The 914,431-nt window shown below is 66.0% G+C and carries 812 protein-coding genes, 14 tRNA genes, 3 rRNA genes, 1 other RNA gene, 6 pseudogenes and 3 riboswitches (2 of these 839 only partly in view); of the genes and pseudogenes, 355 read left to right on the forward strand and 481 right to left on the reverse strand.

Annotation, left to right across the window (positions count from 1 at the left end):
* Window positions 1–1,265, forward strand: the 3' portion of a protein-coding gene (locus tag ACM0M4_RS24360; protein WP_031755326.1) for a DUF58 domain-containing protein. Its footprint begins 67 nt before the window's first position; 1,265 of the gene's 1,332 nt are visible here — the last part of the coding sequence; its start codon lies beyond the left edge, outside the window; its stop codon occupies window positions 1,263–1,265.
* Between the two features lie 4 nt (window positions 1,266–1,269).
* On the opposite strand, the gene ACM0M4_RS24365 is transcribed toward ACM0M4_RS24360, so the two are convergent.
* The 3 genes from ACM0M4_RS24365 to ACM0M4_RS24375 form a co-directional block, all read right to left on the reverse strand.
* Window positions 1,270–1,629: a PilZ domain-containing protein gene (locus ACM0M4_RS24365; RefSeq protein WP_003093898.1), complete on the reverse strand. Its 360-nt coding sequence runs from the start codon at window positions 1,627–1,629 to the stop codon at window positions 1,270–1,272.
* Window positions 1,630–1,689: 60 nt separating this feature from the next.
* Entirely contained in the window at window positions 1,690–2,112 is a 423-nt protein-coding gene (locus tag ACM0M4_RS24370) for a DUF4124 domain-containing protein (protein WP_003093901.1), read from the reverse strand.
* A gap of 102 nt (window positions 2,113–2,214) precedes the next feature.
* The gene (locus tag ACM0M4_RS24375) at window positions 2,215–2,598 is read right to left on the reverse strand and encodes a tetratricopeptide repeat protein (protein WP_003120855.1); all 384 of its coding nucleotides are present in this window, start codon (window positions 2,596–2,598) and stop codon (window positions 2,215–2,217) included.
* 93 nt (window positions 2,599–2,691) lie between these two features.
* On the opposite strand from ACM0M4_RS24375, the gene ACM0M4_RS24380 reads away from it, so the two are divergent.
* The 3 genes from ACM0M4_RS24380 (at window position 2,692) to pyk (ending at window position 6,031) form a co-directional block, all read left to right on the forward strand.
* Window positions 2,692–3,498, forward strand: coding sequence for a tetratricopeptide repeat protein (locus ACM0M4_RS24380; RefSeq protein WP_003101159.1), 807 nt, complete (start codon window positions 2,692–2,694; stop codon window positions 3,496–3,498).
* Between the two features lie 84 nt (window positions 3,499–3,582).
* Window positions 3,583–4,497: a universal stress protein gene (locus tag ACM0M4_RS24385; RefSeq protein WP_010793816.1), complete on the forward strand. Its 915-nt coding sequence runs from the start codon at window positions 3,583–3,585 to the stop codon at window positions 4,495–4,497.
* Window positions 4,498–4,579: 82 nt separating this feature from the next.
* Window positions 4,580–6,031 (forward strand): pyruvate kinase, encoded by a 1,452-nt coding sequence (pyk, locus tag ACM0M4_RS24390; protein ID WP_003093930.1) that lies wholly within the window; start codon window positions 4,580–4,582, stop codon window positions 6,029–6,031.
* Between the two features lie 411 nt (window positions 6,032–6,442).
* Here pyk and ACM0M4_RS24395 read toward each other — a convergent pair whose 3' ends face one another.
* The 3 genes from ACM0M4_RS24395 to ACM0M4_RS24405 form a co-directional block, all read right to left on the reverse strand.
* The gene (locus ACM0M4_RS24395) at window positions 6,443–7,216 is read right to left on the reverse strand and encodes an enoyl-CoA hydratase (RefSeq protein ID WP_003101155.1); all 774 of its coding nucleotides are present in this window, start codon (window positions 7,214–7,216) and stop codon (window positions 6,443–6,445) included.
* Between the two features lie 64 nt (window positions 7,217–7,280).
* Window positions 7,281–8,207 (reverse strand): iron-sulfur-binding ferredoxin reductase, encoded by a 927-nt coding sequence (locus ACM0M4_RS24400; RefSeq protein ID WP_003101153.1) that lies wholly within the window; start codon window positions 8,205–8,207, stop codon window positions 7,281–7,283.
* Complete coding sequence (locus tag ACM0M4_RS24405; RefSeq protein WP_003101151.1) at window positions 8,200–9,327, reverse strand: GGDEF domain-containing protein; 1,128 nt, start codon at window positions 9,325–9,327, stop codon at window positions 8,200–8,202. The genes ACM0M4_RS24400 and ACM0M4_RS24405 overlap by 8 nt, the downstream gene beginning before the upstream one ends.
* A 277-nt stretch (window positions 9,328–9,604) precedes the next feature.
* Between ACM0M4_RS24405 and ACM0M4_RS24410 the strand changes: the two genes are divergently transcribed.
* A complete protein-coding gene (locus ACM0M4_RS24410) occupies window positions 9,605–11,128 on the forward strand; it encodes a fumarate hydratase (protein ID WP_115288863.1) in 1,524 nt (507 codons plus the stop codon).
* A gap of 96 nt (window positions 11,129–11,224) precedes the next feature.
* On the opposite strand, the gene ACM0M4_RS24415 is transcribed toward ACM0M4_RS24410, so the two are convergent.
* The 16 genes from ACM0M4_RS24415 to ACM0M4_RS24490 all read right to left on the reverse strand — a co-directional run bounded on the left by ACM0M4_RS24415 (window position 11,225) and on the right by ACM0M4_RS24490 (window position 26,539).
* A complete protein-coding gene (locus ACM0M4_RS24415) occupies window positions 11,225–12,481 on the reverse strand; it encodes an Nramp family divalent metal transporter (RefSeq protein ID WP_004348078.1) in 1,257 nt (418 codons plus the stop codon).
* Window positions 12,482–12,616: 135 nt separating this feature from the next.
* Complete coding sequence (locus ACM0M4_RS24420) at window positions 12,617–12,925, reverse strand: ribbon-helix-helix domain-containing protein (protein WP_003101146.1); 309 nt, start codon at window positions 12,923–12,925, stop codon at window positions 12,617–12,619.
* Between the two features lie 20 nt (window positions 12,926–12,945).
* Window positions 12,946–13,530: a DJ-1/PfpI family protein gene (locus tag ACM0M4_RS24425; RefSeq protein ID WP_003120861.1), complete on the reverse strand. Its 585-nt coding sequence runs from the start codon at window positions 13,528–13,530 to the stop codon at window positions 12,946–12,948.
* 103 nt (window positions 13,531–13,633) lie between these two features.
* Complete coding sequence (locus tag ACM0M4_RS24430; protein WP_003101143.1) at window positions 13,634–14,245, reverse strand: DUF2846 domain-containing protein; 612 nt, start codon at window positions 14,243–14,245, stop codon at window positions 13,634–13,636.
* A 93-nt stretch (window positions 14,246–14,338) separates the two neighbouring features.
* On the reverse strand, window positions 14,339–15,619 hold the full coding sequence (locus ACM0M4_RS24435) for an acyltransferase family protein (protein ID WP_115288864.1): 1,281 nt from the start codon (window positions 15,617–15,619) through the stop codon (window positions 14,339–14,341).
* A gap of 99 nt (window positions 15,620–15,718) precedes the next feature.
* Complete coding sequence (locus tag ACM0M4_RS24440) at window positions 15,719–16,798, reverse strand: phospholipase D-like domain-containing protein (protein WP_003120863.1); 1,080 nt, start codon at window positions 16,796–16,798, stop codon at window positions 15,719–15,721.
* A gap of 74 nt (window positions 16,799–16,872) precedes the next feature.
* Entirely contained in the window at window positions 16,873–17,445 is a 573-nt protein-coding gene (locus tag ACM0M4_RS24445) for a YceI family protein (RefSeq protein WP_003093949.1), read from the reverse strand.
* Window positions 17,446–17,509: 64 nt separating this feature from the next.
* Window positions 17,510–18,280, reverse strand: a complete 771-nt coding sequence (locus tag ACM0M4_RS24450; RefSeq protein WP_003093951.1) for an IclR family transcriptional regulator — start codon at window positions 18,278–18,280, stop codon at window positions 17,510–17,512.
* A gap of 99 nt (window positions 18,281–18,379) precedes the next feature.
* On the reverse strand, window positions 18,380–19,864 hold the full coding sequence (locus ACM0M4_RS24455; protein WP_003123277.1) for an amidase: 1,485 nt from the start codon (window positions 19,862–19,864) through the stop codon (window positions 18,380–18,382).
* The gene (locus tag ACM0M4_RS24460) at window positions 19,865–21,184 is read right to left on the reverse strand and encodes a citrate-proton symporter (RefSeq protein WP_003110047.1); all 1,320 of its coding nucleotides are present in this window, start codon (window positions 21,182–21,184) and stop codon (window positions 19,865–19,867) included.
* Window positions 21,185–21,221: 37 nt separating this feature from the next.
* Window positions 21,222–22,442, reverse strand: coding sequence for a M20 aminoacylase family protein (locus ACM0M4_RS24465; RefSeq protein WP_115288865.1), 1,221 nt, complete (start codon window positions 22,440–22,442; stop codon window positions 21,222–21,224).
* 164 nt (window positions 22,443–22,606) lie between these two features.
* Window positions 22,607–23,197, reverse strand: a complete 591-nt coding sequence (locus ACM0M4_RS24470) for a YceI family protein (RefSeq protein WP_003120867.1) — start codon at window positions 23,195–23,197, stop codon at window positions 22,607–22,609.
* A gap of 60 nt (window positions 23,198–23,257) precedes the next feature.
* Window positions 23,258–23,593, reverse strand: coding sequence for a hypothetical protein (locus ACM0M4_RS24475; RefSeq protein ID WP_003093963.1), 336 nt, complete (start codon window positions 23,591–23,593; stop codon window positions 23,258–23,260).
* Complete coding sequence (locus ACM0M4_RS24480) at window positions 23,590–24,705, reverse strand: serine hydrolase domain-containing protein (RefSeq protein ID WP_003101127.1); 1,116 nt, start codon at window positions 24,703–24,705, stop codon at window positions 23,590–23,592. Before ACM0M4_RS24480 ends, ACM0M4_RS24475 begins: the two co-directional genes overlap by 4 nt.
* A gap of 67 nt (window positions 24,706–24,772) precedes the next feature.
* Window positions 24,773–25,558, reverse strand: a complete 786-nt coding sequence (locus ACM0M4_RS24485) for an MBL fold metallo-hydrolase (RefSeq protein WP_003093967.1) — start codon at window positions 25,556–25,558, stop codon at window positions 24,773–24,775.
* 84 nt (window positions 25,559–25,642) lie between these two features.
* Window positions 25,643–26,539 (reverse strand): acyl-CoA dehydrogenase family protein, encoded by an 897-nt coding sequence (locus ACM0M4_RS24490; protein WP_003093969.1) that lies wholly within the window; start codon window positions 26,537–26,539, stop codon window positions 25,643–25,645.
* 202 nt (window positions 26,540–26,741) lie between these two features.
* On the opposite strand from ACM0M4_RS24490, the gene olsB reads away from it, so the two are divergent.
* Window positions 26,742–27,497 carry an L-ornithine N(alpha)-acyltransferase gene (gene olsB, locus ACM0M4_RS24495; protein ID WP_115288866.1) on the forward strand — a complete coding sequence of 252 codons (756 nt, stop codon included), beginning with the start codon at window positions 26,742–26,744 and terminating at the stop codon, window positions 27,495–27,497.
* Window positions 27,497–28,273, forward strand: a complete 777-nt coding sequence (gene olsA / locus ACM0M4_RS24500) for a lyso-ornithine lipid O-acyltransferase (RefSeq protein WP_115288867.1) — start codon at window positions 27,497–27,499, stop codon at window positions 28,271–28,273. The genes olsB and olsA overlap by 1 nt, the downstream gene beginning before the upstream one ends.
* Here the strand turns inward: olsA and ACM0M4_RS24505 are convergent.
* Both ACM0M4_RS24505 and ACM0M4_RS24510 read right to left on the reverse strand, forming a co-directional pair.
* Window positions 28,270–29,130, reverse strand: coding sequence for a universal stress protein (locus tag ACM0M4_RS24505; protein ID WP_003093974.1), 861 nt, complete (start codon window positions 29,128–29,130; stop codon window positions 28,270–28,272). The two genes, olsA and ACM0M4_RS24505, sit on opposite strands and share 4 nt — an antisense overlap.
* Before the next feature lie 149 nt (window positions 29,131–29,279).
* A complete protein-coding gene (locus ACM0M4_RS24510) occupies window positions 29,280–29,852 on the reverse strand; it encodes an ACP phosphodiesterase (RefSeq protein ID WP_003093976.1) in 573 nt (190 codons plus the stop codon).
* A 152-nt stretch (window positions 29,853–30,004) separates the two neighbouring features.
* Here ACM0M4_RS24510 and pyeR point away from each other — a divergent pair, with 152 nt between their 5' ends.
* The 3 genes from pyeR to ACM0M4_RS24525 are packed head-to-tail and all read left to right on the forward strand — an operon-like array spanning window position 30,005 to window position 32,611.
* Window positions 30,005–30,307: an ArsR family transcriptional repressor PyeR gene (gene pyeR / locus ACM0M4_RS24515; RefSeq protein WP_003093978.1), complete on the forward strand. Its 303-nt coding sequence runs from the start codon at window positions 30,005–30,007 to the stop codon at window positions 30,305–30,307.
* 48 nt (window positions 30,308–30,355) lie between these two features.
* Window positions 30,356–31,522, forward strand: a complete 1,167-nt coding sequence (locus ACM0M4_RS24520) for an MFS transporter (RefSeq protein ID WP_003103801.1) — start codon at window positions 30,356–30,358, stop codon at window positions 31,520–31,522.
* 36 nt (window positions 31,523–31,558) lie between these two features.
* Window positions 31,559–32,611, forward strand: coding sequence for an alkene reductase (locus tag ACM0M4_RS24525; protein ID WP_115288868.1), 1,053 nt, complete (start codon window positions 31,559–31,561; stop codon window positions 32,609–32,611).
* A 59-nt stretch (window positions 32,612–32,670) separates the two neighbouring features.
* On the opposite strand, the gene ACM0M4_RS24530 is transcribed toward ACM0M4_RS24525, so the two are convergent.
* The 4 genes from ACM0M4_RS24530 to ACM0M4_RS24545 all read right to left on the reverse strand — a co-directional run bounded on the left by ACM0M4_RS24530 (window position 32,671) and on the right by ACM0M4_RS24545 (window position 36,510).
* The gene (locus tag ACM0M4_RS24530; protein WP_023116195.1) at window positions 32,671–32,913 is read right to left on the reverse strand and encodes a FeoC-like transcriptional regulator; all 243 of its coding nucleotides are present in this window, start codon (window positions 32,911–32,913) and stop codon (window positions 32,671–32,673) included.
* The gene (gene feoB / locus ACM0M4_RS24535; protein WP_115288869.1) at window positions 32,913–35,213 is read right to left on the reverse strand and encodes a Fe(2+) transporter permease subunit FeoB; all 2,301 of its coding nucleotides are present in this window, start codon (window positions 35,211–35,213) and stop codon (window positions 32,913–32,915) included. Before feoB ends, ACM0M4_RS24530 begins: the two co-directional genes overlap by 1 nt.
* A 17-nt stretch (window positions 35,214–35,230) precedes the next feature.
* The gene (gene feoA / locus ACM0M4_RS24540) at window positions 35,231–35,458 is read right to left on the reverse strand and encodes a ferrous iron transporter A (protein WP_003103819.1); all 228 of its coding nucleotides are present in this window, start codon (window positions 35,456–35,458) and stop codon (window positions 35,231–35,233) included.
* A gap of 215 nt (window positions 35,459–35,673) precedes the next feature.
* A complete protein-coding gene (locus tag ACM0M4_RS24545; protein ID WP_003093989.1) occupies window positions 35,674–36,510 on the reverse strand; it encodes an ATPase in 837 nt (278 codons plus the stop codon).
* Window positions 36,511–36,800: 290 nt separating this feature from the next.
* Here ACM0M4_RS24545 and ACM0M4_RS24550 point away from each other — a divergent pair, with 290 nt between their 5' ends.
* Complete coding sequence (locus ACM0M4_RS24550; RefSeq protein ID WP_003103821.1) at window positions 36,801–37,064, forward strand: hypothetical protein; 264 nt, start codon at window positions 36,801–36,803, stop codon at window positions 37,062–37,064.
* On the opposite strand, the gene ACM0M4_RS24555 is transcribed toward ACM0M4_RS24550, so the two are convergent.
* Window positions 37,065–38,054 carry an NAD-dependent epimerase/dehydratase family protein gene (locus ACM0M4_RS24555; RefSeq protein ID WP_003103823.1) on the reverse strand — a complete coding sequence of 330 codons (990 nt, stop codon included), beginning with the start codon at window positions 38,052–38,054 and terminating at the stop codon, window positions 37,065–37,067.
* A 160-nt stretch (window positions 38,055–38,214) separates the two neighbouring features.
* On the opposite strand from ACM0M4_RS24555, the gene ACM0M4_RS24560 reads away from it, so the two are divergent.
* Complete coding sequence (locus ACM0M4_RS24560; RefSeq protein WP_054375986.1) at window positions 38,215–39,273, forward strand: saccharopine dehydrogenase family protein; 1,059 nt, start codon at window positions 38,215–38,217, stop codon at window positions 39,271–39,273.
* Here the strand turns inward: ACM0M4_RS24560 and ACM0M4_RS24565 are convergent, their stop codons facing one another.
* On the reverse strand, window positions 39,274–40,176 hold the full coding sequence (locus ACM0M4_RS24565) for a LysR family transcriptional regulator ArgP (RefSeq protein WP_003120877.1): 903 nt from the start codon (window positions 40,174–40,176) through the stop codon (window positions 39,274–39,276).
* 97 nt (window positions 40,177–40,273) lie between these two features.
* Here ACM0M4_RS24565 and ACM0M4_RS24570 point away from each other — a divergent pair, with 97 nt between their 5' ends.
* The 4 genes from ACM0M4_RS24570 to bifA all read left to right on the forward strand — a co-directional run bounded on the left by ACM0M4_RS24570 (window position 40,274) and on the right by bifA (window position 44,451).
* Window positions 40,274–40,675, forward strand: coding sequence for an ACT domain-containing protein (locus ACM0M4_RS24570; protein ID WP_003103830.1), 402 nt, complete (start codon window positions 40,274–40,276; stop codon window positions 40,673–40,675).
* Window position 40,676: 1 nt separating this feature from the next.
* Window positions 40,677–41,279: a LysE/ArgO family amino acid transporter gene (locus ACM0M4_RS24575; RefSeq protein ID WP_003094003.1), complete on the forward strand. Its 603-nt coding sequence runs from the start codon at window positions 40,677–40,679 to the stop codon at window positions 41,277–41,279.
* A gap of 346 nt (window positions 41,280–41,625) precedes the next feature.
* Complete coding sequence (gene sodB / locus ACM0M4_RS24580) at window positions 41,626–42,207, forward strand: superoxide dismutase [Fe] (protein WP_003094005.1); 582 nt, start codon at window positions 41,626–41,628, stop codon at window positions 42,205–42,207.
* Between the two features lie 180 nt (window positions 42,208–42,387).
* On the forward strand, window positions 42,388–44,451 hold the full coding sequence (gene bifA, locus ACM0M4_RS24585; RefSeq protein WP_003094007.1) for a cyclic-di-GMP phosphodiesterase BifA: 2,064 nt from the start codon (window positions 42,388–42,390) through the stop codon (window positions 44,449–44,451).
* Here the strand turns inward: bifA and ACM0M4_RS24590 are convergent, their stop codons facing one another.
* Window positions 44,452–45,354, reverse strand: a complete 903-nt coding sequence (locus ACM0M4_RS24590) for a GIDE domain-containing protein (protein WP_054380008.1) — start codon at window positions 45,352–45,354, stop codon at window positions 44,452–44,454.
* A gap of 1 nt (window position 45,355) precedes the next feature.
* A complete protein-coding gene (locus ACM0M4_RS24595; RefSeq protein WP_003094011.1) occupies window positions 45,356–45,928 on the reverse strand; it encodes a LemA family protein in 573 nt (190 codons plus the stop codon).
* A 193-nt stretch (window positions 45,929–46,121) separates the two neighbouring features.
* Between ACM0M4_RS24595 and ACM0M4_RS24600 the strand changes: the two genes are divergently transcribed.
* From ACM0M4_RS24600 to pncB (ACM0M4_RS24630), 7 genes are all read left to right on the forward strand, one after another.
* On the forward strand, window positions 46,122–47,462 hold the full coding sequence (locus ACM0M4_RS24600) for an imelysin family protein (RefSeq protein ID WP_221345443.1): 1,341 nt from the start codon (window positions 46,122–46,124) through the stop codon (window positions 47,460–47,462).
* A gap of 162 nt (window positions 47,463–47,624) precedes the next feature.
* The gene (locus ACM0M4_RS24605; protein ID WP_003094015.1) at window positions 47,625–49,046 is read left to right on the forward strand and encodes a di-heme oxidoredictase family protein; all 1,422 of its coding nucleotides are present in this window, start codon (window positions 47,625–47,627) and stop codon (window positions 49,044–49,046) included.
* 9 nt (window positions 49,047–49,055) lie between these two features.
* Window positions 49,056–50,120 (forward strand): imelysin family protein, encoded by a 1,065-nt coding sequence (locus ACM0M4_RS24610; protein ID WP_003102644.1) that lies wholly within the window; start codon window positions 49,056–49,058, stop codon window positions 50,118–50,120.
* Window positions 50,121–50,130: 10 nt separating this feature from the next.
* Window positions 50,131–51,225: a DUF1513 domain-containing protein gene (locus tag ACM0M4_RS24615; protein ID WP_003094019.1), complete on the forward strand. Its 1,095-nt coding sequence runs from the start codon at window positions 50,131–50,133 to the stop codon at window positions 51,223–51,225.
* A 169-nt stretch (window positions 51,226–51,394) separates the two neighbouring features.
* Window positions 51,395–52,525, forward strand: a complete 1,131-nt coding sequence (gene mexV, locus ACM0M4_RS24620; protein WP_003116198.1) for a multidrug efflux RND transporter periplasmic adaptor subunit MexV — start codon at window positions 51,395–51,397, stop codon at window positions 52,523–52,525.
* Between the two features lie 50 nt (window positions 52,526–52,575).
* The gene (gene mexW, locus ACM0M4_RS24625) at window positions 52,576–55,632 is read left to right on the forward strand and encodes a multidrug efflux RND transporter permease subunit MexW (protein WP_003112762.1); all 3,057 of its coding nucleotides are present in this window, start codon (window positions 52,576–52,578) and stop codon (window positions 55,630–55,632) included.
* A gap of 137 nt (window positions 55,633–55,769) precedes the next feature.
* On the forward strand, window positions 55,770–56,966 hold the full coding sequence (gene pncB, locus ACM0M4_RS24630; protein ID WP_003102657.1) for a nicotinate phosphoribosyltransferase: 1,197 nt from the start codon (window positions 55,770–55,772) through the stop codon (window positions 56,964–56,966).
* A 124-nt stretch (window positions 56,967–57,090) separates the two neighbouring features.
* On the opposite strand, the gene ACM0M4_RS24635 is transcribed toward pncB (ACM0M4_RS24630), so the two are convergent.
* The 5 genes from ACM0M4_RS24635 to ACM0M4_RS24655 all read right to left on the reverse strand — a co-directional run bounded on the left by ACM0M4_RS24635 (window position 57,091) and on the right by ACM0M4_RS24655 (window position 60,753).
* Window positions 57,091–57,333 (reverse strand): hypothetical protein, encoded by a 243-nt coding sequence (locus ACM0M4_RS24635; RefSeq protein WP_003102660.1) that lies wholly within the window; start codon window positions 57,331–57,333, stop codon window positions 57,091–57,093.
* A complete protein-coding gene (locus tag ACM0M4_RS24640; protein ID WP_003120889.1) occupies window positions 57,330–58,034 on the reverse strand; it encodes a lipopolysaccharide kinase InaA family protein in 705 nt (234 codons plus the stop codon). Before ACM0M4_RS24640 ends, ACM0M4_RS24635 begins: the two co-directional genes overlap by 4 nt.
* 2 nt (window positions 58,035–58,036) lie before the next feature.
* On the reverse strand, window positions 58,037–58,720 hold the full coding sequence (locus tag ACM0M4_RS24645; protein ID WP_003094031.1) for a class I SAM-dependent methyltransferase: 684 nt from the start codon (window positions 58,718–58,720) through the stop codon (window positions 58,037–58,039).
* Between the two features lie 79 nt (window positions 58,721–58,799).
* Window positions 58,800–60,080 (reverse strand): sensor histidine kinase, encoded by a 1,281-nt coding sequence (locus tag ACM0M4_RS24650; RefSeq protein ID WP_003094037.1) that lies wholly within the window; start codon window positions 60,078–60,080, stop codon window positions 58,800–58,802.
* Complete coding sequence (locus tag ACM0M4_RS24655) at window positions 60,070–60,753, reverse strand: response regulator transcription factor (RefSeq protein WP_003094039.1); 684 nt, start codon at window positions 60,751–60,753, stop codon at window positions 60,070–60,072. The genes ACM0M4_RS24650 and ACM0M4_RS24655 overlap by 11 nt, the downstream gene beginning before the upstream one ends.
* 216 nt (window positions 60,754–60,969) lie before the next feature.
* On the opposite strand from ACM0M4_RS24655, the gene ACM0M4_RS24660 reads away from it, so the two are divergent.
* A complete protein-coding gene (locus tag ACM0M4_RS24660) occupies window positions 60,970–61,764 on the forward strand; it encodes a phosphatase PAP2 family protein (RefSeq protein WP_003112760.1) in 795 nt (264 codons plus the stop codon).
* Here the strand turns inward: ACM0M4_RS24660 and ACM0M4_RS24665 are convergent.
* Window positions 61,707–62,036, reverse strand: coding sequence for a DUF190 domain-containing protein (locus ACM0M4_RS24665; protein ID WP_003112759.1), 330 nt, complete (start codon window positions 62,034–62,036; stop codon window positions 61,707–61,709). The two genes, ACM0M4_RS24660 and ACM0M4_RS24665, sit on opposite strands and share 58 nt — an antisense overlap.
* Window positions 62,037–62,055: 19 nt before the next feature.
* A complete protein-coding gene (gene crcB, locus ACM0M4_RS24670; RefSeq protein WP_003123286.1) occupies window positions 62,056–62,439 on the reverse strand; it encodes a fluoride efflux transporter CrcB in 384 nt (127 codons plus the stop codon).
* A gap of 64 nt (window positions 62,440–62,503) precedes the next feature.
* A riboswitch (Fluoride riboswitch) is annotated at window positions 62,504–62,566 on the reverse strand.
* A 101-nt stretch (window positions 62,567–62,667) separates the two neighbouring features.
* Here crcB and ACM0M4_RS24675 point away from each other — a divergent pair.
* Window positions 62,668–63,354 (forward strand): ParB-like protein, encoded by a 687-nt coding sequence (locus ACM0M4_RS24675; RefSeq protein ID WP_003102671.1) that lies wholly within the window; start codon window positions 62,668–62,670, stop codon window positions 63,352–63,354.
* A 55-nt stretch (window positions 63,355–63,409) separates the two neighbouring features.
* Here ACM0M4_RS24675 and groL read toward each other — a convergent pair whose 3' ends face one another.
* The 4 genes from groL to ACM0M4_RS24695 all read right to left on the reverse strand — a co-directional run bounded on the left by groL (window position 63,410) and on the right by ACM0M4_RS24695 (window position 66,863).
* On the reverse strand, window positions 63,410–65,053 hold the full coding sequence (gene groL / locus ACM0M4_RS24680; protein WP_003094059.1) for a chaperonin GroEL: 1,644 nt from the start codon (window positions 65,051–65,053) through the stop codon (window positions 63,410–63,412).
* 50 nt (window positions 65,054–65,103) lie between these two features.
* Complete coding sequence (locus ACM0M4_RS24685) at window positions 65,104–65,397, reverse strand: co-chaperone GroES (protein ID WP_003094064.1); 294 nt, start codon at window positions 65,395–65,397, stop codon at window positions 65,104–65,106.
* A gap of 195 nt (window positions 65,398–65,592) precedes the next feature.
* Entirely contained in the window at window positions 65,593–66,060 is a 468-nt protein-coding gene (locus ACM0M4_RS24690) for an FxsA family protein (RefSeq protein ID WP_003094066.1), read from the reverse strand.
* A gap of 68 nt (window positions 66,061–66,128) precedes the next feature.
* The gene (locus tag ACM0M4_RS24695; protein ID WP_003112758.1) at window positions 66,129–66,863 is read right to left on the reverse strand and encodes a HugZ family protein; all 735 of its coding nucleotides are present in this window, start codon (window positions 66,861–66,863) and stop codon (window positions 66,129–66,131) included.
* A 108-nt stretch (window positions 66,864–66,971) separates the two neighbouring features.
* Between ACM0M4_RS24695 and ACM0M4_RS24700 the strand changes: the two genes are divergently transcribed.
* On the forward strand, window positions 66,972–67,730 hold the full coding sequence (locus tag ACM0M4_RS24700; RefSeq protein WP_003094072.1) for an SDR family oxidoreductase: 759 nt from the start codon (window positions 66,972–66,974) through the stop codon (window positions 67,728–67,730).
* Between the two features lie 58 nt (window positions 67,731–67,788).
* Here ACM0M4_RS24700 and ACM0M4_RS24705 read toward each other — a convergent pair whose 3' ends face one another.
* The gene (locus ACM0M4_RS24705) at window positions 67,789–68,796 is read right to left on the reverse strand and encodes a DUF481 domain-containing protein (RefSeq protein WP_003120892.1); all 1,008 of its coding nucleotides are present in this window, start codon (window positions 68,794–68,796) and stop codon (window positions 67,789–67,791) included.
* A 114-nt stretch (window positions 68,797–68,910) separates the two neighbouring features.
* Complete coding sequence (locus tag ACM0M4_RS24710) at window positions 68,911–69,912, reverse strand: DUF481 domain-containing protein (protein ID WP_003120893.1); 1,002 nt, start codon at window positions 69,910–69,912, stop codon at window positions 68,911–68,913.
* Between ACM0M4_RS24710 and ACM0M4_RS24715 the strand changes: the two genes are divergently transcribed.
* Together ACM0M4_RS24715 and ampG are read left to right on the forward strand one after the other, a co-directional pair.
* On the forward strand, window positions 69,911–70,294 hold the full coding sequence (locus tag ACM0M4_RS24715) for an MGMT family protein (protein WP_003112757.1): 384 nt from the start codon (window positions 69,911–69,913) through the stop codon (window positions 70,292–70,294). The two genes, ACM0M4_RS24710 and ACM0M4_RS24715, sit on opposite strands and share 2 nt — an antisense overlap.
* Window positions 70,295–70,336: 42 nt before the next feature.
* Window positions 70,337–72,121, forward strand: a complete 1,785-nt coding sequence (ampG, locus tag ACM0M4_RS24720; protein WP_003094076.1) for an MFS transporter AmpG — start codon at window positions 70,337–70,339, stop codon at window positions 72,119–72,121.
* A gap of 55 nt (window positions 72,122–72,176) precedes the next feature.
* On the opposite strand, the gene ACM0M4_RS24725 is transcribed toward ampG, so the two are convergent.
* Both ACM0M4_RS24725 and ACM0M4_RS24730 read right to left on the reverse strand, forming a co-directional pair.
* The gene (locus ACM0M4_RS24725; RefSeq protein ID WP_003094078.1) at window positions 72,177–73,013 is read right to left on the reverse strand and encodes a mechanosensitive ion channel family protein; all 837 of its coding nucleotides are present in this window, start codon (window positions 73,011–73,013) and stop codon (window positions 72,177–72,179) included.
* Between the two features lie 232 nt (window positions 73,014–73,245).
* Window positions 73,246–73,725: a YajQ family cyclic di-GMP-binding protein gene (locus tag ACM0M4_RS24730; RefSeq protein WP_003106526.1), complete on the reverse strand. Its 480-nt coding sequence runs from the start codon at window positions 73,723–73,725 to the stop codon at window positions 73,246–73,248.
* Window positions 73,726–73,828: 103 nt separating this feature from the next.
* Between ACM0M4_RS24730 and ACM0M4_RS24735 the strand changes: the two genes are divergently transcribed.
* The 4 genes from ACM0M4_RS24735 to ACM0M4_RS24750 are packed head-to-tail and all read left to right on the forward strand — an operon-like array spanning window position 73,829 to window position 78,607.
* The gene (locus tag ACM0M4_RS24735; RefSeq protein ID WP_003106524.1) at window positions 73,829–74,929 is read left to right on the forward strand and encodes a GGDEF domain-containing response regulator; all 1,101 of its coding nucleotides are present in this window, start codon (window positions 73,829–73,831) and stop codon (window positions 74,927–74,929) included.
* Between the two features lie 36 nt (window positions 74,930–74,965).
* Entirely contained in the window at window positions 74,966–75,877 is a 912-nt protein-coding gene (locus ACM0M4_RS24740; protein WP_003110160.1) for a putative 2-dehydropantoate 2-reductase, read from the forward strand.
* Window positions 75,878–75,927: 50 nt separating this feature from the next.
* On the forward strand, window positions 75,928–78,024 hold the full coding sequence (locus ACM0M4_RS24745) for a sensor histidine kinase (RefSeq protein ID WP_003106517.1): 2,097 nt from the start codon (window positions 75,928–75,930) through the stop codon (window positions 78,022–78,024).
* A gap of 4 nt (window positions 78,025–78,028) precedes the next feature.
* Window positions 78,029–78,607: a cob(I)yrinic acid a,c-diamide adenosyltransferase gene (locus tag ACM0M4_RS24750; protein WP_003106516.1), complete on the forward strand. Its 579-nt coding sequence runs from the start codon at window positions 78,029–78,031 to the stop codon at window positions 78,605–78,607.
* A gap of 70 nt (window positions 78,608–78,677) precedes the next feature.
* On the opposite strand, the gene ACM0M4_RS24755 is transcribed toward ACM0M4_RS24750, so the two are convergent.
* The 5 genes from ACM0M4_RS24755 to ACM0M4_RS24775 all read right to left on the reverse strand — a co-directional run bounded on the left by ACM0M4_RS24755 (window position 78,678) and on the right by ACM0M4_RS24775 (window position 85,603).
* Window positions 78,678–79,625: a Nudix family hydrolase gene (locus ACM0M4_RS24755; protein WP_003094090.1), complete on the reverse strand. Its 948-nt coding sequence runs from the start codon at window positions 79,623–79,625 to the stop codon at window positions 78,678–78,680.
* A gap of 50 nt (window positions 79,626–79,675) precedes the next feature.
* Window positions 79,676–80,311 (reverse strand): glutathione S-transferase family protein, encoded by a 636-nt coding sequence (locus tag ACM0M4_RS24760; protein WP_003094092.1) that lies wholly within the window; start codon window positions 80,309–80,311, stop codon window positions 79,676–79,678.
* 120 nt (window positions 80,312–80,431) lie between these two features.
* Window positions 80,432–81,649, reverse strand: coding sequence for a bifunctional glutamate N-acetyltransferase/amino-acid acetyltransferase ArgJ (gene argJ, locus ACM0M4_RS24765; RefSeq protein WP_003094095.1), 1,218 nt, complete (start codon window positions 81,647–81,649; stop codon window positions 80,432–80,434).
* A gap of 146 nt (window positions 81,650–81,795) precedes the next feature.
* Window positions 81,796–84,546 carry a preprotein translocase subunit SecA gene (secA, locus tag ACM0M4_RS24770; RefSeq protein WP_003112752.1) on the reverse strand — a complete coding sequence of 917 codons (2,751 nt, stop codon included), beginning with the start codon at window positions 84,544–84,546 and terminating at the stop codon, window positions 81,796–81,798.
* 133 nt (window positions 84,547–84,679) lie between these two features.
* Window positions 84,680–85,603: a M23 family metallopeptidase gene (locus tag ACM0M4_RS24775; protein WP_003094103.1), complete on the reverse strand. Its 924-nt coding sequence runs from the start codon at window positions 85,601–85,603 to the stop codon at window positions 84,680–84,682.
* 146 nt (window positions 85,604–85,749) lie between these two features.
* Between ACM0M4_RS24775 and ACM0M4_RS24780 the strand changes: the two genes are divergently transcribed.
* The gene (locus ACM0M4_RS24780) at window positions 85,750–86,145 is read left to right on the forward strand and encodes a DciA family protein (protein WP_003120896.1); all 396 of its coding nucleotides are present in this window, start codon (window positions 85,750–85,752) and stop codon (window positions 86,143–86,145) included.
* Between the two features lie 60 nt (window positions 86,146–86,205).
* Here ACM0M4_RS24780 and lpxC read toward each other — a convergent pair whose 3' ends face one another.
* The 18 genes from lpxC to rsmI form a co-directional block, all read right to left on the reverse strand.
* A complete protein-coding gene (lpxC, locus tag ACM0M4_RS24785) occupies window positions 86,206–87,117 on the reverse strand; it encodes a UDP-3-O-acyl-N-acetylglucosamine deacetylase (protein WP_003094111.1) in 912 nt (303 codons plus the stop codon).
* 112 nt (window positions 87,118–87,229) lie between these two features.
* A complete protein-coding gene (gene ftsZ / locus ACM0M4_RS24790) occupies window positions 87,230–88,414 on the reverse strand; it encodes a cell division protein FtsZ (protein ID WP_003094113.1) in 1,185 nt (394 codons plus the stop codon).
* A gap of 50 nt (window positions 88,415–88,464) precedes the next feature.
* Complete coding sequence (gene ftsA, locus ACM0M4_RS24795; protein WP_003094115.1) at window positions 88,465–89,718, reverse strand: cell division protein FtsA; 1,254 nt, start codon at window positions 89,716–89,718, stop codon at window positions 88,465–88,467.
* Window positions 89,719–89,739: 21 nt separating this feature from the next.
* Complete coding sequence (locus tag ACM0M4_RS24800) at window positions 89,740–90,603, reverse strand: cell division protein FtsQ/DivIB (RefSeq protein ID WP_003094118.1); 864 nt, start codon at window positions 90,601–90,603, stop codon at window positions 89,740–89,742.
* A gap of 3 nt (window positions 90,604–90,606) precedes the next feature.
* Window positions 90,607–91,566: a D-alanine--D-alanine ligase gene (locus ACM0M4_RS24805; protein WP_031643271.1), complete on the reverse strand. Its 960-nt coding sequence runs from the start codon at window positions 91,564–91,566 to the stop codon at window positions 90,607–90,609.
* Entirely contained in the window at window positions 91,563–93,005 is a 1,443-nt protein-coding gene (gene murC / locus ACM0M4_RS24810; RefSeq protein ID WP_003094121.1) for a UDP-N-acetylmuramate--L-alanine ligase, read from the reverse strand. Before murC ends, ACM0M4_RS24805 begins: the two co-directional genes overlap by 4 nt.
* Window positions 92,998–94,071: an undecaprenyldiphospho-muramoylpentapeptide beta-N-acetylglucosaminyltransferase gene (murG, locus tag ACM0M4_RS24815; RefSeq protein ID WP_003103107.1), complete on the reverse strand. Its 1,074-nt coding sequence runs from the start codon at window positions 94,069–94,071 to the stop codon at window positions 92,998–93,000. Before murG ends, murC begins: the two co-directional genes overlap by 8 nt.
* A complete protein-coding gene (gene ftsW, locus ACM0M4_RS24820) occupies window positions 94,061–95,260 on the reverse strand; it encodes a putative lipid II flippase FtsW (RefSeq protein ID WP_003094125.1) in 1,200 nt (399 codons plus the stop codon). The genes murG and ftsW overlap by 11 nt, the downstream gene beginning before the upstream one ends.
* The gene (gene murD, locus ACM0M4_RS24825; RefSeq protein WP_012614520.1) at window positions 95,260–96,606 is read right to left on the reverse strand and encodes a UDP-N-acetylmuramoyl-L-alanine--D-glutamate ligase; all 1,347 of its coding nucleotides are present in this window, start codon (window positions 96,604–96,606) and stop codon (window positions 95,260–95,262) included. The genes ftsW and murD overlap by 1 nt, the downstream gene beginning before the upstream one ends.
* A 13-nt stretch (window positions 96,607–96,619) precedes the next feature.
* A complete protein-coding gene (gene mraY / locus ACM0M4_RS24830; protein ID WP_003094129.1) occupies window positions 96,620–97,702 on the reverse strand; it encodes a phospho-N-acetylmuramoyl-pentapeptide-transferase in 1,083 nt (360 codons plus the stop codon).
* A complete protein-coding gene (locus ACM0M4_RS24835) occupies window positions 97,702–99,078 on the reverse strand; it encodes a UDP-N-acetylmuramoyl-tripeptide--D-alanyl-D-alanine ligase (protein ID WP_010793806.1) in 1,377 nt (458 codons plus the stop codon). Before ACM0M4_RS24835 ends, mraY begins: the two co-directional genes overlap by 1 nt.
* A complete protein-coding gene (locus ACM0M4_RS24840) occupies window positions 99,071–100,534 on the reverse strand; it encodes a UDP-N-acetylmuramoyl-L-alanyl-D-glutamate--2,6-diaminopimelate ligase (protein ID WP_003094133.1) in 1,464 nt (487 codons plus the stop codon). The genes ACM0M4_RS24835 and ACM0M4_RS24840 overlap by 8 nt, the downstream gene beginning before the upstream one ends.
* Window positions 100,534–102,273, reverse strand: a complete 1,740-nt coding sequence (gene ftsI / locus ACM0M4_RS24845) for a peptidoglycan D,D-transpeptidase FtsI (protein ID WP_017002536.1) — start codon at window positions 102,271–102,273, stop codon at window positions 100,534–100,536. Before ftsI ends, ACM0M4_RS24840 begins: the two co-directional genes overlap by 1 nt.
* Window positions 102,270–102,563: a cell division protein FtsL gene (gene ftsL / locus ACM0M4_RS24850; RefSeq protein ID WP_003094142.1), complete on the reverse strand. Its 294-nt coding sequence runs from the start codon at window positions 102,561–102,563 to the stop codon at window positions 102,270–102,272. The genes ftsI and ftsL overlap by 4 nt, the downstream gene beginning before the upstream one ends.
* On the reverse strand, window positions 102,560–103,501 hold the full coding sequence (rsmH, locus tag ACM0M4_RS24855; protein ID WP_003110151.1) for a 16S rRNA (cytosine(1402)-N(4))-methyltransferase RsmH: 942 nt from the start codon (window positions 103,499–103,501) through the stop codon (window positions 102,560–102,562). The genes ftsL and rsmH overlap by 4 nt, the downstream gene beginning before the upstream one ends.
* Window positions 103,502–103,503: 2 nt before the next feature.
* A complete protein-coding gene (gene mraZ, locus ACM0M4_RS24860) occupies window positions 103,504–103,959 on the reverse strand; it encodes a division/cell wall cluster transcriptional repressor MraZ (protein WP_003103101.1) in 456 nt (151 codons plus the stop codon).
* Between the two features lie 314 nt (window positions 103,960–104,273).
* Window positions 104,274–104,623, reverse strand: an RNA gene (gene rnpB / locus ACM0M4_RS24865) — RNase P RNA component class A.
* Window positions 104,624–104,663: 40 nt separating this feature from the next.
* Complete coding sequence (gene rsmI / locus ACM0M4_RS24870; protein ID WP_003134739.1) at window positions 104,664–105,512, reverse strand: 16S rRNA (cytidine(1402)-2'-O)-methyltransferase; 849 nt, start codon at window positions 105,510–105,512, stop codon at window positions 104,664–104,666.
* A 126-nt stretch (window positions 105,513–105,638) separates the two neighbouring features.
* Here rsmI and ACM0M4_RS24875 point away from each other — a divergent pair, with 126 nt between their 5' ends.
* Genes ACM0M4_RS24875 through ACM0M4_RS24890 form a run of 4 tightly spaced genes read left to right on the forward strand, consistent with a single transcriptional unit; the run spans window position 105,639 to window position 109,024 of the window.
* Window positions 105,639–107,453: a penicillin-binding protein activator gene (locus tag ACM0M4_RS24875; RefSeq protein ID WP_003103096.1), complete on the forward strand. Its 1,815-nt coding sequence runs from the start codon at window positions 105,639–105,641 to the stop codon at window positions 107,451–107,453.
* A complete protein-coding gene (locus tag ACM0M4_RS24880; RefSeq protein WP_003110149.1) occupies window positions 107,450–107,827 on the forward strand; it encodes a YraN family protein in 378 nt (125 codons plus the stop codon). The genes ACM0M4_RS24875 and ACM0M4_RS24880 overlap by 4 nt, the downstream gene beginning before the upstream one ends.
* Window positions 107,828–107,855: 28 nt before the next feature.
* Complete coding sequence (locus ACM0M4_RS24885; protein ID WP_003094149.1) at window positions 107,856–108,449, forward strand: phosphoheptose isomerase; 594 nt, start codon at window positions 107,856–107,858, stop codon at window positions 108,447–108,449.
* On the forward strand, window positions 108,446–109,024 hold the full coding sequence (locus tag ACM0M4_RS24890) for a BON domain-containing protein (RefSeq protein WP_003094151.1): 579 nt from the start codon (window positions 108,446–108,448) through the stop codon (window positions 109,022–109,024). Before ACM0M4_RS24885 ends, ACM0M4_RS24890 begins: the two co-directional genes overlap by 4 nt.
* A gap of 56 nt (window positions 109,025–109,080) precedes the next feature.
* On the opposite strand, the gene ACM0M4_RS24895 is transcribed toward ACM0M4_RS24890, so the two are convergent.
* The 7 genes from ACM0M4_RS24895 to rplM form a co-directional block, all read right to left on the reverse strand.
* Complete coding sequence (locus tag ACM0M4_RS24895; RefSeq protein WP_003094153.1) at window positions 109,081–109,488, reverse strand: ClpXP protease specificity-enhancing factor; 408 nt, start codon at window positions 109,486–109,488, stop codon at window positions 109,081–109,083.
* Window positions 109,489–109,499: 11 nt separating this feature from the next.
* Window positions 109,500–110,117, reverse strand: coding sequence for a glutathione S-transferase N-terminal domain-containing protein (locus ACM0M4_RS24900; RefSeq protein WP_003094155.1), 618 nt, complete (start codon window positions 110,115–110,117; stop codon window positions 109,500–109,502).
* An 85-nt stretch (window positions 110,118–110,202) separates the two neighbouring features.
* Window positions 110,203–110,985 carry a cytochrome c1 gene (locus ACM0M4_RS24905; protein ID WP_003094157.1) on the reverse strand — a complete coding sequence of 261 codons (783 nt, stop codon included), beginning with the start codon at window positions 110,983–110,985 and terminating at the stop codon, window positions 110,203–110,205.
* Window positions 110,985–112,196: a cytochrome b gene (locus ACM0M4_RS24910; protein WP_003094159.1), complete on the reverse strand. Its 1,212-nt coding sequence runs from the start codon at window positions 112,194–112,196 to the stop codon at window positions 110,985–110,987. The genes ACM0M4_RS24905 and ACM0M4_RS24910 overlap by 1 nt, the downstream gene beginning before the upstream one ends.
* Window positions 112,196–112,789 carry a ubiquinol-cytochrome c reductase iron-sulfur subunit gene (gene petA, locus ACM0M4_RS24915; protein ID WP_003100631.1) on the reverse strand — a complete coding sequence of 198 codons (594 nt, stop codon included), beginning with the start codon at window positions 112,787–112,789 and terminating at the stop codon, window positions 112,196–112,198. Before petA ends, ACM0M4_RS24910 begins: the two co-directional genes overlap by 1 nt.
* A 249-nt stretch (window positions 112,790–113,038) precedes the next feature.
* Entirely contained in the window at window positions 113,039–113,431 is a 393-nt protein-coding gene (gene rpsI, locus ACM0M4_RS24920) for a 30S ribosomal protein S9 (protein ID WP_003098810.1), read from the reverse strand.
* Between the two features lie 14 nt (window positions 113,432–113,445).
* Complete coding sequence (gene rplM / locus ACM0M4_RS24925; RefSeq protein WP_003094164.1) at window positions 113,446–113,874, reverse strand: 50S ribosomal protein L13; 429 nt, start codon at window positions 113,872–113,874, stop codon at window positions 113,446–113,448.
* A 245-nt stretch (window positions 113,875–114,119) separates the two neighbouring features.
* Here rplM and ACM0M4_RS24930 point away from each other — a divergent pair, with 245 nt between their 5' ends.
* Complete coding sequence (locus ACM0M4_RS24930) at window positions 114,120–115,157, forward strand: NADP(H)-dependent aldo-keto reductase (RefSeq protein WP_003098813.1); 1,038 nt, start codon at window positions 114,120–114,122, stop codon at window positions 115,155–115,157.
* An 84-nt stretch (window positions 115,158–115,241) separates the two neighbouring features.
* On the opposite strand, the gene ACM0M4_RS24935 is transcribed toward ACM0M4_RS24930, so the two are convergent.
* Window positions 115,242–116,387 carry an acyl-CoA dehydrogenase family protein gene (locus ACM0M4_RS24935; protein ID WP_172655206.1) on the reverse strand — a complete coding sequence of 382 codons (1,146 nt, stop codon included), beginning with the start codon at window positions 116,385–116,387 and terminating at the stop codon, window positions 115,242–115,244.
* 253 nt (window positions 116,388–116,640) lie between these two features.
* On the opposite strand from ACM0M4_RS24935, the gene ACM0M4_RS24940 reads away from it, so the two are divergent.
* Window positions 116,641–117,540 carry a GlxA family transcriptional regulator gene (locus tag ACM0M4_RS24940; protein WP_003120906.1) on the forward strand — a complete coding sequence of 300 codons (900 nt, stop codon included), beginning with the start codon at window positions 116,641–116,643 and terminating at the stop codon, window positions 117,538–117,540.
* 158 nt (window positions 117,541–117,698) lie between these two features.
* Window positions 117,699–118,661, forward strand: a complete 963-nt coding sequence (locus ACM0M4_RS24945; RefSeq protein ID WP_003123298.1) for a hypothetical protein — start codon at window positions 117,699–117,701, stop codon at window positions 118,659–118,661.
* 64 nt (window positions 118,662–118,725) lie between these two features.
* Here ACM0M4_RS24945 and zapE (ACM0M4_RS24950) read toward each other — a convergent pair whose 3' ends face one another.
* From zapE (ACM0M4_RS24950) to ACM0M4_RS24960, 3 genes are all read right to left on the reverse strand, one after another.
* Window positions 118,726–119,820 carry a cell division protein ZapE gene (gene zapE / locus ACM0M4_RS24950; protein WP_003094297.1) on the reverse strand — a complete coding sequence of 365 codons (1,095 nt, stop codon included), beginning with the start codon at window positions 119,818–119,820 and terminating at the stop codon, window positions 118,726–118,728.
* Window positions 119,821–119,914: 94 nt separating this feature from the next.
* Window positions 119,915–121,261: a tryptophan--tRNA ligase gene (locus ACM0M4_RS24955; RefSeq protein ID WP_003112748.1), complete on the reverse strand. Its 1,347-nt coding sequence runs from the start codon at window positions 121,259–121,261 to the stop codon at window positions 119,915–119,917.
* Window positions 121,262–121,328: 67 nt separating this feature from the next.
* Window positions 121,329–121,958: an alpha/beta hydrolase gene (locus ACM0M4_RS24960; RefSeq protein WP_003098823.1), complete on the reverse strand. Its 630-nt coding sequence runs from the start codon at window positions 121,956–121,958 to the stop codon at window positions 121,329–121,331.
* A gap of 144 nt (window positions 121,959–122,102) precedes the next feature.
* Between ACM0M4_RS24960 and ACM0M4_RS24965 the strand changes: the two genes are divergently transcribed.
* Window positions 122,103–122,549, forward strand: a complete 447-nt coding sequence (locus ACM0M4_RS24965) for a YhcB family protein (protein WP_003094304.1) — start codon at window positions 122,103–122,105, stop codon at window positions 122,547–122,549.
* 73 nt (window positions 122,550–122,622) lie between these two features.
* Here the strand turns inward: ACM0M4_RS24965 and cysN are convergent, their stop codons facing one another.
* Window positions 122,623–124,524 carry a sulfate adenylyltransferase subunit CysN gene (gene cysN / locus ACM0M4_RS24970; protein WP_003455505.1) on the reverse strand — a complete coding sequence of 634 codons (1,902 nt, stop codon included), beginning with the start codon at window positions 124,522–124,524 and terminating at the stop codon, window positions 122,623–122,625.
* 11 nt (window positions 124,525–124,535) lie between these two features.
* The gene (gene cysD / locus ACM0M4_RS24975; protein WP_221345444.1) at window positions 124,536–125,453 is read right to left on the reverse strand and encodes a sulfate adenylyltransferase subunit CysD; all 918 of its coding nucleotides are present in this window, start codon (window positions 125,451–125,453) and stop codon (window positions 124,536–124,538) included.
* Window positions 125,454–125,796: 343 nt separating this feature from the next.
* Here cysD and mltB point away from each other — a divergent pair, with 343 nt between their 5' ends.
* A complete protein-coding gene (gene mltB / locus ACM0M4_RS24980; RefSeq protein WP_003116214.1) occupies window positions 125,797–126,900 on the forward strand; it encodes a lytic murein transglycosylase B in 1,104 nt (367 codons plus the stop codon).
* On the opposite strand, the gene ACM0M4_RS24985 is transcribed toward mltB, so the two are convergent.
* Window positions 126,887–127,645 (reverse strand): Nif3-like dinuclear metal center hexameric protein, encoded by a 759-nt coding sequence (locus tag ACM0M4_RS24985; RefSeq protein ID WP_031684950.1) that lies wholly within the window; start codon window positions 127,643–127,645, stop codon window positions 126,887–126,889. The two genes, mltB and ACM0M4_RS24985, sit on opposite strands and share 14 nt — an antisense overlap.
* 116 nt (window positions 127,646–127,761) lie before the next feature.
* Here ACM0M4_RS24985 and algW point away from each other — a divergent pair, with 116 nt between their 5' ends.
* A complete protein-coding gene (algW, locus tag ACM0M4_RS24990; protein ID WP_003098831.1) occupies window positions 127,762–128,931 on the forward strand; it encodes a Do family serine endopeptidase AlgW in 1,170 nt (389 codons plus the stop codon).
* A gap of 42 nt (window positions 128,932–128,973) precedes the next feature.
* On the opposite strand, the gene hisC is transcribed toward algW, so the two are convergent.
* From hisC to ACM0M4_RS25040, 10 genes are all read right to left on the reverse strand, one after another.
* On the reverse strand, window positions 128,974–130,029 hold the full coding sequence (hisC, locus tag ACM0M4_RS24995) for a histidinol-phosphate transaminase (protein ID WP_003098833.1): 1,056 nt from the start codon (window positions 130,027–130,029) through the stop codon (window positions 128,974–128,976).
* Window positions 130,030–130,031: 2 nt separating this feature from the next.
* Entirely contained in the window at window positions 130,032–131,354 is a 1,323-nt protein-coding gene (gene hisD, locus ACM0M4_RS25000) for a histidinol dehydrogenase (protein WP_003094326.1), read from the reverse strand.
* 125 nt (window positions 131,355–131,479) lie between these two features.
* Entirely contained in the window at window positions 131,480–132,115 is a 636-nt protein-coding gene (gene hisG, locus ACM0M4_RS25005; RefSeq protein WP_003098837.1) for an ATP phosphoribosyltransferase, read from the reverse strand.
* Window positions 132,116–132,132: 17 nt separating this feature from the next.
* The gene (gene murA, locus ACM0M4_RS25010; protein WP_003094332.1) at window positions 132,133–133,398 is read right to left on the reverse strand and encodes a UDP-N-acetylglucosamine 1-carboxyvinyltransferase; all 1,266 of its coding nucleotides are present in this window, start codon (window positions 133,396–133,398) and stop codon (window positions 132,133–132,135) included.
* Window positions 133,399–133,418: 20 nt separating this feature from the next.
* Entirely contained in the window at window positions 133,419–133,658 is a 240-nt protein-coding gene (locus ACM0M4_RS25015; protein ID WP_003094334.1) for a BolA family protein, read from the reverse strand.
* A 116-nt stretch (window positions 133,659–133,774) separates the two neighbouring features.
* A complete protein-coding gene (locus tag ACM0M4_RS25020) occupies window positions 133,775–134,083 on the reverse strand; it encodes an STAS domain-containing protein (protein WP_003094335.1) in 309 nt (102 codons plus the stop codon).
* The gene (locus ACM0M4_RS25025; protein ID WP_003094337.1) at window positions 134,080–134,727 is read right to left on the reverse strand and encodes an MlaC/ttg2D family ABC transporter substrate-binding protein; all 648 of its coding nucleotides are present in this window, start codon (window positions 134,725–134,727) and stop codon (window positions 134,080–134,082) included. Before ACM0M4_RS25025 ends, ACM0M4_RS25020 begins: the two co-directional genes overlap by 4 nt.
* An 11-nt stretch (window positions 134,728–134,738) precedes the next feature.
* Window positions 134,739–135,212, reverse strand: coding sequence for an outer membrane lipid asymmetry maintenance protein MlaD (mlaD, locus tag ACM0M4_RS25030; protein WP_003094339.1), 474 nt, complete (start codon window positions 135,210–135,212; stop codon window positions 134,739–134,741).
* A complete protein-coding gene (gene mlaE, locus ACM0M4_RS25035; RefSeq protein ID WP_003094341.1) occupies window positions 135,213–136,010 on the reverse strand; it encodes a lipid asymmetry maintenance ABC transporter permease subunit MlaE in 798 nt (265 codons plus the stop codon). It abuts the gene before it with no gap.
* On the reverse strand, window positions 136,010–136,819 hold the full coding sequence (locus ACM0M4_RS25040; protein ID WP_003094343.1) for an ATP-binding cassette domain-containing protein: 810 nt from the start codon (window positions 136,817–136,819) through the stop codon (window positions 136,010–136,012). The genes mlaE and ACM0M4_RS25040 overlap by 1 nt, the downstream gene beginning before the upstream one ends.
* Window positions 136,820–137,232: 413 nt before the next feature.
* On the opposite strand from ACM0M4_RS25040, the gene kdsD reads away from it, so the two are divergent.
* From kdsD to ACM0M4_RS25090, 10 genes are all read left to right on the forward strand, one after another.
* Window positions 137,233–138,213, forward strand: a complete 981-nt coding sequence (gene kdsD / locus ACM0M4_RS25045) for an arabinose-5-phosphate isomerase KdsD (RefSeq protein WP_003094347.1) — start codon at window positions 137,233–137,235, stop codon at window positions 138,211–138,213.
* A complete protein-coding gene (locus tag ACM0M4_RS25050; protein WP_003098849.1) occupies window positions 138,213–138,752 on the forward strand; it encodes a KdsC family phosphatase in 540 nt (179 codons plus the stop codon). The genes kdsD and ACM0M4_RS25050 overlap by 1 nt, the downstream gene beginning before the upstream one ends.
* 8 nt (window positions 138,753–138,760) lie before the next feature.
* The gene (gene lptC, locus ACM0M4_RS25055) at window positions 138,761–139,333 is read left to right on the forward strand and encodes an LPS export ABC transporter periplasmic protein LptC (protein ID WP_003094353.1); all 573 of its coding nucleotides are present in this window, start codon (window positions 138,761–138,763) and stop codon (window positions 139,331–139,333) included.
* Window positions 139,320–139,847, forward strand: a complete 528-nt coding sequence (gene lptA / locus ACM0M4_RS25060; RefSeq protein WP_003120916.1) for a lipopolysaccharide transport periplasmic protein LptA — start codon at window positions 139,320–139,322, stop codon at window positions 139,845–139,847. The genes lptC and lptA overlap by 14 nt, the downstream gene beginning before the upstream one ends.
* Window positions 139,847–140,572, forward strand: coding sequence for an LPS export ABC transporter ATP-binding protein (lptB, locus tag ACM0M4_RS25065; RefSeq protein ID WP_003094355.1), 726 nt, complete (start codon window positions 139,847–139,849; stop codon window positions 140,570–140,572). Before lptA ends, lptB begins: the two co-directional genes overlap by 1 nt.
* Window positions 140,573–140,797: 225 nt before the next feature.
* A complete protein-coding gene (locus ACM0M4_RS25070) occupies window positions 140,798–142,291 on the forward strand; it encodes an RNA polymerase factor sigma-54 (protein ID WP_003094357.1) in 1,494 nt (497 codons plus the stop codon).
* Between the two features lie 77 nt (window positions 142,292–142,368).
* On the forward strand, window positions 142,369–142,677 hold the full coding sequence (gene hpf / locus ACM0M4_RS25075) for a ribosome hibernation-promoting factor, HPF/YfiA family (protein WP_003094359.1): 309 nt from the start codon (window positions 142,369–142,371) through the stop codon (window positions 142,675–142,677).
* Between the two features lie 13 nt (window positions 142,678–142,690).
* A complete protein-coding gene (gene ptsN / locus ACM0M4_RS25080) occupies window positions 142,691–143,155 on the forward strand; it encodes a PTS IIA-like nitrogen regulatory protein PtsN (protein ID WP_003098853.1) in 465 nt (154 codons plus the stop codon).
* A 1-nt stretch (window position 143,156) separates the two neighbouring features.
* Window positions 143,157–144,017: an RNase adapter RapZ gene (rapZ, locus tag ACM0M4_RS25085; RefSeq protein ID WP_003094361.1), complete on the forward strand. Its 861-nt coding sequence runs from the start codon at window positions 143,157–143,159 to the stop codon at window positions 144,015–144,017.
* A 29-nt stretch (window positions 144,018–144,046) separates the two neighbouring features.
* Window positions 144,047–144,319 carry an HPr family phosphocarrier protein gene (locus tag ACM0M4_RS25090; RefSeq protein WP_003094362.1) on the forward strand — a complete coding sequence of 91 codons (273 nt, stop codon included), beginning with the start codon at window positions 144,047–144,049 and terminating at the stop codon, window positions 144,317–144,319.
* A 96-nt stretch (window positions 144,320–144,415) separates the two neighbouring features.
* On the opposite strand, the gene ACM0M4_RS25095 is transcribed toward ACM0M4_RS25090, so the two are convergent.
* The 6 genes from ACM0M4_RS25095 to pmbA all read right to left on the reverse strand — a co-directional run bounded on the left by ACM0M4_RS25095 (window position 144,416) and on the right by pmbA (window position 149,729).
* A complete protein-coding gene (locus tag ACM0M4_RS25095; RefSeq protein WP_003123303.1) occupies window positions 144,416–145,348 on the reverse strand; it encodes a ZIP family metal transporter in 933 nt (310 codons plus the stop codon).
* A gap of 18 nt (window positions 145,349–145,366) precedes the next feature.
* Entirely contained in the window at window positions 145,367–145,978 is a 612-nt protein-coding gene (locus ACM0M4_RS25100; RefSeq protein WP_003098862.1) for a superoxide dismutase, read from the reverse strand.
* 12 nt (window positions 145,979–145,990) lie between these two features.
* The gene (locus ACM0M4_RS25105) at window positions 145,991–146,440 is read right to left on the reverse strand and encodes a hypothetical protein (protein ID WP_003094369.1); all 450 of its coding nucleotides are present in this window, start codon (window positions 146,438–146,440) and stop codon (window positions 145,991–145,993) included.
* A 27-nt stretch (window positions 146,441–146,467) separates the two neighbouring features.
* Window positions 146,468–147,844: a class II fumarate hydratase FumC gene (gene fumC / locus ACM0M4_RS25110; protein WP_003098863.1), complete on the reverse strand. Its 1,377-nt coding sequence runs from the start codon at window positions 147,842–147,844 to the stop codon at window positions 146,468–146,470.
* Window positions 147,837–148,232, reverse strand: coding sequence for a hypothetical protein (locus ACM0M4_RS25115; RefSeq protein ID WP_003094374.1), 396 nt, complete (start codon window positions 148,230–148,232; stop codon window positions 147,837–147,839). The genes fumC and ACM0M4_RS25115 overlap by 8 nt, the downstream gene beginning before the upstream one ends.
* Before the next feature lie 147 nt (window positions 148,233–148,379).
* On the reverse strand, window positions 148,380–149,729 hold the full coding sequence (gene pmbA, locus ACM0M4_RS25120) for a metalloprotease PmbA (RefSeq protein ID WP_003110024.1): 1,350 nt from the start codon (window positions 149,727–149,729) through the stop codon (window positions 148,380–148,382).
* An 86-nt stretch (window positions 149,730–149,815) separates the two neighbouring features.
* Between pmbA and yjgA the strand changes: the two genes are divergently transcribed.
* Window positions 149,816–150,340 carry a ribosome biogenesis factor YjgA gene (gene yjgA / locus ACM0M4_RS25125; RefSeq protein WP_003094378.1) on the forward strand — a complete coding sequence of 175 codons (525 nt, stop codon included), beginning with the start codon at window positions 149,816–149,818 and terminating at the stop codon, window positions 150,338–150,340.
* Window positions 150,341–150,370: 30 nt separating this feature from the next.
* On the opposite strand, the gene tldD is transcribed toward yjgA, so the two are convergent.
* The 8 genes from tldD to mreB all read right to left on the reverse strand — a co-directional run bounded on the left by tldD (window position 150,371) and on the right by mreB (window position 161,348).
* Entirely contained in the window at window positions 150,371–151,813 is a 1,443-nt protein-coding gene (tldD, locus tag ACM0M4_RS25130) for a metalloprotease TldD (protein ID WP_003098866.1), read from the reverse strand.
* 2 nt (window positions 151,814–151,815) lie between these two features.
* Window positions 151,816–152,664, reverse strand: coding sequence for a carbon-nitrogen hydrolase family protein (locus ACM0M4_RS25135; protein ID WP_003112739.1), 849 nt, complete (start codon window positions 152,662–152,664; stop codon window positions 151,816–151,818).
* A gap of 49 nt (window positions 152,665–152,713) precedes the next feature.
* Window positions 152,714–156,544: a YhdP family protein gene (locus ACM0M4_RS25140; RefSeq protein WP_003145922.1), complete on the reverse strand. Its 3,831-nt coding sequence runs from the start codon at window positions 156,542–156,544 to the stop codon at window positions 152,714–152,716.
* Window positions 156,545–156,558: 14 nt separating this feature from the next.
* A complete protein-coding gene (gene rng, locus ACM0M4_RS25145) occupies window positions 156,559–158,016 on the reverse strand; it encodes a ribonuclease G (RefSeq protein WP_003094386.1) in 1,458 nt (485 codons plus the stop codon).
* Between the two features lie 33 nt (window positions 158,017–158,049).
* On the reverse strand, window positions 158,050–158,655 hold the full coding sequence (locus ACM0M4_RS25150) for a Maf family protein (protein WP_010793799.1): 606 nt from the start codon (window positions 158,653–158,655) through the stop codon (window positions 158,050–158,052).
* Between the two features lie 89 nt (window positions 158,656–158,744).
* Window positions 158,745–159,239, reverse strand: coding sequence for a rod shape-determining protein MreD (gene mreD / locus ACM0M4_RS25155; RefSeq protein ID WP_003094389.1), 495 nt, complete (start codon window positions 159,237–159,239; stop codon window positions 158,745–158,747).
* Entirely contained in the window at window positions 159,239–160,231 is a 993-nt protein-coding gene (gene mreC, locus ACM0M4_RS25160; protein ID WP_010793798.1) for a rod shape-determining protein MreC, read from the reverse strand. Before mreC ends, mreD begins: the two co-directional genes overlap by 1 nt.
* A 79-nt stretch (window positions 160,232–160,310) precedes the next feature.
* Window positions 160,311–161,348: a rod shape-determining protein MreB gene (gene mreB, locus ACM0M4_RS25165; RefSeq protein WP_003094393.1), complete on the reverse strand. Its 1,038-nt coding sequence runs from the start codon at window positions 161,346–161,348 to the stop codon at window positions 160,311–160,313.
* A gap of 239 nt (window positions 161,349–161,587) precedes the next feature.
* Between mreB and gatC the strand changes: the two genes are divergently transcribed.
* The 5 genes from gatC (at window position 161,588) to ACM0M4_RS25190 (ending at window position 165,752) form a co-directional block, all read left to right on the forward strand.
* Window positions 161,588–161,878, forward strand: coding sequence for an Asp-tRNA(Asn)/Glu-tRNA(Gln) amidotransferase subunit GatC (gatC, locus tag ACM0M4_RS25170; protein WP_003106543.1), 291 nt, complete (start codon window positions 161,588–161,590; stop codon window positions 161,876–161,878).
* A 12-nt stretch (window positions 161,879–161,890) separates the two neighbouring features.
* Window positions 161,891–163,345 carry an Asp-tRNA(Asn)/Glu-tRNA(Gln) amidotransferase subunit GatA gene (gatA, locus tag ACM0M4_RS25175; protein ID WP_003112871.1) on the forward strand — a complete coding sequence of 485 codons (1,455 nt, stop codon included), beginning with the start codon at window positions 161,891–161,893 and terminating at the stop codon, window positions 163,343–163,345.
* A gap of 106 nt (window positions 163,346–163,451) precedes the next feature.
* Complete coding sequence (gene gatB, locus ACM0M4_RS25180; protein WP_003094401.1) at window positions 163,452–164,897, forward strand: Asp-tRNA(Asn)/Glu-tRNA(Gln) amidotransferase subunit GatB; 1,446 nt, start codon at window positions 163,452–163,454, stop codon at window positions 164,895–164,897.
* A gap of 59 nt (window positions 164,898–164,956) precedes the next feature.
* Window positions 164,957–165,334, forward strand: coding sequence for a septal ring lytic transglycosylase RlpA family protein (locus tag ACM0M4_RS25185; protein ID WP_031672833.1), 378 nt, complete (start codon window positions 164,957–164,959; stop codon window positions 165,332–165,334).
* Between the two features lie 31 nt (window positions 165,335–165,365).
* A complete protein-coding gene (locus ACM0M4_RS25190) occupies window positions 165,366–165,752 on the forward strand; it encodes a carboxymuconolactone decarboxylase family protein (protein ID WP_031672832.1) in 387 nt (128 codons plus the stop codon).
* 124 nt (window positions 165,753–165,876) lie between these two features.
* Here ACM0M4_RS25190 and ACM0M4_RS25195 read toward each other — a convergent pair whose 3' ends face one another.
* From ACM0M4_RS25195 to ACM0M4_RS25230, 8 genes are all read right to left on the reverse strand, one after another.
* On the reverse strand, window positions 165,877–166,668 hold the full coding sequence (locus ACM0M4_RS25195; protein ID WP_003112868.1) for a YfaP family protein: 792 nt from the start codon (window positions 166,666–166,668) through the stop codon (window positions 165,877–165,879).
* Between the two features lie 4 nt (window positions 166,669–166,672).
* Entirely contained in the window at window positions 166,673–168,322 is a 1,650-nt protein-coding gene (locus ACM0M4_RS25200) for a YfaQ family protein (protein WP_003106536.1), read from the reverse strand.
* Window positions 168,319–172,869 (reverse strand): alpha-2-macroglobulin MagD, encoded by a 4,551-nt coding sequence (gene magD / locus ACM0M4_RS25205; RefSeq protein ID WP_031672831.1) that lies wholly within the window; start codon window positions 172,867–172,869, stop codon window positions 168,319–168,321. Before magD ends, ACM0M4_RS25200 begins: the two co-directional genes overlap by 4 nt.
* A gap of 26 nt (window positions 172,870–172,895) precedes the next feature.
* Complete coding sequence (locus tag ACM0M4_RS25210; protein ID WP_003112865.1) at window positions 172,896–173,534, reverse strand: DUF1175 domain-containing protein; 639 nt, start codon at window positions 173,532–173,534, stop codon at window positions 172,896–172,898.
* Window positions 173,531–175,300, reverse strand: coding sequence for a DUF2138 domain-containing protein (locus ACM0M4_RS25215; RefSeq protein WP_031672830.1), 1,770 nt, complete (start codon window positions 175,298–175,300; stop codon window positions 173,531–173,533). Before ACM0M4_RS25215 ends, ACM0M4_RS25210 begins: the two co-directional genes overlap by 4 nt.
* A 38-nt stretch (window positions 175,301–175,338) precedes the next feature.
* Complete coding sequence (locus ACM0M4_RS25220; RefSeq protein ID WP_031672828.1) at window positions 175,339–176,148, reverse strand: YfaP family protein; 810 nt, start codon at window positions 176,146–176,148, stop codon at window positions 175,339–175,341.
* A 162-nt stretch (window positions 176,149–176,310) separates the two neighbouring features.
* The gene (locus ACM0M4_RS25225) at window positions 176,311–176,871 is read right to left on the reverse strand and encodes a response regulator transcription factor (protein WP_003106283.1); all 561 of its coding nucleotides are present in this window, start codon (window positions 176,869–176,871) and stop codon (window positions 176,311–176,313) included.
* A 25-nt stretch (window positions 176,872–176,896) separates the two neighbouring features.
* Window positions 176,897–178,165 carry an ATP-binding protein gene (locus ACM0M4_RS25230; protein ID WP_003094421.1) on the reverse strand — a complete coding sequence of 423 codons (1,269 nt, stop codon included), beginning with the start codon at window positions 178,163–178,165 and terminating at the stop codon, window positions 176,897–176,899.
* Window positions 178,166–178,441: 276 nt separating this feature from the next.
* Here ACM0M4_RS25230 and ACM0M4_RS25235 point away from each other — a divergent pair, with 276 nt between their 5' ends.
* The 3 genes from ACM0M4_RS25235 to ACM0M4_RS25245 all read left to right on the forward strand — a co-directional run bounded on the left by ACM0M4_RS25235 (window position 178,442) and on the right by ACM0M4_RS25245 (window position 182,710).
* Complete coding sequence (locus ACM0M4_RS25235) at window positions 178,442–179,152, forward strand: SIMPL domain-containing protein (RefSeq protein ID WP_003094423.1); 711 nt, start codon at window positions 178,442–178,444, stop codon at window positions 179,150–179,152.
* 252 nt (window positions 179,153–179,404) lie between these two features.
* Complete coding sequence (locus ACM0M4_RS25240; RefSeq protein ID WP_003161454.1) at window positions 179,405–181,018, forward strand: ABC transporter substrate-binding protein; 1,614 nt, start codon at window positions 179,405–179,407, stop codon at window positions 181,016–181,018.
* A gap of 93 nt (window positions 181,019–181,111) precedes the next feature.
* Window positions 181,112–182,710 carry an ABC transporter substrate-binding protein gene (locus tag ACM0M4_RS25245; protein WP_003112862.1) on the forward strand — a complete coding sequence of 533 codons (1,599 nt, stop codon included), beginning with the start codon at window positions 181,112–181,114 and terminating at the stop codon, window positions 182,708–182,710.
* A gap of 67 nt (window positions 182,711–182,777) precedes the next feature.
* Here ACM0M4_RS25245 and mdpA read toward each other — a convergent pair whose 3' ends face one another.
* Window positions 182,778–183,995 (reverse strand): metallopeptidase MdpA, encoded by a 1,218-nt coding sequence (gene mdpA / locus ACM0M4_RS25250; RefSeq protein WP_003107426.1) that lies wholly within the window; start codon window positions 183,993–183,995, stop codon window positions 182,778–182,780.
* Between the two features lie 168 nt (window positions 183,996–184,163).
* Between mdpA and psdR the strand changes: the two genes are divergently transcribed.
* The 8 genes from psdR to ACM0M4_RS25290 all read left to right on the forward strand — a co-directional run bounded on the left by psdR (window position 184,164) and on the right by ACM0M4_RS25290 (window position 193,917).
* Window positions 184,164–184,727, forward strand: a complete 564-nt coding sequence (psdR, locus tag ACM0M4_RS25255) for a transcriptional regulator PsdR (RefSeq protein WP_003094433.1) — start codon at window positions 184,164–184,166, stop codon at window positions 184,725–184,727.
* Between the two features lie 265 nt (window positions 184,728–184,992).
* Complete coding sequence (locus ACM0M4_RS25260) at window positions 184,993–186,594, forward strand: ABC transporter substrate-binding protein (protein ID WP_003116233.1); 1,602 nt, start codon at window positions 184,993–184,995, stop codon at window positions 186,592–186,594.
* Between the two features lie 224 nt (window positions 186,595–186,818).
* Window positions 186,819–188,273, forward strand: coding sequence for an OprD family outer membrane porin (locus tag ACM0M4_RS25265; protein ID WP_003120938.1), 1,455 nt, complete (start codon window positions 186,819–186,821; stop codon window positions 188,271–188,273).
* Window positions 188,274–188,322: 49 nt separating this feature from the next.
* Window positions 188,323–189,918, forward strand: coding sequence for an ABC transporter substrate-binding protein (locus ACM0M4_RS25270; RefSeq protein ID WP_003094445.1), 1,596 nt, complete (start codon window positions 188,323–188,325; stop codon window positions 189,916–189,918).
* Between the two features lie 67 nt (window positions 189,919–189,985).
* The gene (locus ACM0M4_RS25275; RefSeq protein ID WP_003110329.1) at window positions 189,986–190,996 is read left to right on the forward strand and encodes an ABC transporter permease subunit; all 1,011 of its coding nucleotides are present in this window, start codon (window positions 189,986–189,988) and stop codon (window positions 190,994–190,996) included.
* A gap of 11 nt (window positions 190,997–191,007) precedes the next feature.
* A complete protein-coding gene (locus tag ACM0M4_RS25280) occupies window positions 191,008–191,919 on the forward strand; it encodes an ABC transporter permease subunit (RefSeq protein ID WP_003112858.1) in 912 nt (303 codons plus the stop codon).
* Between the two features lie 52 nt (window positions 191,920–191,971).
* A complete protein-coding gene (locus ACM0M4_RS25285; RefSeq protein ID WP_003094451.1) occupies window positions 191,972–192,946 on the forward strand; it encodes an ABC transporter ATP-binding protein in 975 nt (324 codons plus the stop codon).
* Window positions 192,946–193,917, forward strand: coding sequence for a peptide ABC transporter ATP-binding protein (locus tag ACM0M4_RS25290; RefSeq protein ID WP_003094452.1), 972 nt, complete (start codon window positions 192,946–192,948; stop codon window positions 193,915–193,917). Before ACM0M4_RS25285 ends, ACM0M4_RS25290 begins: the two co-directional genes overlap by 1 nt.
* Before the next feature lie 32 nt (window positions 193,918–193,949).
* Here the strand turns inward: ACM0M4_RS25290 and ACM0M4_RS25295 are convergent, their stop codons facing one another.
* Window positions 193,950–194,582, reverse strand: a complete 633-nt coding sequence (locus ACM0M4_RS25295; protein ID WP_003123320.1) for a LysE family translocator — start codon at window positions 194,580–194,582, stop codon at window positions 193,950–193,952.
* A 141-nt stretch (window positions 194,583–194,723) separates the two neighbouring features.
* On the opposite strand from ACM0M4_RS25295, the gene ACM0M4_RS25300 reads away from it, so the two are divergent.
* Window positions 194,724–195,197 (forward strand): Lrp/AsnC family transcriptional regulator, encoded by a 474-nt coding sequence (locus ACM0M4_RS25300; RefSeq protein WP_003094456.1) that lies wholly within the window; start codon window positions 194,724–194,726, stop codon window positions 195,195–195,197.
* A 4-nt stretch (window positions 195,198–195,201) separates the two neighbouring features.
* Here the strand turns inward: ACM0M4_RS25300 and ACM0M4_RS25305 are convergent, their stop codons facing one another.
* From ACM0M4_RS25305 to ACM0M4_RS25315, 3 genes are read right to left on the reverse strand one after another with little or no spacing between them, the layout of a single operon-like run.
* Entirely contained in the window at window positions 195,202–196,131 is a 930-nt protein-coding gene (locus tag ACM0M4_RS25305; protein WP_023090836.1) for a biotin-dependent carboxyltransferase family protein, read from the reverse strand.
* A complete protein-coding gene (gene pxpB / locus ACM0M4_RS25310; protein WP_016852116.1) occupies window positions 196,128–196,805 on the reverse strand; it encodes a 5-oxoprolinase subunit PxpB in 678 nt (225 codons plus the stop codon). Before pxpB ends, ACM0M4_RS25305 begins: the two co-directional genes overlap by 4 nt.
* Complete coding sequence (locus ACM0M4_RS25315; protein WP_003112852.1) at window positions 196,802–197,557, reverse strand: 5-oxoprolinase subunit PxpA; 756 nt, start codon at window positions 197,555–197,557, stop codon at window positions 196,802–196,804. The genes pxpB and ACM0M4_RS25315 overlap by 4 nt, the downstream gene beginning before the upstream one ends.
* Window positions 197,558–197,686: 129 nt before the next feature.
* Between ACM0M4_RS25315 and lpxO the strand changes: the two genes are divergently transcribed.
* Window positions 197,687–198,586 (forward strand): lipid A hydroxylase LpxO, encoded by a 900-nt coding sequence (gene lpxO, locus ACM0M4_RS25320; protein WP_003094463.1) that lies wholly within the window; start codon window positions 197,687–197,689, stop codon window positions 198,584–198,586.
* A 298-nt stretch (window positions 198,587–198,884) separates the two neighbouring features.
* Here lpxO and ACM0M4_RS25325 read toward each other — a convergent pair whose 3' ends face one another.
* Together ACM0M4_RS25325 and piuD are read right to left on the reverse strand one after the other, a co-directional pair.
* Window positions 198,885–201,437, reverse strand: coding sequence for a PepSY domain-containing protein (locus ACM0M4_RS25325; protein WP_054380007.1), 2,553 nt, complete (start codon window positions 201,435–201,437; stop codon window positions 198,885–198,887).
* 215 nt (window positions 201,438–201,652) lie between these two features.
* The gene (gene piuD, locus ACM0M4_RS25330) at window positions 201,653–203,953 is read right to left on the reverse strand and encodes a TonB-dependent siderophore receptor PiuD (RefSeq protein ID WP_003104896.1); all 2,301 of its coding nucleotides are present in this window, start codon (window positions 203,951–203,953) and stop codon (window positions 201,653–201,655) included.
* Window positions 203,954–204,170: 217 nt separating this feature from the next.
* On the opposite strand from piuD, the gene ACM0M4_RS25335 reads away from it, so the two are divergent.
* The 3 genes from ACM0M4_RS25335 (at window position 204,171) to ACM0M4_RS25345 (ending at window position 207,594) form a co-directional block, all read left to right on the forward strand.
* Window positions 204,171–204,851: a Fe2+-dependent dioxygenase gene (locus ACM0M4_RS25335; protein WP_031635559.1), complete on the forward strand. Its 681-nt coding sequence runs from the start codon at window positions 204,171–204,173 to the stop codon at window positions 204,849–204,851.
* Between the two features lie 2 nt (window positions 204,852–204,853).
* The gene (locus ACM0M4_RS25340) at window positions 204,854–205,669 is read left to right on the forward strand and encodes a tetratricopeptide repeat protein (RefSeq protein WP_003116242.1); all 816 of its coding nucleotides are present in this window, start codon (window positions 204,854–204,856) and stop codon (window positions 205,667–205,669) included.
* A gap of 122 nt (window positions 205,670–205,791) precedes the next feature.
* Window positions 205,792–207,594 (forward strand): phosphoethanolamine transferase CptA, encoded by a 1,803-nt coding sequence (locus ACM0M4_RS25345; RefSeq protein WP_003116243.1) that lies wholly within the window; start codon window positions 205,792–205,794, stop codon window positions 207,592–207,594.
* Window positions 207,595–207,649: 55 nt separating this feature from the next.
* On the opposite strand, the gene ACM0M4_RS25350 is transcribed toward ACM0M4_RS25345, so the two are convergent.
* The 6 genes from ACM0M4_RS25350 to ACM0M4_RS25375 form a co-directional block, all read right to left on the reverse strand.
* Window positions 207,650–208,075 carry a VOC family protein gene (locus ACM0M4_RS25350; protein ID WP_003094613.1) on the reverse strand — a complete coding sequence of 142 codons (426 nt, stop codon included), beginning with the start codon at window positions 208,073–208,075 and terminating at the stop codon, window positions 207,650–207,652.
* Between the two features lie 115 nt (window positions 208,076–208,190).
* On the reverse strand, window positions 208,191–209,354 hold the full coding sequence (locus ACM0M4_RS25355; protein ID WP_003094617.1) for a type III PLP-dependent enzyme: 1,164 nt from the start codon (window positions 209,352–209,354) through the stop codon (window positions 208,191–208,193).
* 451 nt (window positions 209,355–209,805) lie between these two features.
* A complete protein-coding gene (locus ACM0M4_RS25360) occupies window positions 209,806–211,827 on the reverse strand; it encodes a methyl-accepting chemotaxis protein (protein WP_016264273.1) in 2,022 nt (673 codons plus the stop codon).
* Window positions 211,828–212,016: 189 nt separating this feature from the next.
* Window positions 212,017–212,853: a regulatory signaling modulator protein AmpE gene (gene ampE, locus ACM0M4_RS25365; RefSeq protein ID WP_003116244.1), complete on the reverse strand. Its 837-nt coding sequence runs from the start codon at window positions 212,851–212,853 to the stop codon at window positions 212,017–212,019.
* Complete coding sequence (gene ampD, locus ACM0M4_RS25370; protein ID WP_003112844.1) at window positions 212,850–213,416, reverse strand: 1,6-anhydro-N-acetylmuramyl-L-alanine amidase AmpD; 567 nt, start codon at window positions 213,414–213,416, stop codon at window positions 212,850–212,852. Before ampD ends, ampE begins: the two co-directional genes overlap by 4 nt.
* A gap of 150 nt (window positions 213,417–213,566) precedes the next feature.
* Complete coding sequence (locus tag ACM0M4_RS25375) at window positions 213,567–215,822, reverse strand: DUF1631 domain-containing protein (RefSeq protein WP_003104913.1); 2,256 nt, start codon at window positions 215,820–215,822, stop codon at window positions 213,567–213,569.
* Between the two features lie 285 nt (window positions 215,823–216,107).
* Between ACM0M4_RS25375 and nadC the strand changes: the two genes are divergently transcribed.
* Complete coding sequence (gene nadC, locus ACM0M4_RS25380) at window positions 216,108–216,956, forward strand: carboxylating nicotinate-nucleotide diphosphorylase (protein WP_003104915.1); 849 nt, start codon at window positions 216,108–216,110, stop codon at window positions 216,954–216,956.
* A gap of 220 nt (window positions 216,957–217,176) precedes the next feature.
* Window positions 217,177–218,391 carry a site-specific integrase gene (locus ACM0M4_RS25385; RefSeq protein ID WP_034069051.1) on the forward strand — a complete coding sequence of 405 codons (1,215 nt, stop codon included), beginning with the start codon at window positions 217,177–217,179 and terminating at the stop codon, window positions 218,389–218,391.
* A 1-nt stretch (window position 218,392) separates the two neighbouring features.
* Here the strand turns inward: ACM0M4_RS25385 and ACM0M4_RS25390 are convergent, their stop codons facing one another.
* Window positions 218,393–218,935: a hypothetical protein gene (locus ACM0M4_RS25390; protein WP_123809552.1), complete on the reverse strand. Its 543-nt coding sequence runs from the start codon at window positions 218,933–218,935 to the stop codon at window positions 218,393–218,395.
* A 143-nt stretch (window positions 218,936–219,078) separates the two neighbouring features.
* Here ACM0M4_RS25390 and ACM0M4_RS25395 point away from each other — a divergent pair, with 143 nt between their 5' ends.
* From ACM0M4_RS25395 to ACM0M4_RS25450, 12 genes are all read left to right on the forward strand, one after another.
* Entirely contained in the window at window positions 219,079–219,279 is a 201-nt protein-coding gene (locus ACM0M4_RS25395; protein ID WP_023082007.1) for a helix-turn-helix domain-containing protein, read from the forward strand.
* Window positions 219,276–219,692 carry a hypothetical protein gene (locus ACM0M4_RS25400; RefSeq protein WP_034054964.1) on the forward strand — a complete coding sequence of 139 codons (417 nt, stop codon included), beginning with the start codon at window positions 219,276–219,278 and terminating at the stop codon, window positions 219,690–219,692. The genes ACM0M4_RS25395 and ACM0M4_RS25400 overlap by 4 nt, the downstream gene beginning before the upstream one ends.
* Window positions 219,685–219,918, forward strand: a complete 234-nt coding sequence (locus ACM0M4_RS25405) for a hypothetical protein (RefSeq protein WP_031653969.1) — start codon at window positions 219,685–219,687, stop codon at window positions 219,916–219,918. The genes ACM0M4_RS25400 and ACM0M4_RS25405 overlap by 8 nt, the downstream gene beginning before the upstream one ends.
* Window positions 219,915–220,163, forward strand: a complete 249-nt coding sequence (locus ACM0M4_RS25410) for a hypothetical protein (protein WP_031653970.1) — start codon at window positions 219,915–219,917, stop codon at window positions 220,161–220,163. Before ACM0M4_RS25405 ends, ACM0M4_RS25410 begins: the two co-directional genes overlap by 4 nt.
* The gene (locus ACM0M4_RS25415; protein ID WP_023109345.1) at window positions 220,160–220,465 is read left to right on the forward strand and encodes a hypothetical protein; all 306 of its coding nucleotides are present in this window, start codon (window positions 220,160–220,162) and stop codon (window positions 220,463–220,465) included. Before ACM0M4_RS25410 ends, ACM0M4_RS25415 begins: the two co-directional genes overlap by 4 nt.
* Before the next feature lie 2 nt (window positions 220,466–220,467).
* A complete protein-coding gene (locus ACM0M4_RS25420) occupies window positions 220,468–220,905 on the forward strand; it encodes a hypothetical protein (protein ID WP_308416434.1) in 438 nt (145 codons plus the stop codon).
* Between the two features lie 38 nt (window positions 220,906–220,943).
* Complete coding sequence (locus ACM0M4_RS25425; protein ID WP_031629313.1) at window positions 220,944–221,411, forward strand: hypothetical protein; 468 nt, start codon at window positions 220,944–220,946, stop codon at window positions 221,409–221,411.
* Window positions 221,412–221,417: 6 nt separating this feature from the next.
* A complete protein-coding gene (locus tag ACM0M4_RS25430; protein WP_308416433.1) occupies window positions 221,418–222,371 on the forward strand; it encodes a DUF3631 domain-containing protein in 954 nt (317 codons plus the stop codon).
* Complete coding sequence (locus ACM0M4_RS25435) at window positions 222,371–222,664, forward strand: hypothetical protein (RefSeq protein ID WP_221345446.1); 294 nt, start codon at window positions 222,371–222,373, stop codon at window positions 222,662–222,664. The genes ACM0M4_RS25430 and ACM0M4_RS25435 overlap by 1 nt, the downstream gene beginning before the upstream one ends.
* Window positions 222,665–222,719: 55 nt before the next feature.
* Window positions 222,720–223,616 carry a hypothetical protein gene (locus ACM0M4_RS25440; RefSeq protein ID WP_034069047.1) on the forward strand — a complete coding sequence of 299 codons (897 nt, stop codon included), beginning with the start codon at window positions 222,720–222,722 and terminating at the stop codon, window positions 223,614–223,616.
* 705 nt (window positions 223,617–224,321) lie between these two features.
* On the forward strand, window positions 224,322–225,497 hold the full coding sequence (locus ACM0M4_RS25445) for a DUF262 domain-containing protein (protein WP_223822176.1): 1,176 nt from the start codon (window positions 224,322–224,324) through the stop codon (window positions 225,495–225,497).
* Between the two features lie 10 nt (window positions 225,498–225,507).
* On the forward strand, window positions 225,508–226,335 hold the full coding sequence (locus ACM0M4_RS25450) for an MAE_28990/MAE_18760 family HEPN-like nuclease (protein WP_124157035.1): 828 nt from the start codon (window positions 225,508–225,510) through the stop codon (window positions 226,333–226,335).
* Between the two features lie 1,313 nt (window positions 226,336–227,648).
* Here the strand turns inward: ACM0M4_RS25450 and ACM0M4_RS25455 are convergent.
* Entirely contained in the window at window positions 227,649–228,155 is a 507-nt protein-coding gene (locus ACM0M4_RS25455; protein ID WP_034064628.1) for a GNAT family N-acetyltransferase, read from the reverse strand.
* 772 nt (window positions 228,156–228,927) lie between these two features.
* On the opposite strand from ACM0M4_RS25455, the gene ACM0M4_RS25460 reads away from it, so the two are divergent.
* Entirely contained in the window at window positions 228,928–229,197 is a 270-nt protein-coding gene (locus ACM0M4_RS25460; RefSeq protein WP_225007575.1) for a hypothetical protein, read from the forward strand.
* Complete coding sequence (locus ACM0M4_RS25465; RefSeq protein WP_003096116.1) at window positions 229,197–229,433, forward strand: hypothetical protein; 237 nt, start codon at window positions 229,197–229,199, stop codon at window positions 229,431–229,433. The genes ACM0M4_RS25460 and ACM0M4_RS25465 overlap by 1 nt, the downstream gene beginning before the upstream one ends.
* 138 nt (window positions 229,434–229,571) lie before the next feature.
* Here the strand turns inward: ACM0M4_RS25465 and ACM0M4_RS25470 are convergent, their stop codons facing one another.
* From ACM0M4_RS25470 to ACM0M4_RS25480, 3 genes are read right to left on the reverse strand one after another with little or no spacing between them, the layout of a single operon-like run.
* Window positions 229,572–229,808: a DUF7336 domain-containing protein gene (locus ACM0M4_RS25470; protein ID WP_071536299.1), complete on the reverse strand. Its 237-nt coding sequence runs from the start codon at window positions 229,806–229,808 to the stop codon at window positions 229,572–229,574.
* A gap of 27 nt (window positions 229,809–229,835) precedes the next feature.
* Entirely contained in the window at window positions 229,836–232,598 is a 2,763-nt protein-coding gene (locus ACM0M4_RS25475) for an RHS repeat domain-containing protein (protein WP_057379627.1), read from the reverse strand.
* A gap of 14 nt (window positions 232,599–232,612) precedes the next feature.
* Window positions 232,613–233,761, reverse strand: coding sequence for a DUF6531 domain-containing protein (locus ACM0M4_RS25480; RefSeq protein WP_172773772.1), 1,149 nt, complete (start codon window positions 233,759–233,761; stop codon window positions 232,613–232,615).
* 2,178 nt (window positions 233,762–235,939) lie between these two features.
* Here ACM0M4_RS25480 and ACM0M4_RS25485 point away from each other — a divergent pair.
* Window positions 235,940–236,182 carry a hypothetical protein gene (locus tag ACM0M4_RS25485; protein ID WP_023109353.1) on the forward strand — a complete coding sequence of 81 codons (243 nt, stop codon included), beginning with the start codon at window positions 235,940–235,942 and terminating at the stop codon, window positions 236,180–236,182.
* A gap of 130 nt (window positions 236,183–236,312) precedes the next feature.
* Here the strand turns inward: ACM0M4_RS25485 and ACM0M4_RS25490 are convergent.
* Window positions 236,313–236,388 (reverse strand) — tRNA-Thr (locus tag ACM0M4_RS25490).
* Between the two features lie 70 nt (window positions 236,389–236,458).
* The gene (locus tag ACM0M4_RS25495; RefSeq protein WP_028681203.1) at window positions 236,459–236,911 is read right to left on the reverse strand and encodes a pilin; all 453 of its coding nucleotides are present in this window, start codon (window positions 236,909–236,911) and stop codon (window positions 236,459–236,461) included.
* 231 nt (window positions 236,912–237,142) lie between these two features.
* On the opposite strand from ACM0M4_RS25495, the gene pilB reads away from it, so the two are divergent.
* Genes pilB through yacG form a run of 5 tightly spaced genes read left to right on the forward strand, consistent with a single transcriptional unit; the run spans window position 237,143 to window position 241,748 of the window.
* Window positions 237,143–238,843, forward strand: coding sequence for a type IV-A pilus assembly ATPase PilB (gene pilB, locus ACM0M4_RS25500; protein ID WP_003112841.1), 1,701 nt, complete (start codon window positions 237,143–237,145; stop codon window positions 238,841–238,843).
* A gap of 3 nt (window positions 238,844–238,846) precedes the next feature.
* Entirely contained in the window at window positions 238,847–240,067 is a 1,221-nt protein-coding gene (pilC, locus tag ACM0M4_RS25505; RefSeq protein WP_003112840.1) for a type 4a pilus biogenesis protein PilC, read from the forward strand.
* 3 nt (window positions 240,068–240,070) lie between these two features.
* Window positions 240,071–240,943: a type IV prepilin peptidase/methyltransferase PilD gene (gene pilD, locus ACM0M4_RS25510; RefSeq protein WP_003125204.1), complete on the forward strand. Its 873-nt coding sequence runs from the start codon at window positions 240,071–240,073 to the stop codon at window positions 240,941–240,943.
* A complete protein-coding gene (coaE, locus tag ACM0M4_RS25515; RefSeq protein ID WP_003112838.1) occupies window positions 240,940–241,551 on the forward strand; it encodes a dephospho-CoA kinase in 612 nt (203 codons plus the stop codon). Before pilD ends, coaE begins: the two co-directional genes overlap by 4 nt.
* Window positions 241,548–241,748: a DNA gyrase inhibitor YacG gene (yacG, locus tag ACM0M4_RS25520; protein WP_003094656.1), complete on the forward strand. Its 201-nt coding sequence runs from the start codon at window positions 241,548–241,550 to the stop codon at window positions 241,746–241,748. The genes coaE and yacG overlap by 4 nt, the downstream gene beginning before the upstream one ends.
* 36 nt (window positions 241,749–241,784) lie before the next feature.
* Here the strand turns inward: yacG and ACM0M4_RS25525 are convergent, their stop codons facing one another.
* From ACM0M4_RS25525 to ACM0M4_RS25540, 4 genes are all read right to left on the reverse strand, one after another.
* Window positions 241,785–241,994, reverse strand: coding sequence for a hypothetical protein (locus tag ACM0M4_RS25525; RefSeq protein WP_003094660.1), 210 nt, complete (start codon window positions 241,992–241,994; stop codon window positions 241,785–241,787).
* Between the two features lie 105 nt (window positions 241,995–242,099).
* Window positions 242,100–242,789 (reverse strand): energy-coupling factor ABC transporter permease, encoded by a 690-nt coding sequence (locus ACM0M4_RS25530; RefSeq protein WP_003103868.1) that lies wholly within the window; start codon window positions 242,787–242,789, stop codon window positions 242,100–242,102.
* Entirely contained in the window at window positions 242,786–243,256 is a 471-nt protein-coding gene (locus ACM0M4_RS25535; protein ID WP_003094664.1) for a hypothetical protein, read from the reverse strand. The genes ACM0M4_RS25530 and ACM0M4_RS25535 overlap by 4 nt, the downstream gene beginning before the upstream one ends.
* Entirely contained in the window at window positions 243,253–243,678 is a 426-nt protein-coding gene (locus ACM0M4_RS25540) for a GNAT family N-acetyltransferase (protein ID WP_003116252.1), read from the reverse strand. Before ACM0M4_RS25540 ends, ACM0M4_RS25535 begins: the two co-directional genes overlap by 4 nt.
* Before the next feature lie 132 nt (window positions 243,679–243,810).
* Here ACM0M4_RS25540 and ACM0M4_RS25545 point away from each other — a divergent pair, with 132 nt between their 5' ends.
* The 4 genes from ACM0M4_RS25545 to ACM0M4_RS25560 all read left to right on the forward strand — a co-directional run bounded on the left by ACM0M4_RS25545 (window position 243,811) and on the right by ACM0M4_RS25560 (window position 246,453).
* Entirely contained in the window at window positions 243,811–244,440 is a 630-nt protein-coding gene (locus tag ACM0M4_RS25545; RefSeq protein WP_003094668.1) for a DUF1780 domain-containing protein, read from the forward strand.
* Window positions 244,437–244,886, forward strand: a complete 450-nt coding sequence (locus ACM0M4_RS25550; protein ID WP_003094670.1) for an MOSC domain-containing protein — start codon at window positions 244,437–244,439, stop codon at window positions 244,884–244,886. The genes ACM0M4_RS25545 and ACM0M4_RS25550 overlap by 4 nt, the downstream gene beginning before the upstream one ends.
* A 25-nt stretch (window positions 244,887–244,911) precedes the next feature.
* A complete protein-coding gene (locus tag ACM0M4_RS25555; RefSeq protein ID WP_003094672.1) occupies window positions 244,912–245,082 on the forward strand; it encodes a DUF3094 family protein in 171 nt (56 codons plus the stop codon).
* 63 nt (window positions 245,083–245,145) lie between these two features.
* A complete protein-coding gene (locus tag ACM0M4_RS25560) occupies window positions 245,146–246,453 on the forward strand; it encodes an NAD(P)/FAD-dependent oxidoreductase (protein WP_003112837.1) in 1,308 nt (435 codons plus the stop codon).
* Window positions 246,454–246,492: 39 nt separating this feature from the next.
* Here the strand turns inward: ACM0M4_RS25560 and zapE (ACM0M4_RS25565) are convergent, their stop codons facing one another.
* A complete protein-coding gene (gene zapE / locus ACM0M4_RS25565) occupies window positions 246,493–247,584 on the reverse strand; it encodes a cell division protein ZapE (RefSeq protein WP_079741993.1) in 1,092 nt (363 codons plus the stop codon).
* Between the two features lie 547 nt (window positions 247,585–248,131).
* On the opposite strand from zapE (ACM0M4_RS25565), the gene ACM0M4_RS25570 reads away from it, so the two are divergent.
* Entirely contained in the window at window positions 248,132–249,769 is a 1,638-nt protein-coding gene (locus ACM0M4_RS25570; protein WP_025271357.1) for a ShlB/FhaC/HecB family hemolysin secretion/activation protein, read from the forward strand.
* Between the two features lie 48 nt (window positions 249,770–249,817).
* Entirely contained in the window at window positions 249,818–254,071 is a 4,254-nt protein-coding gene (gene tpsA4, locus ACM0M4_RS25575) for a two-partner secretion system exoprotein TpsA4 (protein WP_054375995.1), read from the forward strand.
* Window positions 254,072–254,300: 229 nt separating this feature from the next.
* Here tpsA4 and ACM0M4_RS25580 read toward each other — a convergent pair.
* The 6 genes from ACM0M4_RS25580 to rluD form a co-directional block, all read right to left on the reverse strand.
* Window positions 254,301–254,376, reverse strand: a tRNA-Lys gene (locus ACM0M4_RS25580).
* A gap of 10 nt (window positions 254,377–254,386) precedes the next feature.
* Window positions 254,387–254,463: transfer RNA gene (locus tag ACM0M4_RS25585), tRNA-Pro, on the reverse strand.
* Window positions 254,464–254,472: 9 nt separating this feature from the next.
* Window positions 254,473–254,548, reverse strand: a tRNA-Asn gene (locus tag ACM0M4_RS25590).
* 234 nt (window positions 254,549–254,782) lie between these two features.
* The gene (gene clpB / locus ACM0M4_RS25595) at window positions 254,783–257,347 is read right to left on the reverse strand and encodes an ATP-dependent chaperone ClpB (protein ID WP_003145976.1); all 2,565 of its coding nucleotides are present in this window, start codon (window positions 257,345–257,347) and stop codon (window positions 254,783–254,785) included.
* A gap of 155 nt (window positions 257,348–257,502) precedes the next feature.
* Window positions 257,503–258,231 carry a peptidoglycan editing factor PgeF gene (pgeF, locus tag ACM0M4_RS25600; RefSeq protein WP_003102588.1) on the reverse strand — a complete coding sequence of 243 codons (729 nt, stop codon included), beginning with the start codon at window positions 258,229–258,231 and terminating at the stop codon, window positions 257,503–257,505.
* Entirely contained in the window at window positions 258,228–259,190 is a 963-nt protein-coding gene (rluD, locus tag ACM0M4_RS25605; protein WP_003094686.1) for a 23S rRNA pseudouridine(1911/1915/1917) synthase RluD, read from the reverse strand. The genes pgeF and rluD overlap by 4 nt, the downstream gene beginning before the upstream one ends.
* 145 nt (window positions 259,191–259,335) lie before the next feature.
* Between rluD and ACM0M4_RS25610 the strand changes: the two genes are divergently transcribed.
* The 4 genes from ACM0M4_RS25610 to pilR all read left to right on the forward strand — a co-directional run bounded on the left by ACM0M4_RS25610 (window position 259,336) and on the right by pilR (window position 263,697).
* A complete protein-coding gene (locus tag ACM0M4_RS25610) occupies window positions 259,336–260,361 on the forward strand; it encodes an outer membrane protein assembly factor BamD (RefSeq protein ID WP_003102590.1) in 1,026 nt (341 codons plus the stop codon).
* Between the two features lie 156 nt (window positions 260,362–260,517).
* On the forward strand, window positions 260,518–260,763 hold the full coding sequence (locus ACM0M4_RS25615; protein ID WP_003102591.1) for a PP0621 family protein: 246 nt from the start codon (window positions 260,518–260,520) through the stop codon (window positions 260,761–260,763).
* Window positions 260,753–262,345, forward strand: a complete 1,593-nt coding sequence (gene pilS, locus ACM0M4_RS25620) for a two-component system sensor histidine kinase PilS (protein ID WP_003123394.1) — start codon at window positions 260,753–260,755, stop codon at window positions 262,343–262,345. Before ACM0M4_RS25615 ends, pilS begins: the two co-directional genes overlap by 11 nt.
* A 14-nt stretch (window positions 262,346–262,359) precedes the next feature.
* Entirely contained in the window at window positions 262,360–263,697 is a 1,338-nt protein-coding gene (gene pilR, locus ACM0M4_RS25625; protein WP_003094694.1) for a two-component system response regulator PilR, read from the forward strand.
* Window positions 263,698–263,742: 45 nt separating this feature from the next.
* Here the strand turns inward: pilR and thiO are convergent, their stop codons facing one another.
* Window positions 263,743–264,837: a glycine oxidase ThiO gene (thiO, locus tag ACM0M4_RS25630; RefSeq protein ID WP_003119424.1), complete on the reverse strand. Its 1,095-nt coding sequence runs from the start codon at window positions 264,835–264,837 to the stop codon at window positions 263,743–263,745.
* Between the two features lie 134 nt (window positions 264,838–264,971).
* Between thiO and ACM0M4_RS25635 the strand changes: the two genes are divergently transcribed.
* From ACM0M4_RS25635 to pilE, 8 genes are all read left to right on the forward strand, one after another.
* A complete protein-coding gene (locus tag ACM0M4_RS25635; protein WP_003102595.1) occupies window positions 264,972–265,481 on the forward strand; it encodes a GspH/FimT family pseudopilin in 510 nt (169 codons plus the stop codon).
* Window positions 265,482–265,586: 105 nt separating this feature from the next.
* Window positions 265,587–266,093, forward strand: a complete 507-nt coding sequence (locus ACM0M4_RS25640; RefSeq protein WP_003102598.1) for a GspH/FimT family pseudopilin — start codon at window positions 265,587–265,589, stop codon at window positions 266,091–266,093.
* Window positions 266,084–266,641 carry a type 4a pilus minor pilin PilV gene (pilV, locus tag ACM0M4_RS25645; protein WP_003119423.1) on the forward strand — a complete coding sequence of 186 codons (558 nt, stop codon included), beginning with the start codon at window positions 266,084–266,086 and terminating at the stop codon, window positions 266,639–266,641. The genes ACM0M4_RS25640 and pilV overlap by 10 nt, the downstream gene beginning before the upstream one ends.
* Complete coding sequence (pilW, locus tag ACM0M4_RS25650; RefSeq protein ID WP_003119422.1) at window positions 266,638–267,462, forward strand: type 4a pilus minor pilin PilW; 825 nt, start codon at window positions 266,638–266,640, stop codon at window positions 267,460–267,462. Before pilV ends, pilW begins: the two co-directional genes overlap by 4 nt.
* Window positions 267,459–268,046 carry a type 4a pilus minor pilin PilX gene (pilX, locus tag ACM0M4_RS25655; RefSeq protein ID WP_003112826.1) on the forward strand — a complete coding sequence of 196 codons (588 nt, stop codon included), beginning with the start codon at window positions 267,459–267,461 and terminating at the stop codon, window positions 268,044–268,046. The genes pilW and pilX overlap by 4 nt, the downstream gene beginning before the upstream one ends.
* A gap of 11 nt (window positions 268,047–268,057) precedes the next feature.
* On the forward strand, window positions 268,058–271,549 hold the full coding sequence (gene pilY1 / locus ACM0M4_RS25660; RefSeq protein WP_003123397.1) for a type 4a pilus biogenesis protein PilY1: 3,492 nt from the start codon (window positions 268,058–268,060) through the stop codon (window positions 271,547–271,549).
* A gap of 1 nt (window position 271,550) precedes the next feature.
* A complete protein-coding gene (gene pilY2 / locus ACM0M4_RS25665) occupies window positions 271,551–271,898 on the forward strand; it encodes a type 4a fimbrial biogenesis protein PilY2 (RefSeq protein WP_003102609.1) in 348 nt (115 codons plus the stop codon).
* A complete protein-coding gene (gene pilE / locus ACM0M4_RS25670; protein ID WP_003094721.1) occupies window positions 271,895–272,320 on the forward strand; it encodes a type 4a pilus minor pilin PilE in 426 nt (141 codons plus the stop codon). The genes pilY2 and pilE overlap by 4 nt, the downstream gene beginning before the upstream one ends.
* Before the next feature lie 46 nt (window positions 272,321–272,366).
* Here the strand turns inward: pilE and ispH are convergent, their stop codons facing one another.
* From ispH to murJ, 6 genes are all read right to left on the reverse strand, one after another.
* Window positions 272,367–273,311: a 4-hydroxy-3-methylbut-2-enyl diphosphate reductase gene (gene ispH, locus ACM0M4_RS25675; protein WP_003094724.1), complete on the reverse strand. Its 945-nt coding sequence runs from the start codon at window positions 273,309–273,311 to the stop codon at window positions 272,367–272,369.
* A gap of 85 nt (window positions 273,312–273,396) precedes the next feature.
* Complete coding sequence (gene fkpB, locus ACM0M4_RS25680) at window positions 273,397–273,837, reverse strand: FKBP-type peptidyl-prolyl cis-trans isomerase (RefSeq protein ID WP_003102613.1); 441 nt, start codon at window positions 273,835–273,837, stop codon at window positions 273,397–273,399.
* A complete protein-coding gene (gene lspA / locus ACM0M4_RS25685; protein ID WP_003094728.1) occupies window positions 273,830–274,339 on the reverse strand; it encodes a signal peptidase II in 510 nt (169 codons plus the stop codon). The genes fkpB and lspA overlap by 8 nt, the downstream gene beginning before the upstream one ends.
* The gene (gene ileS, locus ACM0M4_RS25690; RefSeq protein WP_221345447.1) at window positions 274,332–277,163 is read right to left on the reverse strand and encodes an isoleucine--tRNA ligase; all 2,832 of its coding nucleotides are present in this window, start codon (window positions 277,161–277,163) and stop codon (window positions 274,332–274,334) included. Before ileS ends, lspA begins: the two co-directional genes overlap by 8 nt.
* Window positions 277,164–277,186: 23 nt before the next feature.
* Entirely contained in the window at window positions 277,187–278,125 is a 939-nt protein-coding gene (ribF, locus tag ACM0M4_RS25695; protein WP_003123399.1) for a bifunctional riboflavin kinase/FAD synthetase, read from the reverse strand.
* Window positions 278,126–278,221: 96 nt separating this feature from the next.
* Window positions 278,222–279,760: a murein biosynthesis integral membrane protein MurJ gene (gene murJ, locus ACM0M4_RS25700; protein WP_003102622.1), complete on the reverse strand. Its 1,539-nt coding sequence runs from the start codon at window positions 279,758–279,760 to the stop codon at window positions 278,222–278,224.
* 283 nt (window positions 279,761–280,043) lie between these two features.
* Here murJ and rpsT point away from each other — a divergent pair, with 283 nt between their 5' ends.
* Complete coding sequence (gene rpsT / locus ACM0M4_RS25705) at window positions 280,044–280,319, forward strand: 30S ribosomal protein S20 (RefSeq protein WP_003094744.1); 276 nt, start codon at window positions 280,044–280,046, stop codon at window positions 280,317–280,319.
* A gap of 66 nt (window positions 280,320–280,385) precedes the next feature.
* Here rpsT and ACM0M4_RS25710 read toward each other — a convergent pair whose 3' ends face one another.
* The 5 genes from ACM0M4_RS25710 to rplU all read right to left on the reverse strand — a co-directional run bounded on the left by ACM0M4_RS25710 (window position 280,386) and on the right by rplU (window position 284,005).
* Window positions 280,386–280,850 (reverse strand): CreA family protein, encoded by a 465-nt coding sequence (locus ACM0M4_RS25710; protein WP_003094746.1) that lies wholly within the window; start codon window positions 280,848–280,850, stop codon window positions 280,386–280,388.
* A gap of 11 nt (window positions 280,851–280,861) precedes the next feature.
* Window positions 280,862–281,980 (reverse strand): glutamate 5-kinase, encoded by a 1,119-nt coding sequence (gene proB, locus ACM0M4_RS25715; RefSeq protein ID WP_003094756.1) that lies wholly within the window; start codon window positions 281,978–281,980, stop codon window positions 280,862–280,864.
* A 70-nt stretch (window positions 281,981–282,050) separates the two neighbouring features.
* Window positions 282,051–283,271, reverse strand: a complete 1,221-nt coding sequence (gene cgtA, locus ACM0M4_RS25720) for an Obg family GTPase CgtA (protein ID WP_033940137.1) — start codon at window positions 283,269–283,271, stop codon at window positions 282,051–282,053.
* A 141-nt stretch (window positions 283,272–283,412) separates the two neighbouring features.
* Window positions 283,413–283,670, reverse strand: a complete 258-nt coding sequence (gene rpmA, locus ACM0M4_RS25725) for a 50S ribosomal protein L27 (RefSeq protein WP_003094760.1) — start codon at window positions 283,668–283,670, stop codon at window positions 283,413–283,415.
* A 23-nt stretch (window positions 283,671–283,693) separates the two neighbouring features.
* On the reverse strand, window positions 283,694–284,005 hold the full coding sequence (gene rplU / locus ACM0M4_RS25730; RefSeq protein ID WP_003094761.1) for a 50S ribosomal protein L21: 312 nt from the start codon (window positions 284,003–284,005) through the stop codon (window positions 283,694–283,696).
* A gap of 240 nt (window positions 284,006–284,245) precedes the next feature.
* Here rplU and ACM0M4_RS25735 point away from each other — a divergent pair, with 240 nt between their 5' ends.
* The 3 genes from ACM0M4_RS25735 to ACM0M4_RS25745 all read left to right on the forward strand — a co-directional run bounded on the left by ACM0M4_RS25735 (window position 284,246) and on the right by ACM0M4_RS25745 (window position 287,946).
* The gene (locus ACM0M4_RS25735; RefSeq protein ID WP_003094763.1) at window positions 284,246–285,214 is read left to right on the forward strand and encodes a polyprenyl synthetase family protein; all 969 of its coding nucleotides are present in this window, start codon (window positions 284,246–284,248) and stop codon (window positions 285,212–285,214) included.
* Between the two features lie 137 nt (window positions 285,215–285,351).
* Window positions 285,352–285,576, forward strand: coding sequence for a PA4570 family protein (locus ACM0M4_RS25740; protein ID WP_003094765.1), 225 nt, complete (start codon window positions 285,352–285,354; stop codon window positions 285,574–285,576).
* Window positions 285,577–285,918: 342 nt separating this feature from the next.
* Window positions 285,919–287,946, forward strand: a complete 2,028-nt coding sequence (locus tag ACM0M4_RS25745) for a c-type cytochrome (RefSeq protein WP_054375996.1) — start codon at window positions 285,919–285,921, stop codon at window positions 287,944–287,946.
* 69 nt (window positions 287,947–288,015) lie between these two features.
* On the opposite strand, the gene ACM0M4_RS25750 is transcribed toward ACM0M4_RS25745, so the two are convergent.
* The 6 genes from ACM0M4_RS25750 to ACM0M4_RS25775 form a co-directional block, all read right to left on the reverse strand.
* The gene (locus tag ACM0M4_RS25750) at window positions 288,016–288,633 is read right to left on the reverse strand and encodes an FKBP-type peptidyl-prolyl cis-trans isomerase (RefSeq protein ID WP_003094769.1); all 618 of its coding nucleotides are present in this window, start codon (window positions 288,631–288,633) and stop codon (window positions 288,016–288,018) included.
* Window positions 288,634–288,717: 84 nt separating this feature from the next.
* Complete coding sequence (locus ACM0M4_RS25755; RefSeq protein WP_003161426.1) at window positions 288,718–289,023, reverse strand: DUF6482 family protein; 306 nt, start codon at window positions 289,021–289,023, stop codon at window positions 288,718–288,720.
* Window positions 289,024–289,279: 256 nt separating this feature from the next.
* Window positions 289,280–289,768 carry a TIGR00645 family protein gene (locus ACM0M4_RS25760; protein WP_003094773.1) on the reverse strand — a complete coding sequence of 163 codons (489 nt, stop codon included), beginning with the start codon at window positions 289,766–289,768 and terminating at the stop codon, window positions 289,280–289,282.
* Between the two features lie 173 nt (window positions 289,769–289,941).
* Entirely contained in the window at window positions 289,942–290,283 is a 342-nt protein-coding gene (locus ACM0M4_RS25765; RefSeq protein WP_003094775.1) for a hypothetical protein, read from the reverse strand.
* Window positions 290,284–290,433: 150 nt separating this feature from the next.
* A complete protein-coding gene (locus tag ACM0M4_RS25770; RefSeq protein ID WP_034003339.1) occupies window positions 290,434–292,887 on the reverse strand; it encodes a Lon protease family protein in 2,454 nt (817 codons plus the stop codon).
* A gap of 98 nt (window positions 292,888–292,985) precedes the next feature.
* Entirely contained in the window at window positions 292,986–293,312 is a 327-nt protein-coding gene (locus tag ACM0M4_RS25775; RefSeq protein ID WP_003112819.1) for a TraR/DksA family transcriptional regulator, read from the reverse strand.
* Between the two features lie 234 nt (window positions 293,313–293,546).
* On the opposite strand from ACM0M4_RS25775, the gene ACM0M4_RS25780 reads away from it, so the two are divergent.
* Complete coding sequence (locus ACM0M4_RS25780) at window positions 293,547–294,035, forward strand: DUF3015 domain-containing protein (protein WP_003094783.1); 489 nt, start codon at window positions 293,547–293,549, stop codon at window positions 294,033–294,035.
* A gap of 58 nt (window positions 294,036–294,093) precedes the next feature.
* Window positions 294,094–295,950: an Lnb N-terminal periplasmic domain-containing protein gene (locus tag ACM0M4_RS25785; RefSeq protein WP_003094784.1), complete on the forward strand. Its 1,857-nt coding sequence runs from the start codon at window positions 294,094–294,096 to the stop codon at window positions 295,948–295,950.
* Here ACM0M4_RS25785 and ACM0M4_RS25790 read toward each other — a convergent pair.
* A complete protein-coding gene (locus ACM0M4_RS25790; protein WP_054375997.1) occupies window positions 295,944–296,498 on the reverse strand; it encodes an NADAR family protein in 555 nt (184 codons plus the stop codon). The genes ACM0M4_RS25785 and ACM0M4_RS25790 overlap by 7 nt on opposite strands.
* Before the next feature lie 55 nt (window positions 296,499–296,553).
* On the reverse strand, window positions 296,554–298,149 hold the full coding sequence (gene rtcR, locus ACM0M4_RS25795; protein ID WP_003119412.1) for an RNA repair transcriptional activator RtcR: 1,596 nt from the start codon (window positions 298,147–298,149) through the stop codon (window positions 296,554–296,556).
* A 314-nt stretch (window positions 298,150–298,463) separates the two neighbouring features.
* On the opposite strand from rtcR, the gene ACM0M4_RS25800 reads away from it, so the two are divergent.
* The 7 genes and pseudogenes from ACM0M4_RS25800 (at window position 298,464) to ccpA (ending at window position 304,743) form a co-directional block, all read left to right on the forward strand.
* Window positions 298,464–298,537: transfer RNA gene (locus ACM0M4_RS25800), tRNA-Arg, on the forward strand.
* 271 nt (window positions 298,538–298,808) lie between these two features.
* Window positions 298,809–299,954: a slipin family protein gene (locus ACM0M4_RS25805; RefSeq protein ID WP_034007211.1), complete on the forward strand. Its 1,146-nt coding sequence runs from the start codon at window positions 298,809–298,811 to the stop codon at window positions 299,952–299,954.
* A gap of 55 nt (window positions 299,955–300,009) precedes the next feature.
* Window positions 300,010–301,224 carry an RtcB family protein gene (locus ACM0M4_RS25810; protein ID WP_023096999.1) on the forward strand — a complete coding sequence of 405 codons (1,215 nt, stop codon included), beginning with the start codon at window positions 300,010–300,012 and terminating at the stop codon, window positions 301,222–301,224.
* Window positions 301,225–301,260: 36 nt separating this feature from the next.
* A complete protein-coding gene (locus ACM0M4_RS25815) occupies window positions 301,261–302,073 on the forward strand; it encodes a nucleotidyltransferase domain-containing protein (RefSeq protein ID WP_021264108.1) in 813 nt (270 codons plus the stop codon).
* Window positions 302,070–303,095, forward strand: a complete 1,026-nt coding sequence (gene rtcA / locus ACM0M4_RS25820) for an RNA 3'-terminal phosphate cyclase (protein WP_054375999.1) — start codon at window positions 302,070–302,072, stop codon at window positions 303,093–303,095. Before ACM0M4_RS25815 ends, rtcA begins: the two co-directional genes overlap by 4 nt.
* Before the next feature lie 101 nt (window positions 303,096–303,196).
* Complete coding sequence (locus ACM0M4_RS25825; protein ID WP_003107850.1) at window positions 303,197–303,574, forward strand: hypothetical protein; 378 nt, start codon at window positions 303,197–303,199, stop codon at window positions 303,572–303,574.
* A 123-nt stretch (window positions 303,575–303,697) separates the two neighbouring features.
* A pseudogene (gene ccpA / locus ACM0M4_RS25830) lies at window positions 303,698–304,743 on the forward strand (cytochrome-c peroxidase CcpA).
* 58 nt (window positions 304,744–304,801) lie between these two features.
* Here ccpA and gdhA read toward each other — a convergent pair.
* The 8 genes from gdhA to ettA all read right to left on the reverse strand — a co-directional run bounded on the left by gdhA (window position 304,802) and on the right by ettA (window position 315,958).
* Window positions 304,802–306,139, reverse strand: a complete 1,338-nt coding sequence (gdhA, locus tag ACM0M4_RS25835; RefSeq protein ID WP_003094817.1) for an NADP-specific glutamate dehydrogenase — start codon at window positions 306,137–306,139, stop codon at window positions 304,802–304,804.
* A 295-nt stretch (window positions 306,140–306,434) separates the two neighbouring features.
* The gene (locus tag ACM0M4_RS25840) at window positions 306,435–307,826 is read right to left on the reverse strand and encodes an outer membrane protein transport protein (RefSeq protein ID WP_028681213.1); all 1,392 of its coding nucleotides are present in this window, start codon (window positions 307,824–307,826) and stop codon (window positions 306,435–306,437) included.
* A 258-nt stretch (window positions 307,827–308,084) separates the two neighbouring features.
* On the reverse strand, window positions 308,085–308,573 hold the full coding sequence (gene praA / locus ACM0M4_RS25845) for an alkane oxidation protein activator PraA (protein ID WP_003094820.1): 489 nt from the start codon (window positions 308,571–308,573) through the stop codon (window positions 308,085–308,087).
* A 599-nt stretch (window positions 308,574–309,172) separates the two neighbouring features.
* A complete protein-coding gene (locus tag ACM0M4_RS25850) occupies window positions 309,173–310,447 on the reverse strand; it encodes an efflux RND transporter periplasmic adaptor subunit (protein WP_054376000.1) in 1,275 nt (424 codons plus the stop codon).
* Window positions 310,437–311,918, reverse strand: a complete 1,482-nt coding sequence (locus tag ACM0M4_RS25855) for a TolC family protein (RefSeq protein WP_016562356.1) — start codon at window positions 311,916–311,918, stop codon at window positions 310,437–310,439. Before ACM0M4_RS25855 ends, ACM0M4_RS25850 begins: the two co-directional genes overlap by 11 nt.
* Window positions 311,911–313,104 (reverse strand): ABC transporter permease, encoded by a 1,194-nt coding sequence (locus ACM0M4_RS25860; protein ID WP_003103140.1) that lies wholly within the window; start codon window positions 313,102–313,104, stop codon window positions 311,911–311,913. The genes ACM0M4_RS25855 and ACM0M4_RS25860 overlap by 8 nt, the downstream gene beginning before the upstream one ends.
* On the reverse strand, window positions 313,101–313,787 hold the full coding sequence (locus ACM0M4_RS25865) for an ABC transporter ATP-binding protein (RefSeq protein ID WP_003103142.1): 687 nt from the start codon (window positions 313,785–313,787) through the stop codon (window positions 313,101–313,103). Before ACM0M4_RS25865 ends, ACM0M4_RS25860 begins: the two co-directional genes overlap by 4 nt.
* 506 nt (window positions 313,788–314,293) lie before the next feature.
* Complete coding sequence (gene ettA / locus ACM0M4_RS25870) at window positions 314,294–315,958, reverse strand: energy-dependent translational throttle protein EttA (protein WP_003094829.1); 1,665 nt, start codon at window positions 315,956–315,958, stop codon at window positions 314,294–314,296.
* A gap of 110 nt (window positions 315,959–316,068) precedes the next feature.
* On the opposite strand from ettA, the gene ACM0M4_RS25875 reads away from it, so the two are divergent.
* On the forward strand, window positions 316,069–316,254 hold the full coding sequence (locus ACM0M4_RS25875; RefSeq protein ID WP_003161789.1) for a hypothetical protein: 186 nt from the start codon (window positions 316,069–316,071) through the stop codon (window positions 316,252–316,254).
* A gap of 196 nt (window positions 316,255–316,450) precedes the next feature.
* The gene (gene escR, locus ACM0M4_RS25880) at window positions 316,451–316,969 is read left to right on the forward strand and encodes a TetR/AcrR family transcriptional regulator EscR (RefSeq protein WP_003094834.1); all 519 of its coding nucleotides are present in this window, start codon (window positions 316,451–316,453) and stop codon (window positions 316,967–316,969) included.
* Window positions 316,970–317,019: 50 nt separating this feature from the next.
* Here escR and oprJ read toward each other — a convergent pair whose 3' ends face one another.
* Genes oprJ through mexC form a run of 3 tightly spaced genes read right to left on the reverse strand, consistent with a single transcriptional unit; the run spans window position 317,020 to window position 322,787 of the window.
* Window positions 317,020–318,459 (reverse strand): multidrug efflux transporter outer membrane subunit OprJ, encoded by a 1,440-nt coding sequence (oprJ, locus tag ACM0M4_RS25885; RefSeq protein ID WP_003103148.1) that lies wholly within the window; start codon window positions 318,457–318,459, stop codon window positions 317,020–317,022.
* Window positions 318,460–318,464: 5 nt separating this feature from the next.
* Window positions 318,465–321,596, reverse strand: coding sequence for a multidrug efflux RND transporter permease subunit MexD (gene mexD, locus ACM0M4_RS25890; protein ID WP_054376001.1), 3,132 nt, complete (start codon window positions 321,594–321,596; stop codon window positions 318,465–318,467).
* Between the two features lie 27 nt (window positions 321,597–321,623).
* Entirely contained in the window at window positions 321,624–322,787 is a 1,164-nt protein-coding gene (mexC, locus tag ACM0M4_RS25895; RefSeq protein ID WP_054376002.1) for a multidrug efflux RND transporter periplasmic adaptor subunit MexC, read from the reverse strand.
* A 160-nt stretch (window positions 322,788–322,947) separates the two neighbouring features.
* On the opposite strand from mexC, the gene nfxB reads away from it, so the two are divergent.
* From nfxB to glyA, 3 genes are all read left to right on the forward strand, one after another.
* Entirely contained in the window at window positions 322,948–323,511 is a 564-nt protein-coding gene (gene nfxB / locus ACM0M4_RS25900) for an efflux pump transcriptional repressor NfxB (protein ID WP_003094842.1), read from the forward strand.
* Window positions 323,512–323,754: 243 nt separating this feature from the next.
* Entirely contained in the window at window positions 323,755–328,002 is a 4,248-nt protein-coding gene (gene morA / locus ACM0M4_RS25905) for a cyclic di-GMP receptor MorA (protein WP_221345448.1), read from the forward strand.
* 122 nt (window positions 328,003–328,124) lie between these two features.
* On the forward strand, window positions 328,125–329,378 hold the full coding sequence (gene glyA / locus ACM0M4_RS25910; protein WP_003094846.1) for a serine hydroxymethyltransferase: 1,254 nt from the start codon (window positions 328,125–328,127) through the stop codon (window positions 329,376–329,378).
* 77 nt (window positions 329,379–329,455) lie between these two features.
* Here the strand turns inward: glyA and ACM0M4_RS25915 are convergent.
* The 5 genes and pseudogenes from ACM0M4_RS25915 to ACM0M4_RS25935 all read right to left on the reverse strand — a co-directional run bounded on the left by ACM0M4_RS25915 (window position 329,456) and on the right by ACM0M4_RS25935 (window position 334,072).
* Window positions 329,456–329,823, reverse strand: a pseudogene (locus tag ACM0M4_RS25915) (hypothetical protein).
* Between the two features lie 22 nt (window positions 329,824–329,845).
* A complete protein-coding gene (gene yjiA / locus ACM0M4_RS25920; protein WP_003094852.1) occupies window positions 329,846–330,850 on the reverse strand; it encodes a GTPase in 1,005 nt (334 codons plus the stop codon).
* A 59-nt stretch (window positions 330,851–330,909) separates the two neighbouring features.
* Complete coding sequence (locus ACM0M4_RS25925; RefSeq protein WP_003094856.1) at window positions 330,910–331,113, reverse strand: YbdD/YjiX family protein; 204 nt, start codon at window positions 331,111–331,113, stop codon at window positions 330,910–330,912.
* A gap of 48 nt (window positions 331,114–331,161) precedes the next feature.
* Window positions 331,162–333,228 carry a carbon starvation CstA family protein gene (locus tag ACM0M4_RS25930; protein ID WP_003094859.1) on the reverse strand — a complete coding sequence of 689 codons (2,067 nt, stop codon included), beginning with the start codon at window positions 333,226–333,228 and terminating at the stop codon, window positions 331,162–331,164.
* 337 nt (window positions 333,229–333,565) lie between these two features.
* Complete coding sequence (locus ACM0M4_RS25935) at window positions 333,566–334,072, reverse strand: DUF3015 domain-containing protein (RefSeq protein WP_003094862.1); 507 nt, start codon at window positions 334,070–334,072, stop codon at window positions 333,566–333,568.
* 202 nt (window positions 334,073–334,274) lie between these two features.
* Between ACM0M4_RS25935 and mapZ the strand changes: the two genes are divergently transcribed.
* Window positions 334,275–334,652, forward strand: coding sequence for a cyclic di-GMP-binding protein MapZ (mapZ, locus tag ACM0M4_RS25940; RefSeq protein WP_003094864.1), 378 nt, complete (start codon window positions 334,275–334,277; stop codon window positions 334,650–334,652).
* A gap of 6 nt (window positions 334,653–334,658) precedes the next feature.
* Here the strand turns inward: mapZ and radA are convergent, their stop codons facing one another.
* Window positions 334,659–336,020 (reverse strand): DNA repair protein RadA, encoded by a 1,362-nt coding sequence (gene radA, locus ACM0M4_RS25945; protein WP_003094867.1) that lies wholly within the window; start codon window positions 336,018–336,020, stop codon window positions 334,659–334,661.
* A 109-nt stretch (window positions 336,021–336,129) separates the two neighbouring features.
* Between radA and ACM0M4_RS25950 the strand changes: the two genes are divergently transcribed.
* Window positions 336,130–336,564, forward strand: a complete 435-nt coding sequence (locus ACM0M4_RS25950) for a CopD family protein (protein ID WP_003104889.1) — start codon at window positions 336,130–336,132, stop codon at window positions 336,562–336,564.
* Between the two features lie 61 nt (window positions 336,565–336,625).
* Here the strand turns inward: ACM0M4_RS25950 and ACM0M4_RS25955 are convergent, their stop codons facing one another.
* The 4 genes from ACM0M4_RS25955 to ACM0M4_RS25970 all read right to left on the reverse strand — a co-directional run bounded on the left by ACM0M4_RS25955 (window position 336,626) and on the right by ACM0M4_RS25970 (window position 339,586).
* Window positions 336,626–336,880, reverse strand: a complete 255-nt coding sequence (locus ACM0M4_RS25955) for a YdcH family protein (RefSeq protein ID WP_003104887.1) — start codon at window positions 336,878–336,880, stop codon at window positions 336,626–336,628.
* Between the two features lie 74 nt (window positions 336,881–336,954).
* The gene (locus ACM0M4_RS25960; RefSeq protein ID WP_003121338.1) at window positions 336,955–337,506 is read right to left on the reverse strand and encodes an ankyrin repeat domain-containing protein; all 552 of its coding nucleotides are present in this window, start codon (window positions 337,504–337,506) and stop codon (window positions 336,955–336,957) included.
* 53 nt (window positions 337,507–337,559) lie between these two features.
* Window positions 337,560–339,101 (reverse strand): catalase KatB, encoded by a 1,542-nt coding sequence (gene katB / locus ACM0M4_RS25965; RefSeq protein WP_003123412.1) that lies wholly within the window; start codon window positions 339,099–339,101, stop codon window positions 337,560–337,562.
* Window positions 339,098–339,586: a hypothetical protein gene (locus ACM0M4_RS25970; RefSeq protein WP_169433242.1), complete on the reverse strand. Its 489-nt coding sequence runs from the start codon at window positions 339,584–339,586 to the stop codon at window positions 339,098–339,100. The genes katB and ACM0M4_RS25970 overlap by 4 nt, the downstream gene beginning before the upstream one ends.
* Before the next feature lie 42 nt (window positions 339,587–339,628).
* Here ACM0M4_RS25970 and mscL point away from each other — a divergent pair, with 42 nt between their 5' ends.
* On the forward strand, window positions 339,629–340,042 hold the full coding sequence (gene mscL, locus ACM0M4_RS25975) for a large-conductance mechanosensitive channel protein MscL (RefSeq protein WP_003104883.1): 414 nt from the start codon (window positions 339,629–339,631) through the stop codon (window positions 340,040–340,042).
* Window positions 340,043–340,146: 104 nt separating this feature from the next.
* Here the strand turns inward: mscL and ACM0M4_RS25980 are convergent, their stop codons facing one another.
* Window positions 340,147–340,923 (reverse strand): ferredoxin--NADP reductase, encoded by a 777-nt coding sequence (locus ACM0M4_RS25980; protein ID WP_015648042.1) that lies wholly within the window; start codon window positions 340,921–340,923, stop codon window positions 340,147–340,149.
* Window positions 340,924–341,029: 106 nt separating this feature from the next.
* The gene (locus ACM0M4_RS25985) at window positions 341,030–342,028 is read right to left on the reverse strand and encodes a DctP family TRAP transporter solute-binding subunit (protein WP_003104879.1); all 999 of its coding nucleotides are present in this window, start codon (window positions 342,026–342,028) and stop codon (window positions 341,030–341,032) included.
* 327 nt (window positions 342,029–342,355) lie between these two features.
* On the opposite strand from ACM0M4_RS25985, the gene ACM0M4_RS25990 reads away from it, so the two are divergent.
* Window positions 342,356–343,480 (forward strand): methyltransferase, encoded by a 1,125-nt coding sequence (locus ACM0M4_RS25990; RefSeq protein ID WP_003112793.1) that lies wholly within the window; start codon window positions 342,356–342,358, stop codon window positions 343,478–343,480.
* Here ACM0M4_RS25990 and ACM0M4_RS25995 read toward each other — a convergent pair whose 3' ends face one another.
* The 5 genes from ACM0M4_RS25995 to ACM0M4_RS26015 are packed head-to-tail and all read right to left on the reverse strand — an operon-like array spanning window position 343,481 to window position 349,644.
* Window positions 343,481–344,056 (reverse strand): nucleotidyltransferase family protein, encoded by a 576-nt coding sequence (locus tag ACM0M4_RS25995; protein ID WP_019726908.1) that lies wholly within the window; start codon window positions 344,054–344,056, stop codon window positions 343,481–343,483.
* Complete coding sequence (locus tag ACM0M4_RS26000) at window positions 344,056–345,027, reverse strand: XdhC family protein (protein ID WP_003121342.1); 972 nt, start codon at window positions 345,025–345,027, stop codon at window positions 344,056–344,058. Before ACM0M4_RS26000 ends, ACM0M4_RS25995 begins: the two co-directional genes overlap by 1 nt.
* A gap of 3 nt (window positions 345,028–345,030) precedes the next feature.
* Window positions 345,031–346,278, reverse strand: a complete 1,248-nt coding sequence (locus ACM0M4_RS26005; RefSeq protein ID WP_034055492.1) for a cytochrome c — start codon at window positions 346,276–346,278, stop codon at window positions 345,031–345,033.
* A gap of 2 nt (window positions 346,279–346,280) precedes the next feature.
* Entirely contained in the window at window positions 346,281–346,820 is a 540-nt protein-coding gene (locus tag ACM0M4_RS26010; protein ID WP_003094903.1) for a (2Fe-2S)-binding protein, read from the reverse strand.
* Entirely contained in the window at window positions 346,813–349,644 is a 2,832-nt protein-coding gene (locus ACM0M4_RS26015) for a xanthine dehydrogenase family protein molybdopterin-binding subunit (protein WP_034012064.1), read from the reverse strand. The genes ACM0M4_RS26010 and ACM0M4_RS26015 overlap by 8 nt, the downstream gene beginning before the upstream one ends.
* A 310-nt stretch (window positions 349,645–349,954) precedes the next feature.
* On the opposite strand from ACM0M4_RS26015, the gene ACM0M4_RS26020 reads away from it, so the two are divergent.
* Window positions 349,955–351,166, forward strand: coding sequence for an MFS transporter (locus ACM0M4_RS26020; RefSeq protein ID WP_003094912.1), 1,212 nt, complete (start codon window positions 349,955–349,957; stop codon window positions 351,164–351,166).
* Window positions 351,167–351,325: 159 nt separating this feature from the next.
* Here the strand turns inward: ACM0M4_RS26020 and ACM0M4_RS26025 are convergent, their stop codons facing one another.
* The 3 genes from ACM0M4_RS26025 to cdrA all read right to left on the reverse strand — a co-directional run bounded on the left by ACM0M4_RS26025 (window position 351,326) and on the right by cdrA (window position 360,254).
* A complete protein-coding gene (locus ACM0M4_RS26025) occupies window positions 351,326–351,715 on the reverse strand; it encodes a hypothetical protein (RefSeq protein WP_003106768.1) in 390 nt (129 codons plus the stop codon).
* A 302-nt stretch (window positions 351,716–352,017) separates the two neighbouring features.
* On the reverse strand, window positions 352,018–353,724 hold the full coding sequence (gene cdrB / locus ACM0M4_RS26030) for a two-partner secretion system transporter CdrB (RefSeq protein ID WP_003094915.1): 1,707 nt from the start codon (window positions 353,722–353,724) through the stop codon (window positions 352,018–352,020).
* Between the two features lie 62 nt (window positions 353,725–353,786).
* Entirely contained in the window at window positions 353,787–360,254 is a 6,468-nt protein-coding gene (gene cdrA / locus ACM0M4_RS26035; protein WP_115288885.1) for a two-partner secretion system adhesin CdrA, read from the reverse strand.
* 320 nt (window positions 360,255–360,574) lie between these two features.
* On the opposite strand from cdrA, the gene ACM0M4_RS26040 reads away from it, so the two are divergent.
* The 5 genes from ACM0M4_RS26040 (at window position 360,575) to ACM0M4_RS26060 (ending at window position 365,703) form a co-directional block, all read left to right on the forward strand.
* Window positions 360,575–361,546 (forward strand): 2-hydroxyacid dehydrogenase, encoded by a 972-nt coding sequence (locus ACM0M4_RS26040; protein ID WP_054375773.1) that lies wholly within the window; start codon window positions 360,575–360,577, stop codon window positions 361,544–361,546.
* Window positions 361,547–361,655: 109 nt separating this feature from the next.
* Window positions 361,656–362,654, forward strand: a complete 999-nt coding sequence (locus tag ACM0M4_RS26045) for a class I SAM-dependent methyltransferase (protein ID WP_003117439.1) — start codon at window positions 361,656–361,658, stop codon at window positions 362,652–362,654.
* A gap of 94 nt (window positions 362,655–362,748) precedes the next feature.
* Window positions 362,749–364,212, forward strand: coding sequence for an amino acid permease (locus ACM0M4_RS26050; RefSeq protein WP_003094922.1), 1,464 nt, complete (start codon window positions 362,749–362,751; stop codon window positions 364,210–364,212).
* Between the two features lie 138 nt (window positions 364,213–364,350).
* A riboswitch (yybP-ykoY riboswitch) is annotated at window positions 364,351–364,475 on the forward strand.
* Between the two features lie 89 nt (window positions 364,476–364,564).
* Complete coding sequence (locus tag ACM0M4_RS26055; protein ID WP_003094926.1) at window positions 364,565–365,143, forward strand: TMEM165/GDT1 family protein; 579 nt, start codon at window positions 364,565–364,567, stop codon at window positions 365,141–365,143.
* Window positions 365,144–365,259: 116 nt separating this feature from the next.
* Complete coding sequence (locus ACM0M4_RS26060) at window positions 365,260–365,703, forward strand: nuclear transport factor 2 family protein (RefSeq protein WP_003099368.1); 444 nt, start codon at window positions 365,260–365,262, stop codon at window positions 365,701–365,703.
* A gap of 9 nt (window positions 365,704–365,712) precedes the next feature.
* Here ACM0M4_RS26060 and ACM0M4_RS26065 read toward each other — a convergent pair whose 3' ends face one another.
* Both ACM0M4_RS26065 and ACM0M4_RS26070 read right to left on the reverse strand, forming a co-directional pair.
* Entirely contained in the window at window positions 365,713–366,738 is a 1,026-nt protein-coding gene (locus ACM0M4_RS26065) for an NAD-dependent epimerase/dehydratase family protein (RefSeq protein WP_003121034.1), read from the reverse strand.
* 143 nt (window positions 366,739–366,881) lie between these two features.
* Window positions 366,882–367,703 carry a M48 family metallopeptidase gene (locus ACM0M4_RS26070; RefSeq protein WP_003099360.1) on the reverse strand — a complete coding sequence of 274 codons (822 nt, stop codon included), beginning with the start codon at window positions 367,701–367,703 and terminating at the stop codon, window positions 366,882–366,884.
* Window positions 367,704–367,865: 162 nt separating this feature from the next.
* On the opposite strand from ACM0M4_RS26070, the gene ACM0M4_RS26075 reads away from it, so the two are divergent.
* Complete coding sequence (locus ACM0M4_RS26075) at window positions 367,866–370,004, forward strand: methyl-accepting chemotaxis protein (RefSeq protein WP_003099358.1); 2,139 nt, start codon at window positions 367,866–367,868, stop codon at window positions 370,002–370,004.
* 2 nt (window positions 370,005–370,006) lie between these two features.
* Here ACM0M4_RS26075 and ACM0M4_RS26080 read toward each other — a convergent pair whose 3' ends face one another.
* The gene (locus tag ACM0M4_RS26080) at window positions 370,007–370,621 is read right to left on the reverse strand and encodes an SOS response-associated peptidase (RefSeq protein ID WP_003094938.1); all 615 of its coding nucleotides are present in this window, start codon (window positions 370,619–370,621) and stop codon (window positions 370,007–370,009) included.
* 424 nt (window positions 370,622–371,045) lie between these two features.
* On the opposite strand from ACM0M4_RS26080, the gene ACM0M4_RS26085 reads away from it, so the two are divergent.
* The gene (locus ACM0M4_RS26085) at window positions 371,046–371,750 is read left to right on the forward strand and encodes an MgtC/SapB family protein (RefSeq protein WP_003094941.1); all 705 of its coding nucleotides are present in this window, start codon (window positions 371,046–371,048) and stop codon (window positions 371,748–371,750) included.
* 12 nt (window positions 371,751–371,762) lie between these two features.
* Here the strand turns inward: ACM0M4_RS26085 and ACM0M4_RS26090 are convergent, their stop codons facing one another.
* Window positions 371,763–372,026: a putative signal transducing protein gene (locus ACM0M4_RS26090; RefSeq protein ID WP_003094943.1), complete on the reverse strand. Its 264-nt coding sequence runs from the start codon at window positions 372,024–372,026 to the stop codon at window positions 371,763–371,765.
* Window positions 372,026–372,208 (reverse strand): CPXCG motif-containing cysteine-rich protein, encoded by a 183-nt coding sequence (locus ACM0M4_RS26095; protein WP_003094945.1) that lies wholly within the window; start codon window positions 372,206–372,208, stop codon window positions 372,026–372,028. Before ACM0M4_RS26095 ends, ACM0M4_RS26090 begins: the two co-directional genes overlap by 1 nt.
* A gap of 97 nt (window positions 372,209–372,305) precedes the next feature.
* Here ACM0M4_RS26095 and ACM0M4_RS26100 point away from each other — a divergent pair, with 97 nt between their 5' ends.
* Entirely contained in the window at window positions 372,306–373,466 is a 1,161-nt protein-coding gene (locus ACM0M4_RS26100; protein WP_003099351.1) for a 1-acyl-sn-glycerol-3-phosphate acyltransferase, read from the forward strand.
* Window positions 373,467–373,586: 120 nt separating this feature from the next.
* Here the strand turns inward: ACM0M4_RS26100 and ACM0M4_RS26105 are convergent, their stop codons facing one another.
* Window positions 373,587–373,865, reverse strand: coding sequence for a hypothetical protein (locus ACM0M4_RS26105; RefSeq protein WP_003114705.1), 279 nt, complete (start codon window positions 373,863–373,865; stop codon window positions 373,587–373,589).
* 283 nt (window positions 373,866–374,148) lie between these two features.
* Here ACM0M4_RS26105 and ACM0M4_RS26110 point away from each other — a divergent pair, with 283 nt between their 5' ends.
* On the forward strand, window positions 374,149–374,355 hold the full coding sequence (locus ACM0M4_RS26110; RefSeq protein ID WP_003094951.1) for a hypothetical protein: 207 nt from the start codon (window positions 374,149–374,151) through the stop codon (window positions 374,353–374,355).
* A 57-nt stretch (window positions 374,356–374,412) separates the two neighbouring features.
* On the opposite strand, the gene ACM0M4_RS26115 is transcribed toward ACM0M4_RS26110, so the two are convergent.
* Window positions 374,413–375,000 (reverse strand): YajG family lipoprotein, encoded by a 588-nt coding sequence (locus tag ACM0M4_RS26115; protein ID WP_003094953.1) that lies wholly within the window; start codon window positions 374,998–375,000, stop codon window positions 374,413–374,415.
* Between the two features lie 841 nt (window positions 375,001–375,841).
* Between ACM0M4_RS26115 and mqo the strand changes: the two genes are divergently transcribed.
* Window positions 375,842–377,365 carry a malate dehydrogenase (quinone) gene (mqo, locus tag ACM0M4_RS26120; protein WP_003141615.1) on the forward strand — a complete coding sequence of 508 codons (1,524 nt, stop codon included), beginning with the start codon at window positions 375,842–375,844 and terminating at the stop codon, window positions 377,363–377,365.
* 49 nt (window positions 377,366–377,414) lie between these two features.
* Here mqo and ACM0M4_RS26125 read toward each other — a convergent pair whose 3' ends face one another.
* The 5 genes from ACM0M4_RS26125 to ACM0M4_RS26145 all read right to left on the reverse strand — a co-directional run bounded on the left by ACM0M4_RS26125 (window position 377,415) and on the right by ACM0M4_RS26145 (window position 380,055).
* Window positions 377,415–377,828, reverse strand: coding sequence for a VOC family protein (locus ACM0M4_RS26125; protein WP_003094957.1), 414 nt, complete (start codon window positions 377,826–377,828; stop codon window positions 377,415–377,417).
* Window positions 377,829–378,096: 268 nt separating this feature from the next.
* Window positions 378,097–378,387 carry a PA4642 family protein gene (locus ACM0M4_RS26130; protein ID WP_003099343.1) on the reverse strand — a complete coding sequence of 97 codons (291 nt, stop codon included), beginning with the start codon at window positions 378,385–378,387 and terminating at the stop codon, window positions 378,097–378,099.
* Between the two features lie 82 nt (window positions 378,388–378,469).
* A complete protein-coding gene (locus ACM0M4_RS26135) occupies window positions 378,470–378,955 on the reverse strand; it encodes a hypothetical protein (protein ID WP_003094962.1) in 486 nt (161 codons plus the stop codon).
* A gap of 67 nt (window positions 378,956–379,022) precedes the next feature.
* Window positions 379,023–379,496: a WbuC family cupin fold metalloprotein gene (locus ACM0M4_RS26140; protein WP_003094965.1), complete on the reverse strand. Its 474-nt coding sequence runs from the start codon at window positions 379,494–379,496 to the stop codon at window positions 379,023–379,025.
* A 1-nt stretch (window position 379,497) separates the two neighbouring features.
* Window positions 379,498–380,055, reverse strand: coding sequence for a hypoxanthine-guanine phosphoribosyltransferase (locus ACM0M4_RS26145; RefSeq protein ID WP_003099341.1), 558 nt, complete (start codon window positions 380,053–380,055; stop codon window positions 379,498–379,500).
* Between the two features lie 168 nt (window positions 380,056–380,223).
* Between ACM0M4_RS26145 and upp the strand changes: the two genes are divergently transcribed.
* The 8 genes from upp to ACM0M4_RS26185 all read left to right on the forward strand — a co-directional run bounded on the left by upp (window position 380,224) and on the right by ACM0M4_RS26185 (window position 388,276).
* A complete protein-coding gene (gene upp, locus ACM0M4_RS26150) occupies window positions 380,224–380,862 on the forward strand; it encodes a uracil phosphoribosyltransferase (RefSeq protein WP_016562364.1) in 639 nt (212 codons plus the stop codon).
* Window positions 380,863–380,864: 2 nt separating this feature from the next.
* Window positions 380,865–382,148: a uracil-xanthine permease family protein gene (locus tag ACM0M4_RS26155; protein ID WP_003094970.1), complete on the forward strand. Its 1,284-nt coding sequence runs from the start codon at window positions 380,865–380,867 to the stop codon at window positions 382,146–382,148.
* A 333-nt stretch (window positions 382,149–382,481) separates the two neighbouring features.
* Entirely contained in the window at window positions 382,482–383,030 is a 549-nt protein-coding gene (locus tag ACM0M4_RS26160) for a Csu type fimbrial protein (protein ID WP_003117437.1), read from the forward strand.
* Window positions 383,031–383,060: 30 nt separating this feature from the next.
* Entirely contained in the window at window positions 383,061–383,594 is a 534-nt protein-coding gene (locus tag ACM0M4_RS26165; protein ID WP_003123421.1) for a Csu type fimbrial protein, read from the forward strand.
* Window positions 383,594–384,136 carry a Csu type fimbrial protein gene (locus ACM0M4_RS26170; protein WP_004352708.1) on the forward strand — a complete coding sequence of 181 codons (543 nt, stop codon included), beginning with the start codon at window positions 383,594–383,596 and terminating at the stop codon, window positions 384,134–384,136. The genes ACM0M4_RS26165 and ACM0M4_RS26170 overlap by 1 nt, the downstream gene beginning before the upstream one ends.
* 18 nt (window positions 384,137–384,154) lie before the next feature.
* Complete coding sequence (locus tag ACM0M4_RS26175; protein ID WP_054375775.1) at window positions 384,155–384,943, forward strand: fimbrial biogenesis chaperone; 789 nt, start codon at window positions 384,155–384,157, stop codon at window positions 384,941–384,943.
* Window positions 384,944–384,959: 16 nt separating this feature from the next.
* Window positions 384,960–387,332, forward strand: a complete 2,373-nt coding sequence (locus ACM0M4_RS26180; protein ID WP_054380031.1) for a fimbria/pilus outer membrane usher protein — start codon at window positions 384,960–384,962, stop codon at window positions 387,330–387,332.
* Window positions 387,329–388,276: a Csu type fimbrial protein gene (locus ACM0M4_RS26185; protein ID WP_003099330.1), complete on the forward strand. Its 948-nt coding sequence runs from the start codon at window positions 387,329–387,331 to the stop codon at window positions 388,274–388,276. The genes ACM0M4_RS26180 and ACM0M4_RS26185 overlap by 4 nt, the downstream gene beginning before the upstream one ends.
* A gap of 1 nt (window position 388,277) precedes the next feature.
* Here ACM0M4_RS26185 and ACM0M4_RS26190 read toward each other — a convergent pair whose 3' ends face one another.
* The 3 genes from ACM0M4_RS26190 to ACM0M4_RS26200 all read right to left on the reverse strand — a co-directional run bounded on the left by ACM0M4_RS26190 (window position 388,278) and on the right by ACM0M4_RS26200 (window position 391,867).
* A complete protein-coding gene (locus ACM0M4_RS26190; RefSeq protein ID WP_003099328.1) occupies window positions 388,278–389,651 on the reverse strand; it encodes a spinster family MFS transporter in 1,374 nt (457 codons plus the stop codon).
* Between the two features lie 279 nt (window positions 389,652–389,930).
* Window positions 389,931–390,953: a ferrochelatase gene (gene hemH, locus ACM0M4_RS26195; protein ID WP_003099324.1), complete on the reverse strand. Its 1,023-nt coding sequence runs from the start codon at window positions 390,951–390,953 to the stop codon at window positions 389,931–389,933.
* Window positions 390,950–391,867 carry a TIGR01777 family oxidoreductase gene (locus ACM0M4_RS26200; RefSeq protein WP_003114699.1) on the reverse strand — a complete coding sequence of 306 codons (918 nt, stop codon included), beginning with the start codon at window positions 391,865–391,867 and terminating at the stop codon, window positions 390,950–390,952. The genes hemH and ACM0M4_RS26200 overlap by 4 nt, the downstream gene beginning before the upstream one ends.
* A 413-nt stretch (window positions 391,868–392,280) precedes the next feature.
* On the opposite strand from ACM0M4_RS26200, the gene ACM0M4_RS26205 reads away from it, so the two are divergent.
* From ACM0M4_RS26205 to phrB, 4 genes are all read left to right on the forward strand, one after another.
* Window positions 392,281–393,264, forward strand: coding sequence for an NAD(P)/FAD-dependent oxidoreductase (locus ACM0M4_RS26205; protein WP_003099318.1), 984 nt, complete (start codon window positions 392,281–392,283; stop codon window positions 393,262–393,264).
* 152 nt (window positions 393,265–393,416) lie between these two features.
* Window positions 393,417–394,373 carry a DUF523 and DUF1722 domain-containing protein gene (locus ACM0M4_RS26210; RefSeq protein WP_003099314.1) on the forward strand — a complete coding sequence of 319 codons (957 nt, stop codon included), beginning with the start codon at window positions 393,417–393,419 and terminating at the stop codon, window positions 394,371–394,373.
* A gap of 9 nt (window positions 394,374–394,382) precedes the next feature.
* Window positions 394,383–395,282, forward strand: coding sequence for a MerR family transcriptional regulator (locus ACM0M4_RS26215; RefSeq protein ID WP_003094990.1), 900 nt, complete (start codon window positions 394,383–394,385; stop codon window positions 395,280–395,282).
* Window positions 395,279–396,724 (forward strand): deoxyribodipyrimidine photo-lyase, encoded by a 1,446-nt coding sequence (gene phrB / locus ACM0M4_RS26220; protein ID WP_003121048.1) that lies wholly within the window; start codon window positions 395,279–395,281, stop codon window positions 396,722–396,724. Before ACM0M4_RS26215 ends, phrB begins: the two co-directional genes overlap by 4 nt.
* A gap of 125 nt (window positions 396,725–396,849) precedes the next feature.
* Here phrB and pagL read toward each other — a convergent pair whose 3' ends face one another.
* From pagL to hemA, 6 genes are all read right to left on the reverse strand, one after another.
* Entirely contained in the window at window positions 396,850–397,371 is a 522-nt protein-coding gene (pagL, locus tag ACM0M4_RS26225) for a lipid A 3-O-deacylase (RefSeq protein WP_003099307.1), read from the reverse strand.
* 133 nt (window positions 397,372–397,504) lie between these two features.
* Window positions 397,505–398,302 carry a glutamate racemase gene (gene murI, locus ACM0M4_RS26230; protein ID WP_003099300.1) on the reverse strand — a complete coding sequence of 266 codons (798 nt, stop codon included), beginning with the start codon at window positions 398,300–398,302 and terminating at the stop codon, window positions 397,505–397,507.
* Window positions 398,292–399,050 (reverse strand): molybdopterin-synthase adenylyltransferase MoeB, encoded by a 759-nt coding sequence (locus ACM0M4_RS26235; RefSeq protein ID WP_003099296.1) that lies wholly within the window; start codon window positions 399,048–399,050, stop codon window positions 398,292–398,294. Before ACM0M4_RS26235 ends, murI begins: the two co-directional genes overlap by 11 nt.
* Window positions 399,044–399,874, reverse strand: a complete 831-nt coding sequence (prmC, locus tag ACM0M4_RS26240; protein WP_017002043.1) for a peptide chain release factor N(5)-glutamine methyltransferase — start codon at window positions 399,872–399,874, stop codon at window positions 399,044–399,046. Before prmC ends, ACM0M4_RS26235 begins: the two co-directional genes overlap by 7 nt.
* 1 nt (window position 399,875) lies before the next feature.
* Window positions 399,876–400,958, reverse strand: coding sequence for a peptide chain release factor 1 (gene prfA, locus ACM0M4_RS26245; protein WP_003099290.1), 1,083 nt, complete (start codon window positions 400,956–400,958; stop codon window positions 399,876–399,878).
* Between the two features lie 17 nt (window positions 400,959–400,975).
* On the reverse strand, window positions 400,976–402,244 hold the full coding sequence (gene hemA / locus ACM0M4_RS26250; protein ID WP_003095001.1) for a glutamyl-tRNA reductase: 1,269 nt from the start codon (window positions 402,242–402,244) through the stop codon (window positions 400,976–400,978).
* 143 nt (window positions 402,245–402,387) lie between these two features.
* Between hemA and lbcA the strand changes: the two genes are divergently transcribed.
* The 9 genes from lbcA to ACM0M4_RS26295 all read left to right on the forward strand — a co-directional run bounded on the left by lbcA (window position 402,388) and on the right by ACM0M4_RS26295 (window position 409,493).
* A complete protein-coding gene (gene lbcA, locus ACM0M4_RS26255; protein ID WP_019681347.1) occupies window positions 402,388–404,160 on the forward strand; it encodes a proteolytic complex protein LbcA in 1,773 nt (590 codons plus the stop codon).
* Window positions 404,161–404,164: 4 nt separating this feature from the next.
* Window positions 404,165–404,782 carry a lipoprotein insertase outer membrane protein LolB gene (gene lolB / locus ACM0M4_RS26260; RefSeq protein WP_003095005.1) on the forward strand — a complete coding sequence of 206 codons (618 nt, stop codon included), beginning with the start codon at window positions 404,165–404,167 and terminating at the stop codon, window positions 404,780–404,782.
* Window position 404,783: 1 nt separating this feature from the next.
* Window positions 404,784–405,632: a 4-(cytidine 5'-diphospho)-2-C-methyl-D-erythritol kinase gene (ispE, locus tag ACM0M4_RS26265; RefSeq protein WP_023122792.1), complete on the forward strand. Its 849-nt coding sequence runs from the start codon at window positions 404,784–404,786 to the stop codon at window positions 405,630–405,632.
* 36 nt (window positions 405,633–405,668) lie between these two features.
* Window positions 405,669–405,743: transfer RNA gene (locus ACM0M4_RS26270), tRNA-Gln, on the forward strand.
* A gap of 55 nt (window positions 405,744–405,798) precedes the next feature.
* Window positions 405,799–406,740 (forward strand): ribose-phosphate pyrophosphokinase, encoded by a 942-nt coding sequence (locus ACM0M4_RS26275; protein ID WP_003099281.1) that lies wholly within the window; start codon window positions 405,799–405,801, stop codon window positions 406,738–406,740.
* Window positions 406,741–406,856: 116 nt separating this feature from the next.
* Window positions 406,857–407,471 (forward strand): 50S ribosomal protein L25/general stress protein Ctc, encoded by a 615-nt coding sequence (locus ACM0M4_RS26280; RefSeq protein WP_003099279.1) that lies wholly within the window; start codon window positions 406,857–406,859, stop codon window positions 407,469–407,471.
* A 41-nt stretch (window positions 407,472–407,512) separates the two neighbouring features.
* The gene (pth, locus tag ACM0M4_RS26285; RefSeq protein WP_003099278.1) at window positions 407,513–408,097 is read left to right on the forward strand and encodes an aminoacyl-tRNA hydrolase; all 585 of its coding nucleotides are present in this window, start codon (window positions 407,513–407,515) and stop codon (window positions 408,095–408,097) included.
* 40 nt (window positions 408,098–408,137) lie between these two features.
* Window positions 408,138–409,238, forward strand: a complete 1,101-nt coding sequence (ychF, locus tag ACM0M4_RS26290) for a redox-regulated ATPase YchF (protein ID WP_003099270.1) — start codon at window positions 408,138–408,140, stop codon at window positions 409,236–409,238.
* Between the two features lie 178 nt (window positions 409,239–409,416).
* Window positions 409,417–409,493: transfer RNA gene (locus tag ACM0M4_RS26295), tRNA-Met, on the forward strand.
* A 150-nt stretch (window positions 409,494–409,643) separates the two neighbouring features.
* Here the strand turns inward: ACM0M4_RS26295 and ACM0M4_RS26300 are convergent.
* The 3 genes and pseudogenes from ACM0M4_RS26300 to ACM0M4_RS26310 form a co-directional block, all read right to left on the reverse strand.
* The gene (locus ACM0M4_RS26300) at window positions 409,644–409,949 is read right to left on the reverse strand and encodes a HigA family addiction module antitoxin (protein ID WP_003113527.1); all 306 of its coding nucleotides are present in this window, start codon (window positions 409,947–409,949) and stop codon (window positions 409,644–409,646) included.
* A gap of 11 nt (window positions 409,950–409,960) precedes the next feature.
* Window positions 409,961–410,239: a type II toxin-antitoxin system RelE/ParE family toxin gene (locus ACM0M4_RS26305; RefSeq protein WP_003117425.1), complete on the reverse strand. Its 279-nt coding sequence runs from the start codon at window positions 410,237–410,239 to the stop codon at window positions 409,961–409,963.
* 52 nt (window positions 410,240–410,291) lie between these two features.
* Window positions 410,292–410,417: pseudogene (locus ACM0M4_RS26310) on the reverse strand (phage integrase); the annotation flags it as partial.
* Between the two features lie 150 nt (window positions 410,418–410,567).
* Between ACM0M4_RS26310 and ACM0M4_RS26315 the strand changes: the two are divergent.
* Complete coding sequence (locus ACM0M4_RS26315; protein ID WP_003099265.1) at window positions 410,568–412,796, forward strand: TonB-dependent receptor; 2,229 nt, start codon at window positions 410,568–410,570, stop codon at window positions 412,794–412,796.
* Between the two features lie 69 nt (window positions 412,797–412,865).
* Here the strand turns inward: ACM0M4_RS26315 and can are convergent, their stop codons facing one another.
* The 8 genes from can to ACM0M4_RS26355 all read right to left on the reverse strand — a co-directional run bounded on the left by can (window position 412,866) and on the right by ACM0M4_RS26355 (window position 419,853).
* Window positions 412,866–413,513, reverse strand: a complete 648-nt coding sequence (can, locus tag ACM0M4_RS26320) for a carbonate dehydratase (RefSeq protein ID WP_003095021.1) — start codon at window positions 413,511–413,513, stop codon at window positions 412,866–412,868.
* A 61-nt stretch (window positions 413,514–413,574) separates the two neighbouring features.
* Window positions 413,575–414,813 carry a C69 family dipeptidase gene (locus ACM0M4_RS26325; RefSeq protein WP_031685043.1) on the reverse strand — a complete coding sequence of 413 codons (1,239 nt, stop codon included), beginning with the start codon at window positions 414,811–414,813 and terminating at the stop codon, window positions 413,575–413,577.
* Between the two features lie 197 nt (window positions 414,814–415,010).
* Complete coding sequence (rimI, locus tag ACM0M4_RS26330) at window positions 415,011–415,463, reverse strand: ribosomal protein S18-alanine N-acetyltransferase (protein WP_003095025.1); 453 nt, start codon at window positions 415,461–415,463, stop codon at window positions 415,011–415,013.
* Window positions 415,460–416,152, reverse strand: a complete 693-nt coding sequence (locus ACM0M4_RS26335) for a protein TonB (protein ID WP_073647939.1) — start codon at window positions 416,150–416,152, stop codon at window positions 415,460–415,462. The genes rimI and ACM0M4_RS26335 overlap by 4 nt, the downstream gene beginning before the upstream one ends.
* Window positions 416,153–416,411: 259 nt before the next feature.
* Window positions 416,412–416,948, reverse strand: a complete 537-nt coding sequence (locus ACM0M4_RS26340; RefSeq protein ID WP_003113522.1) for a DUF6160 family protein — start codon at window positions 416,946–416,948, stop codon at window positions 416,412–416,414.
* A gap of 30 nt (window positions 416,949–416,978) precedes the next feature.
* Window positions 416,979–417,998 carry a hypothetical protein gene (locus ACM0M4_RS26345; RefSeq protein WP_003095031.1) on the reverse strand — a complete coding sequence of 340 codons (1,020 nt, stop codon included), beginning with the start codon at window positions 417,996–417,998 and terminating at the stop codon, window positions 416,979–416,981.
* 1 nt (window position 417,999) lies between these two features.
* Complete coding sequence (locus tag ACM0M4_RS26350; RefSeq protein ID WP_003095033.1) at window positions 418,000–419,046, reverse strand: DUF6160 family protein; 1,047 nt, start codon at window positions 419,044–419,046, stop codon at window positions 418,000–418,002.
* Between the two features lie 204 nt (window positions 419,047–419,250).
* A complete protein-coding gene (locus ACM0M4_RS26355; RefSeq protein ID WP_003095035.1) occupies window positions 419,251–419,853 on the reverse strand; it encodes a hypothetical protein in 603 nt (200 codons plus the stop codon).
* Between the two features lie 284 nt (window positions 419,854–420,137).
* On the opposite strand from ACM0M4_RS26355, the gene mksB reads away from it, so the two are divergent.
* From mksB to ACM0M4_RS26380, 5 genes are all read left to right on the forward strand, one after another.
* Window positions 420,138–421,436, forward strand: coding sequence for an Mks condensin complex protein MksB (gene mksB, locus ACM0M4_RS26360; RefSeq protein ID WP_003117421.1), 1,299 nt, complete (start codon window positions 420,138–420,140; stop codon window positions 421,434–421,436).
* Complete coding sequence (mksE, locus tag ACM0M4_RS26365; protein ID WP_003095041.1) at window positions 421,426–422,121, forward strand: Mks condensin complex protein MksE; 696 nt, start codon at window positions 421,426–421,428, stop codon at window positions 422,119–422,121. Before mksB ends, mksE begins: the two co-directional genes overlap by 11 nt.
* Window positions 422,118–424,964: an Mks condensin complex protein MksF gene (gene mksF, locus ACM0M4_RS26370; protein WP_003106141.1), complete on the forward strand. Its 2,847-nt coding sequence runs from the start codon at window positions 422,118–422,120 to the stop codon at window positions 424,962–424,964. The genes mksE and mksF overlap by 4 nt, the downstream gene beginning before the upstream one ends.
* A 111-nt stretch (window positions 424,965–425,075) precedes the next feature.
* Window positions 425,076–426,083 (forward strand): iron ABC transporter substrate-binding protein, encoded by a 1,008-nt coding sequence (locus ACM0M4_RS26375; protein ID WP_003117420.1) that lies wholly within the window; start codon window positions 425,076–425,078, stop codon window positions 426,081–426,083.
* 20 nt (window positions 426,084–426,103) lie between these two features.
* Window positions 426,104–427,642, forward strand: coding sequence for an ABC transporter permease (locus ACM0M4_RS26380; protein WP_003161946.1), 1,539 nt, complete (start codon window positions 426,104–426,106; stop codon window positions 427,640–427,642).
* An 80-nt stretch (window positions 427,643–427,722) separates the two neighbouring features.
* On the opposite strand, the gene ACM0M4_RS26385 is transcribed toward ACM0M4_RS26380, so the two are convergent.
* The 15 genes from ACM0M4_RS26385 to ACM0M4_RS26455 all read right to left on the reverse strand — a co-directional run bounded on the left by ACM0M4_RS26385 (window position 427,723) and on the right by ACM0M4_RS26455 (window position 443,673).
* Window positions 427,723–430,029, reverse strand: coding sequence for a PqiB family protein (locus ACM0M4_RS26385; RefSeq protein WP_003107435.1), 2,307 nt, complete (start codon window positions 430,027–430,029; stop codon window positions 427,723–427,725).
* Complete coding sequence (locus tag ACM0M4_RS26390; protein ID WP_003107436.1) at window positions 430,022–430,642, reverse strand: paraquat-inducible protein A; 621 nt, start codon at window positions 430,640–430,642, stop codon at window positions 430,022–430,024. Before ACM0M4_RS26390 ends, ACM0M4_RS26385 begins: the two co-directional genes overlap by 8 nt.
* Window positions 430,629–431,336 (reverse strand): paraquat-inducible protein A, encoded by a 708-nt coding sequence (locus tag ACM0M4_RS26395; RefSeq protein ID WP_023187661.1) that lies wholly within the window; start codon window positions 431,334–431,336, stop codon window positions 430,629–430,631. The genes ACM0M4_RS26390 and ACM0M4_RS26395 overlap by 14 nt, the downstream gene beginning before the upstream one ends.
* Before the next feature lie 146 nt (window positions 431,337–431,482).
* A 5S ribosomal RNA gene (rrf, locus tag ACM0M4_RS26400) occupies window positions 431,483–431,598 on the reverse strand.
* A gap of 143 nt (window positions 431,599–431,741) precedes the next feature.
* A 23S ribosomal RNA gene (locus ACM0M4_RS26405) occupies window positions 431,742–434,632 on the reverse strand.
* A gap of 226 nt (window positions 434,633–434,858) precedes the next feature.
* Window positions 434,859–434,934: transfer RNA gene (locus ACM0M4_RS26410), tRNA-Ala, on the reverse strand.
* 28 nt (window positions 434,935–434,962) lie between these two features.
* Window positions 434,963–435,039: transfer RNA gene (locus ACM0M4_RS26415), tRNA-Ile, on the reverse strand.
* 64 nt (window positions 435,040–435,103) lie between these two features.
* Window positions 435,104–436,639, reverse strand: a 16S ribosomal RNA gene (locus ACM0M4_RS26420).
* The 16S, 23S and 5S rRNA genes sit together here with 2 tRNA genes alongside, the layout of an rRNA operon.
* A gap of 543 nt (window positions 436,640–437,182) precedes the next feature.
* The gene (gene msrQ, locus ACM0M4_RS26425) at window positions 437,183–437,791 is read right to left on the reverse strand and encodes a protein-methionine-sulfoxide reductase heme-binding subunit MsrQ (protein WP_003100143.1); all 609 of its coding nucleotides are present in this window, start codon (window positions 437,789–437,791) and stop codon (window positions 437,183–437,185) included.
* Window positions 437,791–438,804, reverse strand: coding sequence for a protein-methionine-sulfoxide reductase catalytic subunit MsrP (msrP, locus tag ACM0M4_RS26430; RefSeq protein ID WP_023115603.1), 1,014 nt, complete (start codon window positions 438,802–438,804; stop codon window positions 437,791–437,793). The genes msrQ and msrP overlap by 1 nt, the downstream gene beginning before the upstream one ends.
* A gap of 60 nt (window positions 438,805–438,864) precedes the next feature.
* Window positions 438,865–439,680, reverse strand: a complete 816-nt coding sequence (pssA, locus tag ACM0M4_RS26435) for a CDP-diacylglycerol--serine O-phosphatidyltransferase (RefSeq protein ID WP_003095061.1) — start codon at window positions 439,678–439,680, stop codon at window positions 438,865–438,867.
* A gap of 154 nt (window positions 439,681–439,834) precedes the next feature.
* Window positions 439,835–440,851, reverse strand: coding sequence for a ketol-acid reductoisomerase (gene ilvC, locus ACM0M4_RS26440; protein WP_003095066.1), 1,017 nt, complete (start codon window positions 440,849–440,851; stop codon window positions 439,835–439,837).
* A 42-nt stretch (window positions 440,852–440,893) separates the two neighbouring features.
* The gene (gene ilvN, locus ACM0M4_RS26445) at window positions 440,894–441,385 is read right to left on the reverse strand and encodes an acetolactate synthase small subunit (RefSeq protein WP_003095069.1); all 492 of its coding nucleotides are present in this window, start codon (window positions 441,383–441,385) and stop codon (window positions 440,894–440,896) included.
* 2 nt (window positions 441,386–441,387) lie between these two features.
* Window positions 441,388–443,112, reverse strand: a complete 1,725-nt coding sequence (locus ACM0M4_RS26450) for an acetolactate synthase 3 large subunit (protein ID WP_003095071.1) — start codon at window positions 443,110–443,112, stop codon at window positions 441,388–441,390.
* Window positions 443,113–443,400: 288 nt separating this feature from the next.
* Complete coding sequence (locus ACM0M4_RS26455; protein WP_153549457.1) at window positions 443,401–443,673, reverse strand: hypothetical protein; 273 nt, start codon at window positions 443,671–443,673, stop codon at window positions 443,401–443,403.
* Here ACM0M4_RS26455 and ACM0M4_RS26460 point away from each other — a divergent pair.
* A complete protein-coding gene (locus ACM0M4_RS26460) occupies window positions 443,663–444,115 on the forward strand; it encodes a DUF4124 domain-containing protein (RefSeq protein WP_003095076.1) in 453 nt (150 codons plus the stop codon). The genes ACM0M4_RS26455 and ACM0M4_RS26460 overlap by 11 nt on opposite strands.
* Window positions 444,116–444,222: 107 nt before the next feature.
* Here the strand turns inward: ACM0M4_RS26460 and ACM0M4_RS26465 are convergent, their stop codons facing one another.
* From ACM0M4_RS26465 to mrcB, 3 genes are read right to left on the reverse strand one after another with little or no spacing between them, the layout of a single operon-like run.
* Window positions 444,223–444,552: a YqcC family protein gene (locus ACM0M4_RS26465; RefSeq protein WP_003123490.1), complete on the reverse strand. Its 330-nt coding sequence runs from the start codon at window positions 444,550–444,552 to the stop codon at window positions 444,223–444,225.
* The gene (gene lpoP / locus ACM0M4_RS26470) at window positions 444,552–445,331 is read right to left on the reverse strand and encodes a penicillin-binding protein activator LpoP (protein WP_003116066.1); all 780 of its coding nucleotides are present in this window, start codon (window positions 445,329–445,331) and stop codon (window positions 444,552–444,554) included. The genes ACM0M4_RS26465 and lpoP overlap by 1 nt, the downstream gene beginning before the upstream one ends.
* Before the next feature lie 16 nt (window positions 445,332–445,347).
* Window positions 445,348–447,672 carry a penicillin-binding protein 1B gene (mrcB, locus tag ACM0M4_RS26475; RefSeq protein WP_003111352.1) on the reverse strand — a complete coding sequence of 775 codons (2,325 nt, stop codon included), beginning with the start codon at window positions 447,670–447,672 and terminating at the stop codon, window positions 445,348–445,350.
* A gap of 212 nt (window positions 447,673–447,884) precedes the next feature.
* On the opposite strand from mrcB, the gene ACM0M4_RS26480 reads away from it, so the two are divergent.
* The 4 genes from ACM0M4_RS26480 (at window position 447,885) to cbpA (ending at window position 451,287) form a co-directional block, all read left to right on the forward strand.
* A complete protein-coding gene (locus ACM0M4_RS26480; RefSeq protein WP_003111353.1) occupies window positions 447,885–449,447 on the forward strand; it encodes a bifunctional aminoglycoside phosphotransferase/ATP-binding protein in 1,563 nt (520 codons plus the stop codon).
* A 91-nt stretch (window positions 449,448–449,538) separates the two neighbouring features.
* Window positions 449,539–449,886 (forward strand): pentapeptide repeat-containing protein, encoded by a 348-nt coding sequence (locus tag ACM0M4_RS26485; protein ID WP_003095090.1) that lies wholly within the window; start codon window positions 449,539–449,541, stop codon window positions 449,884–449,886.
* 225 nt (window positions 449,887–450,111) lie between these two features.
* Window positions 450,112–450,384: a TfoX/Sxy family protein gene (locus ACM0M4_RS26490; RefSeq protein ID WP_003095094.1), complete on the forward strand. Its 273-nt coding sequence runs from the start codon at window positions 450,112–450,114 to the stop codon at window positions 450,382–450,384.
* Between the two features lie 105 nt (window positions 450,385–450,489).
* A complete protein-coding gene (gene cbpA / locus ACM0M4_RS26495; protein WP_003095096.1) occupies window positions 450,490–451,287 on the forward strand; it encodes a cAMP-binding protein CbpA in 798 nt (265 codons plus the stop codon).
* A 463-nt stretch (window positions 451,288–451,750) separates the two neighbouring features.
* On the opposite strand, the gene ACM0M4_RS26500 is transcribed toward cbpA, so the two are convergent.
* The 5 genes from ACM0M4_RS26500 to ACM0M4_RS26520 are packed head-to-tail and all read right to left on the reverse strand — an operon-like array spanning window position 451,751 to window position 456,417.
* Window positions 451,751–452,638, reverse strand: coding sequence for a ChaN family lipoprotein (locus ACM0M4_RS26500; RefSeq protein ID WP_023129122.1), 888 nt, complete (start codon window positions 452,636–452,638; stop codon window positions 451,751–451,753).
* A 10-nt stretch (window positions 452,639–452,648) separates the two neighbouring features.
* Entirely contained in the window at window positions 452,649–453,416 is a 768-nt protein-coding gene (locus tag ACM0M4_RS26505) for a heme ABC transporter ATP-binding protein (RefSeq protein WP_023129123.1), read from the reverse strand.
* Window positions 453,416–454,399, reverse strand: coding sequence for a FecCD family ABC transporter permease (locus ACM0M4_RS26510; protein WP_003121063.1), 984 nt, complete (start codon window positions 454,397–454,399; stop codon window positions 453,416–453,418). Before ACM0M4_RS26510 ends, ACM0M4_RS26505 begins: the two co-directional genes overlap by 1 nt.
* A 50-nt stretch (window positions 454,400–454,449) precedes the next feature.
* Entirely contained in the window at window positions 454,450–455,343 is an 894-nt protein-coding gene (locus tag ACM0M4_RS26515) for a hemin ABC transporter substrate-binding protein (protein WP_003095100.1), read from the reverse strand.
* 9 nt (window positions 455,344–455,352) lie between these two features.
* The gene (locus tag ACM0M4_RS26520; RefSeq protein WP_023129124.1) at window positions 455,353–456,417 is read right to left on the reverse strand and encodes a hemin-degrading factor; all 1,065 of its coding nucleotides are present in this window, start codon (window positions 456,415–456,417) and stop codon (window positions 455,353–455,355) included.
* A 179-nt stretch (window positions 456,418–456,596) separates the two neighbouring features.
* On the opposite strand from ACM0M4_RS26520, the gene phuR reads away from it, so the two are divergent.
* From phuR to ACM0M4_RS26535, 3 genes are all read left to right on the forward strand, one after another.
* The gene (gene phuR, locus ACM0M4_RS26525) at window positions 456,597–458,891 is read left to right on the forward strand and encodes a heme/hemoglobin uptake receptor PhuR (protein WP_023129125.1); all 2,295 of its coding nucleotides are present in this window, start codon (window positions 456,597–456,599) and stop codon (window positions 458,889–458,891) included.
* Between the two features lie 102 nt (window positions 458,892–458,993).
* A complete protein-coding gene (locus tag ACM0M4_RS26530; protein ID WP_003121065.1) occupies window positions 458,994–459,341 on the forward strand; it encodes a Rieske (2Fe-2S) protein in 348 nt (115 codons plus the stop codon).
* Window positions 459,342–459,421: 80 nt separating this feature from the next.
* Window positions 459,422–459,934 (forward strand): DUF4136 domain-containing protein, encoded by a 513-nt coding sequence (locus tag ACM0M4_RS26535; protein ID WP_003100166.1) that lies wholly within the window; start codon window positions 459,422–459,424, stop codon window positions 459,932–459,934.
* 3 nt (window positions 459,935–459,937) lie between these two features.
* Here ACM0M4_RS26535 and ACM0M4_RS26540 read toward each other — a convergent pair whose 3' ends face one another.
* On the reverse strand, window positions 459,938–460,387 hold the full coding sequence (locus ACM0M4_RS26540) for a DUF4345 family protein (RefSeq protein WP_003095105.1): 450 nt from the start codon (window positions 460,385–460,387) through the stop codon (window positions 459,938–459,940).
* 248 nt (window positions 460,388–460,635) lie between these two features.
* Between ACM0M4_RS26540 and ACM0M4_RS26545 the strand changes: the two genes are divergently transcribed.
* Window positions 460,636–461,085, forward strand: coding sequence for a DUF411 domain-containing protein (locus tag ACM0M4_RS26545; RefSeq protein WP_003095106.1), 450 nt, complete (start codon window positions 460,636–460,638; stop codon window positions 461,083–461,085).
* Between the two features lie 58 nt (window positions 461,086–461,143).
* Here the strand turns inward: ACM0M4_RS26545 and alaC are convergent, their stop codons facing one another.
* Complete coding sequence (gene alaC / locus ACM0M4_RS26550; RefSeq protein ID WP_003100170.1) at window positions 461,144–462,379, reverse strand: alanine transaminase; 1,236 nt, start codon at window positions 462,377–462,379, stop codon at window positions 461,144–461,146.
* A gap of 169 nt (window positions 462,380–462,548) precedes the next feature.
* Between alaC and ACM0M4_RS26555 the strand changes: the two genes are divergently transcribed.
* Window positions 462,549–463,403, forward strand: a complete 855-nt coding sequence (locus ACM0M4_RS26555; protein ID WP_003095108.1) for a PhzF family phenazine biosynthesis protein — start codon at window positions 462,549–462,551, stop codon at window positions 463,401–463,403.
* 67 nt (window positions 463,404–463,470) lie between these two features.
* The gene (gene ypfJ / locus ACM0M4_RS26560) at window positions 463,471–464,364 is read left to right on the forward strand and encodes a KPN_02809 family neutral zinc metallopeptidase (protein ID WP_054375645.1); all 894 of its coding nucleotides are present in this window, start codon (window positions 463,471–463,473) and stop codon (window positions 464,362–464,364) included.
* 21 nt (window positions 464,365–464,385) lie between these two features.
* Here ypfJ and ACM0M4_RS26565 read toward each other — a convergent pair whose 3' ends face one another.
* Window positions 464,386–464,862, reverse strand: coding sequence for a SecDF P1 head subdomain-containing protein (locus ACM0M4_RS26565; RefSeq protein WP_003100175.1), 477 nt, complete (start codon window positions 464,860–464,862; stop codon window positions 464,386–464,388).
* 413 nt (window positions 464,863–465,275) lie between these two features.
* Between ACM0M4_RS26565 and ACM0M4_RS26570 the strand changes: the two genes are divergently transcribed.
* Entirely contained in the window at window positions 465,276–466,571 is a 1,296-nt protein-coding gene (locus ACM0M4_RS26570; RefSeq protein ID WP_003095114.1) for an NCS2 family permease, read from the forward strand.
* The gene (gene trmA, locus ACM0M4_RS26575) at window positions 466,568–467,659 is read left to right on the forward strand and encodes a tRNA (uridine(54)-C5)-methyltransferase TrmA (protein ID WP_023129126.1); all 1,092 of its coding nucleotides are present in this window, start codon (window positions 466,568–466,570) and stop codon (window positions 467,657–467,659) included. Before ACM0M4_RS26570 ends, trmA begins: the two co-directional genes overlap by 4 nt.
* A 33-nt stretch (window positions 467,660–467,692) precedes the next feature.
* Here the strand turns inward: trmA and sfsA are convergent, their stop codons facing one another.
* Window positions 467,693–468,400 (reverse strand): DNA/RNA nuclease SfsA, encoded by a 708-nt coding sequence (sfsA, locus tag ACM0M4_RS26580; protein WP_003100180.1) that lies wholly within the window; start codon window positions 468,398–468,400, stop codon window positions 467,693–467,695.
* Complete coding sequence (locus tag ACM0M4_RS26585) at window positions 468,400–469,572, reverse strand: pyridoxal phosphate-dependent aminotransferase (RefSeq protein ID WP_003095120.1); 1,173 nt, start codon at window positions 469,570–469,572, stop codon at window positions 468,400–468,402. The genes sfsA and ACM0M4_RS26585 overlap by 1 nt, the downstream gene beginning before the upstream one ends.
* A gap of 192 nt (window positions 469,573–469,764) precedes the next feature.
* Here ACM0M4_RS26585 and dksA point away from each other — a divergent pair, with 192 nt between their 5' ends.
* The 16 genes from dksA to ACM0M4_RS26665 all read left to right on the forward strand — a co-directional run bounded on the left by dksA (window position 469,765) and on the right by ACM0M4_RS26665 (window position 489,835).
* A complete protein-coding gene (gene dksA / locus ACM0M4_RS26590; RefSeq protein ID WP_003095122.1) occupies window positions 469,765–470,211 on the forward strand; it encodes an RNA polymerase-binding protein DksA in 447 nt (148 codons plus the stop codon).
* A 67-nt stretch (window positions 470,212–470,278) separates the two neighbouring features.
* On the forward strand, window positions 470,279–471,160 hold the full coding sequence (gene gluQRS, locus ACM0M4_RS26595) for a tRNA glutamyl-Q(34) synthetase GluQRS (RefSeq protein WP_023129127.1): 882 nt from the start codon (window positions 470,279–470,281) through the stop codon (window positions 471,158–471,160).
* A gap of 69 nt (window positions 471,161–471,229) precedes the next feature.
* Complete coding sequence (locus tag ACM0M4_RS26600; protein WP_003095129.1) at window positions 471,230–471,406, forward strand: hypothetical protein; 177 nt, start codon at window positions 471,230–471,232, stop codon at window positions 471,404–471,406.
* On the forward strand, window positions 471,390–474,341 hold the full coding sequence (gene cbrA / locus ACM0M4_RS26605; protein WP_003095132.1) for a two-component system sensor histidine kinase CbrA: 2,952 nt from the start codon (window positions 471,390–471,392) through the stop codon (window positions 474,339–474,341). Before ACM0M4_RS26600 ends, cbrA begins: the two co-directional genes overlap by 17 nt.
* A 26-nt stretch (window positions 474,342–474,367) precedes the next feature.
* Complete coding sequence (gene cbrB / locus ACM0M4_RS26610; protein WP_003123502.1) at window positions 474,368–475,804, forward strand: two-component system response regulator CbrB; 1,437 nt, start codon at window positions 474,368–474,370, stop codon at window positions 475,802–475,804.
* A gap of 900 nt (window positions 475,805–476,704) precedes the next feature.
* Window positions 476,705–478,108, forward strand: a complete 1,404-nt coding sequence (locus ACM0M4_RS26615) for a polynucleotide adenylyltransferase PcnB (RefSeq protein WP_003095142.1) — start codon at window positions 476,705–476,707, stop codon at window positions 478,106–478,108.
* Complete coding sequence (gene folK, locus ACM0M4_RS26620; protein ID WP_003095144.1) at window positions 478,105–478,593, forward strand: 2-amino-4-hydroxy-6-hydroxymethyldihydropteridine diphosphokinase; 489 nt, start codon at window positions 478,105–478,107, stop codon at window positions 478,591–478,593. The genes ACM0M4_RS26615 and folK overlap by 4 nt, the downstream gene beginning before the upstream one ends.
* 249 nt (window positions 478,594–478,842) lie before the next feature.
* On the forward strand, window positions 478,843–479,643 hold the full coding sequence (gene panB, locus ACM0M4_RS26625) for a 3-methyl-2-oxobutanoate hydroxymethyltransferase (RefSeq protein ID WP_003095147.1): 801 nt from the start codon (window positions 478,843–478,845) through the stop codon (window positions 479,641–479,643).
* On the forward strand, window positions 479,640–480,491 hold the full coding sequence (panC, locus tag ACM0M4_RS26630; RefSeq protein WP_023115750.1) for a pantoate--beta-alanine ligase: 852 nt from the start codon (window positions 479,640–479,642) through the stop codon (window positions 480,489–480,491). Before panB ends, panC begins: the two co-directional genes overlap by 4 nt.
* 93 nt (window positions 480,492–480,584) lie before the next feature.
* Window positions 480,585–480,965, forward strand: coding sequence for an aspartate 1-decarboxylase (panD, locus tag ACM0M4_RS26635; protein WP_003095150.1), 381 nt, complete (start codon window positions 480,585–480,587; stop codon window positions 480,963–480,965).
* A gap of 89 nt (window positions 480,966–481,054) precedes the next feature.
* Window positions 481,055–482,719, forward strand: coding sequence for a glucose-6-phosphate isomerase (gene pgi / locus ACM0M4_RS26640; protein ID WP_054375646.1), 1,665 nt, complete (start codon window positions 481,055–481,057; stop codon window positions 482,717–482,719).
* 193 nt (window positions 482,720–482,912) lie between these two features.
* The gene (gene acs / locus ACM0M4_RS26645; protein WP_003095161.1) at window positions 482,913–484,850 is read left to right on the forward strand and encodes an acetate--CoA ligase; all 1,938 of its coding nucleotides are present in this window, start codon (window positions 482,913–482,915) and stop codon (window positions 484,848–484,850) included.
* 97 nt (window positions 484,851–484,947) lie between these two features.
* Window positions 484,948–485,829 (forward strand): oxygenase MpaB family protein, encoded by an 882-nt coding sequence (locus ACM0M4_RS26650; protein ID WP_003113910.1) that lies wholly within the window; start codon window positions 484,948–484,950, stop codon window positions 485,827–485,829.
* A 124-nt stretch (window positions 485,830–485,953) separates the two neighbouring features.
* Window positions 485,954–489,226, forward strand: a complete 3,273-nt coding sequence (locus tag ACM0M4_RS26655; RefSeq protein ID WP_023129128.1) for a DUF748 domain-containing protein — start codon at window positions 485,954–485,956, stop codon at window positions 489,224–489,226.
* 4 nt (window positions 489,227–489,230) lie between these two features.
* On the forward strand, window positions 489,231–489,524 hold the full coding sequence (locus tag ACM0M4_RS26660) for a DUF2845 domain-containing protein (protein ID WP_003109317.1): 294 nt from the start codon (window positions 489,231–489,233) through the stop codon (window positions 489,522–489,524).
* Window positions 489,521–489,835 (forward strand): DUF2845 domain-containing protein, encoded by a 315-nt coding sequence (locus ACM0M4_RS26665; RefSeq protein ID WP_003100526.1) that lies wholly within the window; start codon window positions 489,521–489,523, stop codon window positions 489,833–489,835. Before ACM0M4_RS26660 ends, ACM0M4_RS26665 begins: the two co-directional genes overlap by 4 nt.
* A gap of 59 nt (window positions 489,836–489,894) precedes the next feature.
* On the opposite strand, the gene ACM0M4_RS26670 is transcribed toward ACM0M4_RS26665, so the two are convergent.
* The 17 genes from ACM0M4_RS26670 to rlmE all read right to left on the reverse strand — a co-directional run bounded on the left by ACM0M4_RS26670 (window position 489,895) and on the right by rlmE (window position 505,911).
* Window positions 489,895–490,092 carry a CsbD family protein gene (locus tag ACM0M4_RS26670; RefSeq protein ID WP_003095174.1) on the reverse strand — a complete coding sequence of 66 codons (198 nt, stop codon included), beginning with the start codon at window positions 490,090–490,092 and terminating at the stop codon, window positions 489,895–489,897.
* 49 nt (window positions 490,093–490,141) lie between these two features.
* Window positions 490,142–490,486 carry a BON domain-containing protein gene (locus ACM0M4_RS26675; protein WP_003095177.1) on the reverse strand — a complete coding sequence of 115 codons (345 nt, stop codon included), beginning with the start codon at window positions 490,484–490,486 and terminating at the stop codon, window positions 490,142–490,144.
* Window positions 490,487–490,758: 272 nt separating this feature from the next.
* A complete protein-coding gene (pnp, locus tag ACM0M4_RS26680; protein WP_003095181.1) occupies window positions 490,759–492,864 on the reverse strand; it encodes a polyribonucleotide nucleotidyltransferase in 2,106 nt (701 codons plus the stop codon).
* A gap of 173 nt (window positions 492,865–493,037) precedes the next feature.
* A complete protein-coding gene (gene rpsO, locus ACM0M4_RS26685) occupies window positions 493,038–493,307 on the reverse strand; it encodes a 30S ribosomal protein S15 (protein ID WP_003095184.1) in 270 nt (89 codons plus the stop codon).
* 95 nt (window positions 493,308–493,402) lie between these two features.
* The gene (truB, locus tag ACM0M4_RS26690) at window positions 493,403–494,317 is read right to left on the reverse strand and encodes a tRNA pseudouridine(55) synthase TruB (RefSeq protein WP_003100522.1); all 915 of its coding nucleotides are present in this window, start codon (window positions 494,315–494,317) and stop codon (window positions 493,403–493,405) included.
* Between the two features lie 2 nt (window positions 494,318–494,319).
* Entirely contained in the window at window positions 494,320–494,712 is a 393-nt protein-coding gene (gene rbfA / locus ACM0M4_RS26695; protein ID WP_003100519.1) for a 30S ribosome-binding factor RbfA, read from the reverse strand.
* A 102-nt stretch (window positions 494,713–494,814) separates the two neighbouring features.
* Window positions 494,815–497,337 carry a translation initiation factor IF-2 gene (infB, locus tag ACM0M4_RS26700; RefSeq protein ID WP_115288890.1) on the reverse strand — a complete coding sequence of 841 codons (2,523 nt, stop codon included), beginning with the start codon at window positions 497,335–497,337 and terminating at the stop codon, window positions 494,815–494,817.
* 27 nt (window positions 497,338–497,364) lie between these two features.
* The gene (gene nusA, locus ACM0M4_RS26705; protein WP_003095192.1) at window positions 497,365–498,846 is read right to left on the reverse strand and encodes a transcription termination factor NusA; all 1,482 of its coding nucleotides are present in this window, start codon (window positions 498,844–498,846) and stop codon (window positions 497,365–497,367) included.
* Window positions 498,847–498,890: 44 nt separating this feature from the next.
* On the reverse strand, window positions 498,891–499,349 hold the full coding sequence (rimP, locus tag ACM0M4_RS26710; protein WP_003095193.1) for a ribosome maturation factor RimP: 459 nt from the start codon (window positions 499,347–499,349) through the stop codon (window positions 498,891–498,893).
* 126 nt (window positions 499,350–499,475) lie between these two features.
* Window positions 499,476–499,552: transfer RNA gene (locus ACM0M4_RS26715), tRNA-Met, on the reverse strand.
* 90 nt (window positions 499,553–499,642) lie between these two features.
* Window positions 499,643–499,728, reverse strand: a tRNA-Leu gene (locus tag ACM0M4_RS26720).
* Between the two features lie 13 nt (window positions 499,729–499,741).
* Window positions 499,742–500,131, reverse strand: coding sequence for a preprotein translocase subunit SecG (gene secG, locus ACM0M4_RS26725; RefSeq protein ID WP_003095194.1), 390 nt, complete (start codon window positions 500,129–500,131; stop codon window positions 499,742–499,744).
* A gap of 2 nt (window positions 500,132–500,133) precedes the next feature.
* Complete coding sequence (tpiA, locus tag ACM0M4_RS26730; protein ID WP_003100513.1) at window positions 500,134–500,889, reverse strand: triose-phosphate isomerase; 756 nt, start codon at window positions 500,887–500,889, stop codon at window positions 500,134–500,136.
* A gap of 65 nt (window positions 500,890–500,954) precedes the next feature.
* Entirely contained in the window at window positions 500,955–502,292 is a 1,338-nt protein-coding gene (glmM, locus tag ACM0M4_RS26735) for a phosphoglucosamine mutase (RefSeq protein ID WP_003116076.1), read from the reverse strand.
* A 16-nt stretch (window positions 502,293–502,308) separates the two neighbouring features.
* Window positions 502,309–503,160, reverse strand: coding sequence for a dihydropteroate synthase (folP, locus tag ACM0M4_RS26740; protein ID WP_003121077.1), 852 nt, complete (start codon window positions 503,158–503,160; stop codon window positions 502,309–502,311).
* 9 nt (window positions 503,161–503,169) lie between these two features.
* A complete protein-coding gene (ftsH, locus tag ACM0M4_RS26745) occupies window positions 503,170–505,089 on the reverse strand; it encodes an ATP-dependent zinc metalloprotease FtsH (RefSeq protein WP_078463648.1) in 1,920 nt (639 codons plus the stop codon).
* Between the two features lie 198 nt (window positions 505,090–505,287).
* The gene (gene rlmE / locus ACM0M4_RS26750; protein ID WP_003095202.1) at window positions 505,288–505,911 is read right to left on the reverse strand and encodes a 23S rRNA (uridine(2552)-2'-O)-methyltransferase RlmE; all 624 of its coding nucleotides are present in this window, start codon (window positions 505,909–505,911) and stop codon (window positions 505,288–505,290) included.
* 94 nt (window positions 505,912–506,005) lie between these two features.
* Here rlmE and yhbY point away from each other — a divergent pair, with 94 nt between their 5' ends.
* On the forward strand, window positions 506,006–506,320 hold the full coding sequence (yhbY, locus tag ACM0M4_RS26755; protein ID WP_003095204.1) for a ribosome assembly RNA-binding protein YhbY: 315 nt from the start codon (window positions 506,006–506,008) through the stop codon (window positions 506,318–506,320).
* A gap of 40 nt (window positions 506,321–506,360) precedes the next feature.
* Here the strand turns inward: yhbY and ACM0M4_RS26760 are convergent, their stop codons facing one another.
* The 9 genes from ACM0M4_RS26760 to grpE all read right to left on the reverse strand — a co-directional run bounded on the left by ACM0M4_RS26760 (window position 506,361) and on the right by grpE (window position 517,149).
* Window positions 506,361–506,768 carry a DUF4149 domain-containing protein gene (locus tag ACM0M4_RS26760; RefSeq protein ID WP_003100510.1) on the reverse strand — a complete coding sequence of 136 codons (408 nt, stop codon included), beginning with the start codon at window positions 506,766–506,768 and terminating at the stop codon, window positions 506,361–506,363.
* 10 nt (window positions 506,769–506,778) lie between these two features.
* On the reverse strand, window positions 506,779–507,255 hold the full coding sequence (gene greA / locus ACM0M4_RS26765; protein ID WP_003095206.1) for a transcription elongation factor GreA: 477 nt from the start codon (window positions 507,253–507,255) through the stop codon (window positions 506,779–506,781).
* The gene (gene carB / locus ACM0M4_RS26770; RefSeq protein WP_015648000.1) at window positions 507,252–510,473 is read right to left on the reverse strand and encodes a carbamoyl-phosphate synthase large subunit; all 3,222 of its coding nucleotides are present in this window, start codon (window positions 510,471–510,473) and stop codon (window positions 507,252–507,254) included. Before carB ends, greA begins: the two co-directional genes overlap by 4 nt.
* A gap of 19 nt (window positions 510,474–510,492) precedes the next feature.
* Complete coding sequence (leuE, locus tag ACM0M4_RS26775; protein WP_003095208.1) at window positions 510,493–511,143, reverse strand: leucine efflux protein LeuE; 651 nt, start codon at window positions 511,141–511,143, stop codon at window positions 510,493–510,495.
* An 11-nt stretch (window positions 511,144–511,154) separates the two neighbouring features.
* Window positions 511,155–512,291: a glutamine-hydrolyzing carbamoyl-phosphate synthase small subunit gene (gene carA / locus ACM0M4_RS26780; RefSeq protein WP_003095209.1), complete on the reverse strand. Its 1,137-nt coding sequence runs from the start codon at window positions 512,289–512,291 to the stop codon at window positions 511,155–511,157.
* A gap of 182 nt (window positions 512,292–512,473) precedes the next feature.
* A complete protein-coding gene (gene dapB, locus ACM0M4_RS26785; protein ID WP_003095210.1) occupies window positions 512,474–513,280 on the reverse strand; it encodes a 4-hydroxy-tetrahydrodipicolinate reductase in 807 nt (268 codons plus the stop codon).
* A 56-nt stretch (window positions 513,281–513,336) separates the two neighbouring features.
* Entirely contained in the window at window positions 513,337–514,470 is a 1,134-nt protein-coding gene (gene dnaJ, locus ACM0M4_RS26790) for a molecular chaperone DnaJ (RefSeq protein ID WP_003095211.1), read from the reverse strand.
* 115 nt (window positions 514,471–514,585) lie between these two features.
* Complete coding sequence (gene dnaK / locus ACM0M4_RS26795) at window positions 514,586–516,499, reverse strand: molecular chaperone DnaK (protein ID WP_003095212.1); 1,914 nt, start codon at window positions 516,497–516,499, stop codon at window positions 514,586–514,588.
* 89 nt (window positions 516,500–516,588) lie between these two features.
* A complete protein-coding gene (grpE, locus tag ACM0M4_RS26800; RefSeq protein ID WP_003095213.1) occupies window positions 516,589–517,149 on the reverse strand; it encodes a nucleotide exchange factor GrpE in 561 nt (186 codons plus the stop codon).
* Between the two features lie 167 nt (window positions 517,150–517,316).
* On the opposite strand from grpE, the gene recN reads away from it, so the two are divergent.
* Window positions 517,317–518,993 (forward strand): DNA repair protein RecN, encoded by a 1,677-nt coding sequence (gene recN, locus ACM0M4_RS26805; protein ID WP_003100507.1) that lies wholly within the window; start codon window positions 517,317–517,319, stop codon window positions 518,991–518,993.
* A 69-nt stretch (window positions 518,994–519,062) separates the two neighbouring features.
* On the opposite strand, the gene fur is transcribed toward recN, so the two are convergent.
* Window positions 519,063–519,467 (reverse strand): ferric iron uptake transcriptional regulator, encoded by a 405-nt coding sequence (gene fur / locus ACM0M4_RS26810; protein ID WP_003095216.1) that lies wholly within the window; start codon window positions 519,465–519,467, stop codon window positions 519,063–519,065.
* A gap of 97 nt (window positions 519,468–519,564) precedes the next feature.
* Here fur and ACM0M4_RS26815 point away from each other — a divergent pair, with 97 nt between their 5' ends.
* Window positions 519,565–520,095: an outer membrane protein assembly factor BamE gene (locus tag ACM0M4_RS26815; RefSeq protein ID WP_003113904.1), complete on the forward strand. Its 531-nt coding sequence runs from the start codon at window positions 519,565–519,567 to the stop codon at window positions 520,093–520,095.
* Between the two features lie 67 nt (window positions 520,096–520,162).
* Here the strand turns inward: ACM0M4_RS26815 and ACM0M4_RS26820 are convergent, their stop codons facing one another.
* Window positions 520,163–520,468, reverse strand: a complete 306-nt coding sequence (locus ACM0M4_RS26820) for an RnfH family protein (protein ID WP_003095218.1) — start codon at window positions 520,466–520,468, stop codon at window positions 520,163–520,165.
* Window positions 520,461–520,895 (reverse strand): type II toxin-antitoxin system RatA family toxin, encoded by a 435-nt coding sequence (locus ACM0M4_RS26825; protein ID WP_003100497.1) that lies wholly within the window; start codon window positions 520,893–520,895, stop codon window positions 520,461–520,463. The genes ACM0M4_RS26820 and ACM0M4_RS26825 overlap by 8 nt, the downstream gene beginning before the upstream one ends.
* A gap of 275 nt (window positions 520,896–521,170) precedes the next feature.
* Here ACM0M4_RS26825 and smpB point away from each other — a divergent pair, with 275 nt between their 5' ends.
* Window positions 521,171–521,650 (forward strand): SsrA-binding protein SmpB, encoded by a 480-nt coding sequence (gene smpB, locus ACM0M4_RS26830; protein WP_003100496.1) that lies wholly within the window; start codon window positions 521,171–521,173, stop codon window positions 521,648–521,650.
* A gap of 22 nt (window positions 521,651–521,672) precedes the next feature.
* Here smpB and ACM0M4_RS26835 read toward each other — a convergent pair whose 3' ends face one another.
* Window positions 521,673–522,446, reverse strand: a complete 774-nt coding sequence (locus ACM0M4_RS26835) for an FCD domain-containing protein (RefSeq protein WP_003095221.1) — start codon at window positions 522,444–522,446, stop codon at window positions 521,673–521,675.
* A gap of 328 nt (window positions 522,447–522,774) precedes the next feature.
* Between ACM0M4_RS26835 and ACM0M4_RS26840 the strand changes: the two genes are divergently transcribed.
* The 10 genes from ACM0M4_RS26840 (at window position 522,775) to cueR (ending at window position 535,409) form a co-directional block, all read left to right on the forward strand.
* On the forward strand, window positions 522,775–524,457 hold the full coding sequence (locus ACM0M4_RS26840; protein ID WP_003163444.1) for a lactate permease LctP family transporter: 1,683 nt from the start codon (window positions 522,775–522,777) through the stop codon (window positions 524,455–524,457).
* Between the two features lie 154 nt (window positions 524,458–524,611).
* Window positions 524,612–525,757, forward strand: coding sequence for an FMN-dependent L-lactate dehydrogenase LldD (gene lldD / locus ACM0M4_RS26845; RefSeq protein ID WP_003100494.1), 1,146 nt, complete (start codon window positions 524,612–524,614; stop codon window positions 525,755–525,757).
* A gap of 66 nt (window positions 525,758–525,823) precedes the next feature.
* Window positions 525,824–528,640 (forward strand): FAD-binding and (Fe-S)-binding domain-containing protein, encoded by a 2,817-nt coding sequence (locus ACM0M4_RS26850; RefSeq protein WP_023129130.1) that lies wholly within the window; start codon window positions 525,824–525,826, stop codon window positions 528,638–528,640.
* 183 nt (window positions 528,641–528,823) lie between these two features.
* Window positions 528,824–529,840: an IS110-like element ISPa11 family transposase gene (locus ACM0M4_RS26855; protein WP_023129131.1), complete on the forward strand. Its 1,017-nt coding sequence runs from the start codon at window positions 528,824–528,826 to the stop codon at window positions 529,838–529,840.
* A gap of 499 nt (window positions 529,841–530,339) precedes the next feature.
* The gene (gene speD, locus ACM0M4_RS26860) at window positions 530,340–530,822 is read left to right on the forward strand and encodes an adenosylmethionine decarboxylase (protein ID WP_003095236.1); all 483 of its coding nucleotides are present in this window, start codon (window positions 530,340–530,342) and stop codon (window positions 530,820–530,822) included.
* The gene (locus ACM0M4_RS26865; protein WP_023129132.1) at window positions 530,822–531,949 is read left to right on the forward strand and encodes a fused MFS/spermidine synthase; all 1,128 of its coding nucleotides are present in this window, start codon (window positions 530,822–530,824) and stop codon (window positions 531,947–531,949) included. The genes speD and ACM0M4_RS26865 overlap by 1 nt, the downstream gene beginning before the upstream one ends.
* Before the next feature lie 2 nt (window positions 531,950–531,951).
* Entirely contained in the window at window positions 531,952–532,812 is an 861-nt protein-coding gene (locus ACM0M4_RS26870; RefSeq protein ID WP_003102235.1) for a hypothetical protein, read from the forward strand.
* A 12-nt stretch (window positions 532,813–532,824) separates the two neighbouring features.
* The gene (pmrA, locus tag ACM0M4_RS26875) at window positions 532,825–533,490 is read left to right on the forward strand and encodes a two-component system response regulator PrmA (RefSeq protein ID WP_003095244.1); all 666 of its coding nucleotides are present in this window, start codon (window positions 532,825–532,827) and stop codon (window positions 533,488–533,490) included.
* 23 nt (window positions 533,491–533,513) lie between these two features.
* A complete protein-coding gene (pmrB, locus tag ACM0M4_RS26880) occupies window positions 533,514–534,947 on the forward strand; it encodes a two-component system sensor histidine kinase PmrB (protein WP_023129133.1) in 1,434 nt (477 codons plus the stop codon).
* 63 nt (window positions 534,948–535,010) lie between these two features.
* Entirely contained in the window at window positions 535,011–535,409 is a 399-nt protein-coding gene (cueR, locus tag ACM0M4_RS26885; RefSeq protein ID WP_003095248.1) for a Cu(I)-responsive transcriptional regulator, read from the forward strand.
* Here the strand turns inward: cueR and ACM0M4_RS26890 are convergent.
* From ACM0M4_RS26890 to yedA, 6 genes are all read right to left on the reverse strand, one after another.
* Window positions 535,378–535,944: a nucleotidyltransferase family protein gene (locus ACM0M4_RS26890; RefSeq protein WP_003102238.1), complete on the reverse strand. Its 567-nt coding sequence runs from the start codon at window positions 535,942–535,944 to the stop codon at window positions 535,378–535,380. The genes cueR and ACM0M4_RS26890 overlap by 32 nt on opposite strands.
* Window positions 535,941–536,834, reverse strand: a complete 894-nt coding sequence (locus ACM0M4_RS26895; protein WP_003161352.1) for an EamA family transporter — start codon at window positions 536,832–536,834, stop codon at window positions 535,941–535,943. Before ACM0M4_RS26895 ends, ACM0M4_RS26890 begins: the two co-directional genes overlap by 4 nt.
* A gap of 89 nt (window positions 536,835–536,923) precedes the next feature.
* Window positions 536,924–537,817: a PA4780 family RIO1-like protein kinase gene (locus ACM0M4_RS26900; protein ID WP_003095255.1), complete on the reverse strand. Its 894-nt coding sequence runs from the start codon at window positions 537,815–537,817 to the stop codon at window positions 536,924–536,926.
* A 123-nt stretch (window positions 537,818–537,940) separates the two neighbouring features.
* Window positions 537,941–539,122 carry a cyclic di-GMP phosphodiesterase gene (locus ACM0M4_RS26905; RefSeq protein WP_023116779.1) on the reverse strand — a complete coding sequence of 394 codons (1,182 nt, stop codon included), beginning with the start codon at window positions 539,120–539,122 and terminating at the stop codon, window positions 537,941–537,943.
* Window positions 539,123–539,229: 107 nt separating this feature from the next.
* Window positions 539,230–539,475 carry a hypothetical protein gene (locus ACM0M4_RS26910; protein ID WP_003102243.1) on the reverse strand — a complete coding sequence of 82 codons (246 nt, stop codon included), beginning with the start codon at window positions 539,473–539,475 and terminating at the stop codon, window positions 539,230–539,232.
* A gap of 33 nt (window positions 539,476–539,508) precedes the next feature.
* Entirely contained in the window at window positions 539,509–540,399 is an 891-nt protein-coding gene (gene yedA, locus ACM0M4_RS26915) for a drug/metabolite exporter YedA (RefSeq protein ID WP_003121087.1), read from the reverse strand.
* Between the two features lie 154 nt (window positions 540,400–540,553).
* Here yedA and ACM0M4_RS26920 point away from each other — a divergent pair, with 154 nt between their 5' ends.
* On the forward strand, window positions 540,554–541,021 hold the full coding sequence (locus ACM0M4_RS26920) for an Lrp/AsnC family transcriptional regulator (protein ID WP_003095262.1): 468 nt from the start codon (window positions 540,554–540,556) through the stop codon (window positions 541,019–541,021).
* Window positions 541,022–541,344: 323 nt separating this feature from the next.
* Here the strand turns inward: ACM0M4_RS26920 and ACM0M4_RS26925 are convergent, their stop codons facing one another.
* Complete coding sequence (locus ACM0M4_RS26925) at window positions 541,345–542,622, reverse strand: acetyl-CoA C-acetyltransferase (protein WP_003102247.1); 1,278 nt, start codon at window positions 542,620–542,622, stop codon at window positions 541,345–541,347.
* 254 nt (window positions 542,623–542,876) lie between these two features.
* On the opposite strand from ACM0M4_RS26925, the gene ACM0M4_RS26930 reads away from it, so the two are divergent.
* Window positions 542,877–544,232: a 3-oxoacyl-ACP reductase gene (locus ACM0M4_RS26930; protein WP_003161349.1), complete on the forward strand. Its 1,356-nt coding sequence runs from the start codon at window positions 542,877–542,879 to the stop codon at window positions 544,230–544,232.
* Window positions 544,233–544,306: 74 nt separating this feature from the next.
* Here ACM0M4_RS26930 and ACM0M4_RS26935 read toward each other — a convergent pair whose 3' ends face one another.
* Entirely contained in the window at window positions 544,307–545,308 is a 1,002-nt protein-coding gene (locus ACM0M4_RS26935) for an AraC family transcriptional regulator (protein ID WP_003095270.1), read from the reverse strand.
* 260 nt (window positions 545,309–545,568) lie between these two features.
* On the opposite strand from ACM0M4_RS26935, the gene ACM0M4_RS26940 reads away from it, so the two are divergent.
* From ACM0M4_RS26940 to ACM0M4_RS26955, 4 genes are all read left to right on the forward strand, one after another.
* Complete coding sequence (locus tag ACM0M4_RS26940) at window positions 545,569–546,426, forward strand: MaoC family dehydratase (RefSeq protein WP_003095272.1); 858 nt, start codon at window positions 545,569–545,571, stop codon at window positions 546,424–546,426.
* Between the two features lie 81 nt (window positions 546,427–546,507).
* Window positions 546,508–546,813: a nucleotide pyrophosphohydrolase gene (locus tag ACM0M4_RS26945; protein WP_003102255.1), complete on the forward strand. Its 306-nt coding sequence runs from the start codon at window positions 546,508–546,510 to the stop codon at window positions 546,811–546,813.
* A complete protein-coding gene (locus ACM0M4_RS26950) occupies window positions 546,810–547,559 on the forward strand; it encodes a methyltransferase domain-containing protein (RefSeq protein ID WP_003111303.1) in 750 nt (249 codons plus the stop codon). The genes ACM0M4_RS26945 and ACM0M4_RS26950 overlap by 4 nt, the downstream gene beginning before the upstream one ends.
* Before the next feature lie 65 nt (window positions 547,560–547,624).
* On the forward strand, window positions 547,625–548,245 hold the full coding sequence (locus tag ACM0M4_RS26955; RefSeq protein WP_003163031.1) for a DUF4136 domain-containing protein: 621 nt from the start codon (window positions 547,625–547,627) through the stop codon (window positions 548,243–548,245).
* Here the strand turns inward: ACM0M4_RS26955 and ACM0M4_RS26960 are convergent.
* On the reverse strand, window positions 548,230–549,165 hold the full coding sequence (locus ACM0M4_RS26960) for a glycerophosphodiester phosphodiesterase family protein (protein ID WP_034041023.1): 936 nt from the start codon (window positions 549,163–549,165) through the stop codon (window positions 548,230–548,232). The two genes, ACM0M4_RS26955 and ACM0M4_RS26960, sit on opposite strands and share 16 nt — an antisense overlap.
* Before the next feature lie 131 nt (window positions 549,166–549,296).
* Here ACM0M4_RS26960 and ACM0M4_RS26965 point away from each other — a divergent pair, with 131 nt between their 5' ends.
* From ACM0M4_RS26965 to ACM0M4_RS26985, 5 genes are all read left to right on the forward strand, one after another.
* Window positions 549,297–549,860 (forward strand): DUF4136 domain-containing protein, encoded by a 564-nt coding sequence (locus ACM0M4_RS26965; RefSeq protein ID WP_003095282.1) that lies wholly within the window; start codon window positions 549,297–549,299, stop codon window positions 549,858–549,860.
* 1 nt (window position 549,861) lies between these two features.
* Entirely contained in the window at window positions 549,862–550,344 is a 483-nt protein-coding gene (locus tag ACM0M4_RS26970; RefSeq protein WP_054375800.1) for a GNAT family N-acetyltransferase, read from the forward strand.
* A complete protein-coding gene (locus ACM0M4_RS26975; RefSeq protein ID WP_003095286.1) occupies window positions 550,334–550,711 on the forward strand; it encodes a DsrE family protein in 378 nt (125 codons plus the stop codon). Before ACM0M4_RS26970 ends, ACM0M4_RS26975 begins: the two co-directional genes overlap by 11 nt.
* Entirely contained in the window at window positions 550,708–551,175 is a 468-nt protein-coding gene (locus tag ACM0M4_RS26980; protein ID WP_003102267.1) for a glycine cleavage system protein H, read from the forward strand. The genes ACM0M4_RS26975 and ACM0M4_RS26980 overlap by 4 nt, the downstream gene beginning before the upstream one ends.
* Window positions 551,176–551,291: 116 nt before the next feature.
* Window positions 551,292–552,020, forward strand: coding sequence for a GrpB family protein (locus ACM0M4_RS26985; RefSeq protein WP_054375801.1), 729 nt, complete (start codon window positions 551,292–551,294; stop codon window positions 552,018–552,020).
* Between the two features lie 22 nt (window positions 552,021–552,042).
* Here the strand turns inward: ACM0M4_RS26985 and ACM0M4_RS26990 are convergent, their stop codons facing one another.
* From ACM0M4_RS26990 to ACM0M4_RS27000, 3 genes are all read right to left on the reverse strand, one after another.
* A complete protein-coding gene (locus ACM0M4_RS26990; RefSeq protein WP_196493974.1) occupies window positions 552,043–552,648 on the reverse strand; it encodes an AAA family ATPase in 606 nt (201 codons plus the stop codon).
* Window positions 552,618–553,418: a class I SAM-dependent methyltransferase gene (locus ACM0M4_RS26995; RefSeq protein WP_054375802.1), complete on the reverse strand. Its 801-nt coding sequence runs from the start codon at window positions 553,416–553,418 to the stop codon at window positions 552,618–552,620. The genes ACM0M4_RS26990 and ACM0M4_RS26995 overlap by 31 nt, the downstream gene beginning before the upstream one ends.
* A 295-nt stretch (window positions 553,419–553,713) precedes the next feature.
* Window positions 553,714–554,082 carry a hypothetical protein gene (locus ACM0M4_RS27000; protein ID WP_003114628.1) on the reverse strand — a complete coding sequence of 123 codons (369 nt, stop codon included), beginning with the start codon at window positions 554,080–554,082 and terminating at the stop codon, window positions 553,714–553,716.
* Window positions 554,083–554,344: 262 nt separating this feature from the next.
* Here ACM0M4_RS27000 and ACM0M4_RS27005 point away from each other — a divergent pair, with 262 nt between their 5' ends.
* On the forward strand, window positions 554,345–555,067 hold the full coding sequence (locus ACM0M4_RS27005; RefSeq protein ID WP_003095301.1) for a carbon-nitrogen hydrolase family protein: 723 nt from the start codon (window positions 554,345–554,347) through the stop codon (window positions 555,065–555,067).
* A 40-nt stretch (window positions 555,068–555,107) separates the two neighbouring features.
* Here ACM0M4_RS27005 and ACM0M4_RS27010 read toward each other — a convergent pair.
* From ACM0M4_RS27010 to ACM0M4_RS27025, 4 genes are all read right to left on the reverse strand, one after another.
* A tRNA-Sec gene (locus tag ACM0M4_RS27010) sits at window positions 555,108–555,203 on the reverse strand.
* Between the two features lie 131 nt (window positions 555,204–555,334).
* On the reverse strand, window positions 555,335–555,952 hold the full coding sequence (locus tag ACM0M4_RS27015) for a class I SAM-dependent methyltransferase (RefSeq protein ID WP_003095305.1): 618 nt from the start codon (window positions 555,950–555,952) through the stop codon (window positions 555,335–555,337).
* Between the two features lie 94 nt (window positions 555,953–556,046).
* Window positions 556,047–557,444, reverse strand: coding sequence for an APC family permease (locus ACM0M4_RS27020; RefSeq protein ID WP_003102289.1), 1,398 nt, complete (start codon window positions 557,442–557,444; stop codon window positions 556,047–556,049).
* Window positions 557,445–557,492: 48 nt separating this feature from the next.
* Window positions 557,493–558,899, reverse strand: a complete 1,407-nt coding sequence (locus ACM0M4_RS27025) for an aminotransferase (RefSeq protein WP_049304534.1) — start codon at window positions 558,897–558,899, stop codon at window positions 557,493–557,495.
* A gap of 281 nt (window positions 558,900–559,180) precedes the next feature.
* On the opposite strand from ACM0M4_RS27025, the gene ACM0M4_RS27030 reads away from it, so the two are divergent.
* On the forward strand, window positions 559,181–559,864 hold the full coding sequence (locus ACM0M4_RS27030) for a helix-turn-helix transcriptional regulator (RefSeq protein WP_003121095.1): 684 nt from the start codon (window positions 559,181–559,183) through the stop codon (window positions 559,862–559,864).
* A gap of 3 nt (window positions 559,865–559,867) precedes the next feature.
* On the opposite strand, the gene selB is transcribed toward ACM0M4_RS27030, so the two are convergent.
* The 7 genes from selB to lipC all read right to left on the reverse strand — a co-directional run bounded on the left by selB (window position 559,868) and on the right by lipC (window position 570,290).
* The gene (gene selB, locus ACM0M4_RS27035) at window positions 559,868–561,793 is read right to left on the reverse strand and encodes a selenocysteine-specific translation elongation factor (protein ID WP_019372205.1); all 1,926 of its coding nucleotides are present in this window, start codon (window positions 561,791–561,793) and stop codon (window positions 559,868–559,870) included.
* A complete protein-coding gene (selA, locus tag ACM0M4_RS27040) occupies window positions 561,790–563,196 on the reverse strand; it encodes an L-seryl-tRNA(Sec) selenium transferase (RefSeq protein ID WP_003158734.1) in 1,407 nt (468 codons plus the stop codon). Before selA ends, selB begins: the two co-directional genes overlap by 4 nt.
* A 78-nt stretch (window positions 563,197–563,274) precedes the next feature.
* Window positions 563,275–564,204 carry a formate dehydrogenase accessory protein FdhE gene (fdhE, locus tag ACM0M4_RS27045; protein WP_003116089.1) on the reverse strand — a complete coding sequence of 310 codons (930 nt, stop codon included), beginning with the start codon at window positions 564,202–564,204 and terminating at the stop codon, window positions 563,275–563,277.
* A gap of 132 nt (window positions 564,205–564,336) precedes the next feature.
* Window positions 564,337–564,963 carry a formate dehydrogenase subunit gamma gene (locus ACM0M4_RS27050; RefSeq protein ID WP_003095316.1) on the reverse strand — a complete coding sequence of 209 codons (627 nt, stop codon included), beginning with the start codon at window positions 564,961–564,963 and terminating at the stop codon, window positions 564,337–564,339.
* A 71-nt stretch (window positions 564,964–565,034) separates the two neighbouring features.
* Window positions 565,035–565,964, reverse strand: a complete 930-nt coding sequence (fdxH, locus tag ACM0M4_RS27055) for a formate dehydrogenase subunit beta (RefSeq protein WP_003106793.1) — start codon at window positions 565,962–565,964, stop codon at window positions 565,035–565,037.
* Between the two features lie 8 nt (window positions 565,965–565,972).
* Window positions 565,973–569,053 (reverse strand): formate dehydrogenase-N subunit alpha, encoded by a 3,081-nt coding sequence (gene fdnG / locus ACM0M4_RS27060; RefSeq protein WP_010895684.1) that lies wholly within the window; start codon window positions 569,051–569,053, stop codon window positions 565,973–565,975.
* Window positions 569,054–569,360: 307 nt separating this feature from the next.
* Complete coding sequence (gene lipC, locus ACM0M4_RS27065) at window positions 569,361–570,290, reverse strand: lipase LipC (protein ID WP_003095318.1); 930 nt, start codon at window positions 570,288–570,290, stop codon at window positions 569,361–569,363.
* A 359-nt stretch (window positions 570,291–570,649) separates the two neighbouring features.
* On the opposite strand from lipC, the gene ACM0M4_RS27070 reads away from it, so the two are divergent.
* The 4 genes from ACM0M4_RS27070 to ACM0M4_RS27085 all read left to right on the forward strand — a co-directional run bounded on the left by ACM0M4_RS27070 (window position 570,650) and on the right by ACM0M4_RS27085 (window position 575,215).
* Window positions 570,650–572,695, forward strand: coding sequence for an NADPH-dependent 2,4-dienoyl-CoA reductase (locus ACM0M4_RS27070; protein ID WP_003116092.1), 2,046 nt, complete (start codon window positions 570,650–570,652; stop codon window positions 572,693–572,695).
* 208 nt (window positions 572,696–572,903) lie between these two features.
* On the forward strand, window positions 572,904–573,353 hold the full coding sequence (locus tag ACM0M4_RS27075; RefSeq protein ID WP_003095321.1) for a DMT family transporter: 450 nt from the start codon (window positions 572,904–572,906) through the stop codon (window positions 573,351–573,353).
* 156 nt (window positions 573,354–573,509) lie between these two features.
* Complete coding sequence (locus ACM0M4_RS27080) at window positions 573,510–574,745, forward strand: DUF1835 domain-containing protein (RefSeq protein ID WP_003112344.1); 1,236 nt, start codon at window positions 573,510–573,512, stop codon at window positions 574,743–574,745.
* Complete coding sequence (locus ACM0M4_RS27085) at window positions 574,721–575,215, forward strand: YkgJ family cysteine cluster protein (protein WP_016852173.1); 495 nt, start codon at window positions 574,721–574,723, stop codon at window positions 575,213–575,215. Before ACM0M4_RS27080 ends, ACM0M4_RS27085 begins: the two co-directional genes overlap by 25 nt.
* Window positions 575,216–575,217: 2 nt before the next feature.
* Here ACM0M4_RS27085 and ACM0M4_RS27090 read toward each other — a convergent pair whose 3' ends face one another.
* From ACM0M4_RS27090 to ACM0M4_RS27100, 3 genes are read right to left on the reverse strand one after another with little or no spacing between them, the layout of a single operon-like run.
* A complete protein-coding gene (locus ACM0M4_RS27090) occupies window positions 575,218–576,654 on the reverse strand; it encodes an ArnT family glycosyltransferase (RefSeq protein ID WP_003162670.1) in 1,437 nt (478 codons plus the stop codon).
* Window positions 576,651–577,625 (reverse strand): glycosyltransferase family 2 protein, encoded by a 975-nt coding sequence (locus tag ACM0M4_RS27095; RefSeq protein ID WP_003116094.1) that lies wholly within the window; start codon window positions 577,623–577,625, stop codon window positions 576,651–576,653. Before ACM0M4_RS27095 ends, ACM0M4_RS27090 begins: the two co-directional genes overlap by 4 nt.
* Window positions 577,622–577,984 carry a GtrA family protein gene (locus ACM0M4_RS27100; RefSeq protein WP_003116095.1) on the reverse strand — a complete coding sequence of 121 codons (363 nt, stop codon included), beginning with the start codon at window positions 577,982–577,984 and terminating at the stop codon, window positions 577,622–577,624. Before ACM0M4_RS27100 ends, ACM0M4_RS27095 begins: the two co-directional genes overlap by 4 nt.
* Before the next feature lie 236 nt (window positions 577,985–578,220).
* Between ACM0M4_RS27100 and ACM0M4_RS27105 the strand changes: the two genes are divergently transcribed.
* A complete protein-coding gene (locus tag ACM0M4_RS27105; RefSeq protein ID WP_003095327.1) occupies window positions 578,221–579,582 on the forward strand; it encodes an MATE family efflux transporter in 1,362 nt (453 codons plus the stop codon).
* Here the strand turns inward: ACM0M4_RS27105 and ACM0M4_RS27110 are convergent.
* The 7 genes from ACM0M4_RS27110 to ACM0M4_RS27140 form a co-directional block, all read right to left on the reverse strand.
* Window positions 579,558–579,926 (reverse strand): SLOG family protein, encoded by a 369-nt coding sequence (locus ACM0M4_RS27110; RefSeq protein ID WP_003104321.1) that lies wholly within the window; start codon window positions 579,924–579,926, stop codon window positions 579,558–579,560. The genes ACM0M4_RS27105 and ACM0M4_RS27110 overlap by 25 nt on opposite strands.
* Complete coding sequence (locus tag ACM0M4_RS27115) at window positions 579,914–581,581, reverse strand: Na/Pi cotransporter family protein (RefSeq protein ID WP_003104322.1); 1,668 nt, start codon at window positions 581,579–581,581, stop codon at window positions 579,914–579,916. Before ACM0M4_RS27115 ends, ACM0M4_RS27110 begins: the two co-directional genes overlap by 13 nt.
* Window positions 581,582–581,623: 42 nt before the next feature.
* Window positions 581,624–581,833 carry a hypothetical protein gene (locus tag ACM0M4_RS27120; RefSeq protein ID WP_003104324.1) on the reverse strand — a complete coding sequence of 70 codons (210 nt, stop codon included), beginning with the start codon at window positions 581,831–581,833 and terminating at the stop codon, window positions 581,624–581,626.
* Between the two features lie 50 nt (window positions 581,834–581,883).
* Window positions 581,884–582,660, reverse strand: coding sequence for a hypothetical protein (locus ACM0M4_RS27125; protein WP_003095332.1), 777 nt, complete (start codon window positions 582,658–582,660; stop codon window positions 581,884–581,886).
* Between the two features lie 97 nt (window positions 582,661–582,757).
* Complete coding sequence (mgtA, locus tag ACM0M4_RS27130; protein ID WP_003095335.1) at window positions 582,758–585,469, reverse strand: magnesium-translocating P-type ATPase; 2,712 nt, start codon at window positions 585,467–585,469, stop codon at window positions 582,758–582,760.
* A 226-nt stretch (window positions 585,470–585,695) separates the two neighbouring features.
* Entirely contained in the window at window positions 585,696–585,914 is a 219-nt protein-coding gene (locus ACM0M4_RS27135) for a hypothetical protein (RefSeq protein ID WP_003095337.1), read from the reverse strand.
* 329 nt (window positions 585,915–586,243) lie between these two features.
* Window positions 586,244–587,083, reverse strand: a complete 840-nt coding sequence (locus tag ACM0M4_RS27140) for an arylamine N-acetyltransferase family protein (RefSeq protein ID WP_003095340.1) — start codon at window positions 587,081–587,083, stop codon at window positions 586,244–586,246.
* 124 nt (window positions 587,084–587,207) lie between these two features.
* On the opposite strand from ACM0M4_RS27140, the gene ACM0M4_RS27145 reads away from it, so the two are divergent.
* Window positions 587,208–587,663, forward strand: a complete 456-nt coding sequence (locus tag ACM0M4_RS27145; protein WP_014603340.1) for a DUF2214 family protein — start codon at window positions 587,208–587,210, stop codon at window positions 587,661–587,663.
* Between the two features lie 4 nt (window positions 587,664–587,667).
* On the opposite strand, the gene lpdA is transcribed toward ACM0M4_RS27145, so the two are convergent.
* Window positions 587,668–589,071: a dihydrolipoyl dehydrogenase gene (gene lpdA, locus ACM0M4_RS27150; protein ID WP_003095344.1), complete on the reverse strand. Its 1,404-nt coding sequence runs from the start codon at window positions 589,069–589,071 to the stop codon at window positions 587,668–587,670.
* Between the two features lie 172 nt (window positions 589,072–589,243).
* Here lpdA and ACM0M4_RS27155 point away from each other — a divergent pair, with 172 nt between their 5' ends.
* Together ACM0M4_RS27155 and ACM0M4_RS27160 are read left to right on the forward strand one after the other, a co-directional pair.
* Entirely contained in the window at window positions 589,244–589,783 is a 540-nt protein-coding gene (locus ACM0M4_RS27155; protein ID WP_003095346.1) for a PaaI family thioesterase, read from the forward strand.
* A gap of 67 nt (window positions 589,784–589,850) precedes the next feature.
* On the forward strand, window positions 589,851–590,411 hold the full coding sequence (locus ACM0M4_RS27160) for a TetR/AcrR family transcriptional regulator (RefSeq protein WP_003112334.1): 561 nt from the start codon (window positions 589,851–589,853) through the stop codon (window positions 590,409–590,411).
* Between the two features lie 4 nt (window positions 590,412–590,415).
* On the opposite strand, the gene ACM0M4_RS27165 is transcribed toward ACM0M4_RS27160, so the two are convergent.
* Window positions 590,416–591,213: an SDR family NAD(P)-dependent oxidoreductase gene (locus ACM0M4_RS27165; protein WP_047690242.1), complete on the reverse strand. Its 798-nt coding sequence runs from the start codon at window positions 591,211–591,213 to the stop codon at window positions 590,416–590,418.
* 230 nt (window positions 591,214–591,443) lie between these two features.
* On the opposite strand from ACM0M4_RS27165, the gene trhA reads away from it, so the two are divergent.
* Window positions 591,444–592,061: a PAQR family membrane homeostasis protein TrhA gene (trhA, locus tag ACM0M4_RS27170; protein WP_003095352.1), complete on the forward strand. Its 618-nt coding sequence runs from the start codon at window positions 591,444–591,446 to the stop codon at window positions 592,059–592,061.
* Window positions 592,062–592,105: 44 nt separating this feature from the next.
* On the opposite strand, the gene cntI is transcribed toward trhA, so the two are convergent.
* The 4 genes from cntI to cntO are packed head-to-tail and all read right to left on the reverse strand — an operon-like array spanning window position 592,106 to window position 597,187.
* Window positions 592,106–592,960 (reverse strand): pseudopaline transport inner membrane protein CntI, encoded by an 855-nt coding sequence (gene cntI / locus ACM0M4_RS27175; protein ID WP_003104336.1) that lies wholly within the window; start codon window positions 592,958–592,960, stop codon window positions 592,106–592,108.
* Window positions 592,942–594,243 carry a pseudopaline biosynthesis dehydrogenase CntM gene (gene cntM, locus ACM0M4_RS27180; RefSeq protein WP_003095356.1) on the reverse strand — a complete coding sequence of 434 codons (1,302 nt, stop codon included), beginning with the start codon at window positions 594,241–594,243 and terminating at the stop codon, window positions 592,942–592,944. Before cntM ends, cntI begins: the two co-directional genes overlap by 19 nt.
* Complete coding sequence (gene cntL, locus ACM0M4_RS27185; RefSeq protein WP_003104339.1) at window positions 594,240–595,031, reverse strand: pseudopaline biosynthesis protein CntL; 792 nt, start codon at window positions 595,029–595,031, stop codon at window positions 594,240–594,242. The genes cntM and cntL overlap by 4 nt, the downstream gene beginning before the upstream one ends.
* 29 nt (window positions 595,032–595,060) lie before the next feature.
* A complete protein-coding gene (gene cntO / locus ACM0M4_RS27190; protein WP_016562404.1) occupies window positions 595,061–597,187 on the reverse strand; it encodes a pseudopaline transport outer membrane protein CntO in 2,127 nt (708 codons plus the stop codon).
* Between the two features lie 141 nt (window positions 597,188–597,328).
* On the opposite strand from cntO, the gene ACM0M4_RS27195 reads away from it, so the two are divergent.
* A complete protein-coding gene (locus tag ACM0M4_RS27195; RefSeq protein ID WP_003112330.1) occupies window positions 597,329–598,483 on the forward strand; it encodes a DUF1624 domain-containing protein in 1,155 nt (384 codons plus the stop codon).
* A 242-nt stretch (window positions 598,484–598,725) separates the two neighbouring features.
* On the opposite strand, the gene speA is transcribed toward ACM0M4_RS27195, so the two are convergent.
* From speA to ACM0M4_RS27215, 4 genes are all read right to left on the reverse strand, one after another.
* Window positions 598,726–600,636 (reverse strand): arginine decarboxylase, encoded by a 1,911-nt coding sequence (speA, locus tag ACM0M4_RS27200; protein ID WP_003095365.1) that lies wholly within the window; start codon window positions 600,634–600,636, stop codon window positions 598,726–598,728.
* Window positions 600,637–600,886: 250 nt separating this feature from the next.
* Window positions 600,887–601,258, reverse strand: coding sequence for a translation initiation factor Sui1 (locus ACM0M4_RS27205; RefSeq protein WP_054375805.1), 372 nt, complete (start codon window positions 601,256–601,258; stop codon window positions 600,887–600,889).
* Between the two features lie 203 nt (window positions 601,259–601,461).
* Window positions 601,462–601,998, reverse strand: coding sequence for an NUDIX hydrolase (locus ACM0M4_RS27210; RefSeq protein WP_003095369.1), 537 nt, complete (start codon window positions 601,996–601,998; stop codon window positions 601,462–601,464).
* Between the two features lie 3 nt (window positions 601,999–602,001).
* A complete protein-coding gene (locus ACM0M4_RS27215; RefSeq protein ID WP_003106226.1) occupies window positions 602,002–603,072 on the reverse strand; it encodes a DUF2333 family protein in 1,071 nt (356 codons plus the stop codon).
* Between the two features lie 352 nt (window positions 603,073–603,424).
* Between ACM0M4_RS27215 and gcbA the strand changes: the two genes are divergently transcribed.
* The 27 genes from gcbA (at window position 603,425) to ACM0M4_RS27350 (ending at window position 635,471) form a co-directional block, all read left to right on the forward strand.
* Window positions 603,425–605,053 carry a diguanylate cyclase GcbA gene (gene gcbA, locus ACM0M4_RS27220; RefSeq protein WP_003106227.1) on the forward strand — a complete coding sequence of 543 codons (1,629 nt, stop codon included), beginning with the start codon at window positions 603,425–603,427 and terminating at the stop codon, window positions 605,051–605,053.
* A gap of 77 nt (window positions 605,054–605,130) precedes the next feature.
* Window positions 605,131–607,104, forward strand: coding sequence for a methyl-accepting chemotaxis protein CtpL (gene ctpL / locus ACM0M4_RS27225; protein ID WP_054375807.1), 1,974 nt, complete (start codon window positions 605,131–605,133; stop codon window positions 607,102–607,104).
* A 159-nt stretch (window positions 607,105–607,263) separates the two neighbouring features.
* Window positions 607,264–609,039 (forward strand): protein-disulfide reductase DsbD, encoded by a 1,776-nt coding sequence (locus tag ACM0M4_RS27230; protein ID WP_003106232.1) that lies wholly within the window; start codon window positions 607,264–607,266, stop codon window positions 609,037–609,039.
* A 143-nt stretch (window positions 609,040–609,182) separates the two neighbouring features.
* On the forward strand, window positions 609,183–609,626 hold the full coding sequence (gene aroQ / locus ACM0M4_RS27235) for a type II 3-dehydroquinate dehydratase (protein ID WP_221345449.1): 444 nt from the start codon (window positions 609,183–609,185) through the stop codon (window positions 609,624–609,626).
* A 23-nt stretch (window positions 609,627–609,649) separates the two neighbouring features.
* Window positions 609,650–610,120, forward strand: coding sequence for an acetyl-CoA carboxylase biotin carboxyl carrier protein (gene accB / locus ACM0M4_RS27240; RefSeq protein WP_003110495.1), 471 nt, complete (start codon window positions 609,650–609,652; stop codon window positions 610,118–610,120).
* Window positions 610,121–610,137: 17 nt separating this feature from the next.
* The gene (gene accC / locus ACM0M4_RS27245; protein WP_003095391.1) at window positions 610,138–611,487 is read left to right on the forward strand and encodes an acetyl-CoA carboxylase biotin carboxylase subunit; all 1,350 of its coding nucleotides are present in this window, start codon (window positions 610,138–610,140) and stop codon (window positions 611,485–611,487) included.
* 110 nt (window positions 611,488–611,597) lie between these two features.
* Window positions 611,598–612,464, forward strand: coding sequence for an EI24 domain-containing protein (locus ACM0M4_RS27250; RefSeq protein WP_003112326.1), 867 nt, complete (start codon window positions 611,598–611,600; stop codon window positions 612,462–612,464).
* A gap of 80 nt (window positions 612,465–612,544) precedes the next feature.
* Window positions 612,545–613,429 (forward strand): 50S ribosomal protein L11 methyltransferase, encoded by an 885-nt coding sequence (prmA, locus tag ACM0M4_RS27255; protein ID WP_003107506.1) that lies wholly within the window; start codon window positions 612,545–612,547, stop codon window positions 613,427–613,429.
* A gap of 95 nt (window positions 613,430–613,524) precedes the next feature.
* Window positions 613,525–614,802 (forward strand): DUF3426 domain-containing protein, encoded by a 1,278-nt coding sequence (locus tag ACM0M4_RS27260; RefSeq protein ID WP_003161322.1) that lies wholly within the window; start codon window positions 613,525–613,527, stop codon window positions 614,800–614,802.
* A 203-nt stretch (window positions 614,803–615,005) separates the two neighbouring features.
* The gene (gene dusB, locus ACM0M4_RS27265) at window positions 615,006–616,004 is read left to right on the forward strand and encodes a tRNA dihydrouridine synthase DusB (protein WP_221345450.1); all 999 of its coding nucleotides are present in this window, start codon (window positions 615,006–615,008) and stop codon (window positions 616,002–616,004) included.
* Window positions 616,001–616,324 (forward strand): DNA-binding transcriptional regulator Fis, encoded by a 324-nt coding sequence (fis, locus tag ACM0M4_RS27270; RefSeq protein ID WP_003121116.1) that lies wholly within the window; start codon window positions 616,001–616,003, stop codon window positions 616,322–616,324. Before dusB ends, fis begins: the two co-directional genes overlap by 4 nt.
* A 79-nt stretch (window positions 616,325–616,403) precedes the next feature.
* On the forward strand, window positions 616,404–618,011 hold the full coding sequence (gene purH / locus ACM0M4_RS27275; RefSeq protein WP_003105151.1) for a bifunctional phosphoribosylaminoimidazolecarboxamide formyltransferase/IMP cyclohydrolase: 1,608 nt from the start codon (window positions 616,404–616,406) through the stop codon (window positions 618,009–618,011).
* Window positions 618,012–618,114: 103 nt separating this feature from the next.
* Window positions 618,115–619,404 (forward strand): phosphoribosylamine--glycine ligase, encoded by a 1,290-nt coding sequence (gene purD / locus ACM0M4_RS27280; RefSeq protein WP_023089679.1) that lies wholly within the window; start codon window positions 618,115–618,117, stop codon window positions 619,402–619,404.
* Between the two features lie 103 nt (window positions 619,405–619,507).
* The gene (retS, locus tag ACM0M4_RS27285) at window positions 619,508–622,336 is read left to right on the forward strand and encodes a hybrid sensor histidine kinase/response regulator RetS (protein WP_003095412.1); all 2,829 of its coding nucleotides are present in this window, start codon (window positions 619,508–619,510) and stop codon (window positions 622,334–622,336) included.
* A 561-nt stretch (window positions 622,337–622,897) separates the two neighbouring features.
* Entirely contained in the window at window positions 622,898–623,491 is a 594-nt protein-coding gene (locus tag ACM0M4_RS27290; RefSeq protein ID WP_003095417.1) for a MarC family protein, read from the forward strand.
* Between the two features lie 424 nt (window positions 623,492–623,915).
* Window positions 623,916–625,181: an urea ABC transporter substrate-binding protein gene (gene urtA / locus ACM0M4_RS27295; protein WP_003105144.1), complete on the forward strand. Its 1,266-nt coding sequence runs from the start codon at window positions 623,916–623,918 to the stop codon at window positions 625,179–625,181.
* A 146-nt stretch (window positions 625,182–625,327) separates the two neighbouring features.
* Window positions 625,328–626,917, forward strand: a complete 1,590-nt coding sequence (urtB, locus tag ACM0M4_RS27300; protein WP_010793719.1) for an urea ABC transporter permease subunit UrtB — start codon at window positions 625,328–625,330, stop codon at window positions 626,915–626,917.
* A complete protein-coding gene (gene urtC / locus ACM0M4_RS27305) occupies window positions 626,914–627,993 on the forward strand; it encodes an urea ABC transporter permease subunit UrtC (RefSeq protein ID WP_003112319.1) in 1,080 nt (359 codons plus the stop codon). Before urtB ends, urtC begins: the two co-directional genes overlap by 4 nt.
* Entirely contained in the window at window positions 627,990–628,847 is an 858-nt protein-coding gene (gene urtD / locus ACM0M4_RS27310; protein ID WP_003105136.1) for an urea ABC transporter ATP-binding protein UrtD, read from the forward strand. Before urtC ends, urtD begins: the two co-directional genes overlap by 4 nt.
* 136 nt (window positions 628,848–628,983) lie before the next feature.
* Window positions 628,984–629,682, forward strand: a complete 699-nt coding sequence (gene urtE / locus ACM0M4_RS27315) for an urea ABC transporter ATP-binding subunit UrtE (RefSeq protein WP_003112317.1) — start codon at window positions 628,984–628,986, stop codon at window positions 629,680–629,682.
* A gap of 83 nt (window positions 629,683–629,765) precedes the next feature.
* Window positions 629,766–630,218, forward strand: a complete 453-nt coding sequence (locus ACM0M4_RS27320) for a GNAT family N-acetyltransferase (protein ID WP_003095437.1) — start codon at window positions 629,766–629,768, stop codon at window positions 630,216–630,218.
* An 8-nt stretch (window positions 630,219–630,226) separates the two neighbouring features.
* Window positions 630,227–631,069 carry an urease accessory protein UreD gene (locus tag ACM0M4_RS27325; protein WP_221345451.1) on the forward strand — a complete coding sequence of 281 codons (843 nt, stop codon included), beginning with the start codon at window positions 630,227–630,229 and terminating at the stop codon, window positions 631,067–631,069.
* A gap of 1 nt (window position 631,070) precedes the next feature.
* Complete coding sequence (locus ACM0M4_RS27330) at window positions 631,071–631,373, forward strand: urease subunit gamma (protein ID WP_003099389.1); 303 nt, start codon at window positions 631,071–631,073, stop codon at window positions 631,371–631,373.
* An 8-nt stretch (window positions 631,374–631,381) separates the two neighbouring features.
* Window positions 631,382–631,900: an L-methionine sulfoximine N-acetyltransferase gene (locus tag ACM0M4_RS27335; RefSeq protein ID WP_024928517.1), complete on the forward strand. Its 519-nt coding sequence runs from the start codon at window positions 631,382–631,384 to the stop codon at window positions 631,898–631,900.
* 16 nt (window positions 631,901–631,916) lie between these two features.
* Window positions 631,917–632,222: an urease subunit beta gene (locus ACM0M4_RS27340; protein ID WP_003095450.1), complete on the forward strand. Its 306-nt coding sequence runs from the start codon at window positions 631,917–631,919 to the stop codon at window positions 632,220–632,222.
* Between the two features lie 62 nt (window positions 632,223–632,284).
* Window positions 632,285–633,985 carry an urease subunit alpha gene (gene ureC / locus ACM0M4_RS27345; protein ID WP_003099392.1) on the forward strand — a complete coding sequence of 567 codons (1,701 nt, stop codon included), beginning with the start codon at window positions 632,285–632,287 and terminating at the stop codon, window positions 633,983–633,985.
* Between the two features lie 118 nt (window positions 633,986–634,103).
* Window positions 634,104–635,471, forward strand: a complete 1,368-nt coding sequence (locus tag ACM0M4_RS27350; RefSeq protein WP_003095457.1) for a hypothetical protein — start codon at window positions 634,104–634,106, stop codon at window positions 635,469–635,471.
* Window positions 635,472–635,480: 9 nt separating this feature from the next.
* Here ACM0M4_RS27350 and ACM0M4_RS27355 read toward each other — a convergent pair whose 3' ends face one another.
* A complete protein-coding gene (locus tag ACM0M4_RS27355; protein ID WP_003099395.1) occupies window positions 635,481–635,747 on the reverse strand; it encodes a DksA/TraR family C4-type zinc finger protein in 267 nt (88 codons plus the stop codon).
* Window positions 635,748–635,872: 125 nt separating this feature from the next.
* Between ACM0M4_RS27355 and ACM0M4_RS27360 the strand changes: the two genes are divergently transcribed.
* Entirely contained in the window at window positions 635,873–636,487 is a 615-nt protein-coding gene (locus tag ACM0M4_RS27360) for a hypothetical protein (protein ID WP_003121124.1), read from the forward strand.
* A 91-nt stretch (window positions 636,488–636,578) separates the two neighbouring features.
* On the opposite strand, the gene ACM0M4_RS27365 is transcribed toward ACM0M4_RS27360, so the two are convergent.
* Window positions 636,579–637,442 carry an isocitrate lyase/PEP mutase family protein gene (locus ACM0M4_RS27365; RefSeq protein ID WP_003121125.1) on the reverse strand — a complete coding sequence of 288 codons (864 nt, stop codon included), beginning with the start codon at window positions 637,440–637,442 and terminating at the stop codon, window positions 636,579–636,581.
* A gap of 207 nt (window positions 637,443–637,649) precedes the next feature.
* Here ACM0M4_RS27365 and ACM0M4_RS27370 point away from each other — a divergent pair, with 207 nt between their 5' ends.
* The gene (locus ACM0M4_RS27370; RefSeq protein ID WP_003099398.1) at window positions 637,650–638,915 is read left to right on the forward strand and encodes an Hsp70 family protein; all 1,266 of its coding nucleotides are present in this window, start codon (window positions 637,650–637,652) and stop codon (window positions 638,913–638,915) included.
* 174 nt (window positions 638,916–639,089) lie between these two features.
* Here ACM0M4_RS27370 and ACM0M4_RS27375 read toward each other — a convergent pair whose 3' ends face one another.
* Both ACM0M4_RS27375 and ACM0M4_RS27380 read right to left on the reverse strand, forming a co-directional pair.
* Entirely contained in the window at window positions 639,090–639,359 is a 270-nt protein-coding gene (locus ACM0M4_RS27375; RefSeq protein ID WP_369810412.1) for a PsiF family protein, read from the reverse strand.
* Between the two features lie 27 nt (window positions 639,360–639,386).
* A pseudogene (locus ACM0M4_RS27380) lies at window positions 639,387–639,506 on the reverse strand (PsiF family protein); the annotation flags it as partial.
* A gap of 154 nt (window positions 639,507–639,660) precedes the next feature.
* Between ACM0M4_RS27380 and ACM0M4_RS27385 the strand changes: the two are divergent.
* Window positions 639,661–640,200, forward strand: coding sequence for an MOSC domain-containing protein (locus tag ACM0M4_RS27385; RefSeq protein ID WP_003095483.1), 540 nt, complete (start codon window positions 639,661–639,663; stop codon window positions 640,198–640,200).
* Between the two features lie 88 nt (window positions 640,201–640,288).
* The gene (osmE, locus tag ACM0M4_RS27390) at window positions 640,289–640,633 is read left to right on the forward strand and encodes an osmotically-inducible lipoprotein OsmE (RefSeq protein ID WP_003095488.1); all 345 of its coding nucleotides are present in this window, start codon (window positions 640,289–640,291) and stop codon (window positions 640,631–640,633) included.
* Window positions 640,634–640,676: 43 nt separating this feature from the next.
* Here osmE and ACM0M4_RS27395 read toward each other — a convergent pair whose 3' ends face one another.
* Complete coding sequence (locus ACM0M4_RS27395) at window positions 640,677–641,084, reverse strand: Rho termination factor N-terminal domain-containing protein (RefSeq protein ID WP_003095492.1); 408 nt, start codon at window positions 641,082–641,084, stop codon at window positions 640,677–640,679.
* A gap of 146 nt (window positions 641,085–641,230) precedes the next feature.
* Between ACM0M4_RS27395 and brlR the strand changes: the two genes are divergently transcribed.
* Window positions 641,231–642,043 carry a c-di-GMP-binding multidrug transporter transcriptional regulator BrlR gene (gene brlR, locus ACM0M4_RS27400; protein WP_003095496.1) on the forward strand — a complete coding sequence of 271 codons (813 nt, stop codon included), beginning with the start codon at window positions 641,231–641,233 and terminating at the stop codon, window positions 642,041–642,043.
* A gap of 1 nt (window position 642,044) precedes the next feature.
* Here the strand turns inward: brlR and ACM0M4_RS27405 are convergent, their stop codons facing one another.
* The gene (locus tag ACM0M4_RS27405) at window positions 642,045–644,114 is read right to left on the reverse strand and encodes an AsmA family protein (RefSeq protein ID WP_023129149.1); all 2,070 of its coding nucleotides are present in this window, start codon (window positions 644,112–644,114) and stop codon (window positions 642,045–642,047) included.
* 295 nt (window positions 644,115–644,409) lie between these two features.
* Here ACM0M4_RS27405 and ACM0M4_RS27410 point away from each other — a divergent pair, with 295 nt between their 5' ends.
* On the forward strand, window positions 644,410–644,943 hold the full coding sequence (locus tag ACM0M4_RS27410; protein WP_003095503.1) for a ferritin-like domain-containing protein: 534 nt from the start codon (window positions 644,410–644,412) through the stop codon (window positions 644,941–644,943).
* A gap of 275 nt (window positions 644,944–645,218) precedes the next feature.
* Complete coding sequence (locus ACM0M4_RS27415) at window positions 645,219–645,497, forward strand: hypothetical protein (RefSeq protein WP_034006934.1); 279 nt, start codon at window positions 645,219–645,221, stop codon at window positions 645,495–645,497.
* A 113-nt stretch (window positions 645,498–645,610) separates the two neighbouring features.
* Here ACM0M4_RS27415 and ACM0M4_RS27420 read toward each other — a convergent pair whose 3' ends face one another.
* From ACM0M4_RS27420 to ACM0M4_RS27430, 3 genes are read right to left on the reverse strand one after another with little or no spacing between them, the layout of a single operon-like run.
* Window positions 645,611–646,375: a molybdopterin-dependent oxidoreductase gene (locus ACM0M4_RS27420; RefSeq protein WP_115288893.1), complete on the reverse strand. Its 765-nt coding sequence runs from the start codon at window positions 646,373–646,375 to the stop codon at window positions 645,611–645,613.
* The gene (locus ACM0M4_RS27425) at window positions 646,372–646,986 is read right to left on the reverse strand and encodes a cytochrome b/b6 domain-containing protein (protein ID WP_031685076.1); all 615 of its coding nucleotides are present in this window, start codon (window positions 646,984–646,986) and stop codon (window positions 646,372–646,374) included. Before ACM0M4_RS27425 ends, ACM0M4_RS27420 begins: the two co-directional genes overlap by 4 nt.
* Before the next feature lie 53 nt (window positions 646,987–647,039).
* Window positions 647,040–647,663: a hypothetical protein gene (locus tag ACM0M4_RS27430; RefSeq protein WP_031685079.1), complete on the reverse strand. Its 624-nt coding sequence runs from the start codon at window positions 647,661–647,663 to the stop codon at window positions 647,040–647,042.
* Between the two features lie 137 nt (window positions 647,664–647,800).
* On the opposite strand from ACM0M4_RS27430, the gene ACM0M4_RS27435 reads away from it, so the two are divergent.
* Together ACM0M4_RS27435 and ACM0M4_RS27440 are read left to right on the forward strand one after the other, a co-directional pair.
* Entirely contained in the window at window positions 647,801–648,490 is a 690-nt protein-coding gene (locus tag ACM0M4_RS27435) for a heavy metal response regulator transcription factor (RefSeq protein ID WP_003095515.1), read from the forward strand.
* On the forward strand, window positions 648,469–649,860 hold the full coding sequence (locus ACM0M4_RS27440; protein ID WP_034055304.1) for a heavy metal sensor histidine kinase: 1,392 nt from the start codon (window positions 648,469–648,471) through the stop codon (window positions 649,858–649,860). Before ACM0M4_RS27435 ends, ACM0M4_RS27440 begins: the two co-directional genes overlap by 22 nt.
* On the opposite strand, the gene ACM0M4_RS27445 is transcribed toward ACM0M4_RS27440, so the two are convergent.
* The 3 genes from ACM0M4_RS27445 to ACM0M4_RS27455 all read right to left on the reverse strand — a co-directional run bounded on the left by ACM0M4_RS27445 (window position 649,851) and on the right by ACM0M4_RS27455 (window position 653,596).
* A complete protein-coding gene (locus ACM0M4_RS27445; RefSeq protein WP_003095519.1) occupies window positions 649,851–651,167 on the reverse strand; it encodes an MFS transporter in 1,317 nt (438 codons plus the stop codon). The two genes, ACM0M4_RS27440 and ACM0M4_RS27445, sit on opposite strands and share 10 nt — an antisense overlap.
* Before the next feature lie 219 nt (window positions 651,168–651,386).
* Entirely contained in the window at window positions 651,387–652,499 is a 1,113-nt protein-coding gene (gene desB, locus ACM0M4_RS27450) for a fatty acid desaturase DesB (RefSeq protein ID WP_004352579.1), read from the reverse strand.
* The gene (locus tag ACM0M4_RS27455) at window positions 652,496–653,596 is read right to left on the reverse strand and encodes a ferredoxin reductase (protein ID WP_003123551.1); all 1,101 of its coding nucleotides are present in this window, start codon (window positions 653,594–653,596) and stop codon (window positions 652,496–652,498) included. Before ACM0M4_RS27455 ends, desB begins: the two co-directional genes overlap by 4 nt.
* A gap of 158 nt (window positions 653,597–653,754) precedes the next feature.
* Here ACM0M4_RS27455 and desT point away from each other — a divergent pair, with 158 nt between their 5' ends.
* The 5 genes from desT to ACM0M4_RS27480 all read left to right on the forward strand — a co-directional run bounded on the left by desT (window position 653,755) and on the right by ACM0M4_RS27480 (window position 657,012).
* The gene (gene desT / locus ACM0M4_RS27460) at window positions 653,755–654,384 is read left to right on the forward strand and encodes a TetR family transcriptional regulator DesT (protein ID WP_003107570.1); all 630 of its coding nucleotides are present in this window, start codon (window positions 653,755–653,757) and stop codon (window positions 654,382–654,384) included.
* Between the two features lie 229 nt (window positions 654,385–654,613).
* Window positions 654,614–655,117 carry an urease accessory protein UreE gene (gene ureE, locus ACM0M4_RS27465; RefSeq protein ID WP_003095526.1) on the forward strand — a complete coding sequence of 168 codons (504 nt, stop codon included), beginning with the start codon at window positions 654,614–654,616 and terminating at the stop codon, window positions 655,115–655,117.
* On the forward strand, window positions 655,114–655,785 hold the full coding sequence (locus tag ACM0M4_RS27470; protein ID WP_003095528.1) for an urease accessory protein UreF: 672 nt from the start codon (window positions 655,114–655,116) through the stop codon (window positions 655,783–655,785). Before ureE ends, ACM0M4_RS27470 begins: the two co-directional genes overlap by 4 nt.
* 10 nt (window positions 655,786–655,795) lie before the next feature.
* Window positions 655,796–656,410, forward strand: coding sequence for an urease accessory protein UreG (gene ureG, locus ACM0M4_RS27475; protein WP_003095530.1), 615 nt, complete (start codon window positions 655,796–655,798; stop codon window positions 656,408–656,410).
* A gap of 29 nt (window positions 656,411–656,439) precedes the next feature.
* Entirely contained in the window at window positions 656,440–657,012 is a 573-nt protein-coding gene (locus ACM0M4_RS27480; RefSeq protein WP_003116120.1) for a HupE/UreJ family protein, read from the forward strand.
* Between the two features lie 16 nt (window positions 657,013–657,028).
* Here ACM0M4_RS27480 and ACM0M4_RS27485 read toward each other — a convergent pair whose 3' ends face one another.
* Both ACM0M4_RS27485 and ACM0M4_RS27490 read right to left on the reverse strand, forming a co-directional pair.
* Window positions 657,029–658,051, reverse strand: coding sequence for a FecR family protein (locus ACM0M4_RS27485; protein ID WP_054375809.1), 1,023 nt, complete (start codon window positions 658,049–658,051; stop codon window positions 657,029–657,031).
* Window positions 658,044–658,580 carry a sigma-70 family RNA polymerase sigma factor gene (locus ACM0M4_RS27490; protein WP_003112302.1) on the reverse strand — a complete coding sequence of 179 codons (537 nt, stop codon included), beginning with the start codon at window positions 658,578–658,580 and terminating at the stop codon, window positions 658,044–658,046. Before ACM0M4_RS27490 ends, ACM0M4_RS27485 begins: the two co-directional genes overlap by 8 nt.
* Before the next feature lie 197 nt (window positions 658,581–658,777).
* Here ACM0M4_RS27490 and ACM0M4_RS27495 point away from each other — a divergent pair, with 197 nt between their 5' ends.
* Complete coding sequence (locus tag ACM0M4_RS27495) at window positions 658,778–661,714, forward strand: TonB-dependent receptor (protein WP_079867662.1); 2,937 nt, start codon at window positions 658,778–658,780, stop codon at window positions 661,712–661,714.
* 144 nt (window positions 661,715–661,858) lie between these two features.
* Here ACM0M4_RS27495 and ACM0M4_RS27500 read toward each other — a convergent pair whose 3' ends face one another.
* From ACM0M4_RS27500 to mdlC, 4 genes are all read right to left on the reverse strand, one after another.
* Window positions 661,859–663,112, reverse strand: a complete 1,254-nt coding sequence (locus tag ACM0M4_RS27500; RefSeq protein WP_003123555.1) for an OprD family porin — start codon at window positions 663,110–663,112, stop codon at window positions 661,859–661,861.
* A gap of 107 nt (window positions 663,113–663,219) precedes the next feature.
* Window positions 663,220–664,689, reverse strand: a complete 1,470-nt coding sequence (locus ACM0M4_RS27505; protein ID WP_003107137.1) for an aldehyde dehydrogenase family protein — start codon at window positions 664,687–664,689, stop codon at window positions 663,220–663,222.
* Window positions 664,690–664,711: 22 nt separating this feature from the next.
* Window positions 664,712–666,052, reverse strand: coding sequence for an MFS transporter (locus ACM0M4_RS27510; protein ID WP_054375811.1), 1,341 nt, complete (start codon window positions 666,050–666,052; stop codon window positions 664,712–664,714).
* Between the two features lie 86 nt (window positions 666,053–666,138).
* Window positions 666,139–667,725, reverse strand: a complete 1,587-nt coding sequence (mdlC, locus tag ACM0M4_RS27515) for a benzoylformate decarboxylase (protein ID WP_003099962.1) — start codon at window positions 667,723–667,725, stop codon at window positions 666,139–666,141.
* 100 nt (window positions 667,726–667,825) lie between these two features.
* Here mdlC and ACM0M4_RS27520 point away from each other — a divergent pair, with 100 nt between their 5' ends.
* Window positions 667,826–668,722, forward strand: coding sequence for a LysR family transcriptional regulator (locus ACM0M4_RS27520; protein ID WP_003095545.1), 897 nt, complete (start codon window positions 667,826–667,828; stop codon window positions 668,720–668,722).
* 14 nt (window positions 668,723–668,736) lie between these two features.
* Here ACM0M4_RS27520 and ACM0M4_RS27525 read toward each other — a convergent pair whose 3' ends face one another.
* The gene (locus ACM0M4_RS27525; protein ID WP_016264112.1) at window positions 668,737–670,071 is read right to left on the reverse strand and encodes an MFS transporter; all 1,335 of its coding nucleotides are present in this window, start codon (window positions 670,069–670,071) and stop codon (window positions 668,737–668,739) included.
* Window positions 670,072–670,449: 378 nt separating this feature from the next.
* Between ACM0M4_RS27525 and ACM0M4_RS27530 the strand changes: the two genes are divergently transcribed.
* A complete protein-coding gene (locus ACM0M4_RS27530) occupies window positions 670,450–671,505 on the forward strand; it encodes an aromatic ring-hydroxylating oxygenase subunit alpha (protein ID WP_003099966.1) in 1,056 nt (351 codons plus the stop codon).
* Between the two features lie 14 nt (window positions 671,506–671,519).
* Window positions 671,520–672,473 carry a PDR/VanB family oxidoreductase gene (locus tag ACM0M4_RS27535; RefSeq protein WP_054375812.1) on the forward strand — a complete coding sequence of 318 codons (954 nt, stop codon included), beginning with the start codon at window positions 671,520–671,522 and terminating at the stop codon, window positions 672,471–672,473.
* Here ACM0M4_RS27535 and ACM0M4_RS27540 read toward each other — a convergent pair.
* From ACM0M4_RS27540 to ACM0M4_RS27575, 8 genes are all read right to left on the reverse strand, one after another.
* Window positions 672,470–673,183, reverse strand: coding sequence for a GntR family transcriptional regulator (locus tag ACM0M4_RS27540; protein WP_003099978.1), 714 nt, complete (start codon window positions 673,181–673,183; stop codon window positions 672,470–672,472). The genes ACM0M4_RS27535 and ACM0M4_RS27540 overlap by 4 nt on opposite strands.
* A gap of 63 nt (window positions 673,184–673,246) precedes the next feature.
* Window positions 673,247–674,008, reverse strand: coding sequence for an SDR family oxidoreductase (locus ACM0M4_RS27545; RefSeq protein WP_283903178.1), 762 nt, complete (start codon window positions 674,006–674,008; stop codon window positions 673,247–673,249).
* Window positions 674,009–674,364: 356 nt separating this feature from the next.
* Window positions 674,365–675,297: an ornithine cyclodeaminase family protein gene (locus tag ACM0M4_RS27550; RefSeq protein WP_025297479.1), complete on the reverse strand. Its 933-nt coding sequence runs from the start codon at window positions 675,295–675,297 to the stop codon at window positions 674,365–674,367.
* A 70-nt stretch (window positions 675,298–675,367) separates the two neighbouring features.
* A complete protein-coding gene (locus ACM0M4_RS27555) occupies window positions 675,368–676,084 on the reverse strand; it encodes an ABC transporter ATP-binding protein (protein WP_003095563.1) in 717 nt (238 codons plus the stop codon).
* A complete protein-coding gene (locus ACM0M4_RS27560; protein ID WP_003095566.1) occupies window positions 676,081–676,953 on the reverse strand; it encodes an ATP-binding cassette domain-containing protein in 873 nt (290 codons plus the stop codon). The genes ACM0M4_RS27555 and ACM0M4_RS27560 overlap by 4 nt, the downstream gene beginning before the upstream one ends.
* Window positions 676,950–678,227 (reverse strand): high-affinity branched-chain amino acid ABC transporter permease LivM, encoded by a 1,278-nt coding sequence (gene livM / locus ACM0M4_RS27565; RefSeq protein ID WP_003161297.1) that lies wholly within the window; start codon window positions 678,225–678,227, stop codon window positions 676,950–676,952. The genes ACM0M4_RS27560 and livM overlap by 4 nt, the downstream gene beginning before the upstream one ends.
* Before the next feature lie 10 nt (window positions 678,228–678,237).
* On the reverse strand, window positions 678,238–679,152 hold the full coding sequence (locus ACM0M4_RS27570) for an ABC transporter permease subunit (protein WP_003095571.1): 915 nt from the start codon (window positions 679,150–679,152) through the stop codon (window positions 678,238–678,240).
* Window positions 679,153–679,386: 234 nt separating this feature from the next.
* The gene (locus ACM0M4_RS27575) at window positions 679,387–680,511 is read right to left on the reverse strand and encodes a branched-chain amino acid ABC transporter substrate-binding protein (RefSeq protein ID WP_003099985.1); all 1,125 of its coding nucleotides are present in this window, start codon (window positions 680,509–680,511) and stop codon (window positions 679,387–679,389) included.
* A gap of 619 nt (window positions 680,512–681,130) precedes the next feature.
* Here ACM0M4_RS27575 and ACM0M4_RS27580 point away from each other — a divergent pair.
* Window positions 681,131–682,069 carry a LysR substrate-binding domain-containing protein gene (locus ACM0M4_RS27580; protein WP_003095575.1) on the forward strand — a complete coding sequence of 313 codons (939 nt, stop codon included), beginning with the start codon at window positions 681,131–681,133 and terminating at the stop codon, window positions 682,067–682,069.
* Window positions 682,070–682,125: 56 nt separating this feature from the next.
* Window positions 682,126–683,751, forward strand: coding sequence for a methyl-accepting chemotaxis protein (locus ACM0M4_RS27585; RefSeq protein WP_003099990.1), 1,626 nt, complete (start codon window positions 682,126–682,128; stop codon window positions 683,749–683,751).
* A gap of 46 nt (window positions 683,752–683,797) precedes the next feature.
* On the opposite strand, the gene ACM0M4_RS27590 is transcribed toward ACM0M4_RS27585, so the two are convergent.
* Complete coding sequence (locus ACM0M4_RS27590; protein WP_003125442.1) at window positions 683,798–684,493, reverse strand: NUDIX domain-containing protein; 696 nt, start codon at window positions 684,491–684,493, stop codon at window positions 683,798–683,800.
* A 14-nt stretch (window positions 684,494–684,507) separates the two neighbouring features.
* Window positions 684,508–685,110, reverse strand: a complete 603-nt coding sequence (locus tag ACM0M4_RS27595) for an adenylyltransferase/cytidyltransferase family protein (RefSeq protein WP_003123559.1) — start codon at window positions 685,108–685,110, stop codon at window positions 684,508–684,510.
* A 109-nt stretch (window positions 685,111–685,219) separates the two neighbouring features.
* Here ACM0M4_RS27595 and ACM0M4_RS27600 point away from each other — a divergent pair, with 109 nt between their 5' ends.
* From ACM0M4_RS27600 to choE, 4 genes are all read left to right on the forward strand, one after another.
* A complete protein-coding gene (locus ACM0M4_RS27600) occupies window positions 685,220–685,879 on the forward strand; it encodes a nicotinamidase (RefSeq protein ID WP_003095584.1) in 660 nt (219 codons plus the stop codon).
* Between the two features lie 2 nt (window positions 685,880–685,881).
* A complete protein-coding gene (pncB, locus tag ACM0M4_RS27605) occupies window positions 685,882–687,081 on the forward strand; it encodes a nicotinate phosphoribosyltransferase (RefSeq protein ID WP_003099996.1) in 1,200 nt (399 codons plus the stop codon).
* A gap of 28 nt (window positions 687,082–687,109) precedes the next feature.
* Entirely contained in the window at window positions 687,110–687,937 is an 828-nt protein-coding gene (gene nadE / locus ACM0M4_RS27610; RefSeq protein ID WP_003099998.1) for an ammonia-dependent NAD(+) synthetase, read from the forward strand.
* 133 nt (window positions 687,938–688,070) lie between these two features.
* Entirely contained in the window at window positions 688,071–688,994 is a 924-nt protein-coding gene (gene choE, locus ACM0M4_RS27615) for a cholinesterase ChoE (RefSeq protein ID WP_003100000.1), read from the forward strand.
* Between the two features lie 68 nt (window positions 688,995–689,062).
* Here the strand turns inward: choE and azu are convergent, their stop codons facing one another.
* On the reverse strand, window positions 689,063–689,509 hold the full coding sequence (gene azu / locus ACM0M4_RS27620) for an azurin (protein WP_003095591.1): 447 nt from the start codon (window positions 689,507–689,509) through the stop codon (window positions 689,063–689,065).
* A 275-nt stretch (window positions 689,510–689,784) separates the two neighbouring features.
* Between azu and ACM0M4_RS27625 the strand changes: the two genes are divergently transcribed.
* Complete coding sequence (locus ACM0M4_RS27625; protein WP_003161293.1) at window positions 689,785–690,372, forward strand: TIGR00730 family Rossman fold protein; 588 nt, start codon at window positions 689,785–689,787, stop codon at window positions 690,370–690,372.
* A 12-nt stretch (window positions 690,373–690,384) separates the two neighbouring features.
* On the opposite strand, the gene ACM0M4_RS27630 is transcribed toward ACM0M4_RS27625, so the two are convergent.
* The 5 genes from ACM0M4_RS27630 to ACM0M4_RS27650 form a co-directional block, all read right to left on the reverse strand.
* Complete coding sequence (locus tag ACM0M4_RS27630) at window positions 690,385–691,080, reverse strand: peptidoglycan DD-metalloendopeptidase family protein (protein ID WP_003112288.1); 696 nt, start codon at window positions 691,078–691,080, stop codon at window positions 690,385–690,387.
* Between the two features lie 186 nt (window positions 691,081–691,266).
* Window positions 691,267–692,118, reverse strand: a complete 852-nt coding sequence (locus ACM0M4_RS27635) for a mechanosensitive ion channel family protein (protein WP_003095599.1) — start codon at window positions 692,116–692,118, stop codon at window positions 691,267–691,269.
* 250 nt (window positions 692,119–692,368) lie between these two features.
* Window positions 692,369–693,304 carry a transglutaminase family protein gene (locus ACM0M4_RS27640; RefSeq protein WP_003100003.1) on the reverse strand — a complete coding sequence of 312 codons (936 nt, stop codon included), beginning with the start codon at window positions 693,302–693,304 and terminating at the stop codon, window positions 692,369–692,371.
* A complete protein-coding gene (locus ACM0M4_RS27645) occupies window positions 693,304–695,802 on the reverse strand; it encodes a circularly permuted type 2 ATP-grasp protein (RefSeq protein ID WP_023110464.1) in 2,499 nt (832 codons plus the stop codon). Before ACM0M4_RS27645 ends, ACM0M4_RS27640 begins: the two co-directional genes overlap by 1 nt.
* 261 nt (window positions 695,803–696,063) lie before the next feature.
* Window positions 696,064–698,307 (reverse strand): YgiQ family radical SAM protein, encoded by a 2,244-nt coding sequence (locus ACM0M4_RS27650; RefSeq protein ID WP_003100007.1) that lies wholly within the window; start codon window positions 698,305–698,307, stop codon window positions 696,064–696,066.
* Window positions 698,308–698,520: 213 nt separating this feature from the next.
* Here ACM0M4_RS27650 and ACM0M4_RS27655 point away from each other — a divergent pair, with 213 nt between their 5' ends.
* Window positions 698,521–700,401: a diguanylate cyclase gene (locus ACM0M4_RS27655; protein ID WP_221345452.1), complete on the forward strand. Its 1,881-nt coding sequence runs from the start codon at window positions 698,521–698,523 to the stop codon at window positions 700,399–700,401.
* Window positions 700,402–700,567: 166 nt separating this feature from the next.
* Window positions 700,568–702,109 carry a glycoside hydrolase family 1 protein gene (locus tag ACM0M4_RS27660; RefSeq protein WP_054375813.1) on the forward strand — a complete coding sequence of 514 codons (1,542 nt, stop codon included), beginning with the start codon at window positions 700,568–700,570 and terminating at the stop codon, window positions 702,107–702,109.
* A gap of 23 nt (window positions 702,110–702,132) precedes the next feature.
* Here ACM0M4_RS27660 and alr read toward each other — a convergent pair whose 3' ends face one another.
* The 8 genes from alr to rnr all read right to left on the reverse strand — a co-directional run bounded on the left by alr (window position 702,133) and on the right by rnr (window position 710,544).
* Window positions 702,133–703,224 (reverse strand): alanine racemase, encoded by a 1,092-nt coding sequence (gene alr / locus ACM0M4_RS27665; RefSeq protein WP_015503744.1) that lies wholly within the window; start codon window positions 703,222–703,224, stop codon window positions 702,133–702,135.
* Window positions 703,225–703,292: 68 nt separating this feature from the next.
* Entirely contained in the window at window positions 703,293–704,687 is a 1,395-nt protein-coding gene (gene dnaB, locus ACM0M4_RS27670) for a replicative DNA helicase (protein ID WP_003100012.1), read from the reverse strand.
* 128 nt (window positions 704,688–704,815) lie between these two features.
* A complete protein-coding gene (rplI, locus tag ACM0M4_RS27675) occupies window positions 704,816–705,262 on the reverse strand; it encodes a 50S ribosomal protein L9 (protein WP_003095627.1) in 447 nt (148 codons plus the stop codon).
* 21 nt (window positions 705,263–705,283) lie between these two features.
* The gene (locus ACM0M4_RS27680; RefSeq protein ID WP_003095630.1) at window positions 705,284–706,153 is read right to left on the reverse strand and encodes a hypothetical protein; all 870 of its coding nucleotides are present in this window, start codon (window positions 706,151–706,153) and stop codon (window positions 705,284–705,286) included.
* Between the two features lie 36 nt (window positions 706,154–706,189).
* A complete protein-coding gene (gene rpsR / locus ACM0M4_RS27685; protein WP_003095634.1) occupies window positions 706,190–706,420 on the reverse strand; it encodes a 30S ribosomal protein S18 in 231 nt (76 codons plus the stop codon).
* Window positions 706,421–706,449: 29 nt separating this feature from the next.
* Window positions 706,450–706,869, reverse strand: a complete 420-nt coding sequence (rpsF, locus tag ACM0M4_RS27690; protein ID WP_003095636.1) for a 30S ribosomal protein S6 — start codon at window positions 706,867–706,869, stop codon at window positions 706,450–706,452.
* A gap of 214 nt (window positions 706,870–707,083) precedes the next feature.
* Window positions 707,084–707,830, reverse strand: coding sequence for a 23S rRNA (guanosine(2251)-2'-O)-methyltransferase RlmB (rlmB, locus tag ACM0M4_RS27695; RefSeq protein WP_003095638.1), 747 nt, complete (start codon window positions 707,828–707,830; stop codon window positions 707,084–707,086).
* Entirely contained in the window at window positions 707,827–710,544 is a 2,718-nt protein-coding gene (gene rnr, locus ACM0M4_RS27700) for a ribonuclease R (RefSeq protein ID WP_054375814.1), read from the reverse strand. Before rnr ends, rlmB begins: the two co-directional genes overlap by 4 nt.
* A gap of 204 nt (window positions 710,545–710,748) precedes the next feature.
* On the opposite strand from rnr, the gene ACM0M4_RS27705 reads away from it, so the two are divergent.
* Window positions 710,749–710,835, forward strand: a tRNA-Leu gene (locus ACM0M4_RS27705).
* A 129-nt stretch (window positions 710,836–710,964) separates the two neighbouring features.
* A tRNA-Leu gene (locus ACM0M4_RS27710) sits at window positions 710,965–711,051 on the forward strand.
* Window positions 711,052–711,206: 155 nt separating this feature from the next.
* Here the strand turns inward: ACM0M4_RS27710 and ACM0M4_RS27715 are convergent.
* The 12 genes from ACM0M4_RS27715 to ACM0M4_RS27770 form a co-directional block, all read right to left on the reverse strand.
* Entirely contained in the window at window positions 711,207–712,499 is a 1,293-nt protein-coding gene (locus ACM0M4_RS27715; RefSeq protein ID WP_003095642.1) for an adenylosuccinate synthase, read from the reverse strand.
* Between the two features lie 51 nt (window positions 712,500–712,550).
* A complete protein-coding gene (locus ACM0M4_RS27720; protein WP_034085743.1) occupies window positions 712,551–713,735 on the reverse strand; it encodes an ATP phosphoribosyltransferase regulatory subunit in 1,185 nt (394 codons plus the stop codon).
* Window positions 713,736–713,769: 34 nt separating this feature from the next.
* A complete protein-coding gene (locus ACM0M4_RS27725; RefSeq protein WP_003095647.1) occupies window positions 713,770–713,955 on the reverse strand; it encodes a DUF2065 domain-containing protein in 186 nt (61 codons plus the stop codon).
* A gap of 95 nt (window positions 713,956–714,050) precedes the next feature.
* A complete protein-coding gene (gene hflC, locus ACM0M4_RS27730) occupies window positions 714,051–714,920 on the reverse strand; it encodes a protease modulator HflC (RefSeq protein ID WP_003106429.1) in 870 nt (289 codons plus the stop codon).
* Window positions 714,920–716,122 carry an FtsH protease activity modulator HflK gene (gene hflK / locus ACM0M4_RS27735; RefSeq protein WP_003106427.1) on the reverse strand — a complete coding sequence of 401 codons (1,203 nt, stop codon included), beginning with the start codon at window positions 716,120–716,122 and terminating at the stop codon, window positions 714,920–714,922. Before hflK ends, hflC begins: the two co-directional genes overlap by 1 nt.
* Window positions 716,123–716,216: 94 nt before the next feature.
* Complete coding sequence (gene hflX, locus ACM0M4_RS27740; RefSeq protein ID WP_003113930.1) at window positions 716,217–717,518, reverse strand: ribosome rescue GTPase HflX; 1,302 nt, start codon at window positions 717,516–717,518, stop codon at window positions 716,217–716,219.
* 12 nt (window positions 717,519–717,530) lie between these two features.
* Entirely contained in the window at window positions 717,531–717,779 is a 249-nt protein-coding gene (gene hfq, locus ACM0M4_RS27745) for an RNA chaperone Hfq (RefSeq protein WP_003095657.1), read from the reverse strand.
* Between the two features lie 105 nt (window positions 717,780–717,884).
* Window positions 717,885–718,856, reverse strand: a complete 972-nt coding sequence (miaA, locus tag ACM0M4_RS27750) for a tRNA (adenosine(37)-N6)-dimethylallyltransferase MiaA (RefSeq protein ID WP_054376156.1) — start codon at window positions 718,854–718,856, stop codon at window positions 717,885–717,887.
* A 57-nt stretch (window positions 718,857–718,913) separates the two neighbouring features.
* A complete protein-coding gene (gene mutL / locus ACM0M4_RS27755) occupies window positions 718,914–720,815 on the reverse strand; it encodes a DNA mismatch repair endonuclease MutL (RefSeq protein WP_003106411.1) in 1,902 nt (633 codons plus the stop codon).
* Complete coding sequence (gene amiB, locus ACM0M4_RS27760) at window positions 720,815–722,242, reverse strand: N-acetylmuramoyl-L-alanine amidase AmiB (RefSeq protein ID WP_003123571.1); 1,428 nt, start codon at window positions 722,240–722,242, stop codon at window positions 720,815–720,817. The genes mutL and amiB overlap by 1 nt, the downstream gene beginning before the upstream one ends.
* 8 nt (window positions 722,243–722,250) lie before the next feature.
* Entirely contained in the window at window positions 722,251–722,718 is a 468-nt protein-coding gene (gene tsaE / locus ACM0M4_RS27765) for a tRNA (adenosine(37)-N6)-threonylcarbamoyltransferase complex ATPase subunit type 1 TsaE (RefSeq protein ID WP_221345453.1), read from the reverse strand.
* Entirely contained in the window at window positions 722,706–724,214 is a 1,509-nt protein-coding gene (locus ACM0M4_RS27770) for an NAD(P)H-hydrate dehydratase (RefSeq protein ID WP_078463654.1), read from the reverse strand. Before ACM0M4_RS27770 ends, tsaE begins: the two co-directional genes overlap by 13 nt.
* An 81-nt stretch (window positions 724,215–724,295) precedes the next feature.
* Here ACM0M4_RS27770 and queG point away from each other — a divergent pair, with 81 nt between their 5' ends.
* Entirely contained in the window at window positions 724,296–725,381 is a 1,086-nt protein-coding gene (gene queG / locus ACM0M4_RS27775) for a tRNA epoxyqueuosine(34) reductase QueG (RefSeq protein ID WP_003110324.1), read from the forward strand.
* A 33-nt stretch (window positions 725,382–725,414) separates the two neighbouring features.
* Here the strand turns inward: queG and orn are convergent, their stop codons facing one another.
* On the reverse strand, window positions 725,415–725,957 hold the full coding sequence (gene orn / locus ACM0M4_RS27780) for an oligoribonuclease (protein WP_003095671.1): 543 nt from the start codon (window positions 725,955–725,957) through the stop codon (window positions 725,415–725,417).
* A gap of 111 nt (window positions 725,958–726,068) precedes the next feature.
* Between orn and rsgA the strand changes: the two genes are divergently transcribed.
* Window positions 726,069–727,088: a small ribosomal subunit biogenesis GTPase RsgA gene (gene rsgA / locus ACM0M4_RS27785; protein ID WP_003110323.1), complete on the forward strand. Its 1,020-nt coding sequence runs from the start codon at window positions 726,069–726,071 to the stop codon at window positions 727,086–727,088.
* 3 nt (window positions 727,089–727,091) lie between these two features.
* Here rsgA and motB read toward each other — a convergent pair whose 3' ends face one another.
* Complete coding sequence (motB, locus tag ACM0M4_RS27790) at window positions 727,092–728,135, reverse strand: flagellar motor protein MotB (protein ID WP_003095673.1); 1,044 nt, start codon at window positions 728,133–728,135, stop codon at window positions 727,092–727,094.
* Window positions 728,136–728,154: 19 nt separating this feature from the next.
* Complete coding sequence (gene motA / locus ACM0M4_RS27795) at window positions 728,155–729,006, reverse strand: flagellar motor stator protein MotA (RefSeq protein ID WP_003102044.1); 852 nt, start codon at window positions 729,004–729,006, stop codon at window positions 728,155–728,157.
* Window positions 729,007–729,146: 140 nt separating this feature from the next.
* On the opposite strand from motA, the gene ACM0M4_RS27800 reads away from it, so the two are divergent.
* The 5 genes from ACM0M4_RS27800 to fimX all read left to right on the forward strand — a co-directional run bounded on the left by ACM0M4_RS27800 (window position 729,147) and on the right by fimX (window position 736,702).
* The gene (locus ACM0M4_RS27800) at window positions 729,147–730,658 is read left to right on the forward strand and encodes an HDOD domain-containing protein (RefSeq protein ID WP_003102046.1); all 1,512 of its coding nucleotides are present in this window, start codon (window positions 729,147–729,149) and stop codon (window positions 730,656–730,658) included.
* A 74-nt stretch (window positions 730,659–730,732) separates the two neighbouring features.
* Window positions 730,733–731,548: a thiosulfate sulfurtransferase gene (gene rhdA, locus ACM0M4_RS27805; protein WP_003102047.1), complete on the forward strand. Its 816-nt coding sequence runs from the start codon at window positions 730,733–730,735 to the stop codon at window positions 731,546–731,548.
* Window positions 731,549–731,551: 3 nt separating this feature from the next.
* Window positions 731,552–732,421: an archaetidylserine decarboxylase gene (asd, locus tag ACM0M4_RS27810; protein ID WP_003095677.1), complete on the forward strand. Its 870-nt coding sequence runs from the start codon at window positions 731,552–731,554 to the stop codon at window positions 732,419–732,421.
* 317 nt (window positions 732,422–732,738) lie between these two features.
* Window positions 732,739–734,562, forward strand: a complete 1,824-nt coding sequence (gene fimW / locus ACM0M4_RS27815) for a cyclic-di-GMP receptor FimW (protein WP_054376157.1) — start codon at window positions 732,739–732,741, stop codon at window positions 734,560–734,562.
* 64 nt (window positions 734,563–734,626) lie between these two features.
* The gene (gene fimX, locus ACM0M4_RS27820; protein WP_003095680.1) at window positions 734,627–736,702 is read left to right on the forward strand and encodes a cyclic di-GMP-binding protein FimX; all 2,076 of its coding nucleotides are present in this window, start codon (window positions 734,627–734,629) and stop codon (window positions 736,700–736,702) included.
* An 86-nt stretch (window positions 736,703–736,788) separates the two neighbouring features.
* Here the strand turns inward: fimX and serB are convergent, their stop codons facing one another.
* A complete protein-coding gene (gene serB / locus ACM0M4_RS27825; RefSeq protein ID WP_054376158.1) occupies window positions 736,789–738,003 on the reverse strand; it encodes a phosphoserine phosphatase SerB in 1,215 nt (404 codons plus the stop codon).
* A 220-nt stretch (window positions 738,004–738,223) separates the two neighbouring features.
* Here serB and ACM0M4_RS27830 point away from each other — a divergent pair, with 220 nt between their 5' ends.
* Complete coding sequence (locus ACM0M4_RS27830; RefSeq protein ID WP_003102052.1) at window positions 738,224–739,762, forward strand: AhpA/YtjB family protein; 1,539 nt, start codon at window positions 738,224–738,226, stop codon at window positions 739,760–739,762.
* Window positions 739,759–740,295, forward strand: coding sequence for a metal-dependent hydrolase (locus ACM0M4_RS27835; protein WP_003095684.1), 537 nt, complete (start codon window positions 739,759–739,761; stop codon window positions 740,293–740,295). The genes ACM0M4_RS27830 and ACM0M4_RS27835 overlap by 4 nt, the downstream gene beginning before the upstream one ends.
* Before the next feature lie 57 nt (window positions 740,296–740,352).
* Here the strand turns inward: ACM0M4_RS27835 and ACM0M4_RS27840 are convergent, their stop codons facing one another.
* The 9 genes from ACM0M4_RS27840 to ACM0M4_RS27880 form a co-directional block, all read right to left on the reverse strand.
* Window positions 740,353–741,063 carry a PqiC family protein gene (locus ACM0M4_RS27840; RefSeq protein WP_003102054.1) on the reverse strand — a complete coding sequence of 237 codons (711 nt, stop codon included), beginning with the start codon at window positions 741,061–741,063 and terminating at the stop codon, window positions 740,353–740,355.
* A 292-nt stretch (window positions 741,064–741,355) separates the two neighbouring features.
* A complete protein-coding gene (parC, locus tag ACM0M4_RS27845) occupies window positions 741,356–743,620 on the reverse strand; it encodes a DNA topoisomerase IV subunit A (protein ID WP_033939219.1) in 2,265 nt (754 codons plus the stop codon).
* 7 nt (window positions 743,621–743,627) lie between these two features.
* Window positions 743,628–744,152, reverse strand: a complete 525-nt coding sequence (locus tag ACM0M4_RS27850; RefSeq protein WP_003116165.1) for a retropepsin-like aspartic protease family protein — start codon at window positions 744,150–744,152, stop codon at window positions 743,628–743,630.
* Window positions 744,149–745,162 (reverse strand): esterase-like activity of phytase family protein, encoded by a 1,014-nt coding sequence (locus ACM0M4_RS27855; protein WP_003102060.1) that lies wholly within the window; start codon window positions 745,160–745,162, stop codon window positions 744,149–744,151. Before ACM0M4_RS27855 ends, ACM0M4_RS27850 begins: the two co-directional genes overlap by 4 nt.
* Window positions 745,162–747,051: a DNA topoisomerase IV subunit B gene (gene parE, locus ACM0M4_RS27860; protein ID WP_031688754.1), complete on the reverse strand. Its 1,890-nt coding sequence runs from the start codon at window positions 747,049–747,051 to the stop codon at window positions 745,162–745,164. The genes ACM0M4_RS27855 and parE overlap by 1 nt, the downstream gene beginning before the upstream one ends.
* Window positions 747,052–747,062: 11 nt before the next feature.
* The gene (locus ACM0M4_RS27865; RefSeq protein ID WP_003102064.1) at window positions 747,063–747,683 is read right to left on the reverse strand and encodes a YqiA/YcfP family alpha/beta fold hydrolase; all 621 of its coding nucleotides are present in this window, start codon (window positions 747,681–747,683) and stop codon (window positions 747,063–747,065) included.
* A 131-nt stretch (window positions 747,684–747,814) separates the two neighbouring features.
* Window positions 747,815–748,633: a 3',5'-cyclic-AMP phosphodiesterase gene (cpdA, locus tag ACM0M4_RS27870; protein ID WP_003102066.1), complete on the reverse strand. Its 819-nt coding sequence runs from the start codon at window positions 748,631–748,633 to the stop codon at window positions 747,815–747,817.
* 153 nt (window positions 748,634–748,786) lie between these two features.
* Window positions 748,787–749,245 carry a DUF1249 domain-containing protein gene (locus ACM0M4_RS27875; protein WP_003102067.1) on the reverse strand — a complete coding sequence of 153 codons (459 nt, stop codon included), beginning with the start codon at window positions 749,243–749,245 and terminating at the stop codon, window positions 748,787–748,789.
* Complete coding sequence (locus ACM0M4_RS27880) at window positions 749,236–749,853, reverse strand: NUDIX domain-containing protein (protein ID WP_003095694.1); 618 nt, start codon at window positions 749,851–749,853, stop codon at window positions 749,236–749,238. The genes ACM0M4_RS27875 and ACM0M4_RS27880 overlap by 10 nt, the downstream gene beginning before the upstream one ends.
* Window positions 749,854–750,095: 242 nt before the next feature.
* Here ACM0M4_RS27880 and ACM0M4_RS27885 point away from each other — a divergent pair, with 242 nt between their 5' ends.
* Window positions 750,096–750,842 (forward strand): RsiV family protein, encoded by a 747-nt coding sequence (locus tag ACM0M4_RS27885; protein ID WP_003102069.1) that lies wholly within the window; start codon window positions 750,096–750,098, stop codon window positions 750,840–750,842.
* A 53-nt stretch (window positions 750,843–750,895) separates the two neighbouring features.
* Here ACM0M4_RS27885 and thiC read toward each other — a convergent pair whose 3' ends face one another.
* A complete protein-coding gene (gene thiC, locus ACM0M4_RS27890) occupies window positions 750,896–752,779 on the reverse strand; it encodes a phosphomethylpyrimidine synthase ThiC (RefSeq protein WP_003095696.1) in 1,884 nt (627 codons plus the stop codon).
* Window positions 752,780–752,868: 89 nt separating this feature from the next.
* A riboswitch (TPP riboswitch) is annotated at window positions 752,869–753,005 on the reverse strand.
* A gap of 229 nt (window positions 753,006–753,234) precedes the next feature.
* Here thiC and opmH point away from each other — a divergent pair.
* A complete protein-coding gene (gene opmH / locus ACM0M4_RS27895; protein WP_034043310.1) occupies window positions 753,235–754,683 on the forward strand; it encodes an efflux transporter outer membrane subunit OpmH in 1,449 nt (482 codons plus the stop codon).
* 65 nt (window positions 754,684–754,748) lie between these two features.
* Here the strand turns inward: opmH and ACM0M4_RS27900 are convergent, their stop codons facing one another.
* The 12 genes from ACM0M4_RS27900 to ACM0M4_RS27955 all read right to left on the reverse strand — a co-directional run bounded on the left by ACM0M4_RS27900 (window position 754,749) and on the right by ACM0M4_RS27955 (window position 770,109).
* Window positions 754,749–755,453: an NAD(P)H-dependent oxidoreductase gene (locus tag ACM0M4_RS27900; RefSeq protein ID WP_003102071.1), complete on the reverse strand. Its 705-nt coding sequence runs from the start codon at window positions 755,451–755,453 to the stop codon at window positions 754,749–754,751.
* 50 nt (window positions 755,454–755,503) lie between these two features.
* Window positions 755,504–756,685: an arginine--pyruvate transaminase AruH gene (gene aruH, locus ACM0M4_RS27905; RefSeq protein WP_003102073.1), complete on the reverse strand. Its 1,182-nt coding sequence runs from the start codon at window positions 756,683–756,685 to the stop codon at window positions 755,504–755,506.
* Between the two features lie 22 nt (window positions 756,686–756,707).
* A complete protein-coding gene (locus tag ACM0M4_RS27910) occupies window positions 756,708–758,387 on the reverse strand; it encodes a 5-guanidino-2-oxopentanoate decarboxylase (RefSeq protein WP_079742723.1) in 1,680 nt (559 codons plus the stop codon).
* 41 nt (window positions 758,388–758,428) lie between these two features.
* The gene (locus ACM0M4_RS27915; protein WP_016253972.1) at window positions 758,429–760,519 is read right to left on the reverse strand and encodes an acetate--CoA ligase family protein; all 2,091 of its coding nucleotides are present in this window, start codon (window positions 760,517–760,519) and stop codon (window positions 758,429–758,431) included.
* Window positions 760,520–760,585: 66 nt separating this feature from the next.
* Complete coding sequence (locus ACM0M4_RS27920) at window positions 760,586–761,746, reverse strand: acyl-CoA dehydrogenase family protein (protein WP_003095708.1); 1,161 nt, start codon at window positions 761,744–761,746, stop codon at window positions 760,586–760,588.
* Window positions 761,747–761,766: 20 nt separating this feature from the next.
* Window positions 761,767–762,558: an enoyl-CoA hydratase/isomerase family protein gene (locus ACM0M4_RS27925; RefSeq protein ID WP_031756325.1), complete on the reverse strand. Its 792-nt coding sequence runs from the start codon at window positions 762,556–762,558 to the stop codon at window positions 761,767–761,769.
* 258 nt (window positions 762,559–762,816) lie between these two features.
* Window positions 762,817–764,229: an amino acid permease gene (locus ACM0M4_RS27930; RefSeq protein WP_019372236.1), complete on the reverse strand. Its 1,413-nt coding sequence runs from the start codon at window positions 764,227–764,229 to the stop codon at window positions 762,817–762,819.
* A 183-nt stretch (window positions 764,230–764,412) separates the two neighbouring features.
* Window positions 764,413–766,665, reverse strand: a complete 2,253-nt coding sequence (locus ACM0M4_RS27935) for an ATP-binding protein (RefSeq protein WP_016253973.1) — start codon at window positions 766,663–766,665, stop codon at window positions 764,413–764,415.
* On the reverse strand, window positions 766,662–767,438 hold the full coding sequence (locus tag ACM0M4_RS27940) for a substrate-binding periplasmic protein (protein ID WP_003114534.1): 777 nt from the start codon (window positions 767,436–767,438) through the stop codon (window positions 766,662–766,664). Before ACM0M4_RS27940 ends, ACM0M4_RS27935 begins: the two co-directional genes overlap by 4 nt.
* A gap of 3 nt (window positions 767,439–767,441) precedes the next feature.
* Window positions 767,442–768,176, reverse strand: coding sequence for a two-component system response regulator AruR (gene aruR, locus ACM0M4_RS27945; protein ID WP_003095718.1), 735 nt, complete (start codon window positions 768,174–768,176; stop codon window positions 767,442–767,444).
* 117 nt (window positions 768,177–768,293) lie between these two features.
* Complete coding sequence (locus ACM0M4_RS27950) at window positions 768,294–768,941, reverse strand: TetR family transcriptional regulator C-terminal domain-containing protein (RefSeq protein WP_003114535.1); 648 nt, start codon at window positions 768,939–768,941, stop codon at window positions 768,294–768,296.
* Window positions 768,942–769,017: 76 nt separating this feature from the next.
* Entirely contained in the window at window positions 769,018–770,109 is a 1,092-nt protein-coding gene (locus tag ACM0M4_RS27955; RefSeq protein WP_003114536.1) for an ABC transporter substrate-binding protein, read from the reverse strand.
* Between the two features lie 173 nt (window positions 770,110–770,282).
* Between ACM0M4_RS27955 and ACM0M4_RS27960 the strand changes: the two genes are divergently transcribed.
* The gene (locus ACM0M4_RS27960) at window positions 770,283–772,229 is read left to right on the forward strand and encodes an FAD-dependent oxidoreductase (protein WP_003121171.1); all 1,947 of its coding nucleotides are present in this window, start codon (window positions 770,283–770,285) and stop codon (window positions 772,227–772,229) included.
* A gap of 77 nt (window positions 772,230–772,306) precedes the next feature.
* Window positions 772,307–772,906 carry a helix-turn-helix domain-containing protein gene (locus ACM0M4_RS27965; RefSeq protein WP_003095727.1) on the forward strand — a complete coding sequence of 200 codons (600 nt, stop codon included), beginning with the start codon at window positions 772,307–772,309 and terminating at the stop codon, window positions 772,904–772,906.
* Between the two features lie 48 nt (window positions 772,907–772,954).
* On the opposite strand, the gene waaA is transcribed toward ACM0M4_RS27965, so the two are convergent.
* Together waaA and ACM0M4_RS27975 are read right to left on the reverse strand one after the other, a co-directional pair.
* Window positions 772,955–774,232: a lipid IV(A) 3-deoxy-D-manno-octulosonic acid transferase gene (gene waaA / locus ACM0M4_RS27970; RefSeq protein WP_003125573.1), complete on the reverse strand. Its 1,278-nt coding sequence runs from the start codon at window positions 774,230–774,232 to the stop codon at window positions 772,955–772,957.
* A gap of 35 nt (window positions 774,233–774,267) precedes the next feature.
* The gene (locus tag ACM0M4_RS27975; RefSeq protein WP_003109888.1) at window positions 774,268–775,152 is read right to left on the reverse strand and encodes a LysR family transcriptional regulator; all 885 of its coding nucleotides are present in this window, start codon (window positions 775,150–775,152) and stop codon (window positions 774,268–774,270) included.
* An 84-nt stretch (window positions 775,153–775,236) separates the two neighbouring features.
* On the opposite strand from ACM0M4_RS27975, the gene ACM0M4_RS27980 reads away from it, so the two are divergent.
* The 4 genes from ACM0M4_RS27980 (at window position 775,237) to ACM0M4_RS27995 (ending at window position 778,703) form a co-directional block, all read left to right on the forward strand.
* On the forward strand, window positions 775,237–775,569 hold the full coding sequence (locus ACM0M4_RS27980) for a DMT family transporter (protein ID WP_003095735.1): 333 nt from the start codon (window positions 775,237–775,239) through the stop codon (window positions 775,567–775,569).
* A 60-nt stretch (window positions 775,570–775,629) separates the two neighbouring features.
* Complete coding sequence (locus ACM0M4_RS27985; protein WP_016562430.1) at window positions 775,630–776,805, forward strand: NAD(P)/FAD-dependent oxidoreductase; 1,176 nt, start codon at window positions 775,630–775,632, stop codon at window positions 776,803–776,805.
* The gene (locus ACM0M4_RS27990; RefSeq protein WP_003114541.1) at window positions 776,802–777,614 is read left to right on the forward strand and encodes an aldo/keto reductase; all 813 of its coding nucleotides are present in this window, start codon (window positions 776,802–776,804) and stop codon (window positions 777,612–777,614) included. The genes ACM0M4_RS27985 and ACM0M4_RS27990 overlap by 4 nt, the downstream gene beginning before the upstream one ends.
* Before the next feature lie 168 nt (window positions 777,615–777,782).
* A complete protein-coding gene (locus ACM0M4_RS27995; RefSeq protein WP_003114542.1) occupies window positions 777,783–778,703 on the forward strand; it encodes a hypothetical protein in 921 nt (306 codons plus the stop codon).
* 24 nt (window positions 778,704–778,727) lie between these two features.
* Here the strand turns inward: ACM0M4_RS27995 and ACM0M4_RS28000 are convergent, their stop codons facing one another.
* From ACM0M4_RS28000 to msbA, 4 genes are all read right to left on the reverse strand, one after another.
* Complete coding sequence (locus tag ACM0M4_RS28000; RefSeq protein ID WP_003095742.1) at window positions 778,728–779,936, reverse strand: acyl-CoA dehydrogenase family protein; 1,209 nt, start codon at window positions 779,934–779,936, stop codon at window positions 778,728–778,730.
* Window positions 779,937–779,984: 48 nt separating this feature from the next.
* Window positions 779,985–781,274 (reverse strand): acyl-CoA dehydrogenase family protein, encoded by a 1,290-nt coding sequence (locus ACM0M4_RS28005; RefSeq protein WP_003123588.1) that lies wholly within the window; start codon window positions 781,272–781,274, stop codon window positions 779,985–779,987.
* Between the two features lie 127 nt (window positions 781,275–781,401).
* Window positions 781,402–782,826 carry a bifunctional D-glycero-beta-D-manno-heptose-7-phosphate kinase/D-glycero-beta-D-manno-heptose 1-phosphate adenylyltransferase HldE gene (gene hldE / locus ACM0M4_RS28010; RefSeq protein ID WP_003095747.1) on the reverse strand — a complete coding sequence of 475 codons (1,425 nt, stop codon included), beginning with the start codon at window positions 782,824–782,826 and terminating at the stop codon, window positions 781,402–781,404.
* Window positions 782,827–782,866: 40 nt separating this feature from the next.
* Entirely contained in the window at window positions 782,867–784,678 is a 1,812-nt protein-coding gene (gene msbA / locus ACM0M4_RS28015) for a lipid A export permease/ATP-binding protein MsbA (RefSeq protein WP_003114544.1), read from the reverse strand.
* A 107-nt stretch (window positions 784,679–784,785) separates the two neighbouring features.
* Here msbA and ACM0M4_RS28020 point away from each other — a divergent pair, with 107 nt between their 5' ends.
* On the forward strand, window positions 784,786–785,436 hold the full coding sequence (locus tag ACM0M4_RS28020; protein ID WP_003114545.1) for a hypothetical protein: 651 nt from the start codon (window positions 784,786–784,788) through the stop codon (window positions 785,434–785,436).
* Window positions 785,437–785,443: 7 nt separating this feature from the next.
* Window positions 785,444–786,649, forward strand: coding sequence for an O-antigen ligase WaaL (waaL, locus tag ACM0M4_RS28025; protein WP_003135658.1), 1,206 nt, complete (start codon window positions 785,444–785,446; stop codon window positions 786,647–786,649).
* A gap of 18 nt (window positions 786,650–786,667) precedes the next feature.
* Here the strand turns inward: waaL and wapR are convergent, their stop codons facing one another.
* From wapR to glnE, 15 genes are all read right to left on the reverse strand, one after another.
* Window positions 786,668–787,552: an alpha-1,3-rhamnosyltransferase gene (gene wapR, locus ACM0M4_RS28030; RefSeq protein WP_003116152.1), complete on the reverse strand. Its 885-nt coding sequence runs from the start codon at window positions 787,550–787,552 to the stop codon at window positions 786,668–786,670.
* Window positions 787,553–787,712: 160 nt separating this feature from the next.
* Entirely contained in the window at window positions 787,713–788,669 is a 957-nt protein-coding gene (locus ACM0M4_RS28035; RefSeq protein ID WP_054376190.1) for a glycosyltransferase, read from the reverse strand.
* 72 nt (window positions 788,670–788,741) lie between these two features.
* Window positions 788,742–790,160, reverse strand: coding sequence for a PIG-L deacetylase family protein (locus ACM0M4_RS28040; protein ID WP_054376160.1), 1,419 nt, complete (start codon window positions 790,158–790,160; stop codon window positions 788,742–788,744).
* A gap of 3 nt (window positions 790,161–790,163) precedes the next feature.
* Complete coding sequence (locus ACM0M4_RS28045) at window positions 790,164–791,060, reverse strand: antimicrobial resistance protein Mig-14 (RefSeq protein WP_003158384.1); 897 nt, start codon at window positions 791,058–791,060, stop codon at window positions 790,164–790,166.
* Complete coding sequence (locus ACM0M4_RS28050; RefSeq protein WP_054376161.1) at window positions 791,054–792,190, reverse strand: glycosyltransferase; 1,137 nt, start codon at window positions 792,188–792,190, stop codon at window positions 791,054–791,056. Before ACM0M4_RS28050 ends, ACM0M4_RS28045 begins: the two co-directional genes overlap by 7 nt.
* The gene (locus tag ACM0M4_RS28055) at window positions 792,174–793,931 is read right to left on the reverse strand and encodes a carbamoyltransferase family protein (protein ID WP_003095766.1); all 1,758 of its coding nucleotides are present in this window, start codon (window positions 793,929–793,931) and stop codon (window positions 792,174–792,176) included. The genes ACM0M4_RS28050 and ACM0M4_RS28055 overlap by 17 nt, the downstream gene beginning before the upstream one ends.
* A 103-nt stretch (window positions 793,932–794,034) precedes the next feature.
* A complete protein-coding gene (locus ACM0M4_RS28060) occupies window positions 794,035–795,513 on the reverse strand; it encodes a lipopolysaccharide kinase InaA family protein (protein ID WP_003116149.1) in 1,479 nt (492 codons plus the stop codon).
* The gene (locus ACM0M4_RS28065; RefSeq protein ID WP_003095770.1) at window positions 795,510–796,268 is read right to left on the reverse strand and encodes a lipopolysaccharide kinase InaA family protein; all 759 of its coding nucleotides are present in this window, start codon (window positions 796,266–796,268) and stop codon (window positions 795,510–795,512) included. Before ACM0M4_RS28065 ends, ACM0M4_RS28060 begins: the two co-directional genes overlap by 4 nt.
* A complete protein-coding gene (locus ACM0M4_RS28070; protein ID WP_003095773.1) occupies window positions 796,265–796,999 on the reverse strand; it encodes a lipopolysaccharide kinase InaA family protein in 735 nt (244 codons plus the stop codon). The genes ACM0M4_RS28065 and ACM0M4_RS28070 overlap by 4 nt, the downstream gene beginning before the upstream one ends.
* The gene (gene rfaP / locus ACM0M4_RS28075) at window positions 796,999–797,805 is read right to left on the reverse strand and encodes a lipopolysaccharide core heptose(I) kinase RfaP (RefSeq protein ID WP_054376162.1); all 807 of its coding nucleotides are present in this window, start codon (window positions 797,803–797,805) and stop codon (window positions 796,999–797,001) included. The genes ACM0M4_RS28070 and rfaP overlap by 1 nt, the downstream gene beginning before the upstream one ends.
* Window positions 797,802–798,923 (reverse strand): glycosyltransferase family 4 protein, encoded by a 1,122-nt coding sequence (locus ACM0M4_RS28080; RefSeq protein ID WP_003114554.1) that lies wholly within the window; start codon window positions 798,921–798,923, stop codon window positions 797,802–797,804. The genes rfaP and ACM0M4_RS28080 overlap by 4 nt, the downstream gene beginning before the upstream one ends.
* Window positions 798,920–799,987, reverse strand: a complete 1,068-nt coding sequence (gene waaC / locus ACM0M4_RS28085) for a lipopolysaccharide heptosyltransferase I (protein WP_003116147.1) — start codon at window positions 799,985–799,987, stop codon at window positions 798,920–798,922. The genes ACM0M4_RS28080 and waaC overlap by 4 nt, the downstream gene beginning before the upstream one ends.
* Complete coding sequence (gene waaF, locus ACM0M4_RS28090) at window positions 799,984–801,021, reverse strand: lipopolysaccharide heptosyltransferase II (RefSeq protein WP_003109905.1); 1,038 nt, start codon at window positions 801,019–801,021, stop codon at window positions 799,984–799,986. Before waaF ends, waaC begins: the two co-directional genes overlap by 4 nt.
* Before the next feature lie 59 nt (window positions 801,022–801,080).
* On the reverse strand, window positions 801,081–802,004 hold the full coding sequence (gene ilvE, locus ACM0M4_RS28095) for a branched-chain-amino-acid transaminase (RefSeq protein ID WP_003095783.1): 924 nt from the start codon (window positions 802,002–802,004) through the stop codon (window positions 801,081–801,083).
* Between the two features lie 55 nt (window positions 802,005–802,059).
* Window positions 802,060–805,008, reverse strand: coding sequence for a bifunctional [glutamate--ammonia ligase]-adenylyl-L-tyrosine phosphorylase/[glutamate--ammonia-ligase] adenylyltransferase (glnE, locus tag ACM0M4_RS28100; RefSeq protein WP_054379935.1), 2,949 nt, complete (start codon window positions 805,006–805,008; stop codon window positions 802,060–802,062).
* 281 nt (window positions 805,009–805,289) lie between these two features.
* Between glnE and aceE the strand changes: the two genes are divergently transcribed.
* The 4 genes from aceE (at window position 805,290) to msrA (ending at window position 813,584) form a co-directional block, all read left to right on the forward strand.
* Complete coding sequence (gene aceE / locus ACM0M4_RS28105; protein WP_003114556.1) at window positions 805,290–807,938, forward strand: pyruvate dehydrogenase (acetyl-transferring), homodimeric type; 2,649 nt, start codon at window positions 805,290–805,292, stop codon at window positions 807,936–807,938.
* Window positions 807,939–808,082: 144 nt separating this feature from the next.
* Window positions 808,083–809,726: a dihydrolipoyllysine-residue acetyltransferase gene (gene aceF, locus ACM0M4_RS28110; protein ID WP_003125595.1), complete on the forward strand. Its 1,644-nt coding sequence runs from the start codon at window positions 808,083–808,085 to the stop codon at window positions 809,724–809,726.
* A 417-nt stretch (window positions 809,727–810,143) separates the two neighbouring features.
* Complete coding sequence (gene dipA / locus ACM0M4_RS28115; protein WP_003106476.1) at window positions 810,144–812,843, forward strand: phosphodiesterase DipA; 2,700 nt, start codon at window positions 810,144–810,146, stop codon at window positions 812,841–812,843.
* 93 nt (window positions 812,844–812,936) lie between these two features.
* On the forward strand, window positions 812,937–813,584 hold the full coding sequence (msrA, locus tag ACM0M4_RS28120; RefSeq protein ID WP_003116145.1) for a peptide-methionine (S)-S-oxide reductase MsrA: 648 nt from the start codon (window positions 812,937–812,939) through the stop codon (window positions 813,582–813,584).
* A gap of 3 nt (window positions 813,585–813,587) precedes the next feature.
* On the opposite strand, the gene ACM0M4_RS28125 is transcribed toward msrA, so the two are convergent.
* Window positions 813,588–814,424 carry a 23S rRNA (adenine(2030)-N(6))-methyltransferase RlmJ gene (locus ACM0M4_RS28125; RefSeq protein ID WP_003095790.1) on the reverse strand — a complete coding sequence of 279 codons (837 nt, stop codon included), beginning with the start codon at window positions 814,422–814,424 and terminating at the stop codon, window positions 813,588–813,590.
* Between the two features lie 301 nt (window positions 814,425–814,725).
* On the opposite strand from ACM0M4_RS28125, the gene ACM0M4_RS28130 reads away from it, so the two are divergent.
* The 8 genes from ACM0M4_RS28130 to ACM0M4_RS28165 all read left to right on the forward strand — a co-directional run bounded on the left by ACM0M4_RS28130 (window position 814,726) and on the right by ACM0M4_RS28165 (window position 827,532).
* Window positions 814,726–816,528 carry an acyl-CoA dehydrogenase gene (locus tag ACM0M4_RS28130; protein ID WP_017148629.1) on the forward strand — a complete coding sequence of 601 codons (1,803 nt, stop codon included), beginning with the start codon at window positions 814,726–814,728 and terminating at the stop codon, window positions 816,526–816,528.
* Between the two features lie 292 nt (window positions 816,529–816,820).
* Window positions 816,821–818,563, forward strand: a complete 1,743-nt coding sequence (locus tag ACM0M4_RS28135) for a potassium/proton antiporter (RefSeq protein WP_003114562.1) — start codon at window positions 816,821–816,823, stop codon at window positions 818,561–818,563.
* Window positions 818,564–818,654: 91 nt separating this feature from the next.
* Window positions 818,655–822,011: a mechanosensitive channel MscK gene (gene mscK, locus ACM0M4_RS28140; protein ID WP_003103675.1), complete on the forward strand. Its 3,357-nt coding sequence runs from the start codon at window positions 818,655–818,657 to the stop codon at window positions 822,009–822,011.
* Window positions 822,012–822,077: 66 nt separating this feature from the next.
* The gene (gene selO / locus ACM0M4_RS28145) at window positions 822,078–823,538 is read left to right on the forward strand and encodes a protein adenylyltransferase SelO (RefSeq protein ID WP_003116144.1); all 1,461 of its coding nucleotides are present in this window, start codon (window positions 822,078–822,080) and stop codon (window positions 823,536–823,538) included.
* Between the two features lie 150 nt (window positions 823,539–823,688).
* Entirely contained in the window at window positions 823,689–824,663 is a 975-nt protein-coding gene (locus tag ACM0M4_RS28150; protein WP_014603373.1) for a sulfite exporter TauE/SafE family protein, read from the forward strand.
* A gap of 120 nt (window positions 824,664–824,783) precedes the next feature.
* Window positions 824,784–826,061 (forward strand): bifunctional O-acetylhomoserine aminocarboxypropyltransferase/cysteine synthase, encoded by a 1,278-nt coding sequence (locus tag ACM0M4_RS28155; protein ID WP_054376166.1) that lies wholly within the window; start codon window positions 824,784–824,786, stop codon window positions 826,059–826,061.
* A 90-nt stretch (window positions 826,062–826,151) separates the two neighbouring features.
* On the forward strand, window positions 826,152–826,604 hold the full coding sequence (locus tag ACM0M4_RS28160) for a YiiD C-terminal domain-containing protein (protein ID WP_003116142.1): 453 nt from the start codon (window positions 826,152–826,154) through the stop codon (window positions 826,602–826,604).
* A 112-nt stretch (window positions 826,605–826,716) separates the two neighbouring features.
* Window positions 826,717–827,532: a universal stress protein gene (locus tag ACM0M4_RS28165; RefSeq protein ID WP_054376167.1), complete on the forward strand. Its 816-nt coding sequence runs from the start codon at window positions 826,717–826,719 to the stop codon at window positions 827,530–827,532.
* Between the two features lie 21 nt (window positions 827,533–827,553).
* Here the strand turns inward: ACM0M4_RS28165 and ACM0M4_RS28170 are convergent, their stop codons facing one another.
* Together ACM0M4_RS28170 and ACM0M4_RS28175 are read right to left on the reverse strand one after the other, a co-directional pair.
* Complete coding sequence (locus ACM0M4_RS28170; protein ID WP_003103688.1) at window positions 827,554–828,321, reverse strand: ParA family protein; 768 nt, start codon at window positions 828,319–828,321, stop codon at window positions 827,554–827,556.
* A gap of 90 nt (window positions 828,322–828,411) precedes the next feature.
* Window positions 828,412–829,317, reverse strand: a complete 906-nt coding sequence (locus ACM0M4_RS28175; protein ID WP_003095817.1) for a LysR family transcriptional regulator — start codon at window positions 829,315–829,317, stop codon at window positions 828,412–828,414.
* Window positions 829,318–829,492: 175 nt separating this feature from the next.
* Between ACM0M4_RS28175 and ACM0M4_RS28180 the strand changes: the two genes are divergently transcribed.
* On the forward strand, window positions 829,493–830,809 hold the full coding sequence (locus ACM0M4_RS28180) for an MFS transporter (RefSeq protein ID WP_004352499.1): 1,317 nt from the start codon (window positions 829,493–829,495) through the stop codon (window positions 830,807–830,809).
* 27 nt (window positions 830,810–830,836) lie between these two features.
* Here ACM0M4_RS28180 and ACM0M4_RS28185 read toward each other — a convergent pair whose 3' ends face one another.
* Window positions 830,837–831,766: an oxidoreductase gene (locus ACM0M4_RS28185; protein ID WP_004352498.1), complete on the reverse strand. Its 930-nt coding sequence runs from the start codon at window positions 831,764–831,766 to the stop codon at window positions 830,837–830,839.
* A gap of 111 nt (window positions 831,767–831,877) precedes the next feature.
* Here ACM0M4_RS28185 and ACM0M4_RS28190 point away from each other — a divergent pair, with 111 nt between their 5' ends.
* Window positions 831,878–832,951, forward strand: coding sequence for an AraC family transcriptional regulator (locus ACM0M4_RS28190; RefSeq protein ID WP_003121195.1), 1,074 nt, complete (start codon window positions 831,878–831,880; stop codon window positions 832,949–832,951).
* A 73-nt stretch (window positions 832,952–833,024) separates the two neighbouring features.
* Window positions 833,025–834,005 carry a hypothetical protein gene (locus ACM0M4_RS28195; RefSeq protein WP_034028352.1) on the forward strand — a complete coding sequence of 327 codons (981 nt, stop codon included), beginning with the start codon at window positions 833,025–833,027 and terminating at the stop codon, window positions 834,003–834,005.
* A gap of 120 nt (window positions 834,006–834,125) precedes the next feature.
* Here ACM0M4_RS28195 and hemE read toward each other — a convergent pair whose 3' ends face one another.
* The 11 genes and pseudogenes from hemE to pilM all read right to left on the reverse strand — a co-directional run bounded on the left by hemE (window position 834,126) and on the right by pilM (window position 849,826).
* Window positions 834,126–835,193 carry a uroporphyrinogen decarboxylase gene (hemE, locus tag ACM0M4_RS28200; RefSeq protein ID WP_003114569.1) on the reverse strand — a complete coding sequence of 356 codons (1,068 nt, stop codon included), beginning with the start codon at window positions 835,191–835,193 and terminating at the stop codon, window positions 834,126–834,128.
* Window positions 835,194–835,369: 176 nt separating this feature from the next.
* A complete protein-coding gene (locus tag ACM0M4_RS28205; protein ID WP_003095829.1) occupies window positions 835,370–836,803 on the reverse strand; it encodes an FAD-dependent oxidoreductase in 1,434 nt (477 codons plus the stop codon).
* Window positions 836,804–836,831: 28 nt separating this feature from the next.
* Window positions 836,832–841,277: a glutamate synthase large subunit gene (gltB, locus tag ACM0M4_RS28210; RefSeq protein ID WP_003103700.1), complete on the reverse strand. Its 4,446-nt coding sequence runs from the start codon at window positions 841,275–841,277 to the stop codon at window positions 836,832–836,834.
* Between the two features lie 224 nt (window positions 841,278–841,501).
* Window positions 841,502–843,151 (reverse strand): AAA family ATPase, encoded by a 1,650-nt coding sequence (locus ACM0M4_RS28215; protein WP_023104793.1) that lies wholly within the window; start codon window positions 843,149–843,151, stop codon window positions 841,502–841,504.
* Between the two features lie 6 nt (window positions 843,152–843,157).
* The gene (aroB, locus tag ACM0M4_RS28220; protein WP_028681386.1) at window positions 843,158–844,264 is read right to left on the reverse strand and encodes a 3-dehydroquinate synthase; all 1,107 of its coding nucleotides are present in this window, start codon (window positions 844,262–844,264) and stop codon (window positions 843,158–843,160) included.
* A gap of 49 nt (window positions 844,265–844,313) precedes the next feature.
* Entirely contained in the window at window positions 844,314–844,832 is a 519-nt protein-coding gene (aroK, locus tag ACM0M4_RS28225; protein WP_003095833.1) for a shikimate kinase AroK, read from the reverse strand.
* Between the two features lie 11 nt (window positions 844,833–844,843).
* Window positions 844,844–846,971 (reverse strand): annotated as a pseudogene (gene pilQ / locus ACM0M4_RS28230) (type 4a pilus secretin PilQ).
* A 53-nt stretch (window positions 846,972–847,024) separates the two neighbouring features.
* Entirely contained in the window at window positions 847,025–847,549 is a 525-nt protein-coding gene (gene pilP / locus ACM0M4_RS28235; RefSeq protein WP_003095836.1) for a type 4a pilus biogenesis lipoprotein PilP, read from the reverse strand.
* Window positions 847,546–848,169, reverse strand: coding sequence for a type 4a pilus biogenesis protein PilO (gene pilO / locus ACM0M4_RS28240; protein ID WP_003103268.1), 624 nt, complete (start codon window positions 848,167–848,169; stop codon window positions 847,546–847,548). The genes pilP and pilO overlap by 4 nt, the downstream gene beginning before the upstream one ends.
* Window positions 848,166–848,762: a type 4a pilus biogenesis protein PilN gene (pilN, locus tag ACM0M4_RS28245; RefSeq protein WP_003095839.1), complete on the reverse strand. Its 597-nt coding sequence runs from the start codon at window positions 848,760–848,762 to the stop codon at window positions 848,166–848,168. The genes pilO and pilN overlap by 4 nt, the downstream gene beginning before the upstream one ends.
* Window positions 848,762–849,826: a type IV pilus assembly protein PilM gene (pilM, locus tag ACM0M4_RS28250; RefSeq protein ID WP_003110888.1), complete on the reverse strand. Its 1,065-nt coding sequence runs from the start codon at window positions 849,824–849,826 to the stop codon at window positions 848,762–848,764. The genes pilN and pilM overlap by 1 nt, the downstream gene beginning before the upstream one ends.
* A 184-nt stretch (window positions 849,827–850,010) precedes the next feature.
* Here pilM and ACM0M4_RS28255 point away from each other — a divergent pair.
* A pseudogene (locus ACM0M4_RS28255) lies at window positions 850,011–852,484 on the forward strand (penicillin-binding protein 1A).
* Window positions 852,485–852,579: 95 nt separating this feature from the next.
* Here ACM0M4_RS28255 and ACM0M4_RS28260 read toward each other — a convergent pair.
* From ACM0M4_RS28260 to rpmE, 4 genes are all read right to left on the reverse strand, one after another.
* Entirely contained in the window at window positions 852,580–853,848 is a 1,269-nt protein-coding gene (locus tag ACM0M4_RS28260; RefSeq protein ID WP_003095842.1) for a malic enzyme, read from the reverse strand.
* 102 nt (window positions 853,849–853,950) lie between these two features.
* A complete protein-coding gene (locus ACM0M4_RS28265; protein WP_003095844.1) occupies window positions 853,951–855,390 on the reverse strand; it encodes a M48 family metalloprotease in 1,440 nt (479 codons plus the stop codon).
* On the reverse strand, window positions 855,387–856,154 hold the full coding sequence (locus ACM0M4_RS28270) for a thermonuclease family protein (RefSeq protein ID WP_003103280.1): 768 nt from the start codon (window positions 856,152–856,154) through the stop codon (window positions 855,387–855,389). Before ACM0M4_RS28270 ends, ACM0M4_RS28265 begins: the two co-directional genes overlap by 4 nt.
* Window positions 856,155–856,213: 59 nt before the next feature.
* On the reverse strand, window positions 856,214–856,429 hold the full coding sequence (gene rpmE / locus ACM0M4_RS28275) for a 50S ribosomal protein L31 (RefSeq protein WP_003095846.1): 216 nt from the start codon (window positions 856,427–856,429) through the stop codon (window positions 856,214–856,216).
* Window positions 856,430–856,604: 175 nt separating this feature from the next.
* On the opposite strand from rpmE, the gene ACM0M4_RS28280 reads away from it, so the two are divergent.
* The 10 genes from ACM0M4_RS28280 (at window position 856,605) to ACM0M4_RS28325 (ending at window position 869,823) form a co-directional block, all read left to right on the forward strand.
* Complete coding sequence (locus tag ACM0M4_RS28280) at window positions 856,605–858,824, forward strand: primosomal protein N' (protein ID WP_003095847.1); 2,220 nt, start codon at window positions 856,605–856,607, stop codon at window positions 858,822–858,824.
* A 248-nt stretch (window positions 858,825–859,072) separates the two neighbouring features.
* Window positions 859,073–860,836 (forward strand): arginine--tRNA ligase, encoded by a 1,764-nt coding sequence (gene argS / locus ACM0M4_RS28285; RefSeq protein WP_054376168.1) that lies wholly within the window; start codon window positions 859,073–859,075, stop codon window positions 860,834–860,836.
* Between the two features lie 34 nt (window positions 860,837–860,870).
* Complete coding sequence (locus ACM0M4_RS28290) at window positions 860,871–861,566, forward strand: SPOR domain-containing protein (protein ID WP_003095850.1); 696 nt, start codon at window positions 860,871–860,873, stop codon at window positions 861,564–861,566.
* Window positions 861,567–861,684: 118 nt separating this feature from the next.
* A complete protein-coding gene (gene hslV / locus ACM0M4_RS28295) occupies window positions 861,685–862,218 on the forward strand; it encodes an ATP-dependent protease subunit HslV (protein WP_003095852.1) in 534 nt (177 codons plus the stop codon).
* A gap of 28 nt (window positions 862,219–862,246) precedes the next feature.
* Window positions 862,247–863,590, forward strand: coding sequence for an ATP-dependent protease ATPase subunit HslU (gene hslU, locus ACM0M4_RS28300; protein ID WP_003095854.1), 1,344 nt, complete (start codon window positions 862,247–862,249; stop codon window positions 863,588–863,590).
* Window positions 863,591–863,684: 94 nt separating this feature from the next.
* Window positions 863,685–864,056 carry a gamma-butyrobetaine hydroxylase-like domain-containing protein gene (locus ACM0M4_RS28305; RefSeq protein ID WP_003095857.1) on the forward strand — a complete coding sequence of 124 codons (372 nt, stop codon included), beginning with the start codon at window positions 863,685–863,687 and terminating at the stop codon, window positions 864,054–864,056.
* A gap of 418 nt (window positions 864,057–864,474) precedes the next feature.
* Entirely contained in the window at window positions 864,475–866,154 is a 1,680-nt protein-coding gene (gene phaC, locus ACM0M4_RS28310) for a class II poly(R)-hydroxyalkanoic acid synthase (protein ID WP_003095864.1), read from the forward strand.
* Window positions 866,155–866,306: 152 nt separating this feature from the next.
* Window positions 866,307–867,164: a poly(3-hydroxyalkanoate) depolymerase gene (gene phaZ, locus ACM0M4_RS28315; protein ID WP_003095866.1), complete on the forward strand. Its 858-nt coding sequence runs from the start codon at window positions 866,307–866,309 to the stop codon at window positions 867,162–867,164.
* 303 nt (window positions 867,165–867,467) lie between these two features.
* The gene (gene phaC / locus ACM0M4_RS28320; RefSeq protein WP_003103289.1) at window positions 867,468–869,150 is read left to right on the forward strand and encodes a class II poly(R)-hydroxyalkanoic acid synthase; all 1,683 of its coding nucleotides are present in this window, start codon (window positions 867,468–867,470) and stop codon (window positions 869,148–869,150) included.
* Between the two features lie 55 nt (window positions 869,151–869,205).
* Window positions 869,206–869,823 carry a TetR/AcrR family transcriptional regulator gene (locus ACM0M4_RS28325; protein ID WP_003103292.1) on the forward strand — a complete coding sequence of 206 codons (618 nt, stop codon included), beginning with the start codon at window positions 869,206–869,208 and terminating at the stop codon, window positions 869,821–869,823.
* Window positions 869,824–869,866: 43 nt separating this feature from the next.
* On the opposite strand, the gene ACM0M4_RS28330 is transcribed toward ACM0M4_RS28325, so the two are convergent.
* The 3 genes from ACM0M4_RS28330 to ACM0M4_RS28340 form a co-directional block, all read right to left on the reverse strand.
* Entirely contained in the window at window positions 869,867–870,796 is a 930-nt protein-coding gene (locus ACM0M4_RS28330) for a phasin family protein (protein WP_023101984.1), read from the reverse strand.
* A 10-nt stretch (window positions 870,797–870,806) separates the two neighbouring features.
* Window positions 870,807–871,223, reverse strand: coding sequence for a phasin family protein (locus tag ACM0M4_RS28335; RefSeq protein WP_003103463.1), 417 nt, complete (start codon window positions 871,221–871,223; stop codon window positions 870,807–870,809).
* A gap of 143 nt (window positions 871,224–871,366) precedes the next feature.
* Window positions 871,367–871,642, reverse strand: a complete 276-nt coding sequence (locus ACM0M4_RS28340) for a polyhydroxyalkanoic acid system family protein (protein ID WP_003095874.1) — start codon at window positions 871,640–871,642, stop codon at window positions 871,367–871,369.
* Window positions 871,643–871,777: 135 nt separating this feature from the next.
* Between ACM0M4_RS28340 and ubiE the strand changes: the two genes are divergently transcribed.
* The 11 genes from ubiE to ACM0M4_RS28395 all read left to right on the forward strand — a co-directional run bounded on the left by ubiE (window position 871,778) and on the right by ACM0M4_RS28395 (window position 880,578).
* On the forward strand, window positions 871,778–872,548 hold the full coding sequence (gene ubiE, locus ACM0M4_RS28345) for a bifunctional demethylmenaquinone methyltransferase/2-methoxy-6-polyprenyl-1,4-benzoquinol methylase UbiE (protein WP_003103462.1): 771 nt from the start codon (window positions 871,778–871,780) through the stop codon (window positions 872,546–872,548).
* A 14-nt stretch (window positions 872,549–872,562) separates the two neighbouring features.
* Window positions 872,563–873,189, forward strand: coding sequence for a ubiquinone biosynthesis accessory factor UbiJ (locus ACM0M4_RS28350; RefSeq protein WP_023110488.1), 627 nt, complete (start codon window positions 872,563–872,565; stop codon window positions 873,187–873,189).
* Window positions 873,186–874,787 carry a ubiquinone biosynthesis regulatory protein kinase UbiB gene (gene ubiB / locus ACM0M4_RS28355; protein WP_115288898.1) on the forward strand — a complete coding sequence of 534 codons (1,602 nt, stop codon included), beginning with the start codon at window positions 873,186–873,188 and terminating at the stop codon, window positions 874,785–874,787. Before ACM0M4_RS28350 ends, ubiB begins: the two co-directional genes overlap by 4 nt.
* Window positions 874,788–874,902: 115 nt before the next feature.
* Complete coding sequence (gene hisI / locus ACM0M4_RS28360; protein WP_003095888.1) at window positions 874,903–875,307, forward strand: phosphoribosyl-AMP cyclohydrolase; 405 nt, start codon at window positions 874,903–874,905, stop codon at window positions 875,305–875,307.
* Window positions 875,300–875,635 (forward strand): phosphoribosyl-ATP diphosphatase, encoded by a 336-nt coding sequence (locus ACM0M4_RS28365; RefSeq protein WP_003103458.1) that lies wholly within the window; start codon window positions 875,300–875,302, stop codon window positions 875,633–875,635. Before hisI ends, ACM0M4_RS28365 begins: the two co-directional genes overlap by 8 nt.
* Before the next feature lie 25 nt (window positions 875,636–875,660).
* On the forward strand, window positions 875,661–875,909 hold the full coding sequence (locus ACM0M4_RS28370) for a twin-arginine translocase TatA/TatE family subunit (protein WP_003095893.1): 249 nt from the start codon (window positions 875,661–875,663) through the stop codon (window positions 875,907–875,909).
* Window positions 875,910–875,922: 13 nt separating this feature from the next.
* Entirely contained in the window at window positions 875,923–876,348 is a 426-nt protein-coding gene (tatB, locus tag ACM0M4_RS28375) for a Sec-independent protein translocase protein TatB (RefSeq protein WP_054376170.1), read from the forward strand.
* A complete protein-coding gene (gene tatC / locus ACM0M4_RS28380; protein WP_003095896.1) occupies window positions 876,345–877,148 on the forward strand; it encodes a twin-arginine translocase subunit TatC in 804 nt (267 codons plus the stop codon). Before tatB ends, tatC begins: the two co-directional genes overlap by 4 nt.
* Window positions 877,145–877,852 (forward strand): 16S rRNA (uracil(1498)-N(3))-methyltransferase, encoded by a 708-nt coding sequence (locus ACM0M4_RS28385; protein ID WP_003095898.1) that lies wholly within the window; start codon window positions 877,145–877,147, stop codon window positions 877,850–877,852. The genes tatC and ACM0M4_RS28385 overlap by 4 nt, the downstream gene beginning before the upstream one ends.
* Before the next feature lie 211 nt (window positions 877,853–878,063).
* A complete protein-coding gene (locus ACM0M4_RS28390; RefSeq protein WP_014603379.1) occupies window positions 878,064–880,007 on the forward strand; it encodes a methyl-accepting chemotaxis protein in 1,944 nt (647 codons plus the stop codon).
* Window positions 880,008–880,116: 109 nt separating this feature from the next.
* Complete coding sequence (locus ACM0M4_RS28395) at window positions 880,117–880,578, forward strand: UPF0158 family protein (RefSeq protein ID WP_003095904.1); 462 nt, start codon at window positions 880,117–880,119, stop codon at window positions 880,576–880,578.
* A 7-nt stretch (window positions 880,579–880,585) separates the two neighbouring features.
* Here the strand turns inward: ACM0M4_RS28395 and ACM0M4_RS28400 are convergent, their stop codons facing one another.
* The 7 genes from ACM0M4_RS28400 to pip all read right to left on the reverse strand — a co-directional run bounded on the left by ACM0M4_RS28400 (window position 880,586) and on the right by pip (window position 889,396).
* Entirely contained in the window at window positions 880,586–881,320 is a 735-nt protein-coding gene (locus ACM0M4_RS28400; RefSeq protein ID WP_003095906.1) for an amino acid ABC transporter ATP-binding protein, read from the reverse strand.
* The gene (locus tag ACM0M4_RS28405) at window positions 881,313–882,275 is read right to left on the reverse strand and encodes an amino acid ABC transporter permease (protein ID WP_003103450.1); all 963 of its coding nucleotides are present in this window, start codon (window positions 882,273–882,275) and stop codon (window positions 881,313–881,315) included. Before ACM0M4_RS28405 ends, ACM0M4_RS28400 begins: the two co-directional genes overlap by 8 nt.
* Before the next feature lie 65 nt (window positions 882,276–882,340).
* Complete coding sequence (locus ACM0M4_RS28410) at window positions 882,341–883,141, reverse strand: transporter substrate-binding domain-containing protein (protein ID WP_003095910.1); 801 nt, start codon at window positions 883,139–883,141, stop codon at window positions 882,341–882,343.
* 237 nt (window positions 883,142–883,378) lie between these two features.
* Window positions 883,379–885,964 (reverse strand): glucans biosynthesis glucosyltransferase MdoH, encoded by a 2,586-nt coding sequence (gene mdoH / locus ACM0M4_RS28415; RefSeq protein ID WP_054376171.1) that lies wholly within the window; start codon window positions 885,962–885,964, stop codon window positions 883,379–883,381.
* Complete coding sequence (locus tag ACM0M4_RS28420) at window positions 885,957–887,534, reverse strand: glucan biosynthesis protein G (RefSeq protein ID WP_003095915.1); 1,578 nt, start codon at window positions 887,532–887,534, stop codon at window positions 885,957–885,959. The genes mdoH and ACM0M4_RS28420 overlap by 8 nt, the downstream gene beginning before the upstream one ends.
* Before the next feature lie 456 nt (window positions 887,535–887,990).
* Complete coding sequence (gene dtd / locus ACM0M4_RS28425; protein ID WP_003103447.1) at window positions 887,991–888,428, reverse strand: D-aminoacyl-tRNA deacylase; 438 nt, start codon at window positions 888,426–888,428, stop codon at window positions 887,991–887,993.
* Entirely contained in the window at window positions 888,425–889,396 is a 972-nt protein-coding gene (pip, locus tag ACM0M4_RS28430) for a prolyl aminopeptidase (RefSeq protein ID WP_003095918.1), read from the reverse strand. The genes dtd and pip overlap by 4 nt, the downstream gene beginning before the upstream one ends.
* Window positions 889,397–889,577: 181 nt before the next feature.
* On the opposite strand from pip, the gene ACM0M4_RS28435 reads away from it, so the two are divergent.
* On the forward strand, window positions 889,578–890,054 hold the full coding sequence (locus ACM0M4_RS28435; protein ID WP_003095920.1) for an NUDIX domain-containing protein: 477 nt from the start codon (window positions 889,578–889,580) through the stop codon (window positions 890,052–890,054).
* A gap of 4 nt (window positions 890,055–890,058) precedes the next feature.
* Here the strand turns inward: ACM0M4_RS28435 and ACM0M4_RS28440 are convergent, their stop codons facing one another.
* The 3 genes from ACM0M4_RS28440 to ACM0M4_RS28450 are packed head-to-tail and all read right to left on the reverse strand — an operon-like array spanning window position 890,059 to window position 892,627.
* Window positions 890,059–890,958, reverse strand: coding sequence for a transporter substrate-binding domain-containing protein (locus tag ACM0M4_RS28440; protein ID WP_033957865.1), 900 nt, complete (start codon window positions 890,956–890,958; stop codon window positions 890,059–890,061).
* 42 nt (window positions 890,959–891,000) lie between these two features.
* On the reverse strand, window positions 891,001–891,351 hold the full coding sequence (locus ACM0M4_RS28445; RefSeq protein ID WP_003095925.1) for a RidA family protein: 351 nt from the start codon (window positions 891,349–891,351) through the stop codon (window positions 891,001–891,003).
* A 25-nt stretch (window positions 891,352–891,376) separates the two neighbouring features.
* Window positions 891,377–892,627 (reverse strand): D-amino acid dehydrogenase, encoded by a 1,251-nt coding sequence (locus tag ACM0M4_RS28450; RefSeq protein ID WP_003123626.1) that lies wholly within the window; start codon window positions 892,625–892,627, stop codon window positions 891,377–891,379.
* 64 nt (window positions 892,628–892,691) lie between these two features.
* On the opposite strand from ACM0M4_RS28450, the gene ACM0M4_RS28455 reads away from it, so the two are divergent.
* Complete coding sequence (locus ACM0M4_RS28455) at window positions 892,692–893,648, forward strand: LysR family transcriptional regulator (RefSeq protein WP_003095930.1); 957 nt, start codon at window positions 892,692–892,694, stop codon at window positions 893,646–893,648.
* Window positions 893,649–893,710: 62 nt separating this feature from the next.
* On the opposite strand, the gene ACM0M4_RS28460 is transcribed toward ACM0M4_RS28455, so the two are convergent.
* From ACM0M4_RS28460 to ACM0M4_RS28535, 16 genes are all read right to left on the reverse strand, one after another.
* Window positions 893,711–894,580 (reverse strand): tetratricopeptide repeat protein, encoded by an 870-nt coding sequence (locus ACM0M4_RS28460; RefSeq protein WP_079274788.1) that lies wholly within the window; start codon window positions 894,578–894,580, stop codon window positions 893,711–893,713.
* Window positions 894,581–894,588: 8 nt separating this feature from the next.
* Window positions 894,589–895,458, reverse strand: a complete 870-nt coding sequence (locus ACM0M4_RS28465) for a tetratricopeptide repeat protein (RefSeq protein ID WP_079742729.1) — start codon at window positions 895,456–895,458, stop codon at window positions 894,589–894,591.
* A gap of 8 nt (window positions 895,459–895,466) precedes the next feature.
* Window positions 895,467–896,348: a tetratricopeptide repeat protein gene (locus ACM0M4_RS28470; RefSeq protein WP_003115526.1), complete on the reverse strand. Its 882-nt coding sequence runs from the start codon at window positions 896,346–896,348 to the stop codon at window positions 895,467–895,469.
* Window positions 896,349–898,586, reverse strand: coding sequence for a type VI secrection system-dependent phospholipase D effector PldB (gene pldB / locus ACM0M4_RS28475; RefSeq protein ID WP_054376173.1), 2,238 nt, complete (start codon window positions 898,584–898,586; stop codon window positions 896,349–896,351). It lies immediately after the preceding gene.
* The gene (locus ACM0M4_RS28480) at window positions 898,583–900,955 is read right to left on the reverse strand and encodes a type VI secretion system tip protein VgrG (protein WP_023132346.1); all 2,373 of its coding nucleotides are present in this window, start codon (window positions 900,953–900,955) and stop codon (window positions 898,583–898,585) included. The genes pldB and ACM0M4_RS28480 overlap by 4 nt, the downstream gene beginning before the upstream one ends.
* 269 nt (window positions 900,956–901,224) lie before the next feature.
* Window positions 901,225–902,025, reverse strand: a complete 801-nt coding sequence (hutG, locus tag ACM0M4_RS28485; RefSeq protein WP_003117997.1) for an N-formylglutamate deformylase — start codon at window positions 902,023–902,025, stop codon at window positions 901,225–901,227.
* Complete coding sequence (hutI, locus tag ACM0M4_RS28490; RefSeq protein ID WP_003457622.1) at window positions 902,018–903,226, reverse strand: imidazolonepropionase; 1,209 nt, start codon at window positions 903,224–903,226, stop codon at window positions 902,018–902,020. The genes hutG and hutI overlap by 8 nt, the downstream gene beginning before the upstream one ends.
* Window positions 903,223–904,755: an HAL/PAL/TAL family ammonia-lyase gene (locus ACM0M4_RS28495; protein ID WP_003101754.1), complete on the reverse strand. Its 1,533-nt coding sequence runs from the start codon at window positions 904,753–904,755 to the stop codon at window positions 903,223–903,225. The genes hutI and ACM0M4_RS28495 overlap by 4 nt, the downstream gene beginning before the upstream one ends.
* Entirely contained in the window at window positions 904,752–905,582 is an 831-nt protein-coding gene (locus ACM0M4_RS28500) for a quaternary amine ABC transporter ATP-binding protein (protein WP_003135837.1), read from the reverse strand. Before ACM0M4_RS28500 ends, ACM0M4_RS28495 begins: the two co-directional genes overlap by 4 nt.
* Complete coding sequence (locus ACM0M4_RS28505) at window positions 905,579–906,430, reverse strand: ABC transporter permease (RefSeq protein ID WP_003095946.1); 852 nt, start codon at window positions 906,428–906,430, stop codon at window positions 905,579–905,581. The genes ACM0M4_RS28500 and ACM0M4_RS28505 overlap by 4 nt, the downstream gene beginning before the upstream one ends.
* 24 nt (window positions 906,431–906,454) lie before the next feature.
* Window positions 906,455–907,423 (reverse strand): ABC transporter substrate-binding protein, encoded by a 969-nt coding sequence (locus ACM0M4_RS28510; protein WP_003095948.1) that lies wholly within the window; start codon window positions 907,421–907,423, stop codon window positions 906,455–906,457.
* 118 nt (window positions 907,424–907,541) lie between these two features.
* Window positions 907,542–908,945 (reverse strand): amino acid permease, encoded by a 1,404-nt coding sequence (locus ACM0M4_RS28515; protein ID WP_003101758.1) that lies wholly within the window; start codon window positions 908,943–908,945, stop codon window positions 907,542–907,544.
* Window positions 908,946–909,007: 62 nt separating this feature from the next.
* Window positions 909,008–910,537: a histidine ammonia-lyase gene (hutH, locus tag ACM0M4_RS28520; protein WP_003114461.1), complete on the reverse strand. Its 1,530-nt coding sequence runs from the start codon at window positions 910,535–910,537 to the stop codon at window positions 909,008–909,010.
* Window positions 910,538–910,632: 95 nt separating this feature from the next.
* On the reverse strand, window positions 910,633–912,075 hold the full coding sequence (locus ACM0M4_RS28525; RefSeq protein WP_003101761.1) for a purine-cytosine permease family protein: 1,443 nt from the start codon (window positions 912,073–912,075) through the stop codon (window positions 910,633–910,635).
* A 107-nt stretch (window positions 912,076–912,182) separates the two neighbouring features.
* Window positions 912,183–913,862, reverse strand: coding sequence for a urocanate hydratase (gene hutU, locus ACM0M4_RS28530; protein ID WP_003095958.1), 1,680 nt, complete (start codon window positions 913,860–913,862; stop codon window positions 912,183–912,185).
* 325 nt (window positions 913,863–914,187) lie between these two features.
* Window positions 914,188–914,431, reverse strand: partial view of a phosphate/phosphite/phosphonate ABC transporter substrate-binding protein gene (locus ACM0M4_RS28535; protein ID WP_003114463.1) — the 3' portion only. 554 nt of this gene lie beyond the right edge of the window; the window shows 244 of its 798 coding nt (coding positions 555–798); its start codon lies beyond the right edge, outside the window — the gene reads right to left on this strand; it ends in the stop codon at window positions 914,188–914,190.

Raw genomic sequence — 914,431 nt, forward strand, 5'->3', positions numbered from 1 at the left:
GCCTGTCGGCGCTCGGCCAGCGGTTGCCTGCGCAACTGCATACATTCTGGTGGGCGGCGCTCGCCGCGCTGCTCCTGCTCGGCCTGCTGGACGCCCTGTGGGCACGCCGCCAGCCGGTGCCGAAGCTGAGCCGCCAGCTCAGCGGCAACCTGCCGCTGGGGCGCTGGAGCGAAGTGCGCCTGCATCTGCAGCACACCTATCGGCGTCCGGTTCGCCTGACCCTGTTCGATCACCTGCCGGCCGGTATGGATTTCGAGTACCTGCCGCAGGAGGTCGAACTGCGCCCGGGCGAAAGCACCGAGGTCGGCTACCGGGTGCGGCCGCTCAACCGCGGTCACTTCGTGTTTCCCCGCTGCGAGCTGGAACTGCCCAGCCCGCTGCGCCTGTGGCGGCAGCGCCGCTACCTGGAAGCACGTGGCGAGACCCGCGTCTACCCGGACTTCGCCCGCCTCTACGGCGCCGAACTGATGGCGGTCGACCACTGGCTCAACCAGATCGGCGTACGCGGCGGCCAGCGCCGCGGCCTCGGCCTGGAGTTCCACCAGTTGCGCGAATTCCGCGACGGCGACACCCTGCGCCAGATCGACTGGAAGGCCACCGCTCGCAAACGCACGCCGATCGCCCGCGAATACCAGGACGAACGCGACCAGCAGATCCTCTTCCTGCTCGACTGCGGCCGCCGCATGCGTAGCCAGGACGGCGACCTGTCGCACTTCGACCATGCCCTCAACGCCAGCCTGCTGCTGGCCTACGTGGCCCTGCGCCAGGGCGACGCGGTGGGCGCCATGACCTTCGCCGGCGACGACCGCCGGCATCTCCCGCCGGGCAAGGGCAGCGCCCAGCTCGGCGCGCTGCTCAACACCGTCTACGACCTGCAGACCAGCCAGCGTCCCGCCGATTTCCCGGAAGCCGTGCAGGCGGTGCTGTCCCGCCAGCGGCGGCGGGCCCTGGTGATCCTGGTAACCAACCTGCGCGACGAGGACGACGAAGAACTGCTCGGCGCGGTGAAACGCCTGGGCCGCCAGCACCGGGTGCTGGTCGCCAGCCTGCGCGAGGAAGTGCTCGACACCCTGCGCCACGAGCCGGTCGCCCGCTACGAGCAGGCGCTCGCCTACACCGGCACCATCGACTACCTGAATGCGCGCAACGGCCTCCACGAGAAGCTCGCGGCCCACGGCGTGCCAGTGCTCGATGCGCGTCCCAGCGAACTCGGGCCGGAGCTGATCAGCCGCTACCTGGGCTGGAAGCGCGCCGGCGTGCTTTGACGGATCAGACCGACTGCGGCTGGCGGGGGAAGCTGAAGTAGCGGCGCAGCGCCTCCACCAGTTCGAGGAATTCGGCGGGCGGCGCCAGCAGATGGAAGCCGGAATCGAAATGACCGGGCGTGACGTCCTCGCAGGTCCACCGGCAGTCGGCGGAAAAATCGATGCATTGCGGGCGACCGCCCAGTCCCGGAACCTTCAGGCGCAGTTCGAAACGCGCGCCGACCAGCATCGGCAATTGGCTGATCAGCAGCAGGCCGTCCTCGGAGACGTTGCCGATGTAGCCCATCGGCTTATCGGTGATGCGATTGAACACCTTCAGGTAGCTGGGCAACTGATGGCGCTGGATATGTCGTTGAAGACCCATAATGGCATTTCGCTATAATTTGCAGTCCAGTATGACGATGCCGGCGCTCGGGGAACAAGCTCAGCGGCAGCGTTCGGACTCCCGCGAGGCCAGTTCGCGACGAATGGCGTCCAGCTCGGCATCGCTCAGATAAACCGGCCCGCCGCCGGCGTCCTGCCGATAGAAGCGGCCGCCGCGTTCGAGCTGGGACAACTGTTGCCGCAAGCGCCCGCATTCCTCGGCCAGCGCCGCCTGGCGCTGGCCGGCACGTTCGGCGGCGGCGGTGCGTTCCTCGCGACGAGCATCGAAATACTCCTGGGTGCGCTGCTCGCGCTGGCGGGTCGCGGCGTCACGTTCCACCACCTGCGGCCTGACTTCGACGCGTTGCGCGCCGGCCGGTGGCGTGGCGGAGAAGTGTACCTTGCCCTGGGCATCGGTCCAGCGATAGATGTCCGCCTGCGCCAGCACGGGCATCAGGGCGACACAGAACCACAGGGCACGCATGCGAACCTCCTCCGTGAAATCCAGGGCGAAGCTTACCGGATAGACCGGTGTCCCATGCGACCGACGGTCAGCCTGAACGCCCGTCCAATCCCTCCCGGCCGCCTACAGGCGGGTCGGCACGGCGCTGGCCGAGGCCGGCGTCTCGCTCAGCCGGCCCAGCTGGCGCAACGTCTCCAGCCGCGCCTTGGCACGGTAGGCATATTCGCTGGTGGGGTAACGGGCGATGATGAAGTGGTAGGTCTGCGCCGCGTCGACGAACAGGCTCTGGCGTTCCAGGCACTGGCCGCGCAGCAGCGAGATTTCCGGCTGCAGGTAGGGCCGCGCGCGAATCCGCCGTTCGGCCCGCGACAGGTCGAGCATCACCTGTGCGCAATCGCCTTTGTCGTAGGCGCGGTAGGCCCCGTTCAGGTCGCTGTTCAGCGACCAGCTGTTACAACCGGTGGCACTCAGCGCCAGGCAGGCAACGATCAAGCTTCGCATAGGCATATCCTCCGTTGGGAACTGTATCGGCGCGTATTGGCGTGACTGAAGGGCCTGACTAGACTGGGATGCCCCTCGCCCTGGCGCCAAGGAGATGCCATGCGCTTCGCCCGCCGTCTCGTCCTGCTCCCGTTGCTGTCGCTGCTGGCCGCCTGCTCGCCGACCACGCCGCTGTTCGTCGCCCAGGTGACCACTGGCGAAGTCGCCGAATACAAGCAGATGAAGAGCAACCGCATGACCGCCGCCATCGAGGAGGAAGGCGACCTGCTGACCTACAGCGCCATGGCGATCCGCGACAACAGGAGCGCCGAGGCGGAAAAGCTCTACCTCACCGGCTACGACAATCGCCGCTACAGCGCCGAGGTGCGCGGTATCTCGCTGTACCAGATCGGCCTGATCTACATGAGCCGCTACAACGACCAGCGCGACGACGCCAAGGCCACCGACTACTTCCAGCGCGTGGTCCGCGAGTTCCCCGGCACCCACGCCGCCGAGCATGCCCAGGCGCGCCTGCTGGCAATGCGCCAGCGGGCCAGGGAGCCGGTGCAGAAGAGCGCTCGCGAATTGCTCGCCACCTGGAAGCCACAGCAGAACCTCGATCTCTACAAGACCAGCCTCGACCCGGACATGACGCTGCTGTCGCGCCGCGCGGTGCTCAAGGATCGGGTCGACGAAGCCGCCGAGCTCTACCTGCTGGCGGTCAACGATCCGGCGATTCCTGCCGGTATAAAGGAAAAAGCCCTCTACCAGCTCGGCCTGATGTACCTGGCGCCGGACAACCCGCACCCGAACCGCGACAAGGCCATCGAATACCTGCGTCGCCAGTTGCTCGACTATCCTGAAGGCGAATTGTCGAACAAGGCCGGCCGGCACCTCGACCAGGCGCTCAACGTGCAACCTCGCTGATCCCCGCCGGACTGACCCAGATCAAGCGCCCGTCGCGGCGCCTGGTCTGCAATGGCATTCCCGCCCAATGCCAGGAGCGTTGCCATGAACCTGCATAACCTGCTGGTGGTCGTCGACCCGAGCAGCGACGAACAGCCGGCCCTTACCCGTGCCCAGTGGATCGCCGAACGCAGCGGTGCCAGCGTCGAGTTGCTGCTGTGCGACTTCAACCCGGCGCTGGACGGCGGGCTGTTCTTCGACAGTCACTCGCTGCAGCGTGCCCGCGACCTTTACCTGGACGAACGGGTCACCTGGCTGGAGCAGCTTTCCATGCCGCTGCAGCAGGCCGGCATCCGCACTCAGGTCGAGGCCCAGTGGGGCAAGCCGCTGGACCGGATGGTCCTGCAACGGGTCGGCGAAACCCGGCCCGACCTGGTCCTCAAGAGCACCCGCAAGCACAACCTGCTGCGCCGCCTGCTACTGGGCAACAGCGACTGGCAATTGATCCGCCACTGCCCGCAGCCGCTCTGGCTGGTCCATCACGACGCCTGGCGCGGCCAGCGCCTGTGCGCGGCGCTCGACCCGCTGCATGCCAGCGACAAGCCGGCCGCCCTCGATCACCGGCTGATCGCCGCCGCCCGCCAGCTCGAAGCCAGCCTGGGGCTGCGCGCCGACTACCTGCATACCCACGCGGCGTTGCCGCGCAGCCTGCTGTTCGACGCGGAAATGCTCGCCGGTTACGAGCGTTTCGTGCTGCAACATGAGGAACGTCACCGCCAGGCCTTCGACGACCTGCTGGCAGCCTACCCGGAGATCGCCGCGGAGCGCCGCCACCTGCTGGCCGGCTATGCCGAGCAGGCGATCCCCGACTTCGTCCGGGCCAACGACATCGACCTGCTGCTGATGGGCGCGGTCGCCCGGGGGCACCTGGACAACGCGCTGATCGGGCAGACCGCCGAACGCGTCCTGGAGGAGGTGGAATGCGACCTGCTGGTGCTCAAACCGACAAATGACATCTGATGCAGATAGTATGACTCCGCAGTCGCCGCCGAGCCTCGCCGGTGGTAGCCTGCACGCCAGCGTTATCCAAGGAGTCCTTTGCATGTCCGTTCGCCGCACCAAAATCGTCGCCACCCTCGGCCCAGCCAGCAATTCCCCGGAAGTGCTGGAGCAACTGATCCTGGCCGGGATCGACGTCGCCCGCCTCAACTTCTCCCACGGCACCCCCGATGAACACCGCGCCCGCGCCAGGCTGGTGCGCGAACTGGCGGCCAAGCACGGCCGCTTCGTCGCCCTGCTCGGCGACCTGCAAGGACCGAAGATCCGCATCGCCAAGTTCGCCAACAAGCGCATCGAATTGCAGGTCGGCGACAAGTTCCGCTTCTCCACCAGCCACGCCCGCGACGCCGGTACCCAGGAAGTGGTCGGCATCGACTACCCGGACCTGGTGAAGGACTGCGGGGTCGGCGATGAACTGCTGCTGGACGACGGCCGGGTGGTGATGGTGGTCGAGGAAGTCGCCGCCGACGAACTGCGCTGCCGGGTGCTGATCGGCGGCCCGCTGTCCGACCACAAGGGCATCAACCGCCGCGGCGGCGGTCTCACCGCGCCGGCGCTGACCGACAAGGACAAGGCCGACATCAAGCTGGCCGCGGACATGGACCTGGACTACGTGGCCGTTTCCTTCCCGCGCGATGCCAAGGACATGGAGTACGCCCGCCGCCTGCTCACCGAGGCCGGTGGCAAGGCCTGGCTGGTGGCCAAGATCGAGCGCGCCGAGGCGGTCGCCGACGACGACGCCCTCGACGGCCTGATTCGTGCCAGCGACGCGGTGATGGTGGCCCGTGGCGACCTCGGCGTGGAAATCGGCGATGCCGAGCTGGTCGGCATCCAGAAGAAGATCATCCTGCACGCTCGCCGCAACAATAAAGTGGTGATCACCGCGACCCAGATGATGGAGTCGATGATCCACAGCCCGATGCCGACCCGCGCGGAAGTCTCCGACGTGGCCAACGCCGTGCTCGACTACACCGACGCGGTGATGCTCTCGGCGGAAAGCGCCGCCGGCGAGTACCCGGTGGAAGCGGTGAAAGCCATGGCCCGCGTCTGCCAGGGCGCCGAGAAGCACCCGACCAGCCAGAAATCCAGCCACCGCCTCGGCCAGACCTTCGACCGCTGCGACGAGAGCATCGCCCTGGCGTCGATGTACACGGCCAACCACTTCCCGGGGATCAAGGCGATCATCTGCCTGACCGAAAGCGGCTTCACCCCGCTGATCATGTCGCGCATCCGCTCGTCGGTACCGATTTACGCCTACTCCCCGCACCGCGAGACTCAGGCTCGCGTGGCGATGTTCCGCGGCGTGGAAACCATCCCCTTCGACCCGGCGGCGCTGCCGGCGGAGAAGGTCAGCCAGGCCGCGGTCGACGAGTTGCTCAAGCGCGGCGTGGTGACCAAGGGCGACTGGGTTATCCTGACCAAGGGCGACAGCTACACCGCCCAGGGCGGCACCAACACCATGAAGGTGCTGCACGTCGGCGACCTGCTGGTATAAGCGCACGTCGCGGCGGATAACGCCCGCGGCGTTATCCGCCCTACGGACCGGCGCTCCGCTGGCCCAACCTGGTGTAGGGCGAATAACCGCTACGCGGTTATCCGCCGTTTCAGCCGCATCGCGGCGAATAACGCCTGGGGCGTTATCCGCCCTACGGACCGGCGCTCCGCTAACTCAACGTGGTGTAGGGCGAATAACCGCTACGCGGTTATCCGCCGTTTCAGCCGCATCGCGGCGAATAACGCCTAGGGCGTTATCCGCCCTACGGACCGGCGCTCCGCTAGCCCAACCTGGTGTAGGGCGAATAACCGCTACGCGGTTATCCGCCGTTTCAGCCGCATCGCGGCGAATAACGCCTGGGGCGTTATCCGCCCTACGGATCGTCGCTCCGCTGGCCCAACAGCGGTGTGCTCAGGCGAACCTGGAGAAATCCGGCTGGCGCCGGTGCATGAAGGCGCTGAGCGCCTCGATCGCCTCGGGCGAGCGCAGTCGGGTACTGAAGATATCGCCTTCCTCGGCGATCACCCGGCGAAGCTCCTCGATAAACGGCGCTTTCATCAGGCGCTTGCTCTCCACTACCGCCGAGGGCGCCAGGTGCAGGAAGCGCCGGGCCGCATCGCGGGCGTGCTCCAGCACCGTGGCGCCATCCTCCAGCGCCGCATTGGCCAGGCCCCAGGCCGCCGCCTGCTCGCCGCTGAAGTCCTGGCCGAGCATCAGCAATTCCGCAGCCCTGGCATGACCGAGCATGCGCGGCAGGATCAGGCTCGAGCCGAACTCCGGTGTCAGGCCGAGGTTGACGAACGGCATCTTCAATCGCGCATTGCGACCGACGAAGACCAGGTCGCAATGCAGCAGCAGGGTGGTGCCGATACCCACCGCCGGTCCGTTCACCGCGGCGATCACCGGCTTGGGGAATTCCAGCAGGGCGCTCATGAAGCGGCCGACCGGGCTGTCGCGCAGGGATGGCGGTTGCTCGAGGAAGTCGAGGATGTCGTTGCCGCTGGTGAAGCAGGCATCGCCGCCAGTGATCAGCACTACCCGCACAGCCGTATCGGCCTGCGCCTCCAGCAGCGCCTCGGCCATCCGACTGTACATCGCGCGGGTCAGCGCGTTCTTCTTGTCCTGGCGGTCCAGGCGCAGGGTCAGCAGCCCCGCTTCGCGTTCGACCCGAATCAGCTCGCTCATCGTCACTCCAGGGATGCGGCGCAGGGCCGCGGCAATGGCTGCAAGGCACCGCCACCGCGCCGCGTCAGGCGTGGGGCAGGAACAGGTCCGCCAGGGTCTGGCTACGCGGTACGCCGGCCAGGTAGAGATGCCGGGCGAAGCGTTCGACGCTGGCGGGTTGGCCGCAGAGTAAGGCCATGCTGCGCCGCGGAACAAGGCGGAGATCGGCCAAGGCAGAGGGCAACTGCGCCGCCGACACCAGGTTGACGCGCACTTGCGGATGACGCCCGGCCAACTCCGCCAACTCGCTCGCCAGGTAGTGGTCGCGCGCCAGGTGCAGCAACTGGATCGGCGCCTGGTGTTCCGCGCGCAAGGCCTCGCGAAGTATCCCCCAGAGCGGCGCCAGCCCGGTACCGGCGGCCATCAGCAACAGCGGTCGCTCCTGCCAGTCCGGCTCGTAGCGCAACGCCCCGCCGCGCAACTCGCCCAGACGCAGGAGCGCGCCAGGCGCCAGGCGCCGGGCGCGGTCGCAGAACGCGCCGGGAGCGCTACAGTCGATGTGGAACTCCAGCCATGGGTCCTCGTGAGGCAGGCTGGCCAGCGAATAGGGACGCGCCACGCCATCGTCGCTCCACAGCAGCAGGTGCTGCCCGGCGCGATAGCGCAAGGGCCGCTCCGGCTCCAGGCGCAGGCGCAGCACATCGCCCAGCCAGTGGCAGGCTACGACCCTGGCCGGCAGCCCGTCGCGCTCAGGATCGAAAGGCTGCAACACGAGGTCGCCGAGCACCCGGCACTGACAGGCCAGCCGCCAGCCCGCTTCGCGCCGTGCCGGATCGAGCGCCTCCGGGAGGGTGTCGTCCACCTCGCCCTGCAGGCAATGCACCAGGCAGGCGTGGCAACTGCCGGCGCGGCAGCTATGGGGCACGGCGATGCCGCCGGCGAGCAGCGCATCCAGCAGGTTGCTGCCGGCGGCGACGGCAAGGCGTCGCTCGCCGACCCGTATGTCAGGCACTGGTGACCTCCCAGGTGGCGTCGCAGCGGTTTCGTCCGCCGCGCTTGGCACGGTAGAGCGCCTGGTCGGCCCGCTGCAAGGCCTCGTCGAGATCGTCGTCGGCATACAGCAGGGTCATGCCCACCGAAAGGCTCAGGGTATCCACCGTGACCCCGACCGGTTCCGCCTGTTGGAACGCCAGGCGCAGGCGCTCGCAACAGCTTTCCAGCTGTTCCGCGTCGGCGTGGGGCAGCAGCAGGACGAACTCCTCGCCGCCGTAACGGGCCAGGACGTCGCCATCGCGCAGACAGGAACGCGCCACCGCGGCGAAGGTCTGCAGGACCCGATCGCCGGCGGCGTGGCCGTGGCGGTCGTTGATCCGCTTGAAGTGATCGAGGTCGATCAGCGCCAGGCCGTGCTGCCGGTTCGGCAGCAGGTCTTCCAGCGCCCGGCTGGCCATGCGCATGAAATGCCGGCGGTTGAACAGACCGGTGAGTTCGTCGGTGGCCACCAGGTCTTCCAGTTGGCGCATCATGCCGCGCAGCGTGTCCTGGTGCGCCTGCAAGGCATAGCGGCGCTGGCGCATGCGTTGCCGCATCGCCTGTATGTAGCTGGCGAACAGGCTCAGCCAGACCATTACGATGAACATCACGAGCACCTGCAATGCAGCCCGGCCCGGTAGCTCGAGACGCTGCTGCAAGGCCTCTACCAGGTAGATGCCGGAAAAAGCGATGAACGCCAGCGCCGCACAGCGGGCGAAGACCCGCGGCGGCAGTTGGAACACACCGAACAGCAGGGCCAGCACGTAGAACACCATGAAGGTGCCGCGCAGGCTGTCGACGTGGTAGAGGAAATAGGTCAGCCAGGCGATCGCCACCAGCACCTGCGGCTCGGTCAGGCTGGGATCGGCGTAACGCAGGTTGCGACCGCTGGCGAACAGCCAGAGGAAGGCCAGTTGGCAAGCCACCACCAGGGTGGTGCTGGCCGCCGCGGTGGTCGGCGCTGCGCGGTAGAAGCCGCTGAGTAGCGCCAGCCAGAGCAGGACCAGGCCGAGCAGGTAGGTGCCTGCGGCCATGCCGAACCGGCGGAGCAAGAGCTTTTGCAGCGCACGCTGTTTCAGAGGAGGCTTGTCTGTGCGCATGGGCTCCGTCCCGTAATGGCACCTGGCCGCAATGTACCCTGCCCCCTGCGGGTTGCCTAGTCGAACGAACTGCCAGCTAGCGGACCGCGGATTTATCGGCCGACCAGCCGGCTGGCCGACCAAGGTCTGATCGTCGGCGCGTGCGCCCGTCTCGCCGGAACGGCTATACTGTCGCGCCTTTTTTGCGCCGGTGCCTGACCGGCGCGCTCCTCGGCTGCGGCCGGCTCCGTGACCCTGCCCCGCATCCGAATTACCCGCCTGAAGAGGACCGTGCTCCATGGCCGTGATCAAGCAAGACGACCTGATCCAGAGCGTCGCCGATGCCCTGCAGTTCATCTCCTACTACCACCCGGTCGATTTCATCCAGGCCATGCATGAGGCCTACCTGCGCGAAGAATCGCCGGCTGCCCGCGACTCCATGGCGCAGATCCTGATCAACTCGCGCATGTGCGCCACCGGCCACCGCCCGATCTGCCAGGACACCGGGATCGTCACCGTGTTCGTCCGGGTCGGCATGGACGTGCGCTGGGACGGCGCTACCATGAGCGTCGACGATATGATCAACGAAGGCGTGCGCCGCGCCTACAACCTGCCGGAGAACGTCCTGCGCGCCTCGATCCTGGCCGACCCGGCCGGCGCGCGGAAGAACACCAAGGACAACACGCCGGCGGTGATCCACTACTCCATCGTTCCCGGCGACAAGGTCGAGGTCGATGTCGCGGCCAAGGGCGGCGGCTCGGAGAACAAGTCGAAGATGGCCATGCTCAACCCGTCCGACTCGATCGTCGACTGGGTGCTGAAGACCGTACCGACCATGGGCGCCGGCTGGTGCCCGCCGGGCATGCTCGGCATCGGCATCGGCGGTACCGCGGAGAAAGCAGCGGTGATGGCGAAGGAGGTCCTCATGGACCCGATCGACATCCACGAACTGAAGGCCCGCGGCCCGCAGAACCGCATCGAGGAACTGCGCCTGGAGCTGTTCGAGAAGGTCAACCAGCTGGGCATCGGTGCCCAGGGCCTGGGCGGCCTGACCACCGTGCTCGACGTCAAGATCATGGACTACCCGACCCACGCCGCCTCGCTGCCGGTGTGCATGATCCCCAACTGCGCCGCGACCCGCCACGCCCACTTCGTGCTCGACGGCTCCGGCCCCGCCGAACTGGAAGCGCCGTCGCTCGACGCCTACCCGGAGATCGTCTGGGAAGCCGGCCCGTCCGCGCGCCGCGTCGACCTGGACAAGATCACCCCGGAAGAGGTGCAAAGCTGGAAACCGGGCGAGACCCTGCTGCTCAACGGCAAGATGCTCACCGGCCGCGACGCCGCGCACAAGCGCATGGTCGACATGCTGAACAAGGGCGAAACGCTGCCGGTGGACCTGAAAGGCCGCTTCATCTATTACGTCGGCCCGGTCGATCCGGTCGGCGACGAGGTGGTCGGCCCGGCCGGTCCCACCACCGCCACCCGGATGGACAAGTTCACCCGCCAGATCCTCGAACAGACCGGCCTGCTGGGCATGATCGGCAAGTCCGAGCGCGGTCCCATCGCCATCGAGGCGATCAAGGACAACAAGGCGGTATACCTGATGGCCGTCGGCGGCGCCGCCTATCTGGTCGCCCAAGCGATCAAGAAGTCCAAGGTGCTGGCCTTCGCCGAACTGGGCATGGAAGCGATCTACGAGTTCGAGGTAAAGGACATGCCGGTCACCGTCGCGGTTGACACCAACGGCGAGTCGGTGCACATCACCGGCCCAGCGGTCTGGCAGAAGAAGATCGCCGAAAGCCTGGCGGTCGAGATCAAGTAAGCCTGCTCCGTCCCTGAAAAAGCCCGGCCCCGCGCCGGGCTTTTTCGTACGGCCACTGGCCGGAGCCTGGGCTGGCAGCGCCGCAGGCGCCTTGGTTCAGCCGAACCAGAAATACAGCAAGGTCAGGTTCGCCGCCGAGATCAGGCCGAACAACGACCAGGCCAGCGCGCTGACCCAGCGCGGGTTGACGAACTCCCCCATGAGGCCCCGGTCGCTGCTGAAGCGAATCAGCGGCCACAGGGCGAACGGCAATTGCAGGCTGAGCACCACCTGGCTGAGCACCAGCAGCTTGCCTACCGCGGCTTCGCCCAGCCAGAGCACGCCGATCAAGGCCGGCACCAGGGCCAGGCCGCGGGTGATCAGGCGCCGCTGCCAGCAGGGAATCTTCGCCCGGAGGAAACCCTCCATCACCACCTGCCCGGCAATGGTGCCGGTGAAGGTCGAGCTTTGCCCCGCCGCCAGCAGGGCGAAGCCGAACAGGAAGCTGGCCAGGGCGCCGCCCACCAACGGGTCGAGCAGGTGGTAGGCGTCCTGGATCTCCACCACCTCGGTATGGCCGCTACCGTGGAAAGCCGCGGCGGCGAGGATCAGGATCGCCGCATTGACCAGCAGCGCCAGGGACAGCGAGCCGATGGTGTCGAGCCGGGAAAAGCGGATCGCCGAGCGTTTGCTCGCCGCGTCGTCGCCGCTGACCCGGGTCTGCACCACGGACGAATGCAGGTAGAGGTTGTGCGGCATCACCGTCGCGCCGAGGATGCCGATCGCCAGGTACAGCGGCTCCTGGCTGCTCAGGGTGTCCCAGGACGGCCGCAAGCCGGCGGCGACATCCGGCCAGTAGGGGCCGATCAGCACCAGTTCGACGAAGAAACACGCGCCGATGGTCGCGATCAGCCCCAGCACTATGGCCTCCAGGCGGCGGAAGTTGGCGCCCTGCAGGGCCAGCACGATCAGGGTATCGAAGGCGGTGAGGACCACCCCGGTGGTAATCGAGACGCCCAGCAGCAGGTGGAAGGCCAGCGCCGCGCCGAGCACCTCGGCAAGGTCGGTAGCGACGATCGACAGTTCCGCCAGCAGCCATTGGCCACGCGCCACGCCAGGGCGGTAGCGCTCCCGGGAGAGCTGCGCGAGATCGCGGCCGGTGGCGATGCCCAGGCGCGAACAGAGGCTTTGCAGGAGCATCCCGGAAAAGCTCGCCAGCACCACTACGAACAGCAGCGCGTAGCCGAAGCGCGAGCCCGCCTCGATGGCGGTGGCCCAGTTGCCGGGGTCCATGTAGCCGACCGAGACCAGCAGGCCGGGGCCGACGAACAGCGCCAGCTTGCGCAGCGGCGAGGCGTCGGCCGGCACCGCCACGCTGTGGCTGACCGCCGAGGGACAGAACGGCGCGGTGGCCGTGGTGGGCAGGGAGTATTTCACGAGGCGACGCCGGATCGGGGGAGGAAGTGCGACCAGCCTAAACGTTTCACCCCGGTCGCGTCTTCCCTCGCCTCAGGCCTGGGCGCGCTGGCCGACCAGGCTCAGCTCGGCGACTTTCTCGCGCCGCTGCGCCAGGTAGCGGGTACAACTGACACGCAGGAAGGAGGCGAAGTTGAGCACCTCGCCGCGATAGTCCATCACTTCCTCGTAGAGATTGGTGATCAACTGGTTGGTGCTCAGGCCCTCGCCTTCGGCGATTTCCCGGAGGATGTCCCAGAACTGGTTCTCCAGGCGCAGGGTGGTCACCACCCCGCGGATGCGCAAGGAACGCGAGCGCGATTCATAGAGGATCGGATCGGCTTTCACATAGAGTTCGCACATGCGCGGGGGTCTCCTGTGTCTCAGTGGCTGATGCGGGTGCCGAGCGCCTCGAGGAAGCGCGCCAGCCACGCCGGATGCGCCGGCCAGGCCGGCGCGGTGACCAGGTGGCCGTCGACGTGGGCCTGGTCCGGCGGAAGGTCGACGTACTCGCCGCCGGCCAGCCGCACCTCCGGGGCGCAGGCCGGATAGGCGCTGCACGCCCGCCCTTGCAGGACGCCGGCGGCGGCCAGCAGCTGGGCGCCATGGCAGACCGCGGCGATCGGCTTGCGCGCGGCATCGAAGTCACGCACCAGAGCCAGCACCTGCTCGTTCAGGCGCAGGTATTCGGGCGCGCGGCCGCCGGGGATCAGCAGGGCATCGTAATCCTCGGCGCGGGCCTGGGCAAAGTCGGCATTGAGGGTGAAGTTGTGGCCCGGCTTCTCGCTGTAGGTCTGGTCGCCTTCGAAATCGTGGATGGCGGTGCGCACGCTTTGCCCGGCCCGCTTGTCCGGACACACCGCATGCACCTGGTGGCCCACCATCTGCAGGGCCTGGAACGGGACCATGGTTTCGTAGTCTTCGGCATAGTCGCCGACCAGCATCAGGATCTTCTTCGCAGCCATCACGCGCACTCCTTCGGGCAGGGCCCGGTCATACCGGGGATGCACCTAAGGTAGCCAATCCGCAGGGGGACGCGGGTAATAGACGGTTACTACACGCGTGCCGGGTTCAGATGCCGATCTTGTCCAGGGCCCGCCCGACGCCTTCCCAGAACGAGCGCTGCACGCGTTTCCGGTAGCCGCTGGCGGCGAACTGCATGGGCTCCTGGACCTGGTGGGTAGCGCCGATTTCCGCAGCGCCGAGATCGGCCGCCACCAATTGCAGCGGGCCATCGCCCTCACCCGCCGGGTGCTCGCTCTTCGGTGGCGGGTTGAGTTCGTCGTAGCGCAGGTAGTAGACCGAGCCGGCCCTGGCCTCGAGCATGAAGCTGGCGATGCGGGTGAAATCCATCGGACCGTCGGCGAACAGGGTCCAGAAGCTGCCCGCCAGCGGCCGGCGCATTTCCAGCTTGTAGCTGCCGGTCTCGAACTCGAACGCCAGGTAGCCGTTGCTCGGCAGGCTGCCGATCAGTTCGTTGTTGAGGAAGATCCCCGGCGCCTCGAGTTCCTCGTCCGCCCACTGGCTCCGCGGACGGTAGAGGTAGACGGTGGCGTGGCTGGCATCGGCGCTCGGATGGGCGACGAAGGCCGGTCCGTCCACCGCACCGAAGAACGCGCCGGGCGTGCTGCAGCCGACCAGGCTCGCGACGATCGACAGGGCCAGCGACAGGCTGCGCAGCATGCTCCATCCCTCTTCTTATGGTTATCCGCGCAGCATAACCAGCCGGGCCGGGCCTGCCACCCGTCGAAAGTCCGGTTCTCCGGGAGAACGGCCTCAGGCCGGGCGCGGCACTTTGGCCAGCGCCGGCGCCGGCATCAGCCGGCGCACCAGCCACTTGCGCACCGGCACCACGCCGCGCTCCTGGAACAGCACGCAGAACGCCACCAGCAGGACCAGGAACAGCGGGTAGTAGAGCAGCGACGATGGCAGCGCGGCCGCCGCCTCGGTGCAGGCGCGCCAGTCGTCGAGACAACGCCCCGGCACGGCGATAAGGCGCTCGCTACGGGAGAACAGGGTGAACATCGGCACATGCAGGGCGAACAGCGACAGCGAGGCGGCCCCCAGGCGCGGCGACCAGTGGCGGACGAAAGCGCTCTTCGGGTCGGCGGGCAGCGCGCAAAGGCACACCAGCAGCAACTGGGCCGGCAGCAGCAGGCCGTTGTGCAGCGGGAAGTACCAATGTTTGGCGCCCTGGGTGAACAGGTAGTCGGCCACCAGGAAGGCCGCCACCACCAGCGCCACCAGCGCGGCCAGCAGGCCGCGTCCCGGCACCATGCCACGGTCGCGGTAGCCGCGGAACAACCCGTAGGCCAGGATGCCGCCAAGGAATTCCGGCAGGCGCAGCAACGGATTGCGGTGCAGCAGGCCGGTCCAGGGGATCCCGTAGCTCTCGCTGGCCACCACCAGCGCCGGCGGGATCAGGTAGACCAGCCAGACCAGCGCCAGCACCTTCCACTTGTGCCGGCTGCGCATCAGCCGCGGGGCGACGAAGGGAAACGCCAGGTAGAAGAACATCAGCGTCGACAGCGACCACAACGGCGCGTTGAAGGTCAGGTAATAGGGATTCCAGGCCTGCAGCAGGAGGATCTGCAGGATGCTGTTGACGAACAGTTCGGTGTTGCTCATCCAGTGCAGGAAGAGTTCCGGGTGGGTGCGGCCGAGCACTTCGTTGGTGTCGTAGATGACGAAGCGCGGGGTGGCCTTGTCCAGCTCGGGACCGATTCCCAGGTGGCTGAGGGCCAGCAACACCAGGATCGACAGCAGCAGGGAGAACAGGTGCAACGGATAGAGATTGGACAGTCGCTTGGTCCAGAAACTGCGGGCGCTTTCGCGCAACCGGCCGCTGCGTGCGTAGACATGGGCCAGGAGGAAGCCGGAAAGCACGAAGAAGGTACTGGTGGCGAAGAACCCCAGGCTGGTCAGTTCGTCGAGACCGGGAAACTTCTGCTCTTTCGGATAGATATGCAGGGTGTGGTACACCACCACGTACAGGCCGAGCAGGAAGCGCAACCATTCCAGTCCGATGAAACGTTCCTTGGAGTCGGGCGTTGCCACGCATCTCTCCTTTGTCATTGTAATGGGCGGTCCGGGGTAGACCCGCAAGCTCCCCGGCAAGTTTCACCGGGCCGGCCAGCGGCTACGAACGGCCGCTCCCTAGCGCCGGCGGTCGAGGAAATTCACCACTACCCGGTCAAGCCAACCCCACAGGCGCTGGTGCAGGCGCATCCACAGGGGTCGCGCGCGCCACATCGCCAGGGTCACCTCGCGGCTGTCGGCGAAGTCCGCCAGCAGGCTCGCCGCCGCCTCATTGGTGAAGTCCGGGTCGAGGGCCTCGAGATTGGCGTCGAGGTTGAAGCGTAGATTCCAATGATCGAAGTTGCAGGAGCCGACGCTCACCCAATCGTCGACCATGACCATCTTCAGGTGCAGGAAGCGCGGCTGGTATTCGTGGATGCGCACGCCGGCGCGCAGCAGGCGCGGGTAGTAGCGCTGCCCGGCATAGCGCACCGGGGCGTGGTCGGTGAGCCGCCCGGCCAGCAGCAGGCGCACCTCCACGCCGCGCTGGGCGGCCTTGCGCAGGGCCCGGCGAACCTTCCAGGTCGGCAGGAAGTACGGCGTCGCCAGCCAGATCCGTCGGCGCGAGCCGTTCAGCGCGCGGACCAGCGATTGCAGGATGTCGCGGTGCTGGCGGGCGTCGGCGTAGGCCACCCGGCCCAACCCACGGGCCGCCCCCGGCTGCGGCGGAAGGCGGGTAAGGGTCATGCCCTCGCGGGGCTTCCAGGCTTTCTCTTCGAGACAGGCCAGCCATTGCCGCTCGAACAGCGCCGCCCAGTCCGCCACCACCGGGCCGTCCATCTCGACCATCACCTCGCGCCAGGCGCTGACGTCGCTGACCGGTTCCCAGAATTCGTCGGTGATCCCGGCGCCGCCGACATAACCGAGGCGCCCGTCCACCAGCAGCAGCTTGCGATGGTCGCGGTAGAGATTGCCGCCAGTCAGCTTCCAGCGCAGCGGGTTGTACAGCCGCAGTTCGCCGCCGGCCTCGCGCAGGCGCTGGATCCAGGCGCTGCCCAGGCCGAGGCAGCCGAAGCCGTCGAACAGGCAGCGCACGGCGACGCCCCGGCGGCGGGCATCCAGCAGGGCGACGAGAAACAGTTCGGCGCAATGCCCGTCTTCCACCAGGTACAGCTCCAGCTCGATGCTCCGCTGCGCCGCCTCGATGGCCAGCAGCATGCGCGGGAAGAACCGCACGCCGTCATTGAGCAGGGCGAAGCGGTTGTCGCTGCGCCAGGGAAAGACCGGGCCGCTCACCGCGAAGTGAAGATCAGCACGGCGCCGACCGGCACCGAGAGCCCGATGCTGCCGGCGCCGGCCAGCTTGCGCAGGGTCTCGATGCCGGGGGCGAGGTCGAAGTCGGCGGCGTCCAGCACCAGCGGCGACAGGGTCACCACCTGGAAGCGATGCTCGTCCAGGCGGGTCACCAACAGGTCGCTGGCGTAGCTCTTGCGCTTGCCGTGCAGGCTGACGGTCACCGGCTGGCGCATTTCCAGTTGCACGCCGTCGGCCAGCTCGACGATCGGCGCCAGGTCGAGCTGGGCGGTGATCTCCGCCTCGGCGAAGCGCTTGGTCTCGAACAGATGCTCGCGGATGCGTTCGTCGCGCAGCGGGATGTCGGTGCTCACCGAGTCCAGCTCGACGCGCAGGCGCGCCTGCCCCTTGTCGTCGACCTTGCCGTGCATGACCAGGAAGCGGCCGACTTCCGAAAGGGTAGCGTTCTTGGTGGAGATGAAACTGAGTCGCGACGACTCGTAGTCCAGGTACCAGGCGGCCTGGACCGGCAAGGCCAGGAGGGCCAGGCCGAGGCAGATCAACTTGTGCATGCGGGCTCCCTTTGCGTCCGGCGCCACCTTAAACCGGCCGCCTGGGAGCAGGCAAACTCCCGCGTCAGTCGAGCGCGTGCTGCAACTGACTGACGGTATCGGCCAGGGTTCCCAGGTGCCGGCGGCGCACCCGTTCGACGCAATCCTGGTCGCGCGGCCAGTGCAGCGCCACGCTGCCGAGCAGGCGACCCTGGGCGCGTACCGGCAAGGCCACCGCGCGGATCAGGAACGGCAGGCGTACCGGATACTCCCAGTGTCCCTCGGTACGCTCGCCGTAGCCCTGGCCGTGGGCCTGCTCGCGGGTGCGCAACCAGAGGTCCTCGTCTACCTGGTGCTGGCGCGCCAGGCGGCGCACCTCGCTGTCTGCCAGTTCGCCCAGGCAGGCCTTGCCCATGGCCGAATGGAACAGGCTGGCGTGCTGGCCGACCACCAGCCGGTTGGCCGGGTAGCGCTTGCGCAGGACGCCGGGCACCGAGCTTTCCGCCACCAGCAGGCGGTCGCCGTCGAGAATCGACAAATCGGCGACCAGCCCGGTTCGCTCGCTCAACTCCACCAGCAGCGGCGCGGAACGCTCCACCACCTGGCAACGGAAGCGCTCGGCGGCGTCACCGTAGAGGCGGGTGGAACGCAGCCGGTAGCGCCGGTCGGTCAAGCCGCGGTACAGCCAGCCCTGCTCCAGCAGGGTATGCAGCAGCCGCGACACCGTGGCCTTGGGCAGTTCGGTCAGGTAATGCAGTTCCTCGAGCCCCAGCGCCTGGTGCTGGCCCAGCAGATCGAGGATCGCCAGCGCCCGCTCCACCGAACGCACGGTTCCCGCCTCTTCTCTTTCCGGCATGACGACACCTCCACCGTCGACAGACCGTTATGGCAAAGCAAGATGCAGGCCCAGGTCATGTAGGAAGAATCTGCGAATACGCCAGCATTGCTCCGCGGCCTAGTCGATGCCCCCTGGAGCCTCGAGCATCGCCGGCGGACGGCGGCTGACCCAACGGGTCAGGCCCTCGTGGGCATGGGCCAGTTGCAGCACCGCCAGGTCGGCCTGCGCCGGGCCGATTATCTGCAATCCCATCGGCAGGCCCGCCGCGCCGAAGCCGATCGGTACGCTGATCGCCGGCAAACCGGCCAGGGTCGGGCCGATCACCACCTCCATCCAGCGGTGATAGGTGTCCATCGGCCGCCCGGCGACCTGCCGCGGCCACGCCGTTTCTGCATCGAAAGGAAACACCTGGGCGCTGGGCAGCAAGAGGAAATCGTAACGTTCGAACAGACGCGCCAGCGCCCGATACCAGTCGCTGCGATCCAGCGAGGCGCGATAGACCTCGGTGGCGCCGAGGCCGAGCCCGGACTCCACTTCCCACTGCGCCTCCGGCTTGAGCCGGACGCGCCGTGCGGGATCGGCGTAAAGCTCGCCAAGCGAGCCCTGCACCAGCCACTGGCGATGGACCAGCCAGGTGCGCCACAGGCGCTCCAGGGGATAGTCCGGCAGGCACGCCTCGACGTCGCAGCCCAGCTCGGCGAAATCGCCCAGCGCGGCTTCGCAAAGCTCCAGCACGCCCTCCTCCATCGGCAGGTAGCCGGCGTAGTCGCCGAGCCAGCCGAGCCGGGCTCCGCGGAAATCGCGCCCGAGGTCGTCGGCGAACCTGCGCGGATCGTCGCGCAACGACAGCGGACAGCGCGGATCGTAGCCGGCCTGGGTGGCCAGCAGCCGGGCCAGGTCCGCCACGCTGCGCCCCATCGGGCCTTCGGTGGCCAGTTGCTGGACGAACAGTTCCGCTTGCGGGCCATGCGGTACCCGTCCCTGGGACGGGCGGAAGCCGTAGACGTTGTTGTAGGCGGCGGGGTTGCGCAGCGACCCCATCATGTCGCTGCCGTCGGCCACCGGCAGCATGCGCAGCGCCAGCGCCACCGCCGCCCCACCGCTGCTGCCGCCGGCGATCCGCGCCGGATCGTAGGCATTGCGGGTGGTGCCGAACAGCGGGTTGTAGGTCTGCGAGCCGAGCCCGAACTCCGGTACGTTGGTCTTGCCGATGACGATCGCACCGCTGCTCTTCACCCGCTCGACGACGATGGCGTCGTGCTCCGGCACCTGCCCGGCGAACAGCGGCGAACCCAGGGTGGTAGGAATGCCGGAGGTGGCGGCGAGGTCCTTGATCGCCTGCGGCATGCCGTGCATCCAGCCCAGCCATTCGCCGCGCGCCAGTTGCCGGTCGCGCTCGTCGGCCTGGGCGAGCAGGCGGCTTTCCGCCTGCAGCGAGACGATGGCGTTGACCCGCGGGTTGAACCGTTCGATCTGCGCCAGGTAGGCCTGCATGACCTCGCGGCAGGACAGTTCGCGTCGGCGGATCGCCGCGGACAGCGGCAGCGCGTCAAGCGCGACGATTTCCTCGTGGCCGTCGCTTCGATGGCGGGTGGCGCTCATTCACAGACTCCTTGCCGGCTTGCCCAGGGCCGGTTCACGGGGGCGCGGGGCGGGCGTCGCGCCCTCCCGCAGATAGAGGGTGGCGAGCAGCCCGAGGAAGGCCGCGCCGAGCACGTAGAACGCCGGCGCCACTGGCGAGCCGCCGACCTCGGTGAGCCAGGTGACGATGAACGGAGCGAAACCGCCGAACAGCATCACCGCCAGGTTATACGCCACCGCCAGGCCGGTGGAACGCACCCGCACCGGAAACTGCTCGGCCACCGCGGTCGGCGCCGGGCCGAAGAAGCCGCCGATCGCCGTGCACAGCAACAGTTGCATCAGCAGCAGGCGCCCCAGGCTCGGCGCCGCGGCGACCCAGGCGAACAGCGGATAGACCATGAGCATGAAGGCCAGGGTCGCGACCAGCAGCACCGGGCGCCGCCCGACCCGGTCGGAGAGTCCCCCAGCCAACGGGATCACCAGGGTCATCAGCGCCACCGCAGCCATCTGCACCATGAACACCTCGTCCAGCGGCAGGCCCAACTGCTTGTGGGCGAAGGTCGGCATATTCACCAGCACCACGTAGAAGGACACCGTGCCGATCACCGTCAGGCCCATGCTCACCAGCACGCTGCGCCGGTATTCGCGCAGCACGCCGAGCAGCCCCTGGCGCTCGCCGGGCTCCCGGATGGCTTCGAGGAAGGCCTCGGTCTCGCCCATGTAGCGGCGGATCCACAATCCCACCGGACCGATCAGCAGACCGAACAGGAACGGCACCCGCCAGCCCCAGCTCTCCAGGGCCTCGGCGTCCAGGCAATGGGTGACCAGCGCGCCCATCCCCGCACCGGCGAACACCGCCAGGCACTGGCCGAACAATTGCCAGGAACCGTAGAGACCGCGCCGGTGCGGCGGCGCGCTTTCCACCAGGAAAGCCGTGGCGCTGGCGTACTCGCCGCCGGTGGCGAAACCCTGCAGCATTCGCGCGATCACGATCAGCAACGGTGCGCCGACGCCGATCGCCGCGTAGGTCGGGGCGAAGGCGATCATCGCGATGGACAGCGTCATCAGCAGGATGATCAGTTGCATCGCCGCCTTGCGTCCCCTGCGGTCGGCATACAGGCCGAGCAGGACCCCACCGACCGGACGCATGAAGAAACCGACACCGAAGGTGGCCAGGGCCATCAACAGCGAGGTGTACTCGTCGCCGGAAGGGAAGAACAGCCTGGCGATCAGGCTGGAAAGGAAGCCGTAGACGATGAAGTCGTACCACTCCAGGGCGTTGCCGATCACGGCAGCCGCCACCTGGCGGGTACGCGAGGTACCGCTCGGGCAAGCGTGCATGGGAATCTCCTGGTAACCGGGGGAATGCCGGCGCGGCTCAGGCCGCGCCGTTATTGGCGGCAGTCAGTCGAAGGCCGGACGCCGCGGGGGCGGCCAGCCAGGTCTCGGCGAGCGCGCCCCAATAGGCCGCGCCCCGGACCAGGATGTCGTCGTTGAAGTCATAGGCCGGGTTGTGCACCATCGGCCGTCCTCTGCCGTTGCCGATGAACAGGTAGCTGCCGGGGCAGCGCTGTAGCATCCAGGCGAAGTCCTCGCTGCCCATCAGCTTCGGCGTGTCGCCGTCGACCTGCTCCGCGCCGGCCAGCTCGACCCCGACCTGGCGAGCGAACTCGGTTTCCTCGACGCTGTTGACCAGCACCGGATAGGCCGGGTAGTGCTCGATGCTGGCCTGGCACCCATAGCTGGCGGCCTGCAACTCGATGATCTGGCGAACCCGCTGCAGCACCTGCTCGCGCACCTGGCCGTCGAGCGCCCGCAGGCTCAGGCGCAGCACGGCGCGCTGGGGTATGACGTTGGCCGCCTCGCCGGCCTGCAATGCGCCGACCGTGACCACCGCGGCCTTCTGCGGATCGACGTTGCGCGCCACCACGCTCTGCAGGGCCATCACCGCGCTCGACGCGGCGAGCAACGGATCGACGCTCAGGTGCGGCATCGAACCGTGTCCACCGACGCCCTCCAGGGTGACGCTCAGCAGGTCCTGGGAAGCCATCATCGGTCCCGCGCGGAAGCCCAGGTGCCCGGCCTCCAGTCCCGGCATGTTGTGCATGCCGAACAGCGCATCGCAGGGAAAGCGCTCCAGCAGCCCGTCGGCGAGCATCGCCTCGGCGCCGCCCTGGCCTTCCTCGGCGGGCTGGAAGATCAGTACCAGGGTGCCGTCGAAACGCCGCGTCGCCGCCAGGTAGCGTGCCGCGCCGAGCAGCATCGCGGTGTGTCCGTCGTGGCCGCAGGCGTGCATGCGCCCGCGGTGGCAGCTGCTGTAGCCGAGCCCCGTGGCCTCGACGATCGGCAGCGCATCCATGTCCGCCCGCAGGCCGAGCCGCCGCGTGCCGTCGCCCTGGCGGAGGACGCCGACCACGCCGGTGCGGCCGATCCCTTCGTGCACTTCGTAGCCCCAGCCGCGCAGGCATTCGGCGACCAGCGCGGCGGTGCGTCGCTCCTCGAAGCCCAGTTCGGGATGGGCGTGGATGTCCTGGCGCAGGCTACGCAGGTCGTCGGCGACCTCCTCGAGCCAGGCCACGATGTGTCGATGTCGAGCCATGCCGTCTCTCCTCTGGCCGGATTGCGCTCCGGTCTTGTTGGCGGGAGGCCCGGACGCAAGGCCGGCCGGGCGTGGTCACAGCTAAGCGCGGCACGCGGCGAAGGACAACGGAAGGCGGTTCCACTGGGTGGAACCCAAGGCCCGCGCCGCCCTCCGCCGGTACGTCAGAACTGTTCCGGCGGCACTTCGCGGAAGTTCAGCACGGCGAACACCGGTACCTCGGGAGTGATCGAGGGAATATTGGCCATCTCCTTCAAGGGCTTGAGCTTCTCTTCCAGGTCGAAGTCGAGCAGCTTCAGCAGCACCGGCTCCAGGGTCGCCACCTGGACCAGCCCTTCGCCCTGGCGGGTGACCAGCACGTCGGCCTTCAGGCGGCGCTGCTGGCCGTGCAGGTCGAGGGTGAAGTCGAGCTTCTCGACCCGCGACTGGCCGACCCGCAGGTCGTCGAAGCCGGCCATGTCCAGGCGGCTCTCCACGGTGGCCTCGGGGAAGCGCGAGGTTTCGAAGAAGTTGTCCTTCATTCGCTCGTCGCGCAGGGCCAGGCCGCTGTCCAGGGTGCCCAGCGGCACCACGATGCGCGCGACGCCCTGCTTGTCGATCTGGCCGCTGAGACGATCGAAGCGCTGCACCTCGGCCATCTTCGCGCGTTTCACGGAAACGAAGCTGATCCGCGAGTAATCCGGCTCCAGTTGCCATTCCGCCGCCGACAGCAGAGGGCTGAGGAGCAACAACAGGACACACAATACAACAGGCATTCCACCTCCGGCTTCGGGCCGGCGCCGTCCCTCGCCCCGCGCCCCGACATGCGCCGCCGGTCAGTCCGGCAGCCTGTCCGCCTCGGGCATGAGCCGGCATCCCTCGCGCGGGCCCAGCCAGGCGGCCGTCTGCGTACTGCCGAGGCCGCGGGCGGTCACCCGGCGGCGGGCTTCGTCGTCGAAGAAGCCGCTGATCGGCACGTACTGTTGGGTATAGGCCCGGCAATAGTCCGCGGAGTTCCCCATCACGTAGCGGCAGGAGCAGTACTCCTTGGCCGTGTAGGCGCCTATGATGGCGGGAAAGGCCGCCAGGTGGATGCGGTTCTGCCAGGCCCACGCGAGGGCGGCGAGCAGCCCCAGGACGAACAGGAAGAGCAAGGGATGGCGACGGATCATGGCCGCGCCTCCCCGGCGAACGCCGCCTGTGCCAGGCGCAGGAATTCGTTGTGGCGGAAACGCCCGTCGCGGTCGTCGGCGTAGCGCACGATCACCAGCTTCTCCTCGGGCAGCACGTAGAGCGCCTGGCCCCAGTGACCGAGCGCGGCGAAGGCGGTCTCGGCGACGTCCGGCCAGGGCGCCGGCGCGCCTTTCACCGCACGGTTCAACCACCACTGGCCGCCCGGCACCGCCTCGCCCTCCTCTTCCGCGCTCGGCCGGTAGCGGGCGAAGGGTGTCAGGTTGAACTCGACCCATGCCAGCGGCAGCAGTTGCCGCTCGCGCCAGCGCCCGTGGCGCTGCATCAGCAGGCCGACGCGCGCCAGGTCGCGGGCGCTCATGTAGACGTACGACGAGCCGACGAACGTGCCGGCGGCGTCTCGCTCCCATACCGCCGAACGGATGCCCAGCGGCTCGAACAGCGCGCGCCAGGGGTACTCGGCATAGTCCGCGCCGAGCATGCCGTGGAGGGCCGCCGCCAGCACGTTGCTGTCGCCGCTGGAGTAGCGGAAACGCCGGCCCGGCGGCCGGGCCTGCGGGGTTTCGGCGACGAAGCCGGCCATGTCGTCACGCCCACGGGTGTAGAGCATCGCCACCACGGAGGACTTCAACGGCGCGAACTCGTAGTCCTCCTGCCAGTCCAGCCCGGAAGACCAGTTCAGCAGGTGGCGCAACGTCACCTCGGGATGACGGGCGAACGGCGGGTAGTAGCGCGCCACCGGGTCGTCGAGCTGGAAGCGCCCTTCGCCCTCGGCGACGCCAAGCAGCGTGGCGAGCAGGCTCTTGCTCACCGACCAGGTAAGGTGCGGGGTCTCTGCACGGCTCGGGCCGGCGTAGCGCTCATAGACCAGACGACCGTCGCGGATCACCACTACCGCGTCGGTGCGGATGCCTTTGCGACGAACATCGTCGCGACGACCGAAGGCATAGCGCTCGAATGCCTCCAGCGCCGGCCCCGCGGGCTGTTGGGCACGGGGCCAGTCGGTGTCGGGCCAGTCTTCGGCCAGGGCAGGGAGGGCGAATACCAGGGCCAGCGCGGCGAGGGCGCGGCGGGACAACGGCAAAGCGGGCATCGGCGGGCCCTCTCGACGGTCGAGGGGCAACCCTAGCATGGCCTCGATGACGCCAGGAAGCGCGGACTCAGCCTGGCATGCGGTAGTCGTCCGGGCCGAGCAGGTCGATGCCGCACTCGAGGTTCTCGATCCAGTAGAGGAAGGCGCTGATCATTTCCTTGCCGACGAAGGGCCGCCCGTGTTGCGGCACGATCATCTCCACATCCATGTCCCGGACCATCCGCGCCCACAGGCGGCAGATCTTGTTCGCCGCCATGTAGCGGCGATGGAATCCGTCCATGTACTGGATATGCGCGGCGAAATCGCTGACCGGCGCCGCGTCGTCCACCAGCGAGGCGCCCATATCGCCCGAGAAAAGGATCTTGCTCACCGGGTCGTAGAGCTGGAAGTTGCCCACCGAATGCAGGAAATGCGCGGGGATCGCCTTCAACGAGCAGTCGCCGAGAGCGATCGCCTGGCCGCGGTCGGGCAACGGCATGACCCGGTCGTAGGTGTTGATGCCATGGCTGACCGCCAGGTAGTTGGCCGTCAGGTGCGGCAGGAAGCGCGCCCACAGCTTGGAGCAGATCACCCGGGCGCGGGTGTGCAGCAGCCACTTGTCGAGGGCGGCGATGATGTCCGGGTCCTGGTGCGAAGCGAAGATGTAGTCCAGCTCCTGCAGCGGAAAGCGTTTCGACAATTCCAGCGAGAGCGGCGTGTAGGTCAGGTCGCCGCCGGGATCGAGCAGCAGGTACTGGCCGTTGTCGACGATCAGGAACTGGTTGGACTGGACCCCTTCGCCGCTGACGAGGTCATCGAAACACAGGCACTGGTGGCTGCCGTTGTCGAACAGCACGATCGGTTCGCGTCGCATGGTCGGTGAAATCTACTCTGTGCAGGCGCCGAGGAGCATTCCTCGCCGGATGCTGCGCAGGGTAAGCGCCTGCGGCGCGGCGCCTCACTGACCTGGGTCAAGCCCGAGGCGGGTCAAGGCCTTCTCCAGGCGAACTTTGCGGGCCCCGTTGGCAATCGCCAGCAAGCCGCGATCGCGTTGCCACAATGCCTCCCAGGTCGAGGCGTTGGCGGCGAAGGCGGCATCCAGTTGCCCCTCCAGCGCCGAGAACTGTTCGAACAGCCCAGCCAGTACCGCCTGGGTGCCGACGCAGGCGACCGGATGCCGCGCGACCTCGGCGCAGCCGCCGAGGATGCCGGCCAGGCGCAGCAGCAGCGGCGAGGGCCAGCCGCATTCATGGCCGACCCCATAGAGCCAGCCGACCAGCGCCGCCAGCACATGGACATCCTCCAGCAGGCGGAACGGCCTGACGTAGTCGTCCCAACCATCGCCGGGCAGGCGCTCGCAATGGGCACCGTCGAGCAACAGGCGGGAATGCGGCACATCCGGCATCAGCGGCAGCGCCGGCAACGCCTCCAGGCGCGCCCCCGGGGCGCCGGCCAGGACCACCGTCATCGACAGTCGCGGCGGCTGCCCCGGAGCCTCGTCGCGGGCGGCCACCAGCCACCAGGAGGCGCTGTCGCCAGCGGTGACGAAATCCTTTTGTCCATGCAGGACCAGCCCCTCCAGGCGGGTCTGCAGGTCCGCCGGGCGCACGCTGCGCTTCTCGGTCACGCACAGCGCGCCGAGACCTTCCGGCGCCGCCGGCCAGAGCGCGCGCAGGGCCGCCTGGTAGCCGGCGAGGAAGGCCAGGCCCGGACTCGCGGCCAATCGTCCGCCGAGCACCGCCCGCTCCAGGGTGCCAAGACCGTCGGCGCGCGCCAGGGCGGCGGCGTGCCAGTCTTCCAGGGAGCCTTCGGTGGGCAGGCGGTCGAGCGGGCCGAGCAAGCGTTGCCAGGACATGGCGGACTCCAGTGTGGAATGTGTCGGAACCGGCATCCTGCCGAGGGTGCCAGCGTTGAACAACGGCGCGTTACATCCGGCGACAATGTCATACAAGCATCACGCCCCTGTCACAGGGGTGACACCGCGCCTTCCTAGCCTGAGCTTGCACAACAAAGCCGAGCGGCCGCAACCCGCGGCGCCGGCCCAAGGAGGCCCAGGCATGACCCAGACCGCCATTACCCGCGAACCCGTCGCCGGACGCCGCCTGAAGGCCGAGCGCCTGAACGGCGCCCGCGCCCTGCGCGAGGCCCAGGCCCTGCGCTACCGCGTATTCAGCGCCGAGTTCGACGCCAAGCTCGAAGGCGCCGAAGACGGCCTCGACCGCGACGACTACGACCGTCACTGCGCGCACATCGGCGTCCGCGACCTCGACAGCGGCGCCCTGGTGGCCACCACCCGGCTGCTCGACCATCGCGCCGCCGAACGCCTCGGGCGCTTCTACAGCGAAGAGGAGTTCCACCTCTCCGGCCTCGACGCCCTGCACGGCCCGGTCCTGGAGATCGGCCGCACCTGCGTCGCTCCCGAATACCGCAACGGCGCCACCATCGCGGTACTCTGGGGCGAACTCGCCGAGGTCCTCAACGAGGGCGGCTACCGCTACCTGATGGGCTGCGCCAGCATTCCCATGCGCGACGGCGGTATGCAGGCCAAGGCGGTGATGCAGCGGCTGCGCGAAGGCTACCTGTGCACCGACTACCTGCAGGCCGAGCCGAAGAACCCGCTGCCGCCGCTGGACGTCCCGGAAAACCTCACCGCCGAGCTGCCGCCGCTGCTCAAGGCCTACATGCGCCTGGGCGCCAAGATCTGCGGCGAGCCTTGCTGGGACCCGGATTTCCAGGTCGCCGACGTGTTCATCCTGCTCAAGCGCGACGAACTCTGCCCGCGCTACGCCCGCCACTTCAAGGCAGCGGTCTGATGGCGCGGCTGCGCCTGCTGCTGCGCAGCGCACGCCTGCTCGGGCTGGTCGCGCTCGGACTGGGCCTGGCCGCTTGGGTCAGCCTGCGCGAGGGGCTGCCCGGCGCCGACGTCACGCCGCTGCGCCAGCGCCTGACCCGCTGGTGGCTGGCGCGCCTCTGCGCGGCCCTGCCCTTCGAGGTCAGGGTCAGCGGCGAAGCGCCCCGGCAACCCATGCTGTGGGTAGCCAACCATGTGTCCTGGACCGATATCCCGCTGCTCGGCGCCCTGGCGCCGCTGACCTTCCTGTCCAAGGCCGAGGTGCGTGCCTGGCCGCTGGCCGGCTGGCTGGCGGAAAAGGCCGGCACCCTGTTCATCCGCCGCGGCTCGGGCGACAGCCGGCTGATCAACCAGCGCTTGGCCGAACAACTGCACCGTGGGCGCAACCTGCTGATCTTCCCGGAAGGCACCACCACCAACGGCGAAAGCCTGCGCACCTTCCACGGTCGCCTGATGGCCAGCGCCCTGGAAGCCGGCGTGGCGGTGCAGCCGGTGGCGATCAGCTACCGCCGCGACGGCGTGCCCGATGCGCAGGCGCCGTTCATCGGCGACGACGACTTGCTCAGCCACCTCGGCCGCCTGCTGCGCGGCGAGCGCGGCAGCGTGCATATCCAGCTGCTGGAACCGATCCCCAGCCAGGGCCTGGACCGCGCCGAACTGGCCCGCCAGGCCCAGCAGGCGGTGCGCCTGGCGCTGTTCGGCACTGCCGCCACTACGCAAACCCGGCGCGCCGCCTAGTCGCGCTTGGGCGGCACCGCCAGCACGTCGCACGGCAGGTCGCCGAGGGCCGCCTCGGCCACGCTGCCGATCAGCGCGCGGCGGAAGCCGGTCAGGCCCTGGGTGCCGAGCACCGTCAACTGCGGCGCCTGGCGGCGTACCTCGGTCATGATCACGTTGATCGGCAAGCCTTCGCCGACGCGCAACTGGATGTCCTCGCGGCCCAGCCCCAGGCCGGCGACGTAGTCGCGCAGCTCGACGTTGGCCTTGAGTTCCTCCTGGTCGACGTAATGCTCGACGCGGTCTTCCTTGATCCCCGAATAACGCATCATGCCTTTGGCGAACGGCTCGAAGGCATGCAGCGCGGTGAGGCTGGCGGCGTCGAGGAAGCCGAGCTGGCCGGCCATCTGCACCGCGCGCGTCGAGGTCGGCGAGAAGTCCAGCGCCAGCAGCACCCGGCGGTACTCCTCTTCCGGCGCACCGGCCGCGCGCAGCACCGGGATCTTCGCATTGCGTACCACCCGCTCCAGGGTGGTGCCGATGAACAGATCGCGCAGCGGCGTGTGCCGGTGCGCGCCCATCACCAGCAGGTCGGCGCCGATCTCCTCGGCCACCGCGTTGATCACCACCACCGGATCGCCGACCCGCACGATCGCCTTGGACTCGACGCCGAGGCGCTCCTTCAGGGCCTGTCCGTTCACTTCCAGCAGGTTGGCGATGGCCAGCCGTTGCGGCGCGATCAGCACCGGCGGCTGGTCGTCGTCGAGCACGTTCAGCACGGTCAGTTCGGCATTCCTCGCCTTGGCCAGCGCCGCGGCGCGCATGACCGCCAGCTCGGAACGCGAGGACAGGTCGGTCGCCACCAGGATTCGTTTCATCTTCCACCTCCATTGGCAGAGCGTTGAACGTCGGCCCCATTGAACGATCGACGCGACCGCTGCCGGTTGATGTGCATCAAGCGGATGCTTCGGACTGAAACAATTGATAGGTGATTCCGCCGGCCGGGCCAATGGCCGCTGCGCCAGGCTCAGCGCTGGCTCAGGGCGAAAGCCTGGAGTTGCGGGTAGAAGGCGCGGAAATCCGCGCTCAGGTCATCGTAGCGCTGGGCCAGTTCTTCCCAGGAGCCGTCCAGCAGGTGCGGTCGCGACAGCCTCCGCGACATACCGCCCAGCACTTCGCGCAAGACCGCGAACTCGCGGTAGCTGCCCAACCAGTCCTGGGCCGCCATCCGCGGCGCGATGCGCGCCAGGCGCTCCGGCAGCGGCGAGGCGGTGCGCAGGGTGCCGTAGACCCGCTCGACGAACTGCGGCAGCGGTTCGTCGGCGTAGTCGTTCCAGTCGCGCGCCAGGCAGTGGTCGAAGAACACGTCCAGCAGGACGCCGGCGAAACGCCGGCGCTCCAGCGGGAAGCGCCGCTTGGCCGCATGCACCAGTGGATGGCTGTCGGTGAAGGCGTCGATGCGCCGGTGCAACTGGATGGCCCGCTCGATCTCGTCCGGCCATTGTCCCTGCAGGCGGCCCTTGACGAAGTCGCCGTACAGGCTGCCGAGCAGTTGGGCCGGTTGCGGGCCGCCGAGGTGGAGATGCGCGAGGTAGTTCATGCGGGCTAGCTTACCCCAGGGACGGAACGGTCGTTTCGATCATCGTCATCAGCCCTGTCGATAGCGACTATCGTCGCAATCGATCCCCATATCGTCCCACACCGATATATAGTTCGTCCCAACCCGATATGGACGGCCAACGGACCACCGCCATGCCACTGGACATCGACGAAATCATCAAGGCTCTCTCCCACCCGGTGCGACGCGACATGCTGCGCTGGCTGAAGGAACCGGAGAAGTACTTCGTCGAGCAGGACCACCCGTTCGAGATCGGCGTCTGCGCCGGCAAGTTCGACCAGCGTACCGGTCTCTCCCAGTCCACCGTATCGGTACACCTCGCCACCCTGCAACGCGCCGGTCTGGTGACCAGCCGCCGGGTCGGCCAGTGGAACTTCTTCAAGCGCAACGAGGAGACCATCCAGGCCTTCCTCGACCAACTCGGCGACGAGCTGTAAGCAGCACTCGCTTCCACCCCACCACCTCGCAGTCCAGGAGCTCGACCGATGCCGGCGTCTCTTCTCGTCCTCGCTTTATCCGCCTTTGCCATCGGTACCACCGAATTCGTCATCATGGGCCTGCTGCCGCAGGTCGCCGGCGACCTGCGGGTATCCATTCCCAGCGCCGGCTGGCTGATCAGCGGCTACGCCTTCGCCGTGGCCTTCGGCGCCCCGCTGATGGCCATGGCCACCGCCCGCCTGGAACGCAAGAAAGCCCTGCTCGCGCTGATGGGCATCTTCATCGTCGGCAACCTGCTCTGCGCGGTGGCCGCCAACTACGGCCTGCTGATGCTGGCGCGGATCGTCACCGCGCTCTGCCATGGCGCCTTCTTCGGCATCGGCTCGGTGGTCGCCGCCAGCCTGGTGGCGCCGAACCGCCGCGCTTCCGCCGTGGCCCTGATGTTCACCGGCCTGACCCTGGCCAACGTGCTCGGCGTGCCGCTGGGTACCGCGCTCGGCCAGGAAGCCGGCTGGCGCGCGACCTTCTGGGTGGTGACCCTGATCGGCGTGGTCGCCTTCGTCGGCCTGGCCAGGGTGCTGCCAAACGACCGCGAGGAAGAGAAGGTCGACCTGCGCCAGGAAATGTCCGCGCTGAAGAACCCGTCGCTGTGGCTGGCCCTGGGCACCACCGTGCTGTTCGCCGCCTCGATGTTCGCCCTGTTCACCTACGTCGCGCCGCTGCTCGGCGAAGTCACCGGGGTCAGCCCGCGCGGCGTGACCTGGACCCTGCTGCTGATCGGCGTCGGCCTGACCGTCGGCAACGTGATCGGCGGCCGCCTCGCCGACTGGCGCCTGGGCACCACCATGGCCGCGGTGTTCGCCGCCATGGCGCTGGTCTCGGCGCTGTTCAGCTGGACCAGCCAGGCCCTGCTGCCGGCGGAGATCACCCTGTTCTTCTGGGCCGCCGCCGCCTTCGCCGCGGTGCCCGCGCTGCAGGTCAACGTGGTCCGCGTCGGGCATGCCGCGCCGAACCTGGTGGCGACCCTGAACATCGGCGCCTTCAACGTCGGCAACGCGCTCGGCGCCTGGGTCGGCGGCAGCGTCATCGACCACGGCCTGGGCCTGACCCGCGTGCCGCTGGCCGCCGCCGCGCTGGCCGCGCTGGCGCTGCTGGCCACCCTGATCGCCTTTTCCGGAAACGGCCGCGCCCAGGCGCAGCCGGTCCTCGATTGATCCCCTGTCCGTCTATTCCCTAGTGGAGGATGTTCCATGGCTACTCTGTTCGATCCCATCGTGCTCGGCGACCTCGAGCTGCCCAACCGCATCGTCATGGCGCCGCTGACCCGCTGCCGCGCCGATGAAGGCCGCGTGCCCAACGCCCTGATGGCCGAGTACTACGCCCAGCGCGCCCATGCCGGCCTGATCCTCAGCGAGGCCACCGCGGTCACGCCGATGGGCGTAGGCTATCCCGACACCCCCGGCATCTGGTCCGATGACCAGGTCCGTGGCTGGAGCAACGTGACCAAGGCGGTGCACGCCGCCGGCGGGCGCATCTTCCTGCAACTCTGGCACGTCGGGCGGATTTCCGATCCGCTCTACCTGAATGGCGAGCTGCCGGTGGCGCCGAGCGCCATCGCCGCCGAGGGGCACGTCAGCCTGGTGCGCCCGAAGCGTCCCTACGTCACCCCGCGCGCGCTGGACACCGAGGAGATCGCCGACATCGTCGAGGCCTACCGCCAGGGCGCCGAGCGGGCCAAGGCCGCCGGCTTCGACGGCGTGGAGATCCACGGCGCCAACGGCTACCTGCTCGACCAGTTCCTCCAGGACAGCACCAACAAGCGCACCGACCGCTACGGCGGCTCCATCGAGAACCGCGCGCGCCTGCTGCTGGAAGTCACCGACGCGGCGATCTCCGTATGGGGCGCCCAGCGCGTCGGCGTACACCTGGCACCACGTGCCGACTCCCACGACATGGGCGATTCCAACCGCCTGGAAACCTTCAGCCATGTCGCCCGTGAGCTGGGCAAGCGCGGCATCGCCTTCATCTGCGCCCGCGAAGCGCAGGCCGACGACAGCATCGGCGTAGCCCTGAAGAAAGCCTTCGGCGGACCCTACATCGCCAACGAAAAGTTCACCCTCGACAGCGCCAACGCCATCCTGGCCAAGGGCGACGCCGATGCGGTGGCCTTCGGCGTCCCCTTCATCGCCAACCCGGACCTGGTCGAACGCCTGCGCCAGGGCGCCGAACTGAACCCGCCGCGCCCGGAAACCTTCTATACCGGCGGTACCGAAGGCTACCTGGACTATCCGACCCTGGCCTGATCGCGCCAGCCAGGAAGAGCCCGCCACGCTTGTCGTGGCGGGCTCTGTGCTTTGCCCGTCTAGCGCAGGCGGAAATACGGCTCCGGCTCCGCGCACGGATCGCGCTGGGCGCAGCCCTTGCAACCGCCGCCGCAACCGCCCGAGCTTTGCGCAGCCACCCGCTCGACCTTGCCGAGCGCGATCAGCCGCTCCAGGATCGCCCCCACCAGCGCCGGCGGCGCGTCCACCTGGCGGCTGAGCTGTTTCAGCCCACGCGCCTGGCCGTCTTCCAGGGCGGCGCGGATCTGCATGAGTGTCGCCATCAGTGACATCCTCCCTGCCCGCTCGGGGCATCGGCCATTCGGCCTGGCAGTTGCAGTACCTGCTCACGGCCGAACAGACGCAGGCAGGTCATCAGGATCAGGTTGAAGAGCAGCACCACGGCGATGGTCAGGACGCTACGCTCGGGGTGCGCGGCGAAGGTGGCGACCTGGTAGCAGAGGGTCGCCAGCGAGTAGGCGACGTTCAGCCCCCAGAGCACCGAGAAAGCCATCCAGCCCTTGCTGCTTTCCCGGGCGATCGCGCCCATGGCGGTCACGCAGGGCACGTAGAGCAGGACGAAGACCAGATAGCTGTAGGCCGCGATGGGGCTGCCGAACTTGCTCGCCATGGTGCCCATCGAGCCGGTCTCCATGTCTCCGTCGGCCATGCTCGCCTCCACCGGGTTGGCCAGCACGCTGAGGCTGAAGGTATCGACCAGGCCGTCCCAGGTCTCGACCAGGGCGTCGCGCAGTTGCCCGGGCAGGTCGTAGCCTTCGTAGTCGAAGGCCTCGCCCTGGATCTGCTCGGCGGTGTAGAGGGTGTTCAGGGTGCCGACCACCACTTCCTTGGCCATCGCCCCGGTGACCAGGCCGACGGTGGCCTGCCAGTTGTCCGGCTGCACCCCGAGCGGCGCCAGCAGCGGAGTGAGACGCTGGCTGACGCTGGCCAGGGCGGAATGGCCGATGTCGCCCTGCACCGGCTTGCCGTCGAGGGTGATGCTGTTCAGGCCGCCGATCACCAGGCTGACCAGGATGATCACCTTGCCGGCCCGCACCACGAAGCCGCGCAGGCGCGACCAGGTCTGCAGCAGCAGGCTCTTAAGGTGTGGCACATGGTACAGCGACAGTTCCATGACGAACGGCGAGGCCTCGCCGCGCATCAAGGTGTGCTTGAGCAACAGCCCGGTGAGGATCGCCACGACGATGCCGAGCAGGTACAGGGAGAAGATCACCAGCGCGCCGCCCTGGCCGAAGAAGGCCCCGGCGAATACGGCGAAGATCGCCAGGCGCGCGCCGCAGGACATGAACGGCGCCATCATGATGGTAATCAGCCGCTCGCGCTGCGCGTCCAGGGTCCGCGCGCCCATGATCGACGGTACGTTGCAGCCGAAACCGACGATCAGCGGCACGAACGACTTGCCCGGCAGGCCCAGCGCCTGCATCAGGCGGTCCATGACGAAGGCCGCGCGTGCCATGTAGCCGGAATCCTCGAGCAGCGAGAGGAACAGGTACATCAAGCCGATCTGCGGCACCAGCGGCAACACCGTGTTGACCCCGCCACCGATGCCCTGGGCGAGGAACACCGTGAGCCAATCGGGCAGGCCGAAGCGGATACCCAGCCACTGGATGCCGTCGATGAAGATCGCCGACGAGCCCTTGTCGAAGATCGGCTGTAGCGCCCCGCCGATGTTGATGGCGAAGAAGAACATCAGGTACATCACCAGCAGGAAGATCGGCAGACCCAGCCAGCGATTCAGGACGACCCGGTCGAGCCATTGGGTCAGCCGGTGCGGCTGAGCCTGCTGGTGGTCGCAGACCGCCGCACAGATCTCGCCGATCAGTCGGTAGCGCGCATCGACGATCGCCAGCTCGGGCTCCTCGCCGCAGCCCTGGCGCGCCTGTTCCAGGGTGGCGGGCGGCAAGCCCAGCGCCGGGCCGTTGAAGATGTCGCCTTCCAGCGCCTGTAACGCCAGCCAGCGCGGCTCGATGGCCGAGGCCGCCGGAGCGCGCGTTTCCAGAAGGTAGCCGACCTGCGCCTGGATGGCCGGTGGGTAATCCACCGCCAGCGCCGCCTGCGGGAGCTGTAGGGAGTCGATGGCCGCCTTCAGTTCGTCGATGCCATCGGCGCGGGTGGATACCAGCGGCACCACCGGGCAGCCGAGACGCCGCGCCAGACCGTCGATATCGATGCGGATGCGCTGGCTACGGGCGATGTCGAGCATGTTCAGCGCGACGATGCAGGGGATGCCCATCTCCCGCAGTTGCACCGTGAGGTACAGGTTGCGCTCCAGGTTCGCCGCATCCACCACGTTGACCAGCACGTCCACTTCGCCGCTGGCGATGTAGCGGCAGGCGATCTGCTCGTCCAGCGAGGCCTGGGCGGAAACGCTGGTCAACGAATAGGTGCCGGGCAGGTCGACCAGGCGTACCGCGTGACGGACGGTATGGAACGCCCCCTCCTTGCGCTCCACGGTGACGCCGGCCCAGTTGCCGACCCGCTGGCGCGAGCCGGTGAGCTGGTTGAACAGGGTGGTCTTGCCGGAGTTGGGATTGCCGATCAGGCCGAGGGTCAATGCGGTCATGGGGATTCCGGGCGGGGTCAGTCGAGCGGGACGAGGGTCAGCAGGGCGAGGTCCTTGCGCCGCAGCGCCAGGCTGGTCTGGCGGGTCTCGACCTGGATCGGGTCGCCCAGCGGGGCGATGCGCACCACGCGCAGCGCCGCGCCGGGCAGAAGCCCCATGGAGAACAGGCGTTGGCGATAGCCGTTGCTGATGGCGGGGGAATAACCGGTGATGCGGTAGGAACGGGACGGTTGCAATGCGCTCATGGCGGATTCCAGGCAGAGGAAGGGACCAATGGCCTCCCTGGCCGGTGACCGAGAATCTAAACGACTCTCACTTAAGGCTCGCTTAAGGACGCAGTATCGGAGTGGAGGAGCAGCGGATTCGCTGATCCAGAGCAATGGAAGCGGGGATTTTCGCCGGGCGCGGCGAACTGTCGCCGCCAGCGCCCGGTGCGACGGGCGGCTGGCGGCGCAAGGGGTCAGCGGGTATTGAGCTGCTGCTGCAGGTTCTGCACCTGGGCCTGGAGGGTGTTGATGTTGCGCATCACCTGGGTGCGGAAGGCGTCGAACTCGGCGGTATTGCCGCCCTGGGCCGGGCGGTTGTCGAGCTGGCTGCGCAATACCAGCAGGTCATCCTGGATACCCTTGATCGTCTGGCTCGGGTTGCCCTGCTTCTTCAGCGCCGCGACATCGCCGCCGAGGGCCTTGAGTTGCTCGTTGGTCTTGCCCAGTTCGACCTGCAGGGCTTTCAGCTTCTCCTGTTCGGCGGCCAGTGTCTGCAGCTTGCCGTCCAGTTGCGCGACCAGTTGCGCCGCGCTTTCCTGCTGGGCCTTGAGATCGCTGGCCAGTTGGTCGAGGCGTTTGCCCTGGCCGCCGAACTGGTTGCTCACATCGGCCTGCTGGCGTTCCTGGCTGCCGAGTTTCTCCTGCAGTTGCTTGACCTGCAGGCGCAGCGCCTCGCGTTCGCTGGTGACGCTGGACTCGCTGGCGACCACCTTGCCGCGAATGTCGTCGAGGCGCCCGGCGGCTTCCTCGCTGATCCTTACGAAGCTTTCCTGGGTCGCCACCAACTGCTGTTCCATCAGGCTGATTTGCTGGTGGCTCCACCAACCCACCCCGGCGAGGGCGATCAGCATCGCCCCGAGCAGGGCCCAGAGCGGGCCGGTAGAGGCCGGACGGCGCTCCTTGGTGTCGACGACCCGGCGCTGCTCCGGTTCGTAGACGTGCCGCGGGTGGTGGCCGAATTCATCACGGTCGGCAGCATCGGTGGTCAGGCTGGGCACATCGTCGAGTTCGTCGAAAGCATCGTTACGCATGGTAAAAACCTGTGAAGGGGAACGGCATCCTGCCGGAGGCCTGGAGAAAGGGCCGAATGGCGCATTATATCGGTTCGGCCCCGCCCCTTCAGCGTCTGCTCGAAGCAAATTGCCGGACCGGGGCGCTCCACCGCGAAGCCGTGCGCCCCAAGACGGAGCGAACGCTGTCCGGCACAGACCGCCGCAGGCCGCCAGCGGTTCCCCGCCCCGCACGCCGGCGCTGGTCCGCGGCCCGCATGGCACGTCGCTTGCCTGGGCTTTGCCGGGCAGATTCGAGAGCCGGAGGATGCATGGAGTTGAACAAATCCTTGCTGGATTGCATGCGCGCCGTGCGCCGACGCCTGCGCGAGGAACAGGCGCTGGATATCCACTTCCAGCAACGCGATGCGATCGCCGCGATGCAGGCGGCCTGCGCCCGCTCCGGCGATGCGACGACGCGGGAGCTGGGACAGCGCCTCGGCAGGCTCAGCGGGGTCGCGCTGCCGCCGGCGGAACCTTCCCTGTTGCCCGCGCAGGCGCCGAGCCGACAATACGCCGGCCCGTTGCGCGGCTGATCAGAGTCCCTGGGCGCGCCACCAGGCGCAGAACTCGTCGAGCGCGGTCCACAGGCTGACCCGCGGGTCGTAGTCGAGGTATTCGCGGGCGCGGTTGATGTCCAGGGTGAAGTTCTTCGCCATCACCGCCATGCCCAGGCGGAACAGCACCGGCTCCGGGCGCCCCGGCAGGATCCGGCAGACGCCTTCGTTGAGCGCCGCCAGGCCATAGCCGACGGCATACGGCAGGTGACCGCCGACCGGCGGCAGGTCGAGCTGGCGCATCACGTAGTTGACCGCATCCCAGAACGGTACCGGCTGCCCGTTGCTGATGTTGTAGACCTTGCCCAGCGCCGGCTCGCCGGCCAGCAGGCAACTGAACAGCGCGTCGTTGAGATTGTGCACGCTGGTGAAGTCGACCCGGTTCAGGCCGTTGCCGAGGATCCGCAGGCGTCCCTTGCGGTGGGCCTGGATCATTCGCGGGAAGATGCTGGTGTCGCCGGCGCCGACCACGAAGCGCGGACGCAGCGCCAACACTTCCAGGCCCAGGTCGCGGGCGCTGAGCACCAGTTGCTCGGCCTGGTACTTGGTCGCCCCGTAATGGTCGGAAAAACGCCGGGGTACGTACTCTTCGTTCAGGTCCAGGTGGTCGCGCCCGTCGAAATAGATCGACGGCGACGACAGATGCACCAGGCGCCGCACCTTTTGCCGCATGCAGGCCTCGACGACGCTCTCGGCAAGCCCGACGTTGGCCGCCAGGAAGCGTTCGCGCGGTCCCCAGACTCCGACCGCGCCGGCACAATGCACCACCGCCTCGACATCCTCGCAGAGGCGCAGGACCAGCGCCGGGTCGGCGAGGTCGCCGGGAACGAACTCGGCGCCCCGCGCCACCAGATGTTCCACCGCGTCCGCACGACGACCGCTGACCCGTACCGACAGGCCCTGCTCCAGGGCGAAGCGAGCGAAACGCCCGCCGATGAAGCCCGTCGCCCCCGTTACCAGAATCCGCATTGCGTTTCTCCCGTTGTTCTTCTTGTGCCGCGACTCTAGCAACCCGGAGCCGCGCCACCACTGGCACAGCATGCCAGAACAACGACCTTGCGGGCCGCCGGCACGACTTGCGTTGGGCGACAGAAGCGGCGCTGCGCGCTACAAGGTCTAACCTGAAACCATGGCCAGTCACTGGATGATCTACGGCGCCAACGGCTACACCGGCCGGCTGGTCGCTGAACAGGCGCAGCGCGAGGGCCTGACGCCGCTCCTCAGCGGACGCAACCCGGCCGCCCTGCACGCGCTCGGCAGCCAGCTCGGGCTGGAGTGCCGGGTCTTCGACCTGGGGGATCCGCAGGCCTGCCGCGAAGCCCTGGACCAGGTGAAGGTGGTGGCCCATTGCGCCGGTCCGTTCTCTGCCACCAGCACGCCGATGATCGCCGCCTGCCGCGCCGCCGGCACCCACTACGTGGATATCACTGGAGAGATCGCGGTGTTCGAGCAGGCCCACGCCGGCGACGCCGAGGCCCGCGAGGCCGGCATCGTGGTCTGCCCGGGCGTCGGCTTCGATGTGATCCCCACCGATTGCCTGGCTGCCTGCCTGAAGGAGGCGCTGCCGGACGCGCAACGGCTGGCGCTGGGCTTCGACACCGGCAGCGGGCTTTCGACGGGAACCGCGAAGACCAGCGTCGAAGGCCTCAAGTTCGGCGGCAAGATCCGCGAGAATGGCCGCCTGCGCGACGTGCCGCTGGGCTACAAGCGCCGCGACATCGATTTCGGCCGCGGCCTGCGGCACGCCGTGACGATTCCCTGGGGCGACGTGGCCACCGCCTACTACAGCACCGGCATCCCGGACATCGAGGTCTACCTGCCGGCGCCGCCGCTGCTGGCCCTGGGCATGCGCCTGATCGACCCGCTGCGTCCGCTGCTCGGTCGGCAACGGGTCCAGGACTGGCTCAAGGGGCAGGTCGACAAACGCATCGCCGGCCCCGACCAGGCGGCCCGCGAGCGCCTGCGCACCTGGGTCTGGGGCGAGGCGCGCAACGCCCGCGGCGAACGCCGCACGGCGCGCCTGGAGACGGCCAACGTGTACGACCTGACCCTGCACGGCGTGCTCCTGGCAGTGCGCCACCTGCTGGACTACCAGGGTCCCGGCGGCTACTTCACGCCATCGCGGTTGCTCGGCGCGCGCTGCGTCGAATCGTTGCCCGGCTCCGGACGAATCACCGTCATCGGCTGATCAGCCTGACACCCGCACCAAGCCGTCGCCGGCGCGGGCGAGCAGGTGCTCGGTGAGCGACGCGAGCAGTTCGCCGCCGTTGCGCCAGTAGTGCCAGTACAACGGTACGTCGATGACCTGGCCGGGCAGCAGCTCGACCAGTTCGCCGCGCGCCAGCTCGCCTTGCACCTGGCGCTCCGGCACCAGGCCCCAGCCGAGACCGCCGGCGGTGAGGCGGACGAAACCTTCCGAGGACGGGCAGAGGTGGTGGATGAAACCGCCCTCGACGCCGAGGTCCTTGAGAAAGCGGTGTTGCAGCAGGTCGTCCGGGCCGAACACGATCGCCGGCACGCCGGCCAGGGCGGCCGCCTCGACCCCGCGGGGAAAGTGCCGGGCAATGAAATCCGGGCTGGCCAGGCCGCGATAACGCATGGCTCCGAGCAGCAGCGAACGCGCGCCGGCCACCGGCCGCGCGCTACCGCACACGCAGCCCGCCACTTCGCCCGCGCGCATGCGCTTGAGCCCGACCTCCTGGTCCTCCACCACAAGGTCCAGCAGCACCCGCCGCTCGGCGCAGAAATCGCCCACCGCGGCGGCCCACCAGGTCGCCAGGCTATCGGCGTTGAGAGCGATGCGCAGGCGCTCCGGGGCACCGCCTTCATCCAGGTTCGGCACCCAGCGCTGCAGGTCGCCCTCCAGCAGCCGCACCTGCTGCACATGGTTGAGCAGGCGGCGCCCGAGATCGGTGGGATGCGGCGGCGTCTCGCGCACCAGGACCGGCTGGCCGACCCGCGCCTCGAGCAGCTTGATCCGCTGCGATACCGCCGATTGCGACAGCCCCAGCGCCTGTGCGGCGCGCTCGAAACCGCCCTGCTCCACCACCGCGGCCAGCGCGGCGAGCAACTTGTAGTCGAACAAAATCAGTTTTCCTAATGAGAGATCAGCAGGATTCGTTTTCCTTATAAATCGCCCGCGGCCACACTCGCCAGCACTTTTCCGATCCACCCGACGCGGACCGACCATGGCTGGCGAAACCTCGCTGCGCACCCTGCTGCGCACGCTCACTCCCGAACTCAATCCCGGCGACTATGTGTTCTGTACCTGCGCCGCTGGCGCGCTGCCGAACGGCGCCGAGCCGCTCGCCAGCTTCCGCGAGCGCGAGGGCCTGACCCTGGTGCTCGAACGCCGGCAGGCCGAACGCCTGGGCCTGCCCTACGAATACGTGGCGGCCTGGATCACCCTGACGGTGCACTCCTCGCTGGCGGCGGTGGGCCTGACCGCCGCCTTCGCCACGGCGCTGGCCGAAGCCGGGATCAGTTGCAACGTGATGGCCGGCTATTTCCACGACCACCTGTTCGTCGCCCGCGACGAGGGCCGGCGCGCCCTCGCCGTGCTCCAGCGGCTGGCGGCGGAGGCACACTGACATGTGGCAGAGCTATCTCAACGGCATCCTGGTGGCTGCCGGCCTGATCATCGCCATCGGCGCGCAGAATGCCTTCGTTCTCGCGCAGAGCCTGCGCCGCGAGCATCACCTCTCGGTGGCCGCGCTCTGCGTGTTCTGCGACGCGGTGCTGGTCAGCCTCGGCGTGTTCGGCCTGGCCAAACTGCTGCTGGAAAACCCGACGCTGCTGGCCATCGCCCGCTGGGGCGGGATCGCCTTCCTGACCTGGTACGGGCTCAAGGCGCTGCTTCGCGCGTTGCGCCCGGACGCCCTCGGCAACGCCGCGGAAACCGGGCCACGCTCGCGCAAGGCGGTGCTTCTGGCGGCACTGGCGGTCACCCTGCTCAACCCCCACGTCTATCTCGATACCGTACTTCTGATCGGTTCGCTCGGCGCCCAGCAGGCCGCGCCGGGCGCCTATGCCCTCGGCGCGGCCAGCGCCTCGCTGATGTGGTTCTTCGCCCTCGCCCTCGGCGCGGCGTGGCTGGCCCCCTGGCTGGCGCGCCCGGCCACCTGGCGCCTGCTCGACCTGATGGTGGCGGCCATGATGCTGGGCATGGCCGCGCAACTGCTGTTCCGGGGATAACGCGGTTTCTGTCTTCCCGAGCGAACCCTCGCGCCGCCAGGCAGTCCAGAGAGAATGTGGCGGTGTTCGCCGGCGAGCTTGCAGAAGCCCGTCGCAGCGCGCCGCCGCCGGCCTTTGCCCCTACAGTTGCTGCGTGGATATGCCCCGACACGGGTGCTATGATCCGGAGTTCGCGGCACTGGGAGCCTAGGCTCCAAGTCGCACCCGGCGCCCTTTCCGGAGCGCTCCGCCGAACGTCCCCCCGGGGATCCAGGACGGGCTCCCGGACAGGCATCGGACCGGCCCCGTGAACCGGTCGCGCGCTAGCCGCGCCAGTCCTGACCTGAGGAAGAATAGGAGAGACACCATGGCTTTCGAATTGCCGCCGCTGCCTTACGAAAAGAACGCCCTTGAGCCGCACATTTCCGCAGAAACCCTGGAATACCACCACGACAAGCACCACAACACCTACGTGGTGAACCTGAACAACCTGATCCCGGGTACCGAGTTCGAAGGCAAGAGCCTCGAAGAGATCGTCAAGAGCTCCTCCGGCGGCATCTTCAACAACGCCGCCCAGGTGTGGAACCACACCTTCTACTGGAACTGCCTGAGCCCGAACGGCGGTGGCCAGCCCACCGGCGCCCTGGCCGACGCCATCAACGCCGCCTTCGGCTCCTTCGACAAGTTCAAGGAAGAGTTCACCAAGACTTCCGTCGGCACCTTCGGTTCCGGCTGGGGCTGGCTGGTGAAGAAGGCCGACGGCTCCCTGGCCCTGGCCAGCACCATCGGTGCCGGCAACCCGCTGACCAGCGGCGACACCCCGCTGCTGACCTGCGACGTCTGGGAACACGCCTACTACATCGACTACCGCAACCTGCGTCCGAAGTACGTCGAGGCGTTCTGGAACCTGGTCAACTGGGACTTCGTAGCGAAGAATTTCGCTGCCTGAGTCTGATCAGAACCACGAAAAAGCCCGGCATTCGCCGGGCTTTTTCGTTTTAATCTGCGGTCCAGGAGCCATCGTCTACCCTCAGGAACTGGTAGACCTTCGCTCGTGATAGCCTCTTGAGGTAAACAAGCTCTTCCTACCGGCTTGTCTTTCGCCCTGGCGACGAACAAGGAAGGCCCCTTGAAACTGGACTCCCGACACAGCCTCTCGCTCAAGCTGCTGCGTGTCGTGCTACTGGCGGCGCTAGCCGTTGGCGTAGTGCTCAGTTGCGCGCAGATCGTCTTCGACGCCTACAAGGCCAAGCAGGCGGTGAGCAGCGACGCCCAACGCATCCTCGCGATGGTCCGCGACCCTTCCACCCAGGCGGTCTACAGCCTCGACCGGGAAATGGCGATGCAGGTCCTCGAAGGCCTGTTCCAGCACGAGGCGGTGCGCCAGGCGAGCATCGGCCATCCCGGCGAGCCGATGCTGGCGGAGAAATCCAGGCCGCTGCTGGACCTGCCGACGCGCTGGCTGACCGACCCGATCCTCGGCCAGGAACGCACCTTCAGCATTCGACTGATCGGCCGCCCGCCCTATAGCGAATACTACGGCGACCTGAAGATCACCCTGGACACCGCGCCCTACGGCGAGAACTTCGTCACCACTTCGGAAATCATCTTCATCTCCGGCATTCTCCGCGCCCTGGCCATGGGCCTGGTGCTGTTCCTGGTCTACCACTGGATGCTGACCAAGCCGCTGTCGAAGATCATCGAACACCTGGTCAGCATCAATCCCGACCGCCCCAGCCAGCACCAGTTGCCGCTGCTCAAGGGGCACGAACGCAACGAGCTGGGGCTCTGGGTGACCACCGCCAACCAGTTGCTCGCCTCGATCGAAAGCAACAGCCACCTGCGCCGCGAGGCCGAGGACAACCTGCTGCGCATTTCCCAGTACGACTTCCTCACCGGCCTGCCGAACCGCCAGTTGCTGCAGCAGCAACTCGACCAGATCCTCGACGGCGCCGGCCGCCAGCAGCGCCGGGTGGCAGTGCTGTGCCTGGGCCTCGACGATTTCAAGGGGATCAACGAGCAGTACACCTACCAGCTCGGCGACCAGTTGCTGATCGCCCTCGCCGACCGCCTGCGCGGGCACAGCGCGCGGCTCGGTTCGCTGGCGCGCCTGGGCGGCGACCAGTTCGCCCTGGTCCAGGCCGACATCGAGCAACCCTACGAGGCGGCCGAACTGGCGCAGAGCATCCTCGACGGCCTGGAAGCGCCGTTCGAGATCGACCAGCACGAGGTGCGCCTGCGCGCCACCATCGGTATCACCCTGTTCCCCGAGGACGGCGAGACCACGGAGAAACTGCTGCAGAAGGCCGAGCAGACCATGACCCTGGCCAAGACCCGCTCGCGCAACCGCTACCAGTTCTACATCGCCAGCGTGGACAGCGAGATGCGTCGCCGCCGGGAACTGGAAAAGGACCTGCGCGACGCCCTGCAGCGCCACGAGCTGCACCTCGTCTACCAGCCGCAGGTGGACTACCGCGACCACCGCGTGGTCGGCGTCGAGGCGCTGCTGCGCTGGCAACATCCGTTGCACGGCTTCGTCCCGCCGGACCTGTTCATCCCGCTGGCGGAACAGAACGGCAGCATCTTCAGCATCGGCGAGTGGGTGCTCGACCAGGCCTGCCGGCAGTTGCGCGAATGGCACGACCAGGGCTTCGACGACCTGCGCATGGCGGTCAATCTTTCCACCGTGCAGCTCCACCACAACGCCCTGCCACGGGTGGTCAGCAACCTGCTGCAGGTCTACCGCCTGCCGGCGCGCAGCCTGGAGCTGGAAGTCACCGAGACCGGCCTGATGGAGGACATCTCCACTGCCGCCCAGCACCTCCTCAGCCTGCGCCGCGCCGGCGCGCTGATCGCCATCGACGATTTCGGCACCGGCTATTCCTCGCTGAGCTACCTGAAGAGCCTGCCGCTGGACAAGATCAAGATCGACAAGAGTTTCGTCCAGGACCTGCTGCAGGACGAGGACGACGCGACCATCGTTCGCGCCATCATCCAGCTCGGCAAGAGCCTGGGCATGCAGGTGATCGCCGAGGGCGTGGAAACCGCCGAGCAGGAGGCGTACATCATCGCCGAAGGTTGCAACGAAGGTCAGGGCTACCTGTACAGCAAGCCGCTGCCGGCCAGGGAACTGACCCAGTACCTCAAGCAGGCGCGACGCCTGAGCCAGGCCACCAGCAGCGAACGGCCCTGATCAGAACAGGCGGCTGAACAGCCAGCCCGCCAATAGCGCGCTGCCCAGGCAGAGCAACGCGGCCCCCGCCGCCTGGCGGCGCAGTTGCACGGCGAGATCGTCCTCGCCCTGGCTGGAGAGAATGAAGGGATGCGCCTCCCCCGGCTTGCCGAGCCGGTGGCGGGTCGGCGCGGCGCTGCTTGCCCGATGCCGATCCTCGACCTCCAGCCGTGCCGCCAGGCGCACCCGGTTCCATTCGCGCTCGTCCAGCTCGCCGTTGCCGTCGCTGTCGAAGCGCGCCAGCAGCCCGTGGAAATCGCCCTTCCATTCACGGATCACCGCACCCTGCGCCCGTTCGGCATCGAGTCCCTGGCGACCGCCACCGCTGCTGCGGAATTCGCCCAGCGCATAGAGCGGCTCGCCGGCATGCAGGCGCTCCTCGGTGTAGCGGTAGAGCCGCTCTCCGCCGACCAGGGTGCCGAAGCTCTCCAGCAGTCGCAGGGTATCGATCGGTGCTTCGCGAAAAGCCTCCCAGCGCTGCTGGGTCAAGGGTCGCACCTCGGCGCCGCGTGGGTCGACCAGGCAGGCATCGGTGGCATCGCTCAAGCCGAATGGCGACTCGCTGGCACCTTTGTCGACGGTGCGCCAGGCCTTCTCGCGGCCGCTGCGCTTTTCCTCGACTTCGATGCGGTAGCGCCACCACAGGCACGGCTTGCCGGTCAAGGGAGCCTGCAGCGGGCCTTCCGGGCCCTCCTCTAGCACCCCGTAGAGTTCGACGAAACCCTGCGCCGCCGAACGGATCCGCGAGGTCGGTACGTCGCCGAGCAGACGCGCCCGGGCAAGGCAGTGTACGAACTGCCAGCCGGCCCAGGCGCAGAGCCCTAGGCTGGCGGCGATGAACAGCCAGCGCAGGTCGAAGTCCATCTCAGCCGAACAGGGCCTTGAGATCGACGTCGGCCTTCTCCGCCTCGCTGAACTGCAACAGCTCGGCGGCCTTGAAGCCAGCGACACGAGCGATCAGCAGGTCGGGAAATTGCTCGATGCGCACGTTGTTCAGGTTCACCGCCTCGTTGTACAGCTCGCGGCGATCGGCGATCCCGTTCTCCAGGCCGCTGATGCGCTGGGAAAGGAACTGGAAACTTTCGTTGGCCTTGAGCTGCGGGTAGTTCTCGGCCAGCGCGAAGAGCTGCCCCAGGCCGGCGCGCAGGCCGCTCTCGGCCTTGCCCAGGGCATTCACGTCGGCGCGCTCGCGGGCGCTGGCGACGGCGTTGCGGGCGGCGATGACCCGCTCCAGGGTGGCGCGCTCGTGCTGCATGTATTGCTTGCAGGCCTCGACCAGCTTCGGCAGCTCGTCATGGCGCTGCTTGAGGAGCACGTCGATGTTGGCCCAGGCCTTGCCCACGGCGTGCTTCAGCCGTACCAGGCCGTTGTAGAGCACCACCGCGTAGCCGGCGAGCAGCAGCAGGACAACCCAGAAAGCGATAGCGGTCAGACTCATGGACGGAGCTCCGGAAGAATATGCTGGCATTCTAGCTGCGCCCGACATGTCCAGGCACGACGGCGATCACGCTGCGCCCTTTTCAAAAATGCAAATCTTTCGCATTATGTGGCAGTTTTTTAACGCCCTCGCGGGTGTTTCCGACAAGCGCACGCCGCTTCGGCACGCCACCAATAAAGCAAAGGAATCCGCCATGACTCGTATGCCCCTGGCCACCGCCAGTCTGCTGGCCCTCGCCATCTCCCTCGCCGGCTGCGGCGACGACAAGAAAGCCGAAGCGCCCGCAACACCGGCGGCCAGCACGCAGCCCGCCGCGCCCGCCGCCGCCCCGGCCGCCAAGGTCGACGAGGCCGCCGCCAAGGCAGTGATCAAGAACTACGCGGACCTCGCCGAAGCCACCTTCGCCGACGCCCTGGGCACCGCCAAGGACCTGCAGAAAGCCATCGACGCGTTCCTCGCCAAGCCTGACGCGGAGACCCTGAAAGCCGCCAAGGAAGCCTGGTTTGCCGCACGTACCCCCTACTCCCAGAGCGAAGCCTTCCGCTTCGGCAACGCGATCATCGACGACTGGGAAGGACAGGTTAACGCCTGGCCGCTGGACGAAGGCCTGATCGACTATGTCGCCAAGGACTACCAGCACGCCCTGGGCAACCCTGGCGCCACCGCCAACATCGTCGCCAACACCGAGATCCAGGTCGGCGAAGACAAGATCGACGTCAAGGAAATCACCGGCGAGAAACTGGCCAGCCTGAACGAGCTGGGCGGTTCCGAAGCCAACGTCGCCACCGGCTACCACGCCATCGAGTTCCTCCTCTGGGGCCAGGACCTGAACGGCACCGGTCCGGGCGCCGGCAACCGTCCCGCCACCGACTATGCCCAGGGCAAGGACTGCACCGGCGGCCATTGCGACCGTCGCGCCGCCTACCTGAAGGCCGTCACCGACCTGCTGGTCAGCGACCTCGAATACATGGCCGGACAGTGGAAAGCCGGCGTCGCCGACAACTACCGCGCCAAGCTGGAAGCCGAACCGGTGGATACCGGCCTGCGCAAGATGTTCTTCGGCATGGGCAGCCTGTCCCTCGGCGAACTGGCCGGCGAGCGCATGAAGGTCGCGCTGGAGGCCAACTCCACCGAAGACGAGCACGACTGCTTCAGCGACGACACCCACCACACCCTGTTCTTCAACGGCAAGAGCATCCGCAACATCTACCTCGGCGAGTACAAGCGCATCGACGGCAGCGTGGTCAAGGGCCCGAGCCTGGCCGACCTGGTCGCCAAGGCCGACGCCGCCGCCAACGACACCCTGAAGGCCGACCTGGCCGACACCGAGGCCAAGCTGCAGGCCATCGTCGACAGCGCCGAGAAGGATGGCGTGCACTTTGACCAGATGATCGCTCCGGACAACAAGGACGGCCAGCAGAAGATCCGCGACGCCATCGCCGCCCTGGTCAAGCAGACCGGCGCCATCGAGCAGGCCGCTGGCAAGCTGGGTATCCAGGACCTGAAGCCGGACAACGCCGACCACGAGTTCTGATTCCTTCCTGCGCCAACAGCGTGCGGCCCATGGCCGCACGCTGCGTTTCAGGGCCTCGAAAGCGGACTTCGCGGGCCTTTACAAACGCAAATCCCTCTTATTTTGATTAGCTCCAACTGGTAAGCTTGCGGGCTGTTTCTACGCAGTCCGGGATGTTCGCCGATGTCGTTGCCGTCACCTTCCATGCCGCTTGCCTGTCTCCTGACGGCGCTCCTTCTGGGCGGATGCGGCGCCGACGACGAACCGCTGCGCGCCGAGCCCGGCGAACACCTGTCCGGGGGCGCGACCACGGTGCTGCAAAGCGACCGCAACGCCTTCTCCCTGCCCTCCGCCAACCTCGCCCCGAGCCGGCGCCTGGACTTCAGCGTGGGCAACAGTTTCTTCCGCAACCCCTGGGTCATCGCCCCTTCCTCCACCACCGCGCGCGACGGTCTGGGACCGCTGTTCAATACCAACGCCTGCCAGAACTGCCATGTGAAGGACGGCCGCGGCCACCCGCCGGGAGCGGACGCGGTCAGCGCGGTGTCGATGCTGGTACGCCTGTCGATCCCGGCCGGCCCTGCGGACGGCAAGACCCTGTTGCACCAGGGGGTGATTCCCGAGCCGACCTACGGCGGCCAGTTGCAGGACGTCGGCATTCCCGGCGTCGCCCCGGAAGGCAAGGTGCGGATGGACTACGAGCCGATGAAGGTGAGGTTCGAGGACGGCACCGAGGTCGAACTGCGCAAGCCGATCCTGCGGATCAGCCAGCTCGGCTATGGGCCGATGCATCCGCAGACGATGTTTTCCGCCCGCGTCGCCCCGCCGATGATCGGCCTCGGCCTGCTCGAGGCGATTCCCGAAGAGGCGATCCTGGCCAATGCCGATCCGGACGACCGCAACGGCGACGGTATCCGCGGGCGCGCCAACCAGGTCTGGGATGCCGCACGGCAGCGCACCGCGCTCGGCCGCTTCGGCTGGAAGGCCGGCCAGCCGGATATCCCGCAGCAGAACGCGCACGCCTTCGCCAACGACATGGGCCTGACCAGCAGCCTGCTGCCCCACGACGACTGCAGCGCCGCCCAGGTCGAGTGCCGCCGGGCGCCCGACGGCGGCGAGCCGGAAGTCAGCGACAACATCTTCGCCCAGGTGCTGTTCTACAGCCGCAACCTGGCGGTCCCGGCGCGGCGCAAGGTGGACGACCCGCAGGTGCTGGCCGGCAAGCGCCTGTTCGCCCAGGCCAACTGCGTGGCCTGCCACGTTCCCGCCTTCACTACCGGTTCCGACGCCAGCGAGCCGGAGCTGGCCAACCAACGGATTCGTCCCTATTCCGACCTGTTGCTGCATGACATGGGCGACGGCTTGGCGGACAATCGCCCGGAATTTCTCGCCAGCGGGCGGGACTGGCGAACCCCGCCGCTATGGGGCATCGGCCTGACCGAAACGGTCAACGGTCACACCCAGTTCCTCCACGACGGGCGCGCCCGCAATCTGCTGGAGGCGATCCTCTGGCACGGCGGCGAAGCCGAAGCGGCCAAGCGGCACGTGCTCGGCTTCGACGCCGACCAGCGCAGCGCCCTGCTGGCCTTCCTGAATTCACTCTGAGGAGCCCACATGTTCCGCCCACGACTGCTCTTGACCAGCCTCGCCATCGCCCTCGGCGCCTGTTCGCCGCAAGACCCGCAGGCCGTCACCAGTGCCGCCCTGGCGCAACAGGTGATCCTGCCGACCTACAGCCGCTGGGTGGAGGCCGACCAGGCCCTGGCCAGCAGCGCCCTGGCCTACTGCCAGGGCAAGGAAGACCTGGCCAAGGCCCGCGACGCGTTCCACGCCGCGCAGAAGGCCTGGGCCGAGCTGCAACCGCTGCTGATCGGCCCGCTGGCCGAGGGCAACCGCGCCTGGCAGGTGCAGTTCTGGCCGGACAAGAAGGATCTGGTCGGGCGCCAGGTCGAACAGTTGCTGAAGAACAACCCGCAGGTCGACGCCGCGGCCCTGGCCAAGGCCAGCGTGGTGGTGCAGGGGCTCTCCGCCTACGAATACATCCTCTTCGACAGCAAGATCGACCTCGCCGACGCCGCCACCAAGGCCCGCTATTGCCCGTTGCTGGAAGCCATCGGCACCCACCAGCAGCAACTGGCCCAGGACATCCTGGCGCGCTGGAAGAACGACGGCGGCATGCTCACCCAGATGAGCAAGTTCCCCAACGACCGCTATGCCGACGCCCACGAGGCGATCGCCGAGCTGCTGCGGGTCCAGGTCACCGCCCTGGACATGCTGAAGAAGAAACTCGGTACTCCGCTGGGCCGGCAGAGCAAGGGCATTCCCCAGCCCTACCAGGCCGAGGCCTGGCGCAGCAACGCCTCGCTGGCCAGCCTGGACGCCAGCCTGAGCGGCGCCCAGGCGCTCTGGGAAGGTATCGACGGCAAGGGCCTGAAGACCCTGCTGCCGGCCGAACAGAAGGACCTGGCCGGCAAGATCGACGCCGCCTACGCCGACAGCCACGCGAAGCTGGCGGCGCTGGAACAGAAACCGCTCTCCGAACTGCTCGCCAGCGAAGACGGGCGCAACCAGCTCAACGCCCTCTATGACAGCCTGAACGTGGTCCACCGCCTGCACGAAGGCGATCTGGCCCGCGCCCTCGGCGTGCAACTGGGCTTCAACGCCAACGATGGCGACTGAGGTCGGCACCATGCTGCGACGTCATGTGATCGGCCTGGGCAGCCTGCTGCTCGGCGCCTTGTCCTTCGGCGGCTGGAGCTTCAGCCGCCAGGGTAGCCAACCGCTGGTGCTGTCGGCGCGCGACGACGCCGATGGCCAGCATTACGCGGTGGGCTACCGCCTGGACGGCAAGTGCCAGTTCGCCACCCGCGTGGCCCAGCGCTGCCACGACATCGTCCAGCACCCGAGCCTGCCGCTGGCGCTGTTCGTCGCCCGCCGGCCAGGCACCGAAAGCTACCTGATCGACCTGAACGACGGTCGCCTGCTGCAGACCCTGGTCTCGCAGAAAGACCGCCACTTCTACGGCCACGGCGTGTTCCACCAGAGCGGCGAATGGCTCTACGCCACCGAGAACGACACTACCGATCCCGGTCGCGGCGTGCTCGGCGTCTACCGTTTCGACGGCGAGCGACTGCAGCACAGCGGCGAGATCTCTACTCACGGCCTCGGGCCGCACCAGGTTTCCTGGATGCCCGACGGCGAGACCCTGGTAGTGGCCAACGGCGGCATTCGCACCGAGGCGGAAAGCCGGGTCGAGATGAACCTCGACGCCATGGAGCCCAGCCTGGTGCTGATGCGCCGCGACGGCAACCTGCTGTCCAAGGAAACCCTGGCGCAGCAGATGAACAGCGTCCGCCACCTGGCGATCGGTCGCGACGGCACCATCGTCGCCGGCCAGCAGTTCATGGGCGATGCCCACGAACATGCCGACCTGCTGGCGATCAAGCGCCCCGGCCGTCCCTTCGAAGCCTTCCCGGTGGCCGAGGAGCAGCGCCTGGCGATGGCCCAGTACACCGCCAGCGTGGCGATCCACGACGACCTGCGCCTGGTGGCACTGACCGCCCCGCGCGGCAACCGTTTCTTCATCTGGGACCTGGACAGCGGTGCCGTACGCCTCGACGCGCCGTTGCCGGACTGCGCCGGCGTGGGCGCGGTGAAGAACGGCTTCGTCGTCACGTCCGGACAGGGCCGTTGCCGCTTCTACGACTGCCAGGGCGAGCGCATCGCCGCGCAACCGCTGGAGCTGCCTTCCGGCCTCTGGGACAACCACCTGCACCTGGCCTGAGAGCGCGGCATCAACCTCTCGCCATACCGGTCCGCGAAAGTCGGAAGCGACCTGCAACACGCTTGAAATCTTTCGCCAATCCTGTGCTTTGACAAGCCCTGAAAGCTGCACGTAATGTGTCGGATTCGCCCCGAAACGGGGCGCTCTCGGCATACCAGGGACCAGGATTATGTTGCTCCGCCGCATGTTGATCATGCTCGCCGCGGTGATCGCCGTGGTGGCGATTCTCGCCGGCTACAAGGTCTACTCCATCCGTCAGCAGATCGCCCTTTTCAGCGCACCGAAACCGCCGATCAGCGTGACCGCCAGCCTGGCCGAAAAGCGTCCCTGGCAGAGCCGCCTGCCAGCCATCGGCAGCCTCAAGGCATTCCAGGGCGTGACCCTCACCGCCGAAGTCTCCGGCACGGTACGCGACGTACTGTTCCTTTCCGGCGACCAGGTGAAGCTGGACCAACCGCTGATCCAGTTGGAAAGCGACGTCGAGGAAGCCACCCTGCGCACTGCCGAGGCCGATCTCGGCCTGGCCAGGGCCGAGTACCAGCGCGGCCGCGAACTGATCGGCAGCAAGGCCATCTCGAAAAGCGAATTCGATCGTCTCGCCGCGCAGTGGGCCAAGACCAGCGCCACCGTCGCCGAGCTGAAGGCGGCGCTGGCGAAGAAGCGCGTGCTCGCGCCCTTCGCCGGGACCATCGGCATCCGCCAGGTGGACGTCGGCGACTACGTCTCGCCCGGGACGCCGATCGCCACCTTGCAGGACCTTTCCACCCTGCTCCTGGATTTCCACCTGCCCGAGCAGGACTTCCCCCTGCTCAGCCGCGGCCAGCTGGTGAAGGTCCGGGTCGCCGCCTACCCCGGCCAGGTGTTCGACGCCGAGATCGCCGCCATCAACCCCAAGGTCGACAACGAGACCCGCAACCTGCAGGTCCGCGCTGCCCTGGAGAACCCGGACGGCAAGCTGCTGCCGGGCATGTTCGCCAACCTCGAGGTGATGTTGCCTGGCGAGGAACAACGCGTCGTGGTGCCGGAGACGGCGATCACCTTCACCCTCTACGGCGACTCGATCTACGTCGTCGGGCAGAAGAAGGACGAGCAGGGCCAGGTGTCGAAGGATGACAAGGGCCAGCCGCAACAGGTCGTCGAGCGCCGCTTCGTCAGGATCGGCGAACGCCGCGAAGGCCTGGCGGTGGTGCTCGAAGGCCTGGAGGGCGGCGAGCAGGTAGTGACTTCCGGGCAACTGAAGCTCGACAACGGCGCCGCGGTGGCCATCGTCGCCGAGCGGGACCTCCAGCAAGAGCACTGAGTCGCGCGCCTTCCCACTCCGTGGCGGAAGGCTTGCCAAGGGACTGAAACATGGCTTTTACCGATCCGTTCATCCGTCGTCCGGTCCTGGCGAGCGTGGTCAGCCTGCTGATCGTCCTGCTCGGCATGCAGGCCTTCAGCAAGCTGGTGATCCGCGAGTATCCGCAAATGGAGAACGCGCTGATCACGGTGACCACGCTCTACGCCGGCGCCAACGCGGAAACCATCCAGGGCTACATCACCCAGCCGCTGCAGCAGAGCCTGGCCAGCGCCGAAGGCATCGACTACATGACCTCGGTGAGCCGGCAGAACTATTCGACCATCTCCATCTACGCGCGGATCGGCGCCAATACCGATCGCCTGGTCACCGAGCTGCTGGCCAAGTCCAACGAAGTGAAGAGCCAGCTGCCGCCGGACGCCGAGGACCCGGTGCTGCAGAAGGAGGCCGCGGACGCCTCGGCGCTGATGTACATCAGCTTCTACAGCGAGCAGATGAACAACCCGCAGATCACCGACTACCTGTCGCGGGTGATCCAGCCCAAGCTGGCGACCCTGCCCGGTATCGCCGAGGCGGAGATCCTCGGCAACCAGGTGTTCGCCATGCGCCTGTGGCTGGACCCGGTGAAGATGGCCGCGTTCGGCGTCACCGCCGGCGAGATCAACCAGGCGGTGCAGCAGTACAACTTCCTCGCCGCCGCCGGCGAGGTGAAGGGCCAGTTGGTGGTCACCAGCGTCAATGCTTCCACCGACCTCAAGTCGCCCCAGGCCTTCGCCGCCATCCCGGTGAAGACCGACGGCGACCGCCGGGTGCTGATGGGTGATGTCGCACGGGTCGAACTGGGCGCCGCCAGCTACGACGCGATCAGTTCGTTCAATGGGATTCCCTCGGTCTACATCGGCATCAAGGGCACGCCCAGCGCCAACCCGCTGGACGTGATCAAGGAAGTGCGGGCGAAGATGCCCGAACTGGAAGAGCAATTGCCGCCCAACCTCAAGGTGTCCATCGCCTACGACGCCACGCGCTTCATTCAGGCCTCCATCGATGAAGTGGTGAAGACCCTCGGCGAGGCGGTGCTGATCGTCATCGTGGTGGTGTTCCTGTTCCTCGGCGCGTTCCGTTCGGTACTGATCCCGGTGGTGACCATTCCGCTGTCGATGATCGGCGTATTGTTCTTCATGCAGGCCATGGGCTACTCGATCAACCTGCTGACCCTGCTGGCGATGGTCCTGGCCATCGGCCTGGTGGTGGACGACGCGATCGTGGTGGTGGAAAACATCCACCGCCACATCGAGGAGGGCAAGCCGCCCTTCGAGGCTGCCCTGGAGGGCGCGCGGGAGATCGCCGTACCGGTGGTCAGCATGACCATCACCCTCGCCGCGGTCTACGCGCCGATCGGCTTCCTCACCGGCCTCACCGGCGCCCTGTTCAAGGAGTTCGCCTTCACCCTGGCCGGCGCGGTGATCATTTCCGGGATCGTCGCCCTGACCCTGTCGCCGATGATGTGCTCGCGCCTGTTGCGCCACGAGGAGAATCCCTCGGGCCTGGCGCATCGCCTCGACCTGATCTTCGAGGGCCTGAAGCAACGCTACCAGCGCGCCCTCCACGGCACCCTGGACACCCGTCCGGTGGTCCTGGTGTTCGCCGTGCTGGTACTGGCGCTGATCCCGGTACTGCTGATGTTCACCAAGAAGGAGCTGGCGCCGGAAGAGGACCAGGGCATCGTGTTCCTCATGACCAACTCGCCGCAGACCGCCAACCTCGACTACCTGAATCGCTACACCGCCGAGTTCGAAGGCATCTTCCGCAGCTTCCCGGAGTATTACTCGGCGTTCCAGATCAACGGCTACAACGGCGTCCAGGCCGGCATCGGCGGCATGCTGCTCAAGCCCTGGGACGAACGCGAAAAGAGCCAGATGGAATTGCTCCATGCGGTGCAGGCGAAGCTCAACGAGATTCCCGGCGTGCAGATCTTCGCCTTCAACCTGCCGTCGCTACCGGGCACCGGCGAGGGCCTGCCATTCCAGTTCGTGCTCAACACCGCCAACGACTACGAGTCGCTGCTGCAAGTGGCGCAACGGGTGAAGCAGCGCGCCAGCGAGTCCGGCAAGTTCGCCTTCCTCGATCTCGACCTGGCGTTCGACAAACCCGAGCTGGTGGTCGACATCGACCGCGAGAAGGCCGCGCAGATGGGCGTCTCCATGCAGGACCTGGGGGTGGCGCTGGCCAGCCTGCTCGGCGAGGGCGAGATCAACCGCTTCACCATCGACGGGCGCAGCTACAAGGTCATCGCCCAGGTCGAACGCCCCTATCGCGACAATCCCGGCTGGCTCGGCAGCTACTACGTGAAGAGCCGCAACGGCCAACTGGTCGCCCTCTCGACCCTGATAGAGACCCACGAACGGGCACGGCCACGGCAACTGAACCAGTTCCAGCAGCTCAACTCGGCGATCATCTCCGGCTTCCCCATCGTCAGCATGGGCGAGGCCATCGAGACGGTTCAGCAGATCGCCCGCGAGGAAGCCCCGCGTGGCTTCGCCGTCGACTACGCCGGCGCTTCCCGGCAATACGTGCAGGAAGGCAGCGCATTGCTGGTCACCTTCGGACTGGCCCTGGCGATCATCTTCCTGGTCCTCGCCGCACAGTTCGAAAGCTTCCGCGATCCGCTGGTGATCATGGTCACCGTGCCGCTGTCGATCTGCGGTGCGCTGATACCGCTGTTCCTCGGCGTGTCGAGCCTGAACATCTATACCCAGGTCGGCCTGGTGACACTGATCGGCCTGATCAGCAAACACGGCATCCTGATCGTCGAGTTCGCCAACCAGTTGCGCCACGAACAGGGGCTGGGGCGTCGCGAGGCCATCGAGCAGGCCGCCGCGATCCGCCTGCGGCCAGTACTGATGACCACCGCGGCGATGGTGCTCGGGGTGATCCCGCTGATCCTCGCCACCGGCGCCGGGGCGGTCAGTCGCTTCGACATCGGCATCGTGATCGCGACCGGCATGTCGGTGGGCACCCTCTTCACCCTGTTCGTCCTGCCGTGCATCTACACCCTGGTGGCCAGGCCGGATGCCCCGCCAGGCGTGACGCAAGCGGCAAACGCACACTGATCGGAAACGGCGGACAGCGACAACAGCGCTGTCCGCCGGCGCTGTCGCCCCATCCCACAGCCCTCCGGGCGCGATCCTATGTCCGCCGGCAGCCGCCTCCAGTAGACTGCCCGCTGAAACGCAGTGGTGAGACGAGCATGGCCGAGAGCGCTTTTTCCGAACGTATCGTGCAGAACCTGCTGGATACCGACTTCTACAAGCTGACCATGATGCAGGCGGTGCTGCACAACTATCCCAACGCCGAGGTGGAGTGGGAGTTCCGCTGCCGCAACCAGGAAGACCTGCGCCTGTACCTGCCGGCCATCCGCGAACAACTGGAATACCTGGCGGGCCTGGCGATCAGCGACGAGCAACTGGCCTTCCTCGAACGGATTCCCTTCCTCGCGCCGGACTTCATCCGCTTCCTCGGGTTGTTCCGCTTCAACCCGCGCTACGTGCAGACCGGCATCGAGAACGACGAATTTTTCCTGCGCCTGAAAGGTCCCTGGCTGCACGTGATCCTCTTCGAAGTGCCGCTGCTGGCGATGATCAGCGAGGTGCGCAACCGCGCCCGCTACCCGGCCGCCACCGTCGAGCAGGCGCGCGAACGCCTGCAGGAAAAGTTCGATTGGCTGCGCCGGGAGGCCAGCGCCGAGGAACTGGCCGGCTTCAAGATGGCCGACTTCGGTACCCGCCGCCGCTTCTCCTATCGGGTCCACGAGGCGGTGGTGAGCGGTCTGAAGGAGGACTTTCCGGGCTGCTTCGTCGGCACCAGCAACGTCCACCTGGCACGCAAGCTCGACCTCAAGCCCCTCGGCACCATGGCCCACGAATGGCTGATGGCCCACCAGCAGCTCGGTCCGCGCCTGATCGACAGCCAGAGTGCCGCGTTGGACTGCTGGGTCCGCGAATACCGTGGGCTGCTCGGCATCGCGCTGACCGACTGCATCACCACCGATGCCTTCCTGCGCGACTTCGACCTCTATTTCGCCAAGCTCTTCGACGGCCTCCGCCACGACTCGGGCGACCCATTGCTGTGGGCGGAAAAGACCATCGCCCACTACCTCAAGCTGGGCATCGACCCGCTGACCAAGACCCTGGTGTTCTCCGACGGCCTCGACCTGCCACGGGCCCTGAAGATCTATCGCGCGCTGCAGGGCCGGATCAACGTCAGCTTCGGCATAGGCACGCATTTCACCTGCGACCTGCCGGGCGTCGAGCCGATGAACATCGTGGTGAAGATGAGCGCCTGCAACGGCCATCCGGTGGCGAAGATCTCCGATACGCCCGGCAAGGCGCAATGCCGGGACCCTGACTTCATCCACTACCTCAAGCACGTGTTCCAGGTCGCCTAGGGCAAGCCTGGCGCGCTGCGGCAAGGTGGCGCATGAGGCCTGGCCCTTATTCGGCCCATGCCTCCGACGATCTCATCGCCCATGAAAAAGCCCCGCCAAGGCGGGGCTTTTTCGACAAGGAGACTCAGCGCGACAGGCTGGCTCCCCCCTGGGAAAGACCGAACATCAGCAGCAGGATGTCCTTGTTCGGCTGGACCTCCTGGCGCGTCGGCCGCTCGGCCTTGAGCGCCGAAGGCGTCGGGCAGTACTCATGACCGCCGCTCATCTGCACCACGTTCGGCGCGGGTTCGTGCCAGGCGGCAGCCGCGGCTGTAGCCACGGCGAGAGCGCCGACCAGCAACAAACCTCGAGTGATTTCTAATTTCATGTCTGCAACCCTTTGATGGCGCTGCCAAACGCCGTCTGGTAACCATAGATGAAGGCTTGCCACTGCGCGCCAGTCCACGACGAACGGCGCTTCAACTGCTTCAGGTCGTGCTGGGACGCCTTGTTCACCGTAAGGCGGCGGCGGCTCTTCTCCAGGTCGATCAGCGCTACTTCGATGGCCTCACCCTCGACGCGGACGAAGATGTGCTTCGGATAGAGACAACCGTGCTGCCAGTGGGCAAGATTCATCCGGGCAATGGTAGCGCCGATTTGTTGCAGAATTCTTTGGTGCTTCGCTTCGCCCCAGCGGTCCTGGTCACCGCGCGCATAGCACTCGTCGAGGCTGGAGAAACCCTCCAGGGCTTCGGTCACCAGCAGCGCCTGCCATTGCCCGTCGACCTTGCGGCAGCCGGAATAGATCAGGCGCGGCACGCGTATACCGAGCGACTCGAAGGCCCGTAGCGCATCGCGCTCGCGCATGGCGGTGGGATAGCCGAAAGGGCGCTGCCAGTCGCGGTAGACGTGGCCGGTCTGCTGCTTGCGATAGAGCAGCCGTCCATCGCCGGTGTACACCCGCTGCACGCCGCTCGCCCCGCCGCGGCGCTCGTTGGGCTCCTCGACCCAGCTGCCGGGTACCTGCAACCACTGGTCGATGGCGGAGTCGCCGGAGATACGTTGCAGGGATGCCAGATCGGGAGCCATCGTTATTCCTTTCGCAAGATATAGACCCGCCACATGTGATACAGCGGGATGAAATCGAGATGCTTCTGGACGACGAAGCCGGCGTCGCGGAACTCGCGCTCGACCGTTTCGGCTGGTAACACGAAGCGGTTCTGGTAGCCGGTCTGTTCCCCGTTCGCTACCCGCCGTGCCTCCATGCGCCTACGCTTCCAGGCCTTGAAATTGCCATCGACCCAGAGGGAAAGAATCACGCTGTCCCGCGTGACCCGGTGAAACTCGCGGAGCAGGACGCGTCGATCATCCGCCTCGCCGATGTGGTGGAGCAGCCGCATGCAGAAGATATTGTCCACCGAGCTGTCCGGCAGGTCGATGGCGAAAGCGGAAGTCTGCAAGGGCCGTACCCGTTTCACTACACCGTCCGGCTGGCCGGCGCAGGCGACCGCCAGCATGTCCGCGGAATTGTCGGCGCCGATGATCACCCGGTTGTCCTTTTCCGCCAGCAGCGGCCAGAAGCGTCCGGCGCCGCAGGGCAGGTCGAGCACCAGGTTGGGCTGCCCCGCGAGCTTCAGCGCGTGCCGGGCGAGTTGGACGTCGCGCCGGTGGGAAAGTTTCCGGGCGAGGCCGTCCTGATGCTTCTTCAGGTAGGCCTCAGCATGCTCGCGATCATACTTGTGAGAAAAGTCGAGGTCGACAGGCGGATTGTTCATGACGGGAACTCCAGGATTCATGAGACGAACGGTATGAATCCAGCCGTCAAGCTCGGGTCAAGGGGTGGTGAATTTTTCGTCAAGCAACATCGAGTAAAACTTCGAACCGGCAGCCATGCGGCTCCACCGCGCTGAGGGTTACGCTCCAGCCCTCGGCGGCGCAGATCCGCTTCACCAGCGAGAGCCCGAGGCCAAGGCCTTCGCCGCGCCCGGAGCTGGAACTGCCGCGAACGAAGGGCATGAAAATGCGTTCGCGTTGTTCTTCCGGGACGCCCGCCCCGGTGTCCTCGACGCTGAAACCATGCTCGTCGAGGGTCAGCGTGATGCTCCCGGCATCGGTGTAGTGGGTCGCGTTGCGCAACAGGTTGCCCATCACCGCGCGCAGCAGTGGCGCGTTGAACTGGCCGGCGCAGGCACCTTCGTTGCGGTAGTGCAGGGTCAGTCCTCGCGCCTCGACCTGTTCGCGCCAGACCTGGACCAGGTCGTCGGCGATGCTCTCCAGGCTACCGTGGGGCGCCAGGCTTTCCTCGCCCTTCTGCGCACGCGCCAGCAACAGGAAGGTTTGCACCAGGTCGCGCATCTCCTCGGTGGCCTTGGTCATCCGCTCCAGTTGGCCACGGGCGCGCGGGCCGAGGCTGGGTTCTTCGGCCAGCAGTTCGCATGAGGTGGCGATGACCATCAACGGCGTACGCAACTCATGACTGACGTCGCTGGTGAACAATTGCTCGCGCTTGAGCGCGTCGCGCAGGCGGCCAAGGGTCTCGTCGAAGGAAGCGGCCAGCTCGCCGACCTCGTCGTTGGCGTAGTCCGGCGCCAACGGCGGCGCCAGACCGAGCAACTGTTCGCGATGCCGCACCTGGCGCGCCAGGCGCACCACCGGCTCCATCACCTTGCGCGCGAGCATCCAGCCAAGCAGGCCGGCCAGGGCGATGCTCAGCACGTAGCCGGTCAGCACCGAGGCGTAGAGCACCTGCTCGCGCGCTTCGAAATCGCTCTGGTCCTGCAGCAGGACGAAGCGGCGACCATCGATGTCGCGCACCAGCGCATGGAACGACAAGTCGCCCTCGAACACTTCGTGGAAACCGACATCCAGTTGGTCCAGCGCCGGCGGCATGGCGTAGGAGCCCTGGCCGTCGCTGATGAAGAAGCGCATGCCGGGATCGAGCACCGGGTTGCGTCCCTGGGCCAGGTCGTCGCGCAGGATGCGCTCCAGTTCGCCGCCCAGGTCGCGGGAAATCAGGCGCTCCTCGATGATGTGGACCACGCCGACGATGCCGGCGGAGAACAGTCCCCCCACGGCGACCGTCATCAGCATGAAGGCGATGACGATCCGGCGGGCGAGGCTCTGCTTATACTCCATTCGGCTCCTCCGCCAGGCGGTAGCCGACGCCATGCACCGTATGCAGCAAGGCCACGGAGAATGGCTTGTCGATCACCTGACGGAGTTGATGGACGTGGCTGCGCAGGCTGTCACTGTCCGGGCAGTCGTCGCCCCAGACCGCTTCTTCCAGGGCATCCCGGCGCACCACATGGGGGCTCTTCTGCATCAGCACGGCGAGCAGCTTTAGGCCGATCGGATTGAGCTTGAGCGACTTGCCCGCGCGCTTGACCTCCAGGGTATCCAGGTCATAGCTGAGATCGGCCACGCTCAGCTCGCGGCGGCCGCCACCCTGGGCGCGACGCAGCACCGCCTCGATGCGTGCGGAAAGTTCGGAAAGGGCGAAGGGCTTGACCAGGTAATCGTCGGCTCCGGAACGAAACCCCTGCAGGCGATCGTCCAACTGGTCGCGGGCGGTGAGCATGATCACCGGGGTATCGCGCCGTGCGTCTTCGCGCAGGCGCCGGCACAGGGCATAGCCGTCGATTCCCGGCAGCATCACGTCGAGCACGATCAGGTCGTAGTGCTCGGTGGCCGCCAGGTGCAGGCCGGACAGCCCGTCCTGCGCGCAATCCACGGTATAGCCCTTGAGCGACAGGTAATCGGCCAGGTTGGCCAGGATGTCGCGGTTGTCTTCGACCACCAGTATTCGCATGTCCCACTCCTTCGCAGGAAGACCGATCGAGCGCCTCTCGCGCATTTACGGATTCTTCACCGGCGATTCACACCGGCTCTACGCTCGCCACCAGAGACTGCATGGCGTCTTCCATGGCCGCCGATCATAGCGGCTTTGCGGATGCGCACGAACCCCGGCGGTGGATTTAACCAGCGTCGAAGTCAAGAGAACGTCAACGCCAGCGTTGGAGATCGCATGACCCAGGCCGCCGTCCATTCCCCTTCCCGTCCATTCAACCCCTGGCTGTTCCTCGCCCTGCCGCTGGGCCTGGCGGCACTGCTGCTGGCCTTCGAGCCGGTGACCCTCGACCTCGCCCTGGCCAACCTGATGTACGACCCGGGCGCCGGCTTCATCGGCCGGCACAGCTGGTTCCTGGAGAACATCCTGCACGACCGGGTCAAGCAACTGGTGATCGCCATCAGCGTCCTCGGCCTGCTGGTCTCCATCGCCGGACTGTTCCACCGGCCATGGCGCGCACTGAGCAGGCCGCTGGCCTATGTGTTCCTCGCCATGAGCCTTGCAGCCAGCATAGTCACTCCGCTCAAGGCGCTCACCGCCGTGCAGTGCCCCTGGAGCCTGGCGCAGTTCGGCGGCGAGGAAACCTATAGTTCGCTGCTCAGCCCACGGCCGCCGACCGAGCACCCCGGACGCTGCTGGCCGGGCGGGCACGCATCGTCCGGATTCGTCCTGTTCGCGCTGTTCTTCGCCCTGCGCGACCGCAAGCCCAGGCTGGCGCGCTACGCCCTGGCCTTCGCCTTCGCCATGGGCTGTCTGCTATCGCTGTCGCGCATGCTGCAAGGTGCGCACTTCCTCTCGCACAACCTGTGGACGATGCTGTTCGACTGGCTGATCTGCCTCGGCCTGTACCGCCTGATGCTCTACCGACCGGAGACGCGGGGACAGCGCAACGGCGGCGCCGACGAAAACCGCGTTCAGGAAGACGATTCGTCCGCTCCCAGCACGCCGAACTCGATGGGCACCTTCATGTAGAACAGCCGCACGCCGGCCTGGCGGATCGACTCGAACAGGCGTTCTGACTGCTCGGGATCGACCGCCATGAGGATTTCCTGCGGCTGGTCGGCCAGCTCGAAGAAGTGCATCGAATGCAGCCGGCCGCTCTGGCCGAAGCCTTCGCTGGCAGCCAGCGCGGTGGCACCGCGCACGCCCAGGCGGCGCGCCTCTTCCAGCAGCCAGTCGCAGATCGGCTGGCCCTGGTGGCGGCGCCCCTGCTGGGTGATGAAGGTCAGTTGATAGCCTTGCATGGTCGGTCCTCCCGCTGCGCTATTTGCCCAGCATCCAGTTCATCGAGAACAACCCCAGCAGGGTCATCAGCAACGAGCCGCTCACGTGCGTCGCGATGGCTCCGGCGGCCCAGCCCAGGCGGCCCTCCTGAAGCAGGCTGACGACCTCGGCGGAAAAGGTGGAGAAAGTGGTCAGGCCGCCGCAGAACCCGGTGATGATCAGTAGCCGCCATTCCGGAGCGATGCCCGGCGCCTGGGCGAAATAGGCAATCGCCGCGCCGATGACATAGCCGCCGATCAGGTTGGCCAGCAGCGTGCCGGGGGGAATGCTGGGCAGCAGGCTGTTCAGCTTGAGCCCGAGGAACCAGCGCAGCAACGCCCCCAGGGCGGCGCCGAGGGCGATGGCGAGAATGGATTTCCACATAGTCCTGTCCTTGTAGGAGCGATTCGGACAGGCGGCAGGCGAGCGCCTACGCGCCTTTCCAGGTTCATGCGTAGGCATCATCAGCCCCAGGGGCGGTTGAAGGAGGAATGCCATCTCCTGTCGGCAAGATTGGCACAAAGCGAGGCACCTATCAAAGGCCGGAGTACGCCGGATCGCCCGAAGCGTGCCAGTCTAGGGAACCTTCCCCCTTCCTTCGCCGGAGCCCCCATGCGCCCAGTCCTGCTGCTTTGCTGCCTGTTCCTGTCCGCCACCGCCCAGGCCGAGGATTGCTCGCCGCAAACCTCTGTCGGTAGCTGGTGCGAGCTGCCGCTCGCGGCCCTCCACCCGACCCAGCAGAATGTCGGCCTGCTGCAGGTCGAGGATGACCAGGCCAAGCTCGCCGGGAAGAAGCCCAAGGCTCTCGAGCGCTACTTGCGCAAGAAGGAGATTCCGGTGGTGATCGGCCCCGGCGGCCGCTTCTACCTCACCGATCGCCATCACCTGAGTAGCGCGCTCTGGCGCCTGGACCCGAAACAGGGCGTGCCGGTGAAGGTGATCGGCCGGCTACCCCAGGCCAGCGACTTCTGGGAGAAGATGCAGGAAAACCACTGGGTCTGGCTGCACGATGCGCGTGGCGCGGAGATCCCGCCCGAGGCCCTGCCGGACGCTCTCGCCGGGCTTGGCGACGATCCCTACCGCGCCCTGGCCGGCTACGCCGAGGACGAGAACGCCTTCGACAAGGATCGGCAGAGCTATTTCATCGAATTCCACTGGGCGCGCTATTTCGGCGAACGCATGCACTGGCGGCCGATCAGCCGCGCCACTCTGCCCGACGACCTGAAGCAGGCACTGCGCCTGGCCTGCGAACCGGCGGCAAGGGAGCTGCCGGGCTACCGCCAGGACTGCCCGCACTGAGGAATAAAAAAGCCCCGCCGAAGCGGGGCTTTTCCAACCACAGGGGCCGGTCGGCTTACATCATGCCGCCCATGCCGCCCATGCCGCCCATGTCAGGCATGCCGCCCATGGCCGGCTTGTCTTCCACGATCTCGGCAACCATGGCTTCGGTGGTGATCATCAGACCGCCGATGGAGGCCGCAGCCTGCAGAGCGGAACGAGTGACCTTGGCCGGGTCCAGGATGCCCATCTCGATCATGTCGCCGTACACGCCGGTAGCAGCGTTGAAGCCGTAGTTGCCGGAACCCTGCTTGACCTTGTCGACCACTACGCTCGGCTCGTCGCCGGCGTTGGCCACGATCTGGCGCAGCGGCGATTCGACGGCGCGACGCAGCAGGGCGATACCGACGTTCTGCTCCTCGTTGTCACCCTTCAGGCCTTCGATGGCTTGCAGGGCACGAACCAGGGCTACGCCGCCGCCGGGAACCACGCCCTCTTCCACCGCTGCACGGGTAGCGTGCAGGGCGTCTTCGACGCGGGCTTTCTTCTCTTTCATCTCGACTTCGGTGGCAGCGCCTACCTTGATCACGGCAACACCGCCGGCCAGCTTGGCCAGGCGCTCTTGCAGCTTCTCGCGGTCGTAGTCGGAAGTGGTTTCCTCGATCTGCTTGCGGATCTGCAGGACGCGGGCTTCGATATCAGCCTGCACACCGGCGCCATCGATGATGGTGGTGTTTTCCTTGTTGATCACGACGCGCTTGGCGTTGCCCAGGTGCTCCAGGGTAGCGCCTTCCAGGCTCAGGCCGACTTCTTCACTGATCACGGTACCGCCGGTGAGGATGGCGATGTCCTGCAGCATGGCCTTGCGGCGATCGCCGAAGCCCGGAGCCTTGACAGCCGCGACCTTGACGATGCCACGCATGTTGTTCACCACCAGGGTGGCCAGGGCTTCGCCCTCGACGTCCTCGGCGACGATCAGCAGCGGACGGCCGGCCTTGGCGACGGCTTCCAGCACCGGCAGCATTTCGCGGATGTTGGAGATCTTCTTGTCGACCAGCAGCAGCAGCGGGCTATCCAGCTCGGCAGCCATGGTGTCCGGCTTGTTCACGAAGTAGGGGGACAGGTAGCCGCGATCGAACTGCATGCCTTCGACGACGGACAGTTCGTTTTCCAGGCCCGAGCCTTCCTCGACGGTGATCACGCCTTCTTTACCGACTTTTTCCATGGCTTCGGCAATGATCTGGCCGATGGACTCGTCGGAGTTGGCGGAGATGGTGCCTACCTGGGCGATGGCCTTGGTGTCGGCGCAGGGCTTGGCCAGCTCTTTCAGCTGGGCGACGATGGCCACGGTGGCCTTGTCGATACCGCGCTTCAGGTCCATCGGGTTCATGCCGGCGGCAACGGCCTTCAGGCCTTCGTTGACGATGGCCTGGGCCAGGACGGTCGCGGTGGTGGTGCCGTCACCGGCAGCGTCGTTGGCCTTGGAGGCAACGTCTTTCACCAGCTGCGCGCCCATGTTCTCGAACTTGTCTTTCAGCTCGATTTCCTTGGCGACGGAAACGCCGTCCTTGGTGATGGTCGGAGCGCCGAAGGACTTGTCCAGAACCACGTTGCGGCCTTTCGGGCCGAGGGTGGCCTTGACGGCATCGGCCAGCACGTTCACGCCGACCAGCATTTTCTTGCGAGCGGAATCGCCGAACTTAACTTCTTTGGCAGCCATGTTCTCTTTCCTCTAAATCGAATTCGGTGAAAACGGAGTGGTGAGACCGATCAGTCTTCCAGGACGGCGAGGATTTCGGACTCGCCCATCACCAGCAGTTCCTCGCCATCGACCTTGATGGCGTTGCTGCCGGAGTAAGGCCCGAAGACCACCTTGTCGCCCACCTTCACTGCCAGAGCGCGCACTTCGCCGTTGTCCAGTACACGACCGGTACCTACGGCTACCACTTCACCGCGGTTCGGCTTCTCGGCGGCGGAACCCGGCAGCACGATGCCGCCTGCGGTCTTGGTCTCTTCCTCGCTGCGACGGATAACGACGCGATCATGCAGAGGACGAAGCTTCATAGTCGTAACTCTCCCAAACAGTGGTTTCCAACGGCCGGATCGAAGTCCGGCGGGTTTTGTTGAAGCCGGCGTTGCCGGGTTGCGACTCGACGCGCGAGCCGCGTAAGACAGCCTGCCCTTGTGGCAGGGACCTTGCGGTGACCGTTACATAAGGTCGCCACAAGCCATTTCAAGGGCATGCAGTGAAAATTTTTTTCAGTTGCGCGAATCGTCGCGGCGCTCGTACTCACCCTCGATGACGTTCGGCCGCGACGGACCCTGTCCGTAGCGGGCGTTCAGGTCGTCGGCGAAGGCGCGCCGGCGCAGCGCCTGCTGTTCGACGCGGCGGCGCAGGCCGCCGAGCATCAGGCGACGGGTGAAAGGAATCAGGCAGAGGATGCCGAAGATGTCGCTGATGAAACCCGGCAGCATCAGCAGGCCGCCGCCGACGGCGATCAACAGGCCTTCGAGCATTTCCTGCTCCGGCAGTTCGCCACGGGCCAGTCGTTCGCGGGCGCGCCAGGCGGTGGCCACACCGGCCACGCGCAACAATGCGGCACCGATGAAGGCGCTGGCGACGATCAGGAACAGGGTCCAGCCGACCCCGATGACACTGCCGACCTTGATCAGGACGGCCAGCTCGACCAGCGGGAAGAGCAACAGCAGAAAGAGGAAAGCGCGCATTTCAGAGTCCTTGGCGGGGCCCGTTTGCCCCCGGTACCACCAGTAGTTGGCGCCAGCCGGGGAAGAATTCAACCCTGCTCCGGCTCGACGGTCGGCCAGCGCTCGGCCCTGGCCAGTTGCACCAGCGCCTGGCGCACGGCCCCGGGGTTGCCGCAGGCGGCGGGGAACGGCAGCCAGTGCAGGCCCTGGCCGATGCGCAGGTGGAAACCTTCTGTATCAATTCCCGCCAGCTGCGCCGCGGCATGCGCCGGCAGTCCGGCCAGTTCCACATAGTGGGCGATGGCGGCGGCGTGGTCGCTGTTCATGTGCTCGACCATGCCGCGCTCGGCTTCTCCGGCGAACGGATTGGCCAGCGGCACGCGCTCGGCGGCCAGCCAGTGGATCGCGCCGAAACCGCCGATGAAACGCCACTGGACCGGTTGCAGCACCCAGAAGTCGAAATCGTGGACCCGATGGTAGTCGGCGGACTCGGGGAAATAGCGGTAGTAACGCTCGGCCGCCGCGGCGACCTCCTCCTCCGCCAATTGCCGCGCCTCGGCCAGCAGGGTGAGGCGGCCGACAGCCTGGATATCCTCGGCGCCGCGCTCGCCTACCAGCATCGAGCAGCGCGGGTCTGCCTGCAGGTTGTGGGTGTGCTGGGCGATCCGGCTGATCAGGATCAGCGGCCGGCCTTCGGCATCCAGGCAATAGGGAACCACCGAGCCGAAAGGAAAGCCCGGCCATTTCTTCGAGTGGGTGGAAAGGACCGCACGGTATTCCTTGAGCAGCAATTCTCGGGCATTCTTTGCAGCTTCAACGCTCAATTTATGACTCCTTGCATAGAATCCGTCGTAAACGGACGGGCATATCAAAGTACGTTCGCAGGTGCCGGCAAGGTCCGCTTCCAGAAACTGCTCGTGGGGTTCCAAGCAATGCAATTGAAAGACAAGGTCATCATCATCACCGGCGGCTGCCAGGGGCTCGGCCGGGCAATGGGCGAATATCTCGCCGGCAAGGGCGCCAGGCTGGCCCTGGTCGATCTCAACCGCGAACGTCTCGACGAAGCCGTCGCTGCCTGCAAGGCCGCCGGCGGCGACGCTCGCGCCTACGTGTGCAACGTGGCGGACGAGGAACAGGTTACCCACATGGTGGCCCAGGTCGCCAGCGACTTCGGCGCGATCAACGGCCTGGTCAACAACGCCGGCATCCTCCGCGACGGCCTGACCATCAAGGTCAAGGACGGCCAGTTGAGCAAGATGAGCCTGGCCCAATGGCAATCGGTGATCGACGTCAACCTCACCGGTGTGTTCCTCTGCACCCGCGAAGTGGCGGCGAAGATGATCGAGCTGAAGAACGAAGGCGCGATCGTCAACATTTCCTCGATCTCCCGCGCCGGCAACATGGGCCAGGCCAACTACTCGGCAGCCAAGGCCGGGGTGGCCGCGGATACCGTGGTCTGGGCGAAGGAACTGGCGCGCTACGGCATCCGCGTGGCCGGCGTGGCGCCGGGCTTCATCGAGACCGAGATGACCGCCGGGATGAAACCCGAGGCGCTGGAGAAGATGACCGCCGGCATCCCCCTCAAGCGTATGGGCAAGCCGGTGGAGATCGCCCACTCGGTGGCCTACATCTTCGAGAACGACTACTACACCGGCCGCGTTCTCGAACTGGACGGCGGCCTGCGCCTGTAGGCCCCGGCCCCGCAAGGAAAAAGCCCCGCTATCGCGGGGCTTTTTCGTGCAGGCCGGCTTACCAGCCGACCCCGAGGCCGAAGGTATAGCGGCGCTGGTTGACGTTGCCGTCGTTGCCGCTGAACTTGTCCCATTCCGCCTTCATGCTCAGCGAAGCCCAGCTGGTCAGCTTGTAGCGGATCCCCGCCTCGGTCTGCAGCTCGTAGTCCAGGCCGGATTGCAGCGGCTTGCTGACCTCGCCGTTGGTGAACAGCTCGAACTGCTTGGCCAGCAGGTAGCGGTTGTAGTCCCACTTGAAGCTCGACGAATAGAAGTGCTCCTTCTCGCCATCGGCGAACTCGTAGTCGTTGCGGTTGACCAGGGTGGCGATGGAGAACGCGCCCAGCTCGTTGTCCCAGAACTGGTAGCCGGGGCCGGTACCGACGGTACGCTTCTTCGCCAGGTCCTCGATCATGTCGCGCTTGTAGGCGACCTGGCCCTGCCAGAACCAGTGGTCGTCGATGAAGCGGTCCAGCGCGTACTGGCCGGAATAATTGTCGGTGCTGACCTGGCCGTTCTTCTTCTCCCGGTTGTACTCGCCCTGCACGTTGTGGCGCCAGAGTCCGTGGCGGGCGTTGGTCTTGAAATCGATGTCGTAGTCGGACACATCGTTCTCGGCCTGCTTGCGGTCCAGCGAGAAATCGACGTTGCCGTTCCATACCCAGTCCTGGAGGATCGGCTTGGGCGGCATCATCTGCTGGATGCTGGCCAGCTCCACGGTCTTCGGCTCGCCGTTGACCAGGGTCACCTGGCCCGGCCCGGCGGCCTTGATGCCCTTGGAGTGCTCGCCAGTCTCGGCATCCTGCTTGACCAGCAGGTTCTGCTCGCTCTCGAAGGTGGAGATCTTGTCCCACTTGAGCGTGATGTCGCCGCCATAGTCGGTCTTCAGCAGCAGCTTGCCGCCGTCGAACAGGGTGATCTTGCCGGTAAGGCGGTCACCGTTCTTCATCCAGACCGTATCGGCAAGGGCAGAGGTGGAACTTGCAAGGGCAGCGAGGCACAGCAGGATTCTCGACAACATGAGCACAAATCAACTGAGTTGGGTTCGAAGAGGCCGGCATTATCCAAATGCCGGGCGGCAGAGCAAGGACCGGGGCACGGGCGGTAAAGTTCAGCCGGATCGACCGAAAGGTGAGCCGCGTCACCAGCCGACGCCGACCCCGATCAGGTAATGCCGGTCGGACTGGGTGCCCCCCTCGGTGCGCAACTGGTCCAGTTCATAGAGGAACGAAAGACGCGCCCAACTGTTCAGGCGATAGCGCAGGCCGTATTCGCTGTCGAGCAGGTAGTCGATCCGCTCGATGCCGGGAACCAGCACGGTCCCCTTGCTGTACAGCTCCAGCCGGGTGCCGGCGAGCAGCCGCTTGTAGTCCCACTCCAGCGAATAGGAGGTGAAATCCTCGCGCGGCTGATCGCGCCACTCCAGTTGCCAGCGACTGATCTCGGCGACCAGGTCGAAACGCCCGAGTTCGTCGTCCCAGAACTGGTAGCCGGGGCCGGTTCCCAGCGCGCTCTGGCGCTCCAGGTTGTCGATCGCATCGTGCTTCTGCGAATAGCTGCCGCGCCAGAACCAGTGTTCGTCGAAGAAGCGATCGAGGTCGTAGTCCAGCTCCCAGTTGTCCTCGACCTTGCGCCCGTCCTTCTTTTCCCGCTCCACTTCCCCCGCCAGCACGTGGCGCCAGGCACCGTGGCGAAGCCGGGTATCGCCCTTGAGCTTCCATTCGTCCTTGTCGCTGTCGTTGCGCTTGCTATCCAGCTTGACGTCGAGATTGCCCTCCCAGACCAGGTCCTCCACCAGCGGTCGCGGCGGCACCATCTGGCGAATACTGGCCAGCGGGACGGTATGGCTGCCGCCATCGACGATCCGCACCATGCCCTTGCCCGCCGCCTCCAGGGTTCGGCTACGCTGCCCGGATACGCCCTGCTGCTTGATCAGCAGGGGTTTGTCGGAACTGATGGTGTCGATATCCTTCCAATCGATCAGCACCTGGCCGGCATAACGGGTCTTCAGCGCCAGCTTGCCGCCGTCCATCAGCACGATCTCGCCGGACAGGCGGTCGCCGTTGTCCAGCCATACGGTGTCGGCCAGCGCGGGGCCGGCCAGGAGCATCACGACGATTGAACAGAGGGCTCTGAGCGACATGGGCGTTCACAAGGCGGACAGGAAAGGGAAAACCGATGAGCATGCATGGGCCGGCAGCGACCCGGCAAGTGCCCAGGCGCGCCGCGAGGCCCTGTACCTGGTGCTGGCGCAGGTGCCGCCGGGGCAGGTGGTCAGCTACGGGCAACTGGCCGAACTGGCCGGCCTAGGCCGCGCCGCCCGCTGGGTCGGCAGGACGCTCAGCCAGTTGCCGGTGGATACCCGCCTGCCCTGGCATCGGGTTCTCGGCGCCGGCGGTCGCATCAGCCTGCCGGCGGACAGTCCCGGCGGTCGCGAACAACGCGCACGCTTGCGCGAGGAAGGCGTTCTCCTGCACAACGACAGGGTGGACATACGTCGGCATGGCTGGCTTACAGCGAAGTAGAGCGGTTAGAGTGCGCGTTATTTTTTGCGGAACGGTTACCCCATGACTCAGCAATCCTGGCGAGAGGCACTGGTCGCCTACAAGTCTCCCGCCAGCCTGGCCCTCCTGCTGCTCGGCTTCGCCGCCGGCCTGCCGACCATGCTGGTGTTCAACACCCTGTCGGTGTGGCTGCGCGAAGCCGGCGTGGCGCGGGATACCATCGGTTTCGCCAGTTGGCTGGGGCTGGTGTACGCCTTCAAGTGGGTCTGGTCGCCGATGCTCGACCAGTGGCGCCTGCCCTTCGTCGGCCGTCTCGGCCGGCGCCGTTCCTGGCTGGTGTTCTCGCAGGTGCTGATCGCCCTGGGACTGCTCGGCATGGCCCTGTGCAATCCGCAGAGCCACCTGCCCTGGCTGATCGGCCTGGCCCTGCTGGTGGCGTTCGCCTCCGCCACCCAGGACATCGCGATCGACGCCTACCGCCTGGAAATCGCCGAGGATAGCCGCCAGGCCGCCCTCGCTGCCTGCTACATGACCGGCTACCGCGCGGCGATCCTGCTGGCCAGCGCCGGCGCGCTGATTCTCGCCGAATGGTTCGGCTCCACCAGCCTCAACTACAGCCAGTCGGCCTGGGGCCTGACCTATGCGTTGTTCGCCCTGCTGATCCTGCCTGGGCTGGTCACCAGCCTGCTGATCCGCGAGCCGGCGGTGGACGTGCCGATCCACGTCAACCCGTCGCGTTTCGACTTCAACCACCAACTGCTCTCGGTGCTCCTGCTGCTGATCCTGCTGATCTCGCTGCCGGCGATGATCACCGCCCTCCTCGACCGCGCCTGGCCGCGCGCCGGCCTCTACGCGCTGCTCATGGGGATCTGCCTGTCGCCGTGGGGACGCCAGCAGATCCGCCCGGTCCGCGAACTGCTCGCCACCGTGCGCAGGCCGCTGCTGGTGGCGGCGCGCGGCAAGGAAGTGCCGCTGTTCGATTTCGTCCACCAGGCGGTCTCGGTGATGGTGCTGATCATCCTCCTCGTCACCGTCACCGCCATGTGCCGCGCCTACTACTCCGGCGCCTGGCCGCGCGGCACGCTGTTCCTGCTGATCGCCGCGTCCTGCCTGTCGGCACCCGGACGCCTGCTGATGGCCCCGGTGCTGACGCCGATCACCGAGTTCGTCCAGCGCTATCGCTGGCAGGCCCTGCTGCTGCTCGGCCTGATCTCCACCTATCGCCTGTCGGACACGGTGATGGGGGTGATGGCCGGGGTCTTCTACATCGACATGGGCTTCTCCAAGGAAGTCATCGCCAGTGTCAGCAAGGTCTTCGGCGTACTCATGACCCTGATCGGCGCCGCCGCCGGCGGGGTGCTGATCGCCCGCTTCAGCATCCTCTCCATCCTGTTCATCGGCGGTGCCGCTTCGGCTGCCACCAACCTGCTGTTCGCCATGCTCGCCCAGCTCGGCCCGCTGCACGCCGAGGCCCTGCCCAGCCATGACGTGATCAGCCTGGTGATGGCGCTCGAGCCGCACGTGCTGATGCTGGTGATGACCATCACCCTCGACAACTTCAGCGGCGGCCTCGCCGCCTCGGCCTTCGTCGCCTACCTGTCGAGCCTGACCAACCTGAAGTTCTCCGCCACCCAGTACGCCATGCTCAGCTCGACCATGCTCCTGCTGCCGCGCTTCATCGGCGGCTACTCCGGAACCATGGTCGAGAGCCTCGGCTACGAGCACTTCTTCTACGTCACCGCGGTGATGGGCATTCCCACCCTGCTGCTGATCGGCTGGTTGTGGCTGCGCCGCGCGCCGTCCAGCGAGACGCCGGCGCCGGGACACCAGAACGCCGAGCAGCACTGAGGCGAGAATGAAAAAGGCCGGCATTCGCCGGCCTTTTTCGTGGATCGCACGGACCTCAGTCGGCCATCGCGCCCTGCACAACCTTGACCACCCGCTGCGGGAAGGGAATGCCGATACCTTCCTTGCCCAGGGCGTCGCGGGCCTTTTCGTTGAACATGAACATCACGTCCCAGTAGTCGGCGTTCTTCACCCAGACCCGCAGGGACAGGGTAATCGCGCTTTCGCCGAGATTGGAAACCACCGCCACCGGTGCCGGGTCCTTCAGAACCCGCGGATCGTCGGCCATGGCCAGGAGAATGTTCTGCGCATTCTTCAGATCGGCGTCGTAGTCGATGCCGACGTCGAAGATCACCTTGCGCAGCGGCTCGGCGGAGTAGTTGGTCACCGTTCCGTTGGACAGCGCCCCGTTGGGCACGATGATCCGCTTGTTGTCGCCGCTACGCAGCACGGTGTGGAAGATCAGGATCGAATCCACGGTGCCGGCCACGCCCTGTGCCTCGATCCAGTCGCCGACCTTGAACGGGCGGAACAGCAGGATCAGCACGCCGCCGGCGAAGTTAGCCAGGCTGCCCTGCAGGGCCAGGCCGATGGCCAGGCCGGCGGCGCCGATGGCGGCGACGAAGCTGGTGGTCTGGATGCCGATCATGGAAGCCACGCTGACCACCAGCAGGATCTTCAGGACGATGCTCACCAGGCTGCCGACGAAGCCTTGCAGGGTGCGGTCGACGCTGCGCCTGGCGAGCAGGCCGCCGACCCGGCCGGTCAGGGTGTTGATCAGCCACCAGCCGATCGCCAGGGTCAGCAGCGCCAGGGCGACCTTGCCGCTGTACTCCAGCACGATCGGCAGCCAGGACTCGGTCTGCTGCACCAGTCGGTCGTAGTTCAATTCCATGCATTACCTCCATTTCTCGAAAAAACACCCCTCCCTTCCGCAACGGAAACGGGACGGGCTTGCAGATTCCTGCCCGGACGCCGTGGGGCGACGTTTCCGGGCCTGGATACGAATCGGCGCAGCGCGGACGAACCGACGCTGCGCCGACAGGGGCGGACAACGCGGGAGAGGTCGCGGCGGCGCTACTCCCTATTGCGATGCCCGGGATGGCGAGAGGTTCCGAAAAACCTCGTCAATCGCGGAAGTTGGTGAACTGCAACGGCATGCCGAGGGATTCGCCGCGCAGCAGGGCGATGGCCTCCTGCAGATCGTCACGCTTCTTGCCGGTGACGCGCACCTGCTCGCCCTGGATGGCGGCCTGGACCTTGAGCTTGCGCTCCTTGATCAGACCAACGATCTTCTTCGCCAGGTCCTTGTCGATGCCCTCGCGGAAGTTGACGTCCTGCTTGACCACCTTGCCCGACGGGTAGGCATCCTTGATCTCCATGCACTGGCTGTCGACCTTGCGCTTGACCAGGTTGGAACGCAGGATGTCGAGCATCTGCTCGAGCATGAAATCGGCTTCGGCGGTGAGGGTCACCGACTTGTCCTTGGCTTCGAAACTGCATTTGCCTTTCAGGTCGAAACGGCGATCCAGTTCCTTGATGGCGTTGTCCACGGCGTTGGTCAACTCGTGTTTGTCCAGTTCGGACACCACGTCGAACGAAGGCATGTCATCTCTCCAGATGGACGGCGCGACAGGGTTCACAGACGGAACCGCGCCTGGCTTGACGGTAAAAAATGCCCGCCCATTATAACCGAGCCCTCGCGAGCGAATGCCCGCCGGTGTGGCGGAGACCGACGATTTCTTCCCGATGGCGCGCGCGACCGCGGCCGGGACCCGGCCTCCCGCGACGAACCGGGCCCTTGCCGGCAGCGTACCGGCGCCCATCCTCTTCTCGAGTCCGTTCATGCCCAACCCCGATCTCAGCATCCTGGTCGTCGACGACGCCAAGTTTTCCAGCGCCATGATCGGCCGCGCCCTCAGCCAGGCCGGCTACCAGGACATCCGCTTCGCCAGCAGCGCCAGCGAGGCCCTGCAGCAGCTCGAACAACGCCCGGTCAGCGTGCTCCTGGCCGACTGGCTGATGCCGGAGATGGACGGCCTGGAACTGACCGCCCGGGTCCGCCAACTGGACGAAAGCATCAACCACTACACCTACATCGTCCTGCTCACCGGCAAGGAGGGCGAGAACGTCCTCGGCGAGGCCTTCGACCGCGGCGTCGACGACTTCGTCAGCAAGGCCGCGATGAACGAGCAACTGGTGCCGCGCATCTACGCAGCCGACCGCCTGTGCAACACCCTGCAACGGTTGCTGGTGGAAAACCGCCTGCTCACCGAAAACATCGCGCGGATGGAAGAACGCAACCTGGTGGATACCCTCACCGGCCTCGGCAATCCCCGCTACCTGCGACAGAAGCTGGCCGACAGCCTGCGCCAGGTGGAAACCCGCGGTGGAGCGCTGTGCTACCTGCTGGTCGGCATGCCCGAGGCACCGGTCCTGCGCCAGCGGCACGGCGAGGCCTTCCATCGCGAGCTGCTGCTCGGCGTGGCCAGGCGCCTGCAACAGCTGGTCCGGCCGCTGGACGTGCTGGTGCGCCTGGACGAGCAGCATTTCGCCCTGATCACCCTGGTGGAGGACCTGCACGAATGCTCGTCGAGCAGCTTCAAGCGGCTGCACGACGGGCTCAACCTGAAGGCCTTCAAGACCAGCGAAGGCTTCATCAGCCTGAAAGCCGGCATCGCCATGCTCGGCCTCGACAGCGGGGCATTGCCGCTGGGCATCGACGAACTGCTGCAGCGCACCGAGGCCCTGTTGCCCGATGCCTATGCCAGCGGCAGGATCGCAACCTGCCGGCTACCGGCACTGCGCTAGACTTCGCCCTATCGTCAGCCATTCGCAGTAGCCACCATGACCTGGCATATCCTCGGCGCCGGTAGCCTCGGCAGCCTCTGGGCCGCGCGCCTCGGGCGCGCCGGCCTGCCCGTCCGCCTGATCCTGCGCGACCGCCAGCGCCTGCGCCGCTACCAACAGGCCGGCGGACTGAGCCTGGTGGAAGACGGCCAGGCCAGCCTCTACCCGATCGCCGCGGAAACCCCGGACGGCGGGCAACCCATCCAGCGCCTGCTGCTGGCCTGCAAGGCCTACGACGCGGAGGAAGCCGCCTCCAGCGTGGCCCATCGCCTGGCCGGCAACGCCGAACTGCTGTTGCTGCAGAACGGCCTGGGCAGCCAGCAGGCGGTCGCCGCCCGCCTGCCGCGCAGCCGCTGCCTGTTCGCCTCCAGCACCGAAGGCGCGTTCCGCGATGGCGATTTCCGCGTGGTCTTCGCCGGCCGGGGGCACACCTGGCTCGGCGATCCGCGCGACACAAGCGCCCCCGCCTGGCTGGCGCAGCTGTCCCAGGCCGGGATCCCGCACAGCTGGAGCGACGACATCCTCGAACGGCTGTGGCGCAAGCTGGCCCTGAACTGCGCGATCAACCCGCTGACCGTCCTCCACGATTGCCGCAACGGCGGCCTGCGGCAGCACCCGGAAGAGATCGCCGCGCTTTGCGACGAACTCGGCCAGTTGCTCCACGCCAGCGGCTACGACGCCGCCGCCAGGAGCCTGCTGGAGGATGTCCGGGCGGTGATCGACGCCACCGCGGCCAACTATTCCTCGATGCATCAGGACGTCACCCGCGGCCGGCGCACGGAAATCGGCTACCTGCTCGGCTACGCCTGCCAGCACGGGCAGCGCCTGGGACTACCGCTGCCGCGCCTGGGAACCTTGCTCGCCCGCCTCCAGGCCCATCTGCGCCAGCGCGGTTTGCCCGACCGCTAAAGCGCGTTACCCTGCCCGCCATTCCTTTTCGCCGCGGACCGCCAGAGCCCATGAACCTGCGCCAGCGCCTCGACAACCTGCCCGTAGGGCAGAAACTGCTCGCCGCCCTGCTGATCCTGCTGGCTACCGTGCTGCTGGTGGCCAACCTGGCGTTCATCAGCGCCGCCTACTGGATTTCCCAGGAGAGCGTCGCCCCCCAGGCGATGCAGACCATCGGCCGGCTGATCGCCAACCCGGCGCTCAGCCAGCCGGCACTCAGTTCGCCGCAGACCGCCGAGGTCCTGCTGCGCCAGCTCAACGATTACCAGCCGTTGCGCGCCGCGGCCCTGTACGACAGCAATGGGCTGATGCTGGCCGACCTGCAACGCGGCGACACCCTCAAGCTGCCGGCCCGCCTGGACCGCCTGGAGCACTGGAGGCGCGGCGAGTACCGCCTCAACGCGCTGATCGAGCTGCCCCAGGAAAACGCCCGCCCCGGCTACCTGCTGCTGGTGGCCAGCGGTGAACTGCCGAGCGCGTTCTACACCGGAACCCTCACCGCCAGCCTGGCGATTCTCGGCGTCAGCGTGCTGCTCTGGCTGCTGGTGGCGCAGCAGATACGCCGCCTGATCACCCGGCCGATCCGCGATCTCGAGGAACTGTCGCGGCAGGTCACCCGCGAGGAGAACTACGCCCTCCGCGCCCAGCGCGGCAACGGCGACGAGATCGGCCGCCTGGCCGACGCGTTCAATACCATGCTGACCCGCATCGAGGCCCGCGAGCAGCAGCTCAAGCGCGCCCGCGACGATGCCCAGGAAGCGGTCGAGCAGGCCCAGAGCCTGGCCGAGGAAACCCGCCGCTCGAACCGCAAGCTGGAACTGGAAGTGCAGGTGCGCAGCAAGATCGAGAAGAAGCTCACCGGTTTCCAGCACTACCTCAACAGCATCATCGACTCCATGCCTTCGGCGCTGATCGCGGTGGACGAGCAACTCTACGTCACGCAGTGGAACCAGGAGGCCAGCCAGCTTTCCGGCACCAGCCTGGACGATGCGGTCAACCAGCCGGTGTTCCTCGCCTTTCCCTCGCTCAAGCCGTTCCTTCCGCAGCTCACCCGGGCTGCCGAGAAGCACAGCGTGGAGCGTGTCGAACGGGTCACCTGGGCGCTGATCGACACGCCACGCCACTACGCCCTGACCTTCTACCCGCTGATGGGCGGCACCGGCCGCGGCGCGGTGATCCGCATCGACGACATCACCCAGCGGCTGAGCCTGGAAGAAGTGATGGTGCAATCGGAGAAGATGCTCTCGGTCGGCAGCCTCGCCGCCGGCATGGCCCACGAGATCAACAACCCGCTCGGCGCGATCCTGCACAACGTGCAGAACATCAAGCGGCGCCTGTCCCCGGAGCTGGCGAAGAACGTCGAGCTGGCGGCCGAGGTCGGAGTGCCGCTGGAAGACATCAATCACTACCTCGACGGCCGCGACATCCCGCGCCTGCTGGAAGGCATCCAGCACGCCGGCTCGCGGGCAGCGAAGATCGTCACCCACATGCTCGCCTTCAGCCGCCGCAGCCACCGGCAGATGACCGCTTGCGAACTGCCCGCACTGCTCGAACAGGCGGTGGAAATCGCCGGTAACGACTTCGACCTGGCCGAAGGCTTCGACTTCAAGTCGTTGCAGATCGTCCACGAGTTCGACCCCAACCTCGGCCCGGTGCCGGTGATCGCCAACGAGGTCGAGCAGGTCCTGCTCAACCTGCTGAAGAACGCCGCCCAGGCCATCCACCAGCGCGACGACGAAGAGGAAGGCGAACAGGGCCGGATCGTCCTGCGCACGCGCCTGACGCCGCCCTGGGCGGAAGTCCAGGTGGAAGACAACGGCAGCGGCATGCCCGAACTGGTGCGCAAGCGTATCTTCGAGCCGTTCTTCACCACCAAGGAAGTCGGCCAGGGCACCGGTCTCGGCCTGTCCGTCTCGTATTTCATCATCACCAACAATCACAAGGGCCAGATGGAAGTACGCTCGGAACTGGGCCGCGGCACCTGCTTCAGCATCCGCCTGCCGCTGGAAAGCTCCGAAGCGGTCGCCCCGGCACAAGCCAAGGCCCTGCCGCCCGCTCTGCCGCAACCTGGTAGCAGCCTGCGGCGGGGCGACGAAGAGGAAGGTTGAATCCATGGGCAATCGATTGTCGAAGATCTACACCCGTACCGGCGACCGCGGCGAGACCGGCCTGGCCGGCGGACGCCGGGTGCCCAAGAGCCATCCACGCATCGAGGCGATCGGCGCGGTGGACGAATTGAACAGCCAGTTGGGCCTGCTCCTTGCCGAGCTGCTGGAAGCGCGTGGCGCACATCCCGGCCTGGAGGAGATCGTCCAGGCGCTGGCGCCGGTGCAACACCGCCTGTTCGACCTCGGCGGGGAGCTGGCGATGCCGGAGTATCGGGCCCTGGACGAGACGGAAGTGGCACGCCTGGAAAGCTGCATCGACCGCTGGAACGACGAGCTGGGCCCGCTGAAGAATTTCATCCTCCCCGGCGGTTCCCGCCTGGTCGCCCAGGCCCATGTCTGCCGCAGCCTGGCGCGCAGTGCCGAACGGCGCTGCCAGGCGCTGGACCAGGAGGAAACGCTGGAGGGCGTCGGCCTGTGCTACCTGAACCGGCTCTCCGACCTGCTGTTCGTCGCCGCCCGCGCCATCGCCCGGCGCCAGGGCGTGGCGGAGATTCTCTGGGAGGCGGCGGCAAAACCGGACTGACGGCGAGCGAGGGCTCGGCATCGAGACGAAAAAAAGGAGGCCGAAGCCTCCTTTTTTCTTCATTCCACCGTCAAAGGCCGCCCGGCCAGAACGCACGGATACCCGCCACGCCTTGGGCTCCATGCTCCCAAGCCTGCTCGGCTTGCTGCGGACCGAGGCCACCCAGCAGGTAGACCGGCTGGTTGAAGCCGGCGATCAGTTCGGCGGCCTTGTCCCAACCCAGCGCCGGCTCGCCGGGATGGCTCTCGGTCGGCTGTACCGGCGAAAGAGTGACGAACTCCACTCCCATCGAGGCAGCCAGGGCCAGTTCATCCGCGTCGTGGCAGGAGGCGGCCAGCAGGCGCCCTTCGGGGAACGGCCGACCGGCGCTGGCGTATTTGCGCAGTTGAGCGGAGGTCAGGTGCCAACCGGCAGCCGGGAAGTCGCCCAGCCACTCCAGCGGGCCTTTCAGCATCAGTTGCGCCTTGCCGGCGCAGAGTCCCTGGATATCGATGGCGAGATCGCGGTATTCGGGACTGAACATGTTCGGCGCGCGCAACTGGATCAGGCGGATGCCCGCCTCCACCGCCTTGCGTACGCCGCTGATCAGCTCGCCCGGCTCCAATCCGTCCGGGGTGATCAGGTAGTGCGCCGGCAGGCGCGCGGCCTGGACGATCGGCGCGTTGGCGGCGGGGAACTCGTAGTCGGCCAGCTCGCGCGGCTCCACCCAGGCCAGCGGTTGGCCCTCGGCGCCGTGGGCTTCGCCGGAAAACCCGTCGACCTCCCAGACATCGAGCAGGACGTGCTTGTCGGCATAGTCGTGCCGGACCTGGATCAGCGGCCGGGCCCGCTCGACACGGATGCCCAGTTCCTCTTCCAGCTCACGGGCCAACGCCGCGCGCACCGGCTCGCCGTCCTCCACCTTGCCCCCGGGAAACTCCCACAGGCCGCCCTGGTGCTTGTCTTCCGGCCGCCGGGCGATCAGCACCCGGCCATCGGAGCCACGAATCACGGCCGCGGCGACATGTACTCGTTTCACGGATCATCTCCTCGCTACTGCCGTCACGCACCGCAAGCGGCGGACGGCCATCAACTACCGGCCTGCTCGCGCAATGCCGCGTCGTACCAGGCGCGGAACGCAGGCCACTGATAAATCGTCTCGACATAGGTCCGGGCGATATCCGGCAACTCCACCGCATAACTGCGGAAACGCGCCGCCACCGGTGCGTAGAACGCATCCGCCAGGCTGGCGTGGCCGAACAGGAACGGACCGTCCTGGCCGAAGCGCCGCCGGCAATCCGCCCAGGCTTCGCAGATACGTTGAATATCCTGTCGTGTCGCCTCGGACAATTCCACCAATGGCTGCTGGCGCCGCAGGTCCATCGGCAGCTCGCCGCGCAACGCGGCGAAACCGCTGTGCATTTCCGCGCAAACCGAACGGGCCAGCACCCGCGCCGCCTCGCCGCGCGGCCACAGGTGGGCCTCGGGGAAGCGCTCGGCGAGGTACTCGGCGATGGCCAGGGAATCCCAGATGTCGCCATCCTCGCTTTTCAGCAAGGGCACCTTGCCGGTCGGCGAATATTGCAGGATCCGCTCCCGGGTATCGGGCCGCCCCAGCGGGACGAGGATCTCGTCGAACGCCGCCCCGCTCATGCGCAGGGCCAGCCAGCCCCGCAGCGACCAGGACGAGTCATTGCGATTGCCAATCACGATGGTCAGGGCCATGCGCCTCTCCTCTTCGGCCGCCCGACGCGGACGGCCATGCACCAGAGAACTTAAGAGGCGCACGGACCGATGGCAAATTCCCGATTTTCATCCATCGATGAAGGATCGGAATGCCTGGCTTCAGGTGCGGTACTCTGCGTTGATCTTCACGTATTCGTGGGACAGGTCGGTGGTCCAGATGGTCTCGCTGCAGGTGCCGCGTCCCAGTTCGATGCGGATGCCGATCTCGGCCTGGGCCATCACCGCCGCGCCCTGTTCCTCGGTGTAACTGGCCGCCCGGCCGCCACGGCTGGCGATACAGACGTCGCCAAGGAACACGTCGATCTTGCTCACGTCCAGATTGGCCACGCCGGCACGTCCGACCGCGGCGAGAATGCGTCCCCAGTTCGGGTCGGAGGCGAACAGCGCGGTCTTGATCAGCGGCGAGTGGGCCACGGCATAGCCGACATCCAGGCACTCCTGGTGGGTGGCGCCGCCGTTGACCTGAACAGTGACGAACTTGGTCGCGCCCTCGCCGTCGCGAACGATGGCCTGGGCCAGCTCCATGGAAACCTCCAGTACCGCTTGCTTCAACGCGGCGAACAGCGCGCCGCTGGCCTGGGTGACTTCCGGCAGCGCCGCGCGACCGGTGGCGATTAGCATGCAGCAGTCGTTGGTGGAGGTATCGCCGTCGATGGTGATGCGGTTGAAGGACTTGTTGGCGGCGTCGCGCAACAGATCCTGCAGCACGCCCTGGGCGACCTTGGCGTCGGTGGCGATATAACCGAGCATGGTCGCCATGTTCGGCTTGATCATCCCGGCGCCCTTGCTGATCCCGGTGACGGTCACGGTCACGCCATCGTGCACGAACTGGCGGCTGGCGCCCTTGGGCAGGGTATCGGTGGTCATGATCCCCGCGGCAGCTTCGGCCCAGCGGTCCTCGGCCAGGTCGGCCAGGGCCGCAGGCAACGCCGCCTCGATCTTGGCCACCGGCAGGGGTTCGCCGATCACCCCGGTGGAATATGGCAGCACCGAAGTCTCGGCGACCCCGGCCAGTTCGGCGAGCTTGGCGCAGGTTTGCGCGGCGGCGACGAGGCCGGCCTCGCCGGTACCGGCGTTGGCGTTGCCGGTATTGGTCAGCAGGTAGCGCACCTCACCGAGGAAACGCTGTTTGGCCAGGGTCACCGGCGCGGCACAGAACGCGTTCAGAGTGAACACCCCGGCCACGCTGGAGCCTTCGGCGCAGCGCATGACCACCACGTCTTTGCGCCCCGGTCGCTTGATGCCGGCGGAAGCGATGCCGAGTTCGAAACCGGGGACCGGGTGCAGGGTGGACAGGGGGCCAAGACCGACAGCCATGGGAACGCGCTCCTTTACCAAACAGTGGACTCGATGCCGTCTGCGACGGCGTGACGGAAAACGCATCGGCGCCGGGCTGGCGCCAATTCGAACAAACGCCGCGAGCGGCAGGACCGGTCGCGGCGTTGGTGAACCAGGCGGGAAGCTTAGTCCAGCTGCCCGTGGCAGTGCTTGTATTTCTTGCCGGAACCGCACGGGCAAGGCTCGTTGCGGCCGATCTTCTGCTCGTTGCGCACAGGCTCGAGCGGCACGACCGGAGCCGGGCCCTCGGGAAGCTCTTCTTCCTCGCCGGCCACGGCCTGCTCCATCGAGGGAGCCTCGGCGTGCTGGAACTGCATGCGCTTGGCCAGTTCCTCCGCCTCGCGACGCAGGCGGGCCTCCTCTTCGGCCGGGTCTTCGCGACGGACCTGGACGTGGGACAGCACGCGGATGGTGTCGCGCTTGATCGAGTCCAGCAGCTCCTGGAACAGGGTGAAGGACTCGCGCTTGTATTCCTGCTTCGGATTCTTCTGCGCGTAGCCACGCAGGTGGATGCCGTGCCGCAGGTGGTCCATGGTCGACAGGTGGTCCTTCCACAGGTCGTCCAGCACCCGCAGCAGCATCTGCTTCTCGAAGGCGCGCAGGGCTTCGGCGCCGGCCAGCTCTTCCTTCTCGTAGTAGGCGGCGACGATCTGCTCGAGGATCTTGCTACGCAGGGTTTCCTCGTACAGCTTGTCGTCTTCGTCCAGCCACTGCTGGATCGGCAGGCGCACGGCGAAGTCGCTGTACAGCGCAGCCTCCAGGCCTTCGATGTCCCACTGCTCGGGCAGCGACTGCGGCGGAATGTGCTGGTTGATGGTGGCGCTGAGGGTTTCCTCGCGGAATTCCTTGATGGTCTCGCCCACGTCCTCTGCCGACAGCAGGGTATTGCGCATGTGGTAGATCACCTTGCGCTGCTCGTTGGCTACGTCATCGAATTCCAGCAGTTGCTTGCGGATGTCGAAGTTGCGCCCTTCGACCTTGCGCTGGGCCTTCTCGATGGCGTTGGTCACCATGCGGTGCTCGATCGCCTCGCCGGACTGCATGCCCAGCGCCTTCATGAAGTTCTTCACCCGGTCGGAGGCGAAGATCCGCATCAGGTTGTCTTCCAGCGACAGGTAGAAGCGGCTGGAACCCGGGTCGCCCTGACGACCGGCACGGCCGCGCAACTGGTTGTCGATCCGGCGGGACTCGTGGCGCTCGGAGGCGATCACGTGCAGGCCGCCCGCCTCGATCACCTGCTGGTGGCGCTTCTGCCATTCGGCCTTGATCTGGGCGATCTGCTCCTCGGTGGGGTTCTCCAGGGCCGCGACTTCGACTTCCCAGTTGCCGCCGAGGAGGATGTCGGTACCGCGGCCGGCCATGTTGGTGGCGATGGTCACCGAACCGGGCGCGCCAGCCTGGGCGATGATCTCGGCTTCCTTCTCGTGGTACTTGGCGTTGAGCACCTTGTGCTCGATGCCTGCCTCTTGCAACAGCTTGGAAACGTACTCGGAACTCTCGATCGACGCGGTGCCGACCAGGATCGGCCGGCCGAGGGCCTGGCACTGCTTGATGTCGGTGATGATCGCCGCGTACTTCTCTTCCTGGGTCAGGTAGACCAGGTCGTTGAAGTCCTTGCGCGCGATCGGCCGGTGGGTCGGGATCACCACCACGTCGAGACCGTAGATCTGGCGGAACTCGAAGGCCTCGGTATCGGCGGTGCCGGTCATGCCGGCCAGCTTGTTGTACAGGCGGAAATAGTTCTGGAAGGTGGTGGAGGCCAGGGTCTGGCTCTCGGCCTGGATCGGCAGGCCTTCCTTCGCCTCGATGGCCTGGTGCAAGCCCTCGGACAGGCGACGGCCAGGCATGGTGCGGCCGGTGTGCTCGTCGATCAGGAGGATCTGGTCGCCCTGGACGATGTACTCGACGTTGCGGTGGAACAGGGTGTGCGCGCGCAGCGCTGCGTAAACGTGGGTCAGCAGGCTCAGGTTGTGCGCCGAGTAGAGGCTCTCGCCTTCGCCGAGCAGGCCGTTCTGGCTCAGCAGGTCCTCGATGAACTGGTGGCCCTGCTCGTTGAGTTCGACCTGGCGGGTCTTCTCGTCGATGCTGTAGTGGCCTTCCTCGGTCGGCTTGCCCTCGACCTCTTCGACCTGGCGCTTGAGACGCGGGATCAGCTTGTTGATCTTGATGTACAGCTCGGAGCTGTCTTCGGCCTGGCCGGAGATGATCAGCGGGGTACGCGCCTCGTCGATGAGGATCGAGTCCACTTCGTCGACCACGGCGAAGTTCAGCTCGCGCTGGAACTTGTCGTCCAGGCTGAAGGCCATGTTGTCGCGCAGGTAATCGAAGCCGAATTCGTTGTTGGTGCCGTAGGTGATGTCGGCGGCGTAGGCGGCGCGCTTGTCTTCCGGCGGCTGGAAGGGAGTGACCACGCCGACGCTGAGGCCGAGGAACTCGTACAGCGGGCGCATCCAGTTGGCGTCGCGGCGCGCCAGGTAGTCGTTCACCGTGACCACGTGCACGCCCTTGCCGGACAGCGCGTTGAGGTAGACCGGCAGGGTGCCCACCAGGGTCTTGCCCTCGCCGGTACGCATTTCGGCGATCTTGCCGTCGTGCAGGGTCATGCCACCGATCAGCTGGACGTCGAAGTGGCGCATGCCCATCACCCGCTTGCCAGCCTCGCGAACCACGGCGAAGGCTTCGGGCAGCAATTGGTCGAGCGTTTCGCCCTTGGCGTAGCGCTGCTGGAATTCAGCCGTTTTCGCCTTCAACTGCTCGTCGGAGAGCGCCACCATCTGGGGCTCGAGCGCATTGATGGCCTGTACAGCCTTGGCCATGCGCTTTACATCACGCTCGTTCTTGCTTCCAAAGAGTTTCTTCAACAAAGGCGCAAACATATCGACTTGGTCATCCACACGTGGGGAATGGAAGGCTCACCCATCCGGCGGCCCGTGCCGATCAACGGCATGAAAGGGAACATTCTACCCGGAAACGGGTATGAGAAAAGTACAGCAGATCAATGCGCGTCGCTCACTCGGAAACAGACGCGCGTGCGATGAAGCTTTGCGGATTCATTACCCGGCCATCCTTCATCACTTCGAAATGTACGTGGTAGCCGGTGGAGCGTCCGGTGCTGCCGACCTTGGCCAGCACCTGGCCGCGCTTGACCAGGTCACCGACCTCGACCAGGTTCTTCTGGTTATGGGCATACAACGTGGTGTAGCCATCGGCGTGCCCGACCTCGACCACGTTGCCATAGCCGTTCTTGCGCCCGGACCAGGTCACCACCCCCGCCGCCACGGCCACCACGTCGCTGCCGGCCGGCGCGGCGAAGTCGATGCCCTTGTGCATGCTCAGGCGGCCGCTCACCGGATTGACCCGGCGCCCGAACGGCGAGGAGATGTAGCCCTGGCGCACCGGCTGGCCGGCCAGGTAGGTCGACTGGCTGATGTGCTTGTCGGCGAGCAGTTGCTCCAGCACCTCGAGCTGCTGCTCGCGGGTATCCAGGCGTGCCGCCAGTTCGTCTAGCGTCGCCATGAACGACGGCGGGGCATAGGCGCTGCCCTCCAGCGGTTCGTCGACGCCACCCTGGCCGACGCTCAGGGAGAAGTCGAACTCGTCGGGGTCGACGTCGGCCAGCTCGGTGAGACGTTCGCCGAGGGCATCCAGCCGAACCAGGCGCGCCTGCAGTTCGCCGAGATGCACGCTCAGTGCGTCCATCTGCCGCTGCGCGTCCTCGCGGGCGCTGCTGATCTCGGCGCTCTGCGCCTGCAGCGCGGCATCGACTTCGATGCCGGCCACCGGAGCCGGCGCGCGGAACAGCCAGGCGCCCATGAAGCCCCCGGCCAACAGGCTGGCACCGACCACGCAGGCCCCGGCCAGCATCAGCAACCGCGGCTGCAGATGGACGGAGCGAGCGGCCCCATGGTGCCGGCTCAGAAAAATGATGTGCATGACTTATCCTTCATACGGGCCGGCAGTAGCGAAACGCTTTCTGCTACCATTCCGACTCAGTAACCCCCAGGCTTCCCGCCATGTCTTTTCGTCCCTTGCCCGCCCAGGCATCGACCCAGTTGCTGCGCCAGGCCAGGCCGCTGCAGATGCTGTTCGCCGAAGCCCAGCGCATCTGCCGCCTGCAGCAACTGCTGGAAAGCCAGTTGCAACCGGCGGCGCGCCCGTACTGCCATGTGGCTTCGTGGCGCGGCGGTTGCCTGCTGCTGATCGTCACCGATGGCCACTGGGCCACACGCCTGCGCTATCAGCAGCGGCGCCTGCAGCGGCAGCTGCAGGCTTTCGAAGAATTCGCGAACTTAGCGAAAATCCTTTTCAAGGTGCAACCCACCACGTCCACACAACGTGCGGCACGTCGCAGCTTGACCCTGTCTGCCGTCGCGGCGGAAAACCTTCGCGAATCCGCCGAGATCGTCGGCAATCCACGCCTGCGGGAAGCGCTCGAGCGACTGGCAAGCCGCGCCGAGAAAAGCCGGCAAGAATAAATCCCGAAATAAAAAGAGGCCACCCTGAGGTGGCCTCCAAATATGGAAAGGAGAGTTTTCCTACACTGCCGCCGCCGGGCGCATATAGGAAATAGGCGCGGTACGCGCGTCTTCGAAGGTCACCACTTCCCAAGCATCCTTGTCTGCGATCAACGTACGCAGCAGTTGGTTGTTCAGGGCATGGCCGGACTTGAAGCCACGGAACTCGCCGATAAGACTGTTGCCGAGCAGATACAGGTCGCCGATGGCATCCAGGATCTTGTGCTTGACGAACTCGTCCTCGTAACGCAGGCCGTCTTCGTTGAGCACGCGGTTCTCGTCGACCACGATCGCGTTCTCCACGCTACCGCCGAGTGCCAGGTTCTGCGAACGCAGGTACTCGATGTCGCGCATGAACCCGAAGGTACGGGCGCGGCTGACCTCCTTGACGAAGGAAGTACTGGAGAAATCGACCGAGGCCTGCTGGGTGCGACCACGGAAGACCGGATGATCGAAATCGATCTCGAAGCTGACCTTGAAGCCGTCGAACGGAACGAAGACGGCGCGCTTGTCGCCCTCTTCCACGCTGACTTCGCGCTTGATGCGGATGAACTTCTTGGCAGCTTCCTGCTCTTGCAATCCGGCGGACTGGATCAGGAATACGAACGGACCAGCGCTGCCATCCATGATCGGCACTTCCGAAGCGGACAGCTCGACGTAGGCGTTGTCGATACCCAGGCCGGCCATGGCCGAGAGCAGGTGCTCCACCGTATCCACTTTGACGTCACCCTTGACCAGGGTGGTCGACATGGTGGTTTCGCCGACGTTCTCGGCCCGGGCCGGGATTTCCACGACCGGATCCAGGTCGGTGCGGCAGAACACGATACCGGTGTCCACCGGCGCCGGTTTCAGGGTCAGGTAAACCTTTTCCCCCGAGTGCAGACCGACGCCAGTAGCCCGGATGATGTTCTTCAAGGTGCGTTGTTTGATCATGGCTTTGGCCGCTTAAGCGCTGACTGCGAACTGTTTTCAACAATGGCCGGCGATGATAGCAGAACCGGCCTTTGCTGAACACCAATCACATCTCTACTCCTGATTAATTACTTCAATCGGCCTGACGACGCAGGAACGCCGGGATATCCAGGTAATCCAGGTCATCCTGCGGGTTCAGCTTGGCCGCGGTCGCCGCGCTGCCGTGAGACTGGTTGCGCATCACGGTAGGACGGTCGAGGTCGCGGTAGTTCACCGACTGCTGCTCGCGCTGGGCCGGAGCGGCTGCCTGGGCTGCACTGCCCTGCACGGTGTTGTCGACGACCTTCACCGGTTTCTCCAGGCGCGCGCCCAGGCCGGTGGCGACTACGGTGACGTGCAGCTCATCGCGCATGTCCGCGTCGATCACGGTGCCCACCTTCACAGTGGCGTGCTCGGAAGCGAACTGTTCGATGATGTTGCCGACATCGGAGTACTCGCCCAGGGACAGGTCCGGACCCGCGGTGATGTTCACCAGGATGCCGCGCGCGCCCTGCAGGTTGACGTCTTCCAGCAGCGGGTTGCGGATTGCCGCCTCGGTGGCCTCGCGGGCACGGTTCGGACCGCTGGCGCAGCCGGTACCCATCATCGCCATGCCCATTTCGCTCATGACGGTCTTCACGTCGGCGAAGTCGACGTTGATCATGCCCGGACGCTTGATGATGTCGGAGATACCGCGCACGGCACCGGCCAGCACGTCATCGGCCTTGGCAAAGGCGGCCAGCAGGCTGGCGTCCTTGCCGAGGATGGTCAGCAGCTTCTCGTTCGGGATGGTGATCAGCGAATCGACGCTCTCGGCCAGCGCACGGATGCCCTCGTCGGCGATCTGCATGCGCTTGCGACCTTCGAACGGGAACGGGCGGGTCACCACCGCGACGGTGAGGATGCCCATTTCCTTCGCCACTTCGGCGATGATCGGCGCGGCGCCGGTACCGGTGCCGCCACCCATGCCGGTGGTGATGAAGACCATGTCGGCGCCTTCCAGCACTTCGGAAATGCGCTCGCGATCTTCCAGAGCCGCCTGACGACCGACTTCCGGATTGGCGCCGGCACCCAGCCCCTTGGTGACGCCCGGGCCGAGTTGCAGAACGGTGCGCGCCGCGATGTTCTTCAGCGCTTGTGCGTCGGTGTTGGCGCAGATGAACTCGACGCCCTCGACGTTGTTCTTGGCCATGTGATTGACGGCGTTGCCGCCACCACCACCTACACCGATCACTTTTATGACGGCGGTTTGTGCGATGTTATCGACCAGTTCAAACATTTCCCCTCTCCTTCCTTTCTAGTTTTGTCGCCTACTGTTACCGCGTTGAATCAGAAATTGCCCTGGACCCAGCGTTTGAGCCGCTCCAGGACAGGTGCCTTGGGTTCGTCGCTGCTGTAGCTGCTGCCTGACACAGACATCGACATGCCATCGGACTGCTTCTGCAGTCCGTACATCAGCAGGCCGACGCCCGTCGAATAGATCGGGTTGCGCACCACGTCGGTGAGGCCCTTCACGCTATACGGCACGCCGAGGCGTACCGGCATGTGGAAGATTTCCTCGGCCAGCTCGACCGCGCCTTCCATCTTCGAGGTGCCGCCGGTGAGGACGATCCCTGCCGGGATCAGGTCCTCGTAGCCGCTGCGGCGCAGCTCGGCCTGGACCAGGGTGAACAGCTCGTCGTAACGAGGCTCGACCACTTCGGCCAGGGCCTGGCGCGACAGTTCGCGCGGCGGCCGGTCGCCGACGCTGGGCACCTTGATGGTCTCGCCGGCACCGGCCAGCTTGGCCAGGGCGCAGGCGTAGCGGATCTTGATCTCTTCCGCGTACTGGGTCGGCGTACGCAGGGCCATGGCGATGTCATTGGTGACCTGGTCGCCGGCGATCGGGATCACCGCGGTATGGCGGATCGCGCCTTCGGTGAAGATCGCGATATCGGTGGTGCCGCCGCCGATATCCACCAGGCACACGCCCAGTTCCTTCTCGTCCTCGGTCAGCACCGAATAGGCCGAGGCCAACTGCTCGAGGATGATGTCGTCGACCTCGAGGCCGCAGCGGCGCACGCACTTCTCGATGTTCTGCGAAGCATTCACCGCGCAGGTCACCACGTGCACCTTGGCTTCCAGGCGCACCCCGGACATGCCCAGCGGCTCGCGCACGCCTTCCTGGTTATCGATCACGTAATCCTGGGCCAGGGTATGCAGCACCCGCTGGTCCGCCGGGATCGCCACCGCCTGGGCGGCATCCAGTACCCGTTCGATATCCGCCGGGTTCACCTCGCGATCGCGGATCGCCACGATGCCGTGGGAATTGAGGCTGCGGATGTGGTTGCCGGCGATGCCGACGAACGCCGAGTGGATACGGCAACCGGCCATCTGCTGGGCCTCGTCGATGGCGCGCTGGATCGACTGCACGGTGGACTCGATGTTCACCACCACGCCCTTCTTCAGGCCGCGGGACGGATGAGTACCGATGCCAACGACCTCCAGCTGGCCATCGGCCGTCACCTCGCCCACCAGCGCCACCACCTTGGAGGTACCGATGTCGAGGCCGACGATCATCTTGCCGCTCTGCACGCTTGCCATGGTTATTACTGTCTCCTCAACTCACTGCACGGCGCTGGCCGTGGCCACCGTCGCGGGCGTGACCGGCTCGCGCCACGCAACGGCGAGGCCGTTGGGGTAACGCAGGTCGATCCGCGCAATGTTCGAAATCTGATCTTTGAGTGCCTTGTCGTAGATGCTTACGAAGCGGCGAATCTTGTCTACCACGTGGTCGCGCCCGATCTGGATCTCGACGCCCTGGGCCGTGGTCAGCGCCCAACCGCCGCGATCGCTCATTTCCAGGCGGGCGATGGAGAACCCGAGGGGACGCAGCAACTGGCTGAGCAACTGGTATTGCTGCATCACCTGCTGTTGCGCCCGCTGTGGACCATGCAAGCGGGGCAGATGTTCATAATTCGCCAGTTCCTTTGGCGTAAAAGCCTGTCCCTGGTTGTTCAGCAGCGCTTCGTCGCCCCACCGCGCGATCGGCAGTTGCTCGTCCAGGCGGATCACCACCTGGTCCGGCCACACCCGGCGCACCTCGGCGTGGGCGATCCAGGGCATCTGTTCCAGTTGCCCGCGCATGCCCGCCAGGTCGATGGTGAAGAAGCTCGCCGCCAGGTACGGGGAGATCCGCTGCTGCACCGCGCGCTGGCTGATGTAGCTGAGGTCGCCCTCGACACTGACCTTGGCGATCGGCCGGTCGGCGTACGGCAGGATGTACTCGGCGCCGCGATAGGCGCCATAGCCGAGAACGGCCAGCAACAGCGGCCAGGCCAGGTACTTGAGGAAACTGAAGTCGGCTTTCGGCAGGCGCACGCTCAGCGGTTCCTTGGCCACCAGACGGCTGGCGCCGCGCGGCATCGGCTTGCGCGGAGCGCGGCCGAGTCCACCGGGTTGCTGATGACGGAGCAGTACGCCATTCATGGCTTATCCCCTCGCCTCGCGGCTATCGGCCAGGATCGCCAGCACCAGTTGCTGGAAATCCAGGCCGGCGGCCCGCGCGGCCATAGGCACCAGGCTGTGGTCGGTCATGCCCGGTGCGGTGTTGACTTCAAGCAGCCAGAAACGCCCTTTGGCGTCCTGCATCACGTCCGCCCGCCCCCAACCCTGGATGCCCAGGGCGTCGCAGGCGCGCGCGGTGAGTTCCTTCAGCTCGCGTTCCTTGGCCTCGTCGAGACCGCAGGGCACCTGGTAGCGGGTATCGCTGGCCAGGTACTTGGCGTCGTAGTCGTAGAAGGTGTGCGGCGTGCCCAGGCGGATCGCCGGCAGCACCTGCCCGCGCAAGGTCGCCACGGTGAATTCCGGGCCGCTGATCCACTGCTCGACCAGCACCTGCGAGTCGTAGCGGGCCGCTTCGCGCCACGCCGCGATCAATTCGTCGAGCCCGCCGACCTTGGCCATGCCGATGCTCGAGCCTTCGTGAGCCGGCTTGACGATCAGCGGGAAACCCAGTCGCTGCGCCGCTTCGCGGCAGTCATCCTCGCTGGCCAGCACCGCGTAGTCCGGGGTCGGCAGGCCGAGGCTGAGCCAGACCCGCTTGGTCCGCAGCTTGTCCATCGCCAGCGCCGAGGCCAGCACGCCGCTGCCGGTGTAGGGAATGCCCGCGCACTCGAGCAGGCCCTGCATGCTGCCATCCTCGCCGCCACGACCGTGGAGAATGATGAAGGCACAGTCGATCTTCTCCTCGACCAGGCGTTGCAGCAGGTCTTCGCCGACATCGATGCCGAAGGCATCGACCCCGGCGGCCAGCAGGGATTGCAGGACCATCGCGCCGGACTTCAGCGACACCTCGCGCTCGGCGCTCTTGCCGCCGAACAGCACGGCGACACGGCCGAACGCCTTGGGATCCTGGGTGCCGTTCAGCAGGCTATCGAGGCAAAGGTTCATGCGCCCTTCCCTCCCTTGCCGGCGAACAGCGGGTTCTTGATCAGTTGCGGGGCCAGGCCGCCGACATCGCCAGCGCCCTGGCAAAGCAGGATGTCGCCAGCGCGCAGCAGCGGCTTGACCAGCGGCGCCAGGTCGGCGTCGCGCTCGAAGTAGATCGGGTCAAGCTGGCCGCGCTGGCGGATGCTGTGGCACAGCTGGCGGCTGTCGGCTCCCGGGATCGGCTCTTCGCCGGCCGGATAGACCTCCATCAACAGCAGCACGTTGGCTTCGCCCAGCACCTGCACGAAGTCTTCGTACAGGTCGCGGGTACGGGTATAGCGATGCGGCTGGTAGACCATCACCAGGCGACGCTCCGGCCAACCGCCACGGATCGCCTTGATCACCGCGGCGACTTCGCGCGGATGGTGGCCGTAATCGTCCACCAGCATCACGCTGCCACCCTCGACCTGCAGCTCGCCGTAGACCTGGAAGCGCCGGCCTACGCCCTGGAAGCCGGACAGCCCCTGGACGATGGCTTCGTCGGAGATGCCCTCGTCGGTAGCGATGACGATGGTCGCCAGGGAATTCAGCACGTTGTGCAGGCCGGGCATGTTCACCGAGACGTCCAGCGGCTCGCGCTCCGGGCGCAACACGGTGAACCAGGTGCGCATGCCTTCCTGGCGGATGTTGATCGCGCGCACGTCGGCGTCTTCGCTGAGGCCGTAGGTCACGGTCGGGCGGGCGATCTGCGGGAGGATCTCACGCACAACCGGATCATCCACGCACATCACCGCCAGTCCGTAGAACGGCAGGTTGTGGAGGAACTCGACGAAGGTCTTCTTCAGCTTGTTGAAGTCGCCGCCGTAGGTCGCCATGTGGTCGGCGTCGATATTGGTGACCACCGCGACCATCGGTTGCAGGTGCAGGAAGCTGGCGTCGCTCTCGTCAGCCTCGGCCACCAGGTAGCGGCTGGCGCCGAGCTGGGCGTTGGTCCCGGCGGCGTTCAGCCGGCCGCCGATGACGAAGGTCGGGTCCAGGCCGCCGGCGGCGAACACCGAGGCGATCAGGCTGGTAGTGGTGGTCTTGCCGTGGGTGCCGGCTACCGCGATGCCGTGCCGGTAGCGCATCAGCTCGGCGAGCATCTCCGCACGCGGCACCACCGGAATCCGCCGTTCCAGGGCCGATGCCACTTCCGGGTTGGCCCGGTTGATGGCACTGGACACCACCAGCACGTCGGCGCCGTCGGCGTTTTCCGCCTGGTGGCCGATGAAGATCTGCGCGCCGAACTTCTCCAGGCGCTCGGTCACCGCCGAGGCCTTGAGGTCCGAGCCGGATACCTCGTAGCCGAGGTTCAGCAGCACTTCGGCGATCCCGCACATACCGGCGCCGCCGATGCCGACGAAATGGATGCGGCGGATACGGCGCATGGTCCGGGTGACGCCATTCGGTTCTTTAACCACGGGCCACCTCCAGGCAGGCATCGACCACCGTCCGGGTAGCCTCGGGTTTCGCCAGGCTGCGTGCCTGGTCTGCCATGGAGCGCAGGGTTTCGGGATGCATCAGGACCTCGGACAGCTGCGCGGCCAGTTCGGCCGCGCCGGTAGACTTTTGCGGCAGCAGGCGGCCGGCGCCGCTGCGTACCAGGAATTCGGCATTGCGGGTCTGGTGATCGTCGATCGCGTGAGGCAACGGCACCAGGAAGGCGGGCAATCCCGCCGCCGTCAGCTCGCTGACGGTCAGCGCGCCGGCGCGACAGATCACCAGGTCGGCCCAGGCATAGGCCGCGGCCATGTCGCTGATGAAGGGCGCGACGTCCGCTTCGACCGCCACTGTGCGATAACGCTCGGCGGTAATCTCGGCATGCTGACGACCGGCCTGATGGCGGATTGCCGGACGGATTTCCAGCGGCACCTGCGCCAGGGCCTCTGGCAACAGCTTGTTCAGCGGTTCCGCGCCAAGGCTGCCGCCGAGCACCAGCAGATTGACCCGACGGCCGGTCAGCGGCGCGCGGGCGTGCGCGTCGAGGAACAGCTCGCCGCGCACCGGATTGCCGGTGGTCAGACGCTTGTCGCTGGCCGGGAAGGTATCCGGGAATGCCTCGCAGACGCGCCTGGCGATCGGCGCCAGGCTGCGGTTGGCGGTGCCGGCCACGGCGTTCTGCTCGTGGATCACCAGCGGCACGCCATTGAGGCGCGCGGCCAGGCCGCCCGGGCCGGTGACATAGCCACCCAGGCCGAGCACGCAGACCGGCCTCAGCTGGCGGATCACCCGCAGCGCCTGGAACAGCGACTTGAGCAGTTCCAGCGGCGCCTTGACCAGCGACTTCAGGCCCTTGCCGCGCAGCCCGCTGACCTGGATCAGGTGCAACGGCAGGCCGGCCTTGGGTACCAGGTCATTCTCGATGCCGCGCGGCGTCCCCAGCCAGTGCACGGCATAGCCGCGCGCCTGGAACTCCCGCGCACAGGCGAGCGCCGGGAACACGTGTCCGCCGGTGCCACCCGCCATGATCAGGACATTACCTTTCATCGGCAAAGTCCTCTTCGTTGAACTCATATTCCTCGCTACCCAGGTGGGTTCGCCGTTCCCATTCGATGCGCAGCAACATCCCCAGACAGGCACAGCAGATCACCAGCGAACTGCCGCCGTAGCTGAGGAACGGCAGGGTCAGGCCCTTGGTCGGCAGCAGGCCGACGTTCACCCCGATGTTGATCAGGAACTGGCCGATCCAGAGGAAGGCCAGGCCGTAGGCCACGTAGGCGGAGAAGAACTGCTTGGCCTGCTCGGCCCAGATGCCGATGTACAGCGCGCGCAGGCTGACGAACACGAACAGGGCGACGGTCGCCAGGGCGCCGACGATGCCCAGCTCCTCTGCAAGCACGGCGAAGACGAAGTCGGTGTGCGCCTCCGGCAGGTAGAACTGCTTCTGGATGCTGTTGCCCAGTCCCATGCCCAACCAGCCGCCGCGGCCGAAGGCGATCAGCGCCTGGCTCAACTGATAGCCGGCGCCGAACTGGTCGGCCCAGGGGTCGGTGAAGTTGGTCAGGCGTGCCATCCGGTAGGGCTGGGTCTGGATCAGCAGGACCACCGCGCCGACCGCCAGCAGCACCATCAGGCCGAAGCGGAACAGCCCCACCCCGCCGAGGAACAGCATGGCCGCGGCAGCGCCCATCATTACCACGGTGGCGCCGAAGTCCGGCTCGCGCAGCAGCAGGCCGGCCATCGGCAGTAACACCACGAAGGGCTTGAAGAAGCCCATCCAGCTTTCCCGGACCTCCTGCTGGCGGCGGATCAGGTAGCCGGCCATGAAGATCACCACGCAGACCTTGGCGATCTCCGAAGGCTGGATGTTGAACAGGCCGAAGCCGATCCAGCGCATCGAGCCGTTCACCTCGCGGCCGATACCGGGGGTGATCACCAGCACCAGCAGGCCGAAGGCGACCAGCAACAGCTTCCAGCCCCAACGCTGCCAGGTGGCCATCGGGACCATCATGGTCAGGCCGCAGGAAATCAGGCCGATCACCAGGTAGATCAGGTGACGGACGGAGAAGTACAGCGGGTTGCCCGACTGCGCCGCCGCCACCTCGGAAGAGGCGGAAGTCACCATCACCAGGCCGAGGCCGAGCAGCGCCAGGCAACCCGCCAGCAGCGGGAAGTCCAGGTCGATGCCGTGCCGGCTTAACAGCGGCGACGGGAAGGGGCGCAACACCGACAGCATCACGCTAGCTCCTCTACGGCTTTGGCGAACAGGCGTCCGCGTTCTTCGAAGTTCTTGAACATGTCCAGGCTCGCGCAGGCCGGTGACAACAGCACCGCATCGCCTTCGCGGGCCAGCTCGGCGGCCTGCCGGACTGCTTCGTCCAGCGTTGCGACGCGCACCAGCGGTACCGCGTTGCCCAGTGCCTGGGCAATCAGCCCGGCGTCACGGCCAAGCAGTACCACCGCCCGGCAGAAGCGCGCGACCGGCTCGCGCAGGTCATGGAAATCGGCGCCCTTGCCGTCTCCGCCGGCGAGCAGCACCAGCTTGCCGTCGATGTCGGCACCCAGCCCCTCGATCGCCGCCAGGGCGGCGCCGACGTTGGTGGCCTTGGAATCGTCGTAGTAGCTCACGCCCTGCCGCTCGCGTACCCACTGGCAGCGATGAGCCAGGCCGGGAAACGCCTTCAGCGCGCCGAGCATGGCGTCGAACGGCAGGCCGACCGCATGGCCCAGCGCCAGCGCGGCGAGCGCGTTGGAATAGTTGTGGGCGCCACGGATCTTCAGTTCGCCAACCGGCAGCAGCTTGTCGAACTGGAACGCCAGCCACTTCTGGCCGTCTTCCTCGATCAGGCCGAAAGCCTTGAAGTCCGGCTTGTTCAGGCCGAACGACCAGCACGGCACGGTATCGGCGATCAGCGGTCGGGTCAGGGCATCGGCGCGATTCACCACGACCTGGCGGGCACCGCGGAAGATCCGGTGCTTGGCCAGGTGGTAGTCAGCCATGCCGTCGTAGCGATCCATATGGTCTTCGCTGACGTTCAGCACGGTCGCCACCTCGGCGTTGAGGCGATCGCAGGTTTCCAACTGGAAGCTCGACAGCTCCAACACGTACAGCTCGATGTCGTCGGCCAGCAGGTCGAGCGCCGGGGTGCCGAGGTTGCCGCCGACGGCGACACGCTTGTCCGCGGCCACCGCCATTTCGCCCACCAGGGTGGTCACGGTGCTCTTCGCGTTGGAACCGGTGATGGCGACGATCGGGGCCTTCGCCTCGCGGGCGAAGAGATCGATGTCACCGGAGATGCGCACGCCTTTCGCGGCGGCCTGTACCAGCGCGGGGGTGCGCAGCGACAAGCCGGGGCTGACGTAGAGTTCGCGGGCGGAGCAGAGGAACTCGGCGTCGAGTTCGCCGCAACGCACTTCCACCTGCGGATACTGGGCACGCAGGGTGGCCAGCTCCGGCGGGTTCTCTCGGGTATCGACCACGGCGAAAGGCAAGCCGCGGCGCGCCAGGTAGCGCACCAGGGACATGCCGCTCTTGCCGAGGCCGACAACGATGCGGAAGTGGTCGGAGGCGATCAGGCTCATGCTCTCTTCGTCCTCAACGCAGCTTCAAGGTGGCGAGGCCGATCAGCACCAGGATCACGGTGATGATCCAGAAGCGCACGATCACGCGCGGCTCCGGCCAGCCTTTCAGTTCGAAATGGTGATGGATCGGCGCCATGCGGAAGACGCGGCGTCCGGTCAGCTTGAAGGAAGCGACCTGGATCATCACCGAGAGGGTTTCCATGACGAACACCCCACCCATGATGAACAGCACGATTTCCTGGCGCACGATCACCGCGATGGTGCCCAGCGCGGCGCCCAGCGCCAACGCGCCGACGTCGCCCATGAAGACCTGCGCCGGATAGGTGTTGAACCAGAGGAAGCCGAGGCCGGCGCCGACCAGCGCGGCGCAGAACACGATCAGCTCGCCGGCGCCCGGTACGTTGGGAATCAACAGGTACTCGGCGAACTTCACGTTGCCCGACAGGTAGCAGAAGATGCCCAGCGCGCCGGCAACCATTACCGTCGGCATGATCGCCAGGCCGTCGAGACCGTCGGTGAGGTTCACCGCATTGCTCGAGCCGACGATGACGAAGTAGGTCAGGACCACGAAGAAGATGCCCAACTGGATCTCGACGCTCTTCAGCATCGGCACGATCAGGGTGGTCTCGATCGGGGTTTCGGCAGTCATGTAGAGGAACACGGCGGCGCCGATGCCGAACACCGACTGCCAGAAGTACTTCCAGCGGCTCGGCAGGCCACGGGAGTTCTTCTCGATCACCTTGCGGTAGTCGTCCACCCAGCCGATGGCACCGAACAGCAGGGTAACGACCAGTACTACCCACACGTAGCGGTTGGAAAGATCCGCCCACAGCAGCGTGCTGATGGCTATGGCGGTAAGGATCAGGGCGCCGCCCATGGTCGGGGTGCCCTTCTTCGACAGGTGCGACTGCGGACCGTCGTTGCGCACGGCCTGGCCGATCTGGCGGATCTGCAAGGTACGGATCATCCAGGGCCCCAGCCACAGCGACAGCGACAGCGCGGTGAGCACGCTGAGAATGCCGCGCAGGGTCAGGTACTGGAAGACGCCGAAGCCCTTGTAGAACTGTTGCAGGTATTCGGCCAGCAGCAGGAGCATTAGTGACTCTCCTCGGAGGAACCGCACAGCGCCGCGACGACTTTGTCCATCGCCGCACTGCGGGAACCCTTGATCAAAATGGTGGTTGTCGGTTGTTCGGTGGCCAGCGCCCCGATCAGGCTGGCCTGGTCGGCGAAGTGCCGGCCCGTGGCGCCGAACGCCTGTACGGCGTGGGCCATCAGCGGTCCGACCGCATAGAGCGCGGACACCTTGCCAGCGGCGTAGGCGCCCACCTCGCGGTGGGCCTGCTCGGCCCAGGAACCGAGTTCGCCCATGTCTCCGAGGACCAGGACGGTGCGCCCGGAAAAGCCGCTCAGTATATCAATCGCCGCCAGCATTGACGCGGGGTTGGCGTTGTAGCTGTCGTCTATCACACGCAGCCCGCTGGCGGTCAGTTGCGCTACCGCGCGGCCCTTGACCGGTTGCAGCGCCTGCAGCCCGGCGACGATCCCATCCAGCGGCACGCCCAGTGCATGGGCGGCAGCGGCGGCAGCCAGGGCATTGGCGACATTGTGCCGCCCCAGCAGGTTGAGCTGGACCTGCGCTTCACCCGCTACGCCCTGCAGCCTGAAGCCCATGCAGCCACGCGCATCGCGCTGCAGATCGGCGGCGCGGAAATCGGCCTGGGGCCGGTCGAGGGAGAAAGTCAGCAACGGACGGCCGCTGGCACGGGCCTTCCAGGTGTCGAAGGCCTTGTCGTCCAGGTTCAGCACGGCGGTGCCGTCGGCGGCCAGCCCTTCGAGTATCTCGCCCTTCGCCTCGACGATCTTCTCCGGTCCGCCGAACTCGCCGACATGGGCGGTTCCGGCATTGGTGATGATCGCCACGTGCGGGCGGGTCAGCTCAACCGTGTAGGCGATCTCGCCGATGCGCGAGGCGCCCAGTTCGATCACTGCGCTACGGTGCTGCGGCGCCAGTTGCAGCAGGGTCAGCGGTACGCCGAGGTCGTTGTTCAGATTGCCACGGGTAGCCAGCACCGACTCGGCATCGCCGGCCTGGGTACGCAGGATGCTGGCGAGCATCTCCTTGACCGTGGTCTTGCCGCTGGAGCCCGTCATGGCCGCCAGCGGGCCGGTGAACTTGCGCCGGTTCAGCGCGCCCAGTCGCCCCAGGGCCGCACGGGTATCGCGCACCAGCAATTGCGGCAGGGGCGCGTCGGCGACTTCGCGCTCCACCAGCACAGCCACCGCGCCCTTGGCGGCAACCTCGGCGAGATAGTCGTGGCCGTCGAAACGCGGCCCACTCAGGGCAATGAACAGTTGGCCGGGCCCGATGGCGCGACTGTCGGTGGAAACCGCCGAAAAGACGGCGTCCTCGCCGATCAGGCGGGCGTCCAGCGCGACCGTCAACTGGCTGAGGCGAAGAGGCTCAAGCATGCGGCACCTCCCAGGCGGCCAGGGCGCGCTCGGCCTGCTCGATGTCGGAGAACGGATGGCGTACGCCGTCGATCTCCTGATAATCCTCGTGACCCTTGCCAGCCAGGAGCACCACGTCATCCACCGCAGCGGAAGCGATCAGATGGGCGATCGCCTCACCGCGCGACGGCAGGAAGGTAACCTTGTCAGCGGCAGCGAAGCCTTTGCGGATATCGGCGATGATCGCCGCACTGGCCTCGGTGCGCGGGTTGTCGTCGGTGACCAGCACCCCATCCGCCAGGCGTTCGGCGATCGCAGCCATCAGCGGACGCTTGCCGGCATCGCGATCGCCACCGCAGCCGAACAGGCACAGCAGGCGCGCGGCCGCGTGCGGACGCAGGGCCTCCAGGACTTTTTCCAGGGCGTCGGGAGTATGCGCGTAGTCCACCACCACCAGCGGCTTGTCGCCGCCTCCCAGGCGCTGCATGCGGCCGACCGGCCCCTGCAGTTGCGGCAAGGTGCGGAGGATATCGCCCAGGGGATAACCCAGGCCAAGCAACGCACCGACCGCCGCCAGCAGGTTGCTCAGGTTGAAGCGGCCGAGCAACGGGCTGCGCAGCAGGCCCTCGCCGTGCGGAGTGACCAGCGCCGCCTCGATGCCGGCGTCGCCGAAGCGCGCTTCGCGGCAATAGAGGAACGCCGAGCTGTCGGTGAGGCTGTAGGTGATCAGCTCCGAGTCCTGCTCCTCGCCGGCCAGTCGACGGCCGAAATCGTCGTCCAGGTTGATCACCCGGCAGCGCAGGCCCGGCCAGGCGAACAGCTTGGCCTTGGCGGCGGCATAGGCTTCCATCGAACCGTGATAGTCGAGGTGGTCGCGGGACAGATTGGTGAACACCGCGATATCGAAACCGAGCGCCGCCACGCGGCCCTGGTCGAGGCCGTGGGAAGACACTTCCATCGCTACCGCGCGGGCGCCGGCCTGCTTCAGCGTGGCCAGCGTGGCCTGCACCGCGAGCGGGTCCGGCGTGGTGTGCCGGCCGCTCTCCAGGGCGCCGTAGAAACCGGTGCCGAGGGTGCCGACGATGCCGCAGCGCTCGCCGAGCAGATCCAGGGCCTGGGCCACCAGTTGGCTGACGCTGGTCTTGCCGTTGGTGCCGGTGACGCCGATCAGGTCCAGCCCGCGGCTCGGCTCGCCGTAGAAACGCCCGGCGACCGCCGACAGTTGCGCGGCCAGCCCCTTCACCGCGATCAGCGGCGCATCGCTGGGCGGCAACTCTCCGGCGCCTTCCGCCTCGTAAGCCACGGCAGCCGCGCCCTTGGCCAGGGCATCGGCGATGTGCGCACGACCATCCTGGCGCCCGCCCGGCACCGCCAGGAACAGGTCGCCCGGACGAACGCCGCGGCTATCCAGGGTCAGCTCGCGGATCAGCAGATCGCGCTCGGCCTGGGGAAACAGTTGGTTCAGGCTCATAGGCATCAGCCACGCCCTCCTTTTGCGGGCGCAGCATTGACCTGCTGCTGTTCGGTGGCCGTCGGCAGGTTATCCGGCGGCACGTTCATCAGGCGCAGCGCGCCAGCCATGACCTTACTGAACACCGGCGCCGACACCAGGCCGCCGAAGTAGCCCGCCTTGCTCGGCTCGTCGATCACCACGACCATCGCGATGCGCGGATCGGTGGCCGGGGCGAAACCGGCGAACAGCGAGCGATAGGCGTTTTCCCGGTAGCCCTTGGTGCCGACCGAGACCTTGCGCGCGGTCCCGCTCTTGCCGGCGGCGTGGTAACCCGGCACCTGGGCGCGGAACACCCCGCCCTGGGCCTCGACCACTTGTTGCAGCATGCCCTGCACGGTGGAAGCCACTTCAGGCGAGATCACCTGCACACCATCCGGCACGCGGTCGACTCGGGTCATGCTCAGCGGCACGCTCTTGCCGTCGTTGGCCAGGGCCGCATAGGCATGCGCCAACTGGATCGCGGTTACCGAGAGACCGTAGCCGTAGGCCAGGGTCGCGGTTTCCGCCTTCGGCCACTTGCGGTGGTTGGGCAGGTTGCCGACGCGCTCGCCGGGGAAGCCCAACCCCGTGTCCTGCCCGAGACCGACCTGTTGCATGACCGAGTAGATGGATTCGGCGCCGATGTCGAAGGCGATCTTGCTGATGCCGACGTTGCTCGACTTGATCAGGATGCCGGTGAGATCGAGTTGCCGCGAATTGCGCGATACGTCGCGAATGGTGTAGCGGCCGATCTGCAGGGTGCCCGGGTAGACGTCGACGATATCGCTGGGTTTCCAGCGCCCGCTGGCCAGCGCCGCGCTCATCGAGAACGGCTTGACCGTCGAGCCCGGCTCGAACACGTCGATCATCGCCCGGTTGCGCATGGCCGCCGGCTGCAGGTTACGACGATTGTTCGGGTTGTAGGTGGGCTGGTTGGTCATGGCCAGGATCTCCCCGGTCTTCACGTCCATGATCACCAAGCTGCCGGCCTTGGCGCCGTTTTCCAGCAGAGCGTTGCGCAGTTCGCGATGAGCCAGGTACTGCAGGCGCAGGTCGATGGACAGCGCAAGGGTCTTGCCCGGTTTGGCATTCTTGGTGACCTGCACGTCCTTGATCACGCGGCCACGGCGATCCTTGAGCACCTGGCGCTTGCCCGGCACGCCGGCCAGCCATTCGTCGAAAGCCAGCTCGATACCTTCGCGACCGCGGTCGTCGACATCGGTAAAGCCGACCGCATGGGCCACCACTTCGCCAGCCGGGTAGAAACGCCGAAACTCCTCGATGGAGTACACGCCGGGCACCTTCAGGGCGATCACGCCTTCGCCCTGCTCCGGGGTCAGCCCACGGACCAGATAGATGAACTCGCGCTCGGCGTTCTGCTCGATGCGGTCGGCGAACAGCTTGGTATCCTGCCCGAGCGCCGCCGCCAGTTGCGGCCAGCGTTCCTTGGCGGCCATCAGCTCCTTGGGGTTGGCCCACAGGGTGGTGACCGGGGTGCTCACCGCCAGCGGTTCGCCGTTGCGGTCAGTGATCAGGCCCCGGTGCGCAGGGATGGCGATATGCCGCACGCTACGCGCGTCGCCCTGGCCCTTGAGGAAGTCATGGTCGATCACGTGCAGGTCGACGATTCGCCAGACGATGGCGCCGACCATCGCCAGCAGCAGGCCGACGATCACGCAGAACCGCCATGGGTAGAGGGCGCCCTGGAAATAATTCAGTTTCATGGCGCCACCATCCTGACCTCGGCCGGGTCGGGAACGCGCATGCGCAACTGTTCCACCGCCAGGCTTTCGATGCGGCTATGGGCGGTCCAGGTGCTCTGCTCGAGAATCAACCGGCCCCACTCGGCCTGCGCCTTGTCGCGCACGCTCAGCTCGGAATACAGCGAGTTGAGCAGTTGCCGGTTCCAGTAGGTGCTGTAGGCCACGGCAATCGCCGAGAGCAGCAGACCTATATAAAGCAGCAACATGAGGAAGCTGCCGGTAGGCAGGCGCTTGACGAAGAGACGGCTCATCTCAGCTTCTCCGCCACGCGCATGACCGCGCTGCGCGAGCGCGGGTTGGCCTTGAGTTCTTCTTCCGAAGCGTACTGCGGCTTGCCCAGCAGCTTCAGGCGCGGCTCGAAGACCTTGGAACGGATCGGCAGGTCGCGCGGCAGGTTGTCCGCCTCGCCCTTGGCGTGCTTGCGCATGAACAGCTTGACGATGCGGTCTTCCAGGGAATGGAAACTGATCACCACCAGCCGGCCGCCGACGGCCAGCGATTCGAGCGCGGCGTCAAGGCCACGCTCGAGATCGCCCAGCTCATTGTTCACATGGATGCGCAGGCCCTGGAATGCGCGGGTCGCCGGATTCTTGCCCTTCTCCCAGGCGGGGTTGGCAACCGTGATCACTTCGGCGAGATCGGCAGTTCGTTCGAACGGCCGCTCCTGACGGCGCTGCACGATGGCGCGGGCCATCCGCTTGGCGAAGCGTTCTTCGCCATATTCCTTGAAGACCCGGGCGATTTCCTCTTCGGTGGCGTTGGCGATGAACTCCGCTGCGCTGATGCCCTGGCCGGGATTCATGCGCATGTCCAGCGGACCATCGTTGAGGAAGCTGAAGCCGCGCTCGGGATCGTCGAGTTGCGGCGACGACACGCCAAGGTCGAGCAGGACGCCATCGACCCGCCCTTCGAGACCGCGTGCGCGCACCTCATCGCCCAGTTCGGCGAACGAGCGCTGCACAATGACGAAGCGGCCGTCTTCGGCCGCCAATGCTTTTCCTGTCTGGATGGCCTGGGGATCTTTGTCGAATCCGAGCAGGCGTCCCCCGGCGCCCAGTTTCTCGAGCAAGGCTCGACTATGGCCCCCTCTTCCGAAGGTACCGTCCAGATAGCAGCCGTCCTCCCGCGGGGCCAGTGCGGAAACGGCCTCCTCGAGCAGAACGGTGATATGGCGGTAGGTGGCATTCATAGTCAAAGGATCAGGTCGCGTAGTTCGTCCGGCAGCCCACCGGGTTGTTTGATTGCCGCCAGGTCGGCTTCAGCCATGGCGTTCCAGGCATCCTCATCCCACAACTGAAACTTGTTCAGTTGCCCCACCAGCATCGCCCGCTTGTCCAGCTTGGCGTACTCGCGCAGGCGCGGCGGAATCAGGAAACGCCCGTTTCCGTCCAGTTCCAGATCGACGGCATTACCGATCAGCAGCCGCTGCAGGCGCCGCGTTTCTTCTCGCAAAGAAGGCAGCTCGCGCAGCTTGGCTTCGATCAGTTCCCATTCGGGCAAGGGGTAAACGGTGAGGCAGGGGTCGACTGCGTCGATAGTGACGATGAGCTGGCCGGCACAACGCGAAACGAGCTCGTCACGATACCGACTCGGCATCGCGAGGCGCCCTTTGGCGTCGAGACTTATGGCATTAGCTCCGCGAAACACGTCAGCGCTTCCCCTGTGGTTGGCTTTCCATGCCAATTGATCCCACTTTTACCCACTTCATACCACTTCTGCACACTATAGAAATCCACACTCCCCACCGTCAAGGCGCGTCAGAAGTGAAAAATCCTTACAGGACGGAGATTTAGCGTGCTTTTGGAAGGTTGCGGAGCGCTTTTAGAAGTAAAAGAGATGACAAAACACAATAAGCCCAAAGTCTTAGCCTTCGAACTTAAAGTGATTTATCAAGAGTTGCGGCTTTTCGCTTTTGCGACGGACGGATAAAACCGGGAAAAAGCGAAGAGAGTGGGAAGAAGTGGGAGAGTCGATCTATAAGCCGGGTTCTGTCGAGGACAGCCATTCCTCTGGGACGCACATCACTGTACGCCTCAAGCGACCTACCCGAATCCAACGCGGGCCGCGCCAATGGATTCCTATTTGGTCTTGCTCCGAGTGGGGTTTACCTAGCCACGGACTGTTGCCAGCCGTGCGGTGCGCTCTTACCGCACCTTTTCACCCTTACCGGCGCTGTTGCGCTTAGGCGGTTATTTTCTGTGGCACTTTCCGTAGGCTCGCGCCTCCCAGGCGTTACCTGGCACTCTGCCCTATGGAGCCCGGACTTTCCTCCACCGCGCTATTGCGCGACAGCGACTGTCCAATCGACTCTCCGCCGACAAGGTTAGCGGGAGCAGGCGCGAAGAACAAGCTCAACTCTTCCCTTGGCGCTGCAAAGCCTGTTGATACAAAAGGTTTTTTCGCACCCCGGTGATTTCCGCCGCCAGCGCCGCGGCTTTCTTCAACGGCAGCTCGGCAAGCAGCAGGTCGAGCACCCTGAGCGCCTCTGCACCGATCGACTCCTCGCCTTCCGGCGCCTGCCACCCCGCCACCAGCACAACGCACTCGCCGCGCTGCTGGTTGCTGTCCGACGCGACCCAATCGTGCAGTTCGGCCAACGGCAGGCTGCGAATGGTCTCGAAGGTCTTGCTCAGCTCCCGCGCCAGCACCGCACGGCGCTCCCCGCCGAACACGTCGCGCATGTCCGCCAGGCTTTCCAGCAGACGATGGGGCGCCTCGTAGAAAATCAGCGTGCGTGGCTCTTCCTGTACCGCCTGGAGGCGGCTGCGTCGTCCCGCAGCCTTGGCGGGCAGGAAACCTTCGAAGATGAACCGGTCCGACGGCAATCCCGCCGCCGACAGCGCCGCGATCAGCGCGCAGGAGCCCGGCACCGGGACCACCCGGATACCCAGCGCCTGTGCCTGGCGCACCAGGTGGAAGCCGGGATCGGAAATCAGCGGGGTACCGGCGTCCGAGATCAGCGCGACGTCCTCCCCCCCCTGCAGCCGGGAGATGAAGCGCCCGCCCTCCTCGCGCTCGTTGTGCTCGTGGCAGGCCGCCAATGGCGTCTCGATGCCGAAGTGCTGGAACAGCCGGATCGAATGGCGGGTATCCTCCGCAGCCACCAGGGCCACCTCCCGCAGCACCCGCAGGGCGCGCGGGGTGATGTCGTCGAGATTGCCGATCGGGGTCGCCACTACGAACAGAGTGCCTGCTGACACGAAAATACCTCGGGAGCTATCTGAAAAGGCGGCATTGTATCGCGATTCAGGGTGCCGCCATCGCACCCGAGGCGGGCCTCCGGTACAATCGGCGACTCTTCGTGAATGCGCCATGAGAAGCCCTATATGATCGCTTGCCTGCGTCCGCTTTCTGCTCTGATCCTGGCCGGTCTGCTGACCGCCTGCGCGACCTCGTCCAATTCCGGACTGGGCGAACTTCCCCGTACGCCGAATGCCAGCATCGAGCAGTTGTTGCAACAGGCCAGCCAGAGCAAGCCCGAGGAAGCGGCGCTGCTGCGCCTCTCGGCAGCGGACCTTGCCTACCAGCAGAAGGACCTCGCCAGGTCCACCGCCATCCTGGGACAGATTCCGCTGGAAAGCCTGAAGCCGGCCCAGCAGGTCTTCGCCAGCACCCTGAACGCCGAACTGGCCCTCGCCCGCAGCAAGCCCAAGGCCGCCCTGCAGGCATTGCAGCATCCGAGCATGCAGCATCTCAGCGAACTGCCGGTGACCCAGCAGGTTCGTACCCAGCGCGCCAAGGCCCAGGCCCTCGCCGCCGACGGCCAGGTCCTTGCCGCAGCCAAGGAGCGCATCTACTTCGCACCGCTACTCGAGGGCCCGGCGGTGATCGAGAACCAGGAAAAGATCTGGACCCTGGTCAGCAGCCTGCCGGTCGACCAGTTGCAACCGAGCGCCAACGAAGGCGACCTCAGCGGCTGGCTGACCCTGGCACGCATCACCAAGACCTCGCCGACCCTGCAGCAACAGCAGGCCAGCATCGAGAGCTGGCAACAGCAGAACCCCGAGCACCCGGCGGCCAAGCACTTGCCGGCGGCGCTGGAGAAACTCAAGACGCTGTCCCAGCAGCCGCTGACCCGCATCGCCCTCCTGCTACCCCAGCAGGGGCAGTTGGCCAACGTCGCCCGGGCCCTGCAGGACGGCTTCCTCGCCGCCCACTTCCAGGCCCAGCAGGCCGGCCAGAATCCTCCTTCGATCAAGCTCTACGACAGTACCCAGGTGCGCTCGCTAGATGACTTCTACCGCCAGGCCCAGGCCGATGGCGTCGAACTGGTCGTCGGTCCACTGGAGAAGCCGCTGGTCAAGCAACTCGCTAGCCGCGAGCAACTGCCGATCACCACCCTCGCACTCAACTACAGCGACAACAGCCAGGAAGGCCCGGCGCAGCTGTTCCAGTTCGGCCTCGCCGCCGAGGACGAAGCGCGCGCGGTGGCCAGCCGGGCCTGGGGCGACGGCATGCGCCGGGCCGTGGCGCTGGTGCCGCGCGGCGAATGGGGCGACCGCGTGTTGGCCGCCTTCAGCCAGAGCTGGCAGTCCGCGGGCGGCAGCCTGATCGCCGCCGAGCATGTCGACCAGCCGGTACAACTGGCGCAACAGATCGCCGACCTGCTGCAACTGCGCCAGAGCGAAGGCCGCGCCCAGCGCCTGCAGGGCGCCCTCGGCAGCCAGATCGCCACCCAGCCGTCGCGCCGCCAGGACATCGACTTCGTGTTCCTCGCCGCCACCCCGCAGCAGGCCCGCCAGATCAAGCCGACCCTGGCCTTCCAGTACGCCGGCGACCTTCCGGTCTACGCCACTTCGCACCTCTACACCGGGACCAACAACCCGACCCAGGACCAGGATCTCAACGGCATCCGCTTCTGCGAGACCCCGTGGCTGCTCAACCCCAGCGACCCGACCCGCCAGCAGGTCGCCGCCCAATGGCCCCAGGCCAACGGCAGCATGGGCCGCCTCTACGCCATGGGCGTCGACGCCTACCGCCTCGCTCCGCGTCTGCCTGAACTGAAGGCCGTGCCGAGCCTGCAGATCGACGGCCTGACCGGTACCCTGAGCCTGAATCCGACCCAACGTATCGAACGCCAGTTGCAATGGGCCGAGTTCCGCAATGGCCAGGTCCAGCCGCTGGGGACCAGCAGCTTTTGACCGATAGGGAAAGCTCCCGGGACAAGGGGCGCCAGGCCGAGGAACTGGCCTGCGCCCATCTACGGCGACAGGGCCTTGCCACACTTGGCAAGAATTGGACCTGTCGCCGCGGAGAGCTCGATCTGGTCATGCTCGACGGCGATACAGTAGTATTCGTCGAAGTCCGCTCCCGCCGGCATCGCGCCTGGGGCGGAGCCCTGGAGAGCATCGACGCGCGCAAGCGGCAGCGCCTGATTCTCTCCGCCGAACTTTTTCTGCAACAGGAGGCGCGCTGGGCCAAACGCCCCTGTCGCTTCGATGTGGTCACCGTCGATACCAGCGACGGACAATCACCACCGCGACTGGACTGGATTCAGAACGCATTCGACGCCTGATCAGCCGCCCCACCGAAGGTCATTACCGATGGACATGCAACACCGTATCCGCCAGCTCTTCCAGGCCAGCATCGAGACCAAGCAGCAGGCGCTGGAAGTACTGCCTCCCTATATCGAGCAAGCCAGCCTGGTGATGGTCAATGCGCTGCTCAACGAGGGCAAGATCCTCTCCTGCGGCAATGGCGGCTCGGCCGGCGATGCCCAGCACTTCTCCTCCGAACTGCTCAACCGCTTCGAGCGCGAACGTCCGAGCCTGCCGGCCGTGGCCCTGACCACCGACAGCTCGACCATCACCTCGATCGCCAACGACTACAGCTACAACGAAGTCTTCTCCAAGCAGATCCGCGCCCTGGGCCAGCCGGGCGACGTCCTGCTGGCGATTTCCACCAGCGGCAATTCGGCCAACGTGATCCAGGCCATCCAGGCTGCCCACGACCGCGAGATGCTGGTGGTCGCCCTGACCGGCCGTGACGGTGGCGGCATGGCTTCGTTGCTGCTGCCGGAAGACGTGGAGATCCGCGTTCCCTCCAAGATCACCGCACGCATCCAGGAAGTCCACCTGCTGGCCATCCACTGCCTCTGCGACCTGATCGACCGCCAACTGTTCGGGAGTGAAGAATGAGCCGTACCGCCTTCGTCGCCGCCACCCTGGCCCTGAGCCTGGCCCTGGGAGGCTGCAGCAGTTTCCTCAGCGCCACCCGGGACAAACCGATCGACGACGATCGCGGGACCCGAACCATCGGCAGCAAGATCGACGACTCGCTGATCGAGACCAAGGCCGCGGTGAACATCGCCAAGGCCGATCCGGCCCTGGACAAGGACTCTCACATCGTCGTGGTCAGCTACAACGGCATCGTGCTGATCGCCGGCCAGACCCCGCGCGCTGACCTCAAGAGCAAGGCCGAACAGGCCGCGCGCACGGTGCAGAAGGTCAAGAACGTGCATAACGAACTGCAGGTGACCTCGCCCTCCTCCCTGCTCGCCCGCAACAACGACGCCTGGATCACCACCAAGCTGAAGACCCAGATGCTCAGCGATCCCAACGTGCCCTCGTCGCGGATCAAGGTGGTCACCGAGAACGGCATCGTCTACATGATGGGCCTGGTCAACCAGCAGGAAGCCGCCCAGGCTGTCCGCGTCGCCCAGGGCGTCGACGGGGTGCAGAAGATCGTCAAGCTGTTCGAATACATAAACTGAAGAACAGCGAACGAAAAAAAGGCGATCCTTCGATCGCCTTTTTCATTGCTCGCCGTTTACTTGACCACCTTCAGGGATGGCCTGCCACTGGGACGCGGCGGCTCATCGGACGGTCCGCCATCGTCATCGCCCGGCTCGTCGTCCACCGGACCCGGCTGCTCCAGATCGAAGACCATGCCCTGTCCGTTTTCCCGGGCGTAGATGGCCATTACCGCCAGCGCTGGAATGTACAGGCTCTGCGCCACGCCGCCGAAACGCCCCTCGAAGCTGACCGCCTCGTTGTCCATGTGCAGATGCCGCACGGCAGAGGGCGAGACATTGAGCACGATCTGCCCATCGCTGGCATAACCCGGAGGCACCTTTACCCCGGCGAACTCTGCGTTCACCAGGATATGTGGCGTGCAATCGTTGTCGACGATCCATTCATAGAGCGCGCGGACCAGATAGGGACGGCTGGAATTCATCTTCATGTTCCTTAACGCATATCTCGTTCAACGGAAGACAGGCTGGCCCGGAAGCTTTCCCGGGCGAATCCGCGCTCCATGTAGTCGAGCAACGGCTTGGCCTGCCGCGGCAACTCGATGCCCAGCAACGGCAGACGCCAGAGGATCGGCAACAGGCAGCAATCCACCAGGCTGAAATCCTCGCTGAGGAAATATGCCTTGTCGGCGAACAGCGGGGAAACCCCGGTCAGGCTCTCGCGCAACTCCTTGCGCGCCTGGACCCGCTCGGCCTCCTTGCTGCGCGCATCCAGGATCCGGTCCACCAGGGAACACCAGTCCCGCTGGATACGATGGATCAACAGGCGGCTGTTGGCACGCTTCACCGGATAATCGGGCAGCAGCGGCGGATGCGGATAGCGTTCATCGAGGTATTCCATGACCACCGTCGGCTCGTACAGCGCCAGGTCGCGATCGACCAGGGTCGGTACGCTGCCGTAGGGGTTGACCTCCGCCAGCATCGGCGGACAGCGGCCCGCCTCGATATCGATCACCTCTACCGCCACGTTCTTCTCGGCCAGGACCAGGCGGATGCGATGGCAGTAATGATCGGCAGGGTCGGAATAGCAGGTCAGCTTGTTGATTGAAGCCATGGAGCCCTCCTCGCAGGTCGACTTGTGGGAGGTGAAAAGACGCGCGCGCCCCGTAGGGCGCGCGCTTCGAAGACCAACGTGCGGGTTAGTGCACGTCCTTCCAGTACTCGCGCTTGAGGAGATAGGCGAATACGAAGAAGAAGGCCAGGTAGAGCAGGACGTAGGTACCGATACGCTCGGAGGCCAGCTTGTTCGGGTTGGCCGAATAGGCCAGGAAGGTCACCAGGTTCTTGACCTTCTCGTCGAACTGAGCTTCGTTCAGTTCGCCGGTCTTCGGCACCACGGTCAACTGGTCACAAGCTTCGTGAGTCAGCGGGGTACCGGTCAACGGATCGAACTGCTTCTTGCCATCCTCGACCACCTGTACCTGCTTGCAGCCGATCACCTGGCGTCCCTGCAGGGGCGCCAGGACGTTCGGCATGCCGACGTTGGGGAAGATCACGTTGTTCACGCCCCACGGACGCTTGGGATCCTCGTAGAACGAGCGCAGGTAGCTGTACAGCCAGTCGGTGCCGCGTACGCGGGCAACCAGGGTCAGGTCCGGCGGAGCAGCGCCGAACCAGGTCTTGGCGTCGGCCGGCTTCATGCCGATGTCCATGTGGTCGCCGATCTTGGCGCCGGTGAACACCAGCTTCTCCATCATCAGATCGGCAGGAATGCCCAGGTCGGTGGCGACACGCTCGTAACGCTGGAACTTGGCGCTATGGCAGCCCATGCAGTAGTTGGCGAAGGTACGCGCGCCATCCTGCATGGCCGCCTTGTCGGTCAGGTCGATATCGACATGATCCAGTTGCGGCCCATGGCCGCCAGCGGCGAAACCCAGGACTGGCAGTACCGCCAGAATCAGTGCAGCGAATTGCTTTTTCATCAGCCAGTCACCCTTTCCGGAACCGGTTTGGTCTTCTCCATCCGGGTGTAGAACGGCATCAGGATGAAGAAGGCGAAATACAGGACGGTGCAAACGCGCGACAGGGTAGTACCCAGCGGGCTCGGAGCCTGGGCGCCGTAGTAGCCGAGGATCACGAAGGACACCGCGAAGATCACCAGCCACAGCTTGCTCAGCCAGCCCTTGTAGCGGATCGAGCGAACCGGGCTGCGATCCAGCCACGGCAGGACGAACAGCACGGCGATCGCCGCACCCATCGCCACCACACCCATCAGCTTGTCCGGAACCGCGCGGAGGATCGCGTAGAACGGGGTGAAGTACCAGACCGGAGCGATGTGCTCGGGGGTCTTGAACTGGTTGGCCATCTCGAAGTTGGGCTTCTCGAGGAAGTAGCCGCCCATTTCCGGGAAGAAGAAGATCACGGTGCAGAAGATGAACAGGAACACCACCACACCGACGATATCCTTCACGGTGTAGTACGGATGGAACGCGATGCCGTCCAGCGGTACGCCGTTCTCGTCCTTCTTCTTCTTGATGTCAACGCCGTCCGGGTTGTTCGAACCGACTTCGTGCAGCGCCAGGATGTGCAGCACGACCAGGCCGAGCAGGACGATCGGCAGGGCGATCACATGCAGGGCGAAGAAGCGGTTCAGGGTGATGCCGGAGATCAGGAAGTCACCGCGGATCCACTGGGCCAGGTCTTCGCCGACCACCGGAATCGCGCCGAACAGGGAAATGATCACCTGGGCGCCCCAGTAGGACATCTGACCCCAAGGCAGCAGGTAGCCCATGAAGGCCTCGGCCATCAGCGCCAGGTAGATCAGCATGCCGAAGATCCACACCAGCTCGCGCGGCTTCTGATAGGAGCCGTAGAGCAGGCCGCGGAACATGTGCAGGTAGACCACGATGAAGAACGCCGATGCACCGGTGGAGTGCATGTAGCGAATGATCCAGCCGTAGTCGACATCGCGCATGATGTATTCGACGGAAGCGAACGCCTCTTCGGCCGACGGCGTGAAGCTCATGGTCAGCCAGATGCCGGTGAGGATCTGGTTGACCAGCACCAGCAGCGCCAGGGAACCGAAGAAATACCAGAAGTTGAAGTTCTTCGGTGCGTAGTACTTGCTCAGATGGTCTTCCCACATCTTGGTCGCGGGAAAACGCGCATCGACCCAAGCCATGAACTTGTTCATCAGGCTTTCTCCTGGTCCACGCCGATGGTGATGACGTCGTCAGCATCGAACGTATAAGGCGGAATCGGCAGGTTCAGCGGCGCTGGCTGGCCTTTGTAGACACGACCGGCGAGGTCGTAGTGGGAGCCGTGGCAAGGGCAGAAGTAGCCGCCCTTCCAGTCCGGACCGAGGTCGGCGGGGGCGACTTCGGGACGGAAGGTCGGCGAGCAGCCCAGATGGGTGCAGATGCCGACGATCACCGCCAGTTCCGGCTTGATCGAGCGAAGCTTGGGATCGACGTACTCCGGCTGCTCCGAGGCCTTGGAGTCCGGGTCGGCCAGTTGTCCTTCGAGGCTCGGCAGGGCGTCCAGCATCTCCTTCGTGCGGTGCACGATGAATACAGGCTTGCCGCGCCATTCAGCGATGATCTGCTGACCTGGATCGATCTTGCCCACGTTCACCTGCACCGGCGCGCCAGCAGCCTTGGCTTTGGCACTGGGGAACCATGACCCTACGAACGGGACCGCAGCACCCACCGCTCCCGCCGCGCCAACCACAGAGGTGGCCGCGACGAGGAAGCGACGCCGGCCTGCATTCACGCCGTCATTACTCATTCAGTCGTCTCCCATCAGCTTCAGACCTGTTCTAATCAGGCCTTTAAGTAAAAATTCGAGCCGCGCAAAAAATTCGCCAAATGGTAAAGAAAACCCCCTTTGATGACAAGGTAATAGCCTGACACAAAACGCCCGAAACCCTTGTAGGGCGCGCCCTTCGGCCATGCGACACCTTGCCGCAGAGTTAAAGCGTAGACATAAAAAAACGCCCAGCTCCGAAGAGGTGGGCGTTTTTCAGCAAGCGTCGAATTAACGCTTGGAGTACTGCGGACGCTTACGCGCTTTACGCAGACCGACCTTCTTACGCTCGACTTCACGGGCATCGCGAGTCACGTAGCCGGCCTTGCGCAGCGAGCTACGCAGGGTTTCGTCGTACTCGATCAGGGCACGGGTGATGCCGTGACGGATCGCACCGGCCTGACCGCTTACGCCACCGCCAACGACGGTAACGAAGATGTCGAACTTCTCGACGGTCTCGGTCAGCTCGAGCGGCTGACGCACGACCATGCGAGCGGTTTCACGACCGAAGAACTGATCGAGACCACGGTTGTTGATGGAAATCTTGCCAGTGCCCGGACGCAGGAAGACGCGAGCGGTAGCGGTCTTACGACGGCCAGTGCCGTAATTTTGAGTCGCCGACATAATGAGCTATCCCGTTAAATCTTCAGTTCTTGGGGCTGCTGAGCGGTGTGCGGGTGGCTGGCACCCTTGTACACCTTCAGCTTGCGATACATATCGCGACCCAGAGGGTTCTTCGGCAGCATGCCTTTCACAGCGGTCTCGATGACGCGCTCAGGGGCCTTGGCGATCAGCTTCTCGAAGTTGATCGACTTGATGCCGCCCGGGAAGCCGGAGTGGTGGTAGTACATCTTGTCGGTGGTCTTGGCACCGGTCACACGCACCTGCTCGGCGTTGATGACGACGATGTAGTCGCCGGTGTCAACATGCGGAGTGTACTCAGGCTTGTGCTTGCCACGCAGGCGGCGGGCAATTTCGGTCGCCAGACGACCCAGGGTCTGGCCGGCAGCGTCGACGACGAACCAGTCGCGCTGTACAGTTTCCGGTTTCGCGGTATAGGTTTTCATTCGTTATAGCCTCAGGGGCCGCCTGAAAATAAGACGGCGAATCTTACTGGACAGTGGTTGCCTTGACAAGTCAAGGACAGCCGAAAACAGACACGAATTGGGGCTCGGGTCGGTGTGCGTCCGTAACGACTAGATACATCGATCGGCAGGCTTGGCATCCCCCACCGATGAAAGGCTGCGGAATTATGCAGATTTCGCCAGAATTTACAACCGCATTAACCACTTAATTTCACGAGGACACCCGCATGGAGTATCGCCCGCTCGGCCGCACCGATCTGAAAGTCAGCGCCCTCTGCCTCGGCACCATGACCTGGGGCGAGCAGAACAGCGAGCAGGACGCCTTCGCCCAGATCGCCAGGGCCAAGGCCGCCGGGATCAATTTCATGGATACCGCCGAAATGTATCCGGTGCCGCCCCGCGCCGAGACCTACGCCAGCACCGAGCGCATCATCGGCAACTGGTTCCGCCGCAGCAGCGACCGCGCCGACTGGATCCTCGCCAGCAAGATCGCCGGCCCCGGCAACGGCATCAGCCATGTGCGCGACGGCAACCTCAAGTTCAACCGCCAGCACATCGTCGCCGCCCTCGATGCCAGCCTGGAGCGCCTGCAGACAGACTGGCTGGACCTCTACCAGTTGCACTGGCCGGAGCGGCGGACCAACTTCTTCGGCCAGCTCGGCTACCAGCACCAGGAAGAGAGCTTCACACCGCTGGAGGAAACCCTGGAAGTGCTCGACGAGCAGGTGCGCGCCGGCAAGATCCGCCACATCGGCCTGTCCAACGAGACGCCCTGGGGCACCATGACCTTCCTCAGGCTCGCCGAGGAGCGCGGCTGGCCGCGCGCGGTATCGATCCAGAACCCCTACAACCTGCTCAACCGCAGCTTCGAGGTGGGCCTGGCGGAAATCGCCATCCGCGAGCAGTGCGGCCTGCTGGCCTACTCGCCGATGGCCTTCGGCATGCTTTCCGGCAAGTACGCGGACGGCGCCCGCCCGGCCAACGCGCGCATCAGTCTGTACAGCCGCTTCACCCGCTACACCAACCCGCAGGCGGAAGCGGCCTGCGCGCGCTACGTAGCGCTGGCCCGCGAACATGGAATGGAACCGGCGCAGATGGCACTGGCCTACGTCACCTCGCGGCCGTTCGTGACCAGCAACATCATCGGCGCCACCTCGCTGGAACAGCTGGAAACCAATCTCGGCAGCGTCGACCTGAGGCTGGACGAGGAATTGCTCGCCGGTATCGATGCAATCCACCGGGAGCAACCGAACCCGGCTCCCTGAGCCTCCAGGGGCCTGGCGCTGCCGCGGGTTCGGCGGACAACCGCGCGATGCGGTCGTCCGCCCCTCCCGGTGACCAGGCGCGCCTCACAGGGCCCGCGCGATGATCTCCTTCATGATCTCGTTGGTACCGGCGTAGATCCGCTGCACCCGGGCATCGGCCCAGGCCCGCGCCACCGGATATTCCCACATGAAGCCGTAGCCGCCGTGCAACTGCACGCATTCGTCGAGCACCTCGCATTGCAGGTCCGTCGTCCAGTACTTGCACATGGCGGCGGTGGGTACGTCCAGCTTGCCCTGGAGATGCTGCTCCATACAGCGATCGACGAAGACCCGGCCGACCTGGATCTCGGTAGCCATCTCGGCAAGCTTGAAGCGGGTATTCTGGAAGTCCGCCACCGACTTGCCGAACGCCTTGCGCTCGCGAGTGTAGTCGAGCGTCCATTGCAGGGCCGCCTCGGCCGACGCCAGCGCGCCGATACCGACGGTCAGGCGCTCCTGCGGCAGCTCCTGCATCAGGTAGATGAATCCCTGGCCGTCCTTGCCGAGCAGGTTCTCCCGGGGAATCCGCACATCCTGGAAGAACAGCTCGGAGGTGTCCTGGGCCTTCATCCCGACCTTCTCCAGGCGCTTGCCCTTGCTGAAGCCCGGCGTACCCGCCTCGACCACGAACAGGCTTATGCCCTTGGCGCCAGCCTTCGGATCGGTCTTCGCCACCACGATCACCAGGTCGGCGAGGAAGCCGTTGGTGATGAAGGTCTTCGAGCCATTGATGACGTACTCGTCGCCATCCAGTACCGCAGTGGTCTTCACCCCTTGCAGGTCGGAACCGGCCCCCGGCTCGGTCATGGCGATGGCCGCGACCATCTCGCCGGATACCAGCTTCGGCAGGTACTTGCGCTTCAGCGCCTCGCTGCCGTAGTGGAGGATGTAGGGTGCAGCGATGTCCGAATGCAGGGAGAAACCGATCCCGGTCAGGCCGGCCCGACCGATCTCTTCGATGACCACGGCGCTGTAGAGGAAGTCCGCGCCCATCCCGCCATACTCTTCCGGCAGGTGCGAACAGAGCATTCCGGCCTCGCCGGCCTTGTTCCAGAGCGCGCGGTCGACATGCCCATCCTTTTCCCATTGGTGATGGAAAGGCACGGCTTCCTGTTCGAGGAACTTGCGCACGCTGTCGCGAAACAGTTCGTGGTCGGAGCTGAACAGGGTTCTCGGTATCATCGTGGTCACCTGGAAACGGTCTGGGATCGGGTTGGCTGCACGCGGCAGGTCTTCGACTGTAGGGAAATGCCCTGACCGACGCACTGGACAGTTGCGCCAAAAAATAAGACGATCCAGCCGCCTTTTGACCGCTTTCCCTTACTCACAACAACGATAAAAATCCATGCGCGCTCAATCCGCTCCGGTGCTGAAACATGTCGGCATCGTCGCCATCGACGGCGTCTTCGCCTCGACCCTGATGCAGGCCAAGGACTTCTTCCACATGGCCAGCCTGCGCCACGGCAAGCAGCAGGGCCTCGGTCTCCAGCCGGCCTTCCGCACCCGCATCCTCAGCCCCGACGGCCAGCCGGTACGCAGCTTCAGCGGCGACAGCATCGCCGTCGACGGTCCCCTCGCCGCCTGCGATATCGTGGTCCTGCCCGCCTTCTGGGGCGATTTCGACGCGCTCGAACGGCGCTATCCGCAAATCGTTCCCTGGTTGCGCCGCAGCCATGCCGAGGGAACCGCCCTCTGCGGTGAGGCGACCGGGGTCTTCTGGCTGGCCCAGGCAGGTCTGCTGGATGGCAAGGAAGCGACCACCTACTGGCGCTTCTATCGAGAATTCGCCGAACGCTTCCCGAACGTGCTGCTCAATCAGGAGAAGCACCTGACCGATGCCGACGACCTGTTCTGCGCCAGCGGCGTCACCTCCGCCTGCGACCTCTACATCTATCTGATCGAGCGTTTCTGCGGCGGATCGGTGGCCCAGGCGGTGGCCCGGGATACCCTCTACGAAGTACAGCGCAGCTACACCCCAGGGCGCATCGGCTTCGGCGGACAGAAGCTGCACCATGACCCGACGATCCTGCAGATCCAGCAATGGCTGGAAGACCACTTCGCCGACAAGTTCCGTTTCGAGGACGTCGCCCGCGACCACGGCATGAGCATCCGCAACTTCATGCGGCGCTTCCAGGCCGCTACCGGCGACAAGCCGCTGCACTATCTGCAGCGACTGCGGATCGAGACCGCCAAGGGCATGCTCTCGAGCACGCGCAAGAGCATCAAGACGATCAGCTACGAGGTCGGCTACGACGACGCCAGCTTCTTCGCCCGCCTGTTCCGCCAGCACACCGAACTCTCTCCCCACCATTACCGTCGCCAGTTCATGCAGAAGGAAAGCTGAGCCGGACATCGCCGGGCCTGCCCGAACGGCATCGGCGCCGGCGCTTTCCCTACAGAACCTAGGATAGGTAGCCAGGTCGGCCTTCGCGGGTTCTCATGAATCCGCAGGCCCGCCGCAGACGCGGGCGTTCCGAACAACGACAAGAACGGACCTTTGCCATGCGCCTTTATCTGCTCGCCTTCCTGGCCCTCTTCGGTATGAATGCTATGGCCGCCGACAACTGGAAAGCCTTCCCCTACGACCAGAGCGCCTATGACTATCCAGGCGACAAGTTGAAGGAAGCCTGGCCGCGCCTGACCCGCGGCTTCGGCGACTATCCCTATCCGGACGCCGATTGGGTGGTGAACATGGCGACCGCCCATCCGGATGCCCTGGAAAAGACCGTGAAGGCCGGCACCGGCTTCACCGGCAAGCCGGAAGAGGCCACGCAATATGCGGCACGACTGCAGGATGTCTGGCGCCTGCTGTTCCGCGGCGACTACGCCAAGGCCAAGGAGCAGGGACTGGCCCTGGGAGTCGGCGGCCAGGTACCGGCGATGTTCGCCCAGGTGCTCTACGCCATGTTCCTGGCTCCCGACCAGGCGGAGAAACAGCGCCTGCTCGAAGAGGTCATCGACTACACCGAACAGGCCGGCCCGCTGGTCAAGGCCGATATCGTCGCCCAGTTCGGCAGCGTCTACGCCAAGGCGCGCCTGGCCGAGGAGCTATCGGTACCGGTAGTGCTCAAGCGCGGCTATACCAGCGAAATACCCAAGGAACTGGACGCTCTCCTGGCCAGGCAACCCAACCAGCCGTTCGCCCTGGCGCTCTACGGCGGCTACGAGGCGGGAGTGATCCGCAAGGTCGGCAAGCTGGTCGGCAAGATGACCTACGGGGTCAGCGCCGACAAGATGGAGCAGTACTTCGCCCGCTCCTTCCGCCAGGCCAACGACCTGCCGATCGGCCACTACGAGTACGCCAACGCGCTCACCTACGTATACGGCGACGACGAGCGGGAGAAGGCCATCGCCCAACTGAAGCAGGCCGTGGCGATCAAGCCGATCAACGCCATGGAAGCCCTCGAAGTGGCCCATGCGAAGAAGCTCCTCGCCGGCTTCGAGCAGAACACCGCGCAGCGCTGAAACGCCGCGCGCCCATGAAAAAAGGGGTGGCCATCGGCAACCCCTTTCTCGTTTCCGCCCCGGATCAGGGCCGGTGCGGACGCGTCAGGTATTCGTGGGACTGCATTTCCAGCAGACGACTGAGGGTGCGCTGGAATTCGAACTCCAGCCGGCCGCCGCTGTAGAGATCCTTTAGCTCGACCTCGGCGGAGATGATCAGCTTGACGCTGCGGTCGTAGAACTCATCCACCAGGTTGATGAAACGCCGCGCCATGTCGTCCTTGGTGACGCCCATCTGCTCGACGTTGGAGATCAGCACGGCGTGGAAAATCTTCGCCAGTTCGATGTAGTCGTTCTGGCTGCGCGGGCCGTCGCACAGCTCACGGAATTCGAACCAGGCCACGTCGTCGCAGGTCAGGCGCGCGCGGATCTCGCGGTTCTCGATCATCAGCGCCTCGTCGCGCTGGGCCTTGGCACAGTCCGGGGTCAGGGCCTTGAAGCTGCGCGCCATCTCCTCCTCGACCTGTTCGCTGAGCGGCCAGTGGAACAGCTCGGCCTGCTCCAGCGCGCGCAGGCGATAGTCGACGCCGCTATCGACGTTGACGATCTCGGTATGTTCCTTGAGCAGGGCGATCGCCGGCAGGAAACGGGCGCGTTGCAGGCCGTCCTTGTACAGGCCGTCCGGCACGATGTTGGAGGTCGCCACCAGGCTCACGCCGTTCTTGAACAGCTCTTCCAGCAGGGTGGCGAGGATCATCGCGTCGGTGATGTCGGAGACGAAGAACTCGTCGAAGCAGATCACCCGCGCCTCGTCGGCGAAGCGCTTGCCGATGATGGTCAGCGGGTTCTTCTCGCCCTTGAGGGTCTTCAGTTCTTCGTGCACCCGCTTCATGAAGCGGTGGAAGTGCGTGCGCACCTTCTGCTCGAACGGCAGCGACTCGAAGAAAGTGTCCACCAGGTAGGTCTTGCCACGGCCGACGCCGCCCCAGAAATACAGGCCCTTCACCGGCCCGCCGGACTTCCTGCCGAGCAGCTTGCCGAACAGGCCGGGCTTGGCGTGGTCGGCGGCGACCAGGTCATCGTAGAGGCGTTGCAGATGCTTCACGGCATTCGCCTGTGCGGCATCGTGGAAGAAATCGGGGCGTTGGAGATCGGCCTGGTAGCGCTCGAGGGGCGTCATGATCGGTAGCAATGCAACGAAAACGGGGCCGTCACTTTAGCGACGACCCCGTCTCTTGGCAATCGGCCATCCGTCGAGGATGTACCGGGGCTGCCTACTCCTGCGGTGCCAGCGCTTCGCGGGTGCGCTCGATGGCGGCGTCACGGGCGGCGGCGTCGGCGAAGGCCGGGCTCTGCGCCACCGCCTCGCCATCCAGCCACAGGCCAAAGGCATTGCCCTCGGCCCGCAGGTCGGCAGTCTCGCCAGCCAGCAGGCGCTTGCTCACCGCACCGGCGGCCTTGCCGTCGGCGAAGGCGCGGGACAGCAGTAGCTGTTCGCCGGCGGCGTCCAGCAGGCGGAAGCGGAAGCTGCCGTCGTCGTCGCGGAAGCTGACCAGGCGCGCAGCCTTGGCGGCCTTCTTCTTGCCGCTCTCGGCACTTTTCAGCGGCTCGCGCAGGGAGCGCAGGCCGACTGCCTCGCGCAACTCGGCGATGAATGGGGTGGCGATGCGGCGCGCCTTGGCGGCACCTGCGAGGAGAATGTCCTCGATATCGTCCGGCTTGGCGATCAGCGCCTGGTAACGCTCGCGAGCCTCGCCCAGTTCGTTGTCGAGCAACTGGAACAGGCGCTGCTTGGCTTCGCCCCAGGCCAGGCCTTCGAGCAGTTCCTGGCGGAACGCGGCGACCTGTTCGGCGCTGGCGAAGGCCGAGTAAAGAAGGAACAGGTGCGAACTGTCCGGGTCTTTCGGCTCGCCCGGCGCGCGCGAGTCGGTGACGATGCGTGCGATGGCGTCCTTGAGCTGCCTGGACGGGCTGAACAGCGGGATGGTGTTGTCGTAGCTCTTGGACATCTTGCGCCCGTCCAGGCCCGGCAGGGTGGCGACGTTTTCCTCGATCACCGCTTCGGGCAGGACGAAGAACTCGCGGCCGTTGCCGAACAGGTGGTTGAAACGCTGGCCGATGTCGCGGGCCATCTCCACGTGCTGCACCTGGTCGCGGCCGACCGGAATCTTGTGCGCGTTGAACATCAGGATGTCCGCGGCCATCAGCACCGGATAGCTGTAGAGGCCCATGGTCACGCCGGCGTCCGGGTCTTCGCCGGCCTCGACATTGCGGTCCACCGCGGCCTTGTAGGCATGCGCGCGGTTGAGCAGGCCCTTGGCACTGACGCAGGTGAGCAACCAGGTCAGCTCGGGAATCTCGGGGATGTCCGACTGCCGGTAGAAGGTCGCACGCTCGACGTCCAGGCCGCCGGCCAGCCAGGTCGCGGCGATTTCCAGGCGCGAGCGCTGGATACGAGCGGGATCGTCGCACTTGATCAAGGCGTGGTAGTCCGCCAGGAAGTAGAACGAATCCACGTCGCTCCGACGGCTGGCGAGGATCGCCGGGCGGATGGCGCCGGCGTAGTTGCCCAGGTGCGGAGTGCCGGTAGGAGTGATGCCGGTCAGGATACGAGTAGTCATGCGATACCAGATGTCAGGCAAAGAAAAGAATGGCGCGCCGGATGGTAGCAGGGCCGGCGCGACGACGTCAGTCCTGCAGGCGTGGCAGCAACAGGTCCTTCAGATCGATCAGCTTGCCATGGAAGAAATGTCCGCTTTCTGCCACCCGCAACAGCTCGTGCGGTCGTGCCAGGGACTCGCTCCAGGCATATACCGCGGCCGGCGTGACCACGTCGTCGTCCTCCGGCTGCACCACGGTCAGCGGGCAACGCGCAGGCAGGCTGACCGCGAAGCGTTCCACCGGCGGCGCGATCATGAACAGCCGCGCCAGCCCGACGCCCTGCGCTTCCAGGCGCCCCGCCAGATTGCCGGCGACGCAGGAGCCGAAGGAAAAGCCCATCAGTGTCAGCGGCAACCCCGGATGGCGTGCCAGCAACCAGCGCGCGGCGGCCTCGGCGTCGTCGATCTCGCCGATCCCCTCGCCATAGCTGCCAGCGCTCTGGCCAACGCCACGGAAGTTGAAACGCAGGGTCGCCAGGCCGGCATCGCGGGCGCTGCGTTGCAGAGTGGCGACCACCTTGTTCTGCATGGTGCCGGCGAACAGCGGGTGCGGATGGCAGACCAGGGCGATGCCGCGGGCATCGGGCAGATCGAGGTGCAGGGCTTCCAGCGGCCCGCAGGGGCCATCGATGGATACAGGGATTTCGCGGGTAGACAAACAGGAACTCCGTGACCCCGGCTCGGGTCGACTCGTCTAGCAGATTACTCCAAGCGACACAGGCACTTACTCGCGTGCCGTGGTATACAGCTCGGACTCAAGCCGTTAACGTAAAGCAAAGCCGTCTATAGAGGAAGGATTCGCGTGGAACAGTCGCTCACCGCCTGGCTGCTGCCGGCCCTCGCCCTGGTCGCCGGGGTCGCCATCGGTTTTCTGATCGCCCGCCTGCTGCCCAACGCCGCGCCGAACAAGGTGCAACGCCAGATGGACGACCTGCAGGACCGCTTCGACAGCTATCAGCGCGAAGTCGTGACCCATTTCAACACCACCGCCAGCCTCGTGAAGAAGCTGACCCAGAGCTACCAGGACGTGCAGGAGCACCTCTCCGACGGCGCCCAGCGCCTGGCCCTGGACGAACAGACCCGCCAGCGCCTGCTGGCTGCGCTGCATGCCGACGAGGCCTATCCGGCCGAGCGCCGCGAGCGCCTGACTCCGCCGGCCTCCGGCGAAGTGCCGAAGGACTATGCGCCGAAAAGCCCGGACAGCCCCGGCACCCTCGACGCCACCTACGGCCTGAAAGGCAAGTACTGACGCGCTGCGCGAACCTGCCGACGCCCATGAAAAAGCCCCGCATCCGCGGGGCTTTTTCATGGCTGCGAGACGATCAGATCGCCTGGCGCTCGCGCAACAGGTCGAGCACCTGCTTCACGCCGTCCTCGACGCTCAGCGCCTGGGTATCGATCACCAGGTCGGCATCCAGCGGCACGTCGTAGGGGAAGGACTCGCCGGGGATATTGTCCTCGCCCGCCGCATACAGCCCCTGGGGATCGCGTTCGCGGCAGACCTGCGGCGACGCCTGCACATAGACGGTGATCAGGCGCTCGGCGCCGATCAGCGCCCTGGCCTGCTCGCGCCCTTCCGCGCTCGGCGCGACGAAGGCGCAGAGGCTGATCAACCCGGCCTCGTTGAACTGCTTGGCGACATGGGCGGTACGCAGCCAGTTCTCGGTGCGCCCGGCGCGGTCCTGCGGCAACCCCTTGTTCAGGTCGTGGCGCAGGTTCTGCCCGTCCAGCACGTAGACCGCGCGGCCCATATCGAACAGCTTGCGCTCCACGGCATAGGCCAGGGTACTCTTGCCGGCGCCGGAGAGGCCGCTGAACAGTACGGTCGCCGGCTGCTGGCCGAAGCGGCCGGCACGCTCCTCGCGCGTCACATGGGCATTCGAGCCGTGATGAGCGCTGCTGCCATGGGCCGCCGGCGGAGCGGAGATGATCATGCCGGCGCCAACGGTGCCGTTGGTCAGGCGATCGATGACGATGAAGGCGCCGGTGGTGCGGTTCTGCTCATAGCCATCGAGCGCGATGGGCGCGTCCAGGCTGACCTTGACCCTGGCGATCTCGTTCAGCTTCAGCTCGCTGCCCGGGGTCCGCTCCAGGGTGTTCACGTCCACCTTGTGGACGATGCTCGGAATCGAACCCGGCACATAGCTGGTAGCGCGCTTGATATCGTACTTCTTGCCCGGAAGCATCGGCTCCTCGGCCATCCACACCAGCATGGCATCGAAGCCGTCGGTGACCAGCGGGCGATTGTCGGCATGCACCAGCATGTCGCCGCGGGAAACGTCGATCTCGTCTTCCAGGGTCAGGGTGACGGCCTGGCCGGGACCGGCCTGCTCCAGTTCGCCCTCGAAGGTGACGATGGATTTCACCTTGCTCCCCTTGCCCGACGGCAATGCCACCACCTCGTCGCCCTTGCGCACCACGCCGCTGGCCAGGGTGCCGGCGAAACCGCGGAAGTTCAGGTTCGGCCGGTTCACGTACTGCACCGGGAAGCGCATGTCATCGAGGTTGCGGTCGGCGGCGATCTCGACGGTTTCGAGGATTTCCATCAGCGACTGGCCGGCGTACCAGGGCGAACGCTCGGACTTGTTGACCACGTTGTCGCCCTTGAGCGCCGACATCGGCACGAAGTGCAGCGAACTGGTCTTCAGACCGATCTTCTCGGCAAAGGCCAGGTAGTCGGCCTTGATCTGTTCAAAGACACCCTGGTCGAAGTCCTTCAGGTCCATCTTGTTGATGGCGACCACGATATGCCGGATACCCAGCAGGGACGCGATGAAACTGTGCCGGCGGGTCTGGGTCTGCACGCCGTAGCGGGCATCGATCAGGATGATCGCCAGGTCGCAGGTCGAGGCACCGGTAGCCATGTTGCGGGTGTACTGCTCATGGCCGGGCGTGTCGGCGATGATGAACTTGCGCTTGGCGGTGCTGAAGTAGCGGTACGCCACATCGATAGTGATGCCCTGCTCGCGCTCGGCCTGCAGGCCATCGACCAGCAGCGCCAGGTCGACGTCGTCGCCCGTGGTGCCGACTTTCTTCGAGTCGCGGGTGATGGCCTCGAGGTGATCCTCGTAGATCATCTTGGAGTCGTGCAGCAGGCGCCCGATCAGGGTGCTCTTGCCGTCATCGACGTTGCCGCAGGTAAGGAAGCGCAGCAGTTCCTTGCGTTCGTGCTGCCCCAGGTAGGCGAGGATGTCCTCGCTGATCAGATCGGATTGATGAGACATGCTGCGTATCCTCAGAAATAGCCCTGACGTTTCTTTTCTTCCATCGAACCGGCCTGGTCATGGTCGATGACCCGACCCTGGCGTTCGGAAGTACGCGTCAGGAGCATTTCCTGGATGATTTCCGGCAGCGTGGTGGCGCTGGACTCGACCGCGCCGGTGAGCGGGTAGCAGCCGAGGGTACGGAAGCGCACCATGCGCTTCTCGATGCGGGCTTTCTCTTCGTCAGAGAGATGCTCGAGGATACGCTCGTCGTCGATCATGATCAGCGTGCCGTTCTTCTCGATGACCTCGCGCTCGGCGGCGAAGTACAGCGGGACGATCGGAATGCCTTCCAGGTAGATGTATTGCCAGATGTCCAGCTCGGTCCAGTTGGACAGCGGGAAGACGCGGATCGCCTCGCCCTTCTTCACCTTGCCGTTGTAGATGTTCCACAACTCGGGACGCTGGTTCTTCGGGTCCCAGCGGTGCTTGCTGTCGCGGAACGAATAGACCCGTTCCTTGGCCCGCGACTTCTCCTCGTCGCGGCGCGCGCCGCCGAAGGCAGCGTCGAAACCGTACTTGTCCAGGGCCTGCTTGAGTCCCTCGGTCTTCATCACGTCGGTGTGCTTGGCGCTGCCGTGGGTGAACGGGTTGATGCCCTGGGCGACGCCGTCCGGGTTGACGTGGGTGATCAGGTCCAGGCCCATTTCCTCGACCATCCGATCGCGGAACCTGTACATCTCCTGGAATTTCCAGCGGGTGTCCACGTGCATCACCGGGAAGGGCAGCTTGCCGGGGAAGAAGGCCTTGCGGGCCAGGTGCAGCATGACCGCGGAATCCTTGCCGATCGAGTACAGCATCACCGGGTTATCGAACTCGGCGGCCACCTCGCGGATGATGTGGATGCTTTCCGCCTCCAGCTGTTTCAGGTGCGTCAGTTTGTCGACCATGGCTACTCACGGAATTGCTTATGGACGGCCGTCGGGCCGTAGACGAACGCGCACTCTATCACAGCGCAAGGCTCTAAAAGATTCGCCATTTATACCGAAAAAATATACCCATATAGCCATCAGCGCTCAGCCTCGCAGCCGGCGAAAACACTGGCGTCGAGAGGTTTTCCAGGGGCGTTTCGCAGACCGGGCGGACAAAGCTGAGACGGCATCGTCCCGGACCGGACAAAGCCGTCGCCGCGACAGCGAGCAGACGGTCCGCCCCCTTTCGGCGGCTCGACTTGTACGCCGGCGGCACTGCGCTAGCATAGCGGGCATCGTCATTCCGCCAAGAAGCCCCCAGATGCGCCGTACCGCCCTCGCCCTGCCCCTGTTCCTTCTGGTCTCAGCATGCAGCAGCGAACCGACGCCACCACCGAAACCCGCCGCCAAACCCCAGGCTCGCACCGTCATTTCACCCCGCCCCGTACGCCAGTCGGTGCAACCGATACTGCCGCTGCGCGGCGATTACGCGAACAATCCGGCGGCACAGCGCTTCATCGACAGGATGGTCAGCCAGCACGGCTTCAACCGCCAGCAACTGCACGACCTGTTCGCCCAGACCCAGCGCCTGGACTGGGTGATCCGCCTGATGGACCGGCAAGCCCCGACCTATACCCCACCCAGCGGACCGAACGGCGCCTGGCTGCGCTACCGGAAGAAGTTCGTCACGCCAGGCAACGTACAGAACGGCGTGCTGTTCTGGGACCAATACGAAACCGACCTGCAACGGGCATCGCGCGTCTACGGCGTGCCGCCGGAGATCATCGTCGGCATCATCGGCGTGGAAACCCGCTGGGGGCGTGTGATGGGCAAGACGCGGATCATCGATGCGCTGTCCACCCTGTCCTTCTCCTACCCTCGCCGCGCGGAATTCTTCAGCGGCGAACTGGAGCAATTCCTCCTCCAGGCGCGCAAGGAAGGCACCGACCCGCTGGCCCTGCGCGGTTCCTATGCCGGCGCCATGGGCTACGGCCAGTTCATGCCGTCTTCATTCACCAAGTACGCGGTGGACTTCGATGGCGATGGGCATATCGACCTGTGGAATCCGCGTGACGCCATCGGCAGCGTCGCCAACTATTTCAAGCAGCACGGCTGGGTCAGCGGCGATCGCGTGGCGGTTCCCGCCAGTGGCCGGGCTCCCTCGCTGGAAGATGGCTTCAAGACGCTGTACCCGCTGGACGTGCTCGCTTCCGCCGGATTACGCCCGCAGGGTCCGCTCGGCGGCCACCGGCAAGCCAGCCTGCTGCGCCTGGACATGGGCAGGAACTACCAGTACTGGTACGGCCTGCCGAACTTCTACGTGATCACCCGCTACAACCACAGCACCCACTACGCGATGGCCGTCTGGGAACTGGGCAAGGAAGTCGACCGGGTGCGTCACCGCTCCGTCGTCAGGCAGGATTAGGACAGTCGATGAACAAGTGCTCGATGGCGAAGCGCTTGCCCAGGTAGTCGCCCAGCGCCTGTACCCCGTAGCGCTCGGTGGCATGGTGTCCGGCGGCGATGAAGCTGATGCCGTTCTCCCGCGCGCTGTGCACGGTCTGCTCGGAAACCTCGCCGGTCAGGTAGGCATCGACGCCAGCGGCGATCGCCTGGTCGATATAGCCCTGGGCGCCGCCGGTGCACCAGCCGATGCGCCGGATCGGCTGACCGGCATCGACCAGCAGCGGCTCACGCCCCAGCGCATCGCGCACATGCCGAGCGAAATCGGCAGGCTGCATCGGCTCGGCAAGCGAACCGAGGAGGACGATGGAACGCGGGTTGCCCGGCTCCAACGGCCCTTCCACTTCGAAGCCGAGCTGCCGGGCGAGCTGCACGTTGTTGCCCACCTCCGGATGCAGATCCAGCGGCAGGTGGTAAGCGAGCAGACTGATATCGTTGTTCAGCAGGGTCTTCAGGCGCCGTTGCTTCATGCCGACCACGCAGGGGTTCTCACCCTTCCAGAAGTAACCGTGATGCACCAGCACCACGTCGGCGTCGGCCTCCACGGCGGCATCCAGCAGCGCCTGGCTGGCAGTGACCCCGCTGACGATCCGCCGCACCTGCGGCCGGCCTTCGACCTGCAGGCCGTTCGGGCAGTAGTCCTGGATGCGCGCGGCATCCAGATAACGGTCGGCCTCTTCGACCAGGGTGCTCAGGGCGATAGCCATGCAAATTCCTCTTCATTCAGGCAGGGCGCGCCGCTCCTCTAATGGACGGCTTCCCCCTATAATGGGCGCCACCTTATCGGCCGCTTTTCGGCCTCGCAACCCCAAGGATTTTCCCGATGCCCAAGGCCCTGCGTTTCCTCGGCTGGCCCGTGCTGGTCGGCGTGCTGCTGGCCCTGCTGATCATCCAGCACAACCCCGAGCTGGTCGGCCTGCCACGCCAGGAGGTGCACGTCGAGCAGGCGCCTCTGCTCAGCCGCCTGCAGGAAGGCCCGGTGTCCTATGCCAACGCGGTGAGTCGAGCGGCTCCGGCAGTGGCCAACCTGTACACCACCAAGATGGTCAGCAAGCCCTCCCACCCCCTGTTCGACGACCCGATGTTCCGCCGCTTCTTCGGCGACAACCTGCCGCAACAGAAGCGCATGGAGTCGAGCCTCGGCTCGGCGGTGATCATGAGCGCGGAAGGCTACCTGCTGACCAACAACCACGTGACCGCTGGCGCCGACCAGATCATCGTGGCCTTGCGCGACGGCCGCGAAACCATCGCCCAGTTGGTCGGCAGCGACCCGGAAACCGACCTGGCCGTGCTGAAGATCGACCTTAAGAACCTGCCGGCGATGACCCTCGGCCGCTCCGACGGCATTCGCACCGGCGACGTCTGCCTCGCCATCGGCAACCCGTTCGGCGTCGGCCAGACCGTGACCATGGGCATCATCAGCGCCACCGGACGCAACCAGCTCGGCCTGAACACCTACGAAGACTTCATCCAGACCGACGCGGCGATCAACCCCGGCAACTCCGGCGGCGCGCTGGTGGACGCTGCCGGCAACCTGATCGGCATCAACACGGCGATCTTCTCCAAGTCCGGCGGCTCCCAGGGTATCGGCTTCGCCATCCCGACCAAGCTGGCCCTGGAGGTCATGCAGTCGATCATCGAGCACGGCCAGGTGATCCGCGGCTGGCTCGGCGTCGAGGTCAAGGCGCTGACCCCGGAACTGGCGGAGTCGCTGGGCCTCGGCGAAACCGCCGGGATCGTCGTCGCCGGCGTCTATCGCGACGGTCCGGCGGCACGCGGCGGCCTGCTGCCGGGCGATGTGATCCTGACCATCGACAAGCAGGAAGCCAGCGACGGCCGCCGCTCGATGAACCAGGTGGCGCGCACCCGTCCGGGACAGAAGATCAGCATCGTGGTGCTGCGCAACGGACAGAAGGTCAACCTGACCGCCGAGGTCGGCCTGCGTCCGCCGCCGGCACCGGCTCCACAGCAGAAACAGGACGGCGGCGAGTAATCCCCGCCATTGAAAACGGCGCCCTCGGGCGCCGTTTTCGTATCACTTGAGGAAGTGCAGGGCGTCCAGTAGCGCCTGGTTCTGCTCCGGACTGCCGATGGTGATACGCAGGAACTGGTCGATCCGCGCCTGCTTGAAATGGCGGACGATCACTCCCTGCTCGCGCAGGGTCGAGGCAATCTGCCCGGCATCGTGCCGCGGATGACGGGCGAAGACGAAGTTGGCGGCCGACGGTAGTACCTCGAAGCCCAGCGCCTGCAAAGAGGCGCTCAACGCCTCGCGGCTATCGATCACTGCCTGGCAGGTCCGACGGAAATAGGCGTCGTCCTCGAAAGCCGCCGCCGCGCCGGCGATCGCCAGGCGATCCAGCGGGTAGGAATTGAAGCTGTTCTTGATCCGTTCCAGCGCCTCGACCAGATCGGCATGGCCGACCGCCAGGCCGACCCGCAGGCCGGCCAGGGAGCGCGACTTGGACAGCGTCTGGGTGACCAGCAGGTTCGGGTAGCGATCGACCAGGGCGATGGCGCTCTCGCCGCCGAAGTCGACATAGGCCTCGTCGACTACCACCACCGAATCCGGCGACGCCTTCAGCATCGCTTCGATGGCGTCCAGCGGCAGCAGGCAGCCGGTCGGCGCGTTCGGATTGGGGAAGATGATTCCGCCGTTGGGCCGCGCGTAGTCTTCGACGCGGATGCGGAACCTTTCATCCAGCGCGATCTTCTCGTGCGCGATCCCGTACAGGCCGCAATAGACCGGATAGAAGCTGTAGGTCACGTCCGGAAACAGCAGCGGCAGGTCGTGTTGGAAGAGGCCATGGAAAATGTGCGCGAGCACCTCGTCGGAGCCGTTGCCGACGAACACCTGGTTGGCCTGTACGCCGTAGTGCGCGGCGACCGCCTGCTTCAACCGCTCGCCGTTGGGATCGGGATACAGGCGCAGGTCGTCGTTGAGTTCCGCCTGCATCGCGGCGAGCGCCTGTGGCGACGGACCGTAGGGATTCTCGTTGGTGTTCAGCTTGACCAGCCGCGACAGCTTCGGCTGCTCGCCCGGCACATAAGGCACCAGGTCCTTGACGAAGGGACTCCAGAATTTGCTCATGCTCAGGCCTCCTTCTCGTCGAGGATGCGGTATTCGGCACTACGCGCGTGGGCGGTCAACGACTCGCCGCGAGCCAGCACCGAGGCGGTACGACCGAGGACCGAAGCGCCCTCGGCCGAGCAGTTGATGATCGACGAACGCTTCTGGAAGTCATATACCCCCAGCGGCGAAGAGAAACGCGCGGTACCGGAGGTCGGCAGCACGTGGTTCGGGCCGGCGCAATAGTCGCCCAGGGCCTCGGCAGTGTAGCGGCCCATGAAGATCGCGCCGGCATGGCGGATCTCCGGCAGCCAGCTTTCCGGATCGGCCACCGACAGCTCCAGGTGTTCCGGGGCGATGCGGTTGGCGACCGCACAGGCCTGGGCCTGGTCGGCGACCTGGATCAGCGCGCCGCGCCCCTCCAGGGAGGTGCGGATGATCTCGGCGCGCTCCATGGTCGGCAGCAGGCGAGCGATGCTGTCCGCGACGCGGTCCAGGAACGCCGCGTCCGGACTGACCAGGATCGACTGGGCGTCTTCGTCGTGTTCGGCCTGGGAGAACAGGTCCATGGCGATCCAGTCGGGATCGGTCTGGCCGTCGCAGACCACGAGGATTTCCGAGGGACCGGCGATCATGTCGATGCCGACCTGGCCGAACACGTGACGCTTGGCGGTGGCCACGTAGATGTTGCCGGGGCCGACGATCTTGTCCACCCGCGGCACGCTTTCGGTGCCGTAGGCCAACGCGGCCACGGCCTGTGCCCCGCCGATGGTGAAGACACGGTCGACGCCGGCGATGCAGGCGGCGGCGAGGACGATCTCGTTGATCTCGCCGCGCGGGGTCGGTACGACCATGACCACTTCGGACACCCCGGCGACCTTGGCCGGGATCGCGTTCATCAGCACCGAGGACGGGTAGGACGCCTTGCCGCCCGGCACATAGAGCCCGGCGCGGTCCAGCGGGGTGACCTGTTGGCCGAGCACCGTGCCGTCGGCCTCGGTGTAGCGCCAGGAACCCTGCTTCTGCTTCTCGTGGTAGCTGCGCACGCGCTCGGCGGCGACTTCCAGGGCTTCGCGCTGGGCTACGGTGATACGGGTGAGAGCCAGCTCCAGGCGCTCGCGCGGCAGGATCAGGTCAGCCATCGAGGCGGCCTGGAGACCGTCGAAGCGCTGGGTGAACTCGACCACGGCGGCGTCGCCACGGCTGCGTACGGCGGCGATGATGTCGAGGACGCGCTGGTTGACCGAATCGTCGGAGACACTTTCCCAGCTCAGCAGATGATCCAGATGACGCCCGAAGTCCGGATCAGCGGCATTGAGTCGACGGATAGCGAAGGGAGCGGTCATAGCGAGCCTCTTTTATGGATGGCGTTGTCTCGGGCGCCGCTAGACTACCAAGCCCACCGTGCGGGCACCCGAGAAAATTTGGCTATGACACGGATAGGCAGGTGCGGCGCGGAGCCGCACGGGTATCAGTGACGGTGTCGCGCCTCGACGGCGTCGCGCAGGGTATCGATCAGCGACTGGATGCGACCGTGCTGCATCTTCATCGAGGCCTTGTTGACCACCAGGCGCGAGCTGATCGTGGCGATCAGTTCCTGGGGCTCCAGGCCGTTGGCGCGCAGGGTATTGCCGGTATCCACGACGTCGATGATCTTGTCGGCGAGACCGACCAGCGGCGCCAGCTCCATCGAGCCGTACAGCTTGATCACGTCGACCTGGCGGCCCTGCTCGGCGTAGTAGCGCTTGGCGACATTGACGAACTTGGTGGCCACCCGCAGGCGTCCCTTGGGTTCAGGCGCGCCAATGGCGCCGGCGGTCATCAGCTTGCAGTTGGCGATACGCAGGTCCAGCGGTTCGTAGAGTCCCTGGCCGCCGTACTCCATCAGCACGTCCTTGCCGGCCACGCCGAGATCGGCGGCGCCATGCTCGACATAGGTCGGCACGTCGGTGGCGCGCACGATGAGCAGGCGCACATCGGACAGGGACGTCGGGATGATCAGCTTGCGGCTCTTGTCCGGGTTCTCCGACGGTACGATGCCCGCCGCTGCGAGCAGCGGCAGGGTATCGTCGAGAATCCGGCCCTTGGACAAGGCGATGGTCAGCATTTGCGCGACAGCCTCCGCTAGCCCGGTACGCGGCGGATCTTGGCGCCGAGCAGCTGGAGTTTCTCTTCGATGCACTCGTAGCCACGGTCGATGTGGTAGATGCGATCGATCAGGGTGTCGCCTTCGGCCACCAGGCCGGCGATCACCAGGCTCGCGGATGCGCGCAGGTCGGTCGCCATGACCGGAGCGCCCTTGAGCTTGGGTACGCCGGTGACGATGGCGGTGTTGCCTTCGACGAGGATTTGCGCGCCCATGCGGTTCATTTCGTAAACATGCATGAAGCGGTTCTCGAAGACCGTCTCGATGACCGCGCCGGTGCCTTCGGCTACCGCGTTCATGGAGATGAACTGGGCCTGCATGTCGGTGGGGAACGCCGGGTACGGCGCGGTACGCACGTTGACCGCCTTCGGCCGGTTGCCCTTCATGTCCAGCTCGATCCAGTTGCTGCCGGTGCTGATGTGGGCACCGGCCTCTTCCAGCTTCTGCAGGACCGCCTCGAGGATGGTCGGGTCGGTATCCTTCAGCTTCACCCGGCCACCGGTCGCGGCCGCGGCCACCAGGTAGGTGCCGGTCTCGATACGGTCGGGCAGTACGTCGTAGCGAGCACCGCCGAGGCGCTTCACGCCTTCGATGACGATGGTATCGGAGCCAGCGCCCTGGACGTTGGCGCCCATGGCGTTCAGGCAGTTGGCCAGGTCGACCACCTCCGGCTCGCGAGCGGCGTTCTGCAGCACGGTACGGCCGTTGGCCAGCGCGGCGGCCATCATCAGGTTCTCGGTGCCGGTCACGCTGACGGTATCGAAGAAGAAGTGACCGCCACGCAGGCCGCCGGCCGGCGCCTTGGCCTTGATGTAGCCGCCTTCGACCTCGATCTGCGCGCCCATGGCCTCGAGACCGCGGATATGCAGGTCGACCGGACGCGAACCGATCGCGCAACCGCCCGGCAGGGCCACTTCGGCCTCGCCGAAGCGCGCCAGCATCGGGCCCAGCACCAGGATCGAGGCACGCATGGTCTTCACCAGTTCGTACGGCGCGACCAGGGTTTTGATGCTGCTGGCATCGACTTCGACGTTGAGCTTCTCGTCGATGATCGGCTGCACGCCCATGCGGCCGAACAGTTCGATCATGGTGGTAATGTCGTGCAGGTGCGGCAGGTTGCAGACGGTGACCGGAGTATCGGCCAGCAGGGTCGCGGCCAGGATCGGCAGCGCCGAGTTCTTCGCGCCGGAAATGCGGATTTCGCCATCGAGGCGGTTACCGCCGGTAATAATCAGTTTATCCATTGCAATGATCCCCCGTGGGCTCAGGAACGCTCGGCCCAGGCGGCGCGGCTGAAGAATTTCATGGTGACGGCATGGATGCTGCCATCGGCGATCCAGGCGTTCAAATGGGCGTAGACCTGCTGCTGACGCTTGACCGGGCTCTGGCCGGCCAGTTCGTCGCTGATCAGATTCAGTTGGAAATTGCACCCTTCGCCCTCGACTTCCACCTGGGTGCCGGGGAGTTTTTCCTGGAGAAGGCTCTTAACGTCTTCGGCCTGCATGCTCAACCTCAATCGGGCGCCCTACGCGCACGGTCGGCCATCATACAAAAAAGCCCTCCGCCTGCGAACCCCAGGAAGGGACGCGCAGACGGAGGGCCGCTCGTTCCGCCGGCCGGTCATTCCTGCAAAGGCAGGATCTCCAGAAGGCTGCTGACCTTGGCAATCTCCCGCATGTCGTCCGGCAACGCCCTGACGCTCAGGACCTTGCCGGCCTTGCGTGCGTCGCGCATGAAGGCCAGCAACAGGGAAATGCCCACGCTGCTGGAGCGCTCCACCGCCGAGCAGTCGACGACCAGTTCCGCCGCCTGGCTGGCGCGGATCAGCCGACCGCCCTGCTCGCGCAACGCCGGCCCGCTGCTGTAGTCGAGCACGCCGGCGAGCTGCAGTTCGCCGGCCGCTCCTTCGCGCAGGCTGGCCTGGCTCATTTCGCCCCGGCCTCTTCCGCTTTCGCGGTTTCCTTGGCCTTGGCGACCACCTCGCCCCAGCCGGCGATGGTCTTCTCGAGGTCGTTGCGGTTCTTCTGCATGGTGTCGGCGAACTGGTCGCGGAACAGCTTGCCGATGTTGATGCCGTTGATGATCACGTTGCGGACCTTCCAGCCACCGGCCAGGTTGGTCATGGTGTAGGAGACCGGATAGACCGTGCCCTTGCTGTCACGGATCTCCATGTTGACGCTGGCGCGATCGTCGCTCGGCTTGGCCGAGCTAGGCAGCACGCGGATGTCCTGGTTGTCGTATTCGAGCAGCGCGTTGCCGTAGAACTGCATCAGGCTGTTCTTGAACACTTCCTCGAAGCGCTTGATTTGCTCGGGTGAGGCCTGGCGCGAGTACTTGACGGTCATCACGCTCTTGGCGATGCCTTCGGCATCGACCACCGGCCCAAGGATACGGTCGAGAGTGGCGTAGAGCTTTTGCGGATCGGCCTTGTAGGCGGCCTTGTTGGCCTTGATGTCGGAAAGCAGTTCGTCGACCGTGCCCTGCACCACCTGTTGCGGGGTCGGCGCCGCCATGGAAAGCAGCGGGAAAGCCGCCAGGAACACCAGCAGGCCGCGACGCAGAAGAGTCAGCATGGAAGAAAACCTCACTTTTTGGCTTCGTCTTTGTTAACCGAGTTCAGCAGGAACTTGCCGATCAGGTCTTCCAGCACCAGCGCCGACTGGGTGTCGTGGATGGTGCTGCCGTCCTTCAGAACGTCCTCGTCGCCGCCGACGCTGATGCCGATGTATTTCTCGCCCAGCAGGCCGGCGGTCAGGATCGACGCCGTGGAATCGACCGGCAGGTTGTTCACGTTCTGGTTGATCTCCATGGTCACGCGACCAGTGTAGCTGTCGCGATCCAGGTCGACCGCCGTCACCTTGCCGATCGTCACGCCGGCCAGGGTGACCTTGCCGCGCACGGTAACACCGGCGATGTTGTCGAAGTAGGCGTAGACCTTGTAGGTATCGCCGGCGTTGCCCACGCTCAGGCCGCTGACCCGCAGGGCCAGCAGCAACAGGGCCAGCAGGCCGGCCAGGAGGAACAGGCCGACACCGATTTCCAGGGTGCGGGTTTGCATTCAGAAATCTCCAAACATCAAAGCAGTCAGAATGAAGTCGAGCCCCAGCACCGCCAGGGAGGCATAGACCACGGTCCGGGTCGTCGCCCGGCTGATTCCTTCCGAGGTCGGCTCGCAGTCGTAGCCTTGGTAGACCGCGATCCAGGTCACCACGAAGGCGAATACGATACTTTTGATCACGCCGTTGAGCACATCCTCGGTGAACTGCACGCTGTTCTGCATGTTCGCCCAGAACGACCCCTCGTATACGCCCAGCCAGTCGACCGCGACCATCGCCCCACCCCAGATGCCGACCACGCTGAAGATCGCGGCGAGCAGCGGCATGGAGATGAAACCGGCCCACAGGCGCGGCGCGACGATGTACTTGAGCGGGTCGACACCGATCATTTCCAGGCTGGAAAGCTGTTCGGTGGCCTTCATGTTGCCGATTTCCGCGGTAAGCGCAGAGCCGGCACGGCCGGCGAACAGCAGGCCGGTCACCACCGGCCCCAGTTCGCGCAGCAGGGTCAGGGCCACCATCTGCCCGACCGCCTGCTCGGAACCATAGGAAATCAGGATGTTGTAGCCCTGCAGGGCCAGCACCATGCCAATGAACAGGCCCGAGACGACGATGATCGCCAGCGACAGCACGCCTACCGAGTAGAGTTGCTTCACCAGCAGGTGTAAACCGGTGCCTGGCGTGCGCCGGCCGAGCAGGGCGTGGCCGAGGAACAGGGTCGAGCGGCCGAGCGCGGCGACCACGTCCAGGCCGGCGCGGCCGAACAGGCGGATACGTTCGAGGGGAGAGACTCTACGCATCAGCGCTCTCCCAGCAGGTCGGCCCGGTAGTCGCGGGCCGGATAATGGAACGGAACGGGACCATCCGGGATTCCCTTGACGAACTGGCGGATACGAGGATCGTCGGTTTCCTTGAGGACGTCCGGCGTCCCGTGGCCAAGTACCCGGCCGTCGCCGACGATATAGATGTAGTCGGCGATGCTGGCGGTCTCGGCCAGGTCATGGGAAACCACGATGCTGGTGATGCCGAGGGCATCGTTGAGCAGGCGGATCAGGCGCACCAGGACGCCCATGGCGATCGGATCCTGCCCCACGAACGGCTCGTCGTAGAGCAGGATCTGCGGGTCCAGGGCGATCGCCCGGGCCAGGGCGACGCGGCGCTTCATGCCGCCGGAAAGCTCGTCCGGCATCAATTCCACGGCGCCGCGCAGGCCGACGGCCTGAAGCTTCATCAGGACGATGTCGCGGATCATCTCTTCCGGCAGCTGGGTATGCACACGCAGCGGAAACGCGACGTTCTCGAAGACGTCGAGATCGGTGAACAGCGCCCCGCTCTGGAACAGCACGCCGAACTGCTTGCGCATGTCGAACAGGTCGCCGCGCGAAAGCTGCGGCAGGTTCTGCCCGTTGACCCAGACCTCCCCCTTCGAAGGACGCAACTGGGAGGCGATCAGCCGCAGCAACGTGGTCTTGCCGCAACCGGACGGGCCCATGATGCCGGTCACCTTTCCGCGCGGGATACGCACATCGATGTTGTCGAAAATCGCCCGCGATCCGCGCTTGAAGGTCAGGCCCTTCAACTCGACCGCGTAGGCACTATCGGTGCTCATCAGGACTCCTTGCGATGCGACCCGTCCATGCTGGACGCCTTGCCCCGTTGCAAAGGCACGCATCCCGGAGGGGTCGAATGGGCGCGGACTATAGCACTGCGGCGGGTTCTGGCCCAAGGCCTGGCACCGTGCCGTTCAGCTTGGATTCAGCTTGTTCGGAGCGTTCTCTCAGCCCTTTAGGACATATCGCACACTTCAGGTTCACTACGGACAGAAAAAAATCGCGTCGACGTCGAATATATCGACATTTATGCAGTCATAGCGCGGAGTGCAGATAACGGCGGCGTAACAGAGCATTGCAGTCCATACAACATTGCGCCGCGGGGGATGCGGACCGACTTCACAGCATGGCTGGTGTAAGCGGGGCACGCTTTCCCGTTATAATCCCGCCTTTAATCCAGGCGCCACATTCGTTGAACATGAGCCAGAACCTCGATTTCATCCATTCCGCCCAGCGCACCATCGGCCTCGAGCGCGACGCGGTAGACAGCCTGCTGGCGCGGATTGGCGACGATTTCGTCAAGGCCTGCGAACTGCTGCTGGCCGGCAAGGGCCGGGTCGTCGTCGTCGGCATGGGCAAGTCCGGTCACATCGGCAAGAAGATCGCCGCTACCCTGGCCAGCACCGGCACCCCCTCCTTCTTCGTGCATCCGGCCGAGGCCAGCCATGGCGACATGGGCATGATCACCAAGGACGACGTGGTCCTCGCCCTGTCCAACTCCGGCTCGACTGCCGAAATCGTCACCCTGTTGCCTCTGATCAAGCGCCTGGGCATCACCCTGATCAGCATGACCGGTAACCCCGAGTCGCCCCTGGCCAAGGCTGCGGAAGTGAACCTGGACGCCAGTGTCGGCCAGGAAGCCTGCCCACTGAACCTGGCCCCGACCTCCTCCACCACCGTAACCCTGGTCCTCGGCGACGCCCTGGCGATCGCCCTGCTCGAAGCCCGCGGCTTTACCGCGGAAGACTTCGCCTTCTCGCACCCGGGCGGTGCGCTGGGCCGCCGACTGCTGCTGAAGGTGGAAGACGTCATGCACGTCGGCGAAGGGCTGCCGCAGGTGCTGCTCGGCACCTCGCTGACCGGCGCGCTGATGGAAATGACCCGCAAGGGCCTGGGCATGACCGTAGTGCTCGACGAACATGGCAAGCTTGCCGGCATTTTCACCGATGGCGACCTGCGTCGCGCCCTGGATCGGGGCATCGACGTCCGCCAGGTCACCATCGACCAGGTGATGACCGTCCACGGCAAGACCGTCCGCGCCGAGATCCTCGCCGCGGAAGCCCTGAAGATCATGGAAGACAACAAGATCGGCGCACTGGTGGTGGTCGACGCGGACGACCGTCCGGTCGGCGCCCTGAACATGCACGACCTGTTGCGCGCAGGAGTGATGTAATGAGCGATACCCATTCGGCCGCGGAACTCCCGGTCCGGGCCAGCCGGATACGCCTGGCGATCTTCGACGTCGACGGCGTGCTGACCGACGGCAAGCTGTATTTCCTCGTCGACGGCAGCGAGTTCAAGACCTTCAACACCCTGGACGGACATGGCATCAAGATGCTCATCGCCTCCGGCGTGCGCACCGCCATCATCACCGGCCGCGACACTCCGGTGGTCGAACGGCGCGCGCGCAACCTGGGCATCCAGCATCTCTATCAGGGCCGGGAAGACAAGCTCGCCGTCCTCGACGAACTTCTCGGCGAACTCGGACTAGGCTATGAGCAAGTCGCCTACCTTGGCGACGACCTGCCCGATCTGCCGGTGATCCGCCGCGTCGGCCTGGGCATGGCGGTAGCCAGTGCCGACCCGTTCGTGCGCCAGCATGCCCATGGCGTCACCGCGGCCCGCGGCGGCGAAGGCGCCGCCCGCGAGTTCTGCGAACTGATCATGCGCGCCCAGGGTACGCTCGAAGCCGCCCAGGGCGCCTATCTGTAGAGCCGACCATGCCGAAGACACTACGCCAGAAACTGCTGCTCGCCCTGATCGCCCTGTTGCTGATCGTCGCGGGCTACTACTGGAACGTCGGGCTCGAGCTGTTCAACGAACAGCCGACCCGCCCCGGCCAGGACAACACCATCGACTACTATGCCGAGAATGCCCATAGCCTCCAGTACCAGGAGGACGGCAGCCTCGACTACGAGATGACCGCGGTGAAGCTGGAGCACCAGAAAGCCACGGACATCACTTTCGTCACCACCCCCGACCTGCTGCTCTTCCGTGGCAACGTGCAACCCTGGCACATCCAGAGCGCCCGCGCCGAAGTCGGACCGAAAGGCAAGGAGGTCGAACTCATCGACGACGTGCGCGTCGCACGTACCGATGCCAAGGGCCAACCAAGCATCCTGACCACCACTCGGCTGACCGTATTCCCCGACAAGAATTATGCACAGACCGAGCAAGCCGTTAAAATCGACGCGGCCAATGGAGTGACGACGGCTGTTGGAATGAAAGCGTATCTGAAAGACAGCCGGATGCACCTGCTGTCCAACGTAAGAGGTCAGCATGAGGTTCGTTAATACCCTCCCCCTTATTTTCGGTCTGACTGCCGCCCTCGGCAGCTCCATGGCCTTGGCCCTGCCTTCGGACCGCGAACAACCGATCCGCGTCCAGGCCGACAGCGCCGAACTGGACGACAAGCAGGGCGTCGCGGTCTACCGCGGCGACGTCGTGGTGACCCAGGGCAGCACCAAGCTGACCGGCAACACCGTGACCCTGAAGCAGGACAAGAACGGCGACATCGAGGTCGTGACCTCGGTCGGCAAGCCTGCCTACTACGAGCAGAAACCCGCTCCGGACAAGGACGTGACCAAGGCCTATGGCCTGACCATCCAGTACTTCGTCACGCAGAACCGGGTCGTGCTGATCGACCAGGCCAAGGTGATCCAGGAAGGCAACACCTTCGAAGGCGAGAAGATCGTCTACGACACCCAGCGCCAGATCGTCAACGCGGGTCGTGCCACCGGCTCCCAGGTGACCAGCCCGCGCCCGCGCATCGACATGGTCATCCAGCCGAAGAAAAAGGCCCAGTAATGGCAACGCTCAAAGCCCAGCACCTGGCCAAAAGCTATAAAGGCCGGCAAGTCGTCCGCGACGTCAGCATGTCCATCGATAGCGGGCAGATCGTCGGCCTGCTCGGTCCGAACGGTGCCGGCAAGACCACCTGCTTCTACATGATCGTCGGCCTGGTCCAGGCCGACCAGGGCGTGGTCCGCATCGACGAGCAGAACGTCACCCACCTGCCGATGCACGGGCGCGCCCGGGCCGGCATCGGCTACCTGCCGCAGGAAGCCTCGATCTTCCGCAAGCTGTCGGTATCCGACAACATCATGGCGATCCTCGAGACCCGCAGCGACCTCGATCGCAACGGTCGCAAGGAAGCCCTGGAAGGCCTGCTGCAGGAATTCCACATCCACCACATCCGCGACAACCTCGGCATGAGCCTGTCCGGCGGCGAACGACGCCGGGTGGAAATCGCCCGCGCCCTGGCCAGCGCGCCGAAATTCATCCTCCTCGACGAGCCCTTCGCCGGCGTGGACCCGATCTCGGTCGGCGACATCAAGCAGATCATCCATCACCTCAAGGCGAAGGGTATCGGCATCCTCATCACCGACCACAACGTCCGCGAGACCCTGGACATCTGTGAAACGGCGTATATCGTCAATGATGGGCAGTTGATCGCGGAAGGGGATGCCGAGAGCATCCTCGCCAACGACCTGGTCAAGGAAGTCTACCTGGGGCACGAGTTCCGCCTCTGAAGAAATCTCCTAGCGCGCCCTCCGGCCTCGCCGGAGCGGTTCCGCTCGCCCGCGGTTTCGCAACCACGAGTGCCGCCTGGAGCGGATGATTTATTCAGAGCAACCCTAGGCAAAGTACGAAAATTCAGGCATATAATTTGCTTCCTGGCGGTGCCGCCACCTCGGCACCCGTAGTAGTGGATGGTGCCATCCGGTACCAGCGAATAAGGTACTAAGCCCTCAGCCATGAAACCATCGCTAGTCCTCAAGATGGGCCAGCAGCTGACGATGACGCCGCAGCTGCAACAGGCCATACGCCTCCTCCAGCTATCCACCCTGGACCTCCAGCAGGAAATCCAGGAAGCGCTGGAATCCAATCCCATGCTCGAACGCCAGGAAGACGGCGACGATTTCGACAACAGCGACCCTCTCGCCGATGGCGCCGAACAGGCGGCCAGCGCGCCCCAGGAGAGCCCCCTCCAGGAAAGCGCCACGCCCAGCGTCGAAAGCCTCGACGACGACCAGTGGAGCGAACGCATACCCAGCGAGTTGCCGGTGGATACCGCCTGGGAAGACATCTACCAGACCAGCGCCAGCAGCCTGCCCAGCAACGACGATGACGAGTGGGACTTCACCGCGCGCACCAGCAGCGGCGAGAGCCTGCACAGCCACCTGCTCTGGCAGGTCAACCTGGCACCGATGTCGGACACCGATCGGATGATCGCGGTGACCATCATCGATAGCATCAACAACGATGGCTACCTCGAAGAGTCCCTCGAAGAAATCCTCGCCGCCATCGATCCGGAACTGGACGTCGAGCTCGACGAAGTGGAAGTCGTGCTGCGCCGCATCCAGCAACTGGAACCCGCCGGCATCGGCGCCCGCAACCTGCGCGAGTGCCTGCTGCTGCAACTGCGCCAGTTGCCGTCCACCACGCCCTGGCTGAACGAAGCGCTGCGCCTGGTATCCGACTACCTCGACCTGCTCGGCGGCCGCGACTACAGCCAATTGATGCGGCGCATGAAGCTCAAGGAAGACGAACTGCGCCAGGTCATCGAGCTGATCCAGTGCCTGCATCCCCGGCCCGGTTCGCAGATCGAATCGAGCGAAGCCGAATACATCGTCCCCGACGTCATCGTGCGCAAGGACAACGAGCGCTGGCTGGTCGAGCTGAACCAGGAGGCGATGCCGCGCCTGCGCGTCAACGCCACCTACGCCGGCATGGTCCGCCGCGCCGACAGCAGCGCCGACAATACCTTCATGCGCAACCAGTTGCAGGAAGCCCGCTGGTTCATCAAGAGCCTGCAGAGCCGCAACGAAACGCTGATGAAGGTCGCCACCCAGATCGTCGAGCACCAGCGCGGTTTCCTCGACTACGGCGAAGAAGCCATGAAGCCGCTGGTCCTGCATGACATCGCCGAAGCGGTGGGCATGCACGAATCGACCATTTCGCGGGTCACCACGCAGAAATACATGCATACGCCGCGCGGCATTTTCGAGCTGAAATATTTCTTTTCAAGTCACGTCAGTACCGCCGAAGGCGGGGAATGCTCGTCCACCGCGATCCGCGCGATCATCAAGAAACTGGTGGCCGCGGAAAATGCGAAAAAGCCATTGAGCGACAGCAAGATCGCTGGTTTACTGGAGGCACAGGGCATTCAAGTGGCTCGCCGCACCGTCGCCAAATACCGCGAATCCCTGGGCATAGCCCCTTCGAGCGAGCGCAAGCGACTGGTGTGACGTTGATCCACGCCAAGGTGTTCCGGAGGCAGGTTGCTAACCTGCCACTTACACACGGGCAACAAGGAGAACGCGGTATGCAAGTCAACATCAGTGGCCATCAACTGGATGTGACCGACGCCCTGCGCGACTATGTCGGCGAGAAACTGAGCCGTCTGGAGCGCCATTTCGACAAGATCACCAATGTTCAGGTGATCATGGAGGTCGAGAAACTGAAGCAGAAGATCGAAGCCACCCTGCGCATCGCCGGTGGCGAGATCGTAGCCAATGCGGAACATGAGGACATGTACGCGGCCATCGACCTGCTGATCGACAAACTCGACCGTCAACTGATCAAACACAAAGAGAAGTATCTCGAACGGCAGCAAGGCGTAGGCGCCCGCTGATCTCCCCTCCCCTATGATCCGACTTGAGCAAATCCTGACCCCCGGCCGTTCCCTCGTGAACGTGCCGGGCGGCAGCAAGAAACGCGTACTCGAACAAATCGCCAACCTGGTAGCCAGGGAGCTGCCGGAGTTCGACGCCCAGACCATCTTCGAAAACCTGGTGGCCCGGGAAAAACTCGGCTCCACCGGTTTCGGCAATGGCATCGCCATTCCGCACTGCCGCCTGTCTGGCTGCCAGAGCCCCATCAGCGCCGTGCTGCACCTGGATGCTCCCGTGGACTTCGACGCGCTGGACGGCGCGCCGGTCGACCTGCTCTTCGTCTTGCTGGTACCGGAGGCCGCGACCGAAGAACATCTCGAACTGCTCCGGCAGATCGCCGCCATGCTCGACCGTGCCGACGTACGCGACCGCCTGCGCAGCGCTCCCACTGCCGAAGCGCTTTATCAGATCGTGGTAGACGTACAGAACGGGCAATGACATGCGCCTGATCATCGTCAGCGGCCGCTCGGGCTCGGGCAAGAGCACCGCCCTGAACGTCCTCGAAGACAACGGCTTCTATTGCATCGACAACCTTCCCGCCAGCCTGCTTCCCGACCTGGCGCAGCGCGCCCTGTTGCACACGGAGCTACTGCAGCCACAGGTGGCGGTGTCGATCGACGCCCGCAACCTGCCCAGCCAGTTGCAGCGCTTCCCCGAACTGTTGCAGGAAGTGCGGGACAACCACATCAACTGCGATGTGCTGTATCTCGACGCCGACGACGAGACGCTGCTCAAACGATTCTCGGAAACCCGCCGGCGCCACCCGCTGACCACCGACACCCGTTCGCTGGCGGAGGCGATTGGCGACGAGAGCCAATTGCTCGGACCGATCGCCGACCTCGCCGACCTGAAGCTGGACACCACCAGCCTCAACCTCTATCAGTTGCGCGACACCATCAAACTGCGCCTGTTGAACAAGCCGGAACCCGGCACCGCGTTCCTCGTCGAATCCTTTGGCTTCAAGCGCGGCATGCCAGTCGACGCCGACCTGGTGTTCGATGTGCGCTGCCTGCCGAACCCCTACTGGAAGCCCGAGTTGCGCGATCATTCGGGGCTGGAGCCGGAAGTCCGCGAGTATCTGGCCGCCCAGCCGGACGTCGAGGAAATGTACCAGGACATCGTCGGCTACCTGAACAAATGGTTGCCGCGCTTCGCCGCCAGTAACCGCTCATATGTAACAGTTGCGATAGGCTGTACCGGCGGGCACCATCGTTCGGTCTACCTCGCCGAGCGGATTGGCGCTGCACTCAGGGATTCCCTGAAGAACGTGCAGATTCGCCACCGCGATCTCAGCAGCTAGCCCATAACAAGAAGGACAGACTCCCCAAGATGCCCGCCCTCGAGATCACCATCATCAACAAGCTCGGTCTGCACGCCCGCGCGGCGGCCAAGTTCGTCGGCGTCGCGGGGCGCTACCCTTGCCAGGTCCGGGTCGGCCGCAATCCTGAAAGCTGCGTCGACGGCAAGAGCATCATGGCCGTGATGATGCTGGCTGCCGGCAAGGGCACCAACCTGCACCTGCATACCGAAGGCGAACAGGAAGACGAGGCGTTGAACGCGCTGGTGGAACTGATCAACAACAGGTTCGACGAGGGCGAGTAGGCTCTTCCCAGCGACAACGAAAAAGCCGCCAACTGGCGGCTTTTCCTTTCCGGCGATTGCGGCCGGCGTCAATTCAGCTCGGGTCGGATGAATCCCCTAGCCCAGCGCGGTATCCAGCACCATCATCAGGCAGAAACCGAACACCAGGCCCAGCGTAGCCTCGGCGGCATGTCCCTGGCGGTGGGACTCGGGAATGATCTCGTGGGTGACCACGAAGAGCATCGCTCCCCCCGCGGCGGCCAGCCCCCAGGGCAGGAGCAGCGCGGAGAGGCCGACCAGCCAGGCGCAGAGCACCGCGAACAGCGGCTCGACCAGGCCCGACGCGGCACCGACCAGCATCGCCTTGAAACGCGACATACCGACTCCGGCCAGCACCAGCGCCACCACCAGACCTTCCGGCACATCCTGCAGAGCGATGCCCAGGGCGAGGCCGTTCGCCTCGTCCAGGCCGGCACCGGCCGACACGCCAACCGCCATGCCTTCGGGGATGTTGTGCAGGACGATGGCCGTGACGAACAGCAGGATGCGCGGGGGAATGCCACCGGACAGTGGCGCGCCCTCGCAACCGGGATGGACGTCCGGCATCAGCCGGCCGAGGATGAACAGCCCCATCACGCCGACCGCCAGGCCGAAGCTGACCAGGAACCCCGCGCCGAACTTCGAGTAGCCGAGGTCGCCGGCCGCGGATAGCGCCGGCATGATCAACGAGAAGGCCGTCGCCGAGAGCATCACGCCGGCACCGAAGCCCAGCAGCGCATCCGACAGGCGCGCCGGCATGGTCTTCACCACCAGCACCGGCATCGCCCCGAGAGCGGTACCGAAGGCACAGAGCAGGCCGCCTTTCAATGCCAGCACGATGGGCGCCGGCAGGTTGAGTTCGGCCAGCAACAGCGCGTGGCGGCCGAGCAGGTAGCCGCCGCCGATGAAGATCAGCAGGCCCAGCAGGTTGCGCAGCGTCCGCCCGTTACCTTCGGCGATGCCATGGAGCAACGCCTTCATCGCCGCACCGCCAGGCTGCCGGCCAGCCATCTCGCATCACGGGTAACACTAGGCCAGGGCTTGCGCATAGCGACGCGCGACCTCCCGCCAGTCGATCACGTTGTAGAAAGCGCCGATGTATTCCGGGCGGCGGTTCTGGTACTTCAGGTAATAGGCATGCTCCCATACGTCCAGGCCGAGGATCGGCGTATTGCCGTTCATCAGCGGGCTGTCCTGGTTGCCGCTGCTCTCCACCAGCAAGCTGCCCTGGGGAGTCACGCTGAGCCAGGCCCAGCCGCTGCCGAAGCGGGTCAGCGCAGCCTTGGTGAACGCATCCTTGAACGCCTCGAAGCCCCCGAGCTGCTCATCGATGGCCCGCCCCAGGTCGCCATCGGGACGGCCACCGCCCTGGGGCGACATCACGGTCCAGAACAGCGAGTGGTTGGCATGCCCACCGCCATTGTTGACAACCGGGGTGCGCAGCTTCTCCGGCAGACCAGCCAGTTGCCGCAGCAGACTTTCCACCGGCTGCTCGGCATAGGGCGTGCCTTCCAGCGCGGCGTTCAGGTTGTTCACATAGGTCTGGTGGTGCTTGCTGTGGTGGATCTCCATGGTCAGCGCATCGATGTGCGGTTCCAGGGCATCGTAGGCGTAAGGCAAGGGCGGCAAGGCGTGGGGCATGGAAACTCTCCGTCAGTGATAGCGAAGTGAGGGGGGCGGAGCGAGGAACTCGGGTCGGACCTCCGCGTTCGGCGGTCCCTTGAGCAGGCGCTCGGTGCGCGGATAGGCACCGTGTTCGCCGATGAACGACAGCAGTTCGACATAGGTGCGCCGGCTGTGATGCTGGGCCGCCTGGCGCAGGGCCAGCGGCAGCTTCTGGTCGGCGCTGACCCGCAACAGGCGCTCGTGGCAGGCGCACAGGTATTCTGCGGTCTCCTCCGGTTGCTCCAGTTGCAGGTGCAAGTCGGCCAGGTTGTGATGGGAAATCACGAACGCCATCACCGCCTCGTCGGCGTCGCCCCAGCGTTCCAGCAGCACCTGGGCCAGGGCCAGGGCATGGAGGTAGTGCTCACGCGCATCGATCAATGCGCCGGTGACGAAACAGCGGTTGCCCTGTTCGATCGTTCGTTGCCAATGACGCATGGCGGTACCTCCAGTGGTGGGGCGGCCTCAGAGGCCGCCAGCCGTGAGTTTTTCCGGATCCAGCAACACCTCCAGGCGCGCACGGTCCAGATCGGTGTTTTCCAGCGCCACATCGATGATCGGCCGTCCCTCGCGATAGGCCTGCTTGGCGATTTCCGCAGCCTTCTGGTAGCCGATGATCGGGTTCAGCGCAGTGACCAGGATCGGGTTGCGCGCCAACGCCTCGCTGAGCTTGCCCTGGTTGACCTTGAAGCTGGCGATGGCCTTGTCCGCCAGCAGCCGGCTGACGTTGGCCAGCAACTGGATGCTGTGCAACAGGTTGTCCGCCACCAGCGGCAGCATCACGTTCAGTTCGAAGTTGCCCGATTGGCCGGCGACGGCAATGGCGGCGTCATTGCCGATCACCTGGGCGGCGACCATCGCGGTGGCCTCCGGGATCACCGGGTTGACCTTGCCGGGCATGATCGAGGAGCCTGGTTGCAGCGCTTCCAGCTCGATCTCGCCGAGCCCGGCAAGCGGCCCGGAGTTCATCCAGCGCAGGTCGTTGGCCAGCTTCATCAGGGTCACCGCCAGGGTCTTCAACTGGCCGGACGCAGCGACCGCGGTGTCCTGCGAACCGATCAGGGCGAAGAAGTCGTCGCCGGGGCGGAACGCCAGCCCGGTCAGGTCGTTCAGCTCCTGGCTGAAACGTTCGGCGAACCGCGGATGGGCGTTGATCCCGGTGCCCACCGCGGTGCCGCCCTGTGCCAACTGCTGCAAAGCAGGAAGTACGCTCTCGATGTGCACGCCGGCCTGTCGCACCTGCTGCGCCCAGCCACCGAGCACCTGGCTCATGCGTACCGGCATCGCATCCATCAGGTGGGTGCGGCCGGTCTTCACATAGGCATGCACTTCGCCGGCCTTGCTCTGGATAGTCTGCTCCAGGTGGCGCAGCGCCGGCAGCAGGCGTTCGCTGATCTCGAGGGCGGCACTGATGTGGATGGTCGAGGGAATGATGTCGTTGCTGCTCTGCCCGCAGTTCACATGGTCGTTCGGATTGACCTTGCCGCCCAGGCGACGACTGGCCAGGGTCGCCACCACTTCGTTGGCGTTCATGTTGGAACTGGTGCCGGAGCCGGTCTGGAACACATCCACCGGGAAATGCTGCATGAAGTCCTCCTGCAGCAGTTGCAGGCAGGTCTCGGCGATCGCCTCGCCCATCGGTGCATCCAGTTGCTGCAGGGAGACGTTCGCCCGCGCCGCCGCGGCCTTGGCCAGCAGCAGGGCGCGGACGAAGGCCTGGGGCATGCGTTGGCCGCTGACCGGGAAGTTGTTCACCGCGCGCTGGGTCTGGGCGCCATAGAGGGCGGTCGCCGGGACCGCCAGTTCGCCCATGCTGTCGCGTTCGATGCGGGTGTCAGTCATCTTGGTTTCCTTGTTGCGGGTGATCGAAGCTCATCGACGGCGCCAGGTCCTGCCTGGCCATTCGTACGGAGAGCTGGCGCAGCCGGCGTCGCTGGCTGCCGTTGGTGGTCAGTCGCTGAAGTTCGCAGAGGGGCCGGTAGGCGTAGTCGAGGCAGAGGCTGCGCCAGTGCCAGGGCAATATCGGATCGCGACCGGTATCGAGCAGGAGGTTGTAGGCTTTCTCGAACAGCGGCCAGGCGGCCACACCTTCCCAACCGGCGAGATAGCGCGCCTCGCCGAGGTACTGGTCGAGCAGGCGCGGCTCGTCGGGATCGAGCGCGCAGCGGATCTGCGTGCCCAGCCAGTACCAGTGATCCAATGCTTGCGGGTCGTGCGCCTCGAAGGACATGGCAACCTCACCAGACGATAATGAGATTGATTATTGTTTTCTTCTTGGCAAAAGACAAGCATGGTCCCCATAGAGGCGGACAATTGAACAGGCGGAAACGAAAACGCCAGCGACGAGCGCTGGCGTTTTATAGAGGGAAACCCGGCCTCAGCGCCCGGCCACCATCATCGACTCGACCAGTACAGAACCGGTATGCAGGTTGCCGCGCCGTTCGATGTCCTTGCCGACCGCGACGATACGGCGGAACAGGTCGCGCAGGTTGGCGGCGATGGTGACTTCCTGGACCGGGAACTGGATCTCGCCGTTCTCGACCCAGTAGCCGGCGGCGCCGCGGGAATAATCGCCGGTCACCAGGTTGACGCCCTGCCCCATCAACTCGGTGACCAGCAGGCCACGCCCCATCCTGCGTATGAGAGCGGCCTGGTCCTCGTCGCCATGGCTGACGAACAGGTTATGCACGCCGCCGGCGTTGGCCGTGCTCGGCAGGCCGAGCTTGCGCCCGGAATAGGTGCCCAGGACATAGGACACCAGCTCGCCGTTCTCGACGAATGGCTTGGCATAGGTCGCCAGGCCGTCGCTATCGAAGCTGGCGCTGCCGAGCGCGCCGACCAGGTGCGGCCGCTCGTCGATGCTCAGCCACTCGGGAAACAGGCGCTGGCCCAGCGCGCCTTCGAGGAAGGATGACTTGCGATACAGGCTGCCGCCTGAGATCGCCCCGAGGAAATGGCCGAACAGGCCAACAGCGATTTCCGGAGCGAACAGCACCGGCACTTCGGCGGTCTGCACCGGCCGCGCGCCCAGTCGGCTGGCGGCGCGCTCGGCGGCGCGCCGGCCGATCGACTCGGCGCTGGCCAAGGCCTCACCACGGCGGTTGACGTCATACCAATAGTCACGCTGCATCTGTCCTTCGCCCTCGGCGATCATCACGCAGCTGAGGCTGTGCCGGGTGCTGGCGTAACCACCGATGAAACCGTGGCTGTTACCGTATACCCGGCAGCCCTGGTGGGTATTCAGGGTGGTGCCGTCGGCCTTGGTCACCCGCTTGTCGGCGGCGAACGCCGCTGCCTCGCAAGCCAGGGCACGTTCCACGGCCTGCTCGGGACTCAGGCTCCATGGATGATAGAGGTCCAGCTCGGGCAACTCGCGGGCCATCAACGCGGCATCGGCGAGACCGGCGCATTCGTCCTCGGAGGTATGGCGGGCGATCGCCAGCGCCGCCGCCACCGTCTCGCGGATGGCCGCCTCGCCGGTCGCCGAGGTGCTCGCCGAGCCCTTGCGCTGGCCTGCGTAGAGGGTGATGCCGAAACCTTGGTCACGGTTGAACTCGACGGTTTCCACCTCGCCCTGGCGCACGCTGGTGGACAGGCCCTGCTCCAGCGACACCGCCACTTCGCAGGCACTGGCGCCCTGGCGGCGGGCCTCGGCGATGATCTGCTCGACCTGCTCGCGAAGGTCCGGAAGCACGGAGGGACCGACTGCCGCGGCATGTAGACTCATCTGTTGACTCTCCTGTTGACGTGGCCGGGCCGGACAAGCGGCCCCTGACTCGTTATCATGGCGGCGTTTTCTACTGGACCACCACCATGGCTGAATTTCACGACGACGACTCGCAATTCGAAGAGAAGAGCAAGTCGCAGATCAAACGCGAGTTGCATGCCCTGCAGGACCTCGGCGAGCGCCTGACCACCCTGCAACCGCAGTTGCTGGAGCGCCTGCCGCTCACCGACCCGCTACGCAAGGCGCTGCTCGAGGCGCCGAAGCACAAGGCGCACATCGCCCGCAAACGGCATATCCAGTACATCGGCAAACTGATGCGCGACCAGGACGTGGACGCCATCGTCGCCCTCATCGACCAGGTGGACTCCTCCACCCGCCAGTACAACGAACGTTTCCATGCCCTCGAACGTTGGCGCGACCAGTTGATCGCCGGCGGCGACGCAGCGCTCGACGCCTTCGTCGGGGAGTTCCCCGAGTGCGATCGCCAGCACCTGCGCGGCCTGGTCCGCCACGCCCAGCACGAGGCCGCGCACAACAAACCGCCGGCCGCCGCACGCAAAGTGTTCAAGTACATCCGCGAGCTGGACGAAACCAAGCGCGGCCTGCGCTAGGTTTCGCCGCGCCGGCGCCCGGGCCATGCCTCAGGCGCCGGTGCCGCCGACGGTGATCGCATCGATCTTCAGGGTCGGCTGGCCGACGCCGACCGGCACCGACTGACCGTCCTTCCCGCAGGTTCCCACGCCACTGTCCAGGGCCAGGTCGTTGCCGACCATGGACACCCGGCTCATCGCTTCCGGACCGTTGCCGATCAGGGTGGCGCCTTTCACCGGGGTGGTGATCCTGCCGTTCTCGATCAGGTAGGCCTCGCTGGTGGAGAACACGAACTTGCCGCTGGTGATATCGACCTGGCCACCGCCGAGGTTGGCGCAGTAGATACCCTTCTCCACCGAGGCGATGATTTCCTGCGGATCGCTCTCGCCGGCCAGCATGTAGGTGTTGGTCATGCGTGGCATCGGCAGGTGCGCGTAGGACTCGCGGCGGCCGTTACCGGTGCGCGCCACCCCCATCAGGCGGGCGTTGAGCTTGTCCTGCATGTAGCCCTTGAGCACGCCGTTCTCGATCAGCACGTTGCAGTTGCTCGGCGTGCCTTCGTCATCCACGCTCAGCGAGCCGCGACGCCCGGCCAGGGTGCCGTCGTCGACGATGGTGCACAGGCTCGAGGCGACCTTTTCGCCGACCCGGCCGCTGTAGGCGGAGCTGCCCTTGCGGTTGAAGTCGCCCTCCAGGCCGTGGCCGACCGCTTCGTGGAGCAGGACCCCGGACCATCCCGCGCCCATCACCACCGGCAGGGTGCCGGCCGGCGCGGGAATCGCCTCGAGGTTGACCAGCGCCTGGCGCAGGGCCTCGCGGGCGTAGCCCATGGCGCGATCCTCCTGGAGGAAATAGCGATAGTCGGTGCGACCGCCGCCGCCGTGGCCGCCGCGTTCGCGTCGGCCGTTCTGTTCGACGATCACGCTGACGTTGAAACGCACCAGCGGACGAATGTCGGCGGCCAGAGAACCGTCGCTGGCCGCTACCAGGATCTGCTCCCAGACGCCGGCCATGCTCACCGTGACCTGCTGGATGCGGGGATCGAGCGCACGGGTAGCGGCGTCGATCTGCTTCAGCAACTCGACCTTCTCGGCACGGCTGAGCACGTCCAGCGGGTTCTCGCCGGCGTACAGGCGAGCCGGCACCACGGCCTTGAACGCCTGCACGCTGCCGTTCTGTCCCGCACGGGAAATCGAACGGGCCGCCACCGCGGCCTGTTTCAACGCCTCGGCGGTGATCGCATTGCTATAGGCGAAGCCGGTCTTCTCGCCCGATTGCGCGCGTACCCCGACACCCTGGTCGAGATTGAAGCTGCCTTCCTTGACGATGCCGTCCTCGAGCATCCACGACTCGGAGACCTGACTCTGGAAATACAGGTCGGCGGCATCGATGCCCGGGCCGTTCAGTTCATGAAGAATGCCGGGCAGGCTGTCCAGTTCCAGACCACCGGGGGCCAGCAATTGCTGGCTGACGGATGACAACAACTCGCTCATATTCACTCCGTACGCGCCGGCCGCGGTTCGGCCGGCGGGAAAAATCGTCTGTGCGCCACCACCGGCATGCGCCGGCGGATATCCGCCTGTTCTGCGGCGTCGCGCACCGCCAGCAGCACCGCTTCGCCCTGCGGCCGCTCGGCCAGGACCCGGCCCCAGGGATCGACGATGGCCGAATGGCCGAACGTCTCCCGGCCCCGTGGGTGAACGCCACCCTGTCCGGCCGCCAGCAGGTAGCACTGGGTCTCGATGGCGCGGGCGCGGACCAGTACCTGCCAGTGCGCCGCGCCGGTCACCGCGGTGAACGCCGACGGCGCCGTGATCAGTTCCGCGCCGGCCTCGCGCAGGGCGGTATAGAGCTCCGGAAAACGCAGGTCGTAGCAGACCGTCAGGCCGAGGCGGCCGACCGGCGTATCCGCCACCACGATCTTCTGACCGAAAGCATAGTCGTCGGATTCACGATAGCGGCCCCGCGCATCGGCTACATCCACATCGAACAGGTGCAGCTTGTCGTAGCGGGCGACCCGCTCTCCGTGCTCGTCGATCAGCAGCGAACAGGCATTCGCCTTCGCCTCGGGTTGCCCATCCGGCGGCAGCGGCAACGTTCCGGCGACTATCCACAACCTGAGGTCGCGAGCGGCGGAATTCAACCACGGCAGGATAGGCCCGTTCCCCCGCGCCTCGGCGCGCCCCAGTTCGGCCAGGTCGCGCCGGCCCATGGCGGCGAAGTTTTCCGGTAGCACGGCGAGCCGCGCCCCGCCCTCGGCGGCCTGTTCCAGCAGGCGACGGGCGGCGGCCAGGTTGGCCGTCACGTCGTCCTGGCTGACCATCTGGATCACGGCAATGGACATGGTTTCCTCCTTGCGGACGAAAGCGCCGCGTCGCGGCACCGGGCGCCGCTCAGCGGGGCTTCTCGAATGGCTTGTCGAAGCTGATCTTCGGATCCTGCCAGGGGCCCTTGACGCTGTATTGCACGCTGGCGAAGCGCGAGACCCGGTCGCCGAGCAACTTGTCGACGACGAAGACCGCGCCGCCGACCGCCGGACCGCCGACTATCAGTGCCGCCAGGGTCAGGTTGTTGGTCAATGGCAAGGTCACCAGCAGCTTGGCGTCGATCCGATCGTGAGCCAGGTCCAGGGTACCGTTCAACTCCAGGTTGCTCGACGGTCCTTCCAGCTTCAGCGGCTCGCGGGTGACGTAGACGCCGTCGGTGGCGGAGAGAACCCCCTTCACCCGGTCATAGCTCAGTCCCTTGCCGAGGATGTCCGAGAAATCCAGGCGCAGCCGGCGGTTGATCGCGTTGAAATTGAGCAGGCCAAACACTCGCAGCGCCTGGGCGCTGCCTTCGACCTCGACGAACTGCCCCTTGCGCAGCGATGCATCCATGCTGCCGCTGAAGCGCTTCAGGGCCATGTAGGCCGGCGATCCCGGCCACTGGCCGTTGATATCCATGCGGAAACGTTCGCTGGTGGCACTCGGCGCGAAATTCCAGGCCTTGAGCACATCCGCCAGGTTCTTGCCCTCGATCCGGCCCTGATAGGTGCTGCGGGTATTGCCCGGACTGCCGTCCCAACGCAGGCTGCCGTTGACGTGCAGGCCACGCAGGTCGAGGTCCAGGTCGTTGAACGCCACGCCGTTGCTGCCCGGCCGTACCTTCAGGCTCCAGGCGCCCAGCGGCTGGCCACCGAGGGCGACCTGGCCGATCTTCACGTCTACCGCCGGCAGGCTGCGCGGATCGACGGCGGCCAGCGGGTCCGAGTCCTCCACCTTGTTCTCGTCGGGAAGGGTCGACTTCGGCAGGTTCAGGCGGTCCAGATCGACCACGATCGGCGCGCCCCTGGCATCCGGCAGGACCAGGCGCCCCGATGCGAGGTCGCTGACCAGCACCAGTTGCCAGGCCCGCTCCTGGCGGGCCAGGTCGACGGTCAGGTTCTTCAGCTCCTGGCCGAAGCCCTTGAAGCTGTCGATGCGCAGGTCGGCGCCGCGCAGCAGGCCCGCAGCGCTACTGGCGGCCTGGTCGCCGTTGCCGTAGCGCTTCAGGGTGGCCTGCCAGGCGTCCCAGTCCAGTTCCGCCAGACGCCCGCGCACCCGCAGCCCCTGTGCCGAGGGCAGCAACGCCGGGTCACCGCCCAGGCGCAGGGCGCCGCGTCCGTTCAGCGGCTTGTCCGCCGGGGCCGCATAGGCCAGGCTGGCTAGGCCGTCGTAACGCGCCCAGTAACGTCGTTCGGCGCCATCCAGGGTCATCCGCCATTGGGTCGGCCGCGCCTGGGCGGCCGTCTTGCCGAACGGCGCCGGCAGGTCGACGACGGCGCCCTTGAGATCCGAATCGATCTGCAATTGGCTGTCCTTGCCATCCAGCAGCAGGTTGAGCTGGAACGGCAGGCGTCCCGAGACCGGCAACGGACGCTGGCCAGCGCCGAGCCAGTCGCTCAGCGACTTGACCGCCACCTGGCCGTTGAGCAGCAAGCGCGTGCGCGCATCGCCGCGCCCCTCGGCGACGATCCGCCCGCGTACCTCGCTGCCCAGCACCCGGGCCTGCACCGCCGGGGCGCTCAGGCCCTTGGCCAGGTCGAAACGGAAGTCGCCCTTCACTTCGCTCATATCCAGCTTCGGACTGGGCATCTTCAGGGTCGCGCCCACGGTGGAGAAATCCACGACCACCCCGGTCTTGCCGGCCTCGTCGTGGTCCAGCGGAATATCCAGCTTCAGGTGGCCCTGCAAGGGCCCATCGCCCTCCCAGCCGGCGAAGATCTTGCGGGTCGGGATCGGCGCTTCCTGGAGCAGCTTGATGCCGTCCTTCAGGTTACTGTCGACGGCCCCATCCACATACAGGTGCGGCGTCTGTCCCGGACGGCCGAGGGGAATGTCGACCTTGACGTCGCTGACCCGGGAATTCAGCAGATTCCCGCTGGAGGCCAGCACGCGGACTCCGGAATCCTCGACGAACACCTCGCCGACCGTTTTGCTCAAGGCGGGCCAGCCGGGCTGGTAGGCCAGCTCGCCGTCGCGGACCTTGAAGTAGAGGTTCATGACGTGGGCTTCGGCCGCCGCGCCGCGATTCAGCGAGCCCTGCCACTGGAAGTAGCCCTGCTCGACATGGCCACTGCGGATCGCCGTCTTCAACCAGTTCGCCAGGCTTTTGTTCATTCCCGGCAACTGGGTCGGCAGGTACTTGGCGGTGAAGCGCGCGTCGCCGTCGCTGAGGCCGACCTGCAGGTCCATGTAGTCTTCAGCGCCGGGATCGCGCATCAGGCGGATCAGCATGTCGCCGGCCAGGCGGCCCTCCTCGCCCTCGACCCGCATCAGGTGGCTGCCGAGGGTGAAGGCGCGGTCGTCCAGGCTCCAGAACATCCGCGTGCGGGCCTCGCGGTAGCGCCACGGCTCGGGAAACACCTTGGCCAGGTGCAGCATGAAATCCTGCGCCGATGCGTCGAGCTGGCCTCCAGCCAGGGTGCCGGTCAAGGTGCCGCTGACATTTTCCACTGCCGGAACCTCATGGAACGCCGAGATACCGACCTTTTCCAGGTTGGTCGCGTAGCTGACCCGCTCGGGCACCTCCCGCTGCGGCCAGAAATCGGCGTTCAGGTTGTGCAGGATGCCCTTCGGCTTCAGGCCCGCCACCCACTCCGCCGCCGCGTCCGGCAGCGGCGCCAGCGCTTCTATCGCCGGCACCAGGGGCGTCAGGTCGACGCGGTCGGCCTGCAGCTTCCAGTGTGGCTCGTTGTTCTGCTGGTCGCGACGCAACAGCAACTCCACCTCGCCCCAGCGCTGCTCGCCGAAATTCGCCGCCAGGTCGCCGACCCGAACCTTCCAGCCCTGCGCTTCGCGATCGAAGAACAGGTTCATGCCCAGGTCGTTGATTTCCACCGGCTTGCGCGCGGCATACGACGCCTTCAACTGCGGCGCCAGCAGCCGTGCCACCAGCCGTTGCGCCTTGCCGTCGCGCCAGTCGAACCAGAAGTCGCCGCCGGCCTTGGCCCGGACGATCGTCCATTCCTGGGTCAGACCGGCCGGCAACCATTGTGCCCAGTCGCTCTGCGGCAGGCTGAGATAGAACCTGGCGCTGCTGCGCGGCCAGTCCTCGCTGTCGATCCGCCCTTCGGCGTGCAGCGCCAGGGGTTGGCCATCCGGCAGTTGCAGGCGGGCATCGAGACTCTGCCCACCGACCGATGAACTGCGCAGGGTCGCGCCGACCGCGCTGAGCGACAGCGCTGCGCTTCCCCGCGGCGCCACCTCCAGTTGACTGTCCAGCAGCGAGATGCGTTGGGTCTGCAGCAGGAATTGCAGGAGTTTCCGGGGATCGCTGGGCTTGTCGCTGTGCGGCAGGCCATCCAGGCTCCACTGGCCATCCTCGCCTTCGCGCAGGGTCAGCTTGAGTCCCTCCAGCTCCAGGCTGCCGATCCGCACCTGGCGCGCCAGCAGGCTGCCGAGCAGGTCCGGCGCCAGCCGCACCCGCGCCAGGCGCAGACTCTGTTCGCCGTCGCCGACCTGAATGTCGCGCGCTACCACCAGAGGCTCGAAGCCGCGCCAGGAGCCCGTCAGTTCGGCAATCCGCACCGGTATGCCGAGTTGCTTGCCAGCTTCGTCCTCCAGCTGCTGGCGGTATTCGGCCACCAGCGGCACCAGTTGCCGGCCAAGGCTGACGTACAGCGCCAGCAGCACCAGTACCAGGGCGCACAGACCCAGGACGATCCGTAGCAGTCGCGTTCCGAGGCTTCCCACATCCGCCATTTCAGCCATACGCCTCAGAGCAGGACCACGTCATATTGCTCCTGCGAGTACATCGCCTCGACCTGGAACTTGATGGTGCGGCCGATGAACGCCTCGAGATCGGCGACGTTACCCGACTCCTCGTCGAGCAGCCGGTCCACCACCTTCTGGTTGGCCAGCACCAGGTAGGAGTCGGCCTGGTAGGCACGCGCCTCGCGGAGGATCTCACGGAAAATCTCGTAGCAGGTGGTTTCCGCAGTCTTCAGCATGCCGCGTCCCTGGCAGCAGGGGCACGGCTCGCAGAGGATCTGCACCAGGCTTTCGCGGGTGCGCTTGCGGGTCATCTGCACCAGGCCCAACTCGGTGATGCCGATGATGTTGGTCTTCGCGTGGTCGCGCTCCAGTTGCTTCTCCAGGGTGCGCAGGACCTGCCGGCGATGCTCCTCGTCCTCCATGTCGATGAAGTCGATGATGATGATCCCGCCCAGGTTGCGCAGGCGCAGCTGGCGGGCGATCGCGGTGGCCGCCTCGAGGTTGGTCTTGAAGATGGTTTCCTCGAGGTTGCGATGGCCGACGAAGGCGCCGGTGTTCACGTCGATGGTGGTCATCGCCTCGGTCGGATCGACGATCAGGTAGCCGCCGGACTTCAGCAGTACCTTGCGCTCCAGGGCTTTCTGGATTTCGTCCTCGACGCCGTAGAGATCGAAGATCGGTCGCTCGCCCGGGTAATGTTCGAGGCGATCGGAAATCTCCGGCATCAATTCTTCGACGAAGGAAGTGATCTTCTGGAAGTTCTCTCGCGAGTCGATGCGGATCTTCTCGATCCGCGGGTTCACCAGGTCGCGCAGGGTACGGATCGCCAGGGACAGGTCTTCGTAGATCACCGAAGGCGCGCCGACGGTCTGGATCTGCGCGGCAATCTGGTCCCATAGCCGGCGAAGGTAGCGGATGTCGGCGAGAATCTCGTCCTCGCCCGCACCTTCCGCAGCGGTGCGCAGAATGAAGCCGCCCTGCCCCTCGATGCCTTCCGCCGCCACGCAGTCGGCCACCACCTTCTTCAGGCGCTCGCGCTCGACTTCGTCCTCGATCCGCAGGGATATCCCGACATGACTGGTGCGCGGCATGTACACCAGATAGCGCGAAGGAATCGACAGGTGGGTGGTCAGCCGTGCGCCCTTGGTGCCGATCGGATCCTTGGTCACCTGCACCACCAGCGCCTGCCCCTCATGGACCAGGGCACTGATGCTTTCCACGGCACTGCCTTCGCGATTGGATATCTCGGCGGCATGGATGAACGCCGCACGTTCCAGGCCGATGTCGACGAACGCCGCCTGCATCCCCGGCAGTACCCGTACCACCCGCCCCTTGTAGATATTGCCGACGATGCCGCGCCGCTGGGTGCGTTCGACATGCACTTCCTGCAGGACGCCGTTTTCCACCACCGCCACGCGCGACTCCATCGGCGTGATATTGATCAGGATCTCTTCGCTCATGCGTCCACTGTCCTTATTTCGGCGCGTTAGGCGTTACGGCGGGTTGCCACCCACGGGCTGCCAGCAAGGGATGCCGAATTCCCTCAACAGTTCCGCAGTTTCACACAAAGGCAGCCCGACCACCGCACTGTAACTGCCTTCGATGCGACTGACGAATATCGCCCCGAGGCCCTGGATCGCATATCCGCCTGCCTTGTCCGCCGGCTCGCCGCTCTGCCAGTAGCGCAGCGCTTCTTCCGGAGCGACCTGGCGGAAGCGCACCCGGCACTCCACCACCCGCGCCTCGACGCCGCCAGCGGCGGCCAGGGCCACGGCGGTGAGAACCTGGTGTTCGCGCCCGGACAGCGCAGCCAGCATGGCCAGCCCGTCGGCCTGGTCCACGGGCTTGCCGAGAATTCGCCCGTCGATCACCACCGAGGTATCCGCGCCCAGGACACAACCGTCCTCGCCGCGCCCTTCCAGCATAGCCAGCCCGGCGGCCGCCTTGCCGCGCGCCAGGCGCTCGACGTAGGCGGCGGGCGCTTCGTTCGGCAAGGGGGACTCGTCGATAGCGGTGGCGAGCACGGACAGCGGCACGCCGATCTGGGTCAGCAGTTCACGGCGACGGGGCGAGGTGGAGGCGAGATACAGCGACGGCATGGAGGCTCCCGGGAAACGCGTCGGGCGATGCGCCGATCACCCGTTTCGAAGAATGACGATATCCGCCGCAGCATAGCTGCGAAGCGGACCTACCTCACGTTGAGACGCAGGCGGACGAACTGCAGCAGGGCGTACACCCAGGGCCAGAGCAGCGCGCTGACCAGGGCCGGGAGCAGGAAGGTCAGGGTCGGCGGACGATTGCCGGTCAGGGCGTTGAGCCAGAGCTGGAGCAGCTGCGCCAGGCCGTAGACCACCACCAGCACCAGGCACTGCTGCCAGGCCGGGAACATGCGCAGGCGCTGGTGCAGGGACAGCACGAGGAAGGTGATCAGGCCGAGGATCAGCGCGTTCTGCCCGAGCAGGTTGCCGTAGAGCACGTCCTGGGCCAGGCCGAGCAGCCAGGCGGTGACCATCCCGACGCGCTCGGGCAGCAGCAACACCCAGTAGGTCAGCAGCATCGCCAGCCACAGCGGGCGGCCGATCTCGGTGAAGGTAGGCATCGGCGCTACGGCCAGCACTAGCCCGACCAGCAGGCTCAGCCAGATCACCCAGACATTGTTCGAACCCTGGGTCGCGCGAGCCATCAGCGGCGCCCCCCGTTCGCCGCCGGAGCGGCAGGCTGCGTGGGAGCTGGCGCGGGCGCGGCGGCGGGCTGCTGCGCAGCGCCCTGGGCTGCCGGGGTGGCCGGCGACGGCGCGGCGACCGGTTGCGCGGCAGGCTGGGGCGCCTGGGCGCCGGCGGCGGCTTTCTTGTCCGCCTCTTCCTGGGCCTCGGCGGCGTCGTTGGCGCGCTGTTCCGGGGTGCGGCTGTCGCTGAACACCAGCAGCACGTAGCGGCTACGGTTCATCTTCGCGGTCGGCACCGCGCGCACCACGGCGAACGGCTGGCCGGAATCGTGGATCACTTCCTTGACCGTGGCCACCGGATAGCCGGCGGGGAAGCGTTGCCCCAGGCCGGAGCTGACCAGTAGGTCGCCTTCCTTGATGTCGGCGGTGTCGGCGACGTAGCGCAATTCCAGGCGCTCGGGATTGCCGGTGCCGACGGCGATGGCGCGCAGGCCGTTGCGATTGACCTGCACCGGGATACTGTGGGTGGTGTCGGTGAGCAGCAGGACCCGCGCGGTATAGGGCATCACCTCGACCACCTGGCCCATCAGGCCGCTGGCATCGAGCACCGGCTGGCCGACGAAGACGCCGTCGTTCTCGCCCTTGTCGATCATGATGCGTTGGGTGAAGGGGTTCGGATCGACGCCGATCAGCTCGCTGACCAGTACCTTGTCGTCGACCAGCGCGGCGGAATTGAGCAGCTCGCGCAGGCGCACGTTCTGCTCGGTGAGCGCGGCGAGTTTCTGCACCCGGCGCTGCATCAGCAGGGACTCGGCCTTGAGGCGTTCGTTCTCGGCGATCAGCTCGCTACGGCTGCTGAACTGGTCGCGCACGCCTTCCCAGGCGCGCACCGGCATTTCCGCCAGGCCGTAGAAAGGTGTGAGCACCATCCCCAGCTTGCTACGGACGGGCTCCAGATAGTCGAACCGGGCGTCCACCACCATCAGGCTGACCGACAGCACGGCCAGCACCAACAGGCGAACGCCCAGCGACGGGCCTTTGGAGAATAGCGGTTTGATGATCCGCTCCTAGGCGACGATGCTCGCCACCTTACTCGGTGGAGAGCAGGTCCATGGAGTGGCGGTCCATCATCTCCAGCGCACGGCCACCGCCGCGAGCCACGCAGGTCAGCGGCTCCTCGGCGACGATCACCGGCAGGCCGGTTTCCTGTGCCAGCAGCTTGTCCAGGTCGCGCAGCAGCGCGCCACCGCCGGTCAACACCAGGCCGCGCTCGGCGATATCCGAGGCCAGCTCCGGCGGCGATTGCTCGAGGGCGCTCTTGACCGCCTGGACGATGGTCGCCAGGGACTCCTGCAGGGCCTCGAGGACCTCGTTGGAGTTCAGGGTGAAGCTGCGCGGTACGCCTTCGGCCAGGTTACGGCCGCGGACGTCGACTTCGCGAACGTCGCCGCCCGGGAAGGCGGTGCCGATCTCCTGCTTGATGCGCTCGGCGGTGGATTCGCCGATCAGGCTGCCGTAGTTGCGGCGCACGTAGGTGACGATGGCTTCGTCGAAGCGGTCGCCGCCGACGCGGACGGATTCGGCGTAGACAACACCGTTGAGGGAAATCAGGGCGATCTCGGTAGTGCCGCCGCCGATGTCTACGACCATCGAGCCGCGGGCCTCCTCGACCGGCAGGCCGGCGCCGATGGCGGCAGCCATCGGCTCTTCGATCAGGAACACCTCGCGGGCGCCGGCGCCCAGGGCGGATTCGCGGATGGCCCGGCGCTCAACCTGGGTGGACTTGCACGGCACGCAGATCAGCACGCGTGGGCTGGGCTGCAGGAAGCTGTTCTCGTGGACCTTGTTGATGAAGTACTGCAGCATCTTCTCGCAGACGCTGAAATCCGCGATCACGCCGTCTTTCATCGGACGGATGGCGGCGATGTTGCCCGGGGTACGGCCGAGCATGCGCTTGGCCTCGGTGCCCACGGCGACGACGCTCTTCTGGCTGCCATGGCTGCGAATGGCGACCACGGACGGTTCGTTCAGGACGATGCCGCGCTCGCGCACATAAATAAGGGTATTGGCAGTACCCAGGTCGATCGACAGATCGCTGGAAAACATGCCACGCAATTTTTTGAACATGGGAAAGAAACCCTAGGCGAAGCGTGGGTGAAAAATACGCGGGTAAAAAAGTGCGGCAAACTCTAACAACGACGGGGATTTTGGGCAAGGCGGGCAATATGCTAAATTGCAGGCTTTTCCCGGCCCCACAAGGCCCGTCCAGGCGGAATTAGACCGCCGACCGCGGCATCCGTTCCCTGCCTTATATAACGCATGGCGCCCCGCCGCCCTTCCAAGGCCGCTTTTGCTGGAGACTCCCGATGGCGCTTGAACGCTCCGACGTGGAAAAAATCGCCCATCTCGCCCGCCTGGGCCTGAGCGAGGCCGATCTTCCGCGCACCACCGAGACCCTGAACAACATCCTCGGCCTGATCGACCAGATGCAGGCGGTCGACACCAGCGGCGTCGAACCGCTCGCCCATCCGCTGGAAGCCACCCAGCGCCTGCGCCCGGACGCGGTCACCGAGACCGATCACCGCGACGCCTACCAGACCATCGCCCCCGCCGTGGAAGAAGGTCTGTACCTGGTTCCGAAAGTCATCGAGTCATAAGGACGCGGACACATGCTGCATCAATTGACCCTCGCCGAGATCGCCCGCGCCCTCGCCGACAAGCAATTTTCCGCCGAAGAGCTGACCCGCACCCTGCTCGGTCGCATCCGGCAGCTGGATCCCCAGCTCAACAGTTTCATCAGCATCACCGACGACCTGGCCATCGCCCAGGCCAAGGCAGCCGACGAACGGCGCGCCAACGGCGAGAACGGCGCCCTGCTCGGCGCGCCGATCGCCCACAAGGACCTGTTCTGCACCCAGGGCGTACGCACCAGCTGCGGTTCGAAGATGCTCGACAACTTCGTCTCGCCCTACGACGCCACCGTGGTCGAGAAGCTCACCGCCGCCGGCGCCGTTACCCTCGGCAAGCTGAACATGGATGAATTCGCCATGGGCTCGTCGAACCAGTCCAGCCACTACGGCGCGGTGAAGAACCCCTGGAGCCTCGACCGCGTGCCGGGCGGCTCCTCCGGCGGTTCCGCCGCGGCAGTCGCCGCGCGCCTGCTGCCGGCCGCCACCGGCACCGATACCGGCGGCTCGATCCGCCAACCGGCGGCGCTGACCAACCTCACCGGGATCAAGCCAACCTACGGCCGGGTTTCCCGCTGGGGCATGATCGCCTACGCCTCCAGCCTCGACCAGGGCGGCCCGCTGGCGCGCACCGCCGAGGACTGCGCGCTGATGCTGGGGGTGATGGCCGGATTCGATCCGAAGGACTCGACCAGCGTCGAACAGCCGGTGGACGACTACCTGGCCGCCCTGCAGAAGCCGCTGAGCGGCCTGCGCATCGGCCTGCCGCGGGAATACTTCGGCGCCGGCCTCGACAGCCGCATCGCAGACGCGGTGCTGGCCGTAGTCGAGGAGCTGAAGACGCTCGGCGCCACGGTGAAGGACATTTCCCTGCCGAACATGCAGCACGCCATCCCAGCCTACTACGTGATCGCGCCGGCCGAGGCGTCCTCCAACCTGTCGCGCTTCGACGGCGTGCGCTATGGCTATCGTTGCGACGCCCCGCAGAACCTGGAAGACCTGTACAAGCGCTCGCGCGCGGAAGGCTTCGGCAGCGAAGTGAAGAACCGCATCATGGTCGGCACCTACGCACTCTCGGCCGGCTACTACGATGCCTATTACCTGCAGGCTCAGAAGATTCGCCGGCTGATCAAGAACGACTTCGTCAGCGCCTTTGCCGAAGTGGACGTGATCCTCGGCCCGACCACGCCGAACCCGGCCTGGAAGATCGGCGAGAAGAACGACGACCCGGTTTCCCAGTACCTGGAAGACATCTACACCATCACCGCCAACCTCGCCGGCCTGCCGGGGCTGTCCATGCCCGCCGGCTTCGTCGACGGCCTGCCGGTGGGTGTCCAGTTGCTCGCGCCCTACTTCCAGGAAGGCCGCCTGCTCAACGTCGCGCACCAGTACCAGCAGGTCAGCGACTGGCACACCCGCACCCCGGCCGGCTTCTAAGCCATGGCAACGCCACGCAGTCCCCTCCCCTCTCCCGGCGCGGAGAGGGCGACCCGCAGGGTCGGCAGCGGGACTGCGCAGGCACAGAAGGATTGAGGAACACCACATGCAATGGGAAACCGTGATCGGGCTGGAAATCCACGCACAGCTCGCCACCCAATCGAAGATCTTCTCCGGCAGCTCGACCGCCTTCGGCGCCGCGCCGAATACCCAAGCCAGCCTGGTCGACCTGGCCATGCCGGGCACCCTGCCGGTGCTCAACGAGGAGGCCGTACGCATGGCCTGCCTGTTCGGCCTGGCGATCGACGCACGGATCGACCGGCAGAACGTGTTCGCCCGCAAGAACTACTTCTACCCCGACCTGCCGAAGGGCTACCAGACCAGCCAGATGGACCATCCCATCGTCGGCAAGGGCCATCTCGACATCACCCTGGAAGACGGCACCACCAAGCGCATCGGCATCACCCGCGCGCACCTGGAGGAGGACGCCGGCAAGAGCCTGCACGAAGACTTCCAGGGCATGAGCGGCATCGACCTGAACCGCGCCGGCACGCCGTTGCTGGAGATCGTTTCCGAGCCGGACATCCGCAGCGCCAAGGAAGCCGTGGCCTACGTCAAGGCGATCCACGCCCTGGTGCGCTACCTGGGCATCTGCGACGGCAACATGGCCGAGGGCTCGCTGCGCTGCGACTGCAACGTCTCGGTACGACCGAAGGGCCAGGCTGAATTCGGCACCCGCGCCGAGATCAAGAACGTCAACTCCTTCCGCTTCATCGAGAAGGCGATCAACCACGAGATCCAGCGCCAGATCGAGCTGATCGAGGACGGCGGCAAGGTGGTCCAGGAAACCCGCCTGTACGACCCGAACAAGGACGAGACCCGCTCCATGCGCGGCAAGGAAGAAGCCAACGACTACCGTTACTTCCCCTGTCCCGACCTGCTGCCGGTGGTCATCGAGCCCGAGTACCTGGCGAAGCTGCGCGAGCAACTGCCGGAACTGCCGGTGCAGAAGCGCGAACGCTTCGAGAGCCAGTACGGCCTGTCCGCCTACGATGCCAGCGTGCTGTCCGCCAGCCGCGAGATGGCCGACTACTTCGAGAAGGTCCAGGGCATCTGCGGCGACGCCAAGCTGGCGGCCAACTGGGTGATGGTCGAGCTGGGCAGCCTGCTCAACAAGGACGGCCTGGAGATCGAGCAGTCTCCGGTGTCCGCCGAGCAACTGGGCGGCATGATCCTGCGCATCAAGGACAACACCATCTCCGGCAAGATCGCCAAGATGGTCTTCGAAGCCATGGCCAACGGCGAGGGTTCCGCCGACCAGATCATCGAGGCCAAGGGCCTGAAGCAGGTCACCGACAGTGGCGCCATCGAGAAGATGCTCGACGAGGTGCTGGCGGCCAACGCCGAGCAGGTCGAGCAGTACCGCGCCGCCGACGAGGCCAAGCGCGGCAAGATGTTCGGCTTCTTCGTCGGCCAGGCGATGAAGGCCTCGAAAGGCAAGGCCAACCCGCAGCAGGTGAACGAGTTGCTGAAGAAAAAGCTCGAAGCGTGAGTCAAAGCCAGACGCCGGGTTCGCCCGGCGTCTTCTTGTCCGCCAGGAGCCTGTTGTCCATGCCCACCCCATCCGCCGCCGCGCGCGTCGCCCTCGCCGTCCTGCCCCTGTTCCTCGCCGGCTGCTCCAGCCTCGCCGGCAGCGGTTCCGCGGATACCGGCGAAGCCTCCTACTATGGCAGCCGCCACGCAGGCCTGCGTACCGCCAGCGGCGAGCGCTACAACCCCAACGCAATGACCGCTGCCCACCGCACGTTGCCGTTCGGTACCCGCGTGCGGGTAACCAACCTCGACAACCGCCGCAGCGTGGTGGTGCGGATCAACGATCGCGGGCCGTTCCGCCGCGGACGGATCATCGATGTATCACGCAAGGCCGCCGAAGGCCTGGGTATGATCCGCAGCGGCGTGGCGCCGGTTCGGATAGAGTCGCTGGATTGAGCCACCTTCTACCCACGACAGGAACCTTCCGATGAGCGAACAAGGCAAGACCGGCCTGGAGATCCGACGTGAAGTCATGGGCGACGCCTTCGTCGAGCGCGCCATGGGCAACGCCACCGCCTTCACCCAGCCATTGCAGGACTTCGTCAACGAGCATGCCTGGGGCTCGGTCTGGGCCCGCGAGGCGCTGCCGCGCAAGACCCGCAGCCTGATTACCCTGGCCGCCCTAACCGCCCTGAAATGCCCGCAGGAACTCAAGGGGCACGTGCGCGGTGCGCTGAACAACGGCTGCACGGTGGAGGAAATCCGCGAGGCACTGCTGCACTGCGCGATCTATGCCGGGGTGCCGGCGGCGATCGATGCGTTCCGTGCGGCGCAGGAAGCGATCGATACCTGGCAGGGCGAACAGCCCGCCTGAGCCCAGGAGCCATTCGCAGCGGCATGAGCGCCGCCGTCAGGCCACGGGTTGATAACACCGATGCCTGAGCGACGGCGAATAACGCCAGGGGCGTTATCCGCCCTACGGGACCGAGCGCAGGCGTCTACGGATAACTGAAGCGCTTCACCAGCGTCAGCTCGCCAGGCTTGCGCATCGGCACCAGGAAGGTTTCCTGTTTCTCGTTCGGCGTGCCCTCTTCGGTGACCAGGGTGATGCGCGCCGTGGTCAGGTCCTGGGCGGCCTGTTCGGCGCCATCCTCGCTGCTGCCGTAGCCGCCGCCGAAGTAGTTGACGTAGACCAGGTAGGGCCCCTTCTGCGGCGTCGGCGTGGCGATGATTTCCGGGCCGTAGCCGGTGGTGACGTCGACATCCAGGGTCGCGCCGTTGGCCAGCGAACGATTGCCATACCAGACATGGTCGCCGTCCGGGGTCACCAGGTGCAGGTCGAGGTCGGTGTTGTCGCTGTCCCAGGACAGCAGCACGCGCAGCTTGGCCGGCACTTCCCCGCCGCCACCGCCGTGATAGAACTGGACCCGTCGCGACTGCCCGGCGGCGTTGCGCACCTCGACGCTGTTGCTGCCGGACGGGAAGGCGAACGGGCGGTCGAAGCTGCCATCGGCGTCCACCTTCAGTGGCATGCTCACACCGTTCACCACCAGCGTCGCCGGGCGGTCCTTGGGCTGGCTCTCGATCGCGCCGCGAATGCGCGCGGTGGTCGCCTGGTCGGCGGCGACGTTGACCGAGGACGCCGGGTAGTTCACCACCTGTCGGTAATTGGCGGCGGAACCGTCGCCGGCACGCCAGCCGGAGACCGGCGTATCCAGTTTCACGGGGTTGTCCGCCCAGGCGACGAGGGGAAGGCAACTGAGCAGGGCGGCAAGGGACATTCGGTTCATGGAGTCATTCCAGTAGCAGGCGCCGGGCCAGGCTTTCGACATAGTTTTCGTCCTGGCCGCTGGGATGGGCGCGGAAGGCCAGGTGCAGGTATTCGTGGGTGAGGTCCAGGCGTTCCTGTAGGGAATACAGGCCGCGGACGAAGATGCGTTCGCGCTCGCGATCGACATAGGGCCGCCCGGAAGCCAGGCGGCACACGGAAAAACTCGGAATCTCCTCGTAGCCGGGCTCTCGGTCGAGGCGCTCGCGCCACTGCCGGCGCTGCTTGCGCAGCCAGTCTTCGGCAGCCGGCAACGGCTGGCAGGCGGCCACCGGGTTGTCCCAGCGGCTCAGGCTGCTGCGCGGGAAAGCCTGGGCGAGGATGCTGTCGTAGCCCAGTCCCTGCCCGGCTTGCTCCACCGCGTGCTTCCAGGACAGGCGCGCCGGACCAGGCTGGTCGGAGTGATAGTTGACGGTCGCCCCGGCCAGCACCAGGTCGGCGCTCCAGGCAGCGATCCGCCGCGTTGGCGCGCTGGCCGGGCGCGGCGCCACGCGCTGGCGCTGGCTGCTGTCATCGATGGCCAGGCATTCGCCGCGCGGCGCGGCGTTTTGCAATAGATAGGTGCGAATGGTCACCGCCAGCGCGCGAGCGGCTTCCTTCGGCTGCGCCGAGGCTTCGCGCTCCAGCACCCGCGCCACGTACTCTTCGCGCGAAACCCGCGCGACCAGGCGCGGCACGCCATCCACCCGTTGCAGGAAGAGGTCGCCGGCGCTGGCGATGTCCAGTCGATTGCCGTTGGCGAAGAGCACTTGCTGCGGACCATGCAGCAGGCCTTCGGCGGCCGGGTGGCCGGAGGGATCGCTGACCGAGCGCAGCGGATAGCGGCTGAACAGGTTCACTTCCACGCAACGGCCCGGATCGGCCGGCCACGGACTCGGCAGGAAGCGCCCGAGCACCTCGGCGTAGCGGTCCAGGATCATCTTGCTGGTTCCCGGGCCGCCGAGCCAGAGCGGCGTTCCATCGACCAGCCAGCCAGCGAAACCGCCCTGGCGCGCCTGCGGGTCATGGTCGTCGAGCCAGCTCCAGGTCTTCACCCGCAGGCGGCCGCCAAGGCTGGCCACGGCATGGCCGTCGCCGGCCTGCAACGCCACATCGAGCAGTACCCGCCGCGCCTCGCCCTGGGCCGGCAGTTGCTGCAACTGCTCCAGAAGCTCCTTAACCGGCACCCGCGTCTGCGGTTGCAGCCGTTCCAGATCGAGCAACCAGGCCGGTGCCTGGCGCGCCTGCCAGTAGCCGCGCCAGGCCTCCGGCCGCAAGGCGAGGCGCTGCGGCTCGAAATACAGCCCGCAGGAGCGCACCAGGGCGCGGTCACGACCGATCGTCTGGCCATTCTCGCAGCAGTAGACCTCCTCGCGGCTGCGCCCCTGGCAGGTATAGGGCGGCTCGGCCTGGCCGGTGTCGCTCAGCCAGGCGAAGACGAACAGTTTCCACAGGCTGCCCAGCGGAGCCTGCAAATCGGCCGGCAACGGCCGGCGCTCGAGCACCCGCTGGCGATCCAGGCTCACCAGTTCGTAGCCCTGGGTCGTGCGCCAGGCCAGCTGGACCGGCGCCTCCGCTGCGCGAAGCAGCAACGGCACGGCGCACAGCAGGACCAGCCAGGCGCGCAACGCAATCACTCGACCTTGACCTTGGCCAGCGCCGGCTTGGCTTCCAGGGCCTGCTGTTCCGGCGCGTAGAGACGCAGGTAGCGGGCCGGTGGCAGGTTGAAGCTGCCTTTCTGGGAGAAACGCACCAGGTGACGGAAACGCTGCTCGCCACTCAGGCTATCCACCGGCACCCCGTAGAACAGCTCGCCCGGTTCGTTGCGCGCGCGCTCCAGGGTGGTCGCCTCGTCGCCGGCCAGGCCGCTGATCTTGATGCCCCAGGTGGTGCGCTCGACATCCGCGCCGGGCGGCAGCGGCAGTTCCAGCATGCCGTAGCGTAGAGCGGTGTCTTCCGGAACGTTCAGGGTCACTTCGTCGAGATACAGTTCGTCGCTGGAAAGCGGCTTGTCGCCGACCTCCTCGACCTTGAACTCGAACGCCCCCTCGCCGGGCACCAGGCGCAGCAGGCGACGGCTGATCTGCACCGGCAGTTGCCCGCTCGGCGCCTGGGCGCTGCGGTAGCTGAGCGCAACCGGCAACGGCCGGGCCGGCGCCTCGTCCAGGTCGACCCAGCTCGGAATGCCGCGGCCGCGCCATTGCCAGTAGGTTTCGCCGCTGGCGCCGCGCTGCGCCTGCCAGTCCTTCGGCGGCTGCGGCAGCTTGCCCTGCGGCGCCTGGGCCAGGGCGCCCTGCAGCCAGGTCAGGGCCAGGGCGCGTTCCAGGGTCGATTGCGCCGGCGCCAGGCGTTGCAGCAGAGCGCTGGCCTGCTGGCCGTCCACGGCCGAGCGAGAGGCCAGCAAGGCATCGGTGAACGGCAAGCCGGCCTCACGCAGGCGCTGCGTCGCCGTCTCGGCCTGGGCGGCCAGCGGCGCGGGCACCGCAACCCGCAGTTGCCGTGCAAGGTCCACCGCCAGCACTCGCGCCGCGGCCAGGCCGACGGCCGAGTCCGGGTCGCCCAGCACCAGGCCGTCGTCGGCCTCCAGCGGCTCCGCGCGCGCCTGCCCTTCGCCGGCGTTGGCCAGATCGTTGAGCAGGCCGCCGAGCAGGGTGTTCACCGGCAACTGCATGTCGCGGGCGAAAGCCAGGATCAGCGCGCGCTGCAGCAGCGGGGTCTGCGTCGCCTGCTTGGCGTAGGGCTCGAGGATGCGCTGCCAGTGTTCGGCCGGCAGTTGGATCTCCAGTGCGCGGCTGGCGTACCAATCGGCGTAGTAGGCGTAGGCGGTGAGGAAAGCGTCGCCATCGACGTCGCCGCCCCACCAGGCGAACCAGGCGTCCGGGCCAGCCATCTGCACCAGGCGCAGGCGACTGTTCTGCATGATCAGGCGCAGGCGGTCGCGAATCCGCGGCTCGCCGCCGGCCAGCGCCGGATAGGCGATGCTCAGCGGCAGCAGTTGGCTGGCGGTCTGCTCGACGCCGCCGTAGGGATACTCCAGCAGATCATCGAGATTGCCCAGGTAGGCCGCGGCCGGGCCATCGGCCAGGCGCAGGCGTACGTCGCGGGCGTCCGCCGGCAGTTGCAACGGGTTGCTCGCCGCCGCCAGGCTGAGGTTCTGCGCCTGCTCCACCTGCCAGCCGTCGGCCAGCAGGTTGAAGCGCACCGCCAGGCGGTCGCGGACCTGCCCGTCCTGGCGCAGCTCGGCGCTCCAGTCGCCATCGCTGAGCGGCTGTTGCGCCAGCGGAATGTAGTTGACTCCCTTGGCCAGCTCCAGGGTCTGGCTGCGCTGGCTGCCAGGCGGCCCGCTGAGCAGCTCGGCCTTGACCGGCTGTTCGCCCTGGTTGAAGACGAACAGGCCGAGGTCGGGCTGGTCACCCTGGCGGAAGCGGGTCGGCCCGCTCCATTTCAGGTACAGCGGCTTCTCCGAGCGAAGGAACTGCTTCTTCTGGCCGACCTGGCCGTTGTCGTCGATGGCCCGTGCGGTGATCCGCCAGCGGGTCAGCGAGTCGGGCATGCGGAAGCTGAAGCTGGCCTTGCCCTGGGCGTCGGTGACCAGCTCCGGCTGCCAGGCGGCGGTGTCGACGTCCTCGCGGCGCGGCCGCTCCAGTACCTTGACGCCGCGCTCGCTGCGGTTCGCCCGTCCGGGTGCGCTGGTGCTGCCGGGCAACGCCACGTCGTAGCTGATGAAGGCCAGGCTGGCGCTGGTGCGCACGTTGTTGCGCCGCGGATGGTAGAAGAACTGGTCGATGCCGGGGGCGATCTCCGCCTGCAGGGCATAGACCATCTCATCCACCACGCTGACGGTCAGGTGGCTGGAAACCGGTTTGCCGGCGAAGCGCGTGGCCAGGGTCACGGTCACCGTCTCGCCCGGTTCGTAGCGCTCCTTGTCGGTGGCGATGTCGATCTCCACCTGGGGCATGCCGACCTTGATCCCGGCGTTCTGGAAGCTGTAGTCGCCGCCCTTGGTGTAGAGCACCGAGAAGGTCAGGTTCGGCGAGAACTCCTCGCGCACCGGGATCCGCACGCGGTACTGGGTCGGATTGAGCTTTTCCAGGCGCAGCCAGTCGGCGCCCTTGGACAGCAGGGCGGTGGCCTCGACCTTGTCGCGCTCCAGGGACAACAGTGCATCCTCCACCGGCTCGGGGAAGGTGATCAGTGCGGAGGCTTCCTCGCCGGTGCGGTACTCGGGCTTGTCGAACACCACCTCGACGGTGCCCGGCACCGACTTCACGCCCTCGCCGCTCACCGAGTGGCCGGTAGCGCCAAGGAGCTGGCCCTTGTCGTCGCGCAGCTCCACGGAATAGGTACCGGGGCGCTCGAAGGTCAGCGCGAAGCGGCCGTCGGCGACCGGACCGCTATCGGTGGCGCGGTCCTCCAGGCGGATCCACTGGTAGCTGCTCGGCTTGAGCGGGGTCGGCTGTTCGCTGGCATAGCTGAACTCGACCTTCTCGCTGGCGGCGCTGAAGCGCTGCGGCGCGCTCAGGCGGTAGCGCGCGGCGCCGCGCTCGATGAGGATCTCCTTGCTGGTCTTGACCCGGTAGGCGGCGCCGTCGCTGGCGAAGATGGTCAGCATGTAGCGACTGGGTTTCTCGGCCGGCGGCAATTCGATGGCGGCGCGGCCCTTGCCGTCGGTGGTCAGTTCGGTGCTGCTCAGTTCCACCGGGAACTGGCCGAGATACTGCAGTTCGTTGTCCACCATCGACAACTGCTGGGCGCGCAGGCTCAGTTGCAGGCGCGCGTTGGCCACCGGCTTGCCGTCCGGATAGAGCAGGACGATCTCGCCCTTCACCGGCTCGGCGGTCTTGAAGTCCGGCTTGGCCAGGTCGAGGGCGACTTCGAAGTGCGGCTTGATGTATTCGGCGACGCGGAAGGCGCTGCTGTAGGTCTGCCCGCGGTAGTCGAAGCGCAACTCGTAGCCGCCGGCGACGGCGTTCTCCGGCAGTTGGAAGCGGCCATTGGCGCCGCTCTTCGCGTCGAAGCGGAGGTCCAGGCTTTGCAATACCGTGCCGCTGGCGTCGATCACGCTCAGGCGCACCGGCGCGCTGGCGGCGGCCTGGGATTGCCGGGCGTCCTTGAACTCGCGGCCGACCATCTTCAACGAGACCCAGTCGCCTGGCCGATACAGCGGGCGGTCGGTGAAGGCGTAGATCTTGGTGTCGTAGATCTCGCTGTCGTAATAGAAGTTCTCGGAGACGAAGACCCCGCCCTCGCGGTCCTCGCCGATCACGTAGGAGCGCTCCGGACTGGCGTGCTTGAGCCGCAGCAGGCCGTCGGCGTCGGTATTGCCGCTGCTCATCACGCCCAGGCCGTCGGTCCACAGCACCTTGGTGTCGGGCACCGGGGTGCCTTCGTGCTTGCGTGCGGTCCAGACCAGCAGCTCGTCGCCGGCGACCTTGCTCACCGCCACGCTGTTGGAGACGAACACCACGGTGGTGGCGCGGTACTTGCCGACAAGCGCCTCGACCAGGTACAGGCCCGGCTTCAGCTTGCCCAGCGGGATGTAGACATTGCCCGGCACGACGTTGATGAACTCGCTGGAGGAACCGGCCAGCTTGACGTCCTGCGGCGGCTCGATGGGCTTGGCGTCCCACAGCGGATAGCGGAACTGGCTGACCAGCGGCAGGCCGGGAATCGGCGCGTATTGCGGCTGCGCGTCGTAGGGCGTCGGCGCGGTCATGGCGTTGCCCATCTTCAGCTCGGGCACCGCCTCGGTGACCTGTTGCCGCGACTCGTAGGAGAAGGCGCGCTGCATCACCCGGCGCGACTTGCGATACCAGTTGTCCCAGAGATAGGCCAGGGTGTTCGACAGGCCTTCGCCCTTGAACTGTCCCTCGGCCAGGACCCGGTGCAGGTTCTTCTGCCGCTTGAGGAACTCCAGCGGCTGTTCGATCCGGTACAGGCGCACGTCGACCCCACCATAGGGCTCCATGCGGTAGCGCCGGTAGTCGCGGCCGGGCGCTTCGAGACGGACCCGCGCTTCCTCGTCGGTGGCGAAGCTGCTGTCGGCGAGCAGGAAGAAGGATTCGCCGGCCATCGGCGTGTAGCCGCTCGGTTCCACCGTGTCTTCCGCCTGGACGGCGGCGAACGGCAGCAGGACCAGGGCGGCGACCGCCAGGCTACGGCTGAAACGGCGCAGGTTGCTCATTGCTGTGGTCTTCACTGGGACGCGATTCATTGAGAGAGGAAAGCCAGCCGATAGATGCCGATAAAGTTGGGATTGGATTCGTCGGGGATCCATCGGGTGTCCTTCCATGTCATGAGTTGTTGCAGGCTGACCGAGCGCATACCGTTATCGGTCGGGGTGCTGCTGCCGGTGTGATAGGCGATGGAGCGGCCCATCCAGATCATCAGGTGCTGGTCGTCGCCCTGGTCGTAGAACATCAGGTCGCCGGGGCGCGCCTGGTTGAGGTCGCGACCGACCAGCCGGCTGTTGAACTGCACCAGCTTGATCGCATTCACGTAGGGCCCGACCTGGCCGCCACCCTGCTGCCAGTTCTGCGCCAGGCGCCGTTGCTCGGGACTGAGCGCCAGCTCCGGGGGCAGGTAGCGGTTGGACAGGCCGTTGGCGCGCAGCCACTTGCCATCGTGGACTTTCAGCGCCTCGTTGGCGGCGAAGCGCACCAGGCCGGCGCAGTCCTGCTGGTGCCAGCGCGGACTCGGCCCTTGGCGCAACTGTTCCTGGGCGATGCGCACGAACCAGGCGCGGAATACCTGCGATTGCTGCGGGTCGAGCGTTACCGCGGGCTCGCCGCGGGCAACGCCGCTGGCCAGCAGGAGCAGCGCCAGGCCGAAGGCAGTCAGACGTCTCACAGCGACCGCCATTCCAGCGGCAGCCATTGCCACGGTGCGTTGGCCTGGCTTCCGGCAGGCAGCCCGAGGGCGTAGCTGCCCTTGCCGGCGAGGGTTTTCAGGCGCGGCATCAGGTAGGTGTCGGCGGCATTGCGGAATACCGGCTCCATGTCCTGCGGCAGGCTGTCGAGGGTTTCCCGTTGCAGCAGTTCGGAGAGCGGCTGCGGCGCCAGGTAGGCCGGTACCAGCGCATCCTTCGGCAACACCTCGGCGAGCGGCGGATAGCGTTTGTCGAGGGTGTCCAGGGCCTTGCCGAGCAACTGGTCGTCGAGGGAGAACAGCAGGGTCTGGCCATGGCGCGCCATGCCGATGCGGAAGAACGCGCGGCCGCTGATACTCTCCGGGTTGTCCGCCTGGCTGGCCGGATAGGCGCCGAAGTTCGAGCTGACCTGGCGGGTCCAGCGGCGGGTCTGGCCATCCACCCGGTCTTCCACCGGGAAGCTGCCACCCTCGACCTTGGCTTCCTTCGCGCCGATCACGCGACCGAACAGCTTGCCCAGCTCGTCGTCGAGTTCGGCACTGGCCGGCGCGCCCAACTGGCCCACCAGCAGCGGCGAATGCAGCCGCGAACTGGCGTACCAGCAGAGACCGGCAGCGCCGCTGAGATGCTCGGAGAAGGCCTGGGCCATCTTCTGCTCGGCCCCCAGACGCTCCAGCATCACCCCGTACAGGCCAGGGGTGACCGGCAGCGCCACGCAGGCGCTGGCGCCCATCGGCATGGCCTGCCAGACCGGGGCGAAGTCCAGCGGCGGCTGGCGTTCCACCTCGTTCAGCGCCAGGTAGCTGCTCCAGCCCTGCTCGCCCTTCTCGAAGCGCACCCCGGCGAAGCTCGGGATGAAGCGCTGGTAGCCCATGGCCAGGACGCTGGCATTGAGGGTGATGCGCTGGCGCAGCTCGCCGCGGCCCGGCAGGCCGAAGCGCTCGGGGAACAGTTCGTCGCCGTCGAGCAGTGCCTCCAGGTCTTCGCTGGCCGGAGCGTTCAGCGGGCTGTCGTCGCTTTCGCCACCATCGTCGAAGAGCATCCGTGGGTTCGACAGCAACAACAGCCGGTCGCCCTTGGACAGGAACAGCATCGCCTTGTCGTTGCCGTAGCGCAGGCGATAGACCGAGGTTCCCGCCAGCTCGCCGACCTTGCGCAACTGCTGGTCGTCGGCGGCGATATGGGCCAGCGGCTCGAGCACCCGCGCCAGGCCGCCGCGCTTGAGCACCACCACGAAGTCGCGCAGGCGGCCGTCGGCGCCGCGCCAGAGGGCGACCTGGGCCGGTTGGTCGAGCAGTTCCTCGACCAGGCTGTCCTTCAGGGTCAGGTCGTGCTCGTAGATGATCCGCCGCAACGTACCGGTCAGGCCGAGGCGGTCGCCATTGTTCTCGTAATAGAAGACGAAGTCCTCGGTCAGGGTATCGCGCAGCAACGGCACCTCGAGGATTTCCTTCGGCAGGCGGCTCAGCGACACGCTCTCGATCAGCGCGTCGGGCTTGCGCAGGTCACGGTAGGCACGCGGCGCGTCGGCGTCCGCGGGTGCCTGGGCGCCGATCGGCTGGCCGAGGTCCTCTTCGGCCGGGCGCCCTCCGCCGAGCCGCTCCAGCCAGCCCATCTGCCAGGCCAGCACACCGCCGGCGGCCAGCGCGGCGACGATCCCCAGCACCGGCCACAGGGCGCTTCGGGTGCGCGCAGCGGCGGGCACAGGGGTTCCGTTGGCAGGGCTGGGGGTGTTGTTCTCGCTCATGGTTCGCTAATCCCGTGTCATCCGTACGAGGGGATGCTTCAGTAGGTAAAGGTCTTGACCAGCACCAGGTCGCCGATGGTGCGCAGGGGCACGACGAAGGTCTCGTGCTTCTCGTCGACGCTGTTTTCGTTGAACACCAGGTTGACCTGCGCGGTGATCACGTCCTGTACGTTGCTGCCGGCCTGGAAGTTGTAGCCCTGGTTGTTGAGGTTGCCCCAGTAGTTCACGTAGATCAGGTAGGTGCCGTGCAGCGGCGCGCCCATGGTGAACATCTCCGGGCCGGGCCCGTCGACGCCGTCCGGATCGAGGCCGCCGCTGTTGCTCAGGCGCGGATGCGCCCAGTAGGCTTGCTGGCCATCGGGGGTGACGATATGCAGGTCGAGCTCGGCCTTCGGATCGTCCCAACCCAGCACCACGCGCACGCGCGGCGGCAGTTGGGAGCGATTGGCCTCGTAGAACTGTACGCGCTTGAGGATCTTGCCGTCGGCGCTGCCGACCTGGACGCCGTTGGAGCCGTGGCCGAACGCATAGGGGCGGACGAAGCGCCCGGCGCCGTCGGTATAGAGAGGGAGAGGATTGCCGTTGACCACCAGGCGCTGGGCGCGCTCGGTGCCGACCAGTTCGCGCAGGTGTCCTTCGATCAGGCTGCGGCCGCGCTGGCCGCCGCGATCGATGGGCGGAGTCGGATAGGCGACACGCGGGGCATCGGGCTGCTCGAGCAGGCCGGAATAGCGCCAGCCTGCCGTCGGACCATCCAGGTCCACCGAAGGCTCGGCTAGTGCAGGCAGCCCGAAGGCCAGTCCGAACAGCACCGACAGGCAGCCGGCACTCGAACCGAAGATACGCATGATCAATCCCTGGTCGTGCGATTCATGAAAGCTGCATCTTAACGATTGCGCTGTCCGCTGGATATCCCCGGCGACCGGCGGAATGTGCGAAATCCACCGCGATTCGACGGAAAGCGGAAAGTATAGGGGGCGCCATGCGGCGCCCCCGTTGTCATTTACGCTTCAGCGCCGTACCGGCCGCTTCTGCAGCTTGCGCTGCAAGGTCCGTCGATGCATGCCCAGGGCGCGGGCGGTGGCGGAGATGTTGCCCTCGTGCTCGGCGAGCACGCGCTGGATGTGCTCCCATTGCAGGCGATCCACCGACATCGGGTTTTCCGGCACCAGGGTGTCCAGGTCGGCGTGCTCGGAGAGCAGCGCGGCCAACACGTCATCGGCATCCGCCGGCTTGCACAGGTAGTTGCAGGCGCCGCGCTTGATCGCCTCCACCGCGGTGGCGATGCTGGAATAGCCGGTGAGGATCACCACCCGCATGTCCGCGTGCAGCTCCAGCAGCTTCGGCAGCAGCACCAGGCCGGAGTCGCCTTCCATCTTCAGGTCGAGCACGGCATAGTCCGGCGTGTCCTGCTGGGCCAGCGCCAGGCCTTCCTCGGCGGAGCCGGCGGTGCTGACCCGCAGGCCGCGACGGCTCATGGCCCGCGCCAGGACCCGGGTAAAGGTGGGATCGTCGTCCACCAGCAGGAGATGGGGTTGTTCTTCCCCTTCGAAGAGCAGCTCTTCAGACATAGGCAGGGCCTCTCAGACGGATCACTCAAGCCATTCCGTAGCTGCGCGGCAAGCGCAGTTCGGTCAGAGTGCCGCCATCTTCGTGGTTATACAACTTCACCGTTCCACCAGCGCGGGTCACGCTGGCCTGACTGAGAAACAGGCCGAGGCCGAAGCCCTTGCCCTTGGTGGTGAAGAACGGTTTGCCGATCTGTTCGGCGATCGCCAGGGGCACCCCGACGCCGTGGTCGCGGATACTCAGGCAGATACTGCTGCTGTCCCAGTCCAGGCGGATGTCGAGGTCGTCGGGACAGGCGTCCGCCGCATTGTTCAGCAGGTTCAGCAGAGCCTGGCTGAGGTCGGTCGGCGGGGTCAGGCGCGGCGCGGAGCCGAGGCCCAGGCACTGGTAGCGGTAGGAAGCCTCCGGACGCATCAGGTGCCAGCGGCGCAGCACCGATTCCAGCCATTCCGCGGCGCTTTGCTCCTCGATCGCCTGACGACGGTCGGCCTCGGCCGCCCGTACCAGTTGCTGGAGGGTGTGCTTGCACTGCTTGACCTGTTCCTGGAGCAATGCCAGGTCTTCCTGCAGGGTCGGGTCCTGCGGGCGCTCCTGGCGCAGCTCGTTGAGCAGCACGCTCATGGTCGCCAGCGGCGTACCCAGTTCGTGCGCGGCACCGGCCGCCTGGGTGGCCACCGCGAGCAACTGCTGGTCGCGCATGCTTTCCTCGCGCCGCTCGGCCTGCATGTGCGCCTGCCAGCGCAGCGCCTCGGACATCTTCACCACGAAGAAGGTGATGAAGGCCGCCGACAGGGCGAAGTTCAGCCACATGCCGAACAGGTGCAGGTTGATCAGCATCGCCTCGTGCTGAACCGCCTGCAGGTGCAGCGGGTGGTACCAGATCAGCAGCAGGGTGTAGCCGGTCAGGGCCAGGCCGGAGAGCACCATGGAGTAGATCCAGGGCAGGGTCGCAGCGGCGATGGTCAGCGGTACCAGGTAATAGGAGACGAAGGGGTTGGTCGAGCCGCCCGAGTAATACAGCAAGGTGCTGTGGATGATCAGGTCGCAGGCCAGTTGTACCGCGTACTCCTGGTCGGTCACCGGCCACGGCGCGCGCAGGCGCAGCGCGGTGAACAGAATCAGGCAGGCGGACAGGCCAAGGGTCAGGCCGAGCGCCAGCCACGGCAGCGGCAACAGGTCGGAGAGCCAGGCGAAACCCACCGAGCCGGCCTGCGCGGCCAGCACGAGAATACGGATGAGGAGCAGACGGCCAAGGTTCTGGCGACTGGCGGAGAGCAGGAAAACCGGTGCGCGCATGTTTTCTTCCGGAATAAGCGCGAGTATAGCCAAGACGCTGTCGGCAACTCTGCGGCAAAGTGACTCAGAAACCTCGCAGGTCGCCATCCTGCCCTGTTTCGCCGAGCGCTGTCAGGGCTCAGATCAGTAAATTTCACGTTTTTTCCGAAATCGCCTAACCCGTTCCGGGAAAAGCCTTCGTCTCATGGTCCAAGACTGGCGTATAGGCGTGTTTGCCACGCCTGCCGGAACGATGCTCTACAGTGTGAATTCAGCCTTAGTACAAGGAGTTGCCCAATGTCTGCGATTTCCCGCCTGGCCGCCGCCGTCACCCTCTGCGCCGCCAGCCTCTCGGCCGTCGCCGAGGAAGCGCCGCGCTACAACCAGGTCTCGCTGCACGCCGAAGTCAGCCAGCAGGTGGCCCACGACCTGATGCAGGTCACCCTCTACAGCGAAAACCAGGGCAGCGATCCGGCCAAGCTCGCCGCCGAGACCACCAGCGTCCTCAACGCCGCCGTCGCCGACGCGCGCAAGGTCAAGGGCGTGACCATCAGCCTGGGCAGTCGCAACAGCTATCCGGTCTACGACGACAAGGGCCAGAAGATCACCGGCTGGCGCGAGCGCGCCGAGCTGCGCCTGGAAAGCTCCGACTTCGCCGCCCTCGGCCAGCTTTCCGCCGACCTGCTGGGCAAGCTGAAGATGGGCGGCATGGACTTCAGCATCGCCGATGCGACCCGCAAGAAGAACGAGGACCAATTGATGAAAGGCGCCGTGGACGCGTTCAAGGAGCGCGCCCAGTTGCTCACCGAGGCGCTCGGCGGCAAGGGCTACAAGCTGGTCAGCCTGAGCGTGAACAGCGCCGGCGCACCGCGCCCGTACCCGGTGATGCGGATGGCGGCGATGAAGGCCGACGCCAGCTTCGGTGGCGCCCAGGCACCGGAGATCGAGGCCGGGACCAGCCAGGTCACGGTCAACGCCGACGGTGTGATCGAGGTGCAGATGCCCTGATCCGGTCGGCGCGCACCACAAGAGGCAGCCTCCGGGCTGCCTCTTGCGTTTCCACTGTCTCTCGCGCAGCAAACGCGGCCTGCGTCGCGTTTGCGCAAATTCGAAAATGCGACATTCCCTTTCAAACGGATAACAACATCTACACTGAACCGACCTCGACGCTTGCGGCCGGCACATGCCCTGCATAGCTTCGCGCAAGACAGCTCACGAGGCTGTCCCTCGCAGACAATCAAAATAACCAGAGGTCACTCCATGCGTAGAAACGCCGTCATCCGCTCCGCGATCATGCCCTCGCTGCTCGGCGCAGCGCTGGTCGCCGCCGTTCCCCAGGCCTTCGCCAGCAACCTGATCTTCTGCTCGGAAGGCAGCCCGGCCGGCTTCGATCCCGCCCAGTACACCACCGGTACCGATTTCGACGCCGCGGCGGAAACCGTCTTCAACCGCCTGACCCAGTTCGAGCGCGGCGGCACCAAGGTCCTTCCCGGCCTCGCGGAAAGCTGGGACGTCAGCGACGACGGCAAGACCTATACCTTCCACCTGCGCAAGGGCGTGAAGTTCCACAGCACCGACTACTTCAAGCCGACCCGCGAATTCAATGCCGACGACGTGCTGTTCACCTTCGAACGCATGCTCGACAAGGATCATCCGTTCCGCAAGGCCTACCCCACCGAGTTTCCCTACTTCACCGACATGGGCCTGGACAAGAACATCGCCAGGGTCGAGAAGCTCGACGAGCATACGGTGAAGTTCACCCTCAACGAGGTCGACGCGGCCTTCATCCAGAACCTGGCGATGCCCTTCCCATCGATCCAGTCCGCCGAATACGCCGCGCAACTGCTCAAGCAGGGCAAGGCCAGCGACATCAACCAGAAGCCGATCGGCACCGGCCCGTTCGTGTTCAGCCGCTACCAGAAGGATGCGCAGATCCGCTTCAAGGGCAACAAGGACTACTGGAAGCCGGACGAGGTGAAGGTCGACAACCTGATCTTCGCCATCAACACCGACGCCTCGGTGCGCGCGCAGAAGCTCAAGGCCGGCGAGTGCCAGATCACCCTCAACCCGCGCCCCGCCGACCTCGACGCGCTGAAGAAGGACCCGAACCTGAACCTGCCGTCGCAGGCCGGCTTCAACCTCGGCTACATCGCCTACAACGTCACCCACAAGCCGTTCGACAAGCTGGAAGTACGCCAGGCGCTGGACATGGCGGTGAACAAGAAGGCCATCATCGACGCCGTCTACCAGGGCGCCGGCCAGTTGGCGAGCAACGGCATGCCACCGACCCAGTGGTCCTACGACGAGACCATCAAGGACGCGCCCTACGATCCGGCCAAGGCCAGGGAGCTGCTGAAGAAGGCCGGCGTCGCCGAGGGCACCGAGATCACCCTGTGGGCCATGCCGGTACAACGCCCCTACAACCCCAACGCCAAGCTGATGGCGGAAATGCTGCAGAACGATTGGGCGAAGATCGGTATCAAGGCGAAGATCGTCACCTACGAATGGGGCGAATACATCAAGCGCGCCAAGGGCGGCGAGCATGACGCCATGCTGATCGGCTGGAGCGGCGACAACGGCGACCCGGACAACTGGCTCGGCACCCTCTACGGCTGCGACGCGGTGGACGGCAACAACTTCTCCAAATGGTGCGACGCCGGCTACGACAAGCTGGTCAAGGATGCCAAGCGCACCACCGACCAGGGCAAGCGCACCGAGCTGTACAAGCAGGCCCAGCACATCCTCAAGGAACAGGTGCCGATCACCCCGATCGCCCACTCCACCGTGTACCAGCCGATGCGCAAGACGGTACACGACTTCAGGATCAGTCCCTTCGGCCTGAACTCGTTCTACGAGGTCAGCGTCGGCAAGTAGCTTCGCCTGCCAGCCGCGCCGCCCCGCCACGAGCGAGGCGGCGCCTCTCCCCGGGGCGGCCGACCCGGCCGTCCCACTCCAGAGGAGTCATCCATGCGACCACGCTCTGCCCTGCGCTACAGCCTGCTGCTGCTCGCCCTCGCCGCCAGCGCCGCCATCCAGGCCCAGCCGAAGACCCTGGCGGTGTGCACCGAAGCGGCGCCGGAAGGGTTCGATCCGGCCCGCTATACCTCCGGCTACACCTTCGACGCCTCAGCCCATCCGCTGTACAACGCGCTGGCCGCGTTCGCTCCGGGCAGCGCCACGGTGATCCCGGCCCTGGCGGAAAGCTGGGACGTCTCCGCTGACGGCCTCGTCTACACCTTCCGCCTGCGCCAAGGCGTGAAATTCCACAGCACCGACTACTTCAAGCCAACCCGCGAATTCGACGCCGACGACGTGCTGTTCAGCTTCCAGCGCATGCTCGATCCGCAGCACCCCGCCCACGACCTTTCGCCCAGCGGCTACCCCTACGCCGACGCCATGCAACTGCGCGACATCATCGAGCGCATCGAGAAGATCGACGAACATCAGGTGCGCTTCGTCCTCAAGCACCCGGAGGCGCCGTTCCTTGCCGACCTGGCCATGCCGTTCGGCTCGATCCTCTCCGCCGAATATGCCGGCCAGTTGATCGCCAGGGGCAAGGGCGACGAACTCAACAGCAAGCCGATCGGCACCGGCCCGTTCGTCTTCACCCGCTACCGCAAGGATGCCCAGGTGCGCTACGCAGCCAACCCCGACTACTGGAAGGGCAAGCCGGCCATCGACCACCTGGTGCTGGCGATCACCCTCGACCCCAACGTGCGCGTGCAGCGCCTGCGCCGCAACGAATGCCAGATCGCCCTGACGCCCAAGCCCGAAGACGTCGCCGCGTTACGCCAGGACCCGCAACTGACGGTGCTGGAAGAAGCGGCGATGATCACCTCACACGCCGCGATCAACACCCGGCACGAACCGTTCGACGACCCGCGCGTGCGCCGGGCGATCGCCATGGGCTTCAACAAGTCGTCCTACCTGAAGATCGTCTTCGGCGACCAGGCCCGCCCGGCCATCGGCCCCTACCCGCCGATGCTGCTCGGCTACGACGACAGCATCCGCGACTGGCCCTACGACCCCGAACGGGCCAAGGCCCTGCTGAAGGAAGCCGGCGTCACCCCGGACACACCCCTGAACCTCTACATCAGCACCGGCAGCGGCCCCGGCGGCAACCCGGCGCGAGTGGCGCAACTGATCCAGTCCGACCTGGCCGCCATCGGCATCCGGGTGAACATCCGCCAGTTCGAGTGGGGCGAGATGGTCAAGCGCACCAAGGCCGGCGAACACGACATGATGCTCTACAGCTGGATCGGCGATAACGGCGACCCGGACAACTTCCTCACCCACAACCTCGGCTGCGCCTCGGTGGAGTCCGGGGAAAATCGCGCGCGCTGGTGCGACAAGGGCTTCGACGAAGCCATCCGCAAGGCGCGCATGAGCAACGACGAGAGCCAACGGGTAGCGCTGTACAAGGAAGCGCAGCGGATCTTCCACGAGCAGATGCCCTGGTTGCCGCTGGCGCATCCTTTGATGTTCGACGCGCAACGCAAGAACGTCAGCGGCTACCGCATGAGCCCGATGTCGGCGCGGGACTTTTCGCGGGTGAAGCTGGACTGATCGCTGCGCCGCACGCGGGAAGCCCTGGTCCTTGCCTTCCCGCGTGCGGCGTTATTGTTCGGCCGGATCAGCCGCCGAGGCCGAAGGGATCGTCGATGGACGGGCTCGGTTGGGTGAACCAGCGCGGTCCTTCCTTCGTCATGTAGAAGTGATCCTCCAGGCGAATGCCGAACTCGCCGGGCACGCAGATCATCGGTTCGTTGCTGAAGCACATGCCGACATCCAGCGGCGTGCGATCGCCACGCACCAGGTACGGGCCTTCGTGGACGTCCATGCCGATGCCATGCCCGGTGCGGTGCGGCAGGCCAGGCAGGCGGTAGTCCGGCCCCAGGCCGTTGGCCTCCAGCGAACGCCGCGCGGCGGCGTCCACCGCCTCGCAGGGCTGGCCCAGACGCGCGGCCTCGAAGGCCGCCAGTTGGGCGTCGCGCTCCATCCCCCAGAATTCGCGCTGGCGTGCGCTAGGCGTGCCGAACACATAGCTGCGGGTGATATCCGACTGGTAGCCGTGGACCTGGCAGCCGGTATCGATCAGCACCATGTCGCCATCCTTCAGCACCTGCGCATGCTTCACCCCATGCGGGAAGGCACTGGCGGCACCGAACAGGACGATGCAGAAGGTCGAACCGGGCGCGCCCACCTTGCGGTGCGCCTGGTGGATGAACTCGGCGACTTCGGTGGTGCTGATGCCTTCGCGAAGAATGCTCGCCGCGGCCTTCTGCACTTCCAGGGTCATGTCCTTGGCCCGCTGCATCAGCGCCAGCTCCTCGGCCGACTTGCGCATCCGTCCCTGGTCGATCAGCGGCGCGGCGCTGACGAAGTTCCTGCCCGGCGCCTGTTGGCGCAAGCGCTCGAACATGCCGAACGGCAGGCTCGGACACAGTGCGACCGTGCTGCGCTCGCCCACGCCGAGCGCCTCCAGGCGATCGAGCAGCAGGCGATAGGGATCCTGGTGTTCCTCCCAGGTGTGGATGGCGCCATCGACCACCTGGAAGTCGCGCACCGTACCTTCCTCGAAGGCCGGCGCAAGGTATTCGAGGGCGCCCTCGGCGGGCAGTAGAGCCCCCACCAGGCGTTCACTGGGGTGCCATTGCACGCCGCTGAAGTAACGCAGGTTGCTGCCTGCATGCAGGTACGCCGCGGCGATGCCATGCTCGCCCATCCACGCCTGGGCCGCGGCGATTCGCGCACGGTAAGACGCCAGGCCGATCGGCTGCGCGCCGTCCATCATGTTCCGCAGACGCTCCAGCGCCTGCGCAGGGGTACTCCCGCCAACACCCACGGTCATTTGTTGTTCTCCTCGTCTGGACCGGGCTGAAATTTAAGTCGAGCTTAAATTCAGGTCAAAACAAATTTTCAGTCACACTTAAAAAATAGGGGTTCGGGTAGTTCATCTGTCAGACTTTATTGACGCCCCGCGCTGGGTATACTGCGCCTTTCAACAAGAGTCTCCCCAATGACCGTAGACCGCATCGGCGAACGCCTGCGTCGCTATCGCCGCGCCGCCAAGAAGACCCTGCACCAAGTCGCCAGCGAATCCGGTCTCACCGCGAGCTTCCTCTCCCAGGCGGAGCGCAACCTCACCGGTGTATCGATCTCTTCCCTGGCCAACATCGCCAAGTCGCTGAATATCCCGCTCAATGCCCTGTTCGACCAACCGGCACAACCCCAGCCCGACTCCCACGAAGGCGAGCGGGTACGCTACACCATCGAGGGCCAGCCGCTGGCCTACGAACGCCTGTCCAGCTCCTTCCCCGGCAACCTGATCAATGCGGTCAAGATGAACATGCCGGTGGGCTACCAGTCGGAGCTGATCTCCCATGAAGGCGCCGAGTTCTCCTACGTCCTGTCCGGGCAGATCGTCTACACCATCGAGGGGCGCCAGTACCCCCTCGGCGCCGGCGACTCGGTGCACTTCGACGCGACCAAGACCCATTGCCTGGCCAACGTCGGCAGCGATGTGGCGGAAGTCCTGACCATCACCACCATGGGCCTGTTCGACGACCATCCGACGCCCTGAGCCAGTCCGTAGCGCACCTTCCCATCCTGTCAGGCAAACGTTTTCGCAAGAGAAATGTTAGTCGTGCTTAATTTTCGTTGACCACAATTTCAGCATGACTTAATTTCGGCATCAGCGAATCGTCGACCAACAACAAACGGACGATCGCTGTCGCCGCACAGGGTCCATGGCTGTCACCCGCCATCCATGGAAAGGCGAGAGTTGCCATGGCCCATAAGGCCGATCCTCAGACGATGCCCTTAGAAAAAGAAAAAATGAGGTTTGCATGCGTAAGATCCTTCCCCTTCGGGCCTGGCTGGCAGCCGGTCTGATCCTCGGCTCCCCGTTCTCCCACGCCGCCAGCAACCTGGTGTTCTGCTCGGAGGGCAGCCCGGCCGGCTTCGATCCCGCCCAGTACACCACCGGCACCGACTACGACGCGACCTCGGTCACCCTGTTCAACCGCCTCGTCCAGTTCGAGCGCGGCGGCACCCGGGCGATCCCGGCCCTGGCGGAAAGCTGGGACATCGGCGACGACGGCAAGACCTACACCTTCCACCTGCGCAAGGGTGTGAAGTTCCACAGCACCGACTACTTCAAGCCGACCCGCGAATTCAACGCCGACGACGTGCTGTTCACCTTCCAGCGCATGCTCGACAAGAATCATCCGTTCCGCAAGGCCTACCCCACCGAGTTTCCCTACTTCACCGACATGGGCCTGGACAAGAACATCGCCAGGGTCGAGAAGCTCGACGAGCACAGGGTGAAGTTCACCCTCAACGAGGTCGACGCCGCCTTCATCCAGAACCTGGCGATGGACGTCGCCTCGATCCAGTCCGCCGAGTACGCCGGGCAGTTGCTCGAGGCCGGCAAGCCACAGCAGATCAACCAGAAGCCGATCGGCACCGGGCCTTTCATCCTGAGCCGCTACCAGAAGGATGCGCAGATCCGCTTCAAGGGCAACAAGGACTACTGGAAACCCGAAGACGTGAAGATCGACAACCTGATCTTCTCGATCAACACCGACGCCGCGGTGCGCGCGCAGAAGCTCAAGGCCGGCGAGTGCCAGATCACCCTCAACCCACGCCCCGCCGATCTCAAGGCCCTGCAGGAAGCGGCGAACCTGAAGGTGCCCTCGCAGCCAGGCTTCAACCTCGGCTACATCGCCTACAACGTCACCCACAAGCCGTTCGACCAGCTCGAAGTACGCCAGGCGCTGGACATGGCGGTGAACAAGCAGGCCATCATCGACGCCGTCTACCAGGGTGCCGGGCAACTGGCGGTGAACGGCATGCCGCCGACCCAGTGGTCCTATGACGAAACCATCAAGGACGCCCCGTTCGATCCGGCCAAGGCCCGGGAACTGCTGAAGAAGGCCGGCGTCGCCGAGGGCACCGAGATCACCCTGTGGGCGATGCCGGTGCAGCGTCCCTACAACCCCAACGCCAAGCTGATGGCGGAGATGATCCAGGCCGACTGGGCGAAGATCGGCATCAAGGCCAGGATCGTCAGCTACGAATGGGGCGAGTACATCAAGCGCGCCCATGCCGGCGAGCATGACGCCATGCTGTTCGGCTGGACCGGCGACAACGGCGATCCGGACAACTGGCTGGCGACCCTCTACGGCTGCGACTCGATCAACGGCAACAACGTATCGAAATGGTGCGACGCGGCCTACGACAAGCTGGTCAAGGCTGCCAAGCGGGTCTCCGACCAGGACAAACGCAGCGAGCTGTACAAGCAGGCCCAGCACATCCTCAAGGAGCAGGTGCCGATCACCCCGATCGCCCACTCCACCGTGTACCAGCCGATGAACAAGTCGGTGCATGACTTCAAGATCAGCCCCTTCTCGCGGAACGCCTTCTATGGCGTAGCCAACCAGCCCTGATGCCGACGCCACCCCGGTCGTGAAACGACCGGGGTGCAGAAGAACGGCACGACCCGTACTTCATTTCTTTGCTTTTCCTGCCCGTGTTCCAGAACGGCGCTGCGCGCGTTCCGCCAGGAGCGCTCGCCTCGCCGTATTCGACCGCCGCGCCCAGGCGCGGGCGAAACCGGCGCAAACCTGGTGGGTAAAACAGGTGCCATGACAACAATAAAGGGAGCAATCAGGTGATGAGATACCAACGAGTGACCGGCGCGACGCTGGGACTGGCCTTGATGGCATCGGCCGCGCCAGGCTGGGCGGCGGACGAGCAGGCAACCCCGCCGACCCCGGACAATCCCAGCTACGCCGCCCAGGTGCAGAGCATCCCCAGCGTGGAGAAACCGATCAAGGGCCAGGCCGGCGCCAGCGGGCTGTTCGAGGGGCAGAGCCTGACCCTGACCACCCGCAACTTCTACTCGCGGGAAAACATGAAGGACAGCTTCACCTTCCGCATTCCCAAGGCCGGCGGCGGCTCCCAGCGCATCCACCAGCGCAACGCCTGGGTCCAGGGCACGGTGCTCAAGTACAGCTCGGGCTACACCCAGGGCAGCATCGGCTTCGGCTTCGACGTCGCAGCCTTCAACGAGATCGCCCTGGAGCGCGGCAAGGGCCGCATCGGCGGCGGTGGCAACCGGACCCTGGCGAACAGCGATGGCGAGGCGATCGGCGAGTGGTCCAAGCTGGGCGTCGCCAACATCCGCCTGCGCGCCTCGAATACCGAATTCAAGGCCGGTCGCTTCCTGGTCAACACTCCAGTGTTCAGCTATATCGACAACCGTGCCCTGCCCTCCAGCTTCACCGGCTTCGCCGTGACCAGCGAGGAGCTGGACAACCTCAGCCTGCAGGCCGGCAGCTTCCGCAAGGTCAGCCCGCGGACCGGTTCCGGCGACGAGGACATGACCACCGAGTACGGCACCCGCCAGGTCAAGGGCGACCGCCTGAACTACCTGGGCGGCAACTACAAGCCGCTCGACGGGCTGGAAATCTCCCTCTATGGCTCGCATTTCCAGGACGTCTGGAACCAGTACTACCTGGGCGTGACCCACGACATCGGCGACCTCGAGAACGGCATCGCCCTGCGCACCGCCTTCAACGGCTACCACACCGGCGACACCGGCGCGCGCGAGGCCGGCTACATCGACAACGACACCTGGAGCCTGGCCTTCACTCTCGGCCATCGCGCCCACGCCCTGACCCTGGCCTACCAGCAGGTCGACGGCAACGAATACTTCGACTACGTGCACGAGACCTCGGCGATCTTCCTGGCCAACTCGATGCTGGCCGACTACAACAGCCCCAACGAGAAGTCCGCGCAGATCCGCTACGAGACCGACTGGAGCTACTACGGGGTCCCCGGCCTGAGCACCGGCGTGTGGTACGTGAAGGGCTGGGACATCGACGGCACCCACTACGACGGCGATCGCAACGGTGCCTACGGCAACTACGCCGAGGTGCGCGCCCAGGACGGCGAGAAGCACCACGAGCTGGGCCTGATGGCGGCCTACAAGGTGCAGAACGGGCCGATCAAGGACAGCACCTTCAAGCTCACCTACATGATGCACAAGGCCAGCCAGAACCAGGTCGACGGCAGCGTCAACGAACTGCGCCTGGTCAGCACCTTCCCCTTCAACCTGCTGTAAACCTGCGACAACCGGCGGCCCCGGCGACGGGGCCCACGAGGAGGACCCCATGCTCCATCCGTTGCTCCGACACCTGCCCCTGGCCCTGGCGCTATGCGCCGCCGGCGCGGCCCAGGCGAAGAACCTGGTGGTCTGCACCGAGGCCAGCCCGGAAGGCTTCGACATCGTCCAGTACACCGGCGCGGTGACCGCCGACGCCTCCGCGGAAACCGTGTTCAACCGCCTGCTCGCCTTCCGCCCCGGCACCACCGAGGTGATCCCGGGGCTGGCCGAGCGCTGGGACGTCAGCGCCGACGGACTGAGCTATACCTTCCACCTGCGCCCCGGCGTGAAATTCCATACCACCGACTACTTCAAGCCGACCCGGAGCCTGAATGCCGATGATGTGCTGTGGACCTTCCAGCGCGCCCTCGATCCGAAGCATCCCTGGCATGCCTCGGCGCTGCGCGGCTACGCCTACTTCGACGCGATGGGCATGGGCGAGCTGATCAAGTCGGTGGAAAAGGTCGACGAGCTCACCGTGCGCTTCGTCCTCAACCGTCCCGAAGCGCCGTTCCTGCGCGATATGGCGATGCCCTTCGCGTCCATCTATTCCGCCGAGTACGGCGACCAGTTGCTCGCCGCCGGCAAGCAGGGCCAGCTGAACAACCAGCCGATCGGCACCGGGCCGTTCGTCTTCAAGCGCTACGCCAAGGACGCCCAGGTCCGCTATACGGCGAACCCGGACTACTACGCCGGCAAGCCGCCGATCGACAACCTGGTGTTCGCCATTACCCTCGATCCCAACGTGCGCATGCAGAAGGTCCGTGCCGGCGAGTGCCAGGTCTCGCTGTACCCGAAACCGGAGGACGTGCCGCGCCTGAAGCAGGACCCGAACCTGGCGGTGGACGAGATCGATGCCCTGCTGACCACCTACATTGCCATCAACACCCAGCACAAGCCGCTCGACGACCCGCGCGTGCGCCAGGCGATCAACCTCGCGCTGGACAAGAAGGCCATGCTCGACGCGGTGTTCGGCCCCGGCGCGGCCAGTCCGGCGGTCGGTCCCTATCCCCCGACCCTGCTCGGCTACAACCATTCGATCCAGGACTGGCCGCACGATCCCGAACGCGCCAGGGCGCTGCTCAAGGAAGCCGGCGCGGAAAATCTCAGGATCACCCTGTTCATTCGCAACGGCACCTCGCCTACCATCCCCAACCCCGCCCTGGCGGCACAGATGCTGCAGGCAGACCTGGCCAAGGCCGGCATCCAGCTGACCATCCGTTCCCTGGAATGGGGCGAGCTGCTCAAGCGTTCGAAGGCCGGCGAGCACGACCTGTCGCTGCTTGGCTGGGCCGGCGACAACGGCGACCCGGACAACTTCCTCAGCCCGAACCTGAGCTGCGCCGCCGCCGAGTCGGGTGAAAACCAGGCGCGCTGGTGCGACAAGGACTTCGAGGCGCTGATGCGCAAGGCCCGCGAGGTGAGCGATCCGGCCGAGCGGGCGAAACTGTACGAGCAGGCCCAGGTGGTATTCCACGAACAGGCCCCATGGATACCGCTGGCCTACCCGAAGCTGTTCAACGTCCGGCGGAACACGGTGCAGGGCTACGTGATCAATCCGTTGAGCAACAACAACTTCGCCACCACCTCGGTGAAGCCCTAGAAGAACAAGGACCACAGCCCTGCCGCCAGCGGGGCGCACGGTCCGCGATGAGGAGTTACCCGCCAACATGCTTAGTTTCATTGCACGACGATTGGGGTTGCTGATCCCCACCTTCTTCGGCGTGACGCTGCTCACCTTCGCGCTGATCCGCCTGATTCCCGGCGACCCGGTGGAAGTGATGATGGGCGAACGTCGCGTCGATCCGCAGATGCATGCCGAGGCCCTGCACCGCCTGGGCCTGGACAAGCCGTTGTACCAGCAGTACCTGGACTATGTCGGCAACCTCGCCCAGGGCAACCTTGGAAAATCCATACGCACACATGAGCCTGTCTGGAATGAGTTTCTCACGCTATTTTCAGCCACCCTGGAACTTTCATTCGCAGCAATGCTTTTTGCCGGCACACTCGGCCTCCTAGCAGGAGTGGTAGCCGCACTCAAGCGAGGTTCGATTTTTGACCACGGAGTAATGACAATATCTCTAGCGGGCTACTCAATGCCGATTTTTTGGTGGGGCCTGCTCTTGATCATGCTCTTTTCCGTTTCATTAGGCTGGACTCCTGTTTCTGACCGTATCGGCGTGCTGTATGAGGTGGAGCCGAAGACCGGCTTCATGCTCATCGACACCCTGCTCTCCGACGAGGAAGGCGCGTTCCTCGACGCCGTGCGCCACCTGATCCTGCCGGCCATCGTGCTGGGCACCATCCCGCTGGCGGTGATCGCCCGCATGACCCGCTCGGCGATGCTCGAGGTCCTGCGCGAGGACTACGTGCGCACCGCCCGCGCCAAGGGCTTGTCGCCGGCCCGGGTGGTCTTCGTGCACGCCCTGCGCAACGCGCTGATCCCGGTGCTGACGGTGTTAGGCCTGCAGGTCGGCACCCTGCTCGCCGGCGCGGTGCTGACCGAGACCATCTTCTCCTGGCCGGGCATCGGCAAGTGGCTGATCGACGCCATCAGCGCTCGCGACTACCCGGTGGTGCAGAACGGCATCCTGCTGGTCGCCACCCTGGTCATCCTGGTCAATTTCGTCGTGGACATCCTCTACGGCCTGGCCAACCCACGCATTCGCCACCAACGCTGAGGAGCGAGCCGATGAACGCCATGCACAACGCTCCCGCCAGCGACCCGAGCCTGGTCTACCCGTCCCCGCTGAAGGAATTCTGGCAAGCCTTTACCCGGAACAAAGGTGCCGTCGGCGGCCTGCTGTTCATGCTGCTGATCGTGTTCTGCGCGCTGTTCGCCCCCTGGGTCGCGCCCTACGATCCGAGCGAACAATTCCGCGACTTCCTGCTGACCCCGCCGTCCTGGCTGGAGGGCGGCCAGGCGCGTTTCCTGCTCGGCACCGACGAACTGGGCCGCGACCTGCTCTCGCGGCTGATCCACGGCGCCCGCCTGTCGCTGCTGATCGGCCTGTCCTCGGTGGTGATCTCGCTGGTCCCCGGCATCCTCCTCGGCCTGCTCGCCGGCTTCTCGCCGAACCGTGCCGGGCCGCTGATCATGCGCCTGATGGACATCATGCTGGCGCTGCCGTCGCTGCTGCTGGCGGTGGCCATCGTGGCGATCCTCGGCCCGGGCCTGATCAACACCGTGATCGCCATCGCCATCGTCTCGCTGCCGGCCTACGTACGCCTGACCCGCGCCGCGGTGATGACCGAGCTAAACCGCGACTACGTCACCGCCTCGCGCCTGGCCGGCGCCGGCACCCTGCGACTGATGTTCGTCTGCGTGCTGCCGAACTGCATGGCGCCGCTGATCGTCCAGGCCACCCTGAGCTTCTCTTCGGCGATCCTCGACGCCGCCGCCCTCGGCTTCCTCGGCCTCGGCGTGCAACCGCCGACCCCCGAGTGGGGCACCATGCTCGCCTCCGCCCGCGACTACATCGAGCGCGCCTGGTGGGTGGTCAGCCTGCCCGGCCTGACCATCCTGCTCAGCGTACTGGCGATCAACCTGATGGGCGATGGCCTGCGCGACGCCCTCGATCCGAAACTGAAGAACGCGGCATGAGGAGCACAACCATGAACAGCGCATCCGTATCCGCGCCACAGGAGACCGCCGCATGAGCCTCCTCGATATCAAGAACCTCAGCGTACGCTTCGGCGACACCACCGCCGTGCCCGTGGTCGACGGCCTCGACCTGAGCGTCGACAAGGGCGAGGTGCTGGCCATCGTCGGCGAGTCCGGCTCCGGCAAGTCGGTGACCATGATGGCCCTGATGGGCCTGATCGACGCCCCCGGCTGGGTATCCGCCGATCACCTGCGCTTCGACGGCCACGACATGCTCACCCTCAAGGGCCGCCAGCGCCGGCGCATCGTCGGCAAGGACATGGCGATGGTCTTCCAGGACCCGATGACCGCCCTCAACCCCAGCTACACCGTCGGCTACCAGATCGAGGAAGTCCTCCGCCTGCATCTCGGCCTGCGCGGCAAGGCCCTGCGCCAGCGCGCCCTGGAACTGCTCGAACGGGTCGAGATCCCGGCCGCCGCCAGCCGTCTCGACGCCTACCCGCACCAGCTCTCCGGCGGCATGAGCCAGCGCGTGGCGATCGCCATGGCTATCGCCGCCGAGCCCAAGCTGCTGATCGCCGACGAGCCGACCACCGCCCTCGACGTGACCATCCAGGCGCAGATCATGGAGCTGCTGCTGAACCTGCAGCGCGACCAGGACATGGCGCTGATCCTGATCACCCACGATCTCGCCGTGGTCGCCGAGACCGCCCAGCGCGTCTGCGTGATGTACGCCGGCGAAGCGGTGGAGATCGGCGGCGTGCCGGCGCTGTTCGACCGCCCGACCCATCCCTACACCGAGGCGCTGATCAAGGCGATCCCCGAGCACTGTGCCGGCGAAGCCCGCCTGGCCACCCTGCCCGGCATCGTTCCGGGGCGCTACGACCGCCCGCGCGGTTGCCTGCTGTCGCCACGCTGCCCCTATGCCCAGGAGCATTGCCGCCAGGAGCGGCCGGCCCTGGAGGCACACGAGCGCGGCGCGGTGCGCTGCTTCTATCCGTTGAACCTGCTGAACGAGGTGGCCTGATGGAAACCGTTCTGACCGCCCGTGATCTGACCCGTCACTACGAAGTCTCCCGCGGCCTGTTCAAGGGCCACGCCCAGGTGCGCGCGCTGAACGGCGTATCGTTCGAACTGGAAGCCGGCAAGACCCTCGCCGTGGTCGGCGAGTCCGGCTGCGGCAAGTCGACCCTGGCGCGCGCCCTGACCCTGATCGAGGAACCCACCTCCGGCTCGCTGAAAATCGCCGGGCAGGAGGTCAAGGGCGCCAGCAAGGACCAGCGCCGGCAGTTGCGCCGCGACGTGCAGATGGTCTTCCAGAACCCCTACGCCTCGCTCAATCCGCGACAGAAGATCGGCGACCAGTTGGCCGAGCCGCTGCTGATCAACACCGCGCTGTCGCGCGAGGAACGCCGCGAAAAGGTCCAGCAGATGATGCGCCAGGTCGGCCTGCGGCCGGAGCATTACCAGCGCTACCCGCACATGTTCTCCGGCGGCCAGCGCCAGCGCATCGCCCTGGCCCGGGCGATGATGCTGCAACCCAAGGTGCTGGTGGCGGACGAGCCGACCTCGGCCCTCGACGTGTCGATCCAGGCCCAGGTACTGAACCTTTTCATGGACCTGCAGCAGCAGTTCCGCACCGCCTACGTGTTCATCTCGCACAACCTGGCGGTGGTCCGCCACGTCGCCGACGACGTCCTGGTGATGTACCTCGGCCGACCGGCGGAGATGGGGCCGGCGGACAAGCTCTACGAGAACCCGCTGCATCCCTATACCCGTGCGCTGCTCTCGGCGACCCCGGCGATCCACCCGGACCCGACGAAGCCGAAGATCCGCATCCAGGGCGAACTGCCGAACCCGCTGAACCCGCCGGAGGGTTGCGCCTTCCACAAGCGCTGCCCCTACGCCACCGAGCGCTGCCGCAGCGAGGTGCCCGAGCTGCGCCTGCTCGACCAGCGCCAGGTGGCCTGCCACCACGCCGAGCAATTCCTCGGCTGAGCGCCACGGGGCGCTCGCCGCCCCGCAGCCCTTCAGAGCTGGCGCAGCAGCGCCAGCCTTACCCCGAACCCTATCAACAACCCACCGAAGCCCCACTGCTGCAGGCGCTGTGCCCGCGGCCGGGACGCCAGCCAGCGGCCCAAGCGGCCACCGGCCAGCGCATAGGCGCAGTCGAAGGCCAGGCCAACCAGAACCAGGACCGTACCGAGCGCGGCGAACTGGACGGCCAGCGAACCGGCCCCGGGGCTGACGAACTGCGGCAGCAGCACCGAACAGAACAACAGGGCCTTGGGGTTCAGCAGGTTGGTCAGGAGTCCGCGCAGCAAGGCCCGGCGGTCGGCGTAAGGGACCACCGGCGCGGAGCCCGCGTCGCTGGTCGGCAAGGCCAGTCCGCCACCGCGCAGCATCTGCAGGCCAAGCCAGGCGAGGTAGGCGGCGCCGAGCAAGCGCACCAGGTCGAAGGTCCAGGGAGCGGTACGGAACAGCAGCGCCAGTCCAGTCGCGGCCATCAGCACATGGCAGGCCCGAGCCAGCGCCAGGCCGAGGGCGGTGACCAGCGCCGCGCGACGGCCCTGGCGGGCGCCGGTCTGGAACAGCAGGAGCATGTCTGGTCCGGGCACCAGGTAAACCACCGCCAGGGCAATCAGGAAAGCGCTCGTGTCCATCGTATCGGCTCCAGGAAGGTGACCCGGATAACGATTCTATGCCCGCAAGGCAGGGCAGGTGCTTGCGTTTTCCACCAGCCTATCCATTCTATTTGGCAGTAAATTCCACTCTCTGGAGACTATCCATCCGGATATGCCAAGATGAAACTCGACGCCTATGACCACCGCATCCTCGCCGCCCTCCAGCGCGACGGCCGCCTGAGCAACGTCCAGTTGGCCGAGGAGATCGGCCTCTCCCCGTCCCCCTGCCTGCGCCGCGTGCGCCTGCTGGAAGAGGCCGGGGTGATTCGCGGCTACCAGGCCAGCATCGACCGCGACGAGGTCGGCCTCGGCCTCACGGTGTTCGTCGGGATCAAGGTGGAACGCCACCGCCAGGAGCAGGCCGAGGCCTTCCACCGTGCGGTGGTCGACCTGCCGGAGGTGATCTCGGTGCACCTCGTCTCCGGCGAGTCGGACTTCCTCCTGCAAGTGGTGGTCCCCGACCTGCGCGCCTACGAACGCCTGCTCAGCGAGACCCTGCTGCGCCTGCCCGGGGTCAGCGACATTCGCAGCAACTTCGCGATCAAGACGGTCAAGGCGCCCTCGCCGCTGCCGCTCGGCCATCTGGCCGGCTGAGCGCTCAGCCGCGGAAGAAGCGGTAGAAGCGCAGCAGATCGGCCTGCTGCGTCGCCAGGTCGCTCTCGACGAAGGTTACCTCGCTATGCGCGGGGCTTTGCGCCAGGCGCGAGAGGTCCAGTGGATGGACGAAGCCCAGCAGCGGATAGCCGCCCATGCTCTGGCGGTCGGCCATCAGCACGATGGGTTGGCCATCGGGCGGAACCTGGATAGCGCCCTCCACCACGCCCTGCGACCAGGCGCGCGGCGCCCCGCGCAGTGGCTTGCCGGCCAGGCGGACACCCATGCGATCGGACCGCGGGCTGATTCGCCAGGCGCTGGCGAAGAAGGCTTGCCGGCTGGCTGCGTCGAAGGCCGCCGCATCGCCGCCGAGCAGCACGCGCAAGGGCCGCTGCTGCCGGTAGTCCGGCTGGAAACGCCAGGGCACGCTGGCATCCCACGGACACGCCGCTCCCGCTTCGGCACACGGCAGGCAATCGCCCTCCGCCAGGATCCGGCCATCGCCCTGTAAACCGCCGAGCCCGTCGCGAACCTGGCAGGCGACGCTGCCCAGTACCGGCCTCGCCCGGAAACCGCCGGCGCAGGCCAGGTAGGCACGCTGCCCGGCCTCGGCGAAGCCCAGTTCGATGCGTTGCCCGCGGCGGACCCGGAAGCGACTCCAGGGCAGGCATTCGCGACCGTCCACCGTCAGCGCCAGGCGCGCTCCGGTCAACGCCAGCCAGGTCGCCTCCACCCTGCACTCCAGCACCAAGCCGCCGAAAGCGATTTCCAGCAATGGCGTCCCCCAGGGATTACCGAGCAGACGATTGGCCCAGGCTGCCGCCTGGCGGTCCAGAGGGCCGCCCGGGGATACGCCGAGGTGCTGCCAGCCGCGCCGGCCGTCGTCCTGCAGCAGGCTCTGCGGACCCGCCTTGACGACCCGCAAACCATTCATTCGCGCCCGCCCAGGTCGAGGAAAGCCTCGCGCCCGATGGCGACGAAGCGCACCCGGTCGCCCAGCGCCAGTGGGCACGGAGGAGTGGCGGCCGGATCGAAGGGACGCCACGGACTGCGTCCCAGCAGGTGCCAGCCGCCGGGCGAGGCCTGCGGATAGATCGCCGTCTGCGCCTCGGCAATGGCCAGGCTGCCGGCCGGTACGCGCGCCCGCGGGGTGGCCCGCCGCGGCAGGACCAGGCGCGGATCGAGGCCGCCGAGGTAGGCGAATCCCGGAGCGAAACCGATCGCGCCGACCCGGTATTCGGCCGCGCTGTGCAGTTCGATCACCCCTTCGCCAGTCAATCCGCAGGCAACCGCTACCGTCGCGAGGTCCTCGCCGGCGTACCAGACGGGAATCTCGTGCAGGCGCCCGGCATCCTCGGCGGGGCGCCAGGCGTGCCACTCCGCCAGCAGCGGACCCAGGCGTTCTTCCAGTACCTGCGGGGCGATGCGGTAGGGGTCGTAATGCAGCATCAGGGTGGTCCAGCCCGGCACCAGATCCCTGACGCCTTCGCCGAGCCCCCCGCGCAGACGTCTGGCCAGCTCGGCCAGGCGCACAGACAGGTCCACTTCGGGCTCTTCGGCGAGCGTCAGCAGCAGGGCTTCGGCACCAGCGGGTTCGATGCGGATCACAGGCTGTCCAGGGCCGCGCGCAGGCGCCGGAGGACCGCCAGCGACTGCGGGTTATCGCCATGCACGCAAAGACTGTCGGCGGTCAGGCGCAGCGGGTTGCCGTCGTAGTCGGGGAAGGCTTCGCCGCGGGCGATGGCCAGGGCCTGTTCGATGATCCGCTGCGGATCGTGATGCACCGCGCCGCCAAGCCGCCGCGGCGCCAGCCGGCCGTCCGGCAGGTAGGCGCGATCGGCGAAGGCCTCGAACAGCAGCGGCACGTCGGCCTCGTCGGCCAGTTCCAGCTCGCGGCCGTTGTCGGCCAGGGCCAGCACCATCAGCGGCAGGCCCTTGCGATAGGCGGCGCAGGCGTCGAGCACGGCGCGCAGCAGCTCATCGTCGCCGACCAGGTCGTTGTACAGCGCGCCATGCGGCTTGACGTAGGCCACCTGGGTACCGAGGGAACGGCAGAAAGCGTCCAGCGCGCCGATCTGGTACAGCACCATGGCATGCACCTCTTCGGCAGAGCAGGCCAGCGAGCGCCGGCCGAAGCCGCTCAGGTCGGGATAGGCCGGGTGCGCGCCGATGCTCACGCCATGGCGTACCGCCAGCTCCACCGCGCGCCGCATGGTGAGCGGGTCGCCAGCGTGGAAGCCGCAAGCCAGGTTGGCCTGGTCAACCAGCGGCATGCTGTGGACATCGTCGCCCATGCGCCAGGCGCCAAAGCTTTCGCCCATGTCGCAGTTGAGCAGGATACGCCGGCCGGTGTCGTTCATTGTGCGTTCCTTTCGAGGCCAGGATTACGGAAAAATGAGCGCAGTGCTGGCGAATTAGCGTCAGGTAGCATACTCAGGCACTGAGAACAGGAGTAAATTCTCCTCTTTTGCACCGACGACCTTGCATTCATGAAAGTTCTCATCCTGGCGGCCTATGCGCTGAGCATCCTCTATGTCCATTTCCGCGGCCGGGTACGCCACAAGCTGTCGCGCCAATTGAGCGACCACTCCAGCTTCCTCGCTCCGATCAACTGCCTGATGTACCTGTTCTCGAAGGTACCGAACCGCCCTTACCTGGCACCGCAGACCTTCCCCGAACTGCAGGTTCTGGTCGACAACTGGCAAGCCATCCGCAGCGAGGCGCTGCACCTGCACGACGCCGGCAACATCAAGCGTTCCGAACAGTACGACGATATCGGTTTCAACTCGTTCTTCAAGAGCGGCTGGAAGCGCTTCTACCTGAAATGGTACGACGAGGCCCATCCCTCCGCCGGACAACTCTGCCCGCAGACCACCGCCCTGTTGCGGCAGATTCCCTCGGTCAAGGCGGCGATGTTCGCCGAACTGCCGCCGGGCTCGAAGCTGGTGCGACACCGCGATCCCTACGCCGGCTCGCTGCGCTTCCACCTGGGACTGTTCACCCCCAACGACCCGGCCTGCTTCATTGAGGTGGACGGCGAGCGCTACCACTGGCGCGACGGCGAGGCGGTGGTGTTCGATGAAACCTTCATCCACTACGCGGAAAACGCCACCGAACACAACCGCATCATTCTCTTCTGCGACATCGAGCGGCCGCTGACCCAGGGCTGGGCCACCGCCTTCAACCGCTGGTTCAGCCGCAACGTGATGGCTGCCGCGGCCGCCCCGAACAACGCAGGCGACCGGACCGGCGGACTCAATCGGATCTTCGACAGCCTCTACAAGATCCGCCTGCAGGGCAAACGTTTGAAGAAGCGCAACCGCAAGCTCTACTACCTGCAGAAATGGGGCTTCTTCGCCCTGGTACTGGCTTTCATCCTGTGGATCTGAGGCCTGGCGACGCAAGGCCCCGATAGCTCCGTGGGGCGTATGACACCAACGGCGTCATCCGCCGATACCTCGCCGAAATGGCGGATAACCGCTCTGCGGTTATTCGCCCTACGCCACGGACAACGCGAAGTCCCGATAGCTCCGTAGGGCGCATGACGCCAACGGCGTCATCCGCCGACACCCCGCCGAAATGGCGGATAACCGCTCTGCGGTTATTCGCCCTACACCCCGCAAAGCCCAGCAGTCCCGGCAGTTGGCAACGAAAAGGCTCCCTTGGGAGCCTTTTTCATTCATCCGTTCAGTACACGTCGCGTCGGTAACGTCCTTCGTCGGCCAGGCGTTGCAAGGCCTCCTCACCGAGCACTTCGCGCAGCACCCGGTCGACACCGCCGGCCATGCCCTGCAGGCTGCCGCAGACGTACAAGGCCGCACCCTCGTCAATCCAGCGCCGCAGTTCATCCGCCGCTTCATGCAGGCGGTCCTGGACATAGATCTTCTCCGCCTGGTCGCGGGAGAAGGCCAGCTCCAGGCGTTGCAGCTCACCCCTGGCCAGGGCTTGCTCCAGCTCCGCACGACAGTAGTAGTCGTGGGCGAAATTGCGTTCGCCGAACAGCAGCCAGTTGCGCTTGCGCCCGGCGGCAATGCTGGCGCGCAACAGGCTGCGCAGGCCGGCGAGCCCGGTGCCGTTGCCGATGAGGATCAGCGGCACGTCATCCTCCGGCAGGTGGAAGCCCGCGTTGCGGCGCAGGCGCAGGGTCAGCGCGGCGCCGAGCGGCAGGTACTCGGTGAGCCAGCCGGAGCAGATGCCCAGGCTGCCGTCGGCATGCTGCTCCTGGCGTACGATCAGTTGCAGGTCGCCATCGCTCTGCAGCGACGCGATGGAGTACTGGCGCACGGAAAGCGGAATCAGCGCATCCAGCAGCGCCTGCGGGTGCAAGCCGACCAGGTGTTCGAAAGAGTCCGGCAGCAAGCGCCCAGCCAGGGCCTGCTCCAGGCTCTGCTCGACGCCCTCGACCGCCACCCGCGCCTGGCCGTCCAGGTTATGCCGCTGCAGCCATTCGCGGATGCGCGCGGGCGCCTGGTGCGGGACGATCTCCAGCAGATCGCCGGCGCGCCATTGGATGGCGCTGTTGGCCGGCGCACGCAGGTCCAGCAGCCAGGTCGACTCGCCCTGGCTGCCAGGATTCAGGCACTCCCGCCGCGCTAGCGACCAGACCTCGAAGGCCGGCGCTTCCCAGGCCGCCGGGGCGGCACCGCCGGTCACCTCGGCCAGGCTTTCCTGCCATTGGCGCAGGGCCGCGGCGTCGCCATCATCGACCTCCACCGGGGCGAACAGGCTCCGCGCGCCCTGCCCCTGCAACCAGCCCTGCATGCGCCGGGCGAAGCCGCAGAACTGCTCGTACTGGCGATCTCCCAAGGCCAGCAGGGCGTAGCTCAGGCCATCGAGGCTGGCGGCCTGGCCAAGCACCTTGCGTTCGAAGCCGCGGGCGCTGTCCGGCGCCTCACCGTCGCCGAAGGTGCTGACCACGAACAGCGCCTTGCGCGCCTCGGCGAGTTGCCCGGCATCCAGGCGCGCCAGCGATTCGACCCGCACCGGCAACCCGGCCGCCTGCAACTGGCCGGCGCTCTGCCAGGCCAGTTGCTCGGCAAAACCGCTCTGGCTGGCGTAGCCGATCAACCAGGGCTCGCCGCTGGCGCCGGCGCTGCCGCCCAGGTCGGCGCGGCTCGCCCGTACCGCGCGTTTCTTGCGCCGGCGGTCGAGGTAGAGCAGCCAGCCGGTGATGAAGAACAGCGGCATCGCCAGGCTGGCGAGCATCATCAGGATGCGTCCGGCCATGCCGAAATAGCTGCCTACGTGCAATGCATAGACGCTGGCCAGCAACTGGCTGCCGAAAGAACGGTCGCTATAGCGCTGGTCGCTTTTCACCTGGCCGTTGGCCGGGTCCAGGGTCAGGGTGTTGAAGGCACGCTCGTGCGGCGCGTCGGTCAGGCGATAGAACACTGTCGCCGGCTGGCCGCCCGCCGGCGGCAGGCGCAGGTTGTAGGCCTGCAAGCGGTCGCCGCCGGCCTGGCGGATGCTGTTCCATACCGCCGCGTAGTCGACCACCAGCGGAGCCGCATCGGCCGGGCGCTCGCCACGTCCGCCCGGCTTGCCGCGCTGCGCCTGCTGGCCGGCGGGCGCGTCGTCGAGCAGTTTGAACAGGCCGTTGCGGTACCACTCGTAGGACCAGTACAGGCCGGTCAGCGCAGCCAGCAGGTAGAGCGCCAGGCACCAGGTGCCGGCCACGGCATGCAGGTCCCAGTTGAAACTGCGCCCCTTGCGCGACCAGTCGAGGGTCAGCCAGGCGCGCCAGTCGAAAACCTTGCGCGGCCAGCGCAGGTAGAGACCGGACAGGCAGAAGAAGATCAGGATCAGGGTGCAGGCGGCGGTGACCTGCTTGCCGTACTCGCCCATGGCGAGGAACCGGTGCAGTTGCATCATCAGGTTGAAGAAACCCTCGCCGCGTGGCTCGCCGACGAAAGCCCCGGTGTAGGGATCGATCCAGCGCGACTCGCCGCGGCGCTGTCCCGGCGGCGGGGTATAGAAGATCCGCCCGGCCTTGTCGCTGTCCATCTCGACCCAGACGAAGGCCACTTTCCGCCCCGGCTCGGCACCTTCGATACGGCGCACCAGTTCGTCCAGCGGCAGCACACCCTCGGGGCGCTTCTGCACCACCAGCACGTCAGGGTTGAGCGCGCGCATCAGCTCGTCCTGGAACGACAGGGTCGCTCCGGTGACGCCCATCAGCGCCAGCACCAGGCCAGCGCTGATGCCGAAGAACCAATGCAACTGGAACCAGACTTTCTTCACAGGATCACCTTCACGGCCGCCGCGCGGCAACAACGGGACTACACCGACGCCAAGCGCCGGTCAGACGACACGAGGACGTCGGCGGGCAATTCTATTTGATAATCAGTTGCGATAAAGTCGAATTAACGTTCTTTACGCTCTATTTACCCACCTGGATGCGGGAAAGCCCCATCCCGCAGGGGGAATGGGGCTTTCGTGGGGAGCGAGAGCGGCAGTCAGAAGTGGAAGTTGGTGCTGAACAGTATCGTCCTTCCAGCGGCCTGGGACGCATAGTGCGCCGCATAGGCTTTGTCGAAGTACTTCTTGTCGAACACATTCTGCACGTTCAACTGGAAATCGACGTTCTTGCTCAGTTTGTAGCTGGCCATTGCGTCATAGCGCCAGTAATCGGGGACATAGACGGTATTGCCAACGTCGCCATAGACCTTGTCGACATAGAAAGCCCCGCCGCCGATGGTGGTCTTCGGGAAGATGTCATAGGTGGTCCAGAGACTGAAGCTGTTCTTCGGCGTATTTGGCATCTCGTTGCCGTTGTTGGAAGCCGCCGATGCGTTCACATTGCCGTTACGCCCAGCCTTACCGGCATCGACCAACTCGCTGTCCAGGTAGCTGTAGCCCGCGAACACCTTCCACTTCTCGGTCAGCTTGCCGCTGGCGCTCAACTCCACGCCGTCGACGCGGGATTGTCCGGCGTTGTCGTAGGTCTGGTTGGCGACCAGGATGCGGGTATTGTCCTTGTCGGTGCGGAAGATCGCGGCACTCAGCTCCAGCCGCTCGTTGAAGAAAGCCCACTTGGTACCAAGCTCGTAGTTCGTGGTTTCTTCCGGCTCAAGGTTGTTGCTGATGGCGAACCCGTCGACAGCATTCGAGGTATCCCCATTATCGAGCATGCTACCCGGCGGCGTAGCCGAAGTGGCGTAGGACGCATAGATGCTGCCGTTGGGTACAGGCTTCCACACCAAGCCTGCCTGCCAGTTCCAGAAGCTCGACTTGTCGCTGAGTTTGGTAGCGGGTCTTACACCGTGGTTCTTCGCCGTAGTTTCGAAACTATCGAAGCGCGCGCCAATATTGACCTGCCACTGCTCGTTCAGGTCGATGGTGTCGAACGCATATATTGCCTTGGTGGTGCCGACCGTATTCAGCGGCGCATATTTCCGGGTAATACTGCCATTCCATGGATCGTGCGGATTGGGATTTTCCAGACTAGTGCAGTTATAGCCGCTAGGCGCCCCGATCAGCGATGGATTGCACTTGTTGCTGCCCAGGCCGGTATTGGTATCGACGGTATACCCATCGCGCTTGCTGTCTTCTCGGCTGAACTCCAGGCCGGTGCTGAAGCTGTTCTTGAAGCCACCCAGGTAGAACTCTCCAAACAGGTCAGTCTGGTTGACTGCTGTGGTGGTGGTACTTACCCGATTGTTCTGGCGGCGCCAGACCGAGCCATTGTTGATGTTGCCCTGGCTGTCATCCGGTTGTGTCCACAGATAGTCCTGATGACTGTTGCCGTAACGCGAGGTATTGCGAATAGTGAGGCTGTCAGTCAGATCATGCTCAACGGTGATGGTACTGGTATCGATGCGGCTCTTCTGGAAATCGCGCCCCGTCAGCCCATAGAAATTGCCTCGATCGACATTCACCGGTTTGTCCGGATTGTGCTTGCTGCGATCGCTACTCTTGGCATAGGGAATGCCCGAATCCGGGGTATCGTCACTTTCCAGGTGATAATGGCTGACGGTCACTCGGGTCGGCGAGCCAAGACCGAAGGTGAGCGACGGCGCTACGCCCCAGCGACTGACATCGACTTCATCGCGGCCCGCGACATTGGCATCGTGCTTGAGAAGATTCAGCCGGAATGCCGCATTGCCATCGAGGAATTCCTGGTTGAGGTCCAGGGTGTAGCGGCGAGTCTGGTCAGAACCATAGGTGAAGCCTCCATCGATGAAGTTCCCAGCCTTGGCCTGCTTGCTGACGAGATTGAGGCTGCCGCCGGCCGAGCCCCGTCCTCCGAATGCCGAGTTAGGGCCCTTGCTGACCTCGATCTGCTCAAGGTTGAAGATCTCGCGGGTCTGTGCACCAGTATCGCGTACACCATCGACGTAAGTATCGCTTTGCGCATCGAAGCCGCGAATGAATGGCCGGTCACCGGTGGGATTGCCGCCCTCGCCCGCGCCAAAGGTAATACCTGGAACGGTACGCAGTGCATCCTGGAGAGACACGGCGGCGGTATCCTTGATCACCTGCTTTGGTACTACCGTGACGGAGCGCGGCGTATCCAAGAGCGGCGCGGTGTACTTCTTCGACGCCGAGCGGTCGACGTTGTAGGTGGTTTCGTCCTGCTGCTCGCCGACGATGGTGGCCGCATCCAGCGACAGTACGCGGTCCTTGTCGGTCTTTTTCTGCCCGGCCTCGTCGGCGTGGGCTGCCTGCGGTGCGGCGATGGCGGTGATGGCCACACCGATGGCCGAAGCCAGCAGACGTTGCGAAGAAACGGCGGTATCCGTGGACTGACGCGACATTCGAAACCCCTCCCCGGGAGCTGTGAAGGTCGCGGAATTTATTGCAGATCAGAATTGTTATCAATTATTACGGATTCGCATTCGACAGGAATTTACATTCTTTACAATTTTCTCATTACATTTTTTCCCATCTCGCTCGTCTGAAACATTTGGCGGTTTTACATGGCCAATGCAAATCAATATCATTGGCAATCATTTCGCCTTCATGGACAGCGCCATGTTGCTGCATATTCCCGCCATCTTCACCGCCGAGGAAGCCTCCCGGATCCGCGCAGCCCTGGAGCAGGCGGAATGGGCCGACGGCAAGGCGACCGCCGGCTACCAATCGGCCAAGGCCAAGCACAACCTGCAACTGCCGCAGGACCACCCGCTGGCCCGGGAGATCGGCGAAGCCATGCTGCAGCGCCTGTGGAACCATCCCCTGTTCATGTCCGCCGCCCTGCCGCTCAAGGTCTTCCCGCCGCTATTCAACTGCTATACCGGCGGGGGCTCGTTCGACTTCCACATCGACAACGCCGTGCGCGACGTCCATGGCGGCCGCGAGCGGGTCCGTACCGACCTGTCCTCGACCCTCTTCTTCAGCGACCCGGAGGACTATGACGGCGGCGAACTGGTGATCCAGGACACCTACGGCCTGCAACAGGTGAAGCTGCCCGCCGGCGATCTGGTGCTCTACCCCGGCACCAGCCTGCACAAGGTCAATCCGGTCACCCGCGGCGCGCGCTACGCCTCGTTCTTCTGGACCCAGAGCCTGGTCCGCGAAGACAGCCAGCGCACCCTGCTATTCGAAATGGACCAGTCGATCCAGCGACTCACCCGCGACGTCCCCGACCATCCCTCGCTGATCCGCCTCACCGGTACCTACCACAATCTCCTGCGGCGCTGGTCGGAACTCTGAACATGCGCCACCTGCTGCTTCGTCACGACGCGCTGGACGCCGAAGGTTTCGCCGCACAACTGGCCGGTACCCCGGGCGAGGTTGCCCAGGCCATCCTTGGCGCTGCGCGCGAGGGCCTGACGGAAGCCCAGGCCCTGCTCGGACAGATCCTTCTGGACGGCCAAGGCATCCAGCGCGACCCGACCCTGGCGCGGACCTGGTTCACGATCGCCGCCGAACGCGGCCACGCAATGGCGCGCAATATGCTCGCTCGCTGTCTTGAACATGGCTGGGGCGGCCCGGCGGATCCAGCCGCGGCAGCCGTCCACTATCGGATCGCCGCCCAGGCCGGCCTTGACTGGGCCCGCTACAACCTGGCCAATCTCCACGCCACCGGCCGCGGCGTGTCCCAGGACCAGCCGCGCGCCTATGCGCTGTATCGGCAAGCGGCCGAGCAGGGCCACGCGAAATCGATGAACCTGGTGGGGCGCTACCACGAAGAAGGCCTGGTGGTCGCTCGCGACCTGGCGCAAGCTGCGCACTGGTATCGACGTTCCGCCGAGGGCGGCGATTTTCGCGGCCAGTTCAGCCACGCCGCGATGCTCAGCGCCTCGGGCCGCCATGCCGAAGCCGAAACCTGGCTCCGGCGTGCCCTCGAAGGCGGCAACCTGAACTTCCTGCGCAGTGCCCGCCATGGCCTGGAGCAGTCGGCCCACCCGCCGTTCCGCAGCCTGGCGCTGGCCTACTACCGACGCGCGGCGCAGTTGGGCGACGACACCGATCGAGAGGCTCTGGAACAGGCGCTCGAACGTCACGGGTACGCACGACTGCCCGTCTGACGAACAACGCCCAACCCTTTGTTCACACCCACATAACACTTTTTTGACAAGCCTTTCCCTACCCTCGCCGCTTCATCGAGGCGAGCGACGATCGCGCCTCCGGTCCATCGTACGAGGCTATCGTGTCCCCCACTCCACCAAGCGTTACGCGCAATCGCATCGACTGGGCCGGCCTGGGCTGGCTGTTCCTGTTCTTCTGGTTCTTCTCCGGCATCACCCAACTGCTCCTGCTGACCTCCGGCAACAGCGGTTTCTCCGGTTTCCGCAACGCCATGGTGCTGAGCACCATCTGGCTTGCGCCGGTGTTGCTGTTCCCGCGCTGGACCAAGCCGCTGGCCGCCGTCATCGGGCTGGTGCTGTGGGCCGCCTCGCTGGTCGGCCTGAGCTATTTCGGCATCTATCACCAGGAATTCTCGCAAAGCGTGATCTTCGTGATGTTCGAGTCGAACACCGCCGAGGCCAGCGAATATTTCAGCCAGTACTTCAACCCCTGGATGACTCTCGGCCTGGTGCTCTACAGCCTGGTCGCCATCCTCCTCTGGCGCCGCCTGCGCCCAGTCTACCTGCCGCGCTTCAGCGCCCTGCCGGTGGCGGTGCTGCTGATCGTCGCGACCATCGGTTATCCATTCTACAAGCAACTGGTCAGCCAGGGCCGGCCCTTCGACGAAGCCCTGGACAAGGTCCAGGCGCGCATGGAACCGGCGGTGCCCTGGCAATTGCTGATCGGCTACCAGCAATACCGCCAGCAACTGGGCAGCATGCAGGCGCTGTTGCAAAAGAACGCGGCCCTACCGCCGCTGAAGAACCTCGTCGATGCCAATGGCGATACGCCGCGCACGCTGGTCCTGGTGATCGGCGAATCCACGTCGCGCAAGCACATGAGCCTCTACGGCTATCCACGCGAAACGACCCCGCAGTTGGACGCACTGAAGGCCGCGAACCGGAACCTCACGGTATTCAACAACGTGGTGGCGTCGCGGCCATACACCATCGAGGTGCTGCAGCAGGTGTTGACGTTCGCTGACCAGGAGCATCCCGACCGCTTCCTCACCGATCCGTCGCTGATGAACCTGATGAAGCAGGCTGGCTACAAGACCTTCTGGATCACCAACCAGCAGACCATGACCAAGCGCAACACCATGCTGACGACCTTCGCCCAGCAGACCGATGCGCAGTTCTACCTGAACAACCAGCGCAGCCAGAACGCCAGCCAGCTGGACGGCGCGGTGCTGGCGCCCTTCGCCAAGGTGCTGGACGACCCGGCGCCGAAGAAATTCATCGTGGTCCATCTGCTCGGCACCCACATGAACTACAAGTACCGCTATCCCGCCGACTACGCTCGCTTCGTCGACCGCCAGGGCGCCCCGGCGGCCCTCAGCGATGACCAGGTGGAGGTCTACAACAGCTACGACAACGCCGTGCTGTACAACGACTACGTGGTCTCCAGCCTGATCAAGGGCTTCGCCAACAGCGATCCGAACGGTTTCCTGGTCTACCTCTCGGACCATGGCGAGGAAGTCTTCGACGAAGCCCCGCACGACCGTCTCGGCCGCAACGAAGGCGACCCGACCCGCGGCATGTACACCGTGCCCTTCCTGGTCTGGACTTCGCCCAGCTGGCAGCAGACCCATCCGCGCGACCTGCAGGCCCTGGTCGACCGACGCTACAGCAGCGAAGACCTGATCCATACCTGGTCCGACCTCGCCGGCCTCAACTATGACCTCTTCGATCCGACCAAGAGCCTGGTGAGCAACGACTTCCAGCATGAAGTCCGCTGGATCGGCAACCCCTATGCCCACAATGGCTTGCGCGACTTCGACAAGCTGCCGCTGGACAAGGCCGACGCCGGGCAGCAGGTAGCCCAGGCCGGACGACCCGCGCCAACGACGCCGCGCGCACCGTCCCGTCAGCCGGACGAAGGCTGACCGCCACCAAGGAATGCGCCCCGCCGAACGGGGCGTTTTTCCATCCGTAGCGCCCTCAGGGCAAGACCAGGTTGCCCTGCTCGTCGAACGGCCAGAACGGGTTGTAGGCAATTTCCCAAAGGTGTCCATCCGGGTCGGCGACATATCCGGAGTAGCCACCCCAGAACACTTCCTGCGGCATCTTGGTCGCCTGCCCGCCGGCCGCCGTAGCTGCGGAGAACAGACGGTCCACCTCATCCCGCGAGGCGCAGTTGCAGGCCAGGGTGATAGCCGCGAAGCCGGTCGGACGATCTTCCACCTGCGCATCCTCGGCGAGGGCGCTGCGTCCGTAGAGGCCGAGGACCAGGTTGCGGCCCTTGAGAAATACCACCTGCTCGTTGCCGTCCGAAGAGGGCTGCCAGCCCAGCGCCTGGTAGTAGAGAGAGGAGCGGGCCAGATCGGCGACCCCGAGGGTCACCAGGGAAACACCATTGCCTGTCATGTCGGCGTCCTTGTCATGGGTTGTCGAACAAGGCTGACACGAGCGCCGCGAGGCTTCCAGAGCGACATGAAAAAGCCCCGCCGAGGCGGGGCTCTTCGTAGCAGAGGCGACTGCGCTAGAGGTAGAACGCCTTCAGCGGCGGGAAGCCGTTGAACTCCACCGCACTGTAGCTGGTGGTGTAGGCGCCGGTAGACAGCCAGTAAAGGCGGTCGCCGCTCGCCAGGTTCAGCGGCAGGCCATACTTGTAGTGCTCGTACATGATGTCGGCGCTGTCGCAGGTCGGGCCGGCGATCACCACCTCTTCCATCTCGCCCTGCTTCTCGGTCCAGATCGGGAACTTGATCGACTCGTCCATGGTTTCGATCAGTCCGGAGAACTTGCCGACGTCGGCATAGACCCAGCGCTCCACGGCGGTCCGCGACTTGCGGGCGACCAGCACCACTTCGCTGACCAGGATGCCGGCATTGGCGATCAGCGAACGGCCCGGCTCGAGGATGATTTCCGGCAGGTCGTCGCCGAAGTCCTCCTTGAGGAAGCGGATGATCTCCTCCGCATAGGTTTCCAGGTCGTTGGTCTTGGTGATGTAGTTGGCCGGGAAGCCGCCGCCCATGTTGATCATCTTCAGGACGATACCGTCTTCTTCCTTCAGGCGCTCGAAGATCACCTTGACCTTGGCGATCGCCGCGTCCCACACCGAGATGTCGCGCTGCTGCGAACCGACGTGGAAGGAAATGCCGTAGGGCTCCAGGCCCAGCTGGCGGGCCAGGATCAGCAGGTCCATGGCCATGTCGGTCTGGCAGCCGAACTTGCGCGACAACGGCCAGTCTGCGGTAGTCGAGCCCTCGGTGAGAATACGCACGTAGACCTTGGCGCCGGGAGCGGCCTTGGCGATGTTGCGCAGGTCGGCTTCGGAGTCGGTGGCGAACAGGCGCACGCCCTTCTCGTAGAAGTAGCGGATGTCCTTGGATTTCTTGATGGTGTTGCCGTAGCTGATGCGCTCCGGACCGACGCCGGTCTTCATCACCTTGTCCAGTTCGTAGATCGAGGCGATATCGAAGTTCGAACCCTTGTCGCGCAGCAGCTCGGTGATTTCGGTAGCGGGATTGGCCTTCACCGCGTAGTAGATCCTGGCGAAGGGGAAGCAGTCGGTCAGTTGGTCGTAGGCATCGGCGATGGTCTGCTTGTCGATGACCACGAAGGGGGTTTCCTGCTTGTCGGCGAAGGCCTTCATGCGCTGGAAGGTTTCAGGGGCGAAATAATCCTCGACCTTGATGGACATGGTTGGGACTCCCAATGGCAAAACACATGGATTCGTAGGGGTGAAGCTGAACGTCTAATCCGTTTCCCCACTTTGGTTCGCCTACTTCCCAAGGCATGTCGCCGAGTATCACCTGCCTGCCGGCAGCCACCGCCTGTTCATCCTGGTAGGTCGCGCGCGTGTCCCGCGCGACGACCTGGCCGCTTGAGCAGCGGACGTCGCCTTGCCACAAGGCGATCTCTCGTCGTCAGTACTTGAGCCGGATGGATCGTTTCCAGCATGGACGTTCGGGCGCGAACTTTAGGACCAAGGGGACGCGAGATCAATAAAAAAATGCCGCGATTTCGCCTCCGCCTGTCGCACCGCCGGATTGACCTGCTCAGCCTTTACCCCATGTGCATGACAGTGGGATGTCCCCGTCCGCCCAGCGTTCAATCGGATGGATGAAAAACGTCCCGCGCAGCCCTTGCGCCTACACCCGGAACGCGCCGATCAGGCGTTTCAGCTGAGTCACCTGGGCGCCCAGTTCGCGGCTGGCCCGTTCGGTCTGGCTGGCGCCTTCCGCGGTGCGCTCGCCGGCCTGGTTGATCTCGACGATGTTCTGGTCGATATCGTGGGCCACGGCGGTCTGTTGCTCGGCGGCGGCGGCGATCTGCTGGTTCTGGTCGACGATCATGCCCACCGCGCCGAGGATATTCTCCAGTGCCTGCTGCACCTGCGCCGACTCGTTGACCGTGCCATCGGCGGTATGGTGGCTGCTGCCCATCGCCTTCACCGCCGCATCGACGCCGCCCTGCAGGCGCAGGATCATCTGTTCGATCTCGGCAGTGGATTGCTGGGTGCGCTTGGCCAGCGTGCGCACCTCGTCGGCCACCACCGCGAAACCGCGCCCCTGCTCCCCGGCACGAGCGGCCTCGATCGCCGCATTGAGCGCCAGCAGGTTGGTCTGTTCGGCGATGCCCTTGATCACATCCAGCACCTGGCTGATCGAGGCGCTGTCACTGGCCAGGCGATTGATCGCCGCCACCGACTGGTCGATCTCGCCGGCCAGGCGCTGGATGCTACCCACCTGCGACTCGACCAGGCTGCGCCCGCTGAGGGTTTCCTGGTTCACGCTGTTCGCGCTGCTCACCGCCATCGCCGCGCTGCGCGCCACTTCCTGGGCGGTAGCGGCCATCTGGTTCATCGCCGTGGCCACCTGCTCGATCTGGCTGCGTTGCCCGGCTACCGCCTGGTTGCTTTCGGCCGACACCGACTCGACGCGCAGGGTCTGCCGCTCGACCTCGCCGACGGTCTGGCTGACCCGCTCGATCAGGTCGTGGATCTTCGCCACCGATTCGTTGAACGATTGTCCCAGCTCGCCCAGCTCGTCACGGCTGCGGGCCTGGAAGCTGACCGTCATGTCGCCGCCGGCGACGCGCTCCATCATTCGCCCGAGATCCTTCAGGGTGGCGCGGGTGGAAACGTAGAAACCGCCGTAGAGGTATAGGATCGCGGCGAAAACCACGGCCAGCGCGGCGACTAGCAACAGCATCTGCGTGCGCACCTGTTGCAGGCGCTTTTGCAACTGGGTATCGAGATAGCCGAGAACGGCGTCGTCGAGCTGGTAGGTCTTGTCCATCGCCGCGCTGACCTGATCGTAGAACTGCGTCCACGGGGTATCCAGCGTCTCGGCCACGATCACCCGGTCCTCGAACAACTGCCCCAGGCTCTTCAGGGTCTCGCGACTGGCCTGGGCGGCCTCCTCGAGCAGCTGTGGGCTGCCGGCCAGGGACTCCTGCAGCTTCAGGCCATACTCGCCGTGCAGTTTCTCGAACTCCAGCAGCAGCTCGTCGAGCCGCGCGCTGGAGGACGAATTGAGGAAACCCTGGCCCAGGGAGTAGGCGCCGATGGCGCGCCCCTTGCTGATGGCCGCCGTCACCTCCGGCGTTATCGAGCCGACCAGCTCGCTGAGCTGGCGCACCTGGCGCTGGCTGTCCTGGCTGAGCCCGGCCTGGGCGATGAGCAACTTGATGAATACCTGTGCGCTACCGAGCAGCTTCTCCGCCCGTGCGCCCTTGCCCTGCAGGGACCCTTCGGCCTCCACGGCCTGCAAGCCGTTGAGCAACCGGTCGCGCTGGGCCTCGAATTCGGCTACCGCCGCACCATCCTCGCTGAGCGGCGCCAGCGCCTCGAGCCGCCCGCGCAGCCCCTTCTGGACGTCCGCGATGCGCGCTTCCAGATCGCCGGCCTTGCCGGACTGGCCGATGACCGCATTGATCTGCAACAGATCGTTGAGGGACTCCAGGCTACGCCGGATCTGAAGTCCGCTACCCAGCAGCGTCAAGCTCTGCAGTTCGATCCGGGTGTCGCTGAACTGGCGATAGGCATCGCGCACCAGATAGAAGCTGGTGATCAGCAGCGGCAGGAAGAACAGCACGCTGATCAGGCCGAACTTCATGCCGAAGCTGAGCCGGTTCATCAGCGCGATGGCGGGATAGAGTACGGTCTTCACCCAGACGTCTCCTGATTGTTCTTATCGTTCTGAGAGATGCCGCCGCGTGGCGACATTGACGCACGGAGTCCGCTCGGTAATGGCCTTTCGAAATCATGCGGACACGTTCACCTGTGTACCCGATATCGGCCTGGTGTTCTGTAACTTAAGGTTAACGGGGAATCGCAGGCGGATTCCCCGTCGCTGCGCTCAGAGGAACAGCGCGCAGAAGGCGAACACGGCGTACCAGAGCACGGCCGCGCGCACCAGCAATTGCCAGAGCGCATCCAGGCTGGCGACGCCGGCGGCACCCAGTTCGACCGCTTCGACATCGCTGGCGACCCGTCCGGCCTTGCCCAGCAGCGCGGCCGCCGAGATGTCCCAGGCCAGCAGCCAGTGCAGCAGCACGCGGATAACCGCGAGGAAGTTGCCGACCAGGGCGAAGCTCAGTACCAGCGCACGCACCGGCAACCAGTCGAGGATATGCCGGACGCGCGCCGCCTGTTCGCGCAACGCCGGCTGGCGGGCGTGCTCCAGCGCCAGTGCCAGCAGGCGATAGGCCAGGGCCGCCACCGGGCCGAGCAAGGCATACCAGAAGATCACTGCGAAGAAGCTCTGGTAGCCCTGCCAGAGCAGATGGCCGTGCACCCGGCCGATCAGTTCGCTCTCGCTGCCGCCCAGGATCCCCAGATCGCGTTCGGCGACATGGAAGGCAGCCTGGGCCTCCTCGCGCCGCCAGGCGTCGCGGAACGGCCCGAGGTCGGCCATGACGTCGCCGCGGCCGAGACTGTAGACCACCACCAGAAGATGCAGCGGAAGGCTCAGCCAGCCATAGGCCAACGGCTGCAGCAATGTCAGCAACAGGGCCAGCGGCAGCAACGGCAGGACTACCGCGAGCAGCAGCCCCAGCCAGGAGCGGCGGGACACCGAGGGCAGGTCCTCGACCAGGCTCAGCCAGGCGAGCCAGGCGCCATCGCGCTGGATACGCCGGCGCCAGCCGGAGAACTTCTCCAGCGCAAGGGCCAGCAGCAACACCAGGAACGTCATGTTTCCTCCTTGGAATCGGTCAATCCGGCGCGGTAGCGCGACCAGTCGAAAGCCTCGCCGGGATCGGTCTTGCGCTCCGGGGCGATATCGCAGTGGCCCTGGATGCGTTCCGGGGTGATCCCCGGGAAGGCCGCGCGCAACAGCCGCGTCAGCCCGGCCAGGGCAGTGTACTGCGCGTCCGTGTACGGTTCCGTGTCGGTCCCCTCCAGTTCGATGCCAAGGGAGAAGTCGTTGCACGCCTCGCGACCGTCGAAGCAGGAAACCCCGGCATGCCAGGCGCGGTCGTGACAGGAGACGAACTGGGTGATGGCGCCGTCGCGTTCGATGAGGAAATGCGCGGAAACCGTCAGGTGGCGGATCTCCTCGAAATAGGGATGTTCGTTCGGGTCCAGGCGATTCTGGAAGAACGCCTGGACCTTACCGGTGCCGAACTGTCCCGGCGGCAGGCTGATATTGTGGATAACCAGCAGCGACACCGCGTCCCCTTGCGGACGCAGGTTGAAATTCGGTGAAGGGCAGTGGCGGACGCCACGGACCCAGCCGGTAACGGAATCGAAATGCATACGGGCTCCTGAACGAGCCCCCACTCTAATCCAGCGGCGCCGGAATGACGATCAGGCGGGCTCTGGATCGGCCGCTTCGACATGCGTCGAGGAAAGGTATTACCCGCAAGAAAGAAAAGACCCGGCATCCGCCGGGTCCTCGAGAAGCGGCTAGGCGCCCTTGAGGCGCCGCAGGTTGCCGATCACCGACTCCAGGGCCCGGTCGAACAGCAAGGCATCGTCCAGCAGGCGTACCGCCTGCCGGCGAAACTCCACCGCCAGGCCCATGCGGGTCTTTTCCAGGACCTTCATCCCGGTGCGATTGACGAAGATGTAGCGACCGGTGGGCCGGATCACTGCCGCCAGCTTGCAGCGCAGCTTGTGCTCGGCGTCCTCCTGGATCTCCACCCAACTGCCGACACGCAGCGCATCGACCCGCAGCAGTGCCTCGTCGTTGTCCGGCAGGCGCACTTCGCTCTCAACAGGCGCCGGGGCGGCGTCCGGCGAGGTCAGGACGATTTCTTCGACCACCCGCAGCATGACCGGCGCCCGGGGCTTTTCCGCGGCCGTGCCCGGGCTCGCTTCGTCGAGCAGGGGGCTGTCCGCGACCGCCGCCTCGCCGCGCTTGTCGCGCTGCAGACCCTGGACATGCAGGGTTTCCAGCTGGCTGAAGAATTCTCCGGTGGAAAACGGATCGAAGGCTGCGCTGGCCAATCCCTCACGCAGCGCCTTGAGCAGGCCAGGCACACGCTCCAGCAACTGTTGGCGGGACAGCGGATCGTCATGCGGGCCGACGCTCCAGATCAGCTCGTCCATGGTATCCAGGGCCTCCCGCCACTCGGCCGAAGCCTTGCCATGCTTGAGGCAGATCAGCAGCATCACCTTGCTCCAGGCATCCCGCAGCAGGCGCACCACCACCTCCGGCAGGACCTTGCCGAGCAGTCGCTGGTTCAGCACCTGCTCCACGTCCTGCCGAGCCAGTTCGGCCTTGGCGCGGCCTTCCTCGGCGTCGCGGGTGCGCTGCTCGAGGAGCTCGCTGCGGCGGCGCTCGTCGCCGGTGAAGGCAATGAAGTCCTCCAGCAACTCGGCGAAGATCGCCGGGTCGTCGACGAAGTCGTTCAACAGCCGCATCACGACCTGTTCGATCTTCTGGTACAGGCTGTCGCGCCGGGCATCATTGTGTTCGGCCCAGCCCAGCGACGCGGATGCGATCTCGTTGAGCAGGCGACGCGCCGGATGGCTACCGCGGCTGAAGAAGGTCTTGTCGAGCAGGGCCACCTTGAGCATCGGGATCTGCATCCGACCGATCAGGGCCTTCAGCGAATCAGGCAGGGTGCGGTCATCGAGAATGAATTCGAACAGCATCGACACCAGGTTGATGACGTCATCGTCCACCTGGCCGACCACCCGAGAACGGCCGCTCTTGTGGCTGACCCGCTGGAGCAGTTGGTCGACCCCGTCGCGGACGTCGAACTCCGCGGCGCCGGGGCCCGGCAGGTGCTGCTGCAGGTGGGAAAGCAGGCGCATCAGGTCGTTGCTGGAAATCGGCGCGGCATTCTCAGGCGTTTCGCGACGGTAGAAGGAAGGATTGTCGCGGACCTGCGCCAGCAGTTCCTGCAGCGCGCCGAAGACTTCCTGCTGGCCGCCGTCGAGTAGCGCAGCCTGTGCCTGCAGGGTCCCGGCATCGCGTACCGCTTCGGGACGGACAGCGGGCTGACGCCGCGGCAGTGCGGATTTGAGTTCCGGCAGCACGCCCGCAGCAACCAGGATCTGGTTGGCCTCGGCGTACAACTGGTCGCAATGGGCCAGGACGTACTTCTCGAACAGCTTGAGAATGATCAGCTTGACCTTGATCTCGACGCCGAGCCCCTGGCAGGCATCGAGGAAAGCCGCGGTCAGCGGACGCGGAGCGAGGGGATTGCTCTTCTCGTCGACCTTCCGGCCGACCAGGGTGTTCAGGCGGGTGCTCAGGTGGGCCAGCGCGGTGGCATCGCGGCTCATCACCCGCGCCACCATCGCGTCCACCGCGACGGACTCCTCCAGTTCCTCGTTCTGTACCAGGCTGAGGCTGTCGAAGGACACGGTATCCAGGGTCGGCACGGATTTGCCGGACTGTACCTGGTTGAGCGCCGAGAACTCCTCGAAGACCTTCTGCAGGTAGACCCGCTCGATACTCTTGCGCTTGAGGCGCAGGTCGCGCATGGCTTCGAAGAAAGCGTTCTGTTCGAGGTTGCTGGTGGCTCGGTCGGCCATTTCGAAGAGGGTGTCGTCGGCGTTGTCGAACAACGCCTGCAACGCCTGTTTCAGCTGCAACGCCGCCTTGTCGCGCACCTGCACGAGGATGACCGGCAGGCGCCCCGCTCCGGCGTTCGGCGACGGCTCGGAAGCGACCCTGGTCAGGTGCACCACATTGGCATCGTTCTGCATCGGGACTCTCCTGCCACCCTCGCGGCCGCGCATGGAATGGCAAAAATCGGGCACAGAGGATCGATTGGCGTCGTCCGTAACGTCAATTTCCAGGCGTCAAAAACAAGTATCTACATTCATTATAGAGATACTTTCAAATCTAGATAGAGGGTTTTCCTATAGACATGACTCTCTTCACACAAGCGAAGGCCGATGAATGGCGGCCGTACCGACCGGCGCCCAGGCAGGCACAGACGCCGTCCGCTGCGCTCCGTATAATCGCCCGATCTCGTACAGGAGCCCGCCATGCCTAACCTCACCCTTGCCGACCTCCAAGGCGAAATCCAGGCCAACGTCCGCACCGCCCTGGCGGAAGACGTCGGCGGCGGCGACCTTACCGCTCAGTTGATCGATCCACAGCGCGAGGCCGAGGCCCGGGTGATTACCCGCGAGCACGCGACGATCGCGGGCCGCGCCTGGGTCGACGAGGTCTTCCGCCAGGTCGATCCCCGAGTGCTGGTGACCTGGCAGGTGGAGGACGGCCAGCGAGTCGAGCCGAACCAGATGCTGTTCCAGCTAAAAGGTCCGGCCCGCGCCCTGCTCACCGGCGAGCGCAGCGCGCTGAACTTCCTCCAGCTGCTTTCCGGTACCGCCACCCGCAGCCAGCACTACGCCGACCTGGTCGCCGGCACCGCGGTGAAGCTCCTCGACACGCGCAAGACCCTGCCCGGCCTGCGCCTGGCGCAGAAGTACGCGGTCACCTGCGGCGGTTGCCACAACCATCGCATCGGCCTCTACGATGCCTTCCTGATCAAGGAAAACCACATCGCCGCCTGCGGCGGTATCGATCGGGCAATCGCCGAAGCCCGGCGCATAGCACCCGGCAAGCCGGTGGAAGTGGAAGTGGAGAACCTCGATGAACTGCGCCAGGCGCTGGAGGCCGGCGCCGATATCGTCATGCTCGACGAACTCAGCCTGGACGACATGCGCACCGCCGTCGCCCTCACCGCCGGCCGTGCCAAGCTGGAAGCTTCCGGCGGAATCAACGAGGGCACCCTGCGCAACATCGCCGAGACCGGCGTCGACTACATCTCCATCGGCACCCTGACCAAGGATGTCAGGGCCGTCGACCTGTCCATGCGCCTCACCCTCTGAACGAATCGCAGGCAATAAAAAGCCCCGCCGAAGCGGGGCTTTTTTATGCGACTGGTGCCGGATAGAGGAATCGAACCCCCGACCTTCTCATTACGAAAGCGATAAAGCCTCTTAGAGCATCAATCACTTACTTTATAAATCAGACACTTACTGTCCTGTTGTATCCCACAAATCGGCTCCGTATAGTGGAAATTGCACCCACCATGCACCCACGGCCCCCATGAAAGCCAAACTCACCCTCTCCCTGCTGAACTCGCTGGAAACCACCGGTACGACTTACGAGGTTCACGACACCACGGTAACGGGGCTATTCGTGCGCGTAACAGCGTCTGGACACAAAGCCTACGTCGTGACATGGGGAAGGGCCAAAAAGCGCACCTTGGGCCGCGTAGGTGTCCTGACGCTCGATCAGGCACGTAAGGAAGCACTCCAGTACCTGGCCGAAGCCCGCGAACATGGGGAGCCCCTGGCGGTGACACAGGGCCGGCGGTCCGCAAACTCCCTAACCCTCCGCGACTTCATTGACGATCATTACTCGCCCTGGATGGCCACCAACCTCAAGAGCGCCGACAAGACCCTGAACCTGCTCAATGTCGGCTTCGCCTCCATCATGGGCAAGCGTTTAAACGAGATCAGCCAGCGCGACCTTGAATCGCAGCGCATGGCCTGGCTGAAGGCCGGGAACACCGACAGCACGGCGAATAGGAAGATGGCTTCGATGCGTGGGGCCCTGTCCAGGGCCATCGAGTGGGGCTTTCTGACCGAGCACCCGATGACACGCCTCAAGCAGCTCAAGACCGACCGCAAGGGCCGCATCCGTTACCTGCTGCCCGACGAAGAGGCTCGCTTACGCCAAGCTCTGGACGACCGCCAAGAGACGATCCGCGCCGAGCGCGACAGTGCAAACAAGTGGCGGGAAGAGCGCCACAAAGCACGTCTACCCGACTTAAGGGAAGTCGCGTTTCCCGACCACCTCAAGCCCCTGGTGCTGTTATCGCTGAATACCGGGATGCGCCGAGGCGAAGTGTTTAACCTGACCTGGGCAGACATTGACCTGGAGAACAAGCTAATAACCGTCGAAGGCGACACTTCGAAGTCAGGACAAACCCGACATATCCCGATGAATAAGGAAACGGTAGCGACCATTGAGGGATGGAGAAAGCAACATCCCCGCAATTCCGGGTATGTATTTCCCGGCAAAGACGGCAAGCGGCTGGATAACGTAAAGAAGTCTTGGGATGGGCTTTTGAAGCTGGCGCGAATTGAGAGCTTTCGGTGGCATGACTTGCGACACACGTTTGCGTCGAAGCTGGTGATGGCCGGCGTTCCCCTGAACACCGTTCGCGACCTGCTAGGCCACTCAGACCTAGCAATGACGCTGCGTTACGCCCACCTGGCACCAGATAGCAAGGCGGCAGCGGTGGAGCTTATCTAGCCTAGTTCTTGAAGAAAATAGTGTGAATGAAGCCTTTGTAGTCAATTTCGATATCTGGATTTTTCTTTATAAAGTCCACATACCGTTTTAGAACGTTTTCCGAGCTTCCAAGTGTTAGCGTATCTATACTTGGCAGCTGCTTTGACTTTACAACCCCCCCGCACTTCTCATCAAAAATCTTTTCCTCTCCTCTAAATATTGATGCTGGCCTAGCCAAGTCCTCAAGAATGATTTCACACATTATTTTATCATCCTCAGACACTGCGTCCGGGACAAGTATAAACAGCCGAAGCTTGAACAATAAAGCATTGTCCGTATATATGGATTCCATTAATTCTTTTAGGTTTATACGGCCATTAACTATTTTCTTTTCCTGAATAAAATTAGGCGCTGGTAATTCTGTCTCCGAAATTGCCAAAGAGAGCAGATCCTCAATTACAGCAGTAGCTGTTTTTCCATTGAGCGCAGCCAATACATCAAGCGTTGACCTGACAAATGGAGTGGTCCGCAAGTGAATTGTCTCTGACCTTTTTCTAACAGCCATTGATCGACCTCCTATCACGTGGTGACGCGAGACTGCCACACGAAGCCACGTCAACACAACTGGATGTGTTGACACGATATGTGGTGCCACAATAGAGTGTTGCCACCTGGCACCTCCCAACCCCGCCAGGCAGGAGAACCCCAATGACCCAAGCAGCACCCCTGGCCCCTCTGGCCGTATCCCCCGAAGACGCTGGCCGCATGAGCGGACACGCCCGTAGCGCGATTTACGAAGCACTGGCGAGCGGCCAACTGCCCTCGTTCAAGTCTGGTCGCCGCCGCCTGATCCTTGTTACTGAACTGAACGCATGGCTGCACCGCCTGGCCAAGGAGAACGCCCGATGAACACGAACGCACCGCAGACAATTGAGTGCCCGGTCTGTGACTGGCTGGAAAACTTGGAAGGTGATGACTGGAACGCCGCGTGCGAAGAGATCGCGGCTTTCGCCAAGCAAGGAGGGAAGGAAGTGCCTGAACAGAGCGGCAACTCTGTCCAGGCGATGACTGTACTGGGAAGCAGAGTCAAGCCTAGTGTGGCAGGCCGAGTGGGATGTGACAACCGTTCCCCCACCGCCCTGGCAGCTATCGCTACCCTCGGCGCGGAGCTGATCGCTTACCGGGTCAACCGTCGCCCCGAGCAACGCACCCACCTGCTGGCGCTGTTCCGCCGTGCAGCCCGTATCGGAGCCCTTTGTGCGAGTGATCGCGCCACCCTGCGGGCCAGCCTCTTCGCAGGTCAGGAGGTGTCCCATGCGTAACCTGGTGAAGCTCTCCGACTCCATCGGCGGCAACCTGACCGGCGCGGGCTTCGCCTTGGAAACCATCGCCAACCTGCTTGGTGCCGACGGTTGCGAACACTTCCTCAACAAGGACCACATCAACGGTCTGGTCCATGCGGTCCTGACGATCTCGGTCTACGTCAAAGACGCTGGTTACGACCTGTGCGAGGCAGCCGAGATTGCCCAGGAAGGAGGTGTCCAATGAGCATTCGTCCCCTCGAGCGGATCGCCGACGACGCGGTGGAAGCTGTGAGCTATGGTCGGGAGCAGACTCAGTGGCTCGCTGCTCTGGCGGCGGCTATCAAGCTTGACCTCCGGCACGGCAAAGGCGTCCATGCCGAGGCCCTGGCCGGTCTGTCGCACTACTTGAGCTATGACTGCGCGAACTACCTCGACTGCGAGGTCGAGCGCCTGCGCAAAGAGCTTGATGCCGCGGGAGGTGCCCAGTGATTCGGTACTACTGCATCCAGGCCCGCGACAAGACAGCATTCCCCTACGGCAAGGCCGGCCCGATCCGCACCCTGGTTGAGGCAAGCCGGGCCCTGCGCATGCTGCGGCGCGAGCACCCCGGCCAGGCGCTGGAAATCTACGAGTGCGTCTGGTTCCTCGGCGTGGGCGAGTTGGAGTGGGACGAGCGATTCGCCCCCAAGCGAGGTAAGCGCAAAGCCCCGGCGCCCAGGCGCGCATCCAGGGCGGCGGTTCAGACTCCCGCCCTCTCCCCCGGCCTGACCAGCACCGCCCAGGAGGCCTAACCATGACCAATATCCAACAGCGCCGCGAGGCGCTGACGGGATCGGCTTGCCCGGAGAGCGCCGCCCAGCCGGTCGAACTGTTCTACGTCCATCACCCCGAGGTCAGCCGTGCGCTGCTCGGCCCCTTCCTCTCCCGTGCCGATGCCGAGTGCGGTCGGAAACTGCTGCGCAGCGCTGATGCCGTTGTCAGATCCGCCCTGATCGATGAGGTCAGCCAGTCCACTCGCTGGCATGCCTGGAACAACGGTGAGGTCTGCCGCGCCTTCTTCCAGAGGCAAGAAAGGGTGTCTGCGGCATCCCCATCGCCGAGACAGAGTCGAGATGCTGTGACGGCGAATGCGCCTGAATCGCCAGCCCCGAAGAGGCGGCGAAGCAACGACAGGTTCCTGAAAAGCGGAGGAACCAATTGCCGCCCGGATGAACACGGGAACGCGCAATGACCTGTATCGACAGAGCAAGGGTGTAGGGGCGAATAGGCGTGGCCAGAACCCTGAGAAAGTCAAAGGGACGCAACCCAGCGGGAACCTTCGCAGCCTTGCCGCACGTGGTGATGGATAGCGAAGACTTTCGGTCCCTATCAGGAGGTGCGCTCAAGGTGCTACTGGGTTTGCTCCGGCAGTACCGCGGCGTGAACAACGGCGATCTCAGCGCCACCTTCGCCAGTGCGAGCGAATGGGGCATCGGAAGCAAGGCCACCCTCGCCAAGGCCCTGGAAGAGCTTCAGGAGCGCAACCTAATCATTCGCACCCGAGAGGGCAGGTTTATCAAGCCAGGTGGCTGCTGCGCACTGTATGCGCTCACCTGGCGCCCTATCGATCCGTGTGACGGAAAGATTGAGGTATCGCCTACCACTGCCCCACCACGCAAATTCAGCCTCGAAAGAGCAAAACACCCGGTACAGAAACTGTACCGACAGGGTACAGAAACTGTACCCATGGAGGGCTGACGGACCATGAAAAACACGCTCATGGGTACAGAAACTGTACCGATGGAGAGGTTTCACTTGGTACAGAAACTGTACTCCTTCTTAGATATACCAGGCGCAGCCTGGGATTTAGATCTTCTGATCTACCTCTTTTGCAGTTCAAGAAAGCCCTCAGATGTGCGCGGCATCCGCATCCTCGCTGGCGCTGGAGCCGATCTGGCGCGAGCCCACATCATCCAGGGCCGGATCAACCCTCAAGGTGAGGTCGAGCCATTCGACCCGGCCAGCGATATCGACCTGCTGCGCGAGACCGCTGAGGCCATCGGCAAGGCAAGGCCGGCCCCCATCCCTGGCCTGAACGACCGCGCCAACGACGCTTGGGAGCCTCTGCTGGCCATTGCCGACCTGGCCGGCGACCACTGGCCGAAGTCGGCCCGCAACGCTGCCATCGCCCTGCACGGGCTGGAAGGTGAATCTCCTAGCATCGGTGCCGAGCTGCTGGCAGACGTAAAGGCGGTGTTCGAGGCGAAGAGCGCCAGCAAGGTATTCAGTGCCGATCTGCTCGAGGCACTGGTTGCCGATGAGGAGGCGCCCTGGGCGACCTGGAACCGAGGCAAGCCGATGTCACCCCGACAGCTCTCCGCAAAGCTGGCTGATTTCGGTGTGAAGTCGGGGACTGTCCGCGTCGGTGTCATGACGAAAAAGGGCTACTCCCTCGAGCAGTTCCGTGACGCTTTTGATCGATACCTTTCCCCTAGCACCCCCGTCACAAGCGTCACATCGGCACAAGCCAGTAACGGCGCGGCTTCCAGCCAATCTGGAAGCGTCACACTGCCCCCATCCGTGACGGATAAAAAACAGCTGAAAGCCACGGCTGGCGCGGGCTGTGACGATGTTACGGATAAAACACCCCCTACAAGGAAAGGGACAGGCAAGGCAAAGGCGACTCCCCACGATGAAACCGACCGGGAGGAGTTCTGATGTCTGCTCTCGACTTCCTCACCGAACGCGGTTTCGCCGCCCGCATCAGCGGCAACAAGGTCAGCATTTCACCCGGTAGCCGGCTCACCGAAGAGGTCCGCCAGTACGTCCGCCGGCACCGCCTCGAACTGCTCGCCGAACTGGGCTCGATGGATGGCAAAACGCGCCGCATGCACTGGGCGATCACGCTGGGCGGCAAGCCGCTCTGCACGATGATCACGCCGCCCCTGACATTCGAAGAGGCCCTGATCGAAGCGCGCTGGCTCTGGCCCGGTGCTGGGATCACTGAGTAACACCGACCCTGCGCTGGCCGCAGGGCTGGCGCTTACTTCGACCTATGGAGGTCACATGAAAGCTGCAACCCAGAAACACCCGCGGTCCAACCGCACTGAACAACTGCTCCAACAGCGAGGTGAATACCTGGAAGAGATCGAGCAACTGGAGGCACGAGTCCCAGGCTTGGAAACCAAACTCGCTGAACTGAGAAAGAAGGTCGTGCATACCACCTCGCATCACATCGGCAACGGCAGCCATGAGGTGATGGATGATCTGTCCAGCACCAGAGCGCGCATCAATGCCCTACGCGGCCACGTGCAGGAGATCGAGCGCAGCTTGGAGCTTGTCGAGAAAGCCGAGTCGGCGGCTGCCGCTATTGCCCAGGCCATGGAGCTGATCAATACCGAACAGCGCCTGCAGGCGTCGCTGCAAGCACGAATCGAACAGGCAGCAACGCGAAGCCAGGGCATCGAAGAGGAAATTGTCACAGCGCAGTCCGCGGCAGAATCGGCTGAGCAAGCTGCCGGCCATGCGCTCGCGCAGGCAGAGGACGCCAAGGCCGAGAAGGCTGCACGTACGCAACTGGAGAAAGCTGTGGAGCTGGCGCTGGCGACCGAGGCCATCATCCGCGTAAAGCGCCGCACCATTGAGACCATGGACGGCGAGGTGGCCAACATGAAGCAGCAGGCCGCCGACTCTAGGCAGCGCGAACAGGTGGCCAAGGCTGCGCTGTCGGAGGCGCTGTGGAGCAAGTACGCCGAGGAGTGGAACGCTGCAGCCAAGACCTTGGCCAACATCGGCGCTCACCTGGTCGCGGCGGATCGGATCAATGGAGGCTGGGGGACGCACCTGACGAAGCTGCACATCCCGCTGTTCGGCACGCTGGACCGGGAAACCCTCACCCGCACTGAAGTGGTGGACGCCTCCGATGAAGTTTCACTGGATGATCTGGTGAAGGGCACGGCATAAGCCCTGTAACGAAAAAGCCCGGCCAGTAGCCGGGCTTTCTACATCGAGTCAATCACTGCCGTCAGGAGCGGCTAATCGAAAGATCCTCTACACCAACCGCCGCCAATCGTGAGTCCACCAACTCATCCACTGAAGCGTTCGACCCAGGACCTTTGTGGTCTGCATCAGGCGCACCTAGGTGGTTCGCGAGCAACACCTTCACCTGCAGATCCGGTAACCCACCGGCTCCTTCCATCACGACGACCTTCGAATCGTCGCCAACCCTGTAGCTAACTACCGTCGCCATAGCCTCGTCCGTGAAGAGTGGATGTCTGGCGACGATAGCATGACGCGATTTTAGGGAGGGACCCTGACCAGCCTCCCCTACCGCGGGGAGGCGTCGAGCCGCGCGGTAAGGCAGAAATTTTCGATTTTTAGGATGCTCCACCACAGGCCACCTTGCGCCTTGCTGAAAACCACGGCTGACAAGGGCTGCAGCGTTTTTTATCGCCTGCACAGGGTAGCATTTTGCGATTTGTCGATGTACAGGGCGTGGGCTGCCCCAAAAGCTCTGAAAGACCCATGCTTACTGGCTTTAAGCACGTTTTTCCTGGTTCGGGCGTTGTGCATTGCTTGCTATCCACAAAAGCGTTCACAGGAATCGTATTTTCGGCCGGCTTTCGATACGCTCCAATTTCACAAGGGAGTGAAAGTCAGGAGGCATTTGTGCAGAACGACGAAGCAATGAATGGTGACGAGCCGGTGGTTGAAAGCGATGCGCTCCTTTCCGGCGTCGAAGACATCGAAGACGATCAGCCCTACGAAGCAGTTGGGGAGCGAAAAGTACTCATCCAACAGTATGATTATGCTGTTAGAACTTTGATGGATATGATTATTGAAGGTGATCTACAGCTTGACCCTGACTACCAGAGAAATTATCGCTGGGAGGACAAAAAGGCATCGCGCTTCATTGAGTCAATCGCACTAAATATTCCTGTTCCAGTTTTCTATTTTGCAGAAGAGCCAGATGGAAGATTCAGCGTTATCGATGGGCAGCAGCGCCTAACTTCTCTTTTTCGATACATTCGCCCTAATGATCTTGATGTCTTGTTCGAGGGTAAGGCTGTGGAGCCGCTTGTTTTAGAAGGGCTTCAAATTCGCAGCGATCTCAATGGCAAGTCCTACAACTCCCTATCTCGCGAGGACCGCTCAACGATCACCAAAAGGCCTGTTCGCTGCATCGTGGTACTAAACGAGTCAGACTCTACTTTGAAGTTTGAAGTATTCGAGAGGTTAAACACGGGCAGCGCAAAGCTAACAGACCAAGAGGTTAGGAACTGTATCTATCGCGGAGGTCTGAACACCCTTATAAAAGAACTATCCAGCAATATTAAGTTCAATGAAATGCTGAACCTCCCAATTGCATCGCAAAAGAATATGAAGTCTGCGGAATTGGTGCTTCGCTTTATTGCCTACAAAGATCTCAATGATGAAACCAGGTATAACGACAACTACAATGAGTACCTAAACCAGTTCATGGAGGAGAATCGAGAGATTGGACCCCAGCGTCTGGGTCAAATCAAAAATTGCTTCGAGTCAACTGTAGATATCCTCCACAGTGCATTGGGGCCAGGCGTGGCATTTAGAAAGCCATCCAACCTACAGAACCCAAACAATGGGGGGTTTGCACAGAACCTCATCAATGGCTCTATTTTTGAGTCTCAAATGGTATCGGTGGGCCGGCTAGTCGACAGTGGAGTTTCAGTGCCTGACGATATCCGAGACCGCATACTCGCGGCGTTCGCCATCAGGGACTATAGCGACTCCATTTACCAAGGCACCGCGCAAAAGCGAAAGGCTATCAAGAGAAGCCGCGTATTGACTGAACTTCTGACTAACTAAGAGATCGGCAATGGACTGCTATACCAATTTCAGAGAGTCGATAACGGAAGTTCTGCTAATCGCCGCATCCGCTGAAGACTCCTTGGCAGACCGGAGTCCTCAAGGCCGTCTCCAGGGGAATGCAATGGCGCGCGCAGGATTAGTGCTTTTATGCGGCTATCTTGAGGGGTATATCAAGGACATCGTAGAGGAGTTCATTGAAAGTTTGAATGACGAGAAAGTAGGAGTTAATGAGCTTCCTCCATATTTGTTTTGCAGCATAATTGAGCCTCTTGCTGCCTCTCATAAAAAAAGCCCGGGAAGCACAATACTAGAGGACTTTAGGAGCAGCGTAATAAACAACCAAGCACAAAAGCTTGACTCCAAGAGACTCTCAAAGACCGGTGGAAACCCAACGGTAGACACAATTGAATCAATATTCTTGAATATTGGAATTCCGCAAATCATTGATAAACTTTCAATTAGTGATTACGGTGTGACGTCAACCTATACGCAAGAGAATCAAGCCGATCATCTTCGATCGGAAATAGAGGAAGCTCTTAAAGAAAGCACGGGCACCGAAAGTGCGGTTGTGCTAGAAAGCATATTGTCGGTTATCAATAAGAAATGGACGCCCACTACCAAGCGTAGAAAAGTTGGGTACGTTAGCGGGATAGAAGAGTTATTGAAGCGCAGAAATCGTATCGCGCACGGCGAAAACAAGGACCAAATCACGCCTGCAGAACTCTTTGATGCAATAGCGATGGTAGACAGCCTGACTAATAGTATAAATGTCTTAGTTGACTCTCTACTAGACGGACTGACTAACGTTAAGCCAGCGACTGTGCTGACTGTTTGATGTATTGCCTCAGAATTGAAGTACTTTTCCTAAAATATGAAGAACTCCTTAAGCCGTGGGAGCTTGAGGACTTAGCGCCCCTAACTCATACCAACCGAATGAGAGTAATTCGAACTCTCGCTAGCAGGTCTCGGCGCCAGGTTTTGAGCCAGAGATTTAGGTTTAGATGGATCAGAATTGGACCATCTTTCGCCGGAGTGTCGCCGCAGGGCAGGTGTAAGCAGATCTGCTCGCATCTCTGCCCCACCCACAGTCATCGCCGCTTCAGTCACGCGCCTACCGTGATCCGGATGGAATAGGCGCGCAGCATTCCCAGGCCCCTGGCGTCAGACACTCCAGCCAACGGCTGTAGAGCGTCAAATATATGCGAGACAGATGTTTATCTAAGTCCCCCTCCACCCTCAACGGATGTGGCTTTCAGAGCGATTCAGGAATTTCTCTGATAAAGGCTGAAGGGCGGTGCTCGCCCGCAGGCCGCCACAGTCTTTTAGCTGGAGAAAGGCTCAGCGGACACAACGACGGGAGGTGGCTGGCATCGCTCAGGCGTTGCGGCGGTGACGGGCAGACCTGAAGGACTCTCGGCCTGACATGGATCAGATGTGAGCCATCGACTTCCCCAGTTTGAGGAAGTCGATGCAGGCACCAGGTTGCCACAATCAGTGGAGACCCCCAGGCCTCCCAGGGCGGTACCAATGACGTGCAAGTCACGGGGGGCCCCTAGGGAATCTGTAATCGCTGAGGGTAATTCGAACCCCGGTCTCTACCTACATACAGAATTTTTTCGGGGGTTGGTTGTTGTTTAGTCGTAGCGCTGTAACCCGCGTCGTTGCTGGCTTTCGTCGATTCAATACAACAACCAAAGGGGTAGGCGCTTCCGGTTCTCATCAGCAGCAGACCCAGCAGCCATGCTGGCTTTCAGGAGAAACCGGAACCGGCTTATCGTCAAAGAATTCTGCATGTAGACCGAAACCGAGAGTCCGCGCATCCGTATCCACGCGATTCACCTAGGGGCCCCACGGTTTGATGTGAAGTACGTCGCGACCTTCTGGACGGCTAGGGCCCTTTGAAGAGCACGAGCGGGGCGCCCCGCAGTTACATACCCGGCTATCCGGAGATGTTCCAACAGAGATGATCCCTCCAGTTCCGGATGCACTCGCCATTGGCTGAAGCCCTGACTTGCAGCCGGTTGGTTTGAACAAGGTGTGCAATGGCACATACTTGACCACCTGATTGCATTCGACTTGCCCCATCATTTGCATCGGATCAGACCATCACACTGCGCAGCCATAACCGGCAGAGAACGGCGAGATGGGTCATTGGCTTGGCTCCGTTACCTCTTGCTTGAAAATGCGAAAGCCGCGCGCCTGATAGTTTCCAAGTGCAGCCGGATGGTCGAATGTACAGGTATGCACCCATACCCGCGTTGTACCAAGCCATTGCCATGCTGATTCGATGGCATGGCTCAACAGCGCACCGCCGAAGCCGTGCCCTAGAAACTGAGATGCCAGCCCGAAGTAACGGATTTCGGTGTTGCAGCCGTCAGGCCGATACAGTTCGTAGTAGCCAGCGATTGCTCCGCGGTGATAGGCCACCCAGGTCCGATGGCAGTCCTGCTCGACAAGTGTCTGCCAATCGGTATCGCTCCAGACATCCAGATCTCCCCATTCCCAGGGTGTTCCAACCAACTCGTAGAGAAACCGATTGAATGCTGCCTGAGGCACTTCACATTCGATGATCTGAAGATCGTGCGGCTGTGGCTTTGCTCTCAGCGCGGCAGCCGAGGTCATTTCCAGGTAGTAAGTGGTGTAACTCCGGTCCATCAGTAGATTCCCCATATGCCCTGGAGGCTGTTGGGCAAGCATGCTCGCAGCCGCCCCTCTCCGTCATCACCCATTCAAACCTGCTCCCAGCCGGTTTTACCTCGCAGGAGCCGAACCAACGATGGTGGACGATACTGCACCGCTTGCTGAAGTCTCGAACCGCGTCCACGGCGGTTTGATGCCGGATTGTCCAGCAACAGTAAAAGGGGGGCGCGCCTCGCTATGCCCTTGGGGTCGAAGAACGCTACCCCAGCAAAACCGGCAAATCGCCGGTTTGGACCTGCGCACCAGTCGGACGCCGCACGTACGCTTGTCCCCGCGCGCTCAAATCCTCCAGATTTGGGTATTACGAAACTTTCGTAATAATCATGCCCTCAGTTTTGAGGCTATGCTGAGCCCGCAGAATTGCCCGGTCTCTGGCGAGTTGGCTGCTCCCGATGCGGGCGTGATGGTGATCCGTCACGGACCTGTCACAGTGTGACAGGCAGTGCCTCGACTGGGCCGGATCATCGACTTGGCTGAGGCCTTACGCTTGTCCGGCAGCCTGCGGTTGCGCAGTTGCCACTCCATAACCTGGCCCAGGATTTCTAGGCCGCCAGCCACGCTCGACGCCGACGAATCGACCGTCAGCCGCGTGATCACCTCGGGCAGCATAGCGACCAGGCCGGAGAGCGTAAGGGCCGGATAGCTCCCACCTTGCGCCAGGCCTCGCCGACCACCATGAACCACTACCGCCGGCGAGGAATCGGCGCCCGACGTCATGGAGGACTGGATGACCGGCACCGAGGTGGCACGCTCGCGCGGGATCTGCGAGCTGTCGAAGGGCGGCAACCAGGCGATCGAGACGCGGCGCATCCCGCTTTTCCAGAAGGACGACGGGGTACCGGGCCTGGTGCAGCCGGGAATGCTGGTCGAGGTGAGGGACGAACAGGCGAGCTGGCGCGGGCTCTGCCTGGCCACCGATATCTCGGCCGAGGGGGTAGGGGCTAGCCGCGTATGGCAGACCCTGCGCATCGAGCGCCACTACCCGGGAGGTTCCTGATGGCGACGGTCAACCCCTGGCGTCGGTTCATCGGGCTCTTACCGGGCGGCGCGCGCACGGTGGGGGAGGTGATCGACGTCGACGAGGGCGCCGGCACCTGCCGCGTCCGCCTGCGAAACAACGTCGTGATCGCGGCCCGGGGCACGGCGGTGCCGGCCGGGCAGATGGCGTTCATCAGCGATGGCCTGGTGACCGGGCCGGCGCCGCAGCTCCCCCAGTTCGATATCGAGGTTTGAATGAGCCGAGCCGACCAGCTTGTAGGCATGCTGGTCGTACCCGGCATCGGAAAAACTCATCTGGGTTATGCGGCAAGGCTCAGATTCAGCGAGAACTGTATTTCAACAGATCGACCAAGGCTTCCCGGATCTATTCTATTACTTATCTTCTATAATGCTAGACTCTGCTCCTTCGAAACCGCTTAACCAATGTGGCTCATCAAGGAAGTACTTGGTTACAGTAAATCCGTCAGGGAACTCTTTGAACCCTGGGAGTTTTAGGTATTTGGGGATTTCTGAGTTTGCCCTATCCTCTGTGCTGAATACTCCTAGAAGCTTATAGCTTTCACTTTCAGAGTCTCCGTATGTATGGTGGAGTATGAATACGTTATTCATCAGTGCCTCCATTTTTTAGGAATTTGATTACTTGGGGTCTATGAACGATCTGTCACCCCACTTTTTGATCTGGTTGTATTCAGATCCTGGTCCGTCTTTCCAGTTACCTTTTCCATATTTTTGATCCATGATGCGTTTGGCAAAGTCTTTCCCTGATTCGCCTTGATATGGCCTATCCCCTTTTGCCCAGCTTGGAACGTCTTTAGCTCCTGCCTTTCCTGAAACTCCTGGCTTGTTGACTTTCCAAGGACCTTTGGGGCCAAGTGGAGGCGCAATTCCCAAGACTGGGGTCTGTACTTCGTAGGTCCAAAGGCAGTCGGAGGCTTTAAACACACGAAAGCCATAGACCATATTCCCCCATAGCCATCTATCAATGCTACTGTTCACAGACTCCTGATAAGCAAGAGCATCTGCTCGTGCCGCAGCCTCTGTTGCAAACATATCCCCTGGAGCCAGTCCTAGTGGATCTGAAAGTCCGAGTGGATTTCCCTCTACATATCCATATGTATTTAACCCTCCTACCAACCCAATCGGATCACTCTCCACATACCGCCCAGTCTCCGGATCATAGTCGCGGAAGTAGTTGTAGTGCAGCCCGCTCTCCGCATCGTAGTACTGCCCGGGGAAGCGCAGGTTGACCTGGGTGCTGCCCTGGCTCAGCGCTTCGCCGCGGCCGAAGGCGTCGGACTGCCACTGCCAGGCGATCTGGCCGCTGGCGTCGGTGGCCAGGCGCGGGGTGTCGAGGTGGTCGCCATGGAGGTAGAGCAGGGTCGGGTTGCCGACCTTGCCCTGGGCGTCGTAGTCGGCGTCGATGGTGGCCAGCGGCAGGCTGTCCAGCCACAGGTAGTACTGGGCTCGCAGTTTCCGGCCGCTGCCGTCGTGTTCGGCTTCGCCGAGCAACTGGCCGTCGGGACCGTAGAGGTAGGTGGTGACGCTCTCGGGGGTGAGCTTGACGATGCGCTGGCCGAGGGCGTTGTAGCGGTATTCGGCGACCTGCTGGCCGTCGAGGCTGACGCTTTGCAGGCGGCCCTGGGCGTCGTAGGCCAGTTTGCGCGCGGCGCGGTCCTGGGTGAGGTTGCCGGCGGCGTCGCTGGTCACCGCTTGCGCGCCGATGGCGGTCAATCGGTTGCTGTCGGGCGCGTACTGGTAGTCCTGGCTGCTGGCGGTACCGCCTGAGGCGGGGTTGTCGCTGCGTTGGGTGCGGTTGCCGACCGCGTCGTAGGCATAGCTGCGCCCGCCCTGGACGCCGCGTTCCTCGGTCAGGCGGTCCAGCGGGTCGTACTGGTAGTCCAGGGTGCCCCAGAGGCTGTGGCGGTGCTGCTGGATATTGCCATTGGCATCGTGCTGGTAGTCGCTCTGCCAGGGGCCGACCTTCTGCCGCAGCAGTTGGTAGTCCTGGTCGTACTCGCGGCTGAGGGCGATGCCGTTGCCCCAGGTCAGGCGCTGCAGCGGGCCGAAGGGCAGGTAGGCGATCTGCCCGACCAGGGGGCTCGGCGCCTTGTCGCCTACTGCCAGGGTCACGCTGGCGACCTGGCCGCCGGCGTTGCGCGGGTAGCCGATGGCGAGGCCGGAGGGGTAGCCGATCTCCAGCAGTTGGTTGGCCGCGTCGTAGCGGTAGGTCACGCGGTCGAGCAGGGTCTGCTGGTCGAGGCGGATGCTGCGTACCTGCTCGACCAGGTTGCCGCGCTCGTCGTAGCGGTACACCAGGCTGTCGCGGGCGCCTTCGATGGCGCCCAGGCGGCCGATGCCCTGGTTGCCGTCGGCGGTAAGGTCGTAGCGGTACTGTACGTCGAGGCTCGGGTCGCTCGGCGAGCGGCGCTCGACCAGCCGATTGAGGGCGTCGTAGCGATACTCGGTGACCGCACCGCGAGCGTCGGTGCGGCGGATGACGTTGCCGGCGGCGTCGTGCTCGAAGGTGGTGGTGCCGCTGTCCGGGCTGACCAGTCGGGTCAGGTTGCCGAGGCCGTCGTATTCGTAGCGGGTGGTGACGCCGCGCGGGTCCTTGACCTCGGTGAGGTTGTCCTGGGCGTCGTAGGCGAGTTGGGTCTTGCCGCCGAGAGGATCGCTCTGGCCGACCAGCCGGTCGAGGGCGTCGAAGGCCTGGCTGTGGGCGAACTGGCGCGGGTTGGTTTCGCCGACCGGATTGTCGTTGAGGTCGTAGGCGAAGCTGCGTGTCTGGCCGCCGGCGCCGACCGCGCGGAGCAGCCGGCCAAGCTCGTCGTAGGCCCATTGCTGCTGGCGCACCAGGCTGCCGCTGGCGTCCTTGATGCGCTGGGCGGTGCGATTGCCCTTGGTGTCGACGTCGTATTCGAGGCGTTCGCCGAGGTTGTTGCCGATCGCCACCAGGCGCCGTGCGTCGTCGTATTCGTAGCTCAGCCAACTGCCGTCGCCACGGGTGACGCGGGTGATCTGGCCGACCGCGTCATAGTCGAAGCGGGTGGTGCTGCCGGCGGTGCTGACGGAGGCCAGCCAGCCGTCGACGCCGGTGTAGGCGAGGCTGCTGGTGACGCCGTTGGCATCGGTGATGCTGCCGGGCTTGCCGCGCTCGTCATAGTCGCCGAGGCGGGTGACTTGGCCGAGGGCGTTGGTCACCTGGGTCAGGTTGCCGCGACTGTCGTAGGCATAGAGGGTGACGTCCTGCACATCGGTGCGCGGACCGTCGGCGCGCTCGATCAGGCCGAGGGCGTTGTAGCTGTAGCTCCAGGCGCGCTCGGCCGCCTGCGCGGGCAGGGCCAGGGCGCAGGCCAGGGCGAGGGCGCCGAGACGGGGGAAGTATGGGGGGATGCGCATGGGTGTCGTCCTTGTCAGCGGATGGTGACGGTCTCGCCGGTCTTGCGTCCCTCGGCGTCGTACTGGTAGCGGGTGATCCGGCCGGGCTCGCTGACCTGCACCGGGAGGAACAGGGTCGGGTGCCAGTCGGTTGTGATGGTGCGCGCCTGCGCAGTGCCGGCGGCCTCGGTGCGCGAGGTCTCCAGGCCACGGGCGTTGTACTGGTAGGTGGTCAGGTTGCCGTTGTTGTCGCGTTTGCTGGTGAGTAGACCCTGGTCATCGTAGGTGAAGGTGGAATTGCTGCTGGGGCAGTTGGGAGAGGGTTCGCCTTCGATGGCGACGATGCGCTTGATGCCCAGGATCACCTGGAAGCGGTAGGTGGCCTGCTTGCCGTATTCGTTGGTGACGGTGGTGGAGCCGTCATCGTTGTAGGCGAGGGTGACCTTTTCGGCGCCGTTGGCGTGTTCGCTGGAGATGGCGCGGCCTTGGTCGTCGTAGGTCCAGGTGGCGAAGCGGCGATTGTTGTTATTCAGGATGCCTGTAAGTAGTTTTATGTTCCTCGGGTCGTCATAGAGGTACTGTGTTTTCGTGCTGTATTGCCCATCTGTTCGTGTTACCGAAGTGAGTCGCTGTTCCTTGTCGTATGTATACTCAATGGATATACCCCCTGTCTGAGCGCGAAGGAGTTGATGGTTGGCTCCCTCCGAGAGAACGAGTTTGTTGCCATGCTCGTCGCTAATCGTAAGATTAGCGCCTCGCTCTACACGATACTTGCGACCTTCCTTGGTGGTGAGTTTAGTGAGTATTCCATTCTGGTCGAACTCCATCACTTCGTTGAGTTCGGAGGTGTAGCTAAACTTTCCTGGTAACCGGCTAAGCCTGCCCAGGTCTGTGATGGAGGTTAGATCTTTTCCGGATCCCGTGAACTCCGAGACTTTTCCGTTTTCGCGGTAGAGTAGGAAGCTATCATCCTTGCGTGTTATACGCGCAGAATACGAGTGTCGCCACAAGCCGTCCAGGCCGTTGTAGTACCGGCTCAACGGGATCGGAATACTTAAGTCGTGTTCAACTTGGTATTTATTGCCATTGGCGATATTGACCGGATTTCCTGCGCAGCCCTCTGGTGGAGGCGGTCCCTTTTCGGGGCCGTTTTTATCTGGAAGCTTACAGCCAGAGTCATCCATTTCGTAACCGGGGCGACAATCACAACTGCCTGTTGCCGCATTATATTCAGCACCTAAAGGACACGAATCGCCAAATCTAGAGATAGCTCCAACATTTCCAGAGTGCGCACTTCCAGAAGGATCCGTGCCACGCGCAAAGCAATCAAAAGCCCTGTCATTTCTTCGCACAGGCTCCACGGATTCGATCCAGTTAGTTCTCGACTTGAAATAGTCGAACACAGCAGCGCACGCCGACGACGGTGAGCTGTAGCTCCCCCCAGAAACAGCAGAAGGAAATACCAAAACCCAATAAAACTGTTGTGCATTAACGTCCCGAGCAAAGAATAGCGGGGGCAATAAGCACGCCATAAAAAGCGACATCCTAAGGGCTGATATACGTGTCTTAGTCCTCATCTATCCTTTCTCCGGGACAACAAAAAGCCCGGCCCGCAACTGCGAAACCGGACAAACATGGGGCGGAGTGATTCGTGGACGTGCTTCACTCACCCATCCCACTCACTCGCGTCTCGCTGTTAGAAGATCGAACGGATTTGATGAGCACCTACAAAGAACCTCCATTTCCTGCCACATCCCTGTTCGCAATGAAGCCCCCCTCGATCATCTACCCGGCTTACTATTCGCCCCAAATCCATTGCCGATCATAGCCGGCAGTCGAGTTTCGTATAGATGTTCACTGTATTCCGTGAGCCAGTCTTAAGAACCGAGGGCGTTTACGAAAATTTCTGTCCGTGAGCCAGACGGGAGCAAGCGCGCGGCCAAGGTGATTAAGCCAGGAATCTACCGACCTCGGACGAGGTGGCGCAGTCGGCCTGCCCTGTCGGCCACCGTCGGGGCAAACCTCCAGCGGAGGACGGACACCTTCGCCACTGGCTGAAGTGTCGAACCGCTAGGGCAGCCCGCCTGCATCCTGCCCAAGGGCCTGCGCGATCCGCAGCCCCTTTTGGACACACTGTCCGATTTGTGTAGTGCTTGGCCGCTGCCCCAACAATGGTGGATGGGTATGCTCAAAACTGAGCACACCCAGCCGCCGTTCAAATGCGGGTGGCCGGGCTTGATGCCGGATCATCCGTCTTCAGATTGAGGTCCGATAATCGGACTTCCCAGGATACCCAGAAAGCTTTGGGCGTCCGCCCCCATTGGGGGAATACCTGTCACGGAGATAGATTTCAACGAATGTCGGCGACGCATCGGCAAATGGGGGGGCTGCCCCGTTGGCCCCGGGGTCGAGAAACACTACCTCGGCAAAACCGCTAAATCCGCTGTTTTGGATCTCCTGCAATGCAGGTAAAGCCTCCGGCATCTCGCCCAGGCAAAAGGACGCAAAACGTTGTTTTGACTGCGGATGAATTTCGTCGGAACAACCAGCCGAACGCCATGCGTACGCTTGGCCCGCGCGCCCCTGATTCGGAGTATTACGAGAATTTCGTAAAACCCTCACGCCGGACGGCTGAAGCCACCACTACGAAACTTTCGTAGTGAACATGCCCTGAATTTTCAGGAGATGATCGAGCGACCGTGCCCGCAATTTTGAGGAGACGGTCAGGCCCCGCAGAATTGCGGCCTCTGGCGGGACGTCCGCGGAGTTTCCACTTCGGATGCGGACAGGTCACGCTCCTGTCACAGGGGCAGGTCATGCACCTGAACGCGTTTCAGAGGCATTGCCTGAACACTGCCTAGGCCATGCCCGGCGCATGCCTGGGCATCAACGTTGGAGCAACGTTGGCTAACGGTGGACTAACGTTGATCGCGTTACCGGGCGAGATGGTTCCGAACTGAGCCATTGACTAACGCGGCGTTATCTCACAACCACCAATGGGGGGAAGTGAGAAAATCCCACCTTGCCGGACCAATCGCCAGGGGATCGACGATGGATCGGCCCCCGATACGGGCGCAAAATCGTGCCCGTCGCATGTGCCAGAGGCTTTCCCGCCACATCAGCCGAATTTTCGGCATGTCTCAGCCAGGGGGCTGCAATATTTTTGCACCCTCCCCCGAAGACACGTGCCGTAAGTCCTCCCGGCACATCGGCTGATTTTCCAGCCGATCTCCAGCGCCTCATTCGCCCGACTGTAATCTGCCGGAAGAAACCTTCGACACGAGGTCTCGTCGAGCCCAGCCCTCGATGTAATGGTAGCGGGCTAGAATTACCCGGGTAACCACAATGAGGATGTGTTCACGATGAAGGTAAAAGATCTGATCGATCAACTCTCGAAGCTGGATCCAGAACTGCTCTTGGTAGGCTATTCGGAGGATGAAGAGGTGCGCGAAGTCGGCCAGCTCGTTCGGCTTTTCGATATACGGGCCGTCACCGCCGAACAGTGCAACCGCAGTCGCGATGAGAGCGGGAAAGCGAGGATCGAGCTTACCGGGAGCGACGCAGGCCACCCGGTTGCCCTGCTGGAACTGACGACAGACATTTGAGCTGGCCGGCATAGAAAAGCCCCGCCTGAACGATTCAGGACGGGGCTTTCTTTTGGGGCTTCTGCACCCACCATGCACCCATGGCAGCTACTGCATCAGGGCATCAAGTGGCTGGAAGTCCCGGTTTTACTGGTGCCGGATAGAGGAATCGAACCCCCGACCTTCTCATTACGAATGAGCTGCTCTACCGACTGAGCTAATCCGGCGGCGGCGGTAAGGTATCACTCAACTGGAATGATCTCAATACCGATCGACACCAATCAACAAAAACAGCTATTAAGGCTTATTACAACCCTTAGGAATAAACATCTCTTCCTGAGTAGAGGTGCAAGTCCATACACCTTCAGCAGTACGATTCAAAGTAATTGCCGTGCCCGCATTCTTCGGACTGGACTGACCAGTTGCAAAAGTAAATTTTACAGTACCATCGCCTGTGTCTTTAATATCTACAGCTACGGTACCAAGTTTATTTGCCTTCTCATCAATACCTACATAGGTGGTATCTGCAGTAGAAGCTGTAGTACCGATCAGAATTTTGCTACCAGCAATTCCACGCGACAGCGACTCTTCAACAGTAGTCTTCAGCGGGTTGATCGTCGCCAGCGCCGAAGCACCTTCCGAACGCGCAACATAGTTCTGATACTGGGGAATGGCAATTGCCGCCAGGATACCGATGATCGCAACCACGATCATCAGTTCGATCAAGGTAAAGCCTTTTTGAGCTTTCATGAATCTCTCCGTTGATTATGTATAGGCCTAACGCCTGAACCTCAACAAGCACTTACCATGCCAAATATCAAACCGCGCCACGATCAAGGAAACTGGGTTCCTTTCTCGATGAGAGTCAAACTTAAAACGGACAGGATGTGACATTTTTTGACAGCTGGATTTCCTCGATTTGGCAGCCCCTGTTATCTGCGTTATAAGGCACCTCAATAGCCCTTCTGCGATTCCTTCCCCATGAACGACAGCATCCAACTGAGCGGCCTGTCCCGACAGCTCGTCCAAGCCAATCTACTCGACGAAAAGACCGCCGTGCAGGCCCAGGCGCAGGCGCAGCGCAACAAGCTGTCGCTGGTGACGCACTTGGTGCAGAGCAAGCTGGTAAGCGGCCTGGCCCTGGCCGAATTGTCCGCCGAGCAGTTCGGCATCGCCTATTGCGACCTGAATAGCCTGGACAAGGAAAGCTTTCCGCGGGACGCCATCAGCGAAAAGCTGGTCCGCCAACACCGGGTCATCCCTCTGTGGCGGCGCGGCAACAAGCTCTTTGTAGGCATCTCCGACCCCGCCAACCACCAGGCCATCAATGATGTCCAGTTCAGCACCGGCCTGACGACCGAAGCGATTCTGGTCGAAGACGACAAGCTTGGCCTGGCCATCGACAAGCTGTTCGAAAGCGCTACCGACGGTCTCGCAGGCCTCGACGATGTCGACCTCGAGGGACTGGATATCGGTAGCGCGGACAAGTCCACCCAAGAGGATGCCAGCGCAGAAGCGGACGACGCACCTGTAGTACGTTTCGTCAACAAGATGCTGCTGGATGCCATCAAGGGCGGCTCTTCCGACCTGCACTTCGAGCCCTACGAGAAGATCTACCGGGTGCGCTTCCGTACCGACGGCATGCTCCACGAAGTGGCCAAGCCGCCGATCCAGTTGGCCAGTCGTATCTCTGCTCGTCTCAAGGTAATGGCCGGCCTGGATATCTCCGAACGACGCAAACCGCAGGACGGACGGATCAAGATGCGCGTCTCGAAGACCAAGTCCATCGACTTTCGCGTCAACACCCTGCCGACCCTGTGGGGCGAGAAGATCGTGATGCGGATCCTCGACTCCTCCAGCGCACAGATGGGCATCGACGCCCTCGGCTACGAGGAGGACCAGAAGGAACTCTACCTGGCCGCACTCAAGCAGCCGCAGGGCATGATCCTGGTCACCGGCCCCACCGGCTCGGGCAAGACGGTATCGCTATACACCGGCCTGAACATCCTGAATACCACCGACATCAACATTTCCACCGCCGAAGACCCGGTGGAGATCAACCTGGAAGGCATCAACCAGGTCAACGTCAATCCGCGCCAGGGCATGGACTTCTCCCAGGCGCTGCGCGCCTTCCTGCGCCAGGACCCGGATGTGATCATGGTCGGCGAGATCCGCGACCTGGAGACCGCCGAGATCGCCATCAAGGCGGCGCAGACCGGGCATATGGTGATGTCCACCCTGCACACCAACAGCGCCGCCGAGACCCTGACCCGGTTGCTGAACATGGGCGTGCCGGCGTTCAACCTGGCGACCTCGGTGAACCTGATCATCGCCCAGCGCCTTGCGCGGAAACTCTGTTCGCACTGCAAGAAAGAACACGAGGTGCCGAGGGAAACCCTGCTTCACGAGGGCTTCCCGGAAGACAAGATCGGCACCTTCAAGCTTTATTCGCCGGTGGGCTGCGACCATTGCAAGAACGGTTACAAGGGCCGTGTCGGTATTTATGAAGTAGTTAAAAACACCCCGGCCCTGCAGCGGATTATCATGGAGGAAGGCAACTCCATCGAGATCGCCGAGCAAGCCCGCAAAGAAGGCTTCAACGATCTGCGCACCTCAGGCCTGCTGAAAGCCATGCAGGGGATCACCAGCCTGGAGGAAGTCAACCGCGTGACCAAGGATTAATCCATGGCGGACAAAGCGTTAAAAACCAGCGTTTTCATCTGGGAGGGCACCGACAAGAAAGGCGCCAAGGTCAAGGGCGAACTGACCGGGCAGAATCCCATGCTGGTGAAGGCCCATCTGCGCAAGCAAGGCATCAATCCGCTCAAGGTACGCAAGAAAGGTATCTCCCTGCTGGGCGCAGGCAAGAAAGTGAAACCCATGGACATCGCCCTGTTCACCCGGCAGATGGCGACCATGATGGGCGCTGGCGTTCCCCTCCTGCAATCGTTCGACATCATCGGCGAAGGCTTCGACAATCCCAACATGCGCAAGTTGGTGGATGAGATCAAGCAGGAAGTGTCCTCGGGCAACAGCCTGGCCAACTCACTGAGAAAGAAACCACAGTACTTCGACGAACTCTATTGCAACCTGGTCGATGCCGGCGAGCAATCGGGCGCCTTGGAAAACTTGCTGGATAGAGTCGCGACCTACAAGGAAAAAACGGAATCGTTAAAAGCAAAGATCAGGAAGGCGATGACTTATCCTATCGCCGTCATCATCGTTGCCTTGATCGTCTCCGCCATTCTTCTGATCAAGGTCGTTCCGCAGTTCCAATCCGTATTCCAAGGTTTTGGCGCAGAGCTGCCTGCATTCACTCAAATGGTCGTAAATTTATCCGAGTTCCTACAGGAGTGGTGGCTTGCCGTCATCGTTGGTGTGGGGGCGATTGGCTTTACCTTCAAGGAACTGCATAAACGCTCGAAAAAATTCCGCGACACACTCGACAGAACGATCCTCAAACTTCCCATTTTCGGAGGCATCGTCTACAAATCTGCGGTCGCCCGTTATGCACGGACCTTGTCCACGACCTTCGCCGCGGGTGTTCCCCTGGTCGATGCGCTCGACTCCGTCTCCGGAGCGACCGGCAATATCGTGTTCAAGAACGCGGTCAGCAAGATCAAGCAAGACGTTTCCACCGGCATGCAGCTCAACTTCTCCATGCGCACCACCAGCGTCTTTCCCAACATGGCGATCCAGATGACCGCCATCGGCGAGGAGTCCGGTTCGCTCGATGAGATGCTGAGCAAAGTCGCCAGCTACTACGAAGAGGAAGTCGACAACGCCGTGGACAACCTCACCACGCTCATGGAACCGATGATCATGGCCGTTCTCGGCGTACTGGTTGGCGGTCTGATCGTGGCCATGTACCTTCCGATCTTCCAACTCGGCAACGTCGTCGGATAACTGATGCCCCTCCTCGACTACCTGGCCAGCCATCCGCTGGCCTTTGTCTTGTGCGCCATCCTCCTTGGCCTGCTGGTCGGCAGCTTCCTCAACGTCGTCGTGCATCGCCTGCCGAAGATGATGGAGCGCAACTGGAAGGCCGAAGCCCGCGAAGCGCTCGGGCTGGAGCCGGAACCCAAGCAGGCGACCTACAACCTGGTGCTGCCGAATTCGGCGTGCCCGCGCTGCGGCCACGAGATCCGCCCCTGGGAAAACATCCCGCTGGTCAGCTACCTGGCGCTGGGCGGCAAGTGCTCGTCCTGCAAGGCCGCCATCGGCAAACGTTACCCCCTGGTGGAACTGGCCACCGCGCTGCTTTCCGGCTACGTCGCCTGGCATTTCGGCTTCACCTGGCAGGCGGGCGCGATGCTCCTGCTGACCTGGGGCCTGCTGGCGATGAGCCTGATCGATGCCGATCACCAACTGCTGCCGGACGTGCTGGTGCTGCCGCTGCTCTGGCTGGGCCTGATCGCCAACCATTTCGGCCTCTTCGCCAGCCTCGACGATGCGCTGTTCGGCGCGGTGTTCGGCTACCTGAGCCTGTGGTCGGTGTTCTGGCTGTTCAAGCTGGTGACCGGCAAGGAGGGCATGGGCTACGGCGACTTCAAGCTGCTGGCCATGCTCGGTGCCTGGGGCGGCTGGCAGATCCTGCCGCTGACCATCCTGCTGTCGTCGCTGGTCGGGGCGATCCTCGGGGTGATCATGCTGCGCCTGCGCAACGCCGAAAGCGGCACGCCGATCCCCTTCGGTCCCTATCTGGCGATTGCCGGGTGGATTGCTTTGCTCTGGGGTGATCAAATAACCCGGACCTATCTGCAATTCGCCGGATTCAAATGACCCAACCCTGGATACTAGGCCTCACGGGCGGTATCGGCAGCGGCAAGAGCGCAGCCGCCGAGCATTTCATTTCCCTCGGCGTCCACCTGGTGGACGCCGACCATGCCGCCCGCTGGGTGGTGGAGCCGGGGCGTCCGGCCCTGGCGAAGATCGTCGAACGCTTCGGCGACGGCATCCTCCTGCCCGATGGCCAGCTCGACCGCGCCGCCTTGCGCGAGCGGATCTTCCAGGCGCCGGAGGAACGGCGCTGGCTGGAGCAATTGCTGCACCCGCTGATCGGCGCGGAGATCGTCCAGTACCTGGCCAGGGCCGAATCGCCCTATGCCATCCTGGTCTCGCCGCTGCTGGTGGAGTCCGGCCAGCGCCAGATGACCCACCGCGTGCTGGTGGTGGATACCCCGGAACATCTGCAACTACAGCGCACCATGCTTCGCGACAAGGTCTCCGAGGAGCAGGTGCGCTCGATCCTCCAGGCCCAGGCCCGGCGCGACGAGCGCTTGAAGCACGCCGACGACGTGCTGGTCAACGACGGCGACCTGTCCCACCTGCAGCGTGAAGTCGAACGACTGCACGCCTTCTACCTGACCTTGCGAGGAGGCCGAGCATGAGCCAGCCCCTGACCGTGGAGTGCCCGACCTGCGGCGCGCCCGTCGAATGGAAAAGCGACAACAAGTACCGCCCCTTCTGCTCCGACCGCTGCAAGCTGATCGATCTCGGCGCCTGGGCCGCCGAGGAACATGCGATCCCCGGCGACACCCTGGAAGACGACATCTTCTCCGCCGACCTGCCGCCTCGCGAGCATTGAACGCAACGGGCCAGCCAATCCGGCTGGCCCGTTCCTTCAGGGGCGCATGAAAGCGTAGTCGCGCTGGTCGTCGAGATTCTCCGCAAGAAACTGCAGTTCGCTGGCCAGGTCGCCAGCATCGCGCTCCGCCCGGTTCAGTTCGACGATTGCGCTGAGCAACGCGCGCAGGCGCATTGCCCGGTCCGCCTCGTCGCTCTTCGACAGCAACTCTCGCAGGCCCTCTCGGGCCCATTCATGGACACCCATGTTCCGCTCCTCACCTGGGAAAACGGCAGGATCGCGGCCGGCTTCGTCCGAAACACTGACGCAAGTCAGCCGCTGCCCGCCATGAACCTGGCGAATGACTGGTCATCAGGGCTTGCGCTCTTCGTCCTTCCAGGGCGCCTGCAGGTAGCGCGTGCGATTGAAGGTTTCCAGCCACTCCGGGTAGTAGACCACCAGGCCGGTGATCACCGTGCCGTTGATGAAGGCCTCGGGGAACATGATCAGCCACAGGTAACCGGCGAAGTCCTCCAGCCAGGGCGGCATCGGGAAAAGGCCGTCGATCCAGACCACGCCAAGGCCGAGCAGCAGGACCACCACCGCGGTGAGGGCCGCCGGGAAGAAACCGCAGCAGAAGATGTAGACGAACAGGTTGCGCGGCTGGCGCTTTTCCACGAACAACGCCGCCAGCTCCGCGATCAGCGCGGGGATCGCCACCAGCAGCACGCCGTTGACGCCGATCGCCAGCCAATCCTGGCGGCCGAGCAGGCACAAGCCCAGTTGCGCCACCAACCCCACCACGATCGCCAGCGGCCAGTCGAGCAGCAAGGTGACGGCGGTCATGCCGATGAAATGGAAGGACAGCCCCGATTCGAAGTCCCGGCGCACCAGCCAGAGCAGGAACAGCCCGAGCATGGTACCGAACACCAGGTGCTGGCGGCGGGTATCGCTGACCAGCTCGACCCAGGGCGCGCGCCAGGCGGCGAGCAGCAGCACCGGCGCATAGATGGCCCAGCCCAGTTCCAGGCTTTCCGCCGACAGCAACTCGGCAGCGATCACGGCTGCAGTTGTTCCAGGGCGATGCGCAGGGCCACCGGCGAATCCAACTGGCGGGTTTCCAACACGCGGCGCTGCTCCAGCCTGACCCAGAGCACCTTGCCCTCGTCCGAGGCATAGCGAGAAGCGATGGCCGCGTCGCGATCGAGCAGCACCGGATAACTGTAGTCACGCATGGCCGGCACCGCGAAAAGCCGGGAAATCAGCGCCGGCATGCGGCTGATGTCCGCCAGGAACAGCGCGTGGCGCGCCTCCAGGTAGCCCTTTGGGCGTTCCGCCAGCGCCGCCTTGACCAGCTTCGAGCCGTCCATGTCCCGCGCCACCAGCAGGACCCGGGTGGAGTCGTCCAGCGAGTGCGCCTTTTCGAACTGGTCCTGCAACGTCCAGGGCTCCAGGGTGGAGCCCTTCTCCACGGCCAGCGCCAGGCCGGGCAGCAGCATGCCCAGCAGAACCCAATGCAATCGTTTCACGCGTGTCCCTCCCGAGTGGAAAATACCTGGATGTCCTTGCGCCGCTCCCAGCCCGACTGGGCTCGCCAGAATGCCTGTGCCTCCTCGGCGGCATCCAGGACGAAGACATGGGATTTGCCGATCCCCTCCCTCGCCAGACGCGCCAACACCTCGTCGAGCATCTGCCGCGCCAGCCCCAGCCCTCGATAACCGGGATCGACCACCAGGTGCTGGAGGTAACCACGGCGACCGTCATGCCCGGCCATCAGGCAGGCGATCACCTCCCCTTCGGTTTCGACCAGCAGGCTCAGCCCGGGGTTGCGTTGAAGATAGGCGAGGAAGAAGGGATAGGCGTCCTCCGCACGGAGGCGAATACCCGGCGTTCGCGACCACAGCGCGAAGAGTGCCGGGTGATCGGCGGCGATGACGCTGCGAAGTTGCATCGGAACGGCTCCGGCCCAAGGGGAACGGCAGTGTACACCGAGCCTCGCCGCTGGCGCGCTCCGGGACGGATTGTCGCGGCCGGAGCGCCTGTGGGCTGGAAAGCGGGCCCGCCGGCAGACTAAGCTGAGCCCATGAACGAAGCGGATTATCTGCGCCTGCTCACCCGTCAGGCCGAACAAGCCAACGACTTCCTCTCCAACGCACGTAAATGGGACCGCGAGCGCTGGGTCTGCCAGCGCTTCCTCGAGGCCCTCAACGTGCCCTATCGCCAGGAGGATTTCGCCGCCCCCGGGGAACAGCCGCCGGACGTCCTGTTCAAGGGTGCCGGCTTCGAGGTGTTCTTCGTCCTCGATGAAGGTCGCCGGCTGAACGAGGAGTGGCGCGAGGAACTGACCCGTCGCCGCCAGGCCGTCAGCCTGCGCCAACTGATCCGCCGCGAAGAGCGGCCACAACGGATCGCCGCCGCCGAGCTGCAGGCACGGCTGGCGCCAACCCTGCGCAAGAAGGCGCACAACTATAGCGAGCGCGGCATCGACCACGGCGAACTGGACCTGCTGGCCTTCGTCAACCTGAAGCGCGCGGTGCCCGATTTCAATACGCCCTTCCCGCCGCCCACCGAATACCTGCGCCAAGGCTGGCGCTCGCTGTCGATGGTCGGTCCGACCTTTGCCCGGGTGCTCTTCGCTCACTCCGGCGCCCCCGAATTCCTGCGCGCCAACCTCGGCCGCAGCATCCTGTTCGACGCCGGGGTAGGCCTGTGAGCGAAGGGCGGGTGAAGTGGATCGGCGTGCGCTCCGGCAGCCGCGCGCCGATCCAGGAACTGGAGGCGGTGGAGGCACGGCGCGGCCTGGGACTGACGGGCGACCACCCGCACCCGCCGCGCCAGGTCACCCTGGTGCAATGGGAACATATCGAGGCCCTCGGTACCCTGCTGGGCAGGCCGCTGTTGCCCAACGAGATGCGCCGCAACATCGCCGTCGCCGGCATCAACCTGCTCAGCCTGAAGGACCGTCGCTTCCGCCTCGGCGGCGCGCTGCTGGAAACCACTGGCTGGTACCAACCCTGCGGACGCCTGGAAAAGCACATCGACCACCGCACGCTGAAAAGCGTGCGCGAACAGGGCGGCATCACCGCGCGGGTGATCGGCAGCGGAGTGATCCGCCTCGACGATCCGCTGGTGATCGAGCCCCCTGTCTGTCTAGAATGACCGACATCGAAAACGGAGGCCTGCCATGTCCAGCCGACTGAGCCCCGAAGACCAGCAGAAGGTCGAGCAGTACCTCGCCTCGCCGCTGCACCAGGTCGAGCGTGCGCCGTTCCGCCCGTGGTTCCTGATGTTCGTCCTGCTCGCCGTGGTCATCGGCCTGGGCCTGCTCAGCCGCCTCCTCAGCTACCTGGCCTGAGTCGTCCGGTCGAGCCACGCTCCCGACGACCGCCTCACGGAATTCCCACTATGAGATATCCACATGTCCCATCGCATCGTGATCGTCGGCGGCGGCGCCGGCGGGCTGGAGCTCGCCACCCGTCTCGGCCGCACCCTGGGTAAACGCGGCAAGGCCCAGGTCACCCTGGTCGACGCCAACCTCACCCACATCTGGAAACCCCTGCTGCACGAAGTCGCCGCCGGCTCGCTCAACTCCTCCGAGGACGAGCTGAACTACGTCGCCCAGGCGAAGTGGAACCACTTCGAATTCCAGCTCGGCCGCATGCAGGGCCTGGATCGCGCCGGCAAGCGGGTCCGCCTGGCCGCACTGGTGGACGAGAATGGCGTTGAACTGGTTCCCGAGCGCGACATCGCCTACGACACCCTGGTGATCGCCGTCGGCAGCACCACCAACGACTTCGGCACCGAGGGCGCTGCGGAACACTGCATTTTCCTCGATACCCGCGCCCAGGCCGAACGCTTCCATCGCCAGCTGCTCGGCCAGTACCTGCGTGCGCATACCGGGCACGACGCGAACAACAACGCAGTGAGTATCGCCATCATCGGCGCCGGCGCCACCGGCGTCGAACTGGCTGCGGAACTGCACCACGCTGCGCAGATGCTGGCCGCCTACGGGCTCGACCGGATCCGCCCGGAAGACCTGCACATCAGCCTGGTCGAAGCCGGCCCACGGGTGCTGCCGGCGCTGCCCGAGCGTATCAGCCAGCCAGTGCACCAGACCCTGAGCAAGCTCGGCGTACGGGTGATGACCGGCTCCGCGGTGAGCAAGGTAGATGCGGACGGCCTCTGGACCGGCGACGGCGAGTTCGTCCCGGCGACGCTCAAGGTCTGGGCGGCAGGCATCCGGGCTCCGGCCTTCCTCAAGGAACTCGACGGCCTGGAAAGCAACCGTATCAACCAACTGGTGGTCCGCCCGACCCTGCAGACCACCCGCGACGACGACATCTTCGCCTTCGGCGACTGCGCCGCCTGTCCCCAGCCGGCGCAACCGGGAGAGCAACCGCGCAACGTGCCGCCGCGCGCCCAGGCCGCGCACCAGCAGGCCTCGCTGCTGGTGAAATCGCTACGTGCCCGTCTCGAAGGCAAGCCGCTGGGCGAATATCACTACCGCGACTACGGTTCGCTGATCTCGCTGTCGCGCTTCAGCGCGGTCGGCAACCTGATGGGCAATCTGATGGGTAGCGTCATGCTCGAAGGCTGGCTGGCGCGGATGTTCTACGTATCGCTATACCGCATGCACCAGATGGCGTTGTACGGTCCGCTGCGCACCGCGATGCTGATGCTTAGCGGCCGCCTGCGCAGCACCGAGCCACGCCTCAAGCTGCACTGAGCCATTACGCCCCGTTTGCCGTCGGCGCGGGGCGTTCCTTCAACAGCGAAGCTGGCGCAACTGCGCCAGCCGACTGGCGGTACGCTGCATGTCCGCAGGCAGGTCGCTGCCCTCGACCAGGTCCGGCAGCGCCTTTTCGGCACTCAGGAAAAAACGCCGGTCATTGTCGTAAAGGACGTCGACGAGATTGATGAAGCGCTGCTGGGCGGCGACCGAACAGCGCGCCATCGGCGGTACGCCCTCCAGCACCCAGGTAGAGAAGCGTTCGCCGAGGGCAAGGTAGTCCATCACCGCGGTTGGCGCCTCGCAAAGGTCGGCGAAGGCGAACCACACCAGGTCGCCGCACACCGCGCGCGCCTGCAACGTCCTCGCGCCGCTTTGCAGGGTCACGCGTTGCGAGGGCTCGGGCGCGGACAAGCCCAGCTCGTCCAGGCAAGCGCATGAGGCTGGCCAGCAATACCCGCCGCTGGCATAACCGGAAGCGATCTCCTGCCGCGGCGAAATCGTCCGGTAGTCCCGGGCGCCGGCTACTTCCAGCACTTCCATGCGCGTCTCGATCAACCGGATCGCCGGCAGGAAGCGTTCGTGGTAGAGCGGATTGGGCAGCAGTTGCCGCGGCGCGTAGTTGGAGGTGCAGACCAGGGTGATCTTCCTGCGGAACAGCTCCCTGAACAGGCGTGTTATCAGCATCGCGTCGCCAATGTCGTGGACATGGAATTCGTCGAAGCAAAGCAGCCGGCAGTCTCCTAGCAGTTCGTCGAGCGCACCGCCCAGGGCATCGGGCCGCCCCTGGCGGCGGAACATGCCGTCATGAAGCCGGCGAAAGAACGCATGGAAATGCGTCCGGCGCAGGCCCTGCAAATCGGCGCTGCGAAAGAAGCCATCCATCAGCCAGCTCTTGCCGCGCCCGACCGGCCCCCACAGGTAGAGGCTGCGCGGCGCTTGCCGGAATAGCGACGGACCTCGACGCAAGCGCTCCGCCAATCGATCGAGATGAAGAATGGCATTGCCCTGGGCTGCGTCCAGCACATAGCCGCCCCGTTGCGCCTCTTGGTGGAAATAGCGGGCTACGGGCGTTTTGGGCTTGGTGCCGGTCATGGGTGAACGCCGCGAAAAAGAACCGAAAGACACACGCCGTTGATGCTCAGCCTGAGAGGGACCGTAAACCGAGACGGAATTCTAGCGCTGCGTCCTGCCCATGCTCCAGCCGCCAGATCGAACGGCGGGCGATAGTCGGACAGGCGCTTTGATCATGACCGCCACGGTCGCGATACGGAATCGCGCTCAGCCGCTACTTCCGCCCCACTGTTTCCGCCGCTTCCGCAGCCGAGCCCGTTATCACCGGAGTTTTTTCCTACAGCAGTCCTCCCAGTCCCCTACGAAAACCAAGAAGTTCTACCGGCCAACGCCAGAAAACTACGATTGTCGCCGTTTCAGCCTCGCCCCAGGCTATCGCCCACTCGATTCTCCGCCTTGAAACCGATCGTTCTGCACATGCCTGCGGATATCGGCTTCTTTTCCCTGCAAGAACCGCGCTCCGGGCCGATTGACCATGCATCCAGCTTTTCCGCGTAACCAGGCTAGCCTTTCTTTCCCGCCGCCCTCCCCAAAGCCTTCCGGCAGTTCCACTTCGATCGTTCAATCCCTCAGGGCCGGACCGCTGCTCCGTACGGGCCTCATGGGAATGGCCATGTTGTCGTCCTGCCTTGCCAATGCCGCCCCGGATGCGGGGCAGGCGCTGCGTGACGTGGAAAGCCGACGCCTGAACCTGCCCGCGCCGGTGGAACTGGACGCCGAGCGCCCCAGCCCCGAGGACGGCGTATCACGGGCTGCCGAAGAGGGCGGCCCGACGGTGCTGGTCAAGCGCTTCCAACTCAGCGGCAACAGGCAGTTCGACGATCGACGCCTGCTGGCGCTCCTGCACGACCTGCCGGGCCAGGAACTCAATCTGAGCCAATTGCACGCCGCCGCCGCCCGCATCGGCGATTTCTATCAGGAAAAGGGATATGTGCTGGCGCGCGCCTTCCTCCCGGCACAGGAAATCCAGGATGGAACGGTACGCATCGAAGTGCTCGAGGGACGCTACGGCAGGATCGAACTGCACAACACGTCCCGAACGCTGGACCGCGTTCTACTCCGCCCCTTGAGCGCACTCGAACGAGATACCGCGGTCCAGGGCTCGGAGCTGGAGCGTGCGCTTCTGCTCCTGAGCGACATTCCCGGCCTCCAGGCCAAAGGCACCCTGCTGCCGGGCCAGGCGCAGGGAACCACGGACTTGCGCGTCGAGGCCCGCCCCGGCCCGCTGGTCGGCGGCAGGCTGGAGGCAGACAACTATGGCGGCCGCTACATGGGGGAATATCGCCTGGGAACCACCCTCGACTTCAACAGCCCGCTGCGACTGGGCGACCAGGCGAGACTGAGCCTGCTGGGCAGCGACCGGCACCAACGCTACTACCGTGCAGCCTATCAACTGCCCCTTGGTTCCCGAGGCACGCGCATCGGACTGGCCCACGCCGAGACGACCTATCGACTGGTACGCGATTTCTCGCGCCTGGATGCCCATGGCCGGGCCATTACCGACAGTCTGTTCGTCAGCCAGCCCCTGCTGCGTAGCCGTAGCTTAAGCCTGTCCACCCAGTTGCAATATGAAAACAAGCGACTTCGCGATGACCAGGAGCGTACCGGGAGGCATAGCCGCAAGGAGATCCGCCTGTGGACCGCCAGCATCAGCGGAAACGCCCAGGACCGCTTGTTCGGCGGTGGACAGAGCGGCTTCTCGCTGGCCTATGCCCACGGCCAGCTCGCCATCGACTCCGCCGAAGAGCGGCTGCTGGACCGCTACACCATCGGTACCGCCGGCAGCTTCGACAAGATCATGCTCAACGTCGTACGCCTGCAGCACCTGGGCGACCGCCTGCAGTTGTTCGCCCAACTCAACGCCCAGTGGAGCGGCGGCAACCTCGACAGCGCGGAACAGTTCGACATGGGCGGCCCCTACGGCGTTCGGGCGTTCCCCCTGGGCAGCTACAAGGGCTACGGCGACGAAGGCTGGCAAGCCAGTGCGGAGCTGCGCTACAGCCTGGCTCCGGGCTGGCAGCTGAGTTCGTTCGTCGACCAGGGCGCGGTGAAATTTCTCAAGCACCCCAACACCACGGAAGGCAATCGCAACCGCATGGCCGCCGTCGGCAGCGGCCCAACCTGGTACGGAACGGATCACCAGGTCAGCCTGACCGCCGCCTGGCCCCTGAGCCAGGAAAACAACATCGAGCCCGAGCGCACTCCCCGGCTGTGGCTGCAAGCGACCCGCTACTTCTGAGCAAGCTCCCGCCCGCCATGCCGGCGGGCCCCACTGAAAGGAAAAGCCATGAACAAGAGCTATACGCTGGTCTGGAACCAGGCCACAGGCTGTTGGAACGTCGCAAGCGAAGGTACCCGTCGGCGCAGCAAGAGCGGACGCGGCAAGGCGCTCGTAGTCGCCGGAGCGTCACTGCTCGGCCTGTTCTGCCAGGCCCCCGCCTTCGCCCTGCCCAGCGGCGCCACGGTCGTTTCAGGCGATGCCGGATTCCAGACATCCACCGATGGCCGGCATATGGTCATCGACCAGCAGAGCCACAAGCTGATCACCAATTGGAACGAGTTCAGCGTCCGTGCCGATGAGCGGGTCAGCTTCCACCAGCCGGGCCAGGACGCCGTCGCCCTGAACCGGGTGATCGGCCGCAACGGCAGCGATATCCAGGGGCGGATAGATGCCAACGGCAAGGTCTTCCTGGTCAATCCCAACGGCGTGGTCTTCGGCAAGTCCGCCCAGGTCAACGTAGGCGGCCTGGTGGCTTCCACCCTGGACCTGGCCGACAGGGACTTCCTCGCCGGCAACTACCAGTTCTCCGGCGACTCCGGCGCAACCGTAAGCAATGCCGGCAGCCTGCAAGCCAGCGAAGGCGGCAGCATCGCCCTGCTGGGCGCCCGGGTCAGCAACGACGGCGTGATCCAGGCGCAACTCGGCGACGTGGCCCTGGGCGCAGGCCAGGGCATCAACCTCAATTTCGACGGCGACGGCCTGCTCAACCTGCAGGTGGACAAGGGCTCGGTCGACGCTCTCGCACACAACGGCGGCCTCATCCGCGCCGATGGCGGCCAGGTGCTGATGAGCGCCCGCAGCGCCGACAGCCTGCTCAAGACCGTCGTCAACAACCAGGGCACTCTCGAGGCCAGGACGCTACGCAGCGCGGAAGGACGCATCGTCCTCGACGGCGGCGAACAGGGTACCGTGCGGGTGGCCGGCAAGCAGGACGCCAGCGCCATCGGCGGAGGCAATGGCGGCCTGGTGCTGAACCAGGGCGCGAACGTCGAGATACAGCGAACCGCGCAGGTGGACACCCATGCCGACCAGGGCGCAACCGGCACCTGGAGGATTCTCTCGCACGAGGTCAGCGTAGCCGCTGTCGGCCAGGCAAACGCTGCCGGTGATGGTTCCGGCCAGGTCCATGTAGCGCAGGGCCCAGCCGGGGCCAATGCGTCCGATAGCAACGGCGTGACCATCGTTCAGCAGCAGCCGGCCGTCGACCTCGCCGCCGGCGCCAACGGTACCTCCGCAGTGCAGAGCCAGAGCGGCGCCAACATCGGCTCGGGCGCAAGTGGCATCAGCGTCGTGCAAAGCCAGAACAGCCCCAATATCGGCGCGGGCGCCAATGGCATCAGCGTCGTGCAAAGCCAGAATGGCGCCAATATCGGCGCCGGCGCGAGTGGCATCAGCGTCGTGCAGAGCCAGAACAGCCCCAATATCGGCTCGGGCGTCAATGGCGTGACTGTCGTGCAGAGCCAGAACGGTGCCAATATCGGTTCTGGCGCAAGTGGCATCACCGTTGTGCAAAGCCAGAATGGCGCAAATATCGGTTCAGGCGCGAGTGGCATCAGCGTCGTGCAGAGCCAGAGCGGCCCCAGCATCGGCTCGGGCGTCAATGGCGTCACAATCGTGCAGAGCCAGAGCGGTGCCAACATCGGCCCCGGCGTCAGCGGAATCGATGTCGTCCAGACCCAGACTCTCCCCAACCTGAGCCCAGGCGCCAATGGCTCCAGCATCGTCCAGGTCCAGACGCTACCCGATATCGCCGCCGACGCCGGCAATGTGCATGTCGTGCAGGTCCAGACCGGCGGTAACAAGGTCTTCGGCAACTCCGCCACCAACGTCAGGTCACGTACCGTTCAGGCCCGGAGCAACGAGAATGTCGGTTCCGGCCTGGCGAATCCAAGCAGCGCGGGAAAAGGCCCGACGTTGCATGCCGATACCCTGGCCCGCAACCTTTCCACAAGCAACGTCGAAGTGGTCGCCACCCGGGGCAACGCGCATGTCGGCGCGCCGCTGTCCTGGGACAGCGGCAACGGCCTGACGCTAACCGCCGAGCGCGGGGACCTCAGGATCAATGGCGCGCTGACGGCCCAGGGGGAAAACGCCAGCCTTACTCTCAATGCCGGGCAGCGCCCTCTCCGTATCGACGACAGCCTCTCTCTCACTGGCCAGGGAGCCCGGGTCGAATTCAATTCGGACAAGGGTTATGCCCTGGCCGAAGGCACCCGGATCACCCTGTCCGGCAAGAACGCAGGATTCCGCGCCAATGGGCGGGACTACAGCGTGATCCAGGACCTGCAGCAGTTGCGCGGCATCGATAGGGACCTGGGCGGCAGCTATGTCCTCGGCAATCGAATCGCAGGCGGCAACTCCAGCTTCCTGTCGATAGGCAACGCGAGCGCCTTCGGCGGTACCTTCGACGGCCTGGGCAACACCATCGATAATCTCGCCGTCTACGGCACCGGCGCCTACTCCGGCCTGTTCAGCGTCAACCGGGGCACCCTTCGCAACCTGAACCTGGAACGCATTTCCGCCGATGGAGCACAGGCCACCCACTACAACGTCCAGGTCGGTAGCCTGGCCGCCGTCAACCTCGGTCGCATCGACAATGTGAACGCCAGCGACATCCGTATCGCCGCGGCCTCGCAGCTGAACAGCCTCGGCGGGCTGGTCGCGCTGAACCTGGGCAGCATCGACAACGCCAGCGCCAGCGGCACGCTGGTCGGCAACCGCCACACCTATGCTCTGGGCGGACTCGCAGCCGAAAACATCAGCACAGCCAGGGGCGTGGCCAGCATCTCCAACAGCCGGGCCGATTTTGCCATCTCCGGCCAGTTGAAGGACCATGCCAGCCACTACGGCGCGGGGGGCCTGGTAGGCAGGAACCGCGGCGGCCTCATCCGCAGCAGCGGCAGTCAGGGAACGCTGTCGCTGAGCGGTCACGGGATGAACCTGGGAGGACTGGTCGGATACAGCTCCGCCGGCGGACTGGCGGACGTTTCCGCCTCCGTCGACGTCTCAGGCAACGGACAGCGCGGCCTGTACGGTGGGCTCATCGGCCTCAACGTAAACAGTGGTATTGCCCACGCCACGGCCAGCGGCAAGGTCCGGGGCACAGACGCGGAAGCACTGGGCGGGCTGATCGGCCGGAACCTGAACGCGGCCATCAACAACGCCAGCGCCCATGGCGATGTCAGCCTGCAAGCCGGTCGCTACCTGGGAGGCCTGATCGGCCACAACCAGGCAGGCAACCTGGCCAACGTCAGTGCCAGCGGCAACCTGAGTGGTGGGTCGCTGCTCCAGGCCGGCGGCCTGATCGGTCTCAACGCCAATGCCTCGCTGGTCAATGCCTCCGCCAAGGGCAATGTCGCTACCCGCGGAGCAGAAGCGGTTGGCGGTCTGCTCGGAGAAAACCTGTACGGCTCCGTCATCAACGGTTCCGCCAGTGGCGAAGTCACCGACGGCAGCGGCAAAACCCTGGGTGGCCTGATAGGGTCCAACCTCGGCGGCAATCATTCCAACCTGAAGGCCTCCGGGTGGGTAAACGCAGGGGCGAACAGTGACGTGGGAGGGCTGATCGGCCACAACCGGGGCGGCAACCACAGCACCCTGGCGGCATCCGGCAATGTCACCGGGGGCAAGGGCAGTCGCGTCGGCGGACTCGTCGGCTATAACGATGCCGCCTCGCTGACGAACGTCTCGGCTTCGGGCAACGTCAGCGCCAGTGGTTCCAGGGCCATCGGCGGGTTGATCGGCAGTGACCTGCGAGGTTCGCTGATGCTCGCCAGCAGTCATGGAATCGTGAACGACAAGACCGGCCACAACCTGGGAGGGTTGGTCGGCCGCGGTGAAAACACCTCGATCCGCTCCGCCAAGGCCAGCGGTGCGGTGAGCGGAGGCGCCGGGATCAGGGCCGGCGGACTGGTCGGCTCCCTGGAGGGCTGGCAGGCTCTCATCCTGGGGGCCTCGGCCGGCGGCGATGTGACGGCGGGCTACGATAGCTATATTGGCGGGCTGGTGGGCTTCAGCACCGCCACCATCAGCGGCGCTTCCGCTTCCGGCAAGGTCGGAGGCTCGGGTCTGCTGGGCGGCCTGGTCGCCTGGAACCAGGGGAATGTCATGGGTTCTTCGGCCAGCGGCAGGCTGGAGCCACAAATCCCCAACCAGATCCATGGCGGACTGATCGGCATCAATTTTGGCTGGCAGTCCTGGAACTCGGTATACGGGGCTGCGGCGACCGTTCCAATGATAGGTCGCCACTACAACCTGTGAATCGATTCTCCCGGTACCCGTACCGGGAGGCTTCCTGTTCGATGGAGCGGCCGGGCCTCAGGGCCCGCCGCCTCCAGACGCTCGATGAATGCCATGCGGGAAGGCCAGGCGTCGGAGAAACAGGGCTGGAAGAGCGGCCCCTCCTCCTTCCCACAGGCCAGCATTCGGAAAATAAGGGTACAGAAACGAAAAAGCCCACCTTCGCAGGTGGGCTTTTTCGTCTTGAATATGGTGGGTCGTGTAGGATTCGAACCTACGACCAATTGGTTAAAAGCCAACTGCTCTACCGACTGAGCTAACGACCCAAGTATGAGGTGGTCGGGGTAGAGAGATTCGAACTCCCGACATCCTGCTCCCAAAGCAGGCGCGCTACCGGACTGCGCTATACCCCGATTGGAAGTTGGCTCCGCGACCTGGACTCGAACCAGGGACCCAATGATTAACAGTCATTTGCTCTACCGACTGAGCTATCGCGGAACGTCTTTCTTCCAACCCTGGACGCTTCCGGTGTTGCTGGATTCGCGTCTCAGAGGCGCGCCATTTTACGGATGCGCGCGGGCATGTCAACCCTCTGATCCAAAAAGTTTTTCTTCTTTTTCCACGAGCGGCAAAACGGCCCTTCCACTGCATGCGGCAGCGCTCTCGCTCCTACCGGACGCCCATGAAAAAGCCCCGCCGAAGCGGGGCTTTCCCTGTCCGTCCACGAAGAGGTCAGGCGAAGACGATCTCGTCTCCTTCCAACTTCGCCGAGATACTGGCACCCGGCGCGAATTTGCCGGCCAGGATCAGTTGCGCCAGCGGGTTCTCGATCCAGCGCTGGATGGCCCGCTTCAGCGGGCGTGCGCCATAGACCGGGTCGAAGCCGACGGCGATCAGCTTGTCCAGCGCCTCCTGGCTCAGTTCCAGGCTCAGCTCGCGCTCGGCCAGGCGCTTGCGCAGGCGACCGAGCTGGATCTCGGCGATGCCGGCGATCTGCTCGCGAGCCAGCGGCTCGAATACCACCACTTCGTCGATCCGGTTGATGAATTCCGGACGGAAGTGCGCATTGACCGCGTCCATCACTGCGGCACGTTGCGCCTCGCGGTCGCCGGCCAGCTCCTGGATCTGTGCCGAACCGAGGTTGGAGGTCATCACCACCACGGTGTTGCGGAAGTCCACCGTACGCCCGTGACTGTCGGTCAGGCGTCCGTCCTCGAGCACCTGGAGGAGAATGTTGAATACATCCGGATGGGCCTTCTCCACCTCGTCCAGCAGCACCACCGAGTAGGGCTTGCGGCGGATCGCCTCGGTCAGGTAGCCGCCTTCCTCAAAGCCGACGTAGCCCGGAGGCGCGCCGATCAGGCGGGCCACCGAGTGTTTCTCCATGAACTCGGACATATCGATCCGCACCAGCGCCTCCTCGGTATCGAAGAGGAACTCGGCCAGCGCCTTGCACAACTCGGTCTTGCCCACCCCGGTCGGGCCGAGGAAGAGGAACGAGCCGCTCGGCCGGTTCGGATCGGCGAGGCCGGCGCGCGAACGGCGCACGGCGTTGGACACGGCGACTACCGCCTCGTCCTGGCCGATCACTCGCCGATGCAGCTCCTGCTCCATGCGCAGCAGCTTCTCGCGCTCGCCCTCGAGCATCTTCGACACCGGGATACCGGTCCACTTGGAAACCACTTCGGCGATTTCCTCGTCGGTCACCTTGTTGCGCAGCAACTGGTTCTCGGTCTTGCCGTGCTGGTCGACCATCTGCAGGCTGCGTTCCAGGTCCGGGATGGTCTGGTACTGGATGCGCGCCATGCTCTCGAGGTCGCCCTTGCGCCGCGCCGCCTCCATCTCCTGCTTGGCCTGCTCGATCTTCTGCTGGATCTGTGCCGAGCCCTGCACCTCGGCCTTCTCGGACTTCCAGATCTCCTCGAGGTCGGCGTATTCGCGCTCGAGCTTGACGATATCCTCCTCCAGCTTGGCCAGGCGCTTCCTGGTGGCTTCGTCGTCTTCCTTCTTCAGCGCCTCGCGCTCGATCTTCAGCTGGATCAGGCGTCGGTCGAGACGATCCAGTTCCTCCGGCTTGGAGTCGATCTCCATGCGGATGCGGCTGGCGGCCTCGTCGATCAGGTCGATGGCCTTGTCCGGCAGTTGCCGATCGGTGATGTAGCGGTGCGACAGCTTGGCCGCGGCGATGATCGCGCCGTCGGTGATGCTCACCCCGTGGTGCACTTCATAGCGTTCCTTGAGGCCACGGAGGATGGCGATGGTGTCTTCCTCGCTCGGTTCGTCCACCAGCACCTTCTGGAAGCGGCGCTCCAGCGCGGCATCCTTCTCGATGTACTGGCGATACTCGTCGAGGGTAGTAGCACCGACGCAGTGCAGCTCGCCGCGCGCCAGAGCCGGCTTGAGCATGTTGCCGGCGTCCATGGCGCCTTCCGCCTTGCCGGCGCCGACCATGGTGTGCAGTTCGTCGATGAACAGGATGACCCGGCCTTCCTGCTTGCCCAGTTCGTTGAGGACCGCCTTCAGGCGTTCCTCGAACTCGCCGCGGAACTTGGCACCGGCGATCAGCGCCCCCATGTCCAGGGCCAGCAGGCGCTTGTCCTTGAGGCCGTCCGGCACTTCGCCGTTGATGATGCGCTGGGCCAGGCCCTCGACGATGGCGGTCTTGCCGACGCCGGGTTCGCCGATCAGCACCGGGTTGTTCTTGGTCCGCCGCTGCAGGACCTGGATGGTCCGGCGGATCTCGTCGTCGCGACCGATCACCGGGTCGAGCTTGCCTTCCTCGGCGCGCTTGGTCATGTCGACGGTGTACTTGTCCAGCGCCTGGCGCGACTCCTCGACGTTCGGGTCGTTCACCGCTTCGCCGCCACGCAGGTTGGCCACGGCATTCTCCAGCGCCTTGCGCGACACGCCCTGGCCGAGCAGCAGCTTGCCGAGCCTGGTGTTCTCGTCCATCGCGGCCAGCAATACCAGCTCGCTGGAGATGAACTGGTCGCCCTTCTGCTGGGCCAGGCGGTCAGCCTGGTTGAGCAGGCGTGCGAGATCCTGGGACAGGTTCACGTCGCCGGTCGGGCTCTGGATCTTCGGCAGCGCGTCGAGTTCTTTGTTGAGGCCGCTGCGCAGGGCGGCGATATCGAAGCCGACCTGCATCAGCAGGGGCTTGATCGAACCGCCTTGCTGCTCGAGCAGGGCGGAAAGCAGGTGCACCGGCTCGATGGCCGGATGGTCATGGCCAACGGCCAGGGACTGGGCGTCGGAGAGCGCCAGTTGCAGCTTGCTGGTCAAACGGTCTATTCGCATGGGTCGTCCTTCCTTCTATAGAGCGGGCCGGAACGATGGGTGTCCCTGATGAAGAAAAGCCCGCCGAGATGACTCAGTAGATAAGGGCGATTTTCCGCGGTTCAAGCGACCGGACCGTGACATCGGTCAGTTGCCGCCGGATAACCTGCGCGGGCCTAGTCCTGGAGCCAGACCAGGCTGGCAAAACGGCCGGTACGCGACGAGCGGCGGTAGGAATAGAAGCGCGCGGTATCGCTGAAGGTGCAGAAGCCGCCGCCATGCACGGCGGTGACGCCATGGGCGCCCAGGCGGATCCGCGCGAGTCGGTAGATGTCGGCCATGAAGCGGCCCGGATTGGCGCTAGGTACGAAAGCCGAGCGCGCCTCGGCGTGCGCAGCGACGAATGCATCGCGGACCTCGCCGCCGACCTCGAAGGCCTGCGGGCCGATCGCCGGCCCCAGCCAGACCAGCAGTTCGTCGCCGGGCACGCCCAGGCTGTCCACCGTCGCCTCCAGCACGCCCGCCGCCAGCCCGCGCCAGCCGGCATGGGCCGCCGCCACGCGGGTGCCCGAGCGGTCGCAGAACAACGCCGGCAGGCAGTCGGCGGTCATGATCGTACAGGCGACGCCCGGCATCGCGCTCCAGCTGGCGTCGGCCCTGAGCACCCGGCTCGGGTCGGCCTCCACCACCGTCACTCCGTGCACCTGGTCCAACCAGCTCGGCCGGCATTCCAGACGCTCGGTCAGGCGTCGGCGGTTTTCTTCCACGGCGCGCGGATCGTCGTCGACGTGGGCGCCGAGGTTCAGACTGTCGAAGGGGGCCTGGCTGACCCCGCCACTGCGCGTGGTCACGCAGGCCCGCACACGGGCCGGCGCCGGCCAGTCGGGGGTCAGCCAGGCGTTCATCCGACGAACGCCTCGCGATCCTGGCGCAACAGGCTGAGCAGCCAGAGGAAGTCTTCCGGCAGCGGCGACTCCCACTTCATGCGCACGCCGGTGGCCGGGTGATCCAGTTCGAGGAAGCGCGCGTGCAGCGCCTGCCGGGGGAACTCGCGAAGAGTCTGGACCAGGGTCTGGCTGGCCACCGGGGGAATCCTGAAGCGCCCACCGTAGACCGGATCGCCGACCAGGGGATAGCCGATATGGCTCATGTGCACGCGGATCTGGTGGGTACGCCCGGTCTCCAGCTTGACCCGGGTATGGGTGTGCGCACGGAAGCGTTCCAGCACGCGGTAATGGCTGACCGCCACCTTGCCGGCGTCGACCACCGCCATCTTCTGCCGCTGCACGCCATGCCGTCCGATCGGCGCATCGATGGTGCCGCCGGAGGTGATCACGCCGATCACGATCGCCTCGTAGATGCGGCTGACCGACCGTGCCTGCAGTTGCGCCACCAGCTTGGTGTGGGCCTCCAGCGTCTTGGCCACCACCATCAGGCCGGTCGTGTCCTTGTCCAGGCGGTGGACGATCCCGGCGCGCGGCACATTGGCGATGTCCGGGACATGGTAGAGCAAGGCATTCAGCAGGGTGCCGTCCTGATGGCCGGCAGCCGGATGGACCACCAGGCCGGCGGGCTTGTCGATCACCAGGATGTGCTCGTCCTCGTAGACGATTTCCAGCTCGATGTCCTGTGCGAGCCACTCGCCCTGGGCTTCCTGCTCGGCCTCCAGGACCAGTTGCGCGCCGCTGTGGACGATGTCGCGCGGGCGCAGCACGGCGCCGTCGACGGTCAGGCGTCCGTCCTTGATCCAGCCGGCCAGACGGGAGCGGGAGTGTTCGGGAAAAAGCTGGGCGGCGATCTGGTCGAGACGCTGGCCACCCAGCTCGAACGGCACCTCGGCCGCGCGTTGAATCATATCGGACATGAGTAGGAGACGATGCTCAGCGCGGCTTTTGGAATCGGCTACGCGCTGTGGTTAAATACGGGGTCTTTGTCCCAGGGGGTGCCTGGGGCGCCAATCATAACAGACGGTTGAGGCCAAGCCGACCGTCCCAGGGACGCAAGCCGCCATGCAAGTGAAACACCTGCTGCTGATCGCCATCCTCGCCCTCACCGCAGCCTGCTCCTCGAACAAGGAGACTGTCGACGAGAACCTGAGCGAGAGCCAGCTGTACCAGCAGGCGCAGGACGACCTCAACAACAAGAGCTACAACAGCGCCGTCACCAAGCTGAAAGCCCTCGAATCGCGCTATCCCTTCGGCCGCTACGCCGAGCAGGCCCAGCTCGAGCTGATCTACGCCAACTACAAGAACATGGAGCCCGAAGCCGCCCGCGCCGCCGCCGAACGCTTCATCCGCCTGCATCCGCAGCACCCCAACGTCGACTACGCCTACTACCTCAAGGGCCTGTCCTCCTTCGACCAGGACCGCGGCCTGCTGGCGCGCTTCCTGCCGCTGGACATGACCAAGCGCGACCCGGGTGCCGCCCGCGACTCCTTCAACGAGTTCGCCCAGCTCACCAGCCGCTTCCCCAACAGCCGCTACGCCCCGGACGCCAAGGCGCGCATGGTGTACCTGCGCAACCTGCTGGCGGCCTACGAAGTGCACGTCGGCCACTACTACCTGAAGCGCCAGGCCTATGTCGCCGCCGCCAACCGCGGTCGCTACGTGGTGGAGAACTTCCAGGAAACCCCGGCCGTCGGCGATGGCCTGGCGATCATGGTCGAAGCCTACCGTCGCCTGGGTCTCGACGACCTGGCCAGCACCAGCCTGGAAACCCTCAAGCTCAACTATCCGGATAACGCCAGCCTCAAGGATGGCGAGTTCGTCGCCCGCGAAAGCGAGGCCGACACCCGCTCCTGGCTGGCCAAGGCCACCCTGGGCCTGATCGAAGGCGGCGAGCCGCCGCCGCACATGGAAACCCAGGCCGCCAAGGACGTGATCAAGCAGTACGAGGATGCCGAGCGGGAGATCCCCGCCGAACTGAAGCCGGAAAACCAGGATCACAGCGCCGACGACGAGAAGCCGGAGAGCGATGACGACGAAGACTCCGGCCGCTCCTGGTGGAGCTACATGACCTTCGGTCTCTTCGACTGATCGCACGAAACACCGAAGGGAGGCGCAGGCCTCCCTTCTTTTTGCCCGCCGCCATGCCTCTTCCAGCGCCAAACGCCGCACAGCCTGGACCTTCCCGGCTGGGATCGAGCCGGCGGCTTGGCTAAACTGCAGCTTTCTCCAGCCTCCGAGATCACCATGGGCCTTTTCCGCCTCCTGTTCTGGATCGCCCTGATCGCCATCGCGTTCTGGCTCTGGCGTCGCTTTACCCGTCCCACTCCGCGCCAGCAGCAACGTCCGCAGGACGAGCCGAGCGCATCGCCGATGGTCCGCTGCGCCCATTGCGGCGTCCACGTGCCGCAGGCCAACGCCCTCGCCCACGAACAACGCTGGTATTGCAGCCAGGCGCACCTGCGCCAGGACCAGGGCGACCGTGCGCGCTGAACGGCTACGGCTGAGCGAGGAGCAGGGGCAACGCATCCTCCGTCTGTACCACCTGTACCGCCTGACCATCGGCCTGGTACTGGTCCTGCTAATCTCCAGCGAACTGGAAGATCAGGTCCTCAAGCTCGTCCACCCTGAACTGTTCCATGTCGGCAGTTGGTGCTACCTGGTCTTCAACATCCTGGTCGCGCTGTTCCTGCCGCCGTCGCGGCAATTGCTGCCGATCTTCATCCTCGCGCTCACCGACGTGCTGATGCTTTGCGGCCTGTTCTACGCAGGTGGCGGCGTGCCCAGCGGCATCGGCAGCCTGCTGGTGGTGGCGGTGGCCATTGCCAACATCCTGCTGCGCGGGCGCATCGGCCTGGTCATCGCGGCGGCGGCCAGCCTCGGCCTGCTCTACCTGACCTTCTTCCTCAGCCTGAGCAGTCCGGACGCCACCAACCACTACGTCCAGGCCGGCGGCCTCGGCACCCTGTGCTTCGCCGCCGCGCTGGTGATCCAGGCTCTGGTGCGGCGCCAGGAGCAGACCGAAACGCTGGCCGAAGAACGCGCCGAGACGGTCGCCAACCTGGAGGAACTCAACGCATTGATCCTGCAGCGCATGCGCACCGGCATCCTCGTGGTCGATAGCCGTCAGGCCATCCTCCTCGCCAACCAGGCCGCCCTCGGCCTGCTCAGGCAGGACGACGTGCAGGGCGCCAGCCTGGGCCGCCACAGCCCGATGCTGATGCACTGCATGAAGCAATGGCGCCTGAATCCCAGCCTCCGTCCGCCGACGCTCAAGGTGGTGCCGGATGGCCCGACGGTGCAACCCAGCTTTATCAGCCTCAACCGCGAAGACGACCAGCACGTGCTGATCTTCCTCGAAGACATTTCGCAGATCGCCCAGCAGGCGCAGCAGATGAAGCTGGCCGGTCTCGGCCGCCTGACCGCCGGCATCGCCCATGAGATCCGCAACCCGCTGGGCGCGATCAGCCACGCCGCCCAACTGCTGCAGGAGTCAGAGGAACTGGATGCCCCGGACCGACGCCTGACGCAGATCATCCAGGACCAGTCGAAGCGGATGAACCTGGTCATCGAGAACGTCCTGCAGCTCTCCCGTCGCCGCCAGGCCGAACCGCAGCAGCTCGACCTGAAGGAGTGGCTTCAGCGGTTCGTCGACGAATACCCCGGCAGGCTGCGAAACGACAGCCAACTGCACCTGCAGCTCGGTGCCGGCGACATCCAGACCCGCATGGACCCACACCAGTTGAACCAGGTGCTGAGCAACCTGGTGCAGAACGGTCTTCGCTACAGCGCCCAGGCGCACGGGCGCGGCCAGGTCTGGCTGAGCCTCGCGCGCGACCCGGAGAGCGACCTGCCGGTGCTGGAAATCATCGACGACGGTCCCGGCGTACCGGCGGACAAACTGAACAACCTGTTCGAACCCTTCTTTACTACAGAAAGCAAAGGCACCGGCCTGGGCCTCTATCTCTCCCGCGAGCTCTGCGAGAGCAACCAGGCACGGATCGACTACCGCAATCGCGAGGAAGGCGGCGGCTGCTTCCGCATCACCTTCGCCCACCCGCGCAAACTCAGCTGACGGAAGCCGCACGCATGAGCCGACAAAAAGCCCTGATCGTCGACGATGAACCGGATATCCGCGAACTGCTGGAAATCACTCTCGGCCGCATGAAGCTGGACACCCGCAGCGCCCGCAACGTCAAGGAAGCCCGCGAGTTGCTGGCCCGCGAGCCGTTCGACCTGTGCCTCACCGACATGCGCCTGCCGGACGGCAGCGGCCTCGATCTGGTCCAGTACATCCAGCAGCGCCATCCACAGACCCCGGTGGCCATGATCACCGCGTACGGCAGCCTGGACACCGCGATCCAGGCGCTCAAGGCCGGTGCCTTCGACTTCCTCACCAAACCGGTCGACCTCGGTCGCTTGCGGGAGCTGGTGGCAACCGCCCTGCGCTTGCGCAACCCGGAAGCCGAGGAAGCGCCGGTGGACAACCGCCTGCTCGGCGAGTCGCCGCCGATGCGCGCCCTGCGCAACCAGATCGGCAAGCTGGCGCGCAGCCAGGCGCCGGTCTACATCAGTGGCGAGTCCGGTAGCGGCAAGGAGCTGGTGGCGCGCCTGATCCACGAGCAGGGGCCACGTATCGAGCGGCCGTTCGTGCCGGTGAACTGCGGCGCGATTCCCTCCGAACTGATGGAAAGCGAGTTCTTCGGCCACAAGAAAGGCAGCTTCACTGGCGCTATCGAAGACAAGCAGGGCCTGTTCCAGGCCGCCAGCGGCGGCACCCTGTTCCTCGACGAAGTCGCCGACCTGCCGATGGCCATGCAGGTCAAACTGCTCCGGGCGATCCAGGAAAAGGCCGTGCGCGCGGTCGGCGGCCAGCAGGAGGTCGCCGTCGACGTGCGCATCCTCTGCGCCACCCACAAGGACCTCGCCGCCGAAGTCGGCGCCGGGCGCTTCCGCCAGGACCTCTACTACCGCCTCAACGTCATCGAGCTGCGCGTACCGCCGCTGCGCGAACGCCGCGAGGACATCCCGCTGCTCGCCGAACGCATCCTCAAGCGCCTGGCCGGCGACACCGGCCTGCCGGCCGCCAGGCTGACCGGCGACGCACAGGAGAAGCTGAAGAACTACCGCTTCCCGGGCAACGTCCGCGAGCTGGAAAACATGCTGGAGCGCGCCTACACCCTGTGCGAAGACGACCAGATCCAGCCTCACGACCTGCGCCTGGCCGATGCGCCGGGTGCCAGCCAGGAAGGCGCCGCGAGCCTGAGCGAAATAGACAACCTCGAGGACTACCTGGAAGACATCGAGCGCAAGCTGATCATGCAGGCGCTCGAGGAGACCCGCTGGAACCGCACCGCCGCGGCCCAGCGCCTGGGCCTGACGTTCCGCTCGATGCGCTACCGCCTGAAAAAGCTGGGCATCGACTGAAAGTGAAAAGGCCTGTCCGAAGACAGGCCTTTTGGTTTTCGCTCCTCAGAGGCGACCAGCCGGGGCGTAGGGGACCGGGTCGATGATCGGTTCCCGCCCGCTCATGAGATCCGCCAGCAGACGGCACGACGCCGGTGCCAGGACCAGCCCGTTGCGGTAGTGCCCGGTATTCAGCCAGAGCCCGTCGAAGCCAGGCACCGGACCGATATAGGGGATGCCTTCGGGAGAGCCCGGGCGCAACCCTGCCCAGTGGGCCACCGGCTGCATGTCCGCCAGTTCCGGCAACAGTTCTGCCGCAGACGCCCTGAGGCTTTCCAGCGCCTCGTCGGTCGGCGTCTTGTCGAAGCCCGAATGTTCCAAGGTGCTGCCGATCAGGATGTGGCCGTCGCGCCGCGGAATCGCGTAGCGCCCCTTGGCCAGCACCATGCGCGGCAGGAAATCCGCCGCGCACTTGTAGAGGATCATCTGCCCTTTCACCGGTACCACGGGCAGTTCCAGGCCAAGCGGCTTCAACAACTCGCCGCTCCAGGCGCCCGCCGCCAGCAGCACCTTGTCGCCACGGATCTCGCCACGCGAGGTCGCCACGCCGAGCACTCGATCGCCGTCGCGCAACCAGCCGCGCACCTCCGTCTGCTCATGCAGTTCGAGATTGGCGAATTGTTGCAGGGATGCCCGCAATGAGCGCGCCAGGCGAGGATTGCGCACATTGGCCACGCCCGACATGTAGACCGCCCGCTGGAAGCCGGCGCCCAGCCCGGGCACCGCCGCGTAGGCCTCCTCGATCGGCACTTCCTTCAACGGCCGGGTGTGCTTGCGTGCCCACTGCAGTGCCTCGGTCTGGTCGTCCAGGTCCAGCCAGTACAGGCCAACGGTATGGACCTCGGGATCGAGCCCGGTCTCGTCGAGCAAACGTTGCCCCAGGGCCGGGTAGAAGTCCTGCGACCAGTGCGCCAGGGCGGTCACCGCCGGGCTGTAGCGCCACGGATAGAGCGGCGAGACGATCCCGCCTCCCGCCCAGGATGCCTCACGCCCACTCTCGCCCCGCTCCACCAGGGTCACCCGCAGTCCGGCGAGCGCCAGCTCCCGGGCGGTCAACAGGCCGATGACGCCAGCGCCCACTACCACAACTCTTTCCGACACCAGGGCCTCCACGATCACACAGGGGTTGCAGAAAAGTCGGTCATACGCCTCATCCCGCAGCTGATTGAGGCAACGGGGAAAATCCGGCGAGATACGACCGTCGCGGAATGATACGAGCAAAAGGACCGCCTGCCATGGTCGAAAGGTCGCAGAGAGCGTTGACGCTCACCGAGCTGCTGTTTGCGCTGGTTCTGCTGGGAATACTGGGAAGCCTGGCGCTGCCCGGGATGGCAGCCTGGCTGGACGGCAATCGCGAGCGAAGTGTGTTGCACGAGCTGAGCGCGAGCATCCAGCTGGGCAGAACCCATGCCGTCGCCTACCAGCGCCCGGTGACGCTCTGTCCGTCGACCGATGGCCGTCACTGCGGCAGCGACTGGGGAGAGGGCTGGCTGCTTGCGGAAGACGGTGGGGAACGGCTTCTCGTGGGACGCGCGCTTGCAAAGAAGGAAAGGCTCCGCTGGAACCGTTCGAACCGCCTCAGGTTCCTCCCCAGCGGCCAGCTCAACATTCACAACGGGCGGTTTCTGCTCTGCGGAAGGCATACCGTTGCCTGGCAACTGATCCTCAACCGGCAGGGCCGGCTCCGTACCGCGAGCGCCAGGGAGAACCGGGAGAAACGTGAGCTATGCAGCACTTCCGGATGATCATGGACCAGTTGTCCTGCCCCACGGGCCGACCGTCAACGACCGCAAGACGCTCCCAGGCCCGTTTGGCATGCTTTCCAGGCGTAGACCCCCTGGAGCAACCGCATGTCATATCGTTCCAACTCGACCGGCTTCACCCTGATCGAGTTGCTGATCATCGTCGTCCTGCTGGCCATCATGGCGAGCTTCGCCATTCCGAACTTCAAGCAGCTGACAGAACGCAACGAACTGCAGAGCGCCGCCGAGGAACTCAATGCGATGCTGCAGTACGCTCGCAGCGAAGCCGTGTCCCAGAGGCGCGCGATCAGCATCCAGGCGCTGAAGGACAAGGACTGGGGCAAGGGCCTGAGCATAGGTGTCCTGGCCTCCGGCTCGATCGCCGCGCCCCTGCGCAAACACGACGGCTTCCGTGCCGCCACGCTGACAGCGAAGGAAAAGAGCGCCGTGGAACATCTGACCTTCACGGCCAACGGTACCCTCGTACCGCCAACGGAACGAACCTTCGCCATCTGCCAGAACGGCAAGACCGACGGGGGCCGCGTGCTGAGCATCAGCCAGGCCGGCCGGATCCAACTCGAACCTTCCTCCAAGGCGCCCCAGTCATGCTATTGAAATCGCGACACAGGTCGCTGCACCAATCCGGCTTCAGCATGATCGAAGTGCTGGTCGCCCTGCTGCTGATCAGCATCGGCGTGCTGGGCATGATCGCCATGCAGGGCAAGACCATCCAGTACACCGCCGACTCGGTCGAGCGCAACAAGGCAGCCATGCTCGGCAGCAACCTGCTGGAAAGCATGCGGGCGAGCCCGAAGGCGCTGTACGACGTCAAGGACCAGATGGCCACGCAATCCGACTTCTTCAAGGCCAAGGGGTCGGCGTTCCCCACCGCGCCGTCCTCCTGCACGCCATTGCCCGACGCGATCAAGGACCGCCTGGGATGCTGGGCGGAACAGGTGAAGAACGAACTGCCAGGCGCTGGCGACCTGCTGAAGAGCGACTACTACATCTGCCGCAGCTCAAAGCCGGGCGACTGCGACGGCAAGGGCTCCATGCTGGAAATCCGCCTTGCCTGGCGCGGCAAGCAAGGCGCCTGCGTCAACGCCGCCGACAGCAGCGCCGACACCTCCCTCTGCTACTACACCCTCAGGGTCGAGCCATGAGCATGAACAACCGCTCCCGACGGCAATCGGGCCTGTCCATGATCGAACTACTGGTGGCCCTCGCCATCAGCAGCTTCCTGATTCTCGGGATTACCCAGATCTACCTGGACAACAAGCGCAACTACCTGTTCCAGCAAGGCCAGGCAGGCAACCAGGAAAACGGACGCTTCGCCATGATGTTCCTGGACCAGCAACTGGCCAAGGTGGGTTTCCGTAGGCGTGCGGACGACCCCAACGAGTTTGCCTTCCCGGCGCAGCAGAAAACCGCCTATTGCGAGGCATTCAAAGCCGGCTCGACCCTGGTGCCCGCCGTGGTCAAGGCCGGCCAGAGCGGATTCTGCTACCGCTATCAACCGGCGCCAGGCGAAGCCTACGACTGCGAAGGCAACTCGATCACCACCCCTAGCGATCCCTTCGCTACCGCCCAGGCCATCACCGCACGCGTTCTGTTCGTTCCCGCGACCGCCGATGTCCCCGGCAGCCTCGCCTGCTCCGCGCAGACAATCAAGGAAAAAGGCCAGGAGATCGTCAGCGGCCTGGTCGACTTCAAGCTCGAGTACGGCGTCGGCCCGACCATGGCCGGCAAACGCGAGGTGGAAAGCTTCGTCGAACAGGCCAACATCGCCGACCGTCCGGTGCGTGCCCTGCGCTACTCCGCGCTGATGGCCAGCGACAAGAACCTGCGCCAGGGCGACAGCAAGACCCTGGACGATTGGATCACGCTCTACCCCTCGTCCAAGACCAGCCTGCAAGGCAACGACAAGGACCGCCTCTACCAGATCGCCAAGGGCAGCCAGACACTCAGGAATCTCGTGCCATGAACAACTTCCCTGCACAACAGCGCGGCGCCACGCTGGTCATCGCCCTGGCGATCCTGGTGATCGTCACCCTGCTGGCGGTCTCGAGCATGCGCGAAGTGGTACTGGAAAGCCGCATCACCGGCAACGTCATCGAACAGACTCGCTTGCAGAACGCCGCCGAGTCCGGACTCCGCGAAGGCGAGCGGCGCTTCGTCAACACCCTGCGTCCGCCGGAGCCCGGCACCGGTTGTACGGCCGACAACGTGGCCCGCCCCTGCCTGCTGGACCTCGCCGCGCTGAACCTGAAGCTGGCGGACACCCACCAGAATCCGGTCGGCGTGCTGAAGGGCATCGCCAATACCTGGATGAGTTACCGCGGCAGCGACATCAGCAGCGCGACCACCGCGGGCACGCTCTACAGCGTGCAGTGGAACAACCTGCCCATTCCCTCGGGCGGCCAGGTCAACGAAGCGGAAAGCCCCGAATACGGCAACCTGATGCGCGGCATCGGCACCTTCTACTACGAGACCAATAGCGTCGCGCGCAACCAGACCAACAGCGAAACCGTCCTGCAGACCGTTCTCGCCCGTCTCTATACCAACTGATCGAGCCTCGCATGAAATCGGTACTCCACCAGATCGGCAAGACCTCGCTGGCAGCCGCGCTCAGCGGCGCCGTCCTGCTCTCCGCCCAGACCACCCACGCCGCCGCCCTGTCGGTCAGCCAGCAGCCGCTGATGCTGATCCAGGGCGTCGCCCCGAACATGCTGGTGACTCTCGACGACTCGGGCAGTATGGCTTATGCCTATGCACCGGATAGCCTGGTCAACAGCCGCAACAACGTCTATTTCGCGTCGAACAGCTACAACCCGATGTACTTCGACCCGAATACCCAGTACAAGCTGCCGAAAAAGGTGACCCTTTCCAATGGCCAGATCCAGGTGCAGGACTACTCCAAGCCCAGCTTCACCGCGGCATGGCGCAACGGTTTCACTCAGGAAGGCCGGGTAAACCTTTCCCGTGACTACAGGCCAACGGTGCAGTACCAGGGCGGATCGGGAGCAGGCACCGAGTCCAGCATCGACTGGTACGGGGCTCCTGCCTTCTACTACCAATACAGCGGGGGCCGCGGTTGCAGCCTCACCACTTCGAGTTGCTACACCCGTGTGGAAATCAGCGGCGCGGCCCAGCAGCAGAACTTCGCCAACTGGTACTCCTTCTATCGTACCCGCGCCCTGGCCACCCAGACCGCCGCTAACCTGGCGTTCTACAGCCTGCCTGAAAACGCCCGGATCAGTTGGCAACTACTGAACAGTTCCTCGTGCCTGATCGGCAGTGGCTCCAGTAACTGTTACAACAACTACCTGAGAGACTTCACCGGGCAACATCGGGTGAACTTCTTCAACTGGCTGGAGAACCTGTCGGTCGGAGGTGGTACTCCGCTGCGTCAGGCCATGACTCGAGCAGGGGAGTTTCTCAAGAAGACCGGCGTCAACGGCCCCTATGCCTATCGACCTGGTACCCAGACCTCGCCGGAATACAGCTGCCGTGGCAGCTATCACATTCTGATGACCGATGGTCTTTGGAACAACGACTCGGCCAGCGTAGGCAATGCCGACAGCACGAGTCGTAGCCTCCCCGATGGCAAGAGCTACAGCAGCCAGACGCCTTACAGGGATGCTGCGTCCAATACCCTGGCCGACCAGGCCTTCCATTACTGGGCCACCGATGCCCGGCCGGATATCGACGACAATATCAAGCCGTACATTCCCTACCCGGACCAGGCCAATCCCTCGGCGGAGTACTGGAATCCGCGCAACGATCCGGCGACCTGGCAGCACATGGTGACCTATACCCTGGGCCTGGGCCTGACCACCAGCCTCACCAGCCCGAAGTGGGAGGGTTCCACCTACTCCGGCGGCTATGACGAAATCGCCGCCGGGCGCCTCAGCTGGCCGAACGCTTCGAATAACCATAGCAACAACGTCTATGACCTGTGGCACGCCGCAGTGAACTCCCGGGGCGAGTTCTTCAGCGCCGACTCGCCGGACCAACTGGTCGCGGCCTTCCAGGACATCCTCAACCGAATTTCGGGCAAGGACCTGCCGGCATCCCGCCCCGCCATCAGCTCGTCCCTGCAGGAAGACGACACTGGCGACAAGCTGACCCGCTTCGCCTACCAGACCAGCTTCGCCAGCGACAAGAACTGGGCTGGCGACCTGACCCGCTACAGCCTGACCACCCAGGACAAGGCCACCGTGCAGACCAAGCTGTGGAGCGCGCAGAGTATCCTCGACGCGATGCCCAACGGTGGAGCTGGCCGCAAGATCATGATGGCCGGATCCGGTACCTCGGGCCTCAAGGAGTTCACCTGGGGCAGCCTCAGCGCCGACCAGCAGCGGCAGTTGAACCGCGATCCGGACCGCAACGATGTCGCCGACACCAAGGGCCAGGACCGAGTGGCCTTCCTGCGTGGCGATCGCAGCAAGGAGAACAGCGACAACTTCCGCACCCGCAACTCGATCCTCGGCGATATCATCAACTCCTCGCCGGCGACGGTCGGCAAGGCCCAGTACCTGACCTACCTGGCCCAGCCGATCGAGCCCAGCGGCAACTACTCCACGTTCGCAGAAGCACAGAAAACCCGTGCCCCGCGGGTATACGTCGGCGCCAACGACGGCATGCTGCACGGTTTCGATACCGACGGTAACGAGACCTTCGCCTTCATCCCAAGCGCGGTCTTCGAGAAGCTCCACAAGTTGACCGCCCGCGGCTACCAGGGCGGCGCCCACCAGTTCTACGTCGACGGCTCGCCGGTGGTCGCCGACGCCTTCTTCGGCGGCGCCTGGCATACCGTGCTGATCGGCAGCCTGCGCGCCGGCGGCAAGGGTCTGTTCGCCCTCGACGTGACCGACCCCGCCAACATCAAGCTGCTCTGGGAAATCGGCGTGGACCAGGAGCCCGACCTTGGCTACAGCTTCCCCAAACCCACGGTCGCCCGGCTGCACAACGGCAAGTGGGCCGTGGTCACCGGAAACGGTTATTCCAGCCTGAACGACAAGGCCGCGCTGCTGATCATCGACCTGGAGACCGGGGCCATCACCCGCAAACTGGAAGTCACCGGCAGGACCGGCGTACCCAACGGTCTATCCAGCCCTCGCCTGGCAGACAACAACAGCGACGGCGTAGCCGACTACGCCTACGCCGGCGACCTGCAAGGCAACCTCTGGCGCTTCGACCTGATCGCCGGCAAGGTCAACCAGGACGATCCGTTCAGCCGAGCCAACGACGGCCCGGCGGTGGCCTCGAGCTTCAGGGTGTCTTTCGGTGGCCAGCCGCTCTATTCGGCGGTCGACTCCGCCGGCGCGGCGCAAGCGATCACCGCCGCGCCCTCACTGGTTCGCCATCCGACACGCAAGGGCTACATCGTGATCTTCGGTACCGGCAAGTATTTCGAGAACGCCGACGCCCGGGCCGATACCAGCCGCGCCCAGACGCTCTACGGCATCTGGGACCAGCAAACCAAGGGCGAAGCCGCGGGCAGCACACCCCGACTAACGCGCGGCAACCTGCAGCAGCAGACACTGGACCTCCAGGCCGACTCGACCTTCGCCTCGACCGCTCGCACCATTCGCATCGCCAGTCAGAACCCGGTCAACTGGCTGAACAATGACGGCAGCACCAAGCAGTCCGGCTGGTATCTGGACTTCATGGTCAACGGCACCCTGAAGGGCGAGATGCTGATCGAGGACATGATCGCCATCGGCCAGGTGGTGCTGCTGCAAACCATCACCCCGAACGATGACCCCTGTGCCGACGGCGCCAGCAACTGGACCTATGGCCTCGATCCCTATACCGGCGGTCGCACCAGCTTCACCGTGTTCGACCTGGCACGCCAGGGCGTCGTGGACTCGAAATCCGACTACAGCTACAACAAGCAGAACGTCGCGGTATCCGGTACCGAGCAGAAAGGCCTGGGAGGCTTGACGCTGAGCACCAACGAACAGGGCAATCCGGAAGTCTGCTCCTCGGGCGAATGCCTGACCGTGAACCCCGGTCCGAACACCCGTGGCCGCCAGAACTGGCGCCCCATCGAAGGAAAGAACTGATATGAAAGTGCTGCCTATGCTGCTGGCCCTGGCCGTTCCCGGCCTCTGCTGGGCCGAAGATCCCCAGACCTTCGAAGGCGCTGGTGTGGTCTTCGAAGTCCAGGTCGAGAAGAACCTGGTGGACATCGACCACCGGCTCTACCGCCTGCCCAACAGCACCGTCAGGAACGGCATGCCCAGCCTGTTCCAGGTCAAGCCGGGCTCCGTGGTGTCCTACTCTGGCACCGTCAGCCAGCCGTGGTCCACCATCACCGATATCTACATTCACAAACAGATGAGCGAACAGGAGCTGGCCGAGATGATCGAGAAAGAACAGCCCCGCCAGGACGGGGAGGAGCAGCCCCGATGAGGACAAGACAGAAGGGCTTCACGTTGCTGGAAATGGTGGTGGTAGTGGCGGTGATCGGCATCCTCCTCGGCATCGCCATTCCCAGTTACCAGAACTACGTGATCCGCTCCAACCGCACCGAGGGCCAGGCGCTGCTCTCGGACGCGGCCGCGCGCCAGGAACGCTACTACTCGCAGAACCCCGGGGTCGGCTACACCAAGGACGTGGCCAAGCTGGGCATGAGTTCGGCCAACTCGCCGAACAACCTGTACAACCTCACCATAGCGACGCCCACCAGCACCACCTATACCCTGACCGCCACGCCGATCAACTCGCAGACCCGCGACAAGACCTGCGGCAAGCTGACCCTCAATCAGCTCGGCGAACGCGGCGCAGCCGGCAAGACCGGCAACAACAGCACCGTCAACGACTGCTGGCGCTGAAACGAAAGAGCCCCTCTACGAGAGGGGCTCTTTCATTGCGCACGGTTCACAAAGCCTTGACCCGCAGTTCCTTGGGCATCGAGAAGGTAATGTTCTCCTCCCGCCCCTCCAGTTCCTGCTCCTCCGACGCCCCCCACTCGCGTAGCTGGGCGATCACGCCGCGCACCAGCACTTCCGGCGCGGAAGCGCCTGCGGTGATTCCGATGCGACGCACACCGTCGAACCAGCCGCGTTGCATGTCCTCGGCGCCGTCGATCAGGTAAGCCGGCGTGCCCATCCGCTCGGCGAGTTCGCGCAGGCGGTTGGAGTTGGAACTGTTGGGGCTGCCCACCACCAGGACCATGTCGCACTGGTCGGCCAGTTCCTTCACGGCATCCTGGCGGTTCTGGGTGGCATAGCAGATGTCGTTCTTGCGCGGTCCCTGGATCTGCGGGAACTTGGCGCGCAGGGCATCGATGACCTTCGAGGTGTCGTCCATCGACAGGGTCGTCTGGGTCACGTAGTGCAGGGCTTCGGGCTTGCGCACCTCCAGCGCGGCGACGTCGGCCTCGTCCTCCACCAGGTAGATGGCACCACCGTTGCTGGCATCGTACTGGCCCATGGTGCCTTCCACCTCGGGGTGCCCTTCATGCCCGATCAGCACGCATTCGTGGCCGTCGCGGCTGTAGCGCACCACTTCCATGTGCACCTTGGTCACCAGCGGGCAGGTCGCGTCGAAAACCTTCAGGCCGCGCCCCTCGGCTTCCTTGCGGACCGCCTGGGAAACGCCGTGGGCGCTGAAGATGACGATGACGTTGTCCGGCACCTGATCGAGTTCCTCAACGAAGATGGCGCCGCGCTGGCGCAGGTTGTCCACGACGAACTTGTTGTGCACCACCTCGTGACGCACGTAGATCGGCGGGCCGAAGACATCGAGGGCACGGTTGACGATCTCGATGGCGCGATCCACGCCGGCGCAGAAGCCGCGGGGATTGGCGAGTTTGATTTGCATGGCGGTCTCGTGGGCGACGCGGTGATTGGACGAATGAACCTTGCTACCGCCCTCCCCGCTTGGGAAGGGCGCAGCGACCGACGGTTCAGGCCGGCTGGACGTCAATGATCTCGACTTCGAAGGCCAGGGTCTTGCCGGCCAGCGGATGATTGAAGTCGACGGTCACCTGCTGCTCATCGAACGCCTTGACCACGCCCGGCAGTTCGGTCTTGGCCGCGTCGTTGAAGATCACCAGCAGGCCCTCGGCCAGCTCCATGTCCTGGAACTGATCGCGCGGCATGATCTGCACGTTCTGCGGATTCGGCTGGCCGAAGCCCTGTTCGGGAAGAATGCTCAGGGTCCGCTTGTCGCCAGCCTTCAAGCCGAACAGCGCCTGTTCGAAGCCCGGCAGCAGGTTGCCGTCGCCGACCTTGAACGAGGCCGGCTGCTTGTCGAAGGTGCTGTCGACGACGTTGCCGTCCTCCAGCTTGAGGGCGAAATGCAGGGTGACGCGGCTCTCCTGGCCAATGCGGGTCGACTCAGCCATGGGCGGCTTCTCCGGATTTCTTCGATCTGAACATGTCGAGCGCCAGCATGACGGCGCCGACGGTGATGGCGCTATCGGCCAGGTTGAACGCCGGGAAGTACCAGCGGTTCTGCCAGTGCACCAGGATGAAGTCCACCACGTGGCCAAGGACCATGCGGTCGTAGAGGTTGCCCAGGGCGCCGCCGAGCACCAGCGCCAGGGCGATGGCCAACCAGGTCTCGCCTTTCTTCAGGCGTTTCAGCCAGACCACCAGGATCGCGCTGACGACGATGGCGATCAGGGCGAACAGCCAGCGCTGCCAGCCCGAGCTGTCGGCCAGGAAGCTGAAGGCGGCACCGGTGTTGTAGGCCAGGGTCCAGCTGAACAGATCGGGGATCACCACGATCTGCTGGTACATGCTCAGTTCGGCCTGGAAGAACGCCTTGCTGAGCTGGTCGAGGACGAACACCAGCACGGTGATCCACAACCAGGGCAAGCGCCCGAAACGATCGACCTCAGGCATAGTGGCGAACCTCGCCGCTGCCTTCGATGTTCTCGATGCAGCGACCACACAGGTCAGGATGCGCAGCGTGCTGACCGACGTCCTCGCGATGGTGCCAGCAACGACCGCACTTGGCGTGGGTCGACTTGACCACTTTCAGCTTGAGGCCGGCGACTTCGCTGTCCACCGCGTCGGCCGGAGCCGCCGACAGCGGCGCCAGGGTCGCGGTCGAGGTGATCAGGACGAAGCGTAGCTCGTTGCCCAGCTTGGCCAATTGGGCCTGCAGCGCGTCTTCCGCATACAGGGTGACCTCGGCCTGCAGGTTGCCGCCCACGGCCTTGGCCGCGCGCTGGTTCTCCAGCTCCTTGTTGACCGCGGCCTTCACCGCCATGACCTGTTCCCAGTACTGGCGATTCAGCGTCACGTCGGCCGGCAGTTCGCTGAGGCCGTCGTACCAGGTGGCGAGCATTACCGACTCGGCGCGCTCGCCGGGCAGGAACTTCCAGACTTCCTCGGCGGTGAACGCCAGGATCGGGGCGATCCAGCGCACGAGGGCCTCGGCGATGTGGAACAGTGCGGTCTGGCAGGAGCGCCGGGCGACGCTGTTGGCGCCGGTGGTGTACTGGCGGTCCTTGATGATGTCCAGGTAGAACCCGCCCAGCTCCTGTACGCAGAAGTTGTGCACCTTGGAATAGACGTTCCAGAAGCGGTACTCGCGGTACGCCTCTTCGATCTCGCGCTGCAAGAGCAGGGCGCGGTCGACCGCCCAGCGATCCAGGGCCAGCATTTCCTGGGGCGGCAGCAGATCCGTGGCCGGATCGAAACCGTTCAGGTTGGACAGCAGGAAGCGCGTGGTATTGCGGATCCGCCGGTAGGCATCGGCGCTACGCTGGAGAATCTGCTGGGATACCGCGATCTCGCCCGAGTAATCGGTCGAAGCCACCCACAGGCGCAGGATGTCGGCGCCCAGGGTATCGATGACGGTCTGCGGCACCACGGTGTTGCCCAGCGACTTGGACATCTTGCGGCCGGACTCGTCGACGGTGAAACCGTGGGTCAGCAACTGGCGGTACGGCGCATGGTTGTCGATCGCGCAGCCGGTCAGCAGCGAGGAGTGGAACCAGCCACGGTGCTGGTCGGAACCTTCCAGGTAGAGATCGGCGACCGGGCCGCTGGCATGGCCGATCCGGTGGGAACCACGCAGCACGTGCCAATGGGTGGTGCCGGAGTCGAACCAGACGTCCAGGGTGTCGTTGATCTTCTCGTACTGCGCGGCCTCCTCGCCGAGCAGCTCGGCGGCGTCGAGCTTGAACCAGGCTTCGATGCCTTCCTTCTCGACTCGCTGCGCGACCTCTTCCATCAGCTCCACGGTGCGTGGATGCAGTTCGCCACTGGCCTTGTGCAGGAAGAACGGGATCGGTACGCCCCAGTTGCGCTGGCGCGAGATGCACCAGTCGGGACGCCCGGCGATCATTCCGTGCAGACGCGCCTGGCCCCAGCCCGGGACGAATTCGGTCTGGGTGATGGCTTCCAGCGCTCGCTCGCGCAGGGAAGCACCCTGCCTGGGCTGCTTGTCCATGCCGACGAACCACTGCGCGGTGGCGCGATAGATCAGCGGCGTCTTGTGCCGCCAGCAGTGCATGTAGCTGTGATTGATGGTTTCGTGGGCCAGCAGGCTGCCGACCTCTTCCAGCTTGGCCACCACGTTGGGGTTGGCCTTCCAGATGAACTGGCCGCCGAAGAACGGCAACGAGTCGACGTAGACGCCGTTGCTCTGCACCGGGCTGAGGATGTCGTCGTTGCTCATCCCGTAGCGCTTGCAGGTATAGAAGTCGTCTTCGCCGTAGGCCGGCGACGAGTGGACGATACCGGTGCCGGCATCGAGGGCCACGTAGTCGGCCAGGTACACCGGCGACAGGCGCTCGTAGAACGGATGGCGGAAGTTGATCAGCTCCAGCGCCTCGCCCTTGGCGGTGGCGACCACCTTGCCCTCGCGCTGGTAGCGCGCCAGGCAGGACTCGACCAGGGCCTCGGCCAGCACCAGGTAGCGATCGCCGGCATCGACCAGCGCGTAGTCGATCTCCGGATGCACGTTCAGCGCCTGGTTGGCCGGGATGGTCCAGGGCGTGGTGGTCCAGATGACGATCTGCGCCGGCTTGTCCAGGGCCGCCAGGCCGAAGGCCGCGGCCAGCTTGTCGGCATCCGCCACCGGGAAGCCGACGTCGATGGTCGGCGACTTCTTGTCGGCGTACTCGACCTCGGCCTCGGCCAGCGCCGAACCACAATCGAAGCACCAGTTGACCGGCTTCAGGCCCTTGAACACGAAGTCCTGCTTGACCATTTCCGCGAGGGCGCGGATTTCGTTCGCCTCGTTGGCGAAATTCATGGTCTTGTAGGGGGTGTCCCACTCGCCGAGCACGCCCAGGCGAATGAAGTCGGCCTTCTGCCCTTCGATCTGCTCGGCCGCGTATTCGCGGCACAGTTCGCGGGTCTTGTCCGCCGGAAGATTCTTGCCGTGGGTGGTCTCGACCTTGTGCTCGATGGGCAGGCCGTGGCAATCCCAGCCCGGCACATAGGGCGCGTCGTAGCCCGCCAGGGTCTTGGAGCGAACAATGATGTCCTTGAGAATCTTGTTGACCGCGTGACCGATGTGAATGCTGCCGTTGGCGTACGGAGGGCCATCGTGCAGGACGAACTTCGGACGGTCGCCGCCAATGGCCCGCAGCTTCTGGTACAGACCGATGTCGTTCCAGAACTTCAGGGTTTCCGGCTCGCGCTGGGGCAGGCCGGCTTTCATTGGGAAGGCGGTTTCCGGAAGGTTTAGCGTCGCTTTGTAGTCGGTCATCTCAGGGCCTGTTCAGGATCTCTTCAATCAAGCGGTTGGCCCAGCCAGTAGGCCCGGGCGGCGGCGATATCCGCGAGAATCGCCGCCTTGAGTGCCTCCAGGGAGGCAAAACGCTGCTCGTCGCGCAGCTTCTGGTGGAAGGTCACCTGCAGATGCCGGCCGTATAGATCGCCGGCGAAATCGAGCAGGTGCACTTCCAGATGGGGACGGCCGTCGCCGTTCACCGAAGGGCGGGTGCCGATGTTCGCCACCCCCTGGCAACGCTGGCCATCGACCAGCGTACTGACCAGGTAGACCCCGTTCAACGGCGCCTTGCGCCGTTTCAGTTGAATGTTGGCCGTGGGCGAGCCCAGTTGCCGGCCGAGTTTCTGTCCATGCAGGACCCGTCCGCTCAGGCTGAAGGGACGCCCCAGAAGGCGCTCGGCGAGATGCAGGTCGCCCTCGGCCAGGGCCTGGCGGACCCGCGTGCTGCTCACCCGCACACCGTCCAGTTCGACGGTGGTGGCCGCCTCGACGGTGAACCCCTGCTCGCGACTGGCGTTCACCAGGAAGGCGAAGTCACCGGAGCGGTCGCAGCCGAAACGGAAATCGTCGCCCACTTCAAGATGCCGCACCGCCAGTCCATCGACCAGGACCTGGCGGACGAACTCGGCTGCCGACAGCTCGCGCAAGCGGCGGTTGAAGGCCAGGCAGAGCACCACGTCGACGCCCTGCCCACGCAGCAACTCGAGCTTCTCGCGCAGGCGGGTCAGACGCACCGGCGCCGAATCGGGGGAGAAGAACTCGCGCGGCTGCGGCTCGAAAATCACCACGCAGCTGGGTACGCCCAGCTCCAGCGAGCGCTCGCGCAGACGCGCCAGGATAGCCTGGTGCCCGAGGTGGACGCCGTCGAAGTTACCGATGGTGGCGACGCAGTCCCCGGCCAGGGGCTGCAGGTTGTGTAGTCCGCGAAGCAGCTGCATAGCACGCTTATTGCTCAGAAAGTGGTCGATTATACGCGTACCGGGCGCCGGACAACAGGCAAAACGGCATGATCCCGCCGCCAGCCCGGACGCGCTTCACAGCACCGCCCGGCGGGAAAAGTCGCGCAGGCGGAAACCCAGCAGCGCGAGCATACCGAAATAGGCCAGGAGACCGGCAACCACCAGCAGGCCGAGGCGCAGGAATCGCTCCAGCATGGCGCCCTGCTCCCAGGCCGGCAGCCAGTGCATCGTGGCCAGCAGCACCGCCGACATCGCCAGCACCGCGACCACCAGCTTGACCAGGAACTTCGCCCAGCCCGGTTGCGGCAGGTACAGACGCTGCTTGCGCAGTTGCCAGTAGAGCAGGCCGGCATTCAGGCAGGCGGCCAGGCCGATGGACAGGGCCAGGCCGGCATGCTGAAGCGGGCCGATGAAGGCCAGGTTCATCAGTTGGGTGGAAACCAGGGTGAAGAGCGCGATCTTCACTGGCGTACGGATGTTCTGCTGGGCATAGAAGCCCGGCGCCAGAACCTTGACCAGGATGATGCCGAGCAGGCCGACGGAGTAGGCGACCAGCGCGCGCTGGGTCATCGCCGCGTCCACCGTGGTGAACTTGCCGTACTGGAACAGCGAGACAGTCAGAGGTTCGGCGAGGATCGCCAGGGCCAGCGAACACGGCAGCACCAGCAGGAAGCACAGGCGCAGGCCCCAGTCGAGCAGGCGCGAGTACTCATGGCGATCCTTGTTCGAATAGGTCTTCGCCAGCATCGGCAGGAGGATCGTCCCCAGCGCCACGCCCAATACGCCGGAAGGCAGCTCCATCAGGCGGTCGGCGTAGTACATCCAGGACACCGAACCGGCTGCCAGGAACGAGGCGAAGATGGTGTTGATGATCAGCGAGATCTGGCTCACCGAGACCCCCAGGATCGCCGGCAGCATCAGCTTCATCACCCGCCAGACGCCGCTGTCCCTGAGGTTCAGGCGCGGCAGCACGAGCATGCCGATCTTCCTCAGGTGCGGCAGTTGATAGAGGAGCTGCAACAGGCCGCCGGCCAGCACCGCCCAGCCCAGCACCATGACCGGCGGATCGAAATAAGGCGTGAGGAACAGCGCGAAGCCGATCATTGCGACGTTCAGCAGGGTCGGCACGAAGGCCGGCACCGAGAAGCGGTTCCAGGTGTTGAGGATCGCGCCGGCGAGGGACGACAGCGAGATCAGCAATATATAAGGAAAGGTCACCCGCAGCAGGTCGGTGGTCAGGGCGAACTTTTCCGGGGTATCGGCGAAGCCCGGCGCGGTGACCCAGATAACCCAGGGTGCGGCGAGGATGCCGAGCGCCGTGACCAGCGCCAGCACCAGCGTGAGCAAGCCGGAAACGTAGGCGATGAAGGTCCGCGTCGCCTCCTCGCCCTGCTGGTTCTTGTACTCTGCCAGGATCGGCACGAAAGCCTGGGAAAACGCCCCCTCGGCGAAGATCCGCCGCAACAGGTTAGGCAGCTTGAAGGCGACGAAAAAGGCGTCGGTGGCGAGGCCGGCACCGAAGATCCGCGCCAGGATGGTATCGCGGACGAAGCCGAGGACCCGCGACAGCATGGTGATGGAACTCACCGCCGCCAATGATTTGAGAAGATTCATGGATGTCGGGCTGCCGGCATGTCGAAATTGATCCTGTCCAAGACCGCGACCGGCCGGGCCGGTTCATCGCGCGAGTGCGCCCTCGCCGCCGAACGGCGGTCCGCAAGGGCGCGCCGAGTGTAGAATGCGCGCCGGAATAAATCACCCGCAAGAAAGCAGGCGACATCCGTCGCCGATCTTTCCGGCCGCATGCGCAGCCCCTTGACAACCCCTGGAGGCGACGGCATTATTCGCGGCCTTAATTTGTTCGCTATTTACCCAGTTTTTTTCGAGGAGCTCGACGGTGGCCAACACACCTTCCGCCAAAAAACGCGCCAAACAGGCTGAGAAGCGTCGCAGCCACAACGCCAGCCTGCGCTCCATGGTGCGCACCTACATCAAGAACGTCGTGAAAGCCATCGACGCCAAGGACCTGGAAAAAGCCCAGGCCGCCTTCACCGCCGCTGTACCGGTGATCGACCGCATGGCTGACAAAGGCATCATCCACAAGAACAAGGCTGCTCGTCACAAGAGCCGTCTGAGCGGCCACATCAAGGCCCTCAGCACCGCTGCCGCCTAAGGCACGCCTTGCTCGAATAAAAAACCGGCCAATGGCCGGTTTTTTATTGCCCGCGACTCGCTCGCTTCAGCGAGCGGTCGGCCATGGCATGAGGGGAATCGCCGTCACCGCGTTCTGCGGACTACCTTCGATCACCCGGTCGCTGTAGACCAGATAGACCAAGGCATTGCGCTTGCGATCGAAGAAGCGCACCACCTGCATGCTTTTGAACACCAGCGAAGTGCGCTGCTTGAACACCTCTTCGCCATCCTTGAGTTCGCCACTGAACTGGATCGGCCCCACCTGGCGACAGGCGATCGACGCCTCGGCGCGATCCTCCGCCAGCCCCAGGCCGCCCTTGACCCCACCGGTCTTGGCGCGCGACAGATAGCAGGTCACGCCCTGCACCTTGGGATCGTCGAAAGCCTCGACGACAATCTTGTCGTTCGGCCCGACCCACTTGAACACCGTGGAAACCTCGCCGATCTCCTCCGCCCCGGCAAGCGCCGGCAACAGCAGCAGACCACCCAGCAACCCCGCGAGCTTGCGCATTCGCCCTCTCCTCAGACCAGAACCAGATTGTCGCGATGCACCAGCTCCGGCCCATCCACGTAGCCGAGCAAGGCCTCGATGGCATCCGTCGGCTGACCGAGGATCTTCTGCGCCTCCAGCGCACTGTAGTTGACCAGGCCGCGTGCCACTTCGCGCCCGCCCTGGTCCACACAGACCACCATCTCGCCGCGACGGAAGCTGCCCTGGACCGCCTTGACCCCAACCGGCAACAGGCTCTTGTGATCCTGGCTCACCGCCTTCACCGCCCCATCGTCCAGCACCAGGGTGCCGCGCATCTGCAAGTGGCCGGCCAGCCATTGCTTGCGCGCCGCCTTGCGACTGCGATCAGGGGTCAACAGGGTGCCGAGGCGTTCGCCGGCGCGCAGGCGGTCGAGGACACGCTCGATACGCCCGCCGACGATCACCGTATGCCCGCCGGAACGCGCCGCCAGGCGCGCCGCCCGCAGCTTGGTCTGCATTCCGCCGCGCCCCAGGGCGCCGGCACTGCCGCCGGCCACCGCATCGAGCTGCGGATCGTCGGCACGCGCCTCGTAGATCAGTTGGGCATCGGGATTGTTGCGCGGATCGGCGTCGAACATACCGTCGCGATCGGTAAGGATCACCAGCAGGTCGGCCTCGACCAGGTTGGCCACCAGTGCCGCCAGGGTGTCGTTGTCGCCGAAGCGGATCTCGTCGGTGACCACCGTGTCGTTCTCGTTGATCACCGGGACCACGCCCAGCTCGACCAGGGTCCGCAGGGTGCTGCGGGCGTTCAGGTAGCGCTTGCGGTCGGAGAGGTCGTCATGGGTCAGCAACACCTGGGCGGTCTGCAGGCCATGCAGGGCGAAGCTGGACTCCCAGGCCTGCACCAACCCCATTTGCCCCACCGAGGCGGCGGCCTGGAGTTCGTGCATCGCGCTAGGTCGGGACACCCAGCCCAGGCGGCTCATACCGGCGGCGACGGCGCCGGACGACACCAGCACCAGCTCGATGCCGGCGCAATGCAGCGCCACCATCTGCTCGACCCAAACGGCCATGGCATTGCGATCCAGCCCACGGCCATCGGCCGTCAGCAGGGCGCTACCGATCTTCACCACCCAGCGCCGCGCGCCAGTCACCTTGTCCCGCATACCCTCAACCTTAGAAGCCCAGGCTTCGACTCTTCAGCCCCGCCGGCCCGCCCGGCGGGGTATCACGCCATCAGGGAACGTAGAAGATCTCCGGACCGTCGCCGTCGTCTTCCTCATCATCGAAATCATCGTCATCCACCGCACCGGCGTTCTTCAGACCCGAACGCCGCAGCGCGCGCGCATCGTCCAGGGCCTGCAGACGGGCCCGCGCCTCGCCCTCGATACGCCGGTCGAGTTCGGCCAGTTCCTCGGCATACTGCGGATCTTCTTCCAGGCGCAGGGTACGCTCGTCGAGATAGCGCATGATGTCCTGGCTGAGCGCCTCGGTGCCATCGCGCTCCAGGGCGGAGATCACATAGACCGGGCCTTCCCAGCCCAACCGCTCGATCACCGCCTGCTTGCGCGCCTCGCGCTCGGCCGGATCGAGGATCTGGTCCATCTTGTTCAGCACCAGCCAGCGCTCGCGCTCGGTCAGCGCCGGACTGAAGCGACCCAGCTCGCGAACGATGACCTCGGCGGCATCGGCCGGATCGCTTTCGTCCAGCGGCGCCATGTCCACCAGATGCAGGAGGATGCGGGTCCGCGCCAGATGCTTGAGGAAGCGGATGCCCAGCCCGGCGCCTTCGGCGGCACCTTCGATCAGGCCGGGAATGTCGGCGACCACGAAGCTCTTGTAGCGACCGACACTGACCACGCCGAGGTTCGGCACCAGGGTGGTGAACGGATAGTCGGCCACCTTCGGCTTGGCCGCGGACACTGCACGGATGAAAGTGCTCTTGCCGGCATTCGGCAGTCCCAGCAGGCCGACGTCGGCCAGCACCTTCAGTTCCAGCTTGAGGTCGCGCGCCTCACCCGGCTTGCCCGGGGTGGTCTGGCGCGGCGCCCGATTGGTACTGGATTTGAAACGGGTGTTACCGAGGCCGTGCCAGCCGCCCTGCGCGACCATCAGCCGCTGACCGGGCTCGGTCAGGTCGCCGATGATTTCCTGGGTATTGGCGTCGATCACGGTGGTACCGACCGGCACCGGCAGGATCAGGTCGTCGCCCTTGGCCCCGGTGCAGTCCTTGCTGCCGCCGTTCTCGCCGCGCTGGGCATCGAAACGGCGGGTGTAGCGATAGTCGACCAGGGTGTTCAGGTTGACGTCGGCTTCCAGGTAGATGGAACCGCCGTCGCCACCGTCGCCGCCGTTGGGACCGCCCTTTTCGATGAACTTCTCGCGACGAAAGCTCATGAGGCCATTGCCGCCGTCACCGGCTTTCACGTGGATTGATACTTCATCGACGAATTTCATGGATACGCCTCCCACCACGAGGGCGGGTTAACAGAAAAAAACATAGGATACAGGATGCCCCGAAAGCAGGGCATGGCCGGAAGCCGGCGCAGAAACAAAAAAGCCCCGTCGCGAGACAGGGCTTTTTCAGCGAGCTATTGCTTAGGCAGCAACGATGCTCACGTATTTGCGACCAAAGGCGCCTTTGGTCTCAAACTTGACCACGCCGTCCACTTTCGCGAACAGGGTGTGGTCCTTGCCCAGGCCAACGCCGTAACCGGCGTGGAATTTGGTGCCGCGCTGACGAACCAGGATGTTGCCAGCCTTTACAGCCTGGCCGCCGAACAGTTTCACGCCAAGGCGTTTACTTTCTGAGTCGCGGCCGTTGCGGGTAGAACCGCCAGCTTTTTTGTGTGCCATGAGTCATATCCTCCAGAAAGGAATTAGGCCTGAATGCCGGTGATCTTGATTTCAGTGAACCACTGGCGGTGGCCCTGACGCTTCATGTGGTGCTTACGACGGCGGAACTTGATGATGCGGACCTTGTCGTGACGGCCGTGGGAAACCACTTCAGCGGTAACCTTCGCACCTTCGACGACCGGCAGGCCGATTTTCACGTCTTCGCCATTGGCAACCAGCAGGACGCGGTCGAAATCGATCGCTTCGCCGGTAGCGACGTCGAGTTTCTCGACCTTGAGGAATTCGCCTTCGGTGACTTTGTGCTGCTTGCCACCGGTAACAATCACTGCGTACATGTGTATCTCCGTTAAACCTGCTCACCCGACGCTTTATAGAAGTAGGAATCGGCCGGCATGGCTGCATGGGGTCGGATCGGACGCCCGTGCAATTGCGTAAGGCAGGGTATGCCAAGGAAGTTCAGGGCCCGCGATTGTACGGAAAGGTCCAGGCCGAGGCAAGTGCCACGGGCCTTTCCTTGACAGTCCCCCCCCTGCCACCTAGCATGCCGCGCAATCTTTGTGGAGCTATTGTCACTGATGCAACCCCAGGCCTTCTACCGCGTGGTGGCGGAAGATTTCACCGCCGTCGACGGGATCATCCGTCGCCAACTCACCTCCCGCGTTCCCCTGGTGGAAAAGATCGGCGACTACATCATCTCCGCCGGCGGCAAGCGCCTGCGCCCGCTGCTGGTCCTGCTCGCCGGCAAGACCCTGGGCTACAAGGGCGACGACCTCTGCCTGCTGGCCGCCACCATCGAATTCCTGCACACCTCCACTCTGCTGCACGACGACGTCGTCGACGCCTCCGGCCTGCGCCGCGGCCGCTCCACCGCCAATGCCCTGTGGGGCAACGCGCCGAGCGTGCTGGTAGGCGACTTCCTTTATGCCCGCTCCTTCGAAATGATGGTCGAGCTGGGTTCCATGCCGGTCATGCGCATCATATCCCAGGCCACCCGGGTGATCGCCGAGGGCGAAGTGCTGCAATTGTCCAAGGTACGCGACGCCAGCACTACCGAAGAGACCTACATGGAAGTGATCCGCGGCAAGACCGCGATGCTTTTCGAGGCCTCGACCCACAGCGCCGCCGCGCTGTGCCAGGCCGGCGAGGAACAGTCCGAGGCACTGCGCCGCTTCGGCGACTACCTGGGAATCGCCTTCCAGCTGGTGGACGACCTGCTCGACTACCGCGGCGACGCCGCGACCCTCGGCAAGAACGTCGGCGACGACCTCGCCGAAGGCAAGCCCACCCTACCGCTGATCGTCACCATGCGTGACGGCACCGAGGAGCAGGCCGCGCTGGTACGCAAGGCCATCCAGCAAGGCGGCAGCCAGGACCTGGAGAGCGTCTGTGCCGCCGTCGAGGCTGCCGGCGCCCTGGACTATACCGCCAACCTCGCCCGCGACTACGCCGCCCGCGCCATCGCCTGCCTGGATACGCTGCCGGACAACGAATACCGCTCCGCCCTGGTCGAACTCAGCGAATTCGCTGTCGCCCGGACCCACTGAACCAGGCTCGACTTGTGACGAACGCCGCCGTTTTCACGGCGGCGTTTTCGTTTTGCGACGAAAGGCACGATCAAGACTTGCTATTACGATAATAAGAATTATTCTCATCTCACAGTCTTGTCACGGAGATGAGCGCCATGACTTATTTGATCGATGCCTGGCTTGATCGGCCACACCCCTACCTGCGGATCCTGCACCGGGAAACCGGGGAAATCTGCGCAGTCCTGGAAGAAGACGCGCTGGACGAACTGCGTGACCAGGGCGGCCTGGACCTGCACGAGTTGAACTCGAGCGAACCGCTGATCCTCAAGGAGCTGGTACGCAACCTGTTCCTCTTCTGCTACGCCCGCGCCCTGCGCTGAGCCTTTGCGATGACGCCAGGACGCGTCATCCGTGCGCCGCTGCCCGGGAGGCGGATCGCACGAACGGAGGCAAAGGCGCCTCCGGCCGGTTCCGGGAAGGTCACGGACGACCTTCCCGGAGTCACTTTCCTCATGTCCCGGTCTTTCCGCAACGCCTCGCCCGAGCACGCCGGCAGCCCCTCGCCGCGATAGGGATTCCTGCCTGATCCACATCAAGCCGACCTCGCCTGAAAGCCGTTACAACAGCGGCGTGACCGTCGTCCTGTCGACGGCCGCATAACGAAAAAAAGAATGGACCGTGGCCGAGGGGACCGCCCCAGGCCTACGCCTAAGGATGAGGAAATGCCTGCTTCTTTCCCGCGCCTCGGCTTGCTCGGCGCACTGTGCTCCATCGTTCCCCTGCTCCATGCCAGCGAACCGACCACGGACGCTGCGCTCATCGAAAAAGGCCGCTACGTGGCCCAGCTCGGCGACTGCATCGCCTGCCATACCGGCCCGCAGGGCGCGCCGATGGCCGGCGGCCTGGAGCTGAAGACGCCAATGGGTACCATCTACTCGACCAACATCACTCCCGACCGGGAGACCGGCATCGGCCGCTACAGCTTCGAAGAGTTCGACCGCGCCATGCGCAAGGGGGTGACCGCCGAGGGAGTGAATCTCTATCCGGCGATGCCCTACCCGTCCTACGCCAAGATCAGCGAAGAAGACATGCGTGCACTGTACGCCTACCTGATGCACGGCGTGCAACCCGTCACCCAGGCGAATACGCCGAGCGCGATGAGCTGGCCGTTCAACCAGCGCTGGGGCCTGTCGCTGTGGAACTGGGCGTTCCTCGACGACGCGCCGTTCACCCCCTCCAGCGACGCGGGCCCGGTGATCAACCGCGGCGCCTACCTGGTACAGGGGCTCGGCCACTGCGGCGCCTGCCATACTCCGCGCGGCATCGCCTTCCAGGAAAAAGCCATGAGCGAAGCCGGTCGTTCCGGGCAGTTCTACCTCGCCGGAGAAACCGTCGAACAATGGCAAGCCCTGAGCCTGCGCAACCTGTGGACGGTGGAGGACACCGTGCAGTTGCTGAAGACCGGGCAGAACCGCTTCGCCACGGTGTCCGGCAGCATGACCGATGTCATCCACCACAGCACCCAGCACTTCAGCGACGACGATCTGCTGGCCATCGCCAGCTACCTGAAGTCCCTGCCGGCCGGCAAGGACGACCTGCCCATGCCCGACAGCGAACGCCCACTGGCAGCACCGGTCGACCTGTACAGCTCGCGGGGCGGTCTCGGCTACGCGCAGTTCTGCTCCGACTGCCACCGCAAGGACGGCAGCGGCGTCCCGGGCATGTTCCCGCCGCTGGCCGGCAACCCCACGGTCGCTTCGGCCAACCCGAGCACGCTACTGCATATCACCCTTACCGGTTGGAAAACCGCGCAGACCGCAACCCACTCGCGGGTCTACACCATGCCCGGCTTCGCCCAGCTGGAAGACCGCGAAATCGCCGAGATCCTCAACTTCGTCCGCAGCAGTTGGGGCAACCAGGGTTCGTCGATCGATGCCGGCCAGGTGAAGAAACTGCGCCAGCGGATCGAGGCCGGCAACGGCCCGGCCACGACCTTCGTATCTCCACGCCTGGCGGACATGCTCGCGGCGCCGAACGCCGAACAGGTGGTACGCGGCATGCGCCTGCACCTGGAGACCCGCGAGCTGCTGCCGGCGAACGTCGGCAACCAGTTGAACTGCACCAGTTGCCACCTGAACGCCGGAACCGTAGCCGACGGCTCGCCCTTCGTCGGCGTCTCGGCGTTCTTCCCCAGCTACGCGCCACGGGCGGGCAAGGTCATCGGCCTGGAGGAACGCATCAACGGCTGCTTCCGGCGCTCGATGAACGGTAAGCCTCTGCCGCCGGACTCTGCCGACATGCAGGCGATGGTGGCCTACTTCGACTGGATGAAGAACAACACCCGGCCGCAGGACAAGGTCGCCGGCCGCGGCGTCGGCAAGGTCGACCCGGCGCTGAAGCCCGACCCGGAGAACGGCCGCAAGGTCTACGCCCGACAATGCGCGGTGTGTCATGGCGAGAATGGCGAGGGGCTGAGGAACAGCGCCGGCGAGATGCTCTTCCCACCGCTGTGGGGCGACGAGTCGTTCAATATTGGCGCCGGCATGGCGCGGACCTTCACCGCTGCCGCCTTCGTCAAGCACAACATGCCGATCGGCTTCCAGGAACGCTTCCCGCTCGGCCAGGGCGGCCTCAGCGACCAGGACGCAGTGGACGTCGCGGAGTACTTTTCGCACCAGCCGCGCCCGGACTTCCCGGACAAGATCAAGGACTGGCCGAAGGACAAGCGTCCGCTGGATGCCCGCTACTGATGCCGCAATGAAAAACGCCCCGTCGATGCGTCGACGGGGCGTTTCGCTCCTTCCTGGGGCCGATGCGCCTCAGAGGATTTCCAGCAGTTCGACGTCGAACACCAGCACGCTGTGCGGGGGAATGCTGCCGACGGCCTGGCCGCCATAGGCCAGTTCGCTCGGTACGTGCAGGCGCCACTTGGAGCCGGCGTTCATCAGTTGCAGCGCTTCGACCCAGCCGGCGATCACGCCGCCCACCGGGAACTCGGCCGGCTGGCCGCGCTGGTAGGAGCTGTCGAATACGGTGCCGTCGATCAGGGTGCCGTGGTAGTGGGTGCGCACGGTATCCTCGCGGGAAGGCTTGGCGCCCTCGCCAGTACTCAGCACTTCGAATTGCAGGCCCGAGGGCAGCACGGTCACGCCTTCGCGCTTGGCGTTCTCGGCCAGGTAGGCGCGGCCTTCGCCAGCGGCGGCTTCGGCCTTGGCCTGGGCTTCGGCCTGCATGCGTTCGCGGATCACCTGGAAGCTGGCCGACAGCGCCTCGCCGGAAACCCGGCTGTCGATACCTGCGAACGCATCGGACAGGCCGGCCAGGACTGCGTCCAGGGTCATGCCCGGAACCGGATTCTCGCGCAGTTGGTCGCCCAGTTGACGGCCGATGCCGTAGCTGACACGGGCTTCGTCAGTGGTCAGGTTGAGTTCGCTCATGGCGCTGCTCCGCTGTGGGGTCGAAAAAGGGCGGCCAGCCTAGCACAGAAGGCCCTTCCCCCCTACCGGCGCAGCCGCTTGTGCTCAACCCTGGCGGATCGACAGCGGCAGCCCGCCGATAAACGAACCCGACTCGGCCAGGAGTCCACACATCTCGTCATCGACATCGGCGCACACCAACTCCACCGGAACCCTGTTCAGCCCGCGCAGTACCTGGCGCGCATGCTCCACGGAGCGCAGGCTGACCGGCTGGCCGAGATCGTCCTCCACCGGATAGGCGCGGTCGCCCATCTGCGCCTCCAGGACATAGATGCCGCCCTCCAGCGACACCAGGTGCAAGGCGTCGATATGTCCGGCCTGGACCCGGCCGGCGAGATCCTGCATGTTCATCGCGAACCTCTCGAGGTTGCGCAGGCAGCGGAAGCCTCCAGGTTTCCGCCAACCGCCTCGGTCCCGACAGCGCCGGCCCGATTCCCGGCATCGTCCGGCCGGCAGGCCCCGACGATGCGAAGGACGCCCGCTCCCGGCGTCCGCCCGATATCACAGGAAAGTCTTGCCCAGGCGGCAGGCAACGCAAGCCGGAAACGCCGCCGCCCGTCCGTTTTACAACGGCCGGGCGGCGCGAGCGAAACACTGGAGAGGGTCGTCAGTGACGGGTCTGCTTATCCAGGTAGCCCATGGCGAACGCCGAGAGCACGAAGGTCATGTGGATGATCACGTACCACATCAGCTTGTTGTCCGGCACATTCTTCGCGTCCATGAAGATGCGCAACAGGTGGATCGAAGAGATCGCCACGATGGAGGCGGCCACCTTGTTCTTCAGCGAGCCGGAATCCATCTTGCCCAGCCAGCTGAGCTTTTCCTTGCCTTCGTCGATGTCCAGTTGCGAAACGAAGTTCTCGTAGCCGGAGATCATCACCATGACCAACAGGCCGCCAACCAGAGCCATGTCGATCAGTGAGAGCAGGACCAGGATCAGGTCGGCCTCGGCCATCGCGAAGATGTTCGGGATGACGTGGAATATTTCCTGGAAGAACTTGATGGTCAACGCCAGCAGCGCCAGCGACAGGCCCATGTAGATGGGAGCCAGCAGCCAGCGCGAGGCGTACATGGCGTTTTCGAAAAAGCGTTCCATGGTCTCTTGTGTGTATGTGCAGGGGAAAATGGGGCGGCGAGTATAACGCAGCGGCCGGCGGTTTTTATCCAGAAAATCTGTGGATAAATATGTGCACCGAGCCGGGATGGATCCCGCCAGCGATGATGGCACGGGGCCTCGGCCGGATTGCTCAGGCTTTGCCCAGGCGCCGCTCAGGATTCCGGGCGAAACAGGTAGTCGCCGACATGCGGCCGTCGTTCGCCATTGAGTCGGCGCAGTTCGCCCTGCAGGTGCAGGCGCCAGATCGGCGGGTCGACGGCTTCGATATAGCCTTGCTGGGCCAGGCAGTCGGCAATCGCCTGCAACACCCCTTCGGCCACCAGCGGTCCGTGGAAGGGGCCCTGGGCCTTGATCGCCGAAGGCTGGGAGCCGGACATGCCGGCGGCGCAAAGCAGGGTCCAGAGTCCGTTCTCTCCGGCCAGCGGCCTGACCACGCATTCGATTCGCGTGGTCAGCCCCAGACAAGGGCGGATGAGGCAGAGGTTACGCGGCATGGCGGCATCCTCACGGGGGTTCCCAGTTTTGAGCCTACACCTGCCGCCAGGTTCCGCATAGCGCCGGCGGGAACTTGTCCACAGGGCTGAAACGCACGAGGGCGGGGCTTTCCAGCCCCGCCCTCGACAGGTTCCGACAGCGCGCCAGGCTCAGTCCTTCTTCGCCGCGGCCTTGTCCTTCGCCACGAAGGTCTCTTTCTCCGCCGGTTTGTCCTTTTCCTTGTCGTCCTCTTCCATGCCGAGTTCGGATATCTCCTGCAAGCGCGCCACGACCAGATCGTTCACGCTGCCTTTCGGGAAGCGTCCCTTCTCGTCCTGGGCACCGACCGGCTTGCCCACCAGCAGCGCCAGCGCCTCGTCCACCTCGCGCACCGCGTAGACGTGGAACTGCCCGGCGCGCACCGCCTGCAACACGCGCTCGTCGAGCATCAGGGTAGTGACGTTGGCGCGCGGGATGATCACACCCTGCTCGCCGGTCAGGCCGCGCGCTTCGCAGAGGCGGAAGAAGCCCTCGATCTTCTCGTTGACGCCGCCGACCGCCTGCACCTCGCCGAACTGGTTGATCGAGCCGGTAATGGCGAAGCACTGCTTCAAGGGCGTCCGCGACAGCGCCGAGATCAGCGTGCAGACCTCGCCCAGCGAGGCGCTGTCGCCGTCCACGTAGCCGTAGGATTGTTCCAGGGCAATGCTGGCGGAGATTTCCAGGGGGAACTCCTGGGCGTAGCGGCTACCCAGGTAGCCGGTAAGGATCATCACGCCCTTGGAGTGGATCGGCTGGCCGAGGTTGACTTCGCGCTCGATATCGACGATGCCGCTGCTGCCCGGATAGACGGTCGCGGAAATCCGCGCCGGCACGCCGAACACCGAGTCGCCCACCTCCAGCACGGTCAGTCCGTTGCACTTGCCGACCGCGGCGCCAGCGGTGTCGATCAGGATGATCCCCGCCAGCATGTCGTCGAGGATCCGCGCCGACACTCGTCCGGTGCGGGTCTGCTTGGCCTTGAGGGCACGCTCGATGTGGCCGAGCTGGATCACCTCCTCGTTCGCCAGCTGACGGATGAAATCGGCTTCGCTGACCAACTGGAACAGGTCGCCGATCCGTGCCGAAAGCCGCCCCTGGTGCTCGGCCAGGCGCGCGCTGTAGGTCGCCAGTCGCGCCACCGCCGCGCCGCTGAGGGGCGCCATGCCCTCTTCCGAGGTGCGCGTCTTGAGCAACTGTGCGAACTGTTCGAGGCTGTCCTCGCCCAGCGGGATGTCCTCGTCGAAGTCCACCAGCACCCGGAACATCTCCTGGAAGTCCGGATCGAGGTCCTGCAGGGTGTAGTAGATCTGCCGCGAGCCGATGATGATCACCTTCAGTTGCAGCGGGATCACCTGGGGGGTCAGGGAAACCGCAGCCAGGCGGCCGAGTTCGGCCAGCGGCGACTCCATCTTCAACTGGCGCGACTGCAGGGCACGCTTGAGCGCGTCCCAGACGAACGGCTCGCCAAGCATCTTTTCCGCTTCCAGGATCAGGAAGCCGCCGTTGGCCCGGTGCAGCGCCCCCGGACGCAACTGCCGGTAGCTGGTGTAGAGCGCCCCCTGGTCCGAGCTGTACTCGATGCGGCCGAACAGGTTGTCGTAGGTCGGGTGCGACTCGAACACCACCGGCGCGCCGCTGGTCGCGTGGTGGACGATGGCCTGGTTCGGCGCGTACTGCTCGATCAGCCCTTGCTTGCGCTGGGCGTCGGTGCGGCTGTCGTCGACCAGTTGGTCGACCACGGTCTTCAGCAGGTTCAGTTGCATCGCCTGCAGGTAGGCGCAGACGCCCGGGTTGTTGTTGTACTTCTCCACCAAAGGCGCCAGCAGGGGCTGCAGGGCCAGGGTGATGGTTTCCTCGTTGAGCTCGCGCAACTGGTTGCTCGACTCGCGCTTCCACTGCGGCAGGCTCGCCAGTTCCTCGTTGAGGTACTCCTCGAGGGCGGCGATATCCTTGTGGAAACGCTCGCGCTCGGCTTCGGGCAACTGGGCGAATTCGGCCTCATCGAGGGCCTTGCCGTCCTTCATCGGGGTGAAGGCGACGTTGGCGCTGTCGCGGTACAGCGCCACGTCCTTCTCCAGGGCGCGCCGCTCCACCGAGTCCAGGGCGCGGTCGTAGCGCTGGTTGAAAGCGCGGTCGACGGCGTTCTTCTTCTGCTGGTAGGCCGGATGCTCGAAGACCGCCGGGAAGGTCGACATCAGGTTGTCGATCAGACGGTCGATGTCGGCGCTGAATTCGGTCGCGCTGCCCGGCGGCAGCTCGATCACCCGAGGTTCGCGCGGCTCGTCGAAATTGTTCAGGTAGACCCAGTCGGAGGGCGTGGCGACGCGCTTGCCCTCGGCTTGCAGATAGCGTTTGACGAAGGAGAAGCGTCCGGTCCCCGGCTCGCCCATGACGAATACGTTGTAACCCGGACGCGGCATCGCCACACCGAACTGCAGCGCCTCGACCGCACGCTCCTGGCCCAGCACGCCGCGGAAGGGCTCCAGGTCATCGGTGGTGTCGAAGGCGAATTGCTCGGGAGCGAACGGGCGGGTCAGTTCTTCTGGCGCCAGGCGCAGGCCGGCAGCGACGGAATCGGGCATCGGGAATCCTTGCATCGGGCGGCAGATCGCCGCGGGGTGTCGTCGCCCGCATTCTCCCCCCAGCCTCGCGCCACTGACAAGGCGCGGATGGCGCTATCTCACCGATGTACCAGGTCGGCGCAGCGCAGGCAGTATTCCGCCGCAGGCAGGGCGGCCAGGCGCGCCGGTTCGATAGCCTCGCCACAGCGCTCGCACTGGCCGTAGCGACCTTCCGCCAGGCGCAGGCGGGCCAGGCCGACCTGGCGCATCCCCGCCTCCGCCTCGGCGAGCAGGCCTTCGAGCACTTCGTCGTTCTGGCGCTGCACCGCCTGCTCGGCAAAGTCCGGCGAATGGCTGCGCGCCAGGTCCCGGCGGATCGCCGCGGCGCGTGCCGCGTACTCGGTCGCCAGGGTTTCCAGGGCGGTAGCGGGGTCGAAAGCGCTCATATCCACCTCCTGCATGAGGAACGGCTGACCAAGGCCGGTTTCGCTCAGACCGACCAGAACTTTCCCAAGTCTGGACGGTTCCAAGCGGATTGCCGCTGACGCCGGTCAATTTTCGCCCGGCATTGCGCGCTGCCACCCATTCGGTGCCTTGACACCCCGGTGGCATTCCGAAAAGCTCACGGCGTCGCTGGCCCGCTCCAGATGGCTCCGATCCACCTCAAGAGAGAACAAACGATGAAACGGATTCTGCTCGGTACCCTGTTCGCCGCCGCCTCCTTCAACGCTTTCGCCGACGCTCCCGGCGGCGCCGGCTGCGGCTGGGGCAACATGCTCTTCAAAGGCCAGCGCGGCGTGGCCACCCACGTGGTCGCGGCGACCACCAACGGCACTTCCGGCAACAACACCTTCGGCATGACCACCGGCACCAACGGCTGCCATACCAACGGCGCGCTGTCCTATGGCGGCAAGCCCCTGCTGGTGCTCGGCAGCATGATGGACGAGCTGTCCGAAGACATGGCCAAGGGCAATGGCGAAGCGCTGACCACCTATGCCGTGGTGCTGGGCGTGCAACCGCAGGACCGCGAGCACTTCGCCGCCGTCACCCATGAGCATTTCTCCGAGATCTTCAACAAGTCCGACGCCACCGCCGCCGACGTCTATGCCAACACCCAGGCGATCCTGAAACAGGACGCCCGCCTGGCCAAGTACGCCGAGCAGGCCTGAGCCTCGCCGCCTGCCCGTTCGCGGGCAGGCCCCTTTCCCCAAGCATTAAGCCTTGCCGATGCCGAAACGCCTGTTGCCCTGGATGGCGCTGTGCGCCTGCTCCCCCCTTCTGGCTGCGCCCACGGTTCCCGAGGCCCGCCTCCAGCAACTGGCCGCCGATCCCTACTGGATCGCCCTCGGCCACTACGAACGCGGCAAGCTCGGCGGTTGGCGCAGCTACGTCGACGACGAGCGGTTCTTCCTCGCCGACAACGGCGAGAGCCACCCGGACGCCGAACTGGCGGCCACGCTAAAGGCGCTCTATGCCTCGCCCAGCCTTGGCGACAAGCACGCTCAGTGCGTCTACCCGGCGCGCACCCGCTGGCTGCGCCAGCAACTGCAACTCGACGACCTGCCGCAGCCGCAGTGCGGCGAATACGACAACTGGTACCGCGACATCAACCCGCACAGCGCGGTGCTGGTGTTCCCCGCGGCCTACCTGAACAGCCCGTCGTCGATGTTCGGCCACACCCTGCTGCGCATCGACCAGGCCGACGTCACCAGCAACAACACTGCCCTGCTCAGCTACGCGCTGAACTTCGGCGCCTACATCGAAGGCATGGACAACAGCATCCTCTATGCCTGGAAAGGCCTGATGGGCGGCTATCCCGGCCTGTTCGCGCTGGTCCCGTACCGGGAGAAGCTGGCCGAATACAGCCGCCTGGAGAACCGCGACCTCTGGGAATACAAGCTGAACCTGACGCCCGAGGAGACCGGGCGCATGGTCGAACACGTCTGGGAACTCAAGCAGGTCCGCTTCGACTACTACTTCTTCGACGAGAACTGTTCGTTCCGCCTGCTCGAACTGATGGAGATCGCCCGCCCGGGCATCGAGCTGACCGAGCAGTTCCCGCTTACCGCGATCCCCACCGACACCGTCCGCGCGGTGAAGAACGCCGGGCTGATCGAGCGCATCGACTACCGGCCGTCGCGCGAGAAGGAACTGCTCGCCCGCGCCGAACCGCTCGACCATGCCGAGCGCGACTGGGCCAAGCGCCTGGCGGACGACGACAGCCTGCTCGACGCTCCCGACTTCAAGGCCCTGCCGATGCCGCGCCAGGCGCTGATCCAGGACGCCGCCTTCCGCCTGGTGCGCTACCGCGCCACCGGTCAGGCGCGTGACAGCGGCATCGCCTCGCGCAGCTACAACCTGTTGCGAGCGATCAACCGCAACCCGCCGCCGGACCTCCAGGTCGAGCGCCCCGGCCAGCCGGAGGACGGCCACGAGTCACGGACCTGGCAGTTCGGCGTCGGCAGCCGCGATGACCGCGCCTTCGCCGAATACGGCCTGCGCATGGCCTACCATGACCTCGCCGATAACGCCTATGGCTTCCCCCTCGGCGCGCAGATCGAGATCGGCCAGCTCAAGCTGCGCCAGTACGAAGGCAACCGCTGGCAGTTGCAGAATCTCGACCTGGTCACCATCCGCTCGCTGACCCCGCGCAACCAGTTGCTCAAGCCGCTGTCCTGGCAGGTCGCCGGCGGCCTGGAGCGGGTGCCGGGCGAGGACGGCGACGAAAACCTGGTCAGCCATCTGAACGGCGGCGCCGGCGGCAGCTGGATGTTCGGCGACGACCTGCTGCTCTACGCCATGGGCACCGCGCGGATCGAGAACAACAGGGACTTCGCCGCCGCCATCGCCCCGGCGGTGGGCTTCGACAGCGGCCTGCTGTGGCGCAACCCGCTGGGCAACCTGACCCTGGAGGCCAAGGGCGACTACTTCCACAACGGTGAAGTGCGCCGCAGCCTGGGCTTCGTCCAGCAGGTGGAGCTGGGCCGCGACCTCGGCCTGCGCCTGAGCGCCGAACGCGAGTTCAGCCATGTCGGCAAGCCGATCAACGAGGTGAAGCTGGAGCTGCGCTGGTACTACTACTGAGCCAGCCTCCGGCGCACCTCCATCAGGGCGAAGCCGAGCAGGTTGAGGCCTTGCCAGGTCGCCGGCTCGGCTGCCAGGGGATCGCTCGCGGCCAGGCCGATGCCCCAGATCGCGTCCACCGGGCTGGCCTCGACCAGCACCCGGTCGGCGGTGCCCAGAAGGTATTTCTTCAGCGAAGCGTTCTGGCCGAACTTGCCGAGGTTGCCTTCGATCACGATTTCCACCCGCTCGGCGTTCCAGCGTGCCTCGTCGAAGCCGGCGACTTCGCGGCCGAGGGCCTTCGCCTCGCCTGGGCTGCGCGCCGCCAGGATGCGCTCGAGCAACCTAGGGTCGTCGAACAAGCGTGCCTTGGCCGCCATCATGTAATGCTCGGCGCTGGCGTAGCGCACCCCGTCGAGCTTGAACGAAGCCTCGTACCACTGGCTGAAACAGCTCTTGCCGACCTTGTCATCCGTCGCCGGGCGATGTCCCCAGAAATACAGGTATTTGAAGCTTTCGCCGGCCGCGCAGCGCTGGCGCAGTCGCTCGACGTCCATTATCTCGCTCATCGGCATTCGTCCCTGGAGCCCGTGAAAAGACGCCAAGGATATCCCGAAGTGGTGTTCAGGCGCGTATCTGCGCCCAGTCCAGGCCGAAACGCGCCAGGTACTTGCGCAGCCGGTCGGCGTCGTTGGGGTTGCGCTTGTCCTGGCGCGAAACGGCGAACAGCCGGCGTCCCGCCTCGGAAAGGGTCTTAGCCCCGCGGCACACCTCCAGCACCGCCTGCAGTTGCAGGCGGTCGAACAGATCCAGGGCCTCCACCCGCTGCCCCAGCAGATCGGCCAGTGGCTCCCGGCCCGCATCGAGCCCCCAGGCCTGGCGCAGGCGGAGGATCTCCTCCTCGACCAGCGCCTCGTCGATCCGCCCGCTGTCGGCCAGGGTCGCCATCCGTGTGATGGAAGCCGACAGCTCGCGGAAGTTGCCGGCCCAGCGCGCTTCGCTGGAACCGGCGAAGGCCAGGTAGCGACGCTTGGCCTCCAGGTTGAAACGCACCTGCCGCCCTTGCTCGCGGGCGTGCCGCTCCAGTTCGAAGTCGATGTTCGGCTCGATGTCCTCGCGGCGTCCAGCCAGGCCCGGCAGCTCGAAGGTCCAAAGGTTGATGCGGGCGAACAGGTCCTCGCGGAACAGGCCTTCGGCCACTCGTCCGCGCAAGTCGCGGTGGGTCCCGGCGATAAGCTGGAAGTCGCTCTCCACCTCACGGTCCGAACCCAGCGGGAAGAAGCGCTTCTCTTCGATAGCCTTGAGCAGCATCGCCTGTTCGTCGGCGCCCAGCTCGCCGATCTCGTCGAGGAACAGCATGCCACCGTCGGCTGCGCGCAGCAGGCCTTCGCGCGCATTCTGCGCGCCGGTGAAGGCGCCCTTGACGTGACCGAACAGTGCCGACATCGCGCCGTCGCCGCGCAAGGTGGCGCAGTTGACCTCGACGAAACGCCCGTCGAGCTGGTGCCGGCTGCGCTTGAGTTCATAGATGCGCCGGGCGAGGAACGATTTGCCGGCACCGGTCGGCCCCACCAGCAGCATGGGTGCCCGCGAACGCACGGCGACCCGCTCGATCTGCTCGATGGAGCGGTTGAAAGCGGCATTGCGCGTGGCGATTCCCGACTTGAGAAAAGCCAGGCTTTCCTCCTGTTCGCGGCGGAACCGCGAGGCGATGCGGTCGTAGCGGGACAGGTCGAGGTCGATCAGCGTCGCCGAGCCCTCGGGATGGCGCGCCTCGTCCTTGCGCCGCGACGGCGAGGTCTGCACCAGCCGGGCCGGCAGGTAGCGCGCCTCGGTAAGGAGGAACCAGCAGATCTGCGCGACATGGGTCCCGGTGGTGATATGCACCAGGTAGTCCTCGCGCTCGGTGTCGAAGGGGTAGGCGCTGACGAAATCGTGCAGGGCGCCATAGACCTCCTCGAAGTCCCAGGGGTTGCGCAGTTCCATCTGCTGCAGGCGGACCTCGGTATGCGGCGACACCGCGGCGATGTCGGCGCGAATCCGCTCGGCCAGGCCGAGGTCGCGGGCGTCGTTGCCGTGGATCAGTTCGAGGCGGTCGATCAGCAGGTCCGGCTGCTGGCACAGGCCGATGCTCGGCCGCCACTTTTGCCAGCGCGCCGCGCCCTTGCCGAGACGGTCGAGGGTGGCGCCGATGAAGCCGATGGCGACCGTGCGTTTCATCACTGCTTATCCTTCAAGATAAAGATCGATATGAAAATATATAGAAATAGCCAGGCATCTCTCCATCGAATTCGCCGACGAAGCGCAATAAAAAATTTATTCACCTTTAAAATCAAACAGTTAAGCAAGAAACAGTCACATCCATAAAAACCTGGCACGCCGCTCGCTATATCCATTTCGACCGCATCGCCCATGCAGGCCGACGGGTCGGGACTCCAGTCCCGCCGGTGCCCGAGCCCACCCCTGGTGTCGGCGTCGTGCATGCCGCCCGCAACAACGACGGTCATTCGCGAATGACGGCAATGCCGCTTCGCGGTTCGATAGCTCAGCCTGGTAGAGCAACCATCCACGAAATGGTCTGTCGCGGGTTCGACTCCCGCTCGAACGTTGCCTTAACGGCAATCACTCAATGGCAACACCCGCCGGTGTGGCCGAGGCGAACTGCGCAAGCGGCCAGGAAGGCCGGAGAACGCAAGGGAGCCGAAGCCGCCGCCGGCCCGTCCGGCCCGCGGTTCGGGCACGGGGCAAGGCAGGCCGGGGATCGAGGGAATCGATCGTATGGACAGGACGTCCGCCAGGCCAACCTCCTCCGCGCTCCACCCACGACGCTCGACGGGCCGGCAACACCGGCACCACGGAAGAATGAAAGGAATGAAGAGATGAAAATGCTGAAGCGCTTTATCGTGAAGAAGAACGAACGCGGCCTGCTGTATTCCGAAGGCGACTTCCTCGCCGTGCTCGAACCGGGCAGCTACCGCCGCTTCGATCCGTACGACCGCCTGAGCCTGGAAAGCTTCAGCCTGAACACCCCGCAGTTTGAACACCGCCTGGCCGGCTACCTGCGGCAGAGCGAACCGCAACTGGTGGAGCGCTACTTCACCCGGATGGACCTGGGCGACAACGAGGCCGGCCTGCGCTACGAGGACGGCGTGCTGGTGGAGTTGCTCGCACCGGGCAGCCGCCGACTGTACTGGAAAGGCCAGACCGAGCAGCGCCTGGAGCGCATCGACCTGACCCAGGACTATCGATTGTCCGCCGCGCTGGTCGCCCAGTTGCACCAGCCGAACCTGCGCGACCGCGCCCTGGCGGGCCTGGACGCAGTGTTGCTGGTCCAGGTGCCGGCGTTCCAGGTCGGCGTGCTCAAGGTCGACGGCGCCCTTGCCGGCCTGCTGCAAGCTGGACAATACGGTTTCTGGCGCTACAACCGGCAAGTCAGCGTGGAACTGGTCGACACCCGTATCCAGGCGCTGGAGGTCAGCGGCCAGGAGATCCTCACCCGCGACAAGGTCAGCCTGCGCCTGAACCTCGCCGCCAATTGGCGCTACAGCGACGTGCTCACCGCCTTCTCGCGGCTGAGCAAACCGCTGGAGTATCTGTACCGCGAACTGCAGTTCGGCCTGCGGGCGGCAGTGGGCACCCGTACCCTCGACGAACTGCTGGAGAACAAGCAGTCGATCGACGAAGCGGTCAGCGCCCACCTGGCCGCCAAGCTGGAAGACAGCGGCCTGGAAGTGAGCGGCCTGGGCGTACGCGACATCATCCTCCCGGGCGAAATGAAGACCCTGCTGGCGCAGGTGGTGGAGGCGGAGAAGGCGGCCCAGGCCAATGTGATCCGCCGCCGCGAGGAAACCTCGGCGACCCGCTCGCTGCTGAATACCGCGAAGGTCATGGAGGAAAACCCGACCGCGCTGCGTCTGAAGGAACTGGAAACCCTGGAGCGAGTGGCCGAGCGCATCGACCGGATTTCGGTATTCGGTGGCCTGGACCAGGTATTGAACGGACTGGTCACGCTGAAGCAGGCCTGATCACGAACGATAGCCGCGCCGTCGACAAGACGGCGCGGAGCACAAGGAAAGCACGATGAAAGACATGAATATCCTCGAAGTGGCCGGCGGCAAGCCGATCAAGCTCTGGACCCAGGGCGTCCCGGTGGAGGAGGAAGCGCGCCAGCAGTTGCTGAACACGGCGAAGATGCCCTTCATCTTCAAGCACCTGGCGGTGATGCCTGACGTACACCTGGGCAAGGGCTCGACCATCGGTAGCGTGATCCCTACCCTCGGCGCGATCATCCCGGCCGCGGTGGGCGTGGATATCGGCTGCGGAATGATCGCCGCGCGCACCTCGCTGGTCGCCGCCGACCTGCCGGACAACCTGCACGGCCTGCGCAGCGCCATCGAGCAGGCGGTACCCCACGGCAAGACCTTCGGCCGCCGCGACCGCGGCGCCTGGCACGAGGTACCGGAGGCCACCGACCAGGCATGGAAGGCGCTCGCCGGTCGCTTCAAGGCGATCACCGACAAGCACCCGAGGCTGGAGAAGACCAACAACCGCCAGCACCTGGGAACCCTCGGCACCGGCAACCACTTCATCGAGGTCTGCCTGGACGAGGCCGACCGCGTCTGGTTCATGCTGCACAGCGGTTCGCGCGGGGTCGGCAACGCCATCGGCAACCTGTTCATCGAACTGGCCAAGGCGGACATGCGCCAGCACATCGCCAACCTGCCGGACAAGGACCTGGCCTACTTCGAGGAAGGCAGCCGGCACTTCGACGACTACGTGGAAGCGGTCGGCTGGGCCCAGGATTTCGCCCGGCAGAACCGCGCGCTGATGATGCACGCGGTGATCGAGGCGGCGCGCCAGGTGATCCGCAAGCCGTTCGAAGCCAACCTGGAGGCGGTCGATTGCCACCACAACTACGTGCAGAAGGAGCGCCACTTCGGCCAGGAGGTACTGGTCACCCGCAAAGGCGCGGTGTCCGCGCAGAAGGGCCAGCTCGGCATCATTCCCGGCTCGATGGGGGCGAAGAGCTTCATCGTCCGCGGCCTCGGCAACCAGGAAGCGTTCTGCTCGTGCAGCCACGGCGCCGGGCGGACCATGAGCCGGACCAAGGCGAAGAAGGTCTTCAGCGTCGCCGACCAGGCCCGCGCCACCGCCCACGTCGAATGCCGCAAGGACGCCGACGTGATCGACGAGATCCCGATGGCCTACAAGGACATCGACCGGGTCATGGAAGCCCAGCGCGAGCTGGTGGAAGTGCTGCACACCCTGCGTCAGGTGGTGTGCGTGAAAGGATGACGGGCGCCCTGTGGCGCCCGCTGGGGAAGAATCGAAATGAACAGGGAAGAACGCCATCCGCTCCCCGCCGCCATGCGCGAGCGGGTACTGGATGAGCTGGAACGGATCGAACGCGAGCACGACGTAGTCGTGCTCTACGCCTGCGAGTCGGGCAGCCGGGCCTGGGGCTTCGCTTCGCCGGACAGCGACTACGACGTACGCTTCGTCTATGTGCATCAGCCCGAGTGGTATCAGCGCGTCGAGGAACCTCGCGACGTGATAGAACGCCCGCTGAGCGACGAGCTGGACATCAGCGGCTGGGAGCTGCGCAAGGCGTTGCGCCTGATGCGCAAATCCAACCCGGCCCTGCTGGAGTGGCTCGGCTCGCCGCTGGTGTATCGGGAAGAGCCTGGCGTGCGCGAGGAACTGCTCTGGCTGGGCAACGCCTTTCACTCCGTACCTGGCAGCCGCCATCACTACCTGTCGATGGCACGCAAGAACTACCGCGGCTACCTGAAGGGCGACAGCGTCCGGCTGAAGAAATACCTCTACGTCCTGCGCCCGTTGTTCGCGGTGCGTTGGCTGGATGCAGGCCTGGGCTTGCCGCCGGTGGCGTTCGAGAGGCTAGTGGAAGCCACACTGGACGACCCGTCGCTGCGCGAAGAGCTGGATGCCCTGCTGAGCCTCAAGCGTCAGCGCGACGAATCGGCCTACGGCCCTCCGCGCCTGGCGCTGCAACGCTTCATCGAAGCGGAGTTGCTCCAGGCCGAACGAGGGGCCGCCCAACCAACCGGCGCGCGCCAGGACAGCCGACTGCTGGATCGCTACCTCCACGACAAGATATGGCAATACACAAGGGAAACCTCATGAGAAAGGACCTCATCGAACTCGACGGCAGCGAAGGCGGCGGGCAGATCCTGCGTAGCGCCCTGAGCCTGTCGATGACCAGCGGCCAGCCGCTGCGCATCCGCAACATCCGTGGCCGGCGCAGCCGTCCGGGGCTGCTGCGGCAGCACCTCACCGCGGTGCGCGCGGCGGCGGAAATCTGCGCGGCCGAGGTCGAGGGTGCCGAGCTCGGCTCACGCGAGCTGGCGTTCCGGCCCGGTGCGATCCGCGCCGGCGACTACGCCTTCGCCATCGGCTCCGCCGGCAGTTGCTCGCTGGTACTGCAAACCCTGCTGCCGGCGCTGCTCGCGGCCAACGGCGAAAGCCGGGTGAGGATCAGCGGCGGCACCCACAATCCACTGGCGCCGCCGGCGGACTTTCTCCGCGACAGCTGGCTGCCGCTGTTGCAGCGGATGGGCGCGGAAGTCGACCTGGAACTGCTGCGCCACGGCTTCGTACCCGCCGGCGGTGGCGAGCTGCTGGCGCGGGTACGCCCGGCACGCTGGCGGCCGCTGCAACTGGAGCATCCCGGCGCGGCGCTGCGGCGCCAGGCGCGGGCGCTGCTCGCCGGGATTCCCGGGCACGTCGGCGAGCGTGAGCTGGAGAGGGTCCGCCAGCGCCTCGGTTGGAGCGACGAAGAACGCCAGCTGGAGTTCCTCGCGGAGGACCAGGGGCCGGGCAACGCCCTGCTGCTGCGGATCGACTGCGAGCACATCTGCGCGATCTTCTGCGCCTTCGGCCAGGCCGGCGTCAGCGCCGAACGGGTGGCGGAACAGGTCGCGACGCAAGCCATCGGCTGGATGGAAAGCGGCTGCGCGGCGGACGAGCACCTCGCCGACCAATTGCTGCTGCCCATGGCCCTGGCCGGCGCCGGCAGCTTCACCACGCCGCGGCTGAGCGCCCATCTGCAAAGCAACTGCCGGGTTATCGAACGCTTCCTGCCGGTGAGGATCGGCGACCAGGCGCTGGACGGCGGCGGTCATCGCATCGTCATCACATCGGCTTGACGAATTCCTCACCAATGCCGACCTAGACTCGCGCCGGACCTGCCAGCGGGCCCGGCGCGAATCTCCGGGAGCCCCATCCCGGCGGTCGAGGAGTCCCGGCCATGTCTTCTTCGCGTCTCGGCGTGCTTGTCCTCGCCCTGATCCTGCTCACCGCCACCCTGCTCGGCGGCTGCGAAAGCACCCACCAGTACCTGCTCGCCAAGGGCTACCCGCCCGCCTATGCCGACGGTTTCGACGATGGCTGCGGTAGCGGCCGCCAGGCGGCCGGCTCGATCAGCGGCGAATTCCGCAAGGACGTCCCCCGCTACCTGCGCGAGGCGATCTACGCCAGCGGCTGGGGCGACGGCTTCGAGCAATGCCGGTCGATGGCGCGGAGCGAAGAGCGGCGGCGTTTCGAGGAGCGCCAGTGGGACGACCGCGACGACGATTGGCAGCGCGACCGCGACCGCGCGTTGGCCCGGGCCTTGCGCGAGCGCTGAAGCACGCTGCGACAACCATCCGCAGCACCGATCCCGGTGCGCTTGATCCACGTCAAGCCGAGCAGCGCGCCGCTGGCCTCTCCTCACAGGACCGGTTGTAACGCCTGATAAGGAGAAAAAAAGATGCAGTCCTCGCAACTGCTCCCGCTTGGCAGCCTGTTGCTGTCGTTCGCCACGCCCCTCGCCCAGGCCGATGCCCTGCACGACCAGGCCAGCGCGCTGTTCAAACCCATCCCCGAGCAGGTCACCGAGCTACGCGGCCAGCCCATCAGCGAGCAACAGCGCGAACTCGGCAAGAAACTGTTCTTCGACCCGCGCCTGTCACGCAGCCATGTGCTCAGTTGCAACACCTGCCACAACGTCGGCACCGGCGGCGCCGACAACGTACCGACGTCGGTCGGTCACGGCTGGCAGAAGGGGCCACGCAATTCGCCGACGGTCTTCAACGCCGTGTTCAATGCCGCGCAGTTCTGGGATGGCCGCGCCAAGGACCTGGGGGAGCAGGCCAAGGGTCCGATCCAGAACAGCGTCGAGATGCACAGTACCCCGCAGTTGGTCGAACAGACCCTGGGCAGCATCCCGGAATACGTGGACGCCTTCCGCAAGGCCTTCCCCAAGGCCGGCAAGCCGGTCAGCTTCGACAACATGGCGCTGGCCATCGAGGCCTACGAGGCGACCCTGGTGACTCCGGACTCGCCCTTCGACCTGTATCTCAAGGGCGACGACAAGGCCCTCGACGCACAGCAGAAGAAAGGCCTCAAGGCATTCATGGACAGTGGCTGCAGCGCCTGCCACAACGGCATCAACCTGGGCGGCCAGGCCTACTTCCCGTTCGGCCTGGTGAAGAAGCCCGACGCCAGCGTGCTGCCCAGCGGCGACAAGGGCCGCTTCGCCGTGACCAAGACCCAGAGCGACGAGTACGTATTCCGCGCCGCGCCCCTGCGCAACGTCGCCCTCACCGCGCCGTACTTCCCTTCCACAGCGGCCAGGTCTGGGAACTCAAGGACGCGGTGGCGATCATGGGCAACGCCCAGCTCGGCAAGCAGTTGGCGCCGGACGACGTGGAGAACATCGTCGCCTTCCTGCACAGCCTGAGCGGCAAGCAGCCGCGCGTCGAATATCCGCTGCTGCCGGCCAGTACGGAGACCACGCCGCGTCCCGCGGAATAACCGCCACAAGGAAAAACGGGGCTCCCCTGGAGCCCCGTTTTTCCTCTATGGGACGACCTCAGACCACGCCCTGCGCCAGCATCGCATCGGCGACCTTGACGAAGCCGGCGATGTTCGCCCCCTTCACGTAGTTGACCCGCCCCTGCTCCTCGCCGTACAGCAGGCAGGCATGGTGGATCGACTGCATGATGCCGTGCAGCTTGGTATCCACCTCGCCCTCGCTCCAACGCAGGCGCATGGCGTTCTGCGACATCTCCAGGCCGCTCACCGCCACCCCGCCGGCGTTCGACGCCTTGCCCGGCGCGTAGAGGATGCCGGCCTCGAGGAACAGGTCGACGGCTTCCAAGGTCGAGGGCATGTTGGCGCCTTCGGCGACACAGACGCAGCCGTTGGCCAGCAGGCGCCGCGCATCCTCGGCATCCAGTTCGTTCTGGGTCGCGCAGGGCAGCGCGATATCGCAGGCCAGGCCCCAGGGCCGGCGCCCTTCGAGGAACTGCAGGGAAAACTGCTCCGCCATCTCGCGGATGCGCCCGCGGCGCACGTTCTTCAGCTCCATCAAGTATTCCCACTGCTCGTCGGAGAGCCCCGCCTCGGCATACAGGGTGCCTTCGGAATCGGACAGCGAGATCACCTTGCCGCCCATTTCCATGACCTTGCGCGCCGCGTACTGGGCGACGTTGCCCGAGCCGGAGATCGCCACCCGCTGGCCGTCGAAGCCGCGGCCACGGTCCTTGAGCATTTCCTGGGCGAAGTAGACGCAGCCGAAGCCGGTCGCCTCCGGGCGGATCAGGCTGCCGCCGTAGCTCAGGCCCTTGCCGGTCAGCACCGAGGTGAACTGGTTGGACAGGCGCTTGTACTGGCCGAACAGGTAGCCGATCTCACGCGCGCCGACGCCGATGTCGCCGGCCGGCACGTCCAGGTCGGCGCCGACGTGGCGGTACAGCTCGCTCATGAACGACTGGCAGAAACGCATCACCTCGGCGTCGCTCTTGCCCTTCGGATCGAAGTCGGAGCCGCCCTTGCCGCCGCCCATGGGCAGAGTGGTCAGGGAGTTCTTGAAGACCTGCTCGAAGGCGAGGAACTTCAGCACCCCGAGGTTGACCGAGGGATGGAAGCGCAGGCCGCCCTTGTAGGGGCCGATGGCGCTGCTCATCTGCACCCGGTAGCCACGGTTGACCCGTACCCGGCCCTGGTCGTCGACCCAGGGTACGCGGAACAGGATCGCCCGCTCGGGTTCGACGATGCGTTCGATGATGCCGGCTTCCAGGTAGTGCGGGTTGGCCTCGAGGAACGGCCAGAGGGAACGCAGCACCTCTTCCACCGCCTGGTGGAATTCGGGCTGATCGGGATCGCGCCGCTTCAGGCGCTCGAGGAAAGCGTCGACGGATTGCGTCATTTTTCTCACCGGTTTCTAGTTTTGTGAACAATTTTTTGCGCGTGACTCTAACAAGCCAGGCGGCACCTAGAAAGTGCGAAATGACGCATTGATGAATCTTTATGGTGCAAAACTGAAACTTTCCGGGTCCGCCAGAACGGCTCGGGCCAGAGCACGCGCCCGGAACCAGGCTGCCTCCCGGGCTGGCCACGCACTGTTGAAGGGCGAAGAAAGCACCGTTCGCGTGCATCCCGGCGCCAGATGCGAAAGGGCCTCCGCCGCCAGGGGGAGGCCCTTCCTCTACCTACGGCCGGGTCTAGAAGTCGTAGGTCGCGGACAGGCTGAACACCTGTCCCTTGCTGGTTGCCCTGCCATCCAGCCGCCCGCCGCCCAGGCGATCCTGGTTGACCGTCTTCAACGGCACCTCCTTGACGAATTGCCGCGAGTAGGCCGCGTCGATCGACAACTCCGGCATCGACTGGAAGCGATAGCCGGCGCCCAGGGAGGCGAAGTAGCGATCGCCGTCGGGAATCCGCGGATCGCGGGTGGCATTGTGGGTCGGCGTCTGGTCGTAGGCGACCCCGGCGCGCATGGTCCACTGGTCGGTCACCTTGTAGTCGCCGCCCACCGCCAGGGTCCAGGTGTTCCGGTAGGTGTAGGGGATGGAGACGATCGTGTTGCCGTGGGACTTGAGGGTCAGGTCCTGGAACGACGACCACTCGGTCCAGGTGGCGCTGGCGCCCAGGCTCAGACGGTCGTTGAACTGGTGTACCCAATCCAGCGAGGCGTAGGCGGGGATATCCAGGCGCGCCGAGGCGGAAGCGCCCATGCGCAGGTCCAGGCCCGGATAGGCCAGGCCCGGGGTGCCGCCCTCGATGGCGCCCTCGGTCAGCCCACCGTCGTGGTCGTAGAGGTTGTAGTGACCCTTCAGCTTGTTGCGGATCTTCGCGTGGTAGGCGAAGCCCAGGGTGTCGCGGTCGGTCGGCTTCCACACCGCGCCGGCGAAGAAGCCGGGCGAGGTGTTGTCCACCTTGACCCGCATCAGCGCGGACGAGTTCGAGGCCGGGAACGGAATCCCGCCCATGCCCGGGGAGTTGGCGGCCGAGGCATAGAGATCGAGGTTCTGGCTGACGAAGCCGGAGGTGCGCTGGATGATCACCCCGGCGCCCAGGGAGAAGTTGTCGTTGACCTTGAACGACAGGGAGCCGGTCAGGCCGATCGTCTCGATCTTGGTGTCCACCGCGAAATCGCGGCCTTTCCAGTTCGGGTCCCAGGTGCTGCGCATTCCCATCGGAACGACCTGGCTCAGACCGAAGGCGAAGCGGTCGTTGATCGGTACCACCAGGAAGCCGGTCGGCAGCCACGCGCCGAATCCGGCCTGGCCGCCATCGTTGGTACCCAGCTCGGGGGTGCCCGGCCCGTCCTGGTAGCCGCCGGTCATGGGATTACCCTGGTAGTCGTAGGCATTGCCGTTGTACTTGATGTCGATATCGGCGTAGTTGATCGTCAACTGGGCGATCCGCTTGTCGATGAAAGCCATGGCCGCCGGGTTGTTGAACGCGGCGCTCGGATCGTTGGGAAACAGCGAGCCGCCTGCCATCGCACGGCCCCAGCCCGCCGTGTTGGTGGTCGGCACCATGAAGCCGCCGGCTTGCGCCTGGGACGTGCCGAACAATCCGCCGACGATCAGGGCGCAGAGCAATGGCAATGGTTTTCTGGCAAACAGGCAGGAAATATCGTTTTTGTTGTTCAAGGTTTCACCCCTGGTGGCTGCTAGTGCACGGGGCACGATGGTCGGCCTGCTTGAGCGTCCTGGCGGACACCCTCCCCCAGGCCGTTTTCCATGTGCGAACGAGGTTCTGCGCCGCTTCCGGCGGAAACTCCCTCGGACCTGCCGGCCCGCGAAGGACGCCTGGCAGCGGGAGCGCGAAACCGCTGGCGCCGAAGGCGCCAGCGGCAGCCCGGATTACGGGTTGACTACGAAGGCCGGGGTCGGCTGCACACTCAGGCTGTTGATCTTGCAGTTCCCAGCCAGCGACTGATTGCTGGCGCTGAGGGTATTGGTGGCGTTGCTCCAGGAACCGTTGACGGTGCTCGGGCCACAGGTAGAGGAGAGAATCTTGAAGCCGACGCCATCGACCTTGCCGGCGGTGGTGCTGGAGACGGTCAGCTTCCACGGCAGGCCGGTCATCTGCGGCACGCTGCACAGGGTGTTGCTGCCGCTGACGGTGACGCTGTCGATCGAGGCATAGGAACCATCGGCGGCTGTCGTGCCCTTGAAGGTGATGTTGCAGGTCACTGGCAGATTGAGCGACGCCGGCGAGCTCACGCTGATGGTGCCAGGTGCGGTGAAGGCCGAGTTGACCGGGGTGATGGTGGCCGCGCTGGCCATGGACGAAACGCTCAGGCAGAGAGCAAGAGCAGCAAAGGACGGCAGGGACTTGATGGATTTCATTGTTTTGTATCCTTCCAGTGAGTTGGCAACGCTCGCGGTTGCCGAGCCTTGATCATGCGGCAGGATCGTCGCCGACCCGCCCCCACGACCACCTTGTGCCTTCCCGTCCGTTCCACCTGCCAGGCGAACCACACCACCCGCCTTGACCGTGCGTACCGGGATTCGGGAGAAGCTTTACCTCATGAGTCCTATCCGGTGCCGACGCTGACGGTCCCCACGACGAGCCGGGACAGACCGGATATCGGAAAGATCCGATAGGTTTGCCAACCCGCCGCACCTCGGAATGCCCGCCTGGCCGACCTCCGCGAACGCAGGCCTGACAGGGCTGGCAAACACCGCGAGGGGGCAGTGGACCAGTCAACGACGGGGGCCAGAGTACGGTCAGCGCGGCTCTGGAAAAGCCTAGCGAAAGAAGGGGGTTGCCCCTCCGAAGAAAGATCGGTGAACACCGTGGAGGGCGAACGAAGCGTCGTCGCGAAGGAATCCTGATACCTCTGTCAACATCCGCGTCGGGAAGAAACGCACCATGACGGGGCATACCTACCAGAATTTGCAGCTCGCGAAGCGACCCAGCCAACCCAAAGTTAGGTTGCCAACTATCAGTCGGACGAGGACGGCACGCGAACGAGACCCGGCTGCAACTCGAACACCTCCACGCCCTCCGGCGTGGAGCGTCCGATCTTGACCTGTTGCGCCATCACGCTGGCGCCGGGAGCCTGGCGAACGTCCACGAACAGCCGGTCACCCTCGTGGCGTATCGCCTCCGGCGGCACGACGATGGCCTGTTCGTTGCGATAGGTGGTGACCGTCAGCTTGGCGCTCATTCCCAGACGAATCTTCTGCAACTGGCGGGGATCGAGCGGCGCTACCGATACCGTCACCTCGAACTGCGGGCTGCCTCCCTGGGCCATGCCGGGCAGAGCCTGACCACCGAGGGCGGCGATGACGCCCGCCAGCGTGGTGCCCTCGAAGCCGTCGCCACTGATTTCCACCGCCTGCCCTTCGCGCAACTGGTTGATATCCAGTTCGGAAACCTTCGCAGATACCTTCAGCCGCTCGACGCTGGCCAGGCCGAACAACGCCTGGCCCTGTCCCAGCTTGCTACCGGCCTGCACCGGTTCGCGGCTGCCCTGCTCGCCAGCCAGGCCGGGCGCCGCGACGACGATACCGGCAAAGGGCGCGCGCACCGTACGGCCATCCAACTGGGCCTGCAGCGTCTCGTATTTCACGCTGGCGTTGGCCAGGTCCATTTCGGCGATCTGGCGATTCTCGCCCTGCCCCTTGGCGCGGGTCGACTCCACTTCCCGCCGGGCCGCCTCCAGGTCCATGCGCTGCTGGCTGGCCTGTTGTTCGAGATCGTCGAGTTCGTTGCGCGGGACGATCCCGCGCTGGAACAGCTCGCGGGTCTCGCGCAACTTGCGCTCGGTGCTGCTCTGCGCCAGCTGCGCGCTGCGCAGGGCACGACGGACCCGCGCCATGTCCTCGCCACGCTCCCAGTCGCGCAGGTCCTGCAGGGTGCGACGGGCCTTGAGCAACGCCGACTGTGCCTCGCGCACCTGCACGGCGATCTCGCGGGTGTCCATGCGCAGCAGCTCCTGTCCTTCCGCGACCCGCTGTCCCGGCTCCACCAGCAGCGCCTCGACATTGCCGGCGAAGGGCGCCGCCAGAGTCACCACGCGCCCCGGTTCCAGGCGTCCGACCAGGCCGATCTGATGCACCAGCGGGGCCGCCCGTACGGCGACCCAGCGCTCCCCTTCCGTGCGTTTCGCGGTGCCGCCGGCGAGGACCAGCCAGGCCAGCGCCGCGACAACCGCCAGGCCGGCGGCGAGCGGCAATGCGGGCCGGCGCAGGAAGGAAAACCGGTCAGTGGTCATTGAGCGAAATCTCCCAGCTATCCAGGGTCATGCCGACGATCAGGTCGAGCTGCGTCTGCGCATTGAGAAACGAGATCAGGGCATTCAATTGGGTGTTCTCGACGTTGCGCAGGTCGGTCTCGAAGCTCAGCACCTGGAAGTTGCTCGAACGCCCGACGCGCAGCTTTTCCCGCTCGATCTCCAGCTTGCGCCGCGACAAGGCGGTGGCGCGCTGGGCGATCTGGTACTGGCGCCAGCGCGTGCCGAGGTCGCGCACCGCATCGATGACGTTCTGCTCCAGGGTCTGCCGGGCATCCTCGATCAGGATCTTCTGGTTCTCCACGTCGACCTGGGCGCGCACCTCGGCCTGCCGGCGGCTGAGGTCGCCGATGGGAATTTCCACCTGTACCCCGGCGTAGCTGTCCCAGCTGCGTGAATTATCGCCACCGCCCTCGCTGTAGCGGTCGCGGATCTGGCTGGCGCCGCCCACCAGCGAGACATCCCACAGGCGCTGGTTCTTCGCCAGCACCAGGTTGAGGTCGGCCTGGCGACTGCCGATCAGGCGTTGCAGGTATTCCGGTTGCTGCTGCAGGGCGGTCCTGATCGCCTGCTGGCGGTCGACCTCGATCGGCGTGGCGGCCAGCGCATCGCTGGCGCGGATCTGCGTCGACAGGTCCAGCGCCAGCAGTTGCAGCAGGGCCAGGCGTGCGCTGTCGACCTGGTTGGCGGACTCCTCGACGTTGAGCTCCTGGCTGGCGACGTCGGCCTCGGTCTGCACGATCTCGAATTCGGCCATTCGCCCGGCGCGGATCATCGCCCGGTTGACCTCGAGCAGCTCCTGGGTCCGCGCCAGGGCTTCGCGAGAGATGCGCGCCTGCTCCTGGGCGCGCAGCAGCTCCCGGTAGGCACCGATGACCTGGCTGATGGTCTGCGACACGCTGGCCTTGAGTTGCAGGCGATTGGCGTCTTCGGAGAGACGTGCCAGGCGCAGCGGCGCGGTGGTGACGTCCCAGCCCGCATCGCGCAGCAACGGCTGGACGACGGTCAGGTCGAGGCCATCGCTGCGGTAGCGCCCGGCCTCGTCGGCGGTGCGGAACTGCTTCACCCAGGCCAGGCTGAAGCGAGTGCCATATTCGCCAAGCAGGGTCGCGGTGGGCGAGACATTGCTGGTCCTCGTGCGGTCTTCGGTGGCGCGGTTGGCGCGATAGTCGCCGCGCACCACCAGCTTCGGGTTGAAGGCGTCGGCGGCGACCCGCAGGTCGAACTTCTGCGCGATCCGTTGCAGGTAGGCGCTACGGATTCCACGGTTGTTGCGCAGGCCAAGATAGACCGCGTCGCTCAGGCTGAGGTCGATCACCTGCTCGCTGAGCAGTACCGACCTGCCCTGCTCGCGGGCCATGCTCGGTACGTCCGGACTCAGCGCCGGGTTGACGCTGGCCGCCACCGGAAGAGCGGCGACCAGCCACAGCACGCCCAGGCCCCACCTATTCATCGCGCAGCGCCTCGACCGGTTGCAGGCGAGCCGCCGAGACCGCCGGATAGAGCCCGAAGAACAGCCCCACCAGCAGGGTACTGCCCATCCCCAGCGGCAGGGCCGCGTAGGCCAGGGAGAAGGTCCAGCCGGAGAACCTGGCGTAGAGATACGCAGCCGCCACGCCGAGCACCGCGCCCGACAGCGCGCCCGCGGCGGTCAGGGTCACCGCCTCGATCAGGAACAGGTTGCGGATGTCCCGCTGGCGCGCGCCCAGCGCCATGCGCACGCCGATTTCCCGGCGGCGTTCGGCGACACTCATCAGCATCACGTTCATAACCCCGACGCCGCCGCCGAGCAGGGAGATGATCCCCAGTCCGGCCAGCAGGTAGGTGAAGGTCCGGGTCTGCCGCTTGAGTCCATCGAGCACCTGCTGCGAGACCTGGACCTGCGCCTCGTGACCGGGCAACCGCGCCGTCAGGGCCGCGCCCAGGGCCGCGCCGACGCTATAGACGTCCGCTCCCGGCGAGACCCGCGCCACCACATGGCTGACCTCGGCGGCCGGCTGCAGGCGCGGCATGCCCGGCGCCGGCACGAACAGCGAGTCGTTGGCGGCGAACGGCAAGAGGGCGGCGCTGGCCTGCGGCTGGAGAATGCCGATCACGCGGAACAGATAGTCGTTGACCGTCAGTTGCTCGCCGAGGCGCAGCGGATCGCCGGGCGCCCCCAGGGCCTCGGCGATTGTCGCGCCCACCACCACGTAGGTGTCGTGATCGTCGAAGCGCGAGAGGAAACGTCCTTCGCGCAGCCGCAGCCTGGCGGCAGCCGCGAGCCCGGCGCTGGCGCCGACGATACTGGCGTTGCTGGTGCGTCCGTGAAAGGTCACCGGCGCCGAGTACAGGCCCAGCGCCGCCAGGTGCTCCAGACCGGCCACGTCGCGGAGCAGCGGTTCGGTGTCGAGCGACGCCGGCATCGGCATCGGCGCCTGCGGGGCGAACGGGAACTGCACCACCAGGGTGTCGGTGCCCATGTCCTTGAAGATGCTCATCGCTTCGTCGGTCGCGTTGCTGCCGATGTTCAGCATCGCAATCACCGATGAACAGCCCATGACGATACCCAGCAACGCCAGCAGCGAGCGGCGCCCCAGCCCGCGAAGACTGGCGAGGGCCTCGTGAAGCAATTGCCGGGGCGACGGGCTGGCGCTCACCGGCAGGCCTCCGCCAGGTCCTCGTGCACCTCGCCATGCCGCACTGTCAGTTGGCGCCCGAGACGGGCGGCCAGGCTGGGATCATGGGTGACCACCACCAGGGTCACCTGGCGCTCGCGGTTGAGGGTGAGGAGCAGCTCCAGCACTTCTTTCGCGGTGCTCGCGTCGAGGTTGCCGGTTGGTTCGTCGGCGAGGATCAGCGCCGGCTCACCGACCAGCGCGCGAGCGATGGCGACGCGCTGCCGCTGGCCGCCGGAGAGGTCCGCCGGACGATGGCCGGCGCGCTCGGCCAGGCCGACCCGGGCGAGCATCGCCTCGGCCCGCTCCAGTGCCTCGCGGCGCGGCATCCCTCGATAGCTCAGGGGCAGCGCGACGTTGTCCAGCGCGTTCAGCCGCGGCAACAGGTTGAAGCTCTGGAAGACGAAGCCGATCAGGCGGTTGCGGATCGCCGCCAGTCGGTCCCCGTCGACGCTGAAGATGTCGTGCTCGGCGAAGCGGTAGGCACCGCTGTCCGGGCGGTCGAGCAGGCCTAGGATATTCAGCAGGGTGCTCTTGCCCGAGCCCGACGCGCCGACGATCGCGCAGCTTTCTCCGGGAAAGATGTCCAGGCAGACGTCTTTCAGTATCTGCAGCGGCTGCCCCCCCAGGAGGTAGCCCTTGCCGATCCCCCGCAGGGAGATCAATGATTCGTGCTTGTTTGTTGTTGGCATTCGCACCCGACCGCTCGCATCCCTTCAAGGCCCGCCCGGTCGTACCGCCGCAAGGCCGGCGATACAGGCCGAACGGCCATACTGCTGATGATGGAGACAGCGCACAAGCCGCCACCACCGGCAACGCTACCCCGAGGCGCCAGCGCCGAGCGAAGGTAGCGGCTGGTCCGCCCGGCCAATGCCGGTACTCGATTCCGCCGGGCTTCGCCATATGGCGCGGCCTCTCCGGGCAGGCGGTATTGAGCGCACGGATCGGCTGCGCAGACCACTAGCAGAGCTGACACCATCGCAGCCGTCGATGCACCCCCATCTTTAGTTAGGTGAAGGCTCAGGCATGCTGCGTGGGAGCCTCCCCCGGGTACCGCCGATGGAGGTGTCCCTGCGCAGTTCCCATGTTCCCCAGCGCATGGCTCGTTGAATTCCAGGCATGAAAAAACCGCCGGCCGGCAACGCCGGCGGGCGGTTTCTCGAGGGTGCGCTTACGCCAGTTTCTTGTAGCGCACGCGGTGCGGCTGGGCCGCGGCGTCGCCCAGGCGCTTCTTGCGGTCCGCCTCGAACTCGGTGTAGTTGCCTTCGAAGAAGGTCACCTTGCCATCGTCCTCGTAGGAGAGGATGTGGGTGGCGATCCGGTCGAGGAACCAGCGGTCGTGGGAGATCACGATGGCGGAGCCGGGGAAGTCCAGCAGCGCCTCTTCCAGCGCACGCAGGGTTTCCACGTCGAGGTCGTTGGACGGTTCGTCGAGCAGCAGCACGTTGCCGCCCTGCTTCAGGGTCAGGGCCAGGTGCAGACGGCCACGCTCACCGCCGGAGAGGTCCTTGACGAACTTCTGCTGGTCGGCGCCCTTGAAGTTGAAGCGACCGACATAGCTGCGCGACGGGACTTCGTAGTTGCCGATCTTGATCTGCTCGAAACCGTCGGAAACCTGCTCCCACACGGTCTTGTTGCCTTCCAGGCTGTCACGGCTCTGGTCGACGCTGGCGATCTGCACGGTCTCGCCGATCTCGATGGTGCCGGAGTCCGGCTGCTCCTTGCCGGTAAGCATGCGGAACAGGGTCGACTTGCCCGCGCCGTTGCCGCCGATCACACCGACGATGGCACCCTTGGGAATGCTCAGGGACAGGTTGTCGATCAGCACGCGGTCGCCGTAGCCCTTGGTCACATTGTGCAGTTCGATGACCTTGTCGCCCAGGCGCGGACCGGCCGGGATGTAGATCTCGTTGGTCTCGCTGCGCTTCTGGAATTCCTGCGACTGCAGTTCCTCGAAGCGCTGCAGGCGCGCCTTGGACTTGGCCTGGCGGCCCTTGGCGCCCTGGCGTACCCACTCCAGCTCGGCCTTCATGGCCTTGGCGTGGGAGGCTTCCTGCTTGGCTTCCTGGGCCAGGCGGGCGGCCTTGGATTCCAGCCAGCCGGAGTAGTTGCCTTCGAACGGGATGCCATGGCCACGGTCGAGTTCGAGGATCCAGCCGGCGACGTTGTCGAGGAAGTAGCGGTCGTGGGTGATCGCCACCACAGTGCCGGGGAAGTCGTGCAGGAAATGCTCCAGCCAGGCCACCGAGTCGGCGTCCAGGTGGTTGGTCGGTTCGTCCAGCAGCAGCATGTCGGGAGCCGACAGCAGCAGACGGCACAGCGCTACGCGGCGCTTTTCGCCGCCGGACAGGTGCTCGACCTTGGCATCCCACGGCGGCAGGCGCAGGGCGTCGGCGGCGACTTCCAGCTGGCGTTCCAGGTTGTGTCCGTCGGATGCCTGCAGGATCGCCTCCAGCTTGGCCTGCTCGGCGGCCAGGGCGTCGAAGTCGGCATCCGGCTCGGCATAGGCGGCATAGACCTCGTCCAGCCGCGCCTGGGCCTGCTTGATCTGGCCGACGGCCTCTTCGACGATGTCGCGCACGGTGGCCTGCGGGTCCAGCTTGGGCTCCTGCGGCAGGTAGCCGACGTTGATCCCCGGCATCGGCCGGGCCTCGCCTTCGATCTCGGTGTCGACGCCGGCCATGATCCGCAGCAGGGTGGACTTGCCCGCGCCGTTCAGGCCGAGCACGCCGATCTTGGCGCCGGGGAAGAACGACAGGGAGATGTCCTTGAGGATTTCACGCTTGGGCGGAACGATCTTGCCGACCCGATGCATGGTGTAGACGTACTGAGCCAAAACGAGCACCTCATGAAGAAAAGGAAAAAAACTCGGCCAAGTATATGACAGACCGAGAGAAAGCTGGCCAGCCACCCCGGTTTTCGTGGGGCGGGGCGCTTTGCCGGCGGATGTTCGCCGTCCGATTCCAGGCCGCTACGGTGACGCTGAGCAGCGTACTGGCCGCCCTTACTGTCTCCGCTACCCTCGTCCTGTCAAAGGCGTTCTGCCTGAGCGAGGCGGCGACCATCGCCCCGTGCGAGGTCTGGGTGGGCCTGGCACTGCTCGCGGCCATGGTGCTGCCGCTCAAGACCTGACGCGAAGCAAGGCGTGGGGAGATCCAGCCTGCTACAATTGATCCAAATCAGTCTCAAAAGAACAAAAAAAACCTCAAAAATGACACTCGCTCCCAGATCCGCCCAGCTACCCGACTCCCCGCACAGGGACAGTCTCGACCCAGCGCCAACCCCGTCGTCTCAGGACCAGCGCCTGCTCAAGGCCTTGGCCACCGCGATGGTCAATCATCCGCGCGCCACCATGGGAGAACTGGCGGAACTGGCAGGAGTGAGCAGGGCAACCCTGAACCGTCATTGCGGTACCCGCGAAGGTCTCAAGCGGCGCCTGGAAAGCCATGCCAGGAGTACCCTCGAACGCCTCACCCACAGCGCCGCCCTGCAGCGGCTGGAGCCGCGGGAAGCGCTACGCGAGCTGATCCGGGAACACCTCGCCCAGCGCGACCTGCTGGCGCTGCTGATGTTCGAGCAGAACCCGGGACGCCAGGCCGGGCATGGGGACGCCAGTTGGCAGTCCTATGTCGAAGCCCTGGACGCCTTCTTCCTGCGCGGCCAGCAGAAGCGTGTGTTCCGTATCGATATCAGCGCGGCGACCTTCAGCGAACTCTTCATCGTCCTGATCTACGGCATGGTCGATGCCGAGCGCCGCGGTCGCGCGGCCAGTGCCGGGTTGTCCGCCACGCTGGAGGAGCTGTTCCTGCGTGGCGCGTCGAACCCCGCACAACCTGCCAGCCCTTGAGCGGGCGGCAGTTGCCACCCGCTAGCACCGTTTCCCACACGTTTACCCGCTCAACTCCTGCCGCCTCGATGTACCACCAGGCTCCGTCCCTCGTCCCAGCCTCCGCCGAGCGCGCGGAACAGGTCGACCAGGGCGATCTGCCGCTGGGTGCTGCCGTCGATGAAGGCGATCTCGTTGAGGAAGCTGCTGCGCTGCGCATCGAGGTAGCGCAGGTGGTTGTCGACGCCACTCTCGTAGCGTGCCTTGGCCAGCTTCAGGGCTTCGTTGCTGCTGTTCGCCAGGGCGCGCAGGGCCTTCTCTTCGCGACGCAGGGTATCGCTGGCCGCCAGGGCGTCGGCGACCTCGCGGAAAGCGGTCTGGATGGTCCCCTCGTAGGCGGCCACCGCCGAATCCTTGCGCGCCTCGGCCAGGCTCAGGTTGGCACGGTTGCGCCCGCCATCGAAGATCGGCAGCGTCAGCGTCGGCAGGAAGCTCCAGGAGCGCGAGCCGCCATCGAACAGGCCGGACATTTCCGCGCTGGAGGTGCCGAAGCTGCCGGTCAGGCTGATGCGCGGGAAGAACGCCGCGCGCGCCGCGCCGATATCCGCGTTGCGCGCCCGCAAACGATGTTCGGCGGCAAGGATGTCCGGGCGTCGCTCGATCAGCTCGGACGGCGTGCCGGGAGCGATGTCCTGCAGCAGCTTCGGCCGCTGCCCCGGACTCCGCGGAATCGCCTGCGCGGCATCGTCGCTACCCAGCAGCAACACCAGCGCGTTGAATGCCTGCTGTTTCTGCCGCAGGTTGCGCTCCTGCTCGGCGCGCGCCTGCTCCACCAGGCCAAGGGCTTCCTGGTAGTCCAGCGCGGTGGCGGCGCCGGCCGCGCGGCGCTGGTCGATCAGGGCGAAGGAATACTCGCGGCTGACCAGGGTCTGACGGGTCAGCGCCAGGCGCCGCAGGGCGCCGTCATAGCTCAGGTAGGCCTGGCTGACCTCGGCGACCAGGGCGATCCGTGCCGCGCGCGCAGCCTCCTCGCTGGCCAGGTACTGTTGCAGGGCTGCGTCGGTCAGGCTCTTGACCCGACCGAAGAGGTCCAGTTCGTACTCCGGCAGGGCCAGCCCGACCTGGTAGCTGCTGGCCACTTCCGAGCGATTGCCGGCGGACAGGTCGGCCGGCTGCCGCTGGCGGTTGCCGGTGGCAGCGGCGTTCAGGCCCGGAACCCGGTCGGCGCGCTGGATTCGATACTGCGCGCGGGCCGCCTCGATATCCAGGAGGGTCTGGCGCAACGAGCGGTTGTTATCCAGGGCCACGTCCACCAGGCGGCGTAGTTCGGCATCGACGATGAAACTCTTCCAATCCAGCGTGTCGATCGCCGCGCCCTGGCGCTGGGCGGCGGCGCCGCTCCAGCTGTCGGCCACCGGCGCGGCGGGACGTTCGTAGGTCGGCGCCATGGAGCAGGCGCCGAGGGTCAGGGCGATCAGCAGCGCCGATACGCCGAATGCAGGTTTGCGCATCTCGTTCACTCCCCGGCCGAAGCGGCCTGTTCGATGGGTGCCGGCTTGCTGCGCAGCAGCGACAGCAGCCAGACGAAACAGATAGGTACGAACAGCACGCCGAGGAAGGTGGCGCTGAGCATCCCGCCGATCACTCCGGTGCCGATGGCACGCTGGCTCGCCGCGCCGGCACCGCTGGCCAGGGCCAGGGGTATCACGCCGAGGATGAACGCCATGGAAGTCATGATGATCGGCCGGAAGCGCAGGCGCGCGGCCTCGATGGCGGCGTCGCGCAGGCTATGCCCCTGCTCCCAGAGTTCCTTGGCGAACTCGACGATGAGGATCGCGTTCTTCGCCGAAAGACCGATGATGGTGATCAGGCCGACCTTGAAATACACGTCGTTGGACATACCGCTGACCATCACCGCGAGCACCGCGCCGATGGCGCCGATCGGCACGATCAGCATCACCGACAGCGGGATCGACCAGCTCTCGTAGAGCGCCACCAGCAACAGGAACACCACCAGGATGGCGAGGGCGAACAGGCTGGTGGCCTGCCCGGCGGAGACCTTCTCCTGATAGGACAGGCCGGTCCACTCGTAGCCGATGCCGGCCGGTAGCTGCGCGGCCAGGCGCTCCATTTCCGCCATGGCTTCGCCGGTGCTGAAGCCGGGCGCGGCGTCACCGACGATGCGGATCGACGGGTAGCCGTTATAGCGCACCAATTGCACCGGTCCCTCTTCCCATTTCACGCTGACGAAGGCGCTGAGCGGTACCAGGTTGCCAGCAGCGTTAGGCACGTATAGCTCGAGCACGCTTTCCGGGGTCATCCGGTTGCCCTGTTCGGCCTGGATCACCACCCGCTGTTGGCGCCCCGCATTGGTGAAGTCGTTGATCACCTCCGAGCCGAAGGCAGCGGACAGCGTGCCGCTGATGGTCTCGAAGCTCACCCCCAGGGCGCGGGCCTTCTCCCGGTCGATCAACAGGCGCAGTTGCGGCGCTTCGGCCAGTCCTTCCATCATCGCGTAAAGGAATTTCGGGTTGGTCTGGATCTCGCCAAGAAGAGTATCGCGAGCCTGCAGCAGCGCTTCGCGGCCGACCCCGCTACGGTCCATCAGGCGCAATGCGAAGCCGCCGGAGTTACCCAGACCGTTGATCGGTGGCGGCGACACGGCCATGACCGTGCCATCGTCGGGCAGCGCGAAATGCTCGTTCAGCGCGGCGATCTCGGCGGCGGCCGACTGCTCGGCGCCTCGCTCGGACCAGTCCTTGAAGGTCGGGAAGGCCAGCGCGGCATTGTCGCCCTGGCCGGAGAAGCTGAAGCCCGAGATCAGGAACACCGAAGCCACCGCCTCGCGGGACTTGAGGAAGCGCTCAAGCTCCTCGCCGGTGGCATCGGTGCGCACGCGCGAAGCACCAGGCGGCAGTTGCACGTCGACCACCATGTAGCCGAGGTCTTCCGCCGGCACGAAGGCTTCCGGCAGGCGCAGGTAGAAGTAGCCGAGCATGGCCACCAGGCCGGCGTACACCAGCATGAAGCGTCCGGCGCGCGCCACCAGCTTCGAGTTGAGCAGCGAATAGCGCTCGGTGACGCGGGCGAAGCCACGGTTGAAGGCGCCGAAGAAGCCGCGCTTCTCGTGGTGCCCTTCGGGAATGGGCTTGAGCAGCGTGGCGCACAGCGCCGGGGTGAAGGTCAGGGCGAGGAAGCCGGAGAACAGGATCGAGACCGCCAGCGACACCGAGAACTGCTGGTAGATCACCCCCACCGAACCGGCCATGAAAGCCAGCGGCAGGAACACCGCCGAGAGCACCAGGGTGATGCCGACGATGGCGCCGGATACCTGCTTCATCGCCTTGACCGTGGCCTCGGCCGGGGAAATCCCCTCCTCCGCCATGATCCGCTCGACGTTCTCCACCACCACGATGGCGTCGTCCACCAGGATGCCGATCGCCAGGACCATGCCGAACATGGTCATCATGTTCACCGAGAACCCCAGCAGGTACATCACCATCAGCGTACCCAGCAGGCACACCGGCACCACGATGGACGGGATCAGGGTGTAGCGGACGTTCTGCAGGAACAGGAACATCACCAGGAACACCAGGACCATCGCTTCGATCAGGGTGTGGATCACCTTCTCGATGGCCACGTCGACGAAGCGCGAGGTGTCGTAGGGCACGCTGTACTGCATGTCCTCGGGGAAGAACGCCGACAGTTCGGCGAGACGCTGTTTCACCAGGATAGCGGTCTGGATCGCGTTGGCCCCGGGCGACAGCTGGATCGCCCCGCCCACGGTAGGCGTGCCGTTCAGTCGCGAGGAAATGTTGTAGCTCTCCTTGCCGAGTTCCAGGCGAGCGACATCGGCGAGCCGGACCAGCGAGCCGTCCTGGTTGGCGCGCAGCACTACCTGGCCGAACTCCTGCGGATCGTCCAGGGTGCCCTTCACCGCCAGGGTCGCCGTCAGCTCCTGCGCGGAACTGCCCGGTGCGCTGCCGAAGGCGCCGGCCGGCACCTGCACGTTCTGCCCGCGGATGGCATTGCTCACGTCGTCGATGGAGAGGCCGAAGCCCACCAGCTTCTGCGGATCGATCCAGACCCGCATGGCCGCCTCGGAAGAGAAGAATTGCAGCTTGCCGACGCCCGGCAGGCGCCGCAGCTCGTTGTTGATATTGCGCGCGGCGTAGTCGCCGAGGGCGGTGGTGTCGCTGCGCTGAGCGCCTTCCTTGTAGCTGAGCGCATAGATCAGCAGGAAACCGGCGCTGGTCTGCTCGACCTGCAGGCCCTGGGTCAGCACCGCCTGCGGCATGCGCGCCTCGGCTTTCTTCAGGCGGTTCTGCACGTCCACCTGGGCCAGGTCCGGATCGGTGCCCGGCTCGAAGGTGACGACGATCTCGGCGGTGCCGTTGGAGTTGTTGGTCGACTCGAAGTAGAGCAGGCCCTTGGCGCCGTTCAGCGACTCCTCGAGCACACTGGTGACGGAGTCCACCAGCACCTTCGCCGAGGCGCCGGGATAGGTGGCGGTGATGGTGATCTGTGGCGGCGCGACATTGGGGTACTGCGCTACCGGCAATTTGGAAATGACCAGCAGGCCGGCCAGGGAGATGAACAGGGCCACCACCCAGGCGAAGTTCGGCCGCTTGATGAAGAATTCGGACATCGGAAAATCCTCGGGGCGAACCCGCCCTTACTGTTGCGGCGCAGATGACTGGGCTTGCGCCTGGGCACCATCCGGCTTCGGCACGATCTTCACCCCCGGCTGCACCGCAGCCAGGCCGCCGACTATGACCCGGTCACCCGGCTCCAGGCCCTTGGTGATCTGCCAGCGCGAACCCTGCATGACGCCGGTACCGACGCTGCGCGCCTCGGCGCGCTCGTCGGCGCCCACCACCATCACCTGGGCGCTGCCGTCGCTGGAGCGGCGCACGGCCCGTTGCGGCACCAGGATCGCCTGGTTGTCGATGCCCTGGGGCGTACGTACGCGCACGTACATGCCCGGCAGCAGGACCCCGTCGGGGTTGGCGAACTTGCCGCGCAGGGCGATCTGGCCGGTGCCGCGATCCACCGCCACGTCGGCGAACTGCAACGCGCCCTGGCGCTCGTAGGGCGTCCCTTCGACGCGCAGGGTCAGCGCCTGGCTGTCGCCGGCGGCCAAGGTGCCTTTCTTCAGGGCGTCGCGCAGGCGCAGGGCCCCGGCCGCGGTCTGGGTGAAATCCGCATAGATCGGATCGAGCTGCTGGATGCGCGCCATCAGCGTCGCCTCGCCCTGCCCGACCAGCGCGCCCTCGGTCACCAGCGCGCGGCCGATGCGCCCGGAGATCGGCGCAGTGACCGAGGCGTAGCCGAGGTTCAGGCGCGCGGTCTCCAGGTCGGCCTGGGCCGAGCGGGTCGCCGCCTCGGCGCTGCGCAGGTCGGCGGTGGCGGTATCGAAGTCCTGCTGGCTGACCGCCTGGATCTTCACCAGCGGCTCGTAGCGACGCACCCGCGCCTGCGCCTCGAACAGCACCGCGCGGTTCCGCGCCAGCTCACCCTCGGCGCGCGACACCGCAGCCTTCAGCGGTGCCGGATCGATCTGGAACAGCAGGTCGCCAGCCTTGACGTCGGCGCCCTCCTCGAAGCGCTTCCGCACGACGATGCCGGCCACCCGCGCGCGCACCTCGGCGACCCGCACCGGTTCGATCCGCCCAGGCAGTTCCGAACTCAGCGCCAGGGGCTCGGCCTGCACCGTCAGGACCTCCACCGGCAACACCATTTCGGCGGCCTCCTGTCGCTCTTCCGCCGGCCCACAACCCGCCAACGCGATGGCCATAGCCAACGCCCCGATCCTTCCTATTGCACGCAAATCAGCCATGACACACCCGACCGTTGATTGAAAACGGATCGAATGGTACTTTTTCGAGCTAATTGAGTCAATATTGTCTCAAATGATCTTTTGAAAGCTAATTCCTTTGGACGCGAGGCCAGTTTTCTGCACAATGCGCACAATCAGAAAAACCAACCGGGACCCATCGATGACCCTGATTTCCCATGACGAGCGACTCATCAAGGCGCTGGCAGTCGCTATCGTCGACCGCCCGCGAGCGACGCTGAAGGAACTGGCCGAGGCGGCCGGCGTAAGCAAGGCCACCCTGCACCGCTTCTGCGGCACGCGGGACAACCTGGTGCAGATGCTCGAGGACCACGGAGAGACCGTACTGAACCAGATCATCCAGGCCTGCGACCTGGAGCATGCCGAGCCTCTGGAGGCGTTGCAGCGCCTGATCAAGGAACACCTCACCCACCGCGAGCTGCTGGTATTCCTGGTATTCCAGTACCGCCCGGACTTCCTCGACCCGCACGGCGAAGGCGCACGCTGGCAGTCCTACCTGGAAGCGCTGGACGCCTTCTTCCTGCGCGGACAGCAGAAAGGCGTGTTTCGCATCGACATCACGGCGGCCGTGTTCACCGAACTGTTCATCACCCTGGTCTACGGCATGGTCGATGCGGAACGTCGCGGACGGGCGGCCAGCTCCAATTCCGCGCATACCCTGGAGCAGATGTTCCTCCATGGCGCCTCCAATCCGGCGCGCTCCTGACCCTTGCGCCCGCGGCGGCGCCCCTCTCGTCGCCGCATGGCACGGACCGATCCGCGTGCCGCCGACTTCGGCCGCCCGGAGGCCTGCTCGACACTCGGGAAGATCAGTCGTCACCGGCCCTGCGACAAAGTGCCTCGACAGCCGGAAAGGACCGTGACGCTCGTCGGCGATACTGGCACTTGGCCTTGCTTCCGGGCATCCTAACTGTCTACCGAATCACACCTCCCCCAGGAATTCCGGTCAGTGTCGACCCCCTCGCTAACCCCGTCGCCGCCTCCCGCCGGCGACCCACTGACCGTACCCGACCGACCGGCAGCCAAGGCTGGCCTGCTGTTGCTGGTCCTGTTGATGCTCGGCCTGCTGCTCTGGCAGATGAGCCAGGAGCTGCGCCAGCAGGAACGCTTCGAACACGAGCGGGCCGCGGCCCAGCTCGATCGTCTCAACGACCGCCTGTCCCTGACCCTCGAACTCAAGGCGCGCACCGCCCTCGCCCTGCTCCCGGGCGTGCCCCCCAGCGAGCGTGGCGAGATACAGGGCAGGCTGTTGCCGCGCATCAGCGATGCGCTGCCGCAGGTGCGCCAGTTGCAATGGGTGGACAGCGCCCCGCAGACGGACAGCCCGTCGCCGGAAACGACGCTGCCCGAGCAGTTGCGCCAGCACGCCGGCTCCGGTCTCTACCACTATTGCCTCGACCCGCGCGACGGCGAATCCCTCTACCTGACCCTGCGCGAACCCGGCAGCCGCCGCGACAGTGGCTTCTGGCTGTTGCACCTGGCCAGCGACAGCCTCGCCCAGTGGAGTCCCGACCTGCCCACCGGCAACCTGCTCTGGCGCCTGGAAGACCAATACGCCGGGCGGGTGCTCTGGCATACCCCGGGGAGCACGGCGCTGCTCGACGACATGCAGACCCTCGGCGTGGAACCGCTGCGCAACAGCGACTGGCAGCTTCGCGGACTCTACGACAGCACGCGAGTGCGGCTCGGCCTGCTGCCGGGAATCGGCGGCGAGCTGGCGATCTTCCTCCTGCTGGTCGGCGTCACCGTGTACATGCTGCTGCGCCTGCACCGCGAGCAACAGGGCCTGCGCGCCATGACCCTGGCCTCGCAGCGCAGCCTGCGCCAGGCGGCCACGGCACTGGCGGCGATCGACGAGCGGGTGCTGGTGACCCGCGCCGACGGCCGCCTCAGCTACCTCAATCCCCAGGCCGAACGCCTCTTCGGCATCAGTTCGGCCCAGGCCCGCCAGCATCACCTGCTGGGCCTGCTGCCGGACCTCGAGCCAGGCTGGCTGACGGACGCCGGTGGCGACGGCGAGACCCGTAGCGAGTTGCTGCCGCTGCGGGTACGCGGCGAGCCGCGGACGTTCACCCTCAGCCGCCATCCGCTGGCCAGCTATCCGGCGCTCGCCGACCAGGCCTGGACCCTCCGCGAGCAGATCCTCCAGGGCGGGCAGGTCTGGGTGTTGCGCGACGTCACCGAGGAACAGCACGCCCTCGGCGTCCTGGAGGAAACCCGGCGGCGCTACCAGGACATCTTCGAAGGGGTCGGCGTGGCCCTCTGCGTGCTCGACCTCTCCGCCCTGCGCCAGGCTCTTGTGGAGCAAGGCTTGGACAGCTGCGCCGCACTGCGCGCCTGGCTCGCCGGCGAACCCGGGCGGCAGCAGGCGCTGCTGGAGCGGATCCGCATCACCGAGATCAACGATGTCAGTCGCCGCCTGCTACAGATCGATTCCACCGAACAGGCCTGGCAGCGCTTGCTCGACCACGGCCCGCTACAACCGGACAGCCTGCGCCTGCAGGTGATCGAGGCGCTCATCGAGCGCCGGCCGGTACTCGAACTTGAAGCCACGCTGCGCTGCGGCAAGAGCACGCCGCGGCACCTGTGGTTGCAACTGCGCCTGCCGGAAAACCCCGGCGAATGGCATGCGGTGACCCTCAGCCTGTCCGACGTCACCAGTCGCAAGGAAGTCGAACTGTCGCTGATCGAGCGCGAGAAGTTCTGGTCGGACGCGGTCCAGGCGGTGCCCGATACCCTCTACATCCACGACCTGCACGCGCGCCGGGTGATCTTCAGCAACCATCACCTGGGCCAGCAGTTGGGCTACAACCAGGAAGAACTGGCGCGGATGGGCGAGAACTTCTGGGAAACCCTGCTGCACCCCGACGACCAGGAATACTACTGGCGCATCCGCAACCTGCAGCACGTGGTCGGCGACGGCCTGCTGCTCGACAGCCAGTTGCGCTGGCGCCACCGCGACGGCCGCTGGCACTGGTTCGACATCCGCGAGCAGGCCTTCAGCCGCGACCGCAGCGGTCGCGTGGCGCGCCTGATCGGCGTGGCCAAGGACATCACCTTCACCGTCGAGGCGAACAACGCGCTGCGCGAGAACGGCCGACGCTACCGCATGCTGGCGGAAAACATCAGCGACGTGATCTTCTCCACCGACGCCGAACTCAACGCCAGCTACGTCAGCCCCTCGGTACAGCACGTGTTCGGCTACAGCCCGGAATGGGCGCTGCTCAACGGCCTCCATCAGACCGCCACCAACCCGCGCCAGCTCGGCCGCCTGAACGGCCTGCTGCGCCGCGTGCGGCACGCCATCGGCGACCGCCAGAAGCTCGCCGAGCTGCGGGAAAACCCTGGCCAGCATCTGTTCGCCCTCGACTGCCTGCGCGCCGACGGACGCAAGATTCCCATCGAACTGCGGATCGTCCTGATGTGGGACGAGCACGACCGCTTCGAAGGCCTGCTCGGCATCGCCCGCGACATCAGCCAGCAGCGCCGCGCCGAACGCGAGCTGCGGATGGCGGCGACGGTATTCGAACACTCCACGGCGGCGATCATGGTCACCGACCCGGCCGGCTACATCGTCCAGGTCAACGATTCCTTCTCGCGCCTGACCGGCTACAGCCCGGCCGACGTGCTCGACCAGCAGCCGCGCCTGCTCACCGCCGACCGCCAGGAAGCCAACCAGCTCAAGCACGTGCTCGCCAGCCTGCAGCACAGCGGCAGCTGGGAAGGCGAGATCCTGCAGAAGCGCAAGACCGGCGAGCTCTATCCATCCTGGGTCGGCATCACCGCGGTGCGCGACGAGGAAGGCGACCTGGTCAGCTTCGTCTGCTTCTTCAGCGACATCAGCGAGCGCAAGGCCAGCGAGCGGCGCATCCACCGCCTGGCCTACTACGACGCCCTCACCCACCTGCCCAACCGCACGCTGTTCCAGGACCGTCTGCATACCGCCCTGCAGCAGGCCGAGCGCAACGGCCAGTGGGTGGTGCTGATGTTCCTCGACCTCGACCGCTTCAAGCCGATCAACGACTCCCTCGGCCACGCCGCCGGCGACCGCATGCTGCAGGAAGTGGCGACCCGCCTGAGCGCCTGCGTCAGCCAGGACGATACCGTGGCGCGCATGGGCGGCGACGAATTCACCCTGCTGCTGCCTTCCCAGGGCGACCGCGAGATCGCCCTGAAACGGGCGATCCAGGTCGCCGAGCTGATCCTCGGCCGTCTGGCCCGGCCGTTCACCCTGGAAGGCCGTGAATTCTTCGTCACCGCCAGCATCGGCGTGGCCTTGTCGCCCCAGGACGGCGCCGAACTGAGCCTGCTGATGAAGTACGCCGACACGGCGATGTACCACGCCAAGGAGATGGGCAAGAACAACTTCCAGTTCTACCAGGCCGAGATGAACGCTCGCGCCCTGGAGCGCCTGGAACTGGAAAGCGACCTGCGCCGCGCCCTTGAACTGGGCGAGTTCGTCCTCCACTACCAGCCGCAGTTCACCGGCGACGGCCGCCGCCTGACCGGCGCCGAGGCCCTGCTGCGCTGGCAGCATCCGCGCCGCGGACTGGTTCCGCCGAGCGAGTTCATTCCGGTGCTGGAGGAGATCGGCCTGGTGGCCCAGGTCGGCGACTGGCTGCTGGCGGAAGCCTGCAAGCAGTTGCGCAGCTGGCACAAGGCCAAGGTGCGGGTGCCAAAGGTCTCGGTGAACCTCTCGGCACGGCAGTTCGCCGATGGCCAGTTGGGCGAGCGGATCGCCGCGATCCTCTACGAGACAGGCATCCCGCCGGCATGCCTGGAGCTGGAACTGACCGAAAGCATCCTGATGAGTGACGTCGCCGAGGCCATGCAGATCCTCTCCGGGCTCAAGCGCCTCGGCCTGGCCATCGCGGTGGACGACTTCGGCACCGGCTACTCCTCGCTGAACTACCTCAAGCAGTTCCCCATCGACGTGCTGAAGATCGACCGCAGCTTCGTCGACGGCCTGCCCCACGGCGAACAGGACGCACAGATCGCCCGGGCGATCATTGCCATGGCCCACAGCCTGAACCTGATGGTGATCGCCGAGGGCGTGGAGAGCCAGGCCCAGCTGGACTTCCTTCGCGAGCACGGCTGCGACGAGGTGCAAGGCTACCTGTTCGGCCGGCCGATGCCCGCCGAGCAGTTCGGCATGCTCTACGCCAGCGACGTGCTGTTCATGTTCAACGAGGGCTGAGCCGCCGTGCGGCGCGCTTGAGCGCCGCTTGTCCGCGACATGATGGCCTTTCATGTGCCAGCACCCGCCGCATGGGTTAGAATGCGCGCCTTTTCCCAGCACCGATCCTTATGAGGACCGCCATGTTCAGCCGTGATTTGACCCTCGCCCGCTACGATGCCGAACTCTTTGCCGCGATGGAGCAGGAAGCCCAGCGCCAGGAAGAGCACATCGAGCTGATCGCCTCCGAGAACTACACCAGCCCGGCGGTGATGGAAGCCCAGGGTTCGGTGCTGACCAACAAGTACGCCGAAGGTTATCCGCACAAGCGCTACTACGGCGGCTGCGAGTACGTCGATATCGTCGAGCAACTGGCCATCGACCGCGCCAAGCAACTGTTCGGCGCCGATTACGCCAACGTCCAGCCGCACGCCGGCTCCCAGGCCAACGCCGCGGTCTACCTGGCCCTGCTGTCGGCCGGCGACACCATCCTCGGCATGAGCCTGGCCCATGGCGGCCACCTGACCCACGGCGCCAGCGTCTCCTCCTCCGGCAAGCTGTACAACGCCGTGCAGTACGGCATCGACGCCAATGGCCTGATCGACTACGACGAAGTCGAGCGCCTGGCCGTGGAGCACAAGCCGAAGATGATCGTCGCCGGCTTCTCCGCCTATTCCCAGGTCCTCGATTTCGCCCGCTTCCGCGCCATCGCCGACAAGGTCGGCGCCTACCTGTTCGTCGACATGGCCCACGTCGCCGGCCTGGTCGCCGCTGGCGTCTACCCGAACCCGGTGCCGTTCGCCGACGTGGTCACCACCACCACCCACAAGACCCTGCGCGGTCCGCGCGGTGGCCTGATCCTGGCGCGCGCCAACGAGGAGATCGAGAAGAAGCTCAACTCCGCGGTATTCCCCGGCGCCCAGGGCGGTCCGCTGGAGCACGTGATCGCGGCCAAGGCGGTGTGCTTCAAGGAAGCCCTGCAGCCGGAGTTCAAGACCTACCAGCAGCAGGTCCTGAAGAACGCCCAGAGCATGGCCCAGGTCTTCCTGGACCGCGGTTTCGACGTGGTTTCCGGCGGCACCCAGAACCACCTGTTCCTGCTCTCCCTGATCAAGCAGGACATCACCGGCAAAGACGCCGACGCCGCCCTCGGCCGCGCGTTCATCACCGTGAACAAGAACTCGGTCCCGAACGACCCGCGCTCGCCGTTCGTCACCTCCGGCCTGCGCATCGGTACCCCGGCCGTGACCACCCGCGGCTTCAAGGAAGCCGAGTGCCGCGAGCTGGCCGGCTGGATCTGCGACATCCTCGAGAACATGGGCGACGAGTCCGTGGTCGACGGCGTACGCGAGAAGGTCAAGGCGATCTGCGCCAAGTTCCCGGTCTACGGCAACTAGGCGACAAGGCAAGACGAAAGAGCCCGGCAAATGCCGGGCTTTTTCATTTCCTCCGAGGGAGGAGGCGCCGGGTAGCGTTATCGCCGGTCCTCGACATGGATCACCGCCAAGGCCTCGGCATCCTCGCCCCGCCGGGAGCGGCCGTGCATGCCGACGAGCAGCTCGCCGGCGTCCTCCTCCAGTTCCTCGCGAGGGACGAAGGTAAGGATGTCCGGGTGATGCCCGGTCACCACCCAGCCGCGGCCGTTGTCCAGGGTGATCACACCGAAGTCGCCCGCCGGCGTGCCGACCTGTACCGCTCCCCACTCGGCCAGCAATGCCCGCGCCTGGGCCGCGAGGTCCGGCTCCGGCTGCGTGAGGATCACGCAAGTGCCCTGGGCGAACAGCACCCAGGATTTGTCCGCGCCACGGAGGCGCCGATCAATGCGTTCCTGTCCATTTCCACGCTCCTTTGGCGTCGATGCGCCTCAGCGGCCTTCGACGATGCGTTCGAAGCCCTCGCGGATACTGTCCTCCGGCAGGTTGTCGCCGATGAACACGATCACGCTCTCGCGCGCCTCGTCGTCCCGCCACTCGCTATCCCAGTCGAAGCCGTAGAGTCGCAGCACGCCCTGGAACACCAGGCGACGCGGCTCGTCGGCGATGTTCAGCACGCCCTTGTAGCGCAGCAGGGAATTGCCATGCCACTGCAACAGGTCGTCCATGAACTCGCTCAGCCTTTCGAGATCGAGCGGCGTGTCGCTGCGCAGTACCAGGGTGCCGATGCGATCGCGGCTGTCCTTGGCTGCCACCGCTCGCAGCGGGCGCAGGCCGATGCCAGGACCGAGGTCGGCGTTGAGGTTGAAGCCACGTACGTCGAGCAGGTGCGCCAGGTCGATGCGGCCGTGCTCGACCACATGCACCAGCGCCCTCCGGTTGATCCGTTGCAGGCGCTGGCCCAGGGCCTCGAAGGTGGCGGCGTCGACCAGGTCGGTCTTGCTCACCAGGATGCGGTCGGCGAAGCCGACCTGGGCCTGGGCGATGGTTTCCTGCAGGTGACGCTCGGCGTTGGCGGCGTCCACCAGGGTGATGATGCCGTCCAGCACGTAGCGCTGGCAGAGTTCCTCGTCGGCGAAGAAGGTCTGCGCCACCGGCGCCGGATCGGCCAGGCCGGTGCACTCGATCACCAGGCGGTCGAAGTCGATTTCGCCGTTGTCGCGGCGCTCCAGCAGGAGGAACAGGGCCTTTTCCAGGTCGGTGTTGATCGAGCAGCAGACGCAGCCATTGGACAGCGTCATCACCTGCACCGGCTCGACGCCGAGCAACTGGCCGTCGATCGGCGTCTCGCTGTACTCGTTCTCGATCACCGCGATCTTCATGCCGTGCTCGGCCTGCAGCAGGTACTTGAGCAGGGTGGTCTTGCCGGCGCCGAGGAAGCCGGTGAGCACGGTGACGGGGATCGGGGCGTGGTTGTCGTTGGCTACTTCGGACATGCGCAACTTCCAGAAAAGACGCGGGCCACGTCAGACGTGGCCCGCGGAAGGATGGGGATTCAGCAGCAGCGGATCGGCCGACCCTTGCCGCCACCGTAGCGCGCCTCCTGGCGCTCGCGGAAGAACTCCTCGTAGGTCATCACCGGCTTGTCCGGGTGCTTGTTGCGCATGTGTTCGACATAGGTGTCGTAGTCGGGCATGCCGACCAGCATCCGGGCGGCCTGGCCCAGGTATTTGCCCATGCGGCTGAGGTCGTTGAACATGGCGAGTTCCTCGTTAAGGCTCCCCGGCGAACCGGGGAGCGCGGCCGGTCAGGCGTCGGGGATGGGCTCGAACGGGGTTTCCTTGTCGGTCCGCTCGCTCTTGCCCCAGGCCGCGATGCCGACCTTGATGGCGTAGAACAGTACGCTGAAGACCACCAGCAGGAACAGCACGGTCAGACCGGCGTTGATGTAGGCGTTCAGCACCACGTGCTGCATCTGGCCGATATCCTTGGCCGGCGCCAGCACCTGGCCGGCATCCAGCGCGGTGGCGTACTTCTCGCCAAGAGCGACGAAGCCGACCGCCGGGTTGCTGTCGAAGATCTTGATCAGGCCCGCGGTGGTGGTGCAGATCAGCAACCAGGCCGCTGGCAGGATGGTGACCCAGACATACTGCTGGCGCTTCATCTTGATCAGGACCACAGTGGCGAGCATCAGCGCGATGCCGGCGAGCATCTGGTTGGAAATGCCGAACAGCGGCCACAGGGTATTGATCCCGCCCAGCGGGTCGACCACGCCCTGGTACAGCAGCCAGCCCCACAGCGCCACGCAGCCGCCGGTGCCGATGATGTTGGCGGTCCACGACTCGGTCTTCTTCAGCGCCGGCACGAAGTTGCCCAGCAGGTCCTGCAGCATGAAGCGCCCGGCACGGGTGCCGGCGTCCACCGCGGTGAGGATGAACAAGGCCTCGAAGAGGATCGCGAAGTGGTACCAGAAGGCCATGGTGTTCTCGCCCGGCAGCACCTGGTGGAGGATGTGCGCGATCCCCACCGCCAGGGTCGGCGCGCCGCCGGCACGGGCCAGGATGGTGGTCTCGCCGATGTCCTGAGCGGTCTGGGTGAGTTGCTCCGGCGTGATGGCGAAGCCCCAGCTGCTGACGGTCGCGGCCACCGCGTTGACGTCGGCGCCGACCACCGCCGGCGGGCTGTTCATGGCGAAGTAGATGCCCGGCTCGATCACCGAGGCGGCGACCATCGCCATGATCGCCACGAAGGACTCCATCAGCATGCCGCCGTAGCCGATGTAGCGGGCGTCGGGCTCGCGGTTGAGCAGCTTCGGCGTGGTCCCCGAGGAGATCAGCGCGTGGAAGCCGGACACCGCGCCGCAGGCGATGGTGATGAACAGGAACGGGAACAGGCTGCCTTTCCAGACCGGGCCGGTGCCGTCGGTGAACTGGGTCAGGGCCGGCATCTTCAGTTCCGGCATGACGATCAGGATGCCGATCGCCAGGCCGATGATGGTGCCGATCTTGAGGAAGGTCGACAGGTAGTCGCGCGGCGCCAGCAGCAGCCACACCGGCAGTACCGAGGCGACGGCGCCGTAGCCGATCAGCATCCAGGTGATCTGGATTCCACTGAAGGTGAAATGCGGCGCCCATTCCGGACTGGCCGCGACCTGCCCGCCGAGCCAGATCGAACCGAGCAGGAGGAACACCCCGATGATCGAGATCTCGCCGATCCGGCCGGGGCGGATGAAGCGCATGTAGACGCCCATGAACAGCGCGATGGGAATGGTCGCGAGGACGGTGAACATGCCCCAGGGGCTGTCGGCCAGAGCCTTCACCACGATCAGCGCGAGCACCGCGAGGATGATGATCATGATCAGGAAGGCGCCGAACAGCGCGATGGTCCCGGCCACCTGGCCCATTTCCTCGCGCACCAGCTCGCCCAGCGAGCGGCCGTTGCGACGGCTGGAGATGAACAGGACCATGAAGTCCTGCACCGCGCCGGCGAGGACTACGCCGGCGATCAGCCAGAGGGTGCCGGGCAGGTAGCCCATCTGCGCGGCAAGGACCGGACCGACCAGCGGACCGGCGCCGGCGATGGCGGCGAAGTGGTGGCCGAAGAGGATGTGCTTGTTGGTCGGGACGTAGTCCAGGCCATCGTTGTTGAGTACCGCGGGAGTGGCGCGGTTGGGGTCCAGTTGCATCACCTTGCTGGCGATGAACAGGCTGTAGTAACGGTAGGCGACCAGGTAGATGGCCACCGCCGCCACCACGATCCACAAGGCGTTGATCGCTTCGCCACGACGCAGGGCGACGACGCCCAGGGCCGCGGCGCCCACGATCGCCACCACCAGCCAGGCGAGGTGACGTAGCAGGCTATTGTTATTGTTCATAGTGTTTGGCTTCCGACAGATGGAGGGCGCAGTTCTGCAGCGAAAATTCTAGCCGCGAACCGACCAGGGGTCATACGACCTTAGTCTAGAGCGGTTACCGCGCGATGGCGGTAGGCGCAATGTCGCAGGAATCCGCCGGAAAAGTCCATGGCCGACAAGGGCCGGCCAGGCGAAAACGCTTCGGCGCGACCTTGCCCTCTCCGTAGGAAGCGCCCTGGGAAAACGCCGCATGCCCAAGCCGTTCGTCTGCCGTGGCAACGAAGGCGGCAACCTCCGGCGGGCAGGCCGCGCACACGAAAAAGCCCGCCGTAGCGGGCTCTTTCCTGGGCCTGAAGTCTCAGGCCGGTTGCTTGGCGTAGCGCGCCAGGGTGCCGTCGCGACTCATCACCGCCAGGGTGTTGCTCAGGACCTGTTCGCCCGTCGCATCCTTGCTCGCGAAGATCTCGCCGAAATGCTGCTGGGTGACCTGGGCGAAGTGCGCCCGGTCCTTGGCTTCCACGCCGAGCAGCACGGCATAGGCGTCGAGCGCTTCGCCCTGGCCCTTGGCCATGTCCTCGGCGATGTTGTCGAGCATCCCGTTCATGGCGAAGATCGAGCGGCCGCCGTAGCCCAGGCGTGCATTGGTGTTGCAACCGTTGGTCCCGGAGGTCATGCCGAAGGTGGCGTTGCCCGAGGTACCGTTGGTGGTGGTGGCCAGCAGGTGCGGGAACAGGCCGCGCTGGCCCTCGAACACCATGTTGCCCCAACCACAGCCATTACCGCCTGCCGCGTCGGCGTGTGCCGTCATGCTGCCCAGGCTCAGCAGCCCCAGAACCAACCCCTTGCTCAAAAGTCGCTTGTCCATGTCTGCGCTCCGCAGTTGTATTTTGGAGAAAAACGCTTTAGCAGCTTTGGCGAGACTTGACGAACTGTCAAACTCGGACACATGCCGCCGATCCAGCCGCACAGGCGGGGACGGACGGCACCGCCGATCGAATTCCGCCACTTCCCCGCCGGCATGGCTTGGCTATAGTGGTATCCAGCAGCGCGCACCGAGGGATCGCGACATGAGTGACCAGCACGACGAACGTCGACGTTTCCACCGGATCGCCTTCGACGCCGACAGCGAGATCCTCCAGGGCGAACGGCGCTGGGAGGTCTTGCTCCACGACGTCTCCCTGCACGGCATCCTGGTCGGCCAGCCGCAGGACTGGAACGGCGACCCGCAACGGCCCTTCGAGGCCCGCCTGTACCTGGGCCTGGATGTACTGATCCGCATGGAGATCAGCCTGGCCTGGGCTCGCGACGGCCTGCTCGGCTTCGAATGCCAGCACATCGACCTCGACTCCATCAGCCACCTGCGCCGCCTGGTGGAACTGAACCTGGGCGACGAGGAACTCCTCGAGCGCGAGCTGGCCCTGCTGGTCAGCGCCCACGACGACTGAGGCGGGTCACTCGAAGAGGGCGTCCAGGGCCTGCTCGAGGCGCGTCACGGCGATCACCTGCAATCCCGCCGGCGCCTCCTTCGGCGCGTTGCCGAGGGGTACGATGGCACGCTTGAAACCATGCTTGCCGGCTTCCTTCAGGCGCTCCTGGCCGCTCGGCACCGGACGCACCTCGCCGGACAGCCCGACCTCGCCGAACACCAGCAGGTCGTGCGGCAGCGGGCGGTTGCGCAGGCTGGACATCACCGCCGCCATCAACGCCAGGTCGGAGGCGGTTTCCAGCACCTTGACCCCACCCACCACGTTGAGGAACACGTCCTGGTCGTAGGTCGGGATACCGCCGTGCCGGTGCAGCACCGCCAGCAGCATCGCCAGGCGGTTCTGGTCGAGGCCCAGGGTCACCCGCCGCGGATTCGCCAGGTGACTGGTGTCGACCAGCGCCTGGACCTCCACCAGCATCGGCCGCGAGCCTTCCCAGGTGGCCATCACCACGCTGCCGGGCACCGCTTCCTGGGCCCGCGTGAGGAAGATCGCCGAAGGGTTGCTCACTTCCTTCAGGCCTTTGTCGGTCATGCCGAACACTCCCAGTTCGTTGACCGCGCCGAAGCGGTTCTTCACCGCCCGCAGCAGGCGCAGGCGGCCGTCTGATTCGCCCTCGAAATACAGTACGGTGTCGACCATGTGTTCGAGCACCCGCGGGCCGGCCAGGGCGCCTTCCTTGGTCACGTGGCCGACCAGGAAGATCGCCGTGCCGCTCTGCTTGGCATAGCGCACCAGCATCGCGGCGCTCTCGCGGACCTGGGCGACGCCACCCGGCGCCGATTGCAACTGCTCGGTGAAGATGGTCTGGATCGAGTCGATCACCATCACCCGCGGCTGCTCCTGGCGCGCGGTGGCGATGATGGTTTCGATGCTGGTCTCGGTCATCACCTTGAGCTTGTCTTCCGGCAACGACAGGCGCCGCGCGCGCATCGCCACCTGCTGCTGGGATTCCTCGCCGGTGACGTACAGCGCCGGGACGCGGCTGGCCAGGTTGCAAAGGGTCTGCAGGAGAATGGTCGACTTGCCGATGCCGGGATCGCCGCCGATCAGCACCACCGAACCGTCCACCAGGCCGCCGCCGAGAACCCGGTCCAGTTCGGTGGAGCCGGTCGTGAAGCGCGGCATTTCCTCGACGCTGACCTCCGCCAGGGTCTTCAGGTTGGCCTGCTGGCCGGCCCAGCCGCCGCGGCCGGAGCCGCTCGGCGCGGCCTCGACGACGGTCTCCACCAGGGTGTTCCAGGCCCCGCAGTCCGCGCACTGGCCGGCCCATTTCGGGAAGGTCGCGCCACACTCGGTGCAGCCGTACATGCGCTTGGCCTTGGCCATGGGAACTCCTCTCGCGGGCAAAGCGCAGATGATAGCCGCTGGCTTGATTCCGATCAGCCTCGATCGACCGCGCTTCGCGCGACACTGATGGCCGGACAAGGAGACTTCCATGCGCACACTGCTGTTCCTGCACCTGCTGGGTGCCGCGATCTGGGTCGGCGGCCACCTGGTCCTGGCCCTCGGCATCCTCCCCGGCGCCCTGCGCCGCCGCGATCCCCAGGCGATCCGCGCCTTCGAGCAGGTCTACGAGCGGATCGGCATCCCCGCCCTGCTGCTGCAGGTGGTCAGCGGCCTGTGGCTGGCCAGCCTGTGGCTGCCGTTCGACCACTGGTTCGGCGCCACGTCGGTGGCCCGTGCCCTGCAGCTCAAGCTGCTGCTCCTGGCGGCGACCGCCGCCCTGGGCGTGCATGCGCGCCTGCGCCTGATCCCGAACCTGGACGCCGAGAGCCTGCCGAAGCTGGGCTGGCACATCGCCGCGATCACCCTGGTGGGCCTGGGTTTCGTCGCGGTCGGACAGAGTTTCCGTTTCGGCGGCGCCTTCTGAGCATGCCCACATGAAAAAGGGCGCCGGAGGCGCCCTTTTTCATGCCGTTGTCGTGAATGAATCAATGGCCTTTTCCGTTGGCCTTCCTCAGCCTCTCGGCGATTTCGTCCTTGAGTTGCACCCGTTGCTGCTTCAACCCCTGCAGCGCCAGGTCGTCGAGGGGTTCGCGACCGCCCTCGACCTCATAGATGCGCTTGTCGAGGCTCTCATAGTCCGCCGCCAGGCGAGTGAAGTGGGCGTCGTTGCCATGAAGTTGCTTCAGTTCGGCATGAAAATCCGGAAACTCCCGGGAAAGCGGATGTTGCTCGAGCGGCATGACGGACCTCCTCTGACGTTGTATACGACACCTCCAGACTAGCCCAGCAGGCCTCCTCCGAACATTGCCCCCGATCACCTCGCCGCCGCAGTGCCGTTCAGTTCGCCGCGTCGCAGGCTTTCCACGCTGTTGCCCAGCGCATCGCGGGCGCCAAGGTCGGCACCGCGCGCCGACAGCGCCTGGAGCAGCTCCTCGCGCTCGAACAGCGCCGCGTACATGGCCGCGGTCTGCCCTGCGCCGTTGCGCTGGTCGGGGCTGCATTGCGCGCCGATCAGGCGCCGGGCGATGCGGACCTCGCCCTTGAAGATGGCGCCCATCAGGGCGGTGTTGCCGCGCGCATCCTGGACGCAGGGGTCGGCACCGGCCTCCAGCAATTGTTCCACCGCTCCGCCATGGCCGTGGTAGGCGGCCAGGATCAGCCCGGTATAGCCCTTGGCATCCTGCACATCGAGGTCGAAGCCGGCCTCGACGAACTCCTTCAGCATGGCCTGGTCACCGCGTCGGGCGGCATCGAAGAAGTAGTCGCGCAACCGCGCTTCGACCTCGACCCCATGCACCTCGCCAGCTTGCGCGGCCAGCGCCGCGAGCAGCAAGCCTGCCAGAATCCAACCTCGCATCGTCGTCATCTCCCACCAAACCGATAGAGGAAGGGCGGCCTGGATGGCCGCCCCGGTTGCGATCAATCCTGGAGCTTCGCCGCCAGTTGCCGGACGCGCTGCAGATCGGCCCCGGCCACCTTGGCCAGGCCCGTGCCGTAGTCGCTGTCAGCCTTGTAGAAGTAGGAAAGCATGATGTACTTGCTCTCGTCGTCGGTGATCGCCAACGCCCCGCCGAGACTGGCGATCAGGTCGGCCTGGTCCTTCTTGCCGTAGGAGCGGAACAGCTCGCCGGTCTGCTTGAAGTTCTGCTCGCGCTGGATCTTCGCCTGCTGGGTGGTGCCGCTCAGCGGGGTCCGCACGTAGCGGGCGCTGGCCTGCTCCTCGCGCGGATCGAGCCGGCTCGGCTGGTAGTTCACCCCGCTGGTACTGTGTCCGGCGTTCAGCGCGCCGTCCTGGTTGACGGTATTGACCTCGCTGCGCGGGCGGTTGACCGGCAGGCCCAGGCCGTTGGCGCCGACCCGGTACATCTGGGTATCGGCGTAGGCGAACAGCCGTCCCTGGAGCAGGCGATCCTCGGAGGGCTCGATGCCCGGCACCAGGTTCGACGGCGCCATGGCGACCTGTTCGGTTTCCTGGAAGAAGTTGTCGACGTTGCGGTTCAGCACCATCTGGCCGATCTTGCGCTCGGGAATGCCCGGCCAGATCTTGGTCGCGTCCAGCGGGTCGAAGTCGAATTTCGCCAGGTCCTCGGGCTTGAGCACCTGGATGTACAGGTCCCATTTCGGGAAGTCGCCCTTCCGGATCGCGCTCACCAGGTCATTGGTCATGTGGCTGTAGTCGCGCCCCTGGACTTCCGCCACCTGTTTCGGATCGAGGTTCTTCTGGCCCTGCAGGCTCTTCCAGTGGAACTTCACGTAGTGCACTTCGCCCCTGGCGTTGACCAGCTTGTAGGCATGCACGCTGTTACCGTCCATTTCCCGGTAGCTGGCCGGGGTGCCCTCGTTGGAATACAGCAGGGTCAGGGTGCGGGTCGCCTCCGGCACGTGGGAGAAGAAATCGAAGCGTCGCGAGTCGTCGTCGAGGTTGCTGCGCGGGTCCGGCTTGAAGGCATGGACCATGTCCGGGAACTTGATCGCATCGCGGATGAAGAAGGTCGGGAAGTTGTTGCCCACCAGGTCCCAATTGCCGTCTGCGGTATAGAACTTGGTGGCGAAACCGCGCGGATCGCGCAGGGTTTCCGGGGAGTGGTGGCCGTGCACCACCGCGGAGAAGCGCACGAATACCGGGGTCTTCTCGCCCTTGCGGAAGACCTTGGCCATGCTCAGGTCGCTGATATCGGCACTGGCGACGAACTCGCCATGGGCGCCGGTGCCGCGGGCATGCACCACGCGTTCGGGAATACGCTCGCGGTCGAAACGTTGCAGCTTCTGCAGCAGTTGCACGTCCTGCAGCAGCACCGAACCGTTGGGCCCGGCGGTCTGCGAGTTCTGGTTGTCGCCCACTGGCGCACCGTTGTCACGGGTCAGGGTCGCGGCCTGCACGGACAGCGACAGGAGGCTGGCGGTCAGGCTTGCCGCCACCAGCAGGCGGCCGGGACGGAAGGCGTTCAGGGAAGGGTTCATGGAAGAGCTCCTAATGGCTTGTCAGGCGTCTTGTTGCGCCCGACCAAGGTAAGGAGCGCCGCCGGCGACGCTAAATTGAAAAACCTCACCGCGCCGATTAGGAATATCAATGCGCCCATGAATCGCAAAAAGAAATAAAAAAGACCGCCAGCCGAAGAAAGCCCGCGCTGGTGCACCAGGCACTCCCAGTTCGCTCGCCGGTAAACGAGTTCACCTTCGTTATTTGCCTGCGAAGTTAGGTCGGAGAACCTCGCCACTCCAACTTCAACTTCCGGCATCTGCATGGCGCAGTTCCAAGTTGCCGAAGTTGCTTTGTCTTCTTTCTTGGCGAATTCCTGAAAATCGACATGAGTGTAATGTTTTTCCTCTAAACTTCGTTTCTCCCCACAAGACCCGACGCAAACGTATGCCTTGCGAATTTTCGCGTTGCCGGGGGGAACCAAAACACCAATCTTCCAGCCTGAGCAACTTGCCGAAGGCTGCATTAGACTGCCTTTACCTATTAGCGAAATACAGGGAGTGAACCCATGGGTCTTCTGAGTGAATTCAAAGCCTTTGCCGTCAAGGGCAATGTCGTGGATATGGCTGTCGGTATCATCATCGGCGCGGCCTTCGGCAAGATCGTCTCGTCCTTCGTGGGCGATGTGATCATGCCGCCGATCGGACTGCTGATCGGCGGAGTCGACTTCTCCGACCTGGCGATAACGTTGAAGGCCGCCGAAGGCGACGTGCCGGCGGTGGTGCTGGCCTATGGCAAGTTCATTCAGACCGTACTCGACTTCGTCATCGTGGCCTTCGCCATCTTCATGGGGGTCAAGGCGATCAACCGCCTCAAGCGCGAAGAAGCCGTCGCGCCGTCCGAACCGCCAGTGCCGAGTGCCGAGGAAACCCTGCTGACCGAGATCCGCGATCTGCTGAAAGCCCAGCAGAACAAGTCGTGATCGCGTCGGCGGAACAATGAAAAAGGGCCCGAACGGGCCCTTTTTCATTGCCGGACAACACGCCGGGCGGCGGCGCTATCCGCCGCTACTGCGCGGGCAAGCACCTACCAGTAGTTCTCCACCGCCACCTGCCCCGGGCGCCGCGTCAGACTGAGGTTCATGCCGCGAGCCTTCAGCACGGCGCGGGTGTCCTCGATCATCTGCGGGTTGCCGCAGAGCATCACCCGCGAATGCTCCGGGGTCAGTTCCAGGTCGGCGGCACGCTCCAGATCGCCGTTCTCGATCAGCGTGGTGATACGTCCGTTCAGGCAACCGGGTACCTGCTCGCGGGTCACCACCGGAATGAACTGCAGCTTGTGGGCATGCTCGGCCAGGTATTCGCGCTCGGCGAGGCCGGCGATCAGCTCGCAGTAGGCCAGCTCCTTGCTCTCACGCACGCTGTAGACCAGCTTGATGCTTTCGAAGCGCTCCCAGACCTCGAAGTCCTGCAGGATCGAGACGAACGGCGCCACACCGGTACCGGTGGCCAGCAGCCAAAGGTCACGACCATCCACGAAGCGGTCGAGGGTGAGGAAGCCGAAGGCCTGGCGATCGACCAGCAACTGGTCGCCCTCGCGCAGGCGGCTGAGTTCGCTGGTGAACTCGCCGTCCGGGACGACGATGGAAAAGAAGTCGAGGAATTCGTCATGAGGCGCCGAAACCATCGAGTAGGCGCGCCAGACGATACTGCCGCTGGGCTTGTACACGCCGAGCCGGGCGAATTGCCCGGCGCGGAACCGGAATCCCGCGTCGCGGCTGGTACGCAGGGTGAACAGGTTGGGAGTCAGAGGCTGCACGTCGAGCAGCGTCTGGCGGGTGAATTTCTCTTCGCTGGCGGTCATGGTCCGCTCCGGATACCGATACTCCCCTAGTGTCCCGCAAAGCACCCGGCAGAAACACCCGCAAGGCTTGTGGCTATCCCCGCTAACGGGAATAGCCAGCGGCCGATCAGCGCTTGCGGTTGACCACCTGGGCCGCGCGCAACACGTCACTACCGATCTGCGCCTCGTAGTTCTTCCACAGCGGCTTCATGGCGTTGCGCCAGGCCTCGTGCTCTTCCGCGCTGAGGCTGACCAGGCGGCTCTTGCCGGCTGCCAGCAGGTGCTCGCGCTCCTTCTGGTTGAGCGCTTCGGCTTCCTTGTTCACCACCAGGGTGACCTCGTCGACGATGCTCTCCAGTTCGGTGCGGGTCTGGTAGGGAATGCCGGTCCAGAACGCCGAACTGGTGATCAGCATGTAGCTGAGCGCGCCGTGATTGGTCTCGGTGATGTACGGCTGCACGCTGTCGATCTTCTGTCCGGCGAGGTTCGACCAGGTGTTCTCGGTGCCCTGCACGCTGCCGGCCTGCATGGCCTTGAGGGTCTCGGCGTAGGACAACTGCTTGGCGGTGGCGCCGAGCATGGCGAACTGCGCTTCCAGCACCGACGACGGCTGGATACGGAAGACCAGGCCCTTGGCATCGTCCGGCCGGTGCAGCTCGCGAGTGGCGGAAAGCTGCTTCATGCCGTTGTTCCAGTAGGCCAGGCCATAGATACCGTGCTTGGCCATGGAGCGCAGCAGTTCGCGGCTCTTGTCGCGCTTCTGGAAACGCTTCAGGGCCTCCAGGTCATCGAACAGGAACGGCAGGTCGAACACCTGGAGTTGCTTGGTATAGGGCTCGAACTTGGACAGCGAGGTGGCCAGCATCTGCACCTTGTTGGCGCGCAGGGCCTCGATCTCGTCGGCGTCGCCGAACAGCGTCGAGTTGGGGTAGACCTCGACCTTGACCTTGCCCGGCAGACGCTCCTCGGCAAGCTTCTTGAACAACAGCGCCCCCTTGCCCTTGGGCGTGTCGTCGGAGACCACATGGGAGAACTTGATCACGATCGGGCCGGCGTCCTCGGCATGGGCGACGGCGGAAACGGCGAACAGTGCGGCGAACGCCACACCGACAAACGGCTTGAACATCGATGTACCTGTGCGATGGCAACGACGAGCCCCGCGACGGCTCGCACGGGTCTCGTTCGGGAAACGGGTTGGGTGACGGTCACCGCTCGAAGTGGCGAAGGCGCCCGTCCAGGCGCTACCGGGTCATGACAGGCGCTATCGAAGCCCTAGCCCGGTTATTATTGGCGTGCCCGGCTGGATGACTCGTCGGTAAGGAAACGACTAACCAGAGCCGGGTAAAGAATTTTTCGGCATATCCGTGTGCCGCACAAGCTGGAGAACTCCAACCAGCTCTCAGTTTCGACAGATTGTTAATTGACGAGCGGGATTCGCCCCGCCGGGAACCCGATGCCTCTATTCGCCACCCCCTTCGCCCAGCTCGACCTGGTCCGCCAGCCCGAGCAGGACGGCGAGCCCCTCCAGGCGTTCGACGCCGCCGACGAATACCTGCTCAACCAGTTGCACGAACGGGGCGTGACGGCGCAATGCCGGGTGCTGGTCCTCAACGACGCCTTCGGCGCCCTCGCCGCGAGCCTGGCGCCGCACGTCCAGGTCACCAGCAGCGGCGATTCGCACCTGGGCTTCCTCGCCCTGCGCAAGAACCTCGCGCGCAACGGCCTCGACCTGGGCTCGGTGCGCTTCGTCCCGGCCAGCGAAACCGCCGTGGGGCCCTTCGATCACGTACTGGTCAAGGTGCCGAAGACCCTCGCGTTGCTGGAGGAGCAACTGATCCGCCTGCACGGCCAACTGGCACCGGGCGCGCAGGTCGTCGCCGCGGGGATGGTCAAGCACTTGCCGCGCGCCGCCGGCGACCTGCTGGAACGCTACATCGGCCCGATGCACGCTTCGCTGGCGGTGAAGAAGGCCCGCCTGCTGATCGCCGAGGCAGCGGAGCGCCCGCAGCCGCGCTCGCCCTATCCGACCCGCTATCGCCTGGAGCAGCCGCCGCTGACGCTGCTCAACCACGCCAACGTATTCTGCCGGGAGGGTCTCGACATCGGCACCCGCGCCTTCCTCCCGCACCTGCCACGCAGCCTCGGCGCGCTACGCGCCGCCGACCTGGGCTGCGGCAACGGGGTGCTCGGCATCGCCTACGCGCTGCTCAACCCGCAGGCCGAGCTGGCCCTGGTGGATGAGTCGTACATGGCCGTGCAGTCGGCGCGGGAAAACTGGCGAGCGGCGCTGGGCGAGCGGCCGGCGACGTTCCGCGCCGACGATGGCCTGGCCGGCCAGGCGGCGGGCTCGCTGGACCTGGTCCTGTGCAACCCGCCGTTCCACCAGCAGCAGGTGGTCGGCGACTTCCTCGCCTGGCGCATGTTTCTCCAGGCTCGCGATGCCCTGGCGGCGGGCGGCGAACTGTGGATCGTCGGCAACCGCCACCTGGGCTACCACGCCAAGCTCAAGCGGCTGTTCCGCGGGGTCGAGCAGGTCGCGGCGAATCCGAAGTTCGTGATCCTGAAAGCGGGAAAATAGTCAGCCGAGCGCCGCCGGGGTGTCCACGTCGCGGAGTACGCCCGGATCGTCGCACGGCACCTCGCACCAGGCCGGACGATGGGCCTGCAGCACACGGCGCGCGCCCTGGTCGCCGTCCAGTTGCGCAAGCGCGTCCCAGAAAGCGCGGCCGAACAGCACCGGATGGCCGCGCTGACCGTCGTACAGGGGAAACACGATGGCTTCGGGAGTGGCCATCGCGGCCAGACGCTCGAGGGTATCGGCGGCGATCCAGGGCATGTCGCCGAGCAGGACGGCGATGGCCCGGGCCGGGCTGTTCCTCGCCGCCGCGACGCCGGCGGCCAGGCTGTGGCCCATGCCCAACGATGCATCGAGGCTGTGGACAAGCCGCTGCTGCGCCGGCAGGCCCAGGCTCGCCGGGGTGTCTCCGGCACGCACCACCACCCGCACCTCGGCGAACGCCTCGCGCGCCCGCGCCACGCTGGCCGCCAGCAGGGTCGTGCCATCAGCCAGGCGCGCCAGGCGCTTGTCGCTGCCGAAGCGGCGCCCCTGCCCGGCCGCCAGGACCAGGCACAGCACCTCGTCGGCGGCGACCATCAGAGCCGCTCGCGGGGAATGCCGTTGCGGATGCGGAGAATGTCCGCCAGCACCGCCAGGGCGATTTCCGCCGGCGTCTTGCTACCCAGGTTGAGGCCGATCGGCGCGTGGATCCGCGCCAGTTCGGCATCGCCCAGGCCGCCGATGCGCCGCAGGCGCTCGAAGCGTTTCTCCGAGGTCGCCCGCGATCCCATCACGCCGATATAGAAGGCTTCGGTACGCACCGCCTCGAGCATCGCCAGGTCGTCGATCTTCGGATCGTGGGTCAACGCCACCACCGCCGTATCGGCGTGGCAACCGCCGTCGGCGATGAACAGCGAGGGCAGCTCGCGACGGATCTCGATGCCCTCCAGCAGCACGCCGCGCAAGGCTTCTTCGCGCGGGTCGCAGAGGATCACCTCGAAGCCCAGGCCCTTGCCGAACTCGGCGCAGGCATGGGCGACGCTGGAATAGCCGGCCAGCAGCAGGCGCTGGGCAGCGCCGACGCGCAAGCGCACGCACTCGCCGTCGCGTTCAGCCCGAGGGCCGTGGCTGGAATCGTCGCGCAGGCTGCGCGCGCCGCTGCCCAGCTCGACCTCGCGCAGCAGGCGGCGCTGACCAAGCAACGCCGACTCCAGCTCGCGCAGATGGGCCTGGACATCGCAGTCCGGCGCCAGGTTTTCCACCAGTACGTCGAGGATGCCGCCGCAGGGCAGGCGGATGTTCGAGTTCGGGTCGTCGCCCTCGCCGTAGCGCACGATCACCGCGGGATCGGGGAAACCGCCGGCGGCGACCCGCTCGAGGAAATCATCCTCGACGCAGCCGCCGGACAGCGAGCCGATCCATTCACCGCTGGCGTTCACCGCCAGCAGCGATCCCGGCGCGCGGGGCGCCGAGCCGTAGGTCGTGAGCACGGTACAGAACCACACCCGTTCGCCGCCCACGGACCACTTCAGCGCCTTGCGGACCACCTGTAGATCGAGGTGTTGCACGATTCACTTCACCTTGACGGTATGCGCCGAAGCGCTCTCCATCTTCAATTGCGCGACCTGTTGGGGACCGAGGTCACCGGGCAATCCGCCCCAGGTCTGACGCAGGTAGTTGAGCAGGTCCGTGAGTTGCTCGTCGTCGAGTTTCCCGGCGAAACCGGGCATCGGTTGCATGCGTTCGAAGCCGGTGAACTGCTGTTCGACGATGCCGTCTTCGATCACTCGCAACAGATTACGCGGGTCTTGCAGGCGCAGGGTAGTGTTGCCGTTCATCGCCACCGCGATATGCGGCTTGCCCTCGCCTTCGCCGCCGTGGCAGCCGGCGCAGACGTTGAGGTACTGCTGGCGACCGCGCTTGCCGCTGTCGTTCAGCTGCGCCTCGGGCAGCGCCTGGACCACCTTGGCCGGCGGCGGCTGGTCGCCGAGCAGGTAGGTGGCCATGGCTGCCAGGTCGCTGTCGTCGAGGTGCTGGGTGCTGTGGTGCACCACCGGGAACATCTCGTTGAACATGCTGCCCTGGGCGCTCATGCCGTGCTTGAGGAAGCTCGCCAGGTCCGGCTGGGTCCAACCGCGCGCGGCAAGGTCGCCGGGCAGCAGGCTGGGCGCCAGGTAGCCGTTGAGCAGGCCGCCGCTCAGGCGCTTGTCCTGCTCCAGGGCGCCGGCCAGGTTGCGCGGGGTATGGCACTCGCCGCAGTGGCCGAGCACCTCGACCATGTACTGCCCGCGCTTCCAGGCCTCGCTGCGCCCTTCCTCCGGCTGCAAGCGCACGCTCTTGCCGTAGAGCAGGTTCCAGCCGGCCAGGCCCATGCGCACGTTGAACGGGAGGCTCAGGCTGGTCTGCGGCGCCGGCCGGGCGATCGGCTCCTGGGCCATCAGGTAGGCGTAGATGGCGTCGGCATCCTCGCGCTCGATCAGGTGATAGGAGGTGTAGGGCATCGCCGGATAGAGGTAGGCGCCGTCCTTGCGCTTGCCCTCGGTAAGAGCGGCGAAGAACTCGTCGGCGCTGTAGGCGCCGATGCCGTGTTCCTTGTCCGGGGTGATGTTGGTGCCGTAGATGGTGCCGAACGGCGACTGGATCGGCAGCCCGCCGGCGAACGGCGCGCCGCCCTCGGCGGTATGGCAGGCCATGCAGTCGGCGGCGCGGGCGAGGTATTCGCCGCGCTTGACCAGCGCCGCGTCGGCGCCGGCGGCGGAGGCCAGGAACGGCGACAGCGCGGCCAGCGCCAGGGCGAGGCCGGAAAGGGTCCGCTTCATCCTCAAGCCTCCTTGACCAGGCCGAGTTCGTCGAGCACGTCGCGGGTGGCGCTGTAGTAGCGCACGTAGCCGGTGCAACGGCAGATGTGATGGCCGAGGCTGTCCTCGATCGCCTGCTCCAGCTCGCTGCGCTTGATCGGCTGGCGCTGGGCTTTTTCCACCAGCACGGTGGCGGCGTTGACGAAGCCCGGCGCGCAATAGCTGCACTGGAAGGCGAACTGGTCGACGAACTTCTGCTGGATCGGGTTCAGCTCGCGGATGTCGCCATTCTCGTCGCGCTGGGCATGGCCCTCGATGGTGCGAACCTTCTTGCCGTCGAAGTAGTGCGCGCCGGTGATGCAGGTGCGCACTTCCTCGCTGGTGCCGTCCGGATTGTCGACGATCACCACGCAGGCATGGCAGATGCCCTGGCCACAGCCCAGGCGCGAGCCGGTGAGGTTCTGGTATTCGTGCAGGTAGTCGATCATCGGCAGGTCTTCGGCGACCTCCACCGGACCGACGGCTTGACCGTTGAGGGTCATCTGGAGCTTGCGGTTAGCCATGGAGGGCCTCCTTGATGCGGGCGGGAGTGATGGGCAGGTCGCGGACGCGCTTGCCGGTGGCGTGCGCCACGGCGTTGGCGATGGCGCCGACCACCGGGATCATCACCACCTCGGCGATGCCCTTGGCCGGATCGGTCGGCGACAGCGGCGGGAGGATCTCCGCCGTCTGGTTCCAAACCGCCACGTCCTTCGCCCGCGGCAACCGGTAGCGGTTGAAGTTCCAGTCCCCTTCCGCAGGGCCGCCCTCGTAGAGCGGCATTTCCTCCAGCAGCGCATGGCCGATACCCATGGCGATGCCGCCCTCCAGCTGGCCCTTGACCAGCTCCGGCACCAGCACCCGGCCGCACTCGATCCAGGAATGGTGGTCGAGCACCTGCACCTCGCCGCTGCCCTTGTTCACCTTCAGCTCGACCAGGGTCGCCACCGGACTGTAGTAGGTGACCATCGCGTTGTTCAGCTGGGTCGCCGGATAAGCCGGATTCTGCCGGTCGAGCAGGTGGAAGCCGGCGCTGTTCATCATCGCCTTCTTCACTCCCGGCGCGCCGTCGCCGTACTTCACCGCCATGGCGTCGAGCGGCAGGCGCTCGCGCACGCCATCGATGACGAAGTCCGCCTCGGCCCAGCTCCAGCGGTTGAAGCCGTGGACGCTGACGCCGGTGACCAGGCCCATCTCGTGGGCCTTCTTCGCCAGCTCGGTGAAGGGAATCGGCGCCAGGCCGTTGCCGGTCAACTGGCCGTCGACCCATACCGCGTTTTCGCGGCGCACCACATAGGGATTGGCCTGGCCGCCGAACGGACCGCTGCGCCACAGCTCCAGGGCCGCCGGCCACAGGCCGTGGTTGAACAGCACGCGCGCGGCTTCGCGGGTGGCGTGGCTGAAATAGAACGCCGAGTTGGTCGCCGACGACGGCGAGGCCAGCTTGCCGACCCAGCGCGGATCGCGTAGCGCGGCGTCCTGCTCGGCCTGGCTCATCAGGTAGGGATTGCCCTTGGTGGTGAGCCGCAGCTCGGGCCATTCGGTCTCGGCGGTCTTCACCTCGTCCGCCGGACGGCCGAGGAAGTCGCCGACCACGAAGGCCTGCGAGGTGGACATCCCGGTACCGATCTCGGTGCCGATGTGGCGCAGGCTGATGCGCCCGTCGGCGCTGAACTCGATGCTCGCCATCGGCGCCTCGGCACCGGTGCCGAAGTCCTTCTGGCAAATGGCGAAGCCGACCCCATACCAGTTGTCCGGGTCCTCCGCGTCGAAGCGCTTCTTGCGTGCGTCGCGGTCCTTCCAGACCTCGTGGGCAGCGGCCTTGTCGAGGATCTCGTGCAGGCGCAGGGCACCGGCCGGGACCGCGCCCTGGGTGTTCTTCATGCCCGAGCGCAGGGCGTTGCGACGACGCAGGTCGATGGCGTCGACGCCCAGCCGGCCAGCGATCTCGTCGACCATCATCTCGGTCGCGGCCATGGTCTGCAGGGTACCGTAGCCGCGCATCGAGCCGGCCTCCACGCCGCGCGAATGATAGGCGGTGACCGCCAGGTCGTTCTGCGGCATGTAGTAGATCGACTGCGCGGCGGTGGCGCCCACCGCCGCCACCGAGGCGCTGTAGTTGGCGCGCCCGCCGCCGTCGGCGCTCATGTCGGCGCGGAAGATGCGGAAGCCGAGGTCGTTCCTGTCTACCGCCAGTTGGTAGCGGATGTCGAACGGGTGGCGCTTGATGCCGCTCTGGAACTGCTCGTAGCGGTCGTTGGCCAGGCGCACCGGCACACCCTCGCCATACAGCGCGGCGAGCGCGGCATAGAAGACGAAGATGTTGTTGTCCTTGGAGCCGTAGCCGACGGTATAGCCCGGATGGATGTTGAGCTTCTCCAGGGCGAAGCGCGACGGCTTGATCATGTGCACGCTTTCGTAGGCGACTTCGAACGGGCACTGGGTGGCGACCACGAAGTGCAAGGTCTTGCTCGCCGCGTCGTACCAGCCGTTGCCGTTGTCCGGCTCCAATGCCGCCGGCTCGATCGATGGAGTCTTGTAGCGCTCGTCGAAGACCAGCCAGTCCTGCGGCGGGTTTTCCAGTTGCTCGGCCATGCGCTTGGCATGGAACAGCCCCTGCTCGGTGAGGTCGCCGTGCAGCTTCGGCTCGCTGGTCCATACCGGTTTGCGGTTGAGGATGGTGGGGAACAGCATCGAGTCCTTCAGGCTGGAGAACTCGTCGTCCTCGTAGGGCGTCTTGCCGCCGACCCGGACGAAGCGATAGCTGCCGTAGGGATCGCCCTGGTACAGCGGGGCCTGGGCGCCATAGCGGATCGCCTTGTCGTTGAACTTGAGCTTGAGCTTGGCCCGGCGGAAGCGCTCGAAGTCGTTCCAGATCAGGATCGCCACCGGATGGCCGATGAACATCGGCACCTTGCCCGGCGGCAGGAGCGGATCGGGCGAATGCGCCTCGGGGAAGACGATGCCGTCCTTCTCCAGGTCGGCGGCGGTGACGATACGGTCCGGCTGCAACTCGGCGCCCAGCCAGGAAAGGTCGTGGCCTTCGTAGATGCGGTCGGCGCGAACGGTCTTCAGCAACATGGCGTGGCCTTGCTGCTGCGGCCAGCCGGGCATGTCCCTGGCGCGGATATCGCGGGCGAACACCTTGTTGCCGCAGACCTTGGACAAGGCGTCGTTACGGAAACGGACCTGGCCGTTGCCCGCCATCCAGCGCTGGGCGGAAACGGTCACCTGGTTCTCGAACAAGGCAGCGAACGCCTGGCTGCCGAGCGGCGCCAGGGTGACACCCACGCCGGCGATCAACCCGCCCTGGAGAAAGGCGCGCCGGGATATATCACGGTTGGACATGCAAGTTCCTCTGGGTGGTACGGTTCCCACCCATGTCGTTATTCAGGCTTGAACAGCTCGTCCGGACGGACGAGGTGGAGCACGCAGGCGGAAAAACCTGACTCAGGAGTTAATTTTAGCGACAAGTCGCACCCGAGGAAAAGTCCCGTCTACCGCTGGAAGGACCCATGGACACTCGACTTTGGTCGCCTGCCAGGCCGGCTCCAACCTTTTCGTGCGCTTCTCTGAATCTTCGATTTCGGCAATGGCAACAGCCAAGAGGTAACCACATGTTACTCTCCGCCCTCCTCTCGAAACGCCCGACCCCAGCATGTCCAGCCAACCCAGCTCCCTGCTCCGCCATCGTCCCTTCCTCGCCTTCTGGCTGGCCCGCGTCTGCACCGCCAGCGGCTTCCAGATGCTCACCGTGGCCATCGGCTGGCACATCTACGAACTGACCGGCAATGTCCTCGACCTGGGCCTGGTAGGCCTGGTCGAATTCCTCCCGCGGGTACTGTTCATGCTCCACACCGGGCATGTTGCCGACCGCTACGACCGACGCAGGATCGCCGCCCTCTGCCAGGCCGGCCAGGCCCTGGTGGCGGTGGCACTGGTGCTCGGCGCGGCTTCGGGAGAGATCACCCGCAACATGATCTTCGTCCTCGCCTTCGCCCTCGGTACCGCCCGCGCCTTCGAAATGCCGACCACCCAGGCGCTGCTGCCGAACCTGGTACCGGCCGGGCTGTTCCCGCGCGCGGTGGCCGCTTCGGCTTCGGCGATGCAGGCGGCGACCATTGCCGCCCCGGCCCTCGGCGGCCTGCTCTATGCGTTCGGTGCCTCCTGGGTCTACGTGCCGACCGCGACTCTCTACGTCCTCGCGTGCGTCCTGACGCTCAGCCTGCCGGTACGCAACCAGCCGCTCACCCAGGGCAAGGCCACCCTCGACTCGCTGCTCGCCGGCATCCGTTTCATCCGCAGCCGACCGGACATCTTCGGGGCAATCTCCCTCGACCTGTTCGCCGTGCTCCTCGGCGGCGCCACCGCCCTGCTCCCGGTGTTCGCCAAGGACATCCTGCTCACCGGGCCCTGGGGCCTCGGCCTGCTGCGCTCGGCTCCAGCGGTGGGCGCCCTGGCGATGTCGTTCTGGCTGGCGCACTTCAGCATCGAACGCAACGTCGGGCGGATCATGTTCCTCTCCGTGGGCATCTTCGGCCTGGCAACCATCGCCTTCGGCCTGTCGAAATCGTTCTGGCTGTCCCTCGGCGTGCTGGTGGTACTCGGCGCCGCGGACATGGTCAGCATGGTCATCCGCGGCGCCTTCGTGCAGCTCGAAACCCCCGACGAGATGCGCGGCCGGGTCAGCGCGGTGAACGGCCTGTTCATCGGCGCCTCGAACCAGCTCGGCGAGTTCGAGTCCGGGCTCACCGCACACTGGTTCGGCACGGTACCGGCAGTGGTCCTCGGCGGGATCGGCACCCTGGTGGTCACCGGAGCGTGGATGAAGCTGTTCCCTAGCCTGGCGCAACGCGACCGCCTGCACTGAGGCCAATGCCGTCGCGCGTCGCTGCCCCGACAGCGGCGTATCGGCGATAACGCCTGGGGCGTTATCCGTCCTCCCCATGGAACACCGCACCTTCTCGGCAATAAGAAAGCCCGGCATCGAGCCGGGCTTTTCTCGCACCTTGCGGCGTGATCCGCGGTGTCAGGCGGGGCGCCGCATCTCCCGATGCAGGCGGTCGACGGTGCGCTCGCTACCGTTGTCGGCCAGGCGCAGATCGACGCGCCCCATGTCCTTGTGCAGACGGTCGACGGTCTGTTCGCTGCCGTTCTCGGCCAGGCGCGCCTCGCGGCTGGTCATGTCGCGGTGCAAGCGATCGATGGTCTGCTCGCTGCCGCTTTCGGCGACCCGGCGTTCTTCCTGGACGCGCGGCGCCTGGGTCTTGCGCAGGCGCTCGAGGGTACGGTCGGAACCGTCGGAGGCGATCAGTTGTTGGGCACCGCGCAGGGCGATGGATTCGACCCGCGGTGCGGCGAAGGCGGCATTGGCGGTCAGGGTAGCAAGGGCGATGGCGAGGATCAGCGGGCGTTTCATGGCAGTGGCTCCAGGTATTCGTTACGTGGGGCCATTCTCTGTTCGGGAAACTCGATTGGAAAACGAAGCGCGCCAATAGTATTCATCGACGTTTGAAATAGTGCGAATAACCGCTCTAGCACAGCAGTTACAGCAAGAATACGCCTCTCCGACCGACCTCGACACGGATTGACGGCATCGATATGAAGAATCGAAGAAATCGAAAGTTTGAAAAAAACACTCGGAATTGAGCACGGACCTCCCTCTCCGCAGAACCGGAGAGGGGCTCCGTCAGCAGCCTCCGGAACGGAGGCCGGCAGGGTTCAGAAGCGCGCCACCACGTTGAACAGGACCCGCGTCTCGCGCTTCCCATCGCGCTGGTCGGCTGGCTCGCCGATGACCTGGCGGGCAATCTCCGGGTTGAACGACAACTGGTCGGTGAGGTTGAAGCGCACCCCGGCACCGATCGAGCCGAGCTTCTGCTGCTCGTCATCGTCCACGTCGAGGTTGTAGGTCTTGCCCCAGTCGTAGAAAGCGTAGGCCTGGTAGCTGCGCAGCCAGCTATAGCCCACCGCCTGGCCATAGCGCGGTTCGAGCTTCAGGGCGAAGCCACGGTCACCGGTGATGTTGCCCGGGGCGAAGCCGCGACCGATCCCGCTGCCGCCAACGCCGAAGCGCTCGCTCGGCAGCAACGGGTCGAAGCTGTACTGCCATTGCAACTCGCCATACACCGACCAGGGTCCGCCGAGCCCTTGCAGACGCCCGATGTTGCCGTTGAGATAGACGAAACGTCCGTCGGCCACTTCGCGGGAACGACGTTCATCGTCCTTCTTGGTCGCGCCCCACATGTCCAGGCCGATGTTGTTGCGCACCTCCGCCAGGTTGATGCCCATCCAGCGGTCGACCCAGTCATAGGTCAGGCGTTGCTGGAACACCCGCACATGGTCACGACCGGGGTTCGAGGCGTCGCTGGCGAAGTCGCGCAGGCGGGTCTCGGTATCCTTCCACTGCAACGCCAGGCCGCCGCTCAGGTTCTGCGAGCGCGAGCGGATGAAGGGATGGTTGTAGGAAATGCTGCCTTCGGTGCTCTTGCTGACGCTGTCGAAGGGGAATACCGAGTCCGGGATGTCCGGGTTGACCTTCGAATAGGAACCCATGATCTGCAGGGTATCGCCGGCGAACATGCCGCCCAGCGGCAACGTGCCGCGCAACTGGATGTAGCGGGTGGCATCGCTGAACGGCGAGATCGCACCGAGCACGTCGATCTGCTCGTAGAAGCCCAGGCGGGAGAACTCGGTGGCGCCGAAGGCCAGGGTGGTCGGGTCGGTGTAGTGCGAACCGCGGTTGTCGAGGCTGACGAAGCCTTCGTATCGCTGCTGCTGCAAGGCCACGTCGAGGTTCGACGAGCCCAGCGCCTGACCCGGGCTGAGCACGCTTTGCACGTTGACCCCCGGCAGGTCGCCGACCAGCAGCAGGCCGCGCTCCAGGGTATCGGCATCCAGCGGACGTTTTTCGGTCAGCGGTGCGAGCAGTTCCTCCACCCGCACCCGCGGCCCATCGACGGTTCCCTTGATCTGCACGTGTTCGAGGTAACCCTCGATCACCTGCAGGCGTACCTTGCCGCCCTCGATGCTCTGCTCCGGCACCACTACCTGGGTCAACAGGTAGCCGTCCTGGCGGTACTTGGCGGTGAGGCGGTTGGCCAGGTCGACCAGTTCGGCCAGGGACACCTGCTTGCCGAGCATATGCTGGTAATAGGACTCGAGCACCGCCTTGTCATAGCGGGTGTTGCCTTCGATGCGTATCTCGCGCAGTTCGAAGCGGATCTGTTCGCTGCCTTGCGGCGCGACCTGCTTGGGCACCACCAGCGGCGCCTCGGGCTTGGCTTGCGGCTCGCTGCGGGGCTTGAAGCGTTCATCGAGCTGGGATGGCTGTACAGTCCCTGGCAACTCCACGGCGGCGGCGGAAGCAGCCAGCATCCCGCAGCCACAGAGCGTCACCCAGCGAAGCGTCCATTGCGAAGGTTTCATCATTCACCTCGGGCAGATGACGCACTACCGCCCGGAGACGATAGTGCGCATTGCGAAAAGGGTTAGAAATTCAGAGGCTTGTTGAAGCAGCTCCAGTAGTCGGCCAGGTAGCTCTGGTTCGAGCAACCCGCCCCACTCTCGGCCTCTGCCCTGAGCGGACGATCGGTGAACTGCCCCACCCGCTTGGCGCTGGCGTCCTCCGCCGGACCCGCGGCGGTAGCCGGCAGCAGGTTAGGATCGCTGACGTCCATGCCCAGAGCGTAGGCGCGCAGGAACGGGTTTTCGAGGAACGGGTTTTCCAGCGTGGTGGTGCGGTAGACCGCATCCCCGGGAGTATCCGGATCGCGCCCCTTCTGCAGTTCGCGCAAGTCGGAGAGCGCTGCCAGTTGCCCCAGGTCGCCCGGCGTGACCGGCAGCGGCAGGATGCTCAGCAGGTTGCCCTGGTAGTTGAGCTGGTAGTTGCCGCTGGTGAGGGCAAGCCCACCCTGGAGGATGTCGTACTGGCCTACGGCTTCGCCGCCCACCCGACCGAGCCCGCCGGCGAGCACCTGACCGGCGCTATCGCCATTCTTCAGGCCGGAAACCTGATAGGTCAGCGCCGGGTCGGCGGTGCCGACCTGCTTGCTCTTGGCATCGGCGAATACGTTGAGCAGCGCCTTGGTGATGGTCAGGTCATTACCCTGGTAGGCCAGGTCATAGTTGCCACTGGTCAGCACCAGGCCGCCCTGGTTGATGCCATACACACCCACGTTCTCGCCTGCGTCGCGGTTCAGCCCGCCGGTCAGGATCGAGCCGGCGCTGTCACCGTTCTTCAGGCCGCTGACCTGGTAGGTCAGGCTCGGGTCAGCGTCGCCATAGACCTTGGTCTTGCCGTCGGCGATCACATTGAGCAGCGCCTTGGTGATGGTCAGGTTGTTGCCCTGGTAAGCCAGGTCATAGTTACCGCTGACCAGGCCCAGTCCACCCTGGTTGATGCCGTACACGCCGACATTCTCGCCAGCCACGCGGCTCAGGCTGCCACCGTTGAGCACCGCGCCAGCGGTATCGCCGTTCTTCAGGCCACTGACCTGGTAGGTCAGGCTGGGATCGGCATTGCCGTAGACCTTGGTCTTGGCGTCGGCGATCACATTCAGCAGCGCCTTGGTGATGGTCAGGTTATTGCCCTGGTAGCTCAGGTCGTAGTTACCGCTGTTCAATGCCAGGTCGCCCTGGTTGATGCCGTACACGCCGACATTCTCGCCAGCCACGCGGCTCAGGCTGCCACTGTTGAGCACCGCGCCAGCGGTATCGCCGTTCTTCAGGCCGCTGACCTGGTAGGTCAGGCTCGGATCGGCATCGCCGTAGACCTTGGTCTTGGCGTCGGCGATCACATTCAGCAGTGCCTTGGTGATGGTCAGGTTATTGCCCTGGTAGCTCAGGTCGTAGTTACCGCTGTTCAATGCCAGGTCGCCCTGGTTGATGCCATACACACCCACGTTCTCGCCTGCGGCGCGGTTCAACCCACCGGTCAGGATCGAACCGGCGGTATCACCGTTCTTCAGGCCGCTGACCTGGTAGGTCAGGCTCGGATCGGCATCGCCGTAGACCTTGGTCTTGGCATCAGCGATCACATTCAGCAGTGCCTTGGTGATGGTCAGGTTGTTGCCCTGGTAAGCCAGGTCATAGTTACCGCTGACCAGACCCAGGCCACCCTGCTGAATCGCATAGTTGCCTACGTTTTCGCCGGAGACACGAACCAGGCCGCCGCCATTGAGCACCGCGCCAGCGGTATCGCCATTCTTCAGGCCGCTGACCTGGTAGGTCAGGCTCGGATCGGCATCGCCGTAGACCTTGGTCTTGGCGTCGGCGATCACATTCAGCAGTGCCTTGGTGATGGTCAGGTTATTGCCCTGGTAGCTCAGGTCGTAGTTACCGCTGTTCAATGCCAGGTCGCCCTGGTTGATGCCATACACACCCACGTTCTCGCCTGCGGCGCGGTTCAACCCACCGGTCAGGATCGAACCGGCGGTATCACCGTTCTTCAGGCCGCTGACCTGGTAGGTCAGGCTCGGATCGGCATCGCCGTAGACCTTGGTCTTGGCATCAGCGATCACATTCAGCAGTGCCTTGGTGATGGTCAGGTTGTTGCCCTGGTAAGCCAGGTCATAGTTACCGCTGACCAGACCCAGGCCACCCTGCTGAATCGCATAGTTGCCTACGTTTTCGCCGGAGACACGAACCAGGCCGCCGCCATTGAGCACCGCGCCAGCGGTATCGCCATTCTTCAGGCCGCTGACCTGGTAGGTCAGGCTCGGGTCGGCATCGCCGTAGACCTTGGTCTTGGCGTCGGCGATCACATTCAGCAGCGCCTTGGTGATGGTCAGGTTATTGCCCTGGTAGCTCAGGTCGTAGTTACCGCTGTTCAATGCCAGGTCGCCCTGGTTGATGCCGTACACGCCGACATTCTCGCCAGCCACGCGGCTCAGGCTGCCACCGTTGAGCACCGCGCCAGCGGTATCACCGTTCTTCAGGCCGCTGACCTGGTAGGTCAGGCTCGGATCGGCATCGCCGTAGACCTTGGTCTTGGCGTCGGCGATCACATTCAGCAGCGCCTTGGTGATGGTCAGGTTGTTGCCCTGGTAAGCCAGGTCATAGTTACCGCTGACCAGACCCAGGCCACCCTGCTGAATCGCATAGTTGCCTACGTTTTCGCCGGAGACACGAACCAGGCCGCCGCCATTGAGCACCGCGCCAGCGGTATCGCCATTCTTCAGGCCGCTGACCTGGTAGGTCAGGCTCGGGTCGGCATCGCCATAGACCTTGGTCTTGGCGTCGGCGATCACATTCAGCAGCGCCTTGGTGATGGTCAGGTTGTTGCCCTGGTAGCTCAGATCGTAGTTGCCGCTGTTCAATGCCAGGTCGCCCTGGTTGATGCCGTACACGCCGACATTCTCGCCAGCCACGCGGCTCAGGCTGCCGCCGTTGAGCACCGCGCCAGCGGTATCGCCATTCTTCAGGCCGCTGACCTGGTAGGTCAGGCTCGGATCGGCATCGCCGTAGACCTTGGTCTTGGCATCGGCGATCACATTCAGCAGCGCCTTGGTGATGGTCAGGTTATTGCCCTGGTAGCTCAGGTCGTAGTTCGCGCTGAGCAGGCCCAGTCCACCCTGGTTGATGCCGTACACGCCGACATTCTCGCCAGCCACGCGGCTCAGGCTGCCGCCGTTGAGCACGGCACCGGCGGTGTCGCCGTTCTTCAGCCCGGACACCTGGTAGGTCAGTGCCGGATCGGCATCGCCATAGACCTTGGTCTTGGCATCGGCGATCACATTGAGCAGTGCCTTGGTGATGGTCAGGTTATTGCCCTGGTAGTTCAGGGTGTAATTGCTGCTGACCAGGCCCAGTCCACCCTGGTTGATGCCGTACACGCCGACGTTCTCGCCAGCCACGCGGCTCAGGCTGCCGCCGTTGAGCACGGCACCGGCGGTATCGCCGCGCTTGAGACCGGAGACCTGGTAGGTCAGCGCCGGATCCAGGTCGCCGTAGACCTTGGTCTTGGCATCGGCGATCACGTTCAGTTGTGCCGGGGTGATGCGCAGGTCGTTGCCGACGTAGCTGAGGGTGTAATTGGCCGTGTTGAGGCCCAGCCCGCCCTGGAGTATCCCGTAGTTGCCGACGTTCTCCCCGGCCACCCGGCCGAGGTTGCCGCTCAGCACGCCAGCGGCGGTATCGCTGTTCTTCAGGCCACTGACCTGGTAGGTGAGGGTCGGATCGGCGTCGCCATAGACCTTGGTCTTGGCGTCGGCGCTGACGATCAATTGCGCCGGCGTGACGGTCAGCTTGCCGTCCTGGCGCACCAGTTGGTAACGCTGGCTGAAATACTCGCTGCCATTGGCGTTACCGGTGATCGCGTACTGCCCGACATTCGACGCCTGGGTCGCCGTGGTGCTGGCGGTCGCCTGGTAGAGGTCGTTGAACTGACTGTTGACGTAGGCGTCGATGGCGTTGATGCCGGACATCGTGGCCGTCAGAGTCGGATTCACATCACCGTAGACGCGGGTAGCGTCATTGGCGGTCAGGGTGGCGGTCTGCTGGCGGGAAAGGATGTCGCCGGCAGTGGTGGTGGTCTTGAACATCTCCACCTGGGCGCGCTCGGCGAAGCTGTTGAACGCTCCCTCGCGCATGAACAGGTCCAGGCGGGTATCGACGCGGCTGGTCTTGCCGCCGAGGCCGAAGATCAGTTCCTCGGTCAGGCCGGTGCCGACGTCGTACTGCAGCTCGTCGGTCACGCCGATCACGCCGCCGAAGCCCTTGACGCCCCAACTGGTGCCCCAGTTTCCGGTCCAGGTGGTGACGCTGCCGTTGCCGGCGGCGACGGTGAACCCGCTGGGCGCACCGCCGTTCGGGGTGGCGGTGACGTTGCTGCCGTTGACCTGGTAGCGCAGGTTGGTCACCAGGTAGTCCGACGAGTCGTTGGTCGGGAAACTGGCGGAACCGCTGACCCGCCGATAGGGCAGCGCGGTGAACACCAGGCGGTCGAACTCGCTGTTGCCGTCGGCGGTCAGCGTGTAGTTGCCGGTGGTGCCGACGCTGTTGGCCTCGAGAATCCGCGTGCCGACGCTGGAGACGATGTTCTGCGCGGTGCCGGTCATGCTCTGGTTGATGAACGGATCGAACACCGTGCCGCTCGTGGTCACGCCGGTGGCGTTGCTCTGCCGGTACTTGAGCGTACCGTTGAAGGTCTGCAGCGCCAGGTTGCCGGCGTAGTTGTCCCAGGAAGCCAGGTCGATGCTACCAGCGCGGCCGGCGAGGTTGGCGGCGATCAATGCGGTACCGGCCTGCTGGCTGATCTTGCCGGCGGTGCTGGTCTGCATCCACAGGGTGCCGCTGCCCAGGTCGACGATGCCGCTGGTCTGCGGCGTGCCGCCGCTGAGGAAGCTGATGTTGCCGCCGGCGCGGATTGCCAGGCTGCCGTTGCGGAACAGGATCGGCGCAGAGATATCCACCGCACCGGCAGGTCCGGTGGCGATCAGCTCCAGGCCGCGACTGGCGCCGCCCAGGTTGCTGGTGATCAGCGGCGCTTCCACCGACAGCCGGTCGCTGGCGCTGAGGGTCACCTTGCCGCCTGCCAGCGCACCGGTAACCACCGAGGCATTCACCGTCGCGTCGCCGCTGGCGCCGTTGGCGCCCCCCACCGAGCCGGAGGTGCCGCCGGATGCGACGATGCGCAGGGTGGTCGGGTCGAGCAGCCAGGTGCCACCGTTGCCGTAGGGTGCGGCGACGCTGACGTAGGCGCTGTCGGCGATGCTCAGGTTGACCTTGCCGGAGGTCTCCACCAGGCCGCCGTTGCCGCCCTGGGCGCCGCCGCGCGCGAGGATCCGCCCGTCCATGCGGGTATTGCCGTCGGACCAGACCACCGCCAGGCCGCCATTGCCCTTGCCGGTAGCCGAGACGTCGATGCTGGCGCCCTTGGCCAGCGTAGCGTTCTTCGCTCGTGGCAACTCGCCGCGGCCCTGGAAGTCGCCGCCGATGCGCACGCTGCCGCCCTGTGCGGCGCCGCGGGCGTCGATGCTGGCGGTGCTCGCCAGGGCCACCTGCTGCCCGCTGACCAGCACGTCGCCGCCGCTCTTCGGACCGCTGACGTCGATCTTGCCGGCGACCTGGATGTCCCCGGACTTGCTTACCAGCGCTACGCTGCCCTCGCGCACCTCGGTGCCGCGGGCGAGGATCACGCCGGACAGGTTGACCGCGTTGTCGACCACCCGGGAAGCCTGCTCGGCGGTGATCAGCACGCTACCGCCGTCGGCCTGGATCGCGCCGCCGTTGCTGACCAGCGCCTGGGCATCCTGCGGCTTGCGGGTAACCGGGTCGGTCACGGCGATGGACACCAGGCCATCGCCGTAGAGGTCGATGGTCGCGGCGTTGCCGGCGGCCATCGCCACGGTGCCGAGACGGGCGTTGATCACGCCGTTGTTGGCCACGGACGGCGCGACGAAGGCCGCCAGGCCTTTCTCCGCGACGCTGATGCTGCCGTCGTTGACGATCCGCGCGTCGGGGTTTCCGGGCTGGTCGAAGATCAGCTTGCCCTGGCGGAAGTGTTCGTCGCTGATGTTCGCCGTGGTGGTGATCAGGGAGCCCACGTCGACCTTGGCCGAGCCGCTGAATACCACGCCGTTGGAGTTGTAGATGATCACCTGGCCGGGCGCGGAGATGCGCCCGGCGATCACACTTTCCTGGCCTGCGGTGACCCGGTTCAGGGTCGACGAGGTCACGCCGGGCTGGTTGAAGCGCACCGCCTCGTCGGCGGAGACGTCGAAGCCCTTCCAGTTGATGATCGCGCGCTGGGTGCTCTGGTCGATCAGCGTGGTCTTGCCCTGCTGGCTGATCTTGATCTCGTTGGGGTTGAACTGGGCACCGGTAGGTGCCGCCATGGCCGCGTTGATGCTGGCGATGGCGAACATGAGGGTGCTGCTGGCGGCAAGGACGAAACGCCCTTCCCTACCAGCTTTCGAAGAGGTGCGCTTGCCGCGCTGGCTATCCGGACGGACCATGAAAATCTCCCTATCTGCGTGGCGCACGTCAGTTTTCCAGCACTGCATTTCGTCAGTTAAATGACGAAAATCTGAGAAGCAATTCACATTGCGCCTTGTGTGCCAAAAAAATGCCTTTCAGATCAAAAATTGTCCACTTGAAAGGGCGACCGTTCGTCGGAGTGACTCAAAAATGACACTACAGAGGTTAAATATGTAATACCGTCAAAAAACTGACAATACTTTCTGGATAATCACTGTCAAGAAAACCGGAAGACCTCCCTGGCACGCGGGTTTGCTAGGCTAGGCAGCCCCCGTCCGCTGCCGCCAAGGAACCGTCCATGAGCCATGCCCTGCGCGCCGTTTTCCTCGACCATGCCTCCCTCGACCTCGGCGATCTGGACATGCGTCCCCTGCACGCCGCCTTCGACGAGCTGCAACTGCATGCCGCCAGCCAGCCGCAGGAAGTCGCCGCGCGGCTGCACGGTGCGCGGGTCGCGATCAGCAACAAGGCGCCGATCGACGCGCAATGCATCGCCGCCTGCCCAGAGCTGGAATTGATCCTGGTCAGCGCTACCGGCACCAACAACATCGATCTCGCTGCCGCTCGCGAGCGCGGTATCGTCGTCGCCAACTGCCATGGCTACGGCACGCCCTCGGTAGCCCAGCACACCCTCGCGCTGCTGCTGGCCCTGGCTACGCGCCTGCCGGACTACCAGCAGGCGGTACGCAGCGGCCGCTGGCAGCAATCCAGCCAGTTCTGCCTGCTGGACTTCCCCATCGTCGAACTGGAAGGCAAGACCCTCGGCCTGCTCGGCCATGGCGAACTGGGCGGGGCGGTGGCGAGGCTGGCGGAGGCGTTCGGCATGCGTGTACTGCTCGGTCAGTTGCCAGGACGGCCCGCCCGGGCGGACCGCCTGCCGCTTGGCGAACTCCTGCCACGGGTCGACGCCCTGACCCTGCACTGCCCGCTGACCGAGGACACCCGCGGGATGCTCGGCGCCGCCGAACTGGCGCTGATGAAGCCTGGCGCCTTCCTGGTCAATACCGCCCGTGGCGGCCTGGTCGACGAACAGGCGCTGGCCGACGCCCTGCGCGGCGGCCACCTGGGCGGCGCCGCCACCGACGTGCTCAGCGTCGAGCCGCCGAGAAACGGCAATCCGCTGCTGTCCCCCGACATCCCGCGCCTGATCGTCACCCCCCATAACGCCTGGGGCAGTCGCGAGGCGCGGCAGCGCATCGTCGGCCAACTGGCGGAAAACGCAGAGGCATGGAAGGCCGGGCGCGCCCTGCGGGTAGTCAACGCCGGCTGATACGGCGCTGCGGGCACCGCGCACGGATGAACGGCGATCCTCGCCGACAATCCATGCGGGTATGCCAGGCCCAAGCCTGTTAAGATTTCCCATTTTTTCCGGAGCCCGCATGGACCCTCGCAGTGAAGTGCTGCTGCGCCAGCGCCACCTCTTCGCGACCCCGCTGCTGCTGGCCGGCCTGCCCGCCGACGACCTGCTCGCCGAGCTACCGCAGGCCCAGGGCTGGAGCTGGCACGCCGGCGAGCAGGCGCAGTTGGACGCCCGCTTCCCCGACCGTAGCCGTTTCGACACGCGCGCGCCGACCGGCGCCTGGACTTCGGCCGTTCTGTTCCTGCCCAAGTCCCGCGAACTGACCGACTACCTGCTGGCCAGCCTGGCCGCCCGCCTGCCCGGCGGCGAACTCTTCCTGGTCGGCGAAAAGCGCGGCGGGATCGAGCGCGCGAGCAAGCAGTTGGCCGCCTACGGCAAGCCCCGCAAACTGGATAGCGCGCGGCATTGCCAGCTCTGGCAGGTGCGTATCGAACAGGCGCCGGCCGAGCCCGACCTGCACGCCCTGGCCCAGCGCTACAGCCTGCCGCTGGCCGATGGCGAGCTGCAGGTGGTGAGCCTGCCGGGGGTGTTCAGCCATGGCCGCCTGGATCGCGGCAGCGCGCTGTTGCTGGGGCAACTGCAAGCCCTGCCCGGCGGCCATCTGCTGGACTTCGGCTGCGGTGCCGGGGTACTCGGGGCGGTCCTCAAGCGTCGCTACCCCGCCAGTCGCCTGAGCCTGCTCGACGTCGACGCCTTCGCTGTCGAGAGCAGCCGACTGACCCTCGCCGCCAACGGCCTGGACGGCGAAGTGATCGCCGCCGACGGCATCGACGGCGCGCCGCGCGAACTCGCCGCGATCGTCAGCAATCCGCCCTTCCACCAGGGCGTGCACACCGACTACCAGGCCTCCGAGCGCCTGCTGCAACGCGCCGCCGAGCACCTGGCGCCGGGCGGCGAACTGCGCCTGGTCGCCAACAGCTTCCTGAAGTACCCGCCGTTGATCGAACGCCACCTCGGCCCCTGCCGGACACTCGCCGAAGGCGACGGTTTCCGCATCTACTCCGCCCGTCGCTCCTGATTTCTGCCTGGAACCCTGTGAATGAAGCTTTTCCTCTCCCTGCCCGCACGCCCGCAGCCAGACCCTTCCATGGCCACCCGCCGGGAGGCCGCCGATGACTGACCTGAACGCCAGCCAGGGCCAGCAATTGCGGCGGGTGCTCAAGCCGCGCCACCTGAACATGATCGCCATCGGCGGCTCCATCGGCACCGGGCTGTTCGTCGCCTCCGGGGCCACAGTGGCCACCGCCGGGCCCGGCGGTGCGCTGCTTTCCTACGCCCTGATCGGGCTGATGGTGTACTTCCTCATGACCAGTCTCGGCGAGATGGCCGCCTACATGCCCGTTTCCGGCTCGTTCTGTACCTATGGCAGCCGGTTCGTCGAAGATGGCTTCGGTTTCGCCCTCGGCTGGAACTACTGGTACAACTGGGCGGTGACCATCGCCGCGGAGCTGGTGGCAGCGCAACTGGTGATGAGTTTCTGGTTCCCCGAGGTGCCGGGCATCTACTGGAGCGCGATCTTCCTGGGCATCATGTTCGGCCTCAACGTGATTTCCGCGCGCGGCTTCGGCGAGAGCGAATTCTGGTTCGCCCTGATCAAGGTAGTCACGGTGGTGATCTTCATCGGCGTCGGCCTGGCGACCATCTTCGGCATCATGCATGGCGTGGAGTCGCCCGGCTTCAGCAACTTCACCATGGGCGACGCGCCCTTCGTCGGCGGCTTCCAGGCGATGGTCGGGGTGGCGATGATCGCCGGCTTCTCGTTCCAGGGCACCGAACTGATCGGCATCGCCGCCGGTGAATCGGAAAATCCGCGGAAGAACATCCCGATCGCCATTCGCCAGGTGTTCTGGCGCATCCTGATGTTCTACATCCTGGCGATCTTCGTGATCGGCATGCTGATTCCCTACACCGACCCGAACCTGCTGAAGAACGATGCCAGCGACATCAGCGTGTCGCCCTTCACCCTGCTCTTCGAGCGCGCCGGCTTCGCCGCGGCGGCCGGGGTGATGAACGCAGTGATCCTCTCGGCGATCCTCTCCGCCGGCAACTCCGGCATGTACGCCTCGACCCGGATGCTCTACAACCTCGCCCTAGAGGGCAAGGCACCGCGCCTGTTCTCCCGCGTCTCGCGCAGCGGCGTGCCACGCAACGCGCTGTACGCCACTACCCTGGTCGGCGCCCTGTGCTTCCTCACTTCGGCCTTCGGCGACAGCACCGTCTACACATGGCTGCTGAACACCTCGGGCATGTGCGGCTTCATCGCCTGGCTGGGCATCGCCATCTCCCACTATCGCTTCCGCAAGGGTTACCTGGCCCAGGGCGGCCGCCTGGAAGACCTGCCCTACCGGGCCAAGCTGTTCCCCTTCGGCCCGCTGTTCGCCTTCGCCCTGTGCATGGTCATCACCCTCGGGCAGAACTACCAGGCGCTGGTGGGCGAACGCATCGACTGGATCGGCCTCCTCGCCACCTATATCAGCCTGCCGCTGTTCCTGGCGATCTGGCTGGGATACCGCTGGAAGAAGCGCGCACGCTTCGTTCGCTACCACGAAATGGACGTCAGCCCGACCAATACCTGACTCACCCTGCCGCCCAGCGATTCCTCGCGGATCGCTGCGGATGCCGGCACGTTTCCTTGCGATCAGGCTCCCTCGCCGCCCTCCCGGACGAAAGTTTCCGTCCCGGGCTTGCCCAAGCCGCCCGGCTTGGGCAGAATGCGCCCCGTCCTAGGGGAGTAGTCTCCCGCGAGCGCCGCACCGGCCTCGCCCGGCACGCGTCAACACACTTGGTCCGCAGACCATGGCGCGCGCGACCCAAGCCTGCCCAGACAGGCCAAGGGTTTGACAAGACCTATGACACGCACGATCTGACCCGGGGCGGGCAGATGGCGCGTGTCATGGTGATTGGTCGACCCGCCCCTTAGGAAGCCTGATGGAATCGCTGTTCGTCCCTACCCTCATCGTTGCCCTCGCGGAAATCGGCGACAAGACCCAGTTGCTGGCACTCCTGCTCGCGGCGCGTTTCCGCAAGCCGTGGCCGATCATCGCCGGCATCGTCGCCGCCACCCTGGCCAACCATTTCGCTGCCGGCGCGGTGGGCGCCTGGGTCGCCAGCTTCTTCTCGGAAGCCACCCTCAGTTGGATCCTCGCCGCCTCCTTCATCGCCGTCGCCCTGTGGACGCTGGTACCGGACAAGCTCGACGACGAAGAGTCCGGACTGAAGAAATACGGCCCCTTCCTCACCACCCTGATCGCGTTCTTCCTCGCCGAGATGGGCGACAAGACCCAGGTCGCCACGGTCATGCTGGCCGCCCAGTATCCGCATTTCTGGCTGGTGGTGATCGGCACCACCCTGGGCATGCTGATCGCCAACGTACCGGTGGTACTGATCGGCAACCTGGCCGCCGACAAGCTGCCGCTGACCCTGATCCGCCGCCTGGCCGCGGCCGCCTTCGCCGCACTTGGCCTGTACGCCGCCTGGCACGCCGCGCAATTGACCGGCTGGCTCTGAAGGACTGCGCCGCCGGGCCCGGGATGGCTGGGCGGCCAATGCAAAATGCATAGGAACGGCTACAGTTCAGGCAGGCACCGGATGCCTGCCCCACCACTCGCCCTCGAGAGCCGGAGATGCCCTCACACGACCTGAAACGACTCGCCCGCCATCACATCGAGCTGTCCTGGAACAAGGGCCGCATGGCGTTGGTGGAGCAGTTGCACAGCAAGGATTTCCTCTACAAAAGCTCGTTCATCGGCCGTCCCCTGGATACCGCCGGCTATATCCGCCTGCTGCAGGACATCCGCACGGCGATGCCGGACCTGGAGGTCGTGGTCGAAGACTGCATCGGCGAGGAACGCAAGGTGTTCACCTGGAGCACGCTGATCGGCACCATCGTCCGGCCGACCCTGGGCTATCCGGCCAGCGACAAGGTGCTGAGCATTTCCGCGATGGGCTTCTGGGTGTTCAACCCGCAGGGCCAGTTGCAGGAGCTGTGCACCATGTTCGACATGGAGAGCTTTCGCGCCCAGCTGGGACTGCAGACCCGACCCTTCGCGGAAAAAGCGCTGCCCTAGCCAACCGTCCTAGGCATTGAAATAGCCGTTGTCGCGGAACCAGTCGATGGCGCGCAGCAGGGTGTCGTCGAGGGCGGTGGTGGAGAAGAAGCCGAGTTCCTCGCGGGCCTTGCGTCCATCGAGGAACTGCCCGCCAGCCATCACCTCGATGGCGGTTTCGTCGAGCAGCGGCAACTGGCCGCTGACCCGGTAGCGCAAGCGGCCCAGGGTGGCCAGCGCGCGAGCCATGGCCATCGACATCGGCTGCGGCGCAGGCTGGCCGAGCAGCTCGGCGATGCGCCGGGTCAGGTCGGCCATTTCCAGGTTGTGCCCGGTCAGCAGGTAGCGCTCGCCGATACGCCCGCGCTCAAGGGCCATCAGCAGTCCGCGCCCGGCTTCGGCGGCATCGATGACGTTACGCTGGCCGGCGACGTAGTGGGTCATCTCGCCATTGCCGATGGCGGTGATCACGCGCCCGGTAGTCGGGCCGATGTCCAGTTCGCCGAGTACCATGCCGGGAATCCCGATCACCACCGGCAGGCCGTTGCGCGCCTGCTCCCGGGCCTGCTCGTCGAGCGCCCATTTGCACAGCACGTAGGAACTCTTGCCGCTCGGCAGGCTGTCGTAGAACAACCCCTCGTGGCCCGGTAGTCCCTGGGGATGGCGGGGCATGGCATATGCCGAACCGACATAGAGGATGCGCGGCACCCTGGCCTGCAGGCAGGCGGCATAGAACGGGTTGGTCTGGCCCAGCGCGCTGGCCACTTCCTCCTGCCAGCGGCGCGGCCGCGAAGGATAGTAGCCGGCGCTGAAGATCACCCCGTCGAGGCCGCGCAGGGCGCGTTCCAGGCCGGCGTGGTCGAGCATCTCGGCGACCCGGCACTCGGGCTCCAGATAGGCGAGACGCTGGATCTGCGAAGAAGGACGGTGGATCAGCACCAGATCGTGACCGGCGGCCCTGATGGCGCGCGCGGCGTGATGTCCCAGCAGGCCGGTGGCTCCGAGTACGGCGTATTTCACATGAGCTCCAGGGCGTGAGAGTGGCTGTTCGTCCACGGGTCCCGCAAGCGGGTCGGCCAGCAGTCTAGGCCGAACACCGGCGAGATACCAAACAGCAGGTTACGGAAATACACAACAGGCGTTTCCGATGGTAAGCCTGTCGGCGCGCCGGCCGCCCCCCGCGACCGCGCGCCCTGGCCTCACTTGCCGCGCCTGGCCTGCTGGTACAGCGGCATCACCTTGGGAATCGCGGCCTGGAGATTGGCCATCCGCGAACTGTCGGAGGGGTGGGTGCTGGTGAACTCGGGCTGGCTGGCGCCGCCGCTGGCCCTGCCCATCTTCTGCCAGAGGGTGATCGCCGCTTCCGGGTTGTAGCCGGCGCGGGCGGCCAGCTCGAGACCGATCAGGTCGGCTTCGTTCTCGTTGGCACGACTGTTGGGCAGGGTCATCAGGTAGTCGACGCCGGTATTGGCCAGTTGCAGGCTTTCCTGGCCGAGGCCGGCCAGGGCGCCGATCTGGCTGGCCACCTGCACGCCGTAGGCCTTGGACATGGCCTCGCGCCCATGCTCGCGCAGGGCGTGGGCGATCTCGTGGCCCATCACCGCGGCTATCTCGTCGTCGGTGAGCTTCAGCTTGTCGATCAGCCCGGTGTAGAAAATGATCTTGCCGCCGGGACCGCAGTTGGCGTTGAGCTCGTCGCTCTTCACCACATTGACTTCCCAGTTCCAGCCGGTGGCGTCCGGGCGGAAGGCGGCGGTCTGCGGGATCAGCCGCTGGGCGATCGCCTTGACTCGCCGCGCGTCGGCGCTGCTGGTATCGAGCACGCCGGCGCTTTTCGCCTCGCCGAGAGTCTTCTGGTACGACTGGGCGTACATCTGGTCGACTTCCTGGCTGGACAACATGCTGAACATGTATTGCTTGCGGTCGACGCCGACGGCGCCGCCACTGGTGGTGTTCACTGCCTGGCAACCGGCGAGCAGCAGCGCGCCGGCGAGGGTGGCGAATCGGAAGGGATGAGCCATGGTCCTTTGTTCTCCTCTGAAGGCCGAGCGCATGGTAGGCCGCGCCTCGAACGCGGGCAACAGCCGTTGGCGAGGAAATCTCCGACGGCCGATTAAGGATTTGCCGTCCTCCTGCCGATAAGCTCCTCAGAGACAATTCCAACAAGGGTCAGAAGTCCCATCATGAAGCTCAAGTCGATCCAGTTTTCTGTCGCCGCCCTCGCCGGCGCCAGCGTTCTAAGCGTCGTCGTGGTGCTGGTGCTGTACGCCCTGTTCGCCGGCGCGCGAACGCAGGAGCTGGTGCAGCAACGCACCCAGGGCCTGTTGGAGAAGGTCATCAACGAGCGCCTGGTGGCCCTGGCCCGCGCCCAGGTCAGCCAGATCCAGCGCGAGTTGGAGTATCCGCTGACGGTGGTCCACGGCCTGGCCAACAGCACCCGCCTGCTCGGCGAGCCGGGCGCCGACGGCATGCCGCAGCTGAACGCCAGCCGCGACGAAATCTCCGCGCTGCTGCGCAGCACCGTGCAGAACAACCCCAAGCTGCTCGACACCTTCATGGCCTGGGAACCCAATGCCTTCGATACCGATGCCGCCTTCGCCGGGCAACCCGGCAAGGGCTACGGCCCGGACGGCCGCTACCTGCCCTGGTGGTATCGCGGCGCCGACGGCAAGCCGATCGTGGAGGCCATGGCCGACAGCATCGATAGCGAAAAGCTGCTGCCCACCGGGGTGCGCGAGAACGAGTTCTATGCCTGTCCGAAAGAGAACAAGCGTCCCTGCATCATCGACCCGGCCCCTTACGAAATGGGCGGCAAGACCGTGATGATGTCGTCCTTCAACGTGCCGATCATGGTCGGTGACCAGTTCCGCGGCGCAGTCGGTGCCGACCTCTCGCTGGCCTTCATCCAGGACCTGCTCAAGCGCGCCGACCAGCAGCTCTACGATGGCGCCGGGGAAATGGCGCTGATCGCCAGCAACGGCCGCCTGGTGGCCTACACCCGCGACGACAGCAAGCTCGGCGAGCCCGCCGGCAGCGTCCTCGACGGCAACGAAGTGGACAACCTGAAAAACCTCACGGTCGACCAGCCGCTCTACGACATCGACGCCGAGCACGGCCACATCGAGCTGTTCCTGCCTTTCACCATCGCCGACAGCGGCGTGCGCTGGACCCTCATGCTGCAGATTCCCCAGGCGGCGGTATTCGGCGAACTGCAGCAACTCCAGGGCGAGCTGAGCGACCAGCGCCAGCAGGATATCCTCGGCATGAGCCTGGCCGGCCTGGTGGTAGCGGCCCTCGGCCTGCTGGTGGTCTGGCTGGTCGGCTACGGCATCGCCCGGCCGCTGCGCCAATTGGTCGGCATGCTCGACGACATCGCCCAGGGCGAAGGCGACCTCACCCGCCGCCTGAGCAGCGAGCGCGCCGACGAGCTGGGCTCCATCGCCAAGGGCTTCAATACCTTCCTTGGCAAACTGCAGAACATGATCGGCCAGGTGGTGCAATCGGTGCAGAAGGTCAGCGACTCCTCGGAGCACACCGCCGACATCGCCATCCGCACCAACCAGGGCGTGCAGCAGCAACTGGCGGAGATCGAACTGGTGGCCACCGCGGTCCACGAGATGACCGCCACCGCCCAGGACGTGGCGCGCAACGCCACCCACGCCGCCGAGGCAGCCAACCACGCGGACCAGGCCGCGCACCAGGGCAAGCAGATCGTCGAAAGCAGCTCGGCGGCGATCCAGGCCCTGGCCAGCGAGATTGGCCGCGCGGTCGGAGTGGTGCAGAACCTGGCCAAGGACAGCGAAAACATCAACGCGATCCTGGTGGCGATCCGCGGTATCGCCGAGCAGACCAACCTGCTCGCCCTCAACGCCGCCATCGAGGCCGCCCGCGCCGGCGAGCAGGGTCGCGGTTTCGCGGTGGTGGCCGACGAGGTACGCAACCTGGCGCAGAAGACCCAGCAGGCCACCGAAGAAATCCAGAGCATGATCCAGCAGTTGCAGCAGGGCACCCGCGACGTGGTGAAGGTCATGCAGGACAGCCAGGAGCGCACCGACGACAGCGTGCGCCATGCGCGCCAGGCGGCCGAGGCGCTGGAATCGATCACCCAGGCGGTATCGGTGATCAACGACATGAACACCCAGATCGCCAGCGCCGCCGAGGAGCAGAGCGCGGTGGCCGAGGACATCAACCGCAACGTCGCCAACATCGGCCAGGTCGCCAACCAGGTGGCCGGCGGCGCCGACGAGGCCTCGCAGGCCAGCGCCGAGCTGACCCGCCTGGCCGAGCAGCAGCGGCGCCTGGTGAATCAGTTCAGGGTCTAGCGTCAGGCCGGGGTCAGGCACTCCGGCCCGTCGGTTTCAGGCTTGTTGACGAAGCCGGCCAGGGCCACGCTGCGCAGGTTCGGCTGGGGCTTGGCGAGCAGGCTTATCAGCGCCGGCAGCGGCGTGTCCGGAGCCAGCCAGGTATCCTGCTCGGCCTCGTCGAGCAGCAGCGGCCGGCGGAACTCGGCGGCCGCCTGGGATACCTGGGCCACGCTGAGCCAGGTTTGTCCATGCACCGGATAGGCCTCCCAGATGCCGGCGAAGAATAACAGGCGCTCGCCGGTGGAGACCCAGTACGGACGCTTACGCACCCCACGCCATTCATAGAAGCCGTTGGCCGGCAGCAGGCAGCGGCGCTGCTGGAACGCCTCGCGGAACATCGGTTGCTCGGCGAGGGTTTCCGCCCGCGCGTGGCTGGGCGTACGCGACAGGTCGGTGAGCCAGGCCGGGGTCAGCCCCCAGCGCGCCAGGTCGGCGCGGCGCGCACCGGCGTCCTCGCGAACCATCAGCACCTGGTTCGCCGGAGAAATGTTCCAGTGCGCCCGCCAATCCGCCGGAAAGCCCGGCAGGGCCGCCAGCGACGGATTCCAGCGGAACAGGGCGTAACGACCACTCATGCTTGGCACTGCCTGGTGAGGGAAAGCCGCACAGTGTAACCCGAAGCGCCACACTGGCCTTGCCGAACGCAAGCTGAATGAAACCCAATCTTAACTTGACGCGCCTATCCTCCAGGCTTAAGGTGCCGCCCGCATTCTGTAACCCACACAGGAGTCCTGCATTGGACAACAGCCCTAGTCGATTGCGACAGGTCCATCCGGCGAGCTAGTCCAGCAGAACCCTCTGCCACTGCCTCGCCGAACATGGCGGACAGTGGCGATCCGCATCCCGTCCGGGATGACGCATCCCCATTTTCCCTTCGTGTCCCTTCCCTCGCGCCAACGCGCAGCGGGAAGCCGCGGTCCTGCGCAATCCATCGTCCCTTATCCGCGCGGACCGTCGGCCCGCGCCAGCTCCGGCCGTCGGCCGGCAACGAGGTGAAACATGGATTGGAAAGTATTTCTCCTGCGTGTCGCGGTCGCGCTGGTCCTGGGCGCCCTGATCGGCGCCGAACGCCAGCTGCGCCAACGCCTCACAGGCCTGCGCACCAACGCGCTGGTCAGCACTGGCGCCTGCCTGTTCGTGCTGATGACTCAGGGCGTGCCCGGCCTGGCCGGCGACGCTTCACGGATCGCCGCCTATGTAGTCTCCGGGATCGGCTTCCTCGGCGGCGGCGTGATCATGCGCGACGGCCTCAACGTGCGCGGCCTGAACACCGCAGCCACCCTCTGGTGCACCGCCGCCATCGGCGTCCTGTGCAGCATGGGCCTGCTGCTGGAGGCCACGCTCGGCAGCCTGGTGGTGCTCTGCGCCAACATCCTGTTGCGCGACATCGCCCAACGCCTGAACCGCCAGGACGTGTTGCCGGCCAGCGAGGCCGAGCAACGCTACGAAGTGCAGATCGTCTGCCGCGCCGAGGACGAGATCCAGGTTCGCAGCCTGATGCTGCACAGCCTCGGCAGCAGCGACCTGCGCCTGCAATCGCTGCACAGCGAGGATCTGGACAACCCGGCCAAGCTGGAAGTCCGCGCCGAACTGCTCGGCACCCCCGAAGCTCCGGCGCAGCTGGAACGCCTGGTCAGCCGGGTCAGCCTGGAGAAGGGCGTCAGCTCGGTGCGCTGGCAGGTCTTCGAACTGGCGGCCGACTGAGCGGCGGCCGCCTCAACACAACAGGCTGCCGGGGCCGCAGGGCTCCGGCGGCTCCTCGGCCAACGGGGCGGCGGCGTTGTAGGCGAGGATCAGTTCTCGCGCCCGCTCCGTCTGCTCGTCCGCCACCAACAACGCCAGCAGTCCGCCAGGCGGCAGTTCGCCGATGGCGCCGACCAGGTGGCGGCCGCTGACATGGGCGGCGATCCCTTCGCTGGCGAGCATTCCCACCAGCATCTCGGCCTCCAGCAGGTCGGCCGGCTCATATACGCGCTGCATCAGTCATCCTCCCGGCGGACGTTCAGTGACCAGTCCTGCCCATCGGTGCGCAGGTCGAACAGGATCGGCCGGCAGCACACCGGGCAGTCCTCGTAGTACTGCTGGTCGCCGGCGCTCAGGTCGAGCAGCGCCTCGGCCGGTTCCCCGCAGTAAGGGCAGCTATAGGCCTGGCTTTCGAGCATCGCTGCACCCCCTATGAGTTCCGTTTATAATCGCGCGGTTCAATTTTCGGCCACCCCCTTGGGCGGCCTTCGCAGCATCCATATGGAACCAGAAAGCATGATGGGCGAGTTCGAAGCCATCCGACCCTACAGTGACGCCGAAGTCCCCGCGGTATTGCAACGCCTCCTGAGCGACGACGCCTTCCTCGGCGCCCTGGTCCGCTACCGCTTCCCGCGCCTGGCCGGTCCCCTCGGTTGGCTGCTCAAACCTCTTATAGCCCATCGCCTGGCCCGCGAGGTCACCGGCATCCGCAGCGTCGCCACGCTGCAGGACAAGTTCGAGCCCTACGTCGACCACACCATCGAGAAGGCCACCGATGGCGTCACCTACTCCGGGGTCAATCGCCTCAAGCCAGGCTGCGCCTACCTGTTCATCGCCAACCACCGCGATATCGTGATGGACCCGGCCTTCGTCAACTACGCCGTGTACCACGCCGGCCTGCCGACCCCGCGCATCGCCATCGGCGACAACCTGCTGCAGAAATCCTTCGTCAGCGACCTGATGCGCCTGAACAAGAGCTTCATCGTGCACCGTTCGCTGAGCGGCCGGCGCGAGAAGCTCGCCGCCTACCAGACGCTCTCCGCCTACATCAACCACTCGATCCGCGAGGACCGCCAGTCGGTGTGGATCGCCCAGGCCGAAGGGCGGGCCAAGGACGGCGACGACCGTACCGACTCGGCGATCCTCAAGATGTTCCACATGAGCCGCAAGGACGAACCCTTCGCCGAAATGGTGCGCGCCCTGCATTTCATCCCGGTGTCGATCAGCTACGAATACGACCCCTGCGATCTGGCCAAGGCCCGCGAGTTGCACACCCGCGCCAGCACCGGCGAGTACCGCAAGGCGCCGGGCGAGGACGATGCCAGCATCGCCCTGGGCATCACCGGCTACAAGGGCCGCGTGCACATCAACTTCGGCGCCGAGCTGGAGGGCGAGTTCAGCGACGCCAAGCAGCTGGCCGCCGAACTGGACCGGCAGATCCTCGGCAACTACCGTCTGTTCCCGGTGCACTACCTGGCCTACGAGATGAGCGAGAACCGCGACCCGGGCCTCGCCGTCCCCACGGCCGAGAGCCTGTTCGGCAGCGAGGAGCTGGAGAAGGCGCGCAAGGAATGGAACCGCCGCCTGGAGCAATGCCCGGCCGAGCAGCGCCCCTGGCTGGTGCTGCAATACGCCAACCCGGTGCTCAACCAATACCGGATCAAGCAGCAATCCTGAAGACGAAAGCCCGGCGCCGCCGGGCTTCTCCATCGGGCAACGGCTTCGAACCCGCAGGCGATGGACGGATAACCGCGATACGCTTATCCGCGTGCGGTTCGGCTCGCCGAGGCAGGGCTCTCAGAGCCGCGTGCTGGCCCAGCTGACCAGCAGCGCCAGGCCCAGGCAGGCGGTGCCGAATCGGTAGAAGAACAGGTTGATCCGCAGGGTCGCCTCGTCCATCGGCAATGCCGCCTCCCCCGCCTCGCCCTCCGCGGCCCAGCGCGCCAGGGCGCGACGCTCGCGTGCGCGGGTGGCCAGCAGCAGCCAGGCGCCGGCGACACCGAAGAACAGCGCAAGGCCGTTCACGGCCTGCGCGGGATGGGCGAGGAACAGCGCCCACAAGGCTTGCAAGGACATCGATAACCTCCGCAACAGGACCACACGCCGGGGCTACCGAATAACGCCTTGGGTGAGCTGATGACAGGACGGACCGTCGGGGACGGCGGGGAAGGACTGGTCGAATTCTATCCAGAATGCATGAGCGACGGCCAGCGGCACCCGGGTTGTCGCGACGAAGCGCAGCGGTTAGCAGCAATCCGTCTAAAAAAGGCGCGGCCTCGCCAGAGTGACCGACTAGTCTGAAAGTGCTTTGCCGGTCACAGAACCCCACCCAGGCAAACGACAACACAGGAGAGTCGTCATGCTGGAAACCGCACCCCACGAACATAACTATCTGATCGACCACCTGGACGAGATCGAGGCCGTGATCGTCGATCTTTCCTTCAATGTCCAGGACGACCGCTGGCTGGTGTACTGCACCGCCTGCGGCCATGAACACCTCGACCTGCCTGAGACCGACGAACGCATCAGCATCGGCGAGCCGGACCCGTTCCACCAGGCCGCCTGAGTTTCCCGAGCGCATGAAAAAGCCCGGCATCCGCCGGGCTTTCTCGTTACCGCCGGCTCATTGCTGGCCGAGGGTCTGAGCGATGGTCGGGTCCTTGAACACGCGGGTCAGGGCGTCGCTGAGCACCTCGCTGACCAGCTTGCTGTTGGTCGCCTGGTTCGGCGCCATGCCGAAGCGCTGGTTCAGCGAGGCGCCATAGCGACCGGTGTAGCGCCGGCTGCTGTTCTGCACGTCGGCGCGGAAGGTCGCGGTGATGTCGGCCTGGGTGACGTAGACGCCGTCCTTCGGCGACTGGTACTTCAGCTCGGCCAGGGTCAGGGTCAGTTGCGGCGCGTTGTAGGCGTTGGCCGAAGGCGTGTAGCCGAGCAGGCGCACGGCCGTCTCGGCCTGGGCCTGGAGCTTGGGCACCACGTCCTCGCTACGGACGGTCAGGGTGCTGGTATCGGCGTAGAGGCCGCCGCGAGTGCCCAGGGACGGGCCGGGACGGCCATCGACCACCTTGACCACCACCGGCTGGCCATGGCCGACTGCGGTCAACGGTCCTTTAAGGACCGGTTGCGGGTCCAGTTGTTGCGGGCTCAGGGCGCAGCCGCCGAGAACCAGGGCGCTTGCGGTCATCAGGCTGAGCAACAGGCGATGCAGCATGCTCATCTCTCCATGGGTTGGGCACGAATGGCCGGCAGTATAACGGCGCCGCGAAAGCACCGCAGCATTGCCTTGGACGTTCGCCACGGGGCGCGGTTCCTCGCCTGTGGCAGGTGGCGCAGGGCACGCATGCCCGGCGTTTGGCAGATACGGCGCGGCGGATTGTCCCAGGGGGCTTTCGCCGGCGGGCACTTCGTGACCGGGAATGGGAAAAAAGTCTAAGGAGCGGGGTATTTTTTGATTTTCACCGTTATAATCGCCCCCCGATTATAAGGACGCCTCCTGATCGGGTTCCGGCCCCCGCGCCATCCCCCCACAGAGAGCCGCCAGTAGAGCGCTGCCCCATGAGGCAGACGCCCTGAAACGCCTGTAGCGAGTTTTTCGGCAAGGAATGCCGCATGACCCCGCACGATTCTGCGAAGGCATGCCCGCGACAGACGAGCCCTTCCGGCCCATGTCTCCAAAAGAGCGTGGATCGAAGGTATTTCACTACTTCACGAGAGTGTGGCGAGCAATGAAGAGTTTTGCGTCGGTAAGTGCGCCATTAGCGCTTGAAACAGCCCCCCGCAGACGCGACCGCAGCGGATACCTCATGACCAGAGCCTGACGGCCCGTTCCGTCGCGAATGTGCTTGCACGACCGGATGCCCGCATGGGCCAGCCAGGCTGCCAGATCGCCAGCCCCGCGCCCGGCATCCATAGGCGATGACGCCCGGCGTCCCGCCGTTGTTGCGAAGAATCGGACATGACGGCTCCCTCCGCCGCTGCCTGCCGGCCCGTACCGGCCTCGGCCCCGCCCCGTCTGTCGTCAATTTGGTGCTGAAGATTTTGGAGAAGCGTTAATGGCGCAAAACGATCACGAAACAGTCGACATGCTGCTGGTAGGCGCCGGCATCATGAGCGCGACCCTGGCGGTCCTGCTCAAGGAACTCGACCCCAACCTGAAGATGGAAGTCGTCGAACTCCAGGAGTCCGGCGCGATCGAAAGCTCCAACCCGTGGAACAACGCGGGCACCGGCCACGCCGGCCTGTGCGAGCTGAACTACACCCCGCAGTCGGCCGACGGCAGCATCGACATCAAGAAAGCCGTGGGCATCAACACCATGTTCGAGGTGTCGAAGCAGTTCTGGTCGCACCTGGTCGCCAAGGGCACCTTCGGCTCGCCGAAGACCTTCATCAACCCGGTACCGCACCTGAGCTTCGTGCGCGGCAGTGAAGGCATCGCCTACCTGAAGAAGCGCTTCGAATCGCTGACCAGGCACCACGCTTTCGAGACCATGGTCTACTCCGAGGACAAGGCCACCCTCGCCGAGTGGATGCCACTGATGATGCCGGGTCGTCCGGCCGACGAAGCGATCGCCGCGACCCGCGTCGAGGGCGGTACCGACGTCAACTTCGGCGCCCTGACCAACCAGCTCCTGCAACACCTGGCGCAACAGCCGGGCGCGCAGATCCGCTACAACCAGAAGGTCACCCACCTGCGCCGCGCCGATAACGGCTGGCGGGTCACCGTCAAGGACACCCGTAACGGCGGCGACCGCGAGATCCAGGCACGCTTCGTCTTCCTCGGCGCCGGCGGCGGCGCCCTGCCGCTCCTGCAACTTTCCGGCATCCCGGAAGGCAAGGGCTTCGGTGGTTTCCCGGTGAGCGGCCAGTGGCTGCGCTGCGACAACCCGGAAATCGTCAAGCAGCACCAGGCCAAGGTCTACAGCCAGGCCGAGGTCGGCTCGCCGCCGATGTCCGTGCCGCACCTGGACACCCGCGTGGTGGACGGCAAGAAATCCCTGCTGTTCGGCCCCTATGCCGGTTTCTCCACCAAGTTCCTGCGCCATGGCTCGTTCCTCGACCTGCCGCTGTCGGTACGCCCGGGCAACATCCTGCCGATGCTCTCGGTGGCCCGCGACAACATGGACCTGACCCGCTACCTGATCGGCCAGGTCATGCAGTCGCCGGAACAGCGCCTGGAAGCCCTGCGCAAGTTCTACCCCGAAGCCAGGGCCGAGGACTGGCGCCTGGAAGTCGCCGGCCAGCGCGTGCAGATCATCAAGAAGGATCCGAAGAAAGGCGGCATCCTGCAGTTCGGCACCGAGCTGGTGGCCGCCCACGACGGCTCCATCGCCGCCCTGCTGGGCGCCTCGCCGGGCGCCTCGGTGACCGTCTCGATCATGCTCGGCCTGATCGAGCGCTGCTTCCCGGAGCAGGCCCGCTCGCCGGAGTGGAGCGCCAAGCTGAAGGAAATCTTCCCGGCTCGCGAGAAAGAGCTGGAAAGCGACGCCGAGCTGTACCGCAGCGTCAGCAGCCGTTGCAGCGAGGTGCTGGAACTGACCGCGAAGAACGACGTGCAGGCCCCGGTCAACGCCGAGTGAGCCGCGCTACGGAACAAGCCGCCTTCGGGCGGCTTGTTCATTTGTGGAGTCAGGCGCCGGCCTCGCAATTGATCATCCAGGACACCCCGAAACGGTCCACCAGGGTACCGAAACAGGGCGACCAGAAGGTCTTGCCCAACTCCAGCTCGACCCGCCCGCCGTCCTCCAGCAAGGCGTCATAGCAGCGCCGCGCCTGCTGCGGGTCGCGGGTATTCAGTGAAAGGGAAATCCCGGAGATCGGCTGCAACGCCGGCCCGTGCCCGTCCGAGGCCATGATCTGGCTGTCGCCGATCTGCAGGTTGGCGTGCATCACCTTGTCGCACCAGCCTTCGGGCACCACCACCGGACCGGGCGCCTCGTCGAAACGGAACAGGAAACTCACCCTGGCACCGATGGCGTGTTCATAGAAACGCAGGGCCTCTTCGCAACGGCCGTTGAAGCAGACGTAGGGCTGGACGTACATGGGAACCTCGGCAGGCTGTTTTTCCTGTGAGTGTAGAAAAGCAGCAGCCGACAGGCAGCCTCTCGCAGAGCGAATAACGCAGTCCTGGCCATTCGCCCTTCCCCGCCGCCCTGGCGATCCGCGACCGCGGCGGGGCCCGCGCGGCGTCTATCGACCCTTGCCACCACCAGCCGCCATTCGGATGCTGGCGTTCTCCGACGGGCGTGACTCGGCGGACCGCGCAACGAAAAAACCCGCCGAAGGGCGGGCTTTTCGCTGCATGGCCGGCTCAGGCGCCCTTGGCCGCCTGCAGCGCTTCGATGTAGGGCACGGCCTGGCGCTGGTCGGCGACCAGGGCGACGAAGTCGTTGCCCTTGGCGTCGCGCGCGTCGAGATCGTAGCCGGCCTCGCGGAAGAAGGTGAGGAAGCGCTCGAAGTCGTCGATGCGCAGACCGCGATAGGCCTTGATCAGCTTGTGCAGCGAGGGGGGGGTGTCGTCGGCCGGCTCGACGCCGAGGAACAGCTTGATCGACTCGTCACTGATCTCTTCGCCAATGATCTGTTTCTTGTCTTTGCGCATCGCTTTCTCTCAACGGCTCTGGGGCCGGGCTCGCCCGGCGCGGGATAAGGCCAGGCAGTTTACTCCCGGCGCGCGGCGAGGCTCAACGCGCGCGTACCGCGCCGGTGTGCAGGTCCGCCCAGACATGGCCGTTGGGATAGGCGAGGAACTGGCAATAGACCGTCTGGTTGCGCAGCAGGTCGAGCAACGCCGGGTACTGCGCCAACGGGTAGTTGAGCGTGAGGGTGCGGGTCCCGGCATCGTAGACCGGCTTCTTCAGGCTCTTGCCTTCGCTGTCGAACTGGATCAGCACCTGGGCCAGGGTCGCGCCCTTGCTCAGCGGTTTGCCCTTCAGGCGCAGCAGGGTCGGCGTGGTGATCGGGATCGGCTGCTGGTTGGACTGCCGCTGGTTGCCCAGCACCACGCTGTACTCGGTGATCTGGATCAGTTGCTGCTGCTCCGGCGCCTCCTGGCGCAACTGGCCGTCGTCGGGCGGCAGGAAGCGCGCGTGCATCGGGGGATTCTCGGCGGCCAGGCCGGCCAGACTGACGAACAGGAGCAGGGAGCCGCACAGGCTACGGGCGAACATCGGGACCTCCGGACAGGGCGAGCCGGCACTCTAGCATGGCTGCCGACCCGCCGCCGAAGCGAAGCGCTCAGGCGAACTGGGCGCGCATCCAGTCCCGGTAGGCCGGCGCATCGGCGCTGCCTTCGGCAGGCGCCCAACTGGCGAACTCGCCTTCGCCGAGCGGGCGGTAAGGCCCGGCCTTGCATTCGAACAGGATGCTGTCCGGCTCCAGCACCACCAGGGCATGGAACACCCCGGGCGGCAGGTCGACACCGGGGCAGTCCCCAGCGGCGCTCAACTCGCGCTTGTCGAGGAGTTCCCCGTCCTCGGCGAAGACCAGCAGGCCGAGACGGCCCTTGAGCACGATCAGCGCCTCGGCCTTGCCCGCATCCAGGTGCCGGTGCGGCGGGATGTAGGTATTCGGCTGGAGGCCCACCGCCATGCGATGGCAGGGCTCCTCCATGCGGTGGAAGTTGTGATGCTGGCGACCACGCGGCGCGTTACCCGCCCCGCTCGCCAGTTCGGCGAACAATTGCTGGTCGAGGTAGCGCGGTCCGGCCATCTCAGAGCCCCTTGACCGCGAAGATGCCCGCGGCGTTGCGCCAGTAGCCCTTGTAGTCCATGCCGTAGCCGAACACGTAGCGGTCGGCACAGTAGAGGCCGGTGAAGCTGGCCTTGAGGTCAGGCCGGGCCTTGCGCTCGTGTTCCTTGTCCACCAGTACGGCGGTGTGCACTGCGCGTGCGCCGGCATGCTTGCAGAAGTCGATGATCGCCGAGAGGGTGTGCCCTTCGTCGAGGATGTCGTCGATGATCAGCACATCACGGTCGATGAAGGAGATTTCCGGCTTGGCCTTCCAGAACAGTTCGCCGCCGGAGGTCTCGTTGCGGTAACGGGTCGCATGCAGGTAGGACAGTTCGAGGGGGAAGTCGAGCAGCGGGAGCAGCTTGCCGGAGAAGATCAGGCCGCCGTTCATCACGCAGAAGACCACCGGGTTGGTCTCGCCGAGATCGCGGTTGATCGCCTCGGCGACGCGACCGATGGCTGCCTCGACCTCGTCGTTGTTGAACAGGCAGTCGGCTTCCGCCCTGACTTGGCGGATGTGCGCGAGATCGACGGACATGGTGCTTCTCCCTGGCTGGGCTGAGAAAAAGTCGGCAAAGGTACTCATCCGGTCGCCATCGGGCAACCCCCGGCGGTCGAGTGCGAATCAGAATAATGGTCCAGACTGTGCGGAATGCATTACGCTAGCGCAATTTTTTTGCCCGCCCCCCGTTGGAGACAGTCGCCCATGCCCGTACATGAGATCCGCCACCCCCTCATCCGCCACAAACTGGGCCTGATGCGCCGTGCCGATATCAGCACCAAGAACTTCCGCGAACTGGCCCAGGAAGTCGGCGCCCTGCTGACCTACGAGGCGACCAAGGACCTGCCCCTGGAACAGTACGAAATCCCCGGATGGGCCGGCCCGGTGACGGTGGAGAAGATCTCCGGGAAGAAGATCACCGTGGTGCCGATCCTGCGCGCCGGCATCGGCATGCTCGACGGCGTGCTCAGCCTGATTCCCGGCGCCAAGGTCAGCGCGGTCGGCGTCGCCCGCAACGAAGAGACCCTGGAAGCACGCACCTACCTGGAAAAACTGGCGCCGGACATCGCCGAGCGACGCTCGCTGATCATCGACCCGATGCTCGCCACCGGTGGCTCGATGGTCGCCACCATCGACCTGCTGAAGAAGGCCGGCAGCAAGGAAATCCGCGCCATGGTGCTGGTCGCCGCCCCCGAGGGCATCGAGGCGGTACGCCAGGCCCACCCGGACGTGATCATCTATACCGCCTCGATCGACGAGAAGCTCGACGAGAACGGCTACATCATTCCGGGCCTGGGCGACGCCGGCGACAAGATCTTCGGTACCAAGCAGAAGGAAGCCTGAACATGGGCGATGCCTTCCAGGAGCCGCTCTGGCGCCAGGTGCTGTCAGGCGCGCAGATGCTGTTCGTCGCCTTCGGCGCGCTGGTGCTGATGCCGCTGATCACCGGTCTGGATCCCAACGTCGCGCTGTTCACCGCCGGCCTCGGGACCCTGCTGTTCCAATTGGTGACCGGGCGCCAGGTACCGGTGTTCCTCGCCTCCAGCTTCGCCTTCATCACCCCGATCATCCTCGCCAAGGGCCAGTTCGGCCTGGCCGCGACCATGGGCGGGGTAGTCGCCGCCGGCTTCGTCTACACCTTCATGGGCCTGGCGGTGAAGATCAAGGGCACCGGCTTCATCGATAAACTGCTGCCGCCGGTGGTGATCGGCCCGGTGATCATCTCGATCGGCCTGGCGATGGCGCCGATCGCGGCGAACATGGCGATGGGCAAGGCCGGCGACGGCAGCGAGTTGCTGCCGTACCGCACCGCGATGATGATCTCGATGCCGGCGCTGCTCACCACCCTGGTGGTGGCGGTATTCGGCAAGGGTATCTTCCGCCTGGTGCCAATCATCGCCGGCGTGCTGGTCGGCTTCGCCCTGTCGTTCGTCTTCGGCGTGGTCGACACCGCCGCGATCGTCGCCGCACCCTGGCTGGAACTGCCGAAATTCACCGCGCCGGAATTCAACTGGCAGGCGATCCTGTTCATCGTCCCGGTGGCCCTGGCCCCGGCCATCGAGCATATCGGCGGGGTCATCGCGGTGGGCGGCGTCACCGGCCAGGACTACCTGAAGAAGCCCGGCCTGCACCGCACTCTCCTCGGCGACGGCCTGGCCACCTCGGCTGCCGGCCTGTTCGGCGGACCGCCCAACACCACCTACGCGGAAGTCACCGGCGCAGTGATGCTGACCAAGAACTACAACCCGAAGATCATGACCTGGGCGGCGGTGATCGCCATCACCCTGGCCTTCGTCGGCAAGTTCGGCGCGATCCTGCAAAGCATCCCGGTACCGGTGATGGGCGGCATCCTCTGCCTGCTGTTCGGCACCATCGCCTCGGTCGGCATGAACACCCTGATCCGGCACAAGGTCGATCTCTCGGAAGCACGCAACCTGGTGATCGTCTCGGTGACCCTGGTGTTCGGCATCGGCGGCGTGCTGATCGGCAGCGGTACCGGCCCCGACGACATCGGCCTGAAGGGCATCGCCCTGTGCGCCATCGTCGCCATCGTCCTCAACCTGTTGCTGCCGGGCAACGACGGCTGGCAGAACAAGGCGCTCGACGAACAACACAAGGATTCACACTGAAAACAACGGACGGAACACTTCGCTGTTCCGTCCATTTTCCACCCGCCACGTTATTTTCAAAAGCATGTAGCCAATCGCTTACTACTTTGTAATTAAACTTCCCTGTATTTTCCAAATAATCACGTCATCTAACTGGCAGAGGCTTATTCGCGCTGCTATATAGCCAGTCAAGCATGACTGGCGAGCCGCTCTGCGCCGCACCCGGCGCGTCGCCAGCCATGAACTTCGAGTTTGGCGGATATATAAGGCCGATCATTTAAAGTCGTGGGAACTTTATTTATCCGCCAACATCGTCCTGCGCCACCGACATTCGTTATCGACAGGAAGTTAGAGATGAATAAACGCACTCCGGCAGTCTTGTTGTTCTGTGCCTGCGCCAGCCTGCTGGGCACCGCCCAGGCCGCCGGTACGCTGATCGGCCAGGTCGGCGTGCAGATGGTCATCGGTGCCGGCTGCACCATCATCAACGGCAGCGTCAGCGGCGGTATCAACCAGTGGGGAACCCTGGACTTCGGCAGCCATTCCGACCTTACCAACGTGGTCGACGCGCAGACCGTCGGCACCAGCGGCAATATCCAGATCCAGTGCAGCACCGGCCTGACCCCGAGCCTGACGGTGAACGCAGGCCTGCACGCCAGCGGCGGCCAGCGCTACATGCAGAACACCACCACCACCAGCAGCACCATCGCCTACAACATCTATTCGGACGCCGCGCGCAGCGCGCTGATCCAGGCCAACACACCGGTGGACATTTCCTCGGTCTCCACCGGCACCGCAGTCAACATCCCCCTCTACGGCCGCGTGGTGCCCACCGGGCAAAGCACGCCCACGCCGACGGCGGGGACCTACACCGACACCCTGCTGGTCACCATCGCCTGGTAAGACGCGCCGCCAGGCGCGGCGCCGGGCAGCATGGTCCTGGGGGGACCGATGAGCCTGAACCGCTACCTCGCCGGAGGACTGCTCTGCCTGCTCGGCTGCAACCCGGCAAACGCGCAGACCGCCACCATCGTCCTGAGCGCCACGCTGCTCCCGGCCTGCGAAGCGGGTAGCGTCGGCAGCGGTGGCGCGATCACCTTCGGCACCCTCGACTTCGGCCAGTACGCCTCCCTGAACAACGCCATCAGCGCCACCAGCCAGCAAGGCGCAGGCTCCATCCGGGTCAAGTGCGTCAGCGGCCAGACCTATGCGATCACGCTCGACGGCGGGCTCTACGGCAGCGTCGCCACGCGGCGCATGGCGAACATCGCCAACACCGCCCTCACCCTGACCTACAACCTGTACAGCGACCGCCCCGGCGGCATCGTCTGGGACAACACCACCGGCGTTGCCGCCACCGGCAACGGCAACGACCAGTGGTATCCCATCTACGGCCTGGTGCCGGCACAGACCACGCCGGTCGCCGGGACCTACCGCGACACCGTCAACGTGACCATCAGCTGGTGATGCCGATGTCCAGCCGGCGTCTATTCCTGCCGCTTCTCCTGCTCCCGCTGCCGAGCCTGGTCGCGCATGCCGATCCATCGCCGATCAGCCGCGCATTCCAGGTCCAGGCGGTGGTCGCCAACGGCTGCGCCTTCGGCACCGCCATCAGCGACAACGCCTATGACCTCGGCACCCTGAGCTTCGGCACCCTCGGCAACCTGGCCAGTCCGGTTAACGTCGCCAGCAGCTCCGGGGCCGGCTCCATCGTCCTGACCTGCACTCCGGGAATGACCGTCTCCGTCGCCCTCGACTACGGGGTCAATGGCGGCAGCAGCAGCCAGCGCTACCTGAAGCGGGTGAGCGGCAACGAGACCCTCGCCTACCAGCTCTACCAGGATGCCGCCTACTCCCAGGTCTGGGGCAACGGGGCACTCGCGCGGACCATCGCCAACTTTCCCGCCAGCACCCAGACCTACACGGTATACGCGCGCCTGTTCGCGGTCGGCAGCCTGCCGTCCGCCGGCAACTACCGCGATACCGTCACCGTCACCCTTTCGTTCTGAGCCGTCATGGAGGATCACATGCCCAGTCCACACCTACCTCTCCGCCCCAGCCGCTGGCTTGCGGCGCTGCTGGCGCTGCTCCTGGGCGGCCCGGCACAGGCCGCCAGTGCGGTGCTGATCTGGCCGATCAACCCGGCCATCGAAGCCGACCAGCCGGCCACGGCGCTGTGGCTGGAGAATCGCGGCAAGCAACCGGTGACCCTGCAGGTGCGCGTGCTCGGCTGGTCCCAGGCGGATTTCCAAGACGTCTATCGCAACCAGCAGGCAGTGATTCCCAGCCCGCCCTTCGTCAAGGTCGAGCCGGGCCGCCGGCAACTGGTCCGGCTGATCCGCCAGGGCGGCCAGCCCAGCACGCCGGAGGACGCCTACCGGGTGCTGATCGACGAAGTGCACGACGGCGACGCGGGGCAGACGCAACGAAGCCCCGGTCTCGCCCTGCAGTTCCAGATGCGCTATTCGGTACCGCTGTTCGTCAGCGCCGACGGCGTCTGGACCCAGCCGCGTAGCGATGTCGAGCGCGACCCGGCCGACGCGACCCGGCCGAAACTGGCCTGGCGGCTGGTCGAGGAACAGGGCAAGCGTTACCTGCAGGTGCGCAACGAGGGTAGCGTGCACGCCCGCCTCAGCCATGTCCGCTGGGAGGGCAACGGCCGCAGCCTGGCGCTGCTGGACGGCCTTCTCGGCTACGTGCTGCCCGGCCGGCAGATGCGCTGGCCGCTGCCGCCGGGGCTGCTGCCGGACTCCGGCATGACCCTGAAACTGCAACTGGCGGACAACGACGCGCCGATCAGCGTTCCCGGGTACTGAGGCGGACGTCGGTCCCGTGCCTCGCCCGTGTCAGCGGCGCTCTCGCCGCCACCGCTCGCTACTGATCGGCCTGGCGCTGCTCTCCCCTGTCCATGCGGCGGACTACCTGGCCGGACTGCCGCCGCCGCAACCCGCTCCGTCCGGCGGCGGCAACGTCCTCTACTACCTGGAACTGGTGATCAACGGCCGCGACAGCGGCCAGGTGGTGCCGGTCAACGCCGCCGATGGCCATTACCTGCTCGACGCCGCGGCCCTGCGCGAAGCCGGCGTGCGCCTGCCTGGCAACCCCGCCGGACAGGTCGCGGTGGACGCCCTGCCCGAGGTCCGGGCGGACTATGACAGCGCCAGCCAGCAACTGCACCTGCAAGTGCCGCCGGACTGGCTGCCGGAGCAGCGCTTCGACGATCCCGGACTGGTCGCCCGTGCCCCGGCGCGCAGCAGCCTCGGCGCGCTGTTCAACTACGACCTGTACTACTCGGACCCCGCCGACGGTGCCACGCCCTGGCTTTCCGCGCTGCTCGAGCAACGCCTGTTCGACGGCTTCGGGGTGATCTCCAACACCGGCGTCTACACCCGCTATTTCGGCGACGCCGACAACCTCGACAGCCGCTACCTGCGCTACGACACCTACTGGCTGTACAACGACGAACGCAACATGCACAGCTACCAACTGGGCGACTACGTCAACGGCGCGCTGAACTGGACCACCCCGGTACGCATGGGCGGCTTTCGCTTCGCCCGCAACTTCGGCGTACGTCCGGACCTGGTCACCTATCCGCTGCTGCGCTTCGACGGCCAGGCCGCAGTGCCCAGCACCGTCGACCTGTTCATCAACGGCTACAAGGCCAGCAGCGCCGACCTGCAACCCGGTCCCTTCGCCATCAGCAACGTGCCGTATATCAACGGAGCCGGCGAAGCCACGGTGGTGACCACCGACGCCCAGGGCCGACAAGTGGTGACCAGCCTGCCGTTCTACGTATCCAACACCCTGCTGGCGCGCGGCCTGAGCGATTTCGACCTGTCCGTCGGGCGTCTGCGCGACGACTACGGCCTGCGCAACTTCTCCTATGCCGACAATGCCGCCAGCGGCATCTATCGCTACGGCGTCAGCGACCGCCTGACCCTCTCCACCCACGCCGAGGCCGCCAGCGACCTGCGCCTGCTCGGCATCGGCGGCGACATCGCCGTGGCCACCTTCGGCACCCTCAGCCTGGCGGCCAGCGGCAGCGACGGCCAGGGCGACAGCGGCCAGCAATACCTGCTCGGCTACTCCTACTATTCGCGACGGCTCGGCCTCAGCCTGCAACACATCGAGCGCAGCGCCGGCTATGGCGACCTCGGCACCCTGGACGGCGAGTACCAGTTGAGCCGGCGCACCGACCAGGCTACCGCCAGCCTGACCTTCGACGAGCAGGGCACCATCGGTACCGGCTACTTCGACATCCGCGCCCGCGACGGCAGCCGCACGCGCCTGGCCAACCTCTCCTACAGCCGCCCGATCGGCAGCCGCAGCAGCTTCTACCTGGCGCTGAACAAGGATCTCGACGGCGACGGCTACAGCGCGCTGATGCAACTGGTGATTCCCTTCGACATCAACGGCCTGCTGAACATCGGCGTCACCCGCGACAGCGACCGGCGCTACAGCGAGCGGGTGATCTGGAGCCGCTCCACGCCGAGCCAGGGCGGCCTCGGCTGGAACCTCGGCTATGGCGGCGGCGCCAGCCGCTACCAGCAGGCCGACCTGACCTGGCGCATGCAGAACGTGCAACTGCAGGGCGGCCTCTATGGCGAGACCGGCAACTACACGCGCTGGGCCGATCTCAGCGGCTCGCTGGTATGGATGGACAACGCCGTGTTCGCCAGCAACCGGATCAACGACGCCTTCGTCCTGGTCAGCACCAAGGGTTATCCACAGGTGCCGATCCGCTACGAGAACCAACTGATGGGCAGCACCGACGACAACGGCCACCTGCTGGTGCCCTGGGTCGCGGCCTACTACCCGGCGAAGTTCCAGATCGAGCCGCTGGACCTTCCGGCCAACGTCAGCGCGCCCGAAGTCGAGCAGCGCGTGGCGGTACGCCAGGGCAGCGGCCTGCTGCTGGATTTCCCGATCCGTGCCGTAGTCGCCGCCAGCATCAACCTGGTGGACGAGCGCGGCGAACCGCTGCCGCTGGGCAGCCAGGCCGAAGAAACCGGCAGCGGCCAGCGCGCCAGCGTCGGCTGGGACGGCCAGGTCTATTTCGAAGGATTGCAAAGCGACAACCAGCTACGCGTGGTCCGCCCCGACGGCCGGGCCTGCCAGGCACGCTTCCGCCTGGACACGCGCAAACCCACCGTCAGCCAGGTCGGCCCGCTGACCTGCTCGGCCCCGATCGGAGATACGCCATGAGCCGCCACTCCACGTCCGCCTGCCTGCTCGGCTTCGCTACGCTCTGCGCCAGCCCGTTGCTGCTCGCCGCCTGCACCACCAGCTCCGGCACCGGCAATTTCGGCAGCCTGAGCTCGTTCACCGTGGCCAGCACCGCCCAGACCATCACCGGCACCACCGGCTTCAAGTGCACCGGCAGCCTGTTGTCGATCCTCAGCACCAACACCATCGACGCGACCATCGCCAGCACCGCCAATCCGCTGGGCACCACGCCGCGGCTGTACAACGCCGCCAGCGGCACCTACCTGCCCTACAGTATCTGCAAGGACAACGGCTGCGGCACCGTCTACAACGTCGGCTCGACGGTACGCTGGAGCAGCACCACCTTCCTCGGCATCCTCGGCCTGTTCAACGCCACCGACGGCAGCCTGCCGCTGTACCTGCGCACCGCCACCGGGGTGACCCTGCCGGCCGGCACCTATACCGATACCATCGGCCTGAACTGGGCCTGGCACCTGTGCGCGGCGGGCATCGGCCCAGTCTGCGTATACGACGACGGCACCGCCAGCAGCAGCGTCAACGTTACCCTGACGGTGCTCAAGGACTGCTTCATCGACAGCGCTCCGGACCTCAGCTTCGGCAGCGCCGCGCTGGTCTCGGCCTTCACCGCGGTGAACCAGAACATTGGCGTGCGCTGCACCCTGAACGCCACCTATACCATCGGCTTCGACAACGGCAACAACTTCAGCGGCGGCTGGCGGCGAATGCTCAGCGGCGCCAACGCGATCCAGTACAACCTCTACAAACCGGGAGACTCGACGGTCTGGACCACCAGCAACACCCAGGCAGGCACCGGTAGCGGCGCCGCGCAGAACGTGCCGTACCGGGCCATCGTCAACCCGGCCCAGGGCAACGTCCCCGCCGGTACCTACAGCGATACCGTGCGGGTGATCCTCACCTACTGAGTCAGGCCGGCTGCCGGGACGCCTTCCAATCCTCGCCGCCCTCGCCTTCCCGTCGCAGGCTCCAGTCCTTCAGGTGCTCCAGGCTGGCGCGATAGGGCTTGAGGCCGATCCCCAGCAGGACTACCGCACCGAGCACCGCGGCCAGGGTCACCAGCAGCAGCGAGTAGCGCAGCGCCATGTCGTCGGCGAAGACGAAATCGGTGACCAGCGCCACCGCCGTCGGGCCCACGCCGAGACCGAACAGGGTGACCACGAACAGGTAGATCGCCGAGGCCTGGCCGCGCATCGAGTTGGGCATGATCTCCTGGATCGCCGCCGGGGCCACGCCGAACGGCATGCTCAGGAAGAACACCGTCGGCGCCATCAGCGCCGCCGCCCAATTGGCGTTGTCCAGCAGCGGATAGACCAGGGTGAAGGGAATCACCGCCCAGGCGGCGAGCAGCCCGACGCGCATGTTCGCGTCGCTACGCCCGCGCTTCGCCCAGTAGTCGGCCAGGCGCCCGCCGAAGACGATGCCGAGACAGCCGAACACCGCGACGATGCTGCCGTAGACCACCCCGACATGACCGGCGTCCCAGCCGTGGGTGCGGACGAAGAAGGTCGGCACCCAGGCGCCGCTGCCGTAGCCGGCGAAGGACAGGCAGGCGAAACCGAAGTTGTGGCAGAGCACGGTCTTGCGGTTGGCCCGCAGGTAGGCGCCGACCTCGCCCAGCGGCACCGCCACGCCTGCGCCGACTCCGCGCCGGGCCGGCTCGCGGATCGCCAGCAGCAACAGGCAGAAGAGCACGCCGGCGGCGCCGAGGATGAGGAAGATCAGTTGCCACGGGCGCACCTCGCCGAACAGCGGCAGATGCACGTCGCCCTGGGCCGAGGCGAACTTGATCACCAGCCCGCCGAGCAGGAAGGCCAGCCCCGAGCCCAGGTAGATGCCCATCGAGTAGACGCTGATCGCCGTCGCCCGACGCTCGCGCGGGAAGCTGTCGGCGATCAGCGAATAGGCCGCTGGCGACAGCGCCGCCTCGCCGACCCCGACGCCGACCCGGAAGGTGAGGAATTGCCAATAGCTGCGCGCCAGACCGCAGGCCGCGGTCATCGCGCTCCACACCAGCACGCCGAACAGGATCAGGCCGCGCCGGCTGCGGTTGTCGGCCATGCGTCCGAGCGGGATACCGCAAAGGGTGTAGAACAGGGCGAAGGACAAGCCCATCAGCAGGCTCATTTCCGTATCGCTGATGGCCAGGTCGCGGCGGATCGGGCCGACCAGCAGGTTGAGGATCTGCCGGTCGATGAAGGACAGCACATAGGCGACCATGAGGATCGCCACCGTGGTCCAGGCCGCAAGGTTGGAGGGATAGCCGTTATTGTTGTTATGCATGCCGAACTCCTGGACGCCGCCGAAGCGGCGGATGCGAAGGGAGGGTCGACAGGCAGGATAAGCCGGCAACATCCGGGCTTATACCCAGGGCAAGGGACTATAGAACTGCTGAATGCGGGAAGCGGGTTCCGGCGAATGACCGCCAGGTCATTCGCCGCCGCATGCGCTCAGAGCCTGTCCAGCATCTCGCGAGCTGGGCGGGGAAGCGGAGCTGACGAGCGGCAAATGAGCACTTCAAAGCCGTCATACCGCGCCGCGCAGCGGATCATGAACAGGCTCTCAGAGCGGCCTGGCCAAGCGCCCGCTCATCTCGGCCAGGGCGCCGACCCAGGCGGGGTGGTCGTTGAGGCAGGGAATCAGCACCAGGTCCTCGCCGCCGGCACTGATGAACTGCTCGCGGCCGCGCATGCCGATTTCCTCCAGGGTCTCGATGCAGTCGGCAACGAACGCCGGACACATCACCAGCAGGCGCTTCACCCCGCGCTGCACCAGTTCGTCGAGCTTGGCGTCGGTATAGGGCTCGATCCACTTGGCGCGCCCCAGGCGCGACTGGAACGACACCGACCAGCGCCCCTGCTCCAGGCCGGCGCGCTCGGCGAAGGCCTCGGCGGTGCGCAGGCACTGGCTGCGGTAGCAGAGGGCGAGGGCTTCGGGGCTGACGTTGCGGCTGTTCTCGGCCAGCAGGTCGTGGGCAGGATCCTTCACCAGCTTGCGGATGTGCCGCTCGGGCAAGCCATGGAAGCTCAGCAACAGATGGTCGTGGGGCTGCTGCAGGTACGGACGCACGCTTTCCACCAGGGCATCGAGGTAGACCGGCTGGTCGTAGAACGGCGGCAGCGTGCTGACCTCCAGGCCCAGGCGATGGGCGGCGATCACCCGGCGCACCTCCTGTTCGGCGGTGGTCGTGGTGCTGTCGGCGAACTGCGGATACAGCGGCGCCAGGGTCACCCGCCGGATACCGCGGCGCGCCAGGTCGAGCAGGACCTTCTCGATGGCCGGCTGGCCGTAGCGCATCGCCAGTTCCACCGGCCCATGCGGCCAGTGCGGCTTCATCGCCTCCTGCAGGCGACGACTGAGGACGATCAGTGGCGACCCTTCGTCCCACCAGATCGAGCTGTAGGCGTGCGCCGATTCGGCCGGACGCTTGATCAGGATCAGCGACACCAGCAGGCGCCGCAGCGGCCAGGGCAGGTCGACCACGTAGGGATCCATGAGGAACTGGTCGAGATAGCGGCGGACATCCTCCACCCGGGTCGAATCCGGGGAGCCCAGGTTGAGCAACAGCAGGGCATTCTCGGTCATGCCTGATCCTTTCGTCGGGCGTCCAGGACATCGGCCAGCGCCACGTCCAGGTCGGTGAATTGAAAACGGTAGCCGGCGTCCTGCAAGCGTTGCGGCAAGGCTCGCTGGCCGCCGAGCAGCAATCCGGACATTTCTCCCAGCCCGAGGCGCAGGACGAACCCGGGGGTCGGTATCCGCGCCGGCTTGTGCAGCGCCCGGCCCAGGGCCTTGGCGAAATCGCGGTTGCGCACCGGGTTGGGAGCGCACGCATTATAGGGACCGCTGGCATCGGGCCGCCGCAAAAGAAAATCGATCAGCTCGATTTGATCCTCGATATGAATCCACGGCATCCATTGCCGGCCGTCACCCAGCGGTCCGCCCAGGCCGAGCCGGTAGAGCGGCAACAGGCGCCCGAGGAAGCCGCCCTCGGGGGCCAGCACCAGGCCGGTGCGCAACAGCACGACACGGGTGCCGAGCTTCTCCGCCTCGCGGGCGATCTGCTCCCAGGCGAGGCATAGCTCGCTGGCGAAATCCTCGCCGGCCGCCGCCCCCTCCTCGGTCACCGGGCGCTCGCCGCTGTCGCCATACCAACCCACCGCAGAACCCGATAACAGAAGGTCCGGGCGCTGCTCGCGAGCGTCCAGCCATTCCACCAGGCGCTCGGTAAGGCGTACCCGGCTTTCCCACAGCAGGGCCTTGCGCTTGTGACTCCAGGGTTTGTCCGCGATCGGCTCGCCGGCCAGGTTGACCACCGCGTCGAGCGGCTGGTCGCCGTACTCGTCGAAACGATCGATGCCGCGCACGCCGACGCCGCACAGCGATTCCACCTGCTGCGGCCGCCGGCTGAACACGGTCAGCCGGTGTCCGGCCTGTCGCCAGCGGGCGCACAGACGGCGCCCCATCAGGCCGGTACCGCCGGTCAAGAGAATGTGCATGGCTGTCTCCTCGTTTTGCCTGCGTGCCCTTTCAGTCTGGACCCTGGACATCGATCTGCCCGATGACCGTGCATCCTTCCCCCATTCCGGCGTTATCCTGTGGATGGAAGATCCGTCGGCTCCGGCCGGGGAACCCTGGCGTCGTTTTCGACTCAGCCAAGGAACAGGGCTTGCATCGCACTGGTGCCTTAGTGAACGGCGCCAGCCGTCTATTCTTCAGATAACTCGGTTGATACTTCCGAACGGAACGTCTGAAGGTTCGACAGGCCAGGAAGCGAGCCGTGCGCCGCAGGCGCGCCATCGGCGCGATGCAAGGTGCGCCTCGAAGCACGCGCAATACTGTACATTAAATCAAGCTTGTACAAGAAACCTGATTCGCCTGTCCAGACGCTACACAACCAGAGAGGCATGTCATGAGCGTCCCCATCGCCATCATCGGTACTGGCATCGCCGGGCTTTCCGCCGCCCACGCATTGAGATCCGCCGGCCAGACCGTACAACTGTTCGACAAGGGCCACGGCAGCGGCGGCCGCATGGCCAGCAAGCGCAGCGAGGCCGGCACGCTGGACCTCGGCGCGCAATACTTCACCGCCCGCGACCGGCGCTTCCTCGACGCCTTGCAACACTGGCGCGAGGAAGGCTGGGTGGACGAGTGGAAACCCGCTCTCTACCAATACCGCGACGGCCAGCTGAGCCCCTCCCCGGACGAGCAGCCACGCTGGGTCGGCATCCCACGGATGAGTGCGATCACCCGCGCCCTGCTCACCGATCTGCAAGTGGTCTTCTCCTGCCGCATCACCGAGGTCTTCCGCGGCAAGCAGCACTGGCACCTGCAGGACGCCGAGGGACAGAACCACGGTCCGTTCAACCAGGTCCTGATCGCCATCCCCGCTCCCCAGGCCACGCCGCTGCTGGCCAGCGTGCCGAAACTGGCGGCCACCGCCGCGAGCGTGGTCATGGAGCCGACCTGGGCGGTGGCGCTGGGCTTCCGCGAGGTACTCGACACCCCGGTGCAGGGCTGCTTCGTGCACGACAGTCCGATCGCCTGGCTGGCCTGCAATCGCAGCAAGCCGGGGCGCGACACCACCCTCGACACCTGGGTGCTGCACGCCACCAGCCAGTGGAGCCGGCAGCACATCGACATGGCCAAGGAGGACGTGGTCGAGCACCTGCGCTGCGCCTTCGCCGAAGTGATCGGCTGCGCCGTACCGGAAGCCGCCTTCAGCATCGCCCACCGCTGGCTCTATGCACGCCCGGCGGAGGCCCACCAGTGGGGCGCCCTCGGCGATCCCGACCTGGGCATCTACGCCTGCGGCGACTGGTGCTCCAGCGGCCGCGTCGAAGGCGCCTGGCTCAGCGGCCAGGAAGCCGCGCGGCGCCTGCTGGAACATCTCTGAGGGGATCGGGCCGTCGCCTGGCGGCCCGATGTGACAAGAAAATACCTATACAAATACATTGACCTGTACAAGATAAGTTCTAGGATGTGTCGTATGACCGCCTGGCTGTCGAGCTGCGCGCGAACCTCCTTTCCCCTCGGGAGACGACACCGATGCACGAATCTCACCCTTCCCTGACGCCCCGACTCGGCATCAGCGCCTGCCTGCTCGGCGAACCGGTGCGCTTCAACGGCGGCCACAAGCGATCCGCGCTTTGCGAGGAACTGGCGCGACACGTCGAGTTCGTCTCCTTCTGCCCGGAACAGGCCATCGGCCTGGGCACGCCGCGCCCGGCGATTCGCCTGGAAGGCACTCCGGAAGCCGCCGAGGCGCGGAGCCGCGACGGCCTGGCGGTCGGCGGAGCGCTCGCCGAATATGCGCGGAGGGTGGCGCAACGGGCGGATACGCTGGACGGTTTCATCTTCATGCAACGCTCGCCGTCCTGCGGGCTGCAACGGGTCAAGGTCTATCCAGAAGGCGGCGGCGCGCCGCGCGCCGAAGGCCGTGGACGCTTCGCCGCAGCCCTTTGCGAAGCCTTGCCGGAGCTACCGGTGGAAGAAGAAGGCCGGCTGCACGATCCGGTCCTGCGGGAGAACTTCCTCACCCGCGTGTATGCCCATGCCCACTGGCAGGCCCTGCGCCAGCGCGGCCTCAGCCATTCGGCCATCGTCGCCTTCCATAGCCGCTACAAGTACCAGTTGCTGGCCCATTCGCCGGAGCACTACCGCAGCCTCGGCCGCCTGCTCGGCGAAGCCGGCCACTACCAGCCGGAAGCCCTCGGCACTCGCTACTTCGGCGAGCTGATGCAGGGCTTGCGCCGCTGCGCGACCCGCGGCAGCCATGGCAACGTGTTGCTGCACCTGAGCGGCTACCTGAAACGCGACCTCGCAACCGAAGACAGGCGTGAATTGCGCGAGCTGATCGAGCAATACCGGCATGGCAGCGTGCCGCTGGTGGTACCGCTGACCCTGCTAAAGCACCACTTCCGTCGCCACCCGCATGCATACATCGCCCAGCAGGCCTACCTGCAACCGCACCCGACCGAACTCGGCCTGCGCAACGCGCTCTAGGATTTCCCGATGAACTCGCCCCACCTCGAACGCGGCGGCCTGCCGATCCGCGAAGTCACTCGTCTGACCGGCGTCCATCCGGTCACCCTGCGCGCCTGGGAGCGCCGCTATGGCCTGGTGGTGCCGCAACGCACCGGCAAGGGGCACCGGCTCTACAGCGAAGAGCAGGTCGAGCGCATCCGCCGGATACTCGTCTGGCTCGAGCGTGGCGTCGCCATCAGCCAGGTGCGCGCGCTGCTGGAGCGTCCGGAGGAAACCCCGGCGGCGGATGTCGAATCCCCCTGGGAACGCCTGCACGAACAGCTGCTGGACGCCATCGCCGCGCTGGCCGAGCGACGCCTCGACGATCTGTTCAACCAGGCCGCGTCGCTCTATCCGGTAGCGACCCTCTGCGAAAAGCTTCTGCAACCCTTGCTGCAGCACCTCGAACGACGCTGGCAGGGACAGTTCGGCGCGCGCATGGAGCGGGCCTTCTTCTTCTCCTGGTTGCGCAGCAAGCTGGGCGCCCGCCTTTATCACCAGCAACGGCTGCAACAGGGCGCGCCGCTGCTGCTGGTCAACCAGTCCGAGCTGTCGCTGGAACCGAACCTCTGGCTGTGCAGTTGGTTGCTCGGCAGCGGCGAGGTGCCGCTACAGGTCTTCGACTGGCCGCTGCCACCGGCCGAACTGGCCCTGGCCTGCGAACGCCTGGAAGCTCGCGGCGTGTTGCTGTACGCCAGTCATCGCCTCAATCCGGAGCACCTGCCGCGCCTGCTGGCAGGGGTGAGCTGCCCGGTGGTGCTGGTCGGACCGGCCGTGGAGATCCAGCGCGAAGCCTTCGAAACCCTGGCGCTAACTGGCCTGCTGCTGGCGAGCACGCCCCTGGAAGCCCGCCGCCTGCTCGGCGAACGAGGTCTGTTGAACCCATGAACGGACTTCCGATGAACCTGATCTGGTTTCGCTGCGACCTGCGAACCACCGATAACAGCGCGCTCCTCGCCGCCGCCGATGGGCGCCCTTGCGTGGCTCTCTACCTGCTCAGCCCGGCGCAGTGGCGGGAACACGACGATGCGCCCTGCAAGGTCGACTTCTGGCTGCGCAACCTGGGCGAGCTGCAACGCCAGCTCGCCGCGCTGAACATCCCGCTGCTGGTGCGCGACTGCGGCCACTGGCGGCAAGCCCCGGAAGTCATCGGCCGGCTCTGTCGGGAGCTGGGAGTCGGCGCGGTACACGTCAACCAGGAATACGGGGTGAACGAGGAACGCCGCGACCAGGCCGTCGGCCAACGCCTGCGTGAACAGGGCGTGGCCTTCCACAGCCACCTCGACCAGCTGTTCTTCGCCCCCGGCTCGGTGCTGACCCGAACTGGCGGCTATTTCCAGGTGTTCAGCCAGTTCCGCAAGGTCTGCCACGAACGGCTGTACCAGGCCCTGCCGGGTGTCCGCCCGCGTCCGCAGCCCCAACCACCGCACGCGCTGGCCAGCGACCCGCTGCCGGATGCCGTGCCCGCCTTCCCGCGGCCGGCCGATAGCTTGCGCCGCCTCTGGCCGGCAGGCGAAGAGGTAGCGCAGGAACGCCTGCGCGACTTCGCCGACCAGCACCTGGCCGACTACCATGAACGGCGCGACTTCCCGGCGCTTCCCGGCACCAGCCAACTGTCGCCCTACCTGGCCGCCGGCGTACTCTCACCCAGACAATGCCTGGACGCCGCGCTGGTTGCCAACCGCGGCGAGTTCAGCGGCGGCCAGCAAGGCGCCGCGACCTGGATCAACGAGCTGCTCTGGCGCGAGTTCTACAAGCACATCCTGGTCGGCTACCCCCGGGTCTCCCGGCACCGCCCCTTCCGCGAGGAGACCGAAGCCCTGCGCTGGCGCCAGGCCCCGGCGGAACTCGAAGCCTGGCAACAGGGGCGCACCGGCATACCGATCATCGACGCGGCAATGCGCCAGTTGCTCGCCACCGGCTGGATGCACAATCGCCTGCGGATGGTGGTAGCGATGTTCCTCAGCAAGAACCTGCTGATCGACTGGCGCGAAGGCGAACGCTGGTTCATGCGCCACCTCATCGACGGTGACCTGGCGGCGAACAACGGCGGCTGGCAGTGGAGCGCATCCACCGGCACCGACGCGGTCCCCTACTTCCGCCTGTTCAATCCGCTCTCGCAGTCCGAACGCTTCGATCCACGCGGCGAGTTCATCCGCCACTGGCTGCCGGAACTGGCCGGCCTGGAGCGCAAGGCGATCCACGATCCGTCCAGCCTGGGGCTGTTCGCCGGGGTCGACTATCCACGGCCGATGGTCGACCTGAAGGCCAGCCGCGAACGGGCGCTGGCGGCTTTCCGCAACCTGCCGCCGCGCGATGGTCGCGCGTAGGGCGCGTCAGCGAGCTATCGCCTCCCGCCAAATGGCTCGCTCTTTCCATAGGGCGGCGCGGCGTGGCGGAAGAATCGCAGCCATGAAAAAGCCGGGATGAACCCGGCTTTTTTCGCCCGTGCCGACTAGATCGGGATCTTGTAGAACAGGCTGTAGGACTCGATACCGTCGTTCGGCTGTTTCAGGCCGGCGTTGGAATAGTGGATCGCCCGAACGCCGACCGACTGGCCGTTGGCGAACTTCAGGCCGGCGCCGATGCGGTCTTCGAAGTTCAGGGAGGAACCCAGGTTCTGGTCGCCGACACGGGTGCCGGAGAACGCCGCCACGCCGATACCGGCCTCGATGAATGGCTTGATCGAGTCGCCGGCGAACTCGTAGACGAATACCGGAGCAAACGACAGCGAATGCTTGCCGGCGCCTTCATCGCCACCTTCCCAATAGGTGTAGCCCGCATCCCAGTAGCCGGTCAGGCGCCCGGTGGAGGTCTGCCACCAGCTCTTGTCCCAATCCCAGCTCAGGCCCAGGCGATAGGTCATGCCCGACTGGCCGGTCGCACCGACGGCGGCCGAGACGTCCGCCGCCTGGGCGGACGCCACGTGGACGGAGGAAAGTGCGGCCAGAACGGCCAGCGGAAGTAGTTTCTTCATTGAAACGTCCTTTTCGAAAGTTGCATGAAAGCCCCCGCATTCAAGCTGCGCATTATAAGAGCGCACTTACTAAAGCAGATACTAGACCAAACGCTTTAGTTCAAAAAATCGCTGACACGTCTGCCAGGAACGACTAAACGACTAATTTTCCTACGCTTTCCGGGCTTCCCCAGAGGATCGGCAGGATCCTTTCCATCTCCTCCGGCAGCGCGCTGGTCCAGAAACGCGGCGTCGCGGCCTGGCCAGAGGCCAGTAGCGCCCGCGCCGACAATACGCGCTCCAGCTGCCGGGCGACAGCCGCTCCCGTATCGATCACCGCCATCTCCGCCGGGATCAGCTCGGCCAGCAGGGGTTTGACGAAGGGATAATGAGTACAGCCGAGGATCAGCGTATCGCAGCCCTGTTCGAGGATGGGCGCCAGCAGGCGTTCCAGCAGTGCCCGGGTTTGCGGCCCATAGAGATCGCCGGCTTCGATGCGCTCGACCAGCCCCGGGCAGGGCTGGGTGAAGACCTGTACGTCGCTGGCGAAGCGGTCGAGCAAGGCGGCGAAACGCGCGCTCTTCAGAGTTCCGGTGGTGGCCAGGACGCCGACCCGACCGTTGCGGGTGGCCGCCGCGGCCGGCTTCACCGCAGGCTCCATGGCCACCAGCGGCACCTGCGGATAACGTTCGCGCAATTCCGCCGCAGCCGCAGCCGTCGCGGTATTGCAGGCCAGTACCAGAGCCTTGGCGCCCTGCTCCAGAAGGAAATCACCGATCCGCTCGCAGCGTTCGCGGATGTACTCCGCGCTCTTCTCGCCGTAGGGCACATGGGCGTTGTCGGCGACGTAGAGCAACGATTCGGATGGCAGGCGCGCGCGAATCTCACGCAATACGCTGAGCCCGCCGACCCCGGAATCGAAAACGCCGACCGCGGCCGACTCAACCGCCATGGCGTTGCCCGCAGACGGCACAGGAAGGATCGCGACGCACCCGCAATTCGCGGAAGCGCGTGCCGAGGGCGTCCACCAGCAGCAGGCGGCCCACCAGCGGTTCGCCGAAACCGGCCAGCAGCTTGAGCGCCTCCAGCGCCTGCAGGCTACCGACCAGCCCCACCAGCGGACCGATCACGCCGGCCTCGCTGCAGGTCAGCTCGGCCTCGCTGCCGTGCCCGTAGAGGCAGTGGTAGCAGGGGCTTTCGTCGCGGCGGGTATCGAATACCGAAAGCTGGCCCTCGAGACGGATCGCCGCGCCGCTGACCAGGGGCTTGCCGGCGCGCACGCAGGCGACGTTGACCGCCTCGCGGGTGGCGAAGTTGTCGGTGCAGTCGAGCACCAGGTCGACCGCCGCCACGGCGGCATCGAGGGAGTCCTTGTCCAGCGCGGCGCTATGGCTGACCAGGCGGATCTGCGGATTCAGCGCGCCCAGCCGGCGCATCGCCGACTCCACCTTGCCGACACCGACGCTGGTGCCATCGTGGATGACCTGCCGTTGCAGGTTGGTCAGGTCGACCGTATCGAAATCCGCCAGGTGCAGCTCGCCGACCCCGGCCGCGGCCAGGTACAGCGCCACCGGCGAACCCAGGCCGCCAAGACCGACGATCAGTGCGCGGCTGCGCTTCAGGCGCAGCTGGCCCTCGACGTCGACCTGCGCCAGCAGGATCTGGCGACTGTAGCGCAGCAGTTCCTCGTCGCTCAGCATGCCCATTGTCCGAGAGTGATCCGCTCGTTGCCGCCGAGGTCGCGCAACGTATGTACCCCGGCGAAGCCGCGGGCGCCGAGCAGTTCGCGCACAGCCGCCCCTTGATCATAGCCGTGCTCGAGCAGCAACCAGCCTTCGTCCAGCAAATGCTGCGGCGCCTGGGCGACGATCTGGCGGATATCGTCGAGGCCATCGCTACCCGCGACCAGCGCGCTCTTCGGCTCGAAACGCACGTCGCCCTCGCTCAGGTGCGGATCGCTGGCAGGGATATACGGCGGATTGCCGACGATCATCCGGAAGCGTCGGCCATCGAGAGCGGAGAACCAGTGGCTGCGGCGCACCTCGACGTTCTCCAGGAGCAGCCGCTGGCGATTGCGCTCGGCCAACGCCACGGCCTCTTCCACGCGGTCCACCGCAGTCACCGTCCACAGCGGCCGTTCGCTGGCCAGGGCCAGGGCGATGGCGCCGGTGCCGGTGCCCAGGTCGAGCACGGTAGCGGTGTCCGCCGCGAGGGTCGCCAGCGCGGTTTCCACCAGCAGTTCGGTGTCCGGGCGCGGGATCAGGGTGTGTGGCGCGACCTCCAGGTCCAGGCTCCAGAAGCCCTGGTGGCCAAGTATGTAGGCCACCGGCTCGCCGTTGCGCCGACGGGCGATCCAGTCGTCGAACAGCTCGTTGGCCTCGCGCGGCACGATGCGCTCCGGCCAGGTACGCAGGAAGCTGCGCGGCTTGCCCATCGCCGCCGCCAGCAGCAACTCGGTGTCGAGCCGGGCGCTGGGCGAATCGGGCAGTTGGGAATCCTTGAGAAGGGTACAGATAGTGGTCATGTCAGTCGCCCAGGGCCGCCAGTTGATCGGCCTGGTATTCCTGCAGCAGCGGCTCGATCACCTGTTCCACCGCGCCCTCCATCACCTCGCCCAGGGAGTACAGGGTGAGGTTGATGCGATGGTCGGTGACCCGCCCTTGCGGGAAGTTGTAGGTACGGATGCGCTCCGAGCGGTCGCCCGAGCCCACCAGCAGCTTGCGCGTGCTGGCGATCGCCTGCTGCGCCGCGGCCTGCTGCTGGTCGTTGAGCTTGGCCGCCAGCCAGGCCATGGCCTTGGCGCGGTTCTTGTGCTGCGAGCGCTCTTCCTGGCACTCGACCACGATGCCGCTGGGAATGTGGGTGATGCGCACCGCCGAGTCGGTCTTGTTGACGTGCTGGCCGCCGGCACCGGAGGAACGGTAGGTGTCCACCCGCAGGTCGGCCGGGTTGATCTCGATCGCTGCCTGCTCGTCCGGCTCCGGCAGCACCGCGACGGTGCAGGCGGAAGTGTGGATCCGGCCCTGGGATTCGGTTTCCGGCACCCGCTGCACGCGGTGCGCGCCGGACTCGAACTTGAGCTTGGCGTAGACGTTGTCGCCCTCGACCCGGGCAATCACTTCCTTGTAGCCACCGTGCTCGCCCTCGTTCTCCGACAGCGTCTCGACCCGCCAGCCCTGGCGCTCGGCGTAGCGCGAATACATGCGGAACAGGTCGCCGGAGAAGATCGCCGCCTCGTCGCCACCGGTGCCGGCACGGATCTCCAGGAACACGTTGCGGCTGTCGTTGGGATCCTTCGGCAGCAGCATGCGCTGCAGGCTGTCGCCGAGGGCGGCGAGGCGGCCGCGCGCTTCGGCGACCTCCTCCTCGGCGAGGTCGCGCAACTCCGGGTCGCTGTCCTTGAGCAACGCCTGGGCACCCTCGAGGTCGGCCTGCACCTTGCGGTAGTCGCGGAACGCCAGGATCACCGGTTCGACCTCGGCGTACTCGCGGGAATAGGCGCGGAAGCGGGTCTGGTCACTGATCACCTCGGCGTCGCCGAGCAGCGCCGTCAGTTCTTCGTAGCGATCGCTGAGGACATCCAGCTTTTTCAGCAGAGAAGCTTTCATGCAGGCATAGGTACCGGTCAGTGGCGCGGCGCGCCCTCGTCGAGGGCGAACAGCTCCTGGGCCAGGGCCAGCGCGTCGATGCGGCCCTCGGCGGACATTTTCTTCATCTGCACGCTGGGCGCGTGCAGCAGTTTGTTGGTCAGGCCGCGGGCCAGCTGGGCCATCACCTCGGCGGGGTCGGCACCGTTGGCCAGTTGCCGCTGGGCCTTGCCCAGCTCCTCATCGCGCAGGCGCTCGGCCTGCTGCCGATAGGCGCGCAGCACGTCCACCGCGGCCAGTTCGCGCAGGCGCTGCATGAACTCGGCGACGCCGCTGCCGACCAGTTCCTCGGCGGCCTGGGCAGCGCCCTGGCGGCTCTTGAGATTCTCCGCCACTACTTCGTGGAGGTCGTCGACGCTATAGAGGTAGACGTCGTCCAGTTCGCCGACTTCCGGCTCGATGTCGCGCGGCACGGCGATGTCGACCATGAACATCGGCTTGTGCTTGCGCTGCTTCAGCGCGCGCTCCACGGCGCCCTTGCCGAGGATCGGCAACTGGCTGGCAGTGGAGCTGATGACGATATCGCTGTTGGCCAACTCCTCGGGGATCTCCGAAAGCAGCACCGCATGGGCGCCGAACTGCTCGGCGAGCAGGCTGGCGCGCTCCAGGGTGCGGTTGGCCACCACGATGCGCTTCACGCCTTGCTCGAACAGGTGGCGCGCGACCAGGGTGATGGTCTCGCCGGCGCCGATCAGCAGCGCCTGGCTGCGGTGCAGGTCGCTGAAGATCTGCTTGGCCAGGCTCACCGCGGCGAACGCCACGGACACCGGGTTCTCGCCGATGGCGGTATCGGTGCGGACGGTCTTCGCCGTACTGAAGGTGGCCTGGAACAGGCGGCCGAGCAGCGGACCGACGGTGCCGGCCTCGCGCGCGACGGCGTAGGCCGACTTCATCTGGCCGAGGATCTGCGGCTCGCCGAGGACCATCGAGTCGAGGCCGGAGGCCACGCGCATCATGTGGCGCACCGCGTCTTCGTCCTGGTGCACATAGGCGCAGGCGCGCAACTCGTCGAGGGTCAGGCGATGGTAGTCCGCCAGCCAGGCGAGCACGTCGTCCGCGGTCGGATGGTCGATCTCCAGGTAGAGTTCGCTCCGGTTGCAGGTCGACAGGATGGCCGCCTCGCGGCTGGTGGTCAGGCGGCAGAGCTGCTGCAGCGCCTCGACCATCTGTTCCGGAGTGAAAGCCACGCGCTCGCGGACAGCCACCGAGGCGGTCTTGTGATTGATGCCGAGGGCAATGAAGGCCATGCAGGATCGCTGAGCTAATCGGGGAAACGCGCAATTCTCCTACTTCGCCAAGGGCAGGACAACCATTGCCGATGTATTGACCCCATAGACAGCTTCGTCGACGCCCGTCCCGGCCCCCTTGGGCTTGCCGGACGGCTTATGTCATGATGGCGCCACCCTCGCAGGTTCAAGGCCGGCTTTCTTCCTCTATGAACAAATCCCTTGCGCTGCTGACCGTCACGCTGCTGCTCGGCGGCTGCCAGTCACTTATCCACAAGACTCCCGATGGCACCCCGCCGGTGGAAGACACCGCGGTCGAGACCAAGGCCAAGCCGGAAAAGTACGCCTCCTTCAGCGAGGACAGCCTGTATTCGCTGCTGGTGGCCGAACTGGCCGGGCAGCGCAACCGCTTCGACATCGCCCTGAGCAACTATGTGGTGCAGGCGCAGAAAACCCGCGACCCCGGGGTTTCCGAGCGCGCCTTCCGCATCGCCGAATACCTCGGCGCCGACCAGGAAGCCCTCGACACCTCCCTGCTCTGGGCGCGCAGCGCGCCGGACAACCTCGATGCCCAACGCGCCGCCGCGATCCAGTTGGCCCGCGCCGGGCGCTACGAGGAGTCCATGGTGTACATGGAGAAGGTCCTCAACGGCCAGGGCGACACGCACTTCGACTTCCTCGCCCTGTCTGCCGCGGAGACCGACCCGGATACCCGCGCCGGCCTGCTGCAGAGCTTCGACCACCTGTTGAAGAAATACCCGAACAACGGCCAGTTGCTGTTCGGCAAGGCCCTGCTGCTGCAACAGGACGGCCGCCCGGACGAAGCCCTGACCCTGCTCGAGGACAACTCCGCAAGCCGCCACGAAGTGGCCCCCCTGCTGCTCCGCTCGCGCCTGTTGCAGAGCATGAAGCGCAGCGACGAGGCCCTGCCGCTGCTCAAGGCCGGGATCAAGGAACACCCGGACGACAAGCGCGTGCGCCTCGCCTACGCGCGCCTGCTGGTGGAGCAGAACCGCCTGGACGACGCCAAGGCCGAGTTCGCCGGACTGGTCCAGCAATTCCCCGACGACGACGACCTGCGTTTCTCCCTGGCGCTGGTCTGCCTGGAAGCCCAGGCCTGGGACGAAGCCAGGATCTACCTGGAAGAACTGGTCGAGCGCGACAGCCACGTCGACGCCGCCCACTTCAACCTCGGCCGCCTCGCCGAGGAACAGAAGGACACCGCGCGTGCCCTCGACGAGTACGCCCAGGTCGGCCCGGGCAATGACTTCCTCCCGGCGCAACTGCGCCAGACCGACGTCCTGCTCAAGGCCGGTCGCGTCGACGAAGCCGCCCAGCGCCTGGACAAGGCGCGCAGCGAGCAACCCGACTACGGCATCCAGCTGTACCTGATCGAAGCCGAGGCGCTGTCCAACAACGACCAGCAGGAAAAGGCCTGGCAGGCCATCCAGGAGGGTCTGAAGCAGTACCCGGAGGACCTCAACCTGCTCTACACCCGCTCGATGCTGGCGGAGAAGCGCAACGACCTGGCGCAGATGGAAAAGGACCTGCGCTTCGTCATCGCCCGCGAGCCGGACAACGCCATGGCCCTCAACGCCCTCGGCTACACCCTGGCCGACCGCACCACCCGCTACGGCGAGGCCCGCGAGCTGATCCTCAAGGCGCACAAGCTGAACCCGGACGACCCGGCGATTCTCGACAGCATGGGCTGGATCAACTATCGCCAGGGCAAGCTGGCCGACGCCGAGCGCTACCTGCGCCAGGCGCTGCAGCGCTACCCCGACCACGAGGTCGCCGCGCACCTGGGCGAAGTCCTCTGGGCCCAGGGGCGCCAGGGCGACGCCCGGGCCATCTGGCGCGAATACCTCGACAAGCAGCCCGACAGCGACGTGCTGCGCCGCACCATCAAGCGCCTGACCGGCGCCGAGACTCCTTGAAACCATGCGTCTACGTCTTTTCCTCGCCGCCTCCGCGCTGGCCCTGCTCAGCGGCTGCGCCGGCCTGACCTCCCACGAAGCCCTGGAAGGCCAGGGCGATGCGCAGACCTGGAAAACCCACAAGCAGCAGCTCAGCGAGCTGGATGCCTGGCAGATCGACGGCAAGGTCGGCATCCGCGCCCCGCGCGACTCCGGCAGCGGCACCCTGTTCTGGCTGCAGCGCCAGGGCTACTACGACATCCGCCTGTCCGGCCCGCTCGGCCGCGGCGCAGCACGCCTGACCGGGCGTGAAGGCGCGGTGAGCCTGGAGGTCGCCGGGCAGGGCCGCTACCAGGCGGAGTCCCCGGAAGCACTGCTGGAAGAACAACTAGGCTGGCGCCTGCCGGTCTCGCACCTGCTCTGGTGGGTACGCGGCCTCCCGGCGCCGGACAGCAAGAGCCGCCTGACCCTCGACGCCGACAGCCGCCTGGCGCGCCTGGAACAGGACGGCTGGCAGATCGAATACACCCGCTACGCCGAACAGAACGGCTACTGGCTACCCGAGCGCCTGAAACTGCACGGCCAGGACCTCGACGTCACCCTAGTGATCAAGGACTGGCAGCCGCGCCAGCTCGGCCGCTGACATGAGCGTGCGCCTCAGCCTGCCAGCCCCGGCCAAGCTCAATCTGTTCCTGCATATCCTCGGCCGCCGCGACGATGGCTATCACGAGTTGCAGACCCTGTTCCAATTCCTCGACCACGGCGACGAGCTGCATTTCGAAGCCCGCCAGGACGGCCAGGTACGCCTGCACACGGAAATCGCCGGGGTGCCGCACGACAGCAACCTGATCGTGCGCGCCGCGCGCGGGCTGCAGGAAGCCTCCGGCAGCCCGCAAGGCGCCGACATCTGGCTGGACAAGCGCTTGCCCATGGGGGGCGGCATCGGCGGCGGCAGCTCCGACGCCGCCACGACGCTCCTGGCCTTGAACCATCTCTGGCAACTCGGCTGGGACGAGGACCGCATCGCCGCCCTGGGCCTGCGCCTGGGCGCCGACGTGCCGGTCTTCACCCGCGGACGCGCGGCTTTCGCCGAGGGCGTGGGCGAAAAGCTCACCCCGGTGGACATCCCGGAGCCCTGGTATCTCGTCGTGGTTCCGCAAGTACTTGTCAGCACAGCAGAAATTTTTTCAGATCCACTGTTGACACGCGATTCTCCCGCCATTAAAGTGCGCACCGTTCTCGAGGGGGACAGCCGAAACGACTGTCAGCCGGTAGTCGAGAGGCGTTACCCAGAAGTTCGTAACGCTTTGATCTTGCTAAACAAATTTGTTTCAGCTAGATTAACCGGCACTGGAGGTTGTGTGTTTGGGAGCTTCCCAAACAAAGCTGAAGCTGATAAAGTCTCGGCCCTTCTTCCAGGCCACCTTCAGAGGTTCGTCGCCAAAGGAAGCAACATCTCGATGTTGCACCGGAAGCTGGAAACTCTGGTCTGAGAAAGGAATGCCGAAACGGCATTCGAGCAATACCACAGGGGCGTCGCCAAGCGGTAAGGCAGCAGGTTTTGATCCTGCCATGCGTTGGTTCGAATCCAGCCGCCCCTGCCATTTTCCTCTTCTGTATTTCATCCGGATCCCTTCGGTCGACACAGGTACCTGTAGCGTGTCCAAGATGATGGTCTTCACGGGGAACGCTAACCCCGATCTTGCACGACGCGTCGTGCGTCAGCTGCACATTCCTCTTGGCGATGTTTCAGTTGGCAAATTCTCCGATGGCGAAATCAGCGTCGAAATCAACGAAAACGTCCGCGGCAAGGACGTATTCCTGATTCAGCCGACCTGCGCGCCGACCAACGACAACCTGATGGAACTGGTGGTGATGGCCGATGCCTTCCGCCGCTCCTCGGCCACTCGTATCACCGCTGTCATCCCCTACTTCGGCTATGCCCGCCAGGATCGCCGTCCGCGTTCCGCCCGCGTGGCCATCAGCGCCAAGGTAGTGGCCGACATGCTGACCGTCGTCGGGGTCAACCGTGTCCTCACGGTCGACCTGCACGCGGATCAGATCCAGGGCTTCTTCGATATCCCGGTAGACAACATCTACGGTTCCCCCGTGCTGGTGGACGATATCGAAGACCAGCGCTTCGAGAACCTGATGATCGTCTCCCCGGACATCGGCGGCGTGGTGCGCGCGCGCGCCGTGGCCAAGTCCCTGGGCGTTGACCTTGCGATCATCGACAAGCGTCGTCCCAAGGCCAACCAGTCCGAAGTGATGCACATCATCGGTGACGTCGAAGGCCGTACCTGCGTACTGGTAGACGACATGGTCGATACCGCCGGCACCCTCGGTCACGCCGCCAAGGCCCTGAAAGAGCACGGCGCCGCCAAGGTCATCGCCTACTGCACCCACCCGGTGCTGTCCGGCCGTGCCATCGAGAACATCGAGAAATCCGTACTGGACGAGCTGGTGGTGACCAACACCATCCCGCTGTCCGCCGCTGCCCAGGCCTGTGGCCGCATCCGCCAGCTGGACATCGCTCCGGTCGTTGCGGAAGCCATGCGCCGGATCAGCAACGAAGAATCGATCAGCGCGATGTTCCGCTGAGGCCCAGCCTCGACGAACGCGCCTGAACGAAAACGCCCCGCTCCGGCGGGGCCTTTGAAATCGCCCGAACGCTGGTCGCAAGCGTTCGGGCGCATTGTTATTTTTGGAGATACACAATGGTCGACTTTATTCTGAATGCCCAAGTGCGTTCCGATCTGGGGAAAGGTGCGAGCCGCCGCCTGCGTCGTAACGCCGGTCTGGTTCCTGCTGTCGTTTACGGCGGCGACAAAGAGCCCCAGTCCGTAACCCTGGAACTGCGCGAAATCGCCAAGCTCCTGGAAAACGAGGCTGCCTTCAGCCACGTGATCGCCCTGAACGTTGGCGGCGCCAAGGAAACCGTACTGATCAAGGCCCTGCAGCGCCATCCGGCGAAAGGCTTCGTGATGCACGCCGACTTCCTGCGCGTGGTCGCCGACCACAAGCTGACCGCCCACGTACCGCTGCACTTCATCAACGAAGAAGTAGCCGTTGGCGTCAAGCAAGCCGGTGGCGAGATCTCCCACACCATCTCCGAAGTCGAAGTTTCCTGCCTGCCGAAAGACCTGCCGGAATTCATCGAAGTCGACATGGCCAAGGTCGAGCTGGGCCAGATCGTTCACCTGTCGGACCTCAAGGCTCCGAAAGGCGTCGAGCTGGTACAACTGGCCCACGGCAACGACCTGGCCGTTGCCAACATCCACGCTTCCCGCGTGGTGAAGGAAGAAGGTAGCGAAGAAGGCGCCGCCGAGTAATTCATTACTCGATCGCCTTTTTATAGAGAGGGGCTCCCGTCGTGACTGCCGTACAACTGATCGTTGGCCTGGGAAACCCGGGTCCTGAATACGACCAGACCCGGCATAACGCGGGGGCCCTTTTCGTTGAGCGCCTGGCGCATGCCCAGGGCGTCAGCCTCGTGGCTGACCGCAAGTATTTCGGCCTGGTCGGCAAGTTCAGCCACCAGGGCAAGGACGTTCGTCTGTTGATCCCGACCACCTACATGAACCGCAGCGGCCAGTCCGTAGCGGCGCTGGCGGGATTCTTCCGGATCGCCCCGGACGCCATCCTGGTGGCCCACGACGAACTCGACATGCCCCCTGGCGTCGCCAAGCTCAAGACCGGCGGCGGACACGGCGGGCACAACGGGTTGCGCGACATCATCGCCCAGCTCGGCAATCAGAATTCTTTCCATCGCCTGCGGCTTGGCATCGGCCATCCGGGGCACAGCAGCCTGGTTTCCGGTTACGTGCTCGGCCGCGCACCGCGCAGCGAGCAGGAACTGCTCGACACCAGCATCGACTTCGCCCTCGGCGTGCTGCCGGAAATGCTCGCCGGGGACTGGACCCGGGCGATGCAGAAGCTGCACAGCCAGAAGGCCTGAACCACTTTTCTAGCGCCTGTCTGAGCGCGAGGGACATAGCATGGGATTCAACTGCGGCATCGTCGGCCTGCCCAACGTCGGCAAGTCCACCCTGTTCAACGCCCTGACCAAATCCGGTATCGCGGCGGAAAACTTCCCGTTCTGCACCATCGAGCCGAACAGCGGCATCGTGCCGATGCCCGACGCGCGCCTGAACGCCCTGGCCGAGATCGTCAAGCCCGAGCGCGTACTGCCGACCACCATGGAATTCGTCGACATCGCCGGCCTGGTGGCGGGCGCCTCCAAGGGTGAGGGCCTGGGCAACAAGTTCCTCGCCAACATCCGCGAGACCGACGCCATCGCCCACGTGGTGCGCTGCTTCGAAGACGACAACGTGATCCACGTGTCCAACAGCGTCGACCCCAAGCGCGACATCGAGATCATCGACCTCGAACTGATCTTCGCCGACCTCGACAGCTGCGAGAAGCAACTGCAGAAAGTCGCCCGCAACGCCAAGGGCGGCGACAAGGAAGCCCTGGCCCAGAAGGCCCTGCTGGAAAAGCTCATCCCCCACTTCACCGAGGGCAAGCCGGCGCGTTCGCTGCTGAAGAACCTCGGTGACGAGGAGAAGCGCCTGGTGCGCAGCTTCCACCTGCTGACCAGCAAGCCGGTGATGTACATCGCCAACGTCGCCGAGGACGGCTTCGAGAACAACCCGCACCTGGATGTGGTGAAGGCCATCGCCGAGGAAGAAGGCGCGGTGGTGGTGCCGGTGTGCAACAAGATCGAAGCCGAGATCGCCGAGCTGGAAGACGGCGAAGAGAAGGACATGTTCCTCGAGTCCCTCGGTCTCGAGGAACCCGGCCTGAACCGTGTGATCCGTGCCGGCTACGGCCTGCTCAACCTGCAGACCTACTTCACCGCCGGGGTGAAGGAAGTCCGCGCCTGGACCGTCCGCGTCGGCGCCACCGCCCCGCAGGCCGCCGGCGTGATCCACACCGACTTCGAGAAAGGCTTCATCCGCGCCGAAGTGGTCGCCTACGACGACTTCATCCAGTTCAAGGGCGAACAGGGCGCCAAGGAAGCCGGCAAATGGCGCCTGGAAGGCAAGGACTACATCGTCAAGGACGGCGACGTGATGCATTTCCGCTTCAACGTGTAATCCCCTTCCCGTCCCAGGAAAGCCCCGGCCAAGCGCCGGGGCTTTTCGCTCCTACCCCTCCCCATCGCCCTCTCTCCGGCGATCCGACCCCTTCCGTCTAAACGATTGAAAGATCAGAAAATTATCTAGCCCCAGGGGTTGACAGCCCCGCCCGAGATACGGAAAATGCGCGCCACTCGGCTACATAGCTCAGTCGGTTAGAGCGCAGCATTCATAATGCTGATGTCCCAGGTTCAAGTCCCGGTGTAGCCACCATATTTTTCAAGGGGTTAGCGCAAGCTAACCCCTTTTTGTTTTGGTCGGCAGACTACAAACCGACTACAAACCGTCTACGCCCCCCTTTACCGATTTACGGTTCGCATAAAAAAGCCCCGCATCTGCGGGGCTCTACGATCAACGTCACTGCTATCCGTGAGCAAGCAGCGGCTCAATCTCATGTTCGATCTGCTTGCCATTCGCCGCATAAGCAGTTGCTAACGAATACTCACTCTGGAGATTCATCCAGAACTGAGCGGACGTATCAAAGTAACGCCCCAGACGAATCGCCATATCTGCGGAGATACCACGCTGCTCACGAACGATATCGTTCACTGTCGGAGCGGAGACTTTCAAAGCGCGTGCTAGAGCAGCTGGAGAGATATCAAACTCCATCAGAAACTCATCGCGCAATATTTCCCCAGGATGGATGGGGCGCATACCATTGGTAGCCATGGTCCACCTCCTCAGTGGTAATCAACTATTTCGACTTCTTCGGGACCCGCATCCGTCCAGACGAAACAGACACGCCACTGGTCATTGATCCTGATGCTATGTTGGCCCGCCCGCTTTCCCTGCAACGGCTCCAACCGGTTTCCAGGTGGAGAGCGCAGGTCTCGAAGCTCCCTAGCCGCATGAAGCATTGCGAGCTTACGCGTAGCGACTGTGAGGATCGCTCCCCACCGCCTCGAAAGACCCGTCTCAAAAAGCTGACGAGTCTCGTCGCAGCGAAAGGTCAGAATCATTCATTAACCCTTAACGTTAAGCGTTAATTTCACTACAGACTACCACAGATCCTCATGTGGTCAATTTGTAGCCAGACTGAGTAATCGGAGAAAAGCGCATCGCCGATTCCAAGTGCTCCGGCGACAGATGTGCATACCGCATCATCATCGAGGAATGCCCGAGGATCCGCTGTAGGGCCACGCCATGCGCAGCGCCCCGTGTCAGGCATTTCATCTTGCTTTGGATGCCAGGCATGCCTCATTGAAACAGTTCGAATCATTTGATAATCATTATCGATTTGTTTAGCTTTGCCGCCCATCAAAACAACAGCAACTCGGAAATCTCCTCATGCCCCGCTCCATCCCTTTGCGCCCGGCTCCCCTGGCGCTTTCCCTGTCCCTCTTCGCTTCGTTTTCCGCTCCTGCGCTGGCTGCCGATCCGGTGGAGCAGCAGATGGTGGTGATCGGCTCGCGCGCGCCGACCAGCATCAGCGAGTTGCCCGGCACGGTCTGGGTGATCGAGCGCGAGCAACTGGACCAGCAGACCCAGGCCGGCGTGCCGCTGAAGGAGGCGTTGGGACAATTGATCCCGGGCCTGGATATCGGCTCCCAGGGTCGTACCAACAACGGCCAGAACCTGCGCGGACGCAGCGTACTGGTGATGATCGACGGGGTGTCGCTGAACAGTTCACGGGGCATCAGCCGGCAGTTCGACTCCATCGACCCATTCAACATCGAGCGCATCGAGGTGATGTCCGGCGCCAGCGCGGTGTACGGCGGCGGCGCCACCGGCGGGATCATCAACATCGTGACCAAGAAGGGCGTCGGCGGCGACACTCGCTTCAACACCGAGCTGGGCGCCCGCAGCGGCTTCCAGAGCCATGAGGACCACGACCTGCGCGCGGCGCAGTCGATCAGCGGCGGCAACGACCTGTTCAATGGCCGCCTGGCCATCGCCTACCAGAAGAACGGCGCGGCCTACGACGGCAGTGGCGACCAGGTACTGACGGACATCACCCAGACCGACCTGCAGTACAACAGGTCGGTAGACCTGATGGGCAGCCTTGGCTTCACTTTCGCCAATGGCCACAGCCTCGATCTCGGCCTGCAGTACTACGACTCCGGCTACGACGGCGACCGCGGCCTCGATCTCGGGCGCAACTTCGATGCCCTGCGCGGACGGGCACCCTATTCGATCAAGGGCGGCGTCGACCTCGACCGCGAGCCGGAAAGCAAGCGCCATCAGTTCAACGCCACCTACCATGCGCCGGAAGTGCTGGGTCACGACCTCTACCTGCAGGCCTACTACCGCAACGAGAAGATGGCCTTCAACCCCTTCCCCACCATCCGCTACAGCAATAGTGGCGCGATCAACTACGGCACTTCCTACTACTCGGCCTCGCAGCAGGACACTGACTACTACGGGATGAAACTGGCCCTGGTGAAGACCTGGGAGCGCGCCAGCCTGACCTACGGGGTGGACCTGGACCGGGAAAAATTCACGTCCGACCAGATGCTCTTCAACCTGCCGCTCGCCGCCGCCAGCGGCGGGCTGGTAGCCAGCGAACAGGCCAAGCTGGGCCGCTACCCGGACATCGATACCGACAGCCGCGCCTTCTTCCTCCAGGGCAGTTGGAAGGCCACCGACGACCTGACCCTGAGCGCCGGCGTGCGGCGCCAGTCGATGAGCACCGACGTCAGCGACTTCGTTGCGGCGAACCAGCAGATCCTCATCGCCAACGGCCTCGGCAAGACCGCCGACGCGGTTCCGGGCGGGAGCAAGGACTACGACGTCAACCTGGTCAACGTCGGCGCCATCTACAAGCTGAACCTGCAACAACAGGTCTGGGCCAACTACAGCGAAGGCTTCGAGCTGCCGGATCCGGCCAAGTACTACGGTTTCGGACGCTACGGCGCAGCCGACGGCAATGGCCACTACCCGCTGTTGCAGGGGGTCAGCGTGAACGACTCGCCGCTGGACGGGATCAAGACCAAGCAGGTCGAGCTGGGCTGGCGGCACACCGACGGTGCCCTGGATACCCAGGTGGCGGCGTTCTATTCCTGGTCGGACAAGAGCATCAAGTACGACTCGAAGACCCTGGCGGTGCTGCAGCAGGACACCAAGAAGCGCAACTACGGCCTGGAGGGCCAGGCTACCTACTGGCTGGACGATCACTGGCAGGTCGGCGTCAACGGCCTGGCCATCCGCTCCCAGGAGAAGGTCGACGGCCGCTGGCTGAAGCAGGACGTGACCTCGGCCAGCCCGTCCAAGGCCGGCGCCTTCGTCGGCTGGAAGGACGACCAGCGCAGCCTGCGCCTGCAGGGCGTGCGCACCTTCAACCTGAACGACGAGCCGGGCAACAAGATCGACGGCTACGCGCTGTTCGACCTGCTCGGCACCCAGGCGCTGCCGGTGGGCACCCTCACCGCGGGCATCCAGAACCTGCTGGACAAGGACTACACCACGGTCTGGGGACAACGCGCGCAGGTCTACTACGGCGGGCTCGCACCAGCGGGACTGTTCGACTACAAGGGACGGGGGCGGACCTACAGCCTGACGTATAGCGTGGAGTTCTGAAGCCGTCCTCGACAGTTCCCCTGTCCCTCCAGAGAGAGGGGAACGCGCAGGGAAGAGCTTCCGCCTCCCTCAGCAGCAACCGCCCAGCGGACTCAAGCGATACTGCGGCGGCAACTGGTCGAGGCCGCTGACGGTGACGTTAAGGTTTTTCCACAGGCCATCCTTGATCCCGTAGATGCAGCCATGCACGGACAGCGACTGGCCGCGGTGCCAGGCGTTCTGGACGATGCTGGTGTGGCTGACGTTGGCCACCTGCTGGATCACGTTGAGCTCACAGAGGCGATCGACGCGCTCTTCCTCGGTCGGCAACTGCTCCAGGTGCTCGCGGTATTCGTAGGCGAGGTCGCGAATGCTGCGCAGCCAGCCGTCGATCAGGCCGAGCTGATCGTTGTGCAGGGAGGCGCGCACGCCGCCGCAGCCGTAGTGGCCGGTGACCAGGATGTGCTTGACCTTGAGCACGTCGACGGCGAACTGGATCACCGACAGGCAGTTGAGGTCGGTGTGCAGCACGACGTTGGCGACGTTGCGATGGACGAACAGGTCGCCGGGCAGCATGCCGACGATTTCGTTGGCCGGCACCCGCGCGTCGGAGCAGCCGATCCAGAGGTACTCGGGGGTCTGCTGGCGGGCCAGCTTGGCGAAGAAGTCCGGGTCTTCCTGCTTGATCGCTTCGGCCCAGCGGACGTTGTTCTCGAACAGTTGCTGCAAGTCGCTCATGGCATGCCCCTCGTTTGACCGGTGCAGCACCTTACGGAAGGCGATGCCCGTTTGACAAGCGTCATAGCGCGGCGTGGCTACGCCACCAGCGCTGCTGCGCCAGCGGCTGCATGGCGACCTGATCATGCCAACAGGCGTGCCAGGCTGCGGCGTCCTCTGCCAGGCGCGGCCAGTCGGGCTGTTCGAGGTCGGCGAAGAGTTCCCGTTCCAGCCAATCGCGGCCGCTGCGCAGGAGCCGGCGGAAGGCACGGTCGGTGAGCGCGCGGCGGTGCACCGCCTCGAAGCGCCACCAGGGGGACTCCTGTACCGCCTCGCGCGGCTGGCTGAGCACGGCGGTGCCGGAGGCCGGATCGAAGGACAGCGGCTGGAACAGTCCCAGGCACGGCGCCGAAGTACCGGTGGCGGCCAGCAGCGGGCCGTCGTCGCGCAAGCGGGCGACCAGACTGGCGGTGGTCTGCGAAGGCCGCCAGAAGCTGCCGGCGTGCATGCATACCTGGCGGTTGTTGTGGCGGCGGAAGTGGTCACCGCGCGGGCCATGGTGGCGCAGCGCGGCGAACAGCGCGTGCCAGTCCGGCTCGCCAGGCAGACTGTCGAGGAAGCGCTGGTTGATCCGACAGCGCCGGTGCGCGCCGCCGACCCAGGGTAGCAGGCGGGTGTCGAAGACCCGCGCGAAGTGGAAGTCGCCGCGACCATCCCAGCAGCCCTGGCGGCGAGCCTGGTCCTCGAGGTCGCGGCTGCACAGGTCGAATTCGTGGCCAAGGGTCAGGGCGTTGGAGATGGCCCAGCGCTCGACCTTCTTCGCCGCCCACAGGTTGCCGGCGGTTTCCAGCACCCAGGCTTCGCCGGGGTCGGCGATGAGGAAGCTGTTGTCGTAGCGGATGCGCTTGTCGCGGTAGCCGGCCGGGCCGCCCTGGCCGTAACGCTGCAACAACCCGGTGATCACCTCTAGCGCCTCGCGGGCGCTGGCGCCGCGCTCCAGTCCCAGGCGCAGCAGGTCCATGCCGAGCAGCGCGGTGCCGCGCTGACGGGTCAGCTTGGTGAACACCGCTTCGTTGCCGATGGCCACGCCGTGCTCATTGACGCCCATTTCCGCGCCCCAGATCCAGCTCGGCTGGCTGATCACCAGCGCATGTCGCTGGGCGGTCTGGGGAATGTCGAGATAGGTGGTGCGCAAGCGCGCTTCCGGATCGTTGCGCACCGCCGGCAGGCGCAGCAGACGCTGCGGTTCGGCGGGCTCGCGGTCACTGTTCTTGGCGAACCAGGTCTGGCCCTGGTGGCGAAGGATCAGGGTGTCGCACATGGGGGCTCCAGTCTGCGCATCCTGCCACCGGCCGCTGTCGACCTGACTTCGCACTCCCGCGAAGGGTTACCGCATGAAGGGACCTGCCTGCGGTATGCAGGCGAGAATCGGAATGCTGGTAAGGGTACGGCGGTGCCAGAAGGCCAGCCAGCTACTCCAAGTGATAGCTAGTTGCCGGCAGGGAAGCGGAGCAAGCCTCAGTCGAACAGGGTACAGGCCATGACCAGGGCGTCTTCGCGCCCGCCGACGGCGGGGTAGTAGTCGCGACGGCGGCCGATCTCGTTGAAACCATAGCGTTCGTAGAGGCGGTAGGCGGCCTGGTTGGAAGCGCGCACTTCGAGGAAGCATTCGCGAGCCTGGTGGCCGGCCGCCTCGCGCATCAGGTGTTCGAGCAGGCGCAGACCGAGGCCACGCCCCTGGCTTTCGGGCTTCACCGTGATATTCAGCAGGTGCGCCTCGTCGAGGATGATTTGGATGACGCCATGGCCGACCTGCTGGCTACCCTCGAACATCAGCCAGCAATGGTAGTTCTTCAGGCCTTCGCTGAAGATGCCACGGGTCCAGGGGTGGCTGAAGGCGGCATATTCGATTTTCAGCACGGCATCGAGGTCCGCCTCGGTCATCGGGCGGAAGGAAATCGCATCGCTCATTGAATCTCGCTCGACCAGCGCTGACGGACACGGCGCATGGCGCGCCACAGCTCGCCCTTGAGGGCGGGTTCTTCCATGAGGGCTTCCAGGCCCGGCACGGCCCAGGTTGCGCCCAGACCGTCCACCTGCAGTTCGCGGAACAGGCTGCCCTCGTCGCCCTCGCCGGCGAAGCGGATCGCCGGCAGGCCGACCAACCACAGGCAGCGGCTACGCTCGCTCTCCTCCATGCGCGCGGCGACGAAGCTCTGGACGAACTCCAGGGCCGCCTGCGGCCCCTGGTCGAGATTGCCGCGCGCCAGCAGCGGCCAGCGTACCGGTTCGCCGATCAGCCGCGGGCTGTCCGGCAGGCCGGCGGCGCGCAGCAGGTCGCGCAGCAGCAGGTAACCCGGATCGCGGCTGGCGAAGGGTTCGCCGGTGGGCAGTTCGACCAGCAGGGTGCAGGAGCCCGCCTGCAGCAGTTGCAAGGCGAAGCGCGGCGGCGGGGCCTGGACCGCCGGCGGCTCGGCCGGGGCCTCTTCGACCGGCTCGGCTTTCTTCGCCGCCGGGGCGCCCGGCTTCGGCAGGCTGATCGGGATCCCCCGGCCTTCCACGGGCGCGGCGGGAGCCACGCTCGGCGCGCTGGCCGGCGCCTCGGCTTGCGGGACGCGGGCCTGCGGCGCATCGATCGCGGCGCGCGCACGCACAGGCACCGCCGGCTCTTCCCGGGGCGGGGTCTCCAGCAACTCCGGCCGCGAGGGTGCGGCGAACGGCAACGGCTGGCGGGGCAGCCAACTGGTTATCTGCATCGCGCCCAGGAAGGCGCGGCGACGCTGTTCTTCGATCAAATCTCGGGCACCGGCAATTAGGCGATGCGCGGGGACGGTTTCGCCCCCGGCGTTCAGGCAGGCAATGATAGCGGTTCTTCGACCTCGGCGGAGCGGCTTTGTCCCGCCATGCGACGGTTCGCCCTCAACGCGGGGCGACGGTGAAGATATTGACGTTGCCCTGCAGCTTGAGGGTGCCGTCGATGCGTGCGCTGACCAGGTTGGTCTGCACCAGCCCGGGATCGGTACCGCGCGCCTTGTTGGCGCCAGCGATGGTGAAGCTCAGGTCCTGGAAGCTGGTGTCCTTCAGGCCGACGCGCAGCACCGGGCGGTTGAAGGCGGCGCCGTCGCCGCCGAAGCCGTCCTTGATGGTCACCACGTCCAGGGTGACTTCGTCGAAGCTGAACTTGCCGCTGATATCGTCGATCACCAGGTAGTTGTTGCCGCTGCCGGCCGGCTGGATCGCCAGGCGCGCGCCGCAGCCGCCGGCGCAGCGCGTCTGCGAAGGATTTTCCTGGAGATTGAGCGAGGCGCTGATGCTGATCCCGGCCTGGCCGACCACGTCGTCCAGATCGCTATCGCCCAGCGAGCGCAACTCGGCCCCGGCCGAAGCGCTGAACAGCAGCGCCAGCGCCGCGAGGATGCCGATGCCGCCTGCCAGTGGATGAGTCTGCTTGGCCATGTGCTGCGTACCTCGTTTCGCGCCGCCACCTCAGAGGTTGTGCGACGTCACCTTCAGGTAGTTGAAGCTGAGCCCGGATATCTCGTTGCGGCCCATGTTGTAGCCGCCGGTCGGTACCTGCCCGTAGCCTGGCCGGGTACCGCCGATGTTGAGGTTCTCGATCACCAGGCTGGTGCGCGGCGCATTGGCGTAGAAGTCGGCGGCGTTGGCCAGGGTCAGCTTGGGCAGTTCGAAAGTGAAGTTGCCGTCGGCGGTGACCGAGAACAGCAACGGCTGCGACTTCCCGTAGCCAAGCGCGACGCTGGCATAGGCGTTGGTCAGGTAGACGGTGCGCGCGGCCTGCTCGGCGGCGCTGACGCAACTGGGCGAGCCTGCACCGCAGGACATGATCTCGAAAGTCTTGGCGTAGAGGTTCAGGCGCATCTCGCCAACCAGTTGGCTGCGCGCGTTGGCGCCCCAGAAGCGCAGGTAGGACCCGTCCATCGCCAGTTCGGAGAAGTCCAGGTTGAGCACATCGGTGCGCGTGGAAGTGACGCCGAAGTCGAAGCGGATGCCGGCGTCGACCTTTTCGCTGGCCCGACTCGAGCAGTTGCTGCCGGCACCGGCGTAACCAGCGATGCACGGCTGGCCACCGGCGCCGCTCACCAGGCTGGGGAAAGCCAGCTCGATCACGTCCGCGGTGTCCGGCAAGGTGCTGACCACCCGCCCGTCGTCGAGCTGGGTGGTCAGCACCGAACCCTTGGCCAGATTCAGCTTGAACGGGAAGTTGAGACGGCCGAGAGTCACCGGCGCCAGGGTGCTGCCCTTGTTGCTGCCAGTGGCGGCGACGTACAGCTCCTTTACCGTGATCGGCACGTTCTGCCCGGTGGCGGTGTTGGTCACGCCATTGATCGCGATGGTGGCCTTGTTGCCGTCGACCATGGCGCTGTCGAGGACGAAGCCGATGCCGGCGCCCTGCACGTCCGACAGTTGCTCGTCGTCGAGCGCTGTCATCTCGGCATGGGCGAAGGGGGCGGCCAGCAGGGCCGCGAGCAGGCAGGCGCGACTCATCTCAGCAGCCCTTGTTCAGGCCGCCCAGGCAGGTGTCCTGCCGTGGAATGCCATTGAAGGCCTGACCGAAGTCGACCTTGATTGGCGCCGTTCCATCGGCGTTGCGCGACATGTTGAGGAAGGCACCGGCCAGCGCGGCGACCAGCTTGGAGGGATCCTGCTGGTCGCGCCACTGGACGTTCTGGCTCTGCATCGAGATGAAGAAGCCTTTCGACGAGTCGATGAAGTTCTGCGCGTTGTTCGGATCCACGGTGCCGATCGGGAACGACTGGTACTGGGCCAGGTTGAAGCAGGTCTGGGCGCCCATCAGCTTGCAGTCGTTGGAGGTGAGGAAGGGCAGTAGGACGTTCACCAAGCTGCCGATGATGGTGCTGTCGTGCATGTCCAAGGCTGTGCCGTTCTTCAGGCCGATCATGGCAGCGCGGATCGGGTCGGGGTTGCCGGAGCTGTTCACCAGTTCGGCCTGGGCGGTGTATTGGGAACTGCCGGTGAGGGTGATGGCGGTCTTCGCCGCCAGGCAGTCGAGGGCCAGCAGGCCGCAGGAAATGCTGCCGCCCAACTGGCTGCCGGTGCCGTACAGGTCCACCGGCACGTTGCCGGTGAGGGTCTTGATATCGCCCGAGAGGTAGCCCTTGGCTTCGCCGAAACCGATACGGATGCCGACCATCTTGCTGCCGTCGTAGGCGAACTCGATGTAGGGATTGCTGATGAGGAACGGGTTGATCGCGCCGGTGGCGTCGTTGACCGTGCCCAGGGCGAAGTTGTCGATGGCGATGTCGGCACTGCCGGCAAGCTCGCCGCTGCGGTTGTACTGGCCCAACTGCAGCTTCTTCATGTTCAGTTGGGTCTCGATGTCGGCGCCGAAGTTGATGCGGGTGAAGTTCAGTCCGTTGGCGGCGTCGGTAGTGAGGTTGATGAAGGCCTGGCCGACCACGTCGGAAAGCTGGTCGTCGTCCAGCGACTCCATCCTCGCCTGGGCGGTGGCAGCCAGCAGACCGGCGCCGCAGAACAGCGCGCAACGCAGCAGGAAGGGCAGACGACGGGACATGGGCTCACCTCTTGTTCTTCTCGTGGCCGACGGCAGAGACACTGCGACCTGTAGTCACTATAGAAAGCCCCGGGCGAATCGGGGCCGACCCATAGTCGAGAAAAAACGCCGAACGACGCGGTCGCAGCGCTCGCTGCAGCGGATGAGCGGTCGCTCGGCCAGGATGGATGTTACCCATCGTCACACGGGGGTAACGTCAGCCCTTCACTGCTGGCGGAACAGGCCGATCAGATGGTCGGCGATGGCGCCCTTGATGGCGTTGAGGCTGAGCAGGGAGTGTGCGCTGAGGCGGGCGGGGTTGATCCGGTGCAGGTGCAGCGAGGGCATGCGCGCTTCGTACTCGCGCAGGTCGCCCTTGACCAGGATCGGCAGGAACACGTCGTCGTGAGCCTGGTAACGCTGGATCAGCAGTTTCAACCCTTCCTGGAACGGCAATTCCTTCGACGCCACCAGGCGGTGCTCGCCGGGAATCTTCAGGTAGAGCCCGCGATAGCCCATGGTCTCGCCCGGCAGGATATGGATCCCGGTGGGCTCCACCGCGGCCAGCGGGATATCGTGGAAGGTGTCGTGCCAGGCCTGCTCGCTGGGCAGGATGGTGATGCCGCCATGGTCGCTCTCGGGAATCACGAAGCTGTAGTTGCTGTAGAGCTTCTCGACATAGGCCGAGTAGATGCACAGGCGGTTCTCGAAACGTTTGAGGAAGGCGATCGCCTCGCTGCGGTTGGTGATGGCATCCAGGTCCCAGGCAAGGTCACCCTGGTTCTGCAGTTCGGCCCAGCGGGCCTCGGCGTAGGCGGCGTCGTTCAAGAGTCGGCATTCATTTGGAATAGACAGGCCAGGGGACTTCAGCAGAAAGCGTGCCAGCCCCTGGAAGCCCCATTCCCCGGACCAGGCGGGGCAGGAAAGTCCTTACGCAGTCATAAACTGCCGCTTTTCGACACTTCGGTGATAGCCAGATGCCATCCACCGATACCGGGCCCGTACCTGCGCCGCAGACGTGTCGACGGCCTGCATCGCACTCATCGGCGGCGTCTGCGTCGCCCGTGCCTTTGCAGTACAATCGGCGCTTTTTCCACGGACCGGCCCTCCCGATGATCGACCCCCGACGCGTACTGCGTGCGCTTGCCGAACACTGGGCCCTGCTCGAGCCTCTCTGCGAGCGCTTCGATGCCGGCACCCTGAGCCTGGCGGAACTGCGCAGCCAGTTGAACACCCAGTTACCGGAAAGCAACCCGGCGGAAATCACCGCCCTGCTCGACCAGTGGATCCGCCTGGATATCCTGGTCCCGGTGGCCAAGAGCCCCAACCGTTTCGAGCTGAACGCGCAGATCCACGACTTCCTCGCCTACCTGCGCCACGAGCATCGCCTTGGTCTGTGCCTGGAGATCGAGGCCTACCTGCGCCATCTGGAGCGCCTCGCCGGGTACATCCAGGACGCCTTCGAGACCCGCGACAGCCAGGACCTGGCGCGCCAGCTGCGACTGCTCGACATGCGCGTGCGCGATGTACTGAAGAAGCTCGGCAATGACGAGCAGGCACTGATCGGCGTGGCCGAGCGGGCCAAGACCAGCGACCGGCAGATTCCCCTGGCGCAGCGCTACGCGGAGGTCCTGGCGACCTGGGACGAGTACGTCGAGCCGATGATCCAACTGGTCAGCGCCGACGGCGCCTTCGAGCAGGGCGTGCGGCGGGTCGAACAGGTCCTGCTGCGCCTGCTCGGCGAACAGCAGCGCCTCGGCCACCTGGTCGACGACGACCTGGTGCTGCGCACCCACGCGCGCATCCTCGAGATGCAGACCAACGCCCAGCTGACCTTGCGCCGCGCCCGCGAATTATTGCTGCCGCTGCGCGAGGAAGCGCGCCGGCACAACGCGGTGACCCGTGGCGCCGCCCTGGCGCTGGCGGCGATCCGGCGCAAGGGCCTGGATGCCGTGCCGCAGGCGGCGATGCCGCTATTCACCCGGCCGCAGAGCACCTTCCTCGGCACCGCCTCGCAGGTCGAGAGCTACGTCTTCGCCCTCGCCCGCTTCGAGCCGAAGCCGGCGCAGTTCCCCAAGTCCAGCGGCACGCGCAAGAGCAACGGGCCGACGCGACCACCGCGGACCGCGCGGGAAATGATCGAGCGCTGCCAGGCGGCGCTGCCGCTGCCGGACCTCATGCAATGGCTGCTGGCCCAGGAACCGGACGGCGCCACCGACGAGTTGCTCTACTGGTTCTCCCGGCTGTCGCGCGACGCGCGCTTCCAGCGCGAACGCCTGCAACGCCGCGAGTACGAAACCACCGAACATTGCGTCAGCCTCTGCTCCTTCGCCCTGAACCCCGCCGCCAAGGACAAGGGCCAGGCCAGGGACGCAGACACCCTTTCCGCGAGCGAAACCCATGCATCTTGATCTCTCCGAACTGACCCAGCTCGCGCCGATCTTCCGCGAGCTGTTCAAGGGCTACCACATCAGCCACCGCGACCCCGAGCTGTACACCCAGCTGTCCTCGCACCAGGACCAGTACCGCGGCCTGTTCCGCGCCATGGGCTTCGAGCTGGTCTGCGACACCCGCGGCTTCTACTACTTCGTCCCGGAGCAGGTCGGCGCCCAGGTGAACAAGACCGCCCAACGCCTGGCGCTGTTCACCTTCATCCTCGTCGAACACCTCGCCGACCAGGGCCGCGACCCGCTGTCCGTGCTGGACGGCGGCAGCATCGGCCGCGAAGAGCTGCCGCCGCTGCTGGAGAAATACCGCGACCTGTTCCTCCAGGCCGAGGTGCAGACCCAGGAAGAACTGGAAGAGAAGGTCATGCGCCGCCTGACCCAGCTCGGCTTCGCCTCCGAGGACAGCGGCGTGTACCGCTTCATGCCGCCGATGCACCGTTTCCTAGACGTCTGCCTGTCGGTGCAGCAGGACCGCAACCTGTCCGCCAGCCTGCACGCCGACCTGCCGTTGCAGACGCCGGTGCTGGTCGATGACGGCGAGATCGAACCGCTGATGGCCAGCGACGAAGAATTGTCCGAAGAGAGCGAGGAAGACGCCCTCGCCCGCGCCATCGCCGAAGAACACGCGCAACAGGAGGCTGACGCATGAGCCAGACCCGCTACGGCATCCGCCGCTTCGCCCTGCTCAATACCGCCGGCTACAGCCTGGGTATCTTTCCGCTGGAAAACCCGCTGTCGATCTACGGCGCCAACAACCTGGGCAAGAGCGCCTCGATCAACGCCCTGCAGTTCCCGATCCTTGCCCGCCTGTCGGACATGAGCTTCGGCAAGTACAGCATGGAGCAGTCGCGGCGCTTCTACTTCGCCTCGGACACCAGCTACATCCTCCTCGAACTGATGCTGCCCCACGGTCCGCACGTGATCGGCGTGGCCGGGCGCGGCCCGGGCGGCGGCTTCGGCCACCAGTTCTTCGCCTACGCCGGCGAGCTGAGCCTGGACCACTACCAGAAGAACGGTACCTGCCTGCGCCAGCGCGAGCTGTTCGCCAACCTCGAGCGCGAAGGCATCAAGGCCTACGAGGTGAAGCCGGAAGAGCTGCGCCGCCTGCTGGTCGGCGGGCACACGTCGATCCCGCTCGACCTGACCATGATCCCGCTGCGCTCCACCAGCGAGCAGAGCCTGAAGACCTTCCGCTCGCTGTTCATCAACCTGCTGCACATGCGCGAGATCACCGCGGCCAAGCTCAAGCAGCTGTTCCTCGACGCCTTCGAGCACAGCCTGCGCTCGGGTAATGTCGACTACATCGCCGCCTGCGAGGAGGCCTTCCGCGACGTGCGGCGGATGGAGCAGGACTACCAGGCGCTGGTCGCCGCCGGCCCGCTGGTGGAAGCCCTGGCCAACGGCGTGACCCAGCGCGACGTACTGCGCGGCAAGATGCACCGCCTTTCACCGCTGCTCGACAGCCTGCTCGGCACCTGGCACGACTACGCCGGGGCGCGCCGCGAGGAACTGCTGATCCAGCACGAGCAATACCGCGCCGAGCAGGACGGCCTGCAGAACGAACAGCGTGGCGGCACCCAGGAGCTGATGCGCCTGGAGCGCGAGATCGCCGGCATCCAGCGCTGGCTCGGCGAGCTGTCGGTGCTCAAGACCCGCTTCGCCCTGGTCGACGACGCCAAGGTCCTCGAACAACAGCTGCTCGCCGCCAAGGATGCCCACGACGAACTGGCCGGCGCCCTGGCCCATTCGCGGCAGTTCTCCAGCGAAGACCTGGAAGAGCGCCTGCGCGACCTGGAAAAACGCCTGAAGAACGTCCGCCAGCAGCTCGAACACGCCGACAACAACAGCTACGCACGCCTGCGCGAGGAGTTCAGCCAGCAGGACGTGGAACGCCTGATGCGTCTGTTCAACGGCGCGCTGTTCAGCCTGCCGCTCGGCGAGAACGGGGTGAACCTGGATGACGGCGACGTCTGGGTGAAGAGCGTCGAAGCCATCCTCGACCACTTCAAGGGCGAGCATTTCGAGGCTCCCGGACTGAGCATCGACCTGTCGCACATCGAACCGCCGGCGTTGCAGGCCCTGGCCGACCGCGCCGCCCTGCGCGACCAGAAGGAACGCCTGGAGAAGGAGCTGAAGCAGCTCAAGACCCAGCAGAGCGTCGCTGCCGACCGCGCCGCGAGCAAGGCCCAGGCGGAGAAGCTGTACCAGGACGTGCTGGATGCGCAGAAGGCCCTGGAAGACTTCCGCCGCACCCAGACGCTGACCGCCGAGGAGCCCGAGAAGCTCGCCGAACTGGCCCAGCTGGAGGCGTCCCAGGACGAGCTCAAGCGCTCCAGCGACGCCTTCGCCGAGCGCGTCCAGCAGCTCTCCGCGCGCCTGCAATTGGTGGCCCGGCAACTGGGCGACCTGGAGGCCAAGGAGCGCACCCTGGAAGATGCCCTGCGCCGCCGCCAGCTACTGCCGGCCGACCTGCCCTTCGGCACGCCGTTCATGGAGCCGGTGGACGACTCGCTGGACAACCTACTGCCGCTGCTCAACGACTACCAAGACACCTGGCAGGCGCTGCAGCGCATCGACGGGCAGATCGAGGCGCTGTACGCCCAGGTGCGCCTGAAGGGCGTCGCCAAGTTCGATAGCGAAGACGACACCGAGCGCCGCCTGAAGCTGTTGATCAACGCCTACGCGCATCGCCAGGACGAGGCCCTGACGCTGGCCAAGGCGCGCCGCGCGGCGGTCACCGACATCGCCCGGACCCTGCGCAACATCCGCAGCGACTACGACAACCTGGAACACCAGTTGGCCCTGTTCAACCGCGAGATCAACAAGCGCCAGGTTTCCAACCTGCAGAGCTTCCGCATCGTCCTCGCGCCGAACAAGGATGCGCTCAAGCACATCGACCAGATCATCCACAGCGCCGGCCAGTACGAGGAAGGCGAGAACCTCTCGGTGTTCGACCTGACCCAGAGCGCCGAGCAGGACGCGAAGAACGAGGAGGCCAAGGAATACCTGGCCCGCCTGGTCGCCGCCAACCACAACCAGTTGGGCCTGAAGGACCTGTTCGAACTGGCCTTCGAGATCACCAAGGTCAACGGCCAGCCGATCATGCACACCGACATCGACGGCGCCGCCTCCAACGGCACCACCATGACCATCAAGGCGCTGACCAACATGTACCTGTTGCTGCACCTGATGGACCGCGAGCAGGCCGGGCGCGTGCGCCTGCCCTACTACCTGGACGAGGCGGCGGACATCGACGAGCGCAACCAGGCCGCGCTGCTGGAGACCAGCCTGCAACTGGGCTTCGTGCCGATCCTGGCGAGCGTGAAGCCGCAGGTTTCCGCACACGTGGCGATCGACCTGGAAGGCGGTAGCGGCCCGAACGGCATCTATATCGACGAAGCGGACTGGAAATACATCCGTCGCCGGGATGCCGCCGCCAGCGGCGAAACCCGCGCAGCCAGCGAGCCGGAGGAAGCCGGCGAACCGGCGTGAAGCGTCTGCCACGGCCCTGCCTGACAGGGCCGTGGACTTTTCCGATAGGCCCGAGGCTCCCGCGAAGATATAATTGGTTACATTCGCATTTGTAACCCACGGGGAGAATCCATGCCTGTTCGACTTCTCAACCGTTTCCGCCACGCCGCCCTGGCGTGCCTGCTCGGTTCGCTTTCCCTCAATGCGGCGGCCGATCCCGTCACCCTTACCCTCTACAATGGCCAGCACGCCGCCACCGGTATCGCCATCGCCAAGGCCTTCCAGGACAAGACCGGCATCCAGGTGAAGATCCGCAAGGGCGGCGATGGCCAACTCGCCAGCCAGATCACCGAGGAAGGCGCGCGCTCGCCGGCCGACGTGCTCTACACCGAGGAATCGCCACCGTTGATCCGCCTGGCCAGCGCCGGCCTGCTGGCCAAGCTGGAGCCAGAGACCCTGGCCCTGGTCGAGCCGGAGCACGCCGGCGGCAACGGCGACTGGATCGGCATCACCGCCCGCACCCGGGTACTGGCCTACAACCCGAAGAAGATCGACGAGAAGGATCTGCCGAAGAGCCTGATGGATCTTTCCGATCCGTCCTGGTCCGGCCGTTTCGGCTTCGTGCCCACCAGTGGCGCCTTCCTCGAACAGGTCGCCGCAGTGATCAAGCTCAAGGGCCAGGAGGAAGCCGAGGATTGGCTGACCGGCCTGAAGGCCTTCGGCTCGATCTACACCAACAACGTCACCGCCATGAAAGCCGTGGAGAACGGCGAGGTCGACATGGCGCTGATCAACAACTACTACTGGTACACCCTGAAGAAGGAAAAGGGCGAGTTGAACTCGCGCCTGCACTACTTCGGCAACCAGGACCCGGGCGCGCTGGTCACCGTCTCCGGCGCCGCGGTGCTCAAGTCCAGCAAGCACCCCAGGGAAGCCCAGCAGTTCGTCGCCTTCATGCTCAGCGAGGAAGGCCAGAAGGCGATCCTCAGCCAGTCCGCCGAGTACCCGATGCGCAAGGGGATGCAGGCCGATCCGGCGCTGAAGCCGTTCGCCGAACTGGCCCCACCGAAACTGACCCCGGCCGATCTGGGTGAGGCCAGCGAGGCCCTCAGCCTCGAACGCGACGTTGGCCTGAATTGATCGGCGCCGCCTCCACGCCCGTGCGCCTGCGCACGGGCTCGCGCCGGCGAACGCCATTCTGGCTGCTCCTGCCGGTCCTGCTCCTAGCCCTGCTGGCCAGCCTGCCGCTGCTCTACGTCGCGGCCAAGGCCTGGGACGCCGGCTGGCACAGCGCCTGGCAACTGCTCTGGCGCCCCTACGTATTCCGCTTGCTGGGCAACACCCTGTGGCTGATGTTCGGCGTGACCCTGCTCAGCGCCCTGCTCGGCCTGGCCCTGGCCTGGTGCGTGGAGCGCAGCGACCTGCCGGCGCGGCGCTTCTGGAACGTGGTGCTGTGCCTGCCGTTCGCCATCCCCGCCTTCGTCAGCAGTTTCACCTGGGTTTCGCTGAGCCCGATGTACGAAGGCCTCGGCGGCGCCATCCTGGTCATGACCATGTCCAAGTATCCGCTGGTCTACCTGCCGGTAGCAGCGACCCTGCGCGGCATCGATCCTTCCCTGGAGGAGTCGGCGCGGATGCTCGGTCTGTCGCGGCGCCAGGTGTTCCTGCGGGTCACCCTGCCGCTGCTGCGCCCGACCCTGGCCGCCACCGGACTACTGGTGGCGCTGCACATGCTGGTGGAGTTCGGCGCGCTGTCGATCCTGCGCTACCAGACCTTCACCACAGCCATCTACCAGGAGTTCGAACTGGAGTTCAGCAACGCCACCGCGGCGATGCTCTCCTCGGTACTCCTGGCACTGTGCTTCCTGCTGCTCTGGCTGGAGTTGCGCATGCGCGGCCGCGGCCGCCTGGTACGCACCGGCCAGGGCAGCGCGCGGCGGGCCGAACGGGTCCGCCTGGGGCTTGGCAAGTGGCCGATCCAGGCGCTGCTGGCGACGCTGGTGCTGGTCGGTACCGGTATCCCCCTGGTGATGCTCGGTTATTGGCTGTACGAAGGCTCCTCGGCCAGCTTCCCGCTGATGGAAATCGCCTCGACCCTGCTTTCCTCCCTGTCGCTGGCCTTCGGCGGGGCCCTGCTCAGTTGCCTGCTGGCGCTGCCGGTAAGCATCCTGGTGGTGCGCTACCCCGGCGCCCTGGCGCGCTGGACCCAGCGCCTGCCGTACCTGCTGCAAGCGTTGCCGGGACTGGTGATCGCACTCTCGCTGGTGTACTTCTCGCTGCACTACCTGCCAGCCACCTACCAGACCACCGGCTTGCTGCTGGTCGCCTATGCCCTGCTGTTCATGCCGCTGACCCAGGCACCGATCCGCGTGGCCCTGGAAAAGGCCTCGCCGCAGTTGGAGGAAGCCGCCCGCACTCTCGGCCAGACGCCCTTGATGGCCTTCCTGCGGATCACCCTGCCGATCATCTCGCCGGCCATCGGCGCCGGCTTCGTGCTGGTGTTCCTCGACACCATGAAGGAACTGACCGCCACCCTGGTGCTAGGTCCCACCGGGCTGTCGACCCTGGCCACCTCGGTCTGGGTGCACACCGCCAACCTGGAGTACGCTGCCGCCGCACCCTACGCCGCGCTGCTGATCCTGATCTCCGGCTTGCCGGTGTACCTGCTGACCACCCGGGCGCATCTCAGCACTCACTGACACCCACTTCCCAGCAGGCAGGCATGAACGAAAACGCCGCTTACCCAGGTAAGCGGCGTTTCTTTTTGCCGGTCCGACAATCAGCGGCGGGCGGTTTCCTTCAGAGGAATCTTCGGCGCCCACTCCAACCATTCGTCATTGGCCGAATCGAACAGGGCGAAGGTCTGCCCCGGCTTGGCGGGCTCGCCCATCTGCGCATTGTTCGGGGTGGCGAAGGCAATGCCGCCCTCCATCAGCGCCTCCATCGACTCGGTGCGTAGCGACAGACCCTTGAACAGGCTGGCGTCGACGCCGAAGCCGCTGGCATTCCAGAAACGGCTGCCGGTACGCACCAGCGGTACGTAGCGCGGTTCGATGAGGATGCTGATCAGCACCCGGTCGGCCTGTTCGCCCAAGGCCAGGTCGACGACCTTGCCCACCGGGATCTGCCGGTAGGTCACCAGGTTGCCCGGCTTGATCGAGCCCTTGCGCGGCGCACTGAGGGTCAGCCGCAGGCCGTTTTCCCGACCCAGCAGGTTGGGTGCTTCGGCGAGAGTCTGGAAGCGTGCCTGGCGCTCGCCCGGCGTGCTCGACGGCAGCGCCTCGATATAGGGGCCGCTGACCAGGGTTCCGAGGTTCTCGGTACGCAGCAGGCCGAGCGCCGGACGCACCACCCAGAAGCGGGTTCCGCTGCGGGCGACGCGCTCGCCGGCGGAAGTCAGGCGGGCCTTCATCAGTACCCCGGAGAGGTCCGGGTTCAGCTCGACGCTTTCGATCTTGCCGATGTCCAGGCCCTTGAAGCGGATCGGCGTGCCTTCGCGCAGGCCGTCGGCATTGTCGATGCTCAGCTGGATTTCCACGCCACGGGCCATCGCCGCCTCCTCGCTGTCGAAGAGGGTGAAGCGACGCACCTTGGTCACGGTCGGCGCCTTCGGATCGAGGGTGTCGAAGGAAATCCCGCCGGTGATCAGGGTCTGCAGCGACTCGCTCTTCACCTGCACGCCGCTGAGGTTGCCGGTCAGGGTGATCCCGCTGGAGTTCCAGAAGCGCGTCGAGGTATTCACCAGGTGCGCGTACTCCGGCTCGATGTGCACACCCACCACCACTCGCTGGCGGTCGCGCGACAGCTGGTAGCTCTGCACGCTGCCGACGCGGACCTGGCGGTAGAGGATCGGCGCGCCGATATCGATCGAGCCGAGCTTGTCGCTGGTCAGCACCAGGTGCAGGCCGGGCGCGTCGGTGTTCAGCGGCGGCGCTTTCGGGCGGATGGTGAACTCGCGACTCGGCGCGCCGCTCTTGGCGAAGCGCACATCGATGTAGTTACCTTTCACCAGGGCCTCGAGGCCGGTGATGCCGGCCAGGGAGATGCTTGGCTTGACGGTCCAGAATTCGGTGCCTTCCAGCAGCATGTCCTCGACCCGCGGATCCATCGCCAGGTCGGCAGTGGCGCTGCTGTAGTCCTTGCCCATGTCGATCGACTTGACCAGGCCGACCTGCACGCCGTTGAACATCACCGGGGTGCGCCCTGGATCGATACCACTGACGTCGTTCATCTTCAGCTTCACGCGCAAACCGGCCTGGGCCGCGTCGTAGTCGTCGTACAGGCGGAACGGCTTGCTCGGATCGGTCGGCGGGCTGTCGGTGCGGTTCTCCGGGGTAGAGAAGGCGATACCGCCGGCGACCAGGGTCAGCAGCGACTCGCTGTGCACCTTGAAGCCGGACAGGCCGCCGGAAATGGAGATGCCGCTGGCGTTCCAGAATCGCGTGTGCTTGCGCACCAGGTCGGCGTAGGCCGGCTCGATGTGCACCTTGATCTCGATGGTCCTCTGGTCATCGCCTAACTGGAAGCTCTTCACCTGGCCGACCTGGATCTGCCGGTAGAACACCGGGCTGCCCTGCTCCAGGGAGCCCAGGCGATCGGCCTTGAGGGTCAGGTGCAGGCCGGGCAGCTTGTCGGAAAGGGGTGGCGGCTCCTTCAACGCGGTGAAGTAGCGTTCTTCCTTCTCGCCCTTCACCGGATCGACCGCGATGTAGACGCCGGAGACCAGGGTTTCCAGGCCGGTGACGCCAGCCAGGGAAACCCGCGGCTTGACCAGCCAGAAGCGGGTGTCCTTGCTCAGGTACTCCTGGGCTTCCTTCTTGATCTCGATGGTCGCGACCACGCCCTTGATGTCCTTGCTGACATGCAGGTCGGTCACCTTGCCCACCGAGATGCCCTTGTACAGCACCTCGGTCTTGTTGGCCTGGATCCCGTCGCCGCTCTCGAAGCGAACCTGGATGTCCACGCCAGCCTGGTCGAAGGCACGCCACGCCAGCCAGGCACCGATGGCCAGGGCCACCAGCGGCAGCACCCAGATCGCCGACCAGTTCGAGGTCTTGTGTTTCTTCGGACTTGGCAGATCACTCATTCTCGTCATCCAGATTGGTGTTGTCCCAGATCAGCCGGGGGTCGAACGTCACGGCGGCGAGCATGGTGAGCACCACCACGCTGGCGAAGGCGGCGGCGCCGAGGTTGGCCTCGATGCTCGCCAGGTTGCCGAAATTCACCAGCGCCACGAGGATGGCGATGACGAAGATATCGAGCATCGACCAGCGCCCGATCCATTCGATGAAGCGATACATCAGGATACGCTGGCGGGCCGACATCGGCTGGTGCCGCTGTACCGAATAGAGCAGCAGGGCGATGCCCACCAGCTTGAAAGTAGGAACCAGGATACTGGCGACGAACACCACCATGGCGATGGGGAACATGTCGGCATGCACCAGTTCGACCACGCCCTCCATGATGGTGGCAGGCATTCCGCTGCCGAAGAGGTTGACCGTCATGATCGGCAACAGGTTGGCGGGTATGTAGAGAATCGCCGCGGTGATCAGCAACGCCCAGGTGCGCGTGAGGCTGTTTGGGCGCCGGGCGTGCAGCACCGCACCGCAGCGGCTGCAACGCGGATGCTCGTCCCCGTCGGCGCGATTCAACTGGTGGCACTCGCCGCACACCAGGATTCCGGCATCAAGCGCGCGCATCGTCGTCCTCGCCGCCCAGCGCTTCCCATACCTGGTGCGGCGACATGGTGACCTCCAGCCAGACCTGGGTGAACAGCAGCGCCACGAAACAGGCCAGGCCGATGCCCAGGCTGAGGTCGGCCATGTCGATCAGCTTGACGATGGAAACCAGGATACCCATGAGGTAGACCTCGAGCATCCCCCACTCGCGCAGATGGTGATAGCCGCGGTAGAGCAGCATGCCGATGTGACGGGCGATGCCGAAACGCACGCTGATCATCACCAGCAACTGGCAGAGCAACTTGACCAACGGGATCACCATGCTGCACAGGAATACTAGGATGGCGACGCCCTGCATGCCACTGTCGTAAAGACCGAGCACTCCCGTCCAGACCGTATCGCTGCGGGTCTGGCCGAGCAGGCTGAGATTCATGATCGGCAGGAAATTGGCTGGGATATAGAGAAATAGCGCCGTCAGAACCAGCGCGAAGCAACGGCGTTTCCATTGATGGCGATGCGCGGCCAACTCGAAACCGCAGCGCGGACAATTGGCTTTCTCGCCCGGTCCCAGGGGTTCCCGGCGCATCAACAGATCACACTCATGGCAAGCAACCAGTTCTTCCAGGGGAAGATCCTGCAGGCCACGGACATCGGTATCGGACATGAATGAGCTCGGCTGGATTTGTCGGCTATTGTAGACGAGCGCACAGTGCAAATCGCGTCTCCCATGCCCTCGGAAGTACGCCGCCCGGCAGCTCTCGAAGTTTTTCGATTACCGTCCGCAGCGCTGCTGGCTTGCCACTTTTCCGCGCGCAAAAGCAAAACCCCTGGTCATCGCTGACCAGGGGTTTTGGGATAGGAGCTTGACGATGACCTACTCTCACATGGGGAGACCCCACACTACCATCGGCGATGCGTCGTTTCACTTCTGAGTTCGGGAAGGGATCAGGTGGTTCCAACGCTCTATGATCGTCAAGCAATTCGGTTGGATATCCGTTCGCTTGGGCTTACGTCTATCCGGATTCAGGTATGTGATTTCAAGGTGTTTGCGGTTCATGCGAACTTTCGGTTCGTCGACTTCACCTTACAACACACAATCGTCAGATTGTTTGGGTGTTATATGGTCAAGCCTCACGGGCAATTAGTACTGGTTAGCTCAACGCCTCACAACGCTTACACACCCAGCCTATCAACGTCGTAGTCTTCGACGGCCCTTCAGGGGAATCAAGTTCCCAGTGAGATCTCATCTTGAGGCAAGTTTCCCGCTTAGATGCTTTCAGCGGTTATCTTTTCCGAACATAGCTACCCGGCAATGCCACTGGCGTGACAACCGGAACACCAGAGGTTCGTCCACTCCGGTCCTCTCGTACTAGGAGCAGCCCCTCTCAAATCTCAAACGTCCACGGCAGATAGGGACCGAACTGTCTCACGACGTTCTAAACCCAGCTCGCGTACCACTTTAAATGGCGAACAGCCATACCCTTGGGACCGGCTTCAGCCCCAGGATGTGATGAGCCGACATCGAGGTGCCAAACACCGCCGTCGATATGAACTCTTGGGCGGTATCAGCCTGTTATCCCCGGAGTACCTTTTATCCGTTGAGCGATGGCCCTTCCATACAGAACCACCGGATCACTAAGACCTACTTTCGTACCTGCTCGACGTGTCTGTCTCGCAGTCAAGCGCGCTTTTGCCTTTATACTCTGCGACCGATTTCCGACCGGTCTGAGCGCACCTTCGTACTCCTCCGTTACTCTTTAGGAGGAGACCGCCCCAGTCAAACTGCCCACCATACACTGTCCTCGATCCGGATCACGGACCAGAGTTAGAACCTCAAGCATGCCAGGGTGGTATTTCAAGGATGGCTCCACGCGAACTGGCGTCCACGCTTCAAAGCCTCCCACCTATCCTACACAAGCAGGCTCAAAGTCCAGTGCAAAGCTACAGTAAAGGTTCACGGGGTCTTTCCGTCTAGCCGCGGATACACTGCATCTTCACAGCGATTTCAATTTCACTGAGTCTCGGGTGGAGACAGCGCCGCCATCGTTACGCCATTCGTGCAGGTCGGAACTTACCCGACAAGGAATTTCGCTACCTTAGGACCGTTATAGTTACGGCCGCCGTTTACCGGGGCTTCGATCAAGAGCTTCGCTTGCGCTAACCCCATCAATTAACCTTCCGGCACCGGGCAGGCGTCACACCCTATACGTCCACTTTCGTGTTTGCAGAGTGCTGTGTTTTTAATAAACAGTCGCAGCGGCCTGGTATCTTCGACCAGCCAGAGCTTACGGAGTAAATCCTTCACCCTAGCCGGCGCACCTTCTCCCGAAGTTACGGTGCCATTTTGCCTAGTTCCTTCACCCGAGTTCTCTCAAGCGCCTTGGTATTCTCTACCCGACCACCTGTGTCGGTTTGGGGTACGGTTCCTGGTTACCTGAAGCTTAGAAGCTTTTCTTGGAAGCATGGCATCAACCACTTCGTCATCTAAAAGACGACTCGTCATCAGCTCTCGGCCTTGAAACCCCGGATTTACCTAAGATTTCAGCCTACCACCTTAAACTTGGACAACCAACGCCAAGCTGGCCTAGCCTTCTCCGTCCCTCCATCGCAGTAACCAGAAGTACAGGAATATTAACCTGTTTCCCATCGACTACGCTTTTCAGCCTCGCCTTAGGAACCGACTAACCCTGCGTCGATTAACGTTGCGCAGGAACCCTTGGTCTTTCGGCGTGGGTGTTTTTCACACCCATTGTCGTTACTCATGTCAGCATTCGCACTTCTGATACCTCCAGCAAGCTTCTCAACTCACCTTCACAGGCTTACAGAACGCTCCTCTACCGCGTCACTTACGTGACACCCGCAGCTTCGGTGTGTGGTTTGAGCCCCGTTACATCTTCCGCGCAGGCCGACTCGACTAGTGAGCTATTACGCTTTCTTTAAAGGATGGCTGCTTCTAAGCCAACCTCCTAGCTGTCTAAGCCTTCCCACATCGTTTACCACTTAACCACAACTTTGGGACCTTAGCTGGCGGTCTGGGTTGTTTCCCTTTTCACGACGGACGTTAGCACCCGCCGTGTGTCTCCCATGCTCGGCACTTCTGGGTATTCGGAGTTTGCATCGGTTTGGTAAGTCGGGATGACCCCCTAGCCGAAACAGTGCTCTACCCCCCAGAGTGATACATGAGGCGCTACCTAAATAGCTTTCGAGGAGAACCAGCTATCTCCGAGCTTGATTAGCCTTTCACTCCGATCCACAAGTCATCCCCTACCTTTTCAACGGGAGTGGGTTCGGTCCTCCAGTCAGTGTTACCTAACCTTCAACCTGCTCATGGATAGATCGCCCGGTTTCGGGTCTATACCCAGCGACTAAACGCCCTATTAAGACTCGCTTTCGCTACGCCTACCCTATACGGTTAAGCTTGCCACTGAATATAAGTCGCTGACCCATTATACAAAAGGTACGCAGTCACCTAACAAGTAGGCTCCCACTGCTTGTACGCATACGGTTTCAGGTTCTATTTCACTCCCCTCTCCGGGGTTCTTTTCGCCTTTCCCTCACGGTACTGGTTCACTATCGGTCAGTCAGTAGTATTTAGCCTTGGAGGATGGTCCCCCCATGTTCAGACAAAGTTTCTCGTGCTCCGTCCTACTCGATTTCACTTCAAAGATCCTTTCGCGTACGGGGCTATCACCCACTATGGCCGCACTTTCCAGAGCGTTCCGCTAAAATCAATGAAGCTTAAGGGCTAATCCCCGTTCGCTCGCCACTACTAAGGGAATCTCGGTTGATTTCTTTTCCTCAGGGTACTTAGATGTTTCAGTTCCCCTGGTTCGCCTCTTGCACCTATGGATTCAGTACAAGATACCTAGGTTATCCTAGGTGGGTTCCCCCATTCAGAGATCTCCGGATCAAAGTCTGTTTGCCGACTCCCCGAAGCTTTTCGCAGGCTACCACGTCTTTCATCGCCTCTGACTGCCAAGGCATCCACCGTATGCGCTTCTTCACTTGACCATATAACCCCAAGCAATCTGGTTATACTGTGAAGACGACATTCGCCGAAAATTCGCGCTTGAACTCGCAAATTTTACCTTGACTTGAATGATCACCAGTGAAAGAGATCATTCAGTCTTACTTCTATCACATACCCGAATTTTTAAAGAACAGTTCTGGTGCAAAGACCAGAAATCAATGTTCATCCACGAACATTCATTTCTGAGCTTTCGACGATTGTTTTAGATGGTGGAGCCAAGGAGGATCGAACTCCTGACCTCCTGCGTGCAAAGCAGGCGCTCTCCCAGCTGAGCTATGGCCCCGTATCGGATCACGCAGCACACCAACAATTGGTGGGTCTGGGCAGATTCGAACTGCCGACCTCACCCTTATCAGGGGTGCGCTCTAACCAACTGAGCTACAGACCCAATCGTCTAACCAGTGAATCAAGCAATTCGTGTGGGAGCTTATGAAGAAGCTGAGATCTTCGATTAAGGAGGTGATCCAGCCGCAGGTTCCCCTACGGCTACCTTGTTACGACTTCACCCCAGTCATGAATCACTCCGTGGTAACCGTCCCCCTTGCGGTTAGACTAGCTACTTCTGGAGCAACCCACTCCCATGGTGTGACGGGCGGTGTGTACAAGGCCCGGGAACGTATTCACCGTGACATTCTGATTCACGATTACTAGCGATTCCGACTTCACGCAGTCGAGTTGCAGACTGCGATCCGGACTACGATCGGTTTTATGGGATTAGCTCCACCTCGCGGCTTGGCAACCCTTTGTACCGACCATTGTAGCACGTGTGTAGCCCTGGCCGTAAGGGCCATGATGACTTGACGTCATCCCCACCTTCCTCCGGTTTGTCACCGGCAGTCTCCTTAGAGTGCCCACCCGAGGTGCTGGTAACTAAGGACAAGGGTTGCGCTCGTTACGGGACTTAACCCAACATCTCACGACACGAGCTGACGACAGCCATGCAGCACCTGTGTCTGAGTTCCCGAAGGCACCAATCCATCTCTGGAAAGTTCTCAGCATGTCAAGGCCAGGTAAGGTTCTTCGCGTTGCTTCGAATTAAACCACATGCTCCACCGCTTGTGCGGGCCCCCGTCAATTCATTTGAGTTTTAACCTTGCGGCCGTACTCCCCAGGCGGTCGACTTATCGCGTTAGCTGCGCCACTAAGATCTCAAGGATCCCAACGGCTAGTCGACATCGTTTACGGCGTGGACTACCAGGGTATCTAATCCTGTTTGCTCCCCACGCTTTCGCACCTCAGTGTCAGTATCAGTCCAGGTGGTCGCCTTCGCCACTGGTGTTCCTTCCTATATCTACGCATTTCACCGCTACACAGGAAATTCCACCACCCTCTACCGTACTCTAGCTCAGTAGTTTTGGATGCAGTTCCCAGGTTGAGCCCGGGGATTTCACATCCAACTTGCTGAACCACCTACGCGCGCTTTACGCCCAGTAATTCCGATTAACGCTTGCACCCTTCGTATTACCGCGGCTGCTGGCACGAAGTTAGCCGGTGCTTATTCTGTTGGTAACGTCAAAACAGCAAGGTATTAACTTACTGCCCTTCCTCCCAACTTAAAGTGCTTTACAATCCGAAGACCTTCTTCACACACGCGGCATGGCTGGATCAGGCTTTCGCCCATTGTCCAATATTCCCCACTGCTGCCTCCCGTAGGAGTCTGGACCGTGTCTCAGTTCCAGTGTGACTGATCATCCTCTCAGACCAGTTACGGATCGTCGCCTTGGTAGGCCTTTACCCCACCAACTAGCTAATCCGACCTAGGCTCATCTGATAGCGTGAGGTCCGAAGATCCCCCACTTTCTCCCTCAGGACGTATGCGGTATTAGCGCCCGTTTCCGGACGTTATCCCCCACTACCAGGCAGATTCCTAGGCATTACTCACCCGTCCGCCGCTGAATCCAGGAGCAAGCTCCCTTCATCCGCTCGACTTGCATGTGTTAGGCCTGCCGCCAGCGTTCAATCTGAGCCATGATCAAACTCTTCAGTTCAATACTGCTTGGGTTTTGAGAAAACCCTAAACTTGGCTCAGCAATCGCATTCTCTTAAAAAGAGATAAAACTCTCGAATTCACGAGTGTTACTTGCGCTGCTGATAATCTTGCGATCACCAGTCTTACATCACAAGCACCCACACGAATTGCTTGATTCGACTTGTTAAAGAGCAGTTGGCCAAGGCTTTCGTCTCAACCGAGGCCGCGCATTCTACAGCAACCTCTCGTTCCGTCAAGCGTTATTTTCGAAAATTTTCTTTTCTACTCAACCGCTTGCGCCGACCTTCAAACTATCTTCCAATCAGCGGGAGGCGCATTCTACAGCGTTCAAATTCGCTGTCAAGCACCTCGATGAAGCTTCGTTTCGACCCCCTTTCGGGACCGAACCGCTGCGGCGAACAACCTGCCGGAGCGCTTCACCACCCCCTGGAAGAGAATCCGTAAACCCTTGATTTTCAAGCATTTACTCTTCGTCGTCGCCGGGAGTGGTGCGCATTATAGGGAGATAGAAACTGGCGTCAACACTTATTTGAAACTTTTATTACGAAACACCGGGACGAGTTCGAAGCCTGGGCAGGCGGCGAGCGATCGAGGGTAGCCGCAGCAGCATGAGCGACGCACCAACCACAGCGTACAGGGTCCACTCCTCCAGGTCTGCCCGCACCACCCAGAGCATATGCAGCAAGCCGAGCCCAAGGATCAGGTAGACCAGGCGATGCAGCTTCTTCCAGCGACTACCGAGCTTGCGCATGGCGAAGCGGTTGGAAGTGATCGCCAACAGGAACAGGCAGATGAATCCAAGCATTCCCACGATGATGTAGGGACGCTTGCTCAACTCGATGCCCAACTGCCCCCAGTCCAACCCCAGGATGAACACGCAGTAAGCGCTCAGGTGCAGCAGCACATAGGTGAAGCACCACAACCCCAACTGGCGACGCACGGCAATCCAGCCCGGCCAGCCGCTCAGCTTCTGCAGTGGCGTCATCGCCAGGGTGAGTAGCAGCAATACCAAGGCGCCCAACCCTAGTCGATCGACCAGGGTCTTGCCTGGGTCAGGTCCGAGGGCAAAGATCCAGGCTTGGTACAACCACCAGGCCGGCACTGCCAGCGCCCCCAGGAATACCGCAAGGCGCAGATACCAGTAGCGCATCAGTAGTACTTCCTCAGATCCATGCCGCTATAAAGGGAAGCGACCTCGCTCCCGTAGCCATTGAACATCTGCGTATCCCGTACATTGGGGCTGAACAACCCACTGGGCAGGCGCCGCTCGCGAGCCTGGGACCATCGCGGGTGGTCGACCTGCGGATTGACGTTGGCATAGAACCCGTACTCGTTGGCGGCAATGCTTTCCCAGGTGGTCTTCGGCTGCTCACGGACCAGACTGATACGCACGATGGACTTGATGCTCTTGAAGCCATACTTCCACGGCACCACCAGGCGCAACGGCGCGCCATTCTGGTTGGGCAACAGCCGCCCGTACATGCCCACCGCCAGAATTGCCAGGGGATGCATCGCCTCGTCCATGCGCAAGCCTTCCATATAAGGCCAGTCGATCACCGAGAAACCGGAGCGTTGGCCGACCATCTGTTCCGGACGCTGCAGGGTTTCGAAACGGACGAACTTCGCCTGCCCATTGGGTTCGACCCGCTTGAGCAGGTCCGCCAGGGGAAAGCCCAGCCAAGGGATCACCATCGACCAGGCTTCCACGCAGCGCAGCCGATAGATGCGCTCTTCCAGTTGGTAGGGTTTGACGAAATCCTCGAGGGCATAGGTACCCGGCTTGCCGACCTCGCCGTCGATCACCACCGACCAGGGCTCGGTCTTCAGGGCCGAGGCGTTTTCCGCCGGGTCGCCCTTGTTCGGCCCGAATTCGTAGAAATTGTTGTAGTGGGTGGCGTCCTTGAATGGCGTGATCGCCTCCCCCTGGACATCCACCGCCTGCCAGCGGGTCTGCGGTAGCTTTTCGGCGAACCAGCCCGGCGCCGGCACCGGCTCGACGCCGGTATAGCGCTGTTCGTCGGCAAAGCCCAGGCGCGGCAGGCCGCTGGCCAGCGCCAATCCGGCGAAGGAAGCACCGAGCAGACGCCGACGGGACAGGTAGAGGGTTTCGGACGTGACTTCCGACTCGGAACAGTCGGAACGGGAGGGAATCTTGATCAGCATGACGGGCTCCGCAATGACCAGCTTTGTGCCAGTAGACTACGGAGCCCGTTGGAAATTACATCAGCTCGGCTGCTTCCGGCGACGCAGCTGCAGCAGGTATTGCACAGGACCGGAGGCCGCGTAGGCAAGGAACAGCAACAGGAGGATGCGCGGCGGGTCGGTAAAGACCACGGCGAAGGCCAGCACCACGATAAGGATCGCCACGAACGGCACCCGGCCGCGCAGGTCGAGATCCTTGAAGCTGTGGTACTTGATGTTGCTGACCATCAGCACACCAGCGGCGGCGACCAGCAGGGCGACGAGGAAGGCAACCTTGGCGCCCTGGATCTCGAAATCGCTGAACGCCCATACCGTGCCCGCCACCAGCGCCGCGGCGGCCGGACTGGCCAGGCCGATGAAATAGCGCTTGTCGGCCTTGCCGACCTGGGTGTTGAAACGAGCCAGACGCAGGGCGGCGCCCGCAACGTAGATGAAGGCGACCATCCAGCCGACCTTGCCGAGGCTGCCAAGCGCCCATTCGAAGGCGACCAGCGCCGGCGCCACACCGAAGGCGACCATGTCCGACAGCGAGTCGTACTCGGCGCCGAAGGCGCTCTGGGTGTTGGTCAGGCGAGCCACACGGCCGTCCAGTCCATCGAGGACCATGGCCACGAAGATAGCGATGGCGGCGTTGGCGAACTGGCCGCTCATGCCATTGATGATGGCGTAGAAGCCGGAAAACAGGGCCGCCGTGGTGAACAGGTTGGGCAGCAGGTAGATACCGCGGTGACGAACCTTCCGCCCTTCAGCGTCGTGCCCTTCTTCTATATGTTCGTCGATGGGCAGCAGGCTTTCTTCGTCGGAGGCCTTGTTCGGCTCCTCGGGACGTTCACTCATGGACAATTCCTTGGGAACTGATGGGGTACGAATATGCCGGCAGCACTTCTGACTAGGAAGACAACTCCGCCGGCCCAGGCTTTATACCAGATCGCCAGGCAAGAACGAAAAAACGCGGCCGGGGCCGCGTTTCTTCGTCTGTCGCCGGAGCCGCTTAGTTCTTGCTCTTGTCGACGATCTTGTTGGCTGCGATCCACGGCATCATCGCGCGCAGCTTCTCGCCGATCTGCTCGATCGGGTGAGCGGCGTTGTTGCGGCGGTAGGCAGTCATCGACGGGTAGTTGGCCGCCCCTTCGGTAATGAACATCTTCGCGTACTCGCCGTCCTGGATGCGCTTCAGGGCGTTGCGCATGGCAGCACGGGACTCGGCGTTGATCACCTCCGGACCGGTTACGTACTCACCGTATTCGGCATTGTTGGAGATGGAGTAGTTCATGTTGGCGATGCCGCCTTCGTACATCAGGTCGACGATCAGCTTCAGCTCGTGCAGGCACTCGAAGTAGGCCATTTCCGGCGCGTAACCGGCTTCGACCAGGGTTTCGAAACCGGCCTTGACCAGCTCGACGCAACCACCGCAGAGAACGGCCTGCTCACCGAACAGGTCGGTTTCGGTCTCGTCCTTGAAGGTGGTTTCGATGATACCGGTACGACCGCCGCCGACGCCGCAGGCGTAGGACAGGGCGACGTTCTTGGCGTTGCCGGAAGCGTCCTGGTAGATGGCGATCAGGTCAGGGATGCCACCGCCCTTGACGAACTCGGAACGCACGGTGTGACCCGGGGCCTTCGGCGCGATCATGATCACGTCGAGGTCGGCGCGCGGGACGACCTGGTTGTAGTGGATGGAGAAGCCGTGAGCGAAGGCCAGGGTGGCGCCCTTCTTCAGGTTCGGCTCGATCTCTTCCTTGTACAGGCGGCCCTGGAACTCGTCCGGGGTGAGGATCATGACCACGTCGGCTGCGGCGACGGCGGTCTTCACGTCGGCAACCTTCAGACCGTGCGCTTCGGCCTTGGCCACGGTGGCGGAGCCGCTACGCAGGCCCACGGTGACGTCGACGCCGGAGTCCTTCAGGTTGCAGGCATGGGCGTGGCCCTGGGAGCCGTAGCCGATGATGGCAACTTTCTTGCCCTGGATGATCGAGAGGTCACAGTCTTTATCGTAGAAAACGCGCATGGGAATTCCCCTTCAGTAAGGCCTCGCGGGCCTGCTTTCAGTTCAGATGCTCAGAGTCTTGTCGCCACGGGCGATGCCGGTGACGCCACTGCGGACCACTTCCAGGATCGACGCGGTGCCGATGGCCTGGATGAAGCTGTCCAGTTTGTCGCTGGTACCCGCCAGTTGCACGGTATAGACGCTACTGGTGACGTCGACGATCTGCCCACGGAAGATATCGGTGGTGCGCTTGACCTCGGCGCGCTGGGCGCCCGTGGCCTTGACCTTCACCAGCATCAGCTCGCGCTCGATATGGGCGCTTTCCGACAGATCCACCAGCTTGACCACTTCGATCAGCTTGTTGAGGTTCTTGGTGATCTGCTCGATCACCTCATCGTGCCCCACGGTGGTCAGCGTCAGACGCGACAGGGTCGGGTCCTCGGTCGGCGCCACGGTCAGGCTTTCGATGTTGTAGTTGCGTTGGGAGAACAGGCCGACCACACGGGACAATGCGCCTGGCTCGTTTTCCAGCAGCAGGGAAATGATGTGTCGCATGATCAGGTACGCTCCGTCTTGCTCAGCCACATGTCGCGCATCGCGCCGTCACGGATCTGCATCGGATAGACGTGTTCGCTGGCGTCCACCTGGATGTCGAGGAAGACCAGGCGATTCTTCATGGCGAACGCCTCCTCCATCTTCGGCTTCAGATCCTTCAGGTCGGTGATGCGCATGCCGACATGCCCGTAGGCTTCGGCAAGCTTGACGAAGTCCGGCAGGGATTCCATGTAGGAATGCGAATAACGGCTGTTGTACTGCATGTCCTGCCACTGGCGGACCATGCCCAGGGCACCATTGTTCAGGTTGACGATCTTCACCGGCAGGTCGTACTGCAGGCAGGTAGACAGTTCCTGGATATTCATCTGGATACTGCCCTCGCCGGTCACGCAGGCGACATCGTCGTCCGGGAAGTTGAGCTTGATGCCCATCGCCGCCGGGAAGCCGAAGCCCATGGTGCCGAGACCGCCGGAGTTGATCCAGCGATTGGGCTTGTTGAACTTGTAGTACTGCGAGGCGAACATCTGGTGCTGGCCGACATCGGAGGTGATGAAGGCATCGCCATGGGTAACCTCGTAGAGCGTCTCGATGACGGTCTGCGGCTTGATGATGCTGCCGTCGCCCTTGTCGTACGGGAACAACCCACGGTTACCACGCCACTCGTCGATCTGCTTCCACCAGGCAGCCTGGGCATCCTGGTTCGGGGTCTCGCCGATTTCCCTGACGATCGCGACCATTTCGGTGAGAACGCTGTCCACCGGGCCGACGATCGGGATGTCGGCCTTGATGGTCTTGGAAATCGACGCCGGATCGATGTCGATGTGGATGATCTTGGCGTTCGGGCAGAACTTCGCCGCGCCGTTGATGACCCGGTCGTCGAAACGCGCGCCGACCGCGAGGATCACGTCGCTGTGATGCATCGCCAGGTTGGCGGTGAAGCTGCCGTGCATCCCGAGCATGCCGAGGAACTGGCGGTCCGCGCCGGGATACCCGCCGAGGCCCATCAGGGTGTTGGTCACCGGCAGGTTGAGCATCTGCGCCAGCTCGGTCAGCGGCGCCGCGGCATTGCCCATGATCACGCCGCCGCCGGAATAGACCACCGGGCGCTTGGCGGCCAGGAGCATCTCGGCGGCCTTGCGGATCTGTCCCGAGTGACCGCGAACGGCCGGGCTGTACGAACGCAACTTGACCTTCTTCGGATAGGAATATTCGAACTTCTGCGTCGGGTCGCCCATGTCCTTCGGAATATCCACGACCACCGGCCCCGGACGACCGGACTGCGCCAGGTAGAAGGCCTTCTTGATCACCTCGGGAATTTCCGAGGGATGCTTGATGATGAAGCTGTGCTTCACGATCGGCCGGGAGATCCCGACCATGTCGGTTTCCTGGAACGCATCGGTACCGACCATGTTGCTCGGCACCTGGCCCGACAGGATCACCATCGGGATGGAGTCCATGTATGCGGTGGCGATACCGGTGATGGCGTTGGTCGCGCCCGGGCCGGAAGTCACCAGCACGACACCGGGCTTGCCGGTGGCGCGGGCGTAGCCGTCGGCCATATGGGTAGCCGCCTGTTCGTGGCGCACCAGGATGTGGGTCACGTCGTGCTCCTTGAAGAGCGCGTCGTAGATATGCAGGAGGGCACCACCCGGGTACCCGTAGATGTACTTAACGCCTTCGTCGCGCAACGAGCGGACGACCATTTCAGCGCCAGATAAAAGCTCCACGTTTTCACCTCTAGAACGCTATACGGCCACCCAGGGGCGGGCGACCGAAATTCGGTTGGCTGCCCGGCAGAGCATGGGTGACGGTAGTCACCGGCTACGTCAACTGCCGATTGAGCAAACTTGGAAGGGCGCCTGGTGTTACGGAGCTCTTCCACCCAGCGCGAGGTAACGCGAAGCAGGGTGTAACTTTCGGCGCGGGTAGGCACCTCATGGTCTGCCGGAGAGGGGACTGGGTTGCAGACGGCCCGCTACAGCGAGCTTGGATTCTTCGCATTCGTCGAACGCAAGTCAAGCTTTATTCTGAAAATTATCAAAAAAAATTCCAAGGAAGCTGCCATACCCTTCCATAAAAAAGCTGATCAATGACCAAAAACAGATTTTATGGCTATAAAATTCCGATTTAGAGCAAACTTTTCCAAAATGCCCATGATTCCCGCGAGGACTTGCCACGGCGAGGCCGTCTCCGGCGGCGGTTGTGATGCCGTGCAGCATGCCGCGCTGGCGGATTTGGTTATAGTTAGCCGCAGTTAGCGCATTCCAAGGACTCCGCATGCGACGCATGATCCTCCCGGCCAGCTTGTTGCTCGCCCTCTCCTCTTTCGCCATGGCCGCCCCGATCTACAAATGGGTCGACGCCGAGGGCGTCACCCACTTCGGCGCACAACCGCCGCAAGGTGCGCAAGCGACCACGGTGAATACCCAGACCGCCCCGCCGCCGGACAACTTCCCCCTGCCCCCCTCGACACCGGCACCGACCATCCAGCAGAAACCGGCCGATCCCGAGCAGAAGGCGATCGACGACAAGGTGAAGCAGCAAGTGGCGAAGGAAGAGGCCGAGCGCAAGCAGTTCTGCGAAGAGACCCGCAACAACCTCGCGCAACTGAAGAACAACCCGCGCGTAAGGGTCGACGAAGGCAAGGGCGAACTCCGTCGCCTCGGCGAGGAAGAACGCCAGGAGCGAATCGCCAAGGCCGAAAAGGCGATCCAGGAGAATTGCCGCTGAGGCGAACACAGCCCCGTCCCGCAGCATGGGGCTGATCCGACTCTCCGCCTTGCTTGAAGCAAAGAAAAACCCGGCCTGTAGCCGGGCTTTTCTTTACTGCCGAAGTCTCATGACGGCCCGCCGATCAGCCGGTCGAACTCGCCAAGCGCCGCCAGCAGGCCGGCGACTTCCTCGCCACGCTGCGCATAGGCCACCTCGGCCATGGCCAGGATACCCGAGGCTTGCGGCAAGGCGCTGTCGCTTTCGAGAATCAGCTTCATCCGTGGCAGGAAGATCCATTGCAGCCATTGCTCGAGCGCCAGCGTATCCACGCAGAACGGCTCGGGGCTGGCCAGCGCTTCCGGGGCGGGGCGGCTTTCGCTCCACCAGCCGAGGGCACGCAACTCACGCTCGATCAGCAACAACTGGTCGGCCAGCGCATAGACCCGTCGATCCATCAGGAGCTGACCTTGGCCTTCTGCCGGGCCAGCGCAGCGCCGGCGGAGTCTCCCTGCTTCTCCCGCGCCTGGGCGATCAGTTCCCAGAGCCCGGCCTGCAAGGCCGGCCGGCCATTGGCGTAGCTCAAGCCACGGCGCGCGACCTGCTCGGCCTGGGCCGCATCGCCCTGGGCCAGGCGCACCTGGGCCAGGCGATAGAGCACCTGCGGCTCGCGCGGAGCGATGCGCTGGGCTCGCTCGAGGCTGGCGGCGGCGCTGTTCAGGTCGCCGCTGCCCTGCTGTTGCTGGGCGGTTGTGAGCATCGCCAGGACCGGCCCGTCCAACTGCTCGTCGGCCGCCAGGCTGCCGGCCGAGCCGGAGGCCGGAATGCCGGTGGGCGCGGAACGACTGGCGCCGCTGGGCGGCATGTTGTAGCTGCCACCCAGCGGTGGCGTGGAGGCGCTGCTGGGCGGAGCCTGGTACTGGGTGCCGGTGCCGAGCGGAGCGCTGCTGATCGGCGCGGCGCCGGACTGCGCCGGGAAAGTCTGGATCGGTGCGGAATTGGCGCCCTGCGGCACCATCACCACCACGCCGGAGTCGCCGCCCTGGGGAATGCCCTGGGTGGCGGCGCCTTGCTGGGTACGCGGTACCTGGGTACGGGTGATGCGGAAACCGCCGCTTTCCTGGTTGGAAACCGGAGTGCCGGAATCCACCACCGGGATCGCCCCATGCTGCGGGCTGGCACAGCCCGCGAGCAGGGCACTGCCGGCAAGCGCGGCGAATACGAAAATCTTCTTCACGTCAGGTCCTCTCGGATCAATTCAGCCAGCCACGTACCCAGTCCATCACCTCGCCGGCGGGGTTCTGGCTCCCGCAGCCTGGGCCCTGGGCGGGCTCGCTGCCACGAATATAGGGCATCTGTACGGCATTCGGGCAATCCGCCGCCGAGCCCTGCCCGGTCTGCGCGTCGACCCAGGCCATCACCACGTTCTCCGGCATCGGCATTTCCAGCGATTGCGGATGCGCCTTGCGCATGAAGCTGGCCCACACCTGCAAGGCACCGGTGGCGCCGGTAAGCGGCGTCTTGCCGTTGTCGTCGCGACCGAGCCAGACCACAGCCTGGAGGTCGCCGCCGAAACCGGAGAACCAGCTATCGCGCGAGTCGTTGCTGGTGCCGGTCTTGCCGGCGAGGGTCAGCGACGACGGCAATTGACTGTACACCGAACGCCCGGTGCCTTCGCGCATGACCCGTTGCATGGCGTTCTGCACCAGGTAGACGGCGCCCGAGTCGAAGCGCTGTTCGACCTGGAACGGATAGCGCTTGAGCGGCTGGCCGTCGGCAGTGAGGACGCTGCGGATCCCCCGCAACGGCGTGTTGAAGCCGCCGCTGGCGATGGTCTGGTACATGGTGGCGACCTCCATCGGACTGAGCGAACCGGCGCCCAGCAGCATCGAAGGATAGGCCGGCCAGTCACGGTTGATACCCAGCCGGGCGACGGTCTGCAGCACGTTGGGCACACCGACGTCGAGGCCGAGCTTGGCGGTGGACAGGTTGTAGGAGTTTGCCAGGCCCTGGTACAGGAAGATCGTGCCATGCGAGCGCCGGTCGTAGTTCTGCGGTCGCCAGACCTGGCCGTCCTGGCCTTTCACCGCGAAGGGCTCGTCCTGCACCCAGGTGGTCAGGGTGTACTTGCTCGGCCGCTCGAGAGCGGTCAGGTAGACCGCCGGCTTGATCAGCGAACCGATCGGCCGCACCGCGTCCAGGGCCCGGTTGAAGCCGGCGAAGCGCGGGTCGCGACTGCCGATCAGGGCCTGGATCTCACCGGTTTCCGGATTGGTCACGACCATCGCCGCCTCGACCTGGTCGACCCCCTTGCGCCCACTGAGACGCTTGAGCGTTTCGTTGACGGAGGTCTCGGCCTTCTCCTGCAGGATCGGATCGAAGCTGGTGAAGATGCGCAGCCCTTCCTCGGTCAGGTCCTCGTCGCGGTAGTCCTGGCGCAACTGGCGCTTGACCAGGTCGAGGAAGGCCGGATAGGAGCTGTCGGCCATGCTGCCCTGCCGGGTAACGCCGAGCGGGCGCTGCTTGGCGGCGTCGACTTCCTGCTGGGTCGCCACGCCCTGCTCGGCGAGCACGTCGAGCACCAGGTTGCGCCGCGCCAGCGCACGATCCGGGTAACGCCGCGGGTTGAAGTAGGACGGTCCCTTGACCATGCCGACCAGCAGCGCCACCTGGTCGAGCTTGAGCTCGGCCAGCGGCTGGCTGAAGAAATACTGGCTGGCCAGGCCGAAGCCATGGATCGCTCGTTGCCCATCCTGGCCGAGGAACACCTCGTTGAGATAGGACTCGAGGATGTCGCGCTTGTCGTAGTGCAGTTCCAGCAGCACCGCCATCATCGCTTCGTTGATCTTGCGGCTCAGACTGCGTTCGTTGCTCAGGAAGAAGTTCTTCACCAACTGCTGGGTCAGGGTGCTGCCGCCCTGGCGCAGCTGGCCGGCCGTGGTGTTGACCCACACCGCCCGGGCCACGGATTTCAGCGACACGCCATGGTGGTTCCAGAAGTCGCGATCCTCGACCGCGACCAGGGTGTCGATCAGGTAGGTCGGCACCTGATCGAGCTTGACCAGGATGCGATCCTCATGGTGCGCCGGATACAAGCCGCCGATCAGCAGCGGCTCAAGGCGCGCCACCGCCAGTTCCTTGCCGTTGGCCTGGCTCAGCCCGCTGACGTAGTTGCCGTTGAAGCGCACGCGCACGCGCTGGGCCGGTTCCGCGCCTTCGTAGAACTGGAAGCCACGGGTATTGAGTTCGACCGCGCTGGCCGCCACCGATACGGTTCCAGGGCCGCTCACGCTGGGCTCGCGACGGTAGCCGAGGGCGTCGAGTTCGCGCAGGAAGTCTTCCCTGCTCAGCTTCAGGCCGTTGAACAGCTCCAGCGGGCGGGCATAGACCTTCGCCGGGATGGTCCAGCGCCGGCCGGAGAATTTCTCCTGCACCACGGCATCGAGATAGATGGCGAAGCCGGCGAGGAGCACCAGGCCGACGAGGCCGAGCTTGAGAGCCCAGCCGAGCCATTTGTTCAGGCCGGGTGCCGGGCGTGCTTTGCTGTTACGGGAACGGGGGGATCGGGGACGCGTCATGGCGGCGCATTATACGTACTTTATCCACAGCGGACAGACACCGCATCGGCGGCATCCACGGTCTGCGCGGCCCCGGTGGATAGACGCGGCGGCAGCGCGGCGCATTCGACCGGCGATCCGGCAAATGGTTGCTATCCGCCAGCGAGGTTTGCACTGTCACCCCTTCCCGCCATAATGCGGGTTTTCGCATATTTCAGAGGCAAGGATATCCCGTGAGCCAGACCCTGATCGCCGCCCTGCAGAACCCGGCCCTCTACCCCCACCCGGTGGAGCGCTTCGAGGTCATCGAGACGCACATCTCCTGGGTCCTGTTGACCGGTCCCTACGCCTACAAGATCAAGAAGCCGATGGATTTCGGCTTTCTCGATTTCACCAGCTTGGACAAGCGCCGCTTCTATTGCAACGAAGAGCTGCGCCTGAACCAGCGCCTCACCGACGATCTCTACCTGGAGGTCCTGCCGATCACCGGCAGCGAAGAGGCGCCGCGGATCGGCGGCGACGGCGAGGCAATCGAATACCTGCTGAAGATGCGCCAGTTCCCGCAGGACAACCTGCTGGCGGCAATCCAGGGCCGCGGCGAACTGTCCAACCAGCATATCGACGAACTGGCCGAGCAGATCGCGCACTTCCACCAGAACACTCCGAAGGTGCCGCTGGAGCACCCGCTGGGCACCGCCGAGTCCTGCATGGCGCCGGTGCGGCAGAATTTCGAGCAGGTTCGCCCGCTGCTCAAGGACAAGGCCGACCTGCAACAGCTGGATGCCCTCGAAGCCTGGGCGGAAAGCAGCTTCGAACGCCTGCTGCCGGTGCTCCAGGAGCGCAAGGCGAAGGGCTTCATCCGCGAATGCCACGGCGACATCCACCTAGGCAACGCCGCGCTGATCGACGGCAGGGTAGTGCTGTTCGACTGCATCGAATTCAACGAGCCGTTCCGTTTCACCGATGTCTGCGCCGACTTCGCCTTCCTCGCGATGGACCTGGAAGATCGCGGCCTGAAGTGCCACGCTCGACGCTTCGTCAGCCTCTATCTGGAACACACCGGCGACTACCAGGCCCTGGAACTGCTGAACTTCTACAAGGCCTACCGCGCCATGGTCCGCGCCAAGGTCGCGCTGTTCAGCCTCGGCTACCAGACCGATGCCGTGCAGCGCGCCGCGACCCTGCGCCAGTACCGCAACTACGCCAACCTGGCGGAAAGCTACAGCGCCATTCCCTCGCGCTTCCTGGCGGTCACCCATGGTGTCTCCGCGGTCGGCAAGAGCCAGGTGGCCATGCGTCTGGTGGAGGCTCTGGGCGCCGTGCGCCTGCGCTCGGATGTCGAACGCAAGCGTCTGTTCGGCGAGCAGCCGGAACACGACAGGGGCCAGTTCGCCGCCGGCATCTATAGCAGCCAGGCCAGCGAAGCGACCTATGCGCACCTTCACCAGTTGGCCGCGAAGATCCTCCAGGCCGGCTATCCGGTGGTGATCGACGCCGCCTACCTGAAGCAGAATCAGCGCCAGGCCGCTTGCCACATCGCGGAAGAAACCGGCGTGCCGTTCCTGATCCTCGACTGCCAGGCACCCGAAGCGGTGATCGCCGGCTGGCTTGCGCAACGCCAGGCGGAAGGCAAGGACCCGTCCGACGCGACTCTCGACGTGATCCGCACCCAGCAGGCTACCCGCGAGCCGCTGACAGCGGCGGAGACGGTCCAGAGCAAGCGTGTAGACACCCACGACGCGGCCAGCCTCGACGGGCTGGTCGACGGCATTCGCCAGCGCCTGCCCGGTCTCTGAACGAACTGCCACGGCGCCCGCCCCTCCAGGGCGGGCGCCGTGCCGCTGCTCTTCTATACTCACGGCGAGCCTTCTGCGCAGGACGCCGCCCATGAACTCGCCCCGTCAGCTCGACTCGCCGCTCTACCAACTGCTCCACGCCGAAGACATCGAAGGCTTCAACCGACAGAAGCCGGCCGACGGCTGGATCGACCTGGCCGGCGGCGACTTCCGCGGCCTCGACCTGCGTCTGTTGGATGCCGCCCGCGTCGACTTCAGCGATGCCTATTTCCGCGGCGCCGACCTGCGCGGCGTGGATCTGCGCGAGGCGCGCCTGGAGGGCGCCAGCCTGGCCCATGCGCAGATATCCGGTACGTATTTCCCGTTGCGCCTGGCGCCGGACGAGATCCGCATGTCGGTGAACTTCGGCACCCGCCTGCGCTACCTGCCGGAGCCCTGAGAAGCGGAAGGACCACGCCAGGCCACGTTTTGCCGGGAGGCCGCTACACTTCTGGCAGGTACCCGGCCGGCTGAGGATCGGTCCCGGACCGCCTACGCCGGATCGTAAGGGCGAAGGCCGCTCGCGTCGGCCATCTCGCTCCATCGCGCCGGCCCTGTCGGCTCCGGACCGGTTCCAGGCAGTTCCGCGCCATCACGCTTCTGAGCGGCATCGCAAGGACCGACGATGAACGACGAACTGCTGAACCTGAAAAACCTCGGGAAAACCTCGACCCAATGGTTGCATGCCGTGGGTATCCACAGCGCCACCGATCTGCGTCGGCTCGGCTCGGTGGGAGCCTATCGCGCGGTCCGCGCGCGCGGCTTCCGAGCCTCGAAAGTCCTGCTCTATGCCATCGAAGGCGCACTCCTCGACGTTCACTGGAACGAGCTGTCCCCAGACCACAAGGCCGCACTGCTCGGCGAGCTGGAGACTTTCCCCGTGCGAAACAAGAGCTAGCTCACACCTGCCACGGGAAGATATTTACTCCCCCCCGGGCGCCCACCTATCGTCTCGTGGACGTTCGTACCTCCTCTCCCGACCAGGCAGCTCAAGGAAATGGCCATGTATCTACTCGGCGAGCAACCGGCGTATGCCGACCAATTGATCAATCGCCTGCAGGGAATCCCTCACCGCTTGCTCGAAGGCCTGGCACCCAGCGGCCCCGCCCTGGAACTGGAACGTAGCGACGACTTGGAACGCGAGCTGCCCGCCGACCAGGTATTCCTGGTGGAAAGCGGCCTGCTGCATGCGCTGGTCGACGAACGCCCACTGTTCTACCTCCAGGAAGGCGACCTCCTCGGACTTCGACGCGGACTCGAGCTCCCCGCCTGCCGGCATGCCAACGAAGAGCCGATCCGCCTGCTGCCCTATTCGCGCGATGCGCTGCTCCAGCACATCCATGCTGACCAGGAACGTCAGGAACTGCTATTGCAGTACCTGATCGGACAGACTGCCCTGCTCGGCGATGCGCTGGCGCACCTGAAGCAGCCGGAAGTCCGCCCGGCCACCGGCTTCCGCCACTTCGCCGCGGGCGAGGCGCTGATCCGCCAGGGCGACGATGCGGATCATGTATTCATCATCATCGAAGGGCACGCCGAAGCGCTGGTGGACGGCCAGAAAGTCGGCGATGTGCAGAAGGACGAGATCTTCGGCGCCATGGCCGTGTTCACTCGCGAGAAACGCAGCGCCACGGTGGTCGCCAGCGAACCCTGCACGGTGATGGTGATTCCCAAGGAGCAGTTCCTCGGCCTTATGCAGAACAACCCGCGAATCGCCCATAGCCTGATCGAAGGCATGGCCCGGCGGATAGACCTGCTTAACCGGGAAGTGACCCAACTGCGCCTGCGCCGCAGCGCCTGAGGCCCATTCCAGAGGGCTCGCGACTAGCTAGCAGAAAAGTTTGGCGAAAGCGTTTGACATGGAAATGAGAATCATTATTATATCACTCAACTGGTCGCGAGATCAGCCGGTAAGCTGAGAGACCCACGCAGTCGGACTCTTCAGATTATCTCCTCATCAGGCTAATCACGGTTTTTGACCCGGCACTTTGCCGGGTCTTTTTTTGCCTGCGATTCGGCCGGAGACGACCGTTCATCGGCTGGCGATGGAATGAATGAGAACCGGCTTGACCTGATAATGAGAATAGTTATTATTACAACAACTGGTCGCGAGGCCAGCAGGTAAGCTGAGAGACCAAGCAGTCGGACTCTTCAGATTATCTCCTCATCAGGCTAATCACGGTTTCGACCCGGCACTTTGCCGGGTCTTTTTTTGCCCGCGAAAACGTAGCGCGATACACGGCTCCAGGCCTCGCGCCCTTCCTTCAACGTGCCTTCTTCATCTCCGCGCAATAGTCCTTGTCCGGCTGTGCCGGCGTGTACCAGGCGTAGTCGGCCTCACGCGTCGTTACCGCCTGCCCGGCCTCGACCAGCATCAGTACCTGCGCACCCTTCTCCGCACCAAGGTCGCGCAGGTGGACCGGTACGCCGAGGTCGCGCCGGGCGTGGAAGCTGCCGGCGACGAGCATCGCCGGCAGTGGCGCATCGCGAAGACGCTCGGCCATACGGCGGTCGCGTTGCTGCTGGACGGCGAGCATCGCCGGCAATTGATCGTCGGGAAGCATGCCGCAGTGGGATTCGCGAATCTGCGCAAGCAGCGGCAGGCGCACGCTGTCACGCCTGGAGGCCGTTCCGGGAAGCGGCGGTCGCTCCCTGTAGATGCGCATGATCTCGCTCCGCTGGAGGTTCGCCGCCAGCAACGGCGCGGGTTGCGCAACCGTCCAGGACACCAGGGGTCCGTACTGCGTCCAGTCCCAACCTTTCTGCCAGTCCAGGGCCTGCTCCAGGTTCGCCACCGGCTTGCCGGTCCCGAGTTGTGCGCGGACCGCATCCACCCGTGGTTGCTGGCCGGGATCGAGCATTTCCAGCAGCAGGCTGCCCTGTGCCCGATATTCGCCCAGGGCCTGCGCCAGCCACAGTTCCACGGCATGATGATCGGGATTGTCGTGCTTCTCGCCGACGATCACTCGCGGCGCGGCCGCCAGGCGTGCGACCAGTTGCTGCGGGCTCAGCGTCACGCCGCTGCGCAATTCGACTATTCGTCCCGTCTGCGGATCGTCGCGCCCTTCCGGGCTCTGCCAATCAGGCAGCGGCGGCAGTTGGGACTGGCAGCCGCCCAGCAGCAGACAGAAAGCGAACAGGCGAATGCGCATGGCGACTCCTTCAACGGGCGACGATCAGCGGATGACCTCGCTCGGGATGACGCTGGACCAGGACCTCGAGGCCGAACACCGCGCGCAACGGCTCGGGGCGCAGGACTTCCTCGGGCGTACCGAGCAGGTGCGGGCGACCATTCTGCAACAGCAGCAGGCGGTCGCAATAGCGCGCGGCCAGGTTGAGATCGTGGAGGATCACCAGCACCGAGGCACCGCGGCGGGCGAAATCATGCACCGCCTGCAGGGTGGTGTGCTGGTGCAGCGGGTCGAGCGCCGAGGTCGGTTCGTCGAGCAGCAGCACCTGCCCCGGCTCGCCCGGCCACAGCTGCGCCAGCACCCGCGCCAGGTGCACGCGCTGGCGTTCGCCGCCGGACAGCGCCAGGTAGCTGCGCCCGGCCAGATGGCTGGCGTCGGCCGCCGCCAAGGCCTCGGCGACGATCTGCACATCGCGCTCGCGGCCGCTGGAATGGGGCAGCCGACCGAAGCCGACCACCGCCTCCACCGGAAAGGCGAAGCCCAGCGACGAACTCTGCGGCAGCACCGCCAGGCGCTGCGCGCGAGCGACGCCCGGCCAGTCGTCGAGGCCGCGCTCGTCGAGCAGCACCAGCCCTTCGGCCGGCTCCAGTTCGCCACAGAGAGCGCCAAGCAAGGTGCTCTTGCCAGCGCCGTTGGGGCCGAGTACGCCGAGCATCTCGCCAGGCCGCAGCTCCATTTCGAGGCCTTCCAGTACAGTCTTTCCGCCACGGCGGATGGACAGGTTCTCCACGCGCAGCATCAGGCCCGCCCCCGCAATAGCAGATAAAGGAAGAACGGCGCGCCGATCAGTGCCGTGACGATGCCGATCGGCAACTCCGCCGGAGCCAGCGCCAGGCGCGCCAGCAGGTCGGCAAGCAGCAGGAGAATGGCGCCGGCCATCATCGAGGCCGGCAGCAACGTCCGATGATCCGGACCGGCAACCAGACGGATCAGGTGCGGCACCACCAGGCCGATGAAGCCGATCATCCCCGCCGCCGCCACTGCGGCGCCGACGCCGAGGGCAGTGCAAAGCACCAGTTCGGCCTTCAATCGCTCGACGTCGAAGCCCAGGTGACGGGCCTCGGACTCGCCGAGCAGCAGTGCGTTCAGCGCATCTGCCCGGCGCGGTAGCCAGCAGGCCACCAGCAGCGCCACCAGCAGCAGCGGCCAGAGTCGTGGGTAGCTGGCGCCGTTCAGGCTGCCCAGGTTCCAGAAGGTCAGGGTACGCAAGGTGGCGTCATCGGCGAGATAGGTAAACAGTCCGATCACCGCGCCGGACAGCGCGGTCAAGGCGATCCCTGCCAGCAACATGGTGGCCACGCTGGTCTGGCCATCGCGGCGGCCAAGTCGATAGACCAGCCAGGTCACCCCCAGGCCACCGCCGAAGGCGCACAGTGACAGCAGGTAAGGCGCGAGGAACGCCGGCAAGCCACCCAGCGAGGCGCCGAACACGATGGCCAGCGCAGCGCCGAGGGCCGCGCCGCTGGACACCCCGACCAGCCCTGGATCGGCCAGCGGGTTGCGGAACAGGCCCTGCATCGCCACCCCGGACAGCGCCAGCACCGCGCCCACGGCCAGGCCGAGCAGGGTCCGCGGCAGGCGGATCTGGCCGAGGATCATTTCCGCCTGGGCCAGGCCCGTTCCATCGAGCGGCAGCCCGGCCAGGCGCAGCGCGGCGCGCAGGGTATCGCCCAGCGGCAGGCTGACGGGACCGAGGGCGAGGGACAACCAGAGGACCAACACGAGCGAAATCCCCAGCGCACCGAACAGTGCGCGGGGGCGAACAACCGATTTCAATGGGCGGCTTCCGTACTCAGCGGTTTCGCGGAAGGATAAAAGGCTGCGGAGAGAGCCGCCAGGCCATCCGGCAGACGCGGACCGAGGCCGCCCACCAGGAGCGTCGGGTCAAGCACCAGCAGACGTCCGTCACGCGCCGCGCGGGTTGCGGCGAGGCCGGGGTTCTGCTTGAGCAGCGCGGCACGCGCCGCATCACCTTCGAGGCTGCGGTCGGCGATCACCACCGCGACCGGATCGAGCGCTGCCAGGGCTTCCACCGAGATCGGCTTGTAACCCTCATGGGTAGCCAGGTTGCGTGCTCCGGCTCGGTTCAGGACCCAATCGCCGCCGGTATTGCGCCCGGCTACCAGCAACTGACCGCCGGCGTTGCCGATCACCAGCAGGACGCCCGGGGCCGGCTGACTCTTCTGCGCGGCCGCGATCCAGTCCGCCTGGCGCCGCAGCCGCTGACGATAGTCAAGTTCGGCGGCCTCGGCGCGCTGGGGCACGCCGAGCCAGTCGCCGAGCTTCTTCAGGTTGCTTTCCAGTGCCTCCAGATCCGGCTTGGCGGAGAGGGTCTCGACCCGCACGCCGGCGCCTTCGAGCTGCTTGAGTACCGGCGGAGGCCCCATTTCCTCGGTGCCGATGAGGATATCCGGACGTAACGCCAGCACGCCCTCGGCAGCCAGTTGGCGCTGGTAGCCGACGCTCGGCAACTGTTTCAGCGCCTGCGGATGCTGGCTGGTGGTGTCCACCCCGACCAGCTTGCTCTCGCCGCCCAGCGCCACCACCCATTCGCTCAGCGAGCCGCCCGCGCTCACCCAGCGTTGCGGCAGCTCGGCGGCCTGGGCCATGCCGGTGCCGAGCAGGATGCCCAGCGCCAACCCGTTGAATAGTCGATCGATACGCATGATCTCTCCTCAGAGCGCCTTGAAGGATTCGGCCAGTTCGCGCCAGTCGTAGCGCTCGGGCTCGCCGGGCTTGCGCGCGCCGAACAGTTGCACGATCAGTTCGCCGTCGGCGTCGAAGGCCTCCCAGCTGGTTACGATGCCATCGGTGCTCGGCTTGCGCACCCGCCAAAGTTCGGCGATGCCGGTGGTCTTCAGGTGCAGGTTGAATTCCGGATCGAGCACGTTGAACCAGTCGTCCAGCCACTTCAGGTTGCACACAGGCCCGGTATGGATCTGGATGCAGTGGGCGTTGCCGACGAACACCATGATCGGCAACCCGCTTTCGGCCGCCGCTTCGAAGAGTTTCGCCAGGTCGCCATTATCCAGGCGCTCGGCCCATTCGCCGCCAGCCAGGCGCAGCGCCTGGGTGCGCTGCGCGCCATGCTTCTTCAGCAGGGCGTGGAAATGATGGGTGTCCTTCAACGCGGCCCAGCCTTCGCGCAAGGCGGCGGCATCGATCTGCGCATCGACGAGCGAAGCAGCCGGCGCGCGGGGTTCGCGCAGGGCCAGCACGGCATCCTGCTCGGCAGCCCGCAGGCGCTCGACCAGCGGTTCCCAGGCGCGGACGTCGCTGGCCTCGGTAAGGAACACCTTGTGCACCGCCACGCCCTGCTGGTCGAACACCTGGATGCTGCGCTGGGTACCCCGCGCTGTCTCCTCGGCAATGGCGAAGACAGCGTTCCACCCCCCCAGGAACAGGCGCAGGTCGATATCCGGCGAGACCACCAGGCCCATCTGCCCATTGGCAGAGACCGTCACCTCGCGATACGGCCCCTTGCGTTCGTGGACGCAATGCTCGTTGCGGGTCAGCGCCATGATCGGCCCCAGTTCGCCGAGCGCCGGCAGCAAGGCGGCCCAGTCCGGCCGCAGGCGCACGGCATCAATGCCGACCCGGCTGGCGACCAGCTCGCCTTCGCTGACCTGCAACAGCGCGGCGGCGTCGCGCGCGCGTAGCTGCGGTCGCTCGGCGCGCAGGTCCTGCCAGGCGCGGTAAAGCTCGGCAGGGGAATGGGAAAGGCTGGGAGTGCTGCTCATCGACGGTTCCTCGGGCATATCCGGTTCGGTCGCGCTACGCGCAAAACAGGTGAACTTTGCCACAAAACGCATATCTGAATCCATTTGATAATTATTTGCATTAGCGTTTTTCTGGCAGTACCTTGTGCGCCCGACGTCCCCCTGGCTATTCGCCACCGGCCCGACCCAAGGAGTCCCACATGCCGCTCTCCCCGCCCTTCGCCCTGCGCCCCTGCCTGGCCCTGCTGTTGCTCAGCCCTTCCCTGGCTCTGGCGGGGAACGCCGTCCCGCTGACCCCGACCACCATCACCGCCACCCGTACCGAGCAGGCAGTGGATTCGGTGCCGAGCACCGTCAGCGTGCAGACCCGCGAACAACTGGACCGGCAGAACGTCAACAACATCAAGGAACTGGTGCGCTACGAACCGGGAGTCTCGGTCGGCGGCGCCGGCCAGCGTGCCGGGATCACCGGCTACAACATCCGCGGCATCGACGGGAACCGCATCCTTACGCAGATCGACGGGGTCGAACTGCCCAACGACTTCTTCAGCGGCCCCTACGCGCAGACCCACCGCAACTACGTCGATCCGGACATCGTAAAGCGCGTGGAGATCCTTCGCGGCCCGGCCTCGGCGCTGTACGGCAGCAACGCCATCGGCGGCGCGGTGAGCTACTTCACCCTCGACCCGTCGGACATCATCAAGGACGGCAAGGACGTCGGCGCCCGGCTGAAGGCCGGCTACGAGTCGGCCAGCCACTCCTGGCTGACCTCGGCCACCGTCGCCGGCCGCGCCGACGACTTCGACGGCCTGCTGCATTATGGCTACCGCCAGGGCCACGAGACCGAATCCAACGGCGGCCACGGCGGCACCGGGCTCTCGCGCAGCGAAGCCAACCCGGAAGACGCCGACAGTTACAGCCTGCTCGGCAAGCTGGGCTGGAACTACGCCGAGGGCAGCCGCTTCGGGCTGATCTTCGAGAAGTACAAGAGCGACGTCGATACCGACCAGAAGAGCGCCTATGGCGGCCCGTACGACAAGGGCAAGCCGGCCATCCCGCCGAGCATGCTGCCGGGCGGCATGTACCAGTGGCGCAAGGGCAACGACACCCTGACTCGCGAGCGCTACGGCCTGGGGCACCATTTCCTGCTCGACAGCCCGGTCGCCGATCGCATCCAGTGGAGCCTGAACTACCAGTTGGCGAAGACCGACCAGGCGACCCGCGAGTTCTACTACCCGATCACCCGCAAGGTCCTGCGTACCCGCGACACTACCTACAAGGAACGCCTGTGGGTCTTCGACAGCCAGTTGGACAAGAGCTTCGCCATCGGCGAGACCGAGCACCTGCTGAGCTACGGGATCAATCTCAAGCACCAGAAGGTCACCGGCATGCGCAGCGGCACCGGCACCAACCTGGACACCGGCGCGGACAGCCCGCGCGATGCCCTGGAACGCAGCAGCGACTTTCCCGATCCGACGGTGAAGACCTACGCCCTGTTCGCCCAGGACAGCATCAGCTGGAACGACTGGACCTTCACTCCCGGCCTGCGTTACGACTACACGCGCATGGAGCCGCACATCACCGACGAGTTCCTGCGCACCATGAAGCAGAGCCAGAACACCGCGGTCGACGAGTCGGACAAGAAATGGCACCGGGTTTCGCCCAAGTTCGGCGTGACCTACGACTTCGCCCAGCACTACACCTGGTACGGCCAATACGCCCAGGGCTTCCGCACGCCCACCGCCAAGGCGCTGTACGGTCGATTCGAGAACCTGCAGGCGGGCTACCACATCGAGCCTAACCCCAACCTCAAGCCGGAAAAGAGCCAGAGCTTCGAGACCGGGTTGCGCGGCAAGTTCGACGAAGGCAGCTTCGGCGTAGCGGTGTTCTACAACAAATATCGCGACTTCATCGACGAAGACGCCCTGAATACCGATAGCACCGGCGGCAACGGCCAGACCTTCCAGTCCAACAACATCGAGCGGGCGGTGATCAAGGGCGTCGAGCTCAAGGGCCGCCTGGAGCTGGGCGCCTTCGGCGCGCCGCAGGGACTCTACACCCAGGGCAGCGTGGCCTACGCCTACGGTCGCAACAAGGACAACGGCGAGCCGATCAACAGCGTCAACCCACTCACCGGAGTGTTCGGCCTGGGCTACGACGAAGCAGACGGCAACTACGGCGGGCTGCTCAGCTGGACCCTGGTCAAACGCAAGGATCGCGTCGACGACAGCACCTTCCACACCCCGGATGGCACCGCCAGCCAGTTCAAGACCCCGGGCTTCGGCGTCCTCGACCTCAGCGCCTACTACAGGCTGAGCAAGGACCTGACCCTCAACGCCGGTCTCTACAACCTGACCGACAAGAAATACTGGCTGTGGGATGACGTGCGCGGCTACGACAGCGTCGGCGAGGCTTCGGCGCTGGCCCCGGCCAACATCGACCGACTGTCCCAGCCAGGCCGCAATTTCGCGGTCAACCTGGTCTGGGACATCTGACCCGTTACCCCTTCGCACACGGAAGTGCCCCCATACCCAGCGCCTGGCCATGCCGGGCGCTTTCCATGCCACAGGTGAAAGCCGTCCTCCGGATCAGGGATAATGATCCCGGCAAACGGAGCGCCCATGATCCACCTGTGTCCCTCTTCCCATCTCGCCGAAGGCAACAGCCGCGGCTTCCTCGTCGATGAGCGGCGGCTGTTCGCGGTGCGTCGCGACGGCCGCGCCTACATCTACCTGAACCGCTGCCCGCATCGCGGCATCCCGTTGGAGTGGCAGCCCGATGCCTTCCTCGACGACAGCGCCAGCCTGATCCGTTGCGCCAGCCACGGCGCGCTGTTCCTCATCGAGTCCGGCGAGTGCGTCGCCGGCCCCTGCGCTGGCGAGCGCTTGCGCGCCCTGCCCTGCCGGGAAGACGCCGAAGGCCTCTGGGTGGAGCTGGACGACTGACCCAACGGGGGATGGGCGGCAAGCCGCGTGGCAACGGCTAGGCTTGCGGCACAAAGATAAAAAAGAGGAAGGAACGCGCCATGCGCCGATTCAGCCTGCGCTTCGTCCTGCTGCTCCTGTTCGGCCTGCTGCTCTATGCCTGCCGCAATGAACCGGGCCCCGTACGGCTCGCCCCTGGCGTAACAGCGGCGGATTACCGGACTTTCTTCATCCAGGCGGTACGCGCCGAGGGGCACCGCATCGACTTCGAGGAGCGTTTCGATACGGCCGTGCGCCGCGCCCTGGAGGCCAAGGGCTATCGCTACCACGCGGAACACGGCGACCTGCGGGTGATCTACGCCCTCGGCCTGCAACGCCAGCCGGGCCTGGAAATGCGCCCGGTGATCACTCAGGATGGCGTCTTCACCCAGACCCAACTGACCGAAGACACCGAGGCCAGGCTGGCGCTGCGTATCCTTGACGAAAGCAACGGCAGGGTCCTTCTGGAAAGCGTGCTGAGCCGCCAACTGCACGATCCGGCGCTGACCCAGGAAGCGTTCGACCGCGGCGTCGCGCAGTTGCTGAAGGACTTCCCGAGCCGCAGTCAACCTTGAATGTCACAGGCCGTCGAAGTCGTCCTCGCGACGCTCGGCGCTCTCGCCGGGTGCCGACAGCCGGGGCGGCCGCCGTTGCAGCCACCACAGGGCGGCGATCCCCAGGGCAGCCATTGCGCCGCGGAACAGCAGGCCGAACAGGTTGCCGTCGGCCTCCATCCCGCCCTCGATCCAGGCAATCAATAGCCGCGACAGGGTCAGGATCGATTGCAGCAGCACTACCAGGATCAACGCCGGCTGCACCAGCGAAGCCCGGCGCAGGGCGAACAGCAGGAACAACGCCAGGGCGAACTGATGGCCGCCATAGAACACCCGCGCATCGCTGACCGCCGAAGGCTCCATCAGCAGCATGCCACTGAGATTGGCCATCTCGTAGGGACGCACCCAGTACAGCACTCCCAGCGCGCCCCATACCAGCGCCTGAACCAGCAAAACCAAACGGGCGAAGAGCATCCCCTTTCTCCTCGGGCCTGTTGCCCCAGCGGTCAGTTCGACACCGGCGGCGAACGCCCCGGCAACCCTAAGGACAGCAGACCCAAACCGCGCCGACGAGTTCGCTGCGACAATCCGTCCCTGCCCAACGGCAACCCGGCGCGGCGGGCAGCGCATCGCTTCGTCACAAGTGGATACAGCTCACCGGCTGGGTGGCGGCGGGTGCCAGCGGTATGCTCCCGGCATTCGCTCGCAGCAAGGAGAATCCCATGCGCCGCTTCGCACCCCTGGCCGTCCTGGCCGCCACCCTGCTCCACGGCTCCCTGGTCCAGGCCGCCGAACCGCTGGCCATCGACGTCCACCGCGACGCCAACTGCGGCTGCTGCAAGGACTGGATCAAGCACCTCGAAGCCAACGGTTTCAAGGTCACCGACCATGTGGAAGCAGACATGAGCGCAGTCAAGAGCCGTCTCGGCGTGCCCTACAGCATGGGCTCCTGTCATACCGGAGTGATCGACGGCAAGTTCGTCGAAGGCCACGTGCCGGCAGCCGACATCCTCAAGCTGCGCGAACGCGCCGACCTGGTCGGCGCCGCCGTACCGGGCATGCCGGTCGGCTCGCCGGGCATGGAAATGGGCGACCGCCAGGACGCCTACCAGGTCGTCGGCCTGACCAGGAGCGGCCAGGCCTCGGTACTGGCGGAGTACCCGGGACGCTAACGAAAACGCCGTTTTCCCCAGGGAAAACGGCGTTTTTCCTTGTAGCAGGACGTGAGGATCACTCCGCCAGGCTATCGACCTTCCTCTGCGGCGACAGCAGCCCGTCGGCGCGGAACATCGCCTTGATCCCGCGCACCGCCTGGCGCAGGCGGTCGCGGTTCTCGATCAGGGCGAAACGCACATGATCGTCGCCGTAGTCGCCGAAGCCGATCCCCGGCGACACCGAGACCTTGGCGTCCTGCAACAGCTTCTTGGCGAACTCCAGCGAGCCCAGATGCGCGTAGGGCTCGGGGATCTTCGCCCAGACGTACATCGAGGCCTTCGGGTTCTCCACCATCCAGCCGGCCTCGCGCAGCCCCTTCACCAGGACGTCGCGGCGCTGCTGGTACTGCCGGGCGATATCGCGGACGCACTGCTGGTCGCCTTCCAGAGCGGCAATGGCCGCCACCTGCAGGGGCGTGAAGGTGCCGTAGTCGTGGTAGCTCTTGATCCGCGCCAGGGCCGAGACCAGCTCGGGATTGCCGACCATGAAGCCGATCCGCCAGCCGGCCATGTTGTAGCTCTTCGACAGGGTGAAGAACTCCACGGCGATATCCTTGGCACCCGGTACCTGCATGATTGACGGCGCTTTCCAGCCGTCGTAGACGATGTCTGCATAGGCCAGGTCGTGCACGACCATCACGTCGTACTGCTTGGCCAGCGCCACCACGCGCTCGAAGAAGTCCAGCTCGACGCACTGCGCGGTAGGGTTGGAGGGGAAACCGAGAATCATCATGCGCGGCTTGGGAATCGATTCGCGGATCGCCCGTTCCAGCTCGTTGAAGAAATCGATGCCCGGCACCAGCGGCACCGAGCGCACCTGGGCGCCGGCGATCACCGCACCGTAGATGTGGATCGGATAGCTCGGGTTGGGCACGAGGATGGTGTCGCCATGGTCGAGGGTCGCCAGCATCAGGTGCGCCAGGCCTTCCTTGGAGCCGATGGTGACGATGGCTTCGCTTTCCGGGTCGATCTGCACGTCGTAGCGGTCACGGTACCAGTGCGAGATGGCCCGGCGCAGGCGCGGGATGCCACGCGAGGTGGAGTAGCCATGGGTGTCTTCGCGCTGGGCGACGGTGCAGAGCTTCTCGACGATATGCGGCGGGGTCGGCCCGTCGGGATTGCCCATGCTCAGGTCGATGATGTCCTCGCCACGGCGGCGAGCGGCCATCTTCAGTTCGGCGGTGATATTGAAAACGTAGGGGGGAAGGCGGTCGATGCGCGCGAAACGGCGCGCAGGGCGTGATTCAGCCATGCTGTCCTCGGAGTAACGTAAGCGCCCGGAACCGTCCGAGCGACGCCGACCGCTGCGGCGGCCTGGAAAGCGCCAGCCAGGCGCTTTCTTGTCGGCGAACATAAAGGCCGATAGGCTGCTTGTCGAGTCCCCCCTCGCGTTTTTCATTCCATTTCACAGGAAAAGGCCCATGTCCCGACGCTACTGGCAACTCGATGTGTTCGCCGAGCGTCCGCTCACCGGCAACGGCCTGGCCGTATTCGACGACGCCAGCGCCCTCGATGACGCCGCCATGCAGGCCTGGACCCGCGAACTGCGCCAGTTCGAGTCGATCTTCCTGCTGCCGGGCGACGACCCACGGGCCTTCCGCGCACGGATCTTCACCCTGGAGGAAGAACTGCCGTTCGCCGGCCACCCGCTGCTCGGCGCCGCCGCCCTGCTCCATCACCTGCGCGGCGGCGACAACGAACAGCACTGGACGCTGCACCTGGCCAGCAAGTCGGTGGCCCTGCGCAGCGTGCGGGCGGGCAGCGGTTTCTACGCCGAGATGGACCAGGGCCGCGCCGAATTCGGCGCCACCCCGGACGCCGGGACCTGCCGCTGGTTCGCCGAAGCCTTCTCGCTATCGGCCAACGACCTGTCCGGGCATCCGCCGCGGGTGGTGAGCACCGGCCTGCCCTACCTGCTCCTGCCGGTGACCGCCGAGGCACTGGGTCGAGCCCGTCAGGTCAACGATTTGCAAGAAGCCCTGGATAAACTCGGCGCGGCGTTTGTCTATCTGCTCGACGTCGACGGGCGCGAGGGCCGCACCTGGGACAGCCTGGGGCTGGTGGAAGACGTGGCTACCGGCAGCGCTGCCGGTCCGGTCGCCGCCTACCTGGTGGAATACGGGCTTGCCGCGCGCGGCGAACCCTTCGTCCTGCACCAGGGACGCTTCCTCGAGCGGCCGAGCCGGCTCGACGTCCAGGTCGCGACAGACGGTAGCGTCAGGGTCGGCGGCCACGTCCAACTGCTCGCCCGCGCCGAGCTGCTGACCTCGGCCTGACGGTCGGGGTGGCGCTGGCGGCGGACGACGACAACACTGAAGAAGCGAAACGTACAGGAGAACCGCCATGCTCTGGCGCAAAGGACGACGCAGTGACAACGTGATTGATGCCCGGGGCGAAGGAGGCGCAGGCGGCGGTGGCGGCATGCGCATCGGCGGCAAGGGCCTCAGCCTGGGTGGGGTGGCCATCGTGGTGGTGGTCGGCCTGCTGATGGGCCAGGACCCGATGCAGATCCTCGGGTCGCTGCTCGGCCAGATGGACAGCCCGGCGCCGGCCACCCAGCAGCAGGCCGGCGGTCGGGCCCCGGCGGCCAATGACGAGCAGAGCGAGTTCGTCCGCTCGATCCTCGGCGACACCGAGGACACCTGGGAACAGATCTTCGCCAGCGGCCAGGCACAATACCAACAGCCCAAGCTGGTGCTGTTCAGCAATGGGGTGAATTCCGCCTGCGGCTTCGCCTCGTCGGCCACCGGGCCGTTCTACTGTCCGGCCGACCGCCGGGTCTACCTCGACCTGGAGTTCTTCCGCGAGATGGAACAGCGCTTCTCCGCCGCCGGCGACTTCGCCCAGGCCTATGTGATCGCCCACGAGGTCGGCCACCACGTGCAGAACCTGATGGGCATCTCGGCCAAGATCAACGCAGCCCGCCAGCGCGGCGCGCGCATGGAGGGCGCCAACGGCCTGTCGGTACGCCAGGAACTGCAGGCGGACTGCTTCGCCGGGGTCTGGGCCAACCGTGCACAGCAGCGGCTGAACTGGCTGGAGCCGGGCGACATCGAGGAAGCCCTGAACGCCGCCAACGCCATCGGCGACGATCGCCTGCAACGCCAGGGCCGCGGCATGGAGGTGCCGGATTCCTTCACCCATGGCTCCTCGGCGCAACGCATGCGCTGGTTCAAGACCGGCTTCGAGAGCGGCTCGCCGGCCAGTTGCGATACCTTCAAGGCCCAGACGCTCTGAGCCTCGCCGCCAGCCGGGCGCTTAGCGCCCCGGCTGGCTTCCCAGCGCATTCAACTGATCGGCCAGTTCCCTGGCCTCGTAGACCGAAGCCAACCCGTCGAGATAGACCTTGCCGTTGCGGATCGGCTCGCGCACCCGCGGCGCCAGGCGCAGGCGCCCGTCCACCAGTACCGCGAGAGTGCGCCCCCGGGCCTCGCCGGTCAGCGCGGCCAGGCGGCGGGCGGCCGGTTCGGTGAAGGTGACTTCGACGCCGGGTCGACCGTTCTGGTCGTACAGGACCTCGGCGCGGAGTACGTCAGCCTGGGTCAGGCTGGGCTTCAGCGCCACCAGCATGGCCTTGCCCTGCGGGTCGGCCAGGGTGCGGAACGCCGCGGAAGGCGTGCTGGCGGTGGCATAGACCCCGAAGCTGTGCTGCGGGATCGGCAGCGGATCGCTGGCGCAGGCGGCCAGCAGCAGCGCCAGGCCCAGCGGAAGGAGTGCGAGTTTCGAGCGTTTCATGATGAGGTACTGCAGAAAACCTGGGCGGAGCGTCCGTCCGGACGCCAACGCCTATGTTAACGCCGCCCGCGCCGGGCGGGCGAGCAGGCCCTTCCGCGAAGCGACGATCGACTAGACTGGCGGAAATTCACCCATCTCCCGCGAACTGGTATGATGCGCGCCTTTTCGAGCCGTATGAACCCCACGCAGGCCGCCGCGAGGCCCCTGGCGTGCGTGGGTCGTTTCATGCGGCTCGCGCATTTTCGGGACTCAGCCGTCTGCCGGGATCGTTCGCGATACCGCGCCGACGAGACAGCGATGCAACGCCCGCCACGCGGAAATTCGGTTTTCCCTGGTCGGCGGCCGGCTCCGCGGCCGGCCACTTCTGCTGGCGCCATGGGGATCGTTGCAGAGCACATTCAGGGGAATCCAACATGCTGGAAAAGCTGTTTCAACTAAAGGCGCACAACACCACGGTGCGCACCGAGATCCTGGCGGGGATCACCACCTTCCTGACCATGGCCTACATCCTCTTCGTCAACCCGAGCATCCTCGGCGAGACCGGCATGGACAAGGGCGCGGTGTTCGTCGCCACCTGCCTGGCAGCGGCCATCGGCTCGACCATCATGGGCCTGATCGCCAACTACCCGATCGCCCTGGCCCCCGGCATGGGCCTCAACGCCTTCTTCACCTACACCGTGGTGCTGCACATGGGCCACAGCTGGCAGGTCGCGTTGGGCGCAGTGTTCATTTCCGCCACCATGTTCTTCCTGCTGTCGATCTTCCGCATCCGCGAATGGATCATCAACAGCATCCCCCTGCCGCTGCGCTCGGCGATCGCCGCCGGCATCGGCCTGTTCCTCGCACTGATCGCCCTGCAGAACGCCGGCATCGTGGTGGACAACCCGGCAACCCTGATCGGCATGGGCGACCTGACCAAGCCGGCGCCGATCCTCGCCACCCTCGGCTTCATCCTGATCGTCGCCCTGGAGGCGCGTAGCGTCACCGGCGCGGTGCTGATCGGTATCCTGGTGGTCACCGCCATCGCCATCCTGCTCGGCGTGACCCAGTTCGGCGGCGTGGTCTCGATGCCGCCGTCGCTGGCGCCGACCTTCCTCCAACTGGACATCAAGGGCGCGCTGGACATCGGCCTGGTCAGCGTGATCTTCGCCTTCCTCTTCGTCGACCTGTTCGACAACTCCGGCACCCTGATCGGCGTCGCCAAGCGCGCCGGACTGATGGGCAAGGACGGCCACATGCCGAAGATGGGCCGCGCGCTGATCGCCGACAGTACCGCCGCCATGGGCGGCTCGCTGCTGGGCACCTCGACCACCACCAGCTACATCGAGTCCGCCGCGGGCGTCAGCGCCGGCGGCCGCACCGGCCTGACCGCCATCGTCGTCGCCATCCTGTTCCTCCTCGCGCTGTTCTTCGCCCCGCTGGCCGGCAGCGTACCGGCCTTCGCCACCGCCCCGGCGCTGCTCTTCGTCGCCGTACTGATGGCCTCGGGCCTGGCAGAGATCGACTGGGAAGACATCACCGTCGCCGCGCCGGTGGTCGTCACCGCGCTGGCCATGCCGTTCACCTATTCGATCGCTACCGGCATCGCCTTCGGCTTCATTTCCTGGACCGCGATCAAGGTGCTGTCCGGGCGCTGGCGCGAACTGAACCCGGCGCTGGTGATCCTCTCCGTGCTGTTCGTGATCAAGCTGGGCTTCTTCAACGCATGAGCCGTCCACAGTTCGACCCCAGCGCCTACGCCGCGCAACTGGAAGACAAGAAGTCCCGCCTCGCCGGATTGCTGGCCCCGTTCGCGGCACCCGCGCCGGAGGTCTTCGAGTCGCCGCGCGAGCATTACCGGCTGCGCGCCGAATTCCGCCTGTGGCGGGAAACCGGCAACGAGAAGCGTCACTACGCGATGTTCGAGCAGGGCGACAAGCACACGCCGATCCTGATCGAGAATTTCCCCATCGCCAGCCGCCGCATCAACGAACTGATGCCGCGCCTGAAGGCGGCCTGGGCCGACCCGGCGCTGGGCTTCAAGCTGTTCCAGGTGGAGTTTCTCACCACCCTGGCCGGCGACGCGCTGATCACCCTCTGCTACCACCGGCCGATCGACGACGCCTGGCGACAGGCAGCGGAAAAGCTCGCGGCGGAACTGGGAGTGAACCTGGTGGGGCGTTCGCGCGGCAAGCGCATCGTCGTCGGACGCGACTATGTGGAGGAGGAACTGTCGGTCGCCGGCCGGCGCTTCCGCTACCGCCAGCCCGAGGGGGCTTTCACCCAGCCCAACGGCGAGGTCAACCAGAAGATGCTCGGCTGGGCCTACGAGGCGCTCGGCCAGCGCGACGACGACCTGCTCGAACTGTACTGCGGCAACGGCAACTTCACCCTGCCCCTGGCCACCCGGGTACGCAAGGTGCTGGCCACCGAGATCAGCAAGTCCTCGGTCAATGCGGCGCTGGCCAACCTGGCCGACAACGCGGTGGACAACGTCAGCCTGGTGCGCCTGTCGGCCGAAGAGCTGACCCAGGCGCTGAACGAGGTTCGCCCGTTCCGCCGCCTGGCCGACATCGACCTGAAGAGCTACACCTTCGGCAGTGTCTTCGTCGATCCGCCACGAGCCGGCATGGATCCGGACACCTGCGAGCTGGCCCGACGCTTCGAGCGCATCCTGTACATTTCGTGCAACCCGGAAACCCTGGCGCAGAACATCGCCCAACTGCACGACACGCACCGGATCAGCCGCTGCGCGCTGTTCGACCAGTTCCCCTACACCCACCACATGGAAAGCGGCGTCCTGCTCGAACGCCGCTGAGCGAGTGGCCGCGCCCCACGGCGCGGCCGTGCCTCAGAGTCGCACCGGGAGGCGCCGCGCCAGGTGCAATCCTTCCGTCGTCACCTCGGCGCCATAGGCCAGCACCTCGACGCCCGCTTGCGCCGCCTCGCGCAACGCCTTGCCATAGGCTGGATCGATCTCGTCGGCGGGGCGCACCGCCTCGACCCCGGAAAGGTTCACGCAGTACAGCTGCACCGCGCGGATCCCCTCCCGCGCCAGCGCCGCCAGTTCGCGCAGGTGCTTGGCGCCGCGCAGCGTCACCGCGTCGGGAAAGGCCGCCACGGCGGTTTCGTCGAAGCCCAGGGTGACGCTCTTCACCTCGATGAACAGTGCGCCCGTGGGGTATTCCAGGCGAAAGTCGGCGCGACTGTTCTCCACGCCGTAGGCCACTTCCCGGCGCAGAGCGGTGAAACCGGCAAGCTCCGCGATGTCCCCGGCCAGCAGCGCCTCCTCTACCAGGCGGTTGGCCCGCGCCGTGTTGACGCAGGCCAGGCGGCCCTGCGGAGTCTCGCTCAGCTCCCAGGTCCCCGGCAGCTTGCGCTTGGGGTCGTTGGAGCGGCTGAACCAGACCCGGCAACCTTCGCTCATGCAATTGAGCATCGAACCGGTATTCGGACAGTGGATAGTCAGGCGCTCGCCGCCGGCGCTCTCGATATCGGCGAGGAAACGCTTGTAGCGACGCAGCAGGCGGCCTTCTTCCAGTGGCTGCTCGAAACGCATCAGGGCCGCCAGTTCTTCAGGCCGCGGGCGATCCGCTCCACCGCTTCCTGCAGGCGCGGCAGGTTCTGGGTATAGGCGAAACGCACGTGGTGGCCGGCCTGGTGGCGGCCGAAATCCAGCCCCGGAGTGAAGGCCACGTGCTCGGTCTCGATGAAGTGCTTGCAGAAGGCGTAGGCATCGCCGCCGAACGCGCTGATATCGGCGTAGAGATAGAAGGCGCCTTCCGGCTCCACGGCGATTCCGAAACCTAGCTCGCGCAGGGCCGGCAGGAGGAAGTCGCGACGGCGGGCGAACTCTTCGCGACGCTCTTCGAGAATGGCGATGGTGGTCGGCTCGAAACAGGCCAGCGCGGCCTGCTGGGCCATGCTCGGCGCGCTGATGTAGAGGTTCTGCGCCAGCTTCTCCAGCTCAGGCACCGCCGCTGCCGGCGCCACCAGCCAGCCCAGGCGCCAGCCGGTCATGCCGAAATACTTGGAAAAACTATTCAGGACGAAAGCGTCGTCGTCGACTTCCAGCACCGACGCGGCGTCCACGCCATAGGTCAGGCCGTGATAGATCTCGTCCACCACCAGGTGCCCGCCGCGGGCCTTCAAGGCGCCCGACAGGCCGGCCAGTTCGTCGCGATCGAGCAGGGTCCCGGTCGGATTCGCCGGCGTCGCCACCAGAGCGCCTACACTGTCTGAATCCCAGTGCCGCTCGATGAGATCCGGTGTCAGTTGGTAACGGCTGTCCGGCCCCACCGGCACCAGTTGCGCGGCGCCTTCCACCAGGCGCAGGAAATGCCTGTTGCACGGGTAGCCCGGGTCGGCGAGCAACCAGTGGCGGCCGGGGTCGACCAGCAAGCTGCTGGCCAGCAGCAGGGCTCCGGAACCGCCCGGAGTGACCAGCACGCGCTGTGGGTCGAGGTCGACCCCGTAGCGTTCGCCGTAGAATTTCGCGATCGCCTCGCGCAGCGCCGGCAGGCCGCGGGCGGCGGTGTAGCGGGTATGCCCGGCGGCCAGGGCGGCGCGCCCGGCCTCGACGATCGGCTCAGCCGTGGTGAAGTCCGGCTCGCCGATCTCCAGGTGGATCACATCGTGGCCGGCGGCCTGCAACTCGTTGGCCCGCGCCAGCAGGGCCATGACATGGAAAGGCTCGATGGCCCGACTGCGCGCGCTATAGGAGGTAGCCATGGATATTCCGAACTTTGCGAGGAAAAACCGATTCTAACCAAGCCATTACGCGGGCGACACCAGCCTCGACAACCGGGAGTAGCGCCAAGGTTATCGTTCTGGTAAGTTCGCCCGCTTGCGACCGCGGGGCCGGAGAGCCGGCGAGGGAACCCTGCCGCGGACAGGATTAGCGAAAGTGAGAGGCGGCCATTCATGTCCACCAAAGCAAAACAACAGAGCAGCCAGCAGATGACCCGCGGCTTCGAACCCTATCAGGAAACCAAGGGCGAGGAGTACATGAGCGAGCGCATGCGCGCGCACTTCACCGCGATCCTGAACAAATGGAAACAGGAGCTGATGGAAGAGGTCGACCGTACCGTGCATCACATGCAGGACGAAGCGGCCAACTTCCCCGATCCGGCCGACCGCGCCAGCCAGGAAGAAGAATTCAGCCTGGAACTGCGCGCCCGCGACCGCGAGCGCAAGCTGATCAAGAAGATCGACGAGACCCTGCAACTGATCGAAGACGAAGAGTACGGCTGGTGCGACTCCTGCGGCGTCGAGATCGGCATCCGTCGCCTGGAGGCGCGCCCCACCGCGACCCTCTGCATCGACTGCAAGACCCTCGCGGAAATCCGCGAGAAGCAACTCGGCTCCTGAGCCGGACCGACGGGGCGCCAAGGCGCCCCGTTTCGTTTCCGCCGTTCCCCGCCGCACCGCCCGCGCCATGACCTCTTCCTATGTAGGCCGCTTCGCCCCGACGCCCAGCGGCTACCTGCACTTCGGTTCCCTGGTGGCGGCCGTCGCCTCCTACCTGGACGCACGTGCCGTCGGCGGCCGCTGGCTGGTGCGCATGGAGGACCTCGACCCGCCCCGCGAAGTCCCGGGCGCCCAGCAGGCGATCCTGGAAACCCTGGAGCGCTACGGCTTCGAATGGGACGGCGCGGTGGAGCGGCAGAGCGAACGCTTCCCGGCCTACGCCGCAGTGGTCGAGCAACTGCTGCGCAGCGGCCTGGCCTACGCCTGCACTTGCTCGCGCAAACAGCTTGAGGGATTCGCCGGGATCTACCCGGGCTTCTGCCGCGACGCCGGGCACGCCCGCGAGGACGCGGCGATCCGCCTGCGCGTGCCGGAGCTGGAATATCGCTTCGTCGACCGCGTGCAGGGCGAAGTCCGCCAGCATCTCGGCCGCGAGGTCGGCGATTTCGTCATCCAGCGCCGCGATGGCTTCTACGCCTACCAACTGGCGGTGGTGCTGGACGACGCCTGGCAGGGCATCACCGACATCGTCCGCGGCGCCGACCTGCTCGACTCGACCCCGCGCCAGCTTTACCTCCAGGAACTGCTGGGGTTGAGCCAGCCGCGCTACCTGCACGTGCCGCTGATCGTCCAGCCGGACGGGCACAAGCTCGGCAAGTCCTACCGCTCCCCACCACTGCCCGCCGAGCAGGCCGCCGCGCCGCTGACCCGCGCCCTGCGCGCGCTCGGCCAGCGGCCGCCGGCCGAACTGGCCCAGGCCAGCGCCAGCGAGGCGCTGGCCTGGGGCGTGGCGCACTGGGACGCCACGCGCATCCCGCACTGCGCTACCCTTCCCGAGGAACGCCTGTAGCCCGCCCGGCGGCTTGCCGGCACCCACCCGCAGCCTGTAGCCTGCCGGCCCAAGCATGAGGGAAGCGGCATGTACATCTACCGACTGGTCCTGCTCCTGGTCGTGGGCATCTATCTCTTTTCCCCCGCCATCATGGACTGGTGGATCGACCCCAACGGCGCCTGGTACCGCCCGTACCTGCTGTGGCTGATCCTCATCGTGGTCACTTTCATCCTGCAGAGCCAGCGCGATGCTGACGAGCTTTAGCCTGACCCAGCTGATCCTGATCAGCGTCGCCTACCTCTCCACCCTCTTCGGCATCGCCTGGATCACCGAGCGCGGCTACGTGCCGCGCCGGCTGGTACGCCATCCGCTGGTCTACACCCTGTCGCTGGGCGTCTACGCCAGTGCCTGGGCGTTCTACGGCACGGTAGGCCTGGCCTACCAGTACGGCTACGGGTTCCTCGCCATCTACCTGGGGATTTCCGGGGCCTTCCTGCTCGCCCCGGTGCTGCTCTATCCGATCCTGCGGGTGACACGCGCCTACCAGCTGTCCTCGCTGGCCGACCTCTTCGCCTTCCGTTTCCGCAGTACCTGGGCCGGCGCCCTGACCACGCTGTTCATGCTGATCGGCGTGCTGCCGATGCTGGCCCTGCAGATCCAGGCGGTCACCGACTCGATCAGCATTCTCACCCGCGACCCGGCCCAGGAGCGGGTCGCATTCGTCTTCTGCACCCTGATCACCCTGTTCGCGATCCTCTTCGGCGCTCGCCACATCGCCACCCGCGAACGCCACGAGGGACTGGTGTTCGCCATCGCCTTCGAGTCGCTGGTCAAGCTGGTGATGCTCGGCAGTATCGGCCTCTACGCCCTGTACGGCGTCTTCGGCGGGCCGGAAGGCCTGGAAGTCTGGCTGCTGCAGAACCAGACCGCGCTGACCACCCTGCACACGCCGCTGGCCGAGGGTCCATGGCGAACGCTGCTGCTGGTATTCTTCGCCGCGGCCATCGTGATGCCGCACATGTTCCACATGATCTTCACCGAGAACCTCAACCCGCGCGCGCTGATTTCCGCCAGTTGGGGCCTGCCGCTGTTCCTGCTGCTGATGAGCCTTGCGGTACCGCCGATCCTCTGGGCCGGGCTGCGCCTCGGCGCCTCGACCACACCGGAGTACTACACCATCGGCCTCGGCCTGGCGGTGGACAGCCCGGCCCTGGCCCTGGCCGCCTTTATCGGCGGCATCTCCGCCGCCAGCGGGCTGACTATCGTGATGACCCTGGCGCTCTCGGGAATGGTCCTCAACCACCTGGTGCTGCCGCTCTACCAGCCGCCGGCGCAGGGCAACATCTACCGCTGGCTGAAATGGACCCGGCGCCTGCTGATCGTCGCCATCATCATGGCCAGCTACGCCTTCTACCTGCTGCTGGGCGCCGAACAGGACCTCTCCAACCTGGGCATAGTGTCCTTCGTCGCCACCCTGCAATTCCTTCCCGGCGCCCTCTCGGTGCTGTACTGGCCGACCGCCAACCGCCGTGGCTTCATCTCCGGGCTGATCGCCGGCATGCTGGTCTGGGCGATCACCATGCTGCTGCCCCTGATGGGGAACGTACAGGGCCTGTACCTGCCGCTGTTCGACGTGATCTACGTGCTGGACGATTCGAACTGGCACCTGGCGGCGCTGTCCTCGCTGGCGGCCAACGTGCTGGTATTCACCCTGGTGTCGCTGTTCACCGAGGCCAGCGACGAGGAAAAAGGCGCCGCCGAGGCCTGCGCGGTGGACAACGTACGCCGTCCGCAACGCCGCGAACTGTTCGCCGGTTCGCCGCAGGAGTTCGCCAGCCAGTTGGCCAAGCCGCTGGGCGCCAAGACCGCGCAGAAGGAGGTCGAGCAGGCCCTGCGCGATCTCCACCTGCCCTTCGACGAACGTCGCCCCTATGCCCTGCGTCGCTTGCGCGACCGCATCGAGGCGAACCTTTCCGGGCTGATGGGACCCAGTGTCGCCCAGGACATCGTGGAGACCTTCCTTCCCTACAAGACCAGCGAAGAAAGCTACGTCACCGAGGACATCCACTTCATCGAGAGCCGCCTGGAGGACTATCACTCCCGGCTGACTGGCCTGGCTGCCGAACTCGACACCTTGCGCCGCTACCACCGGCAGACCCTGCAAGACCTGCCGATGGGCGTCTGCTCCCTGGCCAAGGACCAGGAAGTGCTGATGTGGAACCGCGCCATCGAGGAACTCACCGGGGTCGGCGCGCAGAAGGTCGTCGGTTCGCGCCTGTCGGCCTTGCCCGAACCCTGGAAGGGCCTGCTGGAACGTTTCATCGACGCCCCCGACGAGCACCTGCACAAGCAGCGCCTGGTCTACGACGGCCACACCCGCTGGCTGAACCTGCACAAGGCGGCCATCGAGGAACCCCTGGCGCCGGGCAACAGCGGCCTGGTGCTACTGGTGGAAGACCTCACCGAAACCCAACTGTTGGAAGACAAGCTGGTCCACTCCGAGCGCCTGGCTTCCATCGGCCGCCTTGCCGCCGGGGTGGCCCACGAGATCGGCAATCCGATCACCGGCATCGCCTGCCTGGCGCAGAACCTGCGCGAGGAACGCGAAGGCGACGGCGAGCTGACCGAAATCAGCGAGCAGATCCTCGACCAGACCAAGCGCGTATCGCGCATCGTCCAGTCGTTGATGAGCTTCGCCCACTCCGGCAGCCACCTGCAGGCCCTGGAACCGGTGTGCCTGAGCGAAGTCGCCCAGGAGGCCATCGGACTGCTGTCGCTGAACCGGCGTAGCGTCGAAGTAGAGTTCTTCAACCTCTGCGATCCGGCGCACTGGGTCGAGGGAGACTCACAGCGCCTGGCCCAGGTGCTGATCAACCTGCTCTCCAATGCTCGCGACGCCAGCCCGCCGGGCGGCGCGATCCGAGTCCGCAGCGAAGCCTCGGAACATACCGTGGACCTGGTCGTCGAGGACGAGGGCAGCGGCATTCCGAAGGCGATCATGGACCAGTTGTTCGAACCGTTCTTCACCACCAAGGACCCCGGCAAGGGGACCGGGCTCGGCCTCGCACTGGTCTATTCGATCGTGGAAGAGCATTATGGACAGATAACCATCGAGAGCCCGACGGATCACCAGCGAGAAGGCGGCACCCGCTTCCGCGTGACCCTGCCGCGGCACCCTGGCCCGACGGCCGAGCTGTAGACGAGCACGTCGAGAGAGCTGAATACATGGCACATATTCTGATCGTCGAAGACGAAACCATTATCCGATCTGCATTGCGACGCCTGCTGGAGCGCAACCAGTACCAGGTCAGCGAAGCCGGCTCGGTGCAGGAAGCCCAGGAGCGCTACACCATCCCCTCCTTCGACATGGTGGTCAGCGACCTGCGCCTGCCGGGCGCCCCCGGCACCGAACTGATCAAGCTCGCCGAAGGCATTCCGGTGCTGATCATGACCAGCTACGCCAGCCTGCGTTCGGCGGTGGATTCGATGAAGATGGGCGCGGTGGACTACATCGCCAAGCCTTTCGACCACGACGAAATGCTCCAGGCCGTGGCGCGCATCCTCAAGGACCGCCAGGAGAACCGCAGCGCGGCTCCGGTCTCCGCCAACGGCGGCAAGGCCGGCGGCGAGCGCGGCGCCAGCCCGGCGGCAGCCGACGGCGAGATAGGCATCATCGGCTCCTGTGCGCCGATGCAAGAGCTGTACAGCAAGATTCGCAAGGTCGCGCCGACCGACTCCACGGTACTGATCCAGGGCGAGTCCGGCACCGGCAAGGAACTGGTCGCCCGCGCCCTGCACAACCTGTCGAAGCGCGCCAAGGCGCCGCTGATCTCGGTGAACTGTGCGGCGATTCCGGAAACCCTGATCGAATCCGAGCTGTTCGGCCATGAAAAAGGCGCCTTCACCGGTGCCAGCGCCGGGCGCGCCGGGCTGGTCGAAGCGGCCGACGGCGGCACCCTGTTCCTCGACGAGATCGGCGAACTGCCGCTGGAGGCCCAGGCCCGCCTGCTGCGCGTATTGCAGGAAGGCGAGATCCGCCGGGTCGGCTCGGTGCAATCGCAGAAGGTCGACGTGCGCCTGATCGCCGCCACCCACCGCGACCTGAAGACCCTGGCCAAGACCGGGCAATTCCGCGAAGACCTCTATTACCGCCTGCATGTGATCTCGCTGAAGCTGCCCGCCCTGCGCGAGCGTGGCAACGACGTGATGGAGATCGCCCGCGCCTTTCTGGCTCGCCAGTGCACCCGGATGGGGCGCGCGTCGCTCAGCTTCGCCCACGACGCCGAACAGGCGATCCGCCATTACCCATGGCCGGGCAACGTGCGCGAACTGGAAAACGCCATCGAGCGGGCGGTGATCCTCAGCGAGAGCCAGGAAATCCACGCCGACCTGCTGGGTATCGACATCGAGCTGGACGACCTCGAGGACGACTTCGCCGCCGACCTCGGCCTCGGCCCGGCGGGCGCCGCGGCCAGCAACCACGAGCCCACCGAGGACCTTTCGCTGGAAGACTACTTCCAGCACTTCGTCCTCGAGCACCAGGACCACATGACCGAGACCGAGCTGGCCCGCAAGCTGGGCATCAGCCGCAAATGCCTGTGGGAACGCCGCCAGCGCCTGGGCATTCCGCGGCGTAAATCAGGGGCCTCGGCCGACTCGTAACACCCTGCAACCTGTTACCGCGGACGTACCGCGTAACAGAAACCGGGTTCATCGGTAACGGGAACCCGGTTTTTTTGTGCCCTCCGCCGACCCACCGAAAACCTCAACCCCTTGATTTTACTGGGTTTCGAAAAACTGGCACGGCATCTGCTTATGTATTGGCACAACAACAATAACAAGCAACGACGAAGACAATAAAAACAACACGTAACGACTCCAGCACAACAAAAACAAAATCGCGGAGGCGCAGCTAACTGATTCTTTTGGAGAGGAGTTGCTGTCGGGACCCGTCCCGCAGCCAGTCGGAAGAAGAATAAAACTGCCTTGAGGCAGCGCACAGACTGGTTGGATCGCTCGACGATCATGGCAGCATCAGCGACCAAAGCAATCCGTTTGCTATTGAACTCCCAGCCTGGGAGATATCCCTGAAGCGACTGGCTCAAGGGACGGGTCGACAAACAAAAACAACAAGCCCGAAATCATAATAAAAACAAAGCACGCACCTACTTGGGGGGGAGCTTCGGCTCCCCCAGTAGCTTCACCCCCTCCCTCCGTTTTCCCCGTTTTTCCTTCGCCTTACACCATTTCCCCATCCAATGCTAGAATCCGCGCAGACTATGCGGCCATCCGCATGCCTTGCCAGATTCACCGCAGCCTTCCCGGCCCTCTCCCGCTTCGCGGGAACAGGATGTACGGCCCCTGTTCGTTTCTGTCAGGATGCATGGCGCAGTCGGTTCCGGCGCCCGGGACGCCCTGTGCGTCGCGGGGCCAAACATTCAACGGGTACAGAACACGCCTCGCCCGAGAGGTCCTGATAATGCCGCAGCATTACCCGACGTCCGTCCTGTTTGAGCAACGCAGGCGTGCAATCACCCACATCGTGCTCCCGATAACACATCCATGCTGAAAAAGCTGATCCAGACCATTCGTTCCCCCCTGCGCCGTCCGCGCGCCGTCCGTACAACCCCGGAAGTCATCGGTAACAACCAGCACTCCCTGCGCCGGGACCAGTTCAGCCGGAACGCCGTCAAGGTCGTCGAGATCCTCCAGCGGGCCGGCTACCAGGCCTACGTGGTCGGGGGCTGCGTACGCGACCAGATGCTCGGCATCGCTCCCAAGGACTTCGATGTCGCCACCAGCGCCACGCCGGAGCAGGTCCGCGCCGAATTCCGCAACGCGCGGATCATCGGCCGCCGCTTCAAACTGGTACACGTGCACTTCGGCCGCGAGATCATCGAGGTCGCCACCTTCCGCGCCCATCATCCGGAAGGCCAGGACGATGGCGATAGCCGCGCGTCCAGCAACGAAAGCGGCCGCATCCTGCGCGACAACGTCTATGGCAGCCTGGAAGACGACGCCCAGCGCCGTGACTTCACCATCAATGCCCTGTACTTCGACGTCACCAGCGAGCGGCTGCTGGACTACGCCAATGGCGTTCACGACATCCGCAATCGCCTGATCCGCCTGATCGGTGATCCGGAGCAGCGTTATCTGGAAGACCCGGTGCGGATGCTGCGGGCGGTACGTTTCGCCGCCAAGCTCGACTTCGAGATCGAGAAGCACAGCGCCGCGCCGATTCGCCGGCTGGCCCCGCTGCTGCGGGAAATCCCTTCGGCGCGCCTGTTCGACGAGGTGCTCAAGCTGTTCCTCGCCGGCCGGGCCGAGCGCACTTTCGAACTGCTGGTCGAGTACGAACTGTTCGCGCCGCTGTTCCCGGCCAGCGCCAAGGCACTGCAGGCCAACCCCGACTACACCGGCAAGCTGATCCGCCAGGCCCTGGCCAATACCGATGCGCGCATTCGCCAGGGCAAGCCGGTAACCCCGGCCTTCCTCTTCGCCGCGCTGCTCTGGCCGGCCCTGCCGGCGCGCGTCGCGCAGTTGCAGGAGAAAGGCATGCCGGCTATCCCGGCGATGCAGGAAGCCGCCCACGAACTGATCAGCGAACAGTGCCAGCGGATTGCCATTCCCAAGCGTTTCACCCTGCCGATCCGCGAGATCTGGGATATGCAGGAACGTCTGCCGCGACGCCAGGGCAAGCGCGCCGACCTGCTCCTGGAAAACCCTCGCTTCCGCGCCGGCTACGACTTCCTCCTGCTGCGCGAAAGTGCCGGCGAGGAAACCGAAGGACTCGGCCAATGGTGGACCGATTACCAGGAAGTCAGCGACAGCGAGCGGCGCAACATGATCCGCGACCTGGTCAGCCAGGAAGACGGCAGCGCCCCGCGCAAGCGTCGCCGCGGCGGCAACAGCGGCCGTCGGCGCCGCGGGCCGCGCAAGGAAGGCAGCGGCGGAAGCGGCGAATGATCCAGCGCGTCTACGTGGCGCTGGGCAGCAACCTGGCCGAACCGCGCGAGCAGATCCAGGCTGCCCTCGATGCCTTCGAGCGGCTTCCCGAGACCCGCCTGGTCGCCGTCTCGCCGCTCTATATCAGCGACCCGCTCGGCCCCGCCGACCAGCCGCGCTTCGTCAACGGCGTGGCGGCCCTCGACACCAACCTGGCGCCGCTCGACCTGCTCGACGCCCTGCAGGCCATCGAACTGGAACAGGGGCGCGTCCGCGACCTGCGCTGGGGTCCGCGCACGCTCGACCTGGACATCCTGCTGTTCGGCGAACAATTGCTCGACCTGCCGCGCCTGAAGGTGCCGCACTACCACATGCAGGCGCGCGCTTTCGTGCTCTATCCCCTCGCCGATCTCGCCCCCGACCTGCGCCTGCCCGATGGCCGCCACCTGCCGGAGCTGCTCGCGGCCTGTCCGTTCGAGGGCATCGAACGCCTTCCGGGCGCCTGACCCTGCCTGCCCGCCGCTGCGCGGATACCTCGCGGCGGGCTCTTCACACTGTTACCGAAAAGCTGACGAAGGACGCCGCGGATGGGCGTACACTGCGCGCGCAACCGCAGGCGGCGCGGCGTTCGGCAGTGGCAGTAACGCCGTAACAATGCGGTAACACCTGCAATTGACTTCGAGCCACCCCATCCGGACTATAAGTGGCCGTTTGCCCCGCGCCGGCTCATCACCGGCCCAACGAGGAGCCTTTCCATGCCTGATGTAACCCTGACCACCCTGCAAGGGTTGAAGCAGAGCGGCGAGAAGATCGCCATGCTGACCTGCTACGACGCCACCTTCGCCCACACCGCCAGCCAGGCCGGCGTGGACGTGCTTCTGGTCGGAGATTCGCTCGGAATGGTATTGCAGGGTCACGACAGCACCCTGCCGGTCAGCAACGAGGAAATGGCCTATCACACGGCCTGCGTGAAACGCGGTAACAAAGGTTCCCTGATCGTCACCGACCTGGCCTTCGAATCCAGCCATTCCGTGGCCCAGACCCTTGCCGACGCGGTCCGCCTGATGCAGGCCGGCGCACACATGGTCAAGCTGGAGGGTGGGGCCTGGCTGGCGGAGCCGATCGCCCGCCTGGCACAGATGGGCGTGCCGGTCTGCGCGCATCTCGGCCTGACCCCGCAGGCGGTCAACCTGTTCGGCGGCTTCAAGGTCCAGGGCCGCCAGGAAACCCAGGCGCGCCAGTTGCGCGCCGATGCCATCGCGCTGGAGCAGGCCGGCGCCGCCATGCTGCTGCTGGAGTGCGTGCCCAGCGTGCTGGCCGAAGAGATCACCCAGGCGGTGAAGATCCCGGTGATCGGGATTGGCGCCGGTGCGGCGACCGATGGCCAGGTGCTGGTCATGCACGACATGCTCGGTCTCTCGCTGACCGGCCGCTCGCCCAAGTTCGTCAAGGATTTCATGCAAGGCCAGGAGAGCATCCCGGCCGCCATCGCGGCCTATGTCCGCGCCGTCAAGGACGTGTCCTTCCCCGCCGCCGAACACGGATTCAACGCATGAACACCGTCAAGACCGTCCGTGAACTGCGCGCCGCGGTGGCGCGCGCCCGCAGCGAAGGCAAGCGCATCGGCTTCGTGCCGACCATGGGCAACCTCCACGCCGGCCATGCCGCGCTGGTAAAGAAAGCCGGCGAACGCGCCGACTTCGTGGTCGTCAGCATCTTCGTCAACCCGCTGCAATTCGGCCCCAGCGAAGACCTCGACAAATACCCGCGGACCCTCGCAGCCGACCAGGAACGCCTGCTCGAAGCCGGCTGCCACCTGCTGTTCACCCCGACCGTCGAGGAAATGTACCCCGACGGCATGGACGGGCAGACCCGCATCCATGTTCCCCGCGTCTCCGAAGGCCTTTGCGGCGCCAGTCGTCCCGGCCATTTCGAAGGCGTGGCGACCGTGGTCAGCAAGCTGCTGAACATGGTCCAGCCGGACCTCGCGCTGTTCGGCGAAAAGGATTTCCAGCAGTTGGCGGTGATCCGCAAGCTGGTCCGCGACCTCAACCTGCCAGTGCAGATCTTCGGCGAGCCGACGGTGCGTGCCGCCGATGGCCTGGCGTTGTCCTCGCGCAACGGTTACCTCGACGAGCAGCAGCGCGCCGCCGCCCCGGCGATCTACCGCACCCTGCGGCAGCTCGGCGAACGCATCCGCGCCGGCGCCGAGGACTTCCCGGCATTGCTCGCCGACGCCCGCCAGGCCCTGGAACAGGCCGGGCTGCGCCCCGACTACCTGGAAATCCGCGAGCCGATCAGCCTGCGCCCCGGGGTACCCGGCGACCGCCAACTGGTGATCCTGGTCGCCGCCTACCTGGGCAGTACGCGGCTGATCGACAACCTCTCAGTCCACCTCGATTGACGCATGCCGAGCCCCCGGTTCTCGGGGGCTTGAGCGCTCACCACGGACTCGCCATACTCTGCCGCCCCCCGCGGACCCGATAGGAGTCGCCCCATGCACGCCATAATGCTCAAAGCCAAGTTGCATCGCGCCGAAGTCACCCATGCCGTCCTCGACTACGAAGGCTCCTGCGCCATCGACGGCGATTGGCTGGACCTCTCCGGAATCCGCGAGTACGAACAGATCCAGATCTACAACGTCGACAACGGCGAGCGCTTCACCACCTATGCGATCCGCGCCGAGAACGGCTCGAAGATGATCTCGGTGAACGGCGCCGCGGCACACAAGGCCAAGGTCGGCGACCGCGTGATCATCTGCGCCTACGCACACTACAGCGAAGCCGAACTGGCCAGCCACAAGCCGCGCATGCTGTACATGGCGCCGGGCAACCAGCTCAGCCATACCAGCGAGGCGATTCCGATACAGGTCGCCTGACCTCGCCCCCTCTGGATAAAGCCCGGTTTCATCCGGGCTTTTTCATGTTCAAATAAGTGCGCCATCGAATTCCAACCAGAAGGTCAGCCATGAAGCACCACCTCACTCCGCTGGATGCCACGCAACTCGACAGTTGGCGCGCCCTGGCCGCCCATCGCCAGGAACTGCAGGACTTCAGGATGCGCCAGGCGTTCATCGACGATCCGGAGCGCTTCAAGCGGTTTTCCTTCAGCGCCTGTGGGCTGTTCCTCGACTTTTCGAAGAACCTGATTCGCCAGGACACCATCGACCTGCTGGTGAAGCTGGCCGAGGAAGCACGGCTGAGCGACGCGATCCGGGCGATGTTCGACGGCGAGGCGATCAATGCCTCCGAGCGCCGGCCGGTACTGCATACCGCGCTGCGTCGACCGATCGGCGACAAGGTGCTGGTCGATGGCGTCGACGTGATGCCGGAAGTCCACCGCGTCCTGCACCAGATGACCGAGCTGGTGGGCTACGTGCACAACGGCCTGTGGCGCGGCTATACCGAAAAGCCGATCACCGACGTGGTGAACATCGGCATCGGCGGCTCCTTCCTCGGCCCGCAACTGGTATCCGAAGCCTTGCTGCCGTTCGCCCAGAAAGGCGTGCGCTGCCACTACCTGGCGAACATCGACGGTAGCGAGTTCCATGAACTGGCCAGCCGCCTGAACGCCGAGACCACCCTGTTCATCGTTTCCTCCAAGTCCTTCGGGACCCTGGAAACCCTGAAGAACGCCCAGGCCGCACGCGCCTGGTACCTGGCCCAGGGCGGCACCGAGGAAGAGCTTTACCGCCATTTCATCGCCGTCTCCAGCAACAAGGAAGCCGCGATCGCCTTCGGCATCCGCGAGGAAAACATCTTCCCCATGTGGGACTGGGTCGGCGGCCGCTACTCGCTGTGGTCGGCCATCGGCCTGCCGATCGCCATGTCCATCGGCGTCTCCAACTTCAAGGAACTGCTGTCCGGCGCCTACAACATGGACCAGCATTTCCAGACCGCGCCGTTCGAACGCAACATCCCGGTGCTGCTCGGCCTGCTCGGCGTCTGGTACGGCGACTTCTGGGGCGCGAACAGCCACGCGATCCTGCCCTACGACTACTATCTGCGGAATATCACCGACCACCTGCAACAACTGGACATGGAATCCAACGGCAAGAGCGTGCGCCAGGACGGCACGCCGGTCACCAGCGGCACCGGGCCGGTGATCTGGGGTGGTGTCGGCTGCAACGGCCAGCACGCCTACCATCAGTTGCTGCACCAAGGCACCCAGTTGATCCCGGCGGACTTCATCGTCCCGGTGAGCAGCTACAACCCGGTGGCCGACCATCACCAGTGGCTGTACGCCAACTGCCTGTCGCAGAGCCAGGCGCTGATGCTCGGCAAGAGCCGCGAGGAGGCCGAGGCCGAACTGCGCGCCAAGGGCCTGCCGGAAGCCGAAGTGCAGCGCCTGGCGCCGCACAAGGTGATTCCGGGCAACCGACCGAGCAACACCCTGGTGGTCGAGCGCATCAGCGCCCGCCGCCTCGGCGCGCTGATCGCCATGTACGAGCACAAGGTCTACGTACAGAGCATCCTCTGGGGCATCAACGCCTTCGACCAATGGGGCGTGGAGCTTGGCAAGGAACTCGGCAAGGGTGTCTATTCGCGCCTGGTCGGCAGCGAGGAAACCCCGGCCGAGGACGCCTCGACCCAAGGCCTGATCGACTTCTTCCGCGGCCGCCATCGCGGCTGATCCGCCTCTCCCCAAAGCCCGGCCCTAGGCCGGGCTTTTTCATTCCGTCCGGCGATTGACCCCGGCGCCTTCCCCGCTCGCGCCTTTGGCACTTGAACATGGCTCTCGCCTGGCCCACCCTTGGTCGAACCTGGAGAGGGGCCGCGTGCGGTCTCTCGACACCTTGCGGAGCAGAAAAACAAAGGAAACCGCCATGTTCGAGATCAGCGTCCACCCGGTGCCGGACGCCGTCCGCCAGCGTGCCTACCTGAACGACGACGACTACCAGCGCCTGTACCGCCAATCCGTCGAGAACCCCGACGAGTTCTGGGGCGAGCAGGCCAAGGCCTTCCTCGATTGGTTCAAGCCCTGGCACAGCGTCCACCACGGCGACCTGAGGAAAGGCCAGGCCACCTGGTTCAAGGGCGGCCAGTTGAACGTCGCCTACAACTGCATCGATCGCCACCTGGAACGCCGCGGCGAACAGATCGCGATCGTCTGGGAAGGCGACAACCCCAGCGAATCCGCGCACATCACCTACCGCAAGCTGCACCACAACGTCTGCCGCCTGGCTAACGTGCTGAAGAGCCGCGGCGTGGAAAAGGGCGACCGGGTCTGCATCTACATGCCGATGATTCCCGAGGCCGCCTACGCCATGCTCGCCTGCGCCCGTATCGGGGCGGTGCACTCGGTGGTGTTCGGCGGCTTCTCGCCGGACTCGCTGCGCGACCGCATCCTCGATGCCGACTGCCGCACCGTGATCACCGCCGACGAGGGCGTGCGCGGCGGCAAGTACATCCCGCTGAAGCAGAATGTGGAAAAGGCACTGAAGGACTGCCCGGACGTCTCTACCGTGGTGGTGGTCGAGCGCACCCAGGGCGACATACCCTGGGTCGAAGGCCGCGACATCTGGTACCACGAGGCGCTCCACGCGGCCTCAGCCGACTGCCCGGCGGAAGCGATGGACGCCGAGGACCCGCTGTTCATCCTCTATACCTCCGGCAGCACCGGCAAGCCGAAGGGCGTGTTGCACACCACCGGGGGCTACCTGCTCGGCGCGGCGATGACCCACAAGTACGTGTTCGACTACCACGATGGCGACGTCTACTGGTGCACCGCCGACGTCGGCTGGGTCACCGGACACAGCTATATCGTCTACGGCCCGCTGGCCAACGGTGCCACCACCCTCATGTTCGAGGGCGTGCCCAACTACCCGGACGCCTCGCGCTTCTGGCAGGTAATCGACAAGCACCAGGTGAATATCTTCTACACCGCGCCGACCGCGATCCGCGCGCTGATGCGCGAAGGCGACGCCCCGGTCCGCCAGACCTCGCGCAGCAGCCTGCGCCTGCTCGGCTCGGTGGGCGAGCCGATCAACCCGGAGGCTTGGGAGTGGTACTACCAGGTGGTCGGCGAGAAGCGCTGCCCCATCGTCGATACCTGGTGGCAGACCGAGACCGGCAGCATCCTGATCACCCCGTTGCCCGGCGCCACTGCGCTAAAGCCAGGCTCGGCTACCCGCCCGTTCTTCGGCGTGCAACCCGTGCTGCTCGACGAGAAAGGCAAGGAAATCGACGGCGCGGGCAGCGGCGTACTGGCGATCAAGGCCAGTTGGCCGAGTCAGATCCGCAGCGTCTACGGCGACCACCAGCGGATGATCGACACCTACTTCAAGCCCTACCCCGGGTATTACTTCAGCGGCGACGGCGCGCGCCGCGACGAGGACGGCTACTACTGGATCACCGGCCGGGTCGACGACGTGATCAATGTCTCCGGACACCGGATCGGCACCGCCGAGGTCGAGAGCGCGCTGGTCCTGCACGATGCGGTGGCCGAGGCGGCAGTGGTCGGCTGCCCGCATGACGTGAAGGGCCAGGCCATCTACGCGTTCGTCACCCTGATGGCCGGCAGTCAGCCCAGCGAGGCGCTACAACAGGAATTGCTGGCCCTGGTCGGCAAGGAGATCGGCAGCTTCGCCAAGCCGGATCACCTGCAATGGGCGCCCAGCCTGCCGAAGACCCGCTCCGGCAAGATCATGCGGCGTATCCTGCGCAAGATCGCCTGCAACGAGCTGGACAGTCTCGGCGATACCTCGACCCTGGCCGATCCGGGAGTGGTGCAGGGGTTGATCGACAACCGCCTCAACCGCTGACCCGCGCAACCGTCCCGCCGCCCTGCGGCGCGGGACGGTTCCAGTCTCTCCGGCGCCTGGGTTAAGCTCGTGCCTGCCCTGTCGTAGCGAGCCCCCCATGGAAAGCGTCCGTCGCCATATCGAAAGCCAGGTGCTGAGCCTTACCGGGCTCGCCGTCGGCGGTGTCGACTTCGAGTCGCCGAAAGGCGATCCGGGCCTGTTCGGCCCCGATGCCGCCTGCTGGAAGGTCCACGGCGACTTCAGCAGCATGATGATCGGCGGCATCGGCGCGCTGCTCCTGCAGATGCTCCATCCGCTGGCCCTGGCGGGGGTGTGGGACCACTCCAATTTCCGCGACGACCTGCTCGGGCGCCTGCGTCGCACCGGTCAGTTCATCTCGGCCACCACCTACGGCCCGCTGGCCGATGCCGAGCGACTGATCGAGCGGGTCCGGCGCATCCACGAAAGCGTCATCGGCCAGTTGCCCGACGGCACGCCCTACTCCGCCAGCGACCCGGACCTGCTGACCTGGGTGCATGTCGCCGAGGTCAGCAGCTTTCTCAAGTCCTACCTGCGCTATCTCAATCCCGACCTGCCGGGCAGCGAGCAGGACCGTTACTACTCGGAAATCGCCCTGGTCGCCGAACGCCTCGGCGCCCGCGCGGTACCGCGCGACCGCCAGCAGATCGCCGCCTACCTGGAGGCGATGCGTCCACGCCTGCGTTGCGACGAACGCACCCGCGAAGTGGTGCGGATTCTCTTCAACGCACCAGCGCCCAGCACCCTGGCCAGGCCGTTCGGCGCGCTGATGCTGCGCGCAGGCGCCGAGCTGTTGCCGGAATGGGCCGGATCGATGCTCGACCTCCCGTTCAGTCCGCTACAACGCCGCCTGATCCGCGGCAGCGTCAGGCGCAGCGTACCCTTGCTGCGCTGGGCGGTGCGCAACGCTTCGATGCATCGAGCCTGCCGGCGCATGGGTCTGCCGCCGGTGAGCCACTGAACTTTCGTGCCGTGACAGCAAGAATACCCGTCCAAAGGCTCTGAAACGGCGCGAATCACGGTCGGAACCTTGAGGCCGTGCCATACTCCAACGCACCGCTTAGAACGGAAAACGAAAGAGAGCCATGCCCAAAGGACTGAAACGCGCTGTCAGCGCCCTGCTGATCACCTTCCTCGTCTATTGCCTGCTGGGCTTTCTGCTCATACCCGGCATCGGGCTGCGCGTCGCCAACCAGCAACTGGCGCAATACGCCACCGTCCCCACACGTCTCGAACGTATCGAATTCAACCCCTTCAGCCTGGAATTGACCCTCTGGGGTCTGCGCCTGGGCGAGGAGAAGAACCCCCAGCTCGCCTTCCGCCGGCTGTACGCCAACCTGCAGCTGGACAGCCTGTGGAAACGCCAGCTGCACCTGGCCGACGTCGAGCTGGAAGGTCCGCATACCGAACTGCTGTTCGACGAGAAGGGCCAGCTCAACCTGGCCAGCCTGTTCAGGATCCCGCCGAGCGAAGCGCCCGAGCCTGAACAGCCGAGCGACCCGTTCCCGCTGCGCATCGACCGCATCCAACTGGCCGAGGGCAGCCTGCACTTCCAGGACCTGCGACCGAGCGAGCCGGTGGACTTCAGCTTCGATCCGCTGGGCTTCGAGCTGCACAACCTCAGCACCCTGCCCGACGACGGCGCGAAGATGACCCTGGTCGCCACCGGCCCGAACGGCGGCCGCCTCGACTGGGAAGGCGACCTGACCCTGGTGCCGATCACGTCCAGGGGCCACCTGAGCGTCAAGGATATCCAGCTCAAGGCCTGGTGGCCCTATGTCCGCGACAATGCCCCGCTGGTGCTGGAGAACGGCGTGGTCAGCCTCTCCAGCGACTATCGCCTGGACCTGTCCAAGGACACCCAGCTGCTGCTCGACAAGGCCGCGCTGAAACTCGCCGACTTCAGCATCAATTCGCCTCAGGGCAAGCCGCTGGCCAAGCTCGCCAGCCTCGACGTGGCCGCTACCACCCTGGACCTGGCCAAGCAGGAAGTGGTGCTCGGCGAAGTCCGTAGCCAGGGCCTGGAAGCCTGGGCCGCGCGCGAGAAGGACGGCCAGCTCGACTGGCAGAAACTGTTCGCCGACTTCACTCCGCCGCCACGCAAGGCGCCTGCGCCCAAGCCGGCGGAAAACACCGATCCCGCCGCTGCCCCGGCCGACGCGGCGCAGACCACCCGCGAACCGGCAACCGACGGTGCCGCCAAGGCAGCCGCGATAGCCTCGGGCGAAGCGGGCAAGGACAGGCCGGCGGAGAAGGGCACCAGCGTCGCCGAGACGAAAAGGGCAACGGACGACAAAGAGTCCGCCAAGGCCGCGGAAGGCGGCGCTGCCGATAAAAAAGTAGCCAAGCAAGAGACGAGCGAGGCTCCGAAGACCGGCAAGGCAACCGGGCAGGAAACGGCCAAGACTGCGGAGATCGACAAGGCGGCCAACGACAAGCCGCAACAGCTCGCCGGCACTGCAAAGACGCCTCCGCCGGAAAGTACGAAAGCCGCCGCGGAGACGCCCGCCAAGCCCTGGCACATCGTCCTGCGCGACGCCCAGCTGCGCGGCTACAAGGCGCACCTGGTGGATCGCCAGCCGGCCACCGAGGTCCCGCTGGAAGTCGGCCCGCTGGACCTCGACCTGCAGAACGTCGACAGCCTCGGCAAGACCCCCTTCGACCTCAAGCTCAAGACCGGCCTCGGCAACCGCGGCCAGGTCCAGGCCAGCGGCCAGGTGGTGCTCGACCCGGTCAGCGCCAGGCTCAAGGTCAGTACCCGCGACATCGACCTGCGCGTGGCCCAGGCCTACATCTCGCCGTTCATCCGCCTGGAACTGCGCAGCGGCTTCCTTGGCAGCGAGCTGGCGGTCGACCTGAAGAGCGTCGAGCCGCTGGCCTTCAGCGTCGACGGCAGCGCCGAAGTCAGCCAGTTGCATACCCTGGATACCATCAAGGACCGCGACTTCGTCAAATGGACCAAGCTGACCCTCAACGGCCTCGCCTATCGGCACGAGGACAGCCTGTCGATCCAGAGCGTGTCCTTCGAGGAGCCCTACGCCCGCTTCATCATCAACGAAGATCGCAGCACCAACGTCAGCGAGCTGATCATCCCGCAACCGGCTAGTTCGTCCGGCAAGGCCGCCGCCGAAAGCAAGAACGCGCCGGCGAGCAAGCCGCTGGGCATCCATATCGGCGGCGTACGGATCAACAACGGCTCGGCGAACTTCGCCGACCTGACCCTGATGCCGCCGTTCGGTACCGCCATCCAGCAGCTCAGCGGCGAAGTCGGCACCCTCGACACGCGCAACTCGCAGCCGGCCAAGGTGGACATCAAGGGCAAGGTCGACAAGTACGCACCGGTGACCATCGCCGGCGAACTGGACCCATTCGACCCGCTGAAGAAGCTCGACATCACCACCAGCTTCAAGCGCGTCGAGCTGACCACCCTGACGCCCTATTCCGGCAAGTTCGCCGGCTACCGCATCCGTAAGGGGCGACTCAACCTGGACCTGCACTACCAGATCGAACGTAGCCAACTGAAGGCGGAAAACAAGGTCCTGCTGGAAGGCCTGCAACTCGGCGAGAAGGTCGACAGCCCGGATGCTGTGGACCTGCCGGTGAAGCTGGCGGTAGCCCTGCTCAAGGACACCAAGGGCAACATCGATATCCAGTTGCCGGTGGCCGGTGATCTGAACAACCCGGAGTTCAGCGTCATGCCGATCGTCTGGCAGACCCTGCGCAACCTGGTCCTGCGCGCCGTGCAGGCGCCGTTCAAGTTCATCGCCGGCCTCGCCGCCGGCGGTAACGAGGATCTCGGCACGGTACCCTTCGCCGCGGGCAGCGACGAGCTGACGCCAGAAGCCCAGGCCAACCTCGACAAGCTCGCCGATGCGCTCAAGGAGCGGCCGGCGCTGCGCCTGGAAGTGGAAGGCGTGGCCTCCGCCGCGGCTGACGGTCCCTCGATCGGCGCCAAGCGTCTCGAACTGGAATACCAGAACACCTACTACCGCATGCTCCAGCGTCGCGGCGACAAGGTACCGAGCGACGCCAAGCAACTCGAGGTACCGGAGAACATGCAGGCACCGCTGCTCGAAGGCATCTACCGGACCCGCCTGAAGCAGCAGCCACCGGCCGAGTGGAAAGAACTGGACAGCGACGAGCGCACCGCGAAGATGCGCGAAGCGGTGATCGCTTCCTGGGCCAAGAGCCAGGTGCTGCTGCGCCAGATCGGCCAGGCCCGGGCCACCCGGATCAAGGATTACCTGGTGGAGAAAGGCCAGTTGCCGGATGATCGCATCTACTTGATCGACGTCAGTTTCGCCGAAGGCGAAGACAAGGGTAATGTCGACACCCAATTGCACCTGGATAGCGAGTGATACCTTGCACAAGCGATTCGCCGCCCTCGCGGCCCCTCTGCTCCTCCTCGCCTGCGCTAGCGCGCAGGCCGACACCATGCGTTGCGGCAGCGCGCTGGTCAGCGTCGGCGACCGGGCCTTCGAAGTACAGCAAAAGTGCGGCGATCCGGATCACCGCGACGACGTCGGCTATACCCTGGGCAGCTACGATCGGCGGGAATTCAAGGTCGAGGAGTGGGTGTACGGCCCGCGCAACGGCGTGACCTACATCCTGACGTTCGAAGCCAACAAGCTGAAACGCATCGAGTTCAAGCGTTGAATCGCTCGCTTCCGCGTACCGGCCTGGTGGCGCTGCTGTCCCTGCTGCCATTGGCACATGCGCAGGCCGATTCGCTGCGTTGCGGCAGCCGCCTGGTCAGCACCGGCGACAGCAGCGCCGACGTCCTTGCGCGCTGCGGCGAGCCACGCAGCCGCGACAGCCTGGGTTATCGCGAGGTCGTCGGGGAATGGGGCAAGCGCTACGAGGTCGAGGTCCAGGAATGGGTCTATGGCCCATGGAACGGCATGCTGTATTTCGTCCGTTTCGAGGGCAACCGCCTCAGCGCCATCCAGAGCCGGCGCGGCGACTGAATCCAGCGCCCATGAAAAAGCCCCGCCGGGCAATCCCGGCGGGGCTTCTTTCTACCTGTTCACAGGCGGTCGCTGAAGTCGCGAACTTCCTGTTCGGCCCTTTCCTTGGACCAGCCATAGCGTTCCTGCAGCTTGCCGACCAGGTATTCGGCATGTCCGTCGGCAGCCTGGAGATCGTCGTCGGTCAGATCGCCCCAACGCTCCTTGATCTTGCCGGTGAGTTGCTTCCACTTACCTTTGATCACATCGGAATTCATCGGTCTTCCTCCTGGTGACGAGGGAAAAGGGATCGTTCGGCCCGGGCGCTTACTCGACCGATTTCAGGCCATCGGCGGAAACGGCTTTCACGCCCTTGATGCCCTTGGCGGTCTCGATCGCCAGGTCACGCTCGGCATCGCTCTTCACGTTGCCGGAAAGGGAAACCACACCTTTGTTGGTCTCGACCTTGATATCGACGCCACTGACATTCTTGTTGGCGATCAGGCTGGATTTCACCTTGCTGGTGATCCAGGTATCGGAAACCGCTTCTTCGGTTTTCTGCATAGTGTCGTTGGCCGCCAGGCTGATGGGTTGGGCAGCGAACGCATTGGCCATCGAGAAGCTCAGAGCAGTGGCAGTAGCAGCGGCAATAGCGAGTTTGCTGAATTTCATTGCGGTTTCTCCTATGGATTTCGAAAAACTGCAGCCATTCCTGGCGTCAGTTGCATAGTAGATATCGCAAGCGCTGTGCCAGTTTTCCTCTAAAATAAAATCCTTTAAAAACAATAGGTTAAAAAACAGGTCGGAAGCGAGACGGTTGCAGAATGCCGAATTGGCGATGACAGGGCTTGCAAAATGCAAGGATTCGCCCCCTTCGCCGAGAAGCGTGTCGCGGAAACGAAAACAGGGCCCGAGGGCCCTGTTTTCATCGATCACGACTCGACTTACACGCCGGAAGCTTCGGCGGCAGCCACGTCCTTGATCGACAGCTTGATGCGGCCACGGTTGTCCACGTCGAGCACCAGGACCTTCACTTCCTGGCCTTCCTGCAGCACGTCGGTGACCTTGTCGATGCGCTTGTCGCTGATCTGCGAGATGTGCACCAGGCCGTCCTTGCCCGGCAGGATGTTGACGAAGGCACCGAAGTCGACGATGCGCTCCACCTTGCCGACGTAGATCTTGCCGATCTCGGCTTCCGCGGTGATCGCCAGGACGCGCAGCTTGGCGGCCTCGGCGGCTTCCTTGGTTTCGCCGTAGATCTTCACGCTGCCATCGTCCTCGATGTCGATCGAGGCCTTGGTCTCTTCGCAGATACCACGGATGGTCGCGCCGCCCTTGCCGATGACGTCGCGGATCTTGTCCGAGTCGATCTTCATCTGCAGCATGGTCGGGGCGTTCTCGGACAGCTCGGCGCGCGGCTTGGCGATGACCTGGTTCATCTGGCCGAGGATGTTCAGGCGAGCTTCCAGGGCCTGGCCCAGGGCGATCTCCATGATCTCTTCGGTGATACCGTTGATCTTGATGTCCATCTGCAGGGCGGTGACGCCCTTGTCGGTACCGGCAACCTTGAAGTCCATGTCGCCCAGGTGGTCTTCGTCACCGAGGATGTCGGTCAGGACGGCGAACTTCTCGCCTTCCTTGACCAGGCCCATGGCGATACCGGCGACCGGCGCCTTGACCGGCACACCGGCATCCATCAGCGCCAGGGAGGCGCCGCACACGGAGGCCATCGAGCTGGAACCGTTGGACTCGGTGATCTCGGAAACCACGCGAATGGTGTAGGGGAACTCGTCCTGGGTCGGCAGCATGGCGGCGACGCCACGACGGGCCAGACGGCCATGGCCGATTTCACGACGACCCGGGCTGCCCATGCGGCCGCACTCGCCTACCGAGAACGGCGGGAAGTTGTAGTGCAGCATGAAGGCGTCCTTGCGCTCGCCTTCCAGGGTATCCAGCAACTGGGCATCGCGCGCGGTGCCGAGGGTCGCGACGACCAGGGCCTGGGTTTCGCCACGGGTGAACAGCGCGGAACCGTGGGTCTTGCCGAGCACGCCGACTTCGATGCGCAGCGGACGCACGGTACGGGTGTCACGACCGTCGATACGCGGCTTGCCGTTGACGATGTTCTCGCGAACGGTGCGGTATTCCAGCAGGCCGAATACGTCCTTGACCTCGGAAGCCGGGAACTTGCCCTCTTCCTCGCCGGCGAACAGGGCCACGGCCTGGTCGCGCAGCTCGCCCAGACGGTTGTAGCGGTCCTGCTTGATGGTGATGGTATAGGCCTGGGAGATCGCTTCGCCCAGCTCTGCCTTGATGGCGTTGACCAGCACGGTGTTTTCCGCCGGGGCTTTCCAGTCCCAGGCCGGCTTGCCAGCTTCGGCGGCCAGCTCCTTGACGGCACGGATCACCGCCTGGAACTCGTCGTGGGCGAACAGCACGGCACCGAGCATCTGGTCTTCGGTCAGTTCGTCGGCCTCGGACTCCACCATCAGCACGGCGTCTTCGGTACCGGCCACGACCATGTCGAGGCTGGAACTCTGCAGTTGCTCGTAGGTGGGGTTGAGGATGTAGCCGATTTCCGGATGGAAACCGACGCGGGCGGCGCCGATCGGGCCGGCGAACGGAATGCCGGAGATCGCCAGGGCGGCGGAGGTACCGATCATCGCGGCGATGTCCGGATCGGACTTCTTGTTGGTGGAAACGACGGTGCAGACGACCTGCACTTCATTCATGAAACCTTCGGGGAACAGCGGACGGATCGGACGGTCGATCAGGCGCGAGGTCAGGGTTTCCTTCTCGGAAGGACGTCCTTCACGCTTGAAGAAACCACCGGGGATACGGCCTGCGGCGTAGGTCTTTTCCTGGTAGTGCACGGACAGCGGGAAGAAGTCGCGGCCTTCGGCCGGCGACTTGGCGCCGACCACGGTGACCAGCACGCTGACGTCGTCCATGGTGACCAGTACGGCGCCGGTGGCCTGGCGAGCGATACGGCCGGTCTCGAGAGTGACGGTCGACTGACCGAACTGGAATTGCTTGGTTACCGGGTTCACGGTGTCTTTACCTTCTATGTTGCCTTGGGGGAAATCGGTGGAATGCCGGGAGTCGGACCCGAATCGATTCCTAGAAAGCGCGAAGCTGGAAGCCCGACGCCGATACCCGCCTCGTGTGCGGGTATCGACGCCAGACTTCCAGCTCCTTGCTTCAAGCTGCCGACCGGCGTCGCTTAGCGACGCAGACCCAGACGGCCGATCAGGGCAGTGTAGCGAGACACGTCTTTGCCCTTCAGGTAGTCCAGCAGCTTACGGCGCTGGTTAACCATACGGATCAGACCACGGCGGGAATGGTGATCCTTGCCGTTGGCCTTGAAGTGATCCTGCAGCTTGTTGATGTTGGCGGACAGCAGGGCTACCTGCACTTCCGGGGAACCGGTGTCGCCTTCAGCTTGCTTGTATTCGTTAACGATCTGCGCTTTTTCTTCAACGCTCAGTGCCATGATGGGCTTCCTCTGAGTGAACAGGCCGGGAATCGCTTCCCGTGTTTTAAAAGGAGGAATGACCGTGCCTGCTGACAGCCACCCTCGTATCGGTCTTATGACCGAATCAGTCGACGCGGGGCGATACGCCCGTCGTCGGTCACTTCACCGATACCGATGAAACGACCTGTGTGATCCTGCACCCGCAGCCAGCCGAACTTCGGCGCTTCCGGGGCCCGCACCGGCTGCCCGTGCAGCCAGTAGTACGCACTGTGCTCGGACAACTGCAACACCGGCCAATGCAACAGGCCGCTGTCTTCCGGCATCAGGAATTGGTCCAGCGCTTCCGGACCACCTTCGGCATGCACGCGTTCGAGCGTCTCGAGGGTGATCGCCTGGGCCAGGGCGAACGGCCCGGCCTGGGTCCGCCGCAGTGCCGCGACGTGCGCGCCGCAGCCCAGGACCTGGCCGAGATCTTCCACCAGCGTACGCACGTAGGTGCCTTTGCTGCAGGAAACGGCCAGGGTCGCACAGGGCGGCTCGAAGGAGAGCAAATCCAGGCGCGTAATAGTAACAGAACGCGCCTCGCGCTCCACTACCTCTCCTGCACGGGCGAGCTTGTACAGCGGCTGTCCGTCTTTCTTCAGCGCCGAGTACATCGGCGGCACCTGCTCTATGTCGCCACGGAAGCGCGGCAGGGCCTGTTCGAGATCGTCCCGACCGACGGTCACGTCCCGCTCGGCGAGCAGTTCGCCCTCGGCGTCGCCGGTGGTGGTGGTGATGCCCATGCGCATCACCGTCTCGTAACCCTTGTCGGCATCGAGAAGATACTGGGAGAACTTGGTCGCCTCGCCGAAGCACAGCGGCAGCACCCCGGTGGCCAGCGGGTCGAGGCTGCCGGTGTGGCCGGCCTTCTCGGCATTGAGCAGCCAGCGGACTTTCTGCAGTGCCTGGTTGGAACTCATGCCGCGCGGCTTGTCGAGCACCAGGATGCCGCTGATGGAGCGGCGGATACGCTTCACCTGGGCCACGCTCAGTCCTCGGTCTCGTCGTCGCCGTGGCGGCGGCCGTCTTCGGCCACCGCACGCTCGATCAGCGCCGACAGCTCGGCGCCGCGGCGGATGCTTTCGTCGTAGTGGAAATGCAGTTGCGGCACGCTGCGCAGCTTCATCGACTTGCCCAGCAGCATGCGCAGGTAGCCGGCGGCGTCGTTGAGGATTTCCATGTTCAGGGCGATCTTGCCGGCATCGTCCTGGCCCATGACGGTGATGAACACCTTGGCGTGCGCCACGTCGCGGCTGACCTCGACACCGGTGATGGTGACCAGGCCCAGGCGCGGGTCCTTGATCTCGCGCTGGATCAGTTGAGCCAGTTCGCGTTGCATCTGATCGCCGATACGCTGGGTACGGCTGTAGTCTTTTGCCATTTTTCAACCTGCCTCCAGCGACACCCGGTCACTGGAAAAAAAAGCGACAAACGCCCGGGACAGCTGGAAGCCGGCCCGGGCGCTGTGGTTACGCACTCGCCATCAAAGGCTGCGTGCGACTTCGACCTTCTCGAACACTTCGATCTTGTCGCCGACCTTGACGTCGTTGTAGCTCTTCACGCCGATGCCGCACTCCATGCCGGCACGCACTTCGGCGACGTCGTCCTTGAAGCGACGGAGAGACTCCAGCTCGCCTTCGAAGATGACCACGTCGTCGCGCAGCACGCGGATCGGACGGTTGCGGTGCACCATGCCCTCGGTGACCATGCAGCCGGCGATCGCGCCGAACTTCGGCGAGCGGAACACGTCGCGCACCTCGGCGATGCCCAGGATGTTCTCCCGCAGATCGCTGCCGAGCATGCCGGTCAGGGCCTTCTTGACGTCCTCGATGATGTCGTAGATCACGTTGTAGTAACGCATATCCAGACCTTCGGCTTCGACGATCTTGCGCGCGCCGGCGTCGGCACGCACGTTGAAGCCGAACAGCACCGCGTTGGAAGCCAGCGCCAGGTTGGCGTCGGACTCGGTGATGCCACCGACGCCGCCACCGACCACGCGGACCTGCACTTCGTCGTTGCCCAGGCCGCTGAGCGAGCCTTGCAGAGCCTCGAGCGAACCGCGCACATCGGCCTTGAGGACGATGTTCAGGGTCTTCTTCTCTTCCTGGCCCATGTTCTCGAAGATGTTTTCCAGCTTGCCGGCATGGGCACGCGCCAGTTTCACCTCACGGAACTTGCCTTGACGGAACAGGGCGACTTCGCGGGCCTTCTTCTCGTCGGCGACCACGGTCATCTCGTCACCGGCATCCGGCGTACCGTCCAGGCCGAGGATCTCGACCGGGATCGACGGGCCGGCTTCCTTGATCGGCTTGCCGTTCTCGTCGAGCATGGCGCGGACACGACCGTAGTTGATGCCGACCAGCACCATGTCGCCCTGGCGCAGGGTACCGTCCTGGACCAGCACGGTGGCCACCGGGCCGCGTCCCTTGTCCAGGCGCGACTCGACCACCACGCCACGGCCCGGGGCCGACGGAGTGGCTTTCAGTTCGAGCACTTCCGCCTGCAGCAGGACCGCTTCGAGCAGTTCATCGACGCCAGTACCGAGCTTCGCCGAAACCGGGACGAAGGGAGCGTCGCCGCCCCACTCTTCCGGGATCACGTCGAGAGCGGCCAGGCCGTTCTTGATGTTGTCCGGGTTGGCCTCGGGCTTGTCGATCTTGTTCACCGCGACCACGATCGGCACGCCCGCCGCTTTCGCGTGCTGCACGGCTTCCTGGGTCTGAGGCATGACGCCGTCGTCGGCCGCGACCACCAGGATCACGATGTCGGTCGCCTGGGCGCCACGGGCACGCATCGCGGTGAACGCTGCGTGGCCGGGGGTATCCAGGAAGGTCACCATGCCACGCTCGGTTTCGACGTGGTAGGCACCGATATGCTGGGTGATGCCGCCGGCCTCGCCCGCGGCGACCTTGGCGCGACGGATGTAGTCGAGCAGCGAGGTCTTGCCGTGGTCGACGTGGCCCATGACGGTGACGACCGGCGCGCGGGTGACCGCCTCGCCTTCGAACTTCAGGGACTCGGCCAGTTGTTCTTCCAGCGCGTTCTCGCTGACCAGCTTGACCTTGTGGCCCAGCTCTTCGGCGACCAGTTGGGCGGTCTCCTGGTCCAGGACCTGGTTGATGGTCACCGGGGAGCCCATCTTGAACATGAACTTGACGACTTCGGCACCCTTGACCGACATCTGGGCGGCCAACTCGGCTACGGTGATGGTCTCACCGATGTTCACTTCACGCACGATCGGTCCTGTCGGGTTCTGGAACCCGTGCTGGTTGCGCTTCTTCAGCTTCGACTTGCCACCACGACCGCCGCGACGGTAACCATCGCTTTCCTCGTCGGTGCTGCGTGGAGCCACGCGCGGAGCAGGAACCTTTTCCTTCTCCTTGACCGAGGGACGGTGCTGGGTGTGCTTGCGGTCGCGGCGGTCATCGTCCTCGTCACGCTTGGGCACGCGGCGCGGCTCTTCCTTCTTGCGCTCTTCCACGGCGGCAGGCTTGGCCACCGGTTCGGCAACCGCGACATCCGCCAGCACGGCAGGCTCGGCACTGGCAGTAGCCGCTGCTTCCTGGGCAGCCTTGGCACGCGCAGCTTCCTCGGCCTTGCGCGCTTCCTCTTCGGCACGCTGGCGGGCAGCGGCCTCTTCGGCCTTCAGACGCTCCGCCTCTTCCGCCGCGCGCTGCTCCTCGAGTTCGCGCTGGCGCTCGGCCTCGATCTCGTCGGGGCTGCGCTTGACATAGGTTTTCTTCTTGCGAACTTCGACGCTCACCGTCTTGCTGCCACCCACTTTCAGCGTGGTAGTGGTCTTGCGTTGCAGGGTGATCTTGCGCGGCTCGCTGGCGCGATCGCCATGGCTGCCTTTCAGGTGGGTCAGCAGGGCTTGCTTCTCGCTATCCGTTACAACTTGTTCGGCACTGGTGTGCGGCAGACCTGCGTCACGCATCTGCAGCAGCAGGCGCTCCACCGGTGTGTCGACCACCTGGGCCAGTTCTTTCACCGTGACTTGCGTCATGCACTTCTCTCCTCAGGCCGCGACTGCTTACTCGAACCAATGGGCCCGGGCGGCCATGATCAACTTGCCGGCACGCTCTTCGTCCATGCCGTCGATGTCGAGCAGATCGTCGATCGATTGCTCGGCCAGATCTTCACGGGTGGTTACGCCACGCAGCGCCAGGTCCAGGGCCAGCTCCTTGCTCATGCCATCGAGGCTGAGCAGGTCTTCTGCCGGTTGTGCGTCGGCGAGCTTCTCTTCGGTCGCAATGGCCTTGGTCAGCAGGCGATCCTTGGCACGGGAGCGCAGCTCGTTGACGATGTCTTCGTCGAAGCCATCGATGCTGAGCATCTCTTCCATCGGTACGTAGGCGATTTCCTCAAGAGTCGTGAAGCCCTCTTCCACCAGTACCTGGGCCAGTTCCTCGTCGACATCCAGCTCGTCGACGAAGCGCTGCAGGATATCCCCGGTCTCGGCCTGTTGCTTGGCCTGGATATCCGCCTCGGTCATCACATTCAGGGTCCAGCCGGTCAACTGGCTGGCCAGACGGACGTTCTGGCCACTGCGGCCGATAGCCTGCGCCAGATTGTCCTCGGCGACGGCGATATCCATGGTATGGGTATCCTCGTCGACGATGATCGCCGCCACCTCGGCCGGAGCCATGGCGTTGATCACGAATTGCGCCGGGTTGTCGTCCCACAGGACGATGTCCACCCGCTCTCCACCGATCTCGCCGGATACCGCCTGGACGCGCGAACCGCGCATGCCGATGCAGGCGCCCTGCGGGTCGATGCGCTTGTCCTTGGAACGAACGGCGATCTTGGCGCGCGAGCCCGGGTCACGGGCGGCGGCCATCACGTCGATCAACTGCTCGGCGATTTCCGGTACTTCGATGCGGAACAGCTCGATCAGCATTTCCGGCGCGGTACGCGACAGGACCAGTTGAGGACCGCGGTTCTCGGTACGGATCTCCTTCAGCAGGGCACGCACGCGGGTGCCAACGCGGAAGGTCTCGCGCGGAATGATCTGGTCGCGGGCCAGCAGCGCCTCGGCGTTGTTGCCGAGATCGACGATGACGTTGTCGCGGGTGACCTTCTTCACGGTACCGGAAATGATCTCGCCGACCTTCTCGCGGTAGGCATCGACCACCTGGGCGCGCTCGGCCTCGCGGACCTTCTGCACGATGACCTGCTTGGCAGTCTGCGCAGCGATGCGGCCGAACTCGATGGATTCGATCTTTTCTTCGATGACCTCGCCGACCTTCGCGCCCGGCTTCTGCTCCTGGACGTCCTCGACGGTGATCTCGGTGGCGGGGTCCTGGTAGTCCTCGTCGGCGACGACGTGCCAACGACGGAAAGTCTCGTAGCTGCCGTTATGACGATTGATCTCGACGCGCAGGTCGACCTCGTCCTCGAAACGTTTCTTGGTGGCGGTCGCCAGAGCCAGCTCCAGCGCCTCGAAAATCACGCCGGCCGGTACGCCCTTTTCGTTGGATACCGACTCAACAACCAGCAGTACTTCTTTGCTCATTGTACGCCTCGCCTTTCAATCCATTGGATCCGCGGATTCGCGTCTCAATCAAAACGGGGAATGATGTTGGCCTTGTCGATCGAATCGATCGGCAGCAGGTACTCGTGATCGTCCACCAGGACCACCACATCCTGCTCCTCCACACCACGGAGAATGCCTTGGTAGTTACGCCGCCCCTCATAGGGCGAACGCAGCCTGATCTTCACTTGCTCGCCGGCATGCTTGGCGAACTGTTCGAGGGTGAACAGCGGCCGATCCATGCCCGGAGAGGACACCTCCAGGGTGTACTCGCCGCTGATCGGGTCTTCGACGTCGAGAATACCGCTGACCTGCCGACTGACGGCTTCACAGTCATCGATGAGGATGCCTTCGGGGCGGTCGATATAGACGCGCAACACCGAATGACGACCCTGGGAAATGAACTCGACGCCCCAGCACTCATAGCCGAGCGCCTCGACCACAGGGGCCAGCAAGGCCTGCAACTGTTCTAGCTTGCTCGACACCTGATCGCCTCGCGTATGTCGTAGAAACAAAAAATGGGCGAAACGCCCATCCCTAAATTGCCACTCGGAACCGTGGCATGGACTGTCCAGCTAACAAAAAGCCCCTAAAAAGGGGCCCTGAAAAACTGGTTGCGGGGGCTGGATTTGAACCAACGACCTTCGGGTTATGAGCCCGACGAGCTACCAGACTGCTCCACCCCGCGTCAAAGCTGGTGCAAGATTATACGACCGACACCCTGATGGGTCAACCGAACCTTGCGGAGACAAACCCCGCAGGACGGGGCTTGCTTATATGGTACCGAGGAGGGGACTCGAACCCCTACAGCCTATGGCCACTACCACCTCAAGGTAGCGTGTCTACCAATTCCACCACCTCGGCAGAAACCTTTCTCTTACTTCTGTTCAGGAGCCGCCGGTACATCGCCTGCACTTTCCGCAGGCTTGGACTGCTCCTGAAGAACCGGCACATCGTCAGCGGCCGGTGCTTTCTCTTGCTTCTGCTCCAGAACTGCCGGATCCGGCAGCCCGATGTGTTGCAGAGCATCAGACTTTTCTTTAGCGAAGTACGCTAAGCCAAGGCTGGTCAAGAAAAAAACCGCTGCCAGTATACCAGTAATCCGACTCAAAAAGGTAGCGGAACCTTGGCTTCCGAAAACAGTTGCCGAAGCACCTGCACCGAAAGAAGCCCCTGCATCCGCACCCTTGCCATGCTGAACGAGGATCAGGCCAACAAGACCCAATGCCATCAGCAGATGCACGACAATTACGACCTTTTCCAGCATCTTCAGCTTCCCGCGGCACGACAGATCGCACCGAACTCATCCGCATTGAGGGAGGCTCCACCTACCAGCCCCCCATCGATATCCGGCATGCCGAACAACTCGGCTGCACTTGCCGCCTTTACACTGCCGCCGTAAAGGAGTCGCACACCTTTTGCGACCTCGGCATTTTCCGCTGCCAGTTGCGCGCGGATCGCCGCGTGCACTTCCTGGGCTTGCGCGGGGGACGCGGTCAACCCGGTCCCGATCGCCCAGACCGGCTCGTAAGCCACGACTGCGCGAGCAAAAGCTCCAACACCCAACTCGTCGATCACGCTTCCCAGCTGCCTTGCGACAACCTCCAGCGTCTTGCCCGCCTCGCGCTCCGCCCGGGTCTCCCCGACACACAGCACCGGCACCAGGCCGCACGACTGAGCCGCGGCAAACTTGCGACTCACAACCTCGTCACTCTCGCCGAGAATCAGGCGACGCTCCGAGTGGCCCACGAGGACCATGCTACAACCGACATCCGCCAACTGACTGGGAGCAGTCTCACCGGTCAGCGCGCCTTGCATCGGCTCTACGGCGCTGTTCTGCGCACCTACATCGATCGCCTTGCCGGCCAGGCCCTGGATGACCTGGCTGATGAACAAGCAAGGCGGCATCACAGCTACATCGACTCCGCTCGGCAACGCCAGCTGACGCAAGCCTTTGATCAACTCGGCCACACTGGAATGCGTACCGTGCATTTTCCAGTTACCGGCCACCAAGGGTCGACGCATGCTGTACCTCGCGGGGCAAAGTGGGCGCAGATGTTACTCAACAGTTTCCAGACTGGCAAGCAAAATCAAGCACATACCTCAGAAACAATTTTTGCCAGCTGTTCGGCGTGGGCACGAACGCTAGCTTCCTCGTCGCCCTCGACCATCACCCGGACCAACGGCTCTGTGCCGGATTTGCGCAGCAGGACACGGCCGCGCCCGCCCATTTGCTCGGTGACGCGGACGCTGGCCTCCTTCACCGACGGGTGCTCGAGCGGATCGCTTTCGCCCTTGAAGCGCACATTGATCAGCACCTGGGGGCACTTGCGAATCCCCTGGCGCGCCTCGGCCAGGGTCTGGCCGCGATGCTTGAGCGCCATCAGCACCTGTAGCGCCGCGATGATGGCATCGCCCGTCGTGGTGTTCTGGCAGCAGACGATATGTCCCGAATTCTCCCCTCCCAGCATCCAGTTCCGAGCCAGCAGTTCGGCCATCACATAGCGATCGCCGACCTTCGCCCGCACGAACGGGATATGCAGCTCCTGCAAAGCCAGCTCCAGGCCGAGGTTGCTCATCAGGGTGCCGACCACACCGCCTTGCAGGCGCCCGCTTTCCTGCAGGTCGCGCGCGATGAGGAAAAGCAGTTCGTCGCCATCCACGACCGCACCGGTATGGTCGACCATCATCACCCGGTCGCCGTCGCCGTCGAAGGCGATGCCGAGGTCGGCATGGTGCTCGACCACCGCAGCCTGCAGGCCATCCAGGTGAGTGGAACCGCACTTGTCGTTGATGTTCAGGCCATTCGGGCTGGCCGCCAGCACCGTCACTTCCGCGCCCAGTTCCCGGAAGACGCTGGGAGCGATCTTGTAGGTAGCGCCGTTGGCGCAGTCGAGCACGACCTTGAGACCGTTGAAGTCGGTGCTGGTCGGCACGCTGCTCTTACAGAATTCGATGTAGCGCCCCGCCGCGTCATTGATCCGCGAAACCTTGCCGAGACGGGCGGACTCCACCACGGTCATCGGCGCATCGAGCAGTTCCTCGATCATCAGCTCGACGTCATCCGGCAGCTTGGTCCCCTGCCCGGAGAAGAACTTGATGCCGTTGTCGTCGTGGGGATTGTGCGAAGCGCTGATCACCACCCCGGCCTCGGCGTGGAAAGTCCGCGTCAGGTAGGCGATGCCGGGGGTAGGCATCGGTCCCAGCAACAGGGTATCGGCGCCGGAAGCGGAGAGCCCCGCCTCGAAGGCCGACTCGAACATGTAACCCGAGCTGCGCGTGTCCTTGCCGATCAGGACCCGGCAGTTGCCCTGCCGGCGGAAGGCCATGCCCACCGCCCAGCCCAGCTTGAGAACGAAGTCCGGAGTAATCGGAAACTCGCCAACACGACCACGGATACCGTCAGTCCCGAAGTATTTTCTGCTCATCTTTTGTCTTCCGTGCTCAATCCGCCATTTCAACGGCGGAGATCATTCGCATCACGTCGACGGTCGCCGCCACGTCATGCACTCGAATTATCCGTGCGCCCTTGGCCAGCGCCAGGGCCGCCAGAGCTAGGCTGCCGTAGAGGCGTTCGTCCACCTCCCGCCCCAGTACCTTGCCGATCATGCTCTTGCGCGAAACGCCGACCAACAACGGCAAGCCCAGGCCATGGAGTGCCTGCAGATGCCTGAACAGCACCAGGTTGTGCTCCAGTGTCTTGGCAAAACCGAAACCCGGATCCAGCAACAGCCGCTCGCGGTCGATTCCGGCCGCCACGCAGGCATTCACACGCTCCTGCAGGAACGCGCCGACTTCCGCCACCACATCCTGGTAGGCAGGCGCATCCTGCATGGTCTGCGGTTCTCCACGCATGTGCATGAGGCAGACCGCCAGGCCGCTATCCACCGCAGCATCCAGCGCACCGTCGCGCTGCAGCGAACGGACGTCGTTGATCAGACCCGCTCCGAGACGCGCAGTTTCGCGCATGACCGCGGGCGTGGAGGTATCCACCGAAATCACGACGTCCAGCTCGCGAGCGATGCGTTCGACTACCGGAGCGACCCGCTCCAGCTCCTCCGTCGGAGAAACGCTGCGCGCACCGGGACGGGTCGACTCGCCGCCGACGTCGATGAGCGTTGCGCCTTCCCGCACCATGCGCTCGGCATGCCGCAGGGCATCGTCCAGCCGGTCGTAACGGCCGCCATCGGAAAAGGAATCGGGGGTGACATTGAGGATGCCCATGACATGTGGGCGGGCCAAATCAAGAACCCGACTGCCGCAAGGCAGTCGGGTCGGGTATTGCGGATTGCTCATTCAGGGCTCTCAGTGCTCGCCGGCCGGCCCACCGATGGGAGGGGTGCTCTCGCGGCGGCCCGACTCTTCCAGGTTGGCCGGCGGGGTGCCGGTACCCGAACCACCCTGCCAGTCACGCGGCTCGCGCGGCACGCGACCGGCCATGATGTCGTCGATCTGGTCGGAGTCTATGGTTTCGTACTTCATCAGTGCGTCGGCCATCATCTCCAGCTTGTCGCGGTTCTCGTCGAGCAGTCGCTTGGCGGTACCGTAGCAGTCGTCGATGATGCGCCGGACTTCCTGGTCGATCATCTTGGCGGTCTCGCCCGACACATTGGCGTGCTGGCTGCCGGCGCTACGGCCGAGGAACACCTCGCCCTCCTCCTCCGCGTACATCAGCGGGCCGAGCTTCTCGGACAGACCCCACTTGGTCACCATGTTCCGCGCCAACTGGGTAGCACGCATGATGTCGTTGGAAGCGCCAGTGGTGACGCCTTCGAAGCCGAGGGTCATCTCTTCCGCGATACGGCCGCCGAACAGCGAGCAGATCTGGCTTTCCAGCGCGCGCTTGGACAGGCTGTAGCGATCTTCCTCGGGGAGGAACATGGTCACGCCCAGGGCGCGTCCGCGCGGAATGATGGACACCTTGTAGACCGGGTCATGCTCCGGCACCAGGCGACCGACGATGGCGTGGCCGGCCTCGTGGTAGGCGGTGTTGCGCTTCTCCTTCTCGGACATGACCATGGTCTTGCGCTCGGCGCCCATCATGATCTTGTCCTTGGCCAGCTCGAACTCGCGCATGTCGACGATGCGCTTGTTGGAGCGCGCGGCGAACAGCGAGGCCTCGTTGACCAGGTTGGCCAGGTCGGCGCCGGAGAAACCGGGCGTACCGCGGGCGATGACGGCAGGATCGACATGGTCGCCCAGCGGCACCTTGCGCATGTGCACCTTGAGGATCTGTTCGCGCCCGCGGATATCCGGCAAGCCGACCACCACCTGGCGGTCGAAGCGGCCCGGACGCAGCAGCGCCGGGTCCAGAACGTCCGGACGGTTGGTGGCAGCGATGACGATGATGCCATCGTTCATCTCGAAGCCATCCATCTCCACCAGCAACTGGTTGAGGGTCTGCTCGCGCTCGTCGTGACCACCGCCCAGGCCGGCGCCGCGATGGCGGCCGACGGCGTCGATCTCGTCGATGAAGATGATGCACGGCGCATGCTTCTTGGCCTGGTCGAACATGTCGCGGACACGGGAAGCGCCCACGCCGACGAACATCTCGACGAAGTCGGAACCGGAAATGGTGAAGAACGGCACCTTGGCTTCGCCGGCGATGGCCTTGGCCAGCAGGGTCTTGCCGGTGCCGGGCGGGCCGACCATCAGCACGCCGCGCGGGATACGGCCGCCCAGGCGCTGGAACTTGCCCGGATCGCGAAGGAACTCGACCAGCTCGCTGACCTCCTCCTTGGCCTCGTCGCAGCCGGCGACGTCAGCGAAGGTGGTCTTGACCTGGTCCTCGGACAGCAGGCGCGCCTTGCTCTTGCCGAAGCTCATCGGGCCGCCGCGACCGCCGCCGCCACCCTGCATCTGGCGCATGAAGAACATGAAGACGGCGATGATCACCAGGATCGGGAAGCTGGCGACCAGCAACTGGGTCCAGATGCTCTGCTGTTCGGGCTGCTTGCCCTCGACCACGACGTTGTTGTTGACCAGGTCGCCGATCAGGCCGTTGTCCTGGATCGCCGGGCGGATGGTCTTGAAGGTATCGCCGTCGCTACGCTTGCCGGTGATGACATAGCCATCCACGGTCACTCGCTCGACCTTGCCATCCTTGACCTGCTGGATGAAGTCCGAGTAGTTCAGCGTCTGTGGCTCGCTCGGGCTCGAGAAATTGTTCATCACGGTCACCAGTACCGCCGCGATGATCAGCCACAGAATCAGATTCTTTGCCATGTCGTTCAATTGACTACCCTCTGAAGCCGGCTCCGTCCTGGAAACCGCTTCACACGACGGCCAGACTCCTTCCGGCCAAAAGTACTACACAAGCGCCCACGCACGCAGGCGTTGTCTGTAACCCTTTATGAACCCTCGCCCGTCCCGGCACAACAGGTCATCGACCAATAGACAGGCTATAGGGTCAATCATTCCAGTCTATTCCCCGCGAAAGCCGCGTGCGAGCAGATACTGTTCCCGCGAACGATCACGCGACGACAGGGGCTTGCGCATCTGTACCTTGTCGAACATTTCCCGGGCCTGCTTGTGGTACTGGTCGAAACCTTCGCCCTGGAAGATCTTGATCAGGAAATCGCCGCCCGGCCGCAGCACACGGCCGGCCAGGTCCAGCGCCAGTTCGCAGAGATACATGGCGCGCGGCTGGTCGGCGGCCCGCACTCCACTCATATTGGGGGCCATATCGGAAATCACAAGGTCTACCGGATGGTCGCCGATCGCCTCGAGGATCCGCGCGAACACCGCGTCCTCGGTGAAGTCGCCCTGGATGAAGGTGACGTCGGGGATGCTGTCCATCTCGAGGATGTCCGAAGCGATCAGCCGACCACGGTCGCCGATCACCCGGCTGGTGACCTGCGACCACCCGCCCGGCGCGGCGCCCAGGTCGACCACGGTCATGCCCGGACGCAGGATGCGGTCCTTCTCCTGGATCTCCAGCAGCTTGTAGCTGGCACGCGAGCGATAGCCATCGCGCTGGGCCATCTTCACGTAGGGATCGTCGAAATGTTCTTTCAGCCAACGCTGGCTGGTTTTGGAGCGGGCCACGGAATACCTCTTCGGGCACCCCCGGTCGGCGGGGGCAGCATCACTTGGACTAAAACTGGGGTAAAATAGACGACTTTTTCCCAGGGGTCTGATTATGGCGCTCACTCAAGAGCAGAAGAAACAGTTCAAATCTATCGGTCACCACCTGAAACCGGTATTGATCGTAGCCGAGAACGGCTTGACCGAAGGCGTTCTCGCCGAACTCGAGCGCGCACTCAACGATCACGAACTGATCAAGGTGAAACTGGCGCTGGCCGAGCGCGACGATCGCCGCGCCCTGCTCGACGAACTCTGCGCGCAGTCGCGCAGCGACCTGGTGCAAAGCATCGGCAAGATGGCGCTGGTCTATCGGAAGAACCCGAAGCCGAACAAGAATCTCTCGAACATCAGCCGTTTCGCCGGCATCTGATGTCCCATCCAACCAAGGTCGGGAAACTTCCCGACCTGGTTCAGACGTATTCCTCGTCCCGCCCCGGTACCGGCTGCAACACCAGCAGCAGGCCACACATCGCCACCGCCAGGTAGTTGAACAGCAGCCAGCGCACCGCCTCGGGCGCCAGCCCACGCACCAGGAAGTACACCAGGCAGAGCAGCGCGACGGCGAGCAACAGCTGACCGCGAAGGTCTCGCCAAAGGCTCCTCGGCCCGTGGCTCGACACCAACACCAGCGCCTGCAGCACCGCACAGAATCCGGCGAAGCCGATCAGCAGCGGCGTCAACGCCGCGGCTACGGTTTCCACCAGCAGCGGCGCCAGTCCGGTCTTGGCCAACGCAGGCAGGACCACGAACTGCAGCAACCAGAGGCCGCCGACCCAGAACGTCTGGGCCAGCAGCCAACTGATCGCGCCTGCGCGCAACGGGGCGCGCTTAGATATGGCGAACCTCGACGATCTCGTACTCGACGTCGCCGCCCGGGGTTCTCACCAGCACGGCATCGCCTTCGGTCTTGCCGATCAGCGCACGGGCGATCGGCGAATTCACCGAGATCTTGCCACCCTTGATATCCGCCTCGTCGTCGCCGACGATCTGGTAGGTCACGGTCTCGTCGGTCTCGACATTGGCGATGTCGACGGTGGTGCCGAAGATCACCTTGCCGCTGTGCGGGATGGCGGTGACATCGATGACCTGGGCGTTGGACAGCTTGGCCTCGATGTCGCGGATACGCGCCTCGACCATGCCCTGCTGTTCGCGCGCCGCATGGTACTCGGCGTTTTCCTTGAGGTCGCCCAGTTCACGCGCTTCGGCGATGGCCTGGCTGATCTGCGGGCGCAGCACGCCCTTCAGGTGTTTCACTTCTTCTTCCAGGGCGCGGGCGCCCTGGACGGTCATGGGGAACTTGCTCATGCCTTGATTCCTGCGTGGAGATCCTGCAGACGCCGAACGGTCTTCTCGGGACCGAACTTGAGCGCCTCACAGATCGCCTGCCCACCCGCAATGGTGGTGGTGCAGCAGATCTTGTGCTGCAGGGCGTTTCGACGAATGGAGTAGGAGTCAGCGATGGACTGCCGGCCCTCGGTGGTGTTGATGATCAGGGTGACCTCGTCGTTCTTGATCATGTCCACCACGTGCGGGCGACCTTCGGTCACCTTGTTCACGCGACGCACCGGCAGGCCTGCGGCTTCGATGACACGCGCGGTACCGGCGGTGGCTACCACTTCGAAGCCCAGCGCGACCAGGTCGCCAGCCACCTGGGCGGCGAACGGCTTGTCGTCTTCGCGGACGCTGATGAAGGCGCAACCGGCGATCGGGAGGATCTCGCTGGCCCCCAACTGAGCCTTGGCAAAGGCTTCGGCAAAGCTATCACCGACGCCCATCACTTCACCAGTGGACTTCATTTCCGGGCCGAGGATCGGATCGACGCCGGGGAACTTGGCGAACGGGAACACCGCTTCCTTGACGCTGAAGAACGGCGGGATGATTTCCTGGGTGAAACCGACCTCGGCCAGGGTCTTGCCGGCCATGACGCGGGCGGCGACCTTGGCCAGCGACTCGCCGACGCACTTGGAGACGAACGGCACGGTACGCGAGGCGCGCGGATTGACCTCGATGACGAAGATATCCTCGCCCTGCACCGCCATCTGCACGTTCATCAGGCCGACCACGCCAAGCTCCAGGGCCATTTTCTTGACCTGCTCGCGGATCTCGTCCTGGATGTGCTGCGGCAGCGAGTACGGCGGCAGCGAACAGGCGGAGTCGCCGGAGTGAACGCCAGCCTGCTCGATGTGCTGCATGATCGCGCCGATCACCACGATCTCGCCGTCGCATACCGCGTCGATGTCGACTTCGATGGCGCAGTTGAGGAAGTGATCGAGCAGCACCGGGCTGTCGTTGGAAACCTGCACCGCCTCGCGCATGTAGCGCTTGAGTTCTTCTTCCTGGTAGACGATTTCCATCGCCCGCCCGCCCAGCACGTAGGACGGACGTACCACCAGCGGATAGCCGATGGCCTTGGACGCGGCCAGGGCCTCGTCTTCGCTGCGCGCGGTAGCGTTGGCCGGCTGGCGCAGGTTCAGGCGCTGGACCATCTGCTGGAAGCGCTCGCGGTCTTCGGCACGGTCGATGGCGTCCGGACTGGTGCCGATGATCGGCACGCCGGCCTCTTCGAGGGCGCGGCAGAGCTTCAGCGGGGTCTGGCCGCCGTACTGGACGATCACGCCCTTGGGCTGCTCGACGCGGACGATCTCAAGGACGTCCTCGAGGGTCACCGGCTCGAAGTACAGGCGGTCGGAGGTGTCATAGTCGGTGGAGACGGTTTCCGGGTTGCAGTTGACCATGATGGTCTCGTAGCCGTCTTCGCGCATCGCCAGCGCCGCGTGCACGCAGCAGTAGTCGAACTCGATGCCCTGGCCGATGCGGTTCGGACCGCCGCCGAGGATCATGATCTTCTCGCGGCTCGACGGGTTGGCCTCGCACTCTTCCTCGTAGGTCGAATACATGTAGGCGGTGTCGGTGGCGAACTCGGCGGCGCAGGTATCGACGCGCTTGTAGACCGGCAGTACCTTTAGCTTGTGGCGATGGCTGCGCAGGTTCTTCTCGGTGACGCCGAGCAACTTGGCCAGGCGCGCGTCGGAGAAGCCCTTGCGCTTGAGCTTGTACATCAGCTCGCGATCGATGGAGGACAGGCCGAGGGTCTTGACCTTCTCCTCGTCCTTGACCAGGTCCTCGATCTGCACCAGGAACCATTCGTCGATGCGGGTCAGCTCGAACACTTCCTCGACGCTCTTGCCGGCGCGGAAGGCGTCGGCGACGTACCAGACACGCTCGGCGCTGGGCACGGTCAGCTCGCGCTTGAGGATGCTGTCGGCCTCCGGGTCGTTCAGGTCGAGCTTCGGATCGAAGCCGGTGGCGCCGACTTCCAGGCCGCGCAAGGCTTTCTGCACCGACTCCTGGAAGGTCCGGCCGATGGCCATGACTTCGCCGACCGACTTCATCTGGGTGGTCAGGCGGGCATCGGCTTTCGGGAATTTCTCGAAGGCGAAGCGCGGGATCTTGGTCACCACGTAGTCGATGGCCGGCTCGAACGACGCCGGGGTGCGACCGCCGGTGATGTCGTTCTGCAGTTCGTCGAGGGTGTAGCCGACCGCCAGCTTGGCGGCGATCTTGGCGATCGGGAAACCGGTGGCCTTGGAGGCCAGGGCCGAGGAGCGGGAAACCCGCGGGTTCATCTCGATCACCACCATGCGCCCGGTGTTCGGGCAGATGCCGAACTGCACGTTGGAACCGCCGGTTTCCACGCCGATCTCGCGCAATACCGCCAGCGAGGCGTTGCGCATGATCTGGTATTCCTTGTCGGTCAGGGTCTGCGCCGGTGCCACGGTGATCGAGTCACCGGTGTGCACGCCCATCGGGTCGAAGTTCTCGATGGAGCAGACGATGATGCAGTTGTCCTTCTTGTCGCGGACCACCTCCATCTCGTATTCCTTCCAGCCGATCAGCGACTCGTCGATCAGCAGCTCGTTGGTCGGCGACAGGTCGAGGCCACGGGCGCAGATCTCTTCGAACTCTTCACGGTTGTAGGCGATACCGCCGCCGGTGCCGCCCATGGTGAAGGACGGACGGATGATGCAGGGGAAGCCGACCTGCTCGAGCACGCCGTAGGCCTCCTCCATGCTGTGGGCGATGCCCGAGCGCGGACAGGCCAGGCCGATATCCTTCATCGCCTTGTCGAAGCGCGAGCGGTCCTCGGCCTTGTCGATGGTATCGGCATTGGCGCCGATCATCTCCACGCCGAACTTCTCCAGCACGCCGTGGCGCTCCAGGTCCAGGGCGCAGTTCAGCGCAGTCTGGCCGCCCATGGTCGGCAGCAGCGCGTCGGGGCGTTCCTTCTCGATGATCTTGGCCACGGTGGCCCACTTGATCGGCTCGATGTAGGTCGCGTCGGCCATCGCCGGGTCGGTCATGATGGTCGCGGGGTTGGAGTTCACCAGGATGACGCGGTAGCCCTCCTCGCGCAGGGCCTTGCAGGCCTGGGCGCCGGAGTAGTCGAATTCGCAGGCCTGGCCAATCACGATGGGGCCGGCACCGAGGATCAGGATGCTCTTTATGTCTGTACGTTTTGGCATGGGACTCTCGTTGCAATAATCAGGACAGGGTTGCGGTGGCCAGCTTCACACCAAAGCCGACGAACAGGGCGCCGACGCCCGAAGTGGCGCCGGCAGCCAACCGTTGCCGCCGGCGGAACCAGGCCGCCAGCCGCACACCGGTGAAAATCAGGAAGCTCAGGTAAAGGGCGCTGACCAGTTCCAGGATCACCGCCAGCACCAGGAACGACAGGCCCGGATAGGCATAGCCGGGATCGACGAACTGGATGAAGAAGGAGATGAAGAACAGGATCGCCTTGGGATTCGACAGGCTGAGCAGCAGCGCCTTGCGGAACGGCTGGTGGACATCCACCTGTTCGGCCTGCGCCGCCGTCGCTTCGGGATTGCGCAGCTTGCGCCAGGCGCCCCGCAGCATGCCGACGCCGAGATAGAACAGGTAGGCCGCACCGAGGTACTTCAGGCCGATGAACAGCATCGGCTCGGCCTTCAGCAGGGACGCCACGCCAAGGGCCGACAGCAGCATCAGCACCGCGTCGCCGAGGAACACGCCGCAGGCGGCCCGGTAGCCGGTCGCCACGCCACGCTGGGCCGAAGTCGCGAGGACGAACAACGAGTTCGGCCCGGGCAACAGGATCACGAAAACCACACCCAGCACGTAGGTCCAGAAATCGGTTATCCCCAGGGTCGGCATGGCTCTGCTCCTCAGCGACGCTCGGCCATCGCCGAGATGAAGCGGTCGAACAGCGGGGCGACGTCATGCGGACCGGGGCTCGCCTCCGGGTGGCCCTGGAAGCTGAAAGCGACCTTGTCGGTGCGCTCGATACCCTGCAGGGTACCGTCGAACAGCGACTTGTGAGTGGCTCGCAGGTTGTCCGGCAAGGTGCTCTCGTCGACCGCGAAACCGTGGTTCTGGCTGGTGATCATCACCACGCCGCTGTCCAGGTCCTGCACCGGGTGGTTGGCGCCGTGGTGGCCGTGGCCCATCTTCAGGGTCTTGGCGCCAGAGGCCAGGGCCAGCAACTGATGGCCGAGGCAGATGCCGAACACCGGGATCTCGGTATCGAGGAATTCGCGGATCGCCTGGATCGCGTAGTCGCACGGTTCGGGGTCGCCGGGGCCGTTGGAAAGGAAGATGCCGTCAGGGTTCAGCGCCAGCACTTCGCTGGCCGGTGTCTGCGCCGGCACCACGGTCAGGCGGCAGCCGCGCGCCACCAGCATGCGCAGGATGTTCAGCTTGACGCCGTAGTCGTAGGCCACCACGTGATACGGCAGTTCACCGGCCGGGATCTCCGGGTGACTGTCGCTTTCCAGGTTCCAGACGCTGGAGCGCCACTCGTAGCGCTCGGCGGTGGTGACCTCCTTGGCCAGGTCCATGCCCTTCAGGCCGGGGAAGGCGCGAGCCAGCTCCAGCGCGCGTTCCTCGGTAGCGTCGGCACCAGCCAGGATGCAGCCGTTCTGCGAACCCTTCTCGCGGAGGATACGGGTCAGGCGACGGGTATCGATGCCGGCGATGGCGACGGTGCCGTTGGCTTTCAGGTAGTCAGGCAGCGACTGCTTGCTGCGCCAGTTGCTGGCGATCAGCGGCAGGTCGCGGATGATCAGGCCGGCGGCCCAGACACGGTTGGCCTCGGCGTCTTCCGGGGTGGTACCGGTATTGCCGATGTGCGGGTAGGTCAGGGTGACGATCTGCTGGGCGTAGGAAGGATCGGTAAGGATTTCCTGGTAGCCGGTCATGGCGGTGTTGAACACCACCTCGCCAACGGTCTGGCCGTCGGCACCGATGGCTTCACCGCGAAAAATGCTGCCGTCGGCAAGTGCAAGTATGGCTGGCTTAGTCAAGAAGACCTCCCGTAAATCAAGCCTGACTGGTCGCGCAGGTGTAAAAAAGCGGGATGACACCGTGAAGAGTCATCCCGCTTTTTTTCGATTCATGCTGCGCTGCTTTTAGTGGACACACTAAAGCTGTAGTTTACAGAATCGCGACATTCCGGTCCACCAATAAGACGACGTGCGGCAGCGCCTCAGCGTAGGCCGAGCACATCCTGCATGTCGTACAGGCCGTTCTCCTTGCCCTCCAGCCACAGCGCCGCACGCACCGCGCCACGGGCGAAGGTCATGCGGCTGGAAGCCTTGTGGGTGATCTCCACGCGCTCGCCCTCGGCGGCGAACAGCACGGTGTGGTCGCCCACCACGTCTCCGGCGCGCACGGTGGCGAAGCCGATGGTTTCCCGCGCCCGCGCGCCGGTCTGCCCCTCGCGTCCGTAGACCGCCACTTCCTGGAGGTCCCGGCCGAGCGCCTGGGCTACCACCTCGCCCATGCGCAAGGCGGTGCCGGACGGCGCATCGACCTTGTGCCGGTGATGGGCCTCGATGATCTCGATATCCACTTCGTCGCCCAGCACCCGTGCCGCGGTATCCAGAAGCTTCAGGCAAAGGTTCACGCCGACGCTGAAGTTGGCAGCGAAGACGATCGGGATATCCTTCGCCGCCTCGGCCAGCAGCAGCTTCTCGTCGGCGCTGAAGCCGGTGGTGCCGATGACCATCGCGCGGCGCGCCTTGCGGCACTGCTCGATGTTCTTCAGGGTTACGGAGGGATGGGTGAAGTCGATCAGGACGTCGAACTCCTCGCAGACCTTGCCCAGGTCCCCGGACAGCGGCACGCCGATCCGGCCGAGACCGGCCAGCTCGCCGGCGTCCGCCCCCACCAGGGTGCTATCCGGACGATCCACCGCCGCCGTCAGCCCGGCGGCACCGCCGGTCTGCTGAACGGCCTCGATCAGGTTCTTGCCCATGCGCCCGGCGGCGCCCACTACGGCTATACGTCGCATAAAACCACTCCACGCGGAACCCGGACGCGGCTGTCAGGCCGCGCCCATGGCTTTGTTTATAGGTCGTCGAAGAAACGCTTCATGCCTTCGAACCAGCCACTGGCCTTGGGCGAATGCGAGGTGTCGCTCTGCAACGACTTGCGGAACTCCTCGAGCAGCTCGCGCTGGCGCTTGTCCAGGTTCACCGGGGTTTCCACCACCACCTTGCACATCAGGTCGCCGGCGCCGCCGCCGCGCACCGGGGCCACGCCCTTGCCGCGCAGGCGGAACAACTTGCCGGTCTGGGTGCTTTCCGGAATCTTCAGCTTGACCCGGCCATCCAGGGTCGGCACTTCCAGCTCGCCACCCAACGCAGCGTCGGCGAAACTGATCGGCACTTCGCAGTACAGATGCTTGCCGTCGCGTTGGAAGATCGGGTGCTCGCGCACATTGACCACCACGTACAGGTCGCCCGCCGGACCACCCATGCTGCCGGCCTCGCCTTCGCCGGTGAGGCGGATGCGGTCGCCGGTGTCGACGCCGGCCGGCACCTTCACCGACAGGGTCTTCTGCTCTTCCACGCGCCCCTGGCCATGGCAGGAGCCACAGGGATCGGAAATCATCTTGCCGGTGCCGTGGCAGCGCGGGCAGGTCTGCTGGACCGAGAAGAAGCCCTGCTGCATGCGCACCTGGCCGATACCACCGCAAGTGGTGCAGGTGACCGGTGTGGTGCCGGGCTTGGCGCCGCTGCCGTTGCAGGTCTTGCAACCGACCAGGGTCGGCACGCGGATGGTAACGGTGGTGCCACGTACCGCCTCCTCCAGGTCGAGGTCCAGGGTGTAGCGCAGGTCCGCGCCGCGCTGCGCGCCGCCGCGCGAGCCACCGCGGGCACCGCCGCCACCGAAGAAATCGCTGAACACATCGCCGAAGATGTCGGAGAAGCTCGCCCCGCCGAAACCGGCGCCAGCGCCCCCACCCATATTCGGATCGACGCCGGCATGGCCGTACTGGTCGTAGGCCGCCCGCTTGCTGGCATCGGAGAGGACCTCGTAGGCCTCGTTGGCCTCCTTGAACTTGTCCTCGGCTTCCTTGTCGCCAGGATTGCGGTCCGGGTGGTATTTCATCGCCAGGCGGCGGTAGGCCTTCTTTAGGTCCGCCTCGCTGGCGCCACGCTCAACCCCCAGAACCTCGTAAAAGTCTCGTTTCGCCATAACCTTTCCGTCTCAATTAAGGACCCTCCAGACACGCCAACGCGGGAGCAGGCTCCCGCGTGGCGGATCATGCGTACCGGCCTGGCCGGCACGCGGGGCAGAAGCAAGCCGGGGCTTACTTGTTGTCCTTGACCTCTTCGAACTCGGCGTCCACCACGTCGTCAGCGGCTTTCGCCTGCTCGCCCTGGGGAGCGTCTTCGCCCTGCTGGGCCTGTTCGGCGTACATCTTCTGCGCCAGCGGGGTGGAAGCCTGGGACAGAGCGTTCATCTTGGCCTCGATCTCGGCCTTGTCGTCGCCCTTCACCGCCGCTTCCAGCTCGCCCAGCGCCTTCTCGATGGTCGCCTTGTCCTCGGCGGTGGCCTTGTCGCCCGCCTCGGTGATCATCTTGCGGGTCGCGTGGACCAGCGCGTCGCCCTGGTTGCGAGCGGCAGCCAGTTCCTCGAACTTGCGGTCCTCCTCGGCATTCGCCTCGGCATCGCGGACCATCTGCTGGATCTCATCCTCGGACAGGCCGGAGGATGCCTTGATCACGATGGACTGCTGCTTGCCGGTGGCCTTGTCCTTCGCCGAGACGTGCAGGATGCCGTTGGCATCGATATCGAAGGTCACCTCGATCTGCGGCACGCCGCGCGGAGCCGGCGGAATGTCGGCCAGGTCGAACTTGCCCAGCGACTTGTTCTGCGCGGCCTGCTTGCGCTCGCCCTGCAGCACGTGGATGGTCACCGCGCCCTGGTTGTCGTCGGCGGTGGAGAACACCTGCGACTTCTTGGTCGGGATGGTGGTGTTCTTCTCGATCAGACCGGTCATCACACCGCCCAGGGTCTCGATGCCGAGGGTCAGCGGGGTCACGTCGAGCAGCAGCACGTCCTTCACGTCGCCGGCCAGGACCGCGCCCTGGATGGCGGCACCGACAGCCACGGCTTCGTCCGGGTTGACGTCCTTGCGCGCTTCCTTGCCGAAGAACTCGGCAACGGTCTTCTGTACCAGCGGCATGCGGGTCTGGCCGCCGACCAGGATCACTTCATGGATATCGGAAACATCCAGGCCGGCATCCTTCAGCGCGGTGCGGCACGGCTCGATGGTGCGCTGCACCAGGTCTTCGACCAGGGACTCCAGCTTGGCGCGGGAAACCTTGACGTTCAGGTGCTTCGGACCGCTCGCGTCGGCAGTCACATACGGCAGGTTGACGTCGGTCTGCTGGGTCGAGGACAGCTCGATCTTGGCTTTCTCGGCCGCTTCCTTCAGACGCTGCATGGCCAGCGGGTCGCCCTTCAGGTTGATGCCGCTTTCCTTCTTGAACTCGTCGACGAGGTAGTCGATCAGGCGGATGTCGAAGTCTTCGCCGCCGAGGAAGGTGTCGCCGTTGGTGGCCAGCACTTCGAACTGGTGCTCGCCGTCGACTTCGGCGATCTCGATCACCGACACGTCGAAGGTACCGCCGCCCAGGTCATAGACGATCACGGTGTGGTCGCCCTTGGCCTTGTCCAGGCCGTAGGCCAGCGCCGCCGCGGTCGGCTCGTTGATGATCCGCTTGACGTCAAGGCCGGCGATACGGCCGGCGTCCTTGGTGGCCTGGCGCTGGCTGTCGTTGAAGTAGGCCGGAACGGTGATCACCGCTTCGGTGACCGGCTCGCCGAGGTAGTCTTCGGCGGTCTTCTTCATTTTCTTCAGCACTTCGGCGGAAATCTGCGGAGGCGCCATCTTCTGGCCCTTCACTTCCACCCAGGCGTCGCCGTTGTCGGCCTTGACGATGCTGTACGGCACCATCTGGATGTCTTTCTGAACCACGTTCTCTTCGAAGCGACGGCCGATCAGGCGCTTCACCGCATACAGGGTGTTCTGCGGGTTGGTGACCGCCTGGCGCTTGGCCGGCTGGCCCACCAGGGTTTCGCCATCGTTGGTGTAGGCGATGATCGAGGGGGTGGTACGCGCGCCCTCGGCGTTCTCGATGACCTTGACGTTACCGTTCTCCAGGATAGCCACGCAGGAGTTGGTGGTACCCAGGTCGATGCCAATGATTTTGCCCATATTCACTCTCCAGAAACTTTGATTCCGTGCGACCCGCCCGTGGGTCTCGTGCTCGGTTGACTACCCAGATGGGGTCGTCGCGTCGAATTTCAAGCCTGCTCGTCGATGGAAGGCGGGGTTTCCGCCGGCGCCTTGCTGACCACCACCATCGCCGGACGCAGCAGGCGGCCGTTGAGCAGGTAGCCTTTCTGGAACACCTTGAGGACACTGCCCGGCTCGGCCGAAGCGCTTTCCTGCATGGCCATCGCCTGGTGCTGCTCGGGGTTGAAAGGCTCGCCTTCCGGGTTCAGCGCCTCCACCTGGTAGCGGCGCAGGGTGTCGTCGAACATCTTCAGGGTCAGTTCCATCCCTTCGCGCATCGGCTTGATCGCCTCGTCGTTGGGATCGGACATCTCCAGGCCGCGCTCGAGGGTGTCGACCACCGCCAGCAGGTCGCCGGCGAATTTCTCCAGCGCGAATTTGTGCGCCTTCTCGACATCCTGCTCCGCACGCCGGCGTACGTTCTGCAGATCCGCGACCATGCGCAGCGCCTGGTCCTGGGCGGCAGCCAGCTGCTCCTCCAGCTCCTGCACGCGGGCGGTCAGGTCCTCGGCGGCGCCGGTGGGCTGCTCGGGGGTCTGTTGATCCAGGGTCTGCTGTTCGTCAGCCATGCCACTCTCCTTCAAAAATAAGCTGGCAAATACAAGGCGAACGCATAAGTTCGCAACGTTGCCGGCTATATGGGGACGGCTTTCCACGGTTCAAGGGGCGAGCGGCAATTGCCAGCCGGAAAAAATACTGTATAAATAACCAGACAAAACCCACGGAGCCGCCCGCCATGCTGGTTCACCTGTCCGTTCACAACTACGCCATCGTCGAGCACCTGGATCTCGAACTCGCTACCGGCATGAGCGTGATCACCGGCGAAACCGGCGCGGGCAAGTCGATCATGCTCGACGCCCTCGGCCTTACCCTCGGCGACCGCGCCGACAGCGGCGCGGTACGTCCCGGAGCGGACAAGGCCGACATTCTCGCCAGCTTCGACGTCAGCGCCATCGCCGAGGCCCGCGACTGGCTCGCCGAGCGCGACCTGGAACAGGACGGTCCGTGCATCCTGCGCCGGGTGATCACTGCCGAAGGTCGCTCGCGTGCCTACATCAACGGCACGCCCTGCCCTCTGGGCGACCTGAAGAGCCTGGGCGAACTGCTGATCGACATCCATAGCCAGCACGAGCACCAGTCGCTGCTGAAGAGCGAGACCCATCGGCGCCTGCTCGACGAGTACGCCGGCTGCCAGGAGCTGGCGCGCCAGGTGCAGCTCGCCGCGCAACGCTGGAAGCAGACCAGTCAGGAACTCGAACGCCTGTCGCGTAGCGGCGACGAACAGCGCGCCCGCCACCAGTTGCTCAGCTACCAGCTGGAAGAACTGGAAAACCTGTCCCTCGGCGAAAACGAACTGGAAAGCCTGGAGCAGGAGCAGAAGACCCTGAGCAACGCCGAAAGCCTGCTCGCCGCCTGCCGCCAAGTCGTGGAAATGTGCAGCGAGAGCGATGCCGGCAACGTCCTTTCCGCGCTCAATGCCAGCCTCAACCGCCTGACCTCGTTCAGCGGCCAGCCCGCCGCTCTCGGCGAAGCGGTCAATCTGTTGTCCAGCGCGCAGATCCAGGTCGAGGAGGCGATCGGCGAACTGAACCGCTTCGTCGACCACTTCGATGCCGATCCCAATCGCCAGCAGCAGGTCGAGGAGCGCCTGGACGTCATTTACTCCCTGGCGCGCAAGCACCGGGTCCAGCCCGCCGAACTGGCCGACCTGCAGCAGCGCCTGTTCGACGAACTGGAGGCGCTGAACGCCGACGACGAAGCGGTCGGACGCCTGGGCGACGAGCTGGCCGCCTACGCCCGGCATTACCAGGAAAAAGCCGAAGAACTGAGCCGCCTGCGCCAGGCCGCGGCCGCACCTCTTGCCGCCAGCGTGGAGCAGGAGATGCAGCGCCTGGGCATGCCCGGGGGGCGCTTCGCCATCGTCCTGCATCCCGGCGACAGCGCCGAGCCGCAGGCCAACGGACTGGAAAGCGTGGAGTTCCTGGTCAGCGCCAACCCCGGGCAGCCGCTGAAAGGGCTGGCCAAGGTCGCCTCGGGCGGCGAACTGTCGCGGATCAGCCTGGCGATCCAGGTGATCACGGCACAGACCTCGCGCATCCCCACCCTGGTCTTCGACGAAGTCGACGTCGGCATCGGCGGCCCCACCGCCGAAGTGGTCGGACAGTTGCTGCGCCGCCTCGGCGAACGCGGCCAGGTCCTCACCGTGACCCACTTGCCGCAGGTCGCCGCCCAGGGCCACCAGCACCTGTTCGTGCACAAGGAACGCGGCAGCAGCGAAACCCGTACGGCGGTCGCCACCCTGAACAAGGCCCAGCGGATCGAGGAGATCGCCCGCATGCTCGGCGGCGTCGACCTGACCAAGGAATCCCTGGCCCACGCGAAGAAACTGGTCAACCTGGCCGCCCAGAACTGAACGTTCCTTCAATGGAAAATGAAAACGGCGACCCCAGGGTCGCCGTTTTCGCATGGAACCGTTGCGCGACTACTTCTTCTTGCGCACGTAGAGCACCAGATTGTGATCGACCAGCTCGAAGCCGCGTTCGCGGACGATTTCCTTCTGGCGCTTCTCGATTTCCGCATCCATGAACTCGATCACCTCGCCGGTATCGACGCAGACCATGTGGTCGTGGTGGCCGCTATCGGCGAGCTCGAACACGGCATGGCCGCCATCGAAGTTGTGACGCACCACCAGGCCGGCGGCCTCGAACTGGGTCAGCACCCGATAGACGGTTGCCAGGCCCACGTCCTCGCCTGCTTCCATCAGCGCCTTGTACACGTCTTCGGCGCTCATGTGGCGTTGCTCGGCCGAGTCGAGCATCTGCAGGATCTTGACCCGCGGCAGGGTCACTTTAAGGCCGGCTTTTCGAAGTTCGCTATTTTCAACCATGTCTGCTTTCTCAGCGCGGGATGTTTCGCAGTATCCCGGAATACGGGTATGATCGGGCTTTTATTTGCCCAGCCAAGATAGTGGAAGTCGCTCACCGATGCAAAACGCCAAGCTCATGCTGACCTGTCTCGCTTTCGCGGGGCTTGCCGCACTCGCCGGTTGCTCGTTTCCTGGCGTCTATAAAATCGACATCCAGCAAGGCAACGTCGTAACGCAGGACATGATAGACCAGTTGCGTCCCGGAATGACCCGACGCCAAGTGCGGTTTATCATGGGCAACCCGCTCATCGTCGATACCTTCCACGCCAATCGTTGGGACTACCTCTACAGCATCCAGCCGGGCGGCGGTCGTCGCCAGCAGGAGCGCGTCAGCCTGTTCTTCAACGACAGCGACCAGCTGGCCGGCCTGAACGGCGACTTCATGCCCGGCGTCAGCCGCGACGAAGCGATCCTCGGCAAGGAAGGCAGCACCACCGTCACCCAGCCGGCCGACCAGCAGAAACCGGAAGCGCAGAAAGAAGAGCCGCCGAAACCGGGCTCCACCCTGGAACAGCTCCAGCGCGAAGTGGACGAAGCCCAGCCGGTACCGGTTCCGACTCCCGAACCTCTGGACCCCAGCCCGCAATGACGGCTGGCGTTCCACGAAAAAGCCCGGCATTCGCCGGGCTTTTTCATTTCCGCAGGAAACCCCTCGGCTAACCGCCTTCGCGTTCGCTCCGGGCCCGTGCGGCACGCTGCTTGCGCACCTCCTTGGGATCGGCGATCAGCGGGCGGTAGATCTCCACCCGTTCGCCGGCCTCCAGCACTCGCTCCTCCGGGCGTGCCAGGAGCTTGCCGAAGATACCCAGCGGGCAACCTTGCACATCCAGCCCTGGAAAGGCCTCGGCGATGCCGGAGAGCAGCACGGCCTCGCGTGCGCTGGTACCTGCCGGCACGCTCAGGCGCAGTAACGCCTGTCGCTCCGGCAGCGCGTAGACCACCTCGACGGCGATCTCAGCCATAGAGTTGCTTGGCGCGCTGGCAGAACGCGTCGACCATGGTGTTGGCGGCCTGGGTGAACAGCGGCCCGAGGGTCGCCTTGACCAGCGGCCCGGCGTAATCGAAGGTCAGGTCGAGGGTGATCTTGCAGGCCTTCTCGCCAAGCGCCTTGAACTGCCAGACGCCATGCAGTTCGGTGAACGGTCCGTTTTCCAGGTTCATCTCGATGGAAGCTCCCGGCACCAACACGTTGCGGGTGGTGAAGCGCTGGCTGAGGCTACCCTTGGCCACGGTCAGCTCGGCGCGCATCAGGCTTTCGCTCTCCTCCAGGACCTGGCTGGCCGAACACCAGGGCAGGAACTCCGGATAGCGCTTCACGTCGTTCACCAGATCGAACAGCGCGCGGGCGGGATAAGGCAACAGCGCCGAACGCTGGATATGGGTGCTCATAGAACTCTCACTTCTGCTGTCGAGCGGGCGACTCCCCAAGCATAGCCGGCGGGACGGCGGCATCCGCCACGGCGGCGCGCTGCGCCCGTCGACCGGGGCCAGGGTTCGGCAGAAAAAACGCTCAGCGCAGCCTGACGCCACTTGAAGACTTTTCTTACAAAACCTTGGCCAGCGGCCAGGAAAAGAGTGGGCATTGTCCGAAATTCACCTCTATCCCTCAAGCGCGACGCCGCCCCATAGCGGTGAAGCCGGCGACTCCCTATAATGCGCCGCCTATGGCTAAGCAGAAGAAACACCCTTCGGGGACCATCGCGCAGAACAAGAAGGCTCTGCACGACTATTTCATCGAACAACGCTTCGAGGCGGGCGTCGCCCTGGCGGGCTGGGAAGTGAAAAGCCTGCGCGCCGGCAAGGCCCAGTTGGTCGACAGCTACGTGCTGCTCAAGGATGGCGAGGCCTGGCTGCTCGGCAGCCACATCACGCCCCTGACCACCGCCAGCACGCACGTGATCGCCGACCCGGTGCGCACGCGCAAGCTGCTGCTGCACAAGCGCGAACTGGGCAAGCTGTTCGGCGCCGTGCAACAGAAGGGCTACGCCTGCGTCGCCCTGTCGATGTACTGGAAGAAGCACCTGGTCAAGTGCGAGATCGCCCTGGCCAAGGGCAAGAAGGACTTCGACAAGCGCCACACCGAGAAGGAGCGCGACTCCGATCGGGAGATCCAGCGCGCCATGCGCCACGGCAAGGACGACTGAGCGCGTCCCTGCCCGCGCCTCGCTAGTCTTCCTGCACGCTGCGCCGGCGCTGCGAGCGCTTCATCCTGCGCGCCTCTTCCTGGACCTCCGCCAGGACCTCCTGCACATAGTGGATGTGCTGGTTGGACACCTCCCGGGCCAGCTCCGCCTGACCGCTGATGATCGCGTCGTATAGGCGCTGGTGCTGCTCCATCAGTTGCGCGCGGGTTTCCGTGCGCTGCGCGTACATCCCGCCGATATTGGTCACCACGTTGCGCCGCAGCAAGTCGAACAGGCCCTTGATGGTGTGCAGCAGCACGGTGTTGTGGCTGGCCTCGGCGATCGCCAGGTGGAAGCGCGCGTCGGCGGCACCCTCTTCCGCGCTGACCTGGTCGTTGCGCGCATAGCAGGCCTGGAGCGCCTCGAAGGCCTCGGTCAGGCGCTGGTGATCGAGGGAGGTCGCACGCAGCGCCGCGTAGTAGGCACAAGACCCTTCCAGCGTGTGGCGAAACTCCAGCAGGTCGCGCTGGGCCTCCGGGTTACCTTCCAGCAGGTGCAGCAGCGGATCGCTGAAAGTCGCGCCCAGCGATTCGGTCACATAGTTGCCGCCACCCTGGCGGCTGACCAGCAGCCCCTTCGCCACCAGTTTCTGGATCGCCTCGCGCAGCGACGGCCGGGAAACCCCGAACTGCTCGGCAAGCACGCGCTCGGCGGGCAGCCGCTCGCCGGACTTCAGCGTGCCCTCCAGGATCATCGCCTCCAGTTGCGCAACGATGTCATCCGACAGACGGCGCTGCCTGACCTGACCAAATTCCATATCCCGACACCCTTACCCGAAGTTTCGTCGCAAAGCCTCTGCCATGCGCCCAGCGCGAAAAAGAGAGGAAGCGTACCGAGCCGCTCCCCGCACCACAAGCGAGGCGCCACGAGCCCCGCACGAGCATCCTTAGACAAAAGTCGTAGACGGGCAAATTGACACGCCGAACGCTCGACTCTTAACCTGAGCGCTCGCTTTTGTAAATTGGTCTTACCAATTATGCGAGCTTTGCCAGGTTCGGCTGCCCAGCGCCCTTGCACACACAGGTCTTGGCGCGTATCCGATCTGGTCACAGGCAAACCCAACAACAATTAGGGAGCCAACCCCCATGCAAGCCTGGCAACAACTCTATACCCCCCTGGGCAGTCTCGGCCTGTCGGCCGCCGCGGCCGTCATCCCGATCGTGTTCTTCTTCCTCGCCCTGGCGGTATTCCGCCTCAAGGGCCACATCGCCGGCAGCATCACCCTGGCGCTGGCCATCGCGGTGGCCATCTTCGCCTTCCACATGCCCGCCGACATGGCCTTCGCCGCCGCCGGCTACGGCTTCCTCTACGGTCTCTGGCCGATCGCCTGGATCATCGTCGCCGCGGTCTTCCTCTACAAACTGACGGTGAAGAGCGGCCAGTTCGAGGTGATCCGCAGCTCGGTGCTGTCGATTACCGGCGACCAGCGCCTGCAGGTACTGCTGATCGGCTTCTCCTTCGGCGCCTTCCTCGAAGGCGCCGCCGGTTTCGGCGCGCCGGTGGCGATCACCGCCGCCCTGCTCGTCGGCCTCGGCTTCAATCCGCTCTACGCCGCCGGCCTGTGCCTGATCGCCAACACTGCGCCGGTGGCCTTCGGCGCACTGGGCATCCCGATCATCGTCGCCGGCCAGGTGACCGGCATCGACGCCTTCAAGATCGGCGCCATGACCGGCCGCCAACTGCCGTTCCTGTCGATCCTGGTACCGTTCTGGCTGGTGTTCATGATGGACGGCTGGCGCGGCATCCGCGAAACCTGGCCGGCCGCCATCGTCGCCGGCGGCAGCTTCGCCATCACCCAGTACCTGACGTCCAACTTCATCGGCCCGGAGTTGCCGGACATCACCTCGGCACTGGTCAGCCTGGTCTCCCTGACCCTGTTCCTCAAGGTCTGGCAGCCGCAGGGCGCCAGCGAAGCGCTCGCCGCAGGCGGCGGCGCGGCCGTGGCCGGTGGCGGCTTCGGCGGGCAACGCAGCGTCGAACCGTCCGCCTACAGCTTCGGCGAGATCCTCAAGGCCTGGTCGCCGTTCCTGGTGCTCACCGTACTGGTGACCATCTGGACCCTGAAACCTTTCAAGGCCCTGTTCGCCCCGGGCGGCGAGCTCTACTGGCTGGTGTTCAACTTCGCCATCCCGCACCTCGACCAACTGGTGGTCAAGGGCGCACCGATCGCCACCAGCGCCACGCCGATCGCCGCGGTATTCAAGTTCGACCCGATCTCCGCCACCGGCACGGCGATCTTCCTCTCGGCGTTGGTATCGATGCTCATCCTGCGCATTGGAACGAAAATTGGTATTACCACTTTCAAGGAAGTCCTGGTGGAGCTGAAGTGGCCGATCCTGTCCATCGGCATGGTCCTGGCCTTCGCCTTCGTCACCAACTACTCGGGCATGTCCACCACCCTGGCCCTGGTCCTGGCCGGTACCGGCGCGGCGTTCCCGTTCTTCTCGCCGTTCCTCGGCTGGCTGGGGGTATTCCTGACCGGTTCGGATACGTCCTCCAACGCCCTGTTCAGCTCCCTGCAGTCGACCACCGCGCACCAGATCGGGGTCAGCGACACCCTGCTGGTGGCCGCCAATACCAGCGGCGGCGTGACCGGCAAGATGATCTCCCCGCAATCCATCGCCGTGGCCTGCGCCGCGACCGGGATGGTCGGCAAGGAATCCGACCTGTTCCGCTTCACCCTGAAGCACAGCCTGATCTTCGCCGCGCTGGTCGGACTGATCACCCTGGCCCAGGCATACCTATTCACCGGCATGCTGGTGCACTGACCGCGCCCTGATCGGCCGCGCGTCGGCGATACTGCGCAGGAAATGGCCCGGGGAGGCTCGCCTACGATCGTAGGCCCGGCTCCCTTGGCCATTTCCGCCGTGTCCCGCTCCACTGCGCTCGATGCAAAACCTTTCGACACAACGGAAGAGCCCAATGATCATTTCCGCTTCCACCGACTACCGCGCCGCCGCCCAACGCAAGCTGCCGCCGTTCCTCTTCCACTACATCGACGGCGGCGCCTACGCCGAGTACACCCTGCGCCGCAACGTCGAGGACCTGTCGGCCATCGCCCTGCGTCAGCGGGTGCTGAAGAACATGTCCGAGCTGAGCCTGGAAACCCGCCTGTTCGACGAGACCCTGGCGATGCCGGTGGCGCTCGCCCCGGTCGGTCTCACCGGCATGTACGCCCGCCGCGGCGAGGTCCAGGCGGCGCGCGCGGCGGCGGCGAAGGGCGTGCCCTTCACCCTGTCGACGGTATCGGTGTGCCCGATCGAGGAGGTCGCCCCGGCCATCGACCGGCCGATGTGGTTCCAGCTCTACGTGCTGAAGGACCGCGGCTTCATGCGCAACGCCCTGGAGCGGGCCAAGGCCGCCGGCGTCACCACCCTGGTGTTCACCGTCGACATGCCGGTCCCCGGCGCCCGCTACCGCGACGCCCATTCCGGCATGAGCGGCCCCTACGCCGCGCCGCGCCGCATCCTGCAAGCCATGACCCACCCGGCCTGGGCCTGGGACGTCGGCCTGCTGGGCAAGCCCCACGACCTCGGCAACATTTCCGCCTACCGCGGCAACCCGACCGGACTGGAGGACTACATCGGCTGGCTGGGCGCCAACTTCGACCCGTCGATTTCCTGGAAGGACCTGGAGTGGATCCGCGAGTTCTGGGACGGCCCGATGGTGATCAAGGGCATCCTCGACCCCGAGGATGCCAGGGATGCGGTGAAGTTCGGCGCCGACGGCATCGTCGTCTCCAACCACGGCGGCCGCCAGCTCGACGGCGTGCTGTCCAGCGCCCGCGCGCTGCCGGCGATAGCCGATGCGGTGAAGGGCGAACTGGCGATCCTTGCCGACTCCGGCATCCGCACCGGTCTCGACGTGGTGCGGATGATCGCCCTCGGCGCCGACAGCGTGCTGCTCGGCCGCGCCTTCGTCTACGCCCTGGCCGCCGCCGGCGAGGCCGGGGTGCGCAACCTGCTCGAACTGATCGAAAAGGAAATGCGCGTGGCCATGGTCCTCACCGGGGCCAAGTCGATCGGCGAGATCAGCGCCGACTCGCTGGTCCGCGAACTGGGCGCCTGAGACGCCCACCAGAAAAGCCTGAAAACGCCCGGGGCGTGACCGTCGTCCCAGGGCCGAGGAAAGCCGATGAGCCTGCCGATTCCCTTTCTCGAGACCGTCGAGCGGCTGATACCGCGCGAACGCCGCTTCGACGACCCGCTGTCGACCCTGGCCTTCGGCACCGACGCCAGTTTCTACCGGTTGATTCCCAAGCTGGTGCTGCGCGTCGAAAGCGAGGACGAGGTCGCCGCGATCCTATCCGCCGCCTACCGCGAGCAGGTCCCGGTGACCTTCCGCGCCGCCGGCACCAGCCTCTCCGGCCAGGCCATCAGCGACTCGGTGCTGCTCGTCCTCGGCGACAACTGGAACGGCCGGGAAATCCGCGCCGACGGCGCGCAGATCCGCCTGCAGCCGGGTGTCATCGGCGCCCAGGCGAACGCCTGGCTGGCGCCGTTCGGCCGCAAGATCGGTCCCGACCCGGCCTCGATCAACGCCTGCAAGATCGGCGGCATCGTCGCCAACAACGCCAGCGGCATGTGCTGCGGCACCGCGCAGAACAGCTACCACACCCTCGCCGGCCTGCGCCTGCTGCTGGCCGACGGCACCCGTCTGGACAGCGAGGACCCGGCCAGCGTCGCGGCCTTCCGCGCCAGCCACGGCGAGCTGCTGGAACGGCTCGCCGAACTCGGCCGCGAGACCCGCGCCAACGCCGAACTGGCCGCGAAGATCCGCCACAAGTACCGGCTGAAGAACACCACCGGCCTGTCGCTGAACGCGCTGGTCGACTACGACGAGCCGCTGGACATCCTCACCCACCTGATGGTCGGCTCCGAGGGCACCCTCGGCTTCATCAGCGCGGTGACCTACGACACCGTCCCGGAACACCCGCACAAGGCCTCGGCGCTGCTGGTTTTCCCCACGGTGGAAACCTGCTGCACGGCGGTCGCGGTGCTCAAGCGCCAGCCGGTCTCGGCGGTGGAACTGCTCGATCGGCGCAGCCTGCGCTCGGTTGAGAACATGCAGGGCATGCCGGAATGGGTGAAGAGTCTTTCCGCCGGTGCCTGCGCCCTGCTCATCGAGTCCCGCGCGGCGAGCCGCACGCTGCTGCACGAACAGCTCGGGCGGATCATGGCCTCCATCGCCGAATATCCGCTGGAGAAGCAGGTCGACTTCAGCGAAGACCCGGCGGTCTACAACCAGCTCTGGCGCATCCGCAAGGACACCTTCCCGGCTGTCGGCGCGGTGCGCGAGACCGGCACCACGGTGATTATCGAGGACGTCACCTTCCCCGTCGAACGACTGGCCGAGGGAGTCAACCGCCTGATCGAGCTGTTCGACAAGCACCGCTACGATGAGGCGATCCTCTTCGGCCACGCGCTGGAGGGCAACCTGCACTTCGTCTTCACCCAGGGCTTCGACTCGCCCGAGCAGATCGCCCGCTACTCGGCGTTCATGGACGACGTGGCGCACCTGGTGGCGGTGGAGTACGGCGGCTCGCTGAAGGCCGAGCATGGCACCGGGCGCAACATGGCGCCGTTCGTCGAGCTGGAGTGGGGCGAGGACGCCTATCGCTTGATGTGGCAGCTCAAGCGCCTGCTCGACCCGCGCGGCATCCTCAACCCGGGTGTGGTCCTCAGCGACGACCCGCAGAGCCACCTGAAGAACCTCAAGCCGCTGCCGGCTGCCGACGAGATCGTCGACAAGTGCATCGAGTGCGGTTTCTGCGAACCAGTCTGCCCGTCGCGCGGACTGACCCTCACGCCACGCCAGCGCATCGTCCTGTGGCGCGACATCCAGGCGAAGAAGCGCGCCGGCGTCGACACCACGGCGCTGGAGCGCGACTACCGCTACCAGGGCATCGACACCTGCGCCGCCACCGGCCTATGCGCCCAGCGCTGTCCTGTGAACATCAACACCGGCGAGCTGATCCGCAAGCTGCGCGGCGCCGACGCCCGCCACGCCGAAGGCGCCACCTGGCTGGCGCGCAACTTTGCCGGAGCCATGCGTGCTGCGCGCTTCGCCCTGCTCGCTGCCGACGGCGCCCGGCGCCTGCTTGGCGCGCCCCTGCTGGCCAGGGCCAGCCGCGGCCTCAGCCAGGCCAGCGGCGGCCGCGTGCCGCAATGGACGCCGGCGCTGCCGCAGCCGGTACGCCTGGCGCCGCCGACCGCCCCGCTCGACGACGAGCGGCCGAGGGTGGTCTATCTCGCCGCCTGCGTCTCGCGTGCCATGGGCCCGGCCTTCGGCGACGAAGAGCGCGAGCCGCTGCTGGACAAGACCCGCCGTCTACTGGAAAAGGCCGGCTACCAGGTGGTGTTCCCGGATAACCTGGACAACCTCTGCTGCGGCCAGCCGTTCGCGTCCAAGGGGTATGCGAAGCAGGCCGACGACAAGCGCGACGAGCTGCTCGCCGCCCTGCTCCAGGCCAGCCGCGGCGGCCTCGACCCGATCTACTGCGACACCAGTCCCTGCACCCTGCGCCTGGTCCAGGGTCTGGACGATCCGCGGCTGCAGATCCACGACCCGGTGAAATTCATCCGCAGTCACCTGCTCGATCGCCTGGAGTTCATCCCGCAGGACAAACCGGTAGCGGTGCACGTCACCTGCAGCACCCAGCACCTCGGCGAGAGCCAGGCGCTGATCGACCTGGTCGGCCGCTGCACCCGCGAGGTGGTGATCCCGGAAGGCATTCACTGCTGCGGCTTCGCCGGCGACAAAGGCTTCACCACGCCGGAACTGAACGCTCACTCCCTGCGCAGCCTGAAGGATGCCGTGCAGTTCTGCGAGGAAGGCGTATCCACCAGCCGTACCTGCGAGATCGGCCTCAGCGAGCACGGCGGGATCGACTACCGCGGGGTGGTCTACCTGGTGGACCGGGTGACGCAGGCGAAGGGCGCGCCTCGGTAGGGCGAATAACCACTCGCGGTTATCCGCCGGGCCATGCTCCGCAGAAGCGGCGGATAGCGCCGCTGGCGCTATTCGCCCTACCTCACGACTCCCACCGGTAGGGCAATGAAATGGACTCCTCCCTCCTACGGCGTCAAGCGCCAGACTAATGGTGCAGCCACAAGTCCCGGAGGGGGAGTCAGCATGAACCTTAGTCGCATTGGTCTGGATCTGGCAAAACAAGTATTCCAGGTGCACGGCGTTGATCGTCACGAGCATGTGGTATGTCGTCGCCAACTCAAGCGGGCACAGGTGCGGGATTTCTTTCGCCAACTGCCGCCGTGCCTGGTGGCGATGGAGGCCTGCGGCAGTGCGCACTACTGGGCGCGCGAGTTGCGGGAGCTGGGCCACACGGTACGCCTGATCGCACCGCAGTTCGTAAAACCCTACGTCAAGGGTGACAAGCACGATGCACACGACGCCGAGGCGATCTGCGAGGCCGCCAGTCGTCCGAGCATGCGCTATGTCCCGGTGAAGAGCGCAGAGCAGCAGGCCGTGCAGTCGATGCATCGGGTGCGCAGTCGTCTAGTGCGGGCCCGCACGGCGTTGTGCAATGAGGTGCGTGGCTTGCTGGGTGAGTTCGGGCTGATCGCGACTCGACGTGGGCGAGCGGCGACGATGGCCTTGCTCGAAACGGTCATGGCTACCGAGCCGGCGCCCTTGCCGGCCCCGATGGGCGAGCTGTTGCGTGAATTGAAAGATGAATTGCAGACGCTGGAGGCGCGCATCGCTCGACTGGAGCGACAGATTCAGGCTCACGTACGTGGCGATGCCCGCATCCAGCGCCTGCTGGCGGTGGAAGGCATCGGCCCGATCAGAGCCAGCGCGGTGGCGGCATCCGCCGGTGATGCACGGCAATTCCGCACGGGCCGCCAGTTTGCGGCCTGGCTGGGCCTGGTGCCACGGCAGCACTCCACGGGCGGGCAGCAGCGCTTGGGCAACATCAGCAAGCGCGGCGATACCTACTTGCGGACCTTGCTCATCCATGGCGCCCGTGCAGTCGTGCGCTGTTGCGCCAACAAGACCGATGCCCGCAGCCGCTGGCTGCAAGGTCTGCTGCAACGGCGTCCTGCCAATGTCGTCGCCGTTGCCCTGGCCAACAAGAATGCCCGGATCCTTTGGGCCTTACTCAGCCGGGAGACATGCTACCGGCCCGGTTGAGCGTTCCTGCCACACCGTAGTTGAAACATCCACCACGATTGCTCAGTGAATGACAATGATGACGAACCGGTCGAACCGGCCTGCATGAAACCTGGTTTATACGTGGGCTCCCTGCTGCAGTGAAGCAAAGCCGTTAGGGCGATCAGGCATGTAGGCGCGCATTTCATCAGGGCTCGGGAGTTGCAACACCACTCCATGAAGCCGGATATACGGATGCAGTCGTACACAGGTTTGAAATCAAGACAAACACTGGCAAACCGGGAGGAGTCCATATACGAATAACCGCTCGCGGTTATCCGCCGGGCCATGCTCCGCAGAAGCGGCGGATAGCGCCGCTGGCGCTATTCGCCCTACGTCAGGCGAAATGGCTGCTCCGGCGTCGTCGGCCCGCGCTGGGTCGGGCAAAAAATCCGTCGTTAAGCACCTCTTAAGTCAGCCGCGCCTATCGTGCCTTCCACCGCGAGGACATCCCTCGCCGAAACGGAAGCAGGAGGCCTTCATGGCAATTCAACCGTTGCGACTCGATCCGATCACCGTGCTCGGCAAGCAACTGGTCATCGAGCTGTTCGACTGCGTCGACCAGCGCTTCGACGATATCCAGTGGATCGAGGAAAGCATGCTCGAGGCCGCCCGCCAGGCCAACGCCACCATCATCACCTCGGCGTTCCACAAGTTCAGCCCGATCGGCATCTCCGGCGTGGTGGTGATCGCCGAATCGCACCTGGCGATCCATACCTGGCCGGAGTACGGCTATGCCGCGGTCGACGTGTTCACCTGCGGCGACGTGCTCGATGGCGCCCAGGCCGTGCGCGTGCTCAGCGAACGCCTGGGCAGCCGTCGGCACCTGATCTCGAGCATGGACCGCGGCCTCGGCGGCCATCGCCTGGGGCTGCTCAGCCGCAGCCTGGCCGGCAATGGCCCGGTCGACGAAGACAGCCCGACCCTGCGCTGGGCGCTGGGCCAGGGCACGGGGGTGGCCTGATGGATACGCCGATCGAACGCGCCCCGCTGGCTCCCGACCTGAGCCAGGCCCGTTACGCCGTCGACCTCACCGGCCTGGTGCCGGCGGAGGTCGCCGCCGGGCTGCCGCCGCTGCCGCCGAACCACTTCTATTTCTATCCGCCGGACCCGCTGCTGGAAGGCGACGGCGCGATCACCGCGATCGAGGACAGCGACCCCTTCGACCAGTACGTCTACCGCCTGCGCCGGGTGCTCTACCAGGGCCGCACGCGCTGGCAGAACGTGCTGATCGCCGACACCTACAACTACGACCGCGTGTTGATGCTCGACGGCGCGATCCAGAGCGCCGAGAGCGACGAGTCGCTGTACCACGAGCTGCTGGTGCAGCCGGCCATGCTCGCCCACGACGAGCCGCGCGACGTACTGATCATCGGCGGCGGCGAAGGCGCCACCCTGCGCGAGGTGCTGTCCCATGCCAGCGTGCGGCGGGCGGTGATGGTCGATCTCGACCGGGAGCTGGTGGAACTGTGTCGCGAACACCTGTTCCAGTGGCACCAGGGCGCCTTCGACGACCCACGCTGCGAACTGCTCGCCGAGGACGGCCGGGCCTATCTCGAGCGCGACCCGTCGCTCTATGACGTGGTCATCATCGACGTCGTCGACATGCTCGACAACGGCCCGGCCCAGTCTCTCTATACCCGCCAGTTCTACGAGCTGCTGCATTCGCGCCTGCGACCGGGCGGGGTGGTCGCGGTGCAGGGGCTGGAGTTCTCCCACAGCGACGACAAGCCCCACGCGGCCCTCGCCCGCACCCTGCGCAGTGTCTTCTCCCAGGTCCACAGCTACCGCGCCACGGTGCCCTCGTTCCTCTCCTCCTGGGGCTTCCTGCTGGCTTCCGACTGGCTCGACGCGAACCACTGGCAGGCCGAGGACATCGACCGACGCATCGAACGCAAGCTCGGCCCGCTGTGGCTCGACCACCTCGACGGCGACTACCTCAAGGCCTGCTTCGTGATGGACCGGGAAACCCGCTTCCTGCTCGCCCAGCCGGGACCGGTACTGGAAGACGGCGTACCCTTCGTCGCACCGCCGGATATCGAGGAGATCGAGTTCGGCCCGGCACAATTGCCGGCCCTGGCGAGGACCTGAAGATGTCCGCCGCTCCCCTGGCCAGCGTACCGCTGGCCGTCAACGGCGCGCCCTGCCTGCTGCACCGGGTACGCTTCCGCTCCGCCGCGGACGGCGGCGGCCTGCCGCTGCTGGCCACCCTGCGCGATCCGCAGCCGGCGCTGGCCGTCCTGGCGCAACGCATCGAGCTGAGCGAAGACGCGGAACTGCCGGAGACCGCCGTCGACGACGAGCTGCTGGTGATCTTCGCCAACGCCGGGCTACAGACCGGGCACGCCTGGCGCCAGCGCCTGGAAGCCTGGATGGCCGCCGGCGAGGACGAGCGCCAGCCGACCCTGGAAGCGCCCTCGTTCGGCGAGCGGGTGCTGTGGCGCCCCGGCCGCGCGCTGGTCATCGGCAACCCCGAGCGCTGCCGGGAGCTGCTCGAAGGCCTGGCCGTCTTCGCCTGGCACGAAGGTCACCTGCGCCGCCTGGAAGGCGAGACCGCGGCGGCCTGGGAACCGGCCCAGGCCGATGTCGAACTGACCCAGCTACCGCGCCGTGCCGCCCTGCGGCGCCAGGAACATGTGAACCGGCAGGTGCGACGCACTACACTCTGGCGCATGGCCTATGCCCGCCTGGAGTCGCACCTGGAGAAGCCGCCGCTGCAACTGAACGGCGCTGTGCGCCGGCTCTACAACGAACTGGCCATGCAGGCCGAAGTGCACGATCGCCTGGCGACCCTGGACGACCGCATCGAAGTGCTGCAGGACCTCTACGAACTGGCCGCCGACCGCCTCGGCGAATACCGCTACTTCCGGGGCGAACTGCGGGTCGAATGGCTGATCGTCGCCATCCTCCTGCTGGAGGCCGGCCTGAGCCTGTGGGAATTGTGGAATCACTGAAACGAGGCTGCCATGAGAATACTGCTGGCCGAGGACGACCTGCTGCTCGGCGACGGCATCCGCGCCGGGCTGCGCCTGGAAGGCGATACCGTGGAATGGGTGACCGACGGCGTGGCCGCGGAGAACGCGCTGGTCACCGACGAGTTCGACCTGCTGGTGCTCGACATCGGACTGCCGCGCCGCAGCGGCCTGGACATCCTGCGTAACCTGCGCCACCAGGGCCGGCTCACCCCGGTGCTGCTGCTCACCGCGCGGGACAAGGTGGCCGACCGGGTCGCCGGGCTCGACAGCGGTGCCGACGACTACCTGACCAAGCCCTTCGATCTCGACGAACTGCAGGCACGGGTGCGCGCCCTGACCCGCCGCACCACCGGTCGCGCCCTGCCGCAACTGGTGCACGGCGAGCTGCGCCTGGACCCGGCGACCCACCAGGTGACCCTGTCCGGGCAGGCGGTGGAACTGGCGCCGCGCGAATACGCACTGCTGCGCCTGCTGCTGGAGAACAGCGGCAAGGTGCTCTCGCGCAACCAACTGGAGCAGAGCCTCTACGGCTGGAGCGGCGACGTCGAGAGCAACGCCATCGAAGTCCACGTCCACCACCTGCGGCGCAAGCTCGGCAACCAGTTGATCCGCACCGTCCGCGGCATCGGCTACGGCATCGACCAGCCGGCGCCCTGAAAACCGCCTACCGGAGTCCTCCGATGCCGCGTACCGCCGTCCCCTCCGTCCGCCGGCGCCTGCTGGTCAACCTGCTGGTCGGCTTCGTGCTGTGCTGGCTGAGCGTGGCGGCGCTGACCTACCACCTCTCGCTGAAGCAGGTGAACCGCCTGTTCGACGACGACATGGTGGACTTCGGCGAAGCCGCCCTGCGCCTGCTCGACCTTGCCACCGAAGACCAGGCCGGCGAGAACGGCTCCATCACCGAGATCATCGAACGCAGCCGCGAAGCGATCCAGGGTCTGCCCCTGCTGCGCCGCGAAAGCGCCCTCGGCTACGCCCTGTGGCGCGACGGCCAGCCGCTGCTGTCGAGCCTCAACCTGCCGCCGGAGATCACGGCCCAGGGCCCCGGCTTCAGCACCGTGGAAGCCCAGGGCACCCACTGGCGGGTGCTCCAGCTGAATATCGACGGCTTCCAGATCTGGATCAGCGAAAACCTGATCTACCGCCAGCACACCATGAACCTGCTGCTGTTCTACTCGCTGTTCCCACTGCTGCTGGCGCTACCGTTGCTCGGCGGCCTGGTCTGGTTCGGCGTTGCCCGCGGCCTGGCGCCGCTACGCGAAGTGCAGGCCGAGGTCCAGCAGCGCTCCGCGCGACACCTGCAGCCGATCGCCGTGGAAGCGGTGCCGCTGGAGATCCGCGGCCTCATCGACGAACTCAACCTCCTGCTGGAGCGTCTGCGCACCGCCCTCGAGGCCGAACGCCGACTGACCAGCGACGCCGCCCATGAAATCCGCACGCCACTGGCCAGCCTGCGCACCCATGCCCAGGTCGCGCTGCGTTCGGAAGACCCCAAGGCCCACGCCCGCGGCCTGCTGCAAGTCAGTCGCAGCGTCGAGCGGATCAGCACCTTGATGGAGCAGATCCTGCTCCTCGCCCGCCTCGACGGCGACGCCCTGCTGGAGCAATTCCACCCGGTCAACCTCGCCACCCTGGCCGAAGACGTACTCTCCGAACTGGCGCGCCAGGCCATCGACAAGGACATCGAGCTGTCGTTGCGCCAGGAGACCGTGCACGTGATGGGCATCGACCTGTGGCTGAAGGCGATGGTCGGCAACCTGGTGGGCAACGCCCTGCGCTACACACCGGCCGGGGGCCAGGTCGAGATCCGCGTCGAGAATCGCGCCCAGCACGCCGTGCTGCGGGTGCGCGACAACGGCCCCGGGGTCGCCCTGGAAGAGCAGCAGGCGATCTTCACCCGCTTCTACCGCAGCCCCGCCACCAGCAGCGGCGAGGGCAGCGGCCTGGGCCTGCCGATCGTCAAGCGCATCGTCGAACTGCACTTCGGCAGTATCGGCCTGGGCAAGGGACTGGAGGGCAAAGGTCTGGAAGTGCAGGTGTTCCTGCCGAAGACCCAGCCGGACGCGACGCGGCCGCCGGCCAGAGGTCCGGACAGCGGGCGGTCACATATCTGATAGCCTGCGCATTGGCCGGGAAAGGGATAGGCTAGCGGCTTCGCAACCTCCCAGGAGACCCGGATGAACATCGGTGAAGCGGCGAAGAAAAGCGGACTGACGCCGAAGATGATCCGTTACTACGAGTCCATCGAGCTGCTCCGCCCAGCCGGACGCAGCGCCAGCGGCTACCGCCACTACAACGAGAACGACCTGCATACCCTGGCGTTCATCCGCCGTTCGCGGGACCTCGGTTTCTCCCTCGACGAAGTCGGCAAGCTGCTCACCCTCTGGCAGGATCGCCAGCGTGCCAGTGCCGACGTCAAGGCCCTGGCGGCGCAGCACGTGCGCGAGCTGAATCGCAAGATCGAGGAGCTCAGCACCCTGCGCGACACCCTGCAGGACCTGGTCGAGCACTGCCAGGGCGACCACCGCCCCGACTGCCCGATCCTCAAGGACCTGGCGTCTGGCTGCTGCCACTGATATCCAGCAGCGGCCAGCGCGCCGTCCAGTTCTTCTCCCGCAGGCGCCGCCGGTAGACCTCCGGCTTGCCGGCGAAATGCGCGGTGGGCCGCACCTTCAGCGCCAGCAGGTCGTCGACGCCCAGCGGTGCCAGTAGCTCCAGGCGTTCGCCGACGAGCCGCAGCGCCACCGCCGTGCACGTTTCCGCCCAGTGGCACAGCGCATCGGCGCAATCCCGGTAGGGCCGGTCGCCGTTGCGCAGGTGCATGCGCGCCTGGTTCTTCACCGACCAGGGTGCCTCGCAGCGACGGCGCAACGCGGCCTCGAAGTCGGCGTCGGCCTGCGGGTCGAGGGCCCGCGGGGCGAAATGAAGTACGTCGATGTCCGCCAGCGGCGTGGCTTCGCCGTAGCCATGCAGATGGTCCCATACCGCGTTGCGCACGAAGCCGGCGCCGATCCAGGCGCCCTCCGGGCCGACCTCGCGCAGCACGCGGAGCAGATGCAGGCGCGAGGAATCGGCGGCGATCAGCGCGAGGATGTCTTCCGCCGTTTTCATCCCAACCGCCGCACCGGCCAGGCGAAGCGTCGCAGCAGGCTGGCCGGCAACAGGGTGATGGCCAGCCCGACGAACACCAGCGCACAGGCCAGCAGGCTGTCCAGGTCGAGGCGTTCGCCGAGCAGCAGCCAGCCGGCGAGCATGCCCGACACCGGCACCGCCAGGGCGAACGGGGTCACCAGGCTGGCCGGGTAGTGGCGCAGGAGGAAACTCCAGATGGCGAAGCCCACCGTGGTCGCGCCGAAGGCGATGTAGAGCAGCGCGCCGAAGCCGCCCCAGCTCATGTTCAGCACTGCGCGCTCGATGGCTTGCGGACCTTCGAATAGATAGGAAAGCGCCAGCAGCGGCAAAGGCGGGACCAGGCTGACCCAGCAGATCAGGCGCAGCATGTCGGTGGCCCCGGAACGCTTGGTGGCGATATTGGCGAAGGACCAGGCCAGCGCTGCGGCGACCACCAGCAGGAAGGCCAGCAGGCTGTCTCCCAGCGGCCGTTCCAGGCCGATCAGGACCAGCCCCGCCGCCGCCAGCAGGAGGCCGAACAACCCGCGCGGCGACGGCCGCTCGCCCAGCCACAGGGCGGCGATGAGGATGGTGAAGAATACCTGGCTCTGCAGCACCAGCGACGACAGCCCGGCCGGCATGCCCTGGGCCATGCCGACGAACAGCAGGCCGAACTTGACCACCCCGAGGAGCACGCCGATCAGCAGGATGCGTCCGAACGGCGCCGGCATCGGCCCGCGCAGGACCAGCAGCGGCAACGCCGCCAGGGCGAAGCGCAGGGCGCAGAACAGCAGCGGCGGGAAGTCGCCGAGGCCGACCTTGATCACGACGAAGTTCAGACCCCAGATCAGGGTCACCAGCAGGGCGAGCAGGATATGTGCAACAGGCATGGCGGCCTCCGGAAAACTTCAGGCCACGCTAGCAGTTGCGTGCGCAAGGGTCGCGATACAGTTGGCGGGAAAAAACATCCGCCAGCCGCTCACTGCAACCAGGGCGGCGGCGGTTCCTCGCGCTCGCCACGCGGCGCGTCGTCGGCCTGGCGCAGCGCCTGGCGACGCGCCTCCTCGCGCTGCGCGGCCTCGATCTCGCGGAGCACCGCGCGCACGTCGGCGGCCTCTTCGGCTTCGACGAAGGTGCCGCTGAGCGGGGTTTCCGCTGTCAGCTCGCCAGCTTCGTAGAGCGCCCACATTTCCTTGGCATAGCGGGTCTGCCTGAGTTCCGGGGCGAAGCGGCCGAAGTAGGCGGCCATGTTGCCGACGTCGCGTTCGAGCATGCTGAACGCATGGTTGTTGCCGGCCGCGTCGACCGCCTGCGGCAAGTCGATGATCACCGGGCCATCCGGACCGAGCAGGACGTTGAACTCGGAGAGGTCGCCGTGCACCAGGCCGGCGCAGAGCATGGCGACGATCTGGCGGATCAGGAAAGCGTGGTGGCGCCGTGCCTCGTCGGGCTCCAGCGTCACGTCGTTGAGACGCGGCGCAGCATCGCCGTCGGCGTCCGCCACCAGTTCCATCAGCAACACGCCATCGAGGAAATCATAGGGCTTCGGCACCCGCACACCGGCCCCGGCGAGACGGAACAGGGCCGCCACTTCGGCATTCTGCCAGGCTTCCTCCTGTTCGCGGCGGCCATACTTCGAGCCCTTGGCCATGGCCCGCGCCTGGCGGCTGTTGCGGACCTTGCGGCCCTCCTGGTACTCGGCGGCCTGGCGGAAGCTGCGCTTGTTGGCTTCCTTGTAGACCTTGGCGCAACGCAGGCTGTCGCCGCAACGTACCACATAGACCGAGGCTTCCTTGCCGCTCATCAGCGGGCGCACGACCTCGTCGATCAGACCGTCTTCGATCAACGGTTCCAGGCGTCTGGGTGTCTTCATCGGTGCTACGCGGTTCCTCGGGGCCAATGTGTAAGGCAAAGGGTCTGACGTTATACGGCAAACGCCGTGCCGAGCACAGCCGGACGCGCCGGCTTTCCGCCGGACTGCGCACCGATCGGCGTACTAGGCCGGTGGCGCGGTGAGTTCGATGCTTTCCGCCACCGCCTGTTCCAGCCGCTGCATCTCCACGTCCAGCGCCTCGGCGCTGTCGGCGTAGCACCGGGCAACCTCGGCGAAAGCGTCGGCCACGGCGACGAAGGCCTCCACCAGCCGTGGGTCGAATTCACTGCCGGCGCCGGCCTGGATCAGCAGCACCGCCTCGGCATGCGCCAGCGGCGGCCGGTAGGCGTGCCGGCTGGTCAGTTCATCGTAGCGGTCGGCCAGGGCGACGATCCGCGCCGCCAGGGGAATCCGCTCGCCCGCAAGGCCTTCCGGAAAGCCCCGGCCATCCCAGCGTTCGTGATGACTGTAGGCGATCTGCCGGGCGAAGCGGAGGAATCCGGAAGGCTGGCCGAGCCGCCGCTCGGCGCTGGCCAGGGCGTCGCGCCCGGCGCGGGTATGGCCCTGTAGCAGGGCGGTGTCGGCGGCGTCCAGTTGCCCGGGGTTGAGCAGGACCCGGTCGGGCACCGCGACCTTGCCGATGTCATGCAACAGCGCCGACTTGCTCAGCAGGTCGACAGCCTCCGGAGTCAGCTCGTCGGCGAACGCCCGCTGCGCCGCCAGGTGCTCGGCGAGCAGCCTGACATAGCGCTCGATACGCGGAAGATGGCGGCTGCGCGGGTTGTCGCGAAGATCGCCAAGGGTCGCCAGGGCTTCGATGACGGCGTCCTGCAACTGTTGCAGTTGGCGCGTGCGACGGCGCACTTCGAGTTCCAGGTATTCGCTCTTGTCGCGCAGGAAATCGGCATTGGCCTTCAATTGCAGATGGGTACGCACCCGCGCCAGGACGATCGGCGGGCTCACCGGCTTGCCCAGGTAATCCACCGCGCCCAGGGCCAGGCCCTGTTGCTCGTCGTCGCGATCGGCGCGGGCAGTGAGGAACATCAACGGGATGTCGCGGGTCAGCGGATCGGCCTTGAGCCGTCGGCAGACCTCGTAGCCGTCCATGCCCGGCATGTTCACATCGAGCAGGATCAGGTCCGGGCGCGGCTCTTCGACGGCTGCCCGCAGCCCGGCCGGGCCGCTGCCGGCGGTGCGCACGCGGTACTGCTCCTCGAGCAGCTCGCGCATCAGCAGCAGGTTGTCCGGAGTGTCGTCCACCACCAGCACGAGTTCCTGCTCGGGCCTGTCCAGCATGCTCTCCATCGCCCCTCCGGCCTTCGCTACGGGGCCGCCTGGCGGCGACCGTCATTCCGTATTGAAGACGCTGGAGACGACTTCTGCACGTCCGGTCAGGCGCCCGGGGCGACCGTTCAGGGCGTCAGGCGGAAACGCAGTGGCGAATCCTCGGCCTCGGCGCCGTTCTCGCTCTCGCCGAAGGCCCGGCGCTCGATGGGGTCCTGGCCGAAATACTCCTTGATTGGCGACTCGATGGCCTTGCCGCCGGGGCTCACGTGACTGGCGCAACCGCCAAGGAATACCAGGACCACACCGATGACCAGCGCTTTCATCTTCGTACCCCCGTCAGCCCGGCCCATCCGGGCGCTGCGCCGCAGCATGGCGCAGCCCGCCTTAGGGATCGCTTAAGGCATTCAGGCGGCGGCGCGGCTGGCGCGCCACTGGGGCAGGCCGATGAGCACCACGGCGCTGATGATCACCAGCATCGCCAGCCCCTCGATACCGCCGATCCGCTCGCCGGCGAACAGGGTGCCGAGCAACACCGCCACCGCCGGATTGACGTAGGCATAGCTGGTGGCCGCCGCCGGCCGTACGTTGCGCAGCAGGTACTGGTAGGCGCTGAAGGCGATGATCGAGCCGAACAGGATCAGGTACACCAGCGCCAGCCAGCCGCTGGTGCTCGGCCAATGCTCCAGGCGCTCGCCGCTGGCCAGGCTGCCGACCAGCAGCACCGCGCCGCCGACCAGCATTTCCGCGGCGCTGGCCATCGGTCCGGCCGGCAGCGACAGGCGCCGGCTCCACACCGAGCCGAAGGCCCAGGACGCGGCGGCGAACAGGATCAGGCCGGCGCCGGCAGGGCTGGCCTGGAGGTTCGAACCGAGGTTGAGCAGGACGATGCCGAACAGCCCGAGCACGATGCCGCCCCATTCCAGGGTGGTGTTGCGCTGGCCGAACAACTGGCTGAACAGCAGGGTGAACAGCGGCACCGTAGCCACCGCGAGGGCCGCCACCCCGGAAGACACGCCCCAGTGCTCGGCCACCGTCACCCCGCCGTTGCCGCAACTGAGCAGGAGGATTCCGACGATCCCCGCGCCGCGCCACTCGCGCCAGGTCGGCAACGGCGCGCCGCGCCAGCGCAACCAGGCGAACATCAGGCCGCCGGCGATGACGAAGCGCACCCCGGCCATCAGCATCGGTGGCCAGGACTCGACGCCGAAGCGGATCGCCAGGTAAGTGGAGCCCCAGATGAAGTACAGGGCGAAGAACGCACCGAAAAGCAACAGCGGAAGGCGACGGGCAGGCATGGAAAGCACTCGACAGGGCAGGCGGGAGAAAGACTTCATTTTATGAGGTCGCCACCCGCCGGTTAAGGCACAGCCGCTGGTTATCGGGACGTAACACTTTTCTTTCCATGGAAATCGGCCATGCTTTCCGTCGATTCGACAACCGGGACCCATCATGGACAAATACGACCGTGCGCTCCTCGCCGCCCTGATCGACAACGGCCGCCTGACCTTCGCCGAACTGGCCCGGCGCATCAACCTGTCGCCCCCGGCGGTGGCCGACCGGGTGGCCAAGCTGGAGGCCGAAGGGGTGATCACCGGCTACCACGCCTCGGTGAACCTGGCCAAGCTCGGCCTGCCCATCGAGTGCGTGATCGAACTGCGGATCACCGAGAAGGATTGCCAGTCGGTGCTCGACGAACTGGCCCGGATCCCCCAACTGACCCTCTGCCACCGGATCACCGGCGACGCCTGCGTGCTGATGAAGGCCGCCGTGGCTTCGATGCCGGAGCTGCAGGACCTGATCGACCGGCTGATGAAGTTCGGCATCAGCAAGACCTCGATGATCCTCTCCACCCCCTTCGCCGACCGCCAGCCGGCAAGCCTGCGGGGGCAGGACGGCAATGGCGGATGTGCGGCGTGAGCCCTACGCCGGGGTTATCCGGCAGGCGTCGGGATCCGTACTTCATCGCCGCCACGAACCCGAACGGTAGGGCGCATAACGCCAACGGCGTTATCCGCCGCAGCGGCACTCCCGGCCGATAGCGGAGCCGCCCTCACCCCAACTCTCTCCCTGAAGAGAGAGGGGATTCTCCGTACAAGCGTCGAATTCGCTGTCTCCAACGCCGCCGACGAACCCGAACCGTAGGGCGCCAGCAAAAAAAAAAGCGGTCCCGTTCGCACGGCACCGCCCAAGTCACGGAGTTGCTTACATCGTCGAGCGACAAGGCCGCTCGCCCTATTGGATTACCGCTCGATGATCGCGGTCACACCCTGCCCACCGGCGGCGCAGATGGAAATCAGCCCGCGTCCCTGCTCCGCCAGCGAGAGCAGCTTGGCCAGGTTGGCGACGATCCGTCCTCCCGTGGCGGCGAACGGGTGGCCGGCGGCCAGCGAGCTGCCCTTGACGTTGAGCTTGCTGCGGTCGATGGAGCCCAGCGGCTGGTCGAGGCCGAGGCGGGTCTTGCAGTACTCGGGGTCTTCCCAGGCCTTCAGGGTGCAGAGCACCTGGGCGGCGAAGGCCTCGTGGATCTCGTAGTAGTCGAAGTCCTGCAGGCTCAGGCCGTTGCGTGCCAGCAGCCGCGGCACCGCGTAGACCGGCGCCATCAGCAGGCCCTCCTGGCGATCGACGAAGTTCACCGCCGCCGCCTCGCCGTCCTTGAAATAGGCCAGGATCGGCAGGCCGCGCGCCTTCGCCCACTCCTCGCTGGCCAGCAGTACCACCGAGGCGCCGTCGGTCAGCGGCGTCGAGTTGGCCGCCGTGAGGGTGCCGCGCGAACCGCGCTCGAACACCGGCTTGAGGGTGCCGATCTTCTCCAGGTCGATATCCGGGCGCAGGTTCTGGTCGCGGGTCAGGCCGCGGAACGGCGTCATCAGGTCGTTCTGCCAGCCCTCCTCATAGGCCGCGGCCAGCTTGTGGTGGCTCTCGAAGGCCAGCCTGTCCTGCTCGTCGCGGGGAATCTGCCAGGTCTGCGCCATCAGTTCGCAGGACTCCCCCATCGACAGCCCGGTGCGCGGCTCGCCGTTGCGCGGGATGGCCGGGACCACGTGGCGCGGGCGGATCTTCAGCAGGCTCTTGAGCTTGTCCAGGTTGCTCTTGCCGCGGTTGGCCTCGAGGAGAATCTTGCGCAGGCCCTCGTTGACCCCGATCGGCGCGTCGGAAGTGGTATCGACGCCGCCGGCGATGCCGCTGTCGATCTGCCCGAGGGCGATCTTGTTGGCCACCAGGATCGCCGCCTCCAGGCCGGTACCGCAGGCCTGCTGGATATCGTAGGCCGGGGTTTCCGGGGCCAGGCGCGAACCGAGCACGCATTCGCGGGTCAGGTTGAAGTCGCGCGAATGCTTCAGCACGGCGCCGGCCACCACCTCGCCAAGGCGCTCTCCGTGCAGGTTGTAGCGCTCCACCAGGCCTTCCAGGGCGGAAGTGAGCATCTCCTGGTTGCTCGCCGTGGCGTACACGGTGTTCGAGCGGGCGAAGGGAATACGGTTGCCGCCGACAATGGCGACCCGGCGCAGCTGGGTCATGGAAGAACTCCTTGCTGGAATCGTTTACGCCGAGCCGAGGCTCGACCCGTTAACTGAGCGGTCAGTGGCGCACAGGCTAACCTTAGCCGGTCGCGTCGCATTGGCCGCCCTGCCGTTATCCCGGTCAGCGCGGTCAATTGCGGCGAACAGGTGGCTGCGTAGAGTTGTCCACACTGTTACCCGCGTTCCCTCGGCATCGTTGGCCGGCGGAATCCACCTTCAGCCTTGGAGCCTTTCCACCGGGAGCCCGTTCCATGACCGATCGTTACATCGCCTTCGCCAACTCCCCCGTCGGCCGCCGCCTGGTTGGCGCCGTCGGCCTTCCCTCCCCGCTGCGCCTGGAGCGCTGGCAGGCCGGCCGGGTACGGCCGGTGGACGGCCCGCTGGTGATCGGCGGGAGCGGCGCGCTGGCCGAGGCCGTGCTGCCCTTCGCCGGCAAGCTGACCGACGCGGTGTTCGCCGCCGTCGAGGGACAGTTCGAGCTGCCGCGCTGGACCGCCGAGCACAGCCCGCGGGCCAAGGCGGTGCTGTTCGACGCCAGCGGCCTGACCCGCTTCGAGCAGTTGGTGGCGCTGCGCGACTTCTTCCAGCCGGTGCTCAAGGGCCTCGACACATGCCCGAAGGTGGTGGTCCTCGGACGCCCCCCCGAGTCTCTCAAGGACCCGGTCGCCGCCAGCGTGCAACGCAGCCTGGAAGGTTTCACCCGCTCCCTGGGCAAGGAAATCCGTCGCGGCGGCAACGTGCAGTTGCTGTACGTCGGCAAGGGCGCCGAGGACCAACTGGAAGGCGCACTGCGCTTCTTCCTCTCGCCGAAGAGCGCCTACGTCTCCGGCCAGGTGATCCGTCTTGCCGCCAACAGCGCCCAGGTCCACGACTGGAGCAAGCCGCTGGCCGGCCAGCGCGCGCTGGTCACCGGCGCCGCCCGCGGCATTGGCGCGGCCATCGCGGAAACCCTGGCGCGCGACGGCGCGGAAGTGGTGCTGCTCGACGTGCCGCCGGCCAGGGAGGCCCTCGAAGGCCTCGCCGCGCGCCTCGGCGGCCGTGCCGTGGCTCTCGACATCTGCGCCGCGGACGCCGGGCAGCAACTGGTGGACGCGCTGCCTGAGGGCGTCGATATCGTCGTGCACAACGCCGGGATCACTCGCGACAAGACCCTGGCGAAGATGAGCAGCGACTTCTGGAACTCGGTGATCAACGTCAACCTCAATGCCCCGCAGGTGCTGACCCAGGCCCTGCTCGACGGCGGCAAGCTGCATGACAACGGCCGGGTGGTGTTGCTGGCGTCGATCAGCGGCATCGCCGGCAACCTCGGGCAGAGCAACTACGCGGTGAGCAAGGCCGGCCTGATCGGCCTGGCCCAGGCCTGGGCGCCGGCGCTGGGCAAGCGCGGCATCACCATCAACGCGGTGGCGCCGGGCTTCATCGAGACGCAGATGACCGCCGCCATTCCGCTGACCATCCGCGAGGCCGGCCGGCGGATGAACTCCATGAGCCAGGGCGGCCTGCCGCAGGACGTCGCCGAAACGGTGGCCTGGTTCGCCCAGCCGTCGTCCGGCGCGGTCAGCGGCCAGGTGCTGAGGGTGTGCGGGCAGAGCCTGCTGGGGGCCTGAGGCGGCCCCTAACTCCCCGGCGACGGGCAGGCGTCCTGCACCAGGAAAACACCGGTAGCCCCTTCGGACAGGCCCTACCCGCGCCCCTGCTGCCCGCGCCGGCGGAACTCCACCGGCGTCTCGCCGACCCAGCGCTTGAACGCGCGATAGAAGGTGCTCGGCTCGGAAAACCCGGTGCGTTCGACGATCACTTCGATGCGCTCGTCGGTCTTCAGCAGCAGTTCCTTGGCCAGTCGGCAGCGGTAGTCGGTGACCAGGTCGTTGAAGCGCACCCCGGCCATCGCCAGGCGTTCGCGCAGACGTCGGGCCGGCATGCCGAGGCGCGCGGCGACCTGCTCCAGGGTGGCGCCTCCGTCCACCAGCAACTCGCCGATCAGTTCGCGGACCTGGCGCACCAGGTCCAGGCGCTCCACCTCGGCCAGTTGCCGGCGCGCCAGCGACTCGTGCATGCGCAGCAGTTCCGGGGCGGCGTGGCGCGAGGGTTTGTCCAGCACCGCGGCATCGAATACCAGCGCGTAGCGCGGCATGCCGAGGATCGTCGGGCAGCCGTAGACCGCACGGTAGCGCTCCATCGGCGCGCCGGTTTCGTTCATCAGTTGCACTTCCAGCGGCTTGAACTCGCCCTCGGTGAGCGCGCCGAACAGGCGGATCACCGCGCCGGCGAGCATTTCCGGGAAGTGGCGGTTGATCGCCGGCGATTCGCCCAGCGACAGCACCGCGCGCTCGCCCTCCACCTCCAGTTGCGCCTGCAGGGTGTCGGACAGCAGGCGTACGTAGCGCAGGGAATGGCGCAGGCCGGCGCCGAAGGTATCGCTGGAGAGGAACAGGTATTCCAGGAGCAGGCCGTGGAACGCCGGCAGGTGCTCGGCCAGGTGCAGGCCGACATGCTCTTCGCCGCACTCGTCGGCGGCGGCCTTCCAGAACAGGTTCTGTGCGGAATGGGGGAAACGGCCGGCCGGCAGGCCACCCGGCGGCAGCCCGACACGGACCAGGACCCGGTCCGGATCGCAGCCGCTGGCGCGCAGGGCGTCGATCACCGGGCGCATCAGCGCTACATCGTCGGTCAGATCACGCATGGTGTTTTTTCTAGTTATCCATGGGGCGGGCCCATCTTAGGCAGCTTTGCCATCCCCTCTCAAGGAGAGGCCATAGAAATAACCCATCCCGCATGACGGAAAAACCCTCAGATCGACTAGCCGCCGGCGTGGTCGAAAATCTCGATGCAGACGCATCCCGGAGCCGATTGACCGCCCTGCCAGCGGCGTCGGCCAGGCGGCCAATGCCTGCTGCGGGTGCTCGACTAAGCTGACAGCCACCTATTTCGAGGAGATGTCCAATGCCCACCGCCTGGCTCGACCTGCCCGCCCCACCCGCCCTGCCCGGCCTGTTCCTGCGCGCCGCACTGCGCCGCGGCATCCGCGGCAAGGCCCTGCCCGAGCGCGGCCTGCGCAGCCAGGTCACGGTGGACCCGAAGCACCTCGAGCGCTACCGCCAGGTCTGCGGCTTCCGCGACGACGGCCTGCTGCCGCCGACCTACCCGCACATCCTCGCCTTCCCGCTGCAGATGGCGCTGCTCACCGACAAGCGCTTCCCCTTCCCGCTGCTCGGCCTGGTCCACCTGGAGAACCGCATCGACGTGCTGCGCGCGCTCGGCGGCCTCGGCCCGTTCACCGTGAGCGTCGCGGTGGAAAACCTGCAACCGCACGACAAGGGCGCCACCTTCAGCATCGTCACCCGCCTGGAAGACCAGCTTGGCCTGCTCTGGGTCGGCGACAGCAAGGTGCTCTGCCGCGGCGTCAAGGTGCCCGGCGAAATTCCGCCGAAAGCCGAGCAGGAGCCGCTGCCGCTGGAGCCGGTCGACAACTGGAAGGCGCCCGCCGACATCGGCCGGCGCTATGCCCGTGCCGCCGGCGACTACAACCCGATCCACCTGTCGGCGCCCAGCGCCAAGCTGTTCGGCTTTCCCCGCGCCATCGCCCACGGCCTGTGGAACAAGGCTCGCAGCCTGGCCGCCCTCGGCGAGCGACTGCCAGCCTCGGGCTATCGGGTCGAGGTGCGCTTCCAGAAGCCAGTGCTGCTGCCGGCCAGCCTCACCCTCCTGGCCAGCGCGGCGGCGGCGGACGGCCAGTTCAGCCTGCGCGGCAAGGACGACCTGCCGCACATGGCCGGGCATTGGAGCCGGCTACAGGGCTGACGCCGGTCCGCCATGCCTTGAAGCTTCGGGCGCAAAGCCCGAAGCTATGCGCCTGCTTACCGCCACCGCGAAGAATCCCCCATGGACCTGCACGAACTCACCGCGCGCCTGCACGCCATCCGCGACCGCAACGACTGGCGCCAATTCCACAGCCCGAAGAACCTGGCCATGGCCGCCAGCGTCGAGATGGCCGAACTGGTGGAGATCTTCCAGTGGCTGACGGAAGACCAGTCGCGCACGCTGTCGGCCGAGCAGCTCGAACACGCTGGCCAGGAAGTTGGCGACATCGTCCTTTATCTGCTGCTGTTCTGCGGGGAAACCGGCCTCGACCTGGAACAGGTGGTGCGCGCCAAGCTGGCCGACTGCGAACGGCGCTTCCTGCCATGAGCGACCGCCATTTCGACGAACTGGCGACGCGCTTCGCCGAAAAGATCTATGGCGGCGCCAAGGGTGCGATCCGCCTCGCGGTACTCCAGGCCGACCTCGCCGAGGCCCTCCCGGAGCGACCTCTGCGGGTCCTCGACATCGGCGCCGGGCTCGGCCACATGTCGCTCTGGCTGGCCGCTCGCGGCCACCGCGTAACCCTCGCCGAGCCAGCGCAACCCATGCTCGACGGCGCCCGCCAGCGCTTCGCCGAAGCCGGGCAGGCCGCCGAATTCATCCAGGCGCCCTGGCAGGAACTGCTCGGCCAGCTCACCGAGCCCTACGACCTGGTGCTCTGCCACGCCGTGCTCGAGTGGCTGGCCGAACCCCATGCGATCCTGCCGGTGCTGCACCAACTCTGCGCACCCGGCGGCTGGCTGTCGCTGGCCTTCTACAATCGCGACGCGCTGATCTACCGCAACCTGCTCAAGGGCCACTTCCGCAAGCTGCGCAAGGAACGCTTCGCTGGCGAGGGGCAGAGCCTGACCCCGCAGCGCCCGCTCGACCCGCGCGAGCTGGAACAGGCGCTGGCAGCGCGTTGGCGCATCGAGGCGCGCAGCGGCGTGCGGGTGTTCCACGACTACATGCCGAGCGAGTTCCAGGCCAAGGCCGAACGGCTCGACCTGGTGGAAATGGAACTGGCCTACCGCCGCCACCCGGCCTTTGCCGGGCTTGGCCGCTACCTGCACTGGCTGTGCCGCCCCCAATGAAAGGCGCAGAATGCAGTCTGAGCCTGCAAGGGCCGCCGACGTAGCGCGGCCACGGAGCGTCGAGCATGCAATCGCGACTGTTGATCCTGCCGTTACTCGCCAGCCTGGCCGCCCTCGGTGCCTGCCAGGGCGACAATCCCTACCGCGCCAGCTCTCTGCCCTACCCGCCGCAGCCGGCCACCGCGGCCAATCCCGGCCTCGATCCCGGCGCCTATCCGGCGGCGCCGCGCGACTACGCCCGCTACCGTAGCTGGAGCTGGGCCGCCGCCGGGGTCAGCGGCTTTCCCCAGGGCCTGGATGACAACCAGTTGCGCGACGCCGTCAGCCAGCAGCTCGACCAGCGCGGCCTGCGCCCGGCGCGGCCGGGCAGCGCGGGCGACCTGCAGGTCAGCGCGTTCCTGCGCAACGAACTGCGCACCCGCCAGGTCACCGACTACTACGGCGGCTACTACGGCAACTACGGCGGCTGGCGCGATCCCTGGTACGGCTATGGCGCCAGCTACCCGGTGACCCGCAGCTACACCGTGCAGGTCACCGTGGTCCGCGTCGAGCTGAACGACGCCCGCAGCGGCCAGCCGGTGTGGGGCAACAGCGCCGAGTTCGACTCCGGCGACTCCGCCAGCGAACAGGCCAAGGCCCTGCGCGAAGCGGTGAAACGGGCGCTGTCGAGCTACCCGCCGGGCTGATCGGCGAGCACCCGGCGGCGGATCGCCTCCATCTTCCTGGGCGAGTTGCTCATCACCGCGTCGGCGCCCAGGGCGCGCGCGGTGCGGTAGTCCTCGGCGGTCTCGATGCCGAACATCACCACCTTCACCGGCTCGCGGCGCACGCAGTCCATCGCTTTGCGCGTCCACAACTGCGCCGCCGGCACCTTGTAGGAAGACTCGCCAAGGGTGAAGCGCTCGGTCACCGTCAGTTCGCGGCGCAGCTCGATGCCCATCCAGGTGCCGCCGGCCGGCGGTGCCTCGCAGCGCTCGCCGAAGGCCAGGCCGACCAGGCGGTTGCGCGTCGCATCGCGGCTTTCGAACTGTCGCGCGCGGTCCGCGTAGCGCTGCGTCAGGTAGTCGTTGGCGGCCTTCTCGGTGGAATAGAAACGCACCCGCGACCAGGCCTTCTGCCGCTCCAGCTCGCCGGCCACGGCATCGACCAGCGGCTCCACCGGCAGCGACTTCATGTCGAGGAACACCGGCACCTGCGGCGGGATCGCCCGCAGCGCCTGGCGCAGCGTAGGAATCCGCAGCGGCTTCTGGCGGTAGGGATAGCTGCCGTCCTCGGCCTTGAACATATAGCCGGCGTTCAAGCGCGCCAGCTCGGCCAGGCTCGACTGGCCGACCGCGCCGGCGCCCTGGGTCAGGACCGCCAGGCCAGCGGGGCGATAGAGCACCGGGTGGCCATCGGCGCTCAACTGCACCGACAACCATAGCGCGTCGGCGCCGTTGTCCAGCGCCTTGCGGATCGCCAGCAGGGTGTTCTCCGGGTAGTCCGCGGTGCCGGCGCGATGGGCCACCAGCAGCGGGCCCGGGCCATCCGCCGGTACCACCGAGCGTGCCTCGACGCAGCCGGTCAGCGACAGGCCCAGCAGCAGGATCGCAATACTTCGATTCATTTCATTCTCCCGTCGCGCCCTATAGGGCGGGTGCTCGCCAACGTTACTTGTGGAGACGCTTCAAACCCGCGTTTCCTCTTGCCTTTCATCCGGCGCTGAGCTTGGATGTGAACTCTGACTGGAGAAAAACCATGATCCGCCGAATCCTGCTGCTCGGCCTGCTCCTCAGCCTCGCAGCCTGCGAAACCACCCAGCTCGACCGCGACTTCGACAGCTCCCGCGACTTCGCCGCCTACCGTAGCTGGAGCTGGTCGCAACCCGCCTTCGAATACCGCCCCGACGACCCACGCATCAAGAGCGACCTCACCGAGCAACGCATCCGCGAAGCCGTCGCCCAGCAGCTCGACCAGCGCGGCCTGCGTCCGGCCCAGGGCAACGCCAGGGGCGACGTCACGGTGCGCGCCTACCTGATCGTCGACGATCGCCAGGACCAGATCACCACCAACTACGGCGGCGGTTACTGGGGCGGCTACTGGGGAGGATACTGGGGCGGCCCGGCGATGGCCGAGACGCGCACCGTGAATTACAAGGTTGCCACCCTCCAGGTCGACCTGTTCGACGGCAAGGACGGCAAACTGGTCTGGCGCGGCAGCGGCGAGCAGATCATGCGCACCAGCCCGCCGAGCCCGGCCGAGCGCGAGCAGGCGATCCGCGAGACGGTGCAGAAAGTCATGTCGCAATACCCGCCGCGCTGACATGCAGCTCAGCCACCGCCCGGCGGAGACCGGTGACCTGGAGACGGTCGCCGGCTTCCCCCAGGACCGCGACGAACTCTTCTATTGCTACCCCAAGGCGATCTGGCCGTTCAGCGTCGCCCAGCTGGCCGCCGCCATCGCCGAACGCCGCGGCAGCACCGTGGCCGTGCACGACGGACAGGTGCTCGGCTTCGCCAACTTCTACCAGTGGCAGCACGGCGACTTCTGCGCCCTCGGCAACATGATGGTGGCGCCCGCCGCGCGCGGCCTGGGCGTGGCCCGCTACCTGATCGGGGTCATGGAAAACCTCGCCCGCGAACAGTACAAAGCGCGCCTGATGAAGATTTCCTGCTTCAACGCCAACGCCGCCGGGCTGCTGCTCTATACCCAGCTCGGCTACCAGCCGCGCGCCATCGCCGAACGCCACAATCCGGACGGCCGGCGCGTGGCGCTGATCCAGATGGACAAGCCCCTTGAACCCTGACACCCACGCCCAGCGCGTCCTCATCATCGTCTCCAGCGGCCCGAGCACCCCGGCCCGCTGCGCCGCGCCCTTCCACACCGCTACCCTGCTGGCCTGCATGGACGCCGAGGTGACCCTGTTCCTCAGCGGCGAAGGCGTGCAGTTGGCCCGCCGCGCCGTCGCCGACCAGTTGCGCGCGCTGGACGGCGGCGAGCCGCTGCGCCACTTCATCCGCCAGGCCCGCGAGGCCGGCGCGCGCCTGCTGATGTGCCGCCAACCCGGGGTGAACATCGACGAAAGCGAACTGATCGAGGAACTCGACGAAATCTCCAGCGGCGGCGAACTGGCACGGCTGATCCTCGAATCCGAGCGGGTGCTGACCCTATGAGCGCGAACCTGCACGGCCTGGAGTTCCCCGACGGGCTGTTCTACGCCCCGGACTACAACCTGTGGTTGCGCGAGGAAGTCGACGGCAGCCTGACCCTGGGCCTGAGCGCCTACGGCTGCGCGCTGTATGGCGAAATCTTCGCCTTCACCCCCAAGCGCGACGGCTGGCACATCGAACGCGACCGCAGCTTCGGCGTGGTCGAGTTCGCCAAGGCTGCCTCCTCGGCCCGCAGCCCGTTGGCCGGGACCCTGCTGGCGAGCAACCCGGCGGTGGTCAAGCGCCCGGCGCTGATCAACCGGGATTGCTACGGCGAGGGCTGGATGGTACGGCTGCAACCGGACGACTGGGCCTCGGCGCGGAGCGCGTTTCTCCAGGGAGACGCGGCGCGGGAGGCATTCGCCGAGCGCATGCGCCTGGATGGGTTCGATCCGCAGCATCCAGGGGTGCAGGCACTGGACTTCTGAGACTCCCGGGTTTTACCCGCACCCCGCTCGCGGAAGGCGGATAACGCCGCTGGCGTTATTCGCCCTACCCCAGCTCTCCATCGCCGCCAATCTCCCGCATATCCCCGGAGTCCGCCATGTCCTCACCCCAACCGCCCCGCTTCGACGGCCAACGCTGGAGCAACGCCGACGACGACCGCATCGAGGTGCTGCCTGCCGACCCCGCCTGGCCACAACACTTCGCCGCCGAAGCCGAGGCCATCCGCACGGCGCTGGCGCTGCCCGGGCTGGGCATCGAGCATGTCGGCAGCACCGCGGTGCCCGGGCTCGACGCCAAGCCGATCATCGACATCCTCCTGCTGCCGCCGCCCGGCCACGATCCGCAGCGGCTGGTAGCCCCGCTGGAGGGCCTCGGCTACCAGTTCTGGCGCGAGAACCCGAACACCCCGCGGATGTTCTTCGTCAAAGGCATGCCGCCCTTCGGCCATGGCCGCACCCACCATGTCCATGTCATGCCCCTGGCCCAGGCCGACCGCTACCTGCTGTTCCGCGACTGGCTGCGCAACCACCCCGACGACGCCCGCCTCTACGCCGAAACCAAGCACGCCCTGGCCCGCCACTACCCCACCGACCGCGAGGCCTATACCCGTGGCAAGGACGAGGTCGTCGCAAGGATTCTCGGCCGGGCGCTGGCGGCGACGCGGCACCCAGTGATACAGAGTGGCCTGGTAAGGGGAGAACGCGAAATGCACGCCAGGGAACTGCGTGAAACGCTGGTCGCCGGCGCGGAATCGACGCCAGGCGGCCCCGCCGATACAGCCTATTTCGAGTCGCTGCGCAGCCGGGTAAGCAAGCCCCAGGACTGAGGCGGATAGCGTGCTTCGCTCACTACTGCGACTGTGCGAGCGCGGCTTCCACCAACCTCTCGATCACCTCCCCCACCCTCCCCGGCTCGCCAACCTCCACCCAGCGCAAATGCGCGAACCGCGGATCCTCGCGCAGGCCGGTGTATTTGCGGCGGTTGCCTGCGAAGGTGGTCCATGACCAGAGCAGGATCGAATCCCTGGAGCAGAACGCCATCCGCAGCGATTCACGGTTGCCGTGGGACAGGCGGGTGCGCAGCAGGCCCCGGGCCAGGGTGCGGCGAAGGACCCGGGAGAACACCGTCCAGCGCCCGAAATTCAGCCATACCACGTGGGTGGCGCGGCCCCAGAGCAACTCGCGGACGGCGCTGTAGTTGCCGTCGGCGACCCAGCGCGGCGCCGTCGTCGCCCGCTCCACGGCGTGCTCGAAGCGTTCGTGGGGCACGGCTTGCCAGCCGGGGCCCCAGTAGAGTCGGTCGAGTTCGACATGCGTACAACCCAGCCTGGCGGCCAGCGCGGCGGAGAAGGTCGTCTTCCCGGCCCCGCTGGTGCCGACCACCACCACACGCAGCGGCGCGCCTCGCTCGGCCTCGACGCAGGTCATGCCTTGACCGCGACCAGCGTGTAGCACATCGGGATCGCCAGCGGTCCGTCCTCGTAGAGGTCGTAGAGTTCCTCGCGGTTCGAGTGCGGGTACTCCTTGAAGTGACTCAGGCGCAGGCCGGCGCCGAGCAGCCCGCCGAGGATGTCGCCGAGCGGGTGGACGTACCAGTAGCTGGCGATGCCGGTATCGCTGCCGCTGCCTTCGTAGACGATGGCCTCCCGGGATACGTGGGGCGTGTCGGTGAAGTAGTCGTTGCGCAGTTCGAACGGTCGCTCCGACTCGGGTTCGAGCATCTCCAGGAACGGGTGGGTCTCATAGATCGCCAATTGCCCGCCCGGCTTCAGCAGGCCGCTCACCGAGGCGAAGAAGCGCGCGATGTCGGGCATCCAGTTGAGCACACCGATGGTGATCAGCAGCAGGTCGAACTGACCGTTCAGCTCGGCCGGCAGCTCGTAGGCATTGGCTTCGACGAAACGCGGCTGATGCGGCGAGCGCTCGGCCAGTTGCCGCGCCTGGGCGAGGAAGGCGACGGACTGGTCGATCCCCACCGCCCGCGCGACGCCGAAGGCGTACAGCGAAAGCACTTCCCGGCCGTTGTTGCAGCCGACCTGGACCGCCGCCTTGCCGGCCAGGTCCAGATTGCGCAGCACGCCAGCCAGGGTCTCGTCCAGGCAACTGAAGCCGGTTTCCTGTACCGCCAGCGACAATTCCTGCCAGCCGCTGCCACGCAGGTGACTGTCGGCGGACGCGTCCCAGGCGCGTCGGTTGCTTTCCACCGCGTGTTCAAGATCCGTCATGCGAAAACCTCAGAAGTGTTCCCAGGAAGGCCAGCCGAGTCGCGAACCCGCAGCCCACTCAATCGCGGAATTGCAGCCCGATATGGGCTCGGCAGTCGCGTCGTTCCAGGCTGCCTTCCTGGAAAGCGCCGCAGGCGCGGTTTCTCAGAGGCAGCGTCTGTTCCACCACGGTCACCCGCACCTCGTTCGCCGGTTGGCGCTGCTCGGCGGGTCGCGGCGCCTGACGCCGGCCGTTCAGGTTGTCGGCCCCGCCTGGCGGGATGCGCCGGCGCGTCGCGGCGATCCGCCTGCATGCTCAATAGAGACCGGTGGCGCTGCCCCGCTCGAACAGCGGCACCTGGTTGGCCAGGATCATGTTGTAGCTGAGCATGAACGGCACCCCGCCGCCGCTTTCGGCGATCTGGCCTACCCAGCCGATGGGGTTGTTGAACAGCGATTCGTCGGGGCTGAGCACGCCGACGGCGGCGCTGTCCGGGTCGCCGTCCCAGGTCACGTCGCCCCAGTGCCAGCCGAGGCCACGCACGTACTGCGCGCCGATCAGCGCGCCGAGGGCGAAGACCGCCTCGTCGTCGAGGCTGCGCCCCTGCTCCCTCGCATCGCGCACGTAGTCGGTGACGGCGGCGACGATCTGCGCCGGCGTCTCGTCCGCGGCGACGCCAAGCAAGGCGAGCCCCTGTGCCTGCAGCTCCGCCAGTTGCTGTTGCAGGTCCGTTGAAAGCGGATTGATCTCGGCCATCCCTGTTCTCCCGAGGCAAGCGTGCGCACCCGTCCGTCGGGCGCGCCATGAAGCGCGTTATCTTACGGCTTCGCGGCGACGAAAGCGCCCTCCCCAGCCAAACGTAGCGCAGCCGCTAATCGCCTCTTCCCGGAAATGCTGCCTTCGGCTCTACTGGCGAATTTGTGCCATCCATACCCGAGACAGCCCCATGACGCTGATCGCCGCCGCCCAGAGCTGCGCCCACCCCGCCGACCTGCCACGCAACCTCGACGACCACCTGCGCCTGATGCGTATCGCCCAGGCACGGGGCGTGCGCCTGCTGGTGTTTCCCGAACTGTCGCTCACCGGCTACGAACCCACCGCTGCCGCCGCCCTCGCCCAGCCGGCGGACACGCCCCTGCTGCAACCGCTGCGCCAGCTCGCCGAGCAGGCACGGATGACCACGGTGGTCGGCCTGCCGCTGCGCTCGCCGAAGCATGCCAAGCCGCTGATCGCCGCCCTGATCCTCGGCGCCGACGGCAGCCTCGGCGTCTATGCCAAGCAGCACCTGCACGCGGGCGAGGAACGCCACTTCTCAGCCGGCGACGGCGGCCCCCTGCTGGAGATCGACGGCCTGCCGATGGCGTTGGCGGTCTGCGCCGACTTCAGCCAACCCAGCCACCCAGCCCACGCCGCCCGTGCCGGCGCTCGCCTCTACATCGCCAGCGCGCTGATCGGAGAAAACGGCTACCCGGCCGACTCGGCCCTACTGGCCGGTTATGCCCGCGAGCACGGAATGGGCGTGCTGCTGGCCAACCATGGCGGGCCGACGGGTGGCTGGAAGGCGGCGGGCAGGAGTGCGTTTTGGAATGAGCGGGGAGCGCTGGTCAGGGAGACGACGGGGACGGGTGAGACGCTGCTTCTGCTGGAACGGACCGAGATAGACGCTTGATCCTGTGAGACACGATGGCCGCCGAAAGCGAGCGGAGAATTGGCGGAAGGCAGTGGGAGTCGAACCCACCCAGGAACGGCTGCCGTCCCCCACCGGATTTGAAGTCCGGCCACGCCACCGGGCGTGATTGCCTTCCTCTTTGATTTGCAAGAGGTTTTCCTCGAGACGGGAGCTTATCAGGCCGGGGTCCGAAGAAGAAATACCGGATGTCATGGAAAGTCGTTCGCATGGCCGGGCGAGCAGAGCGTAGCCCAGCCTCGGAGCACTTCACAGGCGTTTCAGGCAATGGCAGTAGACGAAGTGCTGGACCCGGCCGGCGGGAGTGACGTGGTGTTCGTCGCGGTGCTCGGTGAGCTGGAAGGCGGAGCCGAACTCGGCGTGCAGTTCGTCGGCGTCGTAGCGCATGACTGGCAGGCCGCTGCATTCGGTCGGGCCGTCGGCGGCGAAGGTGGCGACGATCACGTGGCCGCCGTGGCGGACCGCCTTCATCACCTGGCGCACGTAGGCGCGGCGGGCTTCGGCAGTGGTAAGGAAGTGGAACACGGCGCGGTCGTGCCAGACATCGTAGGTGGCTTCCGGCAGGTCGACGCCGGTAATGTCGCCGGCGATCCAGCGCACCTCTTCGCCGCGCGCGCCGAGGCGGTTGCGGGCGACACGCAGGGCGGCGTCGGAAAGGTCGAGCACCGTCAGGTCGCCGAAGCCTTCGGCGAGCAGGCCGTCGACCAGGGTCGAGGCGCCGCCGCCGACATCGATGATCGCCGCCTCGCGGGGCGCGCCGATGCGTCGGATCAGGTCGAGAGACAGCGTGGCCTCGGCCTGGAACCAGCTCACCGCGTCGGACGGCTTGCTCTCGTATACCCGTTGCCAGTGCTCTCGTTCGGACATGACGACCTTCTCCGTGTTGCGCTGCGACCCATTACCCACCAAGGGCGTTAACGGCACATTAACGCCATAGGCGGTGTTGCGACAGGGCCGCTCCTCAACCGTAGGCACCGCGCAGTGACATCACGCCGCGCCTTCGCGCCGCCTGGCGGATCAGCAGTTCGCCCACGGCCAGGGCCAGCGCCACGCCGCCGACGATCTTGCCGGCGTAGGCCCAGTCCATCGGCGCGCCGGGGGTGACGACGAACAGGCAGATGCCGGCCAGCACATGCAGCGCGACGAACAGCGCCCAGAGACTGGCCAGGCGGTCGCCCAGCGGCATCCGGTAGGGCCGTGGACGCGGGTCGGCGCGGCGCAGGCGGACGAAGGCCAGGCACATCAGCACATAGGGCATCATGAAAACCATGGCGAAGATCGACAGCAGGGTCCAGAACAGTTCCTCGGCAGTGTGCGCCACCAGGCCGTAGAGCAGCAGCAGGACGATGCTCACCGCCGAGGCCAGCACCGCCGAGCCGATCGGCGTGCCGTGGCGCGAATGGACCACGCCGAACAGCGCCGGCAGCTCGCCGGCCTTGGCCGCTTCCACCGCGGCACGGTTGGTGCCCATGCTCCAGGTGACCATGTTGGTGAAGAGGGTGAACAGGACGAAGGCGCCGACCAGGTCGGCGAGCATCCCGCCGGCGCCGTCGTGGCCGTAGATGTTGTAGAGGGTATGGGCGAAGATCCGGGTGACGTCGGTTTCCTCGGCCGGTACCGCGGCCAGCACGCCGAGGGTGCCGAAGATGTTGAAGGCGCCGACGATCAGCCCGGAGATCAGCACCGCGCGCGGGATGTCGCGGCGCGCGTTGCGCATCTCCGCGGCGCTGCAACAGGCCAGCTCGGTCCCCATGATGCCATAGACCATCACTCCCAGCGCGGCCATCTGGCCCGGCGAGGACGGGACGATGGAGTCCAGGCTGAAGTCGTTGGCGAAGCCATGGTTCCAGCCGAAGTGCAGGCCGCCGACGCCCAGGGCGAGCACCGCGAGCAGCTTGAGCAGCGCGCCGAGGTTCGGCAGCCACTTGCCCAGGCGCAGCGCGACCACGTTGAACGCCGCGGTGAGCAGCGCCAGGGCTATGCCGATGGCGATCTTGCCCCAGAGGCTCAGCTCGGGGAAATAGAAGGCGCCGAGCATGCTGCCGAACAGGGTGTAGACCGAAGGCATCCACAGTGCGTTGTTGACCCAGTACATCCATGACACCCGGGCCCCCCAGCGGAAGCCGAAGGCGCTGCGCACCCAGTGGTAGACGCCGCCGTTGGCGGGGAAGGCGGTGCCCAGCTCGGAGGTCATCATGGCCATCGGCAGGAACAGCAGGACCAGCACGTAGAGCCACCAGAACAGGCTCGACGGACCGAGGGAGGAAGCCAGGGCGATCTGGTCCATGAAGAGCATCGCCGAGACCGTGTAGAGCACCACATCGCGCAACCGCAGGACCTTGTTCTTGTTGTCGTCCATTGGGGGTCTCCTGAATGTTCGGGTGGGGCGCCGGCGGCGCCCCGGCGCTTACCGGTGACCGGCGCGGACAAGATCCTCCACGGTTTCCTCGATGCTCTCGCGCAGCACCCGGACCACGGTATCGACCTGTTCGCGGGTGAGGATCAGCGGCGGCGACATCACGTTCAGGTGGACGATCGGACGAACCAGCAGGCCGCGCTTCTGCGCCCGCAGGTGGACCCACTCGCCGATGTTCAGGCTTTCCGGAAACAGCGCCTTGCTCGCCTTGTCGGCGACGAACTCGACACAGGCCATGAAGCGCATCCCGCGCACGTCGCCGACGATGGGCAGGTCGCGGAGACTTTGCAGGCGCTCCTCGAAGTAGCGGCCGACCTCGTCGGCGTGGGCGAGCAAGCCCTCGCGCTCGATGATCTCGATGTTCTTCAGCGCCGCCGCGCAGGCCACCGGGTGGCCGGAGTAGGTGAAACCATGGCTGAAGCAGCGGCCCTTGTCCGGCTCGGCGATCACCTCCCAGATGCGCCGGGAGAAGATGCACGCGCCCAGCGGCTGGTAGCCGGAGGTGAGGCCCTTGGCGGTGAGGATGATGTCCGGCTGTACGCCGAACACCGCCTGGCTGGCGAAGAAGTGGCCGAGGCGGCCGAAGGAGGTCACCACTTCGTCGGAGATGTACAGCACGTCGTAGCGCTGGCACAGCTCCCACATCCGCCGGTGGTAGCCCGCGGGCGGGACGATCACGCCGCCGGAGCCGAACACCGGCTCGGAGATGAACGCCCCCACCCGGTCGGCGCCCAGTTCGAGGATCTTGCGTTCGAACTCGTCCACCAGGCCATCGAGGAACTCGGCTTCGCCCAGCCCTTCCGGAGCGCGGTAGTAATAGGGACAGGCGAGGTGGTGGATGCGCTCGTCGAGGAAGTCGAACTCGGCCGGCCGGTCGGCGCTCTTGCCGCCCAGCGACATGCCGAGGAAGGTCGAGCCGTGGTAGGCGTTGATCCGCGTGATGACGTGCTTCTTGGCGCGCTTGCCGCGGCAGTTCTGGTAGTAGTGCATGAGGCGGATCGCGGTGTCCACGGCGGTGGAACCGCCGGTGGTGAGGAACACGTGGTCGAGGTCGCCGGGGGCCAGCTCGGCGAGCTTGCGGCAGAGTTCGATGGCGCGCGGGTTGGCCATGTCGCAGAAGGGATTGGAATAGGCCAGCAGGCGGGTCTGCTCGGCCACGGTGCGAGCCATTTCCTCGCGCCCCAGGCCGATGTTGGTGCACCACATGCCGCCCACCGCGTCGAGGTAGCGGTTGCCGGCGGTGTCGTAGATATAGGCGCCGTCGCCGGCGGCGATGTTCAGCGAGCCGTTGACGCGGTGGTCGTCGAACACGTGGTAGCCGTGCATGTAGTGGGCCTGGTCGGCACGGACCAGGTCGGCGTCGCCGAGGGGGGACGTGGCGTGCATTCTTGCGTTCATCGGGCTGTCGCTCTTCTCGGATGGATGCTCCGAGGGTGCAAGAGCACCGCGCGGCGGGCCATACCCCATTTTGGGGTAAGCGCTGGGTGCGGCCGACGCGGCTTGCTATCCTGCGGCGACAACGACAAGAACGAGCCGTACCGTCCATGCAGGCCATCGCCCCGAACGCGCTCGACCGCTGGCACGAACACCTGGCGCTGGCGATCCGGCGCCTGCGCCAACCCGACTTCCTCGCCGCGCTGGTCGACGCCATCCACCAACTGGTGCCGATCGAGTCGAGCATGATCAGCCTGGAACGCAAGGGCCACGCGCCCACCCTGCTCTACGAGCGCGGCATCGCCGAGCGCTTCCGCGAGGCGATCATCCGCCGCTACTTCTCCCGCGGCTACCTGCTCGACCCTTTCTGCCTGGCGGTGGAGGAAGGCCTTCCGGAAGGCTTCTACACCCTCGGCGAGATCGCCCCCGACGACTTCTTCCAGAGCGCCTACTACCAGACCTACTACCTCGGCGCCGGAGCGGTGGAGGACGTCTACTACATCCTCGACCTCGGCCCCACCGAGAAGCTCTCGATCTGTCTCTACAACGGCCTTTCGGCGAGCCGCTACAGCGACGCCCAGGTCGCCGTCCTCGCCGGCCTGGCGCCGCCGGTGCTGGAGCTGGCCCGGCAGTTCTGCGCCGGGCGCGCCGACCTCTCGCCGAACCCGCAGGCCGACCTCGCCCCGCGCCTTCAGGAAGTGCTGCGCGGCTTCGGTCGCGACGTGCTCACCGACCGCGAACGCGAGGCCTGCCACCTGCTGCTCAGCGGCCACTCGGCGAAATCCAGCGCGCGGCTGATGGACATCTCCCCGGAGACCGTGCGCATGCACCGGAAGAATCTCTACACCAAGCTGGAAGTCGGCTCGCAGTCGGAACTGTTCGCGCTGTTCATCGAGTGCCTGAGCCAGGGGCAGCGCGTCGGCCCCTGAGACTCAGGGCGAGACGCCGCCGAGCAACTGTTCGGCCAGCGCCGAACCCTCGCGCAGGCGACGGTCGTTGCCGATGCGGCGGGTCAGGCCGATGCGGTCGAAGTGCTCGAGGATCTGGATGCTGCGCTTGCGGCCGATGCCCAGGCGGTCGCGGAATTCCGCCGGGCGGATCAGCCCGGCGGGGTCGCGCACCTGCACGGCGATCTCGGCCAATTGACGCAGGGTGGCTTCCGGGTAGAACAGGTCGCGCACCACCTGCTGCAACTGGCCCAGGCGTGCCAGCTTGCGCAGCAGGTTGCGCATGACGGCTTCATCCTGGCGCAGCTCGCGGGCCAGGTCGCGGACCCAGGGCGGGTCGTAGCGGCCGGCTTCGAGCAGCGGCCAGAGGCGCGCGCGCAGTTGCTCCTCGCTATCGCTCAGGCGCACTTCGTGGCCGGGCAGGTGCAGCCAGGGCCCGCTGCTGTGCACATCGCCGCCGGCCAGGGCGGCGTCGAGCAGGGCGATGAACACCGGCCGCTCCAGCTGCGGCAGGGCGTAGCGACGCAGGCGGTCGCGGTCGGGACCGAGTTCGTCCGGTAGCTCTTCGTGGAAGCGCCGCAGGCCGGCGAGCAGTTGCTCGACCAGGGCGAACCAGCGCTCCCCGGCGAACAACCGGGGGCCGAGGCGGGTCTGCACCTCGACCACCTCTTCCGGCAGCCGCCAGTGCTCGCGCGGGCGGTTGAAGGATTGCACCAGGCGTTGCGGGTCGAGGCCGTTCTCGGCCGCGCCGAGCAAGGTCGGCAGCGCCTCCTCCAGGCTTTCCTGGCGCAGCGCCTGAAGCTGTGCCAGACGTGCCGGCGTTCGTCGGTTGCGCGCCGGCGCGGCGCCGTCGAGCACCCGCCCGCCGCCAAGGGTGCGCTGCGCCGACTGGTCGCGCAGCACCAGGCGGTCGCCATGCAGGGCCTGGATCGGCGCGTTCAGCACCAGTTGGGCGAAGGCGCGGTGGCCAGGCTCCAGTTGTTCGCCTTCGAGCAGGGCCAGGCGCCCGGTGACGTCCTGGGTGCCCAGGTGCAGGTGCACCGGGGTCCAGTGGGTGAAGTCGCGGAGTTCGTCGGGCAACAGGCGGAAGTCGATGTCGACCCGCGTGGTCGGCGCGTGCAGCGCGGCCTGCAGCAGCCAGTCGCCGCGCTGGATCTGTTCCAGCGCGAGGCGCTCGCCGGCGATGTTCAGGGCCACGCGCTGGCCGGCCCAGGCCTGTTGCGCGGGCCGGTTCTGCGCGTGCAGGCCGCGCACCCGCACCGGCCGTCCGGCGTTGCCGAGGAGCAGTTCGTCGCCCACCGCGACCTGTCCGGAGAAGGCCGTACCGGTGACCACGATGCCGCTGCCGGCGACGCTGAAGGCCCGGTCCACCGCCAGGCGGAAGTATCCCTCGCGGCTACGCTCGCGGACTTCGCCGGCGAGCCCGCCGAGTGCTTCGCGCAACGCCTCGACGCCCTCCCCGGTGCTGCTGGAGAGCGGGAAGATCGGTGAGCGCGCCAGCGGACCGGAGGCCAGCAGGTGTTCGACCTGGGTCCGCACCTGCTGCACCCGCAGCGGCTCGACCCGGTCGATCTTGGTCAGCGCCACCAGCGCCCGGCGGATACCGAGCAGTTCGACGATCGCCAGGTGCTCGCGGGTCTGCGGCATCAGGCCGTCGTCGGCGGCCACCACCAGCAGCACGCAATCGATGCCGCTGGCGCCGGCCAGCATGTTGTGGACGAAGCGCTCGTGGCCGGGCACGTCGATGAAGCCGGTGGGGCTGCCGTCGCCAAGGTCGGCGTAGAGATAGCCCAGGTCGATGGTGATCCCGCGTTGGCGCTCGGCCGGGCGGCGGTCGCCCTCGATGCCGGTGAGGGCGCGCAGCAGCGAGGTCTTGCCGTGGTCGATGTGCCCGGCGGTGCCGACGATCACGACAGCTCGCTCCGCAGTCGCGGCAACTGGGCGAGGAACCCCGGCTCGTCGTCGAGCTGGCGCAGATCGAGCCAGAGGGCGTCGTCGTCGAGCCGACCGATCACCGGCAGCGGCAGCCCGCGCAGGGCTTCCTCGAGGTTGCGCAGGGCGCGTCCGCGCAGGCGCCTGGGCTGCCGCGGACGCAGGCACAGCGCGGCGCTGGCCAGCCGCGCCACCGGCTGCGCGCCGCTGCCGATCATGCCCAGGGCGTCGACCACAGCGACCTCCCAGCCCTCGCCGAGCGCCTCGCCCAGCGCCGGCGCCAGACGCTCGGCCTGGGCGCGGATCTCCGCCGCCGGGCGGCTGAGCAGGCGCAGGGTGGTCAGGCGTTCGGCGAGGCGGTCCGGATCGCGGTACAGGCCGAGCACCGCCTCGAGGGCGGCGAGGGTCAGCTTGTCGACGCGCAGGGCGCGCTTGAGCGGGTTCTTCTTGATCCGCCCGATCAGTTCTCGGTTGCCGAGGATCAGCCCGGCCTGGGGCCCGCCGAGCAATTTGTCGCCGCTGAAGGTAACGATGTCGGCGCCGTCGGCCAGGGCTTCCTGCACCGTCGGTTCCTTGGGCAAGCCCCAGCGGGTCAGGTCCACCAGGGTGCCGCTGCCGAGGTCTTCCAGCAGCGGCAGGCCGTGGCCATGGGCGATGGCCGCCAGTTGCGCGGTGGGCACGCTGGCGGTGAAGCCCTGGACGCTGTAGTTGCTGGTGTGCACGCGCATCAGCAGGCCGCTGCGCGGGCCGATGGCGGCTTCGTAGTCCCTGGCGTGGGTGCGGTTGGTGGTGCCCACCTCATGCAAGCGCACGCCGGCGCGGGCCATGATGTCGGGAATGCGGAAGGCGCCGCCGATCTCGATCAGCTCGCCGCGCGAGATGATCCCTTCCTTGCGCGCCCCCAGGCTGTTCAGCGCCAGCAGCACCGCCGCCGCGTTGTTGTTGACCACGGTGACCGCCTCGGCGCCGGTGAGTTCGCGGATCAGCCCGGCGATCAGGTCGTCGCGGTCGCCGCGTTTGCCGCTGGCCAGGTCGAACTCCAGGTTCAGCGGGTAGCGCGCGGCCAGGGTGATCGCCTCGATGGCTTCGTCCGGCAACAGGGCGCGGCCGAGGTTGGTATGCAACACCGTGCCGGTCAGGTTGAACACCCGCCGCACGCGGCTGGCATGCTGCGCGGCGAGGCGTTCGCCGGCGCGCCCGGCGAGCACCGCCTCGCTCAGTTCGATCTCGGCGAGGGCACCGTGTCGGGCCGGCTCGCGCAGTTCGTCGAGCAGGTCGCGGAGGGTCGCCAGCAACGCCTCGCGGCCATAGCGCTGGTGCAGAGGAGCGGCCGCCGCGCTGCGCAGCAGGCGGTCGACCGAAGGCAAGCGAACGGAACTCATGGAGAAACCTTATCCACAGGGTAGGGTCACCGACACGCCCATCATAGACGCGTCGGCGCATGCCCGCAGCGTCTTCGGCTATTCGCCGCCGGGGGCCAGCAACAGGTTCGGCGAACGCCGCAGGTAGCCGTCCTCGGCCAGGCGCATGTCCAGCGCCAGGCTGGCCAGGTCGTCGGCAAGGGCATCGGCGTGGCGGTCGAACTCCAGGTAGAACTGCTTCAGGTAGCCCTGGCAACTGGGGCAGGTCTCGGCGCGCAGCACGGCTTTTTCCGCCGGCTGCCCGTCATGCTCCAGGGACAGGTAGGCCAGGTGCTTGCTTTCCTCGCAGTGGCTGCACTTGATTCGCACGTAGTGCCATTCGCAGGCGCACAGCGAGCAGCTCAGGTAGCGCAGGCCGGTTTCCTTGCCGCCCTGGCGGATCATCCCGGCCATCGGCGGCGAGCCGCAGGCGGGGCACAAGGTCCGGCTCTCGGTCTCGACCACCGCGCCCTCCTCCAGTCCCAGCAGCCAATGGCTCCAGGCTACTTGCAGGGCGGCGCCGAGGAACGGCACCAGGGCCGCCGGCAGGAGGTCGAACTGACCGCTGAGCAGGGCGATGGCCCAGGCCTTGCGCTGGCCTTCGTCGGCTTCGCGCAATTGTTCGAGTGCCGCGCCGACGGCGGCGTTGGCCGGCGCCGGGTAGCCCGCGAGCAGGGCATCCAGCCAGGGCAGCCAGGCGCCTTCGCGCACCAGCAGGTCGTAGGCCAGCGGCGGCATGCCGTGCTCGCGGCTCTTGCGCAGGCGCTCGGGGTCGAGCGGGGCCAGCGCCGGCGGGTTGTCCAGCAGCGCCTGCTGGAGCCGGCAGAGACCGGCGACCAGGCGCAGGTAGTCGCCCATCGGGTGCCCCTCGGCCAGTTGCAGCAGGCGCTCGCCGCGGCGGGCGAACAGGTCGCGCGACGGCTGGTGCAGGTGCGGGGGAATGTTGGCGGCGGCTTCGATCTGCCCCGGCTGAAGAATGGTGCGTGACACAGGAACTCCTCGGGTCTGCGCCGGCGGGCCGGTGGGCCGCGCCGCAACGATCGGGCGCCCGGAGGGGCGCGGAATGAATGCAAAGGCCCCATCGCTGGGGCCTCCGGTCGGGCGATGGCGACACTATACGCGTCAGTGCTCCTCGCCCTTGCCGACTTCCTTCAGCCAGCCGTTATGGTGCTTGCGCGCCCAGGCGCGGCTGACCTTGCCGTAGAGCATCGCGCCCATCGAGCCCTTGACCCAGATGCCGGCGTAGATGTGCACGATGATGCTGGCGATCAGGACGAAGGCGGCGAAGGCGTGCAGGAGCGCCGACAGGCGGATCGCCTCGATGCCGAACCAGGCACTGAAGTACTGGCGCCAGATCACGATGCCGGTGACCAGCAGGGTCAGCATGCTCAGCAGCAGCACCCAGAACAGCAGCTTCTGCCCGGCGTTGTAGCGGCCGACTTCCGGGAGGTTCTCCTCGCGGTTGCTGACCACGTCGCGCCACTGCTTGAGCCACTGGATATCGCTCTTCTGCACCCGGTTGTGGTGGGCGAAGCGCACCACCAGACCGAGGAAGAAGACGAACATCGCCAGCCCCAGGAAGGGGTGCAGGATACGCGTCCAGGGACCGCCGCCGAACAGGTTGGTCAGCCAGAACAGCGCCGGGTGGAACAGCGCCAGCCCGGACAACCCGGCCATGAAGAACAGGATCGCCACGGCCCAGTGGTTGCTGCGCTCGTTGGCGTTGTAGCGCTGGATTTCATTTTTCATTTCCGACTCCTCGAGAGCGCCGCCGCTGCCGCCGGGTCGCGGAGGACCGGCGGCAACGTCCGCGCGCAGGCTCAACGACGCTCGTGCGGGTCAAAGGTGTGTACCGACGGATCGACCTGGTGCACCGGTGCCTCGGCTTGCCCGTGGTCTTCCTCGTCGTCCGCGCGGTTGGGACCGACGCGCACATAGTGGAAGAACCCGGCGAGCACCGTGGCGCCCATGGCCAGCAGCGCCAGCGGCTTGGTCACGCCCTTCCACAGGCTGACCAGCGGGCTGACGCTCGGCTGGTCGGCCAGGCCGGCATAGAGCGACGGCTTGTCGGCGTGGTGCAGCACGTACATCACGTGGGTGCCGCCCACCCCTTCGGGGTCGTACAGGCCGGCGTTCTCGTAACCGCGGCTCTTCAGGTCGACGATGCGTTCGGCGGCGTGTTCCTTCATGTCCTCCTTGCTGCCGAAGACGATGGCGCCGGTCGGGCAGGTCTTCACGCAGGCCGGCTCCATGCCCACCGAGACGCGGTCGGAACACAGGCTGCACTTGTAGGCCTTGTGGTCCTTCTGCGAGATCCGTGGGATGTCGAACGGGCAACCGGTGATGCAGTAGCCGCAACCGATGCACTTGTCCTGGTTGAAGTCGACGATGCCGTTGGCGTACTTCACGATCGCCCCCGGGCTCGGGCAGGCCTTCAGGCAGCCCGGCTCGGCGCAGTGCATGCAACCATCCTTGCGGATCAGCCACTCGAGGTTACCGGCCTCGTTCTCGTGCTCGGTGAAACGCATCACCGTCCACGAGTCGGCCGTCAGGTCCATGGGGTTGTCGTAGGTGCCGTGGTTGTGGCCGACCTCGTCGCGCAGCTCGTTCCATTCCGAGCAGGCGACCTGGCAGGCCTTGCAACCGATGCACTTGGACACGTCGATCAGTTTCGCCACTTCCTCCTGGTTCCGCACCGAGGGCATCGGCGTGGTGGTCGCGGAGCGGGCGTGGATGTCCTGACTACTCATGTTTCACCTCACGCCTTTTCCACGTTGACCAGGAACGACTTGAACTCCGGCGTCTGGGTATTCCCGTCGCCCACGAAGGGGGTCAGGGTGTTGGCCAGGAAGCCGTTGCGCGCCATGCCGGCGAAGCCCCAGTGGATCGGGATGCCGACGTGGTGCACGGTCTTGCCGTCCACCTGCAGCGGGCGGATGCGCTTGGTCACCACCGCCACCGCCTTGATGTAGCCGCGGTTGGAGGAGACCTTGACCTTGTCGCCGGCATTGATGCCCAGCTCCTTGGCCAGCGCCTCGCCGATCTCGACGAACTGCTCGGGCTGGGTGATCGCATTCAGCCGGCAGTGCTTGGTCCAGTAGTGGAAGTGCTCGGTGAGCCGGTAGGTGGTCGCTGCGTAGGGGAACTCGTCGGCCGTGCCGAACAGTTCCATGTCGTTCTTGAACACCCGTGCCGCCGGGTTGCTGATCGCCTTGCGGTTGTCGCGGTGCAAGGGGTTCACCCCGATCGGCGTCTCGAACGGCTCGTAGTGCTCGGGGAACGGGCCTTCGGCCATCTTGTCGACGGCGAACAGGCGGGCCACCCCTTCGGGGTTCATGATGAACGGGTTCATCCCGGCTTCCGGCGGTACGTCGGCCTTGTAGTCGGGCACGTCGGTGCCGCCCCAGGACTTGCCGTTCCACCACACCAGGCGCTTCTTCTCCGGGTCCCACGGCTTGCCGCTGACGTCGGCCGAGGCGCGGTTGTAGAGAATCCGCCGGTTCGCCGGCCAGGCCCAGGCCCAGCCGAGGGTCTGGCCCATGCCGTAGGGGTCGCTGTTGTCGCGGCGGCCCATCTGGTTGCCCTGCTGGGTCCAGGAGCCGGCGAAGATCCAGCAGCCGCTCGCCGTGCTGCCGTCGTCGCGCAGCAGGGCGAAGCCCGGCAACTGCTCGCCGGCCTTGGCCAGGATCATGCCGTTGGCCGGGTCGACCAGGTCGCTCAGGGCCTTGCCGTTGAACTCCCGGGCCAGTTCGTCCGGGCCCGGTTCGTCGGGCTTGAGGTAGGACCAGTCGAGGCCGAGGATCGGGTCGGGGAAGGCCCCGCCGTCCTTGCGGTACATCTCGCGCAGGCGGTGGAACAGCCCGGCCATGATGGCGATGTCCGGACGCGCCTGGCCCGGCGGCTCGGCGCCCTTCCAGTGCCACTGCAACCAGCGGCCGCTGTTGACGATCGAGCCGTCTTCCTCGGCGAAGCAGGAGGTGGGCAGGCGGAACACCGTGGTCTTGATGCTGGCGGTGTCGACGTCGTTGTACTCGCCGACGTTGCGCCAGAACTCCGAGGTCTCGGTCACCAGCGGGTCCATCACCACCATCCACTTCAGGCGCGCCAGCGCGGCGCCGACCTTGGCCTTGTTGGGGAACGAGGCGATGGGGTTGAAGCCCTGGCAGAAGTAACCGTTGACCTTGCCCTGGTACATCATGTCGAAGTAGCGCAGCACGTCGTAGCCGGCGCCCGGCATGTCGAGCTTGGGCAGCCAGTCGTAGCACCAGTTGTTTTCCTTGGTCGCCGACTTGCCGAACCAGGCCTTCATCAGGCTGACGTGGAACTTGCCGTAGTTCTGCCAGTAGGACAGCTGTCCCGGGCGCAGCGGCTTGGCCGTGCGCTTGGCGATGTAGGCGTCGTAGTCCTGCTCGGCGTCCATCGCCAGGGTCAGGTAGCCCGGCAGCGAGTTGGACAGCAGGCCGAGGTCGGTCAGGCCCTGGATGTTGGAGTGGCCGCGCAGGGCGTTCATGCCGCCGCCGGGCATGCCGATGTTGCCCAGCAGCAGCTGGACCATCGCGCCGGTGCGGATCATCTGCGCGCCTACCGAGTGCTGGGTCCAGCCCAGGGCGTACATGATGGTCATGACCTTGCCCGGCTTGGAGGTCTCGGCGATTTCCGCCCAGACCTTGAGCATCATGTCCTTCGGCGTACCGCAGATGTTGCTCACCACGTCCGGGGTGTAGCGGCTGTAGTGCTGCTTGAGCAGGTTGAACACGCAGCGCGGGTGGGTCAGGGTCGGGTCGACCTTGGCATAGCCGTCCTCACCGATCTCGTAGCCCCAGGAGGACTTGTCCGGGTAGGTCCGCTTCTCGGCGTCGTAGCCGTTGAACAGGCCGTCCTCGAAGCTGAAGCCTTCCTTCACGATGAACGAGACATCGGTGTAGTTGCGCACGTATTCGTGCTGGATCTTGTCGTTTTCCAGCAGGTAGTTGATCAGGCCGCCGAGGAAGGCGATGTCGGTGCCGGTCCGGATCGGCGCGTAGTAGTCGGCGACCGAGGCGGAACGGGTGAAACGCGGATCGACCACCAGCAGCCGCGCCTTGTTGTGCGCCTTGGCTTCGGTGACCCATTTGAATCCGCACGGGTGGGCTTCGGCGGCGTTGCCGCCCATGATCAGCACCAGATCGGCATTCTTGATGTCGGTCCAGTGGTTGGTCATGGCTCCACGGCCAAACGTCGGGGCAAGACTTGCCACCGTCGGGCCGTGTCAGACACGCGCCTGGTTGTCGAATCCCAGGATGCCGAGGGAGCGCATCACCTTGTGGGTGATGTAGCCGGCCTCGTTGGACGAGGCGGACGCGGCGAGGAAGCCGGTGGTCAACCAGCGGTTGACGGTCTGGCCCTGCTCGTTCTTCTCGACGAAGTTGGCGTCGCGGTCTTCCTTCATCAGCTTGGCGATGCGCTCGAGGGCTTCGTCCCACTCGATGCGCTTCCACTCGCTGGAGCCGGCCTCGCGCACTTCCGGATACTTCAGGCGGTTCGGGCTGTGGATGTAGTCCAGCAGGCCGGCGCCTTTCGGGCAGAGGGTGCCGCGGTTGACCGGATGGTCGGCGTCGCCCTCGATATGGATGATGTTCTGCGCGACGTTCTTGGCGCCGTCGCCCTGGCTGTACATGATCAGGCCGCAACCGACCGAACAGTAGGTACAGGTGTTGCGGGTCTCGACCGTGTGCGCCAGCTTGAAGTGGCGGACCTGGTCGGCGAAGGCCTCCGTGGGGGCCATCCCGAGCGCCGCAAGGCTCGATCCTCCAAGGCCTATACCGCAGACCTTGAAGAATTGCCGACGGTTCATATCCATCGTGCATCTCCTGCATCAGGCAAAGGACACCCGGGACATGGCCGGATGTCTCTGGTTAAAAGATAGCCAGCCTGGCGAGGTACGCCAGCCGGGCATGGCTACGGGGCAGCGAACCCTACACGAACGCTGGGTTTTTCTGCCTTGACCGGAGTCATTACACGGCGGCGCAAACCTTGTCCAGCAAGGTGCGCGGAATCGGGACAGGTCCGAACGCCGCGAGGCGCGCGAACAGGAGGTGATATCCAGGTGCCATTAGACCAAAGACTAATGCCGGGTCGCCTAGGGCTGCGGCGACCCGGCGAGCGGATCAGAGTCCGACGTTCCTGAGGCGATTGGCATGCTGCCGATAGACCTGGGTCGGGTCGCTCTCGAACAGGCTGACCAGGCCGAGCAACTGGTTGACTTCGTCCAGATGGTCCATCCGGTAGTTGTCCTTCACCACGCTGCCCAGGTGGCTGGAGCATTGGCCGACCAGACCGTCGTTGGCCTCGCCGAACAGCAGCCCGGTCACCGCCAGGCCGGCGGAGCTCGGGTCGAGCGCATTGGTCAGGGAGCCGGTGCCGCTCATCGAGTAGTAGCGCACCCCGGCTACCGTCTCCGCGCCCTGGCCACAGGCGCTGGCCGGGATCGCCTGCGGGAAGCGCTGGTTGAACCGCGCGGTGCCGGGAGTGTTGAGACTGTTCAGGGCAGCCAGCGCGTCGCCCTTGACCCACTCGCCGCCGTCGACGATGTCGACCACCGAGAACAGCGCCTCCACCGCCGAGGCGATCACCTCGGTGCCGATCGGCCCGAGGAACTCGCTGAAGCCGGTCACCGCGTCGGCTACCGGCGTGCCCTTGTGCGGCGTGCCCATGGTGGTGACCGAGGCCACCAGTTGCGGCGCCACCCCGGCGACGTAGCGCACGGTCATGCCGCCCTGGCTGTGGCCGATCAGGTTGACTTTCTCCGCGCCGGTCAGGGCCAGGACTTCCTCCACCTGCGCCAGTAGCTGTTCGCCGCGCACCTCGTTGCTGTTCACCGGCGACTGCGAGGTGGCGAAGACCTTCGCGCCGTCCTTCTCCAGGGCCGGCACGATAGCGTGCCAGTAGTCCACCGGGCCGACGCTCTTGAAGCCGAACAGACCGTGGGACAGCACGATGGGATAGCGCGTGCGGGTGTAGTCGGTCGCAGCGTGCACGGGAAGGCTGGCGGCCAGCGCTACCAGCGCCGCCGCGAGGAACGTCTTGTTCTTGTTCATCGTCGAGACTCCGTTCGGATTGGACAGGCAGTTGGCAAGGCACGTGCTGGGCGGGCCGGAACCCCAGCCTGACAGCGCCGCCAAAGGCGTCGAGCCGTGCTTAAGTTGGGCTCCCGGCGCACGCCATTACCCCGGGTAACAGCGCCGCCGTTCCCATTCCGCCCGCCGCGCCGCAAGTGCTGTCGGAGAGCTTTCGATGCCTGTCACCCGGGGCCACAGCGGTGCAGCGCAGCGAGCACCTATCCGATCAGCCAGTCCGCCGGCTTGACCGAAATGCCTGGCGGTTCCGGCAAGCGGGCCGCATTCGGCGGCGGCGCAACTTCCTATGGTGAAGCGTCCCTGGCTACCGGAACCGCGCCATGCGCAACCCCTACCCGCCGCTCGCCGCCGCTCCCTATCCGCACCTGCTGGCCCCGCTGGACCTGGGCTTCACCCGTCTGCGCAACCGCGTGGTGATGGGTTCGATGCACACCGGGCTGGAGGATCGTCTGTGGGACTTCGGCAAGCTCGCTGCCTACTACCGCGAGCGTGCCCGGGGCGGCGTCGGGCTGATCGTCACCGGCGGCTTCGCGCCCTGCCGCGAAGGTTGGCTGCTGCCCTTCGGCAGCAGCCTCACCAGCGCCCTGGAGGTGCCCGCCCATCGTCGCCTGACCCAGGCGGTGCATGCCGAGGGCGGCAAGATCCTGCTGCAGATCCTCCACGCCGGGCGCTATGGCTACCACCCGATGGCGGTGTCCGCCTCGCCGTTGAAGTCGCCGATCAGTTGGTTCACCCCGCGCGAGCTCTCCGAGCGCGGCATCCGCAAGACCATCCGCGCCTTCGTCCGTTGCGCGCGGCTGGCCAAGGCCGCCGCCTACGACGGCGTGGAGGTGATGGGCAGCGAAGGCTACCTGCTCAACCAGTTCCTCTGCCCGCGCACCAATCGCCGCGACGACCAGTGGGGCGGCCCGCTGGAAAACCGCATGCGCCTGGCGCTGGAGATCGTCCGCGGCATCCGGCGGATCGTCGGCCAACGCTTCATCCTCTGCTATCGCCTGTCGCTGCTCGACCTGGTCGAGGGCGGCAATACCTGGGACGAGGTGCGGCGCATCGCCCTGGCCCTGGAGGAAGCCGGCATCACCCTGCTCAACACCGGCATCGGCTGGCACGAGTCGCGCGTGCCGACCATCGTCACCTCGGTGCCGCGCGCGGCCTTCGCCGAGGTCAGCGCACGGCTGCGCCACGAGCTGAAGGTGCCGGTGATCGCCAGTAACCGGATCAACACCCCCGAGGTCGCCGAATCCCTGCTCGCCACCGACAAGGCCGACCTGGTGTCGATGGCCCGGCCGCTGCTGGCCGACCCGCAGTTCGTGGCCAAGGCCGGCGCCGGCCGGGCCGAGGAGATCAACACCTGCATCGCCTGCAACCAGGCCTGCCTCGATCATGCCTTCGCCAACCGCCGCGCCACCTGCCTGGTCAACCCGCGGGCGGCCTTCGAGACCGAATTGCGCTACCGCAAGGCGCGCACGCAGAAGCGCATCGCGGTGATCGGCGCCGGCCCCGCCGGGCTCTCCGCCGCCTGCGTGGCCGCCGAGCGCGGGCATCGGGTCAGCCTGTTCGAGGCGAGCGGGGAAATCGGCGGGCAGTTCAACCTGGCCAAGCGGATTCCCGGCAAGGAGGAGTTCCGCGAAACCCTGCGCTACTTCCGCGTGCGTCTGGAACGCCTCGGCGTCGACCTGCGCCTCGGCCACCGGGTGCGCCAGGGCGAGCTGGACGGTCAGTTCGACGACGTGGTGGTGGCCACCGGCATCCAGCCACGCCGGCCAAGGATCGACGGCATCGGCGGACCGACCGTACTCAGCTACGTGGACGTGCTGCGCGGCGCGCCGGTGGGCGCGCGGGTCGCAATCGTCGGCGCCGGCGGCATCGGCTTCGACGTCGCCGCCTTCCTCGTCGCCGCGCCCAGCGACGGCCAGCCGCGGGCGCTCGGCGAATGGCTCGCGGAATGGGGCGTGGACCTCGACAACAGCCAGCCCGGCGGCCTCCGCGAACCCGCTCCGACGCGGCCGGCGCGCCAGGTCTGGCTGCTCCAGCGCAAGCCCGGCGCTCCCGGCGCGCAGCTCGGCAAGACCAGCGGCTGGGTACACCGCGCGCACCTCAGGCACAACGCCGTACGGATGCTCGGCGGGGTGGAGTACCTGAAGATCGACGAACGCGGCCTGTTGATCCGCGTCGACGGCGAGGAACGCTGGCTGGAGGTGGACAACGTGGTGATCTGCGCCGGCCAGGAGCCGCTGCGCGAGTTGCAGATCAGCCAGGCGGCGGAAAGCCTGCGCTTCCACCTGATCGGTGGGGCGCGGGTGGCAGGGGAACTGGATGCCAAGCGGGCGATTCGCGAGGGGGCCATGCTGGCGGCGCGCTTGTAGGGGGATAACGCCGCTGGCGGTATGGCTGCCGTAGGGCGAACAACCGCTCGCGGTTACCCGCCGGGCGGAATCCGAGGGCGTGCGATGGGGCCTCGCGTTTTCCTCCTCCGCCCCCGCCTGGTGCATACTGTGCGACTCCCCGTACCACTCCGGCCCGTCCCTCGCCATGCGCGGGGCGCGCTCGCCGTCATCGTTCCAGGAGTCTTGCATGCCCACTCCACCCTGGTGGCTGTTCGTCCTGCCCCTGCTCGCCGGCGCCTGCCTGCCGCTGCAGGCGGGGATCAACGGCCAGTTGGCCAAGCAGGTGTCCAGCGTCCTCGCCGCGGCACTGATCTCGTTCTTCGTCGGCACCCTCGGGTTGCTCGCCCTGACCCTCTCGCAGCGCGAGTTTCCCGGCCTGGCGGCATTGCGCGGGCTGAGCTGGTGGCACTGGTGCGGCGGTTTCCTCGGCATGTTCTTCATCTTCATCGCCGCCTTCGCCGCACCGCGCATCGGCGCGCTGATGTTCATGGTGCTGGTGCTTGCCGGCCAGCTGGGCATGGCCATGAGCCTCGACCACTTCGGTTGGGCCGGCTTCCGCGAGGCACCGATCAGCGCGCTGAAGCTGGGCGGGTTGGCACTGATCGGCGCCGGCATCTGGATGATCCGCAAGGGCTGAGTGCGTCTTGCCGCGGACGCGTCGGCCGGCCTATAGTCGGCCTCGGCGTTCTCCACGCCTCCCGTCCGCGGAAAGGGCAGCGCCCAGGCGATCCACCCCACGCATCGCGCATGCGACTCCAGGCCTGATGGCGGACAAGGCTGCAGAGGAGATCGTATGTCCTTTTCCCGCACTCTCGGCGACGGCCGGATCAATCTCGAACAGCAACGCAAGCGCGCCAAGGAGCTGTTGCGCCAGTGGCGCCGCGACCCGGCCAGCCGTACAGGGCTTCCGGGGCAGGCGCCGCGCCTGGCCGACGCCCAGTGGCAGGTAGCGCGCGAACTGGGCTTCGCCAGTTGGCCGCGACTCAAGGCGCATGTCGACGCCATCGCCTTCGCCAGCCGCCACCCCGATCTGGTCGGCGGCGATGAGGCCGCGACCCTGCACCTGCGCTGCGGCAACGACATCGCCCACGGCCTGAAGCTCGCCGGCTTTCGCGGCGACTTCCGGATGTTCGCCGACCCGCTGACCATGGGACCGGTGCCGAACCTGCCGTTGCCCGAGTTCCTCGCCCTGCGCAGCGACTACCTGAGCCGCGCCTTCGACCTCGACCCGGCCGACGCCCAGGCCCGCCAGCGCCAGGAATACGCCGGGCTCGAGCGGCTCGGCGAATACTCGCGGGTGGCGCTCTGGTGCGAGGCGGATGCCTACGACCAGTTGTTCCTGGTCCGGGTGCTGGCAGGAATGCAGACGCCGCCGGAGCACCTGGAACTGATCGAGATCGACCGCGTGCCAGGCGTCGAGCGCTTCGTCGGCATCGGCCAACTGGCGCCTGAGCTGCTCGCCTGGCTATGGACCCAGCGTCGCCCGCTGGACGCCGAAGCCCTGGCGCTGGCCCGCGCGGCCTGGGACGCCTACCGCGATCCGGCGCCACTGCGCTGGGCGCAACTGGCCGCCGCGCCGACCCCGGCGCTACCGTTGCTGGGGCCGGCGCTGCGTCGGCAACTGCATGAACTGCCGGCCCTGCGCGACGGCCTGTCGCTGAGCGAACGGCTGACCCTGGAGATCGTCCGCGACGGCGAGCGGCCGAGCGCCGGCCAGGTCTTCGCCGAGCTGACCGCACGGCGCGAGCCGCTGCCCTATCTCGGCGACCTGATGTTCCGCGTCCTGCTCCGCGCGCTGCTGGAAGAGCCCGGCGCGCTGCTGCGCACGCCGGCGCCGGAACTGCCCTGGGAACGCCAGCCGCTGGCCCTGACCGCTGCGGGCCGCGAGGTCCTGGCCGGGCGGCGCTACCGCCTCGACCTCGGCGCCCCCGAACGCTGGGTCGGCGGCGTATGCCTGCGCGCCGGCACCGCGCACTGGGCGCTGGACGAGCAGGACCGGCCGGTATGGCGGGAGGACCCACGGCACTGACGCTCATCGCCCGGACGAGCGCAACGGGCGCGCAGCCACTATCATTGCGCGCCCGTTTTCCCCGCACCCGCCCGCCGATGAAGAAAATCCCGCTCGCCGCCGCCGACCCCGACCGCCTGGATACCTGGGTGAAATACCGCGAAGGCCTGTGCGGCGAGTGCAACGCGACCTGCTGCACGCTGCCGGTGGAAGTGCGCATCGACGACCTGATCCGCATGCGACTGGTCGACGAGTTCGAGCGCGAGGAGCCGGCCAAGCGAATCGCCAAGCGACTGGAAAAGGATGGCGTGATCGAGCACTTCAACCACAAGCGCGAGATCTTCACCCTCACCCGCATGGCCAACGGCGACTGCCTGTACCTCGACCGCAAGACCCGCCTGTGCACCATCTATGCCCGCCGCCCGGACACCTGCCGCAACCACCCGCGCATCGGCCCGCGTCCCGGCTACTGCGCCTACCGGCCGAGGTAGTCTCAGCCAGGCGGCGCCACGCCCTGGCATAGCTGGTACTGTCCCACCGGCGGCCGGCAGCGCAAGCGCTGGCGCACCTCGTCGGGCAAGGCGCCGAACGAACGCGAGCGGATCGCCAGCAGGGCGTCGCGACGCAACCAGCCGGCCAGCTCGCTGTCCTCCGCCCGTTGCGCCCGCCCGCCGCTGTAGAACACTGCCGAGTACGGCCGCTTCGGCCAGAACACCAGCGGCCGCTCGCGCCAGCCGGCGTCGCTGGCCAGCAGCGCGGCGGTGGACTTCTGCTCGGCGCGCGAGCCCAGCAACAGGGAGCCGAGGAACAGCGCGAACAGCAATGGGGTCAGTGCCAGGCAAGCCAACCCGCCACGCCGCAGCCAGGCGCTGCGCGCCAGCGGCGCGCGCAGCAGGTCGGCGGCGAGCAACGCCAGGGCCGGCAGGCCGGGCAGCACGTAGGTCCAGAGGACGTTGCCGGCGAAGGTGAAGAACAGGCACGGCGCCAGTCCCCAGAACAGCCAGTAGCGCCTGCGCGAGGCGACGCCATCGACCACCTCCCCGCGCTGGCGCCAGCCCAGCCAGAGCAGCAGCGGCAGCCAGAGGCTCCAGGGAAACGCGGCGGCCAGCAGGAACAGCCAGACGCTGCCGTAGGGATAGGCGTGGGCATTGCCGTAACGGTCGCCGTCCCAGCCGGCGGTGACGAAGCGCTGCCAATGCTCGCCGAGCAGGAAGTACTCGAGGAAGCCCGGCGTCTTCAACTCCGCCAGCAGGTACCAGGGCGCGGCCACCAGGAGCATCAGCAGGCTTCCGCGGATCCATGGCAGGCCCCGCCAGAGCGCGCGCCAGCGCCACTCCAGCAAGGTCCACAGGCCGATCGGCAGTCCGGCGAGGATCAGCGTCAGCGGCCCCTTCGCCAGCAGCCCGAGGCCGAGGCCGAGGAACATCAGCCAGCCCTCGCGGCGCCGGATTCCCTCCGCGCCATGCAGGCCCAGCCAGAAGCCGCGCATGGCCAGGACCAGCGCCAGGGCCAGGGCCATGTCGGTCATTACCGCCCCGGAGGCGACGAAGAACAGCGCCGAACTGCCCAGCAGGACGCAGGCGATCCGCGCCTGCCGACGATCTTCGCGAGCCTGCCAGTCCCATACCAGCCACAGCACCAGCACGCCCAGCAACCAGTGCGGCAGGCGGCTGGCGAACTCGTTGGCGCCGAGCAGAAGCTGGCCGCCGGCGCTGAGCCAGAAGGCCAGCGGCGGCTTGCCCCAGAACGGCACGCCGACGTCGTACCAGGGCGTGATCCAGTCGCCCAGTTCGGCCATCTTCCGCGCCACCTCGCCATAGCGGGCCTCGGTGGTGTCCATCAGCGGATAGCTGCCCAGGCTCAGCAGGCGGATGGCGAAGGCCAGGGCGAGCAGGAACCAGGCCAGCGGCCAGCCGCGCAGCGCCCTCACGGATTGGCCCCGCCGACCTGCGCCGGCAGGTAGCGGTCGATCAGGTAGAGCGGGCGGCGCCGCGCTTCCATGGTCATCCGCCCGAGGTATTCGCTGCACACGCCGATGGCCAGCAGTTGCAGGCCGCCGATCAGGAACAGCGCGGCGATCACCGGCCAGTGTTCGTGGATCTCCTGCTGGCCGAAGATCCCGGCGAGCAGGGTCGCCAGGGCCGCCAACAGGCTGAGCAGGCCGAGGTAGCCGGCGACCTTCAGCGGCGCGGTGGAAAACCCGGTGATGCCTTCCAGGGCGAAGTTCCACAGCCGCCAGTAGCGCCACTTGCTGTGGCCGGCGACGCGGGCGGCGCGGCTATAGGCGATATCGACCTGGCGGAAACCGACCCAGGCGAAAAGCCCCTTCATGAAGCGATTGCCTTCCGGCAGCTCGCAAAGGGCATCGACCACCCGCCGGTCGAGCAGGCGGAAGTCGCCGACGTCGCGCGGGATCGGCACCTCGCTGAGGCGGTTGATCAGCCGGTAGAAGGCGCTCGCCGAGGCGCGCTTCAGCCAGCTTTCGCCGGCCCGGCTGCGGCGGCGCATGTTGACCATTTCGGCGCCGCCGATCCAGGCGTCGAGCATCTGCGGGATCAGTTCCGGGGGATCCTGCAGGTCGGCATCGATGACGATCACCGCGGCGCCGCGCGACAGCTTGAGCCCGGCGCTCATCGCCTGTTCCTTGCCGAAGTTGCGGGTGAAGCGGGCCACGCCCACCCGGCGGTCGGCGGCCTGTAGCTGGGCGAGGATCGCCGCGCTGCGGTCGGTGCTGCCGTCGTCGACATAGAGCACCTCGCAATCGTCGCCAAGGTCGCCGAGCACGGCGCCCAGGCGCTGGTGGAAGGCCGGCAGCACCGCCTCCTCGTTGAACACCGGCACTACCACGCTGAGCAGGCAGGGGGCCTCGAGCTTCGACGCCAGGGAAGGTTCGATCATCATGAGAAGGTCCAGAGTCGATGAAGGTGATAGGTCGCCAACAGCAGTGCGCCGGTCGCGGCGAGCTGGGCCAGGCGGTAGTCGAGTCCGGCGAGGTCGCCGAGCAGCAACACCAGGACGGCGTTGCCGAGTACGCAAAGCAGGCTGACGGCGAAGAAGCGCGGCAGCGAACGGAACACCGGGCCACGGTGGCGGAAAGTCTTCCAGCGATGCCCCAGGTAGGCAGCCAGAGCCCCGCAGCCTGCTCCCGTCGCGGCGGCCACGGCGGCGCCGACGGCGAAGCCCTCGACCAGGAGGGTCAGCACCAGGTAATGAACGGCGGTGGCACCGGCGCCGACCGAGACGAAACGCCCCAGGAGCATGCATGGCTTCCTCTGGAAACAACCGACGCCGGCATTCTAGGAAGGTGCGCAAAGCCCCGCGGTTAGCGCTGCGCAAGCTTCCTGACAGGTTTTCGCAGGGTTCCCCGCGGCAGGCCTGGAAGCCGCGTCGGACAAGGAATACACGGCAGGCAGAGGTCTGTTACCGGATATGAAAAACGGGTTTTCCGCAGGCCTCGCCGCCGTCGCTATACTGCCCGGCCGATCCGGAGGACCCCATGAGCCTGTTGCGCGATGCCTGGCGCCACGCCCCGACCCACCACAGGGTCTGGGCGCTGGCCGGGCCGATGATTCTGTCGAACGTTTCCGTTCCCCTGGTGCACCTGGTGGACAGCACGGTGGTCGGCCACCTGCCGCACGCCTACCAGCTCGGCGCGGTAGCCGTGGGCGGCAGCCTGTACACCCTGATGGTCGGCGTGCTCGGCTTCCTGCGCATGGGCACCACCGGCTTCGCCGCCCAGGCCGCCGGCCGCGACGATGGCGGCGCGCTGCGCCTGATCCTCGCCCAGGGCCTGGGCATGGCGCTGCTCCTGGCCCTGCTGCTCGGCGCGCTGGCCCTGCCCCTGAGCGGCTGGGCCCTGCAACTGATGCAACCTTCGGCGGAACTGACCGGCGAGGCCCGCGCCTTCTTCCATACCCGCCTGCTCGGCCTGCCGGCGGCCCTGGCCAGCTACGCACTGGTCGGCTGGTTCCTCGGCACGCAGAACGCACGGGCGCCATTGGCGATCCTGTTGACCACCAACCTGAGCAACATCGCCCTGGTGCTCTGGTTCGTCCACGGCCTCGACTGGGGCGTGCAAGGCGCGGCCCGCGCCTCGGTGCTGGCGGAATGGAGCGGCGCCCTGCTCGGCCTGGCCCTGACCCGCCGCGACCTGGCCCGGCGCCCCGGGCGGGCGCAGTGGCAACGCCTGCGCCACTGGCTGTCCTGGCTGCCGCTGCTGATGGTCAACCGGGATATCTTCATCCGCAGCCTGGCCCTGCAACTGGTGTTTTTCCTGCTCACCGTACAGGGCACCCGCCTCGGCGACGCCACGGTAGCCGCCAACGCCCTGCTGCTCAACGGCCTGCTCCTGACGTCCTACGCCCTCGACGGTCTCGCCCACGCGGTGGAGGCGCTCTGCGGCCACGCCATCGGCGCCCGCGACCGAGCCGCCCTGCGCCGCGCGCTGGTGGTAGCCGGTGGTTGGTCGCTGCTGGCAAGCCTGGCGTTCGCCGCGCTGTTCGCCTTGTTCGGCCACCTGTTCATCGACCTGCAGAGCGACATCGCCGGCGTCCGCGAAGTCGCCTACGCCTATCTGCCGTACCTGGCCTGCCTGCCGCTGCTGGGGATGTGGAGCTATCTGCTCGACGGCCTGTTCATCGGCGCCACCCGCGCCCGCGAGATGCGTAACGCGATGCTCGTCGCGGTGGCCGCCAGCCTGCCCCTCGGCTGGCTGTTGCAGGGGCTGGGCAACCACGGGCTATGGCTGGCGTTCCTCGCCTTCATGCTGCTGCGCGGGCTGGTCCTGGCCGCCTACGGCTGGCGCCTGACCCGCCGCGATGGCTGGTTCGCCGCTCAGGGCGCCGACAGCGGACGATAGGCGAGCATCAGCGGGACGTCGGCAGCGTGCGCGACCTGTACCAGTTCGCTGGCCAGGCGCCCACCGGGAAACACCAGCACCAGGTCCGGCGCGGCCTCGCCGAGGACGCCCTCGCCATACTCGCGCAGGGCGTTGTCGCTGCCACTGCGCTCCGGATAATCGTAGGCGCGCGAATCCGCGCCACGCTCGCGGCACCAGCGCTCGGCCTCGTCCGGCAGGCCGCTGCCGGCATGCAGCAGGTGGCCGAGCAGCGCCACCGGTTGCAGGCCGTGGCACTGGTCGAGCGCCAGGCGCAGGCGTTCGGCGTCCTTGAAATGGCGTCCGGCGCAGATCAGGAGGCGCATGCCGATCCCTCCCCTTGCCCTGGCTCGTCCGGCCGCTTCGCCATCGGATCGATGCCGCTGCGTTCGAGCAGCGGATAGGCCAGGGCGGTGACATGATGGTGGATGCGTCGGTAGTCGCGGAGAATGCGCTGGAACACGTCACCGGACTCCACCCAGGCACCGCGATCGTCGCGCAGGCGACGGAAGCGCTCGCGACTGGCATCGGCCTCCAGTCGCTGCAGCAACTTCTTGCGCGCCACCAGGCGCAGCGCGGCGTCCAGGTCTTCGCGAAGGAACGCGCTGATCGCCAGGTGCAGGCTCTCCTCGATCGCCGCCTGCAACGGCAGCATGCGGCCCAGCTCGAACTCGCTGCCGGCGCGACTGCGCCCGGCCCAGCGCATCGCCAGGGGCAGCAGGCTGTTGGCGACGAGATCGCCGATGTGCTCGATGTTGATGGCGAACAGGAGGATTTCCTGGGCACGATCGGCGTCGCTGTCGCCGAGGCCGTCCTGGCCGAGGTCTGCCAGGTAGGCGCGGATCGCCGCACTCAACTGGTCGAGGGCCTGGTCCTGGCGACGGATTTCCGCCGCCACCTTCGCCTCCGGTCGCTGCAACAGGCCGCTGGTGGCGCGCAGCATCAGACTGGCCATGTCGGCCAGCCGCAGGACTTCGCGAGTAGCGTTGGCCAGACCGATGTTGGCCACCTCCAGCCCGGCTTCGTCGAGGTAGCGCGGCATGCCCGGCTCGTCGGACTGTGCCTCTTCCGGCAACAGGCGCGCGAGCAGCGCCGCAAGGGGGCCGGTGAAGCCGATCGCCAGCAGTGCCAGGGCCAGGTTGAAAGCACTGTGGAACCAGACCGCCGCCGCACCGCCGAGTGCGTTGGCCGGCTGCGCCAGCGCCGTCAGCCAGGGCAGCACCAGCAGGCAACCGAGCAGGCGCACCAGCAGGTTGCCCAACGGCAGGCGCCGCGCCACCCGGCTACCGGCCACCCCCAACGCCGGCAAGGCGCCGCCGAGGTTGGCACCGAGCACCAGGGCCAGGGCGATGGGCAGCGAGACCAGTCCGGCCTGGGCCAGGGACGCCACCAGCAGTACCACCGCGACACTGGAATGGCAGGCCCAGGTCAGCAGCGCGGCGAGCAGCAGGGCGATCAGCGGATCGCCTTCGAGGCCGTGGATCACCGCGACAAAGGCTGGCGAGGCCTCGATCTGCTGCAGGGAATGGCCGAGCAACGCCAGCGCCAGGAGCATCAGGCCGAGTCCGATCAGGCACTGGCCAAGGCTCTCCAGGCGTGGACCGTCGCCCAGGCGGAACAGCAGCAGGCCGGACAGCAGGGCCAGCGGCGCCAGCAACGAGGTGTCGAAGCTGAGCAGTTGCACCACCAGGGTGGTGCCGACGTTGGCGCCGAGCATCACTGCCAGCGCCGGCGCCAGGCCCAGGGTGCCACTGGCAGTGAAGGACGCTGCCATCAGGCTGGTGGCGGTGCTGCTCTGCAGCAGGCCGGTGATGCCGAGCCCGGCGAGCAGGGCCAGCCAGCGGTTGCCCAGGTGGCGGCCGAGCCAGTTGCGCAGCACAGTGCCGAAACCGCGCAGCACGCCGCTGGAGACCATGTGCGTGCCCCACAACAGGAGGGCCACGGCACCGGCCAGGTTGATCAGGAGGATGGTTCCCAGCATGGCGGAACTCCCGGTTCGGAATGGATCGTGAAGGGAACGGGCTCATTGACCCATGGCCAGCCTGAGCGATGCACGGTTGAGCGCGCTCGAGCAGTCCAGCAGGTATTTCACTTCGACCTGGCTCAGGCGGCCGCTGGCGTATGCGCGCACGCTGACCACCATCAGCAGGTGCGCGGCCTTCGCCAGCAGCCGTGCTGCCAGGCCACAGAGCGCGCGGCGAGACGCGCCCAGGCATTTGCGTACGACGTTCATGGCTGCTTCCTCGGTGGAGGAGCGCGCCGCAGCGCGGCACGCCCTTGGGCTCAGAAACGCAAGGTCGCTCCCGAGACCAGCCATCGCTCGCGCTCGCCGCGCAGGTGGCCGCCGACCAGCAGATCGAGGTCCAGCCGTTCGCCCAGGTGCAGCCGCGGTCCGGCCTGCCAGCCGCTGTCGCCGGCCGACTCGCCGAAGCGTTCGGCGATCAGGGTCAACGGCTGGCCGACCCGGTATTCCATGCCCACGCCCCAGTTCCAGCGATGCCGGCGCTCGCCCTCGGCGTAGGCATGCCCCAGGCCGACCCCGGCGTTCAGGCGCAGGGCCTCGAACGGCTGGTAGCTCAGCGGCAGGTTGAAGCCGGCGCCTTCGAAGGCGTGCCGGCGGTCCAGGTAGAGATCCGCCGAGAGCGCGAAGGCCAACGCCAGGCCGAGGTCGTCGCGGGCCAGCAGCGGTGTCTTCAGCTCGGGGCTGAGGCGGCTGTGCCGATCGCCTGCGTCGCCCTCGCGCACCAGCGCCGCGCCGAGCTGCACCGATGGTAGGGCGGAGAAGGTGCAGGCTGGCGACAGCACCGACTGGTAGCGGTTGCCGTGGTGGCGTTCGCGCTGGTGCCAGGCGTCCAGGTTGCATTCGCCGACGGGGTCGATCTCGCCGTCGTCGACCCGGTAGGCGCCGCCCGCGGCGCGAGCCTCGGACAGCAGCGCCAGCAGCAGGACGCAGGCGAGCGCGGCGGCGACGAAGCCCAGGCGCCAGGACAGGGCGCGTCGCAGCGCGGCCGGCAGCGGTTGGAAAAGGGGCGCCCGCGGGCGCCGGTCGTGCAGGGTCATGATGCGTCTCTCCATGCGTGGGTCCGGTGTGCGTTGCGCGGCGCGGCGAGGCTTGCCGACGCGCCGGGAAAGGCCGGGACGAAGCCCGGCCGATCGCTCAGAACCACTGGCCGAAGCGGCGGATGTAGAGGGTCTTCATGGTCTGCGCGGTGACGCAGTAGCAGAGCAGCGTGCCCACCAGCCAGGGGAAGTACTCCCACGGCAGCGGCTGCAGGCCGACCATCGCCCCCAGCGGCGAGAACGGCACGTAGATGCCCAGCGCCATCACCAGCCCGGTCATCAGCATCACCGGCAGCGCCGCGGTGCTCTGGATGAAGGGAATCTTCTGGGTACGCAGCATGTGCACCACCAGGGTCTGCGAGAGCAGGCCCTCGATGAACCAGCCGGACTGGAACAGCGACTGCATTTCCGGGCTGTTGGCGGCGAACACGAACCACATCAGCGCGTAGGTGGTGATGTCGAAGATCGACGAGGTCGGGCCGATCCAGACCATGAAGCGGCCGATGTTCTTCGAGTCCCACTTGCGCGGCTTGGCGAGGAACTCCTTGTCCATCTTGTCCCACGGCAGCGACAGCTGGGAGATGTCGTACATCAGGTTCTGCAGCAGCAGGTGGATCGCCAGCATCGGCAGGAAGGGGATGAAGGCGCTGGCCACCAGTACCGAGAACACGTTGCCGAAGTTGGAGCTGGCAGTCATGTTCAGGTACTTCATGATGTTGCCGAAGGTCTCGCGGCCCTTGATAACGCCCTCCTCCAGGACCATCAGGCTTTTTTCCAGGAGGATGATGTCGGCCGATTCCTTGGCGATGTCGGTGCCGCTGTCCACCGAGATGCCGACATCGGCATCTCGCAGCGCGGGGGCGTCGTTGATGCCGTCGCCGAGGAAGCCAACGGTGTGTCCGTTGCCCTGCAGGGCCTTGAGCACCCGCGACTTCTGCAGCGGCGTCAGCTTGGCGAACACCGTGCGCTCCTCGGCCAGGCGTTGCAGGGTGGCATCGTCCATCAGGTCGATGTCGCGACCGAGCAGCGGCTCGCCGACGTCCAGGCCGACCTCGCGGCAGATCTTCGCGCTGACCACCGGGTTGTCGCCGGTGAGCACCTTCACCGCCACGCCGTTCTCGCGCAACGCGGCGATGGCCGGGCCGGCGGTTTCCTTCGGTGGATCGAGGAAGGTCAGCAGGCCGGCGATCACCAGGTCGCGCTCGTCGCTGGCGCCGTACTGGGCCTGGGACTCCGTGCGCGAGAGGCTGCGGGTGCCGAGCAGGAGCACGCGGAAGCCGTCGCGGTTGTATTGCTCGGCCAGCGCCAGCAGGGCCCGGCGGCGTTCCTCGTCGAGCGGCAGGTCGACACCGTCCTGGTGCACGCGGGTGGCGATCTCGAGCATTTCCTCGACCGCGCCCTTGCACACCAGCAGGTGTTCGCCGTCCTTGCCCTCGAGGATCACCGAGAGACGCCGACGGACGAAATCGAAGGGCAGTTCGTCGACCTTGCGCCAGGCATCCGACGGCGTGATGCGCGGGTTCTGTTCGACGAAGGCGACCACCGCGCGGTCCATCAGGTTCTTCATCCCGGACTGGTGGAAGCTGTTCAGCCAGGCCATTTGCAGGACCCGGTCGCAGCGCCGGCCGGCAACGTCGACGTGATGCTCGAGGATGATCCGGTCCTGGGTCAGGGTGCCGGTCTTGTCGGTGCAGAGCACGTCCATGGCGCCGAAGTTCTGGATCGCGTTGAGGCGCTTGACCACCACCTTGCGCCGCGACATCGCCACCGCGCCCTTGGCCAGGTTGGCGCTGACGATCATCGGCAGCATTTCCGGGGTCAGGCCGACCGCCACGGCGAGAGCGAACATGAACGCCTCGGTCCAGTCGCCCTTGGTGAAACCGTTGATCAGCAGCACGATCGGCACCATCACCAGCATGAAGCGGATCAGCAGCCAACTGACGCTGTTCACCCCACGGTCGAAGGCGGTCTGCGCCCGCGAACCGACGATGGAACGGGCCAGCGAACCGAAATAGGTGCGCGCACCGGTGGCAACCACCACCGCGGTGGCCGTGCCGCTGACCACGTTGGTGCCCATGAAGCAGATGTTCGGCAGTTCGAGCAGGTCCTGCTGGTCGGCGGCGATCCGCTTGGCGGACTTCTCGCGGACCGCGCCGAGGGTGTCGTATTTCTCCACCGGCAGCGCCTCGCCGGTGAGTACGGCCTGGCTGATGAACAGGTCGCGCGATTCGATCAGGCGGATGTCGGCGGGGATCATGTCGCCGGCGGACAGGCGCACGATGTCGCCGACCACCAGTTCGCCCATGGGGATTTCCCGCAGCTCGCCGCGCATCCCGCGCTCGTCGCGGCGCAGCACGGTGGCGGTGTTCCGCACCATGGCCTTGAGCGCCTCGGCGGCCTTGCCCGAACGGTATTCCTGCCAGAAGCGCATCAGGCCGCTGACCAGGACCATGCAGAGGACGATGATGACGCCGGTGAGATCGGTTTCCTCACCGTCCTGCAGGGGCAGCCAGAAGTCGGTGAAGAAGCTGATCGCAGAGAGCGTCATCAGCACGTAGATGAAGGGGTTGTTGAACGCCTGCAGCAATTGCACCAGGACGTGTGGCGGACGGTCGTGGGCCACTTCGTTGGGGCCGTCGGCGTGCAGCCGGGCGGCGGCCTCGGCCTGGTCGAGGCCATCCTGGCGACCGCGGACGTTGGTGAGGGTGGTTTCCAGGCTGTTCTGCGCTTCGCGGGCGGCGCGCATGGACAGTCGGTCGTTGCGGCGCTCGGTATCGAGCTGGGTATTGCGTTGGGTCGCTACGCTCATGACTCGGTCTCCTGTCGCGAGCTGCGCGACGGCGACACGAGTCGGTTGCCGGTCAGGTGACAGGCAAAGGCGTGCCGGGTCGCGATGTTCGCGATCGGTGGGAAGAATGTTCGGCTTGTCCGGGTGAGGCCCACTGCGCGCGGCCGCTCAGGCGGCACGCAGCAGGCCGACTTGGTGGTTCGTCCATGGCAGGCTCCTTGTGCGAAGGGTTGGGCAGGAGAAAGCGTCAGCCGCGCATCGGGCGGCGACCGCTCTCAGGGTTCTCTTCGACCTGCGTCTCCAGGCGGCGATACTCCAGGCGACCGCCGGCCGGGTCGACACGCCAGGCGAGGCTCGCAGGATGGCCGTGGCCGGGAAGGATCGCGCCGGGGGACTGCGCGGCGCGCACGCGCATCTTCGCCACGAAGGCGGATACGCCGGGGGATACCGAATTCTCGAAGTTCATGACTCACCTGTACCCGGCGTGCCGGACACGGGTGAGAAGCAGTGGGTCAGCCCAGGATGCCGCTCAACCGACCGACCCGTTGCGGGTTCCGTCGTGCGTTGGTTTGGGTCATCGCACCAGCCGGCATCTGCTGGGCCGGGCGACGACTACTGGGAATACTGTCCATGGCTCTCTTCGTAGGGGGAAAGAAAGTGCCCGGCTCTGCGGGCGGGGGTTTTATAGACCTCTTGCCAGACGAGGTCAACCGAAAAAGCCGTTTCGTTCAGGCTTCTATGGAACATCGGAAAATTCCCGCAGGAGTCCGGCGAAAAGACACCGGCCAAAAGCGCTCAGGCGGAGATCAGTCCCGCCAGCCGTCGCGCCAGCGCCGGCACTTCGGAGGCCGGGTCGAGGCGCAGGCGAAAACGGGTCTGCAGGATGTCCAGCAGTTCCTCGACGTCGCGCAGTTGGCGCTGCAGCGTCTCGCCGTTGCCGGCGCGCTGGCCGAACAGCCCGTCGGCCAGGGTCAGGCGCAGGTCGCCCTCGGTTATGGCGGCCTTCAGGCCCTGGCGGAACACGCTGTGCGGGTGGGTCGAGGTGTACCAGTTGCGCGGGATGTAATCGATCCACAACTGCGGGCGCAGGTCGAAGCGGTACAGCGGCAGCCAGCCGCTGCGACCGCGCACGGCGCTTTCGTAGAGACCGGCGTGCGGGTCGACCAGGCGCACGCAATGCACCTGTCCGGCGTCCGCCTCGTCGCCCGGCAAAGGCAGTGCTCGCGGCGGATTGGCCGAGCCGAAGCCGACATCCACCAGGAACTCGCCCTCCGCCAGGTACAGACGCAGCATCAGATGCGATTGCTGGGTCAGCGGCGCGTCCTCCGGGAGTCCCCAGCGTACCCGTGCCACCAGCAGTTCCAGCTCGTAGCCGAGGGCCAGCAGCAGGCGGGCGAACAGCGAGTTGAGTTCGAAGCAATAACCGCCGCGGCTGCCCTCGACGACCTTGGCGAAAACCTTGTCGGCGTCGATCTCGATGGGACGGTCGAGCAGCACGTCGAGGTTCTCGAAGGCGACCCGGCGCAGATGCGCGTCGATCAGTCGGTCGAGACTCGCCAGACTCGGCGGACCGGGATCGTCGATGCCGATATGGTGCAGGTAGGCATGGGTCTGCTCGGGCGTCAGCGGGGTCATGGCGGGCTCCGGAAAATGGCCAGCTCGATTCTAGACGCATTCTCGGGGAATACCGGAAGCGCCGTCAGGCACATTGGCCCGGGGTCTGCTTGACTGTGCCCATCCCACCCCGAGGAGCGCCGCCATGGCCCAGGCAATCGTCGCCTACCTGCACTACCTGTCGATCTTCCTGCTGTTCGCCCTGCTGGTGTTGCAGCACCGCCTGCTGCGCCTGCCGCTGGACCTGGAGCGCGCCCGCAGCCTGGCGGCGATCGACCGCGGCTACGGCCTCTGCGCCCTGGCGGTACTGGCCAGCGGGCTGGCGCGGGTGCTGTGGTACGGCAAGGGCCTCGACTATTACCTGCACAATGGCCTGTTCCACGCCAAGGTCGGGCTATTCGTCCTCGCTGCCCTGGTCTCGCTGTTGCCGACCGTTACCTTCCTTGGCTGGCGCGGCGCCCTCAAGGCCGGCGAAGTGCCGGCGGTGACGCCGGCCCGGGGCCGGCGGGTGGTCATGGCGGTGCGCCTGCAACTGCTCCTGCTGCTGGTCATTCCGTTGCTGGCTACGCTGATGGCGCGCGGCTTCGGCATGCGCGGCTGAGCCCTCAGTTCTGCATGGCCCGGCCATGCACGTCCATCGCCGCCTGGCGCAGCGCCTCGGAGCGGGTCGGATGCGGATGGCAGGTCAGCGCGAGGTCCTCCGCCGAGGCGCTGAACTCCATGGCCACGCAGGCTTCGCCGATCATCTCGCTGACGCCCGGCCCGATCATGTGCACGCCGAGCACCTGGTCGCTGCGGGCATCGGAGAGGATCTTGATGAAGCCTTCGCTCTCGTGGTTGATCTTCGCCCGGCTGTTGGCGCTGAACGGGAAGCGTCCGACCTTGTACTCGCGCCTCGCCGCCTGCAGCTGCTCCTCGCCGAGGCCGACGCTGGCCACTTCCGGCTGGGTGTAGATGACCGACGGAATCACCTCGGCGTTCATCTCCGCCGCATGCCCGGCGATCCGCTCGATGCAGACGATCGCCTCTTCCTCGGCCTTGTGCGCCAGCATCGGTCCCGAGGTCACGTCGCCGATCACCCAGACGCCCGGCGCCGCGCTGCGCTGTCCCTGGTTCTCCAGCATGCCGCGACGATCGCTGGCCAGGCCGACCGTCTCCAGCCCCAGTCCTTCGGTATAGGGGCGCCGGCCGATGGCCACTAGCACGTAGTCCGCCTGCAGCGATTCCGTAGCGCCGCCGGCGGCCGGTTGCAGGTCGAGTTCGACGCCCTGCTCGCCACTGCGCGCGGCGACCACGCGGGTGCCGAGGCGAAACCGCATGCCCTGGCGGGTCAGGGCGCGCTGCAGGGTCCTTGCGGTTTCCCCATCCAGCCCCGGGCAGATCCGCTCGAGGTACTCCAGCACCGTGACCTGTGCGCCCAGCCGGCGCCAGACCGAACCAAGCTCCAGGCCGATCACGCCGGCGCCGATCACCACCAGGTGGCGAGGCACTTCGACCAACTCCAGGGCGCCGGTGGAGTCGAGGATGCGCTGGTTGTCCACAGGCACGCCGGGCAGCGGCGCCGGTTCCGAACCGGTGGCGATGACGATGTCGCGCGCCTCCAGTTGCGCGTGGCCGCCGTCGGCAAGGGCCACGCCGACCCGGCCCTCGCCTTGCAAGCGCGCCCAGCCCTTGATCCACTGCACCTTGTGCTTGCGGAAAAGGAATTCGACGCCACGGGTCAGGGCGGCGACGCTCTCGTCCTTCTGCTTCATCATCTGCGCCAGGTCCAGTTCCGGGCTGACCCGGATGCCGAGCCGGGCGAACTCGCCGCCGCTCGCCGCGGCGTATAGCTCCGAGGCGTGCAACAGGGCCTTGGACGGCATGCAGCCGACGTTCAGGCAAGTCCCGCCGAGGGTTTCGCGACCCTCCACGCAGGCCACCTTCAGGCCCAGCTGGCCGGCGCGAATGGCAGCGTTGTAGCCCCCCGGACCGGCGCCGATCACGATCACGTCATAGCTTTCCATCATCCTGCTCCTCGGTTGTCCCGCCACGGCCCCCTCAGCGTAGGCGACGCCGGCGCAAATAGAGGAAACGCCGCGTAGAGGGACCGAAAGCGATTGTATTTCGCTCGTCATGCAAAGCTTATATGATGACCGTAATTTTCCTGCAACCCTTTCCCACCACGACAGGAGCACTACCATGGAACAGCCCGGCCGCGAAGATCGCCTGAACGCCTGGATCGCCACCGAGCGGGCCGCCCGCGCCCGCCTCGGCGCCAGCGGAACCCTGGAGCTGGCGCAAGTCGCCGCGCTCTCCCCGCAGGAGTTCTTCGACCGCATCGGCAGCGGCCAACTGCCCTGTCCGCCCTACGGCGAACTGGTCGACTTCGTTCCCATCGAGTGGTCCGAAGGGCGCTTCCTGTTCCAGGGCACCCCGGACCGCCGCCACTACAATCCGCTGGGTAGCGTGCACGGCGGCTACGCCGCGTCGCTGCTGGACTCCTGCATGGGCTGCGCGATCCATACCCGGCTCCAGGCCGGCCAGGGCTATACCACCACCGACCTGCGGATCAGCTACCTGCGCGCGCTGACCGACAAGGTCGGCCCGGTGCGCGCCGAAGGCCGGGTGGTGCACCTCGGCCGCTCGACGGCGGTCGCCGAGGGCCGGTTGTACGATGTCGACGACCGTCTCTACGCCGTCGGCTCGACCACCTGCCTGGTCCTGCACATGGCCGGATGAACGCGGCTTCGCCAGGGAAGGCCGCCAGGCGTTAAGATGACGACCTGCATTCCAAGGTATCGAAGCCATGCGTTATCCCGAAGACCACAAGCAGAAGACCCGCCGGCGTATCGTCGAGGAGGCTGCCCGGCTGTTCCGCCAGGACGGCGTCGGCGCCACCGGGCTGCAACCGCTGATGAAGGCCCTGGGCCTGACCCATGGCGGCTTCTACGCGCACTTCAAGTCCAAGGACGACCTGGTGGAAACCGCGTTGCGGCATGCCGCGGCGCAACTCGACGAAATCACCGCGCCCCTGGCGGAGGCGGAACGACCGCTGGCGCTGCTGATAGAGCAGTACCTGTCGCCGCGTCACCGCGATAACCCCGGCGCCGGCTGCCCGTTGCCGACCCTGTCGGCGGAACTCGGCCAGCGCGGCACGCCGAGCCCGACCACCGACAGCATCGTGCGCAAGCGCCTGGCGATGATCGAAGCGGCCCTGGAGGGCGAGGACGCAGGCGAGCGCGCCGTGCTGCTGCTCGCTTCGCTGGTCGGCGCGCTGCAACTGTCGCGCAGCGTGCAGGATGAGGCGCTGTCGCAACGGATACTGGAAGCGACGCGCAAGAAGCTGCTGGAGCAGATGGAGCGCTAGGGCCTCAGCCGAGGTAGCGCTCGGCCGGCCGCTGCCGCGACAGATTGGGCGCGAGCCTGGCCCGCGCCGTCATCAGCGCCTGCCAATCGGCCGCATCCGGCAACGACGGGATGGTCACCGCTTCACGCCGATCGAAACCGACCAGCGCCGCCTCCACCAGGTCCTCGACCTCCATCACCATCTCCGCGGGAATCCCGGCGATTCCGGCGCCGCTGCGCTCCCAGATCTCGGTACGGGTGACGCCGGGCAGCACCGCCTGGACGTAAACGCCGCTGCCGGCCAGCTCGTGCTGCAGCGACTGGCTCAGGCTCAGCACGTAGGCCTTGGTCGCGCTATAGACGGCATTGAACAACTCCGGCGCCAGCGCCACCACCGAACCAAGGTTGACGATGGCGCCGCCGCCACGCCGGCGGAACCCCTCCGCCGCGCCGGCAGCCAGGCGGGTCAGGGCCACTACGTTGAGGGCGATCATCCGCTCCGCCCGGTCCATGTCGGCATCGGCCAGCGGACCGTTCATCGCCACGCCGGCGTTGTTCACCAGCAACGCGATCGAGGCGTCGTCGCTCAACCGTCGCTCGACCCGCAACCTATCGTCGCGCTCGGACAGGTCGGCGCGCAGGATCTCCACCCTGACCCCGTGGGCTTGGCGAAGTCGATCCGCCAGGGCTTCCAGGCGTTGCCGGTCGCGCGCCACCAGCAACAGGTCGTGGCCACGGCGGGCCAAGTGCTCGGCGTAGGTCGCGCCGATTCCGGAAGAGGCGCCGGTGACCAGGGCGACGCCATTGCCAATCTGTTCGTTCATGTGGGTTCTCGCTGGAAAAAAGCCTGACCGCTGACAGCGGCTGTTTATATTACACACTTAATATTATGACCATAATTAAAACCGTCAAGCCTTTATCCGTTCCAACGAGCAGGGAGGGATGAGGAAAACCTTCATGCAACCGTCACGGAAAACGCCAATAAAAGGTCAGGACCCACACCACCCCGACATGCCCTACCATGGCGTTGTCTATCGCGGGAGGATCATGCGTCATGTATCACGGTGAAAGACTCAATGCCTGGACCCACCTGATCGGTGCGGTCGCCGCCTGTACCGGCGCCGTCTGGCTGACGGTCCAGGCGAGCCTCAACGGCAGTCCGTGGAAGATCGTCGGGGTCGGCGTCTACGGCGTCACCCTGACGCTGCTCTACAGCATCTCGACCGCCTACCACAGCGTGCGCGGGCGAGCGAAGGTGGTGATGCGCAAGCTCGACCACCTGTCCATCTACCTGCTGATCGCCGGCAGCTACACGCCTTTCTGCCTGGTCACGCTGCGCGGTCCCTGGGGCTGGACGCTGTTCGGCATCGTCTGGGGCCTGGCGGTACTCGGCATGCTCCAGGAGATCAAGCCACGCTCCGAGGCGCGAGTGCTGTCGGTGGTGATCTACGCGGTGATGGGCTGGATCGTGCTGATCGCGGTGAAACCGCTGCTCGCCGCCCTCGGCAGCGCCGGCTTCACCTGGCTGGCGGCCGGCGGCGTGCTCTATACCGTAGGGATCGTCTTCTATGCCTATGACCACCGCTTCCGCCACTGGCATGGCATCTGGCACCTGTTCGTGATCGCCGGCAGCCTCCTCCACTTCGTGGCGATCTGGCGCTACGTACTCTAGGCGCGGTCCGGCGCGAAGCAGCGGGAGCTGGTCGCGCCGGAGGCTCAGCCCTTCTTCGTCCGCGACAGCGCGATGCACGCCACCACGATCAGCACGCCGCCGGCGATGGTCAGCGCGTCCGGCACCTCGCTCCAGAACAGCCAGCCCCAGCCGGCGTTGAAGACGATGCCGATATAGCGGGTCACCGCAACGATGGTCGCGCTCTCGTGACTGAAGGCGCGGGTTAGGAACACCTGGCCGAGTAGCGATACGACCCCGATGGCCAGCAGCAGCCCCCACTCGCGCAGCGTCGCCGGCACCACGAAGTCGTTCCACATCAGCGGGATGGCCACCAGGGTGGCCACCGCCAGGAAGTAGAAGACGATCTCGTAGGTATGGTGCCGCGCGCTCAGTTGGCGGATCGCCACCGAGGCACCGGCGGCGAACACCGCACTGAGCAGGCCGACCACGGCGTATACCGAGTAGCTGGAATAGCTGAACGGCTTGACGATCATCAGCGCGCCGAGCACCACCACCAGCAACAGCCAATAGACCGCCCGGGGAATCCGCTCGCCGAGGAACAGCGCGGAGAAGAGGATGACGAAGAACGGCGACATGTGCGCCAGGATGCTCGCGTCCGCCAGCGGGATATGGGCGATGGCGTAGAAATAGCAGACCAGGTACAGCGCCCCCATCACCCCGCGCACCAGCAGCATCGGCACGCCCTGGCGCGACAGGGCGACACCGGCCTGGCGCATCAGCAGATAGATCAGCAGGGTACCGATGGCGCTGCGGAAGAACACGATCTCGGCAGCCGGCAGGGTGGCGCTGGCTTCCTTGACCAGGGCGTTCATCACGCTGAAGGTGAAGGACGCCAGCACCGCCAGCAGCACCCCGCTCTTCAGCAGGTCGAGCACCATTGGCGATAGATGGCGTCCGCCGCCGGACGGCTGTCGATCGGATACAGGCTTGGATGGCACTGGCTCGCTCCTTGGCAATCGATGAATCGGGACACGGCGTTCTCGTAGCTCGCCAACAGGCTGCGCGCCTGCGGCATGGCCAGGTCGAAGTGGGCGGCCAGCGCGACGATCAGCGCCAGCTTGCGATAGTCCTCCAGCGGCACCCGCGGGAGCCGCCAGAGTCCGTCTTCGTCGCGACTGACGCGGCGGAACGGCACGGCGGAAAAGTCGAAGTGGCGACCCTGCTCGTCGGCCGGAGAGAACGGATCGACCAGCAACGCCGCGTAGCGCACGAACAGCAGGTATTCCTGGCGCTCGGCGCCGGCCTCGGCGAAGCCGTCGATGGCCGCGCGCGGCAGCATCGTCTCGTGCACCGGGTAGTTGTCGTCGTTGAGGAACCGCAGCAGGTTCAACGGCTCGGCGCCCATCCGCCGCAACAGTTCGCTCAGCTCGCACCACAGCCGCCGCATGGCGCCAATGGCCCCGGGGGTGATAGGTCCCTCCGGGTAGAGCTTGTACATGAAACCGGGCGGCCCCTGCTCGGAAAGTATCCGGGCGAGGGCGAACTCGCCGAGAAAGAACGGACTGTGCACGTAGGTGGTGACGTTGCGGCCCTCCGCCGCTTCCGGCGTCGCCAGGGGTACCACCTCCACCCCGCTGCCGGCCAGGACTCGCCGCCAGGTCTCCCGCGCCGGGCAGTCCGGCCGGCTGGAACCCAGGTAGACCCTGCGCTTGACCGCCTTGGTCAGGGCCCGCAGCGGTTGTGTCTCGTCGATCACCTTGGTCGCCGCGTAGTAGCTGGACAGGCTCAGCACGGTCGCCTGGCACCCCGCCGGCAGGGCGCTGCGCACCAGCAGGTTGGCGCCGATGAAGGCGGACACCAGCAGCAGCGTGCGCACCCCGCCGAGTCGCTCCCAGGGCAACCCGCGGACCACGTCCAGGTAACTGTCGGCCGGCACGCAGAGCACCAGGGTCTGCCAATCGTCGCGAAGCTCAGCGGGGTCCTGGTGGAAGACGTCCAGCGCGGCGTTGCCGGACAGCCAGCGATGCTGCCCCTGCCCTTCCAGTTGCAGGCAGGCGCCGCGCGCCAGGGCCTCGGCGATCCGCTGGCTGCGCCGGCCGGGATGGTTCAGCGCGCCGAGGCGACCGGCACCGTGGCGGCGCAGGTCCAGCGCGACCTGGATCGCCACCGCGCCCAGACCGACCAGCAGGACGTTGCCCAGGCTCTCATCAGCGGCGTTCATCGACCGGCCTTCTCCAGGATCAGGGTGTCGTACAGCGGCTGGCTGACCCGCTCCGCGCAAACCCGCCAGCCCTCCAGTTCGGCTGGCTCAACCGGGTAGTTGAACAGTCCCTTGATGCCGCTGCCGTGACGCAGCAGGACCTTGGCGTCGGCGCGCATGACCTGGCGGATCTGCGCCAGCACCGCGCTTTTCTGCTGCACCAGCGAAGCGATCAGGAAATGCGTGGCATCGCGGGAAAACGCCAGTTCCGCCGGCGGCAGCGAGGAAAACTGCATGCGCGCCTCCAGCCCCTGGCAGCGGGCGATCTCGCGGGCACAGCCCAGGGCCTCCTCGTCGATGTCCAGGCAGCACAAATGTGCGCCGACCTCCCGCGCCAGCACCAGGGCCGAGGTCGGCAGGGCACCGGAGCCGACGAACAGGACCCGTGCATCGGCATCTATCCCGGCGCTGTCGAGTTCGCCGCGGATGGATTCCAGCAGGCTACCCAGGTAGCGGCCCATCTCGCCGGGTTCATGCAGCACGCCCTGGCAAAGGTGCTTCTCCAGTTCGCAGAGGGCCTGCACCGCCGCGTCGCGCAGGCGCAGGCCGAGCGCCTGCAACGCAGGATCGTCCGAATCGGCCTGCCACTGCGCCCGGCTGCAATCCTCCCCGATCAGTCCGCTCAGACGGTCGAGCTTGCGCCTGAGGATCTCGTAGCAGCCGCAACACTCGCGGGCATAGACGGTGAGCAGGCGAATCTCGCATTCCAGTTCGCGGAGGGTTTCCAGCAGCGGTGTGCGTCCTTGCATGGCATGGCTTCCTGGCGGCGGTAGAGGGCTCAGTAGTTCAGGGTCAGGCTCATGGTCAGGTTGCGCGGCTCGCCGGGGGCGACCCAGACGTTGTTATAGGAACGCTCGTAGTAGCGACGATCGAAGAGGTTGTTGACGTTCACCCCGAGGGTGGCATTGCTCGCCAGCGGATAGTGCGCGAGCAGGTCGACGGTGGTGTAGGCCGGCAGTTCGAAGCCGCTGTCGCTGCTGTCGCCGGCGCGCTCGCCGACATAGTTGACCGCCGCGCCGGCATCGGCGCCGTGCAGCCAGCCTTCGCGGAACTCGTAGACGCCCATCAGGCTGCCGCTGTGCTTCGGCACGTTGAGCAGGCGGCTGCCGCGAGCGATGTTCTCATCCTTGGTCACTTCGGCGTCGATATAGGCGTAGGCGCCGATCAGCCGCAACTGCTCGGTGAGCTGGCCGCTGAACTGCAGGTCGAAGCCCTGGCTGCGCGCCTCGCCGGCGGTCTGCTGGTAACCGGGATTGCTCGGGTCGGCGGTGAGCACGTTCTTCTTTTTCAGGTGGAACGCGGCGAGGGTCATGCCCAGCCGGCCATCGAGCAGGTCGAGCTTCACCCCCGCCTCGTAGCCGCGCCCCTCCTCCGGGTCGAAGGCCTTGCCGGCCATGTCGGTACCGCCATTGGGCTTGAAGGATTTCGAGGCGTTGGCGAACAGGCCGACCTCCGGGGTCGCCTGGTACAGCACGCCGATGCGCGGGGTGGCGGCACGCTGGGTCTGCTGCGAGCTGGTGTCGCGGAAGCGGCCATTGTTCAGGCGCGTGGCGTTCATGTCCTGGCGGTAGCGGTCGAAGCGCACGCCGAGCAGGCCGCGCCATTTCTCGCTGAACTCGATCTGGTCCTGCAGGTTGAGGGCCATCGCGTCGACTTCCTCGTGGTTGCGGTCGTCGCGTCCGAAGGGTGGTTTCGGCTGGCCGTAGACCGGCCGGCGGATGTCGATGGCATAGGGGTTGCGCGACGGGATGCTACGCAGGATCAGTTCGTCGTTGTGGTAGCGCTCGTACTCGAGGCCCATCAGCAACTGGTGGCGGATCGAGCCGGTATGGAGGTCGCCGAGCAGGTCGAGCTGGGTGATGCTGTCGTGCCACTCGAAGTCGCGGTAGCGGTACTCCCGGCGCAGGGTGTAGCCGTCGGCGGCGAGGCTGGAGTTCTCCGAGGCGTAGCCGTCCAGGTGGCCATGCTTGTAGTGGCTGGCCAGGCGCAGGCTCCACTGCTCGTTGAAGTGATGGCGCAGGGTGGCCTGGAGGGTTTCGTTGTTGTTGTCGATCTTGCCGTCGTCCGGCTCGCCGAAGAACCGCGAGCGCGGCAGGCTGCCCAGGTGGTTGTGCGGCGCCACGGTGCCGCGGTCGAAGACCTGGCGGTTGCGCACCACCTCGGCTTCCACCAGCAACGAGGTGTCCGGGTCCAGTTGCCAGCTGAACGATGGCGCCACCAGCAGGCGCTGGCCGTCGGCGTAGTCGCGGAAGCCCTTGCTGTCCTCCACCGCCAGGTTCATCCGGTAGAGCAGGTCGCCCTCTTCGTCCAGCGGCGTGTTCAGGTCCAGGGTCGAGCGGTAGCGGTCCCAACTGCCGGCGCTGGCATGCAAGCGGGCGAAGCGCTCGGCCTGGGGCTTCTTGGTCACCAGGTTCACCGTGCCGCCGGGATCGCCGCGCCCGTACAGGCTGGAGGCCGGTCCCTTGAGGATTTCCACGCGCTCGATGGTGGCGCTGTCCGGGGCGTTCATATAGCCGCGGTTGGCGCTGAAGCCGTCGCGGTAGAACTCCGAAGTGGTGAAGCCACGGACGTTGTACTCGAACATCGTCAGGCCGCCGAAGTTGTTCTGCCGCGAGACCCCGCCGGCGAAGTCCAGCGCCCGTTCGATACGAGCGCTGTCAAGGTCGTCGAGCACCTGGCGCGGCACCACGCTGATGGCTTGCGGGATGTCCTCGATACGGGTGTCGGTGCGCGTCGCGCTGGCCGACCGATTGGCCCGGTAGCCCTGCACCGGGCCCGCCGCGCGCTCCGCTTCGGCGGTGACAGTGAGGACCTCAAGCTCCGCGGGACTTTCCGTTTCCGCCCAGAGCGCCGGACTGCTGCAACCGAGGCCGACACCGAGGACAAGCGACACACTGACTCTCATGGGAAATCGCACCAGAAAAGAAATGATATACTATAACGCTACCAGTTCGATTCCGGCCTCGCAATACAATGCCCGGCTCTATCTCGCGTCTCGCCGCCAGGCTGTGATACTCATCCCTCTTTTCCGACGACCAGCCCAGCCATGCCCAACTCCATCTCCAATTCCTCCCGCCTGCACAGCATCGACGCCCTGCGCGGCCTGGTGATGCTGTTCATGCTGCTCGACCATGTCCGCGAGACCTTTTTCCTGCACCGCCAGGTCGGCGACCCGATGGACGTCGCCAGCACCGAGCCGGCGCTGTTCCTCAGCCGCACCCTGGCGCACCTGTGCGCGCCGGTGTTCGTCTTCCTCACCGGCCTGTCGGCATTCCTCTACGGCGAGAAGCACCAGGGACGCCGGGCGGTCTCGGCGTTCCTGTTCAAGCGCGGGTTGTTCCTGGTGGCGCTGGAACTGACCCTGGTGAACTTCGCCTGGACCTTCCAGTTGCCGCCGACGGTGATCTACCTCCAGGTGATCTGGGCGATCGGCCTGAGCATGCTCGCCCTGGCCGCCCTGCTCTGGTTGCCGCGCCCTCTGCTCGCGGCGCTCGGCGTGCTGCTGGTGGCCGGCCACAACCTGCTCGATCCGCTGCATTTCGCTCCCGGCTCGGCCTGGCACCTGCCGTGGGCGGTGCTCCACGACCGCGGCTGGATCGAAGCGGGCGACGCCCTGCGCCTGCGCACCTCCTACCCCCTGCTGCCGTGGATCGGTGTGATCGCCCTGGGCTATGCCGCAGGCAACTGGTTCAGCGGCGCCACGCCGGCAACCACGCGCCGACGCTACCTCCTGGCGGGCGGTGGCGGGCTGCTGCTCGGCTTCATCCTGCTGCGCCTGCTCAACGGCTATGGCGAGAAACCCTGGGCCTTCGGCGAGACGCCGGCGATCACCCTGATGGGCTTCTTCAACGTCACCAAGTATCCGCCGTCGCTGCTGTTCCTCGCCCTCACCCTGGGAATCGGCCTGCTGCTCCTGGCCTGGTTCGAACGCCTGGACTGGAGCGGTCGCGGCAAGGCCCTGGTGGCGTTCGGCGGAGCGCCGATGTTCTTCTACCTGCTGCATCTCTACCTACTGAAGCTGCTGTACCTGCTGGCGCTGGCGATCTGGGGCGCCAACCGGGGCGACTACTTCGGTTTCTCCTCGGTGCCGGCGCTATGGCTGTGCAGCATCCTGCTGGCCGTGGCGCTGTACCCGGCGGTGCACTGGTTCGCCGGTTTCAAGGCGCGGCGGCGGGATATCGCCTGGTTGAAATACTTCTGAGGCGCGGAGCATCCAGGAGCCGCTGGAAACGTCCGGCCCTTCCCCCCCACGGGTAGGACGAATGCTGCGAAGCGTTATCCGCCGGACACAGCAGGCAACCACGCCGACGTCCACCGCCGGCAGGGAAGTAGAAATGAAGGGTTGCGCGGAACTCCCAGACAACGGAAACGAAACGGCCGGCGGGCGCCTCGCGCCCGCCGGCCATTGCCTGGTTCGCTTCCCGTCGCCGACGGGCTAGCCAGTCAGGACAGGTACGCCGAGCGGGTCAGCCCCAGGCGCAGCGCATCCAGGTACTGGTTGCGCTCGCGGGCGGTGAGCTTGGCCCCGGCGACCTTGTCGCGGTAGAGGGTCATCAGTTCCTCCGGCGACAGGTGCACGTAGCGCAGCATGTCCTCGATGGTGTCGTGGGTCTCGATGCCGGCGTGATAGATGCCGCCGTCTGCGCGCTGGTAGACGTTCACCGAGTCGGTGTCGCCGAACAGGTTGTGCATGTCGCCGAGGATCTCCTGGTAGGCGCCGACCAGGAATACCCCGATCAGGTAGTCCTCGCCCTCCTTCACCTCGTGCACCGGCAGGCTGGTCTCGATGCTCTGCTCGTCGACGTACTGGGTGATCTTGCCGTCGGAGTCGCAGGTCAGGTCCTGCAGTACCGCGCGCCGATCCGGCTCCTCGCCCAGGCGGTGCAGCGGCAGGATCGGCAGCACCTGGCCGATGGCCCAAGTATCCGGCAGGCTCTGGAACACCGAGAAGTTGCAGATGTACTTGTCGGCGAGCTTGTCGTTGAGTTCGTCGAGGACCTGCCGGTGGGAGCGCTGGCGGGCCTTGAGCTGGTTGTGCAGGCGCCGGCAGATAGCGAAGTAGCACTGCTCGGCGAGGGCTTTCTGCGCCAGGCTGATCTTGCCGTCGGCATACTGCGCGGCGGCGTCGCCGATGTAGTGGGTGGCGCGCCAGTAGGTCTCGGTGACCATCTCGGCATCGGTCGGGCCGAGCAGTTCGGCCAGCCAGCGAACGATCTCCGGCTGCTCGTCGAGATCGACGATCTTCGGCACGTCGTCGTTGTGCCGCTCGACGTCGGTGACCTGGGTGATCAGCACCGCATGGTGCGCGGTCAGCGCCCGGCCGCTCTCCGAGAAGATGTGCGGATGCGGCAGGCCCTGGGCGTCGCAGAACTCCTTGAGCATGCCGACCACCACGCCGGCATAGTCATCGATGTCGTAGTTGATCGAGCTGGCGTTGCGCGAATGGGTGCCGTCGTAGTCGACGCCGAGGCCGCCGCCAACGTCGATGTGATCCACCGGCAGGCCGAGCGCGCGCAGCTCGCCGTAGTAGCGGATGGCTTCCTTGAAGCCGTGCTGGTAGTCGGCCAGGTTGGCGATCTGCGAGCCCATGTGGAAATGCAGCAGGCGCACGCCCTGGTCGAGACCGGCCTGGCGGAAGCGCTCGACCACCGACAGCAGCTGGGCGGCGGAAAGGCCGAACTTGGCCTTCTCGCCACCGGTGTCTGCCCACTTCGACGAAGCCAGCGAGGACAGCCGCACGCGCAGGCCGACCTGGGGCTGCACGCCGACGTTGGCGGCCTCCTCGATCACCAGCTGCACCTCGGATTCCTTCTCGATCACGATGAACACGTTGTGCCCGAGCTTCTGCCCCATCAGCGCCAGCTTGATGAACTCGCGGTCCTTGTAGCCGTTGCAGACGATGGTGCCGCCCTTCGGGGCCAGCGCCAGCACCGCCATGAGTTCCGGCTTGGAGCCTGCCTCCAGGCCGATGGAGACGTTCTCGGTGGCGATGATGTTCTCCACCACCGCTTCCTGCTGGTTGACCTTGATCGGATACAGCGCGGTATAGCGGCTCTGGTATTCGAGGCGCTCGATGTTCGCGTCGAAGGCGCCGGTGAGCTTGCGCACGCGGTCCTGCAGGATATCCGGGAAGCGCACCAGCAGCGGCAGGCTCAGGCCCGCCTCGCGCAACTGGCCGACCAGCTCGTAGAGATCGATGGGCGTCGAGTCGGCGCCCTGCGGACGCACTTCGACATTGCCGCCATCGTTGATGGCGAAATAACCCGCACCCCAGTGGCGGATGCCGTATACGCCGCGGCTGTCGGCCACGGTCCAGTTGCTGCCATCGTCTTTGCGAGTCCGTCGAGCGGCCATGCGCGGTGATCTCCTCAATGTTCGGGGTCGGGCGGGCGCCGGGATCTCCGGATGGCCCTGGGCCGGCACGCCTGTGGTGGAGGCTAGCCGGAGGATGTGACGTTGCCGTGTTGACCGCCACACTGGGCGGTAGTTTAGGAAAGCCGAGGAAATCCGCTCATGCGGGTATCCGCAGTCTCCCATCTAGGGAAAGGGCTGGTGCGGCCTTCGCGGTGCCGGACCTGCCCGCTCTCTGCAGGGGAGAACGCGGTCAGCCGCCGGACTTCTTCGCCTTGAAACCGCGCTTGAGGAGTTCGTCGATCAGCAGTTCGACATGCTCGCCCTGGATCTCCACCACGCCGTCCTTGAGACTGCCGCCGGTGCCGCAGCGCCGCTTCAGCGCGCTGGCCAGCTCCTTGAGCGCATCGCCGGCGAGCGGCAGGCCACTGATGGTGGTCACCGCCTTGCCGCCGCGGCCCTTGGTCTCGCGGCGCACGCGCGCGATCCCGTCGCCGACAGGCGCTACGGCCTGCCCGCAGATGCAGGCGTCTTTGGGTTGCTGGCAGTCCGGGCAATGCCGGCCGCCATCCGTGGAATACACCAGCCCGCCGAGGGCGGACAGGGACGAAGCTTTTTTGACCACCGGGCGTTTCCCCCAGAATGGCCTCGACGGGCCAGGTCAACAACGATGGCCGGCGGGAGCCGACCGCGACGCCCCACTCAGGCAGGGGCTGCGCAGGGGCGGCATGGGGACCGCCCGAAAAGGTCGCGCAATTTAGCAGCATTGCGAGCAAATGCTAAGAGCGAAAATGCGCCATTGATCGGTGAAATGGCGACATCCGCGGCTCAGGCGTCCAGGTACAGGCGCAACGCCTGCAGGGAATCGGGGCAGTACGGCAAGCTGCGAGCCTCCTCCAGCGCCAGTTCGGGACGGATGAAGCGGGCCTCGGAGATTTCCTCCGCCTGCAGGCGCAAGGGCGCATCGGAGACGGCGGAAAACACCGCGCACCAGAGCCGGTTGCCCGGTTCGTCGAAGAAGAAGCGACCATGTTCGCGCAGGACCGCGTCGCGGATTCCCAGCTCTTCCTCCAGTTCGCGGGCGGCGGAGTCGGCGTAGGGCTCGCCGGCCTGGACCATGCCGCCGGCGGCGAGGTCCCAGTACCCGGGATAGACCGCCTTGCTCAGGGTCCGGCGCTGCACGCACAGCTCGCCGGCGGAGTTGAACAGCAGGATGAAGGTGCCGCGACCGATCAGCCCGCGCTCGCGCAGCTCCGCGCGCGGCAGGCTACCGAGCGGGCGGTCCTGCTCGTCGACCCAGGCGATGAGTTCGGCGTCGGAGGCGGCCCGGTGGGCCACCTCTTCGGCGCTGATCGGCGCGGCCATGAGTCAGCCCTGGGAAAGCAGCTGGCGCAGGTCGATCACCGCGGCGTTGGCGCGGGAAATGTAGTTGGCCATCACCAGCGAGTGGTTGGCCAGGATGCCGTAGCCGCTGCCGTTCAGCACCATCGGGCTCCACAACGGCTCCTGCGCGGCCTCCAGTTCGCGGATGATCTGCCGCACGCTGACCGTGGCGTTCTTCTTCGCCAGCACGTCGGCGAAGTCGACCTCGATGGCGCGCAGCAGGTGCGACAGCGCCCAGGCCTGGCCCCGGGCCTCGTAGAAGACGTTGTCGATCTGCAGCCAGGGGGTTTCCTGGACCACTTCCTCGACCTTGGGCGCCTCGCCCGGCTGTACCTCTTCGGGGTTCTTGATGTTGGTGTTCAGCTTGACCCGGCCGACGCTCGCCGACAGGCGCTGGGACAGCGAGCCCAGGCGGGTGGCGACGTCGCCCAGCCAGTTGTTCAGGTTGTCGGCGCGGGCATAGAACTGCGCGTTGGGCTGGTTCGGGTCGGACAGACGGGCCAGGTAGCGATCCAGCGACTTGATGCCTTCCTGGTACTCCGACTCGGACGCCGGCAGCGCCCAGCTCTTGTTGTCGAAGTTGAAGCGCGGCTCGGCGCGAGCCAGGTCGGCGTCCTCGGTGGACTGCGACTGCGAACGGGCGAAATCCTTGCGCAGCGCCCGGCTGATGTCGCGCACCTGGACCAGCACGCCATACTCCCAGCTGGGCATGTTGTCCATCCAGATGCCCGGCGGGAAGATGTCGTTGGAGATGTAGCCGCCCGGCTTGGTCAGCAGGGTGTCGACCACTTCCTTGAGGGTCTCCACCGTGGTGTAGCCGGTGACCATCTGCCGCCCGGCGCGCTCGGCGGCGGCCTGGGCGTCCTGCTGCACGGGGAACAGGTCGGGTTCCTGGCTCCAGTACCAGCCGACCAGCATCGCCACCAGCAGGTAGATGCCCAGCAGGCCTCCCACCACGCGCACCAGCCAGGGGCCGCCGAAGTAGGTACGCACATCATCCACGGAATTGTCCACGCGATCGCGCATGGTCCCACGACGCTTCTTCCAGTCCAGCATGGCAAGGGTCCTTAAAACAGCTCGATAGATGGGGGATTGGACCATGGCGAACGCGTTCCGTGCCAAGCGCCAACCCTTCCAGGACGCCGAAAACCTCGGCATCGTCGGCTTTCAGCGTAGTGGAAGCCGGTTTTGTGCCGGAATGCTCAGTGAGAATTTTCCGAAACAGGCATAAGCATGCCGTAGTCCGTCGCACAAAGGCACCCACCAACAGGTGGGGATGACATTTGGAAAAGAAAAGGCTCCTCTCGTCAGCCGCCCAACGGCCGCTGGCTTTCATGGCGATAGGTGATAGCATAGAGCCATCATTCGCAGCGACGCTCTGCCGCGAAGACCACGAAAGAAGCGCGTCATGATGACCGAGCACGATGACCCGACCCTGGACCGCCTGAAGCACCACTTCGCCCAGCGAGTGATCAACCAGGCGCGCCAGGTTCTGGAGGTCTGGCAACGCCTGACCCGCGCGGAGTGGAACAGCGACGGCATGGAAGAACTGGCCGACGCCACCCTGCGCCTGCAGCGCTACGCCGAACGCTTCGAGCAAGCCGAGCATGCCCAGTTGGCCGGTGCCATCGACCGTACCCTGGACGTCGTCGAGGCCAACCGCGGCCGGCTTTCCAGCGAGTCGATCAGCGAACTCAACCAGTTGATGCAGCGCCTGTCGCGCACCGGCCTGCGGCATGGCGACCAGCTCGAGCACACCGTCCTGCCGCCGTTGCGCAAACCGGTCTACCTGGCACTGAAGGACCGCGAACGCGCCGAGCGCCTGGCCCAGCAACTGGAATTCTTCGGTCTGCAGGCGCTGAGCTGCGAGACCGCCGACGCCTTCCGCGCCAGCATGCGCGAACGCTACCCGGCGGCGATCGTCATGGAAGTCGATTTCGCCGGCCCCGACATGGGCCTGCGACTGGCCAGCGAGGCCCAGGCCGGCCTCGAACACAAGCTGCCGGTGCTGTTCTTCAGCGACAGCGAGACCGACACACCAACCCGCCTGGCCGCGGCCCGTGCCGGCGGCCAGGAATTCTTCACCGGCACCCTGGACGCCTCCAGCGTGCTGGAAAAGATCGAGACCCTCAGCCGCCTGAGCTTCTACGAACCCTACCGGGTACTGATCGTCGACGACTCCCGGGCCCAGGCGCTGCACACCGAGATGGTCCTCAACAGCGCCGGGATCATCACCCGCGCGCTCACCGAGCCGCTGTCGGTGATGGCTGAGCTGAGCGACTTCCAGCCCGACCTGATCATCCTCGACATGTACATGCCCGAGTGCCTGGGCACCGAGTTGGCCAAGGTGATCCGCCAGCACGAACGCCACGTCAGCGTGCCGATCATCTACCTGTCCGCCGAGGACGACCTGGACAAGCAGCTGGACGCCATGAGCGAAGGCGGCGACGACTTCCTCACCAAGCCGATCCGCCCGCGCCACCTGATCGCCACCGTGCGCACCCGCGCCAGCCGCGCGCGCAGCCTGAAGGCGCGGATGGTGCGCGACAGCCTGACCGGCCTGTACAACCACACCCATACCCTGCAACTGCTCGAGGACGCCCGCCTGCGCGCGCGTCGCGATGGCCGTCCGCTGAGCTTCGCGATGCTCGACATCGACCACTTCAAGCAGGTCAACGACCGTTTCGGCCACCCCATGGGCGACCGGGTGATCAAGGGCCTGGCGCTGTTTCTCAAGCAGCGCCTTCGCAAGACCGACCACATCGGCCGCTATGGCGGCGAGGAGTTCGCCGTGGTCCTTCCGGACACCGATCTGGACGCCGCGCGCCTGGTGCTCGACGAGATTCGCCAGCGCTTCGCCGAGATCCACTACCCGGCGCAACCGACCGACCTGCGCTGCACCTTCAGTTGCGGCATCGCCGAGCTGACCCCGGACCTCGATATCAAGAGCATGGCCAAGCAGGCCGACGAAGCGCTGTACCGGGCCAAGCACGGCGGACGCAACCGGATCGAGGTATATCGTCCCGACGCCCGGTAATGGCTCTTTGTCATCACCCGGTAACCAAACGGAAATAACCTGCGGTCTCGCCGCTCCGTAGTCGGACGAGACCCGCCATGCGCCTCAAGCAACTCACCAATCTCAACACCCTGCTCCTGCTCACCGTCTGCCTCGCCCTGGGAATCACCCTGTGGTGGTCGCAACGCGCCATGGAGCGCCCGTTCCAGTTGCTCGACCAGTACCTGGAGCTGTCGCAGCGCTTCGACGAACAGGTCGCGCGCAACATCCGCCAGTACCTCGGCAGCGGCGACGCCGTGCGCCAGCAGGCCGCGCTGCAGGCCCTGGAAAGCCTCGCCGAGGCCTTGCCGGAGCTACCGCCGGACCTCGCCCGGACCCTCGCGCCAAGCCTCGCGGAGTTGCGCGAATTCAGCGCCGGCGACCTGCTCGCCGCCGGCAAGCTCGCCGGCGACCCGCAGGGCCTGCTGCTACAGGCCGAGCGCGACCTCGCCGGCAACCTGGAACAATGGTCCGCCTACCTGGACGCCGCGACGGAGCAGCCCCAGGCCGGCGCCTACCGCACCCCGCTGCTGCTCGCCAGCCTGCACCTGACCCGCCTCAGCCTGGCCCGCGCCAAGCTGGTGGAAAGCGCCAACCCGGCCCTGGCCGGCGACGTCGAGCGCGAATTGGCCAACCTGCGCGAGCAGGCCGGGCGGATCGAGGCCTTGCCGCTGCTCGGCGTGCTCGACGAGCAACGCTCGGCCAGCGACGACTTCGCCGCCATGATGGGGCTGGCCGGCGACGCCGAGGCTGGCGCCGGCAATGCCGAAGACCGCGGCGTGGCGCTGCGGCGCGAACTCGCCAGCCTGCTGCAACGCTATCCGGACGAGTTGCGCCGCACCCGCGACCTGATCGAGCGTCGCCAGCAACTGTCCGCCGACACCGGCGCCAGACTGGACGCGGTGCGCCAGGCCCTGGCCACCCTGGAACCGCAGGTGCGCGGCGAACGCCAGCGCCTGCAAGGCCAGGTACGCCTGATCCAGGGTGGGATGATCGCCCTGATCCTGCTCATCGCCCTCGCCATCGACAGCCTGCAAAGACGCCTGGCGCGGGTCCTCGGGCAACTGGTGCCGGCGCTCTCGGCCTGGGCCGACGGCGACTTCTCGCGCCCCATATCCCTGCGTACCCGCACCGAGGACCTGCGCAACCTGGAAGATTCGCTGAACCGCCTGCGCAGCTTCCTCGCCGAGCTGGTCGGCGCGATCCACCGCCGCGCCGAACAGGTCGCCGGCAGCAGCCAGACCCTGGCCGAGGTCAGCAGCGGCCTGCACGCCGGGGTCGAGCGCCAGGCCGGCGATACCGGGCAGATCCGCGACGCCCTCGGCGACATGGAAGCGGCGATCCAGCAGGTCGCCGGAGACGCCAGCCAGACCGCCGACGCCAGTCGCAGCGCAGGCCAGGCAGTGGAGCATGGCCAGCGGGTGATCGGCGAGAGCCTGGGCGGCCTGCGCGAGCTGGTCGACGAGGTGCAAGGCAACGCCCAGTCGATCGAGCGCCTGGCCGAGGAGTCGGCGACCATCGGCAGCGTGCTGACGGTGATCCGCTCGATCGCCGAACAGACCAACCTGCTCGCCCTCAATGCCGCCATCGAGGCCGCCCGCGCCGGCGACCAGGGCCGCGGCTTCGCCGTGGTCGCCGAGGAAGTCCGCTCGCTGGCCCAGCGCACCGCCGGCGCCACCGAGGAGATCCAGCAGCTCATCGGCCGCCTGCAACAGGCCGCGCGGCAATCGGTGGAGGCCATGCGCAGCCAGGTCGAGCATGCCGAACGCACCGCCGAACAGGCCGGCGCGGCGGAAGGCGCGCTGGACGAAGTGGTCGCCGCGATCCATACCATCGGCGTGATGGCCGAACGCATCGCCGAAGGCTCGACCCAGCAGAGCCAGGCGGTCGGCGAGATTCGCTCGCACAGCGAACGCATCCACGCCCTGGGCGGGGAAAACCTGCGGCTGATCGGCCATAGCCGCGAACAGGGCGAGCAACTGCGGCAACTGGGCGGCGACCTGCGCACCACGGTGCAGGCTTTCCGCCTGTGACCCTGCGGCGACGTGCCGCAAGGCGCCAGAGGAACCGTCTGGCTTCGGACCGGTCGGATACCGCTCAGCGGAACCGGGGCAGGACCTGATCAGCCGCACGGGGCTCGATCGGGCCCGGCTTTCCGCTATCATTCCGGCTTTTGATCCGACGAGATATCCATGCGCCGCCTGCTGACCCTGATCCTCCTGCTGGTCGCCCTGCCCGCCGGCGCGGGCCTGTTCGACAGCCGTCCCGGCGCCTCCCTCGGCGGCGGCCTCGATGGCGGCGGCTTCCTCAAGGTCGACCAGGCGTTCAAGCCCAGCGTCGAGCGCAGCGACGCGCAGCACGTGCTGCTGCGCTTCGTCAACGCCGAGGGCTACTACCTCTACCGCCACCGCTTCCAGTTCAAGGTCGAGCCAGCCCAGGTCAGCCTCGGCCAGGTGCAGCTGCCGGCGGGCAAGCAGCACCACGACGAGTACTTCGGCGATACCGAGGTCTACTACAACATCGTCGACCTGAAGATTCCCCTGAACAACCCGGCCCGGCAGCCCTATACCCTCGTGGTGACGTACCAGGGCTGCGCCGACAAGGGCCTCTGCTACCCCCCGGAAACCAGGCGCTTCGACATCGACGGCGGTGCCGCGACGCCAGCCGCGAGCGACGCGGCCGGCAAGGGCCCGCTCGAGCACAAGGGCAAGCGCAGCCTGCTGTTCTTCTTCCTCGCCGGCCTGACCCTGACCTTCACCCCCTGCGTGCTGCCGATGCTGCCGATCCTCTCCGGAGTGGTCCTGCGCGGCCGGCCGGGCGGTGGTCGCGGCTTCGTCCTGTCGCTCGCCTACGTGCTGCCGATGGCGCTCTGCTTCGCCCTGCTCGGCGCGCTGATGGGCATGTTCGGCGCCAGCCTCAATCTCCAGGCGCAATTGCAGTCGCCCTGGGTACTGGTGCCATTCGCGGCGTTCTTCGCGCTGTTCGCCGTGGCCATGTTCGGCTTCTTCGAGCTGCGCCTGCCCGGCTTCATCCGCGAACCGCTCGACCGCCTGGCCGGCGATGCGCGCGGCGGCTCGATCCTCGGCGCGGCCACCCTCGGCGTGCTTTCCAGCCTGCTGGTCTCGCCCTGCGTCTCCGCCCCGCTGGCCGCCTCGCTGCTCTATATCAGCGCCAGCGGCGATGCCTGGGGGGGCGGCCTGCAACTGTTCGCCCTCGGCCTGGGCATGGGTACGCCGCTGGTGGTGTTCGGCGCCGGCGGCGGCGCCCTGCTGCCCAAGAGCGGAGCCTGGATGAACGGCGTGCGCAACGCCTTCGGCGTGCTGTTGCTGGCGGTCGCCGTGTGGCTACTGGAGCGGGTGGTGTCCGGCCCGGTGGCGCTGATGCTCTGGGGCATGCTCGCCGGCGGCGCCGGCCTGGCCCTGGGCGCCCTCGAATTCACCCCGAAGAGCGCCGCACGCCGCCTGCTGCAACTGCTTGGCCTGATGTTCCTGACCTACGCGGTGGCCGCCTGGATCGGCGCCCTGCAGGGCGAGTCGGACCCGATCCATCCGCTGGGCCGCTCGGTGCCGTCGATCCATGCCGGGCCGCCGAGCACGCCCGGCGAATGGCAGAACCTGACCACCCCGGCGCAGTTGGACGCCGCCCTGGCCGAGGCACGTCAGGCCGGCAAGCCGGTGCTGCTGGACTGGTATGCGGACTGGTGCATCAGTTGCAAGGTCATCGAGCGCCAGGTTCTCACCGATCCCACGGTGCAGGCACGACTGCCGGCCTACCGCCTGCTGCGCTTCGACATCACCGAAAGCAACCCGGCCCAGCGCGGCCTGCTGGACCGCTACAACCTGTTCGGTCCGCCGGCGATCCTGTTCTTCGCCCCGGGCGGTGACGAATGGAGCGACTTGCGCGTCATCGGAGAGATCGACGCCGCCGGGCTCGCCGAACGACTGCGCCGGGCCGCTACCCGGCAGTGACATGCGCTGACATACTTCTGCCGCAATTGCCGGTCAACATGCGGCGATCTACTGCAATCTAACAGTGACTGGACAGTCATACGGAAATTCCGGCATAGTGCCCGCTTGCCGTTTGCAGCCTGTACAGGACAATCAACAAGACAATGGCGACCCTCCTCGTATTGCACGGGCCGAATCTGAACCTGCTGGGCACCCGCGAGCCCGGCACCTACGGTTCGACCACCCTCGGGCAGATCAACCAGGACCTCGAGCGCCGCGCCCGCGAAGCCGGCCACCACCTGCTGCATCTGCAAAGCAACGCCGAATACGAACTGATCGACCGGATCCATGCCGCGCGCGACGAAGGCGTGGACTTCATCATCATCAATCCGGCGGCATTCACCCATACCAGCGTCGCGTTACGTGACGCGCTGCTTGCGGTGAGCATCCCATTCATCGAAGTGCACCTGTCGAACGTGCACAAACGTGAACCTTTCCGGCATCACTCCTACCTCTCCGACGTGGCGGTAGGGGTGATCTGCGGTCTCGGCGCCACAGGCTACCGCCTGGCCCTGGAATCCGCCCTTGAACAACTTCAACGCCCCTGACCTCACTGGGAGTGCTAGCGCTAATGGACATTCGTAAAGTCAAGAAACTGATCGAGCTGCTGGAAGAGTCCGGTATCGACGAACTGGAAATCCGCGAAGGCGAAGAGTCGGTACGCATCAGCCGCCACAGCAAGACCGCCGCCCAGCCGGTGTACGCACAGGCTCCGGCCTTCGCCGCTCCGGTCGCCGCGCCGGCGCCGGCAGCCGCCGCTCCGGCCGCCGCTGCCGCGGAAAGCGCCCCGGCCGCGCCGAAGCTGAACGGCAACGTGGTTCGCTCGCCGATGGTCGGCACCTTCTACCGCGCCGCCTCGCCGACCTCGGCCAACTTCGTCGAAGTCGGCCAGAGCGTGAAGAAAGGCGACATCCTGTGCATCGTCGAAGCCATGAAGATGATGAACCACATCGAAGCCGAAGTTAGCGGCACCATCGAGTCGATCCTGGTGGAGAACGGCCAGCCGGTTGAGTTCGACCAGCCGCTGTTCACCATCGTCTAAGCCGCGGGGAACCTGCGATGTTGGAAAAAGTGCTGATCGCCAACCGCGGCGAAATCGCCTTGCGCATCCTTCGCGCATGCAAGGAGCTGGGGATCAAGACGGTGGCGGTACACTCCACCGCCGACCGCGAGTTGATGCACCTGTCGCTCGCCGACGAATCGGTGTGCATCGGTCCGGCCCCGGCCACCCAGTCGTACCTGCAGATCCCGGCGATCATCGCCGCGGCCGAGGTCACCGGCGCCACCGCGATCCACCCCGGCTACGGCTTCCTCGCCGAGAACGCCGACTTCGCCGAGCAGATCGAACGCTCCGGCTTCACCTTCGTCGGCCCGACCGCCGAGGTGATCCGCCTGATGGGCGACAAGGTCTCGGCCAAGGACGCCATGAAGCGCGCCGGCGTCCCCACCGTGCCGGGCTCCGACGGCCCGCTGCCGGAAGATGAAGAAACCGCCCTGGCGATCGCCCGCGAGGTCGGCTACCCGGTGATCATCAAGGCCGCCGGCGGCGGCGGCGGGCGCGGCATGCGCGTGGTCTACGACGAATCCGAGCTGATCAAGTCGGCCAAGCTGACCCGCACCGAGGCCGGCGCGGCGTTCGGCAACCCGATGGTCTACCTGGAGAAGTTCCTGACCAACCCGCGCCACGTGGAAGTCCAGGTGCTTTCCGACGGCCAGGGCAACGCCATCCACCTCGGCGACCGCGACTGCTCCCTGCAGCGCCGCCACCAGAAGGTGATCGAAGAGGCGCCGGCCCCCGGCATCGACGAGAAGGCTCGCCAGGAAGTCTTCGCCCGCTGCGTCCAGGCCTGCATCGAGATCGGCTACCGCGGCGCCGGCACCTTCGAGTTCCTCTACGAGAACGGCCGCTTCTACTTCATCGAGATGAACACTCGCGTGCAGGTGGAGCACCCGGTATCTGAGATGGTCACCGGTGTCGACATCGTCAAGGAGATGCTGCGCATCGCCTCCGGCGAGAAGCTCTCGATCCGCCAGGAGGACGTGGTCATCCGCGGCCATGCGCTGGAATGCCGGATCAACGCCGAAGACCCGAAGACCTTCATGCCCAGCCCGGGCAAGGTCAAGCACTTCCACGCCCCCGGCGGCAACGGCGTGCGCGTCGACTCGCACCTCTACAGCGGCTACAGCGTGCCGCCGAACTACGACTCGCTGGTCGGCAAGGTCATCACCTACGGTGCCGACCGCGACGAGGCGCTGGCGCGGATGCGCAATGCCCTGGACGAGTTGATCGTCGACGGTATCAAGACCAATACCGAACTGCACAAGGACCTGGTGCGCGACGCCGCCTTCTGCAAGGGCGGGGTGAACATCCATTACCTGGAGAAGAAACTGGGTATGGACAAGCACTGATCCGTCAGTCGCTGCGCACAAGGGCTGCCTCCGGGCGGCCCTTGTCGTTTCCGCCTGCCGGCCGCCCCAACGGTGCTATCCTCGTCGCCCCTCCACCACCGGACTCCTGCATGGAACGCATCCGCCGCTGGTACCGCCAATCGCTGGCCGCCGCGACCGAGGCCGCGACCTGCTTCGCCCTGGGTTTCAGGGAAAGCCTGCAACCCGCCGCACTCTTCCGCTCCGCGAGCCTGTGCATTCTCGTCAGCGTGCTGTGCACCTGGCTGTTCGTGCATTTCTTCGAACCGATCATCCGCCTCTGCGGCTGGGCCGCGCTGTACACGGCATTCAGCGTGGCCAACTTCGCCCTGATCCCCAGCGGCTCGCTGATCGAGGCCGGCAGCGGTGGCCCGTACTTCGATCCGCTGGCGGCCTTCAACGGCCTGGCGGGACTGGCGCAACTGGCGTTCTATTTCGTCGGCTATGCCGCGCTGTTCTTCGTCGCCCTGTACGCCGCCAGCATCGTCTTCGGCATCCGCCTGGGCCTGCGCATCGGCCTGCTCGGACAACTGAAGGAACAGGTCCGCCAACGCTACCCGCGACTGGCACCTGCCTCCGGCGAAAGGATCTCGCTGTGGCGTGCCGCCGGCTTCCGCCTGGCACCCTGGCTGGGCGTTTCCGGATCGATCCTGGTCGGCCTGCTGGTTCCGCTCTACAACGGTGTACTCCTGCTGCTGGCGCTGGCCTACCTGAACATCCGCTTCCTGCTGCCCGCCACGCTGGCCGGGCTGGCCGATGCCGGCGAGCAGCTCGCCGTGCTTCGTGCTCGCCGCGGCAGCCTGTTGCTGTTCGGCCTGCTGATACTGCTCCTGGCGCTGGTGCCGCTGCTCAACCTGCTGCTGCCGGCGGTGCTCGGCGGCGGTACCTGCCACCTGGCCAATCGCGGCCTGGCGCAACTGCGCGGCGAGGCCACGGCAGAGAGTGGCAGCGCCGGCTAGCCTCAAGTAAGCTTGCGCGGTGGAAAACGGGTCGCCCCTGGGCGGCCCGTTTCGTTTACAGCCGCAACAGAGGTCGCCCCATGCCCTGGTTACAAGTTCGCCTGGCCATCACCCCGGAACAGGCCGAAACCTACGAAGACGCCCTGCTCGAAGTCGGCGCCGTCTCCGTGACCTTCATGGACGCCGAAGACCAGCCGATCTTCGAGCCGGACCTCGGCACCACCCCGCTGTGGTCGCGCACCCACCTGCTGGCGCTGTTCGAAGCGGACACCGATGAGACCGCCCTGCTCGCCCACCTCGCCTTGCTTACCGGCGGCGACCTGCCCGAGCACCATGTCGAGGAAATCGCCGACCAGGATTGGGAACGCAGCTGGATGGACAACTTCCAGCCGATGCGTTTCGGCCGCCGCCTGTGGATCGTGCCGAGCTGGCACGCCGCCCCCGAGCCGGACGCGGTCAACCTGCTGCTCGATCCGGGCCTGGCCTTCGGCACCGGCACCCACCCGACCACCGCGCTGTGCCTGGAATGGCTCGACGGCCAGGAACTGGCCGGCCGGCAGGTGCTCGACTTCGGCTGCGGCTCGGGAATCCTCGCCATCGCCGCGCTGCTGCTCGGCGCCGAACGGGCGGTCGGCACCGACATCGATCCACAGGCCCTGGAAGCCTCGCGCGACAATGCCTCGCGCAACGGTATCGAGCCCGCGCGGTTCCCTGTCTACCTGCCGGCGGACCTGCCGCAGCGACAGGCCGACGTGCTGGTCGCCAATATCCTCGCCGGCCCGCTGGTTTCCCTCGCCCCGCAACTGACCGGCCTGGTACGTCCCGGCGGCCTGCTGGCGTTGTCCGGCATCCTCGCCGAGCAGGCCGCGGAGGTCCGCGCGGCCTACTCCGCACACTTCGATCTCGACCCGACCGCCGAGCGCGAAGGCTGGATCCGCATCAGCGGCCGCCGCCGCGCCGATTGATGGCGCGCTGCCAGCCACCACTGATCCCGCCCCACTGCCTTCGTGCAAGAAGCTTGGGGTAGACTAGCCGCCGGATTTTCCCTACGGATCGCCGCATGAGCGAAAGCGTCATCACCCAATGTCCCCATTGCAGCACCAGTTTCCGCGTCAACGACGCGCAACTGGGCGCCGCCAATGGCGCGGTCCGCTGCGGCACCTGCCTGAAAGTCTTCAACGCCCTGCAACACCAGGTCGGTGGCGCGCCGCGCGCGAACGCTCCTTCGGCAGCCGAAGCGAAGCCGGCCGCCGCTCCGCCACCCGCGCCCAGCGTCGCGGCCGCCACCTCGGCCGCGCCCCCGGCAGCGCGCCCGCGCGACGAAACCCTGTGGATCCATGACGACCTCGACCTGGACAGCCTCAACCTCGACGAGGAACTGGCCAAGCTCGACGAATTCGAGCTGAACCAGGAATTCTCCAGCATCGAGAAGGCCCCGCGACCGGCGGAAAGCCTGCTGGCGCGCCGCGACGACGAACGCGATCCACATGACGAACGCTGGGCCGAGGCGCTGATCGCCGATGCCGAACCGGCCCAGCCGGCGCGCGGCAATCCGCGCCAGGAACCGAGCCTCGGCGAACCGCTGGCGGAAGAGCGGGTATCCTTCGTGCCGCTGCGCCGCGCCGAGGATCCGCCGGAACTTCGCCTCAGCCTCGATGACGACGATGACGACGAGCCCAGCCTCGGCAAGCGCCGCCACGGCCTGAGCGCCCTGGATGAAGACGACGAGGAAAGCGCCGAGGAACAGTCCGTCGCGCCCCTGGGCAGCGCCCGCAAACCGGACGAGGCGCCGGTCGAGAGTCTCGACCAGTTGCGCGACGAGCCGCTGCAACTGGCCTGGGAGAAGCCCCGGCGCCAATGGCCGCGGCGTCTCGGCTGGCTGCTGCTGATCCTGCTGGCGCTGGGCGGTCTCGCCGCTCAGTACATCGCCTACCATTTCGACGAACTGGCGCGCCAGGACGCCTATCGCCCCTGGTTCGCCCAGCTCTGCCCGGAAATCGGCTGCACCCTTCCCTCCAAGGTCGACGTGGAGCAGATCAGGAGCAGCAACCTGGTGGTCCGCAGCCATCCCGAATTCAGCGGCGCGCTGGTGGTCGACGCGATCATCTACAACCGCGCCAGCTTCTCGCAGCCGTTCCCGCTGCTGGAACTGCGCTTCGCCGACCTCAACGGCCACCTCATCGCCAATCGCCGCTTCAAGCCCGGCGAGTACCTCGGCGGCGAGCTGGCCGGACGAACGGAAATGCCACCGCAGGTACCGATCCACGTGTCGCTGGACATCCTCGACCCGGGTCCGAAGGCGGTGAACTACAGCCTGAGCTTCCATTCCCCGGAGTGACCGGAAAGACCTCGCCGGTCGCCGCCGGGCCGCTACGCCCACCCGCTCGCGCGGAGCGCCAGGCGCAAGTGCCGCTCGTCTTCCAACTGTAAGAACTAAGGAATCGGCTGTTCAGAATTTATCCAAAACAGCCTTTATCCGGTCATCCAGAGCGGGTATCATGCCCTCCCTTTTTTCGCAGCACCGCAAGACAGGGAAGCCCCATGTCGGTGGTACGCATCGGCCCATATACACTGCCCAACAGACTGATCCTCGCGCCGATGGCCGGGGTGACCGATCGTCCGTTCCGTCAGCTTTGCCGTCGCCTTGGCGCCGGGATGGTGGTATCGGAGATGGTGACCAGCGACGTCCGCCTGTGGAACAGCCGCAAGTCGCGCCTGCGCCTGATCCACGATGGCGAGGACGAGCCGCGCTCGGTGCAGATCACCGGTGGCGATCCGGCCATGCTGGCCGAGGCCGCGCAGCGCAATGTGGAACTCGGTGCGCAGATCATCGACATCAACATGGGCTGCCCGGCGAAGAAGGTATGCAACAAGGCAGCGGGGTCCGCCCTGCTGCGGGACGAGGCGCTGGTCGCCGAGATCCTCGATGCCGTGGTCAGGGCGGTCGACGTACCGGTCACCCTGAAGATCCGGACTGGCTGGGACCGGGACAACCGTAACGGCGTCACCGTCGCGAAGCTCGCCGAACAGGCGGGGATCCAGGCTCTTGCGGTGCATGGCCGGACCCGCGCCGACCTGTACGCCGGGGAGGCGGAGTACGAGACCATCGCGGCGATCAAGCAGGCCGTGTCGATACCGGTGTTCGCCAATGGCGACATCGATTCGCCGGAAAAGGCCAGGAAAGTCATCGAGCAGACCGGGGTGGATGCCCTGCTGATCGGTCGGGCCGCCCAGGGAAGACCGTGGATTTTCCGCGAGATCGACCATTACCTGCGGACCGGCGAGCACCTGCCGGCGGCGCCGCTTCCCGAAGTGCAGAGCATCCTGCTCGAACACCTCGCGGAGCTGCACCTTTTTTATGGGGAAGAAATGGGTGTGCGGATCGCCCGCAAGCATGTGGGGTGGTATCTCGCGACTCTGCCGGGCGCAAGGGAATTCCGCGCCCAGTTCAATCGTTTGCAGGACACGGATGCGCAGTGCGCCAGCGTCAGGCAGTTCTTCGCCGAGCGCCAGAACAACGGAACAGGGGTGGCCGCATGACAACGATGACGACCGAGACTTTAGTGAGTGGAACAACGCCCGTGAGCGACAACGCCAACCTGAAACAGCACCTCACCACGCCGACGCAAGAAGGGCAGACCCTGCGCGACAGCGTGGAGAAGGCATTGCACAACTACTTCGCCCACCTCGAAGGGCAGCCGGTCACGGACGTTTACAACATGGTGCTCTGCGAAGTCGAAGCGCCGCTGCTGGAAACCGTCATGAACCACGTCAAGGGGAACCAGACCAAGGCCTCCGAGCTACTCGGCCTGAACCGCGGGACCCTGCGCAAGAAACTCAAGCAATACGATCTTCTTTAAGAGCGGCGGCGGGCTCCGGCCAAGGGCGCGCGTCCCGGCCGGCACCCGCGGCCGGAAGCCAGCCCTCAGGACCCTTGCAATGACCGACCAAACCACCCGCCTGCCCATCCGCCGCGCGCTGATCAGCGTTTCCGACAAGACCGGCGTCGTCGACTTCGCCCGTGAGCTGGTCGCCCTCGGCGTGGAAATCCTTTCCACCGGCGGCACCTACAAGCTGCTCCGGGACAACGGCATCTCTGCCGTGGAAGTGGCCGACTACACCGGCTTCCCGGAAATGATGGACGGTCGGGTGAAGACCCTGCACCCGAAGGTGCATGGCGGTATCCTCGGTCGCCGCGACCTGGACGGCGCGGTCATGGAGCAGCACGGCATCAAGCCGATCGACCTGGTGGCGGTCAACCTGTATCCCTTCGAGGCCACGGTGGCCAGGCCCGACTGCGACCTGCCTACCGCCATCGAGAACATCGATATCGGCGGGCCGACCATGGTCCGTTCGGCGGCGAAGAACCACAAGGATGTCGCCATCGTGGTCAATGCCGGCGACTACGCCGCCGTGATCGAATCCCTCAAGGCCGGCGGCCTGACCTACGCCCAGCGTTTCGACCTGGCCCTCAAGGCGTTCGAGCACACCTCCGCCTACGACGGCATGATCGCCAACTACCTGGGTACCATCGACCAGACCCGCGATACCCTAGGCACCGCCGACCGCGGCGCCTTCCCGCGCACCTTCAACAGTCAGTTCGTCAAGGCCCAGGAAATGCGCTACGGCGAGAACCCGCACCAGAGCGCGGCGTTCTACGTCGAGGCGAAGAAAGGCGAGGCCAGCGTCTCCACCGCCATCCAGTTGCAGGGCAAGGAACTGTCGTTCAACAACGTCGCCGACACCGACGCCGCCCTGGAATGCGTGAAGAGCTTCCTCAAGCCGGCCTGCGTGATCGTCAAGCATGCCAACCCCTGCGGCGTCGCCGTGGTGCCGGAAGACGAAGGCGGCATCCGCAAGGCCTACGACCTGGCCTACGCCACCGATAGCGAATCGGCGTTCGGCGGCATCATCGCCTTCAACCGCGAGCTGGACGGCGAAACCGCCAAGGCCATCGTCGAGCGCCAGTTCGTCGAGGTGATCATCGCGCCGAAGATTTCCGCCGCCGCCCGCGAGGTGGTCGCCGCCAAGGCCAACGTACGCCTGCTCGAATGCGGCGAATGGCCAGCCGAGCGCGCCCCGGGCTGGGACTTCAAGCGGGTCAACGGCGGCCTGCTGGTACAGAGCCGCGACATCGGCATGATCAAGGCCGAGGACCTGAAGATAGTCACTCGCCGCGCGCCCACCGAGCAGGAGATCCACGACCTGATCTTCGCCTGGAAGGTGGCCAAGTTCGTCAAGTCCAACGCCATCGTCTACGCCAGGAACCGCCAGACCGTCGGCGTCGGCGCCGGCCAGATGAGCCGGGTCAACTCCGCACGGATCGCCGCGATCAAGGCCGAGCACGCTGGCCTGGAAGTGAAAGGCGCGGTGATGGCTTCCGACGCCTTCTTCCCGTTCCGCGACGGCATCGACAACGCGGCCAAGGCCGGCATCACCGCGGTGATCCAGCCGGGCGGCTCGATGCGCGACAACGAAGTGATCGCGGCGGCCGACGAGGCGGATATCGCGATGGTGTTCACTGGCATGCGCCATTTCCGCCATTGAGTATCACGGCGGCTGAGCGCGATGCGGTCAGCCGCCCTACCCACGAATTTCACGCAGGGCGGATAACGCGGCGCGTTACCCGCCGTTGCGCCAGGAGAACCCCATGAACGTACTCATCATCGGCAGCGGCGGTCGTGAACATGCCCTGGCCTGGAAAGTCGCCCAGGACCCGCGCGTGGCGAAGGTCTTCGTCGCCCCGGGCAACGCCGGCACCGCCACCGAAGCCAAGTGCGAGAACGTCGCCATCGACCTGCTGGCCCTGGAGCAACTGGCCGACTTCGCCGCGAAGAACGTCCAGTTGACCATCGTCGGTCCCGAGGCGCCGCTGGTGGCAGGCGTGGTCGACCTGTTCCGTGAGCGCGGCCTGGATATCTTCGGCCCGACCGCCGGCGCCGCCCAGCTGGAAGGCTCGAAGGCCTTCACCAAGGACTTCCTCGCCCGCCACCGGATCCCCACCGCCGCCTATCGCAACTTCACCGAGGTCGAGCCGGCCCTGGCCTACCTGCGCGAGCAGGGCGCACCCATCGTCATCAAGGCCGATGGCCTGGCCGCGGGCAAGGGCGTGATCGTCGCCATGAACCTGGACGAAGCCGAAGCCGCCGTGCGCGACATGCTCGCCGGCAATGCCTTCGGCGACGCCGGCTCGCGCGTGGTGATCGAGGAGTTCCTCGATGGCGAGGAGGCCAGCTTCATCGTCATGGTCGACGGCCAGAACGTGCTGCCGATGGCCACCAGCCAGGACCACAAGCGCGTCGGCGATGGCGACAGCGGGCCGAACACCGGCGGCATGGGCGCCTACTCGCCGGCCCCGGTGGTCACCGCCGAGGTCCACCAGCGGGTGCTGGACGAAGTGATCTACCCGACCGTGCGCGGCATGGCCGAGGAAGGCAACGTCTATACCGGCTTCCTCTATGCCGGCCTGATGATCGACAAGAGCGGCGCGCCCAAGGTCATCGAATTCAACTGCCGCTTCGGCGATCCGGAAACCCAGCCGATCATGGTCCGCCTGGAGTCCTCCCTGGTCCTGCTGGTCGAGGCCGCCCTGGCCAAGGCGCTGGACAAGGTCGAGGCGACCTGGGACCCGCGTCCGACCGTGGGCGTGGTACTGGCCGCCGGCGGCTATCCGGGCGACTACGCCAAGGGCGAGGTCATCGAAGGCCTGGCCGAGGCCGCCGCGCTGGACGGCAAGGTGTTCCACGCCGGCACCGCGCTGAAGGATGGCCAGGTGGTCACCTCCGGAGGCCGCGTTCTCTGCGCCACCGCCATCGGCGAGAGCGTGTCCGCCGCCCAGCAACAGGCCTATCGCCTGGCCGAGAAGATCCGCTGGAACGGCTGCTTCTACCGCAAGGACATCGGCTACCGTGCCATCGCCCGCGAGCGCGGCGAGTCCTGACCGGGCCCGAGGCCGCGGGCGCCGCACGGCGCTTCCGCGGCCTATGCCGTTGCCACGGCCACTTGGCTATAATCCGGCCATTCACCTTCGAAGGGACTTCGCCGTGGTACGGCTTCGGATCGCCATAGGACTACTCGTCAGCTTCCTGCTGCTTCTGCTCGGTCCGATGTCGCCGGCGGTCGCGGACGACGCCGGCGTTTCCAGCGTTCCCCTGCAAACCACCGCCACCACCCCCAGCGTCAACCAGAACTGGCGCCTGCTGCGCGACGAGAGCGCGCAACTGCGGATCGCCGACGTCCTCCAGCGCAAGGAGCAGTTCCGCCCGCTGGCCAAGCGCTCCTTCATCTTCCCCGCCAGCCCCCAGGCGGTCTGGCTGCAGGTCCAGCTTCCCGCGCAGAAGGTGCCGAGCTGGCTGTGGATCTTCGCCCCGCGGGTGCAGTACCTGGACTACTACCTGGTGCAGGACGGCCAACTGGTGCGGGACCAGCACACCGGCGAGTCGCGACCGTTCCAGGAGCGCCCGCTGCCCTCGCGCTCCTACCTGTTCTCGCTGCCGGTCGACGGCAAGCCGATGACCCTGTACGTGCGGATGACCTCCAACCATCCGCTGATGGCCTGGTTCGACCAGATCGACGAAGCCGGCCTGGTCGGCCTGGAGAAGCCCGCCTACGCCTTCGGCATGCTGCTCGGCGGCATGCTCCTGCTGCTGATGTACAACCTGATCCGCTTCGCCTACTCGCGCAGCGCCAGCAGCCTGTGGCTGGCGGCGGTGCACGCGGCGCTGGCGGTCTGCGCCGCGGCGAACCTGGGGCTGGTGGCGTTCTGGCTGCCGGGACTCAAGTTCAACCAGTCGCTGACCGCCGACCTCGGCGCCCTCGGCGCCGCGGTGAGCCTGCTGTGGTTCGCCTGCAGCTTCTTCCGCGGCACTGCGGAAAGCCGCCTGAACCGCCTCCTGCAAGGCGAGGCGCTGTTGATCCTGGCGGTCGGCGCGATCATCGCCTTCACCCAGCAACTCTGGTTCAGTTGGCTGATCTACCTGCTGGTGATCCTCAGTTCGCTCAGCGTCCCGCTGATCGCGGCCTGGCACTGGTATCGCGGCTACCAGCCGGCGCGCCTGATCGTTGCCGGGATGATCGTGTTCAACGCCGGCTTCATGGTGTTCCTGCCGGTACTGTTCGGCACCAAGCAACTCGATCCGGGCTGGCTGGTGCTCGGCGTGTTCAGCTTCGCCACCCTCGCCGGGCTGGTCCTGAGCGTCTCGCTCACCGAACGCCAGCGGCTGATCCAGCAGCTCAACCTGCAACAGCGCACCAGCGAGGCGGCGCACACCGCGGAATTGCAGACCAAGGCCGAGTTCCTGGCCAAGATCAGCCACGAGATCCGCACGCCCATGAACGGCGTGCTGGGCATGACCGAACTGCTCCTCGGCACCCCGTTGTCGGCGAAGCAGCGCGACTACGTGCAGACCATCCACAGCGCCGGCAACGAGCTGCTCACGCTGATCAACGAGATACTCGACATCTCCAAGCTGGAGTCCGGGCAGATCGAGCTGGACGAAGTGCAGTTCGACCTCAACGCGTTGATCGAGGACTGCCTGGATATCTTCCGGGTCAAGGCCGAGCAGCAGCGCATCGAGCTGATCAGCTTCACCCAGCCGCAGGTGCCGCGGGTCATCGGCGGCGATCCGACGCGCCTGCGCCAGGTGGTCCTGAGCCTGCTGGACAACGCGTTCAAGCAGACCGAGGAAGGCGAGATCCTGCTGGTGGTGGCCCTCGACGACCAGGGCGAGACGCCACGCCTGCGCATCGCCGTGCAGGACAGCGGCCACCCGTTCGACGCCAAGGAGCGCGAGGCGCTGCTCACCGCCGAGCTGCACAGCGGCGACTTCCTTTCCGCCAGCAAGCTCGGCAGCCACCTCGGCCTGATCATCGCCCGCCAACTGGTGCGGCTGATGGGCGGGGAGTTCGGCATCCAGTCCGGCAGCAGCCAGGGCACCACCCTGTCGCTGACCCTGCCGCTCGACCCGCAGCAGCTGGAGAACCCCACCGCCGACCTCGACGGCCCGCTGCAGGGCGCCCGGCTGCTGGTGGTGGACGACAACGAAACCTGCCGCAAGGTGCTGGTGCAGCAGTGCAGCGGCTGGGGCCTGAACGTCAGCGCGGTGTCGTCCGGCAAGGAGGCGCTGGCCCAGTTGCGCACCAAGGCGCACCTGCGCGAGTACTTCGACGTGGTCCTGCTCGACCAGGACATGCCCGGCATGACCGGCATGCAACTGGCGGCGAAGATCAAGGAAGACCCCAACCTCAACCACGACATCCTGCTGATCATGCTCACCGGGATCAGCAACGCGCCGAGCAAGATCATCGCCCGCAACGCCGGGATCAAGCGCATCCTGGCCAAGCCGGTGGCCGGCTACACGCTGAAGGCGACCCTCGCCGACGAACTCGCCCAGCGCGGCGTCAGCGGCGTCACCAACTACCTGCAACCGGCCAAGGAAGCGCAGGCGCCGAGCCTGCCGAGCGACTTCCGGATCCTCGTCGCCGAGGACAACAGCATCTCCACCAAGGTCATCCGCGGCATGTTGAACAAGCTCAACCTCCAGCCGGACACCGCCAGCAACGGCCAGGAGGCGCTCAGCGCGATGAAGGCGACCCAGTACGACCTGGTGCTGATGGACTGCGAGATGCCGGTTCTGGACGGCTTCTCCGCCACCGAGCAGCTCCGCGCCTGGGAAGCCCACGAACAGCGCCCGCATACTCCGGTGGTGGCGCTCACCGCGCACATCCTCAGCGAACACAAGGAACGCGCGCGGCTGGTCGGCATGGACGGGCACATGGCCAAGCCGGTGGAGCTGTCGCAATTGCGTGAGCTGATCGCCTACTGGGTCGGCGAACGCGATCGCCGCCGCCAGGGCGACGCCCTGCCCTCCTGAGGGCAGCGACGTGCTCCGGCGCTGCACCCGGCCTCCGCCACGGCGGATAACCGCACGCGGCTATTCGCCCTACGCCCCGGTGGTCCCGGCTCCCGTAGGGCGCATGACGCCAACGGCGTTATCCGCCGATACCGCCACTTCCGCCACGGCGGATAACCGCACGCGGTTATTCGCCCTACGCCCCGGTGGTCCCGCCTCCCGTAGGGCGCATAACGCCAACGGCGTTATCCGCCGACACCGCCACTTCCGCCACGGCGGATAACCGCACGCGGTTATTCGCCCTACGCCCCGGTGGTCCCGCCTCCCGTAGGGCGCATAACGCCAACGGCGTTATCCGCCGATACCGCCACTTCCGCCACGGCGGATAACCGCACGCGGTTATTCGCCCTACGCCCCGGTGGTCCCGGCTCCCGTAGGGCGCATGACGCCAACGGCGTTATCCGCCGACATCCGGCCTCGTTGTCACATGCCACGCGAACCGGCATATTGCCAACCCGCCGGACATCGCACCGGCCCGTCGCACGCTATGCTCATGCCCACACCCGGACCGGAAGCGCCTCCATGCATTTGCTGTTCAGCGTCTACCTGAAGATGCTGGTGCTCTATAGCCCCTTCTTCGTGCTGTCCTGCTTCATCAGCCTCAGCCGCGGCTTCGGCCCGCGCGACCGCAAGCGCATGGCCTGGCGGGTGGCCCTGGCGGCGCTGATCGCCAGCGTCGCGCTGTACCTGTTCGGCCGCTACATCTTCATCCTCTTCGGTATCACCGCCGACGCCTTCCGCATCGGCGCCGGCAGCGTGCTGTTCATCTCCGCGCTGGGCATGGCCCAGGGCCGCGCGGCGGTGCAGAGCGACAACGTGCAGCAGGACGTGACCATCGTCCCGCTGACCATTCCTCTCACCGTCGGCCCCGGCACCATCGGCGCGCTGCTGGTGATGGGCGTCGGCCAGGGCTGGGAGGCCAAGCTGATCTCCCTGGTGGCGATCTTCCTCGCCTGCCTGACCCTCGGCACCACGCTCTATCTTTCCGACCGCATCGAACGCCTGCTTGGCGACCAGGGGCTACAGATCGTCAGTCGCCTGATGGGCCTGTTCGTCTGCGCACTGGCGGCGCAGATCATCGTCACCGGCCTGAAGGGTTCGCTGTTCCCAGGCTGAGCGCACCAGCCTGAGGCGGACGCCCTGGATGCCGCGCCCTGACGCACCGCGGTGGTGCCAGGACGGAGCGACGGCGTACCCATGGACGCGCCGCCGGCGGCAAGGAGGGAGGTCAGCGCGACGCCTCCCCTTCCGGAGCCCACGGCGCCTTCTCCGTCGATATCCGGCGAAAACCCGTTGAAAACGCAGCCTTCCCCGGCATAGCCAGACCTGCTCGGCATGCTTCCCCGGCGACTCGCGGCGCCTTTTCGCCGACCGATACCGGCCAGCGCCAAGAAGAGGCACAGCCTTTGCTCTGGAGCCTCGACGAAGAGATCCAGGCCGCAGTGCGCACCCCGCCGTCCACCGGACGGATGCCCGACGACAAGCACGACGCCTCCTGAAAACTGCCGCCCCGACCGCTGGTGAATGGAGAACAACACCAATGAAACGTCGCAGTCTGCTCAAGGCCTTCACGCTGTCCGCGTCCATCGCTTCCATGGGCCTGTCCTGGTCCATCCAGGCCGCCGAAACCATCAAGGTCGGCATCCTCCACTCGCTGTCCGGGACCATGGCGATCTCCGAGACCTCGCTGAAGGACATGGCCCTGATGACCATCGACGAGATTAACGCCAAGGGCGGGGTCAACGGCAGGAAGCTGGAGGCGGTGGTGGTCGATCCCGCGTCGAACTGGCCGCTGTTCGCGGAAAAGGCCCGCCAGTTGCTGACCCAGGACAAGGTCGCGGTGGTCTTCGGTTGCTGGACCTCGGTGTCGCGCAAATCGGTGTTGCCGGTGTTCGAGGAACTCAACGGATTGCTGTTCTACCCGGTCCAGTACGAGGGCGAGGAACTCTCGCCGAACGTCTTCTATACCGGCGCGGCGCCGAACCAGCAGGCGATCCCGGCGGTGGAGTACCTGATGAGCGAGGACGGCGGCGGCGCCAGGCGCTTCTTCCTGCTCGGCACCGACTATGTCTACCCGCGCACCACCAACAAGATCCTGCGCGCCTTCCTGCACAGCAAGGGCGTGGACGACAAGGACATCCAGGAGGTCTACACGCCGTTCGGCCACAGCGACTACCAGACCATCGTCGCCGACATCAAGAAGTTCGCCGCAGGCGGCAAGACCGCGGTGGTCTCCACCGTCAATGGCGACTCCAACGTGCCCTTCTACAAGGAACTGGCCAACCAGGGCCTGGAAGCCACCGAGGTACCGGTGGTGGCCTTCTCCGTAGGCGAGGAAGAACTGCGCGGCATCGACACCAAGCCGCTGGTCGGCAACCTCGCGGCATGGAACTACTTCGAGTCGGTGAGCAATCCGGTCAACGAGAAGTTCGTCGCCGACTGGAAAGCCTACGCCAAGGCGAAGAACCTGCCGAACTACGGCACCGCGGTGACCAACGACCCCATGGAAGCCACCTACGTCGGCATCCACATGTGGGCGCAGGCCGTGGAAAAGGCCGGCAGCACCGAGGTCGACAAGGTTCGCGAGGCGATGGCCGGGCAAAGCTTCAAGGCGCCATCCGGCTACACGCTGGTCATGGACAAGAGCAACCACCACCTGCACAAGCCGGTGATGATCGGCGAGATCCAGGACGACGGCCAGTTCGAAGTGGTCTGGAAGACCCCCGAGCCGCTTCGCGCGCAACCTTGGAGCCCGTTCATCCCGGGCAACGAGAAGAAGCCGGAGCATGCGCTGAAGAGCAACTGAGTTCTGCCGTGAAGAACCCTGCCCCCCTGACCAGGCGTTCCCCTGAACGGAACGGGAACGCCCCGGTCGCGCGCCTAACGGCCCCCTCGTCCTTCAGGGAGAGGGCGGGGGACCGGCCATACCGCACGTCGCCCAGGAACCCCAGCATGCCCCTTGCCCTCCTCACCCGCCCGCTCCAGGCCTGTGTCCTGGTCCTGGCCGCCCTTCTCGCGGTGACGGCCTACGCCGGACCGGCGCAGGACTTCGCCGCTGCCGACAACGGCGGTCGCGCCCACCTGCTCGAACACTGGGCGGCGACGCCCGACGCCGATCGCCTGGCCTTTCTCGAAGCGCTGCGCCACAACCGCATTGCGCTGGACAGCCGCCAGCAGCCATTCATCCTCGGCGCCGACCAGCGTTTCCAGGCCGCCGAAGGCGACGCCCTGCCGGACGGCGAGCCGAAGCCGCTGCGCCTGAACAATCGCCTGCGCGGCCTGCTCAACACCGCCCTGGCCAGCCACCAGTTGGTGGCCAACGAAGTGCCGCTGCGGCAGGCCGCCGCGCAGCAGTTGCAGAAAACCGCCAAGGCCGCGCAACGGCCGCTGCTCGAAGCGCGCCTGCGGATCGAGAGCGACGCTGGCGTGAAGGAAGCCCTCGGCCTGGCCCTGGCCAACCTGCAACTCGGCGATCCCGACCCGGCGCTACGCCTTTCCGCCGTGCGCCTGCTCGGCGAGTCCGGCGATCCGCTGGCGCGAACCCGCCTGGAGAACCTGCTCGACCCGGCGGTGGAACCGGAGGAAGGCGTGCGCATCGCCGCCGCCACCAGCCTGGCCCAGGTCAAGCGCCGGCTGCTGGTCGGCGACCTGCTCGGCCAGGCCTTCAGTGGCCTGTCGCTGGGCTCGATCCTGCTGCTCGCGGCGCTCGGCCTGGCGATCACCTACGGCCTGCTCGGGGTGATCAACATGGCCCACGGCGAAATGCTCATGCTCGGCGCCTACTCCACCTACGTGGTGCAACTGCTGTTCCAGCGCCTGGCGCCGGAATGGCTGGCGCTCTACCCGTTGCTGGCGCTACCGGTGGCGTTCTGCGTCAGCGCCGCCATCGGCATGGCCCTGGAGCGCACGGTGATCCGCCATCTCTACGGCCGGCCGCTGGAAACCCTGCTCGCCACCTGGGGCATCAGCCTGGTGCTGATCCAACTGGTGCGGATGCTGTTCGGCGCGCAGAACGTCGAGGTAGCCAACCCGGCCTGGCTGTCCGGCGGCATACAGGTGCTGCCGAACCTGGTGCTGCCGTGGAACCGCATCGTCATCATCGGCTTCGCCCTGTTCGTGCTGCTCCTCACCTGGCTGCTGCTGAACCGCACGCGGCTCGGCCTGAACGTCCGCGCGGTGACCCAGAACCGCAACATGGCGGCCTGCTGCGGGGTGCCCACAGGGCGCGTGGACATGCTCGCCTTCGGTCTCGGCTCGGGCATCGCCGGGCTCGGCGGGGTAGCCCTGTCGCAGGTCGGCAACGTCGGCCCGGACCTCGGCCAGGGCTACATCATCGACTCCTTCCTGGTGGTGGTGCTCGGCGGCGTCGGCCAGCTCGCCGGCAGCGTCCTCGCCGCCTTCGGCCTCGGCGTGGCGAACAAGATCCTCGAACCGCAGATCGGCGCGGTGCTGGGCAAGATCCTGATCCTCGCGCTGATCGTCCTGTTCATCCAGAAACGCCCGCAGGGACTGTTCGCCCTGAAAGGGAGGGTCATCGATTGAACCAGCCACTCACCGTCACCCTCGCCCGCCGGGCCGGCGGCCGCGTCACCGCTATCGCGCTCGGCGCAGCCTTCGCCACGCTGCTGGTCATGCCGCTGCTGCACCTGCTGCCGGCGGACAGCGCGCTGCACCTCTCGGCCTACAGCCTGACCCTGACCGGCAAGATCCTCTGCTACGCCATCGTCGCCCTCGCCCTCGACCTGGTCTGGGGCTACGCCGGCCTGCTGTCCCTCGGCCACGGGCTGTTCTTCGCCCTCGGCGGCTACGCCATGGGCATGTACCTGATGCGCCAGGCCTCCGGCGACAGCCTGCCGGCGTTCATGACCTTCCTTTCCTGGAACGAATTGCCCTGGTACTGGGCCGGCACCCAGCACTTCCTCTGGGCGCTGTGCCTGGTGGTGCTGGTGCCCGGCGCGCTGGCCTTCGCCTTCGGCTACTTCGCCTTCCGCTCGCGGATCCGCGGCGTGTACTTCTCGATCATGACCCAGGCCCTGACCTTCGCCGGCATGCTGCTGTTCTTCCGCAACGAGACCGGTTTCGGCGGCAACAACGGCTTCACCGACTTCCGCAGCATCCTCGGCTTCCCGATCACCGCGCCGGGCACCCGCGCCGCCCTGTTCCTCGCCACCGTCGCGCTGCTCGCGGCCAGCCTGCTGCTCGGCTGGCGCCTGGCGCGGAGCAAGTTCGGCCGGGTCCTCACCGCGCTGCGCGACGCCGAGAACCGCCTGATGTTCTGCGGCTACGACCCGCGCGGCTACAAGCTCTTCGTCTGGACCCTGAGCGCGGTGCTCTGCGGCCTCGCCGGCGCGCTGTTCGTGCCGCAGGTGGGGATCATCAACCCCAGCGAGATGTCGCCGACCAACTCCATCGAGGCCGCCGTCTGGGTCGCCCTCGGCGGACGCGGCACCCTGCTCGGCCCGCTGCTCGGCGCCGGCGTGGTGAACGGCGCGAAGAGCTGGTTCACCGTGGCCTTCCCGGAATACTGGCTGTTCTTCCTCGGCGCGCTGTTCATCGTCGTCACCCTGTACCTGCCGCGCGGCCTGCTCGGCCTGCTGCGCAAGGAGAAGGAGCAATGAGGACCACCCCGCACCTGATGCTCGAACCGGCCTTCCACCCCGGCCTCGATACCGCCGGCAGCGGCCGCGACGCCATCGGCCTGGGCGCCGCCACCAGCGGCCGGCTGGACGCGCGCCACGGCACCATCCTCAGCCTGGAAGACATCAACGTCAGCTTCGACGGCTTCAAGGCCCTGCGCGACCTGACCCTGTACATCGGCGTCGGCGAATTGCGCTGCATCATCGGCCCCAACGGCGCCGGCAAGACCACCCTGATGGACGTGATCACCGGCAAGACCCGCCCGCAGAGCGGTACCGCGTATTTCGGCGACACCCTCGACCTGACCCGCATGAGCGAGGTGCAGATCGCCCAGGCCGGGATCGGCCGCAAGTTCCAGAAGCCCACGGTGTTCGAGGCCCTGAGCGTGTTCGAGAACCTCGAACTGGCGCAGAGGGCCGACAAGTCGGTGTGGGCCAGCCTGCGCGCGCGGCTCGACGGCACGCAGAGGGAACGCATCGAGGAGGTGCTCGCCACCATCCGCCTGCTGGAGTCGCGGCAGCGTCCGGCGGGTTTGCTGTCCCACGGCCAGAAGCAGTTCCTCGAGATCGGCATGCTGCTGGTGCAGGAACCGCAGTTGCTGCTGCTCGACGAGCCGGTGGCGGGCATGACCGATGCCGAGACCGAATTCACCGCCGAGCTGTTCAAGTCCCTGGCGCGCAAGCACTCGCTGATGGTGGTGGAGCACGACATGGGTTTCGTCGGCAGCATCGCCGACCATGTCACCGTGCTGCACCAGGGCCACGTGCTGGCCGAAGGCTCGCTGGCGGAGGTACAGGCCGACGAACAGGTGATCGAGGTCTACCTCGGTCGCTGACGCCAGCCATCCGCTCGGCGGGTAGCGCCTGCCAAGTGGCGCCCGTCGCGTAGGGCGAATGACCGCTCGCGGTTATCCGCCGAGCCAGGTTGGGAATCGCAGTGAAGAACCATCACGGGACAAATGGAAGAGAACCATGCTGCAAGTCGACAAGCTCCACCAGTACTACGGCGGTAGCCATATCCTCCGTGGCCTGAGCTTCGAGGCGAAGGTGGGCGAGGTGACCTGCCTGCTCGGTCGCAACGGGGTGGGCAAGACCACCCTGCTGCGCTGCCTGATGGGCCTGGTCCCGGCCCGCGAGGGCCAGGTCGCCTGGGAAGGCCGCTCGCTCACCGGACTCAGGCCGCACCAGCGGGTCCGCGCCGGGATCGCCTACGTGCCGCAGGGACGGGAAATCTTCCCCCGGCTGACGGTGGAAGAGAACCTGCTGATGGGACTGTCCCGTTTCAGCGCCAGGGACGCCCGGGCGGTGCCGGACTTCATCTACGAGCTGTTCCCGGTCCTGCGCGAAATGAAACAGCGCCGCGGCGGCGACCTCTCCGGCGGCCAGCAGCAGCAACTGGCGATCGGCCGCGCCCTGGCCAGCCAGCCGCGACTGCTGATCCTCGACGAACCCACGGAAGGCATCCAGCCTTCGGTGATCAAGGAGATCGGCGCGGTCGTCCGCAGCCTGGCGGCGCGCGGCGACATGGCGATCCTGCTGGTCGAGCAGTTCTACGACTTCGCCGCCGAACTGGCCGACCAATACCTGGTGATGGCGCGCGGCGAGATCGTCCAGCAGGGCCGCGGCCGCGACATGGAGAGCGAGGGCGTGCGCGGGCTGGTGGCGATTTGAACGGACTGGGACACACTGCCGCTGGCGCAACCGGGGCCTGCGCTGGCAATCTCTATGCCCTCGTCTTTCCGCAGGAGGTCGAAATGACCGTCACTCTGCGCCCGGCCGTCCAGGCCGACGCGGGCTTCGCCGCGCTCTGCGTCGCCGCCGCCTATGCCCCGTGGATCGCGGTGATCGGCCGCAAGCCCTGGCCGATGACCCAGGACTACCACGAGGTGATCGCCAGCGACCGGGTCCTCATCGCCGAGCACGACGGCCAGCCGGTCGGCCTGCTGGTGACGCGGGAAACCGCCGACGGCTTCCTCGTCGACAACCTCGCCGTGCTTCCCGAATGCAAGGGCCAGGGCATCGGACGACAACTGCTGGAGCGTGCCGAGCGCGACGCGACGAGCCTCGGCTACCGCTCGCTGTACCTCTACACCAATGAGCGGATGACGGAAAACATCGCGCTCTACGCCAGGGTCGGCTACCTCGAATACGAACGCCGCCAGGAAGAGGGATTCCGCCGCGTGTTCATGCGCAAGGCCCTGGCCTGACCCGACCGATGACCGCCGCCCTCCCCGACCTGAGCTTCCACCCCGCCTGGCACGCCCAACTGGAGCTGGCCTACGCCCGCGCCGGCGACGCCACCCGCCCGGTGACGCGGGGCCACTCCGGACCGCTGCGGGTGCAGAAGCACCTCTACGCCGAAGGCCCGGAAGTCTGCCAGCACATCCTCGTGCATCCGCCCGGCGGCATCGCCGGCGGCGACAGCCTGGCCTTCGACGTGCGCCTCGGCGAACGCGCCTGGGCCCAGCTCACCAGCCCCGGCGCAGCCAAGTGGTACCGCGCCGCCTGCCCGTCGCGGCAGACCCTGGAGATCCACCTGGAGCCCGGCGCCACCCTGGAATGGCTGCCGCAGGAAAGCATCGTCTTCGCCGGCGCCCAGGCCGAACTGGAAACCCGTATCCAGCTGCGCGGCGACGCCCGCCTGTTCTACTGGGACATGGTCGCGCTCGGCCGCCCGGCCAGCGGCGAGCGCTTCGCCAGCGGCCACTTCGTCGCGGCCCTGGACATCCGTCGCGACGACCGCCTGCTCTGGCACGAGCGCCAGCGCATCGACGGCGGCGACCGCCTGCTCGACTCGCCGATCGGCCTCGCCGGGCATCCGGTGCTGGCGACCCTGGTCGCCAGCGGCGAGATCGACACCGACCTGCTGCAACGCTGCCGCGCGCTCCCCTGCGCCGGCCGCGGCAACCTCAGCCAGTTGCCCGGCGGCCTGCTGGTGGCGCGCTGCCTGGCCGACGAGGCGCTGCACGCGCGTGCCTGGCTGATCGAACTCTGGCGCCTGCTGCGGCCGGCGCTGCTCGGCCGCGAGGCCGTTCCCCCACGCATCTGGAGTACCTGAGATGGACTTGTCCCCCCGCGAGAAAGACAAGCTGCTGATCTTCACCGCCGGCCTGCTCGCCGAGCGCCGGCTGGCACGCGGTCTCAAGCTGAACTACCCGGAGGCGGTGGCGCTGATCTCCGCCGCCCTGCTGGAGGGCGCGCGCGACGGCCGCAGCGTCGCCGAGCTGATGCACTACGGCACCACCCTGCTGAACCGCGAGCAGGTGATGGAGGGCGTGCCGGAGATGATCCCGGACATCCAGGTGGAGGCCACCTTCCCCGACGGCACCAAGCTGGTGACCGTCCACCAGCCCATCGCCTGAGGCCGGCCATGAGCGCTTCGATCCGCGACGCCGGCGTCGCCGACCTGCCCGGCATCCTCGCCATCTACAACGACGCCGTGGGCAATACCACGGCGATCTGGAACGAAACCCCGGTGGACCTGGCCAACCGCCAGGCCTGGTTCGACACCCGCGCCCGCCAGGGCCACCCGATCCTGGTGGCGAGCAACGCCGCCGGCGAAGTGCTCGGCTACGCCTCCTACGGCGACTGGCGACCCTTCGAGGGCTTCCGCGGCACCGTCGAGCACTCCGTCTACGTGCGCGACGACCAGCGCGGCAAAGGCCTCGGCGTGCAACTGCTGCAGGCGCTGATCGAACGTGCGCGGGCCCAGGGCCTGCACGTCATGGTGGCCGCCATCGAAAGCGGCAATGCCGCCTCGATCGGCCTGCACCGGCGCCTCGGCTTCGAGATCAGCGGGCAGATGCCGCAGGTGGGCCAGAAGTTCGGCCGCTGGCTCGACCTGACCTTCATGCAACTGAACCTCGACCCGACGCGCAGCGCGCCCTGAGCCCCAAGGAGCCCCCATGATCCCCGGTGAATACGACATCCAGCCCGGCGATATCGAACTCAACGCCGGCCGCCGCACCCTCGCCCTGAGCGTGGCGAACACCGGCGACCGGCCGATCCAGGTCGGCTCGCACTACCACTTCTTCGAGGTCAACGACGCGCTCGCCTTCGACCGTCCGGCCACCCGTGGCATGCGCCTGAACATCGCCGCCGGCACCGCGGTGCGCTTCGAACCGGGGCAGAGCCGCGAGGTGGAGCTGGTGGAAATCGGCGGCGGACGGCGGGTATACGGCTTTGCCGGGCGGGTGATGGGGGACCTCTAGGGCCCCACTGGCCAGGTTCGACCAAAGACAGCGAACACCGACGATCGCCAAAGGAGCGTTCGATGAAAATCAGCAGACAAGCCTACGCCGACATGTTCGGCCCCACCGTCGGCGACCGCGTGCGCCTGGCCGACACCGACCTGTGGATCGAGGTGGAACGGGACTTCACCGTCTATGGCGAGGAAGTGAAGTTCGGCGGCGGCAAGGTCATCCGCGACGGCATGGGCCAGAGCCAGCTGGGCGCGGCGCAGGTGGTCGACACGGTGATCACCAATGCGCTGATCCTCGACCACTGGGGCGTGGTCAAGGCCGACGTCGGTCTCAAGGACGGGCGCATCCAGGCCATCGGCAAGGCCGGCAACCCTGACATCCAGCCCGGGGTGAACATCGCCATCGGCGCCGGCACCGAGGTGATCGCCGGCGAGGGCATGATCCTCACCGCCGGCGGCATCGACACGCACATCCACTTCATCTGCCCGCAGCAGATCGAAGAGGCGCTGATGAGCGGGGTCACCACCATGATCGGCGGCGGCACCGGCCCCGCCGCCGGGACCAACGCCACCACCTGCACCTCCGGTCCCTGGCACATGGCGCGGATGCTCCAGGCCGCCGACGCCTTCCCGATGAACATCGGCTTCACCGGCAAGGGCAACGCCAGCCTGCCGCTGCCGCTGGAGGAGCAGGTGCTCGCCGGCGCCATCGGCCTGAAGCTGCACGAGGACTGGGGCAGCACCCCGGCGGCGATCGACAACTGCCTGGAGGTCGCCGAGCGCCACGACATCCAGGTGGCGATCCACACCGACACCCTCAACGAATCCGGCTTCGTCGAGACCACCCTCGGCGCCTTCAAGGGCCGCACCATCCACACCTACCACACCGAGGGCGCCGGCGGCGGCCACGCACCGGACATCATCAAGGCCTGCGGCTTCGCCAACGTGCTGCCCAGCTCGACCAACCCGACACGGCCGTTCACCCGCAATACCATCGACGAGCACCTGGACATGCTGATGGTCTGCCACCACCTCGACCCGGCCATCGCCGAGGACGTGGCCTTCGCCGAGTCGCGCATCCGCCGCGAGACCATCGCCGCCGAGGACATCCTCCACGACCTCGGCGCGTTCAGCATGATCAGCTCCGACAGCCAGGCCATGGGCCGGGTCGGCGAAGTGATCACGCGCACCTGGCAGACCGCCGACAAGATGAAGCGCCAGCGCGGCCGCCTCGACGGCGACGGTGCGCGCAACGACAACTTCCGCGCCAGGCGCTACATCGCCAAGTACACCATCAACCCGGCGATCACCCACGGCATCAGCCATGAAGTGGGCTCCGTCGAAGCCGGCAAGTGGGCCGACCTGGTGCTCTGGCGCCCGGCCTTCTTCGGCGTCAAGCCGAGCCTGATCCTCAAGGGCGGGGCCATCGCCGCCAGCCTGATGGGCGACATCAACGGCTCGATCCCCACGCCGCAGCCGGTGCACTACCGACCGATGTTCGCCAGCTACGCCGGCAGCCGTCACGCGACCAGCCTGACCTTCGTCAGCCAGGCCGCCTTCGCCGCCGGCGTACCGCAGCAGCTCGGCCTGCGCAAGGCCATCGGCGTGGTCAGCGGCTGTCGCGGTGTGCAGAAGACCGACCTGATCCACAACGGCTACCTGCCGACCATCGAGGTCGACGCACAGAACTACCAGGTACGCGCCGACGGCCAGTTGCTCTGGTGCGAACCGGCGGACGTGCTGCCGATGGCGCAGCGCTATTTCCTGTTCTGATTCCCACGCGACGGGTCCCGGCGCCACGCCGGGACGTCGACCGCTCCGTTCGGACAGCTTGGCTTGTCGGCGCTAGCGGCGACAATGGCGCCTACCCGTAGCCGCCGGCAGTCCGTCCATGTCCTCCCGCCAATCGTCCCGCAACGCTTCCACCCCGTATCTGGCCAAGGCCTTCCAGGCAACGGCCATCGTCGTGGTGAGCTACTTCCTCTACTGGACCTACCAGCTCTACCAGTACGGCGAGATTCCCATCAGCAAGAAGGACGTGATGCTGCGCCAAGCCATCCTCGCGCGCTTTCCGGCGGACTACGAGGTGGAGATCAAGGGCGCCGACCTGCTCGGCTTCGGTGAGAAATTCCTGGTCGCCTACGGCAATCGGCGCTTCGTCGGCAAGGCCTTCGCCATGGACGACCAGGTCATCGAGCGCCTGGAGCGGAACCAGGGACGGACCAACCTGCCGCTGGTGAAGGTGTTCTACATCGCCGAACCCGGCCTCCTCTCCTCGCTGCTCAACCTCTCCCCGTTCCTGGATATCCAGAAGAACATGGTCGAGCTGAGCCTCCGGGAATACCGGAAGATCCAGTTGGTCCCCTTCGATCCGGACGCGAAGCGGAAACCGCGCGAGCAGTTCGAAACCGATTATGCCTTCCCCCAGCTGTTCAGCCTCAGCCAACTGGAAGTCGCCGACTACGACGGCGACGGCCGCGACGAACTGCGCCTGGGCTACCTGTCCTACGCCGGCGGTTCGGGAGGGACGCGCTGGTCGGTGATCTACGACCTGAAGGACGGCGCGCTGACCGCCCATTCCGGCTATCCGGAAATGCTCGACATCGACGTCGCCCGGTTCATCCAGGCGGTCAACCTGTACGCCGGGCTCGACGGCACCTTGCCGCGCGACCAGCGTCAGCTGGAAGACGTGGTCGGCCGAGGCAGCGAGCGCTTCGCGCTGACCGCCGCGGAGCGCCAGGCACTGGTCGCCGACCCGCCGCAGCGGGACGACTACGCCAGGGTCCTGATGAGCCTTTCGCCGCGCTCGCCCTACGCCCCCGATCGCTTCATCGACCTCGGCGACGGCAGCCGACTGAGCCTGGCCCCGCGCCATACAGACGATTACTCGACCTTCCTCGACATCGGCGGGAAGAAAATCTTCGTCGAAGCCTTCTACGTCGACGACGACGCCTGCCACTGGTGCGAGCATCGCTGGCGAGTGATGGCTTTCCATTACGACGACGGTCGCTGGATCTCGGACCGCACCATCAACGGCGACAGCTTCAACGGGCAATGGCTGCGCAACGCGGAGCCGCTGGGCCTCAACGACGTTTTCGGTACCTACCGCGACCAGGGCCCGGCGGGCCTGGCCTGGTCCTTCATCGACCCGCGCTGGACCGCCTCCAGCCAGCATGACATGGACGATCCGCTGGGCGTGGGAATGCGCACCCTGTCGCCGGTGGAGCAATGGGTGAAGGAACGCTATCGGGAAAACTGAGGCAGGCCTTCAGCGCAACTGGCTGTCCTTGCTGCCGCGGCGGTTGTAGCCGCTGAACTTCGCCTGTTCCCTGTCGTGCTCGGCCTGGCAGTTGACGCACAGGCGCACGCCGGGAATCGCTCGGCGCCGCGCTTCGGGGATAGTCGCGTCGCACTCTTCGCAATGGGTCAGGCTCTCGCCACGAGGCAACTGGCTGCGCGCACGAGCGATGGCATCCTCGATCGTGCTGTCGATCTGTTCCTGCACCGCACCGTCGTTCGCCCACCCGCTGGCCATGACTGACTCCTCTGGCTGAAACCCTGGAACCTCCAGATATGGGCGTTCGCCCGCGGCTTTGCAAGGGCGGCGCGACCATCGGCCTGGCGTGGCACAATCGCCAGCCAAGCCTGGAGGTACACCGCATGATGGGACCGTTCCGCCGCCTCGCCCACCTGATCGACCAGGGCCGCCAGCTCGACGCCGCGCTCGCCGGCGATCCGTTCGCCCTGCCGGCGCCGGAGGACCGCTATAGCGTCCGGCAACTGCACGGCCTGTATCCGCGCCGTCATCCCGGTCTCTACGCACCGCTGCTCGGCAGCCTGGCGCTGCTGCTCGGTGCCGCGCCGCTGGGTCTTGCCGCGCTGCGCCTGGCATTGCCGGAGGCTCCTTTGCGGCCGCTGGGCTGGCTCTCCGCCCTGCCGCTGCTGGCGGCCTGGCTGTGGCTGATCGCCCTGCTCTCCCGTGGCGCCAGCCTCGGCCCGCGCCTGGCCCGCGACGCCAGCCTGCTGCTGGTCGCCACCGGGCTCCTGCTGCGCCTGGCCAGCGGCGAGACGTCGGGCCTGGTGGCGCTCGGCGGCGGCGCCTGTGCCTGGCTGCTGTTCAACAGCCGGGCGATGCAACGCTACATGGAACTGGTCTACGCCCAGCGCCTGTACCGCGCCCAGTCGGCCAACCGCCCCGGTTCGGCGCAGCGGCGCCTGGCCAACCAGGCCGCCTACCGCGAACGCAAGCGACGCGAGCGCTCCGGGCGATCCTGAACCAGACTGTCGCCCTGCGACCTTCTGCGCATTGGCGGGCGCAGCCGACCTGCAGGCGCGGCAGCGCAACATGGGCCTGGCCTGAGGTCGCCTACTCTTTGACTTCCATGTAGTCGCGGGCCCAGGCCTGGTATTCCTCGGGGAAGGTGTACTTCTTCGACAGCTCCGAGGCGGTCAGGTCCGAGGCCACCGCACCGCGCTCCTCGCGCAGGCAGTCGTAGGTCGCCTTGATCGCGGCGAAATAGGCGGCGTGGCCGTTGACCACGACACGCACGCCGAGCCGCGCCAGGCGGGCGTCGTCGCGCAGTTGCGGATTACCGTAGGTGACCAGCATCAGCGGGATGTGCAGGTGCTCGGCGATCGCCTCGAGGTGGGCGAAGTCGCGCACGCCGACCAGGCAGATACCATCGGCGCCGGCTTCCTGGTAGGCCAGGGTGCGCTGGATCACCGCATCGACGTCGATCAGTTCGGCGTTGGTCCGGGCAATGATGGTCAACGCCGGGTCGACCCTCGCCTCCAGGGCCGCGCGGATCTTGCCGACGCCTTCCTCGACGCAGATCAGGTCGGTGGACTTGCGCCCGAACTGCGCCGGCAGCAGGGTGTCCTCGATGGTCAGCGCGGCGATTCCGGCGCGCTCCAGTTCGACCACCGTACGCATCACGTTCAGCGCGTTGCCGTAGCCGTGGTCGGCGTCGGCGATCACCGGCAGGCGCGCCACCCGGCCGATGCGGGTGGCCTGCTCGACGAATTCGCTGAGGGTGATCAGGGCGAAGTCCGGCGCCGCCAGGACCTGCAGGGAAGCCACCGAACCGCCGAGGATACCGCACTCGAAGCCGAGGTCGGCGGCGATACGCGCCGACATGGGATCGAACACGGAAGCGGTGTGGTAGCAACGGGAGGAGTCCAACAGCGCGCGAAACATCGCACGCAACTCATGGTGTGAGGCTCTATGCATGGCGAAATCCAGGACAACACGGCAAGACGGAGTGGGAAAGCAGCGCCAACATAGCACCATGCGCAGGCCCCTTGGCAAATCCGTATACAAAGGTCGGGGCGGCCCGCACGGACGTCCCAGGACGCTTCCTGCCGATCGCCGGCGGTGAAATCTACGACGCTCTCGCATACACTGCGCGGCCGTTTTTTTCCCGGACCGTTTCGCGCCATGAACCCGAGCACCGCCGCCCGCGCCCTGGGCATCGATTTTGGCACCTCCAACTCCACCGTCGGCTGGTGGCGGCCGGAGGTCGAACCGCTGATCGAGCTGGAGGACGGCAAGATCACCCTGCCCTCGGTGGTGTTCTTCAACGTCGAGGAGCGCCGCCCGGTCTACGGCCGCCAGGCGCTCGGCGAGTACCTGGAGGGCTACGAGGGCCGGCTGATGCGCTCGCTGAAGAGCCTGCTGGGCTCCAAGCTGCTGAAGAGCGAGACCACCGTGCTCGGCAGCGCCCTGCCGTTCAAGGACCTGCTCGGCCTGTTCATCGGCCAGCTCAAGGCGCGCGGCGAGGCCGCCGCCGGGCAAGCCTTCGACGCGGTGGTGCTGGGTCGCCCGGTGTTCTTCGTCGACGACGACCCGGAGGCCGACCGCGAGGCCCAGGACACCCTGGTGCAGGTGGCCAACAAGCTCGGCTTCAAGGAGGTTTCCTTCCAGTACGAACCGATCGCTGCGGCCTTCGACTACGAGCGCTGCATCCAGCGCGAGGAACTGGTCCTGATCGTCGACATCGGCGGCGGCACCTCGGACTTCTCCCTGGTGCGCCTGGCGCCGGAGCGGCGCAACCTGGCCGAGCGCCAGGACGACATCCTGGCCACCGGCGGCGTGCACATCGGCGGTACCGACTTCGACAAGCAGCTCAGCCTGGAAGGCGTGATGCCGCTGTTCGGCTACGGCAGCCGGATGAAGAGCGACGCCTTCATGCCCACCAGCTACCACCTGAACCTGGCCACCTGGCACACCATCAACGCGGTGTACGCGCAGAAGTCGCAATTGGCGCTGAAGAACATGCGCTACGACATCGTCGACAGCACCGGCATCGACCGCCTCTTCAGGCTCATCGAGGAACGCGCCGGGCACTGGCTGGCGATGCAGGTGGAAGACAGCAAGATCCGCCTGACCGAAACCGAGCGCCTGCACCTCTCGCTGGAGCGCATCGAGGCCGGGCTCGGCGTGGAGCTGACCCGTGGGCTGTTCGAGAACGCCGTCGACGGACTGCTGGAGCGCGTGCGCAACAGCGTCGCGCAACTGCTGGCCTCGGCCGGGGTCGACCCGGACCGGGTCGACACGGTGTTCTTCACCGGCGGTTCGAGCGGCATTCCGGCGCTGCGCCGGAGCGTCTCGGCGATGCTGCCCAACGCCCGTCATGTCGAGGGCAACCTGTTCGGCAGCATCGGCAGCGGCCTGGCCATCGAGGCGAAGAAGCGCTACGGCTGAGCCGCCCTGGCCGCGCCCCTGCCCTATAGGGGGATAAGGTCACACCGGGCCCGCCATGGCGGATAACCGCGAGCGGTTATTCGCCCTACGCCAAGACCACGCCACACCCGTCCGCAGGGCGGATAGCGCCACAGGCGTTATCCGCCGCCACACCGAGCCCGACAAGGGTGGGGCTCACTTCTTCAGGCAGGTGCTCATGAACGCCTTGCGTTCGTCGCCCTTGAGCGCCTTGGCGCTGGCGTCGGCGTTGCAGGTCTTCATCTTCTCCTGCTGGGTCGCCGCCTTGGCGCTGCCGCCGGCCTTCAGGCAACTGCTCATGAACGCCTTGCGTTCGTCGCCCTTGAGCGACTTGGCGCTGGCGTCGGCGTTGCAGCTCTTCATCTTCTCCTGCTGGGCGGTGGCCTTGCCGCCGGCAGGCGCGCCGGCCTTCAGGCAGCCGCTCATGAACGCCTTGCGTTCGTCGCCCTTGAGCGCCTTGGTGGTGGCCTCGGCGTTGCAGGCGGTCATCTTCTCCTGCTGCGCGGTGGCAGCGAAACCATGGGCCGAGACGGCCATGGCCAATACGAACATCGGGATACGCAGGATATTCATCGAACTCTCCTTGAAGGGCTGCACGTTCGCATGCAGGTGCGCTGAAGTCTAGCGACTGCGGCGGGCTTTGCAGGGGCTGGGAACGCGTCCTGTGCGCTTGCGACAAGCGTCATGTTTCGCGGCTAGACTGACGCCTCGCACGAGGAGGAGTTCCATGCAACAGGTCATCGCGGTGAGCCTCTGCGCCACCCACGCGTTCAGCAAGCAGGTGCGTCCCGCCATCCGCCTCCTGAAAGGCCTCGGCGTCGAGGGCGACGCCCACCACGGCGTCACCGTGAAGCACCGCTCGCGGGTGCGGCAGGACCCGACCCAGCCGAACCTGCGCCAGGTCCACCTGATCCACGAGGAACTGCACGACGAGCTACGCGCCAGCGGCTTCGCCATCGGCCCGGGGACCATGGGCGAGAACATCACCACCCGTGGCGTCGACCTGCTCGGCCTGCCCACCGGCACCCGCCTGCGCCTGGGGGAAAGCGCCCTGGTCGAGCTGACCGGCCTGCGCAATCCCTGCTCGCAGCTGGACAACTACCAGCCCGGACTGACCGCCGCCGTGCTCGGCCGCGACGAACAGGGCAACCTGATTCGCAAGGCCGGGGTGATGGCGATCGTCCTGGAAGACGGCGAGGTTCGCCCCGGCGACGCCATCGATATCCAGCTGCCCCCCTTGCCGCACCGGGCCCTGGAGAAGGTCTGAGGCAATCCGCCGCGATTCCGGGCGAACTCTGCGCGAGGGCCTGCGTTCCAATGTTGGCAAGCACCGCTCAACCACAAGGAGTCACAGCATGTACAAGCAGTCACTGGCGGCACTGTTCGTGATGGCAACCCTGGCCGGCTGCGCGTCGACCAAGGTGCAGAACCCGGTCAACTACATCACCTTCCGCAACGAACCGCTGGTCAAGGATGTCGAGAAAGGCATGAGCCAGCAGGAAGTCCTGCGCATCGGCGGCACGCCTTCCGGCACCCAGAAGCGCCTGATGAAACCGGGGAGCTGCAACAGCTACATCCTCAACAAGGACGGCCAGCAGCAGCCGTTCTACGTCAGTTTCGACGGCAGCGGCAAGGTCGACGGCTCGGGCTTCCTGAGCTGCTCCGAGCTGGACCGCCACGAGCGCGACGCCCGCCCCTGACGGCTCGACGCCCCGCTTCCTTACGGAGGCGGGGCGTCTGCGTTCAGGCCCGGGACAGGGCCTCGATCAGTTCGGCCTTGCGCATCGTCGAACGACCGCGGATGTCGCGCTTGCGCGCCAGCTGCATCAATTCCTCGCGGGTCATCTCGCTCACCGAGGTGCTGCCTTGACGTTTGCCACGGCTCGCCGAGCCGCGGTTGGCCGGTCTCCCTGAGCGGGCCTGGGCGGCGCGATGGGCCGAGTCCTTGCGGTCGGCGCGCTTGGCCGTCTCGCTCTTGGCGCGGCCGGAACCGCCCTTGCGCTCGCCGCCGCCGGACTGCTTGTTCACCGTCGCCCAGGCGCGCGCCTCGGCTTCCGATTCGCTCACACCCTTGGCCTTGTAGCTCTCCTCGATGTGCTCGGCCTTGCGCTGTTGCTTGTCGCTGTACTTGCTCTTGTCGCCACGGGGCATGGGGATATCTCCCTTTGCGATGGGTTCACTGTTGGGACCGGGAGGCGACGGCGGACGTTCAGAGAAAGTGCGCACCGGCACAAACCCCTTGACCTTGCCCCAGGGGCAATCCGTAGTCTGCCGGTATCCCGCAGCAGGAACCGGAAATGCTCACCATCGGCCAACTGGCGCGAATCTTCGAGATCTCCACCAAGACGCTTCGCCACTACGATGCCATCGGCCTGTTCGTCCCCGCGCGCACCGGTAGCGACAACGGCTACCGCTACTACCAGCCGGAACAGATCGAGCAGCTCTCGCGCATACTCGCGCTGCGCCGGCTGGACGTTCCGCTGGAAGCCATCGACCGCCTGAAACGCGATGGCGCGCTGGACGACCCGCAACGCCTGCGGCATTTCCTGCAACGACACCAGCACACCCTGCGCGAAGAGATCAGCGCCCGCCAGCGCCTGCTGGCGGAACTCGACCGAACCCTGGCGACGCTCGCCCACTGGAGGATCCGCAACATGCATGCACGAATCGTCGAACGTCCCGCCTTCAGCGTGGTGGGCATGGAATACTTCGGCAGCGCCCCCGGCGACACCATCGGCCAGCTCTGGGAACGCTTCATCCCGCGCGAGCACGAGATCGCCGGCAAGCACGATCCCGAGGTCTCCTACGGCATCTGCGCGCAGCAGCCCAACGGCGAATTCCACTATGTCGCCGGCTTCGAGGTGCAGGAGGGCTGGCCGGTGCCGGAGGGCATGGTGCGCTTCCAGGTGCCGGCGCAGAAGTACGCGGTGTTCACCCACAAGGGCACGGCGCCGCAGATCGCCGAGAGCTTCCAGGCGATCTACAGCCACCTGCTCGCCGAACGCGGCCTGGAGCCCAAGGCGGGGGTCGACTTCGAATACTACGACCAGCGTTTCCGCGGACCGCTGGATCCGAACTCGCAAGTCGACCTGTATATCCCCATCTACTGAATCAGCGCTTGCCGGCCGGCACCTTGGCCGGCTGGCGCATGCGTTGCAGCAGGGCGGTGCACTGGTTGTCGTCGCTCTTGCTCGGCGCCACCAGCGCCAGCAGGCTGGCCGCCGGGCCCACCGCCACGCCGAGGGCGATCATTCCCGCGCCGCGCGCCACCAGCGGCCCGGCGTGGACCCCGGCGTCGGGCTTGGCGAAGGTGCCGCGCACGTACAGCGGCGAGCGCAGCGAGAAGATCCGCAGGCCCTTGCTGTGCGGGGTGACATCGAGGTCGAGCTTCTCGTTGGCGAAGTTCACCGTGCCGTCGACGTTGACCAGCGCGTTCTCGGTGTCGAAGACGAACAGCCGGCTGGTCATCAGGCCCTTCTGCAGGCCGAAGTCGGCGGCCGCGCAGTTGATCTTCACCTCGTCGTCGCCGAACAGCTTGGTCACCAGGTAGTTTCCGACATTGAGGCCGGCGATTTCGGTCAGGCCTTTGCTGATCGCACCGTCGTTGATCAGCATCTTCAGTTCGCCATCGGCGCCACCGAGGATCTTCGCCACCGAATTGCCGCTGCCGCTGAGACTGGCGTCGCCGTTCAGCTCGCCGAAGCTGGTCTGCATCGGCGCGAAGCCGGGGAACAACTGTTTCAGCTTGAAGCCCCGCGCGCTCATCTTCACTCGGCTCTGCATCGGCTGCTTGCCGCCGTCGAGGCGAATGTCCGACTCCAGCTTGCCGCCGGCCACGCCGAAGCGCAGGGGCTCCAGGCGCAGCAGGCCGTCGTTGAGCACCAGATGGGTATAGAGGTCGCTGATCGGCAACTGGTCGCTGTGGACGATACGCTTGCCGGTGAATTCCACGTCGGCGTCCATGTCGCGCCAGCGCTCGGTACGGAATTCCTCCACCGGCAGCACCTTGTCGCCCGGCTGGCGGCTGGTCTGCCCGCGCTTCTGTTTTTCGGCATTGCTGTCGGCGCCGATCAGCGGGCCGAGGTCGGCGAAGCGCAGTTGCTCGGAGGTCAGCTTTCCGGACAGCTTCGGCCTAGGCTGGCGAGCGACGAAGGTCAGGCTGCCGTGCAGGTCGCTGGCGCCGACCTTGCCGTTGAAGTTCTCGTAGCGGAACAGTGCGCCGCCCTCCTCCTTGAGCCGCGCCAGCAGGTGTCCGTCGGTGGAGTAGGCCGGAGTGTCCGGCAGGGTGATGCCGGTCAGCGGATAGAGATTGGCCATGCTGGTCCCGGACAGCTTCAGGCGCAGGTCGAGGGCGCCGAGGTTGAGCGGGTCGGTCAGGGTGCCGACCACCGCGGCACGGGTGCTGCCGGCACTGACCTCGGCCTGTAGCGGGAAGGGCTTGCTCGCATCCTGCAACGCCAGCATCCCGCCGACCTTGCCCGAGCCGGCCAGAGCCTGGCCCTTGTAGGTGCCCTTGACCTTCCAGCCGAACACATAGTCCTGGGCGTCCGCCGCATCGCCCGTGGCCAGCGCCTTGCCGGCCAACTGGCCGAACGGCACCGGCTTGCCGAGCGGGTCGACCAGCACTTCCAGGCGGGTCTTCAAACGCTGGTCGTCGAGGCTGACGCTACCCTTGTCGAAACCGATCTCGCGGATGTCCAGTTGCCAGGCGGACGGCTCGTCGCTGTCGCTGGCAGGCAGGTCGAAATCCCAATTGACGCGGCCGTCGGCCAGGCGCAGGAGCTCGGCGCGCGGCTGGGTCAGCTTGATCTGTGGAATGCGGATGGTCTGCCAGAGCAACGGCAACGGCGCGAGGCGGAATTCGATGCGTTCCAGGCTGGCGAACTCGCTCGCCTTGGTCTTGCCCGCCGCCCACTCCGGGTTGCCGAGGGTGATGTCCTCGGCGCTGAAGCGCGGCCAGGGGATCCAGGCGCGCCAGCCTTCCTCGCCCTCCTCGCGGCGCCAGGCCACGGCGAGGTTGCCGTTGATGGCGAACGGGCGGTTCAGCGCCGCCGAGACCTTTTCGTTGAGGGTGGGCTTGATCAGGTTCCAGTCGAAGGTGGCGATGAACACCACCAACGCCGCCAGCAGCAGGACCAGGCTGGCGAGGCTCCAGGTCAGGATCTTTCGGCCGCGCGTCATGCACAACTCCTTTTCGCCGCGTCGGTTGTCGGGCAGGCGCGGCAGCGCGCCTCGCTCAGCCCGTCAGTGTGCAGGCTGGCCCATGGACTCGCCAGCGCGAATACGCCGGCCCGTTCCGTTAGGACCGGCGAAACGCCGGCATTGCTCCCCGTCCCACGCATTTCAGGCAAAAGGCCAGTTCGGCGGCGGGTCGATAAAACTTTTTCGACCGCGTGGGACTCACACCTTAGGTAAGCAGAAAAAGCCGGCCGCAGAGCCGGCCCTTTTCACCGGATCAGCCTCAAGGAGAAAACCGATGACCACCGTTCAACTGACGGACGTCCAGACCCTTCGCGACCGTGCCCGCAAGAACATCCAGGAAGGCGCGGTCACCGAAGGCTATTCGGCCGATCGCCAGACCGTCCTGCGCCTGCTCAACGAAGCGCTCGCCACCGAGCTGGTCTGCTTCCTGCGCTACAAGCGCCACTACTTCATGGCCACCGGCCTTAAGGCGAGCATCGCCGCCGCCGAGTTCCTCGAGCACGCCAACCAGGAAATGCAGCATGCCGATCAGTTGGCCGAGCGCATCATGCAACTGGGCGGCGAGCCGGACTTCAATCCGCGCGGCCTGGAGGAGCGCTCCCATGCCGAATACGTCGAAGGCAAGACCCTGAAGGACATGGTCACCGAGAACCTGATCGCCGAGCGCATCGCCATCGACAGCTATCGCGAGATCATCACCTACCTCGGTAACGACGACCCCACCACCCGACGCATTTTCGAGGAAATCCTGGCCCAGGAAGAAGAACACGCGGACGACATGGCCGACATCCTCGACGACCTCGCCTGACTCCAGAGCAAGACCCATCCGAGAGCCGGCGCCCGCAGCGCCGGCTTTTCTTTTCGCCTTATTTATCCAATTTATCGATTAAATAGAGAAAAGCTAACTATCCTTTACGAAATCTTCTACATCACAAAAATAATAAACTAACTTACTGATAAATAATAAGAAAACACATAATCACCCATGTCGATAGACACTATCATCGCACTTCGTTTTTAAATCGACTTATCCGAACTGAAAATGACTCCAACGCAATCGACAACCCACTCGGAGTCACCGTCATGAAAGCTTCCCTGATCCTCGGCCTCGCCCTCGCCCTCGCCACCCTGACCGCCAACGCCGCCTTCGCCGCCGACGGCTCCAGCCGCACCATCGACCGGCTGCACCAGGACATGTCCAGCGTCGAACTGCGCATCGCCGACAACGGCAGCGAGCAGACCATCGACCGCCTGCACAAGGACATGACCAAGGCCGAAGCCCGCCTGGCCGACAACGGCAGCGAACAGACCGTGGACCGCCTGCATCGCAGCATGAGCCGTTTCGACCTGCGCACCGCCTGACCGCTCGCTACGCCGCAAGGCGCGAGAAAAGCCCGGCTCGATGCCGGGCTTTCCTATTTTCCCATCCCTGTCGCGCTGGGCGCATGGCCCGAGGCAAGCCGCACTCTCCCGCCTCAGACTCCGCTGAACCAGTTGTAGCCCTGGTCCTCCCAGTAACCTCCGGGATTGCTGTTGCTGACGAAGATCTCCACCACGTGCTTGGCGTTCTTGAAGCCGAGCTTGGTGGGAATCCGCAGGCGCAGCGGATAGCCGTTCTCCTCCGGCAGCGCCTGCCCGGACATCTCCAGCGCCAGCAGGGTCTGCGGATGCAGCGCGCTGGGCATGTCGAGGCTGGAGTAGTAGCGGTCGGCGCACTTGAAGCCAACGTACTTCGCCGAGGTGTCGGCGCCGACCAGCTCCAGGAAGGTGCGCAGCGGCACTCCGCTCCACTGGCCGATCGCGCTCCAGCCCTCGATGCAGATCAGTTGCGTGACCTGGCTGGCCTGCGGCAGCCGGCGCAGTTGCTCCAGGCTCCAGGGGCGCTTGTCGCGGACCCGCCCGGAAACCTGCCGGTATTCCGGCAGGTCGATCTCCGGCACGTTGTAGGCCGGGTAGAACGCGTTGAAGGGGAACGGCGAGGCCACCTGCGACGGATCGAAGGTCGGCGCCAGCCGCGTACGGCTGAACAGCCAGGCCTGGACCCGGTCGTTCCAGCGCGACATGGCCCAGAGTACCTTGTCGACCGAATCGCCATCCTGTAGCCGGCACCCCGAGAGCATCGCCAGGGCGCCCAGGGACAGGCCGCCGCGCAACAGCAGGCGGCGTTGCAAATCGACCATCTGCCGCTCGCTGGACGGGTCGACCGCGATCTTCGCGCGCTTCTTCTCCGGCCCCTTCATCCTTCGCTCCTCCGTCCGCGCCGCCACTCGCGTCCGATGATCATCGGCAGCAGGGTGCGCGGCACCAACAGCACCAGCAGCAGGTGCACGACGACGAACCCGACGACCCCGGCCATGGCCAGGAAATGCACCCAGCGCGCACCCTGGAAGCCACCGAACAGCGCGGTCAGCCCGTGCAGTTGCACCGGTTTCCAGATCGCCAGCCCGGACAGCACCAGCAGCGCACCGAGCCCCAGGACCAGCCAGTACAGCAGGCGCTGCACCGCGTTGTAGCGGCCCGGCTCATGGACCAGGCGCAGGCCGAGGGCGAGGCGCAGGTCGCGCCAGACGCCGGCCGCGCTCAAAGGCAGGAAGTCGCGACGAAAATGCCCGCTGGACAGTCCGTGGGCGAGGTAGCACAGGCCGTTGCCGAGCAGCAGCCACATGGCGGCGAGATGCCAGGCGATGGAACCGCCGAGCCAGCCGCCGAGGGTCGCCCAGGCGGGAAAACGGAAATCCAGCAGCGGCGAAGCGTTGTAGATGCCCCAGCCGCTGCCGATCAGGCAGGCCATGGCATAGGCATTGAGCCAGTGGCAGAGTCTCACCGGCCAGGCGTGCAACGCACGGTTCATGGCTTTTCTCCCAGGAAACCCGGCCGGGACGGACGCGCCGTCCCGGCGAAACCTCACATCGGCGGGGTCACGCCGTCCTTGCCGACCGAGATGGCCAGGGCGGTGAGGCTGCCGTCGGCGCCCTTCTGCGGGAACAGCACGACCTTGGCGCCACGCTTGAGCAGGCTGCGCTCGCCCGGCTCCAGGCTGACGATGGGCACGTCGTCCGGCACCACCACGGTCTTCTCGCCATCGCCGTATTTCACGGTCATGCGCCGGCCCTGGCTGACCACCAGGTTGCCGACCGTACCGTTGGTCATGGTCGAGGCGCTGCCATCGGCGTTCTCCCAGGGCCGGTGGCCTTCGCCGCTGCCGCGCAGGCTGGGGGCGAAGACATGCACCTCGAGGGCCTTCAGGGTGCCGTCGGGCTGCGGCACGGCGGCGGTGCCGATGAAGCTGTCGGGCTGGATGTCCTCCGGCTTCGCCAGCGACACGGCGCGGATCGCGGTCTTGTCGGTGAGCCTGACCGTCAGTTGCTGGCCGTTGCGGGCCTTCAGTTGCAGGTGGTCGTCGGCGGCCTGCTGGATGGTGCCGCGCAGCGGCTGCAGCATGCCCGCAGGCGGTTGCGCGGCGAAGCTGGCGGCACTGGCCAGGAGCAGGCCGAAGAACAGCGCGGGGGAAGCCTTGAGTCGAAGCATCGGTCGATCCTCGGTGGGGTTGAGCCTCGATGGTCGCCCCGCCGGCGGTACCCGGAGATGACTTTCGCATGACAAAAATGTCACCGAATCCGCGCCGCGCGCTGGCTAGAATGGCGGCGAACGAGGGGGAACGAGACATGCGCATCCTGGTGATCGAAGACGATACGAAGACCGGCGAGTACCTGAAGAAGGGCCTCGGCGAGTCGGGCTATGCGGTCGACTGGTCGCAGCACGGCGCCGACGGTCTCTACCTGGCGCTGGAGAACCGCTACGACCTGGTGGTCCTCGACGTGATGCTGCCCGGCCTGGACGGTTGGCAGATCATGGAAGTGCTGCGCAAGAAGCACGATGTGCCGGTGCTCTTCCTCACCGCCCGCGACCAGCTGCAAGACCGTATCCGCGGCCTCGAACTGGGTGCCGACGACTACCTGGTGAAACCCTTCTCCTTCACCGAGTTGCTGCTGCGTATCCGTACCCTGCTGCGCCGCGGCGTGGTCCGCGAGGCAGAGCAGGTGCAACTGGCCGATCTGCAGCTGGACGTGCTGCGGCGCAAGGTCAGCCGCCAGGGGCAGGTGATCGCCCTGACCAACAAGGAGTTCGCCCTCCTGCACCTGCTGATGCGCCGCGAGGGCGAGGTGCTGTCGCGCACCCTGATCGCCTCGGAGGTCTGGGACATGAACTTCGACAGCGACACCAACGTCGTCGACGTGGCGATCAAGCGCCTGCGCGCCAAGGTCGACAATCCCTTCCCGAACAAGCTGATCCATACCGTGCGCGGCATCGGTTACGTCTGCGAGGAGCGCCCGTGCCCGCCCGCCGCTCCCTGACCCTCTACGCGGCGCTGCTGTTCGCCGCGGTGGCGGCGCTGGTGGTCAGCGCGGTCGGCTTCTACCTGTACCGCTCGGTGGAAGAGGCGATGCTGCGGCGCAGCGACGTGATGGTCGCCGGCCGGGTCGAGCACTTCCGCAACCTGCTGCGCGACAACCTCACCCTGGCCGAGCTGAAGGCGCGCCCGCGTCTGTTCGAGAACATGCTCGGCAACGAGCAGGACATCCTGCTCCTCGGTCAGCCCGGCGAGGCGCCGATCGTCGCGGTCAACCCGCGCCACGAACGCCTGCCGTCGCTACGGGTGGTCGCCGCCGGCCAGGCGTTGAATCCGTCCGTCGTGCACGCCGCGCTGACCCACGACGGCATCCCGATGCGCGTGCTCGCCGCCGAGGTCCTGGTCGGCGGCCGCGAGCCGTTGCAGATCACCGCCGCGCACCTGCTGCTGGGCGAGACGCGGATGCTCGCCCAGTACCGCGACCGGGTCATCGCCGCCGTGCTGCTGGCGTTCCTCGGCACCGCCCTGCTCGGCTGGCTGGTCCTGCGCCACGGCCTGCGCCCGCTGCGCACGCTGGCGGCGAAGGCGGCGGAGATCCATCCGACCAGCCTGGATACCCGCCTCGACGTCGCCGCCGCGCCTGCCGAGTTGCAGCAGGTGGCACAGTCGTTCAACGCCATGCTCGAACGCCTCGACGACGGCTACCAGCGCCTGCAGCAGTTCTCCGCCGACCTCGCCCATGAGATCCGCACGCCCATCGGTTCGCTGATGGGCCACGGCCAGGTGGCCCTGCGCCAGCCGCGCAGCAACGAGGAGTACCAGGCGCTGATCGCCTCCAACCAGGAAGAGCTGGAGCGCATCGCGCGGATGGTCGAGAGCATCCTGTTCCTCGCTCGCGCCGACGACGTGCGGGCAGCGGTGGAGCGCAGCCGCCTGGACCTGGGCGAAGAACTGCGGCGCCAGGCGGAGTATTTCGAAGGGCTGGCCGAGGAACGTGGGCTGAGCCTCGACATCCAGGTCAGCGGCCAGCTACGCGCCGATCCGCAACTGTTCCGCCGGGCGCTGAGCAACCTGCTGGCCAACGCCATCCGCTACGCCAGCGCCGACAGCCTGATCGAAGTGCGCGGCCTGCGCCGCTCGGGGGAATTCCTGCTGAGCGTGGAGAACGCCTGCGACAGGCTGCCGGCCGAGCCGCTGTCGCGCCTGTTCGACCGCTTCTACCGTGGCGACGCCGCGCGCAGCGACGCCCAGTCCAGCGGTCTCGGCCTGGCCATCGCCCAGGCGATCATGCGCCTGCACGGCGGCCGCGCCGAAGCGAGTGCACCGGCTCCGGGACGCATCCGCTTCGACCTGGCGTTCCCGGCTCAGGACTGAGCGGGTTTCTCGCCGGCGTCCGGCTCGCCGTCGGAGCGGCCGATATTCGCCGGCGCCTCCACCACCAGCTCCTCCGGCACTTCCTCGACGCGCGGGTCGAGGGTGGCGGCCATCGGGCTGACCGTGTCCGGCATCGCCACGTGTTGCAGCGGCGCCTCGTCGACCCGGTGTTCGCCGGTGACGCGCTTGGGCTGCACCCAGAACACCAGCAGCACCGCGTAGCCGGACACCAGCATGTAGAACAGTCCCGGACCGAAGTGGCGCATCAGCGCGCCGGCCACCAGCGGACCGATACAGGCGCCGACCCCGTAGGTGGTCAGGAGCATCGCCGACAACGCGACCCGGCGCGGCTGCTCGACGTGGTCGTTGGCCAGCGCCACCGCCAGCGGATAAAGGGTGAACAGCAGCATGCCGGTAACGAACCCGTTGGCCAGCAGCAACCAGTACGGCAGCGTCACCAGCCCCCACATCGGGATCGAGGCCAGGCACAGCAGCACCGCATTGCCGCGGATCAGCCAACTGCGGTCGAGGCGGTCGGACAGCCAGCCCAGCGGCCACTGCGCACAGAAGCCGGCGACGATGCACATGCCGACGAAGAAACTCGATTGCGAGGCATCCAGGCCGTTGCGGTTGGCGTAGACCGGCGCCAGGCCGTAGAAGGCGCCGACCATCAGGCCGGCGATGAAGATGGTGCCCAGCGCCTGCGGCACGCGCTGCCAGAAGAAACGCACTTCCAGCGGCGCGGCGACCAGCTTGGCCGGGTGCACGCGCCGGGTCATGGCCAGCGGGATCAGGCACGAGGCGAAGCAGATGGCGACCAGCAGCAGCGGCTTGTAGTCGAGGGTCGGGCTCAGCGCCAGCAGGCCCTGGCCGAGCACCAGGCCAAGGTCGACGGCGACCATGTAGCCGGCGAACACCTTGCCGCGCTGGTGGCTCTCGGCCTGCTCGTTGAGCCAGCTCTCGATCACCATGTACTGGTTCATCATCACCGCGCCGGTGATGAAGCGCAGCAGCAGCCAGACTTCCAGCTGATCGACCAGGGCATGCAGCAGCACGGTCACGGTGGCAATCCCGGCGCAAGCCACGTAGGAACGGATATGGCCGAAGCTGGCGATCAGCTTGTGTCCGAATTTTCCACCGCAGACCAGGCCGAAATAGTAGGACGCCATCAGCCCGCCGACCCACAGGTCGCCTGCGCCTTCCTGGGTCAGGCGCAGGCCGATGTAGGTGGTGAACAGGCCGGAGCCGGCCAGCATGAGCAGGGTGGCGGTGTAGAGCGCGGGAAAGGTGACGAGCGGGCTGAACATGACGGTTCCTGGACGGACGGGCCCCACGGCCGGCATCCGCCGAGCATTGTTAGATTCGGGAAGGATCGACGCTGCTGGCCGATCGCGGGCGCAGGCCGTCCTGCGTTCGGCGAGACTCCGACGCCACGCGGCGGCCGGAAGCCACGTCGCGGTGCACAGGGCGGCATTATCCCCGCTCCGGAGCGGCCCCGCCACGGGCGCCGCGAGCGTTCCGTCGGCTCAGCCGCGCCCCGCCGGGAGGGGCTCGCGCGGCGGCAGCCGATATACCCAGATGCGCCGCAAGACAGTGAGGAATTGCCGTCCCAGGCGTCCGCTGTTGTAGGTCTGCCCGTAGCGCCGGGCGATTTCGCGGACCTCGCGGGACAACGCGGCGTAGCGACGCGCCGGCAGGTCCGGGTAGAGGTGGTGCTCGATCTGGTGGCTGAGGTTGCCGGTCAGGATGTGGAACAGCGGCCCGCCCTCCAGGTTGCTGGAGCCGCGCAACTGGCGCAGGTACCAGTGGCCACGGGTCTCTCCCTCCAGCACCGAGGGCGGGAAGACCACCGCCTTCTCGGTGAAGTGGCCGCAGAAGATCACCGTGAAGGTCCACAGGTTGCGCAGCACGTTGGCCAGCAGGTTACCGACGAACACCGCGCCGAAGCCGCCGGCGAACAGGCCGAGAAGCGGGAACAGCAGGTAGTCCTTGGTCCACTGGCGACCCAGCTTGGCACGCAGGCGGCGTAGCAGCGGCATGAGTTCGGCCTTGTCCAGGCGCCCCTTGGCGTACTTGTCCAGGCGCAGATGCTGGATCGCCACCGCGTACTGGAACAGCAGCGCCTGCAGCGTCACCCACAGCGGTTGCCAGCGGTAGAACGGCTTCCAGCGCTGCTCCGGGAACAGGCGCACGACCCCATAGCCGACGTCGTCGTCCTTGCCCAGCACGTTGGTGTAGGTGTGGTGGATATGGTTGTGGGTGTGCCGCCAGAAGTCGGACGGCCCGGCGATGTCCCACTCGTAGGCGCGGCCGGCGAATTCCGGATCGTTCATCCAGTCGTACTGGCCGTGCATGACGTTGTGGCCCAGCTCCATGTTCTCGAGGATCTTGCCCAGGCCGAGAAGCAGGCTGCCGAGCAGCCAGGTCGGCGGCAGCCAGCCGAACATCAGCAGCGCCCTGCCGCTCCAGCAGCAGACGCGCACCGCCGCGCGGACCCGGCGGATGTAGCGCGCGTCGTCCGCGCCGAGATCGGCCAGGGTACGCAGGTGCAGGGCATCGAGTTCGGCGCCGAAGGCCGCCAGTTGTTCCGGGGTCAGTTCGCGGTCGTCGCGCATCGCAGGGCTCGCAGGTCGGTTCACAGGTCCAGCGCCAGGTCGCCGTGGGCGGCGCTGACGCAGAGGCGGATAGGCTGGCCGGGCTCGCTGCACAGCGCGCCGCTGCGCAGGTCGCGCACGCAGCCGCTGAGCAGGACGCAGGTGCAACTGGCGCAGATGCCCTGGCGGCAACCGTGGGCCGGGCGCAGGCCGTGGGCCTCGGCCTGTTCCAGCAGGCTGGCGGCGCTGTCGCCGGAGACTTCCCGCTGCGACCGGGCGAAGCGCAGGCGCACTTCGCGCGGCGCCTCCCCGCTGCGCCAGCGCGGGACGCTGAAGGATTCCGTCTGCAAGCCGGCGAAGCGTGCCCCCAGTTGCTCGCCCACCGCCTCGACGAAAGCCGCCGGCCCGCAGGCCAGGGCCTGGCTGCGTGCCAGGTCGGCTGCCCAGCCGTCCAGGTGGCGCGGCTGGAAATGCCCCTCCAGGCAGCCATCGGCCCGCGCCCCGCGGGTCAGGCTCCAGCGCAACTCCAGGTTCGGGTGGCGCGCCGCCAGCGCCTCCAGCTCGCCGAGCCAGGCGCGCTGGCCGGGATGACGGACGTAGTGCAGCCACAGCACGGGACCGCGATAGCCGTTCTCCAGCGCCTCGCGGAGCAGGCCGAGCAAGGGCGTCAGGCCGCTGCCGGCGGCCAGCAGGCAGACCGCCTCGGCCTGCATCGGCCAGCGCAGATCGCCTTGCGCGGGTTGCAACTCGACACGCTGGCCGACCGCCAGGTGTTCGCACAACCAGGGCGAGAGCAGCCCGTCCGGGTGACGCTTGACGGCGATTTCCAGGCGCTCGCCGACCACCCGGGTCAGGCTGTAGCTGCGCCCGACCCGCACCCCGTCGCGCTCCGCCAGCAGCTGGATGTGCTGGCCCGGCCGCGCCGGCGGCCAGCCGGGGGCGGTACGCAGGGCCAGGGCGAGCATATCGTCGGCCACCCAGTAGCGTGCCTCGACCCGCGCATAGTGGCGGTTCAACGACGCCAGCGGATGGGCGTGGCGCAGCAGGCCGTCGACATCGGCCTCACGCAGCCACCCACGGGCGGCGAGACGGCGCAGGGGTGCGAGCAAAGGGGTCAGGAGCGCGAGGGGAAGCAAGGCCATGGAAAATATTTCAGTGAACGATCGTTCACAAAACTTTGCCCGTTCCGCGCAATCGAGTCAACAAGCGTTCACTGATGTATCCTTCGACCGCTGCCGTCCCCGGTTCGACCGGGTCGCAGGGCTTTTGCTACAGTCGCCGGTCCGCCAAAGGAAGCCGTATGTCCTCACCCCGCGCCGAACAGAAACAGCAGACCCGCCACGCGCTGATGAGCGCCGCGCGCCACCTGATGGAAAGCGGGCGCGGCTTCGGCAGCCTCAGCCTGCGCGAAGTGACGCGCGCCGCCGGCATCGTCCCGGCCGGCTTCTACCGGCACTTCAGCGACATGGACCAGCTCGGCCTGGCGCTGGTCGCCGAAGTCGACGAGACCTTCCGCGCCACCCTGCGCGCGGTGCGCCGCAACGAGTTCGAACTGGGCGGGCTGATCGACGCCTCGGTGCGCATCTTCCTCGACGCGGTCGGCGCCAACCGCTCGCAATTCCTCTTCCTCGCCCGCGAGCAATACGGCGGCTCGTTGCCGATCCGCCAGGCCATCGCCAGCCTGCGCCAGCGCATCACCGACGATCTGGCCGCCGACCTGGCGCTGCTGAACAAGATGCCGCACCTCGACGGCGCGGCCCTCGACGTGTTCGCCGACCTGGTGGTGAAGACTGTCTTCGCCACCCTTCCGGAGCTGATCGACCCACCCGCCGCCGATCTGCCGCCGCACCTGATGCCGGCCGCGAAGATCACCCACCAGCTGCGTTTCATCATGATCGGCGGCAAGCACTGGCACGGCCTGCCCGGCTGACCCCGCACCTCCCCAGCGGACCTCCGGCTCGGCGTTCGTCCGCGGACTAGACGCGCGCGCACCTTTCCGGTGCGGCAAAAAAGTCGTTGCGCACCAACCTGGCGCGCTGCAATATTTTGTTACATCCCTATGGCCCCGTTTTCCCGGTACAGGCGTCCCGCATCGACCTGGCAAGGCCCTTGCTGGTGCTTGTTGTGATCCCTTTCCTGTCGCATTGCGGAAACTGCCCATGCTGGTCATCCACCAACGCCTGCCCGCCCGCTCGCCCCGCTGGGACGAAGAACTCCACCTGACCTACGAGGCGCGCAGCAAGAGCCGCCTGCGCTGCTTCGCGGCGAGCGGCGAGGAGGTCGGCCTGTTCCTCGAGCGCGGCCAGCCTCCGCTGGCCGACGGCGACTGCCTGGAGGCCCGCGACGGTCGCCTGGTGCGGGTCGTCGCCCGCTCCGAACGTCTGCTCCACGTCACCTGCGCCAGCCCGCTGGAACTGACCCGAGCCGCCTACCACCTGGGCAACCGTCACGTCGCCCTGCAGGTCGGCGACGGCTGGCTGCGCCTGCTCGACGACTACGTGCTGAAAGCCATGCTCGAACAGCTCGGCGCCACGGTGGAGGCCATCGAGGCGCCGTTCCAGCCGGAGCACGGTGCCTACGGCGGAGGCCACCACCACTCGCACCATGGCGAGGCGGAGTTCAACTACGCGCCGCGCCTGCACCAGTTCGGCGTGCGCCGGTGAACAGCATCTGGGCGCGCCTGCGCCTGGCCAGCTCGCAGTTGCCGATCGGCGGATACAGCTATTCCCAGGGCCTGGAGGCGGCCCTCGACAATGGCTGGGTGCGCGACGCCGAGAGCGCGCGGACCTGGCTGGTCGACCAGCTGCAACTGAACCTGGCGCGCTTCGAGGCGCCGCTGCTGGCCGGCCTGCTGCGCGCCGCGCTGATCGGCGACTGGGCCGCCTGCGATGCGGCCAGCGAACGCCATAGGGCCAGCCGCGAGACCCGCGAGCTGGCCCAGGAGAGCCGGCAGATGGGCTTTTCCCTGCACCAATTGCTGGAAGCCCTGCCCGAGCTCGACGCTCCCGGCCGCGCCTGGCTGGCGCGCCAGGACCCGCCCAATCTCGCCGCCGCCTGGGCGATGGCCGCGCGCGCCTGGCGCCTGGACGCCGAGGAGGCGCTGAGTGCCTGGTTCTGGAGCTGGCTGGAAAACCAGTTGGCGGTGCTGATGAAAACCCTGCCGCTCGGCCAACTGGCCGCGCAGAAACTTGCTTCCAGCCTGCTGCCGGAACTCGACCGCGCCTGCGCCGAGGCGCTGCGGCGGCCCGCCGTCGAGGGCAGCGCCGCGTTCGGTCTGGCGCTGGCCAGCATGACCCACGAAACCCAGTACAGCCGTCTGTTCCGTTCCTAGGAGAAACCCCATGACATCCCAACCCCTGCGTGTCGGCATCGGCGGTCCGGTGGGCTCCGGCAAGACCGCCCTGACCCTGGCCCTGTGTCGCGAACTGCGCGAGCGCTACAACCTCGCGGTGGTCACCAACGACATCTATACCCAGGAAGACGCGGAGTTCCTGGTGCGCAACGAGGCCCTCGCCCCCGAGCGGATCATCGGCGTGGAAACCGGCGGCTGCCCGCACACGGCGATCCGCGAGGACGCCTCGATCAACCTGGAGGCGGTGGACCAGCTCAACCGGCGCTTCCCCGGCCTCGAACTGATCCTGGTGGAATCCGGCGGCGACAACCTGTCGGCCACCTTCAGCCCCGAGCTGTCCGACCTGACCCTCTACGTGATCGACGTTTCCGCCGGCGACAAGATCCCGCGCAAGGGCGGCCCCGGCATCTGCAAGTCGGACCTGCTGGTGATCAACAAGATCGACCTGGCGCCGCTGGTCGGCGCCTCCCTCGATGTGATGGACCGGGACGCCCGGCGCATGCGCGGCGACAAGCCGTTCGTGTTCAGCAACCAGAAGACCGGCCAGGGGCTGGACGAAATCATCGCCTTCATCGAGCGCCAGGGCCTGCTGACCGCCGCCTGACGCCACTTCGCAACGACAAGGAACCGCCAATGAAACTGCCCAAGCTGCTCGCCGCCCTCGCCCTGCTCGCCGCGCCGGCGCTGGCCTTCGCCCACCCCGGCCACGGCGAACACGGCCTGGTCGCCGGCCTCGCCCATCCGCTCACCGGCCTCGACCACCTGCTGGCGATGTTCGCCGTCGGCCTCTGGGCCGCCCAGCAACAGGGAGCCGCGCGCCTCGCCCTGCCCTGCACCTTCGTCGGCACCATGCTGGTCGGCGGGCTGCTCGGCTTCGAGGGCCTGCAACTGCCATTCATGGAAACCGGCATCGCCGCCTCGGTACTCGCCCTCGGCCTCTGCGTGGCCCTCGCCGTGCGCCCGCCGCTGCCGCTGGCGATGGCCGCCACCGCGCTGTTCGCCCTGGCCCACGGGGTCGCCCACGGCCTGGAGCTGCCGGCCCTCTCCAGCCCCTGGCTGTACGCGCTCGGTTTCGTCGCCGCCACCGCCGCGCTGCACGCCGCCGGCTACGCGCTGGTGCGCTTCCTGCCGCAGGCGGCCGCGCCCCTGGTACGTCTCGCCGGGCTGGCCTCGGCGGGCGCCGGGGTCTGGTTGCTGGCCGGCTGAGCCGCCGCGCCTCCCCTCAGCGCCTGATCAGCACCCGTCGGCCTTGGTGCACGAGGCGCAGGCCATGGGTCTGTGCCAGCATCGCCAGGGCCAGCTGCAGGTCGTCGACGGGAAAGGTGCCGGAGACACGAAGCGGGTCCAGCGACGGCTCGCACTCGATGCTCTCGCCGCCGTAGCGCATCAGTTCTCCCGCCCACTGCCGCAGCGGCATGTCGTCGGCCACCAGCAGGCCCTGGCGCCAGGCCAGCGCGGCCTCGCTGGCGGACTCGACGGGGCCGATCCGCTGGCGATCGAAGCGCACCCGCTGGCCAGCCTCGATCACCCGGCCATCCGCCGCGCTCGCGGCGCCCTCCGGACGCACCTGGACCGCGCCTTCGTACACCGCCAGCACTGTCTCTGCGCCCTCGCGTCGGACGCTGAAGGCGGTACCCAGCGCGCGCATCAGGCCCTGTTCGGTGCGCACCAGGAACGGCCGCGGCGGCTCGCGCCGATCCGCCGCGGTGCGGAGGTAGATCTCTCCGCGATACAGGCGCAGCAGGCGCTGGCCGGCGTCGTAGCGCACGTCCAGCGCGCTGTCGGTGTTCATCTCGACCTGGCTGCCGTCCTCCAGCACCAGGTCGCGCCGCTCGCCGACGGCAGTGAGGTAGTCGGCGCCGAAGCCGTCGCGCCAGACCTGCGCGCGCCATCCCCACCAGACCAGCGGTGCGCCGCCGAGCAGCAGGGCGAGGCCGCGCAGGACAGCGCGCCGGCCGCTGCCGGACGGACGCTCGAGCGCACGCCGGGCCAGCGCCGGCGGCAGCGAACCGATATTCGCCAGCAGACGCTCGGCGCGCCGCCAGGCGCGCTGGTGCTCGGGGCTGCGCGAGCGCCAGGACTCCAGCTCGGCCTGCTGCGCCGGAGCCAGCGGCCCCTCCTGCATCAGCAGCAGCCAGGAGGCGGTCTCCCTGAGCACCTGCGGGGCGATCGCCTCGGCGGCCGGCGGCCCGGAAAGCTCCGTATCGCCCGCCTGCGGCGCCCGGCGGGAAGCGCGGTCATTCATCGGGCATCAGGCTCAGGCAGGTCACGTAGGCCTGGTGGATGAACTTCTTCACCGTCGGCAGCGCGACGCCCAGCGCCTGGGCGATGTCCTTCTGCTTCATGCCGTCCAGCGTCGCCATCAGGAATGCCTGTTTCACCCGCGGGCGCAGGGTGTCGAGCAGCGCGTCGATCTCGTGCAGGGTCTCGACGATCACGCTCTGTTGTTCCGGCGACGGCTGCAACGGCTCGGGCAGCGTGGCCAGGGCCTCCAGCCAGGCAAGTTCCAGCGATTGGCGACGGCGCCAACTGACCAGCACGCAGTTGGCGATACGGGTGAGATAGGCGCGCGGCTGACGGATCGCTTCACGCTGGCCGCCGTCGCGGCTGGCGAGAATGCGCAGGAAGGTGTCATGGGCCAGGTCGTCGGCCACGCCGCGTCCCCAGGAGCGGAGTCGGTAGGCCAGCCAGTTGCGCAGCCAGGCATGGTTTTCACGGTAGAGCGTGGCGACGCCGTCGCGGTCCGCGGACAGGCAGGAACTCGGCGCATTCATCGGAGGCGCATTCATCGGAATAGTCAGCTGGATTCAATCGCAAATGAAAACTATTATCACTAATTTTGCGTTGACCACAATGCCGGCGACCCTTTCCGTCCGGCCCGCCGAACCCGAAATATCCCTTTTCCGATCTCGTGCGACAGAGGGAATGAGAGCCCGCAATGCCGGGCGCCAACCCTGCGAGCGAAGAAGTCATGTCCCTACAACGCCCTATCCCCAGCCTGGCGCGCCCCTTGTCGCGCCTCTCCCCGCTCACCCTTGCCCTGCGCTGGGCCCTGCTCGGCCTGTCGGCGGCCGGCGCCGGCCTGCTCGGCGGCGACCTGGCCCACGCGCAGAGCGTCGGCCAGCACAGCGCGGCTACCCGCCTGGACGACGCCACGCCGCGCAGCTACGACATCCCGGCGGGTTCGCTGGGCGCCTCCCTGGGCGCCTTCGCCAGCCAGTCGGGCCTGCTGCTGTCCTTCGACCCCGAGCTGACCCGCGGCCGCACGGCGCCGGCGCTCAAGGGTCGCTACAGCGTACTGGAAGGCTTGCAGCGAGTCCTGTCGAACACCGGCCTGCAGGTCGCGGCGGGAACCTCCGGCGCCTACCTGCTGGTCGAGCCGCGCATGTCCGGAGAAGCCCCGGCCGACCTGTCGCCGGTGGTGGTCTCGGCCGCCGAGCTGGCCGATCCGCAGAAGGAAACCTATACCGCGCCGCGCTCGTCGGTGTACCTCTCCAGCGAAGACATCGACCGCTTCGGCCGGGTTTCCGTGGGTGACCTGCTCCAGGGCATCCCGGGCGTACAGGTCGGCGACAGCCGCAACGGTGGCGCGCTGGACGTCAACATCCGCGGCATCCAGGGGCAGAGCCGGGTGGCGGTGCGGGTCGACGGCGCGGAGCAGGCGCTGGACGTCTACCGCGGCTACGCCGGCACCCAGCAGCGCAGCTACATCGATCCCGACCTGGTCAGCAGCGTGACCGTCGACAAGGGTCCCTCGACCCGCTCGGGCGCGATCGGCGGCAGCGTGGAAATGCGCACCATCGGCGTCAAGGACATCCTGGTCGACGGCAAGGACCTCGGCGTGCGCTTCACCGGCGACGTCTGGAACAACGGCGTCGCCCCGCAGCACCGCAGCGCCAGTTCGAAGACCGAGAATCTCAGCAGCGTGCCGCACGATGACCGCGGCAGCCTGTTCGGCTCCCAGGCCAAGTCCGGCAGCGCCGCCTTCGCCTACCGCAACGAGCATCTGGACCTGGTCGCCGCCTATGCGCAGCGCAACCAGGGCAACTACTTTTCCGGCAAGAAAGGCCAGGACCGCTATCGCGTCTACAACCGCTACGGTCGCGAGGAAAGCAGCGTAGCCAAGGTCTACAACGCGGGAGAGGAAGTGCTCAACTCGTCGTCGGAGACCGAGTCCTACCTGCTCAAGGCGACCTGGCGCATCGCCGACGAGCACACCCTGGACCTCGGCTATCGTCGCTACGACGGGCGCACCGGGGAGATCATGCCGTCGGACATCTTCCGTTTCGGCACCGCCGGCATCTACCAGTACCCATTGAGCGAAGTGAAGATCGACACCTACACCGCACGCTACCGTTACCTGCCCGAGAACAATCCGCTGGTGGACCTCAGCACCGGACTGTGGATGACCGAGGCGAAGAGCGACATGCTGACCTCGGTGCTGGCGCCGCGCTCCCAGGCCTATCGCTCCGATCGCAACTGGACGCGCCAGGACAACCGGCGCATCGGCGGCGACCTGAACAACGTGGCGCGCTTCGAAACCGACTTCGGCGATTTCAAGCTCGACCTCGGCGGCTCGTTCCAGGTCGAAGACATCCAGCCGCAGAAAAGCGTGGTCACCACCCTCCACGACATCAACGCCAACCGCACCCTGAGGGACGCCACCCGCCAGGAATACGGCCTCAACGGCAAGCTCGAGTTCAAGCCGGTCGAGCGCCTGACGCTATGGGGCGGCGGCCGCTACAGCCACTTCAACAGCAAGGACAACGGCATCTCCGCCTCGCCGCGGCGCGAGGATCGCGACATGCGCTTCATCACGGTGAGCAGGCCCGGCTACTACGGCTCGATGATGTGGTTCCCCGACCAGAACGGCCAGTACACCGACGCCACCGATCCGCGCCTCAACAACGGCATCGTCACCAACAACACCAACAATCCGTTCGAAGGCATTCCCTTCGACGAGTTCGGCCCGGCCAACGTGACGGTCCATCCCTCGCGGGTCACCAACGTGGTCACCGGCTACAACTACAGCAAGAAGGGCAGCAGCCGCGGCGGCGGTTTCTCGCCGGCATTCGGGATCAATTTCGAGCTGGCCCCGGATACCTTCGTCTACGCCTCCTACACCGAAGGCCTGCGCCTGCCGTCGCTGTTCGAGACCAGCCAGGGCACTCTCCAGGTCGAGCCGGGCAAGGACCTCAAGCCCGAGCGTTCGCGCAGCTGGGAGATCGGTGCCAGCGCGCTGCGCGACAGCCTGTTGGCCGACGGCGACTCGGCGGCGATCAAGCTGGCCTACTTCAACAACACCATCAAGAACTACATCACCCGCTATTACGATCCGGGCCAGATGGGCCTGATGACCTTCAGCAACACCGACAGCTACCGCACCAGCGGTCTCGAACTGCAATCGCACTACGACGCAGGGCGGGTGTTCGCCGACCTGTCGGCGACCTACTACCTGAAGACCGAGACCTGCGACGCCGCCTTCGCCGCCAGGCTGCGCGCCGGCGCCAACCGCTACCAGCGCACCGAGAACACGCCGAACTGCACACCGGGCAGCTTCATGGGCTCCTATACCAACACGCAGAACCCGCCGCGGCTGGCGACCAACCTGACCGCCGGCCTGCGCTTCTTCGACCAGGCCCTGACCCTGGGCGGGCGCATGACCTATACCTCCGGCCCCACCGCCACGGCGGACAAGCCCTGGCAGGTCGGCGCCACCACACCGCAGATCGAGTACCGCTCGGTGCAGTTGTTCGACCTGTTCCTCAAGTACAAGCTGTTCGAGCACACCGAACTGAATGCCTCGCTGCAGAACCTCACCGACCGCTATTACCTCGACCCGCTGGCACAGAGTTTCATGCCCGCGCCCGGGCGTACCCTGCGGGTGGGGATGCAGGCGAAGTTCTGAGCCGCCCTCTCCCCCTCCAGGCGTTGTCGGCGGAGCGCCGCTCCGGTAGGGCGAATAACCGCCCAGCGGCTATCCGCCGAAGCACCGGGCCTCCCGCTCCCCGTCCCTCCGGAACTGTCCGGAGGAGCGGCGAGACAGCGTCCGTCACCACGACAACGGATAACTCACCACCAGCCGCGTCTGGTCGAAGTCGCTGTTGAAGCTGCGTCGGTTGCTGGCGTGGTTGAGGCGCACGTTGAGCCGCGCCAGCGGACCGCTCTGCACGGTGTAGCCGAGCTCGACATCGCGCTCCCATTCCTTGCCGCCGCTACCGGCCTTGGTGGTGGCGTTCGAGCCATGGCCGTAGCGGACCATGCCGATCAGGCCGGGCCAGCCGAGGCCGACGAAATCGTAGTCGTAGCGCACCTGCCAGGAGCGTTCGTCGGCGTTGGTGAAGTTGCCGTTGAACATGTCGTTGCCCATGCTCCGCCCACTGCTGCCGTAGACCGATTGCCAGCCGCTGTCGCCGCCGACCTTCTGCAGGCCAAGGTAGAAGGTATGCAGGCCGATGCCGGCGGAAAACAGGCCGTAGAGGGTATGGCTGTCGATCTCTCCGGCGCGCGCGGCGCCGTCGTCGCGGTCGACGAACAGGCCGAGGTTGGCGCCCAGGGTCCAGTCGCCGACACGCTGCTTGTGCAGCAGGTTGGCGTAGCTCTGCCGGTAGACGTCCTCCAGTTGCCCGTGCCACAGGCCCAGTTGGGTGCGCTCGCGGTTGAAGCGGTACTCGGCGCCGGCATAGTTGAAACCGTCCGATTTCTGCGTCGGCGCGCTCCAGGCCGATAGGTCCTGCATGTCCGCCGAATTGCGCAGGCTCACCGCGTCGAAGCGTCCGGCCTGCAGAGCCAGGCCCGGCAGCTCGCGGGAAACCACGGCGAAACCGCGGAACGTCTGCGGCAGCAGGCGTCCGTCGTCGTAGCGCAACAGCGGAATGTCCGGGAGCATCTCGCCGATCTTCAGTTCGCTGGCCGAAACGCGCAGCTTGGCGGCCACGCCGACGCGCCCATAGTTGTCCGCCGCGCGACCGTCATCGTGCAACGGAAGAAGCTCGGAATTGCTGGTGCCACGTCCGCTGTTCAGCTTCACGCCGAACAGGCCGATGGCGTCGAGGCCGACGCCGACCGTGCCCGGGGTATAGCCGGAACTGAACTTGAGGATGAAGCCCTGCGCCCACTCGTCCACCAGGCTCTTGCCGGCATCGTGGTCGCGGAAATCGCGGTTGAAGTAATAGTTGCGCAAGACCAGGTCGGTCTTCGCATCCTCCAGGAAGCCGCCCTCGGCAGCTTGCGCGGCAAGACAGGCGAGCATCGGCAGGACCGCCCCTGCATTGCGCGGGACTGCGGTTTTACGACGGATTTTCATTGTTATTGTGCTCCGTTTTTCAGGGACGACCGAGCCCCGGCAGCCTCTGCGGGCCACCTGGCGACGACGGTCGGGTCAGCAGCGGGGCGCGGGCCCCGCCGCCAGGGTCAGAACGGGTACTGGCGCGGCGCGTGCTGCACGCTGATCCAGTGGTCCGTGGTGAATTCCTCGATGGCCCAGTCGCCGTTGAAGCGGCCAAGTCCGGAGTTCTTCTCGCCGCCGAAGGGCGCGTTGGCCTCGTCGTTCACCGGAATGTCGTTGACGTGGGTCATCCCCGCGCGAAGCTGGCGGGCAAAGCGCACCGCGCGTTCCAGGTCGCGGCTGAACACCGCGCTGGACAGCCCGTATTCGCTGGCGTTGGCCAACTCCAGCGCATGCGCCTCGTCGCGCGCGCGGAGCAGGCCGACCAGCGGGCCGAAGATTTCATCGCGGGCGATCTCCATCGTCGCGGTGACCTCGCCGAATACGTGCGGAGCCAGCAACTGCCCATCGACGCCGCCCTCGTACAGCGGCTTGGCGCCTTCCTGGCGGGCCAGGCGGATCTTTTCCAGCAGGCCTTCGAGCTGGCGCGCGTTGACGATCGGCCCGACCGCGGTATCGGCGCGCTGCGGATCGCCGACCCGGAGACCCTTGACCCGCTCGACGAAGCGCGCGGCGAAAGCGTCGTAGAGGCTGTCCTCGACGATGATGCGGTTGATCGCCATGCAGATCTGCCCCTGGTGGAGGAACTTGCCGAACACCGCGGCATTCACCGCCTGCTCCAGATCGGCGTCGCCGAGCACCACGAACGGACTGTTGCCGCCCAGCTCCAGCGCCACGTGCTTGAGGTGCGCGCCGCCGCTGGCGATGCGGCCGATGTTGCGGCCCACCGGGGTCGATCCGGTGAAGGTCACCAGGCCCGGCACCGGGTGCTCGACGAAGGCGTCGCCGATCTCGCTGCCGGGGCCGACCACCACGCTGAACAGCCCGGCCGGCAGCCCGGCCTCTTCGAAGATCCGCGCCAGCAGCAGTCCGCCGCAGACCGGCGTGTCGCTGGCCGGCTTGACCACCACCGCGTTGCCCAGCGCCAGGGCCGGGGCGATGGAACGCTGGGTCAGGTGCAGCGGGAAGTTCCACGGGCTGATCACCCCGACCACGCCGATGGCGCTGCGGTAGACCCGGCTTTCCTTGCCCGGCACGTCGGACTCGACGATGCGCCCGTGCACCCGTGCCGGGAACGACGCCGACTCCAGGGTGATCGCGCGCGCCGCGCCCCATTCGATCTCGGCCTTCAGGCGGGTGCTGCCGGACTCGCGGATGATCCAGTCGACGATCTCCTCGTGGCGGCGGTCGAACACCTCCACCGCCTTGTACAGTACCGCCGCGCGTGCCGAGGGCCCGAGCGCGGCCCATGCCGGCTGGACCTCGGCGGCCTTGGCGTAGGCGGCATCGAGGTCGTCGCGGTCGGCCTGCTCGATCTCCAGCAGCAGGCTGCCGTCGAACGGGTTGCTCACCTTCAGCCGGCGGCCGGCCCGGCCGTGGCGCCACTCGCCGGCCAGGGGCTGGAGACCGAGGTCGGTATAACGGGAATCGCTCATCGCTCTTCTCCTCTTTCGAAAATCACAGGGGTTTCTTCGCCGTCGCGTCGACGGACGCTTCCGCCGACACGCGCGGCCGCAGGTGGATGCAGGCGATCGCCAGCGCGCCGATCACGCCGGGCGCGGCGAAGGCCAGGAAGTTCTGCTGGAACGGCAGCTCCAGGGCCAGCAGGCTGCCGCCGAGCATCGGCCCGGCGATGGCGCCGAGGCGGCCGACGCCGGCGGCCCAGCCGACCCCGGTGGAGCGCACCCAGGCCGGATAGAACTGCGCGGCGTAGGCATGGATCACCGCCAGGGTGCCGATGGTGGTGGCGCCGGCCACCACCAGCAGGCCGTTGAGCAGCCAGGGGCCTGGCCCCAGGCCGAGGGCCGCCAGGGAGGCCGCGGCCAGGGCGAAGAACAGCACCAGGGTGCGGCCGGCGCCGAGGCGGTCGGCCAGCCAGCCGCCGAACAACGCACCGAGGGTCGCCCCGACATTCAGGGTGACGAGGAACGCCAGGCTCGAACCGAGGGCGTAGCCGCCGCCGGCCATCAGTTTCGGCAACCAGGTGTTGAGCCCGTAGCTCATCAGCATGCACATGGCGAAGGCCACCCACAGCAGCAGGGTGCCCACTGCCTGGCGCCCCTCGAACAACTGGGCGACCCGTCCGCTCGGCGCTTCGGCCGCGACAGCGTTCGCCCGCTCGGCGCCGGGCCGGTAGTCGGGATCGACCTTGCGCAGCAGCGCGTCCAGTTCGGCGCGGCGGCCCTTGAGTTCGAGGAACGCCGCCGACTCCGGCAACCAGCGCAACATCAGCGGCACCGCCAGCACCGGCAGCACCGCCACGTAGAACACCGATTGCCAGCCCCAGGCGGGGATCATGGCGATCGCCAGTAGCGCCGAGAGCACCGCGCCCACCGAGTAGAAGGCCGACATCACCGTGACCAGGGTGCTGCGCCGCCCGGCCGGGGCGAATTCGCTGATCAGGTTGATCGCGCTGGGCACCAGCGCGCCCAGTGCCAGGCCGGTGAAGAAGCGTCCGGCGCCCAGTTCCAGCGGGTCGCGGGCGTGCCCGGTGAGGAAGGCGGCGAGGCTCGCCAGCAGGGTGGTGGCGATCACCAGGCGGCGCCGGCCGAAACGGTCCGCCAGCGGCGCCAGCAGGGTGCCGCCGAAGAGCATGCCGAACAGCGCGCAACTGCCGAGGGTGCCGGCCTGCACCGGGCTCAGCTGCCACTCCTGCATCAGGCGTGGCACCACCGAGCCGTAGATGACCATGTCGTAGCCGTCGAACAGCATGATGAAACACCCCCAGCCGAGGATCAGCCAGTGAGTACGGTTAAAGCGGGCAGCGTCGATCACCGCCGCAGCGGATTGCCTGTTCATACCAACCTCTCTCTTGTTCTTGTTATGGGCGCACGCGGGCGTCGGTCGGCACCGCCCACTCTGGCATGGGGCGGCGCCGTGGAACATCAGGGTTCGATGGTTTGCGTCGGCACCTCGATCAAAACCGGGCGATCAGCGGCCAGGGCATGCTTCAAGGCACCTTCCAGCTCTTCGCGGGTGGCCGCGTGGAGCGCCTCGACGCCATAGCCGCGGGCGATCGCGCAGAAGTCCAGGCCGGGCACGTCGAGCCCCGGCGCATCGGGCACCTCGAGCACCCCGGCGAACCAGCGCAGGGCGCCGTAGGTACCGTTCTTGAGGATGATGAACACCGCCGGCACGCGGTATTGCGCGGCACTCCAGAGCGCGGTGATGCCGTAGTTGGCCGAGCCGTCGCCGATGATCCCGATCACCTGCCGCCGCGGCTGCGCCAGTTGCGCGCCGACCGCCGCCGGCAGGCCGAAGCCGAGGCCGCCGGCGGCCGGGAAGAAGTAGCTGCCCGGCTCGCGCATCTCCACGCGCTGCCAGAAGGCGGTCACGGTGGAAGTCGACTCCTTGACGAAGATGGCGTCGCGCGGCGCCAGCGCATCGATCACGTCGAACACGGTTTCCGGACGCAGCGGTCCGCCCTCCTCGGCCAGCGCCGGCGGTCGCGGCAGCGCCTCGGGCAACGGCCGCGCACTGGGGCGGACCTGTTCGAGCAGTGCCTCGAGGGTCAGCGCGATGTCGCCGACCAACGCGTCGCCCATCGGCGCCCGTGCCGCTTCGCCGGGATCGCAGGTGACCTGCACCAGCTCGGCGCCGGCCGGCAGGTAATCGCCGGGGGCGAACTGGTGATAGCGGAACACCGGCGCGCCGACCACCAGGATCAGGTCGTGGCCGTCCAGCAGCCGGCTGATCCCGGCGATGGCCGCCGGCAGCACGCCGCGGAAGCAGGCATGGCGGGTGGGGAACGGACAACGCGAGGCCGACGGCGCGACCCAGGCCGGCATCCGCAGCTTCTCCGCCAGTTCCACGGCCAGGCCGTTGGCATTCGCCCCGTCGACGTCCGGACCGAGCACCAGCACCGGGTTGCGCGAGCGCGACAGGCGCTCGCCGAGTTCGGCCAGCAATGCCGGCGCGGGCAGCGCGGCGCCGCTGACCTGGCGCGCGGCCAGGTGTTCGACGCCGGCCGGCGCCGGTTGCGCCCAGTCGTCGTAGGGAATCGACAGGTACACCGGCGCCCGCGGCGGCAGGCTGGCGGTCTGGATCGCCTGGCTCAGCGCGCGCGGTACATCCTGGGCGCAGGCCGGCTCGTGGCTCCATTTCACCAGCGGCTTGGGCAGTTGTCCGGCATCGACGTTGGCGAGCATCGCCTCGACCCCGATCATCGAGCGCACCTGCTGCCCGGCGGTGATGACCAGGGGGCTATGGGAGTACCAGGCGTTGGTCAGGGCACCCATACCGTTGCCGGTGCCAGCCGCCGCATGCAGGTTGACGAAGGCCGGGCGGCCGCTGGCCAGGGCGAAGCCATCGGCCATGCCGACCACCGCGCCCTCGTGCAGGCCGAGGATGTAGCGGAAATCCTCGGGGAAGTCCTTGAGGAACGGCAGCTCGTTGGAGCCGGGGTTGCCGAAGACGGTGGTCAGGCCGTGGCGACGGAGGATCTCGTAAGACGCGGAATGGACGGTTTTCATGCAGGCCTTCAAGCTCGTTTCCTGGATTTGCGCTACTGTTGCAGCCGCTCGATAATCAATCAAATCGATACTCTTTCTATAAAAAATAGAACTGGTCTATATGAGTCCGATCGATCTCAACCTGATCCGCACCTTCGTCACCCTCTACGAAGCCGGCAGCGTGACCCTCGCCGCGGAGCGCCTGTTCGTCACCCAGCCATCGGTGAGCTACGCCCTGGCGCGCCTGCGCGAACTGTTCGACGACGCGTTGTTCACCCGCACCCGCGACGGCATCCAGCCGACCTTCGTCGCCGAGCAGCTCTACGGCACCTTCCGCGAGTCGCTGACGCGCATCGAGGGCGCGGTACAGAGCGTTCGCCACTTCGATCCGGCAACCACCGAGCGACGTTTCCGCATCGCCCTCACCGATCTCGGCGAAGTGGGTTTCCTCTCGCTGATCCTCGAACGCCTGACCCGCGACGCGCCGTTCGCCGAAGTGGAAGTGCTGCCGCTGCAGGTGGACGAGGTCGGCGCCTGGCTGAGCAGCGCCAAGGTCGACGCGGCGATCTGCCGCCAGCCGGTGCCCGGCGCGCGCAGCCAGCGGGTCCTGCACGAGCGCTACGTGTGCCTGCTCAGCGACCGCCACCCGCGGATCGGCGACAGCCTGAGCCTGGAGCAGTACCTGGCCGAGCGGCACATCGTGGTGACCCGTACCTCCGGCCACGGCATCGCCGAGGACGTGCTCGAGGCCATGCAGGTGCAGCGCCGCATCAGCCTGCGGGTCCCGCACTTCTCGGTGCTGCCGAAGATCATTCCCGGTACCGAGCTGCTGACCATCCTGCCGGCGCAGATCGCCTATCGCTTCGTCGCCGAAGGCGGCATGCGCATGCTCGAACTGCCCTTCACCCTGCCACCGTTCGACGTCTCCCTGCACTGGCACGAGAGCAGCGAACGCTCGGCGGCGCTGAACTGGTTCCGCACCACCATCGCCGAGGCGATCATCGCCGCCCAACGCTGAAACGCCGGCGGCCCTCACGCAGCGTCTCCCAGCGTCGGCGAGCGCTCGCGACGCCGCGCACCGAGCAGCGGCAACACGGCGGCCGCGACGACGAACACCGCCGCGAACGCCCCATAGAGGGACAGCGGCTGCCAGCCGTCGTCGAGCAGGAGCCCGGCCACCAGCGGCGAGAGGATCGCCCCGCCGCGACCGACGCCGATCCCCCAGCCGACCCCGGTGGCGCGCACCGAAGCGTCGTAGAGGCTCGGCGCCAGGGCATACAGGCCGGCCACGCAGGCGTTGGCGCAAAGCCCGATCAGCAGTCCCAGCGGCAAGGCCGCGCCGGGCAGCCCGGCGCTCAGCGAGAACAGCGCGAGCAGAGCGGCGGTAAGCAGCATGAACAGCGCCAGCACCCGTTCCAGGCGAAAGCGCGCGGCAAGCCCGCCGAGCAAGGCGGCACCGAAGATCCCGCCGATGCTCAGCAGGGTGCCGCCGGTGATGCCCTGGGCGGTGGACAGGCCGGCGGCGACCAGCAGCTTCGGCGTCCAGCTCATGATGAAGTAGAAGCCGAACATCACCAGGAAGAACAGCGCCCAGAGCAGCAGCGTGGTACGTCGCTGGGCAACGCAAAGCAACCGGGCGAGGCGGCTACCGTGCTCCGCTCCGCCACCGGGCGGGCTCGGCAGTTCCGCGAGCGCCGCGCGGCCCAGGCGCCGGGCCAGCGCGTTGACCCGTTGCAACGCCCGCGGCGGCCGGCGCGCCAGGAGGAAGTCCAGCGACTCCGGCAGGCACAGGCAGACCAGCGGGATCACCGCCAGGGTCAGGCCAGCGCCGAAGACGAACACCGAGCGCCAGCCCCAGGCGCCGATCAGCCATACCGCGAGCAGTCCGCCAAGGGTCGCGCCGAGCGCGTAGCCGGTGGACTGCAGGCTTACCGCCAGGCCGCGCCAGCGGCGCGAGGCGTACTCGCTGGCGATCACGTTGCTGCTGGCGAGGATGCCGCCGATACCCAGTCCGGTCAGCCCGCGCAGCAACGCCAGTTGCCAGGCCGCCTGGCTCAGCGCCGAGGCGAGCATGCCCAGGCCCGACAGCGCCAGGCAGGCGAGGATCAGCGGGCGGCGCCCCCAGCGGTCGGCCCAGGGCGCGATGAACAGCGAGCCGGCGGCCATGCCGAAGAGGCCGGCGCTGAGCAGCAGGCCGATCTCGGCGCCGCCAAGGTTCCATTCGGCGGCCACCGAGGCTGCGGTGAAGGCCATCACCAGCACGTCGAAGCCATCGATCAGGTTGAGCACGATGCACACAGCCACCGCCAGCCACTGGAACGGACGCATCGGTTCGTCGTCGAGAGCGCGGCGCAAGTCCCGGTTCATGGGCGGCCCTCCCCGAGCGGACAGGAAAGAAGCGACGGCAGGCGGGAGCGAGGCGCGGGAATGCAGGAATCCATCATCGGGAAGACCCTTCTTCTTGTTGTTGTAGGCACGGCAAGCGCAGGCACCCTGGCACCGTTGCGTCGATGCCGCAATCCTATTGGATCCATTTGTGCGACAAGAAAACGGAAGGCCAGCGGATATCCCACTGTCAGCGAAATCTGAGAAAGGCTCTGGAACGAGATAATTGAGCGATTTATTCCTGAAGTTTTTTATGTGCGACTATCGAACGGATTATTTTTTGTACAGAAGCGGTTGACTTGGAAAAGTTGTCTCGCGAATCATTGGATCCAATTACAAAAACAACGAGAGGATCCGACGATGTTTCCGAAGAACGCCTGGTACGTGGCCTGCACCCCCGACGAACTGGCCGGCAAGCCGCTCGGCCGACGCATCTGCGACGAGCCGATGGTTTTCTACCGAGGCGAGGACGGCCGCGTGGCGGCCCTCGAGGATTTCTGCCCGCACCGTGGCGCGCCGCTGTCGCTGGGCTTCGTCGAGGACGGCGTGCTGGTCTGCGGCTACCACGGCCTGGCGATGGGCGAGGACGGTCGCACCCGCGCGATGCCCGGCCAGCGGGTCCGCGGCTTCCCCTGCATCCGTCGCTTCCCGGTGCAGGAGCGGCACGGCTTCGTCTGGGTTTGGCCGGGCGCGGAAGAACAGGCCGACGCCGCGCTGATACCCCGCCTGGAATGGGCGGAAAGCCCCGATTGGGCCTATGGCGGCGGGCTGTACCACATCCACTGCGACTATCGCCTGATGATCGATAACCTGATGGACCTGACCCACGAGACCTATGTCCATGCGTCCAGCATCGGCCAGAAGGAAATCGACGAGGCCGCGCCGACCACGCGGGTGGAAGGCGACGAGGTGATCACCAGCCGCCACATGCAGAATGTCATGGCCCCGCCGTTCTGGCGCATGGCCCTGCGCGGCAACGGCCTGGCCGACGACGTGGCGGTGGACCGCTGGCAGATCTGCCGCTTCACGCCGCCCAGCCACGTGCTGATCGAGGTCGGCGTGGCCCACGCCGGCCACGGCGGCTACCAGGCGCCGGCGGAGCGCAAGGCGGCGAGCATCGTGGTCGACTTCATCACCCCGGAGAGCGCCACTTCCATCTGGTACTTCTGGGGCATGGCGCGCAACTTCCAGGCCCACGACCAGGCGCTTACCGAGAGCATTCGCGAAGGCCAGGGAAAGATCTTCGGCGAAGACCTGGAAATGCTCGAGAGCCAACAGCGCAACCTGCTGCGCCATCCACGGCGCGACCTGCTGAAACTGAACATCGACGCCGGCGGCGTGCAGGCCCGGCGCATCATCGAGCGCCTGCTGGCGGACGAGCGCCAGGCCGCCGCCCCCAACCGCGCCCAGGCCTGACGGGAGCCTTCGCCATGATCGAGGTCATCGTCGGCGCCATCCGCCTGGAGGCGCAGGATATCCACAGCTTCGAACTGTTCCGGGCCGACGGGGCGGCACTGCCGTCCTTCGAGCCGGGCGCGCACATCGACCTGCACCTGCCCAACGGCCTGGTCCGCCAGTACTCCCTCTGCGGCCCCGCCGAACGGCCGCGCCACTACCGTATCGCCGTACTCCGCTGCCGCGACTCGCGCGGCGGCTCGGCCACGCTGCACGCCGAACTGCGGGTCGGCCAGCGGCTGCGCATCGGCGAGCCGCGCAATCTCTTCCCGCTGTCGCCGGAGCCCGGTCCGCGTCTGCTGTTCGCCGGCGGCATCGGCATCACGCCGCTGCTGGCGATGGCCGAACGCCTGGCCCGCGATGGCGCCGACTTCCAGTTGCACTACTGCGCGCATTCCGCCGAGCGCGCGGCCTTCGTCGACTACCTTGGCCGGTGCGCCTTCGCCGACCGCGTGCACTGCCACTTCGACCACGGCGAAAGCAGCCGGCGCGCGGACCTTCGCGCCCTGCTGGCGACCAGTCCGCGCGACGCCCAGCTATACCTTTGCGGGCCGGCGGGCTTCATGCAGTGGATCGAAGAAAGCGCCCGCGAACTGGGCTGGGAAGCAAGCCGCTTGCATCGCGAGCACTTCGCCGCCGCGCCACGAGACGCCAGTACGGACGGCACCTTCGAAGTGCAGTTGGCGAGCAACGGGGCGCTGATCCGGGTCGCCGCCGGGCAGACCGTGCTGGCGGCCCTGCGCGAAGCCGGGGTGGACCTGCCGGCCTCCTGCGAGCAGGGCATCTGCGGCACCTGCCTGACCCGCGTGCTGGACGGCGAGCCGGAGCATCGCGACCTCTACCTCAGCGAAGAGGAGCAGGCCGCCAACGATTGCTTCACGCCCTGCTGTTCGCGTTCGCGCAGCCCACGGCTGGTGCTGGATCTCTAGTCGGCGGCGACGTCGCCGTGAAGCACGGTGACACCCTGCCGCGCCGGATCGAAGTAGTCGGCGTAGCGCAGGGTCGCGTTGGCGTGCTCGCGCATGATCGCCTCGGCGCGCGCCCCCTGGCCGTTGACCAGCGCGTCGACCACCGCGTGGTGCTGCATGTGGGCGAAGTTGAAACGGCGGAATTCCTGCTCGAGATTGTCGCGATCCACCGCCAGGGCGCTCACCGAGGCGAACGGCAGGTGGTCGTTGCGCGCCAGCGCCACGGCGATCGCCGGGTTGCCGCTGGCCTCGATGATGGTGCGGTGGAAACGCATGTTCATGCGCTGGTAGCGCTCCAGCTCCTCCAGCAGGACCTGGCCGTTGGCGAACAATCGGTCGCCCTCGGCCAGGCATTCCTCCAGGGTCGCCCGTGCCTCGGCGGACAGCCCGCGCTCGGCCGCCTGGCGTGCCGCCAGGCCTTCCAGAACGCCGCGCACCTCGACCGCGCCGGCGATATCCTCGCGGGTCACCGCGCGCACCCTGTAGCCGCGCCCGGTCTTGCACAGCAGGCCTTCCTGCTCGAGGGTACGCAGGGCGATGCGCACCGGCATGCGCGAGACCTGCAGGCGTTCGGCGGTGGGAATCTCGACGATGCGCTCGCCGGCGGCGAGTTCGCCGGAAGCGATCAGCTTGCGTAGCTCGGCCAGCACGCGTTGGCCCGGTTTGCTCATGGAATTCGCTTATTCGATCGGGACGTCCGGGGCATCATAGCGTGCCCCGGCCGCCTCCGCCGGTCAGCTTTCGCGGTGGATGGCGAAGCCGGCCCAGGACTGGCTCACCGGCATGATCTCGAGGCTGTTGATGTTCAGGTGGGCGGGCTGGTTCATGATCCAGAAGATGGTCTCGGCGATGTCTTCCGGCTGGATCGGATGGGCTCCGGCGTAGGTCTTGTCGTAGCGCGCCTGGTCGCCGCCGAAGCGGACCAGGGAGAACTCGCTCTCGCACAACCCCGGCTCGAGGTTGGTCACGCGCACCCCGGTGCCCTGCAGGTCGCAACGCAGGTTCAGGGAGAATTGCTCGACGAAAGCCTTGGTGCCGCCGTAGACATGGCTACCCGGATAGGGCCACTTGCCGGCCACCGAACCCAGGTTGACGATGCTCGCCCCGGCGCCGTGGGCGATCAGCCGCGGCAGCAGCAGGCGCGTGCTGTAGAGCAGGCCCTTGATGTTGATGTCGACCATGGTGTCCCAGTCGTCCAGGTCGCAGGACTGCGCCGGGTCGGTGCCCAGCGCCAGGCCGGCGTTGTTGATCAGGCCGCGCAGGGTGGCGAACTCTTCCGGCAGGTTGTCCACGGCCGCGCTCATCGCCGCGCGGTCGCGCACGTCCAGGGTCAGCGGCAACACCCGGGTCTTCGCCGAAAGCTCACCGGCCAGGGCTTGCAGACGCTCCTCGCGACGGCCGGTGAGCACCAGCGACCAGCCGGCCTCGGCGAAACGACGGGCGCAGGCTTCGCCGAAGCCTGAGGTGGCGCCGGTGATGAACAGGGTGGACGACATGGGCATCTCCTCGTACGGGGCGGAAAAACGATGTCCGGGGATTCTAGAGCCTCGCCGTGCCCGGTTGGCCATACAGTTGCGCACGAGTTTGCCGAGGCGTCTGCTCAAAAAACGACCAACCTCGCGGAACCCGCACCGTGCCTGGGCCGCAGCGAACAGCCACCAACTTGTCCACAGGGCGTCGCACAGTTTTCCTGAACAACTGTGGCAGCGGGATGACCACGCGTTGGGGATAAGTACCTGGCGCGAGCGCTGTTCATTTTCTGACCAGCCACGCATAACCCTCGCCGACTCAGGGGCTTGGCGGTTCTTACCCACCTTATCCACAAGCCCCCGCACAGAAATCCTGAACAACCTCAGGCGGCGTTATCCACAACCCGGCGCGCGGCGACCAGGTCCTCCAGCGCATAACCCACCGACTTGAACAGGGTGATTTCCCCGGGATCGCCGCGCCGCCCTGCCTCGCTCAGCAAGTCGCGCAGTTCGGTGGATATCGCCTCGCGCCCGATGGCGCCTTCGGCGATCGCCTGCAACAGGTCGCCGGCCTCTTCCAGCGCGCCTGCGCGGGTATCCACCACGACCCGCGCGCGCGCCACCGCCAGGGCGTCGGTCTCGCGCATGGACGGCAGGAAGGCTCCGACCAGGTCGAGATGGACGCCCGGCTTCAGCCATGCGCCGCGCACCAGCGCTTCGCGGGAGGTGGTAACGCAACTGACGCAGTCGGCCGCCTCCACCGCCGCGCGCAACCCGTCGGCCGCTCGCGCCGGGTAGCCCTCCTCGCGCAGCCGGGCGGCCAGCGCGGCGGCCTTGGCCGGATCGCGGCCCCAGATGTCGATGTGGCGATAGTCGCGCACGCAGGCGTGGGCCCGCACCATGTGCGCAGCCAGGGTTCCGCAGCCGACCACCAGCAGGCGCCGCGCATCGTCCCGCGCCAGGTAGTCGGCGGCCAGCGCCGAGCTGCAGGCGGTACGCCGGGCGGTCAGCTCCGAAGCCTCCAGCAACGCCAGTGGGCGACCGTCTTCGCCGTCGAACAGAGCGAACACCGCGGCCACCGCCGGCAGGCCACGCGCCCCATTGCCAGGGAACACCGTCACCAGTTTCACGCCGATCCCCGCGCCGGCTTGCCACACCGGCATCTGTAGCAGCGAGGCCTGCGCCGGCAAGGCATGGCAGTTGCGCAGCGGCGCGCTGCAAGGCTTGGCCAGGCCGATGCGCAACGCCTCGATCAGTTGTGGATAAGCCAGGCGCTCGGCGACCTCGGCGTTGCTGAAAAAGCGCAGGCTGTGCATAAGTCGAGTTTCCTCCGTGGCTCCAGGGCAGCGCCCGCCCCGGCGGCCAGGCAGCCGGGGCGGGGCGCGCTCAATGTCCGCCGAGATAGGCGTTGCGCACCTCCTGGTTGCCGAGCAGTTCTTCGCCGCTGCCGCTCATGCGGATTTCCCCGGTGACCATCACGTAGGCGCGGTCGGAGAGCTTCAGCGCATGGTTGGCGTTCTGCTCGACGAGGAAGATGGTCATGCCGCTCCTGGCCAGCTCGCGCAGGGTCTGGAAGATCTGCTTGACCACGATCGGCGCCAGGCCCAGGGAGGGCTCGTCGAGCAACAGCAACTTCGGCCGGCTCATCAGCGCGCGGGCGATGGCGAGCATCTGCTGCTCGCCGCCGGACATGGTCATGGCGCGCTGGTTGCGCCGCTCCTTCAGGCGCGGGAACAACTCGAACATGCGCTGCATGTCCTCCTCGGCGTGGTCCATGCCGATGGGAATGGTACCCATCAGCAGGTTTTCCTCGACGCTCATGTCGGGGAACACCCGGCGTCCTTCCGGCGACTGCGCGATGCCGTTGGACGCCACGTAGTGCGCCGACTTCTGGCGGATGTCCTGGCCGCGATAGAGGATCTGCCCGGCCGCCGCGCGCGGCTGGCCGAAGATCGACATCAACAGCGTCGACTTGCCCGCGCCGTTGGCGCCGATCAGGCTCACCGTCTCGCCCTCGTTGACCTGCAGCGAGACCTTCTTCAGCGCCTGGATCGGCCCGTAGAACACGTCCACCTCACGGAATTCCAGCAACGCCGCGCTCATGACAGCTCCTCTTCGTCGGCACCGAGATAGGCGGCGATCACCTTCTCGTCATGGCGGATCTGTTCGGGGTTGCCACGGGCGATCACGTCGCCGTGGTCGAGCACGATGATGTGGTCGGAGATGTTCATCACCATGCCCATGTCATGCTCGATCAGCAGTACGGTGATCCCGTGGTGGTCGCGCAGGTAGCGGACGATGTTGCTCAGGGCGTGGGTCTCGGCCGGGTTGAGGCCGGCGGCCGGTTCGTCCAGGCAGATGAGTTCCGGCCGCGTGCACATGGCCCGGGCGATCTCCAGGCGCCGCTGCTGGCCGTAGGACATCTCGCCGGCCAGGCGGTTGGCGCAGTCCACCAGGTCGACCACCTCCAGCCAGTAGAACGCGTGGTCCAGCGCCTCGCTCTCGGCGCGGCGATAGCCGGGAGTGTTGAGGATGCCGGCGAGCAGGTTGCGGTTGACGAACATGTGCTGCGCCACCAGCAGGTTCTCCACCACCGACATGTCCTTGAACAGGCGGATGTTCTGGAAGGTCCGCGCCAGCCCGGCGCGGTTCACCAGGTGGGTGCCGCCGAACATCTTGTAGTAGAGGCGACTGCCCAGTTGCGGCGGCTTGACGAAGTCGTCCAGCTGGAACGGCTCGCCGAGCACCTGGATGACGTCCGTGGTGCGCCCCTGGGTGTTGAGCAGGATGTTGCCGCCGGTGGCCTTGTAGAAGCCGGTGAGACAGTTGAACACGGTGGTCTTGCCGGCGCCGTTGGGGCCGATCAGCGCGGTGATCGAACCGCGCTCGACGTCGAGGTTGACGTCGTTGAGCGCCTTGATGCCGCCGAAGTGCATCATCAGGTGCTCGACGCTGAGGATCTTGTCGCTCATGGCGCCACCCCCTTGCGCGGGGCGAAGCCCACCCGGCTGATGCGGATCAGCCCGCGCGGCCGCCAGATCATCATCACCACCATGAGTATCCCGAGCAGCAGCACGCGGATGTCGGCGAAGCTGCGCAGCAGCTCCGGCGCCACGGTGAGGACGAAGGCGGCGATCACCACCCCGACCGTCGAGCCCATGCCGCCGAGCACGACGATGGCGAGGATCAGCGCCGACTCGAAGAAGTTGAACGAGGACGGGTTGACGAAGCCCTGGTAGCTGGCGAAGAACACCCCGGCCAGTCCCGCGGTGGAGGCGCCGAGCATGAACGCCGAGAGTTTCACCAGCACATGGTTGAGGCCCATCGCGCGACAGGCGATCTCGTCCTCGCGCAGCGCCTCCCAGGCGCGCCCGACCGGCATCCGGGTCAGCCGGTGCTTGATGTAGAGCACCAGCAGCACGACCAGGAACAGCACCACGTAGATGAACAGGAACTTCATGTTGGGGTTGTAGGCGATGCCGAGGAACTCGTGGATCGGCACCCCGCCATCCTTGGCCCGGCGGCCGAACTCCAGGCCGAGGAAGGTCGGCGCCGGCGCCGGCATGCCGTTCGGCCCGCCGGTGAAGGACAGCCAGTTGTTCAGTACCAGGCGGATGATCTCGCCGAAGCCCAGGGTGACGATCGCCAGGTAGTCGCCATGCATGCGCAACACCGGGAAGCCGAGGATCGCGCCGGCCACCGCGGCGGTCAGCGCGGCCAGCGGCAGGACGGTCCAGAAGCCCAGGCCGAGGTACTGGTAGCCCAGCGCCAGGCCATAGGCGCCGATGGCGTAGAAGGCCACGTAGCCGAGGTCGAGCAGCCCGGCGAGGCCGACCACGATGTTCAGGCCCAGGCCCAGCAGCACGTAGATCAGGCCGAGGATGACCACCGCCAGCAGGTACTTGCTGGCGAAGAACGGGAAGATCACCGCGGCCACCAGGATCAGCGGCACGATCCAGCGCAAGCGGGTCTTGTAGCCCGGCGGCAGGACGTGGACGCCGCTGCCAGCCCCCTCGAAGCGCTCCAGCACGGCGCGCCCGCCGCGGGTCTGCAGGTAGAGGCTGAGCAGGAAGCGCCCGGCCATCACGATCGCGATGATCCAGCCGACCCGCTCGTAATGCAGGTTGAAGCCGTAGCCGTCGAGGACCACGCCGACGATGGGGCCGAACACCACCAGGGCGATCAACCCGGAGAGCACGGCATCGACGACGCACTGCTTGAGATCGATGGAAGTCTCGTTGCTCATCGTCGTCCCCTTACACCTTGGCGATCTGCGGGCGGCCGAGCAGGCCCTGGGGACGGAAGATCAGGATCAGTACCAGCAACGAGAAGGCGAACACGTCCTTGTAGTCGGTGTTGACCATCCCCGAGAACTGCGCCTCGGCCACTCCCAGCACCAGGCCGCCGAGCATCGCCCCGGGCAGCGAGCCGATGCCGCCGAGCACCGCCGCGGTGAACGCCTTGATGCCGATGATGAAGCCGGCGTAGAAGTCGAAGGTGCCGTAGTTCATGGTGATCAGCACCCCGGCCAGGGCGGCCATCGCCGCGCCGATGACGAACACGTAGGAGATCACCCGGTCGGTGTTGATCCCCAGGATCGAAGCCATCTTGCGGTCCTGCTGGGTCGCCCGGCACATGCGCCCGAGCTTGGTGTAGCGGATCACGTAGGTCAGCACCGCCATGCCGATCAGCGAAGCGATCAGGATGAACAGCTTGGTGTAGGTGAGCTGGACGAAACCGTCGCCGACGTGGAATTTCAGGGCGCCGTCGAGCAGGGTCGGGATCCCCTGCTGGCGCGGTCCCTGCGCCACCTGCACGTAGTTCTGCAGGATCAGCGACATGCCGATCGCCGAGATCAGCGGCGCCAGGCGCGTGGAGTTGCGCAGCGGCTTGTAGGCGATGCGCTCGATCACCCAGCCGTAGGTGCAGGTCACCAGCACGGTGAACAGCAAGGTGCCGAGGATCAGCAGCGGGAAGTTCTGCAGGCCGAAGAAGGCCAGCAGGGCAAGGGCGATGGCCGACAGGTAGGCGGAGATCATGTACACCTCGCCGTGGGCGAAGTTGATCATGCCGATGATGCCGTAGACCATGGTGTAGCCGATGGCGATGAGGCCGTAGACCGAGCCGAGGGTCAGCCCGTTGATCATTTGCTGGAGGAAGATGCCGTCCATTTTTCAGTCTCTTCAGGGCGAATCGCGACGGCCTTTGTAAGGCGCGCCGGCGCTCGCCGGTGAAAGCGGACGGGTGCTACTGAAACGGCCCCGGATCGCGGGACTCCAGACCGACCACACGCAGACGTCTTCGGTGAATCCGCACTACGGCGGCAAGCACGGGCGAGCACTTCAGCAGCTCCCGGACTTACCCATGCGCCGGGCCTGTGCCCGGCGCATGGCGGTCGAGCGCGATCAGGGCAACTGGTGGTACTTGCCCTTGTCGTCCCACTCGTAGACCACGTAGTCGGAGACTTTCAGGTCGCCCTTCTTGTCCCATTCCTTCTTGCCCATCACGGTCTGCACCGGATGCGACTTCAGCCACTCGGCGGCCTTGGCCGGATCGTTGGCGCCGGCGCCGTTGAAGGCCGCCGCCAGGGACTGGATCGAGGCGTAGGAGTAGAGGGTGTAGCCTTCCGGCTCGAAACCGCCGGCACGGAACTTCTCCACCACCGCCTTGCCGTCGGGGATCAGCCGCGGGTCGGCGCCGAAGGTCATCAGCACGCCCTTGACGTACTGCGGACCGCCGGCGGTGGTCGCCAGTTCGTCGGTGACCACGCCGTCGTCGGACATGAACCTGGCGGTCAGTCCCTGTTCGCGCATCTGCCGTACCAGCGGACCGGCTTCCGGATGCAGGCCGCCGAAGTAGACGACCTCGGCACCGGAGGCGCGGATCTTGGTGACCAGCGCGTTGAAGTCCTTCTCGCCGCGGGTCAGGCCCTCGTAGAGAACCTCTTTCACGCCGAGCTTGTTCAGTTGCGCCCTGGTGGCGTCCGCCAGGCCCTGGCCGTAGGTGTCCTTGTCATGGATCACCGCGACCTTCTTGGCCTTGAGCACGTTGACGATATAGTCGCCGGCGACCACGCCCTGCTGGTCGTCGCGGCCGCACATGCGGAACATCCCGGAGAGTCCGCGCTCGGTGACCTGCGGGTTGGTGGAACCGGGGGTGATGGCGATGATCCCGGCCTCGTCGTAGACCTCGGATGCGGGGATGGTCGAAGAAGAGCAGAAATGGCCGACCACGGCGATGGCCTTGTCCTGGTCCACCAGGCGGTTGGCCACGGCCACGGCCTGCTTCGGTTCGCAGGCGTCGTCGGCCTTGACCAGCTTGATCTTCTCGCCGTTGATCCCACCCGCCGCGTTGATGTCTTCCGCCGCCTGGGACGCGCCGCGCCAGTATTGCTCGCCGAAGGAGGCGTTGGCGCCGGTATGCGGTCCGGCCACGCCGATCACGACGTCGGCCAGCGCATGCGTGGAAAGACCCATCACGGATGAAACCGCGAGAGCCAGGATGCCTTTTCTGAACAGCTTCTTGGACATGGGGTGTTGCTCCTGAGGATGATGTTGGCGCTCGTAACTACGATGTTGTTGTTGTGTTTCGCTCAACAGGCAGAGCAAGCGGCGTGCCATTCGTTTTTTTCCTGAGTGGCCGGCCACAAGAACTTTAGCCCTCCTTTCCGTTTTTATCTTTGTTATTGGAAATCAGTCATTTAGGCATTTCTCCGAATCCCCTTCGGAGAGCTACAGCCCAGGCTTCACAAGGCCTGAACCGTTCCTAGGAATAACTCTACAACGATATTGAAGCGGTTAGAAACTGCACGTCACTGGTGCGTTCCACGCACTAATTGAGGTCCTCTTTTTCAATGAAAGTGCAGGACAGAGCGGTTTTTAAAATTAATATGAACATGAACTTCCCGGGATTCGGTACTTGGCGGAAAAAGTCGATTCGAATACGACATGAACATATCCGTTAGCGACGCCACGTTCGGCGCAAAACCCTGTGACGGATTCGTCATAAGCCAGCGAATGCTCTATCGCGAGACTTGCCGGCAGTAATAAGCGTCGCCCGGCACTCCGGCAAGCGAGCTTTCCTCCCTACGTCATTCCGTTTATTCATATAACGCGTTCCGCCCGCTCCACCCGCGCCAGGAAACCCGCCATGCTGAACAAACGCCGCCTGCCGTCGATGACCGCCCTGCAATGCTTCGAAGCGGTAGCCCGGCACCTGAGCTTCACCCGCGCCGCCGAAGAGTTGAGCCTGACCCAGAGCGCCATGAGCAAGCAGGTCGCGCAACTCGAGGAGCAACTGCAGCACGCCCTGTTCCGCCGGGTGCGCAAGCGCTTGCAACTGACCCCGGCCGGCGAGCTGTACCTGGCCGAGGTACGACGCATCCTGCAACAGGTAGAGCTGTCCACCCGCTTCCTGCTTTCCTACGGCGGCGAGACCGAAGTGCTGCGAGTGGCGACCCCGCCGACCTTCGGCGCGCGCTGGCTGATCCCGCAACTGAACGGCTGGCGCCACCGCCACCCGAACATCCACCTCGACCTGCGCCAGGAACTGGAACCGGACGACCTGCGCCAGGGCCATTGCGACCTGGCGTTCTTCTTCGGCCCCGGCACCCTGCCGGGCGCCGAGTGCATCCGCCTGTTCGGCGAACAACTGGTGGCGGTCTGCGCGCCATCCCTGCTGCCGGCCGGCGGACTGGACGAACCGACCCAACTGGCGGGGCTGGTGCTGCTGCAGAACGCCAGCCGCGCGGAGGCCTGGCACGACTGGTTCGCCAGCCTGGAGCGAAATTGCCAGGGTTGCTACCACGGTCCACGCTTCGACACCTTCTACATGTGCATCCGCGCCGCCCAGGCCGGTTGCGGGGTAGCCCTGCTACCGCGCTTCCTGGTCGAGGAGGAACTCGCCGAAGGCAAGCTGGCGATCGCCTGGCCGCACGCCCTGCCCAGCCAGGAGGCCTACTACCTGGCCTATCCCGAGCATGCCGCGGAAGTCCCCAAGGTGCGCCATTTCATCGAGTGGATGGTAGAGCGCCTGGAGCAGGAGCAACCCTCAGCGGGCCCCCGCCAGACGCGCCACGGCCCGGTTTGACGTTTCCGCTACGCGGAACCATCTTTACTCTCACTCGGTTCACCTCGGAACGTCCCATGCTCACTGGCGTCACGGTTCGAATCCGCCTGCTGGTCCTGGCGCTGCTACCGCTGACGATGCTCGTCACGGTCATCGCGATGGCGCTGGCCAACGCCAGTCGACTCGATGCCAGCTTCCAGGACCTTTTCAACAACCGGATGAAGCCCATCAGCCAGCTCAAGATCGTCGCCGACGCCGTTGCGGTCAGCGTGGTCGACGCCCTGCACAAGTACCGTGCGGGGGTCTTCGATGAAGAGCGCCTGCAGCAGGAGTTGAGTGGGGCGCTGTCGCGCATCGAGAAGTCGTGGGCCGACTATTCCGCAGACCACCGGACTGCCGCCGAGAAGGAAATCATCGAGTCGCTGGTCCCCACCCTGGAACGGGTCAAGCGGATGACCCTGGCATACGGCGAGCAGGCCAGGGCCGGAAGCCTGCGAAACGTCGAGGCCGGCACGTTCAATCGCGAGATGTATGGTGCGTTCGATCCGCTGGGAACCGCGCTGTCGACGCTGATCGACCTGCAGCTCAGTGAAGGCGCCAAGCTCAACGAGCAGATGGAGAAACGCTACGACTCCATGCGCACCACCTTCCTGCTCATCGGCGCCGCAGCCCTGGTCCTCATCGTCGCCGCGGCCTGGTTCATCAGCCTGTCGATCATGCGCCCGCTTTCCGATCTGCGCGGGGTGATCCGCCGCGTGCAGGACTCCTCGAATCTCACGCTCCGCGCCGATGCGCGCGGGCGCGACGAAGTGTCCGATACGGCGCGCGCCTTCAATATGATGCTGGAAAGCCAGCAGGCGCTGCTTCGGCATCTCGCCGAGACAGCCAGGAAGCTCACCATCACCTCGGACGAGATGAGTGCCATCAGCAACCAGGTCAGCCATGTCGCCACGTCCCAGGGCGACCAGACCGACATGGTCGCCACGGCGGTACACCAGATGAGCATGGCGGTCCAGGACGTGGCGCGGAACGCCCAGGCCGCCGCAGCCAGCGCGGAATCGGCGAACAGCGAGGCGCACACCGGAACCGGACTCGTGCATGCGAACCTCGACGCCATCCAGGGCCTGTCGGTCATGGTCGGAGAGGCGGGAGCCGTCATCGACACGCTACGCAACAAGACCGAGGAAATCAGCACCGTTCTGGAAGTCATCCAGAACATCGCCCAGCAAACCAACCTGCTCGCCCTCAATGCCGCGATAGAAGCCGCACGGGCGGGCGAGGCCGGACGCGGGTTCGCGGTGGTCGCCGATGAAGTGCGCAGCCTGGCCACCAATACGCACAAGGCCACCGAAACCATCCGCGAGATGATCGAAGCCCTGCAGGCAGGCGCCAGCAGCGCGGTCAGCGTGATGCAGCAGTCACGCGAGCAGGCCCAGGTCAGCGTCCAGCGCGCCCACGAGGCGGGAAAGGCGCTCGGTCTCATCGCCCAGGCGGTCGAAGGTATCGCCCAGAGCAACGCGCAGATATCCACGGCGACGGAAGAACAGACCGCCACCGCGAGCGAGGTCAGCCAGAACATCGACTCGCTCAATGCCAGCATCGGCGAAGTCGCCGAGGGCGCGGTGAAGACCTCCACCTCCAGTGTCGAGCTGGCGAAGCTGGCAAACGGACTGGAGCAGCAGATCCAGCGCTTCACCGTCTAGCAAGCGCGGCAGGGAGCGGCCTCACCGGCCCTGCCGCACCCGTTTGTCAGGACGCCAGCAGGCTGCGGTCGAAAACGAAGGCGCCGCCCGGCTTCGGGGTGAAATGCAGGACGTGTTGCGGGCGCCCCATGGGCGGACGCTGGCGTTCGCCGGTGTCCTCGACCCAGCCAGCCTCCTTCATCCGCTCCAGGCGCCCGCGCAGGCTGGAATGCTGGACTTCCTGGCCGATGGCGCACTCGAAGGCCTTCAGCGCCTCGGCCACGGTGAAGCGCGGCGCCAGCAGGAACAGCGGCAGGGCGCTGTACACCGACTTGCTCGCCAGGCGCTCGCAGGCCTGCTGTACCAGTTGGGCGTGGTCGAACGGCAGGGCGAAGCGCTCGCTGCGAACGTCGCGCAGCGGCACGAAGTCGAGGTCGTCGTCCTCCATCCGGGTGTCCGGACCGACCAGCACCAGGTAGAACACGCTCAGCGACCAGCCGCGCGGGTCGCGTACCGCGTTGCCGACCGTGGCCACCTGCTCGATGTAGGCCGGCTCCAGCCGCGCCTTGTCGCGCAGGGCGCGCACCGCCGCGTCGTCGAGGCTGTGGTCGGCGCTGCGGCCGTTGACCAGCACGCCGGGCAAGGCCCACTGGCCGGCGAAAGGCGCCTGGGCGCGGCGGATCAGCAACAGCTCCAGTCCGTGCCCGGGGTTCAGGCGCAACGCCACGATATCCACGCTGGCCAATACTTCCGCTGAACTCATCGTCACTCCTCTCTTCAGCCCGCCTGGCGTTCGCCGCCATAGCAGTGCAGTTCGTCCTTCACTTCCGGCAGGCACCAGGCCTCCGGTACCGCCAGCCCTTCACGCAGGCGCTGGCGGATCATCGAGCTGTGCAGCGGCAGCCGCTCCTCCGCCACCAGCCGGCCGAAGCGCCAGCACAATTCGGCGGCGCGTTCGAAGCGCGGCAGCTCCGCCTCGTTGTCGGCGCCGATCAGCAGGGCGATCCGCGGTGACGCCAGGCCGCTACGCGCGGCCAGCGCTTCCAGCAGGTCGATGCTGTAGACCGCCGGACGATCAGGCATCAATCCTGCTTCGATCGGTTCGCAATACACCCGCCGCGGATCGATCCGCCGAGCCAGCCGCGCCAGCCAGCGGCAGCGCAGCTCGAAATCGCCCATGCGCTTGCCGAAGGCGTGGCGGTGGCTCGGCACCAGGGCGACCCGTTCGGCGCAAAGCAGCGCCCGGCGGATCACCGACTCATGGCCGGGGTGCGGCGGGTCGAACGCCCCACCGTAGACCGCGAGGGCGAAGTCGGGGGCGCGTCCGCCGCTCATCCCGGCAGGCAGTCGGCGAATCCGGGAACTTATTTCATCACGCATAGAAAATACCTTCCACTGCGAAATTTTGTAGTACAAGTGCTTGACGACTTATTTCACGTGATGAATTATGTACCCACATTCAGCCCCAACCCGTCAAGCGGAGGCTTCCATGAATCGTCCCAGCAAGATCGCCAGCTTCGATGTTGACGCCCAGAAAGGCTTCACCCCGCTGTGCCCGGACGAACTGCCGGTGCCCGGCGGCGACGCCATCGGCGCCGCCCTCAACCAACTGGCCAGCCGCGCCGCGCTGCGCCTGGGCAGCAAGGACGCGCACAGCCCGAAGGCTGCCTGGGTAGTGGAAAGCGCCGAGCAGATGCTGCGGCCGCTGGCCTATCCGGATGCCGACCTGACCTGGGTGAGCCACTGCGTACCGGGTACGCCGGGTTTCGAGCTGCTCGACGAACTGCCGCGGCCGATCGACTACGACTTCTTCGTCTGGAAGGGCGTGGAGCCGGACCTGCATCCCTACGGCGCCTGCTACCACGATCTGGCGGAACGCCGCAGCACCGGGGTCATCGAATACCTGAGGCAGAATGGCGTGAGCCATGTGCTGGTGGGTGGCCTGGCGCTGGACTACTGCGTGAAGAACACCGCCCTGCAACTGCGCCGCGCCGGTTTCGAGGTGCTGCTCTACCTGCCCGCCTGCCGGGCCATCGCCGAGGACACCGCGCAGCGGGCCTGCGACGAGATGCGCGACGCCGGGGTGATCCTCTGCGCCGACCTGGAACGACTGGATAGCGCCCTCGCCGGCGCCGACAAGGAGAAGTGAACATGGCCGAAAGCGTCTTTGCCGAGCGCATCGTGCAGAACCTGCTCGATACCGATTTCTACAAGCTGACCATGATGCAGGCGGTGCTGCACAACTACCCCAACGCCGAAGTGGAGTGGGAATTCCGCTGCCGCAACGCCGAGGACCTGCGTCCGTACCTGGCGGAGATCCGCTACCAGATCGAGCGCCTCGCCGAAGTCGAGGTAACCGCCGACCAGCTCGCCTTCCTCGAACGCATCCCGTTCATGAAGCCGGACTTCATCCGCTTCCTCAGCCTGTTCCGCTTCAACCTGCGCTACGTGCACACCGGCATCGAGGATGGCCAACTGGCAATCCGCCTGCGCGGCCCATGGCTGCACGTGATCCTCTTCGAGGTGCCGCTGCTGGCCATCGTCAGCGAGGTGCGCAACCGTTATCGCTACCGCGAGGTGGTCCTGGAACAGGTCGGCGAGCAGCTCTATCGCAAGCTCGACTGGCTCTCCGCCCAGGCCAGCAGCGAGGAACTCGCGGAATTCCAGGTCGCCGACTTCGGCACCCGCCGGCGCTTCTCCTACCGCACCCAGGAGGAAGTGGTGCATATCCTCAAGCGCGACTTCCCCGGGCGCTTCGTCGGCACCAGCAACGTGCACCTGGCCCGCGAGTACGATCTCAAGCCGATCGGCACCATGGCCCACGAATGGCTGATGGCCCATCAGCAACTCGGCCCGCGGCTGGTCGACAGCCAGCAAGCGGCGCTGGACTGCTGGGTCCGCGAGTACCGCGGACAGCTCGGCATAGCCCTGACCGACTGCATTACCATGGATGCCTTCCTCGACGACTTCGACCTGTACTTCGCCAAGCTCTTCGACGGCCTGCGCCACGATTCGGGCGACCCGCTGGCCTGGGCGGAGAAAGCCATCGCCCACTACCGCCGCCTGGGTATCGACCCGCTGAGCAAGACCCTGGTGTTCTCCGACGGGCTGGACATGCCCAAGGCGTTGCAGCTGTTCCGCGCGCTACGTGGCAAGATCAACGTCAGCTTCGGCATCGGCACCAACCTGACCTGCGACATCCCGGGGGTCGAGCCGATGAACATCGTCCTGAAGATGACGGCCTGCAACGGCCATCCGGTGGCGAAGATATCCGACGCCCCGGGCAAGACCCAATGCCGCGACGAGAACTTCGTCGCCTACCTCCGCCACGTCTTCAACGTGCCGGCCTAATCCTTTCGCACCTAACGGGAGCCCGAACATGCAACAGATCCAACGCGACATCGCCCAAGCCCTGCAGGTCCAGCCGCCGTTCCAGTCGGAGGCCGACGTGCAGGCGCAGATCGCCCGGCGCATCGCCTTCATCCAGCAGTGCCTGAAGGATTCCGGGCTGAAGACCCTGGTGCTGGGGATCAGCGGCGGCGTCGACTCGCTCACCGCCGGCCTGCTGGCCCAGCGCGCCGTCGAGCAACTGCGCGAGCAGACCGGCGACCAGGCCTACCGCTTCATCGCCGTGCGCCTGCCCTACCAGGTGCAGCAGGACGAGGCCGATGCCCAGGCCTCGCTGGCGACCATCCGCGCCGACGAAGAGCAGACCGTCAACATCGGTCCGTCGGTGAAAGCCCTGGCGGAACAGCTGGAAGCCCTGGAAGGACTCGAGCCGGCGAAGAGCGACTTCGTCATCGGCAATATCAAGGCGCGCATCCGCATGGTCGCCCAGTACGCCATCGCCGGCGCCCGCGGCGGCCTGGTGATCGGCACCGACCATGCTGCCGAGGCGGTCATGGGGTTCTTCACCAAGTTCGGCGACGGCGCCTGCGACCTGGCTCCGCTCAGCGGCCTGGCCAAGCATCAGGTACGCGCCCTCGCCCGCGCCCTCGGCGCTCCGGAGAACCTGGTGGAGAAGATCCCCACCGCCGACCTCGAGGACCTGCGCCCCGGCCATCCGGACGAGGCTTCCCACGGCGTCACCTATGCCGAGATCGACGCCTTCCTGCACGGCCAGCCGCTGCGCGAGGAAGCTGCGCGGGTGATCGTCGACACCTACCACAAGACCCAGCACAAGCGCGAACTGCCGAAGGCGCCCTGAGCCTCCCGGTCCGTGCGGCAGGCCCGTCGTCGACGGGCCTTTGTCGCGGGCGGGAATGTGCCTGTCGCAACCAGGTCTTCAAGTCCGCGCGGCGGCGCGCTAGAAGGAAGCTGTATCCCTGCGAAGGCCAGCCATGCGCACCCGTCTCCCCGCCCTGCTCCTCGGTGTCCTGCTGGCCGGCCAGGCCTGCGGACACACATCCCCGCTGCTCGCGCCGGTACGGCAGATCCACGCCTTCGGCGACAGCTATTCGGACAACGGCGAAAGCCAGCGACTGACCCGCGAGATGCTCGCCAAGGGCATCGCCGGCGCCCAGGCATTGCCCGGCGAAGTCTACTGGCAGGGCCGCTGGAGCAACGGCCCGACCGCCGTCGAGGTACTCGCCCGCCAGCTCGGCGCACAACTGGCCGACCATGCGGTGGGCGGCGCCAAGAGCGGAGCGGACAACTACTACGGCTGGATGAGCGCCTACCGCCATACCGGCCTCGCCGGCCAGGTCGACGCCTACCTCGCCACGCTGGACGGCAAGCCGGTCGATGGCCAGGCGCTGCACTTCATCTTCGTCTCCGCCAACGATTTCTTCGAGCACGAGGATTTCGCCGGCGAGCAGCCCCTGGAACAACTGGCCGGCAGCAGCGTGGCGAACATCCGCGCCGCGGTGCAGCGTCTCGGAGAGGCCGGCGCACGACGCTTCCTGGTGGTCAGTTCGACCGACCTGAGCGTGGTCCCGGCGGTGGTCGCCGGTAACCGGGTCGAGCGGGCGCAGCGCTACCTGCAGGCAGTCAACGCCAGCCTGCCGATCCAGCTCGCTGCCCTGCGCAAGACCCGCGGCCTGGAGCTGAGCTGGTTCGACCATCTCACCTTCAGCCGCCACTTGCGGCGCAACCCGGCGCGCTATGGCCTGGTGGAGCTGGACGCGCCCTGCCAGCCGACCCAGCCCAGCGTCCGCCCGGCCTGCGCCAACCCGGACCAGTACTACTTCTGGGACGAGTGGCATCCGACCCGGCGCGTGCACCAACTGGCCGGCGAGGCGATGGCGGCACGCTACGCGCGCTGAGCCCGGCGCGCGCCCATGAAAAAGCCCGGCAGCGGCCGGGCTTTTTCATGCAGCGGATCGCTCGCGCATCACTTCAGGGTCAGGGTGCCCTTCATCAGCGCGGAGTGGCCCGGGAAGGTGCAGAAGAACATGTACTGCTCGCCTTCCTTCAGCTTGGAGACGTCGAAGGTCACCGAGTCCTTCTCGCCCGAGCCGATCAGCTTGGTGTGGGCGATGACGCGGCTGTCGTCGGGCTTCAGGTAATCCTTGTCCAGGCCGGAAGCCATGCCGTCGGTGACCACGCCCTGCATGTCGGCGGCGGTGCTCAGTACCCAGTTGTGGCCCATGACGTTCTTCGGCAGGTTGCCGGGGTGGGACAGGTTGACGGTGAACTGCTTGCAGCTCTTGTCGACGGTGATGGCATTGGTGTTGAACTGCATCTGGTCGTTACCCTGGATGTCCACCGAGCACTCGGCAGCCAGCAGCGGCGCACTGAGCAGGGACAGCAGGGATACCGCAGCGAGTTTACGTAGCATGGAGCAGCCTCCTAGGCAGGTTGGGCGATGAATCCTGAAAGAGCAGACTGCCCGATCGGGCACCGAGTTCCACTGATTCAGGTCAAACCCGAACCGGACGTGGCGGGGCATCGAGCGGGATCTGCCCGGCGTTTACTACGGGGAACTCCTGTTTTAGCACAGATGTGCCGCTTCGCGCCTGCGACGCAACGTCCGGCAACGCTTCGCACGGCTTGGTCGAAGCGCTCCCAGCCGCTACCCTGTGCGCCTTTTTCCACCCCCGACAGGAGTCGATCATGACCTTGCGTTCCGTCTGCGTATTCTGTGGCGCCAGCCCCGGCGCTTCCCCGGTCTACCAGGAAGCCGCCGTGGCCCTCGGCCGGCACCTGGCCGAGCGCGGCCTGACCCTGGTCTACGGTGGCGGCGCGGTCGGTCTGATGGGCACCGTGGCGGACGCCGCATTGGCCGCCGGCGGCGAAGTGATCGGGATCATCCCGCAGAGCCTGCAGGAGGCCGAGATCGGCCACAAGGGCCTGACCCGCCTGGAAGTGGTAGACGGCATGCACGCGCGCAAGGCACGCATGGCCGAACTGGCCGGCGCCTTCATCGCCCTGCCTGGCGGGCTCGGCACCCTGGAAGAGCTGTTCGAGGTCTGGACCTGGGGCCAACTGGGCTACCACGCCAAGCCGCTGGGCCTGCTCGAAGTGAACGGTTTCTACGACCCGCTGCTGACTTTCCTCGACCACCTGGTCGACGAACGTTTCGTCCGCGCCGAACACCGCGGCATGCTGCAGCGCGGCGCCAGCCCGGAGGCGCTGCTCGATGCCCTCGCCGCCTGGACGCCGAGCGTGGCGCCGAAGTGGGTCGACCGCACCCCGCAGTGATCCGCTCCTCTCTCAGGACGGCGGCAGCAGGCTCAGCGGGTCGAGCGGCCGGCCGTTCTGGCGGATCTCGAAGTACAGCTGCACCCGGTCGGCATCCGAGGAACCGGCCTCGGCGATCTTCTGGCCCTTGCCGACCATCTGCCCCTCCTTCACCAGCAAGCGGCTGTTGTGCGCGTAGGTGCTGGTGTACGAGGTACCGTGCTGGATGATCACCAGGTTGCCGTAGCCACGCATGTTGTTCACCGCGAACACCACCTTGCCGGCCAGCGAGGCCTGCACCGGCTGGCCCAGGGTGCCAGCGATGCGGATGCCCTTGTTGAGCTTGTCGGAACTGGAGAAGCGGCGGATCACCGGCCCCTTCATCGGCCACTGCCAGCCGCGCAGGGTCACCGACGGCGGCGGAGGCGGCGGCTTGCGCGCACGGGTGTTAGACGAAGAGCGGCTACTGGCGACGTAGGTCGACTTGCGCCCGTCGAAGCGCACCACCTGGCCGACCTTGACCGCGTAGGGCGGGCGGATGCCGTTGGCGCGCGCCAGGTCCTTGTAGTTCCAGCCGTGCCGGGTGGCGATCGAATAGAGGGTGTCGCCGCGCTTGACGCGATACTCGCCGCGCACGACCTTCGGCACCGACGCCCCCGGGCCGGGAGCCTTGGAGCTGCACGCGGATACCGCCAGCAGGACGGCGATCAAGAGCAATCTGAAGAACACACGGAATCCTTTTCCCGATGAAACCCGGCCGGCTGCGGCGACGGTTGCAGGCCCGCACTATACCTTGTTCGCCGGGGTGCCCGTTGGACTCGCCGATGGCCCGTTTTCTCCGCGCGGCCCGCCACCCGGTCCGCGCACAAACGCCAACGCCCCGCAGGACGGGGCGTCGGTGCCGAGCGGGAAACGTCAGGCGCCGGCGGACTGCTGCACGATCACCGTCTGCGCCGGCATCGGTGCCGGGAAGTCGGCGCCGAGGGCGTCCTTGATCACCTTGTTGGTATCGAAATAGACCTGCCAGTAATGGTCGTTGTGGCAATACGGGCGCACCGCCAGCACCGGCCCGACCAGGTTGAACTCGAGGATCTCCACGTCCACCGGCGGCTCGCCGAGCACGTTGGGAATCGCCGCGACGCGCTGCTTGAGCAGGGCGATGGCCGCCTGGTAGTCGGCGGCACCGGAAAGCTGCGCCTTCAACTCGACCCGGCGGAACGGGTTGTGGGTGAAGTTCTGGATGTTGTCGCCGAATATCTTGTTGTTGCCGACCATGGTCAGCACGTTGTCCGGAGTGTTGATCGCCGTGGTGAACAGGCCGATCTCCTTGACCGTGCCGGTCACTCCGCCGGCGCAGATGAAGTCGCCGACCTTGAACGGCCGCAGGACGATGATGAAGCCGCCGGCCGCCAGGTTCGCCAGCAATCCCGACCAGGCCATGCCGATGGCCAGGCCGACCGCCGCGATCAGCGCCGCCAGGCTGGTGGTCTGGATGCCGAAGAAACCGAGGATGCCCACCACCAGCAGCACGTTCAGGGTCACCGTGATGAACGAACCCACGTAGCGCAGCACGGTGGGATCGACCTTTTGCCGCTCGAGGGATTTCTGCACCATGCCGACGGCGAAGCCGATCAGCCAGCGGCCAATCACCCAGAAGGCGATGGCCGCGAGAATCTTGATGCCGAAGGCGAAGGCGTACTGGGACACCGTCGCCCAGAGCGCGTTGATCTTCTCGGTACCTACGTTGACGATCGTCGTGTCATCCATATCGCTCACCGTGCGCAAGGAAGGAGTCTGGCTCCGTACGAGAACCGCCCCTGGCACCGGAAAGGCAGGCTCCGGCCCTTGGCCCGACAACGTCCGTAGCGGATTCTGGAAAAGCTAGCACGGCGCCGCGAATTTGCCGGAGCACCGCTTCGTTGTCCCCAAACGGCGTGGGCGAGGCTGTGGACAACCTGGGTGAAAAGGTCCGGGAGTCCCGGGCAGCAGGGCCTCCGCGGGACCGATCACTTTTTGATCAGCCGGCTGTTTCCTGTAGCGGCAGCACCGTCACCCGCACCTCCGGGTCATGGCTACCGCCACCGAGGATCACCCCGCGCAACGGCGACACATCGGAAAAATCCCGCCCCCAGGCCAGGGTGATGTGCTCCAGGTCGGGCAACAGGTCGTTGGTCGGGTCGAAATCCACCCAGCCGTTCTCCGGACAATACAGCGAGACCCAGGCATGCGAGGCGTCGGCACCGATCAGTCGCGCCTGTCCGGGCGGCGGGCGGGTCAGCAGGTAGCCGCTGACGTAGCGCGCCGCCAGTCCGCGCGCGCGCAGGCAGGCGAGCATCAGGTGGGCGAAGTCCTGGCAGACCCCGCGACGGCGCTCCAGCACTTCGTCCAGCGGCGTCGCCACCTGGGTGGCCTGCGCATCGAAGGCGAACTCGCGGAAGATCTTCTCCATCAGTGCCGCTGCCGCCACCAGCAACGGCCGTCCGGGCGGGAAGCAGTCGGCGGCGAACTCGGCGAATCGCCGCTGGATGCGCACATAGGGCGACTCGACGCGATAGCGGCAGGCTTCCAGCTCGGCGGCGGACAGCGCCCGCCCGGAAAATGCCAGCCCGGCGGCGACGGTTTCCCATGCCGGCGACGCGGTCAGTTGCGCCGGCGCATGGGCGAACACTTCGACCTGCAGTCGCGCGCTGACCCGCAGCGCCTCGTGGGGACGCTCGAAGGCCAGCCGGCTCAGCGGATTGCCGAATGCGTCGTGGCCATCCTCGCGCCGGCTCGGCCCCGGCTCGATCAGCAGTGCCCGCTCATGACAGGCCTGCCAGGCGCATTCGCGTGGCCAGAGATGCGCCAGTTGCCGCGACAGCGAGACCGGCGTCGCATAGCGGTAATGGGTGTCGTGCAGCACCTGGTAGCGGGCGCCCTGGAGCGGAACGGAGCGAAGCGCGGGTGCGGACATCAGGTGGATACCGTTCTCTGGCTGACATCGTCGACATGGGCGAAATAGCGCAAGCCTAGCCGATCGGAGACCTGTCCGGCGCAGGCGGCGATGTCGCGCAGCAGTCGCGCCAGCCCGACGAGCACCTCGTCGAGTCCTGCCGCGCCGAACAGCGGGCTTTCCAGGGCCGCCAGATCGAAGCTGCGCAGGCGTTCGCCCAGGGTCCTGAGTTCCCGCTCGCGTGGCGCGCCGAACTCCTCGTGCAGGCGCTCCAGCGAACGCTCCAGGGCCTGCAACTGGAAGCGCAGCGAGTGCGGGTTCTGCTCGTGCAACAGGAGCAGGTCGAGCACCGGGACCAGCTGCGGCGACGCCAGGTAGCGCGAGCGGTAGGTGATGCCGCTGTTACCCAGCTCCAGCAGCCACTCCAGCGCGCCGGCGTCCCAGGCGCTACCGCCGTCGAGGAAGGCGGCGATGCTCTCGGCGAAGAAGCGCACGCGCTCGATGCGCCGGCCGATCATCAGGAAACGCCAGCCGTCGTCGCGGGTCATGTCGTCGAGGGCGAAACCGGACAACGCGGCCAGGGACATCACTAGCCGGTTGAGGAAGTCCAGCGCTTCGCCGAGGTCGGTGCGTGCCGGATCGAGCGCCTGCATGTCGCGTTGCAGCTCCAGCAAGGCCAGCCAGTTCTCCCCGGACAAGCGCCCGCGCACCTGCGCCGCCGCCCAGTGCAGGCGCCGCAGGTTGGCGCACAGGCTCGCCGGCCAGTGCTCGTCGAGCAACGCCCGCAACAGGCACCTTTCCAACGGCTCGCCATCCCCGGGCAGCAGGCCGATGCCGCCGGCCAGGGCCAGGGCGCTGCGCAACGCCTCTTCGTCGCCATCGGCATCCACGTAGCGCGACAGCACCACCCGCAACAGGCGCGCATGGTCGTCGCAACGCTCGGCATAGCGGCCGTACCAGAACAGGTTCTCCACCACCCGCGACGGCAGGTAGGGGTCTTCGCGGACCAGGTCGCGCACGCCGAGCCGGCGCGGTCGCAACGGCTCGCCGCCGACTGCTCGCTCGGCCAGCACCCAGGTGTCCTTGCTCGCCCCGCCGCGCTGCATCGACACCACTTCGGCGTCCGCCGCCGAGGCTACGCGGGTCAGACCGCCGGGCATCACCCAGTAGCGTCCGTCGGCGGCGGCGACGGCGAACACGCGCATGCCGATGGCCCGCGACTGCAGGCCGACGCCGGCCTCGCCGTCGCGCCAGACCGGCGCCTGGGACAACTGCGCCAGGCGTTGCGCCACGTAGGCCTGCGGGCGCTCGCGCAAGCGCTCGCCGAGGGATGCCAGGCCGGCACCGTCGAGGGCGTGGCCGAACAGCGGTTCGCAGCGCTGGCCGGGAAAGGCCGGCTTGATCACCAGGTCGGGCAGTGCCGCGAGTATCGCCTCGAGGGCCTGCGGCTCGCCGCACCAGCGGGTGTCGAGCGAGGGCAGCGCCAACTCCTCGCCCAGCAGGCGGCGACAGGCCTGCGGCAGGAAGCCGAGCAGGCCGGGCGATTCCAGCACCCCGCTGCCCAACGCGTTGGCCACCAGTACGCGCCCCTGGCGTACCGCCTCGAGCAGGCCGGGAATGCCCAGCGCCGAGTCGGTACGCAATTCCAGCGGGTCGCAGAAGTCGTCATCGAGGCGCCGCAATACCGCGTGCACCCGTTTCAGGCCGCCGAGGGTCTTGAGATAGAGGGTGGCGTCGCGCACCGTCAGGTCGTGCCCCTCGACCAGCGGGAAACCGAGCTGGCGCGCCAGGTAGAGATGCTCGAAGTAGGTTTCGTTGAAACGTCCGGGAGTCAGCAGCACCACCAGCGGCGTCTCGCCGTCGCCGGCGGCCTGGCTGGCGAGGGTCTCCTGCAGGGTGCGGAAATACCCGGCGAGATGCTGCACGCGCAGGTCGCGATAGAGTTCCGGCAAGGCCCGCGAGACGATCTGCCGGTTCTCCAGCGCATAGCCCGCGCCGGACGGCGCCTGGGTGCGGTCGGCGAGGACCTGCCAGCGTCCGTCGGCATCGCGCGCCAGGTCGACGGCATAGCTGTGCAGGAAGATCCCGCCGGGCGGCCGGATGCCGAGCGCCGGCCAGAGGAAGTTCGGATGGCCGAAGACCAGTTCGCTGGGCAGCAGCCCTTCGGCGAGCAGACGCTGGTCGCCGTACAGGTCGGCCAGCAGCGCATTGAGCAGCCGAGCACGCTGCGCCACACCAGCGGCGATCGGCTGCCACTCGGCGGCGGACAGCAGGTTCGGCAGAAGGTCCAGCGCCCAGGGGCGGTCGGTGCCCTTGGGATCGGCGTAAACGTTGTAGGTGACGCCGTTCTCCTGGATCTGCCGTTCCACCAGGGCCTGGCGCTGGCGCAATTGCTCAGGGCTGCTGCGCTCCAGTTGGCGGAACAGCCGCTGCCAATGGGGACGCACGCCGCCCTGGCGATCGAGCAACTCGTGGTAGGCCGTATCGGTGAACGGATAGTGGGCAAGCAGCTCGGGCATCGAAGGCTCGCGGGGCTGGGGTTGCGGTCACTGTAGCGGAGTCGGCGGCGCGACGCCGGAGCGAAGCGACGAGGCGTTGCCGGGTCCGCCACGACGGTTCTTCGTGAAGACCGGGATGCCCCGGAAGCGCAAGACTTGTGCCAGCGCCGTCAGGCCCGGGCGGCCAGGAGGTCGTGCCGCGGCAATGCACTGCGACGGTGCGCGACCGCAGGCAAGGTTGCAGCCGCGCACGCTTTGCGGGCGGCAGGGCCGCCCCGGCGATCAGCGCGGGATGTTCGGCTGGCGCGACTTCTTCTTGCCCTTGGCGAAGGCCGTCGCCTTGTTCTGCTGACCCTTGCTCCACGGCTTACCACCGTCGCTGGCGCGTGGCGGCAGGCCGGTATGCTGGGTCAGCAGCTTGCCGGCCTTCTTGCTGCCGGCCGGCGTCGAGTTCTTCCGCCGGGCGCTCTGGTATTCGCCGGTATCCGGCTGGTAGGTCGGGACCAGGTGGTGCTTGCCATTGCCGATCAGGTCGGCGCGCCCCATCCGCTCCAGCGCCTCGCGCAGCAGCGGCCAGCCTTTCGGGTCGTGGTAGCGCAGGAAGGCCTTGTGCAGGCGCCGCTGCTGGTCGCTCTTGACGATGGTCACGCCATCGCTCTTGTAGGTGACCTTGCGCAGCGGGTTCTTGCCCGAGTGATACATAGCGGTGGCAGTGGCCATCGGCGAAGGATAGAACGCCTGGACCTGGTCGGCGCGGAAGCCGTTGCGCTTGAGCCACAGGGCCAGGTTCATCATGTCTTCGTCGGTGGTCCCGGGATGGGCGGCGATGAAGTACGGGATCAGGTACTGCTCCTTGCCGGCTTCCTTCGAGAACTTCTCGAACATCTGCTTGAAGCGGTCGTAGGTGCCGATCCCCGGCTTCATCATCTTGTCCAGCGGACCGCGCTCGGTGTGCTCCGGGGCGATCTTCAGGTAGCCGCCGACGTGGTGGGTCACCAGTTCCTTGACGTACTCGGGCGACTCGACGGCGAGGTCGTAGCGCAGGCCGGAGGCGATCAGGATCTTCTTCACCCCCGGCAGCGCCCGGGCCTTGCGGTACAGCTCGATCAGCGAGCTGTGGTCGGTATCGAGGTTCTCGCAGATGCCGGGGAACACGCAGGATGGCTTGCGGCAGTGCCGCTCGATGTCCGGGCTCTTGCAGGCGATGCGGTACATGTTCGCCGTCGGTCCGCCAAGGTCGGAGACCACGCCGGTGAAGCCGGGCACCTTGTCGCGCATCTCCTCGATCTCGCGGATGATCGAGTCGTGCGAGCGGTTCTGGATGATCCGTCCCTCATGCTCGGTGATCGAGCAGAAGGTGCAGCCGCCGAAGCAGCCACGCATGATGTTCACCGAGAAGCGGATCATCTCGTAGGCGGGAATCTTCGCCTTGCCGTAGGCCGGGTGCGGCACGCGGGCATAGGGCATGCCGAACACGTAGTCCATTTCCTCGGTGCTCATCGGAATGGGCGGCGGGTTGAACCAGACATCCACTTCGCCGTGCTTCTGCACCAGGGCACGGGCGTTGCCCGGGTTGGTCTCCAGGTGCAGCACGCGGTTGGCGTGGGCATAGAGCACCGGGTCGTTGCGCACCTTCTCGAAAGACGGCAGGCGGATCACGGTCTTCTCCCGGGTCAGCCTGGGGTTCGCCAGCAACTGCACGACCTTGGCTTCCTGCGGGTCCTCCTGCGCGCCCTTTTCCTGCTCGATGGCGCAGGCGGCGGTGTCCTGGGTGTTCACGTAGGGATTGATGATCTTGTCGATCTTGCCCGGCCGGTCGATCCGCGTGGAATCGATCTCGAACCAGCCCTCCGGGGTGTCGCGACGGACGAAGGCGGTGCCGCGCACGTCGGTGATCGCGCTCACCAGTTCGCCCTGGGCCAGGCGCTGGGCGATTTCCACCACCGCACGCTCGGCGTTGCCGTAGAGCAGGATGTCGGCCGTGGCGTCCATCAGGATCGAGCGGCGGACCTTGTCCTGCCAGTAGTCGTAATGGGCGATGCGCCGCAACGAGGCCTCGATCCCGCCGAGGATCACCGGCACATGGCTGTAGGCCTCCTTGCAGCGCTGGCTATAGACCAGGCTGGCGCGGTCCGGGCGCTTGCCGGCCAGGCCGCCGGGGGTGTAAGCGTCGTCGGAACGGACCTTCTTGTCCGCGGTATAGCGGTTGATCATCGAGTCCATGTTGCCGGCCGCCACGCCGAAGAACAGGTTCGGCTCGCCGAGCTTCATGAAGTCGTCCTTCGACTGCCAGTCCGGCTGGGCGATGATGCCGACGCGGAACCCCTGGGCCTCCAGCAGGCGGCCGATGATGGCCATGCCGAAGGACGGGTGGTCGACGTAGGCATCGCCGGTGACGATGATGATGTCGCAGGAGTCCCAGCCGAGCTGATCCATCTCTTCCCTACTCATAGGCAGGAAGGGCGCCGGACCGAAACACTCGGCCCAGTACTTGGGATAGTCGAACAGCGGCTTGGCGGCTTGCATCACGGGCACCAGGGGGTATCTCTAGGAATGGGGGGTCGCGAAAACGCGGGGCGCGGAATATAGCACAAAAAATGAGCAATTCCGACGTTTTCACTGGGTATTGCCTGTCGTCGGCCGGCTTCGAAAAAATGCCATCATTTAGCCATCTTGTTTCTATACTCCATTCATCGTCATCTCACCCGGCCTCTAAGGCAGGCCCCCGGGAGAGTCATCGTGCGCCATCCTCTTGCCCTGCTCGCGGTCATCTTCCTGCTACTGGCCAGCGCCGTTTCGCGCGCCGCGCCGGAGTTTCCGGCGCCTCCGGCCAGCGGCGCCTGGTTGAACGGCTCGCTGGACCTGCTCGAAGACCCCGATGGCAACCTGGCGGTGGAGGACCTCGAACAAGCGGAGCAGGCCGGCCGCTTCGTCGCCGCCGCCGGCCGCACCAGCGTCGGCCTCAGCCGCAGCGCCTGGTGGCTGCGCCTCGACCTGCCGAGACGCGAGGCGGTATCCGGCGGCTGGTGGCTGGAAGTCGCCAGCGCCAGCCTGCACGACCTGCGCCTGTATCTCCCCGACGAGCGCGGCGGGTTCCGTGAACATCGCAGCGGCGAAGCGGTGCCCTTCGCCGAGGGCCGCGACCACGCCTACCGTCATCCGCTGTTCCGGATCCCTCCCGGCGATGGGCCGTTGCGCGTCTACCTGCGCAGCTACGATCCCGGCGGCAACGCCTTTCCGCTGAGGCTCTGGAGCCACGACGAACTGCTGGAATACCGCAGCCAGGGCAACCTGCTGTTCGGCATGGCCTACGGGCTGATCCTCGCCCTGCTGCTGTACAACCTGTTCCTCTTCACCAGCCTGCGCGATCGCGCCTATTTCTGGTACGTGCTGACCGCTGCCAGCGCGCTGGTGCTGACCCTGAGCATCAGCGGCCATGGTTTCGAGTATTTCTGGCCCGAGCGGGCGGTGCCCTGGTGGCTTGACCGCCTGGCGCTGCTGGCGATCTGGGGCATCTGCGTGATCCGCTTCAGCCAGAACCTGCTGCAAAGCCGGCAGCACGCACGCTGGGCCCATCACCTGCTGAACGCCTGTTGCCTGCTGTTCCTTGCCTGCCTGGCGTTCAACGCCGCCGGCTGGCGCTGGCAGGCGGCCGGCGTGCTGGCGCTGACCCTGCTGGCCAACCTGCCGATCGCCATCGGCCTGGCAGTGCAGCGCTGGCGCCAGGGTTCGGCCACGGCGCGCCTGTACCTGGTCGGCTTCGGCCTGGTGCTCGGCAGCGTCAGCCTTGGCGTGATGCGCGCCACCGCGCTGGTCCAGCCGACCTCGGCCAACGCCATGGTCTTCCCGCTGGCGCTGACCCTGGAGGCCCTGCTGTTCTCCCTGGCGCTCGCCTCGCGCATCCAGGATCTGAAGCAGGAAAGGGCCCTGGCCCTGGACCAGGCCGACCAGGAAAAGAACGCGCGCCTGGCCCTGCTGCACAGCGCCCAGCGCGACCTGGCACGCGCCGTGGAAGTCCGTACCAACGAGTTGAGCGAGGCCAATCGCCAGTTGCAGATGCGCGAAGCGCAACTGCAGTACGCCGCCCATCACGACCCGCTGACCGGGCTTGGCAACCGCAGGCACCTGATGGAGTTCGCCGAAAGCGCCCTGGACGACGCGCGCCGCCACGGCAACAGCATGGCGCTGCTGCTGATCGACCTGGATCACTTCAAGCCGATCACCGATACCCATGGCCACGATGCCGGCGACTTCGTCCTGCAGAACGTGGCCCAGCGGCTGCGCCATTGCGTGCGCACCGAGGATTGCGTGGCGCGCCTCGGCGGCGACGAATTCGCCGTGCTGGTCGGCGGGTCGAATGCCGAACAGCATGCCCGCGACATCGCCGAACGCCTGCTGCGAGAACTGGCGAAACCGGTGGAGTTCGCCAAGCAGTGGCTGGTGATCACACCGAGCATCGGCGTCGCCCTGTTTCCCGGCGACGCCCTGCAGTTCGGCAAACTCTACAAGGCCGCCGACCAGGCGCTGTACCGGGTCAAGGGCGCCGGGCGCGCCGGCTATGCGATGGTCCAGGAGCTACAGTTGGAGCAAGCCATGGACAGCCTTCGAACTTACAAATGAAGCCTGGAGACAGCCCACATATCGAGCTATCCTACAATTCCTTTGAAAGATGATTTCCAGACCTGCGAGTAAAACGCTCAAAACGAGTAGAAATATAAAAATCGACTCGATATCACGAGAACACCTAGACTCCTACAATCGTAAACCAACCTAAAAAACCATAAAAATGCGAAGAAGCCTCCTCCAATTTAAAAATTTTCGAAAAACCCTAAAAGAAAATATAAAGAACCGTCTCGCGCTTCTTTCTCTTGCGCTCCTATATGATACCTCGCTGGCCACTGCGAAGCCTCAGGAAAACTGCAACTTTCTCTGGGGAACGGCCTCAGCGGCCTATCAGGTAGAGGGCGGTTGGAATCTGGACGGGAAAGGACCTTCGAACTGGGACGACTTCACCCATAGAGGCATTACCAAGTATCTTATCGGAGAGAACCACACTGGCGATGTTGCCACGAACCAGATATCCAGAGACGTCTATCTAAAAGACATAGATCTGATGCGCAAACTCGGAGTCAACTCGTACCGTTTCTCGATAAGCTGGGCACGAGTGCTGCCCGATGGCCAGACGATAAACCCCAAAGGGCTCGAGTACTACAAGATACTCATACAAGATTTGAAGGATGCCGGAATAACTCCAATTGTAACACTTTACCACTGGGATATGCCCTTAGCTCTTTACAAGAAAGGTGGATGGTACTCCTCTAAATCGCCCGACTGGTTCGCTGGCTACGCAAAGCTCATTTTCAGCAATTTTGGCGAAGAGGTACCTTACTTCATAACTTTCAATGAGCCGGAGGGCAATATCTTTACCCTGACGCCCTTGGTAGAGAACTTCCTCACCGAGACCCCCTCACCCTATGAGAAAGTACTATCCGTAGAGTCACGCGCAGCTCAGGCAGAGGCCATGCACAACCTCCTGCTGGCGAACTCGCTAGCGGTTACCTCATACAAGGAAGCAGGGTACAAGGGACAAATCGGTATTGCCCTGAATCTATCTCCCTGTGTCGATAATGAGAACCCGAACAGCGCAGCCAAGAGGAACTGTAACTCTGTGCACAATGCCTGGGTTCTGGACGCGCTTTACAAAGGAAACTACCCGAAAGATATAAAAACTCTCTATCAGAAGTACGCACCCGCGTTCCAGCCCTCTCAGGATGATATGAAAAAGATCATGCAGGGAAGACCTGACTTCATCGGCGTAAACTTCTACTCTCCCACCCTGGTGAAAGACGATCCAAGCCAACCCTTCGGAATAGCAAATCGCCCAAATCCAGACCAGTATCCTTCCTATAACGGCCCCGTCTCTCCTTCTCATCTGGTCGAACTACTAATGCAGATAGACAAAGAATACGACCATCCTACTCTGATCATAACGGAGAACGGAGCCGGCTTCGGAGTGGACGATGAAAAACTCACTGAAAATAGGGTGCTAGATCCACTCAGGGCAAAGTATCTCTCTGACCACATTGATGCAGCGCTCTCAGCCAAGCATGCAGGAGTGAAAGTAGAAGGGTATCTATTCTGGAGTCTTCTGGACAACTTCGAGTGGCTGTTCGGCTACAGAAATCGCTTCGGAATGATTGGGGTCGACTTTGAAAGCCCACAACTAGCGAGGACACCAAAATCCAGCTATTACAAATACCAAGAGAAAATCAGGGATTATAAAGAGCGTAACAAGTGCCTGCCCCAGCAAAGCCGGCACTCAGGTTAACGACTTCAAAAAAAGACCTGGCGCTATAGGCGGCCAGGTCCGTACTGGAAGGCACGCGGAACCCGCGCACCAACCTTGCTCAGAAGCTCGTAGCCGAGGGTGCCGCAGGCACGGGCGACCTCGTCCACCGACAACCCGGCGCCCCACAACTCCACCGGGTCGCCAACGCGAGCCTCCGGCAGGTCGGAGAGGTCGACCGCCAGCATGTCCATCGAGACCCGCCCGGCCAGGGTCGCGCGGCGTCCCCCGACCAGTACCGGAGTCCCGGCTGGCGCGGTACGCGGATAGCCGTCGGCGTAGCCGCAACTGACCGTGCCGATCCGCGCCGGCCGCTCGGCGATCCAGGTGGCGCCGTAGCCGACGCTCTCGCCCACGGCCACCTCGCGCAGTGAAATCAACTGCGCGCCCAGGCTCATGGCCGGCCTCAGGCCCAGTTCGGCGGCGCTCAGGTCGGCCAGCGGGGTCGACCCGTAGAGCATGATTCCCGGCCGCAGCCAGTCCATGTGGGCGGCCGGGATAGTCAGCACCGCCGCCGAATTGGCCAGGCTGCGCTGGTCGAAATCCAGGTCGAGCAGGCCGAGGAAACTCTCCAGCTGCTGCTCGGTGAGCGGATGGTTGCGTTCGTCGGCGCAGGCGAAATGGCTGATCAGGTTCAGCTCGCGCACACCAGGATGGTTGCGCAGGCGCGCATGCCAGGCGCGCAGCGCGGCAGGATCGAAGCCCAGGCGGTGCATGCCGGAGTCGAGCTTGAGCCAGACGTTGAGTGGAATATCCAGGCCGGCGGCGAGGAACGCCTCGCCCTGTTCCGCGCCCTGGATCACCAGGTCCAGGCGCAATTGCCCGGCGAGGGCGTATTCGCTCGCCTCGAAGCAGCCTTCCAGCAACAGGATGCGCGCGCTGGCGTGCAAGGCGCGGACTTCCGCGGCCTCCTCCAGGCAGGCCACGGCGAAGCCATCGGCATCGTCGTGCAACGCGGTAACCACTTCGCGCGCACCGTGGCCATAGGCGTTCGCCTTGACCACCGCGAACGCCTGGCGCTGCGGCGCGCAGCGCTTGGCCAGGGCATAGTTGTGGCGAATGGCGGAAAGGTCGACGGTGGCAACGAGGGGACGCATGGCATCGGGTCCTGCAACTGAAACGGGTGCCTATGGTAAGGCGCCCGCCGGGCAAGACCCAAGCCGGGTCATTCGTCCTCGAAGTTGTACATGCCGGCGGCAAGGTTCTCGAAGCGCGTGTATTTGCCGATGAAGGCCAGGCGCACCGTACCGATCGGACCGTTACGCTGCTTGCCGATGATGATTTCGGCGACGCCCTTGAACTCGGTCTCCGGGTGGTACACCTCGTCGCGGTAGACGAACATGATCACGTCGGCGTCCTGCTCGATCGCCCCGGATTCGCGCAAGTCGGAGTTCACCGGGCGCTTGTTGGGTCGCTGCTCCAGGGAGCGGTTGAGCTGCGACAGGGCAATCACCGGGCAGTTGAATTCCTTCGCCAGGGCCTTCAGCGAGCGGGAAATCTCGGAAATCTCGTTGGTCCGGTTGTCGCCGCTGGAGCCGGGTATCTGCATCAGTTGCAGGTAGTCGATCATGATCAGCGCCAGGTCGCCGTGCTCGCGCACCAGGCGACGGGTCCGCGCGCGCATTTCCGAGGGACTGATGCCAGCGGTATCGTCGATGAACAGCTTCTTGTCGTTGAGCAGGTTGATCGCCGAAGTCAGGCGCGGCCAGTCCTCGTCGTCGAGCTTGCCGGAACGCACCTTGGTCTGGTCGATACGCCCGAGCGACGAGAGCATACGCATCACGATCGAGTCGGAGGGCATCTCCAGGGAGTACACCAACACGGCCTTGTCGGTGCGCATCACCGCGTTCTCGACCAGGTTCATGGCGAAGGTGGTCTTACCCATCGACGGACGCCCGGCGACGATGATCAGGTCGGCCGGCTGCAGGCCGCTGGTCTTCTCGTCGAGGTCGGTGAAACCGGTGGACACCCCGGTCAGCGCCTCGGTGGTGTTGAACAGGTAGTCGATGCGGTCGATGGTCTTGACCAGGATATCGCTGATCCCTACCGGCCCGCCGGTCTTCGGTCGCGCTTCGGCGATCTCGAAGATCTTCCGCTCGGCCTCGTCGAGGATCTCGTTGGCGCCGCGCCCTTCCGGGTGGAAGGCGCTGTCGGCGATCTCGTTGCTGATGCCGATCAGTTGGCGCAGGGTGGCGCGCTCGCGGATGATCTGCGCGTAGGCCTTGATGTTGGCGACCGAGGGAATGTTCTTCGCCAGTTCGCCGAGATAGGCCAGGCCGCCGACCTGGGCCAGTTGTCCTTCCTTCTCCAACTGCTCGGAGAGGGTCACCACGTCGATCGGCTGGTTGGCCTCGGCCAGCTTGTAGATGGCGCGGAAGATCAGGCGATGGTCATGGCGGTAGAAATCGCCGTCGGACACCGAATCCGACACACGCTCCCAGGCGTTGTTGTCCAGCATCAGGCCACCCAGCACGGCCTGCTCGGCCTCGATCGAGTGCGGCGGCACCTTCAGGGCTGTGGTTTCCAGGTCGTATTGCTCGGGGCTGGTGATCTCGTTCATAGACTCGACGCAAGAAAAAGGAACAGCGGAAAAAACAACGGGCACGGTGCCGTTGCCGGTACCGTGCCCGATGTTAGCGGACTGCCGCGGACACGCATATGCCCGCCCAGCCCTACCGATCGGATCGCTTACTCAGCGACGATGATCAGCTTCAGAGTGGTTTCCACGTCGGTGTGCAGGTGCACGGCGACGTCGAACTCACCGGTGTTGCGCAGCGCGCCGTTGGGCAGGCGAACTTCGGCTTTTTCCAGCGGGTAACCGGCAGCGGAAACGGCTTCGGCGATGTCGCGGGTGCCGATCGAACCGAACAGCTTGCCTTCGTCGCCAGCGTGGGCGCCGAGGGTTACCACCAGCTCGGAGAGCTGGGCAGCACGGGCTTCGGCAGCGGCCTTCTTCTCGGCGGCAGCCTTTTCCAGCTCGGCGCGGCGTGCTTCGAACGCAGCGACGTTCTCGGCGGTGGCGACGGTGGCCTTGCCCTGCGGCAGCAGGAAGTTACGGGCGTAACCGCCCTTGATGTTCACCTTGTCGCCCAGGTTGCCCAGGTTGGCGACTTTTTCCAGCAGGATGACTTCCATTTGAGTCTTACCTCTTAACTTTTAACCTTCACCGTTCGTGGAACCCTGGCGCCGGGCCAGGCGTCCACGAAAATCAAACAGACTGTCGACAACCGCCAAAAGACAGATCAGGTTCCCCAGCAGCAATACAGCCAGGTACAGGCCCACCAGCCAACCACCCGCGAGGCGCTTCAGGGCGATCAGGCCATGCCCGAGCGCCACGCCGGCGATGATCAGCGGCACGCTGCACAACGGACCGAGCACCGCGGCCTGCACTTCCAGCGCCGGGACCACGACGGCCCCCAGTAGCAGGATCACGGCAACCGCCGGCGCCAGCCGCAAACTCCGGAATTCGCGGCCGAAGCCGCCCGGGTTGTACAGCGAAGCCTGCCAGTACCGCGCGAGCATCAGGCAGAGCAGGCAGGTCACCTGCAGCGAGGAAGCCATGACCCCGGTCAGGGTCGGCACCAGCGCCACCTGCAACTTGTCCAGCTCTTCGCCCGACAGCTGGGACTCCCCGCGAAGCTGGGTCAGGACCTTGGTGACTTCCGTCGCCAGGGCGCCGATCAGCTCGCTGGAGGTATGCCCCAGCACCAGCGCGAATACCACGCCAACTGCAACACTGCCCAGCAGCACATGGCTCCAGGACGTGCTGGCGCGCAGGATCTGCGCCAGCGTCAGGGTACCGAGCAGGACCAGAAGGATGCTCGGATCGCCCAGGTACCACCAGAACATCGCCGGTAGCACCGCCCAGGCCAGGACGCCGAAGGCGTCGCCGAATCCGCGCCGCAGCAGCACCAGGCTACCGGCGGCGGCACTCAGCCAGAACAACAGTGGAACAACCGCGGAGCCTGCCACGGCGAGCGTGGCCTGCATGCGGCCGCGCATGGTGAACTCAGCCAGTGCGCGCATGCGATCTATCCCTTACCAGCGTTCGACTGCCCGATCTCAACGGCCGTGGCTGTCGGTGTAAGGAAGCAGGGCCAGGTAGCGGGCGCGCTTGATAGCGGTCGCCAGCTGACGCTGGTACTTGGCCTTGGTGCCGGTGATACGGCTCGGAACGATCTTGCCGGTTTCGGAAACGTAGGCCTTCAGGGTGTTGAGATCCTTGTAATCGATCTCTTTCACGCCTTCGGCGGTGAAGCGGCAGAACTTACGACGACGGAAGAAACGTGCCATGTGATTGGCTCCTCAATACTGGTCCGGAATTACTCGTCAGCGTTATCGCTATCGCTGTTGTCGTCGCCATCGGCGCCTTCAGCGTTATCGTTCGGACGCTCACGACGCTCGCGACGCTCGTTGCGGCTTTCTTCAGCCTTGAGCATCTCGGACTGCTCGGTGACAGCTTCGTCGCGACGCATGACCAGGTTACGGATCACGGCATCGTTGTAACGGAAGTTGTCTTCCAGCTCAGCCAGGGCCTTGGCGCTGCACTCGACGTTCATCAGAACGTAGTGGGCCTTGTGCACGTTGTTGATGGCGTAGGCCAGCTGACGACGGCCCCAGTCTTCCAGACGGTGGATCTTGCCGCCGTCTTCTTCGATGGCCTTGGTGTAACGCTCGACCATGCCACCGACTTGTTCGCTCTGGTCCGGGTGAACCAGGAACACGATTTCGTAATGACGCATAAATGCTCCTTACGGGTTGCAGCCTGCCGCAGAACGGTCAGGCAAGGAGTGAATGTTTTCTTGGCTTGCCTGGTGGAGAGGCGAACGAACGCCTGCCCGCGCGGCAAGGGGCGACATTCTAGAGAAGGGCAACCGGCGAAGCAAGGAAGATTGGCGAATATTTGTACAGCGGATGGAATGGCGCGGGGCCGCGCCGCGGCGGCCCCGCACGCGCTCACTCCAGCGGGGTGCGCTGGCGGAGGATCTCGAACAGGCAGACGCCGGTGGCGACCGAGACGTTCAGGCTGCTGACGCTGCCGGCCATCGGCAACCTGGCGAGGAAGTCGCAGTGCTCACGGGTCAGCCGGCGCATGCCCTTGCCTTCCGCGCCCATCACCAGCACGGTCGGCCCCTTGAGGTCGAGCTGGTAGAGGGTCTTGTCCGCCTCGCCAGCGGTGCCGACCACCCACAGGCCGCGCTGCTGGAGCTTTTCCAGGGTGCGCGCGAGGTTGGTCACCGCCACCAGCGGGATCACCTCGGCGGCGCCGCAAGCGACCTTGCGCACGGTGGCGTTGAGGGTCGCGGACTTGTCCTTGGGCACGATCACCGCCTGCACCCCCGCCGCATCGGCGGTACGCAGGCAGGCGCCGAGGTTGTGCGGATCGGTGACGCCATCCAGGGCCAGCAGCAGCGGCACGCCCTCGCTCCGCTCGAGCAGTTCCTCGAGCATGTTTTCGCCCCAGACCTGGCTGGGGCTGACTTCCGCGACCACGCCCTGGTGGACGCCTTCCGCCCACTCGTCGAGTTCGCGCCGGTCGCGCTGCCCTACCGGAATACGGAACCCGGCGGCCAGCTCGGTGAGCACCTGGACCCGCGGATCATGCCGCCCCTCGGCCAGCCACAACTGCTTGACCCGCTTCGGGTGATGACGCAACAACGCTTCCACGGCATGCACGCCGTAGACCTTTTCCCACTGACTCATGACTTGGCCTTACGTTTGCGCGCCCCGGTGGCGGCCGGAGCGTTGTCGGCCTTCGGCTTGGAAGGCCCCTTGCGATGCTTGGTCGGCTTTCCCGGCTTGGCGGCAGCGGCGGGCTTGCCGCCCTTGGCCTTGCCCTTCGCGCTCTTGCCCGCAGGAACGACCTTGCCCTTCTTCCCGCCCTTGTCCTTGCCGCCGCCGACGCGCGCCTCGGCGAGCAGCGCCTGCTTCACCTCGCGACTCTTGCGCACGTCGGTGTTGCCGAGCATCTCCGCGGCCTGCGCCAGCAGCTCCGGCGCGACCGGCGGCAGCGCCTGCACCTTGCCGGCCTTGCGCCGCGGCACCACCGCGGCGTCGGGACTGGCCAGTGCCGGCTCCAGGTCGACCTCGGGCACGGTTGCGCCCTTGCGCCCCTTCGGCGCCTTGCCGGCGTTCGCCGACTTGTCGCCGTTGCGCTTCTTGCGTCCGATCGGCGCGCTCAGCACGTTTCCGGCCAGCTCGAAATCGATCTTCCGCTCGTCCAGGTCGACCCGCGCCACTACCACTTCCGTGGTGTCGCCGAGACGGAAGCTGCGCCCGGTGCGCTCGCCGCTGAGGCGATGGTGCACGGCGTCGAAATGATAGTAATCGCCGGGCAGCGCGGTCACATGGACCAGGCCTTCGACGAAGATGTCGGTCAGCTCGACGAACAGACCGAAACCGGTGACCGCGGTGATTACGCCAGGGAAGGTCTCGCCGACCCGCTCGCGCATGTATTCGCACTTCAGCCAGTTGGTCACGTCGCGGGTGGCCTCGTCGGCACGCCGCTCGGTCATCGAGCACTGCTCGCCCAACTGGTCCAGGCGCAATTCGTCGTACGGATAGATGCGCGCCTTGGGCATGCTCGCCGCGCCGGCCCGCTGCACGTGCGGAGTCTCCGCCTTGGAGCGGATCACACTGCGGATCGCACGATGCACCAGCAGGTCCGGGTAGCGCCGGATCGGCGAGGTGAAGTGGGTGTAGGCGTCGTAGTTGAGGCCGAAGTGGCCATTGTTGTCCGGGCTGTACACCGCCTGGCTGAGCGAACGCAGCATGACCGTCTGGATCAGGCGGAAGTCGGCGCGGTCGTGGATCTTCTCCAGCAACTCCTGGTAGTCGCCCGGGGTCGGCGCGGCCTTGCCGCGGCCGAGGCTCAACCCCAGCTCGCCGAGGAACTGGCGCAGGTTGTTGAGCTTCTCCTGCGGCGGGCCGTCATGCACCCGGTACAACGCCGGGATGGCGTGCTTCTGCAGGAAGCGTGCGGTCGCCACGTTGGCGCAGAGCATGCACTCTTCGATCAGGCGGTGCGCATCGTTGCGCTGGGTCGGGCGGATTTCCGAGATCTTCCGGTCGGCGCCGAAGACGATGCGGGTTTCCTGGGTCTCGAAATCGATCGCGCCGCGGACATGGCGGCCGGCCAGCAGCGCTTTATACAGCGCATACAACTGCTGCAGGTGCGGCACCACGCCGGGCAACTGCTGGCGCAGGTTCTCGGCCTCAACGCTGTCGGGATGCTCGAGCAACTGGCTGACCTTGGTGTAGGTCAGGCGCGCATGGGAGTGGATCACCGCTTCGTAGAACTGATAGCCGGTCAGCTTGCCGGCCTTGGACAGGGTCATCTCGCAGACCATGGCCAGCCGGTCGACCAGCGGATTCAGCGAGCAGAGACCATTGGACAGCACCTCCGGCAGCATCGGGATCACCCGCTCGGGGAAATACACCGAGTTGCCGCGCCTGGCCGCCTCTTCGTCCAGCGCCGAACCGACCTTCACGTAGTGCGAGACATCGGCGATCGCCACGAACAGGCGCCAGCCGCCGCCGCGCTTGGCCTCGGCGTACACCGCGTCGTCGAAGTCGCGGGCATCCTCGCCGTCGATGGTGACGAAGGGCACCTGGCGCAGGTCGATACGCTTTTCCTTGTCCTTCTCCGCCACTTCCGGCTTGAGCTTGGCCGCTTCCTTCTCCACCGCGGCCGGCCAGACGTGGGGGATATCGTAGCTGCGCAGGGCGACTTCGATCTCCATCCCCGGCGCCATGTAGTCGCCGAGCACCTCGACGATCTCGCCCTGGGCCTGGCGGTGGATGCTCGGCCATTGCTCGATGCGCACCTGGACGAACTGGTTGTGCCTGGCCTTGCCGGCCTTGCCCGGCGGGATCAGGACTTCCTGCTGGATCTTCGGGTTGTCCGCGACCACCACGCCGATGCCGCTTTCCTCGAAGTAGCGGCCGACCACGATCTCGTGGGCCCGCTCGATCACCTCGACCAGCTGGCCTTCGCGGCGTCCGCGCCGGTCATGGCCGGATACCCGGGCCAGGGCGCGGTCGCCGTCGAACACCAGGCGCATCTGGGTGGGACTGAGGAACAGGTCGTCGCTGCCATCGTCGGGGATCAGGAAGCCGAAGCCGTCGCGGTGCCCGCTGATGCGGCCGCGGATCAGGTCCAGCTTGTCCACCGGCGCATAGGCGCCACGACGCGTATAGATAAGCTGCCCGTCGCGCTCCATGGCGCGCAGGCGACGACGCAAGGCCTCTTCCGGCTCCTCGCCGGCGAGCCCGAACTCGTCGAGCAACTGGGAGCGAGTCGCCGGAGCGCCCCGCTCGGATAGGTGAGCCAGGATCAGTTCCCGGCTGGGGATGGGGTTTTCGTACTTTTCCGCTTCGCGAGCGGCCTCGGGATCGAGGTTTTGCCAATCGGCCATTAGAGGTAGGTCACCTTTTCTTCTTTAGCGTTTGCTGCCATTGCTCTATTGAAGCGCGAAAACGCTTCGTCGGTCAGCTTCGGCAACAGAATAATTTTTATCGCATCAGGGGTTTACAAGCAGAATACGTACTCGTATAGTTCGCGCCCACAACGTTGCTGAGACGTTGTAACACGGAAACGATGAGCGATCATCGACTCCAGTGCCCAGGTGGCGGAATTGGTAGACGCACTAGGTTCAGGTCCTAGCGGTGGCAACACCGTGGAAGTTCGAGTCTTCTCCTGGGCACCATATTTCAGACAAAGCCGGTCATTAGACCGTTTTTGTTTCAGCAGTTCAGCCACTACCAGGCATTGAAACTGCGACAAGGTTTGCAACACCCAAGTCGATGAGCGATCATCGCACAATGCTGAAAAGCATGCCCAGGTGGCGGAATTGGTAGACGCACTAGGTTCAGGTCCTAGCGGTGGCAACACCGTGGAAGTTCGAGTCTTCTCCTGGGCACCATCTTCAAGACAAACAGCCGAGCATCGCTCGGCTTTTTGTTGTCCGCGATTTTCCCTTCGAGCCACGCCACCCTCCCCCGCTCACCGCGGCGCCGACCCCGGAAATGAAAACGGGCCGCATGCGCAGCCCGTTCCGTCATCGCCCCGCTATCCGCCTCAGGCGAATGGATGGCGCAGGATGATGGTCTCGTTGCGGTCCGGACCGGTGGAGATGATATCGATCGGCGCACCCACCAGCTCTTCCACGCGCTTGATGTAGGCGCGGGCGTTGGCCGGCAACTCTTCCAGGGTCTTCGCACCCACGGTCGACTCGCTCCAGCCGGGCATTTCCTCGTAGACCGGCTGCAGGCCGATGTAGCTGTCGGCATCGGTCGGCGCTTCCAGCACATCGCCATCGGCATTCTTGTAGCCGACGCACAGGCGCACCACATCCAGGCCATCGAGCACGTCGAGCTTGGTCAGGCACAGGCCGGAGATGCTGTTGATCTCGATGGCGCGGCGCAGGATCACGGCATCGAACCAGCCGCAGCGACGAGCGCGACCGGTGGTGGCACCGAACTCGTGGCCGCGCTTGGCCAGGTAGGCGCCGACGTCGTCGAACAGCTCGGTCGGGAACGGACCGGAGCCGACGCGAGTGGTATAGGCCTTGGTGATACCCAGTACGTAGTCCAGGTACAGCGGGCCGAAGCCGGAACCGGTGGCGGTACCGCCAGCGGTGGTGTTGGAACTGGTCACGTAGGGGTAGGTGCCATGGTCGATGTCCAGCAGCGATCCCTGGGCGCCTTCGAACATGATGTCCTTGCCGTGCTTGCGCAGGTCGTGCAGGGTCGCGGCGACATCGGCCATCATCGGCTTGAGCAGCTCGGCATACTCCATCGCCTCGTCCAGGGTCTTCTGGAAGTCGATGGCCGGCTCCTTGTAGTAGTGCTGCAGGACGAAGTTATGGTAGTCCAGCAGCTCACCCAGCTTGGCGGCGAAGCGCTCGCGGTGGAACAGGTCGCCGACGCGCAGGCCGCGACGTGCCACCTTGTCCTCGTATGCCGGGCCGATGCCACGACCGGTGGTGCCGATCTTGGCTTCGCCGCGGGCCTTCTCGCGCGCCTGGTCGAGGGCGACGTGATAGGACAGGATCAGCGGACAGGAAGGACTGATGCGCAGGCGCTCGCGCACCGGCACGCCCTTCTCTTCCAGCTTGGTGATTTCGCGCAGCAGCGCATCCGGCGCCAGCACCACGCCATTGCCGATCAGGCACTGCACGCCTTCGCGCAGGATGCCCGATGGAATCAGGTGCAGGACGGTTTTCTCGCCATCGATCACCAGGGTGTGGCCAGCGTTGTGACCACCCTGGTAGCGAACTACGGCAGCCGCCTGCTCGGTGAGCAGGTCGACGATCTTGCCCTTGCCCTCATCACCCCATTGGGTGCCCAGGACTACGACATTCTTACCCATAACACTTGTCCCCATCGTGGAAGTTCGATGCCGGCCGCGGCCGGCGGAATCTCAGGACGCCAGCGGCGCCACCTGCCAATTGCCATCGCGCAGCGCCAGCTGCCGGTCGCAGCCCGCCTCGCGCGCAGAAGCCGCATCCTGCCCGGGCAGAGCCTGGACGACACGCTGCCCGTCGCGGCGCAGTCGTTGCACCGCCTGCCAGAGCCCGGCCCCTTCGACCGGCGCCCAGATACCCGATACAGCCTGGTCCAACCGGGCCTGGCCGAGAGTGACCAGGCTTTTCAGATCGGTGGAGAAACCGGTGGCCGGGCGGGCGCGCCCGAAATCGGCACCGATATCATCATAGCGACCGCCCTGGGCGATGGACTGGCCAACGCCGGGCACGAAGGCCGCAAACACCACGCCAGTGTGATAGTGATAGCCACGCAGCTCGCCGAGGTCGAAATACAGCGGCAAGCCGGGGAAACGTCCAGCCAGCGAATCGGCGATCTCGATCAGCTCGTTCAGCGCCACCTGGACATCGGCCGGCGCCGCCGCCAGACGGGCACGGCCCTGCTCCAGCGCATCGCGGCCGCCGCATAGCTCGGCCAGCGCACGCAACATGCCGCGCAGCTCGGCAGGCAGGTCTGCAGTCAGCGCCTCGACCTCGTCCACCGCCTTGCGCTGCAAGGCATCGAACAACTGCTGCTCGACTTCGCCGGACAGCCCTGCCGCGCGCGCCAGGCCGCGGTAGATACCGACATGGCCGAGGTCCATGTGCACGTCCGGCACTTCCGCCATCTCGAGCATTTCCAGCATCAGGCTGATCACCTCGACATCGCTGGCAGGGCTCGGATCGCCGTACAGCTCGGCGCCCAGCTGGATCGGACTACGCGAAGTGGACAGCGCGCGCGGCTGCGCATGCAGCACGCTGCCGGCATAGCACAGGCGGCTCGGTCCCTCGCGGCGCAGGCTGTGCGCATCCATCCGCGCCACTTGCGGCGTAATGTCGGCACGGAAACCCATGAGCCGGCCGGACGCCGGGTCGGTCACCTTGAAGGTGCGCAGGTCAAGATCCTGTCCCGCACCGGTGAGCAGCGACTCCAGGTATTCGATATGCGGGGTCACGACGAACTCGTAACCCCAGCGGTGGAACAGATCCAGCACCTGACGGCGGGCTGCTTCGATGCGCGCCGCCTCCGGGGGCAGCACCTCTTCGATCCCATCTGGCAGCAGCCAGCGGTCTACCGTTGCCATTTCGCCTCTCCCCTTTCAGCCGGGCGGCACATCATCAGTGAATCCAGTAAAGAAGCAGGGTGCCGAGCAGCATGCTGCCCAGCCCCACGAGACGCAGGTGACGGTCGCTCAGCCGGCCGATGCCGGTGACCGCCTCGCGCCATTGTCGCGGACACAGGAACGGCAGGATGCCTTCCAGCACCAGCACGAGACAAAAAGCGATGCCGAATTCCTGCCACATGATTCTCGCGGACGCAAAAAAGCCGGGATTTCCCGGCTGGCTCATCATAACACGATTTCTCCGGCGGGCGCTGCCGCCCGCCGGAGAACCGAGTATTACTTGTTGGCCTTGTTCAGATAGCGGAAGAACTCGCTGCTCGGATCGAGCACCAGTACGTCGCGCTTCTCGGCGAAGCTTTCGCGATACGCCTTCAGGCTACGGTAGAAGGAATAGAACTCCGGATCCTGGTTGTAGGCCTTGGCATAGATCGCGGCAGCCTTGGAGTCGCCGTCACCGCGGGTCTCTTCCGACTCGCGGTAGGCTTCGGCAACGATTACCCGGCGCTGGCGATCGGCGTCGGCACGAATGCCTTCGGCCAGTTCGCGACCCTTGGCGCGGTGCTCGCGGGCCTCGCGTTCACGCTCGGTGCTCATCCGCTCGAAGACGCTGCGGTTGACTTCCTTCGGCAGGTCGATGGCCTTGACCCGCACGTCGATCACCTCGATACCCAGCTCCTTCTGCGCCATGCGGTTCAGCGAAGCGGTGATGTCGCCCATCAGCGCGTCGCGCTCGCCCGATACCACTTCATGCAGGGTACGCTTGCCGAACTGGTCGCGCAGACCCGCTTCGAGACGCCGCGACAGGCGTTCGTCGGCGATCTGCTTGAGGCCCGAGGTAGCGGTATAGAAGCGCTCGGCATCCGCCACCCGCCACTTGGCATAGGCATCCACCATCACCGCTTTCTTTTCCAGGGTCAGGAAGCGCTGGGTCGGGGCATCCAGGGTCAGCAGGCGAGCGTCGAACTTGCGCACCTGGTTGACGTACGGGATCTTGAAGTGCAGGCCCGGCTTGACGTCGGACTCGACCACCCGGCCGAAGCGCAACATGACCGCGCGCTCGGTCTGCTGGACTACGTAGACGCTGTTCCACAGGACGATGGCGGCGACGACACCGACGATCAGAGCGATCAAAGACTTGTTGCCCATCAGCGGCTCTCCCTCGTACGCGCGTCTTGCTGGCGCAGGTCGTTGACGATCCGCGACCCCAGGTCGGAAGCGCTGGCGCTGCCACCACCGGCGGAAGCACCGGCACCCGTAGCGGGGGCGGCGTTACGACCATCGATCATCTTGTCCAGCGGCAGGTAGAGCAGGTTGTTCTGCCCCTGCTGACCGGTCACCAGCACCTTGCTGGTCTGGCTGAAGACTTCCTGCATGGTGTCCAGGTACAGACGCTCGCGCGTCACTTCCGGAGCCTTGCGATATTCCACCAGCAGCTTGGAGAAGCGATCCGCCTCGCCCTGGGCGCGCGAAATCACCTCGTCGCGGTAACCGTTGGCTTCTTCGATGATGCGCTGGGCCTGGCCACGTGCCTCCGGCACCACGCCGTTGGCATAGGCTTCGGCCTGGTTCTTCTCGCGCTGCTCGTCCTCGCGGGCCCGGATCACGTCGTCGAACGCTTCCTGCACCTCACGCGGTGCCTGGGCGCTCTGGATGTTCACCTGGGTCACGGTGATACCGGTCCTGTAGGTATCCAGGAAGCGTTGCAGGCGCTCGCGCACCTCGGTCGCCATCTGCTCGCGGCCTTCGGTGAGGATCCGGTCCATGGTGGTGGAGCCGGCGACATGCCGCAGCGCGCTCTCGGTCGCCTGCTGCAGGCTGACCTCGGGCTGGTCGACGTTGAGCACGAAGTCCTGCAGGTTGCTGATCTTGTACTGCACGGTCAGCGGCACTTCGACGATGTTCTCGTCCTCGGTGAGCATCTGCCCCTGCTTGCTGTACGCACGCTCGCGGGTGACGTTCTCCTGGAAGCGCTTGTCGATCGGCGGGAAGTAGAAGTTCAGGCCGGGACCGACCGTCTCGTAATACTTGCCGAAGCGCAGGATGACCGCCTGCTCCTGCTCGTCCACCACATAGATGGCGTTGTACAGCCAGAGCACGGCGAGGATCGCCAGGCCGATGCCGAACAGGCCCAGGCCACCGCCCTTGCCGCCGGAACCGGAGCCGGAACCGTTGCCACTGCGTTTTTTTCCACCGAACAGCCCGTTCAGGCTGTCCTGAAGCTTGCGGAAAGCCTCATCCAGGTCGGGCGGCCCCTTGCGGTCACCACCGCCGCCACCACCACCACGGCGGCCTCCCCACGGGTCTCGATCGTTGTTGTTCGAGTTGTCACCCGGCTCGTTCCAAGCCATAGCGCTCTCCATCTAGTAACGCGAAACGCGCCTGCGGCGCGGCCACCCATGCTACCGAATGCCCTGCCCGCTGCCAAAAGCAGCGATACGGGCTTTATTGCAAAGTGTGTTGCGCAACGAACTCCGCCGGCTGCCAGCCAGCGCGGCTCGCCAGGCGGTTCAACTCGGCCCGCGGCAGGCGCACCTGCAGCAGGGTACAACCCTCCTCATCGTGCGCCTCGGACTGCACCGCGCCCAGTTCGAACAACTGGGCGCGCAGGCGCCCGAGCCGCTGGGGCAGGCGCAAGGTTCCGACGAACAGGTCCTCGCCAAGCAGCTCGGCGATGGCCTGGCGCAACAGGTCGAGGCCTTCGCCGGTCTGCGCCGACAGCCAGACGCGCACCGGCTTGCCGGAGTCGTCGCGCTGGATGTGCGGCTCGACCGAGGGTAGCAGGTCAACCTTGTTATAGACCTCGAGCATCGGCAATTCGTTGGCGCCGATCTCGCCGAGCACCGCCAGCACCTGCTCGACCTGCGCATCCCGTTCGGGCTCGTAGGCGTCGATCACGTGCAGCAGGAGGTCGGCGTTGCTCGACTCTTCCAGCGTAGCGCGGAAGGCCTCCACCAGCTTGTGCGGCAGGTGGCGGATGAAGCCCACCGTGTCGGCCAGCACCACCGGCCCGAGATCGTCCAGTTGCAGGCGACGCAGGGTGGGGTCGAGGGTGGCGAACAACTGGTTGGCGGCATACACCTCGGAGGCGGTGAGCGAATTGAACAGGGTCGATTTGCCGGCGTTGGTATAGCCGACCAGGGAGACCGCCGGGATATCCGCGCGCTTGCGCCCGCGTCGAGCCTGCTCGCGCTGGCTGCGGACCTTCTCCAGGCGCTGCTTGATCTGGCGGATGCGCACGCGCAGCAGGCGTCGGTCGGTTTCCAGCTGGGTCTCGCCCGGACCGCGCAGACCGATACCGCCTTTCTGCCGTTCGAGGTGGGTCCAGCCGCGTACCAGCCGCGTGCTCATGTGCTCCAGTTGCGCCAGTTCCACCTGCAACTTGCCTTCGTGGGTACGTGCGCGCTGGGCGAAGATGTCGAGGATCAGCCCGGTCCGGTCGAGTACGCGGCACTCGAACGCTCGCTCGAGGTTGCGCTCCTGGCTGGGCGTCAAGGTGTGGTTGAAAATCACCAGCTCGACGTTTTCGGCCTTGACCAGGTCGTGCAACTCCTCGACCTTGCCACTGCCGATAAGATATTTGGCGCTCGGCTGGTGGCGGGAGACGCTGACGAATGCCACCGTTTCCGCGCCGGCCGAACGCACCAGCTCCTGGAACTCCTGCGGGTCTTCACGCGCCTCGGGGTTCTGCCCTTCCAGATGCACCAGAACAGCCTGTTCCCCACCACCTGGGCGCTCAAAGAACAAAGCGGACTCCCGTCAAGCGTTGCCCGGCTCGGCCGGCTGGTCACCGCTCGGCAGACGCACCGGACGGCTCGGTACCACGGTGGAGATCGCGTGCTTGTAAACCATCTGGCTGACGGTGTTCTTCAGCAGGATGACAAACTGGTCGAAGGACTCGATCTGGCCTTGCAGCTTGATGCCGTTGACCAGATAGATGGAAACCGGGACGCGTTCTTTCCGCAGGGTATTGAGGTAAGGGTCTTGTAGCGAATGCCCTTTTGACATGTGCCGCACTCCTTTAAGGATCGTAGTTTGAAGTAGTCGAATAGGGTGACTTGGCGCCGTCCAAACTCCGGTCTCGCTCCGGAAACAGACGGACAAATTAAGGTCTCAGGCCAATATGGAGACCGTTTTCAGGTATTTCAAGGCACGCGGCAGATTGTCACCTGCTAGGCTGTCCATCCAGTGTAGATGGCTCCAGCTTCGCAGCCAGGTGAACTGGCGCTTGGCCAACTGGCGGGTAGCGATGATGCCGCGTTCGGTCATTTCAGCGTAGGACAGCTTGCCATCCAGGTAATCCCACACCTGACGGTAACCCACGGCTCTAATAGACGGTAATCCTGCATGCAAGTCACTTCTGGCATGCAGTGCTTCGACCTCGGCGATGAAACCCTGTTCCAGCATCTGGCGAAAACGCTGCGCAATCCGCGCGTGCAACACCTGGCGCTGCTCGGGAGCAATCGCCAGCTGAGCGACAGTATACGGCAATTGATTCCTGCCTGACGCGTCAAAATCCGCCTTTTCAGCGCTTTGCCGGCGACGCAGGTCGCTCATCGACACCCCGCCGAGGCGATACACCTCGAGCGCCCGCATCAGTCGCTGCGGATCGTTGGGGTGGATACGCGCAGCCGATTCCGGGTCGACCTCGGCGAGTTGCCGGTGCAGCGCCTCCCAACCTTCGGCCTGGGCCTCGGCCTCGATCGCCGCGCGCACCTCGGGATCGGCGCCGGGCATGTCGGCCAGGCCCTCGAGCAACGCCTTGTAATAGAGCATGGTGCCCCCCACCAGCAGGGGAATCCTGCCGCGCGCGGAGGCCTCGGCCATCGCCGCCAGGGCGTCGGCGCGAAACTCCGAGGCCGAATAGCTCTCCGCCGGGTCGCGGATATCGATCAGGCGGTGCGGATAGCGCGCCAGCAGCTCCCGGGAAGGCTTGGCCGTACCGATATCCATGCCGCGGTAGATCAGCGCCGAGTCGACGCTGATCAGCTCGCAGGGCAGCGCATCGGCCAGCGCCATCGCCAGGTCGGTCTTGCCGGCGGCGGTCGGCCCCATGAGAAAGATGGCGGGAGGCAGGGAAGACATCGGAACGCTCTTGGACAAAGCGCATAGCTTCGGGCTTTGCGCCCGAAGCTGCAAGGCTCAGCGTCCGCGCAGGAAGAGCTTGTCCAGCTCGTCCAGGCCCAGTTGGGTCCAGGTCGGACGCCCATGGTTGCACTGGCCGCTGCGCTCGGTGATTTCCATGTCGCGCAACAGGGCGTTCATTTCCGGCAGGGTCAGGCGCCGGTTGGCGCGCACCGCGCCATGGCAGGCCATGGTGCCGAGCAGCTCGTTCAGGTGCGCCTGGATACGGTCACTGGTGCCGTATTCCAGCAGGTCGGCGATGACATCGCGCACCAACTGGGTCGCCTCCGCCTGCTTGAGCAGCGCAGGGATCTGCCGGATCGCCAGGCTTTCCGGCCCCAGGCGCTGCAGTTCGAAGCCCAGGCGCTGGAACCAGCTGGAATGCTCTTCCGCGCAATCCGCCTCGCGCTCGCTGACCGCGATCGACTCCGGCACCAGCAACGGCTGCCCACGCAAGCCTTCGCTGGCCATCGCCACCTTGAGGCGCTCGTAGGTGATCCGCTCGTGGGCCGCGTGCATGTCCACCAGCACCAGGCCGTGGGCGTTCTCGGCGAGAATGTAGATGCCCTTGAGCTGCGCCAGGGCGTAACCCAGCGGCGGGATGTCCTGGGCGCTCTCGGGCAACGCGGCTGGCGCCTCGCCCGCGGGTAACGGCGCGAAGTAGGCCTTGTAGGCGCCACCGGCCTCGGCCAGAGAGGGCGGCGCCTCCGGCCGGGTATAGGCGGAATAGCCGGAGGAGCCGCCGGAGGCCGATGAGCCGCCACTCCAGCCCACCCGTGCCGCCGGACTCTCCAGCACGCTCTCGGCCAGGCGCATCTCGCCCTGCGGGCCGAACTCGCCGGCGGCAGCGCCGGTCGGACGCGGCTCGGTCAGGCTGGTCGCCCCGGGCGGCGCGAGCTGGTCGTCGGGACGGACCTCGCCCAGCGCACGATGCAGGGTGCCATAGAGGAAGTCATGGACCATCCGGCTGTCACGGAAGCGAACTTCGTGCTTGGTCGGGTGCACGTTGACGTCCACCACCGCCGGATCGACTTCGAAGAACAGCACGAAGGTCGGATGCCGGCCGTTGTACAGCACGTCGCGATAAGCCTGGCGCACCGCGTGGGCGACCAGCTTGTCGCGCACCATGCGCCCGTTCACATAGAAGTACTGCAGGTCCGGCTGGCTGCGGGAGAAGGTCGGCAAGCCGACCCAGCCCCACAGGTGCAGGCCGTTGCGCTCGACCTCGATCGGCAGCGCCTGCTCGAGGAATGCCTGGCCGCACACCGCGCCGACCCGGCGCGCGCGGGCCAGCTCGTCTCGCGCCTCGTGCAAGGCGAAGATGGTCTTGCCGTTGTGGCGCAGGTGGAAAGCCACGTCGAAGCGGGCCAGCGCCAGGCGCTTGATGACCTCCTGCAGATGGTCGAACTCGGTCTTCTCGGCACGCAGGAACTTGCGCCGCGCCGGGGTGTTGAAGAACAGGTCGCGAACCTCGACGCTGGTCCCCACCGGGTGCGCCGCCGGCTGTACCCGCGGCTGCATGTCACGGCCCTCGGTTTCCACCTGCCAGGCTTCGCCGGCGTCGGCGGTACGCGAGGTCATGGTCAGGCGCGCTACCGAGCTGATCGAGGCCAGCGCCTCGCCACGGAAGCCGAGGCTCATCACCCGCTCCAGGTCTTCCAGCTCGCGGATCTTGCTGGTGGCGTGGCGAGCCAGGGCCAGCGGCAGGTCGTCGGCGGGGATGCCGCGACCGTCGTCGCGCACTCGCAGCAACTTGATGCCGCCCTGCTCGACCTCCACATCAATGCGCCGGGAACCGGCGTCAAGGCTGTTTTCCAGGAGTTCCTTGGCCACCGAGGCGGGACGCTCGACCACCTCACCGGCGGCGATCTGGTTCGCCAGCCGCGGACTCAGCAGCTGGATACGCGGTGCTTCACTCATCACTGGGCCGCCAGGGCGGTGCTCGGGATGGACAGTGCCTGGCCGACTTTCAGGTTGTCGCTGGACAGGCTGTTGCTGCTACGCAGCGCGGCCATGCTCACTTCATAGCGCTGGGCGATCATCGCCAGGGTCTCTCCGGGCCGCACCACGTGCTCGCGCGGCCCCATGGAGAGCTTGCCCTGGGCGCGCAAAGAGGCGATGTAGGTACCAGGCGGCGGGCTCTGCTGGAAATACTGGCGGATGCCGCTGGTGATCGAACGCGCCAAGGCCTGCTGATGGCTGGCGCTGGCCAGCTTGCGCGACTCGTTGACGTTCGAGATGAAGCCGGTTTCCACCAGGATCGACGGGATGTCGGGCGACTTCAGCACCATGAACCCGGCCTGCTCGACACGACGCTTGTGCAGCGAAGTGATGCGGCCGACATTGGTCAGTACCTTGTGGCCGACATCCAGGCTCGACGAGAGGGTGGCGGTCATCGACAGGTCGAGCAGCACGCCGGCGAGCATCTGGTCCTTGTCGCCGAGGCTGACGCTGCCATCGCCGCCGATCAGGTCGGAACGGTTCTCGCTGTCGGCCAGCCAGCGCGCGGTTTCCGAAGTGGCGCCGCGGTCGGACAGGGCGAACACCGAGGCACCGAAGGCGCTGCGGCTCGGCGCGGCGTCGGCATGGATCGAGACGAACAGGTCGGCGCCCTTCTTGCGGGCGATCTCGGTGCGCTTGCGCAGCGGGATGAAATAGTCGCCGGTACGGGTCAGCTCGGCCCGGTAACCGCGCACCTGGTTGATCTGGCGTTGCAGCTCGCGAGCGATCGACAGGGTGATGTTCTTCTCGTGCAACCCGCCCGGGCCAAGGGCGCCAGGGTCTTCACCGCCGTGGCCGGCGTCGATGGCGATGACGATATCGCGGGTGCCGCCCTTGGTTGGCAGCGGCAGCTTGGCCACCGGCTGGGTCGGCGTCACCGGGGTGACCGGCACGCTCGGGGTCGGCGTCGCGGGTACGTCCGGGGTCAGGTCAGCGCCCTGGTCGTAGAGATCGACCACCAGGCGGTTGCCGTATTGCTGGTTGGGCGGCAGGACGAAGCTTTTCGGGGTGACCTGCGCCGACAGGTCGAGGACCATGCGCAGGTCGTTGGGCGTGCGCTGGGCGGAGCGCACCGCGGTGATCGGGGTGTTGCCGAGCTTGAGACCGTTGAGCTGGGTCGCCAGTTGGGCGCCGCTGACGTCGATGACGATACGGTTGGGCGCGGCCAGGGTGAACAGGCTGTGCTGCACCGGACCGGAGAGATCGAAGACCAGACGGGTGTTATCCGGAGCGCGCCAGATCCGCACGCTCTTGATTTGCGCGGCGGCCAGAACCTCGCCGACCTGGCAGGCCAGCAGAATCATCACCCCAGTCAACAACGTCCGCAGACGCAAGCCCCAACCCATCGTTTTTCTCATGCTCCCATGGTCAGGGTGGCACACCAGGCTTCGCCCCGCGCACCGTGCGGTACCACGCGCAGTGTCCGTCCACCCGCTTGGGCAGTAATGGTAATGTCCAGATCGGCGGTTGGCAAAACGCCCGCACCGCGCTCGGGCCACTCGATCAGACAGAGTGCGCTGCCGTCGAAATAGTCGCGGATGCCGAAGAACTCCAATTCCTCCGCATCGGCGAGCCGGTACAGGTCGAAATGGTAGGCGCGCAGCTCGCCGATTTCGTAAGGCTCGACCAGGGTAAAGGTCGGGCTTTTCACCGAGCCGGCATGGCCGAGGCCGCGCAGGATGCCGCGCGAGAGGGTGGTCTTGCCGGCGCCGAGGTCGCCATGCAGGTAGATCACCCCCTGCCCCCCGCTGGCCCGGGCGATGCGCCCGCCCAGTTCGAGCATCGCGTCTTCCCCTTCGGCGGACAGGATCACTTCAGACACGGACTGCACTCCTCGAGCAACTGACGAACGGTAGGTATGAGATCGGTCGCCGCCAGTCCACGCCCCTGGGCGCCGAGCCGCTCACCGGCGGCGGCATGCAGCCAGACCGCCAGGCAGGCCGCCTCGAACGCCTCCACGTGCTGGGCCAGCAAGGCACCGGTGATGCCCGACAGCACGTCACCCAGGCCGGCACCAGCCATCGCCGGATGCCCCTGGGAACAGACGGCAAGTCGTCCGTCCGGCGCGGCGACCAGGCTGCCGGCGCCCTTCAGCACCACCACCGCCTGGTAGCGACACGCCAGTTCCAGCGCCGCCGCCGGGCGATCCGCCTGCACCTCGGCGGTCGAGCGACCCAACAGGCGCGCGGCCTCGCCGGGATGCGGCGTCAGAATCCATGTCCGCGGCCCTGCTCCGACCGGTTCCAGGGCCAGCAGGTTCAACGCGTCGGCATCCCAGACCTGCGGCAACGGTCGCGACCGGACAGCGCTCAGCAGGCTACGCCCCCAGGCGCGCTGGCCAAGACCGGGACCGAGCACCAGCACGCTGGCGCGTTCGGCAAGGGCCAGCAGTTGGTTCGCCGACGCCACGCCATGGGCCATGACCTCGGGACAACGGCTCAGCAACGCCGGCACATGTTCGACGCGGGTCGCCGCCGAGACCAGCCCGGCGCCGCAGCGCAGGGCGCTTTCCGCGGCCAGTAGCACGGCCCCGCCCATGCCGGTGTCGCCGCCGACCACCAGCAGGTGGCCGAACAGCCCCTTGTGCGCGGTCCGCGGCCGCGCTGCCAGACTCGGCAGGGCATTTCGTGCCAAACGGTGGGCCCGGGGCTGGAGCCCTTGCAACACGACGGCGTCGCTGCCGAGTTCGTCGAACACCAGCTCGCCGACCCGTGCCGGCGCCTCGCCAGTGAACAGCCCGATCTTCAGGCCGATGAAAGTCACTGTCAGATCCGCCCTGATCGCTTCCCCCAATACCGCACCGGTGTCGGCGCTCAAGCCGGAAGGAATATCCACCGCCAGCACCGGCAGGTCGGCGGCGTTGGCCAGGCGGATGGCCTGCGCAAAGGGCTCGCGCACGGCACCTGCCAGGCCGGTGCCGAGCAATGCATCCACTACTACGCCCTCGAGCACGGCGCACTCGCTCCAGGGCTCCACCACGACCCCGGTCGCCAGCACGGCGGCATGCGCCTGCGCCGCGTCGCCGGCAAGCCGCTGCGGCGCCGCGACCGCCAGCACCCGCACTCGCCAACCCGCACGTTGCGCCAGCGCCGCGATCAGGTAGCCGTCGCCGGCATTGTTGCCGTGCCCGGCGAGCACCGTCAGCGCCGCGGCCTCCGGCCAACGGCGGCGCAAGGCACGCCAGGCGGCGTGGGCGGCGCGCTGCATGAGTTCGAAGCCCGGCGTGCCGGCGGCGATCAGGCGCGCATCGAGGTCGCGCACCTGGGCGGCGGAATAGAGGGCGAGTGGCAGGTCGTCGTGCTGGAAGGTCATGGTCATCGGATCGATTCGGCGTCAGGCGCGCAGTCTGGCAGAATTATACCTATCCCATTTCGCTTTCCCTCGTCTTCGTTGCCTCCCATGACTCCCCAGCCTCTGGCCGACAACCTTTCCCCGCCGGACCCCGCCCGCCTCGCCCAGTCCATCAAGGACTGGGGCCGCGAGCTGGGGTTCCAGCAGGTCGGTATCAGCGACGTCGAGCTGGGCGAGCACGAAGCGCACCTGCAGCGCTGGCTGGAGGCCGGCTACCACGGCGAGATGGACTACATGGCGGCGCACGGCAGCAAGCGCTCGCGACCTGCCGAGCTGGTTCCCGGCACGCTGCGGGTGATCTCTCTGCGCATGGATTACCTGCCCGGCGACACGCGCATGGCGCAGGTCCTCGCGACGCCGGAAAAAGCCTACGTCTCGCGCTACGCCCTCGGCCGCGACTACCACAAGCTGATCCGCAAGCGTCTGCAACAACTGGCCGAGCGCATCCAGGCCGAAGTCGGCCCGTTCGGTTTCCGCGCCTTCGTTGACAGCGCGCCGGTGCTGGAAAAGGCCATCGCCGAACAGGCCGGCCTCGGCTGGATCGGCAAGAACACGCTGGTGCTCAACCGCAAGGCCGGCAGCTACTTCTTCCTCGGCGAGCTGTTCGTCGACATGCCGCTACCCGTCGACCCGGCGATGGACAGCGAGCATTGCGGACGCTGCTCGGCCTGCCTGGACATCTGCCCGACCGCGGCCTTCGTCGGCCCCTACCGGCTGGACGCGCGACGCTGCATCTCCTACCTGACCATCGAGTACAAGGGCGCGATTCCGCTGGAGCTGCGACCACTGATCGGCAACCGGGTATTCGGCTGCGACGACTGCCAGATCGTCTGCCCATGGAATCGCTTCGCCCGCCCCACCGGGCAGGGCGACTTCCAGCCGCGCCACAGCCTGGACAACGCCGAACTCGCCGAACTGTTCCTCTGGAGCGAGGAGGAGTTCCTCGGCCGCACCGAGGGTTCGCCACTGCGCCGCGCCGGCTACGAGCGCTGGTTGCGCAACCTGGCGGTGGGGCTGGGCAACGCGCCCTCGACCATCCCGGTGCTGGAGGCGCTGAAGGCGCGCCGCGGGTTCCCTTCGGAGCTGGTCCGCGAGCACGTGGAATGGGCCCTGCGGCGCCACGGGGAAACCTAGCCCGGCCGGTGCCGCCCGCCCGGTCCGGACGGATCAGAGCTTGATGAAGTGGTCGCGGTAGTGGCGCAGCTCGGCGATCGACTCGCGGATATCGTCCAGCGCCAGGTGGGTGTTGCCCTTCTTGAAGCTCTCGCGGACCTGCGGCGCCCAGCGCGCAGCCAGCTCCTTGAGGGTGGAGACGTCGAGGTTGCGGTAGTGGAAGTAGCCTTCCAGCCTGGGCATGTGCCTATAGAGGAAGCGGCGGTCCTGGCAGATGCTGTTGCCGCAGATCGGCGAGCTGCGCTTGGGCACCCACTGCTCGAGGAAGGCCAGGGTCTGCGCCTCGGCCTCGGCCATGCTCACGGTACTTTCCCGAACCCTCTGGGTCAGGCCGGACTGGCCGTGCTGGCGGGTATTCCACTCGTCCATGCCGGCGAGGATTTCCTCTGGCTGGTGGATGGCGATCACCGGTCCTTCGGCCAGGGTGTTGAGGTCACTGTCGGTGACGATGGTGGCCATCTCGATGATGACGTCCCGGTCCGGATCGAGGCCGGTCATCTCCAGGTCGATCCAGATAAGGTTCTGCGGGTTCTGCATGGGGAGTCGCTCCAGTCGCTATGCCGTGCATTCTAGCGTGGAACGCCGCCGCGCGAATGATGGCGGCGCGCCCATGTTAAACTCGCCGCCGATTTTTCATGCGGACGCATCATGGCCAAACGCCACTTGACCCGCCGGCAGAGCTGGCGCATCGAAAAGATCCAGGAAGAACGCGCGGCCCGGGCGGCCCGTCGCGAGTCGCGTGCCGTGGACGAGCTGGAAGGCGGCGACCTGGGACCGGAGCAGACCGGCCAGGTGATCGCTCATTTCGGGGTTCAGGTAGAGGTCGAGTCCGCCGACGGCCAGGTTTCCCGCTGTCACCTGCGCGCCAACCTGCCGGCACTGGTGACCGGCGACCAGGTGGTCTGGCGTGCCGGCAACCAGGGCATCGGCGTGATCGTCGCGCAATTGCCACGTCGCTCCGAGCTGTGCCGCCCGGACATGCGCGGGCTGCTCAAGCCGGTAGCGGCCAACGTCGACCGCATCGTCATCGTCTTCGCCCCGCGTCCCGAACCGCACGCCAACCTGATCGACCGCTACCTGATCGCCGCCGAACATGCCGGCATCCAGCCGCTGCTGCTGCTGAACAAGGCCGATCTGGTCGACGAGAGCAATGCCGAAGGCATCGATGCGCTGCTGAATGTCTACCGCACCCTGGGTTACCCGCTGATCGAGGTGTCGGCCTTCAATGGCCTGGCGATGGACGAACTGCGCGGCGCGCTGGACGGTCACGTGAGCGTCTTCGTCGGGCAGTCCGGGGTGGGCAAGTCGTCGCTGGTGAATGCCTTGTTGCCAGGTGTCGACACACGTGTCGGCGACCTCTCCACGGTGACCGGCAAGGGCACCCATACCACCACCACCGCGCGACTGTTCCATTTTCCCGGCGGCGGCGACCTGATCGACTCGCCCGGCATCCGTGAGTTCGGCCTGGGGCACGTGTCGCGAGACGATGTCGAGGCCGGTTTCATCGAGTTCCGCGACCTGCTCGGACATTGCCGCTTCCGCGACTGCAAGCACGACCGTGAACCAGGTTGCGCCCTGCTCCAGGCCTTGGAGGACGGGCGCATCATGCCGCAACGCATGGCCAGCTACCGGCACATTCTGGCAAGCATGCCGGAAACGGACTACTGAACCTCAGTCGCCCTTGATCTGCTCCAGCTTCAGGCTGCCGCCGTCGTCGAACAGGTTGAGCTTCTTCTGCACCTCGTCCGCCGGTAGCGAAGGTTGCGCGCCCGCCGCCGGTGCCTCGGCAGCCGGCTTCGGCTGCTCGCCCGGGGCAGCCGCGGGGGCGCTGGCTTCGGGAGCGCCGGTCTCGCCTTCGATGGCCTTCTGCGCCTTGCGGGTCAGGACCACGATGTCGATCCGCCGGTTCACCGGGTTCAGCGGGTCCTTGTCGTCGAACAGGCGTGCCGAGGCATAGCCGACAACCTGGGCGATCTGCCCTTCCGGATAGCCGCCGGCGACCAGCGCACGGCGCGCGGCGTTGGCGCGATTGGCCGATAGCTCCCAGTTGCCGAAGTCGCCGTTGCCGGCATAGGGCTTGGCGTCGGTGTGGCCGCTGATGCTGATCTTGTTCGGCACCTGGCGGATGGTCTCGGCCATGGCCAGCAGGATGTCCTCGAAATACGGCTGCAGGCGCGCGCTGCCGAGGTCGAACATCGGCCGGTTGGCGGCGTCGACGATCTGGATGCGCAGGCCGTCGCGGGTGATCTCGAAGTGGATCTGGTCCTTGAAGTCCTTGAGCATCGGATTTTCGTCGACCTTGTTCTGCAACTCCTGCAGCAGCAGCGCCAGACGCTCTCGCTCAACCTGCTCGGCGAGGTTCTCGGCCTGATCGGCGTTGACCTGGTGGTCCTGCTCGGGGCTGATCCGGCTTTCGTTGGAGTCCGGCTGGGCCTGAACCTGCGGATTGAGGGTCTTGTCCGGCGCCGGCGTCGGCGTGCCGCCGAGGTCGATGACGTAGGGGCTGGCGCTTTCGCTGAAACCGATGGGGTCCTGGAAGTATCCGGAAATCGCCTTCTTCTGCTCCGGGGTGGCCGAAGACAGCAGCCAGAGCACCAGGAAGAACGCCATCATCGCCGTGGCGAAGTCGGCGAAGGCGATCTTCCACGAGCCGCCGTGGTGGCCGGCGGCATAGCGCTTGACGCGCTTGACGATGATCGGCTGGTTATTGTCCATCTATCGACAGTGCCTCCACTCAGCGGCCGCGCACGGCCTGCTCGAGCTCGGCGAAGGTCGGCCGATGGGCGGGCAGCAGCACCTTGCGGCCGAACTCGACGGCCAGCGAAGGCGGCATGCCGGAAGCGGAAGCGACCAGGCAGGCCTTGATCGCCTCGAACAGGTTCAACTCTTCCTTGGCATCGTGCTCCAGGGCGCCCGCCAGCGGGCCGACGAAGCCGTAGGCGGCGAGAATCCCGAGGAAGGTGCCCACCAGGGCGGCGGCGACGTGGTGGCCGATCTCCGCCTGGCTGCCTTCGCCAAGCAACGCCATGGTGATGACGATGCCGAGTACCGCGGCGACGATACCGAAGCCCGGCAGGGCGTCGGCGACCTTGGTCACCGCGTGGGACGGATGCTCCAGGTCCTCCTTGAGACTGGACAGCTCCATGTCGAACAGGCCTTCCAGCTCGTGCGGCGCCATGTTGCCGGAGGACATGATGCGCAGGTAGTCGCAGACATAGGCGGTCATCCGCTCATCCTTCAGCACACCGGGGTACTTGCTGAAGATGGGGCTGGCCGCGGGGTCTTCGATGTCCGCCTCGATCGCCATCATCCCTTCGCGCCGGCTCTTGTTGAGGATCTCGTAGAGCATGCCCAGCACCTCGAGGTAGTAGGTCTGGGTGAAGCGGTTGCTGAACATCTTCGGCGCTTTCTTCAGCACCACCATGAACGTGCTGCCCGGGTTGGACTGGAGGAACGCCCCCAGTGCCGCGCCACCGATGATCAGGACCTCGAAGGGCTGGATGATGGCGCCGATCTTGCCGCCGGAGAGCAGGAAGCCCCCGAGGACACTGGCGAAAACGACGATGATGCCGATGATTTTTGACATGAGGACCGGACGTGCGAAATGAACAGGATAAGGAGGGGGACTGCTAGGCTCCCTCTTGTTATCGGTTGCTAGCCGCAAGACTATAGTCCGAATACTCGAAAAGCCAGTTCGCCGCCTCGCCGACACCGAGCCCGACACCCATGACAGACCGCCTCGCCGCCTGGCTCGAAGAGCTCGACCGGCAACCCCTGCCGATCCCCGCCAGCCACTATGCCGGCCTGCACGCCGCGCTGAGCGACAGCCGCCGCTCGCTGCGCGAGATCGCCGACCAGTTGCAGGGCAGCCCGACACTGGCGTTGTCCATCCTGCGCGAGGCCAATCGCGCCGAGAGCGCCCGCGACAACCCCGCGGAAAGCCTGGAGGTGGCCCTCAGCCGCCTCGGCCTGGCGCGCGCGAGCCAACTTCTGAAGACCCTGCCGAGCATCCAGGATGCGGAGATGCCCAGGGTCCTCGGGCAGATGCTGCTGATCAGCCAGCACGCCATGCAGCAGGCCAGCGGCCTGTTCGGCGCGCGTCTGGCCAGGCTCTGGCAGGAAATTCACTGGGGCAGCCTGCTGACCATGGCTCCGGTCTGGGCGCTGGCCAACGCCCGCCCGCAGCTGCTGGAGCAATGGCAGCAACGCGTGCTGGTACAAGGCGAACCGACCCTGCGAGTGGAGCGCGAACTGCTCGGCATGCGCCTGCTGCCGATCTGCCTGGCGCTGGCCGAACGCTGGCGGCTACCGCAGTGGGTCATCCAGGGCTATCGCCTGCTCGCCTGCGACCGTCGTCTGCTGGTTCGAGCCCTGCGTATCGCCCGCGACCATCAGTCGCCCCTGCTCCAGCAACAGCAACTCGATGCCCAGCCCGATCTCGCCCGCTGGCTGACCCAGCCGGCCAACTGCACTCTCCTCGCCAATGGCCTGGCCATCGCCGCGCACCAGAGCTGGGACGGGCCGCACATGCTGCGCTGGCAGCGCCTGACCGGCCTGTACCTGGGCCAGCCGCTGACCGAAGTCCAGCAGCAGGTACACATGCTCGCCGCGCAAAGCGCGCGCCTGCACGCCCGGCCGCCGCTGTGGCATCCGGCGGTGGCCTTGATCTGGCCCTGGCAGGCCAGCCGCTGGCGTGCCGAAGCGGCACCCCCGCCGCCGCCCTCGGCGGAAGCCCTGGCCGAGTGGCGGCAGCATTGCGCCGAGTTGCTCCGCGAGCCCAGCCCGTTCAGCAACGTGGTGCAGCTCACCGCCTGTGCCCGCGATGCGCTGCGCGCCTGCGGCCTGCAAAGGATGCTGCTGCTGGTGGCCGATCGCACCCAGGTACACGTGCTGGCGCAGCAGAGCGCCGGACTCGAACCGGGCCAGGAGAAATTGCAACTGGAGATTGCCAGCAGCCCGCTGCTGAAGAAACTGTTCCAGCAACCCGCCCTGCTGCGCATCGGCCCGAACAACCAGGACCAGTTGCTGCCGGCCCTCGGCGAACCCTTGCGCCAACTGTTCCCCGGACCTCACCTGCTGCTGCGCTCGCTGGGCAACGGCTCGCGGGTGGTGATGCTGGTCCTGGCCGACCTCGGCGGCCAGCCGTTCAGCGACCTGCATGCCCAGGCCTTCGCCAAGACCGCCCAGTGCACCGAGCGCGCGATCCAGCAGTTCGGCCGCCAGCGCCGCACGGAATGAGGGACATGCCCGGCACACTGGTCGGGCGCGCTTTCCGTTAAACTGCTGCCCTTCTTCAACCCGGGGGTACTCGCATGTCCGTTTTCTCCGACCTGCCATTGGTGATCGAGCCCAGCGACCTCGCGCCGCGCCTGGGCGCGCCCGAGCTGATCCTGGTCGACCTGACCAGTGCCGCCCGCTACGCCGAAGGGCATATCCCCGGCGCGCGTTTCGTCGACCCCAAACGCACCCAGTGGGGACAACCCCCGGCACCCGGCCTGCTACCGGCGAAGGCCGACCTGGAAGCCCTGTTCGGCGAGCTGGGCCACCGCCCGGAGGCGACCTACGTGGTCTACGACGACGAAGGCGGCGGCTGGGCGGGCCGCTTCATCTGGCTGCTGGACGTGATCGGCCACCACCGCTACCACTATCTCAACGGCGGCCTGCCGGCCTGGATCGCCGACGCCCAGGCGCTCGACCGCGAGGTCCCGGCGCCTGTCGGCGGCCCGCTGCCGCTGACGTTGCACGACGAGCCCAGCGCGACCCGCGAATACCTGCAAAGCCGCCTCGGCGCCGCCGACCTGGCGGTATGGGATGCGCGCAACCCCAGCGAATACGCCGGTACCAAGGTGCTCGCCGCGAAGGCCGGGCATGTGCCCGGCGCGATCAATTTCGAATGGACCGCCGGCATGGACCCGGCTCGCGCCCTGCGCATCCGCGCGGATATCGCCGAAGTCCTGGAGGACCTCGGCATCACGCCGGACAAGGAAGTGATCACCCACTGCCAGACCCACCATCGCTCCGGCTTCACCTACCTGGTGGCCAAGGCGCTGGGCTACCCGCGGGTCAAAGGCTACGCCGGCTCCTGGTCGGAATGGGGCAACCACCCCGATACCCCTGTAGAGGTTTGAGGAATGTCGTTCAAAGATCGTCTGTTCATCTGCAGCCAGTACCTGCTGCCGCACCACCTGCTGTCCCGGCTGATCGGCTTCGCCGCCGACTGCCGGGCGACCTGGTTCAAGGACCGCCTGATCGCCTGGTTCGCCCGGCGCTACCAGGTCGACATGCGCGAAGCGCAGGTCGAGGACCTGCAGGCCTATGAACATTTCAATGCCTTCTTCACCCGCGCCCTGAAGGATGGCGCCCGCCCGCTGGCCCAGGAGCCCGGCGCGGTGCTCTGCCCGGCCGATGGCGCGATCAGCCAGCTCGGCCCGATCGAGCACGGACGGATATTCCAGGCCAAAGGCCACAGCTACAGCCTGGCCGAACTGCTCGGCGGCGACGCCGAACTGGCCGCGCCCTTCATGGGCGGCGACTTCGCCACCGTCTACCTGTCCCCCCGGGACTACCACCGCGTGCACATGCCGCTGGCCGGCACCCTGCGCGAGATGGTCTACGTTCCCGGCCGGCTGTTCTCGGTGAACCAGACCACCGCGGAAAACGTTCCCGAGCTGTTCGCCCGCAACGAGCGGGTGGTCTGCCTGTTCGACACCGAGCGCGGTCCGATGGCCGTGGTGCTGGTAGGCGCGATGATCGTAGCCTCCATCGAAACCGTCTGGGCCGGCCTGGTTACGCCGCCGAAGCGCGAACTGAAGACCTTCCGCTACGACGAAGCCGCCCGTGCGCCGATCCGCCTGGAAAAAGGCGCCGAGCTCGGTCGCTTCAAGCTGGGCTCCACCGCCATCGTCCTGTTCGGCCCGCAGCAGGTCGCGTTCAACGACGGCCTCGGGGCAGCGAGCCCGGTGCGCATGGGCGAATGCCTGGCACTGCCGAAACAGTCCTGACCTCGCCGGGACGGAGCGCCCCGAGCGCCTCCGTCCCGTCTCTCCCCGCCGCCGGAACCTCCCGGCGGGATCGTGGCGTCCGAAGGCTGCGGGTCCATTTCGATGCTGCTAGAGTTCGGAAAGGTCCTATCGAGCCTGTGCCGATCCCTCGGTCAGGAAAGCGGACTGCCGCACAGTTCCTGTCCTGGCCACGACGATGAACCCGCCTCCCGTGTTAAGAAAGAGGAGGCGCAGCCGCGGCGATCGGAAGTCCGGCACCTCTCCGGGGCTTCATCCCCCCGTAGAGCCTTTTCAGTAGCGGAGCCGTCTAACCCCCCATGGAAAACCAGAGCCCCCACCTCTCGTTGCGCGTCCCCACTCCGACGCAGCAGAACCTGAGCTTCTGCGACGCCACCCCGAAGGACATCAAGTACTGGCTGGCGCACCTGCCCAAGGCCAACCTCGGGGAAACCGCGCGCCAGCTCTACCAGGGCCTGATCGAACTCAACCAGTTGGTGCTGCCCGTCGAGGCCCGCCTGCAACTGCTCGAACTGTTCCGTCCAGAGGTGCATTTCGTCTGCGCCCACCTGGAACGGCACTTCCTCAACCAGGCCATCGTCCTCGACGAACGGCCGCGCAAGATCGCCAACCTCTGCCAGGCCCTGCAGAACCACCTGGCCATCGGCTACAAGCTGATCGTGGTCCAGGAAGCGCCGCGCAACAGCCGCGACCGCGCGCAGCTGCTCGCGGTCGGCATCCAGCGGGCGATCCGCAGCCTGTGCGGGCCGCTGATCCGCGCCAGCCAGTTGTACTGCCCGGTCCCCGAGGGGCTTTGGCTGGAACTCCACCAGCTCTACCAGTTGGCCAGCCAGCGCGGCGTGCATCGTCTCGCGGTGCGCGACGAACTGGCCAAGCACACCCCCGGCCTGAGCGTCGAGCAGGCCTACCTGATTCCGCTGCTGCTCGGCTGCGCGCGCTGCAACCAGATGCGCCAGAACAACATTGCACGGCTCGCCGAGGTGCTCGAACCCTGGAGCCAGCTGCTGTCGATACAGAGCGCGACGCTGCCCGGCTCGCTGTTCATCGCCGTGCCGCAGATCGACGGCCCGCCGCGCTACCGTTCGCTGTACCCGGAGACCCAACTGGCCAGTGCCCTGGGCATCGACACCCAGCCGCTGGTCGAGCTGATCCGCGAATACCTGCTGCAGCCCGAGGCCGAACGCGCGAAAGCACGCCTGCCGCTGATCGAAGGGGTGACCCTGGACCTGCTGCAACATCTCTCCTCGGCCTGGGGTGACATCGCCGAACGTACCTTCCAGCGCACCCAGGGCCAGGGCCAGTTGACCCTGTGCATCGGCATGAGCGCCCTGCACTACTTCCTCGCCGGGCGCCGCCCGTTCAACGAGGTCCTGCAGATCCAGGAAGCGCCCGAGGCGCCTCGCTTCAAGGCCGACGTCCAGGACGCCTGGGCCGGCGCCTTCGATGCGCAGAAGGTCACCGACTGGCAGCCCGGCATGCCGCTGGAGGAAATCGAGTACCGCCCGCACCAGTCGTCCCGCGGTGGGCAGCCCGATCACCCGCAGGCCCACGCACAGACTGACGCCACCGAGGACTATCCGACCTACGCCCTGCCCATCGTCAACCACAGCCCCGGCGGTTATTGCCTGAGCTGGCCGAAGGAGGTGCCCGCCCAACTGCAGGCGGGCGAACTGGTCGGCCTGCAGGACCTTCCCGGCCAGGCGTGGAGCATCGCGGTGGTGCGCTGGATCCGCCAGGTGCGCAATGGCGGCACGCAGATGGGCATCGAGATGATCGCCCCGGCGGCGCAGCCCTGCGGCCTGCAACTGCTGCGCAAGACCGAGCAGAGCAGCCACTACCTGCGCGCCCTGCTGCTGCCGGAAATCGCCGCGATCTCGCGGCCGGCGACGGTGATCACCCCGCGCCTGCCGTTCCAGGAGGGCAGCCGGGTGCAGATCAACCTGCACGGCGAGGAGCGGCGCGCGGTGCTGAATCGCCGGCAGGCCTCGACCGGCAGCTTCAGCCAGTTCGAATACCGCTCGGCGGAACCGGTGAACACCCCGAGCGATAAGCCGGTCACAGCGCCAGTGGCCCGGCCGCCTGCGGGGGAGGAAGATTTTGACTCGCTCTGGAAGTCTCTGTAGATTGCCCCGACACCTCCATTCGCCGTCTTTTCGCGCCCGCCCGGACGCGGACTGAGCCCTTTCCATGGCCATCGAAAAGAAAACCATCCGCCTGCTGATTCTGGAAGACTCGCAGAACGAAGCCGAACGCCTGGTCAGTCTGTTCCGCAATGCCGGCCACGCGACCCGCGTACATCGACTGACCTCTCCCGAGGACCTCGCCGAGACCCTCCAGCAAAGCTGGGACCTGCTGATCGCCGCGCCGACCAGCGAGTGTCTCGAGCCCGGCGAGGCGCTCGCCACCTTGCGCCGCCAGTCGCGCGACATCCCGTTCATCCAGCTGGTGGCCGACAACAGCTCCGACGCCATCACCGACGCCTTGATGCTCGGCGCCCAGGACGCCCTGCCGCAAGGCGAGGACGAGCGCCTGGTGCTGGTCGCCAACCGCGAGCTGGCCGGCCTCGCCGAACGCCGCGCGCGCCGCGCCGCCGAACTCGCCCTGCGCGAGGCGGAAAAACGCTGCCAGTTGCTGCTCGACAGCTCGGTCGACGCCATCACCTACGTCCACGACGGCATGCACATCTACGCCAACCGCTCCTACATGGCGCTGTTCGGCTACGAGGACGCCGAGGAACTGGAAGGCCTGCCAGTCATCGACCTGATCGCCTCCTGCGACCAGGGCGCCTTCAAGGATTTCCTCAAGGGCTACCAGAACGACCAGCGCCAGACCGAACTGGTTTGCACCGGGGTCAAGCTCGACGGCCAGGAATTCAAGGCGCGCATCAGCCTCTCCGCCGCCACCTACGACGGCGAACCCTGCATCCAGGTGGTGATCCGCGGCGAGGTCGACAACGCCGAACTGGAAGAAAAGCTCCGCGAAGTCAGCAGCCAGGACCCGGTCACCGGACTCTACAACCGCAGCCACTTCCTCGACCTGATGGATGCCGCCGTGCAGCAGGCGGTGACCGCCCGCAAGCCGTCGACCCTGGCCTATATCCATCTCAACGGCTACCCCTCGCTCCAGGCCGACCACGGGCTTTCCGGGATCGACCTGCTGCTCGGCCAGTTGGCCGGACTGATGCGCGAACAGTTCGGCGAGGAAGCCGACCTGGCGCGTTTCGGCGATTCGATCTTCGCCGCCCTGTTCAAGGGCAAGACTCCCGAGCAGGCGCAAGCGGCACTGCAACGACTGCTGAAGAAGGTCGAGAACCACCTTTTCGAGCTGAACGGCCGCAGCGCTCAGGCCACCCTCAGCATCGGCGTCGCCGGTCTCGACGAGAAGACCGCCAAGGCCCAGGACGTGATGAACCGTGCGCATCGCTGCGCCGATGACGCGGCACGCAAGGGCGGGTCGCAGATCAAGCAGTACAACCCGGCGGAAGAGCTTGCCGCCGCCGCCCAGCGCGGCGACGTCATCGCGATCCTCCAGCAGGCGCTGGAGACCAACAGCTTCCGCCTGCTGTTCCAGCCAGTCATCAGCCTGCGCGGCGACAGCCACGAGAACTACGAGGTGCTCCTGCGCCTGCTCAATCCGCAGGGCCAGGAAGTGCCGCCGGCGGAGTTCCTGCATGCCGCCAAGGAAGCCGGGCTGGCGGAGAAGATCGACCGCTGGGTGATCCTCAACTCGATCAAGCTGCTCGCCGAGCATCGCGCCAAGGGGCACCAGACCAAGCTGTTCGTCCACCTGTCCAGCGCCAGTCTGCAAGACCCCGGCCTGCTGCCCTGGCTCGGGGTGGCGCTGAAGGCCGCGCGCCTGCCGCCGGAGTCGCTGGTGTTCCAGATCAGCGAAGCCGACGCCACCAGCTATCTGAAGCAGGCCAAGCAACTGACCCAGGGCCTGGCCACCCTGCATTGCCAGGCGGCGATCAGCCAGTTCGGCTGCTCGCTGAATCCGTTCAACGCGCTGAAGCACCTGACCGTGCAATTCATCAAGATCGATGGCTCCTTCGTCCAGGACCTCAACCAGGTGGAAAACCAGGAGATCCTCAAGGGCCTGATCGCCGAACTGCACGAACAGCAGAAGCTCAGCATCGTCCCCTTCGTCGAGAGCGCCAGCGTCCTCGCCACCCTGTGGCAAGCCGGCGCCACCTACATCCAGGGCTACTACCTGCAGGGGCCGAGCCAGGCGATGGACTACGACTTCTCCTCGGGAGACGAATGAAGAACGGGCGCCCTGGGCGCCCGTTGCTTTTCCGCTCTACCGACCTGGTTCGTGGCTGCCGGGCCGGCAAGAGGCGCCCGCCGGCCTCAGGCTCGCCCTTCGCGGTCGCGGTAGCCGAGCAGGTAGAGGATGCCGTCCAGGCCCAGGGTCGAGATCGCCTGCTTGGCCGACTGCTTGACCAGCGGCTTGGCGCGGAACGCCACGCCCAGGCCGGCCAGGCCAAGCATCGGCAGATCGTTGGCGCCGTCGCCGACGGCGATGGTCTGCTCCAGGCTCAGGCCTTCCTTCGCCGCCAGTTCGCGCAGCAGGTCGGCCTTGCGCTGGGCATCGACGATCGGCTCGACCGCCACCCCGGTGACCTTGCCGTCGACGATCTGCAACTCGTTGGCGAACACGTAGTCGATCCCCAGCTTCGCCTGCAATTGACGGGCAAAATAGGTGAAGCCGCCGGACAGGATCGCGGTCTTGTAACCCAGGCGCTTGAGTTCGGCGAACAGGGTTTCCGCACCCTCGGTCAGACGCAGCGAGGCGCCGATCTCCTCCAGTACGTCTTCCGACAGTCCCTGCAGCAGCGCCAGGCGCTCCTTGAAGCTGGCGCGGAAGTCCAGTTCACCGCGCATCGCCCGTTCGGTGATCGCGGCGACCTTCTCGCCGACGCCGGCGGCCTTGGCCAGTTCGTCGATGACTTCCGCCTCGATCAGCGTCGAATCCATGTCGAACACCGCCAGCCGGCGATTGCGGCGGAACACGCTGTCCTGCTGGAAAGCGATGTCGACGTTCAATTCCTGGGCGACGCTGAGGAATTCCGCACGCAGCGCCGCCGGATCGGCCGGTTCGCCGCGTACCGAGAACTCGATGCAGCCCTTGCCCTTGTCGGCGGGCATGTCCAGCGGCATGCGCCCGGAGAGACGGTCGATGTGGTCGATGTTCAGCGCGTACTTGGCGGTGATCGAGCTGACCCTCTGCAGTTGCTCGGCAGTCACCCGGCGGGTGAGCAGGGTCACGATGTGCCGCGCCTTGCCCTGGCCGTCGACCCATTGCCGGTAGTCCTCTTCCGAGACCGGGGTGAAGCGCACCTGCTGGTCCAGCTTGTAGGCGGTGAACAGCACGTCCTTGAGGACCGAGGAACCAGCCTCGGTATCCGGGATTTCCACCAGGATGCCGAACGACAGGGTGTCGTGGATCACCGCCTGGCCGATGTCGAGGATGTTCACCCCGCCCTGGGCCAGTACGCCGGTGATGGCCGCGGTGAGACCGGGGCGGTCTTCCCCGGTGATGTTGATCAGGACAATTTCGCGCAAGGCGTAAGCTCCGCCAGGTAAAAGACGCCATTCTACCCGCTTTCCCGCACACCCGAGAGACGCAGAGCCGGGCATTTGCCATCACCACCGGTCGGAACCGACCGGGAAAACCCGCGAAACCGCCGCGCGGCGGCCTGGAAAGCGCGTCAACGGCCCTTTGCCCCTCGGGGGGCGCTGGTTATACTGCGCGATACCTCTATTTCAGAAGACCGAGCCCCCTGTGACCCGGCCCACGTCCGTCAAGCCCGACAATTTCTTCCTCCTGCTGTTTCGTGCCTTGCGCCAGCGCCGCGTCCCGATCGCCCTGCGGCTCGCCAGCCATAGCCTGATCCTGGTGGCCCTGGCCCTGCTGATCTACGCCTGGGTCATGGGCATGCAGTTTCGCCAGGCCATGCAGCAGCAGGCCGATGCCCTGGGCCAGAGCCTGATCACCCAGACCGCCGCGTCCGCCACCGAGTTGCTGGTGTCCAACGACATCCTCAGCCTCAACGTGCTGCTGAACAACCTGGTGAAGAACCCGCTGGTGGCCCATGCGGCGATCTACAGCGTCGACCAGCGCATCCTCGCCGAGGCCGGCAGCCGTCCGAAGCAGAGCCTGCTCGGCGCCACCGAAGGCCTGTACTCGACGCCGATCACCTTCCAGGAAGTGATCGCCGGGCACCTGCGCATCAGCCTGGACATGCAGCAGTTCCAGCAGCCGATGATGATCAGCCTGCAGAGCATGGGCCTGATCAGCCTGATCCTGCTGATCCTCGCCCTGTATTTCAGCCTGCGCCTGGGGCGGCAGATTTCCACACCCTTGTTGCAATTGCGTGTCTGGTTGCGCGATCCGGACAATCCGGCCCCCGGCGCCGAACTGCAGAACGAGCTGGGCGACCTGGCGCGCGACCTGGAAGAGCGCCTGGTGCCGGAGAAGCCGCCGGCGCCGGAGCCGGAAGAAGCACCGCTGCCGCAGAACTTCGACGACATCCTGCTGGAAGACGACGAAGCCGACCTACGCAGCCGCAAGGTCGAGGCCTCGGCCTTCGAGGAAGACGACATTCCGCTGGGCGACGCCCTGCTGGACGAGACCAAGCCGGTGGAATTCACCTCCATCGACGAAGACCCGCTGGACCAGGACGCCTTCGACGAGAACGGAGCCGAAGCCGGGGAACAGCCCGCAGCGCCCGCCGCTGCGCGCGAACCGCAACACAGTGCGGTGCTGGCGATCCAGCTCGGCGCCCAGGAACAGTTGCGCCGGTTGCCGCGCAGCCGCCTGGTGGATCTCCTGCAACGCTATCGCGACTGCCTGGAACAGGCCGCCCGCCAGTACAAGGGCAGCCTGCACACGCTCAGCGACGGCGGCAGCCTGATTCTCTTCCACAGCCGCGACAACCGCGCCGACTACCTGACCAACGCGCTCTGCTGCGGTGAACTGATGCGTGCGCTCGGCCATGCCCTGCAGATCGAGGTCGCCGACAGCGGCATCACCTTGCAACTGCAACTGGGCCTGAGCCTCGGCGAAGACCTCAGCGAACAGACCCAGGCCGACCTGCTGCTCAACGAAACCGTGCAGAACGCCCTCGCCCTCAACCAGCACAGCCGCAACCTGCTGCTGGTCGAACGCAGCATCGCCGACGACGCGGTGGTCCGCGAGCGCGCCCGTATCCGCGCCATCGCCAGTCCGGAAGGAGCCTGCTGCGTCGAGCGTCTGCTGGAGCCGTATCCGTCGATGCTCGAGCGCCAACTGGCGCGCATGCACGACCGCGCCCGCCCGTGACCACCCTGATCACCCACCCGCTGCCGGTCCTGGCGGTGGGACTGGCCCTTGGCAGCCGGGTGATCCCGCCACGCCTGCTGCTGGCAGGCATGCTCGCCGCCTGCCTGCCGGACTTCGACGTAGTCGCCTTCAAGCTCGGCATCGCCTATCACGATGCCTTCGGCCATCGCGGCTTCAGCCATTCGCTATTGTTCGCCGCGATACTCGGCGCGCTCGCCGCCCTCGCCTGCCGGCCGCTGCATAGCGGACCGCTGAAAGCCGGGCTGTGGGTGGCGCTGGCCACCGCCTCGCACAGCCTGCTGGACGCGATGACCAATGGCGGGCTGGGCGTCGCCTGGTTCTGGCCCTGGAGCGACGCCCGCTATTTCATGCCGTTCCATCCGATCGCCGTGTCGCCGATCGGTCTGTCGCGCTTCCTCAGCGAACGCGGATTGCTGGTGCTACAATCGGAGGCGCGCTGGGTCTGGCTGCCCTGCCTGCTGCTGGCGCTCGCCGGCATGGCCCTGCGCTTCCTGTTGCGCCGCTCACGCTGACGCCGAAACGAAAAAGCCCCGCTTCGGCGGGGCTTTCTCCTAGTCGGCTATCGACAATCAGAACCGATAGACCTCGGCGTCGGTGCGAATCGGCACCACCAGTGGCATTTTCGGACCTTCCTCTTCCTTGACCTTCGGCTTGGCCACCGGCTTGCGCGCGGTCGCCGGCGGCGGCGCCTCGGCCGCCACGGCGATCGGCTTGACGTCCTTGGCCAACTGCGCCGCCAGGCGCTTGAGCAGGTCGCTCTGGGCACGGATCTGGTCGCCGATGCTGCCCTGATGCTGTTCTTCCTCGTGGAACACCCGGCTGTCCTTCAGGTCGCCCTTCTGGTCCAACAGGCGCCAGCGCGCCTCGATCACTGCCGGCTGCTTGGGGCCGGAGTCGAGGCGACTGATGGTCAGCATCACCTGGACCTGGGGGGTGAAACCGGGTTTTTCCGGGAACAGCGCCAGGCGGCTGCTGCCCAGCTCGCTGGACATCTGCCGCAGCAGTTGCTGGCTGACATTGGTCTCCAGGTTGCCGGCCCAGCGCGCTTCGGTGGACAGACTGAGAATACCATCGGCCTGCCGCTGCACCATCACATCGCGCTTGAGATAGTCGGCCAGTTGTACCGGCCCGAGCAGGACGGCCGCACCGCCGTCCTTTTTCGGTACCGCAGCGGCACCGACGTCCAACTGGTAGAGCTGGGCCGGCGGATGGACCGCACAACCCGTCAGCCCGAGCAGGCTGACGAGGGAAAGACATGCGAAGACGCGCCACGCGCTCATCGAGAACCACCGTATTTCGCCGAAGATCGGCACTACTGATGCAAGACTTGAATTCTACTGGCCACCCGCCATCGGAAACGGCGGCCGAAGGGGCGTATCATCCCCTAACCAGCGCCATAGCTCCAGAGGCAGAGCGTATTCCGAAACCGGTTTCGGACCACCTGCGTCAGGGGAAAACCCGGCGGAACCCGCCAGGGAGACGACATTCCCCCGGAAAGCCGGCCTCGGAAGAGGCCGCTTTCGCCATTCCCTTGCGGATATGCGAGAGATCGGAGACCGGTAACGGCTCATTTCAATCCTGTGGCGGAATATCCACCAGCAGGCTGTCGACGCGCTGGAATCCGCGCGGCAGCTTGTTGCCTCGCCGGCCGCGCTCTCCCTTGTAGTGTTCCAGGTCGTCGCCCTTGAGCGACAGGGTACGCTTTCCGGCCTGCAGGACCAACGTTGCCCCGGCTGGCAGAACAGCCAGGTCGGTGAGGTATTCCTCGCGGCTGGCCACGCGTTCGCCGGGGATGCCGATGATCTTGTTGCCCTTGCCCTTGCCGAGCTGCGGCAGGTCGGAGACCTTGAACAATAGCAGACGGCCCTCGGTCGTCACGGCCGCCAGCCAATCCTGCTCCACATCGCGCACCGGGCGCGGCGCCACCACGGCGGAGCCGTTGGGCAGGCTGAGCAGGGCCTTGCCGGCCTTGTTCTTAGCCTGCAGGTCCTCGCCCTTGACCACGAAACCATAGCCGGCGTCGGAAGCGATCACGAACAGCGCATCGTCGTCCGGCAGCAGCACGCATTCGAAGCTGGCCCCCGGCGGCGGCGTCAGCCGGCCGCTGAGCGGCTCGCCCTGGCCCCGCGCGGACGGCAGGCTGTGGGCCGGCAGCGAGTAGCTGCGCCCGGTGGAGTCGATGAACACCGCATACTGGTTCGAGCGTCCCGGCGCGGCGGCCTTGAAGCCGTCGCCGGCCTTGTAGGAAAGGCCGGCGGCGTCGATGTCGTGGCCCTTGGCGCAACGCACCCAGCCTTTGTCCGAGAGCACCACGGTCACCGGTTCGGTGGGCATCAGCTCGGTTTCCGACAGCGCGCGGGCCTCGGCGCGGGCGACGATCGGCGAACGGCGGTCGTCGCCGTAGGTCTCGGCGTCCTTGATCAGCTCCTCGCGCACCAGCTTCTTCAGCTTGGCCTCGCTGCCGAGCAGGGTCTGCAGGCGCTTCTGCTCCTTCAGCAACTCTTCCTGCTCGCCGCGGATCTTCATCTCTTCCAGGCGCGCCAACTGGCGCAGGCGGGTGTCGAGGATGTAGTCGGCCTGCACCTCGCTGAGTTCGAAGCGCTCCATCAGCACCGCCTTGGGCTGGTCCTCGGTGCGGATGATGTGGATCACCTCGTCGAGGTTGAGGAAGGCGATCAGCAAGCCATCCAGCAGATGCAGGCGGCGCTCGACCTTGTCCAGGCGGAACTGCAGGCGTCGACGCACGGTGCCGATGCGGAACTGCAACCACTCCGAGAGCAACTGGCGCAGGTCCTTGACCTGCGGCTTGCCGTCGAGGCCGATGATGTTCAGGTTGACCCGGTAGCTGGTCTCCAGGTCGGTGGTGGCGAACAGATGGGTCATCAGCTCTTCGACATCGACCCGGTTCGAACGCGGGATGATGACGATGCGGGTCGGGTTCTCGTGGTCCGACTCGTCGCGCAGGTCGGCCACCATCGGCAGCTTCTTGGCCTGCATCTGCCCGGCGATCTGTTCCAGCACCTTGGAACCGGACACCTGGTGCGGCAGGGCGTGGATGACGATGTCGCCGTCCTCGACGCGGTACACCGCGCGCATGCGCACCGAACCGCGGCCGGTCTCGTAGACCTTCTGCAGGTCGGCGCGCGGGGTGATGATCTCGGCTTCGGTGGGGAAGTCCGGGCCCGGCACGTGTTCGCACAATTCGGCGACCGTCGCGCCCGGCTGGTCGAGCAGGCGCACGCAGGCCGACGCGACTTCCCGCAGGTTGTGCGGCGGCACGTCGGTGGCCATGCCCACCGCGATGCCGGTGGTGCCGTTGAGCAGCAGGTTGGGCAGGCGGGCCGGCAGCACGGCCGGCTCGTCGAGGGTGCCGTCGAAGTTCGGTACCCAGTCCACGGTACCCTGGCCCAGTTCGCTGAGCAGCACCTCGGAATAGCGCGACAGGCGCGCCTCGGTATAACGCATGGCGGCGAAGGACTTGGGATCGTCCGGCGCCCCCCAGTTGCCCTGGCCGTCCACCAGCGGATAGCGATAGGAGAACGGCTGCGCCATCAGCACCATGGCCTCGTAGCAGGCCAAGTCGCCGTGCGGGTGGAACTTGCCGAGCACGTCGCCGACGGTGCGCGCCGACTTCTTGTGCTTGGAATCGGCATCCAGCCCCAGTTCGCTCATGGCGTAGACGATGCGTCGCTGCACCGGTTTCAGGCCGTCGCCGATATGCGGCAGGGCGCGGTCCATGATCACGTACATGGAATAATTCAGATAGGCCTGCTCGGTGAACTCGGCCAACGACCGGCGTTCGACCCCTTCCAGGCTCAGATCGAGGGATTCGCTCATGCGTACCTCACGGAGAAGTGTTTTGGCGCAGCACCAGGGTGCCGTCGCGCTGGGTGAATTCGAGTTGTTTCAGGGCGCTCATGCCGAGTAGCACCTCATCGCCGTCCATGCCCGGCGCAATCAGCGCCGCGACCCCGGACAGGCGGATATCGCCGAGTTGCAGCTGGTCCAGCCGCGTGCGCCAGCCCGTGGCGCGGCCGTTGGCCGTGCTCAGGGTGATCGGCGCGCCGCGCTCCAGCGCGAGTCTTGCCGCCAGGGCTTCCGGCACCGCCACCTGGGTCGCCCCGGTATCGAGCAGGAAGGTCACGCCCTGGCCGTTGATCTGCCCGTTCAGCAGGTAATGGCCCTGGCGGCTGCTGGCCAGGCGCAACTCGACGTAGCCGTCGCCATGGATCGATTGCGGCGCCTGGTTCGGGTTGCGCTGTCGATCTTCCCATACGCCGAAATAGCGCGTCGCCAGCGCCAGCCCGGCGACCCAGGCCAGCACCAGCATGATCCGTCCCAGCCGCTGACCGGGCGCCTGTTGCGTCACTTGTCCCCCAACCAGCCGCCGGCGGGCGCGGCGAAGCGCAGGACGAAGGGCCGCACGTCGCCATCGGCGCGCGCATGGTCGCCATTGTCGATGCCCAGCCAGGCGCCCTTGTCGTCCAGCGACAGGGCTTCCGCGACGCCATAAGGCAGCTCGTAGCGACGCTCCGGCGCCAGGACCGCCGAGGCGAACGACCAGCAGCGCTCGACCTTGGCCTGGGCCAGGTCGCGGCGGCAGATCTGATGCGCCAGGCGCTCCAGGGTGAACAGCTTGCCGCGGTAGAAGGCGAGGTCGGAGAAATCCTTCGGCAGCTTGCGCGCGCTGCCCAGTTCCGGCGGCGGCTCGATCTTGCCGCCCTCGGCGAGCAGTACGCAGCTGCCCTCGCAGCGCCAGGCACTGTTGTCGCGGTGGGCCACCAGCAGGCCGCGGCGCTCGCGCTCGGCAGCCAGCCAGAGGCGCTTGCCCTCGGGGTCGACGGCGATCCCTTCGAACAGCGCGTTGAAATTCATCAGCATGCCGCTGGCCCGCGCTTGCGGCAGCAGGCCGGGCGGCAGGCGCAGCCAGTTCGGCGTGCCGCTCACCGGCAGTTGCAGGACCGCCGCGTGCGCCTCGCTGACCAGGTAGCGATTGCCGGCGGCATCGCAGGCGATGCCTTCGAAGTCGAGGTTGCCGCCGCGCACCAGGCCACTGAGCCAGACCCGCGTGCTCATGCCCCAGGGCAACCCGCTGTCCGGCGGGGTCGGAGCGATGAAACTCTCGGCCTCGGCCTGCCAGGGCTGGTCGGAGCCTTCGGCCGAGGGTTGCAGGCGATACAGGCGGTCATCGTCGCGGTCGGAAACCGTCCACAGCGCGCCGCCACACCAGGCCAGCCCGGAGAGGTTGCCGCCGCGCATGCCCTCCACCGCATGTTCGGAGATGAAGCTCAAGGCTGCCGGAACCGGTGGCTCTGGCGGCGCCTCGGCCGCCTGGACCAGGCCCCCGAACAGGCCGAGGATGGCCAGCAGGCGGCGCATCAGACCAGCACCTCGGCCAGGTTGCCCTTGCTTTCCAGCCAGGACTTGCGGTCACCGGCGCGCTTCTTGGCCAGCAGCATGTCCATGATCTCCAGGGTACCGGTGGCGTCCTCCAGGGTGAGCTGGACCAGCCGCCGGGTATTCGGATCCATGGTGGTCTCGCGCAGTTGCAACGGATTCATTTCGCCAAGGCCCTTGAAGCGGGTGACCTGCGGCTTGCCGCGCTTCTTCTCTGCGGCCAGGCGCTCGAGGATGCCGTCGCGCTCGGCTTCGTCGAGGGCGTAGTAGATGTCCTTGCCGAGGTCGATGCGGTACAGCGGCGGCATCGCCACGTAGACGTGGCCGGCTTCCACCAGCGGGCGGAAATGGCGGACGAACAGCGCGCAGAGCAGCGTGGCGATGTGCAGCCCGTCGGAGTCGGCATCCGCGAGGATACAAATCTTGCCGTAGCGCAGCTGGGCCAGGTCACTGGCACCCGGATCGACGCCGATGGCCACCGCGATGTCGTGGACCTCCTGGCTGGCGAGCACCTCGCCGCCGTCCACTTCCCAGGTGTTCAGGATCTTTCCGCGCAGCGGCATGATCGCCTGGAATTCCTTGTCCCGCGCCTGCTTCGCCGAGCCGCCGGCGGAGTCGCCCTCGACCAGGAACAGTTCCGCGCGCATCGGTTCCTGTCCGGCGCAGTCGGCCAGTTTGCCGGGCAGCGCCGGCCCCTGGGTGATCTTCTTGCGCTCGACCTTCTTGCCCGCCTTGAGACGACGCCCGGCATTGCTGATCGCCAGTTCCGCCAACTGCAGGCCGATCTCGGCGTGCTCGTTGAGCCACAGGCTGAAGGCGTCCTTCACCACGCCCGAGACGAACGCCGCCGCCTCGCGGGACGACAGGCGCTCCTTGGTCTGCCCGGAGAACTGCGGCTCCTGCATCTTCATCGAGAGGACGAAGGCGATCCGCTCCCAGACGTCCTCGGGCGCCAGCTTGACGCCGCGCGGCAACAGGTTGCGGAACTCGCAGAACTCGCGCATGGCGTCGAGCAGGCCCTGGCGCAGGCCGTTCACATGGGTGCCGCCCTGGGCCGTGGGAATCAGGTTGACGTAGCTTTCCTGCACCGACTCACCGCCCTCGGGCAGCCACAGCAGGGCCCAGCTCACCGCTTCCTTGGAACCTTCGAGGTTGCCGCAGAAGGGTTCATCGGGCAGGCGCGGCAGCTCGGCGACCGCGTCGGTCAGGTAGGAGCGCAGGCCGTCCTCGAAGTGCCACTCGACGCGCTCGCCGGTGTTCTTGTCCTCGAACACCACGCTCAGGCCCGGGCACAGCACCGCCTTGGCCTTGAGCACATGCTTGAGGCGGCTGACCGAGAACTTCGCCGAATCGAAATACTTCGGATCCGGCCAGAAATGCACGCTGGTACCGGTATTGCGCTTGCCGACCGTGCCGATGACTTCCAGATCGCTGTCCTTGAAGCCGTCGGCGAAGGTCATCCGGTACTCGTTGGCGTCGCGCTTGACGCGTACCTCGACCCGGGTCGAGAGCGCGTTCACCACCGAGATGCCGACCCCGTGCAAGCCGCCGGAGAACTGGTAGTTCTTGTTCGAGAACTTGCCGCCGGCATGCAGCTTGGTAAGGATCAGCTCGACGCCCGGCACGCCCTCTTCCGGGTGGATGTCCACCGGCATGCCGCGGCCATCGTCGATGACTTCCAGCGAGTTGTCCTGGTGCAGGACCACCTGCACGCTCTTCGCGTGGCCGGCCAGGGCTTCGTCGACGCTGTTGTCGATGACTTCCTGGGCCAGGTGGTTGGGGCGGGTGGTGTCGGTGTACATCCCCGGGCGCTTGCGCACCGGGTCGAGGCCGGAAAGGACTTCGATGGCGTCTGCGTTGTAAGTAGCCATGGGGTCTCTATTCAGTCAAAAGTCGAAAAGTCGGTGTCGCGCCACAGCGCCGACGGGTAGCCGGCGAACGCCAGCAGCGCCGGCAGGTGCCGGGCGAAGCCCTGGAAACCGTGGTCGCCGCCGGCCTGGATACGTAGCGCGCAGGCTCGGTAGAAGGCCTGCGCGACGCGATAATCGAGGGTTTCGTCGGCGGTCTGCAGCCATACCTGGTAGCGTTCGGGACGTTGCAGGTGCGTGACTTCCAGTTCGGCCAACGCCGCCACGTGGTCCTCGGTGAGTTCCCAGGTCTCGCCGCTGTAGTGGTTGGTCTGCGCGCCCAGGTAGCCGTCGAAGGAGCGATGCGGGGCGACCGCCGGATTGACCAGGATCGCCGCCAGGCCATGGCGCTCCGCCAAATGGGTCGCATAGTAGCCACCCAGGGAGCTGCCGACCAGCACCGGTCGCCCGAGCTCGGCGATGGCCCGCTCCAACTGGGCGATAGCCTGCCGTGGGTGATGGTGCAGGGCCGGGACGCGCAGGCCTTCGGCCAGGCCCAAGTGGCCGAAGGCCGCCTGCAGCTGACGCGCCTTGTGCGATTCGGGCGAACTGTTGAAGCCGTGGATATACAGCAGGGATGGGCTGGTCGCGGTCATCGGGAACGGGCTAATGGGCTTCAACTCGGTAGGGAAAGCCGAACGGTAACAGCTTCCAGGCTTCATCTTCCAGCCTGCGCGCCGATCGGCAACGACGCACGTGGCCGCGGTACCCCGCGACCGGGGGCATGTCAGTATCCGGCGGTGTCGTAGTCCACTTCGAAGACGACGTCGTCGACCCGCGAGATCCCCGTTTCCAGGCGCCCGTCGTCGTGCAGGCGCAACCAGCGGTAGCCCGGCGCCAGGCGGTCGAGGGTGAAGTCGCTGCTACCGGGGGCGAACTGTACGCAGGTGGACGGCGAAGCCAGCAGGCGCAGCGGGCCGCGCTGGCGGTCGAACTCCTGGTGAATGTGCCCCCACAGCAGGCAGCGTACCTGCGGATAGGGCGCCAGCAGGTCGAACAGCGCCTGCGGGTTGCGCAGGCCGATGGGATCCATCCAGTCGCTGCCGATCGGCACCGGGTGGTGATGGAAGGAAACCAGCAAGAAGCGTTCGCCGGCGCTGTCGATGGCGCGCCGCAGCAGCTCCAGCTGGTCCTCCTCGAGATAGCCCGGCACCGCGCCGGGAATGCTCGAGTCGAGCAACACCACGCGCCAGTTGCCGACGTCGACGACCTGCTCCAGCAGGTCGCTGCCCTCGGTCGCCCTTTGCATCGGCTCGCGTTCGTCGTGGTTACCGGCGAACCAGCGCAACGGCGCGTCCAGGGGGGCGCTCAACCTGCGGAAGCGTGTGTAGGAATCGAGGCTGCCGTCCTGGGAGACGTCGCCGGTGGCGAGAATCAGGTCGATCCGCGGCTGCTCCCGGGCGACCCGCTCGACCACCTTCTCCAGGCTATGGGCGGTATCCATGCCAAGCAGGCGCGCGCCATCCTCGGCGAACAGGTGGCTGTCCGAAAGCTGCACCAGCAGTACGGAGGCGTCGGTGGCGGGAGTGTTCGAATGGCGTGACAAGGGGCCGTCTCCTGAAGGCGAGGCGTCCGCGGTGAAAGGGATGATTATGGTGACCGACGAAAGTGGCGGCAAACCCGGAAAGCGGAACAGATCACAGTTGCGAGGACTACTTTTGGCTTGATGTCATTCAACTGGCCTTTTGCCTGCAACCGCTCAGCGCTGGGCCACCGGCTCCATTTCGTGGCCGCAGGCCAGGCAATGGGCGAGCCACTCGCCGAGGAACAGGTTGAGCTGGTTCTTCTCGTCGGGCTGGTGCATCGCCTGGTTCGGGTAGGGATAGATCGCCATCAGCCGCCGCGCCTGTTCGGCGCCGATCACCTCGGCCATCCGCGCATCGTGGTAGACCCGCACTTCCAGCCGCGGCGCCGGCAACCAGGGCAGGCCCAGTTCCTGGCGCACCTGCAGGGTGGTGGTGTAGGGGCAGGCCTCGGTCACTTCCAGCGCAAGTACGCCGAGCAGCCGCTCCCCTTCGCTCAGCGCGACCCGGCGCGAGGCCTGCGCCTCGCGCATGTCCGGGAGCAGGCGCATGAGCCGCGCGTAGTTCGCTTCGCAGGTCGCCTGCAGGCTGGCCAGGTCGACCCGGTAGCGCTCGCGCAGCAGGTTCAGGCCCATAGCCCACGCACCTCGGCCCGGTTCAGGGCCAGCCACTGCAGGGCGATGATGCTCGCCGCGTTGTTGATCCGCCCGTCGCGCACGGCCTGCAGCGCATCTTCCAACGGCCAGACGTGGACGCGGATGTCCTCGCCCTCCTCCGGCAAGCCATGCACGCCGCCGACGCCTTCGCTGTCGCAACGGCCGACGAACAGGTGCACCACTTCGTCGGTGCCGCCCGGCGACGGCAGGTACTGGGTTATCGGCCAGAGCGCACCGAGAGTCAGCCCGGCCTCCTCCATCGCCTCGCGATGGGCCACTTCCTCCGGTTGCTCGTCCTTGTCGATCAGGCCGGCGACCAGCTCCAGCAGCCAGGGGTTGGCGAGCTTCTGCATCGCCCCGACGCGGAATTGCTCGATGAGCACCACGCAATCGCGCTGCGGGTCGTAGGGCAGCACGCAGACCGCGTCATGGCGGACGAACAGTTCCCGACTGATTTCCCGGCCCATGCTGCCGTCGAACTGGCGATGCCGCAGGCGCAGGCGATCGAGACGATAGAAGCCGCGGAAGCATTCCTCGCGCTGCACGAGCTCGACGTCACCGGGGGCGGGTTTGAAGGTTTCGGACATCCTCGACTCACTTCACTCGGGTATGTGGGTTTCGCGCCATCCTATCGCGGCCCGGCGCAGGGCGCAGCCACTTTCAGGACAGCTCGGGAAAACTTCGTGGCGCTCGCCGCACGGGCGTGTTTCCCGGCCACGGCTAGGCCATACTTGGGGTTTGCGCGGGCCGAACTCAAGCGCGACGCCAGGGTCGAAACGGACTGGTCGACGCTTCGAGCCCGCCCATCCACCGTCGCAAAAGGAATCCCATGCGCCTTCTGAAATTCGCCGCCCTCGGCAGCCTGGTCGTTCTGCTGAGCGCCTGCCAGAGCCTCTTCAAGCCCGGCCTCGACGACCCGCTGCCCACCGAGCGCCTCGCCAGCGAGCACCTGAAGCCCGGCTGTCAGGGCGAACAGTGTCCCTTGGTAAACATCGACACCTTGAAGTTCCCCGACGAACCGCAGTTGGACCCGATCGTCGAGCGCGCCCTGCTGGAAATGACCCGGGAAAACAACGAAACGCCCCTGCCGGCATCGCTGGCGGCCTACGAGCGGCAGTTCCTGGACAGCGCCGAGCCGGGCTGGAGCAGCTACCTGCAAGCCAAGGTGCGCGAACAACATGACGGTCTGGTGATCATCGAGCTTTCCAGCTACCTGTTCACCGGCGGCGCCCACGGCATGCCCGGTCGCGGCTTCATCAACTACGACCGCAGGCAGCACAAGGTGCTGAGCCTGCAGGACATGCTGGTTCCCGGCCAGGAAGAAGCCTTCTGGAAACAGGCCGAGCTGGCGCACAAGGCCTGGCTGCTGGCCAACAAGCTCGACCAGGACGCCGATTTCCAGAAGACCTGGCCGTTCCAGCGCACCCCGCACGTGGCATTGACCTTCGGCGCGGTGACGCTGAAGTACGACGCCTACTCCATCGCGCCGTATTCCTATGCCCACCCCGAACTGAAGATCCCGTATCCGCGCCTGAACGGCATCGTCAAGCCGAACCTGTTCCCCGGCCGAGGCTGACGCTTCCGACGCTCCGCAGCCCCTCGTCACGGCGAGGGGCCCCGTGGCGCGGCCTAGACCTGCCTGTAGATCACCGATCCTTCGTCCTTGAAGCGCGCCGCCTGCTCCTGGAAGCCGGCCTCGATGGCCTTGCTCTCGTCGGACAGGCCGTTCTCCTTGGCGTAGTCGCGGACTTCCTGGGTGATCTTCATCGAGCAGAACTTCGGTCCGCACATGGAGCAGAAGTGCGCGACCTTGGCCGAGTCCTTCGGCAGGGTCTCGTCATGGAACGCCCGCGCGGTGTCCGGGTCCAGGCCAAGGTTGAACTGGTCCTCCCAACGGAACTCGAAGCGCGCCTTGGATAGCGCGTTGTCGCGGATCTGCGCGCCCGGGTGGCCCTTGGCGAGGTCGGCGGCATGGGCGGCGATCTTGTAGGTGATGATCCCGGTCTTCACATCATCCTTGTTCGGCAGACCCAGGTGCTCCTTGGGCGTGACGTAACAGAGCATGGCGCAGCCGAACCAGCCGATCATCGCCGCGCCGATGCCGGAGGTGATGTGGTCGTAGCCGGGGGCGATGTCGGTGGTCAGCGGGCCGAGGGTGTAGAACGGCGCCTCGTCACAGCACTCCAGCTGCTTGTCCATGTTTTCCTTGATCAATTGCATCGGCACGTGGCCGGGACCTTCGATCATCACCTGCACATCGTGCTTCCAGGCGATCTTGGTCAGCTCGCCGAGGGTTTCCAGCTCGCCGAACTGGGCGGCGTCGTTGGCGTCGGCCACCGAGCCCGGACGCAGGCCATCGCCCAGCGAGAAGCTGACGTCGTAGGCCTTCATGATTTCGCAGATCTCTTCGAAATGCGTGTAGAGGAAGTTCTCCTGGTGGTGCGCCAGGCACCACTTGGCCATGATCGAGCCGCCGCGGGAAACGATGCCGGTGACCCGCTTGGCGGTCAGCGGCACATAGCGCAGCAGCACGCCGGCGTGAATGGTGAAGTAGTCGACGCCCTGCTCGGCCTGTTCGATCAGGGTGTCGCGGAAGATTTCCCAGGTCAGGTCCTCGGCGACGCCGTTGACCTTCTCCAGCGCCTGGTAGATCGGTACGGTGCCGATCGGTACCGGGCTGTTGCGCAGGATCCACTCGCGGGTTTCATGGATGTGCTTGCCGGTGGACAGGTCCATCACCGTGTCGGCGCCCCAGCGGATGCCCCAGGTGAGCTTCTCCACTTCTTCCTCGATCGAGGAGCCCAGCGCGCTGTTGCCGATGTTGCCGTTGATCTTCACCAGGAAGTTGCGGCCGATAATCATCGGCTCAAGCTCGGTGTGGTTGATGTTCGCCGGAATGATCGCGCGGCCGCGGGCGACTTCCTCGCGGACGAACTCGGGGGTGATTTCCTTCGGGATGTTGGCACCGAAGCTGTGCCCCGGGTGCTGCTGGTCGAGCAGGCCGGCGGCCCGGGCTTCCTGCAGCTTCATGTTCTCGCGGATGGCAATGTATTCCATCTCCGGGGTGATGATGCCTTTCTTCGCGTAGTGCATCTGCGAGACGTTGGCGCCCGGCTTGGCCCGGCGCGGCGTGCGCACGTGGGCGAAGCGCAGGGCGTCGAGGCTGGCGTCGGCCAGGCGGGCCTGGCCGAACTCGGAGGTCAGGCCGGGGAGGATCTCGGTGTCGCCGCGCTCGTCGATCCAGCGCGAACGCACGTCAGGCAGGCCCTTGCGCAGGTCGATGCGGACCTCAGGGTCGGTATACGGGCCGGAGGTGTCGTAGACGAACACCGGCGGGTTTTTTTCGCCGCCGAAGGCGGTGGGGGTGTCGGCGAGGGAGATTTCCCGCACCGGGACGCGGATGTCCGGGCGCGAGCCGGTCAGGTAGACCTTGCGCGAGTTCGGGAAAGGCTGCGTCGACTGGCGGTCGAGCTGCTCAAGGCGGGTGATGTTGTTCTTCTGCGTTGCGCTCATCGATGGCTCTCCTGGGTGATTGTCGGGAGAACCTGGAACGCGGGGCCACCGGGACTGGTGGCGAGAAGGACGCGCCGGCAAGGCAGGCATGGCGCGGACATCTTGTTCCCTACGCGGGTTGCTGCGGTCCGCGCGAGGCGGAACCGGACGCTAGCCCGATCAGGTTCAACGGGATCCGGAACTATCCGATCTCAGCCCCTCGTATAGGGCACCCCGACAAGAACCCCGGCAGTCTAATCAACACCGGCGGGATACGCCAACGGGAAAACGCCCCGCCCGACCGGCAGTCATGGTCCAGTCCGGCGCCCTCTCGCCAGGGAAGACGCAGATCCCCGCACGTTCGCCGGCACATCGATCCGGACTGGCTCTTCGATCAGTTGCCGCGCAGGTGCCTTGACCGCCACCGGTAGCGACCTTAGCCTTGCCCCACCTCGCATCTTTTCCAGGACGAACGAATGCTGCGCAGACTCTCCCTGGCGGCCGCCGTGGCCGCTGCTACCGGTGTCGCCTGGGCCGCCCAGCCGACCCCGCTGCCGACCAAGACCGACCTGATCAGCGTCTACAAGGAAGCCGTCGACAACAACGCCGACCTCGCCGCCGCCCAGGCCGACTACCTGGCGCGCAAGGAAGTGGTGCCCCAGGCCCGCGCCGGCCTGCTGCCGCAACTCGGCGCCGGCGGCCGTATCGGCGACTCACGGATCGCTCTCGACGAACCGGCCGCCACGGTCAAACGCAGCAGTCATGTGGTCCAGGCCAGCCTCAGCCAGCCGCTGTTCCGCGCCGACCGCTGGTTCCAGTGGCAGGCCGCCAAGGAAACCAGCGACCAGGCCAAGCTGGAATTCTCCGCGACCCAGCAGGACCTGGTCCTGCGCAGCGCCGAGACCTACTTCACGGTGCTCCGCGCCCAGGACAACCTGGCCACCAGCAAGGCCGAGGAAGCCGCCTTCAAGCGTCAATTGGACCAGGCCAACGAGCGCTTCGACGTGGGCCTTTCCGACAAGACCGACGTGCTCGAGGCCCAGGCCAGCTACGACACCGCCCGCGCCAACCGGTTGATCGCCGAACAGCGCGTGGACGATGCCTTCCAGGCCCTGGTGACCCTGACCAACCGCGACTACAGCGCCATCGAGGGCATGCGCCATACCCTGCCGGTGGTGCCGCCGGCGCCGAACGACGCCAAGGCCTGGGTCGACACCGCGGTGCAGCAGAACCTGCGCCTGCTGGCCAGCAACTACGCGGTCAACGCCGCCGAGGAAACCCTCCGCCAGCGCAAGGCCGGGCACCTGCCGACCCTCGATGCCGTGGCCCAGTACCAGAAGGGCGACAACGACGCCCTCGGCTTCGCCAACAGCGCCGCCAATCCGCTGGTGCACTACGGCAAGGATGTCGAGGAACGCACGATTGGCCTGGAACTGAACATCCCGATCTACAGCGGCGGCCTGACCTCCTCCCAGGTCCGCGAGTCCTACCAGCGCCTCAACCAGAGCGAGCAATCCCGCGAAGGCCAGCGCCGCCAGGTGGTGCAGGACACCCGCAACCTGCACCGCGCGGTGAATACCGACGTCGAGCAGGTCCAGGCGCGGCGCCAGGCGATCATCTCCAACCAGAGTTCGCTGGAAGCCACCGAGATCGGCTACCAGGTCGGCACCCGCAACATCGTCGACGTGCTCAACGCCCAGCGCCAGCTGTACGCCGCCGTGCGCGACTACAACAACAGCCGCTACGACTACATCCTCGATACCCTGCGCCTGAAGCAGGCGGCCGGCACCCTCAGCCCGGCCGACCTGGAGGCGCTCAGCGCCTACCTGAAGCAGGATTACGATCCGGACAAGGACTTCCTCCCGCCGGACCTGGCCAAGGCCGCCTCCGAGCAGTTACAGAGCAAGCCGCGCCAGCAGTACTAGCACGAGCCAAGACGCCCCCGGTCGGGGGCGTCTTCGCTTGACTGGCCTGGCGCGCGTCGCCCGGGTCAGCGCGCCAGCGGCTGGAGCAGCGCGTCGAACTGCTCCAGCCGCGGGAACCGCAGGGGTACATCCTGCTCGAGATTTTCCAGCCGCGCCCGGTAGGCGCGCAGGAAGTTGCCGCGCGCTTCCTCGCTGATGTATGGCACGTGCCAGGCGACGAAGGGCTCCAGCACCTGCATGCCGACATAGGCCAGGGTGCCACGCAGGATCGGCCGCAGCATGTCCTCCAGCGGTCCGTGGATGGCACCCTCGCCGAACATGTGCTGGCGCCCGCCCAGGGTCAGGCTGACCAGCGCCTTCTTGCCGGCCAGGCCACCCTGGTCGTAGAAGCGCTTGCCGCCATAGCAGACCCCGGACACCAGTACCCGGTCGAACCACCCCTTGAGGATCGCCGGCACCGAGAACCAGTAGATCGGAAAGTTGAGGATCAGCAGGTCGGCCCACAGCAGCTTGTCCAGCTCGGCCTGGATGTCGGCGGCCAGGCTCTGGCGCTTGACGCTCTCGCGCTGCTCCAGGGCGTACACCAGGTAGTCGGGATCGGCGCGCTCGGCGAAGTCGGCGGCACTGGCCACCGGATTCCAGTTCATCGCGTAGAGATCCGAGACCTGCACCGCGTGGCCCTGGCCTGCCAGGGTCTCGCATGCCTGGTCACAGAGCGCGCGGGTGAAGGATTGCGGTTCGTTGTGGGCGTGGACGATCAGTACGTTCATCGTGGTTTCCGAATCGTGGTGACCGGCCGCATCGCTCGCGGCCGAGGGGTTCAGGCCTGGCCGAGCAACTCGGCGGCGCACAGCGCAATGCGCCGACAGGCTTCGCGCAGCGGTTCGGCGCCCAACACCAGGCCGAGGCGGATGTGACCGGCGGCGCTCGGGCCGAAGGCTTCGCCGGCGAGCACCGATACGCCATGGCGGTCCAGCAGGCGGTCGGCGAAGGCCTGGGCGGAAAGTCCGGTGGGACGGATGTCGACCATCACGAACATGCCGCCGTCCGGGCGCAGTGGACGCAGGCCGGGGCTGTCGGCCAGGCACTCGATTACCAGGTCGCGGCGGCGGCGGTAGGCCTCGCGCATCGCCTCCAACTCCGGCAGCGGCGCTTCCAGCGCGGTGCAGGCGGCATCCTGGATGAATTCCGGCGAGCCATAGAGCATGCACAGGGCGAGGTTCTCCAGGTGCGCGCAGAGTGCTGCGGGACCGACCACCCAGCCGACCCGCCAGCCGGTCATGGCGTGGGATTTCGACAGGCTGTTGAGGGTCGCGGTACGGTCGGCCATCCCCGGCAGGCTGGCCGGGCTGACATGCTCGCCGTCGAACAGCAGTTCGCTGTAGACCTCGTCGGAGATCATCCACAGGTCATGGGCCATGCACAGCTCGGCCAGGGCTTCCCAGGTGGCCCGCGGCAGGCTGGCGCCGGACGGGTTGTGCGGGCTGTTCAGCGCCATCGCGCGCGTGCGCGGGGTGATCAGTGCGGCGACCTCCTCGGCCTGCACGCGGAAGCCATTCTCGGAGCGCACCGGCACCGGCACCACCCGCGCGCCACAGGCGCCGAACACCGCTTCGTAGGTAACGTACATCGGCTCGGCGACTATCACCTCGTCGCCCGGATTCAGCAGGCACTGCACCACCGCATACAGCGCGCACTGGGCGCCTGCCAGCACCACCACCTGCTCCGCGTCCACCGCCTGGCCGCTGCGCCGCCGGTGGCGCTCGGCGATGCGCTGGCGCAGGGCGCGCTTGCCGCGCACGTCGGCGTAGTGGGTGTTGCCGGCCAGCAGGCTGTCGATGGCCGCCTGGACGATGGGCGCCGGGGTATCGAAGTCGGGGTCGCCGACCGACAGCAGGAGGATTTCCTCGCCCTGCTCGACCCGCGCCAGCGCGCGATAGTGGATGTCCCAGGCAGCGGCGCCGTCGCCGGCGATACGTTGAGTGAAGTCGGAATAGCGCATGGATGCTCTCCTTGTCCGGCGGTCAGCGCGCGCAGGCGTGCCGCAGTTCGATCAGGGTCACGCCGGGCTGCCCGAAGCCGGCGCGCAGGTCGCGCTCCAGTTCGTCCAGGTCCTGCGGCTGGCGCACCGCGCAACCGTAGGCGCGGCCCAGCAGGGCGAAGTCGGGGTTGCGCGGCAGCACGCCGACCGGCTCGATGTCCAGGCCGAGCATGTCGTCGCGGATCTGGCCGAGCGCGTCGTTGTTCCACAGTAGCACCACCAGCGGACTGTCCAGTTCCTCGCTGGCGGTGGCCAGTTCCTGCGCGGTGTAGAGGAAGCCGCCATCGCCGACCAGCACCAGGCCCGGGCGCTGCGGGACGCCGAGCTTGGCGCCGATGCCGGCCGGCAGGCCGTAGCCGAGGGTGCCGTAGCCGGTGGGATGCAGCCAGCTGCGCGGCGCTCGGCTGGCGAACGCGTAGTTGCCGGTATAGGCCAGTTGGGTCATGTCGGTGCTGACGAAAGCATCGGCCGGCAGCGCGGCGGCGATCCGGTCGAGGATCGCCTGGTGCAGCGCCTGCAGCGGCGCGTGTGCCGCGCGGATCTCCGCGCGCAGGCGCGCCACCCTCGCGGCGGCCGGCGCGGCGTCGCGGGCCTCCTGCGGCAGGCACGCCAGCAGCGCCTCAAGGGTCTGCCGGGCATCGCCCCTGAGCGCTACGGCAGAGGGATAGAAGTCGTTGAACTTGCGCGGGTCGATATCGACGCGGATCAGTTCGCCGGACAGCGGCAGGCGTTCGCGCCAGAAGTCGGTGTCGGCCATCTCGGTGCCCACCGCCAGCACCAGGTCGGCCTCGGCGATCATCTCCCAGCCCGGCGCTACGCACAGGCTGGCCCCGGCGTTGAGCGGCGCGTCCGGCGGCAGCAGGCCCTTGCCGGCGACGCTGGTGAACAGCGGCGCGGCCAGGCGCTCGCTCAGCGCGGCAAGCGCATCGCCGGCCGCCAGCGCGCCGCCGCCGGCGATGAGCATTGGTCGCCGGGCCGCAGCCAGGCGCTCCGCCGCCGCCCGCAATGCCTCGGTGCACGGCACACCACGACCAGGGCGGCGCGCCACGGCAGCGCTCCAGTCATGGGCCACCGGCGCGGCAAGCACGTCGAGCGGGATCGAGATATGCACCGGGCGCGGACGCTCGCTGTCGAACACCGCGTAGGCCCGGGCGATCAGTTCGGGCAGCTGTTCCGGGCTCAAGGCCAGGGCGGAGAAGGCAGTGATCGGCGCGGTCATGGCACGCTGGTCCTGGGTCTCGTGCAGGCAGCCCCAGCCCTTGCCCAGGCTGGCGCTGTGGTTGACGCTGGAAATCACCAGCAGCGGCACCGAGTCGGCGTAGGCCTGGCCGATGGCGGTGGCGACGTTGGTCACGCCCGGCCCGGTGATGACGAAGCACACTCCCGGCTTGCCGCTGACCCGCGCATAACCGTCGGCCATGAAGCCGGCGCCCTGCTCGTGGCGGGTCAGCACGTGGCGGATGCCGCTGCCCGGAAGTCCGCGGTACAGCTCCAGGGTATGCACGCCGGGGATGCCGAAAACGGTATCCACGCCGTAGTTGGCCAGCAAGCGGACCAGGGCCTGGCCGGCGGTGAGGGTCTTCTGTGGTTGCATGGGCAATATCCTCGTCCAGTTCGGCGACCATCGGAGTCGCCGTTCGCGCCGCAGCGCTCTTGCTCCCATTCCCACAAGCGGGAGGGGGAGCCGTCGTGTCCCCCCGGCCTTCAGCCATTGGCCAGCCGGATCAACGCATCCACCGCCAGCGCTCCCTCGGCATCCGCCAGCAACGGATTGACGTCCAGCTCCAGCAAGCGCTCGGCATGTTCGCAGGCGAATTCGGCGACCGCGCGGATCGCCGCCACCAGGGCCTCCATGCACACTGCCGGGCGACCGCGGAAGCCGCTGAGCAACGGCGCGCTGCGCAGGCTCAGCAGGGCATCGCGGATCGCCGCGTCGGTGGTTGGCAGGAGCAGGCTGCGACTGTCGCGCAGCAGCTCCACGAGTATCCCGCCGGCACCGATCACCAATGCCAGGCCGAAGCCCTCCTCGCGCTTGACCCCGACGATCAGCTCGGCCAGCGGCGCGCCAGCCATGCGCTCCAATAACACACGCTCGAAGACCAGTTGCGGCGCGTGCCGGGCCAGGCTTTCGCGCATGTCGAACAATGCCGCCTCCAACGCCGCCTCGTTGCGCAGGCCGAGCGCCACGCCGCCGGCCTCGGTCTTGTGCGGCAGTGCGGCGCTGACCGCCTTGAGCACCAGCGGGAAGCCAAGGTCGAGGGCCGCTTCGCGGGCCTGGCCGGGGGTGCTCAGCACCCCCTGGGGCAGTGGCAGGCCGAAGGGTTTCAGCGCCTGCTTGGATTGCCACTCGTCGAGCAGGTAGCCGTCGCCCGCCAGCGGCCCTGGGCAGATCGGCACCAACGCCGCCTCACCGCGCTCCAGCAGCGCCGCGCGGCGCTGGCGGTAGCGGGCGATCCGTCCCCAGGCGGCGAGACCATCCTCGACGCCCTGCAGCGCGGCGACGCCCTCGCCGTGCAACAGCTCGCGGGCCCGGGCCGGCAGCAGTTCCGGGAACGCCGAGGCGATGAAGCCGACTTTGCCGTGGCGCTTCAGCGCGGCGCAGTAGCGTTGCAGAAGCAGGTCGCACTGCGGCCGCTCGCCGGTTTCCTCGCCCGGATAGTCGAGCACCAGCAGGGCGGCGTCGGCAGGGCTGCGCAAAGCACTGTCGAGCATTTCCTCCAAGGCCGCGGCATCGCCCCAGATGGCGGTGGTGAAGTCCAGCGGGTTGGCGATGTTGGCGTAGTCGGGCAGCACCCCGGCCAGTTCGTCGCGCTGTCCGGCGTCGAAAGACGGCAACCCCAGGCCGTTGCGCTCGGCGTAATCGGCGATCAACCCGGCGTCGCCGCCGGAACAGGCCAGCGCGACCAGGCTCGGCCCGCCAGGCAGGTGGCCGCAGGCGGCGGCCTTGAGGGTTTCGACGAAGCTCACCGGGCCGCTCACGCGGATCACCCCGAGGCGCTCGAACAGGCTGTCGTAGAGCGCGTCGGAACCGGCCAGGGAACTGGTGTGGCTGAGCGCGAGGGCCGCGCCGATCTCCGACACCCCGGTCTTCAGGGCGATCACCGGCACGCCTTTCTGCAACGCCTTGTAGGCTGCGCGGGCGAACCCCGGGACGTTCTTCAGCCCTTCCAGATGCAGGCCGATGGCAGTCACCCGCGGCTCGTCGAGCAGCACGTCCATCAGCTCGGCGATGCCCAGCTGCGCCTGGTTGCCCACCGATGCCATATAGGCCACCGGCAGCGAACGGTCGCTCATCGACAGGTTGTAGGCGAAGTTGCCACTCTGCGTCAGCACCGCGACGCCCCGCTCCACCTGCCGACCGCCATGTGCCACCGGCCATAGCGCGGCGCCGTGCAGGTAGTCGAGCAAGCCGTAGCAGTTCGGGCCGAGCAGCGCCATTTCGCCGGCGGCGGCCAGCAGCCGGCGTTGCACGGCCAGGCCCTGTTCGCCGGTTTCGGCGAAGCCGGAGGCATAGCAGATCGCCCCGCCGGCGCCTTTGGCGGCGAGCGCGGCGACCGCGTCGAGGGTCAGTTCGCGGTTGGTGGCGACGAACGCCGCGTCCGGGCCGCACGGCAGGTCGGCGACGCTGGCCACGCAGGGTACGCCTTCGAGTTCGGCGTGCTGCGGATTGACCAGCCACAAATGGCCGGCGAAACCGCCTTCGGCACAGCGTTTCAGGGCACGCGCCATGCCACGGCCGCCAATGAAGGCGAGATGCCTGGGTGCCAGCAGGCGCTTGAGGTTTTCACGATTCATGTCGGTTCTCGATTCGGAACATGGCAGCCTTCCCCTCTCCCCTGGAGGAAGAGGGGAGCCAGGACTTCAACGCAGCAACGGCCGCAGCAGTTCGCGGGAAACGATGTGCCGCTGGATTTCCGAAGTGCCCTCCCAGATCCGTTCGATCCGCGCGTTGCGCCAGATGCGCTCGACCGGTCCTTCATCCATCAGGCCCATGCCGCCGAAGATCTGCACCGCTTCGTCGGCGACCTTGCCGAGGGTCTCGCTGGCGAACAGCTTGGCCATGCCGGCCTCGCCGTCGGTCATGGTGCCCTGGTCCATCTTCCAGGCGGTGTGCAGGGTCATCAGCTCGGCGGCACGGATCTGCGTGGCCATGTCGGCGAGCTTGAAGGAAACGCCCTGGTAGCTGCCGATCGGCTGGCCGAACTGCTTGCGATCGGCCGCCCAGCGCAGCGACAGGTCGAGGGCGCGCTGGGCCTGGCCGACGCAGTTGGCGGCGACCATCACCCGTCCGGCGGTGAGCCAGGCGTTTGCCACTTCCCAGCCCTTGCCGACCTCGCCGAGCACCTTGGAGGCCGGCACCCGGCAATCGTCGAAGAAGATCTCGTAGGTGTGGTAGCCACGGTTGCTCACGCATTTCGGCCCGCGGCGCACGGTCATCCCGGGCGTGCCCTTGTCCACCAGGAAGGCGGTCACCGCGTTGCGCTTGCGGCCGTTGTGCTCGTAGCTGTCGGTGACGGCGAAGACGATGGCGAAGTCGGCGTGCCCGGCGTGGCTGATGAAGTGCTTGCTACCGTTGATCACGAAGGCGTCGCCGTCGCGCACCGCGCGGGTCTTGATCGAATTGGCGTCGGAGCCGGCGCCCGGCTCGGTGAGGGCGAAGCAATCGGTCTTTTCGCCCTGCACGCAGGGCAACAGGTAGTCGCCGAGCTGTTCTCCGGTGCAGGCCATGAGGATCTTCGAGGGCCGCGCGACGAATACGTGGAGGGCCCAGGAGACCTTCGACAGCTCGCGTTCGACCAGCGCCTGGGACAGGTAGTCGAGGCCGCCGCCGCCCACTTCCTCGGGCATGTTGAAGGCATAGAAACCGGCGGCGAGGGCCTTGCCGCGAATCTGTGCGGCCAGCTCCGGCGACACCGCGTCGGCGCGGTCGACATCGTCCTCGTGGGGCAGCAGTTCCTTCTCGACGAAGCTGCGCACCGCCTCGACCAGCATGTCCTGTTCCTGGGTCAGCCTGAAATCCATGGGAATCACCTGCTCGGCGCCTAGCGCCCGCTGAATTGAGGGGAACGTTTCTCGGCCACGGCGCGCAGCGCCTCGGCGGCATCCTCGCTGCGCCCGCAGAGCAGCCCGGCGGCCTGCTCGGCACGCAACTGCTCGGCCAGCGAGCGCCCGGCGCCGTCGCGCAGCAGGCGCTTGGTCTGGGCGAAGGCGAAGGTCGGGCCGCTGGCGAGACGCGCAGCGAAGGCGCCGACCGTCTCAACCAGGCGCTCGTCGGCGACCACCTCGCCGACCAGTCCGGCGCCCAGAGCGCGCTCCGCGCTCCAGGCTTCGTCGAGGAACAGCAGGCGCTTGGCCGCCTCGCTGCCGAGCAGTCGTGGCAGATGCCAACTGGCGCCGGCGTCCGGGCAGTAGGCCATGCCGGTGTAGCCGGCCTTGAAGCGCGCCGAGGCGGCGGCGATGCGGAAATCGCAGCACAGCGCCAGGTCCATGCCAGCGCCCACGGCGCTGCCGTTGACGGCGGCGACTGTGGGTTTGTCGAGGGCGTGCAGGCGCCCCATCAGGGCGTGGGCGGCCTCGGTCCAGCCATAGCTTTCCAGCTCGCCACGGGCTTCAGCCGCCGCCCATTCGGCGAGATCGGCCCCGGCGCAGAAGCTGCGTCCGCTGCCGCCGAGGACCACGGCGCGCACTGCCGGGTCGCGCTCGCAGGCATCGAGTCGGACGTGCAGGGCCTCCAGGGTGGGGATATCCAGTGCATTGCGCTGTTGCGGACGATTCAGGACGAGCCAGGCGATCCCGGCTTCGACCCGCGTCTGCAATGGGGCAAGGTCAGTCATGCGGCCCTCGTTCTTATTGTTGGTTGATGGCGATCGCGGCTTTCAGGCAATACTAAACACTCGTTCAACAAGACCACAATCCACCCATTCGGGTGTATGTAACGGCCCTGCGGCAGGCGCAAAGCCACACGCCATGCGATCCGCCGAAAAGCGGCGAAGGCCCGCGCGAGCCGGCTGTTACAACTTCGAACAAACCAACCAGGCGAAAACGAAAACGCCCGCCGGATGCGGCGGGCGTCGGGTCCTGCGAATGGCCGTTCAGCCGGCCCGTCCCAGGGCGGGGTCGCCCAGTCCCTGCGGCTGCCGGCGACGAACCACGTAATAGGCCAGGTAGCAGGCGACGATGAAGCCGAAGCCCCAGTACAAGGACGGCCGCTGGGTGGGATCGAGGGCGAGGAAGACGAACAGCGAGCAGCACACGGCGATGCAGGCCAGCGGCACCAGCGGGAACAGCGGCGCGGCATATTTCAGCTCGGCGACCGTGCCGCCGCTGGCCATGTACTCGCGGCGGAAGCGGTATTGGGCGTAGGCGATGACGATCCAGGTGACGGTGCCGGACATCCCGCTCACCGCCATCAGCACCATGAACAGGGTGTCGGCGGCGACCACGCTGGTCAGCAACGAGAGCAGGGCGAAGCACAGGGTGATCAGCAACGCGTAGAGCGGCACGCCGCGCGCGCTGAGCTTCGACAGGCCGCGCGGGGCCATGCCGGTCCTGGACATCGCCCAGAGGATCCGCGTCGAGGCGTACAGGCCCGAGTTGCCTACCGAGAGGATGGCGGTGAGGATGACGAAGTTCATCAGGTCCGCCGCGTAGGGAATCCCGACCATGTCGAACACCTGCACGAACGGGCTTTCCATCAGCCCGGCCTGTTGCCAGGGAATGATGGCGGAAAGCACGACGATGGCCAGCACGTAGAAGATCAGTACGCGGAACACCACGTTGCGCACCGCCCGCGGGATGCTCTTCTCCGGTCGCTCGGTCTCGCCGGCGGCGACGCCCATGATCTCGCAACCCTGGAAGGCATAGACCACCGTCATCATCACCGCGAACACCGCCGACAGGCCGTTGGGGAACAGCCGCTCGCCGACCAGGTTGGAGAACATCGGCGCCGGCGCACCGCTCTTCAGTTCGATACCGCCGAAGATCACCAGCCCCCCGACCACGATGAACACCAGGATCGCCGCCACCTTGATCCCGGCGAACCAGTACTCGGCCTCGCCGAAGGCGCGGGTCGCCAGGGCATTGAGGGAGAACAGCACGACCACGAAGAAACCCGACCATAGCCACACGGGCACCTCCGGGAACCAGCGGGTCATGAGCATCCCGGCCGCGGTGAATTCCAGGCCTACCGTGGAGGCCCAGCTCATCCAGTAGACCCAGCCGATCATGAAGCCAGTCGCCGGGCCGATGAAACGCGTCGCGTGGGCCTGGAACGAACCGGAGACCGGCATCTGCACCGACAGCTCGCCGAGGCAGACCATCACCAGGTACATCAGCACCCCGGCCACCAGGTAGGCCAGCACCGCGCCGGCCGGGCCGCCCTGGTTGATGGTCACGCCGGAGCCCATGAACAGCCCGGTGCCGATCACCCCGCCGAGGGACAGCATGAAGATGTGGCGGCTCGCCAGGGCCCGGGTGAGTTGCAGCCTTTCCTTGCCGTCAGCCATGGCGCACCTCCGGATGAGGGTACGCACAGGGGTCTTCGAGATGGCTCATTATTCTTGTCTCCACTCTGTCAGAGGCCGTGTCTTGCGCACGGATGAGCGGATTATTGGCGGCGGATGTAAGACGCCGTTGAACGCGCGGATCGAAGATGTAAAAAGCTGTAAGGAAGTTGTTCGCCGCGCCGCTCAACCGGCCGCTGAGTCGGCTTCGCCGAGGAAGCCGGCGCGGCGCAGGGCTTCGGCGCCGTCGCGGCGCAGGCTACCCAGGCGTGCGCCCCAGGCCCGCGGGTCGACCCCGGCCGCGCCCAGGGCCTCGCGCTCCAGCTCGCCCAGGCCGGCGCCGAGCGCCACCAGGCCCATGGAGTGGCAGCTTCCGGACAGGCGATGGGCGATGTTCGCCGCCTCGGCCAGGTCCGCCTGGTCCAGGGCTTCGGCCAGCAGCGGCAACTGCTCGTCCAGGCTTCCCAGCAGGTTGCCCAGCAGTCCGGCGAGCTTGTGCCGCCCCAGCAGGCGGCGGTGGGTCTCGAGCATTTGCCGGTCCAGCGCGGCGTCCACCGCAAGCGCAGGCACGCTGGTGCCGACCTCGCCCAGCGCGCGGCGCAGCTCGTCCATCCGCAGGGGCTTGCCGAGCACGCCCTGCATGCCCGCGGCGAAGTACCGACGCACCATGTCCGGCTGGATGCTGGCGGTGAAGGCGAAGATCGGCGTGGCGCGGTTCAGGCCGTCGAGCTGCCGGCGAATCCCGGCGCAAAGCTCGAGGCCAGCCATCCCCGGCAGGTGCATGTCCAGCAGGATCAGGTCGAAGCGCCGCTGCCGGCACAACGCCAGGGCCGGCCCCGCGTCCTCGGCCAGCATCACCCGGTGGCCGTCCCGCTCGAGCAGGCCCTGGGCCACCTCGCGGTTGAGCGCCACGTCCTCCACCAGCAGCACCTCCAGCGCAGACACCGATGCCGCCGGCGGCGTCGCGCCGGACAAGCTCGCCAGCGCCAGCTCGATCTCGAACCAGAACGTGCTGCCCTGGCCGACCCGGCTTTCCACGCCGATCCGCCCGCCCAGCGCTTCCACCAGCCGCTTGCTGATCGCCAGGCCCAGGCCGGTTCCGCCGTAACGGCGGGTCACGGCGTCGCCGCCCTGGGTGAAGCGTTCGAAGATGCGTTCGCGCATTTCCTCGGGAATGCCGATTCCATCGTCCGCGACGCTCAGCCGCAGTCGCTCGCTTCCTGCGCTGCGCACCAGCCGCTCGACGCGAACGCGCACCTCGCCGGCCTCGGTGAACTTCACCGCGTTGCCCAGCAGGTTGGTCAACACCTGGCGCAGGAACTGCTCGGCGCCGCGATGGCCGTCATGAACCTGCGGGTCCAGCCACAGGTCCAGCCGCGTGGCGTTCTCCCGCGCCCGCGGTTCGAGCAGGGTGAGGACGTCCTCGAGCAGGCTTCGCAAGGAAAAGTCCACCGCTTCCGGCACATCCGGCGCTTCCTCCAGCCGGGCGAAGTGGAGGACCTCGTTGAGGATCGCCAGCAGTCCCTCCCCCGCTGTCGCCAGTGCCCGCAGGCGCTGGCGGTCACGCTCGCCGAGCGATGCCTCGCGCAGCAGCTCGGCCATGCCCAGGATGCCGTTCAGCGGGGTACGGATCTCATGGCTCATGGTCGCGAGGAAACGGCTCTTCGCCCGGTCGGCGGCTTCCGCCTGGTCCTTCGCCCGACGCAGGCTGGCGGTGCGTCGCTCGACCTGTCGGCGCAACTCGTCGCGATCGGCATCGCGCCGGCGGCGGTCGGTGCGCAGGGCCTGGCGCATGTCTTCCAGGGCGGCGGCGACGGCGTCGATCTCATCGCGCTCGCGGTCCACCTTGTCCAGTCGCAGCGGCTGTTGCAGGTCGCCTTCGGCGATATGCCCGGCGAACTCGGACATGCGCCACAGATGGCGAGTGACCAGGCTGTGGAACAGCCAACTGAGGGCCACCGCCAGGCCGCAAAGGAAACTGCCCATCCACAAGAGGCTGGCCAGGCCGCCGGAAACCAGCCGGCGATAGACCGCCGCCAGGTCGATGGCGATCTCCAGCTCGCCCAGTTGCCGACGCTCGCCCCCCGGCGGCTGGTAGCTCAAGGGAAAGCGCTCGACCCGCAGCATGCCGCGTGGACGCTGGTCGCCCTGCAACAGGTTGAAGTCGGCGCTTTGCAGGCTGACACGGGCGATGTCGGGGAAATCCCCGAGGCCGCGCAACTGCACGTTCAACTGCTCCTGGTTGAGATCCCACAGGCTGCGCTCGAAGCTGGCCAGGTAGCCGCTGCGGATCAGTTCCAGGCGCGCCTCGATCTCGCGCATTTCGCGGCGGTATTCGAAGAACAGCTGCACGGCGCCGGCGAGGACGGTGAAACACAGGCTGAACAGCAGCACCCGCCACAGCAGGCGCCGCGCCAACACTCCGCCGTGGCCGCTCACCAGGCGTCCGCGCGGTTGCCGGCGAGGCGCCGATAGTCGCGCACGCTGTCGTCCAGCCAACGCTGGATGCTGCCGTCGTCGCGATAGCCACGCAGGGCCCGGTCGATCTCGTCCATCTTCGCCGCCAGCGGCGAGTGCCGCGAGACCGCCACCCGCAGGTAGTCCACCGTCAGCGGTTCGGGCAGCGCACGGATGTTCTCGCCGCCGGCCAGGCGCTCGGCGAACAGCGTGCCGGTGCGCCGTTCGTGGGCGATGTAGTCGATGCGCTGGCGCACCAGCTTGCCGAAGTTCTGTCGGCTGTCGGAAACCCATTCGACGTTGCCGTGGCGGCCGACGAAGCGGTCGAAGTCCGCCCCGTAGCTTTCGCCGAACAACAGCCCGCCGCGATAGCCGGCGAGGTCGCCGAGGGATTGGATGCGCACCGGCCGCTGGCGGTTGTAGAAGATCGCCACCTCCTCGCGCAGCACCGGCTCGGCGGAAAACGCCAGGTCGCGATCGCGCGCGGGCGTGCGGTAGGCCAGTATCAGGTCGACCCGTCCGGCGGCGGCGTCGAGCAGGCAGCGCCGCCAGTTACCCAGCACCACCACCTCGACCCGGTAGCCCAGCGCGCCGAACAGCCGCTTCACCAGCTCCGGCGCCAGCCCCCGGACCTGCTGGCCGTCGCTCCAGGAGATCGGCGGGTATACCGGATAGTCGCAATAGCGGATGGTCTCCGCAGCCTGTGCCAGGCCGCCCAGCAGCCATCCGCAGAGCGCCAGCCAGCAGGCCTGCATGGCTCAGGCGTCGCTGGCCGCGGCGGTGAACAGGTAGCCGGCGCCGTGGATGGTGATGATCAGTTGCGGTTCGGCCGGGTCGTCGCGCAGCTTGCGACGCAGGCGGCCGACCAGCACGTCGATGGAGCGATCGCTGGGCAGCCACTCGCGGTTGCGGATCTGGTCCATCAACTGGTCGCGGCTCAGGGTATGCCCGCTGTTGCGCAGGAAAGCGCCGAGCAATTGGAATTCGCCATGGGTGAGCAGGGTTTCGTTGCCCGCGTGGTCGATCAGGCGGCGCCGGTCGGCGTCCAACAGCCAGTCGCCGAACTGCCTGAGGGCCTGCCGGGCGGGGCCGGCGCTGGCCTGGGCATGGCGCACCCGGCGGATCAGGTTCTTCGCCCGCGACACCAGTTCGCGCGGGTTCAGCGGCTTGATCACGTAATCGTCGGCGCCGCACTCCAGGCCGACGATGCGATCGATCTCGTCGTTGCGCCCGGTGATCAGGATGATCCCCACCTCGGAGCGCACCCGCAGCTCGCGGGTCAGGGTCAGGCCGTCCTTGCCGGGCAGGCGGATGTCCAGCAGCACCAGCTCGACCGGCTGGCCGAGATGGGCGCACTCGGCAAGGCAGGCTTCCGCCTGCTCGGCGTTGCCGGCGCAGAGGACGTCATAGCCCTCCTCTCCGAGATAGGCCTGGAGAAGCTCACGAATCACCGGGTCGTCGTCGACCACCAATACGCGCGGAACCATCGCCATCACCTTGCGCCTCCGGCGGGCCGGGGCGTTTCTTGTTCTGGGTTGTCGGACGGTGGGCGGAAGGGGCCGGGGCGCCTTCCGCTGCCAGCAGCAGCCTATCCACTACTGAACGGACGATCAACAAGCTTCCATCGCACGCCGGAAGCGGCGATGGGCGCCCGCCTCCAGGCCATCCACCCAGGCCTCGCAAATCTGCACGCCCTGCCGCGGCGTGAAGGTCGCGGGATTCAGCCCAGACTCCAGCCACAGCCCGTCGAGCAGGGCGCTGAGGCTGATGGCCGCCAGTTCCGCGTCGAAGTCCGCCCAGCCGCCCTCCTCCGCCAGTTGCCGCAGCACGCCGACCAGCAGCGCCCGGTACTCGCCATAGGAATGGTCGTGGACCCGCCCGATCGCTTCGATGCTGCCCACCGCACCCCAGAACGCCAGCCAGGCGTCGAGCAATTGCGGATCGAGCAGCTCGGCGGAGAAGGATGCCTCGAAGAACGCCGAGAGCCGCGGGCGGGCGCCGCCCGGCGCGGTGTCGATGGCACCGCGGAGCAGGCGCATGACGCGTCCGGTGACCGCCAGGTAGGCCTCGGCCACCAGCGCGTCCTTGCCATCGTAGTGGTGATTGATCAGGCCCACCGATACCCCGGCCTCGGCGCAGATCTTGCGCACCGAGGCGCCCTGGAAGCCATGCCGCTTCAGGCAGGCCAGGGTCGCCTCGATCAGCAGCGCCTTGCGCTGCTCTGGCTCCAGACGGGAAAAGCGCACTTCCTGGTTCATCCTTTCGCGGCTCCTGCTCGTCGCCCGCGACCACCGGCGGGCAGCCCCGATGATCGCAGGTTACGTGGCGCCCGTCTCACTGGCTGGCCCAGGCGTTGAAGCGCTCCTCCAGCTCCTCGCCGTGCTCGACCCAGAATTCGTCGTCCATCGCCAGGCCCTGCTCCAGGTTCGCCGGCGCGGTCGGCACCCAGCTCGCCAGTTGCGCGGGCAGGCGCTGGGCGGCCTGGCGGTTGGTCGGCCCGTAGGGAATGTTCTCGACGTAGCGCACCTGGGCATCCGGGGCATTGGCGAAGGCGATGAAGCGACGCGCCTCGGCGCCGCGCTTCGAACCCTTGACCACCGCCCAGTAGTCCATGCCGTACAGGCTGCCCTGCCATACCAGGGCCAGGTTGCGCCCCGCGCGGTGGGCGTCGGCGATGCGCCCGGTGTAGGTGGACGTCATCACCACGTCGCCGGCGGCCAGCCACTGCGCCGGCTGCGCTCCCGCCTCCCACCACTGGATGTAGGGCTTGAGCTGGCCCAGCTTGGCGAAGGCACGGTCGGCACCGGCGCGGGTCGCCAGCAGCGGATAGACCTGCTCGCGTGGCACGCCGTCGGCGAGCAGGGCGAACTCCAGGTTGTAGATCGCCCGCTTGCGCAGGCCGCGCTTGCCGGGGAAGCGCTGGACGTCCCAGAAGTCGGCCCAGGACGCAGGCGGCTGTTGCAGCCGGTCGGCGTCGTAGCCGATCGCCACGCCCCAGACCAGCGCGGCGGAACCGCATTCCTGGGCGGCATTGGCGATCAACTGCTGCTTGCCGCCGATGGCCTGCCAGTCCAGACGCTCGAACAGGCCGTCGTCGCAACCGCGCGCCAGGTCCGGCCCCTCGACCTGGACCAGGTCCCAGTCGGCGTGACCGGTGTCGGCCATCACCTTGATCCGGGCCATCTCGCCGTTGTACTCGCTCTGCACCACGGGAATCCCGGTCTGCTGCGTGAACGGCTGGAAGAACGCCACCTCCTGGGCCTTCTGTCCGGCGCCGCCGTAGCCGACCACCACCAGGCCATCATCGGCCTGGACCGGCGCGAGGCCGCCGAACGCCAGCAGGACGGCGCCGAGCAGGACGCGGCAAGGAAAAACCGGGTGCGGACGGGCGCTGGCCGCGCGGCGCAACGGAAAGGAACGGTTCATGTGCGTCTCCTCTTGTTCTTGTTGTGGAGTGGATCGCAGCGAGCCGCCGGGAAGCGGCCACGGGACGGAAACTATCCAGTCGATTTTAAAAAAACAAGTTGATTTTTTACTGATGGTAAATTCATATCCTGTTTCTGAAGCGCGCCGCGAGAACAACAAGAAGGACGCCAACCGTGAATTTCCCGCACCTGTTCAGCCCCCTGGAAATCCGGGGCAAACGCCTGAAAAACCGCATCATGTCGAGCGGCCACGACACGTCGATGCCTACCGACAACCTGGTCAACGAGCCACTCGTCGCCTATCACCGCGCCCGGGCCCGCGGCGGCGCCGGACTGATCGTCATGCAGGTGGCGGGGGTCCACGACAGCGCGCGCTACACCTCGCACGTGCTGATGGCCACCGACGATGCCTGCATCCCCGGCTACCGGCGGGTCGCCGAGGCCTGCCACGCCGAAGGCTGCGTGGTGCTGTCGCAGATCTTCCATCCCGGGCGCGAGATCATGGAGTCCGCCGACGGCCTGCTGGCGGTGGCCTATTCCGCCTCGGCCTCGCCCAACGAACGGTTCCGGGTGATGCCGCGCGAACTCGACCAGCCGCTGATCGACGAGATCGTCGCCGGCTACGCCGCCGCCGCGCGCCGCCTGCACGAGGCAGGACTGGACGGGGTGGAGGTGGTCGCCAGCCACGGCTACCTGCCGGCGCAATTCCTCAACCCGCGGGTGAACCGCCGCAAGGATGGCTACAACGGCGACCTCGATGCCCGCCTGCGTTTCCTCCGCGAAGTGCTGGCGGCGGTGCGCGCGGCCACCTCCGAGGACTTCATCGTCGGCCTGCGCCTGTCCGCCGACGAGCGCGACCCCGAGGGTCTCAGCGAAAGCGAGTCGCTGCAGGCGGCCGAGGCGGTCCAGGGCGAGCTGGACTACCTGCACATCGTCGCCGGCACTTCGGCCTCCCTCGGCGGCGCCATTCATATCGTCCCGCCGATGGCCATCGAGCCGGCCTACCTGGCCCGCGAAGCCAGTACCTTCAAGGCGCGCCTGGCGATCCCGCTGTTCGTCACCGGGCGCATCAACCAGCCCCAGGAGGCCGAGGCCATCCTCGCCCGAGGCCAGGCCGACGTCTGCGGCATGACCCGCGCGCTGATCTGCGACCCGCAGATGCCGAACAAGGCCGAGGCCGGGCGCAGCGACGACGTGCGCGCCTGCATCGCCTGCAACCAGGCCTGCATCGGACATTTCCACCGAGGCTATCCGATCTCCTGCATCCAGCACCCGGAAACCGGCCGCGAGCTGACCTACGCAACGCCCAATCCGCCCTCGCGGCGCAAGCGCGTGCTGGTCGCCGGCGGCGGCCCGGCGGGGATGAAGGCGGCGGCGGTGGCGGCACAGCGCGGCCACGAGGTAGTGCTCTGCGAGGCCGGCGCCCAGCTCGGCGGCCAGGTCAACCTGGCGCAACTGCTGCCGCGCCGCGCGGAATTCGGCGGCGCCTCCACCAACCTGCAACGGGAGATGCAACTGGCCGGCGTCGAGGTACGCCGCAACACGCCGGTCGACCGCGCGCTGGTGGAGCGCGAACGGCCGGACCTGGTGATCGTCGCCACCGGCGCCGAACCCTATTGGCCGCCTTTCGAGCGCGGCGGCGAGCTGCAGGTGGTGGATGCCTGGCAGGTGCTGCGCGGCGAGGTGCGGGTCGGTCGCTCGGTGCTGGTCACCGACTGGCGGGGCGACTGGATCGGCCCCGGTATCGCGGAAAAGCTTGTACGCGAGGGCCACCAGGTACGCCTGGCGGTGAACGGCACCCACTGCGGCGAGAGCCTGCCGCTGTACGTGCGCGACCAGTTGGCCGGCGAACTGCACCGCCTGGGTATCCCGGTCACGCCCTACGCCCGCCTGTACGGCTGCGACGATACCACGGTGTACATGCAGCACAGCGCCAGCGGCGAGGCGATGCTGTTCGAGGAGGTCGATACCCTGGTGCTATGCCAGGGCCACCAGCCGGTGGACCGCCTGGCCGACAGCCTGCACGGCCTGGCGGAGGTGTTGCGGATCGGCGACTGCCTGGCCCCCCGCACCGCCGAGGAGGCGATCTACGAAGGGCTCAAGGCCGCCTGGAGCATCTGAGCGGCGCGGCCGCGGCTCCCTCGACGGGTCCCGGCCCAGCCCCTAGAATGCCGCAAACGCAGCCAGGACCCCGCCGCATGCCCCGCCCGTCACCGCCGGACGCCACCGACACGCCGCGCAGCGAAACGCACTTCCTCGGCACCCGCATCCGCGGCCTGCGCAAGCGCCGCGGCCTGACCCTGGCCGAGCTGGCCGCACAGAGCGAACTCACCGCCGGCTACATCAGCCAGTTGGAACGCAACCTGGCGTATCCGTCGATTCCGGCGCTGTTCAACATCGCCCGCAGCCTCGGCGTGACCATCCAGTGGTTCTTCGCCAGCGAGGCCGCGGTGGACCCGGCGGACGCCGGCTACGTGGTGCGGCGCAACACGCGCATGAGCGTGCATTACGAAGACGGCATCATCGACGAACTGCTCACCCCGCAGCCCAGCCGCCAGTTGGAGATCCTCCACTCGCGTTTCCCGCCGGGCACCTACAGCCAGCAGAGCTACAGCCATGAGGGCGAGGAAGCCGGCTACATCCTCAGCGGAATCTTCGAACTCTGGGTCGGCGACCGCCATTTCCAGCTCCGCGAGGGCGACAGCTTCAGCTACTCCAGCCAGGAACCGCATCGCTACGGCAACCCGGGCGACAGCGATACCCTGGTGCTCTGGGTGATCACCCCGCCGACGTTCTGAAACGGCCTGTCGCGATGCAGGGCCAGGGGAGGGCCGACGGGGCGAGCGCTACCCGCCGCGCCCGAGCAACCGCGCCAACCCCGCCAGCAGCCGCTCCAGGGCGCCCTGGTTGTTGCGCAGCACCTTCTCTCCGGCAGTGGCCATGGCCGTCGCGACCTCCGGCTGCGCCCACAGGCGCACGAGGCCGTCGCACAGCTCGCCGGCATCCGTCACCTCGAGCAGCGCCCCGGCGTCGCGCAATTGCGCGGCGATGTCGAGGAAGTTGAACAGGTGCGGACCGGCGAACACCGGCTTGCCCAGGGCCGCCGGCTCCAGCAGGTTGTGCCCGCCGTTGGGCACCAGGCTGCCGCCGACGAAAGCGATGTCGGCCAGGGCATAGAGGAACAGCAGCTCGCCCATGGTATCGCCGAGCAGCACCTGGGTCGCGCGTGCCACCGGCTCGCCGCCGGAGCGCCGGACCGTGGCGAAGCCTTCGCGGCGGCATAGCTCGTGGACGCCGGCGAAGCGTTCCGGATGGCGCGGCACCAGGATCAGCAACGCGTCGGGACGCGTTTCCAGCAGGCGCCGGTGGGCTGCCAGGACGATCTCGTCCTCGCCGGCATGGGTGCTGGCGGCGATCCACAGCGGTCGCGCCGTCGCGTCCCATTCCTCGCGCAGGGCGGCAGCGGCCAGCGGCAGCTGCGGGTCGATGCGCAGGTCGAACTTGATCGAGCCGGTCACGCTGACGCACTCAGGACGCGCGCCGAGACGACGGAAGCGCTCGGCCTCGGCCTCGGTCTGCACGGCGATCCAGGACAGCTCGGCGAGCATCGGCCGGGTCAGCCCGGCGAAGCGCGCGTAGCCACGCGCCGAGCGCTCGGACAGGCGCGCATTGGCCAGCGCCACCGGGATCCCGCGCACGGCGCAGGCATGGATATGGTTGGGCCACAGCTCGGTTTCCATGATCACCGCCAGGCGCGGCCGCACCCGGTCGAGGAAGCGCGCCGCCGCCCAGGGCAGGTCGTAGGGCAGGTAGCAGTGCCGGACCTGCTCGCCGAACAATGCGCGGATGCGCTCCGAGCCGGTCGGGGTCATGCAGGTGACGGTGACCGGCAGCTGCGGATGGCGCTCCAGCAGCGCCCGCACCATCGGCGCGGCGGCGATGCTCTCGCCCACCGAGACGGCGTGCACCCAGATGCCGCCGGGCGGCACCTCGGGCAAGGACAGGGAAAAACGCTCGCCGATGCGCTTGGCATAGGCCGGTGCCTGGCGCGCGCGCCACCACAGGCGCAACGCCACCAGCGGCAAGCCGAGGTGGAACAGCAGGGTATAGAGGGTACGGTTCATGGGCGCGCAGCTTAGCAAAACTCCCGCCGACCGGCTCAGCCGATGGCGCGCAGGTGGCGGGTGAAGGTTTCGCCGAGCCAGGCCGCCGCCGGGCCGAGCACCTCGTTGCGCCGCCAGACCAGTTCGACCACCAGCGACGGCGGCGTCCAGTCGCTGGTCAGCTCCACCATCAGCCGGTCGTAGGTGGGATACTGCACCACGTGCCGCGGTAGCCAGGCCCAGCCGAGGTTGCGCATCAGCAGCTCGGCCATGGAATAGAAGCTGTCCAGCCGCCAGACCTGCGGGCTGATCTGCTCGCCGCCCGGATAGCCGCTCTGCTGGGGCACGATCAAAAGTTGCCGGTGCTGTGCCAGCTCGCGGCGACTGACCCGTTGCAGCCCGGCCAGCGGGTGGCCGGCACCGCACACCGTGACCATCTCGACGCTGCCGAGGCGCCGCCGCTCCAGCGACTCAGGCATGCGCTCATGGTGGAACAGCAGGCCGAGGTCAGCCTGCTCCTCGAGCAAACGACGGGTGACGTCACCCTGGCCGCCGCTGGACACCTGCACCTCCAGACTGGGAAAGCGCTGCGCCAGCGCTTCCAGGCTGTCCAGCACCGGCTGGTAGGGCATCGCCTCGTCCTGGGCCAGGCGCAGCCGCGGCTCCTCGCCGCGCGCCAGCCCCAGCGCGCGCCCCTGCAGGCGCTCGCACTGGCGCAGCACCTCGCGCGCCTCCGCCAGCAGCACCCGGCCCTCGTCGGTCAGGCGCGGCTGGCGTCCGCTGCTGCGTTCGAACAGGGTGACGCCGAGGTCCGCCTCCAGCAGCGCGATGCCGTTGCTCACCGCCGATTGCACCCGCTTCAGTTCGCGGGCGGCGGCAGAGAACGACTGGCGCTCGGCGACGCTGACGAACAGGCGGATCTGCTCCAGGTTCCACTGCATAACCTATCTCCAATAAAGATAGGTAACGACTTTATCCCATCCGCCGGCTCCCTAGAATGGCCGCAGTTTCCGGAGGACCCCGCCATGACCAACTATCTCTACCTCGCCATCGCCATCGCCGCCGAAGTGGTCGCCACCACCTCGCTGAAAGCCGTCGCCGGATTCAGCAAGCCACTGCCGCTGCTGCTGGTGGTGGGCGGCTACGTGCTCGCCTTCAGCATGCTCGTGCTGGTCATGCGCACCCTGCCGGTCGGCGTGGTCTACGCCATCTGGTCCGGACTGGGCATCGTCCTGGTCAGCCTGGTGGCGATGTTCGTCTACGGCCAGCGCCTGGACCCCGCCGCCCTCCTCGGCATCGGCCTGATCATCGCCGGCGTGCTGGTGATCCAGTTGTTCTCCCGCGCTTCGGGGCACTGAACGACCGTCGCGGGCGCAGGTTGTATACTGCGCCCTTTCCGTTCCCGATAAGGCAGCCCCATGCCCCAAGCCCTTTCCACCGACATCCTCATCGTTGGCGGCGGTATCGCCGGCCTCTGGCTGAACGCCCGCTTGCGCCGGGCCGGCTACGCCACCGTGCTGGTGGAAAGCGCCAGCCTCGGCGGCGGACAGAGCGTGAAGTCGCAGGGGATCATCCACGGCGGCGCCAAGTACGCCCTGCATGGCGCCCTGACCGGCGCCTCCGAAGCCATCGCCGACATGCCGCGGCGCTGGCGCGCCTGTCTCGGCAGCAACGGCGAACTCGACCTGCGGGGCGTACGCCTGCTTTCCGAGGCGCACTACCTGTGGTCGCCGGGCGGCCTGGCCGGCAGCCTTACCAGCTTCTTCGCCAGCAAGGCGGTGCGCAGCCGGGTCGAGCAGGCCAAGGGCGAGGATTTGCCTCCGGCGCTGCGCGACAAGGGGTTCAAGGGCAAGGCCTACCGCCTCACGGAAATCGTCTTCGACGTCCCCGACCTGATTCGCCGCCTGGCGGAACTGGCCGGCGACAGCCTGCTCGCCGGCGAGCGCATCGAACCGCTGCGCGAAGGCCGGGAACTGGCCGGCCTGTGCGTCGACGGCCGGGAGATCCGTGCCCAGCGCGTGGTGCTCAGCGCCGGTGCCGGCAACGAGGCGCTGCTCCGCGAACTGGGCCTGGAACAACCGGCCATGCAGCGGCGGCCGCTGCACATGGTGATGGTCAAGGCGGCGACCCTGAAACCGCTGTACGCCCACTGCCTGGGGGCCGGGCCGAAGCCACGAATCACCGTGACCACCCATCCGACCCGCGACGGCCAGTCGGTCTGGTACCTCGGCGGCGACATCGCCGAAGCCGATGGCGTGGCCCGCGACGAAGCCGCGCAGATCGCCGAAGCACGCCGCGAACTGGCAAAGCTGCTGCCCTGGATCGACCTCGGCCAGGCGCAGTGGGCCACCTTGCGGGTGGATCGCGCCGAGCCGGCACAGTCCAACCTGTTGCGCCCGGACAACGCCTTCCTCGCCGAACAGGGACGCCTGCTGGTCGGCTGGCCGACCAAGCTGGCGCTGGCCCCTGACTTCGCCGACCGGGTCTGCGCCCGCCTGGAAGAAGACGGCATCCGCCCCAGCGAACATGCCGCGCTGCCGCAACTGCCGCGTCCGCCGCTCGCCGAACCGGCCTGGGAGGTAGCCTTCGCATGATCAGGGATACCCTCCACGACCTGCACCGCCCGCTGGGCGACACCGGCCTGGCCGTTTCGCCGCTGGGCCTGGGCACCGTCAAGTTCGGCCGCGACCAGGGAGTGAAGTACCCTTCCGGCTTCACCATCCCCGACGACCGCGAAGCCGCCGACCTGCTGGCCCTGGCCCGCGACCTCGGCATCAACCTGATCGACACCGCCCCGGCCTACGGCCGCAGCGAGGAACGCCTCGGCCCGCTGCTGCGCGGCCAGCGTGAACATTGGGTGATCGTCAGCAAGGTCGGCGAAGAGTTCGTCGACGGCCAGTCAGTCTTCGACTTCTCCGCCGCGCATACCCGGCGCTCCGTCGAGCGCAGCCTGAAGCGCCTGGAGACCGACCGGATCGAGCTGGTGCTGGTGCATTCCGATGGCAACGACCTGGATATCCTCGAGAACAGCGAGGTCTACCCGACTCTCGCCGCGCTCAAGCGCGAGGGCCTGATCGGCGCCTACGGACTCTCCGGCAAGACCGTCGAAGGTGGCCTGCGCGCCCTGCGCGAGGGCGATTGCGCGATGGTCACCTACAACCTGAACGAGCGCGCCGAGCGCCCGGTCATCGAGTACGCCGCGGCCCATGCCAAGGGCATCCTGGTGAAGAAGGCGCTGGCCAGCGGGCATGCCTGCCTGGGCGCCGGACAGGACCCGGTGCGTGCCAGCTTCGAACTGGTCTTCGATCAGCCGGGCGTCGCCGCCGCCATCGTCGGCACCATCAATCCGCTGCACCTGGCCCATAATGTCGCGATGGCCGCGCAAGCCCTAAAAAAGGCCTGAACCATACATCGGCTGCAACATCCGCGGGTTGACACCCGCGGTGCATTCCGCTGCCATGTTCCTCCCGAACGAGCCGTATCCTGCCTGCCGCCCTCGCCTCCGGTGGCCGGTGCATCGAACGTGAGCCTCCGTCCCGCCCCGGCGCGATGACCCGACAAGGAGCCCCGTATGCCCCGTATGCTCGCCCGCAAGGATCCGTCCGCCTTCAAGACCCTGCCGCTGCTGGTGGAGGCCTCCCCGGACGGGCTGGTCTACCAGGCCCTCGGCCTGCCGCTGAACTTCCAGCAGATGCTCGTACGCCGCCGCCGCATGGAGGTAGCCGACCCGCAGCGCTTCGTCGCCGAGCTGGCCAACCTGGGGGTCTCGGTGCGCTTGACCCTGAACTGGCAGGGCCGCGACTACTGGGTGCTGGTCCGTCAGCGCCGGCTGGACCGCGGCGATACCGTGCTCAAGCTGATCTCCGGCTACGTACCGGCCCACGAACTGAACCTGCCGCTGCTCACGGCGATCCAGGAAGTCGCCGAGGAATGCCTGGTGGAGACCGCCGGCGGCTGGCTCGGCGGGCGCTTCGGCGACACCTGGCTGCCGACGCCCTACCAGGGTTCGCTGCGCTACCGGGAGAACAGCCACTTCGTCCTCACCCCGCTGTCCGGCGCCGCCCGTCCGGTGCAAGCCGGCAGCCTGCGCTTGCTGGAGCGCCCACGCGCCTACGTACACCTGCCCACGGCCTCGCTGCAACTGGTCTACGACATGCGCCTGGAGCTGCCGCGCGATGCGCGCGAGCCGAGCCTCTACCATGTCGACGAGCGGCTCGAGAGCGGTCCGCTGGTGGCGCGTCTGGACCGTCGGCGCCCCGATCTCTACCTGCTGCCGCTGGACCAGGGGCGCCCCACCGGCGACCTGTTCACCCTGCGCAAGGGCCAGTTGCGCCCTGCGGCCACCCGCGGCCTGTGGTTGGCCGAGAGCTTTGCCGTACAGGACGGCTGGCTGGTGCATGAGGAACGCATCCGTTTCCGCGACTGGCTGGCACTGTGGCCATCCAGCAACGGCGACCAGGCCGGCGGTGGACGCGACCGCGCCAGCGCCTGAACCGGGCGGGCTTTGCCGCCCTTTCTACTTCAACTGGCTGGAAGACTTGCCGAGCAGGCGGCGAGCGACGATGAGCAGCTGGATCTGCTGGGTGCCCTCGAAGATGTCGAGGATCTTCGAGTCCCGCGCCCACTTCTCCAACAGCTCATCCTCGGCGTAGCCGAGGGCGCCAGCCAGCTCCACGCACTTCAGGGTGATTTCGTTGGCCACCCGTCCAGCCTTGGCCTTGGCGATGGACGCTTCCTTCGAGTTGGGCAGCTTGTTGTCGGCCATCCATGCCGCCTTCAGGGTCAACAGGCGCGCTGCCTCCCACTCCGCCTCCAGGCGATAGAGAGTGGCCTCGGCGTGGCTGACGGTGAGCAGCGGCTTCCTGTAGTCGAACTTGCAGCCAGCCTTCTTCAGCAATTCGCGGGTCCGGTCCAGCGCCGCCTTGGCCACCCCGACAGCCATGCCGGCCACCAGCGGGCGGGTATTGTCGAAGGTCTCCATGACCCCGGCGAAACCCTTCTGCACGTCGACCTCGGCGTTGCCCAGCAGGTTCGCGGCCGGCACCCGGCAATCATTGAAACTGATCGAAGCGGTATCCGAAGCCTTGATCCCGAGCTTCTTCTCCAGGCGCGTCACGGTCATCCCCGGCGTGCCCTTCTCGACCACGAAGGACTTGATCGCCGCCCGCCCCAGGTTGCGGTTCAGGGTGGCCCAGACCACCACGGCATCGGCCCGCTCGCCGGAAGTGACGAAAATCTTCTCGCCGTTCAGTACATAGTGGTCGCCATCCTGGGTCGCGGTGGTGCGGATCGCCGCCGAGTCCGAGCCGCAGCCCGGCTCGGTGATCGCCATTGCCGCCCAGGTGCCGCCGAAGCGCTGCAACTGCTCCTCGTTGGCCACCGCGGCGATCGCCGCGTTGCCCAGCCCCTGGCGCGGCATGGCCAGGAGCAGGCCGACGTCGCCCCAGCACAGTTCCATCACGCCGAGCAACGCCGACAGGTTGCCGCCGTTCTTGATGCCCTCCTCTACCTGCTTGCCGGCGCGCTTGCTCGCCGAGGTCGCACCGACAGCCTCGGGCGAGCCGCTGTTCATGCCGTCCAGCAAGGCCGCGAGCAGGTCCAGCTCCTTCGGATAGGCGTGTTCGGCCTTGTCGTACTTGCGCGAGATCGGCCGGAAATAGTTTTCCGCGACCTGATGCGCCTGGTTGGCCAGGCTGCGGAATTTCTTCGGGGTTTCCAGGTACATGTCGGTTCCTCGTTCACTCGTCGCGGCGGGCCGCGCCCTCGCTCGGGTTCACAGGTGCAGGCCGCCGGCCATCAGCGCTACCGCGCGCAGGTCGCGGTACCAGCGCTCGGCCGGATGCTCCTTGGTGAAGCCGTGGCCACCGAGCAGCTGCACCGCGTCAGTGCCGATCTTCATCGCCTTCTCGGCGCACAGCAGGCGCGCCAGGTAAGCCTCGCGCTGGAACGGCTGGCCGCGCTCGGCCAGGGCGCAGGCGCGCCAGACCATCAGGCGCATGGCGTCCAGTTCGATGGCGATGTCGGCGACCATGAAGGCGACCCCCTGGCGATGGCTGATCGGCTCGCCGAAGGCCTCACGCTCGTTGCAGTAGGCGATCACGTAGTCCAGCGCCGCCTGTCCGGTGCCCAGCGCCAGGGCACACCAGGCCAGGGACGCGTGATCGAGGAAGGCCCGGTAGTCGAAATGCTCGGCGGCCAGGCGGTTGTCCGCCGGCACCTTGACGCTCTTCAGGCGCAACCGGGCGGTGCCGCCGGCCTTCAGTCCCATCGCCGGCTCGGCACGTCGCTCGACGCCCTTGGCGGAGGCTTCCACCAGGAACAGCGCAGGCCCCTCGTCGGTCTTCGCCGCGACGATCAGGCGGCTGGCCTCCAGGCCGCGCAAGACCAGGCATTTCTCTCCGGAAAGCAGGTAGTGACTGCCCTTGCGCCGGGCGCGGGTCGCCAGTTTCTGCGGGTCGAACAGCAGACTCGGCTCGTTGACCGCGATGGCGGTGAGCGGCGCCCCCTCTTCGCTGACGAACGCCGGCAGCCACTGCGCCTGCTGCGAGGGGCTGCCCCAGCGGCGGATGCAGTTGGCCGCCGACAGCGGCACCAGCAGGGCCGCCGCCAGCGTCAGGTCGCCCTTGGCCAGGGCCTCGGCGATAAGGGCAGTGGTCACCGTGGTGCGCTCACCGGCCATGCCGCCGTGCACCTCGCCGACCCCATAGTGGGTCAGGCCCAGCTCCAGCGCCTGGTTGAGCAGTTCCGCCGGCAGGCTGGCCTCGGCATCCGCGTCATGAGCCAGCGGACGCAACACCTCCAGGGCGAAGCCTTCGAGCATGTCCACCAGCATCTGCTGGTCGTCGGAGAACGACAGGTCGAACAACCCGTCCGGATCGGCCTTGCGCGGTCCCTTCGCCTGCTTCGCCGAACGCTCGCTGGCCAGGCGGAAGCCGGTACGGCTGCCGCTGTAGAGCAGTTTTTCGAAGGGTTTGCGAAGATTGAAGCGATCCGGCCAGTCGGCCTGGGCGACACGGTTCAGTACAGCCAGGGCACGGCCCTGTACATCGGTGCTCATGGGCATCTTGCTCCACGCAGGATGGGATGCCCGGATCATGCGCCGCCGCATGGGCAGCGCCTATGACCGTCTCGCCGAAGGGAGTTGTCAGGCCAGCCAGTCATCCGCCAGGGGCGACCGACCGGGGAAAGGCTCAGCCTTTCTGGCGGATCTTCTCGACGATGGCGGTGGTGGAGCTGTTCTCCACCAGGCCGAGCACCCGTACCTCGCCGCCGTAGGCCTTGACGATCTGCGCGCCGACCACCTGCTCGACGCCGTAATCGCCGCCCTTGACCAGCACGTCCGGACGCACCTGCTCGAGCAGGCGCTCGGGAGTGTCTTCGGCGAAGCTCACCACCCAGTCCACCGCGCCGAGCCCGGCGAGTACCGCCATGCGCCGGTCCACCGAGTTGATCGGCCGGCCAACGCCCTTCAGGCGAGTGACCGAGGCGTCGTCGTTGACCCCGACGATCAGGCGGTCGCCCTGGGCGCGCGCCTGTTCGAGGTAGGTCACGTGGCCGGCGTGAAGGATGTCGAAGCAGCCATTGGTGAAGACGATCTTCTCGCCGTGGGCGCGGGCGTCTTCGATTGCCAGCAGCAATTGCTCCAGGCCCAGCACGCCACGCTCGGAACCCTGCTCGCGCTGCACCGCGCGACGCAGTTCGGGCGCGCTGATCGCCGCGGTACCCAGCTTGCCGACCACGATGCCGGCGGCCAGGTTGGCCAGGCCCACCGCGGACGGCAGCTCCTCGCCGGCGGCAAGCGCCGCGGCCAGGGTGGAGATGACCGTATCGCCGGCACCGGTGACGTCGAACACTTCCCGCGCCCGCGCCGGCAGGTGCAGGGCCGGCTGGCCATGGCGGAGCAGGGTCATGCCATGCTCGCCGCGGGTCACCAGCAAGGCACCGAGGTCGAGTTCGCTCATCAGCGCCTGGCCCTTGGCGACCAGTTCGGCTTCGTCGGCGCAACGGCCGACGATGGTCTCGAATTCGGACAGGTTCGGGGTGATCAGGCTGGCGCCGCGATAGATGGCGAAGTCCTTGCCCTTGGGATCGGCCAGTACCGGAATGTTGCGCGCCCGCGCCGCCTGAATCAGCACCTGGTGGTTCTGTAGCGCGCCCTTGCCGTAGTCGGACAGCACCAGCACCTTGACCTTGGCCAGCAGCGACTCGACGTCCACGGCCAGGGCCGCCGCGTCGGTGCGGAACGGTTCCTCGAAGTCGACCCGCAGCAGTTGCTGGTGGCGACTCATGACCCGCAGCTTGACGATGGTCGGCTGGCTATCGATGCGCTGGAAGCGCGCGTCCACTCCAGCGGCCTTGAGGCTGTTGGCCAGGCTGTCGGCGGCCTCGTCGCGGCCGGTGACGCCGACCAGCAAGGCCTGCGCGCCCAGCGCGGCGATGTTCAGCGCGACGTTGGCGGCGCCGCCGGGGCGGTCCTCGTGCTGTTCGACGCGGACCACCGGCACCGGGGCCTCCGGCGAAATGCGCGAAGTCGCGCCATGCCAGTAGCGGTCGAGCATCACATCACCGACCACCAACACCGGGGCCTGGTCGAAACGGGGCATGGACAACTTCATGGGAACTCCAAACAACCTCTCGGGGCAGACGCCCAGTTTATCAGCCGACAGGCGCCGGCGCCTGCTCATCCAGTCCCATCGCGTGCAGCCGCGCATAATGGCCGTTCTGCGCCAGCAGCTCGGCGTGGCTGCCGCGCTCGACGATCTGCCCCTGGTCCATCACCAGGATCAGGTCGGCCTTCTCGATGGTCGACAGGCGGTGGGCGATCACCAGGGTGGTGCGCCCCTTCATCACTTCGTCCAGCGCCGCCTGGATATGCCGCTCCGACTCGGTGTCCAGCGCCGAGGTCGCCTCGTCGAGGATCAGCAGGGGCGCGTCCTTGAGCAGCGCCCGGGCGATCGCCAGACGCTGGCGCTGGCCGCCGGAAAGCAGCACGCCATTCTCGCCGACCTCGGTGTCGAAGCCTTGCGGCAGGTTGTCGATGAACTCCTTGGCGTTGGCAGCCTTCGCCGCCCGCTCGATTTCCTCGCGCGGCGCGCCAGCCAGGTCGCCGTAGGCGATGTTGTTGGCCACGCTGTCGTTGAACAGCGTGACCTGCTGGGTCACCAGGGCGATGTGGCGGCGCAGGTTGCGCAGGCGATAATCCTCGACTTCAACGCCATCAAGGAGGATCTTGCCGTCATTGTGCTGGTAAAAGCGCGGAACCAGGTTGGCCAGGGTCGATTTGCCGCTACCGGAACGGCCGACCAGGGCGATCATCTGCCCGGGCTCGGCGATGAAACTGATGTCATCCAGCACCTGCTTGTCGGTTCCGGGATAACGGAAGCTCAGGTTGCGCACTTCCAGGCGCCCGCTGACCCGCTCCTTCTCGACGGTACCCTGGTCTTCCTCCGCCGCTTCGTCGAGCTGCTCGAAGATGCTCTCGGCGCCGGCGACGCCGCGCTGGACCGTGGAACTGACCTCGGAAAGCTGGCGGATCGGCTTGGGCAACAGGCCCGCCGCGGTGATATAGGCCACCAGATCGCCGGCCGAGGCGTCCCCGCGCAGCCACAGCACGAGGAACATCAGTATCGCCATGGCGACGTAGATCACCAATTGCAGCATCGGCGTGTAGACCGCGCCGGTCTTGGTCATCCGCAACTGCTTGTCGGTATTGCTCTGGCTGGCGTCGAGGAAGCGCTTCTCTTCATAGGCTTCGCCGCCGAAGCTGCGCACTACCCGGTAGCCCTGGATGGTTTCCGAGGCGACGTGGGTGACGTCGCCCATGGCCACCTGGATCTTCTTGCTCTGCTTGCGGAACTTGCGGCTGGCGGTAGTCACCATCACCGCGATGACCGGCAGGATCGCCAGCATCACCAGGGTCAGCTTCCAGTTCATCCACAGCAGGTAGAGGAACAGGAAGACCACGGTCAGGCCCTCACGGATCACCACCTTGATGGCATCCGTGGCCGCTCCGGTGACCATGGTCACGTTGAAGGTGATGCGCGAGATCAGGTGTCCGGAGCTGTGCGTGTCGAAATAGCGGTTCGGCAGCACCAGCAGCTTGTTGAACAGGGCGACCCGCAGGTCATGCACCAGCCCCAGGGAAACCTTGGCGAGGAAGAAGTTGCCGAGGAACGAGCCCAGCCCCTGCCAGGCAGCGATCAGGATGATCAGCAACGGCACCGCGTAGACCAGGTGCAGGTCGCGCAACCAGGGCCACTGCACATTCGGAAACAATGCCGCGTCAGGATTGGAGAGGCCGTCGACGAAATACTTGAGGATGCCCGCCAGCATCGGCTGGGTCGACGCGAAGATCAGGAAACCGACGATGCTGAGTAGGAACATTCCGATGTAGGGCTTCACGTAACCCAACAGGCGGAAATAGATCTTGAGACTGGAAGGTCCGGGATTCTGAGGACTATCGCTCATGGTTTCTTACATGCTGAAAAGGTCCCGGAGTGTAGCACAGGACCTCCATCACTCCGCCTGGAAGGCGTGTTGGGGTAAGATGGCGGGCCGTTCGTTCAGGAGCTCGCATGCGAGTCATAGACTACCCCTCCTACTTGCAGTTGCGTGACAACGCAGAAGTGCTGGAAGCCGATGGTCATGGGGACAAGGTTCTGCGTCTGCGCGACGGGTCCTTCCTCAAGCTGTTTCGCCGCAAGCGCCTGATTTCCTCCGCAGCCCTGTTCCCCTATGCGGAGCGCTTCGCCCGCAACGCCAGCGAACTGGCGCGGCGCGGCATCGTCTGCCCGAAGGTGCTGGACGTATTGCGGATCCCACATATCCAGCGCGACGCGGTGCACTACGAGCCGCTACCGGGGCAGACCCTCCGCCAACTCGACCGCAACGACCCGGAGTGCGGCGACGCAGTCCGGACGCAACTGGGCGAGCTGATCGCCGCGCTGCACGCCAAGGGGGTGTACTTCCGCTCGCTGCACCTGGGCAACGTGGTGCGCACGCCGGAAGGCCGGATGGGCCTGATCGACATCGCCGACCTGCGGGTCCAGCGCTCGGCGCTCAGCGCCGCCCAACGCATTCGCAATTTCAAGCACCTGCTGCGCTACGAACAGGATCGAACCTGGTTCCTCGACGACAGCGAGCACCTGGTGCTCAAGGCCTATCTCCGCAGCAGCCAGGTCCACTGGACACTCGAGCAGCTCCTCAAGCAACTGCAACTGGATTGAGCAAGGAATGTTCGCAGCTACCCGACTGACCCGTCTTCGCCACGATACCAGCCGCATCCTCAGCCACTGGATCCTGCCGCTGGGCTGGCTGGCCCTGCTCACCGGAATGTTCTGGGTCGGCGACCGCTCCGACTACCATCGCCTTTTCTATATCCTCCTGGCGGCACCGACGCTACTGTACGTGATACTGCAACCGCGTCTGCTTCGCCCGCTAACGGGCTCGCCGCTGTTCATCGCCTTCCTCGCCTTCAGCAGCTACATGATGCTGAGCCTGTCCTGGTCGGCCCCCGAGAACTCCACCGGCTCGCTGCTCAAGCGCCCCCTGTACATCGCTCTCCTGTTCTTCTGCGCCGCCATCCTGGCGCTCGAAGCCCCCCTCCGCCTCAAGACCGCGACCTGGCTGGCAGCCCTTGGCGCGGTGATCTCCGCGGCAGCCACCTTGCTGCAATACTACTGGGACGCCAACCCGCTGCGCCTTACCGGTTATGGCGCTCTCTATAACCCATTACTGAGTGCCCATGTCTATGGCGCCTTCACGGCATTCTGGCTGGCTTATTGGATGCAGTCGCGCCCTATCCTGGCCCCCTTGCCACTGATTTCCCTGGCGCTGCTCGGTGGCCTTCTCATCGCGACCGGTTCGCGTACTCCCCTGGTAGGGCTCACAGCAGCCCTTATGTGGCTGGTCCTGGCCGGAGACAGGAAAAAGGCCCTCATCGCCCTGGCACTCGCCCTGGCTGGAGCGCTACTGGGCTACATCCTGTACCCGGAAGTGATCACCCAGAGAGGGGCATCGTTCCGCCCGGAAATCTGGGCCGACGCCCTACGCCAGATCAGCGAGCATCCATGGCTCGGACACGGCTACGATCATCCGATGCGAATCGTCCTGAGCAACGGCATGCTGCTCGCCGACCCGCACAACATCGAACTGGGTGTGCTTTTCGCTGGAGGGATCATCGGGCTCCTGCTGTGGGTGGCGATCTACGCCCTGGCCTTCGCCTTCTCCTGGAAAAACCGGAAGTCTCCAGCCGTTCTGCTAGCCTCGACCTGGCTGGTGTTCGGCCTGGCAGCCGGACTCACGGAGGGCAACGCCTTCCTGCCCCGTCCCAAGGAACACTGGTTCCTGATCTGGATTCCCATGGCGCTGCTGTATGCGCTGTGGATCCAGCAAAGGTTCGCCGCCAGCAGGCGCGGTGAAGATACCGCCGCGCCTTGAGCGCGGCGGTATCAGCGGTCAGGAGAAGAACAGCCGCGCAATGCCGCGGAAGGTCTTCTCGTTCCAGTACTTCAGCGGCAAGCCGGAGAGCAGCTCCCGGGCCAGCACCTTGTCCCGGTTCGAGCACTTGAGGAACATCGAATTGCGGAAGCGCATGATCACCTGCTCGTAATCGGGGTGATCGCTGAACTGGCTGTACGTCTTGAATACGTTGTCCACCATGAAACGGGCGTTCTTGTACGTATTGGTGGGATGCTTGCGGTACTGGGCGAGGACCTCGCCAAGAATGTCAATGACGTAGCCAGCCTTGGTCACCGCCAGTTCGATGTAGACATCTTCCAGGCGTATGTCCGGATCGAAACCGCCGACCTTCTCCAGGGCTTCCCGCCGGAACATCAGGGTGGGCGCCATCGGGCCCGGCTTGCGGTCCAGGAACAGGTCATCGAAGTCGAGACGGCGGAAAGGCAGGTCGCGTTTGCGCTGCTCCTTACCCGGCATGACCCGGCCATTGGAGTCGATGATCTCGATATTGCCCGCGCAGATACCTACCTCGGGCTTGTCCCACATGTGTGCCACCTGTTTCTCCAGGCGTTGCGGCAACATGATGTCGTCCGAACCGAAAGGCACGATGAGATTTCCCCGGGCCCTGGCGATCGCCTCGTTGAGCGTTCTCGACAGTCCCTGGTTCTGCTGGACCCTGAGGTCGAAGCCGTACTTCGCCTGGAGCCCGCGCAAAAGCTCGACGCTGCCATCGCTGGAACCATCGTCCACCACCAGCAGTTCCACGTTGCGGTATGTCTGCGCTGCCACGCTGGCAATGCTCGCTTCTATGTACTTTTCGTGGTTATAGGAAGCGATGATCACGGAAACCAATGGCTGCGAACCATCATCGACGAGCGCCATAACTACAACCTTACCTGTCCTTCACGTCCCCATTCAAAGCGCCAGACATGCATGAGCGATCCTGCGATCTTCATCGGTCCTACACCTCCCCCCAGCCCGGAAAAACAAGCTGAACAATAGCAAACACGCCTGAAGCCCCAGCTCTTTTCGGCTGCTACTCTCAGGTAAAAATACGTCGCCAGGTCTTCTCCAGCCATCCGGGACGCTCCGGCTCGCGCAACGCGGGCCGCATGGCCTCGACGATACTCTGACCGACAGCGGCGAAGCTGAATCGTTCGATGGCCAGCGCCTGGCCGCTTCGCGCGATCCGCTCGGCGAGAGCCGTATCGAGGCGCAGGATCGCGAGCTTTTCCTGGATGTCCGCCACCGAGCGATACAGCACGATATTCTCCATGTCCCGGAAACCCAAGGCCTCGTTTTCCCGCTCGCCCTGGTCGTAGGCCAGCAGTACGCAACCGCAGGCCATCGCCTCGAAATTCTTGATCATGTATTCGCCCATGCCGACATCCGCGCTGACGAAGAAACGGATGCGGTTGAGCGTGCGCAGGTACTCCTCGCCGGACTTGGTCTTGGTCACCAGCAGGTTCTCCACTCCGCCCAACTCGTCGAGCAGCGCCTTGCGTCCACTGTAGGCCACGCTGCCGGTACTGCCGACGAAGCCCAGCTCGATATCGCGCGCCAGGCCCAGGTCATGCAACAGGGTCTGGTCGTAGCCCTTGGGCACGAATACCGCGTCGAATCCCTCCTGGCGCAGGCGTTCGCTGACCGTATGGCCCGAACTGATCACCCGTGCCCAGGGCAGGCGCCGATAATGGGAGCTGAACTTGCCGGTGTACTTGCAGGGAATGTAGTTCTGGTAGGCATCGTGCTCGAGGATCACCAGGTTGGGCACGCTGCGGATGAAGCGGACCTGGCGCATTTCCTTCTTGAAACGGAGGAAGAACAGGATGCGGTCGTAGCGCGAGACATCCACGTGCTTGCGGAAGTAGCCGCGCAGGTCGGCCTGCTCCTCGCTGCTCAGCCAGCGGGTATCGCACTCGCAATGGGCGGCGATGCCGTCGTACAGGCGATCCAGGATCGCGCGCTGCTCTTTCTGGACCAGAAACAGAACTTTCATCAGACCTTCATCCTCGCGGCTGCTCCGAAGCAGCATGGCGGCTCGAACCTTGCCGAACGCTCGACCCAAGCATCACGCCTCCCCATCCAGCGACTCCACCCAGAACAACTCGTGCCGACGCACCGCCTTGCGCATGAACTCGTCCTCGCCGTAAGCCGGCCAGCGACGCCCGGCGAGCCAGCCCTGCAGACGGCGGCGCAGACGGCGCTTGAACGGCGGCCTGGGTTGCAGGTCGTGCATCATGCCCAAGGCCATGGCCTTGTCCACCTGGCGCGTGCGCTCCAGCGCCAGCGTCCATGGCAGCAACGGCGAGCATTCTTCGGTCAGCGGTGGCAGGCTGACCCCCATGTGCGCATCGCCCATCGGCCAGCGATCGTTGTCGTGCAGGTGATTGGCATAGTGCAACAATGCCTGCGGCTGCCAGTCCAGGCCCTGGAGCGCCTCGCGCACAGCCGCCTGGGCGCGGACATGGTCCGGGTGCGGATCGAAATGCGGATGAGGCAGGACGATGACCTCGGGACGTGCCAGCAGGATCAGCTCGCGGAGATCGGCCAGCAGATTGTTCCAGGTCGACAGGCCGTCGGCATCGCTGGCCAGGCGCAGGCGGTTGAACTGGCGGAACGGACGGATATCGGCGAGATCGGCCTCACGGGACGGCACCACCTCGCCCGGGTTCGCCTGCATGGCAGGCAATTGCAGGCAGAAATAACCCAGTTGCACGCAGCGCTCGGCCGGCACCCCACCCCACGTCGGCACGGCCTGGCTATCCCAGGCGCGCAGGCGGCCCTTCAGGCGCGCCGCAGCTATTCCGTCGAGGCCCATGCGGCGGTAATGCTCGGTTTCGATCTCGCCGGCGGTCAGGGTCACGATCCAGGCCTCGCGAGCCTGGCTGTAGAGGCCGAAGGCGGCCAGCTCGGCGTCGTCGGCATGCGGAGCGATGACCATCACCCGCCGATCACGGTAGTCGGGATGGCGCGCACGCCACAGGGTCGGTTCGCCGACCAGCCGGCAATGCCGGCCGCGCAGGCGAATCCGGCCCTCGCCCAGCGGCCCGGCCAGTCCCGTCAGGTTCAGGTAGCGCAAGCCGTTCACCCCACGTTCGAAAGCCTGGGCATCGGCCTCCGCGCCACCTTCCAGCAGCACCGAGGGTTCGAGGAAGCGCCCCAGCCAGCCAGCGCGCACGCCGATGCCAAGCACCAGCGTATCGCCTTCGCGCAGCTCACCGTCGACTCGCAGACGGCCATCCGCCAGGCGTACCGGCAGCGACTCGACCCCTTCCGCGAAACGGTAGCGGTAGTCCTCGCCCGGCGAATAGAACAGGTGATCGGCGAACCAGGCTTCGTGGGCGACCCACAGGGCCACGAGGAGGATCGGCAACAACCAGGGGCTGACCAGCAGACCGACGGCCAGCAATGCCAGCAGCGCAACCAGTAGGCCGATCCGCTTGTTGCGTCGATGACGCTTGAGCAACTGCTGCTTGCGTGCGCTCATGCTTCAGACCTGGAAGACCGGAGAAGGATGGCACCAGCGATCCTTGTATTCGCGGTCGGCGCGACCGAACGAATAGCGCAGGGGTTTGCCCAGCGCCCGCGCATCCTCCCAGGCGGCCTGGGTGTTCAGGTAACTGAGCACGCTGCCAGGGCTGAACTCGCGGGTCTGCGGATCGACGCCGCCGTTGATGTACTCGACGCTGAGCCAGCCCGGCGCTTCGGCGCGATACAGTACCTGGACCGCGATGGGCTGGTCGTTGAGCAGCAGGACCGAGCCGCGCAGCAATTCGCGCAGCCGCTCGAAGACCTCGGCCATGCGCTCCGCGCCGGTGGCCGGGAAACCCCAGCGACGCTGGAACAGTTCAAGATAGATGGCGGCGAACTCGGCCGGGGCGAAGCTGTCTGCCTGGCGCACCTGGCCACCAGCCTCCTCCACCAGGCGCACTTCGCGCCGCTGGTTATAGCGGAACTTCTTGGAGAAATCCTCGGGGGCGCGAGCGAAAGCCAGTTGCTCGGTCTGAGGGCGCAGCGTGACGATGTTCCGCTCATGCAGCGCCGACAGGTAGCGTCCCGCATGGCGGAGGGCGATGCGGGCATCGTCGGCCACCGGCAGGATCAGTTCGGCGTTGCCCAGGTCGTACAGGCCCTTCTTGCCGCGCCGCTTGAGCACGTCCTTGGACAACGCCAGGTGGCGGCCCCAGGTCGGGATCGCCGCAACCAGTTCGCCAGCGCTCTCCCAACCCAGGTAACGCACCGGGATTCCGGCCATTTCGGCGAGTTGCTCGACCACCAGCGGGTGGGTCGCGACGCTGCCGCCGAAACGCTGCCAGGCCTGGGCGTAGGTCAGCGCATCCACTTCGCGCCAACCGCGTTCGCGGAAGGCGCGCAACCTGTTCAGCATGCAGACTCCGAAGCGAAGCCGGCAATCGTCGGCAGGCGCCAGAATTCGCGGCGCACCGCGGCGTCGGAGAAGCGTGTCTCCAGGCGCTCGAGCATGAGTCGCGCACAGGCCTCGCGCTGGCGGCGGTCGAGCGCCGCCAGGTGGGTCAGACCCTCGGCCAGGGCCGTCTCGTCGCCCAGCGGGAAGAGGATGCCGACCCCCTCCACCACTTCGCGGCCGCCGCCACAGGCGGTGGCGATCAGCGGTACGCCGGCGACCATGGCCTCCAGCAGGACCATGCCGAACGGCTCGTGGTCGGAACTCAGGGCGAAGGCGTCGAACGCCTTGAAGTAGCGCCGTGCCTCTTCGACCTGGCCGAGGAACAGCACGCGCTCGCCGATACCCAGTTCGCAGGCCAGGTCCTTGAGCTGCTCTTCCAGGCGGCCGCTGCCGAGGATCGCCAGCAGGCTGTTCTGCGGCAGGCGCGGCAGCGCGGCGGCAAAGCCGCGCAGCAGGGTAGCCTGGTCCTTGTCCGGATGCAGGCGGCCGACGTTGCCGACCACCCAGGCCTCGTCGGGCAGGCGCAGTTGCCGGCGCGCACTCAGGCGCTCGACCTGCTCGGCCTGCAGCGCAGCGACGTCGATGCGGTTGTAGAGCGTCTCGATCCGCTCCGCCGGCCACTTCGGCAGGCAACGGCGGATATCGTCGCGCACCGCGTCGGACACCGCCAGCAGGCTCAGGCGCTTGCTCATCAGGCCGGCGAAGACCTTGCGCGACAACCGCTGGTAATCGCCGAAGGCGTGGTGCACGCCAACGATCGGCAGACGAGTGGCCAGGCTGGCGATCCAGATCGGCTTGAAGCGGTGCGCGATGCAGAAGCGGAAGTCGCGCGAACGGGCGATCTCGCGCAAGTCGCGGATCGCCTTCAGCTTGAGGCCACGGATGTCCTTGGAGCCGTACTCGAGGAACAGTACCTCGTCGGAGGCGCAACGCGCCGCCACCTCAGGATCGGAACGCCCGGTGAGGAACACCGTAGTGACCTTGTACGGGGTTCCGGCGAACAGGCTGGCGTACTGACGGGCACAGTCGAGGAAAGGCCCGTCGTAGCCGTGACAGAACTGCAGGACGCGAGGTTCAGCCGACCGAGTCATACCAGTCCACGCCCTCCTTCACGACCAGGATGTCCTCCATGATCAGGTACTGCAGATCGGAGCCGAAGAACATGTTCAGGGCGTCGGTCGGCGAGCAGATCATCGGTTCGCCACGGCGATTGAGCGAAGTGTTCAGGGCCACGCCGTTGCCGGTGAGGTTCTCCAGTTCCTTCATCAGGTCGTAGTAGCGCGGGTTGTACTCGCGCTTCAGCACCTGGGCGCGGGAGGTACCGTCTTCGTGCACCACTTCCGGCACTCGCTCCTTCCACTCTTCGTTGACTTCGAAGGTGAAGGTCATGAACGGGGCCGGGTGGTCGATCTTGAACATCTGCGGGCCGACGGTATCCAGCATCGACGGGCAGAAGGGCCGCCAGCGCTCGCGGAACTTGATCTGCGCATTGATCCGGTCGGCCACGCCCGGCACGCTCGGGCAGCCGAGAATGGAGCGGCCACCGAGGGCACGCGGACCGAACTCCATGCGTCCCTGGAACCAGGCCACCGGGTTGCCGTCGGCAAGGATCCTGCCGATACGCCGGCTGCGGTTGTCGATCTTCTGCCACTGCGGCCTGGCCTCGTGACGGGCGCAGGCGGCGATGACGTCCTCGTTGGAATACTCCGGGCCGAGGTAGACGTGCTCCATCTTCTCCACCGGCACGCCGCGCTGGTGCGACACGTAGGCCGCCGCGCCGACCGCGGTGCCGGCGTCGCTGGCCGCCGGCTGGACGAACAGCTCCTTCACTTCGGGGCGCGAGATGATCTTCTGGTTGAGCTTGACGTTCAGCGCGCAGCCGCCGGCGAAAGCGACCTTGCCGGTCTCGCGGATGATATCGCCGAGGTAGTAGTCCATCATCTCCAGCGCGAGCTTCTCGAACAGCGCCTGGATGCTCGCGGCGTAATGGATGTAGGGATCGTCGGCGATGTCGCCTTCGCGCTTGGGCCCCAGCCACTCGATCAGCTTGGGCGAGAAGTAGTAGCCCTTGCCTTTCTCCTTGTAGCGGCGGAAGCCGATGACGTTGGCATAATCGGTGTTGATCACCAGTTCGCCGTTCTCGAACTTGGCGAGACGGGAGAAATCGTACTTGCTGGCGTCACCGTAGGGCGCCATGCCCATGACCTTGAACTCGCCGTCGAGCATGTCGAAGCCGAGGTACTCGGTGATCGCGCCGTACAGGCCGCCCAGCGAATCCGGATCGTAGAACTCCTTGATCTTGTGGATCCGACCGTTCTCGCCCCAGCCGAAGAAAGTGGTGGCGTATTCGCCCTTGCCGTCGATGCCGAGGATCGCGGTCTTTTCCTTGAACCCCGAGCAATGGTAGGCGCTGGAGGCATGGGCAAGGTGGTGCTCGACCGGCTGGATCTTGATTTTCTTCAGGTCGAAGCCGAGTTGCTGCAGGCACCACTCGATGCGCTTGTAGTAACGCTTGTAGCGGCGGTTGCCGAGCAGGATCGCATCCAGCGCGCGATCCGGCGCGTAGGCGTAGCGCTTGGCATAGTGCCAGCGGGCCTTTTCCATGATGCTGATGGGAGCGAAGGGAATCGCCACCACGTCGACATCGGCCGGCTCGATCCCTGCCTGCTCCAGGCAGAACTTCGCCGATTCGTAGGGCATGCGGTTCTTCGCGTGCTTGTCGCGCACGAAGCGCTCTTCCTCGACGGCCGCGACCAGCTTGCCGTCGATGTACAGGGCGGCGGACGGGTCATGGCTTACGGCGCCAGACAGGCCTAGGACGGTCAATGCCACGGTAGAACCTCTTCAAAGCAGCTCGCGGTTGCGGAGTGGGACCGACAACCGCGGCTTTCGTTTAACTCGTCGACCGCCGCAGGCGGTGGTCGTCGCTTGTCGTTCAAGCCCCGGCGGCGTCGCCGAGGCGGGGAATCCGTTGCTCCAGCAGCCGGTAGAGGCCGCTGTCCTGCGGCCAGTTGCGCAGGAAGCGCGCGCGGTCGCGGGCGTAGGCGCGGGCAAAGGACGCCTGGCTGTGATGCTTGCGCATCGCGTCCAGGTCGATCAGCGCCCATTCGCCGCCTTGTTCATGGGCCTGCCAGAACAGGTTGTGTCCCTTCAGGTCGCCGTGGCTGATGCGTTCGCGGATCAGCGTCGAAAACAGCCGATCCAGTGCCGCCAACTCGGCTTCCGGTGGCGAAACGGCGCCATCGGGCATGTCCAGGCAAGGCTTAAAACGAGCGATTATATCCTGACCGCCGAGATAATCGGTAATCAGGTAGGCGCGCCCGCGCAGCCAGCACCAGCGCCGCTCCAGCATCGCCAGCGGACGGGCGGTGGCGATGCCGAGGAATTCCAGGCGGTTGCCTTCGCGCCAGGAGGCCCAGGCCCGGCTCGGCCGCCAGAAGCGCTTCAGCCAATGGACCCAGCCCTTGATGTTGTAGCGTTTGATGATCAGCGTGCGGCCGTTCGCTTCGACCCGGGCGACGGTGGCCGCGCCGCCGTCCTTGTAGACGTGGCCGGCGGCGATCAGGCGGTCCGCGTCCGCCAGCAGCGGCGCCATCGTCTCGGCCTCGCTGCGGCGGGCGGCGAACAGGCGGAACGGACCGCGCACGACGCTGAACAGGCTACAGTCGCGACCGACCTTCCTCAGCAGGTCGCGTACCCGCCAGCGGCGAACCTTGGCGATTTCCTTCTGCAAGGCTTCCAGCGGCAGCGCATGTTCGCCGTTGGCCAGCAGGTAATGCACCAGCAACTCCTCCAGGAAAGGATCGAGGAGCGCCGGCAACTGGGCGAAGAACACCCCGAGGTTTTCCAGCACTTTCTGTCGCGACAGCGGCTGGCCGGGAGTTTCCGCACGCACGCCGCCACCGTCGATGAGATACAGGCGGCCGGCGTGGCGCAACAGGTTGTCCAGGTGCAGGTCGTCCTGCCAGAGGCCCTTTGCATGCAGCTCGCCAATGGCCGCCAGGGCTTCGCCGAGCACCGCTTGCTGGGCATCGCCCAGCGGCGCCTGAGCCTCCACCGCACGCCAGGCGTCACCGAGGCTCTGCGCCGCGTCGAGGTAGTCGAACAGCAGCCAGCCGCCCTCGCCCTCCTGCAGCCCGTCGGCCAGCAGCGCCGGGGTGGTCAGCCCCTGGGCCGCGAGCAGACGCGCCCCTTCCAGTTCGCGCTGGAAATGCCGTGCGGCCTTGCCGCCCACCAGCAGCTTGGCCAGCACCTTGCGCCCACGCCATTCGCCGGCACCGACGTAGCGCTGCCCGGGCAGCACCCGCAGCAGACTGTCCAGGCGCAATTCGGCAGCGCCAGCGCCATCCGCCAGGGTCACCCGCAATGGCAGTTGCGGGTGGCGCCCGGCGGCTTGCAGTTCGGCCAGTCTCATCGGCGCGACTCCTTGCGCCGACGGCGCTGGTCGAGAAGGCGATACCACTGCTCGACCTCGGCCGAGTCGAGGGGTTCGTCGACATAGGCGGAGATGAATTCGTGCACGTCCGCTTCGCTCCAGTCCGGGGCACGGCGCAGCATCGGCTCCAGGTCCTTGACCTGGTCGCGGCGGCCGAACCAGATCGGGCGGGTCTTCTCCAGGTCGATCAGGCAGGCCTCGAAGACACCATCGGCCCCCTCGCGGAGGAATACATGCTTGGGATAGAAGCAACCATGCATCTGTCCGGCCGCGTGCAGCTGGCGCGCCAGCCTGCCAACCGCCCGGAGAATCGCCCGGCGCCGCTCTTCGGCCAGGTCGTGCCAGGACGCCAGCCAGGTGTCCAGGTCCTGCCAACCGTCCAGGGCACGGGTCAGGAGGATCGCCTGGCGCTCTCCGCCGACCGCCTGCTGGGCGAAGAACGCCGCCTGCAGGGCGGGAATGCCCAGCGCCCGGTAGCGCTCGATGTTGCGGAACTCGCGGGCGAAGGTCGGCTCGCCCAGCGGATGGCGCAGGCTGCGGGTCAGGTGGTTGCTCTGGCGCTTCAGGTAGTAGGCGGAGTCGCCCAGGTCGAGACGGTAGACGCTGCTCCAGCCACCCCGTTCGGTATTCGGTTCGTCCACGGCATCCAGCTGCAAGGCCCACAGGGCGTCGAAGCTGTCCAGACGGTTGCGCTGGAGCAGGTCGTGGTCCTGCGCGGCGATGAAAACGCTCATTCGCGCCCCTCGAAGAAAGCCACTACCTGGCGAATACGCTTCTTGTCGGATTCGTTCAGGTGCCGGCGACGGCGATATTGCAGGTAGAAGCGCAGGCGCTGGGTGCGCGACAGGTGGTACTTGGCCACCTTGTCCAGGCAGGCCAGGTCCTTGGTGATCCGATAGCGCAGCATGAAGCTCCACCAGAACGCGCCGTTCGGGCAGTCGATGAAATACACCAGCGGCTGGTCGTCCACCAGCAGGTTGCGCCACTTCAGGTCGTTATGGGTGAAATGCTGGTCATGCATCAGGCGCGTAGCCTTGGCGATCTGCCGGCTGACGCCGTCCACCCAGCGCGGGTCCTTCAGGCGCGGATCCCGGTTGCAGGCGAGCACCGACAAGTCCTCGGTGCCCGGCAGCTCGCGGGTGATCATGGCGCCGCGCTGGAAGGCGCCGGCCTTGCGCTCCAGCCCCCAGGCGACCACTTCGGCGGTGGGAATGCCCCACTTCTCGAAGCGCTTGAGGTTCTGCCACTCGGCCTTGATCCGCGGTCGCGCCAGGTAGCGGCGCAGGCCCTTGCCGGCGCTGCGGTAGCGCTTGACGTAGTAACGCACGCCGTCGCGCTCGATGCGGATGACCTCGGACAACGGGTCGCGGGTCAGGCGCTCGCCCTCCAGGGCGAACACGCTATCGAGGCTACCGAAGTCGGCGGCCAGGTGACGGTAATCGGGTTCGAGGGTCCACCCCGCCATCAGAGCAGGTCTCCGTAACGCTGCTTGCGTTCGTAGAGTTTTTCCGCCTTGCGTTCCATCCAGGCCAGCAGGCCGGCCTCGTCGCGCAGTATCTCGCGCAACGGCCGGCGGAAATAGGTGCGCAGGAAGCGTAGCTTGTCGCGACGCGTCAGTCCGATGTCCAGCGCAGAGAAATACAATGCCGCCAGATCCTTGTTACGCCAGCGTTTCGGCGTGGCGTCGCGGGTCTGGGCACGGTGCAGGTCGATCACCGAGAGGCGGAAATCGTCCGCGCTCACCGGCTTGTCGGTGTGCAAGAGGAAATGACAGATGTAGCAGTCGCGATGGTTGACTCCGGCACGGTGCATGTCGCCGACCATCCGCGCCACCGCCTCGACCAGCGCGCGCTTGAGCCGCGGCGGTGGAGGACGTTCGCGCCAGTCCTGGGAGAACACCTCGAGGTCCACGGTCGGCGCCAGTTCCTCGGTGACGATGAAGGAATGCTGCCGCGCCGGATCGCTGCCGCGCTCGCCGTAGGCGACCGCGGTCATGGTCGCTACGCCGGCCTCGCGCAGGCGCCGGATGGCCTGCCACTCCTGGCGCGCGCCGAGCACCGGGAGCTTGGCGGTGAGCAGGTTCTTGGCGATCTCGCCCCAGCCGATGCCACGGTGGATCTTGACGAAGTAGCCACGCCCGTCGACCTCGGTGCGCAGGGTGCGGCGCCCTTCCAGTTCGCGGTAGACCTTGCCTTGCAGCGCCTCCACCGCCTCGAACGGGTCGCGCCCGTTCCACAGGCGCTTGAACGGCTCTTCCAGCACCAGCCTCATGAGGCCTCCCCGAGGATCAGGTCGGCGGCGCGCTGCGGCATGCTGTAGAGGTCGGCGTGATCGGCGTAGGCCAGGCCATTGCGCGACCAGGCGGCGCGCGCCGGAGCGTCCTCCAGCATTTCCGCGAGCAGGCGGTTGAGACTGTCCTGCTCGAAGGGACTCGGCAGCACCCGCCCGGCGTCGGCCTCGGCGATGTAGTGGGCATAGCCGCAGACATCGGTCACCAACACCGGCAGGCCGGAGACCAGCGCCTCCAGCAGCACCGTACCGGTGTTCTCGTTGTAGGCCGGGTGGATCAGCAGGTCGGCGCCGAGCAGGAAGCGCGGGATATCGCTGCGCCCCTTGAGGATCTGTACCTGGTCGTTGAGACCGAGGGCGGCGATCTGTAGCAGGAACGGCTTGGGATCGTCCTGGCCGATGGCGATCAGCCGGGTACGCCTGCGCAACGCCTTGGGCAGCGCGGACAGCGCCTTCAGGCTGCGATCCAGGCCCTTGGTCTTGAAGCCGGAACCGATCTGCACCAGCAGCAGGTCGTCCTCCTCCAGGCCGAACTCGCGGCGGAATTCCGCACGCACGTCCGCGGCGTTGGCCGGCGCCCGGCGATCCTGGCTGATCCCCGGCGGCAGCAGATGGAAACGCTCGGCCTGGGTGCCGTAGTGCTTGACGAAGAGCGGCTGCTGCACCTCGGAGATCATCAGGATCTCGGTCTTCGAGGCCGGGTCGAACACTGCCCGTTCGTAGCCGGCGAAGTGGCGGTAGCGGCCCCACTGGCGGTACAGCGGGTTGCGCAAGGTCTGGGCCTTTTCCTCGAAACAGGCGTCGGCGGCGTAGTAGACATCCAGTCCGGGCATCTTGTTGAAGCCGATCACCCGCTGCACCGGGCGCCTGTCCAGGTCGGCGCGGACCCACGCGGTGAACTTCTCGTTGCGCCGGTGGTTGAAGATCGAGCGCACCGGGGCCACCAGCACTTCGAAGCCGTCCGGCACGTCGCCCTCCCAGATCAGGGTATAGACGCGGATGTCGTGCCCGCGCCGCTGGCATTCCAGGGCGATGCGCATGAAGTCACGCTGCAGGCCGCCGAAGGGGAAGTATTTGTAGAGGATGAACGCCAGGGTCATCGGAGGGTCTCCGGGGCCAGCAGCATGGCCTCCAGCTGGGTGGCCACGCGCTGGGGATTCAGCCGGGTGAAGCACAGCGGCTGCTCACGCTTGAGATCGAACAGTTTGCGATCCTCTTCGGTCGGCTGGTAGGTACAAGTCTTCTTCAGGCACGGCGCACAGGGGAAGTCGCTGCCCAGGTGGACCTGGGAGCGCCCGTAGGCGCCGGTGAAGCCAGGATTGGTCGGGCCGAACAGCGACAGCGTCGGCACGTCCAGCGCCGCCGCCAGGTGACCGAGGCCGGTATCCACCGCCACGCAGGCGCGCGCGCCGGCAAGCACCTTGGCCATGCCGGCCAGGGATAATCTGGGGAGTACCGCGGCATTTTCCAACCCCGCCGCCAGGCGCCCGGCCCGCTCCCGCTCGGCGGCGCTGCCCCAGGGCAGGCGCACCGACCAGCCGCGCTCGCACATGCGCTCGGCCAGTTCGCGCCAGTAGGCTTCCGGCCAATGCTTGGTGTCCCAGGTAGTACCGTGCAGGAACACCAGGTACGGCGCGCCAGGGTCGGCGTCGGCCAACTGCTCGCGGTCCAGGCCATAGTCACCGACCGACTCGGGCAACGGGTAGTCCAGCGCCTGGGCGAACAACTGGCGCGTGCGCTCCACCGCATGCTGTCCCCAGGCGACCGGATAGGCACGGCGATAGAAGCGGCTGGCGAGCGGCTCGCGCGCCGAGTCGCGATCGAGACCGGCGACCGGCGTCTTGCCCACGTAGCGGGTCAGCCAGGCACTCTTCAGCAGCCCCTGGGCGTCGATCACCAGGTCATAGTCGACTTCCTTCAGGCGCTGCTTGAAGCGCCGCCATTCGCCGTTGCGCAGGGTCTGCCAGAGGTTCTTGCGCCAGCGCCGGATCGCCACCGGGATCACCCGCGCCACCGCCGGATGCCAGGCGGGAATCTCGGCGAAACCTTCCTCCACCACCCAGTCGAACTGGATGCCGGGAATCGCCCGGGCGGCGTCGGTAAGCGCCGGCAGGGTGTGGATCACGTCGCCGAGGGACGAGGTCTTGACCAGCAGTACCCTCATCCGGCGACCTCGGCAGGGTCGCCGACCAGCCGCTCCAGGGCTTGCAATACCAGGCCAGGCGGCAGCTCGCGGAGGCAATTGTAGTGGCCGAAGCGACAGGTGCGCTCGAAGCACGGGCTGCACTCGAGACCGAGGCGGACGATCTCCACCCGGTCCGCCAGCGGCGGGGTGAACTGCGGCGAGGTGGAGCCATAGACGCCCACCAGCGGGCGATCCAGCGCGGCCGCCACGTGCATCAGGCCGGAATCGTTGGACACCACCGCGCCAGCGCAGGACATCAGGTCGATGGCCTCGGCCAGCGAAGTCTCCCCGGCAAGATTGAAGGACTCCTCGCGCAACCCCGGAATCAGGCGCTGGCGAATCTCCTCTCCACCGGGATGGTCGTTCTTCGAGCCGAACAGCCAGACCTGCCAGCCGGCACGGATCTTCGCCTCGGCGACCGCGGCGTAGTGTTCCGCCGGCCAGCGCTTGGCCTCGCCGAACTCGGCGCCGGGACAGAGCGCCAGCACCGGGCGGTCCAGGCTCAGGGCGAACTTGTCGAGCGCCGCCTGGCGGCTGCCGTCGTCGATCCGCAGGCGCGGCTGCGGATAGGGCTTCGGCAACTCCACGCCCGGCTCGAAGGCCAGGGCCATGAAGCGTTCGATCATCAGCGGATAGCGCTGCTTGTCGAGCTTGCGGATGTCATTGAGCAGCCCGTAGCGCATCTCGCCGCGCCAGCCGGTGCGCTTCGGTATTCCGGCGAACCAGGGCACCAGCGCCGACTTCAGCGAGTTGGGCAGCAGGATCGCCTGCTCGTACTGACCGCGCAGGCCGCGTCCGATCCGGCGCCGTGTGGCGACGTCCATCACCCCGTGGCCGAGCGGGAAGCTCAGGGCCTGGCGCACCTCGGGCATGCGCTCGAGGATCGGTCGGCTCCACTCGGGCGCCAGCACGTCGATCACGCACTCGGGATGCCGCTGGCGCAGACACTGGAACAGGGTCTGCGCCATCACCATGTCCCCCACCCAGGAGGGACCTACGATCAGAATTCTCATTCAGGCTCCGGAAATGATCAGGGAGGCTTTCGCCTCCCTGTCACACCCTTCTTCGGTGCTTACTTGACCAGGGTACGCCACTCGGCGTGGGCCTCGGTCTTGCCGCTGACCAGGTCGAAATAGGCTTTCTGCAGCTTTTCGGTGACCGGGCCACGGCGGCCGGCGCCGATCTTGCGACCGTCCACTTCGCGGATCGGCGTGACTTCCGCGGCAGTGCCAGTGAAGAAGGCCTCGTCGGCGATGTACACCTCGTCGCGGGTGATGCGCTTCTCGACCAGTTTAAAACCGTGTTCGGCGGCCAGGGTCAGGATAGTGTTACGAGTGATGCCGTTCAGGCAGGCGGTGACTTCCGGGGTGTAGATCACGCCATCCTTGATGATGAAGATGTTCTCGCCGGAGCCTTCGGCCACGTAGCCTTCCGGATCGAGCATCATGGCCTCGTCGGCGCCGCCGGAGATCGCTTCCTGGAGGGCCAGCATCGAGTTGATGTAGGCGCCGTTGGACTTGGCGCGGGTCATCGAGATGTTGACGTGGTGGCGGGTGAAGGAACTGGTGCGCACCTTGATGCCTTGCTGCAGGGCTTCCTCGCCCATGTAGGCGCCCCAGCTCCAGGCGGCGATGATCACATGGACCTTCAGGCCGCTGGCGCGCAGGCCCATGCCTTCGCTTCCGTAGAACACCATCGGGCGGATATAGGCGCTTTCCAGGTTGTTCTCGCGCACGGCGGCGCGGGTCGCCTCGTTGATCTCGTCGCGGCTGTACGGGATCTGCATGTTCATGATGTGCGCGGAGTCGAACAGCCGGTCGGTATGCGCCTGCAGGCGGAAGATCGCCGTGCCCTGCGGGGTGTCGTAGGCGCGCACGCCCTCGAACACGCCCATTCCATAGTGCAGGGTATGGGTCAGCACGTGCGTGGTCGCGTCGCGCCACTGCACCAGTTCACCGTCATACCAGATCACGCCATCACGATCGGCCATCGACATAGTTGCCAGCTCCTTCAGATATTCGTTACGTACTTGCGTTACGTGCCTGAGTGGATCAGCCGAGCCGCAGCTCGCGCCAGATCCTGATCACTTCTCGCCGCTCCGTCTGGAAGTGCTCGCCGCTCACGACCCCGGCCTCCTTCTGTAGTGCCAGGCGGTGTGCGGCTGCGCGATAGGCCTTGTAGGCCTCCTGCAGGAGACGGACGTCCTCGCTGGCGATCAGGCCAGCCCGTTCCAGTCCTTCCAGAATGCGGATGTTATCGGTGAATTCGAGCAGCGCCGGGTGTTCTCCGGACCAAGCTAGAACCGCATATTGCACCATAAATTCGATATCGACGATACCACCGGCATCGTGCTTGAGATCGAAGGCTGCCGTGGCCTCGAAGGCATTCGAGGCGGTACCGGCGGCGGTCGCGCGGGTTCCCAGGTTGTCGCGCATCTTGGCGCGCATTTCGCTGACTTCGGTGCGCAACGCGTCGAGATCGCGCGGCCTCGCCAGCACCTCGGCACGTACCGCCTCGAAGCTCGCCTGCACCCGCCGGCAACCGGCCAGCACCCGGGCGCGGACCAACGCCTGGTGCTCCCAGGTCCAGGCCTCCTGCTCCTGGTAGCGCTGGAAGGCGCCCAGCGAACTCACCAGCAGGCCGGCCGCGCCGCTCGGACGCAGGCGCATGTCGACCTCGTAGAGGGTGCCGGATGGCGTCTGCGCGGTGAGGAAATGGATGATCTTCTGCCCCAGGCGGGTAAAGAACTGCGCGCCATCGATGGATTTGCCGCCATCGGTCTCGCACTGGGGGTCGCCGTCATGGATGAACACCAGGTCGAGGTCCGAGCCATGGCCGAACTCCAGCCCGCCGACCTTGCCGTAGCCGACGATGACGAAGTCCGGATCGCACGGCGTGCCGTCGGCGCGCAACGGCCGGCCGTGACGCTGCACCAACTGCCGCCAGGCCAGTTCGAGGACCTCGACGAGGATCGCCTCGGCCAGCCAGGTCAGGTAGTCGCTGACCTTCATCAACGGCAGCGTGCCGGCGATCTCCGAGGCCGCCACCCGCAGCCCGTGGGCCAGCTTGAAGTGACGAAGGGTCTCCATCTGCTGCTCGAGGTCGTCCTCGGGAATCCGCATCAGCCGTTCGCGCAGCTCGGCGGCCAGCTCGGCGGCCTGTGGAGGACGGAACAGGCGCCCCTCGTTGAGCAGCTCGTCGAGCAGGATCGGGAACCGCGCGATCTGCTCGGCAACCATCGGGCTGGCCGCGCAGAGGGTCAGCAGGCGCTCCAGCGCGCCGGGGTTCTCGGTCAGCAACACCAGGTAGGCGGAACGCCGCGCCACCGCTTCCACCAGCGGCAGGACCCGCTCCAGCACCAGGTCCGGCTGGGGGTTTTCCACGGTCATCGCCAGCAGGCGCGGAACGAAGGCATCCAGGCGCTCCCGGCCGAGACGCTGCATCGCTCGTACCTGGGGGCCGTGGCGCAGATCGCTGAGACGCTTCCAGGCCGCCTCGGCATCGACGAAACCAGCGTCGGCCAGTTGCCGGCTGGCCGACTCCTCGTCCAGCGCCTCCTCCCACAGCGGGATCCACTCGGCGCCGACGCTGCCGCAGGCCGCCTCGCCGCTTTCGTCCTCGTCCGGGTCGGCGATCACCTGGCGGAAGTGCCAGTCGATGCGCGCCCGCCAGTGGCTCAGGCGCTCGTGGAATGCGGCCCAACTGGCGAAACCCATGATGAAGGCCACGCGGATGCGGTCGTATTCGTCGCTGGGCAGCATTTGCGTCTGCCGGTCGGCCAGCGCCTGGATGGCATGCTCGGCGTAGCGCAGGAACTCGTAGCCGCCGCGCAGCTCCTCGACCACCGCCGGCGGCAGGTAGCCCTGCCCCTCCAGGGTCGCCAGCACCTTCAGCAGCGGCCGTTGCTGCAAGCTCAGGTCGCGCCCGCCATGGATCAACTGGAAGGCCTGGGCGATGAACTCCACCTCGCGGATACCGCCTTCGCCCAGCTTGATGTTTTCCGACATCCCCTTGCGCCGGACCTCCTGCTGGATCAGCTGCTTCATGGTGCGCAGCGCCTCGATGGCGGAAAAGTCCAGGTAGCGCCGATAGACGAACGGCCGCAGCATGCCGAGCAGTTGCTCGCCTGCCTGCTGGTCGCCGCCGACCACCCGCGCCTTGATCATCGCGTAGCGCTCCCAGTCGCGCCCCTGGTCCTGGTAGTACTGCTCCAGCGCGGCGAAGCTGTAGACCAGCGGTCCGCTGGAGCCGTAGGGACGCAGGCGCATGTCGACGCGGAAGACGAAGCCGTCGACGGTGATCGCATCCAGCGCCTTGATCAGCTTCTGCCCCAGGCGGGTGAAGAACTCCTGGTTGTCCAGCGAACGCTTCGCCCCCTCGGTCTCGCCGCCCTCCGGGTAACCGAAGATCAGGTCGATGTCCGACGACAGGTTGAGTTCCACCGCGCCCAGCTTGCCCATGCCGAGGACCACCATCCACTGCGGTTCGCCGGAGCGCCGGCCGATCGGCGTGCCGAACTGCTCGCACTGGCGCCGATGGAGCCACTCGCAAGCCAGGTCGATGCAGGCGTCGGCCAGGGCCGACAGGTCGCGACAGGTTTCCGCCAGCGCGGCGCGGCGGGTCAGGTCGCGCCAGATGATGCGCAGTTGCTGGCGTGTGCGGAAACGTCGCAGGCGCCGACCGAGCTCGTCCTCGTCGGCGCAATCCTCCAGCCGCGCCTGCAACTGACTGCGCAGTTCGCCGGGCGCCTGGGGGTTCTCCAGCTCGCCGCGTTCGGCCAGTTCCAGCAGCATCGCCGGGTCGCGCACTGCCTGCTCGGCGACGAAATCGCTGGCCGCGGCGACCCGTCGGAAATCCTCCAGGCGCTCCTCGGGCCAGGCCTCCAGGCGGGCCAGGGCGGCGGCATCGAGGGCGGCGACAGCGGAGCGGAGGGCAGTCCCGGCGCGTTCGGCGGCGGGCAGCAGGGTGGCCGGCAGATTCGCCAGCGAAGGCAGGCTCATGGTCTATCCTGTTTGGGCTTCCGACCGAAGACCACAGGCTCGACGCACAACGTCGAAAAGGCTCTACATCGGGCCTTATAGCCTGACAGCGACAATCGAAATGTAGTTTTACTACTAAAAATTGTATCCAGAGGGCTGTTTCTCAGACTGATCTGTAGTAAAACTACAAGTCGCCGGGTACACCCCCGGAGAACATCCAAGAATTAGCTGCGGTCGCCCACGAGGCCGGCCGCTCACCTATGGCATCCGATTCTGGAAGCCTTTCCGCCCTGGAGCAAGCCATGCAAGACCTCGATCCCGTCGAAACCCAGGAATGGCTGGACGCCCTGGAGTCCGTACTCGACCGCGAAGGTGAAGACCGCGCTCATTACCTGATGACCCGCATGGGCGAGCTGGCCAGCCGTAGCGGCACCCAACTGCCCTACGCGATCACCACGCCCTATCGCAACACCATTCCGGTAACCCACGAAGCACGCATGCCCGGCGACCTGTTCATGGAGCGCCGGATCCGCTCCCTGGTGCGCTGGAACGCCCTGGCGATGGTGATGCGGGCGAACAAGCACGACCCGGACCTGGGCGGCCACATCTCCACCTTCGCCTCCTCGGCGACCCTCTACGACATCGGCTTCAACTATTTCTTCCAGGCTCCCACCGACGAACACGGCGGCGACCTGGTGTTCTTCCAGGGCCACGCGTCCCCCGGCGTCTACGCCCGGGCCTTCCTCGAAGGCCGCATCAGCGAGGAACAACTGGAGAACTTCCGCCAGGAAGTGGACGGCAACGGCCTGTCCTCCTATCCGCACCCCTGGCTGATGCCAGACTTCTGGCAGTTCCCCACCGTATCCATGGGCCTTGGCCCGATCCAGGCGATCTACCAGGCACGTTTCATGAAGTACCTGGAAAGCCGCGGCTTCATCCCCGCCGGCAAGCAGAAGGTCTGGTGCTTCATGGGCGACGGCGAGTGCGACGAGCCGGAATCCCTCGGCGCGATCTCCCTGGCCGGCCGCGAGAAACTCGACAACCTGATCTTCGTCATCAACTGCAACCTGCAGCGCCTCGACGGCCCGGTCCGCGGCAACGCCAAGATCATCCAGGAGCTGGAAGGCGTGTTCCGCGGCGCCGAGTGGAACGTCAACAAGGTCATCTGGGGTCGCTTCTGGGACCCGCTGTTCGCCAAGGACACCGCCGGCCTGCTGCAACAGCGCATGGACGAGGTCATCGACGGCGAATACCAGAACTACAAGGCGAAAGACGGCGCCTACGTGCGCGAGCACTTCTTCGGCGCGCGTCCGGAACTGCTGGAAATGGTCAAGGACCTTTCCGACGAGGAAATCTGGAAGCTCAACCGCGGCGGCCACGACCCCTACAAGGTCTATGCGGCCTACCACCAGGCGGTCAACCACAAGGGCCAGCCGACCGTCATCCTGGCCAAGACCATCAAGGGCTACGGCACCGGCAGCGGCGAAGCGAAGAACATCGCGCACAACGTGAAGAAGGTCGACGTCGACAGCCTGCGCGCGTTCCGCGACAAGTTCGACATCCCGGTCAAGGACGCCGACCTGGAGAAGCTGCCGTTCTACAAGCCTGAAGAAGGCAGCGCCGAGGCCAAGTACCTGGCCGAGCGCCGCGCCGCGCTGGGCGGCTTCATGCCGGTGCGCCGGCAGAAGAGCATGAGCGTGCCGGTTCCGCCGCTGGAAACCCTGAAGGCCATGCTCGACGGCTCCGGCGATCGCGAGATCTCCACCACCATGGCCTTCGTGCGGATCATCTCGCAGTTGGTCAAGGACAAGGAACTCGGCCCGCGCATCGTCCCGATCGTCCCGGACGAGGCCCGTACCTTCGGCATGGAAGGCATGTTCCGCCAGCTCGGCATCTATTCCTCGGTCGGCCAGCTCTACGAGCCGGTGGACAAGGACCAGGTGATGTTCTACCGCGAGGACAAGAAGGGCCAGATCCTCGAGGAAGGCATCAACGAGGCCGGCGCCATGTCCAGCTGGATTGCCGCCGGTACCTCCTACAGCACCCACAACCAGCCGATGCTGCCGTTCTACATCTTCTATTCGATGTTCGGCTTCCAGCGCATCGGCGACCTGGCCTGGGCCGCCGGCGACAGCCGCGCGCACGGCTTCCTGATCGGCGGCACCGCCGGTCGCACCACGCTGAACGGCGAAGGCCTGCAGCACGAGGACGGCCACAGCCACCTGCTGGCCTCGACCATCCCGAACTGCCGCACCTACGATCCGACCTACGCCTACGAACTGGCGGTGATCATCCGCGAAGGCTCGCGGCAGATGATCGAAGAGCAGCAGGACATCTTCTACTACATCACCGTGATGAACGAGAACTACGTCCAGCCGGCCATGCCGAAGGGCGCAGAGGAAGGCATCATCAAGGGCATGTACCTCCTCGAGGAGGACAAGAAGGAAGCCGCTCACCACGTGCAACTGCTGGGCTCCGGCACCATCCTGCGCGAAGTCGAGGAAGCGGCCAAGCTGCTGCGCAACGACTTCGGCATCGGCGCCGACGTCTGGAGCGTGCCGAGCTTCAACGAGCTGCGTCGCGACGGCCTTGCCGTCGAGCGCTGGAACCGCCTGCATCCGGGCCAGAAGCCGAAGCAGAGCTACGTCGAGGAGTGCCTGGGCGGCCGTCGCGGCCCGGTGATCGCCTCCACCGACTACATGAAGCTCTACGCCGAGCAGATCCGCCAGTGGGTTCCCTCCAAGGAGTACAAGGTGCTCGGCACCGACGGCTTCGGCCGCAGCGACAGCCGCAAGAAGCTGCGCAACTTCTTCGAAGTGGATCGTCACTGGGTGGTGCTGGCCGCGCTCGAAGCGCTGGCCGATCGCGGCGATATCGAGCCGAAAGTGGTGGCCGAGGCCATCGCCAAGTACGGTATCGATCCGGAGAAGCGCAACCCGCTGGATTGCTAATTCGCTCCATACTCCCCTCGGCAGCGAGGGGTTTCGAGCACGCCGGCGCCGCCAACGGGCGGCGCCGGCTCACAACGAACCAAGGACCAAAAGTCTTTGTTTTGCGCGCCGCACAGCGGTGGTGGCACGTAAAAGGAGAGGAATGTGAGCGAACTCATTCGCGTACCCGACATCGGCAACGGTGAGGGTGAAGTCATCGAGCTGCTGGTCAAGCCCGGCGACAAGGTCGAGGCCGATCAGAGCCTGCTGACCCTGGAATCCGACAAGGCCAGCATGGAAATCCCCAGTCCCAAGGCCGGGGTAGTGAAAAGCATCAAGGCGAAGGTCGGCGACACCTTGAAAGAAGGTGACGAAATCCTCGAGCTGGAAGTGGAAGGCGGCGAACAGCCTGCCGAAGCCAAGGCCGAGGCAGCGCCCGCCCAACCGGAAGCGCCGAAAGCCGAAGCGCCTGCTCCCGCCCCGAGCGAGAGCAAGCCGGCCGCCCCCGCCGCGGCCAGCGTCCAGGACATCAAGGTCCCGGACATCGGCTCGGCCGGCAAGGCCAACGTCATCGAAGTGATGGTCAAGGCCGGCGACACGGTCGAGGCCGACCAGTCGCTGATCACCCTGGAATCCGACAAGGCCAGCATGGAGATTCCCTCGCCGGCCTCCGGGGTGGTGGAAAGCGTCTCGATCAAGGTCGGTGACGAAGTCGGCACCGGCGACCTGATCCTCAAGCTGAAGGTGGAAGGCGCCGCTCCGGCAGCCGAAGAGCAACCGGCAGCCGCTCCGGCCCAGGCCGCGGCGCCCGCCGCCGAGCAGAAGCCCGCCGCGGCGGCCCCTGCGCCAGCCAAGGCCGATACCCCGGCTCCGGTCGGCGCACCCAGCCGCGACGGCGCCAAGGTCCATGCCGGCCCGGCGGTGCGCATGCTGGCGCGCGAGTTCGGCGTCGAGCTGAGCGAAGTGAAAGCCAGCGGTCCCAAGGGTCGCATCCTCAAGGAAGACGTCCAGGTCTTCGTCAAGGAGCAACTGCAGCGCGCCAAGTCCGGCGGTGCCGGCGCCACCGGCGGAGCCGGCATCCCGCCGATCCCGGAAGTCGACTTCAGCAAGTTCGGCGAAGTGGAAGAAGTGGCGATGACCCGCCTGATGCAGGTCGGCGCCGCCAACCTGCATCGCAGCTGGCTGAACGTGCCGCACGTGACCCAGTTCGACCAGTCGGACATCACCGACATGGAAGCCTTCCGCGTTGCCCAGAAGGCCGCGGCGGAGAAGGCCGGGGTCAAGCTGACCGTACTGCCGATCCTGCTCAAGGCCTGCGCCCACCTGCTCAAGGAACTGCCGGACTTCAACAGTTCGCTGGCCCCCAGCGGCAAGGCGCTGATCCGCAAGAAGTACGTACACATCGGCTTCGCCGTGGACACTCCGGACGGCCTGCTGGTCCCGGTGATCCGCGATGTCGACCGGAAGAGCCTCCTGCAACTGGCCGCCGAGGCCGCCGAGCTGGCCGACAAGGCCCGCAACAAGAAGCTCTCGGCCGATGCCATGCAGGGCGCCTGCTTCACCATCTCCAGTCTCGGCCACATCGGCGGCACCGGCTTCACGCCGATCGTCAACGCGCCGGAAGTGGCGATCCTCGGTGTGTCCAAGGCGACCATGCAGCCGGTATGGGACGGCAAGGCCTTCCAGCCGCGCCTGATGCTGCCGCTGTCGCTGTCCTACGACCATCGCGTGATCAACGGTGCCGCCGCGGCGCGCTTCACCAAGCGCCTGGGCGAGCTGCTGGCGGACATCCGCACCCTGCTCCTGTAATACCTGCGCCGCTCCCCACGGAGCGGCCAGCCCCTCTCGCGAGCATGCCACGCTCGTCTCTCGGCCCCACCGGATGGTGGGGCTTTTTTTGCCCGCCTGACGGCTCGGCGAAACTGCGTCCCGTCGTACCGCCAGCGAATGCCACAGGACCCGCAGGCGCGAGTTCGGCGCGCACGATGACAGGCGCTCGACGCCAACCCTCCCGGCGAAGCCAACCCTACGAAAAACAGGGCTTTTCCAGCGGCACCGCAGACCTCCGACCGTCCAGCGGTTTTTTCCCGGATACGCTTAACTTGGGCCCTGCCGGGCCGATACAGAGTTACTTGTCAGACCAATCGGCATAATGCACCCTTTGCCTGCACCCCATCGAAACGGGTCGAGGCCTCCCCCTCGCTCAGTACCTGGAATCAGCCTCGCATGAAAAGTCATCCCGATGCCGCCAGCCGTTCGGCGGCCGAGGTTGTCACGCAGCTACCCGTGCCGTCGCGGCTCGGGCTGCTGCGTTTCGAGCGGCTGAACGAGCCGAGCTGGGCACTGCTGTTCCTCGATCCTGCCTGCGAGCGCCAGCTCGGGCTGCCGGCGACTACCCTCTGCGCACTGCTCGATGCGCCTTACGCCAGCCTGATGGAACCCGAGGCCCGCCACCGCCTGCACGAGCAGATCCAGCAGCAACTGGTGAAGCGCCCGCACTACCAGGTGAGCTACAAGCTGCACACACCCAACGGCGTGCTGACCATGCTGGAGTTCGGCGAAGCCTTCCAGCAGCATGGCCGCCAGTTGCTGCACGGCTACCTGATGGTCGAGGAGCGAGCGGAGAGCGCCGAGCGCAGCGAACAGTTGCTCGACCTGGAATCGCAGAACCTGCGCCTGAAGGCGTCCCTGGACCTCTACCAGCGCTCCCAGGACGACCACCTGCAACACCTGCTGCGCTCGCGCACCCAGCAGAACCTGATCGTCCGCCTGGCCCGCCATCGCTACCTGTCCAGCGACCCGCTGCTGGAGGCTGCGCAACTGATCACCCAGGCCGCCTGCGAAGCCTACGGCACCGCGCGAGCCGGCATCTGGCGGCTGCTCGACGACCAGCGCCTGGAAGCGGTGACCGTCTACCGCCGCGACCTCGACCAGTACGAGAAGCCCCAGAGCATCGACGCCAGCCGCTACCCCGCCTACCTCGAGGCGGTACACAGCGGGCGCGCCATCGACGCCCACAACGCCCAGCGCGACCCACGCACCCAGGAACTCTACAAGGACTACCTGAAGCCGCTGGGCGTCAACGCCCTGCTCGACGCCACCATCCGCATCGGCGGCGAGGTGGTCGGCGTGCTGTGCCTGGAACACGCCGGCGAGAACCGCATGTGGCAGAGCGACGAGATCGCCTTCGCCGGGGAACTCGCCGACCAGTACGCGCAGGTCCTGATGAACCACGAGCGACGCAATGTCTCCAGCGCCCTGCACCTGTTCCAGCGCGCGGTGGAACAGAGCGCCAGTGCCTTCCTGCTGATCGACCGCGACGGCGTGGTGGAATACGTCAATCCGAGCTTCACCTCGATCACCCAGTACAGCGCCGACGAAGTGCGTAACCGACGCCTGTCCGAGCTACCGGCGCTGGAGAACCTCAGCGAGCTGCTGTTCGACGCGCGTTCCGCGCTGACCCAGCAGAACAGCTGGCAGGGCGAGTTCCGCAGCCGCCGCAAGAACCACGAGCCTTACTGGGGCCAGTTGTCGCTGTCGAAGGTCTACGACGATCTCGGCGAGCTGACCCACTACATCGGCATCTACGAAGACATCACGCAGAACAAGCTGGCCCAGCAGCACATCGAGAAACTCGCCTACCGCGACAACCTCACCGGCCTAGCCAACCGGCACTATTTCATCGGCGCCCTCGAGGAACGCCTGGAAAGCAGCGGCGACCGCCCGCTCAGCCTGCTGCTGGTGGACATCGACAACTTCAAGCGGATCAATGACAGCCTCGGCCACCAGACCGGCGACAAGCTGCTGGTCAGCCTGGCCCGGCGCTTGCGCAGTTGCCTCGGCGACGGCGCCACCCTGGCGCGCTTCGCCAGCAACGAGTTCGCCGTGCTGCTCGACGACACCGCGGTGGAAAAGGGCGAAAGCATTGCCGCGCAGGTCCTGCACATGCTCGACAAGCCGCTGTTCGTCGACAACCAGTTGATCAACATCACCGGCTCCATCGGCCTGGCCAGCGCCCCGCAGCACGGCTGCGACCCGCAGACCCTGATGAAGTACGCCGGCCTGGCGCTGCACAAGGCCAAGGCCAACGGCAAGCACCAGGTCCAGGTGTTCACCGAGGCGCTGACCGCCGAGGCCAGCTACAAGCTGTTCGTCGAGAGCAACTTGCGCCGCGCCCTGGCGCAGAACGAACTGGCGGTGCACTACCAGCCCAAGCTGTGCCTGCGCAGCGGCCAGTTGCTCGGCCTGGAAGCCCTGCTGCGCTGGCAGCATCCGGAAAAAGGCATGATCCGCCCGGACCGCTTCATCAGCGTGGCCGAGGAAACCGGGCTGATCGTGCCGATCGGCAAGTGGGTGATCCGCGAAGCCTGTCGCCAGGCCCGCGAGCTGGCCGAGGCCGGGCTGGGCGAGCTGCAGATCGCCATCAACCTGTCGCCCAAGCAGTTCACCGACCCGGACCTGGTCGGCTCGATCGCGGCGATCCTCCACGAAGAGAACATCCCGGCCAGCCAGCTGGAACTGGAGCTCACCGAAAGCCTGCTGCTGGACGCCACCGACGATACCCGCCAGCAACTCGAACGCCTGAAGAGCCTCGGCCTGACCCTGGCGATGGACGACTTCGGCACCGGCTACTCGTCACTGAGCTACCTGAAGAAATTCCCCATCGACGTGATCAAGATCGACCGCAGCTTCATCAAGGACATCCCGGACAGCCAGGACGACATGGAAATCACCTCGGCGGTGATCGCCATGGCCCACAACCTCAAGCTCAAGGTAGTCGCCGAAGGCGTGGAGAGCGCCGAGCAACTGGCCTTCCTCCGGCGCAACCGCTGCGACATCGGCCAGGGCTACCTGTTCGACCGGCCGATCCCCAGCGACCTGCTCAATACCAGTCTGCTGCGCTATCCCTGCCGCACCCTGCACTGATCGCCCAGGCCTCCCCCGCCGGCGCGGAAAGGCTGTACTCTCTGTGCTCATCCGCGAGTCATTCGCCTACCCCCTGAGCAGGAGACGAGAGCCATGGTTCTGCGTTCTGAAATCCTCACCAAGAAAAGCGAGCTGCCCACGCCGGACCAGGCCCTGCCGGGTCGCGAAAGCGCCATGCCGGTGCCCGAAGCGCACTTCGTCAACGGCCGCCCGCTGACCGCGCCGTTCCCCGCCGGCCTGCAACAGGTGCTGTTCGGCATGGGCTGCTTCTGGGGCGCCGAGCGTCGCCTCTGGCAGCAACCGGGTGTCTGGGTGACCGCGGTGGGTTATGCCGGCGGCTACACGCCGAACCCGACCTACGACGAAGTCTGCTCCGGCCTGACCGGCCACAGCGAGGTCGTGCTGGTGGTCTACAACCCGCAGGAGACCAGCTTCGAACAGCTGCTCAAGGTATTCTGGGAAGCCCACGACCCGACCCAGGGCATGCGCCAGGGCGGCGACATCGGCACCCAGTACCGCTCGGTGATCTACACCTTCGACGCGGCCCAGAAGGCCGCGGCCTTGGCCAGCCGGGAGAGCTTCCAAGCCGAACTGGCGAAAGCCGGCTACGACCGCATCACCACCGAGATCGCCGACGTCCCGCCCTTCTACTACGCCGAGGCCTACCACCAGCAGTACCTGGCGAAGAACCCCAACGGCTACTGCGGCCTGGGCGGCACCGGGGTGTGCCTGCCGGCCTGACGACTATTCCGCCACCAGCCAGTCGAGACGCCAGCCGCCCTGGCTCTGGGCCATGACCTCGGCCAGCCAGGGCAGCAGGTCGCGCAGTTCGTCCTCCAGCGGCCACGGCGGATTGACGATGGCCAGCCCGGAGCCGTTGAAACGCTCGGCGTCGTCGATCGGATGCACGTGCAGCTCGGCACGCAGCAGCTTCGGCGCGACGCTACGTTCCAGGGCCTGGTAGAAACGCTTGAGCTGGCGCTCGTCCTTGATCGGATACCAGATCACCACCACCGTCTGGCGCATCCGCCCGATCGCCTCGTCGAGCGCAGCGACACAACGCTGCAATTCGTCGGCCTGCTCGAACGGCGGATCGATCAGCAGCACCGCGCGCTTTTCCGGCGCCGGCAGGAACGCCCGCGGCAGCAGCCAACCGTCGCCCTGGTGCACGGCGACCCGCCGTTCGCCAGCCATGTTGGCCTTGAGCAGGCGGCCGTCCTCGGGATGCAATTCGTTGAGCAGCACGCGGTCCTGGGCGCGGGTCAGGCGCCGCGCCAGTTCCGGCGAGCCCGGGTAGTAGCGCAGGGAGCCGTCCGGATTCAGGTGACGGATCACGTCCAGGTAATCGTCCAGTTGCTCGGGCAGGCCTTCGCGCTCCCACAGACGGGCGATGCCCTGCTCCCACTCGCCGGTGCGGCTGGCCTCGTCACCCTGCAGGTCGTAGAGGCCGACCCCGGAATGGCTGTCCAGGTAGGCGTACGGCGTGTCCTTGCGCCCCAGCAGGGCGAAGATCCGCGCCAGCACCAGGTGCTTGAAGACATCGGCATGGTTGCCGGCGTGGTAAGCGTGACGATAGTTCATGATGACTGCTCCTTGGACAGCGCCAGGCAGCGCTGCTAGCCGGACCGCCCGGCCCCGGCGGATTCGCGCCGACCCCGCGTCGGCACAGGCCCTCGCCCATGGGCGAGGGGCGCGGATTCTACCAGCCTCCCGAGGCTTCGGCAGCGGTCTCGCCGTCGCAGGTTTGGCCCTTGTATCACGCATATCGATGTTGGTTGGCGACCTTCATTCACCAGCCTAGACTCGCTGGCACCCTGGCACCGCCTGCGACGGTCGATGCCTTCGCCGCGCCGCCCCACGATCCCCTTTCGCCGAGGTCGTCATGTCCGAAACCCTGCTCAGTTCCCGCAACCTGGCGTTCGAGCTGTACGAAGTCCTCGATGCCGAAGCCCTGACCCATCGCCCGCGCTTCGCCGAACATAGCCGCGAAACCTTCGATGCCGCCCTCGGCACCGCGCGGAGCCTGGCGGAAAAGCTGTTCGCCCCGCACAACCGCAAGGGCGACGAACACGAGCCGCTCTATGAGAATGGCTCAGCCACGCTGATTCCGGAAGTGAAGCCGGCAGTGGATGCCTTCCTCGACGCCGGCTTCCTCAACGCCACCCGCAGCTTCGAGCAAGGCGGCATGCAGTTGCCGACCCTGCTGTCGCAAGCCTGCTTCGCCCACTTCCAGGCGGCCAACGTCGGTAGCTCGGCCTATCCGTTCCTGACCATGGGTGCCGCCAACCTGATCGAGAGCTTCGGCAGCGAGGAGCAGAAGCAGCGCTTCCTGCAACCGATGATCGAGGGCCGCTTCTTCGGCACCATGGCCCTCACCGAACCGCACGCCGGCTCCTCCCTCTCCGACATCCGCACCCGCGCCGAACCGGCCGCCGACGGCAGCTATCGGATCAAGGGCAACAAGATCTTCATCTCCGGCGGCGACCACCCGCTCTCCGAGAACATCGTGCATATGGTCCTGGCCAAGCTGCCGGATGCACCGCCGGGGGTGAAAGGCATCTCGCTGTTCATCGTGCCGAAGTTCCTGGTCAACGCCGACGGCAGCCTCGGGCCGCGCAACGACGTGATCCTCGCCGGCCTGTTCCACAAGATGGGTTATCGCGGCACCACCTCCACCGCGCTGAACTTCGGCGACAACGGCGCCTGCGTCGGCTACCTGGTGGGCAAGCCGCACCACGGCCTGGCCTACATGTTCCAGATGATGAACGAGGCGCGCATCGGCGTCGGCATGGGCGCGGTGATGCTTGGCTATGCCGGTTACCTCTATTCGCTGGAGTACGCCCGCGAACGCCCGCAGGGCCGCCTGCCGGACGGCAAGGACCCGAGCGCGCCACAGGTGGCGATCATCCGCCACGCCGACGTGCGGCGCATGCTGCTGACCCAGAAGGCCTATGTCGAAGGCGCCTTCGACCTGGGCCTGTACGCCGCGCGCCTGTTCGACGACAGCCAGACCCTGGAAGACGACGAACAGCGCCGCCAGGCCCACGACCTGCTCGACCTGCTGACCCCGATCGTCAAGTCCTGGCCCTCGGAGTTCTGCCTGAAGGCCAACGAGCTGGCGATCCAGATCCTCGGCGGCCACGGCTACACCCGCGAATACCCGGTGGAACAGTACTACCGCGACAATCGCCTGAACCCGATCCACGAAGGCACCCACGGCATCCAGTCCCTCGACCTGCTGGGACGCAAGGTCGGGCAGAACAATGGCGCCGGCCTGCGCCAGCTGACCCGCCTGATCCAGGACGCCTGCCGGCGCGCCGAAGCCCATCCATCCCTGGCCGCCCTGCGCCAGCCGCTGGAACGGCTGGTGGCGCGGCTGTCCGAGGTGACCCTGGCACTGCTCGGCGACCTGATGCAGGGCCAGGTCAACCAGGGCCTGGCCAACTCGGCGCTGTACCTGAAGGTGTTCGGCCATGCGGTGATCGGCTGGCGCTGGCTGGAGCAGGCGATCCGCGCCGAGGAAGGGCTGGCTCGCGGCGACTGCGCCGACGCCGACTTCTATCGCGGCAAGTTGCAGGCCGCTCGCTACTTCCTGACCTGGGAAGTGCCTGGCTGCCACCACGAACTGGCGCTGCTGGAGGCCCGCGACGACGTGTGTTCGAGCATGCAGGAAGAATGGTTCTGATCCTGCCTGCCCTTTCCCGCCCCGGTCACGTCCGGGGCTTTTTTATGTCCGGGCATGGACGCCGGGTTGCCGTTGCCTGGCGGCCACGCCGGCGAGTCCGCGCGCACTCGCCCGGACAACGCGAAAGCCTTGGAATTCCTTCGAAAAAAACCGCAGCCGCCCCTTTACAGTCCGCCAAATCCGCAGGTTAGAATCACTTGGCATGCGGCCTGCATCCTGTCTACGTAATTCCCCTACGTAAAACCGACCCGTAGCGTCGCCTTCCCCCTGTCCCGCCGCGAGGAGGCCGACCTTGGACGCCGTCACCGTCAATAATTTCTTCCTGATCGGGGCGGTGCTGGTCGGCATGAGCATCCTCGTCAGCTCGCTGTCCTCCCGCCTGGGCATCCCGATCCTGGTGATCTTCCTCGCCGTCGGCATGATCGCCGGCAACGACGGGGTCGGCGGCATCGTCTTCGACAACTATCCGATGGCCTACCTGGTGGGCAACCTGGCGCTCGCCGTGATCCTGCTCGACGGCGGCCTGCGCACCCGCGTCTCCAGCTTCCGCGTGGCGCTCTGGCCGGCATTGTCGCTGGCCACCCTGGGCGTGCTGGTGACCACCGGCCTGACCGGCATCGCGGCAGCCTGGCTGTTCGACCTGCACTGGATGGAAGGCCTGCTGATCGGCGCCATCGTCGGCTCCACCGACGCCGCCGCGGTGTTCTCCCTGCTCGGCGGCAAAGGTCTCAACGAGCGGGTCACCGCGACCCTGGAAATCGAATCGGGCAGCAACGACCCGATGGCGGTGTTCCTCACCGTGACCCTGATCGAGATGCTCGCCAGCGGCCAGACCGGCCTCAGCTGGGGCTTCGCCCTGCACCTGGTGCAGCAGTTCGGTCTCGGCGCCCTGCTCGGTCTTGGCGGCGGCTGGTTGCTGCTGCAACTGATCAACCGCATGCACCTGGCCGGCGGCCTCTACCCGTTGCTGGTGATCAGCGGCGGCCTGCTGGTGTTCGCCCTGGCCAACGCCGTCGGCGGCAGCGGCATCCTCGCCATCTACCTGTGCGGCCTGCTCCTCGGCAACCGCCCGATCCGCAGCCGCCACGGCATCCTGCACATGCTCGACGGCATGGCCTGGCTGGCGCAGATCGGCATGTTCCTGGTCCTCGGCCTGCTGGTCACCCCCCACGACCTGTGGCCGATCGCCCTGCCGGCACTGGCCCTGGCGCTGTGGATGATCCTGGTGGCACGACCGCTGTCGGTACTGATCGGACTGATCCCGTTCCGCGCCTTCCACGACCGGGAGAAAGCCTTCATCGCCTGGGTCGGCCTGCGCGGCGCGGTGCCGATCATCCTCGCGGTGTTCCCGCTGATGGCCGGCCTGCCGAACGCCCAACTGTTCTTCAACGTGGCCTTCTTCATCGTCCTGGTCTCGCTGCTGGTGCAGGGCACCAGCCTGCCCTGGGCGGCCAGGCTGCTGCGGGTGGTGGTGCCGCCGGATCCGGCACCGATATCCCGCGCCGGCCTGGAGATCCACCCGACCAGCGAGTGGGAGCTGTTCGTCTACCACCTGAACAAGGAAAAGTGGTGCATCGGCGCCGCCCTGCGCGAGCTGAAGATGCCCGGCGGGACCCGGATCGCCGCGCTGTTCCGCGGCACCGAACTGCTCCACCCGTCGGGCAGCACCATCCTCGAGGCCGACGACATTCTCTGCGTGATCGGCCACGAACACGACCTGCCGGCCCTCGGCAAGCTGTTCAGCCAGGCGCCCGACCGCGGCCTCGGCGCGCGCTTCTTCGGCGACTTCGTGCTGGAAGGCGATGCCCAGCTGTCGGCGGTGGCCTCGCTCTACGGCCTGAAGCTCGACGGCATCGACGGCGAGCAAGCGCTGGGGCGCTTCATCGCCCACGAGATCGGCGGCGAAGCGGTGATCGGCGACCAGGTGGAGTGGAACGGCCTGACCTGGACCGTGGCCGCCCTGGAAGGCAACCGTATCCGCAAGGTCGGCGTGAAGTTTCCGGAAGGCCGCCCAGGGCCCGGACTTTTCCTCTGATTTCCTGTCGAATTCCCGTTCCGAGGCGCCTTGCGGCGCCTCGGAGCCACCACTAACCTGCATTCACCCTTCTTCGAGTCTCTTCTCGACCATGCCTGCCCTCCGCTCCCTGATCGCTATTCTTTTCCTCGGCCTCTGCCTTGCCAGTCCGCCGCTCCTCGCCCAGTCCGAGCCGCCCTCGGCCGAGGCCGTCCAGCAAAGCCTCGACAAGCTGGCCGAGCGCAAGCTCGCCGAAGCCGACCAGAAGGTCGCAAAGGCCAGCCTCGAACAGACCCTCAAGTTCCTCGCCGCGCGCGACGAAGCGCTGCAGAGCCTGGAGGACCTGAAAAAGCGCCTGAGCGACGCGCCCCGGCAGATCGAGGAAAACCAGCGCGAACTGGAGCGCCTGAAGAAGACCAAAGAACGTCCGGTCAGCGAACGCTACAGCGGCGAGAGCGCGGCCCGCCTGGAAATGCTGCTCAACGACCGCACCACCCAGCAGGCCGAGTGGCAGAAAGCCCTGGGCGAGGCCAACAGCCTGTCGATCACCGCCGAGACCCGTCCGGAACGAGCCCAGGCCGGCATCAGCAGCATGCAGGCACGGATCCTGGAAATCGGCTCGCTGCTCAAGGCCGGCAAGGAAAGCGGCAAGACGATCAACGCCGACCGTCGCGGCGAGCTGCTCGCCGAGCAGGCCGCATTGACCGTGCAGAGCCAGCTGTTGCGCCAGGAGCTGGCCGGCAACAACCTGCTGCAGGACCTCGGCAAGAGCCAGCACGATCTGCTCACCGAGAAGATCTCGCGCCTGGAAAAGGAAACCCTCGACCTGCAGGCGCTGATCAGCGAGAAGCGCCGCGAGCAGTCGGAAAAGACCGTCGCCGAGCTGTCCAAGGAAGGCGCCCAGGGGGCCGGCACCGACAGCCTGCTGAGCCAGGAGAACGCCAAGAACCTGCGTCTCTCCGACTACCTCCTGCGTGCCACCGACCGCCTCAACGTGCTCACCCGGCGCAACCTCGAGACCAAGCAGCAACTGGACAACCTGACCCAGTCCAACCAGGCCCTCGAGGAACAGATCAACGTCCTGCGCGGCAGCCTGCTGCTGTCGCGCATCCTCTACAAGCAGAAACAGGCGCTGCCCAAGATCAAGGCCGACCAGAGCCTGGCCGACGAGATCGCCGACCTGCGCCTCGGCCAGTTCGAACTGAACCAGGAACGCGACAAGCTGGCGACCCCGCAGCAATACCTGGACGACCTGCTCGCCCAGCAGCCCAGCGAGCAGGTCACGCCGGAACTGCGCAAGGATCTCGACACCCTGTTGGCAACCCGTTCCGAGTTGCTCGAACGGCTCAACCACGAACTCAACGCGCTGCTCAACGAAGCGATCACCTTGCAGTTGAACCAGAAACAGTTGCTTTCCACCAGCGAGAGCCTGCGCACCACCCTCGACGAGCAGATGTTCTGGATTCCCAGCAACCAGCCGCTCGACCTGTCCTGGTTCAAGATGACCCCGACCCTGCTGAAGAACCAGCTCACCGAGATCCCCTGGGGCTCCGGGGTGCGTGAACTGGGCGAAGGCCTGGTCGATCGGCCACTGCTGTTCCTGCCGCTGTTCCTGCTGATCGCCGCGCTGCTGTGGAAACGCCGCTACCTGTACGACAAGCTGGCGGAGCTGAACGACGACATCGGCCACTTCAAGCGCGACAGCCAGCTGCATACCCCGCTGGCGATCCTGATCACCATCCTCCTCGCCCTGCCCGGCACCCTGACCTTTGCCGTCGCCGGGCTGGCCCTGCTGCTGGACGCCCGCGGCCAGAACGCCACCCTCGGCAGCGCCCTACTGGAAATGGCCCAGGTCTGGCTGCTGTTCTACACCGCCCATCGCATCCTCACCCCGGGCGGCATCGCCGAGCGGCATTTCCACTGGAGCCGCGAACAGGTCGGCTTCCTCGACCGGCACCTGGTCCGCCTCGGCGTTGTGGTCCTGGCGCTGGTCGGCGTGGTGACGGTGGCCGAGCACCAGCCGGCGAGTCTGGCCGACGACGTGATCGGCATCGCCGTGGTCCTGCTCGGCTACGCGGCCATGGCCTGGCTGCTCAGCCGCCTGCTGTTCAGCAGCCCCGGCGACGAACGTCCGTCGCTGATCAAGATGATCGTCGGCATCCTCTTCACCGCGCTGCCGCTGGTGCTCTTCGTCGCGGTCTGCTTCGGCTACTACTACACCTCGCTGAAGCTCACCGACCGTCTCATCGATACCCTTTACCTGCTGCTGCTCTGGTTCGTCATCGAGGCCGCCTTCGTCCGCGGCCTGGGTGTGGCGGCCCGGCGCCTGGCCTACGCCCGGGCCCTGGCGAAACGGCAGAACGCGGCGAAGGAAGGCGTCGACGGCGAGACCAACGTCGAGGAGCCGACCCTCGGCATCGAGCAGATCAACCAGCAATCGCTGCGGCTGATCCGCCTGGCTCTGCTGATCGGCTTCATCGTCTGCCTGTACTGGGTCTGGGCCGACCTGATCAGCGTGATCTCCTACCTCGACAACGTCACCCTGTACCAGTACACCGCCGGCACCGGCGAAGCGGCCACCAGCGTGCCGATCAGCCTGCGCGACTTCCTCGCGGCGCTGGCCATCGCGGTGGTCACCGTGGCCCTGGCGCGCAACCTGCCCGGCCTGCTGGAAGTCCTGGTACTGCAGCGCCTGACCCTGGCCCAGGGCAGCGCCTACGCCACCACCACCCTGCTTTCCTACGCCATCAGCGGCATCGGCATCGTCAGCGCCCTGTCCACCCTCGGGGTCAGCTGGGACAAGCTGCAATGGCTGGTGGCGGCGCTCTCGGTAGGCCTCGGTTTCGGCCTGCAGGCGATCTTCTCCAACTTCGTCTCCGGCCTGATCATCCTCTTCGAGCGTCCGGTACGAATCGGCGACGTGGTGACCATCGGCAACCTGTCCGGCACGGTCAGCCGGATCCGCATCCGCGCCACCACCATCACCGATTTCGACCGCAAGGAGATCATCGTCCCGAACCAGACCTTCATCACCGGGCAACTGGTGAACTGGTCGCTGAGCGATACCGTGACCCGGGTCACCATCAAGATCGGCCTGGCCTACGAGACCGACCTGCCGCTGGCGCGCAAGCTGATGATGCAGGCGGTCAAGGAAAACCCGCGGGTACTGCGCGACCCGGAGCCGCTGCTGTACTTCCTGACCATCAGCGCCAGTACCTTCGACTACGAGCTGCGCTTCCACGTCCGCGAACTGGGCGACCGCAACCCCTCTACCGACGAGATCCTGACGAAGATCGCCACCAGCTTCCGCGAACACAAGATCGACATGGCTTTCAACCAGGTCGATGTGTTCGTCAAGAACCTCCAGGGCCAGCAGGTCCAGCTGTTCGTCGGCGAGCCGCAGCACAGCGGCGTCGGCAATCCGCCCGCGCTCAAGGGCCAGGACGGTCCCGCCGAACCGACCCGCTGAACCTCCGGGCCTGGACGCCCTCCGGCAATTCCCAGCACAATGCTCGGGAATTGCCGGAGGCCTCTCTTGAAATCACTCGACGACCTCGACTTCGACAACCGCTTCGCCCGCCTGGGCGACGCCTTCTCCACCGAAGTCCTGCCCGACCCCATCGCCGAGCCGCGCCTGGTGGTAGCCAGCCCCGCCGCCCTGGCGCTGCTCGACCTGCCAGCGGAAACCAGCGACGAAGCGCTGTTCGCCGAACTGTTCGGCGGGCACAAGCTGTGGTCGGAGGCCGAGCCGCGGGCGATGGTGTATTCCGGCCACCAGTTCGGCTCCTATAACCCGCGCCTGGGCGACGGCCGCGGCCTGCTGCTCGGCGAGGTGATCAACCAGGCCGGCGAGCACTGGGACCTGCACCTCAAGGGCGCCGGCCAGACCCCCTACTCGCGGATGGGCGACGGGCGCGCCGTGCTGCGCTCGTCGATCCGCGAGTTCCTCGCCTCCGAAGCCCTTCCGGCACTGGGCATTCCCAGCAGCCGGGCGCTCTGCGTGATCGGTTCGAGCACGCCGGTCTGGCGCGAGAAGAAGGAAAGCGCGGCGACGCTGCTGCGCCTGGCGCCCAGCCACGTGCGCTTCGGTCACTTCGAATACTTCTACTACACCCGCCAGCACGACCAGTTGAAACAGTTGGCGGCGTTCGTTCTGGAACACCACTTCGCCGACTGCAACGCAGCCGAGCGGCCATACGCGGCGATGTTCCGCCAGGTCGTCGAGCGCAACGCCGAACTCATCGCCCGCTGGCAGGCCTATGGCTTCTGCCACGGGGTGATGAACACCGACAACATGTCGATCCTCGGCATTACCTTCGACTACGGGCCCTACGCCTTCCTCGACGATTTCGACGCCAATCACATCTGCAATCACTCCGACGACGCCGGCCGCTACTCCTTCAGCAACCAGGTACCGATCGCCCATTGGAACCTGGCCGCCCTGGCCCAGGCGCTGACGCCACTGGTGGAAGTGGACGAACTGCGCGCCAGCCTCGACCTGTTCCTGCCCCTCTACCAGGCCCACTACCTCGACCTGATGCGCCGGCGCCTGGGCCTGGGCGTCGCCGCGGAGAACGACCAGGCCCTGGTCCAGGAACTGTTGCAGCGCATGCAGGGCAGCGCGGTGGATTACTCGCTGTTCTTCCGCCGACTCGGCGAAGAGACTCCGGAGCGGGCGCTGGCCAGCCTGCGCGACGACTTCGTCGACCGCGAGGCCTTCGACCGCTGGGCCGAGGCCTACCGCCGGCGCGTCGAGGAAGAAGGCGGAGACCAGGAGTCGCGGCGCCGGCGCATGCACGCGGTCAATCCGCTCTATGTGCTGCGCAACTACCTGGCACAGCAGGCCATCGAAGCGGCCGAGCAGGGCGACTACACGGAAGTCCGCTTGCTGCACCAGGTACTGAGTCGCCCGTTCGAGGAACAGCCGGGCATGGAGCGCTTCACTCGGCGCCCGCCGGACTGGGGGCGGCACCTGGAAATCAGTTGCTCCTCCTGACGGGATGCCCTGACAGAACGGCGGCCGATAATGCCGCAATGGAATAAATACCTTCGGAAAACTTCTTAGACGCACTAAGAAAAGCCGATTATCTTCGCCGCCACACTTATTCCAGCCTGTTCTACCACCTCCTGTCAGGCGCCTTGCCGCATGAAGATACGCGACCTCGATCTCAGCCAGAGTTCGATCAACACCGAACACCAGGCGCTAGGTCTGCCTCCTGTCGAAGATTTCGTCACCCATCCGGACGACCACCCGGTACTGCGCGCCGCCATGTGGGCGGCGGTGCTGATCCTGGTCGGCCTGCTCGCCTTCCTGGCCTGGCGCCTGTTCTTCGACAACGGCGGCAGCAGCGGCTTCGAGATCATCGAGCAGGCCCTGACCAGCCGAGGTTTCTGGAGCGCGGTGGCGGTGGGCTTCTTCGCCCAGGTGATCGACGGTGCGCTGGGCATGGCCTACGGCATTACTGCCACCACCTTCCTGCTCAGCGCTGGCGCCACGCCGGCCGCCGCCAGCGCCAGCGTGCACATCGCCGAAGTGTTCACCACCGGCTTTTCCGGGATTTCCCACGTCAAGCTCGGCAACGTCAACAAGTCACTCTTCCTCCGCCTGCTGCTGCCGGGAATGATCGGCGCGGTGCTCGGCGCCGTGCTGATCACCCGCTTCGACGGCCACCAGCTCAAGCCCTTCATCTCCGCCTACCTGCTGCTGATGGGCCTGTACATCCTGAGCAAGGCCTACCGCCACGTGATCACGCGCCGGGCACCGCGCCACGTGGCCAAGCTGGCACTCTTCGGCGGCTTCGTCGATGCCGCCGGCGGCGGCGGCTGGGGCCCGGTGGTCACCAGCAGCCTGATCGGCTCGGGTAGCGACCCGCGCACCACCATCGGCTCGGTGAACTTCGCCGAGTTCTTCCTGACCATCGCCAGCGCCACCTCCTTCATCCTCCTCGCCGGCCAGCCGGACACCTGGAAGATGGTCGCCGGACTGGTCTTCGGCGGCCTGTTCGCCGCGCCGTTCGCCGCCCTGCTGTGCAAGAAGCTTTCGCCGCGCACCCTGCTGGTCATCGTCGGCACCCTGATCACCCTGATCAGCGCCTACAACATCTACATCGGCCTGCGCTGACAGGCATAAGCGGCGAACACAACGGTCTAACCAGGCACGCTTTTCCTTGCCCGGGCGCATTGACCCGCCCGGCGCGCTTTCCCATGCTGCGTCCTTCCAATCTGCCCGAAGGAACGCTGCATGAAACTGGAAACCCTGGCCGTCCACGCCGGCTACAGCCCTGACCCGACCACCCGCGCGGTGGCGGTGCCGATCTACCAGACCACCTCCTACGCTTTCGACGACACCCAGCATGGCGCCGACCTGTTCGACCTGAAGGTACCGGGCAACATCTACACACGGATCATGAACCCCACCAACGATGTACTGGAACAGCGCGTCGCGGCGCTGGAAGGCGGGGTCGGGGCGCTGGCGGTGGCCTCGGGGATGGCGGCCATCACCTACGCGATCCAGACCGTCGCCGAAGCCGGCGACAACATCGTCTCGGTGGCCAAGCTCTACGGCGGCACCTACAACCTGCTGGCCCACACCCTGCCACGCATCGGCATCCAGGCGCGCTTCGCCGCCCACGACGACATCGCCGCCCTGGAAGCGCTGATCGACGAGCGGACCAAGGCCGTGTTCTGCGAAACCATCGGCAACCCGGCGGGCAACATCATCGACCTGCAGGCACTGGCCGACGCCGCTCACTGCCACGGCGTACCGCTGATCGTCGACAACACGGTAGCCACCCCGGTGCTCTGCCGGCCGTTCGAGCACGGTGCCGACATCATCGTGCACTCGCTGACCAAGTACATGGGCGGCCACGGCACCAGCATCGGCGGGATCGTGGTCGACTCCGGCAAATTCGACTGGGCGGCGAACAAGTCGCGCTTCCCGCTGCTGAACACGCCCGATCCGTCCTACCACGGCGTCACCTACACCGAGGCCTTCGGACCCGCCGCCTTCATCGGCCGCTGCCGGGTGGTACCGCTGCGCAACATGGGCGCGGCGCTCTCGCCATTCAACGCCTTCCTCATCCTCCAAGGCCTGGAGACCCTGGCGCTGCGCATGGAGCGCCACTGCGACAACGCCCTCGCCGTAGCCCGCTACCTGCAACAACATCCGCAGGTGGCCTGGGTGAAATACGCCGGCCTCGCCGACAACCCCGAGCACGCCCTGGCCCGGCGCTACCTGGGGGGCCGCCCGGCGGCGATCCTGTCCTTCGGCATCCAGGGCGGCAGCGCCGCCGGCGCGCGCTTCATCGACGCCTTGAAGCTGGTGGTGCGGCTGGTCAACATCGGCGACGCCAAGTCCCTGGCCTGCCACCCGGCGAGCACCACCCACCGCCAGTTGAACGCAGAGGAACTGGCCCGCGCCGGAGTCTCCGACGACATGGTGCGGCTGTCGATCGGCATCGAGCACATCGACGACATCCTCGCCGACCTCGACCAGGCCCTGGCCGCCGCCGCACGCTGAGCGGATCGGTCAGTCCGGGCGAGCGTTTCGGTCCTTGCCCGGCCTGGCCGGCCGGCTAGTCTGGCTGGGATCCCCGACATGGAGAGCGCCATGCCACTGCCCACCGAACTCGCCAGGCACCTGACCGAAGAAAAGATCGCCTTCGTCCAGCGCAGCGGACTCAGGGCGGAAGTCCTCGAACCCGGCTACGTGCGCCTGCGCATGCCGGGCGCCGGCAACGAGAACCACATCGGCAGCATGTACGCCGGGGCGCTCTTCACCCTCGCCGAAATTCCCGGTGGCGCGCTGTTCCTGACCAGCTTCGACAGCGCCCGCTTCTATCCCATCGTCAAGGAGATGACCTTGCGCTTCCGCCGCCCGGCCAAGGGCGACATACGCGTCGAGGCACGCCTGGATGCCGAGCGCATCCGCCAACTGGAAACCGAGGCTGGAGAGCGCGGCAAGGCCGAATACAGCCTCGAACTGCAACTCACCGACGAGCAGGGGGAGGTGGTGGCGGAAAGCACCGCGCTGTACCAGCTACGCAGCCACGCGCGGCCCTGACTGGCAGATTTCGCAGGGCCCGGCGAAGGTTTTTTCTGCCATGGATCAAGGTCCGTAGCGAGCTGCGGCGCGACAGTGGAGAAGCCAGCGTAGCCATCCCACGGAGTCCGCCATGATCCGCCACCTCCTGGTCGCCCACGACATCACCCCGGAAGCCGACGTCGCCCTCGCCCGCGCCGCCCAACTGGCCCGCCAGCACGATGCGCGGGTCAGCCTGCTGCACGTGTACGACCCGGGGCTATCGGCGTCAGCGGTGAAGACCGTCAGCGCCATGCTGCAGCTCAAGCGCAAGGAGGCCGGCCTCGACGAGGACAGCGCCATCCACCTGTTCAGGGGCCAGCCGATCGACGGCATCCTGCAGCAGACCCGGGCGCTCGAACCGGACCTGCTGCTGATGGGCGCGCACCACCAGAAGACCTTCGAACGCTTCGGCAACACCACCCTCGACCAGGTGGTGCGGCGCAGCCGGGTGCCGGTGCTGCTCGCCGTGCGCGAGGCGGACGAACCCTACCGCCAGGCGCTCAGCGCCCTGGACTTTTCCCAGTGCGCCTGTACCGCGCTGCGCCAGGCCTACCGCCTGCTGCCGGTGGAAGCCGACCTGCACGCCCTGCACGTGTTCGAGTCCCCCGACGACGGCGTGCTCGGCCTGCCCAGGCAGAATGCCGCGCACCTGGCCACCCAGGCCGGGCTGATCGAACAATTGCTGAGCGACGAGCAGGAGCGCCTGCCGGGCGTCGGGCCGCAGCTGAGCCACGAAGTGGTTCCCGGCGTGCTGCCGTACAGCCTGGACGCCGCGTTGAAGCAGCGCCAGCCGGAGCTGCTCGCCCTCGGCCGGCACAGCCGCAACGCGCTGATGCAGGCGCTGCTCGGCAACCTGGCGCAACGTTACCTGCGCCAGCCGAGCTGTGACGTCCTGGTTACCTCGTAGAAGCGCTGCCGCAGAGGCTGCTCAGCTTTCGAGAAGCCCGTGCAACTCGACGAACTGCTGGGTCAACTTGTGCCGCGGTTCGAGGAAGATCAGCGGGGTGCAAGCCTGGTGCGACTCGCGCATCTTCACCGAGCTCATCAGGTACACCGGCAGCACCGGCAGTTCCTCCGCCACCAGCTCGTCGAGCAGTTGCTGCGGCAGGCTGGCGCGCGGCTGGAACTGGTTGACCACGATGCCCTCGACCTGCAGGTCTTCGTTGTGGTCGTCGCGCAGTTCCTCGATCTCCTGGAGAAGGCCATACAGCGCCTGGCGGGAGAAGCTGTCGCAATCGAAGGGGATCAGGCAGCGATCGGCAGCGATCAGCGCAGATACCGTGTAGAAATTCAGTGCCGGCGGGGTATCCAGGTAGATCCGGTCGTAGTCTTCGTCCAGTTCGTCCAGCAATTTGCGCAGCTTGTTGATCTTGTGCTTCGACTCCAGCTTCGGCTGCAGGTCGGCCAGTTCGGGGCTGGAGGTGACGATGTGCAGGTTGTCGAACGGCGTCTCGTAGATCTCGACCCTGCCCTTCTTGCTGAAGGGCCCGGAAGACAAGGTCTGCTTGAAGAAGTCGGCGATCCCCACCGGCAGGTCCTCGCCGGTCAGTCCGGTCAGGTAGTGCGTGGAGTTGGCCTGGGCGTCCAGGTCCACCAGCAGGGTGCGATAGCCCTCCGCCGCGCTGACCGCCGCCAGGTTGCAGGCGATGCTGGACTTGCCTACCCCGCCTTTCTGATTGAACACCACGCGCCGCATGGGAAATCTCCGTGAGCCGAGCCTGATCCCGGATGATAGGCAAAGCCGCGGGCAAGCGCGAGCGCCGTCTCGGTCCTGACGTAGAGCGGTTCAGCGCCGGCGCAGGCTGGCCGCCTCACGGGTCACCAGGTCGATGAAGGACAGCGCCAGCGGCGAGCCCTCGTTCTGCCGACGGACCAGCCATACCGCAGTCGTCGCCTCGGGATCGCTCAGGGTGCGGTAGACCACGCCGTCGACCCGGGTGCGGCGGAACGACGCCGGCAGGATCGACACCCCCAGTCCGGCCGAGACCAGGCCGATGATGGTCATCGCCTCGCTGGCCTCCTGGGCGATGCGCGGGCTGAAGCCGGCCTGTCGGGTCAGGGCGATGACCTGGTCGTAGAGCCCGGTGCCGTAGCTGCGCGGGAAGAACACGAAGGGCTCCTCGGCCAGGGCGGCGATGGCCAGGCCATCCTCGCTGCCGGCCGCCAGCGGATGGTCGGCCCGCAGCACCGCCACCAGCGGTTCGCGGAACAACTCCACCCAATGCACCGCATCCGGCAGCGCCAGCGGGCGGATCACGCCCACCTGCAGGCTTTCCTCGAGCAGCGCCTTGAGTACCTGGCGGCTGCTCATTTCCTGCAGGTCGAGGTGTACGTCCGGATAGGCCTTGCGGAAGGCATGGATGCTGCTGGGTATGGTCGAGGTGAAGGGTGCCGAGGAAGTGAAACCGATCTTCAGCTCGCCCAGTTCCCCCAGGTGGGCCCGACGCGCCAGCAACACCGCCTTGTCTACCTGGGCCAGCACCTGGCGGGACTCGTCGAGGAACAGCCGGCCGGCGTCGGTGAGTTCGACGCGGCGGTTGGTGCGCTCGAACAGGCGCGCACCGATTTCCTCCTCCAGCGCCTGGATCTGCTGGCTCAACGGCGGCTGGGAGATCCCCAGGCGCTCGGCGGCGCGGCCGAAGTGCAGCTCCTCGGCGACGGCGATGAAATAGCGCAGGTGCCTGAGTTCCACGCGGCCCCTCCAATTAGGTCTTTTTACATATCAATCGTGTCGATCAATATATTGGAAATCATATAAACCTATCTATATCCTTTGCCACATAACCTCCAACAACGACCCCTTGTCCCTGAAATCCAGGTGGCGCGGCCTCGTTGTGCCTGCTCGCCACCGTCCCCAGAGGTGCCCCGTGAGCAATCCGCAAGTCCGGCCACAGGCCGAAGAAGAACCCGCGTTAATCGAGGCGGCCCGCGAAGCAGCCAACGAGGTGCTGGAAGCCGCCACCGAAGTCGAACGCTATATCGAAAAAGGCACCCCGCAGTTCATGCGCACCTCGCTGGCGCTGTTCTCCGGCGGTTTCGCCACCTTTGCCCTGCTCTACTGCATCCAGCCGATGATGCCGGTGCTGTCCAAGGCGTTTTCCATCAGCGCCGCGGAAAGCAGCCTGGCATTGTCCGTCGCCACCGCCATGCTCGCCCTTGGCCTGCTGGTCACCGGCCCGATCTCCGACGCGATCGGTCGCAAGCCGGTGATGGTCATCTCGCTGCTGGCCGCCGCGCTGTTCACCCTCGGCAGCGCGGTGATGCCCACCTGGCATGGCGTGCTGCTGATGCGCGCGCTGGTCGGGCTGTCCTTGAGCGGCCTGGCCGCGGTGGCGATGACCTATCTCAGCGAAGAGATCCATCCGCAGCACATCGGCCTGTCGATGGGCCTGTACATTGGCGGCAACGCCATCGGCGGGATGAGCGGACGCCTGATCAGCGGCGTCCTGGTCGATTTCATCTCCTGGCATGCCGCACTGGCGGTCCTCGGCGGCCTGGCCCTGGTCGCCGCGCTGGTGTTCTGGCGCGTGCTGCCCGAATCGAAACACTTCCGGCCGGCACCGCTGAAGCCGGCGACCCTGCTCAACGGCTACCGCCTGCACTTCCGCGACGCCGGACTGCCCTGGCTGTTCCTGATCGGCTTCCTGCTGATGGGCAGCTTCGTCACCCTGTTCAACTACATCGGCTACCGCCTGCTGGCCGAGCCCTACCACATGAGCCAGGCGGTGGTCGGCGTGCTCTCGGTGGTTTACCTCTCGGGCATCTACAGCTCGGCCTGGGTCGGTTCGCTGGCCGACAAGCTGGGGCGACGCAAGGTGCTCTGGGCGGTCATCCTGCTGATGCTCGGCGGCCTGCTGCTGACCCTGTTCGAGCCGATCCCGCTGATGCTCGCCGGCCTGCTGCTATTCACCTTCGGCTTCTTCGGCGCGCACTCGGTAGCGAGCAGCTGGATCGGGCGCCGCGCCCTGCGCGCCAAGGGCCAGGCCTCGTCGCTCTACCTGTTCAGCTACTACGTCGGCTCGAGCCTGGCCGGCACCCTCGGCGGGGTGTTCTGGCATTACTACGGCTGGAACGGCATCGGGCTGTTCATCGGCTCGCTGCTGGTGGTCGCGGTATTGGTCTCGCTGCACCTGGCGCGCCTGCCGGCCCTGCCTGGCAACACCCTGGCGCAGGCCGCCCACTGAGTTCGAGGTGCCGGTCTCCCGGCGCCTTCACTCCGACCAGAAGCGTACTCCGGTCAGTTCCTCCGATCGCGCCCACAGCCGCGCGGCCAGCCCCAGGTCGCGCGCATTCCGCGGAATCCGCGCCGCCGCCGGATAACCGCGGGTTTCCAGCCAGCGATCCGGGCCGACATAGGCGCCGCCATACCAGCGCTGTTCGGTCAGCGCGGAAAGTGCCGGCAACGCCCCCATCTCCGCCGATTGCGCGAACGCTCCGTTGGCCACCTTCATCGCCCAGCGTCCCAGGCGCGAACCGGACATCGCCGGCGCCGCGTACTGCAGGTTGGTCGCCGCGTAGCCCGGATGCGCCGCCAGGCTCTGCAGAAGCACGCCCCGCTGGCCGGCGCGGCGCTGCAACTCCAGGCTGAACAGCAGATTGGCCTGCTTGCTGTGGCAATAGGCGAGATAGCGGTTGTAGCCGCGCTCGGCGTTGAGGTCGTCGAGCGGCAGCCGGCCGAACTGGTTGAAACCGCTGGTCATGCCCACCACCCTGGGCCGTGGAGCGGCCAGCAACGACTCCAGCAGCAGTCCCGTAAGGGCGAAGTGGCCGAGGTGATTGGTGCCCATCTGCATCTCGAAACCGTCGCGGGTACGCCGCAGGGGCAGGAACATCACTCCGGCGTTGTTGAACAAGAAATCGAGGCGTTCGTGGCGCTGACGGAAACCGGCGGCGCAGGCGCGGATCGAGGCGAGGTCGGCCAGGTCGAGATCGGCCAGCTCCAGGCGTGCCTGGGGATACTCGTCGAGGATCGCCCGCCGCGCCCGCTCCGCCTGTTCGCGATTGCGGCAGGCCATCACCACGGTCGCCCCTTTGCCGGCCAGCGTGCGCGCCGCCTGCCAACCCAGGCCGCTGTTGGCGCCGGTGACCAGCGCCAGGCGCCCGGCCAGTTGTGGAATGTTGCGTCGTGCCCAGGGATGCATCGCTCGTTCTCCGCTTGACTGCGTTGCCGGGCAGTATCGCGGCACCAGCCAATGCAGCGGCAGACGCGCTCGCGCCAGACTGCCGATCATTTCGGGCCAGGACACGCCAGCATGAGCCGCCGCACGGACTCCGACGCACCGACCATCACCGCCGCCTACCCGCGCCTGCTGCTCGGCCTGCTGGAGGAACGCGGCCTGGACGGACGCGCGCTGCTACGGGAAATCGGTCTGTCGACGCTGCGACTGGAAGAGCCGGAAGCACGCGTCACATCGCAGCAGTACCAGGCGATCGCCGCCGCGGCGCTCGCGCTGAGCGGCGACCCCGGCCTCGGCGCACAGCTCGCCTTGCGCACGCCTCCCACCGCCCATGGCAGCCTGGGCTACGCGATGATGGCCTCGGCGACGCTCGGCGATGCCTTGTGCCTGGCGCTGCGCTACATGCCGCTGCTGCAGGGCAACGTCGAAATCAGCCTGCTGCGCGAGGACGAGCAGGTGATCCTGCGCATGCTGCCAGGCCCCGCGCTCCCGCCGGCACTGCACCGGTACTTCAGCGAAGCCCTGCTGATCGGCCTGTATCGCTCCGGCGCCTGGCTGCTCGGCGAACCGGCCCTGGTCGGCAGACTCGACTTCGACTATCCCGAACCTGCCGTGCCTGTGCCGCTGCCGCAGTGCCGCTACGACCAGGCCCACGTCCAGCTGGTGTTCCCCGCCATCCTGCTCGCCCGCTCGCTACCGATGGCCGATCCGGCTGCGTTGCGCCGCGCCCGCGAACACTGCGAGCGCGAACTGGCGCTGCTCGATGCCGGCCGCCGGGACATCTGCGCCCGCGTGCGGCTGGAGCTGGAACGCCAGGAACAGCGTTTCCCCAACCTGGAGGAAGTAGCCGCGCGCCTGCACCTGTCCAGCCGCAGCCTCAAGCGGCATCTGCATGACGCCGGCACCAGCTTTCGCCAGTTGCTCGGTCAGGCTCGCCAGCGCCAGGCCTTGCGATTGCTGCGGCGTCCCGAGGTGTCGTTGCAGCGTATCGCCCTGTACCTGGGTTACAGCGATCCAACCAACTTCACCCGCGCCTTCAAGCGCTGGACCGGCGAGCCGCCGAGCGACACCCGCGCCCGCCTGCTGGGCGGGCAACCAGTTTCACGAACAAATGCCAAGCGCTCGACAAATCCCTCGCGTTTCCCTTGAGCGCGGCAAGCGCTGTCCTATGCTGCTGCGGCCGGCATCCGGCCGGCCTCGACAGCGATATGAAAGGGACTTTATGAAACCAGCGATCAAGCGCGCCTGCCTGCTCGGCACGGCACTGTTCTCCCTCTGCGCCAGCGCAGCCCAGGCGGCCGGCGTTCTGGTAGGAACCTGGGACCTGCGGGGCAACGGCCAGCTCGCCGCGGTCTACCGCGACGGCGCCAACCTGCAGGTGGTGGAAGGCGGCAGCACCCGCAACTACAGCTTCGGCAACGTGGTCTGGTCGGTCTTCGGCGCCACCGATACCGACGGCCAGCCCGGCGCGGAAATCCTGGTCAAGGCCGGTCCCGACCTGGTGATCGTTTCCCACGCCAGCACCACCCAGCGCAAGTACCCGGTAGGCAACGTCTCCTGGGCGATCATGCGCGCCACCGACGTCGACAACGTCGCCGGCGACGAAGTCATCCTCAGCATCGGCAACGGCGTGCGCACCGTATTCGATCGCACCCGTACGCAACGCGACGCCACCTTCAGCTACAACGGCACCTGGGGCCTGTTCGACGTCGCCGACGTGGACGGCGCACCGGGCAAGGAACTGGTGCTGAACATGGGCAACGGCGTCAAGGTCATCGACCCGCGCACCAGTGGCGCCAAGGACTTCAGCTTCAGCGGCTACCACGCGCTCGCACAGATCGCCGACCTCGACGGCCAGCCCGGCGCGGAGATCATCGGCCGCACCAGCACCGGCATCTACGTGATCAGCAACGCCAGTTCCCGCAAGGAATACAGCATCGGCGCCAGCGCCTGGGCACTCTATGGCGGCACCGCGGACACCGACGGCAAGCCGGGCAACGAGCTGATCGTGGTGATGCAGGGCAAGGTGCGGGTCATCCACCACGCCAGCGGCGCCAGCAGCGACTACCGCATCGGCGACGTCAACTACAGCATCGATTCGGTGGCCGATATGGATGGCCAGCCGGGCGCGGAAATCCTCGTGCGCGACGCCAACGGCAAGCTGTTCGTGATCAACGACCGCACCGGCAAGGTAAGCAGTTGAGCCGGGCGGGTTGCGTAGGGCGGGTACGCCACCGGCGCGCCCCCGCCAGCCAACGCGCCGGAGGGCCGTCGGCCCGCGCATGAAAAAGGGGAGCCTCGGCTCCCCTTCTTTCGTTCCGGCTCAGCCGTGGTACTGCGCCGACAGCTCGTGCACCGCCTCGAAGAAGGCGCCGGCATGGGCCGGGTCGACTTCCGGGGTGATGCCGTGGCCGAGATTGAACACATGCCCCGTACCCTTGCCGTAGGCCGCCAGGATCCGCGCGACTTCGGCGCGGATCGCCGCCGGATTGGCGTAGAGCACCGAAGGATCCATGTTGCCTTGCAGGGCTACGCGCTCACCGACACGGGCCCGGGCGCTGCCGATGTCGCAGGTCCAGTCCAGGCCCAGCGCCTCGGCGCCGACCTCGGCCATCGACTCCAGCCACAGGCCGCCTCCCTTGGTGAAGAGGATCACCGGCACCCGGCGTCCGTCGTGCTCGCGGATCAATCCATCGACGATCTTGCGCATGTAGGCCAGGGAGAACTCCTGGTAGGCCGCCGCCGACAGGCTGCCGCCCCATGAGTCGAAGATCTGCACCGCCTGGGCGCCGGCGTGGATCTGCCCGTTGAGGTAGCTGGTCACCGATTGCGCCAGCTTGTCCAGCAGAGCGTGCATGGCCTTGGGGTTGTCGTAGAGCATCGCCTTGGACTTGCGGAAGTCCTTGCTCGAGCCGCCCTCGACCATGTAGGTGGCGAGGGTCCAGGGGCTGCCGGAGAAGCCGATCAGCGGTACGCGGCCGTTCAGCTCGCGGCGGATGGTGCGCACGGCGTCCATCACATAGCCCAGGTCCTGTTCCGGATCGGGAACCGGCAGCGCCTCGATGTCGGCCAGCGACGAGACCACCTTGCGGAAGCGCGGGCCTTCGCCGGTCTCGAAGTACAGGCCCTGGCCCATGGCATCGGGAATGGTCAGGATATCGGAGAAGAGGATCGCGGCGTCCAGCTGCGGGTAACGGTCCAGCGGCTGCAGGGTCACTTCGCAGGCCAGCTCCGGGTTCATGCACAGGCTCATGAAATCGCCGGCCTTGGCACGGGTGGCACGGTATTCCGGCAGGTAACGACCGGCCTGGCGCATCATCCAGACGGGGGTGACATCGACGGGCTGCTTGAGCAGGGCGCGGAGGAAGCGGTCGTTCTTCAGGGCAGTCATAACGGCATCCGATCAAAGGCTGCTGGCTTCACGCGGGCGCGTGCGGAAGGGGGTTATCCACAGGCCGGCGGGCGAAAAGGGCCGCTATTGTCGCAAAGCACAAAACAAAAGGCACGGCGGGGGCCGTGCCTTTTGTCTATCGCGGTGATTTGTCGCAGCGCCGGTGGCGCCGCGGATCAGACGCCAAGGTAGTCGAGGATGCCTTCGGCCGCGGTACGTCCTTCGAAGATCGCCGTCACCACCAGGTCGGAACCACGGACCATGTCGCCACCGGCGAAGATCTTCGGGTTGCTGGTCTGGTGCTTGAACTGCGCCTGCGCTGGAGCCACCACGCGGCCCTGGCTGTCGGTGGCGATCTCGAAGCGCTCGAACCACGGCGCCGGACTCGGCCGGAAGCCGAAGGCGATCAGCACGGCTTCCGCCGGGATGATCTCCTCGGAACCGGGGATCGGTTCGGGGCTGCGGCGGCCGCGGGCGTCCGGCTCGCCGAGACGGGTCTCGACCACCTTCACGCCTTCCACCCGGTCCTCGCCGACGATGGCGATGGGCTGGCGGTTGAAGAGGAACTTCACGCCCTCTTCCTTGGCGTTCTTCACTTCCTTGCGCGAGCCCGGCATGTTTTCTTCGTCACGGCGATAGGCACAGGTCACCGACTTGGCGCCCTGGCGGATCGAAGTGCGGTTGCAGTCCATCGCGGTGTCGCCGCCGCCCAGGACCACCACGCGCTTGCCCTTCATGTCGACGAAGTCCTCGGCCGACTTCTCGAAGCCGAGGTTGCGGTTCACGTTGGCGATCAGGAAGTCCAGGGCGTCGTGTACGCCCGGCAGGTCCTCGCCGGGGAAACCGCCCTTCATGTAGGTGTAGGTGCCCATCCCCATGAACACGGCATCGTACTCATCGAGCAACTGCTCCATGGTCACGTCCTTGCCGATCTCGGTGTTCAGGCGAAACTCGATGCCCATGCCGGTGAACACCTCGCGGCGACGGCTGAGGACGTGCTTCTCCAGCTTGAACTCGGGAATGCCGAAGGTCAGCAGGCCGCCGATCTCCGGGTTGCGGTCGAACACCACCGGGGTCACGCCGTTGCGCACCAGCACGTCGGCGCAGCCGAGGCCGGCCGGGCCGGCGCCGATCACCGCGACGCGCCTGCCGGTCGGCTTGACCTTGGACAGGTCCGGACGCCAGCCCATGGCGAAGGCCGTATCGGTGATGTACTTCTCCACCGAGCCGATGGTCACCGCGCCAAAACCGTCGTTGAGGGTGCAGGCGCCCTCGCAGAGGCGATCCTGCGGGCAGACCCGGCCGCAGACTTCCGGCAGGGTGTTGGTCTGGTGCGACAGTTCGGCGGCGGCCAGGATATTGCCTTCGGAAACCAGCTTCAGCCAGTTAGGGATGAAGTTGTGCACCGGGCATTTCCACTCGCAGTACGGGTTGCCGCAGCCCAGGCAGCGGTGGGCCTGGTCGGCGGCCTGCTGCGGCTTGAACAGGTCGTGGATCTCCACGAACTCGCGCTTGCGCTGGCGCAGCAGCTTCTTCTTCGGGTCCTTGCGCCCGACTTCGATGAACTGGAAGTCGTTGTTCAGGCGGTCGGAATTCAGACGTTCAGACATATCGAAACCTCATCACAACTTCGGGCGCTTATTGCGGGTTGGCACGGGTGCTGGTCAGCAGCGAACCGAGGCTGGCCGCCTTCGGTTTCACCAGCCAGAACCGACGCAGGTAGTCATCCAGGTTTTCCAGGATGTTCGCGCCCCACTCGCTTGCCGTTTCGTTCACGTACTCGACCAGGACCTTGCGCAGGTGGCTGCGATAGGCCTCCATCGCCTCGCCGCTGATCCGCTGGATTTCCACCAGCTCGTGGTTCACGCGGTCGACGAAAGTGTTGTCCATGTCGAGGACGTAGGCGAAGCCCCCGGTCATGCCGGAGCCGAAGTTGTAGCCGGTCTTGCCCAGCACGCAGACGAAACCGCCGGTCATGTATTCGCAGCAGTGGTCGCCGGTACCTTCCACCACCGCATGGGAACCGGAGTTGCGCACGGCGAAGCGCTCGCCGGCGGTTCCGGCGGCGAACAGCTTGCCGCCGGTGGCGCCGTACAGGCAGGTGTTGCCGACGATGGCCGATTCCTGGGTCTTGAACGGACTGCCCTTGGGCGGGGTGATCACCAGCTTGCCGCCGGTCATGCCCTTGCCTACGTAGTCATTGGCGTCGCCTTCCAGGTACAGGTGCAGGCCACCGGCGTTCCACACGCCGAAGCTCTGTCCCGCGGTGCCCTTGAAACGGAACACCACCGGTGCCTTGGCCATGCCCTGGTTGCCGTGCAGGCGGGCGATCTCGCCGGATACCCGCGCGCCGATGGATCGGTCGCAGTTGCAGATGTCCAGCTCGTACTCGCCGCCGCTCAGGCCTTCGATGGCGGCCTTCGACAGCTCGACCATCTTCTCGGCCAGCAGGCCCTGGTCGAACGGCGGGTTTTTCTCCACCTCGCAGAACTGCGGCTTGTCGGCCGGGATCAGCTCACTGCCCAGCAACGGAGCGAGATCCAGGTTCTGCTGCTTGGCGGTCTCGCCGGGGAGGATCTCCAGCAGGTCGGTGCGGCCGATCAGCTCGCCCAGGCTGCGCACGCCGAGGCGCGCCAGCCACTCGCGGGTTTCCGTGGCGATGAAGGTGAAGAAGTTGATCACCATCGCGGTGGTGCCGATGAAGTGGTCCTTGCGCAACTTGTCGTTCTGCGTCGCCACGCCGGTGGCGCAGTTGTTCAGATGGCAGATGCGCAGGTACTTGCAGCCCAGGGCGATCATCGGCGCGGTACCGAAGCCGAAGCTCTCGGCGCCGAGAATGGCCGCCTTGATCACGTCCAGGCCGGTCTTCAGGCCGCCATCGGTCTGCACCCGGACCTTGCCGCGCAGGTCGTTGCCGCGCAGGGTCTGGTGGGTTTCCGCCAGGCCCAGTTCCCAGGGCGAGCCGGCGTACTTGATCGAGGTGATCGGCGAGGCACCGGTACCGCCGTCGTAGCCGGAGATGGTGATCAGGTCCGCATAGGCCTTGGCCACGCCGGCGGCGATGGTGCCGACGCCCGGCTCGGATACCAGCTTCACCGATACCAGCGCCTGCGGGTTGACCTGCTTGAGGTCGAAGATCAGCTGCGCCAGGTCTTCGATGGAGTAGATGTCGTGGTGCGGCGGCGGCGAGATCAGGGTCACGCCGGGCACCGCATAGCGCAGGCGGGCGATCAGGCCGTTGACCTTGCCGCCCGGCAACTGGCCGCCCTCGCCGGGCTTGGCGCCCTGGGCCACCTTGATCTGCAGGACCTCGGCGTTGACCAGGTATTCCGGGGTCACGCCGAAGCGGCCGGTAGCCACCTGCTTGATCTTCGAACTCTTCAGCGTGCCGTAGCGCGCCGGGTCCTCGCCGCCCTCGCCGGAGTTGGAGCGACCGCCCAGGGTGTTCATCGCCTCGGCCAGCGCCTCGTGGGCCTCCGGCGACAGCGCGCCGAGGGAAATCCCGGCGGCATCGAAGCGCTTGAAGATGGCTTCCAGCGGCTCCACCTCGTCGAGCGCCAGCGGCTGCGCGGCGGTCTTCACCTGCAACAGGTCGCGGATCATCGACACTGGGCGCTGGTCCACCAGCGCGGTGTATTCCTTGAACTTCTCGTAGTCGCCCTGCTGCACGGCAGCCTGCAGGGTATTCACCACATCCGGGTTGTAGGCGTGGTATTCGCCGCCATAGACGAACTTCAGCAAGCCGCCCTGCTGGATCGGCTTGCGGTTGCTCCAGGCCTCGGCGGCCAGGAGCTTCTGCTCGTTCTCGATATCGACGAAGCGCGCGCCCTGGATGCGGCTGGCGACTCCGGTGAAGCACAGGTCGGTGACCTCGTCGGACAGGCCCACCGCCTCGAACAGCTGCGCGCCACGGTAGGACGCGACGGTGGAGATGCCCATCTTCGAGAGAATCTTCATCAGGCCCTTGGAGATCCCCTTGCGGTAGTACTTGAACACCTCGTAGAGGTCGCCCAGCACTTCACCGGTGCGGATCAGGTCGGCCAGCACCTCGTAGGCGAGGAACGGATAGACCGCCGAGGCGCCGAAGCCGATCAGCACCGCGAAATGGTGCGGATCGCGGGCGGTGGCGGTCTCCACCAGGATGTTGGAGTCGCAGCGCAGCCCGGTCTGCACCAGGCGGTGGTGCACCGCACCGACGGCCAGGGCAGCATGCACCGGCAGTTTGCCGGGAGCGATATGGCGGTCGCTGAGGATCAGCAGCACCTTGCCGCCGCGCACGGCCTCCTCGGCCTGGTCGGCGATGTTGCGCACCGCGGCCTCCAGGCCCATCGACTCGTCGTAGTTGAGGTCGATGAAGTGGCGGTCGAAGCCCGGGCGGTCCAGGGTCATGATGGTCCGCCACTTCGCCGGCGAGATCACCGGAGTGGTGAGGATCGCCTGGTTGGCATGGTGCGGGGCTTCCTCGAAGATGTTCTGCTCGACGCCCAGGCAGGTTTCCAGGGACATCACGATGGCTTCGCGCAGCGGGTCGATCGGCGGGTTGGTGACCTGGGCGAATTGCTGGCGGAAGTAATCGTACGGAGAGCGGATGCGCCGGGAGAGGATCGCCATCGGCGTATCGTCGCCCATGGAGCCCACCGCTTCCTGGCCCTGCTCGCCGAGCGGACGCAGCACCTGGTCACGCTCCTCGAAGGTGACCTGGAACATCTTCATGAATTGCTTGAGCTGGTCGGCGTCGTAGCTGGCCACGCCATGGTCGTCGTCCAGGGTCGCCTGGATGCGCAGGGCATTCTGCCGCAACCATTGCTTGTAGGGATGGCGCGACTTCAGGCGGTTGTCGATGTCGTCGCTGTGCAGGACCTGGCCGGTCTCGGTGTCCACCGCGAGGATCTGCCCCGGGCCGACGCGACCCTTGGCGATGACGTCCTCGGGCTTGTAGTCCCAGACGCCGATTTCCGAAGCCAGGGTGATGTAGCCGTTCTTCGTGGTGACCCAGCGCGACGGGCGCAGGCCATTGCGGTCGAGCAGGCAGACGGCATAGCGACCGTCGGTCAGCACGACGCCGGCGGGGCCATCCCAGGGCTCCATGTGCAGCGAGTTGTACTCGTAGAACGCGCGCAGGTCGGCGTCCATGGTTTCGACGTTCTGCCAGGCCGGCGGGATGATCATGCGCAGGCCGCGGAACAGGTCCATGCCGCCGGTGACCATCAGTTCGAGCATGTTGTCCATGCTCGACGAGTCGGAGCCGACGCGGTTCACCAGCGGGCCGAGCTCTTCCAGGTCGGGGATCAGTTCGTTGGTGAACTTGGTCCGCCGCGCCTGGGCCCAGTTGCGGTTGCCGGTGATGGTGTTGATCTCGCCGTTGTGGGCGAGGAAGCGGAACGGCTGCGCCAGCGGCCATTTCGGCAGGGTGTTGGTGGAGAAGCGCTGGTGGAATACGCAGATCGCGGTCTGCAGGCGCTCGTCGCCAAGGTCCGGATAGAAGGCGGCCAGGTCGGCCGGCATCATCAGGCCCTTGTAGATGATGGTCTTGTGCGAAAAGCTGCAGATGTAGTGGTCGCTGTCGGCGGCGTTGGCCACCGACGAGCGGCGCCGTGCGCTGAACAGCTTGATGGCGAAGTCCTGGTCGCTCAGGCCGGCGCCGCCGATGAACACCTGTTCGATCTGCGGCAGGCGCTCCAGCGCCAGGCGGCCGAGAACGCTGGTATCGATCGGCACCTTGCGCCAGCCGACCAGCTCCAGTCCGGCGGCGACGATCTCGCGATTCATGTTCTCGCGTGCCGCCTCGGCTTTCACCGGGTCCTGGTTGAAGAACACCATGCCCACCGCGTATTGCTCGGGCAGGTCGACAGAAAAGGCTTCCCTGGCGACGGCACGCAGGAACAGGTCGGGCTTCTGGATCAGCAGCCCGCAGCCGTCCCCGGTCTTGCCATCGGCATTGATCCCACCGCGGTGGGTCATGCAGGTCAGTGCTTCGATTGCGGTTTGCAGAAGTTGATGGCTCGGCTCGCCCTGCATATGGGCGATCAGGCCAAATCCGCAGTTATCCTTGAACGTTTCAGGATGGTACAGACCTGCTTTCATAAGGAACTCTCACCGGCAAAACTTTTTTAGTCATCTACTTCGCCTGTCACCCGCTCATGCGGCGAGTTTTCGACAGGCAAAGGGAGGCCATTGTACATAGGTGCACAAGGCCTCACAAATTTTGCGGCGAGAAAATGAAATTCGATGTCGCCAAAATGAAAGACGAAACCCGCCGGTCATGCTAACGACTAGCGAGTTTCGTCAAGAGGCGACGGCAGGTCGGATCAATGCGCCTGGCCGATCTCCTGCTGGATGCTGGCGAAGGTACGCGGCCACGGCTTGCCGGCCTGCACCTTGGACGGCAGTTTTTTCACTGCGGCCAGGGCGGCGGCACGGTTCGGGAAGCTGCCATAGGTGACGACGTAGAACGGCTTGCCTTGCAGGGTTTTCTTGAAGTAGCGGAAATCGCCGCCGCCCTGCTGGCGAATGAACGCCTGGGCATTGGCTTCGGAGCCGGTACCGAGGATCTGCAGGGCGAAGTTACCACCAGACTGGTTGCGATACCACTGACTTCCCGCACCGCCACCGCTGGCCGGCTTGGCGGCCGGAGCCGGGGCCGGCTTCGCCGCGGCGGTGGTGGCCGGCTTGCTCGCCGCCGGCTTGGCCGGAGCCGGGGCCGGCTTGCTGGCCGGGGCGCTGGCGACCGGCGCGGCCGGTGCCGGGGTCTGCGCCGGAGTCGGGGTCGCCGCAGGCGCGGTCGGTTCGGTCGGCGCCGGCGGCACCGGATGCATCGGCGTGACGCCGTTGTTGGCCAGCGGCGTCACCGGAGGAGCCGAGCTGGAAACGGTAGGCGGCACCGCGGCGGACGGCAGGCCGCCTTCGTCGTCGCCACCTTGCCCGGCGGCCTGGGCCAGCGGCTCGCGAATGACCGGCTGCGACTCGCCGACCAACGGTAGCGGCAACGGCTGGCTGGAGCCGTTGAACTCCACGGCCGGGCCGCTGCCCGGCTGCTGGGCCTGGGCCGGCGTAGCGCCATTCATGGACAATTCGGTAGAGGCGGTCTGCGGCGCCTCCGGCTTGCTCTTGCCTTGCATGAACCAGGCGGCGATCACGCCGATGGCCACGACCGCAAGAATCACCAGATGCTTCTTGGGCAAGTTGAAAGACCCTCCGGTTGCCTTGCGCGCTGCGCCACGATTGGCCAGCATCGCTTCGATCAGGGCATCGCGGGCGACCTGGTTGATCGCTCCCGGCCAGCCTTCCGACTGCTCGTGGATGTCCACCAGCAGGTCGTTGGAAATCAGCTCGATGCCCTGCCCGGCGCCCTCGAGACGCTGGGCCAGGTAGTCGCGGGTTTCCTCTTCGCTGTATGGCTGCAATTCGATGGCATGGAAGCGCTCCTCACCCTCGGAAAACACCTCCAGGCGCGGCAGCAACGACGGCTCACCGAACAGGAATACATGCAGGCGTCCCTCGTTGGTGCCGGAAGCCAGCAGCAACAGCACTTCCAGCGCGCTGTCCTGGAGCTGTTCGGCATCGTCCACCATCAGGTAGACGTCCTGCCCGGTGATCGCCAGCTGCGCCACCTTGGTCAGGATCGCCTCCAGGCTCGCCTGGTTGATGCTCAGGCCCTGCGCCACCTGGCGCAGCAACGAAGTCTCGTCGGCGGCGGTGCGCGCCGAGATCACCACGCTAAGGACCGCATCCTTGTTGGTGCTGGCCACCAGCGCCTGGCGCAGCAGGGTCTTGCCGCTGCCCAGGGGCCCGGTGACCAGCAGCAGGAGCTGGCTGTAGCGGGCCAGATGGTGCAACTGGCCGAGCACCGGCTTGCGCTGCGCCGGGAAGAACTTGAAACCCGGAACGCGCGGCGCGAACGGGTCGTGACTGAATTGGTAGTGGCCCAGGAAGGCCTCATCGGCATGCAAGCTGGTCATGGGACCTCATTCATCTCCAAGCTGGTCGGCCAAGGCCCGATAGTCGGTGCGCAGGGTCGCGTCCAAGATCTCACGGGGAAAATCGCCGGTGACCACGGCATTCCCCAGTCCTTGCAGCAAAACCAGACGCAGGCGGCCATCGAGCACTTTCTTGTCGACGGCCATGTGTTCCATAAAATCTTCCGCCGTCATCTCGGCCGGCGGTACCACGGGCAGGCCAGCCCGGCGCAGCAGGCGGGTACCGCGATCGCGCTCGGCGGCGCTCAGCCAACCCAACCGATGCGACATCTCGAGTGCCATCACGGTTCCCGCCCCTACCGCTTCGCCGTGCAACCAGACGCCGTAACCCTGCTGGGTCTCGATCGCGTGACCGAAGGTATGGCCGAGGTTCAGCGTGGCGCGCACGCCCGACTCGCGCTCGTCGGTGCCCACCACGCGGGCCTTCGCCGCGCAAGAGCGCTCGATGGCCTCGGTGACAACGGTCGGCTCCAGTGCCAGCAAGGCATCCATGTGCTCTTCCAGCCAGGTGATGAACGGTTCGTCGCAAATGAAACCGTACTTGATCACCTCCGCCAGCCCGGCGGACAGCTCGCGGGACGGCAGCGTCTTCAGCGACGCGGTGTCGATGACCACCGCCTGGGGCTGGTAGAACGCACCGATCATATTCTTGCCCAACGGATGGTTGATCCCGGTCTTGCCGCCCACCGAGGAGTCGACCTGGGACAACAGGGTGGTCGGCACCTGGATGAAGTTGACCCCACGCTGGTAGCAGGCCGCGGCGAAACCGGCCATGTCACCGATGACGCCGCCGCCCAGGGCGATCAGGGTAGTCTTGCGGTCATGCCGCTCCTTCAGCAGGGCATCGAAGATCAGTTGCAGGGTTTCCCACTGCTTGTAGGCCTCGCCGTCGGGCAGCACCACAGGGGTGACCTCATGGCCTTGCAGTGCCTTGAGCAGGGTTTCCAGATAGAGAGGAGCGACCGTTTCGTTGCTGATCACCGCGACCCGGCGACCGACGATATGCGGCGCGAACCAGCGGGCGTCGCCCAGCAGGTTTTCACCGATGTAAATGGGATAGCTACGCTCGCCTAGATCGACGTGAAGTGTGCGCATGAGGCCCCCAGACAGGAAAGGGCAATAGGATAACGCAATTCGCCGCGCCTCAGCGGGGCGGCAACTTGCGCAGGCGTTCGAGAATTTCCTGGACGACCAGGCGCGGCGGCCTTTCGTCGGTCTCCACCACCACATCGGCGATTTCGCGGTAGAGCGGATCGCGCAGCGCCATCAGGTCGCGGAGGATCTGTCCCGGGTTGGGCTTCTGCAACAAGGGGCGGTTGCGGTCCCGCGCCGTGCGCGCGATCTGGTGCTCGACCGAGGCATGCAGGTACACAACCCGGCCACCGGCGCGCAGCACCTGGCGGTTACCGTCGCGCATCACCGCCCCGCCGCCGGTGGCGATCACCATGCCGTCGGCGGCGCAGAGTTCGGTGAGCATGGCCTGCTCGCGCTCGCGGAAACCGACCTCGCCCTCGACATCGAAGATCCATGGGATATTCGCGCCGCACCGCTGTTCGATCTCCTTGTCGGAGTCCTTGAACGCGAGATGCAGCTCCTTGGCGAGCAGGCGCCCGATGGTGCTCTTTCCAGCACCCATCGGGCCGACGAGGATCAGGTTGACCACGTTGTTCGATATCAGCGACCGATTGCGATGGCCTGATTATTCATGATCCGCGGTGTCAGGAAAACCAGAAGTTCGTTTTTCCGGTCGGTGACGGTATCTCGCCGGAACAACCGCCCGAGGTAAGGCAGTTCGCCGAGGAAGGGTACCTTCTCCACCGACTTGCTCTGCTCGTTACTGAACACGCCGCCGATGACGATGGTCTCGCCGTCGTTGACCAGGATCTTGGCGTTGACCTCGTTCTTGTTGATAGGAGGTACGCCGTTCAACATATTCTGGTAATCCGGCGCGTCCTTGGTCACCTTGACTTCGACGATGATCCGGTTGTCCGGGGTGATCTGCGGGGTCACCTCGAGGGACAGCGCGGCTTCCTTGAACGAGGTGCTGGTAGCGCCGCTGGAACTGGCCTCCTGGTAGGGGACTTCCGAGCCCTTCAGGATCTTCGCGGTTTCCTTGTCCGAGGTCACGACCTTGGGCTGGGAGACGATCTCGCCGTTGCCGGTCTTTTCCATCGCCGACAGTTGCAGGTCGAGGATGATGTTGTCGGTGATGAAGCCGATGCCGATCCCGGAGGTAGCATCCTTGGCACCGAGGTCGACGAACGGCGACGGCGACTTGCTGGTACCCGTGGTCGGGAAGGTACAGCTACCGGCGATCGGGCCGCAGTTCATGCCGTCCTCGTCCTTGATCCCGATATTGCCGTCCTTGCCGTAGCCGCTCCAGTTGCCCTTGTGATAAGCGCCGCCCCAGCGCACACCGAGACTCTTGTCGTAACCGACGTTGGCCTCGACGATGCGTGCCTCGATCATCACCTGGCGCACCGGAATATCCAGCTGCGAAACGATCCGCCGCAGTTCGTCCAGTCGCTCCTGGGGCTGATAGGCGATGATACTGTTGGTGCGGTCGTCGACGGTGATCGAGCCGCGCCCACCTTCCTTGCCTTCCTGGCCACCATCGCTGGTCACCGACTGGAACAGCTTGGCGATGTCCGCGGCCTTGGCGTAGTTCACCTGGATCAGTTCCCGACGCAGTGGCGCCAACTCGGCGATCTGCTTCTGCGCTTCCAGCTCCTGGCGCTCACGGGCGGCGATCTCGTCGGCCGGGGCCACCAGGAGCACGTTGCCGAGCTTGCGCTTGTCCAGGCCCTTGGTCTTCAGCACCAGGTCCAGCGCCTGGTCCCACGGCACGTTCTGCAGGCGCAGGGTGATATTGCCCTGCACGGTATCCGAGGCCACCAGGTTCAGGTCGGTGAAGTCGGCGATCAGCTGCAGTACCGAACGCACGTCGATGTCCTGGAAGTTCAGCGACAGTTTCTCACCGGTATAGGCGAAATTGTCCTTCTTGCGCCGCTCGGCGTCTTCGGTGGTCATCGGCTTGATGCTGACGGTCAGGCGATTGTCGGTCTGGTAGACCAGATAGTCGTAGAGCCCGCTCGGCTCGATGGTGATGCTGGTACGGTCGGATTGCGCGCTGGCGTTGACGAACTGCACCGGCGTGGCGAAGTCCTTGACGTCCAGGCGAACCCGCAGCGCATCCGGCAGTTGGGTCTTGGCGAAGTCCAGGCGGATCTTGCCGCCCTGCTCCTGGATATCCGGGCTCAAGGTCGGATCGGACAGGTCGATGACCACGTTGCCCTCGCCCTTTTCGCCACGCTGGAAATCGATGTTGCGAATGGCACGACCCGCCGGCACGTACGGCTTGGGCTTGATCGGCTGGGCATAGCTGGCCGGAGCCGGGCTTGCCTTGACCGGAGCGGTGGAAGCGACGCTGGCGCCGGCCGGCGAATTGCCGACCACCACGAAGAGGTTGTTGCCTTCCACCCGGGTGGTGTAGGACGACAACGTGGTCAGGTTGATGATCAACCGTGTGCGATCCTTCGCCTCGACCACCGTGACGCTGCGCGTATTGCCCACGCTCAGCTCGCGGTTCTTGGTGCCGAGCTTGTTCTGTACCCCCGGCAGATCGAGGGCGATTCGCGCCGGCTGCTCGATGGTATAGCCACGCGGCGCGGCGACGGGCTCGTCGAACTGCAGCTTTAGCTCGTGCCGCCACGTCGAGTTTCTCCAGGTCCGCGGCGAGCAATGCCGGCGCGAACATGGCGGCCAGCAAAGCGATCCCGAGGCGCGAGAGGCCACTGTTCATCGTCCGACTCCGTTGTACAGACTGCTGTTGGTTATGCATGTTTTTCCCCGCCCTCAGGAGCGTTCCTTGAGAGTCAGGCTGCGCGGACGCTCCAGCCAGTTCCCCTCTCCGTCAGGAACGATTTCGATCACGTCTATTTTTCCTTCGCTGATGCCGACGACCTTGCCGTCGTTGCGCCCCAGGTAGTCCCCGACCCTCACCCGGTGCACGCCACCCGCGCCCTTCACCAGGGCGAAGGTGCCCTGGGCGTTGGACAGGGTGCCGACCATCTCGAAGGTCTCGATGTTGAAGCCTTCCAGGAACTGCTTGACCCGCGTCTCGTCGGGCTTGATCACCTTGTTGCCCTTCTGCCGCACGGTCAGGTCGATCTTCACCGGCGGCTGGAACGGGCTGCGTAGCGACGCGGCGCTATAGGTGAAGGCCTCGTACGGCTGGAACTTCGGCAACGGCTCGATGGTGCCCTTGGGCCGGGCGCGAACCTCGTCCATGTAGGACTGCAGATCGGCGAAATCGGAACCGCCGCCGCATCCGGCCAGGCTGGCGAGCAGCAGGCTGCTCAGAATCAGGCGGGCTCTCATTTCTTCAGCCCCTTGTCGTTGTAGCGATAGGTCTTGGCCAGGATGCTCATGCGCAGCTTGGACGTGCTGCCGGGCGCGACCGGCTTGATCTCGAAGTCATGCAGGGTGACGATCCGCGGCAGGCTGGACACGCCGCTGACGAAGGTCGCCAGGTCGTGGTAGCCGCCGACCACGCTGATCTGGATCGGCAGCTCGATGTAGAACTGCTGGGCAACCTCGGGAAGCAGCTTGATTTCCTCGAACTCCAGGCCGCTGCCCAGGCCGGTACGAGTGATGTCCTCGAGCAGCCCGGGTACCTCGGTGTCGCTGGGCAACTGCCGCAGCAAGGCGCCAAAGGACTCTTCCATCTCCTTCATCTGTGCCTTGTAGGCTTCCAGGTTCGCGGCCTGGAAGGCCTTGGTGGAGAACTGCTGCTTGAGCGTCTCCTCTTCCGCGGCCTGCTGTTCGAGCTGAGCCTGCATGTCACTCAGATGGAAGTTGTAGCCCAGCGCCAGGACCGCCGCGGTCAGCAGCACGCAGACGATGACCTTGACCGCCGCCGGCCAGGAACCGATGTTGTTCAGGTCGAGATCGTTGATATCGATCTTGCGCAGACTTTCCAGGGAACTGGCCAGACTCATTTCTTGGCTCCTTGCGCAACCCCATGCTTCGCCTTGGCGTCTTCCTCGCCGGGCTGCGTCTGCTGCACGGTCAGTTGGAACACGTTGGCCTGGTCCACCGCGCCCTGGGTCACCGCCTTGACCTCGTTCAGGGTCGGGGCGGTCAGCCACTCGGACGCGTCCATGTTGCGCATGAGATTGGAAACGCGGTTGTTGGACTCGGCCGCGCCGGCGATGGCGATGTTCTTGCCGGTCATCTTCAGGTCGGTGAAATACACGCCGTCGGGCAAGGTCCGCACGAGCTGGTCGAACACCCGTCCGATGATGGGACGGTTGCCCTGCAGGTCCTGGATGATCTTCATCCGCTCGAGCAATTGCTGGCGCCGCGACTTCAGTTCGCTGATTTCCTTGATCCGGGCGTCGAGTACGACGATTTCCTTGCGCAGGAAGTCGTTGCGGGCGTTCTGGTTCTCGATGGCCGCGGTGAAGTACTGGTCGCCAAGGAATACCAGCGCAGCCGATGCCACCAGGACGCCGCCAAGAATCACCAGGAACTGCTGCTTGCGCTGCTCGCGCAGCTCTTCGCGCCAGGGTAGAAGGTTGATCCGTGCCATCAGTCGAAACTCCTCAACGCCAGGCCGCAGGCGATCATCAACGCCGGAGCGTCGCTGGCCAGGGCGCCGGCATTCACCTTGCCGTTCAGCGCCATGTCGGCGAACGGGTTGGCGACCAGGGTCGGGGTGCCGATCTTCTGCTGGATCAACCGATCGAGATCCTGGATAGACGCCGTACCGCCCGCCAGGACGATGTAGTCGACGTCGTTGAACTGTCCGGCGGCGAAGAAGAACTGCAGCGAGCGGGAAACCTGCTGCACCACGGCGTCCTTGAACGGACGCAGAACTTCGCTGTCGTAGTCATCCGGAAGACCGCCCTGCTTCTTGGCGAGACCGGCTTCCTCCACCGAGAGTCCGTAACGCCGCTGGATCTCCTCGGTGAGCTGGCGACCGCCGAACAGCTGTTCGCGGGTATAGATGGTGCGTCCGTTGTGCAGGACGCTCAGGGTGGTCATGGTCGCGCCGATGTCCACTACCGCCACGGTCAACTGGTCGGTGTCGGCACCCAGCTGGCTGCTCAGCAGCGCATAGGAGCGCTCCAGCGCGTAGGCCTCGACGTCGACCACCTTGGCGGTCAGGCCGGCCAGCGCCAGGGCCGCTTCGCGAACCTCGACGTTTTCTTTCCGACAGGCGGCCAGGAGTACGTCCACGCGCTCGGGATTGCGCGCGGAGAGCCCCTGGACCTCGAAGTCGATGGCGACTTCCTCCAGCGGATAGGGGATGTACTGGTCGGCCTCGATCTTCAGCTGGTTTTCCAGTTCATCCTCGGAAAGCCCGGCCTCCATCTCGATGGTCTTGGTGATCACCGCCGAACCGGCGACGGCGACCACGGCCGACTTCAGGTTGGTTTTCGCCTTGACCAGCACCCGTGACAACGCCTGGCCGACCCCTTCCAGCTCGACGATGTTCTTTTCCACGACTGCATTCGGCGGAAGCGGCTCGACGGCATAGGCCTCCACTTTGTAGCGGCCTCCGGAGCGGCTCAACTCAAGGAGCTTTACCGAGGTCGAGCTGATGTCGATCCCCAGCAAGGTGTTCGCTTTCTTCTTTATGAGCCCTAGCACGACCAATTCCCTATTAGCGTTCAATACTTACGAACGATTCTTCTTTTTTCACATTAGATACCAGAGCCGAAGGCCAGGCAAATGGCTAGGTCACAGAAAAATTGCTTATAATGTGAACAGCTTTTGCCTTTTTCCTGTCCTATTCGCTTAACTCTTTCTTTTTCCTGGAAATCCAAATCTACCCATGCGCCTGCTGAAGTTCCTGTGGTGGACTTGCGTCACCCTGATTTGTGGAGTGCTGCTCAGTTTCAGCGGCGCCTATCTCTATCTGAGTCCCAGCCTGCCCTCGGTGGAAGCTCTGCGTAACGTCCAGCTGCAGATCCCCCTCAAGGTCTACAGCGAGGACGGCAAGCTCATCTCCGAGTTCGGCGAGATGCGCCGGACGCCGATCCGCTTCGCCGACATCCCGCAGGACTTCATCCATGCCCTGCTGTCCGCCGAGGACGACAATTTCGCCAACCATTATGGCGTCGATGTGAAAAGCCTAATGCGCGCCGCCGCGCAATTATTGAAAAGCGGTCACATCCAGACTGGCGGCAGCACCATCACCATGCAGGTAGCGAAGAACTACTTCCTTACCAATGAAAGAAGCTTCTCGCGAAAGATCAATGAAATCCTCCTGGCCCTGCAGATCGAGCGACAGCTGACCAAGGACGAGATCCTCGAGCTCTACGTCAACAAGATCTACCTGGGCAACCGTGCCTATGGCATCGAGGCTGCCGCACAGGTCTATTACGGCAAGCCGATCAAAGACTTGAGCCTGGCCGAGATGGCGATGATCGCCGGCCTGCCGAAAGCGCCCTCGCGCTACAACCCGCTGGTCAACCCGACCCGCAGTACGGAGCGGCGCAACTGGATCCTCGAGCGCATGCTCAAGCTCGGCTTCATCGACCAGCAACGCTACCAGGCCGCCGTCGAGGAGCCGATCAACGCCTCCTACCACGTGCAGACCCCCGAACTGAATGCGCCCTACATCGCCGAGATGGCCCGTGCCGAGATGGTCGGCCGCTACGGCAGCGAGGCCTATACCGAGGGCTACAAGGTCATCACCACGGTCCGCAGCGACCTGCAGAACGCCGCCAGCCAATCGGTCCGCGACGGCCTCATCGACTATGACCAGCGCCACGGCTACCGCGGCCCGGAGACCCGCCTGCCGGGCCAGACCCGCGACGCCTGGCTCAAGCACCTGGGCCAGCAGCGCAGCATCGGCGGCCTGGAGCCGGCGATCGTCACCCAGGTGGAAAAGAGCGGGATCATGGTGATGACCCGCGACGGCAAGGAAGAAGCCGTGACCTGGGACAGCATGAAATGGGCACGCCCCTTCCTCAGCAACAACAGCATGGGCCCGATGCCGCGCCAGCCCGCCGACGTGGCCCAGGCCGGCGACCAGATCCGCGTGCAGCGCCAGGAAGACGGCACCCTGCGCTTCGTACAGATTCCCGCCGCACAGAGCGCGCTGATCTCCCTTGACCCGAAGGACGGGGCGATCCGCTCGCTGGTCGGTGGCTTCTCCTTCGAGCAGAGCAACTACAACCGCGCGATCCAAGCCAAGCGCCAGCCGGGCTCCAGTTTCAAGCCGTTCATCTACAGCGCGGCCCTGGACAATGGTTTCACCGCCGCCAGCCTGGTCAACGATGCGCCGATCGTGTTCGTCGACGAGTACCTGGACAAGGTCTGGCGACCGAAGAACGACACCAACACCTTCCTCGGCCCGATCCCGCTGCGCGAAGCCCTGTACAAGTCCCGCAACATGGTCTCGATCCGCGTCCTGCAGGGCCTGGGCATCGAGCGGGCAATCAGCTACATCACCAAGTTCGGCTTCCAGCGCGACGAACTGCCGCGCAACTTCTCCCTGGCCCTGGGTACCGCGACAGTCACACCGATGGAAATCGCCGGCGCCTGGAGCGTATTCGCCAACGGCGGCTACAAGGTCAATCCGTACGTCATCGAACGCATCGAGAGCCGCGACGGACAGGTGCTGTACCAGGCCAATCCGCCCCGCGTGCCGGTGGAAGAACAGGTCGCTGCGCCGGATGCGGAAGACGCCGGGAATCCTGGCGACCCCGAGCATCCGGAGAGCGCCGAAGGCGAAGGTTCGATCGAAGCCCAGCAAGTCGCCGCCAAGGCCCAGACCACCTTCGAGCCGACCCCGGCCGAACGGATCATCGATGCCCGTACCGCCTATATCATGACCAGCATGCTGCAGGACGTGATCAAGCGCGGTACCGGGCGCCGCGCCCTGGCGCTGAAGCGCACCGACCTGGCCGGCAAGACCGGCACCACCAACGATTCCAAGGATGGCTGGTTCTCCGGCTACAACTCCGACTACGTGACCAGCGTCTGGGTCGGCTTCGACCAGCCGGAGACCCTGGGTCGCCGCGAGTACGGCGGTACCGTCGCGCTGCCGATCTGGATCAGGTACATGGGCTTCGCCCTCAAGGACAAGCCGATGCACACCATGGCCGAGCCGCCAGGCATCGTCAGCCTGCGCATCGACCCGGTAACCGGCCGTTCGGCCGCGCCGGGCACTCCCGGCGCCTATTTCGAGATGTTCAAGAACGAGGACACCCCGCCCTCGGTCAACGAACTGCCGCCGGGCAGCTTCCCTGGCAGCCCGCTGCCGGATGACGAAGGCGCGCGCCGATCGACCTGTTCTGAACCGGCGCCTGCGCTTCGTCGACGACGACGGAGCGCGAGGCGCAGGCAAAAAGAAACCCCGCCTTGGCGGGGTTTCTTTTTATCCGGCGGATCGATCAGCCGTTGAAGACTTCGTCCACCGATTTCAGCGGATAGTTCTTCGGATACGGCAGGGTAGCCACGCCGGTCTCGATGGCAGCCTTGGCCACGGCATCGGAAACCACGGTGATCAGGCGCTTGTCCATCGGCTTCGGAATGATGTACTCGCGGCCGAATTCCAGCTTGTCCACGCCGTAGGCGGCGCAGACGTCCTCCGGGACCGGCTGCTTGGCCAGGTCGCGCAGGGCCAGGGCGGCGGCGATCTTCATCTCTTCGTTGATGCGCGTGGCACGTACGTCCAGGGCACCACGGAAGATGAAGGGGAAACCGAGCACGTTGTTGACCTGGTTCGGATAGTCGGAACGACCGGTAGCCATGATCACGTCGTTACGGGTGGCATGGGCCAGTTCCGGCTTGATCTCCGGGTCCGGGTTCGAGCAGGCGAACACGATCGGGTTCGGCGCCATGCGCTTGAGGTCTTCCGGCTCCAGCAGGTTGGCGCCGGACAGGCCGACGAACACGTCGGCGCCCTCCAGGGCGTCGGCCAGGGTGCGCTTGTCGGTCTCGGTGGCAAACACCGACTTGTACTGGTTCAGGTCGTCGCGACCGGCGTGGATCACGCCCTTGCGGTCGATCATGTAGATGTTCTCGACCTTGGCGCCCATGCTCACCAGCAGCTTCATGCAGGAGATGGCGGCAGCGCCGGCGCCGAGGCAGACGATCTTCGCTTCTTCCAGCTTCTTGCCGGCCAGTTCCAGCGCGTTGAGCATGCCCGCCGCGGTCACGATGGCGGTGCCGTGCTGGTCATCGTGGAACACCGGGATGTCGCACTGTTCGATCAGCGCGCGCTCGATCTCGAAACACTCGGGAGCCTTGATGTCCTCGAGGTTGATACCGCCGAAGGTGATGGAAATACGCTTGACGGTATCGATGAAAGCCTGCGGGCTCTCGGCGTCGACCTCGATGTCGAACACGTCGATGCCGGCGAAGCGCTTGAACAGCACACCCTTGCCTTCCATCACCGGCTTGGAGGCCAGCGGGCCGAGGTTACCCAGGCCGAGAATCGCGGTGCCGTCGGAAATCACTGCCACCAGGTTGCCCTTGCCGGTGTACTGGTAGGCCAGCTCGGCATCGCGGGCGATTTCACGCACCGGCTCGGCGACACCCGGGCTGTAGGCCAGGGACAGGTCCCGGGCGGTAGCGGTGGGTTTGGTCAGCTCGACACTCAGTTTTCCCGGACGGGGTTGTGCGTGATATTCGAGGGCAGCGGTTTTAAGATCGGACATTTGGGCACTTCCGCTTTATTGCTTGTTGGACAGACGGGGCGACCGAGCATACGCAAGAAGACGACGCCCCACAAGATCGTCAGGACCCGGCTGTCAAGACCTCTAGCGTACGACTTTAAGCCAATCGCCCGGACGGGGTTCACCGCTCGGATAAAGGTCATTCAGCAGACGCAGACGAGCCACGGAGTCACTCAATGACCCCTCGCCGCCAGCCGCCAATTGCTCCAGCGTCTGCCCCGCCTTGACCTGCACCAGGTGCAGGCGTCGCGGCTGCGCCAGGGCCCGCTCCTTGTCGCGCAGCGGACGGAAGCTGCGGATCACGCTGAGGAAGCGGTCGTCCTGGGTCTCCAGGGAACCGACCTTGACCACGCCGACGAACAGGTAGGCGCGGTCGCCCTGGTAGATCACAGCAACCCGTCGCGCCGGGTTGCCTGGCACCACCGCCGTGTAGCCGTTCAGCCCGGCCTGCTTCAGCGACTCCTCCTGGGCCAGCCGTTGCCCGGCGTTCTTGCGCAGGAACTCCGCGGGCGTCAGGCGGGAATCATGGGGCACCAGCTTCATGCCGATGAACGACTGCTCGTCCGCCGGATAGCCAAGCAGGGCACTGGGCTGGTTGAGGATCTTCCAGCCCGCCGGATAGCTCAGGGTGAAGTCCAGCTCGGCATGGTAGAAGTTCTGCCCGCGACGCACCCCGGCCGATGCCGAGTCGCCGAACGGCATGCCTTCCAGATGGCGAAGAAAGACCTCGCGCCCCACTTCCTGCTGTCCGTTGGCCAGTTGCCGGGCCGGGCCGACCACTTCCTGCAGACGCCGGTCGTTGTCCGGATGGGTATCGAACAACCCGTGGTAGCCGCCGGCCTGTACCGCCTGGCCATTGCGCGCAGCCTCTTCGCGAGCGAAGTCCTCCTGGTTCTTCAGCACCCGCACCACCTGGATCATCGCCGTCGGATCGTAGCCGGCGCGGGCCAGGTACTGAGCGCCGAGACCATCGGCTTCCAGTTCCATGTCACGCCCGTAGCCGCGGACGAAGGCCGTGCCGAGCACGTTGGCCAGGTCGCCGGCGGCACCGACCCCGGTGCCGATCGCCACCGCCTGGCCAAGGATGTTCCAGGCGCTGGCCTGGCTCTGCTGGCGCACGCTGTGGCGCGCCGTGACGTGGCCGACCTCATGACCGAGCACCGCGGCCAGTTCGGCCTCGGAGCCAAGGTAGGCGATCAGTCCGCGATGGATATAGATGTAGCCGCCCGGCAGGGCGAAGGCGTTGATGTCCGGCGAATCGATGACGGTGAAATGATATTGCAGATTGCTGCGGTGGCTGCTGCGGGCGACCCGCTCGCCTACCCGTTGCACGTAGGCCTGGAGCTTTTCATCGTTGTAGCGGGGGAACTGCTTGAGGATTTCCTGGTTGTAGCGAGCGCCCATGCCGAGTTCCTGCTGCTCGCTCATCATCACGAAATCGCTCTTGCCGGTGGCCGGGTTCACCGCGCAGCCGCCCAGCGCGCCGACTCCCAGCAACAGCAGCAGGAGCCAGGCGGTCTTCATGGCAACCATTCCAGCATCGCCGGATCGGTCACCGACATCTGCCAGCGCGCCTTGCCGGCCGGCACAGCGCCACGGCGGGAACGATCGACCACCCAGCCACGCACTTCCAGCGAACGTCCCGCCATCTGCATCACCCGTTTCGCATCGAACGCCTTGAGCACCTTCGGCTCGATCCGCAGGACCAGCGGACCGTCCATCTCCAGCCAGATACCGCCCCGGTTGCGTTCGACCTCGAGCACCCGCCCGCGGACCACGGCGAAGCCGCTCTGCGCCAGTCGATCGAGCGAAAGCACCGGCGAACGCTTCCATACACCCAGATTAGCCGAACGCGCTGCACGTTCCGCCGCTTGCTGACAGGCCGTCAGCTCGGTGTTCGGCGCGACCGCCACCAGGTAGCCCAGGCCCTCGCCGAGCAGGCGCGCCTCGAGGTTGGCGCCGCTGGCATCGAACAGGTGCGCCAGGGTCCGCCCGTAGTGATCGCGGGCCTGGCGGCCCGGCTGCAGGGCGAGACGCCCGTCGCTGGCCGATACCAGCGCCTGCAGTCGCTGCTTCGCGGCTTCGGCGAAGGGCTCGGTGGTGCGACCGTTGTGCGCCAGCTCAGGCGCGTTGATACCGATCAGCCGCACGCTGCGGCCATCGCGCAGGCGCACGGTATCGCCGTCCACCACCCGCGCCACCTCGACGTTCTGCAAGGCGCCGGTAGGCCGGCAGGCCTCCGCCGCACCGGCGAAGGCGGAAACCACGGACATGAAAAAGGCGCCCACCAGGGACGCCTTTCTCGGTACAGCGACAAGTAGCATTGCGCGCGTTCGCGGCAAGCGGCTTACTTGGTGGCGCCGAATACGCCGAAACGCTGCTTGAAGCGGTCGATACGGCCGCCGGTGTCCAGCACCTTCTGCTTGCCGGTGTAGAACGGGTGGCATTCGGAGCACACGTCCAGGTGGATCGGCTTGCACAGGGTGGAACGGGTCTTGATGACGTTACCGCAGCTGCAGGTAGCTTCGATAGCTTCGTAAGTCGGATGGATGTCCGCTTTCATGATTCAATCCTCGAGGCGTTGTGTGCCGCCACCCAGCGCGTTTACCAGGCACCGCACGTAATTAAGGGCGTGGATCATACCAGACCGATTCATCTATGCAAGCGACCCCGCCCGCCGGTCGTCTGCTAACATCGCCGGCCCAGTCCTCGTTTCCTTCATCCCCGGAAGCCGCTGAGTGTCAGACCTGATCCTACGCCTAGCCCTGCCTTCGCCACTCCGCCGCCTGTTCGACTACCGCGCGCCCCGCGGCATTCCGCGCAGCGCCCTACAGCCGGGGATTCGCCTGCTGCTGCCGTTCGGGCGCCGGGAGCTGGTTGGCGTTCTGATAGAGGTGACGGACCGTTCCGAAGTACCCGAAGACAAGCTCAAGCCTGCCCTCAGGGTACTCGACGCCAAGCCGCCGATGCCGGCGCACCTGCTCGAACTCTGTCGCTGGACCGCCCAGTACTACCAGCACAGCCTCGGCGACACCCTGTCCTGGGCGCTGCCCAACCTGTTGCGCCAGGGCGAGCCGGCCGAGGCGCGCCAGCAGCGCTTCTGGCATGCCACCGCGCAATCCAGCCTCGACGATCCGCGCCTGGCCCGGGCGCCGCGCCAGCGCCAGGCCCTGGCGATTCTCAAGCAGCATCCGCACGGGGTTTCCCATGAGTTGCTGAACCAATTGGAAATAAACAAGGACAGCCTCGACCTGCTCAAGGAAAAAGGCCTGGTCGAACTGGAGGTGCGGCGCCACAGCACCCCGCCGCGCGAAGGCGGCTGGCTGGCCCAGGCGGAGTTGCCGCTGAACCCCGAGCAGCGCGCCGCCTTCGAGGCGGTTCGCGCCAGCCACGGCGGTTTCCATTGCTTCCTGCTGGCCGGGGTCACCGGCAGCGGCAAGACCGAGGTCTACCTGCAACTGATCCGCGAAACCCTGGCCGCAGGCCGCCAGGCCCTGGTGCTGATTCCCGAGATCAACCTGGGCCCGCAGACCCTGGCGCGTTTCGAACGCCGCTTCAACGCGCGCATCGCCCTGCTGCATTCGGCCCTGACCGACCGCGAGCGCCTCGATGCCTGGCTCGCCGCCCGGGATGGCGAGGCCGACATCGTCATCGGCACCCGCTCGGCACTGTTCACGCCGCTGAAGCGGCCGGGACTGATCATCGTCGACGAGGAACACGACGCCTCCTATAAACAGCAGGACGGCCTGCGCTACCACGCCCGCGACCTGGCACTGGTACGCGCGCGCCTGGAGAACGTGCCGATCCTGCTCGGTTCGGCCACGCCCGCCCTGGAAAGCCTGCACAACGCCCAGGCCGGCCGCTACGGCCTGCTGCGCCTGACCCAGCGCGCCGGTGGCGCGCACCCGCCGAAGTTCATCCGCCTCGACGTGAAGAGCATGCCGCTCGACGCCGGCCTTTCCCGTCCGCTGCAACAGGCCATCGGCGATACCCTGGCGGCCGGCCAGCAGGTCCTGGTATTCCTCAATCGCCGCGGCTTCGCTCCGACCCTGCTTTGCCACGACTGCGGCTGGATCAGCCAATGCCCGCGCTGCGACGCGCGGATGACCGTGCACCAGGGCAGCGGCGAGTTGCGCTGCCACCACTGCGACCACCGCCAGCGGCCGCCGATGAACTGCCCGCAATGCGGCAAGCTCGACCTGCGTCCGCTAGGCGCCGGCACCGAGCGCGCCGAGGAACGCCTGCGGATTCTCTTCCCGAACCATCCGGTGCTGCGCATCGACCGCGACAGCACCTCACGCAAGCACGCCATGCGCGACCTCTTCGCCACCATCAACAGCGGTGAGCCATGCATCCTGGTCGGCACCCAGATGCTCGCCAAGGGGCACCACTTCCCACGGGTCACCCTGGTGGCGATCCTCGATGCCGATGGCGGCCTGTTTTCCGCCGACTTCCGCGCCAGCGAACGCATGGCCCAGCAGATCGTCCAGGTCGCCGGCCGCGCAGGACGCGCCGAGGAGCCCGGGCGGGTACTGATCCAGACCCACCTGGCCGATCACCCGCTGCTGGTCCAGCTCACCGAGGACGGCTACTTCGCCTTTGCCGAACAGGCCCTCAGCGAACGCCGCGCCGCCGGCCTGCCGCCCTTCGCCCACCTCGCCCTGCTGCGCGCCGAAGCGCACAAGCCGGGCCAGGCGGAAGCCTTCCTCGACAGCGCCTGCAGTGCCGCCGAGCAATTGCTCGAGCAGATGGGCGGACCGGAGGTGGAACTGCTCGGGCCGGTGCCCGCGCCCATGGAGCGGCGTGCCGGCAAGCACCGCGCGCAACTGCTGCTGCAGTGCATGAGCCGGGCGCCGCTGCATCGCCTGCTGACGCCCTGGCTGCAGAGCCTCGAACAGTTGCCCGGCGGGCGCCAGGTGCGCTGGTCGCTCGATATCGATCCGATCGACCTGTTCTGAGCGCCTTCCAGGAAGACGCCCCGCTTGACTGGGGTCAGCCGGAATCCGCGATGTCCGGCGCAAACTGTCGGCTAATCGCCGCAACGGTTGGCAACGCCTGTCCGCCCACGGATAATGCGCGGTTCTGAGCCTCGACCGGCCACCCCGCGCACATCGCGGGGAGTGAACTTCGGAGCGCCGCATCCGCCGGCCCTTCCCCTGTCCGACCGTCGCGCGCCGCCCCTCTGCCCGCGAGCACGGAGAAAACGATGAAAGACACGATTCGCCAGCTGATCCAGCAAGCCCTCGACCAACTGACCGTGGACGGCACCCTGCCCGCCGGCCTGACCCCGGACATCCAGGTGGAGAACACCAAGGACCGTAGCCACGGCGATTTCGCCAGCAACATCGCCATGATGCTGGCCAAGCCGGCCGGGATGAAGCCGCGCGACCTGGCCGCCAGGCTGGTCGAGGCAATCCCCGCCCACGAGCAACTGGCCAAGGTGGAGATCGCCGGCCCCGGCTTCCTCAACTTCTTCCAGGATCACGTCTGGCTCGCCGCCAGCCTCGACCGCGCCCTCGCCGACGAACGTCTCGGCGTGCGCAAGGCAGGCCCGGCGCAGCGCGTGGTGATCGACCTGTCCTCGCCGAACCTGGCCAAGGAAATGCACGTCGGCCACCTGCGCTCGACCATCATCGGCGACGCCGTCGCGCGCGTCCTCGAGTTCCTCGGCGACACGGTGATCCGGCAGAACCATGTCGGCGACTGGGGCACCCAGTTCGGCATGCTGCTCGCCTACCTGGAAGAGCAACCGGTCGACGCCGAGGCCGAGCTGCACGACCTGGAGGTCTTCTACCGCGCGGCGAAGAAACGCTTCGACGAGTCTCCCGAATTCGCCGACCGCGCCCGCGAACTGGTAGTCAAGCTGCAGGCCGGCGACCCCGACTGCCTGCGCCTGTGGACCCGCTTCAACGAGATTTCCCTGTCGCACTGCCAGAAGGTCTACGACCGTCTCGGCGTGAAGCTGAGCATGGCCGACGTCATGGGCGAGAGCGCCTACAACGACGACCTCGCCCAGGTGGTCGCCGACCTGACCGCCAAGGGCCTGCTCACCGAAGACAACGGCGCGTTGTGCGTCTTCCTCGAAGAGTTCAAGAACGCCGAGGGCAATCCGCTCCCGGTGATCGTGCAGAAGGCCGGCGGCGGCTACCTCTACGCCACCACCGACCTCGCCGCCATGCGTTATCGGCACAACGTGCTGCACGCCGACCGCGTGCTGTACTTCGTCGACCAGCGCCAGGCCCTGCACTTCCAGCAGGTCTTCGAAGTGGCGCGGCGCGCCGGTTTCGTTCCGGCCGGCATGGAGCTGGAGCATATGGGCTTCGGCACCATGAACGGCGCCGACGGCCGTCCGTTCAAGACCCGCGACGGCGGTACGGTGAAGCTGATCGACCTGCTGGAAGAGGCCGAGAGCCGCGCCTATACGCTGGTCAAGGAACGCAACGAGCAGCGCGCCGAGCGTGGCGAGGAGCCGTTCGACGAGGTCCAGCTGCGCGAGATCGGCCGGGTGGTGGGGATCGACTCGGTGAAGTACGCCGACCTGTCCAAGCACCGCACCAGCGACTACAGCTTCAACTTCGAACTGATGCTGAGCTTCGAAGGCAACACCGCACCCTACCTGCTCTACGCCTGCACCCGCGTGGCCAGCGTCTTCCGCAAGCTCGGCCAGGGCCGCGAGCAACTGGGCGGGAAGATCGTCCTCGAGCAGCCCCAGGAGCTGGCCCTGGCCGCACAGCTGGCGCAGTTCGGCGACCTGATCAACAACGTCGCGCTCAAGGGCGTGCCGCACCTGCTCTGCGCCTACCTGTACGAGTTGGCCGGGCTGTTCTCCAGCTTCTACGAGCATTGCCCGATCCTCACCGCCGAGGACCCGGCGCAGAAGGACAGCCGCCTGCGTCTCGCCGCGCTGACCGGCCGTACCCTGGAACAGGGCCTGGAGCTGCTCGGTCTGAAGACTCTGGAACGCATGTAATCGAACCCGCCCGAACAGGAGTCCGGGAACCCCCATGGCAAAGAAGAAACCCGCCCCCAAGCGCGGCGCCAGCCGCTACCAGGCGCCCGCCGCGAAGAACGGCGTTCCCGGCTGGGTCTGGCTGGTCGCCGGCCTGGCCATCGGCGGCTTCATCATGTTCCTGATGAAGCTCGAACCCGGGCGCAAGGACGTCCAGCGCGAACGCCCGGACGCCCAGCGCCCGGCCGCCGTGCAGGGCAAGCAGCCGCAGCAGAACGGCCAGGCCCAGCAGCCCGCACAAACGCAGACGCCGGCCCAGGCCAAGCCGAAGTACGAGTTCTACACCCTGCTGCCGGAGTCCGAGGTCGTGGTGCCGCCGGAAGCGGTACCGGAGAAGGCCCCGCCGCCGCCCACCCCCGCCGAGCTGGCCAAGGCCGACGAAGCGCGGGCCAAGGCCGCACTCGCCGGGCAGGTGCCACCGCCGCTGCCGAAAGCGGTGGTCGCCGCCAGCACGCAGTTCTTCCTGCAGGCCGGCTCGTTCCGCAAGCAGTCCGACGCCGACCGCGTGCGCGCGCAGATCATCCTGCTCGGGCAGTCGGTGAACGTCGAGGCCGGCAACGTCCGCGACGAGACCTGGTACCGGGTGATGGTCGGCCCGTTCAACAGCCGCGACCAGTTGTCCCAGGCGCAGAAGACACTGTCCTCCAACGGCTTCAGCAACCTGCTGTTACAGCAACGCAAGGCCCGCTGAACGCGGGCCACGCCGTGCGTTCCGACGCACGGCGGTGCGTGCGGTTGAAAAGCCGCGGATCGCCCCTATATCTCCCAGCATTCCGGGCATTCGGCCCCGCAGTGTGGAGATTTCCCCCTTGACCACCATCGTATCTGTCCGCCGCAACGGCAAAGTCGTCATGGGCGGCGACGGCCAGGTTTCCCTGGGCAACACCGTGATGAAAGGCAACGCCAAGAAGGTCCGGCGCCTGTATCACGGTCAGGTACTGGCCGGTTTCGCCGGCGCCACCGCCGATGCCTTCACCCTGTTCGAGCGCTTCGAGCAGCAACTGGAGAAACACCAGGGGCACCTGGTCCGCGCCGCCGTCGAACTGGCCAAGGACTGGCGCACCGACCGCTCCCTGAGCCGCCTCGAAGCCATGCTCGCGGTCGCCAACAAGGATGCCTCGCTGATCATCACCGGCAACGGCGACGTGGTCGAACCCGAACACGGCCTGATCGCCATGGGCTCCGGCGGCGGCTTCGCCCAGGCCGCGGCCCTGGCCCTGCTGCAGCACAACGCCGAGCTGAGCGCTCGGGAAGTCGCCGAGACCGCGCTGAACATCGCCGGCTCGATCTGCGTCTTCACCAACCAGAACCTGACCATCGAGGAGCTGGACAGCGCCGTCTGAAGCGCTCGTCCCCCGCTGGAGTAAACGAATGTCCATGACGCCCCGCGAGATCGTCCACGAACTCAACCGCCACATCATCGGCCAGGACGACGCCAAGCGCGCCGTCGCCATCGCCCTGCGCAACCGCTGGCGACGCATGCAACTGCCGGCCGAGCTGCGCGCCGAGGTAACACCGAAGAACATCCTCATGATCGGCCCCACCGGCGTCGGCAAGACCGAGATCGCCCGCCGCCTGGCGCGCCTGGCGAACGCGCCGTTCATCAAGGTCGAGGCGACCAAGTTCACCGAGGTCGGTTATGTCGGACGCGACGTCGAATCGATCATCCGCGATCTCGCCGACGCCGCGGTGAAGATGCTCCGCGAACAGGAGATCCAGAAGGTCAAGTATCGCGCCGAGGACGCCGCCGAAGAGCGCATCCTCGATGCCCTGCTGCCGGCCGCGCGTCCCGCCATGGGCTTCGGCGACGAGCCGGCACGCGAGGACAGCAACACCCGCCAGCTGTTCCGCAAGCGCCTGCGCGAAGGCCAGTTGGACGACAAGGAAATCGACATCGAGGTGGCCGACAACCCGGCCGGCGTGGAGATCATGGCCCCGCCCGGCATGGAGGAGATGACCAACCAGTTGCAGAACCTGTTCTCCGGCATGAGCAAGGGCAAGAAGAAGACCCGCAAGCTGAAGGTCGCCGAGGCCCTGAAGCTGATTCGCGACGAAGAGGCGGTGCGCCTGGTCAACGAGGAAGAGCTCAAGGCACGCGCCCTGGAGGCGGTCGAGCAGCACGGCATCGTCTTCATCGACGAGATCGACAAGATCGCCAAGCGCGCCAACGCCGGCGGCGCCGACGTCTCCCGCGAGGGCGTACAGCGCGACCTGCTGCCGCTGATCGAGGGCTGCACGGTGAACACCAAGCTGGGCATGGTCAAGACCGACCACATCCTGTTCATCGCCTCCGGCGCCTTCCACCTGAGCAAGCCGAGCGACCTGGTTCCCGAGCTGCAGGGCCGCCTGCCGATCCGCGTGGAGCTCAAGGCCCTCAGTCCGAACGATTTCGAGCGCATCCTCACCGAGCCGCATGCCTCGCTCACCGAGCAGTACCGCGAGTTGCTGAAGACCGAGGGGCTGGCCATCGAGTTCGCCGAGGACGGCATCAAGCGCCTTGCCGAGATCGCCTGGCAGGTCAACGAGAAGACCGAGAACATCGGTGCCCGCCGCCTGCATACGCTGCTCGAGCGGCTGCTGGAAGAGGTCTCGTTCAGCGCCGCCGACCTGGCCAGCGAGCATAGCGACAAGCCGATCCTGATCGATGCCGGCTACGTCAACAGCCACCTCGGCGAGCTGGCCGAGGACGAGGACCTGTCCCGCTACATCCTTTGACCACCGCCGCCGCCACGGCCAACACCGTGGCGGCGGGCCGCGCGGTCCCGAACCGGGGTATCCTTGTACTCCGCCCTTCCGCGAGTCCGATGCGATGCGTATCCCTTCCGCCATCCAGCTGCACAAAGCCTCGAAGACCCTGACCCTGCGCTACGGCGAGGATAGCTACGACCTGCCTGCCGAGTTCCTCCGCGTGCATTCGCCCTCGGCCGAGGTCCAGGGCCACGGCAACCCGGTATTGCAGTACGGCAAGCTGAACGTCGGCCTGGTCGGCGTCGAACCCGCCGGCCAGTACGCACTGAAGCTGAGCTTCGACGACGGCCACGACAGCGGCCTGTTCACCTGGGACTACCTGTACGAGCTGGCGACCCGCAAGGACCAGCTATGGGCCGACTACCTGGCGGAGCTGGCCAGCGCCGGCAAGTCGCGCGACCCCGACGAGTCGGTCGTCAAGCTGATGCTCTGAAGCGCCGGGCCGAGTGCCCCTTCGCGGCACACGGCATCCAGGCGATTTTTCCCCGCTGCCCCGAACGAGGGCACGTCATTTGCAACATTCGCCCCGCAGACTGCCAGACCAGACATCCGGTCGGCGCGGTCGCCACGGCGAATGTCCTACCCTGCACGGCAGCAACGCTCTAGTCCGCAGGTCGGCCGCTCGCCGGGCCAGCCACGCCGGCCACCGATGCTTCTGCCAGCTTGCACGCCAGCGGAAACTCGCGTAACCAAGACGGTGCAGCCCCTTGTCCGGGTTCCCTTCCCTGACGTGCGTCCGCCCCGCCCTGAAACGTGCGGGTGGGCTGGTAGTCGAGCAGTAGCCGGCCGGACACCTGGTCCCCGGTTTCGTTGCGGTCCCCTGTTTCGCCTCGAACAATGGAGCGTTGCCGATGAGTCAGAAGAACAATAACGAGCTTCCCAAGCAAGCCGCGGAAAACACGCTGAACCTGAATCCGGTGATCGGCATCCGGGGCAAGGACCTGCTCACCTCCGCGCGCATGGTCCTGCTCCAGGCGGTGCGCCAGCCGCTGCACAGCGCCAGGCACGTGGCGCATTTCAGCCTGGAGCTGAAGAACGTCCTGCTCGGCCAGTCGGAGCTACGCCCAGGCGATGACGACCGACGCTTTTCCGATCCGGCCTGGAGCCAGAATCCGCTGTACAAGCGCTACATGCAGACCTACCTGGCCTGGCGCAAGGAGCTGCACAGCTGGATCAGCCACAGCGACCTGTCGCCGCAGGACATCAGTCGTGGCCAGTTCGTCATCAACCTGCTGACCGAGGCGATGTCGCCGACCAACAGCCTGAGCAACCCGGCGGCGGTCAAGCGCTTCTTCGAGACCGGCGGCAAGAGCCTGCTGGACGGCCTCGGCCACCTGGCCAAGGACCTGGTGAACAACGGCGGGATGCCGAGCCAGGTGGACATGGACGCCTTCGAGGTGGGCAAGAACCTGGCCACCACCGAGGGCGCCGTGGTGTTCCGCAACGACGTGCTGGAACTGATCCAGTACCGGCCGATCACCGAGTCGGTGCACGAACGCCCGCTGCTGGTGGTGCCGCCGCAGATCAACAAGTTCTACGTCTTCGACCTGTCGCCGGACAAGAGCCTGGCGCGCTTCTGCCTGCGCAACGGCGTGCAGACCTTCATCGTCAGTTGGCGCAACCCGACCAAGTCGCAGCGCGAATGGGGCCTGACCACCTATATCGAGGCGCTCAAGGAGGCCATCGAGGTAGTCCTGTCGATCACCGGCAGCAAGGACCTCAACCTCCTCGGCGCCTGCTCCGGCGGGATCACCACCGCGACCCTGGTCGGCCACTACGTGGCCAGCGGCGAGAAGAAGGTCAACGCCTTCACCCAACTGGTCAGCGTGCTCGACTTCGAACTGAATACCCAGGTCGCGCTGTTCGCCGACGAGAAGACTCTGGAGGCCGCCAAGCGTCGTTCCTACCAGTCCGGCGTGCTGGAGGGCAAGGACATGGCCAAGGTGTTCGCCTGGATGCGCCCCAACGACCTGATCTGGAACTACTGGGTCAACAACTACCTGCTCGGCAACCAGCCGCCGGCGTTCGACATCCTCTACTGGAACAACGACACCACGCGCCTGCCCGCCGCGCTGCACGGCGAGTTCGTCGAACTGTTCAAGAGCAACCCGCTGAACCGCCCCGGCGCCCTGGAGGTCTCCGGCACGCCCATCGACCTGAAGCAGGTGACTTGCGACTTCTACTGTGTCGCCGGTCTGAACGACCACATCACCCCCTGGGAGTCGTGCTACAAGTCGGCCAGGCTGCTGGGTGGCAAGTGCGAGTTCATCCTCTCCAACAGCGGTCACATCCAGAGCATCCTCAACCCACCGGGCAACCCCAAGGCACGCTTCATGACCAATCCGGAACTGCCCGCCGAGCCCAAGGCCTGGCTGGAACAGGCCGGCAAGCACGCCGACTCGTGGTGGTTGCACTGGCAGCAATGGTTGGCCGAACGCTCCGGCAAGACCCGCAAGGCGCCCGCCAGCCTGGGCAACAAGACCTATCCGGCCGGCGAAGCCGCGCCCGGAACCTACGTGCATGAACGATGAAAAGCGACCAGCCTGAAGAACTGCCGCAGGAGCGATCCGCGGCCTCCGCCGACGAAACCCCGCCAGCGCCTCCGGCGCAGCCCCGTGCCGCGCGGAAGCCGGCCAGGCCCCGTATCGCCGAGCCCGCGGCCGCGCCGCCGAGGACCCCGAGCATGCCCCAGCCCTTCGTCTTCCGGACCATCGACCTCGACGGCCAGACCATCCGCACCGCAGTGCGGCCGGGCAAGGAAGGAAGCACTCCGCTGCTGATCTTCAACGGCATAGGCGCCAACCTGGAACTGGTGTTCCCCTTCGTCCAGGCGCTCGACCCGGAACTGGAGGTGATCGCCTTCGACGTTCCCGGCGTCGGCGGTTCCTCGACGCCCAGCGTGCCCTACCGCTTTCCCGGCCTGGCCAAGCTGGCGGCGCGGATGCTCGACTACCTGGACTACGGCCAGGTCAACGCGATCGGCGTGTCCTGGGGCGGCGCGCTGGCCCAGCAGTTCGCCCACGACTATCCGGAACGCTGCAAGAAGCTGATCCTCGCCGCCACTTCGGCTGGCGCGGTGATGGTGCCAGGCAAGCCGAAGGTACTGATGCGCATGGCCAGCCCGCGGCGCTACATCCAGCCCTCCTATGGCGTACACATCGCCCCGGACATCTACGGCGGGGCCTTCCGCCGCGACCCCAAGCTGGCCATGGCGCATGCCAGCAAGGTGCGTTCGTCGGGCAAGCTGGGCTACTACTGGCAACTGTTCGCCGGGCTCGGCTGGACCAGCATCCACTGGCTGCATAGGATCCGCCAGCCGACCCTGGTGCTGGCCGGCGACGACGACCCGATCATCCCGCTGATCAACATGCGTGTGCTGGCCTGGCGCATTCCCAACGCCGAACTGCACGTGATCGACGACGGCCACCTGTTCCTGGTGACCCGCGCCGAATCGGTGGCGCCGATCATCATGAAGTTCCTCGCCGAGGAGCGCCGTCGCGCCGTCATGCACCCTCGTCCGTTCCTGCCCAAGACCGGCTGAACTGCTGCACGGGCAACACCAGGGCAGCAGACACTGCTTCGTCATGGTGCAGGTGCATAGTCAATGTTCCGCAACGGCGCATGGCGCCTGGCTTCGCCGCGACAGCGCAAGCTCTGCGACGCCCCTCCCGGCGTTGTGGTACAGCGCTTGCTGCCCCACTGTCGGGCGGCATCCTCCCTGTTCAGGCAGGTGTGCGGTTCTGCCCCGGGTGAAACGGAATTCACAGGCTATAACTGAGTATTCCGAGCCAGGGGACGATCGCCCGTGGCATCCAGACTGTGGTCCTACGACGGAGTGTGGTCCATGCGAGAAAAGCAGGAATCGGGTAGCGTGCCGGTGCCCGCCGAGTTCATGAGTGCACAGAGCGCCATCGTCGGCCTGCGCGGCAAGGACCTGCTGACGACGGTCCGCAGCCTGGCTGTCCACGGCCTGCGCCAGCCGCTGCACAGTGCGCGGCACCTGGTCGCCTTCGGAGGCCAGTTGGGCAAGGTGCTGCTGGGCGACACCCTGCACCAGCCGAACCCACAGGACGCCCGCTTCCAGGATCCATCCTGGCGCCTCAATCCCTTCTACCGGCGCACCCTGCAGGCCTACCTGGCGTGGCAGAAGCAACTGCTCGCCTGGATCGACGAAAGCAACCTGGACTGCGACGATCGCGCCCGCGCCCGCTTCCTCGTCGCCTTGCTCTCCGACGCCGTGGCACCCAGCAACAGCCTGATCAATCCACTGGCGGTAAAGGAACTGTTCAATACCGGCGGGATCAGCCTGCTCAATGGCGTCCGCCACCTGCTCGAAGACCTGGTGCACAACGGCGGCATGCCCAGCCAGGTGAACAAGACCGCCTTCGAGATCGGTCGCAACCTCGCCACCACGCAAGGCGCGGTGGTGTTCCGCAACGAGGTGCTGGAACTGATCCAGTACAAGCCGCTGGGCGAGCGCCAGTACGCCAAGCCCCTGCTGATCGTGCCGCCGCAGATCAACAAGTACTACATCTTCGACCTGTCGCCGGAAAAGAGCTTCGTCCAGTACGCCCTGAAGAACAACCTGCAGGTCTTCGTCATCAGTTGGCGCAACCCCGACGCCCAGCACCGCGAATGGGGCCTGAGCACCTATGTCGAGGCCCTCGACCAGGCCATCGAGGTCAGCCGCGAGATCACCGGCAGCCGCAGCGTGAACCTGGCCGGCGCCTGCGCCGGCGGGCTCACCGTGGCCGCCTTGCTCGGCCACCTTCAGGTACGCCGGCAACTGCGCAAGGTCAGTAGCGTCACCTACCTGGTCAGCCTGCTCGACAGCCAGATGGAAAGCCCGGCGATGCTCTTCGCCGACGAGCAGACCCTGGAGAGCAGCAAGCGCCGCTCCTACCAGCATGGCGTGCTGGACGGGCGCGACATGGCCAAGGTGTTCGCCTGGATGCGCCCCAACGACCTGATCTGGAACTACTGGGTCAACAACTACCTGCTCGGCAGGCAGCCGCCGGCGTTCGACATCCTCTACTGGAACAACGACAACACGCGGCTGCCCGCGGCGTTCCACGGCGAACTGCTCGACCTGTTCAAGCACAACCCGCTGACCCGCCCGGGTGCGCTGGAGGTCAGCGGGACCGCGGTGGACCTGGGCAAGGTGGCGATCGACAGCTTCCACGTCGCCGGCATCACCGACCACATCACGCCCTGGGACGCGGTCTATCGCTCGGCCCTCCTGCTGGGCGGCCAGCGCCGCTTCATCCTGTCCAACAGCGGGCACATCCAGAGCATCCTCAACCCTCCCGGAAACCCCAAGGCCTGCTACTTCGAGAACGACAAGCTGAGCAGCGATCCACGCGCCTGGTACTACGACGCCAAGCGCGAAGAGGGCAGTTGGTGGCCGGTCTGGCTGGGCTGGCTGCAGGAGCGCTCGGGCGAGCTGGGCAACCCTGACTTCAACCTTGGCAGCGCCGCGCATCCGCCCCTCGAAGCGGCCCCGGGCACCTACGTGCATATACGCTGAAAGATCCGGCCCGGGCGCCTGGAGCCGGGCACCTCCATCCCCAGAAGAAGTCCGGATGAAGACACGCGACCGAATCCTCGAATGCTCGCTGTTGCTGTTCAACGAACAGGGCGAGCCCAACGTCTCGACACTGGAGATCGCCAACGAACTGGGCATCAGCCCGGGCAATCTCTACTACCACTTCCATGGCAAGGAACCGCTGGTGATGGCGCTGTTCGAGCGGTTCCAGGCCGAGTTGGCGCCGCTGCTCGATCCGCCCGAGGAGGTGCGCCTGGGCGCGGAGGACTACTGGCTGTTCCTGCACCTGATCGTCGAGCGCCTCGCCCACTACCGCTTCCTGTTCCAGGACCTGTCCAACCTGACCGGGCGCCTGCCACGGCTGGCTCGCGGCATCCGTACCTGGCTCGGCGCGCTGAAGCGGACCCTGGCCACCCTGCTGGCCCGCCTCAAGGCCGACCGGCAGTTGCGCAGCGACGCGCCGGCACTCGGGCAACTGGTCGAACAGATCACCCTGACCCTGCTGTTCTCCCTGGATTACCAGCGGGTACTGGGCAGCAAGGGCGAGGTGCGCACGGTGGTCTACCAGATCATGATGCTGGTCGCCCCGCATCTGCGCAGCGAGGCCCAACGCTCGGCGGAAAGCCTGGCGCAGCGCTACCTGGGACCGGAATGAAAAACGCCCGGCGAGTGCCGGGCGTGTGCCTTGCCGCCAGGACTCAGCCCTGGCTGCTCGGCGTCGCCGGAGCGTTCGCTGCCGGAGCGCTGGCAGCCGGTGTGGCGGCGGGGGCAGCGGGCGCGCTCGAAGACGCGGCGGGAGCGGCCGGTTTCGCCGCGGCGGGCTTGGCTGCCGGCTTCTTCGCCGCAGGCTTTTTCGCAGCCGGCTTGGCGGCAGGTTTCGCCGCGGGCTTGGCGGCGGTCGCAGCGGCCGGCTTGGCTGCCGGCTTCGCGGCAGGCTTGGCTGCGGCAGGTTTCGCAGCAGGCTTCGCCGCGGCCTTGGCTGCCGGCTTGGTCGCCGGTTTCGCTGCGGCCTTCGCAGTCGGTTTGGCTGCCGGCTTGGCGGCCGGCTTGGCGGCCGCGGTTTTCGCCGCGGGTTTTTTCGCCGCGGGTTTCGCCGCAGGCTTGGCGGCGGCCTTGGCTGCCGGTTTAGCTGCCGGCTTGGCCGCTGCGGTTTTCGCCGCGGGCTTGGCAGCCGGTTTCGCCGCAGGCTTGGCCGCTGCCTTCGCCGCCGGCTTGACGCTGACGCCGGTGAGTTTCTCGATCTGCTTGGTCAGCGTATCGACCTTGCTGTGCAGCTCCTTCACCTCGTTGCGGCTCGGCACGCCGAGACGCGAGATGGCGCTGTTCAGGCGCTTGTCGAAAGCTTCCTCGAGCTCGCTCCACTTGCCGAGCGCACGGTCCCGAACCTCGTCGACCTTGCTCTTCGCAGAGCGGGCGGAAGCCTTCGCCGCACCGACCTGCGCGTCCACATCGGACTTCGCTTCTTTTTCAGCCTTCTCGCCGTCTTTCACCAAGGTCTCGAACAGCTTGCTGCCGTCCTTGCTGACCTTCGAGTAGGCCCCCAGACCAGCCAGCCAGATCTGCCGCGAGTATTTCTCGATCTCGCCGATCCAACTGGACTCTTTTTCGCTCTTCTTCTTGCCAGCCATCCTGCTCTCCTTATTGGGTTCTCGCGACACGCTCGAGCACTGCGCTCAGCTCATCCAGCTTAGCAGAGAGTGCTTCGACATCGTTCCGGGAAGGTATGCCTATCCGGTTCAACGTGCTAGCGACACGGCTGTCGAATGCCTGCTCGATCCTGTCGAGCTGGTCTTCGACTTTTCCCTTCACCGAAGAGAGGCCGGTCTTGACACTGTCATTGGCCGAATCGACCTGACTTGTGACCAGCGATTTGCCTTTTTTCTCCAGGGCTTCGCCAGCTTTCACCAATTCCTTGAAGTAGTCGCTGCCTTCGGTGCCCAGGCGGGAATACGCACCCAGGCCGGCAAGCCAGATCTGGCGGGCATAGTGGCGGATCTCGGAGACCAGGGAAGTGGATTCGGAAACGGTCTTTTTCTTCAGGGCAATCTTGGCCATGGGGCACCTCACGCTCGTTGGGTTGAAGAAACCGCAGGCGCCGCCGGAACGCTGGCAGCGTGAGAGCAAGGTATCGGGGAAAATTAGAAACCGCATACTAAGCGGAAGATGGGCGCCGCCAGGACGGCGAACGCCCGGCGGGATCAGGCCAGCGCCTTGTCCAGCGCCTTCTCGATCTCGCCCTTGAGCAGGCCGCTCATGGCCGACAGCATCAGGCCGAGCTTGACGTCCACCGCGACCTTGTCCGCCCCCACCGCGATCCTGCCGTCGACGCCACTGCGTTTGAAGGTCAGCTCGTCGCCCTGCCATTCGCACTGCACGCCGTGCTCCTTCGCCAGACGTTCGGCCAGTTTCTCCGCCTTGGCCCGTGCGGCGTCCAGCCCCAGGCTGTGCGGACGTTCGATGTGGATACGCGACATGGATCGACTCCTGATTGCAGATCGGAAAACTATACGCGGCCAGACAAAACACCGCACCCGCGCCGTCGGACGGCGGCACAGCACTTTCCCCACATCCTGTTAGAATGCCCGGCATTCTTTCCAGGTGAGAACGTCATGAACGATCCCCGCAAAGGCGCCGACGCCGAACCCACCACCCACTTCGGCTACCAGAACGTTCCAGAAAGCCAGAAGGCGAAGAAGGTCGCCGAGGTATTCCACTCGGTGGCGGCCAAGTACGACCTGATGAACGACCTGATGTCCGGCGGCATCCATCGCCTGTGGAAGCGATTCACCATCGAGCTGTCCGGCGTGCGCAGCGGGAACCGCGTGCTCGACATCGCCGGCGGCACCGGCGACCTGACCCGGCAGTTCTCGCGCCTGGTCGGCCCGACCGGCGAGGTGGTGCTGGCCGACATCAACGCCTCGATGCTCAAGGTCGGCCGCGACAAGCTGCTCGACAAGGGCGTCTCCGGCAACGTCAGCTTCGTCCAGGCGGACGCCGAGAAGCTGCCCTTCCCGGACAACCACTTCGACTGCGTGACCATCGCCTTCGGCCTGCGCAACGTCACCCACAAGGACGAAGCGATCCGCTCCATGCTGCGCGTGCTCAAGCCCGGTGGCCGCCTGCTGGTGCTGGAGTTCTCCAAGCCGAGCAGCAACCTGCTGTCCAAGGCCTACGACGCCTATTCGTTCAGCCTGCTGCCGCTGATGGGCAAGCTGGTCACCAACGACTCCGAGAGCTATCGCTACCTGGCCGAGTCGATCCGCATGCACCCCGACCAGGAAACCCTGAAGGCGATGATGGTGGAAGCCGGCTTCGACCGCGTGACCTACCACAACATGACCGGCGGCATCGTCGCCCTGCACCGCGGTATCAAGCCTTAACCGAGGGCGCGCCGATGAGCTCGCTGCTGATCCAGGCCGTGCTGGCCGCCGCCGAAACCGGCATCAATCGCGTCCTGCGCCTCGACGGGACAGCGCTGCCGCGCCTGCGCAGGCTTTCCGCCAAGGTCATCGAGGTCGACTGCCTGAGCCCGCCGCTGCGGGTCTTCATCCTGCCCGCCGGCGACGGCCTGCACTTCGCCGCGCAGCATGAGGCGGAGGTCGACTGCACCCTGCGTGCGCCGGCCGGCAACCTCCTGCACCTGGCCCTGGCGCGCGACAAGACCCGCGTCCTGCACAGCCCGGAAGTCAGCATGGACGGCGACAGCGCGGCCCTGCTGGAACTGGCCGGCATCCTGCAGAGCCTGGAGCTGGACTGGGAGTACGAACTGTCGCGCTGGCTCGGCCCGCTCGCCACCCAGGTGCTCGGCAGCAGCCTGCGCGACGCTTCGCGCTGGAGCGCGCAGAGCCTGCACAGCCTGCGCCTGAACCTGGCCGACTACCTTGCCGAGGAAAGCCGTACGCTGGTCGGCCAGCACGAAGCCGAAGCCCGCTTCGCCGAACTGGACCAGCTGAAGCTGGCCCTCGATCGTCTCGACGCGCGCGTCGGACGCCTCAGCCAAAAGACCAAGCCCGACGCATGAAGCTCCTCGCTGTCCGCCGCCTCCTGCGCATCCAGCGCGTCGTCATCCGCTACCGCCTGGACGACCTGATCCTCGAACTGCCGATGCTGCCCTGGTGGCTGCGCCTGCTCGGTGCCACCCTGCCCTGGCGCTGGCTGCCGCGGCGCAAGCTGGAACTGACCCGCGGCGCGCGCCTGCGCCTGGCACTGCAGGACCTCGGACCGATCTTCATCAAGTTCGGCCAGATTCTCTCCACCCGCCGCGACCTGCTGCCCGACGACATCGCCAACGAACTGGCCTGGCTGCAGGACAAGGTGCCGCCCTTCCCACCGGAGCTGGCGGTCAAGCGCATCGAGGAACAGCTGGGCGCGAAGATCGAACAGGTCTTCGCCCGCTTCGAACGCGAACCGCTGGCCTCCGCCTCGGTGGCCCAGGTCCACGCCGCGCGCCTGAAGAGCGGCGAGGAAGTGGTGGTGAAGGTGATCCGGCCGAACCTGGAACCGGTGATCCGCTCCGACATCGCCTGGCTGTTCATCCTCGCCCGCCTCGCCGAGCGGGTCTCCAGCGAGGCGCGGCGCCTGCACCCGGTGGAAGTGGTCAGCGACTACGAGAAGACCATCGTCGACGAACTCGACCTGCTCCGCGAGGCGGCCAACGCCTCGCAGCTGCGACGCAACTTCGAAGGCTCGCCGCTGCTCTACGTGCCACAGGTCTACTGGGACTGGTGCCGGCCCAAGGTGCTGGTGATGGAGCGCATCTACGGCATCCCGGTGACCGACCTGGAAACCCTGCGCGACCAGCGCACCGACTTCAAGGCACTGGCCGAGCGCGGCGTGGAGATCTTCTTCACCCAGGTGTTCCGCGACAGCTTTTTCCATGCCGACATGCACCCCGGCAACATCTTCGTCAGCACCCGCGCGCCCTGGAGCCCGCAATACATCGCGGTGGACTGCGGCATCGTCGGCAGCCTGACCGACGAGGACCAGGACTACCTGGCGCGCAACCTGATCGCCTTCTTCAAGCGCGACTACCGCAAGGTCGCCCAACTGCATATCGACTCCGGCTGGGTACCGGCGGAAACCAAGGTCAACGACTTCGAGGCGGCGATCCGCACCGTCTGCGAACCGATCTTCGAGAAGCCGCTGAAGGACATCTCCTTCGGCCAGGTCCTGCTGCGCCTGTTCCAGACCGCGCGTCGTTTCAACATGGAGATCCAGCCGCAACTGGTGCTGCTGCAGAAGACCCTGCTGAACATCGAAGGCCTCGGCCGCCAGCTCTACCCGGAACTCGACCTGTGGGCCACCGCCCAGCCGTTCCTGGAGCGCTGGATGCGCGAACGGGTCAGCCCGAAGCAGTTGCTGCGCAATTTCCAGCAACAGGTCGAGCAGGTGCCGCACCTATCGCAAATGGCCCGCGACACCCTCGAACGCCTGTCACAACCGCACGCCCACAATGCGCCGCCGCCGGAGTGGAAAGGTTCCCGCCACGACTGGCTCGGGCGCCTGGTGGGCGCGGTGCTGCTGGTCGGCGCCGTCGAGGTCGGCCTGGGCCAGCAGCTGGAAGCCTGGCCGGCGTGGGTGATGCTGGCCGGCGGGGTGTTCCTGATCCTGCGCCGCTAGCGCCGCGCACGGCCACTAGGCCCGCGCCGATAGCCAGTCGCGCTCCCGGCTGGCACACTACTCCCATTTCCGCCGGAAACGCGCGCAACGTACCGGCAACGAACGTGGAAAGACCATGAAAGACTGGCTGGATGAGATTCACTGGAACGCCGACGGCCTGGTCCCGGCGATCGCCCAGGATCACGAGACCGGGCGCGTGCTGATGATGGCCTGGATGAACCGCGAGGCGCTGGCCCTGACCGCCAGCGAGAACCGTGCAATCTATTGGTCGCGTTCGCGTGGCAAGCTGTGGCGCAAGGGCGAGGAGTCCGGGCATGTGCAGAAGCTGCACGAACTGCGCCTGGACTGCGACGCCGACGTGGTCATCCTGATGGTCGAGCAGGTCGGCGGGATCGCCTGCCATACCGGCCGGGAAAGCTGTTTCTACCGTGTCTTCGAGAATGGCGCCTGGAAGACCGTCGATCCGGTGCTGAAGGACCCGGACGCTATCTACGAACACGCAGGACACCACCATGAGTGACACCCTGACCCGCCTGGCGGCGGTGCTCGAGGAGCGCAAGAACGCCGCGCCCGACAGCTCCTACGTGGCCAGCCTGTACCACAAGGGCCTGAACAAGATCCTGGAGAAGGTCGGCGAGGAGTCGGTGGAAACCATCATCGCCGCCAAGGATGCCGCAGCCAGCGGCGACTGCCAGGACCTGATCTACGAAACCGCCGACCTCTGGTTCCACTCGCTGGTGATGCTCTCGGCCCTCGGCCAGCATCCGCAAGCCGTGCTGGACGAACTGGAGCGCCGCTTCGGCCTTTCCGGCCACGCCGAGAAAGCCGCCCGCCAACCATCGGCCTGAACCTACACATTGCGAGGAATACGACATGGGCATTTTTGACTGGAAACACTGGATCGTCATCCTGATCGTCGTGGTACTGGTGTTCGGCACCAAGCGCCTGAAGAACCTCGGTTCCGACGTCGGCGAAGCGATCAAGGGCTTCCGCAAGGCGGTGAACACCGAGGAAGACGACAAGAAGGACCAGCCCGCCGCCCAGCCGGCCCAACCGCTGAACCAGCCGCACACCATCGACGCCCAGGCGCAGAAGGTCGAAGAGCCGGCGCGCAAGGACTGACGGGTAGCCATCGATGTTCGGAATCAGCTTCAGCGAACTGTTGCTGGTCGGGCTGGTCGCCCTGCTGGTGCTCGGCCCCGAGCGCCTGCCGGGCGCCGCACGTACCGCCGGCCTGTGGATCGGCCGCCTGAAGCGCAGTTTCAATACCATCAAGCAGGAAGTGGAACGGGAAATCGGTGCGGACGAGATCCGCCGGCAACTGCACAACGAGCACATCCTCTCGATGGAGCGCGAAGCGCAGAAGCTGCTGGCCCCGCTGACCGGCCAGAATCCCCCGCAGGAAACCCCGCCGCCGGCGGCCGAGAGCCCGGCGCCGAGCGTACCCACGCCGCCGCCGACCAGCACGCCTGCGATTCCGCCCGCGGACGCCGCGGCACCGCCGGCAGTCGCTACCTCCACTCCCCCTTCGCCACCGTCCGAGACGCCGCGTAATCCATGAGCGCCGATAAACCCGAGCAGCCTGAGCACGACCAGGAAATGCCCCTGGTCTCGCACCTGACCGAACTGCGTACGCGCCTGCTGCGCAGCGTGGCGGCGATCTTCCTGATCTTCGCCGGCCTGTTCTACTTCTCGCAGAAGATCTACACCCTGGTCTCCGAGCCGTTGCGCCGCTTCCTTCCGGAAGGCACCAGCATGATCGCCACCGACGTCGCCTCGCCGTTCCTCGCGCCGTTCAAGCTGACCATGGTGGTGGCGCTGTTCCTCGCCATGCCGGTGATCCTCGCGCAGGTCTGGGGCTTCATCGCGCCCGGCCTGTACAAGCACGAGAAGCGCGTGGCGCTGCCGCTGCTGGTGTCCAGCATCATCCTGTTCTACGCCGGGATGGCCTTCGCCTACTTCCTGGTGTTCCCGATGATCTTCCACTTCTTCGCCAGCGTGACGCCCGAGGGCGTGGCGATGATGACGGACATCAACAGCTACCTGGACTTCGTCCTGACTCTGTTCTTCGCCTTCGGCGTCGCCTTCGAGATCCCGGTGGCCACGGTGCTGCTGATCTGGATCGGAGTGGTCGACGTCGAGTACCTGAAGAAGATCCGCCCGTACGTGATCATCGGCTGTTTCGTGGTCGGCATGGTCCTGACCCCGCCGGACATCTTCTCCCAGACCATGCTCGCGGTGCCGATGTGGCTGCTGTTCGAGATCGGCCTGCTGTTCGGCCGCCTGGTACGCAAGCGCGGCGAGCATCCGGACGACCAACCGGCCAGCGACGGCGACCAGCCTCCGGCCACCCGCCAGTGAACCTGCTGCTCCTCGACGACGCCGACTTCGTGTCGGCGGATCGTGCGGTCCTGCACGATCGCCGCCTCAAGCACCTGCACGAAGTGCACCGCGCCGAGAACGGCGACACCCTGCGGGTCGGCCGCCTCGGCGGCTGGATGGGCGAAGGTCGCCTGCTGAAGCTCGACGCCAGCGAGGCGACCCTGGAAGTGCGCTTCGACCAGCCGCCGCCGGCCAAGCTGCCGATCACCCTGCTGCTGGCCTTGCCGCGACCGAAGATGCTCCGCCGGGTGTTGCAGACCATCGCCGCGATGGGCGTACCGAAGCTGGTGCTGCTGAACAGCTACCGCGTGGAAAAGAGCTTCTGGCAGACCCCGTTCCTCGACCCGGCGGCGATCCGCGAGAACCTGGTCCTCGGCCTGGAGCAGGCCCGCGATACGGTGCTGCCGGAAATCATCGTCGAGAAGCGCTTCAAACCCTTCGTCGAAGACCGCCTGCCGGCCCTGGCCGCCGGCAGCCTCGGCCTGGTCGGCCATCCCGGTCCCTGGCCGGCCTGTCCGCGCGCGGTGGAGAAGCCGGTGACCCTGGCGATCGGCCCGGAAGGCGGCTGGATTCCCTACGAGGTCGACAAGCTGCGCGAAGCCGGACTGCATCCGGTGCAGCTCGGCGAACGCATCCTGCGCGTGGAAACCGCGGTCAGCGCCCTGCTTGCGCGGTTGTTCTGAAAAAACTCCGGTAAAAGACTGAAGGTTTTCCCCGCCCGGCCGACATCCTCTGTCGCGCAGGGCTCCGCACGACAACCATAAGACCTCGCCCGCCGGCCACGTACCGGCCCTCCGCGCCCGCACGCCGGACGCGACGACGCTGAGCCATTACCTGTTCCGCCACGCCATGGGGCTGCCAACCCAGGGTGTCGCACTGCCTGGAGTAATGACGATGTACGATTGGTGGGTTCTCCAACTGGCCAAGCTGAGCGTCAGCCGCAAGCTGATGGTCGGTTTCGGTGTCCTCCTCGCGCTGCTTCTGCTGGTGGTGATCAGCAGCAACCGCACCCTCACGCACCAGACCGCCCTCAGCGAGCAGCTCGCCGAAGTCGCCAGCCTGATGGAACAGACCCAGCAAGCCGAACAAGGCCGCCTGGCATTCGAAGCCGGCAGCGACCCGCGCCAGGCCGAGCAGGTCCGCCAGACCCTGGCCGGGATGCTCCAGCGCCTGCAGGCGCTGCGCGACAGCGAGCTCAACCCGGCCGCCCTGGCCCACCAGGCCGAAGCCATCGAAGCCTACCGCAAGGCCTTCGACGACCTCGCCGCAGCCGATCAGCAACGCAGCGCCGCCCGTGGTGTGCTGGTGGGCACTGCACAGCAGGCGCTGGACAGCTTCGCCCGCCTCGAGGAACTGATGGACGCCAGCCTCGCGCAACAGGCCGGCGACCCGCAGGCGTTGCAACGTAGCCGTGCGGTGGCCGACCTGCACCAACAGTTGCTCATGGTGCGTTACCAGGTGCGCGGCTACGTCTTCGAACGCAGCGACAAGGCCGAGCAGGCCGCGTTCGCCGCGTTCGACGCCCTCCGCCAGGCCGCCACGACGCTGCGTGGCCAGTTGCCCGGCGAGGCCGATGCGGCGCTGGAACAGGCCATGGGCAGCCTCCAGGGCTATCGTGGCGGGATCGAGCAGTTCCGTGCCGGCGTCATCCGCACGCGCCAGGCGCAGCAAGCGATGCAAAGCAGCACCCAGGATATGGCCCGGGCCGGCCGGACCCTCACCGAAGCCGGTCGCCAATTGCGCGAGAGCACCGCCAGCCGCGACCGCGCCAGCCTCTGGCTGATCGCCGCGCTGGCCCTGGCCTTCGGCTGCGTCGCCGGCTGGGCGATCAACCGGCAGATCGTCCGGCCGCTGGACGAAGCCCTCGCGCAGGCCGAGGCCATCGCCGCCGGCGACCTCGGCAAGCGTCCGCAGAATCCCCTGACCCTCCAGCGCCGCGACGAACTGGGCCAGTTGCAGCGAGTCATGCAGCGCATGGGCGACAGCCTGCGCGAGCTGGTCGGGCGGATCGGCGACGGCGTCAGCCAGTTGGCCAGCTCCGCCGAAGAACTCTCGGCGGTCACCGAGCAGACCCGCGCCGGGGTCAACAGCCAGAAAGTGGAGACCGACCAGGTCGCCACCGCCATGCACGAGATGGCCGCCACCGTGCAGGACGTCGCGCGCAACGCCGAACTGGCTTCCCAGGCCGCTCGCCAGGCCGACGAAGAGGCGCGCCAGGGCGACGCGGTGGTCGATCAGGCGGTGACCCGCATCGAGCGCCTGGCTAGCGAAATGGACGTTTCCAGCGAAGCCATGGCGCGCCTGAAGAACGAGAGCGAGCAGATCGGCAGCGTCCTCGACGTGATCAAGTCGGTGGCCGAGCAAACCAACCTGCTGGCGCTCAACGCAGCCATCGAAGCGGCACGCGCCGGCGACGCCGGACGCGGCTTCGCGGTGGTCGCCGACGAGGTCCGCGGCCTGGCCCAGCGCACCCAGCAGTCCACCGCCGAGATCGAGGGCCTGATCCAGCGTCTCCAGCAGGGCGCCGGCGAAGCCGCCGAACGCCTGGAGAACAGCCGCTCGCTGACCGCCAGCACGGTGGAACTGGCGCGCCGCGCCGGCGCCGCGCTGGACAGCATCACCCGCACCGTCTCCGACATCCAGAACATGAACCTGCAGATCGCCACTGCCGCGGAGCAACAGAGCACGGTGGCCGAGGAGATCAACCGCAGCGTCCTCAGCGTACGCGACGTCGCCGAGCAGTCGGCCGCCGCCAGCGAGCAGACCGCCGCCTCCAGCGGCGAGCTGGCGCGCCTGGGCACGCAGTTGCAGGCACAGGTGGGACGCTTCCGCCTGTAACATCCCGAGAGGATCCTCCTTGCATCGGCAGCCCCTCCCGTCCATCGAAAGCGGACAGGAGGGGCACCTTTGCGTAGGATCAGGCTTTCGCCTTTTGGGAGATGACGCCATGCGCCCGATGACCATCGATATCGACGAACTGGCCTTCGCCCTGGATACCCCGGGAATCGACCACTACCTCGACCTGTACAGCGGCAAGGTGCTGCTGATCTCCGCCGAGGCGCCCGATCCCGAACTGGACGCATTGCTGGAAAACGAGCCGGAACGCCTGCTGCTGATCGACCCGCTGAGCACCACCCAGTCGCTGGGACTGATGCAGGATTTCCTCCGCGAGGTGGAAGAGCCGCACGCCTATGCGACGCTCGCCAACGCGCTGCAGAGCCGCAAGCCGTTCAAGGCCTTCAAGCACTCTCTGATGGAGTACCCGGAACTGTTGCAGGACTGGTACCGCTACCAGAACGAGCGCCTGCGCGAATGGGCGCTGGACTGGCTGGAGGACAACGATATCCAGCCGGCCGCGCGGCAGAGTCCGACGTCGCTCCTGCCGCCGCCGGGCAAGCCGTTCGCCTAGCGCGGTACTAGAGGACCTGGCGGAGGAAGGCCTGGGCCCGCGGGTCCTGCGGATTGTCGAAGAACTGCGCCGGCGGCGCGTCCTCCAGCAGCTTGCCGTGGTCGAAGAACAGCACGCGGTCGGCCACTTCGCGGGCAAAGCCCATCTCGTGGGTCACGCAGACCATGGTCATGCCTTCCACGGCCAGGGTCTTCATGACGTCGAGGACTTCGCCGACCATCTCCGGATCGAGCGCCGAGGTCGGTTCGTCGAACAGCATCACCTTGGGGTCCATGCACAACGCGCGAGCGATCGCCACGCGCTGCTGCTGGCCGCCGGACAGGCGCGAGGGATATTCGTCGGCCTTCTGCCCGATGCCGACCTTGGCCAGCAGCGCCCGCGCCTTGGCCTCGCGCTCGGCCTTGCCGCGCTTGCGCACTACGCGTTGGGCCAGGCAGAGGTTCTCGAGCACGGTCATGTGCGGGAACAGGTTGAAATGCTGGAACACCATGCCGACTTCGCGGCGGTAGGCATTGATGTCGGTCCTCGGGTCGGCCAGGTCGACGCCGTCGATGCTCACCGAGCCTTCGTCGAACTCCTCCAGGCCGTTCAGGCAGCGCAGGAAGGTCGACTTGCCGGAACCGGACGGACCGATCACCACCAGTACCTCGCCCCTGGCCACGCGGGTACTCACGTCGTCCACCGCGCGCACTACCTGGCCGCGGGTATCGAAGACCTTCAGCAGGTTGCGTACTTCAATCACTTTGTCCGAGCCTCCGCTCCAGTCGGGATGCCATGTGCGAAAGGGGCAGGTTCAACAGCAGGTACAACGCGGCGACGCAGAACCAGATCTCGAAGGTGGAGAACGAGGTGGTGATCGCCTCGCGGCCGCTCTTGGTCAGTTCGGTGATGGCGATCACCGAGACCAGCGAGGTGTCCTTGACCAGGCTGATGAACTGCCCGGCCAGCGGCGGCAGCACGCGCTTGAAGGCCTGCGGCAGGATCACGTAGCGCATCGACTGGCCGGCGTTCAGGCCCAGGGAGCGGGCGGCCTCGTTCTGTCCGCGGGCGATGGACTGCACGCCGGCCCGGATGATCTCGGCCACGTAGGCGCCGGTGAACAGCGCCAGCGCCGCAACCCCGGCGAACTCGCGGGACAGGTTGAGCACGGTGCCGATGAAGAAGTAGAAGATGAAGATCTGCACCAGCAACGGCGTGCCGCGCACCAGCTCGACGTAGATCGTCGACAGGTCGTGCAGGGTCGGGTTCTTCGACAGCCGGCAGAGGCCGGCGACCAGGCCGATAGCCAGACCGATGGCACCGGACACCAGCGATAGCCAGAGGGTGGTCCACAGGCCCCAGAGCAGTGGGCCGGCGGCCCAGTGGCGGGTCACCCCGACCGCGTCGCCCTCGGCCACGTCGTCGCCTTCGGAGAATTGCAGGCTGTCCTGGGCGACGGTCACGACCTGCTTCTCGCCGCTCTCGCCAAGCAGCGTGACGCGCGCGTCCCTGCCCTGTTCCTCGATAGCCTCGACCCGGCCGATCTCGTTGGCCCGTAAAGGCTCCTCGGCCTGGTAGGCGAAGTACTGCGGAACGCGGTTCCAGCGCCATTCATAGGAAATCAGCGAGGTGGAGAACCACAGCGCCCAGGCCAGGACCAGCAGGATCAGCCCGGTCAGCAGGTGCCAGGGCCAGACGGAACGTTTCTTCTTGGTCACGGAAACTCTCTCGAACGATGGAATGCGCAGGTACGACGGCCCCCTTCGCGGGGGCCGTCAGCGGTTCATTCCATTTCCTTCAGCCACTCGGTGTTCTTGAACCACTTGTCGTGGATGCGCTGATAGGTGCCGTCTTCGCGGATCTGATGGAGGAAGTTGTTGATGAAATTGATGCTGTCGTAGTCGCCTTTCTTCAGGCCGAACGCCAGCGGCTCGTAGGTGAACGGCTGGTCGAGGTAGACCAGCTTGCCGGCGCCGAACTTGCTCACCGCCACCACGTTGTAGGGCGAGTCGTAGATGAAGGCGTCAGCCTTGCCGTTGACCACGTCCATCACCGCTTCCGGCTCGTTGTCGAAGCCGTGGTACTTGGCCTTGCTGATCAGCTTGCGGGCAACGATCTCACCGGTGGTGCCGATCTTCGAGGTGATGCTGTACTGCGGATCGTTCAGGTCCTTGTAGGACTTGATCTTGCCTTCCAGTTCCTTGCGCACCAGCAGGGTCTGGCCGACCACGATGAAGGGCTCGGAGAAGTTCAGGCGCAGGTTGCGCTCCTGGGTCAGGGTCATGCCCGAGCCGATCATGTCGAACTTGTCGGTCAGCAGCGCCGGGATGATGCCGTCGTAGCTGGTGGAGACCAGCTCCAGCTTGACGCCCATGGACTTGGCCATGGCCTTGAGCAGGTCGACTTCGAAGCCGATGATCTGGCCACGCTTGTTGGTCATCTCGAACGGCATGTAGGTCGGGTCCATGCCGACCCGCAGGGTGCCGCGCTTGACCGCGTCCTCCACCGCGCCGGCCGCCTGGACCGAAGCCACGCCCACCAGGGCGCAGACGCCCAGAACCAATGAAGCAAGATACTTTTTCATTCCCCAATCCCCAGCAGTCTTAGAAACACAGTCGTCGAACGGATGCTCTCGTCGTGTCGCCGTCCCGGGCGGGCAGCAGGCCATGACCGGCTGCGCAAAAGGCGGCCGATAGTACCTCAGCTGGCGAACGATACGAGACTTTCTGGATTGCCGGCGCAGGGTAACAGCAGCGCCGCACGGGGAAAACAGGCAAGAAACAGACCATGCCCCCGGCGGCGCTCCGCCGGGGGCATGGGATCAGGACTGGGCGGCGGGCAGCAGGCCGGCGTCGCCGGGCACTACCTGGGCCAGCGGTACGCTGGCGGCGTGGGGGTCGTCCGCCTCGGCCTTGCGCCAGCGGCCGAGCCAGTCGTCGCGGTCCTCTTCCCAGACCCGCGTATGCAGGCGCGAAAGTGCTACCGGGTCACTCAACAGAGCCAGGCGCGTGGCGCCGTCGAGCTGTTCCGGGCCCTTATCGATGGCCTTGCCGATACGCTCGCCGCGCACCGTCTCGATGGCTTGCGCACGGTTGTGGCGAGCCGTGCCCATGGCGCAGGCCAGGGCGTTGAGCAACGGATCGACGGCGGCCTTGAGGAAGCCATCCTTGAGCGCATGCCAGCGGTTCTCGTAGGTGTACTCGTCGGTGGCGCGCAGCTCGCGCGGCGTGTCGTACTCCTCCGGGATCAGGAACAGCTTTTCGTCGCGGGCGCGCAGGCCCAGCTTCACCCGGCTGGAGATCACCGATACCGGGATCGACAGGATCAGCGAACCGACGATCGGCGACAGCCACCACAGGAAGCGCGGGTTGAGCCAGGCCACCAGCAGGGTCCAGGCGATACCCAGTAGAGTCTGCATGCCGTGCCGGCGGATCGCCTCGCTCCAGGGCGTGGCGTCGTCGTCGCGCTGCGGCGAGTTCCACTGCACCGACCAGCCGAGGAAGGCGGCAAGCACGAAGCGGGTGTGGAAGAGCATGCGCACCGGCGCCAGCAGCACCGAGAAGAACATCTCCAGGAGCATGCTCAGGGTCACCCGGATCACCCCGCCGAAACCCTTGGCGCCCTTGGCCCAGATCAGCATTACGCTGAGCAGCTTGGGCAGGAACAACAGGGTCAGGGTGGTGGAGAACAACGCGATGGCCTTCTCCGGATGCCACTGCGGCCAGATCGGGAACAGCTGCCGCGGTTCCAGGAAGTACTGCGGCTCCATCAGTTGGTGCACCGCCAGCAGCGCGGTGGAAAGCACCAGGAAGAAGAACCACAACGGCGCCGACAGGTAGGACATGACCCCGGTGAGGAACACCGCGCGGTGCACCGGGTGCATGCCCTTGACCAGGAACAGGCGGAAGTTCATCAGGTTGCCATGGCACCAGCGGCGGTCGCGCTTGAGTTCGTCGAGCAGGTTCGGCGGCAGTTCTTCGTAGCTGCCGTCGAGGTCGTAGGCGATCCACACGCCCCAGCCGGCACGGCGCATCAACGCAGCCTCGACGAAGTCGTGGGACAGGATCGCGCCGGCGAACGAGCCCTTGCCCGGCAACGGCGCCAGGGCGCAGTGGTCGATGAAGGGCTGCATGCGGATGATCGCGTTGTGGCCCCAGTAGTGCGACTCGCCGAGTTGCCAGAAGTGCAGGCCGGCGGTGAACAGCGGGCCGTAGACGCGGGTGGCGAACTGCTGCATGCGCGCATACAGGGTGTCCATGCCGGACGCCTTCGGCGCGGTCTGGATGATCCCCGCCTCAGGATTGGCCTCCATCAGGCGTACCAGCTTGGCCAGGCAGTCGCCGCTCATCACGCTGTCGGCGTCCATCACCACCATGTAGCGGTAGTCGCCGCCCCAGCGCCGGCAGAAGTCGTCGATGTTGCCGCTCTTGCGCTTCACCCGACGCCGGCGGCGACGGTAGAAGATCTTGCCGAAGCCCTTGGTCTCGCGGCACAGCTCGAGCCAGGCCTGCTGCTCGGCGACGGCGATATCCGGGTCGTTGGTGTCGCTGAGGACGAAGAAGTCGAAGCGCTCCATCTCGCCGGTGGCGGCCATCGACTCGACGGTCGCCCGCAGGCCGGCGAATACCCGCGGCACGTCTTCGTTGCAGATCGGCATGACGATCGCCGTGCGGGCGTCGGCGGCGATCGGCTCGCTGCCGGCGCTGCTGCCGGAGATCCGGTAGCGGTCACGCCCGGTGAGCAGCTCCCAGAAGCCCATCAGCGCGGTCCAGAAGCCGGCCGAGACCCAGCAGAAGAGGATCGCGAAGAGCGCCAGGATGCCGAACTGGATGACATAGGGCAGCACCTGCTGGACGGTATCCAGCAGGCTCTGCTGGGCCAGCTCCTCCAGGTCGACGAAGGCCCAGCCCTGGTAGGGCAGGATGCCTTTCATGTAGTAGGTGGCGACCGAGGTCTGCGCCAGCATCAACAACAGCAGGATGAACCGGCGCAGCGAGCCTACCCGCTGCCAGCGGGCCCGCGGCAGGGCACGCTTGGGCTTGGGCGGGTTGCTGCGTCCGGTCAGCCGACGCCAGCCGCGCACCAGGATGTTGGTGCGCCAGGGCTCGGGAATCACCTTGGTACGGCGGATCGGCGGGGAAATCTTGAAGAAGGTGCGACCCTGGGCGTCGACGCCGAACATCTCGGCGTCGTCCAGCTCAGGGGTGCCCAGCTGCAGGCGGGCGCGTACCGAGGCCAGGGCGGGATCGCCCCCGGCATCGGCAGCGGCGCCTTCCGCTCCCGCCAGGCGAGCGTGCAGCTCGGAGAAGGAAGCGGACTCGCCAAGCCGCTCCCGCTCCTCTTCCGCCAGGGGAAGATGAGCGAGGTAGTCGGCCAGCGGTGCTTTCGTAGTGGATGGGTTATTCATCGGCAGGCAGCTGATAGCTCCAGGTTTCGCTCAGTGGCTTCTGCGCCTCGTCGACCAGCGCCGCGCGCATTTCCACCGGCTTCTTCGGATCCTTGACCTTGATCCGCAGCGTCAGGCGCCAGCCTTTCAGGACCGGGTTGTAACGCAGGCTGTTCTCCACCACCTCGGCGTTGCTGTCGGTGCTGACCTGGGTGGTCACCGGCGCGTCCGGCGCCAGGTCCTTCAGGGCCGGCCCTTCGAAGTCGACGACCAGGGCGGTGCTGCCGTCCTGCTGGCGGATCAGGTTCTTCTGCTTCACGTCGCCGACCGAGCGCATGGTCTGCTTGACCCAGGAGGATTTCGGGTCGTGCAGCTCGTCTTCATCCATGGTCCAGTGCAGGCGGTAGGCGAAGTCCAGCGGCTTTCCGACCTCAGGCTGGGTCTCGGGGTTCCAGAACGCGACGATATTGTCGTTGGTTTCGTCCGGGGTCGGGATTTCCACCAGTTCCACGGTGCCCTTGCCCCAGTCGCCCTTCGGCTCGATCCAGGCACTCGGACGCAGGTCGTAGCGGTCATCCAGGTCTTCGTAGCGGGAGAACTCGCGGCCGCGCTGGAGCAGGCCGAAGCCTTTCGGGTTCTCCACGCTGAAGGTGCTCACCGACAGGTGCTTCGGATTGTTCAGCGGACGCCACAGCCACTCGCCGTTGCCGGCATGGATCTGCAGGCCGCTGGAGTCATGCAGCTCGGGCCGGAAGTTGTGCTGCTCGGACGGCTGGTTGGAGCCGAACAGGTACATGCTGGTCAGCGGCGCCAGGCCCAGCTTGCTGACCTTGTCGCGGAGGAACACGCGGGCCTGGACATCCATCACCGCATCCTTGCCCGGACGCAGCACGAAGCGGTAGGCGCCGGTGGCCCGCGGCGAGTCGAGCAGGGCGTAGATCACCAGTTGCTTGTCCTGCGCCTTCGGCCGCTCGATCCAGAATTCGCGGAAGCGCGGGAACTCTTCGCCCGAAGGCAGCGCGGTATCGATCGCCAGGCCGCGCGCCGACAGACCGTAGACCTGGCCCTTGCCGACCACGCGGAAGTAGCTCGCGCCAAGGAAGGTGGCGATCTCGTCCTGCTTGTCGGCCTTGTTGATCGGATAGAGCACGCGGAAACCGGCATAGCCGAGATCCTTGGTGGCATTCTCGTCGAACTTCAGGGATCCGAAATCGAACTTGGTGCGATCGTACTTGATCGGCTTGACCGTGGTAGCGGTCACCTCGTTGATCTTCACCGGCGTGTCGAAGTGCATGCCCTGGTGATAGAAGCTCAGCTTGAACGGCGTCTTCAGCTTGCCCCAGTAGGCGCGCTCGTTGATGAAACGGATCTGCTGGTAATCGGCGAATTTCATTTCGCTGAATTCCGATGGCAGGTTGCTGGTCGGCGCGGAATACTTGTCGCCGGCCAGGTCCTTGGCCTTGCTCGCCACGTCGTCGATGCTGAACGCCCATACCGGGGCGGCGACGAATGCCAGCGCGGTCGAGCCGGCAAGCAGCAGGGTGCGCACGCGGGCGCGGAAATCGGTGTTTGAAACGGAACGGAAAATCACGAGGCCCCCTCGTCCGTGAACATGAATTACTGAAGACGCCCTGACCGTTCAGGGGTCTCCGACGGCACCGGAGTGCCGGTCGAACATGGTTTCGCCACATTCGCTGCCAAACCCGATAGATAGCCAGATTTGGCGCGATCTGACAAAAAGAATGCCTGTTTCCAGTCATTCGCGTTACGTGCACCGGGCCTGGAAGACCAGGGGGCATGCCGCTCGTCGGCTAGCGACCCCAGAGGTTCCGACCCTGCCCGGGCGGAATGATTCCCGTCCATTGGGTTGCAGGACGCCCCGCCCGGCATCGGGATGCCGGCCGGCCTGTCCTGTACAGCATGAAATCGGCGTGCGGATGATGCACCGAGGTTGTGACAAAAGGCCATGTATCTGTCACAAAAATTCACCGTTCCGGCCCCGCCATCCCTCCCTGAAGCACCTTGGGGAAAATCCCCTCGACGCCGATCAACTCTCCAGCAGGAAGGTCACCGGCCCGTCGTTGACCAGGTGCACCTGCATGTCGGCGCCGAAACGCCCGGTCGCCACCTGCGGATAGGCCTCCCGCGCCAGTTTCACCAGGTGCTCGAACACCGCCTCTCCTTGCGCCGGCGGCGCCGCGCTGGAGAAGCTCGGACGCAGTCCGCTGCGGGTGTTCGCCGCCAGGGTGAATTGCGAGACCAGCAGCAAGCCGCCCTGCACGTCCAGCAAGGACCGGTTCATCTTGCCCTCGTCGTCGCCGAACACCCTGTAGTTGAGCAGCTTGTGCAGCATCTTCGCCGCGCAACGCTCGCCATCCTCGGGCTCGACCCCGACCAGCACCAGCAGGCCGCGATCGATGGAGCCGACGATTTCGCCGCCAACCTCCACCCGCGCCGCGCCGACGCGCTGCAGCAATGCCTTCATTCGGCCTCCGGCGGCAGGTCGAGCAGTCGCCGGCCGATCTCGTTGGTGGCGCGCACCAGCGCATCGACTATCCCCGGCTCGCTGGCGGTATGCCCGGCGTCGCGGATGATCTGCAGTTCGCTGTTCGGCCAGGCCTGGTGCAGGGCCCAGGCATTGTCCAGCGGACAGATGGCGTCGTAGCGGCCATGCACGATCACGCCAGGCAGATGGGCGATGCGGTGCATGTCCTCGAGCAACTGGTTGGGCCTGAGGAAGCCCTGGTTGACGAAGAAGTGGTTCTCGATGCGCGAGATCGACAGCGCCCTGCCCGGCTCGGTGAAGCGGTCCACCACCATGGGGTTGGGGCGCAGCGTGGCGGTGCGGCCCTCCCAGGTCGACCAGGCCTTGGCAGCGTGCATCTGGGCGATCTGGTCGCTACCGGTCAGGCGCTTGTGGAAGGCCGCCAGCAGGTCGCCGCGCTCTTCCGGCGGGATCGGCGCGACATAGTCTTCCCAATAGTCGGGGAACAGGCGGCTGGCGCCTTCCTGGTAGAACCAGTGGATGTCCTGCGGACGGCAGAGGAAGATGCCGCGCAGGATCAGCGCATGGACCCGCTCGGGATGGGTCTGCGCGTAGGCCAGCGACAGGGTCGAGCCCCAGGAACCGCCGAACAGCACCCACTTCTCGATACCCAGGTGCTCGCGCAGGCGCTCCATGTCCGCCACCAGCTCCCAGGTGCTGTTCTTCTCCAGGCTGGCGTGGGGCGTGGAACGGCCGCAACCGCGCTGGTCGAAGGTGACGATACGGTAGAGGTTGGGATCGAAGAAGCGACGCGACAGGGCATCGCAACCGGAGCCGGGGCCGCCGTGGACGAAGACGACCGGCAGTCCGTCCGGCGAACCGCTTTCGTCGGCATACAGCACATGCGGTTCGTCGACGGCCAGCTCGTGGCGAGCGTAGGGTTTAATTTCCGGATACAGAACTAGCATGATGCGCTCCCGAGGCGATGTGTTCGGCCCCCGGCGCAAACGTCGACAGCGGGGCCCGTCCTTTGCTCTGCCGCGCATGATACTTCGGCGCCGGGAAAAAAACCGAGCGGCTTTCATGTCCGCCCCGGTAGAGGGGAAACCATCAATCCAAGCAACGGCGCCTGGCGCCGAGAGAACGAGCATGGCCGAGGCCTTGCGACACCGTATCCGCGCCGCCGGCCTGCTGGTGGTGGAGCAACGCATCCTGCTGGTCCGCCACGAGGTCGGCGGCGACATCTACTGGATTCCGCCCGGCGGCGGCTTCGAGTCGGAATGCGACGAATCGACGAAGGATACCGTCCGGCGCGAGTTTTTCGAGGAGACCGGCCTGCGGGTGGACGTCGGCCCGCTGGTCTACGTGCGCGAATTCGCCGAACCCGCCGCCGGGCGCTTCCACATGGAGCTGTTCTACCGCATCGACGCCTGGCGTGGCGAGCCGACCCTGGCCAACCTGAAGGGCCTGGGCGGCGACGAGTTCGATATCCGCGAGGTCGGCTGGATCGCCCGCGACGAACTGCCTGGCCTGCCGTCGTTCTATCCGGCCGAACTGGCCGACGACGTCTGGTCGCGCCTGGACGCGCCGACGCCGTCGATCCGCCACCTCGGCCTGCAGCGCTAGACGCTCACTGCACCGGATCGCTGGTGGGGTTCTCGAGGATCGCCTTCAGCTCCGCGGTCATGGGAAACTCCAGGTTCAACCCCTTGGGCGGGATCGGCTGCTGGAACCAGCGCTGGTAGATGCCCTGTATCTCGCCCGAGCGATACAGCCCGGCCAGGGTCTCGTTGACCAGGGCAAGGAACTGCGGGTCGTCCTTGCGCACCATGCAGCTGTAGATCTCCCGCGATTGCGGCTCGCCGACCACCACCCAGTCGTGCGGCTGGCGCGCCTTGGCGCGTTCGCCGTAGAGCAGCGCATCGTCCATGTAGAAGGCCACCGCGCGACCCGATTGCAGCATCTGGAAGGCTTCGCCGTGGTCCTTGGCGCTGACCACGTTCATCCCCAGCTTGTGTCCGGCGTTGTAGTTCTTCAGGTAGCGCTCATTGGTGGTGCCGGCGGTGGTCACCACGTTCTTGCCCTTGAGGTCGTCGAAGTGGGCGATGCCGCTGTCCTTGCGGGTCAGCAACTGGCCCTTGACGTAGATGAAGCCGTAGGAGAACGCCACCTGTTTCTGCCGCTCGGCGGTGACCCCGGTGGAGCCGCACTCCAGGTCGACGGTGCCGTTCTGCACCAGCGGGATGCGAGTCTGCGAAGTGACCAGGTTGTACTTCACCTTGAGTTCCGGCTTGCCGAGGGTGCTTTTGAGCCGCTCCACCACCTTGCCGGCCAGTTCCACCGAATAGCCCATGGGCTGGCCGCTGTTATCGCCAAGGTAGGAGAAAGGCACCGAGGCATCGCGATAGCCCAGGGTTATCGTGCCGTTGTCGGCAACCTTCTTCAGGGTGCCGCTGAGTTCCTCGGCCTGCGCGGCGCCGATGGCGAGCGACAGGGAGAGTGCGAGGGTGCTGGATACAAGGGTTTTCATCGGAGGTTCTGCCTCTTTTTTCTTATGGCTATGGAAAGTAAGTCAGCCCCTGGCCGCCACCACGGTGATCTCCACCAGCACCGACGGACGCGCCAGCTCCGCCTGGACGGTGGTCCGGCTGGGTGCCTGGCCGGTCGGCAACCACTGGGTCCAGACCTCGTTCAGGGCGGCGAAATCGCGGGCGATGTCCTTCAGGTAGATGGTCGCGCTGAGGATACGCTCCTTGCGCGACCCGGCCTCGGCCAGCAGCGCGTCGATCTTCGCCAGCACCTCGCGGGTCTGGCCATGGATATCCTCGGCCTGGCCCGGCACCTGGCCGGAAAGAAATACCAGGGCGTCGAAGCAGACCGCGGCGGACAGGCGGTCGTTGGTGGCGATACGGGTCGGTTCCATGGGAGTGCTCCAGGTCGAGGGGAATTCAGCCAGCCAGCGCGCCGCGCGGAAGCAGGCCAGAGGTATCGATGCTCGGCGGGCGGCGTCCGATCTGCTCGGCCAGCAGGCGCCCGCTGCCGCAGGCCAGGGTGAAGCCGAGCGCGCCGTGGCCGAGGTTGAGCCAGAGGTTGCGGTAGCCGCCGTTGCCCACCAGCGGTACCCCGGTGGGCGTGGCCGGGCGCATGCCGGCCCATTCGACGGCAGCGTCGAAATCGCCGCCCTGCGGGAACGTGTCCCGCGCCTGCTGGCGCAGCAGTGCCAGGCGCGCGGGCTCGAGGCCGGGGTCGAAGCCGACGATGTCGACCATCGCGGCGATCCGCAGCCGCTCGCCGATCCGCGCGTAGACGATCTTGCGGTCGTAATCGGTGATGCTGGTATCCGGCGCACGGTGCTGCGCGCCGACCGGCAGGGTCAGGCTATAGCCCTTGAGCGGGTATAGCGGCAGGCGCAGGCCCGGCAGCATCAATTCGGCGCTGCGGTAGCCGGCGGCCAGCACCACATGATCGGCCTCGATGAGATCGCCGCCGACCTCGACGCCACGCACCGCCGCGCCGCCCTCGACGATCTTCGTCACCCTGCGGCCATGCAGTTGCCGGCAATGTCCGGAAGCCTGCAGGCGCTCGGCAAGTTGCACGCAGAAGGCATGGCAGTCGGCGACCTCCTCGTCCGGCGTGTGGATGCCGCCGACGAAGGGCGCGGCGGACAGGGCCGGCTCCAGCGCGAGGCACTCGGCGGCGGTCAGGACGAATTGCGCCGAAGGATCGGCCAGACCCTGGCGGGCCCGCGCAAAGCTGGCCGGTTGGCGAAACGCCACCAGCTTGCCGTTGCGCCGCCAGTCGAAGCCATCGAGGCCATCCTCCTCGCGCCAGGCCTGCAGGGTGCGCTGGCTGAGCAATGCCAGGCGCAGCAGGTGCGCGGCATTGCGGCGGTTCAGCGAGCCGCGGCAGGCCGCGAGGAAGCCCAGCAGCCAGCGCCACTGCGCCGGATCAAGGCGCGGCCGCAGGCGCAACGGCGCATCGTTGCGCAGCAGCCAGCCGAGCGCCTGGGCCGGCACGCCGCTGTCGGCCAATGGCGCCACGTAGCGATAGGACAACTGCCCGCCATTGGCGTAGCTGGTTTCCAGCCCGCCCCGCTCGCGCGCTTCCACCAGGGTCACGTCGAATCCTTCGCGAACCAGGGCGTAGGCCGTGGCCAGGCCGACCACGCCGGCGCCGATGATGCAAACCCGCTGAGCCATGACAATCGTTATCCAGGTGTTTTCCAGGGCTTCGACGATAGGCGCGGATGACAGCGGTAGGACAATGAATAAAGATGGCCAGGGTATAAATCCAGGTTATGGGCTCGCGCCGATGAAGCTCCGCCATATCGAAGTGTTCCAGGCGATCCGCCAGGCTGGCTCGGTCAGCGGCGCCGCACAGTTGCTGCATGTGTCCCAGCCGGCGGTGAGCAAAGTCCTGCAGCACGCCGAGCAGCAACTGGGCTTCCCGCTGTTCTTGCGAGTGCGCGGCAAGCTGCTGGCGACTCCGGAAGCGCTGGAACTGGAGCGCGAAGTGGCCAAGCTCAGCGATAGCCTGCAGGCGGTGCGGCGCCTGGCGCAGAACCTGCGGCGCCAGCCGGGCCACAGCCTGCGCATCGGCGCCACCCCGGCCCTGGCGCTGTCGCTGCTGCCGCGGGCGATCGGCGAATGGAGCGCGCGCTATCCGCAGAGCGGCTGCGAACTGGCCACCTTGCATTCGCGCGAACTGGTGCAGGGCCTGCTGATGCGCGAACTGGACCTGGCCCTGAGCCTGAAGCAGCCGGAACACCCCGGCCTGCGCGGCGAAGCCATCGCCAGCGGCGTATTGGTGGCCCTGGCGCCGCGCGAACACTGGCCCGAAGCGGAACGCCGGCAGCCGCTGAGCCTGGCCGGGCTGGCCGGCGAAGCGCTGATCGGGCTGTCCACCGCCGACCCGCTGTTCGCCCGCCTGGAGGATTACCTCAGCGCCGTGGAGCCACCGCCGCAGGTAAAGATCGCCGTGCAGACCTACGCCCTCGCCCGCGCCCTGGTGGAGGCTGGGGCGGGCCTGGCGCTGGTCGATCCCTTCACCGCCCTCGGCGCCGACCCGCACAGCACCGCGATCCGCCCATTGAGCCCGGCCTTCCCGGTCACCCTCTACGCCATCACCCGCGCCGACGAAACCCCGCCGCACACCCTCGCTCCGCTGCTGCGGATGCTCGCCCGCCAGGCCGAGGAGCGTTTGCGGGCCGTGCAGATGTAGCATTTGCCGCCTGGCCTGCCGCTGGAAACCTTGGACGTCGTTCTGGCCCACGCCTCGCGTACTTACCGCTCCGGCTTCCAGTCTGGGCGGTCCACGTCGTAGCCTTGGGTCGGGTGAGGAGGCAGAGGATGGTCTTCTATCAGATGGGGGAAACGTAAGTCAGGGTCGGCCTCAAGCTTTTTGTAGATTGAATAATACGCTTCTTGCAACTTTTCGTCGGGGGCGTACCACATTGCACTTGCAGGAGGAGTCTCACTTCCGAAGACTCGTGATAGGAAAAAAGCCGCGCTCTTGCCCCCCTGAGAGACTGACGCCTGATAATAAACCAGTGCCTTTGGGAAATTGTGCTCCACTATCTTGTAATACGCTCCCAACTCATAATTAGCCGGCGCATAGCCCTGGCTAGCAGCACAGTGAGTATACGCCAACCCCAAATCCTTTTTTTTGGCCACATATATATAAAGCTTACCTAGTTCGGTTAGTGCCGGCGGATTTCCTAGGCTAGCAGCCTTATCAAGAAAAGTAAGTCCGTCAGTTGCAGGGCTTTTAACCCCGGCGCGATTTCCAATCATTGCTCCCATATCATAGAACCCCTGAGGCACATCCAGATCTATCATCTTTTGATAGAGATCCAATGCCTTCTGCGTATCTTTTTCTACTCCTCCGGGCCACCCTGTACGATAAAGATTCGCCAGGTTGTGCATGGCCTTCCAGTGGCCGCGCTCGGCCGCCTTGCTGTACAACCCGACGATACGAGGCCACGGACGCAAGGTATCGGGCTTGGCCAGGGTCGCCGCTTCGCGATACCAAGCATCGGCCTGCGGGTCCAGAGGGGGTAGATGGTCCTTTTCGTTAACGCAGACAAAAGGCTTGCTGTCAGCCATAGCGGGAACTGCCGCGAGACAAAGTACAGCCCATATTCCAATAGCCATTAGCCGAATCACTGACCCGGCTTCCAGTCGGGTCGAGCTGCGTCGTAGCCCTGGACGGGGTGGGGTGGCAAGGGGTTATCTTTTACCAAATTGGGAAAACGAAGATCGGGGTCGGCATCAATTTGCAGATAGAGGGAGTAGTAGAATTTCTCAAGCTTTTCATCCGGCGTATACCACATTGCACTTGAAGGAGGCGTCCTCTTTCCGAAGACGCGCGAGAGAAAAAAGGCTGCACTCCTGCCGCCTTGAGAGACGGAGACTTGATAGTAGCCAAGTGCCTTTGGATAATTATTTTCAACCAACTCATAGTAGCTTCCAAGCTCATAGCTCGCCGGAGCATAACCTTGACTGGAAGCACAACTGGCATACGCCAGCCCCAATTCCTTTTCCTTGGCCACATAAATATAGAGTTTACCCAACTCGGTCAGTGCTGGCGGGTTCCCCAAACTAGCGGCTTTATCCAAGAAGGTCAGACCATCGGTAGCAGGGTTCTTAACACCGGCACGATTACCAATCATTGCCCCCATATCATAGAACCCCTGAGGCACATCCAGATCTATCATCTTTTGATAGAGATCCAATGCCTTCTGCGGATCTTTTTCTACTCCTCCGGGCCACCCTGTACGATAAAGATTCGCCAAATTATGCATGGCCTTCCAATGACCGCGCTCCACTGCCTTGCTGTAAAGCTCGACGATACGGCCCCAGGGCCGCAGAGTATCGGGCTTGGCCAAGGCTGCTGCTTCGCGGTACCAAGCATCGGCTTGCGGATCCAACGGCGGCAGATGGTCTTTTTCATTAGCGCAGACAAATGGTTTGCTGTTGGCCATCACGGGGACGCCTGCAAGACAGAGCACGGCCCAAAGTTCAATAGCCATCAGCCGCATCACTGCCCCGGTTTCCAGTCGGGCCGATCTGCGTCGTAGCCCTGGGTCGGGTGAGGAGGCAGAGGATGGTCCTTTATCAAGTTGGGAAAACGCAAATCAGGATCAGCGGCAAGTTGATCGTAAATACCATCATATAGTTTGTGCAGCTTCTCATCGGGGGCGTACCACATTCTGTCAACATCGGGACTAGTCTTATCAAAAACTCCGGACATGAAGAAGGCAGCATCATCATTTCCTTGGCTTGCAGCAAGAAGGTAATAGCCTGCCGCCTTTGGGTAGTTATGTGCCACCAAACGATAGTACATCGCCAGCTCGTAATTGGCAGGAGCATAGCCCTGGCCTGCAGCACAGTTCGTATATTTCAGCCCCAACTCATCCTGACCAGCAACATATATATATAGCCTTCCTAACTCAGTTAATGCTGGTGGATTACCCAAGCTTGCAGCCTTATCGAGAAAGGTAAGTCCATCAGTCGCAGGATTCTTGACGCCAGCACGATTTCCGATCATTGCCGCCATATCGTAGAAACCTTGAGGAACCTTCAAATCGATCATCTTCTGGTAGAGATCTAGAGCTTTCTGAGTATCCTTCTCCACACCGCCTGGCCAACCGGTACGATAGAGGCTCGCCAAGTTATGCATAGCCTTCCAGTGACCACGCTCAACTGCCTTACTGTATAGATCGACGATACGATCCCAGGGACGCAGGGTATCGGGCTTGGCGAGAGCTACTGCCTCCCGATACCATGCATCAGCCTGAGGATCTAGAGATGGCAAATGGTCTTTTTCGTTAACGCATATAAAAGGTCGTAGTTCAGCCGCCATGACAGGATTTCCCGACAACAAAAAAATCAAGAGAAAAAAACATAATGGACGCATCATTCAGTCCACCGTGAGACCGGGGCTATAAGGTGTCACGACATCCCAGAAGCGAAGCAAGTTAGCTACCAAAGGCTCGTCTTTACGTTGCTGTCTCCAATTCGCATCCATTTTCTGATTCCAGAGTTTGAAGTTTTTTTCGGTTGTCGCAGCCACTTTCTGGGCATGTAGCTCCCACAACTCCTCCCGCATCGCCCTCGCCAAATCCGGATTGGGCTGGGCAATCCCCAACTCGCTGTCGCTATGCATGCTGCGGACATTGATATTGGCCGAGCTGAGCAGGGTATAGAGGTCGTCCACCAGCAGCAGCTTGGAGTGCACGTAGATGTGCTTGTAGCGCGCCTTCAGCGGCGGTGCCCCGAGGGCGGCCTCGGCTTCGGCGGACAGGCGCGCTGGCGGCGGGCTGCCGGGGGCAGGGTCGCTGGTGGCCAGGGTGGCGACGACCACCTTGAGGCCGGGTACTTCGGCGAGTTGATAGGGCTTGTCGTCCTCGCCGGTGTTCTTCGCCAGTCCGGGAATCTCCTGCGCGCCGAGATCGCCGAGGCGTTGCTCGACTTCCGGCGTCACGCCTTTCTCTTCGAGCGCCTCGATCTTGCGCTCCAGCCGTTCGATGTTGTTTTCCTGGCCGCGCCGGACATAGGGATCGGGATGTAGGTTTTCCCTGACCTGCTTCAACTGCTCCCGCTTTTCCCGCAAGTCATGCGCCAGGTCGCGCTGTACCTGCGGCATCAGTTGCTCCTGGCCCAGGCCTTTCATCATGTCGTAGGTGGTCTTCGAGGCGTCGCTGGAGTCGGGGGTGTTGGTCACGACGAACAGGTACAGGTCGCCGGGCACGCCCCGGGCCTTGCGCACCTGCGCAGTCTTCCGCAGGCGCTCGGCGAAGCCGGCATAACGGAAGTACTGGTTTTCCATGTAAACGTAGTCGGTGGCATTGCCCAGGGCCTTGAGATAGTGCTCCAGGATCGAGCGCTCGTCGTCCTGCGGCTGGGTCCGGCAAATCTGCGCGACGCTGTTGCTGGCGGGCGTGGCGATCTTCGGCAGCGGCAAGGCGTCGCGCTCGGCGGTCAGCGATGGCGTCGAGAACCAGCGCTTGTACCACGGCCTCTCGAGGTCCCAGGCCTCGCTGAAGTTGCGGCTGAGGTCGGCCAGCACCGGGCCCTGGACCTGCATGGAGATATCCTGCCAGGGCCCGAACCCGGGATCGCGACCGGCGGCGCGGTCGTCGAACAGGTGGGCGCTGGTGTCCCAGTAGTTGCGGTGCATGTTGTGACCCATGACGAAGCCGATGGCCTGCGGGCTGCCATAGTCGACCAGGACCATCTTCTGGTGATGGCTGGCGAACTGGGTGAGTACCAGCAACTGGCCGATGCCCAGGTCGTCGATGCCATCGGCGCGCAGCAGGTGGATCAGGCTTTGCAGTCGCCCATTGACGAGGCGCACTTGCTCGCCGTTCATCACCGGTCTGGCCGTCTGCTCGAAGTCGCGGGTACGGAACTCGACGTTCTGCAACCCACCGCCGCGTACCGCCTTGAACCAGTCGCGGGTGAATATCTGCCCCCAGGGATCCTGGCGGGTGCCGCCGGAACCGCGCTTGCCGCCGTAGCCCTGGGCCCCGCTGCTGTCGAGAGTGCGCTGGATCTCGGCGTTCTCCGCCTCCAGCTCGGCGATGCGCGTCCGCGCGTGGGCGGCGCCCCGCGGGTCGAAGCTCGGCAGCCTGCCTTCGCGGTGCAGCCGTTCCGAGCGCTCCAGGGCTTCCTGCTGCCGCGCGATGAGGTTGAGGTTATGCTGGCGCCGCTGCTCCAGTCGCAGCACCTCGTTGTCCACCGCGCTGCCGCTGGCGACGCCCGAGCCCGCCCAGGTGCCGCCGGAACCGCCGACGCCGGCCCCGGGGATGGTGTTTTCCTTGAGCCTGGCGAGTTGGTTGCTCCAGACCAGCACTCGCGCCTGCACTCCTTCGCGGCCCTTCGTCTGCAGCAATTCGCCGATTCGCGGTCCGTCGGGGCGTTTGAAACGCATGGCCGGGTCGAAGCCCCAGGTGATGATGTCGATGCTGTGCCGGGCCGCTTCCATCGCCGCATGCACCGCGTCGAAGGCCGCCTGGCCATTGATCAGCGGCTTGATGTGCACACCCGCGCGCGGCGGGTAGAAAGCCTTGTTGGCGAACCAGTCGAGGGTCAGCCGGACGCTGCCGGCCTGTTGCGCGTACAGCTTGAGGGTCTGCGGTTTGTACAGGTCGCTCATGGCGTGGGGTCATCCTTGTCGGCGGCGCCGGGCCGCGAGGCGTCGCGCCGGTAGGCGTCCGGGGCGGAACGCGGCTTGTGCTGGGGCATTTCCGCCCGGTAGTCGCGGAACCCCTGCTGGGCGAGCCGATCGTCGGCCTGCAGTGCGTCCGGCTGGTCGACCATTTCCACTTCGTAGGCGTGGCCATTGGCGGTCTCGATGCGATAGGTGCGTTCGCCCGGCAGCGGTTCGAAGCTGATTGCGCCGCCTTCGTCGGCGATGCCCTCCTCCTTGAAGGCACCGTTGGCGTAGAGCCGATACGGTTGCCTGGCCGCCGATGGCACGCCGGGCAACGGACTGAGTTCGAAACGCAGGAGTTTCTGCGGCGCTTCGCCGATCTTCTGGGCGATGGCTCCCAACAAGGCGCCTCCCGCCGCCGCGGCGTCGGCCGCGAGCGGTTGCAGCGGCGACAGCGCGCGAACGCCGCTACCGATGCCGGGGCTGCCGCCGCTGTTGATCATCACCTGGGCGCCGTCGAGGGTGACACCGCCCGGGTCGAGCCTGGCGAAGCTGCCACCGCCCTTTAGGGTCAGCTCCATGCCTGCCTCGATCACTACCTTGTCGCCGGCCTTGAAATGGATCTCGTCACCCGCCTCGACGAACTGGCCGGTGCCGATCCTCAGGTGCAACGCGTCGGCGACGCTGAGGTGGTCGACCGCCTTCAGTTCGACCTTGCGGTCGGCGTGGACCGTGCGCTGTTCCTCGGCCCTGAACTCGCTGTAGCTATCGCCCTCGACCGTGTCGTGGCGCTCATGGCCGACGCGGATCTTCTGGTCGTGCTCGATGTTCTCGTCCCAGTCGCGCTGGGCGTGGACGAAGATCTGTTCCTGGCCCTTGCGGTCCTCGATGCGCAGTTCGTTGAAACCGCCGCCGCCGGGGTAGCTGTCGGTCTTGAAAACGCTGCGGGTCTTGTTCTGCGGCAGCTCGTAGGGCACCCGGTTTTCGCTGTGGTAGAGGCAGCCGGTGACCAGCGGCTGATCCGGATCGCCCTCCAGGAAACCCACCAGGACTTCCATGCCCACCCGCGGGATGGCGACGCCGCCATAGCGTTTGCCCGCCCAGTTGGAGGCGACGCGCAACCAGCAACTGGTGTTGTCGTCGGCCTGGCCGAGGCGATCCCAGAAGAACTGCACCTTGACCCGGCCGTATTGGTCGCAGTGGATGGTCTCGCCGGCGGGGCCGGTCACGACCGCTGTCTGACAGCCCAGCACGCGTGGCTTGGGATGCTCCAGCGGGGGGCGGAAATGCGCGCTCCAGGGAGTGGCGACGAAACGGTTGCGATAGCCCTGGCGGAAATCGCCCCGGCCCTGCGCGACGTCGCTGTCGATCGACTCTTCCAGTACCTGCGGCTGCCGCCCTTCGTGGAGAACCTCGGTAAGCAGCCAGAGATCGTTCCATTCGCCGCGGGGATGCGCGGACAGCGTCAGGAAGTGTCCGCTGAGCAGCGCCGGTTCGTCGCTTTCGCCCCTGGCCTGTAGGTAGTCGGCGCGATGCCGTTCCAGCGCGCGCCGACTCAGGTGCTTGCCGCGCTCGCGGTGGGTGAAGCGGCCGGGATAGTCGTAGTCCTCCAGGTCCGGTTGCTGCGCCACGAGCTGCGGGCCATGGGTGGCCTGCATCTGCAACGCGGGTTGCTCGAAGTCGTAGTCGCGCCGGGTAACCCGGCTGGCACGGGTGTCGAAGCGCACGCCGAAGCGCTTGACCACCGGCTGGTCGGCGACCAGCCCGGCGTCCTGCACGTAGGCGACGGGGCGTTGCAGCCGCGGAAAAGAGGTCTGGTCGTCGCCGAAGACCAGCACATGGCCCTGGGCAGAAAACTCATGGTGGTAATGGATGCCCTCCTCCTCGCAGAGCCTGCTGAGGAACGCCAGGTCGGTTTCGTCGTACTGCGTGCAGTATTCGCGGGCCGGGTACGGCGTCGGACCCAGCTGGAAGCGGTAGGCGTCGGCGAGAATGCCGTGGCCCTCCAGCACCCGACCGATGATTTCCGGCACGCTGAGGCGCTGGAAGATGCGTTGGTCGCTGCACAGCCCCAGGTAGGCCAGGCGCGGCTCCAGGGTCGCGCGATAGCCGGTCAGGCGCTTGCCGGAGTCCCCCTGGGCGATGCTGGTGAGCTGTCCGTGGACCCCTTGCCCGCTCGGCGAGAGGATCAGGAAGGCCGGCTGGTGCAGCAGCGCGTCGAGGTCCAGATCGGATCGCTCGCTGACCAGCTCCAGGTCGAAGCGAAAGGGCTGGCTGATGGCTTCGCGACCGCGGAAGGCGAGTACCTGGAAGTCGTGCCGGAGGTTTTCGATGCGAAGGCTGAAGTGCGTCTGGTTGGCGGGGGCGAACATTCACTGTCCTCTTGGAAACGCAGCCGTGCGTTCCTGGCGTATTCGGTTCCGGGCGCGACGCGCCTGCGCCCGCGCGATGGAAATGCTGGCCGAGAGGATAGAGGAGAACAGTTGTGCAACTCTTTGCGCACTCGGCCTCCCGGCCGCATCAACGCTGACCTCAATAAATTTGTAACAGAAAATTTCCAGAATACCGACACGGACGCCCCACCCCATCCGCGGCATTCACGTCCGCCAGGACGGGCCAGGCGTCCGCCGCCTCGAGCGCCTCAGGCGTAGCGCTCGTGCCCCCAGGCGAGGAGGCTTTCCAGCAGTTCGCGGATGACCGCGCGGGTCGCTTCGGCGAGGTCCGCGCGGTAAGCGAACGGGGCCTGCTCGTCCATGTAGGTGCACTGCGCCAGCTCCAGCTGGACGGCATGGACGTGCTGCTCCGGCTGGCCGTAGTGGCGGGTGATGTGGCCGCCCTTGAAGCGCCCGTTGAGCACATGGCTGTAGCCTTCGGCGGCAGCGCAGACCGCCTCCAGGCGGGCCGCCAGCGCTGGATCGCAACTGGCGCCGGCGTTGGTGCCGAGATTGAAGTCGGGCAGTCGGCCGTCGAACAGGTGCGGCACGTGGGAACGGATCGAGTGGGCGTCCCAGAGCAGCGCGTAGCCGAACTCGGCCTTCAGCCGCGCCAGTTCCTCGGCGATGGTCCGGTGGTAGGGCGTCCACACTTCGGCCAGGTAGCGCATGCGTTCCTCGGCGGACGGCGCCATGCCTTCGCGGTAGAGCGGCCGGCCGTCGAACAGGGTGTCCGGATACAGGCCGGTAGTGGCGGTGCTGTACAGCGGCTTGTCGTCGGAAGGGCGGTTGAGATCGACCACATAGCGCGAATAGTGGGCAGCCAGGGTGCTGGCGCCCAGTTCCTCGGCGAAATCGTAGAGCCGGGGAATGTGCCAGTCGGTATCGGTCAGCGCCCGCGCCTCCTCCACCAGGCCGGCGTCCACCGCCGGGGTCAGGCGCGTGCCGGGGTGCGGCATGCTGATCAGTAGCGGCACGCGGCCGCGCTTGAAACTCAGGACTTCATCCACGGTATACCTCCTCGGCGTGGCGAATGACGCGTTTCGGCAGATCGCCGCCCAGCCAGTAGGCCAGCTCCGCCGGACGCTCGATGTCCCAGGCGACGAAGTCGGCCAGCTTGCCAACCTCCAGGCTGCCGTGGCTGGCTTCCAGCCCCAGCGCCCGGGCGGCGTGCAGGGTGACACCGGCCAGCGCCTCCTCCGGGGTCAGGCGGAACAGGGTACAGGCCATGTTCAGCATCAGGCGCAACGACAGCGCCGGCGAGGTGCCGGGATTGAGATCGCTGGCAATGGCCATGGCCACGCCGTGCCGGCGCAGGGCATCGATCGGCGGCAGCTGGGTCTCGCGCAGCAGGTAGAAGGCGCCCGGCAGCAGCACCGCGACGGTGCCCGCCTCGCCCATGGCGCGGGCGTCGTCCTCGGTCATGTACTCCAGGTGGTCGGCCGACAAAGCCCGGTAGCGCGCCGCCAGGCTGGAACCGTGCAGCGAGGATAGCTGCTCGGCGTGCAGCTTCACCGGCAGGCCCAGCTCGCGGGCGGCGATGAATACCCGCTCGACCTGCGCCGGGGAAAACGCCAGGTGCTCGCAGAAGGCGTCCACCGCGTCCACCAGTCCCTCTCCGGCCAGCGCGGGGAGCATCGTCGAGCAGATATGCTCGATGTAGTCGTCGGCGCGCCCGGCGTATTCCGGCGGTAGCGCATGGGCGGCCAGGCAGGTGCTGCGCACGGTCGCCGGCAGGCGTTCGCCGAGGCGGCGGATGACTCGTAGCATCTTGCGTTCGCTGGCCAGGTCGAGGCCGTAGCCGGACTTGATCTCCAGCGCCGTCACGCCGTCGCGCAGCAAGGGCTCCAGGCGCTTGCGCGCGCTGGCCAGCAATTCTTCCTCGCTGGCCTCGCGGGTGGCGCGTACGGTGCTGGCGATACCGCCGCCGGCGGCGGCGATCTCGGCGTAGCTGACGCCCTCCAGGCGCTGCTCGAATTCGCCGCTGCGGTTGCCGCCGAACACCGCGTGGGTGTGGCAGTCGATCAACCCCGGGGTCAGCCAGGCGCCATCGAGGTCGATGCGTTCGGCGTAGTCGTCGGGCGGCAGTTCGGCGCGCGGGCCGATCCAGTGGATCAGCGGACCGTCGGTGACCAGGGCGGCGTCCTCGACGATCGAGTACTTGCCGCCCTTGAGGGTGGCGGCATGGCAATGCTGCCAGAGTCGTTTCATTGCAGGTCTCCTATGCTCGCGGCCAGCCGGGCGAGACTCTTCCGCTCGCCGAGGATGGCCGCCGCGCTGGCGATGTCGGGAGCCAGCCAGCGGTCGGTGTCGTATGCGGGCACGCGCTCGCGCAGGATGCCCCAGGCCGCCGCGGTGCCCTGGCCGAAGCGTTGCGGGGCGAGGAATTCGAAGGCCTGGGCGGCCAGCAGGTACTCGATGGCGAGGATCCGCCGGAGGTTCTCCAGGGCCCTGCCAAGCTTGAGCGCGGCACTGGTGCCGAGGCTCAGGTGGTCCTCCTGGAGCGCCGAGGTGACGAAGTTGTCGACCACCGCCGGCTGCGCCAGCTGGCGATTCTCGCCGGCCAGGGAGGCGGCGACGTACTGGGTGATCATCATCCCCGAGTTGACTCCCGGCTTGCCCACCAGGAACGCCGGCAGGCCGCTGACCAGCGGGTTGACCAGGCGATCCAGGCGCCGCTCGGCGACCCCGCCCAGCTCGGCCACGGCGATCGCCAGCAGGTCGGCGGCCATCGCCACCGATTCGCCGTGGGGATTGGCCTGGGATACCACCCGGTAGGCTTCCGGCGTACCCAGCAGCAGCGGGTTGTCGGTGGCCGAGTTGAGTTCGGTCTCTATCTGCCGCGCCGCGTGGGCCAACTGGTCACGGCAGGCGCCATGGATCTGCGGTATCGAGCGGATGCTCAGGGCATCCTGGGTGCGGATGCCGCGGGCGTTCTCCAGTACCTGGCTGCCAGCCAGCAAGGCTCGCAGATTGGCGGCGACCCGCTGCATCCCGGGATGCGGCTTGAGCGCAACGATCTCGGCGTCGAACGCCGCCAGTTGGCCGCGCAGGGCCTCGAAGCTCATCGCCCCGATCACGTCGGCCCACTGCGCCAGGCGCTGCGCGTCGTCCAGGGCCAGGCAGGCGAGGCCGGTCATGCACGGCGTGCCGTTGACCAAGCAGAGCCCGTCCTTGGCTCCCAGGCGCACCGTCGCCAGGCCTTCCGCCGCCAACGCGGCGGCGGCCGGCACGACGCTGCCGCGGTAGCTGACCTCGCCGATGCCGAGCAGGGCGATGCCGACGTGCGCCATGTGGGTCAGGTAGCCCACCGAGCCCTGGGCCGGCACCTGCGGGGTAATGCCGTGGTTGAGCAGCGCCAGCAGCCCTTCCACCAGCGAACGGTCGAGCCCGGACTTGCCCTGGCTGTAGTTGGCGACGGCGGCACAAATGATCGCCCGGGTCTGTTCGTCGCGCAGCGGCTCGCCGACCCCGCAGGCATGGCTGAGCAAGGTGTTGCGCGACAGCTCGGCGAGCTGCTCGCCTTCCAGCAGGACGTCGCACAGCGCGCCGAGGCCGGTACTGATGCCGTAGGCACGCTCGCCATTGGCGACGATACGGCAGACGATGGCGCGGGCGTTGTCGATCCGTGCCCAGGCCGCCGCCGACAGTTCCAGGCGCGCACCGTGCCGGGCCACCGCGACCAGTTCCTGCCAACGCAGCGGACCGTCGCCGAACACGACGCTCGGTAGGTCGCTCATAGGTTCGCCACCCGCCGCTGGACGAAGCGGTCGACGTAGTCGTCGGCCGGCTGGTGGAGGATTTCCCGTGGTGTGCCGACCTGGATCAGCTGGCCGTCCTTGAGGATCGCGATGCGGTTGCCGATGCGTACCGCCTCGTCGAGGTCGTGGGTGATGAAGACGATGGTCTTGTGCAGGGTTTTCTGCAGTTCCAGCAACTGGTCCTGCATGTCCGCGCGGATCAACGGGTCGAGGGCGCTGAAGGCCTCGTCCATGAGAATGATCTCCGTGTCGGCGGCCAGCGCGCGGGCCAGGCCGACACGCTGGCGCATGCCGCCGGAAAGCTGGTGCGGATAGGACTTCTCGTAGCCCTTCAGGCCCACCGTGGCGATCCAGTGCAGGGCCCGCTCGTGGCACTGCGCCCGGCTTTCGCCGCGAACCTTCAGGCCGTAGGCGACATTGTCGAGCACGCTCTTGTGCGGCAGCAGGCCGAAACTCTGGAACACCATGCTGATCTTGCGCCGGCGGAATTGCCGGAGGGCTTCCATGTCGTAGCGCAGGATGTCCTCGCCATCCACCAGGATCTCGCCGCTGGTGGGGTCGATCAGGCGGTTGAAATGGCGCACCAGGGTCGACTTGCCGGAACCCGACAGGCCCATGATCACGAAGATCTCGCCAGCACCGATGGTCAGCGACAGGTCGTTGACGCCGACCACGCAGCCGGTCTGCGCCAGCACTTCGGCCTTGCTGCGTCCCTGGCGGATCAGCGCCAGCGCGGCATCGGCGCGCGGGCCGAAGATCTTGAACACGTTCTTCACTTCGATCTTGTTCATCTGCGCACCGCTCATTTGCTCGTCTCGTGCCGGGAACGGCCATAGGCCTGGGTGATGCGGTCGATCACCACCGCGAGGATGACGATCGCCAGGCCGGCTTCCAGGCCCTTGCCCACGTTCAGCGTCTGGATGCCCACCAGTACGTCTTCGCCGAGGCCGCGGGCGCCGATCATCGAAGCGATCACCACCATCGACAGGGCCATCATGGTGGTCTGGTTGATCCCCGCCATGATGCTCGGCAGGGCCAGCGGCAACTGCACGCCGAACAGCTGCTGCCAGCGGTTGGCGCCGAAGGCGTTGACCGCCTCCATCACCTCGCTGTCGACCTGGCGGATGCCCAGGTCGGTGAGGCGGATCAGCGGCGGCGCGGCATAAATCACGGTGGCGAAGATCGCCGGCACCTTGCCCAGGCCGAACAGCATCAGCACCGGGATCAGGTACACGAAGCTGGGCATGGTCTGCATGATGTCCAGCAGCGGCATCAGTACCGCGCGCAGGCGGTTGCTGCGCGCGGCGAGGATGCCCAGGGGGATGCCGATCAGCACCGAGATGAAGGTCGCCACCAGCATCAGCGCGAGGGTCTGCATCAGCTTGTCCCAGAGGCCGACGGCGCCGACCAGGAACAGCAGGCCGGTGATCACCAGGGTCGGCAGCAGGCGCCGGGTGGCGTGCCAGGCGATCGCCGCGACGATCGCCAGCAACAGCCACCAGGGCGTGGCGCGGAGTAGCCCTTCGAGGTTGACGATGGCCCACAGCAGGGTGTCGGAGATCTTGCGAAACAGGTCGCCGTAGTTGGTCACCAGGGCGTCGACCCAAGCGTTGACCCAGTCGGCGATGGAAAATGTCAGGCGTTCGGGAAACATGGTCTGCTCTCGTCGGTCGTGGGTTCAGAGTGCCGCTTCGATCTTCTTCGCCGCGTCCTCGTCGACCCAGGCGTGCCAGACCTCGGGGTGCTCCTTGAGGAACTCGCGCGCCAGGCGCGCTGCATCGATCCTGTCCTTGGCCATCCGCGCCAGGTCGCTGTTCAGCAGCTCCGCCGGCAGGTTGACCTTCTCCAGCACCGCCACCAGCTCCGGCGCCTGGTCGTGGAAGGTCCGCGACAGGCCGACCTGGATCCTGATGCGCTTGTCGACGCCGGGCCTTTCCTCCAGGCGCACCAGGTCGGCGCGGCCCATCAGCGGCGTCGGCGACCAGTAGTAGAACAGGATAGGCTCGCCGCGCCGATAGCTCGACAGCACCGCCGCGTCCAGTGCCGGGCCGGTGCCCGGACGGAAATTGGTGAACGTCTCTTCCAGGCCGTAGCTTTTCAGCATCTCGCTGTTCTCCAGCTCGCAAGTCCAGCCGGCCGGGCAATTGTAGAAGCGCCCCTTGCCCGGCTCTTCCGGGTCGCGGAAGACCTCGGCGTACTGCGCCAGGTCGGCGATAGAGCGCAGCTTCGGCGCCTTCGCCTCGAGCTTGCGCTGCGGGTCGCCCTCGATCACGTAGCGCGGCACGTACCAGCCCTCCACCGCGCCGACGATGGGTTCGCCGACGCCGACCACCTTGCCGGCCGCGGCAGCCTTGTTCCAGGCGTCGCTGCGGCCGATCCACTCCTCGGCGAAGACCTGGATGTCATTGGTGCTCAGCGCCTGCTCCATGGTGATCGAGTTGCCCGGCAGGCTGTCGGTGGTACAGCCGTAGCCCTTGGCCAGGACGAACTGCATCAGTTCGGTGAGCAGGGTCCCGCTCTCCCAGTTCAGCCCGGCGAACTTCACCGCCTTGCCGGACTCGCACCAGCCTTCCGCCTGGGCGCCCGCCGCGGCGGCGAGCAGGCCGAGGGCACAGAGAACACTCAACATCGACTTCTTGTATCGCATGGTTCGACGCTCCAGATGCACGATTGGGAAAGGCAGTTGGAAAACCTGCGGGCCGCGCCCGGGGGGAACGGCCTCGATCGTTGTTATTGGCCGGCGGCTCAGGCCGCCGTCGGTTCCGTCACAGCCCTCCCTGGGCCTGAAGCACGCCATGCGCGGCATCGCCCTTCGGCCTGACCCAGCGCCGGTAGGCGATCACCAGCAAGGCGATCCAGATAGCCCCGACCCACAGGGCCGGGCGGGTGTCCGGGAAATAGCCGAGCACCACGAAGATGAACAGCATGAAGACGATCGCCGCCGCCGGCGCGAATGGCCACAGCGGCACCGGGAACTTCAGCGCGGCGACCTGGCGCGGCCCCATGCGCCGACGCATGCCGACCTGGGCCAGGAGGATCATCAGCCAGACCCACACGGTGGCGAAGGTGGCGATGGAAGCGATCAACAGGAATACGCTCTGCGGGATCAGGTAGTTCAGCGCCACGCCGAGCAGCAGGGCCACCGCCATCAGCAGCACGGTCATCCACGGCACGCCGTGCCGCGACACCCGCGAGAAGCCGACCGGCGCCTGGCCCTGGCGGGCCATGCCGTAGAGCATGCGACCGGCGCCGAAGATGTCGCTGTTGATCGCCGAGATCGCCGCGGTGATCACCACGACATTGAGGATCGCCGCGGCCGACTCGATCCCCAGGCCGTCGAAGATCTGCACGAAGGGACTGCCGTTGCTGCCGATCTGCTGCCAGGGGAAGATCGCCATCAGCACGAACAGGGTCAGCACGTAGAACAGCAGGATGCGCAGCGGCACCGCATTGATCGCCCGCGGGATCACCCGCTGCGGGTCCTGCGCCTCGCCGGCGGTGATGCCGATGATCTCGATGCCGCCGAAGGCGAATACCACCACCGACAGCGAGGCGACCAGCCCGGCCCAGCCGTTGGGCAGGAAGCCGCCGTGCTGCCACAGGTTGTGCACGCCGGTGGCGGACGTCGCCGCGCCGCCCAGGCTGAAGCCGAAGAACATGATGCCGAGCCCGGCGAGAATCATCGCGACGATGGCGCCGACCTTGACCAGCGACAGCCAGAACTCCAGCTCGCCGAAGACCTTGACATGACAGAGGTTCAGCCCGCCGATGAACAGCACGATGGACAGTACCCAGATCCAGCGCGGCACGTCGGGAAACCAGAACCCCATGTAGATGCCGAACGCGGTGACATCGGCGAGGCAGACGATGATCATCTCGAAAGCGTAGGTCCAGCCGGTGACGAACCCGGCCAGGGGGCCGAGATAGCTGCTGGCGTAATGGCCGAACGAGCCGGACACCGGCTCGTGCACCGCCATCTCGCCGAGCGCGCGCATCACCATGTACACCGCCGCGCCGGCGATCAGGTAGGCCAGCAGCACCGCCGGCCCGGCCATCTGGATGGCCGATGCGGAACCGTAGAACAGGCCGGTGCCGATCGCCGACCCCAGTGCCATGAAACGAATATGACGGGCGTTCAGTCCGCGCCGAAGCCCCGTGTCGTGCGTCATCCCTCGGCTCTCCTGTTGTTGTTCTTGCTGGAGCGCCCCGGCCGAGCGGCCGGGGGCGGGTATCAAAGACTCGGCAACAGCCGGGCCGGCAGCAGCGCGTTCAGGCAACCGCTGGCGAGCAACTGGCTGGCGGCCTCGATGTCAGGGGCGAAGAAGCGATCCTCCTGGTAGTACGGCACCTTGTCGCGCAGCAGGCGGCGAGCCTGCTCCAGCTTCGGAGAACTCTTCAGGCCCTCGCGGAAGTCCAGGCCCTGGCAGGCACCCAGCCACTCCACGGCGAGAATCCCGCGGACGTTCTCGGCCATCGCCCAGAGCCGTTTGCCGGCGTTCGGCGCCATCGACACATGGTCTTCCTGGTTGGCCGAGGTCGGCAGGCTGTCGACGCTGGCCGGGTGGGCCAGGGCCTTGTTGTCGCTGGCCAGCGCGGCGGCGGTGACCTGGGCGATCATGAAGCCGGAGTTGACCCCGCCGTTGGCCACCAGGAACGGCGGCAACTGCGACATGTGCATGTCCATCATCAGCGAGATGCGCCGTTCCGACAGCGAACCGATCTCGGCCAACGCCAGGGCCAGGTTGTCGGCGGCCATCGCCACCGGTTCGGCGTGGAAGTTGCCGCCGGAGATCACGTCGCCCTCGGCGGCGAATACCAGCGGGTTGTCGGACACCGCGTTGGCTTCGATCTCCAGCACCTCGGCGGCCTGGCGCATCTGGGTCAGGCAGGCGCCCATCACCTGCGGCTGGCAACGCAGCGAATAGGGGTCCTGGACCTTGTCGCACTTCTCATGGGAGCGCGCCACCTCGCTGCTGGCGGTGAGCAGGTCGCGATAGGCCGCGGCCACGTCGATCTGCCCACGCTGGCCACGCGCGGCATGGATGCGCGCATCGAACGGCGCCCGCGAACCGAGCATGGCCTCGACGCTGAGCCCGCCGCAGACGGTGGCGGCGGCGAACAGGTCCTCGGCCTCGAACAACCCGCGCAGCGCGTAGGCGGTGGACACCTGGGTGCCATTGAGCAGGGCCAGGCCTTCCTTCGCCGCCAGGGTCAGCGGCTCCAGCCCGGCCACCGCCAGCGCTTCGGCGGCCGGCAGCCACTCACCGCGATGGCGCGCCCGGCTTTCGCCGATCAGCACCAGCGACATGTGCGCCAGCGGCGCCAGGTCGCCGGACGCACCCACCGAGCCTTTCAGCGGGATGTGCGGATAGACCTCGGCGTTGATCAGCGCGATCAGCGCGTCGATCACCTTGCGGCGGATGCCGGAGAACCCGCGCGCCAGGCTGTTCACCTTGAGCAGCATGACCAGCCGCACCATGGCGTCGTCCAGCGCCTCGCCGACGCCGGCGGCATGGGACAGGACGATGGAACGCTGGAGCTTCTCCAGGTCGGCCGGGGAAATCCGCGTCGAGGCCAGCAGGCCGAAGCCGGTGTTGATGCCGTAGGCGGTGCGGCCCTCGGCGATGATGTTCTCGACACAGGCGACGCTGGCGGCGATCGGCGCGTCGGCGCTGGGATCCAGGCTCAGGCGCACGGGGGCCAGGTAGGCTTGGCGCAGGTCGGCCAGGGTCAACTGGCCGGGTTTCAGATGCAGGCTCATCGAAGGCTCCTTGTTCGGTTCGGCGGGCTCGGCAGCGCCGTCCGCCGGCGGCGTTCATGGGATTGAAGGCGGCCGCGCCGCCCTGGAAATTCGTCTCAGGCCCCGTGCGCGGGATGTTCGAAGGCGCCGGGATCGGCCGGCAGGATCATTCGCGCCGGGGCCTGGCGCGTGGCCTTGCGCCGCGCCACCAGGTAGTAGAGGACCGCCGGCACCAGCAAGCCGATGATCCAGGAGATATCCACGCCGCCGAGGTGCTCGACCATCGGTCCGGTGTACAGCGTGGTCGCCAGGAACGGCATCTGCACCAGCACGCCGAGGGTATAGACGGCGATTCCCGGCAGGTTCCAGCGACCGTAGCGGCCGTCGGGGTCGGCCAGCGCGGGCACGTCATAGCGCTCGCGGGTGATGAAGTAGTAGTCGACCAGGTTCACCGCGCTCCACGGGGTGAAGAAGGTCAGCAGGAACAGGATGAAGGACTTGAACGCAGCGAGGAACGAGTGCTGGCCGAGCAGCGCGATGAGCGTCGAGGCGCCGACGATCGCGAGGACGAAGAACAGGCGTTGCACGCGGGTGATCTCCAGTTGGCCGCGTACGCTGCTGATGATGGTCGCGATGCACATGAAGCTGCCGTAGGAGTTCAGCGTGGAAATGGTCACCTTGCCGAAGGCGATGCTGAAGTAGAGCAGCGCGGCGACGGTCCCGCTGCTGCCCAGGCCGACGATGTAGGCCACCTCGCGGCCGGCGAACTGGCCGTTGGCCAGGGCTGCGGAGAACACCCCGAGGACCATCGAGGCCTGGGCGCCGAGCACCGAGCCGAGGCCGACGGCGAGGAAGGTCTTCCACGACGAGGTGGACGCCGGCAGGTAGCGTGAATAGTCGGCCACGTAGGGGCCGAAGGCGATCTGCCAGGACGCCGCCAGCGACACCGCGAGGAGGAACGAGGCCCAGCTGAAATGGCGGATGGCGAGCAGGTCGCCGATGTCGCTGAGCAGCATCAGGCGGCTGAACAGGTAGGCGAAGGCGATGATGCCGAGGACGCTGGCGATCCGCCCGATGATGTGGATGACGCGATAGCCGAGCACCGTCACCAGGACGATGAAGGCGGCGAAGATGAAGATCCCGGCGCTGTCGCTGAGCCCGGTGAGCTGGCCGATGGCCTGGCCGGAAAGCACCGTGCCGGTGGCGGTGAAGCCCAGGTACATCAGGCACACCAGGGCGATCGGGATGCAGGCGCCGTAGACGCCGAACTGCACCCGGCTGGAAATCATCTGCGGCAGCCCCAGGCGCGGCCCCTGCGCGGCGTGCAGGGCCATCACCGCGCCGCCGAGGAGCTGGCCGATGAGCAGGCCGACCAGCGACCAGAACACGTCGCCGCCGAGGACCACGGCGAGGGCGCCGGTGACGATGGCGGTGATCTGCAGGTTGGCCCCCAGCCAGAGGGTGAACTGGCTGTAGAGGCGGCCGTGGCGCTCGTTCGCCGGGATGTAGTCGATCGAGCGCCGTTCGATCAGTGGCTTGCTGTCGCTGCCCTGGGTCATGCTGCTGTACTCCGCTGCGGCTCGCGCGCCGCCATTCTTGTTGTGGCCTGGTCGGGACAGTGGGCGGCCGCCCCCACGCCCCGCCGGCGTGGAGGCGGTTTTCGAGGTCAGCGCTGGGCGGTGATCATCGGCAGGTTCAGGCCCTGCTCCTTCGCGCAATCGATGGCGACCTGGTAGCCGGCGTCGGCGTGCCGCATCACCCCGGTACCCGGGTCGTTGGTCAGCACGCGGGCGATGCGTTCGGCGGCCTCGTCGCTACCGTCGCAGACGATCACCATCCCGGAGTGCTGGGAGAAGCCCATGCCTACGCCGCCGCCGTGGTGCAGCGAGACCCAGGTGGCGCCGCTGGCGGTATTCAGCAGGGCATTCAGCAGCGGCCAGTCGGACACCGCGTCGGAGCCGTCCTGCATGGCCTCGGTCTCGCGGTTGGGGCTGGCCACCGAGCCGGAGTCGAGGTGGTCGCGGCCGATGACGATCGGCGCGGACAGCTCGCCGCTGCGCACCATCTCGTTGAAGGCCAGGCCGAGCTTGGCGCGCAGCCCCAGGCCAACCCAGCAGATGCGCGCCGGCAGGCCCTGGAAGCTGATGCGCTCGCGGGCCATGTCCAGCCAACGGTGCAGGTGGGCATCGTCGGGGATCAGTTGCTTGACCTTGGCGTCGGTCTTGTAGATGTCCTGCGGGTCGCCCGACAGCGCGGCCCAGCGGAACGGACCGATGCCGCGACAGAACAGCGGGCGGATGTAGGCCGGGACGAAGCCGGGGAAATCGAAGGCATTGGCCACCCCCTCTTCCTTGGCCATCTGGCGGATGTTGTTGCCATAGTCGAAGGTCGGCACGCCCTGCTGCTGGAACGCCAGCATGGCCCGCACGTGTACCGCCATGGACTGCTTGGCGGCCTTGACCACGGCGGCCGGGTCGGTCTGCGCGCGGTCGCGGTACTCTTCCCAGCTCCAGCCGGCCGGCAGGTAGCCGTTGAGTGGATCGTGGGCGCTGGTCTGGTCGGTGACCATGTCCGGGCGTACGCCGCGGCGAACCAGTTCCGGAAGGATCTCGGCGGCATTGCCCAGCAGGGCGATGGAGATGGCCTTGCCTTCGGCGGTGTAGCGCTGGATCCGCGCCAGGGCGTCGTCCAGGTCCTTGGCCTGCTCGTCGACGTAGCGACTGCGCAGGCGGAAGTCGATGCGGCTCTGCTGGCACTCGATGTTCAGCGAACAGGCGCCGGCCAGGGTCGCCGCCAGCGGCTGGGCGCCGCCCATGCCGCCAAGGCCGGCGGTAAGCACCCAGCGGCCCTTGAGATTGCCGTCGTAATGCTGGCGGCCAGCCTCGACGAAGGTTTCGTAGGTGCCCTGGACGATGCCCTGGCTGCCGATGTAGATCCACGAACCGGCGGTCATCTGGCCGTACATCGCCAGGCCCTTGGCGTCCAGTTCGTTGAAGTGTTCCCAGGTCGCCCAGTGCGGCACCAGGTTGGAGTTGGCGATCAGCACCCGCGGCGCGTTGGCGTGGGTCTTGAACACGCCGACCGGCTTGCCGGACTGTACCAGCAGGGTCTCGTCGTCGTTCAGTTGCTTGAGGGTCTCGACGATCCTGTCGTAGCACTCCCAGTTGCGCGCGGCACGGCCGATGCCGCCGTAAACCACCAGTTCCCTGGGGTTCTCCGCGACCTCCGGGTCGAGGTTGTTCATCAGCATGCGCAGCGGCGCTTCGGTCAGCCAGCTCTTGGCGGTCAGCGTAGTGCCGCGCGGGGCGCGGATTTCAATATCGCGGAATTTGCTCGGGGTGGTCACGGCAGGCTCCTGGGCGTGGCGTTCAACGGGCGGCGACCGGCGAGGGTGCGCCTGAATTCGGGGACGAAGCAGAGGTCGGGCTGGGTCTACCGAACACATCTATGCTTGTACATACAAGTATAAGCAAAGGAAGGGCCAATTCTGCCGCCACGCCCTCCGGCGATATCTCCACATTCCCGTGAATTTCATTCAACCCGTTGATTTTTCTGTAGTTAAGAATTAGCGAAGGTAGCCTCTCCCCCGGGAGAAGGAGCCTGCCGGAACGGCCCTGGGTGCACGTGATCGAAGCGTGCGCGCACCGGTTTGGGGCCTTCGGTAACACCGTTCAGCGCAATTGCGGGTAACCCCAGCCCTGCGCCTGACGCTCGTAGTCGAGGAGAATCCGGTAATGCTCCTCGCCGGCCGGGAGGAAGCTTTTCAGCGCCAGTGTCGCGGCCAGGTGCGGGCACTCGATCAGCGTCAGGTTCAGCGCTTCGAACAGCTCGCGGCGTTGCGCCGCACTCCAGTGCAGCGAGGTGATCAGCGGCAAGGCCGGGCTCGGCGCGCTGCGCCCGAGCACGCGCAGGCCG

The organism is Pseudomonas sp. 18-147, assembly GCF_051048045.1.
Classification (GTDB): domain Bacteria; phylum Pseudomonadota; class Gammaproteobacteria; order Pseudomonadales; family Pseudomonadaceae; genus Pseudomonas; species Pseudomonas aeruginosa.

Coding starts and splice junctions, on each gene's coding strand:
- ACM0M4_RS24365 (WP_003093898.1), bottom strand. CDS start 1,629: ATGGGTCTTCAACGACATATCCAGCGCCATCAGTTGCCCAGCTACCTG.
- ACM0M4_RS24370 (WP_003093901.1), bottom strand. CDS start 2,112: ATGCGTGCCCTGTGGTTCTGTGTCGCCCTGATGCCCGTGCTGGCGCAG.
- ACM0M4_RS24375 (WP_003120855.1), bottom strand. CDS start 2,598: ATGCCTATGCGAAGCTTGATCGTTGCCTGCCTGGCGCTGAGTGCCACC.
- ACM0M4_RS24380 (WP_003101159.1), top strand. CDS start 2,692: ATGCGCTTCGCCCGCCGTCTCGTCCTGCTCCCGTTGCTGTCGCTGCTG.
- ACM0M4_RS24385 (WP_010793816.1), top strand. CDS start 3,583: ATGAACCTGCATAACCTGCTGGTGGTCGTCGACCCGAGCAGCGACGAA.
- pyk (WP_003093930.1), top strand. CDS start 4,580: ATGTCCGTTCGCCGCACCAAAATCGTCGCCACCCTCGGCCCAGCCAGC.
- ACM0M4_RS24395 (WP_003101155.1), bottom strand. CDS start 7,216: ATGAGCGAGCTGATTCGGGTCGAACGCGAAGCGGGGCTGCTGACCCTG.
- ACM0M4_RS24405 (WP_003101151.1), bottom strand. CDS start 9,327: ATGCGCACAGACAAGCCTCCTCTGAAACAGCGTGCGCTGCAAAAGCTC.
- ACM0M4_RS24410 (WP_115288863.1), top strand. CDS start 9,605: ATGGCCGTGATCAAGCAAGACGACCTGATCCAGAGCGTCGCCGATGCC.
- ACM0M4_RS24420 (WP_003101146.1), bottom strand. CDS start 12,925: ATGTGCGAACTCTATGTGAAAGCCGATCCGATCCTCTATGAATCGCGC.
- ACM0M4_RS24430 (WP_003101143.1), bottom strand. CDS start 14,245: ATGCTGCGCAGCCTGTCGCTGGCCCTGTCGATCGTCGCGAGCCTGGTC.
- ACM0M4_RS24440 (WP_003120863.1), bottom strand. CDS start 16,798: ATGCTGCTGGCCATCGAGGCGGCGCAGCGGAGCATCGAGCTGGAGCTG.
- ACM0M4_RS24445 (WP_003093949.1), bottom strand. CDS start 17,445: ATGCACAAGTTGATCTGCCTCGGCCTGGCCCTCCTGGCCTTGCCGGTC.
- ACM0M4_RS24450 (WP_003093951.1), bottom strand. CDS start 18,280: ATGCCGGAAAGAGAAGAGGCGGGAACCGTGCGTTCGGTGGAGCGGGCG.
- ACM0M4_RS24455 (WP_003123277.1), bottom strand. CDS start 19,864: ATGAGCGCCACCCGCCATCGAAGCGACGGCCACGAGGAAATCGTCGCG.
- ACM0M4_RS24460 (WP_003110047.1), bottom strand. CDS start 21,184: ATGCACGCTTGCCCGAGCGGTACCTCGCGTACCCGCCAGGTGGCGGCT.
- ACM0M4_RS24465 (WP_115288865.1), bottom strand. CDS start 22,442: ATGGCTCGACATCGACACATCGTGGCCTGGCTCGAGGAGGTCGCCGAC.
- ACM0M4_RS24470 (WP_003120867.1), bottom strand. CDS start 23,197: ATGCCTGTTGTATTGTGTGTCCTGTTGTTGCTCCTCAGCCCTCTGCTG.
- ACM0M4_RS24475 (WP_003093963.1), bottom strand. CDS start 23,593: ATGATCCGTCGCCATCCCTTGCTCTTCCTGTTCGTCCTGGGGCTGCTC.
- ACM0M4_RS24480 (WP_003101127.1), bottom strand. CDS start 24,705: ATGCCCGCTTTGCCGTTGTCCCGCCGCGCCCTCGCCGCGCTGGCCCTG.
- ACM0M4_RS24485 (WP_003093967.1), bottom strand. CDS start 25,558: ATGCGACGCGAACCGATCGTGCTGTTCGACAACGGCAGCCACCAGTGC.
- ACM0M4_RS24490 (WP_003093969.1), bottom strand. CDS start 26,539: ATGTCCTGGCAACGCTTGCTCGGCCCGCTCGACCGCCTGCCCACCGAA.
- olsB (WP_115288866.1), top strand. CDS start 26,742: ATGACCCAGACCGCCATTACCCGCGAACCCGTCGCCGGACGCCGCCTG.
- olsA (WP_115288867.1), top strand. CDS start 27,497: ATGGCGCGGCTGCGCCTGCTGCTGCGCAGCGCACGCCTGCTCGGGCTG.
- ACM0M4_RS24505 (WP_003093974.1), bottom strand. CDS start 29,130: ATGAAACGAATCCTGGTGGCGACCGACCTGTCCTCGCGTTCCGAGCTG.
- ACM0M4_RS24510 (WP_003093976.1), bottom strand. CDS start 29,852: ATGAACTACCTCGCGCATCTCCACCTCGGCGGCCCGCAACCGGCCCAA.
- pyeR (WP_003093978.1), top strand. CDS start 30,005: ATGCCACTGGACATCGACGAAATCATCAAGGCTCTCTCCCACCCGGTG.
- ACM0M4_RS24520 (WP_003103801.1), top strand. CDS start 30,356: ATGCCGGCGTCTCTTCTCGTCCTCGCTTTATCCGCCTTTGCCATCGGT.
- ACM0M4_RS24525 (WP_115288868.1), top strand. CDS start 31,559: ATGGCTACTCTGTTCGATCCCATCGTGCTCGGCGACCTCGAGCTGCCC.
- ACM0M4_RS24530 (WP_023116195.1), bottom strand. CDS start 32,913: ATGGCGACACTCATGCAGATCCGCGCCGCCCTGGAAGACGGCCAGGCG.
- feoB (WP_115288869.1), bottom strand. CDS start 35,213: ATGACCGCATTGACCCTCGGCCTGATCGGCAATCCCAACTCCGGCAAG.
- feoA (WP_003103819.1), bottom strand. CDS start 35,458: ATGAGCGCATTGCAACCGTCCCGTTCCTACCGCATCACCGGTTATTCC.
- ACM0M4_RS24545 (WP_003093989.1), bottom strand. CDS start 36,510: ATGCGTAACGATGCTTTCGACGAACTCGACGATGTGCCCAGCCTGACC.
- ACM0M4_RS24550 (WP_003103821.1), top strand. CDS start 36,801: ATGGAGTTGAACAAATCCTTGCTGGATTGCATGCGCGCCGTGCGCCGA.
- ACM0M4_RS24555 (WP_003103823.1), bottom strand. CDS start 38,054: ATGCGGATTCTGGTAACGGGGGCGACGGGCTTCATCGGCGGGCGTTTC.
- ACM0M4_RS24560 (WP_054375986.1), top strand. CDS start 38,215: ATGGCCAGTCACTGGATGATCTACGGCGCCAACGGCTACACCGGCCGG.
- ACM0M4_RS24570 (WP_003103830.1), top strand. CDS start 40,274: ATGGCTGGCGAAACCTCGCTGCGCACCCTGCTGCGCACGCTCACTCCC.
- ACM0M4_RS24575 (WP_003094003.1), top strand. CDS start 40,677: ATGTGGCAGAGCTATCTCAACGGCATCCTGGTGGCTGCCGGCCTGATC.
- sodB (WP_003094005.1), top strand. CDS start 41,626: ATGGCTTTCGAATTGCCGCCGCTGCCTTACGAAAAGAACGCCCTTGAG.
- ACM0M4_RS24590 (WP_054380008.1), bottom strand. CDS start 45,354: ATGGACTTCGACCTGCGCTGGCTGTTCATCGCCGCCAGCCTAGGGCTC.
- ACM0M4_RS24595 (WP_003094011.1), bottom strand. CDS start 45,928: ATGAGTCTGACCGCTATCGCTTTCTGGGTTGTCCTGCTGCTGCTCGCC.
- ACM0M4_RS24600 (WP_221345443.1), top strand. CDS start 46,122: ATGACTCGTATGCCCCTGGCCACCGCCAGTCTGCTGGCCCTCGCCATC.
- ACM0M4_RS24605 (WP_003094015.1), top strand. CDS start 47,625: ATGTCGTTGCCGTCACCTTCCATGCCGCTTGCCTGTCTCCTGACGGCG.
- ACM0M4_RS24610 (WP_003102644.1), top strand. CDS start 49,056: ATGTTCCGCCCACGACTGCTCTTGACCAGCCTCGCCATCGCCCTCGGC.
- ACM0M4_RS24615 (WP_003094019.1), top strand. CDS start 50,131: ATGCTGCGACGTCATGTGATCGGCCTGGGCAGCCTGCTGCTCGGCGCC.
- mexV (WP_003116198.1), top strand. CDS start 51,395: ATGTTGCTCCGCCGCATGTTGATCATGCTCGCCGCGGTGATCGCCGTG.
- mexW (WP_003112762.1), top strand. CDS start 52,576: ATGGCTTTTACCGATCCGTTCATCCGTCGTCCGGTCCTGGCGAGCGTG.
- pncB (WP_003102657.1), top strand. CDS start 55,770: ATGGCCGAGAGCGCTTTTTCCGAACGTATCGTGCAGAACCTGCTGGAT.
- ACM0M4_RS24635 (WP_003102660.1), bottom strand. CDS start 57,333: ATGAAATTAGAAATCACTCGAGGTTTGTTGCTGGTCGGCGCTCTCGCC.
- ACM0M4_RS24640 (WP_003120889.1), bottom strand. CDS start 58,034: ATGGCTCCCGATCTGGCATCCCTGCAACGTATCTCCGGCGACTCCGCC.
- ACM0M4_RS24645 (WP_003094031.1), bottom strand. CDS start 58,720: ATGAACAATCCGCCTGTCGACCTCGACTTTTCTCACAAGTATGATCGC.
- ACM0M4_RS24650 (WP_003094037.1), bottom strand. CDS start 60,080: ATGGAGTATAAGCAGAGCCTCGCCCGCCGGATCGTCATCGCCTTCATG.
- ACM0M4_RS24655 (WP_003094039.1), bottom strand. CDS start 60,753: ATGCGAATACTGGTGGTCGAAGACAACCGCGACATCCTGGCCAACCTG.
- ACM0M4_RS24660 (WP_003112760.1), top strand. CDS start 60,970: ATGACCCAGGCCGCCGTCCATTCCCCTTCCCGTCCATTCAACCCCTGG.
- ACM0M4_RS24665 (WP_003112759.1), bottom strand. CDS start 62,036: ATGCAAGGCTATCAACTGACCTTCATCACCCAGCAGGGGCGCCGCCAC.
- crcB (WP_003123286.1), bottom strand. CDS start 62,439: ATGTGGAAATCCATTCTCGCCATCGCCCTCGGCGCCGCCCTGGGGGCG.
- ACM0M4_RS24675 (WP_003102671.1), top strand. CDS start 62,668: ATGCGCCCAGTCCTGCTGCTTTGCTGCCTGTTCCTGTCCGCCACCGCC.
- groL (WP_003094059.1), bottom strand. CDS start 65,053: ATGGCTGCCAAAGAAGTTAAGTTCGGCGATTCCGCTCGCAAGAAAATG.
- ACM0M4_RS24685 (WP_003094064.1), bottom strand. CDS start 65,397: ATGAAGCTTCGTCCTCTGCATGATCGCGTCGTTATCCGTCGCAGCGAG.
- ACM0M4_RS24690 (WP_003094066.1), bottom strand. CDS start 66,060: ATGCGCGCTTTCCTCTTTCTGCTGTTGCTCTTCCCGCTGGTCGAGCTG.
- ACM0M4_RS24700 (WP_003094072.1), top strand. CDS start 66,972: ATGCAATTGAAAGACAAGGTCATCATCATCACCGGCGGCTGCCAGGGG.
- ACM0M4_RS24715 (WP_003112757.1), top strand. CDS start 69,911: ATGGGCGTTCACAAGGCGGACAGGAAAGGGAAAACCGATGAGCATGCA.
- ACM0M4_RS24710 (WP_003120893.1), bottom strand. CDS start 69,912: ATGTCGCTCAGAGCCCTCTGTTCAATCGTCGTGATGCTCCTGGCCGGC.
- ampG (WP_003094076.1), top strand. CDS start 70,337: ATGACTCAGCAATCCTGGCGAGAGGCACTGGTCGCCTACAAGTCTCCC.
- ACM0M4_RS24725 (WP_003094078.1), bottom strand. CDS start 73,013: ATGGAATTGAACTACGACCGACTGGTGCAGCAGACCGAGTCCTGGCTG.
- ACM0M4_RS24730 (WP_003106526.1), bottom strand. CDS start 73,725: ATGCCTTCGTTCGACGTGGTGTCCGAACTGGACAAACACGAGTTGACC.
- ACM0M4_RS24735 (WP_003106524.1), top strand. CDS start 73,829: ATGCCCGCCGGTGTGGCGGAGACCGACGATTTCTTCCCGATGGCGCGC.
- ACM0M4_RS24740 (WP_003110160.1), top strand. CDS start 74,966: ATGACCTGGCATATCCTCGGCGCCGGTAGCCTCGGCAGCCTCTGGGCC.
- ACM0M4_RS24745 (WP_003106517.1), top strand. CDS start 75,928: ATGAACCTGCGCCAGCGCCTCGACAACCTGCCCGTAGGGCAGAAACTG.
- ACM0M4_RS24750 (WP_003106516.1), top strand. CDS start 78,029: ATGGGCAATCGATTGTCGAAGATCTACACCCGTACCGGCGACCGCGGC.
- ACM0M4_RS24760 (WP_003094092.1), bottom strand. CDS start 80,311: ATGGCCCTGACCATCGTGATTGGCAATCGCAATGACTCGTCCTGGTCG.
- argJ (WP_003094095.1), bottom strand. CDS start 81,649: ATGGCTGTCGGTCTTGGCCCCCTGTCCACCCTGCACCCGGTCCCCGGT.
- secA (WP_003112752.1), bottom strand. CDS start 84,546: ATGTTTGCGCCTTTGTTGAAGAAACTCTTTGGAAGCAAGAACGAGCGT.
- ACM0M4_RS24775 (WP_003094103.1), bottom strand. CDS start 85,603: ATGCACATCATTTTTCTGAGCCGGCACCATGGGGCCGCTCGCTCCGTC.
- ACM0M4_RS24780 (WP_003120896.1), top strand. CDS start 85,750: ATGCTGTTCGCCGAAGCCCAGCGCATCTGCCGCCTGCAGCAACTGCTG.
- lpxC (WP_003094111.1), bottom strand. CDS start 87,117: ATGATCAAACAACGCACCTTGAAGAACATCATCCGGGCTACTGGCGTC.
- ftsZ (WP_003094113.1), bottom strand. CDS start 88,414: ATGTTTGAACTGGTCGATAACATCGCACAAACCGCCGTCATAAAAGTG.
- ftsA (WP_003094115.1), bottom strand. CDS start 89,718: ATGGCAAGCGTGCAGAGCGGCAAGATGATCGTCGGCCTCGACATCGGT.
- ACM0M4_RS24800 (WP_003094118.1), bottom strand. CDS start 90,603: ATGAATGGCGTACTGCTCCGTCATCAGCAACCCGGTGGACTCGGCCGC.
- ACM0M4_RS24805 (WP_031643271.1), bottom strand. CDS start 91,566: ATGAACCTTTGCCTCGATAGCCTGCTGAACGGCACCCAGGATCCCAAG.
- murG (WP_003103107.1), bottom strand. CDS start 94,071: ATGAAAGGTAATGTCCTGATCATGGCGGGTGGCACCGGCGGACACGTG.
- ftsW (WP_003094125.1), bottom strand. CDS start 95,260: ATGCTGTCGGTGTTGCGCCCCTTCCCGTCGCCGCTGTTAAGCCGGCAC.
- murD (WP_012614520.1), bottom strand. CDS start 96,606: ATGAGCCTGATCGCCTCCGACCACTTCCGCATCGTTGTCGGCCTCGGC.
- mraY (WP_003094129.1), bottom strand. CDS start 97,702: ATGCTCCTGCTGCTGGCCGAATACCTGCAACAGTTCTACAAGGGCTTC.
- ACM0M4_RS24835 (WP_010793806.1), bottom strand. CDS start 99,078: ATGCTTGAGCCTCTTCGCCTCAGCCAGTTGACGGTCGCGCTGGACGCC.
- ACM0M4_RS24840 (WP_003094133.1), bottom strand. CDS start 100,534: ATGCCTATGAGCCTGAACCAACTGTTTCCCCAGGCCGAGCGCGATCTG.
- ftsI (WP_017002536.1), bottom strand. CDS start 102,273: ATGAAACTGAATTATTTCCAGGGCGCCCTCTACCCATGGCGGTTCTGC.
- ftsL (WP_003094142.1), bottom strand. CDS start 102,563: ATGAGCCGTCTCTTCGTCAAGCGCCTGCCTACCGGCAGCTTCCTCATG.
- rsmH (WP_003110151.1), bottom strand. CDS start 103,501: ATGAATGCCACCTACCGCCATATCACCGTTCTGCTCGAGGAGGCCGTT.
- ACM0M4_RS24875 (WP_003103096.1), top strand. CDS start 105,639: ATGATCGCTTGCCTGCGTCCGCTTTCTGCTCTGATCCTGGCCGGTCTG.
- ACM0M4_RS24885 (WP_003094149.1), top strand. CDS start 107,856: ATGGACATGCAACACCGTATCCGCCAGCTCTTCCAGGCCAGCATCGAG.
- ACM0M4_RS24890 (WP_003094151.1), top strand. CDS start 108,446: ATGAGCCGTACCGCCTTCGTCGCCGCCACCCTGGCCCTGAGCCTGGCC.
- ACM0M4_RS24895 (WP_003094153.1), bottom strand. CDS start 109,488: ATGAATTCCAGCCGTCCCTATCTGGTCCGCGCGCTCTATGAATGGATC.
- ACM0M4_RS24900 (WP_003094155.1), bottom strand. CDS start 110,117: ATGGCTTCAATCAACAAGCTGACCTGCTATTCCGACCCTGCCGATCAT.
- ACM0M4_RS24905 (WP_003094157.1), bottom strand. CDS start 110,985: ATGAAAAAGCAATTCGCTGCACTGATTCTGGCGGTACTGCCAGTCCTG.
- ACM0M4_RS24910 (WP_003094159.1), bottom strand. CDS start 112,196: ATGAACAAGTTCATGGCTTGGGTCGATGCGCGTTTTCCCGCGACCAAG.
- petA (WP_003100631.1), bottom strand. CDS start 112,789: ATGAGTAATGACGGCGTGAATGCAGGCCGGCGTCGCTTCCTCGTCGCG.
- rpsI (WP_003098810.1), bottom strand. CDS start 113,431: ATGTCGGCGACTCAAAATTACGGCACTGGCCGTCGTAAGACCGCTACC.
- rplM (WP_003094164.1), bottom strand. CDS start 113,874: ATGAAAACCTATACCGCGAAACCGGAAACTGTACAGCGCGACTGGTTC.
- ACM0M4_RS24930 (WP_003098813.1), top strand. CDS start 114,120: ATGGAGTATCGCCCGCTCGGCCGCACCGATCTGAAAGTCAGCGCCCTC.
- ACM0M4_RS24940 (WP_003120906.1), top strand. CDS start 116,641: ATGGCCAGCCTGCGCCACGGCAAGCAGCAGGGCCTCGGTCTCCAGCCG.
- ACM0M4_RS24945 (WP_003123298.1), top strand. CDS start 117,699: ATGCGCCTTTATCTGCTCGCCTTCCTGGCCCTCTTCGGTATGAATGCT.
- zapE (WP_003094297.1), bottom strand. CDS start 119,820: ATGACGCCCCTCGAGCGCTACCAGGCCGATCTCCAACGCCCCGATTTC.
- ACM0M4_RS24955 (WP_003112748.1), bottom strand. CDS start 121,261: ATGACTACTCGTATCCTGACCGGCATCACTCCTACCGGCACTCCGCAC.
- cysN (WP_003455505.1), bottom strand. CDS start 124,524: ATGTCTCATCAATCCGATCTGATCAGCGAGGACATCCTCGCCTACCTG.
- cysD (WP_221345444.1), bottom strand. CDS start 125,453: ATGGTCGACAAACTGACGCACCTGAAACAGCTGGAGGCGGAAAGCATC.
- mltB (WP_003116214.1), top strand. CDS start 125,797: ATGCGCCGTACCGCCCTCGCCCTGCCCCTGTTCCTTCTGGTCTCAGCA.
- ACM0M4_RS24985 (WP_031684950.1), bottom strand. CDS start 127,645: ATGGCTATCGCCCTGAGCACCCTGGTCGAAGAGGCCGACCGTTATCTG.
- algW (WP_003098831.1), top strand. CDS start 127,762: ATGCCCAAGGCCCTGCGTTTCCTCGGCTGGCCCGTGCTGGTCGGCGTG.
- hisC (WP_003098833.1), bottom strand. CDS start 130,029: ATGAGCAAATTCTGGAGTCCCTTCGTCAAGGACCTGGTGCCTTATGTG.
- hisD (WP_003094326.1), bottom strand. CDS start 131,354: ATGACCGCTCCCTTCGCTATCCGTCGACTCAATGCCGCTGATCCGGAC.
- hisG (WP_003098837.1), bottom strand. CDS start 132,115: ATGCTGACCATCGCCTTGTCCAAGGGCCGGATTCTCGACGATACCCTG.
- murA (WP_003094332.1), bottom strand. CDS start 133,398: ATGGATAAACTGATTATTACCGGCGGTAACCGCCTCGATGGCGAAATC.
- ACM0M4_RS25015 (WP_003094334.1), bottom strand. CDS start 133,658: ATGCAGGCCGAAGACGTTAAGAGCCTTCTCCAGGAAAAACTCCCCGGC.
- ACM0M4_RS25020 (WP_003094335.1), bottom strand. CDS start 134,083: ATGAGCCAGGCCAGCCTGCGCGAAGGAGCGGCCGGCGAACTGCAGCTC.
- ACM0M4_RS25025 (WP_003094337.1), bottom strand. CDS start 134,727: ATGCTGACTCTTCTGCGTCGCGGCCTGCTGGTGTTCCTGGCGGCTTTC.
- mlaD (WP_003094339.1), bottom strand. CDS start 135,212: ATGCAAACCCGCACCCTGGAAATCGGTGTCGGCCTGTTCCTCCTGGCC.
- mlaE (WP_003094341.1), bottom strand. CDS start 136,010: ATGCGTAGAGTCTCTCCCCTCGAACGTATCCGCCTGTTCGGCCGCGCC.
- ACM0M4_RS25040 (WP_003094343.1), bottom strand. CDS start 136,819: ATGAGCACCGATAGTGCCTACGCGGTCGAGTTGAAGGGCCTGACCTTC.
- ACM0M4_RS25050 (WP_003098849.1), top strand. CDS start 138,213: ATGAGCGATACCCATTCGGCCGCGGAACTCCCGGTCCGGGCCAGCCGG.
- lptC (WP_003094353.1), top strand. CDS start 138,761: ATGCCGAAGACACTACGCCAGAAACTGCTGCTCGCCCTGATCGCCCTG.
- lptA (WP_003120916.1), top strand. CDS start 139,320: ATGAGGTTCGTTAATACCCTCCCCCTTATTTTCGGTCTGACTGCCGCC.
- lptB (WP_003094355.1), top strand. CDS start 139,847: ATGGCAACGCTCAAAGCCCAGCACCTGGCCAAAAGCTATAAAGGCCGG.
- ACM0M4_RS25070 (WP_003094357.1), top strand. CDS start 140,798: ATGAAACCATCGCTAGTCCTCAAGATGGGCCAGCAGCTGACGATGACG.
- hpf (WP_003094359.1), top strand. CDS start 142,369: ATGCAAGTCAACATCAGTGGCCATCAACTGGATGTGACCGACGCCCTG.
- ptsN (WP_003098853.1), top strand. CDS start 142,691: ATGATCCGACTTGAGCAAATCCTGACCCCCGGCCGTTCCCTCGTGAAC.
- rapZ (WP_003094361.1), top strand. CDS start 143,157: ATGCGCCTGATCATCGTCAGCGGCCGCTCGGGCTCGGGCAAGAGCACC.
- ACM0M4_RS25090 (WP_003094362.1), top strand. CDS start 144,047: ATGCCCGCCCTCGAGATCACCATCATCAACAAGCTCGGTCTGCACGCC.
- ACM0M4_RS25095 (WP_003123303.1), bottom strand. CDS start 145,348: ATGGCTGGCCGGCAGCCTGGCGGTGCGGCGATGAAGGCGTTGCTCCAT.
- ACM0M4_RS25100 (WP_003098862.1), bottom strand. CDS start 145,978: ATGCCCCACGCCTTGCCGCCCTTGCCTTACGCCTACGATGCCCTGGAA.
- ACM0M4_RS25105 (WP_003094369.1), bottom strand. CDS start 146,440: ATGCGTCATTGGCAACGAACGATCGAACAGGGCAACCGCTGTTTCGTC.
- fumC (WP_003098863.1), bottom strand. CDS start 147,844: ATGACTGACACCCGCATCGAACGCGACAGCATGGGCGAACTGGCGGTC.
- ACM0M4_RS25115 (WP_003094374.1), bottom strand. CDS start 148,232: ATGTCCTTCGAGGCGCACGACCCGCAAGCATTGGATCACTGGTACTGG.
- pmbA (WP_003110024.1), bottom strand. CDS start 149,729: ATGAGTCTACATGCCGCGGCAGTCGGTCCCTCCGTGCTTCCGGACCTT.
- yjgA (WP_003094378.1), top strand. CDS start 149,816: ATGGCTGAATTTCACGACGACGACTCGCAATTCGAAGAGAAGAGCAAG.
- tldD (WP_003098866.1), bottom strand. CDS start 151,813: ATGAGCGAGTTGTTGTCATCCGTCAGCCAGCAATTGCTGGCCCCCGGT.
- ACM0M4_RS25135 (WP_003112739.1), bottom strand. CDS start 152,664: ATGTCCATTGCCGTGATCCAGATGGTCAGCCAGGACGACGTGACGGCC.
- ACM0M4_RS25140 (WP_003145922.1), bottom strand. CDS start 156,544: ATGGCGGATGTGGGAAGCCTCGGAACGCGACTGCTACGGATCGTCCTG.
- rng (WP_003094386.1), bottom strand. CDS start 158,016: ATGAGCGAAGAGATCCTGATCAATATCACGCCGATGGAGTCGCGCGTG.
- ACM0M4_RS25150 (WP_010793799.1), bottom strand. CDS start 158,655: ATGCCGTCGCTGTATCTCGCCTCCACCTCGCCCCGTCGCCGTGAACTG.
- mreD (WP_003094389.1), bottom strand. CDS start 159,239: ATGGCTCGCGCGACCCAGGGTTCGAACAATGTCTGGGTGATCTGGCTG.
- mreB (WP_003094393.1), bottom strand. CDS start 161,348: ATGTTCAAAAAATTGCGTGGCATGTTTTCCAGCGATCTGTCGATCGAC.
- gatC (WP_003106543.1), top strand. CDS start 161,588: ATGGCGCTTGAACGCTCCGACGTGGAAAAAATCGCCCATCTCGCCCGC.
- gatA (WP_003112871.1), top strand. CDS start 161,891: ATGCTGCATCAATTGACCCTCGCCGAGATCGCCCGCGCCCTCGCCGAC.
- gatB (WP_003094401.1), top strand. CDS start 163,452: ATGCAATGGGAAACCGTGATCGGGCTGGAAATCCACGCACAGCTCGCC.
- ACM0M4_RS25185 (WP_031672833.1), top strand. CDS start 164,957: ATGCCCACCCCATCCGCCGCCGCGCGCGTCGCCCTCGCCGTCCTGCCC.
- ACM0M4_RS25190 (WP_031672832.1), top strand. CDS start 165,366: ATGAGCGAACAAGGCAAGACCGGCCTGGAGATCCGACGTGAAGTCATG.
- ACM0M4_RS25195 (WP_003112868.1), bottom strand. CDS start 166,668: ATGAACCGAATGTCCCTTGCCGCCCTGCTCAGTTGCCTTCCCCTCGTC.
- magD (WP_031672831.1), bottom strand. CDS start 172,869: ATGAGCAACCTGCGCCGTTTCAGCCGTAGCCTGGCGGTCGCCGCCCTG.
- ACM0M4_RS25215 (WP_031672830.1), bottom strand. CDS start 175,300: ATGAGCGAGAACAACACCCCCAGCCCTGCCAACGGAACCCCTGTGCCC.
- ACM0M4_RS25220 (WP_031672828.1), bottom strand. CDS start 176,148: ATGCGTATCTTCGGTTCGAGTGCCGGCTGCCTGTCGGTGCTGTTCGGA.
- ACM0M4_RS25225 (WP_003106283.1), bottom strand. CDS start 176,871: ATGTCTGAAGAGCTGCTCTTCGAAGGGGAAGAACAACCCCATCTCCTG.
- ACM0M4_RS25230 (WP_003094421.1), bottom strand. CDS start 178,165: ATGCGCGCACCGGTTTTCCTGCTCTCCGCCAGTCGCCAGAACCTTGGC.
- ACM0M4_RS25235 (WP_003094423.1), top strand. CDS start 178,442: ATGTCTGCGATTTCCCGCCTGGCCGCCGCCGTCACCCTCTGCGCCGCC.
- ACM0M4_RS25240 (WP_003161454.1), top strand. CDS start 179,405: ATGCGTAGAAACGCCGTCATCCGCTCCGCGATCATGCCCTCGCTGCTC.
- ACM0M4_RS25245 (WP_003112862.1), top strand. CDS start 181,112: ATGCGACCACGCTCTGCCCTGCGCTACAGCCTGCTGCTGCTCGCCCTC.
- mdpA (WP_003107426.1), bottom strand. CDS start 183,995: ATGACCGTGGGTGTTGGCGGGAGTACCCCTGCGCAGGCGCTGGAGCGT.
- psdR (WP_003094433.1), top strand. CDS start 184,164: ATGACCGTAGACCGCATCGGCGAACGCCTGCGTCGCTATCGCCGCGCC.
- ACM0M4_RS25260 (WP_003116233.1), top strand. CDS start 184,993: ATGCGTAAGATCCTTCCCCTTCGGGCCTGGCTGGCAGCCGGTCTGATC.
- ACM0M4_RS25270 (WP_003094445.1), top strand. CDS start 188,323: ATGCTCCATCCGTTGCTCCGACACCTGCCCCTGGCCCTGGCGCTATGC.
- ACM0M4_RS25275 (WP_003110329.1), top strand. CDS start 189,986: ATGCTTAGTTTCATTGCACGACGATTGGGGTTGCTGATCCCCACCTTC.
- ACM0M4_RS25280 (WP_003112858.1), top strand. CDS start 191,008: ATGAACGCCATGCACAACGCTCCCGCCAGCGACCCGAGCCTGGTCTAC.
- ACM0M4_RS25285 (WP_003094451.1), top strand. CDS start 191,972: ATGAGCCTCCTCGATATCAAGAACCTCAGCGTACGCTTCGGCGACACC.
- ACM0M4_RS25290 (WP_003094452.1), top strand. CDS start 192,946: ATGGAAACCGTTCTGACCGCCCGTGATCTGACCCGTCACTACGAAGTC.
- ACM0M4_RS25295 (WP_003123320.1), bottom strand. CDS start 194,582: ATGGACACGAGCGCTTTCCTGATTGCCCTGGCGGTGGTTTACCTGGTG.
- ACM0M4_RS25300 (WP_003094456.1), top strand. CDS start 194,724: ATGAAACTCGACGCCTATGACCACCGCATCCTCGCCGCCCTCCAGCGC.
- ACM0M4_RS25305 (WP_023090836.1), bottom strand. CDS start 196,131: ATGAATGGTTTGCGGGTCGTCAAGGCGGGTCCGCAGAGCCTGCTGCAG.
- ACM0M4_RS25315 (WP_003112852.1), bottom strand. CDS start 197,557: ATGAACGACACCGGCCGGCGTATCCTGCTCAACTGCGACATGGGCGAA.
- lpxO (WP_003094463.1), top strand. CDS start 197,687: ATGAAAGTTCTCATCCTGGCGGCCTATGCGCTGAGCATCCTCTATGTC.
- piuD (WP_003104896.1), bottom strand. CDS start 203,953: ATGTCGCGTCAGTCCACGGATACCGCCGTTTCTTCGCAACGTCTGCTG.
- ACM0M4_RS25335 (WP_031635559.1), top strand. CDS start 204,171: ATGTTGCTGCATATTCCCGCCATCTTCACCGCCGAGGAAGCCTCCCGG.
- ACM0M4_RS25340 (WP_003116242.1), top strand. CDS start 204,854: ATGCGCCACCTGCTGCTTCGTCACGACGCGCTGGACGCCGAAGGTTTC.
- ACM0M4_RS25350 (WP_003094613.1), bottom strand. CDS start 208,075: ATGACAGGCAATGGTGTTTCCCTGGTGACCCTCGGGGTCGCCGATCTG.
- ACM0M4_RS25355 (WP_003094617.1), bottom strand. CDS start 209,354: ATGTCCATCAAGGTCGAGGATTATTTCGCCCCTGAAACCTTCCAGCGC.
- ampE (WP_003116244.1), bottom strand. CDS start 212,853: ATGACGTTCCTGGTGTTGCTGCTGGCCCTTGCGCTGGAGAAGTTCTCC.
- ampD (WP_003112844.1), bottom strand. CDS start 213,416: ATGCATTTCGATTCCGTTACCGGCTGGGTCCGTGGCGTCCGCCACTGC.
- ACM0M4_RS25375 (WP_003104913.1), bottom strand. CDS start 215,822: ATGCAGAACGATGCCAATGTGGTGCACCTGACCAGGGTCGCTTCCGAG.
- nadC (WP_003104915.1), top strand. CDS start 216,108: ATGCCTAACCTCACCCTTGCCGACCTCCAAGGCGAAATCCAGGCCAAC.
- ACM0M4_RS25385 (WP_034069051.1), top strand. CDS start 217,177: ATGAAAGCCAAACTCACCCTCTCCCTGCTGAACTCGCTGGAAACCACC.
- ACM0M4_RS25390 (WP_123809552.1), bottom strand. CDS start 218,935: ATGGCTGTTAGAAAAAGGTCAGAGACAATTCACTTGCGGACCACTCCA.
- ACM0M4_RS25395 (WP_023082007.1), top strand. CDS start 219,079: ATGACCCAAGCAGCACCCCTGGCCCCTCTGGCCGTATCCCCCGAAGAC.
- ACM0M4_RS25400 (WP_034054964.1), top strand. CDS start 219,276: ATGAACACGAACGCACCGCAGACAATTGAGTGCCCGGTCTGTGACTGG.
- ACM0M4_RS25405 (WP_031653969.1), top strand. CDS start 219,685: ATGCGTAACCTGGTGAAGCTCTCCGACTCCATCGGCGGCAACCTGACC.
- ACM0M4_RS25410 (WP_031653970.1), top strand. CDS start 219,915: ATGAGCATTCGTCCCCTCGAGCGGATCGCCGACGACGCGGTGGAAGCT.
- ACM0M4_RS25420 (WP_308416434.1), top strand. CDS start 220,468: ATGACCAATATCCAACAGCGCCGCGAGGCGCTGACGGGATCGGCTTGC.
- ACM0M4_RS25430 (WP_308416433.1), top strand. CDS start 221,418: ATGAAAAACACGCTCATGGGTACAGAAACTGTACCGATGGAGAGGTTT.
- ACM0M4_RS25435 (WP_221345446.1), top strand. CDS start 222,371: ATGTCTGCTCTCGACTTCCTCACCGAACGCGGTTTCGCCGCCCGCATC.
- ACM0M4_RS25440 (WP_034069047.1), top strand. CDS start 222,720: ATGAAAGCTGCAACCCAGAAACACCCGCGGTCCAACCGCACTGAACAA.
- ACM0M4_RS25450 (WP_124157035.1), top strand. CDS start 225,508: ATGGACTGCTATACCAATTTCAGAGAGTCGATAACGGAAGTTCTGCTA.
- ACM0M4_RS25455 (WP_034064628.1), bottom strand. CDS start 228,155: ATGGACCGGAGTTACACCACTTACTACCTGGAAATGACCTCGGCTGCC.
- ACM0M4_RS25460 (WP_225007575.1), top strand. CDS start 228,928: ATGACCGGCACCGAGGTGGCACGCTCGCGCGGGATCTGCGAGCTGTCG.
- ACM0M4_RS25465 (WP_003096116.1), top strand. CDS start 229,197: ATGGCGACGGTCAACCCCTGGCGTCGGTTCATCGGGCTCTTACCGGGC.
- ACM0M4_RS25470 (WP_071536299.1), bottom strand. CDS start 229,808: ATGAATAACGTATTCATACTCCACCATACATACGGAGACTCTGAAAGT.
- ACM0M4_RS25475 (WP_057379627.1), bottom strand. CDS start 232,598: ATGCGCATCCCCCCATACTTCCCCCGTCTCGGCGCCCTCGCCCTGGCC.
- ACM0M4_RS25480 (WP_172773772.1), bottom strand. CDS start 233,761: ATGGATGACTCTGGCTGTAAGCTTCCAGATAAAAACGGCCCCGAAAAG.
- ACM0M4_RS25485 (WP_023109353.1), top strand. CDS start 235,940: ATGAAGGTAAAAGATCTGATCGATCAACTCTCGAAGCTGGATCCAGAA.
- ACM0M4_RS25495 (WP_028681203.1), bottom strand. CDS start 236,911: ATGAAAGCTCAAAAAGGCTTTACCTTGATCGAACTGATGATCGTGGTT.
- pilB (WP_003112841.1), top strand. CDS start 237,143: ATGAACGACAGCATCCAACTGAGCGGCCTGTCCCGACAGCTCGTCCAA.
- pilC (WP_003112840.1), top strand. CDS start 238,847: ATGGCGGACAAAGCGTTAAAAACCAGCGTTTTCATCTGGGAGGGCACC.
- pilD (WP_003125204.1), top strand. CDS start 240,071: ATGCCCCTCCTCGACTACCTGGCCAGCCATCCGCTGGCCTTTGTCTTG.
- coaE (WP_003112838.1), top strand. CDS start 240,940: ATGACCCAACCCTGGATACTAGGCCTCACGGGCGGTATCGGCAGCGGC.
- yacG (WP_003094656.1), top strand. CDS start 241,548: ATGAGCCAGCCCCTGACCGTGGAGTGCCCGACCTGCGGCGCGCCCGTC.
- ACM0M4_RS25525 (WP_003094660.1), bottom strand. CDS start 241,994: ATGGGTGTCCATGAATGGGCCCGAGAGGGCCTGCGAGAGTTGCTGTCG.
- ACM0M4_RS25540 (WP_003116252.1), bottom strand. CDS start 243,678: ATGCAACTTCGCAGCGTCATCGCCGCCGATCACCCGGCACTCTTCGCG.
- ACM0M4_RS25545 (WP_003094668.1), top strand. CDS start 243,811: ATGAACGAAGCGGATTATCTGCGCCTGCTCACCCGTCAGGCCGAACAA.
- ACM0M4_RS25555 (WP_003094672.1), top strand. CDS start 244,912: ATGTCCAGCCGACTGAGCCCCGAAGACCAGCAGAAGGTCGAGCAGTAC.
- ACM0M4_RS25560 (WP_003112837.1), top strand. CDS start 245,146: ATGTCCCATCGCATCGTGATCGTCGGCGGCGGCGCCGGCGGGCTGGAG.
- ACM0M4_RS25570 (WP_025271357.1), top strand. CDS start 248,132: ATGGGAATGGCCATGTTGTCGTCCTGCCTTGCCAATGCCGCCCCGGAT.
- tpsA4 (WP_054375995.1), top strand. CDS start 249,818: ATGAACAAGAGCTATACGCTGGTCTGGAACCAGGCCACAGGCTGTTGG.
- clpB (WP_003145976.1), bottom strand. CDS start 257,347: ATGCGAATAGACCGTTTGACCAGCAAGCTGCAACTGGCGCTCTCCGAC.
- pgeF (WP_003102588.1), bottom strand. CDS start 258,231: ATGAACGCCTGGCTGACCCCCGACTGGCCGGCGCCGGCCCGTGTGCGG.
- rluD (WP_003094686.1), bottom strand. CDS start 259,190: ATGTCCGATATGATTCAACGCGCGGCCGAGGTGCCGTTCGAGCTGGGT.
- ACM0M4_RS25610 (WP_003102590.1), top strand. CDS start 259,336: ATGCAAGTGAAACACCTGCTGCTGATCGCCATCCTCGCCCTCACCGCA.
- ACM0M4_RS25615 (WP_003102591.1), top strand. CDS start 260,518: ATGGGCCTTTTCCGCCTCCTGTTCTGGATCGCCCTGATCGCCATCGCG.
- pilR (WP_003094694.1), top strand. CDS start 262,360: ATGAGCCGACAAAAAGCCCTGATCGTCGACGATGAACCGGATATCCGC.
- ACM0M4_RS25635 (WP_003102595.1), top strand. CDS start 264,972: ATGGTCGAAAGGTCGCAGAGAGCGTTGACGCTCACCGAGCTGCTGTTT.
- ACM0M4_RS25640 (WP_003102598.1), top strand. CDS start 265,587: ATGTCATATCGTTCCAACTCGACCGGCTTCACCCTGATCGAGTTGCTG.
- pilV (WP_003119423.1), top strand. CDS start 266,084: ATGCTATTGAAATCGCGACACAGGTCGCTGCACCAATCCGGCTTCAGC.
- pilW (WP_003119422.1), top strand. CDS start 266,638: ATGAGCATGAACAACCGCTCCCGACGGCAATCGGGCCTGTCCATGATC.
- pilX (WP_003112826.1), top strand. CDS start 267,459: ATGAACAACTTCCCTGCACAACAGCGCGGCGCCACGCTGGTCATCGCC.
- pilY1 (WP_003123397.1), top strand. CDS start 268,058: ATGAAATCGGTACTCCACCAGATCGGCAAGACCTCGCTGGCAGCCGCG.
- pilY2 (WP_003102609.1), top strand. CDS start 271,551: ATGAAAGTGCTGCCTATGCTGCTGGCCCTGGCCGTTCCCGGCCTCTGC.
- pilE (WP_003094721.1), top strand. CDS start 271,895: ATGAGGACAAGACAGAAGGGCTTCACGTTGCTGGAAATGGTGGTGGTA.
- ispH (WP_003094724.1), bottom strand. CDS start 273,311: ATGCAAATCAAACTCGCCAATCCCCGCGGCTTCTGCGCCGGCGTGGAT.
- fkpB (WP_003102613.1), bottom strand. CDS start 273,837: ATGGCTGAGTCGACCCGCATTGGCCAGGAGAGCCGCGTCACCCTGCAT.
- lspA (WP_003094728.1), bottom strand. CDS start 274,339: ATGCCTGAGGTCGATCGTTTCGGGCGCTTGCCCTGGTTGTGGATCACC.
- ileS (WP_221345447.1), bottom strand. CDS start 277,163: ATGACCGACTACAAAGCGACGCTAAACCTTCCGGAAACCGCCTTCCCA.
- ribF (WP_003123399.1), bottom strand. CDS start 278,125: ATGCAGCTGCTTCGCGGACTACACAACCTGCAGCCCCTGGCCGGGGAC.
- murJ (WP_003102622.1), bottom strand. CDS start 279,760: ATGAATCTTCTCAAATCATTGGCGGCGGTGAGTTCCATCACCATGCTG.
- ACM0M4_RS25710 (WP_003094746.1), bottom strand. CDS start 280,850: ATGCGCAAGCTCGCGGGGTTGCTGGGTGGTCTGCTGCTGTTGCCGGCG.
- proB (WP_003094756.1), bottom strand. CDS start 281,980: ATGCGGGACAAGGTGACTGGCGCGCGGCGCTGGGTGGTGAAGATCGGT.
- cgtA (WP_033940137.1), bottom strand. CDS start 283,271: ATGAAATTCGTCGATGAAGTATCAATCCACGTGAAAGCCGGTGACGGC.
- rpmA (WP_003094760.1), bottom strand. CDS start 283,670: ATGGCACACAAAAAAGCTGGCGGTTCTACCCGCAACGGCCGCGACTCA.
- rplU (WP_003094761.1), bottom strand. CDS start 284,005: ATGTACGCAGTGATTGTTACCGGTGGCAAGCAGCACAAAGTCACCGAA.
- ACM0M4_RS25735 (WP_003094763.1), top strand. CDS start 284,246: ATGCAACCCCAGGCCTTCTACCGCGTGGTGGCGGAAGATTTCACCGCC.
- ACM0M4_RS25740 (WP_003094765.1), top strand. CDS start 285,352: ATGACTTATTTGATCGATGCCTGGCTTGATCGGCCACACCCCTACCTG.
- ACM0M4_RS25745 (WP_054375996.1), top strand. CDS start 285,919: ATGCCTGCTTCTTTCCCGCGCCTCGGCTTGCTCGGCGCACTGTGCTCC.
- ACM0M4_RS25750 (WP_003094769.1), bottom strand. CDS start 288,633: ATGAGCGAACTCAACCTGACCACTGACGAAGCCCGTGTCAGCTACGGC.
- ACM0M4_RS25755 (WP_003161426.1), bottom strand. CDS start 289,023: ATGAACATGCAGGATCTCGCCGGCCGGGTCCAGGCCGGACATATCGAC.
- ACM0M4_RS25760 (WP_003094773.1), bottom strand. CDS start 289,768: ATGGAACGCTTTTTCGAAAACGCCATGTACGCCTCGCGCTGGCTGCTG.
- ACM0M4_RS25765 (WP_003094775.1), bottom strand. CDS start 290,283: ATGCCGCGTAACCTCTGCCTCATCCGCCCTTGTCTGGGGCTGACCACG.
- ACM0M4_RS25770 (WP_034003339.1), bottom strand. CDS start 292,887: ATGCCCGATTCCGTCGCTGCCGGCCTGCGCCTGGCGCCAGAAGAACTG.
- ACM0M4_RS25775 (WP_003112819.1), bottom strand. CDS start 293,312: ATGAGCGCTTTCGACCCCGCTACCGCCCTGGAAACCCTGGCGACCGAG.
- ACM0M4_RS25780 (WP_003094783.1), top strand. CDS start 293,547: ATGAAACGGATTCTGCTCGGTACCCTGTTCGCCGCCGCCTCCTTCAAC.
- ACM0M4_RS25785 (WP_003094784.1), top strand. CDS start 294,094: ATGCCGAAACGCCTGTTGCCCTGGATGGCGCTGTGCGCCTGCTCCCCC.
- ACM0M4_RS25790 (WP_054375997.1), bottom strand. CDS start 296,498: ATGAGCGAGATAATGGACGTCGAGCGACTGCGCCAGCGCTGCGCGGCC.
- rtcR (WP_003119412.1), bottom strand. CDS start 298,149: ATGAAACGCACGGTCGCCATCGGCTTCATCGGCGCCACCCTCGACCGT.
- ACM0M4_RS25805 (WP_034007211.1), top strand. CDS start 298,809: ATGAAAATGCTGAAGCGCTTTATCGTGAAGAAGAACGAACGCGGCCTG.
- ACM0M4_RS25810 (WP_023096999.1), top strand. CDS start 300,010: ATGAAAGACATGAATATCCTCGAAGTGGCCGGCGGCAAGCCGATCAAG.
- ACM0M4_RS25815 (WP_021264108.1), top strand. CDS start 301,261: ATGAACAGGGAAGAACGCCATCCGCTCCCCGCCGCCATGCGCGAGCGG.
- rtcA (WP_054375999.1), top strand. CDS start 302,070: ATGAGAAAGGACCTCATCGAACTCGACGGCAGCGAAGGCGGCGGGCAG.
- ACM0M4_RS25825 (WP_003107850.1), top strand. CDS start 303,197: ATGTCTTCTTCGCGTCTCGGCGTGCTTGTCCTCGCCCTGATCCTGCTC.
- gdhA (WP_003094817.1), bottom strand. CDS start 306,139: ATGACGCAATCCGTCGACGCTTTCCTCGAGCGCCTGAAGCGGCGCGAT.
- praA (WP_003094820.1), bottom strand. CDS start 308,573: ATGAAATCCATCAAGTCCCTGCCGTCCTTTGCTGCTCTTGCTCTCTGC.
- ACM0M4_RS25850 (WP_054376000.1), bottom strand. CDS start 310,447: ATGACCACTGACCGGTTTTCCTTCCTGCGCCGGCCCGCATTGCCGCTC.
- ACM0M4_RS25855 (WP_016562356.1), bottom strand. CDS start 311,918: ATGAATAGGTGGGGCCTGGGCGTGCTGTGGCTGGTCGCCGCTCTTCCG.
- ACM0M4_RS25875 (WP_003161789.1), top strand. CDS start 316,069: ATGTTCGCCGTCCGATTCCAGGCCGCTACGGTGACGCTGAGCAGCGTA.
- escR (WP_003094834.1), top strand. CDS start 316,451: ATGGTCAATCATCCGCGCGCCACCATGGGAGAACTGGCGGAACTGGCA.
- oprJ (WP_003103148.1), bottom strand. CDS start 318,459: ATGCGCAAACCTGCATTCGGCGTATCGGCGCTGCTGATCGCCCTGACC.
- mexD (WP_054376001.1), bottom strand. CDS start 321,596: ATGTCCGAATTCTTCATCAAGCGGCCGAACTTCGCCTGGGTGGTGGCC.
- mexC (WP_054376002.1), bottom strand. CDS start 322,787: ATGGCTGATTTGCGTGCAATAGGAAGGATCGGGGCGTTGGCTATGGCC.
- nfxB (WP_003094842.1), top strand. CDS start 322,948: ATGACCCTGATTTCCCATGACGAGCGACTCATCAAGGCGCTGGCAGTC.
- glyA (WP_003094846.1), top strand. CDS start 328,125: ATGTTCAGCCGTGATTTGACCCTCGCCCGCTACGATGCCGAACTCTTT.
- yjiA (WP_003094852.1), bottom strand. CDS start 330,850: ATGTCCGAAGTAGCCAACGACAACCACGCCCCGATCCCCGTCACCGTG.
- ACM0M4_RS25925 (WP_003094856.1), bottom strand. CDS start 331,113: ATGTTCAACGACCTCAGCCGCATGGGCAAATACCTGGGCCAGGCCGCC.
- ACM0M4_RS25930 (WP_003094859.1), bottom strand. CDS start 333,228: ATGAACAATAACAATAGCCTGCTACGTCACCTCGCCTGGCTGGTGGTG.
- ACM0M4_RS25935 (WP_003094862.1), bottom strand. CDS start 334,072: ATGGACAAGCGACTTTTGAGCAAGGGGTTGGTTCTGGGGCTGCTGAGC.
- mapZ (WP_003094864.1), top strand. CDS start 334,275: ATGAGTGACCAGCACGACGAACGTCGACGTTTCCACCGGATCGCCTTC.
- radA (WP_003094867.1), bottom strand. CDS start 336,020: ATGGCCAAGGCCAAGCGCATGTACGGCTGCACCGAGTGTGGCGCGACC.
- ACM0M4_RS25950 (WP_003104889.1), top strand. CDS start 336,130: ATGCGCACACTGCTGTTCCTGCACCTGCTGGGTGCCGCGATCTGGGTC.
- ACM0M4_RS25955 (WP_003104887.1), bottom strand. CDS start 336,880: ATGCCGCTCGAGCAACATCCGCTTTCCCGGGAGTTTCCGGATTTTCAT.
- ACM0M4_RS25960 (WP_003121338.1), bottom strand. CDS start 337,506: ATGACGACGATGCGAGGTTGGATTCTGGCAGGCTTGCTGCTCGCGGCG.
- katB (WP_003123412.1), bottom strand. CDS start 339,101: ATGAACCCTTCCCTGAACGCCTTCCGTCCCGGCCGCCTGCTGGTGGCG.
- ACM0M4_RS25970 (WP_169433242.1), bottom strand. CDS start 339,586: ATGCAGCCTTCGGCAAGTTGCTCAGGCTGGAAGATTGGTGTTTTGGTT.
- mscL (WP_003104883.1), top strand. CDS start 339,629: ATGGGTCTTCTGAGTGAATTCAAAGCCTTTGCCGTCAAGGGCAATGTC.
- ACM0M4_RS25980 (WP_015648042.1), bottom strand. CDS start 340,923: ATGACCGCCAGCGAAGAGAAATTCACCCGCCAGACGCTGCTCGACGTG.
- ACM0M4_RS25985 (WP_003104879.1), bottom strand. CDS start 342,028: ATGTTCAAGCCGTTTGTCGGTGTGGCGTTCGCCGCACTGTTCGCCGTT.
- ACM0M4_RS25990 (WP_003112793.1), top strand. CDS start 342,356: ATGCCTCTATTCGCCACCCCCTTCGCCCAGCTCGACCTGGTCCGCCAG.
- ACM0M4_RS25995 (WP_019726908.1), bottom strand. CDS start 344,056: ATGGTCGCCGCCGACGAGGTGCTGTGCCTGGTCCTGGCGGCCGGGCAG.
- ACM0M4_RS26005 (WP_034055492.1), bottom strand. CDS start 346,278: ATGAAGCGGACCCTTTCCGGCCTCGCCCTGGCGCTGGCCGCGCTGTCG.
- ACM0M4_RS26010 (WP_003094903.1), bottom strand. CDS start 346,820: ATGGCTAACCGCAAGCTCCAGATGACCCTCAACGGTCAAGCCGTCGGT.
- ACM0M4_RS26015 (WP_034012064.1), bottom strand. CDS start 349,644: ATGTCCAACCGTGATATATCCCGGCGCGCCTTTCTCCAGGGCGGGTTG.
- ACM0M4_RS26020 (WP_003094912.1), top strand. CDS start 349,955: ATGTCCAGCCAACCCAGCTCCCTGCTCCGCCATCGTCCCTTCCTCGCC.
- ACM0M4_RS26025 (WP_003106768.1), bottom strand. CDS start 351,715: ATGAAACGCCCGCTGATCCTCGCCATCGCCCTTGCTACCCTGACCGCC.
- cdrB (WP_003094915.1), bottom strand. CDS start 353,724: ATGAAACCTTCGCAATGGACGCTTCGCTGGGTGACGCTCTGTGGCTGC.
- cdrA (WP_115288885.1), bottom strand. CDS start 360,254: ATGGTCCGTCCGGATAGCCAGCGCGGCAAGCGCACCTCTTCGAAAGCT.
- ACM0M4_RS26040 (WP_054375773.1), top strand. CDS start 360,575: ATGAGCCATGCCCTGCGCGCCGTTTTCCTCGACCATGCCTCCCTCGAC.
- ACM0M4_RS26045 (WP_003117439.1), top strand. CDS start 361,656: ATGGACCCTCGCAGTGAAGTGCTGCTGCGCCAGCGCCACCTCTTCGCG.
- ACM0M4_RS26050 (WP_003094922.1), top strand. CDS start 362,749: ATGACTGACCTGAACGCCAGCCAGGGCCAGCAATTGCGGCGGGTGCTC.
- ACM0M4_RS26055 (WP_003094926.1), top strand. CDS start 364,565: ATGGAATCGCTGTTCGTCCCTACCCTCATCGTTGCCCTCGCGGAAATC.
- ACM0M4_RS26060 (WP_003099368.1), top strand. CDS start 365,260: ATGCCCTCACACGACCTGAAACGACTCGCCCGCCATCACATCGAGCTG.
- ACM0M4_RS26070 (WP_003099360.1), bottom strand. CDS start 367,703: ATGGCTCATCCCTTCCGATTCGCCACCCTCGCCGGCGCGCTGCTGCTC.
- ACM0M4_RS26075 (WP_003099358.1), top strand. CDS start 367,866: ATGAAGCTCAAGTCGATCCAGTTTTCTGTCGCCGCCCTCGCCGGCGCC.
- ACM0M4_RS26080 (WP_003094938.1), bottom strand. CDS start 370,621: ATGAGTGGTCGTTACGCCCTGTTCCGCTGGAATCCGTCGCTGGCGGCC.
- ACM0M4_RS26085 (WP_003094941.1), top strand. CDS start 371,046: ATGGATTGGAAAGTATTTCTCCTGCGTGTCGCGGTCGCGCTGGTCCTG.
- ACM0M4_RS26090 (WP_003094943.1), bottom strand. CDS start 372,026: ATGCAGCGCGTATATGAGCCGGCCGACCTGCTGGAGGCCGAGATGCTG.
- ACM0M4_RS26095 (WP_003094945.1), bottom strand. CDS start 372,208: ATGCTCGAAAGCCAGGCCTATAGCTGCCCTTACTGCGGGGAACCGGCC.
- ACM0M4_RS26100 (WP_003099351.1), top strand. CDS start 372,306: ATGATGGGCGAGTTCGAAGCCATCCGACCCTACAGTGACGCCGAAGTC.
- ACM0M4_RS26105 (WP_003114705.1), bottom strand. CDS start 373,865: ATGTCCTTGCAAGCCTTGTGGGCGCTGTTCCTCGCCCATCCCGCGCAG.
- ACM0M4_RS26110 (WP_003094951.1), top strand. CDS start 374,149: ATGCTGGAAACCGCACCCCACGAACATAACTATCTGATCGACCACCTG.
- ACM0M4_RS26115 (WP_003094953.1), bottom strand. CDS start 375,000: ATGCTGCATCGCCTGTTGCTCAGCCTGATGACCGCAAGCGCCCTGGTT.
- mqo (WP_003141615.1), top strand. CDS start 375,842: ATGGCGCAAAACGATCACGAAACAGTCGACATGCTGCTGGTAGGCGCC.
- ACM0M4_RS26125 (WP_003094957.1), bottom strand. CDS start 377,828: ATGTACGTCCAGCCCTACGTCTGCTTCAACGGCCGTTGCGAAGAGGCC.
- ACM0M4_RS26130 (WP_003099343.1), bottom strand. CDS start 378,387: ATGCGCAAAGACAAGAAACAGATCATTGGCGAAGAGATCAGTGACGAG.
- ACM0M4_RS26135 (WP_003094962.1), bottom strand. CDS start 378,955: ATGTTCGCCCGTAGCCTGTGCGGCTCCCTGCTCCTGTTCGTCAGTCTG.
- ACM0M4_RS26140 (WP_003094965.1), bottom strand. CDS start 379,496: ATGGCCGGACCGCGCTACCTCGACCAGCAATTGTTCGCCGAACTGGCG.
- ACM0M4_RS26145 (WP_003099341.1), bottom strand. CDS start 380,055: ATGTCCGTCGATCTCGCGCACATCCGCCAAGTCAGGGCGGAAGCCGAC.
- upp (WP_016562364.1), top strand. CDS start 380,224: ATGCCCGTACATGAGATCCGCCACCCCCTCATCCGCCACAAACTGGGC.
- ACM0M4_RS26155 (WP_003094970.1), top strand. CDS start 380,865: ATGGGCGATGCCTTCCAGGAGCCGCTCTGGCGCCAGGTGCTGTCAGGC.
- ACM0M4_RS26160 (WP_003117437.1), top strand. CDS start 382,482: ATGAATAAACGCACTCCGGCAGTCTTGTTGTTCTGTGCCTGCGCCAGC.
- ACM0M4_RS26165 (WP_003123421.1), top strand. CDS start 383,061: ATGGTCCTGGGGGGACCGATGAGCCTGAACCGCTACCTCGCCGGAGGA.
- ACM0M4_RS26170 (WP_004352708.1), top strand. CDS start 383,594: ATGCCGATGTCCAGCCGGCGTCTATTCCTGCCGCTTCTCCTGCTCCCG.
- ACM0M4_RS26175 (WP_054375775.1), top strand. CDS start 384,155: ATGCCCAGTCCACACCTACCTCTCCGCCCCAGCCGCTGGCTTGCGGCG.
- ACM0M4_RS26185 (WP_003099330.1), top strand. CDS start 387,329: ATGAGCCGCCACTCCACGTCCGCCTGCCTGCTCGGCTTCGCTACGCTC.
- ACM0M4_RS26190 (WP_003099328.1), bottom strand. CDS start 389,651: ATGCATAACAACAATAACGGCTATCCCTCCAACCTTGCGGCCTGGACC.
- hemH (WP_003099324.1), bottom strand. CDS start 390,953: ATGACCGAGAATGCCCTGCTGTTGCTCAACCTGGGCTCCCCGGATTCG.
- ACM0M4_RS26200 (WP_003114699.1), bottom strand. CDS start 391,867: ATGCACATTCTCTTGACCGGCGGTACCGGCCTGATGGGGCGCCGTCTG.
- ACM0M4_RS26205 (WP_003099318.1), top strand. CDS start 392,281: ATGAGCGTCCCCATCGCCATCATCGGTACTGGCATCGCCGGGCTTTCC.
- ACM0M4_RS26210 (WP_003099314.1), top strand. CDS start 393,417: ATGCACGAATCTCACCCTTCCCTGACGCCCCGACTCGGCATCAGCGCC.
- ACM0M4_RS26215 (WP_003094990.1), top strand. CDS start 394,383: ATGAACTCGCCCCACCTCGAACGCGGCGGCCTGCCGATCCGCGAAGTC.
- phrB (WP_003121048.1), top strand. CDS start 395,279: ATGAACGGACTTCCGATGAACCTGATCTGGTTTCGCTGCGACCTGCGA.
- pagL (WP_003099307.1), bottom strand. CDS start 397,371: ATGAAGAAACTACTTCCGCTGGCCGTTCTGGCCGCACTTTCCTCCGTC.
- murI (WP_003099300.1), bottom strand. CDS start 398,302: ATGGCGGTTGAGTCGGCCGCGGTCGGCGTTTTCGATTCCGGGGTCGGC.
- ACM0M4_RS26235 (WP_003099296.1), bottom strand. CDS start 399,050: ATGCTGAGCGACGAGGAACTGCTGCGCTACAGTCGCCAGATCCTGCTG.
- prmC (WP_017002043.1), bottom strand. CDS start 399,874: ATGACCACTATCTGTACCCTTCTCAAGGATTCCCAACTGCCCGATTCG.
- prfA (WP_003099290.1), bottom strand. CDS start 400,958: ATGAAAGCTTCTCTGCTGAAAAAGCTGGATGTCCTCAGCGATCGCTAC.
- hemA (WP_003095001.1), bottom strand. CDS start 402,244: ATGGCCTTCATTGCCCTCGGCATCAATCACAAGACCGCCTCGGTGGCT.
- lbcA (WP_019681347.1), top strand. CDS start 402,388: ATGATGGCGCCACCCTCGCAGGTTCAAGGCCGGCTTTCTTCCTCTATG.
- lolB (WP_003095005.1), top strand. CDS start 404,165: ATGCGTCTACGTCTTTTCCTCGCCGCCTCCGCGCTGGCCCTGCTCAGC.
- ispE (WP_023122792.1), top strand. CDS start 404,784: ATGAGCGTGCGCCTCAGCCTGCCAGCCCCGGCCAAGCTCAATCTGTTC.
- ACM0M4_RS26280 (WP_003099279.1), top strand. CDS start 406,857: ATGGTCGACTTTATTCTGAATGCCCAAGTGCGTTCCGATCTGGGGAAA.
- ychF (WP_003099270.1), top strand. CDS start 408,138: ATGGGATTCAACTGCGGCATCGTCGGCCTGCCCAACGTCGGCAAGTCC.
- ACM0M4_RS26300 (WP_003113527.1), bottom strand. CDS start 409,949: ATGGCTACCAATGGTATGCGCCCCATCCATCCTGGGGAAATATTGCGC.
- ACM0M4_RS26305 (WP_003117425.1), bottom strand. CDS start 410,239: ATGATTCTGACCTTTCGCTGCGACGAGACTCGTCAGCTTTTTGAGACG.
- ACM0M4_RS26315 (WP_003099265.1), top strand. CDS start 410,568: ATGCCCCGCTCCATCCCTTTGCGCCCGGCTCCCCTGGCGCTTTCCCTG.
- can (WP_003095021.1), bottom strand. CDS start 413,513: ATGAGCGACTTGCAGCAACTGTTCGAGAACAACGTCCGCTGGGCCGAA.
- ACM0M4_RS26325 (WP_031685043.1), bottom strand. CDS start 414,813: ATGTGCGACACCCTGATCCTTCGCCACCAGGGCCAGACCTGGTTCGCC.
- rimI (WP_003095025.1), bottom strand. CDS start 415,463: ATGAGCGATGCGATTTCCTTCCGCCCGATGACCGAGGCGGACCTCGAT.
- ACM0M4_RS26340 (WP_003113522.1), bottom strand. CDS start 416,948: ATGGCCAAGCAGACTCATCCACTGGCAGGCGGCATCGGCATCCTCGCG.
- ACM0M4_RS26345 (WP_003095031.1), bottom strand. CDS start 417,998: ATGAGTCGCGCCTGCCTGCTCGCGGCCCTGCTGGCCGCCCCCTTCGCC.
- ACM0M4_RS26350 (WP_003095033.1), bottom strand. CDS start 419,046: ATGTCCCGTCGTCTGCCCTTCCTGCTGCGTTGCGCGCTGTTCTGCGGC.
- mksB (WP_003117421.1), top strand. CDS start 420,138: ATGATCGACCCCCGACGCGTACTGCGTGCGCTTGCCGAACACTGGGCC.
- mksE (WP_003095041.1), top strand. CDS start 421,426: ATGCATCTTGATCTCTCCGAACTGACCCAGCTCGCGCCGATCTTCCGC.
- mksF (WP_003106141.1), top strand. CDS start 422,118: ATGAGCCAGACCCGCTACGGCATCCGCCGCTTCGCCCTGCTCAATACC.
- ACM0M4_RS26375 (WP_003117420.1), top strand. CDS start 425,076: ATGCCTGTTCGACTTCTCAACCGTTTCCGCCACGCCGCCCTGGCGTGC.
- ACM0M4_RS26385 (WP_003107435.1), bottom strand. CDS start 430,029: ATGAGTGATCTGCCAAGTCCGAAGAAACACAAGACCTCGAACTGGTCG.
- ACM0M4_RS26390 (WP_003107436.1), bottom strand. CDS start 430,642: ATGCGCGCGCTTGATGCCGGAATCCTGGTGTGCGGCGAGTGCCACCAG.
- msrQ (WP_003100143.1), bottom strand. CDS start 437,791: ATGCGCTACTGGTATCTGCGCCTTGCGGTATTCCTGGGGGCGCTGGCA.
- msrP (WP_023115603.1), bottom strand. CDS start 438,804: ATGCTGATCAAGATTCCCTCCCGTTCCGACTGTTCCGAGTCGGAAGTC.
- pssA (WP_003095061.1), bottom strand. CDS start 439,680: ATGAGTGAACGTCCCGAGGAGCCGAACAAGGCCTCCGACGAAGAAAGC.
- ilvC (WP_003095066.1), bottom strand. CDS start 440,851: ATGCGCGTTTTCTACGATAAAGACTGTGACCTCTCGATCATCCAGGGC.
- ilvN (WP_003095069.1), bottom strand. CDS start 441,385: ATGCGACACATCATTTCCCTGCTGCTGGAAAACGAGCCAGGCGCATTG.
- ACM0M4_RS26460 (WP_003095076.1), top strand. CDS start 443,663: ATGCGACGCATGATCCTCCCGGCCAGCTTGTTGCTCGCCCTCTCCTCT.
- ACM0M4_RS26455 (WP_153549457.1), bottom strand. CDS start 443,673: ATGCGTCGCATGCGGAGTCCTTGGAATGCGCTAACTGCGGCTAACTAT.
- ACM0M4_RS26465 (WP_003123490.1), bottom strand. CDS start 444,552: ATGGATCGACGGGTCTATGCGCTGGCCGACCAGTTGTTGCTGATCGAG.
- mrcB (WP_003111352.1), bottom strand. CDS start 447,672: ATGACGCGTCCCCGATCCCCCCGTTCCCGTAACAGCAAAGCACGCCCG.
- ACM0M4_RS26485 (WP_003095090.1), top strand. CDS start 449,539: ATGAACTCGCCCCGTCAGCTCGACTCGCCGCTCTACCAACTGCTCCAC.
- ACM0M4_RS26490 (WP_003095094.1), top strand. CDS start 450,112: ATGAACGACGAACTGCTGAACCTGAAAAACCTCGGGAAAACCTCGACC.
- cbpA (WP_003095096.1), top strand. CDS start 450,490: ATGTATCTACTCGGCGAGCAACCGGCGTATGCCGACCAATTGATCAAT.
- ACM0M4_RS26500 (WP_023129122.1), bottom strand. CDS start 452,638: ATGCGCATTCGCCTGTTCGCTTTCTGTCTGCTGCTGGGCGGCTGCCAG.
- ACM0M4_RS26505 (WP_023129123.1), bottom strand. CDS start 453,416: ATGCTGCGCGTGGAGAACCTGTCCATCCGCCGTGGCGGAAAGACTGTA.
- ACM0M4_RS26515 (WP_003095100.1), bottom strand. CDS start 455,343: ATGCGTATCGATCGACTATTCAACGGGTTGGCGCTGGGCATCCTGCTC.
- ACM0M4_RS26520 (WP_023129124.1), bottom strand. CDS start 456,417: ATGAGCAGCACTCCCAGCCTTTCCCATTCCCCTGCCGAGCTTTACCGC.
- phuR (WP_023129125.1), top strand. CDS start 456,597: ATGCCGCTCTCCCCGCCCTTCGCCCTGCGCCCCTGCCTGGCCCTGCTG.
- ACM0M4_RS26530 (WP_003121065.1), top strand. CDS start 458,994: ATGATCCCGGCAAACGGAGCGCCCATGATCCACCTGTGTCCCTCTTCC.
- ACM0M4_RS26535 (WP_003100166.1), top strand. CDS start 459,422: ATGCGCCGATTCAGCCTGCGCTTCGTCCTGCTGCTCCTGTTCGGCCTG.
- ACM0M4_RS26540 (WP_003095105.1), bottom strand. CDS start 460,387: ATGCTCTTCGCCCGTTTGGTTTTGCTGGTTCAGGCGCTGGTATGGGGC.
- ACM0M4_RS26545 (WP_003095106.1), top strand. CDS start 460,636: ATGCGCCGCTTCGCACCCCTGGCCGTCCTGGCCGCCACCCTGCTCCAC.
- alaC (WP_003100170.1), bottom strand. CDS start 462,379: ATGGCTGAATCACGCCCTGCGCGCCGTTTCGCGCGCATCGACCGCCTT.
- ACM0M4_RS26555 (WP_003095108.1), top strand. CDS start 462,549: ATGTCCCGACGCTACTGGCAACTCGATGTGTTCGCCGAGCGTCCGCTC.
- ypfJ (WP_054375645.1), top strand. CDS start 463,471: ATGCTCTGGCGCAAAGGACGACGCAGTGACAACGTGATTGATGCCCGG.
- ACM0M4_RS26565 (WP_003100175.1), bottom strand. CDS start 464,862: ATGAAACGCTCGAAACTCGCACTCCTTCCGCTGGGCCTGGCGCTGCTG.
- ACM0M4_RS26570 (WP_003095114.1), top strand. CDS start 465,276: ATGCTGGAAAAGCTGTTTCAACTAAAGGCGCACAACACCACGGTGCGC.
- trmA (WP_023129126.1), top strand. CDS start 466,568: ATGAGCCGTCCACAGTTCGACCCCAGCGCCTACGCCGCGCAACTGGAA.
- sfsA (WP_003100180.1), bottom strand. CDS start 468,400: ATGCGTTTCGAGCAGCCACTGGAAGAAGGCCGCCTGCTGCGTCGCTAC.
- ACM0M4_RS26585 (WP_003095120.1), bottom strand. CDS start 469,572: ATGGCTACCTCCTATAGCGCGCGCAGTCGGGCCATCGAGCCTTTCCAT.
- dksA (WP_003095122.1), top strand. CDS start 469,765: ATGTCCACCAAAGCAAAACAACAGAGCAGCCAGCAGATGACCCGCGGC.
- gluQRS (WP_023129127.1), top strand. CDS start 470,279: ATGACCTCTTCCTATGTAGGCCGCTTCGCCCCGACGCCCAGCGGCTAC.
- ACM0M4_RS26600 (WP_003095129.1), top strand. CDS start 471,230: ATGTACATCTACCGACTGGTCCTGCTCCTGGTCGTGGGCATCTATCTC.
- cbrA (WP_003095132.1), top strand. CDS start 471,390: ATGCTGACGAGCTTTAGCCTGACCCAGCTGATCCTGATCAGCGTCGCC.
- cbrB (WP_003123502.1), top strand. CDS start 474,368: ATGGCACATATTCTGATCGTCGAAGACGAAACCATTATCCGATCTGCA.
- ACM0M4_RS26615 (WP_003095142.1), top strand. CDS start 476,705: ATGCTGAAAAAGCTGATCCAGACCATTCGTTCCCCCCTGCGCCGTCCG.
- folK (WP_003095144.1), top strand. CDS start 478,105: ATGATCCAGCGCGTCTACGTGGCGCTGGGCAGCAACCTGGCCGAACCG.
- panB (WP_003095147.1), top strand. CDS start 478,843: ATGCCTGATGTAACCCTGACCACCCTGCAAGGGTTGAAGCAGAGCGGC.
- panC (WP_023115750.1), top strand. CDS start 479,640: ATGAACACCGTCAAGACCGTCCGTGAACTGCGCGCCGCGGTGGCGCGC.
- panD (WP_003095150.1), top strand. CDS start 480,585: ATGCACGCCATAATGCTCAAAGCCAAGTTGCATCGCGCCGAAGTCACC.
- pgi (WP_054375646.1), top strand. CDS start 481,055: ATGAAGCACCACCTCACTCCGCTGGATGCCACGCAACTCGACAGTTGG.
- acs (WP_003095161.1), top strand. CDS start 482,913: ATGTTCGAGATCAGCGTCCACCCGGTGCCGGACGCCGTCCGCCAGCGT.
- ACM0M4_RS26650 (WP_003113910.1), top strand. CDS start 484,948: ATGGAAAGCGTCCGTCGCCATATCGAAAGCCAGGTGCTGAGCCTTACC.
- ACM0M4_RS26655 (WP_023129128.1), top strand. CDS start 485,954: ATGCCCAAAGGACTGAAACGCGCTGTCAGCGCCCTGCTGATCACCTTC.
- ACM0M4_RS26670 (WP_003095174.1), bottom strand. CDS start 490,092: ATGAATTCCGATGTGATCAAAGGTAAGTGGAAGCAACTCACCGGCAAG.
- ACM0M4_RS26675 (WP_003095177.1), bottom strand. CDS start 490,486: ATGAAATTCAGCAAACTCGCTATTGCCGCTGCTACTGCCACTGCTCTG.
- rpsO (WP_003095184.1), bottom strand. CDS start 493,307: ATGGCACTGAGCGTTGAAGAAAAAGCGCAGATCGTTAACGAATACAAG.
- rbfA (WP_003100519.1), bottom strand. CDS start 494,712: ATGGCAAAAGACTACAGCCGTACCCAGCGTATCGGCGATCAGATGCAA.
- infB (WP_115288890.1), bottom strand. CDS start 497,337: ATGACGCAAGTCACGGTGAAAGAACTGGCCCAGGTGGTCGACACACCG.
- nusA (WP_003095192.1), bottom strand. CDS start 498,846: ATGAGCAAAGAAGTACTGCTGGTTGTTGAGTCGGTATCCAACGAAAAG.
- secG (WP_003095194.1), bottom strand. CDS start 500,131: ATGCTGGAAAAGGTCGTAATTGTCGTGCATCTGCTGATGGCATTGGGT.
- tpiA (WP_003100513.1), bottom strand. CDS start 500,889: ATGCGTCGACCCTTGGTGGCCGGTAACTGGAAAATGCACGGTACGCAT.
- glmM (WP_003116076.1), bottom strand. CDS start 502,292: ATGAGCAGAAAATACTTCGGGACTGACGGTATCCGTGGTCGTGTTGGC.
- folP (WP_003121077.1), bottom strand. CDS start 503,160: ATGAGCAATCCGCAATACCCGACCCGACTGCCTTGCGGCAGTCGGGTT.
- ftsH (WP_078463648.1), bottom strand. CDS start 505,089: ATGGCAAAGAATCTGATTCTGTGGCTGATCATCGCGGCGGTACTGGTG.
- yhbY (WP_003095204.1), top strand. CDS start 506,006: ATGGCGCTCACTCAAGAGCAGAAGAAACAGTTCAAATCTATCGGTCAC.
- greA (WP_003095206.1), bottom strand. CDS start 507,255: ATGAGCAAGTTCCCCATGACCGTCCAGGGCGCCCGCGCCCTGGAAGAA.
- carB (WP_015648000.1), bottom strand. CDS start 510,473: ATGCCAAAACGTACAGACATAAAGAGCATCCTGATCCTCGGTGCCGGC.
- leuE (WP_003095208.1), bottom strand. CDS start 511,143: ATGCCGACCCTGGGGATAACCGATTTCTGGACCTACGTGCTGGGTGTG.
- dapB (WP_003095210.1), bottom strand. CDS start 513,280: ATGCGACGTATAGCCGTAGTGGGCGCCGCCGGGCGCATGGGCAAGAAC.
- dnaJ (WP_003095211.1), bottom strand. CDS start 514,470: ATGGCGAAACGAGACTTTTACGAGGTTCTGGGGGTTGAGCGTGGCGCC.
- dnaK (WP_003095212.1), bottom strand. CDS start 516,499: ATGGGCAAAATCATTGGCATCGACCTGGGTACCACCAACTCCTGCGTG.
- grpE (WP_003095213.1), bottom strand. CDS start 517,149: ATGGCTGACGAACAGCAGACCCTGGATCAACAGACCCCCGAGCAGCCC.
- recN (WP_003100507.1), top strand. CDS start 517,317: ATGCTGGTTCACCTGTCCGTTCACAACTACGCCATCGTCGAGCACCTG.
- fur (WP_003095216.1), bottom strand. CDS start 519,467: ATGGTTGAAAATAGCGAACTTCGAAAAGCCGGCCTTAAAGTGACCCTG.
- ACM0M4_RS26815 (WP_003113904.1), top strand. CDS start 519,565: ATGCAAAACGCCAAGCTCATGCTGACCTGTCTCGCTTTCGCGGGGCTT.
- ACM0M4_RS26820 (WP_003095218.1), bottom strand. CDS start 520,468: ATGGCTGAGATCGCCGTCGAGGTGGTCTACGCGCTGCCGGAGCGACAG.
- ACM0M4_RS26825 (WP_003100497.1), bottom strand. CDS start 520,895: ATGAGCACCCATATCCAGCGTTCGGCGCTGTTGCCTTATCCCGCCCGC.
- smpB (WP_003100496.1), top strand. CDS start 521,171: ATGGCTAAGCAGAAGAAACACCCTTCGGGGACCATCGCGCAGAACAAG.
- ACM0M4_RS26835 (WP_003095221.1), bottom strand. CDS start 522,446: ATGGAATTTGGTCAGGTCAGGCAGCGCCGTCTGTCGGATGACATCGTT.
- ACM0M4_RS26840 (WP_003163444.1), top strand. CDS start 522,775: ATGCAAGCCTGGCAACAACTCTATACCCCCCTGGGCAGTCTCGGCCTG.
- lldD (WP_003100494.1), top strand. CDS start 524,612: ATGATCATTTCCGCTTCCACCGACTACCGCGCCGCCGCCCAACGCAAG.
- ACM0M4_RS26850 (WP_023129130.1), top strand. CDS start 525,824: ATGAGCCTGCCGATTCCCTTTCTCGAGACCGTCGAGCGGCTGATACCG.
- ACM0M4_RS26855 (WP_023129131.1), top strand. CDS start 528,824: ATGAACCTTAGTCGCATTGGTCTGGATCTGGCAAAACAAGTATTCCAG.
- speD (WP_003095236.1), top strand. CDS start 530,340: ATGGCAATTCAACCGTTGCGACTCGATCCGATCACCGTGCTCGGCAAG.
- ACM0M4_RS26865 (WP_023129132.1), top strand. CDS start 530,822: ATGGATACGCCGATCGAACGCGCCCCGCTGGCTCCCGACCTGAGCCAG.
- ACM0M4_RS26870 (WP_003102235.1), top strand. CDS start 531,952: ATGTCCGCCGCTCCCCTGGCCAGCGTACCGCTGGCCGTCAACGGCGCG.
- pmrA (WP_003095244.1), top strand. CDS start 532,825: ATGAGAATACTGCTGGCCGAGGACGACCTGCTGCTCGGCGACGGCATC.
- pmrB (WP_023129133.1), top strand. CDS start 533,514: ATGCCGCGTACCGCCGTCCCCTCCGTCCGCCGGCGCCTGCTGGTCAAC.
- cueR (WP_003095248.1), top strand. CDS start 535,011: ATGAACATCGGTGAAGCGGCGAAGAAAAGCGGACTGACGCCGAAGATG.
- ACM0M4_RS26890 (WP_003102238.1), bottom strand. CDS start 535,944: ATGAAAACGGCGGAAGACATCCTCGCGCTGATCGCCGCCGATTCCTCG.
- ACM0M4_RS26895 (WP_003161352.1), bottom strand. CDS start 536,834: ATGCCTGTTGCACATATCCTGCTCGCCCTGCTGGTGACCCTGATCTGG.
- ACM0M4_RS26900 (WP_003095255.1), bottom strand. CDS start 537,817: ATGAAGACACCCAGACGCCTGGAACCGTTGATCGAAGACGGTCTGATC.
- ACM0M4_RS26905 (WP_023116779.1), bottom strand. CDS start 539,122: ATGGAGAGCATGCTGGACAGGCCCGAGCAGGAACTCGTGCTGGTGGTG.
- ACM0M4_RS26910 (WP_003102243.1), bottom strand. CDS start 539,475: ATGCTGCGGCGCAGCGCCCGGATGGGCCGGGCTGACGGGGGTACGAAG.
- yedA (WP_003121087.1), bottom strand. CDS start 540,399: ATGCCTGCCCGTCGCCTTCCGCTGTTGCTTTTCGGTGCGTTCTTCGCC.
- ACM0M4_RS26920 (WP_003095262.1), top strand. CDS start 540,554: ATGGACAAATACGACCGTGCGCTCCTCGCCGCCCTGATCGACAACGGC.
- ACM0M4_RS26925 (WP_003102247.1), bottom strand. CDS start 542,622: ATGACCCAGCTGCGCCGGGTCGCCATTGTCGGCGGCAACCGTATTCCC.
- ACM0M4_RS26930 (WP_003161349.1), top strand. CDS start 542,877: ATGACCGATCGTTACATCGCCTTCGCCAACTCCCCCGTCGGCCGCCGC.
- ACM0M4_RS26935 (WP_003095270.1), bottom strand. CDS start 545,308: ATGCGTGATCTGACCGACGATGTAGCGCTGATGCGCCCGGTGATCGAC.
- ACM0M4_RS26940 (WP_003095272.1), top strand. CDS start 545,569: ATGCCCACCGCCTGGCTCGACCTGCCCGCCCCACCCGCCCTGCCCGGC.
- ACM0M4_RS26945 (WP_003102255.1), top strand. CDS start 546,508: ATGGACCTGCACGAACTCACCGCGCGCCTGCACGCCATCCGCGACCGC.
- ACM0M4_RS26950 (WP_003111303.1), top strand. CDS start 546,810: ATGAGCGACCGCCATTTCGACGAACTGGCGACGCGCTTCGCCGAAAAG.
- ACM0M4_RS26955 (WP_003163031.1), top strand. CDS start 547,625: ATGCAATCGCGACTGTTGATCCTGCCGTTACTCGCCAGCCTGGCCGCC.
- ACM0M4_RS26960 (WP_034041023.1), bottom strand. CDS start 549,165: ATGAATCGAAGTATTGCGATCCTGCTGCTGGGCCTGTCGCTGACCGGC.
- ACM0M4_RS26965 (WP_003095282.1), top strand. CDS start 549,297: ATGATCCGCCGAATCCTGCTGCTCGGCCTGCTCCTCAGCCTCGCAGCC.
- ACM0M4_RS26970 (WP_054375800.1), top strand. CDS start 549,862: ATGCAGCTCAGCCACCGCCCGGCGGAGACCGGTGACCTGGAGACGGTC.
- ACM0M4_RS26980 (WP_003102267.1), top strand. CDS start 550,708: ATGAGCGCGAACCTGCACGGCCTGGAGTTCCCCGACGGGCTGTTCTAC.
- ACM0M4_RS26985 (WP_054375801.1), top strand. CDS start 551,292: ATGTCCTCACCCCAACCGCCCCGCTTCGACGGCCAACGCTGGAGCAAC.
- ACM0M4_RS26995 (WP_054375802.1), bottom strand. CDS start 553,418: ATGACGGATCTTGAACACGCGGTGGAAAGCAACCGACGCGCCTGGGAC.
- ACM0M4_RS27005 (WP_003095301.1), top strand. CDS start 554,345: ATGACGCTGATCGCCGCCGCCCAGAGCTGCGCCCACCCCGCCGACCTG.
- ACM0M4_RS27015 (WP_003095305.1), bottom strand. CDS start 555,952: ATGTCCGAACGAGAGCACTGGCAACGGGTATACGAGAGCAAGCCGTCC.
- ACM0M4_RS27020 (WP_003102289.1), bottom strand. CDS start 557,444: ATGGACGACAACAAGAACAAGGTCCTGCGGTTGCGCGATGTGGTGCTC.
- ACM0M4_RS27025 (WP_049304534.1), bottom strand. CDS start 558,899: ATGAACGCAAGAATGCACGCCACGTCCCCCCTCGGCGACGCCGACCTG.
- ACM0M4_RS27030 (WP_003121095.1), top strand. CDS start 559,181: ATGATCAGCCTGGAACGCAAGGGCCACGCGCCCACCCTGCTCTACGAG.
- selA (WP_003158734.1), bottom strand. CDS start 563,196: ATGAGTTCCGTTCGCTTGCCTTCGGTCGACCGCCTGCTGCGCAGCGCG.
- ACM0M4_RS27050 (WP_003095316.1), bottom strand. CDS start 564,963: ATGAAAAATGAAATCCAGCGCTACAACGCCAACGAGCGCAGCAACCAC.
- fdxH (WP_003106793.1), bottom strand. CDS start 565,964: ATGAGTAGTCAGGACATCCACGCCCGCTCCGCGACCACCACGCCGATG.
- lipC (WP_003095318.1), bottom strand. CDS start 570,290: ATGAACAAGAACAAGACGTTCCTCGCGGCGGCGCTGGTAGCGCTGGCC.
- ACM0M4_RS27070 (WP_003116092.1), top strand. CDS start 570,650: ATGCGCAACCCCTACCCGCCGCTCGCCGCCGCTCCCTATCCGCACCTG.
- ACM0M4_RS27075 (WP_003095321.1), top strand. CDS start 572,904: ATGCCCACTCCACCCTGGTGGCTGTTCGTCCTGCCCCTGCTCGCCGGC.
- ACM0M4_RS27080 (WP_003112344.1), top strand. CDS start 573,510: ATGTCCTTTTCCCGCACTCTCGGCGACGGCCGGATCAATCTCGAACAG.
- ACM0M4_RS27085 (WP_016852173.1), top strand. CDS start 574,721: ATGGCGGGAGGACCCACGGCACTGACGCTCATCGCCCGGACGAGCGCA.
- ACM0M4_RS27095 (WP_003116094.1), bottom strand. CDS start 577,625: ATGATGATCGAACCTTCCCTGGCGTCGAAGCTCGAGGCCCCCTGCCTG.
- ACM0M4_RS27100 (WP_003116095.1), bottom strand. CDS start 577,984: ATGCTCCTGGGGCGTTTCGTCTCGGTCGGCGCCGGTGCCACCGCCGTT.
- ACM0M4_RS27105 (WP_003095327.1), top strand. CDS start 578,221: ATGAGCCTGTTGCGCGATGCCTGGCGCCACGCCCCGACCCACCACAGG.
- ACM0M4_RS27110 (WP_003104321.1), bottom strand. CDS start 579,926: ATGCGCCTCCTGATCTGCGCCGGACGCCATTTCAAGGACGCCGAACGC.
- ACM0M4_RS27115 (WP_003104322.1), bottom strand. CDS start 581,581: ATGCTGGGAACCATCCTCCTGATCAACCTGGCCGGTGCCGTGGCCCTC.
- ACM0M4_RS27120 (WP_003104324.1), bottom strand. CDS start 581,833: ATGAACGTCGTACGCAAATGCCTGGGCGCGTCTCGCCGCGCGCTCTGT.
- ACM0M4_RS27125 (WP_003095332.1), bottom strand. CDS start 582,660: ATGACCCTGCACGACCGGCGCCCGCGGGCGCCCCTTTTCCAACCGCTG.
- mgtA (WP_003095335.1), bottom strand. CDS start 585,469: ATGAGCGTAGCGACCCAACGCAATACCCAGCTCGATACCGAGCGCCGC.
- ACM0M4_RS27135 (WP_003095337.1), bottom strand. CDS start 585,914: ATGAACTTCGAGAATTCGGTATCCCCCGGCGTATCCGCCTTCGTGGCG.
- ACM0M4_RS27140 (WP_003095340.1), bottom strand. CDS start 587,083: ATGACCCCGCTGACGCCCGAGCAGACCCATGCCTACCTGCACCATATC.
- ACM0M4_RS27145 (WP_014603340.1), top strand. CDS start 587,208: ATGGCCCAGGCAATCGTCGCCTACCTGCACTACCTGTCGATCTTCCTG.
- lpdA (WP_003095344.1), bottom strand. CDS start 589,071: ATGATGGAAAGCTATGACGTGATCGTGATCGGCGCCGGTCCGGGGGGC.
- ACM0M4_RS27155 (WP_003095346.1), top strand. CDS start 589,244: ATGGAACAGCCCGGCCGCGAAGATCGCCTGAACGCCTGGATCGCCACC.
- ACM0M4_RS27160 (WP_003112334.1), top strand. CDS start 589,851: ATGCGTTATCCCGAAGACCACAAGCAGAAGACCCGCCGGCGTATCGTC.
- ACM0M4_RS27165 (WP_047690242.1), bottom strand. CDS start 591,213: ATGAACGAACAGATTGGCAATGGCGTCGCCCTGGTCACCGGCGCCTCT.
- trhA (WP_003095352.1), top strand. CDS start 591,444: ATGTATCACGGTGAAAGACTCAATGCCTGGACCCACCTGATCGGTGCG.
- cntI (WP_003104336.1), bottom strand. CDS start 592,960: ATGGTGCTCGACCTGCTGAAGAGCGGGGTGCTGCTGGCGGTGCTGGCG.
- cntM (WP_003095356.1), bottom strand. CDS start 594,243: ATGAACGCCGCTGATGAGAGCCTGGGCAACGTCCTGCTGGTCGGTCTG.
- cntL (WP_003104339.1), bottom strand. CDS start 595,031: ATGCAAGGACGCACACCGCTGCTGGAAACCCTCCGCGAACTGGAATGC.
- cntO (WP_016562404.1), bottom strand. CDS start 597,187: ATGAGAGTCAGTGTGTCGCTTGTCCTCGGTGTCGGCCTCGGTTGCAGC.
- ACM0M4_RS27195 (WP_003112330.1), top strand. CDS start 597,329: ATGCCCAACTCCATCTCCAATTCCTCCCGCCTGCACAGCATCGACGCC.
- speA (WP_003095365.1), bottom strand. CDS start 600,636: ATGGCCGCTCGACGGACTCGCAAAGACGATGGCAGCAACTGGACCGTG.
- ACM0M4_RS27210 (WP_003095369.1), bottom strand. CDS start 601,998: ATGGCCGCGCCGATCAGCGCCGAAGAGGTGGCCCACCGGGCCGCCTCC.
- ACM0M4_RS27215 (WP_003106226.1), bottom strand. CDS start 603,072: ATGCTGGACTGGAAGAAGCGTCGTGGGACCATGCGCGATCGCGTGGAC.
- gcbA (WP_003106227.1), top strand. CDS start 603,425: ATGATGACCGAGCACGATGACCCGACCCTGGACCGCCTGAAGCACCAC.
- ctpL (WP_054375807.1), top strand. CDS start 605,131: ATGCGCCTCAAGCAACTCACCAATCTCAACACCCTGCTCCTGCTCACC.
- ACM0M4_RS27230 (WP_003106232.1), top strand. CDS start 607,264: ATGCGCCGCCTGCTGACCCTGATCCTCCTGCTGGTCGCCCTGCCCGCC.
- aroQ (WP_221345449.1), top strand. CDS start 609,183: ATGGCGACCCTCCTCGTATTGCACGGGCCGAATCTGAACCTGCTGGGC.
- accB (WP_003110495.1), top strand. CDS start 609,650: ATGGACATTCGTAAAGTCAAGAAACTGATCGAGCTGCTGGAAGAGTCC.
- accC (WP_003095391.1), top strand. CDS start 610,138: ATGTTGGAAAAAGTGCTGATCGCCAACCGCGGCGAAATCGCCTTGCGC.
- ACM0M4_RS27250 (WP_003112326.1), top strand. CDS start 611,598: ATGGAACGCATCCGCCGCTGGTACCGCCAATCGCTGGCCGCCGCGACC.
- prmA (WP_003107506.1), top strand. CDS start 612,545: ATGCCCTGGTTACAAGTTCGCCTGGCCATCACCCCGGAACAGGCCGAA.
- ACM0M4_RS27260 (WP_003161322.1), top strand. CDS start 613,525: ATGAGCGAAAGCGTCATCACCCAATGTCCCCATTGCAGCACCAGTTTC.
- dusB (WP_221345450.1), top strand. CDS start 615,006: ATGTCGGTGGTACGCATCGGCCCATATACACTGCCCAACAGACTGATC.
- fis (WP_003121116.1), top strand. CDS start 616,001: ATGACAACGATGACGACCGAGACTTTAGTGAGTGGAACAACGCCCGTG.
- purH (WP_003105151.1), top strand. CDS start 616,404: ATGACCGACCAAACCACCCGCCTGCCCATCCGCCGCGCGCTGATCAGC.
- purD (WP_023089679.1), top strand. CDS start 618,115: ATGAACGTACTCATCATCGGCAGCGGCGGTCGTGAACATGCCCTGGCC.
- ACM0M4_RS27290 (WP_003095417.1), top strand. CDS start 622,898: ATGCATTTGCTGTTCAGCGTCTACCTGAAGATGCTGGTGCTCTATAGC.
- urtA (WP_003105144.1), top strand. CDS start 623,916: ATGAAACGTCGCAGTCTGCTCAAGGCCTTCACGCTGTCCGCGTCCATC.
- urtB (WP_010793719.1), top strand. CDS start 625,328: ATGCCCCTTGCCCTCCTCACCCGCCCGCTCCAGGCCTGTGTCCTGGTC.
- urtD (WP_003105136.1), top strand. CDS start 627,990: ATGAGGACCACCCCGCACCTGATGCTCGAACCGGCCTTCCACCCCGGC.
- urtE (WP_003112317.1), top strand. CDS start 628,984: ATGCTGCAAGTCGACAAGCTCCACCAGTACTACGGCGGTAGCCATATC.
- ACM0M4_RS27320 (WP_003095437.1), top strand. CDS start 629,766: ATGACCGTCACTCTGCGCCCGGCCGTCCAGGCCGACGCGGGCTTCGCC.
- ACM0M4_RS27325 (WP_221345451.1), top strand. CDS start 630,227: ATGACCGCCGCCCTCCCCGACCTGAGCTTCCACCCCGCCTGGCACGCC.
- ACM0M4_RS27330 (WP_003099389.1), top strand. CDS start 631,071: ATGGACTTGTCCCCCCGCGAGAAAGACAAGCTGCTGATCTTCACCGCC.
- ACM0M4_RS27335 (WP_024928517.1), top strand. CDS start 631,382: ATGAGCGCTTCGATCCGCGACGCCGGCGTCGCCGACCTGCCCGGCATC.
- ACM0M4_RS27340 (WP_003095450.1), top strand. CDS start 631,917: ATGATCCCCGGTGAATACGACATCCAGCCCGGCGATATCGAACTCAAC.
- ureC (WP_003099392.1), top strand. CDS start 632,285: ATGAAAATCAGCAGACAAGCCTACGCCGACATGTTCGGCCCCACCGTC.
- ACM0M4_RS27350 (WP_003095457.1), top strand. CDS start 634,104: ATGTCCTCCCGCCAATCGTCCCGCAACGCTTCCACCCCGTATCTGGCC.
- ACM0M4_RS27355 (WP_003099395.1), bottom strand. CDS start 635,747: ATGGCCAGCGGGTGGGCGAACGACGGTGCGGTGCAGGAACAGATCGAC.
- ACM0M4_RS27360 (WP_003121124.1), top strand. CDS start 635,873: ATGATGGGACCGTTCCGCCGCCTCGCCCACCTGATCGACCAGGGCCGC.
- ACM0M4_RS27365 (WP_003121125.1), bottom strand. CDS start 637,442: ATGCATAGAGCCTCACACCATGAGTTGCGTGCGATGTTTCGCGCGCTG.
- ACM0M4_RS27370 (WP_003099398.1), top strand. CDS start 637,650: ATGAACCCGAGCACCGCCGCCCGCGCCCTGGGCATCGATTTTGGCACC.
- ACM0M4_RS27375 (WP_369810412.1), bottom strand. CDS start 639,359: ATGAGCGGCTGCCTGAAGGCCGGCGCGCCTGCCGGCGGCAAGGCCACC.
- ACM0M4_RS27385 (WP_003095483.1), top strand. CDS start 639,661: ATGCAACAGGTCATCGCGGTGAGCCTCTGCGCCACCCACGCGTTCAGC.
- osmE (WP_003095488.1), top strand. CDS start 640,289: ATGTACAAGCAGTCACTGGCGGCACTGTTCGTGATGGCAACCCTGGCC.
- ACM0M4_RS27395 (WP_003095492.1), bottom strand. CDS start 641,084: ATGCCCCGTGGCGACAAGAGCAAGTACAGCGACAAGCAACAGCGCAAG.
- brlR (WP_003095496.1), top strand. CDS start 641,231: ATGCTCACCATCGGCCAACTGGCGCGAATCTTCGAGATCTCCACCAAG.
- ACM0M4_RS27405 (WP_023129149.1), bottom strand. CDS start 644,114: ATGACGCGCGGCCGAAAGATCCTGACCTGGAGCCTCGCCAGCCTGGTC.
- ACM0M4_RS27410 (WP_003095503.1), top strand. CDS start 644,410: ATGACCACCGTTCAACTGACGGACGTCCAGACCCTTCGCGACCGTGCC.
- ACM0M4_RS27415 (WP_034006934.1), top strand. CDS start 645,219: ATGAAAGCTTCCCTGATCCTCGGCCTCGCCCTCGCCCTCGCCACCCTG.
- ACM0M4_RS27420 (WP_115288893.1), bottom strand. CDS start 646,375: ATGAAGGGGCCGGAGAAGAAGCGCGCGAAGATCGCGGTCGACCCGTCC.
- ACM0M4_RS27425 (WP_031685076.1), bottom strand. CDS start 646,986: ATGAACCGTGCGTTGCACGCCTGGCCGGTGAGACTCTGCCACTGGCTC.
- ACM0M4_RS27430 (WP_031685079.1), bottom strand. CDS start 647,663: ATGCTTCGACTCAAGGCTTCCCCCGCGCTGTTCTTCGGCCTGCTCCTG.
- ACM0M4_RS27435 (WP_003095515.1), top strand. CDS start 647,801: ATGCGCATCCTGGTGATCGAAGACGATACGAAGACCGGCGAGTACCTG.
- ACM0M4_RS27445 (WP_003095519.1), bottom strand. CDS start 651,167: ATGTTCAGCCCGCTCGTCACCTTTCCCGCGCTCTACACCGCCACCCTG.
- ACM0M4_RS27455 (WP_003123551.1), bottom strand. CDS start 653,596: ATGGCCTTGCTTCCCCTCGCGCTCCTGACCCCTTTGCTCGCACCCCTG.
- desT (WP_003107570.1), top strand. CDS start 653,755: ATGTCCTCACCCCGCGCCGAACAGAAACAGCAGACCCGCCACGCGCTG.
- ureE (WP_003095526.1), top strand. CDS start 654,614: ATGCTGGTCATCCACCAACGCCTGCCCGCCCGCTCGCCCCGCTGGGAC.
- ureG (WP_003095530.1), top strand. CDS start 655,796: ATGACATCCCAACCCCTGCGTGTCGGCATCGGCGGTCCGGTGGGCTCC.
- ACM0M4_RS27480 (WP_003116120.1), top strand. CDS start 656,440: ATGAAACTGCCCAAGCTGCTCGCCGCCCTCGCCCTGCTCGCCGCGCCG.
- ACM0M4_RS27485 (WP_054375809.1), bottom strand. CDS start 658,051: ATGAATGACCGCGCTTCCCGCCGGGCGCCGCAGGCGGGCGATACGGAG.
- ACM0M4_RS27490 (WP_003112302.1), bottom strand. CDS start 658,580: ATGAATGCGCCGAGTTCCTGCCTGTCCGCGGACCGCGACGGCGTCGCC.
- ACM0M4_RS27495 (WP_079867662.1), top strand. CDS start 658,778: ATGTCCCTACAACGCCCTATCCCCAGCCTGGCGCGCCCCTTGTCGCGC.
- ACM0M4_RS27500 (WP_003123555.1), bottom strand. CDS start 663,112: ATGAAAATCCGTCGTAAAACCGCAGTCCCGCGCAATGCAGGGGCGGTC.
- ACM0M4_RS27505 (WP_003107137.1), bottom strand. CDS start 664,689: ATGAGCGATTCCCGTTATACCGACCTCGGTCTCCAGCCCCTGGCCGGC.
- ACM0M4_RS27510 (WP_054375811.1), bottom strand. CDS start 666,052: ATGAACAGGCAATCCGCTGCGGCGGTGATCGACGCTGCCCGCTTTAAC.
- mdlC (WP_003099962.1), bottom strand. CDS start 667,725: ATGAAAACCGTCCATTCCGCGTCTTACGAGATCCTCCGTCGCCACGGC.
- ACM0M4_RS27520 (WP_003095545.1), top strand. CDS start 667,826: ATGAGTCCGATCGATCTCAACCTGATCCGCACCTTCGTCACCCTCTAC.
- ACM0M4_RS27525 (WP_016264112.1), bottom strand. CDS start 670,071: ATGAACCGGGACTTGCGCCGCGCTCTCGACGACGAACCGATGCGTCCG.
- ACM0M4_RS27530 (WP_003099966.1), top strand. CDS start 670,450: ATGTTTCCGAAGAACGCCTGGTACGTGGCCTGCACCCCCGACGAACTG.
- ACM0M4_RS27535 (WP_054375812.1), top strand. CDS start 671,520: ATGATCGAGGTCATCGTCGGCGCCATCCGCCTGGAGGCGCAGGATATC.
- ACM0M4_RS27540 (WP_003099978.1), bottom strand. CDS start 673,183: ATGAGCAAACCGGGCCAACGCGTGCTGGCCGAGCTACGCAAGCTGATC.
- ACM0M4_RS27545 (WP_283903178.1), bottom strand. CDS start 674,008: ATGTCGTCCACCCTGTTCATCACCGGCGCCACCTCAGGCTTCGGCGAA.
- ACM0M4_RS27550 (WP_025297479.1), bottom strand. CDS start 675,297: ATGCACAGCCTGCGCTTTTTCAGCAACGCCGAGGTCGCCGAGCGCCTG.
- ACM0M4_RS27555 (WP_003095563.1), bottom strand. CDS start 676,084: ATGAGCGCGGCGTTGCTGGAATTCCGTGAGGTGGACGTGTTCTACGGG.
- ACM0M4_RS27560 (WP_003095566.1), bottom strand. CDS start 676,953: ATGAGCGACAAGATCCTCAGCGTCGAGCACCTGATGATGCACTTCGGC.
- livM (WP_003161297.1), bottom strand. CDS start 678,227: ATGAGCAACGAGACTTCCATCGATCTCAAGCAGTGCGTCGTCGATGCC.
- ACM0M4_RS27570 (WP_003095571.1), bottom strand. CDS start 679,152: ATGGACGGCATCTTCCTCCAGCAAATGATCAACGGGCTGACCCTCGGC.
- ACM0M4_RS27575 (WP_003099985.1), bottom strand. CDS start 680,511: ATGTCCAAGAAGCTGTTCAGAAAAGGCATCCTGGCTCTCGCGGTTTCA.
- ACM0M4_RS27580 (WP_003095575.1), top strand. CDS start 681,131: ATGCTGAACAAACGCCGCCTGCCGTCGATGACCGCCCTGCAATGCTTC.
- ACM0M4_RS27585 (WP_003099990.1), top strand. CDS start 682,126: ATGCTCACTGGCGTCACGGTTCGAATCCGCCTGCTGGTCCTGGCGCTG.
- ACM0M4_RS27590 (WP_003125442.1), bottom strand. CDS start 684,493: ATGAGTTCAGCGGAAGTATTGGCCAGCGTGGATATCGTGGCGTTGCGC.
- ACM0M4_RS27595 (WP_003123559.1), bottom strand. CDS start 685,110: ATGCGTGATGAAATAAGTTCCCGGATTCGCCGACTGCCTGCCGGGATG.
- ACM0M4_RS27600 (WP_003095584.1), top strand. CDS start 685,220: ATGAATCGTCCCAGCAAGATCGCCAGCTTCGATGTTGACGCCCAGAAA.
- pncB (WP_003099996.1), top strand. CDS start 685,882: ATGGCCGAAAGCGTCTTTGCCGAGCGCATCGTGCAGAACCTGCTCGAT.
- nadE (WP_003099998.1), top strand. CDS start 687,110: ATGCAACAGATCCAACGCGACATCGCCCAAGCCCTGCAGGTCCAGCCG.
- choE (WP_003100000.1), top strand. CDS start 688,071: ATGCGCACCCGTCTCCCCGCCCTGCTCCTCGGTGTCCTGCTGGCCGGC.
- azu (WP_003095591.1), bottom strand. CDS start 689,509: ATGCTACGTAAACTCGCTGCGGTATCCCTGCTGTCCCTGCTCAGTGCG.
- ACM0M4_RS27625 (WP_003161293.1), top strand. CDS start 689,785: ATGACCTTGCGTTCCGTCTGCGTATTCTGTGGCGCCAGCCCCGGCGCT.
- ACM0M4_RS27635 (WP_003095599.1), bottom strand. CDS start 692,118: ATGGATGACACGACGATCGTCAACGTAGGTACCGAGAAGATCAACGCG.
- ACM0M4_RS27640 (WP_003100003.1), bottom strand. CDS start 693,304: ATGTCCGCACCCGCGCTTCGCTCCGTTCCGCTCCAGGGCGCCCGCTAC.
- ACM0M4_RS27645 (WP_023110464.1), bottom strand. CDS start 695,802: ATGCCCGAGCTGCTTGCCCACTATCCGTTCACCGATACGGCCTACCAC.
- ACM0M4_RS27650 (WP_003100007.1), bottom strand. CDS start 698,307: ATGCAAGCCGCCAAGCCGCTGTTCGACTATCCCAAGTACTGGGCCGAG.
- ACM0M4_RS27660 (WP_054375813.1), top strand. CDS start 700,568: ATGCGAAGAAGCCTCCTCCAATTTAAAAATTTTCGAAAAACCCTAAAA.
- alr (WP_015503744.1), bottom strand. CDS start 703,224: ATGCGTCCCCTCGTTGCCACCGTCGACCTTTCCGCCATTCGCCACAAC.
- dnaB (WP_003100012.1), bottom strand. CDS start 704,687: ATGAACGAGATCACCAGCCCCGAGCAATACGACCTGGAAACCACAGCC.
- rplI (WP_003095627.1), bottom strand. CDS start 705,262: ATGGAAGTCATCCTGCTGGAAAAAGTCGCCAACCTGGGCAACCTGGGC.
- ACM0M4_RS27680 (WP_003095630.1), bottom strand. CDS start 706,153: ATGCGCGCACTGGCTGAGTTCACCATGCGCGGCCGCATGCAGGCCACG.
- rpsR (WP_003095634.1), bottom strand. CDS start 706,420: ATGGCACGTTTCTTCCGTCGTCGTAAGTTCTGCCGCTTCACCGCCGAA.
- rpsF (WP_003095636.1), bottom strand. CDS start 706,869: ATGCGTCATTACGAAATCGTGTTCCTGGTTCACCCGGACCAGAGCGAA.
- rlmB (WP_003095638.1), bottom strand. CDS start 707,830: ATGAGTCAGTGGGAAAAGGTCTACGGCGTGCATGCCGTGGAAGCGTTG.
- rnr (WP_054375814.1), bottom strand. CDS start 710,544: ATGGCCGATTGGCAAAACCTCGATCCCGAGGCCGCTCGCGAAGCGGAA.
- ACM0M4_RS27715 (WP_003095642.1), bottom strand. CDS start 712,499: ATGGGTAAGAATGTCGTAGTCCTGGGCACCCAATGGGGTGATGAGGGC.
- ACM0M4_RS27720 (WP_034085743.1), bottom strand. CDS start 713,735: ATGGCAACGGTAGACCGCTGGCTGCTGCCAGATGGGATCGAAGAGGTG.
- ACM0M4_RS27725 (WP_003095647.1), bottom strand. CDS start 713,955: ATGTGGCAGGAATTCGGCATCGCTTTTTGTCTCGTGCTGGTGCTGGAA.
- hflC (WP_003106429.1), bottom strand. CDS start 714,920: ATGGGCAACAAGTCTTTGATCGCTCTGATCGTCGGTGTCGTCGCCGCC.
- hflK (WP_003106427.1), bottom strand. CDS start 716,122: ATGGCTTGGAACGAGCCGGGTGACAACTCGAACAACAACGATCGAGAC.
- hfq (WP_003095657.1), bottom strand. CDS start 717,779: ATGTCAAAAGGGCATTCGCTACAAGACCCTTACCTCAATACCCTGCGG.
- miaA (WP_054376156.1), bottom strand. CDS start 718,856: ATGTCTTCCCTGCCTCCCGCCATCTTTCTCATGGGGCCGACCGCCGCC.
- mutL (WP_003106411.1), bottom strand. CDS start 720,815: ATGAGTGAAGCACCGCGTATCCAGCTGCTGAGTCCGCGGCTGGCGAAC.
- amiB (WP_003123571.1), bottom strand. CDS start 722,242: ATGGGTTGGGGCTTGCGTCTGCGGACGTTGTTGACTGGGGTGATGATT.
- ACM0M4_RS27770 (WP_078463654.1), bottom strand. CDS start 724,214: ATGACCATGACCTTCCAGCACGACGACCTGCCACTCGCCCTCTATTCC.
- queG (WP_003110324.1), top strand. CDS start 724,296: ATGACTCCCCAGCCTCTGGCCGACAACCTTTCCCCGCCGGACCCCGCC.
- orn (WP_003095671.1), bottom strand. CDS start 725,957: ATGCAGAACCCGCAGAACCTTATCTGGATCGACCTGGAGATGACCGGC.
- rsgA (WP_003110323.1), top strand. CDS start 726,069: ATGGCCAAACGCCACTTGACCCGCCGGCAGAGCTGGCGCATCGAAAAG.
- motB (WP_003095673.1), bottom strand. CDS start 728,135: ATGGACAATAACCAGCCGATCATCGTCAAGCGCGTCAAGCGCTATGCC.
- motA (WP_003102044.1), bottom strand. CDS start 729,006: ATGTCAAAAATCATCGGCATCATCGTCGTTTTCGCCAGTGTCCTCGGG.
- ACM0M4_RS27800 (WP_003102046.1), top strand. CDS start 729,147: ATGACAGACCGCCTCGCCGCCTGGCTCGAAGAGCTCGACCGGCAACCC.
- rhdA (WP_003102047.1), top strand. CDS start 730,733: ATGTCCGTTTTCTCCGACCTGCCATTGGTGATCGAGCCCAGCGACCTC.
- asd (WP_003095677.1), top strand. CDS start 731,552: ATGTCGTTCAAAGATCGTCTGTTCATCTGCAGCCAGTACCTGCTGCCG.
- fimW (WP_054376157.1), top strand. CDS start 732,739: ATGGAAAACCAGAGCCCCCACCTCTCGTTGCGCGTCCCCACTCCGACG.
- fimX (WP_003095680.1), top strand. CDS start 734,627: ATGGCCATCGAAAAGAAAACCATCCGCCTGCTGATTCTGGAAGACTCG.
- ACM0M4_RS27840 (WP_003102054.1), bottom strand. CDS start 741,063: ATGAGCGCGTGGCGCGTCTTCGCATGTCTTTCCCTCGTCAGCCTGCTC.
- parC (WP_033939219.1), bottom strand. CDS start 743,620: ATGAGCGAATCCCTCGATCTGAGCCTGGAAGGGGTCGAACGCCGGTCG.
- ACM0M4_RS27855 (WP_003102060.1), bottom strand. CDS start 745,162: ATGCGCCGCCTGCTGGCCATCCTCGGCCTGTTCGGGGGCCTGGTCCAG.
- parE (WP_031688754.1), bottom strand. CDS start 747,051: ATGGCTACTTACAACGCAGACGCCATCGAAGTCCTTTCCGGCCTCGAC.
- ACM0M4_RS27865 (WP_003102064.1), bottom strand. CDS start 747,683: ATGACCGCGACCAGCCCATCCCTGCTGTATATCCACGGCTTCAACAGT.
- ACM0M4_RS27875 (WP_003102067.1), bottom strand. CDS start 749,245: ATGGGCCTGAACCTGCTGCGCGAGCGCTACCGGGTCGACCTGGCCAGC.
- ACM0M4_RS27880 (WP_003095694.1), bottom strand. CDS start 749,853: ATGTCCGAAACCTTCAAACCCGCCCCCGGTGACGTCGAGCTCGTGCAG.
- ACM0M4_RS27885 (WP_003102069.1), top strand. CDS start 750,096: ATGCGCCTTCTGAAATTCGCCGCCCTCGGCAGCCTGGTCGTTCTGCTG.
- thiC (WP_003095696.1), bottom strand. CDS start 752,779: ATGAGCGCAACGCAGAAGAACAACATCACCCGCCTTGAGCAGCTCGAC.
- opmH (WP_034043310.1), top strand. CDS start 753,235: ATGCTGCGCAGACTCTCCCTGGCGGCCGCCGTGGCCGCTGCTACCGGT.
- ACM0M4_RS27900 (WP_003102071.1), bottom strand. CDS start 755,453: ATGAACGTACTGATCGTCCACGCCCACAACGAACCGCAATCCTTCACC.
- aruH (WP_003102073.1), bottom strand. CDS start 756,685: ATGCGCTATTCCGACTTCACTCAACGTATCGCCGGCGACGGCGCCGCT.
- ACM0M4_RS27910 (WP_079742723.1), bottom strand. CDS start 758,387: ATGGGAGCAAGAGCGCTGCGGCGCGAACGGCGACTCCGATGGTCGCCG.
- ACM0M4_RS27915 (WP_016253972.1), bottom strand. CDS start 760,519: ATGAATCGTGAAAACCTCAAGCGCCTGCTGGCACCCAGGCATCTCGCC.
- ACM0M4_RS27920 (WP_003095708.1), bottom strand. CDS start 761,746: ATGGATTTCAGGCTGACCCAGGAACAGGACATGCTGGTCGAGGCGGTG.
- ACM0M4_RS27925 (WP_031756325.1), bottom strand. CDS start 762,558: ATGACTGACCTTGCCCCATTGCAGACGCGGGTCGAAGCCGGGATCGCC.
- ACM0M4_RS27930 (WP_019372236.1), bottom strand. CDS start 764,229: ATGGCTGACGGCAAGGAAAGGCTGCAACTCACCCGGGCCCTGGCGAGC.
- ACM0M4_RS27940 (WP_003114534.1), bottom strand. CDS start 767,438: ATGCAGGCCTGCTGGCTGGCGCTCTGCGGATGGCTGCTGGGCGGCCTG.
- aruR (WP_003095718.1), bottom strand. CDS start 768,176: ATGGCGATGGTTCCGCGCGTATTGGTGGTCGACGACGACCCGGTGATT.
- ACM0M4_RS27950 (WP_003114535.1), bottom strand. CDS start 768,941: ATGAACCAGGAAGTGCGCTTTTCCCGTCTGGAGCCAGAGCAGCGCAAG.
- ACM0M4_RS27955 (WP_003114536.1), bottom strand. CDS start 770,109: ATGAACCGTTCCTTTCCGTTGCGCCGCGCGGCCAGCGCCCGTCCGCAC.
- ACM0M4_RS27965 (WP_003095727.1), top strand. CDS start 772,307: ATGCCCCGCCCGTCACCGCCGGACGCCACCGACACGCCGCGCAGCGAA.
- waaA (WP_003125573.1), bottom strand. CDS start 774,232: ATGAACCGTACCCTCTATACCCTGCTGTTCCACCTCGGCTTGCCGCTG.
- ACM0M4_RS27975 (WP_003109888.1), bottom strand. CDS start 775,152: ATGCAGTGGAACCTGGAGCAGATCCGCCTGTTCGTCAGCGTCGCCGAG.
- ACM0M4_RS27980 (WP_003095735.1), top strand. CDS start 775,237: ATGACCAACTATCTCTACCTCGCCATCGCCATCGCCGCCGAAGTGGTC.
- ACM0M4_RS27985 (WP_016562430.1), top strand. CDS start 775,630: ATGCCCCAAGCCCTTTCCACCGACATCCTCATCGTTGGCGGCGGTATC.
- ACM0M4_RS27990 (WP_003114541.1), top strand. CDS start 776,802: ATGATCAGGGATACCCTCCACGACCTGCACCGCCCGCTGGGCGACACC.
- ACM0M4_RS27995 (WP_003114542.1), top strand. CDS start 777,783: ATGCCCCGTATGCTCGCCCGCAAGGATCCGTCCGCCTTCAAGACCCTG.
- ACM0M4_RS28000 (WP_003095742.1), bottom strand. CDS start 779,936: ATGTACCTGGAAACCCCGAAGAAATTCCGCAGCCTGGCCAACCAGGCG.
- ACM0M4_RS28005 (WP_003123588.1), bottom strand. CDS start 781,274: ATGCCCATGAGCACCGATGTACAGGGCCGTGCCCTGGCTGTACTGAAC.
- hldE (WP_003095747.1), bottom strand. CDS start 782,826: ATGAAGTTGTCCATGCCCCGTTTCGACCAGGCCCCGGTGTTGGTGGTC.
- msbA (WP_003114544.1), bottom strand. CDS start 784,678: ATGAGCGATAGTCCTCAGAATCCCGGACCTTCCAGTCTCAAGATCTAT.
- ACM0M4_RS28020 (WP_003114545.1), top strand. CDS start 784,786: ATGCGAGTCATAGACTACCCCTCCTACTTGCAGTTGCGTGACAACGCA.
- waaL (WP_003135658.1), top strand. CDS start 785,444: ATGTTCGCAGCTACCCGACTGACCCGTCTTCGCCACGATACCAGCCGC.
- wapR (WP_003116152.1), bottom strand. CDS start 787,552: ATGGCGCTCGTCGATGATGGTTCGCAGCCATTGGTTTCCGTGATCATC.
- ACM0M4_RS28035 (WP_054376190.1), bottom strand. CDS start 788,669: ATGAAAGTTCTGTTTCTGGTCCAGAAAGAGCAGCGCGCGATCCTGGAT.
- ACM0M4_RS28040 (WP_054376160.1), bottom strand. CDS start 790,160: ATGAGCGCACGCAAGCAGCAGTTGCTCAAGCGTCATCGACGCAACAAG.
- ACM0M4_RS28045 (WP_003158384.1), bottom strand. CDS start 791,060: ATGCTGAACAGGTTGCGCGCCTTCCGCGAACGCGGTTGGCGCGAAGTG.
- ACM0M4_RS28050 (WP_054376161.1), bottom strand. CDS start 792,190: ATGACTCGGTCGGCTGAACCTCGCGTCCTGCAGTTCTGTCACGGCTAC.
- ACM0M4_RS28060 (WP_003116149.1), bottom strand. CDS start 795,513: ATGAGACTGGCCGAACTGCAAGCCGCCGGGCGCCACCCGCAACTGCCA.
- ACM0M4_RS28065 (WP_003095770.1), bottom strand. CDS start 796,268: ATGAGCGTTTTCATCGCCGCGCAGGACCACGACCTGCTCCAGCGCAAC.
- ACM0M4_RS28070 (WP_003095773.1), bottom strand. CDS start 796,999: ATGGCGGGGTGGACCCTCGAACCCGATTACCGTCACCTGGCCGCCGAC.
- rfaP (WP_054376162.1), bottom strand. CDS start 797,805: ATGAGGCTGGTGCTGGAAGAGCCGTTCAAGCGCCTGTGGAACGGGCGC.
- ACM0M4_RS28080 (WP_003114554.1), bottom strand. CDS start 798,923: ATGACCCTGGCGTTCATCCTCTACAAATACTTCCCCTTCGGCGGCCTG.
- waaC (WP_003116147.1), bottom strand. CDS start 799,987: ATGAGGGTACTGCTGGTCAAGACCTCGTCCCTCGGCGACGTGATCCAC.
- waaF (WP_003109905.1), bottom strand. CDS start 801,021: ATGAGAATTCTGATCGTAGGTCCCTCCTGGGTGGGGGACATGGTGATG.
- ilvE (WP_003095783.1), bottom strand. CDS start 802,004: ATGTCGATGGCCGATCGTGATGGCGTGATCTGGTATGACGGTGAACTG.
- glnE (WP_054379935.1), bottom strand. CDS start 805,008: ATGAGCCTGCCTTCGCTGGCGAATCTGCCGGCCACCCTGCTGCCCGCC.
- aceE (WP_003114556.1), top strand. CDS start 805,290: ATGCAAGACCTCGATCCCGTCGAAACCCAGGAATGGCTGGACGCCCTG.
- dipA (WP_003106476.1), top strand. CDS start 810,144: ATGAAAAGTCATCCCGATGCCGCCAGCCGTTCGGCGGCCGAGGTTGTC.
- msrA (WP_003116145.1), top strand. CDS start 812,937: ATGGTTCTGCGTTCTGAAATCCTCACCAAGAAAAGCGAGCTGCCCACG.
- ACM0M4_RS28125 (WP_003095790.1), bottom strand. CDS start 814,424: ATGAACTATCGTCACGCTTACCACGCCGGCAACCATGCCGATGTCTTC.
- ACM0M4_RS28130 (WP_017148629.1), top strand. CDS start 814,726: ATGTCCGAAACCCTGCTCAGTTCCCGCAACCTGGCGTTCGAGCTGTAC.
- mscK (WP_003103675.1), top strand. CDS start 818,655: ATGCCTGCCCTCCGCTCCCTGATCGCTATTCTTTTCCTCGGCCTCTGC.
- ACM0M4_RS28150 (WP_014603373.1), top strand. CDS start 823,689: ATGAAGATACGCGACCTCGATCTCAGCCAGAGTTCGATCAACACCGAA.
- ACM0M4_RS28155 (WP_054376166.1), top strand. CDS start 824,784: ATGAAACTGGAAACCCTGGCCGTCCACGCCGGCTACAGCCCTGACCCG.
- ACM0M4_RS28160 (WP_003116142.1), top strand. CDS start 826,152: ATGCCACTGCCCACCGAACTCGCCAGGCACCTGACCGAAGAAAAGATC.
- ACM0M4_RS28165 (WP_054376167.1), top strand. CDS start 826,717: ATGATCCGCCACCTCCTGGTCGCCCACGACATCACCCCGGAAGCCGAC.
- ACM0M4_RS28170 (WP_003103688.1), bottom strand. CDS start 828,321: ATGCGGCGCGTGGTGTTCAATCAGAAAGGCGGGGTAGGCAAGTCCAGC.
- ACM0M4_RS28185 (WP_004352498.1), bottom strand. CDS start 831,766: ATGCATCCCTGGGCACGACGCAACATTCCACAACTGGCCGGGCGCCTG.
- ACM0M4_RS28190 (WP_003121195.1), top strand. CDS start 831,878: ATGAGCCGCCGCACGGACTCCGACGCACCGACCATCACCGCCGCCTAC.
- ACM0M4_RS28195 (WP_034028352.1), top strand. CDS start 833,025: ATGAAACCAGCGATCAAGCGCGCCTGCCTGCTCGGCACGGCACTGTTC.
- hemE (WP_003114569.1), bottom strand. CDS start 835,193: ATGACTGCCCTGAAGAACGACCGCTTCCTCCGCGCCCTGCTCAAGCAG.
- ACM0M4_RS28205 (WP_003095829.1), bottom strand. CDS start 836,803: ATGTCTGAACGTCTGAATTCCGACCGCCTGAACAACGACTTCCAGTTC.
- gltB (WP_003103700.1), bottom strand. CDS start 841,277: ATGAAAGCAGGTCTGTACCATCCTGAAACGTTCAAGGATAACTGCGGA.
- ACM0M4_RS28215 (WP_023104793.1), bottom strand. CDS start 843,151: ATGACCAGCTTGCATGCCGATGAGGCCTTCCTGGGCCACTACCAATTC.
- aroB (WP_028681386.1), bottom strand. CDS start 844,264: ATGCGCACACTTCACGTCGATCTAGGCGAGCGTAGCTATCCCATTTAC.
- pilP (WP_003095836.1), bottom strand. CDS start 847,549: ATGAGAGCCCGCCTGATTCTGAGCAGCCTGCTGCTCGCCAGCCTGGCC.
- pilO (WP_003103268.1), bottom strand. CDS start 848,169: ATGAGTCTGGCCAGTTCCCTGGAAAGTCTGCGCAAGATCGATATCAAC.
- pilN (WP_003095839.1), bottom strand. CDS start 848,762: ATGGCACGGATCAACCTTCTACCCTGGCGCGAAGAGCTGCGCGAGCAG.
- ACM0M4_RS28260 (WP_003095842.1), bottom strand. CDS start 853,848: ATGTCCGATCTTAAAACCGCTGCCCTCGAATATCACGCACAACCCCGT.
- ACM0M4_RS28265 (WP_003095844.1), bottom strand. CDS start 855,390: ATGAAGACCGCCTGGCTCCTGCTGCTGTTGCTGGGAGTCGGCGCGCTG.
- rpmE (WP_003095846.1), bottom strand. CDS start 856,429: ATGAAAGCGGACATCCATCCGACTTACGAAGCTATCGAAGCTACCTGC.
- argS (WP_054376168.1), top strand. CDS start 859,073: ATGAAAGACACGATTCGCCAGCTGATCCAGCAAGCCCTCGACCAACTG.
- ACM0M4_RS28290 (WP_003095850.1), top strand. CDS start 860,871: ATGGCAAAGAAGAAACCCGCCCCCAAGCGCGGCGCCAGCCGCTACCAG.
- hslU (WP_003095854.1), top strand. CDS start 862,247: ATGTCCATGACGCCCCGCGAGATCGTCCACGAACTCAACCGCCACATC.
- ACM0M4_RS28305 (WP_003095857.1), top strand. CDS start 863,685: ATGCGTATCCCTTCCGCCATCCAGCTGCACAAAGCCTCGAAGACCCTG.
- phaC (WP_003095864.1), top strand. CDS start 864,475: ATGAGTCAGAAGAACAATAACGAGCTTCCCAAGCAAGCCGCGGAAAAC.
- phaZ (WP_003095866.1), top strand. CDS start 866,307: ATGCCCCAGCCCTTCGTCTTCCGGACCATCGACCTCGACGGCCAGACC.
- phaC (WP_003103289.1), top strand. CDS start 867,468: ATGCGAGAAAAGCAGGAATCGGGTAGCGTGCCGGTGCCCGCCGAGTTC.
- ACM0M4_RS28325 (WP_003103292.1), top strand. CDS start 869,206: ATGAAGACACGCGACCGAATCCTCGAATGCTCGCTGTTGCTGTTCAAC.
- ACM0M4_RS28330 (WP_023101984.1), bottom strand. CDS start 870,796: ATGGCTGGCAAGAAGAAGAGCGAAAAAGAGTCCAGTTGGATCGGCGAG.
- ACM0M4_RS28335 (WP_003103463.1), bottom strand. CDS start 871,223: ATGGCCAAGATTGCCCTGAAGAAAAAGACCGTTTCCGAATCCACTTCC.
- ACM0M4_RS28340 (WP_003095874.1), bottom strand. CDS start 871,642: ATGTCGCGTATCCACATCGAACGTCCGCACAGCCTGGGGCTGGACGCC.
- ubiE (WP_003103462.1), top strand. CDS start 871,778: ATGAACGATCCCCGCAAAGGCGCCGACGCCGAACCCACCACCCACTTC.
- ACM0M4_RS28350 (WP_023110488.1), top strand. CDS start 872,563: ATGAGCTCGCTGCTGATCCAGGCCGTGCTGGCCGCCGCCGAAACCGGC.
- ubiB (WP_115288898.1), top strand. CDS start 873,186: ATGAAGCTCCTCGCTGTCCGCCGCCTCCTGCGCATCCAGCGCGTCGTC.
- hisI (WP_003095888.1), top strand. CDS start 874,903: ATGAAAGACTGGCTGGATGAGATTCACTGGAACGCCGACGGCCTGGTC.
- ACM0M4_RS28365 (WP_003103458.1), top strand. CDS start 875,300: ATGAGTGACACCCTGACCCGCCTGGCGGCGGTGCTCGAGGAGCGCAAG.
- ACM0M4_RS28370 (WP_003095893.1), top strand. CDS start 875,661: ATGGGCATTTTTGACTGGAAACACTGGATCGTCATCCTGATCGTCGTG.
- tatB (WP_054376170.1), top strand. CDS start 875,923: ATGTTCGGAATCAGCTTCAGCGAACTGTTGCTGGTCGGGCTGGTCGCC.
- tatC (WP_003095896.1), top strand. CDS start 876,345: ATGAGCGCCGATAAACCCGAGCAGCCTGAGCACGACCAGGAAATGCCC.
- ACM0M4_RS28390 (WP_014603379.1), top strand. CDS start 878,064: ATGTACGATTGGTGGGTTCTCCAACTGGCCAAGCTGAGCGTCAGCCGC.
- ACM0M4_RS28395 (WP_003095904.1), top strand. CDS start 880,117: ATGCGCCCGATGACCATCGATATCGACGAACTGGCCTTCGCCCTGGAT.
- ACM0M4_RS28410 (WP_003095910.1), bottom strand. CDS start 883,141: ATGAAAAAGTATCTTGCTTCATTGGTTCTGGGCGTCTGCGCCCTGGTG.
- mdoH (WP_054376171.1), bottom strand. CDS start 885,964: ATGAATAACCCATCCACTACGAAAGCACCGCTGGCCGACTACCTCGCT.
- dtd (WP_003103447.1), bottom strand. CDS start 888,428: ATGAAGGCATTGCTGCAGCGCGTCGGCGCGGCGCGGGTGGAGGTTGGC.
- pip (WP_003095918.1), bottom strand. CDS start 889,396: ATGCTAGTTCTGTATCCGGAAATTAAACCCTACGCTCGCCACGAGCTG.
- ACM0M4_RS28435 (WP_003095920.1), top strand. CDS start 889,578: ATGGCCGAGGCCTTGCGACACCGTATCCGCGCCGCCGGCCTGCTGGTG.
- ACM0M4_RS28440 (WP_033957865.1), bottom strand. CDS start 890,958: ATGAAAACCCTTGTATCCAGCACCCTCGCACTCTCCCTGTCGCTCGCC.
- ACM0M4_RS28445 (WP_003095925.1), bottom strand. CDS start 891,351: ATGGAACCGACCCGTATCGCCACCAACGACCGCCTGTCCGCCGCGGTC.
- ACM0M4_RS28450 (WP_003123626.1), bottom strand. CDS start 892,627: ATGGCTCAGCGGGTTTGCATCATCGGCGCCGGCGTGGTCGGCCTGGCC.
- ACM0M4_RS28455 (WP_003095930.1), top strand. CDS start 892,692: ATGAATAAAGATGGCCAGGGTATAAATCCAGGTTATGGGCTCGCGCCG.
- ACM0M4_RS28460 (WP_079274788.1), bottom strand. CDS start 894,580: ATGGCTATTGGAATATGGGCTGTACTTTGTCTCGCGGCAGTTCCCGCT.
- ACM0M4_RS28465 (WP_079742729.1), bottom strand. CDS start 895,458: ATGGCTATTGAACTTTGGGCCGTGCTCTGTCTTGCAGGCGTCCCCGTG.
- ACM0M4_RS28470 (WP_003115526.1), bottom strand. CDS start 896,348: ATGATGCGTCCATTATGTTTTTTTCTCTTGATTTTTTTGTTGTCGGGA.
- pldB (WP_054376173.1), bottom strand. CDS start 898,586: ATGAGCGACCTGTACAAACCGCAGACCCTCAAGCTGTACGCGCAACAG.
- ACM0M4_RS28480 (WP_023132346.1), bottom strand. CDS start 900,955: ATGTTCGCCCCCGCCAACCAGACGCACTTCAGCCTTCGCATCGAAAAC.
- hutI (WP_003457622.1), bottom strand. CDS start 903,226: ATGAAACGACTCTGGCAGCATTGCCATGCCGCCACCCTCAAGGGCGGC.
- ACM0M4_RS28495 (WP_003101754.1), bottom strand. CDS start 904,755: ATGAGCGACCTACCGAGCGTCGTGTTCGGCGACGGTCCGCTGCGTTGG.
- ACM0M4_RS28500 (WP_003135837.1), bottom strand. CDS start 905,582: ATGAGCGGTGCGCAGATGAACAAGATCGAAGTGAAGAACGTGTTCAAG.
- ACM0M4_RS28505 (WP_003095946.1), bottom strand. CDS start 906,430: ATGTTTCCCGAACGCCTGACATTTTCCATCGCCGACTGGGTCAACGCT.
- ACM0M4_RS28510 (WP_003095948.1), bottom strand. CDS start 907,423: ATGCGATACAAGAAGTCGATGTTGAGTGTTCTCTGTGCCCTCGGCCTG.
- ACM0M4_RS28515 (WP_003101758.1), bottom strand. CDS start 908,945: ATGACGCACGACACGGGGCTTCGGCGCGGACTGAACGCCCGTCATATT.
- hutH (WP_003114461.1), bottom strand. CDS start 910,537: ATGAGCCTGCATCTGAAACCCGGCCAGTTGACCCTGGCCGACCTGCGC.
- ACM0M4_RS28525 (WP_003101761.1), bottom strand. CDS start 912,075: ATGACCCAGGGCAGCGACAGCAAGCCACTGATCGAACGGCGCTCGATC.